Annotated in this window: 800 protein-coding genes, 33 tRNA genes, 12 rRNA genes, 7 pseudogenes, 4 riboswitches and 3 other annotated features (2 of these 859 only partly in view); of the genes and pseudogenes, 680 read left to right on the top strand and 172 right to left on the bottom strand. The window is 50.6% G+C overall.

Annotated elements, in window-relative coordinates; genetic code table 11:
• The 35 genes from metK to NYE24_RS16970 form a co-directional block, all read left to right on the top strand.
• Nucleotides 1-496 carry the 3' portion of a methionine adenosyltransferase gene (gene metK, locus NYE24_RS17140; RefSeq protein ID WP_036699242.1) on the top strand. The gene continues 707 nt to the left of window position 1, outside the view, so the window shows 496 of its 1203 coding nt (coding positions 708-1203); its start codon lies off the left edge, out of view; it ends in the stop codon at nucleotides 494-496.
• A 189-nt stretch (nucleotides 497-685) separates the two neighbouring features.
• Nucleotides 686-4717: an Ig-like domain-containing protein gene (locus NYE24_RS17135; protein WP_342479172.1), complete on the top strand. Its 4032-nt coding sequence runs from the start codon at nucleotides 686-688 to the stop codon at nucleotides 4715-4717.
• Between the two features lie 379 nt (nucleotides 4718-5096).
• Nucleotides 5097-7811 carry a stalk domain-containing protein gene (locus NYE24_RS17130; protein ID WP_342479251.1) on the top strand — a complete coding sequence of 905 codons (2715 nt, stop codon included), beginning with the start codon at nucleotides 5097-5099 and terminating at the stop codon, nucleotides 7809-7811.
• 57 nt (nucleotides 7812-7868) lie between these two features.
• On the top strand, nucleotides 7869-9026 hold the full coding sequence (locus tag NYE24_RS17125) for a sensor histidine kinase (protein ID WP_036699270.1): 1158 nt from the start codon (nucleotides 7869-7871) through the stop codon (nucleotides 9024-9026).
• A gap of 4 nt (nucleotides 9027-9030) precedes the next feature.
• Nucleotides 9031-9753, top strand: a complete 723-nt coding sequence (locus NYE24_RS17120) for a response regulator transcription factor (protein WP_036699238.1) — start codon at nucleotides 9031-9033, stop codon at nucleotides 9751-9753.
• Nucleotides 9754-10005: 252 nt separating this feature from the next.
• Nucleotides 10006-10449, top strand: coding sequence for a hypothetical protein (locus NYE24_RS17115; RefSeq protein WP_051493922.1), 444 nt, complete (start codon nucleotides 10006-10008; stop codon nucleotides 10447-10449).
• Nucleotides 10450-10543: 94 nt separating this feature from the next.
• On the top strand, nucleotides 10544-12433 hold the full coding sequence (locus NYE24_RS17110) for a DEAD/DEAH box helicase (RefSeq protein ID WP_342479171.1): 1890 nt from the start codon (nucleotides 10544-10546) through the stop codon (nucleotides 12431-12433).
• Nucleotides 12434-12766: 333 nt separating this feature from the next.
• Complete coding sequence (locus NYE24_RS17105) at nucleotides 12767-13387, top strand: ComF family protein (RefSeq protein WP_342479170.1); 621 nt, start codon at nucleotides 12767-12769, stop codon at nucleotides 13385-13387.
• Between the two features lie 141 nt (nucleotides 13388-13528).
• Nucleotides 13529-13936 carry a TIGR03826 family flagellar region protein gene (locus NYE24_RS17100; protein WP_076159491.1) on the top strand — a complete coding sequence of 136 codons (408 nt, stop codon included), beginning with the start codon at nucleotides 13529-13531 and terminating at the stop codon, nucleotides 13934-13936.
• A 105-nt stretch (nucleotides 13937-14041) separates the two neighbouring features.
• The gene (gene flgM, locus NYE24_RS17095; protein WP_036694667.1) at nucleotides 14042-14329 is read left to right on the top strand and encodes a flagellar biosynthesis anti-sigma factor FlgM; all 288 of its coding nucleotides are present in this window, start codon (nucleotides 14042-14044) and stop codon (nucleotides 14327-14329) included.
• 12 nt (nucleotides 14330-14341) lie between these two features.
• The gene (locus tag NYE24_RS17090; RefSeq protein ID WP_036694669.1) at nucleotides 14342-14842 is read left to right on the top strand and encodes a flagellar protein FlgN; all 501 of its coding nucleotides are present in this window, start codon (nucleotides 14342-14344) and stop codon (nucleotides 14840-14842) included.
• Nucleotides 14843-14899: 57 nt separating this feature from the next.
• Nucleotides 14900-16501 carry a flagellar hook-associated protein FlgK gene (gene flgK / locus NYE24_RS17085; RefSeq protein WP_342479169.1) on the top strand — a complete coding sequence of 534 codons (1602 nt, stop codon included), beginning with the start codon at nucleotides 14900-14902 and terminating at the stop codon, nucleotides 16499-16501.
• A gap of 18 nt (nucleotides 16502-16519) precedes the next feature.
• Nucleotides 16520-17440, top strand: a complete 921-nt coding sequence (gene flgL / locus NYE24_RS17080; RefSeq protein WP_342479168.1) for a flagellar hook-associated protein FlgL — start codon at nucleotides 16520-16522, stop codon at nucleotides 17438-17440.
• 18 nt (nucleotides 17441-17458) lie between these two features.
• Nucleotides 17459-18022, top strand: coding sequence for a DUF6470 family protein (locus NYE24_RS17075; protein ID WP_342479167.1), 564 nt, complete (start codon nucleotides 17459-17461; stop codon nucleotides 18020-18022).
• 81 nt (nucleotides 18023-18103) lie between these two features.
• Complete coding sequence (fliW, locus tag NYE24_RS17070) at nucleotides 18104-18547, top strand: flagellar assembly protein FliW (protein ID WP_342479166.1); 444 nt, start codon at nucleotides 18104-18106, stop codon at nucleotides 18545-18547.
• Entirely contained in the window at nucleotides 18541-18771 is a 231-nt protein-coding gene (csrA, locus tag NYE24_RS17065) for a carbon storage regulator CsrA (protein WP_342479165.1), read from the top strand. Before fliW ends, csrA begins: the two co-directional genes overlap by 7 nt.
• A gap of 146 nt (nucleotides 18772-18917) precedes the next feature.
• Nucleotides 18918-20276: a flagellin gene (locus NYE24_RS17060; RefSeq protein WP_036721252.1), complete on the top strand. Its 1359-nt coding sequence runs from the start codon at nucleotides 18918-18920 to the stop codon at nucleotides 20274-20276.
• A 196-nt stretch (nucleotides 20277-20472) separates the two neighbouring features.
• Nucleotides 20473-20865, top strand: a complete 393-nt coding sequence (locus tag NYE24_RS17055; RefSeq protein WP_036721249.1) for a flagellar protein FlaG — start codon at nucleotides 20473-20475, stop codon at nucleotides 20863-20865.
• Between the two features lie 17 nt (nucleotides 20866-20882).
• Nucleotides 20883-22364 carry a flagellar filament capping protein FliD gene (gene fliD / locus NYE24_RS17050; protein WP_342479164.1) on the top strand — a complete coding sequence of 494 codons (1482 nt, stop codon included), beginning with the start codon at nucleotides 20883-20885 and terminating at the stop codon, nucleotides 22362-22364.
• A gap of 27 nt (nucleotides 22365-22391) precedes the next feature.
• Entirely contained in the window at nucleotides 22392-22781 is a 390-nt protein-coding gene (fliS, locus tag NYE24_RS17045) for a flagellar export chaperone FliS (protein ID WP_342479163.1), read from the top strand.
• Entirely contained in the window at nucleotides 22774-23109 is a 336-nt protein-coding gene (gene fliT, locus NYE24_RS17040) for a flagellar protein FliT (RefSeq protein WP_342479162.1), read from the top strand. The genes fliS and fliT overlap by 8 nt, the downstream gene beginning before the upstream one ends.
• A gap of 241 nt (nucleotides 23110-23350) precedes the next feature.
• Nucleotides 23351-23548, top strand: a complete 198-nt coding sequence (locus tag NYE24_RS17035; protein WP_019915069.1) for a cold shock domain-containing protein — start codon at nucleotides 23351-23353, stop codon at nucleotides 23546-23548.
• Nucleotides 23549-23893: 345 nt separating this feature from the next.
• On the top strand, nucleotides 23894-25342 hold the full coding sequence (locus NYE24_RS17030) for an S-layer homology domain-containing protein (RefSeq protein ID WP_342479161.1): 1449 nt from the start codon (nucleotides 23894-23896) through the stop codon (nucleotides 25340-25342).
• Nucleotides 25343-25569: 227 nt separating this feature from the next.
• Nucleotides 25570-26127: a ribosome-associated translation inhibitor RaiA gene (gene raiA / locus NYE24_RS17025; RefSeq protein ID WP_036721235.1), complete on the top strand. Its 558-nt coding sequence runs from the start codon at nucleotides 25570-25572 to the stop codon at nucleotides 26125-26127.
• A gap of 307 nt (nucleotides 26128-26434) precedes the next feature.
• Nucleotides 26435-28939, top strand: coding sequence for a preprotein translocase subunit SecA (secA, locus tag NYE24_RS17020; protein ID WP_076159550.1), 2505 nt, complete (start codon nucleotides 26435-26437; stop codon nucleotides 28937-28939).
• A 495-nt stretch (nucleotides 28940-29434) separates the two neighbouring features.
• A protein-coding gene (gene prfB / locus NYE24_RS17015) for a peptide chain release factor 2 (RefSeq protein ID WP_342479250.1) occupies nucleotides 29435-30569 on the top strand; the annotation gives its coding sequence in 2 pieces (ribosomal slippage) (nucleotides 29435-29527 and nucleotides 29529-30569; 1134 coding nt in all).
• Between the two features lie 73 nt (nucleotides 30570-30642).
• Nucleotides 30643-31527 (top strand): YitT family protein, encoded by an 885-nt coding sequence (locus tag NYE24_RS17010; RefSeq protein WP_036694686.1) that lies wholly within the window; start codon nucleotides 30643-30645, stop codon nucleotides 31525-31527.
• Between the two features lie 167 nt (nucleotides 31528-31694).
• Nucleotides 31695-32744, top strand: a complete 1050-nt coding sequence (gene argC / locus NYE24_RS17005; RefSeq protein WP_342479249.1) for an N-acetyl-gamma-glutamyl-phosphate reductase — start codon at nucleotides 31695-31697, stop codon at nucleotides 32742-32744.
• Between the two features lie 22 nt (nucleotides 32745-32766).
• A complete protein-coding gene (gene argJ / locus NYE24_RS17000; protein WP_342479160.1) occupies nucleotides 32767-33999 on the top strand; it encodes a bifunctional ornithine acetyltransferase/N-acetylglutamate synthase in 1233 nt (410 codons plus the stop codon).
• Nucleotides 34000-34043: 44 nt separating this feature from the next.
• On the top strand, nucleotides 34044-34868 hold the full coding sequence (gene argB, locus NYE24_RS16995) for an acetylglutamate kinase (RefSeq protein WP_342479159.1): 825 nt from the start codon (nucleotides 34044-34046) through the stop codon (nucleotides 34866-34868).
• 120 nt (nucleotides 34869-34988) lie between these two features.
• A complete protein-coding gene (locus NYE24_RS16990) occupies nucleotides 34989-36272 on the top strand; it encodes an acetylornithine transaminase (protein WP_342479158.1) in 1284 nt (427 codons plus the stop codon).
• The gene (gene argF, locus NYE24_RS16985) at nucleotides 36272-37240 is read left to right on the top strand and encodes an ornithine carbamoyltransferase (protein ID WP_076159565.1); all 969 of its coding nucleotides are present in this window, start codon (nucleotides 36272-36274) and stop codon (nucleotides 37238-37240) included. The genes NYE24_RS16990 and argF overlap by 1 nt, the downstream gene beginning before the upstream one ends.
• 325 nt (nucleotides 37241-37565) lie before the next feature.
• The gene (locus tag NYE24_RS16980) at nucleotides 37566-38801 is read left to right on the top strand and encodes an argininosuccinate synthase (protein WP_036694693.1); all 1236 of its coding nucleotides are present in this window, start codon (nucleotides 37566-37568) and stop codon (nucleotides 38799-38801) included.
• A 90-nt stretch (nucleotides 38802-38891) separates the two neighbouring features.
• Complete coding sequence (gene argH / locus NYE24_RS16975) at nucleotides 38892-40304, top strand: argininosuccinate lyase (protein ID WP_342479157.1); 1413 nt, start codon at nucleotides 38892-38894, stop codon at nucleotides 40302-40304.
• Nucleotides 40305-40530: 226 nt separating this feature from the next.
• Nucleotides 40531-42426, top strand: coding sequence for an AraC family transcriptional regulator (locus tag NYE24_RS16970; protein ID WP_342479156.1), 1896 nt, complete (start codon nucleotides 40531-40533; stop codon nucleotides 42424-42426).
• A 109-nt stretch (nucleotides 42427-42535) separates the two neighbouring features.
• Here NYE24_RS16970 and NYE24_RS16965 read toward each other — a convergent pair whose 3' ends face one another.
• Entirely contained in the window at nucleotides 42536-43321 is a 786-nt protein-coding gene (locus NYE24_RS16965; protein WP_342479155.1) for an alpha/beta hydrolase family protein, read from the bottom strand.
• Nucleotides 43322-43538: 217 nt separating this feature from the next.
• Here NYE24_RS16965 and NYE24_RS16960 point away from each other — a divergent pair, with 217 nt between their 5' ends.
• The 3 genes from NYE24_RS16960 to NYE24_RS16950 are packed head-to-tail and all read left to right on the top strand — an operon-like array spanning nucleotide 43539 to nucleotide 46459.
• Entirely contained in the window at nucleotides 43539-44117 is a 579-nt protein-coding gene (locus tag NYE24_RS16960; RefSeq protein WP_342479154.1) for a prepilin-type N-terminal cleavage/methylation domain-containing protein, read from the top strand.
• A complete protein-coding gene (locus NYE24_RS16955) occupies nucleotides 44101-44649 on the top strand; it encodes a prepilin-type N-terminal cleavage/methylation domain-containing protein (protein WP_076159579.1) in 549 nt (182 codons plus the stop codon). Before NYE24_RS16960 ends, NYE24_RS16955 begins: the two co-directional genes overlap by 17 nt.
• Nucleotides 44650-44662: 13 nt before the next feature.
• Complete coding sequence (locus NYE24_RS16950) at nucleotides 44663-46459, top strand: hypothetical protein (RefSeq protein ID WP_342479153.1); 1797 nt, start codon at nucleotides 44663-44665, stop codon at nucleotides 46457-46459.
• A gap of 87 nt (nucleotides 46460-46546) precedes the next feature.
• Here NYE24_RS16950 and NYE24_RS16945 read toward each other — a convergent pair whose 3' ends face one another.
• Nucleotides 46547-51232 carry a DUF5057 domain-containing protein gene (locus NYE24_RS16945; protein WP_342479152.1) on the bottom strand — a complete coding sequence of 1562 codons (4686 nt, stop codon included), beginning with the start codon at nucleotides 51230-51232 and terminating at the stop codon, nucleotides 46547-46549.
• A 358-nt stretch (nucleotides 51233-51590) separates the two neighbouring features.
• Here NYE24_RS16945 and NYE24_RS16940 point away from each other — a divergent pair, with 358 nt between their 5' ends.
• From NYE24_RS16940 to NYE24_RS16905, 8 genes are all read left to right on the top strand, one after another.
• The gene (locus NYE24_RS16940; RefSeq protein WP_076159588.1) at nucleotides 51591-53255 is read left to right on the top strand and encodes an ATPase, T2SS/T4P/T4SS family; all 1665 of its coding nucleotides are present in this window, start codon (nucleotides 51591-51593) and stop codon (nucleotides 53253-53255) included.
• A 43-nt stretch (nucleotides 53256-53298) separates the two neighbouring features.
• Entirely contained in the window at nucleotides 53299-54348 is a 1050-nt protein-coding gene (locus tag NYE24_RS16935; protein WP_076159591.1) for a type IV pilus twitching motility protein PilT, read from the top strand.
• The gene (locus tag NYE24_RS16930) at nucleotides 54348-55553 is read left to right on the top strand and encodes a type II secretion system F family protein (protein WP_342479151.1); all 1206 of its coding nucleotides are present in this window, start codon (nucleotides 54348-54350) and stop codon (nucleotides 55551-55553) included. Before NYE24_RS16935 ends, NYE24_RS16930 begins: the two co-directional genes overlap by 1 nt.
• Before the next feature lie 145 nt (nucleotides 55554-55698).
• On the top strand, nucleotides 55699-56166 hold the full coding sequence (locus NYE24_RS16925; RefSeq protein ID WP_342479150.1) for a type II secretion system protein: 468 nt from the start codon (nucleotides 55699-55701) through the stop codon (nucleotides 56164-56166).
• Between the two features lie 79 nt (nucleotides 56167-56245).
• Nucleotides 56246-56995, top strand: coding sequence for a prepilin peptidase (locus NYE24_RS16920; RefSeq protein ID WP_342479149.1), 750 nt, complete (start codon nucleotides 56246-56248; stop codon nucleotides 56993-56995).
• Nucleotides 56996-57010: 15 nt separating this feature from the next.
• A complete protein-coding gene (gene pilM, locus NYE24_RS16915; protein ID WP_342479148.1) occupies nucleotides 57011-58642 on the top strand; it encodes a pilus assembly protein PilM in 1632 nt (543 codons plus the stop codon).
• Nucleotides 58626-59210 (top strand): type 4a pilus biogenesis protein PilO, encoded by a 585-nt coding sequence (pilO, locus tag NYE24_RS16910; RefSeq protein WP_342479147.1) that lies wholly within the window; start codon nucleotides 58626-58628, stop codon nucleotides 59208-59210. Before pilM ends, pilO begins: the two co-directional genes overlap by 17 nt.
• Before the next feature lie 195 nt (nucleotides 59211-59405).
• A complete protein-coding gene (locus tag NYE24_RS16905) occupies nucleotides 59406-60011 on the top strand; it encodes a DL-endopeptidase inhibitor IseA family protein (RefSeq protein ID WP_084648908.1) in 606 nt (201 codons plus the stop codon).
• A 111-nt stretch (nucleotides 60012-60122) separates the two neighbouring features.
• On the opposite strand, the gene NYE24_RS16900 is transcribed toward NYE24_RS16905, so the two are convergent.
• Nucleotides 60123-61550 carry a VanW family protein gene (locus NYE24_RS16900; protein WP_342479146.1) on the bottom strand — a complete coding sequence of 476 codons (1428 nt, stop codon included), beginning with the start codon at nucleotides 61548-61550 and terminating at the stop codon, nucleotides 60123-60125.
• Nucleotides 61551-61739: 189 nt separating this feature from the next.
• Between NYE24_RS16900 and ftsE the strand changes: the two genes are divergently transcribed.
• From ftsE to NYE24_RS16875, 5 genes are all read left to right on the top strand, one after another.
• Nucleotides 61740-62426, top strand: a complete 687-nt coding sequence (ftsE, locus tag NYE24_RS16895) for a cell division ATP-binding protein FtsE (protein ID WP_036694710.1) — start codon at nucleotides 61740-61742, stop codon at nucleotides 62424-62426.
• Nucleotides 62416-63330, top strand: coding sequence for a permease-like cell division protein FtsX (gene ftsX / locus NYE24_RS16890; protein WP_342479145.1), 915 nt, complete (start codon nucleotides 62416-62418; stop codon nucleotides 63328-63330). Before ftsE ends, ftsX begins: the two co-directional genes overlap by 11 nt.
• Before the next feature lie 43 nt (nucleotides 63331-63373).
• Nucleotides 63374-64690 (top strand): M23 family metallopeptidase, encoded by a 1317-nt coding sequence (locus tag NYE24_RS16885; RefSeq protein ID WP_036694714.1) that lies wholly within the window; start codon nucleotides 63374-63376, stop codon nucleotides 64688-64690.
• A gap of 143 nt (nucleotides 64691-64833) precedes the next feature.
• Nucleotides 64834-66300 carry a S41 family peptidase gene (locus tag NYE24_RS16880; protein WP_036694715.1) on the top strand — a complete coding sequence of 489 codons (1467 nt, stop codon included), beginning with the start codon at nucleotides 64834-64836 and terminating at the stop codon, nucleotides 66298-66300.
• Between the two features lie 100 nt (nucleotides 66301-66400).
• The gene (locus NYE24_RS16875) at nucleotides 66401-67723 is read left to right on the top strand and encodes a PDZ domain-containing protein (RefSeq protein WP_342479144.1); all 1323 of its coding nucleotides are present in this window, start codon (nucleotides 66401-66403) and stop codon (nucleotides 67721-67723) included.
• Nucleotides 67724-68070: 347 nt separating this feature from the next.
• Here the strand turns inward: NYE24_RS16875 and NYE24_RS16870 are convergent, their stop codons facing one another.
• Both NYE24_RS16870 and NYE24_RS16865 read right to left on the bottom strand, forming a co-directional pair.
• On the bottom strand, nucleotides 68071-68730 hold the full coding sequence (locus NYE24_RS16870) for a response regulator transcription factor (protein WP_076161271.1): 660 nt from the start codon (nucleotides 68728-68730) through the stop codon (nucleotides 68071-68073).
• A gap of 35 nt (nucleotides 68731-68765) precedes the next feature.
• Entirely contained in the window at nucleotides 68766-69929 is a 1164-nt protein-coding gene (locus NYE24_RS16865) for a sensor histidine kinase (RefSeq protein WP_342479143.1), read from the bottom strand.
• Between the two features lie 196 nt (nucleotides 69930-70125).
• Here NYE24_RS16865 and NYE24_RS16860 point away from each other — a divergent pair, with 196 nt between their 5' ends.
• The 7 genes and pseudogenes from NYE24_RS16860 (at nucleotide 70126) to NYE24_RS16830 (ending at nucleotide 75587) form a co-directional block, all read left to right on the top strand.
• Nucleotides 70126-71061, top strand: a complete 936-nt coding sequence (locus NYE24_RS16860) for an ABC transporter ATP-binding protein (RefSeq protein WP_076161266.1) — start codon at nucleotides 70126-70128, stop codon at nucleotides 71059-71061.
• 15 nt (nucleotides 71062-71076) lie between these two features.
• The gene (locus tag NYE24_RS16855) at nucleotides 71077-72243 is read left to right on the top strand and encodes an ABC transporter permease (RefSeq protein ID WP_036694719.1); all 1167 of its coding nucleotides are present in this window, start codon (nucleotides 71077-71079) and stop codon (nucleotides 72241-72243) included.
• A complete protein-coding gene (locus NYE24_RS16850; RefSeq protein ID WP_342479142.1) occupies nucleotides 72236-73396 on the top strand; it encodes an ABC transporter permease in 1161 nt (386 codons plus the stop codon). The genes NYE24_RS16855 and NYE24_RS16850 overlap by 8 nt, the downstream gene beginning before the upstream one ends.
• 108 nt (nucleotides 73397-73504) lie before the next feature.
• Nucleotides 73505-73828: an L-rhamnose mutarotase gene (locus tag NYE24_RS16845; RefSeq protein WP_076161261.1), complete on the top strand. Its 324-nt coding sequence runs from the start codon at nucleotides 73505-73507 to the stop codon at nucleotides 73826-73828.
• 150 nt (nucleotides 73829-73978) lie between these two features.
• Nucleotides 73979-74179, top strand: a pseudogene (locus tag NYE24_RS16840) (cation:proton antiporter); the annotation flags it as partial.
• A gap of 91 nt (nucleotides 74180-74270) precedes the next feature.
• The gene (locus NYE24_RS16835; protein WP_342479141.1) at nucleotides 74271-75125 is read left to right on the top strand and encodes a hypothetical protein; all 855 of its coding nucleotides are present in this window, start codon (nucleotides 74271-74273) and stop codon (nucleotides 75123-75125) included.
• 141 nt (nucleotides 75126-75266) lie between these two features.
• Nucleotides 75267-75587 carry a hypothetical protein gene (locus NYE24_RS16830; RefSeq protein WP_342479140.1) on the top strand — a complete coding sequence of 107 codons (321 nt, stop codon included), beginning with the start codon at nucleotides 75267-75269 and terminating at the stop codon, nucleotides 75585-75587.
• A gap of 346 nt (nucleotides 75588-75933) precedes the next feature.
• Here NYE24_RS16830 and NYE24_RS16825 read toward each other — a convergent pair whose 3' ends face one another.
• From NYE24_RS16825 to NYE24_RS16810, 4 genes are all read right to left on the bottom strand, one after another.
• Nucleotides 75934-76731, bottom strand: coding sequence for an ABC-2 family transporter protein (locus NYE24_RS16825; RefSeq protein ID WP_076161251.1), 798 nt, complete (start codon nucleotides 76729-76731; stop codon nucleotides 75934-75936).
• A gap of 19 nt (nucleotides 76732-76750) precedes the next feature.
• Nucleotides 76751-77560 carry an ABC-2 family transporter protein gene (locus tag NYE24_RS16820; RefSeq protein ID WP_342479139.1) on the bottom strand — a complete coding sequence of 270 codons (810 nt, stop codon included), beginning with the start codon at nucleotides 77558-77560 and terminating at the stop codon, nucleotides 76751-76753.
• Nucleotides 77538-78587: an ATP-binding cassette domain-containing protein gene (locus NYE24_RS16815; RefSeq protein ID WP_342479248.1), complete on the bottom strand. Its 1050-nt coding sequence runs from the start codon at nucleotides 78585-78587 to the stop codon at nucleotides 77538-77540. Before NYE24_RS16815 ends, NYE24_RS16820 begins: the two co-directional genes overlap by 23 nt.
• Before the next feature lie 175 nt (nucleotides 78588-78762).
• Complete coding sequence (locus NYE24_RS16810; protein ID WP_341027288.1) at nucleotides 78763-79113, bottom strand: hypothetical protein; 351 nt, start codon at nucleotides 79111-79113, stop codon at nucleotides 78763-78765.
• Between the two features lie 209 nt (nucleotides 79114-79322).
• Here NYE24_RS16810 and NYE24_RS16805 point away from each other — a divergent pair, with 209 nt between their 5' ends.
• Nucleotides 79323-80099, top strand: coding sequence for a LuxR C-terminal-related transcriptional regulator (locus NYE24_RS16805; protein WP_342479138.1), 777 nt, complete (start codon nucleotides 79323-79325; stop codon nucleotides 80097-80099).
• Nucleotides 80100-80203: 104 nt separating this feature from the next.
• On the opposite strand, the gene gcvPB is transcribed toward NYE24_RS16805, so the two are convergent.
• Genes gcvPB through gcvT form a run of 3 tightly spaced genes read right to left on the bottom strand, consistent with a single transcriptional unit; the run spans nucleotide 80204 to nucleotide 84134 of the window.
• Complete coding sequence (gene gcvPB / locus NYE24_RS16800) at nucleotides 80204-81664, bottom strand: aminomethyl-transferring glycine dehydrogenase subunit GcvPB (protein ID WP_342479137.1); 1461 nt, start codon at nucleotides 81662-81664, stop codon at nucleotides 80204-80206.
• Nucleotides 81661-83013 carry an aminomethyl-transferring glycine dehydrogenase subunit GcvPA gene (gene gcvPA / locus NYE24_RS16795; protein WP_036694732.1) on the bottom strand — a complete coding sequence of 451 codons (1353 nt, stop codon included), beginning with the start codon at nucleotides 83011-83013 and terminating at the stop codon, nucleotides 81661-81663. Before gcvPA ends, gcvPB begins: the two co-directional genes overlap by 4 nt.
• Nucleotides 83010-84134, bottom strand: a complete 1125-nt coding sequence (gene gcvT / locus NYE24_RS16790; RefSeq protein ID WP_341027285.1) for a glycine cleavage system aminomethyltransferase GcvT — start codon at nucleotides 84132-84134, stop codon at nucleotides 83010-83012. The genes gcvPA and gcvT overlap by 4 nt, the downstream gene beginning before the upstream one ends.
• A 184-nt stretch (nucleotides 84135-84318) precedes the next feature.
• A riboswitch (glycine riboswitch) is annotated at nucleotides 84319-84416 on the bottom strand.
• A 184-nt stretch (nucleotides 84417-84600) separates the two neighbouring features.
• Here gcvT and gcvH point away from each other — a divergent pair.
• Entirely contained in the window at nucleotides 84601-84993 is a 393-nt protein-coding gene (gene gcvH / locus NYE24_RS16785; RefSeq protein ID WP_342479136.1) for a glycine cleavage system protein GcvH, read from the top strand.
• Nucleotides 84994-85093: 100 nt separating this feature from the next.
• Here the strand turns inward: gcvH and NYE24_RS16780 are convergent, their stop codons facing one another.
• Nucleotides 85094-85969, bottom strand: a complete 876-nt coding sequence (locus NYE24_RS16780; protein ID WP_342479135.1) for a flagellar motor protein MotB — start codon at nucleotides 85967-85969, stop codon at nucleotides 85094-85096.
• A complete protein-coding gene (locus tag NYE24_RS16775; protein WP_342479134.1) occupies nucleotides 85966-86751 on the bottom strand; it encodes a flagellar motor protein in 786 nt (261 codons plus the stop codon). Before NYE24_RS16775 ends, NYE24_RS16780 begins: the two co-directional genes overlap by 4 nt.
• A gap of 181 nt (nucleotides 86752-86932) precedes the next feature.
• Between NYE24_RS16775 and uvrB the strand changes: the two genes are divergently transcribed.
• Together uvrB and uvrA are read left to right on the top strand one after the other, a co-directional pair.
• Complete coding sequence (uvrB, locus tag NYE24_RS16770) at nucleotides 86933-88924, top strand: excinuclease ABC subunit UvrB (RefSeq protein ID WP_342479133.1); 1992 nt, start codon at nucleotides 86933-86935, stop codon at nucleotides 88922-88924.
• Nucleotides 88925-89610: 686 nt separating this feature from the next.
• The gene (gene uvrA, locus NYE24_RS16765; RefSeq protein WP_036694741.1) at nucleotides 89611-92487 is read left to right on the top strand and encodes an excinuclease ABC subunit UvrA; all 2877 of its coding nucleotides are present in this window, start codon (nucleotides 89611-89613) and stop codon (nucleotides 92485-92487) included.
• Between the two features lie 418 nt (nucleotides 92488-92905).
• On the opposite strand, the gene NYE24_RS16760 is transcribed toward uvrA, so the two are convergent.
• Entirely contained in the window at nucleotides 92906-93145 is a 240-nt protein-coding gene (locus NYE24_RS16760) for a DUF3977 family protein (protein ID WP_342479132.1), read from the bottom strand.
• Between the two features lie 397 nt (nucleotides 93146-93542).
• Here NYE24_RS16760 and NYE24_RS16755 point away from each other — a divergent pair, with 397 nt between their 5' ends.
• From NYE24_RS16755 to NYE24_RS16745, 3 genes are all read left to right on the top strand, one after another.
• Nucleotides 93543-93752, top strand: a complete 210-nt coding sequence (locus NYE24_RS16755) for a hypothetical protein (protein WP_036694743.1) — start codon at nucleotides 93543-93545, stop codon at nucleotides 93750-93752.
• Nucleotides 93753-93882: 130 nt separating this feature from the next.
• On the top strand, nucleotides 93883-95070 hold the full coding sequence (locus NYE24_RS16750; RefSeq protein ID WP_235218412.1) for a trypsin-like peptidase domain-containing protein: 1188 nt from the start codon (nucleotides 93883-93885) through the stop codon (nucleotides 95068-95070).
• Nucleotides 95051-97015, top strand: a complete 1965-nt coding sequence (locus NYE24_RS16745) for a stalk domain-containing protein (RefSeq protein ID WP_342479131.1) — start codon at nucleotides 95051-95053, stop codon at nucleotides 97013-97015. Before NYE24_RS16750 ends, NYE24_RS16745 begins: the two co-directional genes overlap by 20 nt.
• A gap of 88 nt (nucleotides 97016-97103) precedes the next feature.
• On the opposite strand, the gene rfbC (NYE24_RS16740) is transcribed toward NYE24_RS16745, so the two are convergent.
• Together rfbC (NYE24_RS16740) and rfbA (NYE24_RS16735) are read right to left on the bottom strand one after the other, a co-directional pair.
• A complete protein-coding gene (gene rfbC, locus NYE24_RS16740; RefSeq protein WP_076161238.1) occupies nucleotides 97104-97664 on the bottom strand; it encodes a dTDP-4-dehydrorhamnose 3,5-epimerase in 561 nt (186 codons plus the stop codon).
• A gap of 21 nt (nucleotides 97665-97685) precedes the next feature.
• The gene (rfbA, locus tag NYE24_RS16735) at nucleotides 97686-98564 is read right to left on the bottom strand and encodes a glucose-1-phosphate thymidylyltransferase RfbA (RefSeq protein ID WP_076161235.1); all 879 of its coding nucleotides are present in this window, start codon (nucleotides 98562-98564) and stop codon (nucleotides 97686-97688) included.
• Between the two features lie 201 nt (nucleotides 98565-98765).
• Between rfbA (NYE24_RS16735) and NYE24_RS16730 the strand changes: the two genes are divergently transcribed.
• Nucleotides 98766-101318, top strand: a complete 2553-nt coding sequence (locus tag NYE24_RS16730) for a DUF3656 domain-containing protein (protein WP_342479130.1) — start codon at nucleotides 98766-98768, stop codon at nucleotides 101316-101318.
• 129 nt (nucleotides 101319-101447) lie between these two features.
• Here the strand turns inward: NYE24_RS16730 and NYE24_RS16725 are convergent, their stop codons facing one another.
• Nucleotides 101448-102281, bottom strand: a complete 834-nt coding sequence (locus NYE24_RS16725) for a hypothetical protein (RefSeq protein ID WP_342479129.1) — start codon at nucleotides 102279-102281, stop codon at nucleotides 101448-101450.
• Between the two features lie 184 nt (nucleotides 102282-102465).
• Between NYE24_RS16725 and galU the strand changes: the two genes are divergently transcribed.
• Nucleotides 102466-103353 (top strand): UTP--glucose-1-phosphate uridylyltransferase GalU, encoded by an 888-nt coding sequence (gene galU, locus NYE24_RS16720; RefSeq protein ID WP_342479128.1) that lies wholly within the window; start codon nucleotides 102466-102468, stop codon nucleotides 103351-103353.
• A 127-nt stretch (nucleotides 103354-103480) separates the two neighbouring features.
• Here galU and NYE24_RS16715 read toward each other — a convergent pair whose 3' ends face one another.
• Nucleotides 103481-105940: an O-antigen ligase family protein gene (locus NYE24_RS16715; RefSeq protein ID WP_342479127.1), complete on the bottom strand. Its 2460-nt coding sequence runs from the start codon at nucleotides 105938-105940 to the stop codon at nucleotides 103481-103483.
• A 141-nt stretch (nucleotides 105941-106081) separates the two neighbouring features.
• On the opposite strand from NYE24_RS16715, the gene NYE24_RS16710 reads away from it, so the two are divergent.
• The 24 genes from NYE24_RS16710 to NYE24_RS16595 all read left to right on the top strand — a co-directional run bounded on the left by NYE24_RS16710 (nucleotide 106082) and on the right by NYE24_RS16595 (nucleotide 137296).
• The gene (locus NYE24_RS16710) at nucleotides 106082-107449 is read left to right on the top strand and encodes an ABC transporter permease (protein WP_342479126.1); all 1368 of its coding nucleotides are present in this window, start codon (nucleotides 106082-106084) and stop codon (nucleotides 107447-107449) included.
• A gap of 12 nt (nucleotides 107450-107461) precedes the next feature.
• Complete coding sequence (locus tag NYE24_RS16705; protein WP_342479125.1) at nucleotides 107462-108679, top strand: ABC transporter ATP-binding protein; 1218 nt, start codon at nucleotides 107462-107464, stop codon at nucleotides 108677-108679.
• Nucleotides 108676-110259, top strand: a complete 1584-nt coding sequence (locus NYE24_RS16700; RefSeq protein ID WP_342479124.1) for a class I SAM-dependent methyltransferase — start codon at nucleotides 108676-108678, stop codon at nucleotides 110257-110259. The genes NYE24_RS16705 and NYE24_RS16700 overlap by 4 nt, the downstream gene beginning before the upstream one ends.
• Nucleotides 110260-110288: 29 nt before the next feature.
• The gene (locus NYE24_RS16695) at nucleotides 110289-112562 is read left to right on the top strand and encodes a glycosyltransferase family 2 protein (protein ID WP_342479123.1); all 2274 of its coding nucleotides are present in this window, start codon (nucleotides 110289-110291) and stop codon (nucleotides 112560-112562) included.
• Between the two features lie 879 nt (nucleotides 112563-113441).
• On the top strand, nucleotides 113442-113699 hold the full coding sequence (locus NYE24_RS16690) for an EamA family transporter (RefSeq protein ID WP_342479122.1): 258 nt from the start codon (nucleotides 113442-113444) through the stop codon (nucleotides 113697-113699).
• A gap of 28 nt (nucleotides 113700-113727) precedes the next feature.
• A complete protein-coding gene (locus NYE24_RS16685; protein ID WP_342479121.1) occupies nucleotides 113728-115713 on the top strand; it encodes a hypothetical protein in 1986 nt (661 codons plus the stop codon).
• Between the two features lie 23 nt (nucleotides 115714-115736).
• Nucleotides 115737-116849, top strand: coding sequence for an FAD-dependent oxidoreductase (locus NYE24_RS16680; RefSeq protein ID WP_342479120.1), 1113 nt, complete (start codon nucleotides 115737-115739; stop codon nucleotides 116847-116849).
• A complete protein-coding gene (locus NYE24_RS16675; RefSeq protein ID WP_342479119.1) occupies nucleotides 116846-117820 on the top strand; it encodes a glycosyltransferase in 975 nt (324 codons plus the stop codon). Before NYE24_RS16680 ends, NYE24_RS16675 begins: the two co-directional genes overlap by 4 nt.
• A gap of 12 nt (nucleotides 117821-117832) precedes the next feature.
• Nucleotides 117833-118609, top strand: coding sequence for an NAD-dependent epimerase/dehydratase family protein (locus NYE24_RS16670; protein WP_342479118.1), 777 nt, complete (start codon nucleotides 117833-117835; stop codon nucleotides 118607-118609).
• Nucleotides 118606-119421, top strand: coding sequence for a TIM barrel protein (locus NYE24_RS16665; protein WP_342479117.1), 816 nt, complete (start codon nucleotides 118606-118608; stop codon nucleotides 119419-119421). The genes NYE24_RS16670 and NYE24_RS16665 overlap by 4 nt, the downstream gene beginning before the upstream one ends.
• Before the next feature lie 16 nt (nucleotides 119422-119437).
• Nucleotides 119438-120256 (top strand): glycosyltransferase family 2 protein, encoded by an 819-nt coding sequence (locus NYE24_RS16660; RefSeq protein ID WP_342479116.1) that lies wholly within the window; start codon nucleotides 119438-119440, stop codon nucleotides 120254-120256.
• 194 nt (nucleotides 120257-120450) lie between these two features.
• Complete coding sequence (rfbB, locus tag NYE24_RS16655; protein ID WP_342479115.1) at nucleotides 120451-121473, top strand: dTDP-glucose 4,6-dehydratase; 1023 nt, start codon at nucleotides 120451-120453, stop codon at nucleotides 121471-121473.
• Nucleotides 121474-121481: 8 nt separating this feature from the next.
• Nucleotides 121482-122342: a dTDP-4-dehydrorhamnose reductase gene (gene rfbD, locus NYE24_RS16650; protein ID WP_342479247.1), complete on the top strand. Its 861-nt coding sequence runs from the start codon at nucleotides 121482-121484 to the stop codon at nucleotides 122340-122342.
• Between the two features lie 148 nt (nucleotides 122343-122490).
• The gene (locus NYE24_RS16645) at nucleotides 122491-123579 is read left to right on the top strand and encodes a glycosyltransferase family 2 protein (protein ID WP_342479114.1); all 1089 of its coding nucleotides are present in this window, start codon (nucleotides 122491-122493) and stop codon (nucleotides 123577-123579) included.
• A gap of 180 nt (nucleotides 123580-123759) precedes the next feature.
• Nucleotides 123760-124713, top strand: coding sequence for a glycosyltransferase family 2 protein (locus NYE24_RS16640; protein WP_342479113.1), 954 nt, complete (start codon nucleotides 123760-123762; stop codon nucleotides 124711-124713).
• On the top strand, nucleotides 124710-126110 hold the full coding sequence (locus tag NYE24_RS16635; RefSeq protein ID WP_342479112.1) for an undecaprenyl-phosphate glucose phosphotransferase: 1401 nt from the start codon (nucleotides 124710-124712) through the stop codon (nucleotides 126108-126110). The genes NYE24_RS16640 and NYE24_RS16635 overlap by 4 nt, the downstream gene beginning before the upstream one ends.
• A 120-nt stretch (nucleotides 126111-126230) precedes the next feature.
• A complete protein-coding gene (locus NYE24_RS16630) occupies nucleotides 126231-127097 on the top strand; it encodes a phosphatidylinositol-specific phospholipase C/glycerophosphodiester phosphodiesterase family protein (protein WP_342479111.1) in 867 nt (288 codons plus the stop codon).
• 166 nt (nucleotides 127098-127263) lie between these two features.
• Entirely contained in the window at nucleotides 127264-127971 is a 708-nt protein-coding gene (locus NYE24_RS16625; RefSeq protein WP_342479246.1) for a heptaprenylglyceryl phosphate synthase, read from the top strand.
• 49 nt (nucleotides 127972-128020) lie between these two features.
• Nucleotides 128021-130390, top strand: a complete 2370-nt coding sequence (gene pcrA / locus NYE24_RS16620) for a DNA helicase PcrA (RefSeq protein WP_342479110.1) — start codon at nucleotides 128021-128023, stop codon at nucleotides 130388-130390.
• Nucleotides 130391-130467: 77 nt separating this feature from the next.
• On the top strand, nucleotides 130468-132480 hold the full coding sequence (ligA, locus tag NYE24_RS16615; protein ID WP_342479109.1) for an NAD-dependent DNA ligase LigA: 2013 nt from the start codon (nucleotides 130468-130470) through the stop codon (nucleotides 132478-132480).
• Between the two features lie 178 nt (nucleotides 132481-132658).
• The gene (locus NYE24_RS16610; protein WP_342479108.1) at nucleotides 132659-134398 is read left to right on the top strand and encodes an alkaline phosphatase; all 1740 of its coding nucleotides are present in this window, start codon (nucleotides 132659-132661) and stop codon (nucleotides 134396-134398) included.
• 12 nt (nucleotides 134399-134410) lie between these two features.
• On the top strand, nucleotides 134411-135136 hold the full coding sequence (locus tag NYE24_RS16605) for an ABC transporter ATP-binding protein (RefSeq protein WP_342479107.1): 726 nt from the start codon (nucleotides 134411-134413) through the stop codon (nucleotides 135134-135136).
• Complete coding sequence (locus NYE24_RS16600; protein WP_342479106.1) at nucleotides 135133-136377, top strand: FtsX-like permease family protein; 1245 nt, start codon at nucleotides 135133-135135, stop codon at nucleotides 136375-136377. The genes NYE24_RS16605 and NYE24_RS16600 overlap by 4 nt, the downstream gene beginning before the upstream one ends.
• 13 nt (nucleotides 136378-136390) lie before the next feature.
• Nucleotides 136391-137296, top strand: coding sequence for a hypothetical protein (locus NYE24_RS16595; RefSeq protein WP_342479105.1), 906 nt, complete (start codon nucleotides 136391-136393; stop codon nucleotides 137294-137296).
• A gap of 83 nt (nucleotides 137297-137379) precedes the next feature.
• Here the strand turns inward: NYE24_RS16595 and NYE24_RS16590 are convergent, their stop codons facing one another.
• A complete protein-coding gene (locus NYE24_RS16590) occupies nucleotides 137380-138654 on the bottom strand; it encodes a molybdopterin-dependent oxidoreductase (protein ID WP_036694774.1) in 1275 nt (424 codons plus the stop codon).
• A 181-nt stretch (nucleotides 138655-138835) separates the two neighbouring features.
• Here NYE24_RS16590 and NYE24_RS16585 point away from each other — a divergent pair, with 181 nt between their 5' ends.
• The 4 genes from NYE24_RS16585 (at nucleotide 138836) to NYE24_RS16570 (ending at nucleotide 143245) form a co-directional block, all read left to right on the top strand.
• On the top strand, nucleotides 138836-139543 hold the full coding sequence (locus tag NYE24_RS16585; protein ID WP_342479104.1) for a response regulator transcription factor: 708 nt from the start codon (nucleotides 138836-138838) through the stop codon (nucleotides 139541-139543).
• A gap of 18 nt (nucleotides 139544-139561) precedes the next feature.
• Nucleotides 139562-140668: a HAMP domain-containing sensor histidine kinase gene (locus tag NYE24_RS16580; RefSeq protein WP_076161164.1), complete on the top strand. Its 1107-nt coding sequence runs from the start codon at nucleotides 139562-139564 to the stop codon at nucleotides 140666-140668.
• Nucleotides 140669-140771: 103 nt separating this feature from the next.
• Entirely contained in the window at nucleotides 140772-141401 is a 630-nt protein-coding gene (locus NYE24_RS16575) for a hypothetical protein (protein WP_342479103.1), read from the top strand.
• Between the two features lie 98 nt (nucleotides 141402-141499).
• The gene (locus NYE24_RS16570) at nucleotides 141500-143245 is read left to right on the top strand and encodes a PBP1A family penicillin-binding protein (protein ID WP_342479102.1); all 1746 of its coding nucleotides are present in this window, start codon (nucleotides 141500-141502) and stop codon (nucleotides 143243-143245) included.
• A gap of 10 nt (nucleotides 143246-143255) precedes the next feature.
• Here the strand turns inward: NYE24_RS16570 and NYE24_RS16565 are convergent, their stop codons facing one another.
• Nucleotides 143256-144506, bottom strand: coding sequence for an MFS transporter (locus NYE24_RS16565; protein WP_036694781.1), 1251 nt, complete (start codon nucleotides 144504-144506; stop codon nucleotides 143256-143258).
• A 425-nt stretch (nucleotides 144507-144931) separates the two neighbouring features.
• On the opposite strand from NYE24_RS16565, the gene NYE24_RS16560 reads away from it, so the two are divergent.
• The 12 genes from NYE24_RS16560 (at nucleotide 144932) to pssA (ending at nucleotide 160130) form a co-directional block, all read left to right on the top strand.
• Nucleotides 144932-146492, top strand: a 16S ribosomal RNA gene (locus NYE24_RS16560).
• A 127-nt stretch (nucleotides 146493-146619) separates the two neighbouring features.
• Nucleotides 146620-146695: transfer RNA gene (locus NYE24_RS16555), tRNA-Ala, on the top strand.
• Nucleotides 146696-146906: 211 nt separating this feature from the next.
• Nucleotides 146907-149835: ribosomal RNA gene (locus NYE24_RS16550) — 23S ribosomal RNA — on the top strand.
• A 127-nt stretch (nucleotides 149836-149962) separates the two neighbouring features.
• Nucleotides 149963-150079, top strand: a 5S ribosomal RNA gene (gene rrf / locus NYE24_RS16545).
• The 16S, 23S and 5S rRNA genes sit together here with 1 tRNA gene alongside, the layout of an rRNA operon.
• Before the next feature lie 436 nt (nucleotides 150080-150515).
• The gene (locus tag NYE24_RS16540; protein ID WP_342479101.1) at nucleotides 150516-151688 is read left to right on the top strand and encodes a GNAT family N-acetyltransferase; all 1173 of its coding nucleotides are present in this window, start codon (nucleotides 150516-150518) and stop codon (nucleotides 151686-151688) included.
• Between the two features lie 360 nt (nucleotides 151689-152048).
• Nucleotides 152049-152510, top strand: a complete 462-nt coding sequence (locus NYE24_RS16535) for a CtsR family transcriptional regulator (protein ID WP_036692312.1) — start codon at nucleotides 152049-152051, stop codon at nucleotides 152508-152510.
• A 30-nt stretch (nucleotides 152511-152540) separates the two neighbouring features.
• Complete coding sequence (locus NYE24_RS16530) at nucleotides 152541-153065, top strand: UvrB/UvrC motif-containing protein (protein ID WP_036692314.1); 525 nt, start codon at nucleotides 152541-152543, stop codon at nucleotides 153063-153065.
• Between the two features lie 28 nt (nucleotides 153066-153093).
• Nucleotides 153094-154158 carry a protein arginine kinase gene (locus NYE24_RS16525; RefSeq protein WP_036692315.1) on the top strand — a complete coding sequence of 355 codons (1065 nt, stop codon included), beginning with the start codon at nucleotides 153094-153096 and terminating at the stop codon, nucleotides 154156-154158.
• 36 nt (nucleotides 154159-154194) lie between these two features.
• Nucleotides 154195-156663: an ATP-dependent protease ATP-binding subunit ClpC gene (clpC, locus tag NYE24_RS16520; protein WP_036692316.1), complete on the top strand. Its 2469-nt coding sequence runs from the start codon at nucleotides 154195-154197 to the stop codon at nucleotides 156661-156663.
• Nucleotides 156664-156870: 207 nt separating this feature from the next.
• Entirely contained in the window at nucleotides 156871-158238 is a 1368-nt protein-coding gene (radA, locus tag NYE24_RS16515) for a DNA repair protein RadA (RefSeq protein WP_036692317.1), read from the top strand.
• 13 nt (nucleotides 158239-158251) lie between these two features.
• A complete protein-coding gene (disA, locus tag NYE24_RS16510; protein ID WP_076161525.1) occupies nucleotides 158252-159328 on the top strand; it encodes a DNA integrity scanning diadenylate cyclase DisA in 1077 nt (358 codons plus the stop codon).
• A gap of 64 nt (nucleotides 159329-159392) precedes the next feature.
• Entirely contained in the window at nucleotides 159393-160130 is a 738-nt protein-coding gene (gene pssA / locus NYE24_RS16505) for a CDP-diacylglycerol--serine O-phosphatidyltransferase (RefSeq protein ID WP_036692319.1), read from the top strand.
• A 213-nt stretch (nucleotides 160131-160343) separates the two neighbouring features.
• Here the strand turns inward: pssA and NYE24_RS16500 are convergent, their stop codons facing one another.
• Nucleotides 160344-160739, bottom strand: coding sequence for a hypothetical protein (locus tag NYE24_RS16500; RefSeq protein ID WP_036692322.1), 396 nt, complete (start codon nucleotides 160737-160739; stop codon nucleotides 160344-160346).
• Nucleotides 160740-160949: 210 nt separating this feature from the next.
• On the opposite strand from NYE24_RS16500, the gene NYE24_RS16495 reads away from it, so the two are divergent.
• From NYE24_RS16495 to tuf, 25 genes are all read left to right on the top strand, one after another.
• Nucleotides 160950-162038, top strand: a complete 1089-nt coding sequence (locus tag NYE24_RS16495) for a PIN/TRAM domain-containing protein (RefSeq protein ID WP_036692324.1) — start codon at nucleotides 160950-160952, stop codon at nucleotides 162036-162038.
• Between the two features lie 99 nt (nucleotides 162039-162137).
• Nucleotides 162138-162836 carry a 2-C-methyl-D-erythritol 4-phosphate cytidylyltransferase gene (gene ispD, locus NYE24_RS16490; protein ID WP_076161527.1) on the top strand — a complete coding sequence of 233 codons (699 nt, stop codon included), beginning with the start codon at nucleotides 162138-162140 and terminating at the stop codon, nucleotides 162834-162836.
• Entirely contained in the window at nucleotides 162833-163321 is a 489-nt protein-coding gene (gene ispF / locus NYE24_RS16485; protein ID WP_036692332.1) for a 2-C-methyl-D-erythritol 2,4-cyclodiphosphate synthase, read from the top strand. Before ispD ends, ispF begins: the two co-directional genes overlap by 4 nt.
• A 58-nt stretch (nucleotides 163322-163379) precedes the next feature.
• Nucleotides 163380-164843 (top strand): glutamate--tRNA ligase, encoded by a 1464-nt coding sequence (gene gltX, locus NYE24_RS16480; RefSeq protein ID WP_036692333.1) that lies wholly within the window; start codon nucleotides 163380-163382, stop codon nucleotides 164841-164843.
• Between the two features lie 512 nt (nucleotides 164844-165355).
• Nucleotides 165356-166048, top strand: coding sequence for a serine O-acetyltransferase (gene cysE / locus NYE24_RS16475; RefSeq protein WP_036692335.1), 693 nt, complete (start codon nucleotides 165356-165358; stop codon nucleotides 166046-166048).
• A gap of 51 nt (nucleotides 166049-166099) precedes the next feature.
• Complete coding sequence (cysS, locus tag NYE24_RS16470) at nucleotides 166100-167506, top strand: cysteine--tRNA ligase (protein WP_036692338.1); 1407 nt, start codon at nucleotides 166100-166102, stop codon at nucleotides 167504-167506.
• Nucleotides 167503-167940 carry a ribonuclease III domain-containing protein gene (locus NYE24_RS16465; protein WP_036692340.1) on the top strand — a complete coding sequence of 146 codons (438 nt, stop codon included), beginning with the start codon at nucleotides 167503-167505 and terminating at the stop codon, nucleotides 167938-167940. Before cysS ends, NYE24_RS16465 begins: the two co-directional genes overlap by 4 nt.
• 24 nt (nucleotides 167941-167964) lie before the next feature.
• Nucleotides 167965-168726 carry a 23S rRNA (guanosine(2251)-2'-O)-methyltransferase RlmB gene (rlmB, locus tag NYE24_RS16460; protein ID WP_036692343.1) on the top strand — a complete coding sequence of 254 codons (762 nt, stop codon included), beginning with the start codon at nucleotides 167965-167967 and terminating at the stop codon, nucleotides 168724-168726.
• A 2-nt stretch (nucleotides 168727-168728) separates the two neighbouring features.
• Complete coding sequence (locus NYE24_RS16455; protein ID WP_036692346.1) at nucleotides 168729-169250, top strand: NYN domain-containing protein; 522 nt, start codon at nucleotides 168729-168731, stop codon at nucleotides 169248-169250.
• Between the two features lie 160 nt (nucleotides 169251-169410).
• Nucleotides 169411-170055 (top strand): RNA polymerase sporulation sigma factor SigH, encoded by a 645-nt coding sequence (gene sigH / locus NYE24_RS16450; RefSeq protein ID WP_036692348.1) that lies wholly within the window; start codon nucleotides 169411-169413, stop codon nucleotides 170053-170055.
• 362 nt (nucleotides 170056-170417) lie between these two features.
• Nucleotides 170418-170567 carry a 50S ribosomal protein L33 gene (rpmG, locus tag NYE24_RS16445; protein WP_074086515.1) on the top strand — a complete coding sequence of 50 codons (150 nt, stop codon included), beginning with the start codon at nucleotides 170418-170420 and terminating at the stop codon, nucleotides 170565-170567.
• A gap of 21 nt (nucleotides 170568-170588) precedes the next feature.
• Nucleotides 170589-170780 carry a preprotein translocase subunit SecE gene (secE, locus tag NYE24_RS16440; protein ID WP_036692354.1) on the top strand — a complete coding sequence of 64 codons (192 nt, stop codon included), beginning with the start codon at nucleotides 170589-170591 and terminating at the stop codon, nucleotides 170778-170780.
• A 21-nt stretch (nucleotides 170781-170801) separates the two neighbouring features.
• On the top strand, nucleotides 170802-171335 hold the full coding sequence (gene nusG, locus NYE24_RS16435; RefSeq protein WP_020427084.1) for a transcription termination/antitermination protein NusG: 534 nt from the start codon (nucleotides 170802-170804) through the stop codon (nucleotides 171333-171335).
• Nucleotides 171336-171410: 75 nt separating this feature from the next.
• Nucleotides 171411-171836: a 50S ribosomal protein L11 gene (gene rplK / locus NYE24_RS16430; RefSeq protein WP_019908208.1), complete on the top strand. Its 426-nt coding sequence runs from the start codon at nucleotides 171411-171413 to the stop codon at nucleotides 171834-171836.
• Between the two features lie 80 nt (nucleotides 171837-171916).
• On the top strand, nucleotides 171917-172609 hold the full coding sequence (gene rplA / locus NYE24_RS16425; protein ID WP_036692357.1) for a 50S ribosomal protein L1: 693 nt from the start codon (nucleotides 171917-171919) through the stop codon (nucleotides 172607-172609).
• A gap of 68 nt (nucleotides 172610-172677) precedes the next feature.
• Nucleotides 172678-172830 (top strand) — a sequence feature (ribosomal protein L10 leader region).
• A 64-nt stretch (nucleotides 172831-172894) separates the two neighbouring features.
• A complete protein-coding gene (rplJ, locus tag NYE24_RS16420; protein ID WP_036692359.1) occupies nucleotides 172895-173398 on the top strand; it encodes a 50S ribosomal protein L10 in 504 nt (167 codons plus the stop codon).
• A 63-nt stretch (nucleotides 173399-173461) separates the two neighbouring features.
• Nucleotides 173462-173821: a 50S ribosomal protein L7/L12 gene (gene rplL / locus NYE24_RS16415; RefSeq protein WP_036692360.1), complete on the top strand. Its 360-nt coding sequence runs from the start codon at nucleotides 173462-173464 to the stop codon at nucleotides 173819-173821.
• A 136-nt stretch (nucleotides 173822-173957) separates the two neighbouring features.
• Nucleotides 173958-174554, top strand: coding sequence for a class I SAM-dependent methyltransferase (locus tag NYE24_RS16410; protein ID WP_036692362.1), 597 nt, complete (start codon nucleotides 173958-173960; stop codon nucleotides 174552-174554).
• A 425-nt stretch (nucleotides 174555-174979) separates the two neighbouring features.
• On the top strand, nucleotides 174980-178525 hold the full coding sequence (rpoB, locus tag NYE24_RS16405) for a DNA-directed RNA polymerase subunit beta (protein ID WP_036692364.1): 3546 nt from the start codon (nucleotides 174980-174982) through the stop codon (nucleotides 178523-178525).
• Between the two features lie 113 nt (nucleotides 178526-178638).
• Complete coding sequence (rpoC, locus tag NYE24_RS16400) at nucleotides 178639-182250, top strand: DNA-directed RNA polymerase subunit beta' (RefSeq protein WP_036692365.1); 3612 nt, start codon at nucleotides 178639-178641, stop codon at nucleotides 182248-182250.
• A gap of 179 nt (nucleotides 182251-182429) precedes the next feature.
• Nucleotides 182430-182681 carry a ribosomal L7Ae/L30e/S12e/Gadd45 family protein gene (locus tag NYE24_RS16395; RefSeq protein WP_036692367.1) on the top strand — a complete coding sequence of 84 codons (252 nt, stop codon included), beginning with the start codon at nucleotides 182430-182432 and terminating at the stop codon, nucleotides 182679-182681.
• Nucleotides 182682-182815: 134 nt separating this feature from the next.
• Complete coding sequence (gene rpsL, locus NYE24_RS16390) at nucleotides 182816-183235, top strand: 30S ribosomal protein S12 (RefSeq protein ID WP_036692370.1); 420 nt, start codon at nucleotides 182816-182818, stop codon at nucleotides 183233-183235.
• A gap of 45 nt (nucleotides 183236-183280) precedes the next feature.
• The gene (gene rpsG, locus NYE24_RS16385) at nucleotides 183281-183751 is read left to right on the top strand and encodes a 30S ribosomal protein S7 (protein ID WP_020427074.1); all 471 of its coding nucleotides are present in this window, start codon (nucleotides 183281-183283) and stop codon (nucleotides 183749-183751) included.
• Nucleotides 183752-183798: 47 nt separating this feature from the next.
• Nucleotides 183799-185877 (top strand): elongation factor G, encoded by a 2079-nt coding sequence (gene fusA / locus NYE24_RS16380; RefSeq protein WP_036692374.1) that lies wholly within the window; start codon nucleotides 183799-183801, stop codon nucleotides 185875-185877.
• 109 nt (nucleotides 185878-185986) lie between these two features.
• Nucleotides 185987-187177, top strand: a complete 1191-nt coding sequence (gene tuf, locus NYE24_RS16375; RefSeq protein ID WP_036692377.1) for an elongation factor Tu — start codon at nucleotides 185987-185989, stop codon at nucleotides 187175-187177.
• Between the two features lie 92 nt (nucleotides 187178-187269).
• Here tuf and NYE24_RS16370 read toward each other — a convergent pair whose 3' ends face one another.
• Nucleotides 187270-187611, bottom strand: a complete 342-nt coding sequence (locus tag NYE24_RS16370) for a cupin domain-containing protein (RefSeq protein ID WP_036692379.1) — start codon at nucleotides 187609-187611, stop codon at nucleotides 187270-187272.
• 32 nt (nucleotides 187612-187643) lie between these two features.
• A complete protein-coding gene (locus tag NYE24_RS16365; RefSeq protein WP_342479100.1) occupies nucleotides 187644-188069 on the bottom strand; it encodes a V4R domain-containing protein in 426 nt (141 codons plus the stop codon).
• Nucleotides 188070-188254: 185 nt separating this feature from the next.
• Between NYE24_RS16365 and NYE24_RS16360 the strand changes: the two genes are divergently transcribed.
• The 39 genes from NYE24_RS16360 to NYE24_RS16170 all read left to right on the top strand — a co-directional run bounded on the left by NYE24_RS16360 (nucleotide 188255) and on the right by NYE24_RS16170 (nucleotide 210653).
• Nucleotides 188255-188974, top strand: a complete 720-nt coding sequence (locus tag NYE24_RS16360) for a Crp/Fnr family transcriptional regulator (protein WP_036692383.1) — start codon at nucleotides 188255-188257, stop codon at nucleotides 188972-188974.
• 235 nt (nucleotides 188975-189209) lie between these two features.
• The gene (gene rpsJ / locus NYE24_RS16355; protein ID WP_017692074.1) at nucleotides 189210-189518 is read left to right on the top strand and encodes a 30S ribosomal protein S10; all 309 of its coding nucleotides are present in this window, start codon (nucleotides 189210-189212) and stop codon (nucleotides 189516-189518) included.
• Nucleotides 189519-189556: 38 nt separating this feature from the next.
• Nucleotides 189557-190180 (top strand): 50S ribosomal protein L3, encoded by a 624-nt coding sequence (rplC, locus tag NYE24_RS16350; RefSeq protein WP_036692386.1) that lies wholly within the window; start codon nucleotides 189557-189559, stop codon nucleotides 190178-190180.
• Nucleotides 190181-190205: 25 nt separating this feature from the next.
• On the top strand, nucleotides 190206-190829 hold the full coding sequence (rplD, locus tag NYE24_RS16345) for a 50S ribosomal protein L4 (RefSeq protein WP_036692389.1): 624 nt from the start codon (nucleotides 190206-190208) through the stop codon (nucleotides 190827-190829).
• On the top strand, nucleotides 190829-191122 hold the full coding sequence (rplW, locus tag NYE24_RS16340; protein WP_019908225.1) for a 50S ribosomal protein L23: 294 nt from the start codon (nucleotides 190829-190831) through the stop codon (nucleotides 191120-191122). Before rplD ends, rplW begins: the two co-directional genes overlap by 1 nt.
• Before the next feature lie 27 nt (nucleotides 191123-191149).
• A complete protein-coding gene (gene rplB, locus NYE24_RS16335; RefSeq protein WP_036692392.1) occupies nucleotides 191150-191980 on the top strand; it encodes a 50S ribosomal protein L2 in 831 nt (276 codons plus the stop codon).
• A gap of 77 nt (nucleotides 191981-192057) precedes the next feature.
• Entirely contained in the window at nucleotides 192058-192336 is a 279-nt protein-coding gene (rpsS, locus tag NYE24_RS16330) for a 30S ribosomal protein S19 (RefSeq protein WP_036692395.1), read from the top strand.
• Between the two features lie 31 nt (nucleotides 192337-192367).
• Nucleotides 192368-192700, top strand: a complete 333-nt coding sequence (rplV, locus tag NYE24_RS16325) for a 50S ribosomal protein L22 (protein ID WP_019908228.1) — start codon at nucleotides 192368-192370, stop codon at nucleotides 192698-192700.
• 13 nt (nucleotides 192701-192713) lie between these two features.
• Nucleotides 192714-193379, top strand: coding sequence for a 30S ribosomal protein S3 (gene rpsC / locus NYE24_RS16320; RefSeq protein ID WP_036692398.1), 666 nt, complete (start codon nucleotides 192714-192716; stop codon nucleotides 193377-193379).
• Between the two features lie 2 nt (nucleotides 193380-193381).
• A complete protein-coding gene (gene rplP, locus NYE24_RS16315) occupies nucleotides 193382-193816 on the top strand; it encodes a 50S ribosomal protein L16 (protein WP_020427064.1) in 435 nt (144 codons plus the stop codon).
• Entirely contained in the window at nucleotides 193806-194003 is a 198-nt protein-coding gene (rpmC, locus tag NYE24_RS16310; RefSeq protein WP_019908232.1) for a 50S ribosomal protein L29, read from the top strand. Before rplP ends, rpmC begins: the two co-directional genes overlap by 11 nt.
• Before the next feature lie 43 nt (nucleotides 194004-194046).
• Nucleotides 194047-194313 carry a 30S ribosomal protein S17 gene (gene rpsQ, locus NYE24_RS16305; protein ID WP_036692400.1) on the top strand — a complete coding sequence of 89 codons (267 nt, stop codon included), beginning with the start codon at nucleotides 194047-194049 and terminating at the stop codon, nucleotides 194311-194313.
• A 40-nt stretch (nucleotides 194314-194353) separates the two neighbouring features.
• Nucleotides 194354-194722, top strand: coding sequence for a 50S ribosomal protein L14 (gene rplN / locus NYE24_RS16300; RefSeq protein ID WP_036680556.1), 369 nt, complete (start codon nucleotides 194354-194356; stop codon nucleotides 194720-194722).
• Nucleotides 194723-194778: 56 nt separating this feature from the next.
• A complete protein-coding gene (rplX, locus tag NYE24_RS16295; protein ID WP_019908235.1) occupies nucleotides 194779-195132 on the top strand; it encodes a 50S ribosomal protein L24 in 354 nt (117 codons plus the stop codon).
• 30 nt (nucleotides 195133-195162) lie between these two features.
• A complete protein-coding gene (rplE, locus tag NYE24_RS16290) occupies nucleotides 195163-195705 on the top strand; it encodes a 50S ribosomal protein L5 (protein ID WP_036692402.1) in 543 nt (180 codons plus the stop codon).
• 44 nt (nucleotides 195706-195749) lie between these two features.
• Nucleotides 195750-195935: a type Z 30S ribosomal protein S14 gene (locus tag NYE24_RS16285; protein ID WP_036589425.1), complete on the top strand. Its 186-nt coding sequence runs from the start codon at nucleotides 195750-195752 to the stop codon at nucleotides 195933-195935.
• 32 nt (nucleotides 195936-195967) lie between these two features.
• Nucleotides 195968-196366 (top strand): 30S ribosomal protein S8, encoded by a 399-nt coding sequence (gene rpsH / locus NYE24_RS16280; RefSeq protein ID WP_036692403.1) that lies wholly within the window; start codon nucleotides 195968-195970, stop codon nucleotides 196364-196366.
• 30 nt (nucleotides 196367-196396) lie between these two features.
• The gene (gene rplF, locus NYE24_RS16275; RefSeq protein ID WP_036692405.1) at nucleotides 196397-196939 is read left to right on the top strand and encodes a 50S ribosomal protein L6; all 543 of its coding nucleotides are present in this window, start codon (nucleotides 196397-196399) and stop codon (nucleotides 196937-196939) included.
• 84 nt (nucleotides 196940-197023) lie between these two features.
• Nucleotides 197024-197392, top strand: a complete 369-nt coding sequence (gene rplR / locus NYE24_RS16270) for a 50S ribosomal protein L18 (RefSeq protein WP_342479099.1) — start codon at nucleotides 197024-197026, stop codon at nucleotides 197390-197392.
• Between the two features lie 26 nt (nucleotides 197393-197418).
• The gene (gene rpsE / locus NYE24_RS16265) at nucleotides 197419-197916 is read left to right on the top strand and encodes a 30S ribosomal protein S5 (RefSeq protein ID WP_036652980.1); all 498 of its coding nucleotides are present in this window, start codon (nucleotides 197419-197421) and stop codon (nucleotides 197914-197916) included.
• Nucleotides 197917-197929: 13 nt separating this feature from the next.
• Entirely contained in the window at nucleotides 197930-198115 is a 186-nt protein-coding gene (gene rpmD, locus NYE24_RS16260) for a 50S ribosomal protein L30 (protein ID WP_019908243.1), read from the top strand.
• 41 nt (nucleotides 198116-198156) lie between these two features.
• Complete coding sequence (rplO, locus tag NYE24_RS16255) at nucleotides 198157-198597, top strand: 50S ribosomal protein L15 (protein WP_036692409.1); 441 nt, start codon at nucleotides 198157-198159, stop codon at nucleotides 198595-198597.
• The gene (gene secY / locus NYE24_RS16250) at nucleotides 198597-199895 is read left to right on the top strand and encodes a preprotein translocase subunit SecY (RefSeq protein ID WP_036692411.1); all 1299 of its coding nucleotides are present in this window, start codon (nucleotides 198597-198599) and stop codon (nucleotides 199893-199895) included. The genes rplO and secY overlap by 1 nt, the downstream gene beginning before the upstream one ends.
• Nucleotides 199896-199993: 98 nt before the next feature.
• Entirely contained in the window at nucleotides 199994-200638 is a 645-nt protein-coding gene (locus NYE24_RS16245; protein ID WP_036692413.1) for an adenylate kinase, read from the top strand.
• A 4-nt stretch (nucleotides 200639-200642) separates the two neighbouring features.
• Nucleotides 200643-201395 (top strand): type I methionyl aminopeptidase, encoded by a 753-nt coding sequence (gene map / locus NYE24_RS16240; protein ID WP_036692416.1) that lies wholly within the window; start codon nucleotides 200643-200645, stop codon nucleotides 201393-201395.
• 11 nt (nucleotides 201396-201406) lie between these two features.
• Nucleotides 201407-201715, top strand: a complete 309-nt coding sequence (locus NYE24_RS16235; protein ID WP_036692417.1) for a KOW domain-containing RNA-binding protein — start codon at nucleotides 201407-201409, stop codon at nucleotides 201713-201715.
• Between the two features lie 2 nt (nucleotides 201716-201717).
• Nucleotides 201718-201933 (top strand): translation initiation factor IF-1, encoded by a 216-nt coding sequence (gene infA / locus NYE24_RS16230; RefSeq protein ID WP_018753971.1) that lies wholly within the window; start codon nucleotides 201718-201720, stop codon nucleotides 201931-201933.
• Nucleotides 201934-201986: 53 nt separating this feature from the next.
• On the top strand, nucleotides 201987-202100 hold the full coding sequence (gene rpmJ, locus NYE24_RS16225; protein ID WP_026688601.1) for a 50S ribosomal protein L36: 114 nt from the start codon (nucleotides 201987-201989) through the stop codon (nucleotides 202098-202100).
• 19 nt (nucleotides 202101-202119) lie between these two features.
• Nucleotides 202120-202488 (top strand): 30S ribosomal protein S13, encoded by a 369-nt coding sequence (gene rpsM, locus NYE24_RS16220; RefSeq protein ID WP_036692419.1) that lies wholly within the window; start codon nucleotides 202120-202122, stop codon nucleotides 202486-202488.
• Between the two features lie 19 nt (nucleotides 202489-202507).
• A complete protein-coding gene (gene rpsK / locus NYE24_RS16215; protein ID WP_020427052.1) occupies nucleotides 202508-202903 on the top strand; it encodes a 30S ribosomal protein S11 in 396 nt (131 codons plus the stop codon).
• A gap of 131 nt (nucleotides 202904-203034) precedes the next feature.
• Entirely contained in the window at nucleotides 203035-203979 is a 945-nt protein-coding gene (locus tag NYE24_RS16210) for a DNA-directed RNA polymerase subunit alpha (RefSeq protein ID WP_036692422.1), read from the top strand.
• A 42-nt stretch (nucleotides 203980-204021) separates the two neighbouring features.
• The gene (gene rplQ, locus NYE24_RS16205; RefSeq protein ID WP_019908254.1) at nucleotides 204022-204387 is read left to right on the top strand and encodes a 50S ribosomal protein L17; all 366 of its coding nucleotides are present in this window, start codon (nucleotides 204022-204024) and stop codon (nucleotides 204385-204387) included.
• 179 nt (nucleotides 204388-204566) lie between these two features.
• The gene (gene truA, locus NYE24_RS16200; RefSeq protein ID WP_342479098.1) at nucleotides 204567-205340 is read left to right on the top strand and encodes a tRNA pseudouridine(38-40) synthase TruA; all 774 of its coding nucleotides are present in this window, start codon (nucleotides 204567-204569) and stop codon (nucleotides 205338-205340) included.
• A 238-nt stretch (nucleotides 205341-205578) separates the two neighbouring features.
• Nucleotides 205579-206016, top strand: a complete 438-nt coding sequence (gene rplM / locus NYE24_RS16195; protein WP_036692430.1) for a 50S ribosomal protein L13 — start codon at nucleotides 205579-205581, stop codon at nucleotides 206014-206016.
• Between the two features lie 20 nt (nucleotides 206017-206036).
• Nucleotides 206037-206429, top strand: coding sequence for a 30S ribosomal protein S9 (gene rpsI, locus NYE24_RS16190; RefSeq protein ID WP_036692433.1), 393 nt, complete (start codon nucleotides 206037-206039; stop codon nucleotides 206427-206429).
• Nucleotides 206430-206645: 216 nt separating this feature from the next.
• Nucleotides 206646-207338 carry a phosphoadenylyl-sulfate reductase gene (locus NYE24_RS16185; RefSeq protein WP_342479097.1) on the top strand — a complete coding sequence of 231 codons (693 nt, stop codon included), beginning with the start codon at nucleotides 206646-206648 and terminating at the stop codon, nucleotides 207336-207338.
• A 116-nt stretch (nucleotides 207339-207454) separates the two neighbouring features.
• On the top strand, nucleotides 207455-208630 hold the full coding sequence (sat, locus tag NYE24_RS16180) for a sulfate adenylyltransferase (protein WP_076161539.1): 1176 nt from the start codon (nucleotides 207455-207457) through the stop codon (nucleotides 208628-208630).
• A gap of 72 nt (nucleotides 208631-208702) precedes the next feature.
• The gene (gene cwlD / locus NYE24_RS16175) at nucleotides 208703-209449 is read left to right on the top strand and encodes an N-acetylmuramoyl-L-alanine amidase CwlD (protein WP_036692442.1); all 747 of its coding nucleotides are present in this window, start codon (nucleotides 208703-208705) and stop codon (nucleotides 209447-209449) included.
• Between the two features lie 94 nt (nucleotides 209450-209543).
• The gene (locus tag NYE24_RS16170; protein WP_036692453.1) at nucleotides 209544-210653 is read left to right on the top strand and encodes a P-loop NTPase; all 1110 of its coding nucleotides are present in this window, start codon (nucleotides 209544-209546) and stop codon (nucleotides 210651-210653) included.
• A gap of 72 nt (nucleotides 210654-210725) precedes the next feature.
• On the opposite strand, the gene gerD is transcribed toward NYE24_RS16170, so the two are convergent.
• A complete protein-coding gene (gene gerD / locus NYE24_RS16165; protein WP_051493272.1) occupies nucleotides 210726-211424 on the bottom strand; it encodes a spore germination lipoprotein GerD in 699 nt (232 codons plus the stop codon).
• A gap of 127 nt (nucleotides 211425-211551) precedes the next feature.
• On the opposite strand from gerD, the gene NYE24_RS16160 reads away from it, so the two are divergent.
• Together NYE24_RS16160 and NYE24_RS16155 are read left to right on the top strand one after the other, a co-directional pair.
• A complete protein-coding gene (locus NYE24_RS16160) occupies nucleotides 211552-212142 on the top strand; it encodes a KinB-signaling pathway activation protein (RefSeq protein ID WP_076161545.1) in 591 nt (196 codons plus the stop codon).
• A gap of 134 nt (nucleotides 212143-212276) precedes the next feature.
• Nucleotides 212277-213098: a PPK2 family polyphosphate kinase gene (locus tag NYE24_RS16155; protein WP_036692444.1), complete on the top strand. Its 822-nt coding sequence runs from the start codon at nucleotides 212277-212279 to the stop codon at nucleotides 213096-213098.
• A gap of 20 nt (nucleotides 213099-213118) precedes the next feature.
• Here the strand turns inward: NYE24_RS16155 and pdaB are convergent, their stop codons facing one another.
• The gene (gene pdaB / locus NYE24_RS16150; protein WP_036692446.1) at nucleotides 213119-213922 is read right to left on the bottom strand and encodes a polysaccharide deacetylase family sporulation protein PdaB; all 804 of its coding nucleotides are present in this window, start codon (nucleotides 213920-213922) and stop codon (nucleotides 213119-213121) included.
• 133 nt (nucleotides 213923-214055) lie between these two features.
• On the opposite strand from pdaB, the gene NYE24_RS16145 reads away from it, so the two are divergent.
• From NYE24_RS16145 to NYE24_RS16050, 20 genes are all read left to right on the top strand, one after another.
• A complete protein-coding gene (locus NYE24_RS16145; RefSeq protein ID WP_036692448.1) occupies nucleotides 214056-214667 on the top strand; it encodes a stage II sporulation protein M in 612 nt (203 codons plus the stop codon).
• A gap of 235 nt (nucleotides 214668-214902) precedes the next feature.
• Nucleotides 214903-215133, top strand: coding sequence for a hypothetical protein (locus NYE24_RS16140; protein ID WP_036692450.1), 231 nt, complete (start codon nucleotides 214903-214905; stop codon nucleotides 215131-215133).
• Between the two features lie 346 nt (nucleotides 215134-215479).
• A 16S ribosomal RNA gene (locus NYE24_RS16135) occupies nucleotides 215480-217040 on the top strand.
• A 123-nt stretch (nucleotides 217041-217163) separates the two neighbouring features.
• Nucleotides 217164-217280, top strand: a 5S ribosomal RNA gene (rrf, locus tag NYE24_RS16130).
• A gap of 47 nt (nucleotides 217281-217327) precedes the next feature.
• Nucleotides 217328-217404, top strand: a tRNA-Ile gene (locus NYE24_RS16125).
• Nucleotides 217405-217433: 29 nt separating this feature from the next.
• A tRNA-Ala gene (locus tag NYE24_RS16120) sits at nucleotides 217434-217509 on the top strand.
• A 154-nt stretch (nucleotides 217510-217663) separates the two neighbouring features.
• A 23S ribosomal RNA gene (locus NYE24_RS16115) occupies nucleotides 217664-220590 on the top strand.
• A gap of 76 nt (nucleotides 220591-220666) precedes the next feature.
• Nucleotides 220667-220783 (top strand): 5S ribosomal RNA (rrf, locus tag NYE24_RS16110).
• Between the two features lie 9 nt (nucleotides 220784-220792).
• A tRNA-Asn gene (locus NYE24_RS16105) sits at nucleotides 220793-220868 on the top strand.
• Nucleotide 220869: 1 nt separating this feature from the next.
• Nucleotides 220870-220945, top strand: a tRNA-Thr gene (locus NYE24_RS16100).
• A 12-nt stretch (nucleotides 220946-220957) separates the two neighbouring features.
• Nucleotides 220958-221032: transfer RNA gene (locus NYE24_RS16095), tRNA-Glu, on the top strand.
• A 36-nt stretch (nucleotides 221033-221068) separates the two neighbouring features.
• Nucleotides 221069-221144 (top strand) — tRNA-Val (locus NYE24_RS16090).
• A gap of 53 nt (nucleotides 221145-221197) precedes the next feature.
• Nucleotides 221198-221271, top strand: a tRNA-Gln gene (locus tag NYE24_RS16085).
• 5 nt (nucleotides 221272-221276) lie between these two features.
• Nucleotides 221277-221349, top strand: a tRNA-Lys gene (locus tag NYE24_RS16080).
• 15 nt (nucleotides 221350-221364) lie between these two features.
• A tRNA-Leu gene (locus NYE24_RS16075) sits at nucleotides 221365-221448 on the top strand.
• Between the two features lie 7 nt (nucleotides 221449-221455).
• A tRNA-Gly gene (locus NYE24_RS16070) sits at nucleotides 221456-221530 on the top strand.
• A gap of 8 nt (nucleotides 221531-221538) precedes the next feature.
• Nucleotides 221539-221615, top strand: a tRNA-Arg gene (locus NYE24_RS16065).
• Nucleotides 221616-221644: 29 nt separating this feature from the next.
• Nucleotides 221645-221718 (top strand) — tRNA-Pro (locus tag NYE24_RS16060).
• A gap of 17 nt (nucleotides 221719-221735) precedes the next feature.
• Nucleotides 221736-221809: transfer RNA gene (locus NYE24_RS16055), tRNA-Gly, on the top strand.
• A gap of 17 nt (nucleotides 221810-221826) precedes the next feature.
• Nucleotides 221827-221900: transfer RNA gene (locus NYE24_RS16050), tRNA-Pro, on the top strand.
• 79 nt (nucleotides 221901-221979) lie between these two features.
• On the opposite strand, the gene NYE24_RS16045 is transcribed toward NYE24_RS16050, so the two are convergent.
• Both NYE24_RS16045 and NYE24_RS16040 read right to left on the bottom strand, forming a co-directional pair.
• The gene (locus NYE24_RS16045; RefSeq protein WP_036696270.1) at nucleotides 221980-222393 is read right to left on the bottom strand and encodes an ImmA/IrrE family metallo-endopeptidase; all 414 of its coding nucleotides are present in this window, start codon (nucleotides 222391-222393) and stop codon (nucleotides 221980-221982) included.
• 45 nt (nucleotides 222394-222438) lie between these two features.
• Complete coding sequence (locus NYE24_RS16040) at nucleotides 222439-222879, bottom strand: helix-turn-helix domain-containing protein (RefSeq protein WP_341027214.1); 441 nt, start codon at nucleotides 222877-222879, stop codon at nucleotides 222439-222441.
• A gap of 301 nt (nucleotides 222880-223180) precedes the next feature.
• Between NYE24_RS16040 and NYE24_RS16035 the strand changes: the two genes are divergently transcribed.
• From NYE24_RS16035 to glmS, 31 genes are all read left to right on the top strand, one after another.
• Nucleotides 223181-223678 (top strand): ArpU family phage packaging/lysis transcriptional regulator, encoded by a 498-nt coding sequence (locus NYE24_RS16035; protein ID WP_342479245.1) that lies wholly within the window; start codon nucleotides 223181-223183, stop codon nucleotides 223676-223678.
• A gap of 375 nt (nucleotides 223679-224053) precedes the next feature.
• On the top strand, nucleotides 224054-224476 hold the full coding sequence (locus tag NYE24_RS16030) for a DUF6838 family protein (protein WP_036696201.1): 423 nt from the start codon (nucleotides 224054-224056) through the stop codon (nucleotides 224474-224476).
• Entirely contained in the window at nucleotides 224473-224679 is a 207-nt protein-coding gene (locus tag NYE24_RS16025; RefSeq protein WP_036696204.1) for a hypothetical protein, read from the top strand. Before NYE24_RS16030 ends, NYE24_RS16025 begins: the two co-directional genes overlap by 4 nt.
• The gene (locus NYE24_RS16020) at nucleotides 224679-226001 is read left to right on the top strand and encodes a phage tail sheath family protein (RefSeq protein ID WP_036696206.1); all 1323 of its coding nucleotides are present in this window, start codon (nucleotides 224679-224681) and stop codon (nucleotides 225999-226001) included. Before NYE24_RS16025 ends, NYE24_RS16020 begins: the two co-directional genes overlap by 1 nt.
• Before the next feature lies 1 nt (nucleotide 226002).
• A complete protein-coding gene (locus tag NYE24_RS16015; protein ID WP_036696208.1) occupies nucleotides 226003-226473 on the top strand; it encodes a phage tail tube protein in 471 nt (156 codons plus the stop codon).
• Between the two features lie 166 nt (nucleotides 226474-226639).
• A complete protein-coding gene (locus NYE24_RS16010; protein ID WP_036696211.1) occupies nucleotides 226640-227062 on the top strand; it encodes a phage portal protein in 423 nt (140 codons plus the stop codon).
• A gap of 192 nt (nucleotides 227063-227254) precedes the next feature.
• Complete coding sequence (locus tag NYE24_RS16005; protein ID WP_341027212.1) at nucleotides 227255-229087, top strand: hypothetical protein; 1833 nt, start codon at nucleotides 227255-227257, stop codon at nucleotides 229085-229087.
• Between the two features lies 1 nt (nucleotide 229088).
• Nucleotides 229089-229835 (top strand): LysM domain-containing protein, encoded by a 747-nt coding sequence (locus tag NYE24_RS16000; protein ID WP_342479096.1) that lies wholly within the window; start codon nucleotides 229089-229091, stop codon nucleotides 229833-229835.
• Nucleotides 229836-229847: 12 nt separating this feature from the next.
• Nucleotides 229848-230810, top strand: a complete 963-nt coding sequence (locus tag NYE24_RS15995) for a hypothetical protein (protein ID WP_342479095.1) — start codon at nucleotides 229848-229850, stop codon at nucleotides 230808-230810.
• 5 nt (nucleotides 230811-230815) lie between these two features.
• Nucleotides 230816-231109 (top strand): DUF2577 domain-containing protein, encoded by a 294-nt coding sequence (locus NYE24_RS15990; protein ID WP_036696221.1) that lies wholly within the window; start codon nucleotides 230816-230818, stop codon nucleotides 231107-231109.
• Nucleotides 231106-231534, top strand: a complete 429-nt coding sequence (locus tag NYE24_RS15985) for a DUF2634 domain-containing protein (protein WP_342479094.1) — start codon at nucleotides 231106-231108, stop codon at nucleotides 231532-231534. Before NYE24_RS15990 ends, NYE24_RS15985 begins: the two co-directional genes overlap by 4 nt.
• The gene (locus NYE24_RS15980; RefSeq protein WP_342479093.1) at nucleotides 231527-232585 is read left to right on the top strand and encodes a baseplate J/gp47 family protein; all 1059 of its coding nucleotides are present in this window, start codon (nucleotides 231527-231529) and stop codon (nucleotides 232583-232585) included. The genes NYE24_RS15985 and NYE24_RS15980 overlap by 8 nt, the downstream gene beginning before the upstream one ends.
• 2 nt (nucleotides 232586-232587) lie before the next feature.
• Nucleotides 232588-233001, top strand: coding sequence for a phosphoglucomutase (locus NYE24_RS15975; RefSeq protein WP_342479092.1), 414 nt, complete (start codon nucleotides 232588-232590; stop codon nucleotides 232999-233001).
• A 1-nt stretch (nucleotide 233002) separates the two neighbouring features.
• Nucleotides 233003-234025, top strand: a complete 1023-nt coding sequence (locus NYE24_RS15970; protein ID WP_342479091.1) for a DUF2793 domain-containing protein — start codon at nucleotides 233003-233005, stop codon at nucleotides 234023-234025.
• Between the two features lie 12 nt (nucleotides 234026-234037).
• On the top strand, nucleotides 234038-234373 hold the full coding sequence (locus NYE24_RS15965) for a phage tail protein (protein ID WP_342479090.1): 336 nt from the start codon (nucleotides 234038-234040) through the stop codon (nucleotides 234371-234373).
• 2 nt (nucleotides 234374-234375) lie between these two features.
• Entirely contained in the window at nucleotides 234376-234987 is a 612-nt protein-coding gene (locus tag NYE24_RS15960) for a YmfQ family protein (protein WP_051493661.1), read from the top strand.
• Between the two features lie 11 nt (nucleotides 234988-234998).
• Entirely contained in the window at nucleotides 234999-236837 is a 1839-nt protein-coding gene (locus NYE24_RS15955; RefSeq protein WP_342479089.1) for a hypothetical protein, read from the top strand.
• 12 nt (nucleotides 236838-236849) lie between these two features.
• Entirely contained in the window at nucleotides 236850-237323 is a 474-nt protein-coding gene (locus tag NYE24_RS15950; protein WP_162174473.1) for an XkdW family protein, read from the top strand.
• Nucleotides 237324-237378: 55 nt separating this feature from the next.
• The gene (locus tag NYE24_RS15945; RefSeq protein WP_268748809.1) at nucleotides 237379-237510 is read left to right on the top strand and encodes a hypothetical protein; all 132 of its coding nucleotides are present in this window, start codon (nucleotides 237379-237381) and stop codon (nucleotides 237508-237510) included.
• 421 nt (nucleotides 237511-237931) lie between these two features.
• The gene (locus NYE24_RS15940; RefSeq protein ID WP_076160707.1) at nucleotides 237932-238279 is read left to right on the top strand and encodes a hypothetical protein; all 348 of its coding nucleotides are present in this window, start codon (nucleotides 237932-237934) and stop codon (nucleotides 238277-238279) included.
• A gap of 1 nt (nucleotide 238280) precedes the next feature.
• Nucleotides 238281-238478, top strand: coding sequence for a hypothetical protein (locus NYE24_RS15935; RefSeq protein ID WP_036696237.1), 198 nt, complete (start codon nucleotides 238281-238283; stop codon nucleotides 238476-238478).
• Nucleotides 238465-238857 (top strand): hypothetical protein, encoded by a 393-nt coding sequence (locus NYE24_RS15930; RefSeq protein WP_342479088.1) that lies wholly within the window; start codon nucleotides 238465-238467, stop codon nucleotides 238855-238857. The genes NYE24_RS15935 and NYE24_RS15930 overlap by 14 nt, the downstream gene beginning before the upstream one ends.
• Nucleotides 238829-239539, top strand: a complete 711-nt coding sequence (locus NYE24_RS15925) for a M15 family metallopeptidase (RefSeq protein WP_342479087.1) — start codon at nucleotides 238829-238831, stop codon at nucleotides 239537-239539. The genes NYE24_RS15930 and NYE24_RS15925 overlap by 29 nt, the downstream gene beginning before the upstream one ends.
• Complete coding sequence (locus NYE24_RS15920) at nucleotides 239539-239817, top strand: holin (RefSeq protein WP_209879696.1); 279 nt, start codon at nucleotides 239539-239541, stop codon at nucleotides 239815-239817. Before NYE24_RS15925 ends, NYE24_RS15920 begins: the two co-directional genes overlap by 1 nt.
• Before the next feature lie 299 nt (nucleotides 239818-240116).
• A complete protein-coding gene (gene ppc / locus NYE24_RS15915; protein WP_036696240.1) occupies nucleotides 240117-242909 on the top strand; it encodes a phosphoenolpyruvate carboxylase in 2793 nt (930 codons plus the stop codon).
• 551 nt (nucleotides 242910-243460) lie between these two features.
• Nucleotides 243461-244027, top strand: coding sequence for an RNA polymerase sigma factor SigW (sigW, locus tag NYE24_RS15910; protein WP_036696241.1), 567 nt, complete (start codon nucleotides 243461-243463; stop codon nucleotides 244025-244027).
• 99 nt (nucleotides 244028-244126) lie between these two features.
• On the top strand, nucleotides 244127-244741 hold the full coding sequence (locus NYE24_RS15905) for a zf-HC2 domain-containing protein (RefSeq protein ID WP_036696243.1): 615 nt from the start codon (nucleotides 244127-244129) through the stop codon (nucleotides 244739-244741).
• Between the two features lie 211 nt (nucleotides 244742-244952).
• Entirely contained in the window at nucleotides 244953-245786 is an 834-nt protein-coding gene (gene cdaA, locus NYE24_RS15900; protein ID WP_076160722.1) for a diadenylate cyclase CdaA, read from the top strand.
• Nucleotides 245779-247236 carry a CdaR family protein gene (locus tag NYE24_RS15895; RefSeq protein ID WP_342479086.1) on the top strand — a complete coding sequence of 486 codons (1458 nt, stop codon included), beginning with the start codon at nucleotides 245779-245781 and terminating at the stop codon, nucleotides 247234-247236. The genes cdaA and NYE24_RS15895 overlap by 8 nt, the downstream gene beginning before the upstream one ends.
• Before the next feature lie 112 nt (nucleotides 247237-247348).
• Nucleotides 247349-248689 carry a phosphoglucosamine mutase gene (gene glmM, locus NYE24_RS15890; protein ID WP_076160725.1) on the top strand — a complete coding sequence of 447 codons (1341 nt, stop codon included), beginning with the start codon at nucleotides 247349-247351 and terminating at the stop codon, nucleotides 248687-248689.
• Nucleotides 248690-249345: 656 nt separating this feature from the next.
• Entirely contained in the window at nucleotides 249346-251178 is a 1833-nt protein-coding gene (gene glmS, locus NYE24_RS15885) for a glutamine--fructose-6-phosphate transaminase (isomerizing) (protein ID WP_342479085.1), read from the top strand.
• Nucleotides 251179-252268: 1090 nt separating this feature from the next.
• Here glmS and NYE24_RS15880 read toward each other — a convergent pair.
• Nucleotides 252269-252457 (bottom strand): hypothetical protein, encoded by a 189-nt coding sequence (locus NYE24_RS15880; protein WP_342479084.1) that lies wholly within the window; start codon nucleotides 252455-252457, stop codon nucleotides 252269-252271.
• 601 nt (nucleotides 252458-253058) lie between these two features.
• Between NYE24_RS15880 and NYE24_RS15875 the strand changes: the two genes are divergently transcribed.
• The 18 genes from NYE24_RS15875 (at nucleotide 253059) to NYE24_RS15790 (ending at nucleotide 272057) form a co-directional block, all read left to right on the top strand.
• Nucleotides 253059-254063 carry a radical SAM protein gene (locus NYE24_RS15875; protein ID WP_342479083.1) on the top strand — a complete coding sequence of 335 codons (1005 nt, stop codon included), beginning with the start codon at nucleotides 253059-253061 and terminating at the stop codon, nucleotides 254061-254063.
• A gap of 31 nt (nucleotides 254064-254094) precedes the next feature.
• The gene (locus NYE24_RS15870) at nucleotides 254095-254853 is read left to right on the top strand and encodes an SDR family oxidoreductase (protein WP_342479082.1); all 759 of its coding nucleotides are present in this window, start codon (nucleotides 254095-254097) and stop codon (nucleotides 254851-254853) included.
• Nucleotides 254846-256027 carry a radical SAM protein gene (locus NYE24_RS15865; protein WP_342479081.1) on the top strand — a complete coding sequence of 394 codons (1182 nt, stop codon included), beginning with the start codon at nucleotides 254846-254848 and terminating at the stop codon, nucleotides 256025-256027. The genes NYE24_RS15870 and NYE24_RS15865 overlap by 8 nt, the downstream gene beginning before the upstream one ends.
• 3 nt (nucleotides 256028-256030) lie before the next feature.
• Nucleotides 256031-256717, top strand: a complete 687-nt coding sequence (locus NYE24_RS15860) for a hypothetical protein (protein ID WP_342479080.1) — start codon at nucleotides 256031-256033, stop codon at nucleotides 256715-256717.
• A gap of 68 nt (nucleotides 256718-256785) precedes the next feature.
• Nucleotides 256786-257670, top strand: coding sequence for a radical SAM/SPASM domain-containing protein (locus NYE24_RS15855; RefSeq protein ID WP_342479079.1), 885 nt, complete (start codon nucleotides 256786-256788; stop codon nucleotides 257668-257670).
• Nucleotides 257671-257675: 5 nt separating this feature from the next.
• Nucleotides 257676-258380: a hypothetical protein gene (locus NYE24_RS15850; protein ID WP_342479078.1), complete on the top strand. Its 705-nt coding sequence runs from the start codon at nucleotides 257676-257678 to the stop codon at nucleotides 258378-258380.
• 31 nt (nucleotides 258381-258411) lie between these two features.
• Nucleotides 258412-259500, top strand: coding sequence for a hypothetical protein (locus NYE24_RS15845; protein ID WP_342479077.1), 1089 nt, complete (start codon nucleotides 258412-258414; stop codon nucleotides 259498-259500).
• 28 nt (nucleotides 259501-259528) lie between these two features.
• Nucleotides 259529-260521: an ATP-binding cassette domain-containing protein gene (locus NYE24_RS15840; protein WP_342479076.1), complete on the top strand. Its 993-nt coding sequence runs from the start codon at nucleotides 259529-259531 to the stop codon at nucleotides 260519-260521.
• Nucleotides 260518-261306: a hypothetical protein gene (locus NYE24_RS15835; protein WP_342479075.1), complete on the top strand. Its 789-nt coding sequence runs from the start codon at nucleotides 260518-260520 to the stop codon at nucleotides 261304-261306. The genes NYE24_RS15840 and NYE24_RS15835 overlap by 4 nt, the downstream gene beginning before the upstream one ends.
• Before the next feature lie 2 nt (nucleotides 261307-261308).
• A complete protein-coding gene (locus tag NYE24_RS15830; protein ID WP_342479074.1) occupies nucleotides 261309-262097 on the top strand; it encodes an ABC-2 family transporter protein in 789 nt (262 codons plus the stop codon).
• Nucleotides 262098-262131: 34 nt separating this feature from the next.
• A complete protein-coding gene (locus NYE24_RS15825; protein ID WP_342479073.1) occupies nucleotides 262132-263673 on the top strand; it encodes a nucleotidyltransferase family protein in 1542 nt (513 codons plus the stop codon).
• A 21-nt stretch (nucleotides 263674-263694) separates the two neighbouring features.
• Nucleotides 263695-264414, top strand: coding sequence for an MBL fold metallo-hydrolase (locus NYE24_RS15820; protein WP_342479072.1), 720 nt, complete (start codon nucleotides 263695-263697; stop codon nucleotides 264412-264414).
• A 74-nt stretch (nucleotides 264415-264488) separates the two neighbouring features.
• A complete protein-coding gene (gene ileS / locus NYE24_RS15815) occupies nucleotides 264489-267605 on the top strand; it encodes an isoleucine--tRNA ligase (RefSeq protein WP_342479071.1) in 3117 nt (1038 codons plus the stop codon).
• A gap of 448 nt (nucleotides 267606-268053) precedes the next feature.
• Nucleotides 268054-268296 (top strand): phosphopantetheine-binding protein, encoded by a 243-nt coding sequence (locus NYE24_RS15810; RefSeq protein WP_342479070.1) that lies wholly within the window; start codon nucleotides 268054-268056, stop codon nucleotides 268294-268296.
• Nucleotides 268293-269537 carry an AMP-binding protein gene (locus tag NYE24_RS15805; protein ID WP_342479069.1) on the top strand — a complete coding sequence of 415 codons (1245 nt, stop codon included), beginning with the start codon at nucleotides 268293-268295 and terminating at the stop codon, nucleotides 269535-269537. Before NYE24_RS15810 ends, NYE24_RS15805 begins: the two co-directional genes overlap by 4 nt.
• 4 nt (nucleotides 269538-269541) lie before the next feature.
• On the top strand, nucleotides 269542-270264 hold the full coding sequence (locus NYE24_RS15800) for an SDR family oxidoreductase (RefSeq protein WP_342479068.1): 723 nt from the start codon (nucleotides 269542-269544) through the stop codon (nucleotides 270262-270264).
• Nucleotides 270265-270376: 112 nt separating this feature from the next.
• The gene (locus NYE24_RS15795; RefSeq protein ID WP_342479067.1) at nucleotides 270377-270577 is read left to right on the top strand and encodes a hypothetical protein; all 201 of its coding nucleotides are present in this window, start codon (nucleotides 270377-270379) and stop codon (nucleotides 270575-270577) included.
• A gap of 412 nt (nucleotides 270578-270989) precedes the next feature.
• The gene (locus NYE24_RS15790) at nucleotides 270990-272057 is read left to right on the top strand and encodes a hypothetical protein (protein WP_342479066.1); all 1068 of its coding nucleotides are present in this window, start codon (nucleotides 270990-270992) and stop codon (nucleotides 272055-272057) included.
• A gap of 272 nt (nucleotides 272058-272329) precedes the next feature.
• Here NYE24_RS15790 and NYE24_RS15785 read toward each other — a convergent pair whose 3' ends face one another.
• Nucleotides 272330-273277, bottom strand: a complete 948-nt coding sequence (locus NYE24_RS15785) for a glycosyltransferase family 2 protein (RefSeq protein ID WP_342479065.1) — start codon at nucleotides 273275-273277, stop codon at nucleotides 272330-272332.
• A gap of 518 nt (nucleotides 273278-273795) precedes the next feature.
• Between NYE24_RS15785 and NYE24_RS15780 the strand changes: the two genes are divergently transcribed.
• Nucleotides 273796-274305 carry an AAA family ATPase gene (locus NYE24_RS15780; RefSeq protein WP_342479064.1) on the top strand — a complete coding sequence of 170 codons (510 nt, stop codon included), beginning with the start codon at nucleotides 273796-273798 and terminating at the stop codon, nucleotides 274303-274305.
• Here the strand turns inward: NYE24_RS15780 and NYE24_RS15775 are convergent.
• Entirely contained in the window at nucleotides 274298-275206 is a 909-nt protein-coding gene (locus NYE24_RS15775; RefSeq protein WP_342479063.1) for an AraC family transcriptional regulator, read from the bottom strand. The genes NYE24_RS15780 and NYE24_RS15775 overlap by 8 nt on opposite strands.
• A gap of 181 nt (nucleotides 275207-275387) precedes the next feature.
• Between NYE24_RS15775 and NYE24_RS15770 the strand changes: the two genes are divergently transcribed.
• The 11 genes from NYE24_RS15770 (at nucleotide 275388) to NYE24_RS15720 (ending at nucleotide 285316) form a co-directional block, all read left to right on the top strand.
• Nucleotides 275388-276125, top strand: a complete 738-nt coding sequence (locus NYE24_RS15770; RefSeq protein ID WP_342479062.1) for an SDR family oxidoreductase — start codon at nucleotides 275388-275390, stop codon at nucleotides 276123-276125.
• Nucleotides 276126-276189: 64 nt separating this feature from the next.
• Entirely contained in the window at nucleotides 276190-276798 is a 609-nt protein-coding gene (locus NYE24_RS15765) for an AAA family ATPase (protein WP_342479061.1), read from the top strand.
• Nucleotides 276799-276866: 68 nt separating this feature from the next.
• A complete protein-coding gene (locus NYE24_RS15760) occupies nucleotides 276867-277235 on the top strand; it encodes a VOC family protein (RefSeq protein ID WP_036694853.1) in 369 nt (122 codons plus the stop codon).
• Nucleotides 277236-277412: 177 nt separating this feature from the next.
• Entirely contained in the window at nucleotides 277413-278288 is an 876-nt protein-coding gene (locus tag NYE24_RS15755; protein ID WP_342479060.1) for a copper amine oxidase N-terminal domain-containing protein, read from the top strand.
• 16 nt (nucleotides 278289-278304) lie between these two features.
• Nucleotides 278305-278637: a hypothetical protein gene (locus NYE24_RS15750; RefSeq protein ID WP_342479059.1), complete on the top strand. Its 333-nt coding sequence runs from the start codon at nucleotides 278305-278307 to the stop codon at nucleotides 278635-278637.
• A gap of 85 nt (nucleotides 278638-278722) precedes the next feature.
• On the top strand, nucleotides 278723-279580 hold the full coding sequence (locus NYE24_RS15745) for a PRD domain-containing protein (protein ID WP_342479058.1): 858 nt from the start codon (nucleotides 278723-278725) through the stop codon (nucleotides 279578-279580).
• A 192-nt stretch (nucleotides 279581-279772) separates the two neighbouring features.
• The gene (locus NYE24_RS15740) at nucleotides 279773-281647 is read left to right on the top strand and encodes a beta-glucoside-specific PTS transporter subunit IIABC (RefSeq protein WP_342479057.1); all 1875 of its coding nucleotides are present in this window, start codon (nucleotides 279773-279775) and stop codon (nucleotides 281645-281647) included.
• A gap of 24 nt (nucleotides 281648-281671) precedes the next feature.
• Nucleotides 281672-283081, top strand: coding sequence for a glycoside hydrolase family 1 protein (locus NYE24_RS15735; protein ID WP_342479056.1), 1410 nt, complete (start codon nucleotides 281672-281674; stop codon nucleotides 283079-283081).
• A gap of 149 nt (nucleotides 283082-283230) precedes the next feature.
• Nucleotides 283231-284340, top strand: a complete 1110-nt coding sequence (locus NYE24_RS15730; protein WP_342479055.1) for a WG repeat-containing protein — start codon at nucleotides 283231-283233, stop codon at nucleotides 284338-284340.
• A gap of 41 nt (nucleotides 284341-284381) precedes the next feature.
• Nucleotides 284382-284630, top strand: coding sequence for a hypothetical protein (locus NYE24_RS15725; protein WP_036694858.1), 249 nt, complete (start codon nucleotides 284382-284384; stop codon nucleotides 284628-284630).
• Between the two features lie 14 nt (nucleotides 284631-284644).
• Nucleotides 284645-285316: a class I SAM-dependent methyltransferase gene (locus NYE24_RS15720; RefSeq protein WP_342479054.1), complete on the top strand. Its 672-nt coding sequence runs from the start codon at nucleotides 284645-284647 to the stop codon at nucleotides 285314-285316.
• 42 nt (nucleotides 285317-285358) lie between these two features.
• Here NYE24_RS15720 and NYE24_RS15715 read toward each other — a convergent pair whose 3' ends face one another.
• The gene (locus tag NYE24_RS15715) at nucleotides 285359-286969 is read right to left on the bottom strand and encodes a DUF4179 domain-containing protein (protein WP_342479053.1); all 1611 of its coding nucleotides are present in this window, start codon (nucleotides 286967-286969) and stop codon (nucleotides 285359-285361) included.
• Nucleotides 286926-287519: a sigma-70 family RNA polymerase sigma factor gene (locus tag NYE24_RS15710; protein ID WP_036694860.1), complete on the bottom strand. Its 594-nt coding sequence runs from the start codon at nucleotides 287517-287519 to the stop codon at nucleotides 286926-286928. The genes NYE24_RS15715 and NYE24_RS15710 overlap by 44 nt, the downstream gene beginning before the upstream one ends.
• Before the next feature lie 35 nt (nucleotides 287520-287554).
• On the opposite strand from NYE24_RS15710, the gene NYE24_RS15705 reads away from it, so the two are divergent.
• Complete coding sequence (locus NYE24_RS15705) at nucleotides 287555-287752, top strand: hypothetical protein (RefSeq protein WP_342479052.1); 198 nt, start codon at nucleotides 287555-287557, stop codon at nucleotides 287750-287752.
• A 176-nt stretch (nucleotides 287753-287928) separates the two neighbouring features.
• Here the strand turns inward: NYE24_RS15705 and NYE24_RS15700 are convergent, their stop codons facing one another.
• The gene (locus NYE24_RS15700; protein ID WP_342479051.1) at nucleotides 287929-289320 is read right to left on the bottom strand and encodes a hypothetical protein; all 1392 of its coding nucleotides are present in this window, start codon (nucleotides 289318-289320) and stop codon (nucleotides 287929-287931) included.
• Nucleotides 289321-289706: 386 nt separating this feature from the next.
• On the opposite strand from NYE24_RS15700, the gene NYE24_RS15695 reads away from it, so the two are divergent.
• From NYE24_RS15695 to NYE24_RS15675, 5 genes are all read left to right on the top strand, one after another.
• Nucleotides 289707-289934 (top strand): hypothetical protein, encoded by a 228-nt coding sequence (locus NYE24_RS15695; protein WP_179090506.1) that lies wholly within the window; start codon nucleotides 289707-289709, stop codon nucleotides 289932-289934.
• Between the two features lie 208 nt (nucleotides 289935-290142).
• Nucleotides 290143-290889 (top strand): class I SAM-dependent methyltransferase, encoded by a 747-nt coding sequence (locus tag NYE24_RS15690; protein WP_342479050.1) that lies wholly within the window; start codon nucleotides 290143-290145, stop codon nucleotides 290887-290889.
• Between the two features lie 426 nt (nucleotides 290890-291315).
• Nucleotides 291316-291945 carry a M23 family metallopeptidase gene (locus NYE24_RS15685; RefSeq protein WP_342479049.1) on the top strand — a complete coding sequence of 210 codons (630 nt, stop codon included), beginning with the start codon at nucleotides 291316-291318 and terminating at the stop codon, nucleotides 291943-291945.
• Nucleotides 291946-292031: 86 nt separating this feature from the next.
• Nucleotides 292032-292949, top strand: a complete 918-nt coding sequence (locus tag NYE24_RS15680) for a metal-dependent hydrolase (RefSeq protein WP_342479244.1) — start codon at nucleotides 292032-292034, stop codon at nucleotides 292947-292949.
• Between the two features lie 35 nt (nucleotides 292950-292984).
• A complete protein-coding gene (locus NYE24_RS15675; RefSeq protein ID WP_342479048.1) occupies nucleotides 292985-293674 on the top strand; it encodes a DUF5071 domain-containing protein in 690 nt (229 codons plus the stop codon).
• A 73-nt stretch (nucleotides 293675-293747) separates the two neighbouring features.
• On the opposite strand, the gene NYE24_RS15670 is transcribed toward NYE24_RS15675, so the two are convergent.
• Nucleotides 293748-294575: a DUF2785 domain-containing protein gene (locus tag NYE24_RS15670; protein WP_076160777.1), complete on the bottom strand. Its 828-nt coding sequence runs from the start codon at nucleotides 294573-294575 to the stop codon at nucleotides 293748-293750.
• Nucleotides 294576-294717: 142 nt separating this feature from the next.
• A complete protein-coding gene (locus NYE24_RS15665) occupies nucleotides 294718-297372 on the bottom strand; it encodes a cation-translocating P-type ATPase (protein WP_036694869.1) in 2655 nt (884 codons plus the stop codon).
• Nucleotides 297373-297548: 176 nt separating this feature from the next.
• Here NYE24_RS15665 and NYE24_RS15660 point away from each other — a divergent pair, with 176 nt between their 5' ends.
• From NYE24_RS15660 to NYE24_RS15640, 5 genes are all read left to right on the top strand, one after another.
• Complete coding sequence (locus tag NYE24_RS15660; protein ID WP_342479047.1) at nucleotides 297549-298100, top strand: M50 family metallopeptidase; 552 nt, start codon at nucleotides 297549-297551, stop codon at nucleotides 298098-298100.
• A gap of 186 nt (nucleotides 298101-298286) precedes the next feature.
• Nucleotides 298287-299702: an ABC transporter substrate-binding protein gene (locus NYE24_RS15655; RefSeq protein WP_083678111.1), complete on the top strand. Its 1416-nt coding sequence runs from the start codon at nucleotides 298287-298289 to the stop codon at nucleotides 299700-299702.
• Between the two features lie 61 nt (nucleotides 299703-299763).
• Nucleotides 299764-300747: a sugar ABC transporter permease gene (locus NYE24_RS15650; protein ID WP_036694878.1), complete on the top strand. Its 984-nt coding sequence runs from the start codon at nucleotides 299764-299766 to the stop codon at nucleotides 300745-300747.
• A complete protein-coding gene (locus NYE24_RS15645; RefSeq protein ID WP_036694879.1) occupies nucleotides 300737-301591 on the top strand; it encodes a carbohydrate ABC transporter permease in 855 nt (284 codons plus the stop codon). The genes NYE24_RS15650 and NYE24_RS15645 overlap by 11 nt, the downstream gene beginning before the upstream one ends.
• Before the next feature lie 148 nt (nucleotides 301592-301739).
• Entirely contained in the window at nucleotides 301740-302228 is a 489-nt protein-coding gene (locus NYE24_RS15640) for an isochorismatase family cysteine hydrolase (RefSeq protein ID WP_341027153.1), read from the top strand.
• Nucleotides 302229-302354: 126 nt separating this feature from the next.
• Here the strand turns inward: NYE24_RS15640 and NYE24_RS15635 are convergent, their stop codons facing one another.
• Nucleotides 302355-303404, bottom strand: coding sequence for an LLM class flavin-dependent oxidoreductase (locus NYE24_RS15635; protein WP_036694939.1), 1050 nt, complete (start codon nucleotides 303402-303404; stop codon nucleotides 302355-302357).
• A 265-nt stretch (nucleotides 303405-303669) separates the two neighbouring features.
• On the opposite strand from NYE24_RS15635, the pseudogene NYE24_RS15630 reads away from it, so the two are divergent.
• Nucleotides 303670-304847 (top strand): annotated as a pseudogene (locus tag NYE24_RS15630) (IS3 family transposase).
• Nucleotides 304848-305470: 623 nt separating this feature from the next.
• On the top strand, nucleotides 305471-306760 hold the full coding sequence (locus NYE24_RS15625; protein ID WP_036694881.1) for an arsenic transporter: 1290 nt from the start codon (nucleotides 305471-305473) through the stop codon (nucleotides 306758-306760).
• A 105-nt stretch (nucleotides 306761-306865) separates the two neighbouring features.
• On the opposite strand, the gene NYE24_RS15620 is transcribed toward NYE24_RS15625, so the two are convergent.
• The gene (locus tag NYE24_RS15620) at nucleotides 306866-308062 is read right to left on the bottom strand and encodes an oxalate decarboxylase family bicupin (protein ID WP_342479243.1); all 1197 of its coding nucleotides are present in this window, start codon (nucleotides 308060-308062) and stop codon (nucleotides 306866-306868) included.
• A 116-nt stretch (nucleotides 308063-308178) separates the two neighbouring features.
• On the opposite strand from NYE24_RS15620, the gene NYE24_RS15615 reads away from it, so the two are divergent.
• The 3 genes from NYE24_RS15615 (at nucleotide 308179) to NYE24_RS15605 (ending at nucleotide 313751) form a co-directional block, all read left to right on the top strand.
• A complete protein-coding gene (locus NYE24_RS15615) occupies nucleotides 308179-309747 on the top strand; it encodes a tetratricopeptide repeat protein (RefSeq protein ID WP_342479046.1) in 1569 nt (522 codons plus the stop codon).
• Nucleotides 309748-309819: 72 nt separating this feature from the next.
• Nucleotides 309820-310083 (top strand) — a binding site (T-box leader).
• Nucleotides 310084-310165: 82 nt separating this feature from the next.
• Nucleotides 310166-311869 carry a glutamine--tRNA ligase/YqeY domain fusion protein gene (locus NYE24_RS15610; RefSeq protein ID WP_342479045.1) on the top strand — a complete coding sequence of 568 codons (1704 nt, stop codon included), beginning with the start codon at nucleotides 310166-310168 and terminating at the stop codon, nucleotides 311867-311869.
• Between the two features lie 586 nt (nucleotides 311870-312455).
• Complete coding sequence (locus tag NYE24_RS15605; protein ID WP_076159816.1) at nucleotides 312456-313751, top strand: Nramp family divalent metal transporter; 1296 nt, start codon at nucleotides 312456-312458, stop codon at nucleotides 313749-313751.
• Nucleotides 313752-314353: 602 nt separating this feature from the next.
• Here the strand turns inward: NYE24_RS15605 and NYE24_RS15600 are convergent.
• From NYE24_RS15600 to NYE24_RS15590, 3 genes are all read right to left on the bottom strand, one after another.
• On the bottom strand, nucleotides 314354-315670 hold the full coding sequence (locus tag NYE24_RS15600; protein WP_036694886.1) for an ABC transporter substrate-binding protein: 1317 nt from the start codon (nucleotides 315668-315670) through the stop codon (nucleotides 314354-314356).
• Between the two features lie 124 nt (nucleotides 315671-315794).
• A complete protein-coding gene (locus tag NYE24_RS15595) occupies nucleotides 315795-316631 on the bottom strand; it encodes a carbohydrate ABC transporter permease (protein WP_036694887.1) in 837 nt (278 codons plus the stop codon).
• Nucleotides 316631-317521 (bottom strand): sugar ABC transporter permease, encoded by an 891-nt coding sequence (locus NYE24_RS15590; protein WP_036694888.1) that lies wholly within the window; start codon nucleotides 317519-317521, stop codon nucleotides 316631-316633. Before NYE24_RS15590 ends, NYE24_RS15595 begins: the two co-directional genes overlap by 1 nt.
• Before the next feature lie 155 nt (nucleotides 317522-317676).
• Between NYE24_RS15590 and NYE24_RS15585 the strand changes: the two genes are divergently transcribed.
• From NYE24_RS15585 to NYE24_RS15575, 3 genes are all read left to right on the top strand, one after another.
• On the top strand, nucleotides 317677-319503 hold the full coding sequence (locus NYE24_RS15585) for a sensor histidine kinase (protein WP_342479044.1): 1827 nt from the start codon (nucleotides 317677-317679) through the stop codon (nucleotides 319501-319503).
• A 55-nt stretch (nucleotides 319504-319558) separates the two neighbouring features.
• Nucleotides 319559-321139 carry a response regulator gene (locus tag NYE24_RS15580; protein ID WP_036694891.1) on the top strand — a complete coding sequence of 527 codons (1581 nt, stop codon included), beginning with the start codon at nucleotides 319559-319561 and terminating at the stop codon, nucleotides 321137-321139.
• Between the two features lie 106 nt (nucleotides 321140-321245).
• Complete coding sequence (locus tag NYE24_RS15575) at nucleotides 321246-322250, top strand: HD-GYP domain-containing protein (protein ID WP_036694892.1); 1005 nt, start codon at nucleotides 321246-321248, stop codon at nucleotides 322248-322250.
• Nucleotides 322251-322257: 7 nt separating this feature from the next.
• On the opposite strand, the gene NYE24_RS15570 is transcribed toward NYE24_RS15575, so the two are convergent.
• Nucleotides 322258-323430 (bottom strand): N-acetylmuramoyl-L-alanine amidase, encoded by a 1173-nt coding sequence (locus NYE24_RS15570; RefSeq protein WP_051493445.1) that lies wholly within the window; start codon nucleotides 323428-323430, stop codon nucleotides 322258-322260.
• A gap of 239 nt (nucleotides 323431-323669) precedes the next feature.
• On the opposite strand from NYE24_RS15570, the gene NYE24_RS15565 reads away from it, so the two are divergent.
• Both NYE24_RS15565 and NYE24_RS15560 read left to right on the top strand, forming a co-directional pair.
• A complete protein-coding gene (locus NYE24_RS15565) occupies nucleotides 323670-324671 on the top strand; it encodes a TIR domain-containing protein (RefSeq protein WP_036694893.1) in 1002 nt (333 codons plus the stop codon).
• 4 nt (nucleotides 324672-324675) lie between these two features.
• Nucleotides 324676-324903, top strand: coding sequence for a hypothetical protein (locus NYE24_RS15560; RefSeq protein ID WP_076159660.1), 228 nt, complete (start codon nucleotides 324676-324678; stop codon nucleotides 324901-324903).
• An 872-nt stretch (nucleotides 324904-325775) separates the two neighbouring features.
• Here the strand turns inward: NYE24_RS15560 and NYE24_RS15555 are convergent.
• On the bottom strand, nucleotides 325776-326948 hold the full coding sequence (locus tag NYE24_RS15555) for an LLM class flavin-dependent oxidoreductase (protein ID WP_083678053.1): 1173 nt from the start codon (nucleotides 326946-326948) through the stop codon (nucleotides 325776-325778).
• 344 nt (nucleotides 326949-327292) lie between these two features.
• Here NYE24_RS15555 and NYE24_RS15550 point away from each other — a divergent pair, with 344 nt between their 5' ends.
• The 7 genes from NYE24_RS15550 to deoC all read left to right on the top strand — a co-directional run bounded on the left by NYE24_RS15550 (nucleotide 327293) and on the right by deoC (nucleotide 336872).
• The gene (locus NYE24_RS15550) at nucleotides 327293-327967 is read left to right on the top strand and encodes a Na-translocating system protein MpsC family protein (protein ID WP_036694895.1); all 675 of its coding nucleotides are present in this window, start codon (nucleotides 327293-327295) and stop codon (nucleotides 327965-327967) included.
• A gap of 149 nt (nucleotides 327968-328116) precedes the next feature.
• Entirely contained in the window at nucleotides 328117-328518 is a 402-nt protein-coding gene (locus NYE24_RS15545; RefSeq protein ID WP_036694896.1) for a response regulator, read from the top strand.
• A 210-nt stretch (nucleotides 328519-328728) separates the two neighbouring features.
• The gene (locus NYE24_RS15540; protein WP_076159669.1) at nucleotides 328729-331005 is read left to right on the top strand and encodes a PAS domain-containing sensor histidine kinase; all 2277 of its coding nucleotides are present in this window, start codon (nucleotides 328729-328731) and stop codon (nucleotides 331003-331005) included.
• Nucleotides 331006-331491: 486 nt separating this feature from the next.
• Entirely contained in the window at nucleotides 331492-332568 is a 1077-nt protein-coding gene (locus NYE24_RS15535) for a bifunctional 3-deoxy-7-phosphoheptulonate synthase/chorismate mutase (RefSeq protein ID WP_036694897.1), read from the top strand.
• Nucleotides 332569-332606: 38 nt separating this feature from the next.
• Complete coding sequence (locus NYE24_RS15530) at nucleotides 332607-334064, top strand: SulP family inorganic anion transporter (protein ID WP_342479242.1); 1458 nt, start codon at nucleotides 332607-332609, stop codon at nucleotides 334062-334064.
• 271 nt (nucleotides 334065-334335) lie between these two features.
• Entirely contained in the window at nucleotides 334336-336045 is a 1710-nt protein-coding gene (locus NYE24_RS15525) for a methyl-accepting chemotaxis protein (RefSeq protein WP_342479043.1), read from the top strand.
• Between the two features lie 149 nt (nucleotides 336046-336194).
• Nucleotides 336195-336872: a deoxyribose-phosphate aldolase gene (gene deoC / locus NYE24_RS15520; protein ID WP_339311648.1), complete on the top strand. Its 678-nt coding sequence runs from the start codon at nucleotides 336195-336197 to the stop codon at nucleotides 336870-336872.
• Nucleotides 336873-337246: 374 nt separating this feature from the next.
• On the opposite strand, the gene NYE24_RS15515 is transcribed toward deoC, so the two are convergent.
• Nucleotides 337247-338527: a glycoside hydrolase family 125 protein gene (locus NYE24_RS15515; RefSeq protein ID WP_342479042.1), complete on the bottom strand. Its 1281-nt coding sequence runs from the start codon at nucleotides 338525-338527 to the stop codon at nucleotides 337247-337249.
• A 27-nt stretch (nucleotides 338528-338554) separates the two neighbouring features.
• A complete protein-coding gene (locus tag NYE24_RS15510; protein WP_342479041.1) occupies nucleotides 338555-341311 on the bottom strand; it encodes an alpha-mannosidase in 2757 nt (918 codons plus the stop codon).
• Between the two features lie 357 nt (nucleotides 341312-341668).
• Here NYE24_RS15510 and NYE24_RS15505 point away from each other — a divergent pair, with 357 nt between their 5' ends.
• The 6 genes from NYE24_RS15505 to NYE24_RS15480 all read left to right on the top strand — a co-directional run bounded on the left by NYE24_RS15505 (nucleotide 341669) and on the right by NYE24_RS15480 (nucleotide 351963).
• Entirely contained in the window at nucleotides 341669-342583 is a 915-nt protein-coding gene (locus tag NYE24_RS15505) for an ABC transporter permease subunit (RefSeq protein ID WP_342479040.1), read from the top strand.
• Nucleotides 342584-342599: 16 nt separating this feature from the next.
• Nucleotides 342600-343511 carry a carbohydrate ABC transporter permease gene (locus NYE24_RS15500; protein WP_342479039.1) on the top strand — a complete coding sequence of 304 codons (912 nt, stop codon included), beginning with the start codon at nucleotides 342600-342602 and terminating at the stop codon, nucleotides 343509-343511.
• Nucleotides 343512-343548: 37 nt separating this feature from the next.
• A complete protein-coding gene (locus tag NYE24_RS15495; RefSeq protein ID WP_342479038.1) occupies nucleotides 343549-345159 on the top strand; it encodes an extracellular solute-binding protein in 1611 nt (536 codons plus the stop codon).
• Nucleotides 345160-345253: 94 nt separating this feature from the next.
• Complete coding sequence (locus tag NYE24_RS15490; protein ID WP_342479037.1) at nucleotides 345254-347557, top strand: glycoside hydrolase family 3 N-terminal domain-containing protein; 2304 nt, start codon at nucleotides 345254-345256, stop codon at nucleotides 347555-347557.
• A gap of 3 nt (nucleotides 347558-347560) precedes the next feature.
• The gene (locus NYE24_RS15485) at nucleotides 347561-350728 is read left to right on the top strand and encodes an alpha-mannosidase (protein ID WP_342479036.1); all 3168 of its coding nucleotides are present in this window, start codon (nucleotides 347561-347563) and stop codon (nucleotides 350726-350728) included.
• A 218-nt stretch (nucleotides 350729-350946) separates the two neighbouring features.
• On the top strand, nucleotides 350947-351963 hold the full coding sequence (locus NYE24_RS15480; RefSeq protein WP_342479035.1) for a glycosidase: 1017 nt from the start codon (nucleotides 350947-350949) through the stop codon (nucleotides 351961-351963).
• A 359-nt stretch (nucleotides 351964-352322) separates the two neighbouring features.
• On the opposite strand, the gene NYE24_RS15475 is transcribed toward NYE24_RS15480, so the two are convergent.
• Nucleotides 352323-354659: a helix-turn-helix domain-containing protein gene (locus tag NYE24_RS15475; RefSeq protein WP_076159713.1), complete on the bottom strand. Its 2337-nt coding sequence runs from the start codon at nucleotides 354657-354659 to the stop codon at nucleotides 352323-352325.
• A 269-nt stretch (nucleotides 354660-354928) separates the two neighbouring features.
• Between NYE24_RS15475 and NYE24_RS15470 the strand changes: the two genes are divergently transcribed.
• The 7 genes from NYE24_RS15470 to NYE24_RS15440 all read left to right on the top strand — a co-directional run bounded on the left by NYE24_RS15470 (nucleotide 354929) and on the right by NYE24_RS15440 (nucleotide 363108).
• On the top strand, nucleotides 354929-356029 hold the full coding sequence (locus tag NYE24_RS15470) for an amidohydrolase/deacetylase family metallohydrolase (RefSeq protein WP_256707172.1): 1101 nt from the start codon (nucleotides 354929-354931) through the stop codon (nucleotides 356027-356029).
• The gene (locus NYE24_RS15465; RefSeq protein WP_342479034.1) at nucleotides 356007-357113 is read left to right on the top strand and encodes a DgaE family pyridoxal phosphate-dependent ammonia lyase; all 1107 of its coding nucleotides are present in this window, start codon (nucleotides 356007-356009) and stop codon (nucleotides 357111-357113) included. The genes NYE24_RS15470 and NYE24_RS15465 overlap by 23 nt, the downstream gene beginning before the upstream one ends.
• On the top strand, nucleotides 357113-357868 hold the full coding sequence (locus NYE24_RS15460; RefSeq protein WP_076159722.1) for a KDGP aldolase family protein: 756 nt from the start codon (nucleotides 357113-357115) through the stop codon (nucleotides 357866-357868). The genes NYE24_RS15465 and NYE24_RS15460 overlap by 1 nt, the downstream gene beginning before the upstream one ends.
• Nucleotides 357861-358874, top strand: coding sequence for a sugar kinase (locus tag NYE24_RS15455; protein ID WP_036694913.1), 1014 nt, complete (start codon nucleotides 357861-357863; stop codon nucleotides 358872-358874). The genes NYE24_RS15460 and NYE24_RS15455 overlap by 8 nt, the downstream gene beginning before the upstream one ends.
• 10 nt (nucleotides 358875-358884) lie before the next feature.
• A complete protein-coding gene (locus NYE24_RS15450; RefSeq protein ID WP_036694914.1) occupies nucleotides 358885-359607 on the top strand; it encodes a GntR family transcriptional regulator in 723 nt (240 codons plus the stop codon).
• Between the two features lie 306 nt (nucleotides 359608-359913).
• Entirely contained in the window at nucleotides 359914-361209 is a 1296-nt protein-coding gene (locus tag NYE24_RS15445) for a homocysteine synthase (protein WP_036694915.1), read from the top strand.
• Between the two features lie 840 nt (nucleotides 361210-362049).
• On the top strand, nucleotides 362050-363108 hold the full coding sequence (locus NYE24_RS15440) for a hypothetical protein (protein ID WP_341027128.1): 1059 nt from the start codon (nucleotides 362050-362052) through the stop codon (nucleotides 363106-363108).
• 266 nt (nucleotides 363109-363374) lie between these two features.
• Here the strand turns inward: NYE24_RS15440 and NYE24_RS15435 are convergent, their stop codons facing one another.
• Complete coding sequence (locus tag NYE24_RS15435) at nucleotides 363375-364184, bottom strand: polysaccharide deacetylase family protein (protein ID WP_342479033.1); 810 nt, start codon at nucleotides 364182-364184, stop codon at nucleotides 363375-363377.
• A gap of 308 nt (nucleotides 364185-364492) precedes the next feature.
• Between NYE24_RS15435 and NYE24_RS15430 the strand changes: the two genes are divergently transcribed.
• From NYE24_RS15430 to NYE24_RS15395, 8 genes are all read left to right on the top strand, one after another.
• Complete coding sequence (locus tag NYE24_RS15430; protein ID WP_342479032.1) at nucleotides 364493-365158, top strand: hypothetical protein; 666 nt, start codon at nucleotides 364493-364495, stop codon at nucleotides 365156-365158.
• 2 nt (nucleotides 365159-365160) lie between these two features.
• A complete protein-coding gene (locus tag NYE24_RS15425; RefSeq protein ID WP_342479031.1) occupies nucleotides 365161-369444 on the top strand; it encodes a glycoside hydrolase family 2 TIM barrel-domain containing protein in 4284 nt (1427 codons plus the stop codon).
• On the top strand, nucleotides 369441-371990 hold the full coding sequence (locus tag NYE24_RS15420) for a glycosyl hydrolase family 65 protein (RefSeq protein ID WP_342479030.1): 2550 nt from the start codon (nucleotides 369441-369443) through the stop codon (nucleotides 371988-371990). The genes NYE24_RS15425 and NYE24_RS15420 overlap by 4 nt, the downstream gene beginning before the upstream one ends.
• A gap of 988 nt (nucleotides 371991-372978) precedes the next feature.
• Complete coding sequence (locus NYE24_RS15415; RefSeq protein ID WP_342479029.1) at nucleotides 372979-374946, top strand: heavy metal translocating P-type ATPase; 1968 nt, start codon at nucleotides 372979-372981, stop codon at nucleotides 374944-374946.
• 205 nt (nucleotides 374947-375151) lie between these two features.
• On the top strand, nucleotides 375152-376093 hold the full coding sequence (trxB, locus tag NYE24_RS15410; RefSeq protein WP_036694921.1) for a thioredoxin-disulfide reductase: 942 nt from the start codon (nucleotides 375152-375154) through the stop codon (nucleotides 376091-376093).
• 83 nt (nucleotides 376094-376176) lie between these two features.
• Nucleotides 376177-376413 carry a glutaredoxin family protein gene (locus NYE24_RS15405; RefSeq protein WP_036694922.1) on the top strand — a complete coding sequence of 79 codons (237 nt, stop codon included), beginning with the start codon at nucleotides 376177-376179 and terminating at the stop codon, nucleotides 376411-376413.
• A gap of 410 nt (nucleotides 376414-376823) precedes the next feature.
• Entirely contained in the window at nucleotides 376824-377525 is a 702-nt protein-coding gene (locus NYE24_RS15400; protein WP_076159749.1) for a phosphodiester glycosidase family protein, read from the top strand.
• A 115-nt stretch (nucleotides 377526-377640) separates the two neighbouring features.
• A complete protein-coding gene (locus NYE24_RS15395) occupies nucleotides 377641-378192 on the top strand; it encodes a hypothetical protein (protein WP_036694924.1) in 552 nt (183 codons plus the stop codon).
• A 173-nt stretch (nucleotides 378193-378365) separates the two neighbouring features.
• Here the strand turns inward: NYE24_RS15395 and NYE24_RS15390 are convergent, their stop codons facing one another.
• On the bottom strand, nucleotides 378366-378560 hold the full coding sequence (locus tag NYE24_RS15390) for a hypothetical protein (RefSeq protein ID WP_036694925.1): 195 nt from the start codon (nucleotides 378558-378560) through the stop codon (nucleotides 378366-378368).
• 229 nt (nucleotides 378561-378789) lie between these two features.
• A complete protein-coding gene (locus tag NYE24_RS15385; protein WP_342479028.1) occupies nucleotides 378790-379950 on the bottom strand; it encodes an ROK family protein in 1161 nt (386 codons plus the stop codon).
• A 424-nt stretch (nucleotides 379951-380374) separates the two neighbouring features.
• Here NYE24_RS15385 and xylA point away from each other — a divergent pair, with 424 nt between their 5' ends.
• The 9 genes from xylA to NYE24_RS15340 all read left to right on the top strand — a co-directional run bounded on the left by xylA (nucleotide 380375) and on the right by NYE24_RS15340 (nucleotide 395462).
• Nucleotides 380375-381694 (top strand): xylose isomerase, encoded by a 1320-nt coding sequence (gene xylA, locus NYE24_RS15380; RefSeq protein ID WP_036694948.1) that lies wholly within the window; start codon nucleotides 380375-380377, stop codon nucleotides 381692-381694.
• A gap of 633 nt (nucleotides 381695-382327) precedes the next feature.
• A complete protein-coding gene (xylB, locus tag NYE24_RS15375) occupies nucleotides 382328-383824 on the top strand; it encodes a xylulokinase (RefSeq protein ID WP_342479027.1) in 1497 nt (498 codons plus the stop codon).
• 118 nt (nucleotides 383825-383942) lie between these two features.
• Nucleotides 383943-385487, top strand: a complete 1545-nt coding sequence (locus NYE24_RS15370; protein WP_342479026.1) for a response regulator transcription factor — start codon at nucleotides 383943-383945, stop codon at nucleotides 385485-385487.
• 195 nt (nucleotides 385488-385682) lie between these two features.
• Entirely contained in the window at nucleotides 385683-387461 is a 1779-nt protein-coding gene (locus NYE24_RS15365; protein ID WP_342479025.1) for a histidine kinase, read from the top strand.
• Nucleotides 387462-387581: 120 nt separating this feature from the next.
• Nucleotides 387582-388562 (top strand): ABC transporter permease subunit, encoded by a 981-nt coding sequence (locus NYE24_RS15360; RefSeq protein WP_036694952.1) that lies wholly within the window; start codon nucleotides 387582-387584, stop codon nucleotides 388560-388562.
• 12 nt (nucleotides 388563-388574) lie between these two features.
• A complete protein-coding gene (locus tag NYE24_RS15355) occupies nucleotides 388575-389474 on the top strand; it encodes a carbohydrate ABC transporter permease (protein WP_036694953.1) in 900 nt (299 codons plus the stop codon).
• A 183-nt stretch (nucleotides 389475-389657) separates the two neighbouring features.
• Nucleotides 389658-391400, top strand: a complete 1743-nt coding sequence (locus NYE24_RS15350; protein WP_036694954.1) for an ABC transporter substrate-binding protein — start codon at nucleotides 389658-389660, stop codon at nucleotides 391398-391400.
• A 109-nt stretch (nucleotides 391401-391509) separates the two neighbouring features.
• Entirely contained in the window at nucleotides 391510-393891 is a 2382-nt protein-coding gene (locus tag NYE24_RS15345) for a glycoside hydrolase family 95 protein (protein WP_342479024.1), read from the top strand.
• A gap of 431 nt (nucleotides 393892-394322) precedes the next feature.
• Nucleotides 394323-395462, top strand: a complete 1140-nt coding sequence (locus NYE24_RS15340; RefSeq protein ID WP_342479023.1) for a transglutaminase domain-containing protein — start codon at nucleotides 394323-394325, stop codon at nucleotides 395460-395462.
• A 40-nt stretch (nucleotides 395463-395502) separates the two neighbouring features.
• Here NYE24_RS15340 and NYE24_RS15335 read toward each other — a convergent pair whose 3' ends face one another.
• From NYE24_RS15335 to NYE24_RS15320, 4 genes are all read right to left on the bottom strand, one after another.
• Entirely contained in the window at nucleotides 395503-395823 is a 321-nt protein-coding gene (locus tag NYE24_RS15335) for a DUF3889 domain-containing protein (protein ID WP_235218426.1), read from the bottom strand.
• A gap of 86 nt (nucleotides 395824-395909) precedes the next feature.
• Nucleotides 395910-396203, bottom strand: coding sequence for a MerR family DNA-binding protein (locus NYE24_RS15330; RefSeq protein WP_342479022.1), 294 nt, complete (start codon nucleotides 396201-396203; stop codon nucleotides 395910-395912).
• Between the two features lie 318 nt (nucleotides 396204-396521).
• Nucleotides 396522-398009: an amino acid permease gene (locus tag NYE24_RS15325; RefSeq protein ID WP_051493461.1), complete on the bottom strand. Its 1488-nt coding sequence runs from the start codon at nucleotides 398007-398009 to the stop codon at nucleotides 396522-396524.
• Nucleotides 398010-398159: 150 nt separating this feature from the next.
• Nucleotides 398160-398376: riboswitch (Lysine riboswitch) on the bottom strand.
• 97 nt (nucleotides 398377-398473) lie between these two features.
• Nucleotides 398474-399607 (bottom strand): virulence factor, encoded by a 1134-nt coding sequence (locus NYE24_RS15320; protein WP_036694957.1) that lies wholly within the window; start codon nucleotides 399605-399607, stop codon nucleotides 398474-398476.
• A gap of 429 nt (nucleotides 399608-400036) precedes the next feature.
• Here NYE24_RS15320 and NYE24_RS15315 point away from each other — a divergent pair, with 429 nt between their 5' ends.
• Nucleotides 400037-401035: an MBL fold metallo-hydrolase gene (locus tag NYE24_RS15315; protein WP_341027103.1), complete on the top strand. Its 999-nt coding sequence runs from the start codon at nucleotides 400037-400039 to the stop codon at nucleotides 401033-401035.
• A 95-nt stretch (nucleotides 401036-401130) separates the two neighbouring features.
• Nucleotides 401131-402756 (top strand): ATP-binding cassette domain-containing protein, encoded by a 1626-nt coding sequence (locus tag NYE24_RS15310; protein ID WP_036694960.1) that lies wholly within the window; start codon nucleotides 401131-401133, stop codon nucleotides 402754-402756.
• A gap of 111 nt (nucleotides 402757-402867) precedes the next feature.
• On the opposite strand, the gene NYE24_RS15305 is transcribed toward NYE24_RS15310, so the two are convergent.
• Complete coding sequence (locus NYE24_RS15305; protein WP_036694961.1) at nucleotides 402868-403053, bottom strand: hypothetical protein; 186 nt, start codon at nucleotides 403051-403053, stop codon at nucleotides 402868-402870.
• 130 nt (nucleotides 403054-403183) lie between these two features.
• On the opposite strand from NYE24_RS15305, the gene NYE24_RS15300 reads away from it, so the two are divergent.
• Together NYE24_RS15300 and NYE24_RS15295 are read left to right on the top strand one after the other, a co-directional pair.
• Nucleotides 403184-404053: a cation diffusion facilitator family transporter gene (locus NYE24_RS15300; protein WP_036694962.1), complete on the top strand. Its 870-nt coding sequence runs from the start codon at nucleotides 403184-403186 to the stop codon at nucleotides 404051-404053.
• A gap of 212 nt (nucleotides 404054-404265) precedes the next feature.
• Complete coding sequence (locus NYE24_RS15295) at nucleotides 404266-405357, top strand: SH3 domain-containing C40 family peptidase (protein ID WP_342479021.1); 1092 nt, start codon at nucleotides 404266-404268, stop codon at nucleotides 405355-405357.
• Nucleotides 405358-405604: 247 nt separating this feature from the next.
• Here NYE24_RS15295 and NYE24_RS15290 read toward each other — a convergent pair whose 3' ends face one another.
• Both NYE24_RS15290 and NYE24_RS15285 read right to left on the bottom strand, forming a co-directional pair.
• Nucleotides 405605-406012 carry a hypothetical protein gene (locus tag NYE24_RS15290; protein ID WP_342479020.1) on the bottom strand — a complete coding sequence of 136 codons (408 nt, stop codon included), beginning with the start codon at nucleotides 406010-406012 and terminating at the stop codon, nucleotides 405605-405607.
• A gap of 281 nt (nucleotides 406013-406293) precedes the next feature.
• Nucleotides 406294-406461 carry a DUF1328 domain-containing protein gene (locus NYE24_RS15285; RefSeq protein WP_036694965.1) on the bottom strand — a complete coding sequence of 56 codons (168 nt, stop codon included), beginning with the start codon at nucleotides 406459-406461 and terminating at the stop codon, nucleotides 406294-406296.
• A gap of 188 nt (nucleotides 406462-406649) precedes the next feature.
• Between NYE24_RS15285 and NYE24_RS15280 the strand changes: the two genes are divergently transcribed.
• From NYE24_RS15280 to NYE24_RS15230, 11 genes are all read left to right on the top strand, one after another.
• Entirely contained in the window at nucleotides 406650-407156 is a 507-nt protein-coding gene (locus NYE24_RS15280; RefSeq protein WP_036694967.1) for a DUF948 domain-containing protein, read from the top strand.
• Nucleotides 407157-407227: 71 nt separating this feature from the next.
• Nucleotides 407228-407764: a hypothetical protein gene (locus NYE24_RS15275; RefSeq protein ID WP_036694968.1), complete on the top strand. Its 537-nt coding sequence runs from the start codon at nucleotides 407228-407230 to the stop codon at nucleotides 407762-407764.
• Nucleotides 407765-407855: 91 nt separating this feature from the next.
• On the top strand, nucleotides 407856-408203 hold the full coding sequence (locus tag NYE24_RS15270) for a general stress protein (protein ID WP_036694969.1): 348 nt from the start codon (nucleotides 407856-407858) through the stop codon (nucleotides 408201-408203).
• Nucleotides 408204-408414: 211 nt separating this feature from the next.
• Nucleotides 408415-409587: a fused response regulator/phosphatase gene (locus NYE24_RS15265; protein ID WP_036694970.1), complete on the top strand. Its 1173-nt coding sequence runs from the start codon at nucleotides 408415-408417 to the stop codon at nucleotides 409585-409587.
• Nucleotides 409584-413252 (top strand): response regulator, encoded by a 3669-nt coding sequence (locus NYE24_RS15260; protein ID WP_342479019.1) that lies wholly within the window; start codon nucleotides 409584-409586, stop codon nucleotides 413250-413252. The genes NYE24_RS15265 and NYE24_RS15260 overlap by 4 nt, the downstream gene beginning before the upstream one ends.
• 90 nt (nucleotides 413253-413342) lie before the next feature.
• A complete protein-coding gene (locus tag NYE24_RS15255) occupies nucleotides 413343-414203 on the top strand; it encodes a protein-glutamate O-methyltransferase CheR (RefSeq protein WP_235218427.1) in 861 nt (286 codons plus the stop codon).
• A 17-nt stretch (nucleotides 414204-414220) separates the two neighbouring features.
• The gene (locus NYE24_RS15250; RefSeq protein ID WP_076159781.1) at nucleotides 414221-415891 is read left to right on the top strand and encodes a response regulator; all 1671 of its coding nucleotides are present in this window, start codon (nucleotides 414221-414223) and stop codon (nucleotides 415889-415891) included.
• A 97-nt stretch (nucleotides 415892-415988) separates the two neighbouring features.
• Nucleotides 415989-416327: an STAS domain-containing protein gene (locus NYE24_RS15245; protein WP_036694974.1), complete on the top strand. Its 339-nt coding sequence runs from the start codon at nucleotides 415989-415991 to the stop codon at nucleotides 416325-416327.
• Between the two features lie 18 nt (nucleotides 416328-416345).
• A complete protein-coding gene (rsbW, locus tag NYE24_RS15240) occupies nucleotides 416346-416798 on the top strand; it encodes an anti-sigma B factor RsbW (protein WP_036694975.1) in 453 nt (150 codons plus the stop codon).
• Nucleotides 416795-417565: a sigma-70 family RNA polymerase sigma factor gene (locus NYE24_RS15235; RefSeq protein WP_036694976.1), complete on the top strand. Its 771-nt coding sequence runs from the start codon at nucleotides 416795-416797 to the stop codon at nucleotides 417563-417565. Before rsbW ends, NYE24_RS15235 begins: the two co-directional genes overlap by 4 nt.
• A 127-nt stretch (nucleotides 417566-417692) precedes the next feature.
• On the top strand, nucleotides 417693-418640 hold the full coding sequence (locus NYE24_RS15230; protein WP_342479018.1) for a WG repeat-containing protein: 948 nt from the start codon (nucleotides 417693-417695) through the stop codon (nucleotides 418638-418640).
• Between the two features lie 92 nt (nucleotides 418641-418732).
• On the opposite strand, the gene NYE24_RS15225 is transcribed toward NYE24_RS15230, so the two are convergent.
• Together NYE24_RS15225 and NYE24_RS15220 are read right to left on the bottom strand one after the other, a co-directional pair.
• Nucleotides 418733-419062, bottom strand: a complete 330-nt coding sequence (locus NYE24_RS15225) for a DUF5665 domain-containing protein (RefSeq protein WP_036694977.1) — start codon at nucleotides 419060-419062, stop codon at nucleotides 418733-418735.
• Nucleotides 419063-419190: 128 nt separating this feature from the next.
• Nucleotides 419191-419694 carry a YtxH domain-containing protein gene (locus tag NYE24_RS15220; RefSeq protein ID WP_036694978.1) on the bottom strand — a complete coding sequence of 168 codons (504 nt, stop codon included), beginning with the start codon at nucleotides 419692-419694 and terminating at the stop codon, nucleotides 419191-419193.
• Nucleotides 419695-420017: 323 nt separating this feature from the next.
• Here NYE24_RS15220 and NYE24_RS15215 point away from each other — a divergent pair, with 323 nt between their 5' ends.
• Complete coding sequence (locus tag NYE24_RS15215; RefSeq protein ID WP_076159787.1) at nucleotides 420018-420737, top strand: pirin family protein; 720 nt, start codon at nucleotides 420018-420020, stop codon at nucleotides 420735-420737.
• Between the two features lie 105 nt (nucleotides 420738-420842).
• Here NYE24_RS15215 and NYE24_RS15210 read toward each other — a convergent pair whose 3' ends face one another.
• A complete protein-coding gene (locus NYE24_RS15210) occupies nucleotides 420843-421067 on the bottom strand; it encodes a DUF1128 domain-containing protein (RefSeq protein WP_340751658.1) in 225 nt (74 codons plus the stop codon).
• 163 nt (nucleotides 421068-421230) lie between these two features.
• On the opposite strand from NYE24_RS15210, the gene yyaC reads away from it, so the two are divergent.
• Together yyaC and NYE24_RS15200 are read left to right on the top strand one after the other, a co-directional pair.
• The gene (gene yyaC, locus NYE24_RS15205) at nucleotides 421231-421758 is read left to right on the top strand and encodes a spore protease YyaC (RefSeq protein WP_256707198.1); all 528 of its coding nucleotides are present in this window, start codon (nucleotides 421231-421233) and stop codon (nucleotides 421756-421758) included.
• A 68-nt stretch (nucleotides 421759-421826) separates the two neighbouring features.
• On the top strand, nucleotides 421827-422612 hold the full coding sequence (locus NYE24_RS15200) for an alpha/beta hydrolase (RefSeq protein ID WP_036694982.1): 786 nt from the start codon (nucleotides 421827-421829) through the stop codon (nucleotides 422610-422612).
• A gap of 179 nt (nucleotides 422613-422791) precedes the next feature.
• Here NYE24_RS15200 and NYE24_RS15195 read toward each other — a convergent pair whose 3' ends face one another.
• Both NYE24_RS15195 and NYE24_RS15190 read right to left on the bottom strand, forming a co-directional pair.
• Nucleotides 422792-424096 carry an MFS transporter gene (locus NYE24_RS15195; protein WP_342479017.1) on the bottom strand — a complete coding sequence of 435 codons (1305 nt, stop codon included), beginning with the start codon at nucleotides 424094-424096 and terminating at the stop codon, nucleotides 422792-422794.
• Complete coding sequence (locus tag NYE24_RS15190) at nucleotides 424097-424657, bottom strand: helix-turn-helix domain-containing protein (protein WP_051493466.1); 561 nt, start codon at nucleotides 424655-424657, stop codon at nucleotides 424097-424099. It abuts the gene before it with no gap.
• A 238-nt stretch (nucleotides 424658-424895) separates the two neighbouring features.
• Here NYE24_RS15190 and NYE24_RS15185 point away from each other — a divergent pair, with 238 nt between their 5' ends.
• From NYE24_RS15185 to NYE24_RS15175, 3 genes are all read left to right on the top strand, one after another.
• Nucleotides 424896-425558 carry a DUF6483 family protein gene (locus NYE24_RS15185; RefSeq protein WP_342479016.1) on the top strand — a complete coding sequence of 221 codons (663 nt, stop codon included), beginning with the start codon at nucleotides 424896-424898 and terminating at the stop codon, nucleotides 425556-425558.
• A 57-nt stretch (nucleotides 425559-425615) separates the two neighbouring features.
• Nucleotides 425616-426797 carry an SAM-dependent methyltransferase gene (locus NYE24_RS15180; protein ID WP_342479015.1) on the top strand — a complete coding sequence of 394 codons (1182 nt, stop codon included), beginning with the start codon at nucleotides 425616-425618 and terminating at the stop codon, nucleotides 426795-426797.
• Nucleotides 426798-427047: 250 nt separating this feature from the next.
• Entirely contained in the window at nucleotides 427048-429495 is a 2448-nt protein-coding gene (locus NYE24_RS15175) for an O-antigen ligase family protein (RefSeq protein ID WP_342479014.1), read from the top strand.
• Nucleotides 429496-429638: 143 nt separating this feature from the next.
• On the opposite strand, the gene NYE24_RS15170 is transcribed toward NYE24_RS15175, so the two are convergent.
• The gene (locus NYE24_RS15170; RefSeq protein ID WP_036696331.1) at nucleotides 429639-430292 is read right to left on the bottom strand and encodes an SdpI family protein; all 654 of its coding nucleotides are present in this window, start codon (nucleotides 430290-430292) and stop codon (nucleotides 429639-429641) included.
• 122 nt (nucleotides 430293-430414) lie between these two features.
• Nucleotides 430415-430663, bottom strand: a pseudogene (locus tag NYE24_RS15165) (autorepressor SdpR family transcription factor); the annotation flags it as partial.
• Between the two features lie 337 nt (nucleotides 430664-431000).
• Here NYE24_RS15165 and NYE24_RS15160 point away from each other — a divergent pair.
• The 18 genes from NYE24_RS15160 (at nucleotide 431001) to NYE24_RS15075 (ending at nucleotide 445569) form a co-directional block, all read left to right on the top strand.
• Nucleotides 431001-431615: a DedA family protein gene (locus NYE24_RS15160; RefSeq protein WP_036696330.1), complete on the top strand. Its 615-nt coding sequence runs from the start codon at nucleotides 431001-431003 to the stop codon at nucleotides 431613-431615.
• The gene (locus NYE24_RS15155; protein ID WP_076159804.1) at nucleotides 431612-432178 is read left to right on the top strand and encodes a thioredoxin family protein; all 567 of its coding nucleotides are present in this window, start codon (nucleotides 431612-431614) and stop codon (nucleotides 432176-432178) included. Before NYE24_RS15160 ends, NYE24_RS15155 begins: the two co-directional genes overlap by 4 nt.
• 5 nt (nucleotides 432179-432183) lie before the next feature.
• On the top strand, nucleotides 432184-432813 hold the full coding sequence (locus NYE24_RS15150) for an MBL fold metallo-hydrolase (protein WP_076159828.1): 630 nt from the start codon (nucleotides 432184-432186) through the stop codon (nucleotides 432811-432813).
• A 218-nt stretch (nucleotides 432814-433031) separates the two neighbouring features.
• On the top strand, nucleotides 433032-433238 hold the full coding sequence (locus NYE24_RS15145; RefSeq protein ID WP_036696324.1) for a hypothetical protein: 207 nt from the start codon (nucleotides 433032-433034) through the stop codon (nucleotides 433236-433238).
• Between the two features lie 58 nt (nucleotides 433239-433296).
• Nucleotides 433297-433839, top strand: coding sequence for an RNA polymerase sigma factor SigY (gene sigY, locus NYE24_RS15140; RefSeq protein ID WP_036696322.1), 543 nt, complete (start codon nucleotides 433297-433299; stop codon nucleotides 433837-433839).
• On the top strand, nucleotides 433829-434149 hold the full coding sequence (locus NYE24_RS15135; RefSeq protein ID WP_036696320.1) for a YxlC family protein: 321 nt from the start codon (nucleotides 433829-433831) through the stop codon (nucleotides 434147-434149). The genes sigY and NYE24_RS15135 overlap by 11 nt, the downstream gene beginning before the upstream one ends.
• Before the next feature lie 38 nt (nucleotides 434150-434187).
• Nucleotides 434188-434379, top strand: a complete 192-nt coding sequence (locus NYE24_RS15130) for a hypothetical protein (protein ID WP_143804361.1) — start codon at nucleotides 434188-434190, stop codon at nucleotides 434377-434379.
• Nucleotides 434380-434419: 40 nt separating this feature from the next.
• A complete protein-coding gene (locus tag NYE24_RS15125; RefSeq protein WP_036696316.1) occupies nucleotides 434420-434611 on the top strand; it encodes a PLD nuclease N-terminal domain-containing protein in 192 nt (63 codons plus the stop codon).
• Complete coding sequence (locus NYE24_RS15120) at nucleotides 434611-435522, top strand: ABC transporter ATP-binding protein (RefSeq protein WP_036696313.1); 912 nt, start codon at nucleotides 434611-434613, stop codon at nucleotides 435520-435522. The genes NYE24_RS15125 and NYE24_RS15120 overlap by 1 nt, the downstream gene beginning before the upstream one ends.
• Nucleotides 435519-436292 carry an ABC transporter permease subunit gene (locus NYE24_RS15115; RefSeq protein ID WP_036696311.1) on the top strand — a complete coding sequence of 258 codons (774 nt, stop codon included), beginning with the start codon at nucleotides 435519-435521 and terminating at the stop codon, nucleotides 436290-436292. The genes NYE24_RS15120 and NYE24_RS15115 overlap by 4 nt, the downstream gene beginning before the upstream one ends.
• A gap of 158 nt (nucleotides 436293-436450) precedes the next feature.
• Complete coding sequence (locus NYE24_RS15110) at nucleotides 436451-436834, top strand: hypothetical protein (protein WP_036696310.1); 384 nt, start codon at nucleotides 436451-436453, stop codon at nucleotides 436832-436834.
• 488 nt (nucleotides 436835-437322) lie between these two features.
• Complete coding sequence (gene gatC / locus NYE24_RS15105; RefSeq protein WP_036696307.1) at nucleotides 437323-437610, top strand: Asp-tRNA(Asn)/Glu-tRNA(Gln) amidotransferase subunit GatC; 288 nt, start codon at nucleotides 437323-437325, stop codon at nucleotides 437608-437610.
• Between the two features lie 26 nt (nucleotides 437611-437636).
• Nucleotides 437637-439094 (top strand): Asp-tRNA(Asn)/Glu-tRNA(Gln) amidotransferase subunit GatA, encoded by a 1458-nt coding sequence (gatA, locus tag NYE24_RS15100; protein ID WP_036696306.1) that lies wholly within the window; start codon nucleotides 437637-437639, stop codon nucleotides 439092-439094.
• 31 nt (nucleotides 439095-439125) lie between these two features.
• Nucleotides 439126-440571 (top strand): Asp-tRNA(Asn)/Glu-tRNA(Gln) amidotransferase subunit GatB, encoded by a 1446-nt coding sequence (gene gatB / locus NYE24_RS15095; protein ID WP_036696305.1) that lies wholly within the window; start codon nucleotides 439126-439128, stop codon nucleotides 440569-440571.
• A gap of 89 nt (nucleotides 440572-440660) precedes the next feature.
• Nucleotides 440661-441134 carry a GNAT family N-acetyltransferase gene (locus tag NYE24_RS15090; protein ID WP_076159807.1) on the top strand — a complete coding sequence of 158 codons (474 nt, stop codon included), beginning with the start codon at nucleotides 440661-440663 and terminating at the stop codon, nucleotides 441132-441134.
• 37 nt (nucleotides 441135-441171) lie between these two features.
• Entirely contained in the window at nucleotides 441172-443097 is a 1926-nt protein-coding gene (locus NYE24_RS15085) for a DUF4097 family beta strand repeat-containing protein (protein ID WP_342479013.1), read from the top strand.
• 125 nt (nucleotides 443098-443222) lie between these two features.
• Entirely contained in the window at nucleotides 443223-443654 is a 432-nt protein-coding gene (locus NYE24_RS15080) for a Fur family transcriptional regulator (protein WP_036696300.1), read from the top strand.
• A 193-nt stretch (nucleotides 443655-443847) separates the two neighbouring features.
• Nucleotides 443848-445569 carry a glycosyl hydrolase family 18 protein gene (locus NYE24_RS15075; RefSeq protein WP_036696299.1) on the top strand — a complete coding sequence of 574 codons (1722 nt, stop codon included), beginning with the start codon at nucleotides 443848-443850 and terminating at the stop codon, nucleotides 445567-445569.
• A 126-nt stretch (nucleotides 445570-445695) separates the two neighbouring features.
• Here the strand turns inward: NYE24_RS15075 and NYE24_RS15070 are convergent, their stop codons facing one another.
• Entirely contained in the window at nucleotides 445696-446061 is a 366-nt protein-coding gene (locus NYE24_RS15070; protein ID WP_036696297.1) for a DUF2614 family zinc ribbon-containing protein, read from the bottom strand.
• Nucleotides 446062-446189: 128 nt separating this feature from the next.
• Between NYE24_RS15070 and NYE24_RS15065 the strand changes: the two genes are divergently transcribed.
• The 26 genes and pseudogenes from NYE24_RS15065 to NYE24_RS14940 all read left to right on the top strand — a co-directional run.
• On the top strand, nucleotides 446190-447065 hold the full coding sequence (locus NYE24_RS15065; RefSeq protein WP_036696296.1) for a nucleotidyltransferase-like protein: 876 nt from the start codon (nucleotides 446190-446192) through the stop codon (nucleotides 447063-447065).
• Between the two features lie 433 nt (nucleotides 447066-447498).
• A 16S ribosomal RNA gene (locus NYE24_RS15060) occupies nucleotides 447499-449059 on the top strand.
• Between the two features lie 268 nt (nucleotides 449060-449327).
• A 23S ribosomal RNA gene (locus NYE24_RS15055) occupies nucleotides 449328-452256 on the top strand.
• Between the two features lie 62 nt (nucleotides 452257-452318).
• Nucleotides 452319-452394 (top strand) — tRNA-Asn (locus NYE24_RS15050).
• 3 nt (nucleotides 452395-452397) lie between these two features.
• Nucleotides 452398-452487, top strand: a tRNA-Ser gene (locus NYE24_RS15045).
• Between the two features lie 23 nt (nucleotides 452488-452510).
• Nucleotides 452511-452585 (top strand) — tRNA-Glu (locus NYE24_RS15040).
• A gap of 20 nt (nucleotides 452586-452605) precedes the next feature.
• A tRNA-Val gene (locus tag NYE24_RS15035) sits at nucleotides 452606-452681 on the top strand.
• 33 nt (nucleotides 452682-452714) lie between these two features.
• Nucleotides 452715-452791, top strand: a tRNA-Met gene (locus NYE24_RS15030).
• 4 nt (nucleotides 452792-452795) lie between these two features.
• Nucleotides 452796-452873: transfer RNA gene (locus NYE24_RS15025), tRNA-Asp, on the top strand.
• 21 nt (nucleotides 452874-452894) lie between these two features.
• A tRNA-Phe gene (locus tag NYE24_RS15020) sits at nucleotides 452895-452970 on the top strand.
• A 15-nt stretch (nucleotides 452971-452985) separates the two neighbouring features.
• A tRNA-Thr gene (locus NYE24_RS15015) sits at nucleotides 452986-453061 on the top strand.
• A gap of 4 nt (nucleotides 453062-453065) precedes the next feature.
• Nucleotides 453066-453151 (top strand) — tRNA-Tyr (locus NYE24_RS15010).
• 5 nt (nucleotides 453152-453156) lie between these two features.
• Nucleotides 453157-453230 (top strand) — tRNA-Trp (locus NYE24_RS15005).
• A gap of 27 nt (nucleotides 453231-453257) precedes the next feature.
• Nucleotides 453258-453333 (top strand) — tRNA-His (locus NYE24_RS15000).
• A 48-nt stretch (nucleotides 453334-453381) separates the two neighbouring features.
• Nucleotides 453382-453457 (top strand) — tRNA-His (locus NYE24_RS14995).
• 20 nt (nucleotides 453458-453477) lie between these two features.
• Nucleotides 453478-453552 (top strand) — tRNA-Gln (locus NYE24_RS14990).
• A gap of 6 nt (nucleotides 453553-453558) precedes the next feature.
• Nucleotides 453559-453633 (top strand) — tRNA-Gly (locus NYE24_RS14985).
• Between the two features lie 8 nt (nucleotides 453634-453641).
• Nucleotides 453642-453715 (top strand) — tRNA-Cys (locus tag NYE24_RS14980).
• 29 nt (nucleotides 453716-453744) lie between these two features.
• Nucleotides 453745-453823, top strand: a tRNA-Leu gene (locus tag NYE24_RS14975).
• A gap of 400 nt (nucleotides 453824-454223) precedes the next feature.
• A complete protein-coding gene (locus NYE24_RS14970; RefSeq protein ID WP_076161068.1) occupies nucleotides 454224-455408 on the top strand; it encodes a sensor histidine kinase in 1185 nt (394 codons plus the stop codon).
• Nucleotides 455405-456049 (top strand): response regulator transcription factor, encoded by a 645-nt coding sequence (locus NYE24_RS14965; protein ID WP_179090519.1) that lies wholly within the window; start codon nucleotides 455405-455407, stop codon nucleotides 456047-456049. The genes NYE24_RS14970 and NYE24_RS14965 overlap by 4 nt, the downstream gene beginning before the upstream one ends.
• A gap of 235 nt (nucleotides 456050-456284) precedes the next feature.
• Complete coding sequence (locus tag NYE24_RS14960; protein ID WP_342479012.1) at nucleotides 456285-457217, top strand: ABC transporter ATP-binding protein; 933 nt, start codon at nucleotides 456285-456287, stop codon at nucleotides 457215-457217.
• A gap of 13 nt (nucleotides 457218-457230) precedes the next feature.
• A complete protein-coding gene (locus NYE24_RS14955) occupies nucleotides 457231-458508 on the top strand; it encodes an ABC transporter permease (RefSeq protein WP_342479011.1) in 1278 nt (425 codons plus the stop codon).
• The gene (locus NYE24_RS14950) at nucleotides 458471-459616 is read left to right on the top strand and encodes an ABC transporter permease (RefSeq protein ID WP_076161071.1); all 1146 of its coding nucleotides are present in this window, start codon (nucleotides 458471-458473) and stop codon (nucleotides 459614-459616) included. The genes NYE24_RS14955 and NYE24_RS14950 overlap by 38 nt, the downstream gene beginning before the upstream one ends.
• Before the next feature lie 35 nt (nucleotides 459617-459651).
• Nucleotides 459652-459831, top strand: a complete 180-nt coding sequence (locus NYE24_RS14945; RefSeq protein WP_036700500.1) for a hypothetical protein — start codon at nucleotides 459652-459654, stop codon at nucleotides 459829-459831.
• Nucleotides 459832-459836: 5 nt separating this feature from the next.
• A pseudogene (locus NYE24_RS14940) lies at nucleotides 459837-459950 on the top strand (ABC transporter ATP-binding protein); the annotation flags it as partial.
• On the opposite strand, the gene NYE24_RS14935 reads toward NYE24_RS14940, so the two are convergent.
• Both NYE24_RS14935 and NYE24_RS14930 read right to left on the bottom strand, forming a co-directional pair.
• Nucleotides 459941-461191 carry an MFS transporter gene (locus NYE24_RS14935; RefSeq protein ID WP_342479010.1) on the bottom strand — a complete coding sequence of 417 codons (1251 nt, stop codon included), beginning with the start codon at nucleotides 461189-461191 and terminating at the stop codon, nucleotides 459941-459943. The pseudogene NYE24_RS14940 and the gene NYE24_RS14935 overlap by 10 nt on opposite strands.
• A complete protein-coding gene (locus NYE24_RS14930; protein WP_036700411.1) occupies nucleotides 461188-461865 on the bottom strand; it encodes an FCD domain-containing protein in 678 nt (225 codons plus the stop codon). The genes NYE24_RS14935 and NYE24_RS14930 overlap by 4 nt, the downstream gene beginning before the upstream one ends.
• Before the next feature lie 209 nt (nucleotides 461866-462074).
• Here NYE24_RS14930 and NYE24_RS14925 point away from each other — a divergent pair, with 209 nt between their 5' ends.
• Nucleotides 462075-462590, top strand: coding sequence for a MarR family transcriptional regulator (locus NYE24_RS14925; protein WP_036700409.1), 516 nt, complete (start codon nucleotides 462075-462077; stop codon nucleotides 462588-462590).
• Nucleotides 462571-462837 (top strand): hypothetical protein, encoded by a 267-nt coding sequence (locus tag NYE24_RS14920; RefSeq protein WP_235218556.1) that lies wholly within the window; start codon nucleotides 462571-462573, stop codon nucleotides 462835-462837. Before NYE24_RS14925 ends, NYE24_RS14920 begins: the two co-directional genes overlap by 20 nt.
• Before the next feature lie 80 nt (nucleotides 462838-462917).
• Here NYE24_RS14920 and NYE24_RS14915 read toward each other — a convergent pair whose 3' ends face one another.
• Nucleotides 462918-463487: a TetR/AcrR family transcriptional regulator C-terminal domain-containing protein gene (locus NYE24_RS14915; protein WP_342479009.1), complete on the bottom strand. Its 570-nt coding sequence runs from the start codon at nucleotides 463485-463487 to the stop codon at nucleotides 462918-462920.
• A gap of 164 nt (nucleotides 463488-463651) precedes the next feature.
• Between NYE24_RS14915 and NYE24_RS14910 the strand changes: the two genes are divergently transcribed.
• Nucleotides 463652-464611: a carotenoid biosynthesis protein gene (locus NYE24_RS14910; protein WP_342479008.1), complete on the top strand. Its 960-nt coding sequence runs from the start codon at nucleotides 463652-463654 to the stop codon at nucleotides 464609-464611.
• 67 nt (nucleotides 464612-464678) lie between these two features.
• Here NYE24_RS14910 and NYE24_RS14905 read toward each other — a convergent pair whose 3' ends face one another.
• Entirely contained in the window at nucleotides 464679-465599 is a 921-nt protein-coding gene (locus NYE24_RS14905) for an aldo/keto reductase (protein ID WP_076161078.1), read from the bottom strand.
• Between the two features lie 154 nt (nucleotides 465600-465753).
• Between NYE24_RS14905 and NYE24_RS14900 the strand changes: the two genes are divergently transcribed.
• Together NYE24_RS14900 and NYE24_RS14895 are read left to right on the top strand one after the other, a co-directional pair.
• On the top strand, nucleotides 465754-466149 hold the full coding sequence (locus tag NYE24_RS14900) for a MerR family transcriptional regulator (protein WP_083678133.1): 396 nt from the start codon (nucleotides 465754-465756) through the stop codon (nucleotides 466147-466149).
• A gap of 108 nt (nucleotides 466150-466257) precedes the next feature.
• Nucleotides 466258-469323, top strand: coding sequence for a glycoside hydrolase family 2 TIM barrel-domain containing protein (locus NYE24_RS14895; protein ID WP_342479007.1), 3066 nt, complete (start codon nucleotides 466258-466260; stop codon nucleotides 469321-469323).
• Nucleotides 469324-469372: 49 nt separating this feature from the next.
• On the opposite strand, the gene NYE24_RS14890 is transcribed toward NYE24_RS14895, so the two are convergent.
• Nucleotides 469373-470254, bottom strand: a complete 882-nt coding sequence (locus NYE24_RS14890) for a helix-turn-helix domain-containing protein (protein WP_342479006.1) — start codon at nucleotides 470252-470254, stop codon at nucleotides 469373-469375.
• Nucleotides 470255-470698: 444 nt separating this feature from the next.
• Here NYE24_RS14890 and NYE24_RS14885 point away from each other — a divergent pair, with 444 nt between their 5' ends.
• The 3 genes from NYE24_RS14885 (at nucleotide 470699) to NYE24_RS14875 (ending at nucleotide 474372) form a co-directional block, all read left to right on the top strand.
• Nucleotides 470699-471694, top strand: a complete 996-nt coding sequence (locus tag NYE24_RS14885) for an ABC transporter permease subunit (RefSeq protein WP_036700430.1) — start codon at nucleotides 470699-470701, stop codon at nucleotides 471692-471694.
• A gap of 36 nt (nucleotides 471695-471730) precedes the next feature.
• Complete coding sequence (locus tag NYE24_RS14880) at nucleotides 471731-472624, top strand: carbohydrate ABC transporter permease (RefSeq protein ID WP_036700398.1); 894 nt, start codon at nucleotides 471731-471733, stop codon at nucleotides 472622-472624.
• Nucleotides 472625-472773: 149 nt separating this feature from the next.
• Nucleotides 472774-474372, top strand: a complete 1599-nt coding sequence (locus NYE24_RS14875) for an extracellular solute-binding protein (RefSeq protein WP_036700396.1) — start codon at nucleotides 472774-472776, stop codon at nucleotides 474370-474372.
• A 1171-nt stretch (nucleotides 474373-475543) separates the two neighbouring features.
• On the opposite strand, the gene NYE24_RS14870 is transcribed toward NYE24_RS14875, so the two are convergent.
• A complete protein-coding gene (locus NYE24_RS14870) occupies nucleotides 475544-477784 on the bottom strand; it encodes a helix-turn-helix domain-containing protein (protein WP_342479005.1) in 2241 nt (746 codons plus the stop codon).
• A 198-nt stretch (nucleotides 477785-477982) separates the two neighbouring features.
• Nucleotides 477983-478738 (bottom strand): AraC family transcriptional regulator, encoded by a 756-nt coding sequence (locus NYE24_RS14865; protein WP_076085625.1) that lies wholly within the window; start codon nucleotides 478736-478738, stop codon nucleotides 477983-477985.
• A 327-nt stretch (nucleotides 478739-479065) separates the two neighbouring features.
• Here NYE24_RS14865 and NYE24_RS14860 point away from each other — a divergent pair, with 327 nt between their 5' ends.
• The 15 genes from NYE24_RS14860 (at nucleotide 479066) to NYE24_RS14790 (ending at nucleotide 498309) form a co-directional block, all read left to right on the top strand.
• On the top strand, nucleotides 479066-480208 hold the full coding sequence (locus NYE24_RS14860; protein ID WP_076161089.1) for a BMP family ABC transporter substrate-binding protein: 1143 nt from the start codon (nucleotides 479066-479068) through the stop codon (nucleotides 480206-480208).
• 40 nt (nucleotides 480209-480248) lie between these two features.
• Nucleotides 480249-481811: an ABC transporter ATP-binding protein gene (locus tag NYE24_RS14855; protein ID WP_036700385.1), complete on the top strand. Its 1563-nt coding sequence runs from the start codon at nucleotides 480249-480251 to the stop codon at nucleotides 481809-481811.
• Nucleotides 481804-482850 (top strand): ABC transporter permease, encoded by a 1047-nt coding sequence (locus NYE24_RS14850; RefSeq protein ID WP_036700383.1) that lies wholly within the window; start codon nucleotides 481804-481806, stop codon nucleotides 482848-482850. The genes NYE24_RS14855 and NYE24_RS14850 overlap by 8 nt, the downstream gene beginning before the upstream one ends.
• Entirely contained in the window at nucleotides 482847-483785 is a 939-nt protein-coding gene (locus NYE24_RS14845) for an ABC transporter permease (RefSeq protein WP_036700375.1), read from the top strand. Before NYE24_RS14850 ends, NYE24_RS14845 begins: the two co-directional genes overlap by 4 nt.
• A 34-nt stretch (nucleotides 483786-483819) precedes the next feature.
• Nucleotides 483820-484776 carry a nucleoside hydrolase gene (locus NYE24_RS14840; RefSeq protein ID WP_036700373.1) on the top strand — a complete coding sequence of 319 codons (957 nt, stop codon included), beginning with the start codon at nucleotides 483820-483822 and terminating at the stop codon, nucleotides 484774-484776.
• 3 nt (nucleotides 484777-484779) lie between these two features.
• Nucleotides 484780-486183: an ADP-ribosylglycohydrolase family protein gene (locus tag NYE24_RS14835; RefSeq protein WP_342479004.1), complete on the top strand. Its 1404-nt coding sequence runs from the start codon at nucleotides 484780-484782 to the stop codon at nucleotides 486181-486183.
• Nucleotides 486184-486742: 559 nt separating this feature from the next.
• Nucleotides 486743-488290 carry a response regulator transcription factor gene (locus tag NYE24_RS14830; RefSeq protein WP_342479003.1) on the top strand — a complete coding sequence of 516 codons (1548 nt, stop codon included), beginning with the start codon at nucleotides 486743-486745 and terminating at the stop codon, nucleotides 488288-488290.
• 211 nt (nucleotides 488291-488501) lie between these two features.
• Entirely contained in the window at nucleotides 488502-490325 is a 1824-nt protein-coding gene (locus tag NYE24_RS14825) for a histidine kinase (protein WP_342479002.1), read from the top strand.
• Between the two features lie 3 nt (nucleotides 490326-490328).
• Nucleotides 490329-491876, top strand: coding sequence for a response regulator (locus tag NYE24_RS14820; protein ID WP_036700363.1), 1548 nt, complete (start codon nucleotides 490329-490331; stop codon nucleotides 491874-491876).
• 112 nt (nucleotides 491877-491988) lie between these two features.
• Nucleotides 491989-493689: a sugar ABC transporter substrate-binding protein gene (locus NYE24_RS14815; RefSeq protein ID WP_076161107.1), complete on the top strand. Its 1701-nt coding sequence runs from the start codon at nucleotides 491989-491991 to the stop codon at nucleotides 493687-493689.
• A 90-nt stretch (nucleotides 493690-493779) separates the two neighbouring features.
• Nucleotides 493780-494754 (top strand): ABC transporter permease subunit, encoded by a 975-nt coding sequence (locus NYE24_RS14810; protein ID WP_036700357.1) that lies wholly within the window; start codon nucleotides 493780-493782, stop codon nucleotides 494752-494754.
• Nucleotides 494754-495716, top strand: coding sequence for a carbohydrate ABC transporter permease (locus tag NYE24_RS14805; protein WP_036700355.1), 963 nt, complete (start codon nucleotides 494754-494756; stop codon nucleotides 495714-495716). The genes NYE24_RS14810 and NYE24_RS14805 overlap by 1 nt, the downstream gene beginning before the upstream one ends.
• Nucleotides 495717-496009: 293 nt before the next feature.
• Nucleotides 496010-496771 carry an ATP-binding cassette domain-containing protein gene (locus NYE24_RS14800; RefSeq protein WP_076161110.1) on the top strand — a complete coding sequence of 254 codons (762 nt, stop codon included), beginning with the start codon at nucleotides 496010-496012 and terminating at the stop codon, nucleotides 496769-496771.
• A complete protein-coding gene (locus NYE24_RS14795; protein WP_036700352.1) occupies nucleotides 496764-497426 on the top strand; it encodes a methionine ABC transporter permease in 663 nt (220 codons plus the stop codon). Before NYE24_RS14800 ends, NYE24_RS14795 begins: the two co-directional genes overlap by 8 nt.
• Nucleotides 497427-497481: 55 nt before the next feature.
• Nucleotides 497482-498309: a MetQ/NlpA family ABC transporter substrate-binding protein gene (locus NYE24_RS14790; protein ID WP_342479001.1), complete on the top strand. Its 828-nt coding sequence runs from the start codon at nucleotides 497482-497484 to the stop codon at nucleotides 498307-498309.
• An 89-nt stretch (nucleotides 498310-498398) separates the two neighbouring features.
• Here NYE24_RS14790 and NYE24_RS14785 read toward each other — a convergent pair whose 3' ends face one another.
• Genes NYE24_RS14785 through NYE24_RS14760 form a run of 6 tightly spaced genes read right to left on the bottom strand, consistent with a single transcriptional unit; the run spans nucleotide 498399 to nucleotide 503840 of the window.
• Nucleotides 498399-499325 carry a metallophosphoesterase gene (locus NYE24_RS14785; RefSeq protein WP_342479000.1) on the bottom strand — a complete coding sequence of 309 codons (927 nt, stop codon included), beginning with the start codon at nucleotides 499323-499325 and terminating at the stop codon, nucleotides 498399-498401.
• A gap of 39 nt (nucleotides 499326-499364) precedes the next feature.
• The gene (locus tag NYE24_RS14780) at nucleotides 499365-499688 is read right to left on the bottom strand and encodes a multidrug efflux SMR transporter (protein WP_179090520.1); all 324 of its coding nucleotides are present in this window, start codon (nucleotides 499686-499688) and stop codon (nucleotides 499365-499367) included.
• A gap of 14 nt (nucleotides 499689-499702) precedes the next feature.
• Nucleotides 499703-500659 (bottom strand): HAD family hydrolase, encoded by a 957-nt coding sequence (locus NYE24_RS14775; protein ID WP_342478999.1) that lies wholly within the window; start codon nucleotides 500657-500659, stop codon nucleotides 499703-499705.
• A 40-nt stretch (nucleotides 500660-500699) separates the two neighbouring features.
• On the bottom strand, nucleotides 500700-502049 hold the full coding sequence (locus NYE24_RS14770; RefSeq protein ID WP_342479241.1) for an ABC transporter substrate-binding protein: 1350 nt from the start codon (nucleotides 502047-502049) through the stop codon (nucleotides 500700-500702).
• Between the two features lie 31 nt (nucleotides 502050-502080).
• Complete coding sequence (locus NYE24_RS14765) at nucleotides 502081-502923, bottom strand: carbohydrate ABC transporter permease (protein WP_076161121.1); 843 nt, start codon at nucleotides 502921-502923, stop codon at nucleotides 502081-502083.
• A 35-nt stretch (nucleotides 502924-502958) separates the two neighbouring features.
• The gene (locus NYE24_RS14760) at nucleotides 502959-503840 is read right to left on the bottom strand and encodes a sugar ABC transporter permease (RefSeq protein ID WP_076161123.1); all 882 of its coding nucleotides are present in this window, start codon (nucleotides 503838-503840) and stop codon (nucleotides 502959-502961) included.
• Between the two features lie 223 nt (nucleotides 503841-504063).
• Here NYE24_RS14760 and NYE24_RS14755 point away from each other — a divergent pair, with 223 nt between their 5' ends.
• From NYE24_RS14755 to NYE24_RS14720, 8 genes are all read left to right on the top strand, one after another.
• Nucleotides 504064-504642 (top strand): transcriptional regulator, encoded by a 579-nt coding sequence (locus NYE24_RS14755; RefSeq protein ID WP_036700318.1) that lies wholly within the window; start codon nucleotides 504064-504066, stop codon nucleotides 504640-504642.
• 3 nt (nucleotides 504643-504645) lie between these two features.
• A complete protein-coding gene (locus NYE24_RS14750) occupies nucleotides 504646-505320 on the top strand; it encodes a response regulator transcription factor (RefSeq protein ID WP_036700315.1) in 675 nt (224 codons plus the stop codon).
• A gap of 38 nt (nucleotides 505321-505358) precedes the next feature.
• The gene (locus NYE24_RS14745; RefSeq protein WP_051494000.1) at nucleotides 505359-506495 is read left to right on the top strand and encodes a HAMP domain-containing sensor histidine kinase; all 1137 of its coding nucleotides are present in this window, start codon (nucleotides 505359-505361) and stop codon (nucleotides 506493-506495) included.
• A gap of 89 nt (nucleotides 506496-506584) precedes the next feature.
• Entirely contained in the window at nucleotides 506585-507259 is a 675-nt protein-coding gene (locus NYE24_RS14740; RefSeq protein WP_036700311.1) for an ABC transporter ATP-binding protein, read from the top strand.
• Nucleotides 507256-509685, top strand: a complete 2430-nt coding sequence (locus NYE24_RS14735; RefSeq protein ID WP_342478998.1) for an ABC transporter permease — start codon at nucleotides 507256-507258, stop codon at nucleotides 509683-509685. The genes NYE24_RS14740 and NYE24_RS14735 overlap by 4 nt, the downstream gene beginning before the upstream one ends.
• Nucleotides 509686-509733: 48 nt before the next feature.
• Nucleotides 509734-510195 (top strand): hypothetical protein, encoded by a 462-nt coding sequence (locus NYE24_RS14730; RefSeq protein WP_342478997.1) that lies wholly within the window; start codon nucleotides 509734-509736, stop codon nucleotides 510193-510195.
• The gene (locus NYE24_RS14725) at nucleotides 510192-511163 is read left to right on the top strand and encodes an EamA family transporter (RefSeq protein ID WP_342478996.1); all 972 of its coding nucleotides are present in this window, start codon (nucleotides 510192-510194) and stop codon (nucleotides 511161-511163) included. The genes NYE24_RS14730 and NYE24_RS14725 overlap by 4 nt, the downstream gene beginning before the upstream one ends.
• Before the next feature lie 29 nt (nucleotides 511164-511192).
• A complete protein-coding gene (locus NYE24_RS14720; protein ID WP_342478995.1) occupies nucleotides 511193-512062 on the top strand; it encodes a helix-turn-helix transcriptional regulator in 870 nt (289 codons plus the stop codon).
• A gap of 66 nt (nucleotides 512063-512128) precedes the next feature.
• On the opposite strand, the gene NYE24_RS14715 is transcribed toward NYE24_RS14720, so the two are convergent.
• The 5 genes from NYE24_RS14715 to NYE24_RS14695 all read right to left on the bottom strand — a co-directional run bounded on the left by NYE24_RS14715 (nucleotide 512129) and on the right by NYE24_RS14695 (nucleotide 517385).
• Nucleotides 512129-514633 (bottom strand): FtsX-like permease family protein, encoded by a 2505-nt coding sequence (locus tag NYE24_RS14715; protein ID WP_342478994.1) that lies wholly within the window; start codon nucleotides 514631-514633, stop codon nucleotides 512129-512131.
• A gap of 2 nt (nucleotides 514634-514635) precedes the next feature.
• On the bottom strand, nucleotides 514636-515328 hold the full coding sequence (locus NYE24_RS14710; protein ID WP_342478993.1) for an ABC transporter ATP-binding protein: 693 nt from the start codon (nucleotides 515326-515328) through the stop codon (nucleotides 514636-514638).
• Nucleotides 515329-515424: 96 nt separating this feature from the next.
• Nucleotides 515425-516459 carry a HAMP domain-containing sensor histidine kinase gene (locus NYE24_RS14705; protein ID WP_342478992.1) on the bottom strand — a complete coding sequence of 345 codons (1035 nt, stop codon included), beginning with the start codon at nucleotides 516457-516459 and terminating at the stop codon, nucleotides 515425-515427.
• Nucleotides 516456-517142: a response regulator transcription factor gene (locus NYE24_RS14700; protein WP_342478991.1), complete on the bottom strand. Its 687-nt coding sequence runs from the start codon at nucleotides 517140-517142 to the stop codon at nucleotides 516456-516458. Before NYE24_RS14700 ends, NYE24_RS14705 begins: the two co-directional genes overlap by 4 nt.
• Nucleotides 517143-517286: 144 nt before the next feature.
• The gene (locus tag NYE24_RS14695) at nucleotides 517287-517385 is read right to left on the bottom strand and encodes an S-layer homology domain-containing protein (protein ID WP_342478990.1); all 99 of its coding nucleotides are present in this window, start codon (nucleotides 517383-517385) and stop codon (nucleotides 517287-517289) included.
• 189 nt (nucleotides 517386-517574) lie between these two features.
• Between NYE24_RS14695 and NYE24_RS14690 the strand changes: the two genes are divergently transcribed.
• The 10 genes from NYE24_RS14690 to NYE24_RS14645 all read left to right on the top strand — a co-directional run bounded on the left by NYE24_RS14690 (nucleotide 517575) and on the right by NYE24_RS14645 (nucleotide 526977).
• Entirely contained in the window at nucleotides 517575-517877 is a 303-nt protein-coding gene (locus NYE24_RS14690; protein WP_036731138.1) for a hypothetical protein, read from the top strand.
• A 47-nt stretch (nucleotides 517878-517924) separates the two neighbouring features.
• Nucleotides 517925-518602 (top strand): PspA/IM30 family protein, encoded by a 678-nt coding sequence (locus NYE24_RS14685; protein ID WP_036700286.1) that lies wholly within the window; start codon nucleotides 517925-517927, stop codon nucleotides 518600-518602.
• A gap of 4 nt (nucleotides 518603-518606) precedes the next feature.
• Nucleotides 518607-519080 carry a PspC domain-containing protein gene (locus tag NYE24_RS14680; RefSeq protein WP_342478989.1) on the top strand — a complete coding sequence of 158 codons (474 nt, stop codon included), beginning with the start codon at nucleotides 518607-518609 and terminating at the stop codon, nucleotides 519078-519080.
• A gap of 3 nt (nucleotides 519081-519083) precedes the next feature.
• Nucleotides 519084-519791, top strand: a complete 708-nt coding sequence (locus NYE24_RS14675; protein ID WP_036700284.1) for a PspA/IM30 family protein — start codon at nucleotides 519084-519086, stop codon at nucleotides 519789-519791.
• Nucleotides 519792-519934: 143 nt separating this feature from the next.
• Nucleotides 519935-520582 carry a cell wall-active antibiotics response protein LiaF gene (gene liaF, locus NYE24_RS14670; protein WP_036700282.1) on the top strand — a complete coding sequence of 216 codons (648 nt, stop codon included), beginning with the start codon at nucleotides 519935-519937 and terminating at the stop codon, nucleotides 520580-520582.
• 39 nt (nucleotides 520583-520621) lie between these two features.
• Nucleotides 520622-521656: a sensor histidine kinase gene (locus NYE24_RS14665; protein WP_036700280.1), complete on the top strand. Its 1035-nt coding sequence runs from the start codon at nucleotides 520622-520624 to the stop codon at nucleotides 521654-521656.
• Between the two features lie 15 nt (nucleotides 521657-521671).
• The gene (locus NYE24_RS14660; RefSeq protein ID WP_036700278.1) at nucleotides 521672-522331 is read left to right on the top strand and encodes a response regulator transcription factor; all 660 of its coding nucleotides are present in this window, start codon (nucleotides 521672-521674) and stop codon (nucleotides 522329-522331) included.
• Between the two features lie 147 nt (nucleotides 522332-522478).
• Nucleotides 522479-523285: a hypothetical protein gene (locus NYE24_RS14655; RefSeq protein ID WP_342478988.1), complete on the top strand. Its 807-nt coding sequence runs from the start codon at nucleotides 522479-522481 to the stop codon at nucleotides 523283-523285.
• 209 nt (nucleotides 523286-523494) lie between these two features.
• A complete protein-coding gene (zwf, locus tag NYE24_RS14650) occupies nucleotides 523495-525045 on the top strand; it encodes a glucose-6-phosphate dehydrogenase (protein WP_036700276.1) in 1551 nt (516 codons plus the stop codon).
• A gap of 345 nt (nucleotides 525046-525390) precedes the next feature.
• Nucleotides 525391-526977 (top strand): peptide chain release factor 3, encoded by a 1587-nt coding sequence (locus NYE24_RS14645; protein ID WP_036700273.1) that lies wholly within the window; start codon nucleotides 525391-525393, stop codon nucleotides 526975-526977.
• 122 nt (nucleotides 526978-527099) lie between these two features.
• Here the strand turns inward: NYE24_RS14645 and NYE24_RS14640 are convergent, their stop codons facing one another.
• Entirely contained in the window at nucleotides 527100-527336 is a 237-nt protein-coding gene (locus NYE24_RS14640) for a small acid-soluble spore protein SspI (protein ID WP_036700271.1), read from the bottom strand.
• A gap of 194 nt (nucleotides 527337-527530) precedes the next feature.
• Here NYE24_RS14640 and NYE24_RS14635 point away from each other — a divergent pair, with 194 nt between their 5' ends.
• From NYE24_RS14635 to NYE24_RS14575, 13 genes are all read left to right on the top strand, one after another.
• Nucleotides 527531-528190 carry a TrkA family potassium uptake protein gene (locus NYE24_RS14635; protein ID WP_036700269.1) on the top strand — a complete coding sequence of 220 codons (660 nt, stop codon included), beginning with the start codon at nucleotides 527531-527533 and terminating at the stop codon, nucleotides 528188-528190.
• 31 nt (nucleotides 528191-528221) lie between these two features.
• Nucleotides 528222-529028 carry an RNA methyltransferase gene (locus NYE24_RS14630; protein ID WP_342478987.1) on the top strand — a complete coding sequence of 269 codons (807 nt, stop codon included), beginning with the start codon at nucleotides 528222-528224 and terminating at the stop codon, nucleotides 529026-529028.
• Nucleotides 529029-529252: 224 nt separating this feature from the next.
• Nucleotides 529253-529993 carry a hypothetical protein gene (locus NYE24_RS14625; protein WP_342478986.1) on the top strand — a complete coding sequence of 247 codons (741 nt, stop codon included), beginning with the start codon at nucleotides 529253-529255 and terminating at the stop codon, nucleotides 529991-529993.
• Nucleotides 529983-532082 (top strand): Mu transposase C-terminal domain-containing protein, encoded by a 2100-nt coding sequence (locus tag NYE24_RS14620; protein ID WP_342478985.1) that lies wholly within the window; start codon nucleotides 529983-529985, stop codon nucleotides 532080-532082. The genes NYE24_RS14625 and NYE24_RS14620 overlap by 11 nt, the downstream gene beginning before the upstream one ends.
• Nucleotides 532072-533001, top strand: coding sequence for a TniB family NTP-binding protein (locus NYE24_RS14615; RefSeq protein ID WP_342478984.1), 930 nt, complete (start codon nucleotides 532072-532074; stop codon nucleotides 532999-533001). The genes NYE24_RS14620 and NYE24_RS14615 overlap by 11 nt, the downstream gene beginning before the upstream one ends.
• Nucleotides 533002-533030: 29 nt before the next feature.
• The gene (locus tag NYE24_RS14610; protein WP_342478983.1) at nucleotides 533031-533876 is read left to right on the top strand and encodes a TniQ family protein; all 846 of its coding nucleotides are present in this window, start codon (nucleotides 533031-533033) and stop codon (nucleotides 533874-533876) included.
• Nucleotides 533818-535062 carry a hypothetical protein gene (locus tag NYE24_RS14605; RefSeq protein WP_342478982.1) on the top strand — a complete coding sequence of 415 codons (1245 nt, stop codon included), beginning with the start codon at nucleotides 533818-533820 and terminating at the stop codon, nucleotides 535060-535062. The genes NYE24_RS14610 and NYE24_RS14605 overlap by 59 nt, the downstream gene beginning before the upstream one ends.
• Before the next feature lie 97 nt (nucleotides 535063-535159).
• Nucleotides 535160-536962: a TniQ family protein gene (locus NYE24_RS14600; RefSeq protein ID WP_342478981.1), complete on the top strand. Its 1803-nt coding sequence runs from the start codon at nucleotides 535160-535162 to the stop codon at nucleotides 536960-536962.
• 559 nt (nucleotides 536963-537521) lie between these two features.
• Nucleotides 537522-538424 (top strand): ABC-three component system protein, encoded by a 903-nt coding sequence (locus NYE24_RS14595; RefSeq protein ID WP_342478980.1) that lies wholly within the window; start codon nucleotides 537522-537524, stop codon nucleotides 538422-538424.
• Between the two features lie 99 nt (nucleotides 538425-538523).
• Entirely contained in the window at nucleotides 538524-538775 is a 252-nt protein-coding gene (locus NYE24_RS14590) for an ABC-three component system middle component 6 (RefSeq protein WP_141118549.1), read from the top strand.
• A complete protein-coding gene (locus NYE24_RS14585; protein WP_342478979.1) occupies nucleotides 538768-540507 on the top strand; it encodes a DUF2326 domain-containing protein in 1740 nt (579 codons plus the stop codon). Before NYE24_RS14590 ends, NYE24_RS14585 begins: the two co-directional genes overlap by 8 nt.
• A gap of 490 nt (nucleotides 540508-540997) precedes the next feature.
• Nucleotides 540998-541771 (top strand): putative phage abortive infection protein, encoded by a 774-nt coding sequence (locus NYE24_RS14580; protein WP_342478978.1) that lies wholly within the window; start codon nucleotides 540998-541000, stop codon nucleotides 541769-541771.
• Nucleotides 541772-541791: 20 nt separating this feature from the next.
• The gene (locus NYE24_RS14575) at nucleotides 541792-543576 is read left to right on the top strand and encodes a P-loop NTPase fold protein (protein ID WP_342478977.1); all 1785 of its coding nucleotides are present in this window, start codon (nucleotides 541792-541794) and stop codon (nucleotides 543574-543576) included.
• 716 nt (nucleotides 543577-544292) lie between these two features.
• On the opposite strand, the gene NYE24_RS14570 is transcribed toward NYE24_RS14575, so the two are convergent.
• The gene (locus tag NYE24_RS14570; protein WP_342478976.1) at nucleotides 544293-545681 is read right to left on the bottom strand and encodes a hypothetical protein; all 1389 of its coding nucleotides are present in this window, start codon (nucleotides 545679-545681) and stop codon (nucleotides 544293-544295) included.
• 1739 nt (nucleotides 545682-547420) lie between these two features.
• On the opposite strand from NYE24_RS14570, the gene NYE24_RS14565 reads away from it, so the two are divergent.
• The 5 genes from NYE24_RS14565 (at nucleotide 547421) to NYE24_RS14545 (ending at nucleotide 553766) form a co-directional block, all read left to right on the top strand.
• Nucleotides 547421-548746, top strand: coding sequence for a hypothetical protein (locus NYE24_RS14565; RefSeq protein ID WP_342478975.1), 1326 nt, complete (start codon nucleotides 547421-547423; stop codon nucleotides 548744-548746).
• 350 nt (nucleotides 548747-549096) lie between these two features.
• Nucleotides 549097-551148 carry an AAA family ATPase gene (locus NYE24_RS14560; protein WP_342478974.1) on the top strand — a complete coding sequence of 684 codons (2052 nt, stop codon included), beginning with the start codon at nucleotides 549097-549099 and terminating at the stop codon, nucleotides 551146-551148.
• Nucleotides 551145-552923: an ATP-dependent helicase gene (locus NYE24_RS14555; RefSeq protein ID WP_342478973.1), complete on the top strand. Its 1779-nt coding sequence runs from the start codon at nucleotides 551145-551147 to the stop codon at nucleotides 552921-552923. The genes NYE24_RS14560 and NYE24_RS14555 overlap by 4 nt, the downstream gene beginning before the upstream one ends.
• Before the next feature lie 124 nt (nucleotides 552924-553047).
• Nucleotides 553048-553284: a hypothetical protein gene (locus NYE24_RS14550; RefSeq protein ID WP_342478972.1), complete on the top strand. Its 237-nt coding sequence runs from the start codon at nucleotides 553048-553050 to the stop codon at nucleotides 553282-553284.
• 269 nt (nucleotides 553285-553553) lie between these two features.
• Complete coding sequence (locus tag NYE24_RS14545) at nucleotides 553554-553766, top strand: hypothetical protein (RefSeq protein ID WP_342478971.1); 213 nt, start codon at nucleotides 553554-553556, stop codon at nucleotides 553764-553766.
• Nucleotides 553767-553959: 193 nt separating this feature from the next.
• On the opposite strand, the gene NYE24_RS14540 is transcribed toward NYE24_RS14545, so the two are convergent.
• On the bottom strand, nucleotides 553960-556134 hold the full coding sequence (locus NYE24_RS14540) for a hypothetical protein (protein WP_342478970.1): 2175 nt from the start codon (nucleotides 556132-556134) through the stop codon (nucleotides 553960-553962).
• Between the two features lie 570 nt (nucleotides 556135-556704).
• Here NYE24_RS14540 and NYE24_RS14535 point away from each other — a divergent pair.
• Nucleotides 556705-557433: a peptidase E gene (locus NYE24_RS14535; protein ID WP_342478969.1), complete on the top strand. Its 729-nt coding sequence runs from the start codon at nucleotides 556705-556707 to the stop codon at nucleotides 557431-557433.
• 126 nt (nucleotides 557434-557559) lie between these two features.
• A protein-coding gene (locus NYE24_RS14530; protein WP_342476556.1) for an IS3 family transposase occupies nucleotides 557560-558701 on the top strand; the annotation gives its coding sequence in 2 pieces (ribosomal slippage) (nucleotides 557560-557833 and nucleotides 557833-558701; 1143 coding nt in all).
• Nucleotides 558702-558781: 80 nt separating this feature from the next.
• Here NYE24_RS14530 and NYE24_RS14525 read toward each other — a convergent pair.
• Entirely contained in the window at nucleotides 558782-559333 is a 552-nt protein-coding gene (locus tag NYE24_RS14525) for a helix-turn-helix domain-containing protein (RefSeq protein ID WP_342478968.1), read from the bottom strand.
• Between the two features lie 159 nt (nucleotides 559334-559492).
• Here NYE24_RS14525 and NYE24_RS14520 point away from each other — a divergent pair, with 159 nt between their 5' ends.
• The 14 genes from NYE24_RS14520 to NYE24_RS14455 all read left to right on the top strand — a co-directional run bounded on the left by NYE24_RS14520 (nucleotide 559493) and on the right by NYE24_RS14455 (nucleotide 574451).
• The gene (locus NYE24_RS14520) at nucleotides 559493-560146 is read left to right on the top strand and encodes an alpha/beta hydrolase-fold protein (RefSeq protein WP_342478967.1); all 654 of its coding nucleotides are present in this window, start codon (nucleotides 559493-559495) and stop codon (nucleotides 560144-560146) included.
• A gap of 13 nt (nucleotides 560147-560159) precedes the next feature.
• The gene (locus NYE24_RS14515; protein ID WP_342478966.1) at nucleotides 560160-560930 is read left to right on the top strand and encodes a class III extradiol ring-cleavage dioxygenase; all 771 of its coding nucleotides are present in this window, start codon (nucleotides 560160-560162) and stop codon (nucleotides 560928-560930) included.
• Between the two features lie 156 nt (nucleotides 560931-561086).
• Entirely contained in the window at nucleotides 561087-561971 is an 885-nt protein-coding gene (locus NYE24_RS14510; protein ID WP_036700254.1) for a hypothetical protein, read from the top strand.
• 195 nt (nucleotides 561972-562166) lie between these two features.
• Nucleotides 562167-563727: ribosomal RNA gene (locus tag NYE24_RS14505) — 16S ribosomal RNA — on the top strand.
• A gap of 266 nt (nucleotides 563728-563993) precedes the next feature.
• Nucleotides 563994-566920: ribosomal RNA gene (locus NYE24_RS14500) — 23S ribosomal RNA — on the top strand.
• Between the two features lie 127 nt (nucleotides 566921-567047).
• Nucleotides 567048-567164: ribosomal RNA gene (gene rrf, locus NYE24_RS14495) — 5S ribosomal RNA — on the top strand.
• 461 nt (nucleotides 567165-567625) lie between these two features.
• Complete coding sequence (locus NYE24_RS14490; protein ID WP_036701871.1) at nucleotides 567626-568285, top strand: response regulator transcription factor; 660 nt, start codon at nucleotides 567626-567628, stop codon at nucleotides 568283-568285.
• A 2-nt stretch (nucleotides 568286-568287) separates the two neighbouring features.
• Nucleotides 568288-569661, top strand: a complete 1374-nt coding sequence (locus tag NYE24_RS14485; RefSeq protein ID WP_342478965.1) for a HAMP domain-containing sensor histidine kinase — start codon at nucleotides 568288-568290, stop codon at nucleotides 569659-569661.
• Nucleotides 569662-569764: 103 nt separating this feature from the next.
• Nucleotides 569765-570856: a hypothetical protein gene (locus NYE24_RS14480; protein WP_342478964.1), complete on the top strand. Its 1092-nt coding sequence runs from the start codon at nucleotides 569765-569767 to the stop codon at nucleotides 570854-570856.
• Between the two features lie 126 nt (nucleotides 570857-570982).
• Nucleotides 570983-571693 carry a type 1 glutamine amidotransferase gene (locus tag NYE24_RS14475; RefSeq protein ID WP_342478963.1) on the top strand — a complete coding sequence of 237 codons (711 nt, stop codon included), beginning with the start codon at nucleotides 570983-570985 and terminating at the stop codon, nucleotides 571691-571693.
• A gap of 30 nt (nucleotides 571694-571723) precedes the next feature.
• Nucleotides 571724-572521, top strand: coding sequence for a dihydrodipicolinate synthase family protein (locus NYE24_RS14470; protein WP_076161050.1), 798 nt, complete (start codon nucleotides 571724-571726; stop codon nucleotides 572519-572521).
• A 72-nt stretch (nucleotides 572522-572593) separates the two neighbouring features.
• Complete coding sequence (locus tag NYE24_RS14465) at nucleotides 572594-573178, top strand: DUF421 domain-containing protein (RefSeq protein ID WP_342478962.1); 585 nt, start codon at nucleotides 572594-572596, stop codon at nucleotides 573176-573178.
• 33 nt (nucleotides 573179-573211) lie between these two features.
• Entirely contained in the window at nucleotides 573212-573913 is a 702-nt protein-coding gene (locus NYE24_RS14460) for a metallophosphoesterase (protein ID WP_036701862.1), read from the top strand.
• Nucleotides 573914-573977: 64 nt separating this feature from the next.
• Nucleotides 573978-574451 carry an OsmC family protein gene (locus tag NYE24_RS14455; RefSeq protein WP_342478961.1) on the top strand — a complete coding sequence of 158 codons (474 nt, stop codon included), beginning with the start codon at nucleotides 573978-573980 and terminating at the stop codon, nucleotides 574449-574451.
• Nucleotides 574452-574477: 26 nt separating this feature from the next.
• On the opposite strand, the gene NYE24_RS14450 is transcribed toward NYE24_RS14455, so the two are convergent.
• The 4 genes from NYE24_RS14450 to NYE24_RS14435 all read right to left on the bottom strand — a co-directional run bounded on the left by NYE24_RS14450 (nucleotide 574478) and on the right by NYE24_RS14435 (nucleotide 579901).
• Complete coding sequence (locus NYE24_RS14450; RefSeq protein WP_342478960.1) at nucleotides 574478-575896, bottom strand: HAMP domain-containing sensor histidine kinase; 1419 nt, start codon at nucleotides 575894-575896, stop codon at nucleotides 574478-574480.
• A gap of 2 nt (nucleotides 575897-575898) precedes the next feature.
• A complete protein-coding gene (locus tag NYE24_RS14445; RefSeq protein ID WP_036701859.1) occupies nucleotides 575899-576585 on the bottom strand; it encodes a response regulator transcription factor in 687 nt (228 codons plus the stop codon).
• A gap of 15 nt (nucleotides 576586-576600) precedes the next feature.
• On the bottom strand, nucleotides 576601-578073 hold the full coding sequence (locus NYE24_RS14440) for a hypothetical protein (RefSeq protein ID WP_342478959.1): 1473 nt from the start codon (nucleotides 578071-578073) through the stop codon (nucleotides 576601-576603).
• Between the two features lie 406 nt (nucleotides 578074-578479).
• Nucleotides 578480-579901, bottom strand: coding sequence for a glycoside hydrolase family 1 protein (locus NYE24_RS14435; protein ID WP_036701855.1), 1422 nt, complete (start codon nucleotides 579899-579901; stop codon nucleotides 578480-578482).
• 139 nt (nucleotides 579902-580040) lie between these two features.
• Here NYE24_RS14435 and NYE24_RS14430 point away from each other — a divergent pair, with 139 nt between their 5' ends.
• A complete protein-coding gene (locus NYE24_RS14430; RefSeq protein WP_076161036.1) occupies nucleotides 580041-581012 on the top strand; it encodes a LacI family DNA-binding transcriptional regulator in 972 nt (323 codons plus the stop codon).
• A gap of 58 nt (nucleotides 581013-581070) precedes the next feature.
• Here the strand turns inward: NYE24_RS14430 and NYE24_RS14425 are convergent, their stop codons facing one another.
• The 3 genes from NYE24_RS14425 to NYE24_RS14415 form a co-directional block, all read right to left on the bottom strand.
• On the bottom strand, nucleotides 581071-581769 hold the full coding sequence (locus NYE24_RS14425; protein ID WP_051494090.1) for a DUF6710 family protein: 699 nt from the start codon (nucleotides 581767-581769) through the stop codon (nucleotides 581071-581073).
• Between the two features lie 258 nt (nucleotides 581770-582027).
• Entirely contained in the window at nucleotides 582028-582996 is a 969-nt protein-coding gene (locus NYE24_RS14420) for a carbohydrate kinase (RefSeq protein ID WP_076161034.1), read from the bottom strand.
• Between the two features lie 21 nt (nucleotides 582997-583017).
• Nucleotides 583018-584058, bottom strand: coding sequence for a LacI family DNA-binding transcriptional regulator (locus NYE24_RS14415; protein ID WP_342478958.1), 1041 nt, complete (start codon nucleotides 584056-584058; stop codon nucleotides 583018-583020).
• Nucleotides 584059-584391: 333 nt separating this feature from the next.
• On the opposite strand from NYE24_RS14415, the gene NYE24_RS14410 reads away from it, so the two are divergent.
• From NYE24_RS14410 to NYE24_RS14395, 4 genes are all read left to right on the top strand, one after another.
• Nucleotides 584392-585330, top strand: coding sequence for an ABC transporter permease subunit (locus NYE24_RS14410; RefSeq protein ID WP_036701890.1), 939 nt, complete (start codon nucleotides 584392-584394; stop codon nucleotides 585328-585330).
• 12 nt (nucleotides 585331-585342) lie between these two features.
• Complete coding sequence (locus NYE24_RS14405; protein ID WP_341026900.1) at nucleotides 585343-586224, top strand: carbohydrate ABC transporter permease; 882 nt, start codon at nucleotides 585343-585345, stop codon at nucleotides 586222-586224.
• 18 nt (nucleotides 586225-586242) lie between these two features.
• Nucleotides 586243-587862 carry an extracellular solute-binding protein gene (locus NYE24_RS14400; RefSeq protein WP_076161030.1) on the top strand — a complete coding sequence of 540 codons (1620 nt, stop codon included), beginning with the start codon at nucleotides 586243-586245 and terminating at the stop codon, nucleotides 587860-587862.
• Between the two features lie 63 nt (nucleotides 587863-587925).
• On the top strand, nucleotides 587926-589377 hold the full coding sequence (locus NYE24_RS14395) for a glycoside hydrolase family 32 protein (protein ID WP_342478957.1): 1452 nt from the start codon (nucleotides 587926-587928) through the stop codon (nucleotides 589375-589377).
• 156 nt (nucleotides 589378-589533) lie between these two features.
• On the opposite strand, the gene NYE24_RS14390 is transcribed toward NYE24_RS14395, so the two are convergent.
• Nucleotides 589534-590007 (bottom strand): DUF2798 domain-containing protein, encoded by a 474-nt coding sequence (locus NYE24_RS14390; RefSeq protein ID WP_076161025.1) that lies wholly within the window; start codon nucleotides 590005-590007, stop codon nucleotides 589534-589536.
• Between the two features lie 363 nt (nucleotides 590008-590370).
• Here NYE24_RS14390 and NYE24_RS14385 point away from each other — a divergent pair, with 363 nt between their 5' ends.
• The 3 genes from NYE24_RS14385 (at nucleotide 590371) to NYE24_RS14375 (ending at nucleotide 593901) form a co-directional block, all read left to right on the top strand.
• The gene (locus NYE24_RS14385) at nucleotides 590371-590787 is read left to right on the top strand and encodes a MarR family transcriptional regulator (protein ID WP_036701844.1); all 417 of its coding nucleotides are present in this window, start codon (nucleotides 590371-590373) and stop codon (nucleotides 590785-590787) included.
• A gap of 280 nt (nucleotides 590788-591067) precedes the next feature.
• Nucleotides 591068-592897 carry an APC family permease gene (locus NYE24_RS14380; RefSeq protein WP_036701889.1) on the top strand — a complete coding sequence of 610 codons (1830 nt, stop codon included), beginning with the start codon at nucleotides 591068-591070 and terminating at the stop codon, nucleotides 592895-592897.
• Between the two features lie 161 nt (nucleotides 592898-593058).
• On the top strand, nucleotides 593059-593901 hold the full coding sequence (locus NYE24_RS14375; protein ID WP_342478956.1) for a hypothetical protein: 843 nt from the start codon (nucleotides 593059-593061) through the stop codon (nucleotides 593899-593901).
• Here NYE24_RS14375 and NYE24_RS14370 read toward each other — a convergent pair.
• Complete coding sequence (locus NYE24_RS14370) at nucleotides 593797-596136, bottom strand: AraC family transcriptional regulator (protein ID WP_036701841.1); 2340 nt, start codon at nucleotides 596134-596136, stop codon at nucleotides 593797-593799. The genes NYE24_RS14375 and NYE24_RS14370 overlap by 105 nt on opposite strands.
• Nucleotides 596137-596321: 185 nt before the next feature.
• Between NYE24_RS14370 and NYE24_RS14365 the strand changes: the two genes are divergently transcribed.
• The 4 genes from NYE24_RS14365 (at nucleotide 596322) to NYE24_RS14350 (ending at nucleotide 600807) form a co-directional block, all read left to right on the top strand.
• Nucleotides 596322-597851 carry an extracellular solute-binding protein gene (locus NYE24_RS14365; RefSeq protein ID WP_341026887.1) on the top strand — a complete coding sequence of 510 codons (1530 nt, stop codon included), beginning with the start codon at nucleotides 596322-596324 and terminating at the stop codon, nucleotides 597849-597851.
• 51 nt (nucleotides 597852-597902) lie between these two features.
• Nucleotides 597903-598763 (top strand): DUF4037 domain-containing protein, encoded by an 861-nt coding sequence (locus NYE24_RS14360; RefSeq protein ID WP_342478955.1) that lies wholly within the window; start codon nucleotides 597903-597905, stop codon nucleotides 598761-598763.
• Between the two features lie 29 nt (nucleotides 598764-598792).
• Complete coding sequence (locus NYE24_RS14355; protein WP_342478954.1) at nucleotides 598793-599236, top strand: GNAT family N-acetyltransferase; 444 nt, start codon at nucleotides 598793-598795, stop codon at nucleotides 599234-599236.
• 422 nt (nucleotides 599237-599658) lie between these two features.
• Nucleotides 599659-600807 carry a transcriptional regulator gene (locus NYE24_RS14350; protein WP_342478953.1) on the top strand — a complete coding sequence of 383 codons (1149 nt, stop codon included), beginning with the start codon at nucleotides 599659-599661 and terminating at the stop codon, nucleotides 600805-600807.
• Nucleotides 600808-601036: 229 nt separating this feature from the next.
• Here the strand turns inward: NYE24_RS14350 and NYE24_RS14345 are convergent, their stop codons facing one another.
• Together NYE24_RS14345 and NYE24_RS14340 are read right to left on the bottom strand one after the other, a co-directional pair.
• The gene (locus NYE24_RS14345) at nucleotides 601037-601309 is read right to left on the bottom strand and encodes a DUF6809 family protein (RefSeq protein ID WP_341026875.1); all 273 of its coding nucleotides are present in this window, start codon (nucleotides 601307-601309) and stop codon (nucleotides 601037-601039) included.
• Nucleotides 601310-601450: 141 nt separating this feature from the next.
• Entirely contained in the window at nucleotides 601451-601702 is a 252-nt protein-coding gene (locus NYE24_RS14340; RefSeq protein WP_342478952.1) for a CopG family transcriptional regulator, read from the bottom strand.
• A 92-nt stretch (nucleotides 601703-601794) separates the two neighbouring features.
• Between NYE24_RS14340 and NYE24_RS14335 the strand changes: the two genes are divergently transcribed.
• Nucleotides 601795-602055: a hypothetical protein gene (locus tag NYE24_RS14335; protein WP_342478951.1), complete on the top strand. Its 261-nt coding sequence runs from the start codon at nucleotides 601795-601797 to the stop codon at nucleotides 602053-602055.
• A gap of 97 nt (nucleotides 602056-602152) precedes the next feature.
• On the opposite strand, the gene NYE24_RS14330 is transcribed toward NYE24_RS14335, so the two are convergent.
• On the bottom strand, nucleotides 602153-602368 hold the full coding sequence (locus tag NYE24_RS14330) for a hypothetical protein (protein ID WP_342478950.1): 216 nt from the start codon (nucleotides 602366-602368) through the stop codon (nucleotides 602153-602155).
• A 554-nt stretch (nucleotides 602369-602922) separates the two neighbouring features.
• On the opposite strand from NYE24_RS14330, the gene NYE24_RS14325 reads away from it, so the two are divergent.
• The 11 genes and pseudogenes from NYE24_RS14325 to NYE24_RS14275 all read left to right on the top strand — a co-directional run bounded on the left by NYE24_RS14325 (nucleotide 602923) and on the right by NYE24_RS14275 (nucleotide 615386).
• On the top strand, nucleotides 602923-604485 hold the full coding sequence (locus NYE24_RS14325; RefSeq protein ID WP_036701824.1) for an extracellular solute-binding protein: 1563 nt from the start codon (nucleotides 602923-602925) through the stop codon (nucleotides 604483-604485).
• A 155-nt stretch (nucleotides 604486-604640) separates the two neighbouring features.
• Nucleotides 604641-605567, top strand: coding sequence for a sugar ABC transporter permease (locus tag NYE24_RS14320; protein ID WP_051494095.1), 927 nt, complete (start codon nucleotides 604641-604643; stop codon nucleotides 605565-605567).
• Between the two features lie 21 nt (nucleotides 605568-605588).
• Nucleotides 605589-606464 carry a carbohydrate ABC transporter permease gene (locus tag NYE24_RS14315; RefSeq protein WP_341184021.1) on the top strand — a complete coding sequence of 292 codons (876 nt, stop codon included), beginning with the start codon at nucleotides 605589-605591 and terminating at the stop codon, nucleotides 606462-606464.
• A gap of 48 nt (nucleotides 606465-606512) precedes the next feature.
• Entirely contained in the window at nucleotides 606513-607622 is a 1110-nt protein-coding gene (locus NYE24_RS14310) for a glycoside hydrolase family 88 protein (protein WP_342478949.1), read from the top strand.
• A 128-nt stretch (nucleotides 607623-607750) separates the two neighbouring features.
• Nucleotides 607751-609094 (top strand): glycoside hydrolase family 28 protein, encoded by a 1344-nt coding sequence (locus NYE24_RS14305; RefSeq protein ID WP_342478948.1) that lies wholly within the window; start codon nucleotides 607751-607753, stop codon nucleotides 609092-609094.
• Nucleotides 609095-609510: 416 nt separating this feature from the next.
• A pseudogene (locus NYE24_RS14300) lies at nucleotides 609511-610635 on the top strand (insulinase family protein); the annotation flags it as partial.
• Nucleotides 610636-610728: 93 nt separating this feature from the next.
• Nucleotides 610729-611424, top strand: coding sequence for a VanR-ABDEGLN family response regulator transcription factor (gene vanR / locus NYE24_RS14295; RefSeq protein ID WP_036701805.1), 696 nt, complete (start codon nucleotides 610729-610731; stop codon nucleotides 611422-611424).
• Nucleotides 611414-612550 carry a HAMP domain-containing sensor histidine kinase gene (locus NYE24_RS14290; RefSeq protein ID WP_076160996.1) on the top strand — a complete coding sequence of 379 codons (1137 nt, stop codon included), beginning with the start codon at nucleotides 611414-611416 and terminating at the stop codon, nucleotides 612548-612550. The genes vanR and NYE24_RS14290 overlap by 11 nt, the downstream gene beginning before the upstream one ends.
• 1 nt (nucleotide 612551) lies before the next feature.
• Nucleotides 612552-613106, top strand: coding sequence for a VanZ family protein (locus NYE24_RS14285; RefSeq protein ID WP_051494088.1), 555 nt, complete (start codon nucleotides 612552-612554; stop codon nucleotides 613104-613106).
• Nucleotides 613107-613242: 136 nt separating this feature from the next.
• On the top strand, nucleotides 613243-614130 hold the full coding sequence (locus NYE24_RS14280) for an ABC transporter ATP-binding protein (protein ID WP_036701803.1): 888 nt from the start codon (nucleotides 613243-613245) through the stop codon (nucleotides 614128-614130).
• Between the two features lie 26 nt (nucleotides 614131-614156).
• Nucleotides 614157-615386: an ABC transporter permease gene (locus NYE24_RS14275; protein ID WP_342478947.1), complete on the top strand. Its 1230-nt coding sequence runs from the start codon at nucleotides 614157-614159 to the stop codon at nucleotides 615384-615386.
• A 50-nt stretch (nucleotides 615387-615436) separates the two neighbouring features.
• Here the strand turns inward: NYE24_RS14275 and NYE24_RS14270 are convergent, their stop codons facing one another.
• From NYE24_RS14270 to NYE24_RS14260, 3 genes are read right to left on the bottom strand one after another with little or no spacing between them, the layout of a single operon-like run.
• Nucleotides 615437-616075: a hypothetical protein gene (locus NYE24_RS14270; protein ID WP_036701800.1), complete on the bottom strand. Its 639-nt coding sequence runs from the start codon at nucleotides 616073-616075 to the stop codon at nucleotides 615437-615439.
• Nucleotides 616072-616581 carry a flavoprotein gene (locus NYE24_RS14265; protein ID WP_036701798.1) on the bottom strand — a complete coding sequence of 170 codons (510 nt, stop codon included), beginning with the start codon at nucleotides 616579-616581 and terminating at the stop codon, nucleotides 616072-616074. Before NYE24_RS14265 ends, NYE24_RS14270 begins: the two co-directional genes overlap by 4 nt.
• A 12-nt stretch (nucleotides 616582-616593) precedes the next feature.
• Nucleotides 616594-617163 carry a TetR/AcrR family transcriptional regulator gene (locus NYE24_RS14260; RefSeq protein WP_036701796.1) on the bottom strand — a complete coding sequence of 190 codons (570 nt, stop codon included), beginning with the start codon at nucleotides 617161-617163 and terminating at the stop codon, nucleotides 616594-616596.
• A 205-nt stretch (nucleotides 617164-617368) separates the two neighbouring features.
• Here NYE24_RS14260 and NYE24_RS14255 point away from each other — a divergent pair, with 205 nt between their 5' ends.
• Nucleotides 617369-618379 (top strand): ketoacyl-ACP synthase III, encoded by a 1011-nt coding sequence (locus NYE24_RS14255; RefSeq protein ID WP_036701795.1) that lies wholly within the window; start codon nucleotides 617369-617371, stop codon nucleotides 618377-618379.
• Nucleotides 618380-618619: 240 nt separating this feature from the next.
• Here NYE24_RS14255 and NYE24_RS14250 read toward each other — a convergent pair whose 3' ends face one another.
• Nucleotides 618620-619645 (bottom strand): LacI family DNA-binding transcriptional regulator, encoded by a 1026-nt coding sequence (locus tag NYE24_RS14250; RefSeq protein ID WP_342478946.1) that lies wholly within the window; start codon nucleotides 619643-619645, stop codon nucleotides 618620-618622.
• A gap of 293 nt (nucleotides 619646-619938) precedes the next feature.
• On the opposite strand from NYE24_RS14250, the gene NYE24_RS14245 reads away from it, so the two are divergent.
• Nucleotides 619939-625110, top strand: coding sequence for a carbohydrate binding domain-containing protein (locus NYE24_RS14245; RefSeq protein WP_342478945.1), 5172 nt, complete (start codon nucleotides 619939-619941; stop codon nucleotides 625108-625110).
• Between the two features lie 535 nt (nucleotides 625111-625645).
• Here NYE24_RS14245 and NYE24_RS14240 read toward each other — a convergent pair.
• Nucleotides 625646-626200 (bottom strand): transcriptional regulator, encoded by a 555-nt coding sequence (locus tag NYE24_RS14240; RefSeq protein ID WP_036701793.1) that lies wholly within the window; start codon nucleotides 626198-626200, stop codon nucleotides 625646-625648.
• A gap of 257 nt (nucleotides 626201-626457) precedes the next feature.
• Here NYE24_RS14240 and NYE24_RS14235 point away from each other — a divergent pair, with 257 nt between their 5' ends.
• The 9 genes from NYE24_RS14235 to NYE24_RS14195 all read left to right on the top strand — a co-directional run bounded on the left by NYE24_RS14235 (nucleotide 626458) and on the right by NYE24_RS14195 (nucleotide 635922).
• The gene (locus NYE24_RS14235; protein WP_036701791.1) at nucleotides 626458-627654 is read left to right on the top strand and encodes a glycine betaine/L-proline ABC transporter ATP-binding protein; all 1197 of its coding nucleotides are present in this window, start codon (nucleotides 626458-626460) and stop codon (nucleotides 627652-627654) included.
• Nucleotides 627654-628490 carry a proline/glycine betaine ABC transporter permease gene (locus NYE24_RS14230; RefSeq protein ID WP_036701789.1) on the top strand — a complete coding sequence of 279 codons (837 nt, stop codon included), beginning with the start codon at nucleotides 627654-627656 and terminating at the stop codon, nucleotides 628488-628490. The genes NYE24_RS14235 and NYE24_RS14230 overlap by 1 nt, the downstream gene beginning before the upstream one ends.
• Before the next feature lie 15 nt (nucleotides 628491-628505).
• Complete coding sequence (locus NYE24_RS14225; RefSeq protein WP_235218591.1) at nucleotides 628506-629390, top strand: glycine betaine ABC transporter substrate-binding protein; 885 nt, start codon at nucleotides 628506-628508, stop codon at nucleotides 629388-629390.
• A 258-nt stretch (nucleotides 629391-629648) separates the two neighbouring features.
• On the top strand, nucleotides 629649-630263 hold the full coding sequence (locus NYE24_RS14220) for a VTT domain-containing protein (RefSeq protein WP_036701786.1): 615 nt from the start codon (nucleotides 629649-629651) through the stop codon (nucleotides 630261-630263).
• A 609-nt stretch (nucleotides 630264-630872) separates the two neighbouring features.
• Complete coding sequence (gene yunB / locus NYE24_RS14215) at nucleotides 630873-631709, top strand: sporulation protein YunB (protein ID WP_342479240.1); 837 nt, start codon at nucleotides 630873-630875, stop codon at nucleotides 631707-631709.
• 82 nt (nucleotides 631710-631791) lie between these two features.
• Nucleotides 631792-633330: a hypothetical protein gene (locus tag NYE24_RS14210; RefSeq protein ID WP_342478944.1), complete on the top strand. Its 1539-nt coding sequence runs from the start codon at nucleotides 631792-631794 to the stop codon at nucleotides 633328-633330.
• On the top strand, nucleotides 633327-634769 hold the full coding sequence (locus tag NYE24_RS14205) for a hypothetical protein (protein WP_036701783.1): 1443 nt from the start codon (nucleotides 633327-633329) through the stop codon (nucleotides 634767-634769). Before NYE24_RS14210 ends, NYE24_RS14205 begins: the two co-directional genes overlap by 4 nt.
• The gene (locus tag NYE24_RS14200; protein WP_342478943.1) at nucleotides 634762-635496 is read left to right on the top strand and encodes a glycosyltransferase; all 735 of its coding nucleotides are present in this window, start codon (nucleotides 634762-634764) and stop codon (nucleotides 635494-635496) included. Before NYE24_RS14205 ends, NYE24_RS14200 begins: the two co-directional genes overlap by 8 nt.
• Nucleotides 635497-635595: 99 nt before the next feature.
• The gene (locus NYE24_RS14195; protein ID WP_076160982.1) at nucleotides 635596-635922 is read left to right on the top strand and encodes a hypothetical protein; all 327 of its coding nucleotides are present in this window, start codon (nucleotides 635596-635598) and stop codon (nucleotides 635920-635922) included.
• Between the two features lie 68 nt (nucleotides 635923-635990).
• Here NYE24_RS14195 and NYE24_RS14190 read toward each other — a convergent pair whose 3' ends face one another.
• The 4 genes from NYE24_RS14190 to NYE24_RS14175 all read right to left on the bottom strand — a co-directional run bounded on the left by NYE24_RS14190 (nucleotide 635991) and on the right by NYE24_RS14175 (nucleotide 643659).
• Complete coding sequence (locus NYE24_RS14190) at nucleotides 635991-638078, bottom strand: glycosyltransferase (RefSeq protein WP_342478942.1); 2088 nt, start codon at nucleotides 638076-638078, stop codon at nucleotides 635991-635993.
• Between the two features lie 524 nt (nucleotides 638079-638602).
• A complete protein-coding gene (locus tag NYE24_RS14185) occupies nucleotides 638603-640294 on the bottom strand; it encodes a glycosyltransferase (protein WP_342478941.1) in 1692 nt (563 codons plus the stop codon).
• Nucleotides 640295-640329: 35 nt separating this feature from the next.
• Entirely contained in the window at nucleotides 640330-642402 is a 2073-nt protein-coding gene (locus tag NYE24_RS14180) for a glycosyltransferase (RefSeq protein WP_342478940.1), read from the bottom strand.
• A 159-nt stretch (nucleotides 642403-642561) separates the two neighbouring features.
• The gene (locus NYE24_RS14175; protein ID WP_342478939.1) at nucleotides 642562-643659 is read right to left on the bottom strand and encodes a DUF6385 domain-containing protein; all 1098 of its coding nucleotides are present in this window, start codon (nucleotides 643657-643659) and stop codon (nucleotides 642562-642564) included.
• Nucleotides 643660-643931: 272 nt separating this feature from the next.
• Here NYE24_RS14175 and NYE24_RS14170 point away from each other — a divergent pair, with 272 nt between their 5' ends.
• The 3 genes from NYE24_RS14170 (at nucleotide 643932) to NYE24_RS14160 (ending at nucleotide 645917) form a co-directional block, all read left to right on the top strand.
• A complete protein-coding gene (locus NYE24_RS14170; protein WP_342478938.1) occupies nucleotides 643932-644468 on the top strand; it encodes a hypothetical protein in 537 nt (178 codons plus the stop codon).
• 23 nt (nucleotides 644469-644491) lie between these two features.
• Complete coding sequence (locus NYE24_RS14165) at nucleotides 644492-645070, top strand: hypothetical protein (RefSeq protein WP_342478937.1); 579 nt, start codon at nucleotides 644492-644494, stop codon at nucleotides 645068-645070.
• Between the two features lie 142 nt (nucleotides 645071-645212).
• On the top strand, nucleotides 645213-645917 hold the full coding sequence (locus tag NYE24_RS14160; RefSeq protein WP_342478936.1) for an alpha/beta fold hydrolase: 705 nt from the start codon (nucleotides 645213-645215) through the stop codon (nucleotides 645915-645917).
• A gap of 179 nt (nucleotides 645918-646096) precedes the next feature.
• Here the strand turns inward: NYE24_RS14160 and NYE24_RS14155 are convergent, their stop codons facing one another.
• The gene (locus NYE24_RS14155) at nucleotides 646097-647125 is read right to left on the bottom strand and encodes a LacI family DNA-binding transcriptional regulator (protein WP_342478935.1); all 1029 of its coding nucleotides are present in this window, start codon (nucleotides 647123-647125) and stop codon (nucleotides 646097-646099) included.
• A gap of 116 nt (nucleotides 647126-647241) precedes the next feature.
• Here NYE24_RS14155 and NYE24_RS14150 point away from each other — a divergent pair, with 116 nt between their 5' ends.
• Nucleotides 647242-648942, top strand: coding sequence for an alpha amylase N-terminal ig-like domain-containing protein (locus NYE24_RS14150; RefSeq protein ID WP_342478934.1), 1701 nt, complete (start codon nucleotides 647242-647244; stop codon nucleotides 648940-648942).
• Between the two features lie 59 nt (nucleotides 648943-649001).
• Here NYE24_RS14150 and NYE24_RS14145 read toward each other — a convergent pair whose 3' ends face one another.
• A complete protein-coding gene (locus NYE24_RS14145) occupies nucleotides 649002-650111 on the bottom strand; it encodes a M23 family metallopeptidase (protein WP_036701743.1) in 1110 nt (369 codons plus the stop codon).
• 230 nt (nucleotides 650112-650341) lie between these two features.
• Between NYE24_RS14145 and lipA the strand changes: the two genes are divergently transcribed.
• Both lipA and NYE24_RS14135 read left to right on the top strand, forming a co-directional pair.
• A complete protein-coding gene (gene lipA / locus NYE24_RS14140) occupies nucleotides 650342-651247 on the top strand; it encodes a lipoyl synthase (protein ID WP_036701741.1) in 906 nt (301 codons plus the stop codon).
• Nucleotides 651248-651693: 446 nt separating this feature from the next.
• A complete protein-coding gene (locus NYE24_RS14135) occupies nucleotides 651694-652431 on the top strand; it encodes a YutD family protein (RefSeq protein WP_084649106.1) in 738 nt (245 codons plus the stop codon).
• Between the two features lie 236 nt (nucleotides 652432-652667).
• On the opposite strand, the gene NYE24_RS14130 is transcribed toward NYE24_RS14135, so the two are convergent.
• The 4 genes from NYE24_RS14130 to ylbJ all read right to left on the bottom strand — a co-directional run bounded on the left by NYE24_RS14130 (nucleotide 652668) and on the right by ylbJ (nucleotide 657775).
• Nucleotides 652668-654119, bottom strand: coding sequence for a S41 family peptidase (locus NYE24_RS14130; RefSeq protein WP_342478933.1), 1452 nt, complete (start codon nucleotides 654117-654119; stop codon nucleotides 652668-652670).
• A gap of 34 nt (nucleotides 654120-654153) precedes the next feature.
• Nucleotides 654154-655332 carry a stalk domain-containing protein gene (locus NYE24_RS14125; protein WP_342478932.1) on the bottom strand — a complete coding sequence of 393 codons (1179 nt, stop codon included), beginning with the start codon at nucleotides 655330-655332 and terminating at the stop codon, nucleotides 654154-654156.
• Nucleotides 655333-655573: 241 nt separating this feature from the next.
• Entirely contained in the window at nucleotides 655574-656371 is a 798-nt protein-coding gene (locus NYE24_RS14120; RefSeq protein WP_036701738.1) for an NAD kinase, read from the bottom strand.
• A gap of 132 nt (nucleotides 656372-656503) precedes the next feature.
• The gene (gene ylbJ, locus NYE24_RS14115; protein ID WP_342478931.1) at nucleotides 656504-657775 is read right to left on the bottom strand and encodes a sporulation integral membrane protein YlbJ; all 1272 of its coding nucleotides are present in this window, start codon (nucleotides 657773-657775) and stop codon (nucleotides 656504-656506) included.
• 483 nt (nucleotides 657776-658258) lie between these two features.
• Between ylbJ and NYE24_RS14110 the strand changes: the two genes are divergently transcribed.
• Nucleotides 658259-658642, top strand: a complete 384-nt coding sequence (locus tag NYE24_RS14110) for a globin (protein WP_036701735.1) — start codon at nucleotides 658259-658261, stop codon at nucleotides 658640-658642.
• A gap of 29 nt (nucleotides 658643-658671) precedes the next feature.
• Nucleotides 658672-659376, top strand: a complete 705-nt coding sequence (locus NYE24_RS14105; protein WP_235218589.1) for a DUF2225 domain-containing protein — start codon at nucleotides 658672-658674, stop codon at nucleotides 659374-659376.
• 121 nt (nucleotides 659377-659497) lie between these two features.
• On the opposite strand, the gene NYE24_RS14100 is transcribed toward NYE24_RS14105, so the two are convergent.
• Nucleotides 659498-659728, bottom strand: coding sequence for a hypothetical protein (locus tag NYE24_RS14100; protein ID WP_036701733.1), 231 nt, complete (start codon nucleotides 659726-659728; stop codon nucleotides 659498-659500).
• Nucleotides 659725-659916: a YycC family protein gene (locus tag NYE24_RS14095; protein WP_036701732.1), complete on the bottom strand. Its 192-nt coding sequence runs from the start codon at nucleotides 659914-659916 to the stop codon at nucleotides 659725-659727. Before NYE24_RS14095 ends, NYE24_RS14100 begins: the two co-directional genes overlap by 4 nt.
• A gap of 105 nt (nucleotides 659917-660021) precedes the next feature.
• Here NYE24_RS14095 and NYE24_RS14090 point away from each other — a divergent pair, with 105 nt between their 5' ends.
• Entirely contained in the window at nucleotides 660022-661821 is a 1800-nt protein-coding gene (locus NYE24_RS14090) for a M3 family oligoendopeptidase (RefSeq protein WP_342478930.1), read from the top strand.
• Between the two features lie 360 nt (nucleotides 661822-662181).
• Nucleotides 662182-662589: an O-methyltransferase gene (locus NYE24_RS14085; protein WP_235218588.1), complete on the top strand. Its 408-nt coding sequence runs from the start codon at nucleotides 662182-662184 to the stop codon at nucleotides 662587-662589.
• A 115-nt stretch (nucleotides 662590-662704) separates the two neighbouring features.
• Here NYE24_RS14085 and NYE24_RS14080 read toward each other — a convergent pair whose 3' ends face one another.
• The gene (locus NYE24_RS14080) at nucleotides 662705-662938 is read right to left on the bottom strand and encodes an alpha/beta-type small acid-soluble spore protein (RefSeq protein WP_036701727.1); all 234 of its coding nucleotides are present in this window, start codon (nucleotides 662936-662938) and stop codon (nucleotides 662705-662707) included.
• 101 nt (nucleotides 662939-663039) lie between these two features.
• Nucleotides 663040-664011: an aldose 1-epimerase gene (locus NYE24_RS14075; RefSeq protein ID WP_036701725.1), complete on the bottom strand. Its 972-nt coding sequence runs from the start codon at nucleotides 664009-664011 to the stop codon at nucleotides 663040-663042.
• A 448-nt stretch (nucleotides 664012-664459) separates the two neighbouring features.
• On the opposite strand from NYE24_RS14075, the gene trpS reads away from it, so the two are divergent.
• Nucleotides 664460-665449, top strand: a complete 990-nt coding sequence (gene trpS, locus NYE24_RS14070) for a tryptophan--tRNA ligase (protein WP_076161497.1) — start codon at nucleotides 664460-664462, stop codon at nucleotides 665447-665449.
• Nucleotide 665450: 1 nt separating this feature from the next.
• Here the strand turns inward: trpS and NYE24_RS14065 are convergent, their stop codons facing one another.
• Both NYE24_RS14065 and NYE24_RS14060 read right to left on the bottom strand, forming a co-directional pair.
• On the bottom strand, nucleotides 665451-665642 hold the full coding sequence (locus NYE24_RS14065; protein WP_036701722.1) for a hypothetical protein: 192 nt from the start codon (nucleotides 665640-665642) through the stop codon (nucleotides 665451-665453).
• Nucleotides 665643-666173: 531 nt separating this feature from the next.
• A complete protein-coding gene (locus NYE24_RS14060) occupies nucleotides 666174-667178 on the bottom strand; it encodes a metal-dependent hydrolase (RefSeq protein ID WP_342478929.1) in 1005 nt (334 codons plus the stop codon).
• A 206-nt stretch (nucleotides 667179-667384) separates the two neighbouring features.
• Between NYE24_RS14060 and cyoE the strand changes: the two genes are divergently transcribed.
• Together cyoE and NYE24_RS14050 are read left to right on the top strand one after the other, a co-directional pair.
• Complete coding sequence (gene cyoE / locus NYE24_RS14055) at nucleotides 667385-668317, top strand: heme o synthase (protein WP_342478928.1); 933 nt, start codon at nucleotides 667385-667387, stop codon at nucleotides 668315-668317.
• Between the two features lie 31 nt (nucleotides 668318-668348).
• Nucleotides 668349-668966 carry an SCO family protein gene (locus NYE24_RS14050; protein WP_156949757.1) on the top strand — a complete coding sequence of 206 codons (618 nt, stop codon included), beginning with the start codon at nucleotides 668349-668351 and terminating at the stop codon, nucleotides 668964-668966.
• A gap of 107 nt (nucleotides 668967-669073) precedes the next feature.
• On the opposite strand, the gene NYE24_RS14045 is transcribed toward NYE24_RS14050, so the two are convergent.
• Entirely contained in the window at nucleotides 669074-669433 is a 360-nt protein-coding gene (locus NYE24_RS14045) for a DNA primase (protein WP_036701716.1), read from the bottom strand.
• Between the two features lie 110 nt (nucleotides 669434-669543).
• The gene (locus tag NYE24_RS14040; RefSeq protein WP_342478927.1) at nucleotides 669544-670722 is read right to left on the bottom strand and encodes an MFS transporter; all 1179 of its coding nucleotides are present in this window, start codon (nucleotides 670720-670722) and stop codon (nucleotides 669544-669546) included.
• A gap of 252 nt (nucleotides 670723-670974) precedes the next feature.
• Here NYE24_RS14040 and NYE24_RS14035 point away from each other — a divergent pair, with 252 nt between their 5' ends.
• The 14 genes from NYE24_RS14035 to NYE24_RS13970 all read left to right on the top strand — a co-directional run bounded on the left by NYE24_RS14035 (nucleotide 670975) and on the right by NYE24_RS13970 (nucleotide 687012).
• A complete protein-coding gene (locus tag NYE24_RS14035; protein ID WP_036701766.1) occupies nucleotides 670975-671418 on the top strand; it encodes a hypothetical protein in 444 nt (147 codons plus the stop codon).
• Nucleotides 671419-671469: 51 nt separating this feature from the next.
• Nucleotides 671470-672609: a transglutaminase domain-containing protein gene (locus NYE24_RS14030; protein WP_342478926.1), complete on the top strand. Its 1140-nt coding sequence runs from the start codon at nucleotides 671470-671472 to the stop codon at nucleotides 672607-672609.
• Nucleotides 672610-672782: 173 nt separating this feature from the next.
• Nucleotides 672783-674849, top strand: a complete 2067-nt coding sequence (locus NYE24_RS14025) for a penicillin-binding protein 2 (RefSeq protein WP_342478925.1) — start codon at nucleotides 672783-672785, stop codon at nucleotides 674847-674849.
• A 33-nt stretch (nucleotides 674850-674882) separates the two neighbouring features.
• On the top strand, nucleotides 674883-676997 hold the full coding sequence (locus NYE24_RS14020) for a penicillin-binding transpeptidase domain-containing protein (protein WP_076161492.1): 2115 nt from the start codon (nucleotides 674883-674885) through the stop codon (nucleotides 676995-676997).
• A 95-nt stretch (nucleotides 676998-677092) separates the two neighbouring features.
• Nucleotides 677093-677872 carry a Cof-type HAD-IIB family hydrolase gene (locus NYE24_RS14015; RefSeq protein ID WP_036701707.1) on the top strand — a complete coding sequence of 260 codons (780 nt, stop codon included), beginning with the start codon at nucleotides 677093-677095 and terminating at the stop codon, nucleotides 677870-677872.
• A gap of 19 nt (nucleotides 677873-677891) precedes the next feature.
• Entirely contained in the window at nucleotides 677892-678377 is a 486-nt protein-coding gene (locus tag NYE24_RS14010) for a DUF456 family protein (protein ID WP_036701705.1), read from the top strand.
• Nucleotides 678378-678403: 26 nt separating this feature from the next.
• Complete coding sequence (locus tag NYE24_RS14005) at nucleotides 678404-680032, top strand: polysaccharide biosynthesis protein (RefSeq protein ID WP_342478924.1); 1629 nt, start codon at nucleotides 678404-678406, stop codon at nucleotides 680030-680032.
• Nucleotides 680033-680118: 86 nt separating this feature from the next.
• Nucleotides 680119-680463, top strand: coding sequence for a thioredoxin family protein (locus NYE24_RS14000; RefSeq protein WP_341016885.1), 345 nt, complete (start codon nucleotides 680119-680121; stop codon nucleotides 680461-680463).
• 85 nt (nucleotides 680464-680548) lie between these two features.
• Complete coding sequence (locus tag NYE24_RS13995) at nucleotides 680549-681484, top strand: COX15/CtaA family protein (RefSeq protein ID WP_342478923.1); 936 nt, start codon at nucleotides 680549-680551, stop codon at nucleotides 681482-681484.
• A gap of 61 nt (nucleotides 681485-681545) precedes the next feature.
• Nucleotides 681546-683318 carry a UbiD family decarboxylase gene (locus NYE24_RS13990; RefSeq protein ID WP_342478922.1) on the top strand — a complete coding sequence of 591 codons (1773 nt, stop codon included), beginning with the start codon at nucleotides 681546-681548 and terminating at the stop codon, nucleotides 683316-683318.
• Nucleotides 683319-683344: 26 nt separating this feature from the next.
• On the top strand, nucleotides 683345-684091 hold the full coding sequence (locus NYE24_RS13985) for a Cthe_2314 family HEPN domain-containing protein (RefSeq protein ID WP_036701697.1): 747 nt from the start codon (nucleotides 683345-683347) through the stop codon (nucleotides 684089-684091).
• Between the two features lie 91 nt (nucleotides 684092-684182).
• Nucleotides 684183-684318: riboswitch (SAM riboswitch) on the top strand.
• A gap of 102 nt (nucleotides 684319-684420) precedes the next feature.
• Complete coding sequence (locus NYE24_RS13980) at nucleotides 684421-685437, top strand: methionine ABC transporter ATP-binding protein (RefSeq protein ID WP_036701694.1); 1017 nt, start codon at nucleotides 684421-684423, stop codon at nucleotides 685435-685437.
• Nucleotides 685437-686105, top strand: a complete 669-nt coding sequence (locus tag NYE24_RS13975; protein WP_341026793.1) for a methionine ABC transporter permease — start codon at nucleotides 685437-685439, stop codon at nucleotides 686103-686105. Before NYE24_RS13980 ends, NYE24_RS13975 begins: the two co-directional genes overlap by 1 nt.
• Before the next feature lie 58 nt (nucleotides 686106-686163).
• The gene (locus tag NYE24_RS13970) at nucleotides 686164-687012 is read left to right on the top strand and encodes a MetQ/NlpA family ABC transporter substrate-binding protein (protein WP_342478921.1); all 849 of its coding nucleotides are present in this window, start codon (nucleotides 686164-686166) and stop codon (nucleotides 687010-687012) included.
• Nucleotides 687013-687196: 184 nt separating this feature from the next.
• Here NYE24_RS13970 and NYE24_RS13965 read toward each other — a convergent pair whose 3' ends face one another.
• Nucleotides 687197-687445: a NifU family protein gene (locus NYE24_RS13965; RefSeq protein WP_036701687.1), complete on the bottom strand. Its 249-nt coding sequence runs from the start codon at nucleotides 687443-687445 to the stop codon at nucleotides 687197-687199.
• Nucleotides 687446-687527: 82 nt separating this feature from the next.
• Between NYE24_RS13965 and NYE24_RS13960 the strand changes: the two genes are divergently transcribed.
• Entirely contained in the window at nucleotides 687528-687782 is a 255-nt protein-coding gene (locus NYE24_RS13960) for a YuzB family protein (protein WP_063829082.1), read from the top strand.
• A 26-nt stretch (nucleotides 687783-687808) separates the two neighbouring features.
• On the opposite strand, the gene NYE24_RS13955 is transcribed toward NYE24_RS13960, so the two are convergent.
• Entirely contained in the window at nucleotides 687809-688870 is a 1062-nt protein-coding gene (locus NYE24_RS13955; RefSeq protein ID WP_036701682.1) for an NAD(P)/FAD-dependent oxidoreductase, read from the bottom strand.
• 78 nt (nucleotides 688871-688948) lie between these two features.
• The gene (gene mqnE / locus NYE24_RS13950) at nucleotides 688949-690055 is read right to left on the bottom strand and encodes an aminofutalosine synthase MqnE (RefSeq protein ID WP_341167092.1); all 1107 of its coding nucleotides are present in this window, start codon (nucleotides 690053-690055) and stop codon (nucleotides 688949-688951) included.
• Nucleotides 690056-690454: 399 nt separating this feature from the next.
• Here mqnE and NYE24_RS13945 point away from each other — a divergent pair, with 399 nt between their 5' ends.
• The 12 genes from NYE24_RS13945 (at nucleotide 690455) to NYE24_RS13890 (ending at nucleotide 700216) form a co-directional block, all read left to right on the top strand.
• Complete coding sequence (locus NYE24_RS13945) at nucleotides 690455-690814, top strand: iron-sulfur cluster assembly accessory protein (protein ID WP_342478920.1); 360 nt, start codon at nucleotides 690455-690457, stop codon at nucleotides 690812-690814.
• Nucleotides 690815-690984: 170 nt separating this feature from the next.
• Complete coding sequence (locus tag NYE24_RS13940; protein ID WP_342478919.1) at nucleotides 690985-691584, top strand: hypothetical protein; 600 nt, start codon at nucleotides 690985-690987, stop codon at nucleotides 691582-691584.
• A gap of 341 nt (nucleotides 691585-691925) precedes the next feature.
• Entirely contained in the window at nucleotides 691926-692588 is a 663-nt protein-coding gene (locus NYE24_RS13935) for a GntR family transcriptional regulator (RefSeq protein ID WP_076161480.1), read from the top strand.
• 21 nt (nucleotides 692589-692609) lie between these two features.
• Nucleotides 692610-693770, top strand: coding sequence for an amidohydrolase (locus tag NYE24_RS13930; RefSeq protein WP_036701670.1), 1161 nt, complete (start codon nucleotides 692610-692612; stop codon nucleotides 693768-693770).
• Nucleotides 693771-693812: 42 nt separating this feature from the next.
• On the top strand, nucleotides 693813-694856 hold the full coding sequence (locus NYE24_RS13925) for a methionine ABC transporter ATP-binding protein (RefSeq protein ID WP_342478918.1): 1044 nt from the start codon (nucleotides 693813-693815) through the stop codon (nucleotides 694854-694856).
• Nucleotides 694831-695490 carry a methionine ABC transporter permease gene (locus NYE24_RS13920; protein ID WP_036701665.1) on the top strand — a complete coding sequence of 220 codons (660 nt, stop codon included), beginning with the start codon at nucleotides 694831-694833 and terminating at the stop codon, nucleotides 695488-695490. Before NYE24_RS13925 ends, NYE24_RS13920 begins: the two co-directional genes overlap by 26 nt.
• Before the next feature lie 27 nt (nucleotides 695491-695517).
• Nucleotides 695518-696537: a uroporphyrinogen decarboxylase family protein gene (locus NYE24_RS13915; protein ID WP_342478917.1), complete on the top strand. Its 1020-nt coding sequence runs from the start codon at nucleotides 695518-695520 to the stop codon at nucleotides 696535-696537.
• A 12-nt stretch (nucleotides 696538-696549) separates the two neighbouring features.
• Complete coding sequence (locus tag NYE24_RS13910) at nucleotides 696550-697383, top strand: MetQ/NlpA family ABC transporter substrate-binding protein (RefSeq protein ID WP_036701659.1); 834 nt, start codon at nucleotides 696550-696552, stop codon at nucleotides 697381-697383.
• 22 nt (nucleotides 697384-697405) lie between these two features.
• Nucleotides 697406-698215, top strand: a complete 810-nt coding sequence (gene proC / locus NYE24_RS13905; RefSeq protein WP_342478916.1) for a pyrroline-5-carboxylate reductase — start codon at nucleotides 697406-697408, stop codon at nucleotides 698213-698215.
• Nucleotides 698215-698982: a VOC family protein gene (locus NYE24_RS13900; RefSeq protein ID WP_342478915.1), complete on the top strand. Its 768-nt coding sequence runs from the start codon at nucleotides 698215-698217 to the stop codon at nucleotides 698980-698982. Before proC ends, NYE24_RS13900 begins: the two co-directional genes overlap by 1 nt.
• Before the next feature lie 185 nt (nucleotides 698983-699167).
• Nucleotides 699168-699647, top strand: a complete 480-nt coding sequence (locus NYE24_RS13895) for a DinB family protein (protein ID WP_036701651.1) — start codon at nucleotides 699168-699170, stop codon at nucleotides 699645-699647.
• Nucleotides 699648-699670: 23 nt separating this feature from the next.
• Nucleotides 699671-700216 (top strand): GNAT family N-acetyltransferase, encoded by a 546-nt coding sequence (locus NYE24_RS13890; protein ID WP_036701649.1) that lies wholly within the window; start codon nucleotides 699671-699673, stop codon nucleotides 700214-700216.
• A 177-nt stretch (nucleotides 700217-700393) separates the two neighbouring features.
• Here NYE24_RS13890 and NYE24_RS13885 read toward each other — a convergent pair whose 3' ends face one another.
• The 3 genes from NYE24_RS13885 to NYE24_RS13875 form a co-directional block, all read right to left on the bottom strand.
• On the bottom strand, nucleotides 700394-705532 hold the full coding sequence (locus NYE24_RS13885) for a bacterial Ig-like domain-containing protein (protein ID WP_342478914.1): 5139 nt from the start codon (nucleotides 705530-705532) through the stop codon (nucleotides 700394-700396).
• A gap of 262 nt (nucleotides 705533-705794) precedes the next feature.
• Nucleotides 705795-708590 (bottom strand): O-antigen ligase family protein, encoded by a 2796-nt coding sequence (locus NYE24_RS13880; protein WP_342478913.1) that lies wholly within the window; start codon nucleotides 708588-708590, stop codon nucleotides 705795-705797.
• A gap of 341 nt (nucleotides 708591-708931) precedes the next feature.
• Nucleotides 708932-709141, bottom strand: a complete 210-nt coding sequence (locus tag NYE24_RS13875) for a hypothetical protein (RefSeq protein ID WP_036701644.1) — start codon at nucleotides 709139-709141, stop codon at nucleotides 708932-708934.
• Nucleotides 709142-709340: 199 nt separating this feature from the next.
• Here NYE24_RS13875 and NYE24_RS13870 point away from each other — a divergent pair, with 199 nt between their 5' ends.
• Together NYE24_RS13870 and sda are read left to right on the top strand one after the other, a co-directional pair.
• Nucleotides 709341-710003, top strand: a complete 663-nt coding sequence (locus NYE24_RS13870; RefSeq protein WP_036701641.1) for a YheC/YheD family protein — start codon at nucleotides 709341-709343, stop codon at nucleotides 710001-710003.
• A gap of 327 nt (nucleotides 710004-710330) precedes the next feature.
• Complete coding sequence (gene sda, locus NYE24_RS13865) at nucleotides 710331-710474, top strand: sporulation histidine kinase inhibitor Sda (RefSeq protein WP_036721967.1); 144 nt, start codon at nucleotides 710331-710333, stop codon at nucleotides 710472-710474.
• Nucleotides 710475-710606: 132 nt separating this feature from the next.
• On the opposite strand, the gene NYE24_RS13860 is transcribed toward sda, so the two are convergent.
• Nucleotides 710607-711581 carry an NAD(P)/FAD-dependent oxidoreductase gene (locus NYE24_RS13860; protein ID WP_342479239.1) on the bottom strand — a complete coding sequence of 325 codons (975 nt, stop codon included), beginning with the start codon at nucleotides 711579-711581 and terminating at the stop codon, nucleotides 710607-710609.
• Nucleotides 711582-711905: 324 nt separating this feature from the next.
• Here NYE24_RS13860 and NYE24_RS13855 point away from each other — a divergent pair, with 324 nt between their 5' ends.
• Complete coding sequence (locus NYE24_RS13855; RefSeq protein ID WP_036701637.1) at nucleotides 711906-713099, top strand: NAD(P)/FAD-dependent oxidoreductase; 1194 nt, start codon at nucleotides 711906-711908, stop codon at nucleotides 713097-713099.
• Between the two features lies 1 nt (nucleotide 713100).
• Nucleotides 713101-713358: a hypothetical protein gene (locus NYE24_RS13850; protein ID WP_342478912.1), complete on the top strand. Its 258-nt coding sequence runs from the start codon at nucleotides 713101-713103 to the stop codon at nucleotides 713356-713358.
• Nucleotides 713359-713557: 199 nt separating this feature from the next.
• Here the strand turns inward: NYE24_RS13850 and NYE24_RS13845 are convergent, their stop codons facing one another.
• Nucleotides 713558-713641, bottom strand: a complete 84-nt coding sequence (locus tag NYE24_RS13845) for a putative holin-like toxin (protein WP_219214875.1) — start codon at nucleotides 713639-713641, stop codon at nucleotides 713558-713560.
• 166 nt (nucleotides 713642-713807) lie between these two features.
• Entirely contained in the window at nucleotides 713808-714566 is a 759-nt protein-coding gene (hemQ, locus tag NYE24_RS13840) for a hydrogen peroxide-dependent heme synthase (RefSeq protein ID WP_342478911.1), read from the bottom strand.
• A 268-nt stretch (nucleotides 714567-714834) separates the two neighbouring features.
• Here hemQ and NYE24_RS13835 point away from each other — a divergent pair, with 268 nt between their 5' ends.
• The 3 genes from NYE24_RS13835 (at nucleotide 714835) to dnaI (ending at nucleotide 717950) form a co-directional block, all read left to right on the top strand.
• Complete coding sequence (locus NYE24_RS13835; protein WP_025707684.1) at nucleotides 714835-715131, top strand: YuiB family protein; 297 nt, start codon at nucleotides 714835-714837, stop codon at nucleotides 715129-715131.
• Between the two features lie 290 nt (nucleotides 715132-715421).
• Complete coding sequence (locus tag NYE24_RS13830) at nucleotides 715422-716972, top strand: helicase DnaB (RefSeq protein ID WP_341026761.1); 1551 nt, start codon at nucleotides 715422-715424, stop codon at nucleotides 716970-716972.
• Between the two features lie 18 nt (nucleotides 716973-716990).
• The gene (dnaI, locus tag NYE24_RS13825; RefSeq protein WP_342478910.1) at nucleotides 716991-717950 is read left to right on the top strand and encodes a primosomal protein DnaI; all 960 of its coding nucleotides are present in this window, start codon (nucleotides 716991-716993) and stop codon (nucleotides 717948-717950) included.
• 71 nt (nucleotides 717951-718021) lie between these two features.
• Here dnaI and NYE24_RS13820 read toward each other — a convergent pair whose 3' ends face one another.
• Together NYE24_RS13820 and NYE24_RS13815 are read right to left on the bottom strand one after the other, a co-directional pair.
• Nucleotides 718022-719395, bottom strand: coding sequence for a glycoside hydrolase family 43 protein (locus NYE24_RS13820; RefSeq protein ID WP_342478909.1), 1374 nt, complete (start codon nucleotides 719393-719395; stop codon nucleotides 718022-718024).
• A gap of 207 nt (nucleotides 719396-719602) precedes the next feature.
• On the bottom strand, nucleotides 719603-719764 hold the full coding sequence (locus NYE24_RS13815; protein WP_143804448.1) for a YqzM family protein: 162 nt from the start codon (nucleotides 719762-719764) through the stop codon (nucleotides 719603-719605).
• 170 nt (nucleotides 719765-719934) lie between these two features.
• Here NYE24_RS13815 and NYE24_RS13810 point away from each other — a divergent pair, with 170 nt between their 5' ends.
• The 3 genes from NYE24_RS13810 (at nucleotide 719935) to uvrC (ending at nucleotide 723184) form a co-directional block, all read left to right on the top strand.
• Nucleotides 719935-720420, top strand: coding sequence for a GNAT family N-acetyltransferase (locus tag NYE24_RS13810; protein WP_076162290.1), 486 nt, complete (start codon nucleotides 719935-719937; stop codon nucleotides 720418-720420).
• Nucleotides 720421-720639: 219 nt separating this feature from the next.
• Nucleotides 720640-720957, top strand: a complete 318-nt coding sequence (gene trxA, locus NYE24_RS13805; RefSeq protein ID WP_036701616.1) for a thioredoxin — start codon at nucleotides 720640-720642, stop codon at nucleotides 720955-720957.
• A 178-nt stretch (nucleotides 720958-721135) separates the two neighbouring features.
• The gene (gene uvrC / locus NYE24_RS13800; protein WP_342478908.1) at nucleotides 721136-723184 is read left to right on the top strand and encodes an excinuclease ABC subunit UvrC; all 2049 of its coding nucleotides are present in this window, start codon (nucleotides 721136-721138) and stop codon (nucleotides 723182-723184) included.
• A gap of 775 nt (nucleotides 723185-723959) precedes the next feature.
• Here the strand turns inward: uvrC and NYE24_RS13795 are convergent.
• From NYE24_RS13795 to NYE24_RS13780, 4 genes are all read right to left on the bottom strand, one after another.
• Nucleotides 723960-725663: a CPBP family intramembrane glutamic endopeptidase gene (locus NYE24_RS13795; RefSeq protein ID WP_036701612.1), complete on the bottom strand. Its 1704-nt coding sequence runs from the start codon at nucleotides 725661-725663 to the stop codon at nucleotides 723960-723962.
• A 76-nt stretch (nucleotides 725664-725739) separates the two neighbouring features.
• On the bottom strand, nucleotides 725740-727308 hold the full coding sequence (locus NYE24_RS13790) for a hypothetical protein (RefSeq protein WP_342478907.1): 1569 nt from the start codon (nucleotides 727306-727308) through the stop codon (nucleotides 725740-725742).
• Nucleotides 727305-728036 (bottom strand): ABC transporter ATP-binding protein, encoded by a 732-nt coding sequence (locus tag NYE24_RS13785; protein WP_084649104.1) that lies wholly within the window; start codon nucleotides 728034-728036, stop codon nucleotides 727305-727307. The genes NYE24_RS13790 and NYE24_RS13785 overlap by 4 nt, the downstream gene beginning before the upstream one ends.
• A 4-nt stretch (nucleotides 728037-728040) precedes the next feature.
• Nucleotides 728041-728421 (bottom strand): GntR family transcriptional regulator, encoded by a 381-nt coding sequence (locus tag NYE24_RS13780; RefSeq protein WP_051494081.1) that lies wholly within the window; start codon nucleotides 728419-728421, stop codon nucleotides 728041-728043.
• 265 nt (nucleotides 728422-728686) lie between these two features.
• On the opposite strand from NYE24_RS13780, the gene NYE24_RS13775 reads away from it, so the two are divergent.
• The 7 genes from NYE24_RS13775 (at nucleotide 728687) to NYE24_RS13745 (ending at nucleotide 738673) form a co-directional block, all read left to right on the top strand.
• Nucleotides 728687-730048, top strand: coding sequence for a TrkH family potassium uptake protein (locus NYE24_RS13775; RefSeq protein WP_342478906.1), 1362 nt, complete (start codon nucleotides 728687-728689; stop codon nucleotides 730046-730048).
• Nucleotides 730049-730060: 12 nt separating this feature from the next.
• Nucleotides 730061-730729 (top strand): TrkA family potassium uptake protein, encoded by a 669-nt coding sequence (locus NYE24_RS13770; RefSeq protein ID WP_036701608.1) that lies wholly within the window; start codon nucleotides 730061-730063, stop codon nucleotides 730727-730729.
• Between the two features lie 246 nt (nucleotides 730730-730975).
• Nucleotides 730976-733243, top strand: coding sequence for an AraC family transcriptional regulator (locus NYE24_RS13765; protein WP_076162298.1), 2268 nt, complete (start codon nucleotides 730976-730978; stop codon nucleotides 733241-733243).
• A gap of 151 nt (nucleotides 733244-733394) precedes the next feature.
• Nucleotides 733395-734210, top strand: a complete 816-nt coding sequence (locus NYE24_RS13760; protein ID WP_342478905.1) for a hypothetical protein — start codon at nucleotides 733395-733397, stop codon at nucleotides 734208-734210.
• An 874-nt stretch (nucleotides 734211-735084) separates the two neighbouring features.
• The gene (locus NYE24_RS13755; protein WP_342478904.1) at nucleotides 735085-736044 is read left to right on the top strand and encodes an ABC transporter permease subunit; all 960 of its coding nucleotides are present in this window, start codon (nucleotides 735085-735087) and stop codon (nucleotides 736042-736044) included.
• Between the two features lie 14 nt (nucleotides 736045-736058).
• Nucleotides 736059-736958: a carbohydrate ABC transporter permease gene (locus NYE24_RS13750; RefSeq protein WP_051494079.1), complete on the top strand. Its 900-nt coding sequence runs from the start codon at nucleotides 736059-736061 to the stop codon at nucleotides 736956-736958.
• Between the two features lie 65 nt (nucleotides 736959-737023).
• Entirely contained in the window at nucleotides 737024-738673 is a 1650-nt protein-coding gene (locus NYE24_RS13745; RefSeq protein ID WP_036701598.1) for an ABC transporter substrate-binding protein, read from the top strand.
• A gap of 114 nt (nucleotides 738674-738787) precedes the next feature.
• On the opposite strand, the gene NYE24_RS13740 is transcribed toward NYE24_RS13745, so the two are convergent.
• Nucleotides 738788-739687 (bottom strand): LysR family transcriptional regulator, encoded by a 900-nt coding sequence (locus NYE24_RS13740; RefSeq protein ID WP_036701597.1) that lies wholly within the window; start codon nucleotides 739685-739687, stop codon nucleotides 738788-738790.
• 413 nt (nucleotides 739688-740100) lie between these two features.
• Here NYE24_RS13740 and NYE24_RS13735 point away from each other — a divergent pair, with 413 nt between their 5' ends.
• The 7 genes from NYE24_RS13735 to NYE24_RS13705 all read left to right on the top strand — a co-directional run bounded on the left by NYE24_RS13735 (nucleotide 740101) and on the right by NYE24_RS13705 (nucleotide 747527).
• Nucleotides 740101-740766, top strand: a complete 666-nt coding sequence (locus NYE24_RS13735) for a succinate dehydrogenase cytochrome b558 subunit (RefSeq protein ID WP_036701595.1) — start codon at nucleotides 740101-740103, stop codon at nucleotides 740764-740766.
• A gap of 223 nt (nucleotides 740767-740989) precedes the next feature.
• Nucleotides 740990-742732 carry a succinate dehydrogenase flavoprotein subunit gene (gene sdhA, locus NYE24_RS13730; protein WP_342478903.1) on the top strand — a complete coding sequence of 581 codons (1743 nt, stop codon included), beginning with the start codon at nucleotides 740990-740992 and terminating at the stop codon, nucleotides 742730-742732.
• A gap of 38 nt (nucleotides 742733-742770) precedes the next feature.
• On the top strand, nucleotides 742771-743535 hold the full coding sequence (sdhB, locus tag NYE24_RS13725; protein ID WP_036701591.1) for a succinate dehydrogenase iron-sulfur subunit: 765 nt from the start codon (nucleotides 742771-742773) through the stop codon (nucleotides 743533-743535).
• Between the two features lie 276 nt (nucleotides 743536-743811).
• Nucleotides 743812-744645: a DUF3891 family protein gene (locus NYE24_RS13720; protein ID WP_342478902.1), complete on the top strand. Its 834-nt coding sequence runs from the start codon at nucleotides 743812-743814 to the stop codon at nucleotides 744643-744645.
• A 73-nt stretch (nucleotides 744646-744718) separates the two neighbouring features.
• Entirely contained in the window at nucleotides 744719-745654 is a 936-nt protein-coding gene (locus tag NYE24_RS13715; protein WP_342478901.1) for a metallophosphoesterase, read from the top strand.
• A gap of 52 nt (nucleotides 745655-745706) precedes the next feature.
• A complete protein-coding gene (locus tag NYE24_RS13710; RefSeq protein WP_342478900.1) occupies nucleotides 745707-746249 on the top strand; it encodes a GNAT family N-acetyltransferase in 543 nt (180 codons plus the stop codon).
• Between the two features lie 537 nt (nucleotides 746250-746786).
• Nucleotides 746787-747527: an NADPH-dependent oxidoreductase gene (locus tag NYE24_RS13705; protein WP_342479238.1), complete on the top strand. Its 741-nt coding sequence runs from the start codon at nucleotides 746787-746789 to the stop codon at nucleotides 747525-747527.
• A 190-nt stretch (nucleotides 747528-747717) separates the two neighbouring features.
• Here NYE24_RS13705 and NYE24_RS13700 read toward each other — a convergent pair whose 3' ends face one another.
• Both NYE24_RS13700 and NYE24_RS13695 read right to left on the bottom strand, forming a co-directional pair.
• Nucleotides 747718-748527 (bottom strand): histidinol-phosphatase, encoded by an 810-nt coding sequence (locus tag NYE24_RS13700; RefSeq protein ID WP_342478899.1) that lies wholly within the window; start codon nucleotides 748525-748527, stop codon nucleotides 747718-747720.
• A gap of 45 nt (nucleotides 748528-748572) precedes the next feature.
• Complete coding sequence (locus tag NYE24_RS13695) at nucleotides 748573-749475, bottom strand: LysR family transcriptional regulator (protein WP_036701586.1); 903 nt, start codon at nucleotides 749473-749475, stop codon at nucleotides 748573-748575.
• 386 nt (nucleotides 749476-749861) lie between these two features.
• Here NYE24_RS13695 and NYE24_RS13690 point away from each other — a divergent pair, with 386 nt between their 5' ends.
• The 5 genes from NYE24_RS13690 to NYE24_RS13670 all read left to right on the top strand — a co-directional run bounded on the left by NYE24_RS13690 (nucleotide 749862) and on the right by NYE24_RS13670 (nucleotide 754746).
• Nucleotides 749862-750317, top strand: coding sequence for a chemotaxis protein CheX (locus NYE24_RS13690; RefSeq protein WP_036701585.1), 456 nt, complete (start codon nucleotides 749862-749864; stop codon nucleotides 750315-750317).
• Nucleotides 750318-750345: 28 nt separating this feature from the next.
• Complete coding sequence (locus NYE24_RS13685; RefSeq protein WP_342478898.1) at nucleotides 750346-751122, top strand: SDR family oxidoreductase; 777 nt, start codon at nucleotides 750346-750348, stop codon at nucleotides 751120-751122.
• 174 nt (nucleotides 751123-751296) lie between these two features.
• Complete coding sequence (locus tag NYE24_RS13680; protein ID WP_342478897.1) at nucleotides 751297-752781, top strand: DEAD/DEAH box helicase; 1485 nt, start codon at nucleotides 751297-751299, stop codon at nucleotides 752779-752781.
• Nucleotides 752778-753524: an ABC transporter ATP-binding protein gene (locus tag NYE24_RS13675; RefSeq protein WP_342478896.1), complete on the top strand. Its 747-nt coding sequence runs from the start codon at nucleotides 752778-752780 to the stop codon at nucleotides 753522-753524. Before NYE24_RS13680 ends, NYE24_RS13675 begins: the two co-directional genes overlap by 4 nt.
• Nucleotide 753525: 1 nt before the next feature.
• Entirely contained in the window at nucleotides 753526-754746 is a 1221-nt protein-coding gene (locus tag NYE24_RS13670) for an ABC transporter permease (protein WP_342478895.1), read from the top strand.
• A 212-nt stretch (nucleotides 754747-754958) separates the two neighbouring features.
• Here NYE24_RS13670 and NYE24_RS13665 read toward each other — a convergent pair whose 3' ends face one another.
• The gene (locus tag NYE24_RS13665) at nucleotides 754959-755072 is read right to left on the bottom strand and encodes a YjcZ family sporulation protein (RefSeq protein WP_209875980.1); all 114 of its coding nucleotides are present in this window, start codon (nucleotides 755070-755072) and stop codon (nucleotides 754959-754961) included.
• 158 nt (nucleotides 755073-755230) lie between these two features.
• The gene (locus NYE24_RS13660) at nucleotides 755231-756532 is read right to left on the bottom strand and encodes an aminotransferase class I/II-fold pyridoxal phosphate-dependent enzyme (RefSeq protein ID WP_036701574.1); all 1302 of its coding nucleotides are present in this window, start codon (nucleotides 756530-756532) and stop codon (nucleotides 755231-755233) included.
• Between the two features lie 223 nt (nucleotides 756533-756755).
• Here NYE24_RS13660 and NYE24_RS13655 point away from each other — a divergent pair, with 223 nt between their 5' ends.
• Entirely contained in the window at nucleotides 756756-757541 is a 786-nt protein-coding gene (locus NYE24_RS13655) for an AraC family transcriptional regulator (RefSeq protein ID WP_036701557.1), read from the top strand.
• A 253-nt stretch (nucleotides 757542-757794) separates the two neighbouring features.
• On the opposite strand, the gene NYE24_RS13650 is transcribed toward NYE24_RS13655, so the two are convergent.
• Both NYE24_RS13650 and NYE24_RS13645 read right to left on the bottom strand, forming a co-directional pair.
• Nucleotides 757795-758658 carry an IS3 family transposase gene (locus NYE24_RS13650; protein ID WP_342477601.1) on the bottom strand — a complete coding sequence of 288 codons (864 nt, stop codon included), beginning with the start codon at nucleotides 758656-758658 and terminating at the stop codon, nucleotides 757795-757797.
• Between the two features lie 11 nt (nucleotides 758659-758669).
• On the bottom strand, nucleotides 758670-758987 hold the full coding sequence (locus tag NYE24_RS13645) for a transposase (protein WP_342477600.1): 318 nt from the start codon (nucleotides 758985-758987) through the stop codon (nucleotides 758670-758672).
• A gap of 219 nt (nucleotides 758988-759206) precedes the next feature.
• On the opposite strand from NYE24_RS13645, the gene gpmA reads away from it, so the two are divergent.
• The 6 genes and pseudogenes from gpmA (at nucleotide 759207) to NYE24_RS13615 (ending at nucleotide 764743) form a co-directional block, all read left to right on the top strand.
• Nucleotides 759207-759956, top strand: a complete 750-nt coding sequence (gene gpmA, locus NYE24_RS13640; RefSeq protein WP_036701556.1) for a 2,3-diphosphoglycerate-dependent phosphoglycerate mutase — start codon at nucleotides 759207-759209, stop codon at nucleotides 759954-759956.
• Nucleotides 759957-760203: 247 nt separating this feature from the next.
• Nucleotides 760204-760713, top strand: a complete 510-nt coding sequence (locus NYE24_RS13635; protein ID WP_342478894.1) for a DUF2569 domain-containing protein — start codon at nucleotides 760204-760206, stop codon at nucleotides 760711-760713.
• A 394-nt stretch (nucleotides 760714-761107) separates the two neighbouring features.
• Nucleotides 761108-761560 (top strand): annotated as a pseudogene (locus tag NYE24_RS13630) (PTS glucose transporter subunit IIA); the annotation flags it as partial.
• A 40-nt stretch (nucleotides 761561-761600) separates the two neighbouring features.
• Nucleotides 761601-762434, top strand: a complete 834-nt coding sequence (locus tag NYE24_RS13625; RefSeq protein WP_036701552.1) for a PRD domain-containing protein — start codon at nucleotides 761601-761603, stop codon at nucleotides 762432-762434.
• Nucleotides 762435-762529: 95 nt separating this feature from the next.
• The gene (locus NYE24_RS13620) at nucleotides 762530-763957 is read left to right on the top strand and encodes a PTS transporter subunit EIIC (protein WP_036701551.1); all 1428 of its coding nucleotides are present in this window, start codon (nucleotides 762530-762532) and stop codon (nucleotides 763955-763957) included.
• A 36-nt stretch (nucleotides 763958-763993) separates the two neighbouring features.
• The gene (locus tag NYE24_RS13615) at nucleotides 763994-764743 is read left to right on the top strand and encodes a ChbG/HpnK family deacetylase (RefSeq protein ID WP_036701549.1); all 750 of its coding nucleotides are present in this window, start codon (nucleotides 763994-763996) and stop codon (nucleotides 764741-764743) included.
• 76 nt (nucleotides 764744-764819) lie between these two features.
• Here NYE24_RS13615 and asd read toward each other — a convergent pair whose 3' ends face one another.
• Both asd and NYE24_RS13605 read right to left on the bottom strand, forming a co-directional pair.
• On the bottom strand, nucleotides 764820-765611 hold the full coding sequence (gene asd / locus NYE24_RS13610) for an archaetidylserine decarboxylase (RefSeq protein WP_342478893.1): 792 nt from the start codon (nucleotides 765609-765611) through the stop codon (nucleotides 764820-764822).
• Nucleotides 765612-765701: 90 nt separating this feature from the next.
• Nucleotides 765702-766799, bottom strand: a complete 1098-nt coding sequence (locus NYE24_RS13605) for a YheC/YheD family protein (RefSeq protein WP_036701544.1) — start codon at nucleotides 766797-766799, stop codon at nucleotides 765702-765704.
• A 216-nt stretch (nucleotides 766800-767015) separates the two neighbouring features.
• Here NYE24_RS13605 and NYE24_RS13600 point away from each other — a divergent pair, with 216 nt between their 5' ends.
• The 24 genes from NYE24_RS13600 to NYE24_RS13485 all read left to right on the top strand — a co-directional run bounded on the left by NYE24_RS13600 (nucleotide 767016) and on the right by NYE24_RS13485 (nucleotide 795027).
• A complete protein-coding gene (locus NYE24_RS13600; RefSeq protein WP_342478892.1) occupies nucleotides 767016-772130 on the top strand; it encodes a WIAG-tail domain in 5115 nt (1704 codons plus the stop codon).
• 468 nt (nucleotides 772131-772598) lie between these two features.
• Nucleotides 772599-773444, top strand: a complete 846-nt coding sequence (locus tag NYE24_RS13595) for a glycosyltransferase (protein WP_256707556.1) — start codon at nucleotides 772599-772601, stop codon at nucleotides 773442-773444.
• A complete protein-coding gene (locus NYE24_RS13590; RefSeq protein ID WP_342478891.1) occupies nucleotides 773441-774433 on the top strand; it encodes a glycosyltransferase family A protein in 993 nt (330 codons plus the stop codon). The genes NYE24_RS13595 and NYE24_RS13590 overlap by 4 nt, the downstream gene beginning before the upstream one ends.
• A complete protein-coding gene (locus tag NYE24_RS13585) occupies nucleotides 774430-775167 on the top strand; it encodes a glycosyltransferase family 2 protein (RefSeq protein WP_076160957.1) in 738 nt (245 codons plus the stop codon). Before NYE24_RS13590 ends, NYE24_RS13585 begins: the two co-directional genes overlap by 4 nt.
• A gap of 47 nt (nucleotides 775168-775214) precedes the next feature.
• Nucleotides 775215-775946: a sugar phosphate nucleotidyltransferase gene (locus NYE24_RS13580; protein WP_036701537.1), complete on the top strand. Its 732-nt coding sequence runs from the start codon at nucleotides 775215-775217 to the stop codon at nucleotides 775944-775946.
• 165 nt (nucleotides 775947-776111) lie between these two features.
• A complete protein-coding gene (locus NYE24_RS13575; protein ID WP_342478890.1) occupies nucleotides 776112-776810 on the top strand; it encodes a LytTR family DNA-binding domain-containing protein in 699 nt (232 codons plus the stop codon).
• A 38-nt stretch (nucleotides 776811-776848) separates the two neighbouring features.
• The gene (locus NYE24_RS13570; RefSeq protein WP_342479237.1) at nucleotides 776849-777535 is read left to right on the top strand and encodes a LytTR family transcriptional regulator DNA-binding domain-containing protein; all 687 of its coding nucleotides are present in this window, start codon (nucleotides 776849-776851) and stop codon (nucleotides 777533-777535) included.
• Between the two features lie 10 nt (nucleotides 777536-777545).
• Nucleotides 777546-778589: a S8 family serine peptidase gene (locus NYE24_RS13565; protein WP_342478889.1), complete on the top strand. Its 1044-nt coding sequence runs from the start codon at nucleotides 777546-777548 to the stop codon at nucleotides 778587-778589.
• Nucleotides 778590-778717: 128 nt separating this feature from the next.
• The gene (locus tag NYE24_RS13560; protein ID WP_342478888.1) at nucleotides 778718-778870 is read left to right on the top strand and encodes a hypothetical protein; all 153 of its coding nucleotides are present in this window, start codon (nucleotides 778718-778720) and stop codon (nucleotides 778868-778870) included.
• Between the two features lie 100 nt (nucleotides 778871-778970).
• Complete coding sequence (locus NYE24_RS13555; RefSeq protein ID WP_342478887.1) at nucleotides 778971-779633, top strand: ABC transporter ATP-binding protein; 663 nt, start codon at nucleotides 778971-778973, stop codon at nucleotides 779631-779633.
• A gap of 12 nt (nucleotides 779634-779645) precedes the next feature.
• A complete protein-coding gene (locus NYE24_RS13550) occupies nucleotides 779646-782039 on the top strand; it encodes an ABC transporter permease (protein ID WP_342478886.1) in 2394 nt (797 codons plus the stop codon).
• A 19-nt stretch (nucleotides 782040-782058) separates the two neighbouring features.
• Nucleotides 782059-783210 carry a radical SAM protein gene (locus NYE24_RS13545; protein ID WP_342478885.1) on the top strand — a complete coding sequence of 384 codons (1152 nt, stop codon included), beginning with the start codon at nucleotides 782059-782061 and terminating at the stop codon, nucleotides 783208-783210.
• A 20-nt stretch (nucleotides 783211-783230) separates the two neighbouring features.
• Entirely contained in the window at nucleotides 783231-784322 is a 1092-nt protein-coding gene (locus NYE24_RS13540) for a radical SAM protein (protein ID WP_342478884.1), read from the top strand.
• Entirely contained in the window at nucleotides 784315-785577 is a 1263-nt protein-coding gene (locus tag NYE24_RS13535; protein WP_342478883.1) for a radical SAM protein, read from the top strand. Before NYE24_RS13540 ends, NYE24_RS13535 begins: the two co-directional genes overlap by 8 nt.
• 16 nt (nucleotides 785578-785593) lie before the next feature.
• Nucleotides 785594-787309, top strand: coding sequence for an ABC transporter ATP-binding protein (locus NYE24_RS13530; RefSeq protein WP_342478882.1), 1716 nt, complete (start codon nucleotides 785594-785596; stop codon nucleotides 787307-787309).
• 53 nt (nucleotides 787310-787362) lie between these two features.
• The gene (locus NYE24_RS13525) at nucleotides 787363-787650 is read left to right on the top strand and encodes a nucleoside-diphosphate sugar epimerase (RefSeq protein ID WP_036701568.1); all 288 of its coding nucleotides are present in this window, start codon (nucleotides 787363-787365) and stop codon (nucleotides 787648-787650) included.
• Nucleotides 787651-787683: 33 nt separating this feature from the next.
• Nucleotides 787684-788019 (top strand): restriction endonuclease subunit S, encoded by a 336-nt coding sequence (locus NYE24_RS13520; RefSeq protein WP_342478881.1) that lies wholly within the window; start codon nucleotides 787684-787686, stop codon nucleotides 788017-788019.
• A complete protein-coding gene (locus tag NYE24_RS13515) occupies nucleotides 788016-788303 on the top strand; it encodes a hypothetical protein (RefSeq protein WP_036701531.1) in 288 nt (95 codons plus the stop codon). Before NYE24_RS13520 ends, NYE24_RS13515 begins: the two co-directional genes overlap by 4 nt.
• A 19-nt stretch (nucleotides 788304-788322) precedes the next feature.
• Nucleotides 788323-788727, top strand: a complete 405-nt coding sequence (locus NYE24_RS13510) for a hypothetical protein (RefSeq protein ID WP_036701529.1) — start codon at nucleotides 788323-788325, stop codon at nucleotides 788725-788727.
• A gap of 242 nt (nucleotides 788728-788969) precedes the next feature.
• The gene (locus NYE24_RS13505; protein ID WP_235218584.1) at nucleotides 788970-789431 is read left to right on the top strand and encodes a GNAT family N-acetyltransferase; all 462 of its coding nucleotides are present in this window, start codon (nucleotides 788970-788972) and stop codon (nucleotides 789429-789431) included.
• Nucleotides 789432-789602: 171 nt separating this feature from the next.
• A riboswitch (purine riboswitch) is annotated at nucleotides 789603-789701 on the top strand.
• Between the two features lie 61 nt (nucleotides 789702-789762).
• A complete protein-coding gene (locus tag NYE24_RS13500) occupies nucleotides 789763-791100 on the top strand; it encodes a 5'-deoxyadenosine deaminase (protein WP_076160948.1) in 1338 nt (445 codons plus the stop codon).
• A gap of 313 nt (nucleotides 791101-791413) precedes the next feature.
• A complete protein-coding gene (locus NYE24_RS13495; protein WP_342478880.1) occupies nucleotides 791414-793315 on the top strand; it encodes an LTA synthase family protein in 1902 nt (633 codons plus the stop codon).
• Nucleotides 793316-793324: 9 nt separating this feature from the next.
• A complete protein-coding gene (locus NYE24_RS13490; RefSeq protein ID WP_076160942.1) occupies nucleotides 793325-794737 on the top strand; it encodes a hypothetical protein in 1413 nt (470 codons plus the stop codon).
• Between the two features lie 116 nt (nucleotides 794738-794853).
• The gene (locus NYE24_RS13485) at nucleotides 794854-795027 is read left to right on the top strand and encodes an aspartyl-phosphate phosphatase Spo0E family protein (RefSeq protein WP_076082320.1); all 174 of its coding nucleotides are present in this window, start codon (nucleotides 794854-794856) and stop codon (nucleotides 795025-795027) included.
• 191 nt (nucleotides 795028-795218) lie between these two features.
• Here NYE24_RS13485 and NYE24_RS13480 read toward each other — a convergent pair.
• Nucleotides 795219-795961, bottom strand: a pseudogene (locus tag NYE24_RS13480) (AAA family ATPase).
• A gap of 347 nt (nucleotides 795962-796308) precedes the next feature.
• Between NYE24_RS13480 and NYE24_RS13475 the strand changes: the two are divergent.
• From NYE24_RS13475 to NYE24_RS13425, 11 genes are all read left to right on the top strand, one after another.
• On the top strand, nucleotides 796309-797400 hold the full coding sequence (locus NYE24_RS13475; protein WP_143804400.1) for a DUF3880 domain-containing protein: 1092 nt from the start codon (nucleotides 796309-796311) through the stop codon (nucleotides 797398-797400).
• A gap of 32 nt (nucleotides 797401-797432) precedes the next feature.
• Nucleotides 797433-798566, top strand: coding sequence for a glycosyltransferase (locus NYE24_RS13470; RefSeq protein WP_083678123.1), 1134 nt, complete (start codon nucleotides 797433-797435; stop codon nucleotides 798564-798566).
• Between the two features lie 238 nt (nucleotides 798567-798804).
• A complete protein-coding gene (locus NYE24_RS13465; protein WP_342478879.1) occupies nucleotides 798805-800307 on the top strand; it encodes a glycosyltransferase family 4 protein in 1503 nt (500 codons plus the stop codon).
• Nucleotides 800308-800358: 51 nt separating this feature from the next.
• Nucleotides 800359-801453: a UDP-N-acetylglucosamine 2-epimerase (non-hydrolyzing) gene (wecB, locus tag NYE24_RS13460; RefSeq protein WP_342478878.1), complete on the top strand. Its 1095-nt coding sequence runs from the start codon at nucleotides 800359-800361 to the stop codon at nucleotides 801451-801453.
• On the top strand, nucleotides 801443-802429 hold the full coding sequence (locus NYE24_RS13455; protein WP_342478877.1) for a polysaccharide biosynthesis protein: 987 nt from the start codon (nucleotides 801443-801445) through the stop codon (nucleotides 802427-802429). The genes wecB and NYE24_RS13455 overlap by 11 nt, the downstream gene beginning before the upstream one ends.
• Nucleotides 802426-803265 carry an SDR family oxidoreductase gene (locus NYE24_RS13450; protein ID WP_342478876.1) on the top strand — a complete coding sequence of 280 codons (840 nt, stop codon included), beginning with the start codon at nucleotides 802426-802428 and terminating at the stop codon, nucleotides 803263-803265. The genes NYE24_RS13455 and NYE24_RS13450 overlap by 4 nt, the downstream gene beginning before the upstream one ends.
• Complete coding sequence (locus NYE24_RS13445; RefSeq protein ID WP_036695700.1) at nucleotides 803262-804260, top strand: NAD(P)-dependent oxidoreductase; 999 nt, start codon at nucleotides 803262-803264, stop codon at nucleotides 804258-804260. Before NYE24_RS13450 ends, NYE24_RS13445 begins: the two co-directional genes overlap by 4 nt.
• Nucleotides 804257-804973 carry a glycosyltransferase gene (locus tag NYE24_RS13440; protein ID WP_341026683.1) on the top strand — a complete coding sequence of 239 codons (717 nt, stop codon included), beginning with the start codon at nucleotides 804257-804259 and terminating at the stop codon, nucleotides 804971-804973. Before NYE24_RS13445 ends, NYE24_RS13440 begins: the two co-directional genes overlap by 4 nt.
• Before the next feature lie 71 nt (nucleotides 804974-805044).
• Complete coding sequence (locus NYE24_RS13435) at nucleotides 805045-805620, top strand: class I SAM-dependent methyltransferase (RefSeq protein WP_342478875.1); 576 nt, start codon at nucleotides 805045-805047, stop codon at nucleotides 805618-805620.
• Nucleotides 805621-805644: 24 nt separating this feature from the next.
• Nucleotides 805645-806367: a glycosyltransferase gene (locus tag NYE24_RS13430; protein WP_342478874.1), complete on the top strand. Its 723-nt coding sequence runs from the start codon at nucleotides 805645-805647 to the stop codon at nucleotides 806365-806367.
• Nucleotides 806364-807407, top strand: a complete 1044-nt coding sequence (locus tag NYE24_RS13425) for a glycosyltransferase family 4 protein (protein WP_036695704.1) — start codon at nucleotides 806364-806366, stop codon at nucleotides 807405-807407. The genes NYE24_RS13430 and NYE24_RS13425 overlap by 4 nt, the downstream gene beginning before the upstream one ends.
• Nucleotides 807408-807512: 105 nt before the next feature.
• Here the strand turns inward: NYE24_RS13425 and NYE24_RS13420 are convergent, their stop codons facing one another.
• Nucleotides 807513-808583: a glycosyltransferase family 4 protein gene (locus tag NYE24_RS13420; RefSeq protein ID WP_036695705.1), complete on the bottom strand. Its 1071-nt coding sequence runs from the start codon at nucleotides 808581-808583 to the stop codon at nucleotides 807513-807515.
• Nucleotides 808584-808774: 191 nt separating this feature from the next.
• On the opposite strand from NYE24_RS13420, the gene NYE24_RS13415 reads away from it, so the two are divergent.
• Entirely contained in the window at nucleotides 808775-809518 is a 744-nt protein-coding gene (locus NYE24_RS13415) for a YhcN/YlaJ family sporulation lipoprotein (RefSeq protein ID WP_076160932.1), read from the top strand.
• 206 nt (nucleotides 809519-809724) lie between these two features.
• Here NYE24_RS13415 and nagA read toward each other — a convergent pair whose 3' ends face one another.
• The 7 genes from nagA to NYE24_RS13380 form a co-directional block, all read right to left on the bottom strand.
• Nucleotides 809725-810918 carry an N-acetylglucosamine-6-phosphate deacetylase gene (gene nagA, locus NYE24_RS13410; protein WP_342478873.1) on the bottom strand — a complete coding sequence of 398 codons (1194 nt, stop codon included), beginning with the start codon at nucleotides 810916-810918 and terminating at the stop codon, nucleotides 809725-809727.
• Nucleotides 810906-811634, bottom strand: a complete 729-nt coding sequence (gene nagB / locus NYE24_RS13405; RefSeq protein WP_036695707.1) for a glucosamine-6-phosphate deaminase — start codon at nucleotides 811632-811634, stop codon at nucleotides 810906-810908. The genes nagA and nagB overlap by 13 nt, the downstream gene beginning before the upstream one ends.
• Nucleotides 811634-812512 carry a MurR/RpiR family transcriptional regulator gene (locus NYE24_RS13400; protein ID WP_036695708.1) on the bottom strand — a complete coding sequence of 293 codons (879 nt, stop codon included), beginning with the start codon at nucleotides 812510-812512 and terminating at the stop codon, nucleotides 811634-811636. Before NYE24_RS13400 ends, nagB begins: the two co-directional genes overlap by 1 nt.
• Before the next feature lie 609 nt (nucleotides 812513-813121).
• Nucleotides 813122-815011: an FTR1 family protein gene (locus tag NYE24_RS13395; protein ID WP_342478872.1), complete on the bottom strand. Its 1890-nt coding sequence runs from the start codon at nucleotides 815009-815011 to the stop codon at nucleotides 813122-813124.
• A gap of 285 nt (nucleotides 815012-815296) precedes the next feature.
• Nucleotides 815297-816646 carry an iron uptake transporter deferrochelatase/peroxidase subunit gene (efeB, locus tag NYE24_RS13390; RefSeq protein ID WP_342478871.1) on the bottom strand — a complete coding sequence of 450 codons (1350 nt, stop codon included), beginning with the start codon at nucleotides 816644-816646 and terminating at the stop codon, nucleotides 815297-815299.
• A 4-nt stretch (nucleotides 816647-816650) separates the two neighbouring features.
• On the bottom strand, nucleotides 816651-817556 hold the full coding sequence (gene efeO, locus NYE24_RS13385) for an iron uptake system protein EfeO (RefSeq protein ID WP_036695709.1): 906 nt from the start codon (nucleotides 817554-817556) through the stop codon (nucleotides 816651-816653).
• Between the two features lie 238 nt (nucleotides 817557-817794).
• Nucleotides 817795-818772, bottom strand: a complete 978-nt coding sequence (locus NYE24_RS13380) for a LacI family DNA-binding transcriptional regulator (RefSeq protein WP_036695710.1) — start codon at nucleotides 818770-818772, stop codon at nucleotides 817795-817797.
• A gap of 423 nt (nucleotides 818773-819195) precedes the next feature.
• On the opposite strand from NYE24_RS13380, the gene NYE24_RS13375 reads away from it, so the two are divergent.
• From NYE24_RS13375 to NYE24_RS13355, 5 genes are all read left to right on the top strand, one after another.
• Nucleotides 819196-819420 carry a LuxR C-terminal-related transcriptional regulator gene (locus NYE24_RS13375; protein WP_019908812.1) on the top strand — a complete coding sequence of 75 codons (225 nt, stop codon included), beginning with the start codon at nucleotides 819196-819198 and terminating at the stop codon, nucleotides 819418-819420.
• A 306-nt stretch (nucleotides 819421-819726) separates the two neighbouring features.
• On the top strand, nucleotides 819727-820509 hold the full coding sequence (locus NYE24_RS13370; RefSeq protein WP_342478870.1) for a DeoR/GlpR family DNA-binding transcription regulator: 783 nt from the start codon (nucleotides 819727-819729) through the stop codon (nucleotides 820507-820509).
• Nucleotides 820510-820575: 66 nt separating this feature from the next.
• The gene (locus tag NYE24_RS13365) at nucleotides 820576-820830 is read left to right on the top strand and encodes a hypothetical protein (RefSeq protein WP_342478869.1); all 255 of its coding nucleotides are present in this window, start codon (nucleotides 820576-820578) and stop codon (nucleotides 820828-820830) included.
• A gap of 233 nt (nucleotides 820831-821063) precedes the next feature.
• Nucleotides 821064-821420: a hypothetical protein gene (locus tag NYE24_RS13360; RefSeq protein ID WP_342478868.1), complete on the top strand. Its 357-nt coding sequence runs from the start codon at nucleotides 821064-821066 to the stop codon at nucleotides 821418-821420.
• On the top strand, nucleotides 821324-821824 hold the full coding sequence (locus tag NYE24_RS13355) for a SagB/ThcOx family dehydrogenase (RefSeq protein ID WP_342478867.1): 501 nt from the start codon (nucleotides 821324-821326) through the stop codon (nucleotides 821822-821824). Before NYE24_RS13360 ends, NYE24_RS13355 begins: the two co-directional genes overlap by 97 nt.
• 7 nt (nucleotides 821825-821831) lie before the next feature.
• Here NYE24_RS13355 and NYE24_RS13350 read toward each other — a convergent pair whose 3' ends face one another.
• The gene (locus NYE24_RS13350) at nucleotides 821832-822362 is read right to left on the bottom strand and encodes an NAD(P)H-dependent oxidoreductase (RefSeq protein ID WP_036695719.1); all 531 of its coding nucleotides are present in this window, start codon (nucleotides 822360-822362) and stop codon (nucleotides 821832-821834) included.
• A gap of 186 nt (nucleotides 822363-822548) precedes the next feature.
• On the opposite strand from NYE24_RS13350, the gene NYE24_RS13345 reads away from it, so the two are divergent.
• From NYE24_RS13345 to NYE24_RS13335, 3 genes are read left to right on the top strand one after another with little or no spacing between them, the layout of a single operon-like run.
• Entirely contained in the window at nucleotides 822549-822905 is a 357-nt protein-coding gene (locus tag NYE24_RS13345; RefSeq protein WP_036695721.1) for a helix-turn-helix domain-containing protein, read from the top strand.
• 58 nt (nucleotides 822906-822963) lie between these two features.
• Nucleotides 822964-823386, top strand: a complete 423-nt coding sequence (locus tag NYE24_RS13340) for a MarR family transcriptional regulator (protein WP_076160010.1) — start codon at nucleotides 822964-822966, stop codon at nucleotides 823384-823386.
• A gap of 52 nt (nucleotides 823387-823438) precedes the next feature.
• Nucleotides 823439-824275, top strand: coding sequence for an alpha/beta fold hydrolase (locus NYE24_RS13335; protein ID WP_342478866.1), 837 nt, complete (start codon nucleotides 823439-823441; stop codon nucleotides 824273-824275).
• Nucleotides 824276-824379: 104 nt separating this feature from the next.
• Here the strand turns inward: NYE24_RS13335 and NYE24_RS13330 are convergent, their stop codons facing one another.
• Together NYE24_RS13330 and NYE24_RS13325 are read right to left on the bottom strand one after the other, a co-directional pair.
• Complete coding sequence (locus NYE24_RS13330) at nucleotides 824380-824565, bottom strand: hypothetical protein (RefSeq protein WP_342478865.1); 186 nt, start codon at nucleotides 824563-824565, stop codon at nucleotides 824380-824382.
• A gap of 251 nt (nucleotides 824566-824816) precedes the next feature.
• Nucleotides 824817-825278: a histidine kinase gene (locus NYE24_RS13325; protein ID WP_342478864.1), complete on the bottom strand. Its 462-nt coding sequence runs from the start codon at nucleotides 825276-825278 to the stop codon at nucleotides 824817-824819.
• A 254-nt stretch (nucleotides 825279-825532) separates the two neighbouring features.
• Between NYE24_RS13325 and NYE24_RS13320 the strand changes: the two genes are divergently transcribed.
• Genes NYE24_RS13320 through NYE24_RS13310 form a run of 3 tightly spaced genes read left to right on the top strand, consistent with a single transcriptional unit; the run spans nucleotide 825533 to nucleotide 828040 of the window.
• The gene (locus NYE24_RS13320) at nucleotides 825533-826531 is read left to right on the top strand and encodes an ABC transporter substrate-binding protein (protein ID WP_342478863.1); all 999 of its coding nucleotides are present in this window, start codon (nucleotides 825533-825535) and stop codon (nucleotides 826529-826531) included.
• Nucleotides 826512-827294: an ATP-binding cassette domain-containing protein gene (locus NYE24_RS13315; protein WP_342478862.1), complete on the top strand. Its 783-nt coding sequence runs from the start codon at nucleotides 826512-826514 to the stop codon at nucleotides 827292-827294. Before NYE24_RS13320 ends, NYE24_RS13315 begins: the two co-directional genes overlap by 20 nt.
• On the top strand, nucleotides 827288-828040 hold the full coding sequence (locus tag NYE24_RS13310) for an ABC transporter permease (RefSeq protein WP_342478861.1): 753 nt from the start codon (nucleotides 827288-827290) through the stop codon (nucleotides 828038-828040). Before NYE24_RS13315 ends, NYE24_RS13310 begins: the two co-directional genes overlap by 7 nt.
• A gap of 138 nt (nucleotides 828041-828178) precedes the next feature.
• Here NYE24_RS13310 and NYE24_RS13305 read toward each other — a convergent pair whose 3' ends face one another.
• Entirely contained in the window at nucleotides 828179-829006 is an 828-nt protein-coding gene (locus NYE24_RS13305; RefSeq protein WP_036695740.1) for a TerC family protein, read from the bottom strand.
• A gap of 802 nt (nucleotides 829007-829808) precedes the next feature.
• Between NYE24_RS13305 and nifB the strand changes: the two genes are divergently transcribed.
• The 16 genes from nifB (at nucleotide 829809) to NYE24_RS13225 (ending at nucleotide 848861) form a co-directional block, all read left to right on the top strand.
• Nucleotides 829809-831176, top strand: a complete 1368-nt coding sequence (nifB, locus tag NYE24_RS13300; protein ID WP_342478860.1) for a nitrogenase cofactor biosynthesis protein NifB — start codon at nucleotides 829809-829811, stop codon at nucleotides 831174-831176.
• 6 nt (nucleotides 831177-831182) lie between these two features.
• A complete protein-coding gene (nifH, locus tag NYE24_RS13295; protein WP_036695744.1) occupies nucleotides 831183-832049 on the top strand; it encodes a nitrogenase iron protein in 867 nt (288 codons plus the stop codon).
• Nucleotides 832050-832082: 33 nt separating this feature from the next.
• Nucleotides 832083-833540 (top strand): nitrogenase molybdenum-iron protein alpha chain, encoded by a 1458-nt coding sequence (gene nifD / locus NYE24_RS13290; RefSeq protein ID WP_076159956.1) that lies wholly within the window; start codon nucleotides 832083-832085, stop codon nucleotides 833538-833540.
• On the top strand, nucleotides 833537-835096 hold the full coding sequence (gene nifK / locus NYE24_RS13285) for a nitrogenase molybdenum-iron protein subunit beta (RefSeq protein WP_342478859.1): 1560 nt from the start codon (nucleotides 833537-833539) through the stop codon (nucleotides 835094-835096). The genes nifD and nifK overlap by 4 nt, the downstream gene beginning before the upstream one ends.
• A gap of 219 nt (nucleotides 835097-835315) precedes the next feature.
• Complete coding sequence (gene nifE / locus NYE24_RS13280; protein ID WP_036695754.1) at nucleotides 835316-836680, top strand: nitrogenase iron-molybdenum cofactor biosynthesis protein NifE; 1365 nt, start codon at nucleotides 835316-835318, stop codon at nucleotides 836678-836680.
• Nucleotides 836670-837998: a nitrogenase iron-molybdenum cofactor biosynthesis protein NifN gene (gene nifN / locus NYE24_RS13275; RefSeq protein ID WP_342478858.1), complete on the top strand. Its 1329-nt coding sequence runs from the start codon at nucleotides 836670-836672 to the stop codon at nucleotides 837996-837998. The genes nifE and nifN overlap by 11 nt, the downstream gene beginning before the upstream one ends.
• Complete coding sequence (gene nifX / locus NYE24_RS13270) at nucleotides 837973-838383, top strand: nitrogen fixation protein NifX (RefSeq protein WP_342478857.1); 411 nt, start codon at nucleotides 837973-837975, stop codon at nucleotides 838381-838383. The genes nifN and nifX overlap by 26 nt, the downstream gene beginning before the upstream one ends.
• Nucleotides 838367-838933, top strand: coding sequence for a DUF269 domain-containing protein (locus NYE24_RS13265; protein WP_342478856.1), 567 nt, complete (start codon nucleotides 838367-838369; stop codon nucleotides 838931-838933). The genes nifX and NYE24_RS13265 overlap by 17 nt, the downstream gene beginning before the upstream one ends.
• A 35-nt stretch (nucleotides 838934-838968) precedes the next feature.
• Complete coding sequence (locus NYE24_RS13260; protein WP_036695772.1) at nucleotides 838969-839721, top strand: HesA/MoeB/ThiF family protein; 753 nt, start codon at nucleotides 838969-838971, stop codon at nucleotides 839719-839721.
• A complete protein-coding gene (locus NYE24_RS13255; RefSeq protein WP_342478855.1) occupies nucleotides 839718-840860 on the top strand; it encodes a homocysteine methyltransferase in 1143 nt (380 codons plus the stop codon). The genes NYE24_RS13260 and NYE24_RS13255 overlap by 4 nt, the downstream gene beginning before the upstream one ends.
• Before the next feature lie 202 nt (nucleotides 840861-841062).
• Nucleotides 841063-841833 carry a Cof-type HAD-IIB family hydrolase gene (locus NYE24_RS13250; RefSeq protein ID WP_342478854.1) on the top strand — a complete coding sequence of 257 codons (771 nt, stop codon included), beginning with the start codon at nucleotides 841063-841065 and terminating at the stop codon, nucleotides 841831-841833.
• A gap of 416 nt (nucleotides 841834-842249) precedes the next feature.
• Nucleotides 842250-843386, top strand: coding sequence for a collagen-like protein (locus NYE24_RS13245; RefSeq protein WP_342478853.1), 1137 nt, complete (start codon nucleotides 842250-842252; stop codon nucleotides 843384-843386).
• 257 nt (nucleotides 843387-843643) lie between these two features.
• Nucleotides 843644-845350, top strand: coding sequence for an alpha-glucosidase (locus tag NYE24_RS13240; RefSeq protein WP_342478852.1), 1707 nt, complete (start codon nucleotides 843644-843646; stop codon nucleotides 845348-845350).
• A gap of 280 nt (nucleotides 845351-845630) precedes the next feature.
• Nucleotides 845631-846368: a class I SAM-dependent methyltransferase gene (locus NYE24_RS13235; protein ID WP_036699931.1), complete on the top strand. Its 738-nt coding sequence runs from the start codon at nucleotides 845631-845633 to the stop codon at nucleotides 846366-846368.
• A gap of 41 nt (nucleotides 846369-846409) precedes the next feature.
• On the top strand, nucleotides 846410-847405 hold the full coding sequence (locus tag NYE24_RS13230) for an MBL fold metallo-hydrolase (RefSeq protein WP_342478851.1): 996 nt from the start codon (nucleotides 846410-846412) through the stop codon (nucleotides 847403-847405).
• Between the two features lie 871 nt (nucleotides 847406-848276).
• Nucleotides 848277-848861 (top strand): TetR/AcrR family transcriptional regulator, encoded by a 585-nt coding sequence (locus NYE24_RS13225; RefSeq protein ID WP_342478850.1) that lies wholly within the window; start codon nucleotides 848277-848279, stop codon nucleotides 848859-848861.
• Between the two features lie 40 nt (nucleotides 848862-848901).
• Here the strand turns inward: NYE24_RS13225 and NYE24_RS13220 are convergent, their stop codons facing one another.
• Nucleotides 848902-849750 carry a hypothetical protein gene (locus tag NYE24_RS13220; RefSeq protein ID WP_342478849.1) on the bottom strand — a complete coding sequence of 283 codons (849 nt, stop codon included), beginning with the start codon at nucleotides 849748-849750 and terminating at the stop codon, nucleotides 848902-848904.
• 43 nt (nucleotides 849751-849793) lie between these two features.
• Nucleotides 849794-850393 (bottom strand): phosphatidylglycerophosphatase A, encoded by a 600-nt coding sequence (locus tag NYE24_RS13215; protein ID WP_036694809.1) that lies wholly within the window; start codon nucleotides 850391-850393, stop codon nucleotides 849794-849796.
• 263 nt (nucleotides 850394-850656) lie between these two features.
• Between NYE24_RS13215 and NYE24_RS13210 the strand changes: the two genes are divergently transcribed.
• From NYE24_RS13210 to NYE24_RS13175, 8 genes are all read left to right on the top strand, one after another.
• Complete coding sequence (locus tag NYE24_RS13210) at nucleotides 850657-851778, top strand: GerMN domain-containing protein (protein ID WP_076159938.1); 1122 nt, start codon at nucleotides 850657-850659, stop codon at nucleotides 851776-851778.
• Between the two features lie 192 nt (nucleotides 851779-851970).
• Complete coding sequence (rph, locus tag NYE24_RS13205; protein ID WP_076159935.1) at nucleotides 851971-852729, top strand: ribonuclease PH; 759 nt, start codon at nucleotides 851971-851973, stop codon at nucleotides 852727-852729.
• Nucleotide 852730: 1 nt separating this feature from the next.
• On the top strand, nucleotides 852731-853372 hold the full coding sequence (locus NYE24_RS13200) for an XTP/dITP diphosphatase (RefSeq protein ID WP_342478848.1): 642 nt from the start codon (nucleotides 852731-852733) through the stop codon (nucleotides 853370-853372).
• Nucleotides 853373-853854: 482 nt separating this feature from the next.
• Nucleotides 853855-855777: a glycosyl hydrolase family 18 protein gene (locus tag NYE24_RS13195; RefSeq protein ID WP_342478847.1), complete on the top strand. Its 1923-nt coding sequence runs from the start codon at nucleotides 853855-853857 to the stop codon at nucleotides 855775-855777.
• An 808-nt stretch (nucleotides 855778-856585) separates the two neighbouring features.
• A complete protein-coding gene (locus tag NYE24_RS13190) occupies nucleotides 856586-857020 on the top strand; it encodes an NfeD family protein (RefSeq protein WP_036694816.1) in 435 nt (144 codons plus the stop codon).
• Complete coding sequence (locus NYE24_RS13185) at nucleotides 857020-857955, top strand: SPFH domain-containing protein (protein ID WP_083685599.1); 936 nt, start codon at nucleotides 857020-857022, stop codon at nucleotides 857953-857955. The genes NYE24_RS13190 and NYE24_RS13185 overlap by 1 nt, the downstream gene beginning before the upstream one ends.
• A 145-nt stretch (nucleotides 857956-858100) precedes the next feature.
• Nucleotides 858101-858559, top strand: coding sequence for a cupin domain-containing protein (locus NYE24_RS13180; RefSeq protein ID WP_036694819.1), 459 nt, complete (start codon nucleotides 858101-858103; stop codon nucleotides 858557-858559).
• A 191-nt stretch (nucleotides 858560-858750) separates the two neighbouring features.
• Entirely contained in the window at nucleotides 858751-859587 is an 837-nt protein-coding gene (locus tag NYE24_RS13175) for an aldo/keto reductase (protein ID WP_036694820.1), read from the top strand.
• 315 nt (nucleotides 859588-859902) lie between these two features.
• Here the strand turns inward: NYE24_RS13175 and asnB are convergent, their stop codons facing one another.
• Nucleotides 859903-861747 (bottom strand): asparagine synthase (glutamine-hydrolyzing), encoded by a 1845-nt coding sequence (asnB, locus tag NYE24_RS13170; protein WP_342478846.1) that lies wholly within the window; start codon nucleotides 861745-861747, stop codon nucleotides 859903-859905.
• A gap of 148 nt (nucleotides 861748-861895) precedes the next feature.
• On the opposite strand from asnB, the gene NYE24_RS13165 reads away from it, so the two are divergent.
• Entirely contained in the window at nucleotides 861896-862252 is a 357-nt protein-coding gene (locus NYE24_RS13165; protein WP_342478845.1) for a hypothetical protein, read from the top strand.
• A 187-nt stretch (nucleotides 862253-862439) separates the two neighbouring features.
• Nucleotides 862440-862513: transfer RNA gene (locus NYE24_RS13160), tRNA-Arg, on the top strand.
• An 800-nt stretch (nucleotides 862514-863313) separates the two neighbouring features.
• Here NYE24_RS13160 and argS read toward each other — a convergent pair.
• Nucleotides 863314-865239, bottom strand: a complete 1926-nt coding sequence (argS, locus tag NYE24_RS13155) for an arginine--tRNA ligase (RefSeq protein ID WP_342479236.1) — start codon at nucleotides 865237-865239, stop codon at nucleotides 863314-863316.
• Nucleotides 865240-865292: 53 nt separating this feature from the next.
• Nucleotides 865293-865515: a binding site (T-box leader), on the bottom strand.
• Nucleotides 865516-865748: 233 nt separating this feature from the next.
• Nucleotides 865749-866054, bottom strand: coding sequence for a hypothetical protein (locus NYE24_RS13150; RefSeq protein WP_036697600.1), 306 nt, complete (start codon nucleotides 866052-866054; stop codon nucleotides 865749-865751).
• 193 nt (nucleotides 866055-866247) lie between these two features.
• Here NYE24_RS13150 and NYE24_RS13145 point away from each other — a divergent pair, with 193 nt between their 5' ends.
• On the top strand, nucleotides 866248-866607 hold the full coding sequence (locus tag NYE24_RS13145) for a hypothetical protein (RefSeq protein WP_036697597.1): 360 nt from the start codon (nucleotides 866248-866250) through the stop codon (nucleotides 866605-866607).
• A gap of 95 nt (nucleotides 866608-866702) precedes the next feature.
• On the opposite strand, the gene NYE24_RS13140 is transcribed toward NYE24_RS13145, so the two are convergent.
• From NYE24_RS13140 to NYE24_RS13125, 4 genes are read right to left on the bottom strand one after another with little or no spacing between them, the layout of a single operon-like run.
• Nucleotides 866703-870047 carry an SNF2 helicase associated domain-containing protein gene (locus tag NYE24_RS13140; RefSeq protein ID WP_342478844.1) on the bottom strand — a complete coding sequence of 1115 codons (3345 nt, stop codon included), beginning with the start codon at nucleotides 870045-870047 and terminating at the stop codon, nucleotides 866703-866705.
• A 30-nt stretch (nucleotides 870048-870077) separates the two neighbouring features.
• On the bottom strand, nucleotides 870078-870764 hold the full coding sequence (locus NYE24_RS13135; RefSeq protein ID WP_051493831.1) for a TetR/AcrR family transcriptional regulator: 687 nt from the start codon (nucleotides 870762-870764) through the stop codon (nucleotides 870078-870080).
• Between the two features lie 57 nt (nucleotides 870765-870821).
• Nucleotides 870822-871859: an ABC transporter permease gene (locus NYE24_RS13130; RefSeq protein ID WP_036697593.1), complete on the bottom strand. Its 1038-nt coding sequence runs from the start codon at nucleotides 871857-871859 to the stop codon at nucleotides 870822-870824.
• A complete protein-coding gene (locus tag NYE24_RS13125) occupies nucleotides 871856-872602 on the bottom strand; it encodes an ABC transporter ATP-binding protein (protein ID WP_036697591.1) in 747 nt (248 codons plus the stop codon). Before NYE24_RS13125 ends, NYE24_RS13130 begins: the two co-directional genes overlap by 4 nt.
• A 208-nt stretch (nucleotides 872603-872810) precedes the next feature.
• Here NYE24_RS13125 and NYE24_RS13120 point away from each other — a divergent pair, with 208 nt between their 5' ends.
• From NYE24_RS13120 to NYE24_RS13090, 7 genes are all read left to right on the top strand, one after another.
• Nucleotides 872811-873254: a hypothetical protein gene (locus tag NYE24_RS13120; protein ID WP_036697587.1), complete on the top strand. Its 444-nt coding sequence runs from the start codon at nucleotides 872811-872813 to the stop codon at nucleotides 873252-873254.
• A gap of 170 nt (nucleotides 873255-873424) precedes the next feature.
• Nucleotides 873425-874861 carry a stalk domain-containing protein gene (locus tag NYE24_RS13115; protein ID WP_342478843.1) on the top strand — a complete coding sequence of 479 codons (1437 nt, stop codon included), beginning with the start codon at nucleotides 873425-873427 and terminating at the stop codon, nucleotides 874859-874861.
• Between the two features lie 44 nt (nucleotides 874862-874905).
• On the top strand, nucleotides 874906-875769 hold the full coding sequence (locus NYE24_RS13110) for a phosphate ABC transporter substrate-binding protein (protein WP_036697584.1): 864 nt from the start codon (nucleotides 874906-874908) through the stop codon (nucleotides 875767-875769).
• Nucleotides 875770-875859: 90 nt separating this feature from the next.
• Nucleotides 875860-876804, top strand: coding sequence for a phosphate ABC transporter permease subunit PstC (pstC, locus tag NYE24_RS13105; protein WP_036697583.1), 945 nt, complete (start codon nucleotides 875860-875862; stop codon nucleotides 876802-876804).
• The gene (pstA, locus tag NYE24_RS13100) at nucleotides 876804-877685 is read left to right on the top strand and encodes a phosphate ABC transporter permease PstA (protein ID WP_036697581.1); all 882 of its coding nucleotides are present in this window, start codon (nucleotides 876804-876806) and stop codon (nucleotides 877683-877685) included. Before pstC ends, pstA begins: the two co-directional genes overlap by 1 nt.
• A gap of 320 nt (nucleotides 877686-878005) precedes the next feature.
• The gene (locus NYE24_RS13095) at nucleotides 878006-878398 is read left to right on the top strand and encodes a hypothetical protein (protein ID WP_341026614.1); all 393 of its coding nucleotides are present in this window, start codon (nucleotides 878006-878008) and stop codon (nucleotides 878396-878398) included.
• The gene (locus NYE24_RS13090; RefSeq protein WP_342478842.1) at nucleotides 878391-878840 is read left to right on the top strand and encodes a hypothetical protein; all 450 of its coding nucleotides are present in this window, start codon (nucleotides 878391-878393) and stop codon (nucleotides 878838-878840) included. Before NYE24_RS13095 ends, NYE24_RS13090 begins: the two co-directional genes overlap by 8 nt.
• An 808-nt stretch (nucleotides 878841-879648) precedes the next feature.
• Here the strand turns inward: NYE24_RS13090 and NYE24_RS13085 are convergent.
• A tRNA-Arg gene (locus NYE24_RS13085) sits at nucleotides 879649-879722 on the bottom strand.
• A gap of 153 nt (nucleotides 879723-879875) precedes the next feature.
• On the opposite strand from NYE24_RS13085, the gene NYE24_RS13080 reads away from it, so the two are divergent.
• The 5 genes from NYE24_RS13080 (at nucleotide 879876) to ispG (ending at nucleotide 885654) form a co-directional block, all read left to right on the top strand.
• A complete protein-coding gene (locus NYE24_RS13080; protein ID WP_036697578.1) occupies nucleotides 879876-880805 on the top strand; it encodes a hypothetical protein in 930 nt (309 codons plus the stop codon).
• 95 nt (nucleotides 880806-880900) lie between these two features.
• Entirely contained in the window at nucleotides 880901-882244 is a 1344-nt protein-coding gene (gene tig / locus NYE24_RS13075) for a trigger factor (RefSeq protein ID WP_076159905.1), read from the top strand.
• 282 nt (nucleotides 882245-882526) lie between these two features.
• The gene (clpP, locus tag NYE24_RS13070; protein WP_036697575.1) at nucleotides 882527-883117 is read left to right on the top strand and encodes an ATP-dependent Clp endopeptidase proteolytic subunit ClpP; all 591 of its coding nucleotides are present in this window, start codon (nucleotides 882527-882529) and stop codon (nucleotides 883115-883117) included.
• 12 nt (nucleotides 883118-883129) lie between these two features.
• Nucleotides 883130-884386, top strand: coding sequence for an ATP-dependent Clp protease ATP-binding subunit ClpX (clpX, locus tag NYE24_RS13065; RefSeq protein ID WP_036697574.1), 1257 nt, complete (start codon nucleotides 883130-883132; stop codon nucleotides 884384-884386).
• A gap of 128 nt (nucleotides 884387-884514) precedes the next feature.
• Nucleotides 884515-885654 (top strand): flavodoxin-dependent (E)-4-hydroxy-3-methylbut-2-enyl-diphosphate synthase, encoded by a 1140-nt coding sequence (gene ispG / locus NYE24_RS13060; protein ID WP_036697705.1) that lies wholly within the window; start codon nucleotides 884515-884517, stop codon nucleotides 885652-885654.
• A gap of 95 nt (nucleotides 885655-885749) precedes the next feature.
• Here the strand turns inward: ispG and NYE24_RS13055 are convergent, their stop codons facing one another.
• The 4 genes from NYE24_RS13055 to NYE24_RS13040 are packed head-to-tail and all read right to left on the bottom strand — an operon-like array spanning nucleotide 885750 to nucleotide 889785.
• On the bottom strand, nucleotides 885750-886853 hold the full coding sequence (locus NYE24_RS13055) for an endospore germination permease (protein WP_342478841.1): 1104 nt from the start codon (nucleotides 886851-886853) through the stop codon (nucleotides 885750-885752).
• 31 nt (nucleotides 886854-886884) lie between these two features.
• Nucleotides 886885-887097, bottom strand: coding sequence for a hypothetical protein (locus tag NYE24_RS13050; protein ID WP_036697571.1), 213 nt, complete (start codon nucleotides 887095-887097; stop codon nucleotides 886885-886887).
• Nucleotides 887094-888302, bottom strand: coding sequence for a Ger(x)C family spore germination protein (locus NYE24_RS13045; protein ID WP_036697569.1), 1209 nt, complete (start codon nucleotides 888300-888302; stop codon nucleotides 887094-887096). Before NYE24_RS13045 ends, NYE24_RS13050 begins: the two co-directional genes overlap by 4 nt.
• A gap of 19 nt (nucleotides 888303-888321) precedes the next feature.
• Entirely contained in the window at nucleotides 888322-889785 is a 1464-nt protein-coding gene (locus NYE24_RS13040) for a spore germination protein (protein WP_342478840.1), read from the bottom strand.
• Nucleotides 889786-889973: 188 nt separating this feature from the next.
• On the opposite strand from NYE24_RS13040, the gene lonB reads away from it, so the two are divergent.
• The 31 genes from lonB to NYE24_RS12885 all read left to right on the top strand — a co-directional run.
• A complete protein-coding gene (gene lonB, locus NYE24_RS13035; protein WP_036697567.1) occupies nucleotides 889974-891683 on the top strand; it encodes an ATP-dependent protease LonB in 1710 nt (569 codons plus the stop codon).
• Between the two features lie 234 nt (nucleotides 891684-891917).
• On the top strand, nucleotides 891918-894311 hold the full coding sequence (lon, locus tag NYE24_RS13030; RefSeq protein ID WP_051493829.1) for an endopeptidase La: 2394 nt from the start codon (nucleotides 891918-891920) through the stop codon (nucleotides 894309-894311).
• A 12-nt stretch (nucleotides 894312-894323) separates the two neighbouring features.
• Entirely contained in the window at nucleotides 894324-894989 is a 666-nt protein-coding gene (gene yihA, locus NYE24_RS13025; RefSeq protein WP_342478839.1) for a ribosome biogenesis GTP-binding protein YihA/YsxC, read from the top strand.
• Nucleotides 894990-895019: 30 nt separating this feature from the next.
• A complete protein-coding gene (locus NYE24_RS13020; RefSeq protein ID WP_076159892.1) occupies nucleotides 895020-895607 on the top strand; it encodes a non-ribosomal peptide synthetase module in 588 nt (195 codons plus the stop codon).
• 101 nt (nucleotides 895608-895708) lie between these two features.
• Complete coding sequence (locus NYE24_RS13015; protein ID WP_342478838.1) at nucleotides 895709-896491, top strand: CpsB/CapC family capsule biosynthesis tyrosine phosphatase; 783 nt, start codon at nucleotides 895709-895711, stop codon at nucleotides 896489-896491.
• An 85-nt stretch (nucleotides 896492-896576) separates the two neighbouring features.
• A complete protein-coding gene (locus NYE24_RS13010; protein WP_342478837.1) occupies nucleotides 896577-898601 on the top strand; it encodes an S-layer homology domain-containing protein in 2025 nt (674 codons plus the stop codon).
• A gap of 98 nt (nucleotides 898602-898699) precedes the next feature.
• Complete coding sequence (locus tag NYE24_RS13005; protein WP_083678063.1) at nucleotides 898700-899476, top strand: Wzz/FepE/Etk N-terminal domain-containing protein; 777 nt, start codon at nucleotides 898700-898702, stop codon at nucleotides 899474-899476.
• Nucleotides 899457-900143, top strand: a complete 687-nt coding sequence (locus NYE24_RS13000; RefSeq protein WP_036697555.1) for a CpsD/CapB family tyrosine-protein kinase — start codon at nucleotides 899457-899459, stop codon at nucleotides 900141-900143. Before NYE24_RS13005 ends, NYE24_RS13000 begins: the two co-directional genes overlap by 20 nt.
• A gap of 41 nt (nucleotides 900144-900184) precedes the next feature.
• Nucleotides 900185-902017, top strand: coding sequence for a nucleoside-diphosphate sugar epimerase/dehydratase (locus NYE24_RS12995; protein ID WP_036697552.1), 1833 nt, complete (start codon nucleotides 900185-900187; stop codon nucleotides 902015-902017).
• Between the two features lie 23 nt (nucleotides 902018-902040).
• Complete coding sequence (locus tag NYE24_RS12990; RefSeq protein ID WP_342478836.1) at nucleotides 902041-902715, top strand: hypothetical protein; 675 nt, start codon at nucleotides 902041-902043, stop codon at nucleotides 902713-902715.
• A gap of 2 nt (nucleotides 902716-902717) precedes the next feature.
• A complete protein-coding gene (locus tag NYE24_RS12985; RefSeq protein ID WP_342478835.1) occupies nucleotides 902718-903770 on the top strand; it encodes a stalk domain-containing protein in 1053 nt (350 codons plus the stop codon).
• Between the two features lie 105 nt (nucleotides 903771-903875).
• Nucleotides 903876-904496, top strand: coding sequence for a sugar transferase (locus tag NYE24_RS12980; protein WP_342478834.1), 621 nt, complete (start codon nucleotides 903876-903878; stop codon nucleotides 904494-904496).
• A gap of 49 nt (nucleotides 904497-904545) precedes the next feature.
• The gene (locus NYE24_RS12975; RefSeq protein ID WP_342478833.1) at nucleotides 904546-905424 is read left to right on the top strand and encodes an NAD-dependent epimerase/dehydratase family protein; all 879 of its coding nucleotides are present in this window, start codon (nucleotides 904546-904548) and stop codon (nucleotides 905422-905424) included.
• 5 nt (nucleotides 905425-905429) lie between these two features.
• A complete protein-coding gene (locus NYE24_RS12970) occupies nucleotides 905430-906563 on the top strand; it encodes a hypothetical protein (RefSeq protein ID WP_342478832.1) in 1134 nt (377 codons plus the stop codon).
• A 15-nt stretch (nucleotides 906564-906578) separates the two neighbouring features.
• Nucleotides 906579-907172, top strand: a complete 594-nt coding sequence (locus tag NYE24_RS12965; RefSeq protein ID WP_342478831.1) for a DapH/DapD/GlmU-related protein — start codon at nucleotides 906579-906581, stop codon at nucleotides 907170-907172.
• A 95-nt stretch (nucleotides 907173-907267) separates the two neighbouring features.
• Nucleotides 907268-908059, top strand: a complete 792-nt coding sequence (locus tag NYE24_RS12960; RefSeq protein ID WP_342478830.1) for a glycosyltransferase — start codon at nucleotides 907268-907270, stop codon at nucleotides 908057-908059.
• 118 nt (nucleotides 908060-908177) lie between these two features.
• Nucleotides 908178-909311: a glycosyltransferase gene (locus NYE24_RS12955; RefSeq protein ID WP_342478829.1), complete on the top strand. Its 1134-nt coding sequence runs from the start codon at nucleotides 908178-908180 to the stop codon at nucleotides 909309-909311.
• On the top strand, nucleotides 909311-910651 hold the full coding sequence (locus NYE24_RS12950; protein WP_342478828.1) for a hypothetical protein: 1341 nt from the start codon (nucleotides 909311-909313) through the stop codon (nucleotides 910649-910651). Before NYE24_RS12955 ends, NYE24_RS12950 begins: the two co-directional genes overlap by 1 nt.
• Nucleotides 910629-911468: a 6-hydroxymethylpterin diphosphokinase MptE-like protein gene (locus NYE24_RS12945; protein WP_342478827.1), complete on the top strand. Its 840-nt coding sequence runs from the start codon at nucleotides 910629-910631 to the stop codon at nucleotides 911466-911468. Before NYE24_RS12950 ends, NYE24_RS12945 begins: the two co-directional genes overlap by 23 nt.
• A complete protein-coding gene (locus NYE24_RS12940; RefSeq protein ID WP_342478826.1) occupies nucleotides 911465-912868 on the top strand; it encodes an oligosaccharide flippase family protein in 1404 nt (467 codons plus the stop codon). The genes NYE24_RS12945 and NYE24_RS12940 overlap by 4 nt, the downstream gene beginning before the upstream one ends.
• 22 nt (nucleotides 912869-912890) lie before the next feature.
• Nucleotides 912891-913541 (top strand): NTP transferase domain-containing protein, encoded by a 651-nt coding sequence (locus NYE24_RS12935; protein WP_341017130.1) that lies wholly within the window; start codon nucleotides 912891-912893, stop codon nucleotides 913539-913541.
• 15 nt (nucleotides 913542-913556) lie between these two features.
• Complete coding sequence (kdsA, locus tag NYE24_RS12930) at nucleotides 913557-914327, top strand: 3-deoxy-8-phosphooctulonate synthase (RefSeq protein ID WP_342478825.1); 771 nt, start codon at nucleotides 913557-913559, stop codon at nucleotides 914325-914327.
• A 19-nt stretch (nucleotides 914328-914346) separates the two neighbouring features.
• Nucleotides 914347-915312 (top strand): KpsF/GutQ family sugar-phosphate isomerase, encoded by a 966-nt coding sequence (locus tag NYE24_RS12925; RefSeq protein WP_342478824.1) that lies wholly within the window; start codon nucleotides 914347-914349, stop codon nucleotides 915310-915312.
• Nucleotides 915309-915770, top strand: a complete 462-nt coding sequence (locus tag NYE24_RS12920; RefSeq protein WP_342478823.1) for an HAD-IIIA family hydrolase — start codon at nucleotides 915309-915311, stop codon at nucleotides 915768-915770. Before NYE24_RS12925 ends, NYE24_RS12920 begins: the two co-directional genes overlap by 4 nt.
• Nucleotides 915771-915872: 102 nt before the next feature.
• Complete coding sequence (rfbA, locus tag NYE24_RS12915) at nucleotides 915873-916751, top strand: glucose-1-phosphate thymidylyltransferase RfbA (RefSeq protein WP_342478822.1); 879 nt, start codon at nucleotides 915873-915875, stop codon at nucleotides 916749-916751.
• Nucleotides 916752-916771: 20 nt separating this feature from the next.
• Nucleotides 916772-917332, top strand: coding sequence for a dTDP-4-dehydrorhamnose 3,5-epimerase (gene rfbC, locus NYE24_RS12910; RefSeq protein ID WP_342478821.1), 561 nt, complete (start codon nucleotides 916772-916774; stop codon nucleotides 917330-917332).
• A gap of 41 nt (nucleotides 917333-917373) precedes the next feature.
• On the top strand, nucleotides 917374-918369 hold the full coding sequence (rfbB, locus tag NYE24_RS12905) for a dTDP-glucose 4,6-dehydratase (RefSeq protein ID WP_342479235.1): 996 nt from the start codon (nucleotides 917374-917376) through the stop codon (nucleotides 918367-918369).
• Between the two features lie 81 nt (nucleotides 918370-918450).
• Entirely contained in the window at nucleotides 918451-919020 is a 570-nt protein-coding gene (locus NYE24_RS12900) for a YdcF family protein (protein ID WP_342478820.1), read from the top strand.
• A 911-nt stretch (nucleotides 919021-919931) separates the two neighbouring features.
• Nucleotides 919932-920705 carry a hypothetical protein gene (locus NYE24_RS12895; RefSeq protein ID WP_342478819.1) on the top strand — a complete coding sequence of 258 codons (774 nt, stop codon included), beginning with the start codon at nucleotides 919932-919934 and terminating at the stop codon, nucleotides 920703-920705.
• Complete coding sequence (locus NYE24_RS12890; RefSeq protein ID WP_342478818.1) at nucleotides 920680-921273, top strand: hypothetical protein; 594 nt, start codon at nucleotides 920680-920682, stop codon at nucleotides 921271-921273. Before NYE24_RS12895 ends, NYE24_RS12890 begins: the two co-directional genes overlap by 26 nt.
• A gap of 251 nt (nucleotides 921274-921524) precedes the next feature.
• Nucleotides 921525-922746, top strand: partial view of a helix-turn-helix transcriptional regulator gene (locus NYE24_RS12885; RefSeq protein ID WP_342478817.1) — the 5' portion only. It continues 314 nt past the right edge of the window; the window shows 1222 of its 1536 coding nt (coding positions 1-1222); the start codon lies at nucleotides 921525-921527; the stop codon falls past the right edge of the window.

The following is a 922746-nucleotide window of genomic DNA, read 5'->3' as shown; positions in this document are numbered from 1 at the left end:
TAAATATTTCATTAATCCTACTGGCCGCTTTGTGATTGGTGGTCCTCAAGGAGATGCCGGTCTGACTGGACGTAAGATTATTGTGGATACATATGGCGGTTATGCCCGTCATGGCGGCGGAGCCTTCTCCGGTAAAGATCCGACCAAAGTGGACCGTTCTGCAGCCTATGCTGCCCGTTATGTAGCGAAGAATCTGGTCGCTGCCGGCCTTGCTGACAAGTGCGAGATTCAATTGGCGTATGCTATCGGTGTTGCAAACCCTGTATCGATCAATGTAGATACATATGGAACGGGGAAGATCAGTGAGGAGAAGCTGGTTCAGCTGATCAGCGATAACTTTGATCTTCGTCCAGCGGGAATCATCTCGATGCTGGATCTGCGTAAGCCTATCTATAGACAGACAGCTGCTTATGGACATTTTGGCCGTACAGATGTGGATCTTCCTTGGGAACGCGTGGATAAGGCGGATTTGTTAAAAGCCCAGTCCGGAATCTAAGAATTAAGAATAAACATGCCCATACAGATGCCCTCATGAAGAGGGTGCTGTGTGGGCCTTTTTTTTGTGAAAAGAGCAAGCCGATGTGCCCTTAGCTGTCATCTTCTAAACTTTGGAAGCCCTTTAGCCGAAATATAACAGTATACAAATACAAGAAGTGCTGGAAGGGCTGAAAGGGGTTTTTTAAGAATGAAAAAGAAATTAACAATAGGCACAGCAATTATCATTGCAGGCAATCTGCTGCTTGGTCTGAGCAGTCCAGCTATCGGTATACATACATCAGCGGTATACGCCGCTTCGGAATTCGGAATCAGCATTTCTCCTGCTAACGGGTCTGCTTTTGTAAATGTCGGGGCTTCGCTGGGGCTTAGCTTTGACCGCCAGGTGATCCCGCAAGCCGGGAAAATCACCATTACAGATGTAAATGCCGAAACAGTATTTACGGAAATTGCAATCGGGAGTGCAGGGCTAATCGGAAACTCGGCAAGCTACGAGATCAAGCTAGGCTCCAGTTTTAAATTCGCTCCTTACAAAACATATAGCGTAAGTGTGCCTAAAGGGCTGTTCAAGGATAGTGCAGGCAATGAATCAGCAGCAACCAGCTGGAAGTTCACGACAGCCCCGGAGGTGAACCCGGCGATTATAGCAAGCAGTATGTCTCCGGCCAGCAATTCCAGAATAGAGGCAAGTAGCTTAACGGAGCTGAGTATACGCTTATCCGGAGTGCTTACAGCCGGGGGAGGCAGCGTCAGGCTGCTCTCATCAGCGGATAACGCGGTTATACAGGAGTTTGCGATCCGCGAGGGAGAAGCTGGAGTAGCCTTCCAGAGCGCAGATTCAGCTACAACGGTTACACTGACACTGGCTAATAAGCTTCCATCTGGCGGAAATTATTATGTGCTTATCGATGCGTATGCATTCAAGGATACTAATAATACAACCTATCAGGGGATAGCGAGTGGCAGCGGCTGGACCTTCTCCACGATTGGCACGGGTACTATCTCTGCATCTACGGCTCCGGCCAACGCATCTTTTGGCGCATCGGTAAGTGGAGCCCTTAAGCTGTACTTCGACCGCCCGATGAGTCCGGCCTCTGGAGTAATCTCAGTCTCTCCAGGTGCAGAAGGGGACGCCAGGACAAGATGGTTGAATGTTAACTCGACGAGTGTCACCGGCGGGGGGAGCTCAGCAATTACACTGTTGCCAGCCTCCGCGGCGTCGCCGCTGTTGAGCGGTACACTATATACAGTTACAATACCGCAGGGGGCTTTTTATGATCAGGATGGTCAACTCTTTCCGGCTTCAGGTCCGTACTCCTGGACGTTCACTACAGCTTCGCTGACAAGTCTGTCTGTAGCCGGGTTATCTCCAGCGGACCGCAGTGAGTCGGTAGACATCTCCAAAACGATTGCGGTTAATTTCAACCGGGATGTTGTCTATGATAGCACCGTCGCAAGCGGGGTTGTTCTATACAAAAGCAATGGCTCTAAAGTGGCAGCAGCAGTCCAGCAGGGTGCCTCTGCCAAAGAATTCATTATTAAGCCGGCTGCAGCGCTGGAATCAGATACGATCTATTATATCGACATCGCCAAAGGGACGTTCACAGACGCCGCTGACCCCAGCGTGCAGTATGAGGGATTAAGCGGTACCAAATCATGGAGCTTCCGCACTGTAGCCATAGACAAGACCCCGCCATCGCTGACGAGTGCAGTGCTGGAGAACAATCGGACGATCCGTCTGAGGTATAGTGAGACGCTTAATGCTTCAGTGGCTCTGCTGGCTTCCAGCTTCGGGGTAACCGTCAATGAGGAAACCCGGAATATTGAGAGTGCCTATATTCAAGGAGATAGTGTATTTGTAGTGATTAGTACAGGTATCGCTGTAGGCCAGAATGTGAAAATCAGCTATACCGGCGGCGTGCGGACGATTCAGGATACGAGCGGGAATGCTGCACCTACCTTTTCTGGACAGCAGATCACCAATACTATAGAATCGGCGCTCCCTACGCCCAAAGAAGGCAGAATTACAGGCAGAACAGTAACACTGACCTTCAATGATACGCTCAAAACGGTCTCTCCATATGCCTATGAACAGTTTGTGGTCACGACTGACGGGTATTCGCTTGGGGTGAATTCTATTAGTACCAGCGGCAATACCCTATATCTAACTGTAGGTTCTGAGGTGGGCAATTCGGAGTCGGTCCGGGTATCCTATTACGCCGGATCGTATCCGCTGGTTAGCTCTCTGGGGCAGAATATCGCGGGCTTCGCTGAGTTTAACATCCGCAATACTAAGGACAACGTGCCGCCGGTGTTCCAGAATGCGACGGGAGCGGGCAATAAGCTACTTCTCAATTATAACGAAGGTCTGTCCACCATTAATTTGCCGATGAATAGCCAGTTCTCTGTACTGGTTGGCGGCAAACCAAACTATGTTACCAATGTTTCGGTGAGTGGTACACAGGCTACATTGACCCTTCAGAATGCATTGCCGCTTAGCGGAACAGTTACGGTATCCTATGTTCCAGGTACTCTTGGACTTAGTGATCTGAATGGAAATCGTGCCGCCTATGTTGATCTTCAGCCAGTGTCTGTAACTTCAGCTACGGTAGTCTCCGAGATCAGCGTAGCTACGGTGAAAGGCAATGAACTTAATGTTACCTTTACCAAAAGCATGCAGTCCTCTTCAAAATTGTATGCTAATCAGTTTGGGATTAAGGCTGATGGAAGCGGCATTGATGTTCAGGATTTCAGCCTGTCCGGAACTCTTTTAAAATTGAATCTCTCGCAAGCAGTGACGGCCGGTCAAAAGGTTGAGCTCTCTTACCTGTCTGGTGCGGGGATGATTACAGATACCAATGGGAACTCACTTCCTTCCTTCAACTCATTGTCTGTTCAGAATCTGACCACTGGTGTAACCGGCAATGGAAGCCGCCCTTCTTATCTGGGAACCCTGCCTGCCAGTGAGTTTGGCAAGGAGTACCCGTTACTGAAGAGTGATTCTGCTCTTGGGGTTACAGATCTTTCGGTCTACAAACAAATGGTTAAAAGATATGATCTGAATGCAGAGCGTATGGCTGCCAGTTATCAATATCTGAAGCTTGCAGGTACGGATGAGTTGGTATTCGAGGTTCCTTCTACAGAGAAGTCAGCCTATGTTACCGTTCCGCTAAAAGCTCTATCGGATGCAGCCGCAAGCAACAAAAATGCAAAACTGATCATCCGGTACGGAGATCATATGTATGGTATAAAACTAAGCGATATTGATGTGAATTCACTAATTGCTAGTTTGGGGACAGATATTAGTAAGGTCTCCCTTGTTCTGCGTATGGAGAGTGTTCCGGGCGGGACGTTCTATTCGTTCGAACAAAAAGTTGGAAGCCAGGCCATGCGTAACGTTACCGGGCTTATGGATTTACGTCTAACGGGTTCTATTAAAGATAACTATTCCAATGCCAAGGAGTTAAATGTAGCAGGACAATACACTGTTCGCAATGCTGCTGTACTGAACTCTGCACAAACGATGGCTTCCGGAGTAGATTCGACATATAATGATGCTATTTATTTGCCGGCCCAAATTGCTACAGTGGGGAGTAATAGCGTTGTTAGTGCACGCACGAAGGGGAACCAGGTGGTGGGAGTGTACATATCCTTGCGTACATTTGGAGATGTGACCTCCCATTGGAGTAAGACTGCTGTAGCAGAGTTGGCCGCCAAAAATATCATAGATAGCAGCTATGGAACTGCGTTTATGCCTGATCAGCCGATCACCCGTTCCGAGTTCGCTGTGATGCTTAGCCGGGGCCTGGGTCTACAAGCAGTTCGTGGTGGAGCTTCCCAGTTTAAGGATGTACGCCCCTTTACACAAACGAGTGACTTCATTGAAGCCGCCGCCAAAGCCGGCATCATCAACGGCAATACGGACGGGACCTTCCGTGCGGAGGATAAGATTACCCGTGAGCAGATGGCGATTATGATGGTGAGGGCGCTGGAGTATTCCGGACAGTCTGTAACGCTGAGTGCATCGGTGATGGATACGCTTAGCCCGTTCAAGGACCGGGCGAAAATTCTGAGCCAGAGTATCGAATTTGTAGCCAAGGCGGTTAAGGCGGGAATTATTCAGGGGGTCAGCACTACAGAGTTCCAGCCGCAAGGTAATGCTACCCGAGGGCAGGCTGCGGTCATGCTACAGCGGATGCTGAAGGCAGCAGGCTATTTGTAAGGGAATTGTATAGTTTATAGTTAAGCAGAGCATCCGGTCTATGGGCCGGGTGCTTTTTTGATAGATAAGAATTTATGTGTTTTGGGGTCCCCGCAAAGTACCTGAGTCACCACCTACGCTAAAGCCCCACTTTGTGGGGTTATTTTGCGAGGACATATTTTATATGTTCCGGAGCTATTTTGGCACGCCAGGACAGCTCCGGCGTGACTCTGCCCAGCCGGTAAAAACTGCTAGTTCTCTCCAATTTTCGCAACTTTTCGAGCTGAATTCAGTCTATTAAAGGTATAGTCTATTACTATGAACTGATATCCAGGTCTTGATAGCGAGGTAGAAGAGTACAAATAGATGGGAGAGTTACACTGAAATGAATGAGTTTTTCATGGGGAAGAAGAGTACGGAGCAAACACGGGGAAATCAATGGTCGCCTGCTAAAAAATGGATTGCTGCATCCCTGGCAGGTGTAATATGGATCATGCCGGTTGTCGGAAGTGAAGGTGCAGGATGGCTGGGCGCAAGCACTGCGCCGGTAGCACAAGCAGCAGCGTCCTTCTCGGCGACGAAGCTTAGTGAAGAGGTTATCACTTCCGGTGCGATGATGATGAAATATAAATTTACCACGGTGCGTTCCGGTAAGAGTGCGACAGGACTGGCCAGCGTCATTCGTGTCGATCTGAATAATCCTTACGTCTCTCTGGATGTAATGACCGGCAAAGGCGGGAATCTGACGACACGGCAGAGCACCGGGGGCATGGCGGCGGAGACAGGAGCAGTCGCGGCGGTGAACGGGGATTACTTCAATACCGGCGGAGAGGGTGCACCGATTGGCGGTCAGGTATCCGGCGGAGTATTGGTGTCTACCCCTTCACAGTTGAACGGAATGTATGCTTTTGCAGTAACCAAGGACCGTAAACCTATCATTGATGAATATACTTTTGAGGGGATGCTGACCGCAGAGGATGGTTCTCAGTTCCCGCTATCCGGCATCAACAAAGGGGCTTACAATCCCGAAGGCGGCAGTTCAACTTACAGTCATGCTAATGCTGCTTATATTTATACAGATGCTTGGACAGCGCTGGAGCGTCCTAAGGGCAGTTCTACTACACCGACGGAGGTGCTGGTAGAGAATGATATCATTACTCAGATCTCGCTGGATTCGGCTCTGCCGGTGACCGTACCCAAGGGGGCCTATATTCTGCGGACGCACGGGCTGGCTGCCCAGTTCGTTAAGGCCCATCTGATTGTAGGACAGAAGCTGAATAGTACCTATGTGCTCCGTTCCAAAACTACTCAGCAGGAGCTCGATCCTTCAACGCTGCAGATGATGATCGGGGGGCATACGATTCTGGTCAATAACGGCAAGGCGTCGCCGTTCTCACGCTCCACAAGCAGTATAGGCGGGTACCGGGCGCGTACAGCGCTGGGATATTCCCAGGATGGCAGGTATGTATATGTCATTGCAGCCGAGAAAAACAGCAATAGTGCAGGGCTGTCGCTGACAGAGCTGCAATCCTTCATGACGAATATTGGGGTGTGGAAAGGGATTAATCTGGACGGAGGGGGCTCTACAACGATGGTAGACCGCCCGCTGGCTGAAACCTCGACTACACTTACCTTCAATACCGAATACGGCAAGGAGCAGCGTACAATCGTTAACGGCGTCGGGGTATATACTTCTGCTCCGCAAGGTGAAGTGAAAGGAATCAAGATCAGCGGCAGTTCGGTACTGTTAATCGGACAAAAGGCCACATACTCCCTAAAGGGCTATGATACGTACTACAATCCGGTGGATGTAGCAGCGGCTAATCCGGCCTGGACCGCAAGCGGCGGCAGTGTGACTGTGAATGCGGGCGAAGCAACGGCAGTCAAGCCAGGAACCGTGAAGCTGAAGGCGACCAGCGGAACAGCGAGTGCGGAGACCGAGGTCACCGTTCTGGGCGGAGAAGACTTGTCCAGCCTGATTGCAGGTACAGCCACTGCACCGCTGCAAGCTGGGGCCACTGTATCAGTTCCGGTTAGCGCAGTGTCGAAGAGCGGGGCAACGATAGCTGTTCCGGCAACCGCACTGAAGTGGGAGTTCATCGGCTTCAAGGGAAGTGTGGGGGATGGCAAGCTTAAGGTGGAGTCGGTCGATCCTGGCGTAACTACCGGATATGCGATTGCCCGCTATGACGGCTTCAGCACGGCGGTTGTCTTGTCTACTGCGGCTGCAACGGCGTGGGAGGATTTCGAGAATGCCAATTATCCGTTCGCGTTCACTACCAATGCGGCAGGGGTTACCGGAACAGCAGCAGTGGTTCCAGGCAGCGCAGAGCGTGCAGGCTCGAAGGTGTTATCGCTTAGCTACGATATGAGTGCAGGCACCGGCAAAATGTATGCATACGCCCAGTTCAACGGTACAACGGGCAAGGATATTCCGGCGGCGGCGACCTCAATGTCCGTCGATGTGATGGGAGACATGAGCCTGAACTGGATGCGTGCCGAGCTGACGGATGCCAGCGGAAAGACGGCCTATATTGATCTGGCGAAAGTCATCGACTGGAACGGCTGGAAGACGCTTAATATCGATCTGTCCGGCTCAGGGATTAAATTTCCAGCTTCCCTTAAGAGACTTTACGTGGTAAATGTAGAAGAAGGCCAGGATGAACGGGCCAAGACGGGGACAGTGGCCTTTGATAATATTTCCTTCGTGATGCCATCGCTCTCCAGTGAGGCGGGACTGCCCAAAGGGACGGCGGCGATGAGCATAGGCGGCAAGGCGATGACGGTTAACGGCACCAAGCAGCCTATCGATGTCGCACCGATCGTGAAGGACGGCAGTACGTATGTGCCGATAAAATATGTAATGGACGCGTTCGGCGGCAATGCGGTCTGGGATGCGAAGACCAAGAAGATTATGGTCCTTCGGGGCTCCAAGGCGCTGGATCTGACCGTGAACAAGAAGGAATTCGTGCTGAACGGGAAGCGGCAGAGTGCTGAAGTAGCACCTATAATCCTGAATGCCAGGACTTTAGTACCGCTCAGACTAGTGACAGAACAGCTTGGACTGACTGTAAAATGGGAACAGAACACTAAGACCGTAACTATCGAATCGTGATATGTTAGTATAAAGGAAAGCCTTTAATACGATTCGATAGAAATGGGGCAAGCATCCGTGGAATTTCAAGCCGATGCGATAGATCGGGTGATTAAAAACACCATCGATGTGATGGAGAGCAGCAAGTATCAGATATTCGAAATATTGCAGGTGGCACGGGATGAGCTTGCTGCACTCAACAAAGAGCTGCAGCGGGTCATGGAAGAAACGGATGAAACATTGCAAAAGGTAGACAAGCTGGAGCAGCAGTACCACCGCTCCCGGATCCGGCTGACAGAGGTCAGCCGGGATTTTGTCCGCTACACGGAGAAGGACATACGGATTGCCTATGAGAAGGCGACAGAGCTGCAACTTGAGCTGATGATGACCAGGGAGAGGGAGGCTTATCTGCGGAACAGACGCGATGAACTGCAAATGCGTGTTCGCAGTGTCGAAAATTCTGTAGAACGTGCCGAATCAATTGGTTCGCAAATGAGCGTTGTCCTGGAATATCTGTCTGGAGAACTAGGTCAAGTGACGCGAATTGTCGAATCTGCGAAGAACCGCCAGATGATTGGACTCAAAATAATCCTGGCTCAGGAAGAGGAAAGGAAAAGAATTGCCCGGGAAATTCATGACGGGCCTGCTCAAATGCTGGCAAATCTAGTCCTAAGGACGGAAATTGTAGAAAGAATGCTGGTAAAGCAGGAATTTGGGCTGGTACAAGCCGAAGTAATAGACTTAAAGGGGCAGGTAAGATACAGCCTGGAAGAAATGCGCAAGGTGATTTTCAACCTGCGTCCGATGGCGCTTGATGATTTGGGGCTGATTCCGACTCTGCGGAAGTATGTGCATGATTATGAGGAGAAGACGAAGATCCGTACCTCTTTTGAAACCAGGGGGAAGGAGCACCGGTTGTCCTCGGCGATGGAAGCAGCGGTATACCGGCTGGTTCAGGAGGGGCTGTCCAATGCGGCGAAGCATGCTTATCCGAGCTACGTACTGGTAGAGATTACTTATCAGGCTCAATTGATCAAGATTGTCGTGAAAGACAATGGCTTAGGCTTCAATGTGAAAAAAATCAGTGAACAAGCCAACCGGGAAAGCTTCGGTCTGGTGGGTATGCGCGAACGCGTGGAATTGCTGGAAGGAAGAATGGAAATACAGTCAGCCGAGAACCAGGGCACAACAATCGTAATTCACATTCCGACGAATGTGGAAAAGGGAAAGGAGTAATGTGATGGAGAACCAAAACTCTGGCAAAGCGCCCATTAAAGTTCTTTTGGCCGATGATCATCAATTGTTTCGTGAAGGGCTCAAGCGTATTTTGAATATGGAGGATGACATCGAGGTCATTGGCGAATGCGGTGACGGCATCCAGGTGCTTGAATTCTGCAACGGCAACAAGCCGGATATCGTACTGATGGATATCAATATGCCGATTGAGAACGGCGTGGAGGCTACGCAAAAGCTCCGTGAAATGTTCCCGGATGTCAAAGTGATAATCCTCTCGATTCATGACGATGAAAGCTATGTGTTTGAGACGCTGCGCAAGGGGGCGAACGGATACCTGCTGAAGGATATGGAAGCCGAGTCGCTGATTAATGCGATCCGTTCTGTATGTGAGGGGCATGCTTTTATCCATCCGAAGGTGACCGGCAAGCTGATTAATCAGCTGCGGCGCATGACGTACCTTAACGAGACTGGCGCTATGGCCGAGACGGCCGTGAAGGAAGCCGGTGTCAAATTCGTTGCAGGCGACAACAATCCGCTGACCCGCCGCGAGGCAGAGGTGCTGCGCTTGATGGCAGAGGGCAAGAGCAACAAGATGATCGGGGAGTATCTGTTTATCAGTGAGAAGACGGTCAAAAACCATGTCAGCAGTATTCTGCAAAAGATGGAAGTGGATGACCGCACGCAGGCTGTAATTAATTCTATCAAATATGGCTGGGTAACTTTATAGCTTCCCTCATAATCGTTTAACTGAGCGTTTTGGAGAATCCTAATGATCCTATAAAACGGTACATAACTTGTATGCAGCCTCGAGCTGCAGCCATAGTATTGTTTCAGTCCGCACTCTATTCGAATTTTGCAAAATGCTAACTTAAATATGTACCCTAAGTTAAACTGGCGGGAGAGGCTCCCGTGCTAGTGGGCTGTCACCGTCCTTTTATATCCGGCATATAGTGTGGGTATAAGAGGGAGGTGCATCTTCATGATCGCCCAGTTAATCTGGATTATCTCTATTTATGCATCCGCAGCAGCCCTTGTTCAACTCCTGCATCATCGGGAAGAGACCCGGGCAGCAGCACGGACTGGTAAGCGGCTTCACTATATTCTGATTACCCGTAATCATGAGGCCGTGGTGGAGTGGTATCTCAGGGTCTTTGCAGTTCATGCTTGCTGGATGGGCAGGCCCCTGCAGGTTACCTTGGTGGATGACGGTTCAGAGGACAGGACCATGGCGGTAGCCTCACGGATGGCTTATTACAACTCTTCTATTGAATTTGCGCCTGCGGTGCCGTTATACGGTCTCGCGGACAGCGCAGAACTCCGGCAGGGAGTTACAGTGGACCTACGGGTTCAAGAGCCGCTGCTGCCGCTGCGGATGATGCGGTTGCCGGGAAGCGGGAGATCCCCATCTAAGCACGGCGAATGACAGTTAAATATGCCAGTTACGGGTGAAGCACACTCTCCAGGAATGGGGCGGTGTGCTTTTTTGTTGTGTTTCTTAAGAAAAGGGGGCGAGGGAATTGAAGGTAGCAGTGTATGTGGTGACGCAGGGCGGGGACTGGCAGGCTCGGATTTCACTGAATCTGGCGGTGGATGAATTATGGTGGGCGGGTGAGGCGGAGGGGCTTGTGATGCTCTCCCGGTCACTACCGCTGGGCTGGGCGGTGAAACTGGCAACAGTTTGCAAGTTCACGAACCAGATGCAGCGCTGGGATGAGGCAGCCTGGGTGAAGTACACCGCAGCTCTCTTGAAGGCGGAGATCCGAGCGGAGCAGGCTGCTGGAGGGGCACGGGGAGCGGGTTGGCCTTTTGAGGAGGTTGTGGAGTATAGGCTGCCGGGAGACAGGGGATGGGGTGGGGAGGGGGAATTGGGAGGTGTCAGGGGGAACGCACAGGAGAGCTTACGGAGGAGTGAGCTGGAGGTACTTGCAGCGGAAGCTGACCGGCTGGTTGCGGCGCTGGACGGGCGTTCCTTGCTTCAGGGTGAAGCAGAGGCTCTTGTGGCCGAGCAGCTCCCGGAGCTGGCGGAGAGTTGGCGGGCTGCGGCGCAGCTCGCCTACCTCCAGGGACGGCTACGCCTTACGGCCGCCGTCCTGGCCCCTGCGGGCGCCGCACGGCCAGGCCTGTGCCGCCGCGAAGTGCCGCGCTGCCTGCGTTGCGGCAGCGTACCCACGGGCCGCACGGCCTGCGCCGCGTGCGGCCTTGCCGGCTGCGCCTATTGCGAGGCCTGCCTCGCACTGGGGCGCAGCCGGGCTTGTGCGCTGCTGCTGCGCAGCGCACCGCTGCCGGCCGTGCGCTGCACGGCCGGCCTAGCCCCCACCGTAGCGGCACGCCGGTGGGGGCTTAGCGCAGCGCAGGCGGCCGCCGCCGCCGCTGCGCTGGGGTTCCTGGCGGAGCCGCGCAGGCGCTCCGCCAGCCCGGGCCCAGAGCGGTTCCTGCTCTGGGCAGTGACGGGAGCGGGAAAGACGGAGATCACTTTCCCGCTCCTGGAGGCGGCGCTCGCGGCCGGAGGCCGGGCGCTGATCGCCACGCCGCGGCGCGACGTCGTGCTGGAGCTTGCGCCGCGCCTGGCGAAGGCATTCCCGGCGGATGTCCCCGCCGTGCTGTACGGAGGCAGCGAGGACCGCTTGCGCCGCAGCCGGATCACCCTAGCGACCACGCACCAGCTGCTGCGGTTTGGTCAGGCCTTCGATCTGGTCATCATCGATGAGATCGATGCGTTTCCCTATCACAACGATCCTATGCTGGACTATGCTGCAAGGCAGGTCTGCAAGCCCGGCGGACGATTCATCCTTCTCTCTGCTACGCCGCCTGCAGAGCTGCAGCGCCTCGCCCGCTCCGGCAGATTGCCGCATGCAAAGGTGCCGGTCCGGTTTCACGGCCATCCCTTGCCGGTACCGCGCCATATCCGGATACCGCCGCTTCATCGCTGCCTGAAGCAGGGCAGAATTCCGGCAGGACTGCGTTCAGCGCTGCAGCATTCCCTTGACCGTAAGGCACAGCTTTTCCTCTTCGTCTCCCGGATTGCCCATATTGAGGGACTGCTGCAGCTGCTGCGGCGGATGTTCCCCGAGATTTCTATAGAGGGAACCTCCTCTCAAGACCCGGGCAGAGCAGAGAAGGTTCTTAAGTTCCGGGATGGCACCATTTCCCTGCTGGTAACGACAACGATACTGGAGCGTGGGGTCACGGTACCGCATAGTGATGTGTTTATTCTGGATGCGGACAGCGGACTCTTTGATGAGGCAGCCTTGGTGCAGATGGCGGGCCGGTCGGGACGCTCCAAGGATGATCCGGCAGGCAATGTCATCTTCGCTTCTGCAGAGTGGACCCGCTCGCAGCGCGCCGCCATATCACAGATCCGCAGTATGAATTCGATCGCCCGCAGACAGGGATATCTCAAGTCTTAACCTTCTTCTAATTTTGGATTTGATACTCCCTGTACTCTAGACTCCATACCGTCATTTAGAAGGAGGTTTACCATGCGAAACCTGTCCTCATGGATGAAGCAAGCCCGCTCCCTAATTGCGCCTTCGCAGTCGGAATGTCTGTTCTGCGGCCACAGAGGCCGTCCTTCCCCCGAATGGCCCGGAATCTGCATACATTGCCAGAGCAGCATTCCATGGATTCACGTTCCCCGGTGCCAGATCTGCGGGCGTCATGTGGGCTGCCCCGATTGCAGCCGTAGCCATGGGCCCTTACCGATCCGGTGCAACCGGAGTGCAGTAGCTTACACCAGTGATATGCGAGAAATACTAGGCCAGTATAAATACCGGGGGAATGAGCGGCTCGCACCCCTGCTCGGTCTGATGCTGGACAGGGCATACGCGTTTCTGCAATACGAACAGAGCGGACAACAACTGAACGGAGCGTTACAGAGCAACCTTTTTAGCAAACTATTCCCGGTATTGCATTCAAAGCTTCGGATGCGTTCTAACCTGTGGCAAGCCGACCTGCTGGTCCCTGTGCCTGTGAGCGCTGTCCGCCTGTCTGAGCGGGGCTTCAATCAGGCGGAGCGGCTGGCAGAAGTAGTATCCTTGCACAGAGGAGTCCCACAGCTTCCACTATTGGTCCGTACCCATCACACTGCCAAGCAGAGCTTCAAAAGCAGAAGGGAGAGGCTGGCCGATATGAAGCATGCTTTTGCCGGAAATACAGATCCGGTAGTTCTGCAAAGTCTGAAAGAACTCCTGAATTCCAGTATGACGCATCAGCTTGAACAGCGCCCCCTGCGAGTTATTATTGTCGATGATATCTACACTACGGGGAGTACGATTCGTGCCTGCGCCGGGGCGCTTCAGCAGCTCTGCCGCAGCCTGGATTGCACTGCCGAGATATACTCTCTGACCTGGGCGCGTTCCTAGCAGCTGCCGCCGCTCTGGAATTCAATAAAACCGCTTCCCTGACCGATACTAAACATAGACGGATCTTCGGCGATCATGTAATCTTAGTAGCATAAGCGATTCATGAGTTGTGCAGAATGATAGAAGGGAGCCGCGGTAGATATGAATGTAGACAATTGTCCGAGATGCGGCCGGTTATATGTCAAGAACCTGATGAACCTGTGCCAGCCCTGCATCAAAGAGTTAGAGCATGAGTATGAAATCTGTGTAGAATATTTGCGTAAAAATAGAGGCACCAACATACAGGAGCTGTCCGATGCCACCGATATTTCCATCAAGGAAATTACACGTTTTATCCGGGAGGGCCGGATTTCCATAGCCAACGCACCCAATATGATGTACCCTTGCGAGGTATGCGGAACCCTGATCCGGGACGGGCATATGTGCGACAGCTGCCGCAGCCGTCTGACCAAGGACCTGGCCAATGCGGCCAAGGAAAGTGCAGACACAAGCGCTTCCAAGAAGGCTCAAGATGGCGCTTACCGCGCGGTGGACAAGTTCCGCAACTAAACAATTCTGCAAAAAAACGCTTGCAGCTATAAAGAATGTTTCAACAGGGGCCGATAAACTTAGTAAAGATTATCGGCTTTTTTATTACAGAAGGAAGGTGAAGTTATGAAAATTAACGATGCCGGACGAATCAATGCGATTAATCCATACCAAAGAAGTGCGGAATCGCAAAGGCAGGAACAGATGAAGAAAAGTACACGCAAGGATGAGGTATCGATTTCGGATGAAGCCATTAAGCTGCTTCAGGCACAGAAGAGCGGGAAGATTGACACTGAACGTGCGAACAAGATCGAGAGCCTGAAACAGCAAGTATCCGCAGGTACCTACCAGGTTGACGCAGCCAAGCTCGCCGAGACACTCGCCCCCTACTTTAAGCAATCCTCCGAGAATTAGGTGAAAACACCCATGGCACTTACAACATTATTAGAATTGCTTGAGCGGCTGGACGAGGCGCATGTGCAGATGCTGGATCTGGCCGCAGTCAAGAAACAGACCATTATGGACAACAAGGTGGAGGGTCTCATTGATATCCTGAACCGTGAGTCCAAGCTGATGAAGGTGATTGGACAGCTGGAAGAACGGCGTGCAGAAGCGGCCTTCGAGTTTTTGCAGGGGGTTGGAATCCGTTCCAATCTGAATCTGAATCTTACCGAGCTGTCCCGCCTTGTATTTGATCCCGAAGACAAATCACGCCTGCTGCATATTCAGCAGAAGCTTTCCGGCACATTGCAGCAATTAAAAAAGGCCAATGAGCTGAATCAGAAGCTGATTGAGCAGTCGCTTACCTTTATAGATTATTCCCTGGATTTGCTTGTCGGAAGACCAAATCAGGAAATGACGTACCATCATCCGTCCGACAAGGGCAGCAGTGTAACTCGGCCGGGTCTTTTTGATGCCCGTGGATAATCAGGTTATCCGCTGAGCTGCGCTCACCGCAGCAATCACAAGGGAGGAACAAGTAGCATGACATCCACATTCCACTCCATCGAGACCGCAAGACGAAGCCTGTTTACCCAGACCGCGGCGCTCAACACCACCGGCCATAACATTGCCAACGCCAACACGGAGGGGTATACCCGCCAGCGTGTGAATATGACAGCTTCAATCCCTATTGAAGCCTATGGACTTAATAAGTCTACAGTTCCTGGGCAGTTGGGTACAGGGGTTGAGTTTGGCTCTATTGACCGAATTCGTGAGACTTTCCTGGATACCCAATACAGGGGGGAGAATTCAGCATTGGGAAGCTGGGCGATCCAATCGGATACACTGGATAAGCTGGAATCCATTTTTAAAGAACCATCGGATACAGGGATAAGTACAGTGCTCGATAATTTTTGGAAGTCTTGGTCGGATCTCAGTAAAAATCCGGAGGACAGCACTTCCCGTAAAATCGTAGTCCAGACTGCTCAGGCTATGACCGATGCACTTAATTATATGAGTAGACAGCTTAGTAATCTTGATACGGATTTGGCCTCCAATGTGGCAGTCAAAGGTACTGAGATACAGGGATATTTAACTTCCATTGCGGATTTGAATTCTTCTATTTTCAAAATTGAGAGCATGGGCGACAAAGCGAATGACTTGCGGGATCAGCGTGACCTGCTGACGGACAAGCTCTCCAAGATTGCTAATGTCACTGTAGTGGATAGTGAATACGGCTATAATATTTCGCTTGGCAGCCAACAGCTTGTACAAGGACCCGCTGTCTCTGCGACTGTGGACAGTGCATTCCTTAACACTGCTTTTGCTTCGGGCGATCTTAAGACTGGAGAAGTACATGGTATGATCACTTCCAGTCAAAAGTATGTTGCCGATTATAAGAAACAGCTTGATAACATCGCCAACACTATTGCTAACGGTGATATGGACATTACTCTCCCCAAAGGATCTATCCTTCCTGAGGGAACGGTATTAACTACCGATGTAATCATTCCCCAAGCAGGTGGAACCACAACCACAATTACAGCAGGAACACCTTTCCCTAAAGGTGTTACTTTAAGCGCTGATGTGAAGACAACGGTGAAAGGGCTGAATGGTCTTCATCAGCTAGGTTACACCATGGATGGTACACTCAATCCCGGTAAACCGTTATTTACGATAACAGGTGACGGAAGTGCTATCACAGCTGGAAATATCACATTCAATTCGGAAATTGCCACGGACACCAATTTATTAGCTACATCTCTCCGAACTACTGGAACAGGTACTTCAGAAGCAGTTGTCAAAGGGAATAATACTCTGGCGCTTTTGTTAGCCAATCAACAATCGGGTTCTTTTACATCACCTACTACTGGAATCAAAGCGACAGCAGGTTCCTTCTATAAATCAATGGTGGGGCAACTCGGGATTCAATCCCAAGAGGCTACCCGCCAGACAGAAAATTCTAATTACCTGGTAGAACAGGTAAATGCCCGCCGTCAATCGGTCAGCGGTGTATCGCTGGATGAAGAGATGTCCAATATGCTTGTATTCCAACATGCTTATAGCGCAGCTGCACGTTTTATGACGACTTATGATGAAATGCTCGATAAATTGATTAACTCTACAGGCACCGTAGGCAGATAAGAAAGGGGGAATTAAGCGATGTTACGTGTAACCTCTAATATGATGAATTCACAGCTGCTGCTTAACCTTAACCGTAACGCTCGGACGATGAATGATACACAACTACAGCTAGCAACTGGCCGCAAGATCAATAAACCCTCAGATGATCCCGTAGGGATTACTTACTCACTGCGTTACCGTGCTGAGCTATCAGCAAATGAACAATATCAAGAGAATGTGGATGATGCTACCTCGTGGCTGGAGTTTAATGATACGGTTCTTTCACAGACGGGCAATGTTGTACAGCGTCTTAGAGAGCTGGCAGTTAAGGGATCGAATGGAACGAATCCCCAAGAAGCCCTAGATAGTATTAATGCAGAAGTGAAGCAGCTTAAGGAACAATTGATTGATATTGCCAACAGCCAGTTCAAGGGGAAGTATATTTTTAATGGTCAACAATATACGGAGCAGCCTTATAAGTTCTCCACTGGAGCGGATGGAACCCTAGACACTTCAAGTGCGTCCTCGGTTATAACTGACAACGGACTTTTAAATTATACGGTAGGAGAGAGCGTGAATCTTCCAATAAATATCACGGGTAACGAAGTGTTTGGCGGAAATGAGAGCGATAATATCTTCTCAACCATTGATATAATAGCTACTGCACTAGCCAGTGGTAATACGGCGGAAGTATCCTCACAATTAGGCAATTTAGATAGCCGAATCGATAAAATATTGGCTGTACAAGCAGATATTGGTGCTAAATCAAACCGGATTGAACTTATGAGCAATCGTTTAGGAGACTTAGAAGTCAATTTGACAGATTTGCAGTCCAAAACAGAAGATGGAGATTATGCGGCGTTGTTGACTCAGTCTAAGGTTCAAGAAAATATTTATAATGCCTCCTTGTCGGTTGGAGCCAAAATTATTCAATCGACTCTGGTAGACTTCATTAGATAAGCAGGAGGTGCTTTCTCCATGCAGGTAGCCGTGCAGATTTCTCACACGCCAGCACTGATTGGAATAAATACAACACCTGGAAGTCTCACAATGAGTCAGCCGAATGCGGACATGCAAATAACAACAACATCGGGACAATGGGATATTCACTCTCCCGGACCGGATGTCGTCATTGATCAGTCTATGGCCCGTGCGGCTTATACCGGCGGGACATATCGTGAAATGAGCCAGCGTATTTATTCCGGTGTAGAGCAACTTTGGCTTCAAGGTATTGCTAAAAGAATGGAGCAAGGCGAGCGGATGGCCAATTTCCATAAGCCAGGGAATTCTATTGCTGAAGTATACGGGGAGGATTGGCAGCCGGTATCATATCCAGAAATTCGTGGCCCGGCTGCTTATGATAATGTGGATATCGATATTAAGGCTAATCCGGTACAAATTGAGTATCAGAAGGCTGAAGTCAAGATTGATGTTAAGCAAAATGCACCGCAAATACAGTATACTCCAAGTATTGTAGAAATATATATGCGACAAATGCCTGCGTTAACCTTTACCCCGAAGATAATTGATGACAAGTTCTAAATTATAAGGCTATAGATGGATTCCTTCAGCCATCTATAGCTTTTTTGCTAAGAAGATTAAAGAAGAGGAGCGCTGACAACAATGAACATAGAAACATCGGCTTTAGGAGTGCTAGACATTAAGGATGAACAGATATATCACTTCCCCAAAGGGCTCCCAGGTTTTGAACAGGAGACAGAGTTTGCGGTAATTGATCTAGAAGAAGGGCAGTTTTCCTACTTACAGTCGCTTAAAACGGAGGAACTTGCTTTTTTGTTAACAGATCCGTTTATTTTTTTCCCTCACTATGAATTTGAATTACCTGAAGCAGAAGCAGAGGAATTGGAGATTCAACAATCTGTAGTGGTCCGAGCGATTGTAACGCTCAGAGAAACGCTGGAAGAATCCACATTGAATCTCCTTGCTCCGATTGTGTTTAATCCAGACAACAAGGCTGGCAAACAGGTTGTATTGCACCAAACAGCATATTCGACCCGACAACTACTATGGACACATGGTCCGGTGAAGGAGGATCCATCATGCTAGTACTTGGACGTAAAAAGGGAGAATCAATTGTTATACAGGACAATATTGAAATAACTATTCTCAGTGTGGAAGGAGATACTGTTAAGGTAGGGATCTCTGCACCGAGACATGTCGATATTTTTCGGCAAGAGGTTTATTTGTCGATCAAAGAAAGCAACAAGGAATCGGCAGCACCTGCAACTAGCAGCCTGAATAATTTGATTAATCGATTGAAATCAAAATAAATTTATGATAAATGCAAAAAAGCTATAAACAATGTCTGCGTGCGGACGATATATATATTAGGCATTGATTGGCAGGGCGGCCGACCTTAACAATCAATGTTACCACATGGATGTGGACTAACTTAATTTCAGGGAGGAAATACAAAATGATTATCAATCACAATATTGCTTCACTTAACACGCAACGCCAATTGTCTACTAACACTTCCAATCAGAGCAAAAACATCGAGAAGCTGTCTTCCGGTCTCCGCATCAACCGCGCTGGTGATGATGCTGCAGGTCTGGCGATCTCCGAAAAAATGCGCGGTCAAATCCGTGGTTTGGATCAAGCTTCCCGTAATGCTCAAGATGGTATCTCTTTGATTCAAACAGCTGAAGGTGCTTTGAGCGAGACTCACAGCATTCTGCAGCGTATGCGTGAACTGGCAGTACAATCCGCCAATGACACTAACACTACAAGTGATCGTTCTGAAATCCAAAAAGAAGTAAATCAGTTGACAAGTGAAATTGACCGTATCGGTAACTCAACTGAGTTTAATACTAAGAAGTTGTTGAACGGTAGTGCTGGTGTTGCTGTAGTTGCAAGTAATGGAACTGCTGCTAATTTGACTGGTACAGCAGATACATCAGCTGGAACAATTAACCTTACTGCTGCTAATCTTACATTGGCTTTAGCGGCTAGTAAAGTCGATGCTACTTCCACTGGTCTTGCTAATGCTGGAACAGCATTAGGAGCAGCAAGTGCATTGACTGTTAATGGTACTTCTTTCTCCTTTGCAGCAACTGATACTGTGCAAAATGCACTGGACGCATTTAATAATGCTTCTGCTACAACTGGTGTTAATGCGAAATGGGCCGCAGGTACAGGCTTCACTTTCACTAGTACACAGGAAGGTTCAGCAGCATCCATTACCACAAATGCAGGAACTGGTATGTTTGCAGCAACCACTGCAACAACAGCAGCTGGAGCAGATGCAGTTGCTACAAATGCTGAACTTGGCGGATCTTTCACAGCATCAGGTAACAAAATCACTGTTACTTCTGGTAACTTTAAAGGTCTAGAATTTACTCTTACAGCTAAGGCTGCGGTTGATCTCACAGTAGGAACAAATAATGCTTTGAAAATGCAAATTGGTGCTAACCAAGATCAAAATATGAGCATTGGTATCAATGATATGAGAGCGGATGCGCTTGGAGTAGGAAGTATCAGTGTTACTTCCCAAGCTACTGCTAACACTTCGGTGACTACTATTCAAAATGCAATTGAAAAAGTCTCGGCTGAACGTTCCAAACTGGGTGCTTACCAAAACCGTTTGGATCACACCATTAACAACTTGAACACTTCGTCCGAGAACCTGACTGCTTCCGAATCCCGTATTCGTGACGTTGACATGGCTAAGGAAATGAGTGATCAGACCAAGAACTCCATCTTGGCTCAAGCTGCTCAAGCAATGTTGGCTCAAGCAAATCAACAGCCGCAAGGCGTTCTGCAATTGCTTCGTTAAGATTAATAATTTTTAGTAATAGGTTTTCAGCCGCCAAGGTATCCTTGGCGGCTGTTTCATTGTGAGCAGAAGTGAGATGTTTAGCTGGATTGAAACATTTAATTGCTTAGAACGTTATTATTTGGTTTTGCATCTTCAATTCTTGCAATATTAACCGATAAATATAGTATAAACTTTGCTACGGAGGCTACTAACTATGGATGTCCGCTTATCAAATACTGCAGGCTATACTAACTCGAGTTCAGATTATGGAAGAGTCAAAGCTAGCCCTAAGTCATATGAAGCAGACGTCGTAAGACTAGAGGGTGTATATAATAGCAATCAACTTAAGAGGCTGGAGAATCAGGGCGTGAGTGTCTCTACCGGAGAAGAGCAGACCGTAAGGGCCCTTGAGAGAGTGTTAAAAGCTCTTGAAGGGCCCGAAACCACGCTACAAGTCAGCGTGCATAAGGAGACTAAGGCTATTATGGTCAAAGTTCTTAACAAAGACACTGGCGAGTTAATTAGAGAGATCCCTCCAGAGAAAACCTTGGATATTGTGGCTAATATGATGGAGATTGCAGGTATTATTATTGATCAGAAAGTATAAAAAAGGAGGATTGAATTATGGCGACTCTTCGTGTAAGCGGCATGGCATCGGGTATAGATGTTGATACCATTGTTAAACAGATGATGACTGCCAAAAGAATACCACTTGATAAACTCACGCAAAAGAAGCAAGTTATGGAGTGGCAGAGAGATAACTTTAGGGATGTTAATAGTAAGCTCGTGGATTTTAAGACTAGCAAACTTACTACTTACCAAAGATCTGCAGCTATGAATACCCAAATTGCCACGGTATCAGGAGAAACAGCTTCACTTAAGGCTGAAGCTACAGCGGAGGCTAATATTGGTTCAATGAACATTGTAGTCACTCAGATTGCTAAGCCAGCAACAGCAACTACGGCTGGAGCAACCATGACTAAAAGTGACGGAACACGCCTTACTTCCAGCTCTACTTTGGCTGACTTGCAGAAGCTAAATACAAGCACTACTTCCTCAAGTGCTTATAATATAACTGTTAATAATATATCAATTAGCCTCTCCAGCAGTTTAAGTATCTCTGAAGCAATAATCAAGATCAACAGCACCACTGCTGTGAATGCAACAGCGAAATTTGACGAAATTACTGGTAAACTATCTATAGAGTCCAAGAATTATAGCTCTTCTGGAACCCTAACACTTAGTTCCAATGATACTTTTCAGAAACTGTTCGGTGGAATATCAGGTGCTATTTCAACTTATCAGCCCGCTATAATCAAGGTTGATTCAACTGGACTTACCTTTGCAAGCAACAGCTTCAAGCTCAATGGTGTGAATCTTACTCTGCTGTCTGAGTCAACGACTGCGGCCAAAGTAACAACATCCAATGACCCTACAAAGGCTCTGGAATCCATAAAAAGTTTTGTTTCAGATTATAATTCTTTGCTTAGTTCCTTAAATACAAAGGTTAATGAAGAAAGGTACAAGGACTTTACTCCATTAACCGATGAACAGAAGGAAGCAATGAACGAGAGTCAGATAGAAGCATGGGAAACAAAGGCTAAGAGCGGGTTATTAAAAAATGATCAAATTCTTAAATCTACAATTTCGTCAATGCGAACTGCTATATCTGAAAAACTTGGACAGCTAAGTCAATATGGGATTACGACCGGACAGTACTACGAGAACGGTAAATTGTACATTGATGAGGATAAGTTGAAACAGGCACTCACTGACAATCCTCAGGCAGTCACAACAATTTTCCAAGGTGGGTCGGATAGTTCAACGGGGCTTATTAGTAAGCTGTCGACCCTAATGACAAATGAAATAGAGAAGATGTCAATAAAAGCTGGTACTTCTAAATTTTCTTCTGATGTTACTGTTACGTTTAAAACAGACAGCACAATGGGAAAAGAATTGGCCGACTACAAAAAGCGCATATCAACTCTTCAAGATCGGCTAGATGATTACGAAAACAATCTCTATAAACGTTTTACGGCAATGGAGACAGCTATCAGTAATTATAATAGTCAATCATCTAGCCTGGCAAGCTACATGAAATCTTAGTAGTTAGAACAAGAAAGGTGAGTGTTGATGATTACATCTCCTTACGATAAATACCGACAATCGGCGGTTCAAACCTCAAGCCCTGGTCAGCTTTTGTTAATGTTATTCGATGGAGCTATAAGGTTTGGGAAGACTGCTATGGAAGGTATCGTTGAAACAGATTATGAGAAAGTGAGTACTAATTTAGGCAAAGCTCAAACCATTGTTAGTGAGCTTCTTACGACTTTAGACAGAAACTATGACGTTGCCAAAACTCTGGCGCCTTTGTATGAATATATCAACTATCTTTTTATCCAATCTAATATTAAGAAATCTAAGGCTGAGGCTGAGGAGGCCATTGGCTATCTCCAGGAACTTCGTGAATCCTTCGCACAAGCTGCCAAAATGACCGCTGGACAAGACCTAAAACATGGATAATCTGTTGCAGGAGCTTGAACAACTTACTCAAGCTATAAATTCCCGACTAATGGATGCCACTCCAGAAGAATTCGAAGCCTTTGTAGAACAACGCCAGAAATTTGTCGAAGCTATTGGGGAAGAAGTCGAGGATTGTCAGATGACCCCTGCGCAAAAGGATGTATTGCGTCGAATCCTGGAGCATGACCCGGCCATCGTTGCCCGGATGAATGCGCATCGTCTTGAAGCCAAAGACTGGCTTCAAAAACGCAATCAAGCCAAAGCCCAACGCAACGCTTACGAGACTGCTTACACCCCAGACAGCATTCTGATGGACCGCAAAAAATAAAGATAGAATAATAGATTTTCTCCTGTTTCAGTGGGGGAGTGGACGGGTATTTACAAGCGTCTGCTCCTTTTTTTGTAACTTATATTACCGAATGATATCCATTTCTGATGTCAATTTCAATCTGGTAAAATATTGAAAGTAATCATTTACTATTCCAATTGACAATGGAGAAGCTGCGGTGGTATAGTCGAATTGTGAGCAAGACTCACGTTCATCTGATGACGAAGGGAATGTTTAGTCAATGGAAGGTAAAGTTAAATGGTTTAACGCAGAAAAAGGTTATGGTTTCATCGAAACTGCCGATGGTGGCGACGTATTCGTACACTTCTCCGCGATTCAGACTGACGGTTTCAAGACTTTGGATGAAGGCCAATCCGTAGAGTTCGATATCGTTGAAGGCGCACGCGGACCACAAGCAGCTAACGTCATCAAATTATAATCATCCGGCGAAGCCGACCTACATATATGGTAGATGGTTAGCAATTGAGACAACGCTAGCGTTAGACCCTGGGGATATTCCCTTGGGTCTTTTTTATTTACATATTTCAAATAAATATCCTATATTCCGAGTCGAATAGAGTCCGAAATTGGACACTTTGTAAAAATTAGTTACAGAAAAATGTTAACATCCTCCAGATTATGGGTAATAGTGAACGTTGGGCTTTTTTTGTTGCCTAGTCTGCACTCTCATTATTGCTTAGGCGTATGCTTCCGAAAGGTTTTTGGTAAGAAGTCATGCAGTGAAGCCTATGCCCATCAAACTCACAGGAGGATGAACAAACGAATGAAGAAAATGTGGCGTGGCCTTACGGCCGGAGTACTCGGTATTTCAATGCTGATCGGTTCTTTGGGAAGTGTGTCGGCAGCGCCGGCTCCCAAGGATATTCAAGGACACTGGGCGCAGAAACAACTGCAGAGCTGGCTGGATAAAGGATACCTGGGTGGTTATCCAGACGGAACGGTTAAGCCGAATAAGGCAATTACCCGTGGTGAATATGTGGCACTGATTAATCGTCTGTTCGGGTTCACCGAATCGGCTACCCTTAGCTTCACCGATGTGAAGAAATCCAACTGGGTCTACAGCGAAGTAGCCAAGGCTGTGAAGGCCGGCTACATTGGCGGGTATGAGAATAATACCTTCCGGGCCAACAACCCGCTCACCCGCCAGGAAGCAGCAGTTATTGCTGCCAAGCTGCTTAAGCTGAGTACAAGCTCTACTCCGCTTAAGTTCAAGGATAATGCTCAGATCGCAGCTTGGGCCAAGGTGGCAGTAGCCTCAGCGGCGGAGAAGAAGATCATCAACGGTTATCCTGACGGCACCTTCGGTCCGAAGAAATCCCTTACCCGTGCCGAAGCGGTTGGAATTATAAGCAACTCGGTGGTGCATAAGCCGTCTACGGGCGGAGTATTGCCTACACCAGCACCGACAGCAACGCCTACCCCTTCAACAACACCTGTACCAACTACCAGCCCAACGGCTACTCCGGTACCCGGTGGTAGTGGTGGTGGCGGCACTGGCGGAGGTGGCGGAGGCGGTAACGTGACCTTGCCATCTGTAAGCAACGTGACTTACGGTCATGTAGGTTCTGTTACCGCTGATGTATATGTTACACCTTCTGTTACAGGAGCTGTGTATTATGTAGTTGCTCCTTACAGCGTGAACGTAACCGCACCTAGTGCAGCACAAGTGAAAGATGGAATGATTAATGCTACAACAGCAGGCATTCATTCCGGTAAAATCGCTGCATCCGGCAATGCTCCTGTTGCTTTCTCTGTGTATGGTCTGAATGCAAATACGGATTATACCGTATACGTTACCCTGACTGACGCTTCTGGTAACTGGTCCGGCGTAACTCCGCTCCAATTGAAAACAGCAGCAGGCAGCAACTGGTCAGTTTCTCAAGTTGGAATCACCAACGTAACAACAGTATCTGCGGAAGTATACGCTGCTTACGGGAAGGCGGGTACTCCGACTCCGGTAACCCCTCTGAAATATGTGGTGGTTAATGCAGCAGATGCTGATCCAACCGCATTACAGATTTCCCAAGGGAAGAACAGTGCAGGTGTTACATTAACAGCACCTTGGACTGGAACTCTTACAGGTAGTCCAGTTGTGAAACACAACATTAACCTGACTGGACTTACTGCCAATACAGCGTATAAAGTCTTCTTTATCACTGACTCTAATGGCAGCCTGTCACCTGTAGAGCTTTTGCGGATTCACACTAAATAAGTAAGCTTGAAGAATGCAATCATTCATAATCCAGGTTTTATAGTGGAATAATACAGCAATAGTATTCGGTCCGGCGAGGGCGGCTTTCTGCTCGAGCCGGGCCGTTTGTTGTTAAGACAGGTCTGTTACATCTATTGTTAGATGAATGTAAAGTCTGTCATGATTTGTTTTTTACTTAGCCCTGACAATTTGCTATAATGAAAAAGTAAACAAAGGAGGAGTGCCTTATGAAATTCAGCATTCGAGGTCAACAAATTGAAGTGACCGACGCTTTGAGAGACTATGTTGATAAGAAGCTCAGCAGACTTGAGAAGTATTTCGAAGCACCCCCTACCTCTGAAGGATATGTGACGCTTGGCGTCGTTCGCGGCCTTCATACGGTGGAAGTGACAATTCCTCTAGCTGGTGTGACGCTTCGTGCGGAAGACCGCAGCGATGATATGTATGCATCCATCGATGCCGTAGTGGACAAGCTGGAACGTCAGATCCGCAAGCACAAGACTAAGCTTAATCGCAAGTTCCGCCAGGAAGGCAGTCTGAAGACCTTGTTCGTTGAAGGTTCGGGCAGCGCCGTAGCTGTTGAAGAGCAGGAACAGGATTATGATGATCTTGAGGTTGTGCGGAACAAACGGTTCACCTTGAAGCCTATGGATGTGGAAGAAGCGATTCTGCAAATGAACATGATTGGACATACGTTCTTCGTGTTCTCCAACATTGACACTTCCGAAGTTAGCGTGGTTTACAAACGCGATGACGGCAAGTACGGTCTGATCGAGCAGAACTAACCTGCGGACCGGGAATTGTTGGTATAAGGAAGGCTTCGGTTCAGCCTAACGTGGACAATTAGACGAGTCCCTATTCGCCTGAAGCGAATAGGGCTCTTGTGCGTATATATAGAAGTTTCGGTAAAATGCCATCATCTGTCCTCATCTAAGGGGATTATACAGAATAAGGTTAGGACGGCTTGTATTGCGGCTTCTCTTACAAACTGTTACAATTTATGAAGCAGCGGAATCGAAATCATATATGGCCCTTTCAATCTATGAGGATGGGCTCGGTTCCACCATCTGTGTTGCATGAAAGGGGTTAACCATGCTAGGACTTGTTAAGAAAATATTTGGCGACACTAATGAACGGGATGTCAAACGTCTCATGAAGACGGTCGAAGTTATTAATGGTCTGGAGCCGGATTTCGTATCGCTTACGGATGAAGAGCTGCAGGCAAAGACAGCGGAATTCCGCGCCCGTATTGAGAAAGGTGAGACCCTGGAAGCGATTCTTCCCGAGGCTTTTGCTACCGTACGCGAAGCTTCCAAACGGACGCTGGGCATGCGGCATTTTGACGTTCAGCTGGTTGGGGGTATGGCGCTTCATGAAGGCCGGATCTCCGAGATGAAGACCGGGGAAGGCAAGACGCTGGTTGGGACTCTGCCGGTGTATTTGAATGCGCTGCTGAGTAAAGGCGTGCATGTCGTAACCGTAAATGATTATCTGGCTCAGCGCGACAGTGCGCAAATGGGACAAATCTATAACTTTCTGGGCATGAGCGTTGGGGTCAACCTGAACGGCATGGACCATAATGATAAACAAGCAGCATATGCCTGCGATATTACGTACGGAACGAATAATGAATTCGGGTTCGACTATTTGCGCGACAACATGGTGCTCTATAAGGAACAGATGGTCCAGCGCCCGCTCTACTTCTGTATTATTGACGAAGTCGATTCCATCCTTGTTGATGAAGCGCGGACACCTCTCATTATCTCTGGCCAAGCTGAGAAATCGACGGAGCTGTATTACGCAGCAGACCGTTTTGTGAAGAAGCTGGTCGCTGAAGAGGATTACACCGTGGATATCAAGGTGAAGTCCGTTGCCCTCACCGAGAAGGGCGTGGCTACGGCTGAGCGTGCTTTTGGGATAGAGAATCTGTATGACCACAGCCATGTTACCTTGAACCATCATATTGTACAGGCCTTGAAGGCGAACGCTATTATGCGCCGGGATGTCGATTATGTGGTTAATGAAGACGAGGTTATGATCGTCGATGAGTTCACAGGGCGTCTGATGCAGGGCCGCCGTTACAGCGACGGGCTGCACCAGGCGATTGAAGCCAAGGAAGAGATTGAAGTTCAGAATGAGAGCATGACGCTGGCTACTATCACCTTCCAGAACTACTTCCGGATGTACCGCAAACTGGGCGGCATGACGGGTACGGCGAAGACGGAGGAAGAGGAGTTCAAGAAGATCTATGGTCTTGAGGTTCTTCAGGTTCCTACGAATAAGCCGAATCAACGAATCGACATGCCTGATGTAGTCTACAAAAGCGAGAACGGCAAGTTCAATGCAGTCGTTGCTGAAATTGTAGAACGCCACAAGAAGAATCAGCCGGTACTGGTAGGTACGGTATCAATTGAGAACTCTGAACGCGTATCGGAAATGCTGAAGCGTAAGGGTGTCAGACATCAGGTACTGAATGCGAAGCACCATGCGGCTGAAGCCGAAATCATCTCTTATGCCGGTCAGCCGGGAACAGTAACGATTGCCACGAACATGGCTGGACGCGGTACGGATATCGTACTGGGCGAAGGGGTAACCGATGTGGGCGGTCTGCATATTATTGGTACAGAGCGCCATGAATCGCGCCGGATTGACAACCAGCTTCGCGGCCGTGCCGGACGCCAGGGCGATCCGGGTTCAACACAGTTCTACCTGTCCCTTGGGGATGAGCTGATGAAGCGCTTCGGTGCGGACAACGTGCTGAACATGATGGACCGTCTGGGATTCGAGGAAGATCAGCCGATTGAGAGCCGTATGATTACCAAGGCTGTTGAATCTGCGCAGAAGCGGGTAGAAGGCAATAACTTCGACATCCGCAAAGTCGTATTGCAATACGATGACGTCATGAACCAGCAGCGTGAGATTATCTACAAGCAGCGCCGTGAAATTCTGGAGTCGGACAATATCAAAGACATCGTAGTGGAAATGATCAAGCCGGTTATCGACCGTATTGTGAATGCCCATTGTAGTGACGATATCCCGGAGAACTGGGAGCTGCAAGAGGTCGCGGATTATGTGAACAGCAAGCTTCTTGAAGAAGATGAGCTGACACGCGATGATCTGTGGGGCAAAGAAGTGGAAGAAATCATCGAATTCATCTTCGCCCGTGTCCTTGAGAAATACGCTGCCCGTGAAGAGCGACTTGGCTCGGAGCTGGTACGTGAATTCGAGAAGGTTATTGTGCTTCGCTCCGTAGACAGCAAATGGATGGATCATATCGATGCTATGGATCAGCTTCGTCAGGGGATTCACCTCCGTGCTTACGGCGGTACCGATCCGCTGCGCGAATATCAATTCGAGGGCTTCGAGATGTTCAACGCCATGACAGCGAACATTCAGGAGGAAGTGGCGACCTACATTATGAAGGCGCACATTGAGACGAATCAGGAGCGGCAATCGGTAGTGGAGGAAGACAAGATCTCCACCAACGCAGAGCCTGCTGAGAACCGTCCGGTGCATGTGGAATCCACTGTCGGCCGTAACGATCCATGCCCATGCGGCAGCGGCAAGAAATATAAGAACTGCCACGGCCAGGCGTAAGATATAATAAATCTTCATGCTCGTGGATTCACTGTCTGGTGAAATAATGAGCAGGCATTAAGCTGCGAATACCTTTCACCGAATGCACTTGTGGTGTTGTTCACAGGTACTGGGGTTTATAATGACAATAAAAAGGCGGCTGGGCCCGGGGGACTCCCCGTTTGCGGCCCGGCTGCTTTTTTGGGCTTGAAGTGGTCTGGGACGCACAGCTGTGCAGCAGACGGGAGCGTCCAGATGTTGTATGGCTGAGGTGGAAGTGACGGAGGGGAAGTTTGGAACTGGAGGAGCGTTAGCGTCCGCCTTTAGGATTGAATTTCTACTGCGATGAGCAGTTTAAATGAGGAAATTCAATCCTAACAGCGGCCGGAAGTCCAAACATTCCCCGCAGTTACGGCGTACACCTGGCCATGTAGCAGCTGAAGCGAAGTGACAGCAGCATAGATGTCCGTCCATACCGGTAAGCCCAAACCGGCAGTCCCGGCGCAATATTCAATTATGAAAGGTGATGTGATCCAATTGATCGATCCTAATGTGAAGCAGGACCTGCGTGAAATGGGCAAGAAATTAACCAACCTTAGGGGGTCACTTTGACTTAGACCTGAAGCTGGAGATGATAGCGAACTTTGAAGAGAAGATGGCGGCACCCGGGTTCTGGGATGATTCTGATCAGGCGCAGAGCGTGATTGGCGAGATGAATGCCGTGAAGTCGGTGGTTGACCAATTCGAGAAGCTTCAGCAGGACTATGACGATGCTGCTATGATGGCGGAGCTGGCCGATGAGGAAGGCGACGATGCACTGGCCGATGAGATAGCCGGAACGATCCGCAGTATAAGTGCCAGAGTGGATGAGTTCGAGCTGCAGCTGCTGCTCAATCAGCCTTACGATAAGCTGAATGCCATTCTGGAGCTGCATCCGGGTGCAGGCGGTACCGAGTCCCAAGACTGGGGCCAGATGCTGCTGCGCATGTACACACGCTGGGCGGAGAAGCGGGGCTTCAAGGTAGACGTGCTGGATTATCTGCCGGGCGATGAAGCGGGAATCAAGAGTGTAACTTTGTTAATTAAGGGTCACAATGTATATGGGTACCTCAAGGCAGAGAAGGGCGTGCACCGGCTGGTGCGCATTTCGCCTTTTGACTCCTCGGGCAGACGGCATACCTCCTTCGTGTCCTGCGATGTGGTGCCGGAGATTGCAGACGACGTCGAGGTGGATATCCGTACGGAAGACCTGAAGATTGATACGTACCGGGCCAGCGGCGCGGGCGGTCAGCACATCAATACTACCGATTCGGCAGTGCGCATTACACATATGCCAACCGGCGTGGTGGTCACCTGTCAGAATGAGCGTTCGCAGATCAAGAACCGGGAACAGGCGATGAAGATGCTGCGTTCCAAGCTCTATGAGCGCAAAATTCAGGAGCAGCAGGCACATCTGGACGAGATCCGCGGAGAACAATCCGAGATTGCCTGGGGCAGCCAGATTCGTTCCTATGTGTTCCATCCGTACAGCATGGTGAAGGATCACCGTACCTCTGTAGAGACAGGCAACGTTGGAGCAGTAATGGACGGCGATCTGGACGGGTTCATTGACGGGTATCTGCGCAGCCAGATCAAGACGGAAGCTGAATAAACGTAACCCTATTCCTACGCGTCTTCGGAGGTGTAGGGATTTTTTTCTGAACATAAAGGAGCAGGCCATAACGATGCAAAAAATCAATTCACGCAACAAACCTCCGCTGATCCCCCTGAACGGGCCGCTGCGCCATACCGTGGATATTGCGCTAATTCTGATCGGCTCGCTGATCACAGGGCTGGCGTTCAACCTGTTCTTCCTCCCGAACCGGATTGCTTCCGGCGGGGTGTCGGGGCTGTCGGTACTGGCTGAGGCCTGGTTTGGGGCAGAGCCTGCTTTTACCCAGTGGGCGCTTAATATTCCGCTCTTCATTCTCGGCGTGATCTTCCTCGGCAAACAGTATGGCATCCGCTCTCTGCTGGGCAGCTTTGTGCTGCCGCTGTTTATTTTCCTGACGAAGGACGGACCTGTGCCGACCACGAATCCGCTCCTGGCCTCTATCTATGGAGGAATTGGTGTGGGTCTAGGCCTGGGACTCGTCTTCCGGGGGCGCGGCTCTACAGGCGGACTGACCATTGCGGCACAGATTATTCAAAAGCTTACCGGCTTCAGCTTCTCGCTGTCTGTCGTGCTGCTGGATGGTACGGTGATTACCTTGGCGGCTTTTGTGCTGGGGATGGAGCAGGCGATGTATGCACTGATCGGGCTGTTCGTCACCGGCAGGGTGATTAACGCGCTGGAGGTGGGCTTCAGCACCACGAAGGTGGCGTATATCATCTCGGATCAGACCGAGGACATCTCGCAGGCGATTCTGAATGATCTGGACCGCGGGCTGACTAAGCTGAATGCGCAAGGCGGCTATACCGGTGACAACCGTACGGTGCTGATGGTCGTAGTAGGCCAGAATGAAATTACCAGGCTGAAGGCGATTGTCCGCTCGGTGGACCCGGGTGCTTTTGTGATTATTACAGAGGCTCACGAAGTGCTGGGCGAAGGGTTTAAAAGAGAAGCGTAGGCTCCTTCAGAGGGCTCTGCGCTTTTCTTTTTGCAAATATAAGAATGTATAAACTTAACGTAACATGTTGTATTTATATTAATTCGGTCGTATAATAATACATATTTGCAGAACGGTTCAAGTCAGGCGATAATGATAGAAATGAGAAACGGGAAGCGGGGATGACAGTGACAGACAAGCTGAGAGCGGCAATTGTCGGATCAACGGGTTATGGGGGCGTGGAGCTGATCAGGCTGCTGCAGGGCCACCCTGATATAGAGATTACTTCAGTGATTTCCTCTTCGAGTGCGGGTGCGCCGATTGAGGAGGGTTTTCCGCATTTGACGGGAGTGGTGCAGCGTAAGCTGGACGGTGTTGATGCAGCAGAGATTGCGAGCCGAGCGGATGTTGTATTCACTGCTACCCCTTCGGGAGTGAGCGCGAAGCTGGTGCCCGGGCTGCTTGAGGCGGGACTGAAGGTTGTCGATCTGTCCGGGGACTTCCGATTGAAGGATGGCGCGGAGTACGAGCAGTGGTATAAGCACCCGGCTCCACCGGAAGCTTATCTTAAGCAGGCGGTATACGGGTTATGTGAGGTATATGGTGAACATGCAGCCGGCGTTGATTTTATCTCGAATCCCGGATGTTTCCCGACAGCTGCGCTGCTGGGACTGGTGCCGGCGCTGGCCGCAGGCTGGATTAAGCCGGACAGCATCATTATTGATGCGAAGTCCGGGGTGTCCGGGGCAGGGCGGGGAACGAGCCTGACGGTGCATTTTGCCGAGATTAATGAGAATTTCAAAGCCTACAAAATCAATAAACATCAGCACATCCCGGAAATCGAACAGGTGCTGAGCGATATCGCCAAGGAGAAGGTGACGGTTACGTTCACTACGCATCTGGTGCCGATGACCCGGGGGATTATGAGCACGATGTATGCCGGACTGAATGGCGAACACAGCGAGCAGGATCTGGTGGACTTATACCGTAACTATTATGCAGGCCGGCCATTTGTGCGGGTTCGCGAGCCTGGCATCGTTCCGGCGACGAAGGAAGTCAGCGGATCAAATTATTGCGATATCGGCTTCGCCATAGACGCGCGTACCGGACGGGTTACCATTGTGTCGGTTATCGACAATATCGTTAAGGGCGCCGCAGGGCAAGCGATTCAGAACCTCAATTTGATGATGGGATGGGAGGAAACCCGCGGGCTTGGTTACACACCAGTGTATCCATAAGCGCAAGCGGTCAAACAATATCATGAGTGAGAAACCACTATATACCGTCGTAGAAGGCGGAAGCATTACTGCACCCAAGGGCTTCACCTCCGGCGGCCTGCACTGCGGGCTCAAAAAAACAGAGCGCAATGACCTTGCCGCGATTCTCTGTGAGGTGCCGGCTACGGCGGCTGCGGTGTATACGACCAATGTGTTTCAGGCGGCTCCGCTGAAGGTTACGCGGGAGAGTCTAGCGGACGGGACGCTGCAGGCGGTTATCGTGAACAGCGGCAATGCCAATGCTTGTACAGGGGACCAGGGCGAGGCGGATGCCTATGAGATGCGTGCGGCGGCTGCCCGTTATTTGGGCGTGAATGAGCTGGATGTCGCTGTGGCCTCCACAGGCGTAATCGGGGAACTGCTGAAGATGGACTGTGTGCGCAGCGGGATTGCCGGACTGCCGGAGAAGCTGGATGCAGACGCTGCCGGTGCGGAAGAATTCAGTCAGGCGATTCTAACCACCGATCTGGTCAAAAAAGAAAGCTGTGTAAAAGTAACGGTAGGTGGTACAGAGGTTATTATTGCCGGAGCAGCGAAGGGTTCCGGGATGATTCACCCGAACATGGCGACGATGCTGGGCTTCATGACCACTGATGTGCTCATTGACGGGGAGGATTTGCTCAACCTGCTGCGCACAGCTACTAATTCTACTTTTAATATGATTACTGTCGATGGTGACACCAGCACGAATGATATGCTGGTCACGATGGCCAGCGGACTTGCCGGCAATGAGAAGCTGACACGTCTGCATGCGGACTGGGAGGCTTTTGCAGCGGCGTTCACCCATGTGTGCCAGAGTCTGGCCATGGCAATTGCCCGTGACGGCGAAGGGGCCACGAAGCTGATTGAGGTGCAGGTGAGCGGGGCGGTGCATGATGAGGCTGCGGCGGCGATTGCCAAGACCGTGGTCGGCTCAAGCCTGGTAAAGTCGGCGATCTTTGGCGCGGATGCCAACTGGGGGCGGATTATTGCGGCCGTAGGGCGCGCAGGCGTTCCGGTATCGCCGGAGCGGGTAGATATTAAGCTGGGTGAGATCGAGGTGCTGCGCGGCTCGCGTCCGGTGGCTTTTGATGAGGAGCAGGCACTGCATTATCTGCAAAAAAGCGATACCGTGCTGATCACGGTAACCTTGTCGGACGGCAGCGGGCAGGCTACAGCCTGGGGCTGTGACCTGACTTATGATTATGTGCGGATTAACGCGGCTTACCGCACGTAATCTGTGCAGAGGCGTGTAGAAGCTGGTACAGAGGGGGCAGGGAGATGACAGTAGAACCGATAGAGCCTCAGGCGCAGGCGGGGGCCGCCGGGCTGTTCGTAATGAAATGCGGGGGGAGTACGCTGGCGGCGCTGCCGGATTCGTTCTTCGAGGATTTGCGGGAGCTTCAGGTCAGCGGAACTCAGCCTGTAATCGTGCATGGCGGCGGCCCGGCGATCTCCGGCAATCTGGAGAAGCTCGGCATTGAGAGCCGGTTCGTGAACGGCCTGCGGGTAACGACAGAAGAGGTGCTGGATGTGGTTGAGATGACTCTGTCCGGCAGCATCAACAAGGCGATTGTCCGCCGAATTCAGGCCAGCGGGGGGCAGGCACTCGGGTTGTCGGGCGTTGACGGCAACCTGATCCTCGCGCACCCGGTGGCCAATCACGATGAAGTGGGTCTGGTGGGTGAAGTGACCGGTGTTCGAGCGGAGATTGTGACGGGTATCCTCGCGATGGGCTATATTCCGGTTATCGCACCAGTGGGCGTAGATGGCGAAGGCCAGCGGTACAACATCAATGCGGATACCGCCGCCGGAGCGGTGGCTTCTTATATAGGGTCACCGAGCATGATCGTAGTTACGGATGTGCCGGGCATTATGCGGACGGTGGACGGGGAGAAGATCGTGCTTCCGTCCGTAACGGTGGCGCAGATCGAAGCGCTGATTGAGAATGGCGAGATCTACGGTGGAATGATTCCCAAGGTGCGTGCCGCGATGGACTGCATCCAGGGTCAGGTGTCCGAGGTTATTATTGTAGACGGCAAAGAGCCGCGAGTACTTAGCAAGGTGCTGAAGGGCGAAGCGCTGGGCACGCGGATTGTAAGATAACAGATGTGCAGAAACCGGGGCATGGATAGGCTAATGAGCTGGATTCCCAGGTGGAGTGACAAGTGAAAATAGACGCGCTGACGGGAAGCCGGCAGCAGCATGGTGGGAGAGTGACTAAGAATGAGTGAGCTTACGCAAACGGACAAGAATTCTTTGACAGGGGCGCCGCAGGAGCGTTCAGCAGGAACGAACGGGCAGGGGGCCGCTCCTGCCAAGCTGAGTGCGGTATTCCCGTCGTATAGCAGATACGATATCAGTCTGGTCAAAGGCAAAGGCAGCTGGGTATGGGATGAGCAGGGTAACAAGTATCTGGACTTCATGTGCGGACTTGCGGTAACGAGTCTGGGCCATGCGCCGGAGAAGGTCGGCGCGAAGCTGAAGGAGCAGATTGATACGCTGTGGCATGTCTCGAACCTGTTCCACATTCCGGGCCAGGACCGGGTAGCTGCGCTGCTGACAGAGAATAGCTGTGCGGATCAGGTCTTCTTTTGCAACAGCGGGGCGGAAGCGAATGAAGCGGCCATCAAGCTGGCGCGCCGGTATCATCAGAAGGTGCAGGGTACAGACCGCTACGAGGTTATTACGTTCGAGCAGTCCTTCCATGGACGTACGCTGGCTACACTGACAGCCACTGGACAGGCCAAGGTCAAAGAAGGCTTCCTGCCGCTTCCCGCGGGCTTCAAGACGGTACCGCTGCATGATCTGGACGCGCTGAAAGGCGCCATTACTGAACATACGGCAGCGATCATGCTGGAGATGGTGCTGGCCGAGGGCGGTGTGCTTGAGGTACAGCAAGAGTTCCTGGATGCTGTTGTAGCGCTGTGCAAGGACCATGGACTGCTGCTGATCGTGGATGAAGTGCAGACCGGCATGGGCCGTACGGGCAAGCTGTTTGCTCATCAGCATTACGGCATTGAGCCGGATATCTTCACCTTGGCCAAAGGGGTAGCGAGCGGCTTCCCGGCCGGTGTGATGCTCGGTAAAGGCTATCTGCGCGAGGCCTTCAGCCCGGGCAGCCACGCCAGTACCTTCGGCGGCACTCCGCTGGCGGCAGCGGTGATGGAAGCGACCATTGAGACGATGCTCGAAGACAAGCTGCCCGAGCGGGCAGCGGAGATGGGCGAGTACTTAACCGGACAACTGAGAGAGAAGCTTGCAGACACCTCCTTCGTGAAGGAGATTCGCGGCAAAGGCCTGCTGATCGGCATCGAGTGCCAAGAGCCGGTAGCCGAGATTGTACTTGCCGGACAGAAGCGCGGGCTACTGTTCGTTCAGGCTGGCCCGAATGTGATTCGGCTGCTGCCTAATCTGTATGTCAGCAAGGCCGAGATTGATCAGGCGGTGGACATCCTATCGGAACTAATTCATACTTATGTTAACAAAGTAAGCGGGGAGGCAAATTGATGAGTCACGGTACACCAGGCGTAACAGAGACGATTGCCGCACAGCTCAAAGGCCGTGATTTGCTGGAGCTGAATGATTACAGCCCGGAGGAAATCACGTATTTGATTGACCTCGCGATTGAGTTGAAGCGCAAAGCTAAGAACGGTGAGGTCTACCAGCCGCTGCTGGGGAAGACGATCGGCCTTATTTTTGAGAAATCCTCTACCCGTACCCGGGTGTCATTCGAAGTAGGGATGTATCAGCTGGGCGGACATGCACTGTTCCTGAGCAAAAATGATATTCAATTGGGCCGCGGCGAGACGGTTGGTGATACGGCCCAGGTCATGTCACGTTATCTGGACGGTATCATGATCCGTACGTTCGGCCATGATAAAGTGGAAGATTTGGCGCGGTATGCCTCAGTGCCTGTAATCAACGGCCTCAGCGATCTTGCGCATCCCTGCCAGGTGCTGGCAGACTACCAGACTGTATACGAGCACAAGGGTAAGCTGAAAGGCCTGAAGCTGGCGTACATCGGCGACGGCAATAATATGGCCCATTCTCTGCTGATCGGCGGAGCCAAGCTGGGTGTGCATGTCTCTATCGCTGGACCGGAAGGCTACGAGCCGGACGAGGCTGTCGTAGCCGAGGCGCGTGAGATCGCCAAGGAGACAGGCTCAGTCATCACTGTGACCCGGAGCCCGCAGGAGGCAGTACAGGACGCAGATGTCATCTACACGGATGTCTGGGCGAGCATGGGCTTCGAGGCCGAGCAGCTGGCGCGTGAAGCGGCGTTCAAGGACTATCAAGTCAACGAGGAGCTGGTGAAGGGCGCGAAGAGCGATTATCTGTTCCTGCACTGCCTGCCGGCCCACCGGGAGGAAGAGGTCAGCACCGGCGTTATCGACGGCCCGAACTCCGTGATCTTCGATCAGGCGGAGAACCGCCTGCATGCGCAGAAGGCGCTTATGGCGGCTTTGATGGGCTAGATGTAGCGCACCACCCCCAGCAAGGCGCTGGGGTGAAGTAATTGAATTATATATACACAACACATATATAAGATGAACTTAGGTACGGAGCGTTGGATTTCCGGTGCATAGCAGCGAAGTGAAAGTTTGGAACTGTAGGAGCGACAGCGTCCGCCTTTGTCTACGGATTTCAACCGCGAACAGCGGTACAAATCAAGAAATCTGTAGACAACAGCGGCCGGAAGTCCAAACATTTCATGCAGCTGTGTCCAGGCACCGGATGTCTATACGCAAAGCTTGAAGTTGATCTTATCACTCTCCACACCGAAAGGAAGCTAAACACCCCATGCCAAAAGAAAAAATTGTACTCGCCTATTCCGGCGGGCTGGATACCTCAGTCATTCTGAAATGGCTGAAAGAAACGTATGATGCGGAGATTATTGCTTTTACAGCGGATATTGGTCAAAAGGAAGAATTGGACGGGCTGGAGGAAAAAGCACTCGCTACCGGCGCATCCAAAGTCTACATCGATGATCTGCGCGACGAGTTCGCGAATGACTTCATCTACCCGATGTTCCAGTCAGGCGCACTCTATGAGGGACAATATCTGCTGGGCACCAGCATTGCCCGTCCGCTGATCGCCAAGCGCATGGTCGATATCGCCATTGCCGAAGGCGCAACAGCCATTGCCCATGGAGCTACAGGTAAAGGGAATGACCAGGTACGCTTCGAGCTGAACGCTGCTGCCTTATCGCCGAGCATTAAGGTAATCGCGCCTTGGCGTCTGGAAGAGTTCCGCAACCAGTTCCCGGGCCGGGCAGAGATGATCGCTTACGCGGAAGCCAATGGTATTCCGGTACAAGCCTCTGCGGCCAAGCCGTATTCGATGGACCGCAATCTGCTGCATATCAGCTATGAGAGCGGCGTGCTGGAAGATCCGTGGTTCGATCCGAGCGCACCAGAGAACAAGGAAATGTTCCTGCTCTCCAATGCTCCGGAGGATGCTCCAGATGAAGCCGAGTACCTGGAGCTGGACTTCCTCAAGGGGGACTGCGTAGCGCTGAACGGCGAAGCGTTATCCCCGCTGCAAGTCATGGAGAAGCTCAATGAACTGGGCGGCAAGCATGGGATCGGGCGCGTGGATATGGTCGAGAACCGTTTTGTCGGCATGAAGAGCCGCGGCGTGTATGAGACTCCGGGCGGAACGATTCTGTTCACCGCTCACCGCAAAATGGAATCGATCACCATGGACCGTGAAGTGATGAACCTGCGTGACAGCCTGATCACCCGTTACAGCACGCTGGTGTATAATGGCTTCTGGTTCGCACCGGAGCGGATTGCGATGCAGGCCCTGGTGAAGGAGAGCCAGAAGAACGTGACCGGTACGGTACGCGTGAAGCTCTACAAGGGCAACATCATCGGCGCCGGAGTCAAGAGTCCGGTCAGTCTGTACAACCCGGATATCGCCACCATGGAGGCAGATCCTACCCAGGCCTATGACCAGGGCGATGCGACCGGCTTCATCCGTCTGAATGCCCTGCGTCTGAAGGTATCGGCAGGCGTAGCGGAATCCAATAAATAAGTAGGACTATATAAAAGCGGACACAAGAAGGCCGTTCCTCCCAACCGGACAGGGGCGGCCCTTCTAACGTCTATCAAGGAGGAACAACAGGTGAGTAAGCTGTGGGGCGGACGTTTTACCAAAGGGACGAACAAGCTGGTAGAGGAATATACGGCTTCTATCGAATTCGATAAAGTGCTGGCGGAAGAGGATGTGCAGGGCAGTCTGGCGCATGTCACGATGCTGGGCAAATGCGGAATTCTGCCGCAGGAGGATGTCGAGACGATCAAGAACGGGCTCGTGAAGGTACTGGACAAGGTCCGTGCGGGGGAGATTGTGTTCTCGGTTGCTGACGAAGATATCCACATGAATATTGAAAAGAACCTGATCGAAGAGATTGGCCCGGTTGGCGGCAAGCTGCACACCGGACGCAGCCGCAACGATCAGGTGGCTACAGATATGCACCTCTACCTGCGTAACCGCGTGGTGGAGCTGGTAGCGCTGCTGCATGAGCTGCAGGGTGCGCTAATCGGGCAGGCCAAGGATAACCTGGAGACCATCGTTCCAGGGTATACTCACTTGCAGCGGGCACAGCCGATTCTGTTCGCGCATCATCTGCTAGCTTACGTGTCGATGTTCCGCCGTGATGCGGAGCGCCTGACCGACAGCTATAAGCGGATCAACGTGCTGCCGCTGGGTGCAGGGGCGCTGGCGGGAACGACGTTCCCGATCGACCGCCACTTCGTGGCTGAACAGCTTGGCTTCGATGGCGTCTATGAGAACAGTCTGGACGCGGTCAGTGACCGCGACTTCATCGTGGAGTTCCTGGCGAATGCATCACTGGTCATGACGCACCTGTCCCGTCTTAGCGAAGAGCTGGTGCTCTGGAGCAGCACCGAATTCAGCTTCGTGGAGCTGGACGACGCCTTCTGCACCGGCAGCAGCATCATGCCGCAGAAGAAGAACCCGGATGTGCCTGAGCTGGTACGCGGCAAAACAGGCCGTGTCTACGGCAACCTGATCGGACTCCTGACCGTGCTGAAGTCGCTGCCGCTGGCCTATAACAAGGACATGCAGGAAGACAAGGAAGGCATGTTCGATACCGTTGCCACCCTTACAGGAGCCTTGCAGCTGTTCGCACCGATGATCTCCACCATGAAGGTGAACAAGGCGCGGATGCGCGAAGCGGTGAATACGGACTTCTCCAACGCGACCGATATCGCCGACTTCCTGGTAGGCAAAGGCCTGCCGTTCCGTCAGGCGCATGAGGTAATCGGCAAGACGGTCCTGTATTGCATTAACGAGGGCAAGTTCCTGCTGGATCTGACGCTGGACGAATTCAAGCAGTTCTCGCCGCTGTTCGACGACCAGATCTATGCAGTGCTCCAGCCGGAGGCCGTGGTGAACGCCCGTAATGTCTACGGCGGTACCGCCACGGTTCAGGTTCAGGCTGCTATCGGGCGGGCCGAAGCAGACCTGACGGCTGCGGGTGAATGGGTCAAGCAGCATGGCGGAGCCGTGTAACCTATACGCAGATTGTCAGCATTGCCCGCTAGAGGCACAGGATTGCTGAAGGTATTAGAGACTGTCTTTTGCAGCGGAAGCTGCAGAAGGGCAGTCTTTTTTAAAAGATAAGTATTTGTATGCTTCGCGCTATAATTATCCTTATCTTTCTCGCTGAAACGGTACCGTCCTTTAAAAGGACGGCAATTCCGTTTCCACTTGCAATACAGAGATAGGGGGGGAAGGTATGGATTGGGAACTCCACATTGAATGTTGGAGCCGTACTGCAGTCAGGCTGCTGGAGGTTCGGCTATACGCAGCGCAAGCTGGAACGGTGCCTGAGTATGATGTGGCAGCTACGAGTTTTTTCCTGCTGACCGTGCAGGGCGAGGCGACTGTAAGTCTATCGGGGACGGTCTATTCCACCCGGTCTGCGCCTCTTCTGCATGGCGGCAAGGAGGCGGAGCTGAGGCTGATGCCGCTGGACAACGAATTTGTCTGTTATTTCTTTCGCTACCAAGCTGACGGTGCATTGCCGGAGGACCGGGAGAGCTTGAATATGTCGTATGCCTTCACTCCCTATACACTGCTGCCCTTGCAGGAGAAGTGCCAGACAATAGATCGTCTGTGGCAGCATGCCGCTCCGCTGGACAAGCTGCAGGCGCAGACGGTTTTTCATCAATTTGTATATGAGGTTATGCGGCAAATCAATACCTCTGCTCAGGAGAACGGCAGACCGAATGTAGTCACCGAAGCCATTCACTATATTCATGAGCATTACAGTGAGCCGATTACCGCAGAGGTACTGGCCGGAATGTGCAGTTGCAGTACGAGTTACTTGTTCCGCATGTTCAAGAATCAGCTTGGGTTCGGCCCCATCGATTACCTGATCCATGTACGAATCCGCAGATCCAAGCAGCAGCTGCTACAATCCAATACCCGAATTCAGGAAATCGCAGGCAGTGTGGGTTATGCCGATGTCTATTACTTCAGCCGTTTGTTCAAAAAGCATACCGGCTGCTCGCCGCAGCGATTCCGGGAGAATAACCAGCATACCGTTCAGAATAATCCATTACATCTGCTGGAATCGTCTATTGTATCTGGTAAGCCTGTTTCTCATAATGATAATGAGAATTATTATCAATGTAATGAGGAAGGGGACACATCGATGTTCAGATTTTCAAGACCGGCCTTAGGGGCTGCGCTGCTGTTATGTTCAGCTTTATTTCTAAGTGCATGTCAGACAGGCAACAACGCTGGAAAGGTAGTCACTGTGCCTATTTCCACTAGTATGGCTACAGACAGTCAGGCCGCAGATACACGTATTTACAAGCATTTGAAGGGGGAGACTGAGATTCCCGTGAAGCCCCAGCGGGTCGTCAGTCTTTTTCATCTGGGGGAATTGATGGCGCTTGGAGTGAAGCCGGTGGGAGCAACAACCTTCATTCTGAACAATCCGCTGTTAAGTGATGTGTCGGATATTGAAGATGTAGGCTCAACACCTGATGCTGAGAAGATCCTGTCGCTTGCCCCTGATCTGATTATTACAACAGCCCCGTTCGCGGAGGTGGTCGAAGGAGGATATGAGGCGCTGAGCCAGATTGCACCAACCCTTGTGGTGGAGCAGTATAATGATCCGGTCAAGGATGTCAAAATGTTCGGAGATATTCTAGGTAAGCAGGCAGAAGCGGAGCAGTGGAATAAGGATTTTGCAGCAAAAATAAAAGAATCCAAAGAAAAGATCTCTCCCTACATCGAACCGGGCGAAACCTTCTCCATTCTGAATGTGCGCTCCGGTGCCGTCTTCATTTACGGAGATACCAACCTGGGCGGCAATATTGTGTATAAATATCTGGGCCTGAAGCCGACCGAAAAAGTGGAGAAAGAGGTCATTCACGGAGAAACCTGGGAGATCTCCAGCGAGGTCATTCCCGAGTTCATCGGCGACCGGTTATTTCTCGCAGTGAATGAAGGGGCAGAGGCAGAGCTGAAAAAAGTGGATAAGCTCATTCAGAATTCACCGGCAGGGAAAGCGGGCAAAATCTACAATATTGACTTTAATCAATTCCTGTTCAGTGATCCGATTTCGGTAGAACAACAAATGGATATCATCGTTAACCTGTTGGCAGGGAGCAGTACGTGAATATGCCGGTTAATAATAAAAAAGGGGCGCTGGATGAATTATCCAGATCCCTTTTTTTGATAATATAATGCCTTGGGTTCATTCGATACCGTTCACATTGTCACAATCTCTACTTGCTTAGCGGCAGCCACTTCAGCACATCACGGATCTTGGCATCCCAGTATCCCCACTCATGCGCGCCGGGTCCCTCTTCATAGGTCAGAGACAGCTTGGTTTTGGAGCAGGCCTTACGGAAGACCTGATTGTCCTCATAGAGGAAATCCCCGGTTCCACAGCACTGATAGAGCAACGGCTTCGGCCCTTTGGAGCGGTTCACTTCTTCCAGCAGCCACAGTAGATCTTCCGGAGTTCCTGCAATGTCCTTGTCTCCAAAAATCTGCAAATAATCCTTGGTCTTTTGCGATGGATCTTCAAAGTCCAAGAAATTATGTGCCATATCAAGCGCTCCCGACAGACTTGCAGCGGCGGCCCAGTCCTTCGGCTTGCGCAGTCCCAGCTTCATCGCCCCGTATCCGCCCATCGACAATCCCGCCACGAAGTTATCCTCGCGCTTGGCCGACAAAGGGAAGAAGGAACGGGCCAGCGCCGGCAACTCCTCACTGATGAATGTCCAGTACTTGCCGCCCGCCTCCATATCCGTGTAGAAGCTGCGGTGGACCTGCGGCATAACAACAGCGATGCCCAGCTCCGCTACATAACGCTCAATCGAGGTCCGGCGCAGCCAGATCGAATCATCGTCAGACAGGCCGTGCAGCAGGTACAGGGTGGGGTGTAGGGTCCCTTTGGAGACATTGCTCATTCCGATCTGCGTAGTGGTCTGCTGCGGCAGAATAACAGTCATCGAAGTACTGAGCCCCAGCACCTCCGAATAAAATTTACATTCAATCAAAGCCATTTACGTATCCCCTTTCTGCCCACATGATAGCACAGCCCCTACCTGATATAAACTGTAGATTTCTCCAGATTAATTGTCCGCAAGCATTGCTGCTGCCGGAGGAGAAAGAATATAATGGAAGTAGGTAGAAAGATTCATAGAAACACGCAAGGATACAGGACTGAAGACATGGATAAACCCATAATTGAATTTCAATAGAGTATAGGGAGCGAACACAATGTCCTGGAAAGACCCATGGAACCGCAGCCGCGAGCGGGGCAAGGAAGCGGGCTTCACCTTAATCGAGGTGCTGGCCGCCATCGTCATTTTGTCGATAGTGTCCCTGGTGCTGACCTCCTATTTTACCAATGCCATGACCTATTCCAAGTCTAACCAGAACAAGACGATCATGGTCAATCTGGCGCGGAACGCTTTGTTTTATATGGAGAAGCAGGATTTTGAAGCGATGAGCAAATATTTCAATGTAAATGATACAAGCCCCAACGCTGCACACCCTAGTATTGAAGCAAAGCAGTGTACAAATACTTCTTGCATGTACAACAATGATGATTTCATTAATTCGACGGTGCTGCCTGAAGTGCTGAATCCGGTAATTAATAATATTCTCTATCAGGTGAACATAACATACCAGGCAGATTTGCATCGGGACATGCTGGCAGGGGGAGACATCCGCAAACAGGAAATAGCTCCTTATCTGATCCCTGTACAGGTAGAGGTCACCGGCCCGGGCGGCCCGAATGCGAATACAGCCAGCACGGTAGTGGAGGGTTATATTACTGATGAGAAAATACGTTGAATGCCTAAAATCACAGCAGGGGTTCACACTGATTGAGCTGATCGCCGCCATAACTATATTTTCAATGGTTGTGGGCATTATCTCCATGGTGACTATGTTTGGATTCCGCAGCTATCATAAGATAACTATTGAGAATTCACTTAGAGATGAAGCAGACATCATTATGTCTTCGATTATAAATGAGTTATACATATTTGCTCCTGAGCAGGTAGAGAGAACAATTGATAATGACGGGATTTTGCTAAAAAAGAAAAAAAGCGATACCGACTCTACGCTTGAAGTGATTAAGATTGCTTTCACACAGGGGAAATTGGTCATTGGTGCTGAAACAGATGTGCCTTCTAATGACTCCCGGACAACAGTGAAATCAGACCTGACAGGTTCACTCATTTCTTCGGCGACACCTGACGGAAGATTTTGCACCGATACATCTCCTTGTGATAGCGGACTGATTGAAATTACGCTCGAATTGGCTCAGAAGTATGATGGCAGGGATTACACCATGGAAATGAAAAGTAAATTTGGATTTTAGGAGGATACTGCCCATGCCTGAAGCTGGACCATCACTGCATCATGAGAGCGCTGGGAAATGGAAGGGATTCGCCGGACGCATCCGGGAAGAACGTGGATCAGCACTGGTGCTAGTGATGTTTATTGTGCTGCTTCTAACGATTTTGGGGCTAACTGTACTTACGGCAGCTGTTGGAGGCGCGCAGCGAACAGAGATGCGTAAGAATGATGTCCAGAGCCTGCATCTGGCGGAGAAGACACTGGACGAGGCAGTGGCCTACATTACATCTAGTTTGAATAAAAGAGTAGCGGCGAGTGTAGATATGAGCCAAGCAGAGGTGGATGCTGCAATTAAGGGCTTCTTGAGTAACCTCAAGAGTATGAATAACCCGGAAGACACTGGCAATCCTAGTGCACTATTTGCCAGCACCGACCTTCATCAGTCCGACGGCGGGAAGGCAATCGGTACCATAGTAGATATTACTGATCCTATCACCACTGAGCAGGGGCAGTCTGTTAGCTACACCGTGACCCTCACAGCTCAAGCGGAGGTCAATGGAGTGGTGCGCAAATTAAAACAAAATGTGGTAGTTGATACCTATCCTGATTTTCTAAAGTATACACTGGGCTCAGAGAACAATCTGATAATCAATGGATCGCCTTATATTAAAGGAAACATCTATGCAGGGAATAGGCTGGAAATCAGCGATACTGCTAATTACACATATTCGGACCCAGGCTCATTTGTATCCAGACCCTTCGAGTTAGACGGTGAGGCGCATGTACAATCCCTTAACAAGCTTGCTTATAAGGCACATGACAGAATGGGAGAATTGACGGGGAATGAGGTTACAGAAGCAGGTATTATTTCAGCAGATAAAGTAAAAATCAAAAGCCACCGCGGCTTTGTAGAAGTAAATGTTAAATCCTCTTTCATTGATAAGGTTCAGGAGGCTGTAGGCACCGGGGCCAGTAGACAATCTATTCTGGATAACATGAATAATCACAGTTTAGCTGCATATCTTACTAGCAATTACGAAACTATGTTTGATCATACTGTTCTTCCTCCTAAACCAGATCCGGCAGATACCTCAGAGGAAGGGAAACAGGCCATGGAGGAATATGCTGAGGCAGTTAATATTCTTACTAATCCTAAGAAATCACTAGTTTATGCAGGTGATTTAACAATAGATGGAACGGAACTGACAGGTATCAACTACACGCAAAAGACAAGCGAAGCTTATCCTGATGCCAAGCACTACTGGTACATTATTGACGGTAATTTAACTGTTGATAACTATGGTGGTCCAATTCCTATTGACATCCGTGCCAATATTTTGGTTACGGGTAAAGTTCAGATCAGAGGGAAGGTACGGTTTGACTCCACAATTTTTGCTCTGAAAGAATCAAATGCTCCCATCGGCGGAGAAGATTTCACTACAGTTGTAGAAGATGCCTTTATTGAAGGATTAAATGGGAAAGAATTGGTCTTGATGTCCCAGGGGCAGATTTTAATTAACCGGCTCGCAGCTTTTGATAATACAGAACCGGCTCCACTGGCTGCGTTCTTTTATACCGATTCTGATGCCCAGTTGTACGGGGTAGGGTCTATCTTTTCTCTTATAGGCGGTTTTTTTGCCAAGGGGGATTTAACGATTAATGCAGTTCGCGGCACAGCATTCCGAGGAGACTCGGACATTAACATACAAGGCAATAATAGCTTAATCCGATTCAAGGCTATCTACAACGATCAGATATTTGCGGATCAACAGGCGGGACTTCCCCGCGTCAAAGCTGTGAATATTCGGGTAGGAGATTTGAGGTTAGAATAATTTAATATGCCTAGGACTAGGAAGTTAAAGAAAACGGATGTCATCTCCCAAAAGGAGAGATATCCGTTTTCTCTTGAAGTTATTTATTTAATAACGGTCTTCATTGATGACATTGACCAAAGCGGTCACTTGGATCTGGGGGTTTTCTATAGAAGTTGCTGTAATTCGTGAGGAGCCCTTAATCAAGCCAGTTATTACTCCCTCCTGGGTGATCCCTACCACAGCAAGATTACTACTGCTCCACATTAGCTTAATCTTGGGCTTCATGGAGGCAGGTTCTACATCAAGATCATTAATAAACAAATTACGCTCGGTGCCTACTCTGATGCTTATAGGATCTGTCAAGCGTAGACCTTCCAGACGGGTCCCTACAGTTACCTTGTAAATAGCTTCAACGGGCTTATCAGCAGGCGCTTCCTTCAAGGCGGCTTTCAAAATCACAGGCTTGTCTTGTTCCGTAATTTTCACGCCTGCCAGCTCTATAGTACTGGTATCTGGTAGATCAACAATTGTTGCATAGTTACGGCCGTCACCCTCTAGGGTCCAAATATATTTGGCTGGGTCTGCTTCCAACGGATCAAGCACAACAACTTTTAAAGTGATTTTATCGTTAACTTTGACTGTGTTTGGCCCAGTTATGCCAATTTTCTGAACTGGATTGGTAAAGGTGACCGTCACCTCCTCTGGAGGTGTACCTTCTTTGAATGCTTTGGTCTTAGCGATGGCGATCAGAGTCACTTTACCGGACCTCTGCGCCAGAAGTGACGCATGATCCCTTACAGGGAAGGCTGAGTCAACGGTAAGAATTACCCCTGCGGTGTTGCTACCCTCTTTAATGGCCCACTCATATTGTTCGACAATATCGTCTATTGTATCGTAACTGGCCAAGTAGTCTGTTAGAGTACCTACGTAGGAAGAAGCCGGGCCGCTGATATTCAATTTTGGTGCTTTGACGGTAACATCAGCACTAGCTGTGAAGGTTTGACCCGCTGTATCAACAGCCGTAAGTCTTATTGTGGCTACCCCAGGTGCAACTCCCCACACTACACCTGTATCAGAGATGGTAGCAATCCCGGGATTCAGAGACTCCCATTTGAGTGCTGGAGTGTTTGCATCATTAGGCATGATTTTTTTCAGCAAGTCCATGTTCAGGTCGGTGTTAATCCGAATTGTTGCCCCCTCTAGTGATAAGCCAGTCATCTTGACGTACGCGGTAAAGCTTAATTCCGCAAAGTTTAGAGTGGTTCTCTCCAGAACCGGAGCCGGTGTCTGGCTTGGCGTTGGAGTAACGGTTGGTGTTGGAGCTACAGTCGGTGTAGTCGTTGCAACTGGTGTCGGTGTAGCTGTTGTTACTGGTGGCAATGTACCATTAAATACTCCTAGATTAAGAGTCCCCCCGTTATTAGTGCGTAGCTCCTTTGCAATAAGAGTGCCATAAATATCACCATTATCAAATTGAACATTGGCTAATGGAGAGAGAATCGTAGCCTTTACAGCCACGCCACTTATTTTAATGATTTCCGCTTCAGGGAAATTCAAAATAATTTTACTATTTTGGATATTAGTCAAATCAAATCCGCCTGATATGGCAATAGATTTACCATGAACATTGATTATAACTGTTGAAGTCTGCGGTGCACTTATTTTTATATTATTTAAATTTATAGTCGTTTTAGTATCGTTGTTAGAGTTGACAGTAAATACATTTAAATCAGAGAGCGTTCCTATGAAATTAAGATTAGCACTTTCAGTGCCCGTTCTAGATGCAAGCAAATTTGATTGTGACTTCAAGTATTCACCTGTTTCTGTGAAGTTTATAATTTTACCGGGTGCTACACTTAGAGCTGTATTGTTTGGGCTAACTAGATAAGTTCCACCATAGATAACACTACCATTAATGGTAGCTCCATTATTTGTATTGAAATTAAAGTTTCCATCAACTATTAGTACGTTGGTTCCTGTACCACCCTTCCCGGTTAATGTATAACTTTGGAACTCAGCATTCCCACCCGCTGCAATACGTCCCTCTGTTCTTGCACTATTAATATAAACGTTTCCTAGCAAGAAGGCGTTAAACTCACTACTAATGTTATTTATCGTTTGATAAATTTTTGTGGAATTAGTTACTCCTGGAGTCACAGTAGTGGTAGGCGCTGCTGTGAATGCACTTGAAGTTGCTGTAGCACTTGCAGCGGCGATAGGGCTAGTAGTAGTGCTAGTAGTTGCAGTAGCTGGCTCCAACGCATGCGGTTCCCTAAAACTCAAATTTGAATTATCAAGAATATATTGTGTCTTTTCAGTAGCAATTGCCTTAATCTTGAAGCTGATCCCCTCAGCCACATCAGGCACATAGGTCAATCCATCCTGCGACAGGTGATAGGTGAAGTTGCCTAGCTCTTTGGTAAGAGTGATACCGGAATTTTCACTACCACTTTGGGTGAATGCTCCTGTGGCCAAATCACTGAACTTAAGGCTTGGCGGGAAAACCTCAGAATATTTGACATCGGAGATCACCGGCTCTTTGGAGTCAAGATCTAAGCTAAGTGCTGGAATAGGTTTTGGAATGACTTTATACGTGATTGTAAACGTTTCTCCCCGCTCCACCTTATCCTTGGATAACGACCTGCTAATAGACAAATTCGCTTGTACCTTTTCCACTTTGACGGTAATGATCTTGGAATCTAGCGCACCCTGCTTGTCTCTGGCCGTAATTTCAATCTGCAGTACTCCGTTTTCATGCAAGGGATTATTAAAGGTATGGGTGACAGTCTCACCGGATAGAATCGTCTTCTTGTTCATAGCGTCAACCTGTACATAGTTACCTGTCTGCTTGTCGCCAACCCATTTCCTGATGGTAATATCGGTGCTCAGTTCCTTATCCTTGAGATCCAGGTCGGTAGCTGAATAGCTTACCGTTAACTTGTCATGATAAGAAGGCTTGGTACTCATATCCTGCGGTGTATACACAGTGATCTTTGGAGCATGGTTGGCACCGATGAATGCACGGTACATGGTGTTGACGAATAACATCTGCTCCCAGTCCGGGAAGCCTGTGCTAGTGTGTCCCGTTCCCGAGAAGGTGATATTGCCGACAGAATAGGTATAAAAGTGATTATAGCTATCATCCGTATCCCGCTCTGAACCTGAGATGTTGTACCACGGGATGACATCCGCCCGTTCCAGGTTCAGTGGGAAGAACTGGTCATGTGTCGTAGCGACGGTGTACCGGCTGGAGTTGCTCTCACTGTTGTCTAGGTTGAACGGGTATTGCGTCATTAGCCCCTGGTTGACGGGCACTACCTTAGTGGACGGGTAAATCGCATTGCCGCCCAGATAAGTCCGTGGCAGAGCTTGTCCAACCATGTCATGGAAATAGTAGCTCCAGTAATTCAGATTATTGGCGCTCTCTTTGTAAGGCGCATCCTTTTCACGGAAAATGGTATCGTGCGTCAGCATCAGACTCTGCTTTGTTTCCTCAGCGAAGGCCTTGACTGCCCGGGCAGCCGCTTCGGATAGCATCGGTGTCGTGGCCCTGTCATACATGTCCAGGAAGCCAAATACCACCATGTCAAAGTTCCCGTTAAGTCCTGAGGTTCTATCATCAGCGCTGGTATGCTCGGCAATGTAGTTATTGAACCAGGTCATGTCATGAGGTGTAATGGTTAGTTCGTAGTAATCAGGATTTTTCAGATAAGCTGCTTTCATGTTTTTGGTATTGAGCAAGTTACTATCGTTCTTGCCGGCAGGCATAATCTGCAGCACCTTAATCTCACGCTTAACGCCTCTGTAGAGAATATTGCCGGTGTCGAAATCCTTCAGTCCACTTAATGTACTTACTTCCATTCTCCAATACAGAGGCCCGGAGAAGGTGGAAGGTAAAGTGTAGCTTAAGGTATCGGTACTTGAGGTTACTTCTTTGGTGGCAACCGCAGTCTCCTCTGTCATCACCAGGGAGGAATCCACATTTATATAAAGCTTGATACGTACAGTATTAGTTCTTAAGTCAGGGATATTGTTAAGTTTAATAGGGAATTCAAGTACATCTCCGGCTTGATATAGGGTAGAGCCTTTGCTGTAACTGTCCGGCATATGAGTAATGGTTAGTCTCGGCCGCTGTTTAAGTGCCGACATTTGCGGCCAGCTTTTGTTCTTAACCCCTGTTGTAAAAGTATCGAGTTCATTCTTGTTCTTCAGAAAAACTACATTGGGGCGGGTAGAAGTGCGGTAAGGGTTGAACGTTTCGTACAGAACACCTTCAGTACCTTTTGCTTTTTGTTCAATGAAGGTCTCTTCACGAAGGATAACATTCAAGCCTTTATTAATATAATAATCGGTGATCTCTTTGGCTTTAAGGCGTGTAATATCGTTCTCTACATTGATAGTCTTATGTGCCGACTTGCGTTCGTCTTGGGTAGAAGTGCCGTTGCTGTTTACAAGATTTTTACTAAAAGCTCCCTTGCCGATGTAGATAGCATCATATTTGCCGTCCCAATTATCACGCAGAGATACGAAGCGCTTCATAGTCATTGTATCGATCTCGATGCCTTCTACCCCTTGAAGACTATCGAGTTCACTTAAGGGGTACTTGTCATTGGCATCCAGTTGTAAGCTTGCAGTACTGGTGGGATCTGTGATCTCCAGAATACGGATCGTGTATGTATTATCAACTGCATTAACGGATAGAACAAAAAAATGAATGCTTAAAGCGATTAGCAGCGCAACGAATATCCCCCCTGAGAAATAAAACCATGTTCTCCGCCGGAATGATTTCATTCAGCATCTCCCCCGATAAGAAGTGAAATAATTGGTTGGTTGATTTATCGAAACTTTCGCTAAAATTGTCTAACTACTGGAAATCCTAATTGTAAAAAAAACAGTTATGTGCTATATATCATTCTAGGACAATTTACCTCCATAGGCAATAATAACATATGCAAAAGATACCTTAAATTTAAGTAATTAGAACTATAAAATCTATGAAATATCAGAAAATCATTTATGTAACACGCAAAGTCCCGTGCAAGATATGTTTCGATTTTTTCGGAAAAATGGAAATTCACTTTCCACTTCTGCTAAATGCTATGAGGTTCTACTATTGACGAATATAAGTGAGGGCTGGGGATGAGCTACTATGCCAATCATAAAAAAAAGACTTGGAGATTTGTTGGTAGACAACAGCATTATCTCGCAGGAACAGCTGACTGAAGCACTGGCGGAACAACGCAAAACCAAACGGAAGCTTGGTGATCTGCTGATCTCGCAGGGTTACATTACAGAACAACAATTAATCGAAGTATTGGAATTCCAGCTCGGTATACCACATGTTAGTTTGTTCAAATATCAGATTGATCCGGCTATCACACAGATTATCCCGGAGAGCATGGCCAAACGCTATCAAGTGCTTCCCTTCATGAAGGAAGGCGGCAAGCTGATGGTTGCTATGGCTGATCCGCTGGACTATTTTGCTATTGAAGATTTGCGGATGAGTACAGGATTCAGGATTGAACCTGCGATCTCTACCCGGGATGAGCTGCAGCGGGCGATTGCCCGTCATTATGGTATGCGTGATTCTATGAGCCAAATGATGGTAGAGTTGCCCACTCAGGAAGAGATTGAAGAGACCGAGATTACGGATGAGGATTCACCAATAGTCCGGCTGGTCAATCAGATGATTCAGCAGGCAGTAGCCTTGCGCGCATCTGATATTCATGTAGATCCGGGAGAGAACAACCTCTCCATCCGATACCGGATCGATGGAACACTGCGGACAGAACGTGTAATTCCCAAACAGATGCAGGGCTTTATCACCGCGAGATTGAAGATTATGGCGAAGCTTAACATAGCAGAGCGCAGGCTTCCACAGGATGGACGCATCAAGATGCAATTTGATTACAAAATGGTTGATATCCGTGTATCGTCCCTGCCGACTATGCATGGTGAGAAAATCGTGCTCCGGCTGCTGGATCTCAGCACTGGCGTCAAATCCGTAGACAGTCTTGGCTTCAGTGAGTCGAATGCTGCTGTATTTAGAGAGATGATTGCCAGACCGTACGGGATTTTGTTGATTACAGGCCCAACGGGAAGCGGGAAAACAACGACCTTATACTCTGCTTTGAACCAATTAAACGTGGAGAGTACGAACATTATAACCGTCGAGGACCCGGTAGAGTACCAGCTTGAAGGGGTCAACCAAGTGCATGTGAATGCTGCGGTCGGTCTCACCTTTGCGGCAGGATTACGATCGATTCTCCGGCAGGACCCCAATATCGTGATGGTCGGGGAAATACGTGACACTGAAACAGCAGAAATAGCTGTCAGAGCATCGTTAACAGGGCATCTTGTTCTATCAACACTACACACCAATGATGCCATCAGTACTATTTCGCGACTCAGGGATATGGGAGTTGAGCCTTATTTGATTGCCTCCTCCCTAATAGGAGTGGTTGCCCAGCGGCTTGTGCGTAAAATCTGCACGGACTGCAAAGAAAAGTACAAGCCATCAGAGCAGGAAGCGATCGTGCTGCGGAAATACGGCCTGCCTGCAGACTACCTGCACCGTGGACGGGGCTGCGGGAGTTGCAGCACCACAGGATACCGTGGGCGAATTGCCATTCATGAGGTCCTGACGATAGACGACCACATGCGGCAGTTAATTACCGACCTGGCATCTGTTGATGAATTGAAGGCTGCTGCCCGGCAACACGGACTTGTACAACTAATGGAGGATGGCTTTCTTAAGGTTACACAGGGAACTACAACACTCCAAGAGGTCTTGAGGGAGACTGTATCGCAATAAACAAGAATTGATGGTTCTAATCATGCGTTGAGGAGGATAGCCAATGTCTACTTTCACGAGGAACATCATACAACTGCTCCATATGGCCTATACCTCCAAAGCTTCGGATTTGCATATCTCCGTAGGGTCTGCACCTGTAATCAGAATTGATGGAGTCCTGCACCCTGTTGAAGGAGAACGGGTCACGGCTGCGGAATCACAGGCAATGGCAGAGGTGCTTATGGGGGAAGGCAATAGCGGTATTTTTAATACGGCTGGAGAAATTGACTTCTCTTATCCGCTAGATAACGGAGTACGTTACAGGGTCAATGTGTACCGCCAGCGGAGTGGGGTAAGCATTGCAGCCCGTTCTATTCCTGCGGAGATCTTGTCACTACAGCAACTATCCATGCCGCTCATTCTGGAGAGCTTGGCCAAGAAGCCGCAAGGTCTGATCCTGGTGACAGGCCCTACGGGCAGCGGCAAGTCCTCCACACTGGCAGCAATGATTCATTCTATCAACCAATCTGAGAGCAAGCATATCGTAACGCTGGAGGATCCAATTGAGTTTTTGCACAGCCATGGCAAGTGCTTAGTAGATCAACGTGAAGTCGGGAGTGACACCCACAGCTTCGCCAGCGGTCTGCGGGCCGCATTGCGGCAGGATCCAGATGTTATCCTGGTCGGTGAAATGCGTGATCTGGAGACGATCTCGGCAGCCGTTACTGCGGCTGAGACAGGGCACCTAGTCCTGGCAACTCTACATACAACGGATGCACCACAAACGATAGACCGGATTATCGATGCTTTTCCAGGCCATCAGCAGAATCAGATTCGTTCGCAGCTGGCTTCAGTGATGTTAGCCGTAGTCAGCCAGCGTCTATTCCCAAGAGCCACAGGCCGGGGGCGGGTATGTGCAACGGAGATTCTGGTGAATACACCGGCTGTTGCTAATTTGATTAGAACGGAGAAGACACACCAACTGAAGAATGTCATGCAGACAAGCCGGTCACTGGGTATGCATACACTGGAGATGAGCATTCGTGAACACCTTGCAGGTGGTCTTATAACTTCTACGGCGGCCAAAGCCTATATGAGCGAGGTGAACGGCTAATGGCATTATTTGAGTACCAGGTTAAGACACCGGCAGGCAGACCACTCAAAGGTAAGCTTACCGCTACGGATAAACCAGCTGCCATGGACGAGCTTCGTAAGCGTGGTCTTACCGTATTCTCACTGGTCGAACGCAAAACCTCCCTTTTGCAGATGGATATATACATAGGAAATCCTGTTAAGACTATTCACTTTATTATTTACTGCCGCCAATTCGCTACGCTAATGAGGGCTGGAGTATCCATCGTAGATGCTACACGGATTCTAGCCGAACAGACGGATAGTAAACCGCTGCGTAAAGCTCTTCAGGAGGTCGGTTCCAGTCTGCTTCGGGGAATTCCATTCTCCCAGGCCGTACAGGAACACAAACGGATTTTTCCGCCATTGTTTGTCAGCATGATCCGTGCCGGAGAAGAATCCGGGAATATGGAGGGAACACTGGAGCGGTTAGCGGTCTTTTTTGAGAAACAGCATACAACGACCGAAAAGATAAAATCCGCTCTGACTTACCCGATTACAGTCGGAGTAATGGCTGTAGGAGCTGTTATTTATCTGCTATGGGCAATTGTTCCACAGTTTGTCACTATGTTTGAATCAATGAATGCAGAGCTTCCTGCTATCACTAAGATGGTCCTGGCTCTCAGCAAGAGTATTCAAGGTCAGTGGTATTACTGGATATTAGGAGTACTACTCCTTGTAGTTGCTTATCAGATAACCAAACGTACCGAGAAAGGTGCATATGCAATCGATTATGCGAAGCTGAAAGTGCCTGTTTTCGGTAAGCTCAATCAGAAAGGTTCTATTGCACAGTTTACCCGTACCTTCTCATCGCTCTATGCCAGCTCAGTACCTATTCTTCAGTCCCTGGCAATTGTAGAGGAAGTAGCGGGGAATAAGGTGGTTGGGCGTTATATACGCAGTGCGGGTGACTCGCTAAGGCAAGGAAAACCACTCTCTGAGCCGCTTAAGAAGGCATGGGTGTTTCCTCCACTGGTGACTCAGATGATAGCAATCGGTGAAGAAACGGGGGCCCTGGATACAATGTTATCGAAGGTCGCCGACTTCTATGAGATGGATGTGGAGAATACAGTGGACCGCTTGAAATCACTACTGGAGCCACTTCTGATAGCCTTCCTGGCAGGAATAGTTGGGGTAATTGTAGCAGCTATTATGCTTCCTATGTTCAGCCTGTACGGTAATATGTGAACCTTGCGGTTCCTTGAACATATGGAGAGGGGTGACGCCGGACAGACGGCGTGAAGGCCGAAGCAAGGCAGCGGGAAAGTAGCAATACAGGATTTAATTTCTGTTGGAAAATATCACACACTACTAATTTCAAGGGGGACACGAAATGTTAGCACAGGCAATGAAGAGAAGACTTAGCAAGGAGGAGAATCAGAAAGGGTTTACGCTGATTGAGTTATTGGCGGTTATTGTTATTTTGGGGATTATTGCGGTTATTGCAATTCCTTTGATTGGTGGAATTATTGATAGATCAAAAGAAGATTCTGATGTGGCTACTGCGAGACAACTTTATGAAGCAGCTCGTCTATATGTCATTGGCGAAGGAAATGGAGATTTTACAGGAACTACTGTAACTTTGGCTCAACTTAGAGCTGGCCACTATATAGAATCAAACATGTATCTTCCAAGTACTAAGGCCCCAATCACTGCCGCTAACATCGTTTTTGGAACAAATGGAGAACTTGATTCTGTAGATATTACCCCCATATCTGAAGCGGCAGATACAAGCGGCACATTTACTCCGCAGCAAGTACTTAGTTCTGAGCCTTCACCATCTACTGCTACCACTCCTTAATATAATCTTAATTGTTATTCTTGGAATCGGAATTATTCCGATTCCTTTTTTAAAATCCCCGAAAGGCACAAAACTTACTATGGCTATATTTATCGGGATATATGTAACTTTACTAGGCCTAACTGTAGGGTCGTTCTTGAATGTAGTAGGATTACGGATTCCTGCAGGAGAGTCTTTGCTGCATCCGCCATCGAAATGTCCTAAATGCGGTGCAAGACTTAAGTCACTGGATCTAATCCCGGTTCTCAGTTATTTATTAGCACGAGGGAAGTGCCGGCATTGTGGTACCCGGGTGTCGCCCGTATATCCGTTTGGAGAAGCAATAACGGGAGTATTGTTTCTGGTGATGTATCTGAAATTCGGACCTACGTTTGAAGGGATTACCGGAATGCTGCTAGTCTGCTTGTCGGTTACTATTACGGTCTCTGATATACGATATATGCTAATTCCGGATAAAGTGCTGCTATTTTTTGCACCACTCTTCCTGCTGTTGGTTCCTTTTATGGCAGATGTCCCGCTATGGCATCACTTGCTTGGTGCTTTAAGCGGTGGAGGGGTTCTGTTTCTGCTGGCACTGTTCGGAGGTATGGGGATCGGGGATGTTAAACTCTTTGCACTACTGGGCTGGGTTATAGGCTGGCCGAATGTTATTTTGGCATTTCTAATAGCTTGCTCATTGGGGGCAGCTGTTGGCGGCATCTTGCAGCTCTTCGGTACTATCCAGCGCAGGCAGCCTGTACCGTTCGGTCCTTTCCTGGCTCTGGGCGCACTCCTTTCATTCCTGTTCGGCCCAGACATCATCAGTGCATATCTTTCGTTTATCGGTTAGGGGGAACATCATCGGATGATGGGATTAGGTCAACAAGCAGTCGGGATTTCCATAGAGGAATCCGCTATCCGCTGCGTCAGCTTGAAGAAGAATAAAACATGGGAAGTACGCAAGAAAAAGGTGCTTCCATTACATCTGGGAATAATCGTCGAGAATCAGATTGCTGATGGGGAGTCTCTGCTGGATATTCTTAAGCCCTGGGTTAAGAAGCAAGGCCTTCGCGGATCTAAGGTATCCTTAGCCATCCCGCCTGCTCAAATCATAATCCGTAAAATGAGTATTCCCAGCACAAATGAGAAGCAACTGGAGCAGCTTGTGAAGCTTGAGGTGGAGACCGGACTGCATTTGCCTTTTGAAAATCCGGTATACGACTATGTAACTACTAGTGTTGATGAAGACCAAAGCCACCTGCTGGTATTTGCAGCACCGCGTAAGCCGATTCAGGATTATATTGATATATTGGAAGCTGCGGGCTTACGGGTGAATAGTATCGAAATTTCGGCAACAGCGTTAGCCCGAAGTATTATGCTAAGTCAAGGTCAAACCTTTGCAGAGACGATGCTGATCCATCTGGAGCATTCACTGCTGGATATTTATATGTTTCGTGAGGGGAATCCTGTCTTCATCCGAACTATTAATGTCGCGGATCTTCAAGCAGGCAGGACAGAACTGATGGGTGTTCCCGGGCGGGAAGAGATCTCTTACAGGTCAGAGGTAGCTGCTGCTTATGAGAGTACAGAGGAGCGTTTGTCGCCTGAGCAGATGCTGGAGATTACGGCGGAAATCTCACGGATGTTGAATTTCTACCAGTATAGTCTTCATGACGGAAGTACACGAATCAGCAACATTCTGATTACAGGAACACCTGGTATACGCAGTCAACTACATGAGGAATTGAGCCAGTCTTTAGCCGAGCAGGAGATCATTCCTCTGAGTCTGGATCAGCTTGAGGCCAGCGCGCCGAGAAGCCAGGATCAGCAGTTAAACAGCTACCGGATAGCTACCGGAGCTGCATTAGGCTATGGCGGAAAGCATATTAATCTTTTGCCGCGAGAAGACCGCGAAGCCATGCTGTTTCCTTATCTGGTCATTGCACTCGTTGGCATTTGGCTGCTGGGTATGGTGGGGACCGGGATCTTTTATACAGCTAATAAGGGACAGATTAGCAATCAGTCTGAGGAAATTCAGGGTCTGAAGGACCGGGGTGAACTACTTCAGCTGGAACTCGCCAAGGCTAATAATGGAGGTTCAGGTAAGTTCGACCGTAAGACTGCCGTTGAAGAGATTCTAAAGTATAAACAGAATATCGTTCCTATATTAAACGAGCTTGCATCTGGACTGCCGCAAGGGGCATCGTTTAATAGCATCGGCTATACGTTCCAAAATTCTATTGATCTGACAGTGAGGCTGTCCAAAATGGAAGATGCGGCCAAATATCTGGCTGAATTGCGTAAAATGTCCTTCACTGTAGATGTCCTTGTTCAAAAATTATCTGAGGGAGATTTATCTGGCAACCTGCAATCTCCTGTTACTCTAAAAAGCTACTATACAGCGAATTACCATGTTAACTTGGTCAAAGACCGGCTGCAAGAATCTGCTGCTTCTACAAACCCGGGGGAGGCGGATGAGCATGGAACAAATCAATAAATATCGTTCACCAATTGTGCTTGGGGTTCTTGTTTTGTTTCTGCTATTGTTCGCTTTCTTCTTGCTAGGATTTCAACCTACAACTAGTAAGATTACAGAGCAGGAATCAGAGATGTCGCAGTTGGAACAACAGAACCGACTCATCGAGAACAAAATACAAGAGTTTAATACTTCAACGGCTGATAACGGTGCACAGGATGAGCTTCTAGCCAAGCTTCCACGAGGAGACAATAGTGAACAGTTAATTATTGACTTACGAACTATTGGAACAATGACCAATGCCAGATTGAAAGATGTCGGCTTTGCGTTGGAGGACAACAACCAAGCTCAGGTTACGATGGGGACATCCGAAGCTGCATTTCCAGAAGTGAAAACAGTGAAGATGGATGCATTGGTAGAAGGAACTTATAGCAATGTCCTGAGCTGGATGAATGCACTACAGCTTCTGCCGCGTATTATAAATGTGGACTCATTCAGCTTCCAGCACTCTAGTAATTCCAAAAATATGATTTCAGCCAGTATTACTTTCACAGCATACTATGAGAAGTCAAAGGATACCGCCGAATAATCCTCCCCCCAACTCTGCCCCTCCATTTACACGGAAGGCAGAGTTTTTTTACGCTTTCCCCCCATTACCCGTTTATACCCCGGGGTGGTTTGGGTATTACAGGTTACGGGCTATTGTAAGGTATAGAGTACTTATCGCAGCAGCTTAGTCTGGGGCAGGCTTCGGACTACCACACAGGAATATGAGGAGGCGTTCATGATGAACAAAAAATGGATGATCGGTTCACTGGCATTATCACTGGGTCTTGTCTCTGCAGGGGGCGGAGCGCTTGCGGCTTCACCGGTGGCAAGTATTGAGGGCGTAAGGACGGTTGCGGCGTCTGCACCGGGCAAGGAAGGGCCGGCTACCATTAACAATCTCACTGAACGGAGCGTTGTTCCCTTGGTGGTTCATGCCAAGAAGCTATATACGTATGCCAGCCGGGGAGGCAATGTATTCAGCCCGGAGTTGTTCACTTATAAAGCACAGGAGTACCGCTATCTGTCGAGCGATCTGAGCTCGAAGCAGCAGCTGATGAGCTATATCAAGAAGGGGTTCACGCATAATGCGGCCGCCTTCTATGCACAGACACAGTTCCTGGAGCATGAGGGCCGCATGGCACAGGTCAATTCCGATCTGGGCAACTCGCTGGATTTCACCAGAGCAACTGCACGGATGGTCTCCAAGACTGCACAGGCGGCAGTGTTCGAGCTGACTGTACCTGCGGAAGGAGCGAACGGGTCTTCCGAAGTAGTAACAGTGAAGCTGAAGAAGGTGAGCGGCTACTGGAGAATTGACATGTCGCCGGATACTCTTTTCTAAGCAGCGGCTTCAGGCTCAGTCTAGCGCTTCATAAAATAACGGCTGTGCCGACCTTGTCACAAGGCGGGCACAGCCGTTTCTGTTTGCTCATACATTTCAGGGAACCGGACGTTACCGAACCTTCACTCCGTCCTCGACCAGCTGTCTGCGCGGGGATTCAGGTTGATCGGATTTGCTCATCCCGCCGCGGTTGATGGCGATGACACGTTTCTGGGCGTAATAGGTATCGCGGGAGAGCAGATTTCTCTCTACCGCTGTACCATCCACATGGCGGGTAATGTAAGTTTCAACTACATAGCCGGTTTTTCCGGCAAGCAGTACCCGGGTTCCGCCCTTGGGGAGCGAATTATCGCTCACATATTTATCCGTGGGGGGCAGCACCTCGACGGTTCTGGATTCAATGGAATAGGTGACGTTCTTCGGGAACGTGCCGAACAGCTTGATGGTCAGCGTGCGCCCCTGGACTTCGGACTTGATGATCAGATATTTGCCGGTGTTGTTGCGGAAGCGAAAATTGATATACCCCTCGGCAAAAGTGGCGTCCTGCCCCTTCGGTAGATAGCTGACCGGAAGCGAGTGGTTGCGCCGTTCTACGATCTCCAGCCCAGAGCGCAGCGCGGCATTATACAGGGTGCTGGAGACCTGGCAGATCCCCCCGCCGGTACCGGGCTGGAGCTTGCCGTTCACGATGACCGGGGCTTCGCGGAAGCCGTATTCGGTCTGGGCCTTCTGGATCGCTTTTCCGTAATCAAAAACCGCATTCGGCGGCAGCACCGTGCCGTTCACGGCTTTGGCGGCGGCCTCTACATTGAAGCTGCGCCCGGGGCCGCTGGCCCCGAGGGAGGTGCTGAACTGGACGATTTTGCGGTCGATGCCCTGATCCTTAAGCGCCTGTAGCGTGATCTTCGGCTGCTTGACAGCAAGGGGAACCTCCAGCTGAATTTGCTGATCCTGAAGTGTGCCGTCAGCGGCTAACCGGGTGGGCACTGCCGCCTGCACCGCAAGCTCCAGCGCCTGCCAGTCCACCTCGTAGGAGGATGTGCCTGGCGTATATACGACCCGGTCATCTCCGGTGATCTGCCGGACCGCATCGACCGGAACGCCGAAGGATTCTTTTTCCCACTCGGGATTCAAGAGACTCCTGAGCTGCGCAGTCTGCAGCTGAATCTCCATATTCCAGCTGCCGGACCAGCTGCGCCGGGCTTGTACCCGCTCCATCAGCGTGCCGTCCGTCAGCGTTTTCAGCGCCTTGAGGAAATCCCCGGCTTCATAGGTCACACCTGCCTGCTTAAGGGTAACCTTGCGTCCGGCGTTATTTTTTGCCTTCAGCATGAGTGGAGTAGCTTCCAGCGCCTGAAGTCTTGCATCCATTCCGGCTGCTACATCAGCGATGTTCATTCCGCCAATCTCCCAGCCTGCGATAGCGGTATTTGCGGGCAGGGTAGGCTGGCTGCCGTATAGATGAAGCCCTCCGGCAGCCAGCGAACCGGCCAGCATCAGACCGAAACCCGCGATGAGAGCGGCGTGTATTTTTTTCATAAGTAATCTCTCCTTCTATGGGGCAAAACCTGATGTTTTTATGTATATGTAAGGATTCGGTAAAACTTTCGGGTACTCAAGGGGTTATGGATTTGTTACAATAGATACGCCTGCGATAATCATGCAGTTTATGGAAGCTCCCCCGGCCCAGTAGCCCGGCGGAAGATGTCAGAATCGGGAAGTGAGAAAATGATTGAGATGCAGGATGTATGGAAGACCTATGCTAACGGGACCCATGCATTGCAAGGAATATCCGTCAAAATCGACCGCAATGAGTTCGTCTACATTGTCGGACCGTCCGGCGCAGGTAAATCAACGTTCATGAAATTAATTTATAGAGAAGAAACGCCAACCAAAGGACAGATCTCCGTAGGCGGGTTCAATATCGGCAAGCTGAAGCCCCGTAAGATCCCTTATGTGCGCCGCAATATCGGTGTGGTCTTTCAGGATTTCCGGCTGCTGCCGAAGATGACGGCGTATGAGAATGTGGCTTTTGCGATGGATGTTATTGAGGCACCGAAGAAGATTATCAAGAAGCGTGTGAATGAAGTGCTCGATCTGGTGGGACTGCGCAGCAAGGCGGGGCGTGAGCCCTCACAGCTCTCAGGGGGAGAGCAGCAGCGGATCGCGATTGCCAGAGCTATTGTCAACAACCCTGCCGTTATTATTGCGGACGAGCCTACCGGCAATCTGGACCCGGAGACCTCATGGGGCATTATGCAGCTGCTGGATGAGATTAATTTTCGCGGCACCACGATCGTTATGGCGACCCACAACCGGGATATTGTGAACAAAATGCGCAAACGGGTGCTTGCGATTGAGAATGGAACGATCGTCAGAGACCAATTGAGAGGGGAATACGGTTATGAGTTTTAAAACCTTCTTGCGGCATTTGCGGGAAGGCTTCAAAAACGTATTCCGCAACGGCTGGATGTCGGTGGCGTCCATCACTTCCATCGTTGTCTCTCTCTTCGTACTCGGAGTGTTCATCCTGCTGGTGCTCAACGTCAATCAAATTGCGGACAAAGCAGACAGCCAGGTGCAGATCAATGTGCATCTGACGCTGAATACGGACCAGAAGATGCGGGAGAATCTGGAAAACGAAATCGGCAATATGCCGGAAGTCAGCAAGGTGGAGTTCGTCTCCAAAGAACAGGGCTTGAAGGAATTCCGTGAAGATATGGGGCCGGATGCCGCTGAGCTCCTGGAAGGATTCGATGAAGACAATAATCCGCTGCCGGACAAGCTGCTCGTTGAAGTCATTGAGCCGACCACAGTTCCGTTTGTAGCGGAGAAGATAGAAGCACTGAACAAGACGCATGAAGAGCAGCCAATCTACAAGGTGAACTACGGTAAAGGCTCTGTGGAGACTTTATTCAAGGTGACCAAGGCGGTACGGAATATCGGGTTTATTTTTGTAGCGGGACTGGCGCTGATGTCGATGTTCCTGATCTCGAATACCATCCGGGTAACGATTCTGGCCCGCCGCAAGGAAATCGGCATTATGAAGCTCGTGGGCGCTACGAATTATTTCATCCGCTGGCCCTTCTTTATCGAAGGTGCTCTGATTGGATTGATTGGTTCAGTGGTAACCTCGGGTGCCCTCTACGCCGGTTATAGCAGTCTGGTGTCTTCCGTGAAGGGAGATCCGATGCTGGGGCTGCAACTCATTCCATTTGAGAATATCTGGTTGCTGCTATGCGGGCTGCTGGTGGGCCTCGGGGTACTGATTGGCGTATGGGGCAGCACGGTGTCGATCCGCAAGTTCTTGAAGGTATAACCTGTATGATTCTTATATTTGAACAAAGGACGGAGAGTGCAAGTTGAAGAAGATTGCTGCCGGAATGGCCGTAATATTGCTGGCTGTCACAATGTTCGGGCCCTCTGACGGATATGCGAAGAAAACAAGTGTTGCCGAAATCGATAAGCAGCTGAAGCAGCTGCAGCAGGAGGTCCAGGCGGCCAAGGCGGCGCAGGATAAGGCGGACTCCCGTAACCAGGAGGCTAAGCATTATAGGAATAAGACCACGCTGAACCTGGACTACGTACTGGGGCAGATTACACAGGTGAAGGGCGAGATGACCACAATATCCGGCAAAATTGCCAGCACGGAGAAGTCGCTTACCGTGACGGCAACAGAGCTGGATGAGGCGGAGGCGCGCGTTGCCTCCCGCGAAAAACTGCTGGAATCCCGCGTCCGTCTGATGTACACGGATGGCGCAGTCTCCTATCTGGATGTGCTGCTGTCCTCGACCAGCTTCTCCGACTTCCTGGACCGGGCCGATTCCCTGAAGATGATCGTGGATCAGGATCAGGATCTGCTGGTGCAGCATAAGCTGGACAAGCAGACGGTGATTGCCAAGAAGCAGGAGCTGGAAGGGCAATATGCCACGGCGAAGCAGCTGTATACCGACCTGGAAGCCCAGCGCAGTATGCTGAAGGAGAAGGAAGCGGAGAAGCAGGAGCTTATCGCTTATTATGATGAGGAGATTCAGAATTCGGAGGTTATCTCTGCTGAACAGGATGCCAAGCTGGTAGAACTGGCCAGCAGCCGCTCCGTGCTGGAAGCGCAGAAGGACAAGATTAAGGCGGAGGAAGCGGCGCGCAGAGCGGCTGCAGCGAAGGCTGAGGCGCAGCGCCGGGCGGCGTTAGCCGCAGCCAAGGCGGCGGAGAAGGCGAAAGCCGCGAAGTCTTCCGGCGGCGACAGCTCCTCCTTTGCGAGCGTAGAGGAATATTCCGGTGGAGATGGTCCTTATCTGCGGCCGGTGGGCTACGCGCGGATCTCCTCTCCTTTTGGCTACCGGACCCATCCGGTGACGCATGAAGTCGGCAAGCTGCATACCGGTGTGGACTTTGCCGTGCCGCAGGGTACGAGTATTCACGCAGCGGATTCCGGTACAGTGCTGGTTGCGCAGTGGTACAGCGGTTATGGTTATTGTGTCATTATCGATCATGGCGGCGGGGTATGGACGCTGTACGGACATATCCGCGAGGGCGGTATCAAGGTGAGCCAGGGACAACGGGTGGAGCGCGGGCAGAAGATTGCCGAATCCGGGTCTACCGGACGTTCGACCGGCCCGCATCTGCATTTTGAAGTGCGGATCAACGGGACAGCGGTGAATCCTATGCCTTATCTGTAAGCAGACTGAGTCTGAAAAATCCAATTTTTGCTGAACTGATAAATATATTTTCGTGCTGCGGCATATACTGGAAGAGATGCCGTTTCTCATGGAACGGGCCCATGCTGGTGTTAAGATGGACAAGAAGGGACGGTGGGAACATCATGTTAAAGAAAAGCACTGCGGCCTTTATGATCGTCGCGGCACTGCTGTGCGGCAGTCTGCTGACCCTGGGCGTGACCGGTTATGTGCAGGTATTCGGACAAGCCGCAGGTGAAGGGCTGGCGACGGTCCTGCAGACTGCCGGACTACAGGAGAAGGAATCGAAGAAGCTGGGTACCGCTCTTAGCCTGATCGAGAGCAATTATTATGAGAAGGTCGACCGGGAGAAGCTGATTGACGGTGCGGTCAACGGAATGATGGAAGCACTGGGCGACCCGTATTCCAACTACATGGGCAAGGAGACGGCACAGCGGTTCGAGGAGAGCATCGAAGGCTCCTTCTCGGGGATAGGCGCTGAAGTCTCCTCTGACAACGGCAAGGTCGTTGTTGTCTCCCCGATCAAGGGCTCACCTGCAGAGAAGGCGGGCATTCAAGCCAAGGATGTGATCCTCTCCGTGAACGGTGAATCGCTGGAAGGGCTGGAGTTGAATGCAGCTGTAGCCAAAATCCGCGGTCCCAAGGGCAGCAAGGCGACCCTGAAGGTTCAGCGGACCGGAACAGCAGAGCCGCTGCAATTCGCCATCACCCGTGATGATGTCAGACTGGAGACGGTCTATGCGAAGATGGAGAAGGAGCATGTTGGTGTGATCGAGGTTACGCAGTTCTCACAGAACACCTCGGAGCGGTTCAAGGAAGAATTGACGAAGCTGGAGAAGCAAGGCATGAAGGGACTTGTTATTGATGTCCGCAATGACCCGGGCGGTGTGCTGCCGGTCGTCATTGAGATGGTCGAGCAGTTCGTACCGTCCGGCAAAGCCATCGTGCAGGTGGAGGATAAGAACAAGCGGCGCGAGATCAGCACCTCGAAGGGGTCGAGCAAGAAGTATCCGGTAGTCGTGCTGATGAATAAAGGCAGCGCGAGCGCTTCGGAGATCATGGCCGGAGCCCTGCAGCAATCGGCCGGAGCCAAGCTGATCGGAGAGAATTCATTCGGCAAGGGAACCGTACAGACCAGCTTCGAGGAGCAACTCGGTGACGGAAGCCTGCTGAAGATTACGATTGCCAAGTGGCTGACGCCTGACGGCACCTGGATTCACGGCAAGGGTATTAAGCCCGATATCGCCGTAGCCCAACCGGATTACTTCTCGGTGGCGCCGATTAACAAGAGCGTTACGCTGCAATATAATATGAACAGTGCAGATGTCAAAAGTGCGCAGACTATGCTGGATGGACTAGGCTACAAGCCGGGCCGCAAGGACGGCTACTTCGATGCCGGGACCAAAGAAGCGGTCAAGAAATTCCAGAGCGCAGCCAAGCTGAAGTCGACAGGCTCGATTGACGCCAAGACCGCGGAAGCGCTGGAACTGGCGCTGATCAAGGTCATCCAAGATCCGGTGAATGACAATCAGCGGAATAAGGGGATCGAAGAGATTCAGAAGGAAATCAAGGCTGCAGCGTCGAAAAAGTAAGAAGGCTGATTTCAGCCTTCTTTTTTCTTTTAAAAGATAAGAATGTATATGCTTCGCGCTATAATTATCCTCTAGGCTATGAAAAGGAGTGTGCGAACCGTTGAATGTACTCCTGGAGCTGCTGACCAGCTTAGGTACAGCAGTCCTACATCTGCTGATTCAGCCCTATTACTATATCGCTATTCTATTTATTGCCCTATATTACCGCAGACAGGTAGCCCTCGAGCGGAAGCTTATTCATGTGAAGCTGCATAGCTGGGGACCGGAGACCTGGCGGACCGTCTGGACCGGCGGCCTCATGGGGCTGCTTGTCTCCCTTGCCGCAGTTGCACTGGGAGTCTCGGTGACCTATACGGCTGTAGCCTGTATCTGGGTGGTCAGCCTTGTCTTAATGCTGTTTCGGGTGCGTTACTTATGCTTTGCGTATGCCATAGGCGTGCTTGGAATTGTGCAGTTTGTACTGTCGTTCTTCCCGGAGACGCTGCAGAGCGGAGCCGCCGGAACGGTTGCCGGTGCCGTGAGGGAGATGGATATCCCCGCACTGCTGGCGCTGGCCGCGCTGCTTCACGTGGCCGAGGCGCTGCTGGCTCGCTGGCAGGGGCCCCGGCTGGCGACGCCGCTGTTCCTTGCCGGCAAGCGCGGCAAGGTGGTGGGCGGCTACCAGCTGCAGGCCTTCTGGCCGCTGCCGCTGTTCGTGCTGATTCCCGCAGGCAGCGGAATCGGTGAACTGCCGTGGCATCCGCTGCTGGGCGGGGGCCTCGGCCTGGTCTCGCTGCCGGTCATCATCGGCTTCAGCGAGATGACCCAGGGCATGCTGCCCGGACGCAAGGCGGCCCGGACGTTCGGACGGCTGCTGATCTACAGCGCCGTCCTGCTCGGCCTCAGCCTGCTTGCGGACCTATGGAGCCCGCTGACGGTTGTCGCGGCGCTCGCGGCCATTCTGCTGCACGAAGGGTTAAGCTGGTACAGCGCTCTGGAGGAGCGCAGCCTTAGCCCCGTCTTCGTGCATCCCCCGGCCGGCCGTAAGGTGCTGGCCGTGCTGCAGGGCAGCCCCGCGCAGGAGCTGGGCATCCTGCCCGGCGAGATCCTGCTGAAGGTCAACGGGGTCCTGTTGACCAGCGCGGCGCAGCTGCATGAGGCGCTGCGCATGAACCCCGCGTTCTGCAAGCTGGAGGTGCAGAACCGCGAAGGCGAGAGCAAATATCTGCAGCGTGCGATCTATGCCGGGGACCATCATCAGCTCGGCATCATTCTGGTGCCGGACCCGGACGGGGGTATCACCGCAGAGATGAAGCCGTCCAGCATCTTCAGCATCATCGGGATGCGCACAGGCATCCGGCAGCGGGGAGTGCAGGCGGATCGGCTAGGCCGGGCGAAGAAGACGCCGCCGGCAGAGGCCAAGCAGGAATCTGCTGGTGTCTGACGGTGTCTGACTGTAGATTACCAACGTAATTAGTTTCCCCAGTGACTGCTGGCGCGGAAGGTTAAAGAGGCCCGTTCTTTCTGAACTAAGTTCAGGTGGAACGGGCCTCTTATATTTATAGTTGTTAAGGGAGTGGTGTGAGGTACCTGGAATGTAATCGAAAAACCGACCACATTTGGACGGGGTGAATCGCACTAAGCACCGGAATTCCTGCAAATGATGCAACAATGTACCATAGCCAGTAACATTTATAGAGGAATCCTGTAAAATGTGCAACAATGCGGCTCCAGACAAGCAGTCCGTGAGAGGAAACGCTCAGAATTGGCGAGAGATAGCATTTCCGTGGCTTAATGATTCCCCTGCGTACTCTTCAGGTACAGAATCGCAATCTGTGTCCGGTCGCGTACGCCGAGCTTGCTGAGGATGTCGGTGATATAGTTTTTGACGGTGCCTTCGCTCAGGAACAGTTTGGCGGCGATTTCCTTGTTGGTGAGTCCCTCTGCGATGGAGGTGACCACTGCCTGCTCAGACTTGGTCAGTCCATAGGAAGCAAACGGCTGAGCCACTGGAGCTTCCTGACGCGCCGACGGTTGGAGGAAGCCCGCCAGCTTGCGGGCGATCTCGGGATGAATGAGCATATTGCCCTCATGTACAGTCTTGATGCCTTGAATGATCCGGTCCGGCGGGATGTTCTTGAGCAGATATCCGCTGGCTCCGGCGCGCAGAGCCTCAATAATATACTCGTCATCATCGAAGGTGGTCAGCATCAGGACGGCCACTGCCGGATAAGCTTCTTTGATCAGTCGTGTACCTTCCACCCCGTCACATCCCGGCATCCGGATGTCCATGAGTACAACATCCGCTCCGCCGGGCTCCCCCAGCAAGGAGAGAGCCTCCCGGCCATCCCCTGCGGTTCCCGCGACCTCGATACCGGCATCCAGCCCGATTAAGACCTTCAGGCTCTCGCGGATAAAAGAATCGTCGTCAACAATCAATACTCTAATCATGCTTCGGCACCTCTTATCTTTGAGTATATCTCCATTCAGCGCGGCGCTTCCTCCGGCTGCCGATACACCGGCAGCCGGGTAATAACCGTGAACTGCGGCTGCAGCCGAAGCTCCAGCGTTCCGCCCAACATGGCACAGCGCTCGCTCATGCCCGTCAGGCCCATCCCGCTGCTGCCCGGCAGACGGCCCAGCGGGTCTGCTTCCGGCAGCTTCCCGTTATTGCCGGTCTCCATCCGCACCTCATGCTCCGTATAGGTGACCTCCACCCATACGGAGCTGGCTTGACCGTGCCGCAGTGCATTGGTGATGGCCTCCCGGGCATTGGTGTACAGCACAACCTGCAGGCTCGGATAGAGCGGATAAGGAATCCCTTGCACCGTATAGGTGGTGGCAATCCCGGTATCGCGGCCCACCTCTTCCAGCAGCCGGTCCAGCGCATGCGCCCCTTCAAGCTGGGGAGTATGGTTAATCCGCTTCAGCGCAGTACGCATATCGTCCATACTGCCCGAGAGCTGGTCCCGGATCTGGTTCATCATCTTCAGTCCCGATTCCGGTGCGGCAGGAAGGGTGTGAATGGCCGCTTCAGTCATCATCTTGACCCGGATCAGCCGGTGACCGATGTCGTCATGCAGCTGGCGGGCAATCCGCACCCGTTCATCGGCCTGCGCGGCCACCTCTATGTGTGAGGTGAACTGGAGCAGCCTAGCGCGGGCCTCTTCCAGCTCGAAATGCTTTTTGCGCAGCTCATCATAGAGGAATAAGGTATCGGTACGCACGCGCCCTGCCCGGAGCAGCAGCAGATTCAAGCCGGCACACAGCAGAAAGGTAAGATTCGTGAACACGAGCACTGCCGGAGCAGTATGAAGCAGCGCGGCATTCAACAGGGCCAGATGAATACAGAAGAAGGTAAGAGCCGTATTCTTGGGCTGCCGCCGGGTATAGGAGATCACCGCAGACAAGGCCGGAAAAACCATCAGCGGACCGTATTCATAACAAAGCCAGGCGGTGAGGATCAGTTCCATGCCTCCGGTCAGTGTGGCGAGAGATCTGGATGGCCTTGCACCCAGTATGACCAGCAGCATCAGCAGCATGAAATGCAGAGTGAACCCGTCATAGTCGGCGAATTCATAGACTTGAATCGAGAGGATCGCCGGGATTATAAGCAGGCTGTAGCGCAGCAGTATCAGTTCTCTGGTCAAGTAAGCTCATCCTTTTAAATAAAATATCCCTAATCCGTGTCGACATTCTTCTCAGGTATATCCATCTTAGCATAAGAGTGCTGCTCTTCAGGAGATGACTTTCGTCACCTCCGGATCATGACCTTTAGTACCTTCGCTTATCCCTGCCCTGCAGTACAATGAGAGTATGAGATTGAAGGAACAAGGGGGCGCAGCAATGGCACTTGCGGTACTTAGCGATGTTGTGAAGAGATATGACGGTAAGCTGATTGTGGATCACGTGAATTTCAATATACAGGAGGGTGAAATCTTTGGCCTGCTCGGCCCGAACGGTGCAGGGAAAAGCACGACCATCAGCATGATCTGCGGGCTGCTTCAAGCCGACAGCGGCGATATTATTATCGACGGGCTGTCCGTAAGGGAGCGGCCGCTTGAGGTGAAGAAGCGTATCGGGCTTGTGCCCCAGGAGCTGGCGTTATACGAGAACATGACGGCAAGTGATAATGTAAGCTTTTTCGGCAGACTCTATGGGCTGCGCGGACAGCTGCTGAAGGAGCGGACGTGGGAAGCGCTGGAGTTCACCGGCCTAAGCGACCGGGCGAAGGATAAACCGTCCACCTTCTCGGGAGGGATGAAAAGACGGCTGAATATCGCCTGTGCGATCATGCACCGGCCGCGCTTGATTATTATGGATGAACCCACAGTCGGCATTGATCCGCAGTCACGCAATCATATTCTGGAATCCGTGAAGGCTTTGAATAAGATGGGGTCGTCGGTGATCTACACCAGCCATTATATGGAGGAGGTAGCTGCGATCTGTGACCGGGTGGCCATTATGGACCAGGGGCATATCATTGCCTGCGGTACGGAGAACGAGCTGCGCGAACGGGTGGCCCACGAGGAGAAAATCGTTGTGAAGGCAGCGGGCATCACCCCTGCTTTAGTGAACGAGCTGGGGCAGCATCCCCGGATCAACCGGGTAGAAGCTGTGCAGGATGCGATCGAGCTGTATCTTCCCTCCTCGCAAAGTGCGCTGCAGGATGTTCTGTTTATTTTCTCCAAGCACGAAGGGGTTATTGCCTCCCTGAATATAGAAGAGCCGGATCTGGAGACCTTGTTCCTTAGTCTGACCGGCCGGACCTTGCGGGACTAGAGAGGGGGGATAGGTGTGAATATCTGGATCATTATGGGGTTTGAGCTGCGCAGACAGCTCCGTTCACGCACATTGCTGCTTAATATGTTCCTGCTGCCGCTGGTGCTGATCTTCCTCTTGGGCGCGTCCCTCTCCGGGGTGGTCGGGGTGCAGGGGGCAGATGAGATCAAGCCTGTACGTGTAGCTATTGTGAATACCGGAGGCGGAGGGGCAGAAGCATCTGCGATCCTTACGGATTTTCTGGAGACGCCTGAGGTGAAGGGGCTCATTATTCCTGTCAAAACAGAGAGCCGTGAAGCCGCAGAGAGCGGGCTGCGTACCAGTAAATATGCCTATGGGGTTATTGTTCCTCCGGGCTTTGATCAGGAGGTGCAGAGCGGTAAGAAGGCGAGTCTGGAGTTCATTCTGGGCAGGAGCCATGACGATAACCGGGTAGCCGGAACCGCCTTCGACAATCTGCTCATGGAGCTGAATTATAAGCAGGCGGCAGCCGTTACCCTTGGACCGCAGGCGCTTACAGCGACTTCGGTACCTGCCAGTAAGCCGGGGGTGGTGCTGGGAGATCTGAACAATGGCGGGAAGACCTATTCGGCGGCCCAGTTCTATGCGGCGTCCATGCTGCTGATGTTCCTGATGTACAGCGGACTTACTGTGACAGCCTCACTTTTTAACGATAAAGAGAACCATACGCTGTTCAGAATCCAATCCATGCCGGTAAAAGACAATCATCTGTTCATCGGCAAAATGCTCGGCGTAGGCCTGATCAGCATCCTGCAGTGCCTTACGATTATTCTGCTGTCTGACTGGCTGTTCGGCGTCTACTGGGGGAACCGCCCGGGACTGCTGCTGCTGTTCTGCCTGCTGATGATTGCCGCCTCGATGACGCTGGGCGTACTGATCTGCCTCTTCAGCCGGACCTCGGCGGCTGCTGCGAACATCATTAGTGTCCTGACTATAGTGATGACCTTCGTCAGCGGAGGAATGGCGCCGCTTCCCGATTCCTGGGTGAACAGCGCAGGGGCATTCACGCTTAACCATTGGGTGCAGCAGGCGGTCATCCGGATGATGCTGCATTCCGGTCTGGAGCAGCTTTTGCCGAATCTGTGGGTGATGTGCTTCATCAGCGCGGCTTTGTTCGCGGCAGTGATTGTCTCATACCGGAAGGTGGGTTACCGTGGATAAAATATTAATCATTGCCTGGAATATGATCAGACGAAGCATTGGCACCTTCAGGGGGCTTATGGTATTCATTCTGCTTCCCGGTGTAGTGGTGGCAGCGATTATCTCCCTTACCGGAGGGATGGCGGAGGAGCCGGCAACTGTGCTATATGCCAACTCGGATACGGGGGCAGCCGGCAGACATTTGATTACGGAGCTGGAGCAGGCCGGAGAATATAAGTTCGAGCCGCGCAGCGACGAGGTCGCTTTGAAGGAGGCGACAATTAAGCAGGAGGGAACGGTGGGGGTGTTCATTCCTGCCGGGTACACTGCCGCCTTGCTGGCGGGGGAGCCGCCACAGATCAGTATCTATGAGCTGCGGGCAAGTGAAAGCTCAATCATGATGAAGCTGAAGATCACCGCCACTGCCGCTCAAATTGCCGAAGCGGCGCATACCGTTGCTGCCGCAGGCGGGGGAACAGGCGAAATGCAGGCGCAGCTCGCTGCTGTACTGAAGCAGTCGGAGCAGCACAACGTGGGCAGCACACGCACCGATTATGATCTCTATCCGCGGCAGACGCTGGGCGTAGTTACAGGGATGACGCTCATGTTCCTGATGGCGCTGGTGACCAGCTCCGTCTCCCAGATCACGGATGACCGCAGAGGGCGTACCATGATGCGTATGTTCAGTGCGCCGGTCCGTTCTTATGAGATTGCACTTGGTAACTTCCTTGGCAGCTTTCTGGTGGGGCTGATTCAGATCCTGGTCGTGCTGGTCCTGGGAAAATGGGTGCTCCGCTATGATTACGAGATGCCGCTCTTTCTCTACTTCCTGGTTCTGGCGGCCTTCATGCTGGTATCTATGGGCATCGCCAGCACCGTTGCAGGCCTGATCCGCAATCCGCGTAATGCGGGGATGCTGAATTCGCTGATTCTTACACCGACCTGTATGCTGGGCGGCTGCTTCTGGCCCGTGTCCATCATGCCGGAATATATGCAGAAGCTGGCTAACTTTACACCGCAGAAATGGGCGATTCAGGCGGTGGACATTGCCGCAACCGGCGGCGGCTGGAATGAGCTGTGGCTGCCGTTTGCAATCCTAGGCCTGATGGCAGCAGTTCTGCTGGCGATTGGCTCTGCCATTCTCCGTCCGAATGAAGCGGGAATCAGCACCTGAGATCGAAGCGTAACCTTGCTGCCCTCCATGTCTAAAACGGACATATTCAAATTGTATAATTATGTGATATGATCGGATCAAAGGAATGCATGACAGGGGGATACGAGGATGGGCAGCAATAAGCTGGCTTGGACCTGGAAGGTGAAAGAGGAATACTTAGAGGAATACGTACAGATGCATCTGGAGCCGTGGCCGGAGATTCTGGAGGAGCACAGCAAAGCGGGCATCCGCAATTATTCGATTTTTCAGAACGGCAACCAGTTCTTCTATTGCTTTGAATGTGAGGATACGGAAGCTGCGTTCGCCTACATCGCCGGGAGTGAGGCCTGCAACCGCTGGAATGCGATCACCTCAAAGATGGTCGAGGGCTCCTTTGATTTCAATGATGCGGTTCCGATGGTGCCGCTGCGTGAGGTCTTTTATCTGAAGTAATCCGGTTTACAGCAATGTTCATTGGAGCGATTCTGGAGAGAATCGTTTGAAGTGAACTGAATAATTCAGTGTTATTAGGAGGAGCCTGTCACGCAGGCTTCTCCTTGTCGTTTTACGTGTTTTTTAGGATAAAAGGAGTGAAAATCGCAAGCTCGGCTGACCGGGTTCAATACGCGTTCCTCGCTCATTATCGGCGCAGGCATGATCTCCAGAGGCGAAGTCGCCCTGATTATAGCCGCCACCGGTCTTGCGAGCGGACTGCTGCTGCCGCAGTGTTTTACCAGCGTGATTATTGCTGTAATGGTAACCACACTCGCCACGCCGCCGCTGCTCAAGGGAATGTTCCGGTGACTATTTTTTAAAGAAAATAAGACAATCTCTAAATTTGTGGACCGTGATAATCTTATATAATGGGTTGTACTCCAAAAATGATTAGAGGGGAATGAGTCCTATCCGGTCTAAAACTACAACACTGGCAGCGGGCACAGTTCTGTCGCTTAGCCTGCTGCTGGGATGTAGCAGCCAAAATACATCCGCCACCGGTACTCCGGCGGCAGAACCGGCTTCGTCTGCCTTAGTGTCTGCTTCTGCGTCGCCATCTGCAACTCCTACTGCTCCTGCGCAGACCGTGTCATCTGCACCAACTGCTTCCGCAGCGGCCTCGGCAACTACATCCGCAATGGCCCCGGCAACTACAGCCGGACTCACCAGCCAGTTCCCGCCGGAGGGTCTGGCCGGATCAGTGATTATCGATTCCGTGAATGCCGAAGGGACGGTTCGCGCGAAAACCTCAGCCGGACCAGGCGAGCTGCTGATGATCGCAAGCGGCCCCGAGGAGCGGGGACATCTGAATGTGTCCAGCAATGACGGCCTCGAAGGGGAGCAGACCTATCAGGCTGATTACTCTATCGTGTACCGGACGGGGGACCAGGATGAGGTATTGCTGGAGCTGCCTGCTTTCTTGTTCGTGCAGCCGACCGACCGCGTGCTGAAATTAGCCGTGGTCTCCTTTGCGAAGGCAGAAGTCTATCTGCTTGCGCCCCAATACAAGTCAGGGCACGGACTGGTTGCTTATGCTTTTGCTAGGGAGAAGGAAAGCGGAAAAGTGTTTCCGTTATCCTTCAAGCTGGGAGAAATTGTGCATGATACGCTGGTGTACTCTGAGCTGCCGCCGTTCCCGGCCAACCAGAACGAACAGTTAGTGGTGTACTTGCCAGTAGGGGCCGGAGGCGACCCGGAACCGGGACCGCAGAGGTATGAGATGGACCTCGCTAAGCGGCAATTTGTCGCACAGTAGAACGAAGTAGAGTAAAGTAAAGCCTTCCTTTTAGCCGGAATTTTCTTTCAGGTAACCAAAGGGAGGTTTTTTAGTATAGTAAGATACTGAAAATCAAAGGGAGTGATTCGGGAGGCTGGCGGAAGGATTCCGGATAGGCGGATGAAAGGGATAAATCCCTCAGATGATGCTGAAAGTGGGCGGATGAATGAAATGAGAGGGATAAATCCCTCAGATACGGCTGGAAGTGGGCGGATGGGTGGAAGGAGAGGGATAAATCCCTCAGATGTGGCCGAAAGCGGGCGGGTGAGTGGAATGAAAGGGATAAATCCCTCAGATGCGGGCAGAAAGTGGGCGGATGAGTGGAATGAGAGGGATAAATCCCTCAGATGCGGGCAGAAGTGGACGGATGAGCGGAATAAGAGGGATAAATCCCTCAGATGCGGGCAGAAGTGGGCTGAAGGAGCCAATGAGGAGCATTAGTGCCCCTGAATTCGTAGATAGTTGGCTAAATGGCTGAATGAGGAGCATTAGTGCCCCTGAATTCGTAGATAGTTGGCTAAATGACTGAATGTGGTGCACTAGTGCACCTGAAATCCTCAAATGTGAGTAAAACCAGTAAATGAAGTGCACTAATGCACCTGAAATCGCCAAATGCGCGCCAATCCGGCAAATAAGGTGCACTTCTGCACCTCAGCACCCTCAGCACCCTCAGCACCCTCAGCACCTCATTCACCCTACCCCCGGCTACCTTAAGCTCCCCCAGCTCCCGCCGGAACCCGCCGCAAGTGAGCGGCGGACTGCCACACTACCACACCCGCCGCACTCCTCAGTTCCCCGTACTCTCATACCGGGACAACCCGTACCGGAAGACCCCGTAAGCCGCAGCCGCGCTTCCAATTGCCGCGACAGGGGCGAGCAGCCACCAGCCGGACCAGCCGCTTTTGCCGAAGATATAGGTTGCCGGGTAGAAGCTGATGAACGCATAGGGCAGCACCGTCGAAATGAAGATGCGGATCGCCTGCGGAAACAGGGTAATCGGGTATTTGGCCAGATCGGACAGATTATGCACCATCAGCGGAAACGCATTCCCGGCATTGCGAATCCAGAAGGCCGCTGAATTGCCCATGAGATTAATGGATACCCGGATAATGACCGCTGTGACGAACAGCAGGATAAGAATAGCGGCCTTGCCCGCAGTCCAGTGGATAGGGCTGTGCATGAGCGACTGCCAGATGATCACCCCGCCGATGAGCAGATTGCCGAGTCCGTTAATCCCAATCCCCGTGCAGAACACCTGAAGAACCACCGGCACCGGCCGCAGCAGATAACGGTCCAGCTCCCCTGTGTTGACCAGCCTGCCCAGCCGCCAGCTTCCCTCGAAGAACAGCGAACCCGCTCCCTCCGTAAGGAAGATCATGGCGTACATGAAGGTGACCTCCCAGAACTGCCAGCCTTGAATATCCGGAATCCGGTCATAGATCACCCACAGGAACACAAATCCCAGAACCTGCGTCAAGGCCGCCGAGCACATTAGGATGTAAAAGTCTTTATTATACTCCAGAATCGCCTTAAGCTGCTGTACATATAGCCTTCTATAGAGATAGAGCATTTGCGATATTTTCATTCTGCGTCCTCCTTCAGCCTTAGCCTCCATGAATGGTCACCTGGCGGACCGCCCAGTTCCACATGGCTTTGCCCGCCATCCAGAGCGTTGCCCCCCAAAAGAGCTGAATCCCGATCAGCCTTAGGCTCTCCCACGTATCTGCCTGCTGCAGGAAGATCATCGTCGGCGTATGAATGATGGCCTGGAAGGGCAGCAGCAGCGCCAGCTTTTCCAGCCAGTCCGGGAAGAAGGCCAGCGGTACCAGTGCGCCTGACAGCAGGTTGGTAAGCGCAATCCGCGTCCAGACTATCCCCAGTGACCCCGTCGACCAGAAGCATAACAGGGCCGCCAGATAGACCACGCCGAATTTGACCACAACCGCGCAGAGCAGACTAACCGCAAACAGCAGATAGACGATAAGCGAGTGGGGGAAGGTCACTCCGGTAAGGAAGGTGGCGAAGACGATCAGCAGAACCGTGCTTATCGCCCCTTCCAGCAGACTCGTACCCAGGGTCTCAGCGAATCGGGCCGTCTGAAAATCAATCGGCTTCAGCAGGTCCATGGCGACGCTGCCGTCCAGGATTTTGCCGGAGATGGAGGTCTCGGAATACCAGGATAAGACGGAATTGGCCAGGAAGGTCACCAGCAGATAGGTCTTCATCTGATCCCAGGAGTAGCCGCCCACCGCCTCGCGCCCGCCATAGATTCCCTGCCAGAGGAAGAAGATTGCGACCAGATTAATTGAGTTTGCTAGTATATTAATGATGTAGGAGTTCCGGTAGGCCATCACATTCTGCAAGGAGCGGTTGGCAATGCTTCTGTATTTGTTAAGCCGGGCTGCTGTCGTCATGGTGCGTCCGCCCCCTTGCATCCCGGTGCTCGTTCAGGTCCAAATGGCCGTCATAGACAGCCTTAATGACCTGCTCTATATGGGTATCCTCCATGCGGAAATCGAGTACCTCCCCATGCTTCATCACCCGGCTGACCACTTCACTGGCGGTATACTCATACCGGTCAAAAGTGACGGAGAACTCCTGGCTGCTCTGCTGTTCCAGCTTCAGCCCGGGGCTCTGCTCCAGCAGCTCGTGCAATTCCGGCATAGGGGAGCGTACCTGGAAGAAGATCACACGGTTTTTGGCAAAACGGGCCTTGACCTCGCTCAGCGTACCGTCATAAATAATCGCGCCGTGATCGATAATGACCAGCCGCTTGCACAGGTCTTCAATGTCGCCCAAATCATGGGTCGTCAGCATCACGGTCGTCTGCTGCTCCTGGTTGATCTGCTTGATGAACCCGCGGATCTTCTCCTTCACGGATACATCAAGGCCAATCGTCGGCTCATCGAGATACAGAATCGGCGGGTTATGCAGCAGGGCAGCGGCCAGATCGGCACGCATGCGCTGACCCAGCGAGAGCTTCCGCGCGGAGAGGTGGATGAATTCGCTCATCCCTAGCATTTCGGTGAACAAGTCCATGTTCTTCCTGTAGAGGACATCCGGAATCTGATAGATATCCTTCAGCAGCGAAAAGGACTCGGCAATCGGAATATCCCACCACAGCTGGGTACGCTGCCCAAAGACTGCGCCGATCTGGGCGGCGTTTTCCATTCTTTTGCGGTACGGATTGATCCCGTTCACCGAGATACTCCCGGAGGAAGGCATCAGAATGCCGGTCAGCATCTTGATAGTGGTCGATTTACCGGCACCGTTCGGTCCTACGTAGGCCACCGTCTCCCCGGCTTCAATGCTCAGATTCAGCGGCTTGACCGCCACCTTCTCGATATGCCGGGGCAGGAACAGATGCTTCACCGCTCCCTTTAGGCCGGGCTCCTTCACCGCCTGCATAAAGGACTTACTCAGTCCTCTGGCTTCAATCATACTCAAGCTTAACCCTCCTGTTCATTGATTTGAAAGCGTTACCGCAGATGCATGCGGAGAAAATATCTGAATCCTCAGCGATCGAAAGACGTAAGAGTAAATATATCACTGAGCCGATGTCGAAAACTATCAGATTAGGTCGATTTTGCAAAAAAAATCGGCAACCCCGGATAGACTACACCAACCGGGATTTGCCGCTCCGCTTAAGGAGAGTCTGAACGGCGAACCCTACCAGCAGGGGAAGCGCCAGCTGAACCTCAAGTCTCCAGTCTACAGCATACAGGTCTACGAGGTTAATCTGCTTCAATAATACATAGGTCACGTTGTATAAGAGGAATGAACAGCTGAAGGTGAGTAGAGGGATCAGATGCAGTGTCCTTTTATTCTGCAGCAGCCGGTATCCCGCAAGGGTTAAGAGTGTATAGCTGGCCATGATGAAGAGGGCATAATTACTGCCGAAGCGCAGGAAGGATACCATGGCGGTAGCCAGATTGAGGGCAGTCGATAGATAGCCGATGCGAAGCATGTCGAACCTCCTGGAATTATGTAGAAATATGAGATGAACAGATTTCTACATTTTACAGCGCTAACGCGGGGATTTACAGATCCAATACTGAATGTTCATTATTCCGTAATTGTATGTTATAATGCTTTCTTTTAAAATTGATGATATAGGAATTGGTAAATATGGAGGGATCGTTTGTGAGAGTCTTTAATCAATCAAGAGCATGGAGTATGCCTGGGGATTTAGAAGCTAGCGAACTTGAAGCCTTCCGGCCCCTGGAGGCAGCTAAGGCCCAAGTCCAGGGAGGGATGTCCGTGGCGGCGGGTGCTTCCGAAGAATCCAGGGAGCACATCTACCATAGAGCTATGATTTCTTCGATCCGCAGTGAAATGAACAAATTAAGCCAACTGCTCTCGATTCCATATGTGGTATTCCTGACAGACAAGGCGGGGACCATTCTGGAGCTGGTCTATTCCTCTTCGGAGACGCAGGCGGAGATGGAGCAGGCGGAGCTGCGTCCGGGGGTCAGCTTAAGCAGGCAGCAGGCGGGAATGAATGCCGTATCGCTGGCGATGGAGATGAACTGCATCGGGGTAGTGCGGGGAACGGAGCATACGGATCAGACCTTCCGCGACTGGAACTGTGTATGCGCTCCGCTGCAGGATGATGATAGCGTTTACGGGTATGTTGATATTTCTTTTAATAGAGGAGAGCCTATTGAATTCGCCGTTCCCTTCGTGCAGCAGATTGCCGAGAATATCATGGAGAAGTGGATGGAGAAGAACCCGGAGATGCAGCAGTATCGGCTTGAGGCCATGCTTCTGGAATATAAACTGACTGCGCGGGAGCAAGAGGTAGCGAGGCTATGGCTGATGGAGAAGAGCGCGCTGCACATCGGGAGCGATCTGGGGATCAGTGAAGGCACGGTGCGCAATATGTTGAAGAGCATCTATAGTAAAATGCGGGTGAATGACCGCTTCCAGTTCGTGAAGCGCCTTACGCCTTAGCCGGGAGATCCGCTTCCGGGTACATACAAGACAGCCGGGCAGCGATACGAATGTATCCCTGACCCGGCTGTTTGATTTAGAAGCCTAGCTTCTCTGGCAGAAGGTTAACCGCAGGAGCAGTTAAGTACAGGCTTACGCGCGGCCTGCGTCTCATCGAGGCGGCTGATTTCAGTCGTATGCGGTGCGTTAATCACTATCTCCGGCGTTTCCTCAGCTTCCTTAACGATTCGGATCATCGTCTCAATGAAGCCGTCGAGCGTCTCCTTGCTCTCGGTCTCGGTCGGCTCAATCATCATACATTCCTCTACCGTCAGCGGGAAGTAGACGGTTGGCGGATGATAGCCGAAGTCAAGCAGCCGTTTGGCTACATCGAGGGTACGGACGCCGTATTGCTTAAGGTTCTTGCCGGACATGACGAATTCATGCTTGCAGATGCCCGGGAAAGGAATCTCGAAGTAAGGAGCCAGCCGGTGCATCATATAGTTGGCGTTCAGCACGGCGTTCTCGGACACCTCACGCAAGCCGTCAGGACCGTAGGTGCGGATATACGCATAAGCACGGACGAGAATGCCGAAGTTGCCGTAAAAGGCTTTGACGCGGCCGATCGATTCCGGCCCGCCGCAGTCCAGCGTGAAGCTGCCGTCCCCGTTCTGTGCTACAGTAGGCTGCGGCAGGAAAGGGATCAGCTTCGCCTTCACACCGACCGGTCCGGCTCCCGGACCCCCGCCGCCATGCGGCGTACTCATCGTCTTGTGCAGGTTGAGATGCACCACATCGAAGCCCATATCGCCCGGGCGGGTAATGCCCATAATCGCGTTGGAGTTCGCTCCGTCATAATAGAGCAGACCGCCCGCTTCATGGACAATTGCGGCGATCTCAACGATCTGCGTCTCAAAGAGTCCGAGGGTACTCGGGTTCGTGAGCATCAGTGCAGCGGTGTCGCTGCCGACAGCTGCCTTCAGCGCCTCAAGGTCAACCATGCCCTTGTCATTGGACGGGATGGTGACCGTCTCAAGGCCGGCGGCTGCGGCGCTTGCCGGGTTGGTGCCGTGCGAGGAATCCGGCACGATGACCTTGGAGCGGACCTCGCCGCGGCTCTCATGGTAGGCACGGATCATCATCAGGCCGGTCCACTCGCCGTGGGCACCGGCAGCGGGCTGCAGGGATACGGCATCCATGCCGGTCAGGGCGGCGAGATCCTTTTGCAGCGTGTACATCAGTTCAAGCGCACCCTGGATGCTCTCCTCCGGCTGGTACGGATGGATCTTGGAGAGTCCCGGGAAGCGGGCGACATCCTCGTTGATCTTCGGATTGTACTTCATTGTGCAGGAGCCGAGCGGATAGAAGCCGTTGTCAACTCCGAAGTTGCGGCGGGACAGGGCGGTATAGTGGCGGATCACATCCACCTCGGATACCTCCGGCAGTACGACCGGCTCACTGCGCAGCAGCCCTTCAGGAATGAGTGAGCCAAGGCCCTCGTCCTGCGGCACATCACACAGAGGCAGGGAGTAGGCAGAGCGGCCTGGACGGCTTAATTCAAAAATCAGACTTTGTTCCGGTTTCATACACAGCCCTCCAGTGCGCTTGCGAATTCGTCAATTTCGGTCTTGCTTCGTTTCTCCGTTACGGCCACCAGCATATGTCCGGCCAGCTCGGGATAATCCCGGCTTAAGTCATAACCGCCCAGATAGCCTTCCTTCAGCAGCTTGGAGTTAACCGCACTCACACTGCTGCCCTCCGGGAGCTTCAGGACGAATTCATTGAAGAACGGGGCAGTGAAGACGCGCTCTGCGCCAGTGATTTCAGCCAGCCGCCCAACGGCATAGTGGCTCTTGCGGATGTTCAACTCACCAACCTCGCGCATGCCCTCCTTGCCCATCACGGACAAGTAGACGGAAGCGCACAGCGCCAAGAGCGCCTGATTGGAGCAGATATTCGAGGTCGCCTTCTCACGGCGGATATGCTGTTCGCGGGCTTGCAGCGTCAGCACGAAGCCGCGCTTGCCATTCCGGTCAACCGTCTGGCCGACGATCCGGCCCGGCATCCGGCGCATGAGCGGCTCGGCAACGGCGAAGAATCCGCAGGTCGGACCGCCGAGCGAAGCGGCAATTCCCAGCGGCTGCGCGTCACCGACAACGATATCTGCGCCAAGCCGTCCGGGAGACTCCAATACGCCAAGTGCAATGGGATTCGCGCTGACGACAAGCAGTCCCTTAACCGCATGGATCAGCGGTTCGATCCCGCGCAGATCCTCAATCCCGCCGAAGAAGTTGGGGGACTGAACCAGAACGGCAGCGGTATCGCTGTCGATGGCTTCGGCCAGCTTGGCAAGATCCGTTACCCCGTCAGCATAGTCAATCTCTACAATTTGCAGACCCCAGGCGTTGGCGGAGGTACGCAGCACCTGACGCGCTTCCGGGTGAACTGTACGGGAGACAATCAGTTTCTTGCGTTTGGTGGCGCCTGCGGCCAACACAGCCGCTTCGGAGAAGGCGGTTGCGCCGTCATACATACTGGCATTGGCAACCTTCATGCCGGTCAGCTCACAGATATAGGATTGGAATTCAAAGATCGCCTGAAGCTCCCCCTGGCTGATCTCCGGCTGGTAAGGAGTGTAGGCAGTATAGAATTCCGAACGGGAAATCACATGGTTGATGACGACCGGAACGTGGTGGTCGTACAATCCGGCGCCCAGGAAGCTGGTGTGGGTATCGAAGTCGGCATTCTTGTCAGCCAGGCCCTTCATATGGCGAAGCAGTGCGTATTCGTCCAAGGCGCCGGACATCGGCAGGGTTCCCTGGTAACGGACAGACTGCGGAATATCGGCGAACAGCTCATCGATGGATTGTATGCCTACGGTCTCCATCATTTCTGCGCGGTCTTGCTCAGTCATTGGCAGATAGCGGTGCTTCATTGCGGCTTCACTCCTTGGCTTCTTTTGTAGAATGGGGCTTTGATGACGGCAGCCTTGAGCTGCTTGCCGCGAATCTCCACGTACACCTCTGTGCCGATCTCCGTATAGGCAGCGTCCAGCAGGGCGAGTCCGAGATTCCGCTTCAGGGTCGGGGACTGGGTGCCAGTCGTTACTTCACCGATCTTCACTCCGTCCGCGTACACAGGGTAGTGGGAACGGGGAATGCCGCGGTCGATCATCTCCAGGCCCACAAGACGCCGGGGCAGACCGGCTTCCTTCTGCTTCAGCAGGGCATCGCGGCCGATGAAATCGCCGGCGTCCAGCTTCACGAAGAACTGGACACCGGCTTCAAGCGGCGTAATCTCCGCCGACAGCTCCTGGCCGTACAGCGGCAGCTTGGCTTCGAAGCGGAGCGTATCGCGTGCGCCGAGTCCGGCAGGCGTCAGGCCATGCGGAGCGCCAGCGTCCAGCAGGCCGTTCCAGAGTGCTGCTGCTGTATCTGCGGGAGCATACAGCTCGAAGCCGTCCTCACCGGTATATCCGGTACGGGAGAGCAGGACGGTGACGCCGCAGACTTCAGCGTGTTCGAGGAAGTGGAACGGCTTAAGCTCTGTTAGAGACACCTGCGTGACCTTGGCCAGAATCGTCTCTGCCAGCGGACCCTGCAACGCGAGCAGCAGCGTCTCATCCGAGATATTCTTCAGGCTGACGCCGCTGAATTCAGCGGTAAGATGCTCCTGCAGCCACTGGAAGTCCTTGTCGATATTGGACGCATTGACGACAAGCATGTAACGCTCCACGCCCAGCCGGTATACCAGCAGATCGTCCACCACTCCGCCGCTTGGGTAGAGCATCAGGGTGTACTGCGCCGCGCCGTCTTCCAGGCGGGTGACATCATTCGTGGTCATTCTCTGGAGGAAGGCTTCTGCACCGCTCCCGGTAACCATGAATTCCCCCATGTGGGAGACATCGAACAGTCCGGCCCGTTCACGGACGGCTTCATGCTCCTTCACGATGCCGGTGAACTGCACCGGCAGCTCCCAGCCGCCGAAATCAATACATCTGGACTCCGCATAAGCGGCATAGAGGTCATAAAAAGGCGTTCTTCTCAAAGACTCCATCTTGTCACTCCCTTGGTCTGATTACATACGAAAAAGGACAGGCGAAAGCCATTATGCACGCATGCATAAATGGACTTCCGCTCTGTCCTTGGTACCTGAGAGTTACCCTGCAATGAAGCGCAGGTTTCCCCGTTGGTGATCCGTGAAGCCTGCGGCACAGGCACCCGGATGCTCTCCAGAGATGCGTCCGGCAAAGGTCCTTTTGCCTGAGAGATTCACCCATCCCGGGCTTACTCCTTCGGCGCTGTCTTCCTGTGAGACAGTCTCTCCCTATGCCATCATTCGCAAACCATATGTTTTTCTACTGACTCCATTAAACCGGGTAACCCTCTGCCCTGTCAATCAAAAAACGTCAAAAAGTTGACAAATTTAATTTTACTGTCAGTTATATTGACATTAGGCAAGCCGATAACTTAGGCTATAACTAAATTTAGAACTCCAATTACGGAAAAGAGGCGGCTTGGACATGAGTGAAGTGCTTGACAACCTGCTATACAGCGAAGAGCATGAGTGGGCGCAGCAGGGCGAGGGACGCGTAGTACGTGTAGGGATTACGGATCATGCGCAGCATCTGCTGGGCGATATCGTGTTTGTAGAATTTCCGGAAGTAGGCGCGGCGATCTCCGCAGGCGACAGCGTGGGCAGTATCGAATCCGTGAAGACCGTATCGGAGCTATATTCACCCGTATCAGGCAAGGTGACCAAGATCAACGATGCGCTGGAGGCCAGCCCGGAGCTGATCAACGATCACCCTTACGGGGACGGCTGGATTTTTGAGCTGGAGCTTGATGCAGAGTTCGGAGAGGCAGTAACCGGCCTGCTGAATGCGGCTGCGTACAAGGAACTGGTTGGGGAATAAAAGGTAGCTTATTTGCGGAAGCGGATGTTAATACGGCAGACCTCTCTTTATAACATTAAATGTTACTAATGTGAGAGGTCTGTCTTTTTGCGTCTGTATCTTACTCCTTCTCCTGAAGCTGGCGCAGCACAATCAGTTCAACCCGGCGGTTCCGCTGCTTTCCCTCAGTGGTTGTATTATCGTAAGCAGGCCGGGTATCGGCATAACCTGCGTACTGGAAGGTATCAGGGCTCAGCCCCTCTTTGTCCAGAAAAAAGCGCAGGACGGACAGCGCCCGGGCGCCCGATAACTCCCAGTTGTCTTTGTACACTGATCCTGGTGTCACGGGAACATTGTCGGTGTGGCCTTCGATGCTGATGGTAGCGCCGATACCGCGGAATAGGCCGGAGAGCTGGCGCAGTGCAGGGAAGGCAGGGGATTTCAACTCAGCCTTTCCCGCATCGAACAGGAACCGGTCACTCAGCGTGATGGCAATGCCCTGCGGCTTATCAGCAACAAAAATCTGTTCCCCAAGGTTATTCTCCTCCACATACTCCGTGATGACGCCCATAAGAGCAGCCAGCTTCGCTTCCTGTTCCCGAAAAGCAAGCTCGCGCGCTGACGGCTGGTGCCCCGCCCCATCTCCTGTTTGCCCGGTTCCATTCAGCCCATCCGCATCCGCAGAGTCTGTGGCTGAAGGAGCGTCAGCGTCTCCACCGTCTTCATTATGAGCCTTCGAAACGCCAGCCCCGGTGATTCCCTGATTGCCTTCCAGCACGCCGCTTCCGCCTTCCAGCACTGCACTTCCGCTCTTGAAGGTATCCGATAAGGAGCCGCTGACAATGGCATACTTCTGCGAATCCAAGCTGCTCATAGCATACAGAATCACGAAGAAAATAAGCAGAAGCGTGATCAGATCCGCGTAGGTAATCATCCAGCGGTCCCGGCTCTCCTTGCCGGCGGCGGCACGGGGCTGCCGGCGGTTTCTTTGTCTCATAGCGGTTCCTCCGGGCTGGTGCCGATGCTGCGTTTAGGAGCGTCTGTCAGGAAAGGGGCCAGCTTTTGCCGGACCAGATGCGGGTGATCCCCGTTCTGCAGGGACAGAATGCCGACGAGCAGCATCTCCATGGTGCCCAGCTCACTTTGGCTGCGGGATTTGATTTTGGAGGCGATGGGTAAAAAGAGTAGATTGGCGCTGGCTACGCCATAGAGCGTTGCTGTAAAAGCTACGGCAATCGACGCGCCCAGATTGGAAGGGTCCGTTAAATTGCTCAGTACCCGGATCAGCCCCATAACGGTGCCGATAATCCCCATGGTCGGTGCATAGCCGCCGGCGGCTTCGAATATTTTGGCATAGCCTTCATATTTCAGCTCCTTGGCATCCATCCCAAGCTCCAGGATCTGGCGGACCTGATCCGGGTCATTGCCGTCGACAATCAGAAACAGGCCTTCACGGGTGAAGGGATCGGGATGTTCTTCTGCCCGTTTCTCCAGGGCGAGAACACCGCCGCGCCGCGTGAGTGCAGCCATGGCAATCAGCTCTTCGGCTTGTTCCCGGCTGGTATCCCGTTGCCGGCCAAAAGCCAGGCGGAGCGCCGCCGGAATGCTGCGGAGCTTGGACCCCGGGAAGCTGATGAGCACCGCCGCAAGGGTGCCGCCGAACACGATCAGGGCAGCATTGGGCTGCAGCAGGCCGGACAGGCTGCCGCCTTCCCACAGAAAGCCGCCAATCATAGCGGCAATCCCGGCCAGCAGGCCGATAATTGTAGTGAAATCCATAAGTTCAGGCTCCTTAAATTTCTATATATTATGGTTTGCAACAGTCTGGGCAACGCTGTATAATAAACGGGAACGTGCATTCCTATCTTCCATATTTTTCAGCATGGTATGGAGGAGGAAGCTATTTGGTTACAATTATAATATATTCATATATTTTAGACGATAGAGGGGAGACGGGCAAATGAGTGAACTTGTCGTCAGTACGAAGACTTTTGAACTGGAGTCCGAGTATACACCCCAGGGCGATCAGCCTCATGCCATAGAAGAGTTAGTAGACGGCATCCGGCAGGGCAAGAAGCACCAGACGCTGCTGGGAGCGACGGGTACAGGCAAGACCTTTACCATCGCACAAGTAATTTCCAAGTTGAACCGGCCTACGCTGGTCATCGCACACAACAAGACGCTGGCTGCGCAGCTGGCGAGTGAGTTCAAAGAATTTTTTCCGAGCAATTCCGTTGATTACTTCGTCAGTTACTACGACTACTACCAGCCAGAGGCGTACATTCCTTCCTCCGATACCTACATTGAGAAAGACTCCAGCATAAATGAAGAAATCGACAAGCTCCGCCACTCAGCGACCAGCTCGTTGTTCGAACGCCGTGACGTTATTATTGTGGCGAGTGTGTCCTGTATTTATGGTCTCGGTTCGCCGAAGGAATACGGAAGCCTGCTGCTCTCGCTGCGGGTAGGGATGGAGAAGCCTCGCAATCAGATTCTGAGCAGGCTTGTAGATATCCAGTATCAGCGTAACGATATTAATTTTGTGCGCGGTACGTTCCGTGTACGCGGGGATGTCGTTGAGATCTTCCCGGCATCCCAGGGAGAACATGCGATCCGGGTTGAATTGTTCGGAGACGAGATCGAGCGGATCACGGAGATAGACGTTCTGACAGGCGAACTGATCGGCGAACGAGATCATATTGCGATCTTCCCTGCGTCCCACTTTGTCACCCAGGAAGAGACGATGCGTGTAGCCCTTGTTAATATTGAACGTGAGCTTGAGGAGCGGCTGGCTGTGCTTAATGGAGCAGGCAAGCTGCTGGAGGCTCAGCGCCTGGAGCAGCGAACCCGTTATGATATCGAGATGATGAAGGAAGTCGGCTTTTGTTCGGGAATCGAGAACTACTCCGGTCCGCTTACCTTCCGTGAGCCGGGAGCTACTCCTTATACGCTGATGGACTATTTCCCGGATGATATGCTGATTGTGATCGACGAGTCCCATGCTACGCTTCCGCAGATCCGGGCGATGTATAATGGTGACCGTGCGCGTAAGACCGTCCTGGTGGAGCATGGATTCCGCCTGCCGTCTGCGCTGGATAACCGTCCGCTGCAGTTCGAGGAATTCGAAGATAAGGTGAGCCAGATTGTATATGTGTCTGCCACACCGGGACCTTATGAGATGGAGCATTGCGATACTATGGTCCAGCAGATTATCCGTCCTACCGGTCTGCTTGACCCGATTATAGAAGTGCGTCCTACCGAAGGACAGATCGATGATCTGATTAGTGAAATCCGTGACCGGGTAGAACGCGATGAACGTGTACTCGTTACCACCCTAACGAAGAAGATGTCTGAGGACCTGACGGACTACTTCAAGGAGATTGGCATCAAGGTACGTTATATGCACTCTGATATCAAGACGCTGGAGCGGATGGCAATCCTGCGTGATCTCCGTCTGGGTACCTTCCACGTGCTGGTCGGTATTAACCTGCTTAGAGAGGGTCTTGACCTGCCAGAGGTCTCGCTTGTCGCCATCCTGGATGCCGATAAGGAAGGGTTCCTCCGTTCCGAGCGTTCGCTGATCCAGACGATCGGGCGGGCCGCGCGTAACTCTGACGGGCGTGTTATTTTGTATGGGGACCGCATAACAGATTCCATGGAGAAGGCAATGAGCGAGACCCAGCGCCGCCGCGAGATTCAAATGGCCCATAATGAGAAGCACGGGATTACCCCGACAACCATCAACAAGAAGGTCCGCGATATCATCGAGGCGACCAAGGTGGCCGAGTCCAAGGCCGATTACCTCACCGGTGTCGGCGGCAAGCTGAACAAGAAAGACAAACAGAGCCTGATGCAGCGCCTGGAGGCCGAGATGAAGGACGCCGCCAAGAACCTGCAATTCGAACGCGCCGCCGAGCTGCGCGATGCCTTGCTTGAACTGCGGGCAGAGTAACCCGGCGCTGAAGTTAACGATCCAGGGAACGGTGCTATTCAGGCCGTTCCTTTTGAAGATAAAGGGGCCACGCCCTTGCGTATCCCGAAGGGACAGCCCGCAGTTGAGCTCTTAGCGCGTATCCCGGAGGGACAGCGTGCTGTTGAAGTCTTTTGCGCATTCCGCAGGAACAGCCCGCAGTTGAGCTCTTAGCGCGTATCCCGAAGGGACAGCCCGCTGTTGCAGCCCTTTGCGCATTCCGAAGGAACAGCCTGCAGTTAAGCTCTTAGCGCGTATCCCGAAGGGACAGCCCGTTGTTGCAGCCCTTTGCGCATTCCGAAGGAATAGCCCGCAGTTGAGCTCTTAGCGCGTATCCCGAAGGGACAGCCCGTTGTTGCAGCCCTTTGCGCATTCCGAAGGAACAGCCCGCAGTTAAGCTCTTGGCGCGTATCCCGGAGGGACAGCGTTGTCGGCAAGCAGCAGCGAGCCGTAACCTGCTCTAATAGTACAGCGGCCCCGTAGGGGTTAGCGGGCCCACTGCCCCAGTAGCCGTCCGTTCACCCGCCTAATTCCTTCCGCCGAGCTTGCGGGTGTCCAGAGGGTGCAACCCTTGGGGCCCTCCCTTGGAAGGGAGGGTTTGGGAGGGATCGAAAATATTTTCCCAAAATGTTTTTCCATTTTAAATTCCCCTTAAAGGAGAGGTACCGTTGGCACATGAAAGTATAGTAATCAAGGGCGCAAGGGCCCATAATCTCAAGAACATCGACGTAACGATTCCGCGTGACCGCTTCGTCGTGCTAACGGGGCTGAGCGGTTCGGGCAAATCCTCCCTGGCCTTTGACACCATCTACGCCGAGGGACAACGCCGGTATGTGGAGTCATTGTCTGCCTATGCCCGCCAGTTCCTGGGCCAGATGGAGAAGCCGGATGTAGATTCTATTGACGGACTCTCCCCGGCTATATCGATTGACCAGAAGACTACTAGCCGTAACCCGCGTTCCACGGTAGGGACGGTTACGGAAATCTATGACTATCTGCGGCTGCTCTTTGCCCGGGTTGGCCATCCGCATTGTCCGGATCATGGCATAGAGATCACTTCGCAGACCGTCGAACAGATGGTGGACCGGATTATGCAATACCCGGAGAAGACCCGCCTGCAGATTCTGGCCCCGGTCATTTCCGGCCGTAAGGGTGAGCATAAGGGTCTGTTCACAGATATCTCGAAGCAAGGCTTCGTCCGTGTACGTGTGGATGGTGAACTGCGCGAAGTGACGGAAGATATTGTACTGGAGAAGAATAAAAAGCATACGATTGAGGTTGTTGTTGACCGGATTGTGATTAAGGATGATATCGAGACCCGGCTTACCGATTCTTTGGAGACTGCGCTGAAGCTGTCCGGCGGTCAGATTCTCGTTGATGTGATGGGCCAGGAAGAGCTGTTGTTCAGTGCCAGCTTTGCTTGTCCAGTCTGCGGATTCAGCATAGAAGAGCTGGCGCCGCGCATGTTCTCCTTCAACAGCCCATTTGGGGCCTGCCCTGAGTGTGACGGGCTGGGGATGAATATGGTAGTCGATCCCGATCTGCTGATCCCGGATATGGAGAAGTCCATTGAAGAAGGAGCTTTCCTGGCCTGGACAGGCAGTACGTCGAACTACTATCCACAGTTCCTGAAATCTGTATGCGAGCATTTCAAAATACCGCAGAATGTACCGGTCAGCAGCCTGTCGCCAGAGCATATGAACAAGCTGCTGCACGGAACGGGCAGCGAGAAGATCCGCTTCCGGTATGAGAACGACTTCGGCCAGCGCAAAGACGCTCTCGTTGCGTTTGAGGGAATAATTCCTAATCTGGAGCGCCGGTACCGTGATACAGCCTCTGAAGGTATCCGTGAGTTTATTGAAGGCTTCATGAGCGCCAAGCCCTGCCATTCGTGTAAGGGAAAGCGGCTCAAGAAAGAGATTCTGGCGGTGACCATCAATGAGCGGAATGTTGCCGATGTGACGGATCTTTCCATTGGGGATTGCCTGGACTTCTTCGCAGATCTGAAGCTTAGTGAGAAAGAAACAGCGATTGCCAATCTGATCCTCAAGGAAATCAGCAGCCGGCTAGGCTTCCTGGTGAATGTGGGGCTGAACTATCTGACCCTTAGCCGGGCAGCAGGTTCTCTATCCGGCGGGGAAGCCCAGCGCATCAGGCTGGCTACCCAGATCGGCTCCAGTCTGATGGGAGTCCTCTATATTCTGGATGAGCCAAGTATCGGCCTGCATCAGCGGGATAATGACCGCCTGATTGCTACACTGGCCCATATGCGTGACCTCGGCAATACGCTCATTGTTGTTGAGCATGATGAGGATACCATGATGGCGGCTGACTATATTATCGACATTGGACCGGGAGCTGGCAAACACGGCGGCCAAATCATTGCCCAAGGGACCCCGGAGGAGATTATGAAGGACCCCGGTTCCCTGACCGGTGAATACTTGAGCGGACGCAAGTTCATCCCGGTGACTGCTAAGCGGCGGCCAACCGATAATGAACGCTGGATCGAGATCCGTGGAGCGAAGGAGAATAATCTGAAGAATGTGAATGTAAAGATTCCGCTCGGTGTGTTCACAGCGGTAACCGGCGTATCCGGGTCAGGCAAATCTTCGCTCATTAACGAGATTCTCTACAAGAGTCTGGCCCGCCAGCTTAACAAGGCGGTCAAGGTTCGCCCAGGCTTGCACAAAGAAATCCGCGGCCTGGAGAATCTGGACAAGGTCATCGAAATTGACCAGTCCCCTATTGGACGTACTCCGCGCTCCAATCCGGCTACGTACACAGGCGTGTTCGATGATATCCGTGATCTGTTCTCCAAGACGAATGAGGCCAAGGTACGCGGCTTCCAGAAGGGGCGCTTCAGCTTCAATGTGAAGGGCGGCCGCTGTGAGGCGTGCCGTGGAGACGGGATCATCAAGATTGAGATGCACTTCCTGCCGGATGTCTACGTGCCCTGTGAAGTTTGCAAAGGCAAACGGTATAACCGCGAGACGCTGGAAGTGAAATATAAAGGCAAAAATATCTCGGATGTGCTGGAAATGACAGTGGAGGATGCAACGGAGTTCTTTAAGAACATTCCGAAGATTCACCGCAAAATGCAGACCTTGCTGGATGTAGGTCTGGGTTATATTAACATCGGCCAGCCGGGAACCACCCTGTCCGGCGGTGAAGCTCAGCGTGTGAAGCTGGCTTCGGAGCTGTACCGCCGCAGCACCGGCAAGACCCTCTATATCCTGGATGAGCCGACAACCGGCCTGCATGTGGATGACATCGGCCGTCTGCTTGAGGTACTGCACCGTCTGGTCGATTCAGGCGAATCGGTTCTGGTTATCGAGCATAATCTCGATGTCATCAAGACGGCCGATTATATCGTCGATATGGGACCGGAAGGCGGCAGCGGCGGCGGTACGGTCCTAGCCACTGGAACACCGGAGAAGCTGATTACTGTTGAGGAATCCTACACTGGCCGCTACCTGAAGCCTGTCCTGATCCGTGATACGGAACGTACGTTGGCTATGGAACTACAGACTTCTGAGACGGTGTAGCTGATAACCCTAATACCCCATGTCCCTTCTTACAGGAGAGGCATGGGGTATTTTTAATCTATTGCGGCAGGTTTCACAAGTTTCATACATTTTGGGGAGACAGAACGCCCCCTTACTTATTCTCTAACTTGTAGAGTAGACGTAGTTGGAAATAAGGCACTTAATATTGCTGGAATGGCGTGGAGTACGAACGTAGTTGGAAAAACTCCACTTCTCTCCATGGAACTCTGCGGATTCAGCGAAAATCGGGCTAAACAAGTGTTGTTTTTCCAACTATTTGTTATAAATGCAACGGTTGCACCAAACTTGATGTACTAATTCCACTTAAATATCCCTCACACTTGCACTCCAGCGGTAAGCAAAAAACACACGTAACAGAAATGCTGTCCGATCAGCAATTTATAGTATCAGCTCCCCGCTACAACTCACTGCGGATGCCAAAGATGATTTTAAACCGGCTGGTAGCTTTAGCTCCCCGTTTGAACCCTTCCTGTGAGTCCGCAATCCAGACTGTTCTTCCGATCCAGACTCGGATGTAGAAGGAACGGAAGATGACTGGCCGGACGATCCCCTGTACTTCGACCTCTGTGCCATCCGGCTGTTCAATCTCTGTTCGCACCCACCATGTGTTTCCGATTCCAAATTCGATATATTTCAAGCAGGGATCACCGTTCCTTCTACTGGCCTATATTCTGAATTCAGGATTGATTGTAACACTATATTATAAGAAAATTAAACGGACAGTAGACAAGCAGTATAGGCATATTTACAGCATGTCCGCCGTAAGATTCAATGAGAAGCTTTTACGTTGAATGGATAGCAGCAGCTGTAGGCTGGTTTGAAGTGGATTGGCTCCTTGAAAAATGAATAAAACAACGACGGCCAATGATAAATATCGCTAATTCGAGGTGCGTTTTAGTCATAAGGGATATTTTTTGTGACAAATACACCGTTTTTAAAATATTTCTATTGCGTGACGGAAATGGTAACGATAACATAGAAGGTGATATGGATTAGAGAAACTTGCTTGACAACACTCTCAGGGAGGGATTGCCATGCTGCTTGCAGAAGCTGCCGCGCAAGAACCGTCTAAATTTCATACCTTCGATGCGTTTATGATTGTATTCACGATCCTGATACTTATCGGTGTGGTCCGGCTGCTTAGAGCTCCACAGAAGAACAAATTTGCTATCGGTTTTGCAGTGGTAAGTCTGCTGGTGTTTGTGGTATCCGATTATGCAATGATTATCAACTGGTTTAGCTAGAGTAAGGCACACATAACCTCAGATGCAAGCTCATCTTAAAGACACCTTTACCGCCAGCGGCGATCCTAAAGGCGTCTTTTTTTGAAGATAAGAATTCATATGCTTCGCGCGCAGGAAAGAAGGGGAGAGCATGGGGATGGGGAGGAGCGGGATTGCCCGAGGCAAGGTGGTACTGCCGGGTATTCTGCTGATATCATTGTCGGGATTCATAGGTCCAGCCGGTGTTGTTCATGGGGTGGGCTACGGAGAGGCAGGAGCATTAGCGGCTGAGAGAAGCCCGGCTGTCAACGTAATGAAGGCCGGACAAGCAGGTATTGTGCAAAAGGAGAGTAAGGGACAATGGAGCCAGCCCGCAGCAGCAGATCCGGTTCCGCAAATCATAAGCAGTGTCTCGCCGTCTGTAGTCGGCATTATCGGCAAAGCGGGCGGAGAAACCGGCGGGCCGGATGACCGCTACAATCTGACTCACGGCTCCGGGATTATCGTCAGGGCTGACGGATGGATCATTACCAATGCCCATGTGATGGCAGGGCTGGAGAAGGCAGTAGTGGTCACCTCAGACGGGACGAGCTATAACATCACAGATACATACTCGGACGAATTCAGTGATCTTGCATTGGTCAAAATCAAAGCCAAAGCCTTAAAGCCTGCAACCTTCGCAGGCAGCGTCACCAAGCTTCAGGTAGGCGAAAAAGTTATAGCGATTGGTACGCCGATCTCTTTTTCCTTGAGAAATTCGGCTACTGTAGGCGTAATCAGCGGTCTCAACCGTTCGGTGGATGCGGCTTACCGGCTGATCCAGAGCGATACGGCGATCAATCCCGGCAACAGCGGAGGGCCGCTGGTCAATATGAAGGGGGAGGTACTCGGGGTCAACAGTATGAAGTTCGCAGCAGTGGGTGTGGAAAATATGGGCTTCTCGATTCCCGCAGATACGGTGAAGTACATCATGAATCAGCTGCTCCAATATGGAGAGGTCCGGCGTCCGAGCCTTGGAGTGGAGCTTGAGGAGAGCTGGCCTGTGATTGTCGGACTGCCGGGGCAGGAGCCATTGACGGTGACGAAGGTGCTTACGGCTGAAGCGCGCAAGGCAGGGATCACGCCAGGAGATGCCCTCTATGCGATAGACGGACACCGGGTAACTTCACTTGTCGATGTTAATGAGTTATTCAGACAGTACAAGCCGGGGGCAGTGGTCAAGCTGCTGATGCAGAGTGACGGCGATATCGTGGCCAGAAGCCTTGTTCTTGGACAAGGTGACCCTTTGGTGAGCGCCGCTAAGACGGAGGGGGAGACCGATGATCAGACGACAGAGTGAGGAGGCGGTAGTTACAGCCGGGCCGGGCAGCAGGGCGGGACATCTACGGCGCGGAGTGTCTGTTATTGTAGTCCTATTGTTGCTGCTCAGCCTATTTCCTGTGGGAAAGGCCCAGGCGGCGGAGGGGGCATTGCTACAGCTTAGTCTTCAAGCGGGCAGTGCTTCTGCAACGGTTAACGGGAAGCCGGTCACGATTCCGAAGCCTTTTTCGGAGAATGGAACGCTGCTGGTCCCGTTGGGGATTTTCAAAAAAGCCTTCGGCAGCACCGTCTCCCTGCAAGGCGATGATGTGGTGAAGGTTATGTACGGGCCGCATACCGGTGCGATGACGATAGGCAGTACGACTGCCTGGAAGGATGGCGTCAATATCAAGCTCGCCGCGCCCCCGCGGATGGTATCCGGTGTGCTGATGGTGCCGCTGAGGTTCGTGGCTGGAGTGCTCGGTGCACGGATAAATCCGGCGGAGGGCGGAGGGGTACTAGTTACGCTAACTCCACCGGTGGCAGCAGTAGGCGTTGAAGCGCAGAGCGGGATTGATAGTGACGCCGGCAAAACCCGGATCGGCAACAGCTATCTGGAGTGGAGCATGAACTATCCGCCAGGGCTGGTGGTAGGCGACAGCGGAGGGAATGAGAGCGTAGCGACTTTTACGAGTGCAGAGAACGGGTATTATCTGGAGGTGCATGCTTCGCCGCTTGCCGTTCCGCTTGATCCCGAAGGGCTGCTGGAGAATCTGGTCCGCTCCTCGGAGGAGGGCGGGGAGACTGTGCTGGACCGGGAGGCTGTGTCTAAGGCCAAGGTTCCTTACGCCCGGACTGTGAGCAAGGATTCGAGCGGCGCGCTCTGGGAGGGCAGGCAATATTATGCCGGAGGCAGGCTGTATGAGATTTATCTGACAGATGACAATGCAGCGAATTATAAGGATCTGGGCAAACATGCGGCGCTGCTGAATTCTTTCCAGCCCTCTTTTGACGCATCCGACGGAAAGCTCCGCGACCTCTCTACTATCCGCAACGGGCTGCGCGAAGGCTACAACGATGACTACGGGATTGCGCTCAAGGTCCCTGCCGACTGGAGTGCAGATGACCAGCAGCTCTACTATGCAGGCAAGCAGGGGAGTTATCTTCGTGTAAAAGTAAGCTCCGCCCCTGCGGGCTCCACGCTGGCAAGCTGGAACCAGGAACTGCTGTCTCAGCTCCGTGACACCTATGTGGCTGAGGCCTACACCTTGAAGGACAGCGTAGCAAGCAAGGTCTCCGGTGAGCCGGTGCTGATTAACGAGATCGGGCTTAATCCGGGCAGCGGGTGGAGTACCGAATATCAGATTTTGCTGCTGAAGAACGGGTACCGTTATTATTTTGAATATGTTGCGGCTTCCGGGCCAGGGCAGAGTGGGGATCAGGCGCGCTTCACAGAGGTGCTGAATTCGATCGATATTGATTTTGCCCAAACGAAGAGTAACTTCGGACGCCTGGCGTCAGAGGATTATACACAGCTCAGCCAGAAGTCGGTCACCAAGACCTCCAAGACCTACGGCTACAAGCTCGATATTCCGCGGCTGTGGAGCCCGGTTCAGGATCTGTTTGAGAGCCAGAGCGTGGAATACCGCTTCACTGGCGGCCGGTTCCAGCTCTATGCCAGCCCCGAGGTTACGCCGGAATATGCCGTCAGCCAGCTGCAGAGCTATTACCAGAACACCAAGCAAGATCCTAAGGGCCCGCAGGTAAAAAGCATCACAGAAACCACTTTCGCCGGTATGCCAGCCACGATACTCATAATAGAGCAGACCAAAAACAGCATCCCGGTGGGCACGAAGATCATCATCTTCAGCCGCAACGATGTGGTCTATACGCTCACCGTCACACTGAACACCGCCAATGCCACGGCGAGCCAGCAGGCGGTGCTGGAGCGGGTGCTGGGGTCGTTTGGGTGGGTGGAGGAGTAGGGGGAAGAGAAGGAGTATATGAAAAAAACCGTCCCAGGCTACCAATCAGCTGGGACGGTTTTTTGTAAGAAACGAATAATATTATTACTTAAGCCTGATAAACAAAATTATGCTTTACATCCTTTAATAATGGCGCTTGTTCATCTTTAGCAGACAGTACAGGAATTACATCGATCGGCCATTCAATGGCAATGTCGGGGTCATTCCACAGAATTCCGCCGTCACATTCGGGTGCGTACAGCTCATCGCATTTGTACTGCACTTCGACATCCTCTGTTAGTGTCATGAAGCCATGGGCGAAACCTTTGGGGATGAGCAGCTGTTTCTTATTCTCGGCATTCAGTTCAATGCCAAACCACTTGCCGTAGGAAGGACTGCCTTGACGGATATCCACAGCTACATCAAAGATTGAACCGCGTGTACAGCGTACAAGCTTGGTCTGTGCCTTTGGGTTAAGCTGGAAGTGAAGTCCGCGCAGAGTGCCTTTTACAGCGGAATAGGATTGATTGTCTTGAACGAACTGATATCGGAGCTCTTGTTCATGGAATTTAGCCTCACTGTAGGTCTCCATGAACCAGCCCCGGTGGTCTCCGAAGACTGCCGGTTCAACGACGAGAACATCTTCCAGATGGGTTTTGATAAACTTCATTGTATCCACTCTTTCTATGGTTTAAAATTGGATTTTACCTGTAGCGACCTTAATTAAATATTGGCCATATCCGGTCTTGCTCAGCTTATGTCCGCATTCCAGGAGATGTTCCTTGGTGATCCAGCCATTGATAAAAGCGATTTCTTCGGGTGCAGAGATTTTGATCCCTTGATGGTCTTCAATCGTTCTGACGAAGTTGGTGGCATCTACCAGACTCTGGTGGGTTCCGGTATCGAGCCAAGTAAATCCGCGTCCAAGCAGAGCAACATCCAGCTCACCCAGCTTCAGATAGGCTTCATTAATCGAAGTGATTTCCAGCTCGCCACGGTGCGATGGCTTGACATCCTTAGCGATAGATATTACCCGGTTGTCATAGAAATAAAGGCCGGTAACCGCATAATTGGATTTTGGATGCTCCGGTTTCTCTTCGATGCTGAGGACCTTGCCGTCTTCGTCAAATTCCACCACACCAAAACGTTCGGGATCGGGAACATGGTAGCCAAATACAGTCGCGCCGCTTGTTTTATCGGCAGCTTGCTTCAACATCTTAGTCATGCCGTTGCCGTAATATATATTATCTCCGAGAACCATAGCTACGGAGTCTTCCCCAATGAACGATTCGCCGAGAATGAAGGCTTGTGCCAGTCCATCCGGACTCGGCTGGACGATATACTGCAGTGATATTCCGAATTGGGAGCCATCGCCGAGCAAATGCTCAAACCGGGGGGTATCCTCAGCGGTAGAGATGATAAGAATTTCTCGGATGCCCGCCAGCATTAATGTGGACAGAGGATAATAAATCATGGGTTTATCATAGACCGGCAGTAATTGTTTGCTGGTTACCATTGTGAGAGGGTATAGCCGGGTACCGCTTCCTCCCGCAAGAATTATGCCTTTCATAACTGTTTCAACTCTCCTTTTGCTGCATATAAATTTTGGGAACGACGAGATCATTTACGTATTTATTCTTTTCTATTCATATTTTACGCTGGTTCTTCTTCATTTGTCTATTATACTGGCAGAGAACTGTGATATTTGATACAATTAATAAGTTAAAAAGCTGTAAATGACCCGCCGAACAGGCGGTTTGGGAGGATATAAATGAAAGAGCAAGGAATACGCAGAGAAGACGTAGAGCTGCTGGCTCCGGCGGGAGATTGGGACTGCATGCGTGCAGCGGTGGCGAACGGGGCGGATGCTGTCTTTTTTGGCGTAGAGAAATTCAATGCACGGGCCAGAGCGAACAACTTCCGGATGGACGAGCTGCCGGAGATTATGGCGTTTCTGCACAGCTATGGAGTGAAGGGGTTCCTGACCTTTAATATACTAGTGTTCGAGAATGAGCTGCCGGATGCCAAGGGACTGATTGATGCCTGCGTGGATGCGGGTGTGGATGCCGTTATTGTTCAGGACCTGGGGCTGGTGCAGATGATCCGCGAGATCTCGCCGGACTTCCCGATTCACGGTTCTACACAGATGACGATCACCTCGCCGGAAGCGGTGGAATTCACGAAGCCATGGGGGCTGGAACGTGTTGTCCTCGGCCGTGAAAATAATCTGAAGCAGATCCGCACGATTGGCGAGCAAGCCCGCCTGCCGATGGAGGTATTCGTGCATGGTGCGCTGTGTGTCTCCTATTCGGGCCAGTGTCTGACCTCCGAAATGTGGGGGGGACGTTCGGCGAACCGCGGGGAATGCGCTCAGGCCTGCCGTCTGCCGTATGATCTGATGATTGACGGTGAAGTGAAGCCGATGGGCGATGTGACTTACCTGCTGTCTCCTAAGGATCTTGCTGCCATCGACCTGATGCCGGAGTTGATTGAAGCTGGGGTGACTTCGTTTAAAATCGAAGGCCGGCTCAAAACCCCGGAGTATGTCGCTAATGTGGTCAGTAAGTACCGTAAGGCGATCGATAAGTATTTTGAAGGTAACTGGACGCCTACCTCGAAGGAGGATATGCGAGAGCTGCAACAGAGCTTCTCACGAGGATTCACGAACGGTTTCCTTGAAGGCACTAATAATAAGAAGTTAGTCGATGGCACCTTCCCGAAAAGCCGCGGGGTGTACCTGGGCACCGTGGAACAGATCCTGCGCGATGGGGTGGTCTGCCGCATTCATGCTCCGCTTAAGCGCGGAGACGGCATTGTGTTCGACGCTGGAGATCCGACGAAGAAGGAAGAAGGCGGCCGCGTCTATGATCTGCGCCGCAAGGGCGTCAAGCTGGAAGGCGAAGCCGGGGAGGGCTGGATTATTGATATCGTTCCCGGCCGCAATGACGTAGATCTGCGCCGTCTGCATGTGGGGGACCGTATCTGGAAGACGAACGACCCGGCGCTCGACAAGGCGCTGCGGCAGTCGTACGAGACCGAGAAGCCGTACCGGGTATTCCCGGTTCATGTGCGGGTGCAGGGCTGCGTTGGCGAGAAGCTGACGACCTGGTGGACAGACGTTCAGAAGAACGTCACTGTCCGTGTGGATTCGGAGCTCGCGCTGGAGACAGCGCAGAAGCGTCCGATGGATACCGCGCTGCTGGAAGAACAATTCGGCCGCCTGGGCGGGACCTTGTTCCAGCTTGAAGCGCTGGAGTCGCATCTGCAAGGCGATGTGATCGTGCCCATGCGCGAGCTGAACAGCATCCGCCGCCAGGCGGTGGAGCTGCTTGCGGGCGAGCGCCCTAAGCCTCCCGTGTATGTGAAACGGGAGGTCGAGGTCTACGGCGGCGCCTCCCGCAGGGGCGCCGCAGCGGGCCCCATCGCCGCAGGAGATGGGGCGGGGGCGGGCAGCGGTGATGCGGAGCTCACCGCGCTGTGCCGCAGCCTGCCGCAGGTACAGGCTGCGCTCGAAGCCGGCGTAACGAATATATACGCCGATTTCGAGTTCATCAAGCAGTTCCCGGCGGCAGTAGACGCTGTGCGGGCTGCAGGGGCCAGCATTGCGCTGGCCACCCCGCGCATCCATATGCCGAACGAGAACGGCTACCATGCCAACATCCTGCGGCTGCAGCCGGATGCTGTGCTGGTGCGGAACACCGGCGCGCTGTATTATTACCTGCGCCACCGCATGGAGCATCCGGAGGCTGCGCATCCCCGGCTGATCGGTGATTTCTCGCTGAATATCGCCAATCACAGAGCTGTGGATCTGTTCCTGGATGCCGGCTGTGACATGGTGACACCGTCGTATGACCTGAACATTCAGCAGATGGTTGATCTGCTCGGGCACAGCGACACCTCCCGCATGGAGGTTGTCATCCACCAGCATCTGCCGATGTTCCATACAGAACACTGCGTCTACTGTACGTTCATGAGTGAAGGCACAGACTACACCAACTGTGGCCGTCCTTGTGAGGAGCAGCGGGCCTCGCTGCAGGACCGGATTGGCATGTCCCATCCCGTCCGAGTGGACGAAGGCTGCCGCAACACGGTTTATAACGCGGTGGAGCAGTCGGGTGCTGAATACCTCAATAACTTCCGTGAGCTAGGCGTAGCTTCTTTCCGTGTAGAATTTCTGGAGGAGACTCCAGAGCAGGTAGCAGAGGTTATCAGCCTCTACAGCCGTGCACTGCGTGGCGAAATCTCCGGCACCCAGGTTTGGAAAAGCCTGAAGGCCACTAACCAGCTTGGCGTTACGCGCGGACAACTGGTGAATGCGAAGTAAATGATATTAAAAGCATAATAGGCCCGGGCGAAGCCGGGACCATCCATTCGGATGGCTCCCGAAGTTCTCCCGGGCCTATTTTTAGATCCCTCACTCTATCCAGTCAATACTTTTACCCAGATCCAGCTCTCACAACGGGAACAGCTCTGGCCAGATGTCCAGAGCTTCACCACAGGCTGGACAGGACACATGACCGCAGAGATAAGGCAATTGCTCCAGCAGCTGACCGTTCTTGATGGTATGGGCTGCTTGCCACAGGCGCACTAACGGGCTGTCTTCGGGCTTGATACTGCCAAGCGCGGAAGGTGTAACAGCTTGACCATTCTCCCTGCCATTGAATACCGGGTCGTCTGAATAAGCAGTCATACGGGGGCTGTTCTCATTCGGCCAGATATACATTTCTTCATAGCAGCTTGGGCAAGCGGCGTTGTACTCATCGCCTTCCGAATAGGTCAACAATATACCTGCAACTGCCTGATCTCCCCGGTAAGCAGCATCCGCAGCGAGAATGTATCGCTTCTCTTGGTCATCCTTATGAGCTGCTCTCGCATAGCGGAAGATCTCTTCTGACAGCTTGCCCAGATAATCTACAGCGGTAAGGTAGGCCGTATAAATCTCTTGGACAAGCGCCTCAGCAAGCGGCGGGTTCTGGTGAGCGAATTCAGCAGGAAGTTGTCCACTTTGCACTGTCAACTGATTCGCCACAAAGATCCCGCAGGTCACGTAGATATCCATTCGAACTTCGGGATCATCCGACTGCCTGGCAAGCTGCACTAAATATGGCAATGCAGCAAAAGTGATGCTATAAATCGTGTCCTGATGGAACAGATGCTCCCAGTACAGCTCATCCTTAACCTCTGCGGTGTAGTCCTCCTGCAACTGTTGCAGCAAGCTAGGGACCGCTTCCGACGAGCCAAAAGGGCCGTGAAGCTGTTGCCACACCGGACTGGAAAGGTCTAACATGGCTATCCTCCTCTACAAAATACTTGTTATAGTGCTGTTATATCAACATCCAATGAGACCGTCAACGTCAGGTGTTCACCCAGAGCGCTTCGTCCCTGTTTGTCCCTGCCTTAGTACACTGCCCAAAATCAGCAGGAACTGTTATAATTGAGATTATGAGTATATCTGTTAAAGGAGCTATGAGATGAAGATCCGTAAAGCGATTATTCCCGCTGCCGGTCTGGGAACCCGCTTCCTGCCCGCGACCAAAGCGATGCCCAAAGAAATGCTGCCCATTGTAGACAAACCAACGATTCAATATATTGTTGAAGAGGCGGTTGCTTCCGGGATCGAAGATATTATTATTGTGACAGGTAAAGGTAAGCGCGCAATCGAAGACCATTTCGATAATTCATTCGAACTGGAATTCAATCTGGCAGAGAAGCAGAAGTGGGAGCTGCTGGAGTCGGTACGCAAATCTTCAGAAATGGCAGACATTCACTACATCCGCCAAAAAGAACCGCGCGGCCTCGGACATGCTATCTGGTGTGCAAGGAAGTTCATCGGTAACGAGCCCTTTGCTGTTCTGCTGGGGGATGACATCGTGGAGTCGAACAAGCCCTGCCTGAAGCAGATGATCGAAGTATACGATCAATACAGATCCTCCATTGTTGGTGTACAGCCTGTGCCTTGGGAAGAGGTGTCTCGCTACGGGGTAGTGGACAGTTCTGAAATAGCAGAACGTGTCTACAGAGCCAACCGGCTTGTAGAAAAACCAAAGCGTGAGGAGGCTCCATCTAACCTGGCGATCCTGGGACGGTATATCCTGACTCCGCGTATCTTCGATATGCTTGGCGAGCAGCAGGTAGGTGTAGGCGGCGAGATTCAGCTTACAGATGCGATTTCCCGTTTAAGTGAAGTAGAGCGGATTATTGCTTATGACTTCGAAGGCAGAAGGCATGACGTCGGCGAGAAGATGGGTTTTATCCAGACCAGCATCCACTACGCACTTCAGCATGAAGAGCTTAAGGAAGGGCTGTTGGAGTATTTGAAGCAGGTTATCGAGGACGAAGAGAGACTGTTTAGCAGATAAGTATACTATTGCTCATTTTCATACGCATTCGCATTCGTATCCACTCTTCCTTATATCATCATAAAAAAGCGGCCCACTGTACTCAGACAGTAAGCCGCTTTTTTGTGTATCTATTCTGTTATTGCGATCAGTACTGCGTATTCACAATAGCCTCAATGGCTGCGGCCTCAGCCGGATCAGCGGCGACCAGCTTGTCATAGACTGGCTGATCGACTGCTGCTCCTGCTTTCTTCTGTGCCGCCAAGTACCAGCGGGCTACCTCGCGGTTAGTAGTATCACTGTAGTCGTCACTTAAACCAAGCTTCAACGTAGCGGTAGCTACATCATTTTGTCCTGAGATGATCTGTAGCTTACCCACATTTAATGCAATGGCAGGGGTAACCGAGAACGGACGGCCCTGCAACTGCTCAGGAGGCAAGGTCTTCAAATGCTCTATGCCATCTACAACATGCTTATACGCATCCAGTCCGACGGTGAGGTATTCTTGTTTCTTGGCCGCATCCTTCTGATCATTAGCTGCCGCAGCAAGTATCTGAGCACGGTTAATCAATGACTCATACCAAGTGATATCCCAGTTGAACTTGTAGGCATTGTCACTGTATACTGCCAATGCCATGTCAGGTTGGCCCTTCAGATCGTAATAGCTGGCCATTTGAGCCAATAGATTTTTGTTGTAAGGCTCATCTTTCAGAGCGCGCGTCAACACATTGGATGCTTCAGACAGATACTGCTCATCTTGAATTTGCTTGAATACCTGCATGTCAAGAGTGGACAAGTATAATGCTGCTTCTGGATGGTATGGACGGGCATCTAATGCTTTGACCAAAGGAGTTTTGATCTCCTCATAGGAAGTACTAACCGAAACTAAATTTTTACCCTTGAGAGCAGCATCGCTGGACCCGATGTAGTTGATCGACAGGAACAGCAGGAATATCGTCCCGATGGTCAGAACAGCCAAGTATCCCATCCGAATGCCGGCTTTATTCCAGCTCTGACGGAGCGGTTTGTTATCCATTTCAGCGCCCATACCAGCCAAACCGATGAACACCAGAATACCCATGAACGCGTAACTCATATTAAAGTCCAGCAGACTGTGTACAAGGATAGACAGCGCAATAATGTAGAAGAAGAACCCGTTATTGAACTCATCCTTGTCACGCTTCAGGTAGGAACGGATGTATTTGTAGAAAATAAATCCGATGAAGCCCATAAATACAATGAACCCGACAATCCCGACTTCGATCAAGTACTGAAGGAAGAAGTTATGAACTTGGCGGCTCACATAAGGGTTGTTCTGATACTCTTCATATAATGCAGACCAGCCACCCCCACCTGATCCGAGAATCGGATAATCCTTAACTACCTTCATAGCATCTTTATAGAAAGTAAAGCGTTCGAGTACACTATGCTGTTTGAAGTTAATGTTCTCCAGGCGCGTCTCGATATTATCCGGTAAAATACTTTTCAAGCCTGTCCCGATCAGCAGGAAAGCAATGATAGCCACAGCTATAACTGAGCCAAGTGGAATCCAAAGACCCGTGAATTTACGGGTTTCCGAGCTACTCAGCTTGTCCTGCAGCCAAGGAGCCATATAACGTTGAATCACCCAGCCCAGAGCTGCCACCACCGCTGAGGCTCCAAGCAGGTAAGCCCACGCCTTAAGCGCAGCCGATGAGTTAAACGCCGTGTTCAGTTCTGTGCCGAGTGTTGTCAGCGGATTAGTAACCAACAGAGCTGCAAGTCCGGATATTGCCAGATGAATAATCCAGAGAATCTGCTGTGCAGGCTTCAGGAACAGCAGGAGCAGGATGAACACTACAGGCAGCATGACAAGTCCCCCACGGGACAAGGTCAGCAGGAGAGATACAATAATCGGCACCAGCATGAAGCTGTGTGTCAGCGTGCCGTACCACTTTTTGGAGCGGACCAGGGCATACACCGCTACGAACAGGAAGGCCATGAGGAAGGCTGCATAAGTATTGGCATACTGGAAAATGGAGGTCAGACGCAGCCCGTTAGAGTCCGCCATGACTGCATCCAAATATTTATCACCACGCACCGTATTGGAGAACCAGCCTACCAGGCTCCCGGCGAATTTCGAACTGCCAAGCCAGTTCAGCAGACCGAAACCGACGATGAAATAAGCAATAGCCAGAATAGCATTTTGAATGACAACATTTAGTTGCTTTTGCTGGAGCAAATATAACGCTATAATGAATATTGCGACATACATGCTCTGTACAAACAGCAGGTTCATCGCCATATAATGCGAAGCAGCGCCAATAAGCGACAATGCGTAGGTAGCAGGTAATAACAACGAGGCCACGGCAAGCACATCACGCAGTCCCTCCAGCCTGAACTTGGTGAAGTATAGGCCTATCCACACCAGCAGCAACAGGCTGCTAAGCAGCGAGGACATATAAATTGGCTTCTCAAAGTCAATCTGCTGTCCATTAAATAATCCCACTTGAAAAGGGGTCCAGGCCAAAAAAACAATGAACCCTATCGCTAACGCCCATATGTAACTGGATATCTTTTCAACATTTCTCGACTGAACCGCATATTTACCGTATACTGGTTTCGACACGTTTTTAATCTCCTTTATCTGTAGGTACGAGGATATTTTAGCATAAGTATTGGTTTCAATAAACTTTAATAATGTAAACAATGAGGCAAAGCAAATAGGTTGTTTTATTTGCTGCTTATTGATGTGAGGAGTAGTAGGTTGATGAGGTATGTTAAACGCTTAATGATTGTTATTGGTTCTCTCTTAATTATGTGCGGCACTTTTTATGTATTTAATGCCTATCAAAAATCAAATGCTAGAGTTTATATTCAGCTAGATGTTAAATCAAAGATTGCAGATGAGTATCAGCTTTTCTTTTCTTCTAAGAGTGAAGGATGGAAAGAAGTTGATTCGGAAACTAAGAACTATAATACACCTGGATCATGGCAGACTATTCGTTTTGATTTACCTAGAAATTACAGTTATCTTCGGTTGGATATGGGGAAAAACAATACAGCGGAAATTGCTTTGAGAAATATGCATTTTGGTGCAATTAATGATACGAAAGTCAACTTAAAAGAATTAGAACTAAGCTTAAATCAGATAGATATTACTAAATCTAATGATAACTTGTTGATTATGAATACTACAGGTACAGATCCATTTCTGTATTTTTTTACACTTCCATATATCACCTCTTCCTATGAAGGATATAATTTGTACTATGTTTTATTCAATATACTTGTTAGTGTGTTAGTTGGATTATCATTTTATTTTATTATGAAAAGGATGAGACATTCATTCGGTTTTGTTCGGGAACTAATAAAAAGCAAAGATTTAGTTCTGAACCTAGCTAAAAATGACTTTAAAACAAGATATGCTTCTTCTTATCTAGGAGTAATGTGGGGGTTTATACAGCCACTAATTACGATAGTTACTTATTGGTTTGTATTTCAGGTTGGACTCAGAAGTGGCGATGTAGGTAATGTCCCTTTTATTATCTGGTTTATCGCGGGGATAATCCCGTGGTTCTTCTTTTCAGAGGCGTTGACTGGTGCAACCAATGTATTTTCTGAATATAGTTATTTAGTTAAAAAAGTAGTTTTTAAAATTGAACTACTTCCATTTGTTAAGATATTATCTGCTGGTTTTGTTCAGATCTTTTTTGTTCTTTTTATATTTATTGTCTATGGATTCTATGGTTATCTTCCTAATTTATATAACATCCAAATTATCTATTATTTTGTCTCCATGCTAATACTAGTTACCGGTATAACTTTCTTGACATCGGCGGTAGTTCTTTTTTTCAAAGATCTAAATCAAATAATTGCTGTTATCGTCCAAATAGGCTTCTGGTTTACTCCGATTGGCTGGTCAGTATCTATGTTATCAGAAACTTGGGCTAAAGTATTTAAGCTTAACCCCATGTATTATATAGTACAAGGCTATCGAGATACTTTTATAGATCAAATTATGTTTTATGATCGTCCGTATCAGACAAGCTATTTCTGGCTTTTTTGTTTGCTTAGCTTTACATTGGGATTTAAGCTTTTTGAAAAACTTAAACCTCATTTCTCAGATGTTCTATAGGGAGTGTGGAAAATGGAAAAAATTATTGATATACAAAATGTTACTAAATCATACAAGTTATACGCTAAACCTATAGATCGTTTGAAAGAATCTTTATCTATGGCAGATAAAAATTATCACGAAGAGTTCAAAGCTCTTGATGACATCTCTTTTTCTATAAATAAAGGAGATGCTATTGGCATTTTGGGTACAAACGGATCAGGCAAATCGACACTTTTGAAAATGATTACTGGAGTTTTAACACCAACTAAGGGCAAGATAGAAGTGAATGGCAAAATATCAGCTATACTAGAGTTAGGTGCCGGATTTAACCCGGAGTATACTGGAAGAGCTAATATTTATCTAAATGGCCTTATGATGGGATACAGTAGAGAACAAATGGAGGATAGAATAGATAATATTATAGCCTTTGCTGATATTGGAACTTTTATTGACCAACCGGTTAAGGTCTATTCAAGCGGAATGTTTGCACGACTCGCCTTTGCAGTTTCAATCAATGTGGAACCAGATATACTAATTGTAGATGAGGCATTAGCTGTGGGGGATATTAGATTTCAGACTAAATGTATTGAAAAGATGAAAGAGTTAAAGAGCCAAGGGACAACGATTTTATTTGTTTCGCATGCTCCAGAACAAGTTAAACGTTTTTGCAACAAGGCGGTATGGTTAAAGCAAGGGGAACTCGAAGCAATTGGTGAATCAAGCCAAATCGTTGATTTATATGAAGATTTTATGAAAAATGGAATCGGAAGCGGACTTGACGTAGGAGAAATGGTTACAGGGAGTGGAGACGAGCAAATTGAAGAATTTGTACGACCTGCAAACCCAGATATTTTAGCTTTAATCACTAATGTATGCATAAATAAAGAAAACTTCAAAACATTTGAAACCTTAGAAATTAAAATTGATTATGAAGTATATCTTGACTCAATAGATGATTTGCTTTTGGGAGTAGCTATATATACTCCTAAAAGAGAATATATATTTGGTCCTAATACTCACCTAGAGAAGGTGGATATACCCAATACAGCTGGAAGGCATACTGTGAGTTATATTATCCCTGAAGTACCTTTACTTGGAGGCAGTTTCTGTGTTGATGTTGGTCTTTTTAATAATGAAGGTTTAGTCTGCTTAGAGTATAAACAGGAGGTAATTGGTTTTAGCGTTTCTAATAAGTATTTTTCTGAAGGTATTGTATACATGACACATAGATGGGAAGTGTTGAAATGAATCAAATCCCGTTTGATCAATTCCAGAGATATAATAATGTACAAAAGATAATTAATAACTTGAGAAGCCAAAATCAAACTTTCAGAATATTAGAAGTTGGAGCAAACGAACATCAGAATTTAGAAGGATTTCTCCCCTCTGACTTGATTACTTATTTAGATATAAGTCTTCCTAAAGAGCTGCAATTAAATCCTAAATATATATTAGGTGATGCTACTCAAATGGAGTTCGAGGATGACGCATATGATATTGTTGTTGCATTGGATGTGTTTGAGCATATCCCCCCCAATAAGAGGAATGACTTCGTCGATGAACTGAGTAGAGTTAGCTCTCAATTCTTTATTATAACAGCACCTTTTTATTCAGAAGAAGTTAAAGCGGCTGAAAATAGATTAGATACGCTATATACCGGTATGTTCAATGAGAGTTTCGTTTGGCTAAAGGAACACTCAGATAATGGGTTACCTGTGTTGAATTCGCTTAAGGCATATTTATCCGAAAAAGGAAATGAATATAATGTGATTTCGCATGGTGATATAAACATTTGGGAAAAAATAATGGGAATTCATTTCTTTGCTGCTAAGAATCCTGAATTGATACCCTATAGAGAAAAAATCGATTTGTTTTATAATGAGAGTATCTTTAAATACGATTATTCCGATCGATCATATAGAAAGATAGTTGTTGGTTCTAAATCAATGAATTTAGATTCATTAACTATAGGGCAAGACAAAGAAATTCCAAGAATAGTCGTCGATAAATTAGCTGAATTAGAAGAAAGATTTTTTAAACTTCGTGATTACTTTATAAATGAGTCCAATAAACTACTAATTTCAGAGTTTAAATTGGAATTTCAGGAACTAAAGGGAAGTATTTTGGATGGTCCCAAAAAGGTATCTGATGAATTACAATTATATGTGGATACTGGAAGTGGTTTCAGTGAAGAAAAAAGCCTTCGAGTGTTAAATGACAGTGATAGAAATAACTATTATTTTAATCTATCAGAATTTAGTGATATTACATCATTAAGAATAGATCCATCCATGTATTCAGGTGTCTATAAAATATGCAACATAAAAGTTAATAATTACTTATGCGATATGATGTTGCAGGGCAATTATGTAATGGATGTGCATAATGAAATTTTCATATTTGAAAATGATGATCCATTTGTTATTTTCAATTTATTGGAAATGACAAAGATTAAATACTTAGAATTTGAATGTATCGCTGTAAAGGATTTAATGTTAGTCAGTGAATTAAAGAGTGCATTGAACATTGCGGATAGGTATCTACAAGAGTGTAATGCAACAAGCAAGACAAACCTTGAAATGAACGATCAACTAATTGAGTTAAAAGAGCTAAGAAATAATCAAGATGATCGTATAAATGCATTGAAAGATTGTACAAATGCACTTGAAGATGAAAAGAATATTCTTAAAGATAAATTGACTAAAGAACAAGAAAAGAACCATTTACTTTCTATAAAGCAAGATGAACTAAGTGCAGAATTATTAAAGATATATTCATCAAGATCATGGAAGTTAGTAGAAAGATTGAAGTCTTTATTCAACAAATAATATTGAGGTAGAATAGGAGCGGATTTAGGTTGTCAATTAAAAATATTTGGAGGAAATTCGAGGCTTTTATAGCAGGAGTTTTTTCTCTAACTACACATGTGAAATTGAATATACTATCTGATTTAACGTACGTTAAGGGTGAATGGATCTCTATTGGGACAGACCCTGCTTTTTTGTTGGAAGGTAAAATTTATAATGGTTGGAACAAAATAAAGTGGTATTCAGAAGCAGATGAATATATTCCCCTGAAATTATATTGGGACAATGGTTCTGGGTTCTCTGAAACAAATAGTATACTGTTATCTTCAATTCCCAAGGGAACAGTTAATTATAGTACGATTTTTTTCATTCCAGAAGATGCTTGCAAATTAAGAGTGGATCCTGGAGATAAAAAGAATAAGTTTGTACTCGATAACCTTAGATTCGAAAAAATTAATAAGTTAACAATTTTAATGGACGGAATGAAGAGTTTCTTCAAACAAAGGGGTGCAAACCATCAAACTTTCAGGGTGATGGTTAACAAGAGTATTGCGATAATCAAGCATCAAGGAATTAAAGGATTGTGGCAAAAGGTAAAACAGGTAGGTGGTATTAATAGTTCTAATGTTAAGGACGACTATTCCATATGGCTTGGAAAAAATATGATTTCTCAAGATGAGCAAAAAGTTATAGCTCAAGAAGCTAAGGGATTTTCGTACCAACCGCTAATATCAGTAATACTTCCTGTATATAATGTTGAAGAGATTTGGCTGAGAAAGTGTATTGATTCAGTTAGAAATCAATTATATACAAATTGGGAACTATGCGTAGCTGATGACGCTTCAACTAAAGAGCATATTGCAACAGTTCTTAAGGAATATACGAATAATGATGATAGAATAAAGGTTGTGTTTAGAGAGCAGAATGGTCACATTTCAGAAACCTCTAACTCTTCTATTGCAATCGCAAAAGGCGAATATATTGCATTATTAGATCATGATGATGAACTTTCTATAGATGCTTTATATGAGGTTGTTAAATTACTAAATGATCATCCTGAAGCAGATATGATTTATAGTGATGAGGATAAAATCGGTATTGATGACATTAGGCATTCTCCTTTTTTTAAACCTGATTGGTCGCCGGACCTATTACTTACACACATGTATACCTGCCATTTAGGGGTTTATAGAAAGTCAATAGTTGATAGCGTTGGAGCCTTCCGTAAGGGCGTGGAGGGGAGTCAAGATTTTGACTTAGCTCTGAGAATAACTGAAAAGACAGCTCATATATATCACATTCCTAAAATTCTGTACCATTGGAGGACAATTCCAGAATCAACTGCTTCGGGATCTGGAGCAAAAAATTATACACATTTTGCGGGTCTTACCGCTGTGAAAGATGCACTACAAAGAAGAAATATAAATGGTTGGATAGAAGAATTGGATGGTTATTCAAATTTTTATAGAGTTCATTATAATGTTGAAAATGATCCTATGGTTAGTATTATTATTCCGACTAAGGACAATGCGGATATTTTATCTAACTGCCTTAATTCGATTTATAAGATAAGCAATTATAAAAATTATGAATTCATTATAGTTAATAATGGAAGTGTTGAAGAAGAAACATTTGAACTATTTGATAAATGGAAAAATAAGTTAAATGAAAGATTTAAAATGATAACTATTAATTCCCCATTTAACTACTCAGCATTAAATAATGCAGCTGCCCAACATGCTAACGGAGAATTGATTTTATTTCTTAATAATGATATTGAGATTATTGAAGAAAATTGGCTTAATGATATGATTGGTTCTGCAATGAGAAAAGAGATTGGTGCAGTAGGTGCTTATTTGAAATATCCGGACAATACTGTTCAACATTCTGGGTTGACATTAGGACTAGGCGTTCAGCGCGCAGCTGGCGATGGCCACCATTATCGTCCATTAAATGATCCGGGATATTTTGGCGCACTCATATCAGTGAAAAATGTTTCTGCTGTTACAGCTGCTTGTCTTATGGTTAAGAAAAGTGTATTTGAAGAGGTTGGAGGCTTTGACGAAGAATTATCTGTTGCCTACAATGATGTGGACCTTTGCTTATCTTTTATAAAACAAGGATATTTAAATGTGTGGCTTCCTTACGTGAAATTAATACACCACGAATCGAAGACCAGAGGCTATGATAATACGAATGAGAAGTTAGATAGATTAAATAAAGAAGCTGAATATCTTAAAAGTAAATGGGGCGAAACTCTTATTAATGATACTTACTATAACCCCAATTTGTCTCTAGATAATGGTTATTCTACAAGAATTTAAATCGGGTATTCTATTTTGAATTAAGGGGATTATTAATAAATCTTAAAAAAGAATACAACAATCATAGCGCAACATCGCTTTATTTAGTGCTTGTTGTATTAACAAAAATCATTTCTCTCTTAAGAAATTGAGGCTGTTATGTCGAAAAATCTGCAAGGAAACCAAATATCTTTGCAGAAGAAGTGAAGTGCGATGTTTGAACGAATCGAATCTATCAACGATCTTCTCAAGATTTGAAGGAAGCTTAACCACAATAATCGGTCGGTGAAGCTGGCTTAATTCGTTCCTTGGGAGCAAGCGGAAGGGAAATATGTTTAGACTTTTGGTGCTATCTAAGAGAGGCAGAGGGCACATTTGGTCCTTTTGGCTTAGGGATCCTTGTTGATCAAGGCACTTTCTGGTCTTAAGCGATAGGGAAATCACTTTGCAGATCATGGAAAATCCCTATCTGCAGTATTTTTTGGGCTTTGCCGGTTATGTGCACAAGAGCGCTCTCATCGTTCGTTGATGACTCACTTTCGCGATCGGAGGGGCCCGGATATTCTTAATGAGGCCAACGACTCAGCAGCCCAGATATTAAGAAAGTGATGCTGGAAAAATAACTATTCCTGAGCGATAAGATGTTTCGATGAATTCGATGTAATCTATTGTTTTTAACGCTCTAGGCACGATTTGCAATTCGGTGAAATCACCAACTACCAGATTGGAATTTATGATGCGCTGGGCTTTTCTTCGCCTACCTCGTTATAATTTGATCGGGAATTAAGGTTAATAAGGAAGTGTGTTGATTTGTGGGTTTACCTATTTATTTCAGTCATATTAAATGTTACAGCTCAAACTATTCTTAAGTTGGGACTTAACAGTTTGCAATTAGGAAGTATGAATATCGAAAGTATGGTAAAAATAATCGCTACTCCGTATATTTGGTTTGGAGCCATGCTTTATGGAGGTAGTTTTTTTGTTTATCTATTTGCTTTATCTAAAGGAGAGATAGGGAGATTATCTCCGATTGCACAAGCTTTAACTATATTGGGCCTAGTGTTTGTTTCTGTTGTTTTTTTTCACGAGAACATGACACTTTCAAAGGTGATCGGAACTGTATTTTTAATGGTTGGGGCTATAATTATTTTTCGGTAAAAGAGATGGAAAGTAGGGGGATTAGAAATTGAAATTTGAAGAGCATAAAAAGGGGACTAGATTCAGATTATATTTTATTTTATTTGTTTTTGTTATTTACATCTTGGGACTACTATACGATTTTTTTATACATGGTTCTGAGAAAATATCTTATTTGAATTACTTGGTTTTATCATTGATGCTTTGCTATATATATCTTTTCCTTATCAAAGGTAATGAATCCAAAAAGATAGTTCCCTTTTTTGTTTTTTTTCTAGGTTGTTATTATATTCTTTTCATTCCACTCTTTTCGCCTATTGATGAAGGAGCTCATTTTGATTACATTTTGCATATCGTTCAAAATCATAAACTTCCGTTATTATCTGATGTAATAAATACTAGGGGATTATATAAAGTAACCGGAAATTTAGTGCCAAGTAATTATCAATATGAGGCAGTTCATCCACCACTTTATTATTTGATTTCCGCTGTAATAGTGTTCGTCTTTCAGAAAAATTTGTTGCTTAGTGTTATCATGCTGAGGGCGTTTGGCATATTTCTCATTCTTGTTGTATTCTACTTTGGTAATAAAACTTATGAAGAGTTAGTACGGAAAAATATAATTCAGAGAAATGATTTATTATTTCGAAGTGTTGCCCTTGCCTTTTTTTTAAATCCCGGATTTGTAACCAGAATGATTTCAATAAGTAATGAACAACTTATTGTATGTATTATGACCATTTTAATATATAGTATAGTAAAAATTGTCGGTTCACCTCCTTCCTTTAAACAAATATTCTTTCTATCGTTGTTATCTGCGGCTATGATTCTCACTAAATTCACATCAATTTTTGTTTTGGGAGTTATTGTTTTACTTTGCTTATTCTACAAGCAAATCATTAAGGCCATACTTTACGTATCAATTACTCTACTAATAACTTTGCCGTGGTTCATTTTTAATTACACTCATTACAACAAACTGACTGCTACTAAGTTACATGTGGATTTTGTAAAAGGAATTGTAAACCCTGAAAACATCCAATTGACACCATACTATATATTGCAGAAAATTTCATATCTTTTTGGTTCCTTTTGGAATCCTCAAGAAAGTGGTTTTCCGGGTATAAAAGAGCCTTTTTATACAATAACAACTTTGATGAGTGGAGTTATATTGCTTGTAATTTTGGCAATGATTATATACTTTATTAAAAATTTAAAAAGTTTGAAGAATATTCAATTGCAAGTGATTATTTTGATTTTAACAAGTGTTATACTAAATATTATGGTTATTTGCTATGGAACTATTTCTGAGGATGTCGATATAATAATAGGAAGATACTTATATATGAATGCCCTTAGTATGGTGATTCTAACTGTTATACTTATTCAAAAAGTAATTGTTTTAAAACATCAGCGGATCGTTGGCGTAGTAATAATGATTATGTCATGCTGCTTAACTTCAAATTTCATGCTGGATACAGCTCAATCAGGACAAAATCTGGCTAATAAGATAAAATATCACTTTCTTAATGAAACTATCTCTATTAAGAATTATAGTGATGACAGGTACAAATCATCGTTGGATGTACAGGCGCTTATAAATATTCCCTTGAGATTAGGCGAAACCAATTTTGAAAACTCATCCAACCTAGATTTAATTCAAAAAGATAATTTGGAAATGAATAGTCTGAAATTAATTAGTGATTATGAATTTCAAATAGTGGGGAATGACCCGTTTTTAGTATTGGATGTTAAGCATCTAGTACAGTCGAATGATCTAATAAAGCTTAAAATAACTAACATTTATGATGACGGGACTGGTCAACTATTTTGGAACAGCGGGCAGGGGTTTTCTGAAGAAAATTCAGTCACATTTAATATTGTCAATGGAGCAAACACGTATCTAATTCCGATAGGGAAAAACACGAAATGGATGAATGGAAAAAATATTAAAGAGTTGAGGCTTGATTTTGATCTTTTCAAAATGAAAGATACAATTAAAATTTCCGATTTTGAATTTATATATGCCAACTAATATTTTGAAGGGATTGACATACTTTGAAGTTTGATTATGTGATTTTTGGAGCTGGTATTTATGGTCTGTATGCAGCCCATCTACTTGCTAAGAAGGATTTGAAGGTTGCAGTTATAGAGTTTGATGAACAACCATTACAACGAGCGAGTTATATAAATCAAGCTAGAGTTCACAATGGGTATCATTATCCCCGCAGTGTATCAACTGCAACTAAGTCTGCAAGTTATTACGAAAGGTTCTCTAGAGACTTTTCTTTTGCAATAAATGATAGCTTCAAAAAAATTTATGCTATATCAGCCAATGATTCTTTGACAAATGCAGAACAGTTCCTAAATTTCTGTGAGTATGTTAACATCCCAGCAAACGAAATCAGTAGTAGACCATATTTTAATCCCGGAACTGTAGAAGCAACTTTTGAAACTATAGAATATAGTTATGATGCTAACATCATCCGTGAGTGGTATGTACAAGAAATTAAAAAGTATAAAAATGTTTCTATGTTTTACAACAAACAGTTGGAGTCTAGCGAAAATGATGGAAAGGAGTTTAGCCTGATATTTAAGGATGGATTCAAATTATCGGCACTGAAAATTTTGAATGCAACTTACGCAAGCGTTAATCAGATTTTGAAGATTTTTAATTACGAATTGTTCACAACCAAATATGAAATTTGCGAAGTTATTATGACGAAAGTATCTTCCAAAGTACAAAACGTGGGGATTACTGTCATGGACGGTCCGTTCTTTTCCTTAATGCCTTTTGGAGAGAGTGGTTATCATTCTCTCACTTCCGTAGGACACACACCGCATGAATCTTCCTTTAATCAATTACCTGAATTCAGTTGTCAGAATTATAGAAAGGATTGTTCTATAGATCAGCTTCAGAACTGTAATACATGTCCGGTAAAGCCTGAATCTGCTTGGAATCGGATGCATCAATTAGCTAAAAAATATTTGGTTCCAGATATTTCTGTAAGTTATGACAAATCTTTATTTGCTGTTAAAGCATTGATAAGTGCTTCAGAATTAGATGATTCAAGGCCTACAGTAATAAAAGAATTTTCGCAGTCACCTTCTTTTATTTCAGTATTTTCTGGTAAGTTTAATACTATCTACGATTTGGAGGAAGTGCTATGAAAGAGCAAGTATTTGTTTCTGTAGTAGTATATGCGCACAACGATGAATCTACAGTAGCGCATACACTAACCAGACTTGATAAGGTTTTTGATAATAACTTTAAAAGCTATGAAATAATTTTAGTTAATGATTATAGTCAGGACGCTACCCTAACTCAAGCAAGGGAAGCAATCAATGGGATGCATGGAGATATTACAATTATAAATTTGTCGAGAAAGCATGGGATTGAGCACGCAATGATGGCTGGACTAAATAAGTCAATGGGGGATTTCGTTTTTGAGATCGAATCTACAACAATTGACTACCCAATCGAATTGTTATACGACATTTTTCAAACTGCAACTCGAAAAGGATTTGATATTGTTGCAGCTACATCTGGGTCAACAGGATGGAAGTCAAAAATGTTCTATAAGATGTTAAACAACTTATCCTATATGAAGTTGTCATTACAAACTGAAAGTATACGGTTAGTAACTCGAAGAGCACTAAACTCAATGCTTAATCTTAAGGAAAAGGTAAGATATCGTAAGGCACTATATGAATTAACTGGTTATTCTAAAAATGTTGTCAATTATCAATCTATATCAAAAGCAAAAGGGAAAAAGGTTAATAAGGAGAATATATCACTAGCAATAGATGCTTTGGTTTCTTTCTCCAATGCTGGATTGAAGGCAGCACATTATTTAACAATCGCTTTTTTTGGATTCTCCATTTTCATGGGAGGATATGCATTATATAATTATTTCTTTAATCAGTCAGTCGTTGAAGGATGGACTACCTTAATGATATTGATTTCGTTTGGTTTTGCAGGCTTGTTTTTTATATTTGGCGTAATTGGAGAGTATATTTCTAGAATATTAACGGAAATCCAAAATAGACCATTCTACAGTACAAGTTCTGTAGAGATGTACAAAGAGAAGAAACAGCATTTGCAAATCGTGGGAAAAAATAAAGATAGTTTGTCTGTATAAGGGGGAGAAGATATGGCAACTGCATTGTTGGGTTACACTGGTTATGTTGGCTCTACTTTATTATCGCAAAGAACTTTTGATGATGTGTATAACTCTAAAAATATTACTGAGATTCAGGGTAAACAGTATGAGGTATTAGTCTGTGCAGCAGCTCCTGCAGTGAAATGGAAAGCTAATCAAAATCCTGAAGAGGATTTACGTAATTTAGAAAGCCTTATTAACAACTTAAAAAAAGTTGATGTTGAAAAATTTATTCTTATTTCTACTGTTGATGTTTACAAAAATCCTCAAAAAGTAGATGAAGATACTCGTATTTTTCCTGAAGAAGTAACTCCATATGGTCGGCATAGATATTATCTAGAAGAATTTGTTATAAAAAACTTTAAAAATCATACTATTATTAGACTTCCGGGCTTATTCGGAAATGGATTGAAAAAGAACTTCATCTTTGATCTAATTCATACCAATTGTCTCCATTTAACACATTCAAAAAGTGAATTTCAATTTTATAATATGAATTCTTTATGGAGTGATATTGAAATAGCAGTGAAGCACAATCTTTCACTAGTGAATTTTGCTGTTGAGCCAGTCAAGGCTGCAGAGATAGCACAAGCAGCGTTAAATTACGACTTTAATAATGAAACTGATAATGCCCCTGTGTTTTATAATATGCTTAGTAAACATAGTGAGCTTTTTCAGAAAAACAAAACTGGAAATTACTTCAAAAATAAGAGTGAGATTTTATCTGAAATCTCCTCCTTTATAGTGAAAGAGAGGTCTTTATATTGAAACTCTCTATTTCAAATATAGCTTGGGACTTGGAAGAAGAGGAAGGAATTATTAGGACATTATTACAACATGGTGTTCAAGATATAGAGATTGCACCTACAAAAATATGGGGCTCTCCAATTAGTTGTTCTGAAGAAGATGTTGATATATATAGAAGTAAATGGGAAGCTGAGAATATTGGATTACACGCAATGCAATCACTTTTATTTGGTAAACCAGAATTACTTCTATTTTCCGCAGAGCATATTCGCAATGAACTTAAAAAATATCTACATCGTGTTATGAGACTCGCGAACCTAATGGGTATAAAAGTTTTAGTATTTGGCTCTCCCAAAAACAGATTCGCTGGAAGTCTTAATATAGTAGAGCAACTTAATATCGCCATTCCTTTCTTTTATGAGATCGGTGAAATAGCATTGGAGAATAATTTGGTTTTTTGCATTGAGCCGAATCCAGTTCAATACGGATGTGATTTCATTACAAATACCGCCCAAGGTATAGAAATAGTAAATGAAGTAAGTCACCCAGGTTTCAGGTTACACCTTGATGCTGCAGCTATGGCTTTAAATAATGAAAATTATCATGAGTCAATTGAAAAAAGCTTACCCATTTTATCGCACTTTCATATTAGCCAGCCTTTTTTAAATTTAATTGGGTCTGATAATTTAGTAGACCATAAATTAATCGCAAACGCATTGAAGGATAATCAATATGCTCATACTATTTCAATCGAAATGAAGAACGGGCTAACGTCTTCAAATAATGAAAGTGTTATAAGTGCATTGGATTTTGTTCAAAGGACATATCTATAAGGGGGATTACTTTAAAATGGATATAGATAATTGGGAAGTTCCCAAATATGATATTACTGAACTAAGTGAGAAAAGGATGAAATATTGTGTTTGTATACCAGTAATTAATGAGGGAGAGAAAATTAAAAAGCAACTTGATAAAATCGCCCCCTTTTCATCTATAGTTGACATTATTATATTAGATGGCGGAAGTACTGACGGATCTTTAGGTCTGACGTATCTTAGAGATAAAGGGGTAAGAACCCTCTTGGTAAAAAAGGATACAGGAAAGTTAAGTGCACAGCTTCGTATGGGGTTTGCATATGCTTTAAATCAAGGATATGAGGGTATTATCACTGTTGATGGAAATAATAAAGATAGTGTTGAGTCTATTCCCCTATTCACGAAGAAGCTTGAAGAAGGATACGACTTTGTACAAGGTTCGAGGTATGTTCCGGGAGGACGCGAAATTAATACTCCTCTCTCTAGAAAAATAGCTATAAAGTTGATTCATGCCCCAGTAATTTCAATGATCGCTGGTTTTCATTATACTGATACGACTAATGGATTTAGGGCTCACTCAAGTAAATTTTTACTAGATAACCAAGTTCGGCCTTTTCGGAGTGTTTTTAATACTTATGAACTGTTAGCATACTTATCTGTTCGAAGTGCTAGATTAGGGTATAAAATAATTGAAATCCCCGTAGAGAGAGTCTATCCCATAGGCAAGGTTCCGACTAAAATCAGTCCTCTAAGAGGTAATCTGCTATTGATGAAGATATTATTAGAATTAGCTCTAAAGCGATATAACCCTGATGCTTTGCAACGACATGGGGAAGGCTCACGATCCCTGTAGCAGGACAAACAAAACTAGGTCTTGTATTTATGTCATTCTCCTCATTAAACTTTTTATTATTATTGCATAGTATAAGATAATCTAAAGGCATTTCTTTAGAAAGGATTATGAATTTTTGAAATGAGCATCATATAATTACTGTACACCACTCAGAAAGTATTGTTAATATCATTAGAACAAAAGGTGGTCAATAAATGAAACTCCTAATCACCGGCGGAGCCGGATTCATCGGCAGCAACTTCGTAATCTACATGCTGCAGCAACACCCAGATTACCACATTGTCAATGTGGATGCATTAACTTACGCAGGCAATCTGGAAAACCTGAAATCGATTGAGAATCATCCGAATTATACATTTGTTAAAGCAGACATTACCGATGTAGCGGCGATGGATAAACTGATCGGTGACGGTGTAGATGTAGTGGTTAACTTCGCTGCTGAATCTCATGTGGACCGGAGTATTCTGGAACCGGAAGTGTTCGTGAAGACGAATGTGTTAGGAACGCAGGTGCTGCTGGATGCCGCCAAGAAATATAACATTACGAAGTTCGTGCAGGTCTCTACAGATGAGGTCTATGGATCGCTTGGTGCTACAGGTCTGTTCACGGAAGAGACTCCGCTGACGCCGAACAGCCCGTATTCTGCAAGTAAAGCAGGCGGAGACTTGCTGGTGCGTGCTTATCATGAAACCTTTGGGTTGCCGGTGAACATTACCCGTTGCTCGAATAACTACGGTCCTTACCAGTTCCCGGAGAAGCTGATTCCGCTGATGATCTCGCGTGCGCTGGCAGATCAGGTGTTGCCTGTGTATGGAGACGGAATGAATATCCGTGACTGGTTGTATGTTGAAGACCACTGCAGCGCAATTGATCTGGTTATTCATGAAGGCGTGAATGGTGAAGTGTACAACATCGGCGGCAATAATGAGCGGACGAATGTGCATATCGTGAATACTGTGCTTCAAGAGCTCGGCAAGCCAGACTCGCTGATTACGTACGTTCAGGATCGTCCCGGGCATGACCGCCGTTATGGCATTGATCCAACGAAGATTACGAATGAACTGGGCTGGAAGCCTAAGCACACGTTCGAAACTGGCATTAAGGAAACGATTCAGTGGTATCTGAATAACAAGGAATGGTGGACCCGCATTCAGTCTGGCGAATACCAGAAATATGCCGCACTCCAGTACGGTACCCGTCTGGGGGATTCTCTGTAATGACGAAAATGAAGGTGTTTGTCACAGGCTCTGGCGGGCAACTGGGGCAGGATCTTATGCTTTTGCTTCAAGGGCAGGGGTATGAGGTGCTGGGCTGTGACCGTCAGGAGATGGATATTACCGATCTGGACCAGTGTCAGCAGACGATTGGTGCGTTCGCTCCCGATGCGGTCATTCATTGTGCGGCTCATACGGCAGTGGATGCAGCTGAGACTGATGTGGATGCAGCGTACCTCATTAATGCTACAGGAAGCCGGAATGTAGCGCTCGCTGCTGAGAAGGCAGGGGCTAAGCTGGTCTATATCAGCACGGACTATGTGTTCGATGGCATCGGTGAACAGCCTTACCATGAATATGATAATACCGATCCTAAGAGTATCTACGGGAAGTCCAAGCGTGCTGGAGAGGTATTGGTCCAGTCGTTATCCTCCAAGTATTTCATCGTACGCACCTCATGGGTCTACGGCAAATACGGCAATAATTTTGTCAAAACCATGCTGAAACTGGGACAGGAAAAGCCGCTGCTACAGGTTGTCGATGACCAAAAGGGCTCACCTACCTACACTGTGGACTTGGCCAGATTCTTGCTGGAGTTGATTCGGACGGAAAAGTATGGAGTCTACCATGCCTCGAACAGTGATTCCTGCACATGGTACGAATTCACTCAGGCGATCTTCGCTGAAGCTGAAGAATTACTCGGTCTAAAGTTCACGGCGAAGCTTGAGCCTTGTGCTACAGAGCAATTTCCACGTCCGGCTCCACGCCCGCGCAACTCGGTGATGGAGCATCTGGCGATCCGTACTAACGGATTCCAGGATATCCGTCCATGGCGTGAAGGGCTGAGAGACTTTTTGCTGGAGCTGAAGTAGCTACAGGATATGTTAAAGAACCCCTAATCCATCTTAATGGTTAGGGGTTTCTTGTATTGAACAACCTTCCATAGCCCGGCACCTCTCTTTTCGTTATAATGGGGAGTAACAGGTTCGAACAATGAATATATGGAACTCGAGGTACCCCATGAAACTTAAAACAGTCAGTGTGCATATTGTTACTTATAACAGCGCAGATGATATAGCGGAATGTTTGTCGGCTGTGCTCGGCCAGGATTATCCGGTCAAAAAGATTGTGGTGGTGGATAATGCGTCCACGGATGGAACGGCGGAGAAGGTGAGGGCGTTATATCATGAGCTTGCTCAGGGATCAGCGCGTATGCGTATCGATCCGTTACACTCCGTAGACGCAGCTGCAATCTCATCACATACCGCAGCATCGGCCAACTGTGTAGGAAGTTTGGAGAGCCCTCTTATCCCTAACCTTGTCCTCCTGGAAAATGAACACAACACCGGCTTCGCCCCCGCACACAACCAGGCCATTGCCGGTACTACGACCGATTATGTGCTGGTGCTGAACCCGGACCTTACGTTGGCTCCGGACTATATCTCCAGGCTGGTCGCCCGGATGGAGGCTGATCCACGGATCGGGAGTGCCACAGGCAAGCTGCTGCTGAAGGCGGACCATTCGCTGGTGGACAGTACTGGACTATGGATGAATAAGGCCCGGCGGGCGTTTGACCGTGGAGCGGGAGAGCCTGCTGACCAGTGGAATGAGTCTGGTGAAGTATTCGGTGTCTCCGGTGCAGCGGCGATGTACGCGCGGCGGATGATTGAGGATATCAGCGTGGAGGGGGAATTTTTCGACGCGGATTTTTTTGCGTATAAGGAAGATGTGGATGTGGCTTGGCGTGCTGGGCTGTTCGGCTGGAAGGCCTACTATGATGCGGAAGCGATAGGCTACCATGAGCGGGGCTGGAAGACGTCGGGACGTAGCGGCAAGGCGATGTTCATCAAGCGGATCTCCTATATTAACCGGTATAAAATGATATACAAGAACGAGTCCTCACGTACGCTACTGCTCACTCTGCTAAATTCTCTTCCTTATGAGATTGCCGCACATGGCTACACCCTATTGAAGGAGCCTAGGCTGCTGGGAGCCTGGACTTCCTTTTTCGCTCAGAGAGCTGCCCTTAAGCGCAAGCGCCGGCATATTCAGGAGAAGGCGAGAAGGCGGAAGGTCGGATTAGAGGGGCGGAACGAGGGGAATTCTTGAGAGGAAAATCCTTCAGATATGACGATGAACGACTTACAGCCTCTTTAATGAATAACGGTACTGTGCCGTTCGATATTATCTCCTTGTAAAAACCTCCCTGAACAGGCGCTGCCTATCAGCGGGGGGTTTGTGTTATAATAATTGTCGATAGATTACTATATTTGTCAGGAGAGTATAGCAGTGAATGTAGATGTTAGTATATTGATTCTAAATTACAACACATGCCGCCTGACGATGGATTGTCTGAGGTCGGTATATGATTCGGAGACAAGCTATTCCTATGAAATTATTCTAGTAGATAATAACTCCCAGGATGACTCGGTGGAGACGATAAGCAAGGAATTCCCGGAGGTGCTGTTAATCGCCAATTCGGAGAATGTAGGCTTTGCCAAGGGTAATAACCAGGGGATGGAGGTTGCCTCCGGGCGTTATGTACTGCTGCTCAATTCAGATACCGTGATCCGTAAGGATACGCTGGAGACGATGCTGGCGTTCATGGACAGCCGCCCGGATCTTGGCGCGTCCGGGTGTAAGGTGATTTTGCCGGATGGGTCGCTCGATAAGGCCTGCCGGAGAGGGTTCCCGACCCCGTCTGCGTCCTTCTATTATGCCTTTGGCTTCAGTAAGCTGTTCCCCGACCGTCCGAAGTTCAACGGCTATCAGCTAGGCTATCTGGACCCGGATGACGAATATCCGGTAGATTGTCTGGTTGGAGCGTTCATGCTGCTGCGGCGGGAGACGATTGAGCAGGTGGGCGGGCTGGATGAGTCTTTTTTCATGTACGGAGAAGATTTGGATTGGTGTTACCGGATCAAGGAAGCGGGCTGGGGAATTTATTATTATCCGCAGACGTCCATCGTACATCTGAAGGGTGGCAGTGCGCGCCGCAGACCGTTCAAGATTGTGTATGAGTTCCACCGGGCCATGATTTTATTTCATAAGAAGCATTATAGCAGCCGTTACAACAGTATGATAAATGGAGCGGTCTATGCGGGCGTCGGCGTTAAGTTCACACTCTCGCTGCTGCGCAACGCATTAATTGCCCCGCGTAAGGTACCTACACCCGCACAAAGTCTGAATGTTCCCGGGGAAGCCGGTATCCGCAATGAATCGAAGGCTGAGGTGAGATTATGATTCGCCGGAATCAAAAGTTTTTGACCCAATTATATATGATGGCTGACTTCCTTGTGATTCAGATGTCCTTCCTTGCAGCCTGGTGGCTGAAGTTCAAGAGCGGCTTGCTGGAATCCTACCGGACGCTGCCTATAGAATCCTATGGGTACTGGAGCATCATCTACGGGGCCATAACCGTACTGATCGGTATTGTGGTATCTCTATATTTGCCTAAGCGGAAGAAGCGGTTCATTGATGAGTTCCTGAAGATTTTTCAGGTGCATGCCATGGGGATATTCATCCTGCTGGGCCTGATGTTCTTCCTGAGGGAGATTGATATCTCCCGGCAATACCTGGCGATCTATATGGGCTTCAATATTCTGTCCATTATGCTGTACCGTTATGTGCTGAAGAAGATGCTGAAGTCGCTGCGTGAAAAAGGCTTCAACCGCCAGTTCGTCCTGATTCTTGGTGCAGGCACATTGGGTAAAAGATTCTATAACAACCTGGAGCAGTATCCGGAGCTGGGCTATGAGGCTATTGGCTTCCTGGATGACTTCCATCAGTGGGATGGCATTGAGGAGCAGCGGTATAAGCCGATTCTGGGTACCGTGGATCAGCTGGAGGCGATGCTGGAGATGCTTCCTGTCGATGAGGTTATTCTGGCGCTGCCGCTGGATGCCCACTCGAAATACCCTGCTATTATTGCTACTTGTGAGAAAGCCGGGATGCGGACGCTGATTATCCCCGACTTCTTCGACTATCTGCCGGCCCGTCCATATTTCGATAACTTTGCCGGGATGCCGATGATTAATGTGCGTGATATTCCCCTGGATATGGCAGGGAACAAAATGGCGAAGCGTGCGTTTGATATTGTGTTCGCCTTGTTCGCCATTCTCATGCTGTCTCCTGTGATGCTGATTGTTGCGCTTGGAGTGCGTCTGACCTCTCCAGGACCGGTGATTTTCAAGCAGGAGCGGGTGGGGCTGAACCGCCGTAATTTCATGATGTACAAGTTCCGTTCCATGAAAATGCAGACGGACGGTGAAGTTGACACAGGCTGGAGCACGAAGGAAGATCCGCGCCGGACCCGCTTTGGCACGTTTATCCGCCGAACGAGTCTGGATGAGTTGCCGCAATTCTTCAATGTGCTGTTCGGGCAGATGAGTGTGGTCGGTCCGCGGCCAGAGCGTCCATTCTTTGTAGAACAGTTCCGTGGCGAGATTCCGAAGTATATGGTCAAGCATCATGTGCGGCCGGGGATTACCGGCTGGGCTCAGAGTAACGGTCTGCGCGGGGATACCTCGATTGAGGACCGGATCAAGCATGATATTTTCTATATCGAGAACTGGTCCCTATTGTTCGACATCCGGATTATTGCCAAGACGATTCGTAACGGCTTCAAGAACGCTTATTAATTCAAGGTCTTATCTATATTATATTTTGTGCTAAAAAACGGTTGCTGCCCCTTGAGGATGACACAGCCGTTTTTGTTTTTTTCAGCCGACCCTCTACTACTTGCAAAGGAGACTGCCATCATGAAGAGAACAAAGCTTATGGCTTCTATGATTATCATCGGGGCTGTTGCACTTCTGCTTGTACTGACGCTTGGAGGAAAAGAAAAAGAGCCGGCCACCGGCTTCGCAGCCCACAGGGTTATTGCCCATGCCATGGGCGGAATCAATGACAAGGCGTATACCAATACCAAGGATGCTTTTATTGCAAACTATGAGCAGGGGACCCGGATCTTTGAGGCAGACCTGCTGCTGACCAGTGATGAACAGCTCGTAGCCCGTCATGAATGGACTACAGGTATGAGTAAGAAGCTGGGTCAACAGGAGGTCCTTCCTCCTGAGAAGCAGGGAGAGGTGCTGACTCATGATGAAGTGATGAACAGCCCGGTGCTGGAGCTCTACTCTCCGCTCGATATTGAGAAAATCATCAATCTGATGGAGATCTACCCGGATACCTATATTGTAACGGACACGAAGGAGCTGGAGCCGCAGCAGGTAACGAAGCAATTTCAGCTCATTGTAGAAGCCGCCCGGAAGAAGGACCCGGCGCTGCTGGAGCGGATTGTTCCGCAGATTTACAGCCGGGAGATGCTGGAGGTTGTGAAGCAGGTGTACGCTTTTCCGGAAATAATCTATACCTTATACCAGACAGAGGACAGTGACGAGGTGGTCATTGAATTCGTCAAGCAGACCGGCGTGGACATCACGATGCCGACAACCAGGGCTACCAAGAGCTTCGTGCGTAACTTGAAAAAATCGGGTGCCAAAGTCTACGTGCATACCGTAAACGATGAGCAGGAGATTGTGGAGCTGTCCCGGCTGGGCGTCAACGGATTCTACACTGATTTTATCCCGGAAAATGATTTGAACCGGATCGAGGGTCTCCGCTGATCAAGGAGAAGGCTAAGGCGAATATGCGAAAAAATGTTCGCATTTTGTTCTCTTTTAAATTGACACCCCCCTTCGTGCTGACTTAGACTAGAGATACGGATTTTGCGTGCGCAGGAGTGTGTATATTCACTTAGATGAACAATGAGGATGGACAAAGATGAATGAGATGCGGCAAATGATCAGGCCATGGCGGCATGTATTCAAGCTGGACCCAGACCGTGTGCTTGGTGACAAGGAGCTGGACGCTGTGTGCCAGTCGGGAACCGATGCGATTATAGTCGGCGGCTCTACCGGCGTGACTTATGAGAATACAGTGAGTCTGCTTGCGAGAATCCGGCAGTATGACCTGCCTTGCGCGCTGGAGATCTCGGATCTGGAGGCCGCTGTGCCCGGTTTTGACCTGTATATGATTCCCATGGTGCTCAACACGGACGATACTTCATGGATTCTTGGCCATCACCGCCGGGCGATTGAACGCTTCGGCAGTCTGATCCCATGGGAATTTCTGCTGACAGAGGGCTATATTGTGCTGAATAGCGATTCCTCGGTAGCACGCCTGACCGGTGCGGACTGCTCGCTGGATGCGGCTGGTGCGGGAGCCTATGCGCAGATTGCAGACAAGCTGATGAACCTCCCGGTGGTCTATCTTGAATATAGCGGACGCTATGGAGATCTGGAGATTGTGCGCGAGGTCAGGGAAGTGGTTGAGCACAGCCAGCTTTTCTATGGCGGCGGAGTTACAGGTGCAGAGGAAGCCAAGCATGTAGCCGCGCTATGTGATACAGTAGTGGTCGGCAATATTATTTATAGTAATGTGGAACAAGCGCTGTTGACGGTCCAGGCTGTTCGGGATACCCCGCAGATGGACTGGTAGAGTTTATAGATCATGATATAGCTTATATTCAGAAAGGAGCATGTAACACATGCAACTTGTTAACATACAGGACGCCGTAAGCCGTCTGAATCCCCCGCAGCGTCAGGCTGTAGAAGCAACTGAAGGCCCCTTGCTGATCATGGCTGGCGCAGGCAGCGGCAAGACCCGCGTGCTGACCCACCGGATTGCCTGGTTGATTGCGAACCGTAAGGCACCGCCATGGGCGATTCTGGCGATTACGTTTACGAATAAGGCCGCCCGGGAGATGCAGGATCGGGTCTCCAAGCTGGTAGGGCCGGAAGGCCGGGATATCTGGGTATCCACTTTTCACTCGATGTGTGTACGGATTCTGCGGAAGGATATTGATCAGATCGGCTTCACCTCGAATTTCTCCATTCTGGATTCGACAGACCAGCTATCCGTTATCCGTAATTGTATGAAGGATCTGGATATCGATACCAAAAAGTTCGAGCCGAAGGCCATCCAGGCTGTTATTAGCACGAACAAGAATGAGTTGATCACACCGGCGCAGTATGAGCAGAAGGTCGGCGATTATTTTGAAGGCTTGGTTGCTAAAGTGTACACCAAATACCAGCACCGGCTGAGAAGCAACAACTCTCTGGATTTCGATGACCTGATTATGAAGACGATCGAGCTGTTCAAGGAGAAGCCGGATGTACTGGATTTCTATCAGAAGAAGTTCAAGTATATTCATGTCGATGAGTATCAGGATACAAACCGGGCGCAGTACATGCTCTGCCGGATGCTGGCTGAAGGCCATCACCGGATCTGCGTGGTAGGGGACAGTGACCAGTCCATCTACCGCTGGCGCGGGGCGGATATCTCGAACATTCTGAACTTCGAAGAGGATTACCCCGAAGCCCAGACGATTCTGCTGGAGCAGAATTACCGTTCCACCTCAAATATTCTGAATGCCGCCAACGGCGTGATTGCCCTCAATACGGGCCGCAAGCCCAAGAAGCTGTGGACCGACTCCGATGAAGGCGCGAAGATCAAGGTGTTCCGCGGTGACACTGAGCATGACGAAGGATATTTCGTCACCGGGGAGATCAGCAAGAATGTGAAGCAGGGACAGGCTTACCAGAATCATGCGATTCTGTACCGTACGAACGCCCAGTCCCGTGTAATAGAAGAAATTCTGATCAAATCGGATATTCCCTACCAGATTGTCGGGGGGATCAAGTTCTACGACCGTAAAGAAATTAAGGATCTGCTGGCGTACCTGCGCTTGTTATCCAATCCTGATGATGATATCAGCCTGACGCGGATTATCAATGTTCCGAAGCGCGGGCTGGGAGATACAACCGTTGGCAAGCTTGCGGCAGCGGCTGCTGCCCAGGGCGTGTCGATTTTCCGGGCGCTGCAGACGGTGGATGATCTCGGGTTCGCCGGACGGACCCGCAACACGCTGGTGGAATTCTACGATATGATCGAAGCGTTGCACCGGATGGTGGAATTCCTCTCGGTGACAGAGCTGACTGAGAAGATTCTCGAGCTGTCGCAGTACCGGCTTGAATTGCAGAATGAGAATACGCTGGAGTCCCGTTCACGCCTGGAGAACATTGACGAGTTCCTGTCTGTTACGATGGAGTTCGAGAAGAACAATGAAGACAAGTCGCTGGTCTCCTTCCTGACCGATCTGGCACTGATCGCGGATATCGACAGTGTGAACGATGAAGAGGAACGCAGCGATGCGGTGGTGCTGATGACGATGCACAGCGCGAAGGGGCTGGAGTTCCCGACCGTCTTCATCATCGGGATGGAGGAAGGGGTGTTCCCGCACAGCCGTGCCTTCCAGGACAATGATGAACTGGAAGAAGAACGCCGGCTGGCGTATGTGGGCATAACCCGTGCGGAGAAGCAGCTGTTCCTCAGCTGCGCACGGATGCGCACGTTGTTCGGGCGGACGAACGCGAATGCGCCGTCCCGCTTCCTGGAGGAGATTCCGGAGGAGCTGAAGGAAGATACGGTCCGGGAATCGGACCGCTTCCGGCGCGGAGGCGCGGAGGCAGGCGGTGCCTATGGCGGCCGCGGCTTCGGAGGAAGCGGAGGCAGCCGTGGGAACTTCGGCAGCCGCACCGCTGCTGCCGGGAACGCGCCGGGAGGCGGCGGGTCCGCCAGCTTCGGCAGCGGCAGTTCGGCAAGCGCGGTGCCTGGCGCGGGCCGTGTTGTGGTAACGACCGGAGGCGCGCAGCGCACGACGGGCGGAGCCGGGGCGGCTGCGGAGGCCGGAGGCTTCAAGGCAGGCGACAAGGTCTCCCACGGCAAATGGGGCATCGGCACCATTGTAGCCGTGAAGGGCAGCGGCAACGGTACGGAGCTGCAGATTGCCTTCCCGGCGCCGGTAGGCGTCAAGCGGCTGCTGGCCGGCTTTGCGCCGATCACCAAAGTTGAATAAATCAAGCTTGCGATTAACGGCAGTGCTTTTGGATCACGCTAACCGTAGGAAACCCATTTGACGGAGGGATGTGCCGGATGGATATTATGTTCACGATGGAAGAACTTGTCGCCGAGCTGAATCAGTACAATTATCACTACTATACGCTGGATGCCCCGCAGATCAGCGACAAGGAATATGATGTGCTCTACGATAAGCTGGTAGCATTGGAAGTGGAGAGCGGAATGGTATTGCCGCATTCTCCGACCCAGCGGGTAGGCGGGGAGCTGCTCAAGGGCTTCACACCGCACCGCCATCTGGCACCGCTGTGGAGTCTGGATAAGGCGCAGAACATTGAACAGCTTCGTACCTGGAACACCCGTGTGCTGAAGCTGGTGAATGATTATAACATCAAGAACCCGGACAATCCGCTGCCGGAGCCGTGTTATGCCGTGGAGCTGAAGTTCGACGGCTTGACGCTGAACCTGACCTATCGTGACGGGGCGCTTGTACAAGCAGCTACCCGCGGCAACGGGGTGACAGGTGAGGGGATTCTGGCTCAGGTGAAGACGATCAAGTCCGTTCCGCTGAATATCCCGTTCAAGGAAGGCGTTATTGAAGTGCAGGGCGAGGGGATTATGAACCTGTCTGTACTGGCGGATTATAATACCCGCGCAGCAGAGCCGCTGAAGAATGCACGCAATGGTGCGGCGGGCGCGCTGCGCAACCTGAATCCCAAGATGACTGCCGACCGCAGGCTGAATGCTTTCTTTTATAATGTGGGGTATGCAGAGGGCGTGAAGTTCGGCGATCATCAGGAGATGATGGATTTCCTGCGCAGCAACCGGTTCAAGGTTAACCCTTACCTCAACTACTTCAGCAATTTCGATGATGTGACCGAGCAGCTGGCAGAGATTGAAGAGAGCCGTTCCGGTCTGGATTATCTGATTGACGGAGCAGTGATTAAGGTCACGGACTTCCGCATCCGTGAGGCGCTGGGGTATACCGACAAGTTCCCGCGCTGGGCCGTTGCCTATAAATTCGAGGCGGAAGAGACCACAACCATTCTGGAATCCGTCAGCTGGAATGTCGGACGCACCGGCAAAGTGACTCCGCTCGCGCGGGTGGAGGCTGTAGAACTAGCCGGGGTTACGGTACAGAACTGCACCCTTAACAATGTGGGCGATATTGAGCGCAAGAATCTGAAGTTTGCACTGGGCACACGGGTGTTCATCCGCCGCTCCAATGATGTCATCCCGGAGATTCTGGGCAAGGTGACAGAAGAGAGTGATGGCGGGGAGATCCTATTCCCTGAGGAGTGTCCGGCCTGCGGGTTCCCGCTGGAGATGCGCGGTGCTCATCTGTTCTGCAATAACAAGCTTGACTGCAAGCCGCAGATTGTCAGCCGGATTACCCATTTTGCATCCAGAGATGCCATGGATATTGAGACGTTCAGTGAGAAGACGGCGGCTCAGCTGCATGAGGAACTTAGTGTACGGGAGCCTGCGGATCTGTATGAGCTAACCTTCGACCAGTTAGTGAAGCTGGAGCGGTTCGGGGAGAAGAAGGCGGCGAATCTGCTGAAGGCACTCGAAGACAGCAAAAGCAGAGATCTGGCATCCTTCCTCTATGCGCTTGGCATTCCTAATACCGGTAAAGCCACAACAAGAATGCTGGCAGACCATTACCGCAGCTTGGAAGCAGTCATGTCTGCTACAGCAGAGGAGCTGGCCGGGCTGCCGGATATCGGGGGAATTGTGGCGGAGAGCATCGTGAATTATTTTGCCGACCCGTTCGTAGTGGTTAGCATCGACCGCATGCGGGCGCTGGGGGTAGAGGCCAAGGGGGCTGGAGCTCCGCGTGTAGTTGCTACCAATTCCTACTTCAGCGGTTTAACCGTTGTACTGACAGGTACGCTGCACAAAATGACCCGCGAAGAAGCCGCTGAACGCCTGGAAGCTCTGGGAGCCAAGGTATCCGGCAGCGTCTCCAAGAAGACTGACCTGGTCATCGCCGGGGAGAAGGCGGGCAGCAAGCTGGCCAAGGCTCAGCAACTGGGGGTCAAGGTCATCGAAGATGAAGACGAGCTGATCCGCTTGCTGGAGTTGTAAGGTGAGAACGATCAATGGATAGAGTGTATACAGAGTCCTGTAACTCCTTTGCCTGACGGCGGAGGGGGACAGGGCTTTTTTTTGTACGTGTGAACACTTGATAATTTAATACAACTCCATACTTATTTTGACAGTTAGTTAATCTTTCCAAGGTAAGCTTGGGATTAGAACCGTCACAATGAGGAAGGGGTATATGATGAACAAGTTAATGAAGGGCATGATTGTTGGAGGATTGGCGGCAGCCGTAGTATCAGGAGCAACCCTTGCAGGTGCGGCCAAGAGCCCGGTGAATTCCGGGGGCGCTGCCAAGGCCCAGTCTAAGAATCTTATTGTTCTGATCGGCGACGGCATGGGCCCGGCCCAAGTGTCTGCGGCAAGATATTTTCAGCAATATACCAAGGGAGTCAAGCACCTGAACCTCGATCCATACTACGTGGGACAAGCTACTACATATGCAGACCGGGGAGAGGACAGCGGTAAAATCGTATCCGGGATCGTCACAGACTCCGCCTCTGCCGGTACTGCATTTGCTACAGGTCATAAAACCTATAACGCAGGCATCAGCGTCTCTAATGAGGATGTCTCGAGGCCCTTTGCTTCCATTATTGAAGCTGCCGAGAGCGTGGGCAAGGCCACAGGCCTTGTGACCACTGCCCGTATCACCCATGCCACACCAGCCGTGTATGCTTCCCATGTCCGTAACCGTGACAACGAATCGGCGATTGCCTCGCAGTATCTGGAGAGCGGAGTGGATGTGCTGATGGGCGGCGGGAAGCAGTTCTTCCTGACCAAGGAGGAGAAGGGCAAGCGTACAGATAAGAACCTGCTGCCTGACTTCAAAGCGAAAGGGTACACGGTAGTTGAGAATACCACCGCCTTAAATGCACTTACTTCCAAGAATACCAAGGTGTTAGGTTTGTTCGGTAACTCCCATGTGGCTTATACTCCAGACCGCACTCCGGAAATTCCGAGCCTGGCGGCGATGACCTCCAAGGCACTGAATATTCTGTCCGCCGATAAAGACGGCTTCGTTATGATGATTGAAGGCGGGCGTATCGACCATGCCGGTCATGCCAACGATCTGCCGACTATGGTGCAGGAAGCACTTGACTTCGACGCAGCCTTCAAGGCAGCTGTTGATTTTGCGAAGAAAAATGGCAACACCTCCGTAGTGGTTACGGCTGACCATGAGACAGGCGGCCTCTCACTCTCGCGTGACAATATCTATGAGATTAACATCGATCTGTGGAACAAGCAGAAGCACTCCTCCGAGAGTCTGGCAGCCGATCTTGAAGCCGCACAGGCACCGGAAGAGATTCGCAAGATCGTAACGGCAAACACCTGGATTACAGATCTGACGGATGAGGAAGTTACCCAGATTATGAATGGCGACGGTTCTTCGTACAAACGGGAAGGCGCATATAATGCAGTAATTTCCAAGCGTCTGCTGGTCGGCTGGTCGGGTCACGGCCACTCTGCGGTGGATGTTGGGGTGTGGGCGTATGGCCCGATTGCTGACAAGGTGAAGGGACAGATTGACAATACGCAGATCGCAACGGCAGGAGCAGGCATACTGGGAATTGATCTGAACAAACGTTCCGCAGAGCTGCAAGCGAAATATGTCTATCCGAAATTCAAAATCAGCCGCGACAATGAGGTGCTCTACCCGGCACAGGCACTGGTGAAGGCGCTTGGAGGAACCTATACAGGGAACACCTCTGCTGCCAAGCTGGCTTTTGGAAAGAATACGATCGACGTCGATCTGACAGGTAAAACAGCGAAGCTGAACAGCAAAGCGGCCGCATACACGGTGGATGTGGATAATAACGTACTCTACCTTCCTCTTAGTGCCTTCAACCAGTTGAAGGGTGCGACCTTAACCTGGGATGCGCTATCCGAACGTATTGTCCTCAGATAGGAGTGGCTATTATTGCTCCAGATTCAGAATGTAACCAAACAATTCAAAGTGGACGGCAGAGCTGTGCCGATTCTTGATATCCCGCTTTGGAAGGTTGAAAAGGGAGAGCGCGTAGCCATTACCGGACCCAGCGGGTCCGGTAAAAGCACGCTTTTGCACCTGATCAGCGGCATCATGCGTGCAGATGGCGGCAGAATTACCGTAAATGGACAGCCGCTTCACGAGTTAACTGAGGCGAAGCGCGATGCCTTCCGTGCTTCTGCTATCGGCTATGTGCTGCAGGACTTCCATCTGATTCCCTCGCTGACCGCGCGGCAGAATGTCGAGATTGCCATGACGGCCCGGCTTCCGCAAAAGGAGCGACGGCGTATAGTGGACGGCTGGCTGGAACAGGTGGGCCTGGGGGGCCGCGGAAGGCATCTGCCTTCCCAGCTCTCACGCGGGCAGCAGCAGCGCGTTGCCATTGTAAGAGCCATGGTCAATCACCCGCCGCTTCTGCTGGCAGATGAACCGACAGGCAGCTTGGACTGGGAGACGGCCGATGAGATATCCTCTCTGCTCTTGGAGCTTAGCGCAGCGCATGGACACACCTTAATCGTGGTAACCCATGACCTCAATATGGCTGAACGGTTTCCGCACCGCTTGAACATTCAGGATATCAACGAAGTGCACCGGGAGACATTCCCCCGGCAGCGGTCTTCGTTCAGCGGGATAGACAGGGAGGGGATTTCACTATGAGCCTGTTCCGGCTCACCCTCCGCAATGTGCTGCACCGGCGGTTCCTGTCTCTGCTTACCGTGTGCGCCGTGGCCATTACAGTGGCCTTTATTGTCTTGCTTGTTTTGTCCCGGCAGAGTGTAGAGCAGGGGGCCAAGAAAGGCTATGGCCCCTTTGATCTTGTCATAGGCGCAGCGGGCAGTGAGACACAGCTGGTACTCAATACCTTTTATCATATCGGCGCACCAACCGGGAATATCCCGCTTGCTGTGCTGGATGAGGCACGGCGTGACCCGTCCGTGGAAGCTGCCTTTGCGATGACTACAGGCGACAACTACAAGGGCTATCCAATTGTCGGGATAGATTCCGGGTACTTCTTCACCCGCTACGGCGGCAGCAGGCTAGAGGAAGGTAAGATGTATGCCGATACTGGCGATACGATTGTAGGCTCTTACGTCGCCCGGTCGCTGGGACTGAAGGTAGGCGATACTTTTGCGGGAGCGCATGGACTGGTGCAGGGAGAAGACCACGAATCCGCAGCTCCTGAGCATGAGGAGGGTCATGAGGAGGAGCATGCAGCCGGAGAATCAGGCGGGCATGCCCATGAGGATTTTCGGTATAGGGTAGCGGGGATTCTTCCAGAACTCCATACTCCGGATGACCGTGCGGTCTTTACAACGGTGGACTATGCCTGGGCTGTACATGGCCTGGCGCCTGAGGAGCGGGAGATTACGGCAGTGCTGGTTAAGCCGGCTAGTCTGCTGGGGGCCCATGATTTGAAGCAGGCGTTCGATGGCAGCGGCGGTGTTCAGGCGGTGTATACCAGCAAGGCCGTATCCGATGTGTTGAATGCAGTGGATCAGGGCTCCCGGCTGCTGGGGATGCTGACGGCTATATGTGTGCTGCTCGCAGGTATTGCGATTCTATTATCTCTTGTTGCAGCAGCCTCAGAGCGGACCAAGGATGTCGGAATACTGCGTCTTCTCGGAAAATCACGGGCCTACGTATGGCTCTCCCTGACCACAGAAGGCCTGCTCGTAACGGCAACCGGACTTATCGCGGGGCTTGTGACCGGTCATCTCGGAGCTTATCTGCTGAGGGACATGCTGTTCTCGCAGGCGGGCATTCAAATCGAGCCCTACCACTGGACACCGGAGCATTGGCTTATTGTGCTTGGGGCGCTGGCTATAGGTCTGCTGTCCTCGCTTGGACCAGCCTTCCGGATGTACCGGATGCATCCGCTCGCCTTGTTCAAATCATAGGAGGTACGTTCAATTGATACGACTACAAGGAAGACTGATTCTGCTGTCGGGAGCTGTGATAGGTCTGCTGCTGCTTCAGGCATGTGGCCAGAATACTGCTACCGAAGGCAACGGGGAATCCTTTGCAGCGGTGGCGGAAGCCTCGCAGAGCACTGCGGAAGTCACGGTGGAAGCTGAGTCGTCAGCATCCCCTTCCCCGCAGGCCATTGCTCCAGTTACCAGGGGCGGAGCTGCTGCGTCTGCTGTTCCATCCAAAGGTACGGATGCCGGATCCAAGGTGACGGTTACGTTCAAGCCGTCTCCATCGCCTGCTGCTGCACCTGTTGAGACGGCTTCCCGGAAGACCCCTGGGAAGACCGTAACTACTACTCCGAGTCCGGCAGCCTCATCTTCTGTACAAAGCCCCCGCCCAGCAGCAGCGTCTAAGGGTACCGAGGGAAGCGGCACTGGAGCAGAATCCGTCAAGGCGAAATCTGCTCCGGTATTGAGCGTGCCAACGTCACTGTCTCCGTCTGCGGCACCAGCGGCAACGGCTACAGTGGTTGCTGCCTCCACAGGGAATACAGCCATAGACTGGAACGGTTTTTTTGATGGAGACGATCAGACCCGGCCCTCAGAGCACTTCTGGGATCTTAGCGGTCAGCAGGTCACTATTAAGGGATTCATGGGCGAGGTCCTTTCTTTTGAGAAAAACTGGTTCCTGCTTATTCCCGAACCGGGTGCAGAGTGTCCGTTCGATAATGGGGATGAGACCTACTGGAACAAGATTATGATTGTGTTTGTTCCTGAAGGCAGTAAGCTCCGCCACACCTCAGGTCCGCTGGAAATATCGGGTCGCCTGGACGTTGGAATCAAGATTGACGAGTCCGGCTACAAAACCATGTTCCGCCTGTACGATGCTTCCTTCAAAAGCCTGTGATCCATTAAGCAAGAACAAAAAACCTCCAAATTCCCTAATTGGGAAAGGAGGTTTTTTAATTGGATAAAAGGCAGGAGCTGCAACTACACCCGCTTGGCACCCGGCAGCCAGGCATCTTTGTCATACCCCCGCTGTTCCCAATACCCGACATAATCTTCATTGATTAACTCAATGCGGTTCAGCCATTTAACCGATTTATAGGCATACATTTGCGGAGTAACGAGACGAACCGGTCCGCCGAGCTGATTGGGGATAGGTTTGCCATCGTGCATCACAGCCACCATGATATCGTCCATCCTTGCCTGATCCAGAGTGAGTGAGTCCGTATAGACACCGTCTCCCGAGTAGAACTTGACCATGACGGCCCCAGGCTGCACACCGGCCATATCGAGCAGCTTCGAGAGGGGGAGACCCTCCCATGTGTTTTTGTACACAGACCAGCCTGTCACGCAGTGGAAATCACTGACCTGCACCTCACGCTGCAGCTTAACGAACTCTTCCCAGTTCCAGCTCAGCTTCTTATCCACCAGGCCATCAATAGTAAAAGACCAGTTGGAGTTGTCGAACGCGGGAATGGCCGTGACCGTATATACCCGAAAGCTGCCCTCGGCTCCCCCGCCGATAGGAGGTGCAGATTCCGCCAGCGGAACAGGGTCAGGAATCAATGCATTGGCATTGGTTGCCGCATAGTCGGCTGTACCCGGAAACTGCAGGGATTTACCGATCCAGCGGACAAAAGTAGGGCCGAGCGTGACAGCAAGCCCGGCGCCTACCGCAACCTTAATGAACCCGCGGCGTGAATACATAGGCTGGGCTTCAGAAGGAGCCGCGCGCCGCGCCCGTTCTGCGTGAGAAGAGGTCTCTTTTACAGGTACAGCTTCTGCCACAATCGTGCGCTTCTTGGGCTCCTTCAGCCACTTCACCCGGGTAATGGAGTGATAGATGATTACGGGCAGGCCGACCCAGGTCAGCAGATCATGGATGAATAACGCAGTATTCGCTGCTCTCGGCCCGGCGAGCCTGAACTGCCAGAGTACAACCCCTGAGATCAGCCAGCCGATCAAAAGCGTCAGCACGAAGAGGACGTTGGCTTTTTGCGCAGGTTTACCCTTGAGCCGCTTCCAGTGCTTCGCTGCCAGTAGCAGATAATAGACTACAGGGATCAACAGCACCAGACCGAACACGATATGGCCCCACTTCAGCCACACTCTGCCTTCACCCAGCAGCTCTCTCCAGAAGCCGCCTACCAGCATCAGACCGCTAACGGCAAGGATTAAGACCAGCCAGGCATTCCACAAGTGAATCGAGACGAGCTTCTTGCCGTATCCTTTGCGGATGCCGGTCAATATTTTTTTCACCTGCAGTCCCTCCCTTGATGAATAAGTGTCCAATATCATATTAATTTAAGTTTTAACTAATTGTACCGCAAAAAAACACCGCTGAATAATATTATCCCGATCAAGCCTGACCGTATGGTTGCCTTCTCTGAACTTTTTCTTATAGACTAATGGAAAGAGCTAGGGAAAGGATTAAATGCCCATGAACCAAGAAACGATACTGCTGGTGGATGATGAAGTGGAGATTGTGGAACTGCTGGATATCTATTTTCGCAATGAGGGGTACCGGCTGCTTAAGGCATTTGATGGAAGAGAGGCGCTTGAATGCCTTGGCAAGGAAGAGGTGGATCTCATTATACTCGATGTGATGATGCCACACATGGATGGGATTGCCGCCTGCATGAAGATTCGTGAAGAGCGCAACATGCCGATTATTATGCTCTCCGCCAAGAATGCCGATATGGACAAAATCCTTGGACTCAGCATCGGTGCAGACGATTATGTGGGCAAGCCGTTTAATCCGCTGGAACTGGTGGCGCGGGCCAAATCGCAGCTGCGACGTTACCATAAATTGAATCGGGACACTTCTGCCAGAACGAATGAGCATGAACTGATCTTTGAAGATTTGCTGATAGATACACTTCGGCATGAGGTAAGTGTGGACAATCGCAAGGTGAAGCTGACACCCCGCGAGTTTTCTATCCTGGAACTTCTGACGCGGCATCAGGGACAGGTGCTCAGCATGGAGCAGATTTATCTGAAAGTGTGGAATGAGCCTTTTCTGGATGGTGGCAATACCGTGATGGTGCATGTCCGCAATATCCGCGACAAAATTGAGCTGGACGCAAAGCAGCCCCGTTATGTGCAGACCGTATGGGGCATTGGCTACAAACTGGATCATCCATCCTGAAAGCTGAGGGGAACTGTAGTGAACACCAAATATATAAGCACTATCCGCTGGAAGTTTATCTGGGCCTTTGTGCTGAGCATTTTGTCGGGGGCAGCTCTGCTTTTGGCTGGCTATCGGCTGGTCAATTCCTTAGTTTATCTTGAGCCGGCGGAGCCCTCCGCGCTGTACTCACTTACTTTGAAATGGATCATCAACCATATCGGTTCAGCGCCGCTGATGACTGCTGTCGGGATTGCCAGCTTTCTGATTTTCTTCTTCATCTATACGCGTAAAATCGTCTCGTACCTCGAAGAGATCACCAGCGGTATCCAGCAGATCACAAAGCTTGATGAATCGCACCGGATTGAGGTTCGAACGTCGGACGAGCTGGGGGTACTTGCAGAGAACATCAACATCATGTCTGAGCGGCTACAGCATTCGCTGCTGGAAGAACGCAAGGCTGTCGAGTCCAAAAACGAGCTGATTACCGGTGTATCGCATGATCTCCGCACTCCGTTGACCTCAGTTCTTGGTTTTTTGGAGTATATTGAGCAGGACCGCTGCCGGGAAGAGACGGAGATACGTTACTATGTAGGGATTGCCTATCAGAAGTCATTGGTGCTGCGCAAGCTGATTGACGACTTGTTTGAATACACGCGGGTTAACAGCAGCAGACTGCCGTTAGTGCTGGAACGGCTCGATCTCAAGGCATTTATGCGCCAGCTTGCGGAGGAATCGGTTCCGGCACTGACCCGTGAAGGCATGACTTATGAACTGCAGGATGATACCGAATCGTTGTGGATTGAAGCGGCTCCTTATGAATTGGTACGTGCGTATGAGAATCTGATTGCCAATGCGATCCGGTACGGGAAGGACGGGAAACGGCTTGTGATTGGACTCAGCTGTGAAGGTAACGATGCAGTTGTGCGGATCAGCAATTTCGGCGAGATGATTGCGGAGGGGGATCTTCCACATATTTTTGAGCGGTTCTACCGGGCGGAGCGCTCCAGATCGCAGATTACCGGGGGATCGGGATTAGGTCTGGCGATTGCCAAGGGAATTGTGGAAAGGCACCATGGGGAGATTACGGCTCACAGCACCAGATCCCGAACTGACTTTGTTACCCGATTTCCGGTATCCTCCTGACAATCTTCAGTATTTCTTAAGAAGTGGCAATGGTGTTTCTTAAGATTTAGCCGATATCCTTGGGCTATGGGATGAGACCCGGGGAGGCAGGAGAAATTGGCTGATGTCAAAAATACACACGATCCGCACACTTTACCTCTACATATTCTGCGGTAGCGCTCTGCTTAGTGCAGGGCTGTTGCTGCTTATGCGGGGGGTTTTTACTATGCTCTACTCCTGGTATACGCCAGAATCGGCTGCGCTGTTTGTCCGTTTCATGCATTGGATCATCAATCATATCGGTGCAAGACCGGCGGCTGTCATGATGTTCACCGTTGTATGTGCAGGGCTGTTCCTGCTCCGTTCACAAAAAGCAGCCAACGATACCACCGCGCTGCTGCGCGCCGCAGAACAACTGGCGGTTCACGGCTCCTGTGAGCTTACGGACCTTGAGGTACAATCGGGTGGGGAATTAAGACGGCTGGCTGCCAGTATGCGCCGGATTCATCAGGCCGGATTGCGGCCGGCAGCGGCTCCTGCACCGCAAATACAAATGCCGGAGCCGGATGCACAAGAGTTCATAGCGCTTATTTTACGGACACGGGCGTTGATCCGCACGCTGGAACAGACAGTGGCGGAGTCAGAGGAAGAGGTCTGTATTATCCCCGGTGCAGTTCTGCAGCATCTGGTGATGGCTAAGCACGAGGCGTTGGGACTGGAAAAGCTTCTGGAGAATTGGACTCGGCAGGTATGAGTATGGGAACAAGACGGAGATTCCTGCTACGTATTTGCTATACCGTTTTTGATCTGACAGTCATCCTTGCCATTCTTATGCTAGCAGGAATTATATATATGAGTCAGTATGGAAAGCTGGTGCTGGACCGTTATCCGGAGAAAATGATTTTACCGGAGTCAAGCGTCATTATGGCCTCTGACGGAACAGTGTTGCGGAGAATACCGCTGCCTGAAACGGGCTATCGAATCAAAGCAGGACTAGGAGAAATGCCGCAGCTGCTCATAGATACTTTCATTGCTGTAGAGGACCGCCGTTTTTACAGCCATAAAGGCCTGGACTACCAGGGAATAGCCCGTGCATTAGTCAATAATACCGTACGGATGGGGGTATCTGAGGGTGGAAGCAGCATCACCCAGCAGCTGGCAAGAGGGTTGTATCTGAACCGGGGGCAGAATCTGCTGCGTAAGCTGAACGAAGCCTCGATAGCATTGGCCCTGGAGAAGCAGTTATCGAAGGATGAGATTCTGCAGTTGTATCTCAATCAAATTTATATGGGACAAGGGCAATATGGGGTGAAATCTGCAGCGGAGCGTTATTTTGGTATAACTGATTTGAAGCATTTGGAGATCGGGCAGATCGCAACACTAGCGGCTATTCCTAAAGGACCCTCCATCTATAATCCGGTAGACAACATTGAATTGTCAGCAGGCAGACGGGATCTGGTCCTGCGGATTATGCAGCAGCACAAGCTGATAACAACCGAGCAGATGAGGGCAGCCATGACAGGCCCCTATATCCCACCAGTTAGGGACAAGACAGAGATCGTAGGGGCGTCGTATATGGATGCGGCGGTTAAGGAAGCAATGAGGCAGACAGGGTTATCGCAAAAGGAGCTGTACACAGGCGGATATACGCTGGTTACGGGAATGAATATTGAGGCGCAGCGTGCTATGGAGCTGGCATTCTCACAGGAGGAGGCATTTCCGCCGGATGGCAAAAACCAGAGAGCTGAAGCAGCTATGGTCATCATGGACCAGCATAACGGTGAAGTGGCTGCACTGTTGGGCGGGCGAAACCCGCGTACAGGCGGTCTGAACAGAGCCGTAACTCCTTCCCGGCAGCCAGGCTCCGCGCTCAAACCCATTATAGATTATGGGCCGGCGCTGGAGAGCGGGAAGTATACGCCGGACAGTCTCCTGCCTGACATTAAAACAACCTATGGCAGCTACAGTCCGGCTAATCTGAACGGTGTATATCGTGGGCAGGTGAGCATGAGGGTTGCCCTGCAGCAGTCCATTAATGCGCCAGCGGTATGGTTACTGAAGCAGGTGGGGGTCAGCCATGCCCGTGGGTTTGCCGCCAAGCTGGGAATAGAACTAGCTGCAGAAGACAACCATCTGGCCATTGCCCTTGGAGGTCTGCATAGCGGGGTTTCTCCGCTCATGATGGCTCAAGCCTACACCGTCTTTGCGAATGGAGGCATTCTTAACAAGGCGTATCTGGTGCGTAGTATCAGGAATTCGCAGAACCAGGTGGTGTATTCACATGTCGCTGCGCCGCAGCAAGCCATTTCGGTACGTACCGCAGCGGATATGACTGCCATGCTCCGTCAGGCAGTGAGTGACGGGACGGGCAGACGGGCGCGAATGAATGTTACAGTCGCCGGTAAGACAGGAACCACGCAGTTGGATCTGCCGGGAGTCCCCGGCAAGGCCAACAGGGATTTATGGTTTGTAGGCTATACCCCTAGATGGACTGCAGCGGTATGGATGGGCTTCGACCACTCTGATCCGGACAACTACATGACTGCCGGCAGCGGGCTTGCGGCTGCTATGTTCGCCAAGGTTCTCTCCATGCTATGAATAGATTTGCTTATTCCGCTGCCCATTCCTCGAGCTTCTTGTCACCAGGCAGCAGCAGAGCCAACAGGCCGAGCAGCGGCAGGAAGCCGCAGGCCACGAACACCGTGGCGATTCCGATCGTGTCGATCAGATGCCCGATTACGACAGAGCCAATTCCGCCAAGCCCGAAGGCAAGGCCGGTAATTAGACCCGAGACCGTACCGATATTGCCTGGATACAGCATCTGCGCGTAGATAACCGTGACGGAGAAGCTGGATAGTAGAATGAACCCGGAGATAATCAGCAGGACGGCCGCCCAGAACTGGTTCACAAAAGGCAGGGCCAGCGCAAACGGCACCGTCCCGATCATCGAGACCAGAATAAGATTGCGGCGGCCGAAGCGGTCTGCGAGCGGGCCCCCGAAGAAAGTGCCGACAGCGCCGGCAGCGAGATAGATGAAGATATAGATCTGTGCCTTATCCAGCGTCATCCCGTATTTGTCCATTAAGTAGAAGGCATAATACCCGCCGATAGAGGCGCCGTACCAGGATCGCACGAATACGATGAAGACCAGAATAACCGTTGTAATCAGAATACGTTTGCTGCGGGCAGGGTCGATGGAGCGGGCAGCTGATTTTTTACGGAAGGTGTATCCGGCATCCAGCATCTCACGGTACCAGCGGGCCACATAGGCTTGGATGGCTACTCCGGCAGCGGCGATAACGGTGAAGCCGAGAGCACCCATCTGACCGAAGGGAATGAATACCCACTTCATTAATAGAGGACCCAAAGCCTGGCCGGCGTTTCCGCCCACCTGGAATATGGATTGCGACAGCCCCTTGCGCTGACCGGCGGCCATATGAGCCACGCGCATGCCTTCCGGATGGAACGCAGCTGATCCGAAGCCCACCAGCATTACGGACACAATCACTAATACATAATTACCGGCAAAAGCCAGCAGGAACACTCCGGCAAAGGTACAGCACATCCCCAGCGGCAGCAGGATCGGACGCGGCTTACGGTCAGCGGCGAAGCCGATAATAGGCTGTATTACCGAAGAGGTAAGGTTCAGCGCGAACGCTATCCAGCCGATCTGGGCATAGGAGAGTACCAGGTTATCTTTCAGTACAGGGAACATCGCCGGAATCAATGCCTGAATGGAATCGTTGAATAAATGAACAAAGCTGACGGCGAGCAAAATGCGGTAGATGGTAGCCTGCTGCAGATTGCGTGATTCCCCCAGAGGGACGGGGGGAGCTTGAGGCAGGGTCTTGTTGGACATTTGAACTCCTTTCAGGAACAGCTAATAAGTTAGTTATCTTTGGATATGAAGATAAATTCTATTGTAGCGACAAATGAAGTATTATGGGAATCAATTTGTGCAGGGCAGTGGTCAACTATTCATTATTAACTCAAAAAAAGCAGAGTTTAATCCTATTGTAAAAAAAGACTTGCAAACGGTTAGAGAGCATGATATATTATCTCTTGTGCTTATGAGACATCGACGCTAAATTGAGCGGCGGAAGAAAAATAAGTTGACAACAAACGTAATAAAATGATATGATCTAATTCCTGTGCAAGAGACATAACGTTGAAATGCCGGGAGCAAGTTCTTTGAAAACTGAACAAATGGAACGCTTTAATTTTTACAAGATTCATTCAATGAATCGTCAGTTTCAAAATGAGCAATCGCTCTTTCTAAATACCAATTTGGAGAGTTTGATCCTGGCTCAGGACGAACGCTGGCGGCGTGCCTAATACATGCAAGTCGAGCGGAGTTTGAAAGGAAGCTTGCTTCCTTTCAAACTTAGCGGCGGACGGGTGAGTAACACGTAGGCAACCTGCCCTCAAGCCTGGGATAACTACCGGAAACGGTAGCTAATACCGGATAATTTCTTTTTTCTCCTGAGGAGAGAATGAAAGGCGGAGCAATCTGCTGCTTGGGGATGGGCCTGCGGCGCATTAGCTAGTTGGTGGGGTAACGGCCCACCAAGGCGACGATGCGTAGCCGACCTGAGAGGGTGAACGGCCACACTGGGACTGAGACACGGCCCAGACTCCTACGGGAGGCAGCAGTAGGGAATCTTCCGCAATGGGCGCAAGCCTGACGGAGCAACGCCGCGTGAGTGATGAAGGTTTTCGGATCGTAAAGCTCTGTTGCCAGGGAAGAACGTCCGGTAGAGTAACTGCTGCCGGAGTGACGGTACCTGAGAAGAAAGCCCCGGCTAACTACGTGCCAGCAGCCGCGGTAATACGTAGGGGGCAAGCGTTGTCCGGAATTATTGGGCGTAAAGCGCGCGCAGGCGGTTATTTAAGTCTGGTGTTTAAACCTTGGGCTCAACCTGAGGTCGCACTGGAAACTGGGTGACTTGAGTACAGAAGAGGAAAGTGGAATTCCACGTGTAGCGGTGAAATGCGTAGATATGTGGAGGAACACCAGTGGCGAAGGCGACTTTCTGGGCTGTAACTGACGCTGAGGCGCGAAAGCGTGGGGAGCAAACAGGATTAGATACCCTGGTAGTCCACGCCGTAAACGATGAGTGCTAGGTGTTAGGGGTTTCGATACCCTTGGTGCCGAAGTTAACACAGTAAGCACTCCGCCTGGGGAGTACGGTCGCAAGACTGAAACTCAAAGGAATTGACGGGGACCCGCACAAGCAGTGGAGTATGTGGTTTAATTCGAAGCAACGCGAAGAACCTTACCAGGTCTTGACATCCAACTAACGAAGCAGAGATGCATCAGGTGCCCTTCGGGGAAAGTTGAGACAGGTGGTGCATGGTTGTCGTCAGCTCGTGTCGTGAGATGTTGGGTTAAGTCCCGCAACGAGCGCAACCCTTGACTTTAGTTGCCAGCAGGTTAAGCTGGGCACTCTAGAGTGACTGCCGGTGACAAACCGGAGGAAGGTGGGGATGACGTCAAATCATCATGCCCCTTATGACCTGGGCTACACACGTACTACAATGGCCGGTACAACGGGAAGCGAAGCCGCGAGGTGGAGCCAATCCCAGCAAAGCCGGTCTCAGTTCGGATTGCAGGCTGCAACTCGCCTGCATGAAGTCGGAATTGCTAGTAATCGCGGATCAGCATGCCGCGGTGAATACGTTCCCGGGTCTTGTACACACCGCCCGTCACACCACGAGAGTTTACAACACCCGAAGTCGGTGGGGTAACCCGCAAGGGAGCCAGCCGCCGAAGGTGGGGTAGATGATTGGGGTGAAGTCGTAACAAGGTAGCCGTATCGGAAGGTGCGGCTGGATCACCTCCTTTCTATGGAGAATCGTCTTCTGCAACGAAGACATTCAAATAAAAGTCTTCAGGAAGTTAACTTCCTGAAGCAGGCTTTACTTCGTAAAGCCTTGAGCGTTTCCATTTGTTCGGTTTTGATGGAATTTGCGGGGCCATAGCTCAGCTGGGAGAGCGCCTGCCTTGCAAGCAGGAGGTCAGCGGTTCGATCCCGCTTGGCTCCACCAACAAACTTCATCTATTTGTCATGTCTGAAATACTGGATACAACTTGATCCTTGAAAACTGGATACCGAAACGAATTTGCGTTTTAGAACATTCCTTTAAGTTGAACTTGTGTAAACAAGTTTTAAATTAATGGCGATGCTACGATGATCTAGATGGAAATACAGGCGTTGAAGAAATTCATTGTCCGATATTTTCCTGACGGAACAATCGAGGTTAAGCTACTAAGAGCACACGGAGGATGCCTAGGCGCCAGGAGCCGACGAAGGACGTGGCGAACAACGAAACTGCCTCGGGGAGCTGTAAGCAAGCTTTGATCCGGGGGTGTCCGAATGGGGAAACCCAGCTGTGGTAATTCGCAGTTACTCATTTCTGAATACATAGGAAATGCAGAGGCAGACCAGGGGAACTGAAACATCTAAGTACCCTGAGGAAGAGAAAACAATAGTGATTCCGTCAGTAGCGGCGAGCGAACGCGGAACAGCCTAAACCAAGGGGCTTGCCTCTTGGGGTTGTGGGACGTCTCACATGGAGTTACAAAGGAATATGGTAGGCGAAGAGGTCTGGAAAGGCCCGCGATAGAGGTAAAAGCCCTGTAGCCTAAACTGTGTTCTCTCCGAGACGGATCCCGAGTAGTGCGGGGCACGTGAAACCCCGTATGAATCCAGCAGGACCATCTGCTAAGGCTAAATACTACCTGGCGACCGATAGTGAAACAGTACCGTGAGGGAAAGGTGAAAAGCACCCCGGAAGGGGAGTGAAATAGAACCTGAAACCGTGTGCTTACAAAAAGTCAGAGCCCTTTCTATGGGTGATGGCGTGCCTTTTGTAGAATGAACCGGCGAGTTACGTTTAACATGCAAGGTTAAGGTGAGAAGCCGGAGCCGCAGCGAAAGCGAGTCTGAATAGGGCGACTCAGTATGTGGACGTAGACCCGAAACCGTGTGATCTACCCCTGTCCAGGGTGAAGGTGCGGTAACACGCACTGGAGGCCCGAACCCACGCATGTTGAAAAATGCGGGGATGAGGTGGGGGTAGCGGAGAAATTCCAATCGAACTCGGAGATAGCTGGTTCTCCCCGAAATAGCTTTAGGGCTAGCCTCGGTGAATGGAGTGGTGGAGGTAGAGCACTGATTGGGTGCGGGGCCCGCAAGGGTTACCAAGCTCAGTCAAACTCCGAATGCCATTAACTTCTTGCCGGGAGTCAGACAGTGAGTGCTAAGATCCATTGTCAAAAGGGAAACAGCCCAGACCATCAGCTAAGGTCCCCAAGTGTGTGTTAAGTGGGAAAGGATGTGGAGTTGCACAGACAACCAGGATGTTGGCTTAGAAGCAGCCACCATTGAAAGAGTGCGTAATAGCTCACTGGTCGAGTGACTCTGCGCCGAAAATGTAACGGGGCTAAACACACCACCGAAGCTATGGCTAGATGCTTTGCATCTGGGGTAGGGGAGCGTTGTATGTGGGTTGAAGGTGTACCGTAAGGAGCGCTGGACAGCATACAAGTGAGAATGCCGGTATGAGTAACGAAAAGATCAGTGAGAATCTGATCCGCCGAAAGCCCAAGGTTTCCTGAGGAAGGCTCGTCCGCTCAGGGTAAGTCGGGACCTAAGGCGAGGCCGAAAGGCGTAGTCGAAGGACAACAGTTTGAAATTACTGTACCACCGTAATCCGCTATGAGCGATGGGGTGACGCAGGAGGGTAGTGACGCGGACTGATGGATGTCCGTCTAAGCAGTGAGGCTGGTGTGTAGGCAAATCCGCACACTATTAAGGCCAGGCTGTGATGGGGAGCGAAAATTATAGTAGCGAAGGTCATGATCTCACACTGCCAAGAAAAGCCTCTAGCCAGGAGAAGGTGCCCGTACCGCAAACCGACACAGGTAGGCGAGAAGAGAATTCTAAGGCGCGCGGAAGAACTCTCGTTAAGGAACTCGGCAAAATGACCTCGTAACTTCGGGAGAAGAGGTGCCTCGGTAGGGTGAATAGCCCGAGGGGGCCGCAGTGAAAAGGCCCAAGCGACTGTTTAGCAAAAACACAGGTCTGTGCGAAGCCGTAAGGCGAAGTATACGGGCTGACGCCTGCCCGGTGCTGGAAGGTTAAGGGGAGTGGTTAGGGGTTAAACCCGAAGCTGTGAACCGAAGCCCCAGTAAACGGCGGCCGTAACTATAACGGTCCTAAGGTAGCGAAATTCCTTGTCAGGTAAATTCTGACCCGCACGAATGGCGTAACGACTTGGGCGCTGTCTCAACGAGAGATCCGGTGAAATTTTAATACCTGTGAAGATGCAGGTTACCCGCGACAAGACGGAAAGACCCCATGGAGCTTTACTGCAGCTTGATATTGAATTTGGGTACGATCTGTACAGGATAGGTGGGAGCCGTTGAGGCAGGAGCGCAAGCTTCTGCGGAGGCGCCGTTGGGATACCACCCTGATCGTATCTAGGTTCTAACCTAGTACCGTAACCCGGTACGGGGACCGTGTCAGGCGGGCAGTTTGACTGGGGCGGTCGCCTCCTAAAGAGTAACGGAGGCGTTCAAAGGTTCCCTCAGAATGGTTGGAAATCATTCGCAGAGTGCAAAGGCATAAGGGAGCTTGACTGCGAGACCTACAAGTCGAGCAGGGACGAAAGTCGGACTTAGTGATCCGGTGGTACCGCATGGAAGGGCCATCGCTCAACGGATAAAAGCTACCCTGGGGATAACAGGCTTATCTCCCCCAAGAGTCCACATCGACGGGGAGGTTTGGCACCTCGATGTCGGCTCATCGCATCCTGGGGCTGAAGTAGGTCCCAAGGGTTGGGCTGTTCGCCCATTAAAGCGGTACGCGAGCTGGGTTCAGAACGTCGTGAGACAGTTCGGTCCCTATCTGTCGTGGGCGCAGGAAATTTGAGAGGAGCTGTCCTTAGTACGAGAGGACCGGGATGGACGTACCGCTGGTGCATCAGTTGTTCCGCCAGGAGCATGGCTGAGTAGCTACGTACGGACGGGATAAGCGCTGAAAGCATCTAAGCGTGAAGCCCCCCTCAAGATGAGATTTCCCAGTATGTAAGACCCCTTGAAGACGACGAGGTAGATAGGTTGGAGGTGGAAGTGCAGCAATGCATGGAGCTGACCAATACTAATCGGTCGAGGGCTTATCCAAATTTCTAACACGCAGATTCGTTTCGGATTCAGTTTTCAGGAATCAAGTTCCTGAACGCAACGAAATTCATTCACACATTCGTGATGAACCGAATTTCTAGCGGCAGCGTCTGTTTCACAGACGCATGTTTGGTGGCGATAGCGGAGGGGTTCCACACGTACCCATCCCGAACACGACCGTTAAGCCCTCCAGCGCCGATGGTACTTGGACCGAAGGGTCCTGGGAGAGTAGGACGTTGCCAAGCACACATTAGCCATTGTTGAGCAATCGACAGTGGTTTTTTTGCGTGCAGGCAGGGCTGTGGAAAAGCTGTGGATAGATTTCAGTAAGTACAGAAAAGTTGCGCACATGTGGATACCTTTGCAGGAACAAATTGATCCCCGGATTATGGGGACATCACGCATAATATTGTGGATGAGTCAAGCAAAAACATAAGTAATACACCGATTTTGTGGATAAAAAGTGAATATTGTGGATAGATAAAACGTATTCGTGGATAACTCATTTCAGCCGGAAAGAATCTCTTTCCGGTTTTTTGCGTTGCTGTGCAAAAGCTGTGGATAACTATTCTTTTTGCAGCTGATGACAAGCCTCTATTAGCATCTGGCGGCTTCGCTTGTTATACTCTCTATTAAGCAAATAACTGGAGCTAATTTATGAAATGTAACGGGGGGAACAGAATGGAAATCAGGCAATTACGTGCCGGAGAATTTGAGGACAGCCTGAGCTTGTCCGAATATGCTTTTAAGTATAAGGTTTCTGCAGAAGATAGAGTACACGCCAAGGAGAATTTCAAACCGGAAGAAACCTGGGCGATTTTTGAAGGGGACAGCATCGGTGCGAAGCTGACGCTTCTTCCGTTACAGGTATATATACAAGGCAAGCCCGTTTCTATGGGGGGCATCGCCGGTGTAGCTACTTGGCCGGAGAAGCGCCGGCAGGGTTATGTAGCCCATCTGCTGATCCATGCGCTCGAGACGATGAACGAAGCCGGTCAGACGTTGTCCTTTTTGCATCCGTTCCTGATTCCTTTTTACCGTAAATTCGGCTGGGAGATCTACTGTGAATATAAGAAGTACACTCTTCCAGTAGGGAAGTTCCCGCACAAGACGGAGATTAAGGGCAGCGTGAAGCGCGATACCTCTGATCTTGCAGTATTCCGGCAGTTGTACGACCAATTCGCCATGAGGTATAACGGTACTCTCCAGCGCAGTGAGTCCTGGTGGAAGGAAAGTGTGCTTGATGACGATACACATTCCTGTGTGTTTTATTCTGAGCAGGGTGACCCGGAAGGTTATGTGCTGTATAAAATAGTGCAGCAGGAGCTGGTCATAGATGAGTTCATCTATGGGAACGAGCGTGCCCGCCAGGGCTTGTGGACCTTCCTTGCCAATCATGATTCCATGATTACGGCTGCACAGCTGAAGCTGGTGCCTGCTGACGATATTCTGCCCTTTCTCCTTCCTGATCCGCGGATTGCGCAGGAGAATTATCCATACTTCATGGCGCGTATCGTCAATGCCAAGGCTTTTGTGGAGAACATGAGCTTCAATGTGCCGGAGGGTGAACGGGAGCGGGTGCTTTATATTGAAGATAAGCATGCGTCCTGGAACAACGGGTTGTGGCAGTGGACGGTGTCGGAGCAGGGGGAGGCGACGCTTACCCAAATTCAGGGCGAGCGGTCAGAGGCTGACCTGGAATGCAGTATCGGCACGCTTACTGTGCTGCTGATGGGGTATAAACGTCCGCTTCAGGCGGCAAAGTACGGACAATTATCCGGGACTGCTGAGGCGACAGCTTGGCTTGAAGCGCTGATTCCGCAGGCCGAGACGGCATTATTCGATTTTTTCTGACAGAGAAAAGCTCTTCCCCTTCCCTTGGAAGCGGAGGAGCTTTCCTATACATAACGCCTCAATTCATGGAACTAAGCAGGCAACCGGAATACAATACAGCCAAAAAGTAAAAAATAAGAGTAACCCCTTGGAATTCAGTGAGAATATGTTATAATATGAAAAAGTCAAAGAAAGTCAAAGTCAACGCAGGCCGGATATATCGTTCTCAGGAATGTAACATTTAGAGAAAAGCGCAGTGCAGAGGCTTTTGCAGCCGATTCTTATTGCATTGCCAGGGTTAAATTCTTAAGAGCAAGTCTCTGACGGCAGGCGTTGGCGCAGCACAGTTTTAACCAATGCTTACACACTGGAGGATGAGTGATGCGTAATATCTCCGATATTATTGAACAATATCTGAAGAATATTTTGCATGAAAGTCCCGAAGGTACGGTGGAAATTCAGCGCAATGATCTGGCGGACCAGTTCTCCTGTGTCCCGTCACAGATCAATTACGTCATCAGCACACGGTTCACATTGGAAAAGGGATATGTGGTGGAGAGCAAACGCGGCGGCGGCGGATATATCCGGATTCAGCGCTATGAGCTGCCACAGAATGTGGCCCTATACGCACATCTGAACTCCACGATAGGGAATGATATGGATCAGAATTCTGCCGAAGGGCTGATTTATCAGCTGGAGGAGGCCCGATTCCTCTCCAAACGTGAAGCGTGTCTAATGCGGTCTGCGGTTTCCCGGGAATGCCTGACGGTTAATCTGCCGTACCGGGATGAGATTCGTGCCAAGCTTATGAAGGCTATGCTAATCTCTTTATTGGGCAAATAATTTGTCAAATGGTAAGGAGGGACACCGCTCATGCTATGCCAGGAATGCGGCGTCAAACCGGCTACACTCCACTTCACGAAGATCGTGAACGGGGAGAAGACGGAATTTCATATTTGCGAAAGCTGTGCGCGGGAGAAGGGTGAACTGATTCCCGGAACTGCGGGAGGCTTCTCTATCCACAGCTTGCTTTCCGGTCTCCTGGACCTGGAGGGCTCGGGCAAGGGAAAATCAGCAGCAGCACAAAGTGTGCAAGGTCTGCATTGCGAAAACTGCGGTATGACCTATTCACAGTTCAGCAAGCTGGGACGGTTCGGCTGCAGCTCCTGCTATAAGTATTTCGACAGTACGCTTGACCCGCTCTTCAGACGGGTGCATGGCAGTACAGCACATGTCGGCAAGCTTCCCAAGCGGGCTGGAGCACAGATTATGTGCAAGCGCCAGATTGATGAGCTGAAGCAGGAATTACAGCAGAGTATTGTGCAGGAGGAGTTCGAAACCGCAGCTGAGCTGAGGGACAGAATCCGCAAGCTTGAAAAAGAAATTCCACAAGAGTAAAGTCTTTGATATATAGGGGGGATCAGGCATGTCAAGTCTCCGGTATACCGAACAAGCACTTAGTGAATGGATGCGCTGCGGCGGCAGTCATTCAGAGATTGTCATCAGCAGCCGTATGCGTATCGCCCGTAATCTGGAGCATCTTCCGTTCCCGCTACTTGCTTCGGCAGAGCAGTCGGAGGAGGTGCTGGAGCAGCTTGCCCCTGTATTTCAGGGCGATGCCTCTGCAGATTTCGGCAGCTTTGAACTGCTGAGACTGGATGAGCTGGGTGAGCTGGACAAAAAAGTGCTGGTGGAAAAGCACCTTATCAGTCCTAATCTGGCGGATGACTCTAAAGGCGGGGCAGTTATTCTTAATGAGGATGAGTCGGTCAGCATTATGATTAATGAGGAGGATCATCTCCGCATTCAATGCCTGTTCCCTGGGCTGCAGGTCAGAGAAGCTTGGGTGAGGGCGACCGCCATCGATGATATTTTTGAGGCTGCTGTCAATTACGCCTTCGATGACCGCAGAGGATATTTAACAAGCTGTCCCACCAATGTGGGAACTGGGCTAAGAGCTTCGGTTATGGTCCATCTGCCGGCCTTGGTGATGACTCATCAGATCAACCGCATTTTATCCGCAGTCAATCAGGTGGGGCTTACCGTTAGAGGAATTTATGGTGAAGGCAGCGAAGCAGTAGGGAATATCTTTCAGATCTCGAACCAGATTACGCTGGGACAGACCGAAAGTGAGATTATTGAGAATCTTCACAGCGTAGTCACCCAGATTATAGAGCATGAGCGGAATGCGCGTGATCGCCTGCTGGCGGATTCCGCATTGCGGATTACTGACCGTATCAAGCGCTCCTACGGAATACTGGCCTATGCTGCTGTGATGGAACTGAAAGAGTCGGCACAGCGGCTCTCCGATCTGCGGCTTGGTGTAGATCTGGGGATTCTGGAAGGGCCTTCGATTTCAGTGCTCAATGAGCTGAATGTCAAGACTCAGCCGGGCTTTCTGCAAAAGCTGTTCGGTGACGAGCTGTCGCCTACTGAACGCGATATGTACCGGGCAAAGCTGCTCCGGGAGACACTGGGATCACAACATTAATTATAGATATTTATTATCCGTGGAGGTGCAGGAGATATGATGTTTGGAAGATTTACGGAACGCGCACAAAAGGTGCTGGCGCTGGCGCAGGAAGAAGCCGTACGTTTGGGACACAACAACATTGGGACAGAGCATATTTTACTCGGACTGATTCGTGAAGGAGACGGCATTGCCGCTAAGGCATTGATCGGACTTGGTCTGGGTCTGGAGAAGATACAGGATGAAGTAGAAACGCTGATTGGCAGAGGTCAGGAACAACCGACCAACATCGCTTATACTCCTCGTGCCAAGAAGGTAATCGAGCTGTCTATGGACGAAGCCCGCAAGCTGGGTCATACGTATGTGGGAACAGAGCATATCCTGCTCGGTCTGATCCGCGAGGGAGAGGGCGTAGCAGCCCGTGTGCTGAACAATCTCGGCATTAGCCTGAACAAGGCCCGCCAGCAGGTATTGCAGCTCCTGGGGAGCAATGAAGCAACCTCCAGTCACAGCGGAGCTCCGGCTAACGTCAGCACGCCAACATTGGACGGCCTGGCCCGCGATCTGACAGCTTATGCCAAGGACGGTAACCTCGATCCTGTGATCGGCCGCAGCAAGGAAATTGAGCGTGTCATTCAAGTGCTGAGCCGCCGCACCAAGAATAATCCGGTATTGATCGGTGAGCCTGGGGTCGGTAAAACGGCGATTGCCGAAGGTCTGGCTCAAAAGATTATCAACAATGAAATTCCGGAGACGCTGCGCGACAAGCGTGTCATGACCCTCGATATGGGTTCTGTAGTGGCCGGTACGAAATATCGCGGTGAGTTCGAAGACCGCCTCAAAAAAATTATGGATGAGATTCGCCAAGCAGGCAATATCGTGCTCTTCATCGATGAATTGCATACGCTGATCGGAGCGGGTGGTGCAGAAGGCGCAATTGATGCTTCCAACATCCTGAAACCTGCCCTGGCCCGTGGTGAGCTGCAATGCATCGGTGCCACTACGCTTGATGAATATCGCAAATATATCGAGAAAGACGCTGCCCTGGAACGCCGCTTCCAGCCGATTACGGTGGATCAGCCTTCGCCTGCAGAAGCTGTTCAGATCCTCTTCGGCCTGCGTGACCGCTATGAAGCCCATCACCGGGTGAAGATTACGGATGAAGCCATTGTGGAAGCTGTCAAGCTGTCGGACCGCTATATTCCAGACCGGTTCCTGCCGGACAAGGCCATTGACCTGATTGATGAAGCGGGCTCCAAGGTAAGACTGAATTCTTACACCATTCCGCCGAATCTGAAGGAACTCGAAATGCGTCTGGATGATATCCGCAAGGAGAAGGATTCCGCAGTTCAGAGCCAGGAGTTCGAGAAGGCTGCTGCACTGCGCGATACCGAGCAGAAGATTCGTGAAGAGCTGGATACTACGAAGAATCAGTGGAAAGAAAAGCAGGGCCGCACCGATTCCCAGGTTACACCTGAGGATATCGCACAGGTGGTTGCCAGCTGGACCGGCATTCCGGTCAGTAAGCTGAAGGAAGAAGAAACGGACCGTCTGCTGAATATGGAAGCTCTGCTGCATGAACGTGTAATCGGCCAGGATGAGGCCGTTAAGGCAGTCAGCCGGGCTCTACGCCGGGCGCGTGCGGGTCTGAAGGACCCGAAACGTCCGATGGGCTCCTTCATCTTCCTCGGACCTACCGGGGTTGGTAAGACAGAGCTGGCGCGTGCGCTTGCCGAAGCGATGTTCGGTGATGAGAATGCGGTCATCCGCATCGACATGTCGGAGTACATGGAGAAGCATTCCACCTCCCGTCTGGTCGGAGCGCCTCCAGGGTATGTTGGGTATGAAGAAGGCGGACAATTGACAGAGAAGGTGCGCCGCAAGCCTTATTCGGTTGTCCTGCTGGATGAGATCGAGAAGGCCCACCCTGAAGTGTTTAACATTCTGCTGCAGGTGCTGGAAGACGGCCGTCTGACCGATTCCAAAGGTCGCGTGGTCGATTTCCGCAATACCCTGATTATCCTGACCTCCAATGTCGGGGCACAGGCAATCAAGAAGAATTCGACGCTTGGATTCACGGCTGTTCAAGATGCAGGCGCCGATTATACCAATATGAAGGGCAAGGTTATGGAAGAGCTGAAGAAGAGCTTCCGGCCTGAGTTCCTGAACCGGATCGATGAGATCATCGTCTTCCACTCTCTGGAGGAGAAGCATATCGCAGAGATCGTTACATTGATGTCCGATGAATTGCGCAAGCGTCTGCGTGAGCATGATGTAGACTTCCTGCTTACCGACGGAGCCAAAGCGTTCCTGGCCAAAGAGGGTTATGATCCGGCCTTCGGTGCCCGTCCGCTCCGCCGGGCGATTCAGAAGCATATCGAAGACCGCCTCTCCGAAGAGCTGCTCAAAGGAAACATCAAGAAGGGCGATTCCCTGAACATTGATGAGGTGAACGGCGAACTGGTCGTAACCACCATTGAGGCGCCGGCCGAGGTCTCCCTGGAGAAAACAGTCGAAACTGAATAATTGTTCCGGAAAATGAAACAAAGCTCCCGCTCCTCCGTATAGAGGGGCGGGAGCTTTATTTGTTTCCGACCCTCAGGCATGCCTAAAAGAAGACGCAAATTAAAACTAGATCTTAAGTGTCCTTCCGTTCAGTGTGCAGAAATGGTAAACTTTGAATAAGAGTAAAATATCCGCAATTTTAGCAAGTTCGGACGGTAAGGAGTGCACATGGCTAAACCTAAAACAAAATTTTTCTGTACCGAATGCGGCTACGAATCACCAAAGTGGTTCGGGAAGTGCCCGGGGTGCCAGGAATGGAACTCGATGGTAGAGGAAACGGAAAGCGTCGTCAAAACACAAGGCATGAATGCACCTATTTTTCAGAGTAAAGAAAAGGCGCAATCGATCATAAATATAGAAAGTGACAAGGAGCCGCGTATTCTGACGGGCATCGGAGAGCTTAACCGCGTGCTTGGCGGCGGAATTGTACCCGGCTCGCTGGTGCTGGTTGGAGGCGACCCCGGAATCGGGAAATCGACACTGCTGCTGCAGACCTCGCATGCCTTGACTACACAAGGGCTGCGCGTGCTGTATATTTCGGGGGAAGAATCTGTGCGGCAGACCAAGCTGCGGGCCGACCGACTCGGAGCGCTCTCTGCGGAATTGTACGTTCTATGTGAGACGAACATGGAGAGCATTGAGGAAGCCATTGAGCAGATTCAGCCTCAATTTCTGGTCATTGACTCGATCCAGACTGTATTTATGCCGGAAGTAACCAGTGCGCCGGGCAGTGTAGCACAGGTGCGGGAATGTACGACAAGATTCATGCGGATTGCGAAGATCCGGGGAATCGCCACGGTGCTTGTAGGGCATGTAACCAAGGAAGGCGCTATTGCCGGCCCTCGTATGTTAGAGCATATGGTGGACTGTGTCCTTTATTTTGAAGGGGAACGCCATCATACGTACCGTCTGCTGCGTGCGGTGAAGAACCGCTTCGGCTCCACGAATGAGATCGGGATCTTTGAAATGGGGGAAATCGGGCTGACCGAGGTGGAGAACCCGTCGGAGCTGTTCCTGTCCGAGCGCCCGCTTGGAGTGGCCGGTTCTGCGGTGGTAGCCAGCATGGAGGGCACAAGACCTGTTCTTGTTGAACTGCAGGCGCTGGTAGCTTCGACACATTTCCCTTCGCCCCGCAGAATGTGCACAGGGATGGATCATCAACGGATGGCGCTGATCATTGCTGTACTGGAGAAGCGGATGGGCATGTTCCTGCAGAATCAGGACGCTTACCTCAACGTTGCGGGAGGGGTGAAGCTGGATGAGCCGGCGGTGGATTTGGCTGTCGCCATCAGCATTGCCTCCAGCTTCCGTGATTTTCCGACCAAGCCGTATGATGTGTTCTTCGGGGAGGTAGGGCTTACCGGTGAAGTGAGAGGGGTATCACGCGCAGAGATGCGGGTGAAAGAGGCGGCCAAGCTTGGCTTCCGGCGGGTCATTATGCCCGAGAAGAGTCTGAAGGGCTGGAAGCATCCGCAGGATATCCAGATTATAGGCGTCAGCACAGTAGCACAGGCACTAGCGGTTGCGTTAGATTAGGGGGCACAGGGACATGAAAGAATATAATCCATCAGATAATATGAATGATCTGCTTAGAATGGCTGCACCTGGAACACCCTTCCGGGAAGGACTGGAGAATGTGCTTCGCGCGAAGACCGGGGCACTGATTGTTGTCGGATATAGTCCGGAAGTCATGGAGGTTGTCGATGGCGGCTTCTCCATTAACTGTGATTTTTCACCAAACTATTTATACGAGCTGGCCAAAATGGACGGGGCGATTATTCTGAGCGAGGATCTGAAGCGGATTCTGTACGCCAATACGCAGCTGATCCCTGATTCCTCCATCTCTTCGATCGAGACAGGAATCCGGCACCGGACGGCTGAACGTGTAGCGAAGCAGACCGGCAAGCTGGTCGTTTCCATTTCCCAGCGCCGGAATATTATTACGCTGTATCAGGGCTCCATCCGTTACGCGCTCAAGGAAATCGGTGCCATTCTGGCCAAGGCCAACCAGGCGATTCAGACTCTGGAGAAGTACAAAGCCGTTCTGACACAAGGGCTGACCAACCTGTCCGCTTCCGAATATGAGGGGATTGTGACGGTGGCCGAGGTTGTCGGTGTGATTCAGCGCGTAGAGATGGTGCTGAGAATCAAAATGGAAATTAAGCGATACATCAACGAGCTTGGCAATGAAGGCCGGCTGATCAGCATGCAGATGGAAGAATTGGTTGGAAATACTGAGGAAGAAGCATGGCTGCTGTACAGAGACTATGCCAGGGAAGAGCAGGAGGAGAAGATCCGTGAGATCATTGCCGGGCTGAAGCGCAGCAGCGATGATGAACTGATGGATGACAACCATATTGCCCGCCTGCTGGGCTATTCCTCAACAGCCATTTCCTCCGAAGAAGCTGTGACTCCGCGCGGTTACCGCCTGCTGAACAAGATCCCAAGGCTGCCGAATGTAATCATTCACAATTTGGTGGAACGCTTCGAAATGCTGCCTAACCTGATGACGGCAAGCATAGCTGAGCTTGATGAAGTAGATGGCATTGGCGAGGTCCGCGCACGCAATATTCAGGACGGGCTGAAGCGGCTCCAGAAACAAGTTCTTATTGACAGACAAATGTAAATACCATACAATCACGTAATGTTACAGTCCCATGCAGTGCAAGTAGGAAAATTGAGGTGAAGAAATGATACAAAAATCAATTCCAAGTCTTTTTACGATTGGTAATCTGATGCTTGGAATGTTTGGTATCATGATGGCGTTTGACGGCAAGCTGAGCATGGCCGCTATCATGGTGATTATCGCGATGCTGCTCGATGGGCTGGATGGCCGTATGGCCCGTGCGCTGAAATGTGAGAGTGAATTCGGCAAGGAGCTGGATTCTCTATCCGATGTAGTTTCGTTCGGAGTCGCACCGGCGCTGATTATGTATTTAACAAGTCTGCAGGAGCTGAATCCTGCAGTGGGATGGACAGTCACAGCGATTTTCCCTGTATTCGGAGCCTTACGTCTGGCCCGGTTCAATGTCCGCCCGGGGATTCCGGGATATTTCGTAGGATTGCCTATTCCTGCTGCGGGCGGGGTTCTGGCCACGCTTGCACTTTTCCATAAGGATGTATCTGCACCATTCATGATTGTGGCTACCCTGCTGCTGTCCTATCTGATGGTCAGCACAGTGAAGTATCCCAACTTCAAGAAGATCGGTTTTCCCAAAAAAGCGGTTATAGGCGCACCTGTAGTTATCGTGATCGCTGTAGCTGTTGCGGTGGTCTTCCCTGAACAGATTGCCAAGCTGATCTTTGGACTGCTGGCGCTGTATGCCTTGTATGGCTTCAGACAGAGCTTAGGACTATTTAAGGTTCGGCGGCAACGCCGCCGCAGAAGACGCGCGGAAGATAAGGTATATCATTCCAAGAACGGTTAGCCCTCCTTTTGAAGGACGGTACCGTTTCAGCGAGAAATATAAGGATAAGTTATTGCGTGAAACATATAAATTCTTATATTTGTACAAAAGGCATTGCCTTTCCTGATATCAGGAGAGTGCAATGCCTTTTTGCTGCTTGCGGGAAGGGAAGTATAAGGAATACGGTTCCCCCGGAGCTGGGGGAATGGATGAAGGAGAGCGCGGACGGTCTGCTCAGGACAAGTTGAACAACCCGAGTGTTGCGCATTTCTGCGATTCCTTGGCGACAACCTCGTCCATATTGATAGCAAGCAAATTGCAGAGTGCAGACATGTAGAACAACTCGCGGCCCAGCTCGGAGCCAATGACCTCCCGGCAGTTCTCACACAGCTCTCCTGCCAGATGAGTCCCTGCAAGCTCTTTGGCTTGCTCAAGGCCTAGAGTGGGCTCGAAGACCTGCTTGGTGGCGTGCAGCTGAATGCAGCCGCATTCGGTAATGGCTTTGACGACAGCCCGGTTGACGGAAGCACTGCTCTGTCCGTTCTTGGACATTACATCCAGAAGACTACGGTGACGGAGCAGCAGTTCGGAGACTTGATCCTGAAAGGCCTGTAAACTTGGTGCGCTCATTTTCCATTCACCCCTGGGTTCGAATTGAGTTCATTATATGCCAGGGTCTCCCTCATTTTCAACCAGAAATAGAGGTTTACGGCAAGAGAGCTGACCGGGAATTTCGGGCTTACAGAAAAAATAACGGCCCCCTGGATTATTGTCCTAAAAATTGGAACATACTGGTGAGGTATAGAGGATTGATGGATGAATAAAAGGAGGTGCGAGGTTATGTGGAAAAAGATGATTTTGATGCTTGCCGGGTTATGTGGAGCCTGGTCCGGTTATTCGCTATATCACGCGGCAGAAAGAGGGTTCCCGGTAGGCCTTGGGAAACTGGAGGATAGCTTGCCTATGGAAGGAAGCGTTTTGTGTGCGGTGCTGGGTGCCATTATTTTTCTGATTGCGGGGACTTTATGCGCGGATTGGGCAAGTTCAAAACTGCGGGAGGCGGTTGCGTATTGCTCGCGTATCCCGATGAATGAGCTTGCTGCAAGCGCAGCGGGGCTTACGGGAGGTCTGCTGCTGTCTCTGCTGCTGTATCCCGTTATGGCCTGGCTGGGCAAAGCAGGGGAGCTGCTGCAGGTAGCTGCTACGCTTGCCCTGGGTTATATGGGTCTGCGGATCGGACTGGAGAAGAAGGAGGAGCTCGCTTCGCTCTGGAATACCGGACGCTGGGCGCGCTCTGCGGAACCGGAGGAACGCGGAAATCAGGAGCATAAGATCCTCGATACCAGCGTGATTATTGACGGACGGATTGCTGACATCTGCAAAACGGGCTTCATCGAAGGTACCATTGTTATACCTGAGTTCGTACTGGAGGAGCTGCAGCATATTGCCGATTCATCCGATCTGCTGAAGCGTAACCGTGGACGCCGGGGGCTGGATATTCTGAATAAGATTCAGAAAGAGCTGGACGTCAAGGTGCTGATCTATGAAGGGGATTTCGAGGAGATCTCGGAAGTGGACAGCAAGCTGGTCAAGCTGGCGAAAGTGCTGCACGGCAAGGTCGTCACCAACGACTTCAACCTTAACAAGGTGTGCGAGCTGCAGGGAGTGTCAGTGCTGAATATTAATGACTTGGCGAATGCAGTGAAGCCGGTGGTTCTGCCGGGCGAAGAGATCATTGTACAGGTGATTAAGGACGGCAAAGAACATGGACAAGGCGTAGCCTATCTGGACGATGGCACGATGATTGTGGTGGAGGGCGGCCGGGATTATATCGGCACTACGATGGAGGTTCTGGTGACGAGCGTGCTGCAGACATCGGCAGGACGGATGATTTTTGCCAAACCGAAGCTTCTGGAAAAAGCACAATAAGTTCAGTCAAGGCTTCCGGCAGCACCTTTCGGGCTTGGAAATGCCAGCCAAACACGTTATGATGGGAGTATACGTGAAAGAAAGACAGGAGCCGAAAGCATGTCAAACAGTGTTGGCGTCGTTATCGTAGCGGCAGGCAGAGGAACCCGGATGAGGACGGCAGAGAGCAAGCAATATTTGCTGCTGCAGGGCAAGCCGATTATCGTGCATACCCTGGAGGTGTTCCAGCGGCATAAGCTGATCTCTGAGATTGTGCTTGTCACCGGGGAAGAGGATGTGCAGCGCTGTAAGCAATGGGTACAAGCCTTCAAGCTGGATAAGGTGGCTGCGGTCATTCCCGGGGGAACGGAGCGCCAGCATTCGGTTCGCCGCGGACTGGAGGAACTTAAGACTCATTGGGTCATGGTTCATGACGGGGTACGGCCATTCGTACAGGACAGCGAGATAGAGGCTTGCTACGAGCGGGCTCAGTCCGATGGAGCGTCGGTGCTTGCAGTACCGGTTAAGGATACGATTAAGCAGGTGGACAGTGAAGGCAAGGTGCTGTCAACGCCGGATCGGCGAAGTCTGTGGGCGATTCAGACCCCGCAGACTTTTCGTTTGTCCGATCTGCTGTCCGCCTATGAGGAGGCAGAGCGGGACGGTTTTCTCGGGACTGATGATTCCAGTCTGGCTGAACGCAGCGGCATTACCGTGTCAGTTGTAGAAGGAAGCTACATGAATATTAAGATCACGACGCCGGAAGACTTGGATTTCGCTGAATTCACAGTAAGAAGCAGGGGAGAGGAACACAGATGATTGCTGTAGGACAAGGATTTGACGTACACCAGCTGGTCGAGGGAAGACCGTGTATTATCGGCGGAGTGACGATTCCTTATGAGAAGGGGCTGCTGGGGCATTCGGATGCGGATGTGCTGCTGCATGCTGTAAGCGACGCTATACTGGGAGCGCTGGGACTGGGGGATATCGGCAGACATTTTCCGGATACGGACCCGGCGTTTAAGGATGCAGACAGCCTGAAGCTGCTGGAGCAGGTATGGGCACTTGCGCGTGAGCGCGGATACCGGCTAGGGAATATCGATTCAACCATCATTGCACAAAAACCGAAGATGGCGCCATATATTCCGCAGATGACGGAGATTATTGCCCGCACGTTGAACGCTGACGTATCGAAGGTGAATGTAAAAGCAACAACGACTGAGCAACTGGGCTTCGCGGGGCGCGGAGAGGGAATTGCCGCCCAATCTATTGTCTGTCTGCTGCAAGATGTGATATCATCGTGAGATGGCTTTAGCGTAAGTAAAGACCTAATTTTAACCAATATGAAGCGGAGGGAAACCCATGGCGGATCAAGTTCGGGTGCGTTACGCACCGAGCCCTACGGGACATTTACATATCGGAAATGCCAGAACAGCCTTGTTTAACTATCTGTTCGCCCGCAATCTGGGCGGCAAATTCATTATCCGGATTGAAGATACGGATCTCAAGCGCAACATTGCAGAAGGTGAAGAGAGCCAGCTGAAGTATTTGAAGTGGCTGGGAATTGACTGGGATGAAAGTGTGGATGTAGGGGGCGAATACGGGCCTTACCGCCAGACTGAGCGTCTGGATCTGTACCGTGTTTACTGGCAGGATATGCTGGACCGCGGCCTGGCTTACCGCTGCTATTGCACGGAGGAAGAGCTGGAGGCCGAACGCGAGGAGCAGACGGCACGCGGCGAAACCCCGCGTTATTCCGGCAAACACCGTAATCTGACCGAGGAGCAGCGCCTGGCCTTTGAGGCGGAGGGACGCGTGGCCAGCATCCGGTTCCTTGTTCCGGAAGACCGTACTTATACCTTCAATGATATCGTAAAAGGCAGCATTTCGTTCAATAGCAAAGAAATGGGCGACTTCGTCATCGTGAAGAAGGACGGTATTCCGACCTATAACTTCGCCGTAGCGGTAGACGACCATCTGATGGCTATCTCTCATGTGCTGCGCGGAGAGGATCATATCTCCAATACCCCGCGCCAGCTCATGATTTATGAGGCACTGGGCTGGGAAGCTCCGCTCTTTGGCCATATGACGCTGATTGTCGGCGATGATCATAAGAAGCTGAGCAAACGAAATGAATCGATCATTCAGTTTATTGAACAGTACGACCAGCTGGGCTACCTGCCGGAAGCCCTGTTCAACTTCATCACCCTGCTGGGCTGGTCGCCTGAGGGGGAAGAGGAAATCTTCACCAAGGAAGAGCTGATCTCGATCTTTACGGCGGACCGCCTGTCGAAGAGTCCGGCAGTGTTCGATACGAACAAGCTGGCGCATCTGAACAATCACTATATCAAGCATGCCGATCCTAAGCGGATTGCTGCACTTGCCATTCCTCATTTGCAGAAGGCAGGCCGTCTGCCTGAGGTACTCAGTCAGGAGCAGCAGAGCTGGGCGGAAAGCCTGGTTGCGCTGTACCAGGAACAAATGACCGCCGCGTCCGATATTGTCGCTCTCTCCGAGCTGTTCTTCCGCAGCCACCTGGAGCTGGAGACTGAAGCGGCTGGGGTGCTTGCCGAAGCCCAGGTTCCTGAAGTGCTGTCCGCATTTCTGGCTAAAGTGGAGGCTGCTGAAGATTTCAGCGCCCCGCATATGGCTGTTCTGATCAAGGAAGTGCAGAAGGAGACCGGGCACAAAGGCAAAGCGCTGTTTATGCCGATTCGTGTCGCTCTTACTGGACAGATGCATGGCCGGGACTTGAATGCAACGATTGCGCTGCTCGGCCGCAGCCGGGTGATCGAACGTCTGAAATCACAAATCAAAGGCGCTTAGGGCAGGACATACAAGGGGAGAAGACCCTTGTCAGTTTTGCGGCTTTTCGCTAAGATAGAAGAATATAAGAATAGCTGGGATCAGGAAAAGTAGGCGTATACAGACAATTACCAGAGAGAATAACCGCTTAAGGGCGAACGTCCTTGCAGGCTGGGAGTTATTCATTTGTCTGCCGCTGAAGATGCACCTGTGAGCTGCATGGTTGAACGTCCTTGTGCGGGGCTGTAGACTGTGCCGGGTTGTCGCCGTTACAGACACCAAGAGGAACACCGGATACGGGGCTGCAAGTTTACAGCTCTGACATATACCAATGTTCAAGCAGAGTGGGACCGCGGTTAAACGTCTCTGCAGCTATGATGCTGCAGGGGCGTTTTTTGTTGAAATATAAGAATGTGTAGGTTTCACGCTATCCATTATCCTTCTATTTCTCGCTGAAACGGTACCGTCCATCCAAAGGACGGCAAAGCCGTTTCTGCTTGAAATATAGCATCTCAAAGAAGAGGGGAACCGCGATGTTTAAGCATATCAAGTCGGATATTCGGGCAGTATTCGACAATGATCCCGCCGCCCGCAGCAGGTTCGAGGTAGTCTTCACCTACGCCGGGCTTCACGCGATCTGGGCACACCGGACGGCCCACTCTTTTTACAAACGCCGCTGGTTTACCTTGGCACGCATGGTCTCGCAGATCAGCCGGTTCATGACCGGAGTAGAGATTCATCCGGGAGCGGTCATCGGCAGCCGGTTGTTTATTGACCACGGAATGGGTATTGTCATTGGTGAGACCTGCGAGATTGGCGATGATGTCATTATCTATCAGGGCGTTACACTTGGGGGAACCGGCAAAGAGAAGGGCAAACGTCACCCTACCGTCGGCAACAATGTAGTTATCGGCTCTGGTGCCAAAGTACTGGGTTCCTTCCGAATCGGCGATAATTCTAATATCGGCTCTAACGCAGTCGTGCTGCGTGAAGTGCCTAACAACAGTACGGTAGTCGGCAATCCCGGGCGTGTGGTCAAGCGTAACGGGGAACGTGTATCCGACCGGCTGGATCATACCAAGATGCCAGACCCGCTGATTGATTCCCTCAAGTTCCTGCAGAAGGAGATCGAGGAGCTAAGAGAACAGATGGGTGCTGAAGATAAGCAGAAGAAGGAACAGCGGCGGCTCGAAAGCCAGCAATATATCGGCGATTACGAAATTTAAGAGCACCGGCATTTCACGAATCCGGGGACAATAGAAAGGGTTGGGACAAGAATGGCTTTGCATATTTACAACACAATGACGCGCACAAAGGAAGAATTTGTACCGCAGGAGACGGATAAGGTGAAGATGTATGTCTGCGGACCCACGGTCTACGGCTATATGCATATCGGGAATGCAAGACCGGTCATTGTTTTTGACATGGTGCGCAACTACCTGGAGGCGCTTGGGAATGAGGTCCGCTATCTGACAAATTTCACCGATGTGGATGATAAAATGATCCGCAAGGCGGAGGAGCTGAACATCACCGTAGCCGAGGTAGCCGAAATGTTCATCGCCGCCTACCAGGAGGATCTGGCCGGGCTTGGCGTGAAGCCGGCGACGATGAATCCGCGCGTTACGGAGAGCATGGACACGATTATCGAGTTCATTAAGGAGCTTGAAGACAAAGGCTACGCGTATGAGAACGGTGGCGATGTATATTATCGTACCGGCAAATTTGCCAATTATGGCAAGCTGTCCCGCCAGAATCTGGAAGAGCTGCGCTTCGGTATCCGTGTCGAGGTGGATTCGCGCAAGGAGAACCAGGAGGATTTCGTACTCTGGAAGGCAGCCAAGCCGGGCGAAGTGCACTGGTCCAGTCCATGGGGAGAAGGCCGTCCCGGCTGGCATATTGAGTGTTCGGCGATGGTGCGCGAATATTTAGGTACGACGATTGACATTCACGGCGGCGGTGAGGATTTGAAATTCCCGCATCATGAATGCGAATGTGCCCAGACCGAAGCGCTGACGGGGGAGCCGCTGTCGAATTACTGGATGCATAATGCTTTTCTGAATATCGGCGACGAGAAAATGTCAAAGTCGCTGGGAAATGGACTCCTTGTGAAGGATATCCGTGCCCGCTTTAAGCAGGGGGCTATACGTTACTTCATGCTTTCCAGCCATTACCGCAATCCGCTGAACTTCACCGAGGAAGCACTGCTGTCTGCTGAGAAAAGCGTAGAGCGGATCGCTCTGGCCGAAGGCAATGTGAAGCATCGCCTTGAATTGGCGGCGCAGGGGGCAGAAGGTGAGGCAAGTCCGCAGGTTACGGAGCGTCTGGCCGCTACCCTTAGCAACTTCCATGCCCGGATGCAGGATGATTTCAATACACCGGATGCCATTACTGCGGTATTTGACTGGGTGAGCCTGGCGAACCTTACGCTTGCTGATCATGAGGCGAATCCGGCTGACTTCGCCGCATTACTGAAGGCTTTTGCCGAGATGAACGCTGTACTACGCCTCACGGTAGAGGCTGAGGAAGAAGTGGCGAGCGAAGAGGTAGAACGCCTGATTGCGGAGCGTGCGGAAGCGCGCAAGAACAAGAACTGGAGCCGGTCGGATGAAATCCGCGATGAGCTGAATGCGCTGGGGATTCTGCTGGAAGATACTCCACAGGGAATGCGGTGGCGGCGTAAATGAACGGGCTGTTTGATCTGAACCGTGCCTGGTTCCCGTATGAACCCTCCAAGCCGGCCCACCTGCTGCCGCCTATTGTCCTTGCGTATGCAGGGGATGCTATTTATGAAGTTGCAGTCCGGCAGTATCTGATCTCGCTGCCCAATCTGCGTCCCCAGCATCTGCACCGGTCAGCGACCGGGCTGGTCTCCGCCAGAGCGCAGAGCACCATTCTTGCTTATCTGGATCCGGTGCTCACCGAGGAAGAGAAGGATGTGGTCAGACGGGGACGCAACGCCAAATCCGGGAGCATTCCCAAAAATGCGGATGTGCTGGAATACCGCCACGCCACTGCTTTTGAATGCATGATCGGCTATTTATATTACACAGGACAACAGGCGAGAATCCAGGAGCTTGTTCACAGCAGTATCGAATATATGATGCACCGCCCCAAGTGAGTATACAGAACAGGAGATAAGAATATGGAAGAATTGAGAACTGAAGAGGAAATACTGGCAGGCAAGCATTCGGTGCTTGAAGCCCTTAGAGCGGGACGGACAATCAATAAAATATGGATCGCCGAAACTGCGCAAAAGCACCTGACCGCACCTATCGTTGCGGAAGCGCGCAAAGCAGGTATTGTCATTCAGCATGTGGACAAGCGCAAGCTGGATCAGCTCGCACCGGGCGTCCAGCATCAGGGAGTGGTGGCGCAGGCGGCGCCTTTTGCCTACACGGAGGTTGCTGATATTCTGGCAATTGCTGAAGCCAAGGGAGAACCGCCGTTTCTGCTCCTGCTGGACGAAATCGAAGATCCGCATAACCTCGGGTCTATCCTGCGTACGGCTGACTGCACAGGTGTGCACGGAGTCATTGTGCCGAAGCGCCGCTCCGCGCAGATTACTGCCACTGTATCCAAGACCTCGGCTGGTGCAGTCGAATATGTGCCCGTGGCCCGCGTAACGAATCTTGGACAGACAATTGACCGGCTGAAGGAGCTGGGAGTCTGGGTAGTCGGTACGGATGTGGATACCGATCAGAATTTGTTCGGATCGGATATTTTCACCGGACCGGTAGCCGTGGTGATCGGCAATGAGAATAAAGGGATGGGCCGCCTGATCCGTGAGAAATGCGATGTGCTGCTTAAGCTGCCGATGGCGGGGAAAATCAACTCTCTGAATGCTTCGGTGGCAGCAGGTGTAATCATGTACGAGGTAATCCGCCGCCGCCAAGAACAGGGATAACTATGGCAGACTGGCGCGATATCCTGCTCGTGGACGGATACAACATGATCGGCGGCTGGCCAGAGCTTGCGGCATTGTCGCAGACCGGTATGCAGGGGGCACGCGACCGGCTGCTCGATATGCTGGCCGATTATCAGGCATTCTCCGGGCTGCGCGTCATTGCTGTATTCGATGCTTACCGTGTGCCGGGACTGGGCAGATCGTTTGAACAAGGGAAGATCCAGGTCTTCTTCACCAAGGAGAAGGAAACAGCAGATGAATGCATCGAACGGCTGGTGGGGGAATTCACGCACCGCCGCAGACAAATCTCGGTAGCCACTAGCGATTTTGTGGAGCAGCATGTCGTTTTTGCCCAGGGGGCACTCCGGATTTCGGCTAGGGAACTGAGGCTTGAGATTGAGGAGAACCAGAAGCAGGTGAAGAAGGCCATCGAGCCGGGAAGCGTAAGCGGGACCCGTCACTCGCTGGAAGACAAGCTGCCACCAGAGACGCGTAAGCGGCTGGAGGACTGGCGCAGACAGTAGGACAGGAATAGCAGTTGCCCTTACAAGAAAATGACATAATATGTTATTGAAGATTGTTTTTGGACAAATCCGGTTGACGGTGTAAGGTAACATAATATATACTGTTCCTATATTTCGAGAAGTAACGATGTGTCTTGCGTTGCAGCCGGGGGGATTCTTGGTGAGTGTCGACCTCAAGGAATTAATGCTGTCCGAGTATGATTTCATAAGTGATGAAGAAATTGTCGAGATCTTCCGTGGTGGCGACAGTGGCGCATTGGAGCATTTAATTAACAAGTATCGTAATTTTGTGCGTGCCAAGGCTCGTTCCTATTTTTTGATCGGGGCAGATCGTGAAGATATTGTACAGGAAGGCATGATTGGCTTATACAAGGCCATCCGTGACTTCAAGGGTGACAAGCTGTCATCGTTCAAGGCCTTTGCCGAGCTGTGCATTACCCGTCAGATTATAACCGCCATTAAGACCGCTACCCGCCAGAAGCATATTCCGCTTAATTCATATGTCTCGTTAGACAAGCCCATCTATGATGAGGACTCCGACCGGACATTGATGGATGTGATATGCGGAAGTCAGGTGCTGGACCCGGAAGAGTTGATTATCAACCAGGAGGAGTTCATCGGACTGGAAGATAAGATGGCTGAGATTCTGAGTGATTTGGAACGCAAGGTTCTGATGCTCTATCTGGACGGACGGTCCTATCAGGAGATTGCCGAGGATTTGAAGCGGCATGTGAAGTCCATTGACAATGCTTTGCAGCGAGTGAAACGTAAATTGGAAAGATATCTGGAAGTGCGTGACAATTAATGATATAATGACTAGGAAGGCTCGGGACTCGAGTCTTTTTTTAGTGTCCGCTAGATTTGGATACAGCGAATTTACGACGGGTGAAGCGTTGGAGGATGGCAGGTTTATACACAAGCGAATTGCAGCATAATGATTATGGAAGACAGCTAGCGGTACAGGAAGAAGCAGGATCAAAGATGACTTATGGCATAAGGCTACAGCACCCGGAATTACCCAGTGCGATGGGGGAAACTTTCGTTGACACAGACATTGATATTATGCTAAAGTGTTTTAGGTAGGCCTAAATTCGCGGCTTTTTTTTGAATCAATATCTACGTCTTCTAATTTGATGATTAGAAGTACGTCTTCGGGAGGTGCACATCATGCGGGTAATTATCACTTTGGCTTGTACAAGTTGCAAACAAAGAAACTATGCAACAACCAAAAACAAGCGAAATCACCCCGACCGCTTGGAGATGAAGAAATTTTGCAAGTTCTGTAACGAGCAAACTCCTCATCGCGAAACCAGATAGTCTTTTGGAGGTGTAGTCGGCGTGAAACGTAGTTTCAAGTCTTTGTTTTCCTTTTTCACTGAGAGCTGGAGTGAACTCAAAAAGGTTCGCTGGCCTAGCCGTAAAGAACTGAAAAACTATACATTGATCGTTCTCGGTACAATTGTAGTTATTTCTCTTTACTTCTGGGTTCTGGACATCGGTATTTCCGCTGTGATTGAAGCGATTATTTAGAGAGGTCCCAGGTGGCTTGATATGGAAAAAAGATGGTACGTTGTTCATACCTATTCCGGGTATGAGAATAAGGTCAAGGCCAATTTGGAAAAACGCGTTGAGTCCATGGGCATGGAAGACAAAATATTCCGCGTTCTTGTTCCTATGGAAGAAGAGCTGGTGAACAAGGATGGCAAGAAAAAAACTGTCATGCGCAAAGTTTACCCTGGTTACGTTTTGGTCGAAATGGTTCAGACTGATGATTCATGGTATGTTGTCCGCAATACGCCGGGCGTTACCGGATTTGTCGGTTCAACTGGTTCGGGCTCTAAGCCTACCGCTCTGCTACCCGAAGAGGTTGAACAGATTCTGAAGCATATGGGCATGGTTGAACCTAAAGCGAAGATTGATTTCGAAATTAAGGAATCCGTACGTATTATGGTTGGTCCATTTGCGAATTTTGTGGGCTCCGTGGAAGAGATTTTGGCAGACAAAAGCAAGATCAAGGTGCATGTCAACATGTTTGGACGGGAAACCCCGCTGGAGTTGGATTTCACTCAAGTGGAGAAGATATAACAAGCACAAGGGTTTCTTGTGGGAGAATGCTGTTTAGCATTCGAATACCACTATTTACGCAAGGAGGTGTCACTCATGGCTAAAAAAGTTATTAAAATGGTGAAACTGCAGATTCCTGCAGGGAAAGCGAATCCAGCGCCTCCAGTAGGTCCGGCGTTAGGTCAAGCGGGTGTCAACATCATGGCATTCTGTAAGGAATTCAACGCTCGTACTGCCGACCAGGCTGGTCTGATTATCCCGGTTGAAATTACAGTATTTGAAGACCGTTCGTTTACCTTCATCACCAAAACTCCTCCGGCTGCTGTTCTGCTTCGCATCGCTGCAAAAGTAGAAAAAGGCTCCGGCGAACCAAACAAGAAAAAAGTAGCGAAGCTGGGCCGCGCAGCGGTTCGTGAAATCGCTGAAACCAAAATGCCCGATCTGAACGCTGCATCTGTTGAAGCTGCAATGCGTATGGTTGAAGGTACTGCCCGCAGTATGGGAATCACAATCGAAGACTAATATGTATTCGATGAACCGGTCGTTCATGACCGCAATATGTGGGAGGAATTTCCGCTAACACCACAAAGGAGGAACATTTCATGGCTAAACATGGTAAGAAGTACCAAGAATCCGCTAAGCTGATTAACAGCGAAGCGACTTACGAGCCTTCAGAAGCTGTAGAGCTTGTGAAAAAGGCGGCAACTGCCAAATTTGACGAAACCGTTGAAGCAGCAGTTCGTCTGGGTGTAGACCCGCGTAAACAAGACCAGGCAGTTCGTGGTGTTGTTGTCCTGCCTCACGGCACAGGTAAAACACAACGCGTGCTTGTATTTGCAAAAGGTGAAAAAGCTAAGGAAGCGGAAGCTGCTGGCGCTGATTTTGTTGGTGATGCTGATATGATCAACAAGATTCAACAGGGCTGGTTCGAATTCGACGTCTGCGTAGCTACACCTGACATGATGAGTGAAGTCGGTAAACTGGGTCGTCTGCTCGGTGGTAAAGGTCTAATGCCTAACCCTAAAGCAGGTACAGTTACTTTCGACGTTACCAAGGCTGTTCAAGAAATTAAAGCCGGTAAGATCGAATACCGTCTTGACAAAGCGGGCCAAATTCACGCGCCAATCGGCAAAGTGTCTTTCAACGCTGAACAATTGAACGAGAACCTTAAAGCTCTTATGGACGCTTTGAACCGTGCGAAACCGGCTGCTGCCAAAGGTGTATACCTTAAAGGCATCGCTATTTCGTCCACAATGGGACCTAGCGCTCGTGTGAACGCAGCTGCTTTCAGATAATTAAAGGTTGACTCCTAGAGTAATCTTTGATAGTCTATAACAGTTGTGAACATTAAGGTGATCAATCTTAAATGTGAATATGCTTACCGTAGACAGTAGGTGCCGTAGGGCTTAATTTCCTACCGAGGTGTTGTGATAGAAACAAAAAGTGCCAGGCTCGCCTGACTAACTTCCGTTTTATCAAGCCTTCGTGAATCTGCGGAGGCTTTTCTAATGCCTGCGTAGGAACGGCGCGGTTTCTCCGGAAGGATCGCCGTCACATAAATTTTCAGGAGGTGTATACAATTGGCAAATGCAAAAGTAATCCAAGCAAAACAGGATGCGGTTGATGTTGTTGCTAGCAAACTGCAGAACAGTGTCTCCACTGTTGTTGCAGACTACCGCGGATTGAACGTATCGCAAGTGACTGAACTGCGTAAGCAGCTTCGTGAAGCTGGCGTTGAGTTTCAAGTCCTGAAGAACACATTGCTTCGCCGTGCAACTGCGGCAGCTGAGCTGACTGATCTGGACGCTGTCCTGACTGGTCCTACAGCGATCGCATTCTGCGAGACTGATGCGGTAATAGCAGCTAAGATTCTAAATGACTTCGCTAAGAAGAACGACGCTTTGAAACTGAAAGGCGGCGTTGTAGAAGGTAAAGTTATCGATGCGGACCAACTGAAAGCACTGGCTGAACTGCCATCCCGCGATGGTTTGCTCTCCATGCTGCTTAGCGTGCTTCAAGCTCCAATGCGCAACTTCGCGCTTGCAGTTAAAGCTGTTGCTGAGAAAGAAGAACAAAGCGCGTAAGCCTTTGCTTCTAGCTTCATAATCAAGACCACAAACCAATTCAAATATAATGGAGGTTCAATCATGAGCAAAGAAACAATCTTAGAAGAAATTAAAGGCATGAGCGTACTGGAACTGAACGACCTGGTAAAAGCAATCGAAGAAGAATTTGGCGTAACTGCAGCAGCTCCAGTAGCTGCTGGCGGCGCTGTAGCTGCTGTTGAAGCAGAACAGTCCGAATTCGACGTAATTTTGACAAGCGCTGGCGCTTCCAAAATCAACGTTATCAAAATCGTTCGCGAAATCACAGGTCTTGGCTTGAAAGAAGCTAAAGAAGTTGTAGACAACGCTCCAAAAGCAATCAAAGAAAAAGTAAGCAAAGAAGAAGCCGAAGCTACCAAAGCGAAATTGGAAGAAGCAGGCGCAGTTGTAGAAGTAAAATAAGTTGATTCAATAGGTACTGCCCCGGAGCAGAAGTGATTCTCTCCGGTTCCTGCAACCCCCTTGAACTTGTTCAAGGGGGTTGCTCTATAAGGGAGCCTTGCAGGGATATGTAGTTCAACGTGAAAGGGAGGATGGTATGTCGCAGCATTATTACTCGCAGCAGCCTGAAGCGCGTCATGACAGACGCAGCATCGATACGGAGCTGAGAGGCAAAGGCCTCCGCTTTACCAGCGACGCCGGTGTTTTTTCTAAAGGAGATATTGATCATGGCAGTCGTGTTCTGATTGAGGCGATGGAGATTCCGGAAGGTGCGAAGGTACTGGACGTGGGCTGTGGTTACGGGCCTATAGGGATTAGTGCGGCGCATCTCGCTTCCAAGGGACATGTGACGATGATTGATATCAACAGCCGTGCGGTAGAGCTCGCCCGCGAGAATGCGCAGCATAATGGAATCCGCAATGTTACGGTGATGGAAAGTGATGTGCTATCGGCAGTGCAGGGGCAGACTTTCGATGTGATTCTAACCAACCCGCCGATTCGCGCCGGCAAGGCCGTAGTGCATGCGATTTTTGAACAGGCGTATGATCATTTAAATGAGGGCGGTTGTCTGTGGGTTGTCATTCAGAAGAAGCAGGGTGCGCCGTCGGCGGTTGCCAAGCTGGAGAGTATGTTCCCGGTAGTAGAAGAAGTAGGGAAAGACAAGGGCTATAGAATCTTAAAAGCTCAGAAATAAATAATAATACTCATTGACATGCGATGTCCGTAGTGGTATTATTATAAAATGTCAGTATTAAGCTAGGCTCCATGTCTTTAGTTTGCTGAAATGTCAAGTGATATATTGTCGCCCGGTAAGCGCATGCCGCACGGCAGGTTTTTGCGAATTCCGTTCTCTATGTTCCTGTCACGGCGAAGGTCGCCGGGGCAATAGATAATAGCGCATGATCTGTAGCCAGGTGACGTATAATACGCACGTTTTGGGCAAATCTACTGGATAAGGAGTATTTTGGCCGTGAATAGATGTGCTCTTTTTTCGAAAGATTTCGATAAGGGGCTTTTCTGTATTTATGGCTGAATCCTTCTGTTATGGTTCCATTATACGGGTCCAAACAAGGGTTCGCAATCAATTTTTAAGTGAGTAGACATGAGGGGTGAGTAAAGTTGGCAGGACATCTTGTTCAGTATGGTCGACGCACTCGGCGGAGCTATGCGAGAATTAACGAGGTACTCGAGGTCCCGAACCTGATCGAGATCCAACAAAAATCTTATGATTGGTTTTTGGAGGAAGGATTGCGGGAAATGTTCCAGGACATCTCGCCGATCCAGGATTTCACAGGGAATTTGGTACTAGAGTTCATTGATTACAGCCTGGGTGAACCGAAGTACACGGTTGACGACGCTAAAGAGCGGGACGTAACATATGCAGCTCCTCTGCGTGTGAAGGTGCGTCTCATCAATAAGGAGACCGGTGAGGTTAAAGAGCAGGAAGTGTTCATGGGAGATTTCCCTCTGATGACGGAAACCGGCACTTTTATTATCAATGGTGCAGAACGGGTTATTGTCAGCCAGTTGGTTCGCTCTCCAAGCGTCTATTTCAGCACAAAAGTGGATAAGAACGGCAAAAAAACTTACACCGCCACAGTAATTCCGAATCGCGGAGCCTGGCTGGAGCTTGAGACCGACGCTAAGGACATCATGTATGTCCGTATCGACCGGACTCGTAAGATCCCGGTAACAGTCCTCTTGCGTGCTCTGGGCTTCGGCAGTGATGCTGAAATCCTGGAACTGCTTGGCAATGATGAATATATTCGCAATACGCTGGATAAAGACAACACGGATTCAACGGAGAAGGCGCTTATTGAAATCTACGAGCGTCTGCGTCCGGGCGAACCACCTACACTTGATAATGCCAAGAGCTTACTGGTCGCGCGTTTCTTTGACCCGAAACGTTATGATTTGGCCAATGTAGGCCGATACAAAATCAATAAAAAGCTGCATATTAAGAATCGTCTGTTCAATCAGCGTCTGGCACAGCCTTTGGTTGATGAGTCTACTGGAGAAATCCTGGCAGAATCCGGCCAAATGGTGGACCGCCGCCTGCTTGATGAGCTGATTCCTTATTTCGAGAAGAGTATGGCTGCCAAAAACTACCGTGTAACCGGTGGGGTAATGGACAGCGAAGACATTCCGCTTCAGACGATTGATGTATTCTCACCAATCGAAGAGGGCCGTATCATTAAGCTGATTGCCAATGGCAACATTGATAAATCGGTTAAGCACATTACTCAGGCTGATATTATATCCTCAATCAGCTACTTTATTAATTTGCTGCATGGTATCGGCAACACGGATGATATTGACCACCTGGGTAACCGCCGTCTGCGTTCTGTGGGTGAGCTTCTGCAGAATCAGTTCCGTATCGGTCTATCCCGGATGGAGCGCGTAGTCCGCGAGAGAATGTCGATTCAGGATGCCAATGCGATTACACCGCAGGCACTGATCAACATCCGTCCGGTCATCGCGTCCATCAAAGAGTTCTTCGGCAGCTCGCAGCTGTCCCAGTTCATGGACCAGACGAACCCGCTTGCCGAGCTTACCCATAAGCGCCGTCTGTCTGCACTCGGACCCGGCGGTCTGACTCGTGAACGCGCAGGCTTTGAAGTCCGCGACGTCCATCACAGTCACTATGGCCGTATGTGTCCTATCGAGACTCCGGAAGGTCCGAATATCGGCCTGATCAACTCCTTGTCCACCTTCGCCCGCATCAATGAATACGGCTTTATTGAAGCTCCGTATCGTTGGGTGGATCCGAAGACCGGTAAGGTAACTGAGCAAATCGATTATCTGACTGCCGATGAAGAAGATAACTATGTAGTTGCACAGGCGAATGTACTGATCGATGAAGAGGGCTCCTTCAAGGAAGACCAGGTTATCGTTCGTTACAACAAGGATTCAGACAACATCACTACCATGCCTAGCAACCGCGTAGACTACATGGACGTTTCGCCAAAACAGGTCGTATCCGTCGCAACGGCGCTCATTCCGTTCCTTGAGAACGATGACTCCAACCGCGCACTGATGGGATCTAACATGCAGCGTCAGGCCGTTCCACTTCTTATTCCTAAGGCTCCGCTTGTAGGGACAGGGATGGAGCATAAGTCTGCTAAAGACTCCGGCGTATGTATTGTCTCCAAATATGATGGTATTATCGAACGCTCCTCTGCCAATGAAATCTGGCTGCGCCGTGTTGAGGCAGTTGAAGGCAAGGAAGTCAAAGGCGATATCGTTAAATATAAATTACACAAATTCATGCGTTCGAACCAGGGTACCTGTATTAATCAGCGTCCACTGGCCAAACGTGGGGATATCGTCAAAAAAGGTGACATCCTGGCAGACGGACCTTCCACAGAAATGGGCGAACTTGCGCTTGGCCGCAACGTAGTCGTTGCATTCATGACTTGGGAAGGCTACAACTACGAGGATGCGATCCTGCTGAGTGAGAAGCTGGTTAAGGAAGATGTATACACTTCGATTCATATCGAGGAATACGAATCCGAAGCTCGTGATACAAAGCTCGGACCTGAAGAGATCACGCGTGATATTCCTAACGTCGGTGAAGAGGCGCTCCGCAATTTGGATGAGCGCGGAATTATCCGTATCGGTGCGGAAATCAATGCCGGCGATATTCTGGTAGGTAAGGTTACTCCTAAGGGTGTAACTGAGTTGACTGCTGAAGAACGCCTGCTGCACGCGATCTTCGGTGAGAAAGCCCGTGAAGTTCGTGATACCTCTCTGCGCGTTCCACATGGTAGTGATGGTATTGTCGTTGACGTAAAAGTATTCACCCGCGAGAACGGCGATGAGTTGCCTCCTGGTGTGAATCAACTGGTTCGTGTCTATATTGCCCAGAAGCGTAAGATTTCTGAAGGTGATAAGATGGCCGGACGTCACGGTAACAAGGGTGTCGTTGCCCGTATTCTGCCAGAAGAAGACATGCCGTTCCTTCCAGATGGCACGCCGGTACAGGTTGTCCTGAATCCGCTGGGCGTTCCTTCCCGTATGAACATCGGACAGGTGCTGGAAGTCCATATTGGTATGGCTGCACTGCGTCTGGGTATCCACGTAGCTACTCCGGTATTCGACGGAGCCCGTGAGTATGACGTGTTCGATACGATGGAAGAAGCCGGTATGCAGCGCAATGGTAAGACCATACTGTATGACGGACGTACAGGTGAACGCTTCGAACGTGAGGTTACAGTCGGTGTCATGCATATGATCAAGCTGGCGCACATGGTTGATGATAAGATCCATGCCCGTTCTACAGGTCCTTACTCCCTAGTTACACAACAGCCACTGGGCGGTAAAGCTCAGTTCGGCGGACAGCGTTTCGGGGAAATGGAAGTATGGGCGCTTGAAGCTTACGGTGCGGCTTATACACTGCAAGAGATTTTGACTGTGAAGTCCGATGATGTGGTCGGTCGTGTGAAAACGTACGAATCCATTGTCAAAGGCGAAAACGTTCCAGAACCGGGTGTTCCGGAATCATTCAAAGTATTGATCAAGGAACTGCAGTCGCTTGGTATGGACGTCAAAATCCTTAGCGGTGACGAGCAGGAGATTGAGATGAGAGAACTGGATGATGAGGACGAGACGTCAGGCGACAAGCTGAGCCTTAATTTGGAAGGCACAGAAGTCGGCATAGAGTAGTTCACCAGCAAGCCACTAATTTCATTATACAAAAGGACCCGCCCTCTGTTGACTTAAGCGTCAAGAGAGGGCTGTGGTACTAAATCAGGATATAGGTTAAGGAGGGTTGCTCCTTGTTGGACGTTAACAATTTTGAATTTATGAAAATCGGGCTCGCTTCCCCGGAAAAAATTCGTTCTTGGTCCCGCGGAGAAGTTAAAAAACCGGAAACCATTAACTATCGTACATTGAAACCGGAAAAAGAGGGTCTCTTTTGCGAACGTATTTTTGGACCGCAAAAGGACTGGGAATGTCATTGTGGTAAATACAAACGCGTTCGTTATAAGGGCGTTGTGTGTGACCGCTGCGGCGTGGAGGTTACCCGTGCTAAAGTTCGCCGTGAACGTATGGGCCACATCGAATTGGCAGCTCCGGTATCTCATATCTGGTATTTCAAAGGTATTCCAAGCCGTATGGGTCTGGCACTGGATATGTCTCCTAGATCGCTCGAAGAGATTATCTACTTTGCATCTTATGTTGTAACCGATCCGGGGGAAACTCCACTGGAGAAGAAACAATTGCTGTCCGAGAAAGAATACCGCAGCTACCGTGAGAAATATGGCTACGGATTCCAGGCTGGCATGGGTGCGGAAGCCGTCAAAAAGCTGCTTCAGGATATCGATATCGATAAAGAGCTGGAATTCCTCAAAGAAGAGCTGCGTACTGCTCAAGGCCAGCGACGTAACCGGGCGATCAAACGTCTGGAAGTCATTGAAGCCTTCCGCAACTCCGGTAACAAGCCTGACTGGATGATCATGGATGTACTCCCGGTTATACCGCCGGAGCTTCGTCCTATGGTTCAGCTGGATGGCGGCCGGTTTGCTACGTCTGACCTTAATGACTTGTACCGGCGTGTAATTAACCGGAACAACCGTCTGAAAAGATTGCTGGATCTTGGTGCTCCTGACATTATCGTTCAGAATGAGAAACGGATGCTTCAGGAAGCAGTAGATGCCCTGATTGACAACGGCCGCCGCGGCCGTCCTGTAACGGGACCTGGTAACCGTCCGCTCAAATCGCTCAGCCATATGCTGAAAGGTAAACAGGGACGTTTCCGCCAGAACTTGCTCGGTAAGCGTGTCGACTATTCCGGCCGTTCGGTTATCGTAGTAGGTCCTTACCTGAAGATGTACCAATGCGGTCTTCCGAAGAAGATGGCACTGGAGCTGTTCAAACCGTTTGTAATGAAAGAATTGGTTAACAAAGGGCTTGCCCATAACATAAAGAGCGCGAAGCGTAAGGTAGAGCGCGTAAGTCCAGAAGTCTGGGATGTGCTTGAAGAAGTAATCAGAGAGCATCCGGTTCTGCTGAACCGTGCTCCTACGCTGCACAGACTGGGTATCCAGGCGTTTGAGCCGATTCTAGTAGAAGGCCACGCGATCCGTCTTCACCCGCTTGTATGTACGGCTTACAATGCCGACTTTGACGGTGACCAGATGGCGGTTCACGTTCCTCTGTCCGCTGAAGCTCAAGCTGAAGCCCGTATTCTCATGCTGGCATCTGGTAACATCTTGAACCCTAAGGATGGTAAGCCGGTTGTTACTCCTTCTCAGGATATGGTCCTTGGTACGTTCTATCTGACCATGGATAACAATGAAGAAAAAGGAACAGGCATGATTTTGCGTACTGTGAACGAAGCGGTCTCCGCTTATCAGCGTGGAACTGCCGGTCTGCATGCGCGTGTTGCTATTCCAGCTAAAGCTCTGGGCAAAACCTGCTTCACAGAAGCGCAGCAAAATGCTTTGCTGATCACTACGGTGGGAAAGATTATCTTCAACGAAATCTATCCTAGCAGCTTCCCGTATATCAACGAAGCGACCAAAACCAACCTGCTGCAGGGAACACCTGAAAAGTACTTCATCTATGAAAAGGGTGCGGATGTCCGCGAACTGATCATGGCTGCTCCGGAAGCCAGCGCTGTAGGTAAAGAATATCTGGGCCTCATTATCGCCCGCTGCTTTGAGACATATCACACTACCAAGACCTCAGTAATTCTGGATAAAATTAAGCAACTCGGCTTTACGTACTCTACTCGTTCCGGTGTTACGGTTGCCGTATCGGATGTTATCGTGCCTGAGGAAAAAGTCACCATTCTTAAAGAATCCGAAGCTAAGGTTGATGTAGTTGCAAACCAATACCGCCGCGGTCTGATCACCAATGATGAGCGGTATGACCGTGTTATCGAAATTTGGTCAAAGACTAAGGATGAGCTTACTAACGTGCTGCTCAAATCGATGGACCGTTTCAACTCTATCATGCTTATGGTGGATTCCAAGGCGCGTGGTAACAAATCGCAGATCACTCAGCTCGGTGGTATGCGTGGTCTGATGGCCACACCTTCGGGCCGAATCTTTGAATTGCCAATCAAAGCAAACTTCCGTGAAGGGCTGACCGTCCTCGAGTACTTTATCTCTACTCACGGAGCGCGTAAAGGTCTGGCCGATACAGCGCTGCGTACAGCGGATTCCGGGTACTTGACACGCCGTCTGGTTGATGTGGCGCAGGATGTTATTGTCCGCGAAGAAGATTGTGGTACCGATAAAGGCTTCACTGTCAGCCGGATTCAAGATGGTAAGGAAGTTATCGAGGATCTGTACGACCGTATTGAAGGCCGTTACTCCTTTGAGACTATCCGTCATCCGGAAACGAAGGAAATCATCGTTCATCGTAACGATCTGATTGATTCGGATAAGGCTGAAGAGATCGTGAACGCCGGCATTACCAAGCTGCAGATCCGCTCTGTACTGAGCTGCCGTGCCCGTCACGGTGTCTGCAAGAAGTGCTACGGGCGTAACCTGGCAACAGGTAAGTTCGTGGAAATCGGGGAAGCTGTCGGTATTATCGCGGCACAATCCATTGGTGAACCAGGAACACAGCTTACCATGCGTACGTTCCATACCGGTGGTGTTGCCGGAGACGATATCACGCAAGGTTTGCCGCGTATCCAGGAGCTGTTTGAAGCCCGTAACCCTAAAGGTCAGGCAACAATCAGTGAGATTGACGGGGTAGTTAAGGAAATCCGTGAAACCAAGGACCGCCGTGAAATTGAAGTCCAGGGGGAAGCAGAGTCCAAGACGTATTCCATCACTTACGGCTCCCGTCTGCGTGTCAGCGAAGGCCAGGAGATTGAGGCCGGCGATGAATTGACAGACGGTTCCATTGACCCTAAAGAAATGCTGCGTATCAAAGGGATTCGCGGGGTACAGAACTACATTCTGCAAGAAGTGCAGCGTGTATACCGTAACCAGGGCGTTGAAATTAATGATAAGCACATTGAAGTTATGATTAAGCAGATGCTGCGCAAAATCCGCATTATTGATGCCGGAGATACCAATCTCCTGCCAGGTGCGTTTGCTGATATCCATGAATATGAAGCAGCTAACAAGGAAGCCATTCTTGCCGGTAATGAACCTGCAGTTGCCAAGCCGGTACTGCTCGGGATTACCAAGGCTTCCCTGGAAACGGACTCCTTCCTGTCTGCGGCTTCCTTCCAGGAAACTACCCGCGTCTTAACGGATGCAGCTATCAAGGGTAAAGTGGATAAGCTCCTGGGTCTGAAAGAAAATGTTATCATCGGTAAGCTGATTCCTGCAGGTACTGGCATGAATCGTTATCGCAATGTGAAGCTCAGTGACCCAAATGCTGAAAGCAGTGAAGAAGCTTTAGAGCCGGTTCCGGCTGAATAATTAAATACTCATGGCAAGCAGTATTCGCGTCACGCTGAATTTTGCGTGACGCGGCTGTCTGCTGTGATTATTAATAAATTTATTGTCGATATTCTTGACATCATGTACTGTGGATGCTAAAATGTCTAAGGTGCGTGAGTAGTCTTGTCATTCTTATTCAGCGGAGGTAATGTTTTTTCATGACTGATGATAGAGGGTTACAGGATGCTCAGGTCAAGATCGGTTCCAAGCAAACCGTCAAGGCGGTGGAGTTGGGCCAAGCCGCAGAAGTCTATGTGGCAGAGGACGGAGATCAACGGCTTACTTCCAGAATTGTAATGCTTTGCAACAAACAAGGTGTGAAGGTCACATATGTGGACACGATGCTGAATTTGGGCAAGGCCTGCGGTATAGAAGTTGGTGCTGCGATGGCAGCCGTCTTAAAACAATAGCAGCAAGAGAACGTTTTTGTACCGGGGTACACTTCGGCAGCAAGGACTTTTCATTTGTCTTTTTATGAACCACCTGGGTCTGTGGACTTAGTGTTTGTAAATTGACTATCATTTCAGGAAGGGGGTGGCACAACATGCCAACTATTAATCAACTGGTTCGTAAAGGCCGTCAAGCCAAAATCGAAAAATCCAAATCTCCCGCTCTTCAAAAAGGGTACAACGCCCTCAAGCGTGAGGCTACAAATTTGAGCGCTCCGCAGAAACGCGGTGTATGCACTCGTGTAGGCACAATGACTCCACGTAAACCAAACTCAGCACTTCGTAAGTATGCCCGTGTTCGTCTGACGAACCGTCTTGAGGTGACTGCTTACATTCCGGGTATCGGACACAACCTTCAAGAGCACAGTGTAGTATTGCTGCGCGGAGGTAAAGTTAAGGACCTTGCAGGAGTTCGTTACCACATCGTTCGTGGTGCACTGGATACTGCAGGTGTTGCTAACCGGATGCAGGCTCGCTCCAAGTATGGTGCGAAACGTCCTAAAGTCAAGAAATAAGATGAGCTTATCAGAATAATAACCATATAAGAAAGGGGGATATCCATGCCACGCAAAGGTCCAGTTACTAAAAGAGATGTATTGCCAGATCCATTGTATAATAGCAAGTTGGTTACTCGTTTGATCAACCGTATTATGCTGGGTGGTAAAAGAGGTGTCGCTCAAAGCATTTTGTACAATTCGTTCAAGTTGATTCAAGAACGTACAGGTAAAGAGCCGATGGAGGTTTTCGAAGCAGCCATCAAGAATATCATGCCTGTATTGGAAGTTAAAGCTCGTCGTGTCGGCGGTGCTAACTACCAAGTACCTATTGAGGTTAAACCTGAAAGACGTACTGCTTTGGGATTACGTTGGCTTGTAAACTACTCACGCAACCGCGGTGAGAAGACTATGGAAGAGCGTTTGGCGGCTGAGATTATCGATGCTTCCAACAACACAGGCGCTTCCGTTAAGAAACGTGAAGATACACACAAAATGGCTGAAGCGAACAAAGCGTTTGCTCACTACCGCTGGTAGGATTGCAGTCGTTCAAATAACTTCTATTTTGAAAGGAGATCCATTTCATGGCAAGAGAGTTCTCCTTAAAAAATACACGTAATATCGGGATCATGGCACATATTGATGCTGGTAAGACTACTACCACAGAGCGGATTCTTTTCTACTCAGGCCGTACGCACAAAATCGGTGAAGTTCACGAAGGTGCTGCTACAATGGACTGGATGGAGCAAGAACAGGAGCGCGGAATTACGATTACTTCCGCTGCTACCACCGCTGCTTGGAAGGGTAACCGCGTTAATATCATTGATACCCCAGGACACGTTGACTTCACCGTTGAAGTTGAACGTTCCTTGCGTGTATTGGATGGGGCAGTAGGCGTGTTTAGCGCCAAAGAGGGTGTTGAACCTCAGTCCGAAACTGTTTGGAGACAAGCTGACCGTTATAGTGTTCCGCGGATCGCCTATGTTAACAAAATGGATATTATCGGTGCTGATTTCCTTAATGTAATTGATTCTATGCGTGATCGTTTGATGGCGAATGCAGTTGCTATTCAATTGCCGATCGGCGCAGAGAATGACTTCATTGGTATTATTGACCTGATCGAGCAAAAAGCTCACATGTTTAAGGATGATCTGGGTCAAAACATTGAAGTTACGGATATTCCGGCTGAGTACCTTCCGAAGGTTGAGGAACTTCGTCTTGAGTTGATCGAGAAAGTTGCTGAACTTGACGAAGAACTTACTATGAAGTACCTTGAAGGCGAAGAACTAACAATCCCAGAAATCAAAGCTGCATTGCGCAAAGGCGTATGTGAAGTTAAGATTTTCCCTGTAATTGTTGGGTCCTCTTATCGTAACAAAGGGGTTCAACTTATGTTGGACGCTGTTGTAGATTACTTGCCATCGCCTCTTGATGTACCAGCTATTGTTGGTCATCATGATGATGGAACTGAAGGGGTTCGCCATTCTTCGGATGAAGAGCCTTTCTCAGCTTTGGCATTTAAAATCATGACAGACCCTTATGTGGGCAAACTTACGTTCTTCCGTGTTTACTCTGGTGTTCTGGAGTCCGGATCATACGTAGTCAATGCTACTAAGAACAAACGTGAGCGTATCGGCCGTATTCTACAAATGCATGCGAACAGCCGCCAAGAGATTTCCATCGTGTACTCTGGTGACATTGCTGCTGCAGTAGGATTGAAAGATACTAGCACGGGCGATACTCTGTGTGATGAGAAGAATCCAATTATCTTGGAATCCATGAACTTCCCTGATCCGGTTATCGAAATTGCTGTTGAACCAAAAACCAAAGCCGACCAAGATAAATTGGGCGTTGCTCTCGGTAAGCTGACCGAAGAAGATCCAACTCTTCGTGCTCATACTGATGAAGAAACTGGCCAAACTATCCTGGCAGGTATGGGCGAACTTCACTTGGATATTATCATTGATCGTATGCGCCGTGAATTCCACGTTGAAACTAACGTTGGTAAACCACAGGTTGCTTATCGTGAAACATTCAATGCGCCTGCTCGCGTCGAAGGTAAATTCGTTCGTCAATCCGGCGGACGTGGTCAATACGGTCATGTATGGGTTGAATTCGAACCTCTCGAGGCTGGTACTGGCAACCAATTCGAAAGTAAAGTAGTCGGCGGTTCTGTACCTAGAGAATATGTCGCTCCTGCACTTGCGGGTATTGAAGAAGCTATGAAAAATGGTGTTATCGCAGGCTTCCCGCTTGTTGATGTTAAAGCCACTATCGTAGATGGTTCTTATCATGATGTTGACTCCAATGAAATGGCGTTTAAAGTTGCCGGATCATTGGCACTTAAGGCTGCAAAAGACAAGTGTAAACCTGTCCTGCTTGAGCCAATCATGAAAGTGGAAGTAACTGTTCCTGAGGAGTATATGGGCGATGTTATGGGGATGCTTAGTTCCCGTCGCGGTAAGATCGAAGGTATGGACTCCCGTGGTGGAGCTCAGATTATCCGGTCTAAGGTGCCTCTCTCCGAAATGTTCGGTTACTCTACAACACTTCGTTCCGGTACTCAAGGACGCGGCGTATTCTCAATGGAGCTTTCTCACTATGAAGAAGTTCCAAGAAGTATTGCAGAAGAAATCGCAGCCAAGAATAAAGGCGGAGAATAATTTAGAGTTTTTAACTTGCCGTCCGAGTATACCACTTAAGTCATCTTAGAATTGAAAATAGGCGGACGGCTCAAATATATGGACCCCACAATAAGGAGGAACTGTTCAAATGGCAAAGGCAAAGTTTGAACGTAACAAACCGCACGTTAACATTGGTACTATTGGTCACGTCGACCATGGTAAAACAACTCTTACTGCTGCAATCACAACTGTATTGTCCAAAAAATACGGTGGTGCTGCTGTAGCATTCGACCAAATTGATAAGGCTCCTGAAGAACGCGAACGCGGTATCACTATCTCCACGGCTCACGTTGAATATGAAACTCCTAACCGTCACTACGCTCACGTAGACTGCCCTGGACACGCCGACTATGTTAAAAACATGATCACTGGCGCAGCGCAAATGGACGGAGCAATCCTGGTTGTATCCGCAGCTGATGGCCCTATGCCACAGACTCGTGAACACATCCTGCTGTCCCGTCAAGTAGGCGTTCCTTACATCGTTGTATTCCTGAACAAATGCGACATGGTTGAGGACGAAGAGTTGCTTGAATTGGTTGAAATGGAAGTTCGCGATCTGCTTAGCGAATACGACTTCCCAGGCGATGATACTCCAATCGTCCGTGGATCTGCTCGTGAAGCTCTGCAGAACCCTGATGGCGAGTATGCACAGAAGATCGTTGAAATGTTCGAAACGATCGACACATATATCCCACTTCCTGAACGTCAGACTGACAAGCCTTTCTTGATGCCTGTAGAAGATGTATTCTCCATCACTGGCCGCGGTACTGTGGCAACTGGTCGCGTAGAACGCGGAACAGTTAAAGTCGGAGAAGAAATCGAAATCGTTGGTATTCACGAAGAAACTAAGAAGTCTGTAGTTACTGGCGTGGAAATGTTCCGTAAATTGCTTGATTCTGCTCAAGCTGGCGACAACATCGGCGCATTGTTGCGTGGTGTTGACCGTAACATGATCGAGCGCGGCCAAGTATTGGCTAAGCCGAACTCCGTTAAGCCACACACTGAGTTCACTGCTCAGATCTACGTTCTGACTAAAGAAGAAGGCGGACGTCACAAACCATTCTTCACTGGTTACCGTCCACAGTTCTACTTCCGTACAACTGACGTAACTGGTATCATCAACCTGCCAGAAGGTACTGAAATGGTTATGCCTGGTGACAACATCACTGTAACTGTTTCCCTGATCTCCCCAATCGCTATTGAAGAAGGTACTAAATTCTCCATTCGCGAAGGCGGACGTACAGTTGGTGCCGGTTCCGTAGCTTCCATCCAGAAATAATTCAGGCTCTATCCGTTAGGATAGACTGAATATAAGTCAGGCCCCCTTCATTTGAAGGGGGCCTGTTTTATTTTTATAGCATGGCCGATGAATTAGATTTCCTTCGCGTATTCCGCACTTGGCAGCTTGGATAGAACGACATGCAGGCTGGACGGGGATGAAGTATTATTCGTATAAGCGAATGACTCGTCACCGGCAATGTAGATGGTCTCTCCTTGGATGAAGGGGAACTCTTCCTCATTAACATGAATGGCACCATCACCGTGTAAGGCGAGGATATAGACATCTGCTCCGGGGTGCTTGTGAATGGGCAGCTTTTGCCCAGGCATGAAGTTTAGCACGAATACAACACTATCCCCTTTTTGGAAAATGATTTTTTTGGTAAAGCGCTCCTCTTGATACTGTACTGCCTCAGCTAATGTTTTCTTTTCCATTATAAATCCCTGCTTTCATTAAAATGTATTGTTTAAAGCTTAACTTCATACTCGCAGTGTTCATGACCGGTGACATTACATTTGATCTCCTTCACTGAAACCTTACGGCCGAGAATTCTGCATAGAGCACCTTCAATGATAGCTCCTTCTAGATCACAGACCATTCTTTCATCTTCAAGCGAAGGTAATCCTTTGCAGAAGCAATCGTCAACAACAATATTAATCCTGCGCTCATCAGAATGAACAATCCGGGGAATTCCGATTTTGAGCTCTTCAAAGATCTGCAGCAGCTCTTCCACGGAATGGACAGGCAGGCTCTCACCAATCTTTCTGCCTATGGTAACAGTCGTACCCTTTCCGCCTAACGGCAATCCCTGGTTCATTCCAATTAGACGGATGGTCCGGAATAGTTCAAGGGGGACCATATTACCCAGAGTTGTTCTATTCATCTGGCGCATATCCTCAAAAGTGTATTGCAGCAAGCCCATCAACTCCTTTTCTCTCTATGTACCTATTGTATAGATAGCAGGCACCTTAATCCTTGATATAGGTCAAGTTTTATGAAAATCTGTGCGTCCAGTCACCTGGCAGCGCTTAGATCATTGATATGGTGGGATAAGCGACAGTAGAGGAGGAAGGATGTATGGATTGTAATACGTGCAGCTCTCATGCCTGTGTACGCCAGGTTCCGGTATTCAGGAGCTTATCCGATGAAGAATTGGTTATCATAGAATCAATCACAGAATCCCATTCATATAAAAAGGGCAGCCAGGTCTGCAGAGAAGGAGAGCCGTCTGAAGCCTTATATGTGGTGAAGAGCGGTCTTATCAAACTGACGAAGAACAGTAAAGAAGGTAAGCAGCATATTGTCCGCTTTCTTTTTCCAGGGGATTATTTCGGACAGTTTGCCCTTCTTCATAATAAAAATAATGATGTAACGGCGGAGATTATTGAGAGCGGAGTGGTCTGCCGGATGCACCGGAAGGATTTCATTCCCCTCTTGGAGCAAAATGCGAGCCTGGCGTTCAGTTTTCTAATGTCTGTTAGTGAGCAATTGCATTTGGCGGAAGAAGCGGCAGGGGCACTTCATATGTTTGAAGTGGAAAAACGGTTAGCCCGGCTTCTGGTCTACTTGTACACAAAGAATCTACCAGATCCAGCTCTGACCATGCAAGCCTTGAGACATTCCGTGGATCTCCCGTCGGCACAAAAAGAAGTGGCGGCGATGCTCGGCACTACTGCCGAGACCCTAAGCCGTAAGCTGAACAAGCTGGAAGCGCTGAAGATCATCACTATGCATAAAAGAACCGTGAATATTCTGGAGATGGAGGCTCTAATTCAACTCGCAGAAATCAGTAATTAACAATTTTCAGATAAAAACGTTTTTTTAAAACTTTTTTTCTGGAAAAGGTGATTTGTTTTGCAATGGCTCTTGCAATATAGCCGCCTATTAGATATAATAATAAATGTTGTTCTGAGACGTTGCGATGATGTGAGAGGTTACTGACACACCCGGCCCCTTTGCCATGAGGTCGACGTCAGAAAATTTTCACGGAGTATGTCCGATAATAAATTGGGCGATAGAAGGAGGGACTAAAATGGCAAAGCAAAAAATTCGTATTCGCTTGAAAGCATACGACCACAGAATTCTTGATCAATCCGCAGAGAAAATCGTTGAAACAGCAAAACGTTCGGGTGCTGGTGTATCCGGGCCGATTCCGCTGCCAACTGAGAAGCAAATCATTACCATTCTCCGTGCGGTACACAAGTACAAGGATTCCCGTGAACAGTTTGAACAGCGGACTCACAAACGTTTGATCGATATTGTGAACCCGACACCACAAACTGTGGATGCCTTGATGCGCTTGGATCTACCGTCCGGTGTAGATATCGAAATCAAATTGTAATTCATTAAGTAACCAGGAAAAGAAAAGAGGTGTCAACATTGAAAGGTATCTTAGGAAAAAAACTCGGTATGACTCAAGTGTTTACTCCAGAAGGTAACGTAATCGCGGTTTCTGTTATCGAAGCTGGACCTTGTGTGGTACTGCAAAAGAAAGACCTGAATATCGACGGATATGAAGCAGTGCAGTTGGGCTTTTCCGATAAAAAGGAAAGTCGCTCCAACAAGCCTGAACAGGGTCACGCCAAAAAGGCAAATGCAACACCTAAGCGCTACGTTCGCGAAATTCGCGGTGTTGACCTCGGGTCACTCGAGGTTGGACAAGAGCTTAAGGCTGACATTTTCGCTGAAGGCGAGTTTGTTGACGTAACAGGTACTTCGAAGGGTAAAGGCTTCCAGGGTAACATCAAACGCTGGGGACAAAGCCGCGGACCAATGGCACACGGATCGCGTTACCACAGAAGACCGGGCTCGATGGGTTCCATCCAGGCTAACCGTGTTCCTAAGGGCAAACGCCTCCCAGGACATATGGGTCACACTACCATAACGGTACAAAAGCTTGAAATCATCCGAGTTGACGTAGAACGTAATGTACTGCTGGTTAAAGGCGCTATTCCGGGCCCGAAAAACAGCTTCGTGAAAGTTAAACAAACCGTTAAGAAATAATTACTGAAGAAAGGAGGAACATGAAATGCCAAAAGTAACACTTTTCAATACTAGTGGTAACGAAGTTGGCGAAGTTGAACTGAGTGATTCAGTTTTCGGTATCGAACCGAATGTACATGTGCTGCATGAAGCTGCACTTATGCAAAGAGCTTCCCTTCGTCGCGGTACACACAAAGTAAAAGGACGCTCTGAAGTGCGTGGCGGCGGACGTAAACCTTGGAAACAAAAAGGTACAGGTCGTGCTCGTCAAGGCTCCATTCGTTCTCCACAATGGAAAGGCGGCGGCGTAGTCTTCGGACCAACACCACGCAGCTATTCCTGGAAATTGCCTAAGAAGGTTCGCCGGTTGGCCATCAAATCCGCGTTGTCCTCGAAAGTACTTGAGAATGACATTATCGTATTGGATAGCTTGACTCTGAATGCTCCGAAGACGAAAGAATTCGCGGCGATTCTGAACAACCTTAAAGTGGGCGGCAAAGCCCTGATCGTAGCTCCTGGCTATGATGACAATGTAGCACTTTCCGCTCGTAACATCCCTGGGGTGAAATTCGTAGCGGCTGACGGCATCAATGTTCTTGACGTACTGACGTACGACAAACTGATCATCACTAAAGAAGCAGTTCTGAAGGTAGAGGAGGTGTTCGCGTAATGAAAGATCCTCGTGATATAATTAAGCGTCCAGTGATTACGGAACGCACATCCGAATACATGAGCGAACTGAAGTACGCTTTTGAAGTGGATATCCGTGCTAACAAGACCGAAATCAAAAAAGCTGTCGAGGCTATTTTTAAAGTTAAAGTCGTTAGTGTGAACACAATGCGCGTGCCTGGTAAACTGAAACGTTATGGCAAATATTCCGGTTATACTCCGGAGTGGAAAAAAGCCATCGTGAAGCTTAGCCCAGACAGCAAGCCGCTTGAATTCTTTGAAGCGGTAGAATAATACTCTTAAAGTAAGGAGGAAACTATAGTGCCAATCAAAAAGTACAAACCGACCTCTCCGGCAAGACGTAACATGTCTGTGTCTACGTTTGAAGAAATCACAACAAACCAGCCAGAGAAATCGTTGCTGTCCCCGCTGTTCAAGCATGCCGGACGTAACAACCAAGGTAAGATTACGGTTCGTCACCATGGCGGCGGACACAAACGTAAATACCGTATCATTGACTTTAAACGGACTAAAGACGGCATACCAGGTAGCGTTGCTACAATCGAGTATGACCCGAACCGTACTTCCAATATTGCTTTGATCCACTATGCTGATGGAGAGAAACGTTATATCATCGCTCCTAAAGGCCTTAAAGTTGGGGATAAAGTTGAGTCCGGCCCTGCTGCGGATATCAAAATTGGTAACAGCCTTCCGCTGATCAATATCCCTGTAGGTACAGTTATCCACAATATCGAGTTGAAACCAGGTAAAGGCGGACAATTGGTTCGTGCTGCCGGTACTGAAGCTCAGTTGCTGGGTAAAGAAGATAAATACGTATCTGTTCGTTTGAACTCGGGTGAGGTTCGCAGAATCCTCAGCGTTTGCCGTGCGACTATCGGAGCCGTAGGTAACGGAGATCACGAACTGATCAAGATTGGTAAAGCCGGACGCAGCCGCTGGCTCGGACGTCGTCCTGAAGTACGCGGTGTTGTCATGAACCCTAACGATCACCCACACGGTGGTGGTGAAGGCCGCGCTCCAATCGGACGGAAATCGCCAATGTCACCTTGGGGCAAACCAACCCTCGGCTACAAAACGCGTAAGAAAAACAAAGCATCTGATAAATACATCGTTCGTCGCCGCACAAAATAAGACGCTTCAGGCAAGTTAGTTAAGCGCGAAGCGTCGATTCGCGGTTTTGAAGAACCGGATGAAGGGAGGATTCACACATGGGTCGCAGTTTAAAGAAGGGGCCGTTCATCGATGGCTACCTGCTGAAAAAAGTTGAGGATTTGAACGAGACAGACAAGAAAGTCGTAGTAAAAACCTGGTCCCGTCGCTCAACCATTTTCCCTCAGTTTATCGGACATACGTTTGGTGTATATGACGGCCGCAAACACGTGCCTGTATACGTAACGGAAGATATGGTAGGTCACAAGTTGGGCGAGTTCGCGCCAACACGTACTTACAAAGGCCACGCGGGTGACGATAAGAAAACCAGAAGATAATTAACGTCTTCGTTTGAGAGGAGGGAAAACAATGGAAGCAAAAGCACATGCAAGATCGGTGCGGATTTCCGCTCGTAAAGCGAAACTGGTTGTTGACTTGATTCGCGGCAAGCAAGTGGGGGAAGCAATTGCAATTCTTCGCCACACTCCGAAGTCCGCTTCTCCGGTTGTTGAGAAGCTACTGAACTCGGCGATAGCGAATGCTGAGCATAACTACTCTATGGACGTTAACAGCTTATTCGTAAGCGAAGTTTTCGTTAACCAGGGTCCTACAATGAAACGTTTCCGTCCGCGCGCCATGGGCCGCGCAAGCCGGATCAATAAACGTACCAGCCACATTACTTTGGTGGTATCTGAGAAATAAGGAGGGATAACACGTGGGTCAAAAGGTAAATCCAGTCGGACTCCGAGTCGGTATTATTCGCGACTGGGAATCAAAATGGTATGCAGGCAAAGATTTCGGTACTCTTTTAATGGAAGACGTTAAAATCCGGGAATACCTTAAAGGCAAGCTGAAAGATTCCTCTGTTTCCCGCATCGAGATCGAAAGAGCGGCAAACCGAGTGAACGTTACAATTCACACTGCCAAGCCAGGTATGGTAATTGGTAAAGGCGGAGCAGAAGTAGAAGTACTTCGCAGCGCAGTTACAGCTATCGCCGGCGGTAAGAAAGTACACATCAACATCAATGAAATCAAACACCCCGAACTGGATGCTATTCTTGTTGCTGAAAGCATTGCACAACAGCTGGAACGTCGCGTATCGTTCCGTCGTGCTCTGAAACAAGCGATTCAAAGAACAATGCGTTCCGGCGCAAAGGGAATTAAAACTCAGGTTGGCGGACGTCTTGGCGGCGCTGAGATTGCCCGTTCAGAAGGCTATAGCGAAGGAACAGTTCCACTTCATACGCTTCGTGCTGACATCGATTACGGAACAGCTGAAGCACATACAACTTACGGCCTTATCGGCGTAAAGGTATGGATTTATCGTGGAGAAGTTCTTCCCCCAGCTAAGAAACAAGCTGCTCAGGAAGGAGGCAACTAATCATGTTGGTACCAAAGCGCGTTAAACACCGCAAGCAACAACGCGGTCACATGAAGGGTATGGCAAAAGGCGGAACCGAACTCAACTTCGGCGAATTCGGTTTGCAGGCTCTGGAGCCATCTTGGATCACTAACCGTCAGATCGAAGCTGCTCGTATCGCAATGACACGTTACATCAAACGTGGCGGTCAGGTTTGGATCAAGATTTTCCCGGATAAGCCAATCACTCAGAAGCCTCTCGAGGTTCGTATGGGTAGTGGTAAAGGTAACGTTGAGAAGTGGGTAGCTGTAGTTAAACCGGGTAAGATTATGTTCGAACTCGGAGGCGTGTCGGAAGAAATCGCTCGCGAAGCGATGCGTCTTGCCGCTCACAAGCTGCCTGTAAAGACTAAGTTTGTGAAACGTGAAGAATTGGGTGGTGAAGCAAATGAAAGCTAATGAACTTCGCAACTTAACCACTGCTGAGATTGAACAGAAAATCGCCGGATTCAAGGAAGAACTTTTCAATCTCCGTTTCCAATTGGCAACAGGCCAACTGGACAACCCGACTCGGATTCGTGATGTGCGTAAGGAAATAGCTCGTGCTAAAACCGTTATCCATCAAAGAGTACTTGGGATTAGTTAAGTGACGGCGGATGCATAATCCGTAATCAGGAAGGAGGCTAATTATGAGCGAAGAGCGTAATGCACGTAAAGTGCTGATCGGTAAAGTAGTCAGCGACAAAATGGATAAAACCATCGTAATTGCTGTTGAAACCTATAAAAAGCACAATCTGTATCACAAACGCATCAAGTCCACGAAGAAATTCAAGGCACATGATGAAGAGAATGTAGCTAAAATTGGTGATGTCGTGAAAGTCATGGAAACTCGTCCATTGTCGAAGGACAAACGGTGGAGACTGGTTGAAGTGGTAGAAAAAGCGGTAATCATCTAAGACATGAAACACATCCCTTTCCGGAAGGAGGAAAATAATAATGATTCAACCATTTACACGTTTGCATGTGGCTGACAACTCTGGTGCGAAGGAACTGATGTGTATCCGCGTACTGGGTGGTACTGGACGCCGTACAGCAGCAATCGGCGATCTGATCGTTTGTTCCGTTAAACAAGCAACACCAGGCGGCGTTGTCAAAAAGGGTGATGTTGTTAGAGCGGTGGTTGTTCGTACAAAACGTTCGGTACGCCGTAAAGATGGATCTTACATCGCATTTGACGAAAATGCAGCTGTTGTTGTCAAAGACGACAGAAGCCCGCGCGGAACACGTATCTTCGGACCAGTTGCTCGCGAACTTCGCGACAAGGACTACATGAAGATCGTTTCCTTGGCACCGGAAGTAATCTAAAAAACCGAGTGATGCTCGGTTGTACTTGATAAGGTCAGTTATAGGAGGTGTAATCAATGCCTAGAGTTAAAAAAGTTCTGGAATCCCATAACAATAAACTGCACGTGAAAAAAGATGATGTGGTGCTTGTGATCAGCGGGAAAGACAAAGGTAAAAAAGGCCGTGTCATCGCTGCTTATCCTCGTGAAAACCGCGTCCTGGTAGAAGGCGTGAACATGGTGAAAAAACACCAAAAGCCTAACCAGTTGAATCCGCAAGGCGGAATCATCGAGCAGGAAGCTTCGATCCATGTGTCCAACGTAATGCACATTGATCCGAAGAGCGGGAAAGTTACGCGCATCGGCTATAAAGTACTAGATAACGGTAAGAAGGTTCGGGTAGCAAAAAGATCCGGAGAGATTATCGACTAATACAGTCCTAATGAAAGGAGGTAAATCTTCATGGCAGCAAGAATGAAAGAACGTTATCTGAATGAAATCACACCATCTTTGATGCAGAAATTTAACTACACAACAGTTATGCAAGTGCCTAAGATCGAGAAGATCGTCATCAACATGGGTGTGGGTGACGCTGTTCAAAACTCCAAAGTACTTGACGCTGCAGTTAATGACATGCAGTTGATCACTGGTCAAAAGCCAGTTATCACTAAAGCAAAGAAATCCATCGCCGGTTTCAAACTGCGCGAGAATATGCCGATCGGGGTTAAAGTAACACTGCGCGGCGAGCGTATGTATTACTTCCTGGATAAATTGATCAACGTAACGCTTCCCCGCGTTCGTGACTTCCGTGGTATTTCCAGCAAAGCCTTTGATGGCCGCGGTAACTACACACTGGGTCTTAAAGAACAATTGATCTTCCCGGAAATCGAGTATGACAAAGTGGATAAGGTTCGCGGTATGGACATCGTTATTGTAACGACTGCTAAGACGGACGAGGAATCCCGTGAGCTGCTGAATCAGCTGGGAATGCCTTTCACAAAATAAGAATCATCCATTTCTCCGAAAATGTTTAGGAGGTGTCAGTCTAAGTGGCAAAGACTTCAATGAAAGTTAAACAACAACGCGAGCCTAAGTTCAAAGTACGTGCATATACACGTTGCGAGCGTTGCGGTCGTCCACATTCGGTACTGCAAAAGTTCAAAATTTGCAGAATTTGTTTCCGTGAATTAGCTTATAAAGGCCAGATTCCTGGCGTGAAAAAAGCAAGTTGGTAAGAAGTTTATAAACGGGAAGGAGGTTTACACACATGACTATGTCTGATCCTATTGCAGATATGCTTACTCGTATTCGTAACGCCAACACTGTGCGTCACGAGACAGTAGAAATGCCTGCTTCTACTATGAAAAAACAAATCGCGGACATCTTGAAGCGTGAGGGCTTCATCCGTGATGCTGAATTCGTTGAAGATAGCAAACAAGGGATTATCCGTATTTTCCTGAAGTACGGCCCAAGCCAGGAGCGCGTTATCACTGGTCTGAAAAGAATCAGTAAACCAGGTCTTCGCGTATACACGAAGAGCAATGAAGTGCCTCGTGTACTCGGTGGCCTTGGAATCGCGATTATCTCCACATCTAAGGGAGTTATGACCGACAAAGAAGCTCGTCAATCTAAATCCGGCGGAGAAGTTGTCTGCTACATTTGGTAATAAACGTCACAAGATAAGGAGGTGCAACACATGTCTCGTATTGGTCGCAAACCAATCGCAGTACCTAGCGGTGTAGATGTCACTTTGGACAACACCGTTATTACAGTAAAAGGTCCTAAAGGCACTTTAACTCGTGAGCTTCATAAAGACATGAAGATTACAGTTGAAAATAACGAAATCACTGTTGTTCGCCCGTCGGACAACAAATTGCATCGTTCACTTCACGGCACAACCCGCTCCGTTGTCAACAACATGGTGAGTGGTGTGACTGAAGGTTTCTCGAAATCTCTGGAACTGGTTGGGGTCGGATATCGTGCAAGCAAATCCGGAGATAAAATCGTATTGAACGTTGGTTACTCCCACCCGGTTGAAATCACACCGGAAGCGGGTATTGAGTTCGATGTTCCTGCGAACACGAAGATCATCGTTAGAGGGATTGACAAAGAACGCGTTGGCGCTTATGCTGCCAAAATCCGTTCCGTACGTGAACCTGAACCATATAAAGGTAAAGGTATCAAATATGAAGGCGAGCGTATCATCCGCAAGGAAGGTAAAGCTGGTAAGAAGAAATAACCAGCTCTACCTTAATTGTAAGATACCCCGTGCATCTTAAAGTGAAGCTGTTTACGGCAAACTGAAGGGAGTGAAAGGGAAGTCATGATTACAAAAGAGGATAAAAACAAGGCTCGTCTCAAAAGACACCTGCGTGTTCGTAAGAAGATCCAGGGTACAACTGAGCGTCCACGTTTGAATGTGTTCCGTTCTTCGAAACACATCTACGCTCAACTGATCGATGATGTGACAGGCGTTACTATCGTATCTGCCTCCACACTTGATAAGGAATTGAGTGATACAATCGGAAATGGCGGCAGCGTTGAAGCTGCAAGCAAAGTGGGTCAATTGATCGCTGAGCGCGCTAAAGAAAAGGGTTATGCAGTGGTTGTATTTGACCGCGGTGGATACTTGTACCATGGACGGATTCAGGCTCTGGCTAGCGCAGCTCGCGAAGCTGGTCTTGAATTCTAGAATATTTCTAAAAGGAGGTTAACGACTTGCGTGTAGATCCGAACAGTTTAGAACTGACAGAAAGAGTTGTACACATCAACCGTGTTGCAAAAGTTGTAAAAGGCGGACGCCGTTTCAGCTTTAGTGCACTTGTTGTTGTGGGCGACGGCAACGGCTACGTTGGTGCTGGTATCGGTAAAGCCGGCGAAGTTCCGGATGCCATCCGTAAAGGCATTGAAGACGCCAAGAAAAACCTGATCCACATTCCAATCGTAGGAACTTCGATTCCTCACCTGGTTACTGGACATTTCGGCGCAGGACGCGTTCTGCTGAAACCAGCATCCGAAGGTACCGGCGTTATCGCTGGTGGACCGGTTCGTGCGGTGCTTGAATTGGCAGGCGTTGGCGATATCTTGACAAAATCTTTGGGTTCTTCGAATTCCATGAATATGGTCAATGCTACTTTAGAGGGTCTTTCCCGTCTGAAGCGCATTGAAGAGGTCGCGAAGCTTCGCGGCAAATCTGTCGAAGAATTACGCGGTTAAGGAGGGAACGTCAATGGCTAAATTGCAAATTACCCTCGTACGCAGTGTAATTGGACGTCCAGAAACACAACGTGTTACTGTTAAGACGCTCGGCCTGCGCAAAACCAACTCGTCCGTGGTTCACAACGACACTCCTGCAATTCGCGGAATGATCAACAAAGTGAGCCACTTGCTGTCCGTTACTGAAATTGAAGGCTAAAAAGCCTCGCATAAATTAACAAACATAAGGAGGTGCAAACGATGAAGTTACATGAACTTGCTCCAGCTCCTGGATCACGGAAAGAACGCAACCGCGTTGGTCGTGGACCAAGTAGCGGTAACGGTAAAACTTCGGGCCGTGGTCACAAAGGTCAAAACTCCCGTTCCGGCGGTGGTGTACGTCCAGGCTTCGAGGGTGGACAAAACCCACTCTATCGTCGTCTGCCTAAACGTGGTTTCGTCAATCCTACCCGTAAAGAGTACGCGATTGTGAACCTGGAAGATCTGAATAGCTTTGCAGAAGGAACAGAAGTAACTCCTGAGCTTTTGCTTGAAACTGGTGTTGTCAGCAACACTAAGAGCGGCATCAAGATTCTCGGCAACGGTGAACTGGCTGTTAAATTGACTGTCAAAGCAAATAAGTTCTCTCAATCTGCGGTAGAGAAAATCGAAGCTGCCGGCGGTAAAACCGAGGTGATCTAATGTTCAAGACGCTTAAGAATATATGGCATGTTGAAGATTTGCGCAAAAAGATCCTGTTTACCCTGTTCGTTCTGATCATTTACCGCATCGGTTCGTTTGTACCGGTTCCCGGTGTGAACAAAGAAGTACTGGAATCAGCAAATCAGGGCGGAGACGCTTTGATGGGTCTTTTGAACACCTTCTCGGGCGGAGCGCTCAAAAACTTCTCGATTTTTGCGATCAGCATTTACCCGTATATCACAGCATCCATCATAGTACAATTGCTTTCGATGGATGTTGTTCCTAAGTTTGCCGAATGGGCTAAGCAAGGGGAACACGGGAAAAAGCAGCTGGCGCAAATTACGCGTTACGGCACAGTTGTGCTAGGTTTGATTCAAGCGTTTGCCACATCTATCGGGTTTAACCGGATTTATGGCACTGAGATGATTCCAAATGCAACCTTTGCGGATTACCTGCTTATTGCGATCATATTGACGGCAGGTACATCATTCTTGATGTGGTTAGGTGAGCAGATCACTGAAAAGGGTATAGGAAACGGGATTTCGATCCTGATTTTTGCGGGAATCGTCGCCGCCTTTCCGGGATATATCACCACTACGGCGCAATCAAGCTTCATCCAGCCGGGTCAGATGTTCCTGAATATTCTTAAAGTCGTTATTGTAATGATCGTGGTTGTAGCGATTATTGTCGGGGTGATCTTTGTTCAACAAGGTATCCGTAAAATCCCTGTACAATATGCCAAGCGCGTAGTCGGTAACAAAATGTACGGTGGACAGAATACGCACATTCCGCTTAAAATTAATGCGGCTGGTGTAATTCCTGTTATCTTCGCCGTTTCGCTGCTTCAATTCCCGGTCGTTTTATCGAGCTTCTGGTCCACCCACACTTGGGCTAAATGGGTCTCGGCCAATCTGGATCATACCAAGCCGCTCGGCATGCTGCTGTATGTAGTCATGATCATCGGATTCACGTTCTTCTATACGTTTGTTCAGATGAACCCGCAGCAAATGGCTGACAATATGAAAAAGAATGGCGGATACATTCCAGGTATACGTCCAGGTAAGGCTACTGAGAAATATCTGACTAGAGTAATGTCGCGTCTGACCATGTCCGGTGCGCTGTTCCTGTCATTAATCTCTGTACTGCCAGTATTATTTGGATCGTTGTCCGGGTTACCGAAGCAAGTACAGATTGGTGGTACGGCACTGCTGATCGTTATCGGTGTTGCACTGGATACCATGAAGCAGATCGAGAGCCAATTGATCAAACGCCATTACAAAGGCTTCATCAATAAATAGGCGATAGGTTCCGGAGAAGTACCTAAGGTTCTAAACTTCCCGGTACCTATTGTGCTGTTTCTTGCTTGGTGGCGAACTTTTGGGGGGAGAAGAGAATCGTGAACATTTTATTCATGGGCCCTCCTGGGGCAGGCAAGGGAACACAAGCCGCAGTTGTTGTTAAAGAACTTGGTATTCCGCATATTTCGACCGGTGATGCTTTTCGCTTGGCAATCAAGCAGGGAACACCGATCGGGCTGAAGGCTAAATCTTACATCGATGAAGGTTTGCTTGTACCTGATGATGTGACTATTGGAATCGTCGAAGAACGGCTGCAGCAGTCCGATTGCGAAAAAGGTTTTTTATTGGATGGCTTTCCAAGAACCCTTTCGCAAGCGGAAGCGCTGGGAGAAATCCTCAGCCGGCTTGGAACTTCACTGGATCACGTTGTTAACTTGAATGTGGACCGCGGACTGCTGATGGCGCGTCTTACCGGACGCCGGATCTGCTCAGTATGCGGAACATCCTACCATTTGATTTTCAACCCGCCGAAGCAAGAAGGCGTCTGCGACATTGATGGCGGAGAATTGTATCAGCGTCCGGATGACAACGAAGAAAGTGTAGGCAAGCGTCTGGATGAGTATGATAACAAGACAGCGCCGCTGCTTGCATTTTATGACGATAAAGGTCTTGTGCGTCAGGTAAACGGAGAAAACGAAATCAATGTCGTTTCTTCTGAAATCGTATCTATGCTGCGGGGTTAATGTAATGATCATTTGCAAATCCGAACAGGAACTTGTCTTTATGAGGGAAGCTGGTCGAATTGTTGCCGAGAGTCACCGTCTTATTGCTGAAGCTATCCAGCCAGGCATTACTACCGGTGAGCTCGACAGAATCGCCGATGGGTACATTCGCAGTCAGGGTGCTGTGCCGTCTTTCAAAGGCTACAACGGTTTTCCTGCCAGCATTTGCGCTTCAGTCAACGAACAATTGGTGCATGGATTTCCAGGGAAACGCAAACTGGTAGAAGGCGACATCGTTACGCTGGATATCGGTGCAGAGTACCGTGGTTATCACGGTGATTCCGCCTGGACTTACGGGGTGGGCAGCATTTCCGAAGAGGCTCAGCATCTGCTGGATGTCACGGAAGGCTCCCTGTACGCTGGACTGGCGTTAGTCAAACCGGATGTGCGCTTGTTTACAATCTCCCATGCAATTCAAGCATACATTGAAGACGCCGGGTTCTCCGTTGTCCGCGAGTATGTTGGTCATGGCATTGGGGCAGAACTGCATGAAGAACCGCAAATTCCGAACTATGGCATAGCGGACCGTGGACCACGTCTGAAGCCGGGTATGGTACTCGCCATTGAGCCGATGGTTAACGCGGGAGAACGTTATGTCAGAACGCTGGATGATAACTGGACGGTCGTTACGGTAGACGGTTCACTGTGTGCTCATTTCGAGCATACAGTAGCAGTTACACCGGACGGTATGGAGATTTTCACAAAACTGAATGCGTAGGTGATCTTCACGTGAATACTGGGAGCAGCCCGCAGATTGGTCAAATTGTGAGGATTCTCAAAGGCAAGGATGCCGGAGAGGCTGCCGTTGTTATCGCAGTTGTGGATAGCAGATTTGTATATATTGCTGATGGGGACAAACGTAAGTTTGACAGCCCAAAGAAGAAGAATATTCAGCACCTGGAGCTCATACCCTTCATCAGCAGTGAGATTGTAGACAGTTTGGAAGAAACCGGCCGGGTCACCAACGGAAAGCTGCGGTTTGCAGTGATGAAGTATGGCGAGCCCCCTGGACAAAGTGCTAATGAGAAAGGAGACTAACTGTGGCTAAGGAAGACGTCATTGAGGTAGAAGGAACGGTTATTGAGCCGTTGCCTAACGCAACTTTTAAGGTTGAGCTTGAGAACGGTCATCAAATACTTGCCCATGTGTCCGGGAAATTGCGGATGCACTTTATCCGTATTCTAACCGGAGACAAAGTGGTCGTGCAGTTATCGCCTTATGATCTATCAAAAGGCCGTATAACTTACCGGAAATAGATGGGAACTACAACAAAAGTTTTGCTTCGCAAAACTTTGAGGAGGTAATTAACATGAAGGTAAGACCTTCTGTAAAGCCCATGTGCGAAAAATGCAAAGTCATCCGCCGCAAAGGGACTGTTATGGTAATTTGCGAAAATCCGAAACACAAACAAAAACAAGGTTAAGAAGGGGGTGTAGCGTAAAATGGCTCGTATAGCTGGAGTGGATTTGCCACGTGATAAGCGCGTTGAGATCGCCTTGACTTATATTTTCGGAATCGGTAAAACGACTTCCCAGAAAATTCTTAATGGAACAGGCATTGACGTTAACACACGTGTCCGTGATTTGACGGAAGATGAAGTCAGCAAACTGCGTGAAACGATCGACAAAGAGGTTAAGGTTGAAGGTGACCTTCGTCGTGAAATTTCCTTGAATATTAAGCGTCTTACTGAGATCGGCTGTTACCGCGGTGTTCGTCACCGTCGTGGATTGCCTGTTCGCGGTCAACGTACCAAAACCAATGCTCGTACCCGTAAAGGCCCGCGTCGTACTGTAGCAAACAAAAAGAAATAAGAAGAGGTGATAAGAGACAATGGCTAAACCGAAAAAAGTCGTACGTACGAAACGTCGCGACCGGAAAAATATCGAGTCTGGCGTGGCACATATCCGTTCCACGTTCAATAACACTATCGTTACGATCACGGATCCCCACGGAAATGCAATTTCCTGGGCAAGCTCCGGTGGTCAAGGATTCAAAGGTTCCCGTAAATCGACTCCATTTGCAGCGCAAATGGCAGCCGAAACAGCTGCTAAGGCAGCTATGGAACACGGCATGAAGTCCGTTGAAGTTATGGTTAAAGGACCGGGCGCGGGCCGCGAAGCAGCCATCCGTTCCCTTCAGGCCGCTGGTCTTGAAGTAAACCTCATTAAAGACGTTACTCCAGTTCCTCACAATGGATGCCGTCCGCCGAAGCGTCGCCGCGTTTAGTACAATCAGAATTGTGATTGTGGTATAATTCTGACGCATCTGCTAATAATAGGTGTTTAGGCATACTACATGATACACCTGATGGGGTGACTGTTTCATATAGGAGCGACGTTTGAAGGAGGGGTACACTCGTGATAGAAATCGAAAAGCCGAAGATTGAGACCGTAGAAGCCAATGATGATGGGACCTATGGGAAATTCGTAGTTGAACCGCTGGAACGTGGATATGGCACGACTCTGGGGAACTCGCTTCGCCGGATTCTGCTTTCCTCCCTTCCGGGAGCCGCAGTGACTTCGGTCCAAATTGACGGCGTTCTGCATGAGTTCTCGACCGTTCCCGGCGTAATGGAAGATGTGACGGAAATCATCCTGAACCTTAAAGCTCTGTCTCTGAAAATTCATTCGGATGAAGAGAAAGTGTTCGAGATTGATGCTGAAGGAGAAGGCATCGTTACCGCAGGTGATATCCGTGCGGACAGCGATGTTGAGATCCTGAACCCGGATCTTCATATTGCAACGCTGGGACCTGGCGCGAGACTGCACATGCGCATTTTTGCAGGCCGTGGTCGCGGCTACGTCCAAGCGGACCGGAACAAACGCGACGATCAGCCAATTGGTGTAATTCCGGTTGACTCTATCTACACTCCTATTTCACGTGTGAATTACGGTATTGATAATACCCGTGTTGGTCAAGTGACTAACTACGACAAGTTGACGCTGGAAATTTGGACAGATGGCAGTATCCGACCGGAAGAAGCCGTTAGCCTTGGAGCCAAAATTTTGAACGAGCACCTCGTTCTGTTCGTAGGACTTACGGATGAAGCGAAAGACGCCGAAATTATGGTTGAAAAAGAAGAAGACAAAAAAGAAAAAGTACTTGAGATGACTATCGAGGAGCTTGATCTTTCTGTCCGTTCCTATAACTGCCTCAAACGTGCCGGTATTAATACCGTGCAAGAGCTGACTACGAAAACTGAAGAAGATATGATGAAGGTTCGTAACTTGGGCCGCAAATCTTTGGAAGAGGTTCAAGAGAAGCTTGAGGAACTTGGTTTAGGACTTCGTACAGAAGAATAGGACCCCGGAGTTCTTGAGACTTGAGTGAAGGAGGGAAAACAAATGGCATACCAAAAATTGGGCCGTGATTCCAGCGCGCGTAAAGCTTTGTTCCGCGATATGGTAACGGATCTGTTCCTATACGAACGTATTCAGACAACAGAAGCCAAAGCGAAGGAAGTTCGTTCCATCGCTGAGAAACTGATCACTAAAGCGAAAAAGGGCGATCTTCATGCTCGCCGTCAAGTAGCTGCATTTGTTCGTCGTGAGACTGTAGATGGTGAACAAGATGCAATCCAAAAATTATTCTCTGATATTGCTCCTCGTTACACAGAGCGTCCAGGCGGATACACTCGTATCCTGAAGCTGGGACCTCGCCGTGGCGATGCTGCGCCTATGGTTTATCTTGAACTGGTAGACCGCGCGTAGTTTCACAAGCCATGATTTCCGGATGTACGCTTTACGTATTTAACGTTATTGTACTGCAGGGCATATTACCCTGCCGTGCAAATAACCGCGGGAATCACCTTGTATAGAGTAGAAGGAGCTCCCGCCGGGGCTCTTTTTTTTGAGAATAAATTAAGTATATGGACCAACAGGAGAATGAAATGCGCAATCTATTGATGAAAGTCAATTATGACGGTACCCATTATGATGGCTTTCAGACCCAGCCTCAGGGCAATACGATTCAGGACAAGTTGGAGCATGCTATTCAGCATCTGACCGGTGAGACGCTCAAAATCACGGGCTCAGGACGGACTGATGCGGGGGTGCACGCTTATGGCCAACCTTTTAACTTCATAACCTCCTCCCAGATTCCACTGGAGCGCTGGTGTCTGGCTCTGAATGCCAGGCTGCCGCAGGACATCGTGGTTACAGAGGCCGCTGAAGTTCCGCTCTCGTTCCACTCCCGTAGAGGGGCGAAGCGTAAAACCTACCGGTACACGATTAACGGCAACCGATTCCCGGACCCGTTCCAGCGGCGCTGGCAGCATCATCATCCGATGAAGCTGAACGTTCCTGCGATGGAGAGGGGGCTAAGCTCGCTGCTGGGTACCCATGATTACACCTCGTTTGCCTCCAGGAAGTCCACCAAGACTTCTCATGTGCGGACTATTTACGAGGCTTATCTTGAGGTAGACCGCAGCATGTGCCGCCCGGGCTCTCCTGACCAGGGAGTAATCCATACCTATATTACAGGCAGTGGCTTTCTGCAGCATATGGTACGCATTATTATGGGGACGCTGATGCAGGTGGGGCAAGGTAAAATCAGCGCAGATAGAATGCCTGCAATTCTCGCGGCTTGTGATCGTGCAGCGGCCGGACCTACGGCTGTGTCTAAGGGGCTGGCACTCTGGAGTGTGGAATATGACGAGATGTAGGACTGAACGGCCGGTACTATATTTTTTTATGAAAATTAGTACTGAATGTTTAAAAATCGCTTGCGCTTGTCATGTTTATACTGTAATATAAAAGTTGTGTTTTCTTGATGGCTATCCCACAGCCCCGATCAAGGAAATGCCAAAAAATAAGTTTTTTAACTCACTAAATTGTAATTCAATCGCGAAACAAGATATACGAAACAGATGATTTTCGTACGAGAACAAGGAGGAAACATTCATGCGTACCACCTACATGGCGAAGCCGAACGAAGTTGAACGCAATTGGCACATCATTGATGCCGAAGGCAAAACACTTGGCCGTTTGGCAAGCGAAGCCGCTGCTCTGATCCGCGGCAAACACAAACCGCAATTCACTCCACACGTTGATACTGGTGATTTCGTAATTGTTATCAACGCTGAGAAGATTCACCTCACAGGTAAGAAAATGCAAAACAAGAAATACTACCGTCACTCGATGCACCCAGGCGGCTTGAAGGTTACTGTTGCTGAAGACCTGATCAAGACCAAACCTGAGCGTATGATTGAATTCGCAGTTCATGGCATGATTCCTAAGACTCGTCAAGGTAATCACATGAAACTGAGACTTAAAGTATATGCAGGCGCTGAACATCCACATGCAGCACAAAAACCTGAAGTTTACGAACTTCGCGGATAAGAATAAAGGAGGACAGTTTCATGGCACAAGTACAATACTATGGGACAGGTCGTCGTAAACATTCGGTAGCACGTGTTCGCCTTGTACCGGGTGAAGGACGCATTGTCATTAACAAACGTGAGATGGACGAATATTTCGGTGTTGAAACACTGAAAATGATCGTAAGACAACCTTTGAACCTGACTGAAACTCTGGGCAGCTACGATGTAATCGTACTTGCACATGGTGGCGGCATTTCCGGTCAAGCTGGCGCAATCCGTCACGGGATTTCCCGTGCATTGCTCAAAGTAGACCCTGAATATCGCGGTACGCTGAAGAAAGCCGGATTCCTGACACGTGACCCACGTATGAAGGAACGTAAGAAATACGGCCTCAAAGCTGCTCGTCGCGCTCCACAGTTCTCGAAACGTTAAGAATCCCTTGTTCTCAAGGAATGGAAGCTCCTGGCCTTTATGGTCGGGAGCTTTTTTGTAATTCTCCTGATATCCAAGTATTTACGATACTTTATTCCAAATTGAACAAAACCCATTGACTTCGCTGCTCAAACGGATATACTATATCTTATAGAATTAGTCGGGATTAACCTCTTAGGTTTCGATCTTGACGATATCCGGATGGAGGAAACTTAGATGAACCTGCTCGAGAAAGAGGATTTAATCAAAGTGAAGGCGGAAGAGCTGGAGCATGCTGCTCCGGAAGAGATTATCCGCTGGGCGGTGGAGACCTTTCCGAATATAACCTTTGCCTGCAGCTTCGGGGCGGAGGATGTGGTGCTGGTGGATATGATTCAGAAGGTGAGTCCCTCGACAGATGTGTTCTATTTAGATACGGATTATCATTTCAAGGAAACCTATGAGACTAGAGATATTATGGCTGACAAGTACGGGATGGAATTCGTCCGGGTGTCTCCGCAGATTTCGGTGGAGGAGCAAGCCTTGCAGTATGGGGAGGCACTATGGAATACAGACCCTAACCAGTGCTGCGCGATTCGTAAGGTTGAACCGCTAACCCGTATTCTCTCACAATACGACGCCTGGATTACCGGAATTCGCCGGGACCAGGCTCCTACCCGAGCCAATTCGAAGAAGATAGAATATGATAATAAGTTCGGGCTGGTCAAATTCAATCCGATTGCGAACTGGACTACTGAGGATGTGTGGAATTATATCCGTGAGAATGATGTAATCTACAATCCGCTGCATGACCGCAATTTCCCGAGTATCGGCTGTGAGCAATGCACCCGGGCTGTTATGCCTGGTGAAGATCCGCGTGCCGGCAGATGGTCCGGTTCGGACAAGACAGAATGTGGATTGCACAAATAAGATACGCTTAAATAAGTTTCGCCCAGATATGATCTCTAATCACTAATTTATCCGCACTAAGTTACCAGCACTGTATACAGCAGTGCACAGGCACTGCACAGGAGGAGAGAATAGGGATGACTTCAATACTTCCTCATGGAGGAACACTGATCCGGCGTATCGCAGACGGAAAAGAGAGAGAAGAACTGCTGAAGCAAGCTTTAGCCCATCAATCGATTGCCCTTAATACTTGGACCTTATCTGATTTGGATTTAATTGGTGTAGGTGCCTTCTCACCGCTCACCGGATTCTTGAACGAAGAGGATTATCACTCGGTAGTGAGCAATATGCGGCTGGCTAACGGTACGGTATGGAGTATACCGGTTACACTGGCTGTCGGTGACGAGCTTGCGGCAACTCTTAAGACAGGCGACAGGGTTTCTCTAATCGGTGAAGACGACGGTGTTATCTACGGTTTGCTGGATATTGAGAGTATTTATACGGTCGATCAGCAGGTTGAAGCGCAGAATGTGTTCAAAACAACCGATCCCGCACATCCCGGAGTCAGCAAACTGCTGTCCCGGCCGGCGACCTATGTAGGCGGACCTATAACGGTACTGAACCGCCCGCAGCCGGAGAAATTCGCTGAATTCTATTTTGACCCCGCCGAGACCCGTCGGATCTTCGCAGATAAGGGCTGGAGAACGGTTGTAGGCTTCCAGACGCGTAACCCGGTACATCGTGCCCATGAGTATATCCAGAAATGCGCTATGGAGGTTGTAGACGCCCTGTTCCTCAATCCCCTGGTAGGTGAGACCAAGTCGGATGATGTCCCGGCCAACGTGCGGATGAAGAGTTATCTGGCCTTGCTGGAGAATTATTATCCGGAGAACCGTACTTTCCTAGGAGTCTTCCCGGCAGCAATGCGTTATGCGGGCCCGCGTGAAGCCATCTTCCATGCCATGGTGCGTAAGAATTACGGCTGTACACACTTCATTGTCGGGCGTGATCATGCAGGTGTGGGAGATTATTACGGTACGTATGAAGCGCAGGAGATCTTTGCTAACTTCACCGCCGAGGAGCTTGGGATTACACCGCTATTCTTCGAACATAGCTTCTTCTGTGTGAAGTGCGGCAATATGGCCTCCAGCAAAACCTGTCCGCACCCGGCCGACCAGCACCTGACGCTTTCGGGTACGAAGGTACGGGCACTGCTGCGTGACGGACAATGTCCGCCTCCTGAGTTCACACGCCCCGAGGTGGCGCAAATTCTGATTGAAGGAATGTCACCGGAAGTCTCTGTAAACTCCTAAACAGCCGGTACTATTTGGCCCTCTTGTCCCATATAGATGAGTAGAATCTATCGGGACGAGGGGGTCTTTGTTATGTCTGGAGGGCAGAAGCGTAAAGTCTCGGTCTGGATCTCTTGGCGCGGCATCAAAAAAAGTATCCTGGCCGCTGTGCTGCTCACTATAATGATCGGAATCATCGCCTACGACATGCCGACTGCCAAGACGGTCAATTATTGGAGCTTGCCGCTCTCCGGCAAGGTGATTGCCATTGATGCAGGTCACGGGGGACCGGATGGGGGAGCAGTGAGCCGCTCAGGCCTGATTGAGAAGGATATCAATCTCTCCGTGTCGCTGTACTTGCGTGATTATTTGCAGCAGGCTGGGGCGATTGTGGTGATGACCCGTGAAGGGGATTATGATCTGGCCCAAGGCAGTACCAAGGGATACGCAAGGCGCAAGACGGAGGATCTCAAGCAGCGGGTGCGGAGCATTGAAGAGAAGGGGGCAGATCTGTTTGTCAGCGTACATATGAACAGTATTCCTTCCAACCGCTGGAGCGGGGCTCAGACCTTCTATTATCCAAGCAACGATGGGAACAAGGCCTTGGCCGGGCTGGTACAGGATGAGCTGAGGGCTACACTTGAGAATACGGACCGTGTGGCGAAGACAGCGAGTACCATTTATTTGTTAAAGGTGTTAAAGATGCCATCCGTGCTCGTTGAGGTAGGCTTCCTGTCACACCCTCAGGAGTCCTTGCTCCTTGGGGATGATCTGTACCAGCGGAAGGTGGCGACCAGCATCTACCGGGGCATCCTGCGGTACAGCTCCGAGAAGCCATAGAGGCATAGGGGGGACTACTCTTCCCTCCGGGGGTAATGCTATAATGGGTACAAATACCGGGGCTTACCGCCGGATAGGAACAGAGGTGCTTTCCATGCAGACCAGGGAACAAATTCAGGAACTTTTACAGCCGCTTACAGACCCGGAATCCGGAAAAAGCCTGATCGATTTACAGTTAATCCGCGATATCATGATCAAGGAGGACCGTATTTCGTTATCCATCGTATGTCTGGATTCGGACGAGAAGAAGCGGATGGAGCTGGAACAGAAGGTTCGTGATCTCCTTACGGAGGGCGGGGCAGAACAGATTCATATCCGCCTGCGTGATGCCACCGACTATGAACGGGCTACGCTTCGCGGAGAAGGCGGCGGGGACGAGCCGGATTCAGATCAAGAGGGGAAGCTCAAAGGACACGCAGCGGGTCTTGAGGGGCATGAGCTGATTAACGAGAACTCAGGGGTGAACTTCATCGCGATCGCCAGCGGCAAGGGCGGGGTCGGGAAATCAACAGTAACCGTGAATCTGGCGGTGGCGCTGGCCCGCAAGGGTAAGAGAGTCGGCCTGATCGATGCAGATATTTACGGCTTCAGCATCCCGGACATGATGGGAATTGAAGAAGGGCCGATTGTGGAAGAAGGAACGATTATTCCGGTAGAGCGCTTCGGCGTGAAGGTCATGTCGATGGGCTTCTTCATCCGGGAGAATAGTCCGGTCATCTGGAGAGGACCCATGCTTGGCAAAATGCTGCGCCAGTTCTTCAGTGATGTCGGCTGGGGAGAGCTGGATTACCTGCTGCTGGATCTGCCGCCAGGTACGGGTGATGTGGCCCTTGATGTCCACCAGATGCTGCCGCACAGCAAGGAGATCATTGTCACTACCCCGCATGCTACAGCTGCCTTTGTGGCGGCGAGGGCGGGCTCTATGGCACTGCAGACCGAGCATGAGATTCTTGGCGTCATTGAGAATATGGCGTACTACGAATGCTCTTCCTGCGGCAAAAAGGATTACATCTTCGGCAGAGGCGGCGGAGCCCGCCTGGCGGAAACGCTGCATACAGAGCTGCTGGCCCAAGTACCGCTGGGTGCCCCGGACAACCATATTTCCGAGCCGGACTTCTCACCGTCAGTATATAAGGCGGATACGGCTACCGGAGTACTGTTTGCAGACATTGCAGACAAGCTGATTGCCAAGTACGAGCAATAATCACCCTTTGACCTTGCTAGCACATAAACAAATAAGGCCATGTCCCTTCCACGGGGCAAGGCCTTATTTTAGTTAAGAACCCGAACCGGAGTCGTCTCCGCCATCCTGCTTCTGACTGTCCCCGCCCTGCTTGTCCTCCCCGCCGCCTTTCCCTGCATCTTTTTTCTCAACCTTGGGCTGCAATTCATCCTGGACCACGGATTTGAGAAGAGTAAGTACTTCCATACGGAATAGCGGGTTCTGCATGGCCTCCTGCATAATCGTCATGGACTGCTTGCGGTAATCCGGAGTCTTGGTAAGGTCGAGGAACATTTTCGTCATCTCGGGCGACTTCATAATTTCTCCAACTGACTTCTGATAAGTGGGGTCTTTGATTAATTGAAGATGAAGTTCCTTACTTTCTTTGTTAATCGCTTTGGCAAAATCTCCGGCAAACTGCGGGTCAGTCATGATTTTTTCGATTTCCTTCTGATACTCCGGTGCGGTGAGGGTATCTTTAACAGCGATCCGGATCTCCTCAGTTGTCTGCATAGGCATCATCTTCATGCTTAGGCCGCTGGCGGCGCTGCCCCCCTCTGAGCTTGGAGTAGACAAGGCCTCCTCTACAGCCTTTTTCCCTTCATCGCTTTTTAATATATCAACAACCATCGTCTTCATTTCCTTATATCCGCCTTGTCCCGAAGAAGAACTGCTCTGTTCGCCCCCGCAGGCCGTCAAGGTGATCATCAAGCCAAGTGTCAAGCCTCCAGACCAGATAGCCCTCCATTTCATTGGCGCTGCCCTCCTTTATAGAATTACTGCTTGTAGTATGCCGCGCCAGGGAACATTTATGTTGAAGCGGAATGGTTTTTTGACGGTAACCTTGGTAAAATAAATCTGACACGGGGAGGTGAAAGCGCTGAGCTTGAGAAAATGGTTTTATTTGTTCTGGACCACGCTTTTGATCGGTGCAGGCGGGGCTGTTATTGCTGGACTTGCTCTGCAGATAGGGAATGGCGGTATAGAGTTTAAAGGCACTGCCGATCTTCTCCTGTACTCCCTGATTCTTTTGGGCTACGGAGTGCTTGTAAGCGTATACGCCCAGCTCGGATTTTTTGCATATCTGATCCTCAACTATACGGGCATCGGGGTGTTCCCGCGCAAGGCGTGGCGTTACATACAACTGGTGTTGGCCGTGCTGGCGCTGTTTGAGCTGATGTTTCTGCGCACCTTTGTCAGCGGAGACCAGAGCGCCCGGACGGATTTGACGTTAGGCGTGGCTATTTTGTTCACTGCTCTTATTGTATCTTGGCTCAAAATACGCAGCACGAACGCGTCAGCCTGGGTCCCGACCTTTTTCTTCATGACAGCCATCACTATAGTGGAGATTATCGGTGTGCTGCGGATCGGCGTTGACAGCGCCACCATCTTTATTCTTGTACCGCTTGTCGCCTGTAATGCCTTCCAGATTCTGATGCTGCACCGTGTACTTAAGCCGGCCTCAATCTGACTATAGCAATCATGCTCAAAACCCCGCCCCTGTGTAAAGAACCAGGGAGACGGGGTTTTGGCATTGCCTGTAGGGAGCGGTTAGAATGAAGATGAAGAGGTTAATCTTAAAGAACAGAGTGGAGGAGGGAATATATGAACATCAAGCGCTATATGATAAAAGACACAAGTGAAACACGCCTGAAGGACCTCGATCCTAATGAACGTGGAGACTTCAAATCCAAAGAAGAAGCCGAAGCCAAAATGGAGAAGCTGAAGGAACGGCTGGTCAAACTGCAGGATATCCTTTTTGCACAGAAAAAGCATTCGCTGCTGGTTATCCTTCAAGGAATGGATTCAAGCGGCAAGGACGGAACCGTCAAACACATCTTCTCCGGCATCAATCCGCAAGGGTTCATCGTAACCAGCTTCAAGAAGCCCTCTCTGGAGGAGGAAGCGCACGATTTCCTGTGGAGAGTCCATATGAAGACCCCGCCTAAAGGCTATATTGCCGCATTCAACCGTTCGCATTATGAGGATGTGCTGGTGCCCCGCGTGCATGGCGGTCTTAGCAAGGAGGATGCCAAGCGGCGGTTCCGCTACATCCGCCAGTTCGAGGAGATGCTGGCGGAAGAGGGAACGACGGTCATTAAGCTCTTTCTGCATATCTCCAAGGAGAAGCAGCTGGAGAAGATTAAGGAGCGGCTTGAAGATCCGGCGAAGCACTGGAAATTCGATGCCAGTGATCTGCAGGAACGCGAATACTGGGACGATTATCAGAAGGCGTATGAGGATGTTTTCCAGGAGAGCAGTATAGATAAGGCTCCGTGGTATTGGATTCCGGCGAATCACCGCTGGTACCGCAACTATCTGGCCCTCAAGATTGTAGTCAAAACGCTTGAGGGGCTTGACCTGAGCTACCCGAAGCTGAATACACCGACGCCAGATATCTCACAGCTGATCTCACCGCGTCACTGATGCCATCAGTGGTAAGGGAGTTACATTCCCGCAGCGTCTTCCAGGCCATTATCCAACAAGGCGGAATCGCGGACTTCCTTGCCGTTTGCACTGCTTTGGCTGATTAGCTCCGAGACGGTTACGAACTCATACCCCTGGCTGCGCAGCTTATCAATAATCTGAGGCAGGGCTTCATGCGTTTGTTTGCAGGAGTCGCTGGCATGCAGCAGCACAATATCTCCAGGATGGGCTTTGCTCGTTACACGGTTAACGATGTTATCTACACCGATGTTCTTCCAGTCCAGTGAGTCCGTGTCCCATTGAATGACTTTATAGCCGAGATCGGTTGCCACCTGCAGGACTCTTTTGTCAAAATCACCGTTAGGCATTCTGATCAGGTTGGGCTGAGAACCGGTTAGCTCCGTCAATACTGTATGGGCCGTACTGATCTGCGTGCGGATTTCATCATTGCTTAGTGTACTGTAGTTCACATGCTTGTGACCGTGGCTGCCAATCTCAAACCCGGCGTCTTTGATGCTTGTAACGATCTCAGGATGGGTTTTGCTCCAAGGTGAGGACAGGAAGAATGTCGCTTTATCCACCTTTTTGTCTTCCAGCACCTTCAGAATCGGCTCAGGCCGTTTCTCTCCCCAACTGATATCGAAGGTTAAGGCGATCAGCTTCTTTTCCGTCGGCACACTGTAAATGGCAGAAGGGGCAGCTTCAGAGAATACGGTGATATTGCCCCTCTCCACATAGACAACGCCGGCGGTAAGAAGCGCAGCAGCAAAAATGTACAGAAACCGTTTGATCTTTTTGCCGCTAAATACATAAAAAGAATTCATATTGTCAGCGCTCCTCTCCCATGCGAAATGCTTGTTTGTTCTAAATGTATGCTCGTACAGGGCGCTTATGACCTCAGATATGAATCAATCCATACGAATTGCAATTCGGCAGAATCCAAATCAGGAGGTACGCATGTTATCTTTTAATACATTTATCAAGGATCTAAGGACGATTCGCACCGCGCTCCTAATGGCCACAATCCTGTTCATAGCGGGGGGGATATTGGGCTGGGTCGGCACTGGTAGTCTTCAGCAGCTGCTGAATGAGCAATTGAAGGGGATCAGTAAGATTAGCGGGAACCTTAGAGAGTCGTCCAATCCGCAGTGGAGCTTTTTTGTATTCATTTTTTTGAACAATAGCATCAAAAGCGTAGTCATCATTTATCTGGGTGCCTTATTCGGCCTCTTGCCTGCGTTCTTTCTGTTGATCAACGGTGCCGTTATCGGCTATCTGATTCATTTGTCTGCGATACAGGGACAGGATCTGTTCACGCTTATTGTAAAAGGGCTGCTGCCGCACGGCATTATTGAGATTCCAGCCATCATCATTGCCTGCGCCTTTGGGCTGAAGTTCGGCAGTAATGTGCTCTCTGCACTCTTTGGAGCGATGAAGCGGAGCGGAGAAAGGGCAGTGAACTGGCAGGCCTTTATGCGGCAGACCTTCACCGCTTCAGTCTGGATCGTGATTCTGTTATTTGTTGCGGCAATCATCGAGAGCACAATTACATTTTGGCTTTTATCATAAAATCCTGGGGAATTGTGCATAACAGTAAAGCCGAAACATTTGGATCAGCTGCCAGGTTAAATAAAGAGAGTCCATGAATGGGATTTTCTTATGATAATGGTTATAGGTTCAATACTCCGGTTAATTTAGTGTAAGCACTTCAACAGAGCTTCCCGCATCAAATGGCTTTTGAGTGAGATGAAACGGCGTTTGATGATTTTGGATAACTATGAATTTCATGAAGGAGGCCAAGCATATGCTCGGAATGTTATTCAATGAGAAGGAATGCAAGGAGCTGGACTATGTTTTGCGCAAAGAGCTGGATGAGATGCTACTGGATATGAGTGACCAGCGTTTAGATCAGAACATTAGGCATGCGATTGCCAATCGATATAAAACAGTTTTCCGTATGTATGCACGATTTGCTCCACAGAAAGAGCTGTCTAAGTATGCGTGGGGTGGACGTTCTTCTCAGTTCAAGCATTAGGTTTGGAGCGGGCTGATAAACGGAATAAATAAAATGAATGGAATAGCTTGACGAAAAGGGAGCCGACATGATACATTATATCTCGCGCTCCTTTTGATTGTTTAAAGAGAAGACGCAGGCAAGAAATAATGAAAAATAATTTTTTCAAAAAAAGCTTGCCAAACAACGTAACACTATGATATATTATGAAGGTCGCCGCTGAGATGCGGTGAAGAGCTAAAACGAGACATTGATCTTTGAAAACTGAACAACGAGTGAGTGGGAAATCACTTCGGTGAGATCCAAAAAAGAGAATGTAAATTCTCGTCAGATGTTTCAAAATGAGCAATCGCTCTTTCTAAATACCAATTTGGAGAGTTTGATCCTGGCTCAGGACGAACGCTGGCGGCGTGCCTAATACATGCAAGTCGAGCGGAGTTTGAAAGGAAGCTTGCTTCCTTTCAAACTTAGCGGCGGACGGGTGAGTAACACGTAGGCAACCTGCCCTCAAGCCTGGGATAACTACCGGAAACGGTAGCTAATACCGGATAATTTCTTTTTTCTCCTGAGGAGAGAATGAAAGGCGGAGCAATCTGCTGCTTGGGGATGGGCCTGCGGCGCATTAGCTAGTTGGTGGGGTAACGGCCCACCAAGGCGACGATGCGTAGCCGACCTGAGAGGGTGAACGGCCACACTGGGACTGAGACACGGCCCAGACTCCTACGGGAGGCAGCAGTAGGGAATCTTCCGCAATGGGCGCAAGCCTGACGGAGCAACGCCGCGTGAGTGATGAAGGTTTTCGGATCGTAAAGCTCTGTTGCCAGGGAAGAACGTCCGGTAGAGTAACTGCTACCGGAGTGACGGTACCTGAGAAGAAAGCCCCGGCTAACTACGTGCCAGCAGCCGCGGTAATACGTAGGGGGCAAGCGTTGTCCGGAATTATTGGGCGTAAAGCGCGCGCAGGCGGTTATTTAAGTCTGGTGTTTAAACCTTGGGCTCAACCTGAGGTCGCACTGGAAACTGGGTGACTTGAGTACAGAAGAGGAAAGTGGAATTCCACGTGTAGCGGTGAAATGCGTAGATATGTGGAGGAACACCAGTGGCGAAGGCGACTTTCTGGGCTGTAACTGACGCTGAGGCGCGAAAGCGTGGGGAGCAAACAGGATTAGATACCCTGGTAGTCCACGCCGTAAACGATGAGTGCTAGGTGTTAGGGGTTTCGATACCCTTGGTGCCGAAGTTAACACAGTAAGCACTCCGCCTGGGGAGTACGGTCGCAAGACTGAAACTCAAAGGAATTGACGGGGACCCGCACAAGCAGTGGAGTATGTGGTTTAATTCGAAGCAACGCGAAGAACCTTACCAGGTCTTGACATCCAACTAACGAAGCAGAGATGCATCAGGTGCCCTTCGGGGAAAGTTGAGACAGGTGGTGCATGGTTGTCGTCAGCTCGTGTCGTGAGATGTTGGGTTAAGTCCCGCAACGAGCGCAACCCTTGACTTTAGTTGCCAGCAGGTTAAGCTGGGCACTCTAGAGTGACTGCCGGTGACAAACCGGAGGAAGGTGGGGATGACGTCAAATCATCATGCCCCTTATGACCTGGGCTACACACGTACTACAATGGCCGGTACAACGGGAAGCGAAGCCGCGAGGTGGAGCCAATCCCAGCAAAGCCGGTCTCAGTTCGGATTGCAGGCTGCAACTCGCCTGCATGAAGTCGGAATTGCTAGTAATCGCGGATCAGCATGCCGCGGTGAATACGTTCCCGGGTCTTGTACACACCGCCCGTCACACCACGAGAGTTTACAACACCCGAAGTCGGTGGGGTAACCCGCAAGGGAGCCAGCCGCCGAAGGTGGGGTAGATGATTGGGGTGAAGTCGTAACAAGGTAGCCGTATCGGAAGGTGCGGCTGGATCACCTCCTTTCTATGGAGAATCGTCTTCTGCAATGAAGACATTCAAATCGGAAGCTTTGCTTCCAAAAAGAACCTTAGGGTTCGGACACTCACTCGTGTTCAGTTTTGAAAGAGCAAGTCTCTTTCGTATGCGTTTGGTGGCGATAGCGGAGGGGTTCCACACGTACCCATCCCGAACACGACCGTTAAGCCCTCCAGCGCCGATGGTACTTGGACCGAAGGGTCCTGGGAGAGTAGGACGCCGCCAAGCGAACAATCAATTCATTGATTGCTTCACTACTGTATGTTTTGTTATATGGGCTTTTAGCTCAGTTGGTTAGAGCGCACCTCTGATAAGGGTGAGGTCGGTGGTTCGAGTCCACCAAGGCCCACCATATAACAATCTTGAATTGAATACCTATTTGGGGCCATAGCTCAGCTGGGAGAGCGCCTGCCTTGCAAGCAGGAGGTCAGCGGTTCGATCCCGCTTGGCTCCACCAATTATTCTTTACAACAGTATATGCAACATCTTGATCCTTGAAAACTGGATACCGAAACGAATTTGCGTTTTAGAATATTCCTTTAAGCTGAACTTGTGTAAACAAGTTTTGAATTAATGGCGATACTAGCGATTTTCCTTAGGGAGAACGCATTGGTTAAGCTACTAAGAGCACACGGAGGATGCCTAGGCGCCAGGAGCCGACGAAGGACGTGGCGAACAACGAAACTGCCTCGGGGAGCTGTAAGCAAGCTTTGATCCGGGGGTGTCCGAATGGGGAAACCCAGCTGTGGTAATTCGCAGTTACTCATTTCTGAATACATAGGAAATGCAGAGGCAGACCAGGGGAACTGAAACATCTAAGTACCCTGAGGAAGAGAAAACAATAGTGATTCCGTCAGTAGCGGCGAGCGAACGCGGAACAGCCTAAACCAAGGGGCTTGCCTCTTGGGGTTGTGGGACGTCTCACATGGAGTTACAAAGGAATATGGTAGGCGAAGAGGTCTGGAAAGGCCCGCGATAGAGGTAAAAGCCCTGTAGCCTAAACTGTGTTCTCTCCGAGACGGATCCCGAGTAGTGCGGGGCACGTGAAACCCCGTATGAATCCAGCAGGACCATCTGCTAAGGCTAAATACTACCTGGCGACCGATAGTGAAACAGTACCGTGAGGGAAAGGTGAAAAGCACCCCGGAAGGGGAGTGAAATAGAACCTGAAACCGTGTGCTTACAAAAAGTCAGAGCCCTCTTTATGGGTGATGGCGTGCCTTTTGTAGAATGAACCGGCGAGTTACGTTTAACATGCAAGGTTAAGGTGAGAAGCCGGAGCCGCAGCGAAAGCGAGTCTGAATAGGGCGACTCAGTATGTGGACGTAGACCCGAAACCGTGTGATCTACCCCTGTCCAGGGTGAAGGTGCGGTAACACGCACTGGAGGCCCGAACCCACGCATGTTGAAAAATGCGGGGATGAGGTGGGGGTAGCGGAGAAATTCCAATCGAACTCGGAGATAGCTGGTTCTCCCCGAAATAGCTTTAGGGCTAGCCTCGGTGAATGGAGTGGTGGAGGTAGAGCACTGATTGGGTGCGGGGCCCGCAAGGGTTACCAAGCTCAGTCAAACTCCGAATGCCATTAACTTCTTGCCGGGAGTCAGACAGTGAGTGCTAAGATCCATTGTCAAAAGGGAAACAGCCCAGACCATCAGCTAAGGTCCCCAAGTGTGTGTTAAGTGGGAAAGGATGTGGAGTTGCACAGACAACCAGGATGTTGGCTTAGAAGCAGCCACCATTGAAAGAGTGCGTAATAGCTCACTGGTCGAGTGACTCTGCGCCGAAAATGTAACGGGGCTAAACACACCACCGAAGCTATGGCTAGATGCTTTGCATCTGGGGTAGGGGAGCGTTGTATGTGGGTTGAAGGTGTACCGTAAGGAGCGCTGGACAGCATACAAGTGAGAATGCCGGTATGAGTAACGAAAAGATCAGTGAGAATCTGATCCGCCGAAAGCCCAAGGTTTCCTGAGGAAGGCTCGTCCGCTCAGGGTAAGTCGGGACCTAAGGCGAGGCCGAAAGGCGTAGTCGAAGGACAACAGTTTGAAATTACTGTACCACCGTAATCCGCTATGAGCGATGGGGTGACGCAGGAGGGTAGTGACGCGGACTGATGGATGTCCGTCTAAGCAGTGAGGCTGGTGTGTAGGCAAATCCGCACACTATTAAGGCCAGGCTGTGATGGGGAGCGAAAATTATAGTAGCGAAGGTCATGATCTCACACTGCCAAGAAAAGCCTCTAGCCAGGAGAAGGTGCCCGTACCGCAAACCGACACAGGTAGGCGAGAAGAGAATTCTAAGGCGCGCGGAAGAACTCTCGTTAAGGAACTCGGCAAAATGACCTCGTAACTTCGGGAGAAGAGGTGCCTCGGTAGGGTGAATAGCCCGAGGGGGCCGCAGTGAAAAGGCCCAAGCGACTGTTTAGCAAAAACACAGGTCTGTGCGAAGCCGTAAGGCGAAGTATACGGGCTGACGCCTGCCCGGTGCTGGAAGGTTAAGGGGAGTGGTTAGGAGCAATCCGAAGCTGTGAACCGAAGCCCCAGTAAACGGCGGCCGTAACTATAACGGTCCTAAGGTAGCGAAATTCCTTGTCAGGTAAATTCTGACCCGCACGAATGGCGTAACGACTTGGGCGCTGTCTCAACGAGAGATCCGGTGAAATTTTAATACCTGTGAAGATGCAGGTTACCCGCGACAAGACGGAAAGACCCCATGGAGCTTTACTGCAGCTTGATATTGAATTTGGGTACGATCTGTACAGGATAGGTGGGAGCCGTAGAGGCAGGAGCGCAAGCTTCTGCGGAGGCGCCGTTGGGATACCACCCTGATCGTATCTAGGTTCTAACCTAGTACCGTAATCCGGTACGGGGACCGTGTCAGGCGGGCAGTTTGACTGGGGCGGTCGCCTCCTAAAGAGTAACGGAGGCGTTCAAAGGTTCCCTCAGAATGGTTGGAAATCATTCGCAGAGTGCAAAGGCATAAGGGAGCTTGACTGCGAGACCTACAAGTCGAGCAGGGACGAAAGTCGGACTTAGTGATCCGGTGGTACCGCATGGAAGGGCCATCGCTCAACGGATAAAAGCTACCCTGGGGATAACAGGCTTATCTCCCCCAAGAGTCCACATCGACGGGGAGGTTTGGCACCTCGATGTCGGCTCATCGCATCCTGGGGCTGAAGTAGGTCCCAAGGGTTGGGCTGTTCGCCCATTAAAGCGGTACGCGAGCTGGGTTCAGAACGTCGTGAGACAGTTCGGTCCCTATCTGTCGTGGGCGCAGGAAATTTGAGAGGAGCTGTCCTTAGTACGAGAGGACCGGGATGGACGTACCGCTGGTGCATCAGTTGTTCCGCCAGGAGCATGGCTGAGTAGCTACGTACGGACGGGATAAGCGCTGAAAGCATCTAAGCGTGAAGCCCCCCTCAAGATGAGATTTCCCAGTATGTAAGACCCCTTGAAGACGACGAGGTAGATAGGTTGGAGGTGGAAGTGCAGCAATGCATGGAGCTGACCAATACTAATCGGTCGAGGGCTTATCCAAATTTCTAACACGCAGATTTGTTTCGGATTCAGTTTTCAGGAATCAATTCCTGAAGCATTTACGCTGTAAATGCCCGTTTGGTGGCGATAGCGGAGGGGTTCCACACGTACCCATCCCGAACACGACCGTTAAGCCCTCCAGCGCCGATGGTACTTGGACCGAAGGGTCCTGGGAGAGTAGGACGTTGCCAAGCGGACAATATTCCCTGATAGCTCAGTTGGTAGAGCACTCGACTGTTAATCGAGTTGTCACAGGTTCGAGTCCTGTTCGGGGAGCCATGCTCTCATAGCTCAGCAGGTAGAGTGCTTCCATGGTAAGGAAGAGGTCACCGGTTCGAATCCGGTTGAGAGCTCCACAAATTTACTACGGCCCGTTGGTCAAGGGGTTAAGACACCTCCCTTTCACGGAGGTAACATGGGTTCGAATCCCATACGGGTCACCATTTTTAATCAGTACCCTTATTAGTCACCATACATATGGAGGCTTAGCTCAGCTGGGAGAGCATCTGCCTTACAAGCAGAGGGTCGGGGGTTCGAACCCCTCAGCCTCCACCATAATGTTCTTGATATTTGAGGGAGATTGTGGGCATTATATAGGTATCTATTGTAGGGGATTCGCCAAGTGGTAAGGCAACGGACTCTGACTCCGTCATCATAGGTTCGAATCCTATATCCCCTGCCAAATATGAGCCATTAGCTCAGTTGGTAGAGCACCTGACTTTTAATCAGGGTGTCGAAGGTTCGAGTCCTTCATGGCTCACTTTTATTGATTTATGCGCGTGTGGCGGAATGGCAGACGCACCAGACTTAGGATCTGGCGTCGTAAGACGTGGGGGTTCAAGTCCCTTCACGCGCACCACTTATTTGCGGACGTGGCTCAGCGGTAGAGCATCGCCTTGCCAAGGCGAGGGTCGCGGGTTCGATTCCCGTCGTCCGCTCCAAATTTTTTGCGCCCTTAGCTCAGCTGGATAGAGCGTTTGACTACGAATCAAAAGGCCGGGAGTTCGAATCTCTCAGGGCGCGCCATTATTCTTTCGAATAGTAACTTGTATTAACGGGATGTAGCTCAGCTTGGTAGAGCACCTGGTTTGGGACCAGGGGGTCGCATGTTCAAATCGTGTCATCCCGATATTTCATTTCACCTGTGCGGGTGTAGTTCAATGGTAGAACTTCAGCCTTCCAAGCTGATAGCGTGGGTTCGATTCCCATCACCCGCTCCATAATAATCTAATAGTTTCGGGATGTAGCTCAGCTTGGTAGAGCACCTGGTTTGGGACCAGGGGGTCGCATGTTCAAATCGTGTCATCCCGATCGAACAGCTTATGGCTGGCAAGCAACTCTTACTGCGGTAAGAGTTTTTTGTTGCGTCATTAAAGGAACATCTGTTCCTTTAATCGTCTAAAAAAAAGACAACCTCAGCCGGGATGCCGATCCTTGCATAATAGCTCTGTAGGGATTCATCCTGCTCAATGGCAGTGCCGACTGATAGCAGCTTAACCGCGAATAAGTTAGCTTGCCGCTCCAGCTTGCCTGGCGAGAAGTAAGAATTCTCCTCCAGAAAGAAACGGTTGACCCCTTTGTGCAGGCGGTCATGCGCGAGTTCATGGGCGCATACGAACCGTTGCCACTCTAGCGGCAGCTGGTTATGAATGACGATGAACCTTCTTCTTAACTTGCGGTAGTAGAGGCCCTTGGTGCCGTCACCCAGATGCATGAACCGGATGTGAATCCCCAGTGCTTCAGCCAGCTCGAAGGGGCTGCTGGTATTGTATTTTTTGACCAAACGCTTGATTAGCTCATCCATATTCTTCACCCGCAGCATGTTAATAGTAGTTGGATCGCCTGGTACTTACTCTTTACCTGGATGGTGCTTGGGCTTAGTCCGCTTGTTCATCTGCTTAGCCTCCCAGAACAGGCCGGTTAATACGTCCTTAATCCGCTGCTTATCTTCCTTGTTCAGGGGAATTCCGTCAAACATCAGCTCACCGTCATCCTCCAGCATTTGGCGGAAGTCCCGCTTATCCTTGCTGGTGGCCCAGGCAGGCACAGCGCCCTCTGAACTGCTCTCATTCTCGGTTAAATAACCGGCATGGCCCATCAGTTCCTCGTAAGACACATCTGTCGCTTCAGCAATTTTACGCAGTGTAGCCGGCTTGGGGACACCCCGTAATCCATTCTCGATCCGTGAGATTTGGGCTCCACTGATACCGGCAAGCGCTGCCAGCTGATTAATGGTCAGTCCCTTTCCTTCCCGAAGCTGTCTCAGATAGTATCCGAATTCCTCTGCCATCGATAACCACTCCTTATCCCTAATCACCTAAAAAGCTGTTGTACTTACTATAAGCTATTTATGCCAAGAGGTAAACAATAAAGAGTCTATTATTGCCAAAAGGTAAGAATAGACATGCATATAGCTTGTTTATGCTCCAAAACGGGCTAAAATGAGGTTTTACTGAATTGGGAGTTAAGTGGTATATTATCAAAAAAAGCGAACACTATACGAACAAGTAGAATTTTAACACATTTGGCCGGAAAGGTCCGCAACAAAGTTCTTAAATCTCTATAACATCTAAGGAGTGGTATAAATGATGATTCTATCTTCGCTGCCGGAGCTTGACCGCCGCCTGACTCAGGTCACTATAGAGAATATGCTGGAGAAGTACCGGATTTTCAAATCTGTAACGTTCGAGGCTAAAGAGGCTGGGATTACTTATTCCTACACGGAACGGTTCCATGGCGCGACCCATACGGTTACCGATCAGACCGCAGCAATTGCCACGCATAATGTAGATGTGCCTGCTGCAAGACGGGCGTACTGTGCTGTGATCGATTCGGTCGTAGAGCGGCTTACCCAGAGGGAACAGCAGCTGGTGCGGGAGAGGTACATGCGCAGAGAGGAGAGCTACGACTATACTATTTATAATCATGTGTTCGATCCTCCGGTGAGCAAGGATACTTATGTGAAAATAAGGTCGAAGGCGTTCTATAAGATGGCGCTGGCGCTTGATGATCTTCAGCTGCTGTCTCTGGCTACGCTCACGAAGACCCCGGCTGGAGGAAATGGAACTAAGGGGCAGAAATCCTTTTGACAAAATGCAACTACCATATATAAATGAGATGGCCGTATTGCCCCTGGGGTGATGCGGCTTTTTTGTTGAACGGGGAGCACCATTTATCATCCCTTGTACCACCGGAAGTTATCGTTAACTCATCTGTAATAGCGCCTGCGCAAGGTCTCAGGGGGGCTATGATTATAACATGGCAAATGAAGCAGAAGGACACCGCAGGAGCATAAATGCTCCACATCATCGAAGCCTAAGGCAGGCTGGCAGACAAGCGCGGTGAAAGCTCCTTCGGTCATTGCCGGGTACAAGACGGGTCCAATTCTTCCTGAATCGAATCCGTGGGTGACTTCAAGAAAGGCAGGAGGGATTACCACATCTAATCATGAGAGGAATGAAATCATGACGGTACAACAACTGCGGGGAAATATCACTGCTGCGCTGGTGCAGTTTTTCCCGGATATTCCTGTCTATGTGGAAGGGGATAAGCCGCAGTCAGCCTACTTCAGGCTGGAGCTGCTCTCTGCAACCTACGACAGGCAGCGTGAAGGCAGATACATGGCGATCTACCGCTTCGGTATACGCTATGAACAAGGCAATCTGCTGGATGCAGAGACTGTGGCTGACGGGCTCTGTGAGGCGCTGGACGCAAGAGAAAGTGTTAATCCCGCTTATCGGGTGGTGCGCCAGTCCTGGGTGGCCGGAGCAGAGGGACGGGGGGCGCTGTTCACCGTGGACTATATGCTCTATCTCCAGAAGCAGAAGCAGCCGGAGGAAGAGGCAGAGCTGATGGGACATTTCACAGAAGGGACGCGGCTGAAATGAGTTCTAAGGAAATGACGCAAAGTGAACAGGGACGCGGGAGCGGGGGGCCGGATGCTTTTGGAAAGAAGCAGATGATGAACTCCGCTCTGTTTGGGCCTAAGGAAAAGGATGTACTGGAGGTAGTTCTGCAAGAGGACGGGAGCTACACCTTGGAAGAGGCTAAGCATTTAATGGAGCAGTATCTAAATAAGGAGGTTATCTAATGGCTGGAGGAACATGGACAACACAAAACAAGGTGCGTCCGGGGGTATACGTAAATGTGGCCTCGAACGGCATTGTGGCAGGTAAAATGGGGGAACGCGGTACAGCTGCTTTGGCGCTTGCACTGCCTTGGGGGCCTGCGGGCGTCATTCTGAAGCTTACGGCTCAGGACGATTTCCAGCAAAAGCTGGGCTACGATCTGACGGCTGCAGAGCTGCTGCCGGTGAGAGAGGTACTGAAGCGGACGGGCACACTGCTGCTCTACCGTCTGAATCAGGGTGTGAAGGCAGCTGTGACCAATAATGGAGTTCAGGCGACTGCGCTGTATGGCGGGGAACGCGGGAATGCGCTTAAGGTAGTGATCGAGAAAAATATCGATGACAGCACTCAGTTCGATGTACGGACGCTGCTTGAGGGTAGTGAAGTGGACAAGCAGACGGTAAGTGCTGCTGCCGGTCTGGTTGCGAACGCTTATGTAGAATTTAAGCCGAATGAATCTGGTGCGCTGACGGTGAGCGCTGGACTGCCGCTGGCAGGCGGGGCGAATGGTACGGTGACGAATGCGGAGCATAGTGCGTTCTTGTCGGCGCTGGAGGTTCAGGATTTCCAGACGGTAGGTCTGGTATCGCAGGATAACACGCTGAAGTCGCTATATAGCGCCTATGTGAAGCGTCTGCGTAACACGGAAGGCAAGAAGGTGCAGGCGGTCTTGTCCGATTACGCTACGGCTGATCATGAAGGCATCATCAGTGTGGCGAACGGCGTCATTCTGAGTGATGGAACGGTAGTGGATAAAGCGCATGCCGTGGCTTGGGTTGCGGGGGCAACTGCCGCTGCCGCTGTGAACGAATCCCTGACTTATCAGGCCTATGACGATGCTGTAGATGCGGATGTGCGTTTCAGTCATTCCGAGACTGTAGAAGCACTTACAGACGGAGAGCTGTTGTTCACCTATAGCGGAGGCCGGGCAGTAGTGGAGCAGGACATTAACACGTTCACCTCCTTCTCCACAGACAAAGGCAAGGCCTTCTCCAAGAACCGCGTGTTGCGTGTGCTGGATGGGATTGCTGGTGATTTGAAGCGGATTTTTGAGAGCTACTTCATTGGCAAATTGCCGAATAATGAGGACGGGCGCGCGCTCTTCTGGTCGCAGTGCGTCACTTATATGAATGATCTGCAGAACCTCGGGGCGATTGAGAACTTCAATGCACAGAGCGACATTGTGGTGACTTCTGGAGCGGACAGTGACAGCGTAGTGCTGGAGGTAGCTGTGAAGCCGGTAGATTCCGTAGAAAAAGTATATATGAAAGTGAAGGTGGTCTAAGATGACATTCTTGAGAGCCAGCGATACGCTGTCCGGCCAGGAGGGCCGGGCGTATGCCATGATTAACGGAAAGACGGAAGAGATGTTCTATGTCAAAACCCTGGAAGCCACTGTTGAGAAGCAGAAGGCGGAAGTGAAGACGCTGGGACGCCGCGGGGTGCAGCATAAGGCGACCGGCTGGTCGGGCAGCGGTACGATGACGATTTTCTATATGACGAGCCGTTTCCGCCAGATGATGCTGGAGTACATGAAGACAGGGATTGACCAATACTTCAACATTAACGTGACCAATGAAGATCCGTCCTCAACCGTGGGCGCCCAGCGCATCATGCTGAAGGATGTCAATCTGGACAGCGTTATTATGGCTTCGCTGGATACGGAGTCGGATGCGCTGGAGGAAGAGGTTGCTTTTACCTTCGAAGATGTGGAATTGGTGCAGCCCTTCGCGGCTCCGGCGAATTCCGGCCAATAAAGCATAAGCAGACAATCCGCAGGTTGTAAAAGAGTAAATGAATGAATAGGTTCGGGGGCTCCCGCAAAGTATCTGGAGGATCATTGAAGCCATAGCTGCTGTGCGGCGGTATTCTGCGGAGGGCCTCTTCGCTGCCCTAACACAATAAGAATCCGGGAGGAACAACATGAGTGAATTAAGCTTGTTTTTTGCGCAAAATGCGGCTTGTGATACAACAGAGGAATTCGCGGTCTCGCTGCGGTTCAAGGACAAGGAAGGTAACCCTGCCGTCTGGAAGCTGCGCAGTATGAATGAGGAAGAGAACCAGGAATGCCGTAAGGCAGCTACCCGCAAGGTCAAAGGAAAGAACGGCACCTACACTACGGACATCGATCCCAATGAATATATGGCGAAGCTGATGACGGCAAGCATTGTGCATCCGGATCTGAAGAATACGGAGCTTCAACGCTCCTACGGGGTGATGGGTGCCGAATCGCTGCTGCGCAAAATGCTGCTGCCCGGAGAATTCGCTGCGCTTGGGGAACGTGTACAGGCCCTGAACGGCTTCGCCACAGACATGAATGAGCTGGTAGATGACGTAAAAAACTAATCAACGAGGGCGATGGTGAGGCTAATCTGGCCTACTACGCCCTCCATGAGCTGCATATTCTGCCGCATGAGCTGATGAAGCTCTCCATCCGCGAACGCGCGGCGATCTATGCCATGATCTCCGTACGCGTGGACAAGGAGAAGCGGGAGCGCGCGCGGAGCAAGGGGAAGAAACGATGAAGGGGGTGAAAGAATGGAAATTACAAGTACAGCGCTGGTTCCCGTAACTGCACTAACCGTCTGGCAAAATGTAAACTCACAGTGGGACCGGCTGAACCAGAATTTCAACCGGGCCAGCCACTCGCTTAGTGGTCTGCAGCAGATCCTGGAGCGGGTGTATGAAGAGAAGAACAAGTCTTTCATGGAAGGATTCATGCAGTCGCAGGAAGCAGCCAGACGCCTGTCAGAGGAAGGTGCTTCGTCACGATCCCGCCGCTCTGCTGACAGTTCGGATGGCGATGGTCCGGATGATAATGATGTCCGGGATGCCAAAAACGGGTTCATGGGAAAAGTGCAAAAAATAATGAAGGCGCTGGATGTCAGCGGGTTCGAGTTAATCACATACGTGGGTGAAAAAGCAGTAGGGTATATTTTGGACAAGAAGAAGGAAAAGGCGGAAGACAAGGAAAAAGAAAAGGCTGAGAAGGAGAAAAAAGCAGCGGAGCCCGGATTCCTCTCCAAAGCAAAGGATTCATTAGGCGCACTGGACCTTGGGAGCGTATTTGATAAGGTGAAAGAACTGGGCACGAAGGCAGTAGTAGCCAATGCCTCTGACAAAGATAAGGAAAAATGGGGCAAGCTGCAAGGCAACATGGACAACGCAGTTGAATTGATGGGTCAAAAAGCGATTGTTGCGTTGCGTCCGATTCTGGATACCTTGAACAATGCGTTTCAGTCTGAAGGAATGACTACGGCTCTAAATCTGATAGCGAACGGCTTCTTGGTCATTGCTACGGTGATTAGCGAAGTGGTGGACGGCATCATGTATATGTTCACAGCCTTTCAGGAGAACTGGGATGTTGTAGGGCCGATCCTTGCGGCCATTGCCATTGTCTTCATAGCGGCGATGATTGTGCAGTTGTATAGTCTTGCTGCTGCGTGGCTTGTAGGCATGTGGCCGATCCTTTTAATTGTTGCTGCTGTAGCGCTGCTAATTTACATTTTGCAGCAAGCGGGAGTATCCGTAGACGCGGTAGTGGCTTTTATCGGGGGAGCGTTTGGCTGGCTGAGGGCAACCATAGAGAATTTTGTAATCGGTCTGTACAATAACTTTGTCTCCTTTGCAGACTTCTTCCGTAACTTGTTTATTGATCCGACGTATGCGGTGCAAAAGCTGTTTTATGACCTGGCTACGAACTTCCTGGGCTTCATGTATCAAATGGCATTAGGTGTTGAAAGCTTTGCAGGCGGGTTCGTCAAAGCCATAGCTGAAGGTATAAACTTCGTGCTTAGAGGAGTTCAAACGCTGGCAGGATGGTTAAGCAAAGTTCCAGGCTTTGAATTCTTGGCTGATTTCAAGCCTAACTTCCTGGAGACGGAGAACCCGCATGTCTTCAGTGATATGATCAAGAACGTTCAAGGCACGCTGGTAGAACCTAAATCGACTAAGGATGTATACAATACACCGAAGAAGGAATTCGTAGATGCCTCCAAGAGTGTGGAGGAATACAAGGGTAAAGTACAGGATCTCGTTACTAAATTTAATACCAAGCTGGAGCCAGCCAAGCAAAAGGAGGATACTTCTCCAAATACTGCCCAGACCGCTGCCACGAACATGAATAATATCGGCAAGGTGGGCGAGGTAGGCAAGATCAAAGAAAAGGTCGATATCTCCAGTGATGATCTGGATATGCTGCGGGAGCTGGCGGAGATTCAGTCGATACAGAATTTTGTCGAGCTGACGCCAACGGTGCAGGTAACAACCGGAAACATTAATAATTCTGGCGATATTGACTCCATTATCACGAAGATTGGGCAGAAGCTGAAAGAGGAGTTCGTCTCTACAGCGCAGGGGGTGTACACGTAAGATGGAGGAGTATGGATTCTATCTTAGCTTCAATAATTATGAAGAGGTGATCCGGCTTCCGGTGAACCCTGAGACGCTGGAGATCAAGGAGAACAGCGATGGCAAAAGCTATACGATCGTGGATTTTGGTGAAATCAACGCGATTGCTTATCCGAAGCTGACGGAGATTACGATTGAGAGTATGTTCCCGGCACAGTATTATCCGTTCGTGGTGTATTCCGGCGAGAATGCCGGCAAGCTGCTGAGGCCCTATGAGTATGTAGAGCTGATCCGTAAATGGATGCTCAGCCGCAGGCCGGTCCGGTTTGTTTTTTCAGGGCTGAAGTCGGCGAACGTGCAGAATATGCAAACCCCAGATTGGCTGAGGCAGGCCAGGACGCAGGCGCAGCAGACTTTTACCGGGGATATTGGCATTAATATGGCGGTCAGTATTGAGAACTTCTCCTGGAAGCTGAGTGCAGGGTCCTCGGGGGATATCGATTATACACTTGGACTCAAAAAGTATGTGTTCTATCAGGCGTTAGCTGTGAAGGTGGGCAGCACCGGTGAAGTGAAGAAGCAGCAGAAACGGGCAAGCGAGAAGGCAGTGCCTGCTACCTATACGCTCAAAGCCGGGGATACGCTCTGGTCGGTGGCCCAAAAGCTGCTCGGTGACGGCAGTAAATCCAAAACGCTGCAGAAGCTTAACAATATCTCGGACAGCGAACTGAAGAAGCTCAAAATTGGCCGAGTGATCAAGCTGTCTTAGGAGGCCGTGGCGATGGAATTAATCATAATTAATAAGGAAGGCGCCATCTGGAATATTGCCGGAATCGTTACGGATATCACGTGGAAAACAACCCGGACCGGCAAGCCTGCGACGCTTGAGCTTACCCTGGTGGACAGCGGGATCTATCAGCATAAGAAGTTCGCGATCAGCAACGGGGATATTGTGCAGTTCCGCAGAGACGGAGTCGATGTATTCTACGGCTTCGTCTTCAGCATTGACACGGGTGCGAATCAGGAGATCAAGCTGACGGCGTACGATCAGATCCGCTATCTGCTGGGCAATGGCAGTTATGTGCTTCAGGATGTTACTGCGGCTGAGGTCATCAGTACCATTGCCAAAGACCGCGGCTTGCGGCTTGGATTACTGGAACCGGCGGAGTACAAGATCCCCTCGCTGATCGAAGACGGCAAGAAGCTGCTCGATATTATTATGGGTGCGGTCGGCAGTGAACTGCAGTATAAGGGCCAGCTGATGGCCTTCTATGATGATTACGGCAAGCTGACGCTGCGCAGTCCGCAGTCCATGCTGCTGAAGGTGATTCTGGGGGCAGGCCATTACTTGTATGATTATTCGCTGAAAAGAAGCATCGACGATAATACGTACAATACGATTCTGCTCTACCAGGACAACGAAAAAACCGGCAAACGCGAGTTCTATCCGGTCACGGATCAGGAAAATGTAAAGCGCTGGGGTATCCTGCATCTCTACCAGAAGGCGGACGATAAGGCGAATGCTGCGCAGATTCAGGAAAAGGCAGGCAATCTGCTCAAGCAGCATAACCGCGAGAAGGTCAGTCTCTCCGTGCAGGCTATTGGCGATATACGGGTGAGGGCGGGAAACTTCATTTATGTGCTGCTGGATGAATTCCAGACACAGCTGTTTCTGGTGGATCAATGCAGCCATAAAATTTCCGGAGGGGAGCATACGATGTCCCTAGACATTAAGGTGGTGTAGACAACATGCTCGATATTATTAAACAGGCAAGCCTCGGGGCCGTATCGAATACGAATCCGGTGGCTTTTTCCTATGGGACGGTGGTTCTGGCACAGCCGCTGCAGATTCAGGTGGAGCAGCGGCTGCTGCTGACGGGAGCCGCATTGGTTGTGGTTGAATCCGTGATGGAGAGCAAGGCTGTGATCGAGGGCCGGGAGATTCTGCTGCGCCGTGGACTTGAAGCGGGAGACCGCGTGCTGCTTGTGAGGATGCAAGGCGGACAGAGCTATATTGTCCTCGATCGGCTGGTGGACCTATGATTCCGGCAATAGGCAGATCCGGTCCGGTGACGGGAGCTCTGGAAGGGAATGTGACCGCTCCGGGGAATGCCCCGAGTCTGACGTACCGGATGGACTGGGAGCACGGGCGGATCGGCGGGCGGGTAGACGGGCTTGAAGCGGTGAAGCAGGCAGCAATCAAGGTACTGCAAACCAGCCGTTATGAGCACCTGATCTATAGCGCGGACTACGGAACGGAGTGGAAGCTGGTGCTGGGTCAGGACAGGCTGCTGGCCCGGCCGGAGCTGCGCCGCCTGATCAGCGATGCGCTGCTTCAAGATGAGCGGATTCTGGCGCTTGAGGATGTGGAGATTCTTTTTGAAGGAGATACGGTTAGCTTCAGCTGCATCGCTGTCACAGTATACGGTGATTTGGAGCTTAGAAAGGAGGGAATGGCCAGTGTATGAGGATCAGACATACGAGGCTCTGCTGGAACGTATGCTGGATAGGGTTCCAGAGGGGCTGGATAAGCGCGAGGGAAGTATTATCTATGATGCGCTTGCGCCGGCAGCGGCTGAAATGGCCCAGATGTATCTTGAGCTTGAGGTCAGTAATAATCTGTTCTTCCCGGATACGGCGGACGGCGAATATCTGGAACGAACCATTGCCTGGACAGGGCTGAAGCGTCATCCCGCAGGCAAAGCGCAGCTTGGCGCGAGGTTCTATACCAGCGGCGAACAGCCTCTGGACATTCCGCTGGGCAGCCGCTTCTCCCTGGGACTGCTTCATTATAGTGCGGCAGAGAAGCTGGCTCCCGGGACGTACCGCATGGAGAGCGAGACCGCCGGGGCGGAGGGGAATCAGTATTTAGGCGCGCTGCTGCCGATTGATTATATCCCGGGACTGGCGCGGGGGGAGATTACGGGCCTGCTGGTTCCCGGCACGGATGCGGAGACGGATGAAGCACTGCGTCAGCGGTACTTCGATTCGGCCCGGCGGCCTGCAACGAGCGGCAATAAATATCATTATATGGAGTGGGCGCAGCAGATTCAGGGCGTAGGGGGAGCGCGGGTCTTCCCGCTGTGGGCCGGACCGAAGACAGTCAAGGTGGTCATTGTGAATGCGGAGCATCAGCCCGCCTCCCCGCTGCTGGTCTCTCAGGTGCAGCAGTTCATCGATCCTGCGCCGGGTCTTGGCGAGGGCCAGGCTCCGGTGGGGGCGGTGGTGACGGTGGAATCGGCCACGGGCCGCACAATCAGCGTGACCGCGAAGGTCAAGTTGGCGGCAGGCTATGCGCTGCAGTCGGTTATTCAAGCTTTTACCGCGCTCCTGGAGAAGTATCGTAAGGAGAAGGCTTTTGCCGCTACCTATATCAGTCAATCGGTCATTGGCGCATTGCTGCTGAATACGGAGGGCGTAGTGGACTATAGCGGGCTGAAGCTGAACGGCGGGACGGCAAATATCCCTCTGCTGGAGACAGAAGTGCCGCTGTTCGGCAATGTCGTACTGGAGGTGTAGGCATGGGATATCCGGAGCAGATCGATGTCTTTCAGGATAAGCTGAACAAAAAGGCAAACGGCGGCAGTCATGTTGTAGAGGAGAAGCTTCGGCTTACAGGTGGTGCATTCAGCGGACTGCTGGCCCACGACAATATTAACAATCAGACGCTGGCCGTGTACACAGGCTCACGCTTCAGCGGGACAGAGGTGCGGAATTACTCAGTCTCTTTCCCGAACGAGGCCCCTTGGCGGCGGCTCATCAACATCTATGCGGATGTGCCCGAGGTCTATGTGACTTACGAGACCCCGGGGGATACCGTGGAAGCGGATGATGTGAACCAGTTACAGGGCGGACTTACGGCTACGCAGCGTGAGCTGGAGCGTTATAAACAGGCCGGTCTGATTGACGGCGGATCTTTTAGAAGAGAGGTGTAATATGGCACAGACTATTCAGGTCAAACGCGGTACCCGGGCCGAGCTGTCCACTTACGGGATGCTGAAGGCGGGCGAAATGGGCTTCTGCACAGATACGAAGGAGGTCTATATCGGGGACGGTTCGTCTAACTCCATGGTGGGCCGGGCCTTGTCCGGTCCCGAAGCTTCGCGTCCTGCGGCAGCCTCGGCGGGGCGTCTGTATGTTGTGAGCAGCGGGAGTAACAACGGGTATTTGTATTTCGATGACGGGACCGCCTGGCGGCGGGTTAACGCGCAGAAATTAACAGATGTGAGCGGTACGGTGGACGATATCGCTGACGGCTCGACATATGCCAAGGTGCTCAAGGCGGATCTTACAGCAGGGCATCCCAATAAAGTGTCGGACGGCACGAATACGAAGACCGCCGCAGAAATCGCAACGCATCTTAACGATGCCGCGAAGCACAGAATCATCAACGACAGCGGCTCCACGATTACAGATCTGTGGTCCGCGCAAAAAATCAAAAACGAAATCGAGCTGGCCAAGCATAATATCGAGCCGCAGGCTTCGGTGAAGGATCAGCACCTGACGGCTCCACCAGTAAGTCCCGTGGAAGCTGACCGGTATATCATCCCTTCCGGGGCAACTGGGGTCTGGGCAGGCAAAACGAACCAGATCGTGGAGTACCAGTCGGGGGTGTGGACCTATTATGTTCCGGCTGTCGGCTGGACCGCCTATGTAGACGATGAGCAAAAAATCTACAGCTGGAACGGGAGCGCCTGGGTGCGGACGGGCGGCGCGCTGCAGACGATTACGGCGGGGAATGGGCTTACCGGCGGCGGGCAGGCGGACAGTGTCACACTGACCGTCGGGGCAGGCAATGGGATCATTGTCGGCTCAACCAGTGTTTCAGCCAAGCCGGGTAAGGGAATTCTGGTAAACTCCACTGGCATTGAAGTCAACATCGACGGCTCAAGCATCGTTTACGATTCTGCCAATGGCAACCAGCTCACGGTAGGCACTATCGACGGCGGAACATTCTAGGAGGCGGTGACCATGGCACGGAAGACATTGATTCAAATCCGCCGCGGCCTGGAGAGTGCACTGGGTACGCTGGCCGCAGGCGAGCTGGGCTACTGCACGGATAGCGGCAAGCTGTTCATCGGCAGCGGCAGCAGCAATATGCTGCTGGCGGCAGGCCAGAGCACAGGCGATATGCTGAAAAGCATCTACGACACGAATAACAACGGCAAGGTCGATTATGCCCAGGCTGCGGATACGGTTCCGTGGTCAGGGGTGGACGGCAAGCCTTCGGTCTATCCGGCAGCTGCACATACCCATGATTATATACCCAAGGGTCCGCTGACCTGGAACCAGCTGAAGGGGGTGTAGCTGTGGCTTATGGAGATAGTATCTATGGACTTATGACGTATTCGGCCGATGGTGTGACAGGGGAAGGGCCGGAGATTACCGCTCCTGATCTGATGAAGTACCTGCCCGATTATTATCAGGGCGTCCCTGAGATGGAGGCTGTACAGGCCAGTGCCGGTGCAGCCTGCGGTGAAGTGGCTTACGCCATGGCCGACAGTGACGATCAGAAGACGCTGGAGTCGGCGACCTGGGGGCTGGCCCGCTGGGAGCGGATGCTGGGGCTGGCCTCAGATCCGAACAAGTCCTACGCCACCCGGCGGGAGATGATCAAGGCCAAGCTGCGGGGCAGCGGCACGACGACACCGGAGATGATCCGGCGGACGGCGTCTGCTTTTTCCGGGGGAGATGTGGAGGTCGTGGAGGTGCCCGGAGCGTATAGCTTCGAGGTGCGCTTCGTCGGCACGCTGGGTATCCCGGCCAATATGGCGGGTCTGATTCAGATTATGGAGGAGATTAAGCCGGCCCATCTGGATTATAGCTTCGTATACAGCTACACCTGGTGGGATTCCTTGAAGTCCCTCACCTGGAACGGTGCGCACAGCAAGACCTGGAACGAACTAAGAGTATATGAATAGGAGTGTGAGCGATGAAAACAACGGGTAATCTGGGGCTGAAAAAGCCCGACGGTACAGACATTGTAGATATCACTGACCTGAACGGCAATATGGATATCCTGGACACCGCCGTCAAGGCTGTACAAGATCACGCCGCCGATACTGTCAAGCACATTACGGCGGCTGAGCGCACGTCATGGAACGCCAAGGCGTCTACGGCGGTTGCGACCACGACTGCTGCGGGGCTGATGGCCGCAGGGGATAAGTCGAAGCTGGATAGTGTGGCGCAGGGGGCTAATAATTATGTGCATCCCAATCATACTGGTGATGTAACCAGTTCTTCGGATGGCGTAACGGCAATCGCTCCTGGAGTGATTGTTAATGCGGATGTTAATGCGGCTGCGGGGATTGATGCGAGCAAGATTGGGACGGGTGTTGTTTCGAATGCGGAGTTTGGGTATTTGGATGGGGTGACTGGTAATGTACAGGCTCAGCTAGATAACCGCCCCCAACTGAATAGTAATAACACGTTCACGAATAACCAAAAAATCATTTCTACGGCTGGTATCAACACATCCCCAGCTCTTTCTATTGAGGGGGTTACATTTAATGCTGCATTGCAAATCAAGAACACAACCCCATCGACCGGGAAAAGATATTCCTTGTATTCATATAACGGCGGAGATTTTGCCATCGTAAATGAAACGGATGCATACGCCGTAGCTCAAGTTGACGCTGCTTCTAAGGTATGGATGATCCCGGGGGGTGTAAAATCTCCCAACGTTCCGAATCAGACGACGGCGGATATTACCTACTACGTCCGGACGGATGGAAATGATGGGAATACTGGAACGACAGATACGGCGGGCGGAGCGTTTAAGACATGGGTAAAAGCTTATAGCGTCCTGCCGAAAACAATCAATCATACAGTTAATGTTTATATAGGACCGGGAACATATCCAGAAACAATTTCACTAAAAGGATTTGGCGGAGAAGGTGCACTGAGTGTTATCGGGATCGCTGCAAGCAGATTTGTTCAGAGGGTTGAGATTGTTAACTGTACGATTGTCACGACGATTGACGGCTTTACTTGTACTGCAACAACGGTTGAAGCGGTGAGCATTCGTTCTTCTACTGCCGCAGTCGTGAACCAAGTAATATCTACTGTGAGCGCGACGAACCAATCTGGTATTGTGCTAAATTTAGCAACTGCACGATTAACAGCTTGTGTGATTTCGAATAAAGGGCGGGTTGTGAGCGCAGTTAATGGCGGGAAAGCTTATGCTGAAAATTTCAGTGGCACAGGGAATACACACGGGTATGTAGCAGATTTGGCTGGTCACATAGCGTATGCAGGCACTCAGGCAAATTCTACAAACGGAAATTATGCCGGAGCGGGAGGGATTGTAAATTCAGAGGTGCTCAACCCTTGGGGAGATAATACACTTGCAATTAGGCCCGTCATGAGAGCATATATAGGGACAGGACACGGGTTAACAGGGGGGGCATTTACTAAACTACAATTTAATGCTACGTACTATGATTACCAGAGCAATTTTAGTGTCGGGTTGAATAGATTTACCGCAAAGAAGTCCGGACTGTATTTAATTACAGGCGGCGTAATTACAGACTCTTCCGCCCCTGCCTCCGCCTCTCTAGTTCTAAGCGCATGGATCAACGGAACGAGACAGTTAGACATGGGTTCCTATAATAAATCTGGAGCGATTGGCAACATATACACACAAGGCGCAAGAACTGTATATCTAAGTGCTGGGGATTATGTAGAGATGTACGCTTACGCAGATGCATATATGGTCACACAAGGCGGCGTCGGTGTTTTTAACGACTTTTCAGTTACGCAAATTGCATAAGGAGGTATGACCGTGAATATATCACAAGCAATTATGTATCTATACCCAACAGCCAATCCCCTACACGATTTCATCGTCCAAGACAACGGCCCGGAACCCGTCCTGCGGCCGGGAGCCGAAGCCAAAGGCCGGGTACGCTACGAGATCAAGCAGCCAGAAATCGGCGAACAACCCGTAGAAGGTATTCATTACCGCTATGGGATCGACTATAACCTGCTGACCGAAGGCGAGGATTATGATCTGGTGGAGCGCGGGCCGTATATTGCGGTATGGAAGCTGGATGCGCCGCAGCCGACCGAGGCTGAGTTGCAGGCAGCTTGGGAAGCGTACCAGGAAGAAGAGGCGAACAAGCCGCCGGTGCTGACGGAGATGGAGCAGCTTCAGCAGGAGAATCTGCTGCTGAAGGCGCAGAATAACGCGCTCACCGAGCGTGCGGATTTCATTGAGGACATTATCGCCGAAATGGCTGTGCAAGTCTACTCTTAAATGCTCTGCGGGTTTGCCTAAGTTTAAGCATATTAATAGAAAGGTGGTGAGAGCAATGGCATTGTTTTTTGCACAACGCGTCACGTTGGGGAAGACGAAGTATAGCGAGGTTCCCTCTACGCTGAAGCCTGCCGTCAAGGAGATTCTGGTGGAGAACGGACTTACGTTCCTTGTAACTGAAGAGTAGATCACTACTATAGATGCTTTGGAGTCGGGGAGGACTGCTCGCATGCATGGATACCAGCAGGGCCTAAGTAGGGGATTGAAGGCCAGGAATAGTTGGATTTCCTCCACTTGCTGGCAACCAGCAGCGGCTTTTCCGATGAATAGTTGGAAAATCAGCACTTGCTATAGCTCCAAAACCCTTAAAGGGACAGTTTATGCAGAAACAAGTGACGATTATCCAACTAAATCTGCCAGATGTTCCTAAGCGGGTGAATTAAGATACGTTTTTCCAACTACTATCCTCTCGAATTGATACTCTCTGGGCGTTTCCGCTGGGGGAGCAGGTTATTATCACTCGGTAGGTTATTTTTATTGAAATTATAGGAGATTTATAGGTTTGACAGGGGTATATGGTGCCTCCGGCCCAGGCCGGGGGTGTCTCTATGAATAACCACACAGAAGGGAGTGAAGCAATGGACAGCAACGATGTTGCGAATCTGGAGAAGCTGCTGCCGCTTGCGGATAAGTATGGACTGGCTTATATCATCGCTCTGATTCTGCTCATGATTATGCTTGTGCTTTTGCGGTCAATTGTGAAGGGGAATCTGGTGCCGCGTGAACTGCTGGAGCGTGCTGAGGAAGACCGGGACAGGCTGCAGAATATCCTCGACAAAGAGCGGTCAGACTTCATGGCACCCACGCTTGAAGTATTGCAACGATTGAAGATAGACCATTCCGCGGGCAACCATACGGGTAGTAATAGTATTAATGAAGAAGACAGGGGGGGATAGCGTGCTGAGTGCGTGGATCAAGCGTCTATCGCCCCTGCACCGGGACAGAGAGCGGAGGCTGGCGCTGGCAGGACATAAGGTGTCGCTCTCTATCCGCAGGTACAAGAATGTCTCTCAGGACATTCAGGATGAAATCAGGAACAACGGGTTCGCCGAGTTCCTAATCTATGATCGGGGGGCAGAAGATGAGCAGCATTGATATTGTGTTGTTATTGGCCTATTCCATATCCTTTATCTGTGCGCTGCTGCTGATGGCTGCGCTTTTTTTGTATTTCCGCCGGAGATTCCGGGTGCGTGTAGTCAGTCTGTTTATGCTGGCGGCGTTCTTTTTCCTCGGGGCGTATACGGTAAAAATGGCCGTGGCCTTCTGGATCAGATTCAGCTCCGCGCCCGTCCCGGACGCTATACGAAGCTTGCTGCAATCGGATGCCTGGGCTATTGCCCAGACGGGAACGACCATTGGACTGGTCATCCTAACCCTCTTGATGTATACCAGACGCCAGGATCTATTCGTGGTTCTCTCTGAAATCAGGAAAGGGGAGGAATCGCATGCTGACGCTGGCTCAGGTCCTGAATAAATCCGCTGCCCGCCTGTCCGGGCTTCATCCCGCCGTCCTTGCCGCAGCAACCGCACTGATTGAACGCAGTTATACTGGCGGGGTTCCCATCCTGATCACGCAAGGCCTGCGGACGATGGCCGAACAGGATGCGCTCTATGCCCAGGGACGGACCCGGCCGGGAGCGATCGTGACGAATGCGCGCGGCGGGTACAGTTATCACAATTATGGATTGGCGGCGGATTTTGCGCTGCTGCTTCCGGATGGCTCTAGCGTCTCTTGGGATATGAACAGGGACGGGAACCAGAATGGGACCCAGGATTGGCTGGAGGTGGTGCAGCGCGCTAAGGCCATCGGGTTCGAATGGGGCGGCGACTGGACCAGCTTCAAGGATTACCCGCATCTGCAGATGAGCTTCGGATTAAGCCTGGCAGATCTGCGGACGGGGAAGAAGCCTGCGGCTGACGCCGTGGAGGCGGTGATGGAACGGATCAAGCCCAAGGAGGAACAAGCGGTGAAGACTCAGATGAAAGTTACAGTACAGGTGAATGGAAGGAAGATTGCGGACGGCTGGCTGGAGAATGGGGTTACCTATGTTCCTGCACGTAAAATTGCGGCGGCGTTGGGCGCTCAGATTGCCTACCATCCGGCTGCCAACACCGTGGAGATCACCACCACACCGCAGAAAGGAGCGATTTCATGATGAACAGCGAACTGCTGGATAATGTATTGGCTTTTGCCTCCATTCTGTCTGTCTTTATTCTTGCCCTTGTGCAGCTGATCAAAAATAATACCCATTTGCCGCGTAACAGCATCCCTTTTATTGGGCTAGGCATCGGGCTGCTGGTTGGAGCGGCGGCGTATCCTTTTACAGAGCTGGAGTTGACCTTGCGTCTATGGGCAGGCGGATTGGCCGGGTTATCGGCTACCGGATTATTTGAATTGGCATTCAACAACCGCTCAGGCCACACAATGAAATAAAAGTTAACCTGTAATCAACGGCCGGCTCTGCGGAGCTGGCTTTTTTGTCGTTTTACGTCATGTAACTTTACACAACTACTACATATAACACCTATAAAAGAGAGAATATAATAGGAAGAATTACATAATTATTTTTGACTGCATAAATAGCCGGGTTAGTGTATAATCGAAATTACTGCACTGCTTTACCGCGCAATAAAGTTGAAGATTTCCGGGCTGTTTTATTGTATGATATGTAGAAAGCTTTTCAAATAGACAATGTTAAGAGCATTGATCCGGAAGAGGATGGGGGGAGCAGCATGACCGAACTTACGACTGCCGTTAGCAAAAGCAACTCCAACAATCTGCTGCGGCGAGACGTACGGTTCCTGGGGAACATACTGGGCGAAGTCTTGGTACACCAAGGCGGCAACGAACTGCTGGATATCGTGGAGAAGATCCGGGAGACCAGCAAATCGCTGCGCTCACTGTTTTTGCCTGAACTGCACAATGAATTTAAAGAGCTGATCAGCTCACTGGATCCGGAGAATCGCCATCAGGTGATCCGTGCCTTCGCTATTTATTTTCAGCTGGTGAATATCGCCGAGCAGAACCACCGGATTCGCCGTAAACGCGACTACGAACGTTCTGCCGGGGAGACTGTACAGCCGGGGTCGATTGAGAGCGCGGTTCAGGAGCTTCGCGAACGGGATTTCTCCCACGAAGAAGTTCTTGAGATCATGAGCGGCATGTCGCTCGAGCTGGTTATGACCGCTCACCCTACAGAAGCTATGCGCCGTGCGATTCTCGATATCCACAAACGGATCTCCGACGACGTCATGGGCTTGGATAATCCGACGCTAACCTTCCGCGAACGCGAACAGCTCCGGGAGAAGCTGCTGAATGAGGTTATTACCTTGTGGCAGACTGATGAACTGCGCGACCGCAAGCCTACGGTGCTGGATGAAGTGCGTAACGGGATGTATTACTTCCATGAGACGATTTTTGAAGTGCTGCCGGATGTATATCAGGAGCTTGAGCGTTGTCTGAGCAAATATTATCCGGGCCAGAACTGGCATGTGCCGACCTATTTGCGTTTCGGTTCATGGATCGGGGGAGACCGAGACGGCAACCCTTCAGTGAAGGCATCCGTTACCTTACAGACCCTCCGTCTGCAGCGCAAGCTGGCTATTCGTGAATACCAGCGTATTATGCGCGAGCTGATGCAGTATCTCAGCTTTAGTACAAGCATTGTGAATGTGACGCCAGAACTGCTGGAATCCATTGAAGCTGACCGGAATATTATCAATCTCAACCGGGTTGATGCCTGGCGTAATGATAACGAGCCTTACCGGATTAAGCTCAGCTATATGATCTCGAAGACCCAGAATGTGCTGGACGATGAGAAAAAAGGAACACCAGAGCGCTACGCATCCCCAGCGCAATTCATCGACGACCTGAACGTGATTGACCGCAGCCTGCGGCATCACTATGCCGATTATGTAGCAGATACCTACATTAAGAAGCTGATTCGTCAGGTGGAGCTGTTCGGCTTCCACACCTCTACACTGGATGTCCGCCAGCACAGCCAGGAGCATGAGAATGCAATGACAGAGGTTCTGGCTAAGATGAATGTTACGCCGGATTATTCCAAGCTGTCGGAGCAAGAGAAGATTGTGCTGCTGGAGAAACTGCTGAATGATCCTCGACCGCTGACTTCCCCTTACCAGTCTTATAGTGAAGGGACAGAGGAATGCCTGGCGGTATACCGTGCGATCTATGAGGCGCAGGAGGAATACGGCAAGCAGTGCATCACTAGCTATCTGATCAGTATGGCGGAGGCGGCAAGCGATATTCTGGAGGTTATGGTCTTCTCCAAGGAAGTCGGCTTGTTCCGCAAAGACAACGACGGTACGGTAGTCTGTACTCTGCAGGCGGTGCCGCTGTTCGAGACGATTGACGACCTGCATGATGCGCCGCAGATTATGCGTACGCTGCTCAGCATGCCGATCTACCGTGATGCCGTCAGTGCGATGAATGATCTGCAGGAGATCATGCTGGGGTATTCCGACAGTAATAAAGATGGCGGTGTGGTTACAGCGAACTGGGAGCTGCGTGTGGCCCTGAAGCAGATCACAGCGACTGCCGATGAGTTCGGCATTAAGCTGAAGTTCTTCCACGGACGGGGCGGCGCACTCGGACGCGGCGGTATGCCGCTCAACCGGAGTATTCTGGCTCAGCCGGCTTCCACCATCGGCGGCGGTATTAAGATTACCGAACAGGGCGAGGTTATCTCCTCCCGGTATTCGATGAAAGGCATTGCTTACCGAAGTCTGGAGCAGGCGACATCTGCGCTCATTACGGCGGCTATTCATGCCAGATCGCCACAGGCGGATCTGTATGAAGCCAAGTGGGATGAGATTATTGCCCGCATCTCTGAAGTCTCCCTGAATAAGTATCAGGATCTGATCTTCCGTGATCCGGATTTCCTTACGTACTTCAAAGAGTCCACGCCGCTACCGGAGGTTGGTGAGCTGAATATCGGTTCACGCCCTTCGAAGCGGAAGAATAGCGAGCGCTTCGAAGACCTGCGTGCAATTCCTTGGGTATTCGCTTGGACGCAGAGCCGTTATCTGCTTCCAGCATGGTATGCCGCCGGAACCGGTCTGCAGAGCTTCTATGAGGGCAAGGAAGAGAATATGAAGATTATGCAGCATATGTATGCTAACTTCTCGTTCTTCACGACCCTGATCGATACGCTGCAGATGGCTATTGCGAAGGCGGATCTTGTCATCGCCAAGGAATACGCAGGGATGGGCAAGAACGAGGAGGCACGCGCGCGGATCTTCGGCCAGATCGAGGCCGAGTTCAAGCTGACCTCCGAGCTGATCCTTCAGATTACCGGCCAGCAGGATATTCTGGATAATGTTCCGGTCATTCAGGAATCCATCCGCCTGCGTAATCCGTATGTTGATCCGCTCAGCTACCTGCAGGTTCAGCTCCTCGCCGAGCTTCGCGCCCTGCGTGAGGTTGAGGGGGATGACGCTGAGTTGCTGCGTGAGGTGCTGCTCACGATCAATGGTATTGCCGCCGGTCTTCGGAATACCGGCTGATGTGCCTGTAGCAGTTGGTTTTTCGCTTTCGCAGTTGATCTAAAAAGTCGGCGAAGCCGCTTTAAGATGTTGAATCCGTTGTTCTTCAACCCCGTCTGCCTCTTAACTAGAGGAGGGACGGGGTTTTTGTCGTTCAAGGAGGCCGGGAGCCACAGGCACGGCCGAGACCATGCCCCACCCCATTGTTGCCTGAGATATACTTTGGGCAACAAGAAAAGCAGTAGGGGAACCCAGGCTGATGGAGGGGGCGAAGCGGAAATTTGGAACTGTAGGAGCGATAGCGTTCGCCTTTATTGGCAGATTTCAACCGCACCCTGCGGTTCCAATCAAGAAATCTGACGGGTAACAGCGACCGGAAGTCCAAATGTTCTGCGCAGCCCCCGACTAATCAGCCGCCAGCGACCCTGCAGCCAGCTTTTCCAGCACATTATATAGAAGGTAACAATACAAACCTTGATTTTTGAACACACATGATTTACGATTTAAATGCTTGTACCGTGGTCTTCGAAGAGCTGACAGTCCAAGGGCGGCAAGTCTGGGGGAGTTAACAGGTGGAGAATCTGGAAGGCAGACTGACAAAGCTCGCCCTGAAGGGTGACCAAAGGGCATTTGCCGAGCTTGTGGAACTATATAAAGACAAAATTTATCATTTGGCTTACCGTATGCTGAATAACCGCCATGAGGCGGAGGATGTTGTTCAGGAGACTTTTTTGCGCGTCTACAGAAATCTGGACAGGTATGATGATAAGCAGAAGTTCTCGACATGGATCTACCGGATTGGCACGAACCTCTGCATTGACCGGCTGCGTAAGCGGCGCCCGACCTATTCCCTGGATGCCGAGATGAACGACCAGGAGGGGATTGACGGGTATTCGATGATTCCGAGCGATAATGTGACACCGGAGACGGAACTGCTGCTCTCGGAGACACAGAGACTCATCTATGAAGCCATCGACAGCCTGCCCGTGAAGTACAGGTCGGTGATGATTCTGCGGTATCTGCAGGATTTGTCGCTTCAGGAGATCGGCGATGTGCTGGATATGCCCGTGACGACGATTAAGACCCGGGTGCACCGGGGCCGTGAGTTTTTGCGTAAGAAGTTAGGACCTAAATTGTAAAAATAGATTATTTTTTATGAAACTCCTGCAGGGCAGGGACGTATGTAAGTTAAGCAAGTCTTATGCACTAAATTAGCACGTATGAAAGGATTGGCTCCTATGGAATGCAAACTGGCCGTCTCTATGATGCACGACTACCTGGATGACGACTTGCCCGACCTGCAGCAGAGGGAATTGAAGGAGCATCTTTTATCCTGTACGGAGTGCCGTGCGAGGTTCAAAGAACTGGAACAGACCGATATGCTGATGTTTTCCCTGATGCACCAGGCACCTGTGGCCTCGGAGGATATGGTTAGCCGGATTATGGATTCATTACCGAAACCCAAGAAGGAAAGAGCCTTCATCACCTGGATCAAGAGACATCCGGCCCTGACGGCGGCGTCCATGTTCATTCTTGTGATGCTGATGAGCTCCGTAACCTTTTGGAATCAGGATCGTCAGCTTGTGGTTAGAGGGGCAGACCTCGACCAGGTTGTGATCAAGGGGAATACGGTGATTGTACCCTCCGGCAAAATTATCTCCGGTGATCTGACGGTGGAGAACGGTAAGACTCAAGTCTACGGGGAAGTCAACGGGAACGTAACGGTGATCGACGGTTCGCTGTATCAGGCTTCAACCGCCCATATCTCCGGGCAAGTCAAAAGTATAGACCAAGCAGTAAGCTGGATCTGGTATAAAGTGACGAACATGTTCTCTGAAGTTGCCTACCGATAGCTAAATGTTGGTCGCTTGTAGCAGATAACTCATTTGCGCCTCTTTTTCCGGAAAGATGGCGCTTTTTTGTTGCCTGAAATGACAGGTTCTTCAATTTACCAGCCGCCAAACTTGCAACCGGAGGCGTAACGTTATAACCTAGAATAAGATTCATGCTTAACAGACAATTTACATAAACCCAGCTAATTTGAAATGACGGGGGTTTTCGGCCATGAGCTACTTTACTGACCTTACATGGAAAGAATCCATTAAAGATATAATCGATATTCTAATTGTCAGCTACATTATCTATAAAGTGCTCAATATGGTGCGCGGGACGCGGGCGGTTCAGCTGCTGAAGGGGATTCTGGTGCTGGTCGTGATCTGGGGCGGCAGTACGCTTCTCGACTTATACACGCTGAAATGGCTGATGAACCAGATGTTTACGTTCGGGGTGTTTGCGATCTTTATTATTTTTCAGCCGGAGCTGCGGCGGGGGCTGGAACAGCTGGGCCGGGGCAAGTTCTTCGGGCGGAATGCGGAGAGCGATGAGGAGATCAGCAAATTAATCGGCGAAGTGATTAAAGCCGTGAATTATCTGGCTGTCCGTAAAATCGGGGCATTGATCGTATTCGAACGGGCTACGGGGCTTAATGAATATACGGAGTCAGGGATTGCCATGCGCTCTGAGGTCAGCTCGGAGCTGCTGATTAATATCTTCATTCCCAACACGCCGCTGCATGACGGGGCGCTGATTATGCAGGGAAGCCAGATCGCGGCGGCCGCCTGTTACCTGCCGCTCTCGGAGAATCCGTTCATCAGCAAGGAGCTGGGAACCCGGCACCGTGCCGCCATCGGTATCAGCGAGGTAGCAGACTCGGTGTCTGTGGTCGTCTCCGAGGAGACGGGGCAGATCTCACTGGCCATTAATGGACAAATTGTCCGGGATATCAAGGAAGAGTCCCTGATCTCGAAGCTGCACCAAGAGCTGAGCGCAAGCAGCTCGCCCCTGATGGAGAAGAGCTCTGCTTTCTGGAGACGGAGGGGGAATAAAGACAATGGATAAGTGGATGAAGAACAACAACTTCAACAAGATCCTTGCCCTGGCTCTAGGGATTATTCTGTGGACCATTGTGCATGTGGATACTGCACCAACGTACCAGACTACGGTTAATAACGAATCGAAGACGATTGAGAATGTCAAAGTGGAGATTGAAGGCTTCGACAGTGAGAAGTATGTACTGACCAAGGATGTGGATAGCGTAAGGATGGAGGTGATGGGCAAAAAGTCTGATCTGACCTATAAGTTCTCCGATGCTTATCGGGTATGGCTGGACTTGAAGGATGTGAAGCCCGGCGATAATACGCTTCCGCTGATGTATTCGACTCCGAGCGGTGTAACCCTGGAAGCTATGGTCCCGAATCAGGTGAATGTGCATATCGAGCCGCGGACGACGAAGTCTTTTCCCGTCTCGCTGAATATAACGGGAGAGCCGGCAGCAGGTTATGAAGTGGGCAGTCCTGTGATTGACCCGGAATCCGTGGAGGTTACCCTTCCGGCAAGTGATCTTGGGCGGGTAGCGAAGGTACAGGGAAAGGTGGAGCTGGAGGGGCAGAATGAGACTTTCAGCGAGAAGAAGTTGAAGCTCTTCGCTCTGGACAGTAAGGGGAATGAGCTGGAGGATGCGGTAATTGAACCCTCTACAGTAGCTGTGGAAGTACCTGTTACCCTCCCGTCCAAAACCTTGCCGCTGGACATCAGCTTCACCGGCAGTCTGCCCGCTTCACTCGTGCTGTCCAGGGTAACGCCTGAACAGGATATGGTAACAGTGTACGGCAGTGCAGAGACCCTTAAGACCTTATCCTCATATGAGGCAGTACTGGATTTGAGCGCTATCAAGAATGCGGGTACAGAGCAGATGAAGCTGGAGCTTAAGCCGCCGGAGGGCACCGGCAAGATTGAGCCTGCGGCAATGACTGTAGCGGTCTTTGCGGCGGAGATTACCCAGCGGACCCTCTCTGCTATCCCCATCAAGCTGGAGGGCGTCAGCAGCGGGCTGACAGCCCGTATCCTAGAACCTGGAAGCGCCGCTATGGATCTGACCCTATCAGGGGCGCCAACTTTGCTGGACCAGCTCGACCAGGATAGTATCAGCGTGGTTGCAGATGTCGGGGGGCTTACGGCTGGTGTCTACGATGTTACGCTGCAGGTGTCGCTCCCCCGGTTCATTAGCCTGCAGAATGCTGCCTCGCAGCTTGTTGCGAAGGTGGAGCTGGTGGCGCCTGCTGCTCCGGCCGCGACTGCCGCGCCGGACAGCAGCCCGGCCTCGTCGTCGCCTACACCGGAGCCCAGCGCTGAGCCTGCATCCGTGGACGAGACGCTCGTAGAGCCAACCCCGGAGCATACCACCGAGATTATAGAGGAGACGCCGATGCCGACACATATTCCGCCGGAGACTGCTGAACCAACGCCGCCCGCAAGCGGCAATAATACCGACAGTACGGGAGGAACGTAACTTTCCGGGCATGTAAGAGTCTATTTATATGCACCTGACATACACGAATTATCGAATCATTCATACTATAATTTATTAAGCTGAAGCAGCGTATTCTAAAGGAGAAAAAAAGATGGGTAAGTATTTCGGAACAGATGGTGTACGCGGGGTGGCTAACCGTGAATTAACAGCAGAAATGGCCTACAGTATTGGACGCTGCGGGGGATATGTGCTGGCAGGAAATGTGGAAAAGCCTAAAGTGGTCATCGGGATGGATACACGGATCTCCGGTCCGCTGCTGGAATCGGCACTGATTGCCGGCTTGTTGTCCATTGGGGCAGATGTGATCCGTCTGGGTGTAGTCTCTACACCTGCTGTAGCTTATATCACTAGACTGCTGAAGGCAGATGCCGGAGTGATGATCTCTGCTTCGCACAATCCGGTGGAGGATAACGGAATCAAGTTCTTCGGCGGAGACGGCTTCAAGCTGACAGACGAAACAGAGCTGCGCATCGAGGAACTGATGGATGCCGAGCAGGATGAGCTGCCACGTCCAGTAGGATCAGGTCTGGGCACGCTGCGGGTGGATGATCAAGCGAAATACCTCTATCTGGAGTACCTGAAGACCACCATCGACCAGAGCTTCAAGGGTACGAAGGTGGTGCTGGACTGCGCACACGGCGCAGCCTATGAGCTGGCACCGCGATTGTTCAAGGAGCTGGGCGCGGAAGTGATTGCCATTGGGGCAGATCCGGACGGGCTTAATATCAATGACGGCTTCGGCTCCACACACCCGGAGACTCTGCGTGCAGAGGTACTGCGCCATGGTGCGGATCTGGGGCTTGCTTTTGACGGGGATGCGGACCGTCTGATCGCTATCGATGAGAACGGCGACGAGGTTGACGGCGACTTCATCCTCTGCATTTGCGGGGATGCGATGAACCGTGCAGGGAAGCTGAAGGATGGCACTATTGTATCTACAGTAATGAGCAACATCGGGTTCTATAAGGCGACAGAGAAGCTGTCGCTGAATACAGCGAAGACTGCAGTTGGTGACCGTTATGTGATGGAAGAGATGCGCCGCGGCGGCTATAATCTGGGCGGGGAGCAATCCGGCCATGTGATTTTCCTGGACTATAATACTACAGGTGACGGAATTCTGACCGCGATTCAACTGGTGAATACCATGAAGTCTTCCGGCAAAAAGCTAAGCACACTGAAGTCCATGATGACTAAATATCCGCAGGTGCTGGTTAATGTGCGTGTGCAGGACAAAACCAATTATCCGAACAATCCGGCCATTGAGGCCGCGATCATAGAAGTGGAAAGCAAGCTGGGCGACAACGGGCGTGTCCTGGTGCGTCCTTCGGGAACCGAGCCGCTAATCCGTGTAATGGCCGAAGGGCCGGATAAGGCGGAGCTGGATCTTTTTGTAGGGCAGATTGTTGAAGTAGTTCAGCGCGAGCTGGTGTAATCACTCACTGAAGTAGCAGGAACGGTAGCCGGTGGATGGATCCATCCGATTCGTTCACCGGCTGAATTATTAATAAGGTCATGGCTGTTTGGAAAAGTGTGAAATGGATGAAAAAGGTTTTCTTCGCCACATCGTTGCAAAAACGGTATGAGGTGCATATAATAGACTAAGTGTCATTCCAGAAGGAAAGCGGGGATTGTAAGGTTATTGCAACACAAGCGCCAGAGCTTGATCATGCGCGGGAGAGAAGGGAGGACCGGTGGCTGCGCCGACAGTGCAGGACGGTCTGAACGGATCACGGCAGATGTAAGCTGACGAGGTGGAGGTGTTCGAAATGTTCGGCGGGGACCTCCCGGTGATGCACCAGAGCCGTAAATGGAAGCGGAAAATGCGAGGGCGACCTTGCACACAACGCTTTTGTGGGTGCTAACTTAAAGATGTACAAATCATGGGTATGCGCATTTGCAGGAACGCAGACGGTTCTGCCACGGCAGAGGAGAAGACTGTGCATAATCGTGACTAACGATGCAAGTGACAGGTTATCATGTTGAGTGTAATGGACAACATCATATTTGCTTTTCTTCAAAACATGCCGCACGGCACGTTTCTTTCCTCATGCGCGCCTAATTACGATAAATTGGACGGAGGAAAATATAATGTGTGGTATTGTAGGATATATTGGTAATCAGAATTCGCAGGGGATCTTGGTAGAGGGACTTAAGAAGCTGGAGTATCGCGGGTATGATTCCGCAGGTATTGCCGTGTTCACCACGGAAGGTCTGCAGATTGTGAAGGCACAGGGACGTATGGCAAATCTTGAATCCCGTCTGGACGCGACTCCGCTGACAGGCAGCGCTGGCATTGGCCACACCCGCTGGGCTACACACGGCAAGCCATCCGATGAGAACTCTCACCCTCACACAGATAACACTCACAAATTCTCGGTTGTTCATAACGGGATTGTTGAGAACTATCTGGACCTGAAGGAAGAGTTGATTGCCGGAGGAGCCATCTTTACTTCCGAAACGGATACAGAAGTAATTTCCCATCTGATTGCCCGTGAATATAATGGGGATATCGTTAAGGCTGTGCAAAAAGCGATCACTTACATGCGCGGAGCGTTCGCACTGGGTGTTCTGACTGAATATGAACCGGATAAACTGGTAGCTGTACGTCAAGCCAGCCCGCTGATTATCGGTCTTGGAGAAGGCGAGAACTTTATCGGGTCCGATATTCCTGCACTGCTGGAATATACCCGCAACGTATATATTTTGAACGACGGCGAAATGGCTGTATTGACGCGGGATGCTGTCGAATTAATGACAATTGAAGGCAACTTTATTTCTCGGGAAATGATTACTGTCGATTGGGATGCCGTTACCGCAGAAAAGGGCGGTTATGAGCACTTCATGCTGAAAGAAATCCACGAGCAGCCTAAGGCTTACCGCGATACAATGCGCGGACGGATGAATGCGGAAGGCAACAAGGTTATTCTGCCTGAGCTTAACCTGACAGAAGAACAAATCAAGAACATCCGCAATATCCAAGTGGTAGCATGCGGTACTGCTTATAATGCCGGTCTGGTTGGACGTAACCTGATTGAATCCTTGGTGCGTATTCCTGTAGAGAATGATATCGCTTCTGAATACCGTTACCGTTCGCCAATCGTAACTCCGGAGACACTGGTTATCGTAGTGAGCCAATCGGGTGAAACTGCAGATACACTGGCCGCTCTTCGTGAAGGTCAAGCGAACGGAGCCCATGTGCTGGCAATCACTAATGTAGTAGGCAGCTCTATTGCCCGGGAAGCAGACAGTGTACTGGTTACGCTGGCTGGTCCAGAGATCGCTGTAGCTTCGACCAAAGCTTACACTTCCCAGCTGATCGCATTCACTTTGCTGGGTCTGTATCTGGCTGAAGTACGCGGTACACAGTCTGAGTCTGAAGTTGCCAAGATTCTGGCCGCTATGCAGTCCCTGCCAGAGCAAGTACAAGTGATTCTCGGTCAAAAAGACGCGATCAAAGCCTACGCTGAGCAAATCGCTGAGCACAAGCACCTGTTCTTCATCGGCCGCGGCGTAGATTACGCTGTAGCTCAGGAAGGTTCGCTGAAGCTCAAGGAAATCTCCTACATTCACTCCGAAGCCTATGCTGCGGGTGAACTGAAGCATGGTACCTTGGCACTGATCGAAGAAGGCGTTCCTGTCATCGCTCTGGCGACTCAGGAATCCGTGCTGGAGAAGACCGTCAGCAACATCAAAGAAGTTAAGGCCCGTGGCGCCCATGTCATGGCCATCACCCACGAAGAGCACAAAACCGACCTGCTCCGCTCCGTTGACCAGGTATTCGTAATCCCTCAGACTCTGCCGCTGCTGACTGCTGCACTGTCTGTAGTTACCCTGCAGTTGCTGGCATACTATGCTTCGCTGGCTCTGGATCATGATGTGGATAAGCCAAGAAACCTGGCTAAGAGTGTTACTGTGGAGTAGGGGATAGGGATTACAACTAGAATATTGATTGATTGCATTAAAGTATTGTTCTGATTTAAAAAATTCATTAAAGTATTGTTTTGAAAAAGTATTCAACAATTAAATTAATCATCATGAGCCGTCCTAAGAATTTAGGGCGGCTTTATTCTTTAGATGGGGGGATGAGAATGAATAAGATAGGGGATAAAGTAATAGGTTATTCGCTTGCAAAATACATTAAATCAAGTTGAATTTGCTGAGAAATTAGGTATATCTCAGGGTAGGCTAAGTGAGATTGAACAAGGAAAGATTAAACCTTCTGCACAAGAGTGATTGATTCTGACCTATGTGTTTAAAGAGATACAGTGTTAGACTCGCAAAATAGAGTATTAGACTGAGAAAATATAATTGTAGACTGGATATGAAGGTAAAGGGATTTAATTGTGTTGCTTAAGGATTGGCAAGTTGCTGCATTTCAAATCGGGATGCTCCCGGTCAAAGCCTGTGGAACGTACCAGTGGAATGTCATTTACTGCCGCTTCATGCTACAGGTCTGCTCTGGATGAAACCTGGCGGTAACGGCAGCGCTATAGGTGGTCCTGCGGCTAACTCTACGCACCTGATGCCTCTGAATAACCAAAGCAAGAACGGCGGCTGCAGTACCCTGCGAACAAACAATCAAATACTTTTTTATTTCTTTCATGCTGACGATTTCCAAGATCCCAAACCTCATAACACATAAACCCAACAATTTTAGTAAGACTATATTTTCTCTCGACAAGAATTTCGTACTAGGGTTTGGCCTGAGGAGAAAGGGGGGACCGAATGGATTTCCGGATCGCTTGGACACTTTTAATCACATAGTCGTGAGCATGAAAGCGGTCTGCAATTCGGAGTGCCCTCGCAACACACTCGCAGATCGAGGGATGGTACGTTAGAGCCAGATCCATGACGACAGCCTTGGGGTTTAGGTTTGAAAATTCCGGATGCTGCTCGGCAAACACACGTAGTGCATCTAGTTTTCGCCTCGAAGATCGTGAAAGCCGGTGTTATACGTATGGCCCTTTTTTATTGCAAAGTCGTCGATGCCGAGCACTAGCTCTAGCGTGTCTTAGGCTTGACGCCAAGCCTGTTCGAACAGACGCTCGTTCTCTGTGGGCAAGGTCTCTTGGTGCATGGGCTGAACCGTGCTGGCGGTGCTTCTTGCATTCTCGCGGTATGCGCTGCCGTGGAGCCGAGTGCCTAGTTTACCGTCTGTGAACGAAACTGACGGCTGTATTGTTCCTTGGGACTTACCCATGCATACGTCCAGATAAACCCAGTATTACACCGTAAACAAGCTAAGTACAGCGAGGGAATGTGCAAACAGTACTTCTTGCCAAAAACGCTGATAAGACGAATCTGACGTGACCTATTATGGCCATCTTGCTTCACAGCTTGTACAGAAGTGCAAATAGGGCAAGGTTGTTTATACGCCGGCGACGAGGCTTCCAAATGCACTTCCGAATCATTAATTGAGAGAAAACTATGAAGTTATAGTTCTGGTAACCGAGCATTGATATATTGGAGCAGCATCTGTCATTTCCTTTTCTTGTTGTCGGGTATGACTTACAACAATACAAGATTTGCAGATGTTTTTCCAGTTGTATTTACGTTCTTTCTCCGTTTCGATTTTCAACCGCCAATTTTGGTTTTGAGTCTTAATTTATATATTTTTTTGGTTAAATGGTTAGTTATGGATTAATAAAGATAATATTTTTATAGTTGTAAAATTTACCCTTTAGATCTATAATATATTTAGTGTATAAAAACAATATGGTGGGTTTGAGGTTTATCTAGGTTGAACGAAAGTCATAAAATTCATTTATTTTTTAAAAATATATTGATAAAAGAGGCGGCTTATGAAATCAACATCTGTATGTTTATTTGGTGAAAGAGAACACGGTGTTAAACGTGCTTTTTTTGAAATTACGAATCTATGCAATATGTCTTGTAAGCACTGCATGAATAATTCAGGAGTTGATTATGAACAGGTTTTGGAAAAAGAAGAAATAAAACAACTTTTTAAAGAGCTACATAATCACCAAATAATGCAATTATACATATCGGGTGGTGAACCACTTCTTTATTGTGGTATTGATGAAGTTCTACAGTATGCACATTCATTGGGAATGAAGATTGTTCTTGCCACCAATGGATTAGCAATAAACAATCATCTTTCTACAATTAAAAACTGTGTCGATACTGTTTCAGTAAGTCTTGACGGCATAGAAGAAACACATGATCTTTTCCGTGGGGTACCAGGTTCATTTAATCACTTAACCAAAATGTTGGATTTATTACAAAGAGAACGTATTACTACAAAGATGAGTACTATTATATGGAAAGGAAATGTAAATCAGCTTGCTGAAATTATATCTTTTGCGAAATCAAAAGAAATAAGTAAATTAAATTTCAATATATTAGTTAATACAGGACGTGCTAAAGAAAATCCAGATATACATATTCCAAGTGATGAATATCAGAGTTTATATGAAACAGTTTGTGAATTAATTAACAAGAACTCAAATCCTTTTTTCAAAATAGACATGAAGCGGAGGCAAGAGCTTAATGCGGAAAGCTCACCCTGTCCGGGCGGAAAACAAATGTTTCATATTAGTGCAGAAGGTAGAGTTTCACCTTGCTCTTGGCTTTCTAAGATCGATAATACAAATCAATTTTCTTCGACATGGCAAAAAGGTGGGTTAGGAAGTTGCTTGGAAAAATGCAATGATTTAGATCTTGTGCTAGATGAGAGAAAATCTATATACGGATTTAGTGGATGTCCAGCATTGGCTAGCATTCACAACGGAAGTTACTTGTCGGAGGACCCTTTAAATGAAAGATTAAATTTTGTGGAGATATGAAAGCACTTTCTATCCGAAAGAGGTCGGGAAGATGAAAAAAATTGCCCTTATCTCAGGCGTCGCATCTGGTATAGGGAAATGTGTAGCAGAGAATCTCAGTAATGCAGGGGTTGAGGTGTTTGGCTTAGATAAAAGTAATATAAACCTTGATAAAATTAATTTTTATCAATGCGATATCAGCAAGGAAAGCGAAGTGATTAATTGTATCCGTGAAATTTCAAGACAAACTGAGAAAATTGATTACTTGGTGAATGCAGCTGGGATTTTTTGTTGCGAAAATAGATATTTAATAGAAGATTTACCAATGAATGAATGGGAAAAAGTGTTTGATGTGAATTTAAAAGGTATGGTTTTATTGACCAAATACACTATCCCTTTAATGAAAAAATCTTTGAACGGAAATATAGTTAATTTTAGTTCTGAACAGGTTGTGATGCCTCAAGAGAAGAGTGCACCCTATGCAGTAACAAAGGCTGCAATTGAAATGTTTAGTAAGATTCTGGCGATGGAATTGATGGCGAATAAGATTCGTGTAAATACGATCGCTATGGCTTCTGTTAGAACGAATTTTTTGCAGACCTATCTTAAAGATGATGAAAAAATAAATGAGATGATGCAAAAATCAGAGATTAAAATGCCGTTTGGCTTAATTGAACCTATTGATGTATATGAATTAGTAAAATATTTAATTTTTGATAATAAAAAAATGACAGGGCAAACGTTATTGATGGATAGTGGTACTGTTTTAGATATAAATAGAAAAAAGAAAAGGAGTGAAAATAATGTTTAATAAGAATTTTTTTGAATATAATTTAACAAATTACAGAAAGGTATACTTTTCTCCTTATGTTAATAGATTTTGGATGGATAGCATGCCAGACAAATTAGAACAAGATTACAATGATACAAAGCTGTCGAAAATGCGTTTAGAAATAACACATCTATGTAATGGAAATTGCTCTTATTGCATTGTATTTGGTAATAAAGTGGAAAAAAAGGAGAGTTTGAATGTTAAAGAATTATGGGAGTGGTTACTAATACAACCGTGGTTCAAAGAAATAACAGAAATATTTATTATTGGTGGAGAGCCTCTTATATGTTTTGATGATATTAATTTTATTATGGAAAATTTTGATGGAGAAATAAGGTTTTCAACGAATGGTACATTATTAACAGACAAAATGGCAAAAAAGTTAGCCCGACGGAATGTGTTTGTCTATATATCATTAGATGGGCCACAATTTCAAGATAATTTAATGAGGGTATATAAAGGCGGCGGCTATATGTATAACGACATCATAAGAGGTATCAACATACTCATTAGTGCTGGCGTTAACTATGGTTTTTTTATGGTTGCTACAAAAGATAATATCCGTATTATCACAGATGTAATCGGCCAAATTGATGAAACCTTTCATCCATTAAAAATTGGGTATAGCATGCCACATTGGACAGAGAATAATTTTGACGAGATTTCAGGGGAAGAATACAGAGATGCATTATCAGATTTATACAAACATAGAAAAATGATTAATGCAGAAATTATGCAGATAAGTTGGAGAATCAAACCGTTACTAAAAGGGAAAATAAAAAAGTTCTCATGTGGACTACATACATCTCAAACAACAGTCTTACCAGATAAGTCAATTGTACGTTGTTCAAAAATTGACGACGACCCGGTTTACAAAAAAATAACCAATGATGAAATGAATCAAAATTGCCCGCTGGCTCTAGCTGAAAAAGGTGTTCAGTCATGTGCTTCCTGTATAGCATTAGCAAGTTGTGGTGGTGGATGCCCCTTTGATGGTCTGAAGAGATTTAACGGATTCCTCGATAAAAGGGAATGTATTATAACACCTCAGATTGTAAATATGGCAGTTAAGGATATTCTTTTAGGACTAGAAAATAGAAAAGACATTCCTAGTGGAATCCTATCCTTGGAGACCATAAAGGAGTTTGTATAGAAAATGATAGACTCAAAGCAAGAAAAAATACAACAAGCGTTGCTAGGCCGCCTAACAAATGATATTGAAGTGGTAATTATTACACCTATTAACTCTGCATTTAATAAATTTAATGTCTTGTTTCAGTCTACTGATTTTCAGGAAAGTGGTTTTTTTCAAAACACTCTATTTCAAACAAAAAATGGATTAACAGGAATGATAGTCATTATACCGCAAGGGTTGTCCTCTCAGGATGTGCTATATGCTTTCTCTGGAGTCAAAGTAATATTTTATGGTTATGCAGGTAATCTATCTGAAAATATTGCAATAGGCTCAATTCTAGAAGTTGAAACCGCTATTGATACTACAGGGAAAAAGTACCGACTCGATACAGTTGGAGGATTTGATGTTGTTGTCTGCGGGTATTCCCCATGCTTATTAGGAGACACTGCATCTCGTCATTGTGAGCAAGCACGTTTAGCAGGATGTCATGTTGTGGATATGGAAATTGTTTATTGTGTGCGAGCGGCAAAAATAAATTTGAATAATTTCACTGCTTTTATAGTTGTTTCAGATATTCCGGGCTCGATAAATTTCTGGGATTTGAACGAGAATACCAAAGCGCATTTTAAGCACAAGAGTAAATCTGCAATCGGTTATATTATATCCTATGTTAACTCAATGACTAAAGGAGTTCCCCCTTTAGTTTAATCATCAAACTTCCAGGCATATCAGTTACTTGATTTTACTGGCCGTATAGCGGCAGATTGGAGATTACTATGAGCAATATTGCAATAAAGAATCTTGAAGTCACTAGTATATGTAACTATAAGTGTCCGATTTGTGTGAGGAATCCCCGAAGTGGTCATATGCGTATGGATGATTTTTATAAAACTGTTGATAAAAATTATCATTTATTTAATGACAACGGAGTTTGGTTGCATTTTTATGGAGAGCCGCTTACAGACCCCAACTTCTTAAGTCGTGTTAGTTATATAAAATCCAAAGGCGCAAAAACAAGGATATCTACAAATGGATCGTTATTGACTGAGAGAAGAAGACATGCATTAGCTACCTCTGGCTTAGATTATATCGTAGTGTCTATATCTACTTTAGACCGCGAGACCTACAAAAGAACACGTGGAGTTGACAAATTACCATTGGTATTAAAGAATTTATTGGAATTTAAAAAATATATAGATTATCTCAAAATTCCTATTCAACTCCAAGCGGTTATGATTGATACAGGTGATGGTTCGGAACGCAATGAATTTATTGAATATTTTCACGATCATGGTATTCATGCAGCGTTTCATAATTTTACAAACAGGGCGAATAGCATTGAACTGGATCTATCTCTCGTTGATAAACACGACTATTCTGTTAAGCGCGGGTTATGTAAAGGACTTGAGGAGAAAATTGGTATTTTAAGTAATTGTGATGTTGTTACGTGTTATAGTGATTTTGAAGGTCAAAATTCACTCGGAAACCTTAGGGATTATGACTACTCTCTGGAGGCCTTAATGAAAAATGGGAAACTGGATGAACATAAAGCCAACTTAAAGAATCAAGTCTATCAAGGTGCTTGTGCAAGTTGTTCTGACTGGATTTATTATCAAGAGGATTCAACAGAAAAATATGTAATGGTGTATCCTGCGCCATAAATAAATTGATGTTATTTTTTTGTGAAATTTATCATAAAGGGGGGAGATCATCTGCAGTTCACAATGCAGATGATCGAAAAAATATGGAGTATACATATTTATTGCTTCATCCAAGCTCAATTGTTTTTGTTGAACAAATTTTCAGTACATTGAAGCAAAATAATATTACGATAGCGGCTGTTTACCGGATTTCTTATTGGGATGCGATATTGAATGATATTTATAAAAACACGTATGCTAAAAGTGCTACCATCGAAGCACATGTTCAATCTCATGCATATATAAATAAGTATATGTTTGGTAATTGTGGTTTGATTTTATTGTTACATAAAAATATACCCTATGATGAACTCGTAAAGGAAACAATAAATGTGAAATTTAAACTAAGACAATCAATGAATAAGACAAAAGACGGAACTATCACCATCCTCCATGATGTGAGTCCGTCTACCTTTAATTTATCTATGGATAAAGCAACATTAACGCATCAGGATGAAAAAATATTAAAAATATTTTTAAGCTATGTACATTGTCCAGATACGATCGAACAGTACATAGAAGATTTTAAAATATTGCGTGACTATCTAAAAAATGAACTAACACCGCAAGAAATTGAAGGAATCATTAAATATCGCTCCTTTTACTATAAAATAGAAGCTGTTTCGGAGACACTTAGGTTTCATGAAAGGAATGGTATAACAAATGCATGATTTATGCTTTATTAGCTTGCCATTTCAACCAATGAAAGAAATGAGGACTCCTTTTTTTTTCTCTACTGCTATTTTCGGCGAATATATGGCAAACCTATTTCAGAGCAGCTATTATCTCGGCATAAACTCACTTCATTCTTTTAAGTCATACAGTGAAGAGGAGTATTCCAATTTCGAAAAAAAATTCAATTTCATTAGCAATAAGACCCTATATTATGATAGGGATTATATTCATGATTTTGTTGAACTGGTGAAACAGCTATACGAAACAAATGATATTTGTATCATGAACAAACCAACAGCCGTTTGTGAATGTGGAAGAGCCGAAATGACCCAGTCAGAGTTAAACCGATTCAGTAAAGATAACGTAGGAATGCAATTAATAGAAAACAGAGAAGGCGAATTAACATGCCGATATTGTGAGAAAAAACTGATTTTAGATAATCATGAAAGCTTGTATCTTTCTTTTAAAGAAATTGAACTTAGTCAAAATACGGAGATATACCCATCCTATCTGGATTCAGATTTTAATCACTTCAGAAAGTCTCTGTTAAACAGTCAGATGCGCATAAGTAGGGTACGGAATACCGGTGTTTCAGCAGTTATAAACAATCGGCTATTTTATCTGGATATAGATTTTTTATGGAAAACAATACCTTTGCTCTTATGCAAACAACATGTTGTTGTGGTTGCATCGGTAAAACATATGTTTTCTTTATTTATCATCAATTATCTTGCCCAAATCATCAAACGTAATAAAGTCTACTTTATCGGCTTGCCATTTATAGAAACTGAGAGCGTAAGAAAAGACGTACTTCATTTCCTAAGTGATGAAAAGCATAGAAAAGCTTTAAAACTTCTCGTCTTACTTGGCGTTGGCTGGAGCCAAAAAAATATACGTTTACAAGATTCAACCTGCAAGTATTTTATGTCCTCTCGCCTTAAGAATGATGAGCTATTTGAATTTTTATCTAATGTTAGTTTTGATACAAATCAATGGCATGAAATGTGCGAATTAATTACATTGCATACCCAATTGCAAAATGTGCTGCAACTAAAAAAAAAGAACCCGGGCAATTATAAGTCGACAACGATGCTTAATTACCGCCGTAATATATGAACATCGACTTATTAAGAGGGGGACGGACATGAAAGCAATTCAAACACACCTATTAAGCAAGACCTATCGAGTTCGTGTGAAAGAAGAAGGACTGAAAGCGAGCTTCCGCGCCCTTATAAAACCTGATTGGCGAGAAGTAGAAGCGGTAAAGCAGATTAGCCTTGAGGTAGAACAGGGCGAACTAGTCGCTTTTATCGGGCCAAACGGGGCAGGCAAATCCACATTCATTAAGATGCTAAGCGGGATTTTGTATCCTACTGGCGGTGACGTTTCAGTTCTGGGTATGAGCCCTACTATAGAGCGCAGGAAACTCGCAATGCAAATCGGCTCGGTGTTTGGTCAAAGGTCTCAGTTATGGCTTCATCTTCCTGCTTTGGACAGCTTCACGCTGCTTTCCGCAATATATGAAATAAATGACGCAGAACGTAAACGGCGTGTCAATGAACTGACTGAGCTTTTTGGCCTCGCCGAATTTCTACATACACCCGTACGTAAGCTATCGCTTGGTCAACGTGTACGCTGTGAGGTAGCCGCGTCTTTACTTCATGAACCAGCGCTTCTGTTTCTGGACGAGCCAACAATCGGGCTTGATGTTGTGGTCAAGCAAGCCATTCGCAAGTTAATCCTGCGCCTTAATAAAGAACGGGGAACTACCGTATTTCTCACCAGCCACGACCCTGCCGATATTGAACAGCTTTGCCAGCGTGCGGTGGTTATCGACAACGGTGCACTCGTGCTAGATTCCCCGGTGGAAAAATTACGCACCGATTATTTGGGGGTAAAACTAATTGATGTAAGTTTGAGCTCCCCGCAGACTATCCCAGAATTGACGGGAGTGAAGGCTGTATATCATGAAGGCGGATTAAAATCTACACTAACTGTTGATACCAATACCCGTCCAATTGGCGAAGTGATGGCGCAACTGTCAGCTCTTGGAAATGTGCTTGATATTACTATAAGTAACCCGCCGATGGAAGACATCATTGCTGCTATGTTTAAATTGGGAGTGGGTTTGAGATGAAGCTACGAAAATATTATATCATTGTCAAAGTGAACTTATCGAATTCACTTGCGTATCGAGCTAATGTTCTCTCGCGTTTTTGCTTCTATACGTTATTTATTTTTGTATTTATGAACCTGTGGCAGGCGATATATCAGGAAGGTAGTGTACATGGCTATACCTACACACAAATAGTATGGTATTTGATTATGACAGAATTTATCACATTCGCCTGTACTTCCAGTATATACAATACAATGAACGATGATGTCAAATCCGGCGCGATTGTCTATCAACTTGGGCGCCCGATTCATTATGTATTCTTCCAGTTCGCCAATTCCCTTGGCCAACTCTTGGCGAACGCGCTAATATTCGGTGTATTTGCAGCTATCCTCGGGTTTGTTTTTGTTGGACCACTTACTACATTTAGTTTGGCGGGTATTCCTGCGTTGGTGATATCTGTTGCATTGGGTATCATTCTAAACTACTTTTTCCTGATGCTGATAGGTTTATCGTCATTTGTGGTTGAAGATAATTTTGCGATTTTCCTGATTTATCAAAAATTAGGCTTCATGTTGGGAATGTTCCTGCCGGTGGAATTTTTGCCGGGATGGTTACAACCAATCGCTAAAAGCCTTCCGTTCTCTTATATCTACTGGGCTCCCGCAAAGCTGTTTGTCGATTTCTCAACTCTTACCGCGATGGAACTGATACCAAGACAGGCCGCATGGGTATTCTTCGCAATCACGTCAGTACTGCTGTGTTATAGACTAAGTGTGCGTCATTTGCAAGTGAATGGAGGATAGGCATGATTAAACATCTCAAAATTTTTAACTGTTATTTCAAACTAAACTTGGCTTCTTCACTTGAATACCGTGCAAGTTTTATTACACAGATATTCGGTATGGCACTCTCTAACAGTTCGTTCATCTTATTCTGGTGGATAACGTTTTCGCAGATAGGCGGCGAAATCGCGGGCTATCAATTTAAGGATGTATTGTTTATATGGGCTATTACCAGCACCGGTTTCGGTTTGGGACAGATTCTTTTCGCCAATGCTTCCAATCTCACAAAATTGATTGTAACTGGTGAGTTTGATGCGTTTTTGCTCCAACCCTGCAATGTGCTTTTAAATCTGCTGTGTTCTCGAACACGCCTTTCCGCATATGGTGACTTCATTTATGGTTTGATAATCATGTGCTTATTTTATACAGACAACATGTCGGCATGGTTGTGGTTTATATGTGGTGCGTTTATCTGCGCGGTCTTACTCACCGCAGTTACTCTGACCGCACATACGCTTAGTTTTTATTGGGGAGATGCTTCGATGATAGGGCAATTTGCCACTGAATTTATCATCAACTTCTCTATTTATCCTGAAAAAATCTATGGACCATTTGTTCGAGTACTAATGTATAGCATCATTCCGGCTGGCATTGCTGTGCATATCCCTTTACAGTTGTTCCATGCATTCGCATTACCAAAGCTGCTCATGGCATTGGTTGGTGTGGCCCTTTACTGCTTCCTGGCGGGGGCATTTTTTTATCGTGGGATACGTAGATATGAATCGGGGAATACGATTGTAACACGGTTATGAAAAATGATTGTTATTTAATTAGGAGGGTGAAAATATGCAGGCAAATATAGATTTATTAACATTATTACGGAATAACCAGCAAGATGTACGAGCCATTATTGAAAAGTGCCATAATATTGAATATTTTAATTCACTTATAACATGCGCGAAAAAAAATAAACTTCTTCCTAGTACAATAAGTATACTAATCAGTGCTGAGAGTGGTTTACGCAATGATAACATTAAAAAACTTTATCAAGAAAATAATGAAAAATGCAAAAAGGGTGTGCATAATCAGCTTCAAACTATGGAATCCATTCGCGATATCTACCCACAAGATAAAGTTGTATGGATTAAAGGAATGCCCCTATCCATTTTAATTTATAATGACCCCCATCTTCGCAGGATTGGGGATATAGATTTACTAGTTGATTCCTCCTTTCAAAAAGATTTTGCTAATGAATTAGTGAACTTGGGCTATAAAAAATTAGGCATTGTAAATAAGGACATTGGGTTGCGATTTACCGTAAATTATCATGAAATTCAGCTTAAAAGTCCTTCCTTGTGTCTTTTAGAGCTTAAGGTAATATCTGGAGAGATGAATGCGGTTAATAGTAATAACATAATCACTGATTTTTTTGCGCATACGATGGATATTGAAATAGGTGGTCAAAATTATAGAACATTGGATATAACATATACTCTGCTTCATTTGTTTTTATCCGCTTTCAGCAACTCGACGACATGTTTTAATATGAGCGATAATGGCCTACGTGATGTATACGAAATAGCATTATTTACTAAAAAATATGAGATTGACTATAACAAACTGTATGAAGCAGCAGATCTTTATGGTATATGTTTCATTATCCTAGGGATTATGCATAAAACCAATAAGATATTCGGATTAACATTTGAAGAAAATATTATTTCGATTTTTAATAATCAAATCAATAAACCACATATGGTAGCCAAACTGTACAATTATTTTTCACAGTATTATGCAATCGACTACATTGAGGAGCTTTTTAGTGAAGATATAAAATCAAAAGCTTATTATAATGCGATTTGCGATGCTTACTACAATTCTGACATAACTTTTAATGATAATTGTCTTTCTCCAGAGATATTAGACTATAAACTGATCTATTCACACAAATTATTGACACTTGACTTGTATATTAATTCCAAATATTATTTTGATGATAGTGAAAGTACCTGTATAATAAAATTTCTTAGCAGCAACAAAAAAATGCATGATACATATGGTCATTTTTTTGTGCTCGCTATAAAACTGAAGAGTGGTACCGCAAAAGTTTTGTTGAACAGTGAATCTGCTGATAAAAACATGCAAGTCCTTAATATAGATATACAACCTGAAGTCGTCAAAGTTGTTGAGGGTAAATTGCATATAACAGTGGATTTTGAACCAATCTTTTTAGACCCAAATAACAATAAAATTTGCTACAATGTTCAACTTGAAATCCAAAATCAAAATGATGATAAAAATGGGTTTACCATGACCGAACTAATCCCTGCAAAAAGTACCTTTCCGATGTTTTACACAGATTACCTAGATAATATGATAGAAAAATAAATTAAAAAAAGGAATAAAATTATGAAAATTACAAATAATATATTTGTGCTAAGTGGCAGTTATTTTTCCGCCGTAAATAACGTCGCAACCCTAGGCGAGGTTTACGGAATACATACACCTAATGGGCTAATCTTAATAGACTGTGGTACGGCCGTAACGGGTCTAGCTATGTTAAAAGAAACTCTCTCTTACTTTAATGTAAACGAACCTATTACTCATTGTATCATCACCCACGCCCATCATGACCATTGTGGGAGCGCAAAGGAACTACAGGAAGCCGGAACGATCATAATTGTAGGGCAAGAAGATGCTGCCTACTGCACAAATGGCGGGGTATGGGGATTAAATTCTCCTTTTGATAAGGAGCAAGCCTATCCGGCATTTACGCCTGATTTATTGATTGCTGAAGACCAAGTCCTTGAAATCAATGGTATTTCATTTGAATTTATCAAAGTGCCCGGTCACACACCTGGCAGTATGGCAATACGGATTTCACTAGACGATAAGATCGTCTTATTTACTGGAGATATGCTGCAACCGGATGGATTTCTTCTGAATGCTGTTAATTTTGGTTGGAAGGGTGATCCGTTCTTTAATCGGCAAATGACAGTAGATAGTATGATGAAGTTAATGCTGTATGATACAGATATGATTTTGCCCGGGCATGGAAAATTATGTTTGCGTAATGGGACAAGTTTACTTCGGTATGCCGCGCAAGTAGCATTTACCTCATTGAGATAAAGAATAGGGGCAACTTCGCCATGACCGGATGGAGTTAATAGATATTTCAGAAAATGTAAATGAGGTGCGAAAAAATGAAGTATAAAGAATTAACAGCAAGACCAGAAGTGGCTGCTATTCAAAAGGAAATTCTTGAATTTTGGGAAAATGAAAAGATTTTTGAACAATCGGTAAAAGGTGAAGGGAAAGGGGAAGTTGTATTTTATGATGGGCCTCCTTTTCCGACAGGGAAGCCACATCACGGAACTGTATTAGTTTCCTTTATTAAGGATATGATTGCCAGATATTGGACCATGAAAGGATATAAGGTACCCAGGGTATGGGGATGGGATTGTCATGGTTTGCCTATAGAGAATCAAGTAGAAGTTTTGATGGGAATCAAAGATAAGAACGAAATTGAAAAGAATATTGGAATTGATAAATTTAATGAAAAGTGTTTTGAAATTGTATCAAACAATAATGAATCGTGGAAAGAATATGTAGATCAGATGGCGCGTTGGGTTGATTACGATGGCGCTTACAAAACAATGAATCCAGAATACATGGAGAGCGTAATGTGGGCCTTTAAAGAATGTTACAATAAAGGCTTAATTTATAGAAATTACAGAGTTACTCCATATTGCACTCACTGTGAAACGTCTCTTTCTATTTCTGATACGAGAGAGTCTGATTCTACAAGATTAAGACAAGACCGATGGGTCATTGCAAGATTCAAAACACAGGAAATAATCGAAAACAAGGTTGTTTACCTTTTAGCCTGGACAACAACTCCGTGGACTTTGCCATCCAATTTGTGTCTTGCCGTAGGCGTAGATCTTGATTATGCGTTTGTAGATGTTGGAGAAGCGATATATGTAGCATCTAAGAATACCCTTAAGAATTATAGCCATATTTTCGGAGCAGAGCCTATAATCGTAAAGGAGTGTAAAGGTACTGATTTACTCGGCATTGAGTATGAGCCTCTGTTTGATTATTTTAAAGATACAAAAGATGCATTTAGAGTTGTAAGTGCTGATTATGTAGGAGCAGAAGATGGTGTTGGTATTGTTCATATAGCACCCGCATTTGGTGAAGACGATTACTGGACATGTAAAAAGCATGGTATTTCTTTAGTTAACCCGGTGGATGAAAAAGGTAGATACACAGCAGAAGTTACTGATTTCTATGATCCTAAAGGTGAGAAAAATGTTATAGAAATGAACCCTGTTGTAATCCGTTTCCTATACGATAATGGAAGAGCGATCGCAGATGGAGTTCTTGAACATAATTATCCTCATTGCTGGAGATGTAAACATCCATTGATTTATAAAGCTATGGATGCTTGGTATTTTGATATTGGAAAAATAAAAAATCGTATGGTCGAACTAAATGAGGGTATCAATTGGATTCCTGATACTGTTAAAAGTGGCAGATTTGGAAATTGGCTGGAGAATGCGCGGGATTGGAATATTTCCCGAAACAGATATTGGAGTACTCCAATTCCGATTTGGGAATGTGAAGAATGCGGCGACAGAGTCGTTCTTGGCAGCATTGAAGAGATATATCAGGCGAGTGGTATAAAATTATATGATCTTCATCGTCAATATATGGATACAGTAACATTTGACTGTAAATGCTGTGGTAAGACTATGAGACGTATACCAGAAGTTCTCGATTGTTGGTTTGAGAGTGGTTCTGTTCCATTTGCTCAAAAGCACTATCCTTTTGAAAATAAAGAGTGGTTTGAATCTCATTTCCCCAGTGATTTCATCGTTGAATATACTGGCCAGATAAGATGTTGGTTCTATTATTTACATGTTCTCGCAGTAGCATTATTTGATAAGAATGCTTACCAGAACTGTATTGTCCACGGAACTATTTTGGCGAAGGATGGAAAGAAGCTTTCTAAATCGTCCAAGAATTATACAGATCCAATGCAACTGATGAAACAGTACGGTACAGATGCATTCAGGTTATATCTGTATCAGACAAATGCAATGCTGCTTGGTGATTTACTATTTGATGAATCAGGGATCTTGGAGGCTTACCAGCAGCTTGTTCTTCCATTTTGGAATGCTTGTAATTTCTTTATTGCATATGCCAATATTGATGGATTTAAGCCAGATGGGATTAAGGAACCTGTTACAGATAATCAGCTGGATAAGTGGATTTTATGTAAGTTATATGAGGCAGAAGTAAGTATAACTGCTAATATGGATGCATATCAGGTTAACAAGTATATTGAACACTTATTGAGTTTGATAGATGGCCTTACCAACTGGTATATCAGACGTTCCAGAAGACGATTTTGGAGCGGTGAAATGTCAAAAGACAAGTTGGATGCATATGAGACATTGTATTATGTAATAGTTAATATTACAAAGTTATTTGCACCAGTTGCACCAATTATTGCAGAGAAAATTTATACTACACTTACAGGTGACTATTCAGTGCATCTGAAAGAATGGCCGCGTATACCTGCGATATATGAGGATAAGGAATTGCTTAACAAAATTGCTTTAGTACAGAAAGTTATTTATTTAGCAAGAACTATCCGTAATAAAAATAGTCTTAAAAATCGTCAGCCGTTAAGCTTATTAAAGGTTGCCTTCTCTGATGTATCTAATAATGAGATTATTAAGGAATTCAGTGATATTATCGCAGAAGAGTTAAACGTAAAAAATGTTGAAATTATTAAGGATTCAGAAAGTATTGCTTATGTCAAGTATGATCCTAATTTCAATGAGATTCGAAATAGATACCCGAATAGAATCCCTGAGATTGTGAAATCGGTAAAAAACGAAAAATTTGAAATGTTAGAGGATGAAGTTATTCTTGAAATTAACGGGCAGCATGAGCGTTTTGATTCCAACATTATATTAGTTTCGTATAAGGCAAAAGACGGGTTCTTCGTTGCAAGTGATCATGGGATTGTTGTCTCTCTGGATATAACTCTTACTCCAGAATTAAAACAGGAAGGTCTAGTTAGAGATATTATCAGAAATATTCAAGATGCTAGAAAACAAATTGGATGTGATATTACGGATAGAATCGTGTTAGAGTTTAGCACTAATGTGCTCAAGGATTGGCATGAATATATCTGTAGAGAGACGATGGGAAGTACAGGGACTGTTGCTAACCCTGTAACAGAGATATCTGTTGAAGATGATGATAATAATACGATAGAGGTCAAAATTCAAAAATATATATAGATTTAGAACACAACTTTAATTCTTGTTTTGTTCTCGTAGTATGGCGGCGTGACGCTTGTTCTTGTTTCGTCAGCGTAGGTAGGCCTGGATAACTAAAGCCAGGTCTTTGTGTTGCCGAAAATCACAGCCTTCCAGCACAAACTTACGTAGCGGCCCGAAATGTCATTCAATACGGGTAAGCCAGGAAGCGTAGGTCGGCGTAAAACCAGTTCTACATTATTGTCTTCCCCCCCTTATGGATCTGATTGAAAAGCATCCTTTATTAGCAAAAACGAAGATAGTGTACAAGTTTTCACTGCTGAATGTAAAATGAGAGGAAATTGGTGGATGCGTTAACTTTATGTTGCATTTATTACAAAAAGGATCCATCTGTTTTGTTATCGAAAATAAATAATTTTGTTAGTTGTAAGATCAAGATCTTGAACTATAAAATAATAGGAGAATAATTATGCATAATAATATCTTAGAAGAAATCCAGATCATTATTAATGAAATGCTTTCGTTTAACACTGGGGATACATATCCTATACTTAATTTAAATGATAATTTAAGAGATGATTTACATTTTGATTCTTTTGATATGGCCGAACTGACTGTGAGAATTGAAGCAAAGTTTGGTGTTGATATCTTTGAAGGTGCACATGTATCTACGGTGAAGGATGTACTCCAAAGTTTGGAGTTAAAGAGATGAATAAAATTTTCATGAGTGTTAATGGACTGGATTATACTTATGCAAAGTTGATCTCAGATCTAGGTGAAATGTACGAGCATCGTTACTATGTATATTACAAAAATAATGATCCTTATAAAATTTTTAAACATATCATTCACAGTTTAATTCATGACTATGAGATCGAGATAATAGACGGAGACTTATCTAAATTAGAATTAATTGATCGTGGAATAGATTATGATCATTTATCCCAATTTGTAGAGAGAGTAGAGGAAAAAGGGCGAGTAATTAACACCCTGCCTGAGATAACCGAAATTGAATCAATTTGTAAAAATTGGCGTATCACGTTACATACATCAGGGACAGCTGGAAAACCCAAACGAATATCCCACCACATAGTTGCTTTTGTTAAAAATATAAAATGTACAGACAGGCATTCAGATGATATTTGGGCATTTGCATATAATCCAACGCATATTGCAGGTATACAGGTTTTTTTTCAAGCATTCTTTAATAAAAACTCAATAATATATTCTTTTGCAGACTGTCAAAGATTGCTAGGAGATCTATTAGAAAAATACAATATCACACATATATCTGCAACACCGACCTATTATCGGAATACTTTAACTTACTTAAATAAAAGCTATCCTTTAGTGAAACGAGTAACTTTCGGGGGCGAAAAATATGATGCTTCACTAGAGGGATTGGTACGTTTGACTTTTCCTAATTCAAAAATATTAAACATTTATGCATCGACTGAAACCGGTAGTTTGTTTGTCGGTCAGGGAGAATTTTTTGAGATTAATGAAAAGATTCAAAAGTATACAAGGATCACTGAAGAGGGTGAACTTCAGATACACCATTCGTTACTAGAAGGTTCATCAGCTCTTCAGAGTGACAATGATTGGTATTCAACGGGAGATATTGTAGAGCTCGGTGAAAATAAAATTCAATTTATTACTAGAAAGTCTGAATTAATTAATGTTGGCGGCTATATGGTCAATCCTACTGAAATAGAATCTATTCTACGAAATGTTGATGGTGTTTTAGACCTAATAATTAGGGGGGAAACAAATCGGTTTACAAATAATATTATAGTTGCAGATGTGATAAAAGCCTATGATGTAGATGAATTGGTCATTAAGAATGCTGTTAAGCGATATGCTAAGGAGCATCTGCAAAGCTGGAAAGTACCAAGAATCATTAATATAGTCCAGCAATTAGGTAAAACTCGATCAGGGAAGAGGCTGAGGTGAAATCATGGTAATTATAGTTACCGGCCACTCAAGAGGTGTTGGCAGTGAGATTGTAAAAAAAATACTTACGGATACCAACTACACTGTTTTAGGGATAAGTCGTGCTAGTCATGAGATTTTTAAGGGTCTTTATGAAGAGTATGGAGAACGTTTTCATCACATTACCTATGATCTGAGCGATATGGAAGGTATTAAGGACTTATACTTCAACAAGTTGAAACTTTATGGGCCAATTGTGGGATTAGTTAATAATTCAGCTGTTGCTTATGATGATTTGGTTACGAATCTAAATATGGACCAGTTAACAGAAATGTTTCAGGTTAATGTTTTTGCAGCTATGCAACTAACGAAATATGTAATCAGAGACATGTTACTGAATAAATGCAAAGGATCAATTGTTTTTATATCATCTGTAAGTGTACATACTTCATACAAAGGGTTAAGTATGTATGCTGCAACAAAAGGTGCAGTTGAAGCTTTCTCAAAAGGCGTTGCAAGGGAATGGGGAAAGCTCGGTATCCGTTCAAATTGCATAGTTGCAGGTTTCATGGACACCTCAATGAGTTCAACTCTATCGGAGGAACAGAAAATGCGGATTTATCAAAGAACTTCACTTAAAAAAAAAACAAGTATAGAAAGTGTGGCTGAAACTGCTCTTTTTCTATTGACTGAAAAATCAGAATCTATTACCGGTGGAAATATATTTGTTGATAATGGGACAATCTGAAGCATCTATGTATAGGATAGAATAAAAAGTCAGTGTTTTGAGAGCATCAGACTTTGTTAAATACCAATAAGTTTGAAGATAATCCTTTGGCATGTAAATTATAAGTCGCATATTGTCAAAATTGGATTTTTTCAAGTGGAATTCCTTGGTCAGATCATCCGATATCCTCGATGAATTTTCAGTTGTCACCGCCAATTTGGCGCATCAGGGGATGCTTCGTGCGGTAGCTCTCGCCATCAAAGACAATCAGTTGCCCGTGTTGAGCAAGCCGGTCAATCATCGCAGCATCCATCTGATCGTCGGTAAAGATTGAGCCCTATTTGGAAAACTCCAGATTCAGTTTGTCCGAACTCAGGCGGAAGGCAGGCGCAGAGCGTTCAGCTCATAGCCTTCCAGCTTTTTATGAATAAGAAAGATGGCTCAAAGGGCAGCCCTAATACTACGTTTGAGCGCAGACTCTTCATCAAGTTTGCCCGATCCAAGTATAACTTTTTTTAAGTTTCAGCCCTAATATTACACATGAATCTGGGATTACCACTATGGTTTGGAGAAACGGCATGAATTAGAAAGGATGCATAAAGGATACATCACCAGCATGTCCAGGATCCTTCACAACTCGAAACTCCGTACCATCTTCAGCCGCATGAATTTTATTCAAGAATTACTTCCGGACATGTATAACCTCGATTTAATTTTGAAATTGATTAAAAGGGGGATTCAACAACTTGGCTAACTTCTCTAATATAAAGCCATACAATGATTTGTGGTTAGATTGCATTAAGAATAATTTAATTTCCATGCTTATGTGTACAGATGAAAAATTCAAGGATATTATTTTTCATGCAGAAGTTACCTATCATAATAAAATTATCGATCAAAAATTTAATTATGATGGAGAAGAGGAAAAGTTTTATGTTGAAGGTTTTTTTACACCCAAGGTTATGTTTTTCATGGATTTTTTGGACCAGCTTTTTGAAAAAAAAGAATTAAGTTTTAACGAATATAATCCAATGTTCTTGTATGATTTTATAAAAAAAGCAATTAATGATGGATATGGTGTATTTCTCAAGATAGATAGATTTTTTTATTTTGATGGAAGGGAAGCTGGGAAGTATCATATGGAACATCCCGTTTTCATCTACGGATATGATCCTTCACCGCAGATTTTTAAGACCATTGAGGACTGTAGGATACCTGGGACTATGCAATATTACGATCTTCCTTACTCCGTTATCAAGGCATCCTGCGAAGATTTCATTTCTCATGGTAAAAATATCGAAGTTGTTCTATATAAACCGAATAACAATTTTGATTTAATGGGAAAAAGAGAAGTTTCTTTGCTACAGGCAAAAAAAATGTGCAATAACTTGTTGACTCACGGTGGGTTGGGATCGGAATATAATTTGCTTTATGAAATCGGGTTGGCCGGAATAAAAACCTATGGGAAGAATTTTGTTGATTTATTCTCCAAAATTGAGGAGTTTGGAGTATTTAAGACGAGGGTCGCTCAATTTCAGCAATTTCATATAAGAAATGTTAACTTAATCAAACTTTTGAATGAATACGGATATATCAATGATCAGGATTCAAAGGACTTGTGCAATCGCTATGAACAGATTCGAAGCTTATGGGGGAGTTTCAAACAAAAGAGCTATCAGATTATTGCAAGAAAAAAGTTGAATATATGTACAAGTATCATGAAAGACGAATTAATTTCCTTGTCTATGATAATCGGTGAAATAGTAAAATATGAAAGTGAAGCCACGAATAAAATGCTAAAGGTTCTTCCCTAAAAGTTGTGAATTTTTTGCAGTACAAAATCGATCCTTCAATTACATCCTTAACAGTATCTTCTACTCCTCCAATTGTTAGTCACGAAAATACAATGGGAGGAGTAGCTTTTTTATAAATGTAATCAGGTACATATAAATCATCACTAAGGCTAGCTCAAGAAGAGTGGTATTAACAACAACTATTCCAATTTATCCTCACAATCGAAATTAAGGAAATTAAAAGGCATCTGTATGGTAATGTACCGAACATGCCAACAGAGATACCATTACATCTATTTCATAGACAAGCCAATTAACTCCTGCAGGGAATATTCTCCGTTGAAAAACCTATCGTACAATTTAATATCACTTGTACGATATTTATTAAAAAATCGTTGTATATTTTCTTTTGCTTGTGCTCTATCAATTCCGGTGTTTCTGGGATGTTCTTGGTGGAAGTTGATGGCATTACTGTTGAAATAAAAATCATAACCGGCATTTTTTAGTTGGTAAGCGAAATCATTATCTTCAATCCCCCATCCTTGAAAATTTTCATCAAAGGTAATGCTCTCGCAATTGAATCTATGAAGTGCTAGATTACCCGTTGTTGCCAACATCCAATTCATAGGAAATTTATCTAGTTGATTATCGAAATACTCTACCACTTCAAGAAAATTTTCGATACATGTGTATAGGCGATATTTATTAAGGTAATAGTTAAGGTCCAGTTGCAACAGTTCAGTTGAAATCAGATCTATTGCTTTATCTTTACCTATTTGATCTAAAAGTTCTTGATTTCGTCTAAAGAAATCGGCAAAACACTCAATAAGATTTATAGAAGGATCAATGTAGAATGTTTTAACAGAGTTTGTATAACGGGACAAAACAGCTTCCTTTAACCCAACTGAGACACTATTTTTGTAATTTTGAATGTGATTTACATGATTACTGATGAAATTAGTTACTGGAATACGATCGTCATCGCAAAAAACAAAAATATCCCCTCTAGCAATTGACATTCCGAGATTTCTTGCTTTTGATCTTCCACTATTTTCTTGTTCAAAATATTTAATATCAATTTGATTTTCATATCGCTTCACAATAGATTCGGTATTATCAGTACTGCCATCATTAATAATGATGACTTCAAAATTTTTGATCGATTGTTTAGCAAATCCAGCCAAAGTTAAGTCTAAAAAAAAAGATTTATTATATGTTGGAATGATCACTGAAGAATTCACTAATATTCACTCTCCTATTAAAGTATTGTCTGACTTAGTTTAAATATCCTAAAATTGAATCGTTGATTCATTAACCTTAGATGAATTTAGATTATCTCAATTGATAGAAAATCTTTATTTTTTAAATAAAGTAATTTTTGTTGATTAATTGAATTTAATTTAATCATTGTAATTAATATACTATAAATAAGAATTTTTTCCTATTGTAATTTGAGCAAGTTAAATATCCGAATTGAATTGTCTTATTCAATTCGAATGGCTATGCGAGTTACTTATGCGTGAAGTCTGAGGGGGAACTGGAAAGTATAAGAAAGGGAGGGAGCGGCAGGAAAGCAGAAGGATTGACAGTGAGTGGAATTGCCAGACTAGTTGTAAGAATTAAGATGAATTTTGTTGATCCATCAATTGGTTGCAGAACAATAGAATAATGTAATTTTTGGGTAGTTAAGGTATCATCATTCCCAAAGAGACAGTAGGCATAGAACAGTAAACAGATTGTTATTAAGGAGGGAATCCATATGTTGTATATATTCGGCGGGTTGCCAGGCACCGGGAAGTCTACATTAGCATCAGCGTTAGCGAGCGAACTTCGGGCACCGTATCTTCGGGTTGATGTCGTAGAACAGGCTATGCGCGTGGCGGGGATTAAGGTTGACGGACCTCAGGGTTACATCGTTTGTTACGAGATAGCGAGGCAGAATCTCATTTTGGGTCTTGATGTGATAGCGGACACGGTCAATCCCATTCACTATACCCGCCAAGCCTGGCGTAATGTAGCAGATTCTCTAGGAATTCCGTTTGTCGAAATCGAAGTGGTCTGTTCGGACGAATGTACACACAAGCATCGAATCATCACTCGTACAACAGATATTCCCGGCTTTACCCTCCCCACGTGGAATGAGGTGAAGAACAGACATTACGAGGCATGGGATCATGACCACATCGTGATCGACACAGCTCATCAAACCGTGACGGAAAGCTGGATGTCGTTACGTGAACAGCTAAGTCTGAAGAAGTTAGCTACTTAGATAACCCAAGAATCCCCTGAACATCCGACACTGGAGGTCTACCATACTTGCGGGCATATTCGCGGCTGAACTGGGAGGGGCTCTCATAGCCTACGCGGAAGGCGGCATCGGAGGCTTGGAGGGATTCGGTCAGCATGAGGCGGCGGGCTTCCTGCAAGCGGATGACCTTCTGGTATTGCAGCGGGCTCATGGCGGTGACGCGCTTGAAGTGCTTGTGGAAGGCGGAGGTGCTCATATTTACGGACTCTGCAAGCTGTTCAACGACAAGGGATTCAGCATATTGCCTGGTGATCACTTGGATAGCTTGAGCAATCCGGTGCGCATGGCTGCCGATGATGGCGAATTGATGCAGGTGTGAGCCTTGGTCGCTTTGCAGGACGCGATAGAGAATCTCACGGATAATGAGTGGTGTCAGAACAGGAATATCCTGAGGCGTGTCGAGTAATTGGATAAGCCTTACGATGGCTTCGAGTAAATGCTCAGAGGTTTGGGCTACAGTGAGCCCAAGACGCGTTACATCCGGTACAAGGGTGGAGTCATTCATTTCTTTTACAATTTCCAGGATGGTGCCGGGATCGAAGCTTAGCTTGATGCCCAGAAACGGATGCTCAGGCGAAGCCGCGGTAATTCTCCCGTTAATCGGCAGCTCGACAGAGGTGACTAAGTACGTTGATGGATCGTAATGATAAGTTTCGCTGGACAGGGTGGCTGCTTTGGCTCCTTGGGCAACGACGCAGATCGATGGCTTATAGACAGACTCCAGCGGTTCTGCTACATCTGTTGCGTGCATTAACTGCAAGGAAGGAATGAGCGTCTGGTGGGTGCCTGCAGATGGAGCATGGCGTAGGATGGGCGCAGCCAATTGCTGTAAAAGTTGCCCGGTCCGCAATGAATCGTCCACGTTGAAAGCCTCCTTTTCACGTATTGGTGTGATTTGATGTATATCATAGCGATAAGAAGAGAAATAGGCAAGAAGTGAACAGGTCTGTTATAACGAAATACTCTTCGATTGCTTTACAATGAATCCATAAGGCCAACAGAGTTTTACCTGGCTTAAGCGAGATTAAGGAGAGTGTTCGTGAATGAGTCTGAACGAAAAAGTAGCCATCGTCACAGGTGCGTCACGGGGTATTGGAAGACAAATCGCCATTCAACTGGCCGGGTTAGGAATAAAAGTGGCTGTCAATTATTCATCAAACCGGGGAAAAGCGGACGAGGTCGTGCAAACTATTAAGGAATCTGGCGGGGAAGCGATAGCCGTTCAGGGTGACGTAAGCAATTTGATTGATGTGGAAGCACTATTTGCAGCGACGTTTGGGCAATTCGGGCGTATCGATATTTTGGTGAATAATGCCGGGATTATGGACTGTGTGCCTATCTCAGACGTAACGGAGGAAATGTTCGACCGGCACTTTGCTGTGAATGTAAAAGGTACTTACTTCGCTTGCCAGCAAGCGATGAAGCATATGGAGCGGGGCGGAACGATTATCAACTTCTCGACCTCTGTATCGGGTGCGATGCTGCCAACCTATAGCGTCTATGCCGCAACCAAAGGGGCAGTTGAGCAGTTAACCCGCCAGTTAGCGAAGGAATTCGGAGTGAAGGATATCGTCGTGAATTGCGTCGCGCCAGGGCAAGTATCGACGGAGCTATTCCTCAATGGGAAATCTGATGAGCTAGTGGATTCTTTCCGGCGGATGAATGCTTTTGGAAGGCTTGGAGAGCCCGAGGATATTGCAAATGTGATCGACTTGCTCGTCAGTGATAAGGCCCGCTGGATAACAGGACAGACTATTCGCGTCAACGGCGGGTTTAACTGAAGCAGATGATGAGTTCCTATCTCTAACGCCTATGGTTTATAATGGATGAAAAGGAGGGGGCGAAATGAATAAAGGCATGCTGCTTGTTCTAAATGGAACTTCAAGCTCCGGGAAGACTTCTATCTCGGCTGAGCTTATAAAACAGAAAGAGATTCCGTTTTATCATGTGTCGATTGATGATTTTTTCATGAATTACAATGATTTCATTAATCATAAATTTCCTGACGAGCCTGTACGCGAAATAGACCATCAGGTTATCTCAGATATACTTGATGATTCCATATGCTCGGTGTTCTATTCGACGATTAAGCTGTTATCGGAAATGGGATTCAATGTCATCGTGGATACCGTATTCGACAACGATAAGAGATTTAATGAGTTTTTGGATCATTTTGCTGATCGGACTACGCTATTTGTTGGTGTCCTATGCTCCCGGGAAGAGCTTATCCGAAGAGAGCAGGCCAGAGGGGACCGGCAGATTGGTCTAGTGGATGCCCAGTTCGACATCGTCTATCGTTTTGATGAATATGACCTTGAAGTGAACACGGAAGAGTTGACTCCGGCAGAATGCGCCGAACAGATAATTAACTATATTAAGTCCAATCAGGAATACTCGGCATTTCAGAAATTGCGCAAAAGAGATGGTAATCTTAATAGAACGCTACTGACATAACGTTGTCAGGAAGGGTGGGTATAATGAAGACTATATTAACCTACAAAAGCGAATATTAGGAGGCTATTATGTCAGTCATTGGACCCGATTTCATCTCACTTCAGGTCAGCGATCTTGAAGGCTCTGCTGAATTCTATCAACACTATCTTGGACTCGTCCGTTCACAGGCGGGCCCGCCTCATGCGGTGGTTTTTGACACCAAGCCTATTGCATTTGCACTTCGTGACCTCATGCCGGGAGTCGAACTCAGTACGGGGACTCAGCCTGGACTGGGTGTTGCGCTATGGCTCTATGCCCCGGATACGCAAGACATTCACGATAAACTCGCAGCAGCAGGCGTAAAAATCACATCCGCACCCATCGACGGCCCCTTCGGACGTACCTTTACCTTCGCCGATCCGGACGGTTACCTGATCACTCTTCACAGTAAAGGCTGATTAGTATAACAGTAATACCATGTTACTCTAAGTAATTTACTCCCCATACGGTAGGCAGGTGAACCAATAAATCCTGTTGCTAAATGGGGAGTTTTTGTTTGACCGAATTCTATTCTCTTAGAGAAATCAGATGCGAGAGAGTAATTTGTGGTGAATTATTTAAGAGGAGGAAATATTATGATAAAAAAATGGACAATTGCATTGCTTTCATCAGCATTTCTTATGCTATCTTTAACAACTGGGTCTAGTTATGCGGCAGAGACACAAACATCTACAACGATTAACAATGGTCAAATAAACAACGGACGAGTCTTAATTCCCTTACGTGCTGTCTCCGAAAATCTTGGCGCAAGCTTGGAATGGTTTCAAACAGATAAAGTTGTTAAAATCAAAACCGGGAATTCGACGATATGGCTTGCAGCAAATTTCAAACGTGTGATTATTAAATCTGCTCCCTCAAGTGAAGCTCCAGATACACCAGCACAGAAATATGTCGATTTGGATACTGCTACACAAGTCATCAATGGAACCACTTATGTTCCTCTTCGTTTTGTTAGTCAGTCGTTAGGGGCAACGGTAATGTGGAACCAACTGTCTAAACAAGCAACAGTAACAGTGGGCAACAAAGGATTGGTTGTTAATATGGAGACCCCATCTGTTCAAATTCCGGAAAAGAATAAAATTTCTGAAGCACGTTTGAAACTTCTATCAGATAAATTAAATCAAGTCTCAAATGTATCTTCAATTAAAAATGCAAATTCAACCTTCAAACCGTACTTCACGGATAGATTAATTAAGTATATTGTTCAGAATAAAGGATCGAAAACGACGGGTACTTATGAAACGCCTGTCACTTTACCCATTTATACCAGTAAAAATTCTGCCACACTTTCACAATCTGTAATAATAGCGAATGGTCTTACAGGTGAAGATCAGTATGCAGAAGATCGGACAATCTCGCTAATATTCGCGAACGGAACTTGGAAGGCGGACAGCGTCATTAAGGGGTCTAGAGTTCTGATTTCGGGATTCTCTGATTATCATCCACAGTGAACAGGAGGTGGGGAATTTGAGATCTGGGGTGAAGTGGTTGGGCTTTTTCTTATCCCTACTGGGTATTGGACTAAGTTTTCTGTTTCTGTTTGATAACCCTTACAGTGAGCAGGCGGTATCCAGCAGCACACAAGTGATTGTGGTCCTCATGCTCATTGTACCTTCAGCCGTCATGGCCATTTCAATCTGGCGTGGTCTTCGCTTACTTATGGCCATTTCTTTGATCTGGCTGGCACCCTATTCCTCCTATTTCGCGATTGCATCTATTCCGAGCATTTGGAACGTTGTTTTCCTGATCCTATTGGTTCAATTCGTAGCTACCATTTTAGGACCAATACGTTCCAAATGAACTGAAGCCCCCCTTGTTTTTCCTCACACCACTGTGTTATCTTAGGATATATTTTCAGGGAGATATACAGAAGAGGTGAAGCACCATGATTATCCGGCAGATTTTCAATAACAATGTCATTCGGGCTGAAGATCAGGTCGGACATGAATACGTTGTCATTGGGAACGGATTAGGCTATAAAAAGAAGGCGGGGCAGCGGGTTGAAGAGGAACGGATCGAGAAGACCTTCATGCTCAAGCCCGAGAAGGTTCCGCGCAAATTGATTGACCTGATCGGGGAGACGTCTGCTGAATATTTCTCGCTGGCCGATGAGATTATAGCCCACGCCAAGGCGGAGATGGGCGACATCTTCAACGACAATATCTATATCACGTTAATTGACCATATTCATTTTGCGATTGCCCGCTACCGGAAGTCGATGAATCTGAAGAACGCCCTGTTCTGGCAGATCAAGCGGTTCTATCCCAAGGAGTTCGCTATTGGCGTACATGCGCTGAGTCTGATCCGCAAGCACTTTGACATCGAGATGGATCAGGATGAGGCGAGCTTCATTGCGATGCATTTCGTGAATGCCCGGCAGGATGGGCAGGAGATGCAGCGGACGGTAGAGGTGACCAAGGCGATGAGCGATATCTTTGGTATTCTGGCGGACGAATATCAGGTCAAGCTTAACGAGAATTCGTTCAACTACTCCCGGTTCCTCACTCATCTCCAGTATTTCCTCCAGCGTATGATCAGCGGGGAACAGGAGCGGTCCGCATCGGGCGACAACTTCCTGTACGATCAGATTAAGGTGAAATTTCCGCAGGCTTTTGCATGTACGAATAAGATCAATCATTACTTGGAAGAGACGTACGGGAATGCTATGTCCATTGACGAGAAGGTCTATCTGACGATTCATATTCAGCGGGTGACTTCAAGAGATATGAATCCGTTGGATTAAAATGGAATCCGGAAAAGGCTTGCAAACGATTACTTAATCCGCTATATTGGAGTCACAACTTAAATCTAAGGATTGTTACTGCTGAAGCAGGCGATACCTAAACGAGATGTGGATCACACCGGTGTGATCTCACAGCTTTCGTTTAGGTTTTTTTTATGCTCATTTTTGGCAGTATAGCAAAGGAGAATCAGCATGGATAACCGAAAAATGTCGGAAGACATCATCCGTCTCGTAGGCGGGGAGCAGAATATTAACGATCTTGTCCATTGTGCCACCCGGCTGAGATTCAGCCTCAAGGATAACAAGAAGGCCCAGCGGGAGGAACTGGAGAAGCATGAAGGCGTCATTACCGTGGTGGAGAGCGGGGGGCAATTCCAGGTTGTCGTGGGAAGCAACGTAGCGAATGTATATGCCGAAATTGTCAAAAGCACCAGCTTCTTGTCCAGCACCTCCACAGATACGAAGGAATCCGGGCAGAAAACCTCGGCGGTATCGAAGGTGTTCGAGGTTATCTCCGGAAGCTTCTCTCCACTGATTCCTGTAATGGCCGGATCGGGGATGCTGAAGGCGCTGTTGACGGTGCTTACGCTGGCGGGCTGGATGTCCGATTCAGGCGATGCCTACAAGATTCTGTCTGCGGCCGGTAATGCCGTGTTCTACTTCCTGCCGATCTTCCTGGGAATTACCCTGGGCATCAAGTTAAAAGCGAACCCTTACGTAGCAGGAGCAATAGGGGCGGCGCTGATGGAACCGAACTTTACGGCGATGCTGGAGGGGGATGGCGGACATTCCTTCCTGGGAATTCCGGTGGTGATGGTCAGTTACGCTTCCAGTGTCTTCCCGATCTTCATTGCGATTAGCATCTACGCCTTGCTGGATAAGCTGCTGAAGAAGATTATCCACAAGGACCTGCAGATATTCATGGTGCCGATGCTCTCGCTGATGATTATGGTTCCGCTGTCGGTGATTGCCTTCGGTCCATTCGGTACGAGTGTCGGCGACTGGATCGCTTCCGGCGTGACCTGGCTGATTGGCGTAAGCGGCATCCTGTCGGGGATCGTGCTTGGCGGGGGGATGACCTTCATGGTGGTGTTCGGACTCCACTGGGGCTTCACTCCCATCACGCTGCAAAATATAGCGAACGGCGGTGACCCGATTGAAGCCATGGCTTCAGCAGCGGTATTCGCCCAGATCGGTGTAGCCTTCGGGATCTTCCTGCGGGCCAAGAAAGACCGGAACCTGCGGAGTATCGCCGCCTCTTCCGGGATTACCGGACTGCTGGCCGGGGTCAGTGAGCCGATTGTGTACGGCCTGATTCTCCGCTACAAGCGAGTGATTCCAATCGTTATTATTGCCGGGGCACTCGGCGGCGCTATTAACGGACATTTCGGTGTGCTGTATACGGCGTATGTGTTCCATAATATTTTTTCGATTCCGGTGGAACAGCCGATGTCGATCTTTATTGTCTCGATGATCGTCTCCATGGGGACCGGGCTGCTGCTGACCTGGATGTTCGGCTATGAGGGTAAGGGTAAAATTGAAGCATCCGCTCCGGCAGCCGCACCTGAACAGATTCAGCCAGACAAGCCAGTAACACCAGTTGTAGACTTGAAAAAGGAACTGATCTTCAGCCCGCTGACCGGCGCAGCCTTCCCGCTTAGCGCAGTGCCGGACGATGCATTCTCAACCGGGGCTATGGGTAGAGGACTGGCGATTGAACCTGTAATTGGAGAAGCGGTCGCTCCTGTGGACGGGACGGTGACTTCTATTTTCCCGACAGGCCATGCGATTGGCATTACGTCCGCCGCTGGAACAGAGCTGCTGATTCATATTGGCATAAATACGGTCGGGTTAAAAGGAAAGTACTTCACACCAGTGGTCAAGGAAGGCGACCGCGTGAGCCAGGGCGATCTGCTAATCCGCTTCGATCTGGAGCAGATCCGGGCAGCCGGGTATCAGACCATTACGCCGGTTATCGTCACTTTAACGGCCAAAGAGGTTGAAGTTTTTGAGACGGACCAGCAGCAGATTGAGCAGAACGAAGTGCTTTTGACATTGGTGGATTAATACAAGACTGAGGAGGAATAAGGTATGCTGCACAAACAACTTCACGCTTTTCCAGAGAATTTCTTGTGGGGGGGCTCCACTTCGGCTTATCAGCTGGAGGGTGCCTGGGATGAGGACGTCAAAGGGCCTTCCGTCATTGATCTGGCCAACCATGTGGAAGGGGTAACGGACTTCAAGGTCGCCAGTGACCACTACCATATGTACAAAGAGGATGTTGCCCTGATGGCGGAAATGGGCTTCAAAGCGTACCGCTTCTCTATCGCCTGGAGCCGGATCTACCCGCAAGGAGACGGAGCCGTTAATCCGAAGGGGCTTGAATTCTACAGCAATTTAATTGATGAGCTGTTTAAATACGGTATTGAACCTATCGTTACCATGTACCATTTCGACCTGCCTTACGGGCTGGAAGAGCGGGGAGGGTGGTCCAGCCGGGCGACGATCGATGCTTTTGAACAATATGCCAAGACGCTCTTCGAGCATTACGGGGACCGCGTGAAGTGGTGGCTGACGATCAACGAACAGAATATGCTGATTCTGCATCCGGGATCAATTGGAACCCTGAATGAGAACATGACCGACCCGCAAAAAGAGCTCTACCAGCAGAACCACCATATGCTCGTTGCGCAGGCGAAGGCTATGGTGCTATGCCATCAGATGCTGCCCGATGCGAAGATTGGTCCGGCCCCCAACATCGGTGTCATCTATCCGGCAAGCTCTAAGCCAGAGGATATGCTGGCCGCAGATAACTATGCAGCGATCCGCAATTGGCTCTATTTGGATATGGCGGTCTACGGACGGTACAACCATATTGCCTGGAGTTATTTGGTGGAGAAGGGCTATGAGCCGAAGATCGAGGAAGGGGATATGGATATCCTCCGGCAAGGCCACCCGGACTTCATTGCCTTCAATTACTATACTTCCCAGACCGTAGGCGAGAGTAAAAATGACGGCAACGACTTCTCCCACACAGGCGATCAGCACGAAATTGTCGGCGAGCCGGGAGCATACCGGGGATCGGTGAACCCTAACCTGCAAACTACGGAGTTTGGCTGGGAGATCGATCCAGTCGGCTTCAGAACAACACTCCGCCAGATTTATTCCCGTTACCACCTGCCGTTGATTGTTACAGAGAACGGGCTGGGCGCATTCGACAAGCTGGAGGAAGACGGAACCGTAAATGATGCGTACCGCATTGAATTCTTCCGCAAGCACATCGAGCAAATTCAGCTTGCACTTACCGACGGGGTAGAGGTGTTCGGCTTCTGTCCTTGGTCTGCCATCGATCTGGTCAGCACGCATCAGGGCGCAAGCAAACGGTACGGCTTCATCTATGTAGACCGCGAAGAGTTCGACCTGAAGGAGTTGCGCCGCATCCGCAAGATGAGCTTTTACTGGTATCAGAAGCTGATTGCTTCCAGAGGCGAGGTTCGCTGAATGTAATTGCAAAGGGTTGTCCTGGTAGCCATGAGAGGCCGCTTGGGGCAGCCCTATTTTTTTCTTCCAAATATTGCACAACAAAACCGGTACAATCGCCGTCTATACATAAAGAATGGAAAATAGCCTCTGAGGAGAGTGAACCACAGGTGTTTAAAAAGCTGGCTTTAACCCTACTAATGACGACGATGGTGTTCAGTGCAAGTGCAGCGGGCCCATCGCAGGACAAGGCCCAGGCTGCCGGTGCGGGTACTGTGCAGGCCAAGACAGCCGATCAATTATATCCGGTTGAAGTGAACGGGAAATACGGCTTCATCAACGGCAAAGGTAAGGTGGTTATCGAAGCGGTATACGACGGATACGGGTATTCAGGAATGCCCGGAGGGACAGTATACGTCGAGGACCATGCGGCTAAGAAGCAATATTATTTCAGCTCGGCCGGCAAAAAGCTGTTCGAATGTAAGCTGAGAGATGCCGGCATTCTGTATAATGACCGCGCGCTGTATACAGCGATGGTTCAACCGGCTGGCGGGGCCGCGGCGACCCGGTACGGGTATATCGACAGTCAAGGCAAGGTGGCTATACAGCCAATCTACGTCCGGGCATTTATTTTCTCCGAAGGTCTGGCCCGGGTCAATATGGGCAAAGCCTCAGGGTACATTAACACGAAGGGCGAGCTTATCGTTCCGTACCGGTATAGCTTAACGTCTGATTTCTCTGATGGCATGGCAGCCGTTGCGCTTGCCGTTGGCGGCAAATACGGCTATATTGACACCACCGGCAAGCTTCGCATAACGCCCCGGTATGATTATGCTACACCGTTCTCCGACGGAGTAGCAGCTGTGTATGTGAACGGCAAATACGGCTACATTGACAAAACAGGCAATTACCTTATCAAGCCACAATTCAGCATGGCGCAGCCGTTCTCGGAAGGACTGGCATTCGTTGAACGTAATGGAGTCACCTTCTATATTAATAAGAAGGGCGCCAAAGTCATCCAGGGATATACGGCCGGAGGCTTGTTTAAGGGCGGTCTGGTTCCAGCCAGTACGGGGCAGCGGTACGGCTATATTAATACCTCCGGCCGCTTCGTGGTCAAGCCGCAACTCTATTGGGCTGATTCGTTTAACGGCGAGTTGGCGGAAATCACCCTGCTCGTTCCAGAGACACGCGAGGAAATCAGAGGGTATATGAACCGCAGCGGAACCATTGTCTGGCCGCCGGCTTCCGAGCTTCCAGCCGGAGTGGTGAAACCGTAACTAAATCAATCCACCAAGAGTAGAGGAGGCAATAATATTCCATGGGCAACAACTTATACCGAAAACTAGGGGCGGCCTTTCTGATTGCTGCCGGGTTAATCTACACGATCGAACGTGTAGGGGCGTTAATCGCCCGCAGTCATGAAATTAATGCGTTATACCAAGCGCAAATGTTCGATGCCCAGCCTAAAATCCATATCGCCGGCTTCTTCGATAACATCTTTGTGCCCATCCTTACGTTAATTGGTGTGATACTATTCGTATACGGTTTTCCGAAGAAAACAAAATAGGAGAGTGAACAGTGATGGACAGTGGGGAAAGGTTTACTAATCGTGTCGATTCCTATTTGAAGTACCGCCCAAGCTATCCACAAGAAGCTATCGATTATTTGTACAACAATATTGGTCTGCGCCCGAACAGTAAAATAGCAGATATCGGTTCAGGCACAGGGAGCCTGTCCAAGCTGCTTCTGGAACGCGGCAGCGATGTATTCGCGGTCGAGCCTAATCAGGCCATGCGTGAAGCCGCAGAGCAAAGGCTCTACAGCAATCCGAACTTTCAGAGTAGGTCAGGCTCTGCGGAAGCTACCGGGTTACCGGATCGGTCGGTTGAGTTTATTGTCTGTGCTCAGGCATTTCACTGGTTTGACCGGGTAGCCGCGCAAACGGAGTTCCGCAGAATACTACAGCCTGGCGGGAAAGTCATACTCATATGGAATTCCCGCCTTACACACGGTACTTCATTTCGTGAAGAGTACGATCAACTGCTTCACACCTACGGAACCGACTATGAACAAGTAAATCATAAAAACATTTCTGAGGCGACGCTTGTCTCTTTTTTCAAAGAGAACACGATGCATAAAAGCCTGTTTGAAATGACTCAGGAGTTCGATTTCGAGGGTCTGAGCGGCAGGCTGTTATCCTCCTCCTATAGCCCTGTTCCGGGGCATCCGAATTACAATCCGATGATGAAATAAATCAATACTAGCGCCAAAATGTGGTTTTCTCACTACTGTAAATTAATTGATTTCGTTGTTTTTCAATCCGGGGATTAGTTTGCCTCTTGGAAGGTCAAAAGACCATTGAATATCTGAATAATACCGATCGACAATACTTCGAATTAAAGTTAGTCTCATTGGTATACTGTTTAACCCTTTAACGATAAAAATTCCATCTTGTTCTTTCTGTTCAAGACTTGTTCTCCCTCGAAATTCTACAGGATAATTATTGCCTTTATCATCAATGGCTTGCCATTGATCAATATCAGGATTGCCCGTATTTATATAGGTACCCTTAATTTCGAAAACTCCCGCCGATATTGGTTCTTGATTCTCAATAACTCCAGCCGCTATTGCCGCTTGTTGATCAGGGTCCTGAGTGATTTTAAAGGATTTGAACCTTACGATATCACCAGAATGATTAAATACGGCATTTTCTTTGCTAAGCTTTGATGGATTAATGACTATGGAACCCTCGCTCTTCTCGGGTATGGAGTATCCATCTAAAACCATTTTTATGTGTTGTGTATCATAAGGCAGATCAATAAAGGTATAAGCCCAATGAACCCCTTTTTCAGTACGCTTTGATGTAACTCCCACTAACATATCAAAAGAGCCTAGTCCATTAACTTGTGATATTATTTTTCCTTGTTCATCTTCAAAGTGGAACATCAGTTTCTGCTTTTCTTCCATATCAGCCGGAACTTTATTTCTTACTTGTTGGCTTAGTGATGTTGTAAGTTCCAATTTGACTCCACTCGGGGTATGGGTAAGTCTATTCATTTGAATCGTCAGGCCTTCTGGGGTAACATAGCGCTCGTCCAACTCATCTACAGTAGTCAGAGAAGCTGCTCTAGTCAAATCCACGGGAAAAGAAAATTTCCAGTTTCCTTTGGTTTCCTTGATCTTATCAATAAGACTCTCTACAATAATCGTTGATGAAGTAAGTTCCCCTTTATAAGTGTATTTATAAACATATACACCACCAACATATCCTGTAATCCCACTCCCTAGGCCGACTTCATTTCCTTGCTCATCTTTAACGATAAGTTTCTCTGGATCGAATCCGTCTTTAATCGGTTGTCCAAAACGGTCAGTGATCTTCAACGCTATGGTGAGTCTGACCGCATCTGCTGAAACTTCATTTATCTGAATTCTGTACCCGTGACTACTAACATTTATTCCTGGATCTTGAATCAGACCTAATTCTCTGGATTGTAGTAGTCCAGGGTCTAATGAGGCGTCAGATGAAAACATGGAACGAACGAATTCCGCTATAGATGGACTTGCAAATATTAAGGAGCCACACAATATGAGAATCGTCGCAGCAGCAACCGTCCATCGTTGTATGGTTCTATTTGTCCGGTGAGCAGACTCTCCAGACGGGAGATTCATTTGCACTGGCTCTCCGACAGGATCTATTGTGGTTTCTTGTATTTCTTCCATGATTTTGTTTGTGAATGAAGAAGGCAATGCATCCGGGAATAGGGCATCAGAGAATTCAGATTGTTCTTGCAGGAGCTGATTGTAACGAGCCAAACACTCCGGGCAGTTTTCAATATGCTTCTCCAACTCATCCAGTCGCCCACTAATGAGAGACTCTTCCATCTCCACAATGCTCCAACATTTCATTTAAGTCCACTCCTTCCTTTGTGAGTAATTTATGAAGTCTTTTTTTAGCCCGATGCAATCCGTTTCTGATTTGATTAATACTGTACCCTGTAATTTGCTCCATCTCTTCATAGGTCAGGTCATTTGTATATCTCAGTAATATCATTAATCTGTATTTGCTTGGAAGCTTGTTAACAAGAGCGGAGAGTTCTTTTCTGTTTTCCTGGTGTATAGCTTCGCTTTCCGGATTAGGTAGTGAGCTTAAGAGATCGTTGGTGATTTCTAGATGAACCTGGTGCTTCTTTCCTCTGTATCTATTCTGGAATATATGAATCGAAATTGTGTATATCCATCCTGCAAAACTTCGGTCTGTGCGATGACTTCCCAGCTTCCGATAAGCTGTTATAAAGGTTTCCTGTGTCATATCTTTTGCATCTTCAGTAGAGGCTCCCATTTTTAAAAGCAGGCCATAAATCTTGTTTTTATATTTGTCTACCAGGAAAGTGTAGGATGCCTTATTTCCTCTTAAAACATCGTGGATTATGCTAAGCTCCTGTTCCCTGTCGTTCATTTGTAATCCTCCTTTCCTGCTGTTCTACTTCTAAGATGCAAAAAACCATTCAATATTCTCACTTCATTACAAAAAAAATTTATAACAGACCAGTTTCAGATGGAAGAGAGGAGATGGAATATAAAGAAGCAAGGCTCGTTGTTGCGATTCAGATTTCTTTTTTTCTGCTGAAATTATTTTTCTTTAGTATAATTGCCACTACTGTGCCTTATCATTTAGAAAAGAGATTGTAAAAAGCCTGCACCCCATACCGGGATTACAGGCTTCTTGCTGATCAGATATAGAGTAGTTCAGGATTTCATGAATTCTATGCTTCCAACTTGGGAATCAACTGCTGGACATGTGCCCGCCATTATTCCTGGTTTGCCATATTTCCCTCGCAACTCTTTTCAATGTCTGTCCCTTTTACTCAAAATGTATACACATGATCCCCGGCATCCGCCCAGGCTAATGTTCCATCCGGCATCCAGCCCAGGAGGGTGCCTGCGGATATGAACGTGAAGGTCCGCTCCTGAGTGTCGTAGACCTGGATGGTTCCTGTGCCGGATTTGAAGGCTGCGAATCTGTTGTCAGGTGACCAGCGGAGTTCAGAGAGCAGTAAGTCATTGTGCGGCTGCTGCTCATGCTCTGCGAGATCCTGCTTCAACTGGTCCGTGATGCGCTTATCCTGCATAACCGTGGACGTTCCGCTTCCGGTATTGTATCGGATTTGGCCGAGAGGGTTCTTCTCACCTCTGTCTGCGGGAAGAATCAGATGCGAATCATCCTCCCAGGTCAGCGAATAAACGAACAGGAAGCCGTCACTGTGGGAGATGAAGGCAGCGTTCTCCTTGGAATGCAGTATTTTCCCCTTCTGATCCAGCACCGTCAAGTCTGCCCCGGGGCCAATGAACTCGTCATGTGCGGTTAATACAGCGATACGCTTACCGTCAGGCGAGGAGGACATTCCATAGACCGGCTTGTTGAACACATGAAGCTTCGTACGGGTGAAGGCCTTCAAGTCTACGAGATACAGCGTCTTATTGCCTGAGATCATATAAGTGAAGTCCCCGTAGAAGCGGTCAGAATACATCTCATGGTATCCGTAGTCATTGCCGAAGGCATCCTTATCCTGCGGAAAAGCCGGAATCTCCAGCGCCTCGCCCTTCAGGGCTTGCACCAAATGATGCTTCTCCTGTCCGTAGAACAGATAGGAGGGAGCGGAGGATTCAGCAGTTTGAATCGAATTGATCCAGCCCGTGTTCCAGGCAGGTACTACGCGCCGGGTACCGGAGGTGATGCCCTGGAACAGCAGGCTGCCTTGACCAGCCTGGGCTCTAACCACAACCGTGTTGCGGTACGGCTGCTCGGTACTGGCATACTTGCGCCCATCTGCGGTGACGGCTTCATCCAGGTTGAACGTCCCGGACCAGGCGCTGCTCTCATCCAGATGCAGGCGGATTTGCACAAAGCGCGGGGACTCCCATTCCAGCGTGTAACGGAACTCTGCCTCGGGAGTACTGGTCTGTAGACTTTTCTTCAGCGCTTGCTCCAATGATTGTTTATTGATATCGGTGTTCGACTTCATCTGTATCAGTTGCCCGCCTCCGCCGATAATTCGCAATTGCTCAATGTAGAGCAGTGGCTCTTCCTCGCTCGAAGGTGCTGAAGCGGAAGGTGTGGCTGACACAGCCGTAGGCAATCCGGTGGTTGGGGAAGCGGTCGATGGAGCTGAGGAAGAGCCATTAACAGCGGCCTTGTCTGCTCCCTGACATCCTGAGAGCAGAGCCGCAGCCAGCACAATTGCTGCCATATAGCGCATACATAAACCTCCTGTTGTCTTCAATTATCCTTTTGTTTTCAGAGAATAGATAGATTTTCCATATTGTTATGGACGCGGATGCTGCGCAGAAGTTGCAGATGCGGGTTTGACTTCAATTCTCTGCATGGATACCATGGAAGCAAAGATATGGCTGTTATGCCACAAACAGAGGTGATCCTAAATGATAAGAGAAGTAGAGATGCAAACGCATTCCTTGAAAGAAATGAAAGACTTTTATGAGAATACTCTTGGGCTGGTGGTAGTCCAGAAACTTTCAGCCTCCTTTAGTGTACAAGCAGGGGCGTCTACTCTAACCTTTACTGAGTCTGACCCAGGCAGACAGCCGAAATATCATTTTGCGTTCAACTTCCCTGAGAACCAGATAGATGAAGCGTTGCTGTGGATCACTGGGGCTCGTTCCTTGGCAGGATTACAATAGCCAGTTCGCCGCTCTGGGTGACGAGCATGGGTTAATTATTGCAGTGAGGCAAGGCCGGATATGGTTCATGTCTGACCAGGAGAAAGCTTATCCGCATCCGCTAATGATTAGGACGGACGTCTGTGAGATTACGCTGGATGATTCGGAGGGGACGCAGGTCCGGCGGCTTCGTTAAGCTAACCGTACAGAATGAGTATAACGGTTCTTTCTTTTGACTCCCCGGCTCCAATTCTATACCCTTGAAATTACATAATAAGGAAAGCGAGTGAACTTATGAATAGAAGCGCTGACAGGCTGAACGTTGTCATTCGGGACACGGAAGGGGTTAAGCTGTCACGCCAATACACTTCCGTGTAAGCACAACAGATACGGAGGGATAGCTTTTGAAGAATAAGCAAGCAGCCTTTGAGTACAGTGGGGATTATTATGAAGCCATCGGAGATTTCATGCGGGAGCAGTATTTGAAATACGGTTTCGCCCAGGGAACGATGCAGGAAGCAGACTTTTTAATGGAGTTAATGAATCTGCGGCGGGGTACTCGCACTCTGGATATTGGCTGTGGTCCAGGGCGGCATAGTCTGGAATTGGCCCGGCGCGGAATCAGAACAGTAGGCGTGGATATTTCTGCGGAATTTATCAGGCACGCGAATCGGGAAGCTGCGAGGGACAAGCTGCCGGCAACATTTCTGGTGGCGGATGCCCGCGAGTTGATGTTTGATAGGGAATTCGATGGTGCGATCTGTCTCTATGAAGGAGCTTTTGGACTGGCAGGCAGTGAAGAGAATCACCGGAAGGTCCTTAGAGGGGTGCAGCGGGCGCTGAAGCCGGGTTCCTTATTCGTGCTTACGGCAATTAATGTACTTAACTTAGCCCGGAATATACAGGATGAATCTTTATTTGACCCGTATTCCTGCACCGTAATCGATAAAGAAGAGATCCACAGCCCCGAGGGCGAATCCAAAGAAGTGTTGATTTACACTACCGCATTTACCTTCCGTGAATTGCAGATGCTGCTGGTCAGTGAAGGGTTCGTAGTAGAGGCCGCATATGGTTGTAGCCCAGGACAATTCGGCAACCAGCCCTTACAGCTCGGCAGCATAGAGATTATGATGGTTGCCCGCCGTAAGTAAACAGTAGTGGTGAATAAGCAGCGGTAGCCGTGGCTCTTAAGGGTCCAGGGTACCGCTGTTTGGTTTGTAAATATTCTCTATAGGTTTGCAGTTTATCCCGTTACAGATGTCGTCTAATTAATGAGACTTCATACATATGTTCATTCCGGGAGCTGAGCTGAATCTGTTATGAGAAAATCAAATGTTCTATCGTTGCTGTTCATATTGTTGACGCTTGGGTGTTGGGCCAGCGCATTGTGGATTCATGGGATGGTCGGCGTTTATGCCTGGCTGGCACTGAAATTTGCAGTTCCTGCTGTGGGAGGGATATGGGCTGTCGTTAATTTGATTGGGCTGGCGGCTAAGCTTGTGAGGTGTGTACGTCCAAAGGGACTGTTGCTGAACATAGGAATATCAGCTGTACTGATTAGCCACTTTCTTTTGACCATGAATATCATTCCGCTTGCCTATCCAACAGCTATTGCAGCCACTAAGCCGGGGCTTACAATTCAGCTGCCGCTTCAGTCAGTGAGTGTTGTCGGCTGGGGTGGAGATGCCGTAGAGGATAATACGCCACATGCCGTTTGGCCCTCCGAACGCTGGGCTTATGATCTGGTGATGGAACCCTACAACACGGGGAGCCGTAATCCTGAAGATTACGGCATCTGGAATCAGGAGGTCTATGCACCGCTGGACGCAGTGGTTATCGCTGCTTATGATGAAGAGGCTGATATACCGCCCGGTTCGGAGGATATTCTATCAATGGAGGGTAATTATGTCTATCTGAAGGTTCCGGCTACAGGGACATATCTCTTGCTCAATCATCTGAAGCAGTATAGCGTTACCGTTACTGTAGGCGACAAGGTGCAGACAGGTGACCTGCTCGGACACGTTGGGAACAGCGGCTCCACCTCTGAGCCCCATCTGCATATCCACCATCAGCGCCAAGATCCTACACGCATGTGGATGCCTATTATGGCGGAGGGGCTGCCGTTGTATTTTGATAATGCCGAGGGCGGATCTATGCCTGTTAAGGGTGAAGTGATTGTGCCAAACTTGGTGCATGAAGAAGAGTGAACCTTTTCCCCGCTCCATTTGTTAATAACTTGTCAGGCTCTGAGTAGTGAAGCTTAACCAACAAAACGGGGGGATTACAGGTGTCTATGATATTGGCTATGCACATTGCTACACATCTGCTTACGGGCAGTTTCATTGTATCGATGGTGCTCATGCGCTATGAGATTTCTTTCAGGGAAAAGATTGTTCTGCTCGGACTGACCTCGTTCTTGGGAATTGTGCCGGATCTGTTGGGGAACAGATATGTATCTCCTTGGTCGCATTCCATTATAGTCATGGGGCTGGTTATGGTTCCAATTGTATTCCTGTTCAGGCTACTGCTGAAAAAATATTCGTATATCCACTTGTACCTATGTTTTGCTGGGAGTGTGCTGGGGCATATTCTGGTGGATTATTTGGGACATGGGGTCCATTTGGTCTATCCGCTGTCCAGCGAAGCTTATACCCTGCCCTTGATCTATCTCGGTGATCCTACGGTATGGGTGCCTATGTTGGTGGGGGTTATGAGTTTTGTATTTCCGGTGTCTTTGGGCAAGAGACGGGTGCTCAATGCAGCCTGTGCTGTGCTTCTTGTCCTGTACCTCGGTCTTAAGCTCGCCATGCTGATGCAGCTGGAGCAAGGGCTTCCGCGTAAGTTCACGCTAACTCCACAGGCCGCAGTACAAGTGTATCCGCTTGGGGATAATCAGGTTCATAGACTTACGGATTTTTGGAAAATGGGGTTTGACGTCATCGACTCCCAGCGCAGGGTGCTTGGGGTGTTGGCTGTACCGGGCGGTGGCATCCGGTTGGATGCTAACCTAATCTATGCCGTGAAGGGGGACGTTGTCCGCAGCAATACGGGAAAAGACGGACTGGAGTATGTATACCGGATGCCCCCTGCCGGGGATGAGGCTTCATTTGAGGTGATGGAGGAGAGCGGCGACGGGCCTGCGGTTGAGATTGTTGCACGGGACCGGGAAGGGAATCCCCTCCATTTCATCTATAAGGATGGAGAGTGGTAGGAAGAATCGAAGATTGCAAAGTAGGGGGATAGCACGTGGAAGACATTCAAGCACTCATTCAAAAGCTAGACTGGGATACATCTGAAGGCGAACAAGCGGAGGCTATTCAGAAGCTTCAGGACATCCAGGATGCGGAGCTTCATCTATTGTTGCAGCCGTTAGGCAAAGAGTATTGGGGCGGAGCGGCGGAGGTTATTGTTAAGCTGGGCTATCCCCGGGTGAAGCCTATCCTGCCGGGACTGCTGGAGTGGATTCAGGATATGAATTGGCCGGGATCTCGCCGGATTGCTCCTTTTTTGAGAGAGGTCGGTGATCCGTTAATTCCATATATTCAAGAGGTATTCAGGAATTATAGTCAAGATGAGGAATGGATGTACTGGATCTTCGAAATGATTATCGTTTACTGGAACAAGGAACAGATCGCTCAAATTCAGGAGGAGCTAATCCGGCTAACTGGAGGGACCACAATTGCTCTGAAGGCCTTGCGGACGCTATGGGTCCACCAGATCTATTCGGGAGAAGCAGTTCTACTAATATTAGCGGACAAGAAACAGAGAGCCCGTGCAGAGATTGTGGAGCTGGACAGCGCGTATCCCGGCATTGATTGTGAAGCGCTGCAACGAGGATTCCGTGAAGTGATCTCCAAACCGGGATTATCCAAATTTTATATTGAGCAGCATCAGGAAGAGTTCAACTTCTGTGACCGGAAAATCCAGTCTTCATGACTTCATAAGTGAAATTGAGGAACTGGTCAGTGAAGTATCAGGCTCCGAGTAGCATCACGCGCTGAAGGATCAGTCAGCCATAATACACGCTATCCACTTGGTACAAGGTTTGCTCGATCACCGGGCAGAGGGCGGCATCCGTCTGGTGGAATTTGACTTGGAAGTACAAGCTCTTGAGGAAGTTCTTGATGTTGTTCTTCTGCCGGAAGGCGGGAAGGAAATCTGTACTTGCACTCACTTTGGCCTCATAAAAATATTGAATCCACCGCTCCACATCATCCTTACTTAGGAGTCGTCTATTCAGGACGCTGATTACAGCTCTTACCATTCGCTCGTCCTCGCCATCCGAATATACCCGATCCGTTATGGTCATCTTGCTGTGAATTAAATGCAGGATGTCCATGAGATCCTTATGCTCCAGCTCCGAACACTGCGCCAGATCGTCCAGAGCATCCGCCCCGTGCGCGATGGCATGAGCCCAGCCCTTATCTTCATCGTACCCGCGGTAATCCCGCTCTTCTTGTATGCTGTACAACACCTTCTTCTTGACCTCATGAATCTGCTCCTGTGAGAGGAAGGGAGAGGCTCTATGTCTGATGAGCAGCAGCGGTACAATGAGCATGGAGAAGGAGCGGGTGAACACGGAATCTGTACCCTGTTCCCCAAGCTTATAATGCAGATGGTCCGTATCCAGCGTGGTGAGGAGGAGCTGTTCCAGTTCAGGCACGGACAGCACATCGCCTGGAATCCAGTGAGAGAAGGTGGTGTAGATGAGATCATCCCGCAGTTCAGCATCTATAGAACCGATATGAAGCAGCATGTCTTGCGCCAGTGGGAAAGCGTCCGGGGGTGCCTGATAGTTATTGGTTTGGATGAATTGGAGCGTTTCTTTGATATTCAATCTGTGTGCCTCCTGCTGTTGAGATGATGTTACTTTCGCCATTCTATCACTGTTCAAGGACGGATGTTATCTCAAAATAGCCTGCACCGCAATCGAGATGCGGTACAGGCTGTCTGTGGCGGGTGCGTGACCACTTGCTTCACTATCCGGCCTGCTTCGCAGGCCGGAGGCGGCGGATCAGCTTCGCCAGCTCCATCACAATGACTGCGCCTAGGGCGAGTCCGGTGGCGGTCAGCCAGTGGTTCATTCCGAACGTGGCAGGGATTGAGAAGATCTCACGGACACCAGGCAGGACCGCAATGCCATAGAAGGCGAAGCAGATCATGACCGCGCCGATTACATATTTGTTGCTGAAGAATCCTGCTTCCACAGAAGTCTGGCTGTTGGAGCGGGCTGCGAAGGTCTGCAGGGTGCGCGCCAGAATGAGTGTGGTGAAGGCCATCGCAATTCCCATTTCATCCGAATGCTGCAGCCCGATATACTGGGAGATAATCACGGCAATCCCGATTAGCAGACCACGGGTAATCACTGCCTGCATCATCCCGCCTGCAAAGATGCCTTCGCTGATGTCCCGCGGCTTGCGGCTCATTACATCCGGCTCGGCCTTTTCCATGCCTAGCGCAATCGCCGGGAGGGAGTCATTCGCCAGGTTAATGAACAACAGCTGAATGGCCGTGAACGGATTGATCCAGTCGAAGATCAGGGCGAACAGGATGGCGATAATCGCACCCAGATTGCCCGCGAACAGATAGGCGATCGCCTTCTTAATGTTATCGAACACTGTCCGGCCAACGGCCACTGCATTTACAATCGATACGAAGTTATCATCGGTGAGGATCATAGCTGCCGAATCCTTAGCGACATCGGTTCCGCTGCCCATCGCAACCCCGATATCGGCTTGCTTCAGTGCAGGGGCATCATTGACACCGTCACCAGTCATGGCGGTGATTTTACCCTTGCGCTGCCAGGCCCGGACGATCCGGATCTTGTTCTCCGGGGAGACGCGGGCATAGACGCCGATCTGCTCCAGCCTGCTGTCCAGCTCCTCTTCGGACATCGCGTCCAGCTCCTGGCCAGTGACGGCGATTTCGTCCTCCGCCATCAGTCCAATGTCGCGGCCGATCGCCTGGGCGGTGGTCTTATGGTCCCCGGTGATCATAATCGTGCGGATACCTGCTTTGTTCGACTCGGCAATAGAGCCATATACGGCTTCGCGCGGCGGGTCAATCATCGCCGACAGGCCGACCAGAACCAGGTCCTGTTCATCTTCAAGGCCCACCTCTGTCACCGTGTCCGGTACATTCTTATAGGCGTAAGCAAGCACGCGCAGTGCTCTGCTGGAGAACTGTTCGTTGGCTTCATTGAAGCATTCCAGGACCTCCTCTGACAGCGGAACCTCCTGGCCCTCCAGCAGGACATGGGAACATCTGCTGAACAGAACATCCGGGCCGCCTTTGGTAAGCAGGGCCTTCTGTCCTTCGAACGTATGCAGCGTGGTCATTAGCTTTCGTTCCGAATCGAACGGCAGCTCGGCCTCGCGCGGGAAATTATCGCGGATCTCGCGGTAATCCCTGTCCTTGTTGTTGCTGAAGGCAATCAGTGCTACCTCGGTCGGGTCGCCCAGCTCCTTGCCTTCTTCATTAATATTGGAATCGTTACAGAGTACGGCGATGTGCAGCAGCTTGCGTGCTTCTTCCGACCAGTCATCGGCCTTCAGCTTGAACTGCTCCTCCGGCCCTCCAGGGAGGAAATAATCGACAACCGTCATCTTATTCTGGGTTAGTGTTCCGGTCTTGTCCGTACAGATGACACTCGTTGATCCCAGTGCCTCTACTGCAGGCAGCTTACGGATAATAGCATGCTGACGGGCCATCTTGTTCGTGCCCACGGAGAGCACAATGGTTACGATAGAAGACAACGCTTCGGGGATAGCGGCGACGGCTACTGCTACAGCGAACATCAGGGCATTCAGGATGGCTTCGGTGGTGTCCACCGTGTCATTCGAGAGCCAGACGCGTGCGGCCTGAATGGCGAAGATCAGCACAGACAGCAACAGGACAGCGATTCCCAGCTTTTTGCCGAAGCTCTCCAGCTTGCGCTGCAGGGGCGTCTGCTTGGCTTCAGCACTCTCGATCAGCCCGGCAATCTTCCCGAGCTCGGTGCCGAGTGCCGTTCCTGTAATCACCAGTGTTCCCCGGCCATAGACGACCAGTGAGCCGCTGAAGGCCATGTTGCGCCGGTCGCCCAGCGGAGCCTCCTGAGGGATAGGGTCGGTATGCTTATCCACGGCTTCAGATTCGCCGGTCAACATGCCCTCGTCAATCCGCAGACTCCCGGATTCAATAATCCGTCCATCCGCAGGCACATAATCGCCAGCCTCCAGGAAGACGATGTCGCCCCGGACCAGCTCCCTGGCCGGAATCGACAGTAAGGCCCCGTCCCGCATGACCTTGGCTTCGGGTGCGGACATTTTGCGCAGGGCGTCCAGTGAGCTCTCCGCCTTCCGGGTCTGCACCACACTGATTACAGCATTCAGAATCAGCACCACGAAGATGATGACGGATTCCATAATATGTCCCATTACGATCTGAACTGTAGCCGCGATGAGCAGCACAATGACCATAGGATCTTTGAAATTCTCCAGAAACAGCTTCCAGAGCGGGTCCTTCGCTTTGCCCTTCAACTCATTGTAGCCTTCCTTGGCCAGCCGGTTATCTACTTCAGCAGACGTAAGCCCGCTTGCGGAACTGCCTACTTCTTCCAGGGTTTCTGATATATTGCGGCGGTAATATTCCATCAGGTACAAGCTCCTCTCCCGTATGTTATTCTTTAGTCTGTATGGTCCAAATTTACGTTATATAGTATGACAAGTTTCAAGATTTTCAGTACGGGCGGCTAATTACTTATACCCCAATGAGCGGTTTTTGTATAAAATTAGTGAAGAAAATTAATTGGGGGGGCAGGACTTCGCTATTGAACCGGACACTGTTATATGTAATGTTGTTTATTGTATTCATTCTCATAGTATCCACGTTTGAGCCCTCAGCCATAAGTGTGGTACTCGTGACAGTGATAATAACTTTGCTCAAATATGTCATTACATTAATACATGAACTTGGACATTATTTCACAGGTAAATTAATAGGCTACCCTGTAAAAGCAGTAATTATCGGAGATCGAAAACAGTTCTGGATAGTAACTTTTTGCGGAACGCAATTTATTTTCTGCTACGGATTTGGTGGGCTAACTCTTATGCAGAGTGAAAATAAGCCCAGCAGGCTGAGGTATTCCATTTTCGCTCTCGGCGGGGTGATGTTACAGCTAGTTATCATTAGTATGGTTTACTTCACACTTGGAATCGGCAGCGAGGATAATTATTATCTTCCATTATGGTTTATAGTTCTAAATGTATGGACAATCATGAGTAACTTATATCCAAGTATCATTGTGAGATATGAAGAGAACTACTTCAGCGATGGTTTGCTTTTGAAAAAAATATGGTTGGATAAGGAGAGCGACAGATGATCCTGCAACCGAAGGGTAAGACGCTAAGGGCCATGCCCAGGCGTCTTTTTTGTACTTTTTAGAGCAAAACCCATAAATAGTGGTATTTTTCCCAATGAGGGGTTCCTTATGCCGAAGAGGGACAAGCACTATAATATGAAGGCGGTTACAAAAAACCGAGGATGAATATAAAAGGGGAGGCAAAGTATGAAAAGTATGAAGCGTGTTTTAGCGGGGCTCTCAACAGTACTCGTGATGTCATCTGCTCTGGCAGGATGCGGCGGGAACTCGGGTAATAGCTCGTCCGGCGCAGCTGCAACAACAGCTCCGGCATCGAATGCGGCAGAGGCAACCAAAGCTCCGGATGCGGGTAGCGGTGAGAAGGTAACGATCAATCTGTGGAGCTTCACCGACGAAATTCCAAACATGACTAAGAAGTATTTGGAAATTCATCCAGAGGCAAATGTGGAGTTCAAAACTACGATTGTTGCAACTACAGATGGCGCATATCAGCCTGCGCTTGACCAGGCTCTAGCTGCCGGCGGCAAAGATGCGCCTGATATTTATGCTACTGAAGGCGCATTCGTACTCAAATATACACAAGGTGATGCATCCACTTTTGCAGCCAACTATGCGGACCTGGGCCTTACTGATCAAATGGTTAAGGATGCAGGCATCGCTCAATATTCTGTTGATATCGGCAGCAAAGAGGGTCAACTTAAGGGTCTCGGCTATCAGGCTACAGGCGGAGCCTTTATCTATCGTCGCTCGCTTGCCAAGGATGTGTTTGGAACTGATGATCCGGCCAAGATCAAGACAGAGGTTGGACCCGGCTGGGATAAATTCTTCAGTGCAGCAGAGAAGCTGAAAGCTAAAGGATATGCCGCAGTTTCCGGTGACGGCGATATCTGGCACGCGATCGAAAACAGCTCTGATAAAGGCTGGATTGTTGATGGCAAGCTGCATATTGATCCGAAGCGTGAAGAATTCCTTGATCTCTCCAAGAAGCTTAAAGACAATAACTACTATAACGATACGACAGATTGGCAAGAAGCCTGGTTCGCTGATATGAACGGCACTGGCGAAAAACCAGTCTTCGGTTTCTTTGGTCCCGCTTGGCTCATTAACTATACGTTAAGCGAACATGCCAAAGATACAAAGGGTGACTGGGCAGTTACTGAATCACCAACAGGATTCTTCTGGGGAGGCACTTGGTTGCTCGCTAACAAAGACGTAGTCAAGGACGAAGCCAAGAAAAAGGCTGTTGCAGACTTTATCAAGTGGGTAACACTCGACACTACTGAAACCGGACTCCAGTACTACTGGGCTAACGGAACGTTGAAAGATGGCGAGCAAGGCGCGAAGGACAGCGTTGCTTCCTCCGTTGTTATGGATAAGTCAAAAGGTGACTTGGAACTCGTAGGCGGACAGAACATTTTCGATATCTTTGTTCCGGCGAATGCCAACGCTTCCGGTAAGAACTTGACTGCATTCGACGAAACGATCAACAAGCTCTGGCGTGATCAAGTACGCGAATATACTGCAGGCAATAAGGCCCGTGATAAAGCAATCGAAACCTTCAAACAGCAAGTCAAAGATCAACTTAATATCGATAGCGAATAAAAATCAAACGAAGGGGCGGGGAGTCATCCCGCCCCTTCATATCAACTAAAGGGGTGAGAGCATGCGCCGCAAAGGTGTGAACTACTCTAAATTTGGCTATATTTTTACGTTTCCGTTTGTTTTGGCATTTCTGATCTTCTCACTCTATCCGATTTTGTACACCGCATTCATCGGGTTCACTGATTTGCAGGGATTAATACCAAAACCCATACATATTTTGGATAATCCTTTTCAGAATTTCAAAGATTTGATCCTTAGTAATGCCTCCTTCCGGAAATCTCTGATTAACACCGGGTTGCTCTGGTTCCTTAACTTCGTTCCCCAGATCCTTCTTGCACTCTTACTCACTGCATGGTTCACTAACCAGCGTCTTAAAATTAAGGGACAAGGCTTTTTCAAGGTTCTGCTGTACATGCCAAATGTTATTACTGCGGGTACAATCGCCTTGCTATTCAGCACTTTGTTTGGCTATCCGATGGGTCCGGTAAACAGCTTTTTTCAAATGATGGGCTGGTCCGACGCTCCAATCTTCTTCCTTCAGGATAAGACGGTAGCGCGGGGCATTGTGGCATTCATCCAGTTCTGGATGTGGTACGGAAACACCATGATCATCCTTATCGCAGGTGTTATGGGTATCAATCCTGCGCTCTTCGAGTCTGCGGCGATTGACGGTGCAAACGGAGTTCAGACGTTCTTCCGGATCACGCTGCCAAGTTTACGTACCATTCTGTTATTTACGCTGATTACATCGATGGTCGGTGGCTTGACTATGTTTGATATTCCGCAGCTCTTCCTTGCAGGCGGACCGGATGACTCTACGCTTACCACGTCCATGTTCATTTATGGGCAAGCCTTTAAAGGAAGCTATTTATACAACCGCGCTGCTGCTGCGAGTATGATTATGTTCTTGATTTCAGGGATATTGTCTGCATTTGTGTTCTATCTAATGCGTGACCGTGACGCGGCAAGACTCAAAAAAATCGAAAAAATGCATCGGAAATCCAACAAGAGCAGCCAAAAGGGGGGCGTAGTACATGGACAATAAACAAAAAGACGGAAATGTCACCCGGACGATCAATAAAACGATTATCTATATCGTTTGTATCAGCCTGGCGGTGCTCAGCATTTTACCGTTTTGGATCATGTTTGTAAACGCCACCCGCTCTTCAGCACAAATCCAAGGCGGTCTCTCACTATTGCCTTCATCCCATATGATGGACAACCTGCGGGTGCTGCTCGAAAAGAGCTTCGATCCGATTCAGGGGTTCATGAATTCATTTATTATTTCGGCTTCGGCCACTCTCCTGACTGTCTATTTCTCATCCCTTGCGGCGTACGGTTTAGTGACTTATAGCTGGAGGCTGCGCGGGGCATTCTTTACCTTTATTTTGTGTGTAATGATGATTCCCTCTCAGGCAAGTGCTATTGGTTTCTATCAGTTCATGTATAAAATACATTGGACCAACAGCTTCCTTCCGCTGATTCTTCCTGCAATTGCTGCGCCGGCGGTAGTGTTCTTTATGCGCCAGTATCTGCTGGCCACGCTGTCGATTGAGATTGTGGAAGCAGCACGCGTGGACGGGTCCGGTGAGTTCAAAACCTTTAACCGCATTATCTTGCCGCTGATGGTTCCGGCAGTCGCGACGCAGGCAATCTTCGCCTTCGTGGGCAACTGGAACAACTTGTTCATGCCGTTAATCCTCCTTACTCAGAAGGAGAAGTATACGATGCCGATCATGGTCAGCTTGCTCCGAGGGGATATATACAAGACCTCATTCGGCTCGATTTATATGGGGCTGGCGCTGACCGCATTACCGCTGTTCGTAGTCTACTTCCTGCTGTCCCGTTATATCATCGCAGGTGTAGCACTGGGCGGAGTCAAAGAATAACCGGATCAGGATTGCTGTGAAGACAAACCATACTGCAGAGAAGGCCCATTCCGGTGGATCATTCTACTGCAGTTTTTTGTGTGCGGCCGGTTGAATGAACATCCGGCATCGGGTAAGGTTGAAGGATCAACGGATAGGGGGTAGCAGATTGAAAATCGGATTATTAATTATTGATCTGCAAGAGGTCCATGTGAGCGAGGTAGAGCAGAAGAAGATTGACCGCGCCTGTGAGTATATCAATTTTGTCTCGGGATTGCTGCGCGCCAAGGGGCATGCCGTCATTCATATTCAGGACATTGAGGGCATGGAGCCGGCGGAGGAAGCGAAGTTCGCGATCATCCCCGGAGTTGAGGTTCAGGAGACGGATTTCAACGTGAAGAAGGAATACTCGAATGCCTTTTGGAAGACGGATCTGGAAAAGCTTGTGCGGGAGCAGGAAATTGATCTGCTGATCCTCTCTGGATATGCCGCAGAGCATTGTGTTCTGTTCACCTATAATGGTGCTGCCGAGAGGGGAATTAAGGCGGTGCTGTTGCAGAATGGGATTCTAAGCCCGCACAAGGATGTAATTACGGCGGCTTACCGAGACCGGAATCTGATTTCGTATCCTGTGATTCAGGCCCTGGTGCAATCTTAGCTGGGAAGGAACGACGGATGATTGCGAAGATATGCTAGGAAGCTTGAGATGATGTGAGCAAAAACACCTCCGGCGCCGAATGGGCCTTGAGGTGTTTTTGGTATGCTGTGCTGTGCTTGCGTGCAGTTATTTACCCTCAGTACGGGCTAACTCCGCATGCACGATAGGGGCCACCTTGGTGCCCAGCAGCTCAATGGCACGCAGGACCTCGCGGTGCGGCATGTAGCCGACATTCACATGCAGGAAGAACCGTGTCACGCCGAGATTCTTGCGCAGCAGGATGAGCTTCTCGGCCACGTATTCAGCATCGCCGACATAGAGGGCGCCGCGTAAGCTGCGGGCATCATCGAAGGCTGCGCGGTTATACGTGCCGCCCCAGCCGCGTTCGCGTCCGATGACATTCATCTGGGCTTGGGTAGATGGGTAGAACAAAGCCGCGGCCTGTTCATTAGTTTCACCTACGAAGCCATGGGAGTGTGTGGCAATCTGCAGCTTGTCGGGATTATGCCCCGCGCGTGCTGCGGCTTCCTTGTACAGGTTCACCAGTGGAGCGAACCGCTCCGGCATTCCACCGATAATGGCGAAGGCAATTGGCAGACCCAATGTTCCGGCCCGCACGGCAGATTCGGGATTGCCGCCGCTGGCGATCCAGACCGGAAGCGGGTCCTGAACAGCGCGGGGATAGACCGGAAGATTGTGAATCGCCGGACGGTGCCCGCCGCGCCAGGTGACCTTCTCGGAGGCGCGGATCGCCAGCAGCAGCTCCAAATTCTCCTCGAACAATTCATCGTAATCCTCCAGACTGTAACCGAACAGCGGGAAGGACTCAGTGAACGAACCGCGTCCGGCCATAATCTCTGCCCGGCCGTTCGAGAGGCCGTCCAGCGTAGCGAAATCCTGGTAGACCCGCACCGGGTCATCTGAAGACAAGACGCTGACCGCACTGGTCAGTCTAATCCGCTTGGTAGTCGCTGCCGCTGCGGCGAGGATTACAGCCGGGGCACTCCCTGCATAATCCTTACGGTGATGCTCGCCTATTCCATATACGTCCAGGCCCACTTGGTCAGCGAGCACAATCTCCTCAACAGCTTCCCGCAGCCGTTCTGCATGGCTGATCGTCTGCCCTGTCACCGGGTCAGGTGTTGTCTCCAAAAACGTGCTTATCCCAATTTCCATGATTCTCTTATCCTCGGCCATAATGATCCGCCCCTTTCTTCATGTCATCATTCTACTATACTTTTTAATGTTTCTCAACTTTAGTAAGTGTAATGAGTAATATTTATTATTATATACGGAAGACTCCTTAATTAGCAGGACGCACCAATGTAATCGGAAAACCGATTACAATTGGACCGGTGGTATTATCCCCTTCAAGTAGACACTCGTAAAAACCCTCATGTGTTAACATGAGGAAGTGAGTGACCATGGAGGGGATTTTGGTATGGCCAAAAAGGGACAAGTATTTCAATCGTACACAGAGGAATTCAAGAAAGAGGCTATTCAAGCCTATTGTACAGGAGGGGAGAGCTATAAGGTCGTCTCCGACAGGTTGGGGATTGTGAACTGTACCCAGCTTAAAGTATGGGTAAAGAAATATCGGAATGGGGAGCCACTCCATACACCAAAAGGGGTAACAAGCCCCTTAAAAGGACGTCCACGATCTACATTTGCCAGTATAGAAGAAGAACGAGATTACTTAAAGGCACAGGTGGACTACTTAAAAAAGCGGTATCCAAATCTATAAAGGGAGGGAAGCTTGGACTACACGACAAATACGCCATCCTTGAAGAACTACGAGACCAACATGGCGTCACCCGCCTATTAGCCATTGCAGAGGTATCGCGGGCGAATTACTACAAGTGGCGAGGTACACAGGCTCGACGAATGGAGGCCCATGAGCAAGAGCACGCTATGAAAGAGCATATGGTGGCGATTCACCTGGCTCATCCCTATTTCGGGTACCCTCGAATGCAGGCAGCCCTGCGGGAGGCAGGCTACCTCGTCAACCACAAGAAGGTATGGCGGCTCATGAAAGAGCTATCGATCCAGTCCGTCATTCGCAAGAAAAGGCGTCGTGCGGGCTCTGCTCCTTCCGTGGTCTACCCGAACCGGTTAAAGCGTAAGTTTCATGCGACAGCCCCACAGCAGAAGCTAGTCACGGACATTACGTATATCTCAGACGGCACCCGCTTTTATTATCTGTCTGCGATTCAGGACCTCTTCAACAATGAAATTGTAGCTTGGCAGATCTCGGAGCGAAACGACGTAAACCTCGTCCTGGATACGGTGGAACAGTGGACACGGAAAAGAGACGTGTCTGAGGCCGTGCTCCATTCGGACCAAGGCTTTCAGTACACGTCTCAGGCGTACAACACACGATTAGAGGCATTCAGCGTCAAGGGCAGCCACTCTCGCAAAGCAACCTGCCTGGATAACGCCTGCATCGAATCCTTCTTTTCGCATCTGAAGACAGAAAAGTTGTACCTTCACCAGTGTAAGTCAGAAGCAGAGATTCATCAAGCGGTGGAGGAGTATATCTACTTTTACAATTACCAACGTTTTCAGGCAAAACTGAAACAGCGCGCGCCGATTGAGTATCGGCACGCGCTGGCTGCTTAGCTTTTTTTATCTGTCTACTTGACAGGGGTATGACCACCGGATGCGGCGCGTAGGCAAAATGTAATCGAAAAACCGATTACAATTGGACCACGGGTGCGGCGCGTAGGCAAAATGTAATCGAAAAACCGATTACATTAGGTAGGTACCTGCGGTCTGCGTATCTTCCTACGCCAAAGAGACCGGGTTGCCCCGGCCTCTTTGGCGGCCTGCTGTCGTCAGGATTTATCTTTCTTGACGGCAAGCTGTACAATCATAATAACAAGAACGAGCAGTGCGATGAGCTGGTCTGTACTCATGGTAGTCCGAACCTCCAATCCCGTAACAAGGATGGCTCTTCCGGACCTGCATCTCCTCTCCAAGAAGCTGCTTCGTTCCCCATAATCCAGCCTATGTATTCATACATACACTTAGTACTTAAGCATATAAATATTATTGCAGCAGACGCCAGCTGGGCGGGGTGGCAATGCTGCTGAACAGCCTAGTGCTACGCAGGTGAACCTTCCAGCTATTTTTATCTTGTACTTCGGATGAGGCTGCTTTAGTATATATAAATTGGCTTATATTTATATCTACTGTAAGGAGTGCATCGGGGGAATGCTGCAGATCAAATGGGGGGCTGAATTATGGTTGTAATAGCCTGCCTGATTTTTGTTGTGACTTTAGTTTTTGTGATCTGGCAGCCGCGGAATTTATCGATTGGCTGGTCCGCCTGCGGCGGGGCGATTCTCGCGCTTGCGGCAGGAGTGGTCAGCTTCGGCGATGTTCGTGATGTGACGCTGATTGTATGGAATGCGACGCTTGCCTTCGTAGCGATTATTCTAATATCCTTAATTCTCGATCGTGTCGGCTTCTTCGAGTGGGCGGCGCTGCATATGGCGGCGGCGGCACGCGGCAACGGCACGCTGATGTTCATCTATGTGATCGTGCTGGGTGCAGTCGTGGCGATGCTGTTCGCCAATGACGGGGCAGCGCTGATTCTGACACCGATTGTGCTGGCGATGGTCCGGGCGCTGAATCTTGACGAGCGCAAAGTCTTTCCTTTTATTATCGCCAGCGGCTTCATTGCCGATACCACCTCGCTGCCGCTGACCGTCAGCAATCTGGTTAATATTGTATCCGCCGATTTCTTTGGTATCACCTTCATGCAGTATGCAGGACATATGTGGCTACCGACCTTGTTCTCGCTTGGAGCAAGCATTCTGGTCTTATATCTGTATTTCCGCCGCAGTATCCCGAAGGAGTATGACACCGCTGGCATGAAGCTTCCGGGCGATGCTATCAAGGACCAGCGGATGTTCCGGCTATCCTGGTTCGTACTCGCGCTTCTGGTAGGCGGATATTTCGTCAGTGAATTCCTGGACATTCCGGTATCCGTGGTAGCAGGAGTAATCGCAATCTGTTTCCTGCTGATGGCCCGCAGAAGTCCTTACGTGAAGACGATGGAAGTGGTCAAGGGAGCGCCTTGGGCGATTGTTTTCTTCTCCATTGGCATGTACGTGGTAGTGTATGGACTGCGTAATGCGGGACTGACGGATGTGCTCGCAGAAATGATCGGCGGAATTGCGAAGCACGGGCTGTTCGCAGCCACGATGGGGATGGGCTTCCTGGCCGCGCTGCTCTCCTCGGTGATGAATAATCTGCCGACGGTGCTGATCGGGGCGCTGGCCATTGATACCGCACATGCCGCGGGTCTGGTGAAGGAGGCTCTGATCTACGCCAATGTTATCGGTTCGGATCTGGGTCCGAAGATTACACCGATCGGTTCACTGGCCACCCTGCTGTGGCTGCATGTGCTGTCCGGCAAGGGTGTGAAGATCTCCTGGGGCACCTATTTCAAAATAGGCATTATCCTCACCGTTCCCACACTGTTGATCACGTTACTGGGTCTATATCTGGAGCTGAGGTGGCTCTGATCAGGAGCTGCATAAGCGAACAAGGGGCCACGACCCCATGTCACAATATACAAGGAGCGGTCCAGACCTTAGTCTGACCGCTCTTTTTTTACATTCTAAGCCAGATCATTCCTTCTTTCCGTGTTCCTGCTCCGGGTACTTCACAACAGGCCATTTCACCTTGCGTAGGGCGTTCATCAGCTCCGGCCCGGCATGAAGATTGCTGCTGACCAGCTCATGGGGCGTGAGCGCCATCCATTGGTTGAGGGAGACGTCGGCGAAACGGTCACTGCGGAATATTTCCAGGAACCAGAGCGTCTCTGTGCCGGTATTCTGAACATAATGCCCCTGTGCAAAAGGCACGTAGCCGACATCCCCGGCTCTTACATTGAAGGTACGCGCATCGCCGTTGCCTCCGAAGACGGTCATTCGTCCTTGCCCGCTGAGGTAATACTGCCACTCGTCGTTGTTCGGATGCCAGTGCAGCTCCCGCATCGCCCCAGGCTCAATCTCTACCAGCGCCGCGGCGATATTCCGGGAGATGGGGAAATTGCTGGAGTCGACTATCCGCACACTGCCTCCCGGAGTCTTGAGCGGCGGCTGGGCCATCAGCCGATGCTTGAAGCTCAGCGGAATCTCCCCGTAAGGCGATTCGATCCGCTGGCTCGCAATTGGACCGGGCACCTGATCCTGATAGATGTACACCTGCTCCGTGGGAAGATAGGCGAATGCGGATTCAGGTACACCGAAATTCGCGGACAGGACTTCGCGCGGCGTATGGGCGAACCAGTCGGAGATGGACAGGGTGTTCAGATCCGAGAAGCCTCCGTCGTCGAACACAAGCAGGAATTCACATCCCTCAGCCAGACCCTGAATGGAATGCGGGATGCCTGGAGGGAAATACCACAGATCGCCGGGACCGACATCGGCAATGAAGTTGCGGCCATTCTGGTCCACGGCTGTAATCCTTGCGCTGCCCAGCAGCATGTAGGACCATTCCGCCTGCTGATGCCAGTGCAGCTCACGTACGCCGCCCGGCGTCAGGCTCATATTCACGCCCGCAAGCGTAGTGGCTACCGGCAACTCCCTGACCGTCACCTCACGGGACCAGCCGCCATGATTCAGCTGCATATGGGCGTCAGAGAATGAGAACTTCAGGTTCGGGATCAGCCCGTTGTCCGTCACCGGAGGAAGGAACATGTCGGGATTCTCCCGGTCGCGCATGACGTCACGTGGACCCAGGTCGATATTGCCTGCACCGTCACTGCGTATGGGCTGGGGAATGACGGGCTGGCCTGGAGAACGGGGATGCTCAGGATTCATCATATAGGCTCCTTTCTGGAACGCACAGCATTTCAAGAAAATATATGCGCAAATGTGATAATATTTGACTACCGGACAAAGATCCGTACGATAATCAGAGAGCAGGGTTAGAACCAATGACATTAAGTGGACAAGAACGCTACCGCTTCAGCGAAGCGCCTATATGGGAATTGCAGCGCACCTATTATGAACAGCTGGGTCTCCAGGCTTGGGCCAATGACCAGGTTCCGCAGTATATTACAAGCAATCCGATGATTGGAACGGCGTATGCGGAGATCATCTTCGGCTTTCTTCAGGACCGTGCGCAGAAGGGATTCACTACAGAGACGGTAGTGGTGCTGGAACTGGGTGCAGGAGTGGGGCGTCTGGCGTTCCATGTGCTCCAGCAGCTGTGTGAGCTGATCCAGTATGCAGGCGTGCTGCTGCCGCCGTTCCGTTACGTGATGAGTGATTTGCCCTGGAAGAACATTGAGGGCTGGCAGCAGCATGAGGGGCTTAAGCCTTTTGTAGAGCAGGGAATGCTTGATTTCGCCCGCTTTGATGCGGTCCGGGATACGGAGCTCTCCTTAACGCAGAGCGGATTGGTGATTAAGCCCGGGGAGCTGGGGCAGCCGCTGATGGTGATTGCCAACTACTTCTTCGACAGTATCCCGCAGGAGCTGCTCTATGTGGATGAAGGCATGATCTATGAATGTGAGGTCTCGCTGAAATATCCTGAGCAGTCTGCTACGATGGGGCCGTCCGAGGTGCTCCGTGACCTGGTGCCGGAATATCATTACAAACGTGCAGCGGGCTATGAAGACAGCTCGTATCCTTATCATGATGTGATCTCGTTCTATCTGGACAAGCTGGAGGATTCACATGTGCTGTTCCCGGAGGCAGCCCTGTCCTGCATGGAGCGTCTGGGGGCACTCTCCCGGGGAAGCTTCCTGCTGCTCACTGCCGATAAGGGAGACCACCGGCTGGAGAACTGGGAGTTTGCCGAGCCGCCGAAGCTGATTCACCACGGCAGCATCTCGCTTACGGCGAATTATCATGCGCTGGTGCATTATTTTGAGCGGAAGGGCGCACATTCCCAGTTCACACAGCATCATTATAAAAATCTCAATGTGGGCTGCATCCTGATGCTGGAGGAGCCGATGCTGCATCCGCATACCCGGCTGGCCTACCGGCGGTTTGTCGAGCGGTTCGGGCCGGATGATTTCTTCAGCCTGAAGGTGTGGATCGACAAGAATTACGACACTATCGGCATGCAGCAGATTCTGGCCTTCTGGCGGCTGGGGGGATATGACGCGGAACTGTTCATTCAGAGCGCCGAGCGCATCTCAGCGCTGCTGCCGGATGCCAGCGACGAGGAGCTGCTGGACCTTCAGCGGGGGATCGACCGGATGTGGCGGGGCTTCTACCCGATGCCGCAAAAGTATGATCTGGCGCTGGACTGCGGCCTGCTGCTGTTCGAGATGGAGCAGTACGGGGAATCCCGCCGTTTCCTGGAGCATTCGCTTGCGACAAGTAGGGAGGAGCCGGTAATTACCGTGCTGTACTGCCTGGCAATCTGCAGCTATGAGCAGGAGGATGATGAAGCGGCGCTGGATTATACGCGCAGGTCCCTGCTGATCGAGCCGGAGCATGAGGAAGCGCTGGAGCTGCTGGCTGCATTGAGCCTGGACCCGGCAGACGCTTAGGATGCTGCTCCCGGCAGCCCGGCGTAAGTACTTTACACCCGGCGTGAGATTTGATATTCTGTATCCAATAATTTAAACGCGATGATGAGAAGAGTACATTCAGGTTCTTCCCTCACAGAGAGCTCCGGCTGGTGTGAAGGAGCAGGGAGGACTGAATGGAAACAAGCCTCTGAGCGGCTTACCGGAACCAGGCAGCAGCCGGGGATGGTACGACAGGAGCTCCTGTTATAGAGCTAGAGTATAAGCCCTGCCGGACGGCAGCGCCGTACTTGATGAGATTAATATGGTGACATATTAATAAACCTGGGGTGGTACCGCGAGAATTTCGTCCCCAAGACTTACGGTCTTGGAGGTGAGGTTCTTTTTTGTTGTATCCAGATAAAAGCGGCGTACCACCCATGAACAGGAGGAGATTGGAATGACAGAGAATAATGGACCGGCTCTGCCGGAGAATTATATGGATAGGCTCATTAGAGAAGATGTGGAGGCGGGAGCCTTCAGCCGGGAGATCTGCACCCGGTTTCCACCGGAGCCCAATGGCTATCTGCATATCGGGAGTGCTTTTGCCATCCACACGAATGTGGGGATCGCCCGTAAATATGGCGGATGCTTCCACCTGCGCTTCGATGATACCAACCCGCTCAAAGAGGATAAGGAATACGTGGAGGCGATCATCCGTGATCTTGAATGGCTAGGCTGCAGTCCCGGGGAGCACATCTACTACGGCTCCGATTATTCGGAGGAGATCTACCGCAGGGCAGAGACGCTCATTCTGAAAGGCAAAGCCTATGTCTGTGATCTGACGGCAGCGGAGGTGACAGCTTACCGGGGGAGCTTAACCGGGCCAGGGCAGGACAGTCCTTACCGCAGCCGCACGCCGGAGGAGAATCTGCGGCTGTTCCGGGCGATGCGCAAGGGGGAATATCCGAGCGGTGCCAAAGTGCTGCGGGCGCGGATCGACATGGCTACGCCGAACATGAATCTGCGAGATCCGGTGCTGTACCGGATTATTCATGCAGGGCATTACCGTACAGGCAATGCCTGGTGCATCTATCCCATGTATGACTTCGCCCATCCGATTCAGGATGCGCTGGAAGGGGTGACACATTCGCTGTGCTCGATCGAGTTCAAGGATCACCGGCCGCTGTATGAGTGGGTGCTGCGGGAGCTGGAGATCCCGGAAGCCCCGAGGCAAAGGGAATTCGGCCGGGTGAACCTGACGGGAGTGGTCACTAGCAAGCGGTATCTCCGGGAGCTGGTTGCCGGGAACTATGTGGACGGCTGGGATGATCCGCGGCTGCCCACGCTCAGCGGGCTGCGCAGACGGGGATTCACGCCGGAGAGCATCAGGGATTTCGTCCGGGAGATCGGGATGGTCCGGAATACGGCCATGGTGGATTTCTCGCTGCTGGAGCATTGCCTGAGACAGGATCTTAAGGCCAAAGTGCCGGCTGTCATGGCTGTGCTGGACCCGCTGAAGGTCGTGCTTACAAATTACGCAGCCGGGGCCTCTGAGCTGCTTCCGATCCCTAACAACCCAGAGAATGCTGAGCTGGGTTCAAGAGAGGTACCATTCTCCGGTACGCTGTATATCGAGCGGGCTGATTTCATGGAGGTGCCTGTGAAGGGCTTCCGCAGATTGGTTCCAGGCGGCGAGGTGCGGCTTAAGGGCGGTTATATTATCCGCTGCCATGAGGTGATTAAGGATGCGCAGACGGGGGCCATCCTCGAACTGCGGTGCACCTACGACCCGGAGACCAAGAGCGGCGGTACACTCAGCGGCCGGAAGGTGAAGGGGACCGTGCAATGGGTCTCGGCTGCTCATGCGCTGAAGAGTGACGTATATCTGTATGAGCAGCTGCTGACGGATAACAACGGGCCGAAGGAGGAAGGCGAGAGTTGGGAGGAATACATCAATCCGGGTTCCGTAACCCTGCTTACAGATTGCCTGCTGGAGCCGCTTGCGGGTAACCCTAAGCCCGGGGATACCTACCAGTTCCTGCGTCATGGCTATTTCTGCATCGACAGCAGGCATAGCACAGCTCAGAAGCTGGTGTTCAACCGAATCGTCCCGCTTAAGGATACCTGGAGGGGCAACACGGCCACATCCGCTGAAGCGTAATAAATACAAGACCTCACACACACATTCTGCGAACGCTGTATGCACTGGCTGCGCCAAGGCAATTTATAATAGCTTAAAAAGTTACACAATCAGCGATGCCCCTGTTACAGGAGCATCGCTGATTTGCATATGTGTCTGCCAAGCTGCCTGCACTTTGTACATTAGATTTCATTAAAATCGACCCCAATACAGCTTCTATTGTATTTTATACAGCAGATTATTGGAAAATGGCCTTTGATAACAAAAAACCGGCAATCAAATGTATGAAATACAACAGAGTGTGTTATATCGCAATTTATTGTGTAATCAATTGCACAAAGTACAATCACCTCCAGCAGAGGAGTCCACCCGATTGTAGGAGCGGGTAATAACATAAGGCATGAGTCTCACTTTATAGGGGTGGATTACATAATATGGGTGGAGGATAGGCGAGTAGGGCATAGCCCAGGCAGCGTATGAAAACCCAGTGAAAATACATTTACAATTCTCATTCTGAGGATTATAATAAAACCAGATCGAATGTTGCACCAGGGAAACTTTCGTGTATATAGACAACTTTTTCCGGGCAAGAGGAGGACAGAACATGATGGAGCAAAATACCGCAGTAGAATCATCCCCTATACTTAACGGCCATACCAACAAACATTCGGCGCAATCGGTGCTTAACGGAGATGTCAAGGGACTGAAGAGACTTCTTCCTTTTCTGGGCCCGGCATTTATAGCTTCCGTAGCTTACCTGGACCCCGGCAATTTCGCCACCAATATTACCGCAGGCTCGAAATACGGGTATCTGCTGCTCTGGGTCATTTTCGCCTCGAATCTGATGGCCGTACTAATTCAATCCTTATCCGCCAAGCTTGGCATTGCTACCGGCAAGAATCTGCCTGAGATCGCGCGGGAGCAATTCCCGAAGGGCGTGTCGATCTTCCTGTGGATTCAGAGTGAAATCGTCATTATCGCCACTGATCTTGCTGAATTCATCGGCGCAGCGCTCGGACTCTATCTTCTGTTCGGCATACCGATGCTTCCGGCTGCATTGATTACCGCTGTAGGGTCATTTGCCATTCTGGAGCTGCAGCGGCGCGGTTACCGCACGCTTGAGGCCGGAATCGCCGGTATGGTGATGATTGTTGTGCTGGCTTTTGCATTCCAGGTCATTATGGCTAAGCCGGATGCAGGCAGCATCCTTACCGGAATGTTTACTCCCAGATTCGAAGGTGTGGACAGCGTGCTGCTGGCTGCGGGGATTCTCGGTGCAACGGTCATGCCCCATGCAATCTATCTACATTCTTCGCTGACCCAGAGCCGTGTAATCGGAATTGATGAGCGTGAGAAGAAGCAGATCTTCCGGCTGGAATTCATCGACATTCTGATTGCTATGCTGATTGCCGGTGCAGTAAATATGGCTATGGTCATTGTAGCAGCCGCACTGTTCTTCAAGAACGGTCTGGTGGTCGAGGATTTGGATATCGCCTTCGAGCAGTTCCGCAATCTGGCGGGGCCTGTTACGGCAATCTCCTTCGGCCTCGCCCTGCTGATCGCAGGTCTGTCCAGCTCGTCGGTGGGCACAATGGCGGGTGATGTGGTCATGCAGGGATTCATTAATAAAAAAATCAATCTCTACCTCCGCCGGGCGATCACTATTATTCCGCCGCTCGCCATCATCGCCTTAGGCGTTAACGCAACCAGCGCACTGGTAATGAGCCAGGTTGTCCTTTCCTTCGGGATTGCCTTCGCCCTGATTCCGCTCGTCATCTTCACCAGTGACCGCCGGATCATGCAGGGGCTGGTGAACCACCGGATCACCACCATCCTTGGCTGGATCATCTCCGCTCTGGTGGTCGCGCTGAACCTGTTCCTGATAGTGGAGATGTTTGTGTAAGTTGTGCATGGAATTGAATGCTGAAGTATGGGCTCTATGCTTCACAGCCAGTAACCTTTTCGAGAAATCCTGCAAGAAGTGCAACAATACTGCCCCATAGAAGCGACTGATGCTGAAATCCTGCAACAAATGCAACAAAGCCAGCGCTAACTTGCCCTAAACACCAGAATTCCTGCAAACGATGCAACAATCTAGCGTAGCCAGTAACATTTATAGAGGAATCCTGCATGATGTGCAACAATGCTATCTATACAATCGGTCCGTGAGAGAAAACGCTCAGAATTGGCAAGAGATAGCGGCGAACGTAAATGAAGAGCAGAAGTGCATTTGAATCTGTGTTTGTAACTCCCCCCCCTCTTAAACAGCGGAGCGGGCGGAATGATTGTGGAGAAGCGGAGCGGTCGCCTTTGTATCCGGATTTTCACCGATTAGGGGAATGATAAAAATCTGGATACAAGAGCGATTGGAACAACGTTCCGTTTGCGGAGCGTGCTCCTAAGAGTCGCCGTAAATTATACGCATAAACAAAAAAAAGAGGTGTCTCATTTGCCGTTTGCCGGCTTCTGAAGACACCTCTTTTCTGTTAAAGGATCAGCCTGCTGCTATTGCTTCACAATATCCTGTACCGCTTTGTCCAGCTTCTCCAGCAGCTGGTCATGGTTCAGCTGGCCGCCAAGGTATTCCTGCATGGCTGCGCCGAAGCCCTGGGTGACGCCGTCAGGGAACATATCCCAGTTCCAGCCCAGCGCGTTCCCGGATTTCTCCTGCACGGCAACGGCGACCTGGCCGATATCAGCGGCGTCTGCAGTGATGTTCGCTTCCGCCGGGATGAACTTGAATTCCTTGGTCAGATACTTCTGACCCGTTTCCGAGCTGACCATCCAGTTCAGGAAGGCCTTGGCTTCCTCCGGATGTGCGGATTTGCTGTTCACGATATAGTTGTTAGGCACGCCCACCAGGATGGTGCCTTCTTCGCCGTTAATCGGGAGCGGGAGGAGGCCCAGGTTCAGGGCCGGATCGATTTTGTCGATATCGCCTTGTGTCCAGTTCCCTTGCAGCATCATGGCAGCTTTACCGGAGGCGAATTCAGCCACCTGAGTCGCATAATCGGTAGTCATCTTGTTGTCCTGGGCATTGCCTATGATCACATCTACGAGATCCAGCCATTGCTTGAAGACGGCGTTGCCCTTGATGGTCTGTTTGCCTGCCTTCACATCGTCAATGAACTGCTTCGGATCAGGCTGGTGCGCCATTCCTACGTTAACGAGGTGAATCCCCATGGACCACCACTCATTGGTGGCTTCAAACGGTGTGATGCCAGCGGTCTTCAGCTTGGCTACGGCGTCCTTGAGCTGGGGAAGTGTCTTAGGCTCTTCTGTAATGCCGGCTTTGGCGAACAGATCCTTGTTGTAGATCAGCCCGTAGCCTTCAACATTCATAGGCATGCCATAGAGCTTGCCGTCTACGGTTGCCGGTGTCTTGGCGGTCGGGATCAGCTGGGCGGCCCAAGGCTCATTGCTCAGGTCAGTGGCACGGTCCATATAAGGAACAAGGGCTGTATACCCGCCGTTATTGAAAATCTCAGGCTCAGAGCCGGAAGCGATCTCCGCCTTCAGCAGTGCACCGTAATCCTCACCGCCTCCGTGCGTTTCGACCTCCACCTTCACGCCTGTCTCCTTCTCGTATTCTTCGGCGAGTGCATTCAGTTGCTCGGCAATTTCCACCTTGAACTGGAACATTTTAATCGTAACATCCTTGGCAGGCGCTTTGCCGGCTTCCGGTGCTGCCGATTCGGTTGACGCGTTAGGAGCATTCGTAGCGCTTCCATTGCCTGCGGAATTCGTATTGCCGCTGTTCCCGCAACCTGCGATAATGAGGGTGCAAACGGTTGCCATGATGAACGCGAACTTTCTTTTCATAGAATAACCTCCCTGGTCTGTGGTTCCTGCTCTTAGAGCGTAATGGAATTGATAGATGACTTACACTTCATATGTTGCTCGAAAAAGTGGATATTATTGCTGCAAAGGAAAGCCGATCCTAAGATCATCCCTTAATGGAGCCTGCCGTCACGCCTTCCACAATATAACGCTGGAGCGACAGGAAGAACAAGAGGATAGGCGTGATCGCCATAACGAGACCGGCAAGGGCCAGATCCCACTTCTTGGTGTACTGTCCGAAGAACTTGGTCACAGCTACGGGCAGGGTCGTCAGATCCTTATTCCCGCCGATCACCAGGACAGGCAGCAGATAGTCATTCCAGATCCATAGTGTATTCAGGATAATGACGGTTACAATAATCGGCAGCAGCAGCGGGAAGACGATCCGGAAGAACACGCCGTACGGATTCGAGCCGTCCACCCGCGCGGCTTCCTCCAGCTCAAGAGGCACCGTTTTGATGAACCCGTGGAACAGGAAGACCGACAGCGGCATCCCGAAGCCGAGGTAACAGGCCACAATGCCGTACAGCTCGCCGCGCAGCGCAAGCAGGCTCGTCACCCGGACCAACTGCAGCATGAGTGACTGGAACGGAATGATCATCGCCGAGACCAGCAGCAGGAACACGAAGGAATTGAAGCGTGTCGGCTTGCGCACAATCTGGTAAGCGGCCATCGAGCTGAACAGGACGATGAAGATTACACTTAGAATCGTAATTGTCAGAGAGTTGAAGAAGGCCTGCGGGAAGTTAATGGCATCCCAGACCTTGGAATAGTTACTCCAGTGGAACACCTGCGGCCAGGAAGCGGCATCGATCAGGATGTCCTTCAGTCCCTTAACCGAGTTGCTCAGGACCAGATAGAACGGTGACAGGAAGACAATAGCCAGCAGAATGGCGGCAATTTCGAGGATGAAGTTGCCCGGGCGGTAGCGGCTGCTGTTCATTAAGCGGACACCTCTTTTCGTTTGGTAAGCCAGACCTGGGTAACGGTGATCAGGGAGACGGCGGCGAAGAAGAGCAGTGCTTTGGCTGTACCCAGGCCATACCGGTTGTTGATCAATGCCTCCGCATAAATGTTATAGGCCAGCGACTGGGTCGAGGTGCCCGGCCCGCCTTTGGTCAGCGACAGGTTGAGGTCGAACATTTTGAAGGCATTGGAGGTCGTCAGGAACAGGCAGATGGTAATCGCCGGCATAATCAGCGGGATGTAGACGCTCTTGAACAATTGGGGAGCACGGGCACCGTCTATGCGGGCAGCTTCAATGAGATCCTTCGGAATCCCGGCCAGCCCGGCGATATAGATGACCATCATATAACCGGCCGTCTGCCAGACGAACACGATGACCAGACCCCAGAACCCGGTGCTTGGCGTGCCCAGCCAGGGCAGCTGGAAGAACGAAAGCCCCGTCAGCTCGCCGATTGTAGCGAAGCCCTTGGTGAAGATGAACTGCCAGATGTAGCCGAGCAGAATGCCGCCGATCACATTGGGCATGAAAAAGACGGTACGGAGCAGCTTCTTCGTCTTCAGCGTCGTCATTAGAATGAAGGCCAGCAGCAGCGCAAGCACGTTGGCAGCCACAACTGAGATCACGGTGAAGCGCAGGGTGAAGACCAGGGACTCCCAGAACTTATCGTCATTCATGAAAATCCGTTTCCAGTTGGCCGCGCCGGTCCAGACCGCTTTGTCCAGATCCAGCCCGTTCCAGTCGGTGGAGGAGTAGTAGAAGCCAAGGAAGAACGGGGTGACTACAATGGTCAGGAAAAAGAGCAGACAGGGGCCGAGAAATACGATTTGCTGTCCCCAGCCTCGCTGCATACCTAGAGTTTTTCTCATATGGACTCTCCTTTGGGTAAGTTTGGGTAAGATATCTACGGGTTCACAGCTTGATTATAGAAAGCCAGGGCCACTGCCAACACTTCATTTCATGCCGGAAAAAGTGGATTATATTGCAGGATATACGGCTCACACAACTTGTAGGAGGTTCCCCCATGTTCAAGAACAGCATCCGGACACGGCTGATGGCCTTAGTGCTGCTGGCGTCAGTGATCCCGTCAGGCATCTCTGTGACCTTCTCTTATCTCTATACGAGGCAGTCGGTTACGGACCAGTCCGTGAAGCAGAATACGAAGCTGCTGACGCTGGGAGAGGCGAATCTCCGGAGTTATTTCAGCGGCATGAACCAGCAGGCGATGTCGCTTTACAGCGGGATCAATGTTCCCAGCTCCTTCTACACCACTCTGCTTACCGCCAAAAGCCCCGCCCAGGCCCCGCCCGGCACCATACTGCCAGACACCCGGGCGATCATCTCTACCCAGCTGTACAATCTGTTTCTCTCCGACCGCAATACGTATCAGATTCATCTGTATGTGAGGGCCGCCAGGCAGTCCAATCTGCTGCTTAAGGGATTTTTCCGCCGTGAGGATAACTCGGATTATGCCGCCAAGGGGCAAGCTGGAGGGACTTACCGCCCGTATCTCGAAGTGACGCATATGGATCATCAATACGGAGTGAAGTCCGGTTTCCCCAATCTGAAGCCGGGGAGCGTGCCGGTCTTTACGGCCCATTTCCCCATTTACCGGACCCCTAGTGACAGTGTACTGGCAGATTTGTCGATCGATTATACGCTGGGGGAGCTGGAGGGGATTGTGGAGTCGATGTACACTTCGGACACAGAACGCCTGTATGTGCTGAATGAGCAAGGCGAGGCGCTGTTCGCCTCCGATCCGGACTGGATCGGGAAGCCGGTGGCAGCGGGCTGGAGCCGTCTCCCCGCAGAGCAGGACAGCGGGCATTTCACCTGGAAGAAGGACGGCTTCCAGGGGATTGTAATGTTCAAGCAGATCAAGGCCCCTTTGTTCAGCGGAAGCATTATCAAGCTGGTGCCCTATGAGGATCTCTACACAGACGCAAGGGTGATTACCCGGTTCAATATGGGTATCGGACTGCTGTTCCTCCTGATCGGGGGCATCAGTGCCGTGCTGATCTCCATCGGCTTCACCCGTCCGATCAAGAAGCTGATTCACTTCACGCAGAAGGTGCAGACCGGCCAGCTGGATGCGCATATGGATGCCGAGCGGGAGGACGAGTTCGGGCTGCTCACCCGCAAGATCACCGGCATGACCCGCACGATCAATGAGCTGATCGTCAAGGAATACCGGCTGGAGCTGGCGAACAAAACGAATCAGCTGAAGGCGCTCCAGGCCCAGGTGAACCCGCATTTTCTCTACAATGCGCTGCAGTCCATCGCCAGCCTGTCCTTGCGCTATAATGCGCCGAAGGTGTATGATCTCATCTATTCCCTGGGCAGCATGATGCGTTATTCGATGAATACCGAGCGGACCCAGGTGCCGCTGCGGGATGAGATTGAGCATGTGCAGAACTATATGATTCTCCAGACGGAGCGGTTCGGCGAAGAGAATCTGCGGCTGGAGATTCAGGCGGGGCCGGAGGCTCTGGAGCTGATCCTGCCGAAGATGATCCTGCAGCCGATTGTGGAGAATATCTTCAAGCATGCCTTCGCTGACGGCATAAGCGGGGGGCTGATTCAGATAGAGTGCAGGCTGGAGGGGGCGGCCAGACTGGTGCTTGCCGTGAAGGATAACGGCCGGGGCATGAGCCCGGAGCGGCTGGAGGAGATTACGGCCTGTCTCAGAGGCAGCAGCCAGCCGGACCAGGAGGAGATCGGCCTGTACAATGTGCTGGCCCGTCTGCGGCTCCAGTTCGGCAGCGCAGCGGAAATGCAGCTTAAGAATAATGAAGACGGCCAGGGGCTTACCGTTACGCTGATTATTCCGCTGGAGGAGATAGACGGTTAATTCCGGCGGCTTTTGCGAATAGAGAACAGAGACTATCCTTGAAGGAGCGGCTGAGATGAAGGTGCTGATTGTAGATGATGAGAAGCATGTGCGGGAGGCCATCCGATATTTTGTTCCGTGGGACAGCTATAACATCTCCGGGATCTATGAGGCGACCAACGGGCAGGAGGCGACACGGATCATGCAGGAGCATCAGCCGGCTGTCGTGTTCACGGATATGCGGATGCCGCTGATGGACGGGGCGGAGCTGCTGGAATGGCTGCACCGGCATTATCCGCACACGAAGACGATTGTCATCAGCGGGTATCAGGATTTCAATTACGTCAAGCCGGCCATCGTATACGGCGGTACGGATTATCTGCTGAAGCCGCTGAACAGCAAGCAGCTGATTGCCTCTGCGGAGCATGCCTTCAAGCTGTGGATGGAGGAAGAGGCGGAACGGAAGCGGCGCCAGCGCCAGAACATGCAGCTCAACGCGCTGCGTCCGCTCTACTGGGACAAGATGCTGTCCGATCTGGTGAGCGGACAGGCCTCGTTCCATGAGCTGAAGCTGGCCCTCTGTGAAGAGCTGGGGATGCCGATTGGGGCGCAGGAGTGCAGAATCGCCGTAATCCCGTTGCAAGCTGCAGACTGCCATCTGCTGCGGAGATTCCGCGGGGATGTGGCCTTGACGGCCTTCGTGCTGGCTAATGTCTGCAATGAAGTGATGGCCGCAGACCAGAGCGGCTATGCCTTCCGCAACTGGCAGGGCGGAGGCGAACTTGTAGTTCTGCTGTGGAGCGCTGTAGCGCAGGCGGAGGAGATGCTTAACCGGATGAATGAAGCCATCCGCCAGGCGTTCGGCGTTCAGCTGGATATCGGGCTTAGTCCGCTGAACCCGTTGCCGGAAGGGCTGCGGTCTGCTTTTGAACAGGCAGGTCAGGCGCTTGAGGAGCGGAATCTATTGCAGCGGGACGGGCGAATCCATCCCTTCAGAGCGCACGGGGACGGAAGTAGACCTGCAAACGACTACGGCCTGGAGGAACGGCTGGATAAGCTTAGAATCGCCGTCTTGTCCGGCGATCTGGAGCGGATGGAGCGGGTGGCAGAGGAGTGGGCCGGACATCTGGCCGGGCTGCCGCTGCTCACGGAGCACGTTCTGCTGCATCAGGAGACGGAGATTCTGGACGTTCTGAAGCGCTGGCGGCCGGAGGAGGAGCTCAGCCTGGAGCGCTGTTATGACGCCGAAGGGCTGTTCTCGGTGGAGAACTGGCAGTGCCGGCTGAAATCGCTGCTGCACCGCTTATCCAAGGGCAGCCCGCAGGCCCCGGACAGCCGGCTCGTCCAGGAGATCAGGGAGTACCTGGACCAGAACTATGCGCAGGAGATGACGCTGCAGCATATTGCGGAACGCTTTTTCATCAGCAGAGAGAATGTGTCGCGCAAGTTCAAGCAGATCACCGGAGAGAATCTGTCGGATTATCTGACCGGCCTCCGGGTGGAGAAGGCGAAGACGCTGCTCCAGAATACGAATCTGCGGCTGTCGCAGATCGCGGAGCTGGTGGGCTATGAGGATGAGAAGTACTTCAGCCGTGTCTTCAAAAAAACCGCCGGCATCACGCCAAGAGAATACCGCAAGCAGGAGGAAGAAGCCTGAGTATGTAAGGTTCACGACTGCCTGTCAGCATTTCCCGGCCTGCAACCGATAATAGCTATATGGGCAATAAATACATAGCTGCGGTTATAGGGGAGGGCTGGATAGAATGGACAATGATCTGGGAAGAACGATTAAGAATGACCTGATTAATGCCTATGGAGTGACTGTAATTCCGGCGGGGAGCAGGCTGAATGCCGAGCATCTGGAGCTTATCCGCAAACAAAAAATCGACAGGTTCGACATTCTTTTTGCAGATGAGGCTGACCAGGCGCCCCCCTATCAGAAGATGGTTAACAGTACAGTGGACCTGTCCAAGGAATTATTCGAATCCTATAGAATCTCCCGCAAAATCCCGCTGGCGGATATCCGCAAGGATGTTCTTCCGGTCATTCAGGAGATCTCGCGCAACCCGGATATCTTCGCCTTATTCCATTCAGTGCAGGGCAAGGATGATTATACATATCAGCACAATATCGGTGTTGCAGTACTGTCTACCCTGATCGGCAGGTGGCTGGAGATGAGTGAGGCGGAGCTGTCCGTGCTCTCCATGGCTGCAACCCTGCATGACATCGGCAAGCTGAAGATTCCCTCAGAGCTGCTGAATAAGCCCGGCAAGCTGACGGACGAGGAATTCACCCAAGTGAAGAAGCACACGGTCTACGGCTACGAGATCCTCAAAGAAACCACCGGAGCCAATTCACGCATTGCCCTGGTGGCGCTTCAGCATCATGAGCGAAATGACGGCAAGGGGTATCCGCTGGGGCTGACGGACGAGCAGATCGATCCTTACAGTAAAATTGTGGCCGTGGCGGATATTTTTCATGCGATGTCCAGCAAGCGCCCGTATCATGAGCCGATGCCGTTCCATATGATTGTGGATCAGATGAGAAGAGGCAGCTTCGGCGCGCTGGACCCGCATATTGTAACCGTTTTTCTGGAGAATGTCGTGAAGCGGTCCGTGGGGCGTGATGTAGTCTTAACCGATGGCCGGGTCGGTGAGATTGTCTATCTGAACCCGCATGATATCGAGACTCCGCTAATCCGCATCGGGGATGAATATATTGATCTCAGCAAAAGAACGGAGCTTAACATCCGGGAGATCAGCATCTGATTCTTATCTATTTGTTAAAATAATCGGCCACTCCCTCGGCAACAGCCTGAGCCGCCTTCCGCTGATAAGCCGCCTTGCGTACAATCGCTTCGTCGTACGGGTTCGACAGGAAGCCCAGCTCTACAAGGGTGGCCGGCAGCGGATTCTCCCGCAGAATATGGTAGTCGCCGAAGGAGAGGCCGTTGCTGCGCAGGCCAATACCCTCACCCAGACGGGTCTCCACTGCCCGGGCCAGCCGCAGATCATTCTGCTGCGAATAGAAGAAGGTCAGCGTGCCGGAGACATTTTTCGGCGATGAATTATAATGAATGCTGACAAAAGCGTCCGCACCGAGCTGCCGTCCGAGCTGCACCCGCTGAGAGAGCGCAGGCTTCTGATCCCCGCGGGTCCGGGTCATCTCCACTCTGGCTCCCTTGGCGGTCAGATAATCCCGCAGGTAGAGAGAGGTCTGGAGCGTCAGATCCTTCTCCATCGTGTCATAGGTTGTCCCGAGCATGCCGGGATCGGTACCGCCGTGGCCGGGGTCCACAATGATCAGCTTGCCCCGGATACTGCCGGATTTCCGTACGACACTCGGAGTCTGGCTATTCGAGCTGACTGTACTTGCGCTGTGGACGGTTCCGTCTGACAGATAGCCGGAGGATACCCAGCCGGCCGTTCCTCCGGCGGTGCGGACCCGCGACCACTCTCCCTGACGGAGCAGGAGCGTAACCTTGTTGCCGGATTGCAGGGAGCCGACCACCTCATAACCGGTTCCCGGACCGCTGCGGATTCGCAGGGACGACGCGGTCACGACAGCCGTTCCGCTGGAGGCCGAGGTGGTCTTAACCGCCGCCTTGGCCGATGCCTTGGAGATGGTGGAGCTGGAAGAGGTGCTGGCGGACGAGCTTCCGCTGGTGCGCTTCAGATAATAACCGGCTACCCATCCGGAGACAGAGCCGGCCCGGACCTTGAGCCAGCCGTGCTGCTCCTCAGTGACGGTAACGGTGGCTCCGGCAGCCAGAGTGCCTGTGACGGCGGCGCTTGCAGCAGGCTCACTGCGTACATTCAGGGAGCTGGCGTACACTTTGGCGGTGTAAGCAGTTGCAGCATAAGCGGTAGAAGACGGCAGGACAGGTGCCAATATGGATGAAGCCAGCAGACAGGCTGACAGAACTGCGGTATGTATTTTTTGTCGCATACAAATAAAGCCCCATTTCCCCTAGAGATAACATTCTATTACCCGTTTCATCGGCAGGAGAATACCGAAAAATTAAAATTGAAGATAAATACCTACTCCAACTACTGCTAACAACGATACTGACTACATTCCTCTTATCTTCCTCTGCGGCTGCCCAATATCGCCTAAAGCCCTATTCGTTGGCAGGAAATGTCTGTATAATTATTACATATTGGGGAAACAGACAAAGGAGTGCCGCCGTGATCAGACCTAGATTATTCATTGGTTCTTCCAGAGAATCTATCCGCTATGCCAGGGCTATCCACGAACAGCTGAAGCGGACCGCCGAGGTTCATCCGTGGTATGCCGCTGCTTTCCGGCCGAATGAATACACCATGGAAGCGCTGGAGCGGAATCTGGATATCAGCGATTTTGCCGTCTTTGTGTTCTCGCCGGATGATGTAGCCCGGATTAGGGGTAAATATTATTATGTGACCCGGGACAACACGCAGTTCGAAATGGGCCTGTTCTGGTCGAGGCTGCGTCGCGGCAGGGTCTTCTGCCTGCTGCCGGATCAGGTGCCTGCCCGCAGTGATCTGATCCCGGGTGAGAATGTGGAAGAGTATCATCTGCTGTCGGATTTGTCGGGACTAACCCCGCTGGAATATGAGTGGCAGCATGAGAATGTTACAGCGGCGGTGGATGTGAGCTGCGGCAAGATCATTGACATTATTCAGGCACAGGGGATGTACCACGACCCGGCTGTAGAGCTGTTGCAGCTTCGGGCAGAGCTTAGGCGAAAAGAAAGTATCCTTCACTTCTTTTGGCAATATAATAATAATGTAACCCCGCCTCAGGCAGCCGAGAAATATCAGGCACTGAGCGAAGCCGTCCGCAATTCATTCCTGCCTCCGGAGAATTGCCGGGTGATTGGAGCCGCCATGTGGCGTGCCGAAGCGGAAGCGGGCCTGAAGCAGGTCGGCGGCAATGTGGGACGCGGTCAGATGTATCCGTTCTCCGCGTTCGAGGACGGGGGCGTGAAGCCGGGGGTGCTGGATGCTTTTTTGGCAAAAGAATGGACTTTTTTACAGCGTACGGAAGTTGCGGAGGTATATATCCTATGCTATCCTTTAGGTAAGAACCATGTGCTGTCCGTGCACTTCTCGGGAAGTCAGGGATTATCGGCAGAGGATATTACAGCAGTCGTGGCCTATAACCGGGATTTGTTCCGCACCGTCAATCATTTAGTGGGAGGGGACTAACAGGATGAAGAATATGAAGAATGCCGTTAGTGTATCCAGTACTGTCCGCCGGTCTGCAAGCGGTGACGGCAACAGCACGGGAGGCAAAGGCCGCTCCAGACGCAAATCCGGCCCCAAGCTTACGCCCTCAGCGTCAAGCGTGTATTTGGCACCATCCCTGGAGGGTGGCGACGACGAGTACAAGAAGCTGGTCAGCGGTAAAGTGGATAATAACAAGCCATCATTTGCCTGAACATTGGCTAATTCATACTATTGAACAGGTCCCCAGCAATCGCTGGGGGCTTTTTTTGTCCATTGAACGAATGGCGGCCTCTACTTAGGTAATGTGAAGTTATGCGCTCTCCTGATGAGCCTGCTCACTCACATCCGTGGCATTCTCCGTCTGCCGGGTCTGGAATTTAAACTAATATAAGGAATTAGGGTGATTATGTGGACTCCACTGGAAGCGGGCCGATTGGTGCGGGGTGGATTAGAAGGGGGAAGGGGATAGGGAGAGGGAAAGTGAAAGGGAGAGGGAGAGGGAGAGGGAGAGGGAGAGGGAGAGGGAGAGGGAGAGGGAGAGGGAGAGGGAGAGGGAGAGGGAGAGTGAAAGGAATAAATCCCTTTGATGGTGCTGAAAGTGGGCTGGCTGAGCAAATGAAAGGGATAAATCCCCTTGATGGCGATGAAAGTGGGGCGGATGAGTAAATGAAAGGGATAAATCCCTTTGGTGGAGCTGAAAGTGGGCTGGACGGGGGAGGGTAAGTTAGCTAAATGAGCGAATGAGGAGCACAAGTGCACCTGAATCAAGGAAAAGTTGGCTAAATGAGCAACTCAGGTGCAGAAGTGCACCTGATTTGAGTAGAAGTTGGCTAAATGAGAAAATCAGGAGCACAAGTGCACCTGAATTGAGTAGAAGTTAGCTAAATGAGCGAATGAGGAGCACAAGTGCACCTGAATCAAGGAAAAGTTGGCTAAATGAGCAACTCAGGAGCACAAGTGCACCTGAGTTGAGTAGAAGTTGGCTAAATGAGAAAATCAGGAGCACAAGTGCACCTGACTCAAGTAGATGTTAGTTAAATGAGCCTATCAGTTAGGCGGAACCCCATCCAGCGCAATAGACAACTATTGCGCGGACGATATCCCGTGCTGCTTCTTCGCAACCTCGCGGCGCACCACCGGGGCGACCTCGGTTGCGAGGAGCTCGATGGCGGCGGCTACCTTGGGGTAAGGGAGGCCGCCGATGTCGAGCTGGGTCATGAATCGGTTATGGCCGAACAGCTCATGTTGATAGAGAATCTTCTCGATAATCTGCTGCGGACTGCCCACCGCCAGGGTATTGTCGGGCGAGGTGAACCGGCCGAATTCACTGCGGGAGACCCGGTACTCCTGACCGGGGCGCGGGCTGATGCTATTACGGTAGCTGTAATAATAAGGATAATAGTCATCCAGTGCCTGCTGAGAGGTCTTGGCAATGTAGCCATGGCTGGTGATGGCGATCTTCAAGTCCTCCGGCTGGTGGCCGGCGGCTGCCCCGGCGCGGCGGTAGGTGCCGGCCAGATTCTGGAAGGGCTCCGGGCTGCCGCTCAGGATCGCGATAGCCATGCCGATGCCAAGAGTTCCGGCCTTCTCGGCACTTTCGGCTGACCCGCCGATGCCGACCGAGAGCGGCAGCTTCTGCTGGAGCGGACGCGGAGCAATCTCGGCGTTATGCAGCGGAGAGCGGAATTTGCCCTTCCAGTTCATAACCTCATGCTGGTTCAGTGTGAGCAGCAGGTCGAGGTTCTCGCTGAACAGCTGCTTGTAATCCTCCAGCTCATAGCCGAACAGCGGGAAGGATTCCAGAAAAGCGCCGCGTCCGGCAATGATCTCGGCCCGGCCGCCCGACAGCAGGTCCAGAGTGGCGAAATCCTCGAAGACACGAACCGGATCAATGGTACTTAGCACGGTCGTAGCGCTGGTGAGCTTGATCCGCTGTGTAACCTGGGCAATAGCCGCCAGCACAACGGGCACCGATGAGATTACGAAATCCAGCCGGTGATGCTCGCCTACACCGAATACATCCAGCCCGGCTTCATCGGCCAGCTTCGCGGCTGCAATGACTTCCTGCAGGCGCTGGGCGGGGCTGATCCGCTGCCCTGTATGGCAGTCGGTAACGATATCGCCCAGTGTATAAATGCCGAATTCAAACTCCGGCAGGCTTACTTCTTTTGCTTGAGCATCCTCTTGTGTGTTTGCCAGAGTATCCGCTTGCGTATTCCCTTGAATATTAGTATGAGCATTCCCTTGGTTGTTCATGGTACAGACCCCTTATAATCCAGAATATTGAGTAGCAGTTATCTTGTAAGCTTGTCCGTTAGTGCAAGGATATAGCCCAGTATATCACAATTACTTACTAATTGTAAGTATATGAGTGGAAGTTTGCAAAGCTTGTCCTGTGGTAACTTGTAATATTGGGCGTTCTATTATAGAAGCTTTTGTCTCAGCAATCGGAATGTCTGGGAAATATCCCATAAAGTTTTATATATACGAACCGGACGGTTGAGATTATACTAAGTTGAACGAACCGTTTCTTCAGCAGGCGGAGCGTCTCCCCAGATGTACACACACAGACACTACAATATTATGCTGGAGGAAATTGAATGAGCATTACAGAACTTACTAGCCAACTTTCCAGTTTCACAGGAAGGCTATTGCGGGAACGCTTCGGGAAAGGTCCTGAATCGATACACGCCTCCATCGGGGAGCAATGTATAGCCCTGCATATCCGTAATTTTATCGGGCCTGTGGAGAGGTTTTTATTGAATAAGGAAGAAGAACAGGCGTTTCGTTATACACGGGAGCTTCTGATGAAGTCCCTGCTTCCCGAGCTTGCAGCGTATCTGAAGGAGAGCATGGCTGTTGAGGTCGGCGAGCTTTTTTATGATTGGGGCATTCATAACGCCTCGGGGATGATCGTGGCACTCATCAAGAATGACGATGTACCGATTGATGATTATGCCGGGCGCGAGGAAGTCCATATCCAGATTAACGAGGTAACCAGGAAGGTTCAGAAGGAGCCGGTCTATACGGACTCCTGGTGGCTGGGACCCCGCATTCTGATTATTAAGCGCGAAGGCATCATGATTCCTTTGGAGAAGGAATTGATTGGCCTCGGCTATGAGAATACGCTTAAGACCACCAAGCGCAAGATGGAAAAGCGGTATTTGGACGATACCACCACGATAGCCCAGATGCTCGGCAAAGAGCTGGCGGATATTTATGTGGATTGGGATTTCGACAAAGATACCAGCGTGATAGCCTATACTTTTCACTGAAGTCTAACCATATATGGGTGGAAATGAGTCGGACATGCAAATGAGCCGAACATGAGCCGAAGAAGGGGGAATGGTCCCTTTCTTCGGTTTTTTTATTTTCTGCCCATCTGCAGGTAAGGGGGCTGAGACTTTTTAGGAGGATAAACTGGATGGAGGAAGGCAAGTGGACGGTACTATATGTGGAAGATAATCAGCTCAATATGGCCTTAGTACACCATATTTTCAAAAGAAATCTGCCCTCTGTATTGCTGCTGAAGGCTGAAACGGCAGAGCTTGGACTGCAAATAGCCCGGGAAGCTCTGCCGGATCTGATCATCCTGGACATCGGGCTTCCCGGACTTAACGGATATGAAGCTCTGGAAATACTGCAGCAGGATCAGGCAACTTGTCATATTCCGGTGCTGGCGACCAGTGCGTTTGCACAAAACTCGGATATTGAAAAGGCCCGGAAGAAGGGCTTTGCCGAATATATCACCAAGCCCTTTCAGGTTAAAGCGTTCACCGAAACCGTGAAAAGGCTGCTCTACGGAGAAGACCTGCAGAAAATTTAGTTCGAAATAGCAACAGGGGATTCATTAAGGTGGGGAGCTGGGGAGATCTCTGTCTGGCGGCGGGTTCACGAACTGCTGTAATCCGCTGAATAAGGAATAATTTTTATTCGACATAATGATTTGACTTTCGCCCGATTATGCAAGATATTTATATTGCAGATTTAATATAAAGGAATTGCATCTAATACTTCACAACGGGCGGTGGATCTTATGCTAGGGCAGCATACGGAGACGTCTTCTCCATTTGAACAGGCATTTAAGACAGGAACTGCCGGAGTAGCCTTTCTCTCCATGGCTGAAGAATGGATGAAAGTGAATCCGGCGGTAACCCTCTTACTGGGATATTCCGAAGAACAGTTGCTGGGACACAGCTTCACAGCGTTCTGGGATGAAGATAGCTTGCACATACATAGTTACAGGATGGGGAGCCTTAGGAGCGGAGCAGCCCCTTTTTTTGAAGCCGAAATCAAGCTGCGCCATGCGGACGGCTCTGCCGTTCCGGTGCTGCTGCATGTGGCGAGGGTAAGCGAACCTTCGACGGGAGAAGGGCTGTATTATATTGTTCACTTGGCCGGAAGGCCGCTTGCGGCACCGGCGGAGGCACTCCCCGGGACACCTGAGCGGCTGTACCAGCTGATTGCCGGCAACATCAGGGACATTGTCTACTATACGGCGCCGGGTTCAGTCTGTCGCTATTGCTCCCCTTCAGTAGAAGAGGTGCTCGGGTATAGACCGGAGGAGCTGATCGGCCAGGACAACAGCAGACTGGTTCACTCTGAGGATCTGGCCTTAATCAGTGCGCAGCAGATGGCTGACTCGCCTGATGTCCAGCTGCGGATCTTACATGCGAACGGCCAATATATCTGGATTGAGTTCTCCCTGAGAACGGTGGAAGATGGCGGGGAGCGCGGGGTGCTGGCTGTCGGCCGCGATGTGACCCGGCGCAAGATTGTGGAGCAGAAGCTTCAGGAGTCGGTCGAGCGGTATACCTCGCTGAAGAAATATAATCATGACGCGATCATATCGCTGGACCTGAAAGGCCATATTATTAACGGGAATGAACAGGCGGTACGGCTGACAGGGTATACGATCGCTGAGATGGTGGGCTTGAGTGTCAGCCGGATAATAGGCGAGCGCCAGTTGCAGAATGTAATCGGTCCCCGCTGGCAGAGCGGCTCCGCGGGACAGGATATCAACCTGATCTGGCATAAGGACGGGCATTCTGTGGAGGTTCTGACCACCCTTGCACCGATTATTATCAACCAGTCTACCGTAGGCTTTTATATTATCGTCAAGGATATTACCGAGCAGAAGCAGCTGATGATTGCCAAGGAGACCGCAGAGAATACGAACCGCGCCAAAAGTGAGTTCCTGGCCATGATGAGCCACGAAATCCGTACCCCGATGAACGGGGTGATCGGGATGACCGACCTGCTGCTGGAGAGCAGTGAGCCAGGTTCGCAGCAGCGGGAGTTCCTGGAAATTATCCGCCAGAGCGGCGAATCCCTGCTCAATATCATCAACGACATTCTCGATCTGTCCAAGATTGAGGCAGGCAAAATCTCACTCCAAGATGAGCCGTTCATTCTCCGGCACTGTATGGATTCCGCGCTGGAGCTGCTTCAGCTCAAGGCGGAGCGCAAAGGGCTGACCCTTAGCGTGGAGAGCGGGCCGGATGTGCCGCAGCGGCTGATCGGGGACGGGGAGCGGCTGAAGCAGATCCTGCTCAATCTGGCCGGCAATGCTGTGAAGTTCACCTGTACCGGCGGGGTAAAGGTAGGCGTAAAGCGCATTGCCGATGGCCCGGCAGGAGTAACGCTCCAGTTCACCGTGGCGGATACGGGAAGCGGCATTCCTGAGGAGGCCCGCAGCCGCTTGTTCGAGCCGTTCTATCAGCTGGAGCATTTCAGGGGCCGCCAGGGAGAAGGCACCGGTCTGGGGCTGGCAATCAGCAAGCAATTGGCCGAGCGGATGGGCGGAGGGATCTATCTGGATACAGCGGCCGAGCAAGGGGCGACCTTTGTGTTCACCGTGGTCCTCCGGACAGAAGCGCAGGCACTTCCGGCTGACGGGACGGAGGGGAACGTGCCGGAGCCACAATCAGCAGGCCGGTCCCTGCATATTCTGGTAGCCGAGGACAATGTGATCAATCAGATCGTCCTGCGCAAAATCCTGGAGAAGCGCGGCTTCGCTGTCGATGTGGCCGAGGACGGGCGGCAGGCAGTCGATATGGCGGTCCGGCACGGCTATGATCTGATCTTCATGGATGTGCAGATGCCCGGGATGAACGGCTTGGAGGCTACAGCTGCCATCAGGGCAGAGCAGCGGGCAGACCAGCAGCCGGTCATTGTTGCAGTGACGGCCAACGCGCTTAAGGGCGACCGGGAGCTATGCCTCGAAGCAGGGATGGACGAATATATCAGCAAGCCGCTGAGAAGCGACAGCATTGACAAAGTAATCGGGAAATTTTTTGCGGAACAGGAATAAGCAGTCAGCTCTTCACAAAATAATCACATTACTGAGTTAAAGCTGCAATGCAGTGCTGAACTATCTTGCATCTGGAAGTCTTTTTGATTAAGATAGCAGAAACTGGTGCATAAGAGCACTGATATACCTTGTAATGACAATGACGAAGAGAGTAAGCACTTCATAGCGGATCTTAACAGGGAAGGCGTGCCGGAGACTGAGAGCACCCTCATGAGACGTTTAGTGCCGAAGTTCACTTCCGAGTCGGTCCCTGAAGTACACTGCTGCAGCAGGTATGGGTAGGGTGGCCCGCTTCCTGCGTTAACGGATGTAAGACAGAATGAATCCACGGCCGGTAATCTTCAGGTATTCCGCCATATGCTGATGCGTCAGCTGGATTCAGCTCTAAATAAGGGTGGTACCACGGCTCCTCGTCCCTTGCGGCGGGGGGTCTTTTTGCGTTCGTTCATAGCCTTAATTATTAATATCACAAAGGAGTGTCTGGGAATGAGTAATGTGGAATTGGATGACTTGAGAGCAAGATTGGATGAGATTAACGGTCAGCTGCTGGAGCTGATCTCGGAGCGTGCCGGAATCGTTCAGGAGATTGGGGTACTCAAAGAGAAGCAGGGCGTGCCGAAGTTCGATCCTGAACGGGAGAAGGCGATGCTGGAGAAAATGGTGGCAGGCAATAAGGGGCCGTTCACGAATGGAACCATCCGTACGCTGTTCAAGCAGATTTTCTCTGCCTCGCTTGATCTGCAAAGTACGGAGCATAAGAAGACCCTGCTGGTAGCGCGCAAAGATCATGCGGAGGATACAGTTATTGAGCTGCCGGGCGGCGTTACTGTAGGCGGATTATCCTCGCTGATGGTGGCTGGCCCCTGCTCGGTGGAGAGCGAGCTGCAGACCCGTACGGTAGCTGCGGCCCTGCAGAAGGCAGGCATCAAGGTTATGCGCGGCGGCGCCTTCAAACCCCGGACCTCCCCTTATGATTTCCAGGGACTGGGCATGGATGGCCTGCGGATTCTGCGTGAAGCGGCGAGTGAATACGGGCTTTTGACGATCAGTGAGATTGTCGATCCCCGGCATATTGAAGAAGCGCTGGATTATGTGGATGTCATTCAGGTCGGCGCGCGGAACATGCACAACTTCGAGCTGCTTAAGGCGGTAGGGGAAGTGAATAAGCCGGTGCTGCTGAAGCGCGGACTATCCGCCACGCTGGATGAATTCGTTCATGCGGCAGAATATATTATGTCCCGCGGCAATATGGAGATTATGCTGATTGAACGCGGGATCCGAACCTATGAGCGGTCGACGCGCAATACGCTGGATATCTCGGCGGTGCCGATTCTTAAGCAGGAATGCCATCTGCCGGTGCTGGTCGATGTCACCCATTCCACTGGACGTAAGGATATCCTGATTCCATGTGCCAAGGCCGCGCTTGCTGCCGGAGCCGACGGGATTATGGTAGAGGTGCATCCTGATCCGGCTACAGCCTTGTCCGATGCGGCGCAGCAGCTTAATATTGAGGAGTTCAACACCTTCTTCAATGAAGTGAAGGCTTCGGGATTATACCGTTAAGCTGAATAGGGTAAATTCAGGCACTAGGAGGAACTGGAATTTTGAAGCAAATCGTCTCATACAACAACGGTTGGTTCTCCAACACACGGAGTGATATTTTATCGGGCATGACCGTGGCTATTGCCTTAATTCCTGAAGCGATTGCTTTCTCCATCCTTGCTGGCGTAAGCCCGATGGTTGGTTTGTACGCCTCCTTCTGTATCGCTATTGTAACAGCCTTCGCCGGCGGGCGGCCGGGGATGATCTCGGCGGCGACAGGAGCGATGGCGCTCCTGGTCGGCAGCCTGGTGTTGTCGCACGGCATTGAGTATCTGTTCGCGGCTACGGTGCTGGCTGGCATCCTGCAGATTGTGATGGGACTGCTGAAGCTGGGCCGGTTCATCACCTTCCTGCCGCAGCCGGTCATGACGGGCTTTGTCAACGCGCTGGCGATTCTGATCTTTATGGCTCAGCTGGTGCATTTTGAGGGGCAGGGCTGGATCATGTATGCATTGGTGGCTCTTACGCTGGTCATTATCTATACGGTTCCCCGGATCACCAAGGCGGTGCCGTCAGCGCTGGTCGCCATTGTCGTAGTCTCGGTACTCAGCATTATGCTGGGGCTGGATGTTAGAACCGTGGGCGATATGGGGACTATTACTTCGGCACTGCCGGTATTCCATCTGCCGAGCCTTCCCTTGACGCTGGATACGCTGCTGATTATTCTGCCGTATTCGCTCTCTCTCGCGGTAGTCGGATTACTGGAATCGCTGATGACGGCTACGCTGATTGATGATATTACGGGCACCGGCAGCGATAAGAACCGGGAAGCGAAGGGGCAGGGGCTGGCCAACATTGTGACCGGTTTCTTCGGAGGCATGGCGGGCTGCGCGATGATCGGCCAGTCGATGGTCAATATGAAATCAGGCGGACGGACACGCTTGTCCACTTTTGTCTCCGGGATCTTCCTATTGTTCCTGATTCTTGTGCTGGGTGATGTCGTTAAGAAGATTCCGATGGGCGCACTGGTCGGTGTAATGATTATGGTCTGCATCAGCACCTTCGAATGGAAGTCCCTGACCTCCTTGCGGAGGGTTCCGCTAAGCGATGCCCTGGTCATGGTGGTCACTGTGGTTACAGTAGTAGCTACCGATAATCTGTCGATCGGCGTGCTGTTCGGCGTGCTGCTGAGTGCTTTGTCTTTTGCCTGGAAAATCGCCTCCCTCCAGCTGAGTGTTCATACTACGGCCTCTGTGACGACTTATCGGGTATCGGGCCAGCTGTTCTTCGGAACCACGAGCCATTTCGTGAATGAATTCATGTATGACAGTGATCCGGCACAGGTCATTATCGATTTCAGCCGTTCCCATGTGTGGGATCAGTCGGCGGTGGGGGCCATTGCCAAGACGATGGACAAATACGCGGCACTGGGTACTAAGGTCACTCTCACGGGTCTAAATGAAGAAAGTGCCCGGCTGGTGCAGCGGGTTGGATTGTCGTCTTCGGGCGGCCATTGACGGATAATTAACGGATAAGGGATAGAAGGCTGTTTTTGGAGCGGTTGAGCTTCAGAAGCAGTCTTTTTTTCGAATGCTTCAAAATTTAATCGTTTGTACCCCTTTGGGAAAAGGATTTTTGAAAAGTTTGTCGAAATTTTCCGGTAGAGGGACATTTGTCATTGCTTCTTCGGATGGCCCTACTATAACAACGCAATTGTGATGCGCGAAAGGGAAGGCCTCCATGTTTTCTTTTATCCGAACCAGACTGATTGCCCGTATTCTCTGTGTTATGACTTTAGTGATTCTCTGCATTACAGCAGGCAATGCCGCCATTCAGTGGGTGAACACCGGATCAGCGGTCAAAGGGACGATCAGCAGCTACAACATGAGTATTGCCAGCCATTATGTGACGCAGATTGATGCCGGGCGCTACAGTGAATTCCTGGCCGATCCGCAGGAGTCGGACCTGTATTGGTCGCTCCGCCATGAACTGGATCAGTTCCGGAAGTCGATTGGTGCCCGTTATGTATATTTTGTGCGGATTGATGATGCCCGCCAGCCGCAGCTGATGGTTGACGGCAGGCCGGAGGGGGACCCGCTGGCTTCGGGAATTAATGAGAGTACCGATATGCCAGCGTCCGCAGTTACGGCTGTGCTTGCCGGAGAGAATGCCAGCACGCCGCTGATCAGCAATCCCGAATACGGGGATTATATCTCGGCATTCGTTCCTATGAAGGATACCGCTGGGAAGCTGGTCGGGGCGCTGGGCATTGACACGGATGTTGCTGTCCTGAGTACGCTGACCCGTGATGTCCTGATGGAGAGCCTGCCGCTCTATAGTATTATTCTAGCTCTGTCTCTGGGCGCACTCGCGGTGCTGGCCTGGTTCGTCTCCCGGTCCTTGCGTCCGCTGAAGACGATTACGCAGAGTGCGGGCGCCATGGCCGGAGGGGATCTCGCCGAGGCCGCCGGTATTCTGCGCAGTCGTCCGGTCAACTCCCGTGATGAGATTGGCAGGGCTTATCAGGCGATGCTCCAGATGTCAGGGGACCTGAATGCCAGAGTGAAAGGGATGGTCTCCGGGGTGTCTACCGCCTCCGACAGTCTCTACGGCTCCTCCGAGACCTTCGCCAGGAATGCTGATGATGTGCTGAAGATGAGTGAGACGGTTAGCGGCAGAATCAGCGATATCCATGCCGGGGCTAACTCGCAGACGGAGGGCGCACAGAGCAGCGCTGTGGCTATGGATGAGATGGCGCTCGGCATCTCGCGCATCTCGGAGGCCTCTGCTGCGGTCTCGGAATTCGCAGTCAAGGCGCTGGACATTGCAGAGGCGTCCCAGACGGCCATGAACCATACTAACCAGCAGATGAAATCGATCTCTGTATCCACCGGAGAGACGCTGGATATTGTGTTGCAGTTGCAAGGGTACACGGATGAGATTGAAGGCGCACTGGCTGCGATCAGGCAGTCTGCAGATCAGACGAAGCTGCTGGCGCTGAATGCCTCGATTGAGGCGGCGCATGCGGGGGAGCACGGCAGAGGCTTCACTGTCGTAGCTGGTGAAGTACGCAAGCTGGCGGAAGGCTCCGCAGCCTCGGCCGAGCGGGTGGCCGAGCTGCTGCTGCATATCAGCCAGGCTTCGGCGAGCATCGGGGTACAGATGACGGAAGCGTCTGCTGAAGTGAAGGAAGGGGTGCGGATGTCAGCCGAGGCGGAGGCTGCTCTGCTGGAGGCCTCCGCCGCCTTCCGGGAGGTGGCTGGACAGATCATTGATGTGTCTGCGACAGCGGAGCAGCTCTCCGCCGGCTCGGAGGAGGTTGCGGCAGCGGTGGGCAGCATGGCCGATATTGCCGGAGAGGTCTCGGAGCAGACCCGGGAGATCCGTGAGCTGACCGATCTGCAATTGGCGCGAATCAAAGAAGTCTATGAGGCTTCGCTGAGCGTCAGCGCGAGTACGGGCGATCTGCGGGAGGCCATCCGGCAGGTGAATGTATAGGGCTAGGGGATCGGCGGGCTTGATCTATATTGCCGGAGTGGATACAGGATTAGCAGATGTTATGCCCTCCAGCTTTCAAAAGCTTACGACTATTGGTATGATTACAAGGGACGTGAACATCTATTACCGATTATATGGAGGAATTGAACATGAGTGAAACTACAATATCCGGGATTATTGATCATACGCTGCTGAAGGCGGATGCCCGGAAAGACGATATTATCAAGCTTGCCGAAGAGGCCAAAGCCTACAAATTCGCTTCTGTGTGCGTGAATCCGGCTTGGGTCGCTACTGCGCATGCCGTGCTGAAGGATACACCGGAAGTGAAGGTATGTACAGTAATCGGCTTCCCGCTCGGGGCATCGACGCCTGAGACGAAGGCTTTTGAGACGAAGGATGCCATTGCGAACGGTGCCGGTGAGGTGGATATGGTCATTAATATCGGCGCACTGAAGGACGGCAATGACGAGCTGGTGAAGCGCGATATGGTTGCTGTAGTCGAAGCCGCGCGCGGCAAAGCGCTGACCAAGGTCATTATTGAGGCCTGCCTGCTGACTGAAGAGGAGAAGGTCCGTGCCTGCAAGCTTGCTGTAGAAGCGGGCGCAGACTTCGTGAAGACTTCGACCGGCTTCTCGACCGGCGGGGCAACGAAGGAGGATATTGCCCTGATGCGGGCAACGGTCGGCCCTGAGATCGGCGTGAAGGCTTCCGGCGGTGTACGCAGCGCGGAAGACGCCCTCGTGATGATCGGCGCAGGCGCCAGCCGGATCGGAACTAGCGGCGGCGTAGCGATCGCCAAGGGCGAGCAGAGCCAGAGCGGTTACTAAGCATAGGTAAGCTAGACACATAGAAACGGCTGCGGCCTCCTTGAGTTCAAGGGAGCCGCAGCCGTTTTCTGCTTGTAGGAAGTAGGGGAGGTGGATTTCCTCCAACTATTAATGAACGAATGAGCGCTGCCGTTCCAGCAATTGGATTAACAACACTTAAATTCTCCCCATTCATCCAAAGTGCCTTAAACTAACTATATTAGTTGCAGTTTTTCCACCTGTTGCCGGTAACTCCATCCCAATGGGCGAATTAAGATACGTTATGCCACTTGCTTGTTGCAGGCCGGATTCTGCGCCCTTTTAGTTATACAAACTACAACTAGAGTCTGAGCGACGAAATCTGCGCGAAGACGAAGCCGCCCTAGACCAATCCCTTAGACCAGTCCCTTATCCATCGCCTTACCGATCAGCGTAGCGAACAGGCTGTTGGACCAGGCGAACCATTCGCGTGAGAAGTCCGCAGGGTTATCCGGGTGGAAGCCCTCGTGCATGTAGCCGGTATCGGCGTCCGTACGGATCAGCATATCGATCAGCTCCTTGATCTCCTCATCGTTATCCGCCGTCAGCGCCTGCATGGAGAGCGCCATATGCCAGACGTAACCGCCCGGGGTGTGCGGACTGCCGATGCCCTTGGCGTGCTTGCCCTCGAAATAGAAGGGGTTGTCGAAGCTGAGCGCGAACCGGCGGGTGTTCTGATAGATCTCATCCTCCACGCCCACGTAACCAATGTAAGGAATAGAGATCAGCCCTGGAGTTCCCGCATCATCCATCAGCGAGTAGTTGCCGTAGCCGTCTGTCTCATAGGCGTAGATTCTGCCGTATTTCGGATGGGTTACGATGCCGTAGGTACGGATGCCGAAGTCGATCTCTTTGCGTAGCTTCGCCGCTCTGGCTGCCAGCCGCTCATCCTTATATACCTCAGTTGCCATCTCGCCAATATATCCCAGAATAACCACAGCGAACATATTCGAAGGAATGTTGTAGCCGAATTCGCAGCTATCATCGCTTGGGCGGAAGCCCGACCAGCTCATCCCTGTATAGTTGACCGGCATTCCCCGGCCGTCATTCTGCAAGGTCTCGGTATCCTTCAGCGTCTGGCGGACGAAGTGGTACGGAGACTTCTCTCCGTGGCGCTGCTCGGTCTCAATCGTGTTCACAATCGAGGTCAGCGCCTGATAGCAGGCAGCATCGAAGATATCGGTCTGCTCCGCTTCCTTCCAGTACATATAAGCCAGCTGAACGACGAAGCAGAGGGAGTCCAGCTCGTATTTGCGTTCCCACATCCACGGGTTCAGGTTACAGTCGTCCGTATCGCGGTAATGCTTGTCGCTTGCCGTCTCGTTGAAGGCGTTGGTGTACGGATCAATATTCACATAGAACATCTGGCGGGCAATCAGGCCGCGGAGAATCCGCTGCAATTCAGGGTCATGCTTGGCAAAAGGAATATAGTGCCTCACCTGCTCCGTCGAATCGCGCAGCCACATGGCCGGAATATCGCCGGTGAACACGAAGGTCGTGCCGTCCTCCAGCAGCTTGGTTGTAGTCTCCAGTGTGTTCGGGAAGCAGTTGCGGAACAACTGCTGCAGTTTCGGGTGATGCGCAAGCCGTTCATCGGCCTCATTCAGATAGGCGGTAATGGAAGCGGGCAAGTTCATAGTATAACTCCTCCTGGCATAGTGAATTTAGGGTTTTGCGGATTTTAGAGCATAGGTGACAATTTGAGCTTTACCGACAGAGTGGCGGAGAGTGCCTTCTTCCAGGGCTTCCTGCTGTTTGCGCCGTTCCAGAATATCACTGGCATGGATGGCCTCCACGGGAAAATGCGGCGTAAGCGCGAGTTCCTGCTCTGCTCCCGCCAGATTGTACCAGCGCAGGATCATGTCCTCATGCTCTGCGGACATTTTGAAGGCGGACAGCGCCAGGGTACGGCCCTGCCACTCCAGCGGCTGATAGACCGCAGGGAGGGAGCCCTCCTGCCAGCCGGTCTGAACCGTGAACCAGGGCACCTGGTACTGATAGGCCCAGGCGCAGGCCTCCGTCCAGTCCGTATCCCCGGCAAAGGGACGGACTGCGAACTCCACCGTCTGCTCACCAAGACACTGGGCTTCCGGTGTAGGGAATACGCCCCAGTCGCCAAGCTCCGATACGCTGCGCAGCAGGGTGACAGCAATGGTATTGCTGCCGTCCCGCAGCACCTCGTATTCGTTCAGCCCCTTGTTGGCTACCAGCAGTCCGGCGCTGCCGTCCGATACGCTGATATAAGCCTGCTGGTGCTGGGCATTGCTTGGATTGATCCAGTCCGCAGCCGGTTCAATGTCGCGCTCGGCGGCTTCGAAGATGGAATCGGCCCGCAGGGTGGAAGCGGCCAGCCCGGTAGGGAAAAGCACGCGCAGCCGGTGGTCCTTGGCCTGATTATTGAACGCGGCTGAGACCTGAACGCCGGTCCCGCCGGCCTCCAGGCTAATCCGGGTCACGATCCGCAGCGGCATCTGCTCTGCAGAACGTCCGGCCTTGCGCAGCCGGAACGGCACCATTTTGCGCTTCTCATCCTCAAACGAAGCGTCTGCGGAGGCAGGAATCGTCCATTCGTGCACGATTTCATACGTGATGCGGTAAGGCTCATGCTCAGCCAGCGAGATGCGGGCAGCGAGTCCCTTGGTAGTCAGGGCAGCATCGCCTTCGGGCTGACGGAACACATATTCATTGCCGATATCGCCGCAATTCTCATAGACGCCGAGTCCGGTGAAGCTCCAGCCCGTCCGCTTGTCGGCCACATCGTAAGAGCCATCCTCGCGGATACGTACAGCCAGGAATTCATTCTCCATCCCCCGTTCCAGCAGCTTAAGCGGACCTTCAGCAGCAGCCCTTGCGAATTCACCCGCCGGCTCTACCCAGGCGTAAGTGCTGTAGCCTAACGGCGGCACCTGCGCAGCCTCGAAGGTCAGCCGGACCATCCGGGCCATATAAGGCTTGCGGAACTGATCGTCCGGCAGCTCATAACCGAACCGGGTGCCCAGATCCTCCGCCCGGCAAGCCACGATCTGCCCTTCGGAGTCCACTAGCCGACCGCCCTCCAGGTCAAGCGGAAGCTGATCCAGCGCTTCGGCAATCGCCGCCGGTTTTGGCCCTTCCTTGAAGTAACGCTTGGCGATGATGACCTCCATGCTTACTGTTCCGCTGCGTTCCCAGCCGGTAGTATTGAAGACCGTCACTGGCAGGGCAGATTCGCCCCAGGCCGCTACATTCCGGGTTCCGATCTGAGCGGATACCGCCTTCAGACTCTCTTCAATAATAGCTTCGCCGACATGGCGGCTCTTCTCGAAGCGGCTGATCATCTCGCGGTGGACCTCATCCACACTGCAGCCGCAGATGCTGTCATGCGGGTGATTCTGCATCAGGGTCTTCCAGGCATAGGTCAGCAGGGCATGAGGATAAGCCTGTCCGCTGACCAGGTAAGCCAATGCCGCCAGCGGCTCAGCGCCCTTCTCCAGCAGCGTCTGGCCCTGCTGGTTCAGCTGCTTCAGGTAGACGCGGGCGGAAGCGGTATTCACCAGCGTCCCCCAGCCGTCCGTATGCTGGCTGCGCAGCTCGCCATGCACGGTGACCAGGTCCTCAGGCAGCGAAGGCGCCAGCGCTTTCAGGTATTGCTCGAAGCTGGAGTGGACAAAGTCTGTGTCCGGGTACAGCTTCCGGGCCGTCTCCAGCGCATCCGCGAGATCACGCTGCACCGGCTGATGATCACAGCCGTTCATGAACAGCAGCTCCGGGGTGGAGGCGTATTTGCCGGCATCCGTGATTTTTTTGCCCCAGAAGACCTTGGCTTCCTCTAGATCTACCGGCACCTCGTTGCCATTGCTGTACCAGTTCGCAAACAGTAGTCCCAGCACAGTCGAGCCATCAGGTGACTCCCAGTACATCTCAGAGTAAGGCGATTCGTAGCTGGTGCTGTTCAGCTCGCCCACCATATTATCGAAGCCCGTCGGCTTCACGCCGCGGCCGAACACCGCAGTCTCAATGTCAGCCTGCTTGAGCAGCTGGGGGGCTTGGCCCATATTGCCGAAGGAATCGGGGAAGTAGCCGAGCTTCGAGATGACGCCATATTTCGCTGCGTCCTGATGGCCAATCAGCAGATTGCGCACATTAGCCTCGGAGCTGGTCAGGAATTCATCCTGGAGCACATACCAGGGGCCGATGACAATCCGGCCTTCACGGATGAAGCGCTCCAGCTGCTCTCTCCGCTCAGGATGAACCTGCAGATAGTCTTCAATAATAATGGTCTGTCCGTCCAGGTGGAAATACCGGTAGCGCTCGTCCTGCTCCAGCGTCTCCAGCAGCTCGTTCATCAGCTTCGCCAGCAGCACATGGTGACGCTCGTAAGGCATATACCATTCCCGGTCCCAATGGGTGTGTGAGATCAGGTGGGCAGTTGTACGGGTCATGACAGAAACCTCCTATATGTCAGTCGGGTGTTGTAGCGTTGGCATTCGTAGCAAATGTTTGCATACCTGCCGGGGGAGCACAATATGTAACTTTTGCAGGGGGGAGGAGGGTTCATAATTCACACATTTACCGCAGACAGCGGGGAGCAGCGCAGACAAGCTATTCAGCCCGTAAGCCCCGTAGCAGCGCGGTTTTACACTCCGTTAACATGACAATGCACAACCTACATATTTACGATGTCAGCTTAGTTTCTCTACAATTTGGGATGTAAGCGTTAGCAGGCAAGGCCATAGCAAGAATGCGAAGCGGATACAGATTTATGTGTAATGAAAACTAACATAGAGAGGAGTGGGAGAATGAAGGGGAACAAGTCCCTTGGCAAAAGAATCTGGCAGAATTGGGAGCTCTATCTGTTCATGCTTCCCGCGTTACTGTATTTCTTCATCTTTCATTATGGTCCGATGTACGGCATTCAGATTGCCTTCAAGAACTTCGTACCCTCCAAAGGAATTACAGGCAGCGACTGGGTAGGCTTCGACCATTTCCAACGGTTTTTCAATTCTTATTTCTTCTGGGATCTGCTGTGGAACACGTTCAGCATCAGCTTCTATGAGCTTGCCATCGGGTTTCCGCTGCCGATCATTCTGGCCCTGGCCTTCAATGAGGTCCGCAACGGCCCGTTCAAGAAGTCGGTCCAGACAGTTACCTATGCGCCGCATTTCATTTCGGTGGTCGTCATGGCAGGGATGATTATTACCTTCCTGTCGCCCTCCAGCGGAGTGATTATCCGGTTCATTGAATTCCTGGGCTTCCAGCCCGCACAGTTCCTGACCGATCCGGCCTGGTTCAAGACGGTGTACGTCTTCTCAGGCGTCTGGCAGAGCACGGGGTGGGGGACAATTATCTATCTCGCGGCCCTGTCCGGCGTAGATCCCCAGCTGCATGAAGCGGCCATCGTGGATGGAGCCAGCCGGATCAAGCGGGTACTGCATATCAATCTGCCGACGATTATACCCACGATTACGATCATGCTGATTCTGAACATGGGTAACATTCTGGGCCTGGGCTTCGAGAAAATCCTGCTGCTGCAGAATTCGCTTAATATGGAAGCCTCCGATGTCATATCCACCTATGTGTACCGCGCCGGTCTGGTGAACGCCCAATACAGCTTCTCGACCGCTGTCGGATTGTTCAACTCGGTGGTCAATGTAATACTGCTCGTTACCGTCAACCGGATTGCCAAACGCACCAGTGAGAACAGCCTCTGGTAGAAAGGAGTTGAAGTCTTTGGTTACTGCGATGAAAGAATCCAGGGGAGATAAGCTGTTTCTGATCAGCACCTACATCTATCTGGGCCTTGCACTGGTAGTGGTCCTCTATCCGCTGATCTACATCCTCAGCGCGTCTATCAGCTCGCCGCAGGATGTCAATTCGGGCGCCATGTGGCTGTTCCCGAAGAATGTGACGCTGGACGGCTACAAGCTGGTGTTCGAGAACCCGAAGATTTGGAACGGATATCTCAATACCATCATCTATACAGCTGTGGGCACTCTGCTTAATCTGGCGGTTACGCTGCCAGCAGCATATGCGCTCAGCCGGTCTGATTTTGTCGGACGCCAGCTGTTCATGGGTCTCATTCTGTTCACAATGTTCTTCAGCGGAGGCCTGGTGCCGACCTACCTGCTGGTTAAGAACCTGGGCCTCATTAACAGCATGGGGGCGTTGATCCTGCCTGTGGCCGCATCGGTGTGGAACATCGTGGTCGCCCGCACCTTTTTCCAGTCCACGATTCCAAAAGAATTACAAGAAGCGGCCCACATCGACGGCTGTACGAATCTGAAGCTGTTCATCCGCATTATCCTGCCGCTGTCCGCGCCGATTGTCGCCGTGATGGCCCTGTTCTACGGGGTTGGACACTGGAACAGCTATTTCCCGTCCCTGATCTATCTGAACGATGAAGCCAAGTATCCGCTGCAGATGGTGCTGCGCCAGATCCTGGTCCTGCAGGAAATGTCGGCTGAGACCACAGGCGCTGCGATCAACGGTGAGGTAGCTATGGCCATGAATAATAAGGCAGAGACGGCATCGCTGGTCAAATATGGCGTCATCGTCGTCTCGACACTGCCGATTGTGGCGGTCTACCCGTTCCTGCAGCGTTATTTTGTCCAAGGGGTCATGATTGGCTCTGTGAAAGGCTAAAGGTTAAAATGTAATGAACCTAAGGGAGGAATTATTAATGCAGATCACACGTAAACCATGGAAGATTCTGCTGTCTTCGGCTGTGATTCTTGGACTGCTGGCTGGTTGCGGGAGCTCCAATGAAGGCACCGCGAATAAGGGTACCGGAGAGGCCACGGTGAACAAGGAGGGCTTCCCGATTGTGAGTGAGCCGATCACCCTGAGCATGATGGCGCCGGATGTGGGCATTCAGAACTGGGAGAACATGCCGGTGCTCCAGCAGATGAAGGAGAAGACCGGGATTACGATGGAATATAAAAATGCGCCGAAGGACAGCTTCGATACCAAAAAGAATCTGGTGTTCGCCAGCGGCGATTACCCGGATATTTTCTACGCTGCCGGTCTGACGACTGCCGAGCAGATGAATTACGGCGAACAGGGCATTCTGATCCCGCTGGAAGACCTGATCGAAGAATATGCCCCGAACTTCAAGGCTTTGCTTGCGGAGAACCCGGATGTGCGCAAATCGATTACCGCTCCGGACGGTCATATCTACTCCCTGCCGGTGGTGGAAATGAGCCAGCACTGGTACCGCAACCCGATGTGGTATAACGGGGACTTCCTGAAGGCCCTAAATATCGATAAGCTGCCTGAAACGACCGAGGAGCTGTACACCTACCTGAAGCGCGTGAAGGAGGAAGATCCGAACGGCAACGGAACTGCCGATGAGATTCCAATCTCCTCAGTGACGACAACGGCTGCGAACCTCCGCGATATCCGTACCTGGCTGCTGGGCGCTTTTGGCATCTATGAAGAAGAAATCTATGTAGACGATGCGGACAAGGTCCACTATACACCGCTTGAAGAAGGCTATAAGGAGTACCTGACGTATATGAACCGTCTCTGGTCCGAGGAGCTGCTGGATCATGAGAGCTTCTCGCAGACGGCGGAGCAGAAGAAGGCCAAGGCGCAGAATAACCGCGTGGCGCTCTTTTCCGACTGGCATGCTTATATGACGAAGGGCGGAGAGCCGTCCACGGCAGATCCGATGTTCGCCCCTGTGCGCAGTGAATCGGTGTCTGCTCCGGCGATTGCCAAGAACAGAGGGATTACGACCGGCGCATTCGCCATTACGAACAGTAACCCTGCACCGGAAGCCTCGCTCCGCTGGGTAGATTACCTCTATTCCTATGAAGGTGCCCTGTTCTTCAACAAAGGGCCGGAGGGAACGCTCTGGGAGTACACCGACAAAGACAACCGTGTGAAGCAATACCTGCCTGTACCGGACGGCAAGGAGATGGAGGATTTCCGGGCCACCTTGACGCCGAACTACGGCATTCCTGCCCCAACCCTGTCCATGGATGATATCAACAAGGGACTCAAGACAGACTTCGACCTCTGGGTAGAGCAGGAGACCAAGCAGAAGCTGCTGGATAAAGGCGCACGGATTCCGTTCCCGGCCCTGTTCCTCACGGTGGAAGAGCAGACAGAAATCAGCAGTCTGAATTCGGACCTGAGCACTTATGTGAAGCAGATGGAAGCGAAGTTCATCACTGGTGCCGAGCCGCTGACCGGCTGGGACAACTATGTCGCAACTGTCAAGAAGATGGGCGGAGAGCGTGTAGCCGAGATCAACCAGGCTGCGTATGACCGCTGGAAGACTAACTAATTCCTCAGGCGCTATCCATTTTCTTCGAACTTTCATTCTCTGAAGTGCCGAGAGTGAGCGGCACGAATGACTAATGCAGAAAGGTGCTGTAAAAATGATCTATAAGGATAAAACGCGGACTGTGGCGGATCGGGTACAGGACCTGCTGCAGCGCATGACACTTGGAGAGAAGGCTGGACAATTAGTCCAGCCTTTCGGCTGGCAGTGCTATGAGAAGCACGCGGACGGAACCACAGGCATGACGGAAGCCTTCAAGCGCCAGGTTGCTACCGGAGGCGTCGGCTCCCTGTACGGGACGCTGCGTGCCGACCCGTGGACCGGAGTCACGCTGGAGACCGGCCTGTCCCCGAAGGAGGGGGCGGAGGCCGTTAATGCCATTCAGGCTTATGCGATGAAGGAGAGCCGGCTTGGCATTCCGATTCTGTTCGGCGAAGAATGCTCCCACGGGCATATGGCGATCGGAGCCACTGTATTTCCGGTGCCGCTTGCACTGGGCAGCATGTGGAACCCGGAGCTGTACCGGGAGATGTGCCGGGTGGTAGCGCTTGAGACCCGCAGCCAGGGCGGAGCGGCGACCTACTCGCCGGTGCTGGATGTGGTGCGTGATCCGCGCTGGGGCCGGACGGAGGAGACCTTCGGCGAAGATCCGTTCCTGATTGCGACTATGGGTGTGGAGGCCGTGAAGGGCTTGCAGGGAGAACGGCTGGACGCGGAGGATTCCGTGCTTGCCACCCTGAAGCACTTCGCCGCCTACGGCAGCTCGGAAGGCGGGCGGAACTCCGCGCCCGTGCATATGGGATTGCGCGAGCTGCATGAGGTTGATCTGTTGCCGTTCCGTAAGGCGGTAGAGGCCGGTGCGCTGTCCATTATGACAGCTTACAACGAGATTGACGGCGTGCCGTGTACGACGAACCGTTATCTTTTGCAGGATGTGCTGCGGGAAGAGTGGGGCTTCGAAGGCTTCGTGATCACGGACTGCGGAGCGCTGGGCATGCTGACGAATGGTCATAACACCGCAAATAGCGGAGAAACAGCTGTAGCGCAGGCACTGCTGGCGGGCATCGATATGGAGATGTCGGGCGAGATGTTCGAGCAGCATATCGCGGCTGCTACCACGCACGGGCGGCTGCAGGAATCCGATCTGGAGCGTGCGGCGGCACGGATTCTGGAGTTGAAGTTCAAGCTTGGGCTGTTCGACCGCCCCTATGCCGATCCTGAGCAGGCGGAGAGCATCATCGGCAAGCCGGAGCACCGCGAGCTGGCCCGGCGGATTGCCGGTGAGAGCATAATCATGCTGAAGAATGAGAACGCAGCGCTGCCGCTAAGTAAGGAGATCCGTAAGCTTGCTGTGATCGGCCCCAATGCGGATGCCCCGTACAACCAGCTTGGCGACTATACCTCGCCGCAGCCCGCAGGCGCGATTATCACCGTGCTGGACGGTATCCGGCAGGCGCTGGGCGGTGGAGCGGACAAGGTCCTGTACGTACCCGGCTGCCGGATCAAGGGCAATTCCCGGGAAGGCTTCACCCCTGCGCTGGCCTGTGCGGCCGAAGCCGATGCGGTGGTGCTGGCGATCGGCGGCTCCAGCGCCAGAGATTTCGGTGAGGGGACGATTGATTTGCTCACCGGCGCTTCTGTCGTGACGGAGCATTCCTGGAGCGACATGGAATGCGGGGAGGGCATCGACCGGTCTACGCTGAATCTGATGGGCGTGCAACTGGAGTTAGCGCAGGAGATCCACAAGCTGGGCAAGCCGCTGATAGTGGTCTATATCAACGGCCGCCCGATTGCCGAGCCTTGGATTGTAGAGCACGCGGACGCCATTCTGGAGGCGTGGTACCCGGGCCAGGAGGGCGGACATGCAATTGCTGACATTCTGTTCGGCGAGGTGAACCCTTCCGGGCGGCTGACGATCAGCATCCCGAAGCATGTCGGCCAGCTGCCCGTGTACTACTATAAGCGGCGGACGAGAGGCAAACGGTATCTGGAGACGGATTTTCACGCTGAATATCCCTTCGGCTATGGTCTTAGCTTCACTGAATTCGGATACAGCAACCTGAAGGTGGAGCCTCCTGTAATCTCTGCGGATGAAGAAGCGCTTGTCTCCGTGGATGTAACTAACAGCGGTGACCGGGCGGGCAGCGAGGTGGTCCAGCTGTATATTTCCGACCTGGCCTCTTCCATTACCCGGCCCGAGAAGCAGCTGAAGGGCTTCCGCAAGATCAGCCTTCAGCCGGGAGACACGCAGACGGTGACGTTCCGTGTAGGCCGGGAGGAGCTGGAGTATGTATCGGCAGATCTGACGCGGATCGTCGAGCCGGGAGAATTCACAGTGATGGCCGGCCCGCACTCCGCAGAGTACCTGAGCGCGCCGCTCCAAGTCAGAGAGGAGGGCTAAGCTATGAAGCGTATGGACCGGTTCGCCGGATGGCTGGACAAGCGGCAATGGGCTGAGAAGATAGAGCTTGCGGAATGGACTATGCGGAGGTCCCGCTACCGCACTCCCGGCTGCTATGAGCATGAGGAGGAGCTGCATCGGGAGTACAATGTTTCCCGGCTGGATGGCGGGTATGGAACCACCTATTTCCTTCACCGGGAGATCGCGGTGCCGGGAGACTGGGCACCGGAAGAGGCGGCGCTGCTCTATCTGGGACGCGGGGAAGGTCTGCTGAAGCTGGGCGGAGCGCCGTACCATGGCCTGGACAGCAATCACTGGTTCATTCCGCTGCCGTCCGGCGCTGTGGGCGAGCGCCTGGAGCTGGACATCGAGCTGTATGATCCGGTACCGGAGCCGGAGGACCCGCTGAACCGGCAGGCGGTGATTAAGCCGCCGCTGACGGGCATTGAAATTAAGCTTGTGCGTGTTAATCGCCCGGTATACAGCCTTCTGCATACGGTGCGAATCGTGCACGAAGCAGCCCTCCTGCTGCCGGAGGGCGATATGCGTCGCCTCCGCAGCCTTAAGGCACTGGAGCGGGTGATGGACACGCTCTATAGGAAGGAGGAGCTGCTGCTGGACGGCGGGGCCGTAACTGCGGCGGAACAGCAGTTACGGGCTGCTGCTTCGGCGGACCGGGCGGCGGGACTGCACCCGGGAACGATGCATATGGTAGGCCAGTCGCATATTGATGTGGCCTGGCTGTGGCCGGTCCGGGAGACGGTGCGCAAGGTCAGCAGGACCTTCTCCACCGTCTGCACTCTGATGGACAAGTACCCGGACTTCCGGTACTCCCAGAGCCAGCCCCAGCTCTATGCCTTCGCCAAAGAGCATTATCCCGAGCTGTACGGGCGGATCAAGGAGCGGATTGCCGAAGGCCGGTGGGAGCTGGTCGGAGGTATGTGGGTGGAGCCGGATCTGAACATTCCCGGCGGGGAGTCGCTGGTCCGGCAAATGCTGTACGGCCAGGACTTCTATATGAAGGAATTCGGCAAGCAGTCCACGATTGAATGGCTGCCGGATACGTTCGGCTATTGCGCCTCCCTGCCGCAGCTGCTGAAGCAGGCGGGCATCGATTATTTCATGACCACCAAGCTGGGCTGGAATGATACCAATCCCTTCCCGCATACCTTATTCCATTGGGTCGGCATTGACGGGACGAAGATTGTGGCCTATCAGAACCATGGGGTGAACGAGCATACGCATCCGAAGGATGTGCAGGAGCACTGGGAGGCCTACGCCCAGAAGGAAGAGCACGATGAGCTGATGCTGCTCTACGGCCACGGCGACGGCGGAGGCGGGGTCACCCACGAGATGCTGGAATATGTGAGCCGCACCGATCTTGCGCCGGGCCAGCCGGTTAGCGAATTCTCGACGGCGGAAGCCTTCTTCTCGGAGATCGGCTCACGCCAGCCGGAGCTTCCGGCATGGCACGGCGATCTCTATCTGGAGCTGCACCGGGGGACCTTCACGACCCATGCCTTCAATAAGCGCAGCAACCGCAAGGCGGAGATTTTGTACCGGCAGGCGGAGATTTGGAGTGTGCTGGCGGAGAAGGACGGTGCTCTGGATCTGGAGCAGCCGGATGTGCAGCATCTATTGCCCTCCGGGGAGCTGGCCGGGGGCTGGAAGCTGCTGCTGCTCAACCAGTTCCATGACATCATCCCGGGGACTTCCATCCCGGAGGTGTATACGACCTCGCGGGAGGAATATGCGGAGATCTTCCGTCTGGGCAGGCAGGTGCTGGACCGCTCCTTGCATGCTCTGGCGGCTGAGGTGAATACATCGGGCGAGGGCCGTCCCTATGTGGTCTTCAACAGCTTGGGCTGGGAGCGGACGGAGCTGCTTCGGCTGGAGGGGGGGCCTGAGCTGGCTGCTATGCAGGCCTTCGATGAAGATGGCCTGTTGCCTAGTGAATGCTGGAACACAGAGGGTGGAGGGGACAGCTGCACGCTGGCTGTGCAGGTCCGCAAGGTTCCGGCCTTTGGCTGCCGGGCAATCTGGCTGCGGGAGGCTGCGGAGCCAGCCGGAGTAAGGGATGTGTCGCGTGCAGATTCTTCTGCTACTGGAGACGGCTTCCCGGAGCAATGGGAGACGGACCATTATATCCTGACCTTCAATGAAGATGGCGAGATCAGCCGCTGGTATGACAAAAGCGCGGACCGCGAGCTGCTCCAGCCCGGCCAAACCGGGAACCAGCTGCAGTTCTATCATGACACCCCGCCGCTGTGGGATGCCTGGGATATAGATCCGCGTTATGAGCAGCAGCCTGCGGGCAAGGCGAAGCTGCTGGACTGCCGGGTGCTCACCAGCGGCCCTGTGCAGACCGTGCTGAAGTTCCGCTGGCAGCTGCATGAATCGCTGATTGAGCAGGAGATCGTCCTGCCCCGGAACAGCCGCAGGGTGGATTTCCGTACCCGCGTAAGCTGGAGGGAGCAGCATAAGCTGCTGAAGGTTGCTTTTCCGGTGGACATTGTGGCCGCGAAGGCTACCTATGAGATTCCGTTCGGCGCGCTGGAGCGCCCGACCCACCGCAACACCAGCTGGGAGCAGGCGCAATTCGAGGTCTGCGGGCACCGCTGGGCCGATCTGTCCGAGGGCGGCTATGGCGTGAGCCTACTGAACGACTGCAAATACGGCTATGACATTCATGACGGAGTGCTGCGGCTCTCGCTGCTGCGCTCCCCGCGCTGGCCGGACCGTTATGCCGACCAGGGGGAGCATGAATTCACCTATTCGCTGTATCCGCATAGCGGAGAATGGCGGCAGGCCGATGTGGTACGGGAAGCAGCAGAGCTGAATGAACCGCTGCTGGCGGTCAGCGAAGCCGCACATTCCGGCCAATATCCAAGCACCCATGCCTGGCTTGCCTTCCAGAGCCATCATGTCATGCTCGATACAATCAAGCAGGCAGAGGACGGCAGCGGCACGATTATCCGGCTGTATGAAGCGGCGGGCAGCAGAGAATCGGCTGTGCTGGACTGGAAGGACGAGGACGTCCGCGCCTGCCGCGTCAATCTGCTGGAGAGCAAGACCGGCTCCGTGGAGACCGCCGGCGGCGTCATCCCGCTGTCCTTCAGACCCTATGAGGTACAGACGCTTAAGTTATATAAGAAGCACGAAAGTAATTAACAGAAAGCAGAGAAGCGGAGGGGAAATTTGGAACTGTAGGAGCGGTAGCGTCCGCCTTTGTCAACGGATTTCAACCGCTGAAAAGCGGATTAAATCTAGAAATCTGTTGACAACAGCGGCCGGAAGTCCAAATGTTCACCGCAGTGACGATCAAGCTTCAAGTTCAAAGCCTAAGTGCTTCTTATATACCACGAACATCATTCGCAGGAGGAATAGACATGCAAATTACAAGACATCCCAATAATCCGATTGTCGTCCCGGGCGGCTATGAGTGGCGCAAGGTGACCGTGTTCAACCCGGCGGTCATCATCGATAACGGCAAGTTCTATATGATCGAGCGCACCGCCGGTTCCCTGACTCCCTGCAAGAACTATCTGGGCTTGCTGGAGAGTGAGGACGGAGTGAACTTCACCCATGTGAAGGATGAGCCGATTGTTACCCCGGATATGCTGGGCTTTCCGTACGGCAGCGTGCAGGACCCGCGTATTGTGAAGATCGATGGAACCTTCTACCTCAACTACGCCCTGCGTCCCTGCGCCATGAGCTATTATCCTACCGGGGCCGGCGTCCCTGAGCGCTCCATTCCCAAATACCCGGACGGCTGGGGGGAAGAGGAGGGCCACTGGCTGACCCGCTCCTCGATTCTGAAGTCAACCAATTTGCTGGACTGGGAGTTCGTGGCGGATACCACACCGCTCGACATCAATGACCGGGACAACATCCTGTTCCCTGAGAAAATAAACGGCAAATTCGTGCTGCTCCGCCGCCCCGAAGAATATGTGGGCGAAGCTTACGGGACGGAAAAAGCTGCTATGTGGATTACCTATTCCGAGGATCTCGTGAATTGGGAAGAGCCCAAGCTGCTCGCCACCGCCGGGAACCTGTCCTGGGAGTCGCGGAAGATCGGCGGCTCAACGCCTCCAATCCGTACAGACAAGGGCTGGCTGGTGCTCTATCACGGTGTCGATGAAGAGATCGTCTACCGTGTAGGGGCGATGCTGCTGGATCTGGAGCAGCCGGAGAAAATCATTGCCCGGACCCATAACTTCATTATGGAGCCGGAGACGTATTACGAGAAATTTGGCTTCCAGATTCCGAATGTCATCTTCCCGACCGGCAATGTGGTCAAGGACGGCCTGCTCTATATCTACTACGGGGTAACCGACACAGCGATCGCGCTCGCCACGGTGCCGCTGGATGAATTGGTGGAGCATATTCTGAACGAAGCGGAGTAGCCAGGAAGCCGCCGCCAAGCGGAGTACCAGATAATCGCCCCGCGAAGCGGAGTAACCCAAGCACTGGTGAGGCAGGCTGCGTGATTCGTCCCGCAAATGGCGAAGTGGCGAATCACCTGCATAGCTGCTGGTGATATAAATGTTGCACATTTTGCAGCCCCGGTTCACAGATAGCGAGCTTTGCGGGAGGAATGTTGCATAGAATGCAGGAATAAACCTGCCACGCTGCCCGATAAAGATGGAATCCTGCCTTTTGTACAACAATTATGCGTTCGGGCGCCCATAGGATGAGTAAAATGTTGCATTATGTGCAGGATTGGTTGTATGCCAATATTCAGGGCGGACGCTCCGCCCGTTTTTCAAACCGGTCTTTTCGCAGCGGCCCCCTTCAAGGCATGTTCCTTGCGGTATTGCCCCGGCGTCAGACCGGTTTCTTTTTTGAACTTGCGGATGAAGTTGGGTGCATCCAGGTAACCGACCTGCTCGATGATCTCCTTGAGCGGAGCACTGGTGTTCTCCAGCAGCCGGATCACCTCGTCCACACGCCGCTGCCAGATATATTGCGAGAAATTACTGCCGGTCTTCTCCTTGAAGCTTCGGCTTAAATAAGAGGTCGAGATGGCGAACTTCAGCGCCACATGCTCAAGGCTCAGGGTGTAGTCTGCGAACTGCTGATCCACATACGCCAGAATGTCATCCATCAGGGAAGATTCGCTGTTCTCGGTGTTCCGCTCCACCTGGGCACAAATGGCGGAAGCCAGCGAGAGCAGCCGGCTCTCCAGCTCCTCCAGCGTCTCGAAGGAGGTCAGCTCCGGCATATTGGTGAACACCTCATCCATACCCAGCTCCGAGGCGGTACGCAGAAAAGCATTCAACAGATCGAAGCAGATACACCGCAGCAGATGAACCTGCAGCGGCTCGTCCTTGATCGTGTCAATGGTGTCGGCAATCATCTGAGCCGCTACCGATTCGTTGCCCTGCTTCAGACTCTGCTCCAGCTTCAGCATGGATTTGCGCGGAATCCAGAAGCTCTCGGCAGCGGCGGGATTCAGCTCTGCGAGCTGCTCGAAGTAGGTGACCTGGCCGCTGCGCCGGATCATCCGGTGCTCAAGAGCAGCGGAGGCTTCAATGAAGGACTGGTTCAGCCTGGCGAGGTCCCGGTAGGCCATGCCGACACCGATGCTCAGCGCGAGCTGCGAGTGTTCGCGGATCACTGCCTGAATGGCTTCAATAACCTGCTCCATCCGGTGCTGAACAGGCATCTCCCCTTCCCCTGGAAGGGAGATAATCAGGGCGAACTGGTCCTTGACCGAGAATTCAATCCCGAAGATCTGCGCATCCGGGCCCGGCAGGCAGATATTGCTGAGCATCTCCTGCAGCAGATGGCGTTCCTGCCAAGACTTGCCGCCCTGCGCTGCATCATCCCAGGACAGGATGGCCGAGAAATAGAGGCCCTGTCCCTGCGGATGCCTGAAGCCTGCGCTCAGGATCATCTGTTCAATCTCGGGATCATCCGGCTGGCCGTGCTTGAGCAGCAGCAGCATGCACTGGTTGCGGACAAAAGGCTCCTGGAGGTCAATCCGGGCACTGTAGTCATGAAGCGTCTGCCGGATCGATTCCCATTCATTGCGCAGCTTGGGAGCTTCGTTGCCGCTGCCCCGCGGCTTGGCGAATTCCATCAGATCGCGGATCGGGTGGTATTGCCGCTTGGCCAGCAGCAGCGCGGCCGCTATGCCGGTAACAACTGTAATACAGAAGACAATTAGAATCAGCGTCTGAACATGGGCGACCCGGCTGAAAAATTGGAAACTGGGCATCGTGGTGACGTAGGTCCAGCCATTCTCTTCAGACTTCACAGAGACCACAGAGTACTGCTCTCCGTCCAGCTCCAGATTGTGAATCCCCGGCTTAAGAGCGGATAGGGTCTGAAGCTCGTTCTGGGGGAAGCTGACGCCATGGCTGTTCGCGGTCAGCACCTCGCCGGAGGGGCCGAAGATATAGCTGCTGCCCGAGAAATCGCTCAGAACTGAATCCATGACGCCGGTAAGATTGGATTCCTTCATCAGATAGACAACTGTTCCGTAAGGGAACGGGTCATTCGGCTTCACCGGGACGAGCATGGCGAGCATCGGCTCCATCCGGGAATTGACCGTCACATTCTCGGCTGGACGGACCAGTGGCTGACGGGTCTCGTTCAAGTCACGCCGCAGTTCCTCCGGGGTCCAGTGCTCGAACTGATAGAGAGTATCGAAGGTGACATGAAGATCAGCCAACCCACGGTAAGAATAGATATTGGAATCGCCGTGGAAGTAGAGGAACAGATCCTCGGCGATACTGCTGCTGGCCTTGTAATTCGCCAGTGCCTGAATCGCCTCCAGACTGTAATAAGGATGCCGGACCATATAAGGGGTCAGATGCTTGTCATAGGCGATGCGTCCGGCGATCTCCTGAAGCTCATTCATCCGGCCGTCGATGGTGCTTTTCACTTGATTAAGCTGATTAACATTGGATTGTTCAATTTCGACCCGCAGGCCCTTGACGGCGTTTTCATAGACGAAGATGGTAACGCCGGTGAGCGGGATCAGGAACATGAGGATATAGGAAAAAGCGTATTTCAGCAGCAGCCTTGACTTGAAGTGATTCCAGGTCAGCCGGAACCGGTTCAGCAAGGATGGCTGGGGTGCGGGATTGGACATGCAGCAGTACCTCCAGTGTTAAGATATTCGGATTAGAATTCTTGGATGGAACCTCTTGGATTAGAAATCGCAGTTCTCTTCTGGATTACACTTGTGCTACTATAAACATTATAACATTATAATCTTTGGAGTGAAGCAGCTTTATATTTTTATGACAGGACGGCACAGCCGTTGCTACTTGTTAAATATAAGGATGTATGGAGTTCATGTCATTAATCATTTTTGGTAATTCCCCTGTAAATCTGTAATTGAAGAAGGAGATGGGACGAGTGGGCACAGAGAACGTGCTGCGCAACTTGCAGCTGGTGGATGGCCGGACGGTGGATATCTCCATTCAGGGCGGAATCATTACCGCGATTACCCCGCCGGGCCAGGCGGAAGGCAGGAGCCTGCTGGACTGCTCCGGGTTATACGGCTCCAGCGGATGGATTGATCTGCATGTGCATGCTGTGCCGGAGCTTGACCCCTACGGCGATCAGATTGACGAGATCGGGGTGAAGCAGGGGGTGACGACACTGGTGGATGCCGGGAGCTGCGGAGCAGACCGGATCGGGGCTTTTTACAGTGCGAGTCTTCTGGCCGATACCCGGGTATTCGCACTGCTTAATATCTCAAGAATCGGACTTGCGCGGACCGACGAGCTCTCGCAGCTGGAGTGGATTGACCGGGCCCGCGCGCTTGCAGCAGTGGAGGCTTATCCTGAATTCATCGTCGGCCTGAAAGCCCGCATCAGCCAAAGCGTCGTTAAGGGCAGCGGCATACAGCCGCTTAAGCTGGCACGAACCTTATCGGATGAGACGAAGCTTCCGCTCATGGTGCATATCGGCTCCGCGCCGCCTGCTATCTCTGAAGTGCTGGAGCTGCTGCGGGCGGGCGATGTAATTACTCATTACCTGAACGGCAAAGCCAATAATCTGTTCCGGGCGGACGGCACACCGCTGCCGGAACTGCTGGATGCTGTAGACCGGGGTGTCCAACTGGACGTAGGGCATGGCACCGCAAGCTTCTCCTTCCGGGTGGCGGAACAAGCGAAGGCGGCTGGTATCGTGCTGAATACGATCAGCACAGACATCTACCGGGGCAACCGGCTGAACGGTCCGGTGTACAGCATGGCGGATGTACTGACCAAGTTCCTCTATCTCGGCTACAGTCTGGAAGAGGTAATCCGTGCCGTCACCAGCAGCGCCGCAGAGTGGCTCGGCAAGCCGGAGCTTGGGCAGATCCGGGTAGGGGGGCAGGCGAATCTGACCTTATTCTCCCTGGAAGACGGTGAGAAACAGCTTATGGACTCAGAGGGCGGGGTGCGGACCGCGCACCACTATATTGAAGCAAAAGGAGTCTTTATCAATGGATCACTCATTACAGGCTAAATATGGATTGAAGCGTGTGATTAATGCCAGCGGAAGAATGAGCATCCTTGGCGTGTCTGCACCGGCGGATTCAGTCATGGAGGCAATGAAGCAAGGAGGGCAGCGGTATGTGGAAATCGCGGATCTGGTGGACAAATCGGGAGATTACATCGCCCGTCTGCTCGGCTCGGAAGGAGCCGTTGTGGTGAACTCGGCCTCCAGCGGCATTGCGCTGTCGGTGGCGGCCATAGTGACCGCCGGAGATCCGCGGCTTAGCCTGCGCCTGCATCAGGAGCCGGTGCTGAAGAATGAGATTATCATGCTGAAAGGCCATAACGTGCAGTATGGAGCGCCGGTGGAGACAATGGTCTTCCTTGGCGGAGGGCGGGTGGTTGAAGCGGGATATGCGAATGAAGGCCGCGTAGAGCATATTGAACAGGCCATCGGGGAACGTACCGCAGCGATTCTCTATGTGAAATCCCACCACGCCGTCCAGAAGAATATGATCTCGGTGGAGGAGGCCTGGGAGGTTGCCCGGCGCAGGGGTGTGCCGATGATTGTTGATGCGGCTGCGGAGGAGGACTTGCGCAAATATGTCCAGTATTCCGATTTGGCCATCTACAGCGGCTCGAAGGCGGTGGAAGGTCCAACTTCGGGCATTGTAGCGGGCGGGAAGAAATACATCGGCTGGCTGAAGGTGCAGCTGCACGGGATCGGCCGCAGCATGAAGGTCGGCAAAGAGACGACCTTCGGGCTGCTCCAGGCTTTGGATGAATATCAGGACAAGGCGGACAACAGCCAGCAGGAGAAGCAGGCGCTGGAGGCACTTCAGCCGCTCGCCGGTCTTCCCGGCGTGTCGGTCCGCACCGTGCAGGATGAAGCGGGGCGGGCGATTTACCGGGGACGCATCCAGATTGATGCCGCTGCTGCGGGAAGGGATGCAAGAGAGGTCAATGACCGCCTGCGGGAAGGCGATATTGCCGTGTATATGCGGGACTATGGCGTGAAGCAGGGATATTTCGATATCGATCCGAGATCGCTGCAGGGCGATGATCTCCAGGTTATCGTCAGCAGAATTCAAGAGATTATAGGGGGCAGATCATAATGAGCAAGATTCAGGAGCGTTTTTATAAGAACAGAGCGGCACTGAATGTCCTGGCCGGCAGTATCGGGAACGCCAAGGATATCTACGAGGCTGCCGAAGGGCATGTTCTGGTGGGCGTACTCTCCAAAAATTACGCCAACGCCCAGGAAGCGTCCGCCGCTATGACGGAGTACGGACAGGGGATCCAGGATGCCGTATCCATCGGGCTTGGTGCCGGGGACAACCGCCAGGCGGCGGTGGTCGCAGAGATTGCTGCAAGCTATGCGGGCAGCCATATCAACCAGGTCTTTCCGGCTGTAGGCGCGACCCGTGCTAACCTGGGAGCCAAGGACAGCTGGATTAACAGCCTGGTCTCTCCCTGCGGACAGCCGGGCTATGTCAATATTTCCACCGGGCCGGTCAGCGCGGGGAATGCTTCGCAGGCCATCGTTCCAGTGCACGCTGCCATTGCCCTGGTCCGGGATATGGGCGGCAATGCACTCAAATATTTTCCGATGAAAGGGCTGGAGCTGGAAGAAGAGTATCGTGCGGTGGCCCAGGCCTGCGGAGAAGCCGGATTTGCCCTGGAGCCTACAGGCGGAATCGATCTGGATAACTTCGCGCCCATTCTGGAGATTGCGCTTCAGGCAGGCGTACCGCAGGTGATCCCGCATATCTATTCTTCCATTATTGATCCGCAGACCGGAAGCACGAAGGTGCAGGATGTCCGCACGCTGCTCCATAAGATGAAATCGCTGGTGGACCGGTATGCCTAGAATCGCGGCCTTCGGCGAAGTGATGATGCGGCTGCAGGTGCCGGGGGTGGAGACGCTGGCCCAGAGCAGCAGGCTGGAGTACTCTTTTTCGGGCAGCGGGGTGAATGTAACGGCGGCGCTCGCCAAATACGGCCATAATGGAGCACTAATCACAACCTTGCCGGAGACTCCAGTGGGGGAAGCTGCGATGGCCTATCTGCGCAAGCTTGGGGTGGATACGTCACTGATCCGCCGGGGCGGCAAGCACCTCGGAATGTACTTCCTGGAGAACGGGTTCGGCGCCCGCCCCGGAAGAGTCACGTATACCGACCGGCTGGGCAGCAGCTTCAATACCGCTGAGGCTGGTCAGTATGATATGGCGGCGCTGGCTTCCCGGGTGGATGTGCTCCATCTATGCGGCATTGCGCTGGCTATGAATGACGGAGTGCGCGGGCAGATGAAGCAGCTTGCGGCGGAGGTGAAGCGTGCGGGGGGCATGGTGGTTTTTGACTGCAATTACCGTCCGGCGTTATGGGGGGAGGCGGGGTATACCAAGGCCCGTCCGCATTACGAAGAGCTGCTTGCGCTTGCCGATTTGGTGCTGATGAACGAAAAGGATGCGCTGTACATTCTTGGCACCGCAGCGGCAGATTATGATAGAATAACACAGTTGAAGCAAGCGGTTCCCGCTGTGGCGGAGCGCTTCGGAATCAGAGCGGCAGCGGGCACCCACCGTGAGATTAATGCGGACAATACGCATTCCCTGACAGGATATTTGTACCGTCAAGGTACATTCGCGTTCTCCCGCAAGCTGACCTTCCCGGTGTATGACCGGATTGGTGCCGGTGATGCTTTTGCCAGCGCTGTGATCCATGGTGAGTTGCAGGAGTATCCGCAGCAGCAGACGGTGGAGATGGCAGCGGCCGCAGCGATGCTGGCCCACACCATCCCGGGAGATACCGCGCTGTTTACCGAGAGCGAGGTGCTCCGGGCGCTGTCAGACTTTACCTTAGATGTTGAAAGGTAGTGAACGTAAGGTGTCACTGAAACGCAAGCAAGGCCCCTTATACCAGCAGATCCACAAGATCCTCAAAGACCGGATTCTGCACGGGGTATACCCGCTCGGCAGCATTATCCCCTCCGAGCCTCAGCTCGAGAAGGAGTTCGATGTCAGCAAAATGACGGTTCGCGGCGCGGTCCAGGAGCTGGCCCAGGAAGGCTATGTGCAGAAAAAAAGCGGCGTCGGAACCATTGTGATGCGCAATACCGCCTACCAGAAGCTCTCCAAAGGCAAACGGTTCACAGAGCTGCTGGTCGAAGCAGGCCATAAGCTGGAAAAGAAATTGCTCGCATCCCAGCGTCTCGCTAATGAAGCAGGAACAGAGGAATACAGCCGCTACGGGCCGTATTGCCAGCGGATCGAACGTCTGTATATTCTGGATGGCCAGCCCTATATACATCTGGTGCATTTCCTTACGGCAGCAGCCCTGCCCGGCGGGGGAGCGGCAGAGATGGGGGCAGACATCCAGTCCTTGTACGACTCGCTGGAGGAGAACGGTATTGTGCTGGAGAACTTCAGGGACCGCTTCTTCGTGGAGCCGGCACCATCCGAGGTATGCCTGCTGCTCAAGCTGCCGCCGGGGACGCCTGTGCTGAAGCGTCTGCGCAACTCCTATGACGGGGAGGGCCGGCTGATCGAACACAGTATCGGCTGCTATAATACGGAGCTCCATCACTATCTGGTCAGCTATGATACTTGAGGTGGAGGCTGATGAGCGCCGCTCCCTTGAACCCGCTGCTTGCAGCGGGTTTTTTAGGATTGATGTAGCCCGCGGCTAAGAATTGTGCCTGAAATACAAGATTCGCTGAAACCTATCGGCTCTATCCCTCCAAAGTTGCAGAATGTACAGCATTTTGCAGGGAGGTTATTCTGGCTTGCTAAACTTAATAAAACACAGTGAATTAATAAGAATTTTATCTTTTCAAATGACATGGTTTGTGAGAGAATAGGTACAATCTTGTAGAGTTAACATTTGATATTACCTATTTTAGAGGAGGAAACACCCATGTCAGAAGAGCACAAGCTGTCCTTTGAAACCCTCGCCGTCCACGCAGGCCAGGAGATTGATCCCACTACTTTAGCTCGTGCCGTGCCGTTGTACCAGACCACTTCGTATGGGTTCCGCGATGCGGAGCACGCAGCGAATCTGTTCGCGCTTAAGGAGTTCGGCAATATCTACACCCGGCTGATGAATCCGACGACCGATGTGTTTGAACAGCGTCTTGCTGCGCTTGAGGGCGGGGCAGGTGCACTGGCGACCGCGTCCGGAATGGCGGCCATTTCCTTCTCTATTCTGAATATTGCCGGAGCAGGGGATGAGATTGTGTCCTCCGCAAGTCTGTACGGCGGGACTTATAATCTGTTCTCTACAACGTTGCCTAAGCTGGGGATTCAGGTGAAGTTCGTGGATTCCGACAATCCGGAGAACTTCCGGGCAGCGATTACGGACAAGACCAAAGCACTGTACGCCGAGACCATTGGTAATCCGCAAGGGAATGTACTGGATATCGAAGCAGTGGCGGCTATCGCCCATGAACATGGAATTCCGCTGATTGTGGATAATACCTTCCCAAGCCCGTATCTGCTGCGTCCGATTGAACATGGTGCGGATATCGTCGTGCATTCGGCAACCAAATTCATCGGCGGCCATGGCACATCCATCGGCGGAATCATCGTGGACGGCGGCAAGTTCGACTGGAAGGCCAGCGGAAGGTTCCCCGGCCTGACCGAACCGGACCCGAGCTACCACGGGGTAGTCTACACTGAAGCTGTAGGCCCTATCGCTTATATCATCAAAGCACGGGTACAACTGCTTCGTGACCTCGGCGCGGCGATCTCCCCGTTCAACTCCTGGATGCTGCTGCAGGGACTCGAAACGCTGCATTTGCGTCTGGAACGCCACAGCCAGAATGCACTCAAGGTCGCCCAATATCTGGAGGCACATGATTCTGTAGAGTGGGTCAGCTATGCCGGACTACAGAGTCATCCATCCTATAAGCTGGCTCAGAAATATCTGCCTAAGGGCCAGGGCGCGATTCTGACCTTCGGAATTAAGGGCGGGGCGGCCGCAGGGGTGAAGCTGATCGAGAACGTGAAGCTGTTCTCCCATCTGGCCAATGTCGGCGATTCCAAGTCGCTGATCATCCACCCGGCCAGCACCACCCACCAGCAGCTGTCGGTCGAGGAGCAGATTACCGCCGGTGTTACACCGGAGCTGCTGCGTTTGTCCATCGGCACCGAATCCATCGACGATATCCTCTATGACCTGGAGCAGGCGATCGCTGCCAGCCAGCAGGGATAGAAAGGGTTAGCGGGAGCGGGCTGTGCTGGGGAGTGAGAGGTTGAACCGCTGAGCTGCCGAGCTGCCGGAGAGTTGTAGCCGGATAGACGGTGAGCAGAAGCCTTGTACTCCCCCCCCAACTGGTTTCAATAAGACACAGTTCCTTGCAACTTAGGAAGAGGAATTAAAGACTACTGTTTGATGCAGAATGTTTCTGTATTAGGCGGTGGTCTTTTTTTGCGGGAGCAGGGGGTGGGGTTGGGAGTGTGAGTGTGAGTAATGGGAAGAGGGTGAGGGTTTGCGAGGAAATAAGGAATAGTTTGTGAGAAAAACGGTTCGTGAGGGATTGATCCGCACTGAAACTGCCCGGCAATTGTACTTTCTGCAATAGATTAGGCTATATCCGGCGTTAAATTCCGTTCTGATGTATTCCATACAACAGATTTCCGGCACATGCCTCCAAAACACCCTTTCCGCGAAAATCTGCTGTACAAACTGCAACAGATCGCTTTTTACAGCCGCTAAAGAGAAGATCTGCTGTAGTAAATACAATTGATCACCAAGCGCCAAGCAGAAGCCAACCCGAACCCTAAATTAATTCGAAGTCTATAGAGATTAACAACAGAATATGTAAAGGTTACTTCCCGCCTACTTCAGCTCGCCTACCCATTGAAGCTCGTCACCCCACCGCATGTCCACTACTCATCCGGGTAAGATTTTGCTGCTGCATTCATTTGATAACGTTTGCATATTTCAGTGCCTCTGCCAGTATTTATAGATTGAAGCCTCTTAAAATGCTGGCAGCTTCTCCTCAGGGGGAGCGGAGCGGCAGTAATTCAAAGGTAAAGGGTGGGTGCGAGGATGAAGGGTGAACGCCAGCAGAAGGATGATCCAAACAAGGAAGAGCGCCCGTTCAAGTATAACACCGGCGACCGGACCATTGGCGTGGAGATGAGCCAGTCCGCATCTGTAGCTTCCGCAGCAGCGGAATTTCTTGCTGAAGGGGAGCCGCGTAAGGGAAAAGTGAACCGGGAGCGGACTTATTCGCGCCGCCCGGGGGAGCGCCAGGCTTTCCTGGTCCTGCGTGATGGAGCGGGCGAGCGGTCTCTTCAACGCGCAGAGCCGGGTGTCTACCCTGCGGGCCCTTGCCTGATCCGGGGCGAGGAATGGCTGCTTGCGCCGGAGGTCGCAGCACTCTATTCAAGCTGGATGTCATGCAGTGATGAGGAGCAGGCGGAGCGTATCCTGCAGCGGATCTGTCACCGGCTGCGGGCTGCTGCTGCCGACCTCCTGGAGTCGGCGGACGGCGTTTGGGCTGCAGTTGCTCTGCTCTACACGCCGGAGCTTGCTGCCCGCCCGGCCAGACTCGCTGCGCTTCAGGATGCGCAGCTTGATGCGCTGTTCGCCGCCGCGCTGCAGAGCCAACGGCTGGGCGGCGACAGCCGCATCGACTTGCTGGCGCCGTACCCCGCCAGCCTGGAGGAATTCGCGGCGCAGCGCGAATTCATTGAGGGCGTGGCCGAGCAGACTCTCGGCCACGCTTATGCGGCAGCCTGCCGCATCGGGGCGCTGCTCGCGCCCGATGTGGGGCAGGCTGCCGCCGGGGAAATCGCGCGTATCGCCGATTTCCTGGTGCTGGACGGCGCGGCGGCGGAGGCCGCGCCCGGAGAGAACGCCGCCGAGGGCTTCGCGCTGGCGGCGGCTGGGGTGCTGGCCGCCGTACGCCGGGTGCGGCCGGCGGCTGCGGTGCTCGCCGCGGGGGCACCGGCGGCGTATGCGCTGGCCGATCTGTATGAGATCGGCATGAGCGGGGTCTTTTGCAGCGCGGCTCAGCGAACCGAAGCGCTGCTGCGGGCGGCCTGCCTGACCTGGATTGCCCGGCAGGACAATGTAGATGCCGCCGCCGGAGGCTGGCAGTAGCCGGGTATCTAGCGGTAGCTGGCAGTAGCGGCGGGCTGGCCTGCCTACACTGTCTGATCTGCCGCAAGCAGCCGGATCGGCAGGCAACGACCAATCCGTCTGCTCTATTCTTCACCATCTCCACAATCGTATGCCAACGAATTAACCGCAAAACCTTCGAAAATACACAACAACCCGATTACGCCAGGCCCTGGGGCTGTGCGGAATCGGGTTTTTAATCTAACTTAATAGGGTGTGTTTTATGTCGTCTGACTTATCTCATATGTTTAAGTCGTGTGCCCCAATCTGACCGTAGCTCCGCCCGGGATGCGGCGGGCTTCATTCCCCACTGAGACCCATACCTCCGTTGCCGACGGGTTATAGACCATCTCCTGCGAAGCGGAGAAGCGCAGTCCTTCCACAGCGGACAGGTAGTCCACGATCTCAATATTGGTGGCATACCAGATGTCCTCATGACCGCCCATCATAGCGGCGAACTGCTCCAGCTCCTGCCAGTTATCATCGTCATTGAACTCATAGCTGTGTCCCCAGACATAGAGCAGCTGCATATAAGAGAAACGGGGCTTTTCCTCCAGGAACTTCTTGCCCAAGTCCAGCATCTCCTTGTGGTGGCAGGTAGGGTGCCAGGCTAGCAGGTTGTCCGGCAGGCTGAAGCTATGGTGGGAATTCACCGTGCGGGAATATTCAATGCCCAGGGCAGGTAGTAGGCCGATAACATGATCATTGTAATTGCCGAACGGATAGGATATGCCCCGGACCGGATAACCGGCTAGCTCCTCTAGCGCCTTGCGGTCCGTCAGAATCTCATCGGCGATCCCCTCGCGCGGGGTCATGGTAAGGAACGGATGAGTGCTGGTATGCGCCGAAATCTCATGCCCCTCATAGAGTGCAGCCACCTCGTCCTGCGAGATGTAGCCCTCATTGCCGAACAATCCCGAATTGAGATGAAAAGACCCCTTCAGCCCATGCTGATTCAGAATCTCCACGAGCTTCCGGTCGTAGGTTCTTCCATCATCCCAGCTTAATGTTAGCGCTTTAGAAACTCCGCCCGGAAAAAGATCAAATTTGATTCTCATACTTTGCTTTCCTCCCTGATTGTACGAATAGAGTGAAGTCCCATTAAGCTGTTCTTTCTAAGTTAAAGATAATAATTCATTAAAAATGATGCCAGAAGTGAAGACGGATAGCAAGACGCTTATTCAAAGAGATATTTCGGAGCTTGATCAACCATCTATTGGAAGGGGATTCACATGCTTAATTCTAGTAAAGTATCCGCACTTTTCTCATGTCGTTATTATGCTAAAGAAGGGCATGATCGTCAAGGAAGCGGCCCGCCGGATACGTTACTCTAAAAGGGTAGATGACATAAGGTTGGAGGGACACGATGCAGCGTTGTTTATATAGAGCCGAGTGCCGGGAGGATGCTAATCCGTCAGCGTTCTGGGGTGCACAGACCCCGTTACTGAATGAACGCATGGACAGGCTGGGCCTTGAACGGCTGAGTATTTTTCAGGATGGTAAGGAGCTGTTTCTGTACTATGAATGCGCCGGCAGGGAGGTGGAGCCGGAGCAGCTATTTCAGGGTGCGGCAGAGATTCTTAAGGAGTGGCCGGGAGGGGGGCAGCCCCGGTTGTGGGTGCCTATGATAGATATTTTTCATTATCAGCAGCCGGTCACCGCAGAACATTGGAAGCGCAGTCATTCGGCGGGAACCCCCTACGGAAGAGTGGCGGCGCTGAAGCCGGAGCAGGTCGCCAGCTATGTGTATCACCATTACCAGTATCAGGAGGAGCGCCCGGGAGACGGCGACAAGTACGGGATTATCGGGCTGCATGAGAACCTGCTGTTCTTTTATTCCGAGCTGCCTGCAACGGTAGAGCCTACCCCGTACGCAGGGAAGCTTACCACGAATCTCCGGCCGGAGAACTGGGGTGAGGTGATGGAGCCGCATTTCAGGAAATGGAGTGAGATGGAGACGGATCAGGCCATTTGGAAAAAGCTTGCGCTCGTCCTAACCATCCCCCGCCCCCATTTAGGAAAAGGAGAATGAATATGTTACGTACATCCATATGTCTCAATGGCGAGTGGGATTTCATGCCGCTCTATGACCAGCCGCGCACCCGCGCCCTTCCGGAGAGATTGCAATACGAGGCCCGCAAAATACAGGTCCCATCGAGCTGGCGCTACAGCTATACTGCGCCTTCGGGCAGCAAATTCGGCGAAGTCGCCGAGTATCAATTCCAGCCCTTCGATGTGTACAGATACCCCGGGGAATGGAATGAGGCTGAAGCCGGGGTGCTCCACCGCACCTTCCAGGTGCCGGAGACGATGCTGGGGCAGCGGATCGTACTGCGGTTCGAGGGCATTATGCAAAAAGCGGCAATCTATCTGGACCGCGAGCGGATTGCGATCTGGGAGGACGGCTTCCTGCCCTTGCGGCTGGATATCACCGCACTGGTGAAGCCCGGCCGGGAGCAGCATCTGCATGTAGTCTGCGGCAGCTTCGACACGGCGGTGCTTCCCTCCGGGGAGACCAAAATCACCGGACTCTCCGGCTCCTGGTTCGGCAGAATTGCCCGGGGCATCTGGCAGGATGTCTTCCTGGAGGCGTATCCGCCGGTAACGCTGGAGGATCTTACGATCCGTACCTCTGTCCGGCAGGGAAGGCTGGAAGTGGATGCTCTGATCAGCAGCACAGAAGAGGGCCCCTCACCCGAAGGTTTGCGGGTGCTCCTGCAGGTCAGGGAGCGGAAGTCCGGCATTCCGTCCGCGCAGGCAGAGCCGCCGCATCTGTCGCAGCCGCTGGCGGCTGTCCGTCCGCAGCCCGTACTTGAGGCGGAAGCCGCAGTATCGCTTCTTCCCGCGCAGGCTGCGGCCGGGCGGCAGTTATGCAGCAATACCGGCAGCCGGGAATGGGGCGGAGCGGCCTTCAGCCTGCCCTGGCAGGAGGCTATGCTGTGGAGCCCGGATTCCCCTGTCCTGTATGAGCTGGAGCTTGTGCTTCAATCGGACGGTGAGATTCTGGACCGCCGGAGCGAGACCTTCGGCTTCCGGGAGTTCTGGTGTGAGGGGCCGCAGTTTATGCTGAACGGGATTCCTGTTAATCTGCGGGGGGACTCTTGGCATTTTCAGGGGGCGGCCCAGCAGACTGAGGACTATATCCGGGGCTGGTACCGGATGTGCCGGCAGGTGGGCATTAACAGCATCCGGCTGCATGCGCAGCCCTATCCGTCCGATTATCTGCGGATTGCCGATGAGGAGGGGATGCTGATTGTCGATGAGACGGCTATCTACGGCTCCAGCAAAAGCATGGATGCCGCCCATCCCGATTTCATCGGCAATTGCCGCGCGCATGTGCAGCGGCTGGTGAAGCGGGACAAGAATCACCCTTCGGTCATTCTGTGGAGTGTACAGAACGAGATGCGCTGGGTGGACGGAAGGGATCACTACAAGCAGCATATTCCCGGCCTGATCGAGCTGATGAAGGCGCTGGATGATACCCGCCCGGTCATGGTGGAGGGGGATAACCGTCTGGTCTCCAGGCAGCAGACCGAGGTGGAGAGCCGCCATTACAATATTGACGGCACGATCGCGCAGTGGGACCGGCAGGTTCCGCTCACCTTCGGCGAGCATGGCGGCTGGTGGTACATCTGTCCGCAGAACAGCAGTATGTACTCGGGAATGGATGTATATAAGGATTCGGACACAAGCGCTGCCGGTTTAGCCCACAAGGAGCGGCTGTTCGTGGAATATGCACGGCGGCAGGGCGTCTCAGGCATCTCTACCTTTAACTTTGTCCACTACTTCATGCGGGCGATGCCGGAGCAGGAGCTGAAGCTGCCGCAGGCCGATCTGACCACACCCGGTCCTAAGCCTGCTGTGATTCGGGCCTACTCGCTTTCGCTGAACAACGGGCTGCTGCCGGAGGAGTATCCGGTCTACAGGCCTAATCCTGCTTTTGCCATTATGGCCGCGGCCTTCAAGCCAGTCACGCTGATTGCCGCTGAATACAACCGCTGCTTCTTCGATGATGCGCCGGTCTGCCGCAGCTTCGATGTCTATAACGATACGCAGTCAGCGCAGGAAGTAACGGTCGAATGTGAAGTCATACAGGGCAGTCACAGGGTATATAGTGAGACCTTCCGCTTCCGTCATGAGCCTGCTCAGCGCCAGAGCATCCGCCTGGAATGGATGCCGGAGGCGGTCCATGGTGAAGGAGCTGGAGCAGGAGAGGGGGCAGGAATAGACGCAGCGGTAGGTGAAGGAGAAGCGACCCTGTCTGCCCGCCTGTTCCATGGCGGCGAGCTGATGCATGAGCTTGAGGTAAGCTACCGCCTGCTGTCTGGCAGCTGCCGTACCAAGCCGGTGGAGATCGCTCTGCCCGCAGCTTACATCGGTTCTGACCGGGACTTCCAGGCGATTCACACGCTGGTACCCGCGCTGTTCCGGACAGAGCCGGAAACGGTAGAGAAGCTTGCGGCCGGAACCCTGCTGATTGTCGGCAGCAAGATGGAGGATAAGGACGGGGCGCTGGACCGGAGGCTGAGAGGATTCGTGCAGCGGGGCGGCCGGCTGCTGCTGCTGGAGCAGCTTCATCTCTCTCCCGGCAGATTGCCGCTCACCCGCAGGGAATTCATCCGCGCCCATGCCGGGGATTACGGGCATCCGGTACTTCGGGGATTAGGCGCGGAGGATCTGATGTACTGGCATGAGGAGCTGCGTGAGGACGGGCCGCTGCCGATCATCCGGGCGGCGTTCGAGAAGCCGGTAACCGGTGACTTCACCCTGCTGCTGGAATGCAGCGCAGGAGACTTCGGAGACGGCGGCGATCTGTGGTCGCCGCTGCTGGAATACCGCAGCGGAGCCGGCATGTTCCTGGCAAATCAGCTGGAGATCATGGATCATCTCCAGCGGGTTCCCCAGGCGCAGCTGCTGCTGCGCAGCCTGCTGCAGTACGCGGGCCGCGCGGTCCACGCGGCCGCTCCCCCGGCTGCGGCGCTGAATGCCTCCGCGGGTCCTGGCATCGCGGCCAGCCCTGGCGCCGCCATCAAGCCCGCCGCCGCCGTCACCGGGTCCGCAGCGGCTGCCGGGCGACCCGCCGCGCTGGCGCCCGCTGCGGCAAGGTCCGCTGCGGTGTGGGTCCGCAGCGGCGGAATGGCGGAGGCCTTGCTCGGCAAGCTCCGCCTGAAGGGCCAGAGCCTGGACAGCGCCGCAGGCTTGTCCGGCCTGCCCCCCGGCCTCCTCGTCGTGGAGGCCGAACTGCTGGGCGTGCCGGGCGCGGCGGAAGCCGTGCGCCAGGCAGCCCTGGCCGGCGGCAGCGTGCTGGTGCTGCCGGCAGAGCCCGGCGGGCAGGAGGCACTCGCCCGCCTGCTGGACGCTCCCGTGCGCATCGCGCCGCACGGCACGTATCATCTGGCGGCGGACTACGCGCACGCCGCCGTCCAGGGCATCAGCCCGGTCGACCTGTTCGGCTTCGATAAGGTGCATCTCTCACCCCGGGATGTCGTCAACCGGGAGCTGGCCGTATGCAGGCTGGAGGTGCCGGGCGCCGAGGTGCTGTGCACCAGCGTGGAAGGCACGGCCTGGAAGGACTATTTCGCCGGGCAGCATACGGCGGAATACAGCAGGCTGGCGCTAGTCGAGCTGAACCGCAGCCAGGCGGCAGCTCCGGGGGCTTTTGTGGTCCGGCAGGCGGCCGGAGCGGGAGAGATCCTCTGCTCGCAGCTGCTCGCCGACCCGGACAGTGACAAGAGCCTCAGGCTCTATACCCGGCTGCTCGCCAATCTCGGCGCCGCTTTTGACGATGAGCTGCTGCTTCATGACAAGGAGGATGCGCAGTGGGCGGTGGAGGCCGCAATGACGCTGTTCTGTCCGCCGCATATCGACTACGAGGCGATGAAGGCCTACTATACAGACCCTGAATTCTCCCTGAACAATCTGGGGGAAGGCCTATACGGCTGGATGAAGAAAAAAGAACGGCGCACAGACGGAACCTTCCTCATTCCCGCACCGGAGGGACGCCCTCTGTTCCTGAGCTGCTTCGTGCATCTGCCCAAGGCCACGGATACAGCCTCAGACAACGTGAGCAGTGGCGGCGCAAGAACCGGCAGACTCCGGGTGAACTCGGCCTGTACTTTTGAGATCTATATGAACGGCAGACTGGTGGCAGATCCTGAACAGGAGATTACGCTGGCCAGCGGGATCAACCGCTTGATCGCCATCGTCCGGGGAGCGCAGGAGGATATCGCCTTCGGCATGGTGTTCCTGAATACAGACAGCACGTATATGAATGATCTGGAGTTCCGCCTGACGATGGATGAGGTGGAGCCCAAGTGAGCAAGAGCAATGGAGAGGAGCAGACCGATATGAACGCCAATGAACCGGTACCATCCGCAGCATCTGCATCATCCGCACCGTTCACATCATCCGTACCACCCGCAGACCCATCTGGCCACGCACAGAGTAACAAGGCTGTAGAACCGCCTTTTGGGAGCAATTTGCTTGCCCGCACTGCTGAGCTGGACCAGTATTTCGCCTTCAACGATGAAGCGAGGGAGGTAGAGTTCAAGCGGCATGATATGCCGACTCCCTGGCTGAATTATTTATCCAACGGGACCTTCCATACGATGCTGTCCCATGCAGGCGGGGGACTATCTTTCTATAAATCTCCGCAGATCTGGCGGATTACCCGCTACCGTTTCTTCCATCTGCCGACCGACCGCTCCGGCCCGTATATTTACTTGCAGGATGCAGGAACCGGCAGCTACTGGTGTCCCACTTATGAGCCGGCCTTCCGGAAGCCGCAGGAGTGGCGGAGCAGCCATGGCATGGGCTATACCCGCTTTGAAGCGCAGGCGGATGAGCTGGCAGCGAAGACGGTATATTTTGTCGGGCCTTATGAGAATTCGCTGATCTGGAATCTGACGCTGACGAACAATAGCAGTGAGGTCAAGGAGCTGAACGTGTATGCCTACGCCGAGTTTGGGATGATGGAATTCATGCGCGAGCTGCAATGGCAATGCTACAACAAGCATCAGGTCTCGGTGCAGTACCATGACAAGGAAGCGCTGATCTACAAATACGGGGTGGAAAATCAGCCCAAGCCGGACGAAACCCCGCTGGTCTATATGATGTCCGATGCCCCGCTCGCCGGATATGACGGAGACCGTGAAGAATTCATCGGCAGCTACCGCAGCGAATCCAATCCGGCTGCTATTGAGCAGGGGGGCTGCACTGGCTCGGCCATTCTGGGAGGCGACCCCTGCGGCGCACTCCAGGTCCGGGTAAGACTTGCGCCTGGAGAGACCCGCACCGTGAACTTTTTCCTCGGAACAGCGATGAACGAGGAAGAGATTGAACGGGCCATCGGCCATTCACGGGAGGCGGATTTCGTCACCCGTTCCTATGCGGCACTTCAGGAGAACTGGGAGCGTTACCTCGTGGCGTGGAATTGTGAGCTGCCGGATCAGGATGCGCAGCGTATGCTTAATACCTGGAATCCGTATCAGGCGCAGCGGAATTTTCTGTTCTCGCGCAATATTTCGTATTATGCCACCGGCACCTTCCGGGGCGTAGGCTACCGGGATACGGCCCAGGATATTCTGGCGGTCGTACCGTACGATCCCGAGGCAGCCAAGGATAAAGTCCGGCTGCTCCTGGGGCAGCAGTATCAGGACGGGCATGTGAATCATTATTTTTTCCCGAATGAGGGCTGGGACCCGGTGACCAGCATCCATTCGGATGATCACCTGTGGACGGCGCTTGCCGTATGGGACATTCTGGCCGAGACCGGGGACGCGGCGTTCCTTCAGGAGAGTATCCCGTTCTATGATGGCGGTGAAGCGCCGCTGTATGATCATTTGAAGCGGGCGGTGGACTTCACCGTCTCCCGGCTGGGACCGAACGGCTTCCCGCTGATGCTGCGCTCGGACTGGAATGACCAGCTTTTCCGCGTATGCCGTGAGGGCAGGGGAGAGAGCATCTGGACAGCGATGCAGTTCGGGACCGTGCTGCTGCGCATGAAGGATCTGGCGGCGGCCTCCGGTTACCCGGAGCATGCGGCGGACTATGACCGGCTCTACGGGGAGCAGAAGCAGCTTGTGAACACGCTGGGCTGGGACGGGCAATGGTTCCGGCGGGCGGTGATGGATGACGGGCGGTATCTGGGTACCGCTGAGCATGAGGAGGCCCAGATCTGGCTCAATGCGCAGACCTGGGCGACCCTGTCCGGGATGGCTGAGTCTGACAAGGGGCTGAAGGCGATGGACAGTGTGCGCGACATTCTCGATACAGAGCTGGGCATCAAAAAACTGCATCCGTCCATCACCACCTTCCCTGATCCCGCCGATCCGTTAACCAACTATAACAAAGGAACCGGGGAGAACGGGGCCGTCTTCTGCCATGCCAATACCTGGGCAATTATTGCGGAGTGTATGCTGGGCAGAGGGGACCAGGCGTACAAATATTACCGCCAGCTGATCCCGAACGTCGCCATGGAGCAAGCCGGAATCCAGCGCTACAAAGCGGAGCCGTATGTCTATGCCTCGAACCTGTTCGGGCCGGAGTCCGACAGATTCGGTCTGGCGAACGTATCTTGGCTGACAGGGACGGCCGCATGGATGTATGTAGCCGCTACGCAGTACATTATGGGCATCAAGCCGGTGCTGGCCGGACTGTCCATTAACCCGTGCATACCGTCTTCCTGGGAGGGCTTCTCGGTCAGCCGGCGGTTCCGTGGCTGCGAGTATGAGATTACCGTGAAGAACAATAGCCATGTCTGCTCAGGCGTCCAAGAAATCCGGGTGGACGGCGAACGGCTCGAAGGAACAGTCATCCCCCCATACCCGCACAAACAATCCGTGAAAGTGGAGGTCATACTATAAACGGTAGGCTTTCTGTAGAGACAGAGTGTATAAGTTAGACTCACAGTTTATAAGCAGTATATAAAAAAGTGTCCCGCCATCGGCTCCTAGCAATGCCCGTGTGGGACACTTTTTTTGGTGTGCAACGACAGCCGGTTGATGCAATGGGGAACTGCGCACCTGGCCCCACCATTTGAAATCGCTGGATTAATGAGGTGCAGAAGTGCACCTGAATTCACCTAAAGTGGGAGATATGTGGAAATGAAGTGCAGAAGTGCACCTGAATTCACTCAAAGTGGGAGATATGTGGAAATGAGGTGCAGAAGTGCACCTGAATTCACCTAAAGTGGGAGATATGTGGAAATGAAGTGCAGAAGTGCACCTGAATTCGCCTAAAGCGGAAGATACGTGGAAATGAGGTGCAGAAGTGCACCTGATTTCGTAGCTGAACTATAAGTTACTGTTAATGACATTAAACAAATTCACATCCTTAGCTGCCACCTCACTAAAACGCCCTCATTAACCTCATTAACTCCACGAATCCCAAGCACCGCCACTAACCGTACTAAACACACTAATCAACTAGCGCCCCAGTAACCGCCTTAATCGCCTTAATCTCCTAACCCGCCTAGCCTGCTTTCCCTTCATCCGCCTCCCTAGCAATCTGTACCCTTTCCCCAGGTTTACCCTCTTTCCCAAAAATCAGGCTTGCCCCCGGGGTTTACTTTTACTCCTTGCGTGGTATAGTATAGGTATAAGTTGCGCTAAGGAAATATAGTTGCTCTATTGCAACAATGATTATCATTCTCATTTATCTCTCAGGCATGTCTTTCTTTTAGTCATCACTTTGAGTCATGCCATCATCCCAGTCATTATCCTCAACAACCATACCTATTCAACATGCTGTCCCGGCGATGCCGGGGCAGCATGTGTCATTTTAAGGGTGTTAATAATGGCTCTCATTCTCAAGTGTGCGCTTAACCAAAACCATTCAGGAAGGTGATTTATTATGCAAGCAACCTCGAAATCAATGCCCAAATCCATAGCGCGTCAAGGAGGGGCGCAGCAACCCCGTACTCCGGGACCGCGCCGCTTTGATCCGCTGGCAATGCTCAGCAACTCCGAAATGCAGGCCGCTCTGGGGAGCGGGCTGATTATGCTCGCAGCCTGGGCTACCAGCGGCTGGTCGGAGGTCTTATCTGTAATTCTCTACGTGATCTCGTATACACTGGGCGGCTGGATGAAGGCGAAAGAAGGCGTGGAGACGCTGGTCAAGGAGCGTGACCTGGATGTCAACCTGCTGATGATCGCCGCAGCGCTGGGTGCCGCCTCCATCGGGTACTGGAATGAAGGGGCGATGCTGATCTTCATCTTTGCGCTGAGCGGAGCGCTGGAGAGTTATACGATGGAACGCAGCAAAAAGGATATCTCCTCTCTGCTGGCCCTCAAGCCTGCCACTGCGGTCCGCATCGAGCAGGGCGCGATGAGTGAGGTAACCATTGATCAGCTCGTGCTGGGCGATCTGCTGCTGATCCGTCCGGGTGAGCTGGTTCCTGCTGACGGCAAGGTGTGCCGGGGGGAATCATCTGTGAATCAGGCCTCCATCACGGGAGAATCGCTTCCTGTAGACAAAACTGTCGGCAGTGAAGTATTCGCCGGCACCGTTAATGGAGAAGGCCCCCTGTATATAGAAGTAACGAAGACTGCCGAGAATACGCTGTTCGCCAAAATCATCCGCATGGTAGAAGAGGCGGAGAACGAAGTGCCGGATTCGCAGCGTTTTATCAAACGGCTGGAATCCGTATATGCCCGAGTTGTGGTGGCTGCCACAGTACTGCTGATCACCTTGCCGCCGTTTGTGCTGGACTGGAGCTGGAGCGATACGTTCTACAAGGCCATGGTCTTCCTGGTCGTGGCGTCCCCGTGTGCGCTGGTATCCTCAATCATGCCCGCCATGCTGTCGGCTATCTCCAAGAGCGCCCGCAAAGGCATCCTGTTCAAAGGCGGGGTTCATCTGGAGAATATGGCGCGGACCTCAGTTGTTGCTTTTGACAAAACGGGTACTCTGACGGAAGGCATTCCGCAGGTCACGGACTTCATCGCCGGAGAAGGGTATGTGCGGGAAGAGCTGCTGGCCGTGAGTGCCTCCATCGAGAAGCTGTCGGGGCATCCGCTGGCAGAGGCCATTGTCGCGCTGGCGGAAGCGGAGCAGATCGGACTGCGGGATATTGAAGAGAGCCAGTCGGTTACCGGCTGGGGAATTGAAGGCATCATAGACGGCCAGCTGTGGCGGATCGGCAAGTCCAATCTGCTGGATGAAGCGGAAGGGTCGGCTGCCGGGGCGGCTACGGACCATTGGAAGGCTCTGCGCAGCAGTCTGGAACAGGAAGGCAAAACGGTATCGCTGATCCTTGCCGGAGAGACCATCGCCGGAATGATTGCCCTGCAGGACACCGTTCGCCCCCAGGCGGCGGCTGCCGTGCGCAAGCTGCATGATCTGGGGATCAAGGTAGCGATGCTGACCGGTGACCGCGAGGCTACAGCCCGGGTCATTGCGGGGCAGAGCGGCGTTGACCTTGTGTTCGCCGGGCTTTTGCCGGAAGATAAGGTATCGCATATCAAGGCGCTTCGGGAGCAATACGGTCATGTGATCATGGTAGGCGATGGGGTGAATGATGCGCCTGCGCTCGCAACCGCAACGGTTGGCATGGGCATGGGCATGAAGGGCAGCGGGGCTGCACTGGAGATTGCCGATGTGGTGCTGATGAATGACAACATTGAAGAGATTGCCGGGACGATTGCCCTGGCGCGCCGGACGCAGCGGATTGTGAAGCAGAATATGATCTTTGCCGTAACGGTCATTGCCGCCTTGATGATCAGCAACTTTGTGCAGGGGATTGCGCTGCCGTTCGGGGTGGTCGGGCATGAGGGAAGTACGATTCTCGTTATCCTTAACGGATTGCGTCTGCTGCGTTAGAAGCCGGTGCAATGGAGGGAGCAGCAGAATATGTGCCCCCGCTTATTTTAAATTGCTTAAAATTGAATTGTTCACAAAAAGGAGCGTTTACAACGGTTCTGACATATTGACAACTCCCCTTGAGGTGATCATAATAAATACTAGATTATAATTATTTTAAATAAGGAATGGCGTCTTTTCCGTCCATCTCAAGGGGGATATCATCATGTACAAATCAATTATTGTCGGTACTGGACCGGCTGGATTGACAGCTGCTATATATTTGGCCCGGGCGAACCTGAACCCGCTCGTTATCGAAGGTCCGCAGCCAGGCGGACAGCTTACAACTACAACGGAGATCGAGAACTTCCCGGGATTCCCGGAAGGCATTCTGGGTCCTGATCTGATGGATAATATGCGCAAGCAGGCAGAGCGTTTCGGTGCGCAGTTCGTGACCGGCTGGGTGAACAGCGTGGAACTGGGTGACCGTCCGTTCAAGCTGAACGTGGAAGGCATGGGCACGCTGATTACGGATACGCTGATTATCTCCACGGGTGCTACTGCCAAGTATCTCGGGATTCCCGGGGAGCAGGATAACATCGGACGCGGGGTCAGCACTTGTGCTACCTGTGACGGATTTTTCTTCCGCGGCAAAGAGATCGTGGTGGTCGGCGGCGGCGATTCCGCGCTTGAAGAAGCGGGCTTCCTGACACGTTTTGCTTCCAAGGTAACCCTGGTGCACCGCCGTGAAGAGCTGCGGGCCTCGAAGATTATGCAGGACCGTGTCCGCGATAACGCCAAAGTGACCTGGGGACTGAACCGCACCCCTGTTGAAGTGATTGCCGGAGATAAGGGTGTAACCGGCCTGAAGGTGATCAACAACGAGACCGGGGAAGAAGAGTTCATTGAAGCCAGCGGGGTATTCGTGGCGGTCGGCCATCATCCGAATACGGCATTCCTGGGCGGACAAATCACTACGGATGCAAACGGTTATATTGTATCGAATCCCGGAACCTCCGAGACGAACATTCCCGGCGTATTCGCCTGCGGCGATGTGCAGGATACCCGTTACAGACAGGCCATCACGGCTGCAGGCAGCGGCTGTATGGCGGCTATGGATGCCGAGAAATATATCGAGAGCCTGGAGCACAGCGCAGTAATTATGTAAGTCTGGCATTTGGAGAAGCAAGGATTCCGGTGCTACAATAGAGCTCAGAGTCTAATACTTAGATACGAGGAGGAAATCATACTATGGAGAATGTAATTGTATACACATCGACGAATTGCCCGCATTGCCGTCAGGTGAAAAGCTTCCTGAGCGATAAAGGGGTAGCGTACGAAGAACGCAACATCGAGCAGAACGAAGAGTACGCCCAGCAGGTGTGGGATATGGGCATGAGAGCCGTGCCGATTACGGTGATCGGGGATATGAAGATCGTAGGCATGAACAAGACCAAGTTCGACAAGGCTCTGGCTGCAACGGAGTAATTAGCTGAATAGATTGAATAGCATACACAGGCCGCTTCCCGCTGGGAGGCGGTTTTTTTGTATATTTTGGGGTCCCCGTAAAGTATCTGAGTCATCATCGAGACTATAGCTGCACTTTTTGGGGTTATTTTTGGCGGTGCTGCTGCGGGATGAGTACTTATTATAATTGTCTTCGTAGTAAGGATGCTTAACATCCTACTTAGTACTCGACTATCCTCAAAAAGTAGTAGGGGAAGCAATGGGATTATACAAAATAATCCTTAAAAATTATCGATTGGGTAGTAAAAGAGATCTAATAATTCACCTACTAAGTGAAGGATTATCGACAACCGTTATTGTTAGGGAATGACAATGACAAGGGTTGATTCCCGCGATATCACCTCCACATCAAAATGAAAAGGGTGATTAATATGGCTAACGCGAAATATCGACAAACAACCTGGAATGGAATTACAGTAGATTATATTGAAGCAGATATGTCCACAATACGGATTAAAGATTTGGGGGGGACAAATCTCACAACCTCTAGCGAGTACGGGATTAACGGGACTTACTTTGACGATACTACGGGCTATGTTCATGGTATTGCCGTAACATCCGGTGGTACTCCAGTAAGAAATTATGCTTCAACCAATGCAACATTAAAACGCGGCAGGCTTGTTTGTATGCGACCCAATAACGGAACAAATCAAGTAGCATATGTCTCGGTCATCAACAAGATTGCTGACTTGTCCATTCCGACTGGCTGGATTGATTGGGCAATTGGAGGTGTCAGCTTAAAGTTGCAAGAAGCAGTTTCTAGCGAAGCTGCTTACAACAATCTCGTCAAGGATGAAAAAGGAAATCTAAGCTTTGGTGCTAACTTTCGTGCTGCAGTAGGTTATAATGGCAGCAAAATTATTATGGCTGCAATGACCAAAGCCACAAATTGTACAGCTTTGGACGCGAGAGGTATCATGAAATATCTTGGATGTACTGATGCAGTTATGTTGGATGGCAGCACAGCATCACAAATTCGTGCGAAACAAGTAAACAGCAGCGTACCTTACGTCTCAGGTGGTCCACGTAACATCTATAGTGTTATCACAGTAAATGGAGCAACTTGGTCTTAATACAATCATGCTTTTTATGGGAAATCCATTATCTGTTTCCTTTTTAATACATAATTGTGTAACCTTTTCTCATTGATAACGTCTAATTTTATATCATCCAAAAAGGTGGGATAAAATGTCAAAGTATATTGCTAGATTGGCTTTAAGCCTTTCAATGGTCATGTTCTTGTTGTTATCCTGTAGTAATGCGGCTCCAACGGGTGAATTAAATCAAGCAACCAGTACGACCTCACACAACAACTTGAAAGACAATAGCAACGAAAAAGCATCTGAAACAGATCAGTCAAAAAAAAATACCTTTAAAGCTGAACTAGCATTTGATGTGAGTTCTTTAGAAAATCAGTTATCCGAAGACCAGCGGCCACTGCTAAATGTTCTTGAAAAAAATCTAAAGGCACTTGTTGAGCACAACCACGAGGAGTTTCAAGCTGGGTTTGTTAATAAGAAATTAGCTGATGCCTTAGACTTTTACTATGGTGAAAACCTCCAATATAAGTTCACGGGTGTTGAAAGTGTAGAATTCAATTCCACAATCAAAAACCAGGTGCATATCACAGTCATTGGGGAATGTTTGGACAACAAGACTGGAAAGTTAGACTCAATTAAAATGATGTATGCCATTCGGCTGAATGAGAAAGGTACTTGGAACATATACACAATTGATTAACGCACCTATCCGTCATCATTAGAGCTAAAGTCTAACAATTGGTTACAACCGTGTGCGGAAAACAGAACACAATATGCAGGAACGAGGTCTGTGGGGGACTAAGGCATGACGAAGTGAGAGAAACAGCCGGGCGTTGAGCAGTTATAGAGTCTCCTGCGCAACGCGCCGGTCCATCAAGTAAGAGACATGAACATCTGAAAGACAGCATAGACGGCAATGCCGCTGGCGATAAGGAGGAATCCCGATTTCTTCCGCGACTGGAACAGACGCAGGACACCGAGGCTGACGAGCGGAGCAATGATGAGCAGCAGCAGCAGCACCGCTATGAACATCTTCGCCGAAATATCAGACGTATCAACATAAGTCATGGATTCTCTCTCCATTTCAGAAAAAAAGGGTATGGTGACAAATGTCACACAAGTATCCTTATTATATAGGATAGCTACTCCTTTTAGAGCAGGAAATGCAGATAAAAATGCGGCGATTTTAAGAAATATAAGAATTTATGCGCTAGCCAAAAGTGATCCTACTTTAATCACGCAAAAACAAGCCGCGTCATAAAAAGCATGCCGCAGCTGTTCCGCTTGTAAATATGCTTTATAGGGTCACGCGGATATTGCCCAGAAAATGCATGACCGCTGAAAATCCCGCTCCAATCATGGTTCCCCGGCTACCCAGCCTGGAGAAGGTGATTTCGAGCTGCTGCTTGTGGTAGGGGAGGGTACGCTCAGCTACCACCCGGCGCAGCGGCTCGCCGAGCCACGGCTCCGCCTCCGATAGAGCGCCGCCGATAACGATCAGCTCAGGATTGAAGCTGTTGATCAGATTGGTCACTCCGATCCCCAGATACTCGCCAATGGAGTTGAAATGGCTTAGCGTATCGGGCTGCCCCTCAAGCGCATACTTGACCAGTCCGGTCGTTGTGCGGGCCGGGAGGGAGAGGCCAGGGTTATCATAGGTTTTCTCGGAGGCGTACAGCTCCCAGCAGCCCCGGCTGCCGCAGCTGCAAGGCTTGCCTTCCGCTTCAATCGTCATATGTCCGGTCTCGCCCGCATAGCCGCGCGCTCCCTTATACAACTCTCCGCCGATAATAATCCCCGACCCGATCCCCGAGCCTGCGCTGATATACAGCAGATGGCGAACATCGCGTGCTGCGCCGAAGTTCAGCTCCCCTTGCGCACCTGCATTGGCCTCATTATCAATGGTGACCGGCACCGCGAAGGCGCTTTCCAGAATCGAACGCAGATCAACCATCTCCCAGCCCAGGTTGGGTGCGAACAAGACAACGCCCTGCTCATCGACCATTCCCGGGACGCCGACACCAATGCCCACGAGTCCGTAATGAGAAGGCGGGGCGGTAGCGATCAGCTCCGAGATCATCTGCTGCATCTGCCCGAGCACATAAGGGAAGTCGTGGTTCTCCAGCACACTGTCCCGTTCATGAAGAATGCCGCCCCCCAGGTTGCAGAGTACAGCCTTAAGCTGTTTCACACGCAGCTCGAGCCCGATTACAGTTCCTGCCATTTCGTTAAAATGCAGCATTAGCGGCTTGCGCCCGCCGCTGGATTCCCCGGGTCCGGCTTCTGTAACCAGCTGCTGCCCGCATAGCTCGGCTACCAGATTGGAGACGGTAGCTTTATTAAGGCCTGTCACCCCGGATACCTTGGCCCGTGAGATAGGAGAATGCTTACGGATGGTATGTAAAATAATCGATTTGTTAATTTTTTTGACCAGCGCCTGATCACCGGTAACTTTCAAGCAGCACACTTCCTTTTGCAATATAAGAATTTATAGGTCTCATACAATAATGTTCGTCCGGTCTGCTGATCGGCGGCATGTAACAATGAGGAAAGCCGTTGTTTCAGGATAGAACGGGGGCCTTGCACGTGCGGGAAGAGGGTAGCTGTGAAGCTGCGCTCCGCTGCGCGGGTATGCCCCCTAGTCTAGAATGAAGAGCGCAAAAATGCAACTACATCCATTGAACTGGAGCGAAAGTGAAATTTCATAATTTTATATATATGGAATTTAAAAGGGTGGGTATAGGCTCTGGGATCAATCGAAATACCGAGAAAAATAAAAATAAAAAAACTTTGTTTAACCAATATACAAAGTCAAAGAGATGTGTTAAGATGATGCTGTAAACGCTTGCGGGCGAAGCAAAATATCGAGGAGGATTTTACAAATGGCTTATTTTGAAACAGTGAGCAAGATCTCTTACGAGGGAAGCCGTTCCACCAACCCTTATGCATTCAAATTCTACAATTCCAAAGAAATCGTAGCCGGCAAAACAATGGAAGAACACCTGAAATTTGCAATGGCTTACTGGCATACATTAACAGCTGGCGGTTCCGATCCGTTCGGCGCTGAAACTGCAGTCCGCGCTTGGGACAAACTGAGCACGCTCGACAAGGCTAAGGCCCGTGCTGAAGCAGCATTCGAATTCATGGATAAGATGGACCTGCAGTACTACTGCTTCCATGATGTGGACATCGCCCCTGAAGGCGCGTCCCTGCGTGAGTTCTACAGCAACATCGATACCATCGTAGACATCCTTGAACAAGGCATGAAGGCTTCCGGCAAAAAATTGCTGTGGAACACTGCCAACATGTTCACCAACCCGCGCTACATGCACGGTGCAGGCTCCACATGCAACGCTGATGTATTCGCACACGCTGCTGCACAAGTGAAGAAGGGTCTGGAAGTGGGTAAACGTCTGGGCGCTGACAACTATGTATTCTGGGGCGGCCGTGAAGGTTATGAGACTCTGCTGAACACCAACATGCAGCTGGAGCAGGACAACATTGCCCGCCTGTTCAGCATGGCTGTTGATTATGCGAAGGAAATCGGCTTCGACGGCCAGTTCCTGATCGAGCCTAAGCCGAAAGAGCCTACCAAGCACCAATACGACTTCGATGCAGCAACCTGCATCGCATTCCTGCAGAAGTACAACCTGGATAAGCACTTCAAGCTGAACCTTGAAGCGAACCATGCTACACTGGCTGGCCACACCTTCGAGCATGAACTGCATGTAGCCCGTATTAACGGTATGCTGGGATCACTCGATGCGAACCAGGGCGATCCATTGCTCGGCTGGGATACAGATGAATTCCCTGCAAGCATCTACGATGCAACACTGACACTGTATGAAGTACTGAAGAACGATGGTCTGGGCAAAGGCGGAATCAACTTTGACTCCAAAGTACGCCGTCCTTCCTTCGAGCCTGAGGATCTGTTCCTGGCACACATCTCCGGTATGGACGTATACGCTAAGGGCCTGAAGGTAGCTGCTAAGCTGCTGGAAGACGGCGTATTCGAGAACTTCATTGCTGATCGTTACAGCAGCTTCAACGAAGGCGTTGGTGCTGACATCGTATCCGGCAAAGCGACACTGGCTTCGCTGGCTGACTACGCGCTGAACAACGAGAGCCCGCGTCCGAACAAATCCGGACGTCAGGAATTGCTGAGAGCTACACTTAACCAGTACATCCTGACTGCTGAGTAAGACGCTTCGGGATTTGCGGGATTGTCCGCAGATTCATTAGAGAATACACGCAACGGGGGTTGCTGAAGAGAGCATTCTTCGGCAGCCCCTTTTTTAATGCAGACTCGCGGGGTTTCCTGCGTAGTAGGGCATCGGAACTGCAGAAGTGAAATTATTCCATAAATGCGCTAAGTCTTGCGGATCTAGGACCGTGTGAGTGTATTTTGTGCAGTAGAATGCTCTAATTTCGCTGGGAAACAGCATTCTACTGTATTCCGTACAACAGATATTTGAGGGTACCCTACAAAACAGACTTTTCAACAAATTCTAGTGTACAAAGTGCAATAGCTTACGATTTTTGGCCGATTTAACGAGAATCTATTGCAGGAAATACAATTGCGGCTGCATCTTAGGCGTACCTCTCGCGTACTTTGGCCGTCCCTTTAGTGAAAGGTGTTTTTGAACGGCTGCGGAGTCGTTTCAAGAGAAGTAATGCTTCATATAACTAAGCGTATGCTTACGAAGCGAGTTTTGCTTGAAGTGAATACAGGAAGCAGAAGCTCGCAAAACTTAAGATTATGCTTACGAAGCGAGTTATATTGCGGAGTCGTTTCAAGAGAAGTAATGCTTCATATAACTTTTAGGAGGATAACTATGAAATATGTAATCGGTGTCGATCTTGGAACCAGCGCGGTAAAGACTGTACTGGTAGATCCTCAGGGCAAGGTAGCCTTTGAGCACTCTGAAGCGTATCCGCTCAGCAGACCCCAGCCGAACTGGAGTGAGCAGAACCCGGAGGATTGGGTGAAGGGAACCATCGCCAGTCTGAAGCGTCTGATGGAAGTATCGGGCGCTAAGCCTGGACAGATCGACGGTATCAGTTTCTCCGGCCAGATGCACGGGCTTGTGCTCGTTGACGGCGAAGGCAAGGCGCTGCGTCCGGCCATTCTCTGGAATGATACGCGTACAACTGCGGAATGCCGTAAGATTGAGAAGAAGCTTGGCAGCAAGCTGATCGATATCGCCAGAAACCGCGCGCTCGAAGGCTTCACGCTTCCGAAGATTCTGTGGGTCCAGGAGCATGAGCCGGAGGTGCTCGCGAAGGCTGAATTATTCCTGCTGCCGAAGGATTATGTGCGCTACCACCTGACAGGTGACTATGCCATGGACTACTCCGATGCAGCGGGAACCCTGCTGCTCGACGTTGGCGCGAAGCAGTGGAGTGCGGAGATTGCCGGAGCGTTCGATCTGCCGGTCTCCCTCTGTCCGAGACTGGTGGAATCCTTCGAGCAGACCGGAACCCTGCTTCCGGCAGTTGCCGAAGCCTCCGGCCTGCTGCCTACCACCAAGGTGTTCGCCGGCGGGGCAGACAATGCCTGCGGCGCACTGGGTGCAGGCATTCTGGGTGAAGGCCGGACGATGTGCAGCATCGGGACTTCCGGTGTGGTGTTGTCTTACGAGAGCAATAAGGATCTTAACCTCGAAGGCAAGGTCCATTTCTTCAACCACAGTGAGAAGGATGCCTTCTACATTATGGGCGTGACCCTGGCGGCAGGACACAGCCTGACCTGGTTCAAGGAGACCTTTGCAGCAGACAAGAGCTTCGACGAATTGCTGCAGGGAGTGAATGAAATCCCGGCTGGCAGCAGCGGTCTCTTGTTCACCCCTTACATCAGCGGGGAACGTACACCGCATCCGGATGCAAGCATCCGCGGCAGCTTCATCGGTATGGATTCCGGACATACTCTGTCCCACTTTACCCGCGCTGTGCTGGAAGGCATCACCTTCTCGCTGCGTGAATCGATTGAGATTGTGCGTGAATCCGGCAAAGAGATTACCGAGGTTGTGGCGATCGGCGGCGGGGCCAAGAATGAAGCCTGGCTGCAGATGCAGGCTGATATCTTCGGCGCTACGATCATCAAGCTGGAGAGTGAGCAAGGTCCGGCTATGGGCGCAGCTATGCTGGCAGCCTACGGTGCAGGCTGGTTCGAATCCCTGGGTAAATGTGCGGAAGCCTTCATCCGTCCGGCAGAGACCTATACCCCTAATGCAGATCAGGCGGCGCTATATGACGGGATCTTCGCTTTGTATCAGGATGTATACGGCCAGACCCGCGAGCTGAATGAGAAGCTGGCTTCTTACCGTAAATAGAATATCCGCACGGAATGACTGCCATCCTGTACAGGGTGGCAGCTTGTTTTCTTTTATATAGGTTATGGTATAAGCTTTGCTATAGAATCTGTATAAGCTCTGTGAAGGGAGGCCCCAATTGATCAAAGTACTGATTGTGGATGATGAGCCCAAGCTGAGGGAAGGGATGCGCACCTTGATTCCCTGGGAGGAAGAGGGGTATACCGTAGTGGCGACAGCGGCTAACGGTTATGAAGCGCTGGACAAATTCCGTGAGCTGAAACCTGGACTTGTGATGGCAGATATCCGCATGCCGGGAATGACCGGGCTGGAATTGATTGCTGAGCTGCGCAAGGAGAATCCGGGCTGCCATGTGCTGATTCTGAGCGGCTATGCCGATTTTGAATATGCGAAGCAGGCCATCTCCTATCATATTGACGGCTATTTACTTAAGCCGGTGGATGAGGAGGAACTGATCAGCTATCTGCAGGAGCTGCGGGAGAAAATCAGCCTGGAAGAACGGATCAACGAATGGCAGGCGCTGGAGCCGGCAAGAACCACCGAGGTGCTGGTGCGGGAGCTGCTGCAGTCGAAGGAAGGCGGAGAGCCGGCGGCCGAGTTGGGTCTTAAGGACAGCAGCTGCGAGGTGGTGCTGCTGGAATTGAAAGGGCTTAACAAGGGGGAAGATGCCCGCGAAGATGCGGTGAAGCGGCTGATGGAGCGGCATTGGCAGGAGGAGGAGCGCGGCTTCTTCTTCACCCTTCCCCCATACATGGGAATTCTGCTGAAGGAGCCGCTCCGGGATGGACGCGCCCGGGCGGCGCTCTGGCAGGAGCTGTACCAGCTAATCTCGAAGGAGGGGCTGGAGTTCGTGGCCGCAGCGGGCGGAGCAGCTGTCCGGCCGGAGGAGGCCAGTGAGTCCTTCGGGGCCGCACGCGCCCGGCTGGAGGATGCCTTCTTCGGGCAGAAGAACACACTGCTCTGCGAAATGCCGGACCTCTGGGAGGAGCCTGCACAAGCTGCGGTTGAACCGGAGGAGGAGCCGGACCCCGAGCGTGACATCGAGGTGCAGCTGCTGCTGGCAGTGGAGGCTGGAAGCAGCGGGGTGGCCAGGGAGCTAACGCTGCAGATTATCCGCCAGCTCGTGCATACCCAGCGGGACGAGACCTATATCAAGGATCAGCTGCTGCGGATTGTCAGCAGCACAATTGCCCGGCTGGAGGCGGCGAGTCCTGAGCTGCGCCCGCTGATTGCCGGACAAGCCTCGCCGATGGGCGAGGTCTACAGCAGCAGATATCTGCATGATGCAGAGCGGCTGGTGTCGGGCTATATGGAGCAGCTCTCCCGGCTGACAGGCAGCGGAAGCGGGCGCGGCGATGAGATTAAGCGGATCACGGATCTGATCCAGCGGCGGTATAAGGAGAATTTGAAGCTGGGTACACTTGCGGAGATTTTTAACTATAATAGTGCTTATTTGGGTAAAATGTTCAAGAACCAGGTGGGCGAGCACTTCAACACGTATCTGGATAAGGTGCGGATCGAGAAGGCCAAGCAGCTGCTGACCCAGGGCATGAAGGTCTATGAGGTAGCCGAGCAGGTTGGATACATGAACTCCGATTACTTCAACGCCAAATTCCGCAAATATGTCGGCGTCTCCCCAAGCGCGTACCGCAAGGAGAACTAGACTTAAAGCACTTAACGAAAAGCAAAAAGAAGCGGAAGGGAAATTTGGAACTGCAGGTCGCGGCAAGCTTGCAGATAATCAGGTATGAGGCTTATGATATACAGGCTGTTCCCCTTCTTGCAGAAGACCGGGAGCAGCCTGTTTGTATAGAGAGGGGAGATTGATATCAAAAAGCTGGTGCGGATGGTCAATAATATGAAGCTGAAATACAAGCTGATCTTCTTTTATATCATAGTGGTGATGATTCCCGTGCTGATTGCCGGGATTATTCTGACGAATTATTTTCGGGAGGGAGCCTTGAACAGAGCGATAGATCAGGCCACCAACAACGTGGAAAAGATCAAAAGCCAGTTGTACAGCAAGCTGCGTGTCCCTACAGATATTTCGAATCTGCTCTATTTCGATGAGGATCTGGAGCGGCTGGTTAATACGCATTATCCGAGTATCCTGGAGCTGACCAAGGCTTACCTGAATTATACCGACCTCAAGGAATATGTGCTGCGGTACCGGGAAATCTCCAATATCCGCTTTTTTATCGATAATCCCACACTGGTGGACGATATGTCCATCGCGCCGGTAACGCCGGAGATCCGTACGAGAAACTGGTATACACAGGCTATGCAGAACAATCAGATCTACTGGATGTATATCCACGATAAGGACCCTTATATCAACAGCCCCAAAGGAACCATCAACAAGCTGAGCCTGGTCCGCCAGGTGCCCTACCCAGAATATAGCAAGTCAGGAATTCTGATGGTGCAGGTGAATCAGAATGAGCTGAACCAGATGCTGCACCAGGAGCCGTTCGAGACCATTATTATCGATGAGCAGGGCTATATTGTATCTGCCAAAAACCCGCAGCTGGTGGGCAGCACGGTGGATGCTTTTGACATAGGGATTGATGTGCAGGCGCAGTCCAAGGGCGTGTTCACGACCCAGGTGAAGGACAAGGATTCCTACGTCATCATCGATGAGATGATCCCTGAGCTGAGTGTCAGCAGCCTGAAGATTATCTCGGTATTTGAGACCAAAAGTATTCTGAGCGATGCCAATAAGGTGAGTCAGCTGGGCCTGTTTATCGTAATCGGGGTGCTGCTGGTTGCGCTTGTACTGGTCTATACGATCTCGCTGCTGACGAGCAATCGGCTGCTGCGGCTGAGCCGCCAGCTCAATCAAGTGGCCCTCGGTAACCTGAATGTCGTCTCTCACATTGACGGAACAGATGAGATCGGCCAGCTGTCGCGCCAGTTCAACTACATGGTAGCCAGCATCAACCAGCTGATTACCCAGGTGATAGAGAGCAATGAGAAGAACAGTACGCTGGAGATCGCGCAGCGGGAGATTAAGCTGAAGATGATGGCCAGCCAGATCCATCCGCATTTTCTGTTCAACGCCCTGGAGTCCATCCGTATGAATGCCCATCTGAGGGGAGAGAAGGAGATCGCCAATATTGTCCGGCTGCTGGGCAAGCTGATGCGCAAGAATCTGGAAGTCGGCCGGGAGAGAGCGCCGATCAAGGAAGAGATTGAGATGATCCGCTCCTATCTGGAGATTCAGAAGTTCCGGTACGAGGACAGGCTGGAATATGAGATTACCTTCGATCCCGCCGCCGCTGAGGTGATGATACCGCCGCTGATTATCCAGCCGCTGGTGGAGAATTCGGTCGTTCACGGTCTGGAGAATAAGGAAGGCACGGTGCATGTCAGCATCGCTATTACCCTCACGGAGAATCAGGAGATTCAGGTGATTGTAATGGATGACGGGATCGGGATGAAGGAAGGACGGCTGTCCGAGATTATGGAGGTCATCACCAAGGTGGAGGAAGAGGATCAGGGCCGGATCGGGCTGCGCAATGTGCAGCAGAGACTGACACTGTATTACGGAGCGGAGCACGGGCTGAGCATCTCAAGCCGGGAAGGAGAGGGGACACGGATTACATTTTCAATCCCTAGGGACAGTGATTTGAAGGCTTAAGGGGATACAGGCGGGGAGAATGTCTAATTTCTATAGGTTTTTACGTGAAATCTGTTGGGTATTCTCGCCCCCGGCGCTGGGATAAGATAAAGCTATCAAAGCGAAGGGGGAATATTGATCGTGAAAGCGCTCACTGAAAGCGGTGTTACAGCAAATGAAAGCGTAACCCCCCGCCCACCTGCGAAACGGAATAGTGGATTTTGGAAAAGCGTACTCCAGCAAAAGTACTTATACCTGATGTCCCTTCCATTCGTAATCTGGGTATTTATATTCAGCTATGTGCCTATATGGGGATGGCTAATGGCCTTCCAGAATTATAAGCCGGTCAGGTCGTTCAGCGAACAGAAATGGGTTGGACTGGATAACTTCAGGGAGCTGTTCCAGGATGAACGCTTCTACCTTGTATTAAGAAATACACTGGCGATGAGTATGCTGGGGCTGATCTTCGGCTTCGTGGTTCCGATTCTGTTTGCGGTCTTGCTCAATGAGCTGCGCGGAAGCGTCTTCAAAAGAACGGTCCAGACGATATCTTACCTGCCCCACTTTGTATCCTGGGTGGTTGTAGGCGGAATTGTCTACAAGACGCTTGCGATTGACGGGGGGATCGTGAATGATTTGCTGCTCTGGATGAATGTGATTGATGAGCCGATCCAGTTCATGGCTAAAGGTAAATACTTCTGGGGAGTCTTAACCGCAGCGGATATTTGGAAAGAAACAGGCTGGAATGCAATTATCTATCTGGCAGCGATTACAGGCATTGATAAAGAGCTGTATGAAGCGGCGAAGGTGGATGGGGCAGGCAGAATCAAACAGATGTTCAATATTACATTGCCGGGGATTCGTACGACGATTACGGTACTCCTGATCATGTCGATTGGTCATCTGGTCGGAATCGGCTTTGAGAAGCAGTTCCAATTGCAGAACAATCTTGTTACCGATTATTCGGAAGTGTTGGATTTGTATGCGCTTAAATACGGGATACAGATTGGACGGTTCTCCTATGGTACAGCGATAAGCATGTTCACCTCGGTAGTCAGTGTCATTCTGCTGTTCACGGCTAACGGAGTGATGAAGAAATTAACGAAAGAAAGCATTATGTAAGGAGGGGATCAAATGGGCGGCAAAGCTTTTCAAATGTCTAAAGGTGAACGTATATTCGACGTGTTTCTCTACATCACTCTGGGATTAGTCATGATTGTGACCTTATATCCCTTTCTGAACGTGCTGGCGATTTCCTTCAATGAATCTACAGATACGGTCCGGGGCGGCATCTATATCTTCCCGCGGGTCTGGACTCTGGAGAATTACCAGCGGATCTTCAGCTATACCGGCCTGATTCAAGGCTTCAAAATATCGATTCTGCGTACCGTTTCAGGTACACTGCTGGGTCTGGTGAGTTCCTCTATGCTGGCGTTTACGCTCAGCCGTCCGGAATTCAGAGCGAGAAGATTCATCTCGGTTTTTCTGGCCTTGACCATGTATTTCTCTGGCGGTATGGTGCCGATGTACATTTTGATGAAGGATTTGCATCTGATCGGGACGTTCTGGATCTACATTTTGCCGGGTGCGGTTGCCGCATTTAATGTGTTCATTATCCGCTCCTTTATGGACGGACTGCCCTTTGCCCTGCAGGAATCGGCTAAGCTGGACGGGGCGAATGACTTTATGATTTTCTACAAAATCATCCTTCCGCTCTGCAAGCCGGTACTCGCAACTGTCGCGCTGTTCCTGGCTGTAGGACAATGGAATGAGTGGTTCACCACCTATCTCTACAACGGCAACAAGCCGCATCTGACTACGCTGCAGTACGAGCTGATGAAGGTCCTGTCTTCGACCAATCAGGGCAGCGGCATGGCAAATGCGAATGATATGGCCAGACAGATGGCGCAGATTTCACCGGAGTCGATCAAGATGGCGATTACCATTGTCGTAACCGTGCCGATTCTCGTGGTCTATCCGTTCCTGCAAAAGTATTTTGTCGGCGGGATGACGTTGGGTGCAGTTAAGGCATAGGCTTTAACCCAGGAGTGACAGGGGAGAAGCTGCCGGGTTCAGTGCAGGGCCGGGCAGCTAACCCGCTTAGGTAATTAATGGAAACTTATATTTATAGTAGTTTTGCAAGCGTTCACAATGGTATATTCAGGTCTCACCTGATATGCATAGAGGCAATATATTAAGATACAAGGGGGATACACAATGAACCGCAAGAGTACCAAGACCATCTTCACACTCCTGCTGATGAGCTCGATGCTGATCGCTGGTTGTGGAGGCAACGGCAATAATGCAGCCAACAATACGACTCCTAACAACACAGGAACTACACCTGATGCTACTGCCGCAGCAGATGATACGGCTCTAGATACCTCGCCAGCTACATTCACCTTCTTCGGTGCAGATGCCAGTCCGAACTGGAACAAGATGCAGGATGATGTTGGTAAAGCCATTACAGAAAAGACAGGCGTCACCCTTGAAGCTGAATTCGATGTAGGCAGCGGCGGCGGCGACCAGAAGATTGCGATGATGGCAGCCAGCGGAGACGTTCCTGATATTATTTTCGCTAAAGGTAGTCTGAGTACCCTGGTGGATGCCGGCCTGATCCTTGATATGACGGACCTCATTGATAAATATGGCCCTAACCTCAAGAAGGTCTACGGCGAGAACATGAACCGTCTGAAGTACAGCCTGGACGATCAGAGTATTTATCAGATTCCTACGAATATGGGTGTCGGCCAGAAGTCCTTCGATGCCACAGGCGGATTTGAAATCCAGCATCGTGTGCTCAAAGAGCTTGGCTATCCGAAGGTACGGACTGTAGCTGATTTTGAAAAGGTGCTGAAGGATTATGTCGCTCTGCATCCGGAAACCGATGGACAGCCTACGATTCCGCTGACGCTGAATGCCGATGACTGGAAGATTATGATCACCGTGACCAACCCGGCCTTCACTACAACCGGCGCACCGGATGACGGTGAATATTATGTGGACCCTGAGACCTTCGAAGCGAAGCTTCACTACAAACGCGCCGAAGAAAAGGAATACTTCCGCTGGCTGAACGGCATGTACAATCAAGGCCTGCTCGATAAGGATACCTTCGTACAAAAGGATGACCAGTACAAAGCGAAAGTAGCCAGCGGCCGTGTACTCGGTCTGATCTCCCAGGAATGGGAATACTCTGATGGTGAGAATGCCCTGAAGGCTGCCGGCAAAGACGAGTATACCTATGGACACTTCCCTGTAACCCTGACCGAAGAGTATAAGGATCATTCCTTCATGCAGACCGGTATCGACGGTTACGGTATCGCAATTACTACAGCAGCCAAAGATCCTGAGCGGATCATCAAATGGCTGGACTGGATGTCCTCCGATGAAGGCCAGGTCCTGAGAACCTGGGGGATTAAAGACAAGCACTATACTGTGGATGCAAACGGCAAACGTGAGGTTCTGCCTGAGATCCGTGACGGCTTAGCCAATGATACAGCGAACACTCAAAAAACAACCGGGATCGGCCAGTACCTGATCTTCGGTGCACGGTATGGCGACGGAGTGAAGGATTCAACAGACAACTACTACACTACAAGCTTCCCTGAACAGATCGTTGCTTCCTATTCAGAAGCTGAGAAGGAATCCCTTGCCGGATATAAGGCGACTACCTGGAAGGATCTGTTCCCGAAAGAGGATGAATTCCCTGTAAAAGAAACAGGTGCCCTGTACAACCTGCCGGTTCCGACAGACGGTAAATATCAAGTCATTTTCAAAAAGACCCAGGACATCGTACGTAAACGTATCCCGGAAGCGATTCTGTCCAAACCGGCTGATTTCGATAAAGTCTATGATGCCTTCCTGGCTGAGCTGGACAAAGCCGGCGCTCAGGATATGGAAAAAGAATTCACTGAGCTGGTGAAGAAGAGAGTATCCCTGTGGACAGGCAAAAATCTGTAAATCCTAATAGGATGTAGCATGATCCAGAGTATAGCAGAAGGCAGAAAGGCCCGACTTAGGTCAGGGCCTTTTGCTGTATTCAGAACTTAGTACGAAGGGTGAGGAGAATATGGAAACTAAACAAAAGAAATCCGCGTGGAAGCTTAGATATAGCCAGCCCGCAGCCGTCTGGGAAGAGGCGCTGCCGCTGGGGAACGGGCACATGGGGGCTATGGTATTCGGCGGTACCGCCAGAGAGCTGATCTCGCTGAATGAGGATACCTTATGGTCCGGGTTCCCCCGGGATACCAATAATTATGAAGCGCTCAGGTATCTGGAGAGAACCCGGGAGCTAATCGCTGCTGGGCGGTATGGTGAGGCCGAGGATATGGTGAATGCTCATATGCTGGGGGTCAACGCCCAGGCCTACATGCCGCTTGGGGACCTGATTCTTACGCAGCCGGGCGCAGAGAACTGTACGGCTTATGAAAGAGAGCTGGATTTGGATAGCGGAGTTGCCAAAGTGGCCTACCAGACGGAGCAGGGCAACTTCACCCGTGAGGTGTTCATCAGCACACCGGACCAGGTCGGTGTCGTGCATCTGACAAGCGGTCAGCCGGGAGGAATTCACCTGGAGCTTGCACTGGACAGCCAATTACAGCATAGCGTTAGTCCAGCGGAGGGGAACGGGCTGGTAATGCAGGGGCGCTGCCCCTCGCATATTGCTGACAATTACCACCAGGATCATCCGCTTGCGGTGCTCTATGAGGAGGGGCTTGGAGTTGCGTTCGAGCTGCACCTGCATGTACAGGTCACCGGGGGAAGTATCGGGAATTCCGCAGGCAAGCTGGTAATCAGTGGCGCGGAGCGTGTGCTGCTGCTGCTGGCTGCCGGGACAGATTATGAGGAGGTGCGGGCCAGAGCAAGCCATAGAGCCGCAGCGCCAGCTCAGTATTCCACAGCTATGCTAAGCCCGGCGGAGCTATGCGCCAGCAGATTAAGCGCTGCGGCGGGTAAGACTTATGAGGAGCTGCGGAGAAGGCATACCGGGGATCATCAGGCGATCTTCCGCCGGGTGGATCTGGATCTCGGCGGTCACGAGGCGGAGGAGCGGCCAACCGATGAACGTCTGGCTGCCTATCAGGAGGGGGCAGAAGACCCGGCACTGGAGGCCCTGCTGTTCCAATATGGCCGCTATCTGCTGATGGGCAGCTCACGGGCCGGAACACAGGCGGCGAATCTGCAGGGGATCTGGAATCCCCATGTTCAGCCGCCATGGAGCAGCAATTACACGACCAATATTAATACGCAGATGAACTATTGGCTGGCGGAGGTCTGCAATCTCAGCGAATGCCATGAACCGCTCCTTGAGCTGACTAAGGAGCTTAGTGAGACCGGAGCCAGAACGGCTGCCATCCATTATGGAGCGCGCGGCTGGGCAGCCCATCATAATGTGGATCTGTGGAAGGCTTCCACACTGTCTGGCGGAGATGCCAGCTGGGCCTTCTGGCCCATGGGCGGCGTGTGGCTATGCCGTCACCTGTGGGAGCATTACGAATTCAACCCGGATTTGGAGTATTTGGGCGAGACCGCTTATCCGCTAATGAAAGGAGCAGCCCTCTTCTGCCTGGATTGGCTGGTGGAAGGACCGGAGGGCCGGCTGGTTACCAGCCCGTCTACTTCGCCGGAGAACCGGTTTGTCACGGAGGACGGCAGGGCTTGCAGTATATCTATGGGCTCGGCCATGGATATGAGCCTCATCGCTGAGTTAATGCAGCACTGCCTGGAGGCTGCGCGTATTCTCAGCGTGGACGCTAAGTTTCAGGAGGAGCTGGAGCAGACGCTTGCCCGTCTGTCTCCGCTGAAGATCAGCAAGAGCGGACGGGTGCAGGAATGGCTCTATGACTTCGCCGAAGCAGAGCCGGGGCACCGCCATGTCTCCCACCTGTACAGCCTGTATCCGGGCAACCGGATTAACAGGCGGGACACGCCGGAGCTGCTGGAAGCCAGCCGTTTAACGCTGGAGCAGCGGGTTGCTTCCGGCGGGGGACATACCGGCTGGAGCTGTGCTTGGCTGATCAATCTCTATGCCCGGCTCGCAGACGGCGATGCGGCTTACGGCTATGTGCGCACGCTGCTAACCCGCTCCATCTACACCAACCTGTTCGATGCGCATCCGCCGTTTCAGATTGACGGTAATTTCGGTTCGGCCGCCGGAATTGCAGAAATGCTGCTGCAGAGTCATCTCGGGGAGCTTGCGCTGCTTCCCGCGCTGCCGGGAGCCTGGAAGAACGGCCGTATCAGCGGCCTGAAGGCACGCGGGGGGTATGAGGTGGACATCGAATGGCAGGCTGGGGTTCTGGTATCCGCGCGGATTACAGCCCGGTTCGATGGAACGTTGCGCCTCGGCTATACGCAAGAGCTGATGCTACAGCTTGCAGACGGCCAACGACAGGCGCTGAACGGTACGCTTGAGGTTATGGCTGGCGGGGTGTATTGGGTGGGGGTGTGAGCACCTAAGGGACAAGTGATATGCGTAATTGCACTCTGTACAACTAAATCGTCTGATGTACCGCTGAATATCCGTTTAGCTGTATTCCATACAATTAAAATGCCTCTATATCGGTGTTCTCACCTAATCGGGCAGACTTAGTTGTACAAACTACAGTTAGAAGATGAAAGACTTCCTTTTCACTGTTTTTAAATGTACAGAATGCACCTATTCCTGTGTTCACCTCTATTCTCTATGCATTATTCTTCTGCTCGCAGCGGGAGAGAACTACTTATTATGCACGGAGAGGGCAGAGCCGATATAATGGATAGTACAGGCACGAACGCCTGCCTATTGTTCAGGTTGGAGTTGTAAACAGGGGATTATTGGCATTTACTATAGAGTATACGGCTATGGCCGATGATATAGATTGCAGGAGGCGCGCGGATCATATGGGGAAGAGACAGGGATCGCTGATGAAGACGGCGGTTGGACTGATGCTTGTGTTTGCAGCTCTACCGCCTGCGACGTACTGGGGATACGAGCATGCGTATGCTGCATCGGATTCGGCGGTGGTGCAGACCACACAAGGAATGATGCAGAAGCTGGCTGGTGCAATGAGTAACCGCAGAGAGACGATCACCTTCACTTATCAGGGCAAGACCACCAAGCTGAAGAGTGAGATTCAGACGGCAATTAATCAGGCGATGGGGAGCGACCCGTATCTGTATTATATTATTGACAGCTATGCCTTCTCCTACCGTGGAAGCACGCGTGCTGTTCATGTGACGGTTCAGGTGGAATACCGGGAGACGCTGCAGCAGACGGCATATGTGAATAAGCAGGTGAAGGCTATTCTGCAGCAGATCATAACACCGGGCATGAACAATCACCAGAAGGTAAAAGCGATCCACGACTGGGTCGTGCTGAATCTGGAATATGATCACTCGCACCGCAAATATACCGCTTATGAAGGACTTCAGACTGGAAGTGCGGTCTGCCAGGGCTATACACTGCTAACCTATAAGCTGCTGCTGGGGGCGGGGATTCCGAACAGAATTGTGGAAGGGACGGCCAGGGCCGCAGACGGTGTAACCCAGTCGCATGCCTGGAATCTGGTGCTCTTGAACGGGGCATGGTATCATCTCGATACCACCTGGGATGACCCCGACCCGAGTCCAGAGGGCGGAATCAGTACACTCTATTATATGAGGACCGATGCCCAGATGCGGCTTGACCACAAGTGGACCAAGTCCTATCCGGCGGCCTCCACCAGTTATGCCCAGACCTTGACTAAGCTGGTCAATCAAGGGGGCCAGGGGGTGGAGGCATACAAGACGCTGCAGAAGGATCTGAATTACTGGCTGTACGAGGAGAATCAGGTGGTTTCGTCGGCGGAACAGCTCAAGGAGCTTGCGATGCAGGCGGCAGACTCCGGGCAGCAATCGCTGCTGTTCCGCTATCGCGGAAGCGACAAGTTGCTGAGGCAGGATCTGCAGGTGCTCTACGGGCTGGGACTGAACAACCTGGCCTTTAACAGCTCGCCGTTCGAGAATACAGGAGATCTTAAGGTATACGTGACCTGGAAATAAAAGAGTGTCAGCTATCCGGCGAACCAGCCAGGGTGGCACTTCAGGCATTGGTCTCCAGGAATTGAATGGTCTGAAGCTTGTTTGTTGAAGGGTTGAAGCGGACCATCACGATTACGCCGAATTCCCGGCCCGCCTTGCTTCGGACCAGCAGCTTGAATTTCTCTTCCGCAAGCTTGGGCCTGATCTGGGTCCGGCCGATGTGCTTGTAATCGATGATCTCGGCGTTGTATTTTTGCTGCGTCTCCTTTACGGCGATGGTTCCCCAATGGGCATAGTCAGGTGCAGCGGAGATGGAGTTTAACGGGCTGCTCAGGATTAGGGCTAACGTCAGCAAGGCTACTGTCCATATTTTTTTCATCATGGCCTCCTTGAGCTGGAATTACAGGTTAGCGTCCCCCGGCACCCGCGTTTTTATGCGATTCCCTAGAGCACAGCAGCTCTGGGGTTTTAGTGTTTTCCGAACCCGTCCTCACAGGTAATATCCATCTTTAGAAGCTTGTAAAGAGACTGCTTGGAAGCCTCCAGGTTTTTTTGTGTGTCTTCAATTTCAGCTATTTTAGCCGTTATGATACGTGTTTGTTCATCCTTCGAAATTCCCTGCCTGGAGATCATCGATTTAATATCCTGGATGGTAAATCCGACGGCTAAGCTATTCTTAATCACTTCAAGATAAGTAATAATCTCCGGGACATAATTCCGGTAATTATTTTCTTCTCTAAGGACATGGAGTCCGTTACTCACCCCATTGGCGACTTTCTTCCCAAATAAGAGCACCTCAGTCCGTTACGCTAAGCCAAACGCCCCTGAAGAACAACGCCCGCTTGGAAAAAAGATGTAATTTGAAGGGGGATTGCGTCTGCACCACTATTTTAAATCTGATAAGGTTCTAGCTATATATAAAAGACCGGTTTTGGCCCGCTGCTACGGGATCAAAACCGGTCTTTTGCTGAAAGATAAGAATTTATATGCTTCACGCTATAATTATCCTTATCTTTTTCGCTGAAACGGTACCGTCCTTTAAAAGGACGGCAATGCCGTTTCCACTTATGTTGCAAGGAATCAGTCAGCGTGGGTACTCAGATCACACTTCTCCAGCGGGATCAGGCTGCTCTTGCGGAACCAGCCATAGCCCAGCCAGATCAGCAGGAACAGCGGCACGCTGACGTAGGAGACCAGAATGCCGTACCAATCGATCTTCGCGCCGGTGAAGGCGCCCATGTTCTGGCCGAATACGGCTACCATACACAGAGCGAAGGCAAACAGCGGACCGAACGGGAACCATCTTGCCCGGTAAGGCAGCTCCTCCAGGGAATGGCCCTGCTTCACGAAGGCCCGGCGGAAACGGTAATGGCAGACGGCAATCCCGAGCCAGTTGATGAAGCCGCACATTCCAGAAGCGTTAAGCAGCCAATTGTACACCGCGCCGTCTCCGAAGAAGGAGGCTAGGAAGGCAAGCATGCCGACAGCGGTAGTCACGAGCAGTGCGCCTACAGGAACACCTCTGCGGTTCAGCTTGCCGAGCGCGCGCGGTGCCATTCCATCCTTGGCCATGGCGTACAGGACACGGGTGGAGGCGTACATCCCGGAATTACCGGCAGACAGCACGGAACTGAGAATTACGGCATTCATTACCGAGGCGGCAATCGCCAGCCCTGCTTTGTTGAAGACGATTGTGAACGGGCTGACGCCGATATCATCAATACCGCCGCGGAGCAGATCGGGATTCGTATAAGGAATTAGCATACCGATGACGGCTATCGCGAAAATATAGAAGATTAGGATGCGCCAGAACACCTGGCGGATCGCGATCGGGACGTTGCGGCGCGGATTTTCGCTCTCCCCTGCGGCGACACCGACCAGCTCTGTTCCCTGGAAGGAGAACCCGGCGGCCATGAAGACCCCGACGAAGGCGAAGAAGCCGCCATGGAAGGAGCTGCCTCCAAGCTCAAAGTTGCTGAAGCCTACAGCTTTGCCGCCCAGAATCCCGAAGATCATCAGGACGCCGACCGTCAGGAAGACGACCACCGTAACAATTTTGATAATGGCGAACCAGTATTCCGACTCACCGTACCCCCGCGCAGACAGGAAGTTCAGGCCGAACATGAGTGCCAGGAAGAGCAGGCTCCACAGGAACGAGGGACTGTCCGGGAACCAGTACTTAATGATAACGGTGGCTGCTGACAGTTCAGCTGCTATGGTCACCGCCCAGTTGTACCAGAAGTTCCAGCCGATCGCGAAGCCGAAGGCGGGGCTGACGAACCGTGTGCCGTAGGTACTGAAGGAACCGGAATCGGGCAGATAGGTTGCCAGCTCCCCAAGGCTGGTCATCAGAAAATAGACCATAATGCCGACGGCCGTGTAGGCGAGGAGTGCTCCGCCCGGACCGGAGGAGGCAATGGCCCCGCCGCTCGCGAGGAACAATCCGGTTCCGATCGAGCCGCCGAGGGCGATCATGGTCAGATGTCTTGCTTTGAAGGATTTGCGCAGGCCCGGTGTATTGGCGCTACCCGCCTGTATTGCCGGCCGTTTAGGCTGCTGTTCTTGCATGAATAGGACACTCCCTTTAGATTGATGGTTCTGTTCACAGGGGGAGTGCTGCTGCCTGCATGTGCCGGTTCTTCTTCCCGGCGTGATGCACGCAAAAAAACCGCAGACGGACGCTGCGGTTCCTCAATATAGGCTCCGCATCATACTCCCTGTTAAGATAGCGCAACACGGTGCAGCTCCCGCAGTCTCCTGACAGGCAGTATGCACAGTGACAGTTCCGCGCCTTTCGGCAAACGGCCCCAATCGTAGCTGCGGACTAAGAGCAGCAGTTACGACTTCGGCGGATATTCCTTTGGGCGCGTATCAACGATGGCTCTTAGGCATCTCCACGCGCTTACTCTTCTTATCCGCGACCTCTACCTCATCCTAGGTATGATGAGGCTATCTTTGAACGATATGAACAACAGGAATCAGTATAATGCATACCGGCTTCTCAGGCAATGACAAAATACGGCAGGTTCACGTCAGCTCCGCCGGCGCTCTGACATCTGCTGCCAGACGGTGCCCGCCGCCTCTTCGCCGGACAGAATCCGTTCCAGCGCCATCTTGGCCTGAAGCCCGACCTCGAATTCGGGGTCTTCGGCAGCAACGCTAAGCGCGTTCTGGGCCTCAGCGGTCCCGACTTCGTAGAGGAAGCGTGCCGCCCGCCAGCGCACCAGCTTGCTGGCATCACTCAGCGACGCCGTCATCACCGGCGTCGCCGCCGGGTCGCCAATGTCGGAGAGCGTGTCCCCGGCTGTGCGCCGCACGGCCGGGGCGCTGTCCTTCATCGCCTCATAGAGCAGCTCCATCGCACCTGGCGTGCGGATGTCGCCCAGGTACACGACAGCCAATCTGCGAATCTGCAGCTTGGGGTCGTGCAGCGCTGCCCGCAGCTCCGGCAGGAGCTGCTCGCCCGGCGCCAGATCCTCCAGCGCGGCGTAGCGCACGCGCCAATCCGCATCCTGCAGGTCTCGCAGCAGCTCGGCCTGCTCTTTCTTGTGCCGCTGCTCGACGAACTCGCCGGCAGCCCCGTGCGCGATGGCCTGCTGCACGAGGGAGTCGAGGCGTTCCTGCGGATACGCCGCCTCCAGCTCCTGCTCGACCTCGCGGGCAATCTCCGGCGGCTCGCCGTAGCGCACGCCGTAATCGCTGAGCTTGCGCTCTTTGATCATCACGGCGCTGGCCACATCGGTCACCGCCTGGGTGAAGCGGCTGGAGAGGGCGATGCGCTCCTCCTTCGCGCCGGTCTTGACGCGGATCTGAATCGGGATGCCGCGGAACATCTGCACGAAGACCTGGGACTCCCCGTAGTGGGTACCGTCATTCTCATCGCCGAGACTGTACTCTGCGCTGAGGCCGTCCGCCCCGAAGCGGTTCTGGACCTCGCGCAGAATCGCTGCCCAGTCGGCACTGCCCTTGCGCTCCAGCGCAGCGAAGTCAGCGGCATGATAAATACTGGTGACGCCCGGAATCTCCAGCATCTCCTGCGCCCAGGAAGGGGCGGAGCGCCGGGACTCCGGGGTGTAGGTCCGGCGGATACCGGGGGCAAGGCTTTCGTCCAGATGAAGCTTCATGGTATTTGGACTCGGTGTCGGTTCAATAAATGTAATCTTCATATGTCAGCTCCTTGGGTTAAATGGCATAAGTTCCGTCCTGCGTTACCCGCATTTTACCTCATTTGAGCAGGTGAATACAAAGGGGCGGAGACGCGGACCCGCAAAATTTTAAATATTATTGAATTAGCAACCCAAACGGGAAGTGTTGCATATTTTGCAATTTTGACTTCTTGAATAATCGGGTTGTTGAGGGAATGTTGCAATTCGTGCAGGATTTCATCCTTCCTCATACCGCCCGCTAGATCCGCATCATCCCTGACAAAAGAGGCCCGGACGTTTCCCGCCCAGCCATTTGGGTACAATTTGTAGTGAGCGTTCTTCAGGGTCCTGTAATTTTGCAAATGATTCTGCGGAACCCTATAGTTAAGATATGTGGTTTGCCGCCAGTCAACAGAAACGGCAAATCTGCTATAAGGAGTGGTTCTTGGTATGGCCAAAATACGTTATAACAACATCGACAATGTCAGCACCGATAAAACGCTTAAGGAATTCCGCCAATGGCGTGAGGACCGCCGCAAGAAAAAGAAGGATTACACCTATAAAGTGCCGAATCATCCGCCGCGCCTCGACTATTTGGCCGGGAACCGGCTGGAGACGACGATAACGTGGATTGGTCACTCCACTTTTTTTCTGCAATACGAAGGGCTTAATATCATCACTGACCCGATATGGGCGCGGCGGCTGGGCTTCGAGAAGCGGATCGGTCAGCCGGGCATTCCGCTCGCGGATATCCCGCCCATCGACCTGATCCTGATCTCCCATTCCCACTATGATCATCTGCATATCGCGTCCATCCGCAAGCTGTACCGGGCAGGAACAACCATTGTGGTGCCTGCCGGGCTTAAGCGCAAAATGCTCCGCAAAGGCTTCCCTAACTGCCAGGAAATGCAGTGGTGGCAGGAGATTACGCTGGGCGCCGTCAAGCTGACGTTTGTCCCGACCCAGCACTGGACGCGAAGAACGCCGTTCGATACGAATTCCTCGCACTGGGGCGGTTATGTGCTTCAGCCGTCAGACCCGCAGAAGCACCCGGAGGGGGAGGAGGGCAAGGCGCAGCATAAGCTGCTTCCGCCGAACCTCTATTTTGCCGGAGACAGCGGCTTCTTCCCGGGCTTCAAGGAGATCGGCAGACGCTTCAAGCTGCATGTGGCGCTGATGCCGATTGGTGCTTATGAACCTGAATGGTTCATGAACTCTCAGCATGTGAATCCCGAGGAGGCCGTGCAGGCCTTCCTTGATGTAGGCGCAGAGCTGATGATACCGATGCACTTCGGAACCTTCAGGCTAGCCGATGATACCGCGCGCGAAGCGCTGGACCGGATGGAGCAGGCTAGGGTGGCGCAGGGGCTTGGTGAGGAGCGTATCCATACTTTGGGCTATGGGGAGACGCTGGTTGTCCAGCCCGAGGAACGCCCGGCGGGGAAATAACACTTCTACTTAAATAAGAGCCGTAATAAGGGCCATTTTGCTTGATTTTATGCTATAATGAGCCGGAACCTAAGTGAAAAGGATGGTAATGCTTAATGATTAGCACAAGCGGCGTAACACTCCGCTACGGAAAACGCGCACTATTTGAGGACGTAAACATAAAATTCACACCCGGCAACTGTTACGGTCTGATTGGCGCGAACGGCGCCGGCAAATCGACCTTTCTAAAGATTCTGTCCGGAGAGATTGAAGCGAACATCGGCGATGTGCATATTACACCCGGTGAACGCCTGGCGATACTCAAGCAGAACCATTTCGAGTATGATGAGCATCTGGTGCTGGAGACAGTAATTATGGGCCATACCCGGCTATATGAAATTATGAAGGAGAAGGATGCTCTGTACGCTAAGAGCGACTTCACTGAAGCGGATGGACTTCGTGCGGGTGAACTTGAAGGTGAGTTCGCAGAGCTGAACGGCTGGGATGCTGAGCCTGATGCGGCTGCAATGCTGATAGGCCTTGGTATTATGCGTGAGATGCATGATAAGAAAATGGCCGAACTCAGCGGCAACGAGAAGGTCCGTGTACTGCTGGCCCAAGCTTTGTTCGGACGTCCGAACAACCTGCTGCTCGATGAGCCTACCAACCATTTGGATCTTGAATCCATTGGCTGGCTGGAGAACTTCCTCATGGACTACGAAGGCACTGTTATCGTGGTATCCCATGACCGTCACTTCCTGAACAAGGTATGCACGCATATTGCGGACATTGATTTCGGCAAAATCCAGATGTACGTCGGCAACTACGACTTCTGGTATGAGTCCAGCCAATTGGCCCAGGCCCTGCAGCGCGACTCGAACAAGAAGAAGGAAGACAAGATGAAGGAGCTGCAAGCCTTCATTCAGCGCTTCTCGGCCAACGCCTCGAAATCGAAACAGGCGACTTCGCGTAAGAAGCAGCTCGAGAAGATTACCCTGGATGACATCCGTCCGTCCAACCGTAAATACCCGTTCCTGAACTTCAAGCCGGAGCGTGAAGCCGGCAAGCAGCTGCTTACGATTAGCGGCCTGACCAAGGCTGTGGACGGCGAGAAGCTGCTGGATGAAGTCAGCTTTGTAGTCAACAAAGGAGATAAAATCGCTTTTGTAGGACCGTATTCCCAGCCTAAATCCCTGCTGTTCGATGTGATTATGGGCGAGAATGAAGCAGATGCGGGCGAGTACACTTGGGGAGTGACAACCACCCAGGCGTATTTCCCGAAGGATAACTCCAGCTACTTTGACGGGGTGAACATGAACCTGGTGGAGTGGCTGCGCCAGTATTCCAAGGATCAGGACGAAACCTTCCTGCGCGGTTTCCTGGGCCGGATGCTGTTCGCCGGCGAAGAAGCACTGAAGAAGGCAAGCGTATTGTCCGGGGGCGAGAAGGTCCGCTGTATGCTGGCCAAGATGATGCTGAACGGGGCGAACGTGCTTGTGTTCGATGAGCCTACCAATCACTTGGACCTGGAATCGATCACCGCGCTCAATAACGGCCTGATTGACTTTGACGGCACGATCCTGTTCACCTCCCATGACCATCAGTTCATCCAGACGATCGCCAACCGCATCATTGAGATTACTCCGGCTGGCATCATTGACCGTACGATGAGCTATGACGAGTATCTGGAGAACCCGGAGATCAAGGAAATGCGGGCCCGGATGTACCCTGTTGAGGCTTAAGAATCAGATATAGACAGAATGAACGGTTATGAGTTCATATGAAAACGGCTGCGTCGTCCCCGGAGGGATAACGCAGCCGTTTATGTTCACAATATACAACAACCTGGAAGTCTAAGACCCGCCAGTCCGGCGGCGCTGATTGTTAGGCTTCTTGTTATTCTGGCTTTTCAGCGGCTTCGCGGAGCCGGCCTGAAAGGTTGAACCCGGTTTTCCCGAAGCATGCTGTTTCTTCTGCTCCAGCTTCTGGCGGATGGCATCAGCCAAATTAATTTTTGGTTTCTCATTGTTCTCGCTCATTATGTTACCCCCTTAGGCAGCAAGTCCTTTTCCTTATTCTAAATGTTTTTAAATGCTGCTACAAGGGCAAGAATAACTCAAAGAAAGTTTTCCTGTATTTATGCGGCAGGGATGGGGAAGAGGGGCAGAGATGACTGATATTTATGAAGATATTCGCAAGGGTGAAAAGGGTGCGCTGGTCAGTATCGCTGCATATGTGATTTTGTCCGCCTTTAAGCTGGTCTGCGGCTACCTGTTCGCCTCCAGTGCACTCCTGGCAGATGGTTTCAACAATCTAACCGATATTGTGGCCTCGCTGGCTGTGCTGATCGGGCTGCGCATCTCCCGGAAGCCGCCGGATTCCGATCATACCTACGGGCATTTCCGGGCCGAGACGATTGCGGCGCTGATGGCCTCTTTTATTATGGCGCTGGTGGGCATTCAGGTTATTGTGGAGGCGGTGCGTTCGCTGTTCGGGGGGGAGAAGGCCACGCCGCAGCTCTGGTCTGCCGGTGTTGCGCTGGTGTGTGCCGTAGCGATGATGGGGGTATATATATATAACAAGCGCCTGGCCGAGCAAATTAATAACCATGCGCTGATGGCTGCTGCTAAGGATAATTTCTCGGATGCTATTGTAAGCGTAGGGGCCGCAATAGGGATTGTAGGAGCGCAGTTCGGACTGCCGTGGATCGATTCGGCTGCTGCCATCGGAGTCGGCTTGCTGATTATCAAGACAGCCTGGGATATTTTCCGTGATTCCACGTACCGCCTCACTGACGGCTTTGACGAAGATAAGCTGCTGGACCTGCGCAGCACCATTGCCCGGACACCAGGTGTGGAGGGCATCAAGGATTTGAAGGCCCGTGTACACGGCAATCATGTACTGGTGGATGTAGTCGTGGAGGTGAATGCCCGCATGACGGTCATGGAAGGGCATGAGATCAGCGACTCGATTGAAGAGCGGATGACCAAGCTGCATAACATCATGCATGTGCAAGTTCACGTGGAGCCCAAGGATTAACATTCCATGATTTCTCCTAGTTAGTTGTAATTTCCACCAAATCCAAGGAGGAATCGCGACTATAGACCTGTATGTTACCATAAGATGGAAAGGTTTTTTGTGAAATTTGGAGCATGTTCCAAATCCCGGGCCAGCCTATAATGAGGGCAGAAAGCAACAAACGTAGCGCGCGACGTTGTTGAATTTCTTAATACGTTAAGCGGGGGAACGCTATGATCGTATCACGCAAGAAATTTACAGCATCGCTATGGGTTTCCGCTTCACTGGCATTATCCTTGGGAGTGTTCAGTCCGGGACAGGTCTTCGCTGCAACTGATTCTTCGATTACAATGCTGGCGGCGTCCACCGGGCAGACTGGCATCATTGAAGCTTCAGTCCGGCTGCGTACAGATCCGTCTACCAGCAGTACGGTACTGAAATATCTTAATAAAGGCGATCAGGTAGTTATTCTGGAAGCTGCGAACAGCTACTGGTACAAAGTAAGAACTGCAGAGGGAATTGTGGGGTATATGAGCTCGGGAGATTCCTATATCCGGTTGGCTACGGTTTCTGCACCTGCGTCCCGGACAGCGGTGATTCAGGCCACAGTCCGTGTAAGGGAGACCCCTGCAACCAGCGGTCAAGTGGTTGGATATCTCTATAAGAATGACCAGGTAACCATTCTTGAAGAGACTAACAGCTATTGGTACAAAATAAAAACGGCAAATGGGACGGTGGGTTATACAAGCTCATCCGATCAATATATTTCAGCGGGCGCTTCATCGCCGTCTGCTCCAGCCACTCCAGCTCCAACACCGGTACCTGTTCAGACACCGGCGCCTGTTCCAACACCAGCACCGGTACCTGTACCTACAGCCGGGCAGACGGCTGTGATTGAACGTGTGATCGCAGCGGGGATGGGCTATCTGGGGACGCCATATGAATTTGGCTCCAGCCGTAATGATACGCGTACCTTCGACTGCTCGGATTTCATCCGCCAGATCTTCATGGATGCAGCGGACTTGAAGCTGCCTGCCGATTCCCGGCAGCAAGGCGACTGGGTCAAGCAGAACAGTGGTGTAGTTACGGATGTATCCGGCTTGAAGCGCGGCGATTTGATGTTCTTCATGGATTATAAAGGAACTTCTCCCTCTGCTTATGCCGGAATCAATAAGTATACGGCAAGAATTACACATGTCGCCATGTATTTGGGTGACGGGAAGCTGCTGCATACCTATTCAGTAAGCTCCGGCGGTGTAAGAGTAGATAATCTTAGCGCTTCTTGGATGAACCGTTTCCTGTACGGAGGCTCGGTCATCCGCTAATATATACAGCTAGGACAGCAAGAAGCGACAGGCAGTACAAGTTTGTGACGGGTGAACTACAAGCGGGTGTATGTCGGGGTTATCCCTTCAGTAGAAGATTCTACTGAAGGGATAACCCTTTTTATTGTCATTAGACACAAAAAAAGGCCGTTTGGATTGGCGTCCACGGGCCTTGTCAGGGTACTCCGGTTGAGTCATAGCTGCAGCATATGAGTGGAGCAGCTATGACTCTTATGTGTCGAGTCGCTTATGGATTGATTACGTATGCGGAGGAAGGAACCTTGATCCATGCTTTACCCAGCCAAGTGTAGACTTCTCTCCATTCGTTGCCCATTGCGTCAGTCATAATCACACCAGTAGTATCAACAGTCTGTGCACTCAGCCAACCAGCAGGAGTTGCCATGCTTCCCATAGAAAGATGGAACGCTGTGATCTTGGTCAGAATGATCTGAGGAGTTGCTGGCTTGATGTCAGCTGGCGTAATGACCGGAGCTGCCGGATTCAGGTAAGTCGCTCCGGTTACAGTAGTTACTGCATCAGAAGAAGTGGTTTTGGTAGTTTCTGTTGTCCCTGTTGTTACCTCAGCCGCAGAAGCTGTTGCTGCCAAGGAAGCCATAAGACCCATTGCTACTGTTAAACTGGCTAATTTTTTCATCGATGATTCCTCCTAGGTATGTTGGTGTGATTTTCTATGTTCATGCTGTGCTAATATGGATGTAAACATAATTTGCATTGAATGAACCAGCGTAAGCAAGAAATTTTATTCTTCTTGTCCAGCTTGACGGGTGGTGACGCTTCATTCCGGTCAGAATCACCGATGACAATCTGAGCGGAAAGGCCTATACTTTTTGAAGGGCAGCAAGAAGCCCGGAGGTTTCCTGACGGAGACCTCCGGGCCTTGAGCACTGCCTGGCCGGCAGTTAATGGTATGCTTGCCTACATTGATCGTCCCCTGCGTCCCATAAAGAGTGAGACCACGAAGAGGATCAGGAAGATGTAGAACAATACTTTGGCGATGCCGACGGCTGCCGCCACAATGTTGAAGAATCCGAAGATACCGGCAATCAGGGCCACTACCAGCAGAATTATAGACCATCTTAGCATGAGATGTCATCCTTTCTGTGCATTGATGTAATCATTGTTTAAACGGGGCTTATCCATTTGAAACAGGGAGGAAAGGAAGAGGATTCCAGGGACTTGGCCTTTGTTTCGGCCGAATTCTGTAAGGGTAACTATGCAGTATCACACAGGGTAAACTGACAATTTAAACACTTTGGAAGGGGTTATCCACTATGATCATTGAACTTAGCGTAGCACTGGCTGCTATTGCCTTTGCAGTACTCGTATTCTTCTTAATCAAAACCTTGAAATCAGCGAAGGACTCGCTCGACAAGGTCAGCCAGACGCTGCAGGAGGTTCAGAAGACTATCGATGAGCTTACCTATGAAGTGAAAACAACAGTCCGGCATGCCAATGACATCACTGCCGATGTCCAGGGCAAAATTCAGAAGATTGACCCGATCGTGGATTCCGTGAAGAATCTGGGCGATGTCATGAACGAGCTGACATTGACCGTGAAGCAGGTATCGGTAACGGTAATCGAGAAATTCCGTAAATCACGTGAACTGAAGGATAAGGCAAAATCCGTATCTATCGCAGAAGCCCCGTTAACACCAGCCGAGGAGAGAACTGTACAATCCTATGAGGCAGTGAGTTCAAGCAAATCTAAGGGCAAGGTTGCTACAGCCCTCAAAGGCGTGGATGCAGCCGCCGCGATCTGGCAGAAATTCCGCCACTAATACCTTGATGGAATGATATACGGCGGTGCACAGGACGGGGCAATACCAGCTCATGAAAGGCGGGAACCCTTATGAAAATGGTTATTCTCTTGCTTAGTCTTCTTGCTCCCTTCATATCTGCACCGCCGCAAGGAGAGACGGTTTCGCCCGCTCCCGGTACTGCCGCACAGCTGCCGGCAATGTTCGCCTACGAGCATAGCGCAGTTGCCGATCCCTACATAAGCAGCTTCGATTCCTTGTCCGGTATTAGCTTATATATGACGGAAAAGGAGCTGCTGCAGGCCAAGGGAACGCCTCAGCAGATTGCAGAAGATCCTTGGGCGGGCTGCCTTGAATATCAATATGCCGATATCTCGGCGGGAGTATGCGGCAGTGTGGTCCTCTATGTACATGCTTCGCCTGCTCAGGCAGGGCAATACGGTCTGAGCCTTAACGGGCAGGTGCTCCATCCGCAGACTATGAACGTGCAGGATATGCTGGGAACGCCTGATTTTGAAGCTGAGGATGGGGATGTTTATATTAGAGGAGAGGCCGCGCTCAAGATCTACCGGAATATGGAGAGCGGCGAATGGGACGGCTTGGATTTGTTCGATGCTTATTCCTTCTGAAGCTGATTCAAGTTCGGCGATTTTGGTTAATGAAGGGTCAGTCATCTATACCGGTGGCTAGGCCTTATTCATTATGAAGGAGAGTGATTTCATGGATTCAACTGGTACACAGGCTTATGCCAAGCTGCTGGAGAACGGCGTTCAGGCAATAGAAGAAGTGAATCGGCTCCGTAGCAGCGGCTACACCAGAGAGGATCTTTATGTGATCAGTCATGATGAAGACCGCGAAGGACGTATCGTAGACGCCGCAGATTCTAATGAAGTGGGGCTGAGCGAAGAAGGGCTGTTCGGTGCCATTGCCAACCTCTTCCGTTCGCGTGGCGACGCTTTACGCTTCAAGATTACTTCACTGGGCTTCAGCGCAGCGGAGGCGGCCTTTTATGAGAAAGAGCTTGATACAGGCAAGGTTCTGGTCATTGCCAAAAGAAACCCACAATAATCGCGGGTCAGCTTCGTTGACCTCAATAGTACAATAGCGTAACCTCCAGTCCCACTAGTATGTAGTGGAGCTGGAGGTTACTTTGTTGAAGCCGGAACCTGTTTTATGCCAATATCTAGCTGGATGGTAACAGGCCGTATAAATATCGTATGATAGAACGATAGAGTTGCGGGTTCATAGTCTTAACACTATTCGCGTGAGGTGAAGAAGCTTGAGAATATTAATCGTAGACGACAATCCTACCAATGTAATTATTATCCGTGAGATCCTCAAGAAGGAAGATTACCGGAATTTCATAACGGCTTCGTCCGCTATAGATATGTTGAAGCTGCTCGGCGTCGGTGCAGGGGAAGAGAACGCACAGCCCCGTCCATCCGATGTGGACCTGATTCTGCTGGATATGATGATGCCGGAAATGGATGGGATTGAAGCCTGCCGTGTGGTTCAGCAATACGAGCATCTGAAGGATATTCCTATTATTATGGTTACGGCTGTAGGTGACTCTAAGAAGCTCGCCGAGGCGCTGGATGCCGGAGCGGTGGATTATGTGACGAAGCCGATCAACAAGGTGGAGCTGATGGCCCGTATCCGCTTGGCGCTGCGGCTGAAGCGCGAGAAGGACTGGCATAAGGAGCGGGACCAGCGGATACAGGATGAACTGAAGCTGGCTGCCCTGGTGCAGAATGCGGTACTCAGTCTGCCGCTGGCCGAGGAGACCTTGGAGGTGCATGCCATCTATCAGCCTTCCTTCGAGCTGGCCGGAGATCTGTATGCGTGGTATCCGCTGGGAGACGGGCGTTATGCTGTCATTCTGCTGGATATGATGGGCCACGGTATCTCGTCTTCCCTGTTCTGCATGTTCCTGGCCTCTGTACTGAAGGATACCGTAACTACGTATGTGGAGCCGGAGAAAGTCATTCAGGAGCTGAACAGACGGTTTAACCAGCTCTATATTGAGAAGCAGCTGGTTCAGTATTATTTCACGGCTATTTATCTTGTCATTGATACCCGCATGAAGCGGATTAATTATGTGAATGCCGGGCATCCGCCGGCGCTGTTCTTTGAAGGGGACGCTAAGACCCCGGTACTGCTTGAGAGCAACTGCCACCCTGTCGGACTGTTTGACCGGATCGATATCCAGCAGCAGAGCCTGAGCTATGAGGATGAGGGGCACCTGGTACTGTTCACGGACGGCCTCTTGGAGATGGTGGAGGGCGGTCAGGAGGAGCAGCTGCAATTCATGATCGGACATTTGAATACCACGCATGACTGGCAGGAAGACCTGGTGCGCGCTGCATTCCTGAGCGAGCCTGTTAACGCGGACCGGGATGACGATAAATGCCTAGTCTGGATCTCGCTGAAGAAAGGAACCGATAAGGAATGAAGATAAAGGCTAAACTGCTGATCGGATTCAGTGCTATGCTGGCGATTATGCTTGCACTGACCCTGATCGGCTATGACAGGCTTCATTATATGAGCAGTCAGCTGGACAGCTACCAGGAGAGATACAGCAAGGGCCGGGCTTCGTCGGGACTTCGCGGGGAAGTGAACGACATGGCACGGATATTGACTACTTCCATGCTTAATGCCGATACTGTAACCCTGGAAGCGCAGAAGGCTGAGATTGACAGCAAGGTCCTCAAGTCTGCAGAGCATCTTAAGAACATTAAGGCCTCGCTGAAGACGGCAGAGGAACTCCAAATACTATCCCGGATTGAGAACTCCTATTCTGCTTATCTGAAATATCAGGACAAGGCTCTGGAGATGCTGAGCGCCGGATACTTTCAGAATGCCAACACCTACCGCAACGCAGAAGGGCAGGACGTTCAGAACGAGGTGCTGAACAGTCTGAATGCGTTGTCTGATTATAATGCCTTCCGCATGACTGAGGAGACTGCCAATGCCCAGGAGGCGTCGAACAGATCGATTCAGATGGTCACCCTGATTATGGTCTTGGGGCTACTGCTTGGGCTGGGTGTCATTCTGTGGGTGATACCGAGTATCACGCGCGGCCTAAGCGTCGTGTCCATGATGATTACCAGCTTCGGCAATGGAAAAATGCGGGCGATCCGCCGGATCAAGGTGAAGTCCAAGGATGAGATTGGTGATGTAGCGCGGGTATTCCAGCGGATGGCCGAGGATATTGAGCAGAAGCAGGAGCTGGAGAGATCCTATTCCCAGGCACAGAGTGATCAGGCTTGGCTGAATGCCAATATTGCCCGGATTACGGAGCTGCTGCGCGGTGTCAGCTCGCTGGATCAGGTATCCCAGACCTTCATCAGTGAGTTCTCACCTGTGCTGGGAGCGCAGTATGGTGCCGTCTATCTGAAAAGCCAGGACAATCCGAATCTGCTGGTCAGCAGCGCCTTCTATGCCGGGGAGGAGGGGGTTTCGCCCAAGGAGAGCTTCGAGATAGGTCAGGGGCTAATCGGGCAGAGCGCCTTGGATAAGCTGCCGATCAAGCTGACGGAGGCGCCTGACAACTATATCTCCGTATCTTCGGGATTCGGGGAGGCGCATCCAAGTTATATTTCCATTCACCCGCTATTATTCGAGGATGAGGTGCTGGGTGTTGTAGAGTTCGCTTCCTTCACGCCGTTCTCGGTGCTGCAGAATGAACTGCTCCATCAGCTCTCCAGTAATCTGGGGATTATTCTGAACAACATCAGCCGCAGGCTTGTGGTTGAGGAATTGCTGCGCGAATCGCAGGCGCTGACCGAAGAGCTGCAATGCCAGTCGGAGGAGCTGCAGACCCAGCAGGAGGAGCTGCGCCGCTCCAACGAGAACCTAGAGGAGCAGACAGATGCTCTGAAGCGCTCGGAGGAGCTGCTCCAGCGTCAGCAGGAAGAGCTGGAGCATTATAATACAGAGCTGGTCTCCAAGACCCGTGCGCTGCAGGATCAGGTGCAGGAGGTTGAAGAGAAGAAGGATGAAATTGAGCATGCCCGTATGCAGCTGGAGAAGCAGGCTAAGCAGCTTGCGGTAACCAGCAAATACAAATCCGAGTTTCTGGCCAATATGTCCCATGAGCTGCGCACCCCGCTGAACAGCCTGCTCATTCTCTCCCAGCTCCTTACGGAGAATAAGGAGGGCAATCTGAGTGAGAAGCAGGTAGAATTCGCCCATACTATCTATATGTCAGGTGCAGATCTGCTTAAGATGATTGATGAGATTCTCGATCTGTCCAAGGTTGATGCCGGCAAAATGGAGCTGAATCATGAAGAGATTCCGCTGATTGAGCTAAAGACCTTCGTGAAGCAGAACTTTGCTCCGCTGGCCGCGAAGAAGGGGCTGTCGCTGCGCCTGTCCTTTGACGAGCCGCTGCCGGACAGTGTATATAGCGACAGTCACAGACTGAAGCAGGTTCTGCGCAACCTGTTGTCCAATGCCTTCAAATTCACCAGCGAAGGCTATGTGGAGTTCTCTGTCAGCCGTGCGGACGTCAAGCGACTGCCTGCCTATCTGCCGCATGATTATGATTATATTGCGATATCCGTCAAGGATAGCGGAATCGGTATCCCGTCAGATAAAATGGATATCGTCTTCGAGGCGTTCCAGCAGGTTGACGGAACGACGAGCCGCAAATATGGCGGCACGGGGCTTGGCCTCTCGATCAGCCGCGAATTAGCCCGCCTGATGGGCGGAGCGATCGGACTGGAGTCCCGTGAAGGGCAAGGAAGTATATTTACACTGTATCTGCCGGTCCAGGGGAACTTCAGCCTGCTGCCGGGAGCAATCGAAGCCGCACCTGCCGGCGAGCCTGCGCAGCTTGAGGAATACCGTGAGGAACTGCCATGGAATGTGGCAGGGGATATCGCGCCTACACCTGCTACGCCTGTAGTTGTTGAAGATGACCGTGATTCTCTGGCCAGCGGCGACAAGGTGCTGCTGATAGTTGAGGATGACGAGAGCTTTGCCAAGATCCTGCTGAGCATGGCCCGCGGGCGCGGTTTCAAGGGACTGGTAGCCCTGCAGGGCGATATCGGCCTGCAGATGGCCAAGACCCTGCTGCCGGATGCAATCATTCTCGACATCCAGTTGCCTGTCCTGGACGGCTGGTCGATTCTGAGGGAGCTGAAGAGCGACTCCCAGACACGCCATATTCCGGTGCATGTGATCTCTGTGAATGATGAGATGAAGCAGGGGCTCATGATGGGAGCGATGGCCTATCTCAGAAAGCCGTCCTCGCGTGAAGCGCTGGACCGGGCCTTCTCGCAGATTGAGAACTACACCGCCAGCACGATGAAGCATCTCTTGATTGTCGAGGACGACGATATTCAGCGACGCTCCATCGAGGAGCTTATCGGTCATGACGATGTAGTGATTACGGCGGTGTCTTCAGGCCAAGAGGCTCTGAATGAACTGCACAAGCAGAGATATGACTGTATGGTGCTTGATCTGATGCTGGATGATATGACCGGCTTCGAGCTGCTGGATCAGATCCGCGACGATGAGGAGCTGAACGATCTGCCGATTATTATTTATACCGGCAAGGATCTGGACAGCAAGGAAGAGACCAAGCTGCGCAAATATGCGGAATCCATCATTATCAAGGATGTCCGCTCGCCGGAACGGCTTTTGGATGAGACCACGCTGTTCATGCACAGGGTAGAAGCAAATCTGCCGGAGGATAAGCGTAAAATCCTGCAAAAGCTGCACAATAAAGAGGAGCTGTTTGACGGCAAAAAAATTCTGCTTGTCGATGATGATATCCGCAACGTCTTTGCCCTCTCCAGTGTGCTCGAAGGCTATCACATGGAAGTGAAATTTGCCGAGAACGGCCGCGAGGCCATCGACATGCTTGTCGAACAGAGTGATTATGACCTCGTGCTGATGGACATGATGATGCCGGAGATGGACGGATATGAAGCTATGCGCCGCATCCGGCAGATGCCGCAGTACCAGAAATTGCCGATTATCGCCCTCACAGCCAAGGCCATGAAGGAGGACCGGGCCAAGTGTATTGAAGCCGGAGCCTCTGATTATATGAAGAAACCGATCAGCACAGATCAGCTTCTTTCGTTAATGCGTGTCTGGTTGTATTCGTAAGGGCGATTTCAGGGTAATAGCTATACAGCAGGTTCAAACCGCGTACGGAAATAAGGCTCAGGCAAGGGAGTATTGATGACAATGGCAGCGATGGAGCACGGATATGAGGGGCAGGGTAATCCGCCGGAGAGCAAGCAGGAGCTTGAACAGATTGAGATTGAACTGCTTCTGAACGGAGTACACCGTTTGTATGGATATGATTTCAGGAATTATGCCCTGCCTTCCTTGAAGCGGCGCATCTGGCATCATGTCCATGCAGAGAGCTTACCTACCATTTCTGCCCTGCAGGAAAAGGTCCTGCATGACCGTGCATGCTTCGAACGGTTCGTGTACAGTCTCTCGATCCCTGTGACAGAGATGTTCCGTGATCCGGGTCTCTTCCTGACTTTCCGTCAGAAGGTCATTCCCTTACTGCGGACCTATCCTTATATCCGGATCTGGCATGCCGGCTGCTCGACAGGCGAAGAGGTCTACTCGATGGCCATTATGCTTCATGAGGAAGGACTATATGACAAGGCAAGAATTTATGCCACGGACATGAACGCCCGTTCCTTGCAGCAGGCTAAAGAAGGCGTGTACGAGATTGGCAAGATGCAGCAATACACCAAGAACTACCTTGAGGCTGGTGGTACGGGCGTCTTCTCGGAATACTATACAGCGAAATATAACTCAGTGATTCTGCAGCCGTATTTACGCAAGAACATTATTTTTGCAGAGCATAATCTGGCGACAGACACTTCCTTCAACGAATTCAATGTGATCCTGTGCCGTAACGTAATGATCTACTTCAACGACGAGCTTCGCGATCATGTCCATGGCTTGTTCCATGAGAGCCTCAGCCGGTTCGGAGTGCTGGTCCTCGGTTCCAAGGAGTCCATTCATTTCACACGATACAGTGACAGCTATGAGCCCTTGGACCGGGTAGAAAAAATATACCGCAAAAATAAATAGCGGGTAAGGAGGGACCTATGGGGGTTCAGGAACCGATTCATATACTGCTGGTTGACGACCGTCCCGAGAATTTGCTGGCACTCGAAGCCGTCCTTGAGAGTCAGCATTACAAGCTTGTCAAAGCCAATTCTGGAGAAGAAGCACTGCGGTGCTTATTGAAATATGAATTCGCCGTGATTGTTCTGGACGTTCAGATGCCAGGTATGGACGGGATCGAAACCGCCAAATTAATTAAAGCCAGGGAGAAAACCAAGGATATTCCGATCATCTTCATCTCAGCCAACAGCAGGGAGTCGGAGCATCTGTTCGCAGGGTATTCTGCCGGCGCTATTGATTATATGGTCAAACCGTTTATCCCGCAAATTCTGAAGTCTAAGATTGAAGGCTTTGTGAATATGTATCTGACCAGCAAGAAGCAGCAGATTCAAGCCATGCAGCTGCAGCAAAAGACGCTGGAGCTTGAGCGCATGAACGGTGAATTGATCAAAGCCAAGGAAGAAGCGGAGATTGCGGCTAAGGCTAAGACTGAATTTCTTGCGATGATGAGTCATGAGATCCGCACGCCGATGAATGGCGTAGTGGGTATGATTGATCTTTTGATGGAGACTCAGCTTGCTCCTGAGCAGAAGGAATATACAGAGATTATCCGTAAAAGTGCGGACACACTAATTACGGTGATTAACGATATTCTTGACTTCACTAAGATGGAATCGGGTAAGATGGAAATGGAAGAGCAATTATTCGAGCTGCATACCACCGTTCAGGAGGTATTTAGCTTGTTCTCAGCTGAAGCCGGCAAAAAAAATCTGGAGCTGGCCTATTTCATAGATCAGAAGCTGCCGCGGCTGATCTATGGGGATATGGCACGGCTACGCCAGGTACTGATAAACCTCGTAGCCAATGCGGTGAAATTTACCAATCAGGGCGGCGTTTATTTAGTTGCTTCCAGTCTGCCGGCAGCGGATAATAAGCTGGTCATTGAATTTACGGTTAAAGATACAGGCATCGGCATTTCTCCGGAGAAATGTGACCGGCTGTTCCAGCCCTTCTCCCAGCTTGATTCCTCCATGACACGTAAATACGGAGGTACGGGCCTCGGCCTCGCCATCTGCAAATCCCTGGTGAGTATGATGGGCGGAGATATCCGTGTAGAGTCGATGGAAGAGAAAGGGGCGACCTTTGTATTCAGTATTCAGGTGGCCGTGCCGGAGCATGAGCTGGAGGGCAGCAGCCGGGAAGAGGAAGGCATAGCAGACCGGGTAGACGAGGCAAGCCGGAGCAAAGTGCTGGTCGTGGATGACCATCCGATTAATCAGCGGCTTATGGTTAGCATGCTGGATAAGCTTGGGTACCGTGCCGATGTGGCCGAAGACGGGAACCAAGCTGTAGAGCTGGCCCGGAAATCTGCTTATGATTTCATCTTCATGGACCTGCAGATGCCGGTGATGGATGGACTTGAAGCAACCTCCCTGATTCGTGAGGAGAGCAGCGGTTCTCCCGACAAGACTGTGATCATTGCGATGACTGCGAATGTGATGGAGGGAATTCAGGACCGCTGCACCGCTGCCGGGATGGACGGCTACATCAGTAAGCCTCTCAAGCTAAGCAGCATCAAGCAAATGCTCTCCAGATATTCCGGCAGGGATAACCCTGCAACCCAGCGGAACACCTCACTTTTTAACGCATGATCCATGAATTACCAGTGCCAACATTATCTCTTTTTTGTTTCAACCCTATGCTATTAGGGTTATTGGTAAAGAAAACATTTAATCAGGAGAGTTGTCTATGAATACACATAAAAGCGAAAAGTTTCACGCAAAGACCGAAACCGTTGGTTCGGTATGTACTGTCTATCTTGTAGGTGAACTTGATCTGTCTGTGGCGCCTGACTTTCGTTTGGTGATGGAACCGCTAGTGGGAGACACGGGGCTTGATCTCGTAATTAATCTGAAGGATCTGAAATATATTGACAGCACCGGAATCGGAATCCTGTTGTCCATCCTCAAAGCAAGACATGGAATGGACGTCAAGTTCACCGTTGCTGAGGTTCCTCCGCAAATACAGAAGCTGTTTGACATGACCGGCATTTCCAAATTTTTTGCCTCCCAAGAGAATTCCCACTAGGAAAGGATCGAACTAAGAATGAGTGATGACATACAAAGAGTACTTCTTCAGTTACCCGCCAGTGCAGAATATGTCGATATTGTCAGACTTAATCTATACGGCATTGCCTCTAAGATGGGTTTCACTTATGAAGACATTGAAGATATGAAGGTTGCCGTCTCGGAAGCATGCAATAACTCCGTGCTTTATGCCTATGGGCAGGCGGACGGTATGGTTGATGTAATCTTTGAGGTAGGATCAAGTGTCTTATCGATTACTGTCAAAGATGAGGGGGAGAGCTTTGATAGTTTGGATGCGTCCGGGGAACGTCTGACGCTTCATGACAAGGAGCTGAATGATGTTCAGGTAGGCGGGCTGGGATTCTATCTAATGCAGGCGCTAATGGATGACGTTAGCGTCGTTAGCGAAGCAGGGAAAGGGACAGTCGTTACCCTGACTAAACGGCTCAATTTCAGCGAGGAGAAAGTATGAATGACAAAGTGACTCCCCCAGAGTCCATGAATGAAGCAGTAAGCCTGATCTGGGAATACCAGCAGACGAAAGACAATGAAATTGCAACAGTGCTCATCCGCAAATATGAACCCATGGTGAAGATGGCCGCTGGCAAAATCGCCCGTAACCGTCCGGATCTCTACGAGGATCTGTATCAGGTGGGGCAAATGGCGTTAATCCGGCTGCTGGCGCAATACGACATCAGCTTGGGGATTCCCTTTGAGCCATATGCGATGAAGAGTATGATTGGACATATGAAAAACTTCCTGCGTGATAAATCCTGGTATATACAGGTTCCACGGCGGATTAAGGAAAAAGGCGCGCTTGTGCAGCAGGCTATTGATGAACTGACCGTGCGGCTCGAACGTTCTCCGGCGGTTGAAGAGATTGCCCATTACCTGGATCTTACTGTTGAGGAAACTGTGGAAGTGCTTGCCGGCAGAGAATGTTATCATTATGTCTCTCTGGATTCACCGCTCTCCCAGGAAGAGAGTGGAGCTACACTCGGTGAATTGATCAGCTCGGAGGCGAATGACTACGAGACCGTGGAGAAGCGTATGGATCTCCAGCAGGCGCTCGGACAACTGAAGGAGCAAGAGCAGCAGGTGCTGCTGTTGGCCTTCCAGGATGGTCAATCCCAGCGGGCTATCGCCCAAAAGCTGGGTGTCTCGCAGATGAGTGTCTCCCGTATCCAAAAGCGGGCCACCGAGAAGCTGAAGCAGATCATGGCTAATTCATCCTATTGAATATCAATGCCATTATAATTATCAGGGCAGTGTTCCGATTATCTATAGAGCATAAAATTACTTCATTAAACAATTCCGATGATTGAATGTATCGGGATTGTTTTATTTTTTGATGAGAGGATAAATAATGGTGCACAAATACGGTTATATTGATCGAGACGGCAACTTTGCCATGGAGCCTATTTTTGATTTTACTAATTCGTTCCGAAATGGCATTGCTTCATGTGATTTTGAGGGAAAATCAAGATTTATTACCGTAAAGGGAGATACCGTATTACAAACAAATTACTCTTTTGTAGGTGATTTTTATTGTGGTAGAGCTTTATTTACGAATGGAAGTAAATTCGGATACATGGACTTAGAAGGGAACGTAGTTATACCGACAATATATGATCACGCTTACAATTTTTCGGAAGGATATGCTAGTATAACAGCACCAAACGGGAAAATAGGCATTATTGATATTGAAGGAAATTTGATCATTGATCCCATTTATGATACAGCGATGCATTTTGAAAATGGAATTGCAACAGTCAGTAATGAAGAAGGGAAATATGGGTGTATTAACATCGATGGAGATTTTGTAATCGAGCCGATATATGATTCTCATATTTTTTTTTCAGAGGGCCTAGCAGCAGTAAATGTAAGAAGTAAGCATGGATATATTGATATGCAAGGAAATTTGAAAATTCCACTTCAATATAAATACACAAATGGATTTAATGGCGGGTTAGCTCCAGTATTGGTTGGTAGTAAATATGGTTTTATCAATAAAACGGGGAGTATTGTAATAGATCCTGTTTTTGATGATGTAGGCAAGTTTATTTCAGGGGATCTATCTGCTGCGAAACTGAGTAAAAAATGGGGATATATTAATCGAAGTGGAGAGTTCATAATTGAACCTAAATTTAAAAATGTTTCGCATTTTACCGAAGATAGAGCCTTTGTTATTGAAAATGAATATCAGGTAGTAATAAAAACTAGTGGGGAGTTTATTGATACGAAGTATTCGCTGATTCAAGCGGAATCCTTTAACGAAGGATTGAGTGCTGTTCAAGCAGAGGTAAGGAAATAAATATATTATTTAATCTGCGATCATGAGCAACATCCATCCTGCAGTCTATTCACGGTAGAGTAGGCTGCAGGAGGGATGCGCGGGAAATGTGTTTAGTTCGCATCGATATACTTTTTGATTTCTCCAAGATATTCCCCGATAACCGGTACGTTGAGAAACAAACTGAGGATATAGCCAAGAATACCGAGAATGACAAAGGTACCGAGTGAGAGGCCCAGGCCTCTGGAGATCCCGGCCATCAGATTGGTGATGATCCGCTTCTTGGGGTCTGTATAGTTCTCCAGGATATCCTTGAACTCGGATTTCTCCAGTGAGTCGGCGATCTTGTCGAGCCTCGCATTCAAGCGTTTGACCTCATGCCGCAGCTCGAAGGGATGCTCATCTACGTCATAAGCTTTGGTTCTGTTGTCCGCTTCTCCCATAAGGCGTACCTGCTTTCTGTAGCCTGAACCAGGCTTTATTGGAATATAAGGCATGCATAAATAGAGAGCAGCCAGCTATAGACGATCTGGCCGCTCTCTTGAATGTCTGTTCAGCCAGAGACCCGGCCTTAATAAGAAGATTTGTAAGTATTCTTAACTTCCTCTTTAGCATCCTTCGCTTCGTCTGCGACTTCTTTGGAAGCATCCTTTGCCTTGTCGGCTACCTCGCCGGAGGCATCCTTCACGTTCTCCGAAATATCCTTGGAAGCATCCGTAACTGTTTCGCCAATCTTTTTACCTGTTTCGGCCAGAGTGGCTGCAATCTGCTGCTTGCTGTCACTAACTGTTGTGAAGATATCAGAGGCCTTGGCGGATACTGTGCCGGCCAGATCGGTAGCCTTTTCGCTAACTGTTGTGGCCAAGGATTTAGTTTTATCCGTTACCGTTCCTGCGACCTCTTTAGTCTTGTCCGTAGCTACAGTCAGCTTGTCGGACAGGTCACTGCGCATCTCACGCCCTGGCTTCGGTGCGAATAACAGGGCCGCTGCTGCTCCGAGCAGACCGCCGATGAAGATCCCTTTAAAGAACGTGCTGCCGCTTTCTACCGGAAATTCCTTCTCTGCTTTATTCATTATCAATCACTCCTTATCAGAATTGTCATTCCAATTCAGGTTAGCCTGAATGTTCTTACTTCGTATATAAACTTTGGGCTATCGGCTGAAACAGCGGAATAGCTTGGCAAAGATTGCCGGAGGATAAAGAAGCATCGCTGTCAAAATCGTGCTTTTCTAACCCAATTCCGAAGAATTTGCGGCTTTACAAGTTTGATTGATCACGAAGGGAAGGGGGTAAGAAATAGTAAATTATAGCGCCTATATACATCTCATATTGAGGAGCATTCATTCCCCTGCTTAGGATATTGATAAAATAACAACATCTATGGAGGTGCAGCATTATGATTAAAGTAGTCACAGCAGCCGAGCGTCATACTTCGAATAGAGAATGGATACACAGTGAATTCAGCTTCTCCTTTGCCGATTATGATGATCCCAGCAACGCCCACTTCGGTGCCCTGCTGGCGCATAACGACAATGAGTTGAAGCCGGAGCAAGGCATGCATGAGCACCCGCATCATGATCTGGAGATTATCACATATGTGGTATCCGGTGTGCTGAAGCATCAGGATGATCTGGGGAATCATGCAGATCTGCAGGCAGGAAGTGTACAGCTGATGAGCGCAGGAACAGGCATTAACCATTCGGAGACGAATCCGTCAGGCCATGCGGATGTCCGGTTCCTGCAGATCTGGCTTTTGCCTGACCGGCCTGGAAAGACCCCGAAATGGGATGCCCGGTTCTTCCCGGCAGAGCTTAAGCTCAACCATCTGCTGCCTGTGGCTTCAGGCGAAGGGACTCAGGGCTCGCTTCAACTGGACAATGATGTTAACATCTACCTGTCCATTCTGCAGACGAACCGGGAGGTGAGTTATCCCCAGCAGGAAGAGCGGCGCACCCATTTGTATGTTATTTCCGGGAATCTGGAGATCTCATGCGCGGATGGTACATTCCAGCTCCAGCAGGGGGATGCGGCGCGTATCCGTAAGAGCTGCGAGCTTACGCTCAAAGGCATAAGCAGTTCAGGGGATGCAGAATTTATTCTGATTGATCTCCCGTAGCAGCCGGAGCGTGACAGTAAGATTATTATTGCAGCACATAAAAGCCCTTCAGCATCAACGTCCCGTCTTACGGACAATGAAGCTGAAGGGCTTTCTGAGCAGGTACTACTTCTTGCGCAGGCGGCCAAGCTCTGAGACCAGTGCCTCCACCTGGGAGATACTGAGCCGGTCACTGCCCATGGCCACCTCGTAAATATCCTGAATATCCTCATACTGCTCCACCGAAAAGGCTGACGCCTGCATTGCAGCAGCACTGGCCATTTTCAGCTTGTTTTTGATTCCCTCAATCATATATTCAACGTTCTCCTGGCTTGGGTTCGACAAATCCATTGAGTCTAACCGTCCTTCCTGAGTAATATAGAATTTTAACTGGTATAGTTCAAATATCTTAACATGTTTGGGCAGGGGATGACCATTTTTTTTGTCCAGATCACGCAAACATGTTAAATTAAAGGTAAATATAACAGGCTGCTGAGTAAGGGGGAGAGAGTCTTTGGCCATCAGAGAAGAAGAGAGCAGGAAACGGCGTAAAATGGATGCCGGGGAGCTGGCGGCTTTCTTCCGCGGGATCGCAGACGTGTATTCTGCTGAGCAGCTGACCTTCCTCTGTATCGGAACAGACCGCTCCACCGGAGATGCGCTGGGGCCGCTCACGGGAAGCCGCCTGCTGGAGTACGGATTTCCGAATGTAACGGGTACGCTTCCGGCGCCCTGTGATGCGGATAATCTGATTCAGCGGATAACAGAGATTCCGGAAGGGCAGATTATTATCGCTGTCGATGCCTGTCTGGGACCGCCGGCCGCACTGGGCTGCTATTTTGCGGCAGCGCAGCCGCTGCGTCCGGCAGAATCGGTAGGAGGACTCCTGCCTGCTGTAGGAAATTACAGTCTGGCAGCAATCGTTGATGTGAACAGCCCGCGCCCTTACCGTACGATACAGACTACCCCGCTCTACCGGGTAATGGTTATGGCAGATCAGATTGCCAAGGCAGCCGCCCAGGGATTTGGACTTATGGATTGAGAGCGTTTCAAATCAGCTTGTTCTAGCTTATTAATATAGACCACTACATAGAAAGAGGGTAAGCAGCCATGGAAAATGTTCGATGCGAGGGAAGCAACATCTGCTACAGTGATCAAGGCAAAGGGGATGTAATCGTACTGCTGCATGGATTCTGCGGGAGTGCCGAGTACTGGGAAAAGGTGATTCCAAGCCTGACTGCCCATTACCGTGTCATTGCCCCGGATTTGCGCGGGCACGGGGCTTCGGATGCTCCGCTTGGAGCCTATACCATCGAGCAGATGGCTGATGATGTGCTGTCGCTGCTGAATGCCTTGGAGATTCAAGAATGTTATCTGCTGGGACATTCGCTCGGAGGCTATATTACCCTTTCGTTTGCCCAGCGCCATGCCTCCCGGTTGAAGGGCTTCGGGCTGATTCATTCCTCCGGTTATCCGGACAGTGAAGAGGCCAAGGAGAACCGGTTGAAGAGCGTCACCATGATCCAGAGCGAAGGCATCTTTGCTTTTGTGGATCAGCTGGTGCCTGGACTCTTTGCCCCTGGAGTGGAACCCAAGCTGCTGGAACGTGCCAAGGAGATTGGCTACAAGACTCCGCCGCAAGGCGCGGTTGGCGCGTCCTTGGCGATGCGTGAGCGCCCGGACCGTCGCGATGTAATCTCGGCAACGGCGCTTCCAGTGCTGCTGGTTGCCGGAGCAGAGGATTCGAAGGTGACACCGGAGCGTACGTTCACTTCAGACAACCGGAACATCACCAAGGTGACGCTCCCGGGTGTCGGCCATATGGGCATGTTTGAAGCACCGGAGCAGCTGGCGAAGATTATTAAGGATTTCGTGCATACGCCTGTGAAGAAGTAAACTACATCAGGCATTAGTGACAGAAGGCAGCACTTCCGCTCTCCCGCGGGTGCTGCCTTCTGTTTGTTGTGCAAATATAAGAATTTATATGTTTCACATGATAAATTATCCTTCTATTTCTCGCTGAAACGGTACCGTCCTTTAAAGGGACGGCAAAGCCGTTTCTACTTGGCTGGATTCTATTGAAACTTACGGATCGCCGGAACGCACAGCACCAGGGCAACACAGGAGAGGCCCAGGCCGGAAAAAATAATAATGGTCGGTACTCCTCCGATCCGGTCGGCCAGCCAGCCGACTAAGATATATCCGACCGGCAGCAGGGCGAAGGACCCGAACATATCCAGACTGGCTACCCGTCCGAAGGCTTCCTTCGGAACAAGCTCCTGCAGGCTGATCTCCCAGATCAGCCCGAAGATCATTAATCCGAAGCCTTCCACGGCAAATAAAGTGACGGCTGCTGCCGGAGTGCCTGCGAACGGGAGCAGCAGCAGAGCAGTCCCGCTGATCATGGCGCCGCCGTAAGCCAGGATACCGCGGTGATTCCATATCGGACGTAGGCCGTACAACAGGCCGGCTGCTATGGCCCCGACACCGGAGAACGTAACGGCCAGGCCATAGAGATAAGGAGGCCAGCCGTGATGGACCTTGAACAGCCAAGGAAGAAGGACGCTGATTACGCCCGTATAACATATATTGACGAAGCAGAAGGCGAGAATTGTAATCCAGAGCCAGGGCTGGCTGCGCAGAACATGTATTCCTTCGGCGAAATCCTCCCTCCAGTGCGGAGCGGGAGAGGTTCTGGCGGCAGGCTTAGCCGGGAGTTCAGTCTCAGCGGCAGCAGACTGCAGCCGGGTCATCATCACTCTGCGCAGATAGACCAGGCAGATGAGGGAGATAAGATAGGTGAAGGCATCAATTCCGAAGCCGAAGCCCGCGGACAGGTGGGTAATCAGCAGTCCCCCTAATGCGGGACCGATCAGCCGCACGGACTGGGTTGTGATCTGAGTTAAAGAATTCGCTGCTACGCGGATATCCGGAGTGAATACGGTAGCGCGGACGGCAGCGTAAGCGGGCTGGAATAAGCCATCCAGCAGGCCGTAGCAGGCAACAAGTCCATAGAGAAACGGAATGCTCAGCACTCCGGTCAAGGACAGCGCAGCCGTCGTAATCATAACGATGAACCGGGCAATATCGGCCAGCATCATAATCCGTACACGGTCGTAGCGGTCGACAATATGTCCGGAGACCGGCAGCATGATTACATTAGGCAGCATGTAGGCGGCCATGACCATCCCCATAATGGTGGTGGAGCCGGTCAGGGAATAGACCAGGACAGGCAGGATAACCATTGTTACCGAGCTACCCAAAAAAGAAACTAAATGTCCCAGCCACAGGTAAGGAAAGGCGCGGGATTGCCGGAAAGGGGCGGCGAAGCCCTCAAGCAGATGATGCTTCCGTTGTCCGGAAGGGCCAATGGTGCTCATCTATTGCTGTGCCTCCTCTTCCGGCTGCGAAGCAGCATCGGCAGACTGCAGCCGGCCTATCATCACTTCCACACCGTATTCCTCACCTTCCGTTACCTTGGACTCCCAGGCGGTAATCAGCTGCAGCAGCTCCTGGTGGAATTCCGCAAGCTCCTGAGGAGAGAGAGTGAGTCTGGTAGTGAAATGCCGGGTCTGGTCTTCTTTGCGGAAGTGAAGGCTGCGAAGCGCCTCCGGGTGGAACATCGTACCTTTGGAACGGTAGAATTTCTGAATGATTCCTCCTGCGGCTTCTGTGCGGACAAGCTCCAGCAGACCGCCCTCATAGAGCTTGACGATATGGTAGTGAATATTACCCGGAGTCTTATTCAGCTTCTCCGCAACCTGCTTGGATGTAAGCGGCTCTGCCGACAGCGTGTGCATAATCTTAATCCGTAAGGCGCTCTCCAGCAGTTTATCCTGTTCCGGCGTAACGTTCAAAAGCTGGTTGCTTGTCTGCAGATCCGGTTGACCTGAAACGGCTGCTGTGATGGAGTCTTGCATTTTGCCGATTGGCTTGGTCATCAATAAGCCTCCTATGTAAGGTCCGTATTAACATGTATACAGTCTGTATCCAAGTTTCAATCTGTAAAATAGTTCGATCTGTAATACAGATCGATTAGCTGGATTATAGTTCATCATTATAGTGTGGTCAAGACTTAACTCCGCAGAGTGGCGCCGGAGGGACGAATGGTTTAAGATGAGTCCAACAACAAGCAGAGGATACAGAGGGGAAGCAGCTGCGTAACGAAAGGAGCTAAGTATGTTCCGGAGAGATTATATTGTACGCATGATCGAGGATATGACAGCTATGGTCGCCAAGGTAATGACGTTGAAGCAGGATAAAAAAACAACGGAGGCCCTGTGGGAAGTGGATGAGCTGCTGATGCGGCATTTTCGTCTGAATTCGCGTCTGCTCAATTCGTTGTCCGTAGAGGATATTATCGATATGTTTCGTCTTGGGGGCGTGCTTGAGGCCGACAAGCTGCAAGGGGTAGCCCGGCTGCTGAAGGAGGAAGGCGGGATTTACACGGCCAAAGGAGACCGGGATGCAGCCCTGTTCAGGGAGATGCGTTCCCTGCATTTATTCATATATGCCAGTCTTCATGGTGCGGACCGTGAGCTGCTGAACATGACGGAAGAGATCAATGAGCTGCTGGAGGAGGTGGAGCCGTACCGCCTGCCCGCCAAGACCGAACGCCTCCTAATGACTTACCACGAATCTCTGGGACATTACGCCAAGGCGGAGAACAGTCTCTACAGGCTCTGGGAGCAGGGGGAGAATGTAGCGGAGGAAGGCAGGGAGCTGTATGGACGGCTGCTGCTTTTAAGTCCGGAGCAGTTAGCTCAGGGCAGTCTTCCGTTAGAGGAAGTGCAGCAGGGTAGGGAAGAATGGAGCAAGCTGACGGTTAATGCTATAATGTAACGATATTCAGGAGACTACGTGCTCTATTTTATAAACCCGAAAGTGAGATGTACCCATTTGGAAGCTTTGAAGGAATTGATCGAGCAAGTGATGACCGGCCGTACTCTGATTACGGCTACACTAAGCCAATTGCGCAGCAAGGGCGATGCCCCCTACAATAAAGTGCAGGTCAAGCCTGTGGAGCTAAAAGGAAAGCTGCATTATCAGTTTGCCTATTATATCGGCCCTAAGGCCATACATCGTAACATTCCGGCAGAGGATGCCGCTGAAGAGATGCTCTCCTTGCTGAGGGATACCTTCCGCCAAGGTCTGCTCTGTACTGCCGGTGCCGACTACCAGGTGCTGATCAGCAAGAAATATAAGGTATCTATTCTGACCAAATCAGCCAGCAAGCAGGAAGCGCCAGATCTGGCCCACAACCGCCGGAAGCAGTATGTGCTGGAGGAGGGGGAGCCGGTGCCGTTCCTGGTCGAGCTTGGCATTATGAACAGCGAAGGCAAGGTACTGGCCAAAAAATATGATAAGTTCCGCCAGATCAACCGGTTCCTGGAGATGGTTCAGGATGTGCTGGGTGATCTGCCGGCAGGCCGCCCGCTGACGATTGTGGATTTTGGCTGCGGCAAGTCTTATTTGACCTTTGCGCTGTATCACTATCTCGCCGTCCGCGAGCAGCGGGAGCTGAATATTGTCGGCCTTGATCTTAAGGCGGATGTCATTGCACACTGCGATGCGCTGGCTGCCAAGCTGGGCTATGACCGGCTGAAGTTCCTGGTGGGCGATATCGCGGACTATAATGAGCTGGATCAAGTGGACATGGTGGTCACGCTGCATGCTTGTGATACCGCCACCGATGCTGCACTGGAGAAGGCGGTGCGCTGGGGCGCATCGGTGATCCTCTCGGTACCCTGCTGCCAGCATGAGCTGTTCGCACAGGTAGAGAGCGAGGTGCTGAATCCGCTGTTGTCACACGGTATTCTGAAGGAGCGGTTCTCGGCGCTCGCCACCGATGCTATCCGGGCGAAGCTGCTGGACCTGATGGGCTACCGCAGCCAACTGCTGGAATTCATCGACATGGAGCATACCCCGAAGAACATCCTGATCCGCGCCGTCCGCAGCGAGAGCGGCGACCAGGCTGCCAAATGGCGTGAATACACCGCATTCCGGGATTTCCTCGGTGCCAAGCCTTACCTGGAGCGCGTCTGCTCCGACCTGCTGCCCGCCGGCAGTCTGGAAGCTTAATTCATGTGTTGAATAGTTTAGGGTATGACAGACCGGCTGCTTCCTGATGGGGGCGGCTGTTTTTTTGCGGTTCGAGGCTGGATGGTGCTCCTCAATTGAGCGTGTGAGCTAACTCGTGCGGATTGGCTGCCTCTTCTGATTTCCGGTAAATATGGGCAGACTGTTAAGCATCATGAGCAATAGGAGATTTAGGATGCGGGCGAACAGGTATGGACGGCAAAGTGATTGGTTGGTTACTTTGGTTTGCGGGTTGGCGTTAACAGCAGCGGGGATGGCGGCCTGTGTGCTGAGAGGGTTCTTTTTCACCGGGGAGATGTATTTGTTCCTGACGGTGTGGTTTGGCTTATGCGGAGTCTTACTGGGATTGCTACTTATCTATATGGCGGGTGGTAGAGGGGTACAAGTAGAGGAGCAGTCTGAACGCAGAGAGAATATACGGGAGCTGGCTGGCAGTGCAGGTAGAGGGAGGGGGCTGGCTGTATGGGGGTTACTCAGCGGTTGTCTGCTACTCTGTCTCTTGTATGCTATCCAGGCACTGGGCAATCCTGTATCTGCGCAAGGAACACTACATGAAATGCTGCGCTCAGGCTTCTACACTAGCTTTGTGACATTCGCTTTGTTGGCGGCAAGAACCCGTCGGGGAGGAACTCTTCTTGCAGCAGTGTGGCATATGCTTGGAATCACTATTAGTTTGTCGGCTCTTTTGGCGGTCTGCGGAGGTCTCCCGGTTCCTTATGCGGTGGCGTATACCCAATCTCCCGGAGTCAGTGCCACTGGTGCGAGGCTGGCAGGGCTGCTTCAGTATCCGAATGCCTTTGGTGCGGTGATGGCTGTGTATCTGCTGGAACGGCTGTTTGCTGCCGCTTATAGCTTCGGGTCTGGAGATTCTGGGAAAGCAGCGGATGGGGAGAAGAATGGTGCGCTTGGAGGCGTGGCTGTAGCCGGAGTAGATAAGGGAGATGCAGGCAGCAGTGCGGTGCGTGCGAGTGTCAGCGGAGTAGATGAGTTAGGTGCAGAAGGTGCGGATGCGGGAAATAATGCTGAGCGTATGGATGTCAGTGGAGCGGGTGAGGTAGGTGCAGAGGGTTCGGGTACGTGCAGCAATAGTTCGGCGCGTGCTGGTGTCAGCAGAGCGGGCAAGGTGGGTGGAGGTGCAGGCACCCATGGAGAGCGGACCAGAACCTGGTCCGCTGCGCACTGGCTAAGAGCGGCGCGCCTGCTGCCGCTCTTCCCGTACGCCGCCGCGCTGCTGCTCAGCGAGTCGCGCGGCGCATGGCTGGCTGCGGCTGCCGCCGGCGCCGCAGCCCTTCTCCTGAAGCGGCAACTGTTCGTGCCGCTTCTAATCACCGGCGCCGCCCCCGTTGCCGCGGCGGCGCTGCTCTACCGCCAGCTGGCCCGCTCCGGGCTGGCGGTAGAGCCCTTGCCCGGCCTGCTGCTGCTGGCCGGGCTCTGGGCCGGCGCGTGGCTGGCCGGCCTATGGCTGCACCGCCGCAGCTGCCATGCGGCGGGCGGGTCCCGCGCCGCCGTGCTGGCACTGGCGGCGGCGGGCTGGACGGCGGCGGCCAGCGCCGTCCTGCTGCTGGTACGCGCGCGGATCACCGGGCCGTCACCGACGGCCGACGCGCGCGGACTGTTCTACCGCGACGCCTGGAAGCTCGCGGCAGAGGCGCCCTGGCTGGGGCGCGGGGGTGAGACCTGGCGGCATACGTACCTTGCCGCCCAGTCACGCCCCTACGTGGGCAGCCAGGTGCACAGCGGTTACCTCGACATCCTGCTGAACCTCGGGATGGCGGGTCTGGCTGCGGTCCTGCTGCTGCTCCTGGCCGCAGGAGGGCTGGTATTCAAGGCGTCACCAAGGCTGCTTCCGCCTCTGCTCGTGATCATTCTGCATAGCGCAGCTGATTTCGACTGGAGCTATGGACTGGTCTGGTTGCTGCTGCTCCTGTTGCCCGCTTGGGCATTTGCCGAAGCAAATAGCCTGACTATTAGGACGGTTGACTCTACAGCTCTGCATGACTCCCGTTGGCAGCGCAGCAAGCGTCCTTGCCAGCGAAGGAAGTGGCCTCACCGATTATGGGTTTATGCAGGCATAAGCGTTTTCTGCGGGCTGACCCTTCTGTGCAGCGGTCTTTCCTTCGAGGCAATGAAGGGGTCTGCCTTATTCAAGCAGGCGGTTAGGGAGAGTGATCCTGCGATACGAATTAAGCTGCTGCAGGAATCACTGAGATGGAATCCGAGAGAGCCTCAGGCTGCGGTTGCTTTATCGCGTCTGCTTCCACAGAAGCAGGGGGTTGATCTGTTGTTGCGAAGCCTGTCATTCTCTCCAGGGGATGTTGCTCTCCATGGGGAGCTTGCGGCAAGTTATCTGCGGGGCGGTAATCCTGGAGAAGCGCTGTACTGGGTCCGCCGCAGTCAACAGACGGATCACTTTAATGCTGCCAGAAGGCTTGCTGCTTTAAGAGGAATGCTTGAGATGGGGGAACGCAGCTTGGCAGAGGGAGACAGACGTATAGCGGAGGATAGCGCGGCGGCGGGACTAGAGCTGATGCGGCAGTACAGCCTGCTAACCACCAAGGAGGAGGACAGAGGACCACAGCATAATGACCGCAACTTCACCCTACTTCCGCAGAGCGAAGGGATCTATCTTGAGTTAACACATTTACAGTCCCAGGCGTCACTTAGCTCCAATAATAAATAAGACGCGCCTCATATTGAACTCGGGGCTTGATCGCCGCTGCGGTGAACCTAGCAGCACAATGACCGCAGTCTCACCCTCACCCTAGGACTTCCCACAGCCGCCCCTCACCCGAGCCTCAGTTCCTACCCATCCCCCGACTAATCTCAAGCTTTAACACGCCGCGAGATCAGCCATGAGTGCACAATAGGGAGAATAATCATGATTACCAGAGCGGTGATGATCATGCTGATCGACAGCGTAACGGGCATGAAGGCCGCAAGCGCAATCAGCAGACCGCCGGTCACCCACATCCTTCCGGAGAAACGGTGGGTTCTCCGCCATACGGCAGGGTTATGCAGCGTCCAGGGCGTGCGGACTCCCGTGAAATAATTATCCCTGATCTGCGGCAGGAAATTTCCGATTACAGCCAGCAGCAGCCCTATGCTTACAGTAGCCCATTTTCCTGCAGGAAATTGCACATCCAGCCCGTAACTGACCGACAGGACAAGGGCGGCATCACAGATGACGGCAACGGTGAGACGGATCATTTTGTAAGCGCCCGGGAACTTATTATAATTCTCTCCCTTAGGGTCAACATTGCGTATGAACTGCATCGCGAGCGGGAAAATCAAGCCCAAAAAAGAGAACAAGGCAATAACCGAACCCTTGCTCCAGTAAGTATTGACCTTGCCCGTTATACTGAATTGGGCGGGCAGCTGATCCGGCAGCTTGCCGTAATTCACCAGCGCGTAGCCCAGTGAGAGGAGCCCGAGAATGACAATCAGCGTATCCTGCCACTTCCATGTGAAATTCTTCATCAATGTTCATCCTCCGTATGTTTAATAGCGTGCGGTTCACTTTTTCCTTTGGTCCCGGAGCCCTTTGAGCCAGCATCCGTCTGAGCATCCGGTTGATGGTCCCTGCTTCCCTTGCCTGTACCCGTCAATTCCAGGAACCAGCCAAGCACCTCTTCAAGTACCGTGGAGTCCAGCGAATAGACGATGAATTGCCCGTTACGTTCGTCCTGCACCAGCCCCGCGTGCTTCAGCGCATTGAGGTGGTGAGAGATGCTGGGCTTCGTCATATTGAAAAAATCGGCGATTTCCCCGGCCGTCCGGTCCTTTTCACGCAGCAGCCGGAGAATTTGCCTCCGGGTCGGGTCGGCGAGCGCTTTGAACGATTCATTCAACTCCATATCCTCCTTTCGATATTTAAATAATTATCTAAATATATAATATGACTCGATTCCAATCTTTGTCAATGCAGAAACTCACGCGAAGGCGCTTTTCTTCCAAATAGAGGAATTTATATGCTTCACGCTATAAATTATCCTTCTATTTCCCGCCGAACCGCTACCGTTCTTTAAAAGAACAGCAGAGCCGTTTACGCTTGTATTCCTTAAGTAGAAGTCGTAAGCCTGCATATGCTAGAATAGGCTAGGAGAAGCTGGATACATAGAGCGGTTAAGCAGATGGGTTCTGCCAGCAGAATACCAGGCTATTACGCCATACGGGAGGAGACCTGCAGTGCACTTTATATCTGATGTCATTTCACAATTGTTTGAATGGATTCAGTCTTTGGGTTACTTCGGGATTATGATCGGCCTTATGATTGAAGTCATTCCAAGTGAGATTGTCCTGGCTTTTGGCGGCTATTTGGTTTCACAAGGCGATATTAACTTTTTTGGTGCGGTGCTGTTCGGTACCGTCGGGGGAGTCATCGCCCAGATCTTTGTTTATTGGATTGGCCGTTATGGCGGCAGGCCTGTGCTGGAGAAGTACGGCAAGTACATTTTTATCTCCAAAAAGCATATTGACCACTCCGAAGAATGGTTTCAAAAGTATGGGACCGGTGTGATATTTACAGCCCGCTTTATCCCGGTTGTCCGTCATGCCATCTCCGTTCCGGCCGGTATTTCCCGCATGCCGCTGGGCAAATTCACTATGCTGACAACCCTTGCAGTCATTCCGTGGAGCGCGTTGTTTGTCTATCTGGGGTATACGCTTGGGGACAAGTGGAAGACCATTGATGAGGTCGCAGCCAAGTACACTCATGAGATTCTTCTTGGCGCTATTGCGGTAATTATTCTGTATTTCCTGTTCAAGTGGTACAAATCCAAAAAGAAGGGTAGTGCAGTATGAAGCAGAATGTAGCATCCAAATTTGGCCAAGGCCTGACTCCGCGCCAGTTCGTGGAAGCCATGACGAAGAACCAGCAGGCTTTTGAAGCCTGGTATGAGAAGTTCGCCTGGGAAGACGAGAGTGACCGGGAATATTTCGAGAGCCTGAATCACCGTGATGATCTGCGTGTGCTGATTCTGGCTGCGGACTGGTGCGGAGATGTGGTCCGCAATGTTCCGGTCGTCTTCCGGATTCTGGAGACTGCGGGCATCAAGACGGAAGTGCTGATTCTCGAAGAGAACCAGGAGCTGATGGACAATTTCCTGACCATGGGCGGACGCTCCGTTCCTATCGTGATTTTTGCGGATACCGGAGGTTATGTACTGGGGCAGTGGGGACCGCGTCCGGAGCATGTCCAGACCCTGATGAGAGAATTCAAACGGGAGAACCCGGACCGCGAAGCAGCGGACTATGACAGCAAAATTACCGAAGTGCGCAAAGCAATGGGGCAAGCCTACGGAGAAGGAACGGAATCACACGCAGTTATCGCCAAAGAGCTGCGCAGTCTGATCTCCGGATTCTAATGCCGATGCTTAATATTCGTTCTTATAATCTGGGGGCACTCCAGACCAATGCCTATCTTCTGACGGGGGCAGACCCTAAGCGCGGTGTCATCATTGATCCGGGGGCTAATCCTGCGGGTCTTCTCCGCGGCGCCGAGGGAATGGAGATTGAGGCGATTCTGCTGACACATGCCCATTTCGACCATATTGCCGGGCTGGACGAGGTCCGCAAAGCCAAGAAGTGCCCGGTCTATATCCATCCGCTGGAGAGTGAGTGGCTGGGCAGCCCGAAGCTGAACGGCTCCTTGATGTGGCCTGATACCACGCCTCCCATCAGCACAGATCCAGCAGAGTACGATCTGGCGGAAGGCCAAATTCTGAAGCTGCTCGGCCTTTCTTTCCGTGTCATGCATACGCCGGGACATTCGCCGGGAAGCGTCAGCTTTTTATGCGGGAATGATTTGTTCGCCGGTGATGTCTTGTTCAAAATGGGAGTAGGACGTACCGATCTTCCAGGCGGCAGAGAACGGGATCTGATTGACTCGATCCGCGGCAAGCTCTACCGGCTGGATGAGGAAGTGAGAGTGTTCCCCGGACATGGTCCGCGAACCTCAATCGGCTATGAGAAGCTTCACAACCCTTATGTCCCGATGTAGAATGGTATATCTTTTGGGATGATTTTGCATTGTAACGACATCTTCTGGCCGGATTTGACACAAACCGGGAAATTAGAGGTAGACAAGCCAGGGCCAGATTGTTACAATATGGTTAATTAAATGTAACATTTACCTCGCGAAGCACGCAGACTGTGGAATAATCCCGGTTTGCGTTCTTTTTTTTGCCTATAGATATGAATTTTTCAGGGGGAAGCAGAATGAAGGATAATATGCATTGCCAGTTGGATTATGGGGAATTGGAAGCGAATAATTCATTGATAGCGGAGCGGAATGAAGTGAATGATCCGGCCGGGAAGAGTGATACTAAATATACGTTGTTCTGGAGCTTTCCCGGAGGCAAGGGGGCTATTCAGCCATGGAGACGCAGACTGTGGGAGCTGCAGAATAATTCTGACTCTGAATGAACGATAACTATTACATAGACGTATTACAGGTGTGACAGAAGAGATAAGGGGAGGGGCTATGGGCGACAGGACGCTGGAGATGATCAGCCAGGCACAGCGGGGTGACGCTGCTGCACTGGCCGTGCTGCTGCGTGAGCATTATCCCTTCCTGTACAAGTATCTGATCAAAGCGACACTTGACCCGTTGCTTGCGGAAGAGATTGCTCAGGACACAATGGTCAGATGCATGGAGAAGATCGGGACTTACAACGGGACCTCGGCATTCTCTTCATGGCTGATTACCATTGGCAGCCGGTTGTACATTGACCGTAAGCGGCGCTGGAGCCGGGAGGCACAGTGGCGGGAGAGACAGATGCAGGAGCAGGGGAACCGCAGTTTACGCTGGAGCTTTGAGAGCCGGAATATGGAGTGGAGTGAAGTGCTCGATGCCTTGTCGCGTCTATCCTCTGCGCACAGAATGGCTGTGCTGCTGAAGCATTATTATGGGTACAGCTATGATGAGATCGGGGAGATGCTGGAGATCCCTTCCGGAACGGTCAAATCACGGGTAGCTGCCGGACTGGGTCAACTGCGAAAGGAGCTGAATGAGGATGAGGTTTAAGAGTGACGAGGAGCTGCTGGGTAAGCTGTCCGCGGAGCTGGATCATCTGGATATGCTGTATGCCGATGTTACTCCGCCCTCCTTGCCGGAGCTGGAGCAGCTTATTGCCGGGGAAGCTGTCCGCCGGAGGAAGCGGCGCCGTAAGGAACTGCTGCTATTCATTCTAGTGGCTCTTGTGCTGGTTACCATAGTGATTTCTATTCTAAGCACAGCGCCGGTGCTGTATTGGAGTCTGCAGGCAGTGTTCATTCTGAGCGCACTTGGCAGCTTGGGAGCAGCGCGGATCAGACACGGGCGGGAGGAATCATAAGCGTGAAGGAGCTGCAGGAGATACCTATTTGGTTTTGGATGATTCTTGCAGCTGTGCTGCTGCTGCAGGGAACCTGGCTGTTCCGTGATGCCAGGAACAGAGGTCAGGGAATGAAGGCCTGGTTCTGGGGAATCTGGGGACTTACCGTTGTACCCTCACCGGCAGTATTTTACCTGCTGTTTGTAGTTCTTCCAGATAAGCGCAAACGGAAGGCCGGAAGGAGCCGCTGAGACAATAGCTGATTGCCCGGGAGATAAGGAGGATATGGCTATGAATGATTTGAATTGGGGATTGATTGGGCCGCTGCTTGCGTTGCAGGTAATACTGGCAATCATCGGTCTGATTTCTCTGAGCAAGACAGAGCAGGTACGCGGACCGAAATGGATGTGGGTTCTATTCTTGATTTTTGGCAATCTGCTGGGCAGTGTGGCTTATTTCACACTGGGAAGGAAAGAGTTCTGATGCCGCTGCTAGAGGTTAAGGATCTTCACAAGAGCTTTAAGGGGCATCCCTCAGTGAATGGCATCAGCTTTGGAATTGAAGCAGGACGCTGTGTCGCGCTGCTCGGACCCAATGGAGCCGGGAAGACTACAACGCTGCGCATGCTTGCCGGCCTTCTGCCGCAGACTGCGGGAACGATCACTTTTGACGGGGCTCCGGGGACGGATTACCGCCGGCAACTGGGCTATCTGCCGCAAGCCCCGGCTTTTTACAATTGGATGAGCGGGCACGAATATATCTTATTTGCCGCCAAGATGAGCGGAATGAATGCACGGGAGGCTGCAGCGGCATCGGGCGTTGTGCTGGAGCGTGTGGGACTAGGCTCTGCGGCACGGCGGCGGATTGGCGGATATTCGGGGGGGATGAAGCAGCGCTTGGGGCTGGCCCAGGCCCTGGTACACCGCCCGCGTCTGCTTCTGCTGGATGAGCCGGTCTCCGCGCTTGATCCTATCGGACGCCGGGAAGTCATGGAGCTGCTTAGGGACATCCGGGAGCAGACAACCGTTATTTTCTCCACGCATGTGCTGCATGATGCGGAAGAGATATGCGATGATGTCGTATTGATGAACCAGGGGACCATAGCCGTTCAAGGAACCTTGTCCAGTCTCCGCGCAGAATACAGTCTGCCGGTAATCCGGCTCACTACAGGGAAGGAAGCTTCGGCTATCCGCTGGCTAGAAGGGCTTAGACACAGGGATTTTATTGAAGAAGCGCTTATTTCGGATGGCAAGGCCGTGTTCAACGTCACGGATGTAGGGCTTGCCCGCCGGACGCTATTACAGGAAGCCGTAGAGCTGGATATTCCGCTGCTGCAATTTGAAGCAGGCTCATCGACACTGGAGGACCTGTTCATGAAGGTGGTGGGAACATGAGGAAGCTTTGGGCTCTATATTTGAAGGAGATGCTGGAGAATGTGCGCAGCTATAAGCTGATATGGGTTCCCGTGGTGTTTATTGTTCTGGGAATTATGCAGCCGCTGATCAGCTTTTATATGGCGGATATCCTGGCGTTCTCTTCCAATGTCCCTGCTGGATTGATGGAGAATATGGAGAGACCGGCCGCGTCCTCTGTAATGGCTCAGGCCTTGGGCCAGTATGGAACAATTGGTATGCTGATTCTGGTGCTGGGAACGATGAACAGTCTGGCAGGAGAGCGCAGCAGCGGCACCTCCGAACTGTTAATGGCGAAGCCGGTCTCCTCTATATCCGTTGTTGCAGCCAAATGGACCGCGAACTTCACGGTACTGGTTATTGCAATGGGGCTGGGGGCAGCGGGAGCGGCTTATTATACAGTACAGCTTATGGGGGCTTTATCCTGGCAGGACGTGATTGCAGCGTCTGGACTGTATGCGCTGTGGCTGCTCTGTGCGGTGTCGCTTACGCTGCTCTTTAGTGCCTGGCTGCGCGGGCCTGCTGCTGCCGGCCTGTCTCTCTTGTTGGCAGCGGTCATGAGTCTCGTCCATGGCCTGTTGCCAGTTAAGCTGAACTGGATGCCTGCTGCTCTGCCGGGAATGTCTGCCGGTGTACTTGCAGATGGAGGTACCGGAGTGAGCTTGGCACCGATTGTCTCCGCAGTACTCTTGATTATGATTTGTATTGCCGGTGCCTCACTGCTGGCTGCAAGGAATAAATTGCCAGTCTAGCAAGCTTTACGATAAGAAAGCGATCTTTCATGAATTTTCAGAGTATTTTCTGCGGAAATTCATCGTACCATCATCCTGCTGCTGGACAGCTCTATCTTTTTTTAGTAGACTGTTGAAACAAGCAGAACCATGATAGATTTTGGTCAGGAGGTAGGATGATGCTGCGTTTAGGAGAGAAGATTGTCATTGTCGCAGACGCTTTTGAGCAGAGTCTTCCTATCGGAGACTATGGCTACCTGATTGCTTACGACCGCAATCCTGATAATGCGTTTGATTATGTCATTCGTGTTCCCGAAGCTAACCGGAATTTCTATGTTACGGCAGAGGATATTGAGGCCGAGGAACAATTGCTGGTAGCAGAAGCTGAGAGAGCCACGCACGAAGCGCTGATAGATTATGCATTGTCAACGTACAACGAGAAGCTGTTTCATCACCTGATGAACGGCGAGGAAGTTGAAGCGGAAGAGATAGAGACAACATCCCCAGAAAGTTTGTCCCAGGCGGATTTCATCAAGCAGGTGAATCTTCGCGCTTGGATTTAAGTAAGAGCCGGCGAATGCCGGCTTTTTTGTCTTTATACGATCCTACCTCAAAACTCTAACCCCGGAAATCCATCCTCTGCCAACCGCCATCCCGCCATCCCGCCATATATCCTGCACAAAGTACAATATTGTTGCCCTACAACCCGTCAGTCTTTGCAAATCCTGCACGAAATACAACCTTCTGGTGAGTTTTAGTCTGTTAACCTGAAGGAATTCTGTATACCGTACAACAATCTGGGTATTCAAGCACCAAAGCTGCATTAATCATGTACAACATACAACAATCTCGTATTCGATCTGCTAATTCTCATTAAACCTGCCCAACATACAACAATCCGGAGTGCCGCTCCGCCAGCACGGGAATTCTACATACTTACTCTCCATGTATCCCCTCAATCGACAAGCGCATTGAATTGTAAGGCCGTCTACCCTATAATTAAAAACGTTATCCGGGCGCTTTAGCCCTTTAAACAGGAGGGATATCCATTATGAGCATCACCGTCAAAGATGTGCAGCATGTGGCCAAGCTGGCCCGCCTGCAATTAAGCCCGGAAGAAGAGGCTACCTTCACCGAACAAATGAATGCTATTTTACAATATGCCGAGAAGTTGAATGAGCTGGATACCGAGAATGTTCCGCCGACCACCCATGTGCTGCAGGTAAGCAATGTAATGCGTGACGATGTGGAGAAGGAGAGCTTGACCCAAGAGGAAGCGCTGCTTAACGCACCGGAAGACGAAGAAGGACATTTCAAGGTTCCCGCTGTTCTGGAATAACCCCATACCTGAGAGGAGGAAGCAAGTTGAGCCTGTTTCAATACCGATTACCTGAAGTACATAACATGCTGAACACCAAAGCGGTCTCGGTCAGTGAGCTGACCGAAGATTCGCTGTCCGTCATTGCGGAGCGTGACAGCAAGGTTCATGCCTTTTTGACACTGAATGAAGAGGGAGCCCGCGCTAAGGCGCGCGAGCTTGATGACAAGCTGGCATCCGGTGCTTCCCGCGGTCTGCTCTTCGGACTGCCTGCCGGTATTAAGGATAATATTGTGACCCAAGGTCTGCGCACCACCTGTGCCAGCCAGTTTCTCACCAATTTCCAGCCGGTCTATGATGCGACCGTAGTCAACAAGCTGCGTCAGGCCGATGCCGTCACTATGGGCAAGCTGAACATGGACGAGTTCGCCATGGGCGGGTCCAATGAGAATTCCAGCTTCGGCGCTGTTCGCAATCCATGGGATCTGGAGCGTGTTCCAGGCGGTTCGAGCGGCGGTTCGGCAGCAGCGGTTGCAGCCGGGGAAGTCTTCTTCACCCTCGGCTCAGACACTGGTGGTTCTATCCGCCAGCCAGCCTCCTATTGCGGGGTAGTCGGCCTCAAGCCTACGTATGGCCTGGTCTCCCGTTATGGCCTGGTCGCTTTTGCTTCCTCCTTGGATCAGATCGGTCCGATTACCCGTACCGTGGAGGATTCCGCATACGTCCTGCAGGCAATTGCCGGTTACGATGCCCAGGATTCCACTTCAGCTAAGGTTAACATACCTGATTATCTGAGCTCGCTGACCGGTGACATCTCGGGTCTGCGAATTGCCGTACCTAAGGAATACCTGGGTGAAGGTGTGGATGCCCAGGTCCGTGAATCGGTGCTCGCAGCGCTTAAAGTGCTGGAAGGCCTTGGCGCCATATGGGAAGAGGTTTCCCTTCCGCATACGGAGTACGCTGTAGCTGCTTATTATCTGCTCTCCTCCTCGGAGGCTTCCTCCAACCTGGCCCGTTTTGACGGTGTCCGTTATGGAGTGCGTGTGGATGATGGGGGCGGATTACTGGATTTGTACCATAATTCCCGCAGCCAGGGCTTCGGCCCTGAAGTCAAACGCCGGATCATGCTCGGCACCTATGCGCTCAGCTCCGGATATTATGATGCCTATTATTTGAAGGCGCAGAAGGTCCGTACCTTGATTAAGCAGGATTTCGACGAAGTATTCCGCAAGTATGATGTTGTCATCGGGCCGACTGCGCCAACCACAGCCTTCAAGCTGGGTTCGCAGACCGAAGATCCGCTGACCATGTATCTGAATGATATCCTTACCATTCCTGTCAGCCTGGCCGGTATTCCTGCCATCAGCATCCCTTGCGGCTTCGCGGAAGGCCTGCCTGTCGGCCTGCAGATTATCGGCAAGGAGTTTGATGAGAGTACGGTACTGCGCGTTGCGCATGCCTTTGAACAACATACAGAGCATCACAAGGCCCGCCCGCAACTGTAGCTTGAAGTAGTTGACCATAAACTTTTAAGGGATGAGATTATCTATGTCTAAATATGAAACGGTCATCGGGCTGGAAGTTCATGTGGAGCTTCATACCAAGTCCAAAATCTTCTGCGGCTGCTCCACTGAATTCGGCGCGCCGCCTAATACGCACACCTGTCCGGTCTGTCTCGGTCACCCCGGTGTACTCCCGGTGCTGAACCGCCAAGCGGTGGAGTATGCCATGAAAGCGGCAATGGCTCTGAACTGTACGATCGGCGATGTCAGCAAATTCGACCGCAAAAACTATTTTTACCCCGACTCCCCGAAGGCCTACCAGATTTCGCAATACGATCAGCCTATCGGCCTCGGCGGCTGGATTGATATTGAAGTGAACGGCGAGACCAAGCGGATCGGAATTACCCGTCTTCATCTGGAAGAGGACGCGGGTAAGCTGACGCATGTGGATGGAGGCTTCGCTTCACTGGTTGACTTCAACCGTGTGGGGACGCCGCTGATTGAGATTGTGTCTGAGCCTGATCTGCGTTCGCCGGAGGAAGCGCGTGCTTACCTGGAGAAGATCCGCGCTATTATGCAGTACTGTGATGTGTCCGATGTGAAGATGGAGGAAGGCTCCATGCGTTGTGATGCTAACATCAGCCTGCGGCCGGCAGGCCAGGAAGAATTCGGTATCCGTGCGGAGCTGAAGAATATGAACTCCTTCCGCGGTGTGCTCCGTGGCCTTGAATATGAGCAGTTCCGCCAGGCAGAGATTCTGGATGACGGAGGAACTGTTGTACAGGAGACCCGCCGCTGGGATGAAGCCGGAGGCAAGACCTTGTCCATGCGCGGCAAGGAGGAAGCCCATGATTACCGTTATTTCCCGGACCCGGATCTGATTGTGCTGCATATTGGGGAGGACTGGAAGGAAGCGATCCGCTCCACAATCCCTGAGCTGCCGGATGCCCGGCAGGCCCGGTACAGTGAGGAGTATGGTCTGACTGCCTATGATGCCGGAGTGCTCACCTCCTCCAAGCCGCTTGCGGACTTCTTCGAGGGCAGTCTTGCCTTCACGCAGGATGCTAAGGCTGTCGCCAACTGGATGATGGGCGATCTGCTCGGATATTTGAACAGCAACAATCTGGAATTATCCCAGGTGAAGATTACGCCGCAGGGACTGGGCGAGATGATCGGCCTGATCGCAGGCGGAACCATCAGCAGCAAGATCGCCAAAACAGTATTCAAAGAAATGCTGGAGAGCGGGAAGCTGCCGGCGGTAATCGTGGAAGAGCAAGGCCTTGTTCAGATCAGCGATGAAGGGGCGATCAAACGAATTGTTGAGGAAGTGGTCGCGGCCAATCCGCAATCGGTCGAAGATTACAAGGCTGGCAAGCAAAAAGCCATCGGCTTCCTTGTAGGCCAGGTCATGAAGGCGAGCAAAGGGAAGGCTAACCCGGGTCTTGCGAACACTCTGCTCGCAGAAGTGCTGAACAGATAGACTGCTTTTGGGTAATAGATCATAGAATCTTGGACACAGGGCTTGTCGGCAACGGCAGGCTCTGTGCAGTATATAAGGGGAATGTACGGATGGATACAATCGTGAAGCTGAATCTGCAGGATGAGTTCCTGCTTGATGAGCTGTGGAGCCTTCAGCATAAGGCCTACCGCCTGGAGGCGGAGATCATCGGGTTTCGTGACATACCGCCGCTGCTGGAGACGAGGGACATGCTCAGCCGGGTTACAGAGGATTTCTATGGCTGCTTCGATGAGACGGAGGAGCTACTGGGCGCTGTTGCAGTTATCGAGGAGTCTCCCGGCAAGCTAACGGTTACCCGGATGATGGTCAGCCCGGACCATTTCCGCCAAGGTGTGGCCGGAAGACTATTAGAATTTATCTTTGCCCGTTATGCGGAGATGGAGCAGTTTATCGTATCTACAGGGAAGCTGAATCTTCCGGCAGTGACGCTCTATACCAAGCACGGGTTCATTCCTGCCGGGTCCGAAGAGGTGGTTCCGGGAGTAGAACTGCTGGAATTCCACCGGGCAGGCAGGCTGAAATGACAAGTACATCCCATTTTAGAAAGGAGGAGTACTGAGAATGAATTCCGGTTATCAGAATCATGAGGAGCTTCCCGTGGGGGAGGAAGAGAACGAGGCAGGCATGCCGCTGTCTGAAGCAGACGGAGAATTGAAGGCCCCCTACATCCCTCCCCGTCCCAAGCGCCGTCCGCGCAAACGTAAATTTATAGCCGGCCTGCTTGCTGCAGTGCTTCCCGGCACGGGACATCTCTATCTCGGGCTGCTCCGCAAAGGGATTTCTGTCATTTTCCTAATTGTGCTGGATATTGTGGCACTGCTGTATTTCTCATCTATCGGGATGCAAATTAATGTACCGCTGCTGATTTTACTGGGGCTGCTGATCCCGGTGTTATACTTCTATAATGTGTTTGACGCGCTCCAGACTGCAGACCGGATTCTGCGTTTTCCTGAAGACCATGATCCTGAAGAGCTGGAGACCATGAGTGCAAGTACAACCTCAAGACGCCGGGTAAGGATCAGCGAGCCGGGGATTTCCTTTGGCCTCCTGCTGCTTATCGGCGGGGCACTGCTTTTTCTTTTCCAGCAAAAGCCGCCTTGGCTTCGGGGATTCATTGAGACCTCTGCCGGTGCTGCCGCCTCCGTGGTGCTAATTGGCCTTGGCCTGCTTATGGGAATCAGAGAGATGGCCAGGGACTCCATAGCGCGTAAGGACAAGGAGCGGAAGAAGCGGCGGATCGGCAGATATACGGCCTCAGTAACGCTGGCTGCTGTCGGAATCCTGCTTCTCCTGGACTGGCTCGATGGAACAGATTATATGATGCTGCTGCTCAAATGGTGGCCCATCATTCCGGTATTATGGGGAGTAGAGTATCTGCTGATCTATATTCTTTTCCGCCGGTTGAAGCAGAACGGTGCTGCCGGAAGAGCGAGGATGGATCTGCGGGGATTGTTCTCTGCGGTAATACTGGCTGCATGTGTGTTTATCGTAACCGAGCAGGAGCACTATCTGCATTTGTGGAACAAAGTGAGTCTTAACCTGACCGTGGCGGCAGTCGATTACGGGGAAGCGGAAGGAAGCTCTTATCAGAAGGCTCCGCTGATGGTTCCGGTCGAACTGAACACCTCCAAGGTCAATATTGACGCTATTAATGGAGACATTCTCATTCACCGGGCGGCTGTGGAGGATATCGAGATTACGGCAACCGTATGGGTGGACCAGTTGGACGGGGTACTGGCTGAATCCATAGCCGACCAGTCTTTTGTCGAGGTGACAGAGGGAACAACGATCAAGATTACACCCCAGAGTAAAGCTTATGGTGAATCCGGCAAACGCCAGCCGCGGATCAACCTCGATATCTCCTTGCCGGAAGACCGGCGGTTCGACCTGAACGTCCGTACGATGAATGGCGGAATTACTCTGCAGAATGTGGAAGCCATTGCCGACATCTCGCTGGAGACCGGGAACGGGGAGCTGATCCTGCACCGCATTTACGGCAATGTAAAAGGTAAAACCTTGAACGGAGCGGTGCGCGCCAGAGATGTCCTGGGCAATGTGGAGCTGGGGACAAGCGGAGGCGATATGGGGGCCTGGGACGTCAGAGGCTCTCTGAAGCTGTCAACGGCGGTTGGCAATATTACGGCATATGACAGCGGGGAAGCGCTGGATTTGTCCACGAAGAACGGCAATGTGGAGGTATCCGGAGCAAGAGCCAAGCTGCATGCTGAATCCCTGAACGGCCGGATCAGCATCCGCTCCGGGGACTTCGGGGGAGACTGGGATATTTACAGTGCAGTGGGGGATATTGAACTGTTCCTGCCGCTGACGGGTAATTATACGGTGGAGGGCTCCAGCGGCTACGGGGATATCGTAACAGACCTGCCAGGACTCGTGATTGACAAAAAAGTGCTTTCCGGCCAGATCGGAACCGGCGAATTCAAGCTGCGCGTAGACGGAAACAGCAATTTAAATGTGAGCAAATATTGAAATAAGGAATTTTTATTATATAATAATAAATATAATGTAATGACTTCATTGACAACGCTAAAAGCAGAGACATACAATTACATTAGAATTATTATTAAGTTGTATAATCAAAGGCGGTGGCATGGATGGGTAGTGGCGTACAGCATGCATTGGAGCAACTCAAGACAACTGGTGTCCGTATTACGCCTCAGCGTCATGCGATTCTAACGTATCTGATGGAAGCGATGAATCATCCTACGGCAGACGACATCTACCGGGCGCTTGAGCCTCAGTTTCCGAGCATGAGTGTGGCAACTGTGTATAACAATCTTAAGATGTTCATGGAAGCAGGTATGGTCCGTGAGCTGACCTACGGTGATAATTCCAGCCGTTTCGACGCCAATGTATCTGATCATTATCATGTTATCTGCCAGGAATGCGGTAAGATTGAGGATTTCAGCTATTCCACTCTTCATGAGGTAGAGCTGCAGGCCGAACAGGCCACAGGCTTCAAGATTCATGGATTGCGTATGGAGTTGTACGGTGTGTGCAAAGGCTGCGGCGAGAAGCAGCACTGAATGGAATAATACCTATAAGCGTGTAGAGTCCGAATACGGATTCTGCACGCTTTTTTGATTAAAGAAATAATGAGCTGTTACAAAAATACAAACCTTCCAAGAGATTCGCGCAACCAAGCACGCCTGCATGGCGTATACTTAACAGAAGTATTGCCTGCTTTTAAAATTCAACGAATGGTTTGGAGGACCTATTTTGGACAGAAGACAGAGACAAAGACGCGTCACGAAGCGTGGAAGTCTTACTCGCCGCTTATTGGGACTTGTCATCATAGCCGCCGCAGCCTTTTGGGTTGTTTATTATGTACTGCCTAACCGCCAGCATCTGGACCCGGACTGGAAGGGGCTGGACAAGCCGATTTTTGTGAAGGGACAGCTTACCGGCTATTCAGCATCGGGTACGGGGGACGGACTGCTTTTACCGCTGCCTTTTTTGCAGGAATATGTAGATCCTTCTATCCGTTATGAAAAAGAGAGCAAATCAGTTATCCTCTCAACGGACAGCAGTCTGTTGTACATGCAGGAGGAATCCAAGGACGCAGCTCTGAACAATGAACCTCTGCAGCTTCGCCTTGCTCCCGAGGTTAAAGATAAAGTGACCTATCTTCCGGCAGATACACTGGAGAATCTGTACGGCTTCGAGATCGAAGAGGATACGAATACCGGTGCGGTGCTGCTAATGACTGCGGGAGAATCGGTGCCGCTTGGCAAGGTGAAGGGTAAAGAAGGCGGGAAAACGAAAGCCCTGCGCAGTGAACCTTCGGTGCATGCACCGATTTTTGCCGATATGAATCCTGGCGATGTTGTACGGATCTGGAATACGGATACTAGGGACTGGGTATACGCTCAGCTTGATAATGGTTATTCGGGCTACGCCCAGGCAGATGATATTACTGAAGACGGTACCCGAACTGTAGAGAAAAAGCCCGAGACACCTACACGTGCGCAGCGCAGCTGGAAGGACAAGCCGGTTAACATGTTCTGGGAAGCCGTGTACGAACGCAAGCCGAATCCGGCCAAATTCGCAGCCTTGCCTGGAATTAACGTGGTTAGCCCCACCTGGTTCAGCATTATTGATGTGAAGGGGAATGTGCGCAGCCAGGCGGACCGCTCTTATGTGGATTGGGCGCATAATCAAGGGATGGAGGTATGGGGGCTGCTGAGCAACAGCTTTGAACCCGATTTGACTACTGAAGCCTTATCCACGTATGACAATCGGATGAATGCCATTGTGCAGATGCTTAAGTATGCAGACCTGTATAACTTAGACGGGATTAATATCGACTTCGAGAATGTGTATACCAAGGATGGACCAAACGTAACCCAATTCATGCGGGAACTGAAGCCAATGGCCCAGAGCCGGAATCTGATTGTCTCTATTGATGTGACGCCGAAGTCTAAGAGCGAGATGTGGTCCCTGTTCCTCGACCGCCCGGCGCTTGCCGCCGTATCCGACTTCCTGGTTGTAATGGCCTACGACGAGCACTGGGCAGCCAGTCCGGTTGCAGGATCAGTAGCCTCTCTACCATGGGTTAAGACCTCTATGAACCGGATTATCGAGGAGGATAAGGTGCCGTCAGAGAAACTGATTCTGGGAGTGCCGCTCTATACGCGGATCTGGACGGAAACCACCGAGAAGGGCAAGACCAAAGTAAGCTCCAAGGCCGTCAGCATGAATGCGGTCAAGGAAATTATCGCCGAGAAGAAGCTGACACCGGTTTTCGATAAGGAAGCCGGACAGAATTACGTAGAGTATAAGGAAGATGATGTTCTCCGCAAAATCTGGATCGAGGACAGCACCTCGCTCACAGCCAGGGTAGAGCTGGCCCAATCCTTGAAGCTGGGCGGTGTGGCAGCCTGGAACCGGAGCTTCGCCAGTCCGGAGGCATGGGAAGCATTGAAGGGAATTATTAAATAAGATGATTCCATTATAAAAAGGTGTTGTCCTACAGTGGACAACACCTTTTTTGGCAGACAATACTATTCTTACATTACCTTGTCTCTTAATAAATGCATAATATCAGTAAGAACTGCATGGAGAGGATTAGTGTTTCAGTTGCTGGGTTTCAAGCTCTTCGGCAGTAATGGTTGCTTGTGCAGCGTCCATGGTGAGGATGGTATGGCAGAACATACAGCGGTCAGTTTTGCCCAGCATTTTGGTCAGCTTATGGCACTCTGGACATTCCACCTGAACCGCACTGGTTGAGAGCATGCCCGCCCAGAAATAAATAGCCAGACTGGCCATCATAGAGACGAGTCCAATGACAAGACCGACAGCAGCGACGACTTTTCCGGCAGATCCCCAGAATACAATGCCTGCGGTTCCCATGATCATGAGACCCATGCCCAGCATGGTCAGAAGCAGTCCCCAGGTGCGAAAAGCATTGATTTTAGCCGATTTAAATTTCATGAGTATGATCTCCTAACTGAAATATAGTTCGGTTGTTCAGGAGGAACTGGCATGAATATGTAGAATAAGCTTATGTATAGAGATTATAACTGACGGACGCAAAATCGCCAAATTTGATGGAGGGAAGTATGGAACTGTCCAATTTGACCCTATTAAGCGGGGAGACATTTGAGGAGAATGTTCTGGGAGCCGTTGCTTGGCGGCAAAGAGGGGATGCCACGTTTCAGAGTGCGCTGTTGCACGATTTTGATATGGTGGTTCTTCTGCTGCACGAAGAACAGGAGACGGAACGCATCATAACCCATAGCATTGCCGGTGATAAGCGGACGCAATCGGTGCATGTAGGTCTATCTGCATTGGAACGTGCTGTAATGGCCGGGGATAACAACGAGCTTCTTAGCAGCCTGATATCCGGAGAGGTACTCTGGGACCCGAAAGGGATCTTGGCAGAGATGCGCAAGCAGCTCACTCAGTTTGAGGGCCCGCTCAAAGAACGGGTGCTGTTTATGGAATTCGCCCGTTTTTTACATATGTATATTAAGTCCAAGCGATACATTGAAGCAGGCTGTACCATGGATGCCTATAATTGCGTACTCATTGCCTTGTATCATTGGGCGCGCATTGAAGTGAGTGAAGCGGGGTATTTCCCGGAACCGGCAGTATGGGGACAGGTGAAAAGTCTGAACTCACCGGTCCATAAGCTATATGAAGAATTGACTATCAGCACAGAGACGCTGGACCAGAGAATCGAGCTTATCCTGCTTGCCTGTGAATTTGCCCTCATGTCAAAAATGGAGGATTGCTGTACCATGCTGCTTCATATCCTGGGCAGTCGCAAGGAGGCGTGGAGTATTAAGGAGCTTCTGCAGCATTCGGGGCTCAGCCCGCTCCAGGCAGAATTGCCGCTTGTGCTTCGCAAGCTGGTTTCCCGTTCATTAATTCGGGAGATCGCCTCCTGGGCAGTTGAAGCTGGAGACGGTCATGCCATTCGTTATACCCTTTAAATTCACAAATCGCCTACTGGCGGTAACAGCTTTATATAGATAGCATTAGCGGGAGAATGGAGAGAGTAAATGTACTCTCTTTTTTTATTTGTCCAGGTTTGCAGAAGAGCTGGAACGGAACAGAATATTTAGGGTTGACTAGGGTGTAGTTCTTATGATAAATTATAACTCGTCCCTCTGACATAACGATGCGCAGCAATGCAGTCGTAAATCAGCCGAAAAAAGAAAATTAAAAAAAGGTTGACTAAAACGAGGTCGCTGTGATATATTATAAAGGTCGCTGCTGAGACAAAAAACAGCGACGAAAGATGAACTTGATCTTTGAAAACTGAACAACGAGTGAGTATCGGAGATCGCTTCGGCGAGATCCAAATTAGAGAATGTAAATTCTCGTCAGATGTTTCAAAATGAGCAATCGCTCTTTCTAAATACCAATTTGGAGAGTTTGATCCTGGCTCAGGACGAACGCTGGCGGCGTGCCTAATACATGCAAGTCGAGCGGAGTTTGAAAGGAAGCTTGCTTCCTTTCAAACTTAGCGGCGGACGGGTGAGTAACACGTAGGCAACCTGCCCTCAAGCCTGGGATAACTACCGGAAACGGTAGCTAATACCGGATAATTTCTTTTTTCTCCTGAGGAGAGAATGAAAGGCGGAGCAATCTGCTGCTTGGGGATGGGCCTGCGGCGCATTAGCTAGTTGGTGGGGTAATGGCCCACCAAGGCGACGATGCGTAGCCGACCTGAGAGGGTGAACGGCCACACTGGGACTGAGACACGGCCCAGACTCCTACGGGAGGCAGCAGTAGGGAATCTTCCGCAATGGGCGCAAGCCTGACGGAGCAACGCCGCGTGAGTGATGAAGGTTTTCGGATCGTAAAGCTCTGTTGCCAGGGAAGAACGTCCGGTAGAGTAACTGCTGCCGGAGTGACGGTACCTGAGAAGAAAGCCCCGGCTAACTACGTGCCAGCAGCCGCGGTAATACGTAGGGGGCAAGCGTTGTCCGGAATTATTGGGCGTAAAGCGCGCGCAGGCGGTTATTTAAGTCTGGTGTTTAAACCTTGGGCTCAACCTGAGGTCGCACTGGAAACTGGGTGACTTGAGTACAGAAGAGGAAAGTGGAATTCCACGTGTAGCGGTGAAATGCGTAGATATGTGGAGGAACACCAGTGGCGAAGGCGACTTTCTGGGCTGTAACTGACGCTGAGGCGCGAAAGCGTGGGGAGCAAACAGGATTAGATACCCTGGTAGTCCACGCCGTAAACGATGAGTGCTAGGTGTTAGGGGTTTCGATACCCTTGGTGCCGAAGTTAACACAGTAAGCACTCCGCCTGGGGAGTACGGTCGCAAGACTGAAACTCAAAGGAATTGACGGGGACCCGCACAAGCAGTGGAGTATGTGGTTTAATTCGAAGCAACGCGAAGAACCTTACCAGGTCTTGACATCCAACTAACGAAGCAGAGATGCATCAGGTGCCCTTCGGGGAAAGTTGAGACAGGTGGTGCATGGTTGTCGTCAGCTCGTGTCGTGAGATGTTGGGTTAAGTCCCGCAACGAGCGCAACCCTTGACTTTAGTTGCCAGCAGGTTAAGCTGGGCACTCTAGAGTGACTGCCGGTGACAAACCGGAGGAAGGTGGGGATGACGTCAAATCATCATGCCCCTTATGACCTGGGCTACACACGTACTACAATGGCCGGTACAACGGGAAGCGAAGCCGCGAGGTGGAGCCAATCCCAGCAAAGCCGGTCTCAGTTCGGATTGCAGGCTGCAACTCGCCTGCATGAAGTCGGAATTGCTAGTAATCGCGGATCAGCATGCCGCGGTGAATACGTTCCCGGGTCTTGTACACACCGCCCGTCACACCACGAGAGTTTACAACACCCGAAGTCGGTGGGGTAACCCGCAAGGGAGCCAGCCGCCGAAGGTGGGGTAGATGATTGGGGTGAAGTCGTAACAAGGTAGCCGTATCGGAAGGTGCGGCTGGATCACCTCCTTTCTATGGAGAATCGTCTTCTGCAACGAAGACATTCAAATCGGAAGCTTTGCTTCCAAAAAGAACCCTTGGGTTCGAATACTCACTCGTTGGTCAGTTTTGAGAGTTTAAGCTCTCATCTTTACCTTGATCCTTGAAAACTGGATACCGAAACGAATTTGCGTTTTAGAACATCTTTTAGCTGAAACTTGTGTAAGCAAGTTGAAATAGTTATTAGTTGCTACAAAGTGAAGGTTTTTGATTGTGCAAACAAGCAAAACACCGGAACGTTGGTTAAGCTACTAAGAGCACACGGAGGATGCCTAGGCGCCAGGAGCCGACGAAGGACGTGGCGAACAACGAAACTGCCTCGGGGAGCTGTAAGCAAGCTTTGATCCGGGGGTGTCCGAATGGGGAAACCCAGCTGTGGTAATTCGCAGTTACTCATTTCTGAATACATAGGAAATGCAGAGGCAGACCAGGGGAACTGAAACATCTAAGTACCCTGAGGAAGAGAAAACAATAGTGATTCCGTCAGTAGCGGCGAGCGAACGCGGAACAGCCTAAACCAAGGGGCTTGCCTCTTGGGGTTGTGGGACGTCTCACATGGAGTTACAAAGGAATATGGTAGGCGAAGAGGTCTGGAAAGGCCCGCGATAGAGGTAAAAGCCCTGTAGCCTAAACTGTGTTCTCTCCGAGACGGATCCCGAGTAGTGCGGGGCACGTGAAACCCCGTATGAATCCAGCAGGACCATCTGCTAAGGCTAAATACTACCTGGCGACCGATAGTGAAACAGTACCGTGAGGGAAAGGTGAAAAGCACCCCGGAAGGGGAGTGAAATAGAACCTGAAACCGTGTGCTTACAAAAAGTCAGAGCCCTTTCTATGGGTGATGGCGTGCCTTTTGTAGAATGAACCGGCGAGTTACGTTTAACATGCAAGGTTAAGGTGAGAAGCCGGAGCCGCAGCGAAAGCGAGTCTGAATAGGGCGACTCAGTATGTGGACGTAGACCCGAAACCGTGTGATCTACCCCTGTCCAGGGTGAAGGTGCGGTAACACGCACTGGAGGCCCGAACCCACGCATGTTGAAAAATGCGGGGATGAGGTGGGGGTAGCGGAGAAATTCCAATCGAACTCGGAGATAGCTGGTTCTCCCCGAAATAGCTTTAGGGCTAGCCTCGGTGAATGGAGTGGTGGAGGTAGAGCACTGATTGGGTGCGGGGCCCGCAAGGGTTACCAAGCTCAGTCAAACTCCGAATGCCATTAACTTCTTGCCGGGAGTCAGACAGTGAGTGCTAAGATCCATTGTCAAAAGGGAAACAGCCCAGACCATCAGCTAAGGTCCCCAAGTGTGTGTTAAGTGGGAAAGGATGTGGAGTTGCACAGACAACCAGGATGTTGGCTTAGAAGCAGCCACCATTGAAAGAGTGCGTAATAGCTCACTGGTCGAGTGACTCTGCGCCGAAAATGTAACGGGGCTAAACACACCACCGAAGCTATGGCTAGATGCTTTGCATCTGGGGTAGGGGAGCGTTGTATGTGGGTTGAAGGTGTACCGTAAGGAGCGCTGGACAGCATACAAGTGAGAATGCCGGTATGAGTAACGAAAAGATCAGTGAGAATCTGATCCGCCGAAAGCCCAAGGTTTCCTGAGGAAGGCTCGTCCGCTCAGGGTAAGTCGGGACCTAAGGCGAGGCCGAAAGGCGTAGTCGAAGGACAACAGTTTGAAATTACTGTACCACCGTAATCCGCTATGAGCGATGGGGTGACGCAGGAGGGTAGTGACGCGGACTGATGGATGTCCGTCTAAGCAGTGAGGCTGGTGTGTAGGCAAATCCGCACACTATTAAGGCCAGGCTGTGATGGGGAGCGAAAATTATAGTAGCGAAGGTCATGATCTCACACTGCCAAGAAAAGCCTCTAGTCAGGAGAAGGTGCCCGTACCGCAAACCGACACAGGTAGGCGAGAAGAGAATTCTAAGGCGCGCGGAAGAACTCTCGTTAAGGAACTCGGCAAAATGACCTCGTAACTTCGGGAGAAGAGGTGCCTCGGTAGGGTGAATAGCCCGAGGGGGCCGCAGTGAAAAGGCCCAAGCGACTGTTTAGCAAAAACACAGGTCTGTGCGAAGCCGTAAGGCGAAGTATACGGGCTGACGCCTGCCCGGTGCTGGAAGGTTAAGGGGAGTGGTTAGGGGTTAAACCCGAAGCTGTGAACCGAAGCCCCAGTAAACGGCGGCCGTAACTATAACGGTCCTAAGGTAGCGAAATTCCTTGTCAGGTAAATTCTGACCCGCACGAATGGCGTAACGACTTGGGCGCTGTCTCAACGAGAGATCCGGTGAAATTTTAATACCTGTGAAGATGCAGGTTACCCGCGACAAGACGGAAAGACCCCATGGAGCTTTACTGCAGCTTGATATTGAATTTGGGTACGATCTGTACAGGATAGGTGGGAGCCGTTGAGGCAGGAGCGCAAGCTTCTGCGGAGGCGCCGTTGGGATACCACCCTGATCGTATCTAGGTTCTAACCTAGTACCGTAATCCGGTACGGGGACCGTGTCAGGCGGGCAGTTTGACTGGGGCGGTCGCCTCCTAAAGAGTAACGGAGGCGTTCAAAGGTTCCCTCAGAATGGTTGGAAATCATTCGCAGAGTGCAAAGGCATAAGGGAGCTTGACTGCGAGACCTACAAGTCGAGCAGGGACGAAAGTCGGACTTAGTGATCCGGTGGTACCGCATGGAAGGGCCATCGCTCAACGGATAAAAGCTACCCTGGGGATAACAGGCTTATCTCCCCCAAGAGTCCACATCGACGGGGAGGTTTGGCACCTCGATGTCGGCTCATCGCATCCTGGGGCTGAAGTAGGTCCCAAGGGTTGGGCTGTTCGCCCATTAAAGCGGTACGCGAGCTGGGTTCAGAACGTCGTGAGACAGTTCGGTCCCTATCTGTCGTGGGCGCAGGAAATTTGAGAGGAGCTGTCCTTAGTACGAGAGGACCGGGATGGACGTACCGCTGGTGCATCAGTTGTTCCGCCAGGAGCATGGCTGAGTAGCTACGTACGGACGGGATAAGCGCTGAAAGCATCTAAGCGTGAAGCCCCCCTCAAGATGAGATTTCCCAGTATGTAAGACCCCTTGAAGACGACGAGGTAGATAGGTTGGAGGTGGAAGTGCAGCAATGCATGGAGCTGACCAATACTAATCGGTCGAGGGCTTATCCAAATTTCTATCACGCAGATTCGTTTCGGATTCAGTTTTCAGGCGATCAAGCTTGATATGTATATTCCCTGATAGCTCAGTTGGTAGAGCACTCGACTGTTAATCGAGTTGTCACAGGTTCGAGTCCTGTTCGGGGAGCCATATGGAGAGGTGTCCGAGTTTGGCCGAAGGAGCACGATTGGAAATCGTGTAGGCGCCACAAGCGTCTCGAGGGTTCGAATCCCTCTCTCTCCGTAGCAATACTTTTTACACAGCATGGCTCGTTGGTCAAGGGGTTAAGACACCTCCCTTTCACGGAGGTAACATGGGTTCGAATCCCATACGAGTCACCAATTTTTTGGAACTGATACATGGAGGCTTAGCTCAGCTGGGAGAGCATCTGCCTTACAAGCAGAGGGTCGGGGGTTCGAACCCCTCAGCCTCCACCATCTATCTTTAACCGAATAGATTTTGTTCAATGACGCGGGGTGGAGCAGCCCGGTAGCTCGTCGGGCTCATAACCCGAAGGCCGCAGGTTCAAATCCTGCCCCCGCAACCAATTTGGAACCGTGGTGTAGTTGGCCTAACATGCCTGCCTGTCACGCAGGAGATCGCGGGTTCGAATCCCGTCGGTTCCGCCATTTTTACCAAATTATTTATATGGCTCGGTAGCTCAGTCGGTAGAGCAAAGGACTGAAAATCCTTGTGTCGGGGGTTCGATTCCCTCCCGCGCCACCATATACAACTTAATATGCCGGTGTAGCTCAATTGGTAGAGCAACTGACTTGTAATCAGTAGGTTGGGGGTTCAAGTCCTCTCGCCGGCACCATCGTGGAGGCTTAGCGAAGTGGCCAAACGCATCAGACTGTAAATCTGCTCACGTACGTGTTCGGTGGTTCGAATCCATCAGCCTCCACCATTTTTAGGGGCATAGTTTAAAGGTAGAACAACGGTCTCCAAAACCGTTGGTGTGGGTTCAATTCCTGCTGCCCCTGCCAAGTAATTTCATATAAAAGAATCATATGGCGACCGTGGCGAAGGGGTTAACGCACCGGATTGTGGTTCCGGCATTCGTGGGTTCGAGACCCATCGGTCGCCCCATTTCTTTTATAAGAATTACATAGCAGTACAACTTAAAAGCTTCACATGGCGACCGTGGCGAAGGGGTTAACGCACCGGATTGTGGTTCCGGCATTCGTGGGTTCGAGACCCATCGGTCGCCCCATTTTCTTTTAAACAATATATTGGGGATTAGCCAAGCGGTAAGGCAACGGACTTTGACTCCGTCATTCATAGGTTCGATTCCTATATCCCCAGCCATTATATGCGGACGTGGCTCAGCGGTAGAGCATCGCCTTGCCAAGGCGAGGGTCGCGGGTTCGATTCCCGTCGTCCGCTCCATTTCATGTGGTGCCATAGCCAAGTGGTAAGGCAAAGCTCTGCAAAAGCTTTATCCCCAGTTCAAATCTGGGTGGCACCTCCATTATTTTTTTGGAAATTATATATGTATACGCCGGCGTGGCGGAATGGCAGACGCGCTCGACTCAAAATCGAGTGGGAAACCGTGGAGGTTCGAGTCCTCTCGCCGGTATAATAATAAAAAGGATCTTACATCTACTAAGGAGTAGATGTAAGATCCTTTTTATTATTAGTGTTCTTATAGACTGTAGAGAATCAATTAGAAATGCTTTTGTTGAAAAATTGGGTAAAAAAGAAGCACATTCCTGGCTTACATACTATCCCAAGGGGAGGATGGTGATGTCAGAGGCTTTGGTTAGTTCTTCAGCCATTACCAGCCATTATACGTTGAGGTGACTCGGTAAGTAGAGCATCACCAAGACGGGCTCGACTTAAAATTGAGCGGAAAGTCGTGGAGGTTCGAGTTCTCTGGCCAGTATTTTAAAAAGGGTTATTATGAATAAATGGTTTTGTGTTATATTATAGGTAAAACCTGTATGTAAAAATTGCAACTAAGTAAGAGGGACTGATTCATGGTAAAATTAAGTGTACTTGGAAATAAGATGGTGATACAGAAAGTTATTATGGGATTTTCACTGTTCTCAATGTTTACAACGCTTCTCCATAAGTATTCAGGAGATGAGCAAATCATTCTGTTCCTCACTGTAGTTATTTTTCTTTTTTTTGTGAATGATTTCACTAGAGAAAGGTATCAGAAGCATACCAGCATGATGTGGATTGTATCCTTTATTTTCAGTAATGTATTGGCAGGATTCTTACTCTTTAAAATTTACTGTATTGGTACTCAGATTTACATTATTATATTACTGGTCGAAATCATTGTAAGCACACATAAAATTCCTATATATATTTTGGGGTTACATTTTACTATTTTTGCTGCTTCGCTGATAGCTGATCATACCACTCTCAGAGATATTTTATCATCTTATTTAATCATCATATCTATTGTCTACCTGTTTCGAAACGGAGTGCTTGAGAAGTCTAGAACTCAAGAGCTAAATCAGGAATTGCAGCTGGCAAATAATAAACTTCACGAATACTCTCATAAGATACAGGAGCTGACGATTTCAAAAGAAAGAACAAGGATTGCCCAAGAGCTCCATGACTCCCTGGGACATTATCTTGTCGCCTTAAATATGAACCTTGAATATGCTAGTACAGTCGTTAACATAGAGCCTGATAAAGCAAGATCGGCTATTAATAAAGCCCATCAGCTCTCTAAAGAATGTATTGTTGATCTTCGGAAAACTGTAGTTCTTCTAAGCGAGGAGCGACTATCCAAAGAACTTGAACAATCCCTTAGTGAGATGTTCAACAACTTTACCGGCACAGACAAGATTCAATTCGAACTGGATATGGATCAAGAAATAGAATATACAGATTCGGATATCAAGAATTGTATATATAAAACTGTTCAGGAGTCCATAACTAATGGCATCAAACATGGGAAGGCCACACGTTTCTCAATTGCCATTTACAAATATTCCGATCATATCTCCTTGCTTATTCATAATAATGGAACTGGCAGTAAGGAGATCATTAAATCTAAAGGGATTCAAGGGATTGAGGAGAGAATTTTAGCCTTGGGAGGGAGTGTTTTTTTTCATTCGAATAACTCTTCAGGATTTAACGTTGAGGCCAGTATTCCCAGAATTGCTGACGATTTTGAGGTTAACAAGGAGGAACATTCATGGTGAATATTATTATAGTGGATGATCAGCAAATTGTCCGGGAAGGCTTGAAGATGATTCTTAGTCTGAATAATGAAATCAGTGTAATCGGTGAAGCTTCTAATGGGGAAGAGGCACTGGAGCTTCTAACCTATAGCTCTCCCGAAGTAATTCTCATGGACATCAGAATGCCTGTAATGAATGGAATTGAAGCAACCAAATTGGTCAAAGCTAAATATCCTGATATTAAGGTGATTATTCTAACCACCTTTAACGACAATGAGTATATATTTGCAGGCCTTAAAAATGGAGCTGACGGATATATATTGAAGGATTCAGGTGCCCAGGAAATTATTTCGTCCATTAAGACCGCCTGTGAAGGAAACATCCTTTTAAATCCGAAGATTACACGGGAGGTAGTGAACGCTCTGAACTCAGCACAGAATACAGGAACGGAAATTATACGGAATGAGCAAATTCTTCAGTTACTTACACCACGTGAGCTTGAGGTCGCCAAATGCATTATGGAAGGCAAAAGCAATAAAGAGATCAGCACTAACCTGTTTATTACTGAAGGTACTGTTAAAAACTATGTCTCGCGAATGCTGGAGAAGCTTGAGCTTAAAAACAGAACAGAATTAACACTTTGTCTGCAAAAATCACTGTAATCCCGGTATGTGCGCAGACTGAGGTTTCAGTTAAGCCGTCCTTATCGTAATCCGTCTATCTCAGACGGATTACGATAAGAACGGCTTATTTATGTTTGCCTCCTGTATGACTAAAGTAATCTACATAACTGGTTACTAAAGTAATACTCAGATTGAGTACTATAGTGAATATTTATAAGTGGATGCGGGGGGTACAATGAGAACAGATCAGAAATGAACGAGAGGTGCTTCGCAAATGCTTGAATTAATTCATCTGACCAAAACCTACAATAACGTCAATGTGGTTAACAATATTTCGCTAAGTGTGAAGCGTGGTGAAATTTTTGGCCTATTAGGTCCTAACGGAGCCGGAAAATCAACGACTGTCTCTATGATCAGCACAGTGCTGACACCCAGCAGCGGAAGTATCATCATTGATAAAAAATCACTTAAGGATCATCCTATTGAGATTAAAAGAATTATGGGGATCGTACCGCAGGATCTGGCCTTATACCAGGCTCTAAGTGCCAGGGAGAATCTGGAGTTCTTCGGGAGTCTATACGGACTTGGCGGAAAAAAGCTAAAAAGCAGGACGGATGAGGTTCTAGAGATTATAGGGTTGCAAGATAAAAGAAACCAGGATGTGGCTGAGTTCTCCGGAGGAATGAAACGCCGGGTCAATATTGGAGTGGCACTAATGAACAATCCCAAGCTATTGATACTGGATGAACCTACAGTGGGTATCGATCCTCAATCGCGAAATCATATTCTGGAGACAGTGAAAAGACTGAATCAGGAAAGAGAAATGACTGTGATCTATACGAGTCATTACATGGAAGAAGTTGAGTATTTATGCCGGAATGTTGCCATCATCGACCACGGGTCTCTGATTGCCCAAGGAACCAAAGAAGAATTAAAGGATGGCTTAGCTGCTTGTGACACACTCACGGTGAATTTTAGCGAGGCGAGTGAGGAGGCGCTTGAACAGCTAAACCGGATCTCCGGAATATCCAAAGTGGATGTAACAGGCAATCAAATCAGGATGCTGGTTTCAACCAGCCACAGGAATGTGATTGAAATTGTTGATGAAATTAAGAATACGGGAATAAAGCTTACTAGCTTCAACTATGAGGAAGTTAATCTGGAGAGTATCTTTCTGCAGATCACAGGAAAGGCCTTAAGGGGGTAATGGGGGTGATCAAATGAAAAAGCTATTGCGTTTATTCCTGTTGGATCTGCGGCTGCTGACTAAGAATAAAACATTTTATCTCAAGCTTATTCTGTTTCCATCGATCCTGATACTCATCCTGGGAACTGTATTTAGTGATTCGAGTTCCCAAATTAAAGCCTTTCATGTAGCCTTTTATAATGCTGACAAGGGGGCTTCCGTTGACAATCAGACCATAACTTTAGGCAATGTCTTAAGAGATACGTTATTGAAACAAGAAGATCTGAAGCGAATCGTAAATTTACAAGAAACAGCCAGTTATGCGGAAGGGAAGCAGTTACTCCAAGACGGTAAAGCGGCAGTATTAGTATATGTACCAGAAACCTTCACGAAGGCTGCTATCCATAATGAAAAGGCAAATCTCGTACTAATGGGTGATCATGACAAGCCTTTGGAAAAAGAGATTGTTTCTGCAATTCTGGACCGGTTCAATGCGAGTATCAGAACCACGGATGTTGAACAAAGAACGATTCTTCAAGCCATATCCAGTAAAGGCAATATTCCTAAAGAGCACATACAAAAGGCTCTCAGTCAGATCGGAGGCAGCCCGGGGCTCAGTCTAAAGATACCCGTGACCCCGACTAATGATAAAGCTGTTCCCATAGATGCTATGCAGTATTACTCCATTGCCATGGTAGTTATGTTCTCTATAATGACGGCCTTTGTACTGGTTCACAGTATTGTGGATGAGAAACAAAGTCATACGCTATTTAGAATCAAATCCACACCCACATTGAATATACAGTATGTGCTTGGTAAGCTGTTTGGAATTATTTTATCGGTTGTTATCCAAATGACCATTGTCATCATTATTAGCCGGTTAGTATTCCAGATGAAATGGGGGAATCCGCTTGTTCTTCTTGTGATAACTGTTGTTTATGCTTTTGCCATCGGCAGCATCATTCTGTTATGGGGATTTACTGCGAAAGACCATGTGACAGTTTCCAGTCTAGCTTCGCCGGTGCTTTATATTTTTAGTTTCTTGGGTGGGAGTTTTATCACCAAAAGCGGGTTACCGGATAGTCTGCGTGTTATTCAGACGATCATCCCTAATGGTAAAGCGATTAATTCCTATCTAAAAGTATGCCAAGGGGTGGGCCTCAGAGGTATTTATATCGATTTGCTTGAGCTTCTGGGCATAGGGCTGATATTTGTGTTCTTTAACATTATGGTATACAGCGGAAAAGGGTGGAATCAACGTGCAATTTATAGTCATGGTAAAAAACCAGCTGAAACTGATGTTGCGAAATAGAATTGCAATATTTGCAACCATCGCAGTTCCTTTAATCCTGACCTTCTTGTTTTCCTTCTCTCAAGGAAGCGGCCAGGTTAGCTTATACGTAGCTGATGCAGATCAAAGCTTATACTCCAATCAGCTCATGGATATGATTCAACAGCACCAGGTTAAGATTGTACATTCCGATGAAACGACGATAAAAAAAAAGGTGGATGATCAGGACATTCCTTTTGGATTGGTCATCCATCAGGGGTTTGACACCCGTCTGTCTTCAGGGAAGGAACTGCCTATGTATTTCGTTCAAAACTATGAGAACGGGGATGGCATGATTCTGGAGGAGATCATAACAGGTGAAGTAAGTACCCTCCAGAAGGTCATTCACGATACCCAGATGGTTTCTAAGGAACTGAATATAGAGGATTCGGGAATGAATACTAGTATATTTGCGGAGCTTCATAAGGCCTCTAATCTGACGGTTGATGATCAAACAATAAGCAGTGGTGAGAAGACTCATGATAAGGCTACGGCCAGATTAATCGGGTTTCTGGTTATGTTCATCTGGTTTGTTGTTGTTCAGGGATTAAGAACCTTGATTGATGAAAAAGAGAATAATACGCTGAGCAGGCTGTTAAGCACTCCAGTAAATTATAAGAAATATTTGCTGGCAAAAATGATGTCAACCTATCTGTTTGGGGCGGTTCATATCTTCGTTATTCTGGCGGCTGGCAAGTATTTGCTTAAGATTAGTATTGCAGACCATGCACTTGCAGTTGGAGTTCTGTTCGCTGCTTATTTATTTGCCCTGACCAGTGTGACGATGATTGTTATCCCGTTTATGAAGAATCAGAAACAGTTTACCTCTTCGGCTTCTATTCTCATAGCTGTAACCGGAATGCTTGGCGGCTCCTTCTTTTCAATGGAAATGGCCCCTCAATTCATGCGGACTCTTTCGAAGCTCACTCCAGAGTCCTGGGCAATCGAATCCTTATCAGATGTCATTTTTGGCCATCAGACAGTGACTTCAGAGTGGGTTCCGTTGGTTGTATTTGCAGTGATCGGGGCTGTTGGATTGGCAGCGGGGTTCTTGTTAACGGGTAGAGAGCTTAAGGCTATGAGGAGCTAATAGCAATTCAAAAACTAATTCAGGAAGTGATTAAGATGGGCACAATGGAATTAATCGGGATCGTGGAGCTCATAATCGGAATTCTAATTAACGTATTTATTGGGACATTAGGCCAGGCGATATTTAGAAAAGACGACAGGACCTCAAGAGTTATTTTGCGAGTCATCGGGGTCTTCCTTATCATCAATGGCGTTTCAAGAGCTTTTCATGTCTAAGAAATTATTAGGTAGAAATTCTCGATCGACTCACGGAACTGAATCATAAGCGTGGAGCGACTATTATTATGGTCTTGCATGATATCATCCTGGCAGCGAGATATGGTAATTATCTCTTTGTCTTCGCCGAACCCACAAATTGATTTCTCGCTGCACCTAGACCAATGATACCGAGTAGGGCAGAAGCGCCAACCAAGATCAGGAGTGGAGCATTCCAACTATGAGTGGCATCATGCAGGTATCCAATCAGCGCCGGGCCGGTGGCTGCCAGCAGATATCCGATGGATTGGGCCATGCCGGATAATTCCGCCGCCTGATGGGCACTTTGAGTGCGCAAGCCGAAAAACATCATAGACAAGCCAAAGGCAAAGCCCGCTCCAATGCCAAGAATAATCACCCACAACAGAAGCAGTTGGATACTGCTATAGAGAAGCCCAAGTGTCCCGATCAAAAGTAGGATTGTTGTAATAACCACTAAGGACCGCTGGTTAGCCATACGCCCTGCCATAACTGGAACGATAAATGCAAAGGGGAGGGAAGCCATAATCATAACCGAGAGAAACCAGCCGGATTGACTTGAACTGATGCCTTGCTCTTTTAGGATTTCAGGCAGCCAGGCTACCAGCACATAGAAAACGGCTGATTGTATTCCCATAAACAGAGTCACCTGCCAAGCTAATGGGGAGCGCCATATTTTAACCTGATGGTTGTTACCTGTGCTGTTACTAATAATGGCGGGTTTCGTTGGAGTCTTGAGCAGCGGTATCCAAAAGAGAATGGAGATGAAGCTAAGTATTCCCCATACTCCCAGGGCACCTTGCCAGTTCATGCCTGCTCCTACAGCTAAGGGAATACTAATACCGGAAGCAATTGCCCCGCATAGATTCATGGAAACCGAATAAACGCCTGTCATAATCCCCATTTGCTGCGGAAATTCCCGTTTAATCAGGCTGGGAAGTAATACATTACATATAGTAATAGCAAATCCCAGAATTGCAGTTCCAACATATAAAGTCGCTGCTCCGGATAACGACCGGACAGCAATACCGATGACTAAAAAAATAAGAGAAATCAGGATAATTCGTTCTATACCATATTTATGTCCTAATTTGGGTACAAAAGGTGATAACAAGGCAAATGCAATTAGTGGTACTGTGGTAATCAGGCCTGCTAATGTATTTGAAATATTCACGTTGTCCCGAATAAGGCTGACCAAGGGTCCCACTGATGTGAGGGGGGCACGCAAATTCGCTGCGATAAAAATAATTCCTATAATCATGAACCAGACAGTCGCTTGCTTGCGTATGCCGGTTCTGGATATTCCATCCTGTTTGTTAAACAATTGTTCTGGTGAACTCATATGTGTTCCTCCTGTGTACGGGTCTTTTCAATGTATGAACGGACAGCCTCTTCCGCTTGATGACCATCCTGATTGGCAATAGCTTGATAGAGCAGGGCATGAGAGTCAAGATAAAAATCCACATTTTTCAAATCCTTCATTTCTATAATCATGTTCTGCAGCGCCTCGGAAATATGATTGTACAAATTCGCCATCAATTGGTTGTGTGAAGCGGCTATCACCATTTTGTGAAACTCCACATCCCAGTGGGCATAAGCTTCAAGATCTTGCTGGACGGCAGCTTGTCTGCACTGGTCCAGGCATGTCCGTAGTGCAGCCAGGTCTTCCTCGCCTCTCCTGAGCGCAGCCAGGGCAGCAGCTTCTCTTTCCAGTGCATAGCGGACCTCCAGGCTCTCTAGCTTATCCGTATGCTGAATCACTTTTCTAATCACTGACCCCAAAACACTGGAGGAGCAGACATAAGTTCCATCGCCTTGCCTGGTCTTGAGCAAACCTGCATAGGTTAGAGCCCGAATCGCTTCCCTTAAGGTATTACGGCTGACTTGAAGCTGCTCCATTAGCTCCGGCTCTGGAGGAATACGCGTCCCTACTTGCCATTCGCTGCTTTCGATCTTCTCTTGGATCTGGTAGGCCACCTGTTCCACCAAGGTTAAACGTTGAGTCTGAGCTAACAATAATATCATTCCTTTGCAAACGTAGGATGTTTGGTACTTTGGTTGAATTATAGCAGATAGTATTCGGCTTGAAAAGATGAAAATGATATTGATTCTCAATATCAGTCGTGTTAATATAATTTTGTTCAGTGGTGAACAAAAAGAAAAGCAATGGATTGCTGCCTCTGACCATGGTCTGCATGAAGTACAAGAGAGGAGAGAACCGGCAAGTGGAATTTCAAAATCATTCTAAAGGTCACCTTTATGAGCAATATATCAGAATGCTGCATTTGAATGAATTATATACAGAACATGAAATTAATCTGTTTCGTGAGCAAGCCAAAAAGCTTCAGATCGATATGCTGTCCAATAATATTACCAGTGTGCATGTTATTGATTGCATTGGTGATCATGAGCCGATCAATCATACCGGAATTACCAAAAGAATGAATCTGTCCAAAGCAAGCATTACAAGTATTAGTTCCAAGCTGTTGGAAACAGGCTTCATTATGAAAAATCAACTAAATAACAACCGGAAGGAGATTTATTTTAGCTTAACGGATAAGGGAAGACAGGTTTATCAACTGCACCAAAAGATGCATCAAGCGAAAGAAGACAGCTTTTACCAGTTTATTGAATCTTATTCAGAAGCTGAGATACAGACGATTGGGAAATTCATGAGTGATTTGTTGGCGCGCGCCGAAGAATACTCCGAGGGGAAGTTTAATGGAAATGAAGATATTTAATTCGAACCGGAAGGAAGCATCAGGTAATGAAGAAAAAAACTCGGGTCTCTCAGAATTAGAGCAAATTGCCCGCGAGAAAAAGAAAATCCAATTTTACCTCAATATGATGTTAGGACTCAGCGCAAGCTGTGCTGTGATGATACCTGTAGAGCCGATTTATATGACTTTAAAGGAGCTTTCCGCTCAAGAGACCGCACTTATACAAAAGGTAAAGGAGCAATCAGAGCAATCAGAGCAATCGGAATGAGTAATGAATAAGGAATGAAATGATTGGAAAAAGAGCAGAGAAGCGGCCTTCAAAAAGAGGGACCGCTTTATTTTATTAAATTATAATTCTTCGGAATAAAATGCTTTGGATACTGCCTCGGTTGCTTTATCAATAAAAGCTGCAACCTTACCCGGGCTTTCCTTCAGACCACTGCTCACCCACTTTTTAATAATGGCGATACTGCCATGAGCGGTAAACGTATACCAGGACTCAAATAATTGCGGATCGAAATATTTCAATTCCTGCTTCCAGCGCTCAATGGTTAAATCGTGGCTGATATAAAGGACTCTTTCCAATAATTCTTTATCGCCATTTTCGGAGAACAGAACCTCACATATCGTTTTATTCGCTTTTATATACTTACATAATTCATAAGACAGCTTTTGAGGGCTTGCAGAACTCATCCCGAGTTGCTTAATTTCTTCGTAAAGATCATTTTCGATCGTAGAAAGAAGCTCGAACTGATTCGCATAGTGTGAATAAAAGGTGTTGCGGTTAATATTTGCTTCGCTGCAAATGTCGGTCACTGTAACTTTATTGATTGACCGTTCTGTCATCAGCTTCAACAGGCTTTCTTTAATAACCATTTTTGTATATCTCACCCGGTGATCTGTTTTTTTGTCTGCCATCGTAACCTCCTAATTTAAAATAATAAAATGGTTAATGAACAAATCTAATATGATTTGTATGGTAACTAACATAATCCAAACGAACAGCCTGTTGTTTAACTAACATGGTGACATTATAATTTATTTAAACGTTCGATTCAAATTAAATTAATTGGAGGAAGAAAATGGGTAGTATAACTGTAGTGCCTGTATGGGTTATTCAAGACATTCTTGTCTTAATTGCTGCTGTCCTAATGGTGTTCTATATCCTTGATAAGGAAACACATCCCAAAACGGTTTTACTGCAATTTATAGGTTTTGTGTTCTTTTACGCCGCTGTTTTTGAAATTACGGCTTCATCGCTTGGGGAAGGGTTCTACGCCTATGGGCGCAGTATTTTAATGTTATTTAACATACCAATTACTGTCCCTATTATTGAGTTTCTGATCATCTATTCCACTTTGCGTGTTCTAAAGTCTGTAAATATACCGTCCTGGACGAAACCGTTTATTACGGGATTAAGTGCGATGGTGTTTGACTTTTCACTCGACCCGGTGGCCGTTAAACAGATTTTTGAGACCATGGATGGAACCATTGCAAGATGGAGTTATTATCCGCTGGCCGGTGAACCTCAAATCTATGGGGAACCGGTGATGAATTTTACAGGATGGATTTATATCGCGGGATATTGGACAGTCTTTATCCTGATCGGTGAATGGTGGCATAAAAAGAAAGGCTACAGTAAAACCGTGGGTTACATCTATCCGTTTCTGGCGGCCCTTGCGTCATTGGCTTGTATGTTCTCACCTTTATCTAACTTCTTTAACTATATGGGGCCGTTCTTCGAAAGAACCTCTAATATGCAATGGGTTAATTTGATTGTACTTTCTGTCATTACAATTGGAGTTTTAGCATTAGCTTTCCTAAAGTTCTGGGACCGGAAGGCTAATTATTCAATCACTCCCAAAAAAGATTTTCCGATCATGTTCACTTTCTTAGGATTCCCCTTGGTTAATACGATATTTTGCCTTATAGGTGGGTACACAGAAGTCTTGTGGCTGGTCGTTCTGGCTCAGATCGTATTGATGTTAGCCTGGATCGGAATTTCCAGGATGGGTAAAAAAGCAAGCCCAATCGCGAAATAGTTAAAAAAACACCGCCAGGCTTTAGACTCTTTCGTCTAAAGGTGGCGGTGTTTTGCGGCTATCTTCGTTAAGGCAGCACATTCCCGGCTGCGCGGTAAATCTCGTACCATTCCTCACGGCTGAGGGTGATGCTTGAGGCCTTGGCGATGTCGAGCAGGCGTGCGGTGTTGGTGGTGCCGACAATCGGCTGCATTTTGGCCGGATGTCTGAGCAGCCAAGCGATGGCGATCGCGGTGTCGGCTACTCCGTTGTCCGCGGCGATACGGTTAATGACTTCGTTCACCTTAGGGAACTTCTCGTTGCCGAGGAATACGCCCTCGAAGAAGCCGTATTGGAACGGCGACCATGGCTGGATGGTCATATCATGCAGGCGGCTGTATTCCAGGATTCCACCATCATGGACTACGGAACCGGCATTGGTCATATTGACATTGAAGCCGGAATCTATCATGCCGGTAACCATGATGCTGAGCTGAAGCTGGTTGAACAGGAGGGGCTGCTTGACGTTCTTTTTCAGCAGCTCAATCTGTAGCGGGTTCTGGTTGCTGACGCCAAAATGCTTGACGAGCCCTCTGCGCTCCAGATCATCGAAGGCTTCGGCCACTTCCTCCGGCTCCATCAGGGTGTCGGGACGGTGAAGGAGAAGGACATCTACATAATCGGTCTGCAGCCGTTTCAGGCTGTTCTCTACTGAACTCACAATATGTTCTTTGGAGAAGTCGAAGAAGCCGTTACGGATGCCGCATTTGGCCTGAATCATCAGCCGGTCGCGCATGCCGGGATTTGCAGCCAGTACGTTACCGAATACTTCCTCCGCTTTACCTCCAGCATAAATATCCGCATGGTCAAAGAAGTCTATGCCCACCTCAAGGGCGCTGTGGATATGGACTTCAGCCTCTTTGGGAGACAAATCAGCGATCCGCATACAGCCGAGTGAAATCTCGGAAACCTCAAGTGTACCGTTAGCTACATTAATTCTTTTTACCATTAATCATTCACTCCTTAAATGAAGGTATAGTGTTAGCTTAGACCTTAGAGTTAGGTGTAAGTCAATAGAATCATAGAGTGGCTGTTCATAGAAACGGATTGGTGTTACCTTTACATATAGGTGAAGCCAGCCATGGTTGGCAGAAAGGAGCTGCATGATGGGATACAGCATCAAAACCATAGCACAAAAAAGCGGACTGAGCCAATATACGCTGCGTTACTACGAACGGGAGGGTGTATTGCCGGTTGTGGCAAGGGATGTGAACGGTAATCGTTGCTTCAATGATGAGGATCTGGAGCTAATCTCGCTAATCTGCTGCCTGAAGGATACCGGAATGGCTATAGCGGATATTAAGCAATTCATCGCGCTCTCGCAGGAAGGCAGAGAAGCCTTGCCCGACCAGCGTAGACTGCTGCAGGAGCATAAACAGCATATCGATGAGAAGATCAAGTTCTTTCAGAGCTTTGCCCGGAAGATTGACCATAAGATTGCTTATTTTGCATCATTGGAGAATGAAGCGAAAGCCTCTGGAAATCATAAAACCACCTGAAAAGTAAGTTATCTGCACCGAAGTTGTGATCCGCTTCTTGGAGCCGGGGCAAACTTTGGGTAGAATAAGGAACAGATTCACTTCAAGAAGATGAAGGAGGACACTATAATGTCAGGCAATGAACCAAATCTGGATTGGCTAAGTGATGTATCTGTATTTAAGGTGAACCGATTGGAAGCGCATTCGGATCACCGCTATTATAAAACGATGGAGGAAGCGGAGAGACAAGCCCCCATGGCGCTGCGCCACTCTCTGAACGGAGACTGGAAATTCAGTTATGCGGTGAATGTGGCAGCCCGTGTGCAGGATTTCTATAAGACGGAATATGATACGAGCGGCTGGGGGGACATCCAGGTGCCGGGTCATATCCAGCTTCAGGGGTACGGCAGGCCGCAATATGCGAATACGATGTATCCGTGGGATGGTCTGGATGCTGTAAGGCCGCCGGAGATTCCGGTGAGCAGTAATACGGTGGGCAGCTATGTGAAGTTTTTTGAGGTTCCGGCGACTATGGAGCAGGGGCCGGTCTTTATTTCTTTTCAGGGCGTGGAGGCGGCTTGTTATGTCTGGTTGAACGGGCACTTCGTCGGCTACAGTGAAGACAGCTTCACCCCTGCGGAATTCGATTTGACACCTTATCTGCAGGAAGGAGCTAACAAGCTCGCGGTTGAGGTCTATCAGCGCTGTACGGGGAGCTGGCTGGAGGATCAGGATTTCTGGCGGTTCTCGGGGATTTTTCGTGAGGTGTATTTGTATACGGTTCCTGAGCTGCACGTACAGGATTTGCGGATTCAGGCGGGGCTGGATGCTTCCTATGAGAAAGGTAAGCTAACGGCTGAACTTCGCATGGCAACTGAGGCTGAGGCTGTGATTCGGGTGGAGCTGAAGGATGCGGCAGGTGCTGTGGTAGCGGAAGCAGAAGGACGGGCTGTGGCGGGCAAGGCGGATCTAAGCGTGGAGGCAGGCAAGGTGTTCCCGTGGAGCGCCGAGAATCCGTACCTGTATAACGTCTGTATCTCTGTATATAACAGCCAAGGGGAACTGGTGGAGGCAATTGTGCAGCGGGCGGGCTTCCGCACCTTCGAGCTGAAGGACAAGCTGATGCTGCTGAACGGCAAACGGATCATGTTCAAAGGTGTCAACCGCCACGAGTTCAACCCCCGCACAGGCCGGAACATCTCCAGGGAAGATATGATTAAGGATATCATCATCCTGAAGCAGAACAATATCAACGCGGTGCGGACCTCGCATTATCCGAATCAGACGCTCTGGTATGAGCTGTGTGATGAATACGGGGTCTATGTGATTGATGAGATGAATCTGGAATCCCATGGCTCGTGGCAGAAGATGGGCGCCGTTGAGCCGTCCTGGAACATCCCCGGGGATAAGCCGGAGTGGGAGGGGATTGTCATGGACCGGGCGGTATCGATGCTGGAGCGCGATAAAAATCATCCGTCGATCCTGATCTGGTCCTGCGGCAATGAATCGTATGCGGGCGAGGTGATTCTGAAGGTGTCCCATTACTTCCGCAAGTCTGATCCGGGACGGCTGGTGCATTATGAAGGAGTCTTCCATAACCGCAAATATAATGACAGCAGTGATATGGAGAGCCGGATGTATGCCAAGCCCGCCGATATTGTAGAATACCTGGAGAATCAGCCGGATAAGCCGTATATCAGCTGTGAGTACATGCATGCTATGGGTAATTCGGTAGGGGGACTCCATAAATATATCGAGCTGGAGAGCCGTTATCCGCTGTATCAGGGCGGCTTCATCTGGGATTACATCGATCAGGCGCTGGTAGCCAAGAACCGTTACGGTGAAGAGTATCTGGCATATGGCGGGGATTTCGATGACCGGCCAACGGACTACAGCTTCTGCGGCAACGGGATTGTCTTCGCTGACCGGACGATCACGCCGAAGATGCAAGAGGTGAAGTTCCTCTACCAGAACATCCGGCTGGTTCCTGAACGGGACGCGGTGACGGTGATCAACGGCAATCTGTTCGAAGGGACGGAGCGGCTGTTGCTGGAGTTCCGGTTATTGAGAGAGGGACGGGAGATCTTCAAGGGGCAGAAGGAGATCCATGTGGCTGCGCAGGAGGAGGCGCGGATTGCGCTGGAACTGCCGGATGTGTCAGCAGCTCCTGGGGAGTATACTCTGGCTGTAGGTCTGGTGCTGAAGGAGGCCGAGCTATGGGCGGAGCGGGGGTTCGAGACCGCTTATGGAGAGCATGTCTTCCGCGTAGAAGCGGCCGGAATAACAGCAGGCGGGGAAGCGGCGCTCTTGCCTGCGGCAGCGGAGTTCGGCGTCATTGAAGGGGATGTGAACATTGGGGTGAGCGGCCGGGGCTTTACGGCGTTATTCTCCAAACAGGCAGGTTCCCTGGTGTCGCTCTGCTATGGGGGGCGTGAGATGATTGCGACTCCGCCGGTTCCGCTGTTCTGGCGGGCAACGACCGACAATGATAAGGGGACTGCGCTGGGGTACCATGCCGGCGGCTGGTTCGCGGCAAGTCTAGCCCGCCAGTGTACGGCGGTCAGCCTGCACACCGAAGCAGACCGGGCTACGGTCAGCTTCGACTATGCCTTCAGCATCAGCAGTGAGCTGAAGACCAGGATTGAATACACGGTCCATGCCGACGGAAGCGTCCGTGTCCGTATGGTCTATGACGGGGCAGACGGCTTACCGGATGTACCGGTGGTGGCAGTATCCTTCCGGATGTCGGCAGACTACGAGGCCTCCGAGTGGTATGCCCGCGGACCGGAAGAGAACTACAGTGACCGCGCATATGGAGCGCGGCTCATCCGCTTCCGGCGTAAGGTGACGGAGCTGCCGTCACCGTATCTGGTGCCGCAGGAATCCGGCAACCGGACGGGTGTCCGTGAGGTGAGCATCACGGACAGCCGGGGGTATGGGCTGCAGGTTCAGGCGGCTGCAGGCCAGCCTCTGGAATGTACGCTGTCACCGTATACAGCGTTCGAGCTGGAGCAGGCAGCACATGCTTATGAGCTGCCTCAGGTGCACTATACGGTTGTCACCCTCGCGGCAGAGCAGATGGGTGTGGGCGGGGATGACAGCTGGGGAGCGCCGGTGCATCCGGAATACCGGATCGCAGCGGGTCAGCAGCTGGAATTCGAATTCACGCTGACGGCGGCATTGCCGGAGGCGTAAGAATCATAGAGAAACAGGCCATCAGCGCAAGCTTCGCTGATGGCCTGTTTCATGAGAAGCGCTGCCGGAATTCGCGCGGCGACAATCCCTCCAGCTTCATGAAGCTGGAGCTGAAGTAGGAGGATTGGTTGAAGCCCACCTCTTCGGCAATCCGGGCGATCGGGAAGCTGGTCTGCATCAGCAGCAGCTTGCTCTGTCCGATCCGGTAGCGGAGCAGATATTCCATGGGTGAACAGCTATATACCTTGTTCATGCATCGGGCAATATATACCGGATGGAAGTTGAGGCTGTCTCCCAGCATGGCGGTTGTAATCTCTTCACGGTAGTGGGTGCGGAGATAGGAGGCGGCCTGCTCGGCACATAGGGTGGTCTGGGAGCTGCGGTGCTCCGGATTCACAGAAGCGGCCAGCTGCTGCAGGAGGTCCTGGAAGAGGAGCTGCTGCCGGAAGCGGACGGCTTCGAGGTGGGCGGTGGCCTGCAATTGCGTGAGCTGCTCCAATACCTCGTAAGCTCTGTCCGGCAGAAGCAAGTTAACAAACTGGGATAACGCCAGATTGAAGGAGCTGATATCGAATAGAGATGCGGGAAGCTCTCCTGCAGTCTCGTTCGGGTTGCCGGGACCGGATCCTGTTATGGATGAGGCAGACCGGTCATGGAAGGTCTGAAAGTGGAGCCAGTGGTAGGCCGTCTCCTCCTTGCAGCCTTCGGTTCCAAAGTGGTGGCAGTCGGGGCGCAGGATCAAGGCATCGCCTGCCTTCACGGTGAACCGCTGCTCCTCCTCGCCGATATACAGGCATCCCTGCTGGACAATGAGCAAATCAAATACCTTGATCTGCTGGCGGCTCCGGTGCTGATAGCCGGGCTGGCAGTGATTGAGGCCGCTGGCTATATAATGCGGCAGGGGAGGGATGCGGAACAGAAGCGGGTTCATGGGCTGGCCTCCTGAAGAAAAGTTTGGATATTGAAAGTTTAGGTTGGAGAATTAGTACATTTTCCAGAGTATATCACCTATAATTTATTACAGGCAAGTTTAAATCGTAAGGCTACGGATAGGTCCTGCGCGACCATCCGAATTCCCCCGGATTCTTCTCCTTAAGGAGTATTCCGGGGGCTTATTTGCGTTGAACTTGCGATTACTTCACAAATGTATGATAAGTGCACAGTGCGGTTAGCCGTAATGTACAGGAATATCCCGAAGCTTCACTGTTCAGCCGCAGGAGGCTCCTTCTATACTCAGGTCATACAAGTCATACACTTGGACTTAACGAAGCTATAGGGGCCATCAAGGACGGAGGCTTCGGACCAAGTGACGCGGCAACTTATCTATAGGCATAGGAGAGTGAAGGCTTTGAGACACCGCAAACGCAAGACCGGTATGCCGCTTGTCGCCCAGTTTCCCCTGAAGGGAACAAGCGGGCTGTCCCCGCAGCTTGACTCCGGTACCCGGAAGAAAAAGAAGAAGGGCTTCGTGCATGAGCTGGTCCATAACCGGATTCTGTTCCTGATGCTGCTGCCTACGCTGTTATTCTTTCTAATTAACTCGTATTTTCCGATGGTGGGGGTCTATTATGCGTTCACACAGTTCGACTTCAATTCCGGGCTGTTCGACGCTCCCTTCGTGGGGTTGAAGAACTTTGAATTTCTCTGGAAGTCCGGCACGCTGGTGAAGCTTACGCTCAATACGATCGGCTACAATCTGGCATTTATTTTACTCGGGAATGTGCTGGCGATTATCTGTGCTATTCTGCTTAGCGAGCTGCGGGTGAAATGGTTCAAGAAGCTGACCCAATCGGTCATGTTCCTGCCGTACTTCGTATCGTTCGTTATCTTAAGCGTTATCGTCTACAATGTGTTCAATTATGATAACGGTTTCTTGAATACGCTGCTGACGCAATTCGGGGCGAATCCTGTGGATGTCTATAATAATCCGGTCATCTGGATTTTCCTGATCATTCTCTTTTATCTCTGGAAAAATCTCGGCTACAGCATGGTCATTTACCTGGCCTCCATCACGGGTATCAGCGAGGAATATTATGAAGCGGCCAAAATTGACGGTGCCCACATTTTCCAGCGGATCTGGTATATCACGGTGCCGATGCTGAAATCGACCTTCGTCATGCTGCTGCTGTTCTCGCTGGGGAGTATTATGAAGGGGCAGTTTGACCTCTTTTACCAGCTGATTGGAAATAACGGGGTGCTGTACAATACAACGGATATTCTGGATACGTACGTGTTCCGCTCGCTCAAGGTGACCTTCGATGTCGGGATGGCAACGGCGGCCGGCCTGTATCAATCGTTGTTCGGCTTCATCCTGATTATGACGGTCAACTATATCATCCGTAAAATAAATGACGATTACGCCTTGTTCTAGGTTGTGCGGAACCTGCTGCGGAAGGAGAGAAAGAGTATGCAAATCAAAGACGACTCGTACACCAGGCTATTGCAGGGAGTAGCTTATACGGTAATTATACTGGGCTCCTTAGCCTGTCTGATTCCGTTCCTGCTGATTATTTCGGCTTCCTTGACGGCTAATGAGTCCATCATCAAGGACGGGTATCATTTCATCCCGGCGCAGTTCTCGCTGGAGGGCTATAAGACGGTATTCACTTTCCCTGATGAGGTGCTGCGGGCGTATGGGGTGACGCTGTTCACTACGGTGACGGGGACGACACTGGGACTGTTCTTCATGACAATGGCCGGTTATGTGCTGGCCCGCAAGGATTTCAAATACCGCAATACCTTCTCGTTCTATATTTACTTCACGACCCTGTTCGGCGGGGGGCTGGTGCCCTGGTACATTATGATTACTAAGTATCTGCATCTGACCGATTCTTATGGGGCGTTGATTTTCCCCGGCTTGATGACGCCGTTCCTGATTATTCTGATGAAGAATTTCATCCGCTCGGCGGTGCCGGAGGAGCTGTTCGAATCGGCCAAGATTGACGGGGCGGGGGATTTCAAAATATACTGGCGCATTGTGCTGCAGCTCTCGATGCCCGGGATTGCTACCGTAGGTCTGTTCCTCGCACTGGCTTACTGGAACGACTGGTTCTCCTCGTCGCTGTTCATTAATGATCCGCATAAGTATCAGCTGCAGTTCCATTTGTATAATGTCATCAACTCGGCTTCCTTCATCGCCAATATGGGCGCGGGTACCGGGGTCAGCTTAGGCAGCGATCTGCCTACAGAATCCACCAAGATGGCGATGGCCATTGTGGTCACGGGGCCGATTCTGTTCCTGTATCCGTTCATCCAGCGTTATTTCGTGAAGGGGCTGACGATCGGAGCGGTCAAAGGTTAGAACCGTGTGGCAGATTGTACCTTTACCGTACAGCTGCTATATCGGCTAACATAGAGTCACACACAAGGGCGGTATGCTTCCGGGGAGAGAACTGCACGAGGAGCATCAGGGAAGCCTGGGCTTACAAAAAATTCTAGGAGGGTTCATTCATGAGAAAGAAAGCAGGCAGACGATCTTTGGCTACGCTTACAACGGGGTTGCTCGCTCTATCGCTCCTGGCCGGCTGCGGCGGGGGGAACAGCAATGGCAACACCGGCAGCAGTGCCGGGAAGGACGGCAACGCAGGCACACCGGCTGCATCAGAGGGAGCGGCGAAGGCAGCGGACACCGGGATCGACACCTCGAAGAAGGTGGAGCTGCAATTCTATATGCTCGGCGATGCTCCTAAGGATCTTCCGGCCATCCAGGCTGAAGTCAACAAAATGGCTGAGGCAGACCTGAACGCCACGGTGAAGTTCAACTTCACGAGCTGGACGGACTGGGATCAGAAGTACAAGCTGCTGCTGTCCTCCGGGCAGGCGATTGATCTGATTTTTACGGCAGACTGGACTCAATATCAATCCTATGCGAAGCGCGGTGCCTTCTTGCCGCTGGATGACCTGCTTCCGAAGGCGGCTCCTGAGCTGCAGAAGTTCGTTCCGGAGCAGATGTGGGAGGACGTTAAGGTTGACGGTAAAATCTACACGGTTCCGGCGACCTTCAAGGAGTATGTCACCAACGGGTTCGTCTACCGCGAGGATCTGCGCAAGAAGTACGATCTTCCCGTGCCGAAGGATCTGGCCAGCTACGAGGCTTACATGGACGGCATTGTCAAAAATGAGCCGGACATGATGCCGATGTCCCTGAACAGTGATGTGGGCAACAATCTGCACTACATCTATACGGAGCTGAACAAGATGATCGGCGCGCTCCCTTACGGGATGGGTGTGAAGTATGATTCCCCGGGAACGGTCTACTCTTACTGGGGCTCGGAGGAGCAGAAGGAAGAGCTGAAGACGATGAAGCGCTGGGCGGACAAGGGCTTCATTCCGAAGAACGTGCTGAACATCAAGGATACGATGCAGGACCCGATGACTTCCGGCAAAGCCGCCAGTATGTTCGGAGACAACCCTAACCGCTTCAATGATATGAAGATGAAGATCAGCACGACTCACCCGGATTGGGAAATGGCTTATTCTCCGTTTGGTTTGACTACCGGCTATGCGACTCCGGTCCATCCGATTCACAACGGATTCGCGATTCCGAAGAGCAGCAAGAACCCGGAACGGGCACTGGCCTTCTATCAGAAGATGGTGCTGGACAAACGCTATAATCAGCTGACGCAATACGGCATTGAAGGCAAGAACTACACGGTGGAAGACGGCTATTACAAGCTGGTCGGCACCAGTACCTCCAATGGCTTCACTCGTGAGGGCATGAACGGCTGGGCGTGGAGAAATCCAGAGTATATGCTGTTCGACAAGGGCTTTGACGGGGTCAAGGCGATCTTTGATGAGCTGGATAAAATCCAGAAGCCGGATCTGTTCCTGGGCTTCGCCGAGGACTACAGCTCCTATCAGGCAGAAAAGGCTGCGCTAGAACAGGTAGAGAAGCAGTACCTGTTCCCGCTGGAGGCCGGACTGGTAGATGATGTGGATAAGGGCCTGGAGACCTTCATGCAGAAGGCCAAGCAGGCGGGCCTGGAGAAAATTCAGGCGGAGTGGACGAAGCAGTGGGAGGCTTATGTTGCTGAAAAGGGTCTTAAGTAGATGAGAGGAGCCCCGGGAGCCGAAAGGCTTTTGGGGCTTTTTGCTGTGGCGGGGCGTTTGGACGCTTGGGTGGACGCTCCGAAAACGGAATGATGTTCCGATCGCTGTTGTGTCCGGATTTTTTTGATTTTACCTTAGCGGTGAAAATCCGGACACAAAGGCGAACGCTCCGCTTCTCCACATTCATTCCGTTTTCTCCGCTGTTTAAGCGCTAGGCGCAACCGGACCACAGCTGCGGGGCCGCGTCAGCCCTACGGCCTCCGCGGCAGGAGGGAACAACATCAGCCCGTCTCCATGGATCTGGAGACGGGCTGATGTTGTTCCACATCTAAAGCGTGACAGAGCAAAATGAAAGGTGCCAAGACACTGGCTTGGTGTTCCACCAAAGCAGAAAAGCGAACGGCAGGCTTGGTGTTCCACCAAAGCGGGAAAGCTAACGGCGGGGGCTTGTTGTTCCCCCAAAAGCGAGAAAGATAACTGCGGGCTTGGTGTTCCACCAAAGCATGGAACGACTCAATTTCTAAAATCCTGCATGAATTGCAACATTCGACACTCTAAAACTGGCTCAAGGTGGGAATTGTTGCAGAAAAGTCAGCAATTCACTTGAATTCGGCTGATACTTGGGTGAGTTGCTGTATTTGGTGCAACAATTCAACTAAATAGCTAAGGATAGGGGCTCCAAGTTGCATTAACTGCAACATCTCGACTGGCCGAGTTTGTTCAAATGATATGTGTATCTCGACAATGTGCGGGTTAGTGACACCTGAGGTGCATGGTGCTTCACTAAACCAGAAAAGCTAACGGCAGGGGCTTGGTGTTCCACCAAAGCGGGAAAGGCAACTGCGGGGCTTGGTGTTCCACCAAAGCGGGGAGGGCAACTGCGGGGCTTGGTGTTCCACCAAAGCGGGGAGGGCAACTGCGGGGCTTGGTGTTCCACCAAAGCAAAAACAAAAGCGGCCCCAATACGAAATCCTGCACAAATTGCATCATTATACTTTATAAATGGGGCCTGAGCAGGAAATGTTGCAGGGAATGCAGCAGTTCGCTTAGGGTTAGCGGATACTTGAGCGAGTTGCTGCATTTGGTGAAACAATTAAACACAGAAGCTAAGTATCACGTCTCCAGGTTGCAGTATCTGCAACATTTTGATCAGGCTAGTTTGTATAAACCCCTAACTCATCCGCACACTCTTCAACCGGCGATAATCGGTAGGTGTTGTACCGAAGCTGCGCTTGAACATCCGGTGCAAGTAAGAGCTGCTGGTGAAGCCGCAGCGCTCGGCTATCGCAGTGACGGGCAGGTCGGTGTTCTCCAGCAGGGCGCACACCTCACGCATCCGCACCTCCAGGATGACATCGACGATGCTGTTCATGGTCTGCTGCTTGTAGAGGCGGCTGATATAGATGGGTGACATATCCAGCTCATCGGCGATCTGGTTCAGGCTCAGATGAGGCTTCATGTAATCCTCGTTGATCATGGCGTTGATCTGGCAGATGAGGTCGTGCTGCTTGGTGTTCTTTTTGCCTGCCAGCTGCTCCTGCAGGGTATGGAAGAGGGCGGCGAAGGCCTCCTCAAGCTCGTCTATCGTCTCGATGGCGTCAAGGCTGGGCAGCTCGGCCACTCCATCGATTTGTAAGCGATTACGCTTCTGGATAGTATTCACGATCTCTCTTATAGTGACGCTGAGCCTGGACACGGTTAACTGCGCGGTCTGGTAAGGGAAGGCCTCTGTCTCGCGGATCATCGCGCTGAACTGTTCGGCAGCGTCCGTCAGCTTACCGCTCAGCAGCGCATCCGCTAATCTTTTCTCCTTGTCGGCCGGATAATGATAAGTGCTGGACTCCAGGGCGCAGATATCCCGGGCATTCAGGATACAGCCATGTCCATAGAACAGGCGGTGATTCGACGCCTCGCGGACCTGCTGATAGAGCTGATGCAGTTGGCTGGCATTACGGTCAATATGGCTGTAGGTCAGCGTAAGGCTGATCTTCAGATAGTCGGAGCAGGCCTGCTGAATCTGCCGGAGCAGGGCTTCGATCAGTCCGGTATCCGTATATTCCACGGGATCGATAATGTTCAGCAGCACCAGGATTCCGTCATCGTTCATATCCACAGTCTCCACGCGGTAGGTCTGGCCGCAGATTTCGGAGGCGATGTTCATGATGGCGAACTTGGAGGCCAGCAGATACGACGAGCGGGCTTCCCGGAACTCCCGGTAACGGTCAATCCGCAGCAGGATCAGCCGGTAATCATCATTGAAGGTGAAATGAATGCCGAGCTGGCGCAGCTTCTCGACCTGTTGCATGGACTGCAGCGGCTTCAGGCCGAGGATCAGGTCACGCAGTGTATTTTGCCGGATCATGAACATGCTGTCGCGCTTCTCGGTCTCCAGGATATGCATCTCGCTGACAATCCGGTTCATCGGCAGGTAGAGGCTTCTGGACATGATCCAGGAAAGGCCTATGCCGGCCACCAGCACAAGACCTGCAATCAGCAGGGTGGTGTTGCGGATGTTGTTGGTCTGCTTCGTAATGATCTCATATGGCGTAATTCGTACATACTGCCAGCTTAGATCGTCCGGTGCCGTATAAGAGATCAGTGAGTTCACACCCCCGAAGGGAGCGATGAAATACCCGGCCTCCCGGCCCTTGATCCGCTGCCCGATGAATCCCGCTTCCTCCGGGGTAAGCTCCTGCTGCTTCAGGCTGTTGCTGGACAGGAAGGCACCCTGATCATCCAGTATATAGGTGGCGCTGGTTGAATCCGCCGGGCTTGCGATCTCTTTGTTAATCCAAGGAGCCGAAATATTCACAATCACTGCCGAATTAATCGCCCGGTCCCAGCCGATGGCATCCAGACAGAGGAAGGTGTAGGCCCGGACCTGATCGTTCTCCTGTGCGCCGTTAGAATAGACTCTAGGAATAGGAGTGAACGCCTTATATTTCTGATAATGGCTCAGAATATCCAGAATGGAGGTATCGACCAGCTCCTTTTCGGTATACACACCGTTCTGGCCATGGGAGGAGGCAACATACAGCTGCCCGCCCTTGGGATTATATACATAGATGGATTCGATATAAGGCATAGAGCTTAGATAGTTGCCCAGCTCGGACATGGCGGCGGTGACATCGTAGATGTCCGGCTTATCGTAGAACACAATTTTGGAGATGGTGCTGTTCCGGTAGATTTGAAAAGAAAGCGATTGCGCAGCATCAGTCATGTTCATGACCTCCCGGCTGGTCTGTGTGAGGTTGCCGAGGTCGGACTGGAAGGTCTGTTTCTTTTCTACGCCGATATAGTAGTTGTAATAAATGATGGTGGAGACCAGAAAGGTTAAGGAGACGCAAAGCGTAATGCTGACTAGCAGTCTGCTGTACAGTGCCCGTTGATTGCCGATCTTGTTCAGTCTCATCCAAGTAGCCCCCTAACTCACTGTGTATTCTTGCGGGTACTGTCCTTTGTCTTAAATGTTCATAGTAAGATTATAAGCTCCAGCCTATGAACAGGACAGTGGAACAAGCTTACAACAGTGAACAGGCCGGACCCCTGAACAGTGAACAAATGCAAGATTCGTGTACAAAAGCTACTTGTGACAGGAGGGGACTATTCCCTATATGACTCTGCTCTGAATGCGGAAGGTGCGCGGGGAGAGGCCGATCTCCCGTTTGAACATATTGCAGAACTGCGCATCGTTGACGAATCCGGCTGCAGCCGAGACCTCGGAAATATGCATTTGGCTGTGCAGGAGGAGCGACTTGGCATAATCCAGGCGTTTTAGTAAAAGATAACGGTGGGGGGAGTGCATGAACCGCTCCTTGAACAAATGCCGGAAGCGGTCGTAGCTGTAGCCGGACATCTCTGCCAGCGAAGCCACCGAGAGCTTGTGACGGTAATGCTCGTTCATATAATTGAGCACATACTGCATCTGATCCTCTGCAGGGGAATGGAAATCGGAGGCGCTGAGCAGCCGCTGGAGATAGACGGTAATTTCACTCATTTGCAGATTCAGCAGCTCGCTGAACCCGTCACGCTTGCGCTTGAACTCGGCGCTCATCCGTTGCAGGGTCTGTAGTACTGTGTGCTCTTTATCGTCGTCAAACACACCGGACAGCGAATTAATCACGGGATTGCCGCAGTGAAAGCCGACGAACAGCACCTCCGGGCTGGGCTGATGATTCTCGTCATGCTTGAAGCCTGCCGGAATGAGGGCGAAGGTAGAGGGCCGGAAGTGATAGCTGCGCTGGCCGATGCTGCAGGTGCCCTGACCATGGATATAATAGACAAGCTCGAAGCACTCATGCTGGTGCGGAGGGATATAGGTACCCGCTTCATGTTCTGCATTTACAATATATAGGACACGATCCATGATGAGGCCTCCCTTGATAGTCATTTAGCCGAATCGTACAAAAACATGACCGAAAATATATAAATATTTATGTTTTCATTTGATATGATCTTATCAATAAAACCGAAGATTCTCAACTGGACTGGCCATCTTGTTCGGATATTTTACGGTTTTTTAGCGAAATGTAACATGAAATGTTTGGTTTTCATAGTAAATTGCTTATTTTCAGAATTTCAACAGTCGCTTATTCATGCTGCCCGATTCGAAGGGACCAACAAAACGTGTAATTGGTATTTTATGCTATTGAGCTGGATGGATCTATTACAAATAGGGGTGTGAACTTAGAAAATGAAAAAGAAAATGCTCACTTTAATGTTGCTGGCAGTTATGGTACTGGTCGCTGCGTGCGGGAACAACAAGTCCGGGAACGGGAATGGTGCGGCAGCAACTCCGGGAACGGAGGCGGAAGGCGGCGGTGCGGCTGCGGGGGACAAGCTCAAGGTGGTGCTGCTGATTCCGGGGACGCTGGGGGATAAATCGTTTTTTGATGCGGCGAACAATGGTCTGCAGAAGGTGAAAAGCGAGCTTGGCGCAGAAACGAAGGTTGTGGAAATGGGCGCTGACAAGACGAAATGGGAGCCGACTTTTAATGATATCGCTGCTGAGGATTGGGATGTTGTTATCTCCGGCGGCTCGGAAATTACAGAAATGTTCAATGCAACGGCTGAAGCGAATCCTGATAAAAAATTCATCAACTATGATACTGACATCGAGGAAGCGCCTGCCAATATGTACAATATGTCTTACTCGACCAATGAGGTCTCCTTCCTGGCCGGGGCGGCGGCTGCGCTTGCTACCCAGTCTGATATGCCTAATGCCAACAAGGACAATGTGATCGGATTCCTGGGCGGAATGGACATTCCCGGCATCAATGCCTTCCTGGTTGGTTACATTCAGGGAGCACAGTATGTTGATCCGGAAGTGAAGGTAGCGGTCTCTTATGCCGGAGATTTCGTGAACCCTGCCAAGGGCAAGGAATTGTCGCTGATCCAGTATAACTCGGGTGTGGATATTATCTTCAACGTAGCGGGCGGTACGGGCCTTGGTATCTTCGATGCAGCGAAGGAAAAGAACAAATATGCAATCGGCGTCGATTCTGACCAGGCGATGCTGCTGAAGGATACAGATAGTGTGAAAGCCAACCTGATCGTTACTTCTGCGATTAAAAAGATTGATTCGGCCATCCTTGGTGCAGTGAAGAAACTGCAGGACGGCACGCTTGAAATGGGTAAACGTGATGTGCTTGGCTTCGTTGAAGACGGCGTGGGCATTGCCGAGAACGAGATCTACAAGGCGGCATTCCCGGCGGAACTTCAGACCAAAATTGAAGAAGTGAAGCAGAAGCTGATCAATAAGGAAATTAAGGTGGATAACGCAATGGGTATGGAGACCTCTGAAGTGGAAGCGATCCGTAATGCCGTTAAACCTTAAGGACATGAATAAAACTTTGGTTGAAAGGCGTTGATGACCCATGGCAAATGCTCTGCTGGAAATGCGGGGAATCACCAAAGTGTATCCGAACGGTGTGGTTGCCAACAAGGATGTTGAGTTCTCTCTGCGCGAAGGCGAGATCCATGCGATTGCGGGTGAGAACGGAGCCGGTAAATCGACTCTGATGAAAATTATGTTTGGAATGGAGAGCCCAAGCGAAGGCGGGCTCTACATTCGGGGAGAACAAGTGAAGCTACAGTCTCCGCAGGACGCGATTGACCGCGGCATTGGTATGGTGCATCAGCATTTCATGCTGGTGCCTTCTTTTACGGTGGCGGAGAATATGGTGCTGGGTATGGAGCCGAAGAGGGGCGTGGGCTTCAATTATGCAGAGGCCGTACGCCTGACGGAAGCAACTGCACGTAAATATAATCTCTCAGTGAATGCCAAGGCGAAGGTCGAGGACCTAAGCGTCGGCATGAAGCAGAAGGTGGAAATTCTGAAGGCGCTGGTGCGCGGGGCCAAGATTCTCATCCTCGATGAGCCGACAGCGGTGCTGACTCCGCAGGAGACAGAGGAGCTGTTCCATGAGCTGCAGCAGCTTAAAGAGCAGGGACACACGATTGTGTTCATCTCGCACAAGCTGAAGGAGGTCAAGGCCATCTGTGACCGGATTACCATCATGCGCGGCGGGCGGAGCGAAGGCGTCTTCGAGACCAAGGAAGTAACGGAGCAGGAGATCTCACGGCTGATGGTTGGCCGGGATGTGGTCCTGAAGTATGACAAAAGCGATCTTCCCTACGGCAAGCCGGTGCTTGCGGTGGAAGGGCTGAGCGTCTCAGACAGCCAGGGCAAAGCGCTGCTCTCCGAGATCAGCTTCTCGGTCCGTGAAGGCCAGATTGTCGGCATCGCCGGCGTTGAAGGGAACGGACAGACGCAGCTGATCGAGGCGCTGACCGGCGGCCTGCGAGGGGTTGGCGGCAGCGGGTCGGTACAGGTGAAGGGGAAGGATATCCGTGAGCTGGATATTCTGGACATCCGCAACCTGGGGGTATCCTATATCCCTGAGGACCGGATGCGTCAGGGCTCTGCCGGAGAGGCCAGCATTGCCGACAATCTGATCTCCACGCGCTACCGTCAGAAGGATATGAATAAAGGGCCATTTCTGCACGGGTCCAGAATTGCTGCGCTGGCCTCTGCGCTGGTGGAGGAATTCAAGGTGCGGTGCTCCGGTCCGCAGCAGCCGATCGGCATGCTGTCCGGCGGTAACATGCAGAAGGTGGTCGTAGCCAGGGAGTGTTCCACGAATCCGCAGCTGCTGATCGCCGAGCAGCCGACCCGGGGCGTGGACATCGGGGCTGCCCAGTTCATTCACCAGAAGCTGCTGGAGCTGCGTTCGGCGAACTGTGCGACGCTGCTGGTATCGGCAGATCTGAATGAAATTCTGGAGCTGAGCGACAGTCTTCTTGTGATGTATGAGGGCCAGATTGTGGCGTATTTCGAACATCCGTCGGCAGTCGGTGAGGAAGAGCTGGGGCTCTACATGCTGGGAATTAACCGGCAGGACAAAGAGCAGACCGGGAGGGCCGCAAATCATGTTTAAAGTCAAATATTTCGAGGCGATCCGCACAGCGGCGGTCATCGTCATTGCACTTATTATCGCGTTCCTGATCATCTCGCTGGTCAGTGACCACCCGGTGAAGACGATCGGAATCTTCCTCTGGGAGCCGTTGTCCACGAAGGGCCATATCGGCAACGTCATTGAAATGGCGATCCCGCTGATGTTCACCGGACTTGCGGTCTCCCTGCTGTTCCGGGCCAATATGTTCAACCTGGGGGCAGAAGGAATCTTTTATTTCTCCGGAGTGGTGACTACTGCACTGGCGATTCATCTCAGCCTGAACAGCTGGTTCCATCCGGTAGTGGCGATTCTTGCAGGCTCCATCGTGGGGGCGCTGCTCTCGGCCATCCCCGGTATTCTCAAGGCCAAGTGGAATGCGAATGAGCTGGTGACCTCTCTGATGTTCAATAACATCCTGTTCGGGGTGGGGCTGTACTTGCTGAACTATCATCTGCGGGATGCCAAGGCGTTTGCCAACGTTTCTTTTAAATTTGAGAAAACGGCCCAGCTCAGCAAGCTGTTTGCAGGGACGCGGATTCACACCGGACTTATTATTGTGCTGGTGCTTATCGTATTGGCCCATCTATTCCTCTACAAGACCAAATGGGGCTACGAGCTGCGGATGACCGGGGTTAACCGGGATTTCGCCCGTTATTCGGGGATGAAGACGGCCAAGGTGATCATTCTGGTCCATCTGATCGCCGGGTTCATTGCCGGTATGGGCGGCTCGGTGGAGGTGCTCGGGATGTACAGCCGGTTTCAGTGGACCTCCTTGCCGGGCTACGGTATGGATGGTGCGCTGGTGGCCATGCTGGCCAAGAATAATCCGTTCTCCGTCATTGTCTCGGCGCTCTTCCTGGCCTATATCCGCATTGGCGCCGATATGATGTCGCGCCTCTCCGATGTGCCGTCCGAGATGATTTCGATCATTCAGGCTGTCATTATTCTGCTGATATCTGCTGAGCAGTTCCTCAAGTTCTGGAAGAACCGCATGCTGCTGAAGGAGGCGAAGGAAGCATGAACAGTCTGCTGAATGTCATACTGACGACGGATTTTGCCTTCTCTGTCCTGCGTGTAACCACGCCGATACTGTTCGCTGCACTGGGGGCGCTGATCTCGAACCGTGCCGGAATTATCAACATCGGGATGGAAGGGATCATGCTGGTCTCGGCGCTGGCCGGGGTTATTGTGAGCGCGTATACGCAGAGCGCCTGGGTGGGACTGCTTGGGGCGGTGCTGTCGGGTACGCTGATTGCGGGGATTCTGGCCTTTTTCACCTTGAAATTCAAGACCCATATTATTCTGGGCGGGGTGGCGATCAATATGTTCGCCTCCGGGGGTACGGTATTTATTCTGTATCTGCTGAGCGGCGACAAAGGATCTTCCACCTCCTTAGCGAGTAAAGTGTTGCCGAGTGTGAATATTCCGCTCCTGCAGGATATTCCGGTGCTGGGCCCGATTCTGTCGGGGCACCACATTCTGACGTATTTCTCTATATTGTCAGTGCTCGTAGTCTATTATCTGCTCAACCGTACACCGCTGGGATTGCGAATCCGCTCCGTAGGCGAGAATCCGCACGCGGCCCAGTCCGTAGGCGTCAGTGTGGTCCGCATTCAGTATAGTGCACTGCTGCTCAGCGGCTTCTTCGCCAGTCTGGGCGGAGCCTATATGTCGATGGGCTACTTGTCACTGTTCACCCGCGATATGATCGCTGGCCGGGGCTGGATTGCAATCGCTGCCGAATCCATGGGCCGGAGCACCACCGTGGGCACAGCGCTGACCTCACTGCTCTTCGGCGCAGCCGACGCGCTCTCCAATGCCCTTCAGGTGCTGAAAATTCCAGCTGAGCTAATCGCTACGCTACCTTATGTGGCAACGGTCATCGGCCTGATCATCTACGCCATCTCCGAGACACGGAAGAAGAATAAGAAGCTTAAGGCTACTGTTACGAAATAATTAGCAAAGATCAACCTACAAGGGAGCGACAACGATGCCAACACCTATCATTATTGACTGCGATCCGGGGCATGACGACGCGATTGCCATTCTACTTGCGCTGGCACATCCGGGAGAGCTGGATATCCGGGGGATTACAACTGTTGGCGGCAATCAGATTCTGGATAAAATTACCGACAACGCGCTCAAGATTCTCAGCTTTGTAAATGCAGATATTCCGGTGGCCAAGGGAGCGGCGGCGCCGCTGCTGGGCAAGCTTGTTACCGGGGAGGAAGCCCACGGGGAGTCCGGCATGGACGGCCCGGCGCTGCCAGCGAGTAAGTTCAAGCCGGTAGAGCAGGGAGCAGTAGAATTCATGCTGGAGATTATCCGCGCCTCGGAAGAGAAGATCACCCTGGTGCCTACCGCCCCGCTGACGAATATCGCCCTGCTGATTACCGCTTACCCGGAAGTGAAGGAGCGGATCGAGAAGATCTCTCTAATGGGCGGCGGGCTGGCTTACGGCAATGTGACCCGGACAGCGGAGTTTAATATTTATGTGGACCCGGAAGCGGCGCGGATCGTTTTTGAATCTGGCATTCCAATTGTCATGAGCGGACTGGATGTGACAGATAAGGCGGCGATCTTCGAAGAGGAGATTCAGGAGCTTAAGACGCGCGGCCCCGTGTCCGTCATGGTCGGCGAGCTGCTGGATTTCTATTCGATCTACGGGAAGAAAATGGGCTTTGTCGGCAATGCACTGCATGACCCTTGCGCCATTGCCTGGCTGCTGCACCCGGAGCTGTTCGAATCCGAGCACCTGTATGTAACGGTAGAGACCGAAGGCAAGCTTACCCGCGGCATGACCGTGGCCGACCGCCGCAAGAAGCCGGACCAGCCTGCGAATACGGAGGTGCTGCTTGGTGTGGACCGCGAAGCCTTCATCAAGCTGCTGTTCGATTCGTTGGACCGGTTAGACCGGCAGCTGGAGTCGCCGGCGGGAGAAGCTTAGCAGATGGCAGGCTGGGAACGTCTGCAGGAGACGGTAAGGTTCGAACTGCAGCAGCGGATCGAGGAAGGCTGCCAGCCGGGCAGCCTGGCGGAGAAGCTGGATGCAGCCGGGAGCGATGAGGACAAGCTGATGGAGGTATACCGGGAGCTGATGGCACTTCCCGTGGATACAAGCTTTCCTTACCAGGAGCCGTCGGATCTGGAAGCGATCAGACAGCTTCGCCCGGAGGGTCCGCGCAAGCTTGCGGTGGACTGGACGGCGGACCAGTGGAGAGACAGGTTCTACGGCGCCTGGCTCGGGCGGAGTGTAGGCTGCGCGCTGGGCAAGCCGCTGGAATATTGGGACTATCTCTACGGGAAGGATGGCCGGACCGGCTGGGAGAATATCGAGCTGTGGTTCCGCGGTGCGGATGCCTGGCCGATTACAGGTTATACTCCTGAGCATTCCACGGCAAGGAAGGAATATGGCCTGGGCTTAAGCGACTGGTCATTCACCAGCACGCGCGAGAAGATCAGCTACATGGAGAGTGATGATGATATCCGTTATACTGTGCTTGGCCTGATACTGCTGGAGCAAAAAGGGCTGAACTGGGACTCCTGGGATATCGGCAAGCTGTGGCATGGCCATCTGACCTACAGTCAGGTCTGCACGGCGGAAACGCAGAGCTATATGAACTTTGCTCAGGAGACATCCCATCTGCACGGGGAGAAGCCGGCGGACTGGCCGCTGCGGCAGGAGCGGGTAAGGATGCATCTGAATCCGTACCGGGAATGGATCGGTGCGGCGATCCGCGCGGATGCCCTGGCTTATGGAGCGGCCGGACATCCCGAGCTGGCGGCAGAGCTGGGCTGGCGGGATGCTTCCTTCTCGCATGTGAAGAATGGAATCTATGGCGAGATGTTCAATGCCGCGATGATCTCAGCGGCGTTCGCAGGTCTCAGCAACCAAGAGATTGTGCAGATCGGTCTGAGTGAGATTCCGCAGACGAGCAGACTGGCTAAGGATGTGCTGCGGGGAGTTGAAATTGCACAACAGGCAAGCAGTGAGCGTGAACTGGTCAGCACCCTCTGGAACGAGTTCAGCCATTACGACCCGGTGCATACGAACAACAACGCTGCCATTGTGGCTGCCTCGCTAATCTACGGCGGCGACGACTTTGAGAAAGCAGTGGTCACCTCCGTATCAGCCGGAATGGATACCGACTGCAACGGGGCTACTGTCGGCTCCATTATGGGAGCGAAGCTGGGTGCTGCTAAGCTGCCGGTTAAGTGGACCGCTCCGCTGAACGACCTGCTGTATGCGGATCTGCCGGGCTTCCACCCGATCGCCATTTCTGAGGTCGCGGAGCGAAGCTATCAGGTGTTTCTGAAGCTGCGGGCAGAGCTGGGAGAAGAGGAAAAGGGATAATACAGATACTAATTATATTTAAGCGCTTTTTATGAGGTCGCCTCGCACCGGATGTTTTCAGGGGAAAACATCCGGTGCGGTTGGGCGGCTTTTTTGTTTTTGCGTGCCAGGACGCAAGCATTATCTAGTTGGTGCAAGTCCAATCCAAGAAGGCACCAAGCCACCTTTGCAGCTAATACTGCATGATAGAAGCAAGCGATGCTGAAATCTTGCTTGAATTACAACAAAGTCAGCGCTAACTTGCCTCTATACACTGGAATTCCTGCAAATGATGCAACAATGTACTGCAGTCCGTAACATTTTTAGAGAAATCCTGCATGATGTACAACAACTGCGAGGAGCGGTTCCCATAAGGAAATCCAAATTGGGCAGCGGCCGGAAGTCCAAATGTTCACCGCAGCGACGACCATGCATCGAGTTCAAATCTGAAGTGCGTCTGATATAGATATGGGTCAGATATCCGCTCAAGTTAACATTCACAACCTTAAACTTGTATGTTAGCATTACATGTAATTCTATTACTTACCAAATTTAGATTATTGAGATGGGGGCAGAGCTCATGCTGAAAGTCATGATTGTAGACGATGAACCTTGGGTTCTGGAAGGACTCAGGACGATGGTGGACTGGGAGAAGTCCGGATTCGAGGTATGCGCCGAAGCGCTTAGCGCCGGGGATGCGCTGCGGCTGATCCGGGAGCACAGACCGGATCTGCTGCTGACGGATATCAATCTTCCGGTGATGAGCGGCCTGGAACTGATTGCGGCGGTGAAGGAGACGGTGGACCCTCCGCCCCGGTTCGTGATCCTGAGCGGGTATGACGATTTCAACTATGCCCGGATTGCGCTGCGTCATAAGGTGGACGGCTACCTGCTGAAGCCGGTGGATGATGAGGAGATTGAGGAACTGCTGGGGAAGATCAGTGCTATTATCCAACGTGAAAACGCTTCCAGATTAGAGGGGCAGAAGAAGCACAATATCCTGGTACATAATCTGATCAGCCGTTGTGTCCAGGGGGATTGGAGTGAGGAGCTGGAACATGCCGCCTCCGGTCTGTTGGGGCTTCAGCCTGATACAGAGCTGCAGTGTATTCTGGCTGCTGCCATCTCAGGTTCAGGGACGGTGAGCCTGAACGAAGGCGATACCGAGGGTTTCCCGGATCACCTGGGCTATGTGTTCCACGACCCGGCCGGAAGGGCCGGACTCCTGGTTCGCTCAGCCGGACTGTCCCCGGAAGCGCTGGAGGCAGCCGCCGCCCAGGTGCAGAAGGTGCAGTCAGAGAAGCTGGGGTTGCCGGTGGCTGTAATGATCAGCAGCCGGGGAAACGGCCTGCGCTCCATCCAGGAGCTGTACACCCAGACGCTTGAGGTCTGGGGGCTCAAGTACCGGAAGGAGCGGGGCGGAATTTTCTACTACAACGATTTGCGTACTGCCCGCTTGTCTCCGGAATTCACAGACGGGCACTTTACGCGTGTGCTGGATGAGGTGAAGGAAGGCGTGCCGGAGAGAATCCGGGCCGCTGCCAGGGAAGCCTTCGCAGCCATGACTGCCAAGAGGGTGAGTATTGAAGCTGCACAGGCCGAGGTAGCCCATCTGGAGATGACCTTATGCCGGAGCATTACCGAGATGCAGGGAGATCCCGACCAGATCATGTGTGCGATGCACAAGGAGTACGGCAACCTGGGCGGACTCACGGATTATTACAAGCTCAGCCTGTATGTGGACCGGCTCTGCCTGGAGACAGCGGCGTACCTCACCGAGCTACGGGCCAACAACGAGGGGAACACCATTTATAATGTGATTCAATACGTGGATCTGGAATTCCGCAGCAAGCTGCAGCTCCAGGACCTCGCCCGGCAGTTTCATATGAATTCGGCCTATCTGGGCCAGCTGTTCCGCAAGGAGACGGGGCGCAGCTTCAGCGATTATCTGAATGAGAAGCGGATCGAAGCAGCCAAGAGCCTGCTCAAGCGCACGCAGCTCAAGATATCGGATATCGCGGTGCAGGTGGGTTTTTCCAATACCGATTATTTCATCGACAAGTTCAAGAATAAGGTGGGTTCATCACCTTCGGTGTACAAGAATGCCCACAACAATAAACAGCTCTAAGTGGAAACGGCCTTGCCGTCCTTTTATAAGGACGGTACCGTTTCAGCGAGAAATAGAAGGATAAATGAATGGTTTGAAACCAATACATTCTTATATTTTAAGATAACCCCACAAAGCGGGGCTTTGGCTTCGAAGGTTACTCAGGTACTTTGCGGGGACCCCGAAATCTTATAAATTCTATAATGATAGGAAAGCCGGGTGTGTGTGAGGGATGGCGACAAAACGGTTTAAATTCGGCACCATCGTCAATGATATTCCGCTAAGCTACAAGTTCTATCTCATCTACATTGTGGGTGTGCTCCTGCCGATCATGGTGCTGAATCTGGTATTCCTGGAGCGGATTACGGATCTCATCAAATCGAGGGAGCAGCAGAATCTGGAGATTTCCATGGAACGGGCGCGGAAGGACATTCATGATTTTATTGAAGGGGGGGTCTCTGTCGGCTACACGCTGGCTGCGGATAAGAACCTGTACGAGATGCTGGACCGCACCTATACGGACTCTATCGAGTTCTACAGCATGTTCAACGAACAGCTAAGAGACCGGATGAACAGTTATATGCCTGTTAATAATCAGCTGGAACGAATCAGTATATACACGAACAACCAGACGGTTGTATCCGGGGGCAATTATCAGGTGATGAACGATAAAGTATGGTTAAGTGACTGGTACCAGCAGGCGAAGAAGGCCACCACCCAGGTATATGTTGCGGCTTACCGGACGACGGAGAACAAGAATCTGGCCTCGTCCACCCCTACGCTCAGCATTATTGAGACCATGGACAATTACCGTAATCTGAACAGCTATGAGAAGGTGCTGCGGATTGATCTGGACATCAGTGAGATCTATGACATTATCGTCCGGGAACGGGATTACCTGAGCCTGTATCTGATCAATGGGGAGAACAAGATTGTGATGTCAGCGGACAGCGGCTATCAGCACGTTACAGATAATCCCTATCCGGTATTCGATCAGTGGGGGGACAGCCAGGACGACAGCGAGGGAGTGCGGGTAATGGCTGTAGGGACGGCGAATTATCTCAAAGGCTGGCGGATTGTCGGAATTACGCAGGGGGAGCGGATCTCCCAGGCGGTTCTCGATATCCGTCTGTACGCAGCGGGCCTAGCGACAACGCTTACTCTGTTGACCAGCATATTCATATATATCATGCTGCGCTCCTATAATTACCGGGTGAAACGCCTGGCCCGGCACATGCAGAAGGTGACGAACGAGAAGTTCGAGCTGATTGCCATCGATGAGGGCCGGGATGAGATCGGCGGGCTAATCCACAATTTTAACCGGATGACCTCCAGAATCCATTCCCTGATCAATGATGTGTACAAGCTGGAGATCCAGAGCAAGAACCTGGAGATGGAGCGCGTCAGGGCGGAGCTGAATTTCCTGCAGAGCCAGATGAACCCCCACTTCCTGTTCAACACGCTGAATGCGATTCTGGTGGTCTGCACCAAGAACAAATATAACGATGTCACCGATATTGTAAAAAGCCTGTCGAAGCTGCTGCGCAGACTGCTGAGCTGGAAGGAGGATCTGGTGTCGGTGCGCGAGGAGATCGAATTTATCGACATGTATCTGAGGATTGAGAAATTCAGGTTCAGGGATAAATTCGACTATACCTTTGAGATTGATGAGCAGTCCCTGGACTATAAAATTCCGAAGCTGAGCATGCAGCCGCTGGTCGAGAATTCCTGCAAGCACGGTCTGCAGACGATTGAGGGGCTGGGGGTAATCAAGGTGGCTGCGGCCGTGCTGGATAACAGGCTGCAGATTACAGTATCCGACAATGGTAAGGGCATGGATCCGGAGAAGCTGAAGGAGCTGATGTTCGCGGTCCGCAAGGAGGATTACTCGGGCACCCACATCGGGATTCGCAATGTATACCGCAGGCTGGAGCTGAATTACGCAGATCAGGTGCGCTTCGAGATATCCAGTACGCCGGATCAGGGAACCGTAGTGACCTTTGGCATTCCCCTGAAGCTGCTTGAGCAGAATTATTCCCCGGAAAGAGAGGTATAGACGATGAAATACAAAGTGTTATTAATTGATGACGAGCCTAGCGCTCTGGAAGGTATGGAGATGTGGATCGATTGGCAGGAGCTGGGCTTCGAGCTGTGCGGAACCTGCGGCAACGGCCGGGAGGGGCTGCAGATGATGAAGCAGCTTCAGCCGGATCTGGTCATTACCGATATCCATATGCCTCTGATGAATGGTCTGGAGATGATCGGGGAGTGGCGGCAGGAGGGGACGGATTCGACGAAGTTCGTCATTCTGAGCGGCTACAGTGAGTTCGAATATGCCCGCACAGCCATCAGCTACGGAATCAATCACTATCTGCTGAAGCCGGTCTTCCCGGAGGAGGCTACCGAGGAGCTGCGGGAGATCCGCCTGGAGCTGGAGCAGGAGGCGAACCGCAGAAGAATCCATGAGACCGCTTCCGGGGAAGAGGCGGCAACCTTAATCAAGGGGCTGTTATATGGCAAAAAGGAAGAACCCGAGCTTATGGAATGGCTGGAGACTCTGCCCGGCTTCAAGGAGAGTCTTTCCTGGAATGTTTGCCTGATCCGGACGGTCCCGGAGCTGTATACAGAGGTGAGGAGCCGTGCAGTCTCCCTGCTGGCCGGATATAAGGCAGTGGTGACGATCGATCTGGAGGCGGGATTGCTCGGGATCGTGTACGGGATGACGGCAGGCAGCGGGGACGCTGGCGGAATAGCTGAAGTGCTGAATACTCTGTTGGGTGAGTACAGGGGAGGGAATGTCCATATCGCACTGGGAACCCCGGAGGACTCCTTGTTGTCCATAAAGGGTAGTTATGGCCGGGCCAAAGAGACCCTGCTGCATTTCTTTTACGAGCCGGAGCAGGCAGGGGTGCTGGCTTACAGCGGGGTGCAGAATAAGCCCTTCAGTTATCACTACGACCATATTGGACTGATGGATGCTCTGCTGGATTGCGTGAATCTTCTGGACGCGGACGGCTACCGCGAGGCACTGGAGGCGGCGGCCCGCAGCTTCCGGGAACAGCAGGTGGCGCCAGAGGTGGTGCGCAAATTCGTAATCCACCTCATGTACCGGATATTCGCACTCGCACCCGGGGCAGAGGCCGCAGGCGAAGAGGGCGGGATAGCCTCGGGTGTTGAGGTATCAGAGATTCAGCAGGCGATGACCCCGCTGAACGGGCTGCTCAGCCGCCTATTGTCCTACGGCGGGAAGGCCATAGATCTGTTAGTGCGTGAGCAGAACTATAAGTCGCATGGGATTGTCAGGGAGATCAACCAGTACATCGGGGAGCATTATCAGGAGAGCCTTAGCATTCAGAAGCTGGCCGAGATCTTCTTCCTGCATCCGGTATACCTGGGGCAGCTATTGATTAAGAAGAACGGGATGACCTTCAATGAGCAGCTGCATCATCTGCGGATTCAGGCGGCAGCTGAGCTCCTGCGCGGGAGCAGGCTGAAGCTCTCAGAGATTGCCGAACGTGTCGGTTATGCCAATTACGGACAGTTTCTAAAACGGTTCGAGAAGGAGCTGCACATGGGCCCGAATGAGTACCGGCATGCCAAGTTCTAAAATTTTCGGGGGTACACCTTTAGTTCGGTCGTATTTTAGCGGTCTGTTCACCTCTATAATTTACTTGTGTAAGTGCTTACAAAATAAAGACAATACACTATGGAGGTGCTTTATGGGGGGCAAGTCGAAAGTGACGTTTAAGTATTCCCTGGTTGCTTTATTAACCCTTAGCTTCGCGTTGTCAGGCTGCGGCGGAGGCAACGACAAGAATGCTGCTTCAACTGACAAAGCTAAGGAGACAACTGCAACGGATTCTGCTTCATCTAACACGGGAGGAAAGATTGAACCGTTTAAGGTTAGCGCATTTATCGGTGTAGCCGGGCAACAGCCGACACCGGATAACAAGATCTACAAGAAGATCAAAGAGGAGACCGGTGCCAGCTTCGATATGGAATTCTTAGCAGGCGACATTAACCAGAAGCTGGGCGTTATGATTGCAGGTCAGGATTATCCGGACCTTATGACCGGAAGTACCAAGCTTACAGCAGCAGGGGCTTATATCCCGCTTGAGGATCTGATTGAACAATATGCGCCGAACTTGAAAGCGCATTATGCAGACTATTGGAACATGATGAAGGACCCGAATGACGGACATATTTATATTCTGCCTAACTACGGTGTATATAACGGTAAGGTCAACAGCTCATGGTATTCGGGACCGGCCTTCTGGATTCAAAAAGCAGTGCTTAAGGAATTCAACTATCCGAAGGTTAAGACACTGGATCAGTACTTTGACCTGATTGAGCAATATAAAGCAAAGTATCCGAAGATTGACGGAAGCCCGACCATCGGGTTCGAAATTCTGAACTATGACTGGAAAAACTGGGGGCTGTTCAACGCTCCGCAGCATCTGATCGGACATCCGAATGATGGCGGCGTAGTTGTAAATGACGGCGTAGCCGAGGTATTTGCCAATAAGGATTATGCCAAGCAGTACTATCAGAAGCTGAACGAGATGAACGAAAAGGGCATTATCGACAAGGAAACCTTCGTGCAGAACTACGACCAGTATATGGCAAAGCTGTCCAGCGGAACCGTTCTGGGGATGTTTGACCAGCACTGGAACTTCAACGCTGCTGAGGATTCACTAACGACCCAGAATAAAATCGAACGCACTTATGTAGGTCTTCCGCTGGTATACGATGAGTCGACCAAAGACCACTACCGCGATCTTGCGGTGCTCAACCTCAACAACGGCTTCGGCATCAGCATTAATGCCAAAGATCCGGTGAAGATTATCAAGCTGCTCGACACCCTGATGGATGAGAAGTGGCAGAAGCTGTTCTCATGGGGTGTGGAAGGCGAGGATTATATCGTTGAGAACGGCAGATTCATGAGAACCCAGAAGCAGCGTGATGATGCAGCCGATGCTACATGGCAGCTTGGCAACAAAGCGAAGTCACTGTTTGAGTATCTGCCTAAAACAGAAGGAAGCTTCAGCGACGGCAACTCCACAGATGCCGCTGCTCAGCCTGAAGAGTACAAAGCAGGTCTGAAGCCGTTCGATAAGGAAGTTCTGGATGCCTATGGCTTCAACTCCTACGTGGACTTCTTCAGCGATCCGCCGCCAAACCCTGTTTATTATCCTGCCTGGTCCATCGATCTGATTGAAGGCTCGGATGCCAAAATTGCCAGTACCAAGCTAAATGAGCTGCAGACCAAGTTCCTGCCGAAAGCCATTCTTGCCAAGCCGGCCGAATTCGATTCCGTATGGACCGATTATACGGAACAGATCGAGAAAGCCAATGTAAAGGCTTACGAAGACAAGATTAATGAGCAGATTAAGTGGAGAATTGATAACTGGAGTAAATAACGTAAGGTCTGGTACCGGGTTTTAGAAGGTGGAAGGCCGGGTGACGGCCTTCCACCTTACATTAATTTGATGGAGTAGGAGACAACGAATATGGATGAGACCTTAGAAATAGATACTGGCGTCCGGCGTCCGAAGAAGAACAAGAAGAAAAAGCAGCCGATTACCTGGCGTGTAATTAAGAATCAGAATCAGCTGATCTGGATGTCTGTGCCTTTAATGCTCTACATTATCCTTTTTGCCTACGTTCCCGTATGGGGCTGGACCATGGCGTTCCAGAACTACAGACCGGCCAAGTCCTTCGGCGAGCAGGAATGGGTGGGACTGAAGCAGTTCAAGTTTTTGTTCACCGATGATAACTTCATTCGGGTCCTGCGCAATACGCTGGCCATGGGGGTTATCAATCTGATCCTCGGCTTCGTTACAGCTATCGTGCTGGCGTTGCTGCTTAACGAGATTAAGAAAGTATTCTGGAAAAGAACCGTGCAGACGATCTCCTATCTGCCCCATTTCCTATCATGGATTATCGTTACCGGTATTGTGGCCACCTCGTTGTCCATTAATGACGGGATTGTAAATATCGTTCTGATGAAGCTGCATCTGATTAAAGAGCCGATTCTGTGGCTCAGTGAAGGCAAGTATTTCTGGGGAATCGTAGGGGCTTCACATGTGTGGAAGGAAGTGGGCTGGAATACCATTATCTATCTGGCAGCCATCGCTTCCATTGACCCTGCCCTGTATGAGGCTGCGGAGATTGACGGTGCGAACCGTTACAAGAAAATGATGCATGTAACCCTGCCTGGCATCAAGGCGACCATTGTTATTCTGATGATTATGTCCATAGGACATGTGCTGGAAGCAGGCTTTGAAGTGCAGTACCTGCTCGGCAACGGACTGGTAGTAGACTGGGCCGAAACGATAGATATTTTCGTGCTTAAATACGGACTTGCACAAGGGAATTATTCACTCGCAACCGCTGGCGGGATTTTCAAAACGGTGGTCAGCGTGACATTGCTGCTTATGGCTAACGGGATTTCCAAGCGGCTTGGGGAAGAGAGGTTGTTATAATGGCGGATAACCGGCAGATTAGCCCTGGGCAACAAGCAGGCTTTACGGCGAAAAGAAACCTAGGCACCGGCAGACTTGAACCGTTTTTGTTCACTTCCTTCAATACGGTCTTCATGGTCTGTCTGGTGGTTGTGACTTTATATCCATTCATCAATACGATTGCTGTTTCATTTAATGAAGGAAATGATACGATCCGCGGCGGCATTTACTTATGGCCACGACAGTGGACCTTTCAGAATTACAAGGCGATTTTTGCCACTGGGACGATCTTCGATGCTTTCCTGATCTCTGTGGCACGTACAGTGGTTTCTACATTGCTTAATATTTTTCTGACCACCATGCTGGCCTATACCTTAAGCCGCAGAGAGTATGTATTCCGTAAGTTTATTACGGTAATCTTCGTGCTGACGATGTATTTCAGCGCAGGTCTGATCCCGAACTACTTCCTGATTAAGGACCTGGGCCTGCTGAACAGCTTCTGGGTCTACGTTATTCCATCGATGATCAGCGCGTTCAATATGATCGTCATCCGTACTTACATCGGCACGATACCGGAGAGCCTGATGGAATCGGCCAGAATTGACGGCGCAGGGGATTTCAAAATCTTCATGCGGGTCGTCTTCCCGCTCTGTAAGCCGGTGCTGGCAACGATTGCACTGTTTGTGGCGGTCGGAGCCTGGAATGCCTGGTTCGACGCTTTCATCTACACCTCCTCCAAGCAGCATCTCAGTACACTGCAGTATGAGCTGATGAAGCTGTTGTCTTCAACGATGAACTCCAACGGGAACCCTAACGTCTCGAACGGGGTAGGGATGGACCAAGATTCAGCCAGAGCGATGGTCACGCCAATCTCGATCCGGGCAGCGATCACAGTGGTCGCCTCCGTACCCATATTGCTGGTGTATCCGTTCATGCAGAAGTATTTCGTAGTGGGCCTCAATGTAGGTAGTGTGAAAGAATAAGTGTTCAGAGCGAATAGACTTGTCCATGCAAAATAGCAAAAGGGGTGCAGTCCTATCAGGGGCCGCACCCCTTTTCTACTTCCATTGAATAATCCCATAGAGCCACGAGCATCCTTATAATGCTCTGCTCTTCCAAGGACTTAGTAATCATTTTGAAATAAATGATGACACAGCGGAAGAAATACCTTATTATTTAAAGAGATTTTTAATGAAACAGATTTTAAATAATTATAGTACAATAAGTTCTTAGGTTCAGGGAGCATGTCCAGGCAGTTTGTAGGGGAGGGCTTCATATTCTTTCGCTGAGTCAGGTTAGCAAGAGCTTCACTCTGAAGGACGGCCCTTATACGGCTGTTGATCAGGTATCGCTTGAAGTCCAGGCGGGTGCCATTCACGGTATTATTGGCGCCAGCGGCGCGGGCAAATCCACGCTCCTGCGGCTGATCAATCTGCTGGAGCGGCCCGATGAAGGAACAGTTATGGTTGACGGGCAGCGGCTTACGGAGCTGCCGGACAAGGAGCTGCGCCGGCAGCGGCAGAGAATCGGTATGATCTTTCAGCATTTCAATCTGATCGGTAATGCCACTGTCAGCAGGAATGTGGCGATCTCTCTAGAGCTTGCCGGAGTGCCGCGTGCGAAGCGGATGAAGCGGGTGGAGGAATGTCTGCAATTCGTAGGCCTGGCGGACAAAGCCGGGCAATACCCGGCCCAGCTCAGCGGCGGGCAGCGCCAGCGGGTAGCGATTGCCCGGGCACTGGCGAACAGTCCGAAGCTGCTGCTGTGCGATGAGCCGACATCTGCGCTTGATCCGGGCACCACGGCGGATATTCTGGGGGTGCTGCGCCATATCAATGCTTCCCTGGGTGTAACGATTGTGATCGTTACGCATGAACTCGATGTAGTGCGGAGCATCTGTTCCGAGGTATCCGTCATGGAGGGCGGACGGATCGTAGATTCCTTCTCGCGCGGGGAGGGCGGTTTCCTTCCGCCGGGAACGCATTCAGGCTCCTTCCGGGAGCGGATCACCGGCAGAACGGGGGAGGCCCATGTTTGAGAGCATGCTTAAATACCAGGATCAGATGTGGCAGTCTATCGGAGAGACCTTTGTCATGGTCGGTATTGCCATAGGCGCTGCGCTGCTGCTGGGCCTTCCGCTGGGGACGCTGCTGTATTTTTGCCGCAAAGGCCAGTTATATGAGAATAGAGGACTGTCCCTAGTGCTCAATAGCATCGTCAATGTCGTCCGTTCCTTTCCGTTCCTGCTGCTGGTGGTGGCGCTGATTCCGTTCACCCGTCTGGTTGTGGGTACGGCGATCGGTACACTAGCGGCCACGGTGCCGCTATCCATCGTTGCTATTGCGTATTACTCGCGGCTGGTGGAGCAGTCCCTGCTAGAGGTTCCGCGCGGAACGATTGAGGCGGCATTGTCGATGGGGGCATCGAAGCCGGGAATGATTTTCAAGTTTCTATATGTGGAGGCCCGTTCAGGGCTGGTGCTGGGACTTACTGCGTCTACGATCAGCTTCATTTCTTTTTCAACCGTAATGGGAGTTGTCGGCGGCGGCGGCGTTGGCGATTTCGCCATCCGTTACGGGTATCAGCGCTTCGAGACCGAGGTGATGATCTACGCCATTCTCGTGATGATTGTACTGGTGCAGCTGATTCAATTCACGGGAAGCACGCTAGCCAGACTGCTCGACAAACGCTAGAATACTATACAATAATGGGGGCTTGAGAGATATTATGAAGAGAACAGGAAGAAGAATGACTACCACGTTTGCACTGGTACTGCTTGTATTGACGCTTGCACTTGCAGGCTGCGGCAACAGCAAAGAAGCGGACAAGGCACCGGCGGCAACCAGCACCGGGCCTGTGAAGATCAAGGTAGCCTCGATGATTCCGCCAATGACGGATATCCTCGATATCGTGAAGCCGATTCTGAAGGAAGAAGGCGTGGACATGGAGGTTGTCGTGCTGTCCGATAACGTGCAGCCGAACGAAGCGCTGGCGAACAAAGAGGTGGACGCGAACTTCTTCCAGCATGTCCCTTACATGGAACAGTTCAATGCCAGCAAAGGCACAAAGCTGGTGCCCGTTCAGCCTGTGTATGATGCCATCTACGGCGGGTACTCCAAACGCTTCAAGAACATTGCCGATCTGCCGGAGGGAGCAACGCTCGTGATGGCGAATGATCCGTCCAACATTGGGCGTTCCCTGCAAATGTTCGCAGATGCCGGATTGATTACGCTGAAGGATGGTATAGGGATTCAGGCTACGCAAGCCGATATTACCGCCAATCCGAAGAACTATAAGTTCGAGGAGGTCGATCTGCTGATGCTGGCCCGGATGCTGGATGATGCAGATCTGGTAGCGATGACGCCAGCCTACGCGAGCCCGCTGGGTCTGACCCCGAAGAAGGATGCGCTGATCACCGAGCGTGAAGATTCAGCCTTCACCATTACCCTCGTTGCCCGTGAGGACAACAAGGATTCCGATGCCATCCAGAAGCTGGCCAAGGCGATCAGCGGCCCGGAAGTGAAGAAGTTCCTGGAGGATAATTACGCTGACATCGCGCTGCCTGCCTTTAAATAGTAGATAAACGAATAAGCTGTCCCAACAGCCATGAAATGGCTGCTTGGGACAGCTTTTTATTTTGAGTAGAACATCAATGATTCCATAACTTATCGTAGAGCGCTAACAGGATAGACTGCCTCATATTGCGCCGCTTCAATCCAGGTTCCCGTAGTGAAATCTCGTCCCCGTACAAGCACTTTACCAGCATAGACTTCTATATAATAGCCCTGGCTGCCGCTCTTGTGTTCATCCGCATCCGTCCAGAGGTAGGCCACCGAAGCAGCGTTGAACATCGTAGCCGTCTGTCCGTTGCCGGGAACCATCGTGTTGCTGACCTCCAGCTCCCAGTGGGTATGCCCGGTGAACAGTAAGGTCTGCGGGTGCCGTGACAGAATAGTACGCAGCTCCTGATCCTGAGTGACCCCATACCATTCCTGAGATTCCAACGAACCGGCTACCGTATCCTTCAGCGGCTGGTGCAGGAAGAGGAAGACGGGCTGATCCGGCAGGTGAACCTGTTCCGGGTGCGGCTGTATTTGCCCGTCAGGCTCCGGTTTGTCCGGTGCGCCTTCTCCAAGCTTGCGGTCCAGCCACTGAAGCTGTTCAGCAGATAGATTACAGAACGTAGGCAGCCCTTCCTCCGTGCCTAGGAAGATGAAATGATACCCGCCGATCCAGTGGTCATGATAGGGGCCCGGCATACCCATGCGGGAAGTATACATCGCAAGCCGGGATTCCCAGTGGCCGAGACCGACATCATGGTTGCCCAAGGTATAACGAAGCTGCGGCAAGGACGTCTGATGCTGCTCAAGAATACGCTGAACCTCCTCGTACTCGTTCGGAAAGCCATGGTCTGTTATATCTCCAATATGCATGATCCCGCTGCTGCCTTGAGCATGTAATGCCAAATCCTCAAGCGCCCGTCTGAAGTTCTGGTTGTACTCGTGCTCCGGATCGGCCGTGACATGGGTGTCGGTTATAACCTGGAACGTCAGCAGCGGTTCAGTAACGCCCGGTGTGGCGGATGTATCCATAGGCAAGCGAAGCCTCCTTGAAATATTTTCTAAGTCAGATTAATGCCCCTTGGCGCTAATGTTCAAGCCAACAATCCCGGTTACAATCACAGTTACCCACAGGAGGGAGGAACCCGATAGCCGCTCTTCGAAAAACAAGGCCCCCGCCAGAGAAATCAGGAGGATACCCGCCCCGGACCATACGGCATAAGCGACTCCAACCTTGATGGAGGTGAGTGCGACACTCAGCGAGGTGAAGCTGATCCCGTAGAATAGGAACATCAGCACAGAAGGCCAGGGCCGGGTGAGGCCATGAGACAGCTTCATGGAGACCGTTCCGGACAGCTCGAAGACAATAGCCAAGGCAAGAAATACCCAGGCCAAGGCCCCTTCGGCCTTCATCGTGCAGTCCTTCGTACGCCAAGCTCCGCATAAGACGACACTACACAATCTGCATCCGGCAAAAGAGTCCTCCCGGCAGCCTGAATGTCTGCCGCCAGCCCGCTTCGGCCCGCATCAGCCGTTCCGTGCGCATCACCCGACCCGCTTGCGGCAGCATCTGCCGCCGCAGTAACCCGGCTTGCCGCCGCCTGCCCGTTCCCGCCCGGATTTGCGTCCGGTCCTTCCGCCGTAGCTGAAGCCACCAGCCCGGCGGTGACTCCGCCGGCAATCCCAATAGCTACGGCAGCGCCCGCAGCCGCAGCCATCCGCATATCTCCGTTCGTATCGCCGATCACGGCGGCTTCAGCCGGAGATACCCCCAGCCGCCCGCAGGCAAGCAGTGCCATGTCGGGGAAGGGCTTGCCCCGCTCCACCTGATCGGTGCCGATCACGGCGGTGAAATACTGGCGGATGCCCAGCCAGCACAGATGACTCTCGGCTGCCGCAGTTTCATCGGCAGTCACTACGGCCATAGGTATGCCCTGGGCTGCGCAAGCGTCCAGAAAGGGCACCAGCCCGGGGAGCGGGCGGACCGGACGGCTCTGCTCCAGCATCGCATCCGCTCCATTCCGGCAGGCGTCCACCAGTTCAACCGCTTCGGCCCAGGATAGGCCAAGAGTATATCCCTGCCAGGACAGAATGGCATACAGATCGTTCATCGTGCCCATGGCGAGCGGGCCGTTACGGTCGTAATCGGTGATCTTCCCTGCGGCATCATGAACCGTTCCCAGCAGGGAGGCCCGTTGGTGCTCAGGGAAGCTCAAGCCGCGCTGTTCAAGCCCCCGGGCGAACTGGTCCAGGAAGCACTCGCCCCAGCTTCCCCAGAGAGATACGAACTGCAGCAATGTTCCATCCTTGTCGAACAGGATAGCCGATACAGGATAGTCTCCTTGCGGAGTATTAAGCTCGATCATGCAGCGTCCTCCTTCATTAATAGAAATGTATTCAGCCGTTCTATTTCAGCTTATCCAGTGCGGCCTGAGCCGTCTGCTGTGCTTCCATCAGCGCCTCGGCTGCCGGAATGTTCTCAATCTGCACCTTATCCGCAGCGATCTTCAGCGCATCGTTGATTTTGCCGCCTGTCGGGTCCTGGAACGGAGCGGAAGCATGAGCCGCCTGCTGCAAAGGGATCTTGATCTGCGGGTTGCTCTCACTGAAGGCTACGAAGGCCGGATCTTGCAGGGCGGACTGGCGTACGGAAATATAGCCCGTATTGATCGACCAGGAGGCCGTATTTTCGGAGTTCGTGAAGTAGGCGAGCCATTTCATCGCCGCTTGTTTCTCCGCTTCTCCGGCTTTGGCAGGAATACCGGCCATAATCGCCTGAGCAACAGGCTTGCCTTCCCCAACCCCGGCCCAGCCCGGCTGCTCCATCGCGGAGACGATACTGAAGTCAAGGTCGCCCTGGTCGCCGCTCGAACCGGTGTATCCGGCCGCTTGGCCTTTCATTACATCATCAATCGTCTTGTACCAGTACTCCCAGCCTTGTCCGCCGGAGTGGATGCGCATCGTCTTATCCTCATGAATGGCTTTGCGGAAGAACTCCCAGGTGTCGATCCATTCCGGGGAATCAATCATGGCCTGGGTGCCGTCTGCACTAAGAATGCTGCCGCCCTTGCTGAGTGCGGCGTCAATCATGTTGCCGGAGCCCCACATCGGCTCCCAGCCGTAGAAGCTGGTTTTGCCGCCTTCCGATACCGTCATCTTTTTGGCAGCCGCAGCGAGATCCTCCCAGGTCTTAATCTGGCTGGCATTGAGGCCAATCTTCGCAAAAGCGTCCTTACGATAGTACATCACCTGCGTCGTTCCATACATCGGCAGGAAATACTGCTTACCATCCACCTGCCCCTGGTTCAGGAAGGTCTGTACGAAATCCTCTTGCTTAAATTCCGGCAGCTTGGCAATAAGCTCATCCATCGCAGCGAAATAGCCTTTGCGAGCCCAATCTATATTGGAGGAGAGGACCGCCGCCGGGACCTGCCCGGTAGCAATCGCAGCCTGAAGCTTCTGTTCGGTTTCTGTATAATCCCCCTGCACGATCCCTTTGACGATGACCTCCTGCTGGGAAGCGTTGAACTTCTGAATGAGCGATTGCATATTTTCTCCCAGCTTGCCGCCGAGTCCATACCAGAACTCAATCGTTACCGGTGCGCTTTCAGCCGGAGCGGCATTGGCAGCAGGGATTGCGGCGGCTGCGCCGTCCGCAGTGGATGTATTGCCGGGAGCGGCATTTCCGCCGCAAGCGGTGAGCACGGAGAGTCCGGCGATCATGGATACTGCGGACAACCTTTTGAATACGTTCATCATCATTCTCCTCTGGGGTTTAAGTTGGGTTTCAGCCTTTGCTTGAGCCTGCGGTCATGTTGACACTTTGCATTATCGTTTTCTGCGCCAGCAGGAAGACTAGCAGCAGCGGGGCAATCGTGAAGGCGCTGGCGGCCATGATGAGCGGCCATTTCAGTCCGTAAGCACCCCCTTCCACGAAGAAGCTGCGCAGACCGGCCGAGACCAGCTGCAGACTGGGGTCCTTCGTAATAAGCATCGGCCAGAAGTAATTGTTGTACTGGTCAATGAAGGTAATCAGCGCCAGTACGGCGAATGAGGATCGTGTGACCGGCACAAGGATCGTCCAGAGAATCCGCATATGCGAGGCACCGTCCACTTCACCGGCCTCCACCAGCTCATGCGAGACTTGAAGGAAGGCCTGTCTGATCAGGAAGATCGAGAAGATACTCACACAGTTGGAGAGAATCAGGCCCGCATAGGAGTTCAGCAAGTGCAGCTCAGAGAGGACCAGATAGCCTGGCAGGTAGACTGCCGTTGCAGGAACCATATAACCGAACAGAATCACTCCGGCAAAAACACCCTTCAGGCGGAATTTCATATGCGTCAGCGCATAAGCCATCATCCCGGAATTGATCGTCTGCAGGAGGACAATGGAGACAGCGACGAAGATACTGTTACCCATATATCTGGCGAACGGCGCCTCGTTCCAGGCAGCGGAGAAGTTGCCCCACAGCGGAACCTCGGGCCAGAGTGTGGGCGGGGAACGCCAGATTTCATCATTGGTCTTGAGGGCACTCGTAACCATCCAGTAGAACGGGAAGGCCATCAGAAGGGCAAGCGCGGCGAAAAAAATCTGACGGACCAGCCCGCTGATACGTGAGAATATAGTCAAGCGGTTAGACCTCCTTAAGGGCTGATAGTGAGCTTCTATTGATAATGAGTGGTCCGCTTGCTGATCCCGAAGGAGAGAACAGACAACAGCATGCAGATCAAGACCAGGATGACAGCTACGGAAGAAGCCTCTCCGATCTGGAACGATTCGAAGGCGGACTGATAATACAGATAGAGCAGAGTGCGGGTAGAGCCGGACGGACCGCCCTGGGTCAGCACATTAATCTGATCATAGGCCTGAAGCGCCGAGACGAGCTGCACCACGAATAAGAAAAGAGTAGTCGGTGAGATCAGCGGCCATGTAATCCGCAGGAACTTCTGCACCGGGCTTGCCCCGTCCAGCTCCCCGGCTTCCAGCAGGTCTGAAGGCACATTGCGCAGGGCCACCAGATAAAAGATCATTGCCCAGCCGACCGACTTCCAGATCGTGACCAGCAGGACGCCGGTTAAGGCCCATTTGGGGTCCTGCAGCCAGCCGATGGAATCCAGGCCGAAGAAGTTCAGCACCGCATTCGCGAGTCCGGCTTCAGGCTGATAGATCCAGGACCAGACGATAGATACTGCAACGGTCGGCGTCACCCAGGGGGAGAACAGCAGCACCTGATAAAGTGCCGATCCTTTTAGCTTTTTGTTCATTAATAGGGCAAGGCTCAGTCCGAGCAGGATCACCGGCAGCACACTGCCGAGGCAGAAGAGAACGGTCACCCTCAGCGCTTTGTAAAAAGCCGGGTTGCTAAGCAGATCGGTATAATTCTGCCAGCCGACAAAGGTTTTCTCTGGGCTCATGAAATCCCATTCCGTGAAGCTGAGATACAGCACATACAGCAGCGGCGCGAGCCAGAACACGGCGAACGGGATCATGGCCGGCAGAGTGAACAGCACGGGCTTGAGGCCGCTGATTAACTTTGAACGTGTCATTTTCGTCCATATTCTCCATTTCATCCACATTGGTTGATGCGGTATAATGCAGAGGACAGCTCCTCTGTTCAAAAAAAATTGTACACTCATGAGGCAGGCTTGTGGTCAAGCGGAGGTAAAGCCCGTTCGGAATTTGTGTAAAATTTGTAGGATGATTGCCGTAAAGCTACGGTATTGTGTAATGTAGAGAGAACGATTCTATGTGAAAATGAGGTGCCACCTGATGAAGCAGGCCGCATTCGGCGAGGAACATCCGCACCGTTCGCCCCGGGAGCAGCTGCTCGGCCCGGTGATCGATGCCATAGCACAGACCATGGATTTATATGGAGCGAATTATTCCTTCGGGCAGCTGTACGGAGTGATGTTCTTCGAGGACAAGCCGATGACGCTGGAGGAAATGAAGCAGGTCATGAATATGAGTAAAAGCAATATGAGCTACGGGGTCCGCTCCCTGATTGCCTCCCGGATGGTGACGAAGCTTCCGGAGAAGCGTGAGCGGAAGGAGCTGTACGCAGCGGAGACAGACTTCTTCGAGGCCTTCCGGAACTTCTTCACCCTGAAGCTTCAGCGGGAGATCGATGTGATGCAGGAAGCGATGGCAGCCGGGGTCCCCGGCCTTAAGGCACTGGCCCACGCAGCAGACACCCCCGAAGAGGAGAGGCAGGCCTGCCTCAGAGATCTGGAGAAGCTGGAGCATGCAGCCGAGTATTATGCCTGGATGCAGCGGTTCGTATCGGGGCTTGCGGAGGGGGAGGTCTTTGGCGGGAAACGGGGAAGTACCGGGGAGGAAGGCGGAGTGTAAGCTATGAATAATCAGATTCTGATTGTTGATGATGAAGCAGATATAATTAATCTACTTACAGATTATTTTGAGCTGAATGGCTATAAGGTTTTAACCGCGCGAAGCGGAGGGGAAGCTTTACGCAAAGTAATGTATCAACCGGACATTATTTTACTGGATATTAATATGCCTGAGATTGATGGTCTTGAGGTATGCACTCGTATACGGAATTTCGTATCCTGCCCTATTATATTCCTGACTGCGCAAGTAGAAGAGACAGATAAAATTAATGGCTTTCGTGTTGGCGGAGATGATTATATTGTGAAGCCATTCAGCATTGATGAGCTTGGAGCCAGGGTAGAGGCACATCTGCGCCGTGAACGAAGACAAGCTATTAAGACGCAAACCAGATTTTCAGATCATTTGGTGATTGATTACTCTGCTAGAGTGGTGTACTACAAGGGACGCGAACTTTCTTTTGCCAAGAAGGAATTTGGCATTATTGAGTTGTTGTCAATGAACATTGGCCAAGTCTTTGATAAGGACCATATCTATGGCAAAGTCTGGGGTCTGGATCATGAAGGGGATAGCATCGTTGTTGCAGAGCATATCAGAAGAATTCGGTCCAAATTTAATGAGGTTAGTGATCACATATACATTTCAACAGTATGGGGTGTGGGCTATAAATGGATAGGGTAATAAAAGCTTGGCGTAGCTTATCCATTAGGATGACATTTATGATCTATATGCTTGTATTTGTCCTTATTGCCGGGCTCCTCAGTATAATTACCATTACTGGCGCAGGTCACATACGTAATAATATGTTTCTGAAGTATAACGATTCCTATACATTAGCGGATATCAAGAATCCAGCCATTGTCTACAACATGAAGGACTTTAATACAGATTATTCTTATACAGATGAACAAATCATTAAGCTTTGTAGTTTTCTGGATTCTTGGTCCATTTTGATATTTTTTGGGTTATCTACCCTGGCGGCATCCTTTTTGTTTTACCATAATAAGCTTAAACAACCGATTGGGATTTTGCGCGAAGCTTCTACTAAAATATCCAATAATGACTTGGATTTTAATATTCAGCACGATAGCGAAGATGAAATGGGACAGCTATGCAGGTCTTTTGAAAGCATGAGAGCTGCTTTGGAGGATAACAACCGTCAAATGTGGCGTTCCATAGAGGACAGAAAACAATTAAATGCCGCTTTTTCACATGATTTGCGAACGCCGCTGACCGTATTGCGGGGGTACGCTGACTTTTTAAATAGATATCTGCCGGAAGATAAAATTAGCAAGGAGAAGCTGCTGGATACGATAACAACCATGAGTGTACATATATTACGGCTGGAGAACTATGTGCAGATTATGGGCGAGGCACAAAAGCTCGATGAGATATCAGTAGCCCTTACGAAAGTGGAGATTTCTGTATTTTTGGAGCAGCTAAGTAGTTTGGCTGCATTTCTGGCACGGGAACACTCACTCGAGCTTTCATTTGATAATCAAATCTCTGAACAAGCTCTGTGCATGGATACAGGAATTGTTACCAGGATATACGAAAATATGATTGCTAATTCTCTTCGTTATGCAAGCCAGAAAATTTCTGTGCGTTTTGAATTTGTGAAGGGATTTTTTTCGATTACAGTTAGTGATGATGGTGATGGGTTCTCGAATCAAGATTTTAAGCGTGCTACGACGCCATTTTATACAAACGGAGCGGAAGCTGACCAGAGACATTACGGCATGGGGTTGAATATTTGCAAGGTGCTGGCCGAGAAGCTAGGAGGCAATATTCAGCTAACGAACAATAATTCGGGTGGCGCCTGTGTGAAGGTTTGGATAAGCGTACAGCAAAGTTGATAAATAATAGATAATTATTGGATATCCTTTCCTAGAGAACAACTTAGGGGAGGATATTTTTGTATCCAAGTATAAAGGGAGGCGCCGTTATGATTCTGGAAGGGAAGAAGCTGTGCAAATATTATGGCACTGGAGATCGTCAAGTGAAGGCCATTCATAATGTTGATTTTTCGGTGGCGAAAGGTGAGTTTATCTCTATTGTTGGGCAGTCCGGTGCAGGAAAAAGTACATTAATGCACATCATTGGGGGGTTGGATGCACCTACAAGCGGTGAGGTCATCATAAATGGGACTTCCATTTATACATTGCCAATGAGTCAACTGGCAGTGTTTCGCCGCCGCCAGATCGGCTTTGTGTTTCAGGCTTTTAATTTGGTACCCTCACTTAATGTGTGGGAGAACATCATTTTACCCATTGGGCTGGATGGAAAGAAAGCAGATGTCAGCTATATTGAAGATATTTTAAATACTTTGGGGATCTATGAAAAGCGGGCCAGTCTGCCCACAGTGTTGTCTGGCGGTCAGCAGCAAAGAGTGGCAATTGCCCGTGCACTGGCAGCTAGGCCAGCTATTGTCCTCGCAGATGAACCCACAGGAAATCTCGATAGCCGTTCTAGCAACAACGTTTTGGATTTGCTGCGTTTATCCGTAGAGAAATATAACCAGACATTGATTGTTGTAACGCATAATGACGAAGTGGCTAAGCTTGCAGGTCGGACCGTTCGGGTGGTGGACGGTTCCATTGTAGTAGGGGTAGAAGGATGAAAGATACGATTACTGTTCACAATGTATCCCTGAAAAATCTACGTCATCACAAAAGCCGGACCTTATTGACTGTAGGTACAGTTGCTTTAGCCGTAGCCTTACTTTTTGTGGTGCTGACCTATTTCTACTCCGACGATCAGAGGAGCAAGCGAGAAGCGATTAATGAGCTAGGCGCCTATCATGTACAGTATGAGCATTTGTTGCCAGAGCAGCAACAAGCTATTGAGAATAATCCGAAGATAAAAAAGCACTATGTTTCCTATATCAGTAAAAATGTTAAATCCGGCTCATTTGAAAAATTGAATATTAATATGGCTATAAGTTATATAGAGGGAATTAATGAAGGACTGATTCAATTAATGCAAGGGAGGGCTCCAGCCACTGACGACGAAATTGTATTGGATAAATGGGTGATAGAGGAAATTGGCTTTCCCTCCAAGCTAGGAGAAATAATACCCTTGGATTTACAAATTAAGAGTGCAGGGAAAACGGAATATATCACTAAAAGCTTTAAACTGGTGGGAATTGTTGATGATATAGCTGTACGTAAGGCGGCTAGAGCCGGTCTGATGTTCATTTCCAAGGATCTTTCACAACGTTATAGTCCTGATCCGGATGTTGTTATATTTGCTCTTTTGAATTCGGACTTCAATGCGACATCTACGGCACATAGAATTGCTGAGGGGGCTAAGCTACGAGAAGATCAGATTCAAATCAATGAGCGTTATAGCGGCGCATATGAGCAGAATCCTGTATCTATCTTGAAAGCAGCCGTTGTCATAATTGTAATTGTTATTAGTGCAGCCATGGTTATTTATAATATTTTCAATATATATCTGTCGGAGCAGATCCGTTTATTTGGCATGATAAAAGCTATAGGAATGACTCCTAAGCAGCTAAGCAGCATGATCCTCACAGAAGGGCTTATGATTTCACTGGCGGGAAGTTTCCTGGGTCTCCTGTTGGGGGTAGGAGGAAGCACAGCATTTATTCCCTTCTTAGGACATACGGCTAGCGGAAGCTCCCCGTTATATGTTGAATTGTCTCCTTATATTGCTTGTGCTGTTTTTGTTATAGGTCTGATTCTCGTTAGACTATCTGTTTATATTCCTGCTAGAAAAGTAGGGAAAATTACAGAGATTGCAGCTATTCGTTATAATCCCGCCGAAGACTTTGGGAAGAGAAGCCTCAATCCCAAGAGCAAATTAAAACAATCAATCAGCGGTTTCTCCCTGGTGTTGGCACAACTTATTCGATATCGCAAGCGCACCTGGGTGACTGTAATATCCATTACACTGACAGGTTTTATTTTTGTGGTCACAGGGAGTATTTTCAGTAGTATGAATATCGATAATATGGCTGGAAGTATGGTGCCTGGTGACTATAAGCTAAGTGCTGTTGCTAACCTTGAGTCTGACGAACAACTCGATTTGTTTAACAACGAGGTGATACAGCAAGTGAAGACTATGCCAGGCGTCAAATCTGTATTGACGGAGATGTATGACGTATTAATTTATAACAAGCAGGATGCACACCTTCACCTCAAAGACTTGGCGGGTATAAGGAACCCGGAGATTAGAACGGATATCTATGCCTACGATGATCACTTAATGACAAGTGCCCTCCAGATGCTCGGGAAAGATGATTCTATGCTTACAGCACTGAGAAGTGGCAATAATCTCATCGCCGTTTCGGAAGATGGAGGCTACCGGGAGGGAGACAAAATACGATTCGCAAAGTATGGAGAAGGGCAGAAAGAACGTGTATTCACTATTATTGGTGTATTGCCCAATTACGTTACATATAAAGGTAATTCTTCGGATGGAGGAGTTTTTATTGCTCACCAGGACCTGTTTAAACGATTAAATATGGATCAACGCATCCAGCAGGTTAGCGTCCAAGTTAATGAAGGACGACAAGGGGAAGTCGAACGGAATTTAAAAGGCATCGCAACTGCTGATCGAAGAATAACATTCACTTCTTTCCAGGAGATGTATCAGGAGTTTAATGGAATGAAGAAAGTATTTCAGTTGGCGGCTAATAGTCTTACTTCGGCATTGCTGATTATCAGTATATTTAACTTAATTAATTCTAACTTAACCAGTATGTATTCCAGAAAACGGGAGATTAGCTTAGTTGAAGCGATTGGCATGTCACGGAGTCAACTAACCTTGCAGCTAGGCAGTGAAGGCTTAATGGTTATTCTAATTAGTCTGTTATTCACTTTTTCGCTGGGTATACCAGCAGGATATTATGTTGTTGAAATTTTCAAGCAATCCGCCACCTATGTTCAGTATCAACTGCCAATAACAGCCATGCTATTCTTGATATGCGCCTATTTTACAGTTCAAGTGGGAACTACCTTCTATATGCAGTGGCGCTTAAGCAAGGAGAGCTTAATGGAACGAATCCGTTTTAGTGAATGATCGATGGAAAGCAAATAGCTGAATATAACCTTTGAGGGGGCTATCATTGTGTTTCAATCTAAATTGCATTTTACAAAATCCGTTTACACTATATTAATGTTGTTAATGGTTATTGCATTATCGTTAACAGCCTGCGGAACTAATAAGGGAGATAGTATTTCTCCTGAATATCATGGCGTAAAATACACAGGGCAAGGCACTTTGGAAACCAAAGTTAATGTGGTTATTTACAACGAAGATGAGATTTTGTTTCTACAGACCGTTAAAATTGTAGATGATAATCCTACTGTTTGGAAAGTACTGCAGGCAATTTCAGACAATGCTGAACAGGGAATGCGAATTGAAAAGGATCAGAAAGGACAAATAAGTATGGTTGACGGAATAGAGAATAATCAGACTAAAAAGTGGAAGCTGTATATTAACAATATCCTTGAAGATGAAGACCTTGAAAATGTCGGAATTGACGAGGAGCAGCCATTGACATTGAGGTACAAGGAGAATACCTTATGAAGAACAAATCACAGGCTAATCCAGTGTATGTGGTAGGAATTGCACTCTTATTTGTGTATTTATTTTGGGGAGGCACCTATGTCGGCATGAAGATTGCCATCGAGACGATGCCGCCTTTTCTGATGGCAGGGGTCCGCTTTTTTACAGCAGGTGTGGTCCTTTATATTATTGCCAGATTAAGCGGAGCGAAGCATCCGGCAAAGCGTGAATGGCGCGCTTCAACGATTGTTGGCGCCTTGCTGCTGCTTGGGGGCAACGGGGTTGTGGCCTGGGCAGAGCAAAGAGTCTCTTCCTCCATTGCTTCGCTCATCGTGGCGGCAGTGCCTGTCTGGATGATGCTGATGGGCTGGCTTGGGCGCGGCGGCAAACGGCCGGATACCGGAGTCATCGCAGGAATTGTACTTGGACTGCTCGGCATCGCTGTACTGGTCTTCCAGCCGGGGAAGGGGGAGACGGGCACCGCTACCGATCTGTTCGGAATTATTACCGTACTGGCAGCTTCCATAAGCTGGGCAGTAGGGTCGATGTACTCCCGAAGCGCGACCATGCCGGGCTCACCCTTGATGACGACAGCGGCGCAGATGCTGACAGGAGGCGCACTGTTGGTGATATTCTCTTATTTTACCGGCGACTGGTCCACACTTAATATCTCCGGCATTTCTATGCGATCCTACCTGGCTCTGGCCTACCTGATCACCTTCGGCTCCATTGTAGGCTATACAGCCTATATCTGGCTGCTTAAGAATGCTGACGCTACCCTCGTCTCCACGTATGCCTTCGTTAATCCGGTAGTCGCAGTGCTGCTTGGCTGGCTGCTGGTTGGCGAACAGCTTACCCTGAATACCCTGATCGCTGCCGTGATCATTATCGGGGCTGTGGTATTGGTGACTCTTTTCCGTAGTAAGCCACAGCCGGCGGTAACTCAAGCAGCGCTTGATATACAACCGCAGCAGCAGTCGATACACTGAGAGCATCTTAGCCGAAGGAGTGGTAAGTTATGTTTGATATGTTAAAGGTGGGCCGGAATATCGTTAGATTAAGAGGTCTGGCCGGTCTGACTCAAATGGGGCTTGCGGACCAGTTGGGCATCAGTTATCAAGCGGTGAGTAATTGGGAGAGGGGCAATAGTATGCCGGATATCTCCAAGCTTCCGCAGCTGGCAGAAATCTTTGCTGTGGGAATCGATGAGATCCTCGGGGAAGAACAAGGACAGGGCTCCCGCGTAATCGGGAGTGTGCTGGAGCATGGCGGCACAGATTATTTTGAGCGGGGGGAAGGAACGGCCCAAGAGCTCTCAGACCTTGCGCCAATTCTTCATAATGAGCAGATTGGTGAAGCATTTGAGCATGTGAAGGACGGGGCCGCTGTAGACGATCTGCTGGCACTTGCGCCGTTCCTGAGCGAGGAGACTCTCGATTCATGCGCCAAGCAGGTGTTTGAAAGGGGAGGGGGGGAGCCTCTGCTGAAGCTGGCCTCGTATGTCAGTGATGAAGCAATGGACGAGCTGGCCAAGCTGGTATATGCCGCAGAAGGTCTGAAGGCACTGGTGGAATTCGCCCCATTTATTAGTGATGAGAGGCTGGATGAACTTGCAGGGACTGTCTTGATGCAGGAAGGTTCGGAGGCACTGGTATCCCTCGCTCCATTTATAAGTGATGAGATGCTGGATGAACTTGCTGAGACTGTCTTGACGCAAGAAGGTTCGGAGGCACTGGTATCCCTCGCCCCATTTATTAGTGATGAGATGCTTGATCAACTTGCTGTAGCTATTTCTACAAAAGAAGGCGTTAAAGCGCTCCTGCCCCTTGCCCCGTTCCTCAGTGAGGAAATTCTGGATAGCCTTGCTGCGCAAACCTTCTCCAGATAATGACCTTATCCTATACTCATCAACAGCCGGTACTCTAACAGAGCATCCGGCTGTTTCAGCATGCCTTTATACCATTTCACGGAGCCTTTCGACGATCGGGCTGCGGGCGAGCGGCTTATAGGCGCTTAAGGTGATGAGATAAGAGAGGACTGCCAGGATCGGGATGATCAGAATAAACGGCAGCCACATCATCCGGAATTCCATGTATGCCATCCCTGCGGCAATACCTCTGGCGGTGCAGTAAGTCAGCAGCACACCTATAGTAGAGGTAAGCAGCGCAGTGAGAAGCACGGTGTACATGCCCTCGTAGACGAGCATACGTTTGAGCTGCTGTTTGGTCATTCCAATGCTCTCTAGAACGGCAAATTCATGCCTGCGTGCGATCACTCCGGTCAGGACAGAATTAATGTAATTAAGCAGGCCGATAAGTGCAATTACGAGACTAAGTCCATACCCTATAATCTGAAAAATACGGATATTATCGCTTAACTCCTTCCTGTAATCTTCTCTTGATTTCAGCTGCAGAGCATCCAGCGGGCGGATAGCCTCCCTGATCTGTTGCCCCGTTTCATCAAGTCTGCCGGGGGCTGCATTCAGGGTAAGCGAGAGGATGTCTGCCGGAGTCCCGCTCTCCAAAGTGGCTTGCCGGAGTTCGGCTGCAGGCAAAAAGGCATTGTAGCCGTTACCGAAATACATTTGACTGGTTGCTGCATAGAAAGCATGATATTTCAGCACGGCCATCACTTCGTATCTCCGCTTCAATCCGGAATAGCTGATAGTATCCCCGGGATGATAGTAGCTTGTATAAGCACCTGGCCCTGTAAGAGTCTCCGCCACCAGTATGTAATCTCCGGAATCGAATTGTTCCCTGTTAAAGTGACCTTCAAGTATATCCTGATCTGCGAGATCGTACCAGCCGGAATCAAGCCCGTAGAGTTGGGTATGAACTTTGGCGGGAAGGGCAGAAGGAGTGGCTGAAGACTCGGCTGAAGCACGGACGGAATCATCCGGAGGATAAGAGAAGAGGGTATAATATACTTTATCGATATTTTCCACACCGTCCAGATGCTCCAGCTTCGCACACAGTTCCTCGGACAGCTCGGTTTCATTGACTGAGCGTTCCCCCTCCTGCTGGATAATTCCCTTGTTTTGAATCATATAATCTCCATGAATATATGCACTGAGATATTTATTGATATCCATGGAGGAGATCACGGTAAATATTGTATTAAATAGCAGAATGCTTAAGAAGAGCGAGGATAACATCAGGCTCAGCTTCTTCTTGCTCCGGAACAGGTTGGAGAACGACATCCGGTATAGTCTGGCTCCATGTTTGGATGGCTTGAAGGTTCTTTTTCCGCTATTCTGAACGCCTGAGAATTTAACGGCTTCCACCGGAGCGATGTCCGCTGCCAGCCGTCCCGGCTTATGCGCTGCGATCCACACGGTCAGGAAGGAGAAGAGGGCTGCCCCTGCAAATATCCATGGACTGGATGATAAAGAATTTCCTTTAAACTCCCCGGACAGCGAAGTGGTCAGAGGTGTAACCCATCTGCCGGTCATATAGCCGGAGCCAAGGCCGAACGGCAGGGCAATGAGGTACAGCAGCCTGGCTTGAATAGCGATGATTCTCCGCAGTTGTCTCGGGGTGGTGCCAATCATTTTCAGCAGGCCGTAGAACTTCACATCCCGGACCACTGAAATATAGAAAATATTGTAAATAAGCAAGTAGCCGCTAAGCATAATGATAAAGATAACTGCGGCATATGGAAGGATAGCCTCAACATTGTCCGCCAAAGATACGCTGGAGTAGGCCCAATTGATCCCGATGGGAGCCGTAATCCTCGTATCAGCCAGAATCCTGTTCAGTTTTTTCTCAATATGAAATGAATTGTTGAACATGACACTCAGTTCTGAGGTGTTTACGTAGGATCCGCTTTCCTTCGATTGTACGGGATCAATATCTGAGAGGTTTTTATCGGTAAAGGCCTTGGACACAAAAGCCAACCCTGCCATCGCCAATTGCTTGTCCGCTTCATAATAGCCCGATAAGGTGAATTTCCGGTTAATGATCCGTTCTCCGGTATCGATCTGCAACGTGATTTCCTTCCCTAGTTCCGGCTGCACCCCTAGCTTGCCCAGAACCCAGGTATTTAGGGCAACCTCATTCTCTCCGGCAGGCAATCCCCCTTCAACGAATTCTATGAAGCCGTGATCAGCGTAATTCTGGTCAACCTGCAGCACCTCAACCCGGTCCTGGTCGAATGCTTTATTATGCAATATGCCGGAATGAAGGGAGAGGGCGGATTGTTTAATGGAAGGGTGCTTCAGCAGCGTCTCCACTTGTTCCGGGCTAAGATATTTAAACCCTCCGTGAAAGTCACTTCCGACTGTCTTCATCTGTGCATTTTGCATGGATTGATTAATGCTCAGAGCCATGGTGAAAATGGAGGTGATGAGCAGTGTAGTCAGTATAATGGCGCAGATGGCAGCCAGATTCCGCAGCCGGTTGGCTCTCAGGCTTGCCATCGCCAGATTTAATATGGTCCTCCGGTTGTTCGTCGCGATCATAATCATCTCTCCCCGGGGGCCTGCGTCGATCCCGAGGCAAGCCTGCCGTCCTCAATGCGGATGATCCGGTCCGCCATCTGTGCAATGCTCTCGTTGTGTGTGATCATCACAATGGTCTGGTCGAATTTGACACTGAGCTGTTTCAGCAGGATAAGTACCTCCTGGCTGGTCCTGCTGTCAAGATTGCCGGTGGGCTCATCGGCCAGAATAATGGAAGGTTTGGTAGCAAGTGCTCTTGCGATGGCTACACGCTGCTGCTGGCCTCCGGAGAGCGCAGAAGGCAGGTTACCAACTTTCTCCTGAAGCCCCAGACTTGAGATAATCAGGTTCAGATACTCCCGGTCGATCTGGCCTCCGTCAAGCTCAATGGGCAGGACAATATTTGCCAGCACACTCAGGATCGGCACCAGGTTATAACTCTGGAAGACAAATCCTACAGAACGGCGTCTGAAGATGGTCAGCTTCTCATCACTCATCTGAAAAATATCATGCCCGTTGACATAAACCTTGCCCTCTGTAGCCCGGTCCAGACCGCCAAGCATGTGAAGCAGGGTACTTTTTCCGCTACCGCTCGTGCCGACGATTGCCACGAACTCCCCTTTTTCTACATTTATAGACACGTCATCCAGGGCTTTGACCGTATGCTCACCTTTTCCATAATATTTCTTGAGATTCTCTATTCGTAGAATAGACATGTTATATTCCTCCTGTGCGTATGTTCGTATCCACATCTACAAGGTATCAGACAAAACTAACAGGAGAGTGTCTGAAATCTGACGGAATGGACATATTCAGAATAGCGGCAGGAAGATCGAGAACACAGTGCCTTGCCCGGGCACAGAAGCAGCTTTCATATGTCCGCCTTGAGCGGTGATGATCTCCCGGGCCAAGAAGAGCCCAATTCCCACACCTTCTGCATCGCGCACATTCTTTCCCCGGTAGAACCTCCTGAAGATTTGGGGCAGCTCTTCCTGGGAGATTCCACGGCCGGTATCTGCGATATCCAGGCGTATAAACATCTCATTCGCTTCCGCAGTGATATGGATGCTATCCCCTCGTTCTGAATATTTCACAGCATTATCCAGCAGATTGGATAACACTTCGGTTGTCCATTTGATGTCATAGCATGCTGAGATGTGAGGTTCACAGTTTATACTGATAGTGATGCGGCTGTTCTCTGCCTGGATGAGGATCTGGGAGACTGCTTCAGAAACCGCATGGATCACAGGACAAGGCTCCATTCGCAGAGAGATCATGCCTGTCTCCAGCCTGGACAGTTTGATCAGGGATTGGATCAGCCAGTCGAGTTTTTCCGACTGTTTTTTAACTTGTACAGCAAGCTGAAGCGCATGTTCATCATTCACCAGACTTTCCTCAAGCAGCTGGCTGTAGATCATAATATTGGATAAGGGCGTTTTGGTCTGGTGGGAGATGTCGGAGATCAGTTCTTTAATTTTATTCTTTTCCGTTTCCAGATTCTGTCCGTTCACTCTTGCAATCTCTATGTACCGCATTAATTTATGTTCTATGGAGGAGAGAAGGGTTTCTTCATAATTATAGGTGGGCTCACGCCCGTGAGTAGCATTGTCTACCAATGTCTCTACCTTTCCCATGAAAGAAGTAACCATATTCCGGAGCGACCGGGACCAGACACCTCCAAGGATCAGCATGCAGATTATGAATAGAAGAGAGAGTCCAAGCAGCGATGAACCGGTGATCTCCAGCAATATAATACAAGTCACATATACCAGGACCAGAATGGTAAAAGCTGCAGCGAATGCCAGATTCACCAATTGGTTAAGCGGCAGCCGTTCTTGTCGCTTCATAGAACAGGGCCTTCTGTCCATGTATACCCTAAACCATATACAGTTTTGATATATTGAGGCGAAGAGGGTTCCTCTTCGATCTTAGCCCGCAATCTTTTGATGGCTACCGTTAACGCATTCTCATCCACGAATACCGCCTCCTGGCTCCACGTTCTGTCGATCAGCTGCTCACGGGTCAGAATGTTTCCCCTATTCGTTACCAGTATGCGCAGCAGTTTCTGTTCGGATTTGCTCAGCAGCAGCGGCCGGCCGTTCTTGAAGTACTCCATTTTGCCAAAATCCAATTCAAGCAGGCCTACAACGATCCTCTCATGGGTAAGAGCATCACTTCTTCTCAGGACGGCCATTACCCTGGCCCGCAGAATCATCAGACTGAACGGTTTGGTAATATAATCATCAGCCCCCAGAGCAAACCCGGTTACAATATCCGGTTCCATGTCGTTGGCCGTCAGGAATATAATCGGTACCTGCGAGGTTCCGCGGATTCTTTCGCAGTAATCCAGTCCGCTTCCGTCCGGAAGGTTCACATCCAGCAGAATGAGATCAATTTGGGTGGAGGAGATAATCTGATCAGCCATCGTCAGTGAATAGGCTTGTTCTATATGCAATTCATTATGGGCCAGTGACAGGGCTATCCCCTTGTTCAAGCTTTGATCATCTTCAACGATGAGTAGTGTCTTCATGGGCATGACTCCTTTAGTAATCAGGCATTCTCCCAATATTATGGCCAACCCTGGAATATCCTGCAAGTGGGGCGGGGCAGTCTTGATTTGTCGGACAATAAAAGGGCATCTCCATAGTAGAAATTCACCTTGAACTTCTTGTCCTCAAAGCTCGGCAAACCCCAGTGTAGCGATCTTCATTACATATTTGTACATCCATGAGCTGTTGCTTACATCGCTGAAGCCTTTTTTTCTCTTCAGCATGCTGAACTTCTCCGCATCTGCAGGAAGCAGCAATAGAATATATTTCAGGATGTATAGCCGCTTCCAGTCCTGCAACCATCCCCGACTAAGGTCCAGTACATAAAACCGTCCACAGTCTGTTTTGAAAGATGCGGGATTGCCCTAGAATAAGGGTATAAGAAAGAGAGCAGCGAAAGGCGGTGATAACAAATGCAAAGAAACAAAGGTAACGGACTTGCGATTGCGCTGATTGTAATCGGAGCGGTAATGCTGCTTGGCATTCTGCCTCACTTGATTTCAGGAATCTTCGGTATCCTGTTCCCGGCAGTGCTGGTTGTGCTCGGATACTACGGAATTAAGAGCGGCCGCAAGATTATCGGCTGGGTGGTGCTGTTCATCGGTGTCATGTCTCTGATCTCCAAGCTTTCCTGGATTATCGGTCCGCTGCTGGGTATTGCCCTGGTAGTGTGGGGCATCTCGGTACTCAGAGGCAAACAAAGCAGAACATACTAATACACACAGTCCATACTTATTAAGAAGCAGGGAGGGAGCAGGAAATCATGAGTGTTTTTCGCAGAATGAGGGACATCACCGTAGCCAACTTGAATGAACGCCTGGAGCAGAGCCAAGATCCGGTGAAGCTGATTGATCAATTTCTACATTCAACCCGTGAAGAGATCGGGGAGGCCGAACGTCTGTACCAGCAGTACGCTTCTCATACGAAGCAATTACAGCAGCAGGTGAATCAGGCTACCGCAATGAGGAACAAACGTGAAGAGCAGGCGCTCCTCGCACTCAAGGCAGGCGAAGATCATCTGGCCAAGCTGGCATTGCAGGAGAAGATTATCCACGAGGAAAAGCTGGAGCAATACAGCGGGCTGCTGGAGACGAGCCAGCAATCACTTTTCGAACTGGAATCCCAGCTGAACGAGCTCAAAATGGAGTATCAGACAGTATACAGCAAACGCCAGTTCTATGCAGCACGGATGGAGTCGCTGCGGCTGCAGCAGCGCATGAATCAAAGAGCCGGCGCTTATGGCGGCGGAGATGTTCCCAAAATGTTCGGCCGTCTGGAAGACAAGATGACCGACTGGGAGCTTGAAGCCAAAAGCCTAAGCGACTTGCGCCGGATGGGACAGGAATATGCGGTGCAGGCTGGAGAGACCGTGGCCACCGTACTCGAAAGAGAAATGGCCCGTCTAAAGGAGAAGCTGAACAATGATGGCAGAAAGGAGTAGTAGTATGACCCGATTGTATCGTTCAAGAAGAGACAAAGTAATGACAGGGCTGGCAGGCGGATTGTCCGAGACTCTCGGCATTGACTCTACCCTGTTCCGGATTCTGCTGGTGATCAGTATTCCATTTAGCGGTGGAGCTACGATTCTCGTATATTTTATCGCGGCAATGGTGATTGCCAAGGAGCCTCACCAGTACAATCCCTTTGGACCCGGTGCGCCGGGTGGCCCGTACGGCGGACCTTACTCCGGCGGACCTGAATATGGCCGTGGACCACAGGCTCCGCACCAAGGACCTCAGGGATATGGCCCTTATGGCGGACAGCCGGGCTACAATCCCGGTTATGACAAGGCAGGCGCTCACGCAGCTCCCGATTCTGGCCTGGATGCCATGATGAAGGATATCGAGAAGAAGGCACTGCAAAAAGAAGTGGAAGAGCTCAAACAAAAACTTGCTAAATACGAGAAGGGAGAAGTGTAAATTATGGGAGTATTCAAACGGATTAAAGATATGACGAAGGCGTCGGTAAATGATATGTTGGATAAGGTAGAGGACCCGATTGTGATGCTTAATCAGTATCTGCGCGATATGGAGGCTGAGATTCATGAGGCTGAAGTAACGGTAGCGAAGCAGATGGCTAATGAACGCCGTATGAAACAGCGTGTGGACGAAGCTGCTAAGGTAGCCGGACAACGCGGGGCACAGGCTGAGCTTGCGCTGAAGAACGGGCAGGAGGAAGTTACCCGTAAGCTGCTGGAAGAGAAAATCTACTTTGACCAGAAGTTTACCGAGTACGGCGAGCTTCACGCACAGGCTGAAGTACAGGCCAAGGAACTGGTGCAGCAGCTGCATGATATGAAGGATGAGTTCTACAAAATGCGCAACAAACGCAATGAACTGGTATCCCGCGCTCAGATGGCTAAGGCCAAGAAGCAAATGTCCCAGATCAGTAGCGTACATTCCATTGAAAGCGGAAGTGCGTCCCTTGGCTTCCACCGCATGGAAGAAAAGATCATGCAGCTCGAAGCGGAAGCAGATGTCATGCGTGCTCCGTATAGCCCTTCGGCAACCGCATATGCTAAGCCGGTAGATCCTGAGAAGGAACTGAAAGTAGAGGAGCAGCTTGCCGCACTCAAGAACAAGCTGAACTCAACTCCAGCAGCCCCTCCTTTGAATAAAAAAGAACAATAATCCCTGTTCCTAAAGAACAGCCGGATATGATATGCTGATCAAGGTAAAGCCATACGGTATGGATTCTCCATACCGGTATGGCTTTTGTAGCGGATGCAGTAGGATGAAGATGTAGCTTTGCAACACTTTAAGGAGGTGCGGAAATGGATAAACGGAACCGGTTGATTGCCATCGGATTAATTGGTGTAGGCTGCTTGATGATATTTGGCAAATGGATCGGCTTCTTCTCCATTGTCGCACTCCTGTTCCTGCTGCTGGGAATCTACCGGACGACGTCGGGCAGGGTCAAGCAAGGCTATAAGCTAATGGGAGTCGGGGCGGTACTGCTGCTGCTGGATCATTTGTTGCTGGTGCTTGGCATTTGCTTGGTTTCGCTGGGGATGTTCTTTGTCAAATCGAAAAGAATGCAGCGCAAGGCAGGGTTTGTGCAGAAACAAAGCTTTTCTTCCCGGTTCGACTGGGATCTCTCACCTTGGGTGATGCGCAGCCTGAGCGCCTGGCATGTGCTGGGTGAGGTGGATGTGGATCTTTCCCTGGCCATGGCGGAAGAGCAGGAGACGATTATGCTGTATCAGGGGATTTTTGGTGATGTGGATATTCTGCTGTCTGAGGATTACGGTGTAGAGATCGAGGCATTCGTGCTGTTCGGCTCCATTGAGTCCGGCAGTAACCGTGATACGGGGATGCTGAACCGGCTGAACTGGAAGTCACCCAACTATGACAGCTGCGAGCATAAAGTGAAATTTAACATTTCTTATCTGATGGGGGATCTGGACGTACGCTTCCCTTAAGAGTATGTTAGGGTCAAGAGAGAAGGGAGAGCTCCCGGCATGGACAAAAAAAGCAGTAACATGGTAACGCGCAGTATGGGTGAGGGAGCTCTGTTCTCTTTGTTCATGCTGCTCGTTATTACATATATTATGTATACATATGGTTTATTACGGCCATTCGAGGATTGGCGGATTGGCGTAAGGACAGGAATGACGCTAATTCTACTGCCGATGGCTTTTGGCATCGGTTACGGCTTCTATCAGGGCTTCCGCAGCAAGCGCAAGCTGGAATTACTGCGGGCCACCCTGGTCGCCTGGGAGAAAGGCAATCTCACCCCGGCCATGCCGGACCTCGGCAATGATGAGCTGGGGCGGCTCGGGGAACAGCTCGGGCGGATCAGCGGCAAGTGGGAGAATCAGGTGAATACGCTACAGCGGCTCTCCACCAATAACGCGAAGCTTGCCGAGCAGGCCCGGGTCACGGCAATCATCGAGGAGCGGCAGCGGCTGGCACGGGAACTGCATGATGCGGTATCACAGCAGCTGTTCGCCATCTCAATGACGGCAACGGCCGTAGGCCGGACGCTGGAGAAGGACTTTGACAAGGCACAGCGTCAAATCGCGCTGATCGAGGAGATGTCGGCCGTAGCCCAGTCTGAGATGAGGGCACTGCTGCTGCATCTGAGACCGGTGTACCTGGAAGGCAAGGGGCTGGAGGAAGGTCTGCAGGAGCTGATTAAGGAACTGAAGATCAAGGTGCCGATTGATATTCTGTTCGAGATGGATCAGGGTGTAGAGCTCTTGAAGGGCGTCGAGAATCACTTGTTCCGTATTGTGCAGGAGGCTATCTCCAATACGCTCCGCCATGCCAAAGCGGAGAAGATGGAGATCCGCTTGCACCGCCGGGGGGACACGGTCCGGCTGACGCTGCGCGATGACGGAATCGGCTTCGAGATGGATGACAGCAAGCAGACCTCCTACGGTCTGTCGAATATGCAGGAGCGGATTACAGAGATCGGGGGCTCGATACAGTTCATCACCGCTCCCGGCAAAGGCTTGCGGATCGATATTACCGTACCGGTAGTCAATGAATAGGGGGCAGGTGTAACGATGGAGATAGAAGAAGATGATGCAATCAAGGTCCTGCTTGTAGACGATCATGAGATGGTCCGGATCGGACTTGCTGCGGTGCTCGGTACCGAGGATGGCATTGAGGTCGTCGGGGAAGCAGGAAGCGGCGAGGAGGGCATCCGTCTGGCCCAGGAGTATACGCCGGATGTAGTGCTGATGGATCTGGTGATGGACGGCATGGACGGAATCGAGACGACCAGACAACTGCTGAAGCTGTACCCGGATTGTAAGGTTATTGTGTTGACCAGTTATTTGGATGATGAGAAGATGTATCCGGTGATTGAAGCAGGAGCCTTCAGTTACCTGCTGAAGACCTCACGGGCCAGCGAAGTCGCAGATGCGATCCGTGCAGCCGCAAGAGGCCAGTCGGTGCTGGAGTCGCAGGTGGCTTCCAAGATGATGAACCGGTTCCGTTCCAATGCACGAGGAGAGGCACCTGCCTACAAAGAGCTTACAGAACGCGAGATGGAAGTGCTAAAGCTGCTAGCTCAAGGCAAGTCCAACCAGGACATTGCCGATCAATTAATTATTGGAATCAAGACGGTGAAATTCCATGTCACGAATGTTCTTGCCAAGCTGGGGGTTGAAGACCGGACCCAGGCGGCTATTTATGCATATAAGAATGGACTGGCGGAGTAGGTTCGGTCTATGGAGGCCATGGAGCACTTTCAAGCGAGTCTGCCCGGATGATCTTGGAAGTGTTTTTTGCATGCGTTCGTATATCTTTCTCTGAAATTGGATAACCTGTCTAGTAGATTACTAGATCGGTTGAGAGGGAGATGCGAAGTGGGGAATAAAGGGCGGAGTAAGGGAATACTGGTATTGGTGTTGGCGGGAATGTGCACACTGATGCTGCTGCTGAGCGGGTTCCGTAGCGCGGAAACCGCAGGAAGAAGCGGCGTGCAGAGTACTGTTGCTTCTGCCGCTGCCGGAGAGCTTCAGGAATCCCTTGCTCTGCTGACCACACTGGGCGGACAGGCCTCCTCTCCAGGGGCGCCGCTCCGGCTCGTATTGAAATGGCAGGGGGAATACAGCGGAGAAGAGGCTGCTGAGGCTGCCGTACAGAGCCTTGCCGCCCGGCTTGGGCTCGGTGAAATGAGCAGCACAGATAATGAAGGACACCGGGCTTGGCGCTCTGCCGTGCAGCTCAGTGGAGGTATACAGGTCTCCCTGTTCTGGAGTGAGCTTGGCGGCGGACGGAGCTATTGTATTGTTACGCTGGAGACGGCCGATCTTCTGGGCTCACCGGAACTGCCGGACGCAGCGGCGGACACCGGAGAGGCGATGCTCCAGGCGGGAATTGCTGCGGATTGGAATGCATCGCTGCAGGCACCTGCGAAGGAGCAGGGCGGAACGCAGGCAGCACTCCTTGCTACGGAGAAGTTACTGGCCGCAGAGCTTCCCGGGATTCAGGCAGAGGAAAGCTACGCCGACGTCTCTACATTCAGTCATTCTTACAGTGTGCCGGGTCTTCAGCGCATTGTTAGTAGCGGTAACCACAGCCTGGCCTTCCAGCTGGCAGTTCACAAGAACGTCAACGCGGACGAGAACCGGATAACCCTTGGAATGCCATTAATTACAATCGAATATTGAGGTTAAATAACGTAATATAAGCGTAATTCGGTGAAGGCATAAGAAAGAGTAATGGAAAAGTGCGAAATCCCGAGAGAAACTGTCAGGAATGTGATGGCATCCTCCGAGCAATTATGATAAAATGACATCACGCCTATAGTCGTATGTTGTTTCATACCAGGCGATGAGAATGAATGTCAACTATATTACATACAGAGAGATGAGGAGCCATGGCTGAAAATCAAACCCTTGATGCACTGCATACACCCGGTGCTGTATTCTTTATCTTCGGGGCAACCGGAGATCTGGCCCGGCGTAAGCTTTTCCCGGCGATTTACAGTTTGTACCGTGAAGGCAAGCTGACCCAAGATTTTGCGGTCATTGGCGTGGCTCGGCGTCCCCGCACCCAGGATGAATTCCGGGAAGATGTGAAGGAATCCATCCGCGAGTTCTGCCGGTATCAGGCAGGAGATGCTGCGGAATGGAACGAGTTCGTACAGCATTTTGAATACAAGTCACTCGACATCAATAATATTGACGGCTTCCGTGAGCTGAACGAACAGACGGAGCGGCTGGAAGAGAAGTTCCATATTCCGGGCAACCGTATGTTCTATCTGGCACTTGCACCTGAACTGTTCGGCAGCGTATCCTTCAACCTCAAGGCAGGCGGGATGCTGCAGGCCAGAGGCTGGAACCGTCTGGTCATCGAGAAGCCATTCGGCTACAATCTCGAATCCGCTGAGGAACTGAACGAACAGATCCGTCAAGTCTTCAAGGAAGAGGAGATTTACCGGATTGACCATTACCTGGGTAAGGAAATGGTTCAGAATATTGAAGTAATCCGGTTCGCTAATGCCTTCTTCGAGCCGTTGTGGAACAACAAGCATATCGCCAACATTCAGATTACACTCGGCGAGACGGTGGGCGTGGAAGAACGCGGCGGGTATTACGATCATGCGGGGGCACTGCGCGATATGGGCCAGAACCATATTTTGCAGCTGCTGACGATGATTGCTATGGAACCGCCTAGCCGTCTGCTGGCTGAAGATATCCGTGATGAGAAGGTGAAGGTCCTACGTTCGCTGCGTCCTTATGCTACCCCTGATGAGGTCCGCGAGAACGTTGTTCGCGGCCAATACACTCAAGGTCTCTACAAGGGCAAGACGCTTCCGGCTTACCGCCAGGAAGACAAAGTGGACCCGGAATCGAATACAGAGACGTATTTCGCAGCCCGTGTGTTCGTGGATAACTTCCGCTGGGCTGGAGTTCCTTTCTATATCCGCACCGGCAAACGCCTGCCTGTGAAGACCACGGAAGTGGTTGTAGAATTCAAAGGAATGCCGACCAACGTCTACTTGGGCCAGAAGCACAAGCTTGAGCCGAACTTGCTCGTCATCCGCGTCAATCCGATGGAAGGCATCTATGTGAAGATCAATGCGAAGAAGCCGGGCTCGGAATCCGAGATTCAGCCGCTGGCTATGGATTTCTGCCAGAGCTGCATGATCGGCATTAACTCGCCGGAGGCTTATGAGCGTCTGCTGCATGATGCTGCACGCGGCGATTCCACCTACTTCACCCGCTGGGATGAAGTATCCTCGGCCTGGTCCTTCGTGGACCGGATTGCCAAGGCATGGAAGGAAGAGAGCAACGACTTGGCTTCCTATCCTGCCGGCTCCTGGGGTCCGGTTGAAGCCGACCAGCTGCTTGCCGGAGAAGGCTTCCACTGGTGGCCGGTCAACGGCCAGGATGAAGACAATGTGGTCTGGCAGGTTAACCGCTAGTTCCTGAAGAAGAACTGTTACAGATCCTCCTGCATTTCGCTGCAGGGGGATCTTTTTGCTGAATCGTGAATTTATATTACAAGATATTTCACTACAGCCGCTTTTTTGTAGATAATCTCTGCCGGATTTTGCTATACTGAGAAGGATGCTTTCAACATAAAGATTTCTAAGCCTAGCGCTATAGATGATCCTATAAATGGTAAACGTTACGTTCAAGAAATAGACGTTGATTCTCTGTTGATTTTCGAAGGAAAGGATCTGAATCCATGAATAGCAGACCGATTTGATCGATCCGGCAATAGAGGCAGAAGTAAGCATGAATTTATAGATGAAGGGATATGTGCAATGAATAAAGCAACGGACCATAAGCTTCAGAGTGAAGTCGACAAACGCAGAACCTTTGCGATTATTTCCCACCCGGATGCGGGTAAAACGACACTGACCGAGAAACTTCTGCTCTTCGGAGGAGCCATCCGTCTGGCAGGTACAGTCAAAGCCCGCAAGGCAAGTAAGCACGCCACCAGTGACTGGATGGAAATTGAGAAGCAGCGCGGAATCTCGGTAACGTCCTCTGTGATGCAGTTTGATTACCTGGACCACCGGGTGAACATTCTGGATACTCCGGGTCACCAGGATTTCAGTGAAGACACCTATCGTACCCTCACTGCGGCTGATAGCGCCGTCATGCTGATCGACGTAGCCAAGGGTGTGGAGACACAGACCATCAAGCTGTTCCAGGTCTGCGCGAAGCGCGGCATTCCGATCTTCACCTTCATTAATAAGCTGGACCGTGAAGGCCGCAGCCCGTTTGATCTGATGGAAGAGCTGGAGAATGTATTGGGCATCCGTTCGGTGCCGATGAACTGGCCGATTGGGATGGGCCGTGAGCTGTGCGGCGTTTATGACCGGATGAAGAATCAGGTCGAGCTGTTCCAGGGCGATGACCATTCCGTAATTAAAGTACAGAAGGTGGAGAGCTACCGCGACCCGATTATCCGTGAGATGGCGGGGGAATACCTGCATGATCAGCTATGCGCGGATTTGGAGCTGCTGGATGTAGCGGGCGATCCTTTTGACTATGAGAAGGTGCTGCGCGGGGAGATTACTCCGGTATTCTTCGGCAGTGCTATCAACAACTTTGGTGTGCAGACGTTCCTGGATAATTTCCTGGAGCTTGCGCCGAAGCCTGAACCACGCCGCAGTACAGCGGGCTCTATAGAACCGACGAATGAGAAATTCACCGGCTATGTATTCAAAATTCAGGCGAATATGAATCCCGCACACCGTGACCGTATCGCTTTCCTGCGTATCGTGTCCGGCAAGTTCGAGCGCGGGATGAGTGTGAAGCATGTACGTGCCGGCAAAGACATCAAGCTGTCCCAGCCGCAGCAGTTCCTTGCCCAGGACCGGGATATTGTTGAAGAGGCGTATCCGGGGGATATTATCGGTCTGTTCGACCCGGGCATCTTCCGGATTGGCGACACGCTCAGTCAGGCTGGAGATATGGAGTTCGATGAGCTGCCGACCTTCTCGCCGGAGATTTTCTCCAAAGTCACCATCAAGAATGCACTGAAATCGAAGCAATTCCAAAAGGGGATTGACCAGCTGACCGAAGAGGGCATGATCCAGGTGTTCCGTACCGTCAACTTCGACGATATTCTGCTGGGTGTAGTCGGACAACTGCAGTTCGAGGTGTTCGAGTACCGCATGAAGGGTGAGTATGGCGTGGATGTGCAGCTGCAGCGTATGAGCTACCAGTTCGCACGCTGGATCGTGGATGAGAACAAGCCGGATGCCAGCAAGTTCCGGATCAACTCCACTCTGGTTACGGACAAGAAGGGCAATTACGTAGTGCTGTTCGAGAACGAATACGCCATGCGGACCGCGATGGAGAAGAATCCGACCGCGAAGTTCCTGGAGACTGCACCTTGAAGAGTGTAATAGAAGCAAGATGAGCAGTTAAGCATATGTATGATTAGGCTATAAAAAACCTCCGCCTCCACCTGTGCAGCAGCACGGTGGGGTGCGGAGGTTTTTGGCGGGATGGGCCTCCTCTAGGAGGTGATGGAGCCTGGGGTAAGCTTGTCCAGGTGTCTGTGCAGCATAGAGAGAACCCGGTCCTGCTTCGCAGGGTCGAGGTCCTTCCAGATCATCTCAAAGACGACACCCAGTCCGGGAAGCGCGGCTTCCGGCCCGTCTACGGAATTCTCAATGACCTCCCGCAGACCTTCTTCGGACTGGCCGTGTACCTTGTGAATGATGGCCTGGCGCAAATCAAGGGTGACTGGCATAATCGGCCTCCTTAAAGTTTTGTGAGCATCTGCTTACTGAATCAGCATCGCAAAACTGATTTCGAAAGCAGGGGCTTAGTCAGGTAAGCAGCCTTCTTATAAGGTGCCCTGCGGGAGCGCTGAACATTCAAGTTTATAACGGCTTATGCTATACTGTGTGAGATGTATTATACGTACGGGAGGGACAAGGCTTAATGGCAAAAAAACAGTATGCGATCATCGGCATGGGGCGCTTCGGCTCAAGTGTGGCCAAAGCACTCAGCGGGATGGGTTATGAGGTGCTGGCCATTGATGCGGATGAACAGCGCACCCAGGAAATCTCCAACATTGTGACGCATGCCGTATCTGCGGACTCCACGGATGAAGAGGCGCTGCGTGCGCTTGGCATCCGTAACTTCGATGTGGTGGTAGTCGCCATCGGTGAGGATATTCAGGCCAGCATTCTGACAACGCTGATCCTGAAGGATTTGGGCGTACCTGCTATTATCGCCAAAGCCAAAAGTGAGCTGCACGGCAAGGTTCTGGGTAAAATCGGAGCAGATAAGGTTATCTACCCGGAGCGGGACATGGGGATGCGGGTGGCGCATCATCTCGCTTCTCCGAACATCCTCGATTACATTGAGCTGTCACCGGAGTACAGCATTCTCGATATGAAGGTCTCGGGGCCGATGCTGGGCAAGAACCTGCAGGAGCTTGACATACGTGCCAAATATGGGTGCAATGTGATGGCAATCCGTCAGGGCGAGGAAATGAATATCTCCCCCAGAGCGGAGGACCGTCTGACCGATGGTGATGTCCTTGTCATTGTCGGACGGAAGGATAACCTGACGAAGCTGGAAATGGCTTATCAATAGGAATCTGTGAGGAATAGAAAGGTAGGACCCTATGGAAATTATGTCGCCGCAGAATACGCGGGTGAAGGAATGGGCCGGACTGCAGGAGAAGAAGCATCGTGACCGGTCCGGTAAATATATCGTGGAAGGCATTCATCTGGTACAGGAGGCGCTGCAGGCCGAAGCGGATGTGGAATGCCTGGCTTTTGATCTCGATAAAGGCATGCCGTCTGAGCTGAAGCCGCTGCTTCAGGCTGTCCAGGGTATGGAGGTCATCGGTGTGTCGGCAGCGGTAATTGCCAAGTGCAGCAGCACGGGCACCCCGCAGCCGGTATTCGCCATTGTTCGGAAGGAGCAACAGGGCCTAGAGGCCATTCTGGCGAAGCCGGACAGCCTGGTTGTGGTGCTTGACGGGGTCCAGGACCCCGGCAATGTAGGCACTATCATCCGCAGCGCGGATGCGGCGGGCGCGGACGGCGTGATCCTCGGCCGGGGCTGCGCCGACCTCTTCAACCCGAAGACCATCCGGTCTACGATGGGGTCGATGTTCCACCTCCCGGTAGTGGAGGGAGAGCTAAGTGCCATTCTCCCTCAGGCTCGGGAGGGCGGGGCGCTACTGGTCAGCACCTCGCTGACAGCGGAGGATTCCTGCTACACCCATGATTTTCACGGCAGCCAGTGGCTGCTGATCGGCAGCGAAGGCCAAGGCATCTCGCCCGAGACGGCTGCAATGGTCGACAAAAGCATCCTCATCCCGATGGCCGGCCGCGCCGAATCGCTGAACGCCGCGATGGCGGCGACGATATTGTTGTTTGAGGGGATGCGGCAGCGGGGGAATTATCTTAACCAACCTATATAGCTTGTGAGTAACGGCTATACTTGAGACTAATTCAATCGATAACTGAGACTTTTTTGGTGATATGTTTGAGACTTAAAAAAAACAGTAGTAGCAAAAACCTTGCTACTACTGGCTTTTTTTATTTTATTGCGGGTATGCACTTGAAATTAGTGGGTAATAGATATATTAGAAATATAATTGGATATTACGGTTATAATTGATACTTTCTGAAATGAGGTGTGCTTATGGAATGGGAAAATCATGTATGGAATAATGAAGACATGTTGTTCAGTCCTAAACGCAAAGTGAATAATAGGAGAAGTCACTTTCACCCTCATATCATTGGGAGTTTTTTTAGCGTAAAGAACGGAAGACCAGTTGAATATGAATCTTTATCTGAACGGCTTTTTTATTACTACCTCGAATTAGATACCGAAGTAATACGCTATTATGTACAGCCAGTAGAAGTGCCTGTTTATGATGGGAAAGAAGAATGGATTCATGTCCCGGATGTCCTGGTTTTCAAAAAGCGGTTAAATCCGTTGCTTTATCAAGTGAAACTCGAACCGGAGGCAACACTAGATGAGCATGTAGAACTGTGCAATAGGTATTGCAGAGCATACGTATTGGAAAAGGGTTGGGAATACCAAGTTATATATCCAAAACAACTACCTCAAGCTATATCATACAACCTCAAGCTGCTTAAAGGTTTTTTGAAAGAAAGGAAATACTACTTGCGTTGGTGTGAATTAGTAACTTATAGACTGCGTTGTATTGAATCATGCTCCATAGAATATCTTGCCTCCACATTCACTGATACTAGTGATCCTCTTTTAATAAAACCTTTGATATATCACCTCATTGCCAAAGGAATATTTATGGCTGATGTAAATGAGAGAATTACTTCCCAAAGCCAAATCACATTTAATTCTCAAACTAATGCTCCTTTTATCGGTATACATGGAGGAGCATTATATGGCGTTTAACCAACTAAAACTATATTCGGAATGCTGCCTATATGGAAAAATATTTAAGGTTGTGAGGATAGATCCACCAAATCTTTGGTTAAGAAGGCCAGATGGGGAAGATCTTCAAATAGCTTATACTGATCTTGTGAATCATCCAACCTTCTTACCTGAATCCAGTATGAAATTCGAGAGGAAAGAAGAAAATATAATATACGAAAATATAATTGCGAAGCTGGATGACAATAAAAGAAATGAAGTAAGTAAGCGGTTTGAATTAATACAGCCACTTCTTATTTTAGAGAAGGTTAAAGCCGGAAATGTTCAAGCGATAGCGCAATTTCGCGACAAATGTAAGGATGTTTTACTTGAGAATGAAGAAATTATTGTGCTGAAACAGGAAGAATTAATTAATAGAATCTTAGAAAAACGTGGCGGATCAAGAGCAAGCATTATGCGCTACTTATCGGATTATCGACGTGCAGAATCAGAAAGACAATCACTAGGTTTAGCAGGACTCATTTCGAATAAAGGGAAGGGTTATACCGGTAGAAAAGATAACAAAATGGTAACGATCTGTCATCCTGAGCATCCGGATATCATTCTCGATACTATCTTTGTTCGACTAACAGTAAAGCAAATCGAGATTCTAAAAGAAACCATTGAAAAAGATTATTTAAATAAGTATCGTGTTTCAAAAGCGACCATTCACAGGCTTGTAGAACGACGATGTGCAAGAGTGAATGAGACTGATATAAAATATAGTACTATTTCTGACATTATAGACCGTATTGAAAAAGGGGCTATTGAGCGACTTCGAAATATGAAGAGAGCCAGAGCAGTATATGACGAAGTAGCTCGTGGTTACGCAGACAGAGAGGCCACATGTCGTATGGATATGATACAAATTGATCATACTCGACTAGATATGCAGGTCATTGATGACGCAACGGGGCTTGTAATTGACCGCCCATGGATAACATTGGGAATTGATGTATATTCACGTGGTCCATGGTGTCTTTATTTATCTCATGAAGATCCGTCAATTAATGTAGTCAGAAAAGCGATTCAACATGGGGTTTTTGCTAAAAATGCAAAACATGTATATGGAACAGAGTTGGAGTGGGAGATTTTTGGTATTCCGAATATTATTTATGTTGATAACGGAATGGATTTTAAAAGTAACGAGATCAAACGATTAGTGAATGAAACTCTTCAATCTGAGATCATGCACAGGCCGGTTAAAATACCCCATTACGGAGCAGTTATTGAAAGATTGTTTGGAACACTTAACAGTGAACTGATACACAACATCATGGGTACAACGAAAAGCAGTATTGTGGATAAAGGGGAATTAAATCCTGAAAAGGATGCATTTTTAACTTTAAGTCAACTTCGTAAGATTCTCGTTCATTATTTTGTTGATATTTATCCTTTGCGTCCACATAAAGGCCTAGGTAATAACATATCACCAATGGCGAAATTTAGAGAAAGTGTTAGTGAAGTGGGCTATCCTGAGTGGATTGATAAAAGTGACGAAGAAAAGTATAAAATTAATTTCTTAATAACGGACCAAAAACCATATACGCGGGATGGGGTACGCTGGGATAACAAAATTTATAAATCTGATAAGTGTAATGACCTTATTGGAACTAGAAAAACAAAGTATACAGTGAAGTACGACATTGATGACATTTCGAAAATATACTTACTGCATCCGAAAACTAAAAAGTTCATAGAGCTTTATTGTGAAACCCCTCCTTACGAAACTGTAGTTGGGGTAAATCAATATACTTACAAAAAATTACTGCAGTTTTTACGAAATGAAGGGGAGGGGAAATTAAAGCTTCTACCAGGTAAAGCTCATATGCATAGGGCATGGGAGAGGTTGGAACAATTTATTAGTGAAGGGATGAGAGAGAAAAAAAAGGTAAGACAAACTGTTGCAAGAATGGAGGGGGTAAAGGTAATTGTCTCTACCGCATATCAAGCTCAACAAACAGTTCAAACCCAACAAGCTAAGAAGGCTCAGAATATTGAAGAAGAGTTATATTTGATTGCAAAAAGGGCGGAACAATCTAGTGGAGGTGGATACCAAAATGAGCAGTGAAGAAGTGGAAATTTTAGCTCGTCGTATAAATAAACTATTTATTGAACATGACGAAGTAAAGCGTATTTGGAATCGGCTTGATTCAATGAGAGTGTATATTGAACGTGATGAGTTTGATGACGAAGATGATGAAGAACAGGATCCGAGGCATCTGTTAATTACGGGATTATCCGGCGTTGGAAAATCACAGATTGGAAAAAGGTACGCCAAAAATGTTTCTCGATACACAAAAAAAGTTGATGATGAGGAGATCGACATCATTCCTGTTCTTTATGTAAAACTTCCATATCCATTTACACAGCTTGATTTCTATAAAAAGATTCTTAAAGCACTCGGAACTGAAAACTTCCGCCGAGATGCTCGGATTAATATGATAAAAGATCGAGTACTATTTTTGTTGAAAAAACAAAAAGTTCAAATGATCATTTTTGACGAGATGAACTTTATTATGCGTACGAAGAATTTTGATAACCAAACAGCAATGGAGATGCTTAAAGATTTAACAAATGAGCACCAGGTAAGTATCGTTTGTTTGGGAACCCCTCAAATTGAAAAACTTCACATCATGGAGGATGAATATGTCCGACGATTTGGAAGAGACCATATTAATCGTTTTGAAAATTGTAACGAGAAATTCTGTGAGTTACTAAAAAAAATTGAAGAGGCCATTCAACCGCCGATTCCCATAGGATTATATGATGAAGCGACAGGGCTTCCTCGTTTATTGCATTTCTATTGCCAAGGTCGCATTGGATATTTACATTTGATTATTAAGGAAGCATTCAGATTGCTTAATGTATTTGATCAAGAGTATGTTGATTATTCGAATATTCGAGTAACAGTAGATATATTGAAACAAGCTAAGTTTAATCTATTTCGTGAAAGCGACCATTTAATCAGACCGGAAAATGCGGAATAAAGAGGCCATCTTACAAGGAGATGATTTAATTGAGTCGTCTTACAATTCGTCCCGAAATCAAAGATGGGGAATCCTTAAGTAGTTACCTAATGCGAGCTTGCGGAGCAAATATGGTGCTATATTTGGATTTGTTAAGACATGTACAGCCTATAAGATCTATGGACGTTTTCTATAGACGATCCATTAGAATTGATATTATGCCTCAGCAAAAACACGACATGAAAAGATTAGCTATGTTGATTGGTCAAACAGAGAAAAGTTTATTTGAAATGACTTTTGATTCATTAAGATTAAAACTTAATCATTATGGTCTTTACTTTGATGAAAGTTTTCTGACCTTGATGCCAGTATTATTAGAATCGAATAAACGGAAATTTTGTACCCATTGTCTTGAAGAAAATCTTGGTTTTCAAATGTTATGGCAAGTAAGAGATATCGATGTTTGCTTTAAACATAATGTTAAGTTGAGAACTAATTGCCCGATTTGTAATCACGATCAATCATATATACATAGTAACTTGGGCGCATATCGTTGTTTTCATTGTGAAAATTATTTATTTAGTGAAAATCAGCATTTTCATGAAGCCAATGAAGAATATATGCATCAAAGGTATGCTGAATGGAAATATATATTGGATTCAAAGAAACGATTATTTCCTGGATTAGTAGATGGATTAGACTTGCAGAAAACGCTATGCATCACTCTAATTTATATTCTACAACTACAACTAGAGGAATCGCCCACCCAATATCGCTATAATCTTGTTTCAAGACTTCTACGAAACGACTTTTTACATTCAATCCTTCGTTTTATTAATGATCAAAATTCCCCCCCAGAAAGTAACCTTCTCTCAATTATTGAAAATTTTAAATAAAGCAAAAATAAGAATGATAGATTTTGTGGAAACGAAAGTGCCAGCCAGTTATGTCAACTCAATAAAATCATTAAAAACCCAAGAAGACGTGATTCGTAAATGTCTATCACCTTGGTGCATTACGTTTGAGAAATCGGACGCATTAAAAGAGATTCCATATACTCACTTTTCAAGTTTTAAAAGCCAGAAATTTTCGAACACTAGTATTTGTGTCAATTGTGGAATTAGATATGGATTAAATATGAGTACCAAACAATGGTTAGAAATAGATACTAATATAGACTTGATAAATAACGTGGTTCTCATGTTGTGGTTTGATAAGAGCGAGAAAGAAATACGAATATCATTAGATATTACATATAGAAAACTATATCAGGCTCTCGGATATGCTTTGAGGTATAATTTATTCCCTGATAACAAGCGAGAAATATATATGAAGTATTCGCAATCAGATTTAGACATTATCGAATGTTTCAAAGAGTTGTATTCAGAAGCTACGACAATAACTTATAAGGCACAAAAATGGTATGGATGGCATGGAATAGAGTTTTTTTATCATTTTTATAATCCTGTTGTCCAACAATACCGTTGGATTGAGTATACTCAAAAGAATAAATTTATTAATAAGCAAAAAGTATTAAAAGTCCAACCCCATATAGAAAAGACATTAAATGATATTATTCATTTAGAAGAAGAACTTACTACAAAAGAAATTGCGGCTTCCCTTGATATAGAATTTATTAATTTTCAAAAATATGGTTTTTCTAAAAAAGTCCAAGAAATAAAAAGACAAATACAAAAGCAAGCTACTGAGTCCGAACTTTTTGATAAGGTACAGGAATATGTTAAAATGGTGGATCAAGTAAGATTATCAGTCAAATGTAAGGATGTTTATAATTACATCGGGAAAAGCTCAAATGATATTAAGAAATCCATGCCTTCTTTGGCGAATTATATTACCGAGCAGTCTGCTTTGAGTAAAGAGAAGATGAGAATTTGTAAAATGAAAGATTTTATGAATAGAGCAGATGAAATGATACTAGAAGAATATGAAAATAAAAAAAGTATCCCTTCGGTACGTCAAATAGGAGTTAGGTTGAATATTTACAAAAAGATTCATACTAAATATCGTCCAGTACTAGAACATATAAAAGAATCAATTAGAAAATTGGAGATAAGAAGATAAGGCATTTGGCGCAGCGAAGTTTCTGGCATTACAATTTTTATGTCTAGGACAATCACTTCAAGGGAATAATATATAAAAACTCCGGGAGTGAACTAAGTTGAATAAATTGGTCAAATTTACAGTAAGGCCACAATTGCAAACAGGAGAGTCACTGTTCGGGTTCTTGTTACGTTGTGCCAAAGCCAATGGGATTTCACTTTGCGATGTTCTTAACTGGTTAAAAGTTGGCAAGTATGGACTTCATTCGGGTGATTATCACAAATTAGATATTATTCCTGGGAGTATAATTGATTTAAGCAGACTAAGTTTTGTTAGTAGCACTTTAATAGAAAAACTGAAAGCATCTACTTGTTTTAATATAATTATGAAATTCAAGGGTAACAGTAAGGATTATAATAGTATGTTTCTAAAGGAGTATCTTCGAAATGAATTTCATTATTGCCCGGATTGCCTTAAAGAGAAACGTATTATTCGGCTTTTATGGAAATTTGAACCGATCGTGATTTGCGAAAAGCATCATAGAATTCTATTAGAGCATTGTCACTATTGTAAAAGTAAGATTAAATATAAAGATATAAAAGAAGTAGGAATTTGCCCATATTGTTTAAAAGAATTAAGTGAGCAACGTATTGAGGTTATAGAAGTTATAACAAACCGACTTATATTGGAACATCGATGGTATAGAACAGCCTTTGATTTGCTTTTGAATGATTCTTCAGGGATTCTTTTTGATTCTAGCGAACTTGCATTAAAGCTCTTGTATATACTCAATGGTTGTAAAAGCGACTTTAATAGGAAGGCGATTAGCGGTAATTTGAAAGAAACAACCTTGGTGCATTTTTTACAGTGTGCTAGAGGAACAACTAAAAAGAATACAATCCATATAAGGACCATTCTCAGCATTTTAAAGGCACGAGATATGAATGTAGAAAATTTTTTAACAATTGAGACTCCAGATAAATTTAAGTCAGCTATTTTTAACCATAATGTTAAAGAGAAACATAGTTTAAAGTGTAAAGCTCCTTGGTGTAAAAACTATGAAATAGAAGGAATGTTGTTTGCCACCGCATCAAAAAATATTCAACATCATGGTCAAACTCTTAAACAGTATTTTCTTTGTCCTGATTGTGGTTGTGAATATGGATTGAATTCAAGCAAAGAATTATTAGAGAGAACTTATTTCATAAGGGCTTTTGAGATTCTTTCAAATAGAAATATGGATTATTTAACCTGGCCAGAAAAAGAAAAAATATTTGGATTAAAGCGAAATAGGATTCTGAGAATTATTGCTTATTTTTCCTCAAGAGGTATAGTGAAGGGGAATTATAGGTACTCCGAAAAAGATGTAGATGATACATTGCTGTTAAAAGCAATTGAAAGCATACAAGCAGGTATGAATATTTATGATATTCAACGCTTGAACTACTGGTTTAATGATGAGCACTATTTACTTCATAGATACCATCCACAAGTAGTCAAAGCTATAGTTTCAAAAAAAACATCTTTATATCCAAAATTCATGTACGATAAGGAGTTGGATATGAATATAAGGGAGATTTGTGATCGATTAATTATAAAGGATCAAGAAATAAAGGTTGAGGTTGTTGCCAAGTTAATCGGCTATAGCGCAACAACTATTCGAAACAAAGGTTGCACAAGTATCATTAATACATATAGACAGCAACAGCAGTTGAAATATAGGCGGAATCTAATCACTAGGCTTCAAGAGAGTGCTAACAATTATTTTATTTGCCATGAAGGAGAAATTATACAATCAAAAGATTTGTTTGACCAATTTGAAGTGTGTCGTAGCACAATTAGAAGAGTTGACCCTGATTTTTGTGAAGAGGTTGATCAAAAAAGAGTTAACTGGAATAAACAAGCGAGATTACACATGTGATGTATGAGCAGTACGTCTCGTCTAATTATCATCAAGCCTAACGTCCATAAATCAGAGAATCCTAGCGGAAATGATGTATAAGATGTATCCCGGACAAACTAAGATAAATCCCAACCCCAAACGTAGTCCGGAATATTATGGGGACTTGTCCCAAAAGTAGTGTGTTTTCTGATCTTCATGATCTGCCCCCGATCTCTGGGGTCCTGTGATGTAAAGTTGGTTGCGTTGCTTGGATTAGAAATCGGCCTGGAAAAAGTGGTGCTAGATCTGTTGTTGATGTGCATTTTTGTGTTTCTGCACCAGGGAGGAAGAAAGCTGCTCTCTTTGGAGGTCCAGCGATCCGTACCCCTGATACCGGTTCTTACTTTAGGATTGCTAGTGGTCGTTGTCGTTTTATGGCTTTGAATTATCGATTTACAGATTGTTACAATCATGCTAATGTGAAACTATACTGATTGGAAGCACCGGCGTGTAGTCCGAAAGAATCGGGAAACTCGCCCTGTTGGCTTAGGCTTACAGGGCGAGTTTTTGATTAATAAAGTCAGAAAGGATTGAAATTATGGATGATTTATCTATGTATTTTTATGATGTTAAGTATAAAGAGATTATTCGAGAAAAGACCGAAACTGAGTTTGAAAAATTTTTTTCTAAGGTAATGCAGACAAAATACAAAGATGATTTTATGCCATGTCGTCCATGGGGACAAGAGGGTGACAAGAAAAACGACGGCTATTTAATTAGCGAACGTCACTTATTTGCTGTCAATGGTCCTCATAGTCTTAACCAACCTAGGATGATAAAGAAGATAAATAGTGATTTTTCTGGTGCAATAGATTATTGGGAAGAGTTTTTTGATAAATGGTCTTTTGTACATAATCAAGATTCTTTACCTCCAAAGATTAATAAAGAGTTAATGAAGCTAGGAACTAAATATACTGCCATTAAATTTACGTTTTGGGGTCCAAGTACATTAAGAGATATTATTTTTTCACTAGAAGAAGCTTATATTAGAGATATTTTAGGTCCAGTACCTTCAAAAATTAACTATGCTACATTAAAATTTGAAGACATACAACCAGTAATAAAATCGATCTCTAAAAGATCTAATCCAAGGAAAGAGGATTTGGAACCTGTACCAGAAAATAAACTTTTAATTAATGGCCTAAGTGATCCAATAATTGGACTAATAAAGGCAGGATTAATACGTGCTCCTTTAGTACGACAGTATCTAGACCTTCAAACAGAATTGAATTTAGGAGATCAAATTGCGGATACTCTACGTAGGCATTATGAGGATCTAAGAGATAATACAAAATTAGATTCTGACGAGATATATAGTGAATTGGCTAAATTTATAACAGATCCAAATAAGAAGGATAATCAGGTATATATGGCAGCTGTTCATACTGTTCTTGCTTATTTTTTTGAGCAATGTACAATTTTTGAAAGCGTGAGTGCATAAATGTACAATGAATGTTACATAGAGCTAGAACAAGTTATAATGAAAAAAAGCAGATATAAGAGTGACATTCAGTTGGTTAATAAGGAGGGGGTTGGGATCGTGTTGACACCCACTAAAAATTTGCATGAAGATAAATCAATTATAAAAATTGGTGCTAGAATACTTTCCATATTAAATTCTCCTCGTACGATTAGTACAGCATGGAAATCATATATTCAAATTCAGGAATCTGACACAAATGGAAAGATCAGAATTCAGTTTGATACTTTCATTTTAGCAATAGACTTTTTATACATTATTGGTGCAATTGAATATGAGGATGATTTAATGTGGAGGGCAAGAAATGATTAGGAAGATATATAGCACATTAAGCACGTTTAATACAATAGAGCTTCATGAAGGACTAAATATTTTATTAGCTGATATAACTCAAAGGTCAACTGTAAAAGACACTCGAAACGGGCTGGGGAAAACTACGTTTATTGAGATTATTCATTTTTTATATGGTAGTAGTTGTACAAAGAATAGTATCTTTAAAATGGATCAATTTAAAGATGAATTTTTTATTATGGATATAGACTTAAAAGATAAGCTATATATAGTGAAACGACGTGGTTCTGAATCGAATTTTGTGTATATACAGTGTGAGAAGGGAAGCCTTTTTGAAAAGAAATTCGGCGATGTAAATATTAAGCTAAAAATTACTGAATGGAATGAATTTTTAGGCGAATATTTATTTAATTTAAATCATAGAGATGCAATATTGGAAGCTCATTTAAAATTCCGATCATTATTCCCATACTTTTCTAGGTTAACTAGAGATGGCGGATTTTTAGAAGCGACAAAATATTTCAAATCACAGAATGTGCATCTCACTCAAATTGCACTGTCATATTTACTTGGATTAGACACAAGCTTAGCAATCAGTTATAAGCAACTTGAGGAAAAGAAAAAAGAAATGATTGATCTAAAAAAAGCTATTAAAACAGATTCTTATAATAAGATTATGAATGATGGGATAAATTTAGATACTGAAATTACTATTCTGACTGTTAGAATATCGAAGTGCAAGAAGGATCTTGAAAATTTCCAGATCCACCCTCAGTACAAAGAAATCGAAATTGATGCTAATAGTTATGCTAAAAAAATAGCAGAGCTAAGTAATCAAAATTTTGTTGACAGGCAGATTATAACTGAATTAATTAATGCGTCAGAAAGTGAAAAAAATATTACAGATTTAAATATAGCAGAATTATACGATGAAGTTAAAATTCAAATGCCTGATATTCTATTAAAGAAATTTGATGAAGCTAAAATATTTCATAAGCAATTGGTTTCAAATAGGAAAAAATATTTGCATGAAGAATTAGAGCATTATGAAGAAGCTGTAAAAAGTAGAGATAAGTTAATCCATGAGCTTTCTTTGGAGCAATCTAAAAAGATGATCATTTTGAATACACACGGAGCTCTTGAACAATATTCGCTATTACAATCAGAAATGAATGAACTTGTAAATAAACTAGATATGTACCAAAAACAACAAAATTTCATGAATAATATGCGTGAGGAAGCAGCAAAGCTGAAAATAGAAGAACAAAGGTTAATTATCGAGATTAATCAATCTTTAGAAGAGCATTCTAACACTAAACGCCATGCGATTTTATTAGTCGAAGAGGTTTCTAGTTCTTTATATAACTCTATAGCTCAATTACATATAGGACAAACAACAAATGGTCGATACGATATTGAGATGGTATCCAGAAATCAAAATAGTACCGGGATTAATAGTATGTTAATTTATTGTTTTGATATGATGTTAATTCAAATGTCAAAGTATTTAGGAAGAAAAATGGATATTTTAATACATGATAGTACTCTTTTTGATCCAGTGGATGAAAGACAAATAGCCGAAGCGTTGAGGTTTGGTAAAGATAAATCTATTGAGGATGGTTTCCAATATATAGTTACTTTGAATTCTGACGCTTTACCTGAGAGCGTGAGAGAGGAAGTGTCAGACTCCATAGTTCCTGTGCTATTAACAGATACAGATGAATCAGGATGTCTATTTGGAGTTTATTATTAAATCGAAAATAGGTTCTTTGTTATAAGCGATGCTACAAAATATATCCTGTTTGAATCAGCAGGATACACATAAAAAATTACCCATCATTTATTCACACTTAAGATTAAAATGCATAGGTCGCTATTTTTAGCGACCTATTACTTTTTAATATCAACTGGACTGAAAGGAACAAGCCACTGAATCAGTTCAGCGACGAGGGCTTCAAATTTCCTTTGGTCTTTCATGGAACGGTAAACCTCCTCCTGAAATGAACTGGAAAATATCTTCCTAAAGCCGAGACAGGTAGGCAAGACAGTTATAAATCCATAACTTGGCGTTTATGAGCGGGCGAACTAGAACTCCTTCATCTTTCGGATGGGCAATCCTGCCAGTTCGCGGCGTTATGATTCAGCGATAAAAAGATTATTTCATATCAAATTATTAGACGATATTATTTCTCTTAATAATAATTAAATGGAACTACTATGGTTATATGGGGGACTAAAGAACTGTGGGGAATAATACAAAAAAGGATAACAAAAAGGAACCGCGAACGCCAAGTTCCATCACTATTATAAACTTAATTGTTTGGAGTATGGTTTTATGGCTCCTACCTTCTGCGGGACTCTTTTTGATTTTTTTTGAAAAAGGAACCCGCGAAAGGGCTACTGAAATAATAACGGTTATTGCGCAGATAGGAGATTCTTTTGGTGCTATTAATGCTTTATTCTCAGGCCTAGCCCTTGCTGGCGTTGTTTATACGATTGTGTTACAGCGAAAGCTTAGCAATCAACAGAGCTTTGAAAATAAATTTTTTCAATTACTTAATTTGCATCATACGATAGTATCTGGATCCGGAGAGAATTTAGTTGAGTTATTTAAACATATTAGTATGCAAATCAAGCAGAACTATGAGAAAAAGAGCCAATCACCAAGTGGATGTAGTCAGGAAGATTTAGTTGAAATCTACAATCGAAATTATAAAGTACACCATGCATTAATGGGCCATTATTTTCGGAATTTATATCACATTGTGAAATATATTCATGAATCAAATGAAATCGATGATAAAGAAAAAGAAAGATACATAAAAATTCTTCGTGCACAGCTATCTGCATATGAGATTGTTCTCCTTGCCTATAATGGGCTAACGGAAATAGGTAAGGGATTTAAGCAATTAATAATTGATTATAAATTATTGAATAATTTGGACTCCGCAGACGATGTGGCAGGGCCAGATATTCTAAAAAGAAACTACGAGCATTTAGAAAATGTCATGAAATAAAAGGAGAGCAGGATCAAACTATGCAACCTAATGATATTCTTAAAATCATAGATAATTACATTGAAAAGCCTGAAACAGATTATGCAATAATGATTGAGCAAGGATGGGGAGCAGGGAAAACATACTTTTGGAATAATACTGTGGCACCGCATCTATTGGAAAATGGTTATTTTCCATGTCACATTACTCTGAACGGGGTAAGCAGTATAGAAGAAGTATCCACACGTACCTTACTTGGATTGCGGCAAGCTGTTTACTTAAAACCTGGACTAGACCCGTTAGAAATTGATCAATACATTGACATTCAAAAGCTAGTGCTCTGTTATGATGATTTAGAACGGGCTAATATGGACGTTGAAGATATTTTCGGATATACCAATCTTTACATTGAGCATAAGAATATTAAAACATTGTTTCTTTGTAACGAGGGGAAAATTCATGAAAGGGAGGATGAACAACGAAAGAAATATGCTGAATGCAAGGAAAAGATAATAGGTAAGACAATTCCTTTTAAACAACTACCGCGAGTGGCTTTGGAACAAATGATAGACAAACTTTATCAGAAATATGATAGTAAATACAAAGATTTTTTAAAGGAACGAGTAGATCCCATAATTGAACTTTTTGAGATAGAAATTAATGATTATAAAAAGATAGATAGAAATATTAATCTTCGAACAGTAAAGCATTCGCTTAGTGATTTTCATTATATCTACGATAAGTGTAATAATACCTTCGATAATTTAATACCGGAATTGGATCAGTTTCTTCTACTAACTATAATACTTTCTAAAGAGATTAAATTTAATTCCGGAATCTATTCGGCGATTGAAAAGACTAAGACGCAAAAAGTTGACAGATCAGATAGTTTACTTCGTCCAAAAATAGAAGAAACAGCACTTCTGTATGATGTTCTTGAAAAATATACTGGTCATACAATGTTGAGAGGCTCGATAAATTACTTGCATTCTATTGGCAATTATTTATTGACTGGAAACTTAATAATGACTGAATTGAAAGAGGATATAGATTCTTTCCAAAATAAGCAAGAAAGCCTATCCCCTATTATAAATATAGATCCGGAGACACAACTATTTGATCGTTATTGGGAACTTGATGATAATGAATTTTCTAGTGCCATCGATAATGTAATGAAGAAAGTAGAGTCTAAGAAATATTTGCTAATGGATTATCTTCGAATATCTAATCATTTTGCTTTCTTTAGAAAGGAGAATTTACTGAACTTTCCTGAGGAGAATGATAAAAAACTTATTGATACTTTTAAGGAGGCAATCGATTTCGCGATTGAGTCGATCGATGCTACAAAAAGTTACAGCTCAGTTTTGTCTGGGTTTGACCCGACTGATTCTGAAACCTCGCAATTAAAAAAATATGTTGAAAATAAATTAAAGGAGAAGAGAGAACAAGATTACCAGAGCAAAGCAAATGAACTGACTCAGTTGCTTCTCCAACAACCTGATCTTTTTGTGAAAAAGTTGTATAAGTATAATCAGGAAAATTTGCCCATATTCATGTATATAGATCCAACTCAATTTGTTAATAATCTATTTAAATTAAATAATCGTAATTTAACAGAAGTACGAAATGTTATAGTGAATCGTTATCAAAGTTTCAACGCATATTCCTATACCCTGGAGGTCAAAACGCTTATAGATATTAGGGATTACTTATTGGAAATTCTGGGGAGGAATAACGATACGTCTATCGTTTTATTATCAACGAGATTATTAAAACAATTCAGTGATGATTTAAATGGGGTTATTGATAAAATATCTCTGCGTTAGGATCTGTTGCATGACACCTTTGGATAGTATTCAGTGGCTTATGAGTAAAGAAACACTGCTTGATGAACATGATTGAATATATTAGAGATAATAATTTTGATCTGAAGAGGGTAATTGTTAATTTGGATTTTACATGTCTTGCTTGAGGAATCTGGGTGTGCTGCGTTCAACTAACTGAAAAAGGTAATTCATTTGAGGTAGCAGAGGACGTTATTTTCTTGTCTGTAACTACTTCTTTTTTTAATGCCTTAATTGAGTAAAAACTATTTGTTATCAAATTGTTATCAAAAAATCCTAGAATAAACCGAATTTCGGCATGCAAGAATATGGTTGATTACTATACTAAACATATAAATCTTATCAATATGGGTAACTACAAATTAAAAGTACAGAGAGTCCAAAAATTTATTATTGAAGCAGAAATTCAAGTTTTCCATATTTTGTTCATAATTCAAAAAGATTACGCCAATAAGTGCGAATAGCATACAATTCGAGAGATAAAGATATGGTGAGGGCTTTAGTTGTTCAGAAAATTATAACCTCCACATGTGTTTTCCTGGAAAACTTTCATAAAAAGTGAAACCCTATTATTTGCTTAGACTTAGACTAAGGCGGATATAGTTCCAACAACTTCGCTTCCATTTATCGTTTTCTAAACTCAAGGTTCCAAGTTCATTTTATGTTTTTCTATATATTTTCGGGAAAATGCAGTCTACTTACCAACTATCTTTATTAGACAAGCTTCTGATATTCCTACCCAATAAATCGCTATTCAAATTCAAATATTTAGAAGCTGAATCAGCGTACTGAAGAAGTGCGAACTGAGCTTCAAGTGCATTTATTATTGACTCTAGAATATGCATATACATATAGTCTTCATCTTTTTGTAAAGCTTGAATTATTTCATGCTCTTCCAAATTATCTATTCTTCTTGAATTAAGCCTAGTCAGTGGTTTGGCTCTAAATATATTTTTTAGTCCTTGTGGAGTGAAAAAATAGGTTTCTAATTCCTCTTGTGAATGTCTATAAGGCCGAAGTACTTCAAAACCCTTAAGATTGGGGGACAAATGAACGAAATAGCTCATTACTCCATTATAAAATGTGTCTTTATCTTTGATACGTGCACTGATTTTTTGCAAGCCGTCAATTTTGTTGAGTTTATCTAAATAAAACATTAATTCATATTCCCGTTCAGAATAATGTTCGGTTAAGAATCGTTTTAAAAATTGATTATCTTCATATACATTACGTATCCATACTTTTGCAAGTGTTTTTCGATTTGCCATTACATAATCAATGTTATCAAAGCCACTATTCAAGCAAATGCTAATCTCATAAGCGATATCTCTATGTTCATTTATAACTTCCTCTAATTTTTTTCTGTTGGCTGAAGCAACAGCTCTTCTTATGAAGCCTCTTGTTCTGTTTATATAAAAAATAACGATTATTGTACTAAATACGGCAAGAAGAATAGGTACTTTAGTTATGTAATCCCCCCAAATGTCCACTAATTTAGCATCTAAAATTAAATATATCGATTCTCGCCAAATTTTAATAAATTCATGCTTATAGATTGTATTTAGAGTAATGAAAAACGCTATTCCAGTTACTATATTAAATATCATCTTTTTTAGATTGTAAAATATAATAGCCCAAATAGAATTAACAAAATATTCAAAGGTTTTACTGCCGCTTACTCTCTTTTTAAAATGCACTTGTTTCGTTAATAACTTGAAAATGGTTTTATGAGTTGAATGATAAAATTTGATTATCCATATAAGTTTTTTAAGTGACCCGTTATGTGCAAGGTGCTTAGTAAATTTAATGTATAACGCATCTACAAGTTGGCCGTAATATTGCCAAAAGTATATCCACCATAAACGAAGAATGAGGATAAGTAAAAGATAGAAAAGAAAAAGCTCTAACCATGTTGGAAGTGAAAATAATTGTGTGAATTCATATTCAATTGTAGAAATCAGAGAAGAAACTTCTGTCCAGCTATGAAATATTAAGATATAACTACAAATTGAAATTGATAGAAACAAAAAAGATGTTTTTACCCAGTAATTACTTAGCTTAAAATCACGGTGTAAAAAAGTAATCATAACTAGAGCCTCCAAGAATATTAATCCTACCCCCATTTTACAACAATAGATTTCCTATGATAATAGATCTATTATACTTTATGAAATGTTAATCAATTATTAACTTAATGATTCCGTATGCATCCGAGAATAGAACGAGATTAATATCTTTTCAATATGATATCTGTACACATAAGAGGATCTCCCCTAAGAATGACCGATTCTCATTTGCTAGAGCTAAGACTAGAGATATTATTTGAACTTGAATATGTATGAGACCTCACAGATGTGTCGAAGAGAACATTTAATTGAAAAGGTTGAAAGGAAAATTAATGATTTCATTATAGCCTCTCATTTCTTTTTTTTGTCCTCCCCTCACATTAACATGTTACGATCTTTGTGTAATTATATGGTATAGTTAAGCAGCACATATGTTTGGTGTCTTTTGGACTATACAATATAGTTTGGGAGGGACAAGGTTGAAAGAGCGGTTTGCAAAAATCATTCGTTTTGCCCAAAAAATTATAAGGGAGGCGTGATCCTGTCGATGTAGGTTTTGAGGCCGGTATTCCTAGACTCTGCCGCTGATTGTGGAATGGATTAAACAGGAATTCGCTGTCACGATGAACGTAGGTGGTATAAGCGCAATGCTGAAACGGATGAATTTAGCTTTACCAAAGCTACGTATACGCTTGCTAAATGCCAACTAGGAGGCCTAGGCTTACTTCAGAAAGCACACGTTTGCTGAACTCAAGAAACAGGTGGAGGCTGAACAAATCAAACAACGGCTATTAGAAGACGAGGATATGAGTGGCTCGTATCAAGCCCTGCAGTACAAATGGTCTTCCTACCGCCTCGCCTTATGGCCCAAATTGCAACCCAGTCTAAGGGCTTTGGCTCAAAGCTGATGCCGTGAACAATATCATTTTTCTGAAATGCTTTCTAAGATTAGGCGTTTTGTAAGCCAATATATGAAGTGAATCAACAAACAACCGTTAGAAAACGATAGATCGCCTTCTTGATATTATAAACTTAATTGCGGTCTAAATAGTTATTACAGTTTTGATTTTGAAAGTATAAGTAGCGAGGCTTTAGGAATTAGTGAGACTAAAAGAATAGCTGTTTTAGAGATTATGGTGGACGAGGGGTTTATAAAAGGACTTTCAATACTTAGAGGCGCCCAAGGGGATTATACCATTAGTATTAAGGGACCCCGCATAACATTAGCCGGGTTGAGTTATCTTTCAGGAAATTCTACAACATCTAAAGTAATAAATGCAGCAAAGTTTTTGAAAGATGTTATTCCAGGGTTGTAATATGAATAAACAATTTACATTTCACCAAAATAATTCAGCTACTCTGATGAAGCTTAAAGAATTAGCATTAAATTCATTCTCCTGTCATAGATGTGGCTCGGAAGTTGTTCAAAATCTACCCAACCCGTGTGGCTGGACATGTACAAAGTGTATAGATGGTCATTATATAGGACCGTTATTTGAGAAGTGAGCACCTTTAGGTGCTTTTTTAATTTATAAATGAATATGAATTATTATATTATGCGCAAATTCAGCATTCCAGTTGTAAAAATATTCATTTTGTATTGAAGAATATAATAAAAAAGGAGATTCATGCAGAATGCAAGAGAAACATGTTATAATTTGGATAATGATTATTGCATATACCAAACTAAAATTATTCTTTGAACAGTAAGTGCGATTCCTTTAATGATATAGAAATAATATCTGTGAGGTGGAAGTCCTATGGAAGTCGCTTATCTTATAAATGATCGAATATTCTTAGAAGAAGAAAGAAGAGTTCTCGAAGATCAAGAAACTAGTTATAACATAATTATCAAGTCAATAGAAGATAAATACAGGGTACACTCAGATAAGAAGGCTTTTACGTGTATCTGTTGTAAGCAAGCAGTCAGTATGGTTCTGAGACAAGATAAATTCCATTTCAAACATTTAGGTGAGGGTTGCCCCAGCTCTGAGAACTATCGACAATACACCAAGCAAATTAAAGAAGAAGAGAATGAGCAGCCCCATCGAATAGGTAAAACAATAATTAGAACATATCTGGAGGGGCAACTAAAGATACATAATGTTGAGGTGCAAGAAGGTTACAGTTATCGAAAATCATTAAAAATTATTCCCGATTTAATTATATATTTTCCCGGAGGCGATATTTGGGTTGTAGATTACATAACAGGCAAGAAACAAGTTGAAGCTTACAATTCGTTCATTAAGAAGAGAAAAGAAGTATACGAAAATGAAGGTTTTAAATACTTCTTTTTTATAGATAAAGCATGGTTGTCGTCTGAGCATCCAAATATAAAAGCGGTCTCCCTGTATCCTGCTGAAAATCAAATGTTAATTCAGTTAGAGCAAGATCAATTATGGGAAGTATGGATCGCGAACTTGATCTTGAAAACAGACGAAGAGTTTCTATTAAATCATCTATTTGGTCTAGAGAGAACCTTTAAAGAACAGCTTACACTTGAAGTAAGAAGCCTACTTTATGTCGATCCTGCAGAAGGAACTGCCCTCGTTCAGCGTCTTGTGCGACTGGATTCAAAATGGGGATTAAATATATTTAGAACAGAAATATCATTAGAAAAAGCTGCTTCGTTAGACTCTGCTAAGAATTATTTTCAATGGATAGATGAGGATGAAGAAACACAACGGATGAAGCTAGAAGAAGATGTGATTGCTGCTTATAGAAAGTTTGAAAAAGAGCAAAAGGATAAAATAGAGCAAGAGCTAAGTAAAGAGGTTTATAAAAAGAAATTAGTTAATATAGATTCGAATAAAGTCACTTCGCATTATACTCACCAATCAGCCAAGTTTACACCACAATCCAATACCACACTTAGTGAGTTATTTGTAAAATTACAAGAACAAACAATAGATATTGATGAGGCTTTAGTACTTTATGATTACTATAAAGGCAGTAAGATCTATAAAAATAGGGATGAACTTGAGGAGGTCAGGGGTTTAGCTAGAACCATGATGGGGCCAATATCTAATCCTAACTACTTGGACAGAAGGCTTAGAGAGATACTTATAAACCTTGCTCTTCTATAAAAATTGGACGAGGTGCTGAAGACATTTGAATAAAGTGATCCAGACAAACTCAAACGAATTTTCTGCTTTCTGTACAGCGTATTTTTTGACCTATTAGGGATTATCTCGCTTTTACAGTCTAATGGAAACGAAAAATATTTAGCAGTTCCTATCCACTCGATAGGAAAATATATTTGTTTAATTCTATATCAGATTAATAAAGATATATTTAACTCTTCCTATAAGCTAAATACAGAAATCAAAAAAATCAGGCATAAAGTGAAATTGAGTAAGAGCGTTCTTTACTAGATGGTAAAACGTAATTCAATCAAATTTTAACGAGCAATTATAAAGTATCAATGGAGGCACATATGTATATTTATAAAGTTGAAATTGAAAAATATAGAAATTTCAGAGATAGAGAAATCACGTTTAATGACGGTATTAATGTGATCATTGGTCACAATAATGCAGGTAAGACTAACCTTATTAGTGCATTAGCTTTAGTTTTAAACTCAAATGGAAAAAAGAGATTGGATGTTCATGATTTTAATAAGAGCACTTCTCTTGATGAATTGAAAGCAAATCCACCGAGAATACGTATATGTATAACCATAAAACAAAGCGAAAATGAAGAACTCAATTCTGATGACTTGGCTACCGTAGCAAACTGGTTAATCAAGCTTGAAGAACCCTATGAGGCATTATTGACATATGAATATTATCTTCCTGAGAAAGACACTGAAAAGTATGTAAAAGCTCTGAGCGATGTCACAGACAAAGAGAAGGCATGGAAAATCATTCAGCAAGATTTCTTAAGATTTTACGTCCATAAGATCTGGGGAGGAAATGTAATAAGTCAGAACATGGCGGATAATGAATCATTGCAAAAATTTGATTTTCAATTTCTAGACGCAATTCGAGATGTTGAAAGGGATATGCTCTCAGGTAGAAATGCGCTTCTACGAGACGTACTAGATTTTTATATGGACTACGATATAAAGTCAGATCGAACCATTACAGAAGAGCAAAAGGTAGACAAAATCAGATCCCACAAACAAGCCTTTTCTGACGCAGCAGATTCGTTAATCTTGAATCTAATAAAGAGAATGGAACTAGGCAAAGGGCATATATTATCTTATGCCAAAGACACTGGCGCAGCTTTTAATAAAGCAAATCCAAGTTTTGATGGAGGCATTTCTGATGTTGAAATGTTTTCGGCCTTGAAACTAATAGTTGAGTATGAAACCGGAATTAAGATCCCGGCGACACATAACGGACTGGGCTATAATAACCTAATCTTCATGTCACTATTATTGTCTAAAATGCAAGTGAGTTCAGATGGGAATTATTTGGGGAGTAACGCAAAAGTCTTTCCGATTTTAGCAATCGAAGAACCTGAAGCGCACTTGCATCCAGCTATGCAACACCAGTTTCTAAAATTCTTACTAAAAAATAAAGAAGAAAAAAAGGTTAGACAGATATTTGTAACCACACACTCAACCCATATTACATCCTCTGTATCTCTAGATGAAATGATTTGTCTGCATAATGAGAATGGTGAGACAAGTGTAGGTTATCCAGGAAAGGTATTTCAAAACAATGAGAAAAGCAAAAAGTATGTACAAAGATTTCTTGATGCCACCAAATCAGATATGTTATTTGCTCAGAAAGTGATTTTAGTCGAGGGATTAGCTGAGCAGCTATTATTATCTATTTTGGCAAGGTATGAAGGATTTTCATTAGAAGAAAATCATGTAGCAATTGTAAACGTTGGTGGAAGGTTCTTTGATCATTTTTTATATTTATTTAGCTCAACCAATCCATATAGCGTAATCAAGAAAATAGCATGCATCACAGATAGGGATCCTGAGAGAAAGAAGAAAGAAAAAGGAGCCAGTTATAGTAAATGTTATCCTTTTGAATATGATGTGCAAAAAGATGCATATGACTATAAGTGCAACCCTTCATTTAATTTATATCCAGCAAATGCCCATCCTAACATTGCGCTCTTCAGTCAGGATGAAAAAGAAGGAAGAACATTTGAGTATGATCTAATCTTACACAATCCATCGTTTGAATTACTTATTACTGATTCAATGAAAAATCAGGAAGAATTAAAGAAATTGATGAGATTATTTAAAGAAGGTGCGGAGTTATCGGAATTCGAGAGTCTCTTAAGAGGTAGTAAGGAAAACGAAAGGATTCTGCAAAGTATAGCCTTAAATACTATATGGACCAAGAATGAAAAGAAAAGAGCCCTTATAGCCTCTCGTTATTTGAATTCTGTTGGAAAAGGGGAAAACGCATTGGAACTGGCGTACACACTCACAGACAATTTTAATAGAAAAGAGAAAAAAGGATATCAAGATTTTATTGTTCCAAATTATATTAAAGAAGCGATAACTTGGGTGCTCCGATGATAAAAATAGATTCTGATACGCTAATCCCTATCGAGAATCACTTTCGAGTAGCAGCCGGTCCTGGTGCTGGAAAAACATATTGGCTTGTAAAACACATTAAAAATGTCCTACATCATTCCCAAAGACTAAAGAAAACACGGAAAATTGCCTGTATTACCTACACCAATATTGCAGTAGAAACAGTTTTGAATCGATTGGGGACTAATATTAATCAAGTAGAAGTTTCAACTCTACATAGTTTTTTGTACAAACATATTTTGAAGCCGTATGCTTCTTATCTTGATAAAGAATATGAATTGAACGTTAATGAAATGGATGGACATCAAGATACGGTTGTTCATTTTAAAAAAGTAAAGTATTGGATTGAAAATCACAGTAATGTAGATCAGTTAGTACACCCATATACGGTTAATCAGTTGATTAAAAGAAGCGAAAATATTGAAAGCCTTACACGTTGGTTAGAGCGCTTGAGATATCACATAGACGAACATGATAATATTATAATTTCTGGAGATAACAAACAGGCGTATTGGATCGACGAGAAGAAAAAACAAAGACATTTAAATAAAACTTGTTTAAAAATTCTTAGTTTAGATTTAATTGCTTATAAAAAGCTTTATTGGTTAAAAGGAAATGTTGATCATAATGATGTACTCTTTTTTAGCTATCAGCTTTTAAAAAAATATCCATTTATTTTAGATGTATTACGGGCTAAATTTCCTTATTTGTATATTGACGAGTTTCAAGATACAAATCCAATACAAGTTGAGATCCTGAAATTAATTGGAGCGAAGGAAACTATTGTTGGAATAATTGGCGATGAAGCTCAATCTATATTCGGGTTTCAAGGCGCAGATCCTGGTCAGTTTTCCTCTTTTAAATTACCTGATTTAGTGGACCACGTGATGGAGGATAACCGAAGAAGTACAAACTCTATCATTGATTTATTAAATATAATTCGAAAAGATATAGAGCAAAAAAAAATTAGAAATATCCAAGGAGATATTCCTAAGCTCTTAGTTGGTGAAAGGATAGCTGCATTAACATGGGCAAAAAAATATTGCAATTACAGCGAAGAAATTTGTTCATTATCCCGTGATAATCCGACATCTAATGCAATGAGAAGAGATTTTAGTGGACAAACTTTGAATGATAAGCTCATTGAAGAACTTTTAAATGTAGATAAATCTTCTAGCAATAACAAATACAGAAGTAAGGTAGTTGTTATTTGTTTGAAAGCCGTAGAGTGCGCACGGGAAGGGGATATAAAAAAGGCAATTAAAGAAATGGAAAGTTTAGAAAGAGATATTAATAATACAGATGAAAGGAGGAAGATAGCGTTAAAGTCACTTTATTTATTGCTGGAAAAGTACGATGCTTACAGGAATAAACCTTTATATGATTTTTATCAATTAGTAAAAAATAATGTGAAAACAGAAATATCAAAATTAGGAAAAGGTGCCGCTGCAACATTTTATGAAACTAACACTTATGAACAGTTAGCCCTTTGTGTCAATATAACCGAAGATTTTAGTAAACATAAGACTATTCATAAGTCGAAGGGAGACGAATTTGATAATGTGCTTATAGTTTTTAAATCCTCAAATGAACTAGAACTCTTTTTGAATCCAGACTTAAAGAAAAATGAGGAACACAGAATATCCTACGTAGCTTTAAGTAGGGCAAGAGAACGGCTCTTTATTAATGTTCCAGAAATAAAGAATGATGATAGTATAAATAGGTTAAAGGAAATATTTAAGATAGAATCGGTATGATAAATCGTATCTCTAATTTGAGCAAAATATTAATGAATCGAGATGTTTTTATGAGCACTGACCGGTCGATTAAAAATTGGATTCATTAAAAAGTTCAATTAAGCGTACTTTAGGAAAGGAAATGATGTTCTTAAACGATGCAAAATGCCATATTGACATAACAATTTCGAAAAACCATTGTCCCGTAAAAAAGCTTGCCCAGTATGTCTACAAGACGTTTTTGTACATACTCTTCCTTTTAAAAATGAGGAAAGATAGGATGCGCGGAGCAGTTACCGAACAACAAGCCGAAGATATTGAAATTGGGCGGGCAAAAGAAAATGGAACATGTGATGATTATGAAGAAAGGATTGAGAAGTAAGAAGCCATGGAAGATTCTTTAAACAGGGGATGGGACGTGGAACCGAATAACAGTGATGTTGAGTGGCACCTTCTGTTAGAGGAACAGATTGAACACTCTAATAACAAACAGTGGGGGCTATACCGCAATACTGTACATCGAATGGCAGAACATCTTTATAAATTGAAACAGTTCAATCAGTCTCTTCGAACCTACTTAAATGTCCTATATCTCTCGACCTAAATGGACCCAATAATGTCTCGTTTTTTAATGGAAAGCCAGAATTCGATGTGAGAGCTTTTGATCCGAGGGAGCCCTATGCCTTTATAGCCCCGGGTATTATAAAGCGGATTGTTCTTTTAAAGAATAAGCGGGTTGGCATAGGTGTAGAAGAGCTAAAGGCATTATTTTTAGAAGAAGCATCTCAAGTATATACATTATTAAAAACGCCATTAACACCTGAGAATGCATGGAATGCAATAGTAAATAAGAGTATATTTTAACCCTTTTATTCTAATATGCCCTGATTTCAGTTGTAGTCAGAGTAAAAGAGGATATTCATAACGGACATTGCTGATAAAAGGATGAATTTAAGCTAGTCGGATTATCAAGGGATTCATAATAAAAGGATGCCCAGAGATACTATAATAAAAAGGGGAGCGTTGCTCCCCTAAATACTGACTTTCCAACTTAAGTTCATATTTTCTTGAAGGCTGAGTTTTTCTTAATGTCTCTTCGTTTATTATTGATGTTGAAACCGGAATTGAAATTTAAACGTCGTTTTGCTTGTGTTTTTTGGGATAACATATCATTTTTGAAGAAATAGGCAAATCCATCTTCTAAAAAAGATGAATTTGAAAAATGTTCTTTTTGTAACTCAGGTCCAATTGAAAACTTCTTACCATCAATATGTTGCACATGACGCGACCGTAAACTGAAAGAGTATATAGTAGGATTAAGAAAATAAGGTGAATATAAATGGTTTTTAAAATCTAGTGGTTCAACTGGTCCTTCAGGTCTAATCCGCTGTGTAAAAACTTCATTTCCGCGATGTAGTTGAACTTTACCCTCGAAGTATTTATAAATTGCACTTGTATCAATGACTGGTATATCATCTATGACTTGACCCGAACCATAAAAACAATTAATAAGTACAAATGGTTGAATAGTCAAATCTGCAAGTTCTTCTAGAGGAATATTCATTTTCAAAGCAAATTCTTCTTGATTTCGCTGGATATACTTAATTGTGCCTTTTGCTTGCTTTATTGCTTTTCGAATCGTCCGATCTACACTTATTTGATTTTTAGTATCAATAGGCTCCAATTTATTTTTAGACTGGCCCACAAACAAATAATTACCTAACCTCGCAATAATATCAATATCCCCACTAAGGGTACTTCCTTCGTAGTTGTATGTATAGGGGTAGCGCTCAGTAAAAATTGTAAAACCGTTCTGTTTAAAACAATTTCTCATAACAACTTCATACGTTTCGCCTTTTTCTTCTAGATTAACTTTGAGCATATTCAAATGATGCGGAAATATGCGGGGGAAGTTGTTCATCATTAACAATGAGGGAACAATGGTGATTTGCTTCTCGTATGTGAGAATAGGTTTGAAATATAGATCATAAATCGTATCACTTCCGAAATCGTAGAAGGATAGCAACTTATCAATGTCTACTTGTTTTAATTCTTGTTTAGTTACTTTGGAGAGAATAGGAATAAACATCTCTCCTATCTCTTTATTACTAAGGCGTAGATATGGTGCTAATGGTAATCTATCTCGAGTGATTTTATAGTGTCTCGTTGCCCCAAAATAAATATAGGCAATTGTCATAAGACAATAATAGAAGAGGTACAGTACAAAAACATTAACCCCACGGCATTTTAGCTCTTCAAGATTAAATATATAAGTATCATCTTCGAGCTCCAGGAATGCTTGGTAAGCAACCTCCATAGTATATTTAAATGCTTCCATAAACTCAGTGGGATTAATTTTTAATTTAAAGTGATTTTCACCTATCTCGTGTATGATTTTTTCATAATTCACTTCTCTTCTAGTCCAATGAAACCTTGCTGCAGCGATTGATGGTAATGTTCTTTGAATATTTTGCTTGCGGGCCTGCAATCGATAAGTTGGAAGAGTATACCTACGATACTCTAGGAAATCTTTGTAGAAGAAGTTTAGCTCGGTCAGAGACTCTTTCATTTTTACGTTATGCCGAGATACCTCATCTGCAATCCATTCGAGAAAGTGAATGGAGCGTATTATTGGAATTAGTTTTTGACTGAATTCTAAAATAATTGGCTGATCAATGTGATACACTTCAATCTGTGTACCTTTAAATCTTCCATTACGTAGATCCTCCTTCCAAACCTGTAATATTGCATTTAAAGCAGAAATACTGGTTTCGTAATTAGCTTCGAGTCCATAAGTAAAGTGAAAGTACAACAAACGATCCATTTCATCTGGTGGAGTATGAACCAAATCCTGATGAAAGTGCTCAAATACAGATAGTATAATGTGCTGTGCAGTTAAAGGATGCATTTCGTGCATTTCTCTAATTATTTGCTTTAAATTATTTGAATCTTTGTTTAGATAATCGTTTAACAAACGACATTGCTTTAAGTATTCATCATCTCCCCATGAAAGCTCCGCCCATTTTTCAATTAAGCGATTGCAAAATAACTGTGTCATATTTTCATCTCGATTGAGATTAAGCATGAATCTATAACGACGAATTGCTTTTTTTAATTCTTCTTCTTCGGTTGAACCAGCGTATGCATTAATTAGATTCTTGGTTTGTTTCCATGCAGCATTATAATTTAGATTTTCAAGTTTATTTTGGATTTCCTCTAAGATTTCTTGCAAATATAACCCTCCCATTTTAGATTAATAATGAAATTGAATTTGTAGGCGATATTATAAATTAACTAAGAAAAAAGATTTTAGCTCAATTATAATACTTATTAATGGGGGGGGGCAGTTAATTTATTTGCCTTGAAATTATTTTTTTATTAAAGAGGTGTATCCGATTATTTAACAAAGAAGATTTGATATTTGAGGCCTATATATTGATTGAGTTTCTCAATATCATATTGGTAGAAAGCATTATTAACATAACCAAGAATTTAAATAAGTATAAAAAAGTAATATACCTACATGTTAAATATGGTGTACAAAAAGGGGGATTTCAAAGGATACAATTTATCTCAATTATAAGTAATGATAGCTCAAGATATCTCATTTGTACTTGTTAAATATCTCAAGTATATATTGAATAAAGTAGCCTTTTGGCTGTTTTTCAGTCTCATTTATAACCGTTACTCACATAGCTTGTCACAACAGAGTCAGTCCCGGTGTGTCTGAATAAGACGTCATGCATCCGGGGCTTTTTTGTATTCTTGCTCTGCTTCAATATTATAAATAGGAGTGATGAAGATGGGGATTATTGTGGCGATTGGCGGAGGCGAGATTAGCGAATTGGAGACTTTGGCCATCGATCAAACGATTGTAGATCTAACGAACAAAAGGAAGCCCAAAGCGTTGTTCATTCCTACTGCTAGTATGGATGCGGAGGGGGATTGTGATTCTTTTCAATTCGTGTACGGTGACCGGTTAGGGTGTGAGATCAAGCATTTGCTGCTGACGAAAAATACATATGCACCAGAAGAAATAGAGGACATGATTTTATCCGCCGATGTAATCTATGTGGGTGGCGGTAATACGCGGAAGATGCTGGACATCTGGCGCGAGCATGGTGTGGATATTTTGCTGAAACAGGCTTATGCTTCGGGGGTTGTGTTGTCAGGGATGAGTGCGGGATCGATCTGTTGGTACGAATACGGTCATAGTGACACAGAGACGTTCGATACATCAGGAGAGAGGATTTATATCAAATTGAAGGCGATGGGGATCTTACCAGGGATTCACTGTCCTCATTATAATGAAGACAACCGCGAGGCAGATTTCTTGGAAATGGTTAAGGGAATGGATACAACAGGCATAGCCATTGAGAATCACTGCGCCATTATTTATAAAGATGATGGGTATAAAGTGATCTCCTCCAGAGAAATGGCCAAGGCCTATAAGATACAAGAGATCAATCAGCAGATGATCGTGACCGAGATTGAGAAGCACGCTGAATATAATGAGATAGTGAATATGTGATATGTGAATAAAAGCCCACACTCCTCCGGGGGGACTGACCCCCTAATGTGAGACAAATCAAAACACCTTCAAGAGAATGAAACTCTGTCGTAAGATAGGGAGATATCCTTGGAGGTGTTTTTTGCGTTGGCAACCAGAGTGAGTTACCCCGTAGAAATAAAGATGAAAGCTATAGAAATGAGATTGGCAGGAGTACCCGTGAGCGATGTTATGAGACAGTTGGGCATACGAAATAGGACACAACTAAAAGTCTGGATGAAATGGTATCGCGAAGGCGAAATTCATCGCATGGAGCAACCTGTAGGTAAGCAATACAGCCTTGGAAAAGGTCCGGAAGCCACTACGGAGCTGGAGAGACTAAAGGCAGAGAATCGATTCCTGAAGCAACAATTGGACCTGCTAAAAAAGTACAAGGAACTGGAAAGGGGGTGGAACCAGAAGTTGTCGTTGCCTGGATCGAATCCATTCGGGCAGAAGTGAAGGTGTCGGAGGCTTGTGCGTGGCTTGGGGTCGCGAGAGCTACCTACTACCGCTGGAAGGCTGCCAGGACTCAACGTACAGATCGGATGGTGGAAAAGATAAGGCAGCTTTGCACTCTGCACAAATTCCGGTACGGTTACCGTAAAATCACGGCACTCCTTCGGGCAGAAGAGCCTATAAACCATAAACGGGTCCAGCGTATCATGCAGCGTGAGGGATTACAGTGCCGTGTGAGGATGAAGAAACGAAAGACTACGGGGCAACCGGCACAACCTGCAGAACATCTGTTAAAGCGGCAATTTCATGCAGCAGCTCCCTTGCAAAAACTGGTCACAGATATTACGTATTTGCCGTTTGGCGGCAAGATGTTGTACCTTTCAAGTATTTTGGATCTGTACAACGGAGAAATTGTCGCTTACAGTATAGCGGACAAGCAGGACACGTCCTTTGTATTGGATACGCTGGGCCAACTTCCAGAGCGGGCCAACATGCTGCTCCACAGCGATCAGGGCAGTGTGTATACGTCTCAGGCGTACCAGGCGGCAGTCAAAGAAAAAGGCATTACCATGAGCATGTCCCGTAAAGGAACGCCCGCGGATAATGCCCCCATCGAATCGTTTCATTCCACCCTAAAGTCTGAAACGTTCTACCTCGAAGATCTCATGTGTACAACGACAGCAATCGTTGAACGGACCGTTCGAGACTACATCACCTACTATAACTCAATTCGGATTCAGGCGAAACTAAATAACCAGTCGCCGGTGGATTTTCGGCGACTGGCTGCTTAAACTTGCAAGGTGTTTTGACCCCTGTCTCACAAACAGGGTGCAGTCCCTCCCATCTGGCCAGAGTGCGGGCTTTTGATTGTTCAGAGGACATCCTGTCCGTTTTCGTTTTCAGTGTAGATGGAGATTAGCACAATCGCGGTGTCTTCCCCCGTATTTTTGACGGAATGGGGGGTGCAGCCATTCCAGCTAAAGGAATCACCCTCGGTAAATTCAGCTCCGTCTTCCCCTTGCTGCGCATAGATAGTCCCTTTAAGGACGACATGGACCTCCTGTCCTTCATGCGCATGGGGGGCATCCCCAATCATGGCACCGGGAGGGAACTCGACGATCGACATCCGGACGTTCTGGGTGGAGCTGAGGTGCTCAACCTTTAGCTTAGCTGCGCCGCTTGTGGTGATTCTCCGTTCATCCTTGCGGACAATCTGCATGCGTTCTTCTTTTTTTAGCAACAAATATGCAAGCGGAACCTTCAGAGCCTGAGCGATATTCTCAAGTGTAGCGATGGAAGGTGATGTCTTATTAGTTTCGACCTGGCTCATGAAGCCTTGGGAGAGGCCGGTAGTGTCGCAGATTTGCGCGATGGTGATATTCTTCCGCTTGCGGATTGCCCGTATTGTAGCGCCGATATCCATGGGATCACACCTTAATAATATTTGTAATACTAAACTTATTTTCATATTAACAATTTTATTATTGACAAGTCAATGCAAGTTGCGATAAATTACTCATATAGAAAATATATTATTATAACTAATATTTAAGCGAAGATCTTCGGTATGGAGGAAAATAAGATGAATCCTAAATATTCATATGATGTTCATTTACCGGATAAGCTGGAGCAGGGCAGGAAATACCCGGTGATCTTAACTTTTCACGGCAAAGGCTCTAATGAGCGCAATATGTTCGGTCTGGTGGCGCCGCTGGCTGAGGAGTTCATTATTATCGGGGTTCGCGGGAATCTGCCGCTGGGTACGGGGCATCAATATTATGATTTGAAAAGCCTGGGCAACCCCATCCGCGAGATGTTTGACCAAGCCGTCGGCGATCTTGAGGATTTCATTCACTATGCAACGCAGCATTATCCGGTCGATCCGGACAGACGTTATTTGCTCGGCTTCAGCCAAGGGGCCATTCTGTCCATGACGCTTGCGCTTACGATGGGGGAGCAATTGAAGGGGATTATCGCGCTGAATGGATATATTCCGGAATTTGTGAAAATGGAGTATAGCCTCCGTAGCCTTAAGAACGTGTCTGTCTTCGCTTCGCATGGTGAATACGATTCGGTGTTCCCGGTGCGCATTGGACATGAGACTGCTGCCTATCTGGAAGGGCAAACCGAACGGTTGACCTTCAGAATCTATCCGTCCGACCACGGCGTAACTGAAGAGAACCAGCGTGATTTCTTGCGATGGCTCAAGCAGGATGCCGGATTAACCCATTATTAAGGAGTGATTGACTATGATGCCTTCCTATTTTTTTGCACACGGAGCTCCATCTATTGTTCTTGAAGATAATGCCTACACCAAGCTGTTAAAAGAGTTCAAAGACCATATGCCCAAACCGAAAGCCATCGTTGTCTTTTCGGCGCATTGGGAGGAACCCGTGCAGTCAGTGGGCGCGGCGGCAACATATGATACCATTTATGACTTCGGCGGATTTCAGGACGAGCTGTACCAGATGACGTATCCGGCGAAGAGTGACCAGGCGCTTGCGGATCAAATCCAGAATTTATTCACTGCGCATGGGATTGAGAATGTACGGAATGAGACCAGAGGCTTGGATCACGGCGCATGGGCTGTGCTGAAGCTGCTCTATCCAGATGCGGATATTCCGGTAGTGGCGATGTCCGTGAATCGTGATTTGCCTAATGCGCAGCAGTATGAGATCGGCAAGGCGCTGGCGGCGCTGCGTGAACAGGATGTGCTTATCATCGCCAGCGGGGGAACTGTTCATAATTTACGGAGGTTGAACTGGAATTCGGATGAGGCCAACGGGTGGGCCGAGCAGTTCGATCACTGGATTCAGGAGAAGGTGGAAGCATGGGATACAGAAGCGCTGTTCCAATATGATGAGCTTGCTCCCTATGCAGAGATGGCGGTCCCGACAAGTGAACACTTTATTCCGCTGTTCATCGCTATGGGGGCCGGTGACCCGGAGTGTAATGCGCAGCTGCTTCACCGGAGTTATCAGTATGGCAATTTAAGCTTAAGCTGCTGGCAGTTTAATTAAAATGTGGTGAACTCTGAATGCTCCGCTTCGGCAATCTCCTTGGCATAATTCCGTAATCAGGCATCCCAAGCTGTCGGTGAGGAAGGAATTTCCTGTCCACTTTTCAATCCATTCTTGGTAAGGTAGGGGGACTGCTATTCTGAAGAGGTGATGGTTATGCAAAAGAAACATTGTGCATTCTGCGATCAGATTGTCCGCATTACAGCAGATGGTGAGTACGATCAGTATATCGACTGCGCCTGCTCTCCTGGCGGAAGCTACAGCCTGCTTAGAGACAGCTATGAATCGATTCTTGCGCTCTCATTCCAGCAGAAGCGGGACATGCTGCATCTGATTTCAGGCTACATCCGCGAAAAGACGGATTGTGGCGAGAAGGTGATCCTTGCGTTCAGCGATCTGGAGGAGATTGTGAATGCCCCGAATATTCCGGTGACGGCTGAGGTTAAAGGAGACCGGCTGTTGCAGTATCTGTATAGGCATTGTAGTGGCCCTGGTGAGCCCGTAGTCATTCATCCCCTGTCCCGCAGCTACAATCTGACGTATTCTCCCAATCTGCAGGAACTGGTCTATATTATTGACAGGCTGCAAAATGAGGATCTGTTAGTCCGGGAAGGTATGAGCTTCATATTGACTCCCTTGGGGTGGGAGGAAGCAGTGGCAACCACAGGAGGCAGGACCTTACAGCAATGCACCGTTCTTCTGCCGGATGATGAGAAGCTGCAGGCGGAGTGGCAGGACAAGCTTTGGGCCAAAATCGAGCAGTTTGGCTATTTACCCCGTTTGCTTGCCAACAAGAACGAAGCTGCGAATTCCCTGGGGGCTGTGGCGGACTGCAAGCTGGTTATTGCGGACCTTACAGGCCAGTCAGCTGAGGTGTACTTGGCAGCGGGCTATGCGCTTGGGCTGAACATTCCGGTAATCTGGACGGTCAGAGGCGATGAGGCAGATAAATTAAGGATACATCTTCAGGAGATACGTCCTCTGGTTTGGGGTACTGCCGAAGAGCTGATGGTATTGCTTCAGCAAGAACTTTTGAAATAATAGTTGCATTGTTGTTTGATCCATGTTATATTATAAAAGTTGCTGGTGACGCGGTAAGCGGCGCTGACAACGAGCTTGATCTTTGAAAACTGAACAACGAGTGAGTACCTGGAGATCACTTCGGTGAGATCCAAATTAGAGAATGTAAATTCTCGTCAGATGTTTCAAAATGAGCAATCGCTCTTTCTAAATACCAATTTGGAGAGTTTGATCCTGGCTCAGGACGAACGCTGGCGGCGTGCCTAATACATGCAAGTCGAGCGGAGTCTGAAAGGAAGCTTGCTTCCTTTCAGACTTAGCGGCGGACGGGTGAGTAACACGTAGGCAACCTGCCCTCAAGCCTGGGATAACTACCGGAAACGGTAGCTAATACCGGATAATTTCTTTTTTCTCCTGAGGAGAGAATGAAAGGCGGAGCAATCTGCTGCTTGGGGATGGGCCTGCGGCGCATTAGCTAGTTGGTGGGGTAACGGCCCACCAAGGCGACGATGCGTAGCCGACCTGAGAGGGTGAACGGCCACACTGGGACTGAGACACGGCCCAGACTCCTACGGGAGGCAGCAGTAGGGAATCTTCCGCAATGGGCGCAAGCCTGACGGAGCAACGCCGCGTGAGTGATGAAGGTTTTCGGATCGTAAAGCTCTGTTGCCAGGGAAGAACGTCCGGTAGAGTAACTGCTGCCGGAGTGACGGTACCTGAGAAGAAAGCCCCGGCTAACTACGTGCCAGCAGCCGCGGTAATACGTAGGGGGCAAGCGTTGTCCGGAATTATTGGGCGTAAAGCGCGCGCAGGCGGTTATTTAAGTCTGGTGTTTAAACCTTGGGCTCAACCTGAGGTCGCACTGGAAACTGGGTGACTTGAGTACAGAAGAGGAAAGTGGAATTCCACGTGTAGCGGTGAAATGCGTAGATATGTGGAGGAACACCAGTGGCGAAGGCGACTTTCTGGGCTGTAACTGACGCTGAGGCGCGAAAGCGTGGGGAGCAAACAGGATTAGATACCCTGGTAGTCCACGCCGTAAACGATGAGTGCTAGGTGTTAGGGGTTTCGATACCCTTGGTGCCGAAGTTAACACAGTAAGCACTCCGCCTGGGGAGTACGGTCGCAAGACTGAAACTCAAAGGAATTGACGGGGACCCGCACAAGCAGTGGAGTATGTGGTTTAATTCGAAGCAACGCGAAGAACCTTACCAGGTCTTGACATCCAACTAACGAAGCAGAGATGCATCAGGTGCCCTTCGGGGAAAGTTGAGACAGGTGGTGCATGGTTGTCGTCAGCTCGTGTCGTGAGATGTTGGGTTAAGTCCCGCAACGAGCGCAACCCTTGACTTTAGTTGCCAGCAGGTTAAGCTGGGCACTCTAGAGTGACTGCCGGTGACAAACCGGAGGAAGGTGGGGATGACGTCAAATCATCATGCCCCTTATGACCTGGGCTACACACGTACTACAATGGCCGGTACAACGGGAAGCGAAGCCGCGAGGTGGAGCCAATCCCAGCAAAGCCGGTCTCAGTTCGGATTGCAGGCTGCAACTCGCCTGCATGAAGTCGGAATTGCTAGTAATCGCGGATCAGCATGCCGCGGTGAATACGTTCCCGGGTCTTGTACACACCGCCCGTCACACCACGAGAGTTTACAACACCCGAAGTCGGTGGGGTAACCCGCAAGGGAGCCAGCCGCCGAAGGTGGGGTAGATGATTGGGGTGAAGTCGTAACAAGGTAGCCGTATCGGAAGGTGCGGCTGGATCACCTCCTTTCTATGGAGAATCGTCACCTGCAATGGTGACATTCAAATCGGAAGCTTGCTTCCACCAATCAGGTTTAGGCCTGTTACTCACTCGTTGGTCAGTTTTGAGAGTTTAAGCTCTCATCTTTACCTTGATCCTTGAAAACTGGATACCGAAACGAATTTGCGTTTTAGAACATCTTTTAGCTGAAACTTGTGTAAGCAAGTTGAAATAGTTATTAGTTGCTACAAAGTGAAGGTTTTTGATTGTGCAAACAAGCAAAACACCGGAACGTTGGTTAAGCTACTAAGAGCACACGGAGGATGCCTAGGCGCCAGGAGCCGACGAAGGACGTGGCGAACAACGAAACTGCCTCGGGGAGCTGTAAGCAAGCTTTGATCCGGGGGTGTCCGAATGGGGAAACCCAGCTGTGGTAATTCGCAGTTACTCGTATCTGAATACATAGGATACGCAGAGGCAGACCAGGGGAACTGAAACATCTAAGTACCCTGAGGAAGAGAAAACAATAGTGATTCCGTCAGTAGCGGCGAGCGAACGCGGAACAGCCTAAACCAAGAGGCTTGCCTCTTGGGGTTGTGGGACGTCTCACATGGAGTTACAAAGGAATATGGTAGGCGAAGAGGTCTGGAAAGGCCCGCGATAGAGGTAAAAGCCCTGTAGCCTAAACTGTGTTCTCTCCGAGACGGATCCCGAGTAGTGCGGGGCACGTGAAACCCCGTATGAATCCAGCAGGACCATCTGCTAAGGCTAAATACTACCTGGCGACCGATAGTGAAACAGTACCGTGAGGGAAAGGTGAAAAGCACCCCGGAAGGGGAGTGAAATAGAACCTGAAACCGTGTGCTTACAAAAAGTCAGAGCCCTCTTTATGGGTGATGGCGTGCCTTTTGTAGAATGAACCGGCGAGTTACGTTTAACATGCAAGGTTAAGGTGAGAAGCCGGAGCCGCAGCGAAAGCGAGTCTGAATAGGGCGACTGAGTATGTGGACGTAGACCCGAAACCGTGTGATCTACCCCTGTCCAGGGTGAAGGTGCGGTAACACGCACTGGAGGCCCGAACCCACGCATGTTGAAAAATGCGGGGATGAGGTGGGGGTAGCGGAGAAATTCCAATCGAACTCGGAGATAGCTGGTTCTCCCCGAAATAGCTTTAGGGCTAGCCTCGGTGAATGGAGTGGTGGAGGTAGAGCACTGATTGGGTGCGGGGCCCGCAAGGGTTACCAAGCTCAGTCAAACTCCGAATGCCATTAACTTCTTGCCGGGAGTCAGACAGTGAGTGCTAAGATCCATTGTCAAAAGGGAAACAGCCCAGACCATCAGCTAAGGTCCCCAAGTGTGTGTTAAGTGGGAAAGGATGTGGAGTTGCACAGACAACCAGGATGTTGGCTTAGAAGCAGCCACCATTGAAAGAGTGCGTAATAGCTCACTGGTCGAGTGACTCTGCGCCGAAAATGTAACGGGGCTAAACACACCACCGAAGCTATGGCTAGATGCTTTGCATCTGGGGTAGGGGAGCGTTGTATGTGGGTTGAAGGTGTACCGTAAGGAGCGCTGGACAGCATACAAGTGAGAATGCCGGTATGAGTAACGAAAAGATCAGTGAGAATCTGATCCGCCGAAAGCCCAAGGTTTCCTGAGGAAGGCTCGTCCGCTCAGGGTAAGTCGGGACCTAAGGCGAGGCCGAAAGGCGTAGTCGAAGGACAACAGTTTGAAATTACTGTACCACCGTAATCCGCTATGAGCGATGGGGTGACGCAGGAGGGTAGTGACGCGGACTGATGGATGTCCGTCTAAGCAGTGAGGCTGGTGTGTAGGCAAATCCGCACACTATTAAGGCCAGGCTGTGATGGGGAGCGAAAATTATAGTAGCGAAGGTCATGATCTCACACTGCCAAGAAAAGCCTCTAGTCAGGAGAAGGTGCCCGTACCGCAAACCGACACAGGTAGGCGAGAAGAGAATTCTAAGGCGCGCGGAAGAACTCTCGTTAAGGAACTCGGCAAAATGACCTCGTAACTTCGGGAGAAGAGGTGCCTCGGTAGGGTGAATAGCCCGAGGGGGCCGCAGTGAAAAGGCCCAAGCGACTGTTTAGCAAAAACACAGGTCTGTGCGAAGCCGTAAGGCGAAGTATACGGGCTGACGCCTGCCCGGTGCTGGAAGGTTAAGGGGAGTGGTTAGGAGCAATCCGAAGCTGTGAACCGAAGCCCCAGTAAACGGCGGCCGTAACTATAACGGTCCTAAGGTAGCGAAATTCCTTGTCAGGTAAATTCTGACCCGCACGAATGGCGTAACGACTTGGGCGCTGTCTCAACGAGAGATCCGGTGAAATTTTAATACCTGTGAAGATGCAGGTTACCCGCGACAAGACGGAAAGACCCCATGGAGCTTTACTGCAGCTTGATATTGAATTTGGGTACGATCTGTACAGGATAGGTGGGAGCCGTTGAGGCAGGAGCGCAAGCTTCTGCGGAGGCGCCGTTGGGATACCACCCTGATCGTATCTAGGTTCTAACCTAGTACCGTAATCCGGTACGGGGACCGTGTCAGGCGGGCAGTTTGACTGGGGCGGTCGCCTCCTAAAGAGTAACGGAGGCGTTCAAAGGTTCCCTCAGAATGGTTGGAAATCATTCGCAGAGTGCAAAGGCATAAGGGAGCTTGACTGCGAGACCTACAAGTCGAGCAGGGACGAAAGTCGGACTTAGTGATCCGGTGGTACCGCATGGAAGGGCCATCGCTCAACGGATAAAAGCTACCCTGGGGATAACAGGCTTATCTCCCCCAAGAGTCCACATCGACGGGGAGGTTTGGCACCTCGATGTCGGCTCATCGCATCCTGGGGCTGAAGTAGGTCCCAAGGGTTGGGCTGTTCGCCCATTAAAGCGGTACGCGAGCTGGGTTCAGAACGTCGTGAGACAGTTCGGTCCCTATCTGTCGTGGGCGCAGGAAATTTGAGAGGAGCTGTCCTTAGTACGAGAGGACCGGGATGGACGTACCGCTGGTGCATCAGTTGTTCCGCCAGGAGCATGGCTGAGTAGCTACGTACGGACGGGATAAGCGCTGAAAGCATCTAAGCGTGAAGCCCCCCTCAAGATGAGATTTCCCAGTATGTAAGACCCCTTGAAGACGACGAGGTAGATAGGTTGGAGGTGGAAGTGCAGCAATGCATGGAGCTGACCAATACTAATCGGTCGAGGGCTTATCCAAATTTCTATCACGCAGATTCGTTTCGGATTCAGTTTTCAGGAATCAAGTTCCTGAACGCAACGAAATTCATTCACACATTCGTGATGAACCGAATTTCTAGCGGCAGCGTCTGTTTCACAGACGCACGTTTGGTGGCGATAGCGGAGGGGTTCCACACGTACCCATCCCGAACACGACCGTTAAGCCCTCCAGCGCCGATGGTACTTGGACCGAAGGGTCCTGGGAGAGTAGGACGTTGCCAAGCACGCAAGACCACTGTTGATTTCCTGACAGTGGTCTTTTTGTATTTTCGGCGCTGACTGAAGGCAGGCCAACCAAACCAGGAGGTAAGGTCTCATTTTACAACTCCATAACAACTGTCACTCTACTTTATAACATCTTGAGAGTAGGGTAGTGGTAGAGAAATTATTATATTCCTGTGGAGGTTATCCCGTTGTATAAGAAGAAGTGGTCTGCTTCAGAGGAAGTGAGTCCCAGGGGCCTGCTGATAAGGAGAAATAAATGATAAGCGGGAAGCTTATGTTCAATGAACAAACTAGTCCTGACGATCAAGCAGCTCTTGATTGTCAGGATTTTTTGGCGGACGGGTGTGTAGTGTCAGGTTCGGCTTATAGGTTATGGATGCTCTGGAATCTGGTATGATTAAGATTAGGTTACCTATGAAAGGGCACCCTGTGGCTACAGAGTTAGGAGGATATTCGATAGATGGCTCATATACTTGTTGTTGAGGATGAACAGGCGATTAATGATTTAATAACGATGAACCTTAAGCTGGTGGGACATACGTATGCCAAAGCTTATAGCGGTTCGGAAGTAGCGGATATACTGGAGAAGGAACGTGCGGATCTGGTCTTGCTTGATGTCATGCTTCCCGGTCTGGACGGTTTCGGGGTGATGGAGCAGATTGCGCCACTGCGGATTCCGGTGATTCTGATTACGGCCAGGGGTGCACTCTCTGACCGGATCAGGGGATTCGAGCTGGGTGCGGATGATTATATTATTAAGCCTTTTGAGATATTGGAACTACTGGCCCGGATTAATGTCGTGCTGCGGAGGAATGAACAGGCCGCCTCTGCTTTTGTATGCGATGGGGTTGAAGTCCGGTTCACGGAGCGTCAGGTGTGGGTGGAGCAGCTGCTGGTGGATCTGACGGCCAGAGAATTCGAGCTGCTTGAAGTGCTGATCCGTAACCGGAATATTGCTCTTTCCAGGGAGAAGCTGCTGGAGATGGCTTGGGGCTATGATTATGCGGGTGATACCCGTACCGTGGATGTACATATCCGGCAGCTGCGCAAAAAGCTGGGCTGGGAAGAACGGATCAAAACCGTGTTCAAGCTGGGCTACCGGCTGGAAGTTCAGGTCTAGCCATGCGATTCTGGCATAAGATTCTCCTTGCTGTGCTGGTGCTATTTATAGGGGCACTTGATGTAAGTGTCGTGATGGTGATGAAAAAAAGCTGGCAGCTGAACATGGCCAGTGAGAGCAAACGCGCGGCCAGCGAACAGCTGCTAATTACGAATAATATCTATGAGAATCTGGATTCCATTCGGGCAAGAGGCGTCTCTCTTACCCCGGCACTGCTGGTCAGTGTAGCCAAGTCCTATGGAGAACACTATCTTAAGCAGGGAATAGAGCTGGAACTGCGGGATAATGGACTGCTGCTCTATCCCGTTGAGAACGGGGGGAGTTCCGGTCAGGAAGAGGTGCATGCGGCGCAGGAAGAACATATCATGACGTTAGCGATGCCGCTCCCTGCTCCTTATCAGCATCTGGAGCTGGCGTACAAGCGCGATATCAGCGGGCTGTACGCCCAGCAGGAGGAGCTTATCCGTTTTTTCGTGATGATTAACTGGATTGTCGGTCCGCTCCTCATGGTACTGCTCTACCTTCTGATCCGGCATCTGACAAAGCCGCTGAAGCTGTTGTCCGAGACGACCAAAACGATTGCCGAGGGCAATTATTCGAACCGTGTGGAGCTGAACAGCAGGGATGAATTCGGGGAGCTAGCCGTAAACTTTAACAAGATGGCTGCTGTGATAGAGCAGCGGATGAGCGATCTCGCAGGCATGGCTGAGGATAAGCAGCGGATGGTCGATAATCTGGCTCATGAGCTGCGGACACCGCTGACCAGTATGCAGGGATTCGCGGAGCTGCTGACCACGGCTAACATAGATCAGGAGGATCAGGTCAAGGCGGGCCGCTATATTCTCAGTGAGACGGTGAGGCTGAAGAATCTGGCTTTCAAACTACTGGATCTGTCCGTTCTGCGGCATCAGCCGCTGGTGTTGGCAAAGGTAGACGTAGCTTCGCTATTCGACACTGTGGCCCAGACCGAGCAGCAGAGGGTGATAGATAACGGATTACTGCTGGAGATGAATAGCTCCATTCCTGCCGTATGGGGAGATGCTGATCTTCTGGCAGCTTTGCTGGTGAATCTGATCGAGAATGCGATTCCGGTGTCCCGGCCAGGGCAGACGATCCGTGTGCTGGCCTATCCGCAGGACGGAGAAGGGGTGCTTGAAGTACAGGACAGCGGGAGTGGAATGACAGAAGAGCAGAGTAGGCGGGCATTTGAGCCGTTCTACCGTGCAGATTCTTCACGTTCTCGGGCCTATGGCCATGCAGGTCTGGGTCTCTCTCTATGCCGCCAGATTGCTGAAGCGCATCAAGCCAGATTTGAGCTGCTATCTGCTCCCGGTGAGGGAACGCGCATCCGCCTTTTTTTAAGCTCCACTGTGTGAAGCTATTTTACAACTCCATAACAACTGCTCCTCTACTCTATAATATCCCGGGATTAAGCTATGGAAAGAGTTCATATTCTGAATCCCGATGGAGGTAATACAATTGAACAAGAAAAAGTGGTCTGTTACTATGGCTGTTGTCCTATGCTCAGGTGGTATGTTTGCATTCAGCGGACTCCTTGTCCCCAATCTGGCGAACTCAGCAGTCATTGCGAAGTACAGTACGGCAACTGAGGTCAATGCTAAGGAAAGTCAGGCAGAAAGCGCTGTTCCGGTACTGAAGGTGGAGGCGCCCGTGCCGGTATCTACCGTGAATGATGATCTGCTGCTGAAGCAGATGACAGAGGAGCAGATCCAGCAAATCTACGACTATATGGAGCTACCTGGCGATCCGAACACTTCAGGCCGGGAAATGACCGATGTGGAAATCAACCGTCGCCTGGTACTGGAAGATCAGTATGTCTATGATGGTGTGCGGCCACAGAAGCCATTGCCGCTACAGGCGGGGCAGGGGGAAGTGTATTTCGATATAAAGACCAATACGTATTATCAACCGGAGCGCACCTGGACAGATGAAGAGCTGCTGCAAATGATTGACTGGTACTACCGGCTTAATCTTGTGGCATCCAAACATAATATAACTCCTCCGGCCGTTGCCGTACCGGAGAAATTCAGCAAGGATGAAACACTGGCACGGGCGGCTGAAAGTGTACGTAAGCTATTCGATGCCGATGTCTCCAAGCTGAAAACAAATGTTATGCTGGTGGAACCGGGTTATGGCATACCCTCATTTTGGTCGGTTCACTTTGCACCCTATAAGTCGCTTACTCTGCTTGGACAAGGTCAGGAGTACTGGCAATATAGTGTGCAGATCGATCCTGACACCGGGGTGGTGGTAGATACGACAGCTTTTAACTCTGTGATGAAAAAAACTCCTATCGATGCAGCGGCAGCGGCTGCCATGAAGAAGGATGACAGCTGGATAAAGGAAGCTACCCGGTTTGTAAAGGACAAGCAGGGAGAAAAAAGAAAAATAGTGAAGGCGTATTTGACGGGCACTGAGGTTAACAATAAACGCGGGATGGTGGCCGTGGATGTGTTACTGGAAGACGGCAGCAAATATAATGCGGAATTACGCTATCCGGGTAAGCAGCTGCGTTGTCTGATCTATGAGCCTGCCGGCAAGGCTAAATAAGCGGGAAGTCATGTTGCTATAGAACTGAATTTGTCCTGATGATCAAGTATTTCTTGATTCATCAGGATTTTTTGTTACATTGGAGATAGAAGATGATCGTAAAAAAATGTAAAGCGGGTGGAGTGCATGAGAATTCATTGCTTGCAGCATGTTCCGTTCGAAGCGGCGGAGGAAATTGCAGGTTGGGCTGAGGTCAAGGGGCATGCGCTAACCACAACACGGCTGTATGAGAGTCAGGCTCTGCCTGCCATCCGGGATTTTGATATGCTCGTGGTGATGGGCGGCCCGATGGGTGTATATGATGAGGCACTATACTCTTGGATGACGGCAGAGAAAGCTTTCATTAAAGAAGCGATCCAATCGCACAAGCTGATGCTGGGTATCTGTCTGGGGGCCCAGCTTGTTGCTGAACAAATCGGCGGCGAGGTCTACCCTAACAAGTGGAAGGAAATTGGCTGGTTCCCTGTCAGGCTGACCGGAGATGCGCAGACCTCTGCCTTTTTCCAAGGATTCCCGGAGCAATGGGTGCCGTTTCACTGGCATGGAGACACCTTCAGTCTGCCTGCCGGAGCGAGAAGGCTTGCTTCCAGCCTGGGCTGTGCCCAGCAGTGTTTTGAATATGAGGATTATGTAGTAGGCCTGCAGTTCCATCTGGAGGTTAATGAATCCAGCATCCGCAAAATCATTACCAACTGTGCCGGAGAGCTGGAGCCCGGAGAGTGTATTCAAGCACCGTCCGACATGACAGATCAGGCGGAGCGAATAATAGCGTCTAATACCCTGCTGTTCATACTCCTGGATGCGATGGAAGAGAAGCATCTGTCCAGAACTTCTTAAGTAACGCCTACTAACAGTAAGGAGTGTAATATGAAAAGATTAAATGTAGCGATCCCTACGCCTTTTCACAGTGATGAAGGTCTGAATGTGGAAGGGTTCGAAGCCATTGTCGCCTACCAGAAGCAGAACGGCATTGAATCGCTGCTTATCTCAGGAAGCACGGGTGAGCAGCATTCGATGAGTATCGGAGAGAGACTGGAGATCATTGAATACTTCAATCAGCAGCGCTTCCAAGGGATAGAGCTGGTCTTCGGGGCTTCTGCTATCAGAACCCGTGATGCGGTAACGCTGGTTCAGGCGCTGGAGACATCGGTGATGGATGCCATTATGATTGGCTTTCCGCCATACATCCGGCCTACGCAGCAGCAGGCAATCGCTTATGTGGAGGAACTGCTTAGTCATACGGCTAAGCCGGTGGCGTTGTATAATAACCCCGGCCGGACCGGATTCGATCTGGCTCCTGAATCGCTGAATTGGTTAATCCGCCGTTATCCGCACATTGTCGGCTACAAGGAAACAGGCGATCTGCAGCGGCATGTGGGGGTGGAGTACCCGGAGGAATTCATTCTTTTCGCCGCAGGGGATATGAAGCTTGTGGAGAATTTCGCCTCAGGTCCTTGCAAAGGTCTCTCCAGTGTGGCCGGAAATATATATCCCATGGAGATCAAGGCCGCGGTGGAGCGACTGCTGCGGCAGGAACAGGTGGAGGCTGGTCCGATCGAAGAGAGGGTCTCCCGGGTGTTCAGCGGCCAGGCCCTAATTAACATCAAACAGCATTACAACAGCTTAGGTATTCAAGCGGGGATCTGCCGGGCGCCTCTTCTCTAATCCTACAATGAATATTAATCTCCTAAATGACAAAAAATAGCTGGAATCAACCCTATCAAAGGAGACCTGGCTATGCATGAAATTTGGAGTGAAATATGGAAGGCGCTGGTTCTGATTGTAGTTGGAATGCTGGTGCTTCGGCTTGCCGGACGGAAATCTATCTCGCAAATGACCATTCCAACGACGATCGCGATGATCTCAATAGGAACCATTATTGTGCAGCCGATAGCGGATCACAGTATCTTGATCACGATGGTGGCAGCAGCAGTCTTCATTACTGTATTAATCGTGGTGGAATGGCTGCAGGTACGGTGGAATGTTGTTGAGCGGCTGATTAAGGGGCCTGCGGTTATTGTTATTGCGGAGGGACAGCTTCAGCCTAAGAATCTGAGAAAGCTGAGATTAACTGTCGATGAGCTGGAGATGAGTCTGCGGGGACAGGGCATCTCCAGGCTCAGCGATGTCAAAACGGCAACGATTGAGCCTAACGGCCAGCTCGGATATGAACTGCAGGATTCCGCAAAGCCGGTCACTATGGATCAGGTAGAGGCGCTCTTTGCTAAATATCTGTGCGGAAGCGGTTCAGCGAATAAGGCTGCATACCTGGATCAGCCTGATCCGCAGACGGGGCTTTTTGAGGAGATTAAATTGCAGTAGAGGTAGACCGGATGCTGTAGAAGGAGGGAGTTCATGCGCAAATTCTTCATAACGGACATCCATGGGGATCAAAAGGGGCTGGAGCTGCTGCTCCGGCAGTCTGGATTGGACTGGGGAAAAGACCAGCTGGTCATCGGCGGAGATATGATCAACCGGGGGAAGGACTCGGCTGGAGTACTTGGTTACCTTAAGCAGCTTACAGAGCGGTATCCGGGCCAGGTCCATGCACTGATTGGCAATCATGAAGAAATGATGGGGGACTATATAATCAGCGGTGACAAGCTCTGGCTGAGTCACGGCGGACGCGAGACGTTGGCTGGTCTGAAACAGGCTTATCCCGATGCGGATCAACGGCAGAAGCTGATGGAGTGGGCCTATTCTTTGCCGTTGTACTTCGAGGATGATGAATATGTGTATACACATGCCGGACTGTATACAGGGCAGCCTCTGGAGGAGCAGAGCCGGGAGATTCTATGGATGACAGAATATGAGTTCTACCGCCAGCCGCGTGAAGCGCTGCTTGCCTTAACGAGGGGCAGGCCGGTGATTCATGGGCATACGCCGGTTGAACGGATCTATGGTGACGGCGCCAGGATGAACTGCGATCTGGGATCTAATACCTACCCGATACTTGAAGAAAGGTCGCTGGGACTGGTGAATCTAACGGAGATGACCTGCCATGTGTATAGACAGGCAGACCAGCGGCTGGAGACCAGACGGATCGGACGTATCTAGCTTCGGGAGTGACACAAAGACAATAGCACTTATTTGTTATGGAGAAAAGAAAGGACGGAGTGAGATGAAGCATCCTTTTCACCTGAAGGCGGTATGGAATGGAGGGCGGAACAGCGAAGGGCATATTGATGCAGGCGGACTGCGGACGGTTATATCGATTCCGCAGGAGATGGGCGGACCGGGAACAGGCACGAACCCGGATGAGATGCTGCTGGGCGCAGCAGCGACCTGTTACCTGATTACCCTGGCTGCGATGCTGGAGCGTTCGGAGATTGTTCCAGAGGGGCTGACCCTGGCGTCTGAGGCAACAGTAGATGTCACGAATAATGTGTTCACGTACGAGCAGATCGTACATAAGCCTAGCATTGTGCTTCAGGCTGATGCGACACCGGCCCAGCTCAAGATGGCAGAGCGGCTGGCACATAAGGCTGAAGCCTCCTGCATGATCTCCAGAGCCGTGGCCGGGAACGTCACTATTGAGACTAAGCCAGTAGTGGAAATTGCTCGCGAGAACGGACAAGCCCGAGTGGAGTCATAGAAGCATAGGGCGATACTGAGCTAGAGCTAGATTGGTGGTGTAAAATGCTGCTCCACCTCGTAGCGCGGCAGCTCTACAGTTACCGAGGTTCCCTTGGTGAATTCACTCTCGATCCGCAGCTGCCCGTCATGCAGCTCAATAATTTCTTTGCAGATTGCGAGGCCCAGGCCGCTGCCGGATTGACGGGAGCGGCCTTTGAAGAATTTGGTGCCAAGCTGCGCCAGATCCGCAGCCTCGATGCCCTCGCCGTTGTCAGCAACGGTGACGGTTATCCGCTCGCCTTCCAGCACTGCGGTAAGACGGATCTCACCCTCCGCAGGGGTGAACTTGAACGCATTATCCAGCAAATTGACAAACACCTGCTTCAACCGGTTAAAATCACCGTCCACCGGCAGCGGCTGATCGGGAAGGTCGGCGTAGAGGCGGATCTGCTTCGTCTGCCCCCGGTATCTGAACTGCAGCAACAGATCCTCCAGCAGGCCTCTGAGATCATATGGCTGGCGTACAATGCGGATCTCTCCGGCCTGGAACTTGGAGAAGTCGAGCAGATCCTCCACCAGGCCGATCAGCCGGTCTGTCTCCCCGGTCATGACCTCAAGACCCTGGAGCGTCTCCTGCCTGTCCGACAAATCACCGACCAGCAGCGTCTCGCCCCAGCCTTTGATGGAGGTCAGCGGGGTCCGCAGCTCATGGGTGACAGAGGAAATGAAATCATATTTGAGCTTCTCGCTCTTCAGAATTTCTTCAGACATATAATTCAGTGTTACCGCAAGGGTGCCGACCTCATCGTCAAAGCGCCTCTCTGCCCGGACGGAAAAATTACCGGTGGCCATTTCCTTGGCGACCCCGGTCAGCTGCTGAATCGGTCCTACAATTCGTTTGGCGATGATAAGGCTGAGGATGAAGCCGAATCCAATGACGAGCAGCCCGACGATGGCTGCATTCAGCGCAATTTTGAGAATAACGTTATATAAAGGCTCGGCCGAGACCGAGTAACGCAGCAAGCCAATCGTACTCCCCGACTCCTTCAGCGCAATAGAAACTGCCATAATTCGTTCCCCGTTCACCGGCTTGATGCTCTGAAAGCTTCCTTTGCCGCTGGTCAGAGCTGCTCTCACATCAGGGGTATTCACCTGCTCTGTACTGGAGAAGCCGAAGGAATTAATGACCACCTGCCCGGCCGGACTCAGCACTTCCACCTTACTGCTCTCTTCAGAGGAAATATTCTCCAGAATATAACGCGCCCGCTCATTCAAGCTATAGCTCTCCAGATACTTATTGAAAAAGGTCGCTGAAGTCGTGGCCCTTGTATTCAATGTCTCCATTGCACTGCCCAGATAATAATAGTGGACAGCGGCAATGAACACCCCCTCCAGCAGCAGCACGATTAGGAGCAGCATAAGGGTAATATAGACGATAAGTCTGGACCTGATTCCCTTCAGCACTCTTAGCCCCTCCAAATATATCCGAATCCCCATACCGTCTCGAGGAACTGCGGCCCGGAGGACTCCTGTCCGATCTTCTGGCGGATTCGGCTGATATTCACATCTACAATTTTAAGATCACCCATGAAGTACTGCCCCCATACGTTTGTCAAAATATCGTCCCGGTTCATGGCCTTGTTCGGCTGCTCCATCAGCAGCTTCACGATCATAAACTCGGTTGGGGTCAGCGGGATATCCTGCCCGTCCTTCAATAATTTCCGTTCATCCAGCATCAGAGTAAAAGGCGGAAGCTCAATAAGGTTCTCCTGCGGCAGCGCCTCTCCCGGATACATCCGGCGGTAAAGCGAGCGCACCCGGGCGACCAGCTCCACTGGACTGAAGGGCTTAACCACGTAGTCGTCTGCGCCGGATTCCAGGCCCATGACCTTGTCGATTTCCTGGCTTTTGGCAGTGAGCATAATGATTCCCAGCCGGGGGAACTGTGTCCGCAGAAGGGTACACACCTCGAACCCGCTGAGTCCGGGCAGCATCAGGTCGAGAATTGCGATGTCGAAATCTCTCTGCTCCCGGGCAATGCTCAGCGCCTCTTCACCGGTAGAAGCCTCCGCGATCTCGAAGCCTGCCCGCTTAAGGTTGATGCACAGCAGATCACGGATCGGCTTCTCATCTTCCAGTATCAGCACTTTCATGAACAGCTCTCCTTCTTATTGCCGGGGCTTCTGGGGTGTGCCGGCCAGCTGAACGACTTCATCCAGTGTCAGCTTCAGCTGATTATAATTCTGCAGATCGGCCCCCTGCAGCTTGCCGGCGGCATCCGCTGCGGGCATTACGGCAACGAACAGGGTAGGCTCCGTGTCATTGTTAGAGTTCCCTTGCTCATACAGCAGCTTATACTTTCTATTCTCAGCCTTCAGCTGGACCTCTGCGGCAGCCCAGGCCTTCTTCGTCAGCAGGCGGAGCTCCAGCAGCGGAGCCTTCACCGCAGATCCGGCATTCTTGTAGCTGAACTGGAGCTTCTCCCAGGGCTGCGGTGATTCTCCCGGAACTTCCAGCAGGGTCTGGCCCGCCCAAGACTTGGGAATACGGAAGTTGAAGCCCCAGCGGTCGAACTGCTCCTGCACGAAGGTCAGAACGGACTGTCCGTCCCACTGATAATATTTGGTGATGAATGGGGTCGCCAAGGGAGCCATGCCCTCCGTACCGGCAGGCGGTACCAGGAAGCCGAACTCCAAGATCCCGTCATTGTTCACATCCAGGCTGGACTGCGGGTAGTCCTTAACTGCAATACTGCTGCTGCCAAGCAGGTCAGGAGAGACAGCCGGCGGAGACAGCACCAGATCCTTGCTGGCAGCGAGCGCGGTACGCTGATAATCATCTGTTGCCAGTATATCAGTAAATCTGTCTTTTTCCCAAGTTAGCAATGAAGTATAGGAAGCATGTGCGCCAATGGCGGCATCGATGACGATTGCGTCCTGTGTAGGGGACGCCTTGCCGAACTGGGCTTCGATCACATTACCGTCCAGCTTCTGGTCGGATAAGGTCTGCAGCGTACCGTCCTTGAGCCGGAGTAATAGAAGATGGGTCTCACGTATGTTATCCGTGGTGTAGGTGCTCTGAAGCAAGGCAATGTCCGTATGCCCGCTCCCGGTCAGGTCGCCAAGGACCAGCTGGTCGTATGGCTGCTTAAGCAGCTCGGTCAGCTTGCCGCTGCTTAGGCTGTAGACTGCCAGCTCTTTGCTTAATCCCTCCCCGCCGCCGTATCCGAGCAGCAGCTCCTCCGCTCCGTCACCGGTAACATCTGTGAAGGACACTTCATTCAATTCGCTGCCCACCCCGGTAAGGTTAGCCAGCTTGGTCCACTTGCCGTTCTGCTGTGAGAGGAGGAGGGTGTTGATCTCGTAATCGGTTTTGTCTGTCTTGTAGAAGGCCAGGAGTTCCTCCTGCCCGTCCTTGTCGAGATCCTGTAATTGAATCGCGCTGCCGGATTCCGAGTGGATCGGTACTGTTAAATGCGCGTTGGCCGGCAGAAAGGATCGGACGATTCCGGTAAGATTGCCGTCGCTATTCCCCTGTGACGGGGCTTGCAGCAGATCGCTCGGCGTCTTCATGGTGCCACAGCCGGAAGCGATCAGGCTTAAGAATAAGAGGCTGCTGAGGCCGAAGGTATATTTGTTCATTACAAGTTACGCTCCTTAGGATTCATCTGTGGCTAGTATATCCTAACCTTTCGGGGAATTAGTTTCAAAATGGTAAAGGGGGATAAGTGAAGATATAAATATGAGATGGGATATGAGATGGAATATGAGATGAAATATGAGATGAAATGACAGAAACGCAAAGCTTAAACTCGTCGACTGCGGTGAACATTTGGACTTTCGGCCGCTGTTGTATACAGATTTCTTGATTCAAGCCGCTTTTTGTTAATGGCGTATTCAACTGAAATTGATATCTTCAGTTATCGGGGGAGGGGCAGGCAGAGACCGGCGGAATGGGGCGCTGTCGCTACCATTACTACAATTTAAAAAGGCTGCCCCAATCAGCCTTTTTAAGACTTTTCGGGACAACCTGTATTGTAGGGCTATTCTATTCGCCTGAGCGCCGCAGGCTCTGTCCATTGGTAGCGATAACATCCTTGTACCAGTGGAAGGATTTCTTACGGTAGCGCTCCAAGGTTCCGGTATTGTCGTCGTGACGGTCTACGTAGATGAAGCCGTAGCGCTTACTGAGCTGCGCGGTTGACGCACTGACCAGGTCAATGCAGCCCCATGAAGTGTAGCCCATGAGTTCAACGCCGTCCTCGATGGCTTCGCCAACCTGCACCAGATGGTCATTCAGGTACTCAATCCGGTAGTCGTCATTAACGGTCGGCACGCCGTCTTCGCCGGTAATCAGCTCATCCTTGGCCCCGAGTCCATTCTCCACAATAAATAGCGGCTTCTGGTAACGGTCATAGAACATATTGAGCACATAGCGCAGACCCTGCGGGTCAATCTGCCAGCCCCATTCGGAGGCCTTCAGGTATGGATTGGCTGCACCGCTGAACAGGTTGCCTTCCTGGGTGCGTTTGCCGGGGTCTCCAGTCTCACAGATGCTCACATAGTAGCTGAACGAGATAAAGTCAACGGTATGCTTGAGGATGTCCGCATCTCCAGGCTCCATGTGAATCTCAATGCCGTTCTCTCTGAAGTAACGTTTCATATATCCAGGGTATACGCCTCTCGCATGCACATCCCCGAAGAAGTAGTTCATATGCTCTGACTTCATCGCCGCAATGACATCGTCCGGGTTAGGCGTGAGCGGATAGGTTGGCATGCTTAGAATCATACAGCCGATCTTGGCCTGCGGGTTGATCTCATGTCCGATTTTGACCGCAGTGGCGCTTGCTACCAGCTCGTGATGGATGGCCTGATACAGATCCTGCTTGCTCAGCTGCTCCTTCGGTGTATAGATCCCGCCGCTCATGAATGGCTCGTGCAGGATGGAGTTGATCTCGTTGAAGGTCAGCCAATACTTTACTTTATCCTTGTAGCGGGTGAATACCGTTCTGGCATACCGTTCATAGAAGCCGACTAATTGCCGGTTCACCCAGCCGTCATACTGCTTGGACAAGTGCAGCGGAGTTTCGTAGTGGGAGAGAGTCACCAGCGGCTCAATACCGTATTTGTGACATTCATCGAACAGGTCGTCGTAGAATTGCAGGCCTTGCTCATTAGGTTCCAGCTCGTCGCCGTTCGGGAAGATCCGGGACCAGGCGATCGAGGTGCGGAAGACCTTGAAGCCCATTTCGGCAAAAAGCTTGATATCTTCTTTGTACCGGTGGTAAAAGTCGATGCCGACCAGCTTCATATTATCCTCGGTAGGCACCTCGGTGATGGGGCCCTTGATTCCTTGCGGAGCTACGTCCTGGGTGGACAGGCCTTTGCCGTCCTCGTTGTATGCGCCTTCCAATTGGTTCGCAGCGACTGCGCCGCCCCACAGGAAGCCTTCAGGAAATGGTGTATTCATCGATAATCCCGCCTTCTATTAGTTATGGATTCAGATATGGTAAGCTGTTCATAGGTCCTATAATTCCATGCTAAATGTTGTAACGCGTTACATGTCAAGTATTATTATAAAGATGAAAAAATATGTAAGGAGAGCCATCATGTCGAATCTGGATCAAATCGCTAAACTGTCGGGATTCTCCAAAGCTACGGTATCGAGAGTACTGAATCGTTCTCCCCATGTGAGCCAGGCGACGCGGGAGATCATCCTGAAGATCATGGAAGAGCTGGACTATGTGCCGAACGGCAATGCCATCTCCTTGTCCAGAGGGGAGACCATGCAGATCGGGATGGTGACAGAGGGGATCAACGAGGTGATGCTGCCTTTTCTGAACAGCTTCGTGGAGACTGCGAGCCGGCACGGATATCAGACGATTATCTATACCTCCGGGGGCGATCCGGCCAAAGAGCTGCAAGCCTTCGAGGATATGCGGCGTAAAAGAGTCGATGCGCTGGTCATCAGTACCTGCGTTAACGATCAGGCGCTCCTGGGCTCCTATTGCAAATACGGGCCGATTGTCTCCTGGCAGCGGATGGAGCTTCCTGAGATTCAGAGTGTGGCCATGAATCAATATGACGGATATATGCTCGGGCTTGAACATCTGATTGAAAAGGGGTACACGCGGATTGCTAATGCCTGGGGCCGGCCGGCCAGCATGAATACCTCCGGGCGGATACAGGCGTACCGGGATGCTGCCCGCAACTATCATCTGGAGGTGAACCCGGAATGGTCGCAGACGGGCATCCACTCCATCCGGCAGGGCGAGGAGTTGATCCGCAGGCTACTGATGATTCCAGGCGGGCCTCCGAATGCCATTCTCTGCGCCAATGATATGGTCGCGGCAGGGGTGCTGAGCGAAGCCCGCAGACTGAAGGTGAAGGTGCCGGAGGAGCTGGCGGTGGTCGGCTTCGACAATACGGAGCTGGCCCATACGCTGGGGATCACTTCGATTGATAATCCGATCGCCGCACAGGCACAGAATGCGCTGCATCTGATTCTCGGCAAGCTGAAGGGGGGAGAGGCGGAGCAGGAGCCGCTGGGGTTCCAGCTGGTGCCGAGGGAGACTACTTGAATAAGCCGTGAAGCGTCTGGAAGTTAGCTGGAGGGAGCGGTGAATATCACATCCGGCCTCAGAAAATAATCTTCTGCTCCGCCATAATCCGGCCGATCTCAAAGATGGCGGCGCATTCCACGAAATGAACCTCGGAGATGATCGAACGGTCATGCGTTCTGTAGTAGTACTTGCCGTCGGTATATACGTGATCGTAGATGAGACTGATGTCATACACCGAGGTAGGGTAGAGCTCCCCTTCGCCCTTGGCGATCCCCGCTGTGATGGAATGATGTCCTGAGCCTTCAACGAAGGAGATGCCCATTGGAAGCCACAGGGTAACCTGATGATCCTTATCCTGCCGCCAGCTTCCGTTCAGAGTACCTTCACCGATGCGGATCAGACTGTCGCGCAGCTTGCGGGGAATCCAGGGGGAGGGGAAGACGAGGTCACGTGCCAGGTTGATGATTCTGCTGCTATTGTCAATCTGACGCATCAGGAAGTGGAAGCTCCGTCCGTCGAGCGTAACCTCGGCCCATTCATCAAAGAAGAGGTTGTCCGAGAACATCCGCTCCATCTGATCGACCTCCCCGTAGAGCGCGGGCATCAGCATGAGCTGGCTCTGGATACGTCTGCCGATCAGCCGGATGAAGTCCACAATCGGGTGGGTCTCCGGCTGGAAGTAACCATAATTAATATCGTAATAAAAGCCGAGATTCTCATTGATTAAATCCTTGGCAAACGCCATGAGATGGTCGAATTCTTGTTTCATTTTCATGCACAAGCTGCTCCTTCAGTCGTATGATATTGTGCTTATCATATTACGTGCCAAGCTCCTGTGTCTGTGATGAAAACAGCAGGTAAAGATTGGTTCAGCAGCGGCTCCACAGCGGTTCTCCGGCATCGGTCCTGGCAGCAATAAAGTTCCCTATACAAAAAGGTGTTCCCTGGCCGTCTGCAATCAGACGGCTAAGGAACACCTTTTGTACTACTCAGGCATCAGGACTTGATGCCTATACATATCACGCTCTGCAGCTTACCCGGCATACTTCTGGACCTCGTCCAGTGTCGGCAGCGCAGCAATCGCCCCGATCTTGGTGCAGACAATTGCCCCCACCTGGTTGGCGAAGGTGACGAAGTCCCGCTGCAGCTCCGCGCTGCGGGTGAAGTCTGCCGGATGCGCCAACTGGCTGATCCGGCAGAGCAGGGCTCCAATGAATGCATCGCCGGCGCCGGTGGAATCGATGGACTTCACGGTGATGCTGGGAATCAGCAACCGGGAGTCCGGGGAGGAGATGAGGGTGCCGTCTTTGCCCAGAGTAACGGCTACTGCTCCGGCTCCCCATTCATGCAGCATATCAAGGGCGGCATCACGGTCCGCTTCGCGCGTAATCAGCTGAAGCTCCTCGTCGCTGACCTTCACCAGATCGGCCTTGGCGATGCCTGCTCTGGACAGCGCGATGAATTCCTCCTGACGTCCGGTCCACAGGTCATCCCGGTAGTTGGGGTCAAAGGAGATGAACTGTCCGTTCGTCTTCGCTTCGTCCATGAGCGTCATATAGACCTCGCGGAAGGGATCAGCCAGCAGCGCTGTCGCCGAGCCGAAATGAAGCATGGCCGCCTTACGGACGGCTGCCCGGTCCAGCTCTTCCAGCCTGAGCAGCCGGTCTGCCCCGCGGTGGAACACGAAATCGCGTTCCCCATTCGCTGAGCGCGAGACGAAAGCCAGTGTGGTCGGGCTTGCGGGATCAAGCAGCAGCATCGCGGTATCCACGTTCTGTTCCTCCAGCGTCTGCTTCAGGAAGAGGCCGAAGGGATCAGCCCCGACCTTGCCGAGGAAGGCGGAGTGACCGCCGAGCCGGGCGATGGCTGCACTTACGTTCGCCGGTGCCCCGCCGGCCTGCTTGGCGAAATGCCGGCCTTCGGTCAGGCTGACGTCCGCCTCAGTGCAGAAGAAATCGATGAGCAGCTCGCCCACGCAAAGGACTGTATTCTTGGATTGCACGATAGTAACCTCCTGGCGAAATTAGTTCGGTACGGGAGTAGAGTCTCTGAATAGGACGTCAGTGGCGACATGCGTGACCTGATAAGGCCGGGCCGGGTCCTTGATTCTGGAGAGCAGCATCTCTGCGGAGACAATCCCCATATGGCTGCTGTAGATATGTACGGTCGAGAGATGAGGCTCGATGACCCGTGATTCCGAAGCGTCATCGAAGCCGCAGACCGCCACCTGCTCCGGTACCTTGACCCCTCTGTTCTTAAGCGATTTCATCACGCTGATGGCAATGAAGTCATTCGCACAGATGAAGGCGGAGGGCCACTGGCCGAGCGCCTCCATCTGCTGGTCCATCCAGTTCGCCTCCAGCAGGTAATCCTTGTCCTGGCCGACAATGCAGGATTCGGGATTCAGCGGGATTCCGGCTGCAGAGAGGGCTCGGTTGAAGCCGGTCCACCGTTCATGGAAGCTGCGGCAGTGGTTGTAATCGCCGACGAATCCGAAGCTCCGCACACCGAGGTCCATCAGCTTACGGGTCATCGCATACATGCTGTGTTCGTTCTCCATGAGCAGCAGGTCCGCCTTCAGCTCAGGGTAGACAATGTCCGCCGCGCAGTCAATGAAGATCGTGGGGATACCGAGATCGGTAATCAGCCCGCTGTACTCCTTATTGAACATTTCAATACAGATAATCCCGTCAACAGTAGAAGGCTCGAAATTACCGGGCAGAGTCATGGCGTTAATATCGTTCTCCCGGACAAAATAAATGGACAGGGTGTAGCCCTCTGTGCTAATACGCTTCTCCAGTCCACTGAGCAGCTGGGAGCCGAAGTGGGAGCTGTTGGGGAGGTTACTGGTCAGGAGGGCGATATTACCCTGCTGCTCGGAGGGGCTGCTTGCGGTCTCCATATAAGAGAATTGTTTATATTTAAGCTCGGCAGCTTTGCTGAGTACCTTCTCCCGGGTCTCGGGAGGAACGCTCTCTGCGCCGTTCAATGCCTTGGAGGCCGTGTTTCTGGAGATTCCCAGGGCATCGGCAATGTCTTGAATGGTGACCTTGGCTTTCTTCATCACTGTGTTCCACCTTTGTTTCCCCATATTTGTAGTCTCTGTTACCTAATATATAGCATATCAGCAAGATTGACAACGGAATTTTACAAATGCACAAATTCGTTTCACATACATGGGTGTGAAATAACAGTTTGGAGCCTAATTTATATGAATATGTTACATTTGCACTGTATAATGCAATAAATAATTTATTTTTTTGCACAAAATGCATTGACTTCTTGTCAGATTCTCTGATAAATTGTAAATGAAAAACATGGTCAAATGTAAAAATGTAAACCTATTCATTAGGGGCGAATGCAAAAATAAGAAGGGGGAAGAAGATTGGCAAATCCGATGGCTCAACCCGGGAGAACAAGGCTCATCAAGCACAGGTCGTGGCTAAGCTATGTACGCCGGAATTATATCCTGTATTTATTCTTGGCTCCAGCTGTAATTCTCACGGTTATATTCAAATACGTTCCGATGTACGGCGCGATGATTGCCTTCAAGGATTTCAGCCCGCGCAAGGGCATCATGGGCAGCGCATGGGTGGGCTTTGAACATTTCGAGCGGTTTCTCACCTCGCCGAATTTCTACGATATTCTAATGAACACGCTTAAATTAAGCGCCTACGGGCTGATTCTGGGTTTTCCGGTGCCGATTGTGCTGGCGCTTATGCTGAACCTGATCCGCAGCGCGAAGTTGAAGAAGAACATCCAGCTGATTGTGTATGCGCCTAACTTTATCTCGGTGGTGGTTGTGGCAGGGATGTTGTTTGTCTTCCTGTCGCCGACAGGTGTGGTGAATGCGCTCATTACTACTTTTACAGGTAAGCCGGTGTCCTTCATGAGTGATCCAGCTTACTTCCGTACCGTGTATATTCTGTCAGGCATCTGGCAGACGGCAGGCTGGTCCTCGATTATCTATGTAGCTACGCTGGCGGGTGTAGATCCGCAGCTTCATGATGCGGCAACGATTGACGGTGCCTCGCTGCTGAAGCGCATCCGCCATATCGATCTGCCCGCGCTGAGGCCGGTGATGGCCGTGCTGTTCATCCTTGCCGCAGGCGGCATCATGTCCATCGGCTATGAGAAGGCCTTCCTGATGCAGACGGCGCTTAATACCCCGACCTCGGAGATTATTGCGACCTATGTCTACAAGGTGGGTCTGCAGGCTGGCGATTATGCCTATTCCACCGCTATCGGATTATTCAATTCCGTCATTAACGTAATCCTGCTGGTCTTCGTCAATACGGTCGTCAAGCGGCTGAACGAAGGGGAAGGACTGTATTAAAAGGAGGTAAGTATGGATATTCAATATTCCGGGAAGGACCGGATTCTGCTTGTTGTTACTTATATATTGCTAGGTTTGTTCATCCTGGTCATTCTGTTTCCGCTGGTGTATGTCGTGCTGGCCTCCTTCTTAACACCGAATGTGCTCATTACCAAGGGGCTGGCTATTGCGCCGTCGGACTGGACAATTACTGGCTACGTCAAAATTCTCAGCAACGACGCGATGATCCGCGGCTTCTTCAACGCCTTGTTCTACTCTGCCGCCTTCGCGCTGGCTACGGTATTCTTCTCCGTCTTTGCGGCGTATCCGCTGTCCATGGAGGGGCTGGCCGGGAAGCGGCCGGTGATGATCTTCTTCCTGATTACGATGTTCTTCGGCGGCGGTCTGATTCCGACCTATCTGGTTGTGAAGGATCTGGGGATGCTGAATACGGTGTGGGCGGTGATCCTGCCGGGGGCGATCAGCGTGTTCAATATTATTCTGGCGAAGACCTATTTCCAGGGTCTGCCCAAGGAGCTGTTTCAGGCGGCGAGTATCGACGGGGCGTCAGATCTGGGCATTTTTTTCCGGATCGTACTGCCGTTGTCGAAGCCCATTATCTTCGTGCTCGCCTTGTATGCCTTCGTGGGGCAGTGGAACTCTTACTTCGATGCCATGATTTATCTGGACGATTCGCGGCTGTTCCCGCTGCAGCTGGTGCTGCGTTCGATCCTGATTCAGAATCAGGTGCAGCCCGGCATGATTGCCGATGCACTGGCCCAGGCGGAGCTGAAGAAGCTGTCTGAAATGATCAAGTATTCTTCGATCGTCATCTCCAGCCTGCCGCTGATCGTGATGTACCCGTTCTTCCAGAAGTACTTCGAGAAGGGTGCCATGGTCGGCTCCATTAAATAATAATAGGGGGAATCTCATATGAAAAAATCATTGCAAACCCTGTCTGTGCTGGCACTCTCGGCTTCCGTACTTGCGGGCTGCGGCGGCGGGGGCGGTAATTCCTCGGCCTCTAAGGATTACAAGCTGGAGAACGTGACGCTGCCGCTTAAAGAGAAGGTATCGCTGCACTTCATGTCTCAGAGCTCCGCACTGGCGCCTGCCGATCCGAATGAGAAACTGATCTACAAGCGGCTGGAGGAGAAGTCCGGGGTCCACATCGATTTCACCAATTACACCAACGACGCTTTTATTGAGAAAAGAAATCTGGCGATAGCCAGCGGAGATCTGCCGGATGCGATCATTGATGCCGCCTACTCGGACTACGATCTGCTGACCCTGGGCAAGGATGGAACGATTGTTCCGCTGGAGGAGCTGATCGAGAAGTACATGCCGAATCTGCAAAAGGTGCTGGCAGCCGCGCCGGAGTACAAATCAATGATGACGGCGCAGGACGGCCATATCTATGCTTTTCCGTGGATAGAAGAGCTCGGGTCCGGCAAGGAAAGCATTCATTCGGTCAACGGGATGCCGTGGATCAATGTGGAGTGGCTGAAAAAGCTGGGACTCGCTATGCCAACCACAACGGAGGAGCTGAAGAAGGTGTTGGTCGCCTTCAAGAATGATGACCCGAACGGGAACGGCCAGAAGGATGAGATTCCGCTGTCTTTTGTGCTGAATAACGGCAATGAGGATATGAACTTCCTGTTCGGTTCGTTCGGTCTCGGTGATAACGGCGATCACACGGTGGTTACCAATGACGGCAAAGTGGTCTTCACTGCGGGCCAGGACGGATATAAAGAGGGCATTAAGTATCTGAACGAGCTGTATGCGCTGGATCTAATCGATGAAGAGGCGTTTGAACAGGATTACAACACCTATCTGGCCAAAGGGCAGAGTGAACGCTATGGCCTCTACTTCCAATGGGATAAATCCAATATCACCGGCTTCAACGATAAATATGATCTGATGCAGCCGCTTGCCGGACCGGACGGACAGGTCAATGTAGCCCGCACGAACAACTTCGGATTTGACCGCGGCCGGATGGTTATTACCGGTTCCAACAAGAATCTGGAGCTTACCGCCAAGTGGATTGACCAACTCTATGATCCGCAGCAGTCGGTTGAGGATAACTGGGGAACGTATGGGGATGAGACGCAGCAGAATATTTTTGAATACGATGAATCGGCCAAAATGCTGAAGCATCTGCCGCTGGAAGGCGCGGCCCCGGTTGAATTGCGCCAAAAGACCAGCATCGGCGGACCGCTGGCGATCCTGGATGAATACTACGGTAAGGTGACCACGAAGCCGGATGATGCTGCTTGGCGGCTGGACCTCATGAAGGAGAAGCTGGTGCCTTATATGAAGGCAGACAATAACTTCCCGCGTGTCTTCTACTCTCTGGAGGATCAGAAGGAATTGACCGCTATTGAGACCGACCTGTTCGCTTACGTCAACCGCAAGCGCGCGGAATGGACCAAGACCGGCAAAGTGGAAGAGGAATGGAAGGATTATCAGGCAGAGCTGTCCAGACTCGGGCTGGACAAATGGCTGGAGATCAAGCAAAGAGGATATGACAGTTATCTCAAGAACAAAGGCTGAGGCTGCACTAGCTGCGGCACATGAAGAACGTATAACCTATAAACAGATAAAGGTGGTAATGGAGTGGAGATTATCGGGAGAACCAAACACAGGCCGGCGCTGCATTTTACGCCGGCGCAGCATTGGCTGAATGATCCGAATGGACTGGTTTATTTCGAAGGGGAATATCATTTGTTCTATCAGTATCATCCGCATTCCTCCATCTGGGGGCCAATGCACTGGGGCCATGCAGTCAGTAAAGACCTGATTGTCTGGGAGGAGCTGGACATTGCACTGTATCCGGACGATCACGGCTATGCGTTCTCCGGCAGTGCCATCGTAGACTGGAACAATACGAGCGGACTGTTCCCGGAGAAGCCGGGTATCGTCGCAGTCTACACCAGTCATCTGGAGCCGACGGCATCGTCGCCTGCCGTACAGAGACAAAGCCTGGCCTACAGCCATGACAATGGCCGGACCTGGATTAAGTATGCAGGCAACCCGGTGCTGACCCATTCTTCCAAGGCGGATTTCCGTGATCCGAAGGTGTTCTGGTCCGGTTCTCACGGGAAATGGATTATGGTGCTGGCGACCGATCAGACGATTACGTTCTACTCCTCCCCGAATCTTCGGGAGTGGAGCCTGGAGAGTGAATTCGGCGAAGGCGCAGGCTCTCATGATGCGGTATGGGAATGCCCGGACCTGTTCCAGCTCCCGGTTGAAGGGACAGGAGACAGCAAGTGGGTGCTGCTGGTCAGCATCGGTGATAACAGCGGGCAGCGATACGGCTCGCGGACGCAATATTTCGTCGGTGAGTTTGACGGCTCCGTGTTCACGCCGGAGCACAGCGACATCCGCTGGCTGGATTATGGTAAGGATAACTACGCGGGGGTCAGCTTCTCCGACATTCCGGCGGCGGACGGGCGGCGGATCTTCGTCGGCTGGATGAGCAACTGGCGTTATGCCAACCATGTTCCAAGCCAGGGCTGGCGCGGAGCGATGACGATTCCGCGGGTACTGACGTTGCATGAGGCAGAAGGCCGCACCTTGATCCTCCAGCAGCCGGTAGCGGAGCTAGACCGTTACTTTGCGGCAGAGTCTGGGACATTGCCGGAGATGCTGCTGATACCGGGCGAGCGCCAGGATATCAAGTGCAAGGATTCCGCCTTGGAGCTGCGGATTGCGCTTGCGGATAATGAAGCGGAAGAATTCGGTCTTATTATTCATCATACCGCTACCGAGTATACCGAACTCGTCTACTCTGTTGTCGATGGCACTCTAACCCTGCGCAGAGATCAGTCCGGCGAGACCGGCTTCTCAGACATATTCCCCGATCCCCAGAGCACCGGGGAAATGGGCATCTTGAGGAACCTGCGTATCCTGCTGGATGCCTGTTCGGTGGAGGTATTCGCCAATGACGGCCTCACCGCCATCACCAGCCTGGTCTTCCCCGGAGGTATCTGCTCTGGACTAAGCTTCTATGCTAAGGGCGGCAGTGTACGGCTGCGGGATGGGCGCTTGTCTTTCATGGAATAAATAGTCAATAGGATGAAGCCCGGACAAGGGTGTTCCGCACAGCCATGAGATCATGGCTGGCTGAACACCCTTTTTGGTGTGGCGGGAACACCGCTCAGTCCTTGGCTGATGGCCATGCCCGTATTCGGATAAGCGGCCTAGTGGTTTCAGCCAGCCTTAGACGCCCGGTGCTGCCGTACGGACCGGAAACATCCGGCTGAACAGGAAGCGGGTCAGCGGACCGGCAACCAGCAGCTGGAGTGGCAGGGCACAGATGAAATTAAGCCCCAGGATGGAGAAGTAATGACGGAAGAAGTTGTCCCCGAATCCGAAGTGTGCTAGTGTGCCGTATAGAGACATGAGGATGACCATGCCGCAGACCATGAAGCATGAGATCGTCAGTATTTTGCGGATCTGGGGCGCAGAAGGCTTCACTATTTTGAAGGCCAGTCCTTTGGCAATTCTGCTAACCACCACAATATCGCAGAACAGGGCAACGGCAAGTGCCGGGAGTAAGCCCACAGCCACATCCGTGAACAGCCTGCTGTTGAATCCGTTCGCTATAATCACATTGTAAAAAGACATAAAGATGACCATGCAAAAACACATCATACTGGTGAAAATTAAAGCTTCTTTTTTGTTGCTGCCCATGTTTCCGAACTCCCTTAAATGTAAGTTTGTCAAACTTCACTTATAGTAACAGTGCGAGGGCTCATTGTCAACCTAGTTGACAATGAGTATGATATGGATTGCCCGTCCGTGATGGGTCATTGTTGTAAAAAGTACAATTTGATTCATGTCTAATAGTCCATTCAGAAGGGTTGTTGTATGAAATACAAGAATTGTGCTGACAAGCTGCATATGTAGGGAGGAATCATGCCTTTCTTACAACATATTATGGAATAAGCCCGATAGTATGAGGGGATTGTTGTATTGTGTGCAGGATTTCAGCGGGTATCTTAAGGTGGGCTCGTGCGCTGACGGAACTTTATTTCTATCATGGAGGTCTTGTAAATGGAGGAATATATGAGCGGGTTGAATCTGGTCGATATGATCAGCGAGAAGCATAAGGTGCTGCGCGACAAGGTGAACCAGATGAGCGGCGAGCCGCTGAATAAGACGGAGACGCATATTCTGGCGATGCTGGAGCAGCACGGCGTTCTGTCCATTTCGGAGATCAGCAGGCTGATCGGCATTTCCCGCCAGGGCACGCAAAAGACGATCAACAATCTGCTGGCTGAAGGTTACGTAGATACTGCTGCTAAGGAAGGCAACAGCCGGGACAAGCCTATCGTGCTCACTGCGAAGGGAACAGCGGCTTGTCGGAGTATGCTGGAGATCAAGCAGAATATTGAGGCCGAAATCACGGCCCGGATCGGCAGGGAGCAGGCGGAGCTGCTGCGGACGCTGCTTACACAGGACTGGCTCTGAGACAGCCTGAAAATGGCTGAATATAGCAAAAAAAGCTGAAATAAGCAAACGGGACGGAGCGGACAGCCTGCTTGGTCCCGTTTGCTGTGTCTTTCGGCGAATTACATTTATTATTCATGGTTTGGAGTTTGTCTAGGATATCTGCATATATACAGATGGTGATAAAAGAATTAATGTAGTATCGAACGGGCAGCAAAAATAGTGTCTGTATCCAGTTAAAGGTTCAGATTTTAATCGTGCACCAGGGGTAATATAACTTTAAAAAAGTCGGTGAGTGATGATGATGTCTTCGGTAAAAAGGTTCCTGATCGGACGGCCGCTGAAGTCCGATCAGCTGGGAGAACAGAAGCTAAACAAAACTAAGGCCCTGGCCATTCTGTCCTCGGATGCCTTGTCCTCTGTGGCTTATGGCCCGGAGCAGATTCTGCTGGTGCTAATCACGGTTAGTACAGCCGCATTCTGGTATTCCATTCCTATTGCAGGCGGGGTACTGGTGCTGCTGTTGGCCCTGATACTCTCCTATAGGCAGATCATCTTCGCCTATCCCCAGGGCGGCGGGGCTTATGTCGTATCCAAGGAGAATCTGGGCAAATATCCGGGTCTGATTGCCGGGGGCTCCTTGCTCGTCGATTATATACTAACCGTAGCGGTCAGTGTCTCTGCGGGAACAGACGCGATCACTTCAGCTTTTCCGAGTCTGCATCCTTATAATGTAATCATTGCCATCATCTTCGTACTGCTGATCACGACGCTTAATCTTCGCGGGGTCACCGAGTCGGCCTCTTTCCTGGCGTATCCGGTCTATCTGTTCGTCCTGGCGATGTTCATTATGATTGGTCTGGGTCTGTTCAACGTGCTGACTGGAAGAGTACCGGCGGAGCTTCATACCTCACTGGGAACACCGGTGGCCGGAATCAGCCTGTTCCTGCTGCTGCGGGCGTTCTCCTCGGGCAGCTCGGCGCTGACGGGGGTGGAGGCGATATCGAATGCGATCCCCAATTTCAAGGCACCGGCACCGAATAATGCAGCCAAAACCTTGGCGGCAATGGGGATTCTGCTCGCGCTGTTATTCTCAGGCATCGTCTTCCTGGCGTATTATTACGGCATTGCTCCGCGTGAACAAGTCACGGTGGTGTCCGATATTGCCGAGCATGTCTTTGGCCGCAACTTCATGTATTATGTCGTGCAGGGAACAACAGCCTTAATTCTGGTTCTGGCGGCGAACACCGGATATTCCGCGTTCCCGCTGCTGGCTGTGAATCTGGCGAAGGATAAATTCATTCCCCGGATGTTCACTGTACGCGGAGACCGGCTGGGGTACTCGAACGGAATTCTCAGCCTGGGTATCTTGTCGATTATCCTGATCATTGCCTTTGAGGGACGGACGGAGCATCTTATTCCGCTGTATGCAGTCGGGGTCTTCATCCCGTTCACCCTGTCGCAGACGGGCATGATCGTCAAATGGCTCCGGCACAAGCCGGAAGGCTGGCTGCCCAAGCTGATCATTAATGCAATTGGAGCACTGATCAGCTTCATTGTTACGATGATGTTCTTCCTGACCAAATTCACGCAGGTCTGGCCGGTGCTGGTCTTCCTGCCGCTGATTATCCTGTTCTTCTACCGCATCTACAAGCATTATGAATCGGTTGCCGATCAGTTGCGGGTAGCCACCTGCGGTGAGCCGCCGCTGGCGATTGAGGGGAATATCATTATTCTGCCGGTGGCCGGTATTACCCATGTGGTAGAGAATTCCTTGCGGTATGCCAAGTCGCTGGGCGCAGAACAGATTATTGCTGTCCACATCCCGTTCGAGCGCGAGGATGACGCTATTTTCGAAGAGAAATGGAAGAAATTCCATCCGGAGGTGCGGCTGGTGACGCTGTATTCGCCTTACCGCAGTATCATTCATCCATTGAGCAAGTTCATTGATACGGTTCAGCGCAAGGCGAGCGAGTCGAATTATCAGGTGACCGTCATCGTTCCTCAATTCATACCGAAGAAGGGCTGGCATAATATTCTGCATAACCAGTCCAGTCTGCTGATCCGCGCGCATCTGCTGTACCGGCGCAATGTAATTATCACTACCGTCCCTTATCATTTGAAAAAATAACAAGATTACGCGCAGGGAAGCCTCCAGCTTACGGATATCCGCAGGCTGGGGGCTTTCTGTACCTCCCCGGCATGTGATAAGCTTGACTCCATAAGCGCAGATTCGCTTCTTCAAGGTTCGGTTAAGCTAGTAGCAACAGTCAGCGGATGGAGGGACAGAGGTTGAAGAAACGCAGGTTGAACGCGATTAGAATCAAGGCAATACTGATTATGCTCATGCTTGTCCTGCTGCTCACAGGCTGCGCGCAAGGCACGGCCCATGTAACCGTGAAGAAGGACGGCTCCCTGGATCTGGCCTTCAGCCTTATGTTGGATGCCCGGGCAGAGAAGCTGGTCAGCGGCAAAGCGGAAGAGCTTCTAACCACCCGGCTGGCGGCCGCAGGCATAGAGCTGAAGAAGACAGCAAGCGGCAAATCCACCGAATACCAATTTCAGAAATCCTACGCCTCCATGGAGGAATTGAAGAACAGCAGCAGCGGCTTCGATATTGTAGAGGCCAAGGTGGGGCAGACGGACAGGTGGCTGTATACCAAATACGATGTAGTGGCCCAACCGAAGCTGAACGCCTACTCCGATGAGATTATTGACGGCATCGGCAGCTTGAATGTCCCTAAGTCCCTGGTGCGCCTGCTGATGGGCAGCTTCTCCGTCGATTTCAAATTAACGATTCCCTATGATCTATACGGGGCTAATAATGCGGCTGAGCAAGACGGCAATACCTTAACCTGGCATGTATCCCTTGCGGATTCCGAGCCTATTCAGCTGGTAGTCTATGTACCGGATATCAGAAATATTGCGATTACTGTAGGCGGCATCTTGCTTATTCTGGCCTTACTTCTTACATGGTTTATCAGACGCAGAAAGCTGCAGAGACTCAAGGCCCCCCTGAAGGTACAGCGCCTACTCATCGCCCGGGACCGCTCTGAGCTTCGTGTGGAAGCTGTCACGGTACTGGCCGGGGGTCATCCCCTCCTGCTTGCGGAAGGAACGGATGAAATTCTGTGAATTGTTGTATCTCAGGCGGGAGGCGATATCCTTCACGGGCATATCGGTCTCCTCCAGCCATTTTTTGGCCATTTTGAACCGGTACATGCTCAGATAATCACTGAAATAATACTGCGTCTCCTTGCGGAACACACTGCTGATGTAGTTGGCGTTATAGTGCAGCCGCGAAGCACACTCCTCCAGCGTCAGATCCTGATCATACTCATGCTGGACGATGTCGATCAGCTTCTCGGAGATATTATGGTACTGGGCGTTCTGCCTGCTGTGGAAGATGACGATAACCGGCTGGATCACGATGGTCCAGAACCAGTCTTCAATCTCGGCCACAATATGCAGATCGGTTAGCTCCTCGAACAGGGAACCGCTCGCATGGTAGATCTGATTCAGCGTAATTCCCGATTCCTGCATCATAATGAGCGTATTGTTCAGCAGCCGGGTCAGCGGAATCTGATATTCCTGCGGCGACAGTCCCAGCGCAAAAATACACTTGAACAGCTTATGCAGCAGCTCCTTCGCTTTATCGCTGTCGGCCAGCCTGATGGCATCCATCAGGTCATTTTCCGTGTGGGTCGGGTAGTTCAGATTGAGATAATGCTTGCCGGAATTGATATTCTCGTACTGGATGATGATGCCTTTGCCCAGGGTAATCCGGTGCTTCAGAGCTTCAAGGCTTTCCCTATAGGCAATGGACATTTTGTCAAACGAATGAAACGGCAGACTAAGCCCAATGCTGACCTGCAGCTTCAGGACCCCGTTAATCTCCTGCTGGAGCTTCTCCGTAAGCGCATAGAGCATCCGGTGAAAAGCTTCCGTGCTCTCATCCTCACTGCCGATAACGACTGCCAGCGCATGACCCATCATCACAGGGGTTAGCCTGTGCTGCGCAGAAACCAGCTCCTGAGTCATATTATGCGCAGCGAATAACAGCAGATTGAGATCCTTTTTCTCATAGCTGTTCTCCTCGGAGAAGTCGATGCTCAGCGTAATGACAGCCATCGTCTTCCATTCCTCGACTTGCTTGCCGTATCCGTATTGCTCCAGCTCCTCCATCAGCTCGCGTCTTCTAAGATTGCCTCCGAATGCCTGAATCAGAAAGAAGGTCCGTACCTGTCCGAGATGCTGGCTGACCTCCTTCTCCAGCTGTGATTTCGATTGGAACAGGGAATGCACCTGCTCGCCGATGAGCTGGAATTCATCCGTACGCCCTGCCCGCAGACCGGGACGGCGCAGTCCAATCTGGGTGAGCAGCCGTTCGATGGGTGTATACATGCGCCGGGAGCCCAGCCACGCCAGCAGCACAGATAACAGCAGCATGAACGTGCAGACGAATACCGTGTAGGTGCCGATTTTGCCGGATTCGCGGGTCAGACTCTTGATGGAGGTGGCCGACAGATAGATCCAGCCGTTCAACTGGGAACGCATATAGGTGATTGAATAATCGGCTTCATTAAGCTTCGTCTTGAATTGTCCCGACGGCTCAGCGGCAGCGGCGATCTGCCCGAAGCCCGTGAATCCGGCTGCGGTGGCAGGCTCTCCGATCAGCTTACGGTCCGGATGCAGCAGAATCCGTCCGCTTTTATCCAGCACCATAATACTGTCCAGCGGCTGCATATCGGGATTAATGAAGTCCTGAAGACTGCAGGCCGGAATATTGGCCAGAGCCAGTCCGTATTTCTGCAGCTTGGTCGTCGGCAGCTTCTTAATCAGACTGATGCTGTACTTGCAGCCGGTCACGTTAATGCTCTCTTCACTGTAGAACAGGGAGGAGGGGTTCAGCACCCAGGAGGAGCTGCCTTCCACATTCAACAGATTCGTCAGCTGCTCGTAATTGCGGTATTCATTCAGCCGGTAGAGCCCGGAATTCTTAATCATCCAGTTCTGGCGCTGATTAAGCAGGATGACATCCTCCAGCCGGGTATCGAAGGACTGCATATTGCGGATCTCATTGCGGATGTCGTTATATAAAATGAAATCGTTCTCATTCAGCGGGTTGTTCATCGCCTTCTTCAGCACCGAAGAGTTCACGACCTGGTTCAAGGTCTGGTTGACAGTATTCAGCTTATGCTCTACATTTGAGGTAATTTGTAAAATGAGTTCCTTTTTGCTTTCGTTAACATTTTTTTGAATTTCGCTGGAGGATGTGAAATAGGAGAACGATCCAATGAACAACACCGGCAGGATGCTGATGGCGAACGCGAACATAGTTAATTTACTGAGAAAGCTAAGATGTTTCAACAGCGTTCAGCACCTTTGCATGAAATAGAGAAATCACTGTCTTAAGTGTATGCATCACGAAGGATAATAACAATAATCATCTGGTGCCGCAATAATCATTTTCTCTAATCATTCATACATAAGCTACATTAATCAATAGATAGGCTTCTAAGGCAGATAAATATTACGCTTCAGGGGGTTATGGAATGTTCAACCGGTTAACGGGCAGGAAGAAAGCTCTTGCAGTGTGCTTCATCCTGTTCTTATCGTTCATGATGTTAAGCGCTTGCAGCGGGGGGGAGTCTGAGCGTTCCGATTCAGCGGGCGCCCCGGCGCCGATCTCGATTCTGGCACCGCTGCATTTTCCGCAGACGCCTTCAGCGGAGCTGATCGCCGAGATTGAGCGACTGACCGGGACACAGCTCAATATTACCTGGGTACCGGAGGGCGTCTACACGGACAAAATGAATACTGCACTGACCACCGGCTCCCTCGGCAAAGTGACGTTCGTGAAATTCACCGATTATAATCCGGTCAAGAATATGATCCGCTCCGGCGCTTTTTGGGAGATTGGTCCCTATCTGGCGGAATTTCCGAATCTCGGTCAGCTGAATGCGGCGATTCTTAAGCAGACTTCGGTGGACGGAGGAATCTATGGCCTTTATACGGAAAGACCGGCCTCCCGGCAGGGCATTATTATCCGTAAGGACTGGCTGGAGAAGCTGCATCTCCGTCCGCCCGGAACGCTGGAGGAGCTGTATGAGGTGATGAAGCAGTTCACCATGAATGACCCGGACGGCAACGGCAAGCCAGACACCCTCGGACTGGTGGACCGCAACGATCTGGTGTACGGGGTATTCAAGACGTTAAGCTCCTATTTCGGCACGCCGAATAACTGGACAATCGAAGATGGACAGTTCGTCCCGGAATTCGCCACGCCTGAATATATGAACACGATGAACTTCATGCGTAAGTTATACAAGGAGCAGATCATTAACCAGGATTTCGCCCTGACCAGCAAAGAAGTACAGCGGGACAAGTTCATCCGGGGAACAGCGGGGATCTTCATCGGGAGCATGACGGATGTGCAGCGGCTCTCCATTGAGGCCAAGGCGATCAACCCCAAGGCGGAGCTGACGCTGATTAACCGGATTAAGGGGCCGGACGGATACAAGGTATGGTCCATACCCAAGTACAACGGCTTGTACCTCTTTTCACGTAAAGCCATTGCTACCGAGCAGGAGCTGAAGCAGGTGCTTAGATTCTTCGACCGCACGATGGATGAGGATGTAGCCAACCTGATGGCTTACGGCTTTGAGGGCCGCCACTATAAGCTGGACGGGGAGGGGAAAGTGATTCTTCCTGAAGAGACATCCCAGCTGCGGGTGTATGAGGTCAATCCGCTCAATTCCCTGATGATCGCCGATGTGGGCAATACGCATATCAAGGAGGTCGCACAAAAAGAGCAGCTCACCGCCCTGGCCGACCAGCTCAGCCGGGATAACGAGCAGTTTCTGGTCGATGATCCCACCGTATCGCTAACCTCGCCAACCTATGACGAGAAGAACGCCGAGCTCTCCGCTATCATCGCAGATGCCACTTACAATTACATTCTCGGCAACATCGACGCCACCGGCTTCGCCGGCGAGGTCGAGAAATGGCATACCAGCGGCGGCAGCTTGATTATTCAGGAGTATGCGGAGGCGGAGGCGAAGGTGCGGGGGGCGGAGGAGTGAGGGGGACATGTATATGACTATTTGCACAGCGAGAAAGGAATGAATATACATATGGAACAAATAAAAAATTATTCTCAGAATGAGTTTGTGGAAATTGTTAAGAAACATTTTGAAACGGTAATACTTCCAAAACTCCAATTGATTTCAGACCAGGTTGTCAATAGTATGATGATCTTCATTGAAGGTTCGGTTGCATATGGATTCTGTGATGAAAAATCGGATATTGATTTAGATTATTATATCGACATGGATATTGATGAGGATATCCGTCAAAGCATTAGAGAACTTTTTACAGGGGAAACATATTGGCATCAAGGAGTACGAGTATCTTATGGATTTGGTGGAGCGTATTGGAAATTTGATCTCCTTATGAATGATGAAATGGATAGATTTTGGAATGAGTTTGATCCTTATGCGTTAAACAATATTATGAGAGCTATTCCAGTATGGGACCCCAAAGGAATCTTAGCATTATCGCAAAAAAAGGTTGAATGCTATCCGGATGAGATTAAAGAGAAGATTATTCGTGGTCTATGGGTTACAGTTAATGACAGTGGAGAGTACAATTTCTGCGAAGCATTGAAAAGAAATAATATAATTGAAGGGCGGATCTATCAATATAGAGCAATAGAAGCAATGCTTCGACTGGTATATATCCTAAATAATCAATATTTTTATCCAACTAAATGGTTATCAGCGGGATTAGATCATGTACAGGAGGATTTTGGGCTAAAAGAGGCTTTTGATCAAATAGCTGTATCACATTGTGAAGAAGATGATTATAAAGAGTTTATGAAAGTCCATGAAAATATGAAGCGATTTATGATTAAGCATGATTCGATTGAATTAGAGTGTATTGACAACTACAGTATGATTTTTCAAAAACCGTTTCATATTTTTAGTACATTTTAGATCAAACATTATGGAGGATTGATTACACCGTGAATATTCAATTACATAAGATAACCCCTGAACTGGAGCACGAGTGCATCCAATTGAGTGTGAGTACAGAGCAACTGAACTTGGTGGCAAGTAATGCTGACTCTCTTGTACATGCAGTTAACGAACCTACCTCTGTACCCTACGGTATTTTTAATGAAGAAGAGATGGTCGGATTTATTCTGTTTGATAATGAGAGATATACAGACGGCTATTATTGGATTCTGAGATTTATGATTGACGGAAGATTTCAGGGCAAAGGGTACGGGAAAGCAGCAATTAAAGAGGTTATTAAGATGCTGAGCAACCGCGAGGATTGCACACAGATCAGGGTATCGCATATCCCGATTAATCTAACGGCTAATAAGCTCTATAAGAGTGTGGGATTCACCGAGACTGGGGAGTTTGAGGACAACGGGGATATTATTTTGGGTTATAGGATGTGAGCATTTTTTTAGGCCTTGAGTGAATCCTCAAGGTCTTTTTTTGTGCCCGAAACTATTCATAACTCTATTCATGAAAGTGAGCAGGATGGCCATTGTACCAATAGTGGCAACTCTAATGCCAAAATTTTAAAGATTAGGAAAAATACATAAAATAGTACTTGATTAACGAATCGGGCGTTGGTATATTTTGTGTAACATAAAAGGGATTTTATTCTATAAATCACATATTGAAGAGGGAAGGTGGTTGCGAATTGCAGACAACGACTACGATATTATCTGAATTGGAGGAGTATTTGCGGCAGACGGACTTGAAAATTACTCAATTTGCCAAGCGTTCTCAGCTTCATTCCGGGACACTCAGCAATATTCTTCGAGGGCACCGGCCTATTGCGATGCAGCAGTTGGACCGGATTACTCAGGCCATGGGGCAGGAGGAAGGGTATTTCTACGAATTGTACATCAATGACTATATTATCGGCGGCTCTTCCGACTGGCGGAGAATTGGCCCCCTGCTGCTCCGTTGTGCCGAATTGAACAAGCTGGACAGTATTGAGCGAATGGCCCGCCATATTATGGACAATCTGATGTATGCGCCTCTGTTGTTTGATAGTGCAGAAGAACTCTTCATCGCTGGGAAAAAGGATGCAGCTGCTACAATCTACGAGATTGTCGCCGAAGCTGAACGCTATCAGCATTCCGAACGGTTGGCGCTATGTCATTTCAGGCTGTTTACCATCTCACTCAGCGATGACCAAAACCGGAACCTGTGGGCAGCGAACCGGTTCGAGCCTTTTGTGGAACGGCTCCATGAAGTCGATCAGCTCGATGCACTCAAAGAGCTTTCCAATACATACCGGTCCTTACAGCGCTGGGACAAGGTTGAGGAATACGCCGCCAAAATGGGCCATAAAGCCAGAATTCAATACGACCTGAAAGGCCGGGACGAACGCAGAGCATCCGAACCCGTCAAACTTCCCGGCAGACCGCTGTTCTTTTACATTGCGTACAGTAATTTGCTGCGCGGAAATGTTTGCGATGAGTTGGGTGATTATGAGGGGGCTTTGGGTTATATAACGAGTTATGCTGATTTTGGCTGGGTAAGAGAACAAGGGGATGAAGTCGAGCGTTGGAAGAGTCTGTTCATGGAGTGGTCCGAAGCTAATATTATTTTGACAAAGCTGATAAGTGGAGATTCAACAGTAATTGAACCATACTCTATTTATCTGGACGCACATGAAGAGGAGAGAATTACCGGGTTGTTGTATATGCTTAAGGCAGCTAATAAATACAACTTTAATATCAATGCTACCTTACAACAATTTAAGCATGACCTGGAGAAGAGTGTTATTGATCTGGTCCAGGTGAGATATTCACGTAAATTAGTTCTAGACCGTCAAGCTAATTTACTGTTGGAACTGGCTAAGTACTTACTAGACAGAGGTGAATATCACAGCGGCCTGGAATTTCTAACGAAGTCGGTTCAGCAGTATCAGTTGATTAACGATGAGAAACATAAGATTCTGGGTACTTTCACCAACATCCTTAAGCAATCCAGAAGCAATACAGGCTAATAGTTGAACAAGCTATTTCTCCTATAATCCTCAATCGAACCTATTCCCCCTGTAGATCTGATCTTCATCCTAATTATCTAACACTGCCGCACTCAAGGTGACTTCAAGCACAGACCTATACAATTTGCAGAAAAAGTGAAAATGAAATGCAAAAGAAGGCCCCGCCGCTTCAGTGGTGGGGCCTAGACAGGGGACTATTCTACGAGACAGACGATATATCCTCTGCGGCTTATGGCCGATTACTCATTACTTCAATTACTAAGTTTGCGCCCAACTTGAACCCATGATGAAAGGCAGCTTCCACTTGCATGCTGTTCACGCTGTCGCACAAGTCTAAATATTCCTCTAGCTCTCGAAACACTTCTTCCCCTAACCGTTCGCGCCATTGCTGTGTCTCTGCTGTCACCTGTTTGCATGCGTAACGATATTCTGGATGTGACGGCACAATAGTCATATTGGGTTGAAGCTTCCCATGGTACAGGGCTTCCAGAATTGTTTTCATGTTTGTCCTCCCATTATGTTCATCGCACCCGCTTGAATGAACTTCCTGCACATGGTAGGATATTTATGCAGTCTGCTTATTCAAGCGGTTGCAGGATAGGAAGTAGCGGTGTTCTTCGTGGGACTTACGCTGCTTCCTTCTTTATTTTTGGAGCTCATCAAACACCTTTTCAATTCCCTTGCGGATCACATCGGAACGGGTCGTTTGGAGCTTCTCGGTGCAAGCATCAAGCTTGCTCAAAATCTCTTGATCGACACGGACCCGAATCAATTCACTTTTGGGATTGTCAGATAGTGGACGCCCCATCTTTTTGGACGTCATCGCTTCACCCCACTTTTTGTGTCCATGATAAATATATTTATGTGGCAACAAAAAGTCAATGAGGTCCTTCATGATTGATCTATTTTTCAGCCGAAAAATGAAGCTAACAATAATAAAAGTGCAGAACAAGATAAGAATAATGGTAAAGGGAGAGGAGTGGGTTAATGAGAGGTCAAGTCTATGTAGAGTATAGACGGTTAGGTTTTTTTGCTGCACAGACTGAAGACAATTATTTTTCCATCATTGAGGTTCAAAATAAACTCCCTTCCTTAGGAAACAAATTAATTGGAGATCTTGATTCATTGGGTGAAAAATCACTATACAATGAAACAACCCAAGAAGAATTAAACGTATCCGTTATATCAACACAGTTAACCTTGGCTGAAGCGAAGAGTTATATAAAGAAAACTGTAAGAGGAATCTAATTAAGTGAACACAGAATACGCACCAAACTATGATCTGTAAAGCGATGCACATTAACTATTCCATTAAAATGTTGCAGATAATGCATCTCTGGATCGCCTATATCAGGACACTACAAAGGAATGTTGCACGAAATGCAGGAATTTTCTCTTTGGGCGGCTTAGAAGAGAAGGAATGCTGCTTTTTCTGCAACATTTTTTGATAATGGTTAGTTTTATGAGAGGAATGTTGCAATTTGTGCAGGATTTTTGAGTAATAGAGGGACTGTTCACCTTTAATCCTATTCAGCCCACCTAAGGCAGCAAAAGCTGACACAATCCGGCCTCCTACAGCACCTTCACTCTATCCTTTTCTTCCTCGCCCGCTACACAGCATACTTCAAGGCCCCGCCGTGCGAAGCGGCGGGGATATTCCCTTGCCCCCTTTCAAGGATAGGCCTTGAAAGCCCCCAGCCTGGAGCGGCAGAAAGGGACGGAGGGAGGTTTGGAACTGGAGGAGCGTTAGCGTCCGCCTTTGTCTCTGGATGTTATCTGCTGCAAGCATATAATCAACAGCATCTGGAGACAACAGCGGCCGGAAGTCCAAAGCTCACGCAGTCCCGCCCGCCGTAGCTCCCATCCTGCCAGCGCAGTCCCGCTCCACCTCAGCCCCCCGCCCCCCGCCGCTGCAACGCAATCCCGCCTATTGCTGCCCGACCACCGTTCCGACACACTAAGCTTTCAATGCCTATCCCCCCATCACACGATAATCATTAACCCACACCCCCGCGCCCCGCCTGCCTTTATGAGCAAATGATTGTTTTCGTAATCCAGCGCAGAGCGTAATGTGAGGCTTGTAACCAATACAAATTAAACGGAGGTCAAAAAGGAATGACGAAAAAATCCTTCACCCTGCTCCTAAGCTCGCTGCTGACACTCAGCATGTTGTCCGCTTGCGGCGGTAACAACAACAAAGAGGCGGCAGCTACGAAAGACCCGGGCGCCAGCACCGGGACCAACACAACCGCAACCACGGACCCGGCCACCGCAGAGCCGGAGAAGCCGACAGAAATCAAGATTATGCTACCGCTGAATACGACAGATACTCCACCGGATACGATCAAGAATGAAGTGGAGAAATTGACGAATACAAAGCTGACTTATCAGTTCTTTCCGGCTGACACGTATGAAGAGAAGCTGAACTCCTCGTTCGCCACCGGTTCCCTGCCGCAGGTGACGTACCTGAAGAACCAGACCACCTTCCTGCAGATGAAGGAAGCGATCAAGGACGGACAGTTCTGGGAGATCGGGCCGCTGCTCAGCGAATTCCCGAACCTGAACAAGCTGAAGCCGGAGATCCTGAACAACACCAAGGTCGACGGCAAGCTGTATACCCTATACATCGGCCGTCCGCTGGCCCGCCAGGGCATCATCTACCGCAAGGACTGGGCGGATAAGCTGGGTCTGAAAGCACCGGCCAATACCGAGGAGCTGTTCGCCATGGCCCAAGCCTTCACCGAGAAGGACCCGGACGGCAACGGGAAGAAGGATACTATCGGCGTTGTGGACCGCAATGAGCTGGTGTACGGTGCCTTCAAGACGGTCTCCTCCTGGTTCGGCACGCCGAACAACTGGGCGGAGAAGGATGGACAGCTGGCACCGGAGTTCACTTTTCCGCAATACATCGACACGATGGATTTCTTCCGCAAGCTGCGTGAAGGCGGTTATATGAACCAGGACTTCGCGGCAACCAGTAAGACGGATGCGGTCAATATGTTCACCAGCGGCAAGGCCGGGCTGTATATCGGCGGCTCGATGCAGGACATCGATTCCCTGAACAAGGACTTGATCAAGAACGTGCCGGATGCCGTACTGGATACGCATAGCATGGTGGCTGGACCTGACGGCAAATTCGCCCAGTGGATGATTCCCGGCTACAACAACGTAGTGCTGTTCCCGAAATCGGCAGTCAAGGATGAGGCGGAACTGAAGAAGATTCTGAAGTTCTTCGACGCGATGATGACCCCTGAGGTAGCCAATCTGATGTACTGGGGCATTGAAGGCACACACTACACCGTCGTGGACGGCAAGGCCAAAGCGACCGACAATAAAGAGCTGATCGAACGTGAGGTCAAAGGCTTCAAGGACAGCGTCATTGGCGAATACGAAACGAACGGCATGTATCAGAGTCTGAACGTGCTGCCGGGCCGGATTCATGCGGAGGAGCTGGTGCTGGAGAACGTGAAATACGGGGTCGCAGATCCTACGGCGGCGCTCGACTCGGCTACCTATACGTCCAAGGGCGTAGAGCTTCAGCAGATTATTGCGGATGCCACTTACAAATATATGTACGGTCAGCTGGATAAGGCCGGATTCGAGAAAGAAGTGGAGAACTGGAAGAGCCGGGGCGGGGCGAAGATTATCGAAGAATACAATGCCGCGTACACCAAATAAGCAGAGCGCAGCTGCTATAGCAGCGGACTGAACAGGAAGAGGGCTGCCCCGGGTTAGCGCTCCGGCAGCCTTTTTCTACTACCCGAATAATTTACAGAGAAAGGAAGAGAATCATGCAGGAAGTATCCGCCCCGCCCCGCGTAGTTCCCGAACCCATGCCGAAGAAATATAAGAGCAGCAGTGAGCTGAAAAAGCGGCTGTGGCGCAACAAATTGCTCTATGTCATGCTGATCCCCGGCGTGCTGTATTTCATTATCTTCAAATATTTGCCGATGTACGGACTGATTATTTCCTTCCAGGATTACAAGCCTTACCAAGGGATTACCGGTAGCGAATGGGTGGGCATGAAGCATTTCAGCCGGCTGTTCACCGAGCCGGATTTCCTGAACATTTTGGCGAATACGCTGATTCTGTTCGGGATGAACATTCTGATTTATTTTCCGATTCCGATTATTCTGGCCCTGATGCTTAATGAACTCAGAGGCACCTTCTTCAAAAGATTCTTCCAGACCCTAGTGTATCTGCCGCACTTCATGTCTTGGGTTATCGTCGTCTCGATCTCCTTCGTCATGGTGACGATGGACGGGGGGATTATCAACGAGCTGCTGGCTTACTTCGGCTTCGCCAAGATCAATTTCCTGCTGAGTCCGGGCTGGTTCCGGCCGATGTATATCCTTCAGGTCATCTGGCGGGAAGCAGGCTGGGGCACGATTATCTATCTGGCTTCCATTGCGGCTATTGATCCGGGGCTCTATGAAGCTTCGCGTATGGACGGAGCCGGACGGCTCAGACAGGTCTGGCATATTACGCTTCCGGCCATCCGGGGAGTAATTATTACCCTGTTTATTCTGAAAATCGGTTCCGTTCTCGACCTGGGCTTCGAGCATGTCTACCTGCTGCTCAACTCCATGAACCGCGAGGTTGCGGAAATTATCGATACGTATGTCTACACCGCCGGTCTGCGGCAAGGGCAGTTCAGCTACAGTACAGCCATCGGCTTCTTCAAGTCGATTGTAGGCCTGATTATGGTCATGACCGTCAACAAGGTGTCCAAGAAAATAGGAGAAGAAGGCGTTTATTAAAATGCCGCAGGAGGAATTCAAATGGTAGAAGACCGCACATTCAGCGGCAGACTATTCTCTGCCGTCAACTTTATACTGCTCGCCCTGATCGCGCTGGTAACGGTGCTGCCGTTCGTCCACGTGGTGGCAGGCTCCTTCACAACAAGTGCTGAGCTGGCTGCCAACAAGTTTGTGCTGATTCCGAAGGTGTGGAGCCTGGAGGCGTATAAATTTATTTTCTCCACGAACACGATCTTCAGAGCCTTGGGGGTATCGATTGGAGTCACATTGATAGGCACGCTGTTCAGTATGTTCATCACGGCGCTGATGGCCTACGGTCTCTCCCGCAAGGATCTGGACGGCCGCCGGGTGTTCAACTTCCTGGTGGTGTTCACGATGCTGTTCCACGGGGGAATGATTCCTACGTTCCTTGTAGTGAAGGAGCTGGGGCTGATCGATTCGTATGCGGCGCTGATTCTTCCGTCTGCGATCAGTGCGTTCAATATGATTATCCTCAAGAACTTTTTCCAGAACATTCCGGAGGGGCTGGAGGAGTCGGCCAAGATTGACGGCTGCAATGACTTCGGGATTCTGTTCAAAATCGTGCTGCCCCTCTCGCTGCCCGCGATCGCCACGATCTCTCTGTTCTACGCCGTGACGTACTGGAACACGTATATGAGCGCCATTCTCTATCTGGATAACAGCGCCAAATGGCCGATTCAGGTCCTGCTGCGGCAGATTGTCGTGCTGGCTAGCGGGATGGATCACAGTGCGACACTGGACGGTACGGTTCCGCCGCCGGATCAGACGATCAAGATGGCCGTTATCGTGGTCGCTACGCTGCCGATTCTGATGGTGTATCCGTTCCTGCAGAAGCATTTTGCCAAGGGTGCGATGCTGGGCTCGATGAAGGGCTAGTTCCTGGGGACGGGCGGGCTATTCTGACAAGATGAAAGGGGTATTACGATGATAGGCAGTCTGCCGCAAACACCGATTGAATGGGCGCAAAAGGCCTGTGATTCATTAATGGATACGTATGAGGCGGGAGAGCTCCCGCCTGCGCACCGCTGGCATTATCACCAGGGCGTGTTCCTGTGCGGAATGGAGCTGCTGTGGAAGATGCTCCGGGAGGATCGTTATATCGATTATATTAAGCAGTATGTGGATGATCTGGTGGATGAGCAGGGGAACTTCGACTTTGCCCGGGATGAGCTGGATGCCGTACAGGCGGGGCTGCTGCTCTTCACGCTGTATGAACGGACCGGCAAGCGGAAATACCGGGAGGCGGCAGTTAAGCTTCGCCATTTGCTGCTGACACTGAACCGCACCTCCGAGGGCGGATACTGGCATAAGGACAAATATCCGAACCAGATGTGGCTGGATGGACTGTACATGGCCGGGGTGTTCTCGCTGAAGTACGCGAATACTTATAGAGACGATGCCTTGCGGGCCGAGGTCCTGCACCAGGAGCGTCTGATGCGCAAATATATGAAGGACGAGGCGACCGGCCTGCTCTACCATGCCTGGGATGAGAGCCGCCGCATGCCGTGGGCCAATCCTGCCACTGGTTGCTCGCCGGAGTTCTGGAGCCGTTCGCTTGGCTGGTACGGGCTTGCCGTCTCGCAGTTCATGGATGAGCTGCCGGAGACTGATCCGGGGCGGGCGGAGCTGGCCGCCGAGCTGAGCGGATTCGTGCAGGCGCTGATCCGTTATCAGGACCCGCAGAGCGGCCTGTGGTATCAGGTGGTGGATAAGGGACAGGAGCCGGACAACTGGCTGGAGACCTCAGGCTCCTGTCTGTTCGTCTACACGATTGCCAGAGCAGTGAAGCTGGGTATCCTTCCGGCTGAAGTTACGGATGAAGCGGCGGAAGCAGCGCGTAAGGGCTACGAAGGCTTAATTCAGGTGCTCCAGTGGGATGAGCAGGGCCGGCTGCTGCTGCCGGATATCTGTATCGGGACCTCGGCGGGAGATTACCGGAACTATGTTACCCGCCCGAAGGTCAGTAATGATCTGCACGGGGTAGGCGCACTGGTGATGGCTTGTGTGGAGATGCAGGATTTGTATAAGGCATAAGGGTGATAGGGTAGAGGCTGCTGGTTAGGCATATGCATGATAGAGCCGGAAGCCGATGCTCCTGATACAGGAGTAACAGAGCTGAGGTTACGTGAACCGGCAGCTAGAGTAAAGAATGGAGGTGCAGGGTGTTTAATATAGTAGATTACGGAGCGCAACGGGACAGCGGGGTACCAGCAACGCAGGCGATTGCGGATGCTATTGCGGCGGCGACCCGTGCGGGTGGCGGGATGGTGTATATTCCAGCGGGGACTTATGTGACAGGTGCAGTGCGTATGCGCAGCAACCTGGAGCTGCACTTAAGTCCCGGTGCGGTATTGTTCTTCAGTGCCGATCCGGCGGATTATCCTGTCGTGGAATCACGGTGGGAAGGGGTGAAGCGGGAGGTTCATGCCGCCTGCATCTACGGAGCGGGCCTGACTAATGTCTCGATTACCGGGAGCGGAACCATTGACGGGAATGGGGAACCCTGGTGGGAGAAGCACCGGAACCGCCCGGAAGAGCTGGAGTATCCCCGCCCGAGGCTGATTGGCTTCGACGATTGCAGCCGGGTGACGCTCCGCGATCTGACGCTGATGAATTCTCCAAGCTGGACGGTGAATCCGATCCATTGCAGCAATGTGATGATCGATAATCTGTCGATCCTGAATCCGGCCGATTCGCCGAATACCGACGGAATTAATCCCGAATCCTGCCAGGATGTGCGCATCAGCAACTGCCATATTGATGTCGGCGATGACTGCATTGCCATTAAGGCAGGTACCGAGGATACCCAGGAGCGGATTCCCTGCGAGAATATCACGATTACGGGCTGCGTGATGGTTCACGGCCATGGCGCGGTGGTGCTGGGCAGTGAGATGAGCGGCGATATCCGCAATGTAACGATCAGCAATTGTGTGTTCAAGCAGACGGACCGCGGCATCCGCATGAAGTCCCGGCGGGGACGGGGCGGGATTATTGAGGATATCCGAATCAGCAATATAGTGATGGAGGATGTGATTTGTCCCTTCACGCTGAACCTTTATTACTTCTGCGGACCCAGGGGGAAGGAGAAATACGTCTGGGACAAGAATCCGTATCCGATGACAGCGGAGACGCCGCAGTTCCGGCGGATTCATTATGCCAACATTACGGCCCGCAATGTTCATGCCGCTGCCGGCTTCCTGTATGGGCTTGCCGAGCAGGCCGTCTCGGAAATCACCTTCACCAACATCGATATCTCGATGGCGGAGCACGCTGTGCCCGGCCAGCCCGATATGATGGCAGGGCTTCAGGACATGCAGCGCCGGGGCTTCTTCCTCGGCAATGTCCGTCAGGTGCAGTTCCAGCAGGTCACTATTGAGAACCACGACGGCCCGGCTTTTTATGTTGAGAATGGGGAAGAAGTGGAATTCCTGAACTGCCGCTCCAGGAACACGGCGAAGCCGGAGAAGCTGGTGGAGCAGGTTACGGTGGCGCTGGCGGAACGGTAACGCCTGGAGGTTCGGTGAGACCTGGTGAAATCAGGCGAGATTCGGTGAGATCAGGCGAGACCAAGGGAGTCATTCCTCTGACCGTGTGCGTGGAAGCTGAAAGTGAAAGAGCCTGGTCCTTTTGGGGACCGGGCTTTTAAGGTTTTACTGGGTAAGTGATGACTGGATTTATTTGTATTTTTTATGGAATAATGAGATGGATAATTATAAATTATGGGAAAGTATTGCACTTCTATGATATTGTTAATACTAATGATTCCTATTTAATTGGTTTCTTGCATTCTTTTATGTTTTTTAAAATAAAAACAAAGAGGATCATAGGAGGGAAAGTATGTTAAATGTGGCGTTGTGTGATGATGATAGAGACTTTTTAGATGGAATTCTTCCTGTAGTTCAAAAGACATGTTGATGATAGGGAATGCAAAGGGATAGCGCATTATCTGGAGCATATGCTCATTCTCTCTCTAGCGAATGCTTCGCAGATTGCTCCCGGTCCGTTCAGGATTAAAGGAACAACGGATTTTGATAAAACACTCTATGAAATAACTTGTTCTGATAATACGGATGATATCTGCCAGGCTATTAAACTGTTACTAGAAATTTACTCGGGGCGGTTGTTAAAAAAGAGCGATATGGAGGAGGCTTATAGAGATATCAATGAAGAATATGAGCGGTTAAATGAGAATAATCCACACAACCTTTTCAAGATCCTGATGGATAACTCTGAACTGATTGACTCGTTACCTCTGGGAACCAGAGATTGTCTGGATGATATTACTTATGAGGAAATGCAAGCGTTCCACCAAAGGACATACTGTAGAGCGTTAGCCCATATCTTAGTGGTAAGCTGGAGCAATGACGAGAAGCTGAGACAATGCTGCCGTGATAATATGGAAACTATCAGGACTGTCAAGCGATTTCAGCCATTAAATGAAGAGCGCCAAGCCCCTATGTACAGTGCTGTAGCTAATAAATATGTATTCAGAACAGTAGAAGCTACCAAGTGTAGCTTATTTGTGTACGAAGCACAGACAGGCTCTGAAGATCGTTCTCGTGGAAAAGTCGTTAAGGATATCGGCCTTGTAGTTTTGGATTATTGTCTGCGGATAATCTTTTCAACGGATGCTATCTATGTCGCTAAGCTTCGTTACAATGAATTCTATACATTTCTCTGTATTTATTTTCCCATGTCAATCAATCTTGAGAGTGGGTTATATACCAATCAGATTTTCCGATTTATTTATCGTGAAACGATTAGTTTGTTAGCCGCCAATGACTTGCTGCCGGAGATTATTAAAGCCTACAGAAATCAAATTATGGAAAACGAACTAACGCGAGAGCTGATTATGAAAGAATTAATATCTTCGGCTCTTTATCATGAACCCATATATGCAATGAAAGAATATTGTTCGATTCTTAATGAGGTATCTTGTGAACTGGTTTTAGAGCAAATATCAGCTTGGCTTAACCAGGGAGAAGAGATTGCGGTAGTAGTTGATGAAGCATGGCTGAATGGAAGCATGTACGCTATTTTAGGATAATCTTAAGAATTTAATAAGAAAAATACTACATTCTCTCCTGGGATTTTCTGCTACAATGGCTGTATTCATGCAATGAAGGCAGGTGATAACCAAATGATTGAAAATATTGTAGTGGTGGATGATGAGCAAGCCATCACCGATCTTATTGAAATTTATCTGAAAAATGAAAATTACAATGTTGCAAAATTTGATAATGGGCAAGATGCTCTAGACTATATTGAGCGCGAACAAGTTGATCTCGCTATTCTGGATATTATGCTCCCGGATCTTAACGGGTTTATGGTATGCCAGCGTATTCGGGAGAATCACCATTTTCCTGTCATTATGCTAACGGCCAAGGATGAAGAGACGGACAAAATTACTGGTCTTACTCTGGGAGCGGATGATTATATAACCAAGCCGTTCCGTCCGCTTGAAATGGTTGCACGTGTGAAAGCGCAGTTGCGCAGGTATACAAAGTACCGGTCCATATCTAAGTCGGACGAAGGCATCATATCCTATTCGGGCTTACGTATGAATGTGGACACGCACGAGTGCTGGCTGAACGAAGAGGCCTTGTCTCTTACACCCACTGAATTTTCGATTCTCAGAATGCTGTGTGAGCATAGGGGAAGAGTGGTTAGCTCCGAGCAGTTATTTCATGCGATATGGGGAAATGAATATTACAATAAAAACAACAATACGATCACTGTGCATATCCGGCATCTGCGTGAAAAAATGAAGGATTCCGTAGACCATCCGAAATGGATTCGGACAATCTGGGGAGTTGGATATAAAATTGAAGCGTAAAAAGCCATTGACCCTGAAATACTCAAAGCTGAGAGCGAAAGTATTTATTAGGATGCTTGTATTGATTGCTCTTGCTCTTGTGGCAGTGGATGGGCTGTATCTATTAGTGCGGGGAAGGCTGGGCGAGGAGGGTGTCCGGCTGTTGCAATTCTTTACAGGATATGAGTATGAACAGGCGCTTTCAATTTACAATAGTGCTCTTCGTGAACATTGGGAGATCATTATGCTGACTGTCATATCAGCATTTTTTTTACTGTTTTTTTATTTTTCACTATCTTGGTTTACTAAGTACTTTAATGAGGTCGATACAGGAGTCGATGCTTTAATCCAAGATGATGCGGAGATCAAGCTGTCGCCGGAGATGTCTTCAATGGAGCAGAAGCTGATATTTGTTAAGCAAACTCTGCAAAACCGTGCTCTGGAGGTACAGGTGACTGAGCAGAACAAAAGAGATCTTGTGATGTATCTGGCGCATGATATAAAAACACCGCTCACTTCTGTCCTTGGATATTTAAGCTTATTGAATGAAACTCCCAATTTGCCGTATGAGCAGCAGCAGCATTATATGAAAATAGCGTTGGATAAGGCGTATCACCTGGAGCGTTTAATCAATGATTTTTTTGAAGTTGAACGGTATAATCAGCAGACCTTCCAATTGAATCAGCAGCTTGTCGATATCTCTTATATGCTGGTCCAAATGCCGGATGAATTCTATCCTATACTATCACCCGCCGGGAAGAAGATGATTGTTGAGGTGGAGGATACGATAACGGTTCATGGTGATTCTGATAAATTGGCGCGGGCATTCAATAATATTCTCAAGAATGCCATCGCCTACAGTGATGATAACAGCACGATTGAGGTATCCGCGAAGACTCTTGAGGGTAGGGCAATTATTACCTTCATGAACATCGGAGCGATGATTCCGGATGATAAACAGGATAAAATATTTGAAAAGTTCTACCGTTTGAATGATGCGCGTTCTACGAAGACCGGAGGGTCAGGTCTTGGGCTTGCTATTACCAGAGAAATTATTACCCGGCACGGGGGAGAGATTGACCTGCAGAGCGGCCAAGGGACAACAGTATTCTGTGTCCGGCTGCCGCTTTTCTCACAAGGAGGTTAATATGGCTGATTTAATAGGCTATTTCATCATCGGAGGAATATTGATTGCCGCAGTTGCAGTGCTCTATCTGCCGGTGTTTTTCTTATTGAAGGAGAGAGTGAGTGTAGTCCGGCAACTGAGCATATTATTATTTGCCGGAGCTTGTCTTATTGTGCTGTATGCTACAATTTTCTCCGCATGGGGGGAAGACGCTTTCCATCCGAAGGTCTATCATTTGAATCTTATTCCCTTAAGCTGGCTCAGGGCTTCAGAAGGCATGTCTGAGGAGAAGATGCTTGTGCAGGCTGTTGCCAATATCATTATGTTTATTCCATTCGGCTGCTCTCTACCCTTGTTATTTTCAAGGCTGAGGTCTTTCGGGCGAAGCGCAATGATAGTCTTTACTGTAAGCTTCATGATTGAGTTTGTGCAATATTTTCTGGGGGCGTCTGCAGATATTGATGATATTCTCCTGAACCTGATAGGAGGAATGCTGGGCTATTGCTTGTTTAAGGTTAGCTTCAGCTACCTTCAGCGCTCTAAGCGTACTCCCGGACCAAGTAGAAATAAATCTTAATACTTTCTTAGGATTTTCTAAATAAAATAACGATGCAATATTAAAGTTCAATCTGCTTATCCGAGATAAAATTAATCTTGGGTAAGCAGATTTTTGTATGTATTCGGAATTTACAAGCTTCTGGGGAGGATGGAGTATGGAATTAGTATTGGATAAACTCACAAAGCAATTTGGCCGTAAAACTGCAGTCGATCAAATGTCAATTCAAATGCAGGCTGGAGTATACGGCATGCTGGGAGCGAATGGGGCTGGAAAGACAACTCTGATGCGTATGATCTGTGGTGTACTTAAGCCTACACAGGGCTCTGTTTATTTGGATGGAAGAACGCTTGAGGATTTAGGTGAGAATTACCGTAGCGCCCTTGGATATCTTCCGCAGGATTTCGGTTATTATCCGGATTTCACCGCCAAGGATTTCATGCTCTATGTTGCCGCACTGAAGGGAATATCCCCGCAGGATGCCAGAATCCGTAGTTCGGAATTACTGGCGATGGTTGGGCTAACTGAAGTTTCCGCTAAGAAAATACGTACATTCTCGGGTGGTATGAAGCAGCGGTTGGGAATTGCTCAAGCCGTTCTTAACGACCCGCGCATATTGGTGTTGGACGAACCTACTGCCGGACTTGATCCGAAAGAGCGGGTACATTTCCGAAATTTAATTGCAAACTTCGCCAAAGATAAAATCGTTATATTGTCTACGCATATTGTATCCGATCTCGAATACATCTCCGATACCATTTTAATGATTAAGGATGGCAAGCTGCTTATTAATCGTCCGGCTGACCGCATCGCACATGAAATGGATGGCAAGGTATGGAGGTGCGTATTGCAGAAGAAGGAGGCGGAAGCGGCCAGTCGTTCATTCTGTGTAGCCAACCTGCATCATGGAGAGGATGACAGGGTTGTCCTCCGTGTACTCAGTGATACGATTCCTATGGAGGGAGCCTTGAATGAGGCACCTACACTTGAGGATCTGTATTTGTACCATTTTCATAACAATATGAAGGAATACAGGGGGCTCTAATGAATAGCTTATTCAAATACGAATTCATGAAAATTGCCAAGAAGCGAATGAATTTAGTCGTAGTTCTGGTCAGCTTATCACTAACCTTGCTCTTATTTATTCTACCCGTCAAAAGCTATATTTCACTGGAGCGGGACGGTCACCAGGTCACTGGCATTGCCGCTATCCAGCTTGAGAAGGAGTATGCCCGAGAGCTTGCAGGCATGTTAACCGAAGAGCGGGTGGCAAAGGATATTGCCTCCTACCAGGCATTATTCTCTAAATCTGAGAATGTGGTCAAAGATGGAAGTCAGTTGAAATTGAAGGAAGATATGTTTACCCGTTACGTATTGCCATATTACTCCTACTACAAGATGATTGATGATGCTTTTTTGGAGCCTCAGGTTACAGATAACGGTCTTACAGTCCTCCGGGACCTGAAGTCCGAAGAAGCTGGTGAATTCTATAAGGCCCGCGAAGATAAGGTGACCAGTTATTTAAATATGGATTTTTCCGACTGGACATATTCAACTCAAGAGAAGGCCTTCTGGAATGCCAAGAACAGCCAGGTAGACGCTCCTTACGTATATGGTTACCATGCCGGCTGGAAAAGCCTATTTCAGTGCTTCGAACTGCTGATTGTATCTATTATAGCCATTTGCATTTGTGTTGCTCCTGTATTTGCAGGAGAGTATCAAACAGGCGCAGACAGCGTCATTCTATCTACCCGATATGGAAAATCCATGCTGATAAAAGCAAAGATTGCGGCAGCTTTCCTCTATGGCTTACTGATTTTTAGCATTCATCTGGGATTGGCTGCCGGTATTCAGCTTGTGGCGTTTGGAATGGATGGCTGGGACTTGCCATTGCAAATTCTGAATGTTACTATTCCCTACTCGTTCACCATGCTTGAAGCAGCATTGATATGGACGGGTATACTTTATTCGGTACTGTTCGGAATGATTTCAGTAACTCTCTTGTTGTCCGCCAAGATGAAAACAGCATTTGTAGTCCTTGTCATTGATGTGTTAATTGTTTTGCTGCCTGTCTTCTTAGGACTTAGCGGATCGAACGGCGTATTGAATCATATGCTTATGCTGCTTCCCTACATGGCAGTGCAACCAGTATTCCCAGCAGAGTATTCTTCATATTTTTCGTACCCTTTACCAGGTCTAACAATAAGTGTAATCACCATGAGGGTTGGGTTATATGTGATGGTCACTATAATATGTCTTCCATTTATCGGACGCGCTTTTAAGCGTCATCAAGTTCAGTAGCTTCGTCCGGGAATGGAGATTCCCACCTGCCACCGGAAATCATCGCCGGCCTACATCCGCCGCCGCAGGTCCTTCGGCTTCAGCCCGTTCTTCCGGGCCGTCCCGTGCCAGAAGAAGTGCGTGGCATTGAATTTCCAGGCGAAGCGCGGGAAGTTGGGGTTGATCAACAGAGATTCCCCGGAATTCCGGGACTGGATGTTCCCGGCCAGGCTGTGCATGGCGCGGCCCAGATTCTTCAGCGGGCCCCGGCCGAGCGGTACCTTCCCCAGAGAGCCCAGCATTTCGCCGGCGCCGTGGCCGATGCCTTGCCCGAAGTGAACCCCGGCGCGCTCGCACCAGTGTCTGAGGATATCAAGCGCAATCTGGTTTTGCTCACCTTCATAGAAGCCGTTGTTAATTAGTGCATAGACGTATATCTCCCGTTCGCGCTCTGTCTTTAGGTATCCTTCGAGGGTAACCAGGAGCTGGAACAGATGCGAGGGGATACCGTCATTATAGAGCGGGAAAGCCAGGACCAGCACATCCATGCGGCATAGCTCGCTGTACTCTTCTGGAGTGAGCGGTCTTTTATTCGGCGTATAGGCGTGCAGCTCGTTCCCGTCTGCAATCAGCGGCTCCAGCATCCCCAGCAGAAGGCCTGAGTTACTGCCGGTAGGCTTGGGGCTGCCGTTAATCATGGCAATGTTCATTGCAGGACCTCCCTAATGCTCTGCGGACTGGTATGGAAAAATACGTTGTTGCCTGCCGAATACAGATTCATGCTATTAGCTGCAACGAGCCTTCTCGCTGTATCCTGCTCAGCCTCCGTAATGTCGTCGCCGTAGAAATGCACCGAGAGTGTGAACTGGTGATCATAGCGGCTGCGGTGACGGGTCGCTCCATCTTTGGTTACAAAATAGGGAAGGACGTAGGAGATACTCCGGTTCAGCACATTCACCACAAAGGGGCTATAGCTGCCGTACATACATTTACTGATGATCGTGAGTTCATCGCTGCGCGAGAACAGCTCGCCCAGATTGTCGTAGCCATCTCTCTTAATAACGCATGTCCCGGGAGTCCGGGTCCAGCAGCCGAAGCAGCCCATGCATGAATGAATTGCACCGCTATCCGAGATGACCGTTACTTCCTCTTGTGCCATATCCCCCAGCCAGCCCTTGAATTCTTGCTCCTGCAGATCGTGTATGATCGTTCTCAAGACTTCATCTCCTTAAAAGATAGATTTAAGCTCCAGCAGATCGCGCCAGTTGCCCGAATACTTAACCCCGTTATTGGTAAGCAATGCCGTAATTCCATGCACCATGGACCAGAGTGTGATTAGCTGAGGGGTGAACTCGGTCTCTGGCAGACCGTTGCTGCGGAACACTTCAAAGGCTGTAGTCCTGAACAGGACGAATGGCGGATAACTGTCAGCATCATAATTGTCCAGATTAATGATTATGCCGGAATGGTAGAACAGAAACTGGAAATACTGTGGATGCTCTACGAAAAAATCAATATAGGCCTGCCCAAGCCGGGAGATCGCTTCAAACTTACCTTCCTGGCCTTGAACGGAGACACGCAGCGAATCCATAAATTGCCCGGTGACATGCTCTCCCATGGCGGCTATTAGTTCATCTATATTTTTGAAATGGCTGTAGGGCGCGGTGTGGCTGACTTCACATTCGGCTGCGACCTTGCGCAGGGAGAAGCTGCTAATGCCGTCGGTGTTAATAAGCTTGATGCCTGCTTCAATGAGCTGGTTGCGTAAATTTCCGTGGTGGTAGGGTTTATCCTTCAAGAGTTGTGTTCTTCCTTTCCTTCTTGCCTATTATCTTAACATTGTAAAGATTGTAGCATGTGTTTTCGATCTTTACAATGCTAAGATATGATTGCCGCTGGGCGCTTCCGGGTATACATTTTGCAAAATAGTCAGGAGCAGGTTATAATTAGTACCAAGTGCTAATATCAGATACTAATAAACTAAAAAGGTGAGGTGGGATCACATGACAGGTGCAAAAATTACAGCGATCGGATCTTACGTGCCAGCCCGCAGACTTACGAATCAGGACCTGGAGCAGATGGTGGATACCAATGATGAGTGGATTGTACAGCGGACGGGTATCCGGGAGCGCAGAATCAGCCGCGAGGATGAATATACCAGTGATCTGTGTGCAGCCGCCGTCCGGGACATGATGAAGCGTTATGGCAAAAGCGTACAGGATGTCGATATGGTGCTTGTGGCGACCAGCACGCCTGACTTTTCTTTCCCATCTGTGGCCTCGATTGTGCAGAATACCCTTGGCATTCCGCTGACGGCGGGAGCGATAGATCTGAGCGCCGCCTGTGCCGGATTCGTGTATGCTCTGCATACGGCTCATGCGCTGGTGTCCTCGGGACTGCATCATAAGGTGCTGGTCATTGGTGCCGATACGCTGTCCAGAATAACGGATTATACGGACCGCAGTACCTGTATTCTGTTCGGGGATGGAGCAGGGGCTGTGCTGGTGGAGAGCGGCGGGGCGAAGGATGACTTCATGGGATACCATCTCGGCAGTGACGGAAGCGGAGCGCAGCATGTCTACCGCACAGGGCTGGCTGAGAAGGTGAACGGAGTGGAACTCTCCGCGACAGGGCTGCTGGTGCAGAATGGCCGGGAAGTGTTCAAGTGGGCGGTCCGTACGGTTCCGCAGGGAGTACAGCAGGTGCTGAAGAACGCCGGAGCAGGTCTTGCGGAAGTAGACTGGTTCATCCCGCACAGCGCCAATCTGCGGATGATTGAACCCATCTGTGAACGGCTGAATTATCCGCTGGAGCAGGCACTATACAGTCTTGAAGCCTTCGGTAATACCTCGGCTGCCAGTATTCCGCTTGCGCTTGATCTGGGTATCCGCGAAGGGAAGGTGCGCAGCGGCCAGCAGGTTTTGCTGTACGGATTCGGTGCGGGTCTTAGTCATGCAGGTCAACTGGTTAGGCTGTCGCTGGACCCTCAGGTAGCTGAGCCTACCTCGCTGTGATGGATTGAGACTAATGAAGCAAGGACAGGCCGATGTGGGGGCCAAGCCGAAAAATGGTCCCCAAAATCAGAAAAACGGTGCCTTGAAGCAGCCCGTTAAATGAGCGATTATAGTATCGAAAGCGTTTTCGGGTGGGTGCATAGTGCATCCAAGCGAAGTTCTGAGCTTGAGGGGAGGGATCGCAGGGCAGGTCCGGAGAGGCAGAAGTTCAGCGTTACGGCGATCCGGTGGTTCAGGCGTTCAGCGGTTCAAATGTTTCAGCCCGCTGCCGCAGGATTCACGGACGATCAGCGCCGGTTCAACGACAAACGAGCCGCCTTCAGACTGGTTATTGATGAGATCGAACAACATATGGGCGGCGAGCACACCGAGGCGTTCTTTGTTCTGGCGGATGGTAGTCAGCGTAGGACTGGTATACTGGCAGGCCTCGATATCGTCACAGCCGATGATGGCCACATCCTCGGGAACACGCAGCCCGTTCTCCTTCAAGGCGCGGACTGCACCGAGGGCGAGGAGATCGGAGGCGGCGAAGACCGCTTGCGGCAAATTTCCCGATGCAATTAACGAATTCATTGCCGCATAACCGCTGGGCTCGAAGAAATCATCACCATGTACGAACCACCCCGGATTCATGGCCAGGCCGAAGCCGGCAATGGCTCTGACATACCCTGCTTCGCGCCGGTTGGAGATATCCGAATCCGCTGTACTGCCTATGAAGCCAAGCTCCCGGTGCCCGAGCAGATAGAAGTGCTCCACTACCTTGGAAGCAATCTGGTAATTGTCTGACATGACATAGCCGGATTTCTTGCCGGTCAGCTCCAGGTCAACGCCGATGCAGGGAATATGGCTCCGGTCCAGCTCCTGTATGGCTGGCTCCATCTTTTCTCCAGAGATAATAACACAGCCATCCACATGGAAATGCAGGCAACGTGAGTAGTAATCGCCGCTGTTAATGAACTTCTCATTCGAGAAGAAAATCAGGTCATACCCCAGCACCCCCATCTGCTTTTTGAACGAATTCAGCACCTCAACAAAAAAAGGATGGGTAAATTCCACATTCAGCTCACCGGCAAAAATAACCCCGATCAGATTCGACTTCTTGGTAGCCAGCGTTTTAGCGGAGCTTGAGGGGGTATATCCGGTTTGTTCGATGATTTCGAGCACTCTTCGTTTCGTTTTTTCGGAAACATCGCTGTAATTGTTCATGATTTTGGACACAGTCGATACAGAGACCCCGGCCATTTCGGCAATTTTTTTGATATTCATTTGCATGGCTATGCTCACCCCCGCTTCATAGTTATAACAGGGCCAAAAGACGGGTATGCCAGGGTTTCTCAAGGCTACTGACCGTTCACTTGGACACTCTCTGCTGTCGAACAGCAGTCCTTTCTAGAGTCTATTCAACTTGCCGAAACAAGTCAAAGGTTAATTGCATTCAGAGGAATGGCATGGAGATAATCGAAACCGATTTCGGTCCGGGGCTTTAAGATACCTGAAGAGTAACGGGACGATGTCATTGCGCTAAGTTGAGACTCTAATTCAGAGGAGGCATACACTGAATGAAAAAGAATATACCTTCGTTGTTAGCAGCCGCTGTAATCGTTACCGGACTTCTATCGCCGCTGGGCAGCGGCGGGGCTGTGGCGAAGTCTGCTCAGAGCAGGCTGACAGCGCCTGCGGAGACAACGGCCGCCTTGCAGAATAGAAGCTTGGTTGCTAATGAATTGAAAGCGTTTACCGATGTGGAAGAGGGCAATTGGGCGGCTCATGCTGTGATGCGCTGGAGCCGCAGCGGGGTGATCTCCGGCTACGGGGACGGGAGCTTCCGGCCGGAGCAGCAGGTGACCCGGGCAGAATTCTCGGCAATTGTCAACCGTATTTTCGGCTATAAGGACTTGGCGGCTGTGCTTCCGGCAGATGTCCCGGCAGCGGCCTGGTATAAGGATGATATCGCCAAAGCTGTAGCGGCGGAGTATCTGATTGCAGACGCAGATCAGCGTATCGGACCTGCGGCTCCGCTGAAGCGCGGGGAGGCGGTCCTTGCGCTTCAGCGGATACTGAGGCTGGAGACAGAGCGTCAAGCGAAGGGCATGTATAGCGACCTGGCGGGAGCCGACAGTGCAGTAAGCGCTGCGGCAGATGCTTTTACGGCAGCCGGTTATATGCAGGGTTATCCCGGAGGCTTCTTCAAGCCGGACGGGAGGATCACCCGTGCCGAGCTGGCAAAGCTGGCGGATACACTGGTGGCGGAGCTGCGCTCCGCAGCCGGGGAAGTGAAGCTGGGCAAGGTGAAGGGCAATGTGGTGCTGAGCCATGAGGATATCACAATGAAGGACAGTATCATTGAAGGAAATCTCTATCTTACTGAGGGAATCGGGGAAGGAGATCTCCGGCTGGAGGGAGTGCAGGTGAAGGGCACCACCTATATCCGCGGCGGCGGTGAGCATAGCGTGAGCCTGGTGAACAGTACTCTAGGGCCTGTTCAGGTGGCGAAGCCGAAGGGCAGCGTCCGCATCGTTGCCAGCGGGACGACAACCGTCGGAACAGTACACCTTGATTCCGGTGCTATCCTTGAAGAAGCTGCGCTTACGGGCGAGGGGTTCGCTAGTGTTGTACTCCCGCCAGGGGAGCAGACGGTCACTCTTATTGGCAATTATGGGGTGGTATCCACCGCTGATGCGGCCGGAGGCAACCTCACGCTGAGCTTGTCAGGCAAGCTATCCAAGCTAATCTGGAGCACTCCCGGCAAGCTGGTGCTGATGAATCAAGCGCAGGTGGCTGAGCTGCTACTTACAGCCGGTGCCCGGGGCACTACGATTATGGGCAGCGGCAGCTTCGGCACCGTGCTGAATCAGGCCGAGGCTGTGACGGCCGGGGGCATCGTTCTCAAGCCGGGCAGCCGCAGCAATCTGAATCTGGCCTCGCCGCAGGCCAGCCCGGCGCCTGTTGCTGCGGGGGGCGGAGAGATTGCGACGGCTACACCGGAGCCGACGGCAACGCCAACACCAGTGGTTACGCCGGAGCCGACAGCGACGCCAACAACGGTGGTTACACCGGAGCCGACAGCGACGCCAACACCAGTGGTTACACCGGAGTCAACGGCAACGCCAACACCAGTAGTTACGCCGGAGCCGACAGCAACGCCAACACCAGTGGTTACACCGGAGTCAACGCCAACGCCAACACCGGTGGTTACGCCGGAGCCAACGCCGACCCCAGCGCCGACCAGTGATCCGTGGAGTCTGGTGTGGAATGATGAATTCGATGACAATATCATTGATCCTGCGAAGTGGACCTATGATCTCGGCGATGGCACCGTTGTCGGGAATCCGGGCTGGGGCAATAATGAGCTGGAGTATTACACCAATGATCCGAGGAATGTGAAGGAACAGGACGGCAAGCTCATCATTACCGCTCGCAAGGAGGCAATGGGCGGCAAGCCTTACACTTCCAGCAGAATTAAGACCAATGGCTTGTACAGCAAAATGTACGGCAAATTCGAGATCCGGGCGAAAGCACCGGCAGGTAAGGGGCTGTGGCCGGCGATCTGGATGCTGCCGGAGAATTATGTGTACGGCAATTGGGCGGCCTCCGGGGAGCTGGATATTATGGAAGGCTGGGGCAGCCGTCCGAATGTGGTCGCCGGAACCATCCACTATGGTTCCCAGTGGCCGGATAATGTCTATTCTGGCAAGGAATATGTGCTGCCGGGCGATTCCACCATTGAAGAGTTCCATACCTACTCCATAGAATGGGAGCCGGGAGAGATCCGCTGGTATGTGGACGGGGTGCTGTACTCCACCAAAAATGACTGGTACAGCAAGAGCAGCGGACAGCCCGCGATGAATGCTTATCCGGCACCTTTCAACCAGAAGTTCCACCTGCTGATGAATCTGGCGGTCGGCGGCAACTTCGACGGCAACCCTACAGAGGAGACCGTATTCCCGAGTTCCATGGAGATTGACTATGTCAGAATCTATGAGCTGACCGGACGCGAATACCGGCAGCCGGTACCGGTGGAGCTGGTGAAGGAGCCTTATCTGGAAAGAGCGAAGCCGCCCCTGGCAGATGGGAACTTCATTTATAACAGCGGATTCACGCAGCAGGTGGAGGGAGATCCCGGGATGGGCATCCCGAATACAGCCCACTGGGTACTCTACAAAGATGAAGGCGCGGATGCAGCGCTGTCCCTGGAGCAGACAGGCGGCGTGAATCTGCTCAAGGTAAACATCTTGAAGCCAGGCAGCAACGCCTATTCGATTCAGCCGCAAGCCATTGTCTCGCTGGCAAAGGGCAGACATTACAAGCTGAGCTTCGACGCCAGAACGGATACGGCGAGGGAGTTCACAGCCCGGCTGACCGGTGGCGCACCGCTGGGCTTTCCGTCCTATTCCCCGGCATTCAAGGCGGTGCTGACCCCGCAGCTTCAGCATTACGAGACGATGTTCCAGATGAAGGAGAGCTCGGACAATGCCGCGCGGATTGAGTTCAATCTGGGGACCAATGCTTTCCCGGTCTGGCTTGGCAATGCACGGCTTGAAGAAATCGATAGCATTCCCTTTGATCATGACAGCGCCAAGGCGCCGCTCGGCAGCGGCAACCACCTCTACAACGGCAGCTTCGATCTGGGCGAACCGGACCGGATGAGCTATTGGCATATCGGTGCTTCAGGAGGTGCGGAGGTTACTCCGCGGGTTGACACTGAAGGCCGCCTGAAGCTGGACATTACAGGCGCGGATTCTGGCGGCAGCGAGGTTACGCTGCAACAGAAGGGGACCTTCCTGGTGCAGGGCCAGGATTACAAGCTGGCCTTCGAGGCGGATAGCTCCTCTGCAAGGACAGCAGTAGTTGAACTGCGCGGCCATGACGGCGTTGTCTATGCTTCCCAGCCGGTTCAGTTGAGTGCAGGCCATCAGCAAGATGAAGCGGTGTTCAAGAACTTCCCGGGAGCCAGCGATCGCCTTGGACAATTCGTCCTGAGCCTTAGCGGGGGCACCGGAACGGTGCTGCTGGATCAATTCGTACTGGTACGCACCAGCTCCTATTATGACCCTGATCTGACCTATTACCCGCTCATGAACGGGGATTTCAGCTTCGGGCTTACGAGCTGGGAGCGGCTGCTGACAGAAGACGGCGGCCAGAGCACTGCTTCAGCGGTGGACGGGGCAGCGAAATTCAGCATTACGAACACCGGCAACCAGGCGTATTCGGTGATGCTTTTCCAGAATAACCTCAAGGCTGCCGCGGGCTTGGATTATGTGGTTGAATTCGATGCCAGCGCCAGCGTGGCGCGGCAGATCAATGTGAAGGCAGAGAATGCGAGTTATTCCCCTTCCATTGATAAGCCGGTGGAGCTGACACCAGAGATGAAGCATTACCGGTTCGAATTCCGGCAGGGTACGAATGATACGCTGTCATTAAAATTCCTGCTTGGCAAGGTAGGCGGTGTGAGCGTTCCACAGAGTCATGATATTGTGATCGATAATGTGAAATTTGAGATCAAGGACGCCCCGGCGAAGCCGCAGGAGCTGCTCGCAGATTCCACGGCCAACCGGGTATCACAGCCGATTGAGCTGACCTTCATCCAGAAAGCAGAGTGGTCCGGCAGCATTAAGTCCGTTAAAGTGAACGGCGTCACGATTCCAGCAGAGCTGTATCATGTACAACCGGGAGCAATCATAATTCAGTCTGCTGCTTTCCCGGCAGAGGGAAGCTATATCATTACCGTGGAAGCCGAAGGGTATGTCAACGCTAGTGTGGTTCAGACGATACTGGCGAATGATAACAATCTGGTTGTCAACGGATCATTCACCAGCGGCAGCTCAGGCTGGTCCACGTGGTCCGGTGAGGGCGGAGCTTCGTCCTTTCAGGTGGCAGACGGGATAGCCGAGGTGCAGATTACAGCGGCCGGGTCACAAGCCTGGCATACCCAGCTCTATCAGGAGAAGATTCCGCTTGAGGCAGGCAAGACTTATGAGCTGAGCTTCAAGGCGAAATCTACGGTTCCGCGGCAGATTGTCGTAGAGTACAGCGGAACCTCTGCCCAGGCGGCTCAGGCGAAGTTCGACATTACAGCCACATGGGCGACTTACAGCACACAGTTCAGTGTGACGAACGACAATCCGCTGAAGCTGAATTATCTGATCGGCGCGACGCAGGGTGAGGATAAGACGGCGAACCATACGGCGCATACGATTTCTTTTGATGATATCGTGCTTAGGAAGGTAACGGGCGGACCGGACACAGAGCCTGCCAGCGGCACACTGGATAACGGCACATTCGATGCGCAGCCGGCTCTTAAGGGCTGGACCCAGTACTTCGAAGGTGCCGGAAATACCGCAGTCCAGAATGGGGAGCTTGAGGTGTCACTGGCCTTCACTGGATCTGCTAACTACGCCGCCCAGGTAGACTACAGGGATCTGAAGCTTACTCAGGGTAAAAGTTATACCTTGAACTTCAGCGCACGTTCGGATATCAACCGGCAGATTGAAGTAGCAGTCGAGCATTTCGGAGGGGATTACACGAAATATTTGCAGATAACCGCTGCCGCCTTGACTGGCGAAATACAGCGCTTCAGCTACACCTTTACCATGAACGGCGGAACGGATGCAGGTGTTCATCTGGTCTTTTTGCTGGGGCTGAATCCCGGCAACAGTGCAGAGACGAATGCCGCTATCGAGGCAGGCAATCATATCTATATTGATGATGTGAGTCTGGTGGAGAACCCGTAAGGTAACGAGATATGGCGTGACTTAGCGGTGGTATAAGAGCCGGTGACAGCACGTCAGCATGCGTAAACGGCCGTAATCCTTGAATTCAAGGATCGCGGCCGTTTTGATACTTGTATGGAAAATATAGTTTCCTAGTAGAGCATCATATGGGCCCAATGTATGTGAAAAACAGTATACATTGGGCTGGCACGAAGGTGATGGCCCGAATGTATACGGAAAACAGCATACATTGTGCTCAAACGTAGGCGATGGCCCGAATGTATGCGGAAAACAGCATACATTGTGCTCAAACGCAGGCGATGGCCCCAATGTATGTGGAAAACAGCATACATTGGCAGCGTACAGGTGTCCAGAATAGGTAGGTTCCATTTCCCGCTTAAACAGCGATCGGAACAACGGTCCGTTCACGCAGCGTCCACCCAAGTGTCCACGTTGATCCCGCACCAAATAAAAAGCTGTCCCAAGCGCCACTTCATGGCTTTTGGTGACAGCCTTTTCAGCTTGAGCAGAATAGTTTGAACGCCTATAGCTGATATTATTCTTTAGGGATTAATTCAAAGATCTTGCCGGTTTCAAGCGACTCGATCAGCTTCAGCAGCCAGCGGTAATATTTAATGGCTTCCTCAATCTTGATCTCGTCGGTGTGGAGCAGGCGAGAGAGGTCCGGCTCGTCCGCATAATCGGTTTGCATCTGCCGGATTTCGGCGAGCGATTTGTTCAGGGCGGTCATATTCCCTTCCACTGCTTTTCTCCATTTAATAGAGAAGTAATCGCTGAAGTTCTGATGCCAGTCGGGAACCACCTCGAACAGATCCTTGCGGGTACCTTTGCCCCAGACTTTATCAATCATCTTCAAATCAAGCAGTGTACGGACTCCAGTACTCATGGAGGTCTTGCTCATGCCCATGGTGCGGCTTAGCTCATCCAGTGTAACCGGGCCCTCATTAAAGTACATATAACCGTATAAATGCCCGATGGACAAGGTGATGCCGTATAAATCCATATTTTTACCGATAGAATCGATTACCCGTTCACGGGCCTTGCTGATTTTCTCTATTTGCTCGGGCAGAAGCCCCTCTAAATCGTTCATGATGTCCCTCCTGAGGATTAGGCTGACAGGCTACATGCCTCTCCTACTGTATTGTAATCAAATCCCCATCCAGAAGTAAAGAATTCATGCGGAACGGAATTTGGCGTTAAACAGAGTATTCTATACGTAAAGTACGTAAAGTTAAAACTGTACACTAAATTTTTAGCGAATATGAGCTTTGCTTCTCTTTTCGTAAGTCCGTTACACTAGGTCAGTAGCAGCAGGCGCGATAAACAGAGATAGAGAAGGAGGTCAACATGGCAATTATAGAGGTGAAACAGTTAACCAAAGTATTCGGTCATGATGCAGCACGGGCGCTTCCATTATTAGAACAAGGCTGGTCCAAAGAAAGAATCGCCAAGGAAGCCAAGCTGACAGTCGGTGTGAATAAAGCCGAATTCAGCATTGAAGAGGGAGAAATATTCGTCATTATGGGATTGTCGGGCAGTGGGAAGTCCACGCTCGTCCGTCTATTGAACCGGCTGATTGAGCCGACCGGAGGACAGGTGCTGTTCAAGGGTAAGGATGTTGTCAAGATGAATCCGGAGCAGCTTCGGGAATTCCGGCGGAAGAATATCGGCATGGTCTTTCAAAAGTTCGCGCTGTTCCCGCACCGCAGTGTGCTGGCTAACGCAGAATACGGACTGGAAGTCCAGGGTGTGGAGAAAAGCAAACGAACACGGCTGGCCATGGAGGCTCTTGAGCTTGTAGGGCTGAAGGGCTGGGAGAATCACCGTCCGGATCAGCTCAGCGGAGGCATGCAGCAGCGTGTCGGCCTGGCGCGCGGTCTGGCCAATGATCCTGACATTCTGCTGATGGATGAAGCCTTCAGTGCGCTTGATCCGCTGATCCGCAAGGATATGCAGCAGGAACTACTGGAGCTGCAATCCAGAGTGAAGAAGACGATTGTCTTCATCACGCATGATCTGGATGAAGCGCTGCGGATCGGGGACCGTATTGCCCTGATGAAGGACGGGGTCATTGTCCAGATCGGATCGCCGGAAGAAATTCTGATTCAGCCTGCGAACAAATATGTGGAGCGCTTCGTCGAGGATGTGGATCTGTCCAAGGTGCTGACAGCTTCCCACGTGATGCGTCAGCCGGAGATGATCCGCCCGGAACGCGGACCCCGGGTCGCTCTGCAGCTCATGCGGGACAGCGGCGTATCAAGCCTCTATGTGGCGGATAACGAGATGCGGCTGCAAGGTCTGCTGACTGCGGATAATGCCTCACAGGCCTTGAAGGAGAACCGCAGCATACTCGATGTGATGCTGCGTGATATTCCCCGTGTTCAGCCAGATACCCTGCTGAATGATCTGTTCGAGCTGATGTCGGAGACGCATCTGCCCGTTGCTGTAGTAGGGGAAGGCGAGAAGCTGAAGGGCATTGTGATCAAAGGGGCTGTGTTGTCTGCCCTGGCCGGTAACGCGGTTCCGGAAGGAGGATTAGTCTGATGAATTTACCCAAAATACCGCTCGGAAAGGGCGTAGAATGGATCGAAGATTGGCTCACCACCTACTTCGGACCGATATTTGACTTCATTCATGCTGTGATCGGCGGAATGGTGAGCGGGATTGATGCGGCGCTGAATTTCCTGCCCGCAATCGTACTGACCCTTCTGATCGCCGCTCTGGCCTACTGGATCGGCAAATGGCGGATGGCGCTGTTCGCAGTGGTCGGACTCCTGCTGATCGATAATCTTGGATTATGGGGTCCCTCGATGCAGTCGCTGGCTCTTGTGCTGACCGCTTCCATCTTGGCTGTAGTTATCGGGGTTCCACTGGGGGTATTCTGTGCGCAGAGCAAGACCTTCCAGAACATTGCTACTCCTATTCTCGACTTCATGCAGACGATGCCGGCGTTCGTGTACTTGCTTCCGGCCGTGTCATTCTTCTCGCTGGGGGTCGTTCCCGGTGTCATTGCTTCTATTATATTCGCGATTCCGCCAACCATCCGGCTCACTAACCTGGGTATCCGTCAGGTCTCGCCCGAGCTAGTGGAGGCGGCGGATGCCTTCGGTTCTACGGCAGGGCAGAAGCTGTTCAAGCTTCAGCTGCCGATCGCCATGCCGACCATTATGGCCGGTATTAACCAGACGATTATGCTGTCGCTGTCCATGGTGGTCATCTCGTCCATGATCGGCGCCCAGGGGGTCGGGGCTTATGTATACCGTGCGGTATCACAGGCCAAGACTGGTGCGGGCTTCGAGGCGGGGATTGCCATTGTCATTATCGCGATACTGCTGGATCGTCTGACCCAGAAGCTGTTCAAACCCAAACAACAAGGATAGGAGTGTATAATTAATATGAAGAGAACTCATTCGATGAAACGCAGACCGTTAATGATGATCATGCTGCTGATGGCAGTAATTCTGGTAGCTGGTTGTTCGTCTAATAATAACAGTACGGTGAAGCTGGCCTATGTGGCCTGGGATTCCGAGATCGCCAGTACAAACGTAGTCAAGGAAGTGCTGGAGACGAAGCTCGGCATGAAGGTGGAGATGCTGCAGGTCGATGCCGGACCGATGTGGGCAGGGATTGCTGACGGAAGCGCAGACGCCATGGTAGCCGCCTGGCTGCCAAGCACGCATGCCTCTTATCTGGAGAAATACGGCAAGGACATTGAGGATGCCGGTGTGAATCTGGATGGAACGAAGACCGGGCTTGCCGTCCCCGCCTATATGGAGATCAACTCTATTGAGGATCTGAACAATGCGGAAATAGCGGCAACGCTGGATAAGCGGATTATTGGGATTGAGCCTGGAGCCGGAATTATGACGGCTACGGAAAAAGCGCTCGAAGCCTACGGCTTGAGCGATTATACGCTGCTGGAGAGCTCATCGGCGGCGATGGCGCAGGAGCTGCAGAAGGCTTTTGACAAGAATGAACCGATTGTAGTCACCGGCTGGACTCCGCACTGGATGTTCGCCAACATGGACCTCAAGTACCTGGACGATCCGAAGAATGTCTACGGCGGAGCCGAGCAGATTCACACTATGGTCCGTAAAGGCCTGAATGAGGATATGCCGGATGTGCACAAGTTCCTGAGCCAATTCAAGTGGACCGCAGAGGATATGGAGCAGGTTATGGTCAAGATTCAAGGCGGACAGTCGCCTGAAGAAGCAGCCAAGGAATGGGTAGAGAGCAATGAAGCCAAGGTGAATGAGTGGACGGCTGGCATCTCTGCATAGGTGAAAACTGGAGGGTTCAGTGATCTGGCGGCGATGACCGATGTGTGCTATGATGAGAGAAAATAAGCAACAATTCTGTAACTTGTACCGCTAACCTTTGTCCTTTTACTAGTCCTGATTTAGCGGCTCATCAAGTAGAATATATCAATTTATGGTCAATAAACACCCCGCAAGGGGTGTTTTTCTTCAACAATTAATCTTTCATTAATGAGCGGTTCCTTTACATGCTGCAAGGAGTCAGGAAAGGAAGAGCGCTCCATGACCGAGATGATCAATGCCTGGATTGACTGGCTGCTGCAGAGTCTTGGACTTAGCGGCCCGTATATTGTATTCGCTACCTTTCCGCTCGCCGTGCTGCAAAGCTTGTTCGGATTTTTCCCCCTGGCGATTCTGATTGTGCTCCATGTCTCTGTATTCGAAGTGATCGGCGGGATGGCTGTCAGCTGGCTGGCCTGCAACCTGGGCGCGGTATTCGTCTATTTTCTCTTCCGGCGGTATCTCTTCGACTGGTTCGACCGCAAATGGGGCTACAAGCTCAAGAAGTATGAGAAATGGCAGACCTATCTGGACCGTTACGGCATCTGGACCCTGGTGCTGCTGCGTACGATTCCGATTGTGCCCAGTAATATCATCAACCTGATGTCGGCCGTGTCGCCGATGAAGCCGGCAGCTTTTGTCTGGGGGACGGTGCTCGGCAATCTGTCTTTCATCTGGCTGTTCGGTACGCTCAGCTCCTCGTTAATTGTCCCGCGTGAGGACTGGAACGGTTTTCTGTTGTGGTACGGCGTGTTTATGCTGATTCTGCTCGCTATCTTTGTCCGGCTGCATTGGGGGCATCTCCAGGAGGATAAGCGCAAGCGGACGGGGCATTAGGTTCAGGAAGATGCTCGATATGCTGGATAAAAGACACTCCACTTCAAGGCTAACCCCACATTGTGGGGTTATTTTGCGTGTGTGCTGAATAGCCTATTAGTACAGGGAGCGGCTTGACCGCAGGAATGTCGGGAGGGACTGCAGGGCATGGGCAGAATCAGAAAATGGGGGAAACGGAGCGCAGGCGTACCGCTCTTCGGGCGTCTGCGGCTGCCGGACTTCAACGGAAGCGGACTGAGGGGGACGGTCGGGCGCCGCCAGGCCTTCAAGGCCAAACCGTCCAGAGCGGGAATCCAGCCGCCGCACTCGGGTTCGGGAGCAAGGTTCGAAGCGAAGCCGTCAAGACCCGGCGCGGGTCTGCCTGGCCGGAGCTGGGGACGGAGCGGGGGCTTCGTGGCGAAGCCCTCCAGATCCGGCGTCCGGCTGGACGGGAGCGAAGCAGGCTACGGGTCAGCCAAGCCTTCCGGGGGAGCAGCAGGCGCTCCGGACCAGCGGGTCTGGCGCAAAGCCGGGCGCGGCGGCTTCCGTCTGTTCCGCAGGAGGGAAGGGAAGTGGCAGGAAGCTGCCGGGGGCAAGGGGCAGAAGCCGCGCAGACGGGGCAGATTCTGGATCGTTCTGAGCCTGCTGCTGCTTCTGGCAGTGCTGCAGGGGCTGCGTTATGTGGAGCAGCATCTGAAGCCGCCGATTCTCCATCTGGCCCAGATCCGGGTGAAGCAGATCGCCACGGAATCGATTAACAAGGCGATTACGTCCCAGGTAGCAGACGGGGGGAATGCCGAGGCGCTGATTGACTGGAAGACCGACAAGAACGGCAAAATCTCCGGCTTCATGCTCAACTACAAGGAGCATATGCGGATTACCTCGCAGGCCGCTGAAGTCATCCAGTCCACACTACAGGAGCTGCATAACCGTACGGAATATATTCCGCTCGGGCAGGCGCTCGGCAGCCCGCTGATTGCCTCCTATGGTCCGGATATTCCGATTAAGGTAGAGCCTCAGGGGGCAGTGAAGGTGGAGCTGAACACACGGCAGCAGAATGCCGGAATCAATATGATTCTCGTTGAAGTCTTTATTCATATTGTTACCGAGGTAGCCGTCGTCATTCCATTTGATATGGAGCCGCAGGTGGTGGATACAGAGATCCCCGTCTCCTACCTGATGGTAGTCGGTGACGTTCCGATGTACTACTATGATAATCAGGGCAAGCCTGTCGGCGAGAACGGCAGCAGCGCCCCGGGCATCGCTATTCCGGCCCCTTCGCTGAGTACCGGGAAGAGCAGCACCGGCGAGGACAGCACACCAGCAGGCAGCGATAACAGCAGCTCAGGCTCCAGCGGATCAGGCGGACATGCGGGCAGCGGAGAGACTGAGGCGCCCGCCGGAAGCGGCAGCTCTGTGCCCGGTGTGAATGCCGGGGGTGGGAATGAGGGCGGTGGCAGCGAATAGCAATGGTAATTATAGGGATATATACCCCGACACACTCATACATTATAGACAGCATAGTTTGACTAATGGAGCGTGATGTTGGGTGTCTTATGGAGCGATGGAGGATAGGAGTGCGGGGAAGGGTTGGGATGCTGCAAAAGCGGACCGTACGGAGCGGCTGGCTGCAAGGTACAGCTATCTGGAACGGGAGGGCCTGCTGCCCCTGCCGGTGCAGGGAGGGATTACGCTGGTGGTGGAACTGCGTCATGCGCCGTGGTCAGCGGAGTGTCTGAGGCTGCTGCTTCAGCATTCCGGGCCAGCGGTGCGGGTGACTGCGGTTGCCATGACCGCTGATTTTCCGCTGCAAGCGTTGTCGGAGCAGTTCTCCGGGGAAGCAGGAATGCGGTTCCTTCCTTATAGCGAGGGTGAGTATAGGGTGAATGAGGCCTTGGCTTATGCCGAGACCTCTTTTGCCGTGCTGCTGGAGGACTGTGTCATGGTGGCTCCGGGCTGGCTCGGGAATCTACTATGGCCGCCGATTGATGATCCTGCGGTGTTAGTTGTCGCTCCTTGCTCCTCCACGGAGTGGGGAGACGGGCAGCGGCAGCTGCATTTTGCCGGATATGCTGAGCTGGCTGCGTACACCGCCCATACGCTGGAGAAACAGCAAGGGGAATGGAATTATACGGAGGTACTAACCGGTTCCTGCCTGCTCATAGCCACAGAATTGCTGCTGAGGGTAGGCGGGTTCGATGCTTCTCTGGGCGAACGCCGCCTGATCATCGCGGACTGGTGTCTGCGGGCCCGGATGCTGGGAGCGGAGCTTGCGCGCAGTGACTCGGGCTATGTTCATGTGCTGCATAGGCTGGAAGCGGAGAGTGTGAAGGCGGGCGGCATTGAAGTCTGGGGGAAGGGCGAACAGGCTTATCTGCAAAAATGGAATCTGAACAGCACCCTCTCCCCTGCGGGTACGCTCCAGATTCCCCGTGATCTCACAGCCTGCCCTCCGCAGCCGGTCATTCCGCTTAGCCGGGATACGGTTGCCGCTCTGCTGGTTACAACGGTCGTGTATTTCGAAGAGAACTGGACGGCGGCGGATTCCCGCGAACGGCAGCAGATGCTTCAGGAGAGCCAGAGCTACGGGAATATCCGCTGGGTGTGGGTGAGGGACAGCTGGAGCCAGTCTTTTCCGGAATTTCCGGTGCATGAGCGGGACGCTGTGATTACCGTTCACGGCGAGAAGGCATGGCTCCATGCGCTGGAGAATATCTCGGCACTCTACGGCAGTGAGATCATAGTCTACTTGTCGGCTTGTGCGTCGTATGATAACCGCTATGTGGAGAGAATGGTCCGGGTTCTCCGGTATAGCCGGGCGGATCTGATTGTCAGTTCAGACGATCATGCCGCAGAATCCGGGCTACCACGCACAAGCGAAGGGATTCCGCAGGTTCTTCCGCTTGAACGCATTGCACACCGAAGCGGAAGAACACCGGGGCGGATTGTGAAGCGGGAGGGCCATCTCCGCAGTCTGGAGCTTGTGCCGGACCCGGAGTTGTCTATAGATTATGCAGGAGAGACAGCAACAACGGGTGCGGGACCGGGCAGCCTTGATGAAGCCTTGCCGGGGGAGGGCCGCTTATGAACTATATTGTGCTCAGCCGCACGGCTTGGGAGGATTATGAGTATAAAAGAATGCTGGAGCTCCTTCCGGAGCGCGGGGAGGTCTGCTTCGCCGGAGCGATGACCCCGGTCCAGCAGCGGAGCAGCCAGGTCAGGTCTGTAACTCTGCCGGAAGTGTACAAACTGGATACCGGAGAGTATACGCTGCTGGTCTCATCGCCCTACTGGCTGCCAGATGTGCTGGCTCTACAGCCTGCTTATACTGTGGCTCTGCTGGAGCCTTGCCCGGATGGGGAAGATGCTGTGCTGTGGGATAAATACAGTTCGTCTCTTGGAGCGCTCTCTGATCTTGCCGGAACCTCCTCGGAACGGATCTATCTGGAGCAGAATCTGCGCCGGGGCCAAGTGGTCTATCTGAATGGAGATGAGCCGGTGTCCTACGGACTTCTCCGCCGGGGGGAGCGGCTGTATTTTCTCACGGATGCTGAGGCGGTCTGGAACAGGGCATTGACGGAACTATGGCATCCGCCTGATGCGGTGAACAGCGGGGAGACGTATCTGGATATCCAGCGCAGGCTCCGTACCCGTTTCTATCTCTCGATGTGCGCCAAGTTGCCCGGTGAGCCTTCGGTGCATTATTTAGCGGCTTCTTACTTATATCTGCAAGGAGATGAGACAGCTGCGCAGCTTCTGGCCCAATCCTTTGAGCTGATGCTGCTGCATAATTATACGGATTGTCTGCATTCACATTACCGGTTCTTCTCAGCGATTGAAGCGAAGCAAGGGAATCTTGCGCTTGCAGTCCGGCAGTATGAGATTACGGCGTTTACAGACGAGGAGCGGGCAAGGGGTATGCAGATGAAGCAATGGCTGCACGGGGGTGAGGCCCAGCAGGGGCTGCTCTGTGCAGAGCTTATGACGGTGAATGAAGACTACGCGGCAGCCATTGAATTGCTGGGCCAGTTGCCTGAGCCGGAGGCCCAGCAGCGGCTACTGCACAATTATATCGCGACCTTCCAGTGGGAGAAGGCGCTGCAGCTTCATCAGGAGCTGGCGGCCGAAGGAACGGTGGCGGAAGCGGGAAGTGCGGGACTGCTGGGGCTGGCGGGGAGCCTGCAGGATGCGGGGAAGGTAGGGAATGCGGGAAGCAGCAGCGCGGAAAGTACGGAAGGGAAGACGGGGAGTATCCAGGGGGCAGGCACGGATGGGGATGAGGGAAGCAGGCAGGGAGCAAGCCCGGTAAAAGAGATTTCTCCTGCGGATGAGCTGGCAGAACGGAATGCCGGGCAACTGTCTGTGATTGAAGGGACCCTGCATCTCTTGTACGGCAGGCGCCATGAGGCTATCCGCAGCTTCCTGCGCTGCGCGGGTGCGGATCAGGGGGCGCGGCAGCTTTTTGCTGAAATGGCAGATCTGGAAGAAGCGGTGCAGAAGTTAAGAGGAGGGGCTACGGGTGGGTGACCACAGGAATGAACCGCTGCGCAAGGCTTCCGGCAACCGCCTGACGGCGATGATGCAGGTGCGCAATGAAAGCGGCCGGTATCTGGAGCAGGTTCTGCGGGATCTGAGCGAATTCGTCGATGAGATCGTCATTGTGGATGACGGCAGCACGGATGATACGGTGCGTGTGTGCCGCTCTTTTGCCAAGGTGAGCAAGGTGGTGACGCTGGAGCACTCCCTCTTCAGGCGGGAATGGGAGCTGCGCCAGACGCTCTGGGATCTGGCCGTATCCACGCGGCCGGACTGGCTTGTGTCGGTAGATGCTGATGAGTTCTACGAAGAGCGGGCCAAGCAGGAAATGCGGCATCTGATCAACCAGGATGTCTACGATTGGGTGGCCTTTCGGATGTATGACTTCTGGGGCGGCACGACCCATTACCGGGAAGATGAGCTCTGGAATCTCCATACGAGGCATACGCGCACACTGGTGCGTTATCTGCCCGGCTTCTATTATTTCACCCCGCAGATGGATCATCACGTTCCCCGGCTGCCGCTATCGTATGCGGTGCTGCCAGGCTTCCTGGCCGAGCTGCGGGTGAAGCACTACGGCTGGGCCTTGGAGCCTGACGCGCTGCGCCGCAAGTACGACCGCTATATGGAGCTTGACCCTGAGGGCAAATGGGGAAGTCTGGAGCACTACCGCTCCATTCTGGATGAGCACCCCCGGTTGGTGGAGTGGGGGGATTGACGTAGATCATAGCCTTATTTTCATGTATATTCATACTTGGGATTGGAGCAGCGGCTCCCCAAAATGAGCATAATATGGATTGTATGGAGGCTGGATTCGGTGCAAAGTATTCATGATAATGAAATTGTCTCCTATAACATTGATTTACAAAATGCCAAAATTACATTGCACACACTGGGCGGCAAAGGAAATCTGGTTCCTGTCACTATTGAGTTTGTTAATGTTCTGATGCATAGGTTTGAAACGCAGTTGCGGGGGAGCATTATCCTTGATATTAGCACATTTGAAATCAGTCGGTTTGTCAAAAGTAATAAGGAATTGTTAGAAGAACAAAAGGATTCCGCCTGGCCGATGTATTATGAAAAGATAGAGGACTTGCTTGACCTTGAGGGAGCTATCCCTCAGGGTCTTTCGTTTTCCATATGAGTGTTTCAAGAGGATTTGTAAAGCTAATATTTCAAAGATTGAGTGAGGGGGGAAAGCCAAGCGTAACCTTAGATATTGTTATGTCTGTCATCCCCGCTCTGAAGCGCAGACTTCACAAGCAGCAGCCACGGAATGCTGCCTGTAGCGGAGATGTTGCCCTGTGGGCGAACCTCCGCCGCAAGAAGCAGCATGTGGTAGCTGAGGCCAGTGATTGCGGCAGTGCTGCCGGATTGGCGAAGCGTCTGTTCATCGGCGGGCGTAAGCTGCGGGACCTGCCCGCATGACTGTGCAATGGCTGCATAGAGCAGCCATTCCGCAGCATCACCAGGAAGGCTATAGTGTTGTGATTGCCGGGTGTAATCTGCACACCATTGCATTTTAAATGAAACAGGTGCATCCAGTAGTCCTCGCAGCAGCGGCAGGGGAAGTCTGCTCCAGAGAAAGCGTGCAGCGCTAGTGGGCCTGCCCAGCAGGAGTAATGTATCCCAAGCGCCTGCCTGAAGGAGCAGTTGTGCTGCGTAAGAATAATCTGCGAAGGTTAGCGGTGTGTCGGTATGGTGCTCCGAACGGGCAGCGCTGTCCGTGTCAGGAGCCGGGAAGGTACCTTCTGCCGGAAACAAAATTATTGAATGCTCATCGGCCCCATGCTCCGCCGGGCCTGCCTGCAGCCCCGCGAGCCGGCGATGCGCGGCTGCAAGTCCGGGCGGCAGCTCCGCCAGCCGCCTCAGGCCTTGTCCTGCCGCGGCGATTCCGCCGCTGCGGCAGGACAAGGCCCACAGATAGCCGGATATCCACGGGTTATCCGGCGCATCCTCCCGCATCCGCGCAAGCCCGGCGGATGCGGCCCCGGGCTGTTCCGGGTCCCGGAACAGCGTCCCTAGCAGCACCTGAAGCACCTGCCGGATATCCTCCGGCAGATGCGGTGCTGCGAGAAGCGCCGCCAGCCATGGGGCGGCGCGGGCATTGAGTGCGGCAGGCACCAGCCTGCTCAGCACTCGCCGGGGCAGGGCAGGGAGCAGCTGACGGGTGAACACCGCCAGCTGCTCCGCTTGCCCGGACAGCAGGCACAGCGTGGCCAGCTGCTCCCAAGCGGCAAGATCGTCAGGCGAGTAGAGTATCGCCTGCCTGTAATGCTCCATGGCTTCCTCGTAGAGGAACAGCCGCTCGCAGACCCGTCCGGCGAATAGGCGGGTGCGGCAGGTTCCGCTGCCGGAGGAGGAAGGGTATTTATGTGCGGTATCCCCGCTGTCCAGTGCCCGCTGAAGCAGAGGGTACGCCCGCCATACCTGCCCTTGCTCCAGCAGCAGCCCGGCATAGCTCTCCAGCAGATCGGTGAAATCTGCATACAGCCCAATCCCGGCCTGATAGACAGACTCCGCGTCCGCAGGCCGCCCGCCCCCTTGGAGGGCAAAGGCTGTCTTGAGATACAGGTCAGCGGTATACCCGGAGTCTGGTGGAGCTTCCTCTAGCAGAGGCAAGAGAAGATCTGCCGCCGCCTGATATTGTCCCTGCTGGTAATATTCCGTGCCCAGTGCGTACCGCAGAGGAACGCTGTCTGGTTCAAGCCGCAGAGCAGCGAGAATCAGCTGCAGATTGCGGCTGGCTTTGTTTTTGCGCTGAAGCTCATCATCCAGATATCCGTAGTGATGGACAGGCAGACGGGCATAAGCGATATGTCCTCCGGGGAGGCTCCAGATGCTGGAGGCCACCTCCTCATGAATGCTCCCGCGAAAACAGATACGTGAATCATTACGAAACAGCCGGCACACATTGTCTGTCACGTATTCCCGCCCTGAGGCCTCACCCACATAATGAATAAAAGGCAGGAAATACCCGTCCGCACACTCCGATTCTAGCAGACACTCTAACTCCTCCCGCTTCCAGTCCGCAAGGGCTTCATCTGCATCCAGCACCAGAATCCAGCCATAGGAGGCCAGCTGTAGGGTATGATTACGGGCTTTGGAGAAATCATGCTCCCAGGGCAGCCGGATCACCCGGGCACCGAACCTGCGGGCGATAGCCATACTGTTATCCTCTGATCCGGTATCTGCGATGATGATCTCCGAGACCATACCCTGAACAGACAGCAGGCATTGCTCCAGATGCTGTGCCTCATTCCTGACGATCATGCAGAGCGAGATCCCGGGAGTATCCATGGTCTGTAAGCTCCTTTCTGACAGTATCTGATTGAAAAAGCGGGAGTGCAAAGCAAGCGGAGCGGATATATTCCTGACGGACTGGAGAGCCGTTATTTCCCTCAAAACAGCACTTTTTACCGAGTGGCGGACGGAGAGGACCCTATTGTCTCTCTAACCGATGATTTTGGGCAGCATCTCCGCCTTTAAGCACACTGGAGTCCGTAACTCTTCCCAATCATGCATTTTCTCCAAAATAAACGATCCTCAGTCCGCGAGCGACCAGTCACACCGGCACTCTCCAGATAAAAAGCCGGCTATGCAGGATAGTTGCAGAACGTACACCTAAAACGAGCGATAAAGCATACTTTCATTGGATAGCTGTAGTCTGTACAACTAAATCCTGCCTAAAAAGGGGAGAAGGAAGAATCGGCGGATGTTTAAATGTACGAAGTACAACTAAATGGGATATTGGCGAGCAATCTGGCGTTTTAATTGTACCAAATACAATTAGGCCTATCGCAGCTACGGTCTCTGATGACATACTAATCAGCTGATCTGGGAAGCGGAAGAGTGAGACGGGCTGCCGCAGCCGCCGGTGAATACATGGCCGAAGTTACGAGCGCAGCCAGAACCTTGTCAGCCAAAAGAATCCAGGGCTGCACAGCCGCAGCAATAGCAGGTATGGGGAGTGAGGTGTTCCGGTCTGCCGGGACAACTGCAGGATGACTAAGCAGCTCAGTAATATCATCGTAGCTCAGCTCCGCTGCGGAAGCTGCTTCCGCCCGCTGCAACAGCTCTAACAAATCAGCAGTAGGCGGCACCTCCGGCCCTACATCATCTACGGCTCCCGCATCTCGCGCCTTACCATCTATCTCGCCCGCATCCCGCACCGCCGCTTCCATCACTCCCGCACTCTGCGCCATACCGTCCATCTCACCCGCATCCCGCACCGCCGCTTCCATCACTCCCGCACTCTGCGCCGTACCGCCCATCTTACCCGCCGCCACACCAGCCCCTGCACCGTCCCCAAGCATATCAACCGCCGCTGTGTAACAACCATCCCGTACCAGCAGGCGCAGTAGCTTCTGGCGCTGCTCCGCCAGGATGCCGGGCAGCTGCCCGGCCAGCCAGCCGTGAAGCTCGGGCTCGCGGCCCGTGCATTTGAACAGGCGCGTGAGCCGGGGGATCAGCGGCCAGGGGTCCGGCTGGAGCTGGGCTGCCCTGGTGAAGCAGGCTGCCGCCTCTTGCGCTTCGCCGATCTGCTGGCAGACCTGCCCCAGTAGTGTGTGGGTGAGAAATGTGCCTAACCCTGATTCCGTATGGTAGAGGGGAGGGGAGGCTCCAATCTCCAGTGCCCGGCACAGTGCGGTCTTAGCTTCGGCTAAGGCTGATACCTGTAACAATAGCGCACCCTTGAGATGGTGAAGATCGGGATAGTCCGGGAAGAGCAAGCTTCCTTGCCCGCAGGCCTCCAATGCACCCGGGTAATCACCGGTTACTGCCAGGCAGCGGACCTTGTATTTATAGAGCAGGTGAATATAGCTGGTACCCGGATCGGCCAGGTTCAGCGAGGTGCCGATATGTTTCAGCGCCTGCCTGTAATCGCCAAGCCGCATATATTCAACCGCCAGATTGAAATGCTGAAAAGCATCTCCGGGACTCTCCTCCAGCTGCTGCTTCAGCAATCCGAGATTACGGCTGATTTTGTCTTTCCGCTCCACGACCCCGGCGGCATAGCCGTAGTGATGGACAACGACGGTGCTCATATGCATCGCGGCAGCCGGGGTCTCCTGCACAATGACAGCCGCAATCTGCTCATGAATAATGCCGCTGAAGCGATAGCCAGGACGGTTCCTGAACATCCGGAGGATCGGGTTGACCGTAAGCGTCTGCGAAGCACGCTCCGTCCCCTGATGATTATGAATCCGCACAAAAAAAGCCTCATACTCCGTATGCTTCGCGCACACCAGCAGCTCCTCCCGGCTCCCCTGCTCCAGCTCCTCGTCTGCATCCAGCACCAGAATCCAGGTGCCGCGCGCCAGGGCCAGACCGGCATTGCGTGCGGCGGCAAAATCCCCGTTCCACGGGAACCCGATAATCCGGGCACCGAAGCTGCGGGCAATGGAGCGGGTTGCGTCGGTGGAGCCGGTGTCCACAATGATGATTTCATCCACAGTCCCGCGCACACTCCGGAGACAGCGGGCCAGGTTGTCGGCTTCATTTTTGACGATCATGCACAAGGAAATCAGCGGTTGTTGTGGTTTCGTGGTCATAAGCCCAGATCCGCTCCTCTCTGCCGCTGGGTGTAATTCCACTTCGTATGCCAGGGGGTGCAGCGCAGCACCGCGATGGATTGTGCAACCGCTGCTCTATCCTCCTGAAGCGGACCCTGAGCCGGCTGTCCCACCCCCTGAAGACGTTCAACAGCTTCTGCGAGCCGCTGCTCCGCCAGATACAGATAACAGAGCGCCAGTCCGGTGCTGACCGCATCGTCTGCAGGCGATTCCCCCAGGGCAAGGCGGTACCAGCCGGCAGCCTCCGCATAATGCCCTTTATCTATGAGCAGTTCTCCGAGATACCGCAGGGTTGCGCCTGAAGCGTCCTTACTGTCTGCAAGGCTGATGAATAGTTCCCCCGCCTCTGCCCGCCAGCCTTCCTCATACAGCGCCTCTGCCAAAGTGCTTGTATATGCCGGGAACCGTTCAATCAGCCGCTTGCCCAGCGTGATGAACTGGTGCTTCACAGCGAGCCTTATCACCACGGCAAGCAGCGGGGAGTCCCCGGAGGGAGCGGATTTTGCCTGCGGCTCAGCGGAATCAAGAGACAATTCCGTGTCGATCTCAAGCATCGCGGAACGCAATTCCGCAGGTGATTGCAGCCACAGCTCCTCCTGCAGCTTCCCTCTCAGCTCCCAGGTTAAGACAGCCTCAAGCAGGCATAGCTGCCGTACAGTTTCCGCATTTAGGCCTTCGGGTGACAGCTGGGTGGGGTTAGCCCGCAGCTTGGCGGCAGTTTTTCTGAACGCATGATATTTTCCGGTAATGATCCAGGAAGACAGCACGAACAGCAAGGTGTCCTCTTCCAGCGGACAGACGGCGGGCGGCAGCTCTGCAATCGCCGTATAAGCATCCAGCCGGTACAATGTTCCGATAATTGCGGTTCTAGCAGCACGATGCGCTGTACCGGTTAGCTGTATCAAGAGTGCGGCAATCTCTCCATCCGTCACCTCCAGCTCCTGAAAAGCAGACGCGATCCCCTCCAGCGCGGGAAGATACAGGGAGTGCTGCTGTAGCGCACGATGGTACAGCTGCGCGGCTTCCTTCTGCTTCCCGAGCTGCTGGAAAATGGCCCCCATCCGGTGCAGCGGGCGGAAGCTGTCTATGCCCTGTTCAGTGACGTATGCTCTGTGCGGAGCCGGGGCAGACGAGGTATCTATGGCATGCTGGTAAGACTGGACGGCGCGTTCATAGAATCCTTGGCTCTCCCAGGACTGGCCCTGCATGTAATGCAGGTCGGGATAATCTCCATAACGTGTCAGCTCGCGGGTTAGCAGGCTGTCGACCGCTTTTACATGACCGTTGTTCAGATCAATTGTACACAGATCGCGAACGATCGAGGGACGGTAAGAGGCCTGAAGCGGAGCAAGGGTAAGACTCTGGCGCAGCAGTTCTCCGGCTTCCTCCAGCCGTCCGTCCTGACAGCAGTTGACCGCCAGATTATAACGGGTGAACACATCGTCAGGCTCTTCCGCAAGCGCAAGACGCAGCAGGTGCCCGTTGCGGATGATTTTATGCTTGGCGCTCATGACCGGGGGCAGGTAGCCGAAGTGAAGAATCTCTATTGGACTGGCCCCGATGGCGGCGGCCCCATGTTTTGTGAGAATAGAGGACTCAACACTTTCATGAATTCTTCCGCTGAAAAGATAGCCCTGCCCACCCCGGAACAGCCGCACCGGATGGTGATACAGACGCTCCTCGGGCCTGCTTCCCAGCAGGTTCTCTATGCGTACCGTATAGGCTTCGGCTGTGCTGCCCCTGAGAATCTCCTTAATTGACGCTATAGAAGTCTGAAGGATTTCATCCGCATCCAGGACCAGTATCCAGCTGCTGGCCGCATGGTAGAGACCGGTATTGCGTGCCTCTGAGAAATGGTGGTTCCACTTGGTTTCAACAACCGTTGCCCCGTACTTGCGGGCGATCTCCACGGACGAGTCGGTTGAGCCGGTATCGACAACGATGATTTCATCGGCGCCCTGCAGGCTGGCTAGACAACGGGGGAGCAGCTCGGCTTCATTGTTGACAATGAGCTGCACTCCGAGTGTAGGTTTGGCAGATAGATTCAAGATCGTTCCTCCTTCGCGGGCCTTAGTTCCTCCGGGTATTCTGCAAAAATAAGCATGTATAAGCGCTGCCGTCTTATGTAGATGCGGAATACCGCACAGGAAAGAGTACATGGGTACCCATGCACTCCTCTCTTCTGCATCGTATGACGGAAACTAGGCTTACGTTCCTTGTGCATCAAAAATAACATTAAGCGTAGAAGCTGCACCCGACGTGGCGGATTGATAAGAGAGGCGGGTGTATTTCAGGAAGCGGGCAGGCACAATTACGTCTACAGAACCTGCTGCCAGCGGGTTGTCTCCGGTCGTATCGACGAAATAGTTGGTTCCGTCTGCACTGATCTCGACCCGAGTATTCACCGGATTGGCTCCGGTATTCACAATGAAGTAGGAATAGGTGCCAAGGATACTGGTGTTGTTGGCAGGCAGCGGCGTATAGGTATCCGAAGTGGCAATTGCCGTTGTAGGCAGTTCAACGAAGCTGCGCTGGGAAATGGAGGTTACGCTGCTCAGTGTCCCAGCAGTGATCGTCGCGCCAAGCACGCTAGTAATCGTACCGTCTAGCAGGTTAGTCACTGTACCAGCGGATGTTAGTGTACCAGCAGTGATCGTCGCGCCAAGCACGCTAGTAATCGTACCGTCTAGCAGGTTAGTCACTGTACCAGCCGAAGTTAATGTACCGGCAGTGATCGTTGCACCAAGCACGCTAGTAATCGTACCGTCTAGCAGGTTAGTCACTGTACCAGCCGAAGTTAATGTACCGGCAGTGATAGTCGCACCAAGCACGCTAGTAATCGTACCGTCTAACAGGTTAGTCACTGTACCAGCGGATGTTAATGTACCGGCAGTGATAGTCGCACCAAGCACGCTAGTAATCGTACCGTCTAACAGGTTAGTCACTGTACCAGCGGATGTTAATGTACCGGCAGTGATAGTCGCGCCAAGCACGCTAGTAATCGTACCGCCGAGGATGTTGGTCACTGTACCAGCGGATGTTAATGTACCGGCAGTGATAGTCGCACCAAGCACACTAGTAATCGTACCGGCGAGGATGTTGGTCACTGTACCAGCCGAAGTTAATGTACCGGCAGTGATGGTTGCACCAAGTATGCTAGAGATGGTGCCGTTCAAGATGACGGTGGTCAGGTTCCCGCTGGCATCTGTGGTTAGCGGCCGGTCGATCAGGGTCGAGGGGTCCCGGCCAAAAATAAGTGTGCGTAAATTATCTGGATTAGCCTGAAATGAACTGAAATTTGGCAAATGGAGTCATCCTTTCTGTGGGCAATTTCTGCAGTCAGCCTGCTCATGAAAAGACCCAAACCGTCGTCTGGGTCCTTAAGCACGTATAGGCTGCCGGGTTAATAGAGAGAAGCATGAGTTGGGCAGGACCATTCGAATGGTGTGATATTAGGATATGGAGCTTTTAAGAGAATGACTGGGTTAACTCTGCAAAAATACGCAGCCGCCAAACAACCTGCCGGACAGCCTCGCATACTATGAAAATATGCTAGACCGACAGAAGGAGTGAGAATATGCCGAATGAGACTGTATTTAACCAGAACAGCCAGCCGCTGTATACCGAGCAGGTTAACACCTATATTGCACCCGGGATTGATACTCTGCCTGAAGCGGGAGCTGCGATGTCAGGTTTATTGTTTGGAATTCCTTTTGCCTCCACGGTGGGTACTTCCACCCCGCTTGTCATGCAGGTAGCTAATCCCGGCGGCAGCGGACGTACCTTGTATATCTCCCGCATTATCGCAAGCACGGGCACAGCGTCGGTCACTTTAACACTACTGCGCAATGCGACGGTGGGGGGCTCTACTGTTACTCCGGTTAACTATAACTTCGGGAGTTCGGTCACTAGCGTCAGTACTGCCCGGACCGCAACGGCTGCGCCTACAGGTTCTCCGGCGACATTAATGTCAATGCTGCTGGCCCTAGGTCCGGTCATCCTTAATATGGACGGCAGGATTATCCTGCCTCCCGGCAACTCGCTCACGATATCGGTAACGATTGCATCAGGGAGTACTGCGGCAACAGGCAACATCAGCTGGTGGGAATTTTAGAGCGAAAGGGGAGAGGATGAACCATGCCCAATAACTACGTAATCAATGACAATGACCAGCCGGTCTATGTGGAAATGACGAACACCTTCCGTGCCCCGGAGATCAGCGCCCCGCCGGAGATCAGCGCTTCGCAGGCAGCCGTATTATTCTCGGCGAATGCCTCGAACTCGGCAACGATTGTGCTGTCGCTTCTCTCGGCAGTCATTTCAGTCCGGATCAGTAATCCTGCGGGCAGCGGCCGGACCTTGTATCTGTCCCGGATCAGCGGCAGTATCGGCGGCACCTCGGTGCTGACCTCGATCTCAGGCAGCTTTACCATTGTCAAAGGAGGGACGATTTCTTCGCCGTCCACGGTGACTCCGGTGAATAATAATCTGGCCAGCTCGGCAGCAAGCAGCATGAGCGTCCAGTCCTCCACAGCAGCTATTTCCGGGGGCAGCGTGCTGGCGAGCTATCAGATTGCGCCGGGAGTGTTCAGCCCGGCTTTTACCGGCAGCATTATCGTCCCTCCAAACAATGTCATCAGCATCAGCGTAAGCTCCTCAAGCGCAGCAGTCGGGACGATTATATCTGCATTAAGCCTGAACTGGTGGGAGAGATAGCAGGCCGGTGCTTCAGCACCTCAATAGATGTTACACGCTAGACATTATCCTTCTACCTCTCGCTGAAACGGTACTGTCGCTTATAGGACGCCGGAGCCGTGCACACTTGACTTCAGGGCAGTTAAGGTTTATTTTTCTATAAATGGATGAATTAGAGGATTGGGGAGGAGGAAGCATGGAGAGCTGTCTGTTTATACACGGCTTCACCGGAGGTGAATACGAGATTTCTCCGCTTGCACAGTTTCTGGAGCGCAGCGGCTATGTGTCCAGAATGTTTACCTTGCATGGACATGGAGGCAGCAGAAGGGAGCTGCTCCATTCAAGCCGGGGGGACTGGCAGCTAAGCGCCGAGGAGGAACTGAACCAGCTATTCTCAAGCTCCGAAAAAGTACATCTGATCGGCTTCTCTACCGGAGCGCTGATTGCATCGCGGCTGTCTGTTCAGAATTCTTCCAGGATTCAGTCGCTCACCTTGTTGTCTACCCCGGTGTATCCGCTCAACCCGCCAGAGATTCTGCGTACGCTGGTCCGCCCGGAGATGCTGCGGAATTATCTCAGCAAATGGGGCTCTACACCCATGAGGGCCACGCGGGAGTTCCAGCGGCTGGTTCGTGAGAGCTTCGAGGTCTATCCGCAGCTGGAGGTGCCGACCTTGATTGTACAGGGCAGGCGGGATCATCTGGTGAGATTCAAAAGTGCGGACTATCTCCGGCAGACGATTCCCTCGGAACGCACACAGGTGCTGATTATGGAGCAAAGCGGGCATATGGTCTGCCACAGCGGCGAGAGTCCCGCTATGATGGATGAAGTGCTCCGGTTCATCCGCCGCTCGGGCGAGTCCGGATAAGCCAAGAACCCTTCCAATGCTGGAAAGGGTTCTTCTGTCAGTCGCTGCTTCTATGATTATACGTTGACATTGAGGAGGGGGCATGGTATTTTCAACTCAGGGAAACCGGTTTCCCCTAAAAAGGGATGAGTACCTTCCTCCTACTATTCTACTATTCCGTTATTTCGTGATTCTGTTAGTTATTCCGCAGCAGCCCCGCCGCTTCGTTTGGAAGATAACCGGGGAATCAACTCCGGCTCCAGCAGTTGTCCGCTCACGGCAACTTCTTTGTTATCCAGTTTGTCCATCAATAGCCGTCCTGCGGATGCGCCGAGCTGGAAGGTATCCATATCGAGTGAAGTCAGCGGAGGAGTGGTATAGGGAGACAAGGGATATTCATCGAACGTGGCAATGCCCAGCTGTGAAGGAATAGAGATATTCAATTCACGGGCCGCCTGCAGTACACCATAAGCAGAGAAGTTGCTCATGCAGACGATGGAGGCGGGGGGACTTGCACTCTGCAGCAGCTGCATGGCCGCCTGGTAGCCATCCTCCTCAACCGCCCGGCCATTGATGATCCAGCCGCTGTGCACAGCCATTCCCGCCTCACCGAGTGCCCGCTGATAGCCGGCTGCACGGCGCAGGAAGAGCGGCTCATCCTTCTCGCCGCCGATGAAGGCCACAGACGGGTAGCCCTGGTCCAGCAGATGCCGGGTCAGCATGAATCCGCCCAGCTCATTATCGCAATCGACCCAGATTCCCGGAGCGTTGATCTCACCGATGGAGATATAGGGGAACTGAAGCCGGTTCAGCTCCGCACACAGATCAGGAGTCAGCACAGAAGTGTTGGCAATAATGCCGTCCACCCGCTTATTCAGCACCAGCCTCTGCAGGAAGTGTCCCTCCGCTTGGTCATGCTGGATATTGGCAATAGTCAGCTCATATTTCAGAGGACCAATGATGCTCTCCACCCCGCCGATAATGTTATAAAAGAACTGATTGAGAAACTCGCTTTCCTTGGACATATCTATCAGGATAGCTATCGTATTGCTGCTCTGTCTGGCAAGTCCGGTGGCGATGCTGCTCGGGGTATAGTTCATCTGCTTGATGATGTCCCGGACCCGGGCCTTCGTTTCCTCGGATATTTTGGGAGAGTCGTTCATCACCTTGGATACAGTGGATTTAGCGACACCCGCTGCCTGGGCGATATCCTTAATAGTAACTTTCATAGCTTTCCCTCCCGTCCTTACGGTGTGTTACGCCCTAATGGCGAACTTTGTTCTACCTGTCATAATAACACAGTTGCTCAGGCTGCTCTACGCGGCATAAAAGGAGACTATACAGTATGCTTACCCGGTTATTCGTATATCACACAGCGGAGGACCCCTTCGCCTTCCCGGCAGGCCCCCGCCTGCTCAAACTCAGACTATTCGTGCAGAGCGGACAGTCCTTGTCCTGCACGGTTGTCCACGCTGACCGTTATGATTCACCCGGCCATGAGCTTCCGCAGGAGATGGAGCGGGTTGGCTGTGCCGGAGCGTATGACATACATGAAGCCCTGGTCCCGGCCGAGACGGGCAAATGCCGGTATCTGTTCCACATCGGGAATCCCGCAGGCGAATACATGTGGTATGGGGAGCGGGGAAGCTCAGAGAACAGGGAGCAGGCGGGTGCTTTTCAATATGCCTATATTCACCGCCCGCACGCCATCGCGCTGCCTGCCTGGAGTTCAGGTGCAGTAGTCTACCAGATTTATCCCGAGAGCTACCATCAGGGGAAGCTTCAAGGCATTACTGACAAGCTTACATATTTGCAGCAGCTTGGCGTAACTGCTATTTATATGACGCCTATCTTTGATTCGCCTTCCGGGCATAAGTACAATACTTCGGATTACTATAAGGTAGACCCTGGATTCGGGACGCTTGAGGATCTGAGGATGCTGGTCGGGACTGCACACCGGCTGGGGATGAGGGTTCTGCTGGATGCGGTCTTTAACCATTCCGGCGATACCTTCTTTGCCTTCCGGGATGTTCTGGAGCATGGGGAGGCCTCGCGCTACAAGGACTGGTTCTTCATCCATTCCTTCCCGGTCACTACTACGCCGGCTCCCGGCTATGAGACCTTCGCCAAGGCAGAGACGAGTATGCCGAAGCTGAATATGGATCATCCCGAGGTAGCAGATTATATGATGGACGTAGCCAGGTATTGGGTGCGGGAAGCGGGAATTGACGGCTGGAGGCTGGATGTGGCCAACGAGGTGACTCCGGCCTTCTGGACAAGACTGCGGCGGGAGCTGAAGGCGGAGTTCCCGGACCTGCTGCTAATCGGCGAGATTATGCATGCTTCCGGGCCTTGGCTGCGGGGAGACCAGTTCGACGGCGGCATGAATTACCTGCTGCGGGATGCGGTGTTGGAGTTTTTTGCAGCGCAGTCTGCGGGGCCGGCCCGGTTCATGGAACAGCTGCTGCATCAGGAGGCCTTGTACAATGATCAGGCCAACTCGGCGATGTTCCAGCTGCTGGGCAGCCACGATACGCTGCGCTTCCTGACTGCCTGTAAGGAGGGGGGCCGGGGCTGGGACCGGGAGACTACGGCGATGAGCCGGATGCGGCTGGCTGTCTTTTTCCAGATGACTTATATTGGGCTGCCGATGATATATTACGGGGATGAGGTTGGAATGGAAGGTGCTACGGACCCGCATTGCCGGCGGCCGATGCTCTGGGAGGAGCAGGATCAGCAAACCGGACTGCTGGAATGGTATAAGCGGCTGATTTCCCTGAGAACAGAGCATGAGGTGCTGCGACGAGGAGCCTTCCGCCCCTGGTTCACAGATGAGACACGGGGTATCCTTGGCTATGTCCGGCGCAGCGGGCAGGATCGGATGGGGCTGATTATCAATAATTCCCCCAACCGCTACCATCTGGAGCTGCCCGCCTACCGTTCGGACACCAAAGTGCTGACAGAGCTGTTAAGCGGACTCACCCTCCGCAGCTCAAGCAAAATTCTAGTCGACATCGAGCCGTTTGGCTGTCTGATGCTGCACTAACCTGTAACCTCTGTCCCGGGCAAAAGCGAAACGGAATCTGGGTGCGCAGCATGCAGGTGTTATTTCTTCTTTTTGTTTTGTCGCAGCAGCCGGAATTCCTTGTTCTCCCATTGCTTGAGCAGCGGGTAAGGATCGAAGGCCCATTCGGTAATGCCGCGGTCACGGTAGATGCCATAATGCAGGTGGGGCGGGAACTTGCCCTGTGTGCCCGGACTGCCGTAGCCGGAGCTGCCGACCCAGCCGATGGTCTGTCCCGGAGTGACAATATCCCCTCGCAGCAGGGACTTCTCATACCCCATCAGGTGGGCATAATAATGGTAGCGGTTCTCGATATCGCGGATACCGATGCGCCATCCGCCGTAGCGGTTCCAGCCCTTGGTCTCAACAATGCCGAAGCAGGTGCTGCGCACCGTCAAGCCATGCGGCGCGAACAGATCCGTGCCTTCGTGGATGCGCGCTCCGCCCCAGCTCCGGCCGGTTCCCCAGGTGCTGCGGTAGGCATAATTGTTCCCTATCGGCAGCGGAAATGCACTGCCGGACAGGTCCAGCCGTCCGAAATGCTCATATAGCTTGGCGAACTGGGAGACGCGCTGGGCGGCCCGCCCGTTGTGATAGTACTCCCAGATCCCAATATTGAAGTCCGTAGCGGAATCCCCGTACTTGAGCAAGTGGCTGGCCATGCTGTAGAGCACATCGGCATCGCTCTCGGGATCGGCGATGCCGTCCCCTGAGCCGTCCAGTCCGAAGCCGCCGAAGAAGCGGATCGAATCCGGCTGCTTATCGTCCTGATCCGGGTTCAGCGGACCGGACCATACGGGCGCCGGAATCATAATTCCGGTAAGCCGTGACTTAGCCGCTGCAGAAGGGTTTTCTGCGGCGGTTGTTTTTTTGCTCTTCCTGGCGATGGACCGTTCGTACTGATCGATGGCAGCGAAGCGGTACCAGGGAATGCCGGTTGCCGCGCCCATCTGCTCAAAGAGCTGCTTGCGCTCAGCTGCGGCAGTCTCTTTGCTGTCTGCGGGAGCAGGACTGCCCGAGCTCAGTTCGGGAATTTTATGATAACGGGCAGCTTGAGCACTTTCGGCAGGACTACCGCTCCAGAGCAGGGCGGCGGCAGACATGCACATCAAGGTTCTGCGGGTGTAGGGGCTCTTTAATAAGGCCAGCATGATCTCATCCTCCTGCGTTTGGGCGCATGAATTGCATATATGTTTGCGGAAGCGGCACCCGGGTCAGGTGCTTTTCTATAGATTGAAGCAAAAGGACTTTTTTTATCCATGACCGCTCCAAGGTTCACAAAAACAGGCAAACGCCTACTTCACATGCTATAATATGAGGCAGCAACTTTTGACTGTAAAAATGACATTGACATTCAGATCGAAAGCGGGGTCTCATCACTTTGACTAATCGAACAGCCAAACAGCCCAAGCCAGACTGGATCAAAATCAAGTTAACCACCGGTGAGGAATATCAGGAAATCAAGGGTATGATGCGCTCGAAGACGTTACATACCGTATGCGAGGAAGCACGCTGCCCGAATATTTATGAATGCTGGGCTAACCGCACGGCGACCTTCATGATTCTGGGGGATATCTGTACGCGCGCTTGCCGCTTCTGTGCGGTGAATACAGGCCTGCCGACCGAGCTGGACCTGCTGGAGCCGGAACGTGTGGCAGAGGCTGCCGAAGGCATGCAGCTTAAGCATTGTGTGGTTACAAGCGTCGCCCGCGATGATCTGAAGGATGGGGGGGCGGCGATTTTTGCCGAGACTGTGTCTGCGATCCGTAAGCGCCTTCCTCTATGCAGCATTGAAGTGCTGATTCCTGATTTTCTGGGAGACCGCGAGAGCCTGGAGACCGTGATGAACAGCCGTCCGGATATCCTGAACCACAATATTGAGACTGTGGAACGGATGTCAGACCGTGTCCGGGCACGGGCCAAATACCGCCGTTCCCTGGAGCTGCTGCGCCGGGCCAAGGAGATGAAGCCGGAGATTCCGACCAAATCGAGCATTATGCTTGGCGTCGGTGAAGAGTGGGATGAGATTCTGCAAGCGATGGATGACCTTAGAGCCGTGGATTGTGATATATTGACATTAGGACAATATCTTCAGCCTTCGCCGAAGCATCTGAATGTGGAGAAATACTATCCGCCCGAGGAGTTCGCGGTGCTGAAGGAAGAGGGCCTGAAGCGCGGCTTCAGCCATGTGGAGGCCGGCCCGCTGGTGCGCAGCTCTTACCGTGCCCATGAGCAGGTGAAGTCTGCTGCCGTGGCCCGTGAGGCGCGTGCTGTTTCACAGGCATAGATAACCAACCGCCAGCGTAGCGCCATACTACGCAATTGCCGAAGCCTTGGTTCTTTATTAGAATTTGCTGTGCAAATTCCCCGCATGACGAAGTCACAGGCAGTTTTTTAGGTTTAAAAGGTTTAGGTTTTAAGCTTTAAGGTTTTCGGTTTTAAGAGGTTTTAAGAGGTTTTAAAAGGGGTTTGAAAGGCTGAAAGAACCAATGCCGCAATAGCGGCGAGGTTCTTGGGTGGCGGTTGCACCCCCTTTCGCGTTGATGGAGTCATGGAGAGGGATTTTGAAATTGTAGGAGCGGCAGCGTCCGCCTTTGTGTTCTGATTTCAACCGCTTAGCGGTTAAATGGAGGAAATCAGAACACAACAGCGGCCGGAAATTCAAAATCCCGCGGAATGACGGCTTATCAACGCGCCCCCCCCAGATATTATTGAAAGGCAGGCGACACACGCTTGATCGTTATAGGTGGAAAAGGTTACGAGCTGATGCTCGATCATAAGGACGGCTGGAACCCGGAGGCTTTTCGCGGAAGATACAGCGAAGTGCTGGACCGGTACGATTATATAATCGGAGACTGGGGCTACAGCCAATTGCGCCTCAAAGGCTTTTACCGGGATAATCACCCTAAAGTGAACCGGGACACGGCCATCTCAGGCATGGTGGATTATATTAACGAATACTGTAACTTTGGCTGTGCGTACTTTGTGCTGCATAAGCTGAAGGAGTCCCCGCAAGAGGGAACCTTCAAGGATATTCTGATCAAGGAAGTACCAGAGCCCGGGTTAGATGATGATCTGGAGCAGGAGGATGAACCGGTTGTAAGTATAAAAGAACACCGGGATTCGCAGGCGAAGGGTACAGGCCGGGACAGAGATGCCTCAGGCGGCTCGGGCCGGGAGCATGCAACCAAGGACAGACCGGTGCGTGAGCATCAGAGCCGGAATCACCGCAACAAAGAAGGCCAGGGCAAGAAGAATCATAAAGAGTTCCAGGGCAGAGGCCAGCAAGGCCAGCCGAATAATAGCAAGCAGAACAGAGAACACAAAGACAATCATTCCAACCGGCCTAACAAGCAGGCGAACCAGAATAAGCAGGATAGACCGGAGAAGCAGGACAACCAGAACAGACCTGATAACAACCAGAACAAGCAGGACAGACCAGACAATAACCAGAGCAAGCAGGACAACTAGAACGATAGCCATGGGGGACAGCCTGTACCCCTCGGTTTCTCAATGTAACTCAAAAAGCCTCTTCAGCATTGGCTGAAGGGGCTTTTTCTATTAGGAGCTGACGTGAATAGCGTGTACTCTGAATGTATGCGAAAAACAGCATACATTGTGCTGGCGCGCAGGCGTATGGCCCGCATGCAGGAATCCCACCCATCCTAACGGATAAGTGGGATTCCTGCCGCGTAAGCGGGCTAACTCTATTTCACAGCTAATTTCAGCTGTTTCAGTGAAGCATTGTAGCTCCATACGAGCGCAGGGAACTTATTCTTGAAGGCATTCAGTTCGATGAAGGTCTCACCGTCCTGGTACAGCGCCTCTTTGGAAGCCAGTGAGAACCCGGATACGTTACCGGCACCGGTGGTCAGCAGCACCTTTTTGTTCTTGGCATCCCAGGAGACTTCATTCTCCACAAGAGCAGACAATATACGAGAAGCGGCGTACACCTTATCGCCCTGTTTGATCAGACCTACATTTCCGGCAAAAGCGATGCCGTTGATATCAAGAATATGATGGTCTCCAGAGGCGACAATCTCCTTCATCCCGGCGATTTGCAGAGCGGTAATCAACTGGGCGGTTTTGCCCTTGACCTCGATATCAGGCGCAAGTCCGATATGGTTGAAGTCCTCCTTGTTCGGAGTCAGATACTTCATGGTGGTCAGCTTCAGCTCGCCGCCGCCGGACATAGGAATCAGGCTCTGAATCCGTGCCTTTCCGTAAGAGCGTGTGCCTACAACTGTAGCCAGCTTATTGTCACGAAGTGCACCGGTCAAGGCTTCGGAGGCGCTGGCCGTATATTCATTGGTCAATACGACCACAGGCACGCCGATTTTGCTGCCGTTTGTAATTGCGACCGGCTTCAGTGTACCGGTCTGGTCGGAGGTGTACATCATAATGCCGGCATCCATGAACTTGGAGACGATATTCTGAGCGCTGTCCATGTAACCGCCCGTATTATCTCGCAGATCAAGAACCAGTGATTTCATGCCGCCTGAACGCATTTTGTCCAGTGCTGCGGAGAATTCCTCATCGGCCGTCTGGGTGAACCCGTTGATGGAGATATAAGCAATTTTGGAGCTAAGCATCTTGCTGGTCACGGAGCTTGTAGCAATTTCACTGCGGGTTACCGTATAGGATTTGTTAGCCCCGTTTCTCTGAATCAGCAGAGAGACCTTCGTGCCCGCTTTGCCGCTCAGCTCATCGCCATTCGTCTCAGCCACCCGCACCCCATTGATCTTGAGAATGGAGTCGCCGCGCTTTAGTCCCGCGGCCTCAGCCGGGGAACCGCTCATGACCTCTTCAATGTATAGCTCTTTGGACGTATACATCAGCCGGACACCGATGCCGACATATTCCAGATCAACCTGATGACCAAACTCCGCAGCCTCCTCCTTCGTAAAGTATTGGCTGTAAGGATCGTCCAGTGTATTGACCATACCGTCAATCGCACCGCGGATAAGTGTATCCTGGTCCACGTCTTCGACATTGTAATACTCCAGATATTGCATAATTTCATTGATGATCTCCGTCTTCGAGGCTTGCGCCGCTTCCTTAGAGGCAGCAGTGTCTGCCGCTGAAGCAGCAGGGGCCCAGGCGATGGATAGCGCCAGACAGCCGCTTAAGAGTGCGGTAACGATTTTGGCTGATTTCATGAGTTCATGACATCCTTTAGATGAATTTTTGAATTTAGGACTGCGCGTCGAAGCCGATATGGTAAGTGGTGTCGATTGTCCAGCCACCGCTCTCCGGCTTCGAGAGCAGGAGGATCAGAGACTGGGTATAGGTCTCCTTCGATTCACCGTCCGTAATGACCACTTCCGTATAGACTGCGGCTTCATAGTCCGTGTAATAGAAGACATTGGAGGAAGATACCGCATAGCTTAGATCATAGGTTTCGAAATAATCACGCAGCTCCTCTTTGTAAGAGTCATCCTCCTCCTTATCGTACGAGGTCATCACGGCAAGGACTGCATCTGCATTGCGGGCATTCATACCTTGGTAGTATTTGCTGAGCGTATCCTTAATTCCGGTCTGATCACCCTGTGGAAGCACAGCGGGCTTCATACCTTGTTCGCGCGTCAGCAGCACGGAGGATTCCTGCAGATCCATAGCAGAGATCCTCCAGGCGCCGTTTTGACGGACCAGCGTATATAAGTATTCGTACTGCTCATCCGGTGTATAATACCCGCCGGTCCGTACTGCTTTTTCGACAGAATGGACTGTAGCTTCGTTGCCCGTTAGACTGAGCACTTTAAGACTCTCGATCGTGTTCTTGATGTCATATAGCTCGAACTGGGAATTCATATCGCTTAGAGCTTCCGTTTGGTCTGCCCCTGCATCGACAAGCGAATAGAAGCTGCTGGCCTTCTCTTCATTATAATATTGGTTAGCTAATTGAATAATTGCCTTGATCTCCTGCTCACTGGAGGCGGAAGACGGCGATACGGTGATCTTCACGCTGCGGCTGGACGAATCCCAGATTGCTGTGCCCCCGGTGGCTTCGGCAATGAAGCGTAAGGGTATGTAAGTGGTCCCGGCGTTAGAGACAGGAGCAACTGTAAGCTGCTTGACGGTTCCGTTGACGCTGGCCCGCTTGCTGCCTACCTTAAGGCTGATAGTAAGGCCTGTTCCCGTGCCGGTTACCGTGCCCGTCTTGGAGTCCCACAGCACCTTCAGACCGAGCTTCTCAAATACAACCCGGAAAGGCACAAGCACCGTATTATTCTTAAGATAAGGAGTCCCTGCTGTGAAGGCAAGGTTACTGCCGTTAATATACACCTTAATGGGTTTGTCTGCGGCAAAAGCGGGAACCGCGAGCACAAGGGCCAGCAGGCTGATGCCTAGCAGGGATACTAATTTCTTCAATAGATTCGCTCCTTCAAATAGAAAACTTTGTAAAATAGAACCATTATACCATTTGGAAATTCCGTCTGTCTATTTATTCTGCGGGATGCTGCTAGGCTCAATAGAGTTCCTGTCAGCCGGCATGATAAAACCGGAGATCGGGGGCATCTCCGGCTTTATATAAGGGTATCCAGTGGGATGCGTACTGTCCCCGGAAGGGCGCAATGCCATCCTCGCTTGTCCATGAGAATCAGGGATCAGATTAGACTAAGAAGGCTTCCCTGACTCGGTTCCAGAAGGGGAAGGGGCGGTAACGGGCGAAGCTGATTTTGTGGTCCGCGACCTGAGCACGTACCGAAATCAGATCATCCACCGGAATATTATTATGGTCAATGGTCAGCAGCAGGCGCTGATCCTTGCGCGAGAAGATATCGCAGTGATGATGCTTAGGCAGCAGCAGCGGCGATCCCATGGTCCGGAATACCCGGTTATTAATGGAGGCAATTTCAGCAATCTGCAGCGCCTCGATCGAGGGGTGCACCATAGCGCCTCCCAGACTTTTGTTATAAGCAGTACTGCCGGAAGGTGTGGATACACACAGGCCGTCCCCGCGGAACATCTCAAAGGTCACATCATTAATATCCACCTGGATCACAACCGTCCCGTCCACCCCCTTAAGGGTGAATTCATTCAGGGCAATGTGCTTGCTGGAGCCGGATTTCTTATGTATTTCCAGTTCGAGCAGCGGGTACTGTACGATACGGGGTTTATGCGGCCCAACCTCTCCGCACATATAATCAATCAGGGACGGCAGCTCTTCGGCCTGCCAGTCCGCATAGAAGCCCAAATGGCCGGTATGCACGCCAACAAAAGCGAGGTTCGGGATCTGATCGATAAACGTATGAAAAGCGTGCAGCATCGTGCCGTCACCGCCAATAGAGATCACGATTTCGGGTGACTTGGCATCCAGCTCCAGATTCCGGCCTTGCGCCAGCTTGTGAAATTGCTCCGCTAGTTGGATGGATAATTCATCTCCGCGGTCCAGAACATAATATCTCAAGATGTACAGGCTCCTTTGTCTAATTCAGTCATACACCGATCATAATCAATCTTGAACCGGAACACAATATTAGCACTGTGAAAAGCCGGAATCCGCTGCAGTGCTGCAGCGGCAGAGCCATGACATATTGAACTATCTGCGGCGTGCATAGGGTTGCCGCCACAGCTTCCCCAACAGGAAGACCACCAGCGACAGGGCCAGCATGACTGTGAGCAGAAGACAGAGTAGGCTGATGCTGCTGAGCAGGGCTACCTCTGGAGCGGCCAACCCGGAGGCGGCGGGTAGAGCGGACCACTGACCAGCCAGGCCCGAGCTGACTACCGGCTTCCAGAGCAGGAGAAGCAGAACTGCAGAGAGTAGGGCATGCACCAGGCGGGCGGCCATGAACGGGAGATAGCGCAGTCCGGTACCGTTCAGGATACTGGCGACCTGCGCATGAACCGACAAGCCGCCCCAGGAGAGAATGAACGCTGCCGCAGCAGCCTTGAACTGCAGCGGAACGCCTCCGGCAGCTTCACCCGCCGACCTGGCACCAAGCGTCACTTCGAATAAGCCGCTGACCAGGGCGGCGGAGAGCTCAGGCGGGAAGCCGGCCAGCGACAGCAGCCGTCCGGTCATGCTGAACAGGGCGGACATTACACCGGAGCGGGCGAGCAGCTCCATCAGCACATTGAAGAAGACAACCAGGCCGCCGACAACGATGATGAGCTGGAGCGAGGAGGTGATGGCACTTTTCAGTAACTCGCCGAGACTTCTGCCGTCTGCCCGGCGCGCATGTGCCATCGCGTTCAGTGCAGCCCGCAACCTTCCGGGGCCTTGTCCTTCCGGAGACGCAGAAGAACTGCCTGAATGAGGGAGGGGGAGGGTCGTAGCTGCTTCTTCCTGCCTGCCCCGGCCATGGAAGGACATCAGCAGACCTACGATGAGTCCTCCCCCGTAATGGGCAAGGGCAAGCACAAGCCCCAGAGAAGCGTCATGAAAGAAGCCCACAGAGACCGCGCCCAGCAGAAAAATCGGGTCCGAGGAGGTCGTGAAGGCGACGAGCCGCTCGCCCTCAATTCTGCTAATCATTCCCTGCTCGCGCAGCTTGGCGGTTAATTTCGCGCCGACAGGGTATCCTGATACATATCCCATAGCTAGGGCGAAGCCGCCGCTGCCGGGTATATTGAAGAGCGGGCGCATCAGCGGATCAAGCAGTGCGCCGAACAGATGGACAATGCCGAAGCCCAGCATAATTTCAGAGATGACGAAGAACGGAAACAGTGAGGGAAACAGCACATCCCACCAGACAGCGAGCCCGCGCAGCGCCGCATCCAGAGAACTTGCGGGATGCACCAGCATCAGCAGCATACAGCCCGCCAGCACGATCCCGAGCAGCGGGCTTGCGATTTTGTTCAGAGTCATCGGTTTCTCGCCTCCAGTTCTATGCTTAGTTGTATGCCGAAAGTTGGACAAACAGCACAAAAAAACGAAGAAAACGGTTACATTTACCGGTGCTTTTTCACTGAAATTATGGTATTATAAACTTAATTAATGCATATCTTGTTGAGTTAGATTTTCAGGGATGGAGTGATGGTGATGAGTGTAGTTGCCGGAGTGCTCGTTTGTGCTTTTGTATATGTGATCCGGGTCTCCCTTGTCCCGCCTGGCGATGAAGATTTTAGAACATACTGATTAGCTTACGAGCGCTGAACTCCGGTTTGGTGCCTTTTTTTGTCTGAATTTTGAAATAATCTGGGCTTTCTGTTGCACACGGGCAGCTTACTGGTCTTCTTGTCCTGGAATAAGGGGATGTCTTAAGGCAGGGATAACCGTGCAGCGCGTTTTTTGGTATAATGATAAGCAACTGCTTATCAGATTAATATGGAAGAAGGCGAAACCTCCAAAATGAATCCGAAAGAGAGCCTGTATGACAGCCTGGGAGGCGCTGAGGGGATACACCGTCTGGTGACTGTGTTCTATGCCAAGGTGCAGCTTCACCCGCAGCTCAGCCCGTTATTCCCTGAAGATATTACTCCGGTGCTGGAGAAGCAATATCAGTTCTTGAGCCAATTCTTTGGAGGCCCTGCCCTGTTTTCCGAGCAGCACGGCCATCCCATGATGAGAGCCAGACATATGCATGTCCCCATCACTCCTGCTTTGGCGGAGGATTGGCTCGCTTGCATGAAGGCGGCGCTCGAGGAGACCGGTGTGGAGGAGTCCCTGCGTACGTTTGTCCTGAACCGGCTGGCGGGTCCCGCCCATCATTTTGTCAATATGCCCCATGAATAAAGTGTAGTTGTGAAAGGATGAGGGCCCCCGTGCCGGAATTAATACCGCTTTACTCGATTAAGGTTACCTGCTGTAACTGTGAACATGAATTTTCAACCTCAAGAGTACGTCCCAGTCTCAAAAAAGCCATCCGCCGCGATGCGGACTTCTGCTCCTATTATAAAGCGGAGAATCCCGATTATTATGTGGTTCGGGTCTGTCCGAAGTGCGGCTTTGCCTCCACGGAGAATTCAGCAGACAAGCTGGGGGACTGGCAGCGCAAGTCCTTCGATGCCCAGGTAGGAAGACGGTGGCAGGCCCGCAGCTTCGGAGAGAAGCGTAACTGGGAGGAGGCTCTGGAGACTTACAAGCTGGCACTGATCTGCGCGCAGAGCATTAAGGACAAGGAACGTATTATAGCAAGCCTGCTTCACCATATTGCCTGGCTGTACCGGTATCAAGGGGATACGGTGCAGGAGCAGCGCTTCCTGACCTATTCGCTGGATGAGTATGTGAAGGTGTTCGAGAATGATTCATCCGGTGGTAATGATGCGCGGCTAATGTATCTGATTGGCGAGCTGAACCGCCGGATCGGCAATTTCGCTGCTGCTGTGCGGTGGTTCTCAAGGGTCATTAATGACCAGCGGATTACGGACGCGGCCATGATCCGGGCTTCACGCGAGCAATGGGCCATTCTGCGTGAGCAGATGCGCGGGCTGGACGTTGATCCGGACGGGCTTCCGGCAGGTACATAGAGGGCTTAGTGAAGGTGTTAAAGCGTCTATCCGTTATACCGGAACGCAAAAAAGGCGTAGAAGGGATGCCTCTTCTACGCCTCTGCCCGCTTAAGCGGGGCGAACTTCCGGGTACCCGCGCTTAGCGGACCGCCCGGTCAAACAACAGGTAGTCATTGTCATTATCAATGACGGTGGGACTTGCACTGCAGCAGGGAAAGACCAGTAGCTTTTTTTTGCCGTCACGCACGTGCTGCAGCTCCTTAGGCTTCATCGGCAGAAGAACATTCTCCCGGTCGCAGAAGGGGCAATATTGCACGTACATGTCGCCAAGAATAATGTCATAAGGCCAGGTATGGCTGAAGGGGATCATTGCTTGTCCTGCTCGTCAGAGGGAGCAGGCGCGCTGCCTTCGGGGGTATCGCTAGCGGCCTTCTTGGATAGTTCAGCGATCTTTTGGAGCAGGATATGTTGGGGCATATGCATCAGGTGTTCCAGCGGAACGCCAAGTTGTTTCGATAAGGTGATGGCCGTCTCCGGCGATATTTGCAGTGGCTTCATTAGGAGGCCCTCCTTACAATTAGTGGAGTATCATGTTTCACTTTACCATGGCTATACCGTAATTACAAAGAAAACTACTCTATAACGAAGGAATGGTGAGTATATATGAAACAACCGTTATCACTGACATGGGAACTGGAATCGATTTTTCCGGGAGGCTCTGCTTCTCCGCAGTTCGAGAGCTTTCTGAGCGTGCTCGAATCCGATATTGAACGCCTGCGCACACAGGTGGCTGCTGCTTCTGCACCGGCTGATGCGGCTTCAACGAAGGGGCTTGACCCGGTCATTGAGCTGCTGCAGAGCTGTGCCGGACGCCTTACACAGGCCTCAGAATTCGCCGGTTGTCTGGGTGCGCAGAATCAGCTCGACAAAGGGGCGGTGAGACTGTCCTCCAAGGTAACGGGGCTGCGTGCCGGATATGAGGGCATCAGCTCTGCCTTCGATAACGTGCTGCGTCAGACCTCTGACCCGGTATGGGCCGAGTGGATGGCCCGGCCGGAGATTGCCCCGCTGAATTTCGTGCTCAGTGAGAGCCGGAATCTGGCCCGTGAGAAGATGAGCCCGGAGCTGGAGAGCCTGGCACTTGAGCTTGCAGTTGACGGCTATCATGGCTGGAGCGAGCATTATGAGACGATTGTCGGACAGATCCAGATTCCTTGTGAAGAAGACGGGGAACAGAAGCTGCTCTCTGCCGGGCAAGCCTTCAACAAGCTGGCGGATGAGAATCCTAAGGTCCGCCGTACGATGTTCCGCAAATGGGAAGAGGCCTGGGGCGGCGCGGCCGACTATTGTGCAGATACCTTGAACCATCTGGCAGGCTTCCGCCTGAAGCTGTATAAGGGCCGCGGCTGGGAGGATGTGCTGAAGGAGCCGCTGGGCATCAACCGTATGTCCCGTGAGACCTTGGATGTCATGTGGGACGTGATCACGAAGAGCAAGCCTGCCCTGGTATCCTATCTGAAGCGCAAAGCAGAAATTCTGGGTCTGGAGTCACTCGCCTGGGTCGATGTGGATGCGCCAGTCGGCAAGTCCTCCGGCAAAATTCCCTATGAACAAGCAGCCGCCGACATTGTGACCCAGTTCCGCAAATTCAGTCCGAAGCTGGCGGATTTCGCCGAGCGCGCCTTCGACAAGGATTGGATCGAGGTCGAAGACCGGGCCGCGAAGCGTCCGGGTGGCTTCTGCGTCTCCTTCCCGGAGAGTAAGGAATCCCGCATATTCATGACCTACAGCGGTACGCCGTCCAATGTATCCACACTTGCGCATGAGCTGGGTCATGCTTATCATTCCTTCCTGCTGGAGGACCAGCCGTTATTCAACCAGAACTATGCGATGAACGTGGCGGAGACAGCTTCTACCTTTGCGGAAGTCATTGTGTCGGATGCGCAGGTGAAATCTGCGACGGACAGTGAAGAGAAGCTGGCGCTGCTTGAAGCGAAGATCCAGAACAGTGTGGCGTTCTTCATGAATATCCATGCCCGTTTCCTGTTCGAGACCCGCTTCTATGAGAAGCGCAAGGCAGGCCTTGTAAGCAGTGAGGAATTGTCCGCGCTGATGGAGGAAGCCCAGAAGGAAGCCTTCTGCGGGGTCCTTTCCGAATATCATCCGCATTTCTGGGCGTCCAAGCTTCATTTCTATATCACAGATGTGCCGTTCTACAACTTCCCGTATACGGTAGGGTATATGTTCAGTACCGGTCTATACCGGCTTGCGCTGCAAGAGGGGGCTTCCTTTGCTGGCAAATATGACAGCCTGCTGCAGGATACCGGAGTGATGACGCTGGAGGAGCTGGTGTCGAAGCATCTGGGCGTTGATCTGTCCAAGCCGGATTTCTGGCAGGGGGCTGCGGATTTAATCGTTGCCGATATTAGTGAATTCCTGGAAATGACAGAACAATGCGGCTAAGAATTTGTCGATAATGAGACGAATTGGTTTTTTGCAGTAAAATGATGGCGGCTAAATATGGTGTGAATGCGCAAAGACCCCGTTTTAGGGGTCTTTTTATGTTGTTTATTTGTCGATAAATGGCGACAAAAGTTTGTATTTTGCTATAAAAACTAAATAATTTGCGCATTTATAGGGATTATAACCCAATTATGTTGAATAATGTTGTATGTGTTAAATTAGTACCCTATAATGAGCCTAAAGCCTTATTATAAGCGCTGCTAGATCCACGAAATTCAGACAACTGCTTACGAAGCAAGTGTTGTGTGAGGCAGAGCCATGAGGCTGCATCACCCACAAGACTTTTAGGAGGAAATGCATGTGAGGACGGAACAATTATCGCTTGCAAGACAGATTGATCTGGTATTTCATGAGCTGCAGGAGGAATTGTCAGGACTGAATTCAGGGACCGTATTTGTACAGATCAGGAATAATGTCATCGGCAAGTTCGGGGTTCGCCACAATCCGCTCGCCGGACGCAGCGGAAGCTTCGCATCCGAGCAGGAAGGGCTGACTTCCGGACAACAATCCTCATTCCGTGTCATGGCGCTGGAGAGCCTGAAGTATAAGAAACGGTGGACGCATGGAGAGATCAGCTACGAATTTGCTGTACGGCAGGGAATGGTGGTCGTGGACGCCACACTGGAGTCCAACTACAATATGGCGAACCTGATGATCCGCTATCCGCGCAGCAGTCATGGTGATACCTCGGATCAATCCTTCGGTTAAGTCTATATAAATATAGAAAAGCCCCCCTGCGCTTCGACGAGAAGCGCGGGAGGGCTGTGAAGCTGCTTTGGTCTATGCCTCACGGCTTAGACAGTTTGTAAAGATGAGGTAGCGATTACGAACGACCGGACAGTTGTTGCTCTGCCAGTTGCACCAGACGTTTGGTGATATATCCTCCCAAAGAACCAGTTTCGCGGGAAGTATAGTTCCCATAATAACCGTCAGCCGGGATAGTTACTCCAAGCTCTTGTGCTGCTTCATATTTCAACTGCTGCAGCGCTGCATTCGCTTGAGGAACGACCAGGTTGTTAGAACGGCTACCACGACTTTGTTGACCTGCTTGACCCATGTGTGCTCACCTCCTTCGCCCGTTGTGAAGATAGTATGAGCGCGGGAGGGAGAATTCATGCACAGATTTTGAAGGTTTATAGGATGGTAATTATATGAAATTTATCGCTCCGGATAGATCATCTGCAGCGTGCCCCCCAGAACCAGCGTCTGTCCGGGTTCAAGCGTGATCAGCCCGGTAGCTGAGGCGTCCTGCTGGAGATTAGGTGCATCCGGGAGCCAGGTTAGCGGTTCAATGCACAGGAACTGGTCGGCTTCGCCTTTGGTATAGAGAATCCAGTGGCGGAAGAAGTCAGGATCGGCCGAGTAACGCAGCCCGTATCCATCATCCCGCATCAATACGGCCTCGGCAGGCTGGCCCTCTGCTATACGCAGGATGGTATCCAGATCCGCACCTTGAAGATTCAGCCGGGTGTGCAGGCTAGTAAGCTTCCCGAGCGGCAACAGCTGTCCGGTAGGCAGGAGATCCTCACTCAGCTCGCAGACGGCCCCGGCAGGAAGGGTAACATTCCAGCGGGAGGGCGTTCCGTCCAGCATGAACCAGGTATGATAGCCTGCGCCAAAAGGAACGGGGCTAGTGCCGAGATGAGTGACCCTGAGCGTCTGCTGGAGCCGGTCATCCTGAAGCCGGAAGGTCATTTCAAGCTTCAGCGGCTCGGGGAATTGTCTGATCCAATCCGGGTCATCCGTGGTAAGGAATTCAGTAGTGACCGCGCACCCGTCCTCGTCCTCTTCGATGTCACTGACACACCAGGCTTGGGTACGGTGCAGTCCGTGAATATGATGTTCTCCCGCATTCCGGTCAAACTGGTAGCGTGTGCCATCGAATTGGAAGCTTCCTCTGCGTATCCGTCCGGGCGGCACCAGGAGGGGCAGGCCGAAGTGATAAGGTTTCTGCATATATGATGCCAAGTCGCGTTCCTCAGGCTGACGAAGGATCTGCCGCTCCATGGTGCGGTCCCATAATGAAATTACGTTATTACCCAGCCGGGGCAGAAGCGTGACTTCCAGTTCACGGCTATGCAAAATATACGTATCATAACCGTTCCACTGCCCTTTGGTCACCTGTTTCATAAGAGATATGCTCCTTTGATAAGCTGTAATCAGATTACATACACACGAATATCTTTATCATACCAGATTTATCCGGCGGAGGTTAGGGATTTGACAACTTCTCCGGGCCGATCTATGATGGAGGCATCAATGAAACACAGGTAACGCGATGACAGGGACAAGTAAGCATGGACTGTACCTCCAGAAAGCCGGTGGCTGATGTGAACCGGTGGTGCACCTCTGACTGAATGGACCCTTGAGTGCCGCGCTCGAACAGGCTGCAGAAGCCTTAAGTAGACCGGCCGCCTCTTCCCCGTTAACGGAAGCCAAGGCTGTTTGCATATATCCCTCCGGGGACTCCAGGCAGCGAATAAGGGTGGTACCACGGTCTCACGTCCCTTGCGGATGTGGGGCCTTTTTGCGTTCTATGCGCCAGCGGACATTAATTATGATGATGGAGGATAAGAGGATGGCTAAAAAAGTATTGTCGGGCATACAGCCCAGCGGTTCACTCACACTCGGTAATTATATCGGGGCAATCAAGAATTTCGTCAAGCTTCAAAAGGAATACGAATGTTACTTCATGGTGGTCGATCTTCATGCCATTACGGTAGCCCAGGACCCCGCAGCTCTGCGCGAGAATTCAGAATCGGTAGCTGCGCTATATCTGGCTGCAGGCATTGATCCTTCCATTGCGCATGTCTACATGCAGTCCCATGTGCCGCAGCATGCCGAGCTGGGCTGGATTCTGACTACGCTCACTGCCATGGGTGAGCTGGAACGGATGACACAGTTCAAGGATAAGTCCGCCGGCAAAGAATCGGTGGGAGCAGGTCTGTTCGTCTATCCGTCGCTGATGGCCGCCGATATTCTGGTCTACAATGCCGATCTGGTACCGGTAGGCGAAGACCAGAAGCAGCATCTGGAGCTGACACGTGACCTTGCGGGGCGCTTCAATCACCGGTTCGGTGACTTCTTCACCGTCCCTGAGCCTTACATTCCGGAGGTCGGAGCGCGGATCATGTCTCTGGATGACGGCACCAAGAAGATGAGCAAAAGCGATCCCAACCCCGGCAGCAGAATCGGACTCCTGGATCCGCCTGATGTGATCCGTAAAAAGATCAGCCGGGCCACAACGGATTCCGGCCGTGAGGTTATCTTCGACCCGGCGGCTAAGCCGGAGATCAGCAATCTGATGAGCATCTATGCCGAATGCTCGGGAATGAGCCTGCAGCAGATTGCCGACAAATATGAAGGCCAAATGTACGGCGGCTTCAAAAAAGAGCTGGCTGAAGTGGTCGTAGCCCTGCTGGAGCCGATCCAGCAAAGATATCAGGACATTCGCAGCTCAGGGATGCTCAGTGATATTCTGGCCCAGGGTGCCGAAAGTGCACGGGTGAGTGCTGCCCGTACCCTGGAGGGCGTGAAGGAACGGATGGGCTTCCTGCCTACCCGTTAAGTTAAGGGGTAGGCTGGTTGCTCTCCGCCTTGCGTCTCAGCCTGGCCTTGACGATGAAGCCCCAGCCGATGTTAAGCACGCACAGCGCGCCGAGCAGCAGTGCAAGCCAAATGTTATAGCTGATCGAGATGGAAGCTGCTGTGAGGAGTAGAATTGAAGAGCAGGCGAACCACAGTGACAGACCTTTACCCATATGTTCAAAGCCTTCCTTTCTGCTTCAAATAGTGTACAAGTGAATCCCGGTGTGCGTCGTTGCATGCCGGGATTTTCAGTTCAAAAGTAAGCTTTCAGTTCAAATGTAAATAAATGTAGTAGGTGAGCACTTGCTTTGCGCTGTAACCGCTTTATGGTGATTGTGCCTTATGCAGTCCCGGGCGTCAAGGGGCAGGCAAGAGAATAGATCCCCGGTAAATATAGTCTATAACGTATTAGATGAGTTGCATAATCCTGCACAAATTGCAACATTTCGATTTATAAATCACCCCAAATCAAAAAATATTGCACAAAAGGCAGCAATCTTCCTCCCCCAATCAGCGGAGCGGGGAAATTCCTGCACTTCATGCAACATTCTTTACAGAGACCCTTATATCCCTTATTCAAAGTTGCAATATTTACAACATCTCGGCGTGATCCCTGACCGCACATGTGGGTGGTTTTGGTGGTAAATGTAATTAAAAAAATGGCACCTGCCCCGGCAGATGCCACCTGTCTTCAAAAAAACTTCCTACAGCTTGACTGTTCCCGGGTCAATGGCGAAGCGTTCATCGAGCTTCTCGCTGCTTAACCAGCCGACATAAGTATTCAGCGGTTTATACTCATGGTCCATTACCAGGACGGCCACGAACGGGAATTGCTTACGGTGTAAATAACGGACATCTCCCCAGCGTACAATATAACCAGAGGGCAGCTCCTCCACCTCCGCGACAGCGTACGAGGTGAAGTACAGGAAGGCCTGAATATCCGGATGGGATTTGGAATGCTCGACCGCGGGGTGAGTGGAGCACACCGCATGCTTGAACCATTCCAGCCGTCCGCTGTTCAGCAGCCCGACATTATAGCTGCCGTCCGGCTTGGCTTTGACCAGATTCCACCTCGTTGGCGAAATGGTGGGGATCACATAATAACGGTCACCTGCATGGTGGTGGACATCCTTGTTCATAATGCTGCGTGTAATGCGGGCATGAACGAGGGTCCGCCAGATGTAATACAAGACAATGCAGGCGTACAAGGTAATGAATAGTGGAGCGGGCGGCACTATTCCGCTGATCCAGAGAATAATCGCCGCTGTATGGCTGCCGAAGATAAACGGATCGAAGATATGAATGATGTTCCAGGCGATCCATTTCTCGGTGAACGGGCGGGCAGCCTGAGTCCCGTAGGTGTTGAACAGATCAGAGAATACATGGACGGCAACGCCAATGAAGCTCCAGAGCGCGATATGGCTTAAGGTGGTCAGGTCCGTGAAGCCGAACAACGGCCCGATGACCCCTGTGATCAATGCCGGCCACAGCAGTAAAAAGGGCAGGGAATGAGTGATTCCCCTGTGATTGCGGATATATACCGCGTTATCCTTGAGACGCAGGGCGGTATCGGCATCCGGTGCCTGAGAAGCCAGTACAGTAGCTACCATCACCGCCCCGGCCAGCGTTCCATTCGAAGCGACGAGCGGATCGACGAAGGACAGACCTGCAAGTCCAAGTCCCATAACAAAATGTGTGGCAGTATCCATTAGTCAGATCTCCTTTGTACGGAAGTTCTCTATTAATAACTACCCATTATTGGGCTAAGTTATTTAAGGGCGGGGAAATAAATATCGTCACGTAATTGTCGAATTAATGAACATCATGGTCAATGATTGTCAAAGTCTTTCCCAGTTTGCTATGATAAAGTTAATAGCGGAGTGTTAGAAGTTCCCTAGAAGGAGGAACCCGATACGTGGACAATCAATTGAGATATCAAGCTTCTTCTGAATCCGCATCAATGTCTGCCAAGTCTCCACCGGAAGGTGCAAGCTGGCGCGACTTTATTACCGTTACGAAGCCCGGCATTATCCGCTCCAATCTGATTGCGGCATTCGCAGGCTACTGGGTGGCATCAGGATGGGATGTACAGTATGGACGCCTGATTCTGACTTTGCTCGGCACCATGCTGGTCATGGCTTCAGCCTGTGTCTTCAATAATTATTTTGACCGCGATTTGGATATGAAGATGGAACGGACCCGGGAACGCGGGCTGCCTACAGGAAGGCTGAAGCCTACAACAGTACTTATCTATGCCATTGGACTCGGCATTGCCGGGCTAGGAGTGCTGTTCGCATTCTGCGGCGTACTGGCCGGATTGTTCGGCATCGTCGGCATGTTCGTATATGTTGTAGTGTACACCCTTTGGCTCAAAAGAACCTCTACCTGGAGCACCTCGGTAGGTGCGATCTCGGGGGCCATGCCTCCTGTCATCGGCTATGTGGCTGTTACAGGAACAGTCGATCTCGGAGCCTGGCTGCTGTTCGCAATGCTCTTTCTGTGGCAGCCGCCCCATTTCTGGGCGCTTGGCATCCGCCGCAAGGAGGAGTACCGGGCTGCAGGATTCCCGCTCCTTCCGGTTGTGAAGGGAACGCGGCGCACCAAGTTCCAGATGATTCCTTATGTCGCGCTGCTGCTCCCCGTGCCTGTGCTGATGTATGCCTACGATTATGCAGGTATTTATTATCTTATTGTATCACTGGCCTTGTCGGTTGGGTGGCTCTACTTAACCCTCATCGGATTCAAGGCCAAGGATGATGAGATCTGGGCGAAGAAAAGCTTCCTCTTCTCCATTAACTATCTGACCTTAAGCCTGATTGCCCTGGTGCTGAATACCATTCATGTGTAAGCATTCTTAGGATAGAGGGGGAAGGTGTCCTGTGCAGACCTTGAAACGTTACAAATGGACCTGGATGTTGCTGCTGCTTGCAGTAATTATGGCGGTCTATCTGGCAGTCAAATCGTTTGATTTCGGAGGTGAGAAGCTGCCGGTCATCGGTCAGGTACAGGACTTCTCCCTGGAGAATGTGGACGGGAAGCAGATCAGTCTGGCGGATACGGCAGGTAAGGCAAGGCTGGTCTATTTCTTCTTCACCGTCTGTCCCGATGTGTGTCCGATTACTACCTATATGTTGTCAGAGACGCAGGATATCCTGGTTAAGGATGGCAGCTTCGGCAAGGACGTTGAATTCGTCTCGATCTCTTTCGATCCGAAGAATGATACAAGGGAAGCGATCAAGGCCTTCGCCGACAAGTTCCATGCCGATTACAGCGGATGGTACTTCCTGCGGGGGGATCAGGAGCAGGTACGCAAGCTGGCAGCGGAGTCCTTCAAGGTGCTGATCTACGGCACAAGCAAGGATGATTTCGCCCACATGAACCTCATTGGTCTGGTGGACAAGAACAACCAGCTCCGGGGATTGTACGATGCCGGGGATACGGAGAATGTAACGCCGGAGTTCCTGGCCAGAACGGTTAAGAAGCTGGCCCGTGAATAGTACAGGAATGCACAAAACGAGGGTGTCCGTGGAGCAGTGGAGCTGCTGCACAGGACACCCTCGTTTTGTGGTGAAAGGTTAAGAATGTATATACTTCATGCAATAAATTATCCTTCTATGCCCTGAGGATAGGGCTGGGGGTAAATAATGAAATCTTCAAGTCCAGCCTTCTCCAGCTGGGTGATGTTATATTCATCCGGAGTCCCTTCCACACCGGCATAGCCCTTGCGGGTATACATATGAACGGCATCGGGGAAGGCGTCGCGCAGGACAGCACGAATTTTTTTGCCGGAGCTGTCATTGTCCATGTACAGGTAGACTTCTCCGTCCCGGATGGTATTGCGCAGAGCTTCCAGCTTCAGGGTATTCAGCGTACCGAAGGTGCACAGAATGTCGACCTCTGGTTCAAGCAGTCGCCTCAGTCTGCTGCGGTCATTCTTGCCTTCGACAATAATGGTGATGGACATATGCAATCAGCCCCCGGATCTTAGTTGTTATGACGATATTGTACCTAAGCTGCGCTATTTTTAACAGCGTAGCGGAACAATATGTATTCATTCCCCGGGAAATGTCGCATTCAGGCGGCAGGGCTGTTCCAGTCGGGAGCGTAGGAAGAGAGACGGCCGGATCTGCCCGGAGGCAGCAGCAGAAGAGCTGTCATCAGCAGCACGAAGGCAATGAAGTAGGGGGAGACATACTCCCTTAGCTGTCCGGCAGCGACGGGGCCGGCGAATGCTCCGAGGGACATGGCGATGGATTGAAGCGAGAAGGTCCGGCCCAGCCGTCCTGCGCCGCCTAGGCTGATGAAGAGGGAAGCCATAGCCGGGAACAATACCCCTTTTGCAGTACCGAGCAGGAAGAGAACCACTCCGGCCGGGATGCTGCGGAAGGCAGCCAGAGTGAAGAAGCAGAGAGCCATTCCCAGCAGGGCGGCGGCAATACGAATGCCCGGCGAGATGCGGTTCAGGAAGAACAGGCAGAGGGTCGCCAGCGCTCCAAGGCTGAGCAGGGAGAGCAGAATTCCGGTAGAGACCATTCCGTCCTGTCCTTGTGACAGCGGAAGCTCGAAGAACAGTACGCCCTGGGAGCAGGATACGAAGAAGGGCAGCAGATAATAACGTCTGGAGACGGTAGGCTGGGTGGTAGCGGCCAGCCCGGGCTGCAGATTCTCCTTCACCGGGAGTGCAGGCTTATGCAGTACCAGAGCCGGATTATGCTTCGGTACACTGAAGAAGGCCATCACACCGGTGAAGATCAGGAGCCAGCCCAAGGTGCTGAAGGTGCCGGAATAGCCGGCTTTAGCTACGATGAAGGCTCCGGCAGCAGGGGAGACCACAGAAGCCAGCGTGTGAATAATTCCGTTGCCTGACATGTATTTGCCCTGGGTCGCCGGGTCAGACGAGAGTGAGGCCAAAAGGGTCATGCAGGCTGGGGAGAGGAATGCCAGAGCGAATCCGCTCGTTGCCCGCAGCAGTAGTAGATGCCAGGGCAGCTGGGCATGCGCCTGCAAGAGCAGGATCAGTCCTGCTACGGTAAGGGCGAACACGATATAGCGGCGGCTGCCGTTGCGGTCTACAAGTACACCGGCCAGCAGGTTGCCCGGGAGGTGGGTCAGGGAATACATCCCCATCATCCAGCCGATGAAGGCCGGGCCCGCTCCCAGTGACATGGCAAAGGGTGTCAGGATAGGATACTGGGCATGCAAATCGAAGAACGCCAGGAACATGAAGAGGTACAGCCACATTGCAGTTTTCACGGATAACACCTCCAGATTAGCGGCCAGCCGCTGATGACGGAACGGATTCCAGCAGAGGGAACAGCCTACTTGTACTTTACGTGCGGCAGCGGGGGCTTATACCATTTTCTTGGCCAGCCTTGTATGCGGTTCTGCATTCCGGTAACCATGAATTATAAGGGGCATTCATGTATAATAATTAATATTAATGAAATGTCTGACGGGACAGCGTCCCGGATTGGCGAAATTTGCGATTGGGGTGTTGTGAAATTGATGAATCCGGAAGTGTGGTCACAGTTTATCAGAGAGAATTGGCTTGTTATCGTTATTGCGCTTGTCCTGCTGTTCGCAGTCGTTAACATCGTTAAGACAATGCTGAAATGGGCTATCGTCGTCGTTATTGTTGTAGGATTGTTCATCTATAGCGGGGTAACCATGGACCAGATCGGTAATGCCGTTAACAAAGTGGCGGACGGGACAGTCAGTACGCTGAAGAATGAGGCGCAGGAGGTCATGCTCAAAGAAGCGCAGGAAGCGGTTTATACCTCCGGCGGTGACGGCACCTTCACCATTAAGACTCCTAATCTGGAGGTGAAGGGCTCTGCCGCAGAGGACAAGGTGGAAGTGGTCTTCCGCGGAGTCAGCCTCGGGAAGTGGAGCGTTACGGATACAACCAAGACCTTTATCGACGAAGCACGGAAGCAGGCGGGCAAGTAACAGTGCAGCTGGCTCAGGGTTACCTGCAGCAGCGGAAGGAGGAGTGATTCATTGAATAACTGGATAGAAAGTCTTCGGGAAGCCAATATCATCTCCATTGTCCTGCTGCTGGTGGTCCTCTTCTCTGCACTGCAGGGCTGGGGCCGGGGCTTCCGCAGAGCAGCCGGAGGGCTGTTCGGCATGCTCGGATCAGGAGTACTTGCGGCAGCTTCGCTGGTGATGGCGATTCCCGCAGCCGTATACCTCTCGCCTGCTGCCGGGAACTGGGCTTCGGGCATCACTCCGCAGGATGACAAGCTAAGCCAATGGCAGCAGCTATATTATACAGGTGCCTCTGTACTGGCGAATTCACCAATAGTGCGGTTTCTGCTGCTGCTCTTGCTGTGCTATAGCTTGATTCGTCTGCTGCTGGGTCTGCTGTTCCTTCTGCTGCCGTTCCGCCTGCCGCGCCAGTCCGGGAGGAGTTCGGGACGGATCACTGGCGCCAGCCGGCTCGTCGGGGCAGTGCTTGGCACCGCCGCAGGGCTTACCCGCGCCTTGGTGCTGGTCTTTGTCCTGTTTATCAGTGCCGCCCTGAACCCGGACAGCGGCTTCAGCCGCTATGTGCAGTCCTCGCCGGTCTACAGTGAGAGTGCGGAAGCGGTATTTGAACCGCTGGCCGGTGAACAGGTCAGAGGGAAGCTTCCGGTGCTGACCAAGGCGGTAGCCGCCGAGATGAGTGACATTCTCCGGCGCAAATATGAAGTGATTGACCATGATATTTCGGTGGATATTGCCGGTGCAGCCGCAGATATTGCCGGACAAGCCAGCGGAGATGAAGAGAAGGCCAGACTGCTCTATGACTGGGTAGGTTCGCGTATTGCTTACGACTATACCAAGGCGGAGAATTATGAAGAGAGACGGATCTGGCATGAGCAGACCCCGCAGGATACGATGGATACGCGGCTTGGCGTATGCATTGATTACGCGCGGCTCTATGCCATGATGGCCCGCTCGCAAGGCCTTCAGGTGCGTGTCGTTACCGGCAAAGGCTATGACGGTCAAGGCGGCTATGGACCGCATGCCTGGAATGAGGTCTATATCAGCAGCAGTGCAGCCTGGATTCCGCTTGATTCCACTTGGGCCAGCAGCGGCGACTGGTTCAATCCGGGGGATTTCGACTCCACGCATATCAAGGAAAACATCCTCTGAGAAGGAGCGGACGCTCTTATAACTATGGTACAATAACAGCGGGCAAGTGGAAACGGCTGTGCCGTCCTTTCAAAGGACGTGCAACATATAAATTATTATATTTCAAGAACAGCTCTTGCACGTGATCTTACGGATAAGCAATACTGCAAACCATACAAGGAGAGGGACTTGCTGTGAGATGGTTCGGTAAGCCGGGCTCCGGCCCGGGCAATGGAGAGACCCGCAACTACCTGAGCTTACGCATAAATCTATTTTTCTTTGGTGCTTTTTTTATTTTTGTGATCATGATGATCCGGCTTGCGGGACTGCAGTTTGTAGAGAGTCCCGAGCTCAGCGAGGTGGAGGCCAGCCGGGAGACCAAGGATGTTCCGCTTGCGGCGATCCGGGGGACTATTCACGCGGCGGGAGGGGAAGACATTGCCCATTCCACACCGGTTCAGTCATTATTCGTTACGTTAACCCAAGAATACACCGCAAAGGTCAAGAATAAGAAGACCGGCTTATATGAACCGACCGCTGAAGCCAAGGCGAATACGAAAGCGCTGGCGGCGGGGCTGTCATCCGTTTTTGAACAGTATGGTGATCCCTCTGCGAAGAAGCTGCTCAAGGAGGATGTTCTGCTGCTGCTGGACCTTGATTATAAGAAGTCACTGGGATATGTCCCGCGTAAGATCAAGGCCGGTCTTACGATGAAGGAAGTCGCCCATCTGATGGAGAACAGGCAGCGCTATCCCGGGGTGTCTGTTGTAGAGGAGAGTATCCGCCATTATGACAAGGACACGGTGGCCGTTCAAACGGTAGGCTATATGAAGCAATTCCGTTCTACAGAAGAAGGATATAATTTATACAAAAATATCCGCAGCGCCATGAAACAAACGGGTGCGGACCCGGGGCTTAGCTACAGGGAAGATGAGTTTGTCGGCATCTATGGTCTTGAACAGCAATATCAGCGTGAGCTTAGAGGGAAGAACGGGTATCAGACGATCTCTGTCAATGCCCAGAACATGGCCGAAGAGGTTGTCGCGTTGATCCCGCCCGTCAAGGGCAACGATATCTGGATGACGATTAACAAGAAGGTGCAGATGAGAACAGAGCAGGCCATCAATGATCAGCTCAACTGGCTGCACCGCAACCCTGTACAGGGGAAGCTTCATAAGGATACGCTCACCGGCTATGCCGTTGCCATGGAAGTTGATACAGGCAATGTAGTGGCAATGGCGAGTATGCCGGACTATGATACGAATGTCTGGAATGCCGAGACGCTGGTTCCTGAAGTGTACGACAAGATTAGGGATTATTATCAGAACGGGACGATTACCGATATTTCCTCCGGTATCTCCGGCAACGGGCTGAAGTCATTAATCTTCCTGGGCTCCACGATTAAGCCGTTAAGTGTCTTGATCGGTCTGGAGGAAGGCTTATTCACTACCAGTGATACTTATATAGATAAAGGGATTGGTTATTTCGGTAAGGATAACAGCTCCTCGGTGAGGAATTCCTCCGGCCATGTCCTGGGCCCGCTTAGTCCGGCGAAGGCTATTCAGGAGTCCTCGAATGCTTTTATGGTAGAGTGGGTCGGTAATGCCCTGTACAAGAAGTATCCGGGAGAAGGGATTGCCATATGGGACAAATATATGAAGGCCTTCGGCCTTGGGGTGTCTACGCAAAGCGGGCTTCCGGGTGAAAGTGCCGGAGTTGCCGATTATCTTGATCCGAAGAAGGCAGGCTCTTCCCAATCGGCGCTGGTACTTGCCTCCTTCGGCCAGAAGGGGAAATATACCGCATTACAGCTTGCCCAGTATACGGCCACACTTGCGAATGAAGGTGTGCGGATTAAGCCCCAGCTCGTCAGTAAGATTACAGATCCCGACGGCAAGACGGTTAAGCAATTTGGACGGGAAGTTCTGGACAGCATCTCGTTTCATCCTTCTTACTGGAAGGAGATCAAGCGCGGGATGAATACTAAGGTTAAGGCGTTTGACGGATTTCCGTATGACTTCGCCCGCAAGACAGGAACCTCTGAGATGGAAGCCTTCGGGGCTACCCGTGACAACGGGGTATTCATTGCTTATGCTCCACGTGAGCATCCTAAGCTTGCGGTGGCCGTGATTATTCCGGAAGGCGGTTTTGGCGCGAACAGTGCAGCACCGGTAGCCCGCCAAATCTTTGAAGCCTATGACCAGGAGTATGGACTGGATGGAGTGCCTAAGAAGAATGTGCCCGAGTCAAGGGTGGATTAAACGGTTTATTTTGATGTAGAGGAGTGAAAAACTGTGGGTGTTTTCCGAAAGCAGGCCTCCCCCCCGGAAGAGAAGGGCAGCAAGAGCTCGCTTGGCCTGCGTCTTAACGTGTTTTTCTTCAGTACGTTTGTTATTTTTTGTGTAATTATTATCCGTCTCGCAGTTATTCAATTTGTGGAAGGACCCACGCTGACCGAGGTGGAGACCAGCCGGGATACCAAAAGTGTACCCCTCGCCTCCATCCGTGGGGGAATCCGCGCAGCCGCAGGCGAGCAAATTGCCTACTCGACCTCCGTTCAAACGCTGTATGTTACGCTTACGAAGGAATATACAGCGAAGGCACTGGACAAGGAGACGGGAATCAGCTCGCTGAAGCCGGAGGCAAGGGCCAATGCGTATGCGCTGGCGAATAATCTGGTTGCGAAATTTGACGAATATGGCGACCCGAACGGCGAGAAGCTGACTGTTAATGAAGTGATTAATTCTCTGGATTTATATTTCAAGAAATATTCAGGCTATATGGCCCGCAAGATCAAATCCGGTCTGACAACCAAGGAAATTGCCTATTTCATGGAGCATAAAAGCGAATTCCCGGGCCTTGAGATCGTAGAAGAAGGCGTGCGTCATTATGACAAGGATACTGTTGCCGTGCAGACAGTCGGGTATATCAAGCCCTTCAAATCCTCCAACACACTCAACATCTACAAGAATATTCAGAGTGCGATGAAGAAGATCAGCGCAGATCCCGGCCTGAATTATAAAGACGATGAATTCGTCGGCTTCGATGGTCTGGAGCTGCAATACCAGCGGGAGCTGCGCGGCAAGAACGGCTATCAGGTCATCTCGGTGAATCCGCAGAACATGGCCGAGAAGGTAGAAGAGGTAGTGCCGCCTGTCAAGGGTAATGATATCTGGATGACGATTGACAAGAATGTTCAGCTTAAGACGGAGCAGGCCATCACCGAACAGATCAATTGGCTGCACCGCAACTCTGTACAAGGCAAGACCCATCCTGATGCCAAGACAGGCTATGCCGTGGCGATGGAGGTCGATACCGGCAATATCGTAGCCATGGCCAGTATGCCGGATTACGATACCAATGTCTGGACAGCGGAGAAGCTGGATTCGGATACCTGGAACAAGATCATGGGCAACTATCAGAACGGGACTATTACCCCGTATTCTTCGGGCCTGTCCGGTCATGGATTTGGTTCCACGGTACTGCTCGGCTCCACCATTAAGCCGCTGACGGTGCTGATCGGTCTAAATGAAGGCTTCTTCAGCACTTCCTATACGTACAATGACAAAGGGATTGCCTATTTCGGTAAGGATGATAAATCCTCTGTCCGCAATTCCTCGGGTCACGTATACGGCCGGATGGACCCGGCGAAGGCGATTGAGGATTCCTCTAACGTGTTCATGGTGGATATGATCGGCAAGAGGATTTACGATCAATACAAGGGGGAAGGCATTGGAGTCTGGGATAAGTATATGAAGGAATTCGGCCTTGGCGTATCCACGCAGAGCGGTCTCCCTAATGAATACCTGGGACAGATCAACTACACGGATACTAAGGCAGCGGGCAGTGCGCAAGCCGCATTGGTCTATGCCTCCTTCGGACAGCAGGGCCGCTATACGGTACTGCAGTTAGCTCAGTATGCTTCTACGCTTGCCAATGAAGGGGTGCGGATCAAGCCGCAGCTTGTCAGCAAGATTACAGATTCATCGGGCAAGGTGGTCAAGAAATTTGAGCGCGAGGTGCTGGATGAAGTAACGACCTTTGACAAGTCCTTTTGGAGAGAAATTAAAAAGGGTATGAACAGTAAGGTCTCGGCATTCGCAGATTTCCCTTATGATTTTGCCCGTAAGACAGGGACCTCACAGCAGCTGGGAAAAGGGCAATTGCGCGATAACGGGGTATTTATTGCCTTCGCCCCGCGTAATAATCCTAAGTTGGCTGTTGCTGTAGTCATCCCCGAAGGGGGATTCGGCTCCAACAGTGCGGCTCCGGTTGCGCGTAAAATTTTCGATGCCTACGACTGGGAATACGGGCTGGATGGCGTGCCTAAGAAAAGCCTGAAAACAGCGAACCCGAATGACGGTACTGCTTCCGGTGACAATTCCGATAATACTGCCGCAACAAACTGATGATATTATAGCCATGATGGAGATGTATTTGCGAGAAATACCAAATATACGGTTGCCTTCAAACGAAAGAGCAACCAAGAATGGAGGGGTGGCAAATGACTGCCAAATACCGCCTGCTTGCCTTGGATATGGATGGAACCCTACTGAACGACGAACAGAAGATTACCCCGCTTACAGTGGAATGGATCAAAAAAGCGATGGAGGCCGGCGTACATGTCTGCCTGTCTACGGGACGCTCCTCGCGCAGTGCGATGCCTTATGCTGAACAGCTTGGCCTCAACACTCCGATGATTATGGTGAACGGAAGTGAAGTCTGGCGTGCACCTCATGAGCTGTACCGCCGGTCCCTGATGGATGTGGAGCTAGTCAAAGAGATGCACAAAATCGCGGAGGAATTCGACATCTGGTTCTGGGCCTACTCTGTAGATGAGGTGTACAACCGGGATAGCTGGGACGGGGAGATTGACAGCAGGGAATGGTTGAAATTCGGCTATTCCACCGAGGATAACGATATCCGCCATAAGCTGCTGATGCGGCTGCAGGAGCTGGGCGGGCTGGAGATCACCAACTCCTCGCCGTTCAACCTGGAGATTAATCCACTGGGCGTCAACAAGGCTTCAGGCATACTTGAGGTCTGCAAGCTGCTGGGCATTAACATGTCCCAGGTTGTTGCCGTAGGTGACAGCCTCAACGATCTGGCAGCGATCCAGCAGTCCGGCTTTGGAGTGGCTATGGGCAATGCGCAGGAAACTGTCAAGCAGGAAGCGGATGCGGTTGTAGCTACGAACAACGAAGACGGGATCGCCGAAGTGATTCAGAAGTACATCCTGACAGAGGCCGGAACCTCGGCCGGCAGAATATCGAAACGAGCTTAAGATTAAGGAGTTGAGGGAATTGACAATTCTGGGCTGGATTCTGATCATTGCTTTATTCGCAATCGGAATGGCAGGAGCGGTATATCCAATCTTGCCGGGGGCGCTTGCGATTTACCTGGCTTTCTTTGTATATGGCTGGTTCTTTTCCTTCGGCTCCTTCGGACCCTGGTTCTGGATTGCCCAGACGCTAATCGTTGTGGTGCTGTTCATTGCCGACTATGTTGTCGGGGCCTGGGGCGTCAAAAAATTCGGCGGCTCCCGCGCCTCGGTGATCGGCAGCACCATCGGTCTGATTATCGGTCCGTTTCTGATTCCGGCGTTTGGCTTGCTGATTGGCCCGTTCCTGGGTGCTTTCATCGGCGAGCTGATTGCCGGCGAGAAGGCCGGTAAAGCGGTTAAGGTGAGCTTCGGCGCTCTGCTCGGGCTGTTCAGCAGCACAGTCGTCAAGATTATTCTGCAGATTGTTATGATCGTCCTCTTCTTTATCTGGATCGGACGTTTTTAAATTTATTGTGAAGAAGGCGAAACAGCTTGTCCACCAAGAAAGAATCCTTTGTCAAAGGCACGCTAATTCTGGCGGCAGCCGCACTGGTGGCCCGTGTCCTCGGGCTTGCCCAGCGGGTGCCGCTGGAGCATTTATTCAATACAACAGGGAATGCGTCGTTTACGATCGCTAATAATGTATATTTGCTACTGTTGCCGCTGGCGACAGCCGGTATTCCCAGCACGCTTAGTAAAATGGTGTCCGAGCGCTATGCGCTGAACCGACCGCAGGAAGCTCAGCAGGTGTATCGGGCTGCTCTTATCTTTGCTGCAATTGTTGGTGTGATTATGGGTGTGACGCTATACATAGCTGCTCCATATTACGCTGAATACAGCAAGGTTCCAGAGAGTACTCTGGCCATCCGGGCAATTGCCCCGGCGCTGCTGCTGTTCCCTACAATCGCGATGATGCGCGGGTATTTCCAGGGCCGTAACAATATGATGGCCGGGGGCATCTCACAGATTGTCGAGCAGATTGCCCGGGTATCCACAGCCATTCTGCTTGCATTCATCCTGCTGCACCAGGGCTACAGCAATACCTGGATGGCGGCAGGCGCATCCTTCGGCAGTGTACTCGGCAGTATCGGCGCCTTCGGCGTGATGCTGTATTATGCCATGAAGCTGCGCCGCAGCGAGGAGAAGGTGGCACTGTATGAATCGAGTGAGGCCCGTATCCCGCTGCTGAAGATTTATAAGGATATTTTCAAGCTGTCCATACCGATTGTATTATCTTCTGTTACGGTGCCTGTAGTGAACTTTATTGATACTTCTTTCATTGTTCCGCTGCTTAGCGGTAAGATCGGGATGGAGCAGGCTACTTGGGCCCTAAGTATCTTCGGCAGCCGGGCACAGAGTGTGGCCGGGATTCCTCCGGTATTGTCGATCGCCCTAAGTGCATCGCTGATTCCGATAATATCTGCCGCCTTCGCACGCAAAGATGAACAGCACCTGCAGCGTCAGGTCACACTCGCCATGCGGGTGTCTATTCTGACCGGCACACCGGTTGTACTCTCTCTGGTCGTGGCGGCGTATTCCGTTAATGGCCTGCTGTTCAAAACACTGGATGGCAGCGGCATTGTGGCGATGCTGACACTCGGTACTATTTTCCAGATTACGATGATGACCACTAACTCCATCCTGCTTGGAATGGGCAAATCGCGGATATCGATGTATTACGTGCTTGTGGGTATCCTCGTGAAGTTCGGCTCCAATTTCCTGTTCAGCCAGTGGTTTGGCATTTATGGTATTATCGGTTCTACGGCACTGTGCTTCATAGTGATTACACTGCTTAATCTGCGGATGCTCAAAAAAATCGTCCCCTTCACTATTCTCGGCAAACGCTGGGGAGGCTTCTTCATTGCGGTCCTGGCTTCGGGGGGAATTGGTTATGGCCTTAATGAAGCAGGTATATTGATGACGCAGCTGATGCCGGCCCGCCTGGCCTTCCTGATTACCTGTCTGGTGGTTGGAGCGGCAGTGGTGATTGTCTATCTGGTTCTCCTGATTATTCTGGGCGTACTCAGCAGCCAGGAGGTTGCCGGTTATCCCCGTCCGCTCCGCAAGGTGCTGGGTCCTTTGATGAAATTGCAGCGGGCCCGTGTACGTTCCGGTGAATAATGATGTTTGACTTATTCCTTACATTTTGATTCACTTAAAGAGCAAGCTTCGTGTGGAACTTTCTGATAGAAGGGAATGGTCAATTGATGGACAAAATCAGCTCCCCTGCCCAGTTTCAGGTAGCAATTCAGTCTCCGCGCCTGACGGTGGCAGTCTTCAAGGCAGATTGGTGTGTGGATTGTAAATTCATTGATCCGTTCATGCCGGATGTGCAGCAGAAATATGCAGAGCGTCTTACCCTGGTGGAAGTGGATGTCGATGCTGTAGGCGATGTCAGCCAGGAACAGAATATACTGGGCATTCCAAGCTTTGTCGCGTACACCGATGGACGGGAACTGGTCCGGTTCGTGAACAAGCTCCGCAAGTCCCGGGAAGAAATCGAGAAGTTCCTTGATACGGCGCTGGACGTTTATCTCAGCATTCACAAGTAATTACGCAGCACCGCTTTCGCCCAATTCGAGCAGAAGCGGTGCTTTTTTCTTATAAACTCATTCCTATACAATACGGGTGATACTATTGACGACACTTCAATTAAAATGGCTCAGCTATCTGACCTGTCTCATTATGTTCATGGCGCTGTTTGGCGGGGTTGTGGTGACGAAGACCGGCTCGGGACTGGAATGCGGGAATGAGTGGCCGCTGTGCCACGGGAAGCTGATTCCTGCCTACACCATCGGCTCTCTGATTGAATATACCCACCGTTTGTTCAGCGGCCTGGCGGGCCTGTTATCACTGGCTTCCATGGTTGCCTTCTGGCGTTATGCCAGGCACCGCAAGGATCTGCTGGCCTACGCCCTGCTGACCCTGATCTTCGTCATCGTTCAAGGCGGGATGGGAGCGCTTGCAGTAGTGAAGTCGCAGTCAGCTGCAGTCATGGCCCTGCATATGGGCTTCTCGCTGATCGCCTTCGCCGGTTCGCTGATGCTGGCGCTTGGGACCCGGCGGGCATTCTCCCCTGGAGCGGAACTCAGCACAGGAAGTCCCAAAGTCCGCCCGGCCTTCCGCAACTTAACCTGGGTTACTGCAGTATATTCATATATCGTTGTCTATATAGGGGCCTATGTAAGCCACACCAGCTCCCAGGGCGGGTGCTCCGGCTGGCCGCTGTGCAACGGACAATGGATTCCGGAGATGAGCGGCGGAGTAGGGATCGTATTTGTGCACCGGATTGCGGCGGCGATTCTTTTCCTGCTGACGGCTATGCTTGGGCATCTGGCCTTCTGGAAGTATAAGGAGCTGCCGGAGCTGAGGGCTCTGGGAGTAGCGGCAGTTCTGCTATGCCTGATGCAGGTATTCAGCGGAGCGGCTGTGGTATACACACTGAATAATGAGAAATTGTACATATTTGCTGCGATGTCTCATATTGTGCTGATCTCCGGACTCTTCGGGGTTCTGTGCTACATGAGTGTAAGGGTCTGGCAGTTAAGCGGAGCTGGCAGAGGCAGCAAGTGATAAGCATAAGGCAACGGTGGACGGGATAAGCATAACGTCCTGTTTGAGGAGGAAGGCTATAGTGCGATACGGTAATTTACGACAATGGATCGAGCAACTCCGCAGGGATAAGGATCTGGCAGTGATAGATACGCCTGTTGATCCTTATCTGGAGCTTGCCGAAATTCACCGCCGGGTGGTGCAGGAGGAAGGCCCGGCACTGCTGTTCACGAACGTGCAAGGAACACCGTTCCCGGTCGCTACGAATCTATTCGGTTCAGTCCGGCGCGTCAACAAAGCCTTTGGGACAAGACCGGAGCAGCTGCTGAAGTCGCTGACAACGGCGATGGAGCAGCTGATCCCGCCTTCCGCCGCCGGCTTATGGCGGGAGAAGACGGTGCTGCTTGAGCTGCTGAGGGCAGGGACCAAGAACATACCGCAAGGAGAGGCTCCTGTGCTCGGCGTCTGCAGCAGCAGTGATCCGCTTAAGGAGCTGCCCCGGATCACAGCCTGGCCTAAGGATGGCGGGGCATTCCTCACGCTTCCTCTGGTCTATACGGAGAATATCACCAACCCTAAGGATCATAACCTCGGAATGTACCGGATTCAGATGTATGACGACAGTACCACAGGCATTCACTGGCAGATTCACAAGGGCGGCGGCTTTCATCACTCGCAGGCAGAGCATCTCGGGGAGACCCTGCCGGTGTCTGTCTTCATCGGCGGGCCGCCGGCCCTGATTGCTGCGGCAGTGGCTCCGGTCCCGGAACGGATTCCGGAGCTGCTGCTAGCCTCGCTGATGCTGGGTGGCAAGCTTCCCATGGTGCAGGACCCCTTGGGCGGGCACCGGATTCCGGCAGAGGCCGAGTTCTCCATCCGGGGACGCGTGTCTCCGCTGGAGCGGAGAGCGGAAGGCCCGTATGGGAGCCAGTCCGGCTACTATTCCATGCAGCATGATTTCCCGGTCATGCATGTTCAGCGCATGTGGCACCGCAAGGATGCCATCTACCCGGCGACCATCACCGGCAAGCCGCGCCAGGAGGATTATTACCTGAAGGATTATTTGCAACGGCTGCTCGCTCCGGCCTATCCTCTGCTGATCCCTTCGGTCAAAGCGCTATGGTCCTATTCCGAATCCGGTTCGCAATCATTGACCTCAGCGGTCGTGAGGGAGAGCTATCCGCGTGAGTATATGGTGTCAGCGTTTCGTATCTTAGGGGAAGGCCAGCTCTCCTTAACCAAATTCCTTCTGCTAACTAATGTGCAGGTAGAGCTTACCGACTTTCCCAAGTTGCTGGAAACGGTGCTTGAGCGCTTCAATCCGCAATTGGATCTGACGATCTTTGCCAATACCTCCATGGATACGCTGGATTATACTGGACGCAAGCTGAACCATGGCAGTAAGGCTGTGATGGCGGGCATCGGCAGCCCGGTCCGTCAGCTGCCAAAGACCTATACAGAGGGGCTGCTCCCATCAATCACCGCCGCTGTGCCTTATTGCGGAGGATGTTTAGCCGTTTCCGGTGCATCCTATGAAGAGGACCCGGAGCTGCCGGAACGGCTGGTGGCTGCCTTCAAGGAGAGGGAGACCGACTGGCCTTTGATTGTGCTGGTCGATCAGGCGGAAGAGGCGGTAAGCACGCAGACCTCATTCCTGTGGTCTGTATTCACCCGCTTCAATCCAGCGGACGATATTTATTCGGCGGCTGGGGTACAACGGGGCAGTGTCAGCTATACGCTGCCGATCATTATAGATGCCCGGATGAAGCCGGGATACCCGGAGGAGCTGGCTCCGAGCGAGGATATTGCGAAGCGGGTAGACCGCAATTGGAATCATTATTTTCCTCTAGCGTAGAAGTGAACTTTAAGGAGGGTCAAAATATGCTGCGGACATTACTGGGAGAGCCGCCCCGCGTGAACAGCGGTGTGCTGGCTGAAGCTATGGAATCCATGGCGAAGGCTGCCTCCATGCTGCGCAAGGAGATGGCGGCACATGAAGACCATGACCATGAATACCGCAAGCTGGAAATCTGGACACGGGGCTTGATCTCCTCTCTGGATGAGCTGGAGCAGAGCTGGTTCGCAGCCGCCTTTTTCCGGAAGTCAGTAATAGCCGGTTATATGGATGATATGTCGTCCACCGAGCAGGGGGAGTACGCCAGATATGTGTATTTCTACAAGGATGGCTTCATCCGTGTCTTCTCGCTGCTGGACAAGCTGGGCACGGTGCTGAACAATCTGTACAATCTCAATACAGGCAAGGTGAAAACGCATTTCTCCTACTTTACGGTGCTGAGGCAATTTCAGCTGCTTCATGCGCATCATCCGCTGGCGGACGAACTGGAGCGGATCAGGAATTCCTACCGGGAGCCGGTGGAGAATCTGCGCAAGCGGCGGAATGCCGAGATCCATTACATGAACGCGGAGATGACCGACGATCTCTGGCAGCGTCACCAGGGATTGCATGATAAGATCCGTCTGGAGGATCTGGACAGCCATCTGGAGGATTTGAAGCAGAGTCTGGAGATGGTATGCCAATCACTGGCAGCCGCATACAAGTACGGGAATGCGCAATGGCACAAGAAATTAGCGGTCCCAGGCCCGAAATCCGGGCATGCCCGTTCGTAAAAACTTACCTTTGACAAAAAACTCGAAACTGAATATACTTAGGCATACATTAACTTCTGACATGATACGGAATATATAACTTCATACTATTATCTTATCGAGAGCGGCGGAGGGATAGGCCCGATGAAGCCCGGCAACCGGTTTGAATACAGCTTTACGCTGTACCCAAATGTCATGGTGCTAATTCCTACAATGCCGCCGGTTTTGGGGTATTTGGCAGATGAGAAGGCATTGTCATTATACACACAGGGCCTCTTGCGATCTGCATGGATCGTAGGGGGTCTTTTTATTGCAATGATGGAAGCTAGAACAGAAGGGGGACGCAGCGGTTGATAGAATTGAAGGATATAACCAAGGTGTACGGCAAAGGCAGTAAGCAGGCAACTGCACTCTCTGCGCTGAGCCTGTCGATTAAGAAGGGTGAAATCTTCGGGGTGATCGGTCACTCCGGGGCCGGCAAAAGCACGCTGATCCGCTGCATTAATCTGCTCGAGCGCCCGACTGCGGGCGAGGTGTGGGTGGACGGTGTGGAGCTTACAGCGCTTAGCCAGAGACAGCTGCAAGAGCAGCGGCGCAAGATCGGGATGATTTTTCAGCATTTCAATCTGCTCTCATCGGCTACAGTCTATGATAATATCGCATTTCCACTGCGGCTGATCGGAGCCGGAAGGAATGAGATTGAACAAAAGGTTAAAGATCTGCTCGCCCTGGTTGGACTGGAGGAGCACTGGAATAAGTACCCGGCTCAGCTATCCGGCGGACAGAAGCAGCGTGTCGGGATCGCCCGGGCGTTGGCGAGTGATCCGGACGTTCTGTTATGCGATGAAGCGACCTCGGCGCTTGATCCGCAGACGACAGACTCCATTCTTCGCCTGCTGATGGATATCAACAGCAAATTCCATCTGACCATCGTGCTGATTACCCATGAGATGCATGTGATTCAGAGCATCTGCGACCGTGTTGCCGTGATCCATGGAGGCGGTATTGTGGAGCAGGGTGAAGTGGCCGAGGTATTTCTGAAGCCGAAGCATGAGGTTACCAGGGAATTCATCCGCAGTGAGACCCAGTCGGATGGACCGCTCCGGCAAGCAATTGATGCTGTGCACCCAGGCTACACGAAGTCGGTCAAAATCACTTTTCTCGGGCAAAAGACTTACGGATCCACGCTCTCACAGGTGGTTCAAGGAACCGGGGTTCACTTCGCCATTCTCCATGGCACGATCTCAACGATCAAGGATGTTCCTTACGGGCAGCTGATTGTACGGTTCGAAGGACCTGCCGATGCGGTTGAAGCCACGCTTACGGAGTTAGTAGCGCAAGGTCTTGATGTGGAGGTGATTTCCTGATGGGCGGACTGGATTTTAATAAGATTGATTGGGCAGAAATGCTCGATGCAACGGTGGCTACACTTAACATGGTAGTTATTTCAGGATTATTCACAATTATCCTTGGTTTACCGCTCGGAATTATGCTATATTTATGGGGGAGATCAAATAACACTATTATCAGAGCTGTTTACTCGGCATTATCATTTATCGTAAATATCCTGCGTTCCGTTCCGTTTATCATTCTCATGGTGGCCCTGATTCCGCTCAGCAAGATCATTATGGGCACCTCCATCGGTGTGCGCGGAACCATTCTGGCACTGGTGGTCGGTGCGGCTCCCTTTTTCGCCAGACTGGTGGAAACGGCGCTGCGGGAGGTTGACCGGGGAATTATTGAAGCAGCGCAGGGCATGGGGGCATCCACCGGGCAGATCGTGATGCGCGTCTTGCTGCCGGAGGCTCGTCCGGGCTTGCTTGCCGGAATAACCATTACTTTAGTGACCCTTGTCTCTTATACTGCCATGGCGGGATTTATTGGCGGCGGCGGTCTGGGGGATCTGGCGATCCGTTACGGCTATTACCGTTATATGAAGGAAGTTATGATTATCGCAGTGGCACTGATAGTAATACTCGTCCAACTGCTGCAAATGGCCGGTGACCGGCTGGTAAGACATTTTACACGGAAATAAGGTACGTCCACATATAGCCTTATTCAATAAAACATATGGATTAGAGGGGGATTTACAGATGAAAAAAGTACTGCTTACATTCTTCAGCCTGACCTTGGTATTGGTGCTTGCCGCTTGCGGAAACAACAAGGCCAATAACACCACGAATTCTGCTGCTACAGAACCGACTACAGAGCCTGCTGCGGACCCGGTAACCCTGGTGATTGGTGCTTCTCCTGTACCGCATGCGGAAATCCTCAAAGCGATTGCCCCACTGCTTGAAGCCCAAGGCATTAAGCTGGAAATTAAAGAATTCACAGATTATATTCTTCCCAATACACAGCTTGCCGAGAAGCAGCTCGATGCGAACTTCTTCCAGCACAAGCCTTACCTGGATGATCAGAACGCCAAGAACGGCACAGATCTCGTATCTGTAACTGCTGTTCATGTAGAGCCATTTGGCGCTTATTCCAAAAAAATCAAATCGGTCGACGAATTGGCAGAGGGTGCAAAGGTTGCAATTCCGAATGATGCAACGAACGGCGGACGCGCCTTGATTCTGCTGGCTAAGAACGGCCTGATCAAGCTGAAGGATGACACCAATATTGCCTCTACCAAAGCGGATATCACTGAGAACGCCAAGAAGCTGGATATCATTGAGCTGGATGCAGCCATGCTGCCCCGTCAGCTGGATGAAGTAGACCTGGCGCTGATCAACACCAACTTTGCACTGGATGCTAAGCTGTCTCCTACGAAGGATGCGTTGTTCATTGAAGGCGGCGACTCCCCGTATGCCAACCTGCTGGTAGCCCGTCCTGACAATAAGGATTCCGATGCCATTCAGAAGCTGGCAGCAGCGCTGACATCCCCGGAAGCGAAGGCATTCATCGATAAGCAATATGACGGAGCGATTATTCCGGCATTCTAAGCTTAAGCTTAGGCAAGCTGAGTAATCCTAGTGAGACCAGAAGCAGCCCGGTAGCCGGAATTGGCTAGCGGAGCGGCTTCTGGTTTTTTTGCGAAGCCAGGTGGTTGATCCTACAGACGAAATCCTCTATAATAAAAAAAATCCCGGCCTCTTAGCGGAGGCCGGGATGGTTTATGAAACGGGATTAGAATACCTGAACGACTTCTTCCACGCCTTCTACTTCTTCAATCAGGGCGCGTTCGATCCCGGCTTTTAGCGTGATCGTGGAGCTTGGGCAACTGCCGCATGCACCCATAAGCTTCAGCTTAACGATGCCGTCTTCAACATCAATCAGTTCCACGTCACCGCCATCGCGCTGCAGGAACGGACGAAGTTTATCAAGGACTTCCAGTACTTCATCGTACATGGTTGCGCTTTGTACATTCTCACTCATTTCTCAATCACTCCTTTCGTATGTTTATTATAGTACAAAAAGTTAAAAAATAAAATGGTTAAGGCAGAATAGGGAGATCATCATGAGACCAATTATAGAATTCTGTGCCAGCAACATCGGCCACGGCACTGAACCGCTCAAGCTTAAGCTGGAACAAAACCCTGAATATGATGTAGTGGAGTACGGCTGTCTGAACAACTGCGGAGAGTGTTATCTCCAGCCGTTCGCCATGGTTGACGGGGAGATCATTGAGGCTGATTCCCCTGCTGCTCTGGAAGAGGCCATAGAAGCCGCTATACGAGAGGCAGAAGCCTGGGACAACCTGGAGATTGACTAAACCGCCTGGGTTCAAGCCGGGTTTCATCAGCCGAAATGGCGTTTAGACATCCACAGCACGCCGCTCTTCAGCAGGCGCGGAACCCGGCCCATGACAGAGCGGCGGCCCATCAGGCCGAAACCGGCATTTTTGCCGAGTGAACCGAGAGTTCCCTTCAGCTTAATCTTATGCAGCTTCGGGGTTTCTCCCCGCCACAGTGCCTGAATAATCTGACCCACCTGCTCGCCCTGGGCACCCGCCGCCTGTGCACTGGGGGCGAAGGGCAGGCTGGCACAATCCCCGATCACATAGACCTCCGGATATTCAGCGATATTGTAATATTCCCCGACAATGAGCCTGCCTCCGCGGTCCTTCGGAAGCTCAAGCTGCTGCACGACCTTCACCGGCTGAATACCGGCAGTCCATACCGTCACATCCGCCGGAATAGCCTGGGTGCCATTGAAGATGGCATCCTTTTCGACATGAGAGACCGACACCCCGCCGATCGTCTCCACCTGATGCTCACTGAACCATTCCTCGACATACCTGGACAGCTTAGCCGGAAAAGAAGACAGAATACGATCTCCCCGGTCCATCAGCGAGATATTCAGATCTGGCCGGCTCTCCCGCAGCTCCGAAGCAATCTCTACGCCGCTTAGTCCCCCGCCGACAATGTTGACGGTTCCATAAGGCTTCACATCGTTCAGCCTGCGGTAAGTTTCGCGGGTTCCGGCGAAGCTCTGAATACTGCAGGTGTATTCCTCAGCTCCAGGAATGTTATGGTAATTATCCGTACAGCCCAGGGCAATCGCCAGGATATCATAGGCTATCGGCTCCCCGGAATCGAGCAGGACCAGCTTGCTCTCCAGATCAATGGAACCCACCTGCCCGTAACGAACGGTCAGGCGGGGGTGTACCGGGAATTGAATCCGCAGATGGTAATCGGTGACGGTGCCTGCGGCCAGTGCATAATATTCGGTCTTGATCCCCTGATACGGCATCCGGTCCACCAGAATGATTTCCACATCAGAAGGGAGATGATGATCCAGCAGCTGCTGAATGAGGGCAAGACCGCCGTAGCCGCCGCCCAGGACAAGTAAGGTTCTCATGCGAACTGATCTTCCTTTCGGGTACGTAATGGACAAGGCAGTTCTGCGTTCACTGGCTGAGGTAAGCTTGTTCTGTTCTTATTCGTATACCTTGATCTCGTTGTAGAAGGTATCCCGTTCTACAGGAATCCGTCCCGCACCCTTCACGAGCCAGATCAGCTCATCGCGGGTCAGCCCTTCCGGTGTCAGCGCGCCGGCAGCATGGCTGATTCGTTCCTTCAGGATCGTTCCGTGCACATCGGAAGCGCCGAAGTTCAGGGCAACCTGGGTCAACTGGGGTCCGATATTAATGAAGTAAGCCTTGATATGATCGAAATTGTCCAGCATCAGGCGGCTGACCGCAATGGTCTTCAGATCCTCATTCGCGGAGTTGCGGCGCATGATGCCCGCATTCTTGTTCTTGGGCTGCATGGACAACGGAATGAATACCATGAATCCGCCGGTCTCGTCCTGCAGGTCACGAATTTGCAGCATATGGCGGATGCGGTCCTCACGGGACTCAATCGACCCGTACAGCATCGTGGTATGGGTCTTCATGCCAAGGTGATGGGCGGTGCGGTGCACCTCAAGATATTCCTCGACATTGGCTTTATCAACGCGCATTTTTTTGCGGTACTGGTCAGACAGAATCTCTGCCCCTCCTCCGGTAAGGGTCTTCAGTCCGGCAGCGCGCAGCTGCTCCAGCACCTCACGGATACTGAGTCCGCTGATGCGGGTGAAGAAGTCGATCTCTGCCGCTGTATAGGCCTTGAGAGTCACCTCGGGGAAATGCTCGTTCAGGGCCCGCAGCGAATCAACGTAGTACTGGAAGGGCACATTATCATTATGGCCGCCTACAATATGGAACTCGCGCACGCCGGGATGAATATGCTGCTGCACATACTCCACCATCTCCTGGCCGGATAGGGTATAAGCTCCTTCTTCGCCTTCATCCTTGCGGAAATTACAGAAGGCACACCGGGATTCGCAGACATTGGTGAAATATAGACTCATGTTCTCGATAAAATAGACTTTATTCCCGTTCTTTCGCAGATTGACCTCATTGGCCAGCTGTCCGATCGTTAAGAGATCGTTACTCTCATATAAATAAACGCCATCTTCCAAATTCAATCGTTCTCCGCCGCGAACCTTCTCAATGATGTTCGCCATCCGGGCATCCGTGTGGGGTGTAATTAGGGTAGACATATAAGTTCCTCCTGAAGGTTGGCGAGGCGGTTGCATCGCATAATCGTGTACCTGAGAATATCCGGCAACAGCCGGCATAATAAATAGAGGTTAACTGCAACCCCCGTGACAATTTTTCGAATTTTTTTGAAAATACTCTTGGTTATCGCTTTTCTTATTATAAACCTCTACTTGAGGGGGAGCAACCGCCAGAAACCGTAGGACTTCCGGTATAAATTGCATATCAGCGGAGAGTTTGCGACTTGAGGGCAGAAGAATAGTGGAGTATACTGATTTCAAGAGCCAATGAAAATGATATACATCATACTCATTCTTTTCCCGCGCAAGGCTTTGATTTCATTACACACAGCCAGAAGGCTGCTTGATTCCAATATAGTGAACCCTAAGGAGGTTGTAATTATGATTAGCATAAGTGATACAGCGGCAGGCCAATTGAAGGCTATGCTTGCGGAGCAGGAAGTGCCGGATATGTTTCTCCGTCTGGGCGTCACCGCCGGGGGCTGCAGCGGATTCTCGTACGCAATGGGCTTCGACGATACCGAGAGTGAGCAGGACGTCTACATGGACGTTGCAGGTCTGAAAGTAGTCGTCAGCAAAGACGATATCCGTTACCTGAACGGCCTCGAGATCGACTTCGAGGAATCCGGCATGACCGGCGGCTTCACCATCAATAATCCGAATGCTTCCGCTACATGCGGCTGCGGCTCCTCATTCCGCACGAAGGAAGAGGCGGGGAATCCGGCGGCGGAGCCTTGTTAAGCCTGTGAATGCTGAATGATTGATAAAGTAAGCGTTGATTGCGGATTTCAAAACCTCCTAATTGTGTATGGTGCAAACTGTACTTATTAGGAGGTTTTTTATGTTGACTTAAACCATTATATGTTAAAATATAGTGATGTAACAATTAATGGATATGAGAGGTGGTTAAGATGTTACGAATACCATTTGAACGCCCAACAGAGCATTATGATGAACGAATTATTGATATCGATAAACAAATTTGCTCTTTGATCAAGAAGAGAAAGGAAGTCTCGGATAATAATCCAGGATTTCCTCCGTTAGAGTATATTTCTAAATGGTCAGAGGAACAGGGGCTTTATGAAGGATTCTTGATGTCGTTATTTGGAAATATGATGAATGAAGAACAATATAAACCGATGATCGAACCAGCCGGATTCAGACAACACATTGCAATTCTGAAGTCAGTCGTAATAGGTGATCGATTCTATACTCTAACTTCTATGAAACAATACACTAATGCAAGTGTATTAACACTAAATATAGATTGGGACAGTGAGCCGGAGGTTGAATCCAAATCTCATCAGCATTGCCATTACGAACTATATATTAATGACCAATATGACTCCCGAATGATTAGTGGAGGAAGCAGATCTGACCATGCATCATATAAATATGTTATCTCACCGCCATTACCTGATGAGATTTTCGGAATTCAATTTAGGTTCAAAGAATACAGTTTCCCGTTCAATAAGAGTGAGGCAAGTCATGAGATAGTATTTGAAACTTAGTAAGGTAAATAACCCTCCACACCCTAACGAGGTGCAGGAGGGTTATTTATCGTTTACGCTAAACTTCTCTGGAGTCACGGCTAATTCCCAAACATTCTTTAATTCAACTTGTAAAAATACGACTTTATTTGTCAAACAAGTGTCGATTATTGATTCCCCTATAAAACATACTTGACTAGTGGGTATAATGGGATTATAGTATGAAAAAAGCTTGATTGCACAGAGAGTGTTTCAACTGGAGCTTTCATTTTATCTTGAATATCTCTCAACTTAAATAATTGTATACAATTATACAGTTAACCGGGCGACCCGCAAATGAATAGCGAGGAGCAATGAAATCTATGGAAATGCGTTCACGAAGATTGTCGAAGGATAATACCTACTATGCACTTAAGCAAAAAATAATAGATAGCGAACTGGAGCCAGATCAGGCGGTTAACGAAGAGAGCCTGGCGGCACTGCTCGGGGTCAGCCGGACTCCGCTACGAGAAGCGATTCAGCGGCTGGAGAATGAGGATTTCCTGGTGCGCCAGCCCAACGGCAGGCTGCGGGTAGCCCCTTTAACGATTAAGGAGGTCGAGGAGATCTTCCAGATCCGCAGCATGCTTGAAGGCCATATCGCCAGAAGCGCTGCCAGAAACGCTACCATTAAGGATATTCAGCAGTTAACGCTGATTCTGGAGAAGCTGAAGCAATCCTTCCAGATGGGGGATCAGCAGGATGTTGTATCCTATGGCTTCGAATTCCATGATTACTTGTGGGAGATCAGCGCGCTGAAGACTTTTGAGAAGGTGCTGAACCAGTTAAGAGACCGTTCGCTCCGGTATTGTCGTTATGTCTCGCTACACGGGGATTGGAATACGCAGGCGGATGAGGAGCATCTTGTGATTCTGCAGAGAATTATAGCCAGGGATGAAGAGGGGGCGGAGCGGGCGATGCGGGAGCATATCTTAAGCAGCCTTGCGACTGCGCTGGAGCGGATTAGAGGAATTGAGCATACGTAATGAAGGGGGAAGAACAGGCCTATGAGACCACAGCATGAGACAGAAGAAGCACTGGCAGCCCGGCTAACCGAAGTGCGGAGGAACCTGCACCGTGAACCGGAGCTTAGCAATCAGGAGTATAGAACCACGGAGAAGCTGCGTAACTGGCTGACAGAAGAGAATATAACGATCTTGGATCTGCCGCTTAAGACTGGACTTATAGCGGAGATTGGACAAGGTGACGGCAGCATAGTAGCGATTCGTTGCGATATCGATGCCCTGCCGATTGAGGAGCAGACGGGCCTGCCGTTCGCATCAGAGATTCCGGGAGCCATGCATGCCTGCGGCCATGATTTCCACACCGCTGTCATCCTGGGTGCGGCCAGTCTGCTTAAGCAGCGTGAACATGAACTGCCGGGCAAGGTCAGAATCCTGTTCCAGCCGGCAGAAGAGACGGGGCATGGTGCGGAGGACGTACTGGCATCCGGCGGGCTAAGCGGGGTGGAGGCCATCTTCGGATTACATAATTCACCGGACCTGCCTAACGGGGCGTTCGGCACAAGAACGGGAGCTTTAACGGCTGGCGTGGACCGCTTTGAGATTACGGTAAAAGGGGTCGGCGCTCACGCAGCTACACCGGAGAAAGGGGTAGACACCATTGTTACCGCCGCGCAGATCATTACGATGCTGCAAACTGTAGTCAGCCGTCAAAATAACACGCAAGAGCCGGTCGTGCTCAGTGTTACCCGGATCAACGGTGGCTTTACTTGGAATGTCCTGCCGGAGAAGGTAGAGCTGGAAGGTACAGTACGTACCTATAACGAAGAGATCCGCAGCAGCATCCCGGCCCAAATGACGCGGATCATAGAAGGGATTGCAGCCGCAGCCGGAGCAGAGGCGAAGCTGCACTGGTATCCCGGCCCGCCCGCTACGGTCAATCACGGAGGATGGACAGACTTCACCAAAGAGGTCGCAGCACAAGCAAGCTATGAGGTACATGATATTCCGCCGCAGATGGGCGGCGAGGATTTCGCCTATTATTTGCAGCAGATCCCGGGTGCCTTTGTGAATATTGGTACCGGCCCCAACCATGCGCTGCATCATCCCCGCTTCGATGTCGATGAGGCGGCTATCCTGCCAGCGGCTAAGTATTTCGCCCTGCTGGCAGAAGAGGCGCTTGCGAAGCTGAAGCAGCAGACTTGAATCCTGAATCCTAAATTTACCAGATGATTGAGGGGAACAAATATGATTGAACTACGGAATGTGTACAAGACGTTCACCCGCAAAGAGGTGAAGATAGAAGCGCTGAAGGGGATTAGCCTGAAGGTTGAGAAGGGCGATATCTTCGGGGTCATCGGCTACAGCGGAGCCGGAAAAAGCACGTTAATCCGCCTGGTCAATTACCTGGAACGGCCGTCTGAGGGCCAGGTGCTGGTAGACGGGTACGATCTGGGAGCATACAGCGACAAAGAGCTGCGGGCAGCCAAGAAAAACATCGGCATGATTTTTCAGCATTTTAACCTGCTGGAGTCCAAAAAGGTGTTCGACAATGTGGCTATTCCACTCGTGCTGCTGAAAAAGAGCAGGGCGGAAATCCGCAAGCGGGTGGAGGAGCTGCTCGATTTCGTCGGACTAAGCGACAAGGCTGGAAGCTATCCAAGCGAGCTGTCAGGCGGACAGAAGCAGCGGGTCGGGATTGCCCGGGCACTTGCCTCGAATCCTTCGATACTGTTGTGCGACGAAGCTACTTCCGCTCTGGACCCGCAGACGACACAGTCCATCCTGCAGCTGCTCAAGCGGATCAACGCGGAATACAACATCACGGTGATGATCATCACGCATGAGATGTCAGTGATTCAGGAGATCTGCAACAAGGTAGCCGTGATGGAAGAGGGACGGATTATCGAGCAGGGCAGCGTGCTGGATGTGTTCGGAGAACCGAAGCACCAGACAACGCAGAATTTCGTCAAGACAGTCATTCAGAACAGCATGACCACAAGCGTCCGCAGAACTCTGAAGACTGAGCAGGGGAGCCGGGTGTATAAGCTGAATTTTGCCGGGGAGAGCGCTTCTGAGCCTGTGCTGTACGAGATTATCCGTACCCACGGGGTCAAGGTCAACATTCTTTTTGCGAATACGACAGAGATTCAAGAGACGACGCTCGGCACCATTATCGTACAGCTGCAAGGTGAACCGGCCCAGATGGAAGCAGCCTTGAATTACATGAAGCAGCATGAGGTCCGCATAGAGGAGGTGAAGTCCTATGTTCTCGACATCGATCACAAGTGAGCAATTCCTGAAGGCGATTATTGAAACGATTCAGATGGTGGGCGTATCGCTATTCATCGGCTCGCTGCTGGGTATTCCGCTGGGCATCCTGCTGGTTATTACCCGTCCGGGCGGCGTGCTGGAGAGCAAGTGGCTGTATACCTTACTGAATCCCTTAATTAACGTTATCCGTTCGGTTCCGTTTATCATTCTGCTGTTTGCCATTATTCCGCTAACAAGAGCAATTGTTCATACCTCGATTGGGACTAGTGCGGCAATTGTTCCGCTAATTATCTATATCGCACCCTATATCGCACGGCTGGTCGAGAATTCGCTGCTGGAAGTGAATCCGGGCATTCTCGAAGCTGCGGAAGCGATGGGCGCAACACCGCTGCAGGTCATATGGTATTTTATGCTGCCGGAAGCGGTGGGCTCGTTAATTCTCTCCCTGACCACAGCGACGATCGGGCTGATCGGGGCTACGGCAATGGCCGGGGCAGTAGGCGGCGGAGGGGTCGGCGACTTGGCAATCGTGTATGGTTATCAACGTTTTGACGAGGTGGTCATGTTCGCGACGGTCATTATTCTGATCATTCTGGTGCAGGGTATTCAGTCCCTGGGCAACACATTGGCGCGCAAGATTCGCCGTTACTAGAGATTACGAGGCAAAGGGGATAGGCAGATGAGTGTATGGAGCAAGCAGGAGCGTTTTCAGGCGATCTTATCCGGGGAACTTGCGGACCGGCCGATTGTCAGCGGGTGGCGCCACTTTATTGACAAGGAGCAGAATGCGGAGGACTTGGCGTCGTCTACGATTTCTTTTACGGACAAATATAATTGGGACTGGGTCAAAATCAACCCGAGAGCGACCTATCTGGCCGAAGCCTGGGGAAATGAGTATAACTTCGCAGATTACCGGACGGTATTCCCGAGACAGCTGACTACGGCGGTTCCGGCTGCCGCGAATCTCTGGGATCTTGAGGTGAAAAAAGCCGCGCAAACCCCTTCGCTGCTGGAGCATCTGGAGGCCGTAAGGAAGATCCGCTGGGGCTTGCCAGATACGCCGCTGATTCAGACGGTATTCTCCCCGCTCACGGTATTGCTGTTCATCGTAGGACGTTCTGCTTATGTTACGGAGACCGTATTCGGGATCGAGCAGCCGGTGACGCTGGAATCACTCTTCAAGGAACACCGTGCCGCCGCGCATCATGCCCTGCATGCGATTGCCTTAACCTTGGCCGATTATGTGCAGGAGCTGCGGCAGGCGGGATCAGATGGTCTATTCTATGCGGTGACAGGCACAGCCCACCCCGGTTTATTCGATGAGGCGATGTTCGATGAGCTGTCCAGACCGTATGATTCTATCGTGCTGGAGGCGGCGAGCTACGGCAAGAATATTTTACATACCTGCGGTGCTCATGCCCAGCCTGCGAAATTCAATGATTACCGGATTGACGGAATCAGCTGGGATACGGTAGCGGAAGGCAATCCCGGGCTGGACGCCGATCTCAAGGCCACGAAGGTGGGCGGAGTGGATCACGGGCTGTTTGCCGGAAATGATCTGGATCAGATTGAACAACAGGCGAAGGAAGCTTTGGCCAAGATGAAGGGTCAGCCGTTTATTCTATCGCCAAATTGCGCCATCCCGCTGACGGTTACAGACGAGGCATTAGTGCATTTTAAAAACACAGTATTAGGATAGGGGATGAGAGTGATGAAAAAATTACTGGCGGTTCTACTGATTAGTTCGATGGCGGTGCTGGCAGCTTGCGGTAACAATAAGGAAGCGGCAAGCTCCGGGGACAAGAAGGAAATCACAGTCGGATTCGGTGTAGGTACGTATGAGGAGCAGTTCCGGCAATCCATTCTCCCGATCCTGGAAGGAAAAGGGTATACTGTAGATATCAAAACCTTCTCGCAGAATATGCAGGTCAACCCGGCGATGAAGGAAGGCTCGATTGACGCGAGTATCTTCCAGAGTACCGCCTACATGGATGCGATCAATAAGGAAATTGGCGGCGATATGGTAGGTATTGCTTATGTTCCAGGCGCACCGCAGGGGCTGTACTCGGTTAATCACACGACGCTTGACGATGTGAAGGACGGCACTACCGTTGCGATTCCAAACGACCCGGTTAATCAGGAGCGCGCGCTGCGGATTCTGGAGGAGCTGGGTTGGGTCAAGATCAAAGAGGGTGCCGGGGTAGCGGACTTCAATGTGAACAGCGTGGAGCCGGACAAGTTCAAGATTGACCTGAAGGTGCTGGACCCGGCGCAGATTCTGGTCTCGCTGCAGGATGTTGACTATGGTGTGGTGAACGGGAATTATATCGCTAACGCTCCCGACCGCAAGATTACGGATGCGCTGAAGATTGAGAATACGCCTATGCAGCATAGAATCATCGTATCGGTGAACAAGAAGGACCAGGAAGCCCAGTGGGCCAAGGATCTGAAGGCTGCCTATGAATCCAAAGAGTTCGAGGAATACATCCTTGGACAAGAGAAATATGCCGGGTTCATACTGCCGGAGGCTTGGGCTAATAACTAATCTAATCAGGGAGTGAATGGAAGTGTCAAAAGGCAAGATTCATTTCATTGGCGGCGGGCAGATGGCGGAAGCGATCATCCGGGCCTGCCTGGCAGGCGGCACGCTGGCTGCCGGTCAGATCAGTGTGTCAGATATTAATGAGGGCCGGCTTGGGCTTCTAAAAACTAAGTATAACGTAGACACGGAGCGCGCGCAGGAAGAGGCGCTCTCCGGCGCAGAACTGATCGTCATCGCTGTTCGTCCGCAGGATGATCTGGCTGCACTTGGAACTCTGATCCGGCAATCCGCCTCACAGTCTGCGGTCATTGTATCGATTGTAGCGGGGGTAACGATTGCCCAGCTTGGAGATTATTTCGGAGCCGAACGCCCGATTGTCCGCGTTATTCCTAATACTCTAACCGATACCGGTTACGGATACAGCGGTGTAGCCCTGAATGCAGCCGCATCGCTTAAGCAGGTAGAAGCATTCCTGCTTGGCTTCGGCAAGGTGCAGGTTCTGGACGAGTCCTACATCGATATCTTCACCGGCTTCGGGGTTGCCGGACCGAACTATATCTATTATTTCATTGAGTCGTTCACGGATGCCGGAGTCCTCGCCGGATTGCCGCGGGAACAAGCCTGGAAGGTGGCGCTGGAGAATATGCTGGGAGCAGTAGCGATGCTACAGCAGACTGGCCTCCACCCGAGACAGCTGCTGGACATCAACAACTCTCCTGGCGGGGTTGGGATGCACGGGCTGTACGAGCTGAATAATAGTGACTTCGCAGCCGGATTACAGCGGAGTGTATTGGCGGCTGTTAAGCGGACGACAGAGCTGGGAGTGAAGAAGTAATGAGCCTGCTCAAATGGGATCATCTGGTGCACTATGTCAACGATCTGGACCAGCCGGTGAAGCTCTTCGCGGAGCATGGCCTGACGGCCTTCCGGGGCGGATCGCATAAGGATTGGGGAACGTATAACGCCTTGAGCTATTTCGGGCTCACCTACCTGGAGTTCCTCGGGATTGAGAATCTGGAGCTGGCGCGTGCGACCAAGCATAATGTGGTTGTGCGGGATGCCGTTACCGTTCTGCCGGAGCATGAGGTATTAAGTAGAGTGGTGCTGCGGACAGATGATATTGAGGCAGTAGAGGGTACACTGAAGGCTGCGGGATTGGCGCTGTCACCCATTATTGACGGCCGGCGTCTGGACAACCAGGGGCGGTTAATCGAGTGGCGGATGATGACCATTGACGGCGACTTTCAGGGACTGGTCTATCCGTTCATTATCCAGTGGAGTCAGGCGGATGAGGAGCGGCTGGACAGTCTGAACGCAGCTGGAATCAACCAGCCCCATCCTGCCGGGAAGGTGGACATGACGGGCGCTGTCTTCCGTGTCTCCGAGCCTGCCGCTGCCGCTAACCATTGGAGTGAGCTGTTCGGCTTGCCCGTTACCGGGCTTGCGGACGGCAGCTACAATCTTAAGGCAGGAGATCAGCAGACCTTCAATTTCGTGCAGGGCATGCAGAACCAGTTCAGCCGGGTCGTTCTCCGGACCGATTCCCCTCAGCTGAAGGGACAGACGCTGACTGTGGGTGAAGGCGAGTACGTGTTTGAATAAATGCAGGACAAGCGTATGGGACAGACGCTGACTGTGGGTGAAGGCGAGTACGTGTTTGAATAAATGCAGGACAAGCGTATGGGACAGGCTGGTTGCCGTAATTAGCGGTAGCAGGCCTGTCTTGTTTGTGTTAAAGTGTGACACAAGAATGAAGTAAGGAAATAAATGGAGAATGGAGGCAGCGGATGCAGAAGCTATTTGAGTATAACTGGCAAGTGCGCCAGGATTGGTTCAACTGGTGCAGCGGAGTGGACAGGGACGAATTGATGAAAAAGCGCACCGGGGGCTTAGGCTATATCCTGCCCACGTTGTATCATATTGTTGCGGTTGAATACGGCTGGATCTGCGGAGGGATTCAGGAGAGAGCCATTGAAATTCCATCGTTTGAGGAAGTAGCCAGCCTGGAGCTGGTACAGGATTTCTCCGCCCGCTGCCATGCGGAACTGGCTCCGTTTGTCTATGGGTGGTCGGAGGAGCTGGAAGACCGGATCATGGTTGATATTACAGATGAAGGTGAACGCGAGCCTCACCCCTACGGAGAAGTGATGCGGCACGTGATCGCTCATGAGATCCATCATATCGGCCAGCTCTCGGTATGGGCACGGGAGATTGGCAAGCCGCCGATTACGGCTAATTTGATTGGCAGAGGGTTGTTTGACAAATAAAAGAGTAAGGAGGCCGCAGAGATATGGAATTTGAAACAGCAAGGCTGGTGATCAGAGAGTTCACTCCAGAGGATGTAGAGCAGGTGCATGAGTATGCATCTGATCCCGCAGTAGTGACACATTCGATCTGGGGGCCGAATTCACTGGAGGATACCCGCGAATATATCCGCCATACGCTGACATTGCAGCGGGAGGAGCCCCGCCAGGGCTTCGAGTATGCGGTGGTTCTGAAGCAGAACGGGCGGCTGATCGGCGGCTGCGGCCTGCATATTACCGGAACGAGGCAGGGAGAGATCGGCTATTGCTACAACCGGCTGTACTGGGGACAGGGCTATGCTACTGAGGCTGCTGCTGCACTGCTGGACTGGGGCTTCCATAAGCTGGAGCTTCACCGGATCTATGCGACCTGCCGCCCCGGGAATATCGGCTCCGCCCGTGTGATGCAGAAGCTAGGCATGACATACGAAGGGCATCTTAGAGGACATATGTATCATAAAGAGAAGTGGATGGATTCCTATCAATATTCGATTCTGGAGGATGAGTATAGGAACAATCGCGGAAGCGAATAAGTTGCCTCAGCTGAAGTGGTTGTTCGCACCTCTATGTTACCAAAGAGTGGTTTTATGTTTGTTCTTTTGCAAAGAGGCTGTTCCTCGGTCATCTACGATGACTCTTGGAACAGCCTCTTTCAATTCCCTCTCTCAGCCCGCTTCAAGCGTAAGAGGCTGAATTTATTCAGCCCTGAACTATAGTTCAAGCATCCGATAGATCAGCATAGCTGCTTCGGCACGTGTCGAGGAGGCAGCGGGCATGAGATGCTCTTGTGCATCTCCTTTAACGAGACCGGCGGCGGTCAGGGCGGCGATATCATCTGCCGCATAGCTTGCAATTTGCTGGTGATCGGTAAAACCTTTTAATACAGAAGAAGTATTCTCCCCTGGATTCATGCGCTCTACTGCCCGCAATGCTCTAGCTGTCATAACGAACATTTCTTGCCTGGATACCGGTACATCCGGCTGGAATAGACCTCCCGGCAGGCCTGTAATGATGCCGAGCTTCTGGGCAGTCATAAGTTCCTTGTAATAATAATTCCCCGGTGACACATCCGTGAAGCCCGGCCCCTCTGACGCTGTAAGCTCCATTCCCCGGACTAAGAGAATCGCAAATTCTGCGCGGGTAACGGACTGCTCCGGTCTGAACTCGGCTGCTGAGATGCCTTGAATAACCCCATTGGACGCAAGCACTTCAACTGCGGACTTGGCCCAGTGGAATGAGTTGATATCCTGGAAGGTCTTATGATGATAGACCGCTGCATACTGGCCAGAGGCTTGTGTTGTTGAGAAAATGGCCTGCCGCGTATCTGCGTTGTACTTCCCGTGTATCACTGGCTGGATGATTCCCTGTTCTTGGATACCCCATACAACAATATAGGCATTATCCGCTGCAGGAACAGCGGGCGGATGGGGGATTCCGATCTCTATAGCCGATTGAAGACGGTCAGGCTGCAGTGCTGCTCCATCCAGTTGAAGCCCGTAACCGATAAGCGGGCTGTCTCCCAGCTTGGCTTGCAGCTTCCCGCCGGGAGTCATGCTTCTTAGCGATAAAGTAATGGTCTTTACGCCGTCAAGCGCCTCCGCTGCGAAGATACTGTCAAGTAATCCAATGGTCGCTAAGGAAGAACGGATCTCAAGCTTGAGGGGAGCGTCTCCTGAACGAAATGCCACAGCAGGGAGGCTTAACTCGACTTCCTTCATATCCTGTGCCGTATCAGCAGTGAGTTGAATCCGCAAGGTCTTGGTACCTGTGGAATCGGCTTTGGCTACTGGAACTATTCGGTGCAGAGCGGATTCGCTTAACCGGGCTACTGCTTTTCCTGTGGTCAGACTTAAGGGTAACTCAATGCTTACGCTGCCGTCCAGCAAGAGAACCGCCGGAATAGAGTCGTAGTCGGCTGATCCAGTGCCAGAGCTGCTAGTATTAGGTGCAGATGTTGGACTGGGTGTGGCAGAAGGAACAGGTGCAGCGGAAGGACTTGGTGACGGCTGGGTCCCCGGCTCTGGCTCCTGTACTTGATTCTCAAAAGGAATAAACTTCAGAAATTCCCCCCAGATGATATTCCCCTCTGCATCCCGCAGATAAGAGGTCACCGGCTGCAGACTTACGAAGTTGGCATCGGTCAGCTGCTTGCCTGACTTGTTGACTGACGCGGTACCATTGTACATGAAGTTATTCTCCGCTGCTAAGGAAGCCGGATATTGATCCTTGCCGATGCTGCCCGACTGGTAGGATACAAAGCCGTCAATCTTAAAGTCTGGAGTAATCTGACCATATGTGGTGAAGCTCAGGTTGCCGCGGGTGTTGTTATAGCCGATATTGTTGACCGCAATAACTCCAGGATTACTGTTGCTGGTGAACCCGTAGGCACCGTTGCCGAAGGCGACCGAATTACGGATGATATGCGCGACATGAATGCCTTCTCCGCCGAGCTTGAATCCGTTTTTATCACCGGCCCCAACGGTTCCGTCCGTTAAATACCCGTTGTTGAAGGCGGCGCTGTTCTCGATGAGTACCGGACCGATGGCACCCGAGCCTGCTTTGGTGTACAGATCCCAGCCATCGTCAATATTATTATGCGCCAGGCATCCTCTGAAAATATTCCCGGTGCCGGAGGTTAGCTTGGCCGCAAAGCCATCTGCGTTATTGTCAGACGGATCGCGGTTATCGAAGGAGGTGCTGTTCAGAATTAAATTGTAGGACGGCCATTCCGCCAGGTCTTGTGCGGTTCCGTCGGTGCGGCTGATTTGCAGGCCGGTGTCGCCGTTAGCATAGAAGCGGCTATTCTCAACGATATTATGGTTACCGCCAACCGTGAATCCCTTAGTATTGGCAGCCGAGCGGGTGAAATCTAACCCCTTCACATGCCAGTAGTCCCCACTAAGCAGCACCCCTTCTGTTTTTTTGTCAAAATCGATAATGGGCCTTGCACCGGGTGCCGCTTCCAGAACCTTTCTGGCAGCTTCGGTACCATTGTTATACTTCTGAATGACCAGCGGTGATTTCCGCACGTAATGCCCGTCAATCATAATGATATGCTGTCCCGGCTTCACATAATCAATCGCGGTATCAAGATCCAGCGGGAGAGCCATTGTCCCGTCCCCGGCACTTGTTCCGGCAGGCGATACATAGATGTCTTCCCCGTTGCCATAGCTGTTCATATTAACAGTGAAGTTGCGGACAATTGTATCGTAAGCGGTCAAGTACTGGGTATCCTCCGGCCAAAAAACAACACTGAAGTTCGTATCCCCATGTCCGCTGAGTACCGCAGGAACCGCCAGACGCTTATCGGCTGTTGCAGCTACATCCTGTGCGATAATCCTGGAGCCCTGCTTCACCGTTACGGTTCCGTTCACGTTAGGGCGGACAATCACTTCATATTCGGGTGTAGATGCTTTGCTTCGGGACAGTATGCTCAAATCTGGTGTTACAGGAGCCGCGGGTGGCTCCACCTTAGGCGCATCAGTAGCAGCGCTTGTCACTGTCAACTGGATATTGCGGATATCTATCGTAGCCAGACGGGCCGCATAGAAGCCGACATACATCGTGGAATCCTGTACGCTAAGAATATCCGGCTCGAAATGGATAGCCTCCTGCTCCGAATTGATCCGGCCTGTGAAGCCGCTGTTCGTCTTGGACAACGTTAAGCGGTATGGTGGAGCAGGGGCCGTGTTGCCGGGTGCAGGCCGCTCATTTTTGAGCATAATTGTCTTAATGCCTTCGCTTCCGCTTCCATCCGGCTTCTCGATACCGGAACGGACGAACAGCTGGGTACCCAGAGCGCTTCTTGTCCCGCCGCTGTAGCCGCCGATGGCAGCGATATTCGATGCGAATACACTCGAAGTTCCGGGTGTCCCGATTGCATCCCGCGCCATGATCCCGAAGGATTCTTGCCCGTCATAGGGGGTTTTGGCAAAGTTCAGCACCTCAATATCCGCTGATAGCACGAAGTTATCTTCCAGGGCATTAAGCTCTGTGTAGTAGAACGTTATGCCATCGTGGTCTTCTGTGACCTTACCGCCGCCTTCCAAGGCGATCACCCGGAGCGTTCCGTCGTCCTGAGCGACGACTTTGTTATTCGCAGCAGACGTAGACTGGCCGAAGGTGATACTATGCCAGACGGGCGAGGTCTTTTCTTTTACCGTGACAGGATAAGTAATTGGCTGTATGGATGAATCATCGGGGATAATCTTAACCGGATACACTCCTGCGAGCCGGTTATCGAATTTAGAGCTGTCCAGCGTGAAGCTGCTTAGCACCTCCCGGTCAGCGTTGTCATATACCTTCGATACGACCAGACCACTGCTGTCAAAGGGTTCGTCTACAAAAAAGGTGGCTCTGGGATAGCCGGTTACCTCGATGCCGGTCAGCTCTTTTATTCGGACTTTAACCGTGAAGCTTGCCGTTAATTCCTTGTAGGTTACCTTGATCTCCTTGTCTCCTGGGTTCAGGGTGTCTAGGGGAGAGACGTGATATTCGTCCTTGGCCAGCCTGACCTGGGAATGATCAGAATAATGGGCGTAGAGGGAGATTCCTTCCAGCTGAAGGGTATCACCGATGTAATAGACAGTCTGCTTAGGCTCATGTCTTATTTCTAATTCGGACAGGGTAGCATCAATAACCTCAAGCTTCAATGCTGTGGTGACAGCCGGGGTCTCTGTGGAAGCGATCAATAGATTATAGAAGCCCGGCTCAGCAAAAGTATACGGAAACTGGTCTGTTACAGGATGGCCGTTAATGGAGAGGGTGTACAGATCATCAGCCAGTTCCTTGATCAGGTAGCCGTTATTATAATGGGCAGCAAGAATAAGTCCTTGTGGATCAAAGGAATCGCCCGGATAATAGACGGTTTTGACAGGCTCGTATTTGACGGATAATGAGCTGACGGTCAGCGGGATGATTTGCAGCGGAATATTAACAGAGGCACCGTTATAGTTAATCTGGATTCGATTCTCCCCGGCTGTGCTGCTGTCAAACCCGGTTACAATGTACTCCTCAGAAGACAGAGTGGCCTCACTGTGATCGGAGAATACAGCCTTCACGATAAGCCCGGTCAGATCTAGTGGTTCACCCACCAGATAAGAGCTCTTCGTCATCCCGCCCGTGTCTGCAGACAAGCTTGTTACACGTTTGGTCTCGATCTGAAGGTCCAGCTCACCGAAGGTTACGGTTGCATCCCGGGAGACATAAATCCCGGCAAAGACCGTATCCGTAAAAGTATCCTCCAAGGTTACGATTTCGGTCTGGCCGTTAACACTCAGCAGATAGGTATCGCCCGATTTCCGGAGGCTGAGATCGTAGACTTCGCCCGCAGCAGGGGCGCTCAGCCCGGCGAACGGATTCAGCTTCACTTGCGCCGTTTTTTTATAAAAACCCTTCATCACCAAATCTAATGCACCGGCCGCAGCATAATTGGAGGTGGTGGTGCTTGAACTTCCATGAGGATTAACCGAATCCCTTAACATAAGGCCAAAGGATTTCTGATTAGGCGCATTGACGCCGGAATTGCTGTTAAAGGCAATAACTGTAGCCCTGGCGCTGAGCTCAAAGTTCGCGCTGGCCGGAAGCTCCCGGTAATAAAAAGAGAGCCCCTCATCGGTGCCTGAAATTTTGCCGCCATAAGTAGTCAGCGTTACGGTGGAAGGATTCTCTATGGCAGGCTCGGGGTTCTTGCCCGGGGATGTATTACCTCCGAACGCGCTGAAGGCCCAAGGACCCGGAGCTGCTTGTCCGGAAGTCCCTGCTGCTTCTGCAGATAAGGATATAGGAATGGATGAGAATAGTAGCAGAACGATTACGAACAGGGATAACAAGCGTTGTAGTTTCTTCACAATGATTACAACCTCTCCTTATATGGGACCGATTTGGATCAAATCTTAAGTCTGATCACTGAAAGTATACGTTGCCCATGAAAAGTACAGCTATAATCAATCCTTCACAACCTTCCATATATTGGACGAATGAGCGAGGATATGAGTTAATGACACTTGGTTTATACATGGATGACGGCGGCACGGCCCCACACAGCAAAGAGCGCACTGCCGCAGGCAGGCGCTCTTTGCTGTGATTTGAGGGATAAGTGATACTGTGCGGTTACAGCAGCATACCCGCTATCTCATTGATTCTTACCGCTTCTTCGGGATCAGCGGTGATCAGCTTCTGATAGACCGCCTGATCCTGAGCGCTCTGCATCCGTTGCTGAACGGCCAGAAGCCAGCGGGCAACCTCCCGGTTAACAGGGTTGTTGTAATCTTCACTGAGGCCTTGCTTCAGTGTGGATTCTGCGGCCTGCATGTCCTGCGACATGTATTGGATCTTCCCGGTGTTCAGCAGCAGTTCCGGTGTCACTGTGACTCCCTGCTGCTGTGCATCCCGGTCTGCGACGGCGTAGGTATAAGCATCCAAGCCGGTTTTGAAATACCGCTGCTTGTTAAGCGTCTCCTGGTCCTTGATCTCCAGCTTGCCCTCAGTCGCAGCTTCCTGCGACCGCTTCAGGGCTGCGGCACCCAGCTCCTGGGACCGGGCAATGACTCCGCTGTACCAGGCGGTCGTCCACAGGCTTCCGCTGTCTGTCAGATCCTCGTATCCGTTCACGAAGCCCTGCTTCACAGCCGCGTCAGCCGCATCCTTGTCCCCCGACAGGAGGTGTACTCTCCCTACGTTCAGGCCAATCGCAGGCGTGACGAAGAATTCTCGGCCCTGAAACTGCTCTGGAGGAAGACTCTTCAGATGCGCAATACCGTCCGTTACATGTGTGTAGGCGGAGAGTGCGGAAGCGAAATACGTCTGTTGTCCGGCTTCATCCTGCTTGGAGTAAGCTTGCAGTCCAAGGAGGGAGGCCCGGCTGATCAGACCGGCATACCAGTTAATATCCCACATGAACTTGTCTGCGTTGTCCAAATAGACATGATAGGCCGCATCACTCTCGCCTTTCAGGTCATAGTAGCTTGCGAGCTGGGTCAGCAGCTCTTTGTTAGACGGCTCATTCTTCAGCGCACGGGTCAATACCGCATAGGCCTCGTCCAGGAACTGCTCGTTCTTCGTCTGCTCATACACTTTTTGGTCCAGCATGGACAGGTATATAGCCGATTCCGTGAGGTATGGGCGGATGTGGAGTGCTTTTATCAAAGGAGCCTTGATCTCCTCATAGGACTGGCTTACTTGGATCAGCTTCTTGGCTGCATTAGCTTCACTGCTTGAACGAATGTAATTTAGTGACAGGAAGAGCAAATAGCCCGTTCCGATTCCGAGTACTGCGAAATAGCCTGCTCTGATCCACAGCTTGTTCCACTGAAGACGGAGCGGCTTGCTCTCCATGGCCACAGCCATTCCCCCCAGAGCGAGGAATACGAGCATACCCATGAATGCAAAACTGAGGTTGAAATCCAGCAGGCTGTGCACCAGAATGGACAAGGCGATAATTAGATAGAAGAATCCGTTGTTATAGTCATCGGTCTCCCGTTTCAGGTACTCCCTGCTGAATTTGTAGAAGATAAACAGGATGAAGCCCATGAACACCAGGAAGCCTACAATGCCCACTTCAATCAGATATTGCAGGAAGAAGTTATGCACCTGGCGGCTCAGATAAGGGTTGTTCTGATAATGCTCATAGAGTGTGGCCCAGCCGCCGCCGCCCGCGCCCAGTACCGGATAATCCTTGACGACCTTCAGGGCATCCTTGTAAAAGGTAAAACGCTCCAGGACACTGTGCTGCCTGAAGTTGATATTCTCCAGCCGTGTTCCGATATTCGCTGGGAGAATATTACGCGCACTGGTGCCAATGAACAGGAAGGCGATGATCGCGACGCCAGCCACCGACACGGCAGGAATCCATAATCCGCTCATCCGGCGGACTTCCAGTCCGCCGAGCTTGCGGCTCAGCCAAGGCGCCAGGTAACGCTGGACCACCAGGCAGAGCACAGCCGCACAAGCGGATGCTCCCAGCAGGTACCCCCAGCCCTTAAGGGCAGCAGAGGAGTTGAACTCCGCATTCAGCTCCAGGCCAAGTCTCGTGACCGGGCTGGTAATCAGCAGAGAGAATAGGCCGGCAATGGCGAGATGGACAATCCACAGAATCTGCTGCACAGGTTTCAGGAAGAGCAGCAGGAGGATGAAGACCACCGGCAGCAGCACCAGTCCGCCACGGGATAAGGTAAGCAGCAGCGAGACGATGATTGGCACCAGCATGAAGCCGTGCATCAGCTGTCCGGCCCGCTTCCGGGAGCGGATCAGCGCGAATACGGCCACGAACAGAAAAGCCATCAGGAAGGCTGCATATGTATTGGCATACTGAAAAATAGAGGTCAGGCGCAGGCCGTTCGAGTCGGTCATGACGGCAGCATTATACTGACCGTTAATTACAGTCTTTGAGAACCAGCCCACCAGGCTGCCGGCCAGCTTCCAGCTTCCGAGCCAGTTGAGCAGTCCAAAGCCGACGATCAGGTAAGCGAGGGCAAGCACTCCATGCTGGATGACGGAATTCAGCCGCTTTTGCCGGAGCAGAAGGATGCTGACGATGAAGACTGCGGCATAGGTGAACTGGGTGAACAGCATGTTCATCGCCATATACCGGGAAGCAGCGCCGAATAGCGACAGCGCATAGGTTAATGGAAGCAGTAGAGCCGCTAGGGTGAGCAGGTCACGCTGTCCCTCAAGCCGGAAGGTTCTGAAATAGAGGACGGCAGTGGCCAGCAGGAGCAGACAGCTTAATAATGCGGCAACATAAATGGGCTTCTCGAACTCCGCCGTCATTCCGTTGAACAATCCGATTTGAAAAGCAGCCCAGCCAAAAAACAGCAGGAACGCAGCGCAAAGCGTCCAAGCTGCTCCTGAAAGCTTGTCCTTAGCTTGAACCGAAGCTGCTTGTTTTCCGTACACAGGTTTCGACACAATAGAATCTCCTTTTTCAAAATATTTGGTCTTCCAATTTATTGCACATACATATTACGGATATAAAGTGAAAAAGTTGTTGTCTGAACGGAAATTTCAAAGATTGGATTGTCTTGCAGGAGAGGGAGGGAGCGAAAAAGTGAGGAATGGGCCGGAACCTGCTCAGCGAATGAAGCAGTCTGTCCGCACAGGCCAGCCTGCTGCAGTTTTCATAGAATAATGTAACGGAGCGAATCTATGAATCATGTAAGAATGGACGCTTAAGAGTTCCGCCTGAAGGCAGCAGTGGCAGCAGGAGTTAGGCGATACGCTTCCTGGGCCACTGCTGCCGGGAACAAGCTTCAGGCAGGGATAATAAATTTCAGGTTAATCATGAACACGATCAGGGCGGAGGCCCCCAGGGAAAAGGCGATGCAGCCGGCACCGAGCACTCTGCGCCGGTCTTTGATGAATTTGAAGCCAAGCGCACAGACGAGTATTGTCGTTCCTGCCAGTACAACAGACATGCCGATCATCGCAAACCAATACAGGATTTCAAAAAACTCTGCCATTAGGAAACCCTCCCTTTCAGGCAATAATACAACGAATTTTAATGATTTTCCAGTCAAATGAATCAGGGACATAAGGCCCCGCAGCCATATGCCCTTTTTTGCTGTGGACTGCGATACCACGGACAATCATACAGGAGGGCACGGCCTTTGGTGAGTAATCTATAGGGTAGGCTGGGAATGCGAAAGGAGAGGGCAAATAATGGCGGGGAGAGAACTGGCAAGCAAGCTGCTGAAGACGGCGGCGCTGCTTAGCGATTCACGGGTTGCCGGTTACATTCCGAGAACGCGGGAATATAGTGCTGCCGGATTGTCCGCGATGCTTGGAAGATACGGCAATGTTGTCATCAAGCCGGTTGTAGGCGGAGGAGGCTATGGTGTCATCAAGGTGTTCCGGGATCAGAGGGGGTACGGCTTCACGTATATGAAGAGCACACGTATCTATGGAGACTTCACTTCCATGCGCCAGGCACTGGACAGATTCAAGGTGAAACGGAAATATTTGATCCAGCAGGGTATCTCCCTTGCACGGATCTCCGGGCGACCGATTGATTACCGGGTCAAGGTGGTGAAGAACGGCGAGCACTGGGAGTTTCGCTCTATGGTAGGGAGAGTAGCCCGGCCGGGATTGTTCGTTACGAATCTCTGCAAAGGGGGGACGATGCTAAGCTGCCGCCAGGGACTGCGAAGATCACTGCCAAGAGTGGGGACCTCATCCAAAAAGGCGGAGATGCGCAGGCTGACTTTAGTCTGCACCGAGCTTCTGGAGCGGCATTTTCCGGGGATCGGTGAACTGGGCTTCGACTATGCCGTAGATCATCGGGGGAAGATTTGGATTCTGGAAGTAAATACAAGACCAAAATAATTAATAAAATTTTTATATTTGACGATAAATACAGTAATAGGCTAATATTGCGTTTAGTTGTTCAGATTCAGAGGTAATACAACAAGAAATATCCCAGCCAATTATGAACATTCTAAAAAAGTTTTTGTGTGGAGATGTCAGGTTTCAGCCCTGTGTATAACTGTTATCCCCATAGTCCACTGTGCAATTCCTGACATTATAACCCTTACTCACATATTATACACAGGATTTCCACAGCAGCTTGTGGATAATGAGAACGCTTGTTCGAAAAATGATAGTTTGCTATGATAGATTCAGATCCAAATAAAGGAAAGGTAGGTGAACGTTATGGTTGAATTGTCGGATGAGATGCTGCTTGACTCTTATCACAGAGCGATAGAGCTGCATTTGGAGCATGATTTCATCGCCCTACTTCTCGCTGAAATTCGCAAACGGAACTTACACTCTCCAGACCATGCGGTTCTTCATTAAAGATCAGAGCACATCCTGCAGCATCGTACTTCATCAAACCGCAAGCATCAAGGAATAGGGTATCTTTTCAAGTTGAGGTGGAATCAACCTGAAAGGATACCCTTTTATTATGGCTATAAGGTTATAGACAACCTAGAGCTTAAGATTACTGCTGTGTCCTGGAGACAGCTTCGCATCGGGATCAATATACACCTTGGCGTTATTCACTGCTGTAGGCGCTTCTCCGAATCCGACAGCGATCAGCTTCAGCTTGCCCGGATAGGTCGTGATATCGCCAGCGGCGAAGATTCCCGGAATGCTGGTCTCCATGCGGGAGTCAACCACAATGGAGTTGCCCTCAATGTCGATTCCCCACTCGGCAATCGGTCCCAGGGAGGAGACAAAGCCGAAATTGACAATAACGCTATCCACTTCGATTTCCTGAGTTTCCTTGGTCTTGATATGGGACAAGGTGACCTTGGTAATGAATTCTTCACCGTGCAGCTCCGTAATCTCGGATGGTGTAATTACATTTACCTTAGAGGCCATCAGATTCTCTACACTGTGCTCATGTGCACGGAATTTATCGCGGCGGTGAATCAGGGTTACCTGCTCAGCGATCGGCTCCAGCATCAGCGCCCAGTCTACAGCGGAATCGCCGCCGCCGCTGATCAGTACTTTCTTATCTTTATAAGCATTCAGATCGCTTACGAAGTAATGCAGGTTGGCTTTCTCGAAGCGCTGTGCATCCGCAACCTCCAGACGCCGCGGTTCGAATGCGCCTACGCCTGCCGTGATGATGATAGCTTTGGAGTGATATTCTGCCTTGTCGGTGGTGACAATGAAATGGCGTTCATCCTGCTTCACAACCGATACGACCTTCTCCTCCAGACGGATATCGGACTGGAACAGCTCCATCTGCCGGGACAGGTTATCCACCAGCTCCTGTGCAGTAATTTTGGGGAAGCCGGCGACATCGTAAATATATTTCTCAGGATACAGAGCAGCAAGCTGCCCTCCAAGTTGGGGCATACTCTCAATAAGTGTTACTGAAGCCTGGCGCATACCGCCATAAAAAGCGGCAAATATACCGGCTGGTCCTCCGCCTATAATCAGCAGATCGCTCATAGGAACGGTTTGCTCTAATGTCACGTAATATTACACCTCCGAGTTGATAGTTTCAATTTGCCATACAAGCGTACCTACTCATTATAAACATAGTCTCACCTGCCTGCAAAGCCTTTGATTTCAATGAAAAATGTGACATTTTGTTGTATGATTATATTTGATTAAAACGATACTAAGGTTTACAATGGATATGGTTATTTTAGAAATCCTTTAAGTTTTATTGGAAATTCTTCTGAATTTAAGTGTATAAATTCACAAAAGAAACCTGATTTTTTAACAAAAAATAACACATAGACAGATTCACCTGTTGGAAGGAGCCGGAACATGAGCAGTATTCCCAAAATCGTTATTCTAGGCGCGGGATATGGAGGGATTTTGACCGCCCAGCGGCTGCAGAAAGCTTTGAATTATAATGAAGCCGATGTAACCCTGGTTAACCGCCATGAATATCACTATTTCACGACCCATCTGCATATGCCTGCAGCGGGCACGGACAGCATCGAGCATACACGCGTATCTATCTCCAAATTAATCGATGAGTTCAAGATCGATCTTGTCAAATCCTCGGTGCAGGAGATTCGCACCCAGCAGAAGAAGGTTATTCTGGAGGATGGAACGCTCTCGTATGATTACCTCGTGATTGCCCTTGGTGGTGAGCCTGAAACGTTCGGGATTCCGGGACTCGACAAATATGCGCTGACCATCCGCAGCATCAACTCTGTGCGGCTGATCCGGGAGCATATCCAGTACCAGTTCGCCAAATACAAGAATGAGAATAATGCACAGGAGCACATCAACTTCGTCATTGGCGGTGCGGGCTTCAGCGGGATTGAATTTGTAGCGGAGCTGGCAGACCGGATTCCCGCGCTGTGCAAAGAATTTGATGTCGATCCAAGCATGGTCAACATCTATAATATAGAAGCTGCGCCTACGGCACTGCCCGGGTTTGCGCCTGAGCTGGTGGAGCACGCCATGACCGTGCTCACCAAGAAGGGCGTAACCTTCAAGATGGGCGTAGCAATCAAGGAATGCCTGCCTGGCGGCGTGATTCTGGCCACGGGTGAAGAGATCAAAGCTTCCACCATCGTATGGACCGGCGGTATCCGCGGGAACCGTCTGATTGAAGCTGCCGGCTTCGAAGCGATGCGCGGACGGGTGAAGGTAGACGAATATCTGCGGGCTCCGGGACATGAGAACATCTTCATCATTGGTGACGGCTCCCTCATGATTAATCCGGAAGGGCGTCCATACCCGCCAACGGCACAGATTGCTATGCAGCAGGGAGAATGCTGTGCGCATAATCTCGTAGCGGCCATCCGCAGCCAGCAGCCGAAGAAATTCGCCTTCAGCAACAAGGGGACCGTAGCTTCACTGGGCAAGGGCCAGGGAATTGCCGTAGTCGGCGAGAAGACATACAAAGGCTGGAAGGCAGCGCAGCTGAAGAAGGTTGTCGATATGCGCTACCTGCTCATCATCGGCGGCATTCCGCTCGTCCTCAAAAAAGGAAGATTCCTCTAAGATGCGCCACTGCAGCGTGCAAGTACGCGGACTGTTGACGCGCGAGGAGCTGGACCGCTATAATGCTCTGATTGAGGTAGGCTCTTATCTGGAGGATCAGACCCGGTACGATCTGGCCTACCCTGTTCAGAAGGAGATCGACCTGCTGATCCTCCCGGCCATCGAGCGCCTGAAGGAGAAGAGCCGCGCCCGCGACCAGGCGACAGCGGAATATCTGGAGAGCCTGCGGGATGAGGATGAAGCGGACGAGGACAATTAGGAACCTTCGGCATAAGTGATTTTAAGCTGTAGATATTTATTTATTAAATCCACTTGTGGTATAGTGGAGGTAGAAAAGACGTACAATGCAAAGAGAGCCGTGCTTGCAACACGGCTCTCGGGTGCAATAGCCGCTTTTAAGGGCGGCGGCTTTCGGAAAAGTAGTCAAGAAATAGACCGTCTCCTTTGACCAGGGCGGTCTATTTCTTTTTGAGGTAATTCAGCAAAGCAATAATGAACATGCCAAACATGAACATCAATGACAACGCTTGATAAACCTCCATGAGCCTCACCTCCCTTCCGGGAGATTAGCCGACCGCCCTTGTAAGCCTTCCATTGCTTCTACGATTATACCATTTGATTAGCCTGTATGGATAGGTTTAACAATATTAGAAATACAGAAGGAAGGTTTCCTGAACAGGTCACCTTCCTTTTGTATACATTATGATGCTACAGCTTCAGCATCTCCTCGAACGATTCCTCGTTCAGCAGGGTGCCGACATAGAAGGGGCCGAACTCGCCGTAACGGGCGCTGACTTCATCGAAGCGCATCTCGTAGACGAGCTTCTTGAACTGCAGGGCATCCTCGGCGAACAGCGTTACGCCCCACTCCCAGTCATCGAAGCCGACGGAGCCGGTGATAATCTGCTTCACCTTGCCGGCATAGCTGCGGCCGATCAGGCCGTGCGAATACATCAGCTCCCGGCGTTTGTCCATATCCAGCATGTACCAGTTGTCGGCAAGCTCGCGCTTCTTGTTCATCGGGTAGAAGCAGATATGCTTCATTTGCGGCAGTACAGGCTTCAGCCGGGCAGCCACATGCGGGTTCTGCATCGGGTCGCTGCCGTCTCCGGCGCTTCCTCCTGCTGCGTAGTTACTGAGTTCAACGATGCTTACGTAGGAGTAGGCCTTCGTTGTATATTGGGCAAAGGCAATTTTGTTAAAAGCGGTCTCCAGCGCATTCAGCGCCTCCAGACTCTCTCTTAGAAACATCATCACGAAATCAGCCTTCTGGCCCACGATGGAATAGACGGCAGTGCTGCCTTCCTTCGCTTCCTCGACAGGTCCCCACTCCTGCATGAAGGCATGCAGTTCCTCCAGGGCAACTGCCCGTTCCTCATCATCTGCTGCCGTCCAGGCTGTCCAGTTCAGCGAGCGGAAGTCATGCAGCGCATACCAGCCTTCCAGTGTCAAAGCGGCTTCGTTCAAGTTGTTCACTCCTTATCAATTATCGGTGGAATATCCTCGCGTAAAATCTTCTTTGTCCGCATACCTTAATTATGTATGAACATAGGTCGGGTGCTATTTGCATTGTAGCGCAGCGGGCGGCAGAGAGCAAACGCCGGGGCCCCCATTCACGCTTATTCCGGTATTTAGCGCGATAATGTTCATTGCTTCGCTACATTTTTTCTAGTAAACTTACTATTATATAAGCTTGGGTGTGCGGTTCTTTATAGAGAGAGGGGATGGCGGTACGATGGGATTTATTCCGGTGTTTGTTCTGGCCGTTTTATTCTTTGTGATGATGTTCGGCATTGGCTTCATTCTTAACATGCTGATGAAGACTACCTGGTTCCCTGCCTATCTGTTCGTCATTGTCATTCTTCCGGTGGTGGTCTATTCCATCTGGGACCGGAGCGCGATGTCACTATGGGAGCACCTCTCTACCTTCCACATCGTGGATTATCTTACCGGGATCGCTGGTCTTGCCGGAGCGGTGCTGAGCGGCTGGACCATTCAGAAGCTGCGGCTGGGCGGATACAAGATGTTCTAAACGCTGCCTGAAGGGCGGTACAACAAGAAACGGCTAATCTCCTGCCGGGGAGAAGCCGTTTTTTTTCTGAAATATTAGAATTTATATGTTCCACGCTATAAATTATCCTTCTATTTCTCGCTGAAACGGTACCGCCCTTAAAAGGACGGTAAAGTCGTTTCCACTTGGCTTTTTCCGCCAAAAAGAACAAGGATTCATCTTTATTTTACATTTCCGGCCGGGTGTTTTGTGATAGAATAGAAATCTATATGAATTCGTATATCGTATAGAAGAGGGGGAGGTATCCGCAGATGCGTATGAGCAACCTGCATCATTTCACTGAACATCATCGGTACTGCGTTTCCCGCGAATTTGGTCTAAGCCAGCTGGACGGCCGTATGCTGGGCTCAGTCTATCAGCCAATGGTAGGCGCGTTCGCCATCAGCCTGTACAGATTGCTGTTCGAGCATATTCCGGCTGAATCTATCGGTTATTCCGGGGTGGAGCAGCAGCGCAGGCTCTTTATGACCCTGGGCGTTGAACCTAACGAGAAGGGCCGTAAATATATGGTAGATCAGGCTTCCCGGCTGGAAGCGGTGGGACTGCTGCAGACCTGCCGGCTGTATGCCGCGGAGAACGATGATTATATGTACGAGTACGAATTAATGCCGCCGCTGTCGCCGGCTGATTTTTTTGCAACCCAGCATCTGACGCTGTTGCTCCGGGATAAGATCGGCAAGTTCGCTGTGCTGTCGCTGCGTGAGCAGTTCTGGCACCGGGAACCCGAGGAATGGAGCGGGCGGTCGATGGGAAAAGAGAATATTTCACTGCCCTTTTATGATATTTTTGAGCTGAATACCCATGTAATCGACTATGAGCTGGAGCAGGCCCTGGCCGAGGTAGCTTCCGTGCGTCAACCCGGCACCACCCAAGACGCTGATTCGAATATAGCCTACAGCGATATTATCCTGCGCTTCCCGCGTGAATCGGTGAACCGTGCGCATGTCGAGAAGCTGCGTTTTGACCATAATCAGATGGGTGTCATTAATTATGTGGCCCGCAAATACGAGCTTGGCCCGCAGGATGTATGCCGCCTGCTGGATGAGGATGATGTCTTCACGCCGGACGGAGAGGTGATTCTGGATACGCTGCAATACAAGGCGAGCCAGCATTTCCGTCAGGATAGGAAGCGCCAGGAGAAAAGAGAGATCGCCGCCGCCAAGGTGGTGTCGCTGCGCTCCGCCGCTGAGGAAGAGAGTGATCCTTCTGCAGTGCCGGTGGAGCAGGCTGTCGAAATGGAGTTCTATGTAGAAGTGCCTCCGCAATTTCTGTCCAAATGTGACATTCACCAATATAATATGATGCTGCGCAACGAGCCTTATACACGGCTGTTACAGACATTCTTCCCGGGGGCGGTTCCGGGCCAGCTGATGGATATCTTCGAGAAGATTGATTTGAACTATAAGCTCAGCGGCGAAGTGATCAATGTGCTGATCCATTATCTGATGACGATGGTGGCTTCCGGCGGCGATCAGCGGATGAACCGCAACTTCGTGGAGGCGATTGCCTCCAATATGCTGGTGAAGCAGGTGAATACTTACGAGAAGGCTGTGCGCTATATCCGCGACCAGTCGAAGGTGAAGGGCAAGGGGGCGGCTTCCGCCTCCTCAAGCACAGGCACCGCGGGAACCCGTCAGCGTTCTTATGCGAAGAGCGGCGGGCGGTCCGGCAAGCAGGAGATTCCGATTGTGCTTGATGACGGCAGCGCCGGAACCGTATCGGAAGAGGAATTCGCGGCGATGATGAAGAAAGCGGCCGAGATCAAGGCCAGCAAGAAAAAAGGCGTTCTGAGAACGCCCTGAAGAAAGTGAGGTGCAGCGATGGAGTCTATGGGCGAAGTGCTGCGTTCGATGAACAACCCTGCTCTGCGCCAGCGCTCCCGTGACCTGGAGCAGACCCTGCTGAATCATCCCCTGGTCAAGGAGCTTCAGGCTGAGCACCCCGAGCTGGACGAGTCCCGGCTGCGGCTGCACTTGAGCCGTCTGTACCAATATGTCGAGGAGGACCGGCATTGTAAGAACTGTCCCGGCTTGGCGAATTGTCCGAATGATTTCCAGGGGCATTACAGCAAGCTGTCGGTGGAGACGGTCAACGGTGTAACGGATCTATATGAACGCAAGACACCGTGTAAGCTGAAGATTGCGCAGGAAAATCAGGATAATGTCCGCAAGCGGATTCGCAGCTTCTATGTGGATGAGCGGGTGCTGAACGGCGGATATGATGAGATGGATATTATGGGCAAGGACCCCCGGCGGGCCTCAGCTGTGAACAAGATATTTGACTATATAGGAGCTGTGCGGGCAGAGGGCCTGACTTCGCGGGGCATTTATCTGCAGGGCAGCTTCGGCACCGGCAAAACCTTCCTGATGTGCTATCTGCTCCATGAGCTGGCTATCTCGGGCTACAGCGGCGTGATTGTCTATATGCCGGATTTCATCGAGGAACTGAAGCTGATCATGATGGACAACCAGAAGCTGAAGGAAATGGTCGATACGATGAAGAACTGTGATCTGCTTATCTTCGATGACATCGGAGCCGAGAATCTCAATCCCTGGGCGCGTGACCATGTCCTCGGAGCGATCCTGAACTACCGGATGAACCGCAAGCCGACCTTCTACACCTCGAATTATCCGCTGGACGGGCTGGAGAAGCATCTCAGCATCACTAGCAAGGACGGCGAAGAAGCCTACAAGGGCCAGAGGCTGATGGACCGGATCGCCCCGTTCGTGGATGTTATTCCACTGCATGGGGAGAACCAGCGCGGCAAGGCCAGAGGCTGAGTTTTTATTACTTTATAAAAAGGGGACTCCGCCAGCATCTGGCCGGGGTCCCCTTTTTGCTATGCTTAGATTTAGCTGGCGATAAATTTCCACCAATTGATATTGAACAGATATCCGCTGCCGCCCGTGAATTTCAGGTAAAGGTCATGAGTCCCGCTTGCTCCGCTGACCGTGCAGGTCTTGGTTACCCAGCTCTGCCAGCCCCCCGTATTCTGTACCGCACAGGTGCCGATCAGTGTTCCAGTTGGACTGTCCAGCCGCAGCTCGATATTACCGCCGCTGCCTGCTGACGCTACCCGGGCCTCGAAGCCGGAAGCTCCGGCGCCGAAGTTCACATTCTTGATTTTGAGATAATCGCCGTGATCGATGAAGCCGACATTCATTCCCCCGTCTGTATCCGAGGTGGGCTCGGTCTCTACCCCGGCTGCCCATGCGCTGGTCTCGGCTTGTGTTCTGACATAGGGGTTAAGGGTGGCGAGGGGCTGTGGCCCGGCGGTTGTCATGTTGATGACCGGGAAGCTTCCGTCCGCGTTGTAGGTGAATTGCTCTACCCCCACTGACCGGGTGAAGCCGCCTCCTCCAGGCAGTGCGCCATTGTGATAAAAGAAATAAGAGCGTCCTTTGAAGTCGATGATGCCCGGGTGATTCGTGAAGCTGCCGCCCTGCGTGGGCATGATAATTCCCCGGTACTTCCACGGGCCGGTAGGCGAAGAGCTGGTGGAGTAGGCGATATTCTCAGGAATGCCGCTTGCGCCGTAGACCATGTAGTATAAGCTGCCGCGTTTGTAGAACCAGGGACCTTCTTCGTAGAGGGTCGGTCTGTCAGCATTGCCGTTTCGTACACCGAAGCTGTCTGTGGTCATAGGCACCTGGATAATACCCGTACTCTGGTTGTAGGAGATCATATCCGGGTTCAGCTTCACATATTTCAGTGTCGGGTTCCCCCAGTAGAGATAAGCCTGGCCGTCACTGTCCACATATACCGTCGGATCAATGTCGCCCCAGCTGCTGGAGACGAGCGGTTTGCCGATGGCGTCCACGAACGGCCCGGTCGGGCTGTTTGAGACGGCGACGCCGATGGCGGGCCGTCCGAGCGAAGTGCTTTTGGCCGTGACATAAAAGTAGAATTTGCCGTTGCGCTCAATGACCTGGCTGGCCCAAGCTTCTCCGCTCGACCAGCTGAACGCCTTATAGGATAGCGGTGACCCGTGATCTGTCCAGTTCGCCATGTCCTTGGAAGAGTAGACCCTCCAATCATTCATCGTATAGTAGGTCGAGTTGTCTTCGTCATGTCCGGTGTACAGGTAGACCGTATCATTGTATACAAGCGGGGCCGGGTCTGCCGTGTAGATGGTCTGTACAACAGGGTTGTCGGCGAACGATACCGGGGAATATAGCGCCGATGCCAACAAGCCTGCGACAGCAAGGCTGACAAGCTTTTTCATTCTTTTATCCTCCTCAAAATAGGGTATAAGAGCGCTTTCGCTTACAGAGTAACACGGCTCCTGTGAAACAAAAATGTGTTTTCTTTTTAATAAATTGTAAATTTATGTTATTATTAATGATCCGTGATAGAACGTAACCTGAACGCAAAAAAATCCGGCATCCTGCCCTGACGCGGGCGAAGAATACCGGACACTGCACCTAAGCAGCTATTCGGACAGATACTTGATAATCACCATTCCGAAGAAGACCACGGTCATGAAGCCGGTCATCCCGAAGAAACCGACCATCAGATCACCGAGATCGTGGCGGGGCTCCTCATTGACATGCTCCCGCGGGTCACGGACCTGTGCGTTGACATTGACGTCCATTCGCTTCTTCCTCCTTGCTGTTGCATGACTGCATGAAGTGGGTTACAGTTATACATGTGAGAGAAGTCATTGACAATTAATGCGCTTTCTTCAAGTATACGAAGATGCAGAGAAGATGTAAAGATAAGATCGGCGTTCATTCCTATATCTGCTGCCAGAAGGGTGATTTTATGATACATATAAGACCTATGGAACCGCAGGAATATGATTTTCTTATGGATATGCATTATGAGTCCATACATATCGAACAAGGGAAGCCTCCCAGAAGTGAGCTGCTGAATTCTCCGGGGATGGTGAAATATAACGAGAATTGGGGCAGACAAGGCGATACGGCTCTTATTGCCCTTATTGATAATATTCCCGCAGGTGCCGCCTGGTACAGGCTATTTGACGAGACGAACCAGGGCTACGGATTTGTGGATGCGCAGACGCCAGAATTAGGTGTGGCTATACGGTCTGACTATAGGCAGCGGGGGGTAGGAATCAGACTCATGCAGGCCATCACTCAACAAGCTGTTTCCGAGGGGTACACCGCCCTTTCTCTCAGCGTTGATCCGGAGAATCAGGCGGCCGTCCGGTTATATGACAGACTCGGATTTCAGTTTCACGGAATTTCTGGAACCTCCTGGACGATGAAGCTGGATATTACAAATTAATTTTATACAATATAATTTCTTAAAATATATAACAAATGCATTGTATTTATGTTATACTGAGGATGTGTCGGTAAATGATAATTTGGTTATCATATTACATGAAGCATTTTATCCCGCTATGATTTCGGAGTAAATTCTGCGGACTTGGCTCAGGCTATAGAAGCGGAAGTTATTTCGTACAGCTTAAGCTCACAAAACTTTTTGAGGAGGAACAATATCATGGCTATCGTGAACGTGTCTGACCAATCCTTCGTGAATGAAGTGGAAGGTCAAGGTACTGTAGTAGTAGATTTCTGGGCACCTTGGTGCGGCCCTTGCAAAATGCTTGCCCCAATTCTCGAGGAATTGTCCACCGAGCTGGGTGACGATGTGAAGATCGCTAAATTGAACGTGGATGAGAATCCGGAGACAGCTTCCCGTTTTGGAGTAATGAGTATTCCTACTCTGATCTTCTTCAAAGACGGCCAGCCTGTAGACAAAGTCGTAGGACTGAACTCCAAGGATTCCCTTAAGAATATCGTAGCTAAGCACCAATAATGTATGATCATATGCTGTAACCGGGGCCTCGCGGCCCCTTCAGACAAAGCGCCTTCGGTACTCCGAGGGCGCTTTGTCTGTCAATAGAAACGGGTGTTCTATATTAAGGCTTGAATATGTAGTACATTCTATTCTAAACTTACCTTATAACCGTGTAGTAACAGGTGGGGGAGAACTTATGGATTATATGGATAATATCCGCAACAAGCTTGCGCTGCTGCCTGATCTGCCCGGCTGCTATCTGATGAAGAATCAAGAGGGCACGATCATCTATGTCGGCAAGGCCAAAGTGCTGAAGAACCGTGTACGCTCTTATTTTACCGGCAGTCACAACGGGAAGACGCAGCGGCTGGTCGCCAATATTGTTGATTTCGAATATATCGTGACATCGAGCAATATGGAAGCACTCATTCTGGAGTGCAATCTGATCAAGAAGCATATGCCGCGCTACAACGTGCTGCTTAAGGATGACAAGACCTTTCCTTATCTGAAAATCACTAATGAAGCCCATCCGCGCCTGGAGGTTACCCGCCGGGTGCTGAAAGATAAAGCTAAATATTTCGGCCCGTATCCGAACAGCTACGCCGCCCAGCAGACCAAGAAGCTGCTCGACCGGATGTATCCGCTGCGCAAATGCGGGGTGATGCCGAAGGAGGTCTGCCTGTACTATCACATGGGTCAGTGCCTTGCGCCGTGTGAGAAGGAAGTGCCGAAGTCGGCTTATGAGGAGATTATTCAGAATATCTCTTCCTTCCTCGGGGGCGGACATGATGCGGTGAAGAAGGATCTGCAGAAGAAGATGCAGGAGGCGGCCGAGGAGCTGTATTTCGAGCGGGCCAAGGAGCTGCGTGACCAGATTCAACACATCGATGCCGTCATGGAGAAGCAGAAGATCAATACGGCTGACACCAAGGACCGTGACGTCTTCGGTTATGAGGTGGACAAGGGCTGGATGTGTGTGCAGATTCTGTATATGCGGCAGGGGAAAATGATTCAGCGCCACTCGTCGGCTTTTCCGTTCTACGGGGAGGCGTACAGTGACTTCATGTCTTATGTGACGCAGTATTACAGCGACAACCCCGCGCTGCCGCAGGAAATCCTGCTGCCGGATATGGCAAGCGCCGGAATGCTTCCGCCGGAAGCAGGCGGCGCTCCCGGCCAGGGAAGCAGTGTGCAGGCGGCAGGCGTTATGCCGAGCGGCCAGGCGCTGATGGCGGCCTTAGGCGCAGAAGATGAATCGGAGGCAATTGCGCAGACCGGTGAGACGGGAATTGCAGGTGAGGGTCTTGCGGGTGCTCCGGCAGCGGCTGATGAAGCTGTGCAGGAGCAGGCGGAGCAGGAGGCGGCAGCCGAAGGGACCGTGGATGCGGCCGGGGGCGCAGCCGCCCTGCAGGAATGGCTGGGCATCAAAGTGCTGGTGCCGCAGCGCGGGCTGAAGAAGCAGATGATCGGCATGGCCTGCCAGAACAGCCGGGTCGCGCTGAATGAGAAGTTCCGCCTGATCGAGCGGGACGAAGAGCGTACCTCCGGGGCGGCCAGCAGTCTGGGGCAGAGCCTGGGGCTGGACTCGCTGAACCGGATCGAAGCGTTCGATAATTCGAATATCCAGGGAGCCAATCCGGTCTCGGCCATGGTGGTCTTCATCGACGGCAAGCCTGCCCGCAAGGAGTATCGTAAGTATAAGGTCCGCACCGTACAGGGGCCGGATGATTATGAGACGATGCGCGAGGTGATCCGGCGGCGTTATGAACGGGTGCTGAAGGAGAATCTGCCGCAGCCGGATCTGATCGTAGTCGATGGAGGAAAGGGCCAGATCTCTTCGGCGATCGATATTCTGCAGAATGAGCTGGGATTATTCATTCCCGTCTGCGGTCTGGTCAAGGATGACAAGCACAGAACCGCCCAGTTGCTGGTCGGCGACTCCGCCGAGCCGGTCTCGCTCGCGCGGGACAGCCAGGAGTTCTACCTGCTGCAGCGTATCCAGGATGAGGTTCACCGGTTCGCCATTACGTTCCACCGGGAGCAGCGCGGCAAATCGATGGTCACCTCGAAGCTGGATTCGATTCCTGGCATCGGGGATAAGCGCAGGAAGCTGCTGCTGAAGCATTTCGGGTCGCTTAAGAAGATTAAGGAAGCCTCCATCGAGGATTTCAAGGTGCTGTCCATCGGTGAGAAGCTGGCCGGTCAGATTCTGGAGGCGCTCAATGATGAGGAGCCGTCAATCTAAAAAAAGTTCGAACGGTAACGCAGCTGAAGCCGGTCCCATGTGGGCCGGCTTCTTTGGACTGGGTTAGGAATGGATGATATCGCCAGAAATCTGGCTAAATCCCCCGGAAGGCAGGCTAAGGGTGGATCAAATGTATGCGAATAAGCGAACACAATTAGAGTTGCAGGGGCGCGCGGGGCAAATGTATGCGAAAAAGCGAACACAATTAGAGTTGCAGGGGCGTGCGGGCCAAATGTAATCGAAAAACCGATTATATTGCGCCGGTTAGTGGCGTGCGGGCCAAATGTAATCGAAAAACCGATTATATTGCGCCGGTTAGTGGCGTGCGGGCCAAATGTAATCGAAAAACCGATTACATTGCGCCGGTTAGTGGCGTGCGGGCCGAGTGTAATCGAAAAACCGACTACATTGCGCCGGGTGGTGCTGTGCGTGCTCAATGTAATCGAAAAACCGATTACATTGAGCGTGGCAGAGGCGCGCGCCGAATTTACATAGGAAACTGAACACTATGAGCTGCTGCGTAATTAACTTAATCTTTACTTTCTGCATAGGATCGTTGATATTTGTATAATTCTGGCCGTTTCCGGTAAAGGATACGCTTCACTGGTTGTCCGTGCTTATCTGAAAGAGGGAGATGTAGTCTTTGAAGTGGAGGATAACAGACTCCGTTCTCCCGTCCGCCCGTATCGTTCTCTGATGGAAGAGGCATAACTGCTATAGCAATAAAGCAGCGGCTGCGCTATCCCGGAGGAGGAAGCGCAGCCGCTGCTGGTTCTTATGGAGCAGGATTCGATTCTACCAGCTTCGGCTCCCGCGGAGGGTTGAAGCGGTACACCAGATAACCTACGATGAACGGCAGAATGATCGTGACGGTACCGGCTCCGATATTCACTGTATCCTTCATGAAGATCAGCGTCGCCCCCATCAGGATGCTGTCAAATACCACATGGCTGAACATCACCGCGATGAACCCGTACCGGATGAAAATATAGCTGAACAGCAGACCGATCACCGTCAGCTCAATCGGCCGCGAGATGACCGGATAGATCGGGTAGAGCGTATGTCCGAGCGCCCAGATCAGGGTCGTAATCAGTGAAGCGATGAGCGTATTCTTGACTAGCTTCTTCAGCATGCGGATGCCGAACAGACGGTAGACCGCCTCTTCCGAGAGGCCGGCAAGCCAGGCTACAATCGGCAGCAGCCAGGCATATTTCATATTGTAAGGCGACTGGCTGGCGTCTGTGGTGGACCAGTTATCCAGCGTATAGGACAGAATAATGAACATGACGGTCTGTACGCCAAGCAGAATGAAGGCCCAGATATAACCTGCCTGGATACTCTTCAGTACATATTGGCCGTAGCCGGGCTCGGAGGCCCGGGGCCAAGGATTCAGCTTCTCCTCGGAACGCCACAAGCCGTCCCCTCCGACCAGGGAGAAGTAGAGCAGGAGCGACATCAGCAGACTATATAGAACGTAGATGATGAACATGACTAAGGCTGTAACTCTTGCCTCAGCACTGCCGCTGCCGGTTTCGGACACCACATTGTAGCTGCTGACCATCATGATCAGGAAATGGACGGAGCTCAGGAAGATTCCGCGCTTCCAGGAAGTATGCTTCCTGCGCAGAATGCCGTAGATCAGCGCCAGAAGGCCCAGCAGCAGGGTCGGCAGGCCATAGCCGTACAAGGTTAGCTTCTTGGCCAGCGAGGTCTGACCATCCACGTAGGCATCATGCCAGGCAGGGGCCGAGAATCCGGCACGGAAGTACGAGACCTCGCCGTTCAGATAATTGAATTGGTACCTAAGCGGTAATTCACCTATGGTGACGGAGCTGTCGGAATAGACAAGTCCGTAGCCATCAAGGTTAGCCTCAATCTTCAGCTTGGCGGGATTGGCCCCCCAGAGCTTCAGCCAGGGGCGGGCGAGGCTTTCTTTTGCCTCCAGGCTCAAGTCCGGTATGCTGCTTGCAGGATTGGCAGTACCGGTACGTTTGGTTGCTGCCGCGGGCCGCTCGCCGTAATTCAGTCCGGCCGCTGCGTCGGCATCGGCACCAACGGCAAAAGCTACGGGCTCGCCAGTATACATATTGAGGTCAACTGCCAGTCGGGCTGCCGCCTCTCCGGACGTATAGAGCACCGCATGGTACACATCGAATGGATAACGCTGGTCGAGCTTGTTCTTGGAATAGTCCGGGAGCAGCTTCTCCCGGGACATATAGCCATAGAAAGAAGAGTCTGTCTTGTACAGGATCACCCATTCATCTCCGGCTGCGGTTTCGTAGCCGAGCTGCCCGGCGGCAAACGTGGCGGCTTTCTCCCGGATTTCACTTTTGCTGAGAATAGTTGTATCCCCATCTGAACTGGAGATGAGCTGGGGAGCGATCTGGAACATGACAAATAGAATGAGTCCGAGAATTCCGGCAAGGATAAGCTTGGTAGTAAGGGGCCGCTGATGCAGGGGCTGGCCGACGGGATTCATGGAACGCCTCCTTAGTCTGAATTTATCTTGCTTTCTTGAAAAGCCGTACTATCCTCTTACGTGAAGATGGCCGGGCTTATGCCTGTTTCTTGGCCGCCTGCTCTTTATTTGTTCCCAGTGCCAGGTGGAAATACTTGGCGCCTGCTACGGTGCAGCACATGGCAAGCGGGAGGCCGACCAGGGCGGCGAGGCCAGGAATGGACCATAACGGATAAGGAGCACTGGTGAACTCCTCTGGATACAGATATTTGCTGATCTGAGGCAGGATGAGCATGACAGCCATTGTCATGACAAAGATCAACGGGAGCAGTGCCTTGGATCTCATCAGGTAATAGATGCTTTGCAGCACACCCAGCCCCAGTGTCAATGCCAGTGTGTAGACAACAAGGGAATACCACAGCCAGGATATATATAGGCTGATGTGATATGGAGCGGGACTCCCAATAACCTGTGTTGCTGCAATGCCGGCAAGCATGGAACAGAACAGCACGAGAAGGATGCGCATGACTGTAACCCATACAGCGGCAACTCCGGAGAGCAGCAGACGCAGCCGGCTGTGCGGAAATAACAGCCACCAGGCCAGCTGCTTATGGCTGGAACTGCTGCGGATCATCATCCACAAGAACCCGAACAGCACGGGAAAGGTAAAGGGAATTCCGATGCATGTCAGGAAACCCTCGAGGTCGCCGGTTAAAAAATAGGCGGCAACGGCCATAAGCACTGGAAGAGTGAGCTTCAGTCCGATGACAAGCCTGTGCCTTTCCATTGAGCGCAGAAGGCTTGCATCCAGTCTGTATAAGCTCAGCAAGGGGGATCGGCTGCTTGTAGAACGTGCAGAACGGGCCAGTACCCGATGCTTTGTATAGCTGGAACGCAGGAGTGAGCCTTCAGCTAGCCTGCTCTCCGGTTGCGGGAGCATACTGAAGCTCTTGCCGGCAATTACGGGCAGCAGGAAATAGTAAGCGCTCAAGTCGAGTATAAGCAATATCACGCTATATATTAGCATATATTGCGTCGATAGATACTCAGACTCGTAGAAGGCGGCAGTAGTGGCGTTATCATTCAACACAATGATGGTGGTTAAAGGTGCCAGCCAGAGCAGTGGATAAAGAACACCAAGCAGCAGGAGCAGAGCATGGTTGCGAATAGCCATCAGCACACTAACCAGCAGACCGCTCATGATGGCTAAGGGCAACAGGGTGAGAATAAGCAAGCTGTAAGCAATCAATGTATAGATGAACCCGAAGGCAGACAGCGGCTCATACCGGCCGGACAGAACAGAGAGTCCATAGAGCACAGCGGCAGCAGTGAAGATGGGAACGGCTATTCTCAGGCTGAGCTTCAGCAGGCTGAGCGCCTTGGCCTTGAGCAGGGTAAGCCGCGGGGCCGGAAAAGTCAGGAACCAATCCTTATGCCGCTGCCCGTAAAAGATTATCATATGTATAGAGGATACTCCCATCGCGATAATCCATAGCAGCATCGCAGCTGTAAGGAACGGAGACTGTGGAGTTATGCAGGAGAGCGGGAAGAATAGACCGGCAGGCAGCAATACAGCCAGCAGAGCCAGGCCAGCCAGCAGCTCATGTACCTTCTTCAGACGATAGCGGCTATATTCCAGCTTCACAAGAGTCTTAAGCGCCGTCATGCGAACACTTCCCGGTAGCGTGACTCCACAGAATAACCGGAGTGCCGCAGTTGATCCACATCATCAATTCCCTGAATCCGGCCGCCGCCGATCAGAATCAGCCGGTCAAAGAGCAGCTCCATTTCCCGGATATCATGGGTGGCAATCAGGAAGGTCCGGCAGCCGCCTGCCATCTCCCCTACCACAGCAGAGGCAATCACTTCTCTGGAGATCAGATCCACACCGGTGAACGGCTCATCCAGAATAATTAGCGCTGCCTGACGAGAGAGGCAGGTTAAGAGCTGCAGACGGGCTTCCTCGCCGCGGGACATGGTGGAGATTAGCGAGTCCGGTGTGACGGATAGGCTAAGCAGCAGCTCTGCGGCCTTGCCGCTGTCCCAGTCCGGGTAGATGCCTGCGGCGAAGCCCAGCCATTCCTGCACGGTCAGCCAGCCGGGCAGACTGCTGCGGTCAGGAAGCATGGAGAGCTCTCCGAGCCGCTCAACACCAGCGGGTCTTCCGTTAATGCTGACCGTGCCGGACCCTGCGGGGATCAGACCGGATATAATCCGCAGCAGGGAGGACTTGCCTGCACCGTTCGGTCCAAGCAGGCCGGTGATGCTGCCCTGGGGAATGTGGAAGCTGATGCCGTCCAGGATCACCCGGTTTTTAATCTCGAACCGTAAATCCTTGCACTCAACTGCAGCGGGAAGGGCGGGCGTTTCTATTACCGATCTATTCATAGTCATTATTTCAATCCTCCTTATCGAATTGCAGCATTTGCTCGGCAGTAAGACCAAGCGCAGCGGCAGTGTCCTTGAACTGCTGTACAGCCTGGCGGATGATTGCTTTACGTGCATCCTTAATGACACTTTCTTCCCGGGTGACAAAGGTTCCCTGACCACGGTAGGTTACAATCAGCCCCATCCGCTCCAGCTCCTGGTACGTCCGGGCGGCAGTAGTGGGATTGACACCTCTGCCGGCTGCCAGGTCCCTGACAGAGGGTAGACGTGATCCCGGTGGAATGATGCCGCTAACAATCCGCTCCCGGATAGCGCCAACAAACTGTTCATAGATCGGAAGTGACGGATTAATCAGGAAGTGCTCCGGTAATAGCTCAAAGGTAGAATCCACCTATGTCCTCCCTTCTACATCTCTCTTTATGGTGTGTATGGATACTGACCATACACTTTATGAACCCAGTGTACCACCAACCACCATACAATTTCAAGCCGAATTTTAGAAAAACAGGACTTAACGTGCATCTCAAGCAGTGTTTGCTTTGTATATAGAAAATGAGTCTTTGTGAAGTTAGGCAATAACGTATATAATTTTGTATGCTTATCTGATAATGACCGATTCGTAACTTCTAATAAGGAACCCTGAAAGGATGAGAAGTTTGGCGCCACCGTCTTCCAAGATCACCGGCTTCCGATTCCTGAAGCTGGCTCCTCCGCAAATCCTGGTGCTGAGCTTCGCTGCGGTCATCCTCATCGGCACGTTGCTGCTTATGCTTCCGGTATCCAGCGTACCCGGTCAGCCGCTCAGCTTCATGGATGCGCTGTTCACAGCCACCTCCGCGGCCTGTGTGACCGGTCTGGCTGTAGTGGATACCGGGACCCATCTTACCGGCTTCGGACAAGCGGTTATTCTGGTGCTGATCCAGATCGGCGGGCTCGGGTTCATGACCATGGCCACGCTGTTTGCCCTGGTGTTCAGGCGCAGAATCTCACTGCGTGACCGGCTGATTCTTCAGGAAGCCATGAATCAGAGCTCGATGGAAGGGATTGTGCGGCTGATCCGCAAGGTGCTGCTCTATTCCCTGGTCATTGAAGCTGCGGGAGCACTTCTCCTGTCTATCCGCTGGGCGGTAGATATGCCGTTAGGCCGCGCAGTCTACTACGGGGTATTCCACGCGGTGTCGATGTTTAATAACGCCGGATTCGATCTGTTCGGCGGGCATGATCACAGCTTAATCAGCTATGTCGGAGACCCTGTCATTAACCTGGTCGTTATGTTCCTGATCATCTCCGGGGGAATCGGCTTCATCGTAATCTCCGATCTGGCCGACTTCCGCCGCACCCGGCGGCTGTCGCTGCACAGCAAGGTGGTGCTGTCGATGACAGCCGGACTGATTATGACCGGAATGGTGGTCATCTTCATCTTCGAGTTCACCAATTCCCGGACCCTGGGACCGCTGAATCTCGGGAGCAAGCTGTGGGCCTCCCTGTTCCAATCCGTGGCACCGCGTACGGCAGGAGCCAATTCGCTGGATATCACGGGCCTGCGTCAGGCCACGCAGTTCTTCATCGTGATCCTGATGTTCATCGGGGCATCCCCGGGCTCTACCGGCGGCGGCATCAAGACCACTACCTTCACGCTGATGCTTGGAGCTGTTATCTCCATGCTGCGCGGCCGCGAAGACATCGTGCTCTTCCGTTACCGGCTGGCTCAGGAGCGCGTGTTCAAGGCACTGACCATTACGCTGTTAGCACTGCTGCTGATCGTTACGGTCTCCATGATGCTCTCGACTACAGAGGGGCTGCCGTATCTGATGATTCTGTTCGAGACGATCTCGGCGTTTGCCAATGTCGGACTAAGTCTGGGCTTGACCCCGGAGCTGACGCAGGTCGGCAAGATCCTGATCTGCCTGACCATGTTCGCCGGACGGCTGGGGCTGCTGACGCTGGCGTATGCGCTCGGCCCGAGACAGGGTAAACCATTATATAAATATCCGGAAGGCAAAATGATAATTGGATAGGGGAATCAAGTCATGAAACCACAGCAGTTTGTTGTAATCGGCCTGGGCCGCTTCGGTTCAAGTCTGGCGCTGGAGCTGATGTCCATGGGCTACGAGGTCCTCGGGATCGACCCCCAGGAGGAGAGGGTAGAGGCTATGACCGGGCAACTGACCCATGCAGTCATGGCGGATGCTACGGATGAAGGGATTATGCGCTCACTCGGAGTGCGTAATTTCGACTGCGGCATTGTGGCGATCGGGGATAATATGGAGCGGAGTATTCTAGCAGCGATTCTGCTCAAAGAGTTGGGCGTCAAGCAGGTGGTCGGCAAAGCCATCTCCATTCTGCACGGCCGCGCGCTGTCGAAGCTGGGGGTGGACCGGGTGATTTTCCCGGAGCGGGATATGGGTATCCGCGTGGCTCATCAGCTGGTGACGCCGAATCTGCTTGATTATATCGAGATATCCAAGGATTACAAGGTTGTTGAGCTGACGGTACCTGCCTGCATGAACGGTAAAAGCCTCTCCGAGCTGAACACCCGCGCCAAATACGGCTGCAGCATCATTGCCCTGAACCGCGAGGATGGCATCATTGTTGCCCCGACCGCGCATGATCATGTGCATCAGGGGGACATCATGGTGGTGATCGGCTCCAACGACAGTATCGAGGAGTTCGAGGATGAAGCGGTGAATGTGGAGTAAGCACTTCCTGTCAGCCAGCCTATCCTGATAAAAGAAAGCTATAAACGCCCGGATGGTTATGCATCCAGGCGTTTTTTCTGTTTCGGCGTAAGCCTGCAGCCGTGCATTAGTACGCCTGTACACCAGCCTGTAACATGCCGCGCGTGGGTTGGAAATTTTTCTTATACACATATGTAAAATGTATCCTGAAATGATAAAATAAAAATATTGTAAGCGGTAACATAGAAATCCTTAGGGGGATATGTGATGAAAAGAACACCGATGATCCTGCAGCTGGCGTTGATTCTATTCTGCATTATGGCTATTCCTACAGCAGTCCTGACCTGGTACAGCGGGTCACAGATTATACAGAACTCTGAAGCAGCTATCGGGGAATCCACGCTGGCCGGGCTTAATGCTAACCGCAGGCTGAACGAGAACGCGCTGGCCAATCTGGCCCAGGATACGTCACGTCTGGCGGCAACAAATATTTTTGACCGCATCCGCAGCTTCGAAACCTACGATGAAATTAACGCCAACTATAACAATGTAAGTCTGGCGCTGTCCGTGACCAAGGAACTGCTTAACCTTAACCGCCGGGTGGACGGTGTGTACTCTTCATTCTTTGTCCTGGAGGATTCGGATTATGTCTTCTCTACAGACAGCAGCATCACGACGCTTGCCCGCTATGAGCCTATCGGATGGATCACAGAAGCGCTTAAGGGACGCAGGGGGATCAGCGGGGTATGGGTGCCCCGTAAGCTTGCGTCGGGCGAGAACGTGGTATCTTATGTGTACCCGCTCAACCGCTTGTCCACCACCACCCGGGGAGTAATCGTCGTCAATATGAAGGAGAGCCAGATCGGCAAATATCTGCATGCTACCGAGGTGGGGGACAGCAACTACCTGCTGCTGGACGCTGCGGGTACGGTGATCTCTTTCAACGACCGGTCCATGCTGCTCTCCGACAGCCATAAACTGCCATTCTTACAGGAGATTCTGAATCAGGAAGCCAGTGAAGGCTACACCTTCCGCAAGCTGGAGGGCAAACGGACGGTGTATGCCTGGAGTCGATCCTCCTTGTCTGGGTGGTGGAATGTAAGCTGGAGCTCCATGGATGAGCTGATGACCAAATCCAGAGAGATGCAGGGGAATATTATTCTGCTGACGGGGGCGATCATTGTACTGGGGACGCTGCTGGCCATCTTCCTGGCCACCTGGCTGTCCAGGCCCCTGAGGCAACTGGTGCAGACGATACGCTCGAAGATTGATGTGGGCGTAGTGAACAAGAATGAGCTGGCCTTCCTGGATTTGGCTTTCAAACGGATGCAGGAGGAGGAAGAGAGTCTGTTCCAGCTGCTTCAGGAGCGTGAACAGGATACCCGCAGTCTGGCCGTACACCGTCTGCTGCGCGGTGAGATTCCGCCGCGGATCACGGAGGTTTTTCCGCATGCCTGTTACAGAGTGGCAGTGGTCTCCATCGACCAATATAGAAGATACGTGGGACATACCAATGGCGAGACGCGCAGCTATCACTGGTATTTGCTGAGTGCCAAGTATGAGAGTGTTTTCCCTGAGGGGCTGGTAGCCCGCTGTGTCTACCATAATGAGGGCTGTACAGTGATTGTACTGAACTTTGCCCCGGAGGAAGGGGAGGCGCATAGTACTCTGATTCATCAGGCTCTGGAGGAGATCCGCGACCAGTCTCTTGAACTGCTGGAGCATTCGGTCACGATTGGGGTAAGTGAGATGACGGATGCTCCCGAGCGGGTGGCACTGCGGCTGTTCGAAGCGCTGGAGGTGATCAAGCGCAGGATGATCAAGGGGGCCGGAAGCATCATGTACTGGCATGACGAGGAGGATAACAGCCGCAAGTATGTTGACTCTGAGAGCAGTGAGCGGCGAATCCTGAATTTCCTGGATGCCGGCGACCTGGCGGGAATCTTCAAGGAGCTGCAGAGCATCCGCAGCCAGATCTCCGCAGAGGACAATATCTCCTACGATAATATTATGTTCATCTATCATCAGCTGATGGGCGCGACGATCAAGCATCTGCGCGAGAATCACCTCGGGACCGGACGGATGATTATGGGCCGGGGCAACGTATATTCGATTCTCGCCGCCATGGATACGCTGGATGAGCTGGAGGAGTACCTGTATGATTTTTACTGTGAGATTGTACAGAGCTTGGACCGCAGCGCCCATGAGACCAATTATGCGCAGCGGATCATGGAGTATCTGAAGCAGCACTACCGGGAAGAGATCGTCTTCGAGAACATGGCCAAGCAGATAGGCATCAGCTACTCCTATATGCGCAAGCTTGTATATGAACAGACCGGCAGCAGCATGATTGACTTCGTCAACCAGCTAAGGATCGAGCAGGCCAAGGAGCTGCTGCTGGATTCCGGGCTAACGATCAAGCAGATTGCCGCTGAGGTCGGTTACGCCAATGTGCAGAGCTTCAACCGCTTTTTCCGCAAGTATGAAGGCATGCCGCCAAGCGGCTACAAGTCAGCGAAGAGCAAGAGCTCTTAGAAGCTCATAGATGGCCATCAAAGCCCATAGAAAATCATAGAACCCATAGAAACCCATAGAAACCCATAGAAACCCATCGCCGGCGGAACGGCATCTCGTATCAAGGACCGTGTTGTTTCGGCAGGTCTGTGGAAAGTGGTCAGGTGACAGAATGAAAGGGATAAATCCCTCTAATGGAGCCGAAAATGGGCTGGATGTGGAAATGAAAGGGATAAATCCCTCCGATGGAGCCGAAAATGGGCTGGATGTGGAAATGAAAGGGATAAATCCCTCTAATGGAGCCGAAAGTGGGCTGGATGCTGGAATGAAAGGGATAAATCCCTCTAATGGAGCCGAAAGTGGGCTGGATGCTGGAATGAATAGGATAAATCCCTCTGATGGAGCCGAAAGTGGGCTGGATAGGAAAATTAAAGGGATAAATCCCTCTGATAGTGCTGAAAGTGGGCTGGAGGTGGAAATGAAAGGGATAAATTCCTCTGATGGAGCTGGAAGTGGGCTGGAGGTGGAAATGAAAGGGATAAATTCCTCTGATGGAGCTGGAAGTGGGCTGGAGGTGGAAATGAAAGGGATAAATCCCTCTGATGGAGCTGGAAGTGGGCTGGAGGTGGAAATGAAAGGGATAAATCCCTCTGATGGAGCCGAAAGTAGGCTGGATGCTGGAATGAAAGGGATAAATCCCTCTAATGGAGCCGAAAGTGGGCTGGATGCTGGAATGAAAGGGATAAATCCCTCTGATGGAGCCGAAAGTGGGCTGGAGGTGGAAATGAAAGGGATAAATTCCTCTGATGGAGCTGGAAGTTGGCTAAACGAGCGAATGAGGAGCACAAGTGCCCCTGATTTTCAGGAAAGTTGGCTAAACGAGCGAATGAGGAGCACAAGTGCCCCTGAATTCCAGGAAAGTTGGCTAAACGAGCGAATGAGGAGCACAAGTGCCCCTGAATTCCAGGAAAGTTGGCTAAACGAGTAAATGAGGAGCACAAGTGCCCCTGATTTTCAGGAAAGTTGGCTAAACGAGCGAATGAGGAGCACAAGTGCCCCTGATTTTCAGGAAAGTTGGCTAAACGAGCGAATGAGGAGCACAAGTGCACCTGAATTCCAGGAAAGTTGGCTAAACGAGCGAATGAGGAGCAGAAGTGCACCTGAATTCCAGGAAAGTTGGCTAAACGAGCGAATGAGGAGCACAAGTGCCCTTGATTTCCAGGAAAGTTGGCTAAACGAGCGAATGAGGAGCACAAGTGCACCTGAATTCCAGGAAAGTTGGCTAAACGAGCGAATGAGGAGCAGAAGTGCTCCTGAATTCCAGGAAAGTTGCCCAAACGAGTAAATGAAGAGCACAAGTGCTCCTGAAATAGTTGAAGGATACCGTGTTGAGCCACAATAGCTCTCCAATCATTCCCTTATAGCTCTAATTGCTCCCTAATTGCTCCCTAATTGCTCCCTAATTGCTCCCTAATTGCTCCCTAATTGCTCCCTAATTGCTCCCTAATTGCTCCCTAGTTGCTCCCTAATTGCTCCCTCATCGTTTCCCAATAGCCCCTCCCCGCTCTCCGGTCCCTCCCCAATCCCCCCTGGGCCCTTCCCTCATCACGCAATTTTTATCAGGCATATACCTGACCTCCTAAATGAAAGCGCTTTATTATTTTTGGGAATGCCTATCATTTTTGATTATTCTCCTGCGGCTGAGGCCTTCGGCGCCGGGCAACAATCATTTGTGAATCAATTGTGATAGGTGATCATCAATACTCATGATATTCAAGCCTGGGCAAAGACGGTAGCATAGGAACCAGGCCGGAGAATAGGAGCCGGCAGCCGGCAAGAAGAATTCAAGGCAGGAGGTGAATATGTTGAAAGCTGCAAGCGCTTCACAAACGAATCACAGTCCTTTATTAAGAAGAAAACAGGGGTTCGGCTATTATTTACAGCGGGATTGGCAGCTCTATCTGCTGGTGATGCTTCCGCTGGCTTTTGTCATCGTATTCAAATATTTGCCAATGACCGGACTTGTAATCGCCTTCAAGGACTATAAGATTGCCAGAGGCTTCTGGGGCAGTGAATGGGCCGGACTACAGGTCTTCCAGGACCTGTTCGCCAAGCCTGATTTCATCCGGGCCGTCCGCAACACCTTGCTGCTGAACGTGCTTGACCTGTGCTTCAGCTTCACGATGCCGATTGTGCTGGCTCTGCTGCTGAACGAGATCAAGAGCGTACGGTTCAAAAGAATCAATCAGACGGTGCTCTATTTGCCCCACTTCCTGTCCTGGGTCATTATCGGAGCCATCGCCTATCAGCTCCTCAGTGAGGGGGGCGGTGTGGTCAATAACCTCATCGAACTGATGGGAGGCACCCGGATTCCATTCCTGCAGCAGGATACGAATTGGTTCATTAGCTATCTCGTGATCGGGGTCTGGCAGAGCATGGGCTGGGGCACAATTATCTACCTGGCGGCGATGAGCGGGATCAACCCCGAGATGTATGAAGCTGCTACGGTAGACGGGGCGGGCCGCTGGAGAAAGGTATGGAATATCACTCTTCCATCGATCCGGGCAACGATTGTGACGCTCTTGATTATGGCGCTGGGCAAAGTAATGGACGGCTCCTTCGAGCGGATCTATGCGCTGCAAAATAAAGCGACCACGGAGTTCACCACTACCATACCGGTCCTGGTGTACCGCTGGGGGATTGAGAGCGGCAATTTCAGCCGGGCGACCGCCATCGGACTATTCCAGTCCGTCATCGGAATTATTCTGGTCATTTCCGCGGACCGCGTAGCCAAGAAGCTTGGCGAGGATGGGATTTTGTAGAAAGGAGAGGAACCATGAAAGCAATAGCCGGAGGCACTGCCGCACCCCATAAAGCACGTATCGATATCTGGGAAACGCTGATCCGTCTCGTCATTATTATCATCTCACTATTCTGCCTGCTGCCGTTCATTCATGTTGTATCGAAATCGCTGAGCTCTGACTCCTTCGTCATTGCCAATAAAGTCTTTATGTGGCCGCAGGGCTTCACCATTGAAGCATATAAAAAAATCTTCGCGGATGCCAGTATCCTCCGTTCCCTGTACATCTCGGTCATCGTGACTGTGCTGTTCACCATTCTGGGCATGATCCTGACCATCTGCGCCGCCTATCCGCTGTCCCGAACCCAGTTCAAGGGCCGCAGGGTGATCACCTTCATCTTCCTGTTCACCATGTACTTCAGCGGGGGCATCATTCCTGACTATATGAACATCAATAATCTGGGGCTGATGGATACCATCTGGTCACTGGTGCTGCCGCTCTCCTTCAGTGCCTTCAATCTGCTGATTATGAAAACCTCGCTGACCAGCGGGATTCCCGTCAGTCTGGAGGAATCTGCGCGGATCGACGGTGCCGGGCATTTCCGGATTCTGTTCAGCATTGTGCTTCCTTTATCCAAGCCGATTATGGCAACACTTGCCCTTTTCTACGCGGTGGGCCGCTGGAATGCTTATCAGGATGCCTTGTTCTATATCAAGCATGAGACCTCCCTCCGGCCGCTTCAGCTCAAGCTGTATTATCTGGTCATTCAGGCAAGTGAAAGCTTCCAGCTGGAGGCCAGCCAGGTGCAGCTAAGCAATCCGGAAGTCCTGAAGGCGTCAGTCGTTGTATTCGCTACCTTGCCTATCCTCTGTGTGTATCCGTTCGTCCAGAAATACTTCGTTCAAGGTGTTATGCTCGGAGCCGTTAAGGAGTAATCCTGCGTCCCTTGTATATAGTCATTCTTTGGAATTACGAAAATTCAAAAAATGGGGGAATTGCGATGAATAAAAGAAGCGTGTATTCGTTAATGATGGCATCCGTCATGACGGCAGGCCTGCTGGCCGGGTGCTCCGGGGGAAATAACACCAAGGATACGGCAGAATCCAGCAATAAGCCGGCCGGGACAGCCGCGGCTACGAACCAGGCCGAAGGAGCCTATCCTGATTATTCCAAGGGCTTCGAGAAAAAAGTCTCGCTCGACATTCCGGTCTATGAGCGTGCCTATGAAGGCTGGAACGTGTCCGATAACTACTATACCCGCTGGGTGCAGGCGGAGTTCGGCGACAAATATAATATAGAAGTTAATTATGTGCCGATCACCCGCTCCAAAGAAGTAACGGATTTCGAGCAGCTCCTGGCTTCGCACAAGGCTCCGGATATTATTTTCCACTATGATATGCCGCAAGCGCTTACTTATTATGGCGAGGATGTGATGCAGCCGCTCGACTATGCAGAGATCCAGAATTATGCGCCGACCTATTGGAAGAGCATGGGTGAAACAATTGAACAGTACGGTACCGTGGATGATCAGAAGACCTTCTTCTTCGCTGCGCGCCCTGAAGCCGACAACTTCGTCAACATTATCCGCAAGGACTGGGTGGAAAAGGTAGGCATGAAGGTTGAGGATCTGACCTCGCTCGAGAAGTACAACGAGATGCTGGCCAAATGGAAGGAAGCCGGACTCGGCGTAAGCGGCGGCAATCTGCTGCAGAACTTCTTCAACTTCAACTATCCGTTCCGCAAATGGCCGGTGGATGCGAAGTATCGTGCGCTGTATTCCGATCTCAGCGTGGCTGATCTGACTACGGAAGAGACTGAGGCTTACCTGCGTAACCTCAATTACCAGTATAACAATGGCCTGATTGATAAGGAATTCTATCTGCGCAACGATGAACCGAAGATTAAGGCTGAATTCGTGGCAGGCAAAACCGGTAACTTCGGCTTCTATCTGGCGAACAACACGGATGTTTTTGCGGCTACGCTGCAGAATAACCCGGATGCCAAATTTGCGGTCGTGCCTCCGCTTGCGGGAGTACCGGAGGGCAACAAGCCTCAGGGACGCGCTTACTGGCCGTTCGGCTTCATTATGGGAATTAACTATGAATCCACGCCGGAAGAACGCGCAGCCGTGTGGATGTATCTGGAATGGCTCAGCCAGCCGGAGAACCTGTTCAAGTTCCAGAACGGAATCGAAGGGGAGAACTATACGCTTGACGCAGACGGCATAGCGCTGAAGAACCCGGATTATAAGGGCGAAGCGGTGCTGGCACAGAACAATAACAAGGATTACTGGGGGCTGGTGACGGAAATTGCCCAGTACCCGGATGAAGCCAAAACCCGCAAGGCCAACCTGCGCAACTGGGCACCGGCCGGTTATGAGCCGCTGGCTGATGATCTGGTGAAGTATTATGACGAGGTTGCCGAATTCCGTACACCGGATGCCCTGTTCAATGTGGTGCTGGAGAAGGTGAACGAATACAAGGCCGATCTGAACACGCTGTTCCAGGAGCTTTACGTGAAGGTGGTGCTCGCTCCGGAGGCTGAGTTCGATGCTACGTATGAAGCCGCCAAGAAGACGTATCTGGAGGCAGGCTACCAGGAGATTCTCGATGAGAAGCAGGCAGCAATTGATGCAGGCAAATTCCGTTAATCCGGTGTAAGTCTGGTTTAGTATAGCAAAAGAATTACCCGGCAGTATCCTCACCCGGCAGGCTGATCCGTAGCATTACGGAAGCTTGCCGGGTGATTGCTGTGTTCCCCGCTGCTACTCGCGGCTGTTCAGGAAGACATCCTCCGTTACCTGCACCAGGCAGCGTGCTGCCGTGCTGAGTCCGCCGCTGCTCTGGTAGATGAGGCAAGTGGTCCGCTGCGTCTGCTCCAGCTCCTTGATGTGCAGGGAGACCAGTCCCCCGCCGTTCAACAGCTCCGGACGCAAGTAAGAGTTCGGCAGCAGGGCCGCAGCTTTGATCGTCGGCAGCAGGCGGACGATGGCCTCGAAGGAGTCGATCTCCATCCGTACATCGGGATCAACCCCGCAGCGCTGGAACAGATCATCTGTTGTCCGGCGGTACCAGGTTCCCTTGGAGAAAAGAATCATCGGCAGCCGGGAGAGATGCTCCATGGTGAGCCGCGGTGTCAGGGTCAGCGGGTGCTGCTCGGAGACGACCAGCCGGAGCTGGTCCTCGAACAGCGGGATGCAGCGCAGCCCCGGCTCCTGAACCTGGGAGGCGATGATGGCGACATCGCATTTGCCTTCGCTGACAGCGGTGACCATCTCATGAGTCTTCCCGGTGATGAGCTTCAGCTCGGCTGCCGGATATTTCTCTGTGTATGCTTTTACCAGGGGAGGCAGGGTTGTCTGCAGCGTGGTCAGACTGGCCCCCAGCGTCACGAGCTGCGGCTCGCCCTCCTTGAACTTCGATAACGCTTCCAGGAACTTGGAACGCTGCTGCCGCTGCTCCAGCGCATAGGTGTAGGTAAGGCGGCCAACCTCTGTAAGCTCCAGGCGCTTGCCGAAGCGGTTGAACAGGGCGACGCCGAGCCGCTCCTCCAGCTTGGAGATTTTGCGGGAGAGGGCCGGCTGGGACAGGTTGAGCTGGCGCGAGGCCCGGTTCAGGCTGGAGTGCTCCACCACCGCAGCAAAAGCATCTAAATCATCATACATTCATAGTGCTCCTCTCTTCCAAATCCCATACAACTGTGATAAAAGGCATAGCCGATGAGCCAAGGTTCTCCTGATGTGCAGGAAGACAACCCTAAATTGTAAGTTATTAATGAAGCTAAATGAGAATTATTATCATATTAAAAATATTCTTATGCAATTATTGTATAACGATTAATAATTAGATTGCAATTCCCTTATAAGCAAAAAAAGAGTAACATGAAAAGTGACACAAGATATTCACATATTGTGAATTATTCAGCAAAGTCCGGGAAAACAATGGATAGTGGTGCAAACAGACTAATAGCTGGTAAATTAAGCCTGCCGCTGCCCTGTTTCAACTGTACTCCCGGCGGTGTATGCTCTTTAAAAAGACTTGTGAAAACGCTGTTTTATATGGAAAGGGGACACTTTGCATGAGAGGATTTTATTCCAGAAAGATTCATTCCTTGCTCGGCGTTATCCCGCTCGGGGCATTCTTCCTTGAGCACATGCTGACGAACTTCGCAGCAGTAGAGGGTGGCGCTTCTGGTTTCACAGACAGTGTGCTGTGGCTGAACAGCCTGCCGCTGGTCTTCTTCCTGGAATTGTTCGGCATCTGGCTGCCGCTGCTGTACCACGGAGTATACGGCTTGTACATCGCGTACCAGTCGAAGCCGAACCTGAACCGCTACAATCTTGAGCGCAACTGGCGTTATACGCTGCAGCGGATCACCGGAGTCGTCACCTTCATCTTCATTGTCTGGCATCTGTGGGACACCCGCGTCCAGGTAGCACTCGGCAAGGTGGAGCATGATCAGCTTGGCGGAGTGATGCATAACATTGTGACCCAGCCGCTCTTGATGACTCTCTATATTGTCGGAATCGTGGCTGCCTGCTTCCATTTCTCCAACGGTCTATGGTCGTTCCTGATCAGCTGGGGGATCACGGTGGGTCCGCGTTCGCAGAGAGTATCATCCGTACTTTGCCTCGGTATTTTCGTTATCGTTACCTTCATGTTCGTCCTGTCGCTGGTCACCTTCCGTAACGATGAATTCCAAACTGCCGCTACGGCGATGCAGTCCCTGCGCAGTTTTATTTAAGAATACACTGGTGTGTGGAAGCGGTTAACTTATACTGCTGACACCACTTAGGAGCGGATATTCCGCAATACTAGAGCGTATGCTTCCGAAGCGAGTTTTGTACGATGAGGAGTCAGGAAGCAAACGCTCACAAAACTTAAGCCTATGCTTCCGAAGCAAGTTTTGCTGCACAGCTATCTCGAAGAAGCGGATCTTCCGCAAAACTTTTAGGAGGGGAACAATCATGGCATCAGCCGATATCATCATCGTGGGCGGCGGTCTGGCCGGCCTGATGGCTACCATTAAGGCCGCTGAATCCGGCGCGCATGTACATCTATTCTCACTGGTCCCTGTCAAAAGATCACATTCCGTCTGCGCGCAAGGCGGCATCAATGGCGCCGTGAATACCAAGGGCGAGGGCGACTCGCCCTGGGAGCATTTCGACGATACCGTCTACGGCGGCGACTTCCTGGCCAATCAGCCTCCGGTGAAAGCCATGTGCGAAGCGGCACCAGGCATTATTCACCTGATGGACCGGATGGGCGTAATGTTCAACCGCACCCCTGAGGGGTTGCTCGACTTCCGCCGGTTCGGCGGAACAAAGCGCCACCGCACAGCCTTTGCCGGGGCGACTACCGGTCAGCAGCTGCTCTATGCACTGGATGAGCAAGTGCGCCGCTGGGAAGCGGAAGGCCTGGTTACCAAGAGCGAGAACTGGGAATTCCTCTCGGTGATTCTGGATGACGAGCGGGTCTGCCGCGGCATCAGCGCCCAGAATCTCAAGACGATGGAGATCCAGACTTTCCCGGCGGACGCGGTCATTCTGGCCAGCGGCGGTCCGGGGATTATTTTCGGCAAAACGACGAATTCGGTCATCAACACAGGAACCGCAGCAAGCGCCGTGTATCAACAGGGTGTGCATTATGCGAACGGGGAATTCATTCAGATTCACCCGACGGCGATTCCCGGCGATGACAAGCTGCGGCTGATGTCGGAATCGGCGCGCGGTGAAGGCGGACGGATCTGGACCTATAAAGACGGTAAGCCGTGGTACTTCCTAGAAGAGAAATATCCATCGTACGGTAACCTGGTGCCGCGCGATATTGCTACCCGTGAGATTTTCAATGTGTGTGTGGATCAGGGGCTGGGCATTAACGGCGAGAACATGGTCTACCTGGATCTGTCGCATAAGGACCCGAAGGAGCTTGACGTCAAGCTGGGCGGGATTATTGAGATCTACGAGAAGTTCATGGGGGATGATCCCCGCAAAATTCCGATGAAAATCTTCCCGGCGGTGCATTATTCGATGGGCGGCATGTGGGTCGACTATAATCAAATGACGAATATTCCCGGCTTGTTCGCGGCAGGGGAATGTGAATATCAATACCATGGGGCCAACCGTCTTGGAGCGAATTCGCTGGTCTCTGCCATTTATGGCGGAATGGTCTCCGGCCCGAAGGCTGTTGAATACATCAAGGGCCTTAAGAAATCGGTGCAGGATATCTCCTCAACGGTGTTCGACAGCTTCCACAAGACGCAGACCGATAAATATGAGTCGCTGCTCGGGATGACTGGCACAGAGAATGCTTACGTGATCCATAAAGAGCTTGGCGAGTGGATGACGGCGAACATGACCGTGGTGCGTGAGAACAAGAAGCTGGAAGCGACGATCGGCAAAATCAAAGAACTGAAGGAACGCTACAAGAATATCAATATGAGCGACACTTCGCGCTGGAGCAACCAGGGGGTAGCCTTCACCCGCCAGCTTTGGAACATGCTGGAGCTGTCGGAGGCGATGACACTTGGAGCCCTGCTGCGCAACGAGAGCCGGGGCGCGCATTACAAGCCGGAATTCCCGACGCGTAACGATGAGGAATTCCTCAAGACCACCAAAGCCGCCTGGACAGCAGACGGCCCGCTGATCTCCTACGAGGAAGTCGATGTATCGCTGATTCCTCCGCGCGTGCGGGATTACTCGAAGGACTGACCGGTTAGACTAACCAAACTTTCTAGGAGGTAACTGACATGGCGGAAACAGCAGCAGCTCCCAAAAATGTGAAATTTATTATTACCCGCCAGGATGAACCGGAGACCAGCCCCTATACGGAGGAGTTCGAGCTTGCCTACCGTCCGGGGATGAACGTAATCAGTGCGCTGATGGAGATTCAGCGGAATCCGGTGAATGCGAAAGGCGATAATACGGTTCCTGTATGCTGGGAATCCAACTGTCTGGAAGAGGTATGCGGCGCATGCTCCATGGTCATCAACGGCAAGCCCCGTCAGGCGTGCGCAGCGCTGATCGACAATCTGGAGCAGCCGGTGCGCATTGAGCCGATGAAGACCTTCCCGGTCGTGCGCGACCTGGTGATTGACCGCAGCCGGATGTTCAACGCCCTGAAGCGGGTCAAGGCCTGGATTCCGATTGACGGCACGTATGATCTCGGTCCGGGACCGCGTATGCCGGAGAAGAAGCGCCAGTGGGCATACGAGCTGTCCAAATGCATGACCTGCGGCGTCTGCCTGGAGGCTTGCCCGAATGTCAACGAGAAGACCGACTTCATCGGACCGGCAGCCATCTCGCAGGTGCGGCTGTTCAACGCTCACCCGACAGGTGAGATGAACGCTGAAGAGCGGCTGGATGCGCTCATGGAAGACGGCGGCATCGACGGCTGCGGCAACTCGCAGAACTGTGTGCGGGCCTGCCCGAAGGGCATTCCGCTCACAACCTCCATTGCCGAGATCAACAAGCAGACAACCAAGCATATGTTCAAGCGCTGGCTGGGTGTCTGACCATTTTTCAGACCATTCGTCTATAAGCACAATCGTAGCAGGCCATTCAGTGTTATTACTGGGTGGCCTGTTTGGCTGTGCACGGCTGAACAAGAGGTACAGATGTGTTTCTGGGGGGCCGCAAAAAGGGTACATGTGTAGACAACCTGTAATGAAGAGCCTGAAGCTGCATAGAATAGCCATACGTCCGCAGGTTCCGATAAATATAGGTGAATATGTTATAATCTACATAGCTGAAGATAACCGTCTGACAGCGGATAACGGGGAGGAATGACTGTGATTTGCCGTGAACAGGATGGAACGCTTGTAATGACGAAGCAGCATGAGCACGGGCTGCTGGCCGGAGAATTTGCGAAGTGGTTCAAGGAAGAGCATACGCCCGCGGAAGGCCGCCGGGCTGAGGTATTGTGGGCAGTAAGCAACCATGACCGGGGCTGGATTGATCTGGATGAGACACCGTTCTGGAATGATGCGGAGGGGCTGCCTTACAGCTTCCTCGATTTCCCGGTTGTGCCGAAGCTGACCTTTTATAGACGGGGAATCGATGAGGTGGAAGCGGAGACGCCATACGGGGCGCTGCTGTGCAGTTCGCATTTTGAACGGTTAATTGAGGTGTCGGGTGAGGAATGCCCGGAGCTGACACAATATCTGGAGGGTGAAGCGGACCGCCGGGCTCGCATCCACCGGGCGCTGGAGCAGAGCAAGCCGCTTGAAGAAGGCGAGCTGTATTATGACGCCAGACTGCTGCAATTCTGCGACGATCTGTCGCTGTTCCTGGCGCTCAGTAAGCCGGGCAGCGCCGAATCCGAGAAGCACCCCTGGTTCGTAGACGGCTTCTCCGGCAGCGAGGAGTTCAGCTTCACCTCCGGCCGTGCCATTGAGGCGGAGTGGCAGGACAGCGCTACGCTGACCCTGACTCCGTTCCCGTTCACGCAGGAGGTTGAAGTGAGCTTCAAGCAGCGGCGGGTCAGCCGGGCGGACATTAAGGATAAGGGAATTGCCCTCGCCTACCGTGAAGCTCCTGAGGAAGAATGCCGGATCAAGGTAGTTAGCGGACCGGAGGAAGACACACCTGTGAAGTCCGGGAGCAGCCAGCGTGCTGAAGGGTAATCCGACGATATATAATCCACTGCGGACCTAATGGAATAGATTAGAGTTAGAGTACAGAAAGGAGACACTCCCTATGAGCAAAAATCCGTTCGGGGGCTCTCCCGGGCGTACGGTTCCTGCTGCTACGAATGGAGCGGGAATAGGCCCCCCGAAGCCGGAAGGCCGGGGCGGCCGCAAGATGACCCGCCGCCAGTTCCTGGCCCGTGGGGCAGGAGCGGTGGTCGGGGCGGGTCTCCTCGCCGGCGGCTATGCCTGGCAAGGGGAGCCGAACTGGTTAGAGGTGACCCGCCGGGAGCTGCCGCTTGCGGAGCTGCCGTCCGCGTTCGCCGGGACCCGGCTGGTCCATTTCAGCGATGTGCATCTGGGCTTCAATAAGGATGCGAAGGATCTGGCCCGGCTGACGAAGCACATCAAGGATGAACAGCCGGATCTGATCTGCTTCACCGGGGATATCGTGGATAGCTATGCCGAAGATCTGACCGACTCAGTCCCCCTGCTGGCAGAGCTACAGGCCCCGCTTGGAAAGTATGCCATCCTCGGGAATCATGATTATAAGAATACGGAGCTGCTGACCCGTCTGTTGACGGAGGCCGGATTCCGCGTCCTGCGGAACGAGTCTTATCTGATTAAGCAAGGCGGAGCAACGATTGCCGTAGCAGGACTGGATGACATGCTGCACGGTAAGCCGGACCCGGAGGCAGTTGTCCGGGATATTCCAGACGGCATCTTCACGGTGCTGCTAATGCATGAGCCGGATTACGCCGAGGTGGCGGAAGCCTATCCTTTTCACCTTCAGCTCTCAGGTCATAGCCATGGCGGTCAGATTCGTCTGCCGCTGGTCGGCGCGCCGTTCACGCCTTACGGATCTAAGAAATACATAGACGGCTTGTATTATACAGAGAATAAGGCGATGCCGGTGTATGTGAACAGGGGCTTCGGTGAGACAATGATGCCGCTGCGCTTCCTGTGCCGCCCGGAGCTTACCGTGCTGACTCTGCGCCGGGGGTAGCCGGACTGCAAGAGAGGGGCGCCGTAGGCGAGAGAAGAAGAGGGAGAAGTTCATGAGCACTTATGAGATGATCATGGGGATGTCGCTGCAAGGCTCTAGGGTGGAACTGAAGAATATGGCGTCCGGCGACGGAGCGCTGCTGAAGTCGCTGCTCTCCCACCCGGAGGTACAGCCGCATATTCAGCTGCGTCATGCATCGACTTCCCGGCAGGGCGTGCTGGATAAGCTGGTGACCCGGATGCTGCACGGCTATGATCCCGGCGCGCTGCATGCAGGAATCTATATCTTAGGCCAGCCGGAGCTGATCGGATCAGTCTCCCTTCAGAACTGGAACCGGCAGGAAGGCCATGCCGTGCTGGGCTATATGCTGAATCCGTTGTGGTGGGGTCGCGGATATGCGACTGAGGCACTGGGATTGCTGCTGGGCTACGGTTTCAGGGAATTTGGCCTGAAGAGAGTCGAGGGGCGCTGCCGGGGGGATAATTACCGGTCCGCCCAGGTCATGCTGAGGAACGGCCTGACCCTGGAGCGGACCCTGCCGATGGCGGACGGCTCGGGCGATGTAATGAAAGTATTCACATTGTTACACAAATGAAATAATGCCGTTATCAAACTCTAACAGTCAGCGGTTAAACTAAGTACATGACCCCCTTTTGAAAATATAACTGCTGTTGGGACCCGATGATTCGGGTCCATTTTTTTTGGGCGTGTGCGGGCATGGGCTCCTGATGAGAGGGATAAATCCCTTTGGATTGGCCGGAAGTGGTTCTGGACGAGGAGATGAGGAGCATTAGTGCACCTGAATTCGTAGATAGTTGGCTAAATGGCCGAATGAGGAGCATTAGTGCACCTGAATTCGTAGATAGTTGGCTAAATGGCCGAATGAGGAGCATTAGTGCACTTGAATTCGTAGATAAATGGCTAAATGGCTGAATGAAGAGCATTAGTGCACTTGAATTCGTAAATAGTTGGTTAAGTGGCTGAATGAATAGCATTTGTGCCCCTGAATTTGCAGCCACCATACTTGCGGTATCGAACATTGTGTGCTGGCAGTCTCCAAGGGGATTGGGCTATGATAGTGTACATGGATATGATAAGTATAGATGGGGGAGGAAATGAACCTTTGAATGATGTGATTAGATTACTTATGAACCACCGTTCGTTCCGGAACTATAGCGGGCAGGCGGTGGAGCCTTGGAAGCTGAAGACGATTATTGAGGCAGCCCAGGCGGCACCCTCTTGGGTGAACGGCCAGCAGGTATCGATGATTGCGGTACGCAGCGAGGAACGCAGGCAGCAGCTGTCGGCGCTGAGCGGCAACCAGAAGCATGTGGCGGAAGCGCCGGTATTTCTGGTGTTCTGCATGGACTTTCACCGGGCGAAGCTTGCGGCGGAGCTGGAAGGCCAGCCGTTCGAAACGGCTGCGGATGTAGACGCGCTGCTCGTTGGAGCCACGGATGTCGGCATTGCACTAGCGAACGCCGTAGCTGCCGCCGAGTCGCTGGGGCTGGGGATTATCCCCATTGGGGGTGTGCGCCGTAACACGGCAGGAGTAATTGAGCTGCTGCACTTGCCAGAGTATGTATTCCCGGTGGTCGGACTCTGCATTGGCTATCCGGAGGGAGAACAGCCGAAGAGTTCACGCCTGCCTATAGCGGCGGTATACCATGAAGAGGTCTATAACCCAGATCAGCAACACTTGATCGAAGAATATAATGAGAGCCACCGGGAGCTGCTCAAGTCCCAGGGGCTGACGGAGCGGAGCTGGACCAGCATGATTGCCCGCTTCTACGCTCTGAATCCGCAGTATGGGGACTCACAGCGTACGCTGAAGCAGCAGGGCTTCACCTGTGAGAATCTGAATAAGGAATAAGCGCAGCATTAGGTGTACAGCGCAAAAAAGCACCACAGCAGCAGGCAGCGTGACGGGGAGTGTCCCCTTACGCTGCTTGTTTGCGCGGTGCTTGTTGTATGAGGAGGAGCTCTAACGGTAGCGCTTCAAGCCAATAAAAAACCTCGTCTTGCCAGATTTCTTACAAAGCGAGGTTTTTGCATTACACAGCCTATAACGCGACCTTAACCTTCTCGCGCCGCTTGTAATAGACCCAGTATTCGAATCCAATCTCCTTCAGCCGCGCAGCCACCTGATTGCGCTGGTCGGCTACGCGTGCAGGGAGATGGGCATCGGAGCCGAAGCTGACCTCCACGCCGAAGTGCAGGGCCCGCTCCAGAATCTCATCGGAAGGGTACCAGCCGCCGCACAGCTTGGTGCCGCCGGAGGTGTTGATCTCGATGGCCGGACCACATTCGCCGATCACGCGCAAGGCTTCGTCAATTTCCTTGGGAGCAGCGATCTCGGAGAAGGGCGGATAGTTGCCTTTCATGGCATCGATATGGCCGAGAATCTGGAAGATGCCGCTGCGTGCGGATTCCGCAATTAGCCGGTAGTACTCGCTTTTGGAAGCAAGCCTCTGTGCGGGGGCAAGCCCCTTCCAGCGTCCCTGGTTGAAGATACTGACCTCCTCAACATGATGCACAGAGCCGATTACATAATCGAACGGGTAGGCGGCGTAGGTCTTGCGGTACAGCTCCGCATGCTCCGGGAAGAAGTCGGATTCCATGCCGAGCAGGACATCAATGCGGCCTTCGTATTCTTTTTGCAGCGACAATACTTCCTCCACATAGTGGACCAGCTCGGACTTGGCCATGGCAATGCGGGGAAAAGCCTGCTCGGACGGGCTTCCGAAGTAAGGCGAATGATCGGAAATACCGATAACATCCAGCCCCGCCGCTATTCCGGCTTCAACATAATCCCGGATCGTGCCGTCAGCATGGCCGCAGCGGAAATGATGGGTATGCAGGTCGAACTTCATAATGGGAACATCTCCTTAGGCCAATATGGCGAAATAGGGTGCAGGTTACTCTGAGCCGATGAACTGGGTCTCGGGCATTCCCTTAAGATCGCTCAGGAACTGCCTCATCGCAGAGTTGACATACTTGCCGGACTTGGTAATAACACCTACAGGATGGGTAACCTCAAGCTCGATGATCGGGACGATGCGCAGGGTTCCGCTTCTGACCTCGGCAGTGACCGATTGCTTGGAGATGACCGCCGCTCCCAGATCAAGCTCGACCATCCGCTTCACTTCCTCACTGCTGGTCAGCTCCATAATCACCAGCGGCTGAATACCGTGCCTTGCCAGCACCTCATCGACAAATTTCCGGCCGACTGTATCCGGTGAGAGCAGAATGAGCGGGATGGTGCCCAGTGCCTCGATCCCGGCTGTTTTGACCTGGGCCAGCGGATGGCGGGGCGAAACAACCAGTTCGAAAGTATCATAATACAGGACCGAGGTCGTCATTCCCGGATTGCGGCCGATCAGATAGCCGATGCCGACATCCACAATCCCGTTCTCGACCTGCTGGTAGATCTGGGAGGAGGACATGGATGAGATCGAGGTTTTGATATGAGGGAACTGATCCTGGAAATAGGAGAGCACCCGGGGGAGAATCTGGATGGCGATGGAGGTGGTGGTACCGAGAATAATATGCCCTTGGGGATTCTCTTCCAGATCGGCAAGGCGCTGCTTAAGCTCATCTACGATTCCGACAATCTGTTCCGCGTGGGCGAGGAAGACCTTGCCCCTGTCCGTCAGCGTAACCGGCTGGTTCCGGTCAACAAGCTGGGTTTTGAACTCTTCCTCCAGGCTTTTGATCTGGGCCGAGACTGCCGGCTGCGTCAGGTTGAGCAGCTCGCCCGCCTTGCGGAAGCTCATGGTTTTGGAGATGGTGATCAGTGTTTCGAGCTGGCTGATATTCATGGACTGTCCCCCTTATGGCTACCGGATGGTGCCGCCGTATATTTGTACAAACAGGGAAAGCCGCAGCTTTCCGGAGGGCGTATGTGCACATGCAAGCTTTCAGAATTAGAGTCTGCAAGCCGCGGATTCTGACAAAGTAGATAGGTACAAGGGTCGCTGTGAGTGCTGCACTCGGAGGGTGTGACGCCGCAGATCTTACGTTTATTGATTAAATTATAGGAGATTCCTCCCGGGAGGGCAATGTTGAGCTCCAAACTATCTTTAGAAATCATTCGACAAGACCATTAATTTTTGGTGAATAATGCCGATATATGAAGTATAATAAATTTTATTGCTTAGGACTTTTGGTATATGACTAAAGACTGGTCGAGGGGGACAGCACTTTCATGAAAGCAGAAGTAATTAATCCGTTTCTAGAGTCTGCGCGCATTGTAATTGAACAGGTGATCCAAGTCTCGCCGTCCACCGGTATGCTGGGGATTAAGGATATTGAACTGATCGATAATCATATATGGATTCAAGTGGGAATGACAGGTCAGCTCAGCGGGAATATTATCTTCGGGATTGCCGAACCGGTCGCACTTAAGATGGTGTCGGCCATGATGGGCGGTTATGTAATTACGGAGATGGATGAGATGGGCCAGAGCGCCATTTCCGAGCTGGGCAATATGATTAGCGGCAATGCCAGTACTATTCTCTCCAATCAAGGGGTGTCCGTAGACATTACCCCGCCGAAGCTGATGAAGTCGGAGAGCATGTCCATACTGCCACGCAAAGCGCTGAGTATTCCTCTTGTGATGGAAGGGATCGGCGAGCTTGATATTCAGGTTATGATCTCTTAGGCGGATAATCGGGAGTTGAATCTATTCCATGGCATTACAAGGCAAGATTGTGGTAATTACAGGAGCTTCCAGCGGGATTGGCGCGCTTACGGCGCAGATGCTCAGCGGGCACGGGGCGGTTCCCGTTCTGCTGGCCCGGTCCAGGGACAAGCTGCAGGCTGTTGCGGCGGGCATCCAGGGCGAGTATGGGCTGTTCGTCTGTGATGTGACCGATGAGGCGGCAGTGAAGCGTACCTTTGCGGAGATCCTGGAGCAATACGGCAGAATTGACATTCTGCTCAATAATGCCGGTTACGGCAAGTTTGCGGCTTTTACAGAGATGGAGTCTGAAGAGTTCGCCGATATGATGGATGTTAACTATATGGGAATTGTACGCTGCACCAAGGCTGTCGTTCCTCATATGCTTACGCGCGGCAGCGGTCAGATCGTGAATGTGGCTTCCATGGCCGGCAAAATCGGAACCGCACGCTCAGTGTCCTACACGGCCACCAAGCATGCCGTTCTCGGCTTCACCAATGCGCTCCGCCAGGAGCTGCGGAAGAGCGGTATTATTGTCTCGGCTGTGAACCCCGGACCTATCGCCACCGAATTCTTCAAGACCGCCGACCCTTCCGGTAATTATGAACGAAGCGTAAGCCGGATCATGATGACGCCGCAGCATGTGTCCGCGAAGATCGTCAAGCTGATGGACAAGGGTAAAGAGGAAGTGGACCTGCCCGGTCTGGCAGGCTTCGGCATCCGGCTCTATGGGCTGTTCCCGCGGCTTGCAGACAAGCTGACCTATAACCTGATGAACAGAAAATGAATAAATTGTAGTTTCGATGTGTGGCGTGAACGACTTGTCCCCCTTTGGTATACAGGATGGTATGACCGTTTAAATACGGTTCGGACTTAGATTTTATGGCCTTCCATTTGGTGGAGAGGCCTTTTTGGCATATAATGAACATATTATCTTAAGTGAAAAGGATGAAACCCTATTATGAATAAAGCTTCTTTTGCGGCTATCGGCATCCAGGAAGACCTTGCTGCCCGGTTGTCTGAATTCGGCATCACCGAACCATCCCCTGTACAGGAGCAGACGATTCCGCTTCTGCTGGAAGGAAGAGATGTTCTGGCCGCATCCCAGACAGGAACAGGCAAGACACTGGCTTATCTGCTGCCGCTGCTGCAAGGGATTAACCCGGACTCGAAATCGGTGCAAAAGCTGGTGCTGGCGCCAACCCAGGAGCTGGCGATGCAGATTCTCCGTGAAGCGGAGCGCTACGGGGCACACCGGGGCATCCGGGCCATAGGACTGATCGGCGGGGCGGCGATCAAGCGCCAGATTGACAAGCTGCGGGAGCATCCGCATCTGGTGGTAGGCACCCCGGGACGCATACGTGAGCTGATCGGGCTGCGCAAGCTCAAGATGCATGAGGTGAGCACAATTATTCTCGATGAGGCGGATCAGATGTTCCAGCTTAGCGGTGCGGGCGAGGTGACGAAGATCGTCAGCAGCGCGCTGCGTACGCGGCAGCTGGTTATGCTGTCGGCCACGATTGGACCGGAGACCCGTCTGCTGGCGAACCGGGAGATGAAGAGTCCGGCGGAGGTGGGCATCGACCCCGGCATGATGACTGCCCAGAGCCTGGAGCATCACTATGTAGTGTGCGAGGAGCGTAACAAGATTGATATGCTGCGCCGGGTGATCCGCCACTACAAGCCGGACCGTGCCATTGTTTTCGTGAACGCGACGGATGACATCGCCGAAGTAACGGCTAAGCTGAACCACCTGGGCCTTCCGGCCGCAGCGCTGTACGGCGATGCCGACAAGGTGACGCGCGCAAACGTGCTGACCCGCTTCCGGGACGGCAAGCTCAAGGTCCTGGTCGCCAGTGACGTAGCGGCGCGGGGCCTGGACATTGAGAATCTGACGCTTGTCGTCAGCTTCGATCCTGCCTTTGACTCCGAGCACTATGTCCACCGTGCCGGACGGACCGGGCGCATGGGTAAACGCGGCTTATCCGTAACGATCGTTACGGAGCAGCAGACGTTCATCATGCGCAAATTCGCCCGCGAGCTGGATATCCAGCTGGACGAGCGGGAGATGGCCTTCGGCAAGGCGCTGGCGGAAGGCGGACGCGCCGAGCTGCGCAGCGGCGGCACGAAGGAGCGCCGCGAAGGGGCTGAACCGCGCGGCGGCATTGCAGCGCGCACCGGCAAGCCGCAGGTGCGGACCTCTGCGGCTGGAACAGCCGGAGGGACGGGCGGCGACGCGCCGGCAGGCCAGCCAGGCCCAGCGGCTGGCGGCAGTGGCGTTACGGTGCGGCGCGAGCAGCACCGGCCGGGAGTGAGCGCCGGCACGCGCAGCGCGGCGGGGCCGGGGGGCAAGGCCCGCAGCCAGGCGGAGCGGGACAAGAACCGCAAGAATAAAGGAGCCCCGAAATGGCTCAAGAACAAAACCCCGAGAGGTGACGGTCAATGAATACAGCTCCCGTATTGGAAATTACGGGCCTCAGCGGAGGCTACAGCCTGAACAAGCCGGTGCTGCATGATATCGGCCTGCAGGTGCAGCCCGGTGAGATGGTTGGGTTAATCGGACTGAACGGTGCAGGCAAGAGCACCACGATGAAGCATATCCTGGGGCTGATGTCCCCGCATAAGGGTGAGATTACGGTACAAGGGAAGACGCGCAGCAGCGATCCTGAGCGCTACCACAGTGCGCTGTCCTTCGTGCCGGAATCCCCTCTGCTCTATGAGGAAATGACGGTTCGTGAGCATGTGGAATTCACAGCCAGAGCGTATGGCGTGGAGCGCAGTGATTATGAATCACGCACCAGCCAGCTGGCTGCACTCTTCAATATGGAGGACAAGATGGATACCTTGTCCTCCCATCTGTCCAAGGGCATGAAGCAGAAGGTGATGATCATGTGCGCGTTCGTAGCGCGTCCGGCCTTGTATGTAATCGACGAGCCGTTTCTCGGACTCGACCCGCTGGGTATCCGCTCCCTGCTGGATTTCATGCTGGACCTGAAGAAGTCCGGAGCTTCGATTCTGCTCAGCTCGCATATTCTCTCCACGATTGAGAACTATTGTGACCGGTTCATCGTGCTGCACGGCGGTAAGGTGATTGCAGAAGGGACCCTCGCCGAGATGACCGCGAAGGCAGGGCGGCAGGGCTTGAATTTGGAGCAGCTGTTCTACGAGCTGGTTCAAGGAGGGAAATGATATGGATTTGAAGGAGCTGCGCCGGCAGCGGCGTAGCCGGTTCACGGGAAGCCTGGTCCCTTATATGGGATATATCATTCAGAGCGGTGTTGCCATGGTGTTCCTGCTGGTGCTGATTATCTTCTCCGCCTGGTACACAGCGCTGCTGCGCGATATTCCGACTGGCATACCGATCCGCTGGATTATGTTCGTCCTGTTGGTGCCTGCGGCGGTACACAGCAGCTTCCGGACGTATCTGCAGACCCCGGATACAATCTTCCTGCTGCCGCAGGGCCACCGGATGAGAGAGTATTTCGCCCCGTCCTGGGTTAGCGGCAATGTGTGGAAGATTCTGCGACTAGCCTTTATCCTCATTACATTATGGCCGCTGTACATACGCACCGACGAGTCACCCCGGGGTCTGCTGGCTACCCTGCTGGTGCTGATTCTGGTCAAGCTGTTATCCAGCTACGGGTTATGGCGGGAGACAGCGATGCTCTCCCGCCCCGCTGCGGCAGGCTATAACCTGCTGCGCTGGGCAGCCGGCGGTCTAATGGTTGGGGCATGGCTATGGCAGCCGTCCATGCGCGCTCTGATCTTCATCCTGATTCTGGCCGCAGCCTATGTGGCCGCACTGGCTGTTCCCGGACGGCATGCTGTTCCGTGGGAACGCCTGATCACTATGGAGAAGAACCAGGGAACCCGGGCGCTGATGGTCCTCGGCTGGTTCGTCGATGTTCCGGGACGCGAGCAGCGGGTCTATGCCCGCCGTTATCTGTCGCGTTGGGGCAGCGGGCTCAGCTGGCAGCGGGATTCCGCCTACCGGTTCCTCCTGACCAAAAGCTTTGCCCGTGGTGACGTCTTCGGCATCGTCCTGCGGATGGCGGTGCTGGACCTGTTCCTGGTGTGGATGATGAAGGACAGCTATCTCGGCAGCGGCATCTATGTATTCTTCCTCTTCCTGATGGGCATTCAGCTGACGGCGCTGCGCAAGCTGCACAGCGAATCGTTCTGGCTGACCGTCTACCCGCTGCCGGAGGGCAGCAAGGGCAAGGGAACGATCCAGTTTGTCTTCCGGGCCCATCTGGTCCTGGCGCTGCTGACCGGATTGCCGCTCCTGCTTCAGGCCGGGCAGCGGCCGCTGGAAGTACTGTCTACCTTCGCCTGCGGATTCCTGCTCGCGTATCTGTTCAAGGTAAGCTCCACCCGCAAGGAAGCGCGTGCGGATGAAGACGACCTGTAGAACGGATTGCAGCAGCAGACAAGGCGTCACCCGCAAGCGGGTGTGCTTATAACAAATGGCCTCAGGCTCTCACGAATGCGGAGTCTGAGGCCATTTTCAGAAGAAAAGAATGTATAATAGGGAATTCCCTCTTCATCTCAGGTGGTGCAGGGAATGCTATAACACGTGGATCGGAGAGAGCGCGCAGCTCCCTCCAGGGGACTCACTCCCTGTTAGACAAAGAGTGAACGGCTGATGATGACCAGCAGGATAAAGAGAACCAGAATGGCTCCAGTGCTTGTGAACCCGCCGCCGTATCCGTATCCGCCTCTAACTTCTTCGCTCATTGTTCATTCCCCTTTCGCGTGTGAGTGTGTTGTACTTGAGTACATCGTATTGTATGTGCGGAGGGCAGAACGTGTATAGGCCAATGCCGTAGCACCGGGCAAAAAAAATCAGCCCCGTAATTCCGGGGCTGATGAACGTATTCAAAGGCTGCTGTATATCAGACCTTCTCCAAATCACGGATGCCTGCATAGACGAGATCGAACAGATCCTCCAGCTGATCCTCCTCGATACAGGAGAAGGCAATGCGCAGGTCGCTCTCGCCAAGGGCGATGGTGCCCAGGCCGTAGGTGTGAATCAGGTGAAGCCGCAGATCTTCCGCAGAGACGGTAAAGAGCTTCAGGCACATGAAGTACCCGGAGTTGAACGGATAATAGGTCCACACATCATCGCCGTATTTACCGCTGTCCAGCAGCGCCTTCACTTTGTTGGCCCGGCCTTTCATGATCTGGAACTTCTCTTCCTTCTGTGCAGCGAATTCCGGTGCCTTCAACGCGTCGAGCACGAAGGTCTGCGACGGATGTGCGCCGCTGGAGATGGTAGCCCGGATAATACCGAGGGTTTTTTGTTCCAGCGCTGCCAGCAGCTCCTTGTCCTCCGAAGCATAGGTGATGAAGCCGACGCGGAAGCCCCAGACGAATTCTTCCTTGGTAGCTCCGTCAATCTTGACCGCCAGCACGCGCGGATGCAGGTTCGCCAGCTTGCCGAACAGGGATTCCTTGAGCGAATCCTCGAAAAAGAGTCCGAAATAAGCATCATCGCTGACCACTACCACATTAACGCCTGCTTCGGCGGCACGCAGGATAGCGGCAACAATAGCCTCGCCTTCTGCAAGGCCGGGCGTATATCCGGTTGGATTATTCGGGAAGTTAAGCAGGACGATGGCTTTGCCGCGGTCCTTCTGGGCCAGCAGGGCATCCAGCAGCCCTTCGCTGTTGAAGCTCATGTCCTCCGTGAAGAGCGGGTAATTCACGGTTTCGGTCAGCCGGCGGATGCCGAAGGTCAGCTCGTAGTTCTCCCAGTTTTTGTCCGGATAAATGACGACATCCCCTTGCTCTGCGAACAGATCGGCAACGATGCTAAGCCCGTGGGTCAGCGCATTCGTGACGATTGGATTACTGAAAGACTTGCCTTCAAGCGACGGATTCTCACGCAGCATCTTCTCCCGCCAGACGGCGCGAAGCTCCGGCTTGCCTGCTGGAGGCGCATAGCCGTACAGGTCTTTGGGACTGTAGGCGGAGAGTTTATCCTGGATTACGCCAAGGTGCATCGGCAACCCGTTCTCGGTAGCAATCCCGATAGTGGCGTTATACTTTTTAGCATGAGCCGTTGCCTCTGCGGATTGGCTCAGAATCCCCTCTTTGGGAAAATAGATCGCTTTACCGAGACTCGAGAGCATATCGTATACATGTTCATTGCCTGCCTTGATGCTGTCATTCAATTGTCCAGCCAGTGGATTCATCAGTTTCATCCTTCCGGTATTCTTCTGGGATATATACGTTAACATTGCCTAACATTATAACACCGTGGATTGCCGCCGTCACTGAGTAATGCGGTGATTTGATAAATAGTTTTGGAATCCGGCGGCGGTCTGCTTCATTGCGTCATGCGGAAGATGTACAAACAGGAACCGGACAAGGTATTATGAAAAGTAAGCTAACGCTACATCTATAGGAGGGAACGATATGCTTCATGCATCGCCATCCTCTTTTGTCATCCTCCCGGCCCTGGCGAAGATTGTCTGTGAACCGGGCTGGAAATGGCAGAAAAGAGAGAAGCCGCTGCAAAACTATGACTTGTTCTATGTCTGGAGTGGAGAGGGTACGGTTGTGCGTAACGGCGTGCCCTATCAGGTGGGGAAGGGAAGCTGCTTCCTGTTCCGGCCGGGGGATTATACCAGTGCCACACATAATCCGCAGAAACCGCTTGTCATTACATATATTCACTTCGATGTGACGGAGGAGGTCACGGAGCTGCCGGCCCCTTACCATGAGCTGACCGAGACGGTGGAGTTCGAGCATCTGCTCGCCCGTTATGTCCGGCTGTTCTTGGTGCAGACCTATGCGGCGGAGGAGGAAGGCCGTCTGATTCTGAAGCAGCTCATGATTCATCTGCTGCGGCAGGATCAGGCGAGGCCGGTCGAGCGCCATGTCAGCAATCAGCTGGCGGAGGTGATCCACGAGGTCGCCAACTATGTCAGCCAGCATCCCGGGGCCGCGCACCGGGTAGAGGACCTGGCCGCCCGGGCGGGGCTGTCCCCGCGTTACTTCTCAATCAAGTTCAAGGAGATCACCGGCTCCTCGGTCCAGTCCTATGTGATCCGCGCACGGATCGAACGGGCCCAGCATCTGCTGCTGTATGCGGGCATGAATGTCACGGAGGTCGCAGATGCGCTCGGCTACCGTGATATCTTCTTTTTCAGCCGCCAATTCAAGCAGCATACCGGGAAAAGCCCGTCAGAGATCCGCTGAAGCAGCGGGGGAGTATCGTGCTGAGTGTGGTGTAGGTATTTCGGGTGCTAGGTGTGCTGTGTGTGCCATGTGTGCTTGATGTGCCATGCGTGCTATGTGTGCTATGCGGACCGAGCGGACCTTATTGTGCGAAAAAGTCACTTATTCCCCACGCTACGGACTCAGGGGCCGTTATCTGACTGATTGGGGCTGAAATAGAGGAGTATAGGCAAACTTAAGAGCATCTGTGGACCTCTGTCAAGAAAGTAGACACTCACGCAACAGATTTTGTAGTGAATTGTTTTGCAAAACGAGCGGGGGAAAGATACCCCAGCGCGCTGTGCATTCGCTTGCGGTTGTAATAAAACTCAATGTATTGAAAAATGGCTGTGTATGCTTGCTCCGGATCTTTGAAACGCGGGTTACAGTAAATGAGTTCCTTCTTTAAAAGACTATGCCAAGACTCAATACATGCGTTATCGTAGCAGTTTCCTCTGCGGCTCATGCTGGACTCCATATGGTACGTCTTTAACTGGTCGACATATTCTTTAGAGGTATATTGAGACCCACGGTCCGAGTGGTGCAGCAGCCCCTTGCCAGGTTGCTTTGCAGTGTATGCTGCCTGTAAGGCGTCCAGAACCAGACGGGTTTCCATGTGGTTGTACAACCGCCACCCTACGATTTCACGCGTGCATAGATCCATCACGCTGGCCAGGTACAAGCGCCCTCCCCGGCAAGGGATATACGTGATGTCGGTCACCCATACGGTATTGGGTTTCAGTACTTTAAAGTTTTGATTCAGCGTGTTCGGTGCAATAGGGTTGTTATGCTTAGAGTCGGTGGTTTGTACACGGTAGGGCTTAGACACGACCGAGCGCAGCTGCATTTCTCTCATGTACACACTCACGGTACGTTCCGTGACCGTATAGCCTTCCTGATGCAACAGACGGGTGATTTTCGGACTCCCATACCGCTTTTGGTGGTCGTCAAAATGATATTGGATTCGCTTCTGCACCGCAGCCTTGTGGAGTTCTTGTGGGCTGGGTTTGGCGTTATACCACTTGTAATATCCGCTCCTGGACACCTGTAGAATGATGCACATCTTCTCCAAGCGAAACTCGGAGCGATGCTTCTTCATGAACTGGAATCTTAATTCCTTGGTTTGCTGAAGATGTGCACTGCTTTTTTTATGATCGCTAATTCTTCCTTTGTATCGGCAAGTTGGACGTCTTTTTCCTGGAGCTGGCGGCGCATCTCTTGGAGCTCTGCTTCAAGTTCCCGTACCCGATCCTTACTCGCGGCCGGTTCATTCTTTAGCTCCCGATATTGCCCCATCCATTGATGCAGTGTACTTTTCGGAATATCAAGCTCTTCCGCGATGTCACCAATGCTCTTCGTCTGTTCTTGAATGAACTTTACCGTTTGCTTCTTGTATTCTTCGTTGTAGCGTTGTCGTTGTTCTCCCACGTGAACACACCTCCGTTGCCCCTATTATCGCTCCGTCCGTTAACGGGTGTCCACTTTCTATTCTAGCTCCACTGTGTCCGCTTGCCTGCGTGATCAGGCAGAATAGCTGAAATAGCGGCTTTCCAGTCCGCAAGATAGGCCTGAAGTTGAAGCGGACACTGCTCTGTGACAGAATAGAAGCAAGAGAAGCCAATCATACACAGGAGAAGGAGAATACTTATGTACGAAATCGTTCTGATACGGCATGGTGAGAGTGAATACAACCGGCAGAATCTGTTTACGGGCTGGAGTGATCCCGATCTGACGGAGAAGGGCGTGGAGGAGGCCATGAAAGCGGGCCGGCTGCTGAAGGAGAACGGATACACCTTCGATCTTGCATTCGCTTCGGTGCTGAAGCGTTCAATCAAGACGCTGAACTATATTCTGGATGAGATGGACCTGCTGTGGATTCCGGTGCAGAAGTCGTGGAAGTTGAATGAGCGCCATTACGGGGCGCTGCAGGGCCTCAGCAAGAGCGAGACCGCTCTGAAATACGGTGAGGAGCAGCTCCATATCTGGCGGCGCAGCCTCTCCGTCCGGCCTCCGATGCTGGAGTCGGATGACCCACGTTATGCGAGACACGATGTCCGCTACAAGGAAGTGCGTCCGGGTGACATCCCGCGCGGCGAGAGCCTGGAGGATACCGTACACCGGGTCGGTGATTTCTGGACCAACCGGATTGTACCGCTGATCCGCAAGAAGGAGCGGGTCCTGATCTCGGCGCACGGCAACACGCTGCGGGCCCTGATCAAGTATATGGAGGATATCGACGAGACCGCGCTGCTCGACCTCAACATCCCGACCGGCGTCCCGCTCGTCTACAAGCTCGACGACGATGTGAAGCCGATAAGCCGCTTCTATCTCGGCGAACCGGAAGAGGTGCAGCAGAAGGCGCGTGAGGTGGCGAATCAGAGTAAGGTTACGGAGTAACCGGAGCGGCGTGGCGTTCAGCTTAGGCTATATAATAAAGGGAGTATTCCAGCCGATATGGGGGTTGGGGTACTCTTTTTTTTTGAAAATTTAAGTAATTATCCTTCTATTTCTCGCTGAAGCGGTACCGTCCTTTAAAAGGATGATAATGCCGTGTTCACTTAGTATTTTACATAATTTGTAGTAGAGTGTAAGGGGAAATATGTATATTCTTGTTAAGGCTACACTATATAAGGAGGAACAAATTGTGGAAATAAATGTACAACCTGCTTCACCCCAAACCTATCCACCGCTACGCCCGTCAGGTCTCGGAGGCTGGCTGGTGCTGGTGCAGATCGGGTTAGTCGCAACATTATTTCAAGTGTCGTTACAGCTGATTAACTACAATATTCCAAGCTTCGGCCGGGAGTATTGGGATCTTCTGGCATCCCCGCAAGGGGAAATGTACCATCCGCTCTGGGCGCCGGCCTTTATATTTGAAGCCGCTGCGAACGGAGTGCTGCTATTGCTGACTATTTTTACTTTGATTTTGTTTTATCAAAAAAAGGCACGCCTGCCGCGCATGATGATTCTGCTCTATTCCGTCAACCTGCTGATAGGGATCATTGACTATGTGCTCGTGATGAATATTCCTGTTGCCAGTGAGCTGCAGGATGGAAGCAGTATGCGTGATCTGATTAGAGCGGTATTCACCTGTGCGTTGTGGACAGCCTACTTCCGGAAATCGGAGCGCGTAAGGTACACCTTTATCCATTAAAAAGGTCCGGGTGATGCCGGCATCTGAAATCATTTAGAAGCTGGAGGGTATTATTTCGCACAATTATAATTAACAAAAAGAAAACGCATACTTATCTCTTGCCAAACGAAATTTAGTATGATATTTTAAATGTGGGCTTGTTACTGAAAAGGCATAACCCAGGACATGTATGCTATTACATGTTTTGGGCTATGCCTTTTTGTATTCTTCGAGACCTAAGGAGTCTAAGAGGTTAGTTCAAACTAAAAAGGGATATGTTAAAGGAGAGGCTATCATGAATGATCATAAGTTATCTGTAGAGAAATTAGACAAGAAAAAAGGGTTGTTTAATAAATTTATTGATAAAATTTCTGGCACATCAAAAGAGGAACCGGTAGAAACGAGTACAGCGGCTGATACGATTGTAGGCAGCCCAATGAAAGGGCAAGTGGTTCCTCTCAGTGCTGTAAAAGATGAAGCCTTCTCTTCAGAAGCACTGGGGAAGGGGGTTGCGATCGTTCCAACCGAAGGAAAAGTCTATGCTCCCGTTGATGGGATCATGACAAACATTTTTCCATCTGGTCATGCTCTTGGTATTACAAGTGTAAAAGGCGTCGAGGTTTTAATTCATGTGGGCCAGGATACTGTGAAATTAAAGGGCAAACATTTCAAACCCGTAGTTAAGCAAGGACAGCCGGTGAAGAAGGGGGATTTACTGCTAGAGTTCGACATAGATGAGATTAAAGCGGCTGGATTTGATATAACGACACCGGTTATCATTTCTAATACCGCTGAGTTTTCCGGAGTTCATGAAACCGATAAACTTACGATTGATTACAACGAGCAATTGCTGCTAGTCGCCATCTAAATGATGCCCTGCAACTAAGCTACTGAAGGTGGGGTTGCTGATGAAAGTGATTAAGAAAATTAACAACAACGTAGCTCTATGCTTGGATGGCAACAATAAGGAATTAATCGCCTTTGGAAAAGGAATAGGATTTCCGGAAATGCCTTATGAAATTACAGATTTAAGTCAGATATCCATGACATTTTATCGGATTGACAATAAGCTTTATAACTTTATTCAGGAGATTCCAGAGAATGTGTTTGAAATTGTGGCTCTAATCGTAAAAAAGGCTCAATTAGAAATAAAAAGCAACCTGAATCCCAATCTTGTGGTTGGTCTCTCTGATCACATTAACTTCGCGCTCATCCGTATGCAAAATTATAAAAAAATGCAAATGTTGTTTTCTTATGATGTGCAACAGCTGTATCCAAAAGAAACTGAGCTTGGAAGATATGCAGTTAAGCTTATTCAAGAGAGACTATTTGTAACCTTACCTGATAGTGAAATTACAAATATTGCGATGCATTTTGTTAATGCACAAGAAGAAAGGGAGCCAGATGAAGGAACCGCTGCAGAGGCTCTGATTTTAGAAATAGCTGATCAGATCGAAAATTTTTATTCGATTACAATTGATAGAAATGACTTCAATTATAATAGATTTGCCATGCACCTGAGATACTTTCTAAAAAGAGTAAACAATAAATCACAGTTCAAAGATGATAAAGCTTCCTTCATGCAAGAAATTAAAAATTCAAACCCACAGGTTTATGAATGTGCCTATAAGATTGGAGATTTTATTAATCAAAGGCTAGACTCTAAAAGTACAGAAGATGAGATTTTGTACCTGATGATGCATATTTACCGGATTGTCCGAAATACGAAAATTGAAGACTAGGGATTGTAACTCGTAATGGAGGCATTACCCAAAGCTATGTGAGTGCGTACTCATATTAGCTTTGGGTTTTTTTATTAAAATAAGGAGTGATCATAATGGCTCAAAACGAAAAAATTGAAAAGACAGCAAGTGAAGTATTAAAAGCAGTTGGAGGGAAAGACAATATTACCACGGTTACACATTGTATGACTAGACTGCGGTTTAACCTCAAGGATGAGAGTATACCAAATGCGGAAGATATCAAAAAGATTCCAGGTGTTTTAGGTACTGTGAATGCAGGAGGACAATTCCAAATCGTGATTGGGCAGACGGTTGACCAAGTCTACAAATCTTTAACTTCAAAGGGTGGAATGGCGAATGTTGTAGAAGCCGACGAAGATTCTGTAAAACAGAAAAAACAAATAACTTTAAAATCCATTGGAAGTGCTGTCCTTGACGCTATTGCCGGTTGTCTCACGCCTTTGATCCCGCTTCTGCTGGCCGTCTCTATGTTTAAGTTACTAGTAGCTGTACTGGGTCAAAATATGCTTAATGTCCTTAATGAATCCAGTGATCTATACACTTTGTTAACCCTTGTTGGAGATGCAGGATTCTACTTCTTCCCGGTTGTGGTCGGTTATACGGCTGCTAAGAAGTTCGGTGCCACACCAGTGTTAGCTATGTTTTTAGGTGGTATTATGATTCATCCAACCATCATAGATATTGCGACTAAAGGTACTGCTTTTTCCGTACTGGGAATTCCAAGTAAAATTCAAAATTATTCCAGTACCATTTTGCCGGTCATCATGTCTGTATGGGTGATGTCCTACATTGAAAAATTCATCAAAAAACATCTCCCTAACACCCTAAAGAGCATTTTGGCACCCTCGCTAACTATTTTTATTATGCTTCCAATTGCTCTTACAGTGCTTGGACCGGTAGGATCTTTCTTAGGGAGTTATATCAGCAATGGACTATTAGGCTTATCTGGTGTAACAGGATTTCTTGGAGTTGCAATTATTGCCGCACTCTATGAGTTCCTCGTAATAAGTGGAATGCATCTTGTGTTAATCACTACACTTATTCTCGCTTTTTCTACGAATGGACATGAGGCTTTGGTTATGCCTGCTGCGATTGCAGCCAGCCTTGCTGTGGCGGGCATGTGTTTGGGGGCAGGACTTCGAATTAAGGAGAGGGAACAACGTAATCTATCCGTAGGATTTTTTGTAGCCGCAATTATTGGTGGAGTTACCGAACCTGGCCTTTATGGTGTAGGTATGAGGTATAAACGTCCGTTTATAGGAATGATTATCGGTGGATTTGCGGGTGGTCTCTATGCAGGTCTAACGGGGGTAACCGCGTATACCTTTATTCCGGTAGCAAGCTTTCTATCTGTCTTTGGCTTTGTCGGGGGGCCTATGTCCAATCTGGTGAATGGTATTATTTCAGCAGTGATTGCCTTTATAGTTTCCACAATCGCTACTTATTTTTTGGGTTTCAAGAAAGGCGATCCGCTTATTACGAGCAATGCCGACAATCGTTAAGAGGAATCATTGTATTGAATGTGAGGGGGACTTGAAATGAAAAAATTATTATTAAGGGCTGATGATCTAGGCTACTCCGAAGGAGTTAATTACGGTATTGCTAAAAGTGTAAAAGACGGCATCATTGGAAGTGTGGGAGTAATGCCCAATATGCCGGCTGCTGTGCACGGGCTAGAACTGTTAAAGGATGCAGATGTTTGCTTGGGGCAACACACTAATGTATGTCTTGGCAGACCGCTCACTCCTCCCGACTTAATACCAAGCATCACAAATAAAAACGGGGAATTTAAATCATCGCGTGAATACCGCCAGACCGAAGAAGACTTTGTCGTTCTTGATGAAGTCATCCTTGAAATTGAAGCTCAATACCATAGATTTGTCGAGCTTGTTGGTGAACCTCCGCGTTATTTTGAAGGTCATGCCGTTTTCAGTGCTAACCTCTTAAAAGGTCTGGAAATCGTCGCGGAAAAGTACGGTCTTAAATATTCTGGATTTTCTATGGATGATAATCCTGTAAAGATTGGAAGCAAGGATGTTTTATTTCATATGGACAGTATGAAGCCTGATTATGTTCCTTTTGAGTCTTTAAGATCCGCTATGAAAAATGCCGAAAAAGATGAATACCATATGTTTATCTGTCATCCTGGCTATGTGGACGGATATCTTTTGAAAAACTCGTCTCTCACCTTGCCAAGGCCATTGGAAGTAGATATGTTATGCGATCCCAAGACAAGAGAATGGCTGATTGAAGCAGGAATAGAGCTAATTACTTATGATGAACTATAAAGCTCTTAAAGTTAAATATAAAAAGGACTTCGGGCTTATTCTGCCTGAAGTCCTTTTTTTAAAGAAAATGTTACTGTCAAACCGGCCGCCGCATCTCTCCCAGCAGCTCGCCCATCTTCACCTTCATGTCCGGAGCAAGCCCGGGGCGCGGGGTGAAGGTGCCGCTCTCCATCAGCAGAACTACCGTGGAACCGAATTCGAAATATGCCAGGTCATCGCCGCATTGCCACTCTCTGGCCGTCTCGTCGGTGTAGCGGATACTGCTCACATTCATTGCGCCTACCTTGACCACGGCGGTCTCGCCATGGCTGCCGGCTATATAAGTAATCAGCCGTTCATTGCGGCTCAGGACACTCTTCATATGGCGCATGCCGAAATCATTCACGGGGTAAGCCCGGCCGCGGATATAATCGCTCTCCCTCAGCTGCCCGGTTAACGGGGAGTGAATCCGGTGATAATCGGTAGGGCTTAAGTAGAGGACGAAATAATAGCCTTTCTTGTACAGTTCAAGGTGTGGTGAGTGATTAAGCAAATCCTCCAGCGTATAATCCTGCCCCTTCACATTCATTATCGTGCCGCAGTTGATTTCGCCCATTGCCGTAATCATAGCGTCTACAGGACTGGCTACGGCATGCTCACCGCTGGCCACCGGGCGCATTCCCGGCTTCAGGCGGCGGCTGAAGAATTCATTCAGTGTACGGTATTCTCCGGCAGCCTTCTCCGCCTCGGCGGCAGGAATCTGATAGGAACGAATAAATACCGGAATCATAAGGCGGCTGAGTCTGCTGTGGGATAAAGCCCCCATCAACCTGGAAAGCCATCTGTGCGAGGATAGCTCGGTCATCAGCCGCAGCAATTGTTTAACCATGCCCATCTCCCTTCCATCATGCAGCAGTGTTATCCCGTGCCAAGGGACTCCACCCGCTCTGCATTATATTGACATAGAATAGGAGACAAATCAATAAGAGTTCATTCTTAATGCTTCTTCGTACAGATATCTGGCATAGCCCATAGGCTGGCGGTAGCTGTCTTTCCATACCCCGCGCAGTCCGGCTTTCTGGAAGCCGTAACGCTGGTCGCGCCCGTTGCATTCAATGAAATACAGATGTCCGTGCTTCGTGACACCGATGTCCAGACCGATATCGGCCAGCCCCGGCAGACTCTTCTCCAGCTCACGGGCGATGGCGAGACTGAGGGAGAGGACGGACATACGGATTCTGGCTGCCTCTTCTCCAGGGAATGCCTGCTCCAGCGCAAAAGATGACTTCAGGGCTTCGCCCCCTCTGGCGATGTTCGATACAAAGCCGCCGGGTGCAGCCAGCTTGGCGAACAGGCCGGTGACCTGCCACGCTCCGCCCCAGCCCCGTTGTACCGTGACACGCAGGTCAAAAGGGCGTCCGTTAATCTCGGCCAGCGGAATCCGTTCCTGGACCAGATAGGGCACGGAAGAGAGCCGGGCGCGGAGGATCCGGGGAAGGGCGTCTGGGTTTACGGCTCTGCTAACCTTGCGTCTTGAGCCAGAGAGAGAGTAGCTCCAGAGCCATCGCCCTTCGCCGCTGCGGGTGAGCCGCATCACGCCGTTACCCACGCTGCCCCGGCAAGGCTTGAGGATCAGATCCGGGTAGCGGTTCATCATCTCCCTCAAGCCGGAAAGTCCGCTTGCTGTGACTGGCAGAACGGCTTGTAGTTCCCGGCTGCGCTCCAGCAGGCTGTGAATCTGATCCTTGCCGTAACGATTGCAGGTGTTGTATACCTGAATACCCTGCTGGAGCAAGCGCTCGACGCCGGTGCTGCGCGGATCATAGATTGCCCGGTTGTGGATGACCTCCGGCGTAGGGACGATCTGTCTCCGGTAGCCTTGCGGACCTTTCTTCATATAGACACTGCTGAAGCCTGACGCCACGTTGATGTCAGACAGCTTCACAAAGCAGGGGGTTAATCCGTATGCGGCGGCGGCCTCTTCGTAGTTAGCCAGAGATTCCTGTCCGGTTTTTAACCGGGGAACGCCCCCGTGCATAGCGGCATTTAGCAGTATCCCAACGAGCTTTTGCCCCATGTTCGTTCCTCCTGTTATTTTGAAGTACTTCCCGGCTGTTTTTATGTCTCCTGTCATTGTATGTATGTATGTGCCCGTAAGGGTTGGACGGATGCGCGGCGGCAGATGCCCTTTTTTGGAAGGGGAAGAATGGATTCCAGGCAAGAGAAGGGTGTCATCCGCCCATGCTGCTGCATATGATGCCTAGAAGATACAGATGGAAGGAGGAGACTGCTTGTGAAGGGTCCCAAACGAAAACAGCAGCGCAGTACAAAAAGACCGCTCTATTACGTGGATAATCCCGATACGACTGAACTTAGCATGTTGGACAGCAGTCCCAAAACACAGAAAACCCAACAATCGGCAGCGGTGGAATCGGCTGAGGCAGAAGATATTACCCTGCAGGTGAGCGGGGTGGAGATGCTGGAAGTGACCGCCCCGCCCCAGCAGACTGTACCTGCACTGGAGGGGAATCAGGGAACCGTGAAGGAAGAGGTGCTCGGGCAGGAGGACCGTGCTGCCCTGCTTGAAGCTGAGGTAACGGCTCCCCTGGAAAAGGAACGCCTCCAGCCCGTATACACCGATGATCTGTCTGATGGCGCCGTCACCGGTGCCAAGATTGCTCCACGTACCATTGACGGGTCCAGGCTAAAGCATGGCATCATCGGCACACCCTGGCTGCAGGACTATGCAGTGCAGAGCATCAACCTTGCGGACCGGGCGGTAACCTCCTCGAAGATAGCGCCGGAGTCCATTACTGGTGAGCATCTGGCGGAGAGCAGCGTCAGCGGAGGCAAGCTGCTGGATCACTCCATTGGCGGGGAAAAGCTGAAGGACGGCAGCGTCGGTCCAGAGAAGCTGGCAGACCGGATGATCAGCGGAGGACATATCTCCGATGGTGCCATCAGCAGCCGGCATCTGAGTGAGTTCATCATCACAGCGGAGCTGCTGGATGATGGGGCGGTGACTGGTGAGAAGATTCTCAGCAGCAGCATTGACAGCCGCCATCTCAGCAACGGCAGTATTGACCGCTCTAAGCTGGCTGACGAAGCAGTGTCCGCCGACAAAATCGCCGATGGTGAGATCAGCGGTGTCAAGCTGGGCGATGCGGTGATCGAGAGCCGGCATGTGGGAGAAGGCGTCATTACCGCCAAGCATCTGGCACCGGGTGCCATTGGACGGGAACAGCTGGCGGCGCGCCTGATCGGCAAGGAACAGCTTCAGCCCGGTATTATTGAGAGCGGGCATCTCGCGGATGGGGCTGCCGGGTCCCGGCAGATCGGGGCGAAGGCTGTCCGCAGCCAGCATATTAACCCGGAGAGCATCCATGCGGACCATATCGCGGAAGGTGAAATTGGCAGCCGTCATCTGGCAGACCGCAGCATTTCTTTTGTGAAGCTGGCGGATGGTGCGGTAGGGACTACACAGCTGATTGAGCAGGCGGTTACCTCTTCCAAAATAGCGGATCAGAGCATTCTGGCCCATAAACTGGCTGATGAAGCCGTAATGACGCGCCATATTGCGAAATCCGCTGTCCGCAGTGCGCAGATTGCCGCGCAGGCTGTCACTTCGGCACATTTGCAGCGCGATGCCGTGGATAATTCTCATCTAGCCGCAGAGTCTGTAGGCTCAGCCCAGCTGCAGGAGCACTCCGTCCTGACCGGCCATCTGGCCAAAGGGGCAGTTACGGAAGAACAACTGGGATATGAATCCGTTACTGGAGAACATATTAGCCCGCAGAGTATTACCGCAGCCAAGCTGGCGGACGGCAGCATCATTACCGCCAAGCTGGCCATGGGCGCGGTCGGGGGGACGATCCTTGCAAAGGAAGCTGTCAGCGGAGAGCATATTGCGGTCTGCGCCGTGGAGGAGAAGCACCTGGCGGACGGCAGCATCAGCGGGCGGGTGCTGCAGGAGGAGGCTGTAGATGCTGGTCATCTGGCATCCGGCGCCATAGAACGCCGGCATCTGGGAGACAGCAGTGTGACTTCATCGGCGCTGCAATCCGGTTCGGTCACGGCAGATAAGCTGTCCTCCGGTGCCGTCAAGGAGGCTCATCTTACTGCGGCGATCGTGCAGCCGCATCATTTGGCTGACTATGCCGTCACTTCCCTGAAGTTATCGCCGGAGAGTGTCTCGACGGATAAGCTGGGCGATCTGGCCGTCACTTCAATCAAGCTGGCGGACGGAAGTGTAAGTGCGGAGAAGCTGGCAGCCTCAGCAGTGCAAAGTGAGCATCTGTCGGCAGGCGCGGTCGGCCCGGATTCGCTTAAGGATACGTCTGTACAAGGCAGACATCTTGCAGCGGGCAGCGTGGGCGGTGGACATATCCGGCCGATGTCGATCGGCAACGGACATCTTATTCCAAGCTCTGTCTCATCGATCCAGATTCAGGATGGCAGCATCAGCGCCGCCAAGCTGGCAGAGGGAGCGGTAGCTTCCCAACATCTCACCCCCGGCAGTGTGGGCGGAAGCCAGCTGGCTGAGGCCTCAGTGGAAGGTCGGCATCTCGCGGATGGCGGCATTCGCCTGGCGCATCTGGCGGAGGAGGTCCGCAGTGCGGAGCTACTGCCTAAAGGCAGCATTGGCGCAGAGAAGCTGGCAGCAGGTGCTGTAGAATCGGTTCATTTGGCTGAAGCCATTGTTCAAGCCGTTCATTTGGCACCGGCAGCGGTAGAAGCCCGGCATATCGGTGCCGGAGAGATTACGCTGGCCCATCTGGCCAAGGAGACGCGCAGCGCGGATCTTCTCCCGGATGGCAGCATTGCAGGCAGCAAGCTGGGAGCAGGGGTGGTAGGGGCCTTCCATCTGGCTGCGGGCAGTGTGTATAGCGGCCATCTGGCTGCGGATGCAGTAAGCAGCCGGCATATCCGCGCCGGTAGCATTCAGCTCAGTCATCTGGCTCCCGATACGCGGGGCGCGGACCTGCTGCCGGATGGCAGTATAGGTGGAAGGAAGCTGGCTGAAGGCGCAGTGGATTCGCAGCATCTCCAGCCGCAGAGCGTGGAGACAGAGCATCTTGCAGATGGAGTGATTCAGGAGCGTCATTTGGGCTCAGGAATTATCCGGCTGGCGCATCTGGCAGAGGAGACGAGAAGTGCGGAGATACTGCCGGACGGCAGTATAGATGCAAGTAAGCTTGCTGAGGGCGCAGTGCATTCGCAGCATCTCCAGCCGCAGAGCGTGGAGGCAGAGCATCTTGCAGGCGGAGTGATCCAGGAGCGTCATTTGGGCTCAGGAATTATCCGGCTGGCGCATCTGGCAGAGGAGACGAGAAGTGCGGAGCTGCTGCCGGATGGCAGTATAGGTGGAAGGAAGCTGGCTGAAGGCGCAGTGGATTCGCAGCATCTCCAGCCGCAGAGCGTGGAGGCAGAGCATCTTGCAGATGGAGTGATTCAGGAGCGTCATTTGGGCTCAGGAGTTATCCGGCTGGCGCATCTGGCAGAGGAAATGAGAAGTGCGGAGTTGCTGCCGGATGGCAGTATAGGTGGAAGAAAGCTGGCTGAAGGCGCAGTGGATTCGCAGCACCTCCAGCCGCAGAGTGTGGACGCAGAGCATCTTGCAGGCGGAGTAATTCAGGAGCGACATTTGGGGTCGGGGATTATCCGGCTGGCGCATCTGGCGGAGGAGACAAGAAGTGCGGAGCTGCTGCCGGATGGCAGTATTAGAGGAAGCAAGCTGGCAGCGGGTTCTGTGGGTTCTATCCATCTGGCTTCCGGCAGTATCTATGGAGGTCACCTGGCGCCTGAAGCTGTGGATGGCTGTCATATCCGTCCCGCCAGCATCAGCCTGGAGCATCTGGCCCAGGATGCCCGTACCTCCGAGCTTCTGCAGGACGGCAGCATTACAGGGGAGAAGGTTGCTCCTCACAGCATTGGAACCAGGCATCTGGCGGAAGGCGCAGTGGGAAGCTCAGAGCTTCAGGATGAGGCAGTGGATGGTTCCAAAATCTCTTCCTTTGCCATCCAGTCCCGGCATCTGGAAGAAGACAGCGTGCAGAGCTACCACATTGTTCAGGGTGCGGTGAGCGGAGATCATCTGGCGACCGATTCAGTGGATAGCTGCCATCTCCGCGCGGGCAGCATCAAGCGTGAGCATCTGGCCGAGAACACGCTGACCTCCGAGCTGCTGGGTGAGGGCAGCATAGACGGCAGCAAGCTGGCGCCAGGAGCTGTGGGGTCTAACCATCTGGCTCCGGGCAGCATCTACGGAGGCCATCTGGCTCCGGGAATCGTTGACGGACGCCATATCCGCAGCGGCAGTATCGGCCTGGAGCATCTGGCTGAGAATGCGCTGACCTCCGAGCTGCTCCCGGACCATAGTGTTACCGGAGAGAAGCTTGCTCTTCACAGCGTCGGCACCGGGCATCTGGCTGAAGGTGCGGTAGGAAGCACCGAGCTGCAAGACGAGGCGGTGAACGCTTCCAAAATCGCTTCCTTTGCCATCCAGTCCCGGCATCTGGAAGAAGAGAGCATTCAGAGTCATCATATTGCTCAGGGGGTAGTGAGCGGGGATCATCTGGCGCCTGATTCAGTGGATAGCAGCCATCTCCGCGCGGGCAGCATCAAGCGTGAGCATCTGGCCGAGAACACGTTGACCTCCGAACTGCTGGGAGAGGGCAGTATAGACGGAAGCAAGCTGGCGCCAGGAGCGGTGGGGCCTAATCATCTGGCTCCCGGCAGCATTTACGGAGGCCATCTGGCTCCCGGAATCGTTGACGGACGCCATATCCGCAGCGGCAGCATCGGCCTGGAGCATCTGGCCGAGAATACGTTGACTTCCGAGCTGCTCCAGGACCATAGTGTTACCGGAGAGAAGCTTGCTCTTCACAGTGTCGGCACCGGGCATCTGGCTGAAGGTGCGGTAGGAAGCACTGAGCTGCAGGACGAGGCGGTGAATGCTTCCAAAATCGCTCCCTTTGCCATCCAGTCCCGGCATCTGGAAGAAGACAGCATCCAGAGTCATCATATTGCTCAGGGTGTAGTGAACGGTGATCATCTGGCTCCCGGATCCGTCCATGCGGAGCATCTGTCCTTCCATCCGGTGCAGAGTGTCGGGAACCGCGATGTTTTGCAGCAGTTCGGGATGACGGCGTTTATGTTCAATGGTGATTCTGAGAGTGTAGAGGTGACGGTCTCTTTTGACGAGAGCTTCGGTCATACCGGCTATGTGCTGGTTGCCATGGCTAACCAGCCGTACTTCCATGCCTCATTGAAGAACAGAACAGGCGGAGAAGCGACGATTGAGGTGGTACGGCTGCGCGAAACTCAGCATTTCTATGGCGTGCTGTCGTGGATTGCACTTGGCACTCCGCTGGTCAAACCTGCTGTGGAGCATCGCGCTTTTGACTGATCTGCGACTATTGGCGGTTAGTGGGGTACGCGAATTCTCGTTGCTGCAACATATGCTCAGATCGTAGACAGGTTGGAATGTGTATGAGGCGCAGCCGTTGGCTGCGTCTTTCTTTGAAATATAGTCTATATGTTTCACTCGATAACTTATCTTTCTATTGCTTACTGAACCGGGAATTGCGAGCGGAAGGACAAGCAGGGAAGCCGGGAGAATGCTGAAGCTGCTCTGAGCAGATCTGTTCCAACCTGCCACGACCTGCCTTAATATATTCTGTTTGCTGATGGACGGAGTGTTCCTGCTCCTGTAAATGCTCCTTTACTGGCCTATTACCGGGTGGAGGCGCATAGCGGCATTTGTCCAATTATCTGACCTCAGGGAGACACTTGCCGTTACCGGGGGTGGCGGGATACATAGACTATGGTGTAACCCTCAGCCCGGGAGCAGCCCTGTGAAGGAAGGTGGATGAGCATGAAAAGAAAAGGAGTATCTGCCCGCCGCACGGGGCGGCGGGCGACCCGGACAGCACGGCGGCCAGTGACACGGCCGGTGCGGCCTGCTATACCGCCGCCAGCGGTGAATCATCCGCAGCCTGAGGTGTCGGTTATTATTCCGGCCATGAATGAGGCGGCGACGATTGCCGCGGTAATCGCCGGAGCCAGAGGCGTTCATCCCCGCTGTGAGGTTATTGTGATTGTTAACGGTTCTGCAGATCAGACCGCAGAGATTGCGCGCTCCTGCGGAGCGAACGTAATTGTGTATGAACAGCCGCTCGGGCATGATGTCGGGCGAAGCGTAGGTGCTGCGGCTGCGAAGGGAGCGGTTCTGCTGTTCACGGATGGGGATCTGGTAATCCCCGCCTCACAGCTGCGTCCCTTCGTGACGGCGGTCAGCGGCGGAGCGGATCTGGCACTGAATGATTATTCCGGTCCGGTCCGCAGCAGAGTTCCGCATCCGGTGGTGTTATCCAAGCATGTGCTGAATCTTCTGCTCGGAAGGTCTGAGCTGAAGGGCTGCTCCTTGACTGCCGTCCCTCATGCGATTAGCCGCAGAGCGCTGGAGGTTCTGGGCAGCGGCCTGCTGTCGAGACCGCCGCTCGCCCATGCGCAGGCAGTGCTAGAGGGCCTGGTTGTGACAGCGGTGCATAATGTGCCTGTAGGCAGGATGAACGCGGTCCGCCGGAAACACAGCGGCAGTGATCTTCTGCAGGAGGCTATCCTCAGAGACCACTTGGATGCTGTAGCCCTGGTGCTGGAACGCAAGGGCGGCCGGGCGGGCTTCGGGGACGGCACCCGGCGAAGGGAGATGGTGAGATGATGGAAGAGCGGGAAGTATCCGTCAGCGGCCGGTCTTCAGCGCGGCGTACTGCCCCCGGAAGCAGCAGCTCTAAAGGCCGCGCCACCGGACGCGGCGCAGCAGTGCGCAGAGGCGCCTCCAAGCAGCGGTCCGCGCAGCGCCGCAGCAAGCCTGCGGCGGCGGGCCTGGACCTCTCCCGGTCCAAGCGGAAGCCTGCTTCCGGGCGGCGGGTCCTGTCCCTGCCGGCATCGCAGGGTTCGCTGTCGGTGATTATCTCGGCCAGGAATGAGGAGCAGACGTTGCCGAAGCTGCTGGAGCAGGTGGAACGCCTGAAGCCGCAGGAGATTATTGTGGTGCTGAACGGCTGTAATGACCGTAGTTTTCAGCGGACACGGTTATGCGCTCAGGCGAGTATAGTGTGCATTCCGGAATCTGCCGGACATGATGTAGGGCGTTCCCTTGGCGCCAAGCTCAGCCGGGGAGATATCCTGTTGTTTCTGGATGGCGATATGGTGATCTCCGCCGGGCAGCTATCCTCTTTTGTGGCTGCGGTGGACCGCGGGGTGGATGTGGCGCTCAACGACCTTGATCCGCTTCTGCCCCCCTTCGGGCTAAGTGATGCGGTTACCCGCTGCAAGCTCTACCTGAATCAGGTTCTGGGCCGCCCGGATCTTGGAGCAAGCTCCATGACAGCCGTTCCGCATGCCTTATCCCGCCGGGCGCTGGAGAGAATCGGCTACCGCGAGCTGATGGTGCCGCCTCGGGCGCTGGCGCTCTCCATTATGGGCCGCCTGCGGGTAGAGAAGGCGGGAGGGGTGAATGTGATCAAGCAGAACCGGCTGCGCCAGGGCAACACGGGAGCCGGCAATGCCATAGAGCAGCTGATTGCCGGTGATCACGCCGAAGCTCTGGTCTGCGTAATTGCCCACCGGCAGAGCAGCGGGCAGCTGTCGGACGAGAACCTGCTGGAGCACCGCAGGCAGATTGCTGCCTGGAGGAACGCGCTATGACAATGACGAGCATTATTATTCCTACGTATAACAGGCTCGGGCTGCTGCGCTCCTGCGTCGAATCGATCAGAGCGCATACCCGGTCTGCCTATGAGATTATTGTAGTGGACAATGCCTCGAATGATGGTACCGAAGCCTACTGCCGGGCCAGCAAGCTGACGCTCATTTCCCTCCCGGAGAACCGCGGTTTTCCGTTGGCCTGCAATATCGGGCTGCAGCTGGCTGCGGGGGAGGAACTGCTGCTGTTGAACAATGACGTCATTGTGTCGCAAGGCTGGCTGGATAATCTGAAGAATGCTTTATACAGTGCCCCTGATATAGGAATTGTCGGACCAGTAACGAATTATGCCAGCGGACGGCAGCAGGTACAGACCTGCTATACGGATATTGCAGGCTTCCATGCCGAGACGCTCCGGACCAATATCCCGGATGCGGCGAAGTGGCTGGAGACCCGAAGGCTTGTAGGTCTGTGTTTTTTATTCAAAAGACAGCTTATGGACGCGATTGGCCTGCTTGATGAACGTTTTTCGCCGGGGCATTATGAGGATGACGATTACTGCTACCGTGCCCGGCTTCAGGGATACCGGCTGCTGATTGCCGGAGATTGCCTGGTTCATCATGAAGGCAGCGCCAGCTTCAAGGAGGTCTATTCTGCCTCATTGCAGGAGCTGGTGGAGCGCAACCGCAGGATTTTTATGGAGAAATGGCAAGTGGACCCGTCGCAGTTTATCTGAGACCGCTGGCCGAAGGCTAAAGACGTAGAGAAAGAGGAGGAACGTAAGTGAAAGGAGTCATACTGGCAGGCGGAACAGGAACAAGGCTATACCCGCTCACCCGGCTAATGAACAAACATTTGCTTCCGGTCGGCAAATACCCTATGGTGTGCTACGGGATTGAGCGGCTGCGCCAAGGGGGGATCACCGATATTCTCCTGGTCATCAGCAAACAGTCCGCAGGACAGTACACTGACTTTTTGGGCAGCGGCGCGGAATTCGGCGTCTCCCTGACTTACAAAATCCAGGAGGCGGCAGGCGGCATCGCGGAAGCGCTGGAGCTGGCGGAAGGATTCATCCTGCCGGGGGAACGGTTTGTCGTGCTGCTGGGGGATAATCTGTTCATGGACAGTCTGGAGCCTTATGTGAAGAGTTATCTGCAGCAGCCGGCGGGGACCGCGAAGGTGCTCCTGAAGCCTGTCGAGGATGCGCGCAGATACGGGGTTCCGGTGTTTGACAGTGCAGATGCCTCCCTGATTGCTTATATTGAAGAGAAGCCGGAGCAGCCGAAGACGAAATTCTGTGTTACAGGCATATATATGTACGATGAAGCAGTATTCGATATCATCCGCCGGATTTCGCCTTCCAGAAGGGGTGAGCTGGAGATTACCGATGTGAACAACCTGTATGCTGCCGAGCGCAAGCTGAGCTATGATGTGCTGCAAGGCTGGTGGAGCGACGCGGGAACCTTCCAGTCTCTGCGCGAAGCCGGAGATAAGCTGAGAGATACGCTGCCGTAAGCAACAGGTGATCCGTGCTCAAGCGAAACCAGCCCTGAAAGGATGCCTTTCAGGGCTGTTCGGGTTTTCCGCGCTTGGGAGAAGGGTTTTGCTGGTTAATAGAGAATATCTATATTTAATGTCAAAAAAATGAATAAGATTATAAAAAAAAGGATGTAGGTAATAATGAAAGTGGCAATTTGTACTGAGGATGTTTCTTTTTCAGCACAAGTTGAGAAATTCATCCGATATTATGCTGAGAAAAACAACTTATTATTGGAGATTCAATGCTTTTCAAATCCCATCGCCCTATTAGAAACAGTGAATTGCGACTATCGAATATTTCTCTTAGACCCTGCTATCCCCCAAGTGAAGAATAGGAGGTTAAATCAATCCCTAAGAAAAACAGACCGATATGCCTATTTCATATATTTGACCAGCAATCTTGCTATCGAGACGTATTCAGTCTATTTCACAAGTTATTTGACGACGCCTGTAAATCAAACCTTGGTAAATAGAGAAATGAATAAAGCCATCACCCAGCTTAATCAAATAAAAAATGATTACATCTTTTTAAAAAATCATGAGGGCTACGTTAAATTATATTTGTTAGAAATTGTCTATGTTGAGACATTTAATAAAAAGCTGCTGATACATACCCTGCATGGGGAGTATTCTTGTGTAAAAAAAATTAGTGAGCTTGAGCAGGAATTGGGGTGCTACCCGTTTGTCCGTTGCCATAACAGCTATATTGTGAACATGAATTACATTAGAAAAATATGCAGCAATGAAATTGAACTGGAAAGCAGTGAAAAAATTCTGGTCAGCAAATGCAGAAAAAAAGAGGTCATTGAAAGTTTTTTAAATTATGTAAAGAGTGTATAAGTGTAGTGCATATCGGAGGTGTTGAACAATTGATCAAGGTGGCTATTTGTATCGATAACCCTGCGTTGTCGAAAGAGATTAGCAACTGTTTGCGTCAGTGTTGCTTACCTAACGGGACCCAAGTCAGCATAACCTTTCACAATGAAAACAGTTTATTACGGGAAATGAGCAGTGGAAAATATGATCTGATTTTTCTGCATGTGAATATTCCCAGACAACAAGCGTTAAAAGTTGTTGAAAAAAGCAATGTGAATGTTGTTTTTGTTTGTACTTATTTGACAGTATCGTTTTATTTGGATTTAGGGGTCTACGACAACGTTATTTTTCTCAAAGAACCATCCATCAAAGACAACATCTACGTATTAGTCAATGAAACCTTAAGATTGAAGAGCATTAGAGAGAGGGAGGTTCTGTTAATTAAAAATCAGCACGGAATCTTCAAAGTCAGATTATGCGATATCCTGTTTTTAGAGAACCATGATAAAAGCATTCATGTTCATACACAAACTGAAGTCATCACCAGCTTTAGAACAATGAAGGAATATGAGTGCAAACTGGTGAACCACGGTTTCTATAGATGTCACACCAGTTATATTGTAAACACAAATTACATAGCAAGTATCCAGGCAAGTGCACTCAGCCTAATAAATAATCAGACTATCCCGATCAGCCGCTACAGAAAAAAAGGTCTGATGGAGACATATTCATTTCATGGAGTGATGTGAAGGTGCGGTGTTGAACAGAATTAAAGTTGCTGTTATAGATTCGGGTGTCAACTTACATGATACTGTATTGCATAAGCGCAACATTGAAGCCATAAAAATAGAAAACCGTATATGCCAAAGCTGGGAGGCTGACAGCAATGGACACGGCACAGATGTAGTGAAGATTATTTCTGGACAGACTGAGGCCGCTGCGATCCTTTCCATACAGATCTTAAATCACTGCAATAAAGGCTCAATTGATGATTTATGCGAAGCCATTCAATATTGTGTTAGAAAAGGAGTAGATGTGATCAATCTGAGTTTAGGCATGAATATGAAATGTGCCGAGCAAATTAAGAGGCTGAAGCAATGCTGTGACTTTGCAGTTGAATCGGGTGTCGTTCTAATTTCATCAAATCATAATCATGATCATTCAGAGCTTGACTCCTATCCTTTTGCCTTCAGCAACATCATCGGTGTTCAGTGTTCCGCGGGTTTGGGCACAACAATAAAGGTGGATCGTGAACAGAACAATATAGTTTTTAATGGAAGTATAGTTAGTGTTCCTGATAATGAAAGGGTGATCCTCAGAAAAGGGAACAGCTTTATTACACCAATGGTTACCGGCCTATGGTGTGAATACAGGAAGGAGCAAGCCGGAGATTTTTTTTCATATCTGGAACAAATACAGGAGATTTCAACCAAAATCTTCTTTAACAAAAATGATGAGCAAAGCTACGAACAGTTCAGCTCAAAAAAAGTGGGCTACTTTTATTTGAAAAAAAGCTCTAACGATATGAATGTTATCAACCAGCTTAAGCGGTATGCAACTGTCCTTCCCCTTAGTATAAATGAAAAAATAGATTTTTTTGAGATATGTAAAATAGATTTTTTATTTTTTGGAGAGATAAGCAAAGGCGAGTACAATAACTGTCTAGTAAATGTCTTGGATCTTACAGAAACTGCGGCGGCTCATGGGGTGAATATTGTTATGATGGTACCCTTTATGAGTATCTCTCAAAGATTGAAATTCTTCGGAAAGTACAATGTGAGCGTCCAAAGTATATATTTTTAAATAATATGCTATTTTTACTTTTAAATGGTCAATTTAGTAAGTATTGCTTTCGAAGGAGAATAATTGGGTGTAAAGTTAGGGTATAAAGCTTGCAGGATATAGGAGCGAATGAGAGGAGGGAATAAGACATGAGTCAAAAAACAGTTGTGGAAGAACAAATTAACGTTATTGATGAAGCTGAAGAAATTGAAGGGTATGCCTATTGCAGCTCTCACAAGGAAAAATGTTTGAATGACTGTATCAATCCTCTTCCTAATGCCATGATTGCAGACATCAACTAAGAAACGGAATAAAAAGGTTTTAAACTACAATGAAGGATTACTCAGTAGTTTAAAACCTTTTTCATTGTAACATTAGTATTCCAAGAAAGGATGTTATGAAGTGGCTGTTCTTGAAATCACACATATGAAAAAAGACTATGGTGAAGGATCAAACCGGACCCAAGCCTTGAACGATATCAATTTGTCTGTGGAGCATGGAGAATTTATCGCCATTGTGGGCACCTCCGGGAGTGGGAAAACCACCTTGTTGAATATGATGGGCGGATTGGATGTCCCGACAGAAGGAAATGTGGTCATTCAAGGATGTGAACTATTCCAACTCAGTGATGATCAGCTTACGGTGTTCAGACGGCAGAATATCGGGTTTATATTTCAAGACTATAATTTGCTTCCTGCGTTAAATGTGCGGGAGAATATCGTACTTCCAGTAGAACTGGACAACAACCAGATGGATGCAGCTTATTTGGAGAAGATTCTGAAGATGCTTGATCTCTACGACAAGCAGACGAAATGGCCGGGGCAATTATCCGGAGGACAGCAGCAACGGGTAGCCATTGCAAGAGCTTTGGCTAACCAACCGGCAATTATATTGGCAGATGAGCCAACGGGGAACTTGGACAGCAAAACCAGCAGCAATGTAATCGAGCTGTTGCGAATGAGCAACAAGCAGTTCAATCAAACCCTGATTATGATTACGCATAATTCAGATATTGCTGCGCTTGCAGACCGGATAATAAGGATTGAAGATGGGAGAATTTCATAGGATGGTGTAAGCATGTCTAAAATCAATAAGTCAGCGCTCAAGAGGGTTTCCAATGCGAATTTGCGGGCGGAAAAAGTGAAAAATTATGTTGTTGGCAGTGTAATCACATTGGCGGCTTTTTTATTAACCGTGGTGATGACCTTTGGTTATAATTCATTTTCCAGCATGAAAAATGAATCCGATATTCAGGCTATGTTCTTGGATATCAGCAATGAAGAGGTCACACTGCTGCAAAATGTAGAAGATGTTCAGCGGGTGGGTCTGTATAAGGAAATAGGATGGGACAAACAAGCGGGGCCTTTATTATCCCTGTTGTACTCGGACGAGGCGATGATGGAGCTGTCTCATGCCAAGATCGTGGAAGGGAAGTACCCGGAACAGGCGGATGAGATTGCCATTGAAAAAAAATATTTAGTATCCGCTAAGAAAAACACGGAAATTGGAGAACAAGTGGCGATAAGTTTTAGAAATGAAGTAAGCAGAGAAATAGTGACGCATGAATTTATAATCTCGGGATTTCTGCAAACCACCGCCTCCGAAGACAGCAATAGAGTGAGCTACAATGCCCTTGTATCCAGCGCCTTCGTGAATCAGGATCCAGCGCTTTCCACAAGCTCATATTCCGCAGTTGCGCAACTGACTAATGCAGACCAATATTCCAATGAAGAAATAAAAGCCAAAATTAAGGAAGTGGCGAAGCAGGCCAACATTCCGGTGCAGAATCTCAAAATTAATGAAGTGAACATAGACGCCAACAATATGTCAGGAGGCACGACGTTAACCATCCTTCTTATTATACTGGTTATTTTGTTGGCTTGTTGGCTGGTAATCTACAATATTTTTTACATATCCATCACGAAGCGAATTAAGCAGTTTGGTCAATTAAGAGCACTGGGTGCTACAAAGAAACAGATTAAAATGATTGTAATGTATGAAGGGAAAGAGCTCTCACAAAGGTACATTCCAATCGGCATCTTGCTGGGATGTCTGGTGAGTTGGAGTCTGCACCCCTCGAACTGGATTATGCTTCCAAGCCTGCTGCTTGCTCTTTTGGCCGGATTGTTTACTTGGTTCACTGTAAGAGCTTCGCTTAATGCGCCCGCTAATTTCGCCTCCCGAATCTCTCCGGTAGCAGCCATCAGACAGCTAAATGTGGAGAGTTATACGCATAGAGAAAGGGAAAATTCGCCAAGGTTAACCCCCTTATTTCTAGCCAAAGTGAATTTGACCCGAAGCAAGAAGAAAACAATATTAACGGTGTTGTCGCTGGTGCTCAGCGGTATTTTGTTTATTTCGTTTGCGTCACTGCTAAACTCCGTGGATTCTGTTGCCAGAGTCAAGCAGAACTTTCCGAATAATGGGAAGTTTATGATTGAAGTCAATAAAGAATTGAAATCAGAGTCGGTTACCTTAAGTGATCTCCAGACGAAGGATCAACTCTCGACATCGTTAACCAAGAACATTATGTCTATAGATGGCGTAGAAAACGTCATAGAGCATCAATTCATTGAAGCAACGATTAAAGATAGTACTGCAGGTGATGCTCCTGTGGTAGTAGGCATTGAGAATATTTCGCCAAATAACATCGGATACCTGGAAGAACAACTGGCTGAGGGGAATATTCCGGACCTCAACAGCACAGACAGTTCTTCTATTCTGATGAATAGTGGCAGCAGCGCTAATGAATTCTATGGAATCCAATATCATGTTGGCGATCAACTGTCACTGCTGATTAGCAATGATCATGAACAAGTTCAGCATGATTTCATCATTGCAGGTGATATCCGTGACAGCAATTTAGAGACGCTCTTTTATTTGCCGAGCCCAGCCTTACGAGCCATCGCGCCCTTTAATCCCGCTGAACGCTACGAAGTTATTGTTGCAGAAGGAGCCAATGAAGAGCACATTCAGAAGGATCTGCAAAATCTGCTGGTAAAGGCGGACACGTTGAAGGTGGTCTCTTTTGCAGAGCAGGTGAAATCCAACCAGATGGCAATGAAAACCATCACGATTGTCGTGTATAGCTTTATGATATTCCTCGCATTGTTCAGTCTCATGAATCTGACGAACACAATCATAACTACTATTGCTGCCAGGAAAAATGAGCTGGGCATGATGGAGGCTATTGGAATGCGGCGCAAGCAGGTGACGGTTATGTTAGGCTACGAATCCGGATTTTTAAGTATAGGGAGCCTGATTATCGCTCTGATCGCAGGGAGTGTAATTGGTTTTGGGGTCAGCGAAGTTATCGGAAACATCGGAGGTCTTTCTTTTATTCAATATAAGTTCCCATGGAGTGCGGTTACCTTCTATATTGTCGCGTATGTAGTGGTCCAGATGCTCATCATTTATGGGGTTAGAACTTCAATGTCGAAGCAGACCTTGATAGAACGTTTGAAAAATTGAGAGGAAAGGATGAATCCATATGGAGTGTACATTAAATCTGGCTGACGGGTGCAATCTTCAATGTACTTACTGTTATGAAGGGAATGAGAAGCAAAAGACCAAATTAAGCATGGATTCCATGCAAACCGCCATTGATTTTATGATCAAAAACAATCCAGAGGATGAAAACATTCATCTTAACTTATTGGGCGGGGAACCCTTACTGAATAAAAAAATGTTCTTTGGACTCTTCGATTATATAGACAGTGCATGGGCCGAATCCAAAGACAAATTTGAATTTGAAATGACGACGAATGGGATTTTAATGGATGATAATGTCATGAATATAGTGAAAAATAATAATTTTAAACTTTCTATCAGTGTTGATGGAGATAGAGAAACTCACAATATAAACAGAAAAAGCTTGGATAAGAGAGATTATTACGACAGCATCCTGTCGAACATCCAGAAGTTGATTGAGCTTAAAGTGGCCTTTGGCATCCGCATGACAGTAACATGCAATAATGTCCATTTATTTCATAAGAATGTTCTCTATTTCTATCATATGGGGGTCAAGAATATCTATGCCGCCTATGATGATTTTGGAGCCTGGACCCCTGAAACTTTGAACGAATTAGATCATCAGATGGAATTACTCGATGAATTTTATCTGACATCCATTGCTTACACCAAGGATCTCCTTTTTAATTTACATGATCTTAAACTGACTACCTTTTTTGCAGCCAGAAAGGCGATGTATTGTTCTGCCGGCTCGATTGGACATTTTACAGTCAACAGCAGCGGAGAAATATATCCCTGCGGCTATGTATTGAATGATCCCAAGTGGAAAATCGGAAATATAGAGTCGGGAATCGAAAGGAAAAAGCTGTTGGACTCCATTAGAGCTTCGGTAAAATCTTCCGAAAAGTGTAAGCAATGTGATATCGCCTTTACATGCAGCGGTCAAAAATGCGGTTTTCAGAATTACAGAATCACAGGCTATTTGAACATACCTTCAGACATAACCTGTGAATTGGAACGAATTTTGTACAAGCATAATTATATTGTGATTAGCCGAATGTATGACCAGAAAACACCGAGATTGATGCGGTATTTTGAAATTGCTGAGGCGAATAACATTGAAATAAGCACAACTATGCAATCCATTATTAGCGAAGTGGCAGCCAAATAATAAATGTTAGGAGCATTTACATGTACTCTATGACATTGGAGATCAATCAAAAGTGCAATTTGAAGTGCAAGTATTGTTATCTGGGTGAAAAAGTAGGAACGGTTATGTCACTGGAAACCGCTAAAAAAAGTATTGATTTGGCCTTTCAAAAAGCTGAGATCCATAGAGACCGGAAAATTTGGTTTGATTTTATCGGAGGAGAGGCGCTGCTTGACTTTGAGCTGCTTAACCAGATGATGTCGTATATTTTGGAGCAAAATAAGGACAAACGTTTTAATCTCAAGTTTTCAATGACATCAAACGCGACGGTTTTAAACCAAAGATTTATGGATTTCCTGATTGGGAACAAATTTGATCTAAAAATAAGTATTGACGGATACGAAGAGGTTCATGACTTGAACCGGATCACCCATAATGAGCGCGGCTCCTTTAATAAAATAATAAAAAATTGGGATTACATTACGGATTATGAAATGAAAACGGGAAAGTATGTTCAAGTTACAAATGTTGTAACCAGAAATAATTATATGTATTTTTATGAAAGTGTAAAATTCCTGGTAGAAGAGCTGGGTGTAAAAATCATTGACACTGCCATTGATTTGTTCGTCGATTGGACTGAAGAGGAACTGGAGACCATTTGCAGCCACATTTACAGGATATACGCATTATATGAACGGTGCTTCAATGAACAACGGGCTTTCGGATGGAGCTTTGTGAATGAAGTGCTTCATTCCGTAGAAGAAAAACGCAAATTTTATAGCTGTGGTGCGGGGATTATTAGTCTCTATGTTCGGACAGACGGTACGTTTTTTTCGTGTTCTACACATATGGCGCAAGAAGAAGGTCTTGGAGATGTAGACAGAGGATTAAATCCCCAAAAAATCGCATATCTCAAGCAGTTGAACTCCATTGACAATGAAACCTGTCTTGCTTGTGAAATCTACGAATTATGCGAGGCTAAAAGCTGTATTATGCAAAGTCTGGATACAAATGGTGATGTCAATATCCCGGACCCAACACTATGTTTCATGCAGAAATTTAAAACTTCATTCTATTATGATAATTTACGCAGCTTAAAAAAAATAAATGAAGGAAGTTATGCAAATGGATAGCACTCCAATCAAGATCATTAAAAAAAACGAAAAAGTACTGATCCTGAATCCTGAAAATTCGCATTGGGTTAAAATGAGCCAGAAAATTTATGATAAATACAGCGTGAATTGGTCTTCATTTTCTGATTATTTAGACAGGAAATTTGGTTTGTTCAATAAAAATACCAGAAAAGATTCTATCAGGAGTGTATACTATTCTGTTACCGGAAAATGCAACTTAAATTGCGATTTTTGCAGTATGAGTTCAGGGACGGGGGTCAGCACTAAAAATGATCTTTCTATCGAAGAAATCAGACAGGTTGTAATTCCAAAAATCCGGGAGGTTCATCCCAAAACCATTGTAATTACTGGAGGAGAGCCCTTTGTCCGGAAAGATATTACAGCTATATTGCAAGCATTTAAAGAAGAATTTGGAAAAGAAAGTATTCTTCTTCAAACCAATGGCATCTTGCTTAATAAACAGACAATACAGGAAGCTACACAATATGTGGGGGCAATTGAAATCAGTATAGAAAATATATTTGACAATGAGCTGACCTTACAAAAAATGAAACAGAAATTCAACGATATAGTTGCCCATGGCTGTGGTCTTAAATTCTCCTTTGTAATCAATTCGTACACTTCTCAATATCTTTCCGAGGCTCTTCGTTTGACCTATGAATATGATGCAGCCTGTCTGCTTAGATTTGTGAGTGAAGTCGGGCGAGCAGCAACTGGCAATACAACAATGAATTATACCGACAAAATTGACATCTATGTGGATATGCTTAGCTTTGTTCTTGAAAAAGGACTTCTAAGTGATAATATTGCCGAGGTTTTTTTAAGCAGTGTGCAGGCCAAAAGTGAGTGTGGAGCTTACGGAAGAACCTGGGGAATCCATCCGGATGGCGGTATATATATGTGTTCCAATTTTCAGACCGATGACTTTAAATTAGGCAATATCAGAGAAACTGGAGCAAAACAAATAATTAATAATCTGAATGTTAAAAAAGAGGATGAAAATATTAAAAGTGTGTTCTTGGTGAATAGAAGAGAAAAATGCAATGATTGTGACATCCAATATTTTTGTACCGGCCCATGTGCTGCTGAAATCATCGAAAAAGAAAAAAAGGAAGAAGATATTTACAGTGATTGTGATTTGAAAAAATTATTCGTAAATTTTATGCTGTATGAATTTGACAAGGTAGAAACAAAGCAGGAAAATCTGGTTCTTTTATTGGAGTACTTGAAAAAAGAAAGAATGATAATGGCATAATGAAAGGTTGTTTCATATGCAACATTCATATTTAACCTTTTTGAAGAAGTATCTGCTTCAAGAAAAGAAATTCATTATATTGGTATTAACTGTAACTATCCTGCAAAGTTTGATTACCATATGCATTCCCTTGACGTATAAAGAGCTTATTGACAGAGCATTCCCAAACAGAAATTTCAATTTGTTCATTCAGTGCGTTTCCATTATGATCAGTCTTTTTTTGCTAAATTGCCTTTTTAATATCTTCAAGGATTATATGATGGCTAAGATTGTGGAAAAACTAAGCTTTACATTGAAAAAAGAATTAAATAACAAGCTTAGCCGTCTGTCTTATTCTTTTTTTGATTCCCATAAATTAAGTGACATTTTATCAAGATATAATATAGAAATCGATACAATAAAGCAAAATTGCGGCTATATGACTATTCAAATTTTCAGTAACATGGTCACGACTATATTTGCTTGCAGTATGATTTTGTATTTTGATTGGAGACTGTTCTTAATCTCGGCCTCTGTGATTGTTCTTTACATAACGGTGAATAGATATTTCGGGAAAAAAGTTAAAAAATATGCTGAAGAAACAATGAAAAGCAATGAACATTCGGTTAATCAAATTATGGAAACCTACAATAATATACTCATTACAAAGATGTATGGGGCTTTTCATTATGTAGAACATAGATTCAAAAACATTTATAAGAAACAGTACAATAATCAAATGCAGCTGGAACTGGCGTATTCCGTTAATATTAATATAAGTAGCATACTCATTCACTTATTGTCAGGAGTGATATGGATAATAGGCGGAATCGGGATCTTCATGAACAAGTATTCAATAGGGATGATTATTTCACTTATAAACTATCAGAATATGCTGCTCGGTACAGCAAGGTTCTTCAGTGAATTTAACAATAGCTATCAAGGTGCACTGACAGCTATAGAAAGGCTGCAATCTATCTATGACGAAGTTGAGGAGAGGTTGGGTGGGAGTCGGCCTCCTGAATATATAAACGAAATAACACTTGATAATATTTGTTTTTCTTACGGTGCAGAGGAGCGTGCAGTGCTAATAGAGACTTCCTGTACCATTCATAAAGGTCAAATTACCGCATTTGTCGGACCAAGCGGGTGCGGAAAATCAACTTTGACCAAATTGCTGCTGGGACTATATCAGCCGCAAAGAGGGGAAATTTTAATCAATAATATGAACCTGGCGAATATGGACTTATGTGAGTATAGGGAAAGAACAGCCTATATTCCTCAGGTTTCTTTGTTTTTTAATGATTCCATTGTGAACAATCTGAATTTTGGAGCAGATGTGGATTACAGTGTGTTGGAGAGAAATTGTAAAATGATAGATTTGTATAATGAAATTATGAATTTGCCCGATCAATGGGATACGATTTTGAGCAGTGGAGGAAACAACCTCTCTGGTGGCCAAAAAAAGAGGTTGGATATAGTAAGAGCACTGATTAAGGATGCGGATATTATTATTTTTGACGAGCCCACTGCTTCCTTGGATCTGGAGAGAAGGGATGCTTTATTACAATTATTACAGAGAATGAAGTGCGATAAGATCATTATTCTGATCACCCACAATATTGAGGAGGCACACTACTTTGATCGAATTGTTTCTATGAAGGATGGACAATTATCGGAATGCACTGCCCAGGAATGGAGGACAAAAGGAATTGACATCCCTGTTTTTCAAATGGATGTATCGGCACCGTAAAGGCTCCTGCCGCATATGCTGTAGCAGGGCGTTTGAGCAAAGGAGACATGAAGGTGCAGAGTAAAATTACAAAAGTCCTGCAGCACATGGCCCATACGCACGAACAAATGGCACGGATTCTCGACGCCGAACGCCACGTAGCCGTCCGTATGTCGCAAATAGTTCACGATCTGCCGGATGCGGACCCTGATTTCGGCGGATTCAGTGGGCTGGTGGAAAGCTCAGGTCAAGTCAACAAAAACATCATTGCTTACCTCAATGCACTTGCCGATCTTGAAGAGGCGATGGCTGAGGGAGTGGGCAGGGTCATCAAGGAATTAAACGGTCAGGAAGAAGAGTAAGGGTAACGTGTAACCTGAGCAAGGAGGCGGAGGATGAGCAGAGAAAAGGCATATCTGCAAATGCTGGAGTCGACCGCTGCCATCCAGTGGAACATCGCGATGATTCTCGAGGCCAAAGCGGTGGAAGCGGAAAAAGTGAAGCAGTGGACCCATCATCACATCCACGCTAGAGCGTTCGACTCCCACGAAGACCAGCTGAAGGAATCCATCTCTATTCACGAGGTAATCGTGGAAATGGTAGAGGGGCTGACGAAGCTGGAGAACGGGCTGTACAGCAACCTGAAGGCGGTGCTGGGCAGCGGGGAAGACGAGGGCGGCGATTTCGGCGGGGATAGCGAAGGCTTCAGCTTCGGGGACGACAGCAAATGAGCGGCGGGCTGCTCTCCGAACATGCCGTCAAGCTGGAGATGATCCGCTCGATCGCCCGCAGCCAGGCAGCGCTCGCAGCCATCCTTGAGAGTATTGCTGAAGTGACGGGGCAATCGGAGCTGACAGCCCGCAAGCTGAGCGACAATATCAGGATTCTTAGCGGGTACCAGAGTTCAATGTGCCGGATGATATCCGGTATTTCACTGCATGAGCCCAAAGAAGGAGTGCCTGCAGCCCCCTGGCTGAGTAAGGTCTGCTCAGAGGGGACCGCCAGGAGTAGATGAAGTACAGGAGGCGTAGAAGATGAAGAGGAAGAGACTGGGCAAGCTTCGTTCCACGGGCAAGGGGAAGAGACGCAGACCGCTGCTGTCGCGGAAGACGCGGATACGCAAAGGTCCCGGAGGCAAATCACGCAAGGGTCTGCTAGGCAAGCCGGGGAAGAAATCCCTGCTGCTGCGCAGAAAAAGAAGACTACGCAGACGGCTGCTCCGCAGATCCCGCATGGTTAAGCCGCCGGTGCAGGTTATCCCGGCTATCGAGCCCCCTCCCCAGCCGCAGGTGGTTCCGCTCCCCCCGGATCTGGGCGTCCCGCCGGAGCTGCCGCCGGGAGACGCCTATCAGCAGGGCTACACCGAAGCATACAACGTGGGGTTCGACGCCGGTTTCGCCAAGGGCTTCGAGGACGGGCATAAGCTGGAGCTCGGCTGACAGAGCCGCAGGCACAGCAACGTGCAGGCCGATACAGCGGCTACAGGGGTCGGCGCATAATGCGCCGACCCTACAATTCATGGGATACTTTGGGATAAGGCGGACTATCGGAATTTCCGGCCGGATATGGTAGACTTCTTAACAGAATCTTTACCAGGTTCACTATTCAGGCAGGAAAGTGGGGAACGTACATGATGGGGAATGAGATACGAAGAGCGCGGAGTGAGGAGGTCCAGGGGATCATGAATCTGATTGCCAAATGTGTACAAGTTATGCAGGCAGGCGGAAGCGATCAATGGGATGAAGGATACCCTAACCGAGAAGTCATTAGTGAAGATATCGGCAAGGGAACCTTATTTGTCTGCCTGGAGCAAGAGGCGATCGCCGGAATCCTTGTGCTGGATGAGAACCAGGCGGAGCAATATGCAGGCATTGAATGGGAACAGCAGCAAGGGCCGCATCTGATCATGCACCGGCTTGCGGTACATCCCGAGATTCAGGGCAAAGGGATTGCCCGGCGGCTGATCGCCTTTGCTGAGGAATTCGCCCGCAGCAGCGGGTACAGAAGTATCCGGCTCGATACATACGCGAAGAACGACAGGGCGCTTAAGCTGTATCCTTCACTCGGGTATTCCCAGAGAGGCGAGATTCATTTTCCCGGCCGTACCGCTGCTTTTCCGGTGTTTGAGAAGGCACTGACATAGAATATGGAGAACTAATTCCCAATGAAGTGAGATAACATTACATTTATTCTTGATTACCTAGTGTTAAAATGTTAAATCGTGCCCTGACCTCACTTAATCGAATATGCGCGTGAACTTTCATTACTCTTATTGACATGAAAGTTGTCTTTGGACTATGATTGGATTATTCATTAGTAATTGAATAGTCCTTTTCGTATATCCTTAATAATTGGTTTAAGGGTCTCTACCGGGAACCGTAAATTTCTGGCTACGAAAATATGCTGAGGCATATTTTTGTGGCCTTTTTGTGTTACAGATCAGCCGGACATCACAAGACTAGGGGGAGAAGACAATGGCGAATATCCTGATCAAGCATGCGGAGATTATTACGATGAACAAGCAGGAGGACATTATATACGGTGATATCCGCATCAAAGGTGATCTGATTGTGGAGATTGGCACCGGCCTTGAAGTGAGAGGTGATGAGCTTGTCATCGACGCCAAGAACCGGACGGTTATCCCCGGTTTCATCCAGACGCATATTCATCTCTGCCAGACACTGTTTCGCGGCAAAGGGGATGATCTGGAGCTGATGGACTGGCTGCGCAAGCGGATCTGGCCGCTGGAGGCGGCGCATGATGAGGAGTCGCTGTACTATTCTGCCATGCTTGGCATTGGGGAATTAATCACCAGCGGCACAACGACCATCGTGGATATGGAGACGGTACATCATACGGATTATGCCTTCCAGGCGATTGCGAAGAGCGGTATCCGCGCCCTGTCAGGGAAGGTCATGATGGACCGGAAGAACCCCGATGCACCGGCGGCCCTGCAGGAGGAGACGGCGGCTTCGCTGCAGGAGAGTGTGGATCTGCTGGAGAAATGGAACGGATATGCGAACGGCCGGATTCAGTATGCTTTTTCCCCGCGGTTTGTCATTTCTTGTACGGAGCCGCTGCTGCGGGAGGTGGAGAGCCTCTCGGCCCGTTACGGGGTGAAGGTGCATACCCATGCTTCCGAGAATCTGGGCGAGATCGAGCTTGTGCAGGCGATGACCGGTATGCGCAATATCGTCTATCTGGATCACCTGGGGCTGGCTAACGAACGTCTGATTCTGGCGCACTGTGTCTGGCTGGATGAGCAGGAGAAGCGGATTCTGCGGGACCGCGGGGTTCATGTCAGCCACTGCCCGGGCTCGAACCTCAAGCTGGCCTCCGGCATTGCCGATACACCGGGCATGCTTCATGACCATATTCACCTCAGCTTGGGTGCAGACGGCGCGCCCTGCAACAATAACCTGGATATGTTCAACGAGATGCGTCTGGCGGCAGTCATCCAGAAGCCCGCGCATGGCCCGACTACGATGGATGCCCGGAGCGTCTTTCGGATGGCAACGATCGGGGGCGCGAAGGCGGTAGGGATGGAGGATCAGATCGGCAGCATCGAGGTCGGCAAGAAGGCGGATCTGGCCATACTTAATCTCTATAATTTTCACACCTTCCCCTCTTATGATGTGGACCCGATCTCGCGGATCGTCTACTCGGCCACCCGTGCTGATGTGGAGACAACGATGGTTGACGGTGAGATTCTCATGCACTCAGGGCTGCTGAAGACCATCGACAAGGAGGTCGTGCTTCATGAAGCGAACTGTTCCATTAAAAGACTGCTGGGCAGCGCGCGGCTATCCTGAGCGGAAGGGGCTTCACCGCCAGCTGTTCCGGACAAACTGACTATAGTGGCTGGAGGCATGATTGCAGCCTCGACCAGAAGCGTCTTAGATTTAAATTGTAGCCTTGCAGGGGACTTCGCTCCTCTGCTTTTTTTTGTCCGTGAAAGGATAATGACTTTAAATGAACCTTTTCTCCCGCTCAGTTGTTTAATAGGGTGGCCCTCTTTTGATTCCGTTTACGAGTATTGCTATACTAGAGCAACGTGAGCTTTTTACAGAAACAAGGAATTAATTTCACACTACTATCAATGAAGAGAGTAAGAGGGGAATCGCAATGAGAGAGGGCAAACCTGCGTCTGCGCAGGCGCATTTCTATATCGTGGCTGGACTGCTGTGGCTGAAGCTGCTGCTGCTGAGAGGGCTGTTCTTTGACCGGATTGCCTGGGAGTGGATCGCTGCGGATCTGGCGCCGGTGCTCCTGCTGCTGGGTGTGCTGGCTGTTATTACGCCTGGACGGATGAGAAAAGGGGTCTTCTGGACCTTCAATGGCTTATTATCGCTGCTGCTCTTCGCGGCTAGTGTGTACTTCAATCACTTCGGCTCGGTGCCTACCTATCTGGCGCTCTATGAGCTGAACCAGGTGTTTCAGGTAAAAGAGAGTGTGGAATCTACGATTGAGTGGGTCGATTATCTGTTTTTTGCCGATCTGCTGATAGTGATGGTCTATTCGCTCTTCCGCAGATGGAAGAGAGGGCCTGAACAACGGTGGCAGAGGGACAGTCGGCCTGTACGCAGATCCCGGAGCATCTATCGGGTGGTGCTGCTGGTGGCAATCCTTGGAGGCGGCTCGCTGTCAGCGTATTCGATTCATTCGGCCCGGGGAATTACCAATGAGCTGGTCCAGGCGGAGACGGCCGGATTTCTGAGTTATGAGGTGGTGGCAGCGATCAAGGCCCAGGAGGATAACGGCCTCATCGGGACCGGTGATATTCAGGAGACGATAGCCAAGGTGCAGGCACTGGAGGCTACCTATCCTTACAAGGCTATGACAGGCGGACTGCCGGAGCATTACGGATCGCAAAAGGGGAAGAATGTCATCATCATTCAACTGGAGGCGTTTCAGAATTTCCCGCTGCATCAGTCACTGGAGGGTCAGGAGCTGACGCCGGTGCTGAATGGCCTGGCCGGAGAGGGTTTCTATTTCCCGCATGTGTATCAGCAGGTAGGTCCGGGCAATACCTCGGATGCGGAATTCATGAGCAACACCTCAATCTATCCAATCGCTTCCCTTGCCATGTCCACAGGCTTCGGAGACCGGGAGCTGCCGGGACTGCCGCGGCTTTTGCGGGATGAGGGGTATGAGGCGTACACGTTCCATGTGAACAAGGTGGGCTTCTGGAACCGGAATGAGCTCTATCCTGCGCTTGGCTTCAACGGCTACTATGACAAGGGCTCCTTCAAGAATGACCATTTTAATTCCTTCGGAGCCTCCGATGAGCAGCTCTATGCTACTGCCGTGGAGAAGCTGGCGGTGCTGCATCAGAAGGGTACGCCTTTCTATGCCCAACTGGTCACGGCCTCCAGCCATCATCCGTTCAAGGTGCCGGACAGCTTCCGCCGCATTCAGATACCGGACAAGCTCCAGGGCACGATGCTGGGTGATTATCTGAGCGCGGTGAACTATACGGATTATGCGATAGGCACGCTGATTGACGGATTGAAGCAGCAGGGCATGTGGGAGGATACTGTGCTGGTGCTGTACGGCGACCATTTCGGCCTGCAGCCGAAGGATGTCCCGGCGGAGCAGGTGGAGGAGACGCTTGGCATCAAATATGACGACCGGATCAGCCGGTTCAACATTCCGCTCGTGATCCACGTGCCCGGCATGAAGCAGGGACAGGTTGTGGAGCGTGCCGGCGGACAGCTGGATGTGCTGCCGACGGTAGCCAATCTGCTCGGGGTATCGCTGAAGGATGAGGGGTTCACGGCATTTGGTCATGATCTGCTGAATGTGGACCGCAACGTGGTGGGCATGCGCTATTATTTGCCGACAGGCTCTTTTTTCAATGATGAAGTGTTGTTCGTGCCCGGTACAAGCTTCGCGGATGGTGAGGCGGTCTCGCTGGATACGCATGAGCCAGTTAAGGATTTCAATGCCTATCAGAGCGATTACGACTACATTCTGAAGCTGATGGGCTTATCTGATGAATATGTGAAGCTGCTTCCGCAGCGTTAGGAGAATGTTATGAAAAGACTATGGAAACCCGAGGTTCTCATCTCGCTGGCTGGCGCTGTGCTGATCCTCTATCTGCTGTTCGTGCGGCCCTTCACAGGCGTTGCCGATAACGGCGATTTCCTGCGGATGATGAATACGGTCGGACTGAATTATTTTGATGCCGGGGAGGGTTATGCCGACCGCTTCTTCAGCTTCAGTCATTCTAAATTTGCTTATGATGATCTGTTTACGGGCTTCTACCCGTCCTCGCAAATTCTACTGGTGCTGGTGCCAAGGCTGCTTGCGGGCTTATTTCACGGCAGTTACTTCGATATCCGTCTTCTGGCAATTGTATATGCAGTGCTGCTGCTGGCTGCCACGTGGATGATCGTCAAACTGGGCGCGAAGAGCTCCTATGCCACAGGCCTGCTTCTGGGGGCGGGAATGCTGTTGGTGTTCTACGATATCGGCTATCTGGCTTATTTCAATTCCCTGTTCGGCGAACCCGTGTCGATGGTCTTCATGCTGCTTACGTTCGCGCTCGGTCTAAGGCTTACCGGGCAGGAGCAGCCGTCATCCAAGGCTCTTACGCTGTTCTTCGTTGCCGTGCTGTTCCTGATCTGCTCCAAAATCCAGAATGCCCCCGTCGGCCTCGCCTTCGCGCTGATCTTCCTGCGCCTGCGGACGCTGCATGGAACAGGCAACTGGCGCAAGCTGGCACTTGGGCTTGGGGTGGCTACAGCGCTGGTATCAGTGATTATGTACGTGACAGCGCCGAAGGAGCTTAAGCATATCAACCTGTATCAGACGGTGTTCTTCGGCATTCTGAATGAATCGCCGGATGTGCGCGGGGATCTGCGCGATCTGGGGCTGCCGGAGCGCCTCGAGGTACTAGCCGGGACAAATTATTTCCAGGGGGATACGGCGATCAAGCAGGATGATCCATCGCTGGGCCCGGATTTCTATGACCGTGTATCGCATAAGGATGTGCTGTTCTTTTATATGAAGCATCCCGGCCGGTTAATAGAGAATATGAAGTATGCGGCTGCTAACAGCATGTCCATCCGTCCATACTATCTCGGAAGCTATGAGAAAAGTGAGGGCAAGCCTGCAGGCGCGGTAGCAGGAATGTACAGCGGGTGGAGCGAGCTCAAGAACAAGCATCTGCCCCATTCTCTCGGGTTCCTGGTTATTTTCTATCTAGTGTATTACGCTGGATTGCTCTATCAATACTTCCGTACGCGGGAGGCGGCAGGGCGGATTGCCGGAGAATTGATGATGCTGCTGGGAATGATCGGGCTGTTCTCGTTCCTGGTTCCCATCCTCGGTGACGGCCGTGCGGATATCGGCAAGCATCTGTTCCTGTTCAATGTCTGCTTCGATATGATGGCGGTGGCGATGCTGGGCTGGACGCTGCATAAGCTGTCGAGGCTGCTGAAATAACCTGTCATGTCAAACCCTTAATTGACCCCTAGCGGATTATAGAATACAATGTGTTTGGAACTTTAGTAAAAGAGTGGAAATGGCTTGATACAGCCTCATCCTACAAGGGGGCCGCTATGGGGAATGACGAATACAAGGATAAGATCGAACAGGCAAGACAGGAACTGAACAAACTGGCCTTGGAGTACGGGATGCAGGATGTCCGGGTGCTCCGCCAATCGGTGAAGCTGGATGCGCTCCTGAATGAATACAGTGATTGTAATACGGAGAAGGATGACCAGCTTTATTAGAGAAATACAGAGCAGCTATGCCAATTCAAGAGACATCTCGGGCGTTCAACGCCTTGAGGTGTCTTTTTTAAAATATAGAATTTTTATGTTTCACACGATAAATTGTCCTTCTATTTCTCGCTGAAACGGTACCGTCCTTTGAAAGGACGGCAATGCCGTTTCCACTTGAATTTATATGTTCTGGGGTTCGTTTAGTCATCGCCCAGCAGCTCACGGAGCATCTTCTCCCGGCTCATCATGAAGGCGCGGGTGACCGTGTAATGAGCCGTATCTTCAAGCGCAACAGGCGTAATGCTCTCTCCCTCCAGCAGAAGAATATCGGCACCCGGATAAGACATCAGAATCGGGGAGTGGGTGGCGATGATGAACTGGGAATTCTGCTCCGCCAGCTCATGCATCCGCGCCAGCAGCGACATTTGCCGTACGGGAGACAAGGCAGCCTCAGGCTCGTCCAGAATATAGATGCCCTGTCCGCTGAAGCGGTGAACGAATGTGGAGAAGAAGGATTCTCCATGCGACTGCTCATGCAGAGAACTCCCTCCATAGGAGGATTTAATGGGTCTTCCTGCCTCGGGGTCCTCATCCAGCTCATCGATGTAAGTAGCCACATTGTAGTAACTCTCCGCACGCAGAAAAAATCCGTCCCTTGGCCGTTTACCCCTTTGGCAATCCGCAAATATTCATAGAGACTGGAATGCGAGGCACGGGTATTAAACGAGAAATTCAGCGTTCCTCCTTCCGGATTGAACCCCCAGGCAGCAGCAATGCCCTCCAGCAAGGTAGACTTCCCGCTACCGTTCTCCCCCACAAGAAAAGTAACCTGCTTCTGAAAAGCAAGCCGTTCCAAGGTGCGTACCACCGGCAGATTAAACGGATAGCTCCCGAAGGAAGGGACCGCATCGCGCAGCAGCTCGACATGGCGCAGATACAGCATAGGGCCATAGATTGAACTCATATCTTCGTGCCTCCTCAGTAGGTTTTCCTCTAATTGTAGATGATTCATGGGGTCCCCGCAAAGTACTTGAATAGGCTTCGATGTGTGACCTCACTTTGTGGGGCTGTTATGGGCCCCCGCAAAGTACCTGAGTAAGCTTCAGAGTGCAGACCCGGCCTCTGCATGGACGAGAGTGGATGAAATCTGCAAGGGTTCGGGCCAAGCGGGCGAAAGGCCGGGGGGCATATGCCAATTTCGCCGCAATACAGACAGATGTCCATGAGGCGGATGCTGACTCCGCATATAGTACTACTGTCTTGAGAATCTAACGGGGCAGGGTGAAAGCCGTGAAAACAAAAAAGAGAGGCGGGCTTCCACGGGATTACCGGGATGGTTATCTGGAAGGGTACCATCTCGGCCTGTGCGAAGCCGTGAAGCGCCTGAACACCCCTGAAGTGGGGGAATGCCAGCCGTTCAGGCTGATGTATGTTCCTCAGGGGTTTCAGGCCATCGATACGGGAGTCGCAGAAGCGCTGCGGCTGCTGGTAAGCGAGCTGATAATCTGTTCACCGGAAACCATGCTGGAGGTGGCAGCGCGCGAATTGCCGGGGGCGGTGCTGGTGATGAACGGGCTGCATGTATTTCCGGAGAATCATCTGGAACAAATTATGGCAATAAGACAGTTGGGGATCCCGGCGGCAATTTGGTTTGTGGATGATCCTTATTTCACCGAGGACACATCCGTTATCTGCCGGCATTATGATTATGTGTTCACGCATGAGCTGGGCTGTGTGGAATTCTACCGTTCGCTGGGGACGGCGTCTGTGCACTACCTTCCGCTGTGCGTCAACCCCCAGATGTTCTACCCGCGCCACACCGGACCACAATATCACTATGATGTCGTGTTCATTGGTAATGCCTTCCGCAACCGCACGGAGCTGTTCGATGAACTGGTCCCCTTCCTGCGGGGGAAAAAGGTGCTGATCGCCGGCGGATTCTGGGAGCGGCTGACTCACTTCGAGGAGCTGTCTCCTTACATCAGAGAGGGCTTCATCCCGCCGGAGGAGACGGCCAATTATTACAGCGGCGCTAAGCTGGTTATCAATATCCACCGGCCTTGGGAAGGAGGGATGGACAACCGGAATACGTTCCAGCTTCCGTCCCTCTCCATTAATCCCCGGACCTATGAGATCAGTGCCTGCGGGACGATGCAGCTGACTGATATCCGTCAGGATCTGGATATTCACTACAAGCCGGGCCGGGATCTGGAGACCTTCGCTTCTGCCGATGAGCTGAAGCGCAAAATTGATTATTACCTGAAGCATGAGAAGGAACGCCGCCAGTATGCGCTGCGGGGACTGCAGACCACGCTGCGCCGGCATACCTTTACTTCGCGTCTGCCTCATTTACTGGGTGTTCTTACTTCAGCAAGAGGGTGAAATTCATTATGGATCAAAAGGAGCGAATACTCATGAACAACGAATTTATTATGCCTGCCCCGCCGTTGCCGAGAACCCCTGCGGAGGAAGAGAAGTTGCGGGGACGTCTGACTGGCTTCAAGGGCGGTTATGACGAAGGCTATCTGCGGGGACGGCTGGCCGTGCTGGACGGACGCCCGGAGGAGCCGCAGCCGGTAAGGAATATCCATGTGATGTACGTGGCTTCGGGCAAGGGCTATCCCTATTCTCCGCTGGATGATGCGGTACTCTTCGCACTCCAGCGGTTAACAGCTCAGGTCACGATTACCGATGTGCGCCAGAATCTGGTGGAGCTGGCTTCTGCCCAGCGTCCCGACCTGGTGCTGGTGCTGGATGGTCTGGATTTGCCGCTGGAGCAGGTAGCCATTCTGCGCGGCCGGGGCATCAAGACCGCGATCTGGCTAACCGATGATCCGTATTACACCGATTTCACTATGAAGATTGTGGCCCATTATGACTATGTATTCACACTGGAGCGTAATTGCGTAGAGATCTACCGCGGCCTTGGCTGCGCGGAGGTCCACTATCTGCCCTTTGCCGCGCACCGCGAACATTACCGTCCGACTATCGGACGTTCACTGGTCAGCCGTGAGGTCAGCTTCATCGGATCCGCCTACTGGAACCGGATCAATTTCTTCCGCGATATTATGCCGGAGCTGATGAGCTATAACACGGTCATTAACGGAATCTGGTGGGACCGGTTGCCCGAAGCGCCGCTCTATGGCGAACGGATTGAGATCGGCAAGTGGATGTCTCCTCAGGAGACGGCCGTAGCCTATAGCGGTTCGAAGATTGTGATCAACCTTCACCGCTCGCATATCGATGATGTTGTCAACAATAACACGCTGTATATTCCGGCCGTATCGCCGAATCCGCGTACGTTCGAGATTGCTGCCAGCGGCACGCTGCAGCTCAGTGATGCCCGTGACGATCTCGGTTCCTTCTACAAGGTGGGCGAAGAGATCGACACCTTCTCCAGCCCCCGCGAGCTGATGGACAAAATCCAGTACTATCTGACACACGAGGAAGAGCGCCGGGAAATGTCCCTCCGTGCCTTCGAACGGACACTGAGGGATCATACGTACACCAGACGTCTGAGTCAGTTGCTCACTATTATTTACGGGTAAGCCAGCAGGGCAATCGTAGAACAGGCTGTCAGCAAAATGTGCGTATCACAGGGGACAGGTGTCGTGCCGGCATCTGTGCCCCCTCAATATACTGGAGTACCGGGCAGAGATGTTGGCCTGCCAGCTGATATACCCGTCCTAAGTTGGTGAACCGCAGAGTGTTAATGGAGTATGCGCATTAAAAATTAGGAGGTGAATGGCTGCTCCACAGCCCTTCGCAGAGGAGCACCGAGACAACATGGCCGACAAAGCGACGATCGTCCTCTTTTCCCATGTCTCCAACACACGCAGTATTACGGGTGCGGAGAAGCTGCTGTTATTCTTCAGCCGGGAGCTGTCTCCTTACTTCAATTGTATCCTCGTAGCTCCGCAGGACGGGAAGCTGACACAGCTGGCCCGGAGCTACGGCCTTCATGTCCGGCTGATGTCTATTCCGCTGGTCTATGGAGTGTACACCCCCTATGCCGGTCTTCCGGCAGATATCCGCAAGTTGCAAGAGGGCCGGGAATATCATGAGCTGACGCATTGGCTTGCGGAGCTCCGCCCGTCCTTCGTGATCACCAGCACTTGTGTGCATGCCCTGCCGCCAATCGCGGCGAAGTCACTGGGTATACCGGTGATCTGGAAGATCTCAGAGACCATCACAGACAACGAGTACACCCCGGTCAGCGTAGAGCTGATCCACAACCACAGCGATGAGATTCTGGCGATTTCACAGACAGCGGCAGCGTGCTTCCCTGAGGAGATCCGCGATAGCAAGGTGACCCAGCTGCCTCCGTCATGGAGTGACGCGGATTTGTTGTTCGAGGCCTGGAGCAAGCTGCGCGGCGAACGGCGGAGTGAGCTGAAGATTGCCCCGGGAGACCCGCTGATCGGCTATGTCTCTTCCTTCATTAATAAAGAGAAGGGGCTGGAGCATTTCGTCAAGATGGCGGTTCTGGTGCATCAGCAGCATCCGGATGCCCGCTACCTCGTAGTGGGGACTCCGGGGGATAAAAGCTACTATGAGCGCTGTGTCCGCAAGGTGAAGCTGGAGGGACTGACCTCACGCTTCCGGTTCGTCGGATATGAAGAATGTCTGCCGGCCGCTTACTGCGCGATGGACCTGCTCGTTGTCCCCAGCCTGATCCGGGAAGGCTTCGGCATGACGGCCCTGGAGGGCTATGCCTTCAGCAAGCCGGTCGTCGCTTATGATTCCGGCGGCCTGCGGGAGATCCTGAACGCCGCAGGCTGCGGCGAGCTGCTCGTGCCGGCTGGAGATATCGACGCGCTGGCCGGGCGGGTGAACGCGCTGCTGGCCGACCAGGCGATGGCGGCCGGCATTGGCCGGCAGGCGCGGGAGCACATCGAGGCCGTCTACGGCCCGGCGGCTTACCGCGCCCGGCTGCAAGGCTTAGCGGAGAGATGGCATCTCCGCTACTGCCTCCAGCCGCCGCAGCTCATCGGCGGCCCGGAAGCCCCGCCCGCTGCTGCGCCGGCGGGCGGGAAGAGCGCCCCCGCGGCAGAGCCGCCGCGGGGGAAGACCGGGCGCCGCGCTGCAAGGCTGCGGGCCGCGAAGTTGCGGCGCGGCAGGCTGCGCCGCGCCAAGTCCCGGAGCGGCGCAGCGGGAAAGAGCCCGCGCCGTAAGAGCCGTAAGAAGCGTGCGGCAGGCTCCGCGCGCAGGCGGGCCAGCGGCGGCAAGAAGCGCCGCGCGGGCCATGCCGGAAGCCGCCGGAGCAAGCGGCGGCGTAAGGCATCCTGAGCAGCCTGCCCGGTTCCTAAGGGCAGGCCATAATCAAAGGGGAGTGAACCCATGAAGATCATGACGATTTTGGGCACACGGCCCGAGATCATCCGCCTTAGCGTCATCATTCCGCTGCTGGACCGGTATGCGGATCGGCATGTACTGGTGCATACGGGACAGAATTTCACGGCCAGCCTCAGCGGGGTATTCTTCGCCGAGCTGGGACTCCGCGCACCGGACTATGTGCTACAGGATAAGCAGGCCGGACTCGGGGGCCAGCTGGCCGCCATGTTCGGCAGCCTGGAGAGCATTCTGCTCCAGGAGCAGCCGGACCGCGTGCTGCTTCTGGGTGATACCAACAGTGCGCTGTGTGCCATTCTGGCCGAGCGGATGGGTATCCCTGTGGTGCATATGGAAGCAGGAAACCGCTGTTACGATCTGAAAGTGCCGGAGGAGAAAAACCGCCGTGTCATAGATGCCGTCTCCACCATAAATATGCCGTATACCCAGCAGAGTAAAAGACATCTGCTCAGCGAAGGGTTTCCCAGCCAGCGTATCGTGTTAACCGGCAATCCCATCCATGAGGTGATTACGCATTACGAAGAGCAGATCGCAGCCAGTGACGTCCTGTCCCGGTTGAAGCTTGAAGCCGGCCGGTATCTGCTGGTGACCGCGCACCGGGCCGAGAATGTCGATGATCCGGAATCGCTGCTCCAGATTATGTCCGGGCTGAACCTCGTGGCTGAGCAGTTGGGGCTCCGCCTGATCTGCAGCATCCATCCGCGTACACGCTCCAAGCTTACGGAGCAGTTCCCGCTGACTATGAACCCGCTGGTGGAGTTTCACGAGCCCTTCGGATTTTTTGACTTTGTTCATCTGGAGCGTTATGCCCTGTGCGCCATTACCGACAGCGGCACCGTTCAAGAAGAATGTTGCCTGATGGGAGTACCTACGGTGACCATACGCCGGACAACAGAACGCCCGGAGACCGTCGATTGCGGAAGTAATGTAGTGTCCGGGGTAGAACAGAACAGCATTCTGCGCTGCACCGTGCTGATGACGTCGCTTAAGCCCGATTGGGAGGCGCCGGAAGGGTATCTCGCCCAAGGTGTCTCGGTAAAGGTAGTTAAATTTCTGCTTGGAGGGAACCTGCATGTTCAATAATAAACGGATTCTGGTTACAGGCGGTACCGGTTCCTGGGGGCATGAGCTGATCCGGCAGCTGCTGCCGCAGCATCCCAAAGAAATCATCGTATTCTCCCGCAGTGAGTCTGCACAGGTAGCCATGAGCCGTGAATTTGAAGATAAGCGTCTCAGCTTCATCATCGGCGATATCCGTGACAAGGATGCGCTGGTGGCAGCTTGCCGGGGTGTGGATTATGTCTTCCATCTGGCCGCACTTAAGCATGTACCCGTCTGCGAAGACCAGCCGTACGAGGCACTCAAGACGAATGTGGTCGGTACACAGAATGTCATTGAAGCGGCGATTGCCAACAATGTGGAGAAGGCGATCTACATCTCTACCGACAAGGCAGCTAATCCGTCGAACTTCTACGGCATGACCAAGGCCATCGGCGAGAAGCTATTCGTCTATGCCAATCTGATCGGCTCAGGCACCAAGTTTGTTACCGTGCGCGGAGGCAATGTGCTGGGGACGAACGGCAGCGTGGTCCATCTGTTCATGAAGCAGATCAAGGACAAGGGACAGGTAAAGATTACGGATATGAACATGACCCGGTTCTTTTTCACCCTGCGCGATGCCATTACCCTGTTGTTCAAGGCTTCCGATGTCAGTATCGGCGGCGAGATCTTCGTCATGACCATGCCGACCTGCCGGATCGTGGATTTGGCGGATGTGCTGATCGAAGCTTCCGGGCGGACGGATGTCAGTATGATTGAGACCGGCATCCGCCCGGGTGAGAAAATCCATGAGATCCTGATGAGCGATTTCGAGAGCCTGACTACGGTGGTCTACGATGAGCAGTACCTGGTTATTCTGCCTACGCTAGATATGCCGGAGCTGAAGGAGCATTACCGTCATTTCCCCCATGTGTCCTTCAGCAGCTTCAGCTCCGAGAATCATCTGATGGAGCAGGCTGAAATCAAGGCTATCCTGATCCGGGGAGGGTTCCTCCAGTGAAGCTCCTTATTCTCGGCGGAAATGGTATGGCAGGTCATATGCTGGCGGAGTATTTTCGCCGCCAGGGCAAGCACCACATCTTCCATACAACCCGGGATAAGAAGGATCTTGGAGGGTTGTATCTGGACGCCGACGACATCGCCGGTGTAGAAAAGCTGGTTGAAATCGTCTCCCCCCATTGCATTATTAATGCGATGGGGGTACTCAATCAATTCGCCGAACGGGACCGGATCGGCGCGTACCATGTCAACGGATTCCTGCCCCACCGCCTGCGGAGGGCAGCGGACCAGATTCATGCCCGGCTCATCCACATCAGCTCCGACTGCGTGTTCGAAGGAACACGCGGTGGATACACAGAGGATGATGCCGCGGATGGAACCTCGGTCTACGCCCTTACCAAGAGTCTTGGAGAAGTGCGTGATCCCGGACATCTTACGATCCGCACCTCCATTATCGGGCCTGAGATCCGTTCTGGCGGAATCGGCCTCATGGAATGGTTCCTGGCCCAGAAGGACCGGGTAACCGGATATGAATGCGTGATGTGGAATGGAGTCACTACCCTGGAGCTGGCCAAAGCCGTCGACTCCTTACTGGACTCGGATCTCTCCGGGCTGATTCATCTGGCCCACCCGCAGCCCGTAAGCAAATATCAGCTGCTGCAGATGATGCAGGCGGCATTTCATAAAGAGGATGTTGAGATCATCCCGCAGCAGACACCAGTTCAGGACCGGACGCTGATCAGCACGAGAAGCGATGTTACGATTGAGCTGCCGTCCTATCCCCGGATGCTTAGCGAGCTTGAGGGCTTTATGCGCAGCTCAGAGCTGCCGACATGAGCGGGCGTCGTCGTCTCCTTATTACCGGAGCTTCCGGCTTTACCGGCAGGCATGCCGTGGCCTATTTTGCCGCCGGAGGAGCGGAGGTGACTGCTGTAGTCCGCCGCGAGCCAGAAGCAGGGTTGTTCCCGGAGGGTGTTCAGCAGGTTGTCTGTGACCTGGGGGACCGCAGGGCTGTAGCGGCAATGATTGGAGCGGTGAAGCCGGATCAGGTGCTGCACCTGGCAGGCAAGAATTCGGTCCCGGAGTCCTGGCAGGACCCGCTGCTCTACATGGAAACCAATGTAATGGCTACTCTATATTTGCTTGAGGCGCTGCGTGTCCAGCCGGCCAGCCGTATTCTGGTGGCCGGCTCCCGGCTTAAGTACAGACCGGGTGCGACAGACCCGCCTCACCCCTACAGCCTCAGTAAGACGCTGGAAGAGCTGGTATCGCTGGCCTGGGGAACACTGTTTGCACAGCCGGTGCTGATGGCGGAGCCCTCGAACCTGATTGGGCCTGGTCCGTCCACCGGCTTCTGTTCCCTGCTGGCACAGCATATTGTACGCAGTGAAGCAGCTGCCGTAGCCGGATCGGCTGCTCCTGCTGCCTTTCGGCTCTCCTCGCGCCATGCGCTGCGTGATTTTCTGGATGTACGTGATGCGGTCAGGGCGTATGGCTTCATTCTGGATTCGGGAGAGACCGGCAGGATCTACCGCATCGATTCCGGGACAGAGCGGGAACTGGGAGAGATTGCAGCGAAGCTGCTGGCTCATGCTGCGGCTCCGGTAAGGATGGACTGGGGGCCGCAGGAGGAGCACAGCCGGGGCAATCCTTCCCTGTCATCTGCCGTTCCGGCGAAGCCTCCATTTGAATCTGCTGATACTAAGGGAACGCCTGAAGCATCGGGGGACTATGCTGCTATGTCCGGCTGGAAGCCGGAGATTGCGCTGGACCGTTCACTGGCAGATATAATCCGCTATACAAGAGCCGGTAAGGAAGGAAGGTTGTTATGAAGCCCAGAGTATCCGTAGTTATTCCTTTTTACAATTGCCCTTATATTGAGCAGGCGCTGCAGAGCGCTATGAGCCAATCCTGGCAGCCTTATGAGATTATCGTAGTGGATGACGGTTCTACTCTGCATGCAGAGCGGATTACCCCTTATCTGCCCTACATTCACTATCTGGGCAAGGCCAACGGCGGCACCGCTTCGGCACTTAACCACGGTATTGCCCATGCCACGGGAGATTATGTAGTCTGGCTCAGCTCGGATGATATGTTCTATCATGACAAGATCAATAATCAGGTTCTGTTCATGGAACAGAACCGTTTGCTGATCTCGTACACCAACTTCAACTACATTAACGCAAACTCGCAGGCGATGGAGCTGAATGCTGCGGCCGTATTCCCGAACCAGCTTGAATATCTGCGCTGCTTCCTGTACGGCAATCCCATCAACGGCTGTACGGTGATGTTCAAGCGGGAGATCTTCGGAGCCATCGGGATGTTCGATGAAGCACTGCCGTATACCCATGATTATGATCTGTGGTACCGGGCGATTCTGAACGGTTATGCACCGGTGATGCTGAACCAGTCCTTGACGGCTTACCGCCGGCATGAGGGAATGGGCACGCTCAGACACTACGATGTCATTATGGCTGAAGCTGCAGCAACCAGTGCCCGTTATCACGCTCCGTTAAGCGCCCTGATTGCCTCCATGGGCGGCTAGCTGCCGGAGCGGACAGCCGGCACTGCAGCACAGCCCAAGGTAAGGCAATTAACGCTTAGGAGGGAGAGCATATGTACCGGGAAATCGAAGTGAAAGACTTCCTGCCGGTCCTGCTGGAGCAGCTGAAATTCTCCGAGAGTATACTGGATATCGGCAGCGGTACCGGTACGCTGCTGGAGCGGTATGAAGCCGCTGTGGTGCTGGGTCTGGATATCCACAGGCCTTATCTGCTGCACCGCAAATACAAGGCTCCCCATATCATTCCGGTTCATGCCGATGCCGGTCATATCGATAAGCTGTTCCTGCCGGGAACCTTCTCTGCGGTCACTCTGATCGATTCGCTGGAGCATTTCTCGATGAGTGAAGGCATGGAACTGCTGCGTAAGGCAGAGCTCATCGCTGCGAACCGTGTCGTCGTATTTACACCGCGGGGCTTCTTCCCGCAGGAGGGGAGGGACCATTTCAATCTGCATGGAGAGTACTACCAGAAGCACTGGAGCGGATGGGAGCCTGAGGACTTTCTGAAGCTGGGCTACGCTGTAACTGTACTGAAGGGCTTTCACCATGCGGAGAATCCTTCATTCCGGGAAGCCTTCGGTGAGAATCACGCGCCGCTGGACGCCCTGCTCGCCTGCAAGACTGTATAAATGACTCAGGGAGGAGGCCGGGGCATGAATCAGAAGACCAAGGTCTCGGTGGTAATTCCGTTCTATAATTGTCCTTACGTACATCTGGCGGTCGAAAGCGTGCTGGCCCAGAGCTACACGGATATTGAGCTGATCGTGGTGGATGACGGTTCAACGCTCCATACAGAGAAGCTAGACGCCTATAGAAGCCGGATTGTGTATGTCCGCAAGACCAATGGAGGGACCGGCTCGGCCCTCAATAAGGGAATCGAGGTGGCAAGCGGAGCTTATTTTGCCTGGTTAAGCGCGGACGATCTGTTTCATCCCGATAAAATCAGACGGCAGATAGAAGCTATCCGCAATTCGGGCACCTCCTTCAATCATACGGCTTACTACTATATTAATGAGCACGGGCAGCAGTTCTCCGATATAGTCCGAATGCCGTCCTTGCGCAGGCCGGCCCTCATACAGACCATGATGTCCGGCTGTCCGGTGAACGGCAGCACGGTGCTGTTAGATATGGAGGTTCTCTCCAGGGTTGGTATGTTTAATGAGAAGCTCCTGTATACACAGGATTATGATATGTGGCTGCGGATTCTGCCTCATTATGAGTGGTCTTATATAGAAGAGCCGCTGCTGGATTACCGCGTCCATAATGAGATGGGCTCGGTCCTGCACAGCGAGGCGCAGAACCGGGAAATTGCCATGGTTCAGTCCATGCACAGGGGGAAATTGACGAAGCTGCTGAGGAAGGAGAGAAGGAATTGAGACTGACCTTTCCAGTTCTGACCTTATCCAGAGGCGGTGCGCAGCGGATGATAGCGGAGCTTGCGAACGCCCTGACTTTAATAGGCCATGAGGTCGTTGTTCTTATGCCCAGCTTAGGTGTTGTGGAATATGAGATGAAATGTCCGATTATCCCTGTGCCCGCCCCGGTCCTTACAGAAGACCATTTTCCTTACGGGGATGTCATTATCTCCAATTATTATACAACCGTTCCGGTTGCCGAACGGGCCAGCCTTCAGGGCAAAGGGCTGCATATCCGGCTGGCCTTATGCTATGAGCCGAATTTCCTGCCGGATAATAATCAGTCGTTCGCCTCCTACGGCATTACCCGCAACCTGCTTGTACTGTCGCGCTGGCAGCAGGAGGTCATACGGATCAATCACGGCATTAAGGGGATGATTGTTCCGGTCGGTGTTGATCCGCATTTCCATAATACGCATTTTCGCGACAATCCGGGCAAGCCGCTGATCGTCTCGGCTATTATGCGGCGTCCAGAAGGCGGATTCTCCGGCCACCGGGAACAGGAATACCTGATTCAGCAGCTCGATATGGTCAAGCGGCTTCATCCTGAGGTGGAGATCTATATCATGACTCCCCCTGCTGAATATGCCACTTCCGGGAGGTTGCAGGCCTTACTTAATACAGGGCGCTATCAGCTGCGGACACCCGGGAATGACGATGAATTGGCTTATCATTACAATGAGACGGATATTTTTGTCAGCGCAAGTACCAATGATGCCGGTTCACTGCCGGGGCTGGAAGCGATGCGCTGCGGTGCTGCTCTGGCTACCGTATATTCAGGAGGAAATCTCGAATACTGTGCACACGGGCAGAACTGCCTGATGTCGTATCGTCATGAGAACCGTCTTGCTGCAGATATTGTAACGCTCATTAACGACGGGGAGCTTCGCCGGCATCTGGCTGCCAGGGGAGAGCAGGATTCCCTGAGTTTCACCTGGGAGAGAAGCGTACAGGTCTTCCAGGCTGAGCTGTTTGAGATGGTGTCCAGACAAGGCACGTAATGCGTCAGGGCAGAATGCCATACACAGAGAAACCTTCAACCCCGGCGGGCGCTGGGGTTGAAGGTTTTTTTGCCGGAAGACTGGGAGATGAGAAGCTTGTAGTAGTTAGAAGATAGAGAAGGAATTCATCATCTCGCGGAAGGAATGCGCATACTGATCGAAGCCGAAATGCGTAACCATATGCTGACGGCCCTGATAGCAGATAGCTTCGCGCAGCGGGATGTTATTCATCAGTTCCAGTCCTTCGTTCACGGCAGCCTCCACATTGCCAAGCGGATAGAATTTGCCCGTAATATTATGGGTGATGAAGGATCTGACCCCGTCGGAATCCGTGCTGAGTACAGGACAGGAGCAGCAGACAGCCTCAGCTACGGCATATCCGAAGCCTTCTGTGACAGAGCTGGACAGCAGGAAGCCTCCTGAAGCGGCAATCGATGAATAGTAGACAGGCATCATCTGGTTAGGCATATTCGTGAACACATTCAGCCGGTCATTCAGACCAAGAGCATGCAGTTCTTCATTGAATGCCGCCTTCTGGTCATCGGAGGCCAAGCCCGGATCATGGAACATCCAGAGATGCAGGTTAGGTTTTGCTTTGCGGATATGGTGGGCAATCTTCAGGTACTCGCTCCAGTTCTTGTTGGGTTCCAGCCGACCTACCCAGGCAATGACAGGATCAACGGGCGCCTCAGCGGGGATATACCGGAATCCTTGTACATCCACAAGGTTCGGAATGACATAGCGCTGGAGCCAGGGGCAGATCTCGATAAACAGCTCCAGTAAATGATCGGTGGGGGGAATCAGCACGGCATTGCAGAAGGATTGCAGATAAGGCACAGAATCTATAATCACATTACGGGCTTCACTTCGTGTTCCCAGACCCTGGGACTCGTAGATCAGGAGGCCTCCATACCCCAGCCGGCGCAGACGTTCCAGCAGCAGATAATCTGAGGTTACAATGATGGCGTCATAATGATGGGCATTCAGTATAGCCCTGATATCTTCATCCTGCGAAGTGATAAATACCGGGAAGCTTACACTATTGTGGGTGCCGGACCCCGGCATGAGATAGAGCACATGGCATTCGATGCCGTTCTTTTGAAGACTCTCACACCGCAGCCTGTTCAGGGTCTCCACCCCGCCGCTAGGTACATAAAACGTAAATAGAATTCTCAAGCTTACCCCTCCTGATCTGGACTGCCTGCGGAGAAACACAGTCTGCTGTTATATAAGATACGCCGGATTTCTCTTACACGTGACTGTGGGGGGCGGCATTGCCAAATCCTTTCTGGATAGCCCGGCAGCGGAGGAGCCATGCTAAGTCTTGTGACGCTGCACTACATTATTCTGTGATGGGAGATGAAGGAATGTTGCGATCGAAATTCGGCTTGTCCGTGTCTGCTGCCTTGCTGGCCGGCGTCTTAAGTATGACCGGCTGCAGTGCCGGCCATTCGGCAGATAATGGCAATATGCAGACGAAAAGTGTAAGGGGGACTGACGGGCGAATCCACGTGAACTCCGCACGGGACGGAATGCGTGACGATGACTTCGGCAGCATGGAGGTAAGCAAGGAATTGGCTGACCGTGTAGCGGCCATGCCGGAAGTTCGTTCGGCTAACGTTATCATGGTCGGCCGAAGCGCTTATGTCGCTGTAATGCTCGAGCATGCTTCGGGCGGGGTTCACACCACGAGTACCACCCGCGAGAAAGCTACCGGAAGAGGAACTGCTGCGGGTGTTCCCGGGATGACAGGGACAGGCGGCTCCATGGCGGGCATTCCAGGGAGTCTGACAGGCACCGGAACCGTTGGCGGTACAGGTATGGCGACTCCCGGAGATTATCCGGGGAACGGCAATAACGGGATTATGTCCAGAAGCAATATGGGGGAGGATAAAGACAATCTTCCCGGGGAGATCAAGAATAAAATCGCTGCAGAGGTTAAAAAAGGCAACACATACGTCAGCAATGTGTATGTCTCGGCGAACCCGGATTTCGTGGAACGGGCCGATTATTATGCCCGGGAATTCCGTGCCGGACATCCGCTCAGAGGCTTCGCGAATGAATTCCGTATCATGGCGGAACGGATTTTCCCTGCGCGCAGCGGACAGTGAGCAGCCTACTGCATAGTGCCTTGAATGAAGATAGTATTCCAGAGGGATATGAGGCTTATTCAAATGACGGGCACAGATGGGCATAGACGGGCACAAGTGAATGAAGACAAACGCAAACAATGCAGCCCTCTTACCCGGAAAGCCGGGTGAGAGGGCTGCATTGCCTGCGTTTATAGGAATACGAAGCTGCGTCTTACTGCCTGTATTTAGGCCTTCAGCTTGCGTCCGCCGATCCATACGCCGCGCAGGTTCAGGTCTTGGTTCAGCTGCAGAATATCGCCGCGCTTCCCTGCCTCAAGCGTTCCGATAGACCGCTGCATGCCTAGTGACAGCGCCGGATTAAGGCTGGCAGCCTGTGAGGCTTCGAGCAGGCTGAGACCGACCTCCTGAACCAGATAACGGAACCCGCTAATCATGGTCAGTGTGCTGCCGGCCAGAGCTTCAGGATGCTCCTTCAGCGTGGCTATGCCGTCTTTGACGATCACAGGCAGATCACCGATGGCATATTCTCCGTCGCTGAGTCCCGTCGCTGACATGGCATCTGTGATCAGCAGCAGATTATGATTGTTCTTGAGCCGGGTAATGAGGCTGATGGCTGCCGGATGAACATGGATTCCGTCGGCAATGACCTCGGCTCTGATCCGGGGATCGAACAGGACGGCACCGGCCGTTCCCGGCTTGCGGTGATGCAGCGGCGTCATGGCATTGAACATGTGCACCGCCTGGTTCAGTCCGGCATCGGCAGCGGTAATCACCTGCTCGAATGTAGCATCTGTGTGGCCGAGTGCAGCCGTAATGCCATGCTTGCGCAGCCACTGGATAGCTTCCAGAGCAGCTTCGCGCTCGGGAGCCAGGGTGACCTGACGGATCATTCCCGGATACTTGTCCTCCCATTCCTCCAGCCATTCTATATTAGCCGGAACAATGTGCTCAGGATTCTGCGCTCCAGGCCATCTTACGCTAATGAAAGGTCCCTCCAGATGTACACCTGCCAGCCTTGCATAGGGCATGCCGCCTTCACGCGTGCGATAAGCATCTACCTCAGCCAGCACCTGATCGATGTCTGCCTTGGCAGCTGTCATGGTTGTAGCAAGCATCGAGGTCGTCCCGTGTGAGGCATGGAACCGTGTGATGGTGTCAAGAGCATCTGCATCGCTGTACATGAAGTCATGTCCGGCTCCGCCGTGTACATGCACATCGACGAATCCGGGGATCAGCAGACCTTGCGGCTCACGGGTGACTGTCTGCCAGCCCTCATAAGCTGCGGGCAGCCAAGCGGCTTCTCCTGCATATTGAATCAAGCCTTCTGCTACGGCAATTACACCCTGCTCGATGATTCCATCAGGAGTCAACACCTTACCGTACAACAGTTCTCCGCTCATACCGTTTATTTTAGCCATTTGGCAGCACCTTCATCCAGCAGGACGACCACATTCGGATGGCTCTGCAGCAGCGAAGCGGGGCACTGGGTAGTGATAGGGCCCTCCAGCGCATTTTTAACCGCTTCCGCCTTCTCTTCCCCGCGGACAAGCAGTACAATCTGCTTCGCCTTGAGAATACCGCCGATGCCCATCGTTACCGCCTGACGCGGCACATCCTCTACACGGTCGAAGAAGCGGGCATTGGCTTCCAGGGTCTCTTCCAGCAGATCGACCACATGCGTTCCGCTGCTCAGGCTGGCATCCGGCTCGTTGAAGCCGATATGGCCGTTGCTGCCGATGCCGAGGATCTGCAGATCCGCCGGACCGTTATCCTCCAGCAGCTTGTCATACGCACGGCATTCGGCCGCAAGGTCTGGAGCATTTCCGTTAGGCACATGAGTGCGGGCCGGGTCGATATCAACGTGATTGAACAGATGCTCATTCATGAAGCTCCGGTAGCTCTGCGGATGATCCACAGGCAGTCCGACATATTCGTCCAGGTTGTAGGATGAGGCTTTGGCGAAGCTGACATTGCCCTTGCGGTGCATTTCTACCAGCTTCTCATATACCCCGACAGGGGAGCTTCCGGTAGCCAGCCCGAGAACGGCTCTGGGATTGCTCTGCAGCAGACTGGCGATCAGGTTAGCTCCTGTGGCTGCGAAATCTTCTTCATGCTGAAATTTCAAAATATTCATTAGATTTGACCTCCCCGTTTGTGACGGTAATGTTGGACGTTCCGGTAAGATTGCTCAAGCCTTGGGATGAAATCTCCAAACCGGGTACTGACCATGCCGGTGAACAGAATATCGATAATATGCAGCTGTGCGATCCGTGAAGCCATATCGCCGCGCCGCATGCCCTGCTCAAGAGACGAGGAGAAGAGCGGAATGTCAGCGAGTGTAGCCAGAGTACTGCTTCCGTAGGAGGTTAACGACACCGTAGCTGCGCCGCTTGCGGCTGCACAGGTTAAGGCATCCACCGTCTCCGGGGTCTCCCCCGAATAAGAGACTGCGAAGGCCACATCGCCGGAAGAGAGTGAGGAAGCGGAAGTAATCTGCATATGGGAATCGGCAAAAGCGGTGCAGTTCACGCCGATGCGGATCAGCTTCTGATAGAAATCCTGGGCTACGATGGATGAGGTCGCCATCCCGTACAGATCGACCCGCCGCGCCCGGCACAGCAGATCAATGACCTGCTGCAGCCGGCCCAGATCCAGCAGCGAGGTGGTGTCCCGGATCGAGGCCAGGTGGTTGGCCTGCATGGCCTCTACAATGAATTGCAGCGGATTGCCGGCCACGATGTCCTGATAAGAGGAGCTGCCGGTCTCCGGCGAGCCGTCGCTATGCGCCAGCTCAGCTGCCAGCTTGAGCTTGAAATCAGGGTAACCCTTGAAGTGCAGCGCTTTGCAGAACCGCGTAATCGTCGCCGTGCTGATGCCGCATTCCTCCGCCAGCTCCGTGATGCCCATATGGACAATTTCCCCGGGCGAGGCCAGAATGCGCTCAGCCAGCTTGCGTTCCATTTGCGACAGCTTGGAATTGTCATGCTCCAGAGCATGCAGAATGGGAGACAAGCGCTCACCTTCTTTTCTATAGAATCAGATTCATGTAGCTTTCTCTACTTACCCGAATGAAAATGTAGAAATGGACATGCGGAAATGGACAGGTTAAGTTTTGACCTAAGTTGCATTTGAAATTATTTTACATAATATTTGTGTTTATTAAGAAAATTATTTTCATAATCAGGATAAAACAAATTGCGGAAGGTTGCAATAGGCAGTTTGGTTTAAGGCTGGTCTGGGGCAGAATTAAGGAGATGGAGGTGGTGGATTTGTGGTAGGGGGGAGGATGGAAGGATTATTGTAAGAGGAAACAGTTGGATTTTCGTTACTTATTAACTCGTAATTCAGTTTGTTGTGGAAAATAATTGGATTTTTGCTGCTTAATTTTGCTCATATTCCACTTTAAGCTCATTGAGTAAAAATTAAATGCTGTTTTTCCATCTATCATCCATAAAAAGTATTCTACTCTTTTAGTAAGTGACGTTTTTCCATCTATTCATTTCTGCTTCATGCATTGGCGGAGGGGAATATAGCCAACCAAGTGGCAGGAGATACAAAAAGCTGCAATCTGCATGTTTGAAGGCACACGCACAGATTGCAGCTTTTACATAATTAGTATGTTTACTTAGTGATCCCGTTTGCAGCCTTTGTCCTGTTGGCAGTACGTCTGCCGCGCAGCAGCTCCCATAAGATGAAGACGAGTATCAGCAGCTGTGGGATGGTAGTCTCCCAGGTCGGATACATGCCAAGCCAGCCGATGGAAGGCAGACTGTGCCCGTTATGGGCGGGCAGCTTGCCAGCGATCTGTAAGGCATGAAGGCTCTCACCGAGGAAGCGGAACACCAAATAGTAGATCAGTGCTGTAGCGACGCGGAAGAAGGCAACAACAGGCAATCTGGCGCTCAGTGCAATCATGGCATAGCCGAGAATGATCAGGACTATAAGAGCACTGCCAATCCCGAGCAGCAGCTGAGAGGTATCGATGGCCGGGGCCATCCCTGCGTAAAAAATCGTAGTCTCCGCCCCTTCGCGCAAAATGGCCAGCGCAGCGATGAAGAACAGGTACCACAGATTGCCCTTGGCCAGGGCACCCTGCATCTGGCGGTCTACATATTTATTCCAGGCCGCCGTGCTGGATTTGCCGTGCAGCCAACGGCCGACGGTGAGCATCATGATCACGGCCACGAGGCCGGCGATCCCTTCGATCAGCTCGCGTGCGCCGCCAGAGGCGGCTTGAGAGAGGGAATAGGTCAGCAATACGGCGAGGCCGATGCTTGCAGCGAGACCTGCCGCCGCGCCGGACCATACCCAGCGGCGTGCCGCCGGTACTGCTTCACGGCGCAGATAGGCAAGTAGGGCGGCGAGTACTAGAATCGCCTCCAGCCCCTCCCGTAGCAGAATGAGTGCCGCATCCCATGCGGTATAAGTCTGTTCCCCCGTCAGCGGCGTCAGCTCAGAGAGCATCGTGTCCATAAGCGATAGAGCTTGGTCCAGCTTTGGAGGACTGGAGAGCAGATACCCGGTGACGGCGGTGCTCTCGTTCTCAACGCTGGCATAGACCTTGGGTGAGGCCAATTGGACCTGGCCTTCGGCCGAAGGCCAGGCAGCGATGAGCTGTTCCATGATATCAGCGGCTGCTGCGCTGTCGCCGGCCTGGGCGGCGGCGGAAGCTTGCTTCAGATAGCGGATCAGCCCTTCAATGGAAGCTGGCTCCGCTGGCGCGCCACCGGTATCGACGGCTTTACCTTCGCTGTAGCCGGACAGGAGCGTCACCAGCGCTTCCGCTTCCGCCTGCGCGGCCTCTCCGCGGACCGGCTCTGCCTGCAGCGCAATGCGCAGCAGGCTCATCTTCGTCTCCAGCAAGCCGTAGACGGCGGGATTGTCCGCCCGGATGCCGCGTTCCGCCGGCGTCCAGCCGTTCACCACGGCGCGGTAGGCTTCCGCCGCCGCGGCCCAGTCGGCGCTGCGCGCCGCATCCCGCGTGCGCTCCGCCGCGGGCAGCAGCTTCGCCGCCGCTGCGCGTCCGGCGGCGCCCGTGCCACCGCCGCCTTCACCTGCGGCGGCGGTGACGAACGCGTCCACGCTGCGGGCGAGCGTGGACAAGGCTGCCTTGGCGGGCGCTCCGCCGCCGCCCGCCAAAGCTTCCGCCGCAGCGGCCAGCGCGGCGTCCACCTCAGCAGCCGGACCGGCGAGTGCCGGGTCCGGCGTGCTCCCGTTCGCGCTGCGCCACAGCACCGCGAACGAATCGACATCGGCCGCCGCCGCTTCCCAGCGGCTCTGGCCGGCCTCCACCAGCGCGCTGCCTACAGGCGGCAGCAGCTCATCCAGCGGCGCGCCTGACGCAGAAGCCGGCGCGCCGGGCAGCAGCACAAGCAGGCAGAGGAGCAGCAGCGCTGCCCTGATCTGCCGCCAAGGACCATGTATAACCGTGATCTTCATCAGGATCATTCCCTTCAAGTTTAGCGAGTAGGGGTCACTTGCAACGGACTCAGCTGCGCTTATTTTAGCCATATTAACGTTTTTGCAAGTTGAACGGACTCAGTGGAGCTTATGTACAAATAATTGGGAGGAAAACGCCCGCCGTAGCTTAAATAAGCTCCGTGCAGTCCGTTCGAGTAGCTGAATATGCTCGAAAAGAGAAAATAAAGGCCTCTCAGACCGCAACGATCAGCTACCTGTCCGTCCTCTCCGGTCCACCGAATCGCCGCAGCCCCGGTGCCCGAATCGCCGCAGCTCCGGCCTCAGAATCCCCATGGCTCCTGCTTCCTCAGCGTCAACCGTCACAGCCTGGGCATTTCATCCCTCGAGCAGCAGCTCCCCGATATAGCCGCCTTCGTGTACACCCGGGAAGCAGGCGAAGACAGCACTGCCGGTGTGAACCATATATTCATTCAGCCGGTCATTTTTAGCGAGGCGCTGCTGGATGCTGACGAACTGCTTCATCAGATCCTTTTGGAAGCTGATGAATACCAGACCGGCATCAAGCTGTCCGGTCTTGAGATCCATGCCGCTGGAATAGGAATAGGAGCGGCGCAGCATTTGGACCGAGCCGTCTCCATGGGCGAGAGCGGAATGGGAGTCCGGCGGGATGAGCGGCTTGCCGGCAGCATCCGCTGCTGCCAGATTTAGCTCAGCGAATTCATCTCCGGCTCCAATCGGTGCGCCGCTCTGCCGGTGCCGCCCGAAGGTGGCCTCCTGATCGCTCAGCGAGGAGCGGTCCCAGACCTCAATACGGAACCGTACGCGGCGCACCGCAAGATACGTGCCCCCATTCATCCAGGCCGGGCCATCGGCGTTGCCGCTCCAGACGATATTTCGCATCAGCGTCTCATCGGTGACGTCCGGATTCCCCGTACCGTCCTTGAAGCCGAGCAGATTACGCGGGGTGCCGCCTGACGGATCGGCGCTGCCGCTGCGCTGGAAGCCTTCCTGGGTCCAGCGCAGCACCGCTGTGCCCCGGGCGATGCGGGCCAGATTGCGGATGGCATGGAACGCCACCTGCGTATCATCCGCGCAGGCCTGCACACAGAGATCGCCGCCGCACCACTGCGGCTCCAGGCTATCCCCTGGGAATGCCGGGAGCTCAATGAAGGAGGCGGGCCGCTTCCCGGCCAGCCCGAACCGGCTGTCAAACAGGGCCGGGCCTGCCCCGAAGGTAAGTGTGCACTTGGAAGGGGTGAGACCATCCGCCTCGCCGGTATCGGTAGGCGGAAGATTGGGCTTGTCGTTCGCCGTGCCGATCATCGTACCGGAAGTAAGCGCGGCAGCAGCTGTAGTCCAGGCCTGCATAAGCTTCTGTACATCACCGACGCTGGTAGTCGTCACATCAAATGAAGCGAAGCACAGAAAATTCTGCGCAGGGGTAAGAATCCCCGCCTGGTGCTTGCCGTAGAAGGGGATCGTATCCGCCTGTTCTTCATTCTGCCCGAAGGCTGCGGCGGCCGGGACCGCCCGTCCTGCTGCCTGGCGCGCCGCCATAATGCCGCCCACACCGCCTCCGCCCAGCAGCAGCCCGATACCCGAGGCACCGGTCAGCCGCAGCATATCGCGGCGGCTGAATTTGGTATTGAACAGCTTAGTCTCCGCTGCAGGAATTCCGTGATCCGCGTCAGCCGCATTCCGGGCATTCTTATCTTTCTTGTTCATATCGTCACACTCCCAGAATCGTTCCCATGTTGGATAGCGGCTCAGCCAAGGCGTCGAGGTTCTGGCTTAACCTGCGGACCTCCTCCGGTTTGAGCGTTTCGTAAGAGACGTACCCCTCCCCCGATTTGAACGGCGCCAGCTCATTCATTAAGGCGGTGAACCGCTCGCCGATGGTTTGCTCAAGGGCCGGGTCTTTTTTGGCCAGCTCCGGCTTTAGCAGCTCATAGATCTTCTGGGCCCCCTCCACATTCGCCACAAAATCATACAAATCCGTATGGGAATAACGCTCCTCTTCCCCCGTAACTTTGGAGGAGGAGACCTCATTCAGCAGCTCAACCGCCCCGGTAACGAGCAGATTGGCATCGATTCCGGCCGTCTCCACCTTGGCACGCAGCAGCTGCGCATCCTTCAGCAGGCGGTCCGCGACATCCGTCATGCCCTCCGTTGTATGATTCTGCCAGAGTGCCTGTTCAATCTTATGGAAACCGCGCCACTGCGCGGCATCCACATCATTCTCACGGGCATCTATATTCGGGTCCAGATCTCCGAGCGCTTCCGCGATCGGCTCGATCCGCTCATAGTGCATACGCGCCGGAGCATACAGCGCTTTGGCTTCTTCCAGCTTGCCCGCTTTGACGGCATCCGTGAAGCCTTCGGTCTGCTTGACGAACGCATCGCATTGTTCAATGACGTATTTGCGGTATTCGTCGATGGCAGTGGTGAAATCTGCGTTGGTCTCACCTCCGGCCTTCGCTACACTTTCTGTCCCGCTACCTGCCTGGGCTGCGGCATTATTTCCCGAATCATTGCTGTTATTACCATTGTTATTACTGTTGTCCTTGCCCGCACATCCGGCGAACAGGAGGGACGCTGCAAGCAGACCCGCAGGTACTGCATAACCTATTTTCATCCGGTGGATACCCCTTTTCGATTATGAAAATGATAATCGTTATCAATTATGGACTTATCATAATTCCACAGCTAATAGCTGTCAATAAAAATGTGATAATTATCATATCCATGCAGGAACGCATAAAAAAGCCTTCCGACAGGCGGAAGACGCAGATCATATCTGTATTCCTGCACAAAATGCAGCTATGTACTCATAACAACGGCCCAAAATCATAGCTCAACCGCCTGATCTGTGACTACACCGTGGACCGCTCAATAATCCGGTAGTCCAGCTTGCGGTAGACCGGCCCCAGGTGCTCCGAGTGAATCTGCTCATGGATAATGCGGAAGGCGGCGGCCCCCATCTCATACAGGTGGTTATCCATGGTGGTGATCTGAAGCAGCCGTCCGATTGGCTGGTTGTCGAAGCCCATAACTGCGAGGTCATGAGGGATGCTAAGGCCGGCTCTGCGCGCTTCAATAATCAGCCCGGCAGCAACATGGTCTCCCGTAATAATCATGGCTTCCGGCCGCTGTGGCATCTTCAGCAGGGACTGTGCAACGGCTGCGCCGTCTTCCTCCGTTGTACAGTCATAGATCATCCATTCCTCTTCAAAAGCCAGCTTATGCTCAGCAATGAATTCGCGGTAAGCAGCCTGACGGATCACGGCGCTGCTGCCATTACTCCGTCCTTCACAATATCCGATGGAGCGGTAACCTTTGCCGGTCAAGTACTCCAGACCTTCCTTGAAAGCCGCATAATGCTCAATATAGACAGAAGAGTATCGCCGCGCTCCGTTGTCTTGGCAAGTGACAACCGGACCGTAGGCCGTATACTCCTCAATGATGTCCGGCTTCAGCGCAGTAGATACAATCACGACACCGTCAATTTCTTTATGGCGCAGCATCTCCAGCACTTTGATTTCTTCTTCCTCCAGATAATTGCTCTGGCACAGAATCAGCCGGTATTGCGAGAGCAGCGCCTCGCGGGCAATGCCATTCATAATAATAGAGAAATAAAAAGCATGAATATACGGCAGAATCACCGCCACCGCACCGGTACGTCCGGTAATCAGATGAACGGCGTTCATATTGCGGGTATAGTCGAGCTGCTCAATCGTCTGCAGTACAGCGTCTCTTTTGTCCTTACTGACATACGGATGATTATTCAGCACCCGTGAGACGGTCGTTACAGATACTCCGGCCATCCGGGCGATTTCTTTAATATTAGCCACGTTCGTCTGGGCCTCCTGTGTGAGACTGGTATGACCTTATTCTAACATAGAAATGAACCGCTTTTCGGCCGATAAAAAGCTTGCTATGGAATCCATTTCATACATTACACTGGGGGTGCAACAACAGCTCTACCGGAGAAACCGGCGTGACCGCAAGGGCGTGACGGACCGGTACAGCTTGCTGCTGTAACGCGTATTCTATAGCATTTGCCCGCCGGCTGCAGCCCTTAACGCGTAAGGAGCTGCGGCCGGATTTGCTGCGGCCTGGCTGCGATGTTCCGGGATTGTCCAGACTCTGCGCCTGCCCCCGCCCAATTTAATGCTGCGACAGCACCATTACTTGCCCCTCCACATAGTATGTTTTGACTGTATCCCTTTACCTTGTTATACCAAACAAACCCAGGGCAAGGAGGGGTGACACCATTGAAGGGCAACGAACATCATAGCAAATTCTTGTTGACGCATCGTGAACGCGAAGTATTCGAGCTTCTTGTGCAGGACAAAACTACACGGGATATTGCCGGACTGTTATTCATCAGCGAAAAAACCGTCCGCAACCACATCTCCAACGTAATGCAAAAATTAAACGTAAAAGGCCGTTCGCAAGCGGTTGTCGAGCTGATCAAGCTTGGGGAGCTGAAAATATAGCTGCCATGCTTCAGAGGTGATGCGTTTAAGCCTTCCGTTATCCTTCGGGATGAGGGGAGGTTTTTTGTTGGAGGAAAAGACCGGCAGGTGATGTCGATTTTCTATTCCTTTTTATTTATGCCTCTGTACATATCAAATGAAATAAGTAACGCTCAACTTGTTCACATTTAATCACATTTAATCACGTTTATTAACGAAATTGTATTCACAGATGGTAAATTACGTTATATAATGTGAGTAACAGTGAATGTGGTGCGCAACTCCTTTACTGAATAATACTTATGAAAGGTAAGTGATTGTATGTTTATGGAGGAACGACATCAAGAAATTCTAAAGATATTGGAAAAGGAAGGAAGAATTAGGGCAAGTGAAATTGAAACGCTATTTAATATCGGCTTTGATACGGCAAGACGTGATTTACGTATTCTTGAAGAAAAAGGACTCCTAAGACGAACACATGGTGGAGCGATTCCTGCCTTGCAAATAGGTTATACTACACCACCCAAATATACACCACGAGACATAACGGAAATAAAAGATAATTATTTAGCTATCGCGAGAAAAGCAGTTAGTTACATCAAGGCTAATGATGTAATTTTTCTGAATGCCGCTTCAGTAGGTTATTTTATGGCACAAAATTTGCCTGAAAACATCCCTTTTACGGCTGTAACTAATTCAATTGTTATTGCAGGTGAACTTAGAAATTATGATAATATCAATACCATTATGGTCGGTGGCGAGATGAGTCAGAAAGGTCAGTTTAGTGACTACTATGCTATCGAATTTGTTAAAAACATTCGTTTTGATATCAGCTTCTTAACAAGCGCTGGTCTTTCTGCTGCTTTTGGGATGTCCATTCAAAAATCCAAAGGTGTCGGTTTTACACAAGCAGTTGTTGAAAGTTCTAAATGTAATATAGCTTTATATCCGTCTGAGAAAATTGGAGTAGAATCCATATTAAAAATTTGTTCTGCAGATAAAATTGATAAGCTAATCACTGATTGGGATGCTGCTGAAGATCAGTTGGTCGAAATTGAAGAGTTGGGTGTAGAAGTAATTGTTGTAGAACAAGGAACGATAGTTGAATAACACATAATGATAAATGAATTCATTAGAACCACTTTTTAACGATGGCTACCCGGGAGGTGTGAAAGAATGAAATGGCAGCAAGTAAGAGAATTGTTTCCTGACCAATTTGTTTTGCTTTCCATTCTTGACTATCGCGAGGAAGATGATAAGAAAATTATAACGGAAGTAGCTCCTGTTCGTGCAGTATCTGAGAAGAACGCCAACCAGGAATTTTTCAGCGCCGGACCTGGAAATCTTGTCTATCACACTGCCAATGAGGAGTGCGTTATTCATCTGCGCAGAGACCCATTGATGAGAATGAGGCCCATGGTTTTATCGTAGATATGCAAAAGATGGAGTTGCGTTCGCTTTAATGATATCGCTTCCATGCTTCAAAAGTGAATAGACCAAGTGACTGCCGCCGGGAAAGGGGGCCTCATTTGGTCTTTTTTTCAAGCTGGACAGTCATCGCTGCAAAAATAGCTTTGCATTTGTAAAGATAGTGATTATAATCACAAACTAATTCGAATCACATGATAAATTTATAGGATCAAGGGACGCCAGGAGGATTTATAATGACAAGATACGAACAACAGAGACAACTGCTGAAATCGAATTTTCAAGAATTCAAGCATATCCGAACAGACAAGATTAAGGGCATCGCGCAGCCGCCGATTGTGAAGTCCTATGATGAAGAGGCGCAGATCATTGATTTGCCTGAGGTCAGCCGGGACGTTGTGAGTCAGAACAATATTGTGGATTGCATCGGCCAGAGAAGGAGTACAAGATTCTATTCAGCCGACACGCTAAGTCTGGAGGAGCTATCCTATTTACTATGGGCCACCCAGGGCATTACCGGGATGAGCAAGAACGGACTGACTCGCGGACGGTACCTTGTAGCGGGGCGACCCATACGTTTGAGACCTATCTGATGATTATGCGGGTAGAAGGAATACAACAGGGCATTTACCGATACCTTCCTGTGGAGCACAAGCTGTTGTTTATGTTTGAATTAGACCAGCTGGAACAGAAGATTGATGCGATCACGCTGGAGCAGCCCTTTGTCCCCAACTTCGCCAAGAAGGCTGCCGTTCTGTTCGCCTGGAGCACTACGCCGTACCGGTCTGAATGGAAATATGATATCTCCGCGCACAAAAAAATTCTCATTGATGCCGGGCATGTCTGCCAGAATCTGTACCTGGCCAGTGAATCCATCGGGGCCGGAGCTTGTGCCATCGGAATCTATGATCAGCAGCTGATTGATGAGGTGCTCGAACTGGATGGCGAAGAAGAATTTGTAATCTACATGGGCGCGGTCGGGAAGAAGCGGGAATAGCGGCATATTACCGGTTCCGAAGGATATACTCCCAATAATCCAACGCACTCTGATTAATAACATCGTCACTCGCCTGGAAGGAAGCGCCGAACACGGCCAAGTAAGGCAGGGCGGTTGCGCCGACATGGATGGCACTGGCCTGGAACGGGGCGATGATCTCATCTACTGTAAAAGAAACAGACCCGGCCGGCTGGTAGTTTTCCTTTTTATCGCCGATGGTCATAGCTATGCCCAGCTTCTTACCCTTCAGCTTGTTGCCGCTCGAGCCGTAAGCCCAGCCGTGAGTGAACACATCGTCCAGCCATTTTTTCAGCAGCGGGGGGTAGCTATACCAATATAAGGGGAATTGGAAAATAATCAGCTCGTGCCCCTCCAATAAACGCTGCTCCCGCGGAACATCGATGCTCCAGTCCGGGTACTCCTTGTAAAGCTCATGGACCATAACGTCCTCCGGATGCAACAGCAGCTCTTGTCTCCATCTCCGGTTCACTCTTGAAGCCTCTATATCGGGGTGTGCCAGGATTACCAGGGTTGTCATTAGGGATCACCTTTCCGGTGTATAATTTGTGTTGTGCAGCTGCTTCTATTATTTTGTAGGTTCCTGAAAATGTAAATACACACAATGAAGTAACAAGGTTACCTCAAGGTGTGCACTAGACTTTACAGGATATTGTGGCATGCTAAGAGAAGCAGGGTTCAAAATTAAGACAGGGGAGGTGCCGGGATGAAGCAATATCATTTAGGTATCGAGGCGACGCTTGAGATTATTGGCGGGAAGTGGAAGTCGCTGATCATATGTATACTGATGTCGGGAACGAAGAGGACGAGTGAACTGCAGCGCAGTATTCCGGGTATCTCGCAAAAGGTTCTGATTCAGCAGCTTCGCGAGCTGGAACGGGACGGGATCATCGGCAGAGTGGTTTATAGCCAAATGCCGCCCAAAGTGGAATATTACATCACCGAGTATGGGATTACTGCTAATGAGATCATTGACCTGATGTGCTCCTGGGGGAGAACCAATATTGCGATCCGGCAACAGCGGGGCGAGGAAGTCATGCTGTTTGATAAGGACCCCGAATAGGAGCACACGGAAATATTGATCTATTGACATTAGTTTGATATCAAACTATAATTCGTTTATGGAAACCAGAGATGCTATTTCACTTATATCCAAGATCCGCGAGAAGGTTAACCGGTTCATTGTACAAGAGCTGGCGAAGCAGGGAGTAAACGGCATTGCCACCTCACACGGGGATATTCTGTATGCGCTGCTGTCTAAGCACAGACTCACCATGGCCGAGATCTCGGCACATATTCATAAGGACAAATCTACAGTTACAGCACTTGTGGATAAGCTGGTCCGGCTGGGACTGGTTATGAAGGAGAGGGATCAGGAGGACACCCGGTACGTATATGTTACTCTAACCGGGAAGGGGAAGGAGCTGGAGCCGGTATTTGAATCGGTCTCTTCTGCCATACTGAAGCAGTTCTACCGCGATATCACGGAAGAAGAGCAGAAGATTTTGCTGACGATTTTAATGAAAATCAATCACAATTTCTAAAAAAAATTGTATGATAGTTTGATATAAAACTATAAATGGAAAGGACATTACAATGAGAGACTACATTGATGAATTACCGCCGCATACAGAGAAATATGTCGGTGAGCATGATGTTTACCTGGAGATTTATAAGGGAGAGGAGGCGCGGGAAGGCCAGGAACAGGAGAATAAGGTACCCCTGCTGTTTGTGCATGGTGCGTATACCGGAAGCTGGATGTGGAGCAAGTACATTCCCCATTTCATTAGCGAAGGCTGGACCTGTTATGTGATGAATCTGAGAAGTCATTACCGGAGCCGGGTGCTGGATATGACGCAGATTACCTTTGAAGATTATTTGGAGGATATCCATGAAGTAGTGCAGGTGATCCAGGCTGAATGCGGAGTTACTCCTGCCCTGATCGGGTTCAGCATGGGCGGGATTCTTAGCCAGAAGGTGGCGGAGACAGCCGGTCTGGCCGGACTTGTGTTGATTGATTCAAGTCTATGCAGAGAGGTACATGAGGAGGTTCCTTATACGGATATCGTTAAGATAATGCCGGGTAACGTAGTACCCGCTCCGGTTCGCGAAGAGGAGACCAGCCTGGATGAGACGGCAGAAGACATAGCGTTTCAGCGCAAATACCTGACGATGGAGTCCGCCAAGGCATTTCGGACTTTTTCTTATCATTTCGGGGCAGCTGGGGTATCCGTAGACAGCGGGTCCATTACTTGCCCTTGTCTGGTGATCCATGCCGTTAACAGTGATGAAGATGAGCGCCGGGGCAGAGCCAATGCAGCGTATTTCCGCGCAGCCTACGCAGGTCTTTGGGGCACCACCCATACCGGCCTGCTCGCAGGACAGCGCTATCTGGAAGCAGCAGAGACGATCCTGCGGTGGTTAGCAAGATAATGTAGTGCAGCAAATAAAAGGCCGCCTGAACCGGGATGCTCCCGTTCCTTAGCGGCCTTAACCTGATAGGTGAATGGTATTCTATATATACATCTAATTGAAAATTAGTGAAATTTGATGGTCTTGATGCGTGATTCCTGTTCGTAAGTAAGCGGACTTGGGGTTGGCGGTGTGTGCAGATGACGATGTGCGCTATATTCCATCTTCCGGTAATCTTCTTCACCGGAAGCCATGCCCGGCTGCCACATCCCGGTTACCCAATTCTTCAGTTCCTTAATTCCTGCCAGCATTGCATTCATCCTCCTTGGCGATGAAATACGGTAATGAACCTCTGGTACATCTATTTTGGTTACGCTTTCATTATAGCATACATAATCCAAAAAGCAATGAAATGTCCGCCTGATAAAGACAAATAAATAAGGAATAATGTTGTGATAACTGGGTTTGTATTTGTATAAGAGAACAATGTCCTTGTGTGATGGACTATATGAGGGCAACAAAAAAGCGGCAGCCGGGAGGGCGGTCGCTTCGGGGCAGGATGTTATGCAGAAGCAGCTAAACGTTTCAATTCAGCTTCCTGATCTATAGAACGCCGGGCCAGTATATCGAGCGTGGCGTCGTGTCCTCTTAGACTTCGGTCGATCCGCTCCAGAGAATCCCGGCCAGCAACGACTTCAGCGTTGACTTCGGACACCGCCGGCTGAATCAGTGGAATTAGCTTCGTATCTTCCTTGATGCTTTCGATATCAGCCTTGACGGTAACGATATCATCCTTGATGGTAACGATGTCGGCCTTAATGTTAACAATTTCATCCTTGATGATCACAAGCTCGGCCGTAATTTCAGACTTGAATGTAGCGAATTCTGTCTGAAGATTTTTAACATCGGCCTTCAATCCAGAAATCTCGGATTTGATCCCTGTGATTTCGGACTTCATTCCTGAAATTTCAAACTTTACGCCTTGCAGCTCGGCAAGAATCTGCTGGAGAATTACATCGCTCATAGGGCACAGCTCCTTAGATAGGGTTGGAATAGGACTGCTGCTTGAGGGGGGGGGCCTGCGGAATAGGTACAGGTCATTATAGCATATTTGCGTCATTATTGGGTGCTGCTGTAAAAAGAATTCCATGAACCTATTGGACATTAGAGAACTGATACTTAAATTTATAAATATACAAAATAGGACAATGGGTGTACTATGTATGTGAATAAATTCGCATGAAGCGTAACCGATAAGAGATGGGGGAATTAAGATTCATGAAGACAAGAAACTGGAAACACCTTATGAAGCTGGTCGTGCTGACTGCGGCTGTCAGCGTGATAGCTGCCGGATGCGGTAGCGCAAATCAGGCAGGAAATGCCAAGAATGCAAATACAGGAGCTGCTGCAGCTGCACCTGCTGAGGCTGTTACGATATCGCTGGGACTGCTGCCATCCATCGATGCGATTCCTTTTATTATTGCCCATGAGCAGGGATTTGATCAGAAGCATCATGTGAACCTGGATATCCAGACCTTCAAGAGCGCGAAGGATCGAGATGTGGCTTTTCAGGCGGGTAAGGTAGATGGCCTCAGTGCGGATCTGGTGGCGATCTCGATCTATAATGAAGCAGGACTCGATGTGAAAATCACCAGCACGACCACAGGTGAATTCGACCTGCTGACCGGAAATGATGAAGTGAAAGAGGTAAAGGATCTGAAGGGGAAAACCGTAATCCTGTCCAAGAATACCTCGACCCAATATACCGCCGCCATGATGCTGAAGCAGGCAGGCCTGACAGAAGCCGATATTACCGTAACGGAAGTGCCGCAGATTCCAACGCGTCTGGAGCTGCTTAAGAATAATAAGGCGGATGCGGCAGTTTTGCCGGAGCCTTTTGTAACCATGGGCCGTACTGCCGGTCTGCGCGTTCTCAGCTCCACCCATAGTGCGGGGATCAATCCGTTTGTGCTGGCTTTTCCGCAGAGTGCCATTGATGCCAAGGGTCAGGGAATTCGCGATATGTACGCTGCTTATGATGAAGCAGTCGATTATATGAAGACACATGATCAATCGGAATATATCGACCTGATTATTAAGGAAGTGGGCTATCCCGATACGCTGAAGAATGAGATTAAGGTGCCGGAGTATCTGCCTGCGAACCAGGTGGATGTGAAGGAAGTGGAGGCTGCTTTTGCCTGGGCCCGTGAAAAAGGACTGCTGACCAAAACGCTATCGGCTGAAGATGTGATCTCCGATGTCCAGTTTAAAAAATAGCGGTCTCCGCATTCATCAGCTGCATGTAGCTTATCAGAACGGGCAACTGGCTCTGGGTGAGATGAGCCTGACCCTGCCGGAGCACGGGATTTATACGGTGATCGGCCCCTCGGGCAGCGGCAAATCCACGCTGCTGCGGGCGATTGCCGGCCTGCTGCCCGGTTATGAGGGAGAGCTGCTCTTCAATGGCAGATCTGTCCATGAGAAGGAGACGCTGATCGGACTCGTGCCGCAGAATTATGGCCTGCTGCCCTGGAAGACGGTCAAGGGCAATATCCGGATTGCAATGCGGATTGCCCGTCCTGGCGGGGCGGGCCAGGATCGACGGGAGCAGGACCGGCAAATTATGCACTGGCTTGAATCCATGGGAATCGCCCAACTCGCTGGCAGGTTTCCGCTATCGTTGAGCGGCGGTCAGCAGCAGCGCGTGGCCATTGCCCGTGCCTTTGCCATTCTGCCGACCCTTCTGCTGCTGGATGAGCCGTTCTCGGCGCTGGATGCCATTACGCGGGAAGGGCTGCAGCAGATTTTTATCGACAACTGGCAGGCGCATCCGGCGACCACACTGTTCGTTACCCACGATGTGGAGGAGGCGATTCTCCTGGGACAGAAGATTATCATCATGCTGCCGGGACAGCAGGAGCCGCCGGAGATTCTTGATAACGCCGCTATATTTGCCATGAAGCATTCCGAGAAGCGGGAGAGCGATGAATACTTCATGCAGTTCAAGAGAATCCGAAAGGTAATGATAGAGAAATGGTAAAACGACGGCATTTTATTCACCTGCTGCGTCTGCTGCTCGTTTTTGCCGGAATGAATGTTGTCTGGTATGTCGCTTATCTGCTCATGAATCACGCGATTCTGCCTAGCCCGGGTGCGGTCTATAAGGCAATGTTTCAGCTGGGGGCCCATGATGTGGCGCTGAATGTCGGCTACAGTCTGCTGCGGATCTTTGAAGGTGTGCTGCTGGCTCTGCTGCTAGGTCTGCTGGCCGGTCTGCTAATGGGCCGTTCTCCCTTCTGGAACCGGGTACTGGACCCGGTCGTCTATCTGACCTATCCGATTCCCAAAATTGCGCTCTTGCCGGTAGTCATGCTCTTCTTCGGCCTTGGAGAAACCTCCAAGGTGCTGATGATTATGCTGATTCTACTGTTCCAGGTCATTATCTCGGTACGTGATGGTGTGAAGGCTATCCCTGAGAGTACTTATGATGTCCTGACGAGTATTGGTGCCAGCACGATGCAGAAATTCTGGAATGTGACGCTTCCCGGCGCTTTATCGGTGATCCTCAGCACAATTCGCATATCGCTGGGTACAGCGATTTCCGTACTCTTTTTCACTGAAATCTACGGTACGGAGCATGGCATGGGCTTCTTTATCATGGATGCCTGGCTGCGGCTGGACTACCCTGAGATGTATGCCGGAATTATGCTGTTCAGTCTGGTGGGGTTCGTGCTATTTCTGCTGGTGGATGTGCTGGATTACCGATTCATGAAATGGCGGAGATAGCTGTTTAAGCGGGATGTGATACACCTAAGTTTCAAAAACTCAAAAAGAAATCGCCCTTTGGTAAGATGGAAAATCATCATCCATCCCAAGGGGCGATTTTTTTTTGTTTTATGGACCATATTTTCTTTCTAATAGAGATTATTTACCGAGCTGCTTGTCGACTTCCTTGACCGGATTTTCGCCGACATTCTCTTCGGTCTTGACACTGCTCAAGAACCAGCCTGTAGCCGCAATGATGATCAGAACTACATAGAAGGTCAGTTTCCACCAGGTGCTGTGTGCGAAGTCTTCGGACAATACACCCAGAGCAGGGTGGGCCAAGGTGATGACAGCGAGCTTAACCCCTACCCAGCCGACGATGAAGAAGGCAGCAACCTCAAGACCCGGACGGGTGTGAAGCAGCTTAACGAAGAAGGAAGCAGCGAACCGCATAATAACGAGACCAATGAAGCCGCCCGCGAAGATTACAAGGAACTGTCCGCCGTCGAGGCCGCCGATGTTGCGGATACCACTGGCAGGAAGAGCAACGGCCAAGGCTACGGCTGCGAGGATGGAGTCTACGGCAAAGGCAATATCTGCTACTTCGACCTTAAGTACGGTGAACCAGAAGCTGGCTTTCTTCTTATTTACAGCACCAGGGCTTCCGCTTTCAGCGGCGTCTTCCGTGACCGGCTTAGCGAATAACACTTTTCGGAAAATGTGATTCCCCGCGATAAATAACAGATATAGCGCACCGATGGCTTGTACCTGCCAGATGTCCACCAGGTAGGAGATGACGAACAGCGACCCGAACCGGAACACAAACGCTCCGGCCAATCCGTAGAATAACGCCTTCTTACGTTCCTCATCAGGAAGATGTTTAACCATAATCGCTAGTACAAGTGCGTTGTCTGCGGCAAGCAGCCCTTCCAGTGCTACGAGAACGAGCAATACCCATCCGTATTCTAATAATAATCCCCAATCCATTGCTGTTTCCTCCTCATGTGGTTTAGCTGCTTTTTTGAGTAAAAATACCCATGATACAACTATTGTAACCAAAACTATATAAAAAAGACCTTTACCAAACAGATTAGCCTTTGGAATAAAGGTAACCTGGTTGGTAAAGGTCTCGCTAACAAAAATTTATTGCCGATAAAACCGGAGAATATCCTCATATTCTCGTATTGACGATTTTATCTAACAGCTACTCCCCTTTACGGGATTATATGAAATTTTAGGTGATTCGTTTCTGGCTAAAAGTATCATATCCGAGTTGAGAGGCGTTGTCAATGCCTTTTGAGAACAAATATCAATAGAAAATGACAGGCCTGAAAACGGAAACATGATAAGTGTGAGTCATATAAGTTGACATATCATATGGCGAAACTGCAAACAAAAGGAAATAAAGGGCGGAATAAACGTTGGACTAATTGACGATCCCCGGTAATGAAAATATGATGAGACTAATTAAAGCGGCCAAGTAAAGGAAGTGTTAGTTAAAATGACATTAACCATACCAAAGGCCATTTGAACCGTCGCATAGGAAAAAAAGTAGATAGGCTTCGCTTACAAAACTTAAGCAGATGCTTCCGAAGCGAGTTTTACTGCGAAGTGGTTTCAAGGAGCAAATGCTCCGTAAAACTTAAGTTAATGCTTTCGAAGCGAGTTTTGTACGCAGGATGTGCAGAGAAGCTTAGCTTACAAAACTTAGCGTATGCTTCCGAAGCGAGTTTTACTGCGAAGTGGTTTCAAGGAGCAAATGCTCCGTAAAACTTTTAGGAGGTGGGAAATGATGCAGCCGTCATGTCTATCAAGTGAAGCGGAGGAGGAGATTAGCCGCCACCCTTGCTACAGCGAGGAGGCTCACCGGTTTTATGCCCGGATGCACATCCCGGTTGCTCCCGCCTGTAACATCCAGTGCAATTACTGTAACCGCAAGTTCGACTGTGTGAATGAGAGCAGGCCGGGCGTGGTTAGTGAGGTGCTTACTCCGGAGCAGGCGGAACGCAAGGTACGGGGAGTTGCGGCCCAACTGATGCAGCTCTCGGTAGTGGGTATAGCCGGACCGGGAGATCCGTTGGCGAACCCGGAGCAGACCTTCGATACCTTCGCCCGGGTCAGGAAGAATGTGCCTGATGTCTCCCTCTGTCTCAGCACTAACGGACTCACGCTGTACCGGCATGTGGATGAGATTATGGAGCTGGGCATCCGCCATGTCACGATCACCATCAATGCTATCGACCCTGATGTCGGCCAGGCGATTTATCCCTGGGTGTTCGATGAAGGGGTCCGGTACGAAGGCAGAGAGGCAGCCGAGCTGCTGATCAGCCGTCAATTACTGGGACTTGAAATGCTGGCGAAGCTGGGGATTCTGGTTAAAGTGAATTCCATTATGATTCCGGGGGTTAACGATCATCATCTGACTGCAGTGTCAGCGCGGGTAAAAGAGCTCGGGGCTACGCTACACAATGTAACACCTCTTATTATCGCACCAGGCAGCCAGTATGAAGCGGATGGCCGCAAGGCGCCCCGTCCCAAAGAATTGCTTAATTTGCAGGAGCAGCTGGGCCGCGGGGGGATGAAGGTTATGCGTCACTGCCGGCAATGCCGGGCCGATGCGATCGGGCTGCTGGGCCAGGACCGCAATCCCGATTTCCCGCTCGAAGCGATGGAGGCTGAACCGGTCATTAATGAAGAAGCCCGGGCGATGTTTCAGAGTGAGCTGGACACCAAGATCCGCGAGCGAGTCTTAGCCAAACAGGCCAGACGCATTCAGGCCGGAGGGCCGAAGACACGGGTCGCGGTTGCCACCAGAGGCGGCGACAAGGTGAATCAGCATTTCGGTCATGCCACTGAGTTCCTGGTCTACGACACCGACGGAACGGATGTACAGCTTCTGGGTGTCCGCAAGATCCAAGCCTATTGCCATGGCAAGGCCGATTGTAACGGTGACAAAGCAGCTACACTGCAAGAAATTATATCGATTCTAAGTGACTGCCGCATTCTTCTCTGCTCCGGCATCGGAGAGGCCCCAAGGGCCAGCCTGAACAAAATCGGTGTCCTGCCTCTTGTCCGCAAAGGCGGCATTCAGGAAGCCATTCTCGAAAGCGTGAAGTACAGCTCTTATTTTGAAAATATAAACATTTCGAAGGGATGATGAACAATGAGACAAATAGCTTTCTACGGTAAAGGCGGTATCGGTAAATCGACAACTTCACAAAACACCCTGGCTCAGCTGGCCACCAAATTCGAACAAAGAGTCATGATCGTAGGCTGTGACCCGAAGGCGGATTCCACCCGTCTGATCCTGAATACCAAAGCCCAGAACTCCGTGCTGGAACTGGCGGCTGAGCTTGGCTCCGTAGAGGACCTGGAGCTTGAAGATGTGCTGCAGACAGGCTTCGGCGACATTATCAACGTAGAGTGCGGCGGACCGGAACCGGGGGTAGGCTGCGCAGGACGCGGGATTATCACTGCGATTAACTTCCTGGAGCAGGAGGGCGCCTATCAGGATCTGGATTTCGTCTCCTATGACGTACTGGGTGACGTGGTATGCGGCGGATTCGCCATGCCGATCCGTGAGGGCAAGGCCCAGGAGATCTATATCGTCTGCTCCGGCGAGATGATGGCGATGTACGCAGCGAACAATATCGCCCGCGGTATCCTGAAATATGCGACCAGCGGCGGTGTGAGACTCGGAGGCCTGATCTGTAACAGCCGGAATACAGACCGTGAGGATGAGCTGATTATGGAGCTGGCCCGCCGTCTGAACACACAGATGATTCACTTTGTTCCCCGCGACAACATCGTTCAGCATGCCGAGCTGCGCAGAATGACCGTAGCCCAATATAACCCTGAACACCAGCAGGCCAAAGAATATGAAATACTGGCCGAGAAAATCCTCAATAACAAAATGCTGACCATCCCTACCCCGATCTCGATGGAAGAGCTGGAAGAGCTGCTGATGGAATTCGGCATCATTGAAGATGAAGAAGCTGCGATCAAGAAGCTGCAGGCTTCCGGGCAATAAGCTCTGAGGCGAAGAGAAAAGGAGGGTCAAATCATGGGACTGAGTATTGAAGAGAATCAGAAGCTGGTTGAGGAGATTCTGGAAGCCTATCCCAAAAAGGCGCGGAAGGACCGCGAGAAGCATTTTCAGGTGGCGGATGAAAAGGCCATTGATTGCAGCACCTGTGCGGTGAAGTCCAATATCAAATCCCGTCCGGGTGTCATGACCCCGCGCGGCTGCGCCTATGCCGGCTCCAAAGGGGTGGTCTGGGGCCCAATCAAGGATATGGTCCATATCAGTCACGGGCCGGTGGGCTGCGGACAGTATAGCTGGGGCTCACGCCGTAATTTTGCGAATGGGACGCTTGGCATCGATAACTTTACGGCGATGCAGATTACCAGTGATTTTCAGGAGACGGATATCGTGTTCGGCGGGGATAAGAAGCTGGCCGTCATTATGCGTGAGATTACCGAGATGTTCCCGCTGGCAAAGGGGATCTCTGTCCAGTCGGAATGTCCGGTCGGCCTGATCGGCGATGATATCGAAGCGGTGTCGAAGAAGATGTCCAAGGAGCTTGCGATGCCGATTGTTCCGGTACGCTGCGAAGGCTTCCGCGGGGTCAGCCAGTCGCTGGGCCATCATATAGCGAACGATGCGATCCGTGACTTCGTGATGGGCCGTGCCGAGCTTGCGGAGACCGGTCCCTACGATGTGAATATCATCGGCGACTATAACATTGGCGGCGACGCCTGGGCCTCCCGCATTCTGCTGGAAGAGATGGGCCTGCGCGTTATTGCCCAGTGGTCCGGTGACGGCTCTCTGAACGAACTGGAGGTAGCCCACAAAGCGAAGCTGAACCTGATCCACTGCCACCGCTCCATGAACTATATGGTGGACCATATGGAGAAGGCCTACGGCATCCCATGGCTGGAATATAATTTCTTCGGGCCTACGAAGACATATGAGAGCCTGCGGGCGATTGCAGCACTTTTCGATGCTACGATTCAGGAGAATTGCGAGCAGATGATCGCCAGATACAAGCCGGTTATGGATGCAGTGATCCGCAAATACAGACCGCGTCTGGAAAATAAGACCGTCATGCTGATGATCGGGGGCCTGCGTTCCCGCCATACCATCGGAGCTTATGAAGATCTGGGGATGGATATCGTAGCCTCCGGTTATGAATTCGCCCACAAGGATGACTATGAGAAGATGCTCCCGATGCTTGCGGAAGGAACCATCGTCATGGATGATCCTACAGCTTACGAGCTGGAAGAAATTACGAAGAAGATGAACATTGATCTGGTAGGCTCAGGCGTGAAGGAGAAATATGTCTATCACAAAATGGGTGTGCCGTTCCGTCAGATGCATTCCTGGGATTATAGCGGCCCGTATCACGGCTTCGACGGCTTTAAGGTGTTTGCGAAGGATATGGATATGACTGTGAACAGCCCGATATGGGATCTGGTAAGCAGACGAGGAACAATGGAGCCGAAGGAGGCGGGCGTATGAGCAGGGATGAACTGAACATTAAAGATAATACCAGCTTGTTCAAAGAAGAACGTTATGTGCAGCAGCGGGAGAACAAGAAGCAGTTCGAAGCGCCCTGCAGCGAGCAGGAGACCGCCGAAGCACTCGCTTATTCCAAGTCTGCCGAATATATGGAGAAGAATTTCAGCCGCCAGAATGTGGTGATCAATCCGCATAAAGCCTGCCAGCCGCTGGGTTCGGTCATGGCCGCACTTGGGTTCGAGAAGACGCTGCCGTTTGTACACGGGTCGCAGGGCTGCAACGCCTACTTCCGCAGCCATCTCAGCCGCCACTTCAAGGAGCCTACGCCGTCCGTGTCCACGTCCATGACAGAGGATGCAGCCGTATTCGGCGGGATGAATAATCTGATTGACGGTCTGGAGAACAGTGTCGCCTTATACAAACCGGAGATGGTTGCGATCTGTACCACCTGTATGGCTGAGGTCATCGGGGATGACCTGAACTCTTTTATCGGTAATGCCCGGATTAAAGGGGTGATCAGTGAGGAATATCCGGTAGCCTACTGCAACACCCCGAGCTTCGTCGGCTCACATATCACTGGCTACGATGCCATGATCAAGGGTATCCTGAGCTACCTCTACACCCGTTCGGGTATAGAGAGCAAGCCGGGAAGCGGCGAGGAGAGCGGAGAGAAGCTGAATGTGATGCTGGGCTTTGAGCCGTACACCGGCAACTTCGCAGAGCTGCGCAAGATTCTGGGAGCCTTCGATACCAAGTACACCATACTTGGAGACCATAGCGGGAACTACGATTCACCGGCAACCGGAGAGTATGAATACTACTACGGCGGCACGAAGCTGGCGGATGTTCCGCAGGCAGCCAATGCGCTTGCAACCCTGTCCCTGCAAAAGTATACGCTGAAGAAGACCCAGGAATATATCAGCGGTACCTGGAACCAGCAGCTGGCAGCGTTATCCACGCCGCTGGGCATTAAGGGCACAGATACCCTGCTGGCTACGATCAGTGAGCTGACCGGCCTCCCGGTTCCAGCAATGCTCACGGAAGAACGCGGCCGTGTCGTGGATGCACTGATGGACAGTCACCCTTACCTGCATGGCAAGCGGGTAGCGCTGGTAGGCGACCCCGATCTGCTTATTGGCCTGATCGGATTCTGCCTGGAGACCGGGATGGAGCCGGTGCATATTATCTGCTCGAATGGTGATGTGGACTTCAATGAAGTGAAGTTCAAGGATGAGGCCGAAGCGCTGCTGGCAGCAAGTCCGTATGGCACCGAAGCTACTGTGCATGTCGGCAAAGACCTGTGGCATATGCGCTCGCTGCTGCTGAATGACAAGGTGGATCTGGCGATTGGCAGCTCCCATCTGAAATTTGCCGCCAAGGATGCGGAGGTGCCGCTAGTGCGGGTCGGCTTCCCGATCTTCGACCGCCATCACATGCACCGTTATCCGATTATCGGATATCAGGGAACACTCAATCTGCTCAGCCTGATCGTGAACACGATTCTGCAGCAGCTTGATGATCATAACTCCGGCTTTAATTTTGAGCTGGTGCGCTAGAGCCGCTTGTCTTTAGCCATTATAAAAGGACTGGATTGCTAACCTGGCCTTCTCCTCCCCCCCCCCCGGAATATGCAGCAGCGGTTGTTGCGGCTGCACTTCATCCGGAAAGGGCGGCGAAGGGCCGGGATTCTTGCCATCATGGGCACCTGCCTCATCAGGAAGTACGCAAGATTCGTATGGAACACAAGCCTCTCAAGCGAAGGAGATGAAGAGCCGATGGACCCTTTACGGCAAGATGAATTTGATTCCCAGGCTTGCGGGAGCATAGCGCCTAAGGCGAAGCCCTGTCCAAGGCCCAAGCCGGGCGAAGCTGCTGGAGGCTGCTCCTTCGACGGAGCCCAGATCACGCTGCTGCCGATTATGGATGCTGCGCATCTGGTTCATGGACCGATTGCCTGCGCCGGAAACAGCTGGGAGAGCAGAGGCACGTTATCCAGCGGCCCCTCCCTGTCCCAATACGGCTTCGCTACGGATCTTACGGATTCTGATATTATTTTTGGCGGCGAGAAGAAATTGAAGGACAGCATTGATTATATTGCCGGGCGCTTTGCGCCTCCGGCAATATTTGTATATTCAACCTGCGTGACCGCGCTAATTGGCGAAGATATGGATGCGGTCTGCAAGGAGGCGGCAGACCGGCTCGGGATTCCTGTGATCCCGGTGAACAGCCCCGGCTTCGTCGGGAGCAAGAATCTCGGGAACCGGCTGGCGGGGGATGCGCTGCTGCAGTATGTCATCGGGACGGGAGAGCCGGAGCCGGAGACGGATCTCGGGGTTAATCTGATCGGGGAGTACAATATTGCCGGTGAGATGTGGGATATTGAGAAGCTGATGAACAGCGCCGGGATCGCCGTAACCTCACGGATTACGGGGGATGCCCGCTATAAGGAGATTACGTGGGCGCACCGGGCGAGAGTGAATATGGTGGTCTGCAGCCGGGCGCTGCTCGGCCTTGCCAAGGAGATGGAGTCAAGATACGGCATCCCGTATTTCGAAGGCTCGTTCTATGGTGCGAAGGAGACGACCTACTCACTGCGCCAGATGGCCTATCTGATGAATGACCGGGAGATGGAGCGGCGTGTGGACCGGCTCACCGAGCGGGAGGAAGCCAGGTTAAGCCAGGAGCTGCGGCCTTACCGCAAGCTGCTGAGGGGGAAGCGGGCTGTACTCTATACGGGCGGCGTCAAAAGCTGGTCCGTCATCTCGGCCCTGAAGGAGCTGGGCGTTCAGGTCGTCGGGGTAGGCACGAACAAAAGCACGGAGGATGACGTGCGGCGGATTGCCGACCGTGTGGGCGATGATACAGAATACATTCCCGAGGGCGGGGCCAGCCGGATTATCAAGACGGTAAGAGAGCGCAAGGCGGATATTATGATTGCCGGCGGCCGCAATATGTATGTGGCGATGAAAGAGCAGATTCCCTTCATTGATATTAATCAGGAGCGCCACAAAGCGTATGCCGGATATGAAGGGCTGCTGCGGCTGGCCAAAGAGCTGACCTATTCACTTGCGAACCCGATCTGGAAGCTGGCGGCAAGCCCTGCTCCCTGGGATAAGGAGGCGCCGCCCTATGACCGTTAACCGGAGAAAAAAGCCCGCATCGGTTAACCCGATGAAGATCGGGCAGTCGCTGGGTGCCGTACTGGCCTTGCAGGGCTGCTATCGGGCCATGCCGCTGATTCACGGCTCCCAGGGCTGCTCCGCTTTTCCGAAGGCCCTCCTGACCCGTCATTTCCGGGAACCGATTGCCGTGCAGACCTCGGCGCTGCAGGAGATGGATGTCATCTTCGATGCCAACCGCAATCTGGAGGAGGCGCTGAATCTGGTGCTGAGCAAGCACCGCCCGGATATCATTGGCATCATTGGGACGGAATTGACGGATGTAGCCGGAGTGGATTATCAGAACATGCTTAAGACGTATAAAAGAGAGCGGAATATGCGCGGAGGTCTCGCCTTCTCCGTGGTGCTGCCTGATTTTCGCGGATCGCTGGAATCGGGCTTCAGCTCTACGGTGGAGTCTATGATTGACGAGATGATCCAGCAGGTAGGACACCGGGGGCAAAGAAGCGTGAATACCCGGCAGATTACGCTGCTGCCGGGCTCGTTCTTAACCCCGGCCGATGTGATGGAGCTGAAGGAGATCATCTCCTCCTTCGGCTTCGAGGTGATTGCGCTGCCGGATATCTCGACCTCCTTGTCCGGCCATCTGCTTACCGGCTTCTCGCCGCTGACGCGCGGCGGGGTTCCGCTGGACTCTATGCTCCAGAGCCTGCAGTCCGGGCTGACGATTGCCGTGGGCGGCAGCATGGAGCGTCCGGCCAGACGGCTGCATAATGCCATAGGTACCCCGTATAAGGTATTTGAGGGGGCGATGGGGCTTAAAGCAACCGATGAACTGCTGCATTTCCTGCATCAGATCAGCGGGGAGCCGGTGCCGCTGCGGTATTGCTGGCAGCGGGAGAATCTGCTCGACAGCATGCTGGACGCTCATTTTCAATTTGCCGGAATGTCGGTTGTTGCCGCACTGGAACCGGATCATCTGCATTCGGTCTCGGGGTGGCTGGAGGAGCTGGGCGTAGAGCAGAAGGCGCTGATCACTTCGTTCGAGACCCCGCTTATTGCCGGAATGGAGCGCGAGGTGTGGGTAGGCGATCTGGATGATGCGGAGGTGCTGGGCAAGGGGGCGGATCTCTGGATCAGCAATTCCCACGGGATAGCCGGAGCACAGCGGACGGGTGCCGCTTTCATGCCGGCCGGGTTCCCGGTCTGGAATGAGCTTGGCGCTTACATGTCCGTCTCGGCCGGGTACCGGGGAGCCATGGAATGGAGTAATAAAGCAGGGAATCTGTTAATGCAAAGGGAGGCAGGCAGCCGTGAAAGTAGCGTTCGCCACAGATGATGGAAGCCGTGTGAATGCGCATTTCGGACAGAGTCCGATGTTCGCTGTATATAATGTAACGAAAGCCGGGGCCGAGCTGGTGGAACTGCGCAGACTGTCTGCCGTACCGAACCAGGATGAAGCTGGCAAAATCGAAAGCCGCCTGGATTCTGTAGGCGACTGTACTCTGATCTTCATCATGCAGATCGGCGCATCGGCCGCTGCACGGGTAACTCGCCGGAAGATTATGCCGGTGAAGGTTCCGCTGGGCAGCCCTATCGAGGAGCAGCTGAAGCGGCTGGTCGAGATGCTTCAGGGCAAGCCGCCGATGTGGCTGGCCAAGGTACTGCGGGCAGAGGAAGCGGAAGAGAATGAAGGAGGAGAAGCGGATGGAACCCATGTCTAATGAGAGTGCGGCGCTGCAGGGTATGGTGATTCCGGGAGCTGCGGCGGCAAGGCAGCGCAGTCCCAGAGTACGCAAGGAGCTGAACCCGGAGACCGCAGATGCCCTGATCCGGCGTCTGTGTCATCTGCTGGATGCCGGAGACTTTTTCGGACGTAACAGCAGCCTTCCTCCGCTGGAGAAGATCGCGAAGCTGTTCCTGGCATCGGCCGGGGATAAGGATCAATCGGAATTCAATTGTGCGGTGTCGCCCAAGGTCCGCCAGCAGGTGCCGCTGCTGTTCCAGGCCATGGCAGGCGTTATGGAGGAGAGATGCGGCCTTATGATTCAGAGTACAGCAGAGATTAACGGTGAGGGCTTCGGCCGGGGGCTGCTCTACAGCGGCAGAGTCATTGTGGTGCTTAAGAGCCTGAGGGCCGGCTTTCCCTTCCCGTTCACTTCGGCTGAGAAGACGATTTCGTACGGGGTGGAGTGTATTGAAGAAGGAATGGCTTTTCTGGAAAAATATACGGAGATGACTTCAGTGCACGGCCTGCTTAGCCTGGAGGGCTAGGGAGTATACGAATTCAGTCACAGGGGGAGTCAGGAATGGAGCAGCTTGCCGGAGGTTTGGAGCTGGAACGGTACACCCGGCAGCTGAAGCTGCTCGGAGAAGACGGGCAGAAGGCGCTGAAGGAAGCGACAGTTATGGTGGCCGGAATCGGCGGGCTTGGCGGAACGGCTGCCCTCTATTTGGCGGCGGCTGGCGTGGGCCGGCTTATTCTGGCTCATGAGGGGGTGATTGTGGCCCCGGATCTGAACCGGCAGATTCTGATGGACAGTGAGCATCTGGGCCAGGAGCGGATGAGTACGGCGATTGCCCGGCTGAAGCAGCTGAATCCGCATGTTGAGATTGAAGGCTATAATTCCAGAATTGAATATCCTGCGGCATGGCCTTGGGTAGAAGCAGCCGATATTGTCATCGATGCCCGCTACGACTTCCCGGAGCGTTATGCGCTGAACCGGCTGTGTGTGGATACGAATACACCGATGGTGGAGGCAGCCATGTATGGCTTTGAAATATCGCTCACTACAGTGATTCCCGGACTTACTCCTTGCCTCGAATGCCTGTATCCGGAGTTGCCGCCGCAGTGGGAGCCGCTCGGCTTCCCGGTTCTGGGCGCCACCTCCGGGATTGCCGGTTGTCTGGCAGCGCTGGAGGCCGTAAAATGGATTACAGGGGTAGGGACAACTTACGCGGGCGTAATGCATCGCTTCAGCTCACTCGACTTCGCCTGTTATAGCGTCCGTATTGCCCGTAATCCGAATTGCGCTTGCTGCGGAGAGGGAGGTAAACCGTGAAACGTCTCAAGCTATGTGACACGACACTCAGGGATGGTGAACAGGCGGCTGGAGTTTCATTCACGAGGGCGGAAAAGCTGGAAATCGCAAAGTTGCTGTCGGAGAGCGGAGTAGAGCAGGCAGAGGTAGGCATTCCTGCCATGGGCAAGCGGGAGCAGGAGGATATTGCCGCTGTTGCTGAGCTGGGATTGCCCATGAAGCTAATGACATGGAACCGCTCAGTCCCCGGGGATATTGACAAGGCCAAGGCTACCGGCGTGAACTGGAGCCATATCTCCATTCCGGTGTCGGAGATTCAGCTGCAGGGCAAGCTGGGGCTGACGCCCAGGGAAGGTCTGAACAAGCTGCTACGTACCGTGGAGTACGGGCTGAGGCAGGGCATGACCGTATCGGCAGGCATGGAGGATTCCTCCAGAGCGGAGTTGAGCTTCCTGATTGAAGTGGTGAATACCTTATACAAGGAAGGCATCCGCAGGTTCAGGTATGCAGATACCGTCTCGGCCCATCATCCGGGCCAGATGGCAGAGCGGGTAAGCCGGCTGCTGGGAGAAGTGCCTGTGGATGTGGAGCTGGAGGTGCACTGCCATAATGACTTCGGGCTGGCCTGCGCGAACACGCTCAGCGGCATAGCTGCCGGAGCGGTGTGGGCCAGTACGACGGTGGCCGGGATCGGCGAGAGGACCGGCAATGCGGCCATGGAGGAAGTTGCCATGGCCTGGCGCTATTTGTACGGCGGGGAATGTGCGGTCCGGCTGAAGGGGCTCCAGGGCCTCGCGGACAAGGTCATTGCCGCATCCGGCCGCAGTGTCGGTGATGCGAAGCCGGTCGTAGGGCAGCTCGCCTTCACCCATGAATCCGGGATTCATGTGGACGGGCTGATGAAGGAGCAGGAGACGTATCAGTTCTTCGATCCGGCGGTGGTTGGACGGGCGCACCGCTTCGTGCTGGGCAAGCATTCCGGCAGCGGCGGCGTGGCTCATGTGCTGGAGCAGCTGGGACTTGCGGTCAGCGCCGAGACGGCCGGCCGTCTGCTGGAGAGGGTCCGGGCCTACGCTGAGGCCCGCAAGGGCACTGTGCCGGAAGTCATGCTGCTGCAGTGGCTGATGGAAGAGCAGCAGCGCGCGCAGAACGCGGTATAATATATTTTTAAATATGCGGATGCTTAAGCTGGGCTGTCCTCCATGTGGAGTGCGGCGCAGCTTTTTTTGGAATACAACGGCTGATGATATCCTGGTCTGGCAGGGTGCCCGGGAGAATAGACTCCACTTTGACGGAGGATTTTGTTACAATTTGAGCAGGCTGTAAATAGGCAGAGCGTATGTGAGAAGGGAAGGCATCACTTTGAAGAAAACGATATTTTTCGATATTGACGGTACGATCTATGATGAAGACAAGAATATTCCGGCTTCCACCAGAGAAGCAATAGCGGAGCTGAAGAGACGCGGGCACCATGTAGCGATTGCTACCGGAAGAGCGGATTATATGTTCGAGGGGCTGCGCGAGGAGCTGGGGATTGACTCGTATGTCTCGCTGAACGGGCAGTATGTGGTCTATGAAGGGAAGCCAGTGTACAAGAACCCGATTGCGACCAGCGTGCTGGAGGAGCTGACCTTGTTCGCGGAGAAGCTGGATCACCCTGTTGCGTATACAGATACGGCGGGCATGAGAGTGAATGTGGCCGATCATGAGTACATCAATACGAGCGTCGGTTCGCTGAAGCTGGTATTTCCAACGCATGATGCGGGATATTTTCTGAAGAATGACATTTACCAGGCGATGATCTTCTGTCCGCAGGAGAGTCAGGTGGTCTACGCCGGGCGGTACCCGGAGCTGAATTTCATCCGCTGGCACCCGCTGTGTATGGATGTGCTGCCCGGCAACGGCTCCAAAGCGAACGGGATCGCGGAGATGCTGAAGGTGATCGGGGTGGAGAAGGAAGAGGTCTATGCTTTTGGCGATGGCCTGAATGATGTGGAGATGCTGGGGTATGTCGGGTATGGCATTGCCATGGGCAACGGCGAGACGGCAGCGAAGGCGGCCGCCTCCTTCATTACGAAGTCTGTCCGTGAGGACGGCATCTATGAAGGCTTGAAGATGGTCGGGCTGCTGTAGGCAGGAGAACTCGGTTGCTATGTCTCATTTCATTGAACTCTCGAAGAGGATATTTTACCTCCAGGGGCATTGCCCGGAGCGGTAAGGCTTAGATGAGTATTCGATTGCAGTTTATGCAATGGAATACTTTTTTTTGAAATATAAGAATTTATATGTTTCACACGATAAATTATCCTTCTATTTCTCGCTGCAACGGTACCGTCCTTTAAAAGGACGGCAAAGCCGTTTCCACTTGCATTTTGAACGGGCTCCATTGCACTCCGTACAGCAGAAGTAGACGAACTGCGATCAAATATGATCACTGGGGCAATCGCAGGCCGGTTTACCCAAAATAAATATATGCCTACGGGATAAATGTCCATGCCCCTCTTGGGTAAATGGAGTAGGATACATAGAGTCTATAGGAGGTGAGGGATATGGGGAGTATGGAACAAAAGAAGAAAAAGCGGAGCTGCAAAGAGGAGCTTACGGGATGCCCTCTGCCAAGAGCGAAACGTCCCGCGAGAAAACGGAAGGACAACAAATGCAACTGCAAGAAGATTATTGTCAAAAAGCAAATTGTCCGCGTTAATATTCCATTAGGTGCTTTGGGAGCAGCAGGAGCAGCAGGAGCCTTGGAGGCGGCTGGAGCAGTAGAAGCCTTGGGAGCAGCGGGGGCAGCGGGAGCCGCCGGAGCGCTGGGAGCGGCCGGAGCAGCGGGAGCCTTGGGAGCAGCGGGAGCAGCGGGAGCGCTGGGAGCGGCCGGAGCAGCGGGAGCACTGGGAGCAGCAGGAGCAGGCGGAGCGGCCGGAGCAGCAGGTGCCCGTGGAGCCGCCGGGGCTGCAGGGCTTCTGGGGGCAGCCGGAGCAGCAGGAGCGCTGGGAGCAGCAGGAGCACAAGGAGCACTGGGAGCAGCGGGCACAGCCGGAGCGTTAGGGGCCGCCGGGGCGCTAGGCGGCATCGGTCCGGCAGGCCCGGCGGGACCTGCCGGAGCAGCGGGAGCTATAGGCCCAGCGGGGCCAGCCGGAGCAGCGGGAGCTATAGGCCCAGCGGGACCAGCCGGTGCAACGGGAGCTGCCGGGCCAGCGGGGGCAACCGGTGCAACGGGCACAGCAGGGCCTGCAGGTGCTACAGGAGCAACGGGTGCGACAGGGGCAGCTGGAGGAATTGCCCAGTTCGGTTACGTCTATAACCTTGGCGCGCAGGTAGTGCCGATTGAGGCAGATGTGTCTTTTGATACGAACGGACTGCTGACCCCCGGGATTACACATGCACCTGGTACAACTACAATTTCGGTAACTAATGCAGGGAGTTATGAGGTTAATTTCTCCGTGTTCGGAGTGGAGCCCAGCCAATTTGCCTTATTCGTGAACGGGGCGCAGGTTCCGGGAACAGTCTACGGTTCAGGTGCAGGAACCCAGCAGAACACTGGGCAAGCTATCCTTGCCTTGTCCTCTGGAGATGTACTGACACTTCGGAATCACAGCTCGTCTGCTGCTGTCACATTGCAGACGCTGGCTGGAGGGACGCAAGCCAATGTGAATGCTTCGATTGTAATTAAACAGCTTGCATAGCCGGTTAAAACAGACCCGACTGCTTGATAGAGAGCGGGTTTTGTAAAGGAACGGGGTACCCGATCGGGTACCCCGCATTTTTTTGCAGCAATGATCCAAAAGGTTGGAAATCCCTCAATGAAAGACGGCTCTTCTCAGCTTGATGGCGAAGGGAGCGGCGCATGCCTTTTAAAATAAATTGTTATTCACTTCAGTGAGTATGGTTAAGATATATTAAATGTCTTATACAACAGGAATCAAGAGCGGAGGCGTCTGAATTGAACCCTAAATGGTGGAAAGAGAGCGTAGTCTACCAGATTTATCCGATTAGCTTCATGGACAGTAACGGCGACGGGATTGGAGATCTGCGCGGGATCTTGTCGAAGCTTGATTACTTGCAGGAGCTCGGCGTGGATGTGATCTGGGTCTGCCCGATTTATAAATCCCCGAACCATGACAATGGCTATGATATCAGCGACTACTGCGACATTATGAAGGAATTCGGCACGATGGCTGATTTCGATGAACTACTGCGCGAGATGCATTCCCGCGGTATGAAGCTGATGATGGACCTGGTGCTGAATCATACCTCGCATGAGCATCCGTGGTTCGTGGAATCGAGAAGCTCGAAGGACAATCCCAAGCGGGACTATTATATCTGGCGCAAAGGTAAAAACGGCGGCCCCCCGAACAACTGGGAATCCTACTTCAGCGGCTCGGTCTGGGAGCTGGACCCCCGGACGGATGAATATTATCTGCACCTGTACTCCCGGTTCCAGCCCGATCTCAACTGGGAGAATCCGGCGGTCATCGATAAGCTGCACGAGATGGTGCAGTGGTGGCTGAAGAAGGGGGTGGACGGCTTCCGCTTCGATGCCATTGCCCATATTGTGAAGGCAGAGGGCTATCCGGATGCCCTGAATCCTGGCGGTACTCCGACGGTCCGCGCCTATGACATGTTCTCGAACCTGAATCATGTGCATACCCTGCTGCAGAATCTGCACGATCAGGTGCTCTATTACTACGACATCATGACGGTAGGGGAGACCTCGGGGCTTGGGCCGGAGCAGGCGCTGGATTATGTCGGTGACGGACGCCGTGAGCTGAATATGACCTTTCAGTTCGAGCATATGAATCTGGATGCCGCCTCGCCGGGCAGCGGGAAATGGGATGTGGTGCCCTGGAAGCTGACAGATCTTAAGGCGATCATCAGCGATTGGCAGACCGTCCTGCATAACCGGGGCTGGAATGCCAACTATCTGTGTAACCATGACCAGCCGCGCTCGGTCTCGCGGTTCGGCGATGACCTGTACTACCGGGTCCCGTCGGCGAAAATGCTCGCCACCTTCATTCATATGCTTGAAGGCACACCGTATATTTATCAGGGCGAAGAGATCGGTATGACCAATGTGGCCTTCGAGTCGATCGATGATTACCGGGATGTGGAGACCTTGAACTATTATGAGGAAAAGCGCAACGCCGGTGTTCCCGAAGCCGACATCATGGCTGCGATTCATACCAAGAGCCGTGACAATGCCCGGACTCCGATGCAATGGGATGATGGCGAGGAAGGCGGGTTCACCACAGGTACGCCCTGGATCAGGGTCAACTCGAACTCCCGGGAGATTAACGCGGCCAGCAGCGTCAAGGACCCGGACTCTATTTACAACTATTATAAGAAGCTCATCCAGCTCCGCAAAAAACATCAGGTCATCGTCTATGGTGAATACGGACTCTTGCTGGAGGAGCATCCCGAAATCTATGCCTATACCCGGACGCTGGAGGATCAGCGCCTGCTCGTGATTCTGAATTTCTTCGGACATGAGCCGGTCTTCGAGCTGCCTGAGGAATTTCAGCCCGCCGCGAAGCTGGAGCTGCTGATCTCCAATTATGAGCCTGCCAAGGAGGAAGATCTCCAGCAGTTGAAGCTACGCCCTTATGAAGCGCGCGTGTATCTGCAGCGGTTAGATCAGGGTTCTGCTTAAGCGAACGAACCTACAACCGGATCTGGAGATGTGCAGCAGTCCCGGCGGAAGTACCGGGACTGCTGTTTGTTATGCGGAAAACTGAATACATATACGCTGCGAGATCATACGTTTTTTATCCGCACAGTGATCCTGTTCCTTTAATTATAAATAAATGATTATGTGTTGCAGGTCTGTGACTTCGCTGGGCTTCTACAGTAAAAGGCGGTACAATAGGCGTTATTAGAGACAGGGATAAGCCCGTGCGGTGAAGCGGAGTATGGAGGGAGTTAGAAGAGAGATGAGTGAGTGGTATGAGAAATGTTTTGGCGAGGACTATCTGATTGTATACAGACACAGGGATTTCAGCGGTGCGCGTCATGAGGTAGAGAGCATGATCCAGTGGCTTGGCCTGCCCCGGGGCGCGAAGGTGCTGGACCTCTGCTGCGGCATGGGCCGCCATTCACTGGCTCTGTCACAGGCTGGCTATGAAGTAACAGGTGTGGATCTGTCGAAGGTGCTGCTGCGTGAGGCGCGTGCGCAGGCTGGGGCAGAACAGGTTACCTGGCTGCAATCGGATATGCGGGAGCTTCCGCTTGCGGGCGGCTTCGATGCTGTGGTCAATTTGTTCACTTCCTTCGGATATTTTGAAGAGGATGAGGAGCAGATTAAGGTGCTTAAGGAGATTTGCCGGATGCTGAAGCCGGGGGGCCGGTTCATCATTGATTTCCTGAACCCGGCTTACGTCATCCGCCATTTGGTGCCCCATTCGGTCCGGGAGGACGGAGATGTTCGGATTGACGAGACCCGCCGGATCGAGGAGGGGTATGTGAAAAAGGATATCCTGCTGACCTCGAAGGCCGGGAACGCTCCGGCCCGCAAGTGCCAGGAACGGGTAAAGCTCTACACGCTGGAGGATTTCCGCAGAATGCTTGCCGCTGCCGGGCTGCGGCTGGATACTGTTCACGGCGGCTACGATGAAGAGGAATATAACGCTGAATCCTCGGCCCGCATGATCTTCATGGGAGGTAGACCTTAGAGATGGCATCAGGGAGAGGGCTTAGAGGAGGCGGAGGAAGGTTGAACAAGGAGATTATTCAAGCTTGGGACGGCGGAGTTCTTCAGGTATCGGTGCCAATGGGGCTGCCGCTGCGCCAGGTTAACAGCTATCTGCTGCCGGATAAGGACGGCAGGGTTACGGTCATAGATCCAGGCCCGCATACACCTGCTGCCGAGCTTGCCTGGCAGGGGGTGCTTGAGGCACTGAGCCTTACCTGGACGCAGGTGCGGGATATCGTGGTGACCCACCATCATCCCGACCATTACGGGCTGGCGGGCTGGATGCAGTCCCGCAGCGGAGCGCGGGTATGGATGAGCGAACGGGCGCATGCCGAGGCCGGTCTGGCCTGGGGGGAAGCGGCGATTCTGAATGAGGCGCTGCCGCTCTTTTTCCGGCGGCATGGGATGCCGGAGGAGTGGCTTGCGGGTATCCGGGAGCATCTGGATAGCTTCCTGCCTGAGGTGACCCCGCAGCCTGAGGTCACCTATATCAATGCCGCGGAGCCGTTTGTGATGGGCAGCCGGAAATGGCAGCCCATTATCACAGGCGGGCATGCGCCGGGGCATGTGTCGTTCTACCACGGCGGCAGCGGGCAGATCCTCTGCGGCGATGCTGTGCTGCCGCAGATTTCGCCCAATGTCGGCCTGCAGCCGGGCAGCGATCCGCAGCCGCTGCTGACGTTCCTGGAGGGGCTGCAGGAGCTGCGCAGCCTGCGGGTTACACAGGCGTTCCCGGGCCACCGGGAACCGTTCCCGGGGTTCACGGCGCGGGCGGACAGCCTGCTCCGGCATCATGAGGAGCGGCTGGATACTACAGCCGCGCTGCTCGCAGGCGGACCGCAGAGCGGGTTCGCGGTCTGCGAGGGGCTGTTCCGCAGCCGGGTCGCGACAGCGCACCAGATGCGGTTCGCCATGAGCGAGGCGCTGGCCCACCTGGCCGAGCTGGTGCGCCGGGGGCGGGCGGCCGAGACGGAGGCCGTACCTGGCGGCGGCCTCCTTTTCACGGCTGTGGAGTAGGCCTGCGCGAGGAACGGTGCAGGCTGCTGGCAGCAGATTACAAGATATTGTACTCTGCTGCCATAACCTGCATTTCATCACATGTAGTTAATCACACATGCGCGTGGCTCATAACACGCAGTTCATCACACATAGCTCATCACACGTAGCTCATCACACGTAGCTCATCACACGTAGCTCATCACACATAGCTCATCACACGTAGCTCATCACACATAGCTCATTACACGTAGCTCATTACACGCAACTTACGAAACGTAGCCCATAACATGCAACTCACAGCTCACAACACGTAGCCCTAATTCAATGCTCATAACCCTCCGCTTATACCCGCTGCTGATGCCCCGCTGCACACAACCTGCTGACCGAAAACCGCTCATTAACCTATTGTTGCCCTCACACTCTTCTGGAAACCTCGACTATTGGAACACCTGAAAGAAATGACTAATTTATTGGTGAAGTTTGCAGCCTGTCAACAACACTACTCATTCCTCCTCCACAGTTAGCTGTAAGTGGTGAGATGTGATATTCAAAGGGATAAATCCCTTTGATCTAGCTGAAAGTGGCGGATGGTCCGAAATGAAAGGGATAAATCCCTTTGAGCAGTCTGAATGAAGAGCACAAGTGCACCTTAATTCGGCGAAAGTGGCCGGGGAGCGTGAATGAAGAGCACAAGTGCACCTGAATTAGCCAAAAGTCGGCGGGAAGCGTGAATGAAGAGCACAAGTGCACCTGAATTAGCCAAAAGTCGGCGGGGAGCGAAAATGAAGAGCACAAGTGCCCCTGAATTTTACACGCCTGTTGTTTTTTGAACAACTGTTAAATATAATGAATGCAACTATAGTGCTCAGGCGAAGGAGAGGTAACAGGGATGGCGGTGGACAGGCGGATCGGGAAGACGCGGGAGGCTATTTTTAAGGCGTTTCTTAGTCTGATGGAAGAGAAGGGCTTTGAGCAGATTACGGTACATGAGATTGCGGAGCGGGCTAATGTCAGCAGAGGGACTATCTATCTGCATTTTGTAGACAAATATGATCTGCTGGATCAGTGTGTTGAGAAGGAAATGACGGAGCTGCGTGACCGCTGTATGGGCGTCCAGGAGAATCTGGATTTCACCTCTTCCGGTCCTCTGCTGCGTACGGCTGAGTATGTGGAGCAGCATGCCACCGTCTTCATTACATTAATTAATAACAGCGGCATTCCTGCCTTAAGAAGCCGTCTGCATGCAATGCTGATGGAAGGACTGGCGGAGCAGGTCGATATGGATGGTGTGAACCGGGGGATGAACAAGGAGATGTTGCTGCATTTTATGGCCTCTGCTGCTGTGGGAGTCATGGAATGGTGGATTACACACTCGCTGCCTATTTCGGCCAAAAAGCTGATAGAGGATATCACTATCCTCCTCGATCGCAATCAGATGGGACCGCAGCCGTTGGACGCTCTGCCTAGACAATGAGCTGCCGGTGTCGTCCAGCGGCCTGCGATTATTCCCATTCTTAAGAATCCGGCTGAATCACCTTCATCTTGGACGGGTTGTTGATTTTGTATTTGACCGGATGCTGGGAGAGCTTCTTGGCTACAATTTTCGCTTCAAAAGAAACGGGGTCGCCCTCCTTCAGCTCCAGCTTCTTCAGCGTGGCACTGTGGCTTGACCAGACTTCGTCAATGGCCAGTTCATGCCCTTCTATCGCTACATTTTCATAGATAATTACTTCATCATCGTTATCTGAAAAGTGGTTGGGAACGGTCGTGAATTCTTTGACAACCGCTGTAACCTTGAGCTTGTCTTCCGGCAGCTGCAGGGCAGGCTTCTTTTTGGAGGCGGCTGGTTTACGCGGCTTCTCTGCAGGAGCCGCTGTCTCCGCAACACTCACGCCTTCCGCAGCATCAGCACTCCCACTCTCTAAACGCTCCGCAGCATCGCCCCCCGCAGCACCAACACTTCCCGCACCCTCCACATCAGCCTCACCGCGAACCTCGGCATCACCCTCAACCGGCTGGTTCTCCAGCAACCCGGCTTCTCCGGCAGCTTCTGCCGGGTCCTCGGACCGTGCATCCGCCGCCGCCTGCGCGCGCTGGCCGAAGCTGGCGGTCTGCATTTCTTTGAGATAGGCCGGGTGGATACAATGCTGCTGCTTATTCTCGAACTGGACCACCACCGTCTGATTATCCACGAACCCTACAATTTCACAAGGCAGGGTCAGGCCCTGCCGCTTGTACAGATAAGTCTTGACCCGGGTGGCTGAACCGGGGAGAAGATTCCATTCCTTGCACCGCTCAATCCGCTCATCCTCACTCTCGAAATCCTGGACAGCCAGCGGCTCCACTACGAACGAATAGGTCATGCACACTTCGCACCTTTCCTTTTTATAAATAATAGCTCTTGTCTTATTCCGGCAACGTCTCCTCCAGCCGGCTGCGCCGTGCAGCCTCTTCCGCGTCCTCCGGGGCGTGGGGCAGACCCAGCTCCTGCTCACGTTCCGCCTGCTTGCGGTGGGCAATCCGGCTGCTCGCCGCTGCGGCTACAGCCCCTACGATATCATCCAGATAGGTATGGATCTGGCCGGTGGTTTTGTCATTCAGCCTCTCCAGTACACCCGGCTTGAGCTTGTCCACGTAACCATAGTTGGTGAAGCCGATACTGCCATATACATTAACGATCGAGAAGGCGAGAATCTCGTCTACCCCGTACAATCCTTCATCGTTCTCAATCATATCCTGGAGCGGCGAGAACAGTTTGCCCTCCTCCGCCAGTACATCGAGCTGGATGCCGGTCAGCACCGCATTTTGCACCTCACGCTTGCTGAGTACCATCTCAACGTTATGAATACATTCCTCCATGGTCAGGCCCGGATAGTATTTCTTTTGCAGCATCATGACAAGCTCGGCAATCTCCTCCAGGGTGACCCCGCGCTTGTGCAGCCAGTACCGGGTCGCTTCGGCAACGGCTTTGCTGTTGAGGCTGTAAGGAATTTTGGCATCAGTCATAGGAAGTCCTCCATTCGTGAGTCGGATGTGATTTGGGTATGTACTAAATTGTACGCAAGCGGCAGACCGATGTCCAGAAACGTCCGGATTTGTATCCCGCAGGCAGGCTGAGCTTGGATGAACACAGCAGTGTCCGCCCCCAAGCAAGGGGTCCGGCAGAACTTCTGTAATTTAGGATAAGCTGTTGTTATTTTTTGGAGACAGGGCTCGTATACATAGCAGTACAAACTGATCTTAACGCTTGAAAGGGGTAATGAAGATTGATGAAACCAGTGAAACACCTCCGCGGGGCATCTGCGGCTTGCCTGCTGGCCGTTCCGCTTGTGCTCTCCGGCTGCAGTCTGTTCGGTTCAGAATCCGCTGCTGTGGACCCGCCTCCCGCCGCCGTAGAAGCGCAAATGCTGCAAGTGAGCGGGGAAGATACGCTGGATACCGGGGTATTCGGACCGGCCTCCATGGATGAGACGGATCTGTCTGCCGGGGTGAAAGATACCGGTGCGCCTGCTGTAGCCGGTGAGCGGACCACTGTGTATCTGGAGGATCAGAACGGTCTGCTGGCTCCGGTGGCTCTGTCTTTTCCGAAAAGCGAGGACACAGTCATGCTGAAGAATTCCCTCACGGCACTGGTCAGCAAGGGGGATTACGCATCTGCACTGCCTAAGGGCTTCCAAGGCGTACTGCCCGCAGGGACGGAAGTGAAACAGGTGTCGGTCGGCCAGGACCATGTCGCCATTGTTGAATTCAACTCGGCTTTTAACGACTACGATCCTGCAGATGAACGCAAAATTCTCGAAGCACTGACCTGGACACTGACCGGGCAGGATGACATCAAGGGAGTACAGCTCTGGGTCGATGGCAAAAAACTGACTGAAATGCCGCTGCAAGGCACACCGCTGGACCGCCCGCTGGCCCGTACGATGGGCATTAACCTGCCGAAGCATAACGCACTGATGATGAATTCCAGCGCAGTTACAGTCTATTTCGCAGCAGCCTCACCGGATGGTGGCCATCAGTATTATGTTCCGGTTACCCGGTTTGTACCCGCTGGCGGGGATACGGTGAAGGCGGCGCTGAGCGAGCTGATTGCCGGACCGCAGTCCGAGAACGGTCTGGAGATGGTCATGACGCAGGGAACGGTGGTCGATTCCGTAAAAGCAGGGCAGAACGGAGTGGTTACCGTATCGCTGACCGATGATATGTTCGATGGCAGCACAAGCATTCCTGAGGAGATGCTGGAGTCGGTTGTGCTGACGGTGGCCCAGAATACAGATGATTCGCTGGTACAGATCCGCCTGAATGGCAAGGATACCGTTACGGGCACCAATAACGTCGATTACGGCCAGCCTGTCTCCGCGCCGGAATATGTCAACGAGCTGCCGCTTTAGAGCGAATCCCCCCGGCTTAAAAAGATGCTTTTGTGCCTACTCTTTGATAGAATAAAGTATTGTTCATCCGAATAACGGGTCAGGAGCAGCGGTGCCGTTCTCTTCCATAGGGGGCGGCACCCGTTTCTGCGTATAAGATACGGATGAATGTATACACAAACTTCGCGCTATACGATGTAGGAGGCAGAAAAGATGAGATCAAACGGACGCAACGAAGATCAGCTCCGGCCAATAACGATAACGACCCAGACCAACAAATATGCAGAAGGCTCCGTCATCATTGAGATGGGAGATACTAAGGTCATCTGTACGGCAACCGTGGAGGAGAAGGTCCCGCCGTTTCTGAAAGGACAAGGCAAGGGCTGGGTAACCGCCGAATATTCGATGCTTCCCCGTGCGACCCAGACCCGTAACCAGCGTGAAGCCGCACGCGGCAAGCTGACCGGGCGGACGATGGAAATCCAGCGTTTGATCGGACGGGCTTTACGTTCGGTGGTGAACTTGCAGGCGCTCGGCGAACGCAGTATTACGCTGGACTGTGATGTAATTCAGGCAGACGGGGGAACGCGGACGGCTTCGATCACGGGTGCTTTTGTAGCGATGGCCTTCGCTATGAACAAGCTTGCCCTCCAGAATAAGCTGACGGTCTTCCCGATTACGGACTACCTGGCGGCTATCAGTGTGGGTGTCGTCGGCGACAAGACGCTGCTCGACCTGAATTATGAAGAGGATTCTAAGGCGAAGGTGGATATGAACGTGGTCATGACGGGCAGCGGTGCTTTCGTTGAGGTTCAGGGCACGGGCGAAGAGCGGCCGTTCACCCGCCAGGAGCTGGACCAGCTGCTCGGTCTCGGAGAGAAGGGGATCTACGAGCTGATCGCTGTGCAAAAAGAAGTGCTTGGCGCCATCGCGCTCAAAATCCCTGCCGGCCAGACCGGCCAAGAGGTGTAGGATGAAGTCCGGCAGCGGAGTTCTGATTGTCGCGACGAAGAACAAAGGCAAGGTGCGGGAGTTCCAGCATGCCTTTGCTCCCTTGGGACTCACGGTCAAAAGCATGTATGACTACCCGGATCTGCCGGATGTGGTCGAGGACGGGGCCACTTTTGCCGAGAATGCCTTCAAGAAATCCCGCGCTGTAGGGGATGCTCTTGGACTGCCGGTGCTGGCGGACGATTCTGGTCTCTGCGTAGAGGCGTTGGACGGAAGCCCTGGCGTATATTCGGCCCGCTATGCCGGTGAGGCAGCGGATGATGAGGCGAATAACTTGAAGCTGATGAGCGAGCTGGAACGGCTGAAGCAGGGTGAGGATACCGGACAACCGCTGCTGAGTCCCGCCCGGTTCGTCTGTGCCCTATCGCTCTATGATCCGGCGGACGGCCGGGAATGGACGGCTGAGGGTACGGTCGAAGGCTGGATTACCTCGGAGCCTGCGGGCGGCGGCGGTTTCGGCTATGACCCGCTGTTCTATCTCCCGGAATACGAGAAGACGATGGCTGAGCTGACGCTTGAGGAAAAGCAGGCGATCAGCCACCGCGGGACGGCGCTGCGGCGTCTGACCGAGAAGCTTGCTGCCGCGCAGAGCGGCGGTCAATAGAAGATTTGGAACCCTGGAAGCAGCCCTTAAGCAGACTATGCTTGGGGCTGCTTCCTGTTTTTTTAGATAATAATCCCCCCTGATTATGGAAATTTATCCCTAGCATATCCTCCGGCTTTGTATGAGAATAAGAGTTGACTTCACCCCTTCGCAGATCCTGCATCCTCCCGCAAATCGCCGCATTCTACCCACCCTGACCTGTACCAGACAACAACGTAGGCCGCAGCGGAGCGAGTAATCCGTATGCTGCTGAGCTGCGCTTTTTTGAGCTGTCTATTGCTAGTCTACCAGTCAGACTGCCAGGAATTTAATAGTTTCACAGGGTGAAGGTCAAGGCCAATCGGGTCCGGGAGGTGAACGCTGAGCTTTCTCATTCGCAGCAAGGGAAGAACGGTCACTTAATATCCTTGATGGCAGAGACGACTGGATGTCCATGAAGCAGGCTTACAGGTTACGCATTGAACCGGGGAGGTAATCACGAAATGGCCTTTATCAAAAGCAAATGCTTTGTGCTTGGTTTGACGGCAGTCCTTTTCCTTACTCTTTTTTCGGCTTTTGGTGCAAATAACAGAACTGTTCAGGCAGCCGGTGACTACAAGATTGTCGGTTATTATGCTTCATGGGCCGCCTACGGCCGGGCTTATAATGTAACGGATATCGATCCTGGCAAAATGAATGTCATCAACTATGCCTTTGCCGACATCTGCTGGAACGGAATACACGGCAATCCCGACCCCACCGGGCCGAATCCGGTCACCTGGTCCTGTCAGAACGAGCAGGGGCAGGCGATCAGCGTCCCCAATGGCACCGTTGTGCTGGGCGATCCCTGGATCGATGCCCAGAAAAGCTTCGGCGATGACAAATGGGATGACCCGATCAAAGGGAATCTGAAGCAGCTCTGGAAGCTGAAGGAGAAGAATCCGAATCTGAAGACCATGATCTCTGTCGGGGGCTGGACCTGGTCCAACCGCTTCTCGGATGTGGCTGCCACGGCGGCAACCCGTGAAGTCTTCGCCAACTCCTCCGTGGATTTCATCCGCAAATACAAGATGGATGGCGTCGATCTGGACTGGGAATACCCGGTCAGCGGCGGGCTTGCGGGCAACAGCTACCGCCCTGAGGATAAGCAGAACTATATCCTGCTGCTCCAAAAGATCCGGGAAAAGCTGAATGCCGCCGGAGCCGCCGACGGCAAAACGTATCTCCTGACCATTGCCTCGGGTGCAGGTCCGACTTACATCCAGAATAATAATCTCAGCGGAATCGCCTCCGTGGTGGACTGGATCAATATTATGACCTACGACTTTAACGGCAGCTGGAACCCTACTACCGGCCACAATGCCCCGCTGTATTATGACCCGGCAGCGGCTTCGTCAGGGTTGACCGAGCCGGCGAACTATAACATCGACAAGGCGGTGACCAGCTATCTGAGTACAGGCGTACCGGCTAATAAGCTGGTGCTCGGTATGCCGTTCTACGGCCGGGGCTGGGGAGGGGCTCCTGCTACGGGGAACGGGCAATATCAGGTGTCCGCCGGGATCTCCCAGACCGGGACCTGGGAGAAGGGCAACTACGATTTCAGTGATCTGGAAGCCAATTATATCAATAAGAACGGTTATACCCGTTACTGGAACAACACCTCCAAGGTCCCTTATCTCTATAACCCGTCCAACCAGACCTTCATCAGCTATGATGATGCCGAATCCATCGGGTACAAAGCCAGTTATCTCAAGAGCAAAGGATTGGCCGGGGCGATGTTCTGGGAGACCAGCGGAGACCGCAACAAGACGTTGCAGACCAAGCTCAGTGCAGAGCTGGGTGGCGGGGTGGTGACCCCAACGGCTACGCCGGTCCCGACCGCTACAGTCGCACCGACCGCAACGGTGAAGCCATCAGCTACGCCGACTGCGACAGTGGCACCGACCGCGACGGTGAAGCCATCGGCCACGCCGACTGCGACAGTGGCACCGACGGCAACGCCGGGGCAATGCTCTGCGGCCGCCTGGAGCTCAGTCGCTGTCTACACGCAAGGCCAGCAGGTCTCCTACGGCGGACTGCTGTATCAGGCCCAGTGGTGGACGCAGGGAGACCGGCCGGATCTCAGCGGTGCCTTCGGGGTGTGGCGGGTGACCGGTACCTGCGGTAACGCTACTCCGCAGCCAACAGTTACGCCACTCCCGACAGTAAGCCCTTCGGCTACGCCGACAATAGCGCCAACGTCTACGCCGGTAGTGACACCAGTCCCTTCAGCTACCCCAGGCGTTGCTGCCTGGAAAGCGGGTGCCGCTTATAGTGTCGGCAGTATCGTAACTTACAACGGGCAATCCTACACCTGCCTGCAGGCGCATACCGCCCTTGCCGGCTGGGAGCCGAATGTCACTCCTGCGCTCTGGAAGCTGAACTGAAGGCGGAGAGGACAGCGCGGAAATTCAGCCATAGAGCATGACTATGCCTAAGCATAGAAGAAGGAACGGTGCCGGCTTTAAGCTGGCGCCGTTTTTTAGAATGATACGTTGCTACAAGCGGTCCTGTTTGTTTAGTCTGCTTGTTATTATGAATAGTGAGCGGACACAGTTGGAAAAAAGGCATTTAATTTCGCTGAAACGTAGTCCTTGAAGGAAGCAGTTGGAAAAAGTATAGTTAAGCCGCCGAAATCTCTCGATTCACGAGAAAACGGACCGATTTAGTGTTGTTTTTCCAATTATCTTCTATATGTTTCATAATGAACCTTAATTAGGTGTACAATATCCACCTGCTTCATCCGCCGCGCTCGAAACCGAACAGATAAGTAACTTCAAGTTGTCGCAACAATCCGGTATTATTGTCCAGTGTAATTGTTCAATGTAATCATTCCGCCGAAACTATTCACCCACCCGTCAAGCCCCTCACCGCTTCACTCCCCGCAGAATCTCAGATTCCCGTCCCAGCATGGTGGTTTGCACCATATTTATAGCTGATTCCGTGCCTTGGAGGTTTTGGAAGCAGGATTTTCGGGTACGGAATTATGTTTAGTGAGTTTTTTAAGCTTCGATTGGATATATTTATGTTTAAATACAATTTAGCCGTCCTGTATCCTGCTTAAGGTTCATAAGCTTCCACAGGCTGAAATATAATGAACAGACAGGCGGCTGTCCCGGCCTCCAAAAATTTTGTGAAACGTGATGCCGATTATTTCGTTATAGTAGTATATAGCGGAAGGTGGTGGGTTCACCAATGAGTATGTGGGTATTATGGTTGATTGCCGCTGGCGTCTTGTTTGTTGTAGAGATGTTTACGTTTACATTCTATTTGTTATGGCTTAGCCTGGGAGCCTTGGCTGCCGGACTGGTTGCGCTTGTGCTGCCGGATGCATGGCTGCTGCAGGTCGTAGCGGGTTCACTGTTAGCCCTGGCCCTGACGTTCTTCACCAAACCATTGTCTGAGCGGCTGCGCAATGCGCGGGGCTTCAAGGATACGGGTACCGAGATCATCGGCAGGCAAGGTCTGGTCGTTGAACCGATTGAGCCTGGCCGTTATGGGCAGGTCAAGATTGGCGGCGATACATGGAGTGCAACCTCTACAGTGGCATTGGGCAAAGGCCAGCAGGTAATTGTAGTAAGAAGAAGCACGACCATTATTGAAGTAGAACGATGGGGGGATATGTACTAATGGAATTGATAATTATCGGAATTATTATTGTTGTTGTCGTAGTATTTATCGCAATGACGATCAAGATTGTCCCGCAGCAAAGAGTTGGAGTGGTAGAGCGTCTGGGTAAATTCCACCGCCTGCTCACACCAGGTCTGAATATTCTGATTCCGGTCATTGATCAGGTGCGGGTCTATCATGATCTGCGGATTCAACAGGCGAATGTACCGCCGCAGACGGTAATCACGAAGGATAACGTACAGGTGCAGATCGATACGATTATCTTCTATCAGGTAGTGGGTCCGGAAGAAGCAACGTACGGTATCTCCGATTATGTGTATGGGGTACGGAATATCTCCACAGCCACCATGCGTCAGATTATCGGTAAGCTGGAGCTGGATGAAACCTTGTCCGGCCGTGAAAAAATCTCCTCCGACATCCGTCTCGCGCTGGATGAAGCGACAGAGAAGTGGGGCGTGCGCATTGAGCGTGTCGAAGTTATTGACATCAAGCCGCCGCTTGATATCCAGGAAGCCATGGACAAACAGATGAAGGCCGAACGTAGCAAGCGTGCGATTGTCCTGGAGGCGGAAGCCGCCAAGCAGGATATGATCCTTCGTGCCGAAGGGGATAAGCAGAGTAAGATCCTGAAGGCGGAAGGGGATAAGGAAGCCCGCATCCGTCAGGCGGAAGGTCTCGGTCAGGCACAGGAGCTGGAAGCCCTCGGCCAGGCCAAGGCGATCGAAGCTGTGGCGATGGCCGAGAAGGCCCGGATTGCCATGATTGCCAGCGCTGGACTGGATGAAAGAGTGCTGGCTTATCAGTCTTTTGAAGCTTTGACTGACATCTCCAAGGGACCTGCGAACAAAATATTCCTGCCGACTAGTGCGGTGGAGACGCTGGGCAGCCTGGGAGCGATTGCAGAAGTATTCAAGGCTAGCAAAGAAGGCAAATAAGCGTAAGACAATTTACAATTGCTGCCGTATCCGTTACAGTTAATAACACAATCAGGCCGAGGCTTAGCAGGTACTCTTGTACCTCTTAAGCCTTTGCTTATGAAGACTGTTTTGCCGCTGTGCAAGACTTGAAGGAGAAGAACCCATGACGCAAAAAGAAATTTCCCCGCTCGTAGAAACCTTGGGGCTACAGCCCCACGTGGAAGGCGGATGGTACAAGAGACTGTGGAATTCTCCCTTTGAGATTCCTCAGGACACGCTGGGCGAGGCTTATTCGGGCCCGCGCGCGTCAGCTTCATCGATTTATTTCCTGCTTCATGCTGACGAGACTTCGGACTTTCATACTGTGCTGTCCTCCGAAATCTGGCTGTATCATTCCGGCAGCCCGATCGTGCTTAGTCTGGGAGGCAACGGCGCAGAGCCGGAGAACGTAACGGAGGTTATTCTGGGTCTGGATATCGCTGCGGGCCAGCAGCCGCAGGTAGTGATTCCTCCCGGTGTATGGCAGGCCGCACGTCCGCTAGGCGAAGAACCGTCACTCGTCTCCTGCATCGTGTCTCCAGAGTTCCATTTTGACGATTTCAAGCTGATTGACAAGAAATAAGTGGGTTATGTAATGGAGTGCGGCCGGGAAGGGGCTGTACTCCATTTTCGTACATAAGAGGCATACAATCTTCACGATTTGGCAACCTATTCGCTGTAACGGTGAACGGATTTCACAATCGGATGATTATGAGAGCGGTAATACGGTTAAGGAAGCTTGTTGAATTCAAATTAGGCTTGGAGGGTATCGATATGAGTGAAAAGAATGCACCATTTACAGGCGGGCCTACCCTGAACGATGGAGTGACCATGCCGTGGCTGGGTCTTGGCGTATGGCAGACCAAGGATGGCGAAGAGGTTATCCGCGCGGTGAAGTCTGCGGTGGAGACGGGGTATCGCAGTATTGATACGGCTGCCGGCTATAACAATGAAGAGGGTGTGGGGCAGGCGATCCGTGAATGCGGAGTCCCCCGGGAAGAGCTGTTTATTACCACCAAGGTCCACAACCCGGATCAGGGGTATGAATCGACACTGAAGGCTTTTGAAGTCAGCCGCAAGAAGCTGGGCCTGGAGCAGGTAGATTTGTATTTGATCCACTGGCCGGTAGCCGGCAAATATAAAGAAACCTGGAAAGCGCTGATTCATCTGCAAAAGGAAGGGCTGGTTAAGTCCATCGGGGTGAGCAACTTCCAGACGCATCATCTGGAGGACATCATCGAGGACAGCGGAGTGGTCCCGGTGGTGGACCAGGTGGAATTCCATCCGCTGCTGACCCAGCGTGAATTGCTGAAGTATGCACGGAAGCATGATATCCAGCTGGAAGCCTGGAGTCCGCTCATGCAGGGGAATCTGGACCTGCCGCTGCTGAAGGAACTGGCAGAGCGTTACGGCAAGACGGCAGCACAGATTGTTCTGCGCTGGGATCTGCAGCAGGGTGTCATCACCATTCCGAAGTCGGTCCATCAGGAGCGGATTATCGAGAACGCCGGATTCTTCGACTTCACACTCAGCGATGAGGATGTTAAGGCCATAGAGGAGCTGAATCAGAACCACCGCTTCGGCCCGGACCCGGATAATTTTAATTTCTAGGGTTCAGATAGATTGATGAAGATATTGCTATACAAGAGGTGCCCTCCAGAATGTGTGCTGTACATTCTGGGCGGGCACCTTTTTCAAAATATAAGAATTTATAAGTTTCACTCTATAAATTATCCTTCTATTTCTCGCTGAAACGGTACCGTCCTTTAAAAGGACGGCAAAGCCGTTTCCACTTGATTTGAACTCAGCCGATCGACACATTGTATGTCTTCAGCCACAGGTTGACCTGGGCCAGATAAGCGAATAATTGCGGGCCGGACATCAGCTGGCCGAACCACGGCAGAGCCGTTTCCACTTGATTTGAACTCAGCCGATCGACACATTGTATGTCTTCAGCCACAGGTTGACCTGGGCCAGATAAGCGAATAATTGCGGGCCGGACATCAGCTGGCCGAACCACGGCAGATTGGTCGAGGACTCTGGCGATGCGGCGATTTCTCTGATTTTGGCCGGATCAACGAGCGGGAGGATGGGGGAGGAGGGATCGTCCAGAATGCTCAGCACCTGTGAGCGCACCTTGTTCAGATAAGCAGGGTTATGCGTTTTGGGGTAAGGGCTTTTTTTGCGGTAGAGCACATCGTCCGGCAGTACACCCTCCAGCGCCTTGCGCAGGATGCCTTTCTCCCGGTTGCCTACCATCTTAATCTCCCATGGAATGTTAAAAACATATTGCACCAGCCGGTGGTCACAATAAGGAACGCGTACCTCGAGTCCCACGCCCATGCTCATCCGGTCCTTGCGGTCCAGCAGGGTAGGCATGAAGCGGGTAATGTTGAGATAGGACATGACACGCATCTGTGCCTGTTTGCCGGTCTCACCTTCAAGCTTCGGTACCTCAGCCACCGCATCGCTGTAACGGTCACCTAAATATTCCAGCGGACGTATCCACTCATGGATTTCCGGCGATAATAATCCAGCACGCATATGGGGGGCCACTGACCAGGGGAAGGTACCTGAAGATAACATCTCCTCGCGGTGGAACCAGGGATAGCCGCCGAAGATTTCGTCTGCTGCTTCGCCTGAGATGGCTACGGTGGCCTTCTTTTTGATCTCCTGGCAGAACAAATAGAGTGAGGAATCCACGTCGGTCATCCCCGGCAAATCGCGGGAGTATAAGGCATTATCAAGTGCGGCCACCAGCTCCGGTGTGTCAAAAGCGATAAAGTGATGGTTCGTATCCAGCTCGTCGACCATCCGCTGAATCCAGGGACCATCGGCTCCGGGCTGGAAGGTATGGCTTTTGAAATGCTTATCGTTGTCTACATAATCGACCGAGAAGGTATCGACCCGGCCCTGGCCGGTCCGCTTGTAATAATCTACGGCAAGCGCGGTCAGGGCGCTGGAATCGAGTCCGCCGGAGAGCAGCGAGCATACCGGGACATCGGAGACCAGCTGGCGCTCCAGCGTATCCTGAAGCAATTCACGCACCCGTGCTGCCGTCTCATCCACGTTATCGGTATGCTGGACACTCTCCAGCTTCCAGTAGGCATAGCTGCGGATTCCGCTGCGGCTGTAAATCATGGCATGACCGGGGCGCAGCTCGAATATATCTTTATATACCCCTTGTCCCGGAGTCCGTGCCGGACCGATAATGAAAATCTCGGCCAGACCCTCCGGCCCGACCTTCGGCTGGACGAGGGGGTGCTGCAGCAGCGCCTTGGGCTCGGACCCGAAGACGAAGACGTCATCGACTTGGCTGTAGAACAGCGGCTTCACGCCCAGACGGTCGCGGGCCAGGAATACCTGATCGCGCAAGCTGTCCCAGACGGCAAAGGCGAAGATGCCATTGAGCTTCTCCGTGCAATCCGGCCCCCATTCGATGTAGGCATGCAGCAGAACCTCGGTATCGCATTCCGTGAGAAAATGATGCCCGCGCTGCTTCAGCTCTTTTTTGAGCTCAGGGGCATTATATAGCTCGCCGTTATATACTATTGCGTACAACTTATCCTCATGGCGGGCAATCATCGGCTGTGCACCGTTCTCGGGATCGATGACGCTGAGTCGGCGGTGTCCGAAGGCAATGGGCCCTGAAATCCAGGTTCCGGCTGCATCCGGTCCGCGGTTGGCTAACGTTTCGGTCATTCTGACGAGCAGTTGCGAGTGCCCTGTAAGATCACCGCGCCACTGGACAAATCCGGTTATTCCGCACATGTCTGATTCATCCTCTCTTTTGTGCGATTGTTGTCTGTCCTTTCTTTTTTGCCAAGTAATACAGATATATGCCGATTGAAGGGATAAAATGTATGTCCTTATCCGAACACTAGGGGAGAGGGAAATTTGCCAGGAGGGATGATGACAAGTGTATTACATTAAAGACGCCAAAATCCGCAGAATGACTGATTACGACGGTGCGCCTTGCGCAGAGGTTGGCGTATTGCCCGGAGCTGTGGGCGATTCCGCGCTGCTGGTGTATATTGTTGAGGATCAGCGCGAGGAGGGCTTTGAAATTGTCCGGATTCTGACGAATGATGCGGATACGGCCACCGACTGGTTCGACAATAATCTGCATGATGCCTTCCAGGACGTTACGGTCAGCGGCTTCGCCGGCAGCACGGTGATGACCCCGGAGGATGAACGCTCCAAGTTCCAGCGCGAGCTATTGATCTTCGGCGATCTGAAGCGGCAGCTGGGTGAGCATTTCCGGCAGGTTCCCTGAGCCCACAGCTTCCGCAGGTCATGTCCAGGCTTGACTATAGAGCAGGAGCTTTCCGTATGAGATCACGGGAAGCTTCTTAACTGGAAGAGTTTGGTCTTGCTAATTCTGGTGAATCAGGTATAATAAATAACGTTGCGTTAATACATATCTCTTCCAAAGCTTCAAATGATACAATGTTATCCTACATGTCCCGGTAGCTCAGTTGGATAGAGCATGCGCCTTCTAAGCGCACGGTCGGGGGTTCGAATCCCTTCCGGGACGTCACAACAGCAGCCTTCCTTCGGGAAGGCTGTTTTGGCGTTCGGGGGATGAGAACCGAGTCGCGTCAGCGAGGGGACGTTGGAGCATAAGCTTCGATAGGATTACTTCGCAATCAGCCCGAAAGGGCTGTATCCCTTCCGGGACGTCACAACAGCAGCCTTCCTTCGGGAAGGCTGTTTTGGCGTTCGGTGGAGGAGACCCCCCTTTTTTATTTCGAGAAGGATCAATGTGGGCGCTTGGGTGGACGCTCCGCGAACGGACCGTTGTTCCAATCGCTGTGGTCTCCAGATTTTTTTCATTCCCCTTAGCGGTGAAAATCCGGAGACCAAGGCGACCGCTATCGCTTTTCCACGGGGCGTTCCGTCCTCTCCGCTGTTTAAGCGTGATGCGAAATACATAACATTCCAAAAAATCTCAAAACCGTTTATCCCGAAGGAGTGATCTTAGTACGCTAAATTAAGCATGGGCCCAATATCCCTGAACTTACTGAATGTGGACTTGAATGAGCGAATGAGGTGTATAAGTACACTTGAATTCACCAGAAGTGATCAAAACGAGCAAATGAGGTGTATAAGTACACTTGAATTCACCAGATGTGAGCCAAACGAGCAAATGAGGTGTATAAGTACACTTGAATTCACCAGATGTGAGCCAAACGAGCAAATGAGGTGTATAAGTACACCTGAATTCACCAGATGTGAGCGGATGGAGAAGGGAGAGCCGTGCAAGCTGCACGGACCACATAGGTTCCTGCTCATTCATTCGATAGAGAATTTTAAGCAGATGAAGACTCAGTATGTCTACATCCGCTCCGGCTTAGGCAGGCCGAGTACGTCGAGGGCTTCGCCCAGCGTATCGGTGAAGCTCCGGGTCAGCCACAGGCGGAAGGTGATGCTGGCTTCCCCGCCTTTGAGAATTGGACAAGCTGAGTAGAAGTTGCTGAATAACGAGGCCAGGGAATAGGCGTAGTTACAGATCGTATTCGGCGTAAGCTCCCGGCTTGCTGTATAGAGTGTGTCTTGCCACAAGCTGAGCTGTCTCAGCAAGGCAAGCTCAGCCGCTTCGAGCTGCGCCGGGAACAGCGGCACCCCTCCAGCGCCAGACTCGCTAACGCCGGACTCGCTAACACCGCTCTCGCCCACGCCACTCACATCACCCGCCGAAGCGGCCTTACTAAGCACGCGCTGGGCCCGGGCGTAGGCGTACATCAGGTAGACGCCGGTGTTGCCGGAGATTTCCATCGCCTGCTTGAAGTCGAACACAATCTCGGTGCCCAGATTGAAGCGCAGCAGGTAGTAACGGATGGCAGCGGTGGCGATGAGCCGGCTGGACAGGCCGTTTTTGTCCGAACGGGTGGATTCAATCATGTCTTCCATGAGCCGGACCAGCTCGGTTACCTTAATGCCGATTCCCTGGCGCCCGGACATGGCGTAGGAGCTTTTGCCGCTGGAGGTATCAATGCCCAGCCCTGCCGCAGAAGCGGGACTCAGCGAGACCACCCCATAGCTGACATGATGAAGCGCGTCTGCCTGCGTACCGAATCCCAGTGCCTTGAGTGCCTGCTTGACCATCAGCTGCGGATATTCCTGCCGGTAATCGATGACGTTCACGACCTGGTCCGCCCGTCCAAAAGGCAGAGCCTGTCCGCTCAAGCCGGTCGTCCACAGTCCGCTCTGAAATTCGTTGTAGCTGAAATCCTTCTCCAGCAGTCCGAACTTCCACAGATGATAGGCGATGTCCTTGGCAGTATAGGTCAGAATTCCGTTCGAGCGCACCAGCACCTTATCCTTCTGATGCTCCTCCTGAGTGTCCGGTACGGTGTCTTCAGCGGGTTGCTTCAGAATCCAGCAGCCTGCCAGCTTACCTTCGGTCTCCTGCACGAAGATCTCTGTCTGCGACAGCAGCTCGAACGCCGAGGCCCAGAAGCCCTCCTTCAGAATGCTGCTCTCCCACACCAGCAGATCGTAGTCAATGCCGAACCCCCGCATCTCCTCCACATGTTCTTTCACGATCTGCCCGGCGACGAGGTTGCCAATCCAGGCAGTATTACCATGGCCTTCCTCCAGCGCATGAAGAATCTCGGTCCGTTTCTGCACCATCTCTGGCTGCTGCGCGTAAGTTTTGTTAATCTCGGCATAGATGTCCCAGCAGTAATCTCCGAACCTTACATGTTCTCCCTCCAGTGGAACATTCAGCAGACCGGCTACAGTATCAGCCAGCTGATTGCCGAGATCATCCACATAGTTGTGCACCTCAACGGTATGGCCGGTCGCCCGCAGTACCCTCACCAGCGCGTCCCCGATACAGGAGTTTCTCAAATGGCCGATATGCATACTTTTATTCGGGTTGACGGAAGTATGCTCGACGATCACCTTCGACCCCCCTGCATGCTGAGGCAGCGTGAAATTCTCCTTCGCCCGTGCCCAGGCTTGCCAATCCAGATACATATTAATAAATCCCGGACCGGCAACCTCAGTTCTCAGCACCAGTCCGTGAACCGAGCCCGATGCTTCGAGCTCGGCGACGATCAGCCTGGCGATAACCAGTGGAGCTTTGCGCAAAGAGCGGGCGAGCTGCATGGCGATATTGCTGGAATAATCCCCGTGGTCGGCACTCGCCGGCTGCTCCAGGGCAACATTGACTTCAGCGATAGCAGGTACGCCCAGGGTTAGTGCGATTGTGTGAACAGACTGCTTCAGGCTTTCTTGAATGAGCTCACTTAACATTGGCATGAATAACAACCTCCTGAATAAAATAACGACAAAAAAGCCTTCATCTCCTAAGAGACGAGGCTTGTGCGCTCGCGGTACCACTCTCGTTGCTAAAGCCTTACGGTTTAGCCACCTTACAGGTTAACGGTCCTCGGCCGGGGCTTCCTACTACAAGGTTCAGAAGTCCATCTCACGGGTGCGCTTCATGGTTCTAATCTGTACCGGCTTTCACTTTTCCGGCTCGCTGGGGACTAGATATAAGACCATTACTCTCCCGGTCATCGATTGAATATGGATTTGTATCAGTATAGCGAATTTCTGGGAGAAAGCAAGAGCGGATTACCGTGCAGCAGAAGCCCAACCGTTAAGAATCACACGTCACTAGGCGCACCTGTCAGGTTCTTGATGTCCGTTGAACCATAAATCAGCAGCATAATTACAATGACCAGCAGGATCCCGCCGGCAAATCCTTCTCCGTCAAAACTGTCCATAACCCCGTCCCTCCCTTTCACTTCCGGATGTGTTCAGGTGTTTTCGGCTTTCTTTTTCAAAGCGGTCATGATCTCGTTCAGCGTCAGGCTGCTGTTGTCATCGAGGAAGCTGACCAGCTTATCGACATTGTCACTACTTAGCTCGCTTAGGGTTTTATATTTGCCTACCAGACTGACGAACATCGACGCGTCCGTGTACATCTGGATAGAGTCTACTTTCAGCTTGCCGGTCAATAGAAGTGCAGCTACGGCGAATTCAAGCCCTTTAGGGGTCTGGGTTTTGGAGCTGGACGGTGTTTTTTTGGCGGCGGGCCTCTTTCCTTTTCCTGCAGGGGGCATGGGAGTCCCTTCTTCCGTTCGGCGTTCGTATACATAAAAGTGCAGCGCATGGGCGGTCTTTCCTTATTCAAGGATATGCGTGCCTGCAGTCATTGGTGAATAGGCTCAGGCCTGTGTCCACACCGTTACAGGAAAGTCCGAATATGAATATATCGTACTTTGACACTAGAACTTCAAGGGAGGACGAGACAGGATGGCGATTTTGTCAACAGGACCGATAGAGAACAATGCCGTTTCGGGAGTCAGACCTACGCAGACAGTGACGGTAAGAGTGGTCAAGCGGAGTGCTCCAGGCAGCACCTCTATTAGTATTCAGGGATACGTGCTGGGCGCTACCAGAACGCTGTATGTCAGTGAGGTGATTGATGTTGCTCCGAATCAGGTGGTGACCCGGGATTATTTTGCCGATCTGAATGCCTATGAATTTGTGTTCATCACTGGAGAAGTGGACGAAGATGAGATTGGAATATCCGTGTGGGGCAAGACATCAACCGGCCAGCTGGTGAATGCACACCGTGTAGTGACGCATGAGAAATTAAGCTCAGACGTATAGAGGATTAGGTATTATTCCGGACTTTCCGGTTGTAAAATGAAACAGGGACCTTGCAGAGCTGCTCGCTCAGAAGGTCCCTGTTTATATTGTTCAACTCAGATGGAGAGGATCTCGCGGATGTCCTGCTCGCTGAGGCTCGACAACGCCTCCTGTCCCGGCTGGATTACCTCGTCAATCAGGTTTTTCTTCTTCTGCTGCAGCTCGTACATCTTATCCTCTACGGTACCCTGGGCTACCAGGCGGATAACCTGGACGATTTTTTTCTGCCCGATCCGGTGGGCGCGGTCGGCGGCCTGCTGCTCGACAGCAGGGTTCCACCACAGGTCGTAGAGAATGACCGTGTCGGCACCGGTCAGGTTGAGGCCGGTGCCGCCCGCCTTCAGCGAGATCAGGAACAGGTCGCGCTCGCCTTCATTGAAACGGCTGCATAGCTCAACCCGCTGGGAGGCCGGGGTCTGTCCGTCCAGACAGAAATGCGGAATCCCGAGCAGCGCCAGCTCGCGCCCGATCATACCGAGCATCTGCGTGAACTGCGAGAAGATCAGCATCCGTTTGCCGGAGCTGCGGCATTCGTCGATGATCTCCAGCAGCTGCTCGAATTTGCCGGAGCCGCCGGTATATCCGTCCACGAACAGGGCCGGATGGCAGCATAGCTGGCGCAGCCGGGTCAGTCCGGCCAGCACCTTGATCCGGCCATTGCCGAAGCTGTCGCTGTCCAGATGCTTGAGCGCTTCTTTGCGCAGGCGGGCCAGGTAGGCGACATAGAGCCGTTTCTGCTCCGGCAGCAGCTCGGAGGCCTGGAGGGACTCGATTTTGTCCGGCAGCTCCTTCAGCACATCACTCTTCAGGCGGCGCAGGAGGAAGGGGCGGGCTCGCCTGGCTACCGTCTCCCGGGGAAGGTCATGGAAGGCCTTCTTCCCGGGGAACAAGCCGGGGAAGACGACGCTGAAGATCGACCACAGGTCCTCCAGCGCGTTCTCCACCGGTGTTCCGGTCAGCGCAAAGCGGTAGCGGGCCTGAAGCAGTCTGACCGCCTGCGAAGTCATAGTCTCATGATTCTTAATCATCTGTGCTTCATCCAGAATAAGCGTATGGAACGACCGCTTGGCATACTCATCCACATCTCTGCGCAGCAGCGGGTACGAGGTGATGATGACATCATGCCCGGCCGTGTTCCGCAGGGCCCGGCTGCGCTCACCGGCGTTGCCGTCGGCAATGACTGCCTGCAGCTCCGGGGCAAAGCGCTTCAGCTCGTTAAGCCAGTTATAGAGCAGGGAGGCAGGCGCCACAATAAGGGCAGGCACGCCGCTCTGCCGGATGTCTTCCTGCATCGAGAGCAGGAAGGTGATGCTCTGCAGTGTTTTGCCGAGGCCCATATCGTCCGCCAGAATCCCGCCGAAGCGGTAATGGGCCAGCGTCCTCATCCACAGGAAGCCGTATTGCTGATAATCCCGCAGTATAGAAGCGAGACTCCCGGGTACAGGGAAGTCCAGATTCTCAGGACTCGCCATATTGGCGAGCAGCCGCCGGAAGGAGCGTCCGGTCTCGATGGTCTGCCCCTGGAAGGTGCCTGCATGGAGATGGAGGGCGCGGACCAGCGGCAGGGAGAACTCCGAACTCCGGATATCCACGCTGCGGACGCCGAGCTCGTTCATCAGCGCGATAATCTCCTGGAACTCTGCGGTGTCCAGCGGGAGCAGGGCTCCGTCCTTGAGCCGGTGATATTTACGCTTTTCCTGAAGGGACTTAAGGACCTGGGTAATGTCCTTCTCCGTGATGCCCTCCATGGCGAACTTGAAGTCCAGCCAGTCAGTCTTCTCGTTCCAGCTCAGGCTGACCTTGGGCGCTGCATGCTCCGTTAGCACCCGATCCTTGACCGCAGTGGTCGCATAGACCTGAAGCAGCGGCTCCAGCAGCGGGATGGTATGGTGCAGGAAGTCGAATTCCCCGTCCTCGTCACGCATGATATATCCGCTCTCCGTCCGTGAGAAGGACTCATGGGCCATCAGGTCCAGAATCCGCCGCTCTGCTTCCCCGTCCCGCATCAGAATGACTTCACTGCTCCGCTCATGAGCCTTCTCCTCCAGCGGATTGATGACAATTCCGCCGTACTGGAATTCCAGCCCGGCCAGCAGCCTGTCCCTTACCCGGTCCAGGTAGAGTCTGGCGTGAAGCTGGGTCTGGACGATCCGGTCCGCAATGGTGTCGGCAATGCTCACCCTGCCCAGCTTCTTCAGCCCGGGAATGACGGTTTCCATGAAGGGCTCCATCTGCTCAGGCGCAATCGCCAGGCTATCCCGCCGGCTGCCGCTGAGCACCCGCTTCAGCTCGGAGAGCCGCCCGCATTCCTGCGCCGGGAGCTTCAGCAGTCTGCCTTCGGTCAAGACCAGCCCGTAGCTCTCCAGAATCATAAGCTGTTCAAGCCCCCGGACATCCAGCCGGTAGCCGTCCTCCTGTGCCTGGTCGAACTGGAAGCTGAGCGGCAGCGGCTCCTCCGAGAGGGACAAGCGGTCCAGCAGAAGCTGTCCATGCTGAAGGCGGACGGCAGGCGCAGCTTCTAATAGGGGGTACAGACTCTCCCAGAAAAAAGGGGCCACAGGCAGCAGCCGGTCGTTCCCTGCATTGTTAGTGCGGGAACCATACGGGCTGGTGAGACTGTGGTAGACCTTCTCATTCAGCATGATCTCAATCAGCTTCTGCAGGACCTCATTATCCTCCTTGGAGAAGCTGTGCAGGGCGGGATCATAGCTGAAATGCGCTGTGAATTCAAAAGGCTCGCCCCGGTGCACCTGCTCCAAAAAAGGTCTAATCTTCTGCACGATATAAAGACGCTTAGGACCAAGCTTCACTTCCATCCCAAGCATGGTACTGCCGTAGTTGAAGTTGAAGGGCCGGCAGATGAACTCGACCTGGAGCGGTGTCCGCAGATCGATATACGTGCCTGCACCGCTTGGCCGCTGCCGCCCTCCGGTGAATATTCCGAGCATGCTGCTCACCAGCTGCCGGTCTCCGCTGCGTTCCCTCTGCTCTGCCCCGGAAGGGGCGGAGCTGCCTTGCGCCAGCGGCAGACTGCCTGTCCTTGCGGGATAAGCCTCCTCCGCATCTGCCTGCATATCCTCAGCCTGTTCAGCTCCGGCAGCCTGGCTGCGGTAGAGGACCGTCATCAGCACTGCCGCAATATGCTTGCAGAAGGGTCCGCCGCGATAGTACGCCGGGCAGGTACATTCCCCCTGCACATCCCCGTCACTGTCGATAATCAGCGCAATCTCATGGCTCTCCAGTCCATGGACCTCAGCGCGGTATTTAGAATATTCGTCTTCCTCGTTATGCTCCGTATAGACAAGGTCTACCTTATGGGCATGATAATAAGCCGCTCCCTGGTCAAAAGCGGCATTTCCGCACAGCAGCTTGATTACCCGTTCCGGCACCTGATAACCCACGTATACTCACTTCCTTTTATTGCTTCTGTCTTATCCATTCCCGCCGATCCCGTGCAGAATGAAGCTTATAGTCTGTTCAATCTCTGCCTCATCGTTCCAATCCTGCTCCGGCATCAGCACCAGCCGTACTAGCAGATAGCCGACAATCGCCGAGATCGTGAAGCGTATAATCGCAGGAGTAGGCGCGTCAATCACTTCACCTTGCACCTTGAAATGCTCGGTAATTGCAGTTACACGGGCCAGGACCTGCTCGAAGATATTCTCGGTCAGCTGCTCCTTCAGCGCAGGCTGGAAGGGGATCTCCTGAATGAGAATTTTGACGATTTTCAGATTCCTGCGGACGAACTCCAGCCGGTTCACGATGAAGGCCTTAAGGAAATCCTCATAGCTCCCGAACGGCACATCCAGCACACCGCTGAAGTTGCGCAGCACGAATGGGGCGATCATCCGGCTCATGGTGGGGACCGTGATGGCGAGCAGCAGATCTTTTTTGGTCCGGTAATAACGGAAGATCGTGCCTTCGGCCACGCCCGCCTTCTGGGCGATCTCACTGGTGGCGGCCGCCGAGAATCCCTTCTCTGCAAAAACATCAATCGCCGCCCGCAGAATGGACAGCTGCTTAGGTGTGACCTGCTCCTTCTCGCTGAGATCCAGCAGCTCCTGAACCCACTGGTCTTGCTCCAGCTGCTCCTGATCGGCAGCAGGGTTATTCTCCATTAATAGAACCTCCAGACTCTTGCAGTTCCTCCTAGTGTACCATAGCCCGTTCACCCTTCACATTCTGCGGTGCTTGCGCAGAGCCAACACATTCAGCAGCATGAACAGCAGGGAGAAGCCGATCAGCATGAACACATCCCCGGCGATATCGCTCCAGCCTCTGCCGCGTACCATGATATCCATCAGTGCCTGTGAACCGTAGTACATCGGAGTGGCGAGTCCAATGCGCTGGAGCCAGAGGGGAAGGGTATCCAGCGGAAATAATCCGCTCAGGAAGATCTGCGGCACAATGACGAGGGGGATGAACTGGATCATCTGCAGTTCATTGGCAGCGAACGCCGAGAGCAGGGTGCCGAGGGTCAGCGCCGACATCGACAGCAGCAGTGTCATCAGCAGCACGTAGCCGAAGCTGCCTGTCATCATAATCCCCAGCACCTGGATCGAGAACCAGGAGATCAGCAGGGCCTGAAAGACGGTGAAGATGCCGAAGCCGCAGACATATCCGGTGACGATCTCCCAGCGCTTCAGCGGGGTGGAGAGCAGACGCTCCAGCGTGCCCGTGGTCCGTTCGCGCAGGAAGGAGACACCGGCAATCAGGAAGACAAAGAAGAACACAAACACCCCGATCATAATCGGGCCGAAGCGATCGATCGTCTTCATATCCTCCGCGCCGTAGAGATAGCTGATCTGCGGCTGGAGCTGCCCGCCGCCCGGCGCTTGTGGCTGTAGGCTCTGCGCAGCTTCCTGGAGCGCCATGATCACAGCGCGGTTAGCCGCCGGGTTGCTGCCTTCAAGGACAACAGCAGGAGTGTCTCCTTTCATTGTAAGGAGAGCATCAATGTCTCCCGCCTTCAGGGCGTCCTGCCCGGATGCTTCATCAGCATAGCTGGTAACCTCAGCCTGCTGGGCTTCCAGCGCTGAACTGAACACTGCCGCATCCCCCGAAAAGCCAATTCTAGGCTCATAAGCATCGCTGCCGAACACCAGGCTCATCAGGCTAAGCACCAGCAGAGGAGCGATGAACATCAGCGCCATGGTTCTCCGGTCATGGATGAACTGCTGCAGAATTCTCAGGGTAATGGCCCGGATTCTCATCGGCGTACACCTCCATAATAGAGGAAGGCTTCCTCAATGCTGGCGGCGCCGGTAGCCTGAAGCAGTCCAGCCGGAGTATCGGCCGCCAGCAGTACGCCGTCCCGGATCATCGCCAGCCGGTCACATTTCTCTGCCTCATCCATCACATGCGTGGTCAGGACAATCGTTGTTCCCTTGCGGTTCAGCGCCTTCAGCTCCTTCCAGATCGACTGGCGCAGCACCGGATCGATGCCGACGGTTGGTTCATCCAGCAGCAGCAGCGGCGGCTCGTGCAACAGGGCAATCGCCAGGGACAGCCGGCGCTTCATGCCGCCGGAGTATTGGTCCACCCGCCTCCGCAGATGCTCCTGCAGATTCACCAGTTCCATCACATCCCCAATCCGCCGTGTGCGGTTGCCGCCCTTCAGTCCATAGAGCGCAGCGAAGAACTCCAGATTCTCCTTGGCGCTAAGCTCGGTATACAGGGCATCCGACTGGGCCATATATCCAATTTGCTGGAGCATGGCAAGCTTCGGCATCCGCACCCCCAGCACGGTGACCTCACCGGAGGTTACCTCATCTATGCCCGTAAGCAGCTTGACAAGCGTGGTTTTGCCGGAGCCGGATGGCCCCAGAATCCCGAAGGTCTCTGCCTGATTCACCTGAAGCGTTATATCCTTCAACACCGTTTTATTGCCAAAAGCCCGGTTCACATGAGTAACCGCAATGACAGGTTTTCCCTCATTCACACCAATCTCCTCCATTCCTCACAATAATGAGTGAGCGCTCACTCATTATATTAATGATTTCCTATGTAAAAGTAAAACTCTTTCTGGAAGCGTACAAATTATTTTAAAAAGTAAATAAAATGGTAAGGATTATCCGTTACTCCCACCCTTGATCCGGGTAATAAAAGGGACATCCTATGTTTACCGGCATTCTGAAACCCAATTCACTAAAGGCGGTGGAATTATGGCAGGACATAAGCTGCTCCTTCCTCTAGGCGTGCTGCTGGCTGCGGCTGGACTTAGCGGCTGCGGCGATGCAGACCATTCAGTTGGTGGTGGACGGTTTCATACCTTGGCGGACGAGAAGACGGAGGCAAAACAATATCTGCCGGAGGATCTGCCGATTCCCGAAGGGGCAGGTATTACTTTTACCCAAGGTGAACAGTCAGAGGGGAAGAAATCCTCTATGCTGATCTATCAGACGAAGGAGACTATGGCCGCTCTTGGAACTACATATCAGAAGTATGTAAGAGAGAAGGAGCTGGAACGCGGGACAGAGATTGTGGACAGCCGCAACCTGCTGATTAACGGCAAAGTGAATGGCTCCTATTCGTATTCTATTATTGGCAGCCCCTCGGCTTCAGAGCGCGGCGGGAATGAGATTATCGTGACTTGGATTGTGAATTAACACAGGGTTTACAATAGGCCGGTCCGGGAGGGTTCCCGGGCGGGTCTTTTTTCTATGGGCTTGTAATTATTTTTACAGTTAATATTTCCATAACATTCCTACGCAACAGAATTGACACTCGTAGACGAAAATAACATTAGCAGTTACCTATAGGAAAAGGGTGAATCTAATTGAAGAATAGTAAATGGATCGGCGCGGCTCTGGCTTCTGCACTTCTCGTAACAGGGGGAGCTGTTAGTGTTCTGGCGACAAGCAGCCAAGTAAGTGCCGCAGCTGTCAAGACAGCAGCAGCCGTAGAGGGCAGCATGTCCTGGAATATCAACGGTACGCCGGTTACACTCAGCACAATCAACAGCGGCGGGTACAAGCTCTATTCATTGAGCCAGATAGCCGCAGAGCTGGGAGCAGGACTTGTGCATGGCAGCAGCGGAATCCAGCTCAATGACAGCAAAGGTCTACATAGTGTGCAGCTACAGGCAGGCGTGAAAAGCTATCAGGTTGATGGCGAGACCCTGGAATTCACAGTGGCCCCGGTAGTGCGTAACAGCAAAACGTATGTGGAGCTGACGAAGCTGGTTACGGCGCTTGGCGGTGAGCTGGAGGCCGATGCTCACACAATTCTGAGCTTCGCCCGGCCTGCCGGTTCATTTGACACTCTTCACTGGAGCGCTGACGGTGGCCTGATTGCGAATCAGAGCGACGCTGAATCCACCCTGCTCTATAAATTCACTCAGACTCCAGGTAACTATGATCTGTTCTCTTCCAGCGAAAGTGCGGTGGATTTCGCAGTCTCCGCCGACCAGCAGTGGGGCGCATTCAGCGATGAGACCGGCCAGCTGAAGCTGATCAACTTGTCCACCGGCTTAATCAGTCCGCTCGGCAAGGACACCAGCGTGAAGACAGATATCGTGTGGTCGAGTGACGGCAAGACGCTCTATTTCGTCCAGGGCGACAAGCAGGAGAAGCTGGCACAGATTTCAGTAGAGACCGGAGAGGTCAAGGCTCTGCTTGAAGATAAAGTAGAGAATAAATCGGAGCTTCGCGTATCGGCAGACGGCAAAAGCGCAGTGTACATTGTCAACATCACTGGTACCGCCAAGAATGATGCCGACAGCACAGAAGATTCACTTACAGTAGACTTCAGCAAGGCCGGAGAACAGCTCTATAAGCTGGATCTTACTACCAAAGGTGCTAAGCCGGCAGCGTTGACTACTACACCTGACAACAAGCTGTATCCTGAGATTCTGGCAAACGGCAGCGTATCATACCTCAGTGCGGATGCGGACGGCAATGCCGCTAACACGCTAAAGCTGATTACAGCAGATGGTAAAAGCACAGATATCGCCCTCGGTGCAGAGGTGAACTGGTCCACAGGGGTTAGTACGGGCCTCGTAGTCTCCGGGACTACAACGGACGGGAGCACGGTAATCTACTCTATTGCAGGCAGCGCAGCTCCGGTTGAACTGTACCGGACAGCCGAAGATGTATCAGAAGTAGCGGTATCGGCAGACGGCAGCAAGCTGGGGATCATCAGCGACGGCAAGGTACTGGTCATTCAGAACGGCAAAGCGCTGCAACTGTCAGGCTCACCGGAAGTTGCTAATTAATTACAACATTTATCGGCGCACACCGCCGGGAGGAGAATTCAGACATGAAGATATTCAAAAAATTCACAGTTACAGCACTCACCGCGGTGATCGCGGTTACCGCATCCTTTGCAGGGGTGGCCGCAGCAGCGGACAGCCTCAAGGGTAAAATCACCGTTAACGGTTCTACAGCACTGCTTCCGCTGACGCTGCAGGCCGCTAAGGAATTCCAGAAGCTTCACCCTAAAGTGAAGATCGCCGCTTCCGGCAAGGGCTCCGTGACTGGACCGCAGGCCGTGAAGAAAGGTATTGCCGATATCGGAGCCTGCGACTGGGATGCCAGTATTGATGTTCCGGGCTTCAAGGCCTTTGACGGACAAGTGGCCAATAAGGTCGCTGTGATTCCTTTTGCAACCATCGTTAATAAGAATGTCGGAGTCGACAACCTGACTACAGAGCAGCTCAAAGGCATCTACGCCGGTAAAATCACCAACTGGAAAGAGGTCGGCGGATCGGATGCAAACATCGTAGTGATCACCCGTGCCTTCGGTTCCGGGACCCGCGTTAACTATCAGGCCAAAGCGCTGGGCGGCGGAGATATCGTGAAGAAAGAGAAGAACTACAAGGAAACCGGCTCCAGCGGTGACATGAAAACAGCTGTAGGTACAACGCCTAATGCTATCGGATACATCGACCTTGTCTATGTAACGGGCGGCGACATCAAGGCTGTGAAGTTCAACGGTGTGGAAGCTAACACGGATAACGTGATCAACGGCTCATACAAGATCTGGGCTTACGGCTACTACATGACGAACGGCCAGCCGACCGGCGCGACCAAAGAATTCATCGAATATGTACAGAGCAAGAAGTTCCAGCAGGGCTCGCTTAAGAAGCTTAAGTTCATTCCAATCTCTGCTATGCAATCCTAATATCCTTGAACCAAGCAAGCACAATAGATTGATAGGTAACAGCGGCCAGCTCCGGGATATACGGGGTTGGCCTCTTACAGGAGGGAAAGTATGGGGGCACCGGTTCATAGCCTGACAGCGAAGACACAGACAAGCCTAGAGGAAGTCAAACGTAACACCAAAAGGCACCGCAGACATCTGCTGGGCAACAGCATCTCCCGTTATTATTTCTTATTCAGCATCCTTGCGCTCTGTCTTGTGCTGGGACTAGTTATTGTATTCATTGGCAAAACGGCGCTGCTGCTCTTCACCCGCATCTCCCCGCAGGACTTCTTCTTCTCGTTCAACTGGACGCCGGAAGAGGATGCCTTCGGCGCAGCCGCCTTCATCGTAAATACATTGTCGCTTACCGCGCTGACCCTGGTCATTGCCGTGCCCATCTCGGTTGGGATGGCTGTGCTCTGTGCGGAGATTGCCCCGAAGTGGCTGAAGAGCTTCATCCGTCCGGTACTGGATCTGCTGGTCGGTATTCCTTCTATTGTATATGGCTATCTAGGCTTGACCGTGCTGCTGCCCTTCCTGCGCAGAGTCAGCGGAGAAGGTCTCGGGGACGGACTGCTCGCCGCCGCACTCGTGCTGGCATTGATGGTACTGCCGACCATCTGCCGGATCAGCGATGATGCTATTGTGGCTGTTCCGCGCAAATACCGCGACGCTGCCTATGCGCTCGGTTCGACCCGCCTTCAAGTCATTATGCGCGTCGTGCTGCCCGCTGCCAGCCGGGGCATTATCTCGGCAGTGATTCTGGGCATGACCCGCGCAGTCGGGGAGACCATGGCGGTGGTGATGGTCATCGGCAATACGCCGCAGCTGGCGAAGAGCCTGTTCGCACCCACCTCGGTGTTGACCAGTAATATCGTGATGCAGATTTCCAACGTGGAGTTCGACTCCACCTGGAACTACTCCCTGCATATGATGGCCTTCCTGCTGCTGCTGATCTCGTTTGTACTGATTCTGATTATCCGGCTCCTGGGCCGCAAACGGAGGGATGCCTGATGAACGGATTCACGCGCACACGCCATACGGCCAGAGCCCAGCGGCGTAATAAACTGGCTACCATCGGCTTCTATACGCTGGGCGTTCTGGTCATGCTGCTGATCTTCTGGCTGCTGTTCACCATCCTGAGCAAAGGCTTGCCTTCGCTCAGACCTGATTTCCTGCTCAAGCAGCCGGAGGAGATCGATCCCGGCGGCGGGATTGGTCCCGTCCTGTTCAACTCCTTCTATATCCTGTTCATCTCTCTCTTGATCTCGGTTCCCATCGGGATCGGGGCAGGGATCTATATGGCGGAGTACGCGCCGGATAATGCCTTCACGGGTGCGCTGCGCATCTGCGTGGAATCCCTGGCCTCGGTGCCGTCCATCGTGTTCGGTCTGCTGGGCCTTGCGATCTTCGCCGAGTACTTCGGCGTCGGCCTGACGATCCTCGGCGGGGGAGTCAGCCTGGCGCTGCTGAATCTGCCGATGCTGGCCCGCGTCACGGAGGAAGCGGTGCGAGCGGTTCCCGGCGAGATCCGTGAAGCCGGCTATGCCCTCGGCATGACGAAGTTCCATGTCATCCGCAAGGTCGTCGTGCCGGTAGCCCTTCCGGCCATCGTCACCGGCGTCTGCCTGGTGGCTGGACGCGCCTTCGGGGAGTCGGCGGTCATCCTCCTGACCGCCGGACTCAGCACCTCCGGCGAGATGTGGGACTTCAACCTGTTCTCACCGGGTGAGACTCTGGCTGTGCATCTGTGGTACGTGCAGTCTGAGGCCATTGTCGAGGATGCGCGGCAAATCGCGGATAAGTCTGCTGCCGTGCTGGTCTTTGTCGTGCTGCTGATCAACTTTATGTTCCGCTTCCCGCTGTGGCTGGGCAACCGCCGCCGGGGACGCTGAGACGGATGCAAACGGGTGAATAGAGCTATATCCTGGAAGAACAGGCTGCTCTGCTATGGAAGTTTCATGGCGGGCAGCCTGTTTGCTGTGTAATCGAGGAAGCTTCGGATGGCTCAGAGAAGCGCTGAAACTCACCACTAAATCTCCTGTTTCACGGTCTGGATATGCTATTATTGGACTATAAAATACGCGCAGTCTGGACTAGCCTGTGCCCATTATAAGGACAAGGAGGAAGAACGCTGTGAGCACGAAGAAGACCAACCGCCTAAGCCGAACCGGAAGCAGATGACCGCGTATCCATTGAATCCGGGAAGCTTCCCATGATCGAGTTCCCCGTCTACGGCTGGACCGTCCGGCGGGAACGGGTGGCTGAGGAGCTGCTGCGGGAGTGGGAGCAGTGGCTGGACCAAGGGATCACGCCGGTCAGTATGGAGTATCTGAAGGAACGGAACCGGGGCATGATTCTTTTATTTCTGTTCAAAATCCTATGTTCCGGTGACCGGTTGGACGAGAGCGCATGGCATGGACTGCTTCTGGACTGGGCGCAATCGCTGATCGGACGCACGCGCGATCCTGTTCTGCTGCAGTGTACCGAATGCGGCAATCCGTTTGTATTCGATCACCTTGATTTTAGCTGCTACCGGGTGGATGGGATTTACTTCCCGGAGAAGTGCGGGCGCTGCAGGAATATGGAGGAAGGCATGCATGAATAGGCAGCAATTGAGCAAGAAAGTGGGCGAAATTGTTAAGAAGCTCATTGCGGGAAAGGGCGTTGTCACTCCCTTGAAGGTCTTTCTCAGACTTGGAGCAGTCAGTCCTGAACAGGTAGAAGAGTGGCGTCTGGGCAAAGTTCCTTATCTGGAACGGGTCCTTCGCGGCAACCTGTCGCAGTTCAACTTCATCCTGTCACTGATCCGTCAGAAGGCACGGGAGCATGAACTGAAGCCATCCCATACCGCTTATGTCAAAAGGGGAAAGGGCCCCAAGCGTCCGCTTCGCTTCTCGAAGACTGGAGATGTAGCGATGGAACAGCGTTATTCTACACATTATGTAACCACGAACCCTGCCCCAGCGGAAACGGAAAAAAGTTCAGGAAATGCTGCGGCAAATATTGAGGCGAATATTGAGGCGCAAATGCTTAATAGTGGGACTTGAACTGCTTCAGGGTGAACGAATAGAATGTAGCCACCAGCTGAGTTATCCGGACTGAGGGGACGCTATTCGTCGAAAAAACCAACTTTGCTGTCTTAAACGGACTCAGTGGACGTTAAAGTGTTCATTCGAGCTGAAAAAGCGGAGAAACGGGTTACTTAACGGCCCCTGAGTCCGCATGACCCTGCGGACAGGCGTGATCCGCCGGAATAAGGGATCTCCAGTCCGCATAGTTTGTGTTTGGTTCCCATCCTCCACTACGACAAGAGTAGTGGTTTCTTTGGAAGTTCATTTCCCGCTCAAACAGCGGAGAGGACGGAACGATTGTGTAAAAGCGGCAGCGTTCGCCTTGGTTTCTGGATTTTTACCGCTAAGGGGAATGAGGAAAATCTGGAAAACACAGCGATTGGAACAACGGTCCGTTCGCGCAGCGTCCACCCAAGCGCCCACATTGATCCTACTCAAAATAAAAGGGGGTTCTCATCCCCAGAACGACAAAACAGCCTTCCCAAAGGAAGGCTGCTGTTTTGACGTCCCGGAAGGGATACAGCCCATTCGGGCTGATTGCGAAGTAGTGCTATCGAAGCTTATGCTCCAACGTCCCCGCTGGCGCTGGGTTCTCATCCCCAGAACGACAAAACAGCCCTCCCGAAGGAAGGCTGCTGTTTTGACGTCCCGGAAGGGATACAGCCCATTCGGGCTGATTGCGAAGTAGTGCTATCGAAGCTTATGCTCCAACGTCCCCGCTGGCGCTGGGTTCTCATCCTCCGGACGCCAAAACAGCCTTCCCAAAGGAAGGCTGCTGTTTTGACGTCCCGGAAGGGATTCGAACCCCCGACCGTGCGCTTAGAAGGCGCATGCTCTATCCAACTGAGCTACCGGGACATGATGACTGACTGAAAAGCAAGCAAAAATTATGTTATCATACATAGTTAACTTTTTCAACTTGTTTTTTTGAAACCGTGCAGGGATATGCTATAATCTACAATTGATTAAGGTTCAGAAGCGATTACAGTTCGGAGAAAAGGAGGTGCCCTCATGAATCAATTCAATTCCCCCGCCAAAGAGAACATCGTGCTGTTTCCCAAGACCCTGGATTACTATCAGATTCAGCTCACAGTTATGCTGGAGAGTGAACGTTATGGGGAGGCGATGGAGCTGCTGCGTTTTTTGCTGCAGTGCCAGGGACAGGAAGAGCGGCACTACGAGGAATGGCGGTCGCTGCTGGAATGGCTGGTGGCGGCCTTCCCCTACGCGGCGCAGGGCGGTGACGGGAACGGAGCCCCGGATGCGGAGGAGATGGATCTGGGGGAAGAGGATATGGCCCGGATTCTGGCCAGATCCAAGTTGGAGGAGGATGCGGAGTACCCGGATAAACTGCTGAAGCGGGTCATGAATGAACCGCTGTCCGAAGCGACAGTACTGGCGCTGGAGCAGCTCTCCTACCTGGAGGGGAGCGGGGTAGATGAAGCGCTGACCGGCTGGCTGCAGCAGGCCGAGGTGCATCCGCTGCTGCAATTCCGCACACTGCAGACGTTGCGGCGCAGAGGGGCGCAGGGGGCAATCAGGCTGAGCCGGGGCCATGAGGCTGCTGAGGTGGAGATCGAGACCGTGCCGCTGCAGAACGACGAGTTCCCGCCGCAGATCAGCCAGGTGCTGGAACGGGTGGCTGAGCAGGCGGAGGTGCATGAGCCGACGCTGTATTATTTTGCCCAGGAGCTGTGGGGGCAGTTCGTCATGTCCATCTACGGGACGGCGGATTACCGCAAGCTGCTGGACGGGGAGTATTCGCAGCTGGATATTTGGGCGGGAGCCCTGCACCAGATGGTGTCGGAGAGCCTGAACGGGAACCGCAAAGAAGAGGAAACACGGGGCATGTATGGCATAACGGACAGCATGCGCTTCCAATTTGAGGGGGCCTACCGTTCACTCAGGGGATTCGTAAAGAGTTCTCTACTTGATAAATAAAGTAATGTTGTATATAATATAGTGGTTATTCTGTGCGTGAAATGTTGGACTATTTAAGTAAAAATGTAACCTATTTTTGGAGGGAAAAGTATATTATGAAAGCAACTTGGGAAAAAATAGAGAAGAACCTCGGAGTTCTTGAAGTCGAAGTTGAAGCGGAACGCGTAGCTGCAGCACTCGACAAAGCCTTTAATAAAGTGGTAAAGAAAGCAAACGTACCTGGATTCCGTAAAGGTAAAGTGCCACGGCCGATTTTTGAATCCCGTTTCGGTGTTGAAAGCCTGTATCAGGATGCTATCGACATTCTTCTTCCTGAAGCTTACGGCGAAGCCGTTGAACAGACTGACATCTTCCCTGTAGACCGTCCTGAAGTGGACATCGAGCAATTCGCTAAGGGCCAGCCGTTCATCTTCAAAGCGAAGATCACAGTTAAGCCTGAAGTGAAGCTGGGCGAGTACAAAGGTCTGGAAGTACCAGTACAGAAGGCAGAAGTAACTGACGAAGAGCTGAATGCTGAACTGAAGCGTCTGCAAGAGCGTCACGCTGAGCTTGTTGTTATCGAAGAAGGAGCAGCAGCGAACGGCGACATCACTGTAATTGATTTTGACGGTTCGGTTGACGGCGTTCCTTTCGAAGGCGGACAGGCTGAGCGTCATTCCCTGGAGCTGGGCAGCAATTCCTTCATTCCAGGATTCGAAGAGCAGGTAGTGGGCATGTCCACTGGAGACTTCAAGGATGTTGAAGTAACCTTCCCTGAGACTTATCACGCTGCTGAACTGGCAGGCAAAGCTGCTGTATTCAAAGTGAAGCTGCACGAAATCAAGCGCAAACAGCTTCCTGAGCTGGATGATGAATTCGCCAAGGATGTTAGTGAATTCGACACACTGGAAGAATACAAGGCAGACCTGAAGGCACAGCTCGAATCCCGCAAGCAGGAAGAGCTGAAGAGCGTTCGTGAATCCGCAGTAGTTGACGCAGCAGCAGCAAATGCTGAAGTTGAAATTCCTGAGGCTATGATCGCCAGCGAAGTGGAGAACATGGTTCGTGACTTCGATACCCGTCTTCGCCAGCAGGGCATGAACATGGACATGTTCCTTAGCTTCTCCGGCCAGACCCGTGAAGACCTGCAAGGACAAATGAAGGGCGATGCTGAGAAGCGCGTTCGTAACAACCTTGTTCTGGAAGTTATTGCTAAGGAAGAGAAGATCGAAGTGTCGGAAGAAGAAGTTACGCAAGAGCTGGCTACTATGGCTGAAGCTTACAAGCGTTCTCCTGAAGAAATCCGCAGCATTCTGGCAGCCAATGGTTCCCTGAGCAGCCTGAACGATGAGATCTCCCTGCGCAAGACAATCGAGTTCCTCGTTAGCAACAGCGTGGAAGTTGAAGCTCCGGCAGCACCTGCAGAAGAAGCGGCAGCAGAAGAAGCAAAGGCTGAGTAAGCTTCAATCCCTTACCTAGAACGGCTATCCATTAGCCTCCATAGAGATTTGATAAGGCACGTAAGTTTTTGTTACGTGCCTTATTTTTATCGGGGGCCGGGCGTTTGGTAGTACATATCATGAACCCTTCAATTGGCATTGTCTGTGGAATTGCGTTATAATGGCATGCACATGAACAATGCGGTTTAGGGACCGAGTGAATAAATGACATCCCGCTTTGAACGTGTTAAAATATTTCTGAAACGGAAAGACTAATCTGTATAGAGAAAAGAGGTTGGTGGCATGAGTCTGGTACCAATGGTTGTGGAAACGACAAGCCGGGGAGAACGCTCATACGATATCTATTCCAGATTGCTCAAGGATCGCATCATCTTCCTGAGCAGTGCGATTGACGATGATGTCGCCAATCTGGTTATTGCGCAGTTGCTGTTCCTGGCAGCAGATGACCCCGAAAAAGACATTCACTTGTACCTCAACTCGCCCGGTGGTTCTGTTACAGCCGGCATGGGTATATATGATACGATGCAATATATCAAACCGGATGTTTCAACGATTTGCGTAGGGATGGCAGCCAGTATGGGATCATTGCTCCTGACAGCCGGAGCGCCGGGCAAGAGATATGCGCTGACTAACAGCGAGGTTATGATTCATCAGCCGCTCGGCGGCGTTCAGGGGCAGGCGTCCGACATCTGGATTCACACCGACTGGATTCTCAAGACGAAGCAGAAGCTGAATCAGATTTATGTAGAGCGCACAGGTCAGCCCCTTGACAAAATCGAACGGGATACAGACCGCGATAACTTCATGAGCGCGGAAGAAGCGAAGGAATACGGGCTCATTGACCAGGTACTCTCTTCACCGATCATATCTTAAAGGGGTGGTTAGATGTTTAAATTTAATGATGAAAAAGGGCAGTTGAAATGTTCCTTTTGCGGCAAATCACAAGAGCAGGTTCGTAAGCTCGTAGCGGGACCTGGCGTTTATATATGTGACGAATGCATCGAGCTATGCACAGAGATTGTGGAAGAGGAGCTTGGCCACGAGGAAGAGCTGGATATGAAGGATATTCCGAAACCGAAGGAAATCCGCGATATCTTGGACCAATATGTTATCGGCCAGGAGCAAGCGAAGAAATCGCTCTCCGTTGCTGTATACAATCACTACAAGCGCGTGAACAGCCAGAGCAAGATTGAAGATGTGGAGCTGACGAAGAGCAACATTCTGCTGCTCGGACCTACAGGCTCCGGTAAGACCCTGCTGGCGCAGACGATGGCGAAGATCATCAACGTGCCTTTTGCCATTGCAGATGCCACTTCCCTTACGGAAGCCGGTTATGTGGGTGAAGACGTCGAGAACATTCTCCTGAAGCTGATTCAAGCGGCTGATTATGATGTAGAGAAAGCCGAACGCGGCATTATCTATATAGACGAAATTGATAAGGTAGCGCGTAAATCCGAGAATCCGTCCATTACCCGCGACGTATCCGGTGAAGGCGTTCAGCAGGCGCTGCTGAAAATTCTGGAAGGTACGGTTGCTTCGGTTCCACCGCAAGGCGGACGCAAGCATCCTCATCAGGAATTCATCCAGATCGATACAACGAACATCCTGTTCATCGTGGGCGGTGCCTTCGACGGCCTGGAGCAAATGATCAAGCGCCGTATCGGCAAAAAAGTCATCGGCTTCAACGCTGCGGTGGAAGGACAGAAGGACCTCAAGGCCGGTGAATACCTGTCCATGGTATTGCCTGAGGACCTGCTGAAGTTCGGCCTCATCCCCGAGTTCGTCGGCCGTCTGCCGGTCATCTCGACCTTGGAACCGCTTGATGAGAGCACCCTGGTACGTATTCTCTCCGAGCCTAAGAATGCGCTCGTGAAGCAGTATGTGAAGCTGCTGGAGATGGATAATGTAGCTCTGAAGTTCGAACCGCTTGCTCTTGAAGCGATTGCGAAGGAAGCGATCAAGCGCAACACCGGTGCCCGTGGACTGCGTGCCATCATTGAGAGCATTATGCTTGATGTGATGTACGAGGTGCCTTCACGTGATGACATTAAGGATTGTGTCATTACCGAGCAGGTTGTTAAGGAGAAGTCTCTGCCGGAGCTTAGTCTCAAGAAGGATAAGAAAAAAGAAGAAAGCGCGTAAGTCAGGCTTCATTACCCGGCCTGACCCGGCTTAACAATACAGCTCAGGGTCTCCACTTTCTCCCGCACCCCCGCATGACCTGCGGGAGCGGAGAGGGTGGAGCTTTGATCGTTATGGGGGAGAAAATCATGTTCCTGAGACACCAGACCCGTCCCGTCAATGTTGGCGGAGTGATTATCGGGGGTAACAACGAGGTTGCAATCCAAAGCATGTGTACGACCAAGACCGCCGATGTAGAGGCAACCGTGGCCGAGATTCTGCGGCTGGAGGAAGCTGGCTGTCAGCTCGTGCGTGTAACGGTCAACAATGAGGAAGCGGCAGCAGCGATTAAGGAAATCAAGAAGCAGATTCATATCCCGCTCGTAGCGGATATTCATTTCAATTACAAGCTGGCCTTGCTGGCGATTGAGAACGGCATCGACAAGGTGCGGATCAATCCCGGCAATATCGGACGCCGTGATAAGGTGGAAGCTGTCGTTAAGGCCTGTAAGGACAAGGGGATACCGATCCGGATCGGTGTGAATGCCGGTTCACTGGAGAATCACCTGCTGGAGAAATACGGTTATCCTACACCGGAGGCTATGGTTGAGAGTGCCCTATACCATATCGGCATTCTCGAAGAGCTGGACTTCCACGATATCATCGTGTCCCTGAAGGCATCCGATGTGCCGATGGCCATCGAGGCTTACCGTCAAGCTGCAGAAGTGATTCCTTATCCGCTGCATCTGGGTATCACTGAATCCGGCACTCTGTTCGCCGGAACAGTGAAGAGCTCGGCCGGGATCGGTGCGCTGCTCTCCATGGGTATCGGTAGTACGGTGCGGATCTCCCTGAGTGCTGATCCGGTGGAGGAAGTGAAGGTGGCGCGTGAGCTGCTGAAGACCTTCGGTCTGATCTCGAATGCCGCTACCCTGATCTCCTGTCCGACTTGCGGACGCCTGGATATTGACCTCTTCTCGATTGCGAACGAAGTGGAGGAGTACATCTCCAAGCTGAAGGTGCCGATTAAGGTATCTGTCCTCGGGTGTGCGGTGAATGGTCCAGGGGAAGCCAGAGAAGCAGACATCGGCATCGCCGGTGCGCGCGGAGAAGGGCTGTTGTTCCGTTACGGCAAGATGATCCGCAAGGTGCCTGAGGCAGAGCTCGTCTCCGAGCTGAAGAAGGAGATTGACATTATTGTCGAGCATTTCGAGGCGACCGGCGAGATTCCCGGCCGTAGCCACGCGGGACTTGCTCCGGCGGTTCAAATCGGCAGTACAGAGAACTAATTCTATATATAACAGCGCCCTGCCCGTTTGCGGATGATCTGCAAACGGGCAGGGCTTTTTTGCTAAATAGAAGAATGTATAGGCATAACCAGGTCTTAAGACTTGGCTGCCGAGGCAGCCAGCTTGCTCCTTATCAGCGCAATCCCATATATCAGCAGAGGGATGAATACGAGGTGGATGGCAGCGAATTTCCACCAGGCATTCTGCACCCTATCTATGAGATAGGCCATGTTGATATAAATATTGGAGGCGAAGACGAACAACAGAACCGCCAAAGGAAAGATCAGGTGAGTGGTGCGCTTCAGACTGAATACGGTCTGGAAATTTTGTAGGAGCAGCAGAAAGAGCAAGGAGATTTTGATAAAGAAGGTCATAATCCAGATCGTAATTAACATTCCTTCAACTCGTTGCAGTACGTTGCCAATATTAATGGTCTTCGCCAGCACGAATACCGGATAGACGCTGTTCGAGGTCTGTTCAATCCCAAGGACCAGTACGCTGAGCAGTGTCAGTATGGAGAGGACTATCCCGCCGGTAATTATTCCGCTGAGCAAGACCCGTGCCCGCTTGGCGGGCAGCTTCACCAGGGGGAGGAAGCCCATCAATACAATGGGCTCTTGAAACATGGCGGACTGAATACCGGCGGCCAGAACAGGGCCCGGGCCATCCTCCATAATGGGGCGGATATGTGTCCAATTCGCTTGAGGGATCAGGGCCAGAACGAGCAGCGTGAGCAGAAGCAGCAGCCAGGGGAAGAGCAACTCACTCAACCGGCCCAGAATAATGATGCCTTTGCGCGCGCTGATGACGAGAACGAGCAGGAATATGAGTTTGGTTGCCTCAGACGGGGTCTCAGGCATAACCTCTGTGGTGATGAAGGTGCTCAGATCCCCCAGCAGCGCACTGGTAAGGATGAGAAAATAGAATAAATAGATGAGTGATAACGCCTTGCCCGGCCATCGGCCCAGCACAGACTCCAGAATCTCGAACAGAGTCTGGCCCGGATACAGACGGCAGAGGCCGAGACATAAGAGTGCCATCATAAGATTGATCAACAGGGCGAAGAGGGCAGCGATCCAGGCATCCTCTCTGGCGATTTGCGTTATTGTTCCGGGCAAGTCCAGAATGGAGGTTCCTGTCATCAGCCCGAAGGTCAGTATGAATAATTGTAAGGAGGAGAGGTTCTTGGACTTGCTCACTGGCCCATCATCCTTTCAGTTTAGTTAATGGTTACAAAGAGAGTAGCTTGATGATGCCATTGACCCAGTCCAAAGGCCGAATCAGAGTGGAACCTGCCATGTCGGCAATCGTGATTGAAGCTGCAAGCAGCCAGAGTGTGCAGAAGATCGTCGTATCCTGTGGAGAACGCAGCCGGATCAACCGGGGAAGCTGCATCAGAGCAGTGATCAGCAGGAACAGGAGCAGCAGCCAGTTCCAATTCATTTAAGCTCCATCTCCCTTCTCTGCGGCTGAACAATGGAACCAATCCGCCGGATCTGTAACTTGCATGCGATTCGTACCTTCACATGCTTGAAATGGTCATCCCATCCATCACGGTACTTCTTCCATACCCGGGGATATTTGCGGTGTAGTGCTTCGCCGAAGCCGAAGATATCCGAACCATAATCCTGCTGTACGCTCTGGATATTCCCCTCCATATTGTTAATGAACTTATTCTCAATCCGGGTCTCGATCAGCGCTATATTGGCCGGCTTAGTGAGGTCAAGGGTACCATTAACGGTCGTAAGATCGGACTCTGCATGGATGGAGAGTGTGAATTCAGGCTCTCCGGCAGAATTAAGCCGGGGCAGGATGCGGCTCTCCGAGCGGGTGATGATAAATCCGACCTTGCCCCCATCCGGGCAGGAGACAATTCCGTTCGAGGAATCGACCTCATTCAGCGTGTAATTAAGCGTTTTACTGGAGCTCTCATTCAGCCAGCCGACCAGACGGTCTTTTTTGAAAACAGCAATTCCCGCCTGGACAATCTGAGTCTTGGGGACAATGGATTCAATATTCTTGATTGTTCCTCCCTCTGACACATCGCCGTTCAGCCTTACGCCGGACATAATCGGATTGGAGCCGCCGCGCTCCAGTTCAAGAATGAACTGCTGCAGGGTGACTTTGCCGGTGGCTGCCCAATTTTTATGCGAGACCAGAATGGAGGAATAGAGCGAGCTGGCCGGAATCTGCTCGAACGGAGTATTAATCTCCAGAATGTCAGAGGCCTGAGAATTCTTCGCGACCACCAGGAAGAAATCACTGCGGAGCTGATGATCCCGGGTGATGAAATCAAGGATGTCACTGACTCCTTGCCGTGCCAGTTTTTCTCCGAGGACGAGCACCCGGATGTGGGATAAGTAGAGGGTACGCGGAGCCGTACTGAGCATGTGCTGGAGGGCATCGGGAACCGTCTGGCCTACGGCCTTGTAGGTAAGAACAGGCAGGCTTTTGCCTGCTGCTCCTTTTGTGCTGCGTGCTTCTCCCGAATTCAGCACCTGTGCAGAAACGGCATAACCCTCAGGTGCGGCATCAATTCCCATCGCCATGACCACGGCCAGCTCGTTCAGCTCCTTGCGGCTCCAGCATCCGGGCAATACCGCCAGACTGAAGAACAGGAGCAGACAGACTGCTTGTTGAATACGCATAGTAGGTTGCTCCTCTCTGTCAGTTATGCCCGGTATACTTCTTCATATTGCGTCTTGATAGCCTTATGAGGCTATCCTTCTGGCTAAGCCACTGCCAGGGGGCGAAGGAAGTCATGTAAGGAACACCTACGGATTCCAGGCTGCATAAGTGGAGACCCAGAATAATCAAAGCGACAACAATCCCGTATAGGCCGAAGGAAGCGCCAATCCCCATCATCACGAAGCGCAGAATCCGTACCGAGATCCCGATGTTGAAGGCGGGAAGGGCGAAGTTGGATATGGCTGTAATGGAGACGACGATGACCATAGCAGCCGAGACTAGCCCTGCATCCACCGCAGCCTGGCCAATAACCAGCGTACCTACGATAGATACGGACTGGCCCATTGATTTGGGCAGGCGGATACCGGCCTCACGCAGAATCTCGAAGGTGATCTCCATCAGGAAGGCTTCGAGAAATGCCGGGAACGGAATGCCTTCACGCTGCCCGATCAGACTGACCAGCAGGGTCGTCGGAATCATCTCCTGATGGAAGGTGGTGATCGCAATATAAAAGGCCGGGGTCAGCAGTGCTACAGTGAAGCAGAAATAACGGAGGATGCGGACCAGACTGGCAAAATCGCTCCGCTGATAGTAATCCTCACTGGATTGGAAGAACTGTACGAACAAGGCAGGAACGATGAGCACAAACGGCGTACCCTCAACCAGGATAGTGATCCGTCCTTCCAGCAGTGCTGATGCGGCGGAATCCGGGCGTTCCGTGTTATAGACCGTCGGAAAAGGGCTGTATTGCGGGTCCTGAATCATCTCCTCGATATAATTGCTCTCCAGTACACTGTCCAGCTTGGCCTCATCCAGCCGTCTGCGCAGCTGGGTCAGCACCCCGGGATCTACATTGCCTTCTATATACATTACAGCTACATTCGTCTGCGTCTGTTCCCCGAGGGTTCTCTCTTCAATGCGCAGCTTCGGGTTCTGGATTCTCCGCCGGATCAGGGCGGTATTCTCACGCAGGGATTCCGTGAAGCCTTCACGCGGCCCCCTTACAACGGATTGTGAGCCGGCATCCTCCACTGCCCGCTGCTTCAGCGCTTCCGTTCCGGCAGACAGCGCCTTCGGAGCTCCGTCAATGATGAGGATCGAGTTACCGGCGAGCAGCTCGCGTTCTACCTCCGTGTAATTACTGACCTCCCCGACCTTACCGAGGGAGAGCGTCCGTTCCTGCAGCAGCTTCAGACAGCTCTCTGGCTGAGACTGGCTGAACTGTTGATACAGACTGGAATCCTCGTGAATGGCCTGGATCATCTCCTGCGGATCTGCGAGTCCTTCAATGAATACAATTACAGCGGACGAAGGGCCGAGGGTGATGAACCGGTAGATGATATCTGTGCTTTTGCCCAGGCGGCTTTGTAGTCCTTCTAATATGGCGGACAGGGATTGCGGCAGCTTCTCCTGTGTATTTACAGTATTATACATCTGTGTCATGGTCATTCGCCTCCAGTCATCCGGTATAGTCTTTCCGTTTGTGGAAATCCTATGCAATCTATGAGTGCGGAAGGAGAATGGGATCCGGTTTTTTTGTTGCGGGAGTTTACGAATGTCTGAAACGGCTATACTACCTAGTAGTAGCTGAATACAGAATAGGCAGACGGAAGGATACAGGAGGGTGACCTATGGAACTAAGTATATTGCTGATGGTCGTGCAGCTCTTTTTCGCGCTGGTCATCGGCGTTTATTTTTGGAATCTGCTGCGGGGACAGAAGACGAACAAGACGGCGGTGGACCGGGAATCGCGCAAGGAGCTGGATAAGCTGCGGAAGATGCGGATGATCTCACTGACCAAGCCGCTCTCAGAAAAGACACGCCCCGCCTCTATCGACGATATCGTCGGACAGAAGGACGGGCTGCGCGCCTTGAAGGCCGCGCTGTGCAGTGCCAATCCGCAGCATGTGATTATCTACGGGCCTCCGGGTGTGGGCAAGACGGCAGCGGCGAGGGTGGTTATGGAGGAAGCGAAGAAGAATGCGTTGTCGCCGTTCAAGCGTGACGCCAAATTCACCGAGATCGATGCCACTACGGCGCGCTTCGACGAGCGCGGAATTGCCGATCCGCTAATCGGGTCCGTGCATGATCCGATCTATCAGGGAGCGGGGGCAATGGGCGTGGCCGGAGTCCCGCAGCCGAAGCCGGGCGCAGTAACCAAGGCACATGGGGGAATTCTCTTCCTCGATGAGATTGGCGAGCTGCATCCCATTCAGATGAACAAGCTGCTGAAGGTGCTGGAAGACCGTAAGGTGCTGCTGGAGAGCGCCTACTACAACTCGGAGGACAGTAATACACCAGCGTATATTCATGATATCTTCCAAAATGGCCTGCCTGCAGATTTCCGGCTGGTCGGAGCCACGACACGGTCGCCGGATGAGATCTCGCCTGCGCTGCGTTCGCGCTGCATGGAGATTTATTTCCGTCCGCTGCTGCCGGAGGAGATTGCCGTGATCGGACGGGATGCCGTTCAGAAGATCGGGCTGAAGCCAAGCCCCGAAGCGGTGGAGGTCGTGCAGCAGTATGCTACGAACGGCCGTGAGGCTGTAAATATGATTCAGCTGGCTGCGGGTCTTGCGCTGACCGAAGGCCGGGACACACTTAGCGCTGCGGAAGTGGAATGGGTCGCCAGCAGCAGCCAGCTGCCGCTGCGGACGGAGCGCAAAATCCCTTCCGCTCCGCAGGTCGGACTGGTCAATGGCCTTGCCGTCTACGGGCCCGGCATGGGCACGCTGCTGGAGATTGAGGTCTCAGCCGCGCCCGCCCTTAACGGGCCGGGCAGGCTGAATATCACCGGGGTAGTCGATGAAGAGGAGACACGCGGCGGCTCGCGGACTGTGCGTCGCAAGAGCATGGCCCGGGGCTCCATCGAGAATGTGCTGACCGTCCTGCGCTCCATGAAGCTGGAGCCGGACAAGTATGACCTGCACATTAACTTCCCCGGAGGGACGCCGATTGACGGCCCGTCCGCCGGGGTGGCCATGGCGGTGGCCATCGTCTCTGCCATCCGGCACCTGCCGGTGGACAACACGGTGGCAATCACCGGGGAGGTCGGTATCCATGGCCGGGTGAAGCCGGTCGGCGGCGTGGTCGCCAAGGTGGAGGCTGCCTTCCAGGCGGGAGCAACGACCGTGCTGATCCCGAAGGAGAACTGGCAGTCGCTGTTCGCCGATCTTGGCGCGCTGCGGGTGATTCCGGTGGACACGGTGGAGGAAGTGTTCCGCCACCTGTTCGGCACGGATACGGCAGACATCAGAATGCCCGCCGTATCCGGCGAGACCTTCTCTTCAGCGCCTTCACTTCTGAAGGCGGATGCTTCGGGCGAGAGTATGCCCGGGTAAGACAGGCACAGTGTGAAGGAATCCCCTGGCGGGCAAGCGCCGGGGGATTTTTTTGAGTGGATGAAGAAGGGAGAGCAGCGGCATAGGACACGAATGTTCAGCGAATACTACATACCGATGGGTGAGCATGCCAATAACGCCAATTGCGGACACGGGTTGTTGGTGTTTTCATGCGGCTTTTGTTAGAATGAATGCATATGACACTACTTATGAACCATGGGAGGTGCGAAAGCGATGATACAAAATAAATCCAAAGGTCGTCGTTTTCCTTTATTACCGCTTAGAGGTCTTCTTGTATATCCCAGTATGGTTCTGCATCTGGATGTAGGCCGTGAGAAGTCCGTCCGGGCACTAGAGAAAGCTATGGTTGAAGATAATCTGATTCTCCTCTGCTCCCAGTCGGAAGTTAATATTGAAGAGCCGGGGCAAGAGGATATATTCCGCGTAGGTACGGTGGCGAATGTGCGGCAGATGCTGAAGCTCCCCAACGGCACGATCCGTGTGCTGGTGGAAGGCGTAGAGCGGGCCGAGATTATTCATTATACGGACAACGAAGAGTACTATGAGGTGATGGCGCGTGAGCTGCCGGAGCAGGAGGATGTGGACCAGGAGAGCGATGCCCTGATGCGCAGCGTGCTGAGCCAGTTCGAACACTACATCACTTTGTCCAAAAAAGTAACGCCAGAGACACTCGCTGCGGTCTCCGATATCGAGGAGCCCGGGAGGCTGGCGGATGTTATCACCAGTCATCTGGCGCTGAAGATCAAGGACAAACAGGAGATCCTGGAGACCATTGACGTCAGCAAGCGTCTGGAGAAGCTGCTCGATATCCTCAATAATGAGCGCGAAGTGCTGGAACTCGAACGCAAGATCAGCCAGCGCGTGAAGAAGCAGATGGAGAAGACCCAGAAGGAGTATTACCTGCGCGAGCAGATGAAAGCGATCCAGAAGGAGCTTGGCGAGAAGGAAGGCCGGGCCGGCGAAGCTGATGAGCTGCGCGCTCAGATGGAAGAGAAGAACCTGCCGGAGCGGGTGCAGGAGAAGATCCTGAAGGAAATCGACCGGCTGGAGAAAATGCCGGCAAGCTCGGCCGAAGGCAGCGTCATCCGCAACTATGTGGATTGGCTGCTCGGTCTGCCCTGGAGCGAAGCTACGGAAGATGATCTGGATATCCGTAAGGCAGAAGAAGTGCTGGACGCAGACCATTATGGTCTGGAGAAGCCGAAGGAACGGGTGCTGGAATACCTGGCCGTGCAGAAGCTGGTCAAGGGTCTGAAGGGACCGATTCTGTGTCTGGTAGGTCCTCCGGGCGTCGGCAAAACCTCGCTCGCCCGCTCCATCGCCCGCTCCCTGAACCGCAAGTTCGTCCGCATCTCGCTGGGCGGCGTGCGGGATGAAGCCGAGATCCGGGGTCACCGCCGTACGTATGTCGGCGCAATGCCGGGCCGGATCATCCAGGGAATGAAGACGGCAGGCAGCATTAATCCGGTCTTCCTGCTGGATGAGATCGACAAGATGGCAGCGGACTTCCGCGGCGATCCGTCGGCGGCCCTGCTGGAGGTGCTGGACCCGGAACAGAACAATACGTTCAGCGATCACTTCGTAGAGCTGCCGTTCGACTTGTCGAATGTCATGTTCGTCACTACGGCGAATGCCGTGCATAACATCCCGCGTCCGCTGCTGGACCGGATGGAGATGCTGTTCATTCCCGGCTATACGGAGCTGGAGAAGCTGGAGATTGCCAGCCGCTATCTGCTGCCGAAGCAGCGCAAGAGCCACGGCCTTGCGGAAGAGCAGCTGTCCATCGGAGATGATACGCTGCTGAAGATGGTGCGCGAGTACACCCGCGAATCCGGGGTGCGGAATCTGGAGCAGCAGATTGCTGCCCTTTGCCGCAAGGCGGCGAAGCAGATCGTCTCCGAAGAGAAGGAGCGCGTCAGCATTCTTCCGGAAGAGATCAAGGATTACCTGGGAGCCTCCAAGTACCGCTATGGAATGGCAGAGCTGGAGGATCAGATCGGTACCGTTACCGGGCTGGCCTGGACAGAGGTTGGCGGCGATACGCTGCTGATTGAAGTAACGGTAGTCCAGGGCACCGGGAAGCTGACGCTGACTGGACAGCTCGGCGATGTAATGAAGGAGTCGGCGCAGGCCGCCTTCAGCTATACCCGCTCGAAGGCGGAGGAGCTGGGGCTTGCTCCTGATTTTCACGAGAAGAACGATATTCACATCCATATTCCCGAAGGTGCCATTCCCAAGGACGGCCCGTCCGCAGGGATTACAATCGCCACGGCGCTGATCTCTGCGCTCACCAAGCGTTATGTCTCCAAGCATGTTGCCATGACCGGTGAGATCACGCTGCGCGGACGCGTATTGCCTATCGGAGGTCTTAAGGAGAAATCGCTGGCTGCCCACCGTGCAGGCTACAAGAAGATTCTTATTCCGAAGGACAATGAACGCGACCTCAAGGATATTCCTGAGAGTGTCCTTAGTGATGTCGAGTTCGTGCCGGTATCCCATATGGATCAGGTACTGAAGCATGCGCTCGTAGATCATGAAGAAGGCATCAATACCGATTCAGACTCAGACACAGAAATAAGCATTGAAGCGCCGAGTAGTGTGCATTAGAAAGGAAGTCCTATGAAAGTTATTAGCTCCGAATTTATTATCAGTGCCGTAGGCCCTGACCAATACCCTGTGGATGCCTTGCCGGAGATTGCTCTGGCAGGGCGCTCCAATGTAGGGAAGTCTTCTCTGATCAACCGGATGATTAACCGCAAGAATCTGGCCCGTACCAGTTCTACACCGGGCAAGACGCAGCATATGAACTATTATCGTGTGAATGAGAGCATGTATTTCGTTGACTTCCCGGGCTATGGCTATGCCAAGGTCTCGAAGACACAACGCGCCTCCTGGGGCAAAATGGTCGAAAAGTACATGGCAGAGCGCGAGACGCTGAAGATGGTCCTGCTTATCGTAGATCTGCGCCACCCGCCGACGGCCAATGACAAAATGATGTTCGACTGGCTGAAGCACTACGATCTGCCGCTCTGCGTAGTGGCCACCAAAGCGGACAAAATTCCTAAGACCCGCTGGCCGAAGCACATTAAGATCATGAAGCAGGAACTCGGTGTGCTGCCGGGAGACAGCTTCATTGCGTATTCATCAGAGATTGGACTTGGCAAAGACGAATTATGGGAACTTATAGATAGACATACTCTACCCACCGAAGAAGAGCTTCCGGCAGAACCGGATGATCAGGATTCCGGGGATGAACCGCAGCACGAAGCGCCTTCCGAGACTTAAGGGTTTGTCATTAAGAATTGAGGGATGTTTATGGCTCAGCGTCTGGCGATGGAATATGTGAATGCAACGATGCAAATGACCGAATTTCAGCTGAACCAGTTCCTGCAGACAGCAGATACCAGCTATATCAGTCACCGTGTGAAGGTACTGGGCGCGGGCGAACAGGAGATTGTGCTGGAGGAGGCCGGAGGCGAGGAGGTCCATCTGTCTTTTGAACGCAAAGGCGGCATCTATATGGGTTCCTTGACCTGCAGGGTGGTGAATCCTCATCTGATTAATGCAGTCCGCAAATTATTCTTCATGTATAAGGGCACGGGGACCGTAAACCGGATTTATAAGGATCTAACGATGATGTATTACTATGAAGGCGGCTCGGTGCGCCGGATCTCGGAAGTGAGGCCGGAAGGCACCAAGCTGATCTATCAGCATAAATATTCAGTGGCAGAGATGCTGGCTGTCTACAAGCGTCAGAACGTAGAAGGTGAGATTGAGCAGCTCCGTCAAGAGATTGATAGACTGCTCGATATGCGCAACCGTAGTCAGCAAGAGGCAGTAATTAACGAAGTAGATGAGAGACTTGCAGAGGCGGCCGGCCGGCTGTTCCGACTGGAAGCGTAGGTGATATTGTTTTAAAATATGGCAATCATTTCCTAGTGAAATGGTTGTATTTTTTTGCGGAAACTATACATATCCTCTACGAAGGGACCGATAAACAACATATGATAGATATCCATAGCCACATTCTACCCTTCATGGATGACGGAGCCGCTGATTACGACGCCGCTCTCGCCATGGCGCTTGACGCCCATAACGATGGTATTTCAACTGTAATAGCTACGCCCCACCATGCGAACGGAGTCTATATGAATCCGGCCCCGGAGATTGAAGCGGCGGTGCGGGTGCTGAATGCGAAGCTGCAGGAGGCAGGCAATCCGCTGATCGTGCTGCAGGGGCAGGAGATCCGGATCTACGGTGAACTGCTCGATGATCTGGAGCGCGGACAACTGCTGACGCTTGCCGGTTCCCGGTATATTTTGCTGGAGATGCCCTCTTCTAGGGTGCCCCGCACGATGGAAGAGACCTGCCATGAGCTGGTCATTCAGGGAATGGTGCCGGTTATTGCCCACCCGGAGCGCAATGCGGAGGTTGCTGCCGATCCGTCCAAGCTGCTGCGGTTAATTGAGCTTGGCGCTCTTGGACAGGTAACCGCACAGAGTATCGCCGGCGTCTTCGGGAGTAAGCTGCAGAAGCTGTCGCTCGAATTATGCCGGCAGCATGCCGTGCATATTATTGCATCCGATGCGCATGATTCTATGAACCGTCCCTTTGGATTAAGCGAGGCTTACGGGGTGGTGCGGCGGGAATTAGGAGCAGAGTCAGTCGACTTTTTTCAACAAAATGCGCGCGATATCCTTGCAAATAAGGAGATTAATCGAGTTAATCCTATTCAATCTAACAGTAAACTTCATAGATTGTTCGGATTTTTTTCGCGTAAGGGGTGACCTACTTAACTTTTGGTGGTAGAATGGGTATTACTGGATTTATGTTCTATTTATATAAAAATACATACACAGAGGTGGATGACAAGTGACTTTGAAGAAAAAATTGGCAGTATCTACACTAGCAGTAAGCATGGCAGCGGCATCCGTTGCCGGATTCCCGTTCAGCAGTAAGGGATTGGCTGAACATTTTGGAGTGAGTACAGCTTCCGCAGCAGCAGTATCGCAGGCAGATGTGAAGGCTAAGGTTGAGAAGATTTATGCTCAGCTTACAGAGAAAGAGAGACAAGCATTGCTTGCGTATGAGCAGGAAGCGGGCAATCTTAGCGCTGAGAAGTTCGAACAGATCTTCCAACCAGTACTTTCTAAGCTTAAATTGAATAATGAAGATCTTGCAATTGCCCATAAAGCTTTCACGAGTGTATCCAGTGTAGTCTACGATGTGTATGACAAGAATTACACTGCAATTAAGGAGATCCGCTACAATCTGGACAACGGTGCCTTGCTGAAGAAGATTGCAGCTAAGGCTGACGTATCTAATCTTACAGCTAAAGACTTCACTGAATTCCTGTTCGGTGACAAAGGCGTTGAAGCTGAACTTCGCGCAATGATCAGCAATAAGTCCGCAACTGATTTGTTGAACCTGATCGCTAATGCTTCCAGCACTGATGATGCTCTGAATAAATTGCTGGATGAAGCTATTACCAAGGTGCTGAACCATAACACAGTTGAAGGTGGTCTGACCGTAAGCCAGGTATTGTACAACCTTAACATTACTCCTGGAGATATTAAGCTCAGTCTGAAGAACCTGAAGGATACAATCCCGACAGCCAAGCCAGCAATGATGGCTCTTGCTTCAGCTTATGTTAGAGCTTACATTAACGAGCCTGTAACACCTGATCCTGGATCCCCTGGTGGCAGCACTGGCGGCGGCGGTGGCGGCACAGTAACAACTCCAGTTACGAACCCTACTGCTACACCAGGAATCTACGATGTATCCAAGCTGGTAACGATTGTAGGCGACAAAGCAACCTTGAAGCTCGTAGATGCTGACGTACTGAAAGCCTTCGATGCACTGGTTGCAGCCAATGCCGGTAAGACAGGTCTTACCCTTACCCTGAACCTGGGTACAGTGAATGCGGCAACGGTAGAAGTACCATTGTCCAAAGCAATCATCGAAGCAGCCAAGGCGAAAGGCATTGCCAACATTGCAATTACCTTCAACGGCTTGACCGTAACGATTCCAGTAGGACAGTTCAGTGAAGCTATTACACTGACTACTTCCACTGTAGCAGATACAACCGTAACTTCCCTGTCCAGCAATAAGCTGACATCAAGCGTATACGACTTCGAATTGACTGTGGGCGGTGTGGTTACATCCACCTTCAAGCAGCCAATCATCATCAAGCTGCCGCTTAAGAATACAGAAGGCCTTGACCGCGAACTGCTGTCCGTTGCGAAGGTAGTTTACGGCGCACTGCAATACCAGGGTGGTGTTGTAGACGGTGATCACATCACTGAACCGCGTGACGGCTTCTCTTCCTACGCTGTACTGGAGAACAAAGTCAGCTTCAAGGATGTTGCAAGTGTTCAAGCCTGGGCTGGAAGACAGATCTCAGTCGTAGCAGCCAAGGGCGCTATTGAAGGCGTAGGCAACGGCAACTTTGCTCCGAAGAGCAATGTGACCCGTGCAGAATTCTCCAAGATGCTGATCCGCGCACTGAACCTGGAGAACAACTCCGCGAAGCAGAGCTTCGGCGATGTAAGCTCCACTGCCTGGTATGCTCCTTATGTAGCTGTTGCTGCTGAGAAGGGAATCATTACTGGACGCAGTGCAGCCCAGTTCGATCCTAATGCAACGATTACGCGCGCAGAAATGGCAACGATGATTGCCCGTGCCGTGAAGTCGCAGAAGCCGGAAGCTGCAACGAATGTCAGCTCCCTGAGCAAGTTCTCTGATGCAGGCAAGATCGCTGCTTCCCTGAAAGACGGAGTAGCCTTCGCTGCCAGCAATAACCTGGTTATCGGCAACGCCGGCAAGTTCAATCCTAACAACACAGCTACACGTGCTGAAGCTGCAGTGATTATCTACCGCACCATCAACTTCAAGTAAGTAAATAGTATTGTGGAGAGCCTCCTCTCGTCGTTTAGAGAGGAGGCACTTTTTTAGGAAATAGGGTATAAGAATTTACAGCTTGGAGGGAAATGCACTTGTCAGCACAAGAATTGGATTTGCGCGATTATTTCCAGATTGTCAGGAAGAGACTGTGGATGATTATCAGCATTGTTATCGTGGCTTGTGTTCTTGCCGGGATCTACAGCTTATATATCAAGAATCCGGTCTATGAAGCTTCAACGAAGATCATTGTTAATCAGACGCCTACCCAAGCTACGGCAGCGCAGCTGGACCTGAATCAGATTAATACCAACATTCAGCTGATCAATACGTACAAGGAAATTATTAAGACTCCGGCGATCCTTGATGTTGTGGCCAAGAATTATCCGCAATTCGGGATTACGGCAGAGGAAATGCTGAAGAAGGTTAACGTGAGTTCTGTAAATAATACGCAGGTGATGACACTTGTCGTTCGAGATAATTCATACCAGAGAGCCGCAGAGATCGTGAATGCCATATCACTTGTATTTAAGCAGGAGATTCCGTCCTTGTTTAACGTACAGAATGTGTCCATCCTCAACGAAGCCAAGCTTAATCCGCCAGTTGCACCCGGACCGGTAGAGCCGAATGTGGTCATGAACCTCGCGATTGCTTTTATCGTATCCCTGATGATCGGCCTGGGGATTGCCTTCCTGCTGGAGTATCTCGATGATACGCTGAAGACAGAAGACGACATTAAGAAATACCTCGGACTTCCGACTATAGCCATGATTACCCGGCTGGGCCAGGAAGAAACCAAGACCACCGGGCAGCAGGCTCAGACACAGAGCAGAAAGGCGGGGGAACTCGAGCATGTCACAGCAGCCAAATAAACAACGCCATCTGATCACCGTGACCAACCCGCGTTCGCCGGTATCCGAAGCCTTTCGGGCACTGCGCACGAACATTGATTTCTCCTCTGTAGATGAACAGATCCAGATTATTATGGTCACTTCTTCCGGACCGGAGGAAGGAAAGTCAACCGTTACTGCCAACCTGGCCGCTGCTTACGCGCAAGCGGATAAGAAGGTGCTGCTAATCGATGGTGACTTGCGCAAGCCTACAGCACATAAGACTTTTTCCCTGAGTAACCGGTATGGGTTGTCCTCCTTGCTCTCGCAGCAGGCGAATCTGTCTGAGGTGATTCAGGAATCCGGTGTGAACAACCTGTATCTGATGACATCCGGCCCGATTCCTCCGAATCCTGCGGAGATGATGGCCTCCAACCGGATGAGTGCGGTGCTGCAGGAGCTGCGCCAGTTATATGATGTGATTCTGATTGATACTCCGCCGCTACTGGCCGTTACAGATGCGCAGATTGTGGCCTCCAAGAGTGACGGCGTAATCATGGTGGTCAGCTACGGTAAGGTGAAGCGTGATATTGCCGCTAAGGCGAAGGCAAATCTGGACCGGGTCGGGGCCAAGATGCTGGGCGTGGTCCTTAACAACGTGAAGCGCAAGGCCAGTGAAGGCTACTACTATTACTACTATGGCAATTGAATTGTTTAATTGATAAATTGTTATTTTTGGAGGCACTGAAAATGACAGCGAAAACAAGAGTGTTGGTATTATTCATGATCGATATTGCGATCATATGGTTCAGCATCGTGACGTCCTACCTGTTCCGGTTCTACAATGAGATTCCGCCGGAATATGTGGTACAGATGATCGTGTTCGGCGTAATCTCCACGGTGGCCGTCGGGGGAAGCCTGGTCTACTTCGGACTCTACCGCAGAATGTGGCAATATGCCAGTATTAACGAGATTATATCAGTTCTCAAAGCTATTGTAGTAGGAGCAGTATTATCTTTCGCTGCCGCTTATATTATCTTGCCCGAACGCGTGCCATTCAGCATAGAAGTCCGGTCGATGGAGACGGTTCTGCTGCTGGTTGGGGGAGTCCGCTTCTTCTGGAGAGTCTTCCGCAGTGACCGGAGCAACAACAAGAATACCGAGCTTCATACGCTTATTGTCGGGGCTGGAGATTGCGGAATCCTGATTGCCAAAGAACTGACGGGACCTTCCTTCGCGAGCACCCGGCTGGTTGGATTCATCGATGACAGCGCAGATAAATATCACCTGTCCATTCTGGGTGTGCCTGTATTGGGTAACCGTTATGACATTCCACGGATTGTGAAGGAGAAGCAGATTCACGAGATTATTATCGCGATGCCCTCGGTCTCCAGAACAGAAATATCCGAGATTATTAATCTGGCCAAGGCTACAGGCGCGAAGCTGAAGATTATACCGGCTCTGAATGACCTGATCGCAGGCAAGATTTCCGTCAAGAAGCTCCGCGATGTTAGCGTAGAGGACCTTCTGGGCCGTGAGCCGATTGTTGCAGACATGAACAGTATTCTGGGCTATGTTCATAACAAGACCGTACTGGTTACGGGCGCAGGCGGTTCTATCGGATCAGAGCTGTGCCGCCAGATAGCTCCCTTTGCACCGGACAAGCTGATGATTCTGGGACATGGCGAGAACAGTATCTATACGATTGAGATGGAACTGCGCAAGAGCTTCCCTTATCTGGAGATCGTGACCTTAATTGCTGACGTTCAGGACCGCACCCGGTTAATAGATGTATTCCAGAGCTATAAGCCGCAGGTGGTCTTTCATGCGGCAGCACATAAGCACGTTCCTCTGATGGAGCGTAACCCTTCCGAAGCGATCAAGAATAATGTCTTCGGGACCCGCAATGTAGCCGACTGTGCAGACATGTATGGCGCAGAGCGCTTCGTGATGATCTCCTCCGACAAGGCCGTGAACCCGACTAGCGTCATGGGGGCCACGAAGCGGATTGCCGAGATGTATGTGCAGAGTCTCAATGTAGCAAGTCCTACCAAGTTCTCTGCGGTACGCTTCGGTAACGTATTAGGCAGCCGGGGCAGTGTCATTCCCGCCTTCAAGTCGCAGATTGCCGCCGGTGGGCCGGTCACCGTAACGCATCCCGAGATGGTCCGTTACTTCATGACGATTCCCGAGGCGGTTCAACTGGTGATCCAGTCCGGCTCCTTCGCGAATGGCGGAGAAGTATTCGTCCTGGATATGGGAGCGCCGGTTAAGATCCTGGCTCTGGCCGAGGATTTAATCACACTGTCCGGTTACGAGCCTTACAAGGACATCGACATCACCTTCTCAGGCATCCGTGAAGGCGAGAAGCTGTATGAAGAACTATTGACCGATGAGGAGAACCTGGGTTCCACTCAGCATGACCGGATCTTCATCGGCAGACCTAATGTCTTCACCCGGAGCCAGATGGAGCTTGAATTCAAACGGTTGGAACGGGTTGTCACTGAAGATGCAGAAGCCATCCGCGAAGTGATTAACCAGATCGTACCGATGCAGCCAGTCATCCAGGCAGCCATTAGCTAATTAGAGATGTGGAGGTACCTGAAGTGAAAAGATGGACAAAAGTATTGATCTGGACGCTGTCGGTCGTCGTGGTGTTAGGTGTTGGCGGGTTATTCGCGGCCAATTATGCTGTCGATAAGCTAATGAACTCAATGGCAGGCGGCTTCGATGTGGAAGCTGGCAATACGCCCAGTGTCCCTCAGGGACAAGTGATTGAGCCTGTGGTAGCAGATAGCGACCCGTCTGCGGAGCCAGCAGCTTCCGCTGATCCGGCTTCAAGCTCTGCCCCAGATAGTACGCCTGCAACCAGCGGGACCGGAGATCAGACTACTACTGGTACGGACAAGCCTGCCAATACAGCTAAGCCTGCAAGCACTCCTGCTCCAACACCTGTGGATGGATTAGCCCATATTTCAACGGACAAGGCCAAGGAAGTTCAAGAGAACGTAACGATCACAGATAAAGCGAATGTGGCAGCTATCGTAGCCAAGCAGCTCAGTGTATCAGATATTAAGAGATTGCAAGAGTTAGCCCAAGGCGGACTAACAACTGAGGAGAAGCGGGAAGCCCGTAGCATTATCCTCGGCAAGGTCACAGAGGAGCAATATAACGAATTAGCTCAGATTGCCAAGAAGTACGGCGTCAGCCAAGGCAAGACCCGGGATCAGATCCTGGCTGAAGAAGAACAACTCAAAGCCCAAGAAAAAGGAAGTGAATAGGCATGTTCAAGATCAAGATTCCAGCAGCAGCACTTCTGAGCGTAGCCTTAATGGGCTGTGAGCCTCTGACAGCATCGGCTCCAATTACCACCGTAGCAGCAGCTAACCCTGTAGCCACTGCAACAGCAGCGCCCATCAAAGCATCCAATTCCATCAAAGTACAGAATGTGGATGTAACCATGCTATTCGATGGTGTTGCACTACAGCCGCCGGTTGGACAACATGTGTTCATGTACAATAACACTACTTATGTTCCTTTGCGCTTCATGTCGTATGCCCTGCAGAAGAGCGTAAGCTGGGATGCCAAGAACCTGAAGGTAACCGTAGCGGAGCCAAGCAGCTCAGAGATGGTAGTCATTAAGGAATACCTGATGAACGTCGTTAACGACGCTGCTTTCAATCCGAAGAATCTGGTGCTGAACAATGTAAATGCGAGCTATGTATTTAATGGAAGCAATAAAGCGTTACCTAAAGGCCAGTTCAGTTACCTGCTGAACGGCTCGATCTATGTCCCTCTAAGATTCTTATCGGAATCTGCAGGAAATTCCATTAGCTGGAATCAAAAAACAAAGACTATAACAGCAAATTCTAAAGACTACGAAGAAAATACGGCTTCTGCGAAACCAACCGACAAGGGAGCTAGTCCATCTGCAAGTGCAACACCGGCACCAGCAGCAACCCCAGCGGCTGAACCAGGTGGAGCAGCAGGCGGTTCAGGATCGGCAGGAACAGGGTCTGGTAAGGTTTCTTATGAGAGTATTACTAGTGAGACTGAGGCGAAGCTGAGCGCGTTGCAGTCGCAGAGCCAAGCTGTTTTGGCAGGATTACTTTTGGAATATTTAAGTGCAACAGATGACGCTGCCAAACAGAGTATCAAAGAAAAAGGAAAGCAGCAATTAGCTTCGTCTAGAGCTTCTTTCAACAGTATACTTGCTGACGCTGAACAAAAACTAAACACTAATGGATATAGCACAGCTATTTTAAAGCAGTATAAAGATGCATTCGATGCAAGCCTTCAACAGGGGATAGCGGGAGCTGCATCACTAGTAAATTAAGAGTTGAAGAAATTATCAATAATAGAAATGTGGTTCACAACTATTGTTATCCTTTGTACGCAATTGTAGCTGTGAACCATAGTATCTTAAGGACAAGGTGAATGTATGAAGCCTTATATGATCGTAAAACAAACTTTAGATTTCATACTGGCTCTAATCGGAATGCTCCTGTTATGGCCTTTTTTCTTGATTATCGCCTTGGTGATCAAGTCCACATCGAAAGGACCTGTTCTATTCCGGCAAAAGCGGTTAGGCAGGAACAAGAAAGAATTCTATATTCTCAAGTTCAGAACGATGCGCACAGATACACCAAGCGATATGCCTACACATTTGCTGCAAGATCCTGACTTCTTCATCACCAAAGTAGGCAAATTCCTGAGGAAGACAAGCCTTGATGAGCTTCCTCAGATTATAAATATTCTCAAAGGCGACATGAGCATAGTAGGCCCGCGCCCTGCGTTATGGAATCAATATGATTTGATTGCTGAAAGAGATAAGTATAAGGCTAATGATATTAAGCCGGGACTTACCGGGTGGGCCCAGGTTAATGGGCGGGATGAGCTCTTAATTGAAATTAAAGCGAAATTAGACGGTGATTACTTAAAACGTATTAGTTTTCAATTTGACTTAATCTGTTTTTTTGAAACAATAAAAATTGTTTTTAAACAAGAAGGCATTGTTGAAGGACAAACAACGGATATCAACAAAAATAGTGTGGATGCCTAAGATTTTAAAGTTTTCTGATTTGTAAAATTCAGGTGGTGAGAGACTCGACATGAGTGCTATTGGACTAAAAAAAGTACTGGTGACAGGCCTAAATAGTTATATTGGAACTTCCTTTAAAAAGTGGGTTGAAAAACATCATGAATCAAAAGCTATTCTAGTTGAGACTATTGATATAAAGAGTGAAGGATGGAAAGAAAAAGATTTCTCCGTATATGATGTTGTTTATCATGTAGCAGGTATTGCACATATAAAAGAAACAACTCGTAATACATCTCTTTATTTTAAAGTGAATAGAGATTTAACTATCGAATTAGCTCAGAAAGCTAAGAACAGCGGGGTTAAGCAGTTCATATTTCTCAGTTCAATGAGTGTCTATGGGGTTGAACATGGAATGATTTTTAGAGATACGGTTCCAAACCCACAGTCAAGCTACGGTATCTCAAAATTGCAGGCTGAAGAACAAATTATGAAGCTGAAAGATGATAAATTTAAAGTGGCAACTGTTAGGCCACCAATGGTATACGGAGAGAACTGTAAGGGCAACTATCCGCGACTTGCAAGCTTTGCTTTGAAGTTTCCTGTGTTCCCAGATGTGAATAATAAAAGAAGTATGATATATATTGATAATTTATCTAAGTTTGTTAGTTTATTGATTAATGATGAAGCAGAAGGAGTATATACTCCTCAAAATAAGGAGTATGTCAATACGAGTGAACTGGTGAGAAATATATCAGATATTCATGGTAAGAGAGTGAAGATTATAAAATCTTTTAATATTATTATAAATTTCTTAGTGAATAAGAGCAGTACTCTTAATAAGATGTTCGGAGATTTAATCTATGATAGCAATATTTCAAGTTATAAAAGTGAGTATTGTGTAGTTGATTTTAAGGAATCAGTAAAGAGGTCAGAAGGTTATGGGGAGTAATTATAATGAAAGCTGTTTGTATTAGCTGTTTTAATTATTATGATGATAGGTTGAGGCATGTAGAACAGCATTTGCAAAACAAAGGTTATGAGGTTCTGTATATAACTTCGGATTATGATCATATTGATAAAATTAGATATAGTATTGACCGGCCTAATGCAATTCAAATAAAAGTTATGGCTTATAGTAAAAACTTATCCATTCAAAGGTTGTATTCACACTACTTATTCGCAAAGAGTACATTAAAAGAGTTGAATCGTATAAAACCAGATCTATTGTATGTAATGTTACCACCTAATTTTTTAGCTAAATATATTTCACAATATAAAAGGCAGAATGATGTAAAAGTAGTATATGACTTGTATGACCTTTGGCCAGAAACTTTTCCTTCAACAAAAGCCAAATTATTGCTATCACTACCTTTTAAATTGTGGGGAAAACTAAGAGATGATAATTTAGATTCCGCAGACGTAATAGTTACAGAATGTGAACTATACCAAGATAAACTAGATTACATATTGCACGGCGCTAATAAAGAAGTTCTCTATTTGACTAAAGAAAAAAGTAGGATTCTCAGTACTCCAAGTACAGACACAAATATAATAAATGTAAGCTATTTAGGTTCAATTAATAGTATTATAGACATTTCATTAATAGTTAAATTGCTTGCTGAAATTAATAAAATAAAGCCAGTTTACTTGCATATAATTGGTGATGGTGAGAATAGAGAGCAATTAATACGTGAAGCTGAAAGCTTTGGTGTTAGAGTTCAATACCACGGAAGAATATATAATGAGGAAGAGAAAAGAGCTATTTTTGACCTCTGCTTATTTGGGATAAATATGATGAAGGATTCTGTTTGTGTAGGCTTAACAATGAAGTCTATAGATTACTTCCAAGCAAGCCTACCTATACTAAATAATATTCAAGCAGATACAGCTTATTTAGTCGATGAGCATAGTATTGGTTTTAACGTCACTAAAGATAATATTAAAGAAGTTGCGGTCAAAGTAGCTGCAATCAGTAAGTCTGACATTCAGTTGATGAGACAGAATACTAAAACGGTGTTTGAAAATTTTTTTTCTCACGAGGCATTTAATAAAAAACTCGAAAAAGTCTTTCATAAAATTTCTAATTAGATTGTGGTGAAATGAATGAGTGATGAACGATCAAGTAATTATGGTCTTGGAGAAATTCTGACAAATGGTATTGCTCTAATTTATACTAAGTTATTTTGGAGAAAAGCAAGGCTGATACGTCTTCCCATCAGGGTGAGAGGAAAGCAATGCATGAGCTACGGTACAGGTTTTACTGTTGGTTATAGTTGCCGTATAGAAATGAATGGAGTAAAGGCAAAAGCGAAATTAATAATTGGCGATAATTGTGTGATTGGGGACTATGCACATATAGTTGCCAATTATAAAGTTGTTATTGGTAGTGGAGTTCTTATGGCCTCTCGTGTATTTATCACCGATACTCATCATGGTAACTACTCGGACAAAAGTGAGGACTCACTCCCGATAGTTCCACCTAATAAACGCCCACTACATTATAAAGAAGTAAGTATAGGGGACAATGTGTGGTTGGGAGAAAATGTATCTATATTACCAGGAGTTAGTATTGGGGATGGTTGTATTATTGGGGCGAATGCTGTTGTAACTAAGAACATTCCAAAGAATAGCATTGCTGCTGGAAATCCAGCAAAAGTTATAAAAAAGTATGACTTAAAACTGGATAAGTGGATTTAGTATTTTATTGTAAATAACATTGGATTTTTTTTGAATGAAATTTTGCTTAATTTGATATTATTTTTGAACAATAAAATGAACAATAGGTGAGGCCAATGAACTTCTCGGTTATAATACCCATGTATAATAGCGAAAATACTATAACAAAAACACTTGATTCTGTTAAAGAACAGACAGCGTATGATAGAATACTTGAAATTATAGTTGTTAATGATGGTTCTACAGATAATTCATTAAATATTGTTAAGGAATATATTTTATATAATGATGATCTACCTATAATTCTAATTGATAAAATAAATGGAGGGGTTTCGTCTGCACGCAATGCTGGTATGAGGATATCTAGAGGAGAATGGATTGCTTTACTTGATTCGGATGATGAATGGCTATCTAATAAAATCGAGATTCAATTAAAGACAATAGAAAAAAATCCGGATATAGATTTTTTGGGTGGAAATTCAAATGGACTCAGTTTAAGAATTATTTTTAAAAAAATTGATAACCTTTATAAGGCAAGTGTAAAAGACTTGTGTCTAAAAAGTTTTCCAGTTACACCAGCAGCTGTATTTAGAAGGAGAATAATAGACGAAATTGGCTATTTTGATGAAGAGCAAAAATATGCTGAAGATGGAAACTATTTTTTGAAAATATGTACTTATTATAATTATTATCACTTGCCTGTTCAAATGGTAAACTGCGGGGGGGGGAAGCCTTCATTTGGTTACAGTGGTTTGTCTGCTAATCTAAAAGGTATGTACGAAGGTAATGTGAAAAACATTCAAGATTTAAGAAAGGACTCAATTTTAAGTTTGAATTTTTATCTGTTTTTGCGTATTTTCTTTTGGTCTAAATATATCAGAAGAATTATAATATCAAAGCTACGTTAAAAAAATATTTTCAACTCAGTTTTTAGTTGAATTACAGTTAATTTTATTATTCTAAATTAAATAAAGATATATTTTATTATTGGAACAAAAATGAATTGTTTAATAGGAGTCGAATAGTATGAATAAAATCAAGATCTTGCATGTTATTGGTACCTTGAAGGTTGGGGGGGCGGAAACAGTTGCAATGAATTACTTTAGATTTATAAACAGGAATATATTCAATTGTGACTATTTAGTTTATGGAGATGAAATTGGAGAGTATGAGGAGGAGGTATATAAATTAGGGGGGAATGTTATTAGAATTCCTAAACCATCGGATAATTATAATGAATTTCAAATCAATTGTCAAAATATATTTAAAAAAGGGGGGTATGACATTGTTCATTCTCATACACTTTTAAACAATGGATTAGTAATGAAAGCAGCTAAGAAAGCTGGTGTCAAAGCTCGTATTTGTCATTCACACAATATTAAAAATAGACCGAAGGAAAACTTAATAACTTTCTTATATGCTCAATATATGAAAATACTTATCAGAAAGAATTCTACGGATTTCTTAGCATGTGCAAGGGAGGCAGGAATTTATTTATTTGGTCGAAAGAAATTTGAGAGTAAGGGGATAGTTATTAAGAATGGAATTGAAACATCAAAATTTTTATATGACTCAAATATAAGGGGGAAAACTCGTGAAAATTTGAGTATTGAAAATAAATTTGTGGTCGGAAATATTGGAAGACTTGTTGATCAAAAAAACCAGAAATATTTGTTGGAAATATTTCAAATGGTTTTGAAGGAAATTCCAGATTCTATTCTTTTAATTGTAGGGGACGGAGCTTTAAGGGGATGTTTGGAAGAAAAATCTAAATCTTTGGGGATAGGAAGTGCTGTAAGATTTTTAGGTTCCAGGGACGATATTAAAGATTTATTGCAGGCCATGGATGTTTTTGTTTTTCCCTCACTTTTTGAAGGATTAGGAATTGTTCTAGTTGAAGCACAAACTTCGGGCTTAAAGTGTATTGTATCAAACACTATACCTAGAGAAGCTGGAATTAGTAACTTAATCGAATTTGTTGATCTAAATCAAAGAAAAGAATACTGGGCGAATTTAATAATAAGTAAAAAAAATGAGATGGAAAGAAGTAATATGGAAGGGATTATTTCTAAATCAGGATATGATATTAAAAGTGTAGTTAAGAAGCTTGAAAGAATTTATATTGATTCCTTAGGTATCAATATGGGGGACGTTAGTTAATGAGACCTGCAACAAGTCGGGAAACTTTAGATTTAATAAAAAAAGAATCAGTTAATGCTGAACTATCTTTGTTAAGCATAGCAAGTTTTATTGGGTTTATACTTTATGCTGTAACTCCTTATTGGTTTTATAATCAGTCAATTACATTATTAAGTGTAATACTTGGAGTATGGATATTTACTTTTCTTCTTATTATACCCTCTAAAATACAGTCTTATCTAAGTAATAGAGTTAATATCGCCCTTTTTGTACTAATTTGTTTCTGGATACCATATGTATTTATTCTTCGATTAGTTGGTTTTTCAACATCAGATTGGGGTAACTTTTTTGTTTATGCGCTCTTCTGGTTTTCTTATGTTGCTTTTTGTTTTTATAATGGTGTACTAAATGTCAAAAACAAAATGATTATTATTTTAGCAATTATTATGATTTATGCATTCAATGCAATTGACAATATGAGATTATTATTGCTTTACCCTAATGGAAATAAACTCATAAATTTTTATGATGTTTATAAACAGTACAACATTGGAGGTACTACTTTTGCCTTCGAGCTATCTTTATGTGCATTGATTTGCCAGTTGTTAATGCTCAATCAAACTAAATATAAAAAAATAGTTTTTGGTGCCTATACAATAAATTTAATATACTTATTTGCATTTTCAGGGAAAATGACTTCAATAGTATTATTTATTTGTGCCTCTTTGGCAATGTTAATAACATGGAAAATAAATAATTTCAAGAAGAATGAGAGAATTTTGTTATTTATTGGTTTTATTATAACTTTATTACTTTCTTTGTTTTTTTTACCATATATTTTTAGATTATTTGGTGATAGCGTTGCTTCTCACGATTTAAGCAATAGATTCTATTCTTTGGCCAACTTTTTAGAAAAAATGTATACAGGTAACTTGGTTATTGATGAGTATTTAGTAAGAATTGATTTGGCCAAACTAAGCTTAGAAACTTTTATTTCTTCTCCGATATTTGGCATAGGTAAACATTTTGCAAATCAACAAATGTATGGGCTGAACGCAGTGTATTCAGTTGGAATTGGTAGTCATTCTGAATTAATTGATCATCTCGCAGTATATGGGATAGTAGGTCTGGTATCATATCTATTTATTTTCAAAAAATATTTTGTTACCTTGCTATACAAGTGTACTACTACAATCAATAGAGATCTTTATAAAATTATAATAGCATTTGTTGTTTTTTATTCAATTCTGAATAATAGTTTTAGTATGGGGGTTGGAATACTATTATTTATTATGCTTCCTTTTGTTTTAGATATTATAGAAGAGGGGATAAAATCAAATGCTTCAAACAATAAAGCGTAATTTACAGAAAAGTGAAAAGCACAGGAGTTTGTACTTAATAATAAAAAAAATAAAACATTATTATGGGAAAACACTTATTTTTAATATGAGAATGTTTTTAAGATATATAGGAATTTCTAACTTTCATTACAAAAATCTAAAAAAACTAAAGAACACTAATGAAAATCAAAGATGTTTTATAATAGCTACGGGCCCGAGTTTAACAATTGAGGATTTAAATAAGGTACGTGATGAGAAAACATTTGGAATGAATTCACTATGTAAAATTTATGAAGAAATAGGTTGGGAAACGACCTATTATGGCATACAAGATACTTATGTGTATGAAAAACTTAAGGGGGATATCGCATCTATCAAGAAATCTACAATAATAATAGGTGACAGTATTAAAGACTCTTGGGAGGATTATCAAAAAAAATGGTGTAGTTATCCTCTTAATATGTTAAATCACTTGGTAACTTATGAAGATTTAACTGCAGATTTTAGTGAAAATAGTTATATGAAAGTGTACGATGGGTATACAATTACCTATTCTTTGATCCAAATTGCAGTGTATATGGGGTTTAAAGAGATAGTTTTAATGGGATGCGATTGTAATTATTCAGATAACAAAGATAATCAACATTTCGTTTCTTCTGGAGTTTTTGACTCCACATATAAAACTGCTGGAAAACGTATGATGTTTGCTTATGAAAAAGCTAAAGAATTTGCTGATGCTAATAATATTATGATTTATAATGCTACAAGAGGTGGAATGTTAGAGGTTTTTCCCAGAGTAGACTTAGACGAAATCCTCAATCTTAAGGTGAATAAATGAATTCGATAATAAGTATATTTAAAAATGAAAATACTAAGGCAGGCGGATTCTATCTCATTGGGAATTTATTTGATAAAGCTATACTTTTTCTTACAATACCTATATTTACAAGGTTAATGTCTACTTCCGACTATGGAATAGTTAATACTTATATGTCGTGGGTATCTATTTTATCCTTAGTAGTTGGTCTTTCTTTAGGACATTCTATCCGAACGGCTTTTATAGATTTCAAAGAAAATTTTGAAGCTTATATTTCTTCTATTTTGTTTCTCTCATTTCTTAACTTCTTGGTTTCATCGGTATTAATACTAATAATTATGTATTCTTTTTTCAAAGAGGTTAATTTAATATTGGTGATTTTATGTTTAGTGCAATCTTATATGACTTTTATAATTAATTGTATAAGTATTAAATATATGATGACTATGGAATATATTAAGAAAACAATATTATTAGCATTACCGAATGTTTTGATAACGGTATTATCAATTGCTTTGCTGGTAAATATCGAGAATAATCAAGCGCTCGGAAGAATAATACCCTACATAATGGTAACATCTGTGGTAGGAATTTATCTTCTTGTATCGTCCTTTGTTAAAGGAAAAAAAATTATTAGTAAGATTTACTGGAAATATAGCATATCATTGTCTATTCCTTTGATTTTTCATGGACTATCTATGAATATTTTATCAGTAGCGGATAGAATTATGATAACTGCATTCCGTAGTGCAGCTGAGACTGGTATCTTTAGTCTAGTGTATAGCTTAAGTATGATCGCGTTAGTAGTTACCTCATCTATGGAAAGCGTCTGGATACCTTGGTTTACCAAGAAATTGCAACAAGGTGAAAAAAATATTATTAATAAGAGAGTGAATTTATATATAGAATTAGTGGTAGTTGTTATTATTGGTTTACTACTAATATCTCCCGAGATATTAGTATTTATGGCTCCTGAAGAATATTGGGGTGGTAGAAACCTAATTCCTCCAGTAGTATTAGCATCCTTTATAATTTTTTTGTATTCAATTTCAGTCGATTTAGAATACTACTATAAATCTACTAAAGTAATAGCGACTAATACTGTTATCGCTGCAATGATTAATATCGGATTAAACTTTATCTTTATTCCTCATTATGGGGCAATAGCGGCTGCATTTACAACAGTTATTGCTTACGCGGTATCGTTTGGTATTCATTATCGGGCAGCTCGAAAATTAGATAATGAGTTATTTCCTATTAAAATTTATTTAAAACCGGTAATTACAGTTTTATTTGCAACTGTATTAACTTATAGCTTGATGGATTATGCATCTGCACGATGGGGAATAGCTATAGTTGGATTTGGATTATACACTTTCATATCTCTAAAGAATGATAGATTCTCCTTTGTTTTAAATTAATTCTAGAAAGGTGGAGGGGATTTTGACTGAAAAAAGAGTCGTAGCTTTTGTTCCCATTAAGTTAAATAGCCAAAGACTGCCTCACAAAAATATTCTTCCAATAGCAGGACATCCTTTATGTTGGCATATTGTTGATACTTTGAATAATGTTGAGGGCATTGATGAAACTTATGTCTTTTGTAGTGATGAGGAAGTAAAGAATTATATACCTTTGGGTGCGAAATTTCTTAAGAGAGATTCAAGATTAGATGGTGATATGGTAAAAGGTTTTGAGATTTATGAAGCATTTATTAATCAGGTTGATGCTGACATTTATGTTCTGGCACATACTACATCACCATTTATTAAACGTGAGACTATTAGCAACTCACTAAATAGTATTCTTAAGAAAGGTCATGATTCTGCTTTTTCAGCTCAAAAAATACAAACTTTTGCATGGTATCAAGGCGAGCCAATAAACTATGATATTAATGATGTTCCTCGCACTCAGGATATGGAACCTATTTATGTTGAAACTAGCGCTTTCTTCATGTTCGAAAAAGAGATTTTTACTGAGCATCACAGAAGAATTGGGTTCAAACCATATATACAAGAGGTCGATAGTATTGAAGCAGTAGATATCGATACTAAAGATGATTATGACTTTGCAATAAGAATTATAGAAAATAATTAAGAGGAGTGTAAGAACATGTTTAAATTGATAGCTGGGCCATGTGTGATTGAAAGTGAGGAATTAGTATTACAAGTTGCTAAAGAGGTAAAGGCAATAACAGATGAGCTAGGAATTGATTATTATTTCAAAGCTTCATTTGATAAAGCTAACAGAACATCGATAGATTCCTTTAGAGGACCAGGTCTTGAAGAGGGTCTTAGAATTTTGCAGAAAGTTAAGGATACATATGGCTTGAAAATCGCTACTGATATCCATGAACCATACCAAGCTGAGCCTGTTTCAAAAGTTGCTGATATCATTCAAATTCCTGCTTTTTTGTGCAGACAGACAGATTTACTGGTTGCTGCCGCGAAAACTAACAAAATTGTAAATGTGAAAAAAGCACAATTCCTTGCACCATGGGACATGAAAAATGTTGTTAGGAAGTTAGAAGAGGGCGGAAATAAGAATATTATGCTTTGTGAACGTGGTACTACTTTTGGTTACAACACTTTAGTGGTTGACATGACTGGTTTAATAGAATTAAAGAAATTTGGATATCCAGTTGTATTTGATGCTACACATAGTGTACAAAAGCCAGGTGGCAAAGGGGACGCAACTGGTGGTAACAGAGACTACGTTCAGTATTTAGCAAGAGCTGCTATGGCAGTCGGTATAGATGCATTATTTATGGAAGTTCATCCTGATCCGGACAATGCTAAATCCGATGGTCCGAACATGGTTAAATTAAGTGACTTGAAGCCTATACTAGAAAAATTAATAAAAGTATACCAAGCTGTGAATTAATAGAATAGGGGCTAGGCATATGGATTATGTTACTCAAGCCAGAAGAGTTTTTGATATAGAAATTAAAGCACTTGAGCTTGTAAGAGATCATTTAAATGACGATTTTATTAACATCTTGAGGATTGTAACTGAATGTAGAGGGAAAGTAGTAGTTACTGGTATGGGAAAGATGGGTCATGTTGCACGTAAGATCGCTGCGACTATGGCTAGTCTAGGTGGGCCATCCTTCTATTTGCATCCCGGTGAAGCTCTTCATGGAGATTTAGGAATGGTCACAAGTGATGATGTCGTTATTGCTTTAAGCTACAGTGGGGAAAGTGAAGAAATTACTAGATTACTAGCAAACATAAAGGCAATTGGTGCGATCTTAATAGGGATTTCAGGGAATGCTGATTCTACATTGGTGAAATATAGTGATTATTCTCAAGTTTTCCCGAATTTCGATGAGGCTTGTAATCTTAGTTTAGCCCCAACTTCTAGTACAACTGCTGCTTTAGTTTATGGAGATGCTCTTGCTGTAGTAGCTTCTAAAGTATACGGATTTACTGAGGAAAAATTTGCATTATTCCATCCTGCCGGTTCACTAGGTAAGAAATTACTGATTAAAGTCCAAGATGTAATGGCTTATGGCGAGGATAATGCAGTTATACAACAAGATGTTACTTTAAAAAGTGCAATTATTGAAATGGGCAAGAAAGGGCTTGGAATAGTTACTGTGGTTGATAATAAGAATAATATTATTGGTGTTGTAACTGATGGAGATCTGAGACGACAACTTGAGAAAGGTGTAGATGTTTATGGTCTTTCTGTAAATGAGATTATGACTAAAACACCAGTTACCATTAATCTTGAGAGTATGGCAGTTGAAGCTCTTCAGATACTAAAAAATAAAAATATATCTTGTGCACCCGTAATTGATAAGCTTAATAAAGTAGTTGGAACAATAAGAATACAAGCAATCTTGAACAAAGGAATAATTATATGATAAAAATGATTATTATGGATGTTGACGGGACATTAACTGATGGCAAGATTTATATTGGACCACAAGGTGAAGTCATGAAGGCTTTTAGTGTAAAAGATGGTTTAGGAATAACCAAATTAAACGCAATGGGTATTAAACCAGTTATACTAACCGCTAGAAGTTCGGAAATTGTAGCTAATAGAGCAATGGAATTGAAAATTGAAGATGTATACCAAGGTATACATGACAAAATCTCGGGCCTAGATATGATAAGTAAGAAATATAACATTGGATTTAATGAGATAGCTTACATTGGTGACGATGAGAACGATCTAGAATGTATGAAAGCATGTGGTTACAGTGGGTGCCCGGCAGATGCAACTAGCACTATTAAGAATGTCGTTAATTTCATAAGTGTATTTAATGGTGGAAATGGTGCAGTTAGAGAATTTATTGAACATATATTGGTGAAAGCTTAGAGATTTTCATTTCTACTTCTCTCGAATTTTGGGTCCTACATAATGGCTCGAACTAGAGGGAAGTTATTTTTGTAATTGTTTATTCAAAGGGGAGGTTAGAAGTTGAAAGGCATAATCCTAGCCGGAGGCTCCGGCACCCGGCTCTATCCGTTAACCATGGTAACTAGTAAGCAGTTACTGCCTGTTTACGACAAGCCAATGATATACTACCCGTTATCCACTCTAATGCTGGCCGGAATTAGAGATATCCTTATCATCTCCACACCTGAGGATACTCCGAGGTTTGAGAGTCTTTTGGGGGATGGTTCTCAGTTTGGGATTTCCCTTCAATACATAGTACAACCCAGTCCTGACGGTTTGGCTCAGGCTTTTATTTTGGGCGAATCGTTCATTGGGAATGATGCTGTGGCTATGATTCTTGGCGATAATATTTATTATGGGAATGGCATCCGTAAGATGCTTCATCGTGCTTCCGGGAAGGCGCAGGGGGCGACGGTGTTCGGGTATCATGTCCATGATCCGGAACGGTTCGGTGTGGTGGAGTTCAATGATGAAGGCAAGGTACTGAGTGTGGAAGAGAAGCCGGTACAGCCTAAGTCTAATTATGCGATTACGGGTCTCTACTTCTATGATAACCGTGTGGTGGAGATTGCCAAGAATGTGCAGCCTTCTTCCAGGGGGGAACTTGAGATTACTTCCATTAATGAAGCATATCTTAGAATGGGAGAGCTGGATGTGGAACTCCTGGGGCGCGGCTTCACTTGGCTGGATACGGGGACTCATCAGAGTCTGGTGGATGCCACCAATTTTGTAAGGACGATTGAGGATCATCAGGGGATCAAGATTGCCGCGCTCGAAGAGATTGCATATATTAACGGATGGATTACGAAGGAACACCTGCTCAGTTGCGGGCAGAAGCTAAGCAAGACTGGCTACGGCCAGTATCTGATCAAGGTGGCTACCGGAAAAATTCAATATTAAGCAGTAAAGGTGTGTAGGATATGAAGTTTACAGAAACGGCGCTTACAGGCGTGTATATAGTTGAACCTGCGGTATTCGGGGATCACCGGGGATGGTTCATGGAGACGTTCAGTGATGCGAAGTTCAGAGAGCAGGGCATTGATATTGCTTTTGTACAGGATAATCAGTCCTATTCTGCGGTTAAGGGCACCTTGCGAGGCCTGCATTATCAGCTGAATCCCAAAGCTCAGACCAAGCTGGTGCGTTGTACCCGTGGAGTTATCTTCGATGTAGCAGTGGATGTCAGAGCAGGCAGTCCCGCTTACGGCAAGTGGTTCGGTGTTGAACTAAGCGCGGAGAATAAGAAGCAGCTGCTGATTCCTAAGGGGTTCGCCCACGGGTTCATGACGCTGACCGAGGATGTTGAAGTTCAGTATAAGTGTGATGAGCTGTATGCTCCAGACTGTGATGGCGGCATTCTCTGGAATGATCCGGCTATCGGGATTGAGTGGCCCCTACACGTTACCCCCGTTCTCTCCGGCAAAGACGAGCAGGCTCCGCTGCTGCAAGATGCTGTTCTGAATTTTACCTATACTCCCTGAAGCAGGCCGAAATCCAATTGAATGATTCTGAGGTGTAATTGATGAATAGAAAAAAATTGCTGGTTACCGGAGGTGCCGGTTTCATTGGCGGGAACTTCGTGCAGTACATGATCGATAAGTACTCCGATTACGATGTCTATAACTTGGATCTGTTGACCTATGCCGGTGACCTTTCCAAGCACAAGGAGATTGAAGATCGGGATAACTACCACTTTGTTCAGGCGGATATTGCGGACCGTGAGGCTGTTCAGTCTCTTTTTGCAGAGAAGCGATTTGATTATGTGGTTCATTTCGCAGCCGAGAGTCATGTGGACCGCTCTATTACAGATCCGGCGGTATTCGTCCGTACGAATGTGATGGGAACCCAGGTGCTGCTGGATGCTTCCCGTGCGATTGGAGTGACCAAGTTCGTTCATGTGTCTACGGATGAGGTGTATGGCGAACTGGACTGGGACCCTGCTGTATTCTTCACGGAGGAGACTCCGTTACAGCCTAACAGCCCTTATAGTGCAAGCAAAGCGTCGTCCGATCTGTTAGTCCGTGCGTATCACGAGACCTTCGGCTTGCCGATGAACATTACCCGTTGCTCTAATAATTATGGCCCATACCACTTCCCAGAGAAGCTCATTCCCCTGACGATCTCCAAGGTCCTGAATGAACAGAAGATTCCTGTCTATGGAGATGGTGCGAATATCCGGGATTGGCTGCATGTGTGGGATCATTGTGCTGCGATTGACCTGGTGCTGCATGAGGGCGTAAGCGGTGAGGTGTACAACGTAGGCGGGCATAATGAACGTACCAATCTTGAGGTTGTGAAGACGATTATTCATACCTTGGGGAAATCTGAGGATTTGATTGAATTCGTTACTGACCGGCTGGGTCATGATAAACGTTATGCGATTGATCCAACGAAGCTGGAGCGGTTGGGCTGGAAGCCTACGTACACGTTCGAGACCGGGATCGCCCAGACCATCCAGTGGTATACGGAGAATGCACAGTGGTGGGAACAGATTCTTAGCGGCGAGTACCGGAAGTAGCTTATGAGCCGTAACCTAACTAGGACAAAGATGGGCAAGCGTAGAAAAAGAATTTTCTTTCTGTACTTGCCCCTTCTGTTAATGCTTTTGCTGTTCCTGTGCGCCGGGCGCTTCCTTCCCGTATCCGAGGCTCCGAAGCAAGCAGACGTCATCATCGTCCTCAGCGGCGGGGGAGGGCGGGTGGAGCAAGGGGTTCAGCTGTTTCAAAAAGGCTATGCGCCGCAGCTCCTGCTGTCGAACGCTAAGGAAGGGGCCGGCCCTGCCGGTGACATGCGCGAAACGGCTCTTTCCTTGGGCATCCCGGAGTCCGCTATTCTGACGGAGGATGCTGCCGAGAGTACCTACCAGAACGCCCAGCTCACACTCCCGATGATGCAGCAGAAGGGCTTCAAGTCGGCGATTGTGGTGTCGTCGGATTTTCATATGCGGCGGGTGAAGTTTATCTTCGATCATGTGTATAGGAAGTCGGGGATTGAGCTGACGTATATCGGGGCGGACTCGGGTTATAACGCCAAGGCGTGGTGGAGTGACCGGTATAGCCGGGAGACGACTTTTAATGAATATATTAAGATGATTGGCAATGCCTTCGGCTACAATGGCCCGGAAGCGAAAGGCTCGCTGGAGCAGATTAAGCGCTGGTTCCGCAAGTAACGGGAGGACCCTGACCAGCAGTAGGTGAATCGCGGGAAACAGCGGAGGCAGAGGCAGCGGCTTCGCCAATGTGATATCGAGACGACAGAGACCTTAGGAGATTACTAGGGTCTCTTTTTTTGCCATCATGGCAAACGGGTTGCCCGTAGTTCACGGATTAAACTAATCTGACGCTCAGCCAGATACTTAGTGGTCAGCAGCCCATTGAATCTGGTCTATGCCTCCGTGCTGTTCGAAGTGGAGAGGAGGAAGGAGGACGATGAAGAAGTGAAGCGGGCAGTGGCTCAGTTCCAGGAGTGGGGTACCGCAAACAGACTGCTTTATCGGGTGATGACAGGACAAATACGAGGCGCTCTCTGAATATGTTGAATATATCTCCTACCGGACAGATGAGATATTTACAGCGTTATACAATATTATCTTATCGGCTAACCGCTACGATTGGAATGTTGATTATATTCTGGAGCGTTTTGCTTCCTATATTCCTTACCGGACAAATCTTGCAGAGTATGGCATTCTTCATAACAAACAAGTCATAGCCAACCAATACACCCGATTTCTTTCTGAAATGGAAGCCTTATCAATATTGTAGTAATAATGAAGGTAGATTCGTCGGGATTCCGTTAGCGTATGGCCTCTATAGGGACAGTGTATGGTGCTACACGATGTCAAGACAGTGAATTCGAATTCTTTAATATGTAAAAAAATTACAAATATAGTGTGCCACCTTGGGGAACAGGCGGAGGGCAAAGCCCAAACGGACACAGAACCAACAACTAAATACTATCTTTTGGATTGATTTCTATGATATTACATGTATAATTAAGATCATTAGTGGAATATTTTGTTAAACCTAAAAATAGGTTTTTTCTAAACATTCCAACCTAAAATATAATATCAGGAGTGTATTTATGAACAAGAAAGCTTTGACTATACTAGCTACCTTTGGACTTTTGTGCTCGATTTACCCTGCCAGCATTAATGCTGAATCCAGTACAAATGTTGATAATTCAACCTCCTCACCAACAAATGTATTTACTTCTGTTCCTGATCAACAAGAGATTGAACGTCAGAAGCAATACGAACCTGCCCCCCCTACTGCTTGGGAAGTTGATCTGAATGGTAATAAAAAAACAGTACCGTACATTGTCCCTTCTGCATTAGGAAATGCAACCAAGGGTACTATTGGTACACAATCTTGGAGCGATAGCAACTATACTTACGCTTTTGACGGCTGGGCTTTAAGTTCTACACAACTAGATGACTATAGATTTTATGTTTCTAAAGTGTCTATTGATAACCATAGTTCTCAACCATTGCCACTAAAATACACTCAACAAAACTCAATTACAACACAATGGTCAGTTGGTGCAAATATTTCAGCCGAGGCTGAATTTGGACCGAGTTTCTTGTCTAGTTTAACGGTTTCATTAGGTGGAAATTGGAGTAAATCCAAAACATCATACGCTAGTACAACTATTGAAATGGGACCAGTAAATGTTCCTTCAGGATGGGCTGCATCCTTCACTAAATATCAAGGTGGCGGTTATGGTCAAGGACAAGCAAGATGGAAAAAGTATATCAAAGGCACTTCTTCTTTAGTTGGATTGTACTACACAGGTGAGTCTGGTTGGGCTGTTAATGATTCAGTTACAAAGTATGTCTATGCAGATCATAAAATTTAAGTTTTATAGAAGGACTCTACCTCTTCTTTTAGTTATACTAGTAGCCTTAACCGTTTCTTCCTGTGACGTTAAATCTCATGATGAAGTACTCAAGAACGATGAATCACCTATATCATATAATCAGTACAGGTCTTTATTTGATAATATGATAAAAGAACTTAAGATAGCAGATTCGGAAAAAACTGAAAAAACTGATAATGTTAACTTGGTCGCAATTGACAAAGAATCGTCATTTGGTACGAGATCTGTTTTAACATTGACAGGTGAACAAACCAATCAAGAAACACAAGAAAGAATCATTTATACGAATAAAAAGAATGAAAACTTAGCTCTAATTGATTTGATTTATTTACACTCTTCAGTAGGTAAAGATATGATTTTTTTGCCAGCATCTACAGAGACTTCTAGAGAAAATCCATTCTTTCAAAAGTTTAACGAATGTATACTATCTTATAATAATATATTGATTAAAATAACTATAATATCCAATGATAAACCCATTGAGTTTCAAGAACTGAATAGAGCTGTTAATTCTGTAACAACTTTTTTGGAACAATACAAATTTTAAAAAAGAATTAAGATGATTGGCAATGCCTTCGGCTACAATGGCCCGGAAGCGAAAGGCTCGCTGGAGCAGATTAAGCGCTGGTTCCGCCGATAAGGCACGACACCTTCGCGATGGATACCGTTAGGTTCTACCGGGATGTTGCGGATCGGCGTGGGTGAAGCTTGGGAAACAGCAGAGACAGCGGCTAAGCAAATATGATTTCGAAACGACAGAGACCTTATGAGACCCCTAGGGTCTCTTTTTTTGCCCTCATGGCAAACGGGTTGCCTGTAGTTCACGGATTATACTCATCTGCAGCATTCTACGTTATTGACCATTGGAATAATGTGACATATTATTACAACTATAAAAGAAATTATATTGGATTCCAGTTAGGTGGTGTTTGCGTGGTCCCTACTACTAGAACGATGATTCGCGATCTATTAGCGTTGCATTTGTCGCAGAAGAGAATGTCTATTCATCAATTTTCCATACAATCCGGAATTAATTCAGGAACGCTTAGCCGGATACTTAGTGGTCATCAGCCCATTGCTATGAACCATCTGGAGCGAATCACCCAGGCGATGGATCTGCCGGAGGATCATTTTTATAGCTTATACGTGGATGAATGTTTCTATTTCTCTTCACCCACTTGGCGGCGTCTGCGGCCTTTTCTTGTGCGGTCGGCTGAGCTGGGTCGTCTGGATTGTGTTGAACAGGTGGTTCAGAATCTGCTGGAGAATCTGGTCTATGCCCCCATGCTGTTCGAAGTGGCTGAAGGGTTATTTCAAGAGGGGCTGTGGCAAGCTGCTGAATTGCTATATAAGAATGTGAGTGTCAGTGAGAAGTATCAAAATTCCGAGCGACTCGTGCTATGCCAATACCGTCTGTTCCGTATCGCCATTGGTGATGACCAGGCGCGGAATTTACAGGCTGCACATCTCTTCGAATGTTACCTGGACCGCCTGGATGAAGCGGATCAATTGGATGGATTGAAGCATCTCGCTCATGTATATGTTTCATTGAACAAGTGGCATAAGGTGGGTGAGTTGATGCAGCAAATGCAGCAATTAGCGACTCTTCGTTATAATCTTCAGAGGCAGCCGAACCGTAGAGAGAGTAACGAGAAAAAAACCGAGAAACCTCTGTACTTCTATATCCTGTACGCACAGCTTATCCGTTCAGCTGTGTGTAAGGAATTGGGAGATTTCAATTCGGCATTAGATTGGGTGTCCCTCTATATGGATGGGAGCTGGATACAGGAGGATAATGAAGAGGTGAAGCGGACTATAGCTCAGTTCCAGGAGTGGGGTACCGCAAACAGACTGCTCTATCAGGTACTGGGAGGAAAGTCCGAAGTACTCTCAGCATATGTCGAATATATCTCTCACCGACCAGATGAGATATTCATAGGGATATACAATATTATCTTGTCGGCTAATCGTTATGACTGGAATGTTGATTCTATTTTGGATCGATTTGCTGCCTATATTC

Origin of the sequence: Paenibacillus sp. FSL H7-0350 (assembly GCF_038593195.1) — a bacterium.
Taxonomy (GTDB): domain Bacteria; phylum Bacillota; class Bacilli; order Paenibacillales; family Paenibacillaceae; genus Paenibacillus_AQ.
Note: the sequence above shows the minus strand (reverse complement) of the source record. Positions and strands in the feature narration are given on the sequence as shown.

Bases quoted from the DNA above. Each gene is read 5' to 3' on its own strand.
- NYE24_RS17135 (WP_342479172.1), top strand. From the start codon at position 686: ATGAAAAAGAAATTAACAATAGGCACAGCAATTATCATTGCAGGCAAT.
- NYE24_RS17130 (WP_342479251.1), top strand. From the start codon at position 5,097: ATGGGGAAGAAGAGTACGGAGCAAACACGGGGAAATCAATGGTCGCCT.
- NYE24_RS17120 (WP_036699238.1), top strand. From the start codon at position 9,031: ATGGAGAACCAAAACTCTGGCAAAGCGCCCATTAAAGTTCTTTTGGCC.
- NYE24_RS17115 (WP_051493922.1), top strand. From the start codon at position 10,006: ATGATCGCCCAGTTAATCTGGATTATCTCTATTTATGCATCCGCAGCA.
- NYE24_RS17105 (WP_342479170.1), top strand. From the start codon at position 12,767: ATGCGAGAAATACTAGGCCAGTATAAATACCGGGGGAATGAGCGGCTC.
- NYE24_RS17100 (WP_076159491.1), top strand. From the start codon at position 13,529: ATGAATGTAGACAATTGTCCGAGATGCGGCCGGTTATATGTCAAGAAC.
- flgM (WP_036694667.1), top strand. From the start codon at position 14,042: ATGAAAATTAACGATGCCGGACGAATCAATGCGATTAATCCATACCAA.
- NYE24_RS17090 (WP_036694669.1), top strand. From the start codon at position 14,342: ATGGCACTTACAACATTATTAGAATTGCTTGAGCGGCTGGACGAGGCG.
- flgK (WP_342479169.1), top strand. From the start codon at position 14,900: ATGACATCCACATTCCACTCCATCGAGACCGCAAGACGAAGCCTGTTT.
- flgL (WP_342479168.1), top strand. From the start codon at position 16,520: ATGTTACGTGTAACCTCTAATATGATGAATTCACAGCTGCTGCTTAAC.
- NYE24_RS17075 (WP_342479167.1), top strand. From the start codon at position 17,459: ATGCAGGTAGCCGTGCAGATTTCTCACACGCCAGCACTGATTGGAATA.
- fliW (WP_342479166.1), top strand. From the start codon at position 18,104: ATGAACATAGAAACATCGGCTTTAGGAGTGCTAGACATTAAGGATGAA.
- csrA (WP_342479165.1), top strand. From the start codon at position 18,541: ATGCTAGTACTTGGACGTAAAAAGGGAGAATCAATTGTTATACAGGAC.
- NYE24_RS17060 (WP_036721252.1), top strand. From the start codon at position 18,918: ATGATTATCAATCACAATATTGCTTCACTTAACACGCAACGCCAATTG.
- NYE24_RS17055 (WP_036721249.1), top strand. From the start codon at position 20,473: ATGGATGTCCGCTTATCAAATACTGCAGGCTATACTAACTCGAGTTCA.
- fliD (WP_342479164.1), top strand. From the start codon at position 20,883: ATGGCGACTCTTCGTGTAAGCGGCATGGCATCGGGTATAGATGTTGAT.
- fliS (WP_342479163.1), top strand. From the start codon at position 22,392: ATGATTACATCTCCTTACGATAAATACCGACAATCGGCGGTTCAAACC.
- fliT (WP_342479162.1), top strand. From the start codon at position 22,774: ATGGATAATCTGTTGCAGGAGCTTGAACAACTTACTCAAGCTATAAAT.
- NYE24_RS17035 (WP_019915069.1), top strand. From the start codon at position 23,351: ATGGAAGGTAAAGTTAAATGGTTTAACGCAGAAAAAGGTTATGGTTTC.
- NYE24_RS17030 (WP_342479161.1), top strand. From the start codon at position 23,894: ATGAAGAAAATGTGGCGTGGCCTTACGGCCGGAGTACTCGGTATTTCA.
- raiA (WP_036721235.1), top strand. From the start codon at position 25,570: ATGAAATTCAGCATTCGAGGTCAACAAATTGAAGTGACCGACGCTTTG.
- secA (WP_076159550.1), top strand. From the start codon at position 26,435: ATGCTAGGACTTGTTAAGAAAATATTTGGCGACACTAATGAACGGGAT.
- NYE24_RS17010 (WP_036694686.1), top strand. From the start codon at position 30,643: ATGCAAAAAATCAATTCACGCAACAAACCTCCGCTGATCCCCCTGAAC.
- argJ (WP_342479160.1), top strand. From the start codon at position 32,767: ATGAGTGAGAAACCACTATATACCGTCGTAGAAGGCGGAAGCATTACT.
- argB (WP_342479159.1), top strand. From the start codon at position 34,044: ATGACAGTAGAACCGATAGAGCCTCAGGCGCAGGCGGGGGCCGCCGGG.
- NYE24_RS16990 (WP_342479158.1), top strand. From the start codon at position 34,989: ATGAGTGAGCTTACGCAAACGGACAAGAATTCTTTGACAGGGGCGCCG.
- argF (WP_076159565.1), top strand. From the start codon at position 36,272: ATGAGTCACGGTACACCAGGCGTAACAGAGACGATTGCCGCACAGCTC.
- NYE24_RS16980 (WP_036694693.1), top strand. From the start codon at position 37,566: ATGCCAAAAGAAAAAATTGTACTCGCCTATTCCGGCGGGCTGGATACC.
- NYE24_RS16970 (WP_342479156.1), top strand. From the start codon at position 40,531: ATGGATTGGGAACTCCACATTGAATGTTGGAGCCGTACTGCAGTCAGG.
- NYE24_RS16965 (WP_342479155.1), bottom strand. From the start codon at position 43,321: ATGGCTTTGATTGAATGTAAATTTTATTCGGAGGTGCTGGGGCTCAGT.
- NYE24_RS16960 (WP_342479154.1), top strand. From the start codon at position 43,539: ATGTCCTGGAAAGACCCATGGAACCGCAGCCGCGAGCGGGGCAAGGAA.
- NYE24_RS16955 (WP_076159579.1), top strand. From the start codon at position 44,101: ATGAGAAAATACGTTGAATGCCTAAAATCACAGCAGGGGTTCACACTG.
- NYE24_RS16950 (WP_342479153.1), top strand. From the start codon at position 44,663: ATGCCTGAAGCTGGACCATCACTGCATCATGAGAGCGCTGGGAAATGG.
- NYE24_RS16945 (WP_342479152.1), bottom strand. From the start codon at position 51,232: ATGAAATCATTCCGGCGGAGAACATGGTTTTATTTCTCAGGGGGGATA.
- NYE24_RS16940 (WP_076159588.1), top strand. From the start codon at position 51,591: ATGCCAATCATAAAAAAAAGACTTGGAGATTTGTTGGTAGACAACAGC.
- NYE24_RS16935 (WP_076159591.1), top strand. From the start codon at position 53,299: ATGTCTACTTTCACGAGGAACATCATACAACTGCTCCATATGGCCTAT.
- NYE24_RS16930 (WP_342479151.1), top strand. From the start codon at position 54,348: ATGGCATTATTTGAGTACCAGGTTAAGACACCGGCAGGCAGACCACTC.
- NYE24_RS16925 (WP_342479150.1), top strand. From the start codon at position 55,699: ATGTTAGCACAGGCAATGAAGAGAAGACTTAGCAAGGAGGAGAATCAG.
- NYE24_RS16920 (WP_342479149.1), top strand. From the start codon at position 56,246: ATGGCTATATTTATCGGGATATATGTAACTTTACTAGGCCTAACTGTA.
- pilM (WP_342479148.1), top strand. From the start codon at position 57,011: ATGATGGGATTAGGTCAACAAGCAGTCGGGATTTCCATAGAGGAATCC.
- pilO (WP_342479147.1), top strand. From the start codon at position 58,626: ATGGAACAAATCAATAAATATCGTTCACCAATTGTGCTTGGGGTTCTT.
- NYE24_RS16905 (WP_084648908.1), top strand. From the start codon at position 59,406: ATGATGAACAAAAAATGGATGATCGGTTCACTGGCATTATCACTGGGT.
- NYE24_RS16900 (WP_342479146.1), bottom strand. From the start codon at position 61,550: ATGAAAAAAATACACGCCGCTCTCATCGCGGGTTTCGGTCTGATGCTG.
- ftsE (WP_036694710.1), top strand. From the start codon at position 61,740: ATGATTGAGATGCAGGATGTATGGAAGACCTATGCTAACGGGACCCAT.
- ftsX (WP_342479145.1), top strand. From the start codon at position 62,416: ATGAGTTTTAAAACCTTCTTGCGGCATTTGCGGGAAGGCTTCAAAAAC.
- NYE24_RS16880 (WP_036694715.1), top strand. From the start codon at position 64,834: ATGTTAAAGAAAAGCACTGCGGCCTTTATGATCGTCGCGGCACTGCTG.
- NYE24_RS16870 (WP_076161271.1), bottom strand. From the start codon at position 68,730: ATGATTAGAGTATTGATTGTTGACGACGATTCTTTTATCCGCGAGAGC.
- NYE24_RS16860 (WP_076161266.1), top strand. From the start codon at position 70,126: ATGGCACTTGCGGTACTTAGCGATGTTGTGAAGAGATATGACGGTAAG.
- NYE24_RS16845 (WP_076161261.1), top strand. From the start codon at position 73,505: ATGGGCAGCAATAAGCTGGCTTGGACCTGGAAGGTGAAAGAGGAATAC.
- NYE24_RS16835 (WP_342479141.1), top strand. From the start codon at position 74,271: ATGAGTCCTATCCGGTCTAAAACTACAACACTGGCAGCGGGCACAGTT.
- NYE24_RS16830 (WP_342479140.1), top strand. From the start codon at position 75,267: ATGAAAGGGATAAATCCCTCAGATGATGCTGAAAGTGGGCGGATGAAT.
- NYE24_RS16825 (WP_076161251.1), bottom strand. From the start codon at position 76,731: ATGAAAATATCGCAAATGCTCTATCTCTATAGAAGGCTATATGTACAG.
- NYE24_RS16820 (WP_342479139.1), bottom strand. From the start codon at position 77,560: ATGACGACAGCAGCCCGGCTTAACAAATACAGAAGCATTGCCAACCGC.
- NYE24_RS16815 (WP_342479248.1), bottom strand. From the start codon at position 78,587: ATGATTGAAGCCAGAGGACTGAGTAAGTCCTTTATGCAGGCGGTGAAG.
- NYE24_RS16810 (WP_341027288.1), bottom strand. From the start codon at position 79,113: ATGCTTCGCATCGGCTATCTATCGACTGCCCTCAATCTGGCTACCGCC.
- NYE24_RS16805 (WP_342479138.1), top strand. From the start codon at position 79,323: ATGCCTGGGGATTTAGAAGCTAGCGAACTTGAAGCCTTCCGGCCCCTG.
- gcvPB (WP_342479137.1), bottom strand. From the start codon at position 81,664: ATGAAACCGGAACAAAGTCTGATTTTTGAATTAAGCCGTCCAGGCCGC.
- gcvPA (WP_036694732.1), bottom strand. From the start codon at position 83,013: ATGAAGCACCGCTATCTGCCAATGACTGAGCAAGACCGCGCAGAAATG.
- gcvT (WP_341027285.1), bottom strand. From the start codon at position 84,134: ATGGAGTCTTTGAGAAGAACGCCTTTTTATGACCTCTATGCCGCTTAT.
- gcvH (WP_342479136.1), top strand. From the start codon at position 84,601: ATGAGTGAAGTGCTTGACAACCTGCTATACAGCGAAGAGCATGAGTGG.
- NYE24_RS16780 (WP_342479135.1), bottom strand. From the start codon at position 85,969: ATGAGACAAAGAAACCGCCGGCAGCCCCGTGCCGCCGCCGGCAAGGAG.
- NYE24_RS16775 (WP_342479134.1), bottom strand. From the start codon at position 86,751: ATGGATTTCACTACAATTATCGGCCTGCTGGCCGGGATTGCCGCTATG.
- uvrB (WP_342479133.1), top strand. From the start codon at position 86,933: ATGAGTGAACTTGTCGTCAGTACGAAGACTTTTGAACTGGAGTCCGAG.
- NYE24_RS16755 (WP_036694743.1), top strand. From the start codon at position 93,543: ATGCTGCTTGCAGAAGCTGCCGCGCAAGAACCGTCTAAATTTCATACC.
- NYE24_RS16750 (WP_235218412.1), top strand. From the start codon at position 93,883: ATGGGGATGGGGAGGAGCGGGATTGCCCGAGGCAAGGTGGTACTGCCG.
- NYE24_RS16745 (WP_342479131.1), top strand. From the start codon at position 95,051: ATGATCAGACGACAGAGTGAGGAGGCGGTAGTTACAGCCGGGCCGGGC.
- rfbC (WP_076161238.1), bottom strand. From the start codon at position 97,664: ATGAAGTTTATCAAAACCCATCTGGAAGATGTTCTCGTCGTTGAACCG.
- rfbA (WP_076161235.1), bottom strand. From the start codon at position 98,564: ATGAAAGGCATAATTCTTGCGGGAGGAAGCGGTACCCGGCTATACCCT.
- NYE24_RS16730 (WP_342479130.1), top strand. From the start codon at position 98,766: ATGAAAGAGCAAGGAATACGCAGAGAAGACGTAGAGCTGCTGGCTCCG.
- NYE24_RS16725 (WP_342479129.1), bottom strand. From the start codon at position 102,281: ATGTTAGACCTTTCCAGTCCGGTGTGGCAACAGCTTCACGGCCCTTTT.
- galU (WP_342479128.1), top strand. From the start codon at position 102,466: ATGAAGATCCGTAAAGCGATTATTCCCGCTGCCGGTCTGGGAACCCGC.
- NYE24_RS16710 (WP_342479126.1), top strand. From the start codon at position 106,082: ATGAGGTATGTTAAACGCTTAATGATTGTTATTGGTTCTCTCTTAATT.
- NYE24_RS16705 (WP_342479125.1), top strand. From the start codon at position 107,462: ATGGAAAAAATTATTGATATACAAAATGTTACTAAATCATACAAGTTA.
- NYE24_RS16700 (WP_342479124.1), top strand. From the start codon at position 108,676: ATGAATCAAATCCCGTTTGATCAATTCCAGAGATATAATAATGTACAA.
- NYE24_RS16690 (WP_342479122.1), top strand. From the start codon at position 113,442: ATGAATATCGAAAGTATGGTAAAAATAATCGCTACTCCGTATATTTGG.
- NYE24_RS16675 (WP_342479119.1), top strand. From the start codon at position 116,846: ATGAAAGAGCAAGTATTTGTTTCTGTAGTAGTATATGCGCACAACGAT.
- NYE24_RS16670 (WP_342479118.1), top strand. From the start codon at position 117,833: ATGGCAACTGCATTGTTGGGTTACACTGGTTATGTTGGCTCTACTTTA.
- NYE24_RS16660 (WP_342479116.1), top strand. From the start codon at position 119,438: ATGGATATAGATAATTGGGAAGTTCCCAAATATGATATTACTGAACTA.
- rfbB (WP_342479115.1), top strand. From the start codon at position 120,451: ATGAAACTCCTAATCACCGGCGGAGCCGGATTCATCGGCAGCAACTTC.
- rfbD (WP_342479247.1), top strand. From the start codon at position 121,482: ATGAAGGTGTTTGTCACAGGCTCTGGCGGGCAACTGGGGCAGGATCTT.
- NYE24_RS16645 (WP_342479114.1), top strand. From the start codon at position 122,491: ATGAAACTTAAAACAGTCAGTGTGCATATTGTTACTTATAACAGCGCA.
- NYE24_RS16635 (WP_342479112.1), top strand. From the start codon at position 124,710: ATGATTCGCCGGAATCAAAAGTTTTTGACCCAATTATATATGATGGCT.
- NYE24_RS16630 (WP_342479111.1), top strand. From the start codon at position 126,231: ATGAAGAGAACAAAGCTTATGGCTTCTATGATTATCATCGGGGCTGTT.
- NYE24_RS16625 (WP_342479246.1), top strand. From the start codon at position 127,264: ATGCGGCAAATGATCAGGCCATGGCGGCATGTATTCAAGCTGGACCCA.
- pcrA (WP_342479110.1), top strand. From the start codon at position 128,021: ATGCAACTTGTTAACATACAGGACGCCGTAAGCCGTCTGAATCCCCCG.
- ligA (WP_342479109.1), top strand. From the start codon at position 130,468: ATGGATATTATGTTCACGATGGAAGAACTTGTCGCCGAGCTGAATCAG.
- NYE24_RS16610 (WP_342479108.1), top strand. From the start codon at position 132,659: ATGAGGAAGGGGTATATGATGAACAAGTTAATGAAGGGCATGATTGTT.
- NYE24_RS16600 (WP_342479106.1), top strand. From the start codon at position 135,133: ATGAGCCTGTTCCGGCTCACCCTCCGCAATGTGCTGCACCGGCGGTTC.
- NYE24_RS16585 (WP_342479104.1), top strand. From the start codon at position 138,836: ATGAACCAAGAAACGATACTGCTGGTGGATGATGAAGTGGAGATTGTG.
- NYE24_RS16575 (WP_342479103.1), top strand. From the start codon at position 140,772: ATGTCAAAAATACACACGATCCGCACACTTTACCTCTACATATTCTGC.
- NYE24_RS16570 (WP_342479102.1), top strand. From the start codon at position 141,500: ATGAGTCAGTATGGAAAGCTGGTGCTGGACCGTTATCCGGAGAAAATG.
- NYE24_RS16565 (WP_036694781.1), bottom strand. From the start codon at position 144,506: ATGTCCAACAAGACCCTGCCTCAAGCTCCCCCCGTCCCTCTGGGGGAA.
- NYE24_RS16540 (WP_342479101.1), top strand. From the start codon at position 150,516: ATGGAAATCAGGCAATTACGTGCCGGAGAATTTGAGGACAGCCTGAGC.
- NYE24_RS16535 (WP_036692312.1), top strand. From the start codon at position 152,049: ATGCGTAATATCTCCGATATTATTGAACAATATCTGAAGAATATTTTG.
- NYE24_RS16530 (WP_036692314.1), top strand. From the start codon at position 152,541: ATGCTATGCCAGGAATGCGGCGTCAAACCGGCTACACTCCACTTCACG.
- NYE24_RS16525 (WP_036692315.1), top strand. From the start codon at position 153,094: ATGTCAAGTCTCCGGTATACCGAACAAGCACTTAGTGAATGGATGCGC.
- clpC (WP_036692316.1), top strand. From the start codon at position 154,195: ATGATGTTTGGAAGATTTACGGAACGCGCACAAAAGGTGCTGGCGCTG.
- radA (WP_036692317.1), top strand. From the start codon at position 156,871: ATGGCTAAACCTAAAACAAAATTTTTCTGTACCGAATGCGGCTACGAA.
- disA (WP_076161525.1), top strand. From the start codon at position 158,252: ATGAAAGAATATAATCCATCAGATAATATGAATGATCTGCTTAGAATG.
- pssA (WP_036692319.1), top strand. From the start codon at position 159,393: ATGATACAAAAATCAATTCCAAGTCTTTTTACGATTGGTAATCTGATG.
- NYE24_RS16500 (WP_036692322.1), bottom strand. From the start codon at position 160,739: ATGAGCGCACCAAGTTTACAGGCCTTTCAGGATCAAGTCTCCGAACTG.
- NYE24_RS16495 (WP_036692324.1), top strand. From the start codon at position 160,950: ATGTGGAAAAAGATGATTTTGATGCTTGCCGGGTTATGTGGAGCCTGG.
- ispD (WP_076161527.1), top strand. From the start codon at position 162,138: ATGTCAAACAGTGTTGGCGTCGTTATCGTAGCGGCAGGCAGAGGAACC.
- ispF (WP_036692332.1), top strand. From the start codon at position 162,833: ATGATTGCTGTAGGACAAGGATTTGACGTACACCAGCTGGTCGAGGGA.
- gltX (WP_036692333.1), top strand. From the start codon at position 163,380: ATGGCGGATCAAGTTCGGGTGCGTTACGCACCGAGCCCTACGGGACAT.
- cysE (WP_036692335.1), top strand. From the start codon at position 165,356: ATGTTTAAGCATATCAAGTCGGATATTCGGGCAGTATTCGACAATGAT.
- cysS (WP_036692338.1), top strand. From the start codon at position 166,100: ATGGCTTTGCATATTTACAACACAATGACGCGCACAAAGGAAGAATTT.
- NYE24_RS16465 (WP_036692340.1), top strand. From the start codon at position 167,503: ATGAACGGGCTGTTTGATCTGAACCGTGCCTGGTTCCCGTATGAACCC.
- rlmB (WP_036692343.1), top strand. From the start codon at position 167,965: ATGGAAGAATTGAGAACTGAAGAGGAAATACTGGCAGGCAAGCATTCG.
- NYE24_RS16455 (WP_036692346.1), top strand. From the start codon at position 168,729: ATGGCAGACTGGCGCGATATCCTGCTCGTGGACGGATACAACATGATC.
- rpmG (WP_074086515.1), top strand. From the start codon at position 170,418: ATGCGGGTAATTATCACTTTGGCTTGTACAAGTTGCAAACAAAGAAAC.
- nusG (WP_020427084.1), top strand. From the start codon at position 170,802: ATGGAAAAAAGATGGTACGTTGTTCATACCTATTCCGGGTATGAGAAT.
- rplK (WP_019908208.1), top strand. From the start codon at position 171,411: ATGGCTAAAAAAGTTATTAAAATGGTGAAACTGCAGATTCCTGCAGGG.
- rplA (WP_036692357.1), top strand. From the start codon at position 171,917: ATGGCTAAACATGGTAAGAAGTACCAAGAATCCGCTAAGCTGATTAAC.
- rplL (WP_036692360.1), top strand. From the start codon at position 173,462: ATGAGCAAAGAAACAATCTTAGAAGAAATTAAAGGCATGAGCGTACTG.
- NYE24_RS16410 (WP_036692362.1), top strand. From the start codon at position 173,958: ATGTCGCAGCATTATTACTCGCAGCAGCCTGAAGCGCGTCATGACAGA.
- NYE24_RS16395 (WP_036692367.1), top strand. From the start codon at position 182,430: ATGACTGATGATAGAGGGTTACAGGATGCTCAGGTCAAGATCGGTTCC.
- rpsL (WP_036692370.1), top strand. From the start codon at position 182,816: ATGCCAACTATTAATCAACTGGTTCGTAAAGGCCGTCAAGCCAAAATC.
- rpsG (WP_020427074.1), top strand. From the start codon at position 183,281: ATGCCACGCAAAGGTCCAGTTACTAAAAGAGATGTATTGCCAGATCCA.
- fusA (WP_036692374.1), top strand. From the start codon at position 183,799: ATGGCAAGAGAGTTCTCCTTAAAAAATACACGTAATATCGGGATCATG.
- tuf (WP_036692377.1), top strand. From the start codon at position 185,987: ATGGCAAAGGCAAAGTTTGAACGTAACAAACCGCACGTTAACATTGGT.
- NYE24_RS16370 (WP_036692379.1), bottom strand. From the start codon at position 187,611: ATGGAAAAGAAAACATTAGCTGAGGCAGTACAGTATCAAGAGGAGCGC.
- NYE24_RS16365 (WP_342479100.1), bottom strand. From the start codon at position 188,069: ATGCGCCAGATGAATAGAACAACTCTGGGTAATATGGTCCCCCTTGAA.
- NYE24_RS16360 (WP_036692383.1), top strand. From the start codon at position 188,255: ATGGATTGTAATACGTGCAGCTCTCATGCCTGTGTACGCCAGGTTCCG.
- rpsJ (WP_017692074.1), top strand. From the start codon at position 189,210: ATGGCAAAGCAAAAAATTCGTATTCGCTTGAAAGCATACGACCACAGA.
- rplD (WP_036692389.1), top strand. From the start codon at position 190,206: ATGCCAAAAGTAACACTTTTCAATACTAGTGGTAACGAAGTTGGCGAA.
- rplW (WP_019908225.1), top strand. From the start codon at position 190,829: ATGAAAGATCCTCGTGATATAATTAAGCGTCCAGTGATTACGGAACGC.
- rpsS (WP_036692395.1), top strand. From the start codon at position 192,058: ATGGGTCGCAGTTTAAAGAAGGGGCCGTTCATCGATGGCTACCTGCTG.
- rplV (WP_019908228.1), top strand. From the start codon at position 192,368: ATGGAAGCAAAAGCACATGCAAGATCGGTGCGGATTTCCGCTCGTAAA.
- rplP (WP_020427064.1), top strand. From the start codon at position 193,382: ATGTTGGTACCAAAGCGCGTTAAACACCGCAAGCAACAACGCGGTCAC.
- rpmC (WP_019908232.1), top strand. From the start codon at position 193,806: ATGAAAGCTAATGAACTTCGCAACTTAACCACTGCTGAGATTGAACAG.
- rpsQ (WP_036692400.1), top strand. From the start codon at position 194,047: ATGAGCGAAGAGCGTAATGCACGTAAAGTGCTGATCGGTAAAGTAGTC.
- rplN (WP_036680556.1), top strand. From the start codon at position 194,354: ATGATTCAACCATTTACACGTTTGCATGTGGCTGACAACTCTGGTGCG.
- rplX (WP_019908235.1), top strand. From the start codon at position 194,779: ATGCCTAGAGTTAAAAAAGTTCTGGAATCCCATAACAATAAACTGCAC.
- rplE (WP_036692402.1), top strand. From the start codon at position 195,163: ATGGCAGCAAGAATGAAAGAACGTTATCTGAATGAAATCACACCATCT.
- rpsH (WP_036692403.1), top strand. From the start codon at position 195,968: ATGACTATGTCTGATCCTATTGCAGATATGCTTACTCGTATTCGTAAC.
- rplF (WP_036692405.1), top strand. From the start codon at position 196,397: ATGTCTCGTATTGGTCGCAAACCAATCGCAGTACCTAGCGGTGTAGAT.
- rplR (WP_342479099.1), top strand. From the start codon at position 197,024: ATGATTACAAAAGAGGATAAAAACAAGGCTCGTCTCAAAAGACACCTG.
- rpmD (WP_019908243.1), top strand. From the start codon at position 197,930: ATGGCTAAATTGCAAATTACCCTCGTACGCAGTGTAATTGGACGTCCA.
- rplO (WP_036692409.1), top strand. From the start codon at position 198,157: ATGAAGTTACATGAACTTGCTCCAGCTCCTGGATCACGGAAAGAACGC.
- secY (WP_036692411.1), top strand. From the start codon at position 198,597: ATGTTCAAGACGCTTAAGAATATATGGCATGTTGAAGATTTGCGCAAA.
- map (WP_036692416.1), top strand. From the start codon at position 200,643: ATGATCATTTGCAAATCCGAACAGGAACTTGTCTTTATGAGGGAAGCT.
- rpmJ (WP_026688601.1), top strand. From the start codon at position 201,987: ATGAAGGTAAGACCTTCTGTAAAGCCCATGTGCGAAAAATGCAAAGTC.
- rpsM (WP_036692419.1), top strand. From the start codon at position 202,120: ATGGCTCGTATAGCTGGAGTGGATTTGCCACGTGATAAGCGCGTTGAG.
- rpsK (WP_020427052.1), top strand. From the start codon at position 202,508: ATGGCTAAACCGAAAAAAGTCGTACGTACGAAACGTCGCGACCGGAAA.
- rplQ (WP_019908254.1), top strand. From the start codon at position 204,022: ATGGCATACCAAAAATTGGGCCGTGATTCCAGCGCGCGTAAAGCTTTG.
- truA (WP_342479098.1), top strand. From the start codon at position 204,567: ATGCGCAATCTATTGATGAAAGTCAATTATGACGGTACCCATTATGAT.
- rplM (WP_036692430.1), top strand. From the start codon at position 205,579: ATGCGTACCACCTACATGGCGAAGCCGAACGAAGTTGAACGCAATTGG.
- rpsI (WP_036692433.1), top strand. From the start codon at position 206,037: ATGGCACAAGTACAATACTATGGGACAGGTCGTCGTAAACATTCGGTA.
- NYE24_RS16185 (WP_342479097.1), top strand. From the start codon at position 206,646: ATGAACCTGCTCGAGAAAGAGGATTTAATCAAAGTGAAGGCGGAAGAG.
- sat (WP_076161539.1), top strand. From the start codon at position 207,455: ATGACTTCAATACTTCCTCATGGAGGAACACTGATCCGGCGTATCGCA.
- cwlD (WP_036692442.1), top strand. From the start codon at position 208,703: ATGTCTGGAGGGCAGAAGCGTAAAGTCTCGGTCTGGATCTCTTGGCGC.
- NYE24_RS16170 (WP_036692453.1), top strand. From the start codon at position 209,544: ATGCAGACCAGGGAACAAATTCAGGAACTTTTACAGCCGCTTACAGAC.
- gerD (WP_051493272.1), bottom strand. From the start codon at position 211,424: ATGAAATGGAGGGCTATCTGGTCTGGAGGCTTGACACTTGGCTTGATG.
- NYE24_RS16155 (WP_036692444.1), top strand. From the start codon at position 212,277: ATGAACATCAAGCGCTATATGATAAAAGACACAAGTGAAACACGCCTG.
- pdaB (WP_036692446.1), bottom strand. From the start codon at position 213,922: ATGAATTCTTTTTATGTATTTAGCGGCAAAAAGATCAAACGGTTTCTG.
- NYE24_RS16145 (WP_036692448.1), top strand. From the start codon at position 214,056: ATGTTATCTTTTAATACATTTATCAAGGATCTAAGGACGATTCGCACC.
- NYE24_RS16140 (WP_036692450.1), top strand. From the start codon at position 214,903: ATGCTCGGAATGTTATTCAATGAGAAGGAATGCAAGGAGCTGGACTAT.
- NYE24_RS16045 (WP_036696270.1), bottom strand. From the start codon at position 222,393: ATGGATGAGCTAATCAAGCGTTTGGTCAAAAAATACAATACCAGCAGC.
- NYE24_RS16040 (WP_341027214.1), bottom strand. From the start codon at position 222,879: ATGGCAGAGGAATTCGGATACTATCTGAGACAGCTTCGGGAAGGAAAG.
- NYE24_RS16030 (WP_036696201.1), top strand. From the start codon at position 224,054: ATGACGGTACAACAACTGCGGGGAAATATCACTGCTGCGCTGGTGCAG.
- NYE24_RS16025 (WP_036696204.1), top strand. From the start codon at position 224,473: ATGAGTTCTAAGGAAATGACGCAAAGTGAACAGGGACGCGGGAGCGGG.
- NYE24_RS16020 (WP_036696206.1), top strand. From the start codon at position 224,679: ATGGCTGGAGGAACATGGACAACACAAAACAAGGTGCGTCCGGGGGTA.
- NYE24_RS16015 (WP_036696208.1), top strand. From the start codon at position 226,003: ATGACATTCTTGAGAGCCAGCGATACGCTGTCCGGCCAGGAGGGCCGG.
- NYE24_RS16010 (WP_036696211.1), top strand. From the start codon at position 226,640: ATGAGTGAATTAAGCTTGTTTTTTGCGCAAAATGCGGCTTGTGATACA.
- NYE24_RS16005 (WP_341027212.1), top strand. From the start codon at position 227,255: ATGGAAATTACAAGTACAGCGCTGGTTCCCGTAACTGCACTAACCGTC.
- NYE24_RS16000 (WP_342479096.1), top strand. From the start codon at position 229,089: ATGGAGGAGTATGGATTCTATCTTAGCTTCAATAATTATGAAGAGGTG.
- NYE24_RS15995 (WP_342479095.1), top strand. From the start codon at position 229,848: ATGGAATTAATCATAATTAATAAGGAAGGCGCCATCTGGAATATTGCC.
- NYE24_RS15990 (WP_036696221.1), top strand. From the start codon at position 230,816: ATGCTCGATATTATTAAACAGGCAAGCCTCGGGGCCGTATCGAATACG.
- NYE24_RS15985 (WP_342479094.1), top strand. From the start codon at position 231,106: ATGATTCCGGCAATAGGCAGATCCGGTCCGGTGACGGGAGCTCTGGAA.
- NYE24_RS15975 (WP_342479092.1), top strand. From the start codon at position 232,588: ATGGGATATCCGGAGCAGATCGATGTCTTTCAGGATAAGCTGAACAAA.
- NYE24_RS15970 (WP_342479091.1), top strand. From the start codon at position 233,003: ATGGCACAGACTATTCAGGTCAAACGCGGTACCCGGGCCGAGCTGTCC.
- NYE24_RS15965 (WP_342479090.1), top strand. From the start codon at position 234,038: ATGGCACGGAAGACATTGATTCAAATCCGCCGCGGCCTGGAGAGTGCA.
- NYE24_RS15955 (WP_342479089.1), top strand. From the start codon at position 234,999: ATGAAAACAACGGGTAATCTGGGGCTGAAAAAGCCCGACGGTACAGAC.
- NYE24_RS15945 (WP_268748809.1), top strand. From the start codon at position 237,379: ATGGCATTGTTTTTTGCACAACGCGTCACGTTGGGGAAGACGAAGTAT.
- NYE24_RS15940 (WP_076160707.1), top strand. From the start codon at position 237,932: ATGAATAACCACACAGAAGGGAGTGAAGCAATGGACAGCAACGATGTT.
- NYE24_RS15930 (WP_342479088.1), top strand. From the start codon at position 238,465: ATGAGCAGCATTGATATTGTGTTGTTATTGGCCTATTCCATATCCTTT.
- NYE24_RS15925 (WP_342479087.1), top strand. From the start codon at position 238,829: ATGCTGACGCTGGCTCAGGTCCTGAATAAATCCGCTGCCCGCCTGTCC.
- NYE24_RS15920 (WP_209879696.1), top strand. From the start codon at position 239,539: ATGAACAGCGAACTGCTGGATAATGTATTGGCTTTTGCCTCCATTCTG.
- ppc (WP_036696240.1), top strand. From the start codon at position 240,117: ATGACCGAACTTACGACTGCCGTTAGCAAAAGCAACTCCAACAATCTG.
- NYE24_RS15905 (WP_036696243.1), top strand. From the start codon at position 244,127: ATGGAATGCAAACTGGCCGTCTCTATGATGCACGACTACCTGGATGAC.
- cdaA (WP_076160722.1), top strand. From the start codon at position 244,953: ATGAGCTACTTTACTGACCTTACATGGAAAGAATCCATTAAAGATATA.
- NYE24_RS15895 (WP_342479086.1), top strand. From the start codon at position 245,779: ATGGATAAGTGGATGAAGAACAACAACTTCAACAAGATCCTTGCCCTG.
- glmM (WP_076160725.1), top strand. From the start codon at position 247,349: ATGGGTAAGTATTTCGGAACAGATGGTGTACGCGGGGTGGCTAACCGT.
- glmS (WP_342479085.1), top strand. From the start codon at position 249,346: ATGTGTGGTATTGTAGGATATATTGGTAATCAGAATTCGCAGGGGATC.
- NYE24_RS15880 (WP_342479084.1), bottom strand. From the start codon at position 252,457: ATGGGTAAGTCCCAAGGAACAATACAGCCGTCAGTTTCGTTCACAGAC.
- NYE24_RS15875 (WP_342479083.1), top strand. From the start codon at position 253,059: ATGAAATCAACATCTGTATGTTTATTTGGTGAAAGAGAACACGGTGTT.
- NYE24_RS15870 (WP_342479082.1), top strand. From the start codon at position 254,095: ATGAAAAAAATTGCCCTTATCTCAGGCGTCGCATCTGGTATAGGGAAA.
- NYE24_RS15865 (WP_342479081.1), top strand. From the start codon at position 254,846: ATGTTTAATAAGAATTTTTTTGAATATAATTTAACAAATTACAGAAAG.
- NYE24_RS15860 (WP_342479080.1), top strand. From the start codon at position 256,031: ATGATAGACTCAAAGCAAGAAAAAATACAACAAGCGTTGCTAGGCCGC.
- NYE24_RS15855 (WP_342479079.1), top strand. From the start codon at position 256,786: ATGAGCAATATTGCAATAAAGAATCTTGAAGTCACTAGTATATGTAAC.
- NYE24_RS15845 (WP_342479077.1), top strand. From the start codon at position 258,412: ATGAAAGAAATGAGGACTCCTTTTTTTTTCTCTACTGCTATTTTCGGC.
- NYE24_RS15840 (WP_342479076.1), top strand. From the start codon at position 259,529: ATGAAAGCAATTCAAACACACCTATTAAGCAAGACCTATCGAGTTCGT.
- NYE24_RS15835 (WP_342479075.1), top strand. From the start codon at position 260,518: ATGAAGCTACGAAAATATTATATCATTGTCAAAGTGAACTTATCGAAT.
- NYE24_RS15830 (WP_342479074.1), top strand. From the start codon at position 261,309: ATGATTAAACATCTCAAAATTTTTAACTGTTATTTCAAACTAAACTTG.
- NYE24_RS15825 (WP_342479073.1), top strand. From the start codon at position 262,132: ATGCAGGCAAATATAGATTTATTAACATTATTACGGAATAACCAGCAA.
- NYE24_RS15820 (WP_342479072.1), top strand. From the start codon at position 263,695: ATGAAAATTACAAATAATATATTTGTGCTAAGTGGCAGTTATTTTTCC.
- ileS (WP_342479071.1), top strand. From the start codon at position 264,489: ATGAAGTATAAAGAATTAACAGCAAGACCAGAAGTGGCTGCTATTCAA.
- NYE24_RS15810 (WP_342479070.1), top strand. From the start codon at position 268,054: ATGCATAATAATATCTTAGAAGAAATCCAGATCATTATTAATGAAATG.
- NYE24_RS15805 (WP_342479069.1), top strand. From the start codon at position 268,293: ATGAATAAAATTTTCATGAGTGTTAATGGACTGGATTATACTTATGCA.
- NYE24_RS15800 (WP_342479068.1), top strand. From the start codon at position 269,542: ATGGTAATTATAGTTACCGGCCACTCAAGAGGTGTTGGCAGTGAGATT.
- NYE24_RS15780 (WP_342479064.1), top strand. From the start codon at position 273,796: ATGTTGTATATATTCGGCGGGTTGCCAGGCACCGGGAAGTCTACATTA.
- NYE24_RS15770 (WP_342479062.1), top strand. From the start codon at position 275,388: ATGAGTCTGAACGAAAAAGTAGCCATCGTCACAGGTGCGTCACGGGGT.
- NYE24_RS15765 (WP_342479061.1), top strand. From the start codon at position 276,190: ATGAATAAAGGCATGCTGCTTGTTCTAAATGGAACTTCAAGCTCCGGG.
- NYE24_RS15760 (WP_036694853.1), top strand. From the start codon at position 276,867: ATGTCAGTCATTGGACCCGATTTCATCTCACTTCAGGTCAGCGATCTT.
- NYE24_RS15755 (WP_342479060.1), top strand. From the start codon at position 277,413: ATGATAAAAAAATGGACAATTGCATTGCTTTCATCAGCATTTCTTATG.
- NYE24_RS15745 (WP_342479058.1), top strand. From the start codon at position 278,723: ATGATTATCCGGCAGATTTTCAATAACAATGTCATTCGGGCTGAAGAT.
- NYE24_RS15740 (WP_342479057.1), top strand. From the start codon at position 279,773: ATGGATAACCGAAAAATGTCGGAAGACATCATCCGTCTCGTAGGCGGG.
- NYE24_RS15735 (WP_342479056.1), top strand. From the start codon at position 281,672: ATGCTGCACAAACAACTTCACGCTTTTCCAGAGAATTTCTTGTGGGGG.
- NYE24_RS15725 (WP_036694858.1), top strand. From the start codon at position 284,382: ATGGGCAACAACTTATACCGAAAACTAGGGGCGGCCTTTCTGATTGCT.
- NYE24_RS15720 (WP_342479054.1), top strand. From the start codon at position 284,645: ATGGACAGTGGGGAAAGGTTTACTAATCGTGTCGATTCCTATTTGAAG.
- NYE24_RS15715 (WP_342479053.1), bottom strand. From the start codon at position 286,969: ATGAAATGTTGGAGCATTGTGGAGATGGAAGAGTCTCTCATTAGTGGG.
- NYE24_RS15710 (WP_036694860.1), bottom strand. From the start codon at position 287,519: ATGAACGACAGGGAACAGGAGCTTAGCATAATCCACGATGTTTTAAGA.
- NYE24_RS15705 (WP_342479052.1), top strand. From the start codon at position 287,555: ATGCAAAAAACCATTCAATATTCTCACTTCATTACAAAAAAAATTTAT.
- NYE24_RS15700 (WP_342479051.1), bottom strand. From the start codon at position 289,320: ATGCGCTATATGGCAGCAATTGTGCTGGCTGCGGCTCTGCTCTCAGGA.
- NYE24_RS15695 (WP_179090506.1), top strand. From the start codon at position 289,707: ATGAAGCGTTGCTGTGGATCACTGGGGCTCGTTCCTTGGCAGGATTAC.
- NYE24_RS15685 (WP_342479049.1), top strand. From the start codon at position 291,316: ATGAATATCATTCCGCTTGCCTATCCAACAGCTATTGCAGCCACTAAG.
- NYE24_RS15680 (WP_342479244.1), top strand. From the start codon at position 292,032: ATGATATTGGCTATGCACATTGCTACACATCTGCTTACGGGCAGTTTC.
- NYE24_RS15665 (WP_036694869.1), bottom strand. From the start codon at position 297,372: ATGGAATATTACCGCCGCAATATATCAGAAACCCTGGAAGAAGTAGGC.
- NYE24_RS15655 (WP_083678111.1), top strand. From the start codon at position 298,287: ATGAAAAGTATGAAGCGTGTTTTAGCGGGGCTCTCAACAGTACTCGTG.
- NYE24_RS15650 (WP_036694878.1), top strand. From the start codon at position 299,764: ATGCGCCGCAAAGGTGTGAACTACTCTAAATTTGGCTATATTTTTACG.
- NYE24_RS15645 (WP_036694879.1), top strand. From the start codon at position 300,737: ATGGACAATAAACAAAAAGACGGAAATGTCACCCGGACGATCAATAAA.
- NYE24_RS15635 (WP_036694939.1), bottom strand. From the start codon at position 303,404: ATGGAAATTGGGATAAGCACGTTTTTGGAGACAACACCTGACCCGGTG.
- NYE24_RS15625 (WP_036694881.1), top strand. From the start codon at position 305,471: ATGGTTGTAATAGCCTGCCTGATTTTTGTTGTGACTTTAGTTTTTGTG.
- NYE24_RS15620 (WP_342479243.1), bottom strand. From the start codon at position 308,062: ATGAATCCTGAGCATCCCCGTTCTCCAGGCCAGCCCGTCATTCCCCAG.
- NYE24_RS15615 (WP_342479046.1), top strand. From the start codon at position 308,179: ATGACATTAAGTGGACAAGAACGCTACCGCTTCAGCGAAGCGCCTATA.
- NYE24_RS15610 (WP_342479045.1), top strand. From the start codon at position 310,166: ATGACAGAGAATAATGGACCGGCTCTGCCGGAGAATTATATGGATAGG.
- NYE24_RS15605 (WP_076159816.1), top strand. From the start codon at position 312,456: ATGGAGCAAAATACCGCAGTAGAATCATCCCCTATACTTAACGGCCAT.
- NYE24_RS15600 (WP_036694886.1), bottom strand. From the start codon at position 315,670: ATGAAAAGAAAGTTCGCGTTCATCATGGCAACCGTTTGCACCCTCATT.
- NYE24_RS15595 (WP_036694887.1), bottom strand. From the start codon at position 316,631: ATGAACAGCAGCCGCTACCGCCCGGGCAACTTCATCCTCGAAATTGCC.
- NYE24_RS15590 (WP_036694888.1), bottom strand. From the start codon at position 317,521: ATGAGAAAAACTCTAGGTATGCAGCGAGGCTGGGGACAGCAAATCGTA.
- NYE24_RS15585 (WP_342479044.1), top strand. From the start codon at position 317,677: ATGTTCAAGAACAGCATCCGGACACGGCTGATGGCCTTAGTGCTGCTG.
- NYE24_RS15580 (WP_036694891.1), top strand. From the start codon at position 319,559: ATGAAGGTGCTGATTGTAGATGATGAGAAGCATGTGCGGGAGGCCATC.
- NYE24_RS15575 (WP_036694892.1), top strand. From the start codon at position 321,246: ATGGACAATGATCTGGGAAGAACGATTAAGAATGACCTGATTAATGCC.
- NYE24_RS15570 (WP_051493445.1), bottom strand. From the start codon at position 323,430: ATGCGACAAAAAATACATACCGCAGTTCTGTCAGCCTGTCTGCTGGCT.
- NYE24_RS15560 (WP_076159660.1), top strand. From the start codon at position 324,676: ATGAAGAATATGAAGAATGCCGTTAGTGTATCCAGTACTGTCCGCCGG.
- NYE24_RS15555 (WP_083678053.1), bottom strand. From the start codon at position 326,948: ATGAACAACCAAGGGAATGCTCATACTAATATTCAAGGGAATACGCAA.
- NYE24_RS15550 (WP_036694895.1), top strand. From the start codon at position 327,293: ATGAGCATTACAGAACTTACTAGCCAACTTTCCAGTTTCACAGGAAGG.
- NYE24_RS15545 (WP_036694896.1), top strand. From the start codon at position 328,117: ATGGAGGAAGGCAAGTGGACGGTACTATATGTGGAAGATAATCAGCTC.
- NYE24_RS15540 (WP_076159669.1), top strand. From the start codon at position 328,729: ATGCTAGGGCAGCATACGGAGACGTCTTCTCCATTTGAACAGGCATTT.
- NYE24_RS15535 (WP_036694897.1), top strand. From the start codon at position 331,492: ATGAGTAATGTGGAATTGGATGACTTGAGAGCAAGATTGGATGAGATT.
- NYE24_RS15525 (WP_342479043.1), top strand. From the start codon at position 334,336: ATGACTTTAGTGATTCTCTGCATTACAGCAGGCAATGCCGCCATTCAG.
- deoC (WP_339311648.1), top strand. From the start codon at position 336,195: ATGAGTGAAACTACAATATCCGGGATTATTGATCATACGCTGCTGAAG.
- NYE24_RS15515 (WP_342479042.1), bottom strand. From the start codon at position 338,527: ATGAACTTGCCCGCTTCCATTACCGCCTATCTGAATGAGGCCGATGAA.
- NYE24_RS15510 (WP_342479041.1), bottom strand. From the start codon at position 341,311: ATGACCCGTACAACTGCCCACCTGATCTCACACACCCATTGGGACCGG.
- NYE24_RS15505 (WP_342479040.1), top strand. From the start codon at position 341,669: ATGAAGGGGAACAAGTCCCTTGGCAAAAGAATCTGGCAGAATTGGGAG.
- NYE24_RS15495 (WP_342479038.1), top strand. From the start codon at position 343,549: ATGCAGATCACACGTAAACCATGGAAGATTCTGCTGTCTTCGGCTGTG.
- NYE24_RS15490 (WP_342479037.1), top strand. From the start codon at position 345,254: ATGATCTATAAGGATAAAACGCGGACTGTGGCGGATCGGGTACAGGAC.
- NYE24_RS15485 (WP_342479036.1), top strand. From the start codon at position 347,561: ATGAAGCGTATGGACCGGTTCGCCGGATGGCTGGACAAGCGGCAATGG.
- NYE24_RS15480 (WP_342479035.1), top strand. From the start codon at position 350,947: ATGCAAATTACAAGACATCCCAATAATCCGATTGTCGTCCCGGGCGGC.
- NYE24_RS15475 (WP_076159713.1), bottom strand. From the start codon at position 354,659: ATGTCCAATCCCGCACCCCAGCCATCCTTGCTGAACCGGTTCCGGCTG.
- NYE24_RS15465 (WP_342479034.1), top strand. From the start codon at position 356,007: ATGGATCACTCATTACAGGCTAAATATGGATTGAAGCGTGTGATTAAT.
- NYE24_RS15460 (WP_076159722.1), top strand. From the start codon at position 357,113: ATGAGCAAGATTCAGGAGCGTTTTTATAAGAACAGAGCGGCACTGAAT.
- NYE24_RS15455 (WP_036694913.1), top strand. From the start codon at position 357,861: ATGCCTAGAATCGCGGCCTTCGGCGAAGTGATGATGCGGCTGCAGGTG.
- NYE24_RS15445 (WP_036694915.1), top strand. From the start codon at position 359,914: ATGTCAGAAGAGCACAAGCTGTCCTTTGAAACCCTCGCCGTCCACGCA.
- NYE24_RS15440 (WP_341027128.1), top strand. From the start codon at position 362,050: ATGAAGGGTGAACGCCAGCAGAAGGATGATCCAAACAAGGAAGAGCGC.
- NYE24_RS15435 (WP_342479033.1), bottom strand. From the start codon at position 364,184: ATGAGAATCAAATTTGATCTTTTTCCGGGCGGAGTTTCTAAAGCGCTA.
- NYE24_RS15430 (WP_342479032.1), top strand. From the start codon at position 364,493: ATGCAGCGTTGTTTATATAGAGCCGAGTGCCGGGAGGATGCTAATCCG.
- NYE24_RS15425 (WP_342479031.1), top strand. From the start codon at position 365,161: ATGTTACGTACATCCATATGTCTCAATGGCGAGTGGGATTTCATGCCG.
- NYE24_RS15415 (WP_342479029.1), top strand. From the start codon at position 372,979: ATGCAAGCAACCTCGAAATCAATGCCCAAATCCATAGCGCGTCAAGGA.
- trxB (WP_036694921.1), top strand. From the start codon at position 375,152: ATGTACAAATCAATTATTGTCGGTACTGGACCGGCTGGATTGACAGCT.
- NYE24_RS15405 (WP_036694922.1), top strand. From the start codon at position 376,177: ATGGAGAATGTAATTGTATACACATCGACGAATTGCCCGCATTGCCGT.
- NYE24_RS15400 (WP_076159749.1), top strand. From the start codon at position 376,824: ATGGCTAACGCGAAATATCGACAAACAACCTGGAATGGAATTACAGTA.
- NYE24_RS15395 (WP_036694924.1), top strand. From the start codon at position 377,641: ATGTCAAAGTATATTGCTAGATTGGCTTTAAGCCTTTCAATGGTCATG.
- NYE24_RS15390 (WP_036694925.1), bottom strand. From the start codon at position 378,560: ATGACTTATGTTGATACGTCTGATATTTCGGCGAAGATGTTCATAGCG.
- xylA (WP_036694948.1), top strand. From the start codon at position 380,375: ATGGCTTATTTTGAAACAGTGAGCAAGATCTCTTACGAGGGAAGCCGT.
- xylB (WP_342479027.1), top strand. From the start codon at position 382,328: ATGAAATATGTAATCGGTGTCGATCTTGGAACCAGCGCGGTAAAGACT.
- NYE24_RS15365 (WP_342479025.1), top strand. From the start codon at position 385,683: ATGAAGCTGAAATACAAGCTGATCTTCTTTTATATCATAGTGGTGATG.
- NYE24_RS15355 (WP_036694953.1), top strand. From the start codon at position 388,575: ATGGGCGGCAAAGCTTTTCAAATGTCTAAAGGTGAACGTATATTCGAC.
- NYE24_RS15350 (WP_036694954.1), top strand. From the start codon at position 389,658: ATGAACCGCAAGAGTACCAAGACCATCTTCACACTCCTGCTGATGAGC.
- NYE24_RS15345 (WP_342479024.1), top strand. From the start codon at position 391,510: ATGGAAACTAAACAAAAGAAATCCGCGTGGAAGCTTAGATATAGCCAG.
- NYE24_RS15340 (WP_342479023.1), top strand. From the start codon at position 394,323: ATGGGGAAGAGACAGGGATCGCTGATGAAGACGGCGGTTGGACTGATG.
- NYE24_RS15335 (WP_235218426.1), bottom strand. From the start codon at position 395,823: ATGATGAAAAAAATATGGACAGTAGCCTTGCTGACGTTAGCCCTAATC.
- NYE24_RS15325 (WP_051493461.1), bottom strand. From the start codon at position 398,009: ATGCAAGAACAGCAGCCTAAACGGCCGGCAATACAGGCGGGTAGCGCC.
- NYE24_RS15320 (WP_036694957.1), bottom strand. From the start codon at position 399,607: ATGAAGATTACATTTATTGAACCGACACCGAGTCCAAATACCATGAAG.
- NYE24_RS15315 (WP_341027103.1), top strand. From the start codon at position 400,037: ATGGCCAAAATACGTTATAACAACATCGACAATGTCAGCACCGATAAA.
- NYE24_RS15310 (WP_036694960.1), top strand. From the start codon at position 401,131: ATGATTAGCACAAGCGGCGTAACACTCCGCTACGGAAAACGCGCACTA.
- NYE24_RS15305 (WP_036694961.1), bottom strand. From the start codon at position 403,053: ATGAGCGAGAACAATGAGAAACCAAAAATTAATTTGGCTGATGCCATC.
- NYE24_RS15300 (WP_036694962.1), top strand. From the start codon at position 403,184: ATGACTGATATTTATGAAGATATTCGCAAGGGTGAAAAGGGTGCGCTG.
- NYE24_RS15295 (WP_342479021.1), top strand. From the start codon at position 404,266: ATGATCGTATCACGCAAGAAATTTACAGCATCGCTATGGGTTTCCGCT.
- NYE24_RS15290 (WP_342479020.1), bottom strand. From the start codon at position 406,012: ATGAAAAAATTAGCCAGTTTAACAGTAGCAATGGGTCTTATGGCTTCC.
- NYE24_RS15285 (WP_036694965.1), bottom strand. From the start codon at position 406,461: ATGCTAAGATGGTCTATAATTCTGCTGGTAGTGGCCCTGATTGCCGGT.
- NYE24_RS15280 (WP_036694967.1), top strand. From the start codon at position 406,650: ATGATCATTGAACTTAGCGTAGCACTGGCTGCTATTGCCTTTGCAGTA.
- NYE24_RS15275 (WP_036694968.1), top strand. From the start codon at position 407,228: ATGAAAATGGTTATTCTCTTGCTTAGTCTTCTTGCTCCCTTCATATCT.
- NYE24_RS15270 (WP_036694969.1), top strand. From the start codon at position 407,856: ATGGATTCAACTGGTACACAGGCTTATGCCAAGCTGCTGGAGAACGGC.
- NYE24_RS15260 (WP_342479019.1), top strand. From the start codon at position 409,584: ATGAAGATAAAGGCTAAACTGCTGATCGGATTCAGTGCTATGCTGGCG.
- NYE24_RS15255 (WP_235218427.1), top strand. From the start codon at position 413,343: ATGGAGCACGGATATGAGGGGCAGGGTAATCCGCCGGAGAGCAAGCAG.
- NYE24_RS15250 (WP_076159781.1), top strand. From the start codon at position 414,221: ATGGGGGTTCAGGAACCGATTCATATACTGCTGGTTGACGACCGTCCC.
- NYE24_RS15245 (WP_036694974.1), top strand. From the start codon at position 415,989: ATGAATACACATAAAAGCGAAAAGTTTCACGCAAAGACCGAAACCGTT.
- rsbW (WP_036694975.1), top strand. From the start codon at position 416,346: ATGAGTGATGACATACAAAGAGTACTTCTTCAGTTACCCGCCAGTGCA.
- NYE24_RS15235 (WP_036694976.1), top strand. From the start codon at position 416,795: ATGAATGACAAAGTGACTCCCCCAGAGTCCATGAATGAAGCAGTAAGC.
- NYE24_RS15230 (WP_342479018.1), top strand. From the start codon at position 417,693: ATGGTGCACAAATACGGTTATATTGATCGAGACGGCAACTTTGCCATG.
- NYE24_RS15225 (WP_036694977.1), bottom strand. From the start codon at position 419,062: ATGGGAGAAGCGGACAACAGAACCAAAGCTTATGACGTAGATGAGCAT.
- NYE24_RS15220 (WP_036694978.1), bottom strand. From the start codon at position 419,694: ATGAATAAAGCAGAGAAGGAATTTCCGGTAGAAAGCGGCAGCACGTTC.
- NYE24_RS15215 (WP_076159787.1), top strand. From the start codon at position 420,018: ATGATTAAAGTAGTCACAGCAGCCGAGCGTCATACTTCGAATAGAGAA.
- NYE24_RS15210 (WP_340751658.1), bottom strand. From the start codon at position 421,067: ATGGATTTGTCGAACCCAAGCCAGGAGAACGTTGAATATATGATTGAG.
- NYE24_RS15200 (WP_036694982.1), top strand. From the start codon at position 421,827: ATGGAAAATGTTCGATGCGAGGGAAGCAACATCTGCTACAGTGATCAA.
- NYE24_RS15195 (WP_342479017.1), bottom strand. From the start codon at position 424,096: ATGAGCACCATTGGCCCTTCCGGACAACGGAAGCATCATCTGCTTGAG.
- NYE24_RS15190 (WP_051493466.1), bottom strand. From the start codon at position 424,657: ATGACCAAGCCAATCGGCAAAATGCAAGACTCCATCACAGCAGCCGTT.
- NYE24_RS15185 (WP_342479016.1), top strand. From the start codon at position 424,896: ATGTTCCGGAGAGATTATATTGTACGCATGATCGAGGATATGACAGCT.
- NYE24_RS15170 (WP_036696331.1), bottom strand. From the start codon at position 430,292: ATGAAGAATTTCACATGGAAGTGGCAGGATACGCTGATTGTCATTCTC.
- NYE24_RS15155 (WP_076159804.1), top strand. From the start codon at position 431,612: ATGAAGCAGAATGTAGCATCCAAATTTGGCCAAGGCCTGACTCCGCGC.
- NYE24_RS15150 (WP_076159828.1), top strand. From the start codon at position 432,184: ATGCTTAATATTCGTTCTTATAATCTGGGGGCACTCCAGACCAATGCC.
- NYE24_RS15145 (WP_036696324.1), top strand. From the start codon at position 433,032: ATGAAGGATAATATGCATTGCCAGTTGGATTATGGGGAATTGGAAGCG.
- sigY (WP_036696322.1), top strand. From the start codon at position 433,297: ATGGGCGACAGGACGCTGGAGATGATCAGCCAGGCACAGCGGGGTGAC.
- NYE24_RS15135 (WP_036696320.1), top strand. From the start codon at position 433,829: ATGAGGTTTAAGAGTGACGAGGAGCTGCTGGGTAAGCTGTCCGCGGAG.
- NYE24_RS15130 (WP_143804361.1), top strand. From the start codon at position 434,188: ATGATTCTTGCAGCTGTGCTGCTGCTGCAGGGAACCTGGCTGTTCCGT.
- NYE24_RS15125 (WP_036696316.1), top strand. From the start codon at position 434,420: ATGAATGATTTGAATTGGGGATTGATTGGGCCGCTGCTTGCGTTGCAG.
- NYE24_RS15120 (WP_036696313.1), top strand. From the start codon at position 434,611: ATGCCGCTGCTAGAGGTTAAGGATCTTCACAAGAGCTTTAAGGGGCAT.
- NYE24_RS15115 (WP_036696311.1), top strand. From the start codon at position 435,519: ATGAGGAAGCTTTGGGCTCTATATTTGAAGGAGATGCTGGAGAATGTG.
- NYE24_RS15110 (WP_036696310.1), top strand. From the start codon at position 436,451: ATGCTGCGTTTAGGAGAGAAGATTGTCATTGTCGCAGACGCTTTTGAG.
- gatC (WP_036696307.1), top strand. From the start codon at position 437,323: ATGAGCATCACCGTCAAAGATGTGCAGCATGTGGCCAAGCTGGCCCGC.
- gatB (WP_036696305.1), top strand. From the start codon at position 439,126: ATGAGATTATCTATGTCTAAATATGAAACGGTCATCGGGCTGGAAGTT.
- NYE24_RS15090 (WP_076159807.1), top strand. From the start codon at position 440,661: ATGGATACAATCGTGAAGCTGAATCTGCAGGATGAGTTCCTGCTTGAT.
- NYE24_RS15085 (WP_342479013.1), top strand. From the start codon at position 441,172: ATGAATTCCGGTTATCAGAATCATGAGGAGCTTCCCGTGGGGGAGGAA.
- NYE24_RS15080 (WP_036696300.1), top strand. From the start codon at position 443,223: ATGGGTAGTGGCGTACAGCATGCATTGGAGCAACTCAAGACAACTGGT.
- NYE24_RS15070 (WP_036696297.1), bottom strand. From the start codon at position 446,061: ATGAAATTTAAATCGGCTAAAATCAATGCTTTTCGCACCTGGGGACTG.
- NYE24_RS15065 (WP_036696296.1), top strand. From the start codon at position 446,190: ATGGAACTGTCCAATTTGACCCTATTAAGCGGGGAGACATTTGAGGAG.
- NYE24_RS14970 (WP_076161068.1), top strand. From the start codon at position 454,224: ATGGTAAAATTAAGTGTACTTGGAAATAAGATGGTGATACAGAAAGTT.
- NYE24_RS14960 (WP_342479012.1), top strand. From the start codon at position 456,285: ATGCTTGAATTAATTCATCTGACCAAAACCTACAATAACGTCAATGTG.
- NYE24_RS14955 (WP_342479011.1), top strand. From the start codon at position 457,231: ATGAAAAAGCTATTGCGTTTATTCCTGTTGGATCTGCGGCTGCTGACT.
- NYE24_RS14950 (WP_076161071.1), top strand. From the start codon at position 458,471: ATGGTAAAAAACCAGCTGAAACTGATGTTGCGAAATAGAATTGCAATA.
- NYE24_RS14945 (WP_036700500.1), top strand. From the start codon at position 459,652: ATGGGCACAATGGAATTAATCGGGATCGTGGAGCTCATAATCGGAATT.
- NYE24_RS14935 (WP_342479010.1), bottom strand. From the start codon at position 461,191: ATGAGTTCACCAGAACAATTGTTTAACAAACAGGATGGAATATCCAGA.
- NYE24_RS14920 (WP_235218556.1), top strand. From the start codon at position 462,571: ATGGAAATGAAGATATTTAATTCGAACCGGAAGGAAGCATCAGGTAAT.
- NYE24_RS14915 (WP_342479009.1), bottom strand. From the start codon at position 463,487: ATGGCAGACAAAAAAACAGATCACCGGGTGAGATATACAAAAATGGTT.
- NYE24_RS14910 (WP_342479008.1), top strand. From the start codon at position 463,652: ATGGGTAGTATAACTGTAGTGCCTGTATGGGTTATTCAAGACATTCTT.
- NYE24_RS14905 (WP_076161078.1), bottom strand. From the start codon at position 465,599: ATGGTAAAAAGAATTAATGTAGCTAACGGTACACTTGAGGTTTCCGAG.
- NYE24_RS14900 (WP_083678133.1), top strand. From the start codon at position 465,754: ATGATGGGATACAGCATCAAAACCATAGCACAAAAAAGCGGACTGAGC.
- NYE24_RS14895 (WP_342479007.1), top strand. From the start codon at position 466,258: ATGTCAGGCAATGAACCAAATCTGGATTGGCTAAGTGATGTATCTGTA.
- NYE24_RS14890 (WP_342479006.1), bottom strand. From the start codon at position 470,254: ATGAACCCGCTTCTGTTCCGCATCCCTCCCCTGCCGCATTATATAGCC.
- NYE24_RS14885 (WP_036700430.1), top strand. From the start codon at position 470,699: ATGCCGCTTGTCGCCCAGTTTCCCCTGAAGGGAACAAGCGGGCTGTCC.
- NYE24_RS14880 (WP_036700398.1), top strand. From the start codon at position 471,731: ATGCAAATCAAAGACGACTCGTACACCAGGCTATTGCAGGGAGTAGCT.
- NYE24_RS14875 (WP_036700396.1), top strand. From the start codon at position 472,774: ATGAGAAAGAAAGCAGGCAGACGATCTTTGGCTACGCTTACAACGGGG.
- NYE24_RS14870 (WP_342479005.1), bottom strand. From the start codon at position 477,784: ATGAGACTGAACAAGATCGGCAATCAACGGGCACTGTACAGCAGACTG.
- NYE24_RS14865 (WP_076085625.1), bottom strand. From the start codon at position 478,738: ATGGATCGTGTCCTATATATTGTAAATGCAGAACATGAAGCGGGTACC.
- NYE24_RS14860 (WP_076161089.1), top strand. From the start codon at position 479,066: ATGAAAAAGAAAATGCTCACTTTAATGTTGCTGGCAGTTATGGTACTG.
- NYE24_RS14855 (WP_036700385.1), top strand. From the start codon at position 480,249: ATGGCAAATGCTCTGCTGGAAATGCGGGGAATCACCAAAGTGTATCCG.
- NYE24_RS14850 (WP_036700383.1), top strand. From the start codon at position 481,804: ATGTTTAAAGTCAAATATTTCGAGGCGATCCGCACAGCGGCGGTCATC.
- NYE24_RS14845 (WP_036700375.1), top strand. From the start codon at position 482,847: ATGAACAGTCTGCTGAATGTCATACTGACGACGGATTTTGCCTTCTCT.
- NYE24_RS14840 (WP_036700373.1), top strand. From the start codon at position 483,820: ATGCCAACACCTATCATTATTGACTGCGATCCGGGGCATGACGACGCG.
- NYE24_RS14835 (WP_342479004.1), top strand. From the start codon at position 484,780: ATGGCAGGCTGGGAACGTCTGCAGGAGACGGTAAGGTTCGAACTGCAG.
- NYE24_RS14830 (WP_342479003.1), top strand. From the start codon at position 486,743: ATGCTGAAAGTCATGATTGTAGACGATGAACCTTGGGTTCTGGAAGGA.
- NYE24_RS14825 (WP_342479002.1), top strand. From the start codon at position 488,502: ATGGCGACAAAACGGTTTAAATTCGGCACCATCGTCAATGATATTCCG.
- NYE24_RS14820 (WP_036700363.1), top strand. From the start codon at position 490,329: ATGAAATACAAAGTGTTATTAATTGATGACGAGCCTAGCGCTCTGGAA.
- NYE24_RS14815 (WP_076161107.1), top strand. From the start codon at position 491,989: ATGGGGGGCAAGTCGAAAGTGACGTTTAAGTATTCCCTGGTTGCTTTA.
- NYE24_RS14810 (WP_036700357.1), top strand. From the start codon at position 493,780: ATGGATGAGACCTTAGAAATAGATACTGGCGTCCGGCGTCCGAAGAAG.
- NYE24_RS14805 (WP_036700355.1), top strand. From the start codon at position 494,754: ATGGCGGATAACCGGCAGATTAGCCCTGGGCAACAAGCAGGCTTTACG.
- NYE24_RS14795 (WP_036700352.1), top strand. From the start codon at position 496,764: ATGTTTGAGAGCATGCTTAAATACCAGGATCAGATGTGGCAGTCTATC.
- NYE24_RS14790 (WP_342479001.1), top strand. From the start codon at position 497,482: ATGACTACCACGTTTGCACTGGTACTGCTTGTATTGACGCTTGCACTT.
- NYE24_RS14785 (WP_342479000.1), bottom strand. From the start codon at position 499,325: ATGGATACATCCGCCACACCGGGCGTTACTGAACCGCTGCTGACGTTC.
- NYE24_RS14775 (WP_342478999.1), bottom strand. From the start codon at position 500,659: ATGATCGAGCTTAATACTCCGCAAGGAGACTATCCTGTATCGGCTATC.
- NYE24_RS14770 (WP_342479241.1), bottom strand. From the start codon at position 502,049: ATGAACGTATTCAAAAGGTTGTCCGCAGTATCCATGATCGCCGGACTC.
- NYE24_RS14760 (WP_076161123.1), bottom strand. From the start codon at position 503,840: ATGACACGTTCAAAGTTAATCAGCGGCCTCAAGCCCGTGCTGTTCACT.
- NYE24_RS14755 (WP_036700318.1), top strand. From the start codon at position 504,064: ATGAAGCAGGCCGCATTCGGCGAGGAACATCCGCACCGTTCGCCCCGG.
- NYE24_RS14750 (WP_036700315.1), top strand. From the start codon at position 504,646: ATGAATAATCAGATTCTGATTGTTGATGATGAAGCAGATATAATTAAT.
- NYE24_RS14745 (WP_051494000.1), top strand. From the start codon at position 505,359: ATGATCTATATGCTTGTATTTGTCCTTATTGCCGGGCTCCTCAGTATA.
- NYE24_RS14740 (WP_036700311.1), top strand. From the start codon at position 506,585: ATGATTCTGGAAGGGAAGAAGCTGTGCAAATATTATGGCACTGGAGAT.
- NYE24_RS14735 (WP_342478998.1), top strand. From the start codon at position 507,256: ATGAAAGATACGATTACTGTTCACAATGTATCCCTGAAAAATCTACGT.
- NYE24_RS14725 (WP_342478996.1), top strand. From the start codon at position 510,192: ATGAAGAACAAATCACAGGCTAATCCAGTGTATGTGGTAGGAATTGCA.
- NYE24_RS14720 (WP_342478995.1), top strand. From the start codon at position 511,193: ATGTTTGATATGTTAAAGGTGGGCCGGAATATCGTTAGATTAAGAGGT.
- NYE24_RS14715 (WP_342478994.1), bottom strand. From the start codon at position 514,633: ATGATCGCGACGAACAACCGGAGGACCATATTAAATCTGGCGATGGCA.
- NYE24_RS14710 (WP_342478993.1), bottom strand. From the start codon at position 515,328: ATGTCTATTCTACGAATAGAGAATCTCAAGAAATATTATGGAAAAGGT.
- NYE24_RS14705 (WP_342478992.1), bottom strand. From the start codon at position 516,459: ATGAAGCGACAAGAACGGCTGCCGCTTAACCAATTGGTGAATCTGGCA.
- NYE24_RS14700 (WP_342478991.1), bottom strand. From the start codon at position 517,142: ATGAAGACACTACTCATCGTTGAAGATGATCAAAGCTTGAACAAGGGG.
- NYE24_RS14695 (WP_342478990.1), bottom strand. From the start codon at position 517,385: ATGCTGAAGAGAAAAAAAGGCTTCAGCGATGTAAGCAACAGCTCATGG.
- NYE24_RS14690 (WP_036731138.1), top strand. From the start codon at position 517,575: ATGCAAAGAAACAAAGGTAACGGACTTGCGATTGCGCTGATTGTAATC.
- NYE24_RS14685 (WP_036700286.1), top strand. From the start codon at position 517,925: ATGAGTGTTTTTCGCAGAATGAGGGACATCACCGTAGCCAACTTGAAT.
- NYE24_RS14680 (WP_342478989.1), top strand. From the start codon at position 518,607: ATGACCCGATTGTATCGTTCAAGAAGAGACAAAGTAATGACAGGGCTG.
- NYE24_RS14675 (WP_036700284.1), top strand. From the start codon at position 519,084: ATGGGAGTATTCAAACGGATTAAAGATATGACGAAGGCGTCGGTAAAT.
- liaF (WP_036700282.1), top strand. From the start codon at position 519,935: ATGGATAAACGGAACCGGTTGATTGCCATCGGATTAATTGGTGTAGGC.
- NYE24_RS14665 (WP_036700280.1), top strand. From the start codon at position 520,622: ATGGACAAAAAAAGCAGTAACATGGTAACGCGCAGTATGGGTGAGGGA.
- NYE24_RS14660 (WP_036700278.1), top strand. From the start codon at position 521,672: ATGGAGATAGAAGAAGATGATGCAATCAAGGTCCTGCTTGTAGACGAT.
- zwf (WP_036700276.1), top strand. From the start codon at position 523,495: ATGGCTGAAAATCAAACCCTTGATGCACTGCATACACCCGGTGCTGTA.
- NYE24_RS14645 (WP_036700273.1), top strand. From the start codon at position 525,391: ATGAATAAAGCAACGGACCATAAGCTTCAGAGTGAAGTCGACAAACGC.
- NYE24_RS14640 (WP_036700271.1), bottom strand. From the start codon at position 527,336: ATGCCAGTCACCCTTGATTTGCGCCAGGCCATCATTCACAAGGTACAC.
- NYE24_RS14635 (WP_036700269.1), top strand. From the start codon at position 527,531: ATGGCAAAAAAACAGTATGCGATCATCGGCATGGGGCGCTTCGGCTCA.
- NYE24_RS14630 (WP_342478987.1), top strand. From the start codon at position 528,222: ATGGAAATTATGTCGCCGCAGAATACGCGGGTGAAGGAATGGGCCGGA.
- NYE24_RS14625 (WP_342478986.1), top strand. From the start codon at position 529,253: ATGGAATGGGAAAATCATGTATGGAATAATGAAGACATGTTGTTCAGT.
- NYE24_RS14620 (WP_342478985.1), top strand. From the start codon at position 529,983: ATGGCGTTTAACCAACTAAAACTATATTCGGAATGCTGCCTATATGGA.
- NYE24_RS14615 (WP_342478984.1), top strand. From the start codon at position 532,072: ATGAGCAGTGAAGAAGTGGAAATTTTAGCTCGTCGTATAAATAAACTA.
- NYE24_RS14605 (WP_342478982.1), top strand. From the start codon at position 533,818: ATGATCAAAATTCCCCCCCAGAAAGTAACCTTCTCTCAATTATTGAAA.
- NYE24_RS14595 (WP_342478980.1), top strand. From the start codon at position 537,522: ATGGATGATTTATCTATGTATTTTTATGATGTTAAGTATAAAGAGATT.
- NYE24_RS14585 (WP_342478979.1), top strand. From the start codon at position 538,768: ATGATTAGGAAGATATATAGCACATTAAGCACGTTTAATACAATAGAG.
- NYE24_RS14575 (WP_342478977.1), top strand. From the start codon at position 541,792: ATGCAACCTAATGATATTCTTAAAATCATAGATAATTACATTGAAAAG.
- NYE24_RS14570 (WP_342478976.1), bottom strand. From the start codon at position 545,681: ATGATTACTTTTTTACACCGTGATTTTAAGCTAAGTAATTACTGGGTA.
- NYE24_RS14565 (WP_342478975.1), top strand. From the start codon at position 547,421: ATGGAAGTCGCTTATCTTATAAATGATCGAATATTCTTAGAAGAAGAA.
- NYE24_RS14560 (WP_342478974.1), top strand. From the start codon at position 549,097: ATGTATATTTATAAAGTTGAAATTGAAAAATATAGAAATTTCAGAGAT.
- NYE24_RS14555 (WP_342478973.1), top strand. From the start codon at position 551,145: ATGATAAAAATAGATTCTGATACGCTAATCCCTATCGAGAATCACTTT.
- NYE24_RS14550 (WP_342478972.1), top strand. From the start codon at position 553,048: ATGTTCTTAAACGATGCAAAATGCCATATTGACATAACAATTTCGAAA.
- NYE24_RS14535 (WP_342478969.1), top strand. From the start codon at position 556,705: ATGGGGATTATTGTGGCGATTGGCGGAGGCGAGATTAGCGAATTGGAG.
- NYE24_RS14525 (WP_342478968.1), bottom strand. From the start codon at position 559,333: ATGGATATCGGCGCTACAATACGGGCAATCCGCAAGCGGAAGAATATC.
- NYE24_RS14520 (WP_342478967.1), top strand. From the start codon at position 559,493: ATGAATCCTAAATATTCATATGATGTTCATTTACCGGATAAGCTGGAG.
- NYE24_RS14515 (WP_342478966.1), top strand. From the start codon at position 560,160: ATGATGCCTTCCTATTTTTTTGCACACGGAGCTCCATCTATTGTTCTT.
- NYE24_RS14510 (WP_036700254.1), top strand. From the start codon at position 561,087: ATGCAAAAGAAACATTGTGCATTCTGCGATCAGATTGTCCGCATTACA.
- NYE24_RS14490 (WP_036701871.1), top strand. From the start codon at position 567,626: ATGGCTCATATACTTGTTGTTGAGGATGAACAGGCGATTAATGATTTA.
- NYE24_RS14485 (WP_342478965.1), top strand. From the start codon at position 568,288: ATGCGATTCTGGCATAAGATTCTCCTTGCTGTGCTGGTGCTATTTATA.
- NYE24_RS14475 (WP_342478963.1), top strand. From the start codon at position 570,983: ATGAGAATTCATTGCTTGCAGCATGTTCCGTTCGAAGCGGCGGAGGAA.
- NYE24_RS14470 (WP_076161050.1), top strand. From the start codon at position 571,724: ATGAAAAGATTAAATGTAGCGATCCCTACGCCTTTTCACAGTGATGAA.
- NYE24_RS14465 (WP_342478962.1), top strand. From the start codon at position 572,594: ATGCATGAAATTTGGAGTGAAATATGGAAGGCGCTGGTTCTGATTGTA.
- NYE24_RS14460 (WP_036701862.1), top strand. From the start codon at position 573,212: ATGCGCAAATTCTTCATAACGGACATCCATGGGGATCAAAAGGGGCTG.
- NYE24_RS14455 (WP_342478961.1), top strand. From the start codon at position 573,978: ATGAAGCATCCTTTTCACCTGAAGGCGGTATGGAATGGAGGGCGGAAC.
- NYE24_RS14445 (WP_036701859.1), bottom strand. From the start codon at position 576,585: ATGAAAGTGCTGATACTGGAAGATGAGAAGCCGATCCGTGATCTGCTG.
- NYE24_RS14440 (WP_342478959.1), bottom strand. From the start codon at position 578,073: ATGAACAAATATACCTTCGGCCTCAGCAGCCTCTTATTCTTAAGCCTG.
- NYE24_RS14435 (WP_036701855.1), bottom strand. From the start codon at position 579,901: ATGAATACACCATTTCCTGAAGGCTTCCTGTGGGGCGGCGCAGTCGCT.
- NYE24_RS14430 (WP_076161036.1), top strand. From the start codon at position 580,041: ATGTCGAATCTGGATCAAATCGCTAAACTGTCGGGATTCTCCAAAGCT.
- NYE24_RS14425 (WP_051494090.1), bottom strand. From the start codon at position 581,769: ATGAAAATGAAACAAGAATTCGACCATCTCATGGCGTTTGCCAAGGAT.
- NYE24_RS14415 (WP_342478958.1), bottom strand. From the start codon at position 584,058: ATGAAGAAAGCCAAGGTCACCATTCAAGACATTGCCGATGCCCTGGGA.
- NYE24_RS14410 (WP_036701890.1), top strand. From the start codon at position 584,392: ATGGCTCAACCCGGGAGAACAAGGCTCATCAAGCACAGGTCGTGGCTA.
- NYE24_RS14405 (WP_341026900.1), top strand. From the start codon at position 585,343: ATGGATATTCAATATTCCGGGAAGGACCGGATTCTGCTTGTTGTTACT.
- NYE24_RS14400 (WP_076161030.1), top strand. From the start codon at position 586,243: ATGAAAAAATCATTGCAAACCCTGTCTGTGCTGGCACTCTCGGCTTCC.
- NYE24_RS14390 (WP_076161025.1), bottom strand. From the start codon at position 590,007: ATGGGCAGCAACAAAAAAGAAGCTTTAATTTTCACCAGTATGATGTGT.
- NYE24_RS14385 (WP_036701844.1), top strand. From the start codon at position 590,371: ATGGAGGAATATATGAGCGGGTTGAATCTGGTCGATATGATCAGCGAG.
- NYE24_RS14380 (WP_036701889.1), top strand. From the start codon at position 591,068: ATGATGTCTTCGGTAAAAAGGTTCCTGATCGGACGGCCGCTGAAGTCC.
- NYE24_RS14365 (WP_341026887.1), top strand. From the start codon at position 596,322: ATGTTCAACCGGTTAACGGGCAGGAAGAAAGCTCTTGCAGTGTGCTTC.
- NYE24_RS14360 (WP_342478955.1), top strand. From the start codon at position 597,903: ATGGAACAAATAAAAAATTATTCTCAGAATGAGTTTGTGGAAATTGTT.
- NYE24_RS14350 (WP_342478953.1), top strand. From the start codon at position 599,659: ATGGGGCAGGAGGAAGGGTATTTCTACGAATTGTACATCAATGACTAT.
- NYE24_RS14345 (WP_341026875.1), bottom strand. From the start codon at position 601,309: ATGAAAACAATTCTGGAAGCCCTGTACCATGGGAAGCTTCAACCCAAT.
- NYE24_RS14340 (WP_342478952.1), bottom strand. From the start codon at position 601,702: ATGAAGGACCTCATTGACTTTTTGTTGCCACATAAATATATTTATCAT.
- NYE24_RS14335 (WP_342478951.1), top strand. From the start codon at position 601,795: ATGAGAGGTCAAGTCTATGTAGAGTATAGACGGTTAGGTTTTTTTGCT.
- NYE24_RS14325 (WP_036701824.1), top strand. From the start codon at position 602,923: ATGACGAAAAAATCCTTCACCCTGCTCCTAAGCTCGCTGCTGACACTC.
- NYE24_RS14320 (WP_051494095.1), top strand. From the start codon at position 604,641: ATGCCGAAGAAATATAAGAGCAGCAGTGAGCTGAAAAAGCGGCTGTGG.
- NYE24_RS14315 (WP_341184021.1), top strand. From the start codon at position 605,589: ATGGTAGAAGACCGCACATTCAGCGGCAGACTATTCTCTGCCGTCAAC.
- NYE24_RS14310 (WP_342478949.1), top strand. From the start codon at position 606,513: ATGATAGGCAGTCTGCCGCAAACACCGATTGAATGGGCGCAAAAGGCC.
- vanR (WP_036701805.1), top strand. From the start codon at position 610,729: ATGATTGAAAATATTGTAGTGGTGGATGATGAGCAAGCCATCACCGAT.
- NYE24_RS14285 (WP_051494088.1), top strand. From the start codon at position 612,552: ATGGCTGATTTAATAGGCTATTTCATCATCGGAGGAATATTGATTGCC.
- NYE24_RS14280 (WP_036701803.1), top strand. From the start codon at position 613,243: ATGGAATTAGTATTGGATAAACTCACAAAGCAATTTGGCCGTAAAACT.
- NYE24_RS14275 (WP_342478947.1), top strand. From the start codon at position 614,157: ATGAAAATTGCCAAGAAGCGAATGAATTTAGTCGTAGTTCTGGTCAGC.
- NYE24_RS14270 (WP_036701800.1), bottom strand. From the start codon at position 616,075: ATGAACATTGCCATGATTAACGGCAGCCCCAAGCCTACCGGCAGTAAC.
- NYE24_RS14255 (WP_036701795.1), top strand. From the start codon at position 617,369: ATGACAGGTGCAAAAATTACAGCGATCGGATCTTACGTGCCAGCCCGC.
- NYE24_RS14250 (WP_342478946.1), bottom strand. From the start codon at position 619,645: ATGAATATCAAAAAAATTGCCGAAATGGCCGGGGTCTCTGTATCGACT.
- NYE24_RS14245 (WP_342478945.1), top strand. From the start codon at position 619,939: ATGAAAAAGAATATACCTTCGTTGTTAGCAGCCGCTGTAATCGTTACC.
- NYE24_RS14240 (WP_036701793.1), bottom strand. From the start codon at position 626,200: ATGAACGATTTAGAGGGGCTTCTGCCCGAGCAAATAGAGAAAATCAGC.
- NYE24_RS14235 (WP_036701791.1), top strand. From the start codon at position 626,458: ATGGCAATTATAGAGGTGAAACAGTTAACCAAAGTATTCGGTCATGAT.
- NYE24_RS14230 (WP_036701789.1), top strand. From the start codon at position 627,654: ATGAATTTACCCAAAATACCGCTCGGAAAGGGCGTAGAATGGATCGAA.
- NYE24_RS14225 (WP_235218591.1), top strand. From the start codon at position 628,506: ATGAAGAGAACTCATTCGATGAAACGCAGACCGTTAATGATGATCATG.
- NYE24_RS14220 (WP_036701786.1), top strand. From the start codon at position 629,649: ATGACCGAGATGATCAATGCCTGGATTGACTGGCTGCTGCAGAGTCTT.
- NYE24_RS14205 (WP_036701783.1), top strand. From the start codon at position 633,327: ATGAACTATATTGTGCTCAGCCGCACGGCTTGGGAGGATTATGAGTAT.
- NYE24_RS14190 (WP_342478942.1), bottom strand. From the start codon at position 638,078: ATGGATACTCCCGGGATCTCGCTCTGCATGATCGTCAGGAATGAGGCA.
- NYE24_RS14185 (WP_342478941.1), bottom strand. From the start codon at position 640,294: ATGATCGTCAAAAATGAAGCCGACAACCTGGCCCGCTGTCTCCGGAGT.
- NYE24_RS14170 (WP_342478938.1), top strand. From the start codon at position 643,932: ATGCCGAATGAGACTGTATTTAACCAGAACAGCCAGCCGCTGTATACC.
- NYE24_RS14165 (WP_342478937.1), top strand. From the start codon at position 644,492: ATGCCCAATAACTACGTAATCAATGACAATGACCAGCCGGTCTATGTG.
- NYE24_RS14160 (WP_342478936.1), top strand. From the start codon at position 645,213: ATGGATGAATTAGAGGATTGGGGAGGAGGAAGCATGGAGAGCTGTCTG.
- NYE24_RS14155 (WP_342478935.1), bottom strand. From the start codon at position 647,125: ATGAAAGTTACTATTAAGGATATCGCCCAGGCAGCGGGTGTCGCTAAA.
- NYE24_RS14150 (WP_342478934.1), top strand. From the start codon at position 647,242: ATGCTTACCCGGTTATTCGTATATCACACAGCGGAGGACCCCTTCGCC.
- NYE24_RS14145 (WP_036701743.1), bottom strand. From the start codon at position 650,111: ATGCTGGCCTTATTAAAGAGCCCCTACACCCGCAGAACCTTGATGTGC.
- NYE24_RS14130 (WP_342478933.1), bottom strand. From the start codon at position 654,119: ATGAAATCAGCCAAAATCGTTACCGCACTCTTAAGCGGCTGTCTGGCG.
- ylbJ (WP_342478931.1), bottom strand. From the start codon at position 657,775: ATGACTCTGAACAAAATCGCAAGCCCGCTGCTCGGGATCGTGCTGGCG.
- NYE24_RS14110 (WP_036701735.1), top strand. From the start codon at position 658,259: ATGAATCCGAAAGAGAGCCTGTATGACAGCCTGGGAGGCGCTGAGGGG.
- NYE24_RS14100 (WP_036701733.1), bottom strand. From the start codon at position 659,728: ATGATCCCCTTCAGCCATACCTGGCCTTATGACATTATTCTTGGCGAC.
- NYE24_RS14095 (WP_036701732.1), bottom strand. From the start codon at position 659,916: ATGAAGCCACTGCAAATATCGCCGGAGACGGCCATCACCTTATCGAAA.
- NYE24_RS14090 (WP_342478930.1), top strand. From the start codon at position 660,022: ATGAAACAACCGTTATCACTGACATGGGAACTGGAATCGATTTTTCCG.
- NYE24_RS14080 (WP_036701727.1), bottom strand. From the start codon at position 662,938: ATGGGTCAAGCAGGTCAACAAAGTCGTGGTAGCCGTTCTAACAACCTG.
- NYE24_RS14075 (WP_036701725.1), bottom strand. From the start codon at position 664,011: ATGAAACAGGTGACCAAAGGGCAGTGGAACGGTTATGATACGTATATT.
- trpS (WP_076161497.1), top strand. From the start codon at position 664,460: ATGGCTAAAAAAGTATTGTCGGGCATACAGCCCAGCGGTTCACTCACA.
- NYE24_RS14065 (WP_036701722.1), bottom strand. From the start codon at position 665,642: ATGGGTAAAGGTCTGTCACTGTGGTTCGCCTGCTCTTCAATTCTACTC.
- NYE24_RS14060 (WP_342478929.1), bottom strand. From the start codon at position 667,178: ATGGATACTGCCACACATTTTGTTATGGGACTTGGACTTGCAGGTCTG.
- NYE24_RS14045 (WP_036701716.1), bottom strand. From the start codon at position 669,433: ATGTCCATCACCATTATTGTCGAAGGCAAGAATGACCGCAGCAGACTG.
- NYE24_RS14035 (WP_036701766.1), top strand. From the start codon at position 670,975: ATGAATCCGGAAGTGTGGTCACAGTTTATCAGAGAGAATTGGCTTGTT.
- NYE24_RS14015 (WP_036701707.1), top strand. From the start codon at position 677,093: ATGACTGCCAAATACCGCCTGCTTGCCTTGGATATGGATGGAACCCTA.
- NYE24_RS14000 (WP_341016885.1), top strand. From the start codon at position 680,119: ATGGACAAAATCAGCTCCCCTGCCCAGTTTCAGGTAGCAATTCAGTCT.
- NYE24_RS13985 (WP_036701697.1), top strand. From the start codon at position 683,345: ATGCTGCGGACATTACTGGGAGAGCCGCCCCGCGTGAACAGCGGTGTG.
- NYE24_RS13975 (WP_341026793.1), top strand. From the start codon at position 685,437: ATGGGCGGACTGGATTTTAATAAGATTGATTGGGCAGAAATGCTCGAT.
- NYE24_RS13970 (WP_342478921.1), top strand. From the start codon at position 686,164: ATGAAAAAAGTACTGCTTACATTCTTCAGCCTGACCTTGGTATTGGTG.
- NYE24_RS13965 (WP_036701687.1), bottom strand. From the start codon at position 687,445: ATGAGTGAGAATGTACAAAGCGCAACCATGTACGATGAAGTACTGGAA.
- NYE24_RS13960 (WP_063829082.1), top strand. From the start codon at position 687,528: ATGAGACCAATTATAGAATTCTGTGCCAGCAACATCGGCCACGGCACT.
- NYE24_RS13955 (WP_036701682.1), bottom strand. From the start codon at position 688,870: ATGAGAACCTTACTTGTCCTGGGCGGCGGCTACGGCGGTCTTGCCCTC.
- mqnE (WP_341167092.1), bottom strand. From the start codon at position 690,055: ATGTCTACCCTAATTACACCCCACACGGATGCCCGGATGGCGAACATC.
- NYE24_RS13945 (WP_342478920.1), top strand. From the start codon at position 690,455: ATGATTAGCATAAGTGATACAGCGGCAGGCCAATTGAAGGCTATGCTT.
- NYE24_RS13940 (WP_342478919.1), top strand. From the start codon at position 690,985: ATGTTACGAATACCATTTGAACGCCCAACAGAGCATTATGATGAACGA.
- NYE24_RS13935 (WP_076161480.1), top strand. From the start codon at position 691,926: ATGGAAATGCGTTCACGAAGATTGTCGAAGGATAATACCTACTATGCA.
- NYE24_RS13930 (WP_036701670.1), top strand. From the start codon at position 692,610: ATGAGACCACAGCATGAGACAGAAGAAGCACTGGCAGCCCGGCTAACC.
- NYE24_RS13925 (WP_342478918.1), top strand. From the start codon at position 693,813: ATGATTGAACTACGGAATGTGTACAAGACGTTCACCCGCAAAGAGGTG.
- NYE24_RS13920 (WP_036701665.1), top strand. From the start codon at position 694,831: ATGTTCTCGACATCGATCACAAGTGAGCAATTCCTGAAGGCGATTATT.
- NYE24_RS13915 (WP_342478917.1), top strand. From the start codon at position 695,518: ATGAGTGTATGGAGCAAGCAGGAGCGTTTTCAGGCGATCTTATCCGGG.
- NYE24_RS13910 (WP_036701659.1), top strand. From the start codon at position 696,550: ATGAAAAAATTACTGGCGGTTCTACTGATTAGTTCGATGGCGGTGCTG.
- NYE24_RS13900 (WP_342478915.1), top strand. From the start codon at position 698,215: ATGAGCCTGCTCAAATGGGATCATCTGGTGCACTATGTCAACGATCTG.
- NYE24_RS13895 (WP_036701651.1), top strand. From the start codon at position 699,168: ATGCAGAAGCTATTTGAGTATAACTGGCAAGTGCGCCAGGATTGGTTC.
- NYE24_RS13890 (WP_036701649.1), top strand. From the start codon at position 699,671: ATGGAATTTGAAACAGCAAGGCTGGTGATCAGAGAGTTCACTCCAGAG.
- NYE24_RS13875 (WP_036701644.1), bottom strand. From the start codon at position 709,141: ATGGCAGAGTTTTTTGAAATCCTGTATTGGTTTGCGATGATCGGCATG.
- NYE24_RS13870 (WP_036701641.1), top strand. From the start codon at position 709,341: ATGGCGGGGAGAGAACTGGCAAGCAAGCTGCTGAAGACGGCGGCGCTG.
- sda (WP_036721967.1), top strand. From the start codon at position 710,331: ATGGTTGAATTGTCGGATGAGATGCTGCTTGACTCTTATCACAGAGCG.
- NYE24_RS13860 (WP_342479239.1), bottom strand. From the start codon at position 711,581: ATGAGCGATCTGCTGATTATAGGCGGAGGACCAGCCGGTATATTTGCC.
- NYE24_RS13855 (WP_036701637.1), top strand. From the start codon at position 711,906: ATGAGCAGTATTCCCAAAATCGTTATTCTAGGCGCGGGATATGGAGGG.
- NYE24_RS13850 (WP_342478912.1), top strand. From the start codon at position 713,101: ATGCGCCACTGCAGCGTGCAAGTACGCGGACTGTTGACGCGCGAGGAG.
- NYE24_RS13845 (WP_219214875.1), bottom strand. From the start codon at position 713,641: ATGGAGGTTTATCAAGCGTTGTCATTGATGTTCATGTTTGGCATGTTC.
- NYE24_RS13835 (WP_025707684.1), top strand. From the start codon at position 714,835: ATGGGATTTATTCCGGTGTTTGTTCTGGCCGTTTTATTCTTTGTGATG.
- NYE24_RS13830 (WP_341026761.1), top strand. From the start codon at position 715,422: ATGCGTATGAGCAACCTGCATCATTTCACTGAACATCATCGGTACTGC.
- dnaI (WP_342478910.1), top strand. From the start codon at position 716,991: ATGGAGTCTATGGGCGAAGTGCTGCGTTCGATGAACAACCCTGCTCTG.
- NYE24_RS13820 (WP_342478909.1), bottom strand. From the start codon at position 719,395: ATGAAAAAGCTTGTCAGCCTTGCTGTCGCAGGCTTGTTGGCATCGGCG.
- NYE24_RS13815 (WP_143804448.1), bottom strand. From the start codon at position 719,764: ATGGACGTCAATGTCAACGCACAGGTCCGTGACCCGCGGGAGCATGTC.
- NYE24_RS13810 (WP_076162290.1), top strand. From the start codon at position 719,935: ATGATACATATAAGACCTATGGAACCGCAGGAATATGATTTTCTTATG.
- trxA (WP_036701616.1), top strand. From the start codon at position 720,640: ATGGCTATCGTGAACGTGTCTGACCAATCCTTCGTGAATGAAGTGGAA.
- uvrC (WP_342478908.1), top strand. From the start codon at position 721,136: ATGGATTATATGGATAATATCCGCAACAAGCTTGCGCTGCTGCCTGAT.
- NYE24_RS13795 (WP_036701612.1), bottom strand. From the start codon at position 725,663: ATGAATCCCGTCGGCCAGCCCCTGCATCAGCGGCCCCTTACTACCAAG.
- NYE24_RS13790 (WP_342478907.1), bottom strand. From the start codon at position 727,308: ATGACGGCGCTTAAGACTCTTGTGAAGCTGGAATATAGCCGCTATCGT.
- NYE24_RS13785 (WP_084649104.1), bottom strand. From the start codon at position 728,036: ATGACTATGAATAGATCGGTAATAGAAACGCCCGCCCTTCCCGCTGCA.
- NYE24_RS13770 (WP_036701608.1), top strand. From the start codon at position 730,061: ATGAAACCACAGCAGTTTGTTGTAATCGGCCTGGGCCGCTTCGGTTCA.
- NYE24_RS13765 (WP_076162298.1), top strand. From the start codon at position 730,976: ATGAAAAGAACACCGATGATCCTGCAGCTGGCGTTGATTCTATTCTGC.
- NYE24_RS13760 (WP_342478905.1), top strand. From the start codon at position 733,395: ATGAAAGGGATAAATCCCTCTAATGGAGCCGAAAATGGGCTGGATGTG.
- NYE24_RS13755 (WP_342478904.1), top strand. From the start codon at position 735,085: ATGTTGAAAGCTGCAAGCGCTTCACAAACGAATCACAGTCCTTTATTA.
- NYE24_RS13750 (WP_051494079.1), top strand. From the start codon at position 736,059: ATGAAAGCAATAGCCGGAGGCACTGCCGCACCCCATAAAGCACGTATC.
- NYE24_RS13745 (WP_036701598.1), top strand. From the start codon at position 737,024: ATGAATAAAAGAAGCGTGTATTCGTTAATGATGGCATCCGTCATGACG.
- NYE24_RS13740 (WP_036701597.1), bottom strand. From the start codon at position 739,687: ATGTATGATGATTTAGATGCTTTTGCTGCGGTGGTGGAGCACTCCAGC.
- NYE24_RS13735 (WP_036701595.1), top strand. From the start codon at position 740,101: ATGAGAGGATTTTATTCCAGAAAGATTCATTCCTTGCTCGGCGTTATC.
- sdhA (WP_342478903.1), top strand. From the start codon at position 740,990: ATGGCATCAGCCGATATCATCATCGTGGGCGGCGGTCTGGCCGGCCTG.
- sdhB (WP_036701591.1), top strand. From the start codon at position 742,771: ATGGCGGAAACAGCAGCAGCTCCCAAAAATGTGAAATTTATTATTACC.
- NYE24_RS13715 (WP_342478901.1), top strand. From the start codon at position 744,719: ATGAGCAAAAATCCGTTCGGGGGCTCTCCCGGGCGTACGGTTCCTGCT.
- NYE24_RS13710 (WP_342478900.1), top strand. From the start codon at position 745,707: ATGAGCACTTATGAGATGATCATGGGGATGTCGCTGCAAGGCTCTAGG.
- NYE24_RS13700 (WP_342478899.1), bottom strand. From the start codon at position 748,527: ATGAAGTTCGACCTGCATACCCATCATTTCCGCTGCGGCCATGCTGAC.
- NYE24_RS13695 (WP_036701586.1), bottom strand. From the start codon at position 749,475: ATGAATATCAGCCAGCTCGAAACACTGATCACCATCTCCAAAACCATG.
- NYE24_RS13690 (WP_036701585.1), top strand. From the start codon at position 749,862: ATGAAAGCAGAAGTAATTAATCCGTTTCTAGAGTCTGCGCGCATTGTA.
- NYE24_RS13685 (WP_342478898.1), top strand. From the start codon at position 750,346: ATGGCATTACAAGGCAAGATTGTGGTAATTACAGGAGCTTCCAGCGGG.
- NYE24_RS13680 (WP_342478897.1), top strand. From the start codon at position 751,297: ATGAATAAAGCTTCTTTTGCGGCTATCGGCATCCAGGAAGACCTTGCT.
- NYE24_RS13675 (WP_342478896.1), top strand. From the start codon at position 752,778: ATGAATACAGCTCCCGTATTGGAAATTACGGGCCTCAGCGGAGGCTAC.
- NYE24_RS13670 (WP_342478895.1), top strand. From the start codon at position 753,526: ATGGATTTGAAGGAGCTGCGCCGGCAGCGGCGTAGCCGGTTCACGGGA.
- NYE24_RS13665 (WP_209875980.1), bottom strand. From the start codon at position 755,072: ATGAGCGAAGAAGTTAGAGGCGGATACGGATACGGCGGCGGGTTCACA.
- NYE24_RS13660 (WP_036701574.1), bottom strand. From the start codon at position 756,532: ATGAATCCACTGGCTGGACAATTGAATGACAGCATCAAGGCAGGCAAT.
- NYE24_RS13655 (WP_036701557.1), top strand. From the start codon at position 756,756: ATGCTTCATGCATCGCCATCCTCTTTTGTCATCCTCCCGGCCCTGGCG.
- NYE24_RS13650 (WP_342477601.1), bottom strand. From the start codon at position 758,658: ATGAAGAAGCATCGCTCCGAGTTTCGCTTGGAGAAGATGTGCATCATT.
- gpmA (WP_036701556.1), top strand. From the start codon at position 759,207: ATGTACGAAATCGTTCTGATACGGCATGGTGAGAGTGAATACAACCGG.
- NYE24_RS13625 (WP_036701552.1), top strand. From the start codon at position 761,601: ATGAAAGTGATTAAGAAAATTAACAACAACGTAGCTCTATGCTTGGAT.
- NYE24_RS13620 (WP_036701551.1), top strand. From the start codon at position 762,530: ATGGCTCAAAACGAAAAAATTGAAAAGACAGCAAGTGAAGTATTAAAA.
- NYE24_RS13615 (WP_036701549.1), top strand. From the start codon at position 763,994: ATGAAAAAATTATTATTAAGGGCTGATGATCTAGGCTACTCCGAAGGA.
- asd (WP_342478893.1), bottom strand. From the start codon at position 765,611: ATGGTTAAACAATTGCTGCGGCTGATGACCGAGCTATCCTCGCACAGA.
- NYE24_RS13605 (WP_036701544.1), bottom strand. From the start codon at position 766,799: ATGGGGCAAAAGCTCGTTGGGATACTGCTAAATGCCGCTATGCACGGG.
- NYE24_RS13595 (WP_256707556.1), top strand. From the start codon at position 772,599: ATGAAAAGAAAAGGAGTATCTGCCCGCCGCACGGGGCGGCGGGCGACC.
- NYE24_RS13590 (WP_342478891.1), top strand. From the start codon at position 773,441: ATGATGGAAGAGCGGGAAGTATCCGTCAGCGGCCGGTCTTCAGCGCGG.
- NYE24_RS13585 (WP_076160957.1), top strand. From the start codon at position 774,430: ATGACAATGACGAGCATTATTATTCCTACGTATAACAGGCTCGGGCTG.
- NYE24_RS13575 (WP_342478890.1), top strand. From the start codon at position 776,112: ATGAAAGTGGCAATTTGTACTGAGGATGTTTCTTTTTCAGCACAAGTT.
- NYE24_RS13560 (WP_342478888.1), top strand. From the start codon at position 778,718: ATGAGTCAAAAAACAGTTGTGGAAGAACAAATTAACGTTATTGATGAA.
- NYE24_RS13550 (WP_342478886.1), top strand. From the start codon at position 779,646: ATGTCTAAAATCAATAAGTCAGCGCTCAAGAGGGTTTCCAATGCGAAT.
- NYE24_RS13545 (WP_342478885.1), top strand. From the start codon at position 782,059: ATGGAGTGTACATTAAATCTGGCTGACGGGTGCAATCTTCAATGTACT.
- NYE24_RS13540 (WP_342478884.1), top strand. From the start codon at position 783,231: ATGTACTCTATGACATTGGAGATCAATCAAAAGTGCAATTTGAAGTGC.
- NYE24_RS13535 (WP_342478883.1), top strand. From the start codon at position 784,315: ATGGATAGCACTCCAATCAAGATCATTAAAAAAAACGAAAAAGTACTG.
- NYE24_RS13530 (WP_342478882.1), top strand. From the start codon at position 785,594: ATGCAACATTCATATTTAACCTTTTTGAAGAAGTATCTGCTTCAAGAA.
- NYE24_RS13520 (WP_342478881.1), top strand. From the start codon at position 787,684: ATGAGCAGAGAAAAGGCATATCTGCAAATGCTGGAGTCGACCGCTGCC.
- NYE24_RS13515 (WP_036701531.1), top strand. From the start codon at position 788,016: ATGAGCGGCGGGCTGCTCTCCGAACATGCCGTCAAGCTGGAGATGATC.
- NYE24_RS13510 (WP_036701529.1), top strand. From the start codon at position 788,323: ATGAAGAGGAAGAGACTGGGCAAGCTTCGTTCCACGGGCAAGGGGAAG.
- NYE24_RS13505 (WP_235218584.1), top strand. From the start codon at position 788,970: ATGAATCTGATTGCCAAATGTGTACAAGTTATGCAGGCAGGCGGAAGC.
- NYE24_RS13500 (WP_076160948.1), top strand. From the start codon at position 789,763: ATGGCGAATATCCTGATCAAGCATGCGGAGATTATTACGATGAACAAG.
- NYE24_RS13495 (WP_342478880.1), top strand. From the start codon at position 791,414: ATGAGAGAGGGCAAACCTGCGTCTGCGCAGGCGCATTTCTATATCGTG.
- NYE24_RS13490 (WP_076160942.1), top strand. From the start codon at position 793,325: ATGAAAAGACTATGGAAACCCGAGGTTCTCATCTCGCTGGCTGGCGCT.
- NYE24_RS13485 (WP_076082320.1), top strand. From the start codon at position 794,854: ATGGGGAATGACGAATACAAGGATAAGATCGAACAGGCAAGACAGGAA.
- NYE24_RS13470 (WP_083678123.1), top strand. From the start codon at position 797,433: ATGAACAACGAATTTATTATGCCTGCCCCGCCGTTGCCGAGAACCCCT.
- NYE24_RS13465 (WP_342478879.1), top strand. From the start codon at position 798,805: ATGGCCGACAAAGCGACGATCGTCCTCTTTTCCCATGTCTCCAACACA.
- wecB (WP_342478878.1), top strand. From the start codon at position 800,359: ATGAAGATCATGACGATTTTGGGCACACGGCCCGAGATCATCCGCCTT.
- NYE24_RS13455 (WP_342478877.1), top strand. From the start codon at position 801,443: ATGTTCAATAATAAACGGATTCTGGTTACAGGCGGTACCGGTTCCTGG.
- NYE24_RS13445 (WP_036695700.1), top strand. From the start codon at position 803,262: ATGAGCGGGCGTCGTCGTCTCCTTATTACCGGAGCTTCCGGCTTTACC.
- NYE24_RS13440 (WP_341026683.1), top strand. From the start codon at position 804,257: ATGAAGCCCAGAGTATCCGTAGTTATTCCTTTTTACAATTGCCCTTAT.
- NYE24_RS13435 (WP_342478875.1), top strand. From the start codon at position 805,045: ATGTACCGGGAAATCGAAGTGAAAGACTTCCTGCCGGTCCTGCTGGAG.
- NYE24_RS13430 (WP_342478874.1), top strand. From the start codon at position 805,645: ATGAATCAGAAGACCAAGGTCTCGGTGGTAATTCCGTTCTATAATTGT.
- NYE24_RS13415 (WP_076160932.1), top strand. From the start codon at position 808,775: ATGTTGCGATCGAAATTCGGCTTGTCCGTGTCTGCTGCCTTGCTGGCC.
- nagA (WP_342478873.1), bottom strand. From the start codon at position 810,918: ATGGCTAAAATAAACGGTATGAGCGGAGAACTGTTGTACGGTAAGGTG.
- nagB (WP_036695707.1), bottom strand. From the start codon at position 811,634: ATGAATATTTTGAAATTTCAGCATGAAGAAGATTTCGCAGCCACAGGA.
- NYE24_RS13395 (WP_342478872.1), bottom strand. From the start codon at position 815,011: ATGGCTAAAATAAGCGCAGCTGAGTCCGTTGCAAGTGACCCCTACTCG.
- efeB (WP_342478871.1), bottom strand. From the start codon at position 816,646: ATGAACAAGAAAGATAAGAATGCCCGGAATGCGGCTGACGCGGATCAC.
- efeO (WP_036695709.1), bottom strand. From the start codon at position 817,556: ATGAAAATAGGTTATGCAGTACCTGCGGGTCTGCTTGCAGCGTCCCTC.
- NYE24_RS13370 (WP_342478870.1), top strand. From the start codon at position 819,727: ATGGAGGAACGACATCAAGAAATTCTAAAGATATTGGAAAAGGAAGGA.
- NYE24_RS13365 (WP_342478869.1), top strand. From the start codon at position 820,576: ATGAAATGGCAGCAAGTAAGAGAATTGTTTCCTGACCAATTTGTTTTG.
- NYE24_RS13360 (WP_342478868.1), top strand. From the start codon at position 821,064: ATGACAAGATACGAACAACAGAGACAACTGCTGAAATCGAATTTTCAA.
- NYE24_RS13355 (WP_342478867.1), top strand. From the start codon at position 821,324: ATGGGCCACCCAGGGCATTACCGGGATGAGCAAGAACGGACTGACTCG.
- NYE24_RS13350 (WP_036695719.1), bottom strand. From the start codon at position 822,362: ATGACAACCCTGGTAATCCTGGCACACCCCGATATAGAGGCTTCAAGA.
- NYE24_RS13345 (WP_036695721.1), top strand. From the start codon at position 822,549: ATGAAGCAATATCATTTAGGTATCGAGGCGACGCTTGAGATTATTGGC.
- NYE24_RS13340 (WP_076160010.1), top strand. From the start codon at position 822,964: ATGGAAACCAGAGATGCTATTTCACTTATATCCAAGATCCGCGAGAAG.
- NYE24_RS13335 (WP_342478866.1), top strand. From the start codon at position 823,439: ATGAGAGACTACATTGATGAATTACCGCCGCATACAGAGAAATATGTC.
- NYE24_RS13330 (WP_342478865.1), bottom strand. From the start codon at position 824,565: ATGCTGGCAGGAATTAAGGAACTGAAGAATTGGGTAACCGGGATGTGG.
- NYE24_RS13325 (WP_342478864.1), bottom strand. From the start codon at position 825,278: ATGAGCGATGTAATTCTCCAGCAGATTCTTGCCGAGCTGCAAGGCGTA.
- NYE24_RS13320 (WP_342478863.1), top strand. From the start codon at position 825,533: ATGAAGACAAGAAACTGGAAACACCTTATGAAGCTGGTCGTGCTGACT.
- NYE24_RS13315 (WP_342478862.1), top strand. From the start codon at position 826,512: ATGTCCAGTTTAAAAAATAGCGGTCTCCGCATTCATCAGCTGCATGTA.
- NYE24_RS13310 (WP_342478861.1), top strand. From the start codon at position 827,288: ATGGTAAAACGACGGCATTTTATTCACCTGCTGCGTCTGCTGCTCGTT.
- NYE24_RS13305 (WP_036695740.1), bottom strand. From the start codon at position 829,006: ATGGATTGGGGATTATTATTAGAATACGGATGGGTATTGCTCGTTCTC.
- nifB (WP_342478860.1), top strand. From the start codon at position 829,809: ATGATGCAGCCGTCATGTCTATCAAGTGAAGCGGAGGAGGAGATTAGC.
- nifH (WP_036695744.1), top strand. From the start codon at position 831,183: ATGAGACAAATAGCTTTCTACGGTAAAGGCGGTATCGGTAAATCGACA.
- nifD (WP_076159956.1), top strand. From the start codon at position 832,083: ATGGGACTGAGTATTGAAGAGAATCAGAAGCTGGTTGAGGAGATTCTG.
- nifK (WP_342478859.1), top strand. From the start codon at position 833,537: ATGAGCAGGGATGAACTGAACATTAAAGATAATACCAGCTTGTTCAAA.
- nifE (WP_036695754.1), top strand. From the start codon at position 835,316: ATGGACCCTTTACGGCAAGATGAATTTGATTCCCAGGCTTGCGGGAGC.
- nifN (WP_342478858.1), top strand. From the start codon at position 836,670: ATGACCGTTAACCGGAGAAAAAAGCCCGCATCGGTTAACCCGATGAAG.
- NYE24_RS13265 (WP_342478856.1), top strand. From the start codon at position 838,367: ATGGAACCCATGTCTAATGAGAGTGCGGCGCTGCAGGGTATGGTGATT.
- NYE24_RS13260 (WP_036695772.1), top strand. From the start codon at position 838,969: ATGGAGCAGCTTGCCGGAGGTTTGGAGCTGGAACGGTACACCCGGCAG.
- NYE24_RS13245 (WP_342478853.1), top strand. From the start codon at position 842,250: ATGGGGAGTATGGAACAAAAGAAGAAAAAGCGGAGCTGCAAAGAGGAG.
- NYE24_RS13235 (WP_036699931.1), top strand. From the start codon at position 845,631: ATGAGTGAGTGGTATGAGAAATGTTTTGGCGAGGACTATCTGATTGTA.
- NYE24_RS13225 (WP_342478850.1), top strand. From the start codon at position 848,277: ATGGCGGTGGACAGGCGGATCGGGAAGACGCGGGAGGCTATTTTTAAG.
- NYE24_RS13220 (WP_342478849.1), bottom strand. From the start codon at position 849,750: ATGACCTATTCGTTCGTAGTGGAGCCGCTGGCTGTCCAGGATTTCGAG.
- NYE24_RS13215 (WP_036694809.1), bottom strand. From the start codon at position 850,393: ATGACTGATGCCAAAATTCCTTACAGCCTCAACAGCAAAGCCGTTGCC.
- NYE24_RS13210 (WP_076159938.1), top strand. From the start codon at position 850,657: ATGAAACCAGTGAAACACCTCCGCGGGGCATCTGCGGCTTGCCTGCTG.
- rph (WP_076159935.1), top strand. From the start codon at position 851,971: ATGAGATCAAACGGACGCAACGAAGATCAGCTCCGGCCAATAACGATA.
- NYE24_RS13200 (WP_342478848.1), top strand. From the start codon at position 852,731: ATGAAGTCCGGCAGCGGAGTTCTGATTGTCGCGACGAAGAACAAAGGC.
- NYE24_RS13195 (WP_342478847.1), top strand. From the start codon at position 853,855: ATGGCCTTTATCAAAAGCAAATGCTTTGTGCTTGGTTTGACGGCAGTC.
- NYE24_RS13190 (WP_036694816.1), top strand. From the start codon at position 856,586: ATGAGTATGTGGGTATTATGGTTGATTGCCGCTGGCGTCTTGTTTGTT.
- NYE24_RS13185 (WP_083685599.1), top strand. From the start codon at position 857,020: ATGGAATTGATAATTATCGGAATTATTATTGTTGTTGTCGTAGTATTT.
- NYE24_RS13180 (WP_036694819.1), top strand. From the start codon at position 858,101: ATGACGCAAAAAGAAATTTCCCCGCTCGTAGAAACCTTGGGGCTACAG.
- NYE24_RS13175 (WP_036694820.1), top strand. From the start codon at position 858,751: ATGAGTGAAAAGAATGCACCATTTACAGGCGGGCCTACCCTGAACGAT.
- asnB (WP_342478846.1), bottom strand. From the start codon at position 861,747: ATGTGCGGAATAACCGGATTTGTCCAGTGGCGCGGTGATCTTACAGGG.
- argS (WP_342479236.1), bottom strand. From the start codon at position 865,239: ATGTTAAGTGAGCTCATTCAAGAAAGCCTGAAGCAGTCTGTTCACACA.
- NYE24_RS13150 (WP_036697600.1), bottom strand. From the start codon at position 866,054: ATGCCCCCTGCAGGAAAAGGAAAGAGGCCCGCCGCCAAAAAAACACCG.
- NYE24_RS13145 (WP_036697597.1), top strand. From the start codon at position 866,248: ATGGCGATTTTGTCAACAGGACCGATAGAGAACAATGCCGTTTCGGGA.
- NYE24_RS13135 (WP_051493831.1), bottom strand. From the start codon at position 870,764: ATGGAGAATAACCCTGCTGCCGATCAGGAGCAGCTGGAGCAAGACCAG.
- NYE24_RS13130 (WP_036697593.1), bottom strand. From the start codon at position 871,859: ATGAGAATCCGGGCCATTACCCTGAGAATTCTGCAGCAGTTCATCCAT.
- NYE24_RS13125 (WP_036697591.1), bottom strand. From the start codon at position 872,602: ATGGAGGAGATTGGTGTGAATGAGGGAAAACCTGTCATTGCGGTTACT.
- NYE24_RS13120 (WP_036697587.1), top strand. From the start codon at position 872,811: ATGGCAGGACATAAGCTGCTCCTTCCTCTAGGCGTGCTGCTGGCTGCG.
- NYE24_RS13110 (WP_036697584.1), top strand. From the start codon at position 874,906: ATGAAGATATTCAAAAAATTCACAGTTACAGCACTCACCGCGGTGATC.
- pstC (WP_036697583.1), top strand. From the start codon at position 875,860: ATGGGGGCACCGGTTCATAGCCTGACAGCGAAGACACAGACAAGCCTA.
- pstA (WP_036697581.1), top strand. From the start codon at position 876,804: ATGAACGGATTCACGCGCACACGCCATACGGCCAGAGCCCAGCGGCGT.
- NYE24_RS13095 (WP_341026614.1), top strand. From the start codon at position 878,006: ATGATCGAGTTCCCCGTCTACGGCTGGACCGTCCGGCGGGAACGGGTG.
- NYE24_RS13090 (WP_342478842.1), top strand. From the start codon at position 878,391: ATGAATAGGCAGCAATTGAGCAAGAAAGTGGGCGAAATTGTTAAGAAG.
- NYE24_RS13080 (WP_036697578.1), top strand. From the start codon at position 879,876: ATGAATCAATTCAATTCCCCCGCCAAAGAGAACATCGTGCTGTTTCCC.
- tig (WP_076159905.1), top strand. From the start codon at position 880,901: ATGAAAGCAACTTGGGAAAAAATAGAGAAGAACCTCGGAGTTCTTGAA.
- clpP (WP_036697575.1), top strand. From the start codon at position 882,527: ATGAGTCTGGTACCAATGGTTGTGGAAACGACAAGCCGGGGAGAACGC.
- clpX (WP_036697574.1), top strand. From the start codon at position 883,130: ATGTTTAAATTTAATGATGAAAAAGGGCAGTTGAAATGTTCCTTTTGC.
- ispG (WP_036697705.1), top strand. From the start codon at position 884,515: ATGTTCCTGAGACACCAGACCCGTCCCGTCAATGTTGGCGGAGTGATT.
- NYE24_RS13050 (WP_036697571.1), bottom strand. From the start codon at position 887,097: ATGAATTGGAACTGGCTGCTGCTCCTGTTCCTGCTGATCACTGCTCTG.
- NYE24_RS13045 (WP_036697569.1), bottom strand. From the start codon at position 888,302: ATGCGTATTCAACAAGCAGTCTGTCTGCTCCTGTTCTTCAGTCTGGCG.
- NYE24_RS13040 (WP_342478840.1), bottom strand. From the start codon at position 889,785: ATGACACAGATGTATAATACTGTAAATACACAGGAGAAGCTGCCGCAA.
- lonB (WP_036697567.1), top strand. From the start codon at position 889,974: ATGGAACTAAGTATATTGCTGATGGTCGTGCAGCTCTTTTTCGCGCTG.
- lon (WP_051493829.1), top strand. From the start codon at position 891,918: ATGATACAAAATAAATCCAAAGGTCGTCGTTTTCCTTTATTACCGCTT.
- yihA (WP_342478839.1), top strand. From the start codon at position 894,324: ATGAAAGTTATTAGCTCCGAATTTATTATCAGTGCCGTAGGCCCTGAC.
- NYE24_RS13020 (WP_076159892.1), top strand. From the start codon at position 895,020: ATGGCTCAGCGTCTGGCGATGGAATATGTGAATGCAACGATGCAAATG.
- NYE24_RS13015 (WP_342478838.1), top strand. From the start codon at position 895,709: ATGATAGATATCCATAGCCACATTCTACCCTTCATGGATGACGGAGCC.
- NYE24_RS13000 (WP_036697555.1), top strand. From the start codon at position 899,457: ATGTCACAGCAGCCAAATAAACAACGCCATCTGATCACCGTGACCAAC.
- NYE24_RS12995 (WP_036697552.1), top strand. From the start codon at position 900,185: ATGACAGCGAAAACAAGAGTGTTGGTATTATTCATGATCGATATTGCG.
- NYE24_RS12985 (WP_342478835.1), top strand. From the start codon at position 902,718: ATGTTCAAGATCAAGATTCCAGCAGCAGCACTTCTGAGCGTAGCCTTA.
- NYE24_RS12980 (WP_342478834.1), top strand. From the start codon at position 903,876: ATGAAGCCTTATATGATCGTAAAACAAACTTTAGATTTCATACTGGCT.
- NYE24_RS12975 (WP_342478833.1), top strand. From the start codon at position 904,546: ATGAGTGCTATTGGACTAAAAAAAGTACTGGTGACAGGCCTAAATAGT.
- NYE24_RS12970 (WP_342478832.1), top strand. From the start codon at position 905,430: ATGAAAGCTGTTTGTATTAGCTGTTTTAATTATTATGATGATAGGTTG.
- NYE24_RS12965 (WP_342478831.1), top strand. From the start codon at position 906,579: ATGAGTGATGAACGATCAAGTAATTATGGTCTTGGAGAAATTCTGACA.
- NYE24_RS12960 (WP_342478830.1), top strand. From the start codon at position 907,268: ATGAACTTCTCGGTTATAATACCCATGTATAATAGCGAAAATACTATA.
- NYE24_RS12955 (WP_342478829.1), top strand. From the start codon at position 908,178: ATGAATAAAATCAAGATCTTGCATGTTATTGGTACCTTGAAGGTTGGG.
- NYE24_RS12950 (WP_342478828.1), top strand. From the start codon at position 909,311: ATGAGACCTGCAACAAGTCGGGAAACTTTAGATTTAATAAAAAAAGAA.
- NYE24_RS12945 (WP_342478827.1), top strand. From the start codon at position 910,629: ATGCTTCAAACAATAAAGCGTAATTTACAGAAAAGTGAAAAGCACAGG.
- NYE24_RS12940 (WP_342478826.1), top strand. From the start codon at position 911,465: ATGAATTCGATAATAAGTATATTTAAAAATGAAAATACTAAGGCAGGC.
- kdsA (WP_342478825.1), top strand. From the start codon at position 913,557: ATGTTTAAATTGATAGCTGGGCCATGTGTGATTGAAAGTGAGGAATTA.
- NYE24_RS12925 (WP_342478824.1), top strand. From the start codon at position 914,347: ATGGATTATGTTACTCAAGCCAGAAGAGTTTTTGATATAGAAATTAAA.
- NYE24_RS12920 (WP_342478823.1), top strand. From the start codon at position 915,309: ATGATAAAAATGATTATTATGGATGTTGACGGGACATTAACTGATGGC.
- rfbC (WP_342478821.1), top strand. From the start codon at position 916,772: ATGAAGTTTACAGAAACGGCGCTTACAGGCGTGTATATAGTTGAACCT.
- rfbB (WP_342479235.1), top strand. From the start codon at position 917,374: ATGAATAGAAAAAAATTGCTGGTTACCGGAGGTGCCGGTTTCATTGGC.
- NYE24_RS12900 (WP_342478820.1), top strand. From the start codon at position 918,451: ATGCTTTTGCTGTTCCTGTGCGCCGGGCGCTTCCTTCCCGTATCCGAG.
- NYE24_RS12895 (WP_342478819.1), top strand. From the start codon at position 919,932: ATGAACAAGAAAGCTTTGACTATACTAGCTACCTTTGGACTTTTGTGC.
- NYE24_RS12890 (WP_342478818.1), top strand. From the start codon at position 920,680: ATGTCTATGCAGATCATAAAATTTAAGTTTTATAGAAGGACTCTACCT.